The following is a 911,822-nucleotide window of genomic DNA, read 5'->3' as shown; positions in this document are numbered from 1 at the left end:
GGCTGAAGGACCTGAAGGTGCGCTGGATGCCGCTGACGCCGCAGAACCGCATTCCGGCGGTGGTGAACGGGCTGGTCGACCTCGATTGCGCCCCCAACACCAACTCGCTCGAGCGCCAGAAGCAGGTTGCGTTCAGCGTCTCGCACTATGTGTCGACGGTGCGCATGCTGGTGCGGGCGGACTCGGGCATCCGCTCGTTCGCGGACCTGCGTGGCAAGACCGTGGTCACCAGCGCAGGCTCGACCGGCGACCGCCACGTGCGCCGCTTCAAGGGCCAGTACGGCTATCACGACGTTTACGCCAAGGACCACGGCGAATCGTTCCTGCTGCTGGAGTCGGGCCGCGCCCAGGCCTTCGTGATGGACGACGTGCTGCTGGCCGGACTGCGCGCGCGCGCCAAGGATCCTTCGCAATTCGTCATCGTCGGCCCGGCGCTGTCGGTCGAGCAGAACGCGCTGATGCTGTCCAAGGCCGATACGGAATGGAAGCGCCTGGTCGACCAGACCCTGGCGACCACCTTCGCCGGCCCCGAGGTCACGGCGCTGCAGCAGCGCTGGTTCCAGCAGCCCATCGGCAGCCGCGGCATCAACCTGGCGCTGGCGCCTTCGGGCGAGGTGCGCGCGGCCTGGAAACATCCGTCCGACGCGGTCACCGAATAAGTCGCGCCGGCGGCGCCATGCGCAATCGCGCTGGCGCCGCAATTCAGGGTTTCCATGAGGTTGTGGTGCCGGGCAAGCCCCAAGTTGACAGTCGTGAATGATGTTGGCGACACTGGCCCGAGCCATCCCGGTACAGGGCAGGCCATAAACACGACCGCCGACGGCGGCATATCTCAGGAGAAACCATGAACAAGTTCGTCGCGACCGCGATCGCACTCTGCCTTGGCGCCGCTTCGCTGGCCGTGCAGGCACAGACCGGCGGCAAGCAGCAGTTCGATCCGTATTCCCAGGGTGCCAAGTCGGGCGAGAAGTTCGACCCGTACAGCCAGGGCGCCAAGGCCGGCGACAAGTTCGATCCGTACAGCCAGGGCGCGAACAAGAGCACCCGCACCGACCTGGCCGACCCGTCCGCCCCTGCCGCCGACAAGAAGCCGGCCAAGCAAGGCACCAAGAAAAAGAACAACAAGAGCAGCAAGAAGAAAGCCACCCCCGCTCCGGCTGCCAGCTGAACCACGGCTGCTTACGGATACAGGAAAACCCGCCGCGGCGGGTTTTTTTGTGCCCTCGCGGGCGAGGTGGCGATGGCGCGGGCTACGGCGCCTGAGTATCGAGCTCCAGCGCGGTCACATCGACACGCTGCACCTTGTCATCCTGGCGCACCTCGGTGCGCAGCACGAAGGCCTCGGCCGGGCAGTACCAGTCGGTGACGTGCATCACGGTGGGCTCGACCTGCACCAGCTCGCCACCGATCATCAGCGGCCCCAGCGAGGTGCGCTTGTCGTACGAAATCGGCTGGCATTCCTTGCGGCCCATCAGGGTGTCGATCATCTGCAGCCTGCCCACGTGGCGCGACCCGATATGGATGGTGGCCCGCTGCGCGTCCATGGTGCTGACCGCTTCATCGGAGCCCAGCGGATAGACCTTCAGCGAGACGCTGGAACGGAACACTTCGCCCTCCAGCGTGGTGCCTTCGCGCAGGTCCAGGCCGGCGTAGTTGAACACTCCCTTGCCGCGGAACGCTGCCTCGCCGTACATGCGGGCGTAGCGTGCGCGCGCGTTGATGACGGCCCGCTGGCTTTCGATGCTGGTCTGCGCCTCGGGCGCACTGCGCTCGATCACCACCTCGTGGACCTGGTTGGTGATCACCGGCGGCCCCATCAGCGCGGACAGCGCCGACTTGGAATTGACCTCGAGCTGGGCGCGGCATCCGGTCGGGCTGCGCTTGACATCGCGCAGGGTCATGCGGATCGACATCGGCATCACGCCGTCGCCTTCCATCTGCACATGCGAGCCGGAGCGGAACCACGGCGCATTGCACAGCACTGCCGCGGCGGCGGCCTGCGCCTGGCTGGCCGCGGCCTGGGCGATGCCGCCGGTGCCGGGCAGGACCGCCATGCCCTGCGCACCGGCGGGCGCGGAGAGCGCCGTCAACAGCGCCGCGCACGCCACCAGGCCGGCCTGCCGGAATTGCTGAAGCTCTGTCTTCACATCGATCCCCGTCTGGATTTTTCCGCCACCGAAGTCAGCGCCGGTCCCGTTGATATCTGACTGCGTGACATCGGAATTATCGCGTTTTTGTTGCGCGTGTAACTGCTCATTTCACGCCCGCGACGGTCTAACGGACATGCCGACGTGGCTGCCGGGCACGATCGGGGCGTTCTGCTGGCCGCGTATGCTTTATACACCGCATCTGTCGCGCAAACGGCGCTGGCGGCACTCGCCCAATCCGTCCGGAGTGACGTGGCCGCCGTGCTACCATTGCGCGCCTCGCGTATCCCAGCGGTTGTGGCGTCTACGGCGCCTGGCGGTCACGGTGTGCCAGCAGCGCGCCCGCGCGGATGTTTCCGCGCCTTGTGCACCGCCAGGCCCGGCTCTGCGTTGTGATGGCTTCGCCGTCATGGCGCGTCGCCCGAGCCCCGGTCCGCCGCGCTTTTCCAGGAGATCCATGCGTAGTTCATCGACCTCGCGGTTTGCCGCCGCGCCGTCCATCGGAGCCACCGCAAGTACCGCCATGCTGGTTGGCCTGCTGATCCTGCTGGTCTGGTTCGGTACCCTGGACATGCGCCACCTGCTGCGCTCCGATGAAGGCCGCTACGCCGAGATTGCCCGCGAGATGGTCGCCACCGGCGACTGGGTCACGATCCGCTACCACGAACTCAAGTATTTCGAGAAGCCGCCCTTCCACATGTGGGTGACGGCGCTGGCCTACACCCTGTTCGGGGTCGGCGACTGGCAGGCGCGGCTGTGCGTGGCGTTGTCCGGCATGCTGGGCATCGGCGTGTCGATGCTGGCCGCGGCGCGCTGGTACGGCTGCCGCGTGGCGATGCTGACCGGGCTGGTGCTGGTGTCGGCGCCGATGTGGAATGTCGCCGGGCACTTCAATTCGCTCGACATGACGCTGTCCGGGGCCATGGCCTGCGTGCTCGCCTGCATGCTGCTGGCCCAGCATCCGGCGGCCACGCCGGCCGTGCGACGCAACTGGATGCTGGCGTGCTGGGCGGCGATGGGGGTGGCGGTGCTGGTCAAGGGACTGGTCGGACTGGCCTTGCCCGGGCTGGTGCTGGTGGTCTATACGCTGGCGACGCGCGACTGGAAGCTGTGGGGCCGCCTGCATCTGCTGGCCGGCATCGCGGTGCTGCTGGCGGTCACGGTGCCGTGGTTCTGGCTGATGGCTGAACGCAACCCGGAGTTCCTGCGCTTTTTCTTTATCCACGAGCACTGGCAGCGCTACACCTCCAACGTGCACCACCGCGAGGGCGCGCTCTGGTTCTTCGTGCCGCTGCTGCTGGGCGGCTTCCTGCCCTGGCTGGGCCTGGTGCCGCAGATGTGGCAGGCGGTGCGCGAACGCGCCGGGGTGGCGCGCGGCAATGCGCCGCGCCCGTTCCAGCCGGCGCTGCTGGCCGGCCTGTGGGCGGTGGCGATCTTCGTTTTCTTCAGCCTGTCCGGCTCCAAGCTGCCAGGCTATATCGTGCCGGTCTTCCCGGCGCTGGCGCTGCTTGCCGGCGTGGCGCTGGATACCACCACGGAACGCGCGTGGCGCTGGCAGGTCAATGCCATGGTTGCGCTCGGCGTGATCGGGCTGATCGCGATCCCGTTCGTCGGCATGATGGAAAAGCCGGGCACGCCCAATGCGGTGTATCGTGAATTCGCGCAATGGCTCGCCCTCGCCTTTGCCGTGATGCTGGGCGGCGCGTTGCTGGCCCGCCGGCTGCTACGCACGCGCGGGGTGTTCCCCAGCGTGGTGGCGTACGCGCTGGCCATGTTCGTCTGCGCCACGGTCGGACTGCGCGCCCACGAGGTGATGGGCCGGCCGAGCTCCGGCGCGGACCTGGTGCCCGCGATCAATGCCGTGCTGGCGCCCGACATGCCGCTGTACAGCGTGCGGCTGCTGGACCACACGCTGCCGTTCTACCTGCGCCGCACCACGATCCTGGTCGAGCATCCGGACGAACTCGAATTCGGCATCCGGCAGGAACCGCAGAAGTGGATCCCGAGCGTCGACCAGTTCCTCGCGCGCTGGCAGGACGGCCAGCGCGCGGTGGCGATCATGGCGCCGCAGACCTACGCCGCGCTGGCCGCGCGCGGCGTGCCGATGCACAAGATCGCCGCAGACCGCCGGCGCGTGGCGGTCGCCAATTTCGCCCTGCCCGGACAGCCGGCACAGACGCAAGCACCGTAATCCGCCAACCGCCTTGCCATGACGCTTTCCACCTTTGCTTTCATCCTGTCCGGCGTGCTGCTGAACGCAGCGGCGCAACTGCTGCTCAAGGCCGGCGTCAACGCCGTCGGCGCGATCACGCTGGATCGCGGCACGCTGCTGGTCACGGCGCTGCGCGTGCTGACGCAATGGCCGGTGCTGGCCGGGCTTACGCTGTATGTGGTCAGCGTGGGAGTCTGGATCATAGGCCTGTCGCGCGTCGATGTGTCGATCGCCTATCCGATGCTGTCGCTGGGCTACGTGGTCAATGCGCTCGCGGCCTGGTGGCTGTTCGGCGAGATCATCGGCCCCTTGCGCGTGGCCGGCATCCTGCTGATACTGGCGGGCGTCTTCCTGATCGCCCGCTCCTGAAGGCCTGTCCGCGCCTTCGCCTGGCCTGACCGCCGCTGTCTCCTTCGCCTGCCATGACCGCTTCCGCTCCCGCCTTCCTGCCGTTTGTGCGGCCCGAGATCGACGCCGCCGCCATTGCCGAGGTCGGCAAGGTGCTGGCCTCGGGCTGGATCACCTCCGGACCGAAGATGCAGGCCTTCGAGGCCGCGCTGTCCGACCTGTTCGGCGGGCGCCCGGTGCGCACCTTCGCCAACGGTTCGGCAACCATGGAAATCGCGTTGCGCATCGCCGATATCGGCCCCGGCGATGAAGTCATCACCACGCCCATCACCTGGGTCGCCACCGCCAACGTGGTGGTGGCCGTGGGCGCGAAGCCGGTGTTCGTCGACATCGACCCGCGCACGCGCAACCTGGACCTCGACGCGGTCGAGGCCGCCATCACGCCGCGCACGCGCGCGATCATGCCGGTCTACCTGTCCGGCCTGCCGGTCGACATGGAACGCCTGTACGCGATTGCCGCCAGGCACGGGCTGCGCGTGATCGAAGACGCGGCCCAGGCGATCGATTCGCGCTGGCGCGGTCAGCGCATCGGCGCCTTCGGCGACCTGGTCAGCTTCAGCTTCCAGGCCAACAAGAACATCACCACCATCGAAGGCGGCTGCCTGGTGATGAACACGCCCGAGGAAGCCGTGCGCGCCGAGCGCCTGCGGCTGCAGGGCGTGATCCGCACCGGCCTGGACGGCATGGATGTCGAAGAGCCGGGCGGCAAGTTCAACCTGACCGATGTCAACGCCGCGGTCGGCCTGGCCCAGCTGGAGCGGCTCGACGCCATCACCGCGCGCCGCGCCGAACTGGCCGACACCTATTTCCGCTGCGCCGCCGACAGCGGCCTGCAGGCCCTCGGCATCGAGCTGCCGCAGGCACTGGACCCGCACGCGGCCACCACCAACTGGCACATGTTCCAGGTGGTGCTGCCGACCAAGCGCATGCAGGGCGGGCCGGCGCAGGCGCGGCAGAAGCTCATGGAAGCCATGCGCGAGCGCGGCATCGGCACCGGCGTGCACTACCCGCCGGTCCATCTTTTCACTTACTACCGCTCACTCGGCTGGCGCGAAGGCATGCTGCCGCACGCCGAGCGCATCGGGCGCGGCATCGTCACGCTGCCGCTGTTCCCGGCGATGCAAGCCTCGGACGTGGAGCGGGTCTGCGCAATCCTCAGCGAAACATGCAAACGTCTTTCCCAATGAGCCCGGTCCAGGTCTCGGTCGTCATTCCGGTCTACAACGAAGAAGACGGGCTGCAAGCCCTGTTCGATCGCCTCTATCCGGCGCTGGATGGCCTCGGCGAAAGCTACGAGGTCATCTTCATCAACGACGGCAGCGTCGACCGCTCGGCGCAGCTGCTGGCGGCGCAGTTCCACAAGCGCCCGGACGTGACCCGGGTGGTGCTGTTCAACGGCAACTTCGGCCAGCACATGGCGATCCTGGCAGGCTTCGAGCACACCCGCGGCAAGATCGTGATCACGCTCGACGCCGACCTGCAGAACCCGCCCGAGGAAATCCCGCGCCTGGTCGAGACCATGCGTGCCGGCCACGACTACGTCGGCACCATCCGCCGCCAGCGCAACGACACCGCGTTCCGCCGCTATGCCTCGCGCGCGATGAACCGGCTGCGCGAGCGCATCACCAGGATCCGCATGACCGACCAGGGCTGCATGCTGCGCGCCTATGACCGCACCGTGATCGACACCATCAACGCGTGCCGCGAGGTCAATACCTTCATCCCGGCGCTGGCGTACACCTTTGCCTCGAACCCGGTCGAGATCGAAGTCGGTCACGAGCAGCGCCACGCGGGCGAATCGAAGTACTCGCTGTACCAGCTGATCCGCCTGAATTTCGACCTCGTCACCGGCTTCTCGATCGTGCCGCTGCAGTGGTTCTCGGCCATCGGCACCTTGCTGTCGCTGCTGTCGGGGGTGCTGTTCGTGGTGCTGCTGGTGCGGCGCTTCGTTCTTGGCTCCGAAGTGCAGGGGGTATTCACGCTGTTCGCCATGAACTTCTTCCTGATCGGCATCCTGCTGTTCGGCGTGGGCCTGCTGGGCGAATACGTCGGCCGCATCTACCAGGAAGTGCGCGACCGCCCGCGCTACCGCATCAAGGCCATCCTCGAGGCCGATCCGGCCCGCACCGTGGAGCCGTGATGCGCGCCGTCGTCTTTGCCTATCACAATGTCGGCGAGCGCTGCCTGCGCGTGCTGCATGCGCGCGGCGTGGAGGTGGCGCTGGTGATCACCCACCGCGACCGGCCCGACGAGAACATCTGGTTCCGCCGCGTGGCCGACACCGCCGCCGAGCTGGGCGTGCCGTTCCTCTATGGCGAGGACCCGGCCGATCCCGCCATCGCACAGGCGGTGCGCGATGCGCGCCCGGATGTCATCTTCTCGTTCTACTATCGCGCCATGATCCCCGCCGGCGTGCTGGCGCTGGCACCGGGCGGCGCGTTCAACATGCACGGCTCGCTGCTGCCGAAGTACCGCGGCCGCGTGCCGGTCAACTGGGCGGTGCTGCACGGCGAGACCGAGACCGGCGCCACGCTGCACGTGATGGAAGCCAAACCGGACGCGGGCGATATCGTCGACCAGACCGCCGTGCCGATCCTGCCCGACGATACCGCCGGCGAAGTGTTCGACAAGGTCACCGTTGCGGCCGAGCAGACGCTGTGGCGCGCGCTGCCCGCGATGATGGCGGGACAGACCCCGCGCCGCCCGAACCGGCTGACCGAAGGCAGCTATTACTCGGGGCGCAAGCCCGAGGACGGCCACATCGACTGGAGCCGCCCCGCCGCCGAGGTCTACAACCTGATCCGCGCGGTCGCGCCGCCCTACCCCGGCGCGTTCACCGAAGTCGGCGGGCAGCGCTTCATCGTGGCGCAGGCGCGCCGGCCGCTGCCGGGCGCGGTGCCGCCGATGCCCGCCGGCACGCCTGCCGGCCTGCAGGTGCGTGACGGCCAGGTCGTCGGCGTGTGCGGCGACGGCGGCCTGGTCATCGTCACGCGGCTATTGGCTGCGGACGGCGCGGCCGTCACGCCGCAGGCGCTGGCCCGGCATCTCCATACCGAACAGTCCAACGAGGGAAACCGATGAAAAAGGTCCTGATTCTCGGCGTCAACGGCTTCATCGGCCACCACCTGACGCGTCGCATCCTGGAAACCACGCCGTGGGAGGTCTACGGCATGGACATGAACACGGACCGCCTGGGCGACCTGGTCGACCACCCGCGCATGCATTTCTTCGAGGGCGACATCACCATCAATCGCGAGTGGATCGAGTACAACATCCGCAAGTGCGACGTGGTGCTGCCGCTGGTCGCCATCGCCACCCCCGCCACCTACGTGCGCCAGCCGCTGCGCGTGTTCGAGCTGGACTTCGAGGCCAACCTGCCGATCGTGCGCGCGGCGGTCAAGTACCGCAAGCACCTGGTGTTCCCGTCAACGTCCGAGGTCTACGGCATGTGCGGCGACGAGGAATTCGACCCCGAAGCCTCGCCGCTGGTCTACGGCCCGATCAACAAGCCGCGCTGGATCTACGCCTGCTCCAAGCAGCTGATGGACCGCGTGATCCACGCCTATGGCATGGAGCAGGGCCTGAACTACACGCTGTTCCGCCCGTTCAACTGGATCGGCGCGGGGCTGGACTCGATCTTCGAATCGAAGGAAGGCTCGTCGCGCGTGGTGACGCAGTTCCTGGGCCATATCGTGCGCGGCGAACCGATCAGGCTGGTCGACGGCGGCGCGCAGCAACGCGCCTTCGCCGACATCGCCGACGGCATCAGCGCGTTGATGCGCATCATCGAGAATCCCGGCGGCGTGGCCAGCGGCAAGATCTACAACATCGGCAACCCGGACAATATCCACTCGGTGCGCGAACTCGCCGAGATGATGCTGAAGATGGCCGCCGACTACCCCGAATACGCGCAGCAGGCGCAGCACACGCGGATCGTCGAGACCTCGTCGGGCGACTTCTATGGCAAGGGCTACCAGGACGTGCAGCACCGCGTGCCGAAGATCGACAACACCATCGAGGAACTGGGCTGGCGCCCCGAGATCGGCATGGAAGCGGCGCTGCGGCGGATCTTCGAGGCGTACCGGGGCAAGGTGGTCGAGGCCCGCACGCTGGTCGATTCCGGCAACTGAGCGCGCACCCACATGGCACGGATCGCCCTGAAGGTCGACGTCGACACGCTGCGCGGCACGCGCGAAGGCGTGCCCCGGCTGCTGTCGCTGCTGGCGGCTGCGCAGGCGCAGGCCACCTTCCTGTTCAGCCTGGGCCCCGACCATACCGGCTGGGCGCTGCGGCGCGTGTTCCGGCCCGGCTTCCTGCGCAAGGTGTCGCGCACCTCGGTGGTATCGAACTACGGCCTGCGCACGCTGATGTACGGCGTGCTGCTGCCCGGCCCGGACATCGGCCGCAAGGGCGCCGCCGAGATGCGCGCGGCGCGCGCCGCCGGGCATGAGTGCGGCATCCACACCTGGGACCATGTCTACTGGCAGGACAACGTGCGCGAGCGCGATGCCGCCTGGACCCGCGACCAGATGCAGCGCGCCTTCGCGCGCTTTCGCGAAATCTTCGGCGAGCCCCCGGCCACGCACGGCGCCGCCGGCTGGCAGATGAACGAGGCCGCGTTCCGCCAGATCGATATCTGGGACATGGCCTACGCCTCCGACGGCCGCGGCACCGCGCCCTATATCCCCACCATCGCCGGCGTGCCCTGCCGCCATGTGCAGATGCCGACCACGCTGCCGACGCTGGACGAGCTGATCGGCACCGACGGCCTGACCGAGGACAACGTGCACACGGCGCTGCTGAAGCTGACCGAGGGCACGCGCGACCATGTGTTCACGCTGCATGCCGAGCTCGAAGGCGGCAAGCTCGCGCCCGTGTTCGAACGGCTGCTGGCGGGCTGGCGCGCGCAGGGGCACGAGCTGGTGTCGATGGGCACGTGGTATCGCGGGCTGGATTGCGCGACGCTGCCGCGGCTGCCGGTGACGTGGGGGGAGATTCCGGGGCGCAGCGGGGAGTTGATCGTGCAGCCCAACGTGGCATTGCGCTGAATCGCAGCCCACGCCGTATGAACGGGGCTCCCCTCTCCCGCGCGCGGGAGAGGGGTGGGGGAGAGGGCAGGAACGTCCACGAAGTGCAAGCCTTGTCGTGCTTGCCGTGCGCCGGCCCTCTCCCCCGGCCCCTCTCCCGCAGGCGGGAGAGGGGAGCAAACCGCGAGCGTGATACACCTCCTTGCAGTGCTCACCCCCCGCGCCGCGCCCCCACCCGCAGCCCGTTGAACACCACCAGCAAGCTCGCCCCCATATCGGCGAACACCGCCATCCACATCGTCCCCATCCCCAGCACCGTCAGCACCAGGAACACGGCCTTGATGCCCAGCGCCAGCGCGATGTTCTGCCTGAGGATGCTCGCGGTGCGGCGCGACAGCCGGACGAAGGCCGGGATCTTGCGCAGGTCGTCGTCCATCAGCGCCACGTCGGCGGTTTCGATAGCGGTGTCGGTGCCGGCGGCGCCCATGGCGAAGCCGACGTCGGCACGCGCCAGCGCCGGGGCGTCGTTGATGCCGTCGCCGACCATGCCGATGCGGCCGCCGCGGGCATGCGCGGCGTCGGCCAGCGCGGCGATGGCATCGGCCTTGTCCTGCGGCAGCTGGTTGCCGCGCGCTTCGTCGATGCCGACCTGCGCCGCGATCGCCTGCGCGGTGTGCGGGTTATCGCCGGACAGCATCAGCGTCTTGACCCCCAGCGCATGCAGCTCGGCAATCGCCTGGCGGCTGGTGTCGCGCACGGTGTCGGCCACCGCGAACAGCGCCAGCGCGGTGGCCGCGCCCCGGCCGTCGAGCCGCGCCAGCAGCACCACGGTCTTGCCCTCGCGCTCCAGCGCCTCCAGCCGCGCTTCCAGCGCCGGCGAGCATGCGCCCATCTCATGCACCAGCCGGTGGTTGCCGAGCCGGTATTCGACGCCCTGCACCGTGCCGCGCGTGCCGCGCCCGGCCAGCGCCTCGAACGCCTCCACCGGCAGCGTGGCGATGCCGTCGGCCTGCGCCGCCGTGGCCACCGCGCGCGAGACCGGATGGTCGGAGCGCGCCGCCAGGCTGGCGGCAATGGCGCGCGCCTGCGGGACATCGTCGGCCAGCAGCGCGTGGTCGGTCTGCGCCGGCTTGCCGTGCGTGATGGTGCCGGTCTTGTCCAGCGCCACCCAGGCCAGCTCGCGGCCCTGCTCCAGGTAGACCCCGCCCTTGACCAGGATGCCGCGCCGCGCGGCCGCGGCCAGCCCGCTGACGATCGTGACGGGCGTCGAGATCACCAGCGCGCACGGGCACGCGATCACCAGCAGCACCAGCGCCTTGTAGATCCAGTCGACCCAGCCGCCGCCCGCCAGCAGCGGCGGCACCACCGCCACCGCCAGCGCAATCGCGAACACCGTGGGCGTGTAGATGCGCGCGAACTGGTCGACAAAGCGCTGCGTGGGTGCGCGGCTGCCCTGCGCGGCCTCCACCGCGTGGATGATGCGCGCCAGCGTCGAGTCGCTGGCGGGCGCGGTCACGGTGTATTCCAGTTCGCCGGACTGGTTGATCGAGCCCGCGTAGAGCGCATCGCCCTCGGCCTTGTCGACCGGCACGCTTTCGCCTGTGATGGGTGCCTGGTCCAGCGCCGACTGGCCGCGCACGACCTTGCCGTCGAGCGCCACGCGCTCGCCCGGGCGCAGCCGCACCAGCGTGCCGACGGCCACGCCGGCGGCCGGCACGGTGTCCCAGTTGCCATCGGCGCGGCGCACCGTGGCCAGCTCCGGCGCCATCGCCATCAGGCCGCGAATGGCATTGCGGGCGCGGTCCAGCGACGCCGCCTCGATGCGCTCGGCCAGCGCGAACAGCACCATGACCATCGCCGCTTCCGGCCACTGGCGCAGCAGCAGCGCGCCGGTCACGGCAATGCTCATCAGCGCGTTGATGTTCAGGTTGCCGTTGCGCAGCGCAATCCAGCCCTTGCGGTAGGTGGTCAGCCCGCCCAGCGCCACCGCGGCCAGCGCCAGCACCGCCGGCAGCCACGGCAAACCCAGGCCCAGCCATTCTGTCGCCTCGGCCCCCAGCGCGGCGACTCCGGCCAGCGCCAGCGGCCACCACGGCTTGCGCGCGGCGGTTTCGGGCAGCACTTGCTGCGCGGCCTCGGCGCTGAGCGGCACCGGCCGCATGCCCAGGCTTTCGATCGCGCGGGCCACCGGCTCTGCCGACGGCAGTGTGTGGTGTACCGTCAGCACGCGCTGGATCAGGTTGAATTCCAGCGCGGCGATGCCGGCCATGCCGCCCAGCTTGTTGCGGATCAGCGTTTCCTCGGTGGGGCAATCCATGGCGTCGATGCGCCAGGCGGCGGTGCTGGCGCCTGCCGGGACCTCGACCCGAGCCGGCGGCGCCAGCGCGACGGTGGACGCACACCCGCCGCCGCAACACGCGGCAGGCGCCGGTTCAGGGGCATGGGCGTGGTGGTCGTGGTCGTGATCGTGGTCGTGGACGTGATCGTGGTGATCATGCTCATGCGCATGGCAGGCGCCATGCTGCCGATCGTGCTTGACGGCGTGATCGTGTGGAAGAGCGTCTTCAGGTGACGTGCGAGCCATGTCTTGTTGTTCGCGCTGGTTTGACCTGATGACATTGAAGACCCTGTAGCGGCTACAGAGTCAAGCGGCATGGCCGCCGTGATGCCGCCATGCCGCGGCGGGCCGCTAGTGCTCGCAGTTGACCATCCACGACATGCCGAAGCGGTCCACCAGCATGCCGAAGCCTTCGGCCCAGAAGGTCTTCTGGTACGGCACCACCACCTGCCCGCCTTCGCTCAGGCCCTCGAAGATGCGCTGGCCCTGGTCGCGGCTGACCCCGCCCACCGACAGGCTGAAGCCGCTGAACGCCGGGCGCTCGCCGGGACGGCCGTCGGAGGCCATCACCTGGTTCTCGCCAATCTGCAGATTGGCATGCATCACCTTGTCCTTCCAGTCATCGGGCACCGCCATGCCCTGGTCCTGCGGCGCTTCCTTGTAGCGCATTGCAAACGTGACCTGCGCACCCAGCACCTTGCCGTAAAACGCAACCGCCTCGTCGAAGCGGCCGCCGAAATCCAGATAGGGTTGCACCTGCATGTTGCTCTCCTGGTTGTCCATCGCTGCATCACAGGGAACTGCCGGCCGCGCCGCAGCGGATACGGCCGGCACGCGCGCCATTATCCGCGCGCGCGGGGCCGGTGCAAGCGCGGGCTCAGGAGACGATGACGGGGGCGGAAGGCGCCGGCATCGGCACCGGCTCGGCCGGGAACTGCAGCGTGAACACGGTCAGGCCGTCGACGCTGCGCACCGTCACGCTGCCGCCGTGCAGCCGCATGATGGTGTCGACGATGGCCAGCCCCAGCCCGGTCGATGCGGCCGAGTTGCGCCGTGACGGATCGGCGCGATAGAAGCGGCCGAAGATATGCGGCAGCGTCTCCGGCGGAATCGCCGGGCCCGGGTTGCTGACGCGGATGCTGGTGCCCGTAGCGCCGCCGGTGCCGGTGCCCGCGGCCATTGGTGCGCGTGCAACATCGACCCGCACCGTGCTGCCCGCCGGTGCGTGCCGCAGCGCGTTATCCAGCAGGTTGGTCACCGCGCGCCGCAACAGCGTCTGGTCGGCCTGCACCGGCGCCGAGCCGGAAACCGTCAGCATGACCTCGCGGTCCGCCGCCACGGCTTCGAAGTACTCGGCCATCTTGTCGAGCTCTTCGCGAGCGTCCAGCGTGCGCACGTCCAGCGCCACCTGCGCATGGTCGGCGCGCGCCAGGAACAGCATGTTCTCGATCATGCGGGCCAGGCGCTCGTATTCCTCAAGGTTGGACTCGAGCAGCGCCTCGTACTCGGCGCTCTTGCGGCTCTGCGCCAGCGTCACCTGGGTCTGGCCGATCAGGTTGCTGATCGGCGTGCGGAAGTCATGGGCAAGGTCGGCCGAAAACTCGGACAGCCGCGAAAAGCTGTCCTGCAGCCGCGCCAGCATGTCGTTGAGCGCGGCCGCCAGCTCGCGCAGCTCGGCCGGCGCGCTGCCCACGTCGAGCCGCGTGGCGAGGCGGCTGGTGGTGACCGCGGCGGCGTCGGCGGCCATGCGCCGCAGCGGCCGCAGCGCGCGCCGCGCCAGCGCAAAGCCCAGCCCGGCGGCCACCGCGGCGCCGCACAGCGTGGCCCACAGCAGCTGGTGGCGATACTCGCGGATCAGCGCCACGCGATAGCCGGCATCGCGCAGCACCACGATCTCGACGGCCTTGTCGGAGTCGCCCAGCTGGCCCAGCGCGGCAATGCCGCGCGAGGGCACGCCGTTCTTCGGGCGCCAGGTCTGCAGCATGCCCTTCTCGGGCTGCGTGGTGGCCGGCAGCACGCGCAGCGGCGGCAGGATCTCGTTGCGCGGGTTCAGCGTCACCAGCGGCTCGCCCTGGCGCGTGCGCACCACCAGGATCAGGCCCTCGTGGCCCATCGCGATATCGGCAAAGCGGTGAGTATCGGCGCGGATCTCGGCTTCGCTGCGCACCTCGCGCAGCAGGTGGCGCACCAGCAGCACCTCGCCCACCAGCTCGCTTTCATCGCGGCCCTCAAGCTGGGCCGACAGCGCGCTCGACAGGTAGGCCGCCACGCTCGCCAGGATCGCCGCGGTGGCGAGCCCGTAAGCCAGCGCCAGCCGCGTGGTAAGCGAAGACGGCAGCCGCATCATGCGTCCTGCACCCGCTCATCGCCATCGTCCAGCACATAGCCCATGCCGCGGCGCGTATGGATCAGCTTGCGCGGGAACGGGTCGTCGACCTTGGCGCGCAGCCGCCGGATCGACACGTCGACCACATTGGTATTGCTGTCGAAATTGACATCCCACACCTGCGAGGCGATCAGCGAGCGCGACAGCACCTCGCCGCGCCGGCGCGCCAGCAGGTACAGCAGTGCGAACTCCTTCGAGGTCAGGTCGATCTTCTGGCCGGCGCGCACCACGCGGCGGCGGATGGCGTCGATCTGCAGGTCGGCCACTTCGATGAATTCGCTCTCGCGCAGCGGGCCGCGGCGCAGGATGGTGCGGATGCGCAGCACCAGCTCGGCAAAGGCAAAGGGCTTGACCATGTAGTCGTCGGCGCCGAGCTCGAGGCCCTTGAGTCGGTCCGACAGCTCGTCGCGCGCGGTCAGGAACAGCACCGGCGTGTCGCGCTCGCGGCGCAGTTCGCGCAGCACCTCCCAGCCGTCCAGGCCGGGCAGCATCACGTCCAGCACGATCAGGTCATAGGGATGCTCGCGCGCGTGGGCCAGGCCGTCCGCGCCGTCGCGCGCCAGGTCCACCACGAAGCCGGATTCGGTCAGCCCCTTGAGCAGGTAGTCGCCTGCCTTGGGTTCGTCCTCGACAATCAGGATACGCATGATTCAATCACTTTCGGGCGGCCCAGTGCCGCCATGGCGTAACGCTAGCCGAGGATGGCGGCAAATGGGTAAAGATTGCAGAAATGTCATCGCCATGCCAACGCATTGCCACGGTGGCCGGGCAAATCCCCGGTAGAATGCGCGCTCACCTCCCGTGCGCGCGACTGTACCGCGCGCATCGCCTCCCATTCTGCCGGTTTCCCTGCGATGAAACGCCTGCCTGACTCCTTGTTGCTGTCTCTTGCCCTGCTTGCGCTGCCCGCTGCGGCCGTCGCAGCGGCGGACACCCGGATCTGCGGCACGGTGCAGGCGGCCGGCCTGTCGCTGCCGGACCGGCACGTCGCGGCCAAGCTGGCGGCGGAAGCGTCGCTGGATGGCGCCACCGACGCAGGCTGCGGCGGCAGCGCCGTGCGCGTGATGGCCGAACCGGCCGGCGCCGGCGCGCCGTTGCAGCTGGGCGAGACGGAAGCTCCGCAGGACACCGCCGCGGGCACCGCCCCGCAGCCTGCGGCGGCTGCCGACGTGCTGGGCGAGCTGCCGCCCGAGGTCTTCGTGCACCGCTCTCATGTGGCGCCCATGGCCACGCCGGCGGCATTCACCGGCATCCTGCCGATGCTGCCGGTGCTGCGGCTGCTACCCCCGCACTGCTGAGCGCGACGCTGCGCAGGCATTCAAAGCGGATTTGACCGCGGCTTAATCAACGCGGGCTTAATCGACGCGAACTCAATCGACGCGGGCTTAATCGACGCGGAAAAACTCGATCGACTGCCCGGCGTTGACCGCCCGCTGCAGCCAGTCAGGATATTCGCCCTGCCCGTCCCAGCTCTGGCCCAGGGCATTGCGGTACAGCGGGCGCGCGCCCGCGGGCTTCGGCGCCACGGCGGCGGGCGCCGACGGCGCGGGCTCTTCGGCACCTGCCGACGCCGTTGCAACGTTGTCGAAGCACCCGGCCTCGACGAGGTCGTCGAGGGTCAGGGCATGACGGTCCATTTGCTCGCGGATCCACGCCACCGCAGCGAGTTTGGCTGAATCAGACTCGGACATGACTCTTGTGAGAGGCCCGCTGCATTTCCGCGGGCAATGAAAAACCGGCGATGAACCACTGGCCGGTCGGACAGCCATGATTCTACAGCCTTTGCCCGGCGGCAGCTTCTCCGGCGTGCTGGCGGTGCCGGCTAATGCCCGCGGGATGACGGCATTGTCATGTGGCGGTCATGCTCGTGTGGGTAGCCGCCACATAGACTTGCCATACCGCCGCCCATTCCGGGCCGGCAATCTTACGGAGAAGCGATCCATGCATGCACTCAGGCAAGTCTTTGTCGCCACCGCCCTTATTGCCGGCGTTGCCGGCGCCGCGCAAGCCGCGCCACGCAGCGTCGATCCGTTCAGCGATGGCGCGCACGGCATCACCAGCACGCGCAGCCCGTTCACCGACGGCGCCAACAGCGCCACCGGCACCCGCAGCAGCTTTACCGACGGCGCGCACACCGCGACCGGTGCGCGCAATCCGTTCGCCGACGGTGCCCACAACCCCAACGGCCCGCGCGACAGCTTCAGCGACGGCGCCTGATGGCCAATGACGGCCACTGACGGCCACTGACGGTTCCTTGAAGCGCCACGCGGCGCGCCCGCTTCAGCGCACCTCGCCGTAGATCCGGCGCGCATCGGCTGCGTCCGCGATCGGCCGGCCCAGCGTCAGCCCGCCCTGCACCGCCTGCGCCACCAGCGCGTGGTTGCCGGGCGCAAGGCTGCCGTCGCGCAACAGCAGGTTGTTCTCGAAGCCCACCCGCACATGGCCGCCGAACGCGGCGGCCGCGGTCACGCACGCGTTCTCCTCGCGCCCGAACGCGCAGATCGCCCACGGCAGCGCATCGCCGCCCTCGGCCGCGGCCTGCAGGAACGGCAACAGGTCGTGCGGCGACGACACCTGCCCCGCCGCATAGCGTCCCAGCACATACAGCACCGACCACGCGCCCGGCGGCACCATGCCGCGCGCGCGCATCTGCTGCCAGCGCCGTACGTCCGCCGCGTCATACAGGATCACCTGCGTCATCACGCGTTCGCGCGCCAGCCAGGCGAAGAACGCGGCAAGTTCGCTGTCCGCGATCTCAGGCACCGCGACTTCGCGCAGGCCGACCGAGACCGCTTCGGGGCGCAGCGCGCGCACCATCGCCATCTGCTCGGCGGCCTGGTACACGCCGGCGGCCTCGCTGGTCACCTGCACCAGCAGCGCGTCGCCGACCGCCTGCCTGACCGCCGCCAGCGCGTCGCGGTAGGTCTGCACATCGAGCGAATGGCGGCCGTCGGCATCGCGCACGTGCATATGCATCATGGCGGCGCCGGCGTCGAGGCAGGCGCGCGCCTCCGCCGCCAGCGCCGCCGCGGTCAGCGGCACCGCGGGATGGTCGCTGGCGCGTTTGTAGGCACCGTTGGGCGCCACGGTGACGATCAGCGGCGAATCGGCCAGCGCGGCGCGCTGCGCAGGCAGCGTGGCCGCCTTGGTGGAAGTGTCGGTCATGGCTGGATCTCGGGCAGTTCGGGGGCGATCAGCGCCAGGCCGGCGCGCAGCAACTGGTCATAGCGCGCGCGCTCGGCAGCAATGGTTTCAGGCGTCCACGCGTAGAAGCCTTCGCCGCGCTTCATGCCGTGGCGGCCGTCGGCGGCGCGCTCGGACAGGCAGCGCGCGGGATGGTCGTCGTTGCAGAAGGTCGGGTACATGGTGGCGCCGGCGGCTGCATGCACGTCGATGCCGGCATGGTCGCGCTGCAGCACCGGTCCCGCCGCCAAAAAGCGGAAGCCGAAGCCAAAGCGCACCGCCGCGTCGACGTCCTCGGGCGAGGCAATGCCGCGGTCGATCAGGCTGAAGGCCTCGCGCGACAGCGCATGCTGCAGCCGGTTGGCAAGGAAGCCAGGCAGGTCCTTGCGCACCTTCACCGGCACCATGCCGCAGCGGCGCATGAACGCGGCCAGCGCGTCGGCGTGGCGCTCGTCGCTGGCCTCGGCCATCACCACCTCGACCAGCGGCACCAGGTGCGCCGGCATGAAGAAGTGCAGGCCGAGCATGCGTTGGCGCGTGTCCAGGCCGGCGCCGATCGCGCTGATCGGGAAGCTCGAGCTGTTGCTGGCCAGCAGCGTATGCGGGCGCGCACGCGCCACCAGCCCGGCAAACAGCGCCTGCTTCAGTGCCAGGTCCTCGGGAATGCATTCGATCACCAGGTCGACCGATGACCAGTCCACCGCGTCGAGCGTCGCCGCCACCGCGAGGCGTTCCGCGCCCGCTTCGCGGCCGATCGCGGCAAGGTTGGCGCGCACGCGCGCGGGCAGCGCGCCGGCACGCCCGGCATCGGGTTCGACGATGGTGGTGCGGCACAGCGCGCGGGTCAGCACCACTGCGACATCGGCGCCCATGGTGCCGCCGCCCACCACCACGGCATGGGCCGCGCCGGGGCGGCCGAGGGTCGGCGGCGTGGTCGCGGGACTGGGATCGGGCATGGATTCTCCTGGCATCCCGCCAGTGTAGAGAAGCCGCTTTGATTGAAGAAGTCGATTCTCTGGATAAAATGATCACCAAACCAGATCAATCGACCTGAGGGTCCGGCCACCGGATGCCGCCGGACCGACGCTCCCATGAACATCAACCTGTCGATGCGCGACATCGAAACCACGCTGGTGCTGGGCCGCACCCTGAACTTCCGCCAGGCCGCCAGCCAGCTGCACCTGTCGCAATCCGCCCTGTCCACGCAGATCCTGCGCATCGAGGAAGCGCTGGGCGTGCGCCTGTTCGACCGCACCACCCGCACCGTGCGCCTGACCGCGGCAGGCCAGGTCTTCATGCAGCAGGCCGCGCTGCTGCAGGCGGCGTTCCGCGGCGCGATCGACGCCGTGACCGGCATAGCCAGCGCCGAGCGCGGCCAGGTGGCGGTGGCCGCGCTGCCGTCGCTGGCCGCGCGCGTGCTGCCGCGCGTGCTGATGGCCTACCACCAGGCCCGCCCGGAGGTCGCGCTGAAGGTGTTCGACACTCTGTCCGGGCCGGCCTTCGACCTGGTGCGCGCCGGCGATGTGGATTTCGCGCTGACCGCCGCCAACCCGCAGCAGGCGGACCTGCAGTACGAGCCGCTGCTGTCGGACCGCTTCGTGCTGCTGATCCCGTCGGCGCACCCGCTGGCGCGCAGCCCCGGCCCGCTGCGCTGGGCCGATACCGCCGCCGCGCCGCATGTGTCGATGACCCACCCCAGCAGCGTGCGCCAGTACGCGGAATGGGCCTTCCTGCAGAACCGCATCCGCTTCCAGCCAGTGTTCGAGGCCGAACGCCTGGCCACCATCGCGGCCATGGTCGAATGCGGCTTCGGCGTGGCCGCGCTGCCCGAGATCGCCGCCGGCACGGTGCGCCAGCCCGGCATTGTCGAGCGGCTGCTGACCGCGCCGGTGACCGAGCGTTCGATCGGCCTGGTGACCGCGCGCAACCGCAGCCTGTCGCCGGCGGCGGCGGAACTGGCGGCGGCCGTGCGCGCGCGGCTGGCGAGCCCGCCGCTGCAGGATGCGGCGCCAGCAGCGGCGGCAGCGGCCCCGGAGGCCGGCGCATGAGCATCATCGTCGATATCCTGATCCTGGCCGGCGTGCTGCTGGCCATCGTCGCGGTGGTGCAGGTGGCGGCGGCACGGCTGGTGCTGCCGGAATCGACGCTGCTGTCGGCCATCGGCATCGCCATCGGCGCGGGCTATGTGGCGATCGACGCCGCCCACCCCGACTTTGCCCACCACTTCCTGCATCCGCTGATCGACCCGGCGCTGCCGCCCGAGGCCTACCTATGGATCTTCCTGCCGCCGCTGCTGTTCCACGCCGCGCTCACCGCCGACGTGCGCGGCATGCTGCCCGACGCGGCCCCGATCCTGCTGCTTGCGGTGGTGGCCGTGGTGGTCGCCACCGGTGTCATCGGCGTGGCCACCGCGGCGGCCAGCGGCATGCCGCTGGCGGTGTGCCTGCTGCTGGGCGCGGTGGTCGCCACCACCGACCCGGCCGCGGTGATCGCGATCTTCCGCGACGTGGGGGCGCCGGCGCGGCTGATCCGGCTGGTGGAGGGCGAAAGCCTGCTCAACGACGCCGCCGCCATCGCCATCGTCGGCGTGCTGGTGGCGATGCTGACCGGGCATGGCGCGCAGGCGACGCTGGCGGCGGGCCTGCGCGAACTGGCCTGGGCCTTTGCCGGCGGGGTGCTGTGCGGCGCGCTGGCCGGGCGGCTGGTGTCCGACCTGCTGCCGCGGCTGGCCGGGCTGGCCATGGCGGAAAGCGCGCTGACGCTGGCGCTGCCCTACCCGCTCTACCTGCTGGCCGAGCAACTGCTGGGCGTGTCGGGCGTGGTCGCGGTGGTGTGCGCCGGCCTGATGGTCAGCGCGCTGGGGCCGACGCGGCTGGCGCCGCCCAACTGGCGCCACCTGCGCATGATGTGGGAGCAGTTCGCCGGGATCGCCGGCGCCGTGGTGTTCCTGCTGGCCGCGGTGCGCGTGCCGTCGCTGCTGACGGGCGTGAGCGCGCATCATGGCTGGCTGCTGCTGGCGCTGGTGCTCGCGGCGCTGGCGGCGCGGCTGCTGACGCTGTTCGGGCTGCTGCCGCTGCTGTCGTGGCTGCGGCTGAGCGCGCCCATCGACGGCGCCTTCAAGCTGGCCATCGCCTGGGGCGGGCTGCGCGGCGCGGTGACGCTGGTGCTGGCGCTGGGCATCGCCGAGAACAGCGACCTGCCCTATGAAACGCGGCATTTCGTTGCGATCCTGGCGACCGGCTTCGTGCTGGTCAGCCTGCTGCTCAACGGCACCACGCTGCGCGCGCTGATCCACCGGCTCGGACTGGACCAGCTGTCGCCGCAGGAGCGCGCGCTGCAGTTGCAGGCGATCCGCCTCTCCACCGAGGAAGTCGAGGCCATGATGGCGCGCGTGGCCGATTCGTTCGACCTGCCCCCGGCGGTCGCGCGCGAGGCGGCGCAGAAGTACCGGCACGGCATCGAGCTGGGCTCGGCGGAATTCGACTTCGACACCGCCCTGTCCGAGCGCGACCGCCTCAGCATCGGCCTGGTCACGCTGGCCACGCGCGAGCGCGAGCTGATTCCGGAATACGGCGACGGCGTGATCTCGGTGGCCAACCTCGACGCGATGATGCGCAATACCGCGCAGATGATCGACGCGGCGCGCGAGCACGGCCGCATCGGCTACAACCGCGCCGCGCGGCATATCCTGGACTATCACCTGGGTTTCAAGGTGGCGCTGTTCCTGCATCGCCGGCTCGGCATCGACCGACCGCTGGCGCGCGCGCTGGCCGACCGCTTTGAACTGCTGATCTGCCGCCAGACCGTGCTGGACCGGCTGCGCCGCTACAACCGCTCGATGCTGACGCCGGTGTTCGGCGCGCGCATGGCGACCGTGCTCGACGGCGTGCTGGAAGACCGCTCGCGCGCCGCCGCCGAAGGCCTGGCCGACATGCGCGGCAAGTTCGGCGCCTATACCGTGGCGCTGGAGCGGCGCCTGCTGATGCTGTTCGCGCTGCGCAAGGGCCGGCTGTCGCTCGAAGCGATGCGCGAGGAGGCGGTGATTTCCAAGGAAGCGTTCAACCAGATCGCCCAGGTGATCCAGCAGGCGTGGAAGGCCAGCCTGGTGCGCCCGCCGCTGCGCGGCGTGACGGAACCCGCGGCCGGGCCGGGCGTGGCGCCGGGTCCGCAGCCGCAAGCAGGGGTAACCGCAGGGGTGTCAGGAAGGGTCTTTGGTGCGGGTACGCGAGACGGCCGCCATGATGCCGATGCCGAGCACGATCAGGCAGGCAATGCCGATATAGACCGGCGCCAGTCCGGCCGTCGACAGGCCCCAGGCAATGCCGCCCACCAGGACCAGCAGGCCGATGAGATATAGCGCGAATGACATGAGTCGGCTCCTTCGGGGGTGCAACCTGTGTTCAATGTAGGCAGCGTGCGCGGCGCAAGGGATAGGACAAGGGCGGATGCTGGCGTAGGCGGGTTCTGACCCGCTTGTGACGTGTCAGGGCCTTTGCCGCCGCACGGCGGCTGTCATGATCCATCCTCGGCGGCTCTGTATCTGTCCGGGGCGCCACCCGGCCCGTATACTCGGGGACCGGCGTCGGGGACCGGCGTCGGGGACCGGCGCCGCTGGACTTTCCCCGCCGCGCCTCACCGATTCCAAACATCCAACAAGCAACGGAGCAGCAGCATGCGTGTCGCATTCCTCGGACTGGGCGTGATGGGTTTCCATATGGCCGGCCACCTTGCCGCCAAGGGCCACGAGGTCACGGTCTATAACCGCACCGCGGCCAGGGCGCAGGCCTGGGTCGAGCGCTTCGGCGGCAAGGCCGCCGCCACCCCCGCGCAGGCGGTGCGCGACGCGCAGGTGGTCTGCTCCTGCGTCGGCAACGACGACGACCTGCGCGCGGTGCTGACCGGGCGCGACGGCGCCTTCTTCGGCGCCCCCAGCGGCTGCATCTTCGTCGACCACACCACCGCCAGCGCCAACGTCGCGCGCGAGCTGTACGCGGCGGCCGGCGAGCGCGGCCTGCACTTTGTCGATGGCCCGGTCTCGGGCGGCGAAGTCGGCGCGGAAAAAGGCATCCTGACCATCATGTGCGGCGGTGACGCCGACGCCTTTGCGCGCGCCGAGCCGGTCATCGCCGCCTACGCGCGCGCCGTCACCCGCATCGGTGAATCCGGCGCCGGCCAGCTGGCCAAGATGGTCAACCAGATCAGCATCGCCGGCCTGATCCAGGGCCTGTCCGAGGCCATCGCCTTCGGCGAGCGCGCGGGCCTGGACATGCGCCTGGTGCTGGATGTCATCAGCAAGGGCGCGGCCGGTTCCTGGCAGCTGGAAAACCGTGGCGCCACCATGATCGACAACCGGTTCGACTTCGGCTTCGCGGTGGACTGGATGCGCAAGGACCTGGGCCTGTGCCTGGACGAAGCCCGCCGCAACGGCGCAGGCCTGCCGGTAACGGCGCTGGTGGACCAGTTCTATGCCGACCTGCAGCAGATGGGCTGTGGCCGCGCCGACACTTCGTCGCTGATCAAGCGGCTGCGCCAGCACAGCGCCCAGGGCTAAGGCCACGGGCGCGCCACGCCTGCGTCGTCCGATTCCTACAGGGCAATCGGCGCTTCACGGAAGGGCCGCGCCGCGTCACACGCCTACAGTGGACGCATGAGGGCCCGGCCGCGGCGATGGCTTCCCGAGACGTCGTGCGGCGGGCCCAGCCACGAGGCAGGAGACCATCATGTGGAAACTCGCAGGCGCGCTTCTGGTAGGCGCAAGCATGGCGCTGGCCGGCTGTACGGCGGCGGGCGCGGTCGCCGGCGGTGTCGCCGGGCATGAACTGACCGACGGCAGTGCCGCCGGCACCATCGGCGGCGCCGTGGTGGGCGGTGTGATCGGCCACGAGCTTGGCGACTGACGGACCCGGCTGACGGACGACCAGGCCGCCGCGTGCGGCCTGGTTTGTTTTCGTGGTGGCCTACGCCGTGTGGCCGGACGGCCGGCGCAAGCGCCGCCACAGCAGCTGCGGCAGCCGCAGCACGAAGCCGGCCAGCAGCCGCAGGTGCATGCCGGTCAGCAGCAGGTTGTCGCGCAGATAGCGGAAGTGGGACACGCCGCCCTCGCGCGGGCCGAAGTAGCGCACCGGGGCGTCGAGGTTGACGGGACGCACGCCGCGCCAGCACAGCCGCACCGCTACCTCCGGATCGAAATCGAAGCGCCGCATCCAGCGGCTGTGCTGCATCACCGCACGCAGCGGCGCGATCGGGTAGACGCGAAAGCCGAACAGCGAATCGCCGATGCCGGCCCACAGCGTTTCCACATCGACCCAGAAATTGGACATGCGCCGCCAGTAGACCCGCTCGCGCGGCGCGCTGGCGTCGAAGCGCGGGCGGCCCAGCACCATCGCGCCGGGGTCGCGCTGCGACGCCGCCATGAATGCGGGGATCAGGTGGGCCGGATGCTGGCCGTCGGAATCCATCACCAGCACGTGGGTGTAGCCGGCGGCCGCGGCCCGTTCGATGCCGTGCAGCACCGCGGCACCCTTGCCCTGGTTGCTCGGCAGCACCAGCACCTGCAGCCCGGGGTCGACGGCCGCCTGCGCCTGCAGCCACTGGGTGCTGCCGTCGGTGCTGCCGTCGACCACCACCCACACCGGGGTCCAGGCCGCGCGCGCGCCGTGCAGCACCTCGTGCAGTCGCACGCCGGGGTTGTAGCTGGGGATCAGCACCAGGTGGGTCGCCGAAGGCGGGGCGCCGCCCTCCACCAGCGCCGGCGCGGGCGTGGCTTGCTGCGGCATGTCGTGGTCCTGTCCGGGCTGGAGGAAACGGTGGCTGGGCTAGCGCGTGCGGTGTTGCGCCAGATAGGCGGCCAGGCTGCCCAGGGAGGTGAAGATGGTCTTGTTGTCGGGATTGTCCGAGCGCAGTTCGACGCCGTACTTGCGCGATACCAGCAGGGCGATCTCGAGAATATCGATCGAATCCAGCCCGAAGCCTTCTCCGTAGAGCGGGGTGGCGGCGGTGATGTCCTCCAGCCGCAGTTCGGCGATGTCGAGTTCGTCGAGGATCAGGCGGGCAAGTTCGGTTTCGAGTTCGGTCATGTTGCTAGATGGCTGGAACGCCGCTGCGCCGCCCGTGCCGGGCGAGTCGATCCCTGGTGCGGGCGTCGGGCACCCGAATGCTATCAAACGGGGCAATGCCGGGCCAGTCGAGAGAAGTTTAGTAACAACATCAACGACCTATTGGGGAATCATGATCGCGTCCGGAGGGTCTTTTGGGGTATAAAGCGTTCGCTTCGCGTGCCGCCGGGCGCCCTTGCGGCGCTGCGCACGCCAGGCGCCTTACGCAACACATCCAGTTCCCACAGATGCCTTCGAGCCAGCCCGTTGACCGCTTCGTTGACCGCCCTACTCCGCCCGACGCCACGGCACTGCCCGCGCCGGACGCCGCCGGCCCGTCGTGGCGGCGCCATGCCTGGATCGGCGCGGTGGCGGGCTTCATGGCCTACGAATCGGCGCTGCATCGCGCCGCCCACCAGCCCGGCGCCGAGGTGGCCGCGCTTTGGCTCGGGGCAGCGCCGTTCCTGCTGATCGGCTTCGTCGCCTGCCGCCGGCTGGCCGGGGCCGTGCCCGCCCTGCTGGCGCTGCTGGCCGCGTGCGCGGCGCTGTGGCTGTGGCGCGCGGAACTGGCCGGCCATTTCGGCTGGACCTACTACCTGCAGCATGCAGGCGCCAATGCCGCGCTGGGCGCGATGTTCGCGCTCAGCCTGCGCCGCGGCCGCACCCCGCTGTGCACGCAGATCGCCACCGCCATCCACGGCCAGCTGTCCGCCGCGCATGCGCGCTACACCGTGCGCGTGACGCAGGCGTGGACGCTGTTCTTCGCGGCGATGGTGGGGGTGTCGACGCTGCTGTTCGTGCTCGCGCCGATGGCGGCCTGGTCCAGCTTTGCCAACCTGGCCACGCCGCTGCTGATCGCGCTGATGTTCGCGGGCGAGGCCCTCTACCGCCGCATCGCCTTTCCGGACATGCGCCAGCGCGGCCTGCTCGACGCGGTGCACGGTTATCGCGCGCTGATGGCGGCCCGTGCAGCCCGGCCCGGCTTGCCGCGCTGACGCGCCGCCATCCGGCCCCGGCCCACGCGCAACCGGCACAGGCTCCGCCCATGACCTCATTCCCCATCGTTGCCCACGCTACGCCCGACGACATCATCGCCTGGGTGCACGGGCGGCCCGTCACCGTGCGGCAGTTCCTGGCCGATGCGGCCCGCCTCGCAGCGGCCCTGCCCGCCGGTGGCCACGTCTTCAACGCCTGCACCGACCGCTACCGCTTTACCGTCGGCCTGTGCGCGGCGCTGCTGGCGGGCAAGCCCACGCTGCTGCCGCCGTCGCACACGCCCGAGACGGTGCGCCAGCTGCTGGCCTTCGCGCCCGACGCCTTCTGCCTGCATGACCAGCCCGACGCGGCCTTCGACATGCCAGCGCTGTACTACCACGATGGCCTGGCCGCCACCGCCGCCACCGCCACGAATGGCCCGGTCGAGATCCCGCAGATCCCGGCGGCGCAGGTCATGGCCTACGTGTTCACGTCCGGGTCGACCGGCACGCCGGTGCCGCATCGCAAGACCTGGGGCGCGATGGCCGGCAGCGCGCGCGCCGCGACGCAACGGCTCGGCCTGCTCGATGGCCGTGCGTGGACGCTGGCCGGAACGGTGCCGCCGCAGCATATGTTCGGCCTCGAAGCCACCGTGATGCTGGTGCTGCAGGGCCGCGCGGCGCTGGTGGCCGCGCCGGCGTTCTATCCGGCCGATGTCAGCGCGGCGCTGGCCGCGGTGCCGGCGCCGCGCGCGCTGGTCAGCTCGCCGGTGCATCTGCGCACGCTGGTGCAGTCCGGGGTCGCCATGCCCGCGGCCGACCTGGTGCTGTGCGCCACCGCGCCGCTGGGACGCCAGCTCGCCGCCGAGACCGAGGCGCTGTTCGCCGCACCCCTGTGCGAGATCTACGGCAGCACCGAGACCGGCCAGCTGGGCACCCGCCGCACCGCACAGGAAGACGTGTGGACGCTGGTGCCGGGCGTGCGGCTGCAAGCCCGCCCCAATGGCGCCGGCGATCCCGGCGCAGCCGGCGCTCCCGGCGCAGCCGGCGCTGATACCGAGACCTGGGCCGACGGCGGCCATATCGAGCAGCCGGTGCCGCTGGGCGACGCCATCGTCCCGCTGGACGCGCAGCGCTTCCTGCTGCATGGGCGCAAGGCCGACCTGCTCAATATCGCCGGCAAGCGGACTTCGCTGGGCTACCTGAACCACCAGCTCGCCGCGATTGACGGCGTGCGCGACGGCGCATTCTTCATGCCCGACGACGCGCATGAAGGCGATGCGCACGGGCATGTGGTGCGGCTGGTGGCCGTGGTGGTGGCGCCGGGCGTGGCGCCGGCGCGGTTGCAGCAGGCGCTGCGCGAACGGATCGACCCGGCCTTCATGCCGCGCCCGCTGTACTTTGCCGAGCGCCTGCCGCGCAATGCCGCGGGCAAGCTGCCGCGCGACGCGCTGGCCGCCCTGATTGCGACCCTGTCCGGCACGCAGGACCGCGCTGCCGCGCCGCCGCCATGCTTTGTGATCGACCCCGCCCACCCCGCCATGGCAGGCCACTTCCCGGGCCATCCGATCGTGCCGGGCGTGGTGCTGCTCGATCATGCCGTGCTGGCGCTCGGCGCCGCGCTGGGTCGCCCGCTTGCCGTCGCGCAGGCAAGCCTGCTGAAGTTCCTGAGCCCGGTGCGCCCGGGCGAGCGCGTGGAGGTGCTGCACCAGTCCGAGGCGGCCGCCGATGGCGACCAGACCATCCGCTTCACGCTGCGCAGCGCCGGGCGCGATGTCGCCAGCGGCACGCTGCAGGTACGCGGCGGCGCGGCGCTAGCGGAGTCACGTCCATGCTGAGCTGGCTGTGGCGGCGCCAGGCGCCGCTGGATACGGAATGGTCCAGCCGCAAAGAGCGCGGCAGCATCACGCTGCTGCGCGTGATGACGTGGATCTCGCTGGCGCTGGGCCGGCCCGCCGGGCGGGTGGTGCTGCGCGCGATAGCCGCCTACTTCATGCTGTTCGCGCCGGCGGCACGCCATGCCTCGCGCGCGTACCTGGACCGCGTGCTCGGACGCCAGGCCGGATGGAGCGACGGCTACCGGCATGTGTTCACCTTCGCCTCGACCATCCACGACCGCATCTACCTGCTCAACGGCCGCTTCGACCTGTTCGACATCCGCCTGCATGGCGAGCACCTGCTGGAAGCGGCGATGGCGCGCGGCCGCGGCGCCATCCTGCTGGGCGCGCACCTGGGCAGCTTCGAGGTGGTGCGCGCGCTGGGCCGGCGCCATCCGGACATGGAGGTTGCGATCACCATGTACGAAGAGAACGCGCACAAGCTCAACGACGTGCTGCAGTCGATCAACCCGGCGATGCGCCAGGACGTGATCGCGCTGGGCCGCTTCGACACCATGCTGCGCGTGCGCGACTACCTGGACCGCGGCTATATGATCGGCATGCTGGCCGACCGCACGCTGTCGCAGCGCGCCACCGACCCGGTACAGCAGTGCGATTTCCTCGGCGCGCCGACCGGCTTCCCCACCGGCCCGCTGCGCATGGCCGCCATGCTGCGCCGGCCGGTGTTCTTTATCACCGGCCTGTACCGCGGCGGCAACCGCTACGATGTCCATTTCGTGCCGCTGGCGGACTTCACCGAGACCGCGCGTGGCCAGCGTGAAACCGCGGTGCAGGCGGCGCTGGCGGACTACGTGCGGCTGCTGGAGCGGTTCAGCCGCAGCGCCCCGTACAACTGGTTCAACTTCTATGACTTCTGGCACGCCGGCCCGCCGCTGTCCGAGCAGCCGCCGCCGGGCAACGAGCCCTAACCCGTGAGCCGCCATTGATGTGCTTCTCCGCGCGCCCTTTCCGCTCTTCGTTGTCGACCCTGCTGGCAAGCGCACTGCTTGCGCTGGCGCCGCTGGCGGCTAAAGCAGCGCCCGCCTCATCCGCCGCGCCGGCCGCCACCGCCGCGTTCGGCGTCGACCAGCTGATGTCCACGCTGGCGCAGCGCAAGTCAGGGCGCGTGCTGTTTACCGAGACCAAGTACCTGGCGCTGCTCGACAAGCCGGTGCAGTCGTCGGGCGAACTGCGCTTCAGTGCGCCCGACCACCTGGAAAAGCGCACGCTGTCGCCCAAGCCGGAAAACCTGGTGCTCGACGGCGACATGCTGACGGTCGAGCGCGACGGCAAGCGCTACACCATGCCGCTGCAGAACTACCCCGAGATCGCCGCGTTTATCGAGAGCATCCGCGCCACGCTGGCCGGCAACCGCGATGCGCTGGAGCGCTACTACAAGCTCGTCGTCGAGGGCCGTGCCAGCCGCTGGACCCTGACGCTGACGCCGGCTGACTCGCGCATGGCCGCGGCCGTCAGCCAGGTGCGCATCGACGGCCGGCAGGATGTGCTGGAGCAGGTCGAGATCCGCCAGTCCGACGGTGACCGCTCGGTGATGAAGATCCGCCCGGCCGCGGGCCGATGAGCGCGATGAGCGCGATGAGCGCGATAAGGGCGGCATGGCGCCGCCTGGCGCTGGCGTTGTGGGTGCTGGCACTGCTGGCCTGCGCCGCGGTCGTCAGCCGCACCACCTTTACCGCCGACCTGTCCGCGTTCTTGCCGCGGCTGCCCAGCGCCGAACAGCAATTGCTGGTGAACCAGCTGCGCGACGGGCTGGTATCGCGGCTGATCCTGGTCGGCATTGAAGGCGGCGATGCCGAAGGCCGCGCCAGGGTCTCGCGCGCGATGGCGGCGCAACTGCGCGGCGACCCACGCTTCGCCTCGGTGCAGAACGGCGAGCCGGTCAACCAGGCGGCGGACCGCGAATACGTGTTCGCGCACCGCTACCTGCTAAGCCCCGAGGTCACGCCGGAGCGTTTCAGCGAACACGGGCTGGCCCGGGCGGTCAACGATTCGTTCGCGCTGCTGGCCTCCTCGGCCGGGCTCTTCACCAAGTCATTGCTGCCGCGCGATCCCACGGGCGAGGTCGCGGCAATGCTGGCGCAGCTCGATGCCGGCCAGCGCGTGCCGATGCATGCGGGCGCGTGGGCGTCGCGCGACGGCAAGCGCGCGCTGCTGCTGGCGCAGACCGCCAGCGCGGGCTCGGATACCGATGCGCAGGCAGAGGCAATGGCGGCCGTGCAGCAAGCCTTTGCCAGCGCCAACGCGGGCGGCCCCTACCAGCTGGTGATGACGGGACCGGGCGTGTTTTCGGTCAAGGCGCGCGACACCATCCGGCACGACGTCGAGCGGCTCTCGACCATCGGCCTGGCCATCATCGTCACGCTGCTGCTGGCGGTGTACCGCTCGGTGCCGCTGCTGGTGCTTGGGCTGGTGCCCGTGCTCAGCGGCGCGCTGGCGGGCATCGCCGCGGTCAGCCTGGGTTTCGGCGGCGCGGTGCATGGCCTGACGCTGGGTTTTGGCACCACGCTGATCGGCGAGGCGGTCGACTATTCGATCTACCTGTTCGTGCAGTCCGCGCAGTACACGCGCAACGGCCGGCGCGACGAACGTGCCTGGCTGGGCGGCTTCTGGCCGACGGTGCGGCTGGGGGTGCTGACTTCGGTGTGCGGCTTTGCGTCGCTGCTGCTGTCGGGCTTCCCGGGGCTGGCGCAGCTGGGCCTGTATTCGATCGCGGGGCTCGCCACCGCCGCGCTGGTCACCCGCTTCGTGCTGCCGCAGCTGGTGCCGGCCACGCTGCAGCTGCGCGACGTCGCACCGCTCGGCCGCAAGCTGCAATGGCTGACGCAGCATGCGCCCCGGCTGCGCTGGCTGGTGCTGCTGCTCGTAGTGGGCGCCTGCGTGGTGCTGGTCCAGCATCGCGGCACGCTGTGGGGCCGGGAACTGCAGGCGCTGAGCCCGGTATCGCCGAGTGACCAGGCGCTCGATACCTCGCTGCGTGAAAACCTGGGCGCACCGGACGTGCGCTACCTGGTGGTGGTGTCGGGCCCGGACCAGGAATCCGTGCTGCAGGGCGCGGAACGCGTCGCGCATGAACTGGAACCGCTGGTGGCGCAGAACTTCATCGGCGGCTACGAGAGCCCGGCGCGCTACCTGCCCAGCGCGGCCACCCAGCGCGAGCGCCAGGCCAGCCTGCCGCCGCCCGAGGTGCTGGCGCAGCGGCTGCAGGCCGCGATCGCCGGCCAGCCGGTGCGCGCATCAGTGTTCGCGCCCTTCCTGGCGCAGGCCGAAGCGGCACGCACCGGGCCCCTGCTGCAGCGCGAGAGCCTGCGCGGCACCTCGATGGCCCTGGCGGTCGACGCCCTGCTGGTGCAGCGCGATGGCCGCTGGAGCGCCACGCTGCCGCTGCGCGCACCGGTGCATGCCCCGGACCATGCCAGCGCCGCCGACGGCGTGGACAGCGCCGCGGTGCGCGCCGCGATCCAGCGGGCGGGCGTGCCCGATACGCTGTTCGTCGACCTGAAGGGGGAATCGGACCGGCTCTACGCCGGCTACCTGCGCGAGGCCCTGCTGCTGTCGCTGGCCGGACTGCTGGCGATCATCGCCCTGCTGGCGCTGGCGCTGCGCTCGCCGCGGCGGGTGCTGGCGACGGTACTGCCGCTGGCCGCCGCCGCGGTGGTGGTGCTGGGCGGGCTGGCGGCGCTGGGCCAGCCGCTTACGCTGCTGCACCTGGTGGGCCTGTTGCTGCTGGCTGCGGTCGGCTCCAACTACGCACTATTCTTTAATGGCCCGGCAGCGAACGGCCAGGCGGCTGGTGCTTCGCCGCACACGCTGGTGTCGCTGCTGCTGGCCAACCTGACCACGGTCGCCGCGTTCGGCCTGCTGTCGCTGTCGAGCCTGCCGCTGCTGCAGGCCTTCGGCCTGACGGTCGGCCCCGGCGCCGTGCTGGCGCTGTGGTTTTCGGCCATCCTCGCGCCCGCGGCCTCGACTGCGGCAGCGGCGAAGGCCGGGAGTGCAACATGAAGCCGCTATCCGCACCGGGCGCACCGGACGTTACCCTCCCCGGGCGTCTTCCCAGCCGCCCCTGGCGGCCCACCCCGCTGCTCTATGGCGCCGCCGCGGTGCACGTGGGCGCCGTCGGCGCGATGCTCGCTTATCCGCAAGGCCTGGGCTGGGGCCTGGCCGGCATCGGCGCATCGCATGTCGCGATGTGCGCGGCCGGCCTGTGGCCGCGCAGCACCTGGCTCGGGCCCAACCTGCTGCGCCTGCCGCCATCGGCCGAAGGCTGCGTGGCGCTGACCTTCGACGACGGCCCCAACCCGGACCTGACGCCGCGGGTGCTCGATCTGCTCGACCGGCACGGCGCCAGCGCGACGTTTTTCTGCATCGGCGAGCGCGCCGCGGCGCATCCCGAACTGGTGCGCGAGATCGTGCGCCGCGGCCATGCCGTGGAGAACCACAGCATGTACCACCGGCTGAACTTCTCCACGTTCGGGCCCGGCCGCATGCAGCGCGACATCGCCGCCGCGCAGCAGGTGCTGACGGAGCTCACCGGCCAGGCGCCGCGCTTCTTCCGCGCGCCGGCGGGGCTGCGCAATCCCTTCCTGGAGCCGGTGCTGTGCCGGCTCGGGCTGCACCTGGCGGCCTGGACCCGGCGCGGCTTCGATACCCTCGACGGCAACCACGCCGCGCGCGTGGCGCGGCGCCTGGCCGGCCGGCTGGCCGGGCGCGACATCCTGCTGCTGCACGACGGCAATCCCGGCCTGGACGCTGCCGGCCATCCCCATTGCGCCACCGTGCTGCCGGGCCTGCTGGCCGCGATCGACCGGGCCGGACTGCGCTGCGTGACGCTGCGTGCCGCGGTGCCGCCGGGCTGAGCCGCCGCGGCTTGTTACAATTGGCGCCGCTTGCAACGATTCCTTCCATTCGCCTCACCGAAGCTGTGTCCCCGCTCCTGTTCTCGCATTTCACGGCCACCAGCTGCCTTGGCGCCGGCCTGGACGCCACACTGGCGGCGCTGCGCGCACAGCGCGGCGGCCTGGCGCCGTGCCGCTTCGGCGACGTCGCCCTCGATACCTATGTCGGCGAAGTCGCCGGCCTGGACGCGGTCACGCTGCCGGCCGCACTGGCCGATTTCGACTGCCGCAACAACCGGCTGGCGCAGCTGGCGCTGGAGCAGGATGACTTCGCGGCACGCGTGCGCGACGCGGCGGCGCGCTACGGTGCCCACCGCATCGGTGTCTTTCTCGGCACCAGCACCGCGGGCGTGCTGCAGACGGAGCTGGGCTACCGCCAGCGCGATCCGGCCAGCGGCGCGCTGCCGCCGGGCTTCCACTACGGCGGCACGCACAATCCCTACTCGCTGCCGGCGTTCCTGCGGCGGCAACTGGGGCTGACCGGGCCCGCGGCGGCGGTGTCGTCGGCATGCTCGTCCGGGGCCAAGGTGTTCAGCTCGGCGCGGCGCATGCTGGAGGCCGGGCTGATCGATGCGGCGGTGGTGGGCGGCGTCGACTCGCTGTGCCACACCACGCTGTATGGCTTCAATGCGCTGGAGTTGTTGTCGCGCCAGCCGTGCCGCCCCTACGACGTGGCCCGCAACGGCATCTCGATCGGCGAAGGAGCGGTGTTCGGCCTGCTCGAGCGCGTGACCGGCCCGGTTGCGGACGATGCCATCCTGCTCGCAGGCATCGGCGAATCGAGCGATGCGCATCATATGTCGACGCCGCACCCGCAGGGGCTCGGCGCGCGCATGGCGATGGCGCAGGCGCTGGCCGGCGCAGGCATCGCGCCGGCACAGGTCGGCTACGTCAATCTGCACGGCACCGCCACGCGCAGCAACGACGCCGCAGAAGCGCTGGCCATGGCCGCGGTGCTGCCCGGCACGCCGTGCAGCTCGACCAAGGGCGCCACCGGCCATGCGCTGGGCGCAGCCGGCGCGCTCGAGGCGGTGATCTGCGCGCTGGCGCTGCGCCATGGCCTGGTGCCGGCCGGCATCAACACCACGCAGGTCGACCCCGCGCTCGACGTGAACTACCAGCTCGACAACCACGACACGCCGTTGCGCTTCGCGATGAGCAATGCGTTCGGTTTCGGTGGATCCAACTGCAGCCTGCTGTTCGCCCGTGCGGACGCGGTTGCTCACTGAGCCAGCGCCATGCCGCAGCCCGTCTATCTCGAAAGCATCGGCCTGCTCGGCCCCGGCCTGAGCGGCTGGCAGCAGGCCAGTGCCGTGCTCGCGGGGCGCGCGCCCTACGCGCACGCGGCCACCGAACTACCGCTGCCATCGGGCCTGCCGCCGGCCGAGCGCCGCCGCACCGGACCCACCGTCCGGCTGGCACTGGGCGTAGGCCAGCAGGCGGTGGCGGCCAGCGGCTGCGATGCCGCGCAGCTGCCGACGATCTTCACCTCGTCCAGCAGCGATGGCCAAAACTTCCACGCCATCTGCGAAGCGCTGGCGCAGCCCGAGCCGCTGATGTCGCCGACGCGCTTCCACAACTCCGTGCACAACGCGACCGCCGGCTACTGGTCGATCGCCGCCGGCGCGATGCGCGCCTCCAACGTGCTGTGCGCGATGGACGGCAGCTTTGGCGCGGGGCTGCTGGAAGGCGTACTGCAGGCCAGCGCCGATGCGGAGCCGTGCCTGCTGATCGCCTATGACACCGGCTATCCGGAGCCGCTGCACAGCTGCCGGCCGATTCCCGACCCGTTCGGCGTGGCCCTGCTGCTCACGCCGCAACCGGGCCCGCGCTCGCTGGCGCGCATCGCGGTGGCGCTGACACAGGCGCCGGCCACCGCGATGCCGGACGCCGCGCTCGAAGCGCTGCGCCAGTCGGCCCCGGCTGCGCGCGTGCTGCCGCTGCTGGCCGCGATCGCCCGTGGCGAGACCGGCACCGTGGTGCTGGATTATCTGGACACGCTGCGGATCGAAGCCGAAGTCACCAGCCTCGGCGGCCACGCCCATGCCTGAAGCGATCCGGGACCGCGCGTGGATCGCGGCGCGCATTCCGCACCAGGGCAGCATGTGCCTGCTCGACGGCGTGGTGGCGTGGGACGCGGCAGCGGTCCGCTGCACGGCAAGCAGCCACACGCATGCGGACAATCCGCTGCGCGCGCAGAGCCGGCTGGCAGCGGTGTGCGGGATCGAATATGCGGCGCAGGCCATGGCCGTGCATGGCGCCCTGCTGGCCGAGGCCGCGCAGGCAGGCGGCGCGCCGCGGCGCCCGCGCACGGGCTATCTGGCCAGCGTGCGCAAGCTGGTGCTGCAGGTGGAACGGCTCGACGACATCGCGGCGCCGCTGGAGATCACAGCGGAGCGCATCAGCGGCGAAGGCGCCACCGTGCTCTACGCCTTTGCCGTCAGCGCCGCGGGACGTACGCTGCTGTCGGGCCGCGCGGCGGTCATCCTCGATGCCGCCGCGCTTGGCGCTGACGCCGGCTGAAACCTGCCGGCCAGCGCCCTTGCTTCAACGCGCCGGCAGGATCTTGCCCGACACCGTACCGAAGCCGACGCGATAGCCATCGCCCTGGCAGTAGCCGGTCATGATCACGTCGTCGCCGTCCTGCAGGAAGCTGCGCTGGCTGCCGTCGGCCAGCGTCAGCGGCTCGGCGCCGTTGCGGGTCAGCTCGAGCAGGCTGCCGTAAGAGTCCGGCGTGGTGCCGCTGATCGTGCCCGAACCCATCAGGTCGCCCACGCGCACGTTGCAGCCCGACACGGTGTGGTGCGCCAGCTGCTGCGCCATGGTCCAGTACATCGCCTTGAAGTTGGTGCGGCAGATGGTGCTGGGCGCCGCCGCGCCTTCGGGCTGCAGTGCGACTTCCAGCGCGATGTCGTAGGCGTTCTTGCCCTGTTGCTGCAGGTAGGGCAGCGGCTCGGGCGACTGCACGGGATTGTCGCGGCGGAACGGCTCGAGCGCTTCCATGGTGACCACCCACGGCGAGATCGAGGTGCCGAAGCCCTTGCTGTTGAACGGACCCAGCGGCACGTATTCCCATTGCTGGATATCGCGCGCGCTCCAGTCGTTGAGCAGCACCATGCCGAACATATGCGCCGGCGCGTCGGCGGTGCTGACAGGCTCGCCCAGCGCCGAGGGCTTGCCGACGATAAAGCCCATCTCCAGCTCGAAATCCAGCTTGCGGCAGGCGCTGAAGACCGGACGCGCCTCGTTCGGCAGCTTGATCTGGCCATTGGGACGATGCAGCGGCGTGCCGCTCACCACCACCGAGCTGGCGCGGCCGTTGTAGCCGATCGGGATTTCCAGCCAGTTCGGCAGCAGCGCATTGTCCGGATCGCGGAACATGCGGCCGACGTTGGTGGCGTGCTCCTTCGACGAATAGAAATCCGTGTAGCCAGGGATCTCGACCGGCAGGTGCAGCGTCGCCGCCGACATCGGCACCAGCGCCCGGTCGCGCAAGGCGGCGTTGTCGCGCAACGCGGCGTCCGCGCCGGACAGCAGCGCCGTCAGGCGCCGGCGCGTTTCGCTCCAGACCGGCTGGCCCAGCGCGATGAAGCGATTGAGACTGGCCGCGGCAAAGGTGCCCCGGGCCGCTTCAGGCAGCAGGCCGGCCTGGTCCAGCGCATCGAGGTCCAGGATTTGGTCGCCGATGGCAACGCCGGCACGGGGCGCCTGGCCTTTGGTGGAAAACACGCCGTAGGGCAGGTTTTGCAGCGAAAAATGGGTGTTGCCGTCGTTGGCGCTGTCGATCCAGCTGGTTTGGGGGGCGGTCATCGGGTGCTCCGGGATTTAGCGGACGTTCGGGTTGAAATGCTTCTTCAGGCCCTGCCAGCAGGTGTAGTACTCCTGCTGCAGCGACGCCGATTGCGCCGCGTACGGCGTCGGGCGGATCACGCCCGGCGTTTCGAACATGAACGCCATGGTGTTTTCGATATGGTGGGGCGTCGAGGTATCGGCCACGCTGGCCTTCTCGAACGTTTCCGCATCCGGGCCGTGGCCGCTCATGCAGTTGTGCAGGCTGGCGCCGCCGGGCGCGAAGCCTTCGGCCTTGGCGTCATAGACGCCCGAGATCAGGCCCATGAACTCGCTGGCGATATTGCGGTGGAACCAGGGCGGGCGGAACGAATCCTGCATGGCCAGCCAGCGCGGCCCGAAGATGACGAAGTCGATGGTGTCGACGCCCGGCGTATCCGACGGCGACTGCAGCACCAGGAAGATCGACGGATCCGGATGGTCGTAGCTGATCGAGCCGATGGTGTTGAAGCGGCGCAGGTCGTACTTGTACGGCGCGTAGTTGCCATGCCAGGCCACCACGTCGAGCGGCGAGTGGCCGATGTCGGCGCGCCACAGGTTGCCCTGGAACTTGGCCACCAGCTCGAATGCGCCTTCGCGGTCTTCGTAGCTGGCCACCGGTGTCAGGAAGTCGCGTGGATTGGCCAGGCCGTTCGAGCCGATCACGCCCAGGTCGGGCAGCTTGAACAGCGCGCCGTAGTTCTCGCAGATATAGCCGCGCGCCTCGCCGTCGGGCAGCTCCACGCGGAAACGCACGCCGCGCGGGACCACCACGATCTCGTGCGGCTCGACTTCCAGGCGGCCGAGTTCGGTCACCATCAGCAGCCTGCCCTGCTGCGGCACGATCAGCATCTCGCCGTCGGCGTTGTAGAAGAAGCGATCATGCATCGAGCGGTTGGCCAGGTACAGGTGGATGCCGCAGCCGGTCATCGCTTCCGGGCCGCCGTTGCCGGCCATGGTGACGATGCCGTCGACAAAGTCGGTCGGCACCGACGGCATTGCCGGCGGGCTCCAGCGCATCTGGTTCGGCGACGGCGGCACCTGGTCGAAGCGGCTCAGGAAGCGCGACTGTCCGATCAGCGTGAACGGCTTGTGCAGCGCCGCCGGGCGGATGCGGTACAGCCACGAGCGGCGGTTGTGCGCGCGCGGCGCCGTGAACGCCGTGCCCGACAACTGTTCGGCATACAAGCCATAGGGCGCGCGCTGGGGCGAGTTCTGACCCACCGGCAGCGCGCCGGGCAGGGCCTCGGTGGCGAATTCGTTGGCGAAGCCGGACATATAGCCGCGCTCGGCAAGCTGGGTATGCGTGAGGTCCATGGTGTTGTTGCGTCTCCGGGTGGGTCCATCAGCGCAGTGCTGGCCGCACGGCGCTTGAATTACGTATTGTGGAATGAATTTACCATATCGTAATTATCGGAACCGGACGTGTCAAACCGAGGATGCGCGCGGGCAGCACACGGCGCTCTTGCAGTTGTAGCTGGCGAACCGGGAAATTGGGAGGATGCCGCTTGCGGGCGCGAGAGCCAGCAAGACAGGAAGGCTTGAAAGCGCCGGCTCAGGCAGTCAGGCCTGCGGCGTCATGGCTGTCCGGTGCCGGAAACGGCTCTCGGGACAAAAGCGGCTCGGCGCGCGCCGGAGGGCACGCGCCGCTTGCGGAGGGTGGCCTGGAGGCCCGCTGCCGGACCGGCCCGCATCAAGCATGCGGCCAGCCAGGCAGAAGGCGGGTCAGACCGGTTTGTGGCCCTCGCCGGTGCCGGGGCCGAAACCGCCGCCGGAGGCCGGGGTCGCGGCCGGGGCCGGTGCGGCGCCGGCGGGCTGGCCGGCCATCGAGGCAGCGGTCACGCCACCGTTGCGGCTGGCAATGAAAGCGTTGACGTCGGCGGCAAGGTGCTGCGGCGCCAGCACGACTTCCAGGCCCAGCGCCTCGCAGGCCGCCAGGAAGGTCGACATGCGGGGGTCGGCCTGGCCTGATTCTGCCCGGAGGTAAGCCTCCCGGGAAATGCCCGCCTTGCGGGCAACGTCCTCCTGCTTGAGCTTGCGCGCGCGGCGCAGCGCCCGCAGTTGCCGGAACGGTTCGCTAGCGCCTCTCGGCACGGCTGTACTGTTCATGTCGGTCTCCAGTCACCAGTGAAAAAAGTGCGCGGACGTGCATTCGAGTATAGAGCACGCAAAGCGTTCCGTATGTAACCGCCGAAACACTTTGTGCAGATTTCTTGCTGGCCCCTCATCTTGCGCCGGCATCAACCGGAAGGCGCCCGTCCAGGCGTCGGACAGAGCACAACGCCTTCGCGCCGCCCAGACAGTAACGGGCCCTCGGAATTTGCGTTGACGTCACATGCATAGCTGTATGACGTTATGGCCTCGCGAGCACAACAACGCAAGTCGGGGCAACTACCATGCATCCGGTTTCGTTGACAAACCGACCGGTCGTGCTATTCTTCGTTGCATGCAGAAAGGACACCTCACCCGCAAAGCCATCATCGAGCAGGCGCTGGACGCCGCCGCCAAGGTTGGCTTCGAGCAGTTGTCGCTGGCGACGCTGGCGGCCGACACCAATATGTCCAAGAGCGGCCTGTACGCGCACTTCAAGTCCAAGGAGATGCTGCAACAGGCGGTGCTGGACCTGGCGGTGGAGCGTTTCGGCGACATCGTGATCCGGCCGGCGATGCGCCAGCCGCGCGGCATGCCGCGGCTGCAGGCGCTGTTCGAGGGCTACCTGGAATGGCTGGGCGGCACGGTGACGCAGGGGCGGTGCCTGTTTACCGCGCTGGGGCAGGAGTATCGCGACCGCCCCGGCTCGATCCGCGACCTGGTGGTGCAGTCGCTGAAGGACTGGCACAGCACCATCGCGCGGGTGGTCGGGGACGCCATCGACGAAGGCCAGTTCGGGCCGCACGTCGACCCGCGCCAGTTCGCCTTCGAGCTGTCCGGCATCGGCATGGCGTTCCAGCAGTCGTTCAAGCTGCTGGGGCGGCAGGATGCGGAAGCGATGGCGCGGCACGCCTTTGCGGCCCTGGTCGCGCGCGCCGCGGCGGACGCGGCGCATCCCGCGAGCACATGAAATCGGCGCCGGCGCTATCCCGCCGGCGGGCAGCACACCGCTCCGGCGGGCTTTTTTTTGTACCGAAAAAAGCACGACTGGTCGGTCTTTTAGAAAGCGCGAGACGCCTCCGGCCAGCCCGGTTCCAATGACGCCGCGCAATCCAGAATCCATTGGAGGTGCAGGTCGTGACGCAAGCAGTCTCTTCTCCTTCCCCGGTTTCCCCCTCTTCCGCTGTGGCGGCGGCAGCCTTTCGCAGCACAGATGCGTCGTCCCCGGCCAGCCGCGACGGCACCTTGCAGCGTGCCCTGATGGGCTTGCAGCGCTTGCGCTGGCAAGCCGGCAGCATGCTGATGCCCGCGGCGACGGCACGCCGGCTCGAGCGCCTGTGGTTCTGCCCGCCGCGCGCCGCCCTCACCTCGGCCGCCCGGCACGCGCTGGACGGCGCGCGCGCTGACTGGGCCCTGGTGACCGGCCATGGGCCCAGCCGGCGCGTGCGGGTCTACCGCTGGGGCAGCGCCGGGCCGGTGGTGCTGCTCGCCCATGGGTGGGGCGGCCATGCGGGCCAGTGGCATGCGGTGATCGACGGCCTGCTGGCGGCGGGCATGCGGGTGGTCGCCTTCGATGCGCTGTCGCACGGCGCCTCCGATGCCGGCACACGCGGCGCCGCTCAGACGTCGGTGCTGGAGATGTCGCGCTCGCTGCTGGCGGCAGCGTGGCATGCCGGCCCGGTCCACGCCGTGGTGGCGCATTCGCTCGGCGGCGCGGCCGCGGCGCTGGCGCTGCGCGAAGGCCTGCCAGCGCGCGCCGCAGTGCTGCTGGGCGCGCCCGCCGACATGCGCGCGGCATGCGCCGCGCTGGCGTGGCAGCTGGGCGTGGCGCCGGCGGTGCTGGCCCGCATGCAGCGCCACAGCGAACGCTGGCTGGGCATGCCGTGGTCGGCCTTCAACGTGCCGGACCTGGGCCGCGACCGCCCGGTGCCGCCGACGCTGGTGATCCATGACCGCGACGACAAGGAGGTGCGCTGGGAAGACGGCGCGGCCATCGCCGGCGCCTGGCCGGGCGCACGGCTGGAGACCACCACCGGCCTCGGCCATCGCCGCATCCTGCGCGATCCCGCGGTGATCCAGCGCATCGCCGAATTCATCCGGCCGCCCTCCGGGCCGCGCCCGGTGCCGGTATCCGCTGGCCTGGCCTTGGCCTGAACCAGGAGACCATCATGTACCTGGCAAGCAACGATATGACCGCCACCCTGCCCGCCCGCAGCTCGCTGCGGCTGGTCGCCGGGCCCGGCGAACGGGTGGCGGTGCGCTGCACCGCTGGCGAGCTGTGGCTGATCCGCGATGGCGATCCGAAGGACACGGCGCTGACGGCAAGCGAGTGCTTTACCTTGTCCGACGCCGGCCATGTCGAGCTGTATGCGATCACCGCCGCCTCTTTGCATGTCACCCGCTGCAAGGCAGCGCCCGGCCCGGTACGCGACGCATGGCGACAGCGGCTATGGCGCTGGCTGGGCCCGCGCAGCCACGGCTATACCGGCGCTGGCCGCTGACCCGAGCCACTGCCTCGACCCACCGCCCCATCGGCCATCCGCTGGCAAACCCTTGCTCGCCTGGCGCGTCAGCGCGGGGGCGGACGGAAAGCGTTCATGGCGGTTAATTGCGCAATCAGCCTTGGCAAAACGTCCCTGACTTTGCCCCCGCGCGCCGGCCACCGGCCGGCGCAGCGTCAGCCCGCATCGCCCAGCAGCATCTCGCGCAACCGGAACTTCTGGATCTTGCCGGCGGGCGTGGCCGGCAGCGCATCCCGCACCACGAGTCTCTCGGGAATGTATTGCAGCGCCATCTTCTGCTGTCTGAGCCAGTCGACCATGCCGGCCAGGTCGATGGACTGCCCGGCCCGTGGCACGACGAACGCGCACGCACGCTCGCCGAGGCGCGCATCGGGATAGGCCACGATCGCCACCTGCGCCACCGCGGGATGTCGGTACAGCAGGGTCTCGACTTCCAGCACGGGAATGTTCTCGCCGCCACGGATGATCACGTCCTTGCTGCGGCCGGCGATGCGCAGGTAACCGTCCGCGTCCAGCCGGGCCAGGTCGCCGGTGTCGAACCAGCCGTCGGCATCGGTGCCGTTCAGGTGCGGGCGCTTCAGGTAACCGCCGAAGTTGGAGCACGCGCGCACCAGCAGCCGGCCGGTCGCGCCCACGGGCACGTCCGCGTCGGTGCCGTCGACCACGCGGATCTCCACGCCGGGCAGCGGGCGGCCGTCGGTGGTCGATGCGCGCTCGTCGCTGTCCTCGGGCAGCGTGGTGGTGACCGCGCCGTTCTCGGTCATGCCCCATGCCGACACGATCTGCGCGCCCAGCGCCTGCCGTGCGTGCTCGACCAGCGTGCCGGGAATCGGCGCGCCCGCGCACAGGAAGATCCGCAGGCTCGGCACCGGCACGCCGGACTCGGCCACCACGCGCGCCAGGTCGGTCAGGAATGGCGTGGAACCCATGGTAAAGGTCACGCCCTCGTCGCGGATCAGTGCTGAGGCGCGCGCGGGATCCCAGATGTCCTGCAGCACCGCATGCGCGCCCAGCATCACCGGCATCATCAGGCCATACATGAAGCCAGTCTGGTGCGCCATCGGCGAGGCCATCAGCACCACGTCGTCGCCGGTGAGATGCAAGCGGCCGGCATAGGCGACGATGTTGGAGAACAGCGTGTTGGCGGTATGCATCACGCCCTTGGGTTCGCCGGTGGTACCGGAGGTGTAGATCAGCTGCGTGACGTCATCCGGACCGGGCCGGCTGCGCAGCAGGACGGCGGCGGCATCGGCGTCGTCTTCCCAGTGCGGGCCGCTCAGCAGCGCCTCGAAGCTGTCGTCGCCATCGCCATCGACCACCACGACATGGCGCAGCGCGGGCAGCACATCGCGCAAACCCCGCAGCATCTGCGCATGATCGAAGCCGCGGAACGCCTTCGGCACCACCACCACCTTGCTTTGCGCGTGCGCCAGCATGAACGACAGCTCGCGCTCGCGGAAGATCGGCATGACCGGGTTGAGCACCGCGCCCAGCCGCGCGCAGGCCAGGTACAGCACGCTCAGGTGCCAGCCGTTGGGCAGCTGGCATGAGACCACGTCGCCGGCAACGATGCCGAGGCGGGAAAGCCCCAGCGCCACGCGATCGGCCATGCGCGCCAGCTCCCGCCAGGTGAAGCGCGTCACGTGTTGACGGTCGATGCTGAGCGCCGTCAGCGCGGTCGCGTCGGGCCGCTCCCGCACGCATGCGGCAAGATAGTCGTTGATGGTACGGTCCTGCCAGTGCCCGGCGGCAACGCTGGCGGCGCGGCGCGGCGCGATCAGTACGGCGTCGAAATCCAAGGCGGTCTCCTCGTTGTTGTGTGCTGCCAGTCGTGGCGCGGACGGCGGCTCAGGCCGGTACCGCCTCGCGCCCCGCGCGGGTGCGCGCGATGATGGTCTTCATGATCTGCGCGGTGCCGTCGCCAATCTGGAAGCCGAGCACGTCGCGCAGGCGCTGCTCCATCACGCCGCGGTCGTAGCCGCCGTGCCCGAACGACAGCAGGCACTGGTGCACCGCGTCGTACGCCAGCCTGGGGGCCCACCACTTGCACATCGCCGCTTCGGCGGTATGCGGCAGGCCGCGGTCCTTCAGCCACAGCGTCTGCAGGCACAGCAGCCGCGCGCCCTGCACCTGGGTCTCGAAGTCGGCCAGCGGATGCGACACGCCCTGGAACGCCGCCAGCGGCTTGCCGAAGGCCTGGCGTTCCGCCACATAGGTCCAGGCCTCGTCCAGCGCTGCCTGGGCCACCGCCAGCACCTGCAGCCCGATCAGCGCGCGCGAGAAATCGAAGCCCTGCATCACCTGCACGAAGCCCTCGCCTTCCCGGCCCAGCAGGTGGCTGGCCGGCACGCGCACGTTCTCGAAAAAGATCGAGCCGCGCCCGATGGCACGCTGGCCGTGGCAGTCGAAGCGGTTGCGGGTGATGCCCGGCAGGTCCATCGGCACCAGCAGCGCCGACACGCCGCGCGCGCCCGCCGCGACCGGGCCGCTGCGCGCAAATACCACCGCGGCGTCGGCCTGGTCGGCGGCGGAGATCGAGGTCTTCTCGCCGTTCAGCACATAGGCGTCGCCGTCGCGTTCCATGCGCAGGCGCAGGTTGGCGGCGTCGGAGCCGCCGCGCGGCTCGGTCAGCGCGATCGCCAGCAGCGCTTCGCCGCGCGTCAGGCGCTGCAGCCACGGGCCGGCGATCTCGGGCCGCGCGTGGTGCGCCAGGATCTGCCCGTTCAGCGAAGCCAGCAGGTTGATATACGACAGGCTCAGGTCGGCGCGCGCGACCGCTTCGTGGATCACGCCCGCCGCGAGCGAGCCCATGCCCTGCCCGCCATACGGCTCCGGCAGCTCGGGCGCGATAAAGCCCATCTCGCCCATCTCGCGCATCAGCGCGCGGTCCAGCACGCGGGTACGGTCCCGCTCCAGGCAGCCGGGCGCCACGCGCGCGTCGGCAAAGCGGCGCGCGTGTTCGGCCAGCGCCGACAGGTCTTCGTCAAGGTAGGGATTCATGGCTGTCTCCGCTGGCTCCGATCACTTCGCGTACTTGCGGAACTCGGGCTTGCGCTTTTCCTGGAACGCGCGCACGCCTTCGCGCGATTCCTCGGTGTCGTAGTAGAGCTTGAGGGCGTACATGCCCATGCCGGCGATGCCGCTCTGGTGCGCGGTGTCCATGTTGAACGAGCGCTTGGCGATGGCGATCGCGGTCGGGCTCTTGTCCAGGATCTCGTCGCACCACTTCTGCACTTCGGCGTCGAGCTGCTCGTGCGGCACCACGGCGTTGACCAGCCCCATCGCCAGCGCTTCGGCGGCGGTGTAGCGGCGGCACAGGTACCAGATCTCGCGCGCCTTTTTTTCGCCGACGACGCGCGCGAGAAAGGCGGTGCCATAGCCGGGATCGACCGAGCCGACCCTGGGCCCGACCTGCCCGAACACGGCCTTGTCCGAGGCGATGGTGAAATCGCAGATGGTGCACAGCACGTTGCCGCCGCCGATGGCATAGCCCTGCACGCGCGCGATCACCGGCTTGGGCACGTCGCGGATGGCGTTGTGCAGCTCTTCCATCGGCAGGCCGATGGTGCCGCGGCCGTCGTACTGGCCTTCGTGCGCGGACTGGTCGCCGCCGGTGCAGAAAGCCTTGTCGCCGGCGCCGGCCAGCACGATCGCGCCGATCTCGCGGTCATAGCCAGCGCGGTTGATGGCGTGGATCAGTTCGTCGCAGGTGCGGCCGCGGAAGGCATTCATCTTTTCCGGGCGGTTGATAAGGATCCAGGCCGCGCCGTTGCGCACGTCATAGCGGATGTCTTCGTATTGCATGGTGGTCTCCGTGATCTGGTTGTGACAGCTGGCGCTCAGCCGTTCATGGTCAGGCCGCCCGACACGCTCAGCACTTGTCCGGTGATGAAGGCCGCGTCGTCGCCGGCAAAGAACAGCACCGCGCCGGGCAGGTCGTCGGGCTGGCCGATGCGGCCCAGCGGGATCGAGCGGGTAAAGGCTTCGACCAGCTTGTCGGGGTTGCCCGCGCCCTGCTTGTAGTCTTCGAACAGCGCGGTCTCGGTCGGCCCCGGGCACACCACGTTCACGGTGATGCCGTGGCGCGCATGCTCGCGCGCGATGGTCTTCGAGAACGACACCAGCCCGCCCTTGCACGCGGCGTACACCGCCTCGCCGGACGAGCCAACGCGCGCGGCATCCGAGGCGATATTGACGATGCGTCCGCGCCGGCGCGCCACCATGCCCGGCAGCACCGCGTGATGCATGTGCAGCGCGCCGGTCAGGTTGATCGCGATCAGCCGCTCCCACTGCGCCGGCTCGGTCTTGACGAACGGCCGGAACACATCCCATCCGGCGTTGTTGACCAGCACGTCGACAGGGCCCAGGTCCTGCTCCACCGCCGCCACTGCCGCATCGACGCTGGCGCGATCGGTAATGTCGCAGCGCACCGCCAGCGCGCGGCCGCCGGCTTCGCGGATCTGCGCCGCCACGCGTTCGCCCGCCTCCGGGTTCAGGTCGAGCACTCCCACCCCCGCGCCCGCACGCGCAAAGCGCAAACAGGTTGCGCTACCGATACCGCCACCGCCGCCGGTCACGATGACCGTCTTGCCTTCGAGTCCTTGCACAGCCGTTCTCCTTTCAAGGTTCCGGTGCTATCGTGCCGGCGGTGCCGCCGCCACATGCGCCTTCATTTACGTAAATATATTGACGTATACTAGGTGCGACCGACCCCGTGTGCAAGGCCGCTATCCTTTGGAAATCACTATGGTTAACCCCGACCAGGTAGGCGAACTCCCGACCAACGCGCGCATGGAACTGGCCAACCGGCTGTTCTTCCGCCTGTACCAATGCGCAAACATGTTGCATAAAACCGGCTCGCGAGCCGTCGAAGCGGAAGGCTTGACGACACAGCAGTGGGCGGTGCTGGGCGCGCTGTCGCGGCCAGAAGCCGCCGATGGCATGAGCGTCGGCGACCTCGCCCGCTACCTGATGGTGAGCCGCCAGAACCTGTCCGGACTGGTCAGCCGGATGGAACGGGACGGCCACGTCACGCTGGCGCCCGACGGGCGCGACCGCCGCTCGCGGCTGGTGCGGATGAGCGAGCCGGGCCGCGAGGTGTGGCTGCACCAGGCGCAGCCGAAGATCCGGCAGTACTACGAGCAGGCGCTGGACGGCTTTTCCACCAATGACCTGACGCACACGCTGCATTACCTGCTGAAGCTGCTGGACAACATGCGCGCGCTTGACGCGCCGGAGGTTGGCGACAGCGGGCCGGCACAGGACTAAGGCGGATCGCTGTATCAGAACTGATACAAAGCGTGCTGCAGCGCAATGGCATGCACCCCGGCATCCGCCGCTGCGCGGCGTGCCACACCGGCTGGCGCGCGATATGCATCGGTGTGGGGTTGCTCAGGCCCCGGCGCTGCGCCGGGATGCCCTGGACCACTGCCCCGGCTGGCTGCTGCGATCGGTCGCGTGCGCGCAGCCGGGACGGCGTTCGATCGATCCTTACCGGAGATCCCGCCATGACCCGCTATATCGTGCTAGCCAGCTTCACCGACCAGGGCATCCGCGCCGTCAAGGACACCACCAGGCGCGCCGCCGCGGTGCGCGAGATGGGCGCGCGCTTCGGGGTGCAGATGAAAGACATCTACTGGACCCTGGGCAAATACGACATCGTGCTGACCGTCGAGGCCCAGGATGACGCCAGCATGACCGCATTCGGCCTCGCGGTCGGCGCGCTGGGCAACGTGCGCACGCAAACGCTGCGCGCCTTCAACGTCGACGAGATGCAGGGGATTATCGACAAGATCAGCTGAGCCGCCCCTGGCACCCTGTCCTTGTCATGAAAAACGCCCGCCATGGCGCCTGGCGGGCGTTGTTGCTGCTGGCTCGTGCGCTTTCCGGATATCCGACGGCCTTGTCAGACGGCGCCCGATACCTCGGCCGCGGCACAGCGCTGACACTCATACTGCCAACTTCCGGAGAGCGCCATGCCAGGCAAGAACATCCATGTCGTGCCGACCCATAACGGCTGGGCCGTCGAAGCGGAAGGCCGCTCCGGCAACCAGCAGCGATTCACGTCGATGGACCATGCGATCGCTACCGGCATGGAAAAAGCCCGGCGCGCAAAGGTCGAGTTGCTGATCCATGGGAAAGATCACCAGATCATGGAGCGCAATTCCTTCGGCAACGCTCCCGGTGACAGCGACGGGTAATGGAAGGGAAACCCCGAGCAGGGTACCATCGTGCAGGGCACCATCGGCATCGTGCCTGGATGACTCTAATCGCGGACTACCCGATGCGCAATTTGAAAGGTTTTTACATCCTTCTGGCCGCCGTCACCATTGCGTTTATCTGGATATTGTTGCCCTTCTACAGCGCGATCCTGTGGGGCACGATACTGGCCATCCTGTTTCACCCCATGCACCGCAAGCTGACGGTGCGATTCCGCAACCGGGAAAATCTCGCCGCGCTGACCACGCTGCTGGTCTGCGTGCTGATGGCGATTGTCCCGGTATTCCTGATGATCGCCACGCTGGCGCAGGAAGCGGCCTTTGCCTACCAGCAGATCAAGACCGGCAAATGGGACTTCGGGCAATACTTCCAGACCGCCGTGCAGGCTCTGCCGGCTTCGGTCGAAGCCTGGCTGAACGAGATCGGACTCGCCGACGTAGCCGGGTTGCAGGCGAAGCTGACCGAAGGTGCCGCCCGCATCAGCCAGTTCATGGCGGCCCAGGCCGTAGCCATTGGCCAGAACACGCTGCAATTCGCCGTCGGCCTGGGCGTGATGCTGTACCTGGTGTTTTTCCTGCTGCGTGACGGTGCGGTGATTTCCCATCGCTTCCGCGAGGCCATGCCGCTGAGCGACGCGCACACCCGCCGGCTGGTCGGCCGCTTCACCACCGTGGTCCGCGCCACGGTCAAGGGCAACGTGGTGGTAGCTGCTGTGCAGGGGATACTGGGCGGCCTGATGTTCCTGCTGCTGGGCATCAACGGCGCGTTGCTGTGGGGCACGCTGATGGCGTTCCTGTCACTGCTGCCGGCCGTCGGCGCCGCGCTGGTCTGGGGCCCCGCCGCGATTTACTTCCTGCTGGCCGGCCCGGTCTGGAAAGGCATCGCACTGATTGCCATCGGCACTCTGGTGATTGGCGCGGTGGACAACGTGCTGCGCCCCATCCTGGTCGGCAAGGACACCAAGCTGCCGGACTGGGTCGTGCTGATCTCGACCCTGGGCGGCATGTCGGTGTTCGGCATCAACGGCTTTGTCATAGGTCCGCTGATTGCCGCGCTGTTTATGTCGTGCTGGCATATGTCGGTGATCGAGGATCGCGACGACACCATGTGACCGGGGTCACGCTGCCATCTCGCCGTGCCCGCATGTTGACGAAGCAACCGGCAACGGGTCGATAAAATCCCTAGAAACAAGAATTATTCTCATTTATTATTCGGCCTTTGCTTTCGCCCCGGGCCGTCATGCTTTTCCGCCGTCTTGCCATCCCTGCCGCCGCCAGTTCCCTGCTGCTGCCTGCCGTTGCCTCCCATGCCGCCGAAGACGTTGCCACGCTGCCAGCCGTAACGGTCAGCGCCGCCGATGACGGCCAGACTGACCTCGGTTTCGCCACGCGGCGCGCGGCCGGCGTGACCAAGTCGGGGGAATCGGCGGCCGACGCCGCGCAATCGATCACCGTGATCACGCGCGACCTGCTCGACAGCCAGCAGGCACAGAACCTCAGCGACGCGCTGCAGAACTCGGCCGGCGTGGTCACCAACACCTATGGCCGGCGCGGCTGGGACGACTTCATCATCCGCGGCCAGCGTGCCTCGGAATCGATCTTTGCCGACGGACTGCTGGTCGACAGCAACAACCGCGTGGCGCAGGAGCTGTTCGGCGTGGAGCGCGTGGAAGTGCTCAAGGGGCCGGCCTCGATACTGTTCGGCGCGGTGCAGCCCGGCGGTCTGGTCAACATGGTCAGCAAGCGCCCGCGCGCGGAACTGTTCGGCGAGCTGGGCCTGACCGTCGGCAACTATGGCTTCCGGCAGATGACGGTCGACGTGGGCACGCCTCTGGCCAAGGACAGCAAGGCCGCGTTCCGCCTGAACGGGCTGATGATGAACAGCGACGATCCGACCGACTTCGTCTGGTATCGCAACCGGTGGCTCGCGCCGTCGCTGACGCTCGACCTTGGCGCCCGCACCGACTTCACCATCCTGGCCAGCCACAACCAGCGCAACTACGTGCGCCAGCAGGGCCTGCCCGTCAATGGCACGCTGGTGCCGAACCGCAATGGCGTGGTCCCGGCCAACCGCTTTATCGGCGAACCGAATGCGCCGTCCTATGACGGCGAGCAGAACCGCATCGGCTACGCGCTGACGCACCGCTTCGACTCGGGCTGGACCCTGAACCAGAACCTGCGCTACCAGACCTCGTCGCTGACCGGCACGCTGGTATCGGCCGGCACCATGGCACTCAACAGCCAGTCGATGAACCGCAGCGGCACGCAGCAGAATTTTTCGGGCAATTCGTTCGGCGTCGACACCAACGTGCAGCGGACCTTTGCGTTCACGGGACAAGCCCACAGCGTGACCTTCGGCATCGACTACCGGCATACCAGGGAAGCCCGCCTGCAGAAGACCTGCCGCGTCGCCGCGCTGAACGTCTACAACCCGGTCTATGGCGCCAGCATCAACTGCCCGTCCGCCTATAACCTGGATGCGACCGATACGCTGGACGCGCTCGGCCTCTACCTGCGCGACCAGGTTCGCCTGGGCGAGCGCTGGACCGTGACCGGCGGCGTGCGCTACGAATCCGCGCGGACCGGCACCACCGACCGGCTGGCATCATCGCGCTTCACCAACGACAGCAACGCCGTCACCGGCAGCGCGGGCGTGATGTACGACCTGACCAACTGGGCACGGCCGTACGCGAGCTTCGCCACGTCGTTTTTGCCGAACGCCGGCACCGATGCCAGCGGCGCCACCTTCAAGCCCGAGAAGGGCCGCCAGTACGAGGTGGGCGTCAAGTTCGACATGCCAGGCAAGACCGGCCTGCTGACGCTGGCCGCATTCGACCTGACGCGCACCAACGTGCTCAGCAGCGACCCGGTCAATACGGGCTTCAGCGTGGCCGTCGGCGAACAGCGCTCGCGCGGGCTGGAACTGGAACTGACGCAGGATCTCGGCAATGGCCTCAGCGTGTCGGCGGCGTATGCCTATATCGCCAGCGAAGTTACCGAGGACACCACCGCCGCCAACGTCGGCAAGCCGCTGAACAGCGTGCCGCGGCACAGCTTCTCGGTGTGGAGCCAGTATCGCCTGCGTGGCGCGCTGGCCGGCTGGTATGTCGGGGCCGGGATGCGCGGCGAGAGCGCCAAGCGCGGCTACAGCTTCAACTACACCGTGCCGGGCTACGCCGTCGCCGATGTTGCCGTCGGCTACGTGGCCTCGCACTGGCGCGCGGCATTCAACGTCAAGAACGTGTTCGACAAGATGTACTACGCCGGCGGCCTGAACAACAACGTGCTGCCGGTGGGCAATCCGCGCGTCGCCATGCTCAATGTGACCATGAATTATTGAGGCAGGGGTGGTGTCCCGCTGGCAATGCGAAACACCACCGTTCCTCGCGGCTAGGCCGAAGCGGGCTCGAGGATCTGCCCGCCGCCATAGCTGGACTGCACCGGCACCGCTCCGCCCGCCGTCATCCTGATCGCGCAATACTTGAACTCGGGAATCTTGCCGAACGGGTCCAGCGCCGGGTTGGTCAGCTTGTTGATCGCCGCCTCGTAGTAGCAGAACGGCACGAACACGGCGCCGCGCGGCGTGCCGGCATCGGCGCGGGCATAGAGCCTGACTTCGCCGCGCCGCGACGACAGCGTGACCACGCCGCCCGGCGTGCCGCCGAGCGCGTCGAGGTCCAGCGGATGCACCAGCGCCACCGGATCGGGTTCGATCGCGTCGAGCACGCCGGCGCGCCGTGTCATGCTGCCGGTGTGCCAGTGCTCGAGCTGGCGCCCGGTGATCAGCACCATCGGGTAGTCGGCATCCGGCCGCTCCGCCGCCGGGATGATATCGGCCGGCACAAAACGGCCCCGCCCGGTCGCGGTCGGGAAGCTGTCGGTGAAGATCACCGGCTCGCCCGGATCGCCCTCTTCCTTGCACGGATACGTCACCGCGTGTTCGCGCTCCAGCCGCTCCCAGGTCACGCCTCCGATGCTCGGCATCGCCTGCCGCATCTCGTTGAACACGTCCTCGACGCTGTCGTAGCGCCAGTCCAGCCCCAGCTGCGCCGCCATCTGCTGGACGATCCACAGGTCCTGGCGCGCCTGCCCCGGCGGATTCAGCGCCTGCCGGCCGAGCTGCACGGTGCGGTCGGTGTTGGTGAAGGTGCCGGTCTTTTCGGGGAAGGCCGAGGCCGGCAGCACCACATCGGCCAGGTATGCGGTCTCGGTCAGGAAGATGTCCTGCACCACCAGGTGGTCGAGCGAGGCCAGTGCTGCGCGCGCATGCTCGGCGTCGGGATCGGACATCGCCGGGTTCTCGCCCATGATGTACATGCCGCGCACTTCGCCGCGCTCGATCGCCTGCATCACCTCGACCACGGTCAGCCCGGGCTGGCGGTCCAGCGGCATGCCCCACAGCGCCTCGAAGCTGGCGATCGCCAGCGGATCGTCGACGCGCCGGTAGTCCGGATACATCATCGGGATCAGCCCCGCGTCGGAAGCGCCCTGCACGTTGTTCTGCCCGCGCAGCGGATGCAGCCCGGTGCCGGGCCGGCCGATCTGGCCCGTCATCAGCGCCAGCGCGATCAGGCAGCGCGCGTTGTCGGTGCCGTGCACGTGCTGCGACACGCCCATGCCCCACAGGATCATCGAACTCTTGGCGGTGGCATAGACGCGCGCGACCTCGCGGATGGTTTCGGCGTCGATGCCGCAGATCGGCGCCATCAGCTCGGGGCTGTACGCGGCCACGTTGCGCTGCAGTTCGTCGAAGCCGATGGTGCGGCTGTCGATGAAGTCCTGGTCGACCAGCCCCTCGTTGACGATCACATGCATCATCGCGTTGAGCAGCGCCACGTCGGCATCGGGCTTGAACTGCAGGAAGCACCAGGCGAAGCGCGCCAGGTCGGAGCGGCGCGGATCGGCCACGATCAGCTTGGTGCCGTTCTTCACTGCATTCTTGATCCAGCTGGCCGCGACCGGGTGGTTCACGGTCGGGTTGGCGCCGATCACGATCACCACCTCGGCCTTGTCGACATCCATTACGGGGTTCGACACCGCGCCCGAGCCGATCCCTTCCAGCAGCGCCGCCACCGACGAGGCGTGGCACAGCCGCGTGCAGTGGTCGACGTTGTTGCTGCCGAAGCCGGTGCGCACCAGCTTCTGGAACAGGTAGGCCTCTTCATTGCTGCCCTTGGCCGAGCCAAACCCGGCCAGCGCGCGCTTGCCATGCGTATCGCGGATCTGCGCGAGCTTGCCGCCGGCCAGCGCCAGCGCTTCTTCCCAGCTGGCCTCGCGGAACACGTCCATGACGTGGTCCGGGTCCATGACGAAATCGCCCTGCTTCGGCACGCCGTCGCGGCGCACCAGCGGCACCGTCAGCCGCTGCGGATGCTGGACATAGTCGAAGCCGTAGCGGCCCTTCACGCACAGGCGCCGGTGGTTGGCCGGGCCATCGCGCCCTTCGACGAACAGGATGCGGTTGTCCTTGACGTTGTAGGTCAGCTGGCAACCGACGCCGCAATACGGGCACACCGATTCCACCTGCTTGTCGGGCACCGCCAGCGCGGCATCGCGCGCGGGCATCAGCGCGCCGGTCGGGCAGGCCTGCACGCATTCGCCGCAGGCGACGCAGGTGGACGCGCCCATCGGGTCGTCCATGTCGAACACGATACGCGCATCGTCGCCGCGCAGCGCCAGGCCGATCACGTCGTTGACCTGTTCGTCGCGGCAGGCGCGCAGGCAGCGGGTGCACTGGATGCAGGCATCGAGGTTGACCGCGATGGCCGGGTGCGACAGGTCCGCCGCCACGCGTTCGCGCGGGGCGAAGCGCGGCTTGCCGACTTCCAGCCGGGCGGCCCATTGGTCAAGCTCGTTGTTGCGCGTGTATTCCGCTTCCGGCATGTCCGACTGCAGCAGTTCCAGCACGGTGCGCTGGGCGCGGCGGGCGCGCTCGGATTCGGTCTGCACCTGCATGCCTGCAGTGGGATAGCGGCAGCAGGACGGCGCCAGCACGCGCTCGCCCTGGATCTCGACCATGCAGGCGCGGCAATTGCCGGCGGGCTCGAGGCCGTCCTTGTAGCACAGGTGCGGCACGTCGAAGCCTTCGCGCTGCGCCACCTTCAGCAGGCTTTCGCCGGGCTGCGCGCTGACTTCACGGCCGTTGAGGGTAAAGGTAACGGCTGGCTCGGCGGATTCGACTAGCGCGCGTTCGGCGCGGGTCAGTGCATTCATGTCTGTCTCTCAGGCTCGGCCGGCATCAGGCCAGTTCGTGCGGGAAGTACTTGATCACGCAGTCGACGGGATTCGGCGCGGCCTGTCCCAGGCCGCAGATCGAGGCATCGCGCATCACCGCGGACAGGTCGTCCAGCGCCGCCAGGTCCCACTTCGGCTGGCGGATCAGGTCGAGCGTCTTGGCCGTGCCGGTGCGGCACGGCGTGCATTGGCCGCACGACTCGTGCTTGAAGAAATGCATCAGGTTGCGCGCCGCCTGCGTGGCGCTGTCGTGGTCGGACAGGATCACGATCGCGGCCGAGCCGATAAAGCAGCCGTAGGGCTGCAGCGTGTCGAAGTCGAGCGGGATATTGCCCAGCGCCGCCGGCAGGATGCCGCCCGACGCGCCGCCGGGCAGGTAGCCGTAGAACGCATGGCCGTCGAGCATGCCGCCGCAGTATTCGTCGATCAGCTCGCGCACCGTGATCCCGGCCGGCGCCAGGTGCACGCCGGGGCGCTTGACCCGGCCCGAGACCGAGAACGAACGCAGGCCCTTGCGCCCGTTGCGCCCTTGCGAGGCAAACCACTCGGCGCCCTTCTCGATGATGTCGCGCACCCAGTACAGGGTTTCGAAGTTGTGCTCCAGCGTGGGCCGGCCGAACAGCCCCACCTGCGCCACATAGGGCGGGCGCAGCCGCGGCATGCCGCGCTTGCCTTCGATCGATTCGATCATGGCCGATTCTTCGCCGCAGATATACGCGCCCGCGCCGCGGCGCAGCTCGATGCGCGGCAGGCCGGGGACCGGCGGGTCCTGCTGCAGCTGCTGCAAGGCTTCGGCCAGCAGCGCGCGGCAGCCGGCATATTCGTCGCGCAGGTAGATGTAGATCGCCGCCACGTCGACCACGTGCGCCGCGATCAGCATGCCTTCGAGGAAGCGGTGCGGATCGCGTTCCAGGTAGACCCGGTCCTTGAAGGTGCCGGGCTCGCCCTCGTCGATATTGACCGCCATCAGCCGCGGCGCGGCTTCGCCACGCACGATGCGCCATTTGCGCCCGGTCGGGAAGCCCGCTCCGCCCAGGCCGCGCAGGCCGGAATCTTCCATCGTGGCCAGCACCGCGGCCGGGTCGAGCCCGCCGCCGGCCAGGTCCTTCAGCAAGGCATAGCCGCCGTCGCGCCGGTAGGCGTCGTAGTCGATATGGGGTTCGGGCGCATGGCGCACCGCCTTGGCCTGCACCGCGGTGCCGATGGCCTCGGCGGTAGCATGGTCGACCGGGTTCTGCCCGACCAGCGCGGCGGGCGCCTTCTCGCAGCGGCCGATGCAGGGGGCGGCGATCACGCGCACCTCGGTGCCGAGCAGCGCCGGCAGCTTGTCGATCAGCGCCTGCGCGCCGGCCAGCTCGCAGGCAATGCCCTCGCATACGCGCACGGTCAGCGCCGGCGGCGGCGCGATCTGGCCGTCGGCATCCTCGCGCACCACGTCGAAGTGGTGGTAGAAGGTGGCGACCTCGTAGACCTCGGTCATCGACAGCCGCAGCTCGCTGGCCAGCGCCACCAGGTGCGGCATGGCAAGCTGGCCGTAGCGGTCGTTGATGCAGTGCAGGTGTTCGATCAGCAGGTCGCGCCGGCGGGGCATGTCGCCCAGCGCCACGCGCACTTCGGCCAGCGCGGCCGCGTCGACCTGCCGGCCCTTGGGCTGGCGGCGCTTGCGCTGCCGGCTGAGGCCGGTGGCCTCGAGGGGAATGACAACCTGGTTCATGGCGTGCCTGGATGTTGTTTGTGGGGTTGCGCTGCGCGATCAGGAAGGCGCCCGGCGGGCCGCCCTCCTGTCGTGCCTTGTTGTTGTCGTATTGTGCTCTATCGCGCGCGGCGGCTGTGCAGGCATCGCAGCCGCACGCGCCCGGGTACTGCTGGCGCCTGTCGGCGCCTATCGGCGCCGTACTGCTTTCTTCATCAGGTCAGGTCTTCGGGCACGGTACGGTAACCCATCGGCGCAGCGGTGTTGGCATGCACGTACTTGCGGGCATGGGCTTCGCGCATCGGCTTGAGCACGAACAGCGCCATCGCCGCGGTCAGTGCCGCCATGCCCGCGGCCACCATGAAGACCGCATGCCAGCTGCCGGTGGCGGCGGTGATCACGCTGGAGAACGGCACCAGCAACGCCGCCGTGCCCTTGGCGGTGTACAGCAGGCCGGCGTTGGTGGCGGCAAACTTGGGCCCGAAGGTGTCGCCGCAGGTGGCCGGGAACAGGCTGTAGATCTCGCCCCAGGCGAAGAACACCACCCCCGTCAGGATCACGAACGCGACCGGATGGTGCCCGTACTTCGACAGCAGCAGGATGCCGACGGCCTCGACCGCGAAGGCGAAGAACATGGTGCGTTCACGGCCGATATGGTCGGAGATCCAGCCGAAGAACGGACGCGTCAGGCCATTGAGCACGCGGTCGATGGTCAGTGCGAAGGTCAGCGCCGGCAGCGTCAGGCCGAGGATGGAGATCGGCGCCTCGTGCAGGCCGAAGTCCTTGGCGATCGGGCCCAGCTGCGCGGTCGCCATCAGGCCGCCGGCGGCCATCATCACGAACATCGCGTACATGACCCAGAAGATCGGCGACTTCAGCACCTCGCGCGGCGATGCGTTGTAGGTGGCGGCAGTCTTCAGCGTGGTCTTGACCTCGCTCAGGATCTTGGCCGACGGCGGGTACAGGGCCATGCCGAGGATGAACACCACCAGCCCCTGGCCCAGCCCAAACCACAGGAAGGCCGCTTCATAGCCCGAGGTCTTGATCATGTTGGCGATCGGCACCACGGTCAGTGCCGAGCCGGCGCCGAAGCCCGCCGCGGTGATCCCCGCCGCTAGGCCGCGGCGATTCGGGAACCACTTCAGCGCATTGCCCACGCAGGTGCCATACACCGCGCCCGCGCCCAGGCCGCCGATGGCCGCCGCGACGTAAAGCATGGGCAGCGATGACGCCACCGAGTTCAGCGCCCAGGCCACTGCGCACAGCAGGCCGCCGCCCACCACCACCGGGCGCGGGCCATACTTGTCGACCAGGTAGCCCTCGATCGGCACCAGCCAGGTTTCGGTAACGACGAAGATGGTGAATGCGACCTGGATCGCGGTACGGCCCCAGCCGTATTTGTCGTCGATCGGGTTGACGAACAGGGTCCAGCCGTACTGCATGTTGGCGATCATCGCCATGCAGATCACGCCGAATACCAGTTGCACCCACGGCGACGCAAAGCGCGACGTGGACTCCCTCTGCTGCAATTCCATGATGTCTCCTTATAGCGGCGAACCGCCAAGGTGGAAGATGGGCGCCTTCAGACGCCTCTGCGTGACTCTCGGTTGAAGAACAGCTGAGCCGTTCTAGTGCTATACGGTATGTGATATATCAGGTAAGTCAAGCGTATTCGTCGCGGCTGTGCAGCATGCAGCCGCGTTACCTGGTGCCGTAGCCGCCACGGAGCGCCTGCGACTGGTGCGCAAGCTGCATCAATGGCTGTTCCGGCAGCATCAAGAGTCCTTGAAAATCAAGCAGTTGCCTTGCGGTTGGTGATAAATCGGCCAGCGCACGGCATCCGCAAGCATGCCGGGGATCGCGCCATCGAAAAACCGGGAAAACGATCGGTTGGGGAAAGTCCCTAGATGCAGACATGGATGTCCGGCCGTGTCCGTATCGATATGGAATGTCGGGGAATCCACGCGGGGCCTGGCACGCTCGGTGCCGATGGTGGACAGCGCGCAAGGAGGCGCCAAGGCGTTCGCTATTGCGAACAGGGAGAAAGAGGAGGCTGTGAAGAGGGAATGGGCGGCCGTGCTCGCCGTGATGGTCGCAAGGGATGCCGGCCGCTACAGCCCTTGCCTTCAGCGCTTCAGCGCGAACGCGCCGCGCGCCTGGCGGCTTCAGGCATAGGCGAGTTCGCCAGCCGCAGGCACGATGCGCGACGCGCTGGCGCGGCCCACGCCGTCGCTGTGCTGGTCCGAGCCCAGGCCAGCGAAGCGGCCGTGGTCCTGCGCGGTGACCAGCACATCCATGGGCAGGCGCGTGGCCAGCAGCGTGGTCACGCCCACACCGACAGCAATCAGGGCCAGGCCAAGGGCGACGAGAAGAGCGACTTCCATTTGAAAACTCCAGTAGCGTTGTGATCAGGAGTTTTCATTATATGCTGCGCCGCACTATGTGTAAATATCCTGTATGTAATATATCAATAGAGGTGATGCACTAATCCAACACACGCCCACGCCCTGTCAGACCGTCGTCGGTTCGCGCTTGCGGACCGGAGGCTCCTGGTACTCCTGGCCGCGCAACGCGTCCCAGATCGCCGCAGCGTTGGGCTTGAGCGACCGGCTCTTGCGCCGCACCAGCATCACCGTCGATGTCACCTGTGGCCGCAGCGGCCGCATCACGGCGGCGGGATGCATGCCGCCGGCCTGGGCCCGCGAAGGCACCACGCCGATGCCCAGCCCCAGCGCCACCATGCCGAACACCGCGGCGAAATGGCCCAGCAACTGCAGCGAGCCGGCGCGCACGTGATAGCTGCTGAGCGCCTTTTCCACCACGGGCTGCACGCCGCATTGCTGGTCCAGCGTCAGCACGCTGGCATCGCACAGGTCGTCCCACCCTACGGTGTCGTGCTGGGCCAGCGGGTGCTTGGCGGGCAGCACGGCGTGATACGGGTCGACGCACAAGGGCTCGCAATACAGGTCGTCGCCGGCACGCGGATCGGTGGCGATGCCGAAGTCGACCTCGCCGCTGCGCACGCTCTGCAGCACCGATTCCTGCGAGCGGTCCTTCAGGTGGATGGCGATCGCCGGCCACGCCTGCCTGCAACCGGCCAGCCAGGTCGGCAGCGACATCGAACTCAGCACCGGGTCCGACGCGATCTGCACCAGGCCCTGGCAGGGGCGGCTGGCGCTCTGGCTGTCGCGCAGGGTCTGCTCCACTTCCTCGATCAGGTGGCAGATGCGCTGCGACAGGTGCTGGCCGGCGTCGGTCAGCTCCACCTGGCGCGTGGTGCGGTCGAACAGGCGCTGGTCGATCTCTTCTTCCAGCTCGCGCACGCTGCGGCTGACCGCGGATTGCGTCAGGCCCAGTTCCACCGCGGCGCGGGTAAAGCTCTTGTGCCGGGCCACCGCGGCAAAGGCCTTCAGTTGCGGGAGCGAGATATTCATGGCCTGCCCCCCTGCCCCGCGCCGGCATGGCCTAGGCGAAGCCTGTCTTCAGGCACGGCATGGCGCCGTGGTGCACGCACGGTTGCGTTCAATCCGGTCACGGTTGTCTCCTGGTTTGCGTGGCTGTGGGCAGCCATCGTTGTTGTCGGCCATGATGATGGCCGGCGGCTGGCTCCTGCGCTGCCGGAGTGCCGGATTCTCGGGGGAAATGTTGAACGGACGATTGATGCTACTTGAATCTAAGATCAGCACTGCATAAAGTTTTTTATCGTTTATATAGCCGATCGTTTATAGGACGGGAGCAGGATGAAGAACGCCACGCTGCGGCAGCTGAAGGTCTTCGAGACCGTTGCCCGCCATATGAGCTTTTCTCGCGCCGCCGAGGAACTGCACCTGACCCAGCCCGCGGTATCGACCCAGGTGCGGCAACTCGAGCACCACGTCGGGCTGCCGCTGTTCGAGCAGCTCGGCAAGAAGATCTACCTGACGCCGGCGGGCCATGAAATGCTGCATTACAGCCGCAGCATCATCCAGCAGTTCCGCGAGGCCGAAGACGCCATGTCGCAGCTCAAGGGCATCTCCGGCGGCCGCCTCAATGTCGCGGTGATCAGCGCCGGCGATTATTTCTTTCCGCGGCTGCTGGCGGAATTCATGGACCGCCACGAGGGCGTGACGCTGAACCTGGCCGTGCACAACCGCGAGGAACTGCTGCACCAGCTGGCCGGCAACCTGACCGACCTCGCGGTAATGGTGCGCCCGCCCGAAGGTATGGACACCATCAACGAGGCCTTCGCCCCCCACCCTTACGTGATCGTCGCCGCGCCCAGCCATCCGCTGGTGGGCAAGCGCAATATCCCGCTGGCCGAACTCGCCGACGAGGCCTTTGTCTCGCGCGAGAAAGGCTCGGACACCTGGAACTCGATGCAGGAGGGCTTTGCCGGCCGGCTGTCGAACCTGCGCATCGCCATGGAGATCAAGAGCACCGAAACCATCAAGCAGGCGGTGATCGCCAACATGGGCCTTGCCTTCCTGTCGGCGCATACCGTGGGCCTGGAGCTGCAGGCCGGCAAGCTCGCCGTGCTCGATATCGAAGGCTTCCCGGTGATGCTCAACTGGTACGTGGTGCACCGCAAGAACAAGCGGCTGCCGCCGGTGGCGCTGGCGTTCAAGCAGTTTCTGATGGAAGAAGGCGCGGACCTGATCCAGACCATCACCGGGGTCACCGGCCTGGTTCGGCACGATGCATAAATAATGACTTATGGTTTTCCTATGAAAGTTTAATTATCGTAAATCGTTCGCCCTCCCTATGCTTGTCTCAACCCAACTGCCAGCGCGCACCCGAGGAGACCAGCATGAACCCCGCCCAGCAGGAAAGCCGCCACGCCGCCATCACGGTCGGTGCCGACAACCAGCCGATCCCGCGCGAGACCCAGCTCGCGGCGTATAACGCGGCCTTTATCGAACTGGGGCTGCGCTTTCGCTGGGACGCCGCCATGTATGAATGGCTGTGCGGCATCGAATGCGAAAAGGGTCGCGTGGCCCGCTATATCGAGGAACACCACCCTCACCTGCTGGCCGCCTACGACGCCGCGTTCCTGAGCGGGCTGATCTTCGAGAAAAAGAACGAGTACCTGCGCGCGGTCGGCCATCTCAACTGAGCGGCCCGATCGGTTCACGGCGAGGCGCGCGACAGCGGCCTCGCCGTTTTTTGTTCAGCTGACCTTGGCCACCATCAGGTAGAAGATGGCCAGGAACGAGAACAGCGCCGGAAAGCCCAGCCCGAACCACCACCAGAACAGGCGCCAGTAGACGCGCGGCAGCTGCGGCCCGGTGCAGTCCAGCGCCACGTCGCGCATGCGCTTCTGCAGCCAGACCACCGGCAGCCAGCAGGCAATGGCGACGGCGTAAAGCACCACCGACCACTTCAGCCACGGCACCGTCCACGAGAACCCAGCCATCTTCACCAGCGCATAGCCGGTCAGCGGCTGCAGGATGGCAGTGGAAGCGGTGAAGATCCAGTCGGCGATCACCACCATGCGCGCGGTCGCGCCAACCGTGCGGACATTGCGCGTCAGCGTCGCGCCGACCAGGTAGAAGGCGCTGCCCACGCCGGTGCCGAACAGGAAGGTGGCCGACAGGATATGCAGCCATTTCAGCGTGACGTAGTCCATGTCCGCTCCTCGGTCAGGTGCAGCCACCACAGCACCGCCAGCATCGGCACGTTCTTGCTGAGCGGGCCATACGGATGCAGCCAGTATTCCGGCAGGCGCACGCTGATGATTACTGTGTAGCCCAGGATCAGCGCGATCTGCGCCAGCCACAGCCAGCGCGGGCGCCGCGGCAGCACGCACAGCACGCCGAAGGCCAGGTCGAGCAGCGCGGCGCCATACAGCGCCAGCGGCTGCAGCGCCGCCGGCACGCCCGCGCGCGCCAGCAGCGCGTAGCTGTCGGCCACCGGGTACAGCCCCAGCGAAACCAAGGCGGTGACGATCCACACAAAGGCCAGGCTCCAGCGCAGCAGCGGATGGATCCAGCGCTGCAGCGCCTGCGCGCGCAACGCGCCGCGCAGTCCCGGCGGGATGAATGCGGGCACCGCCCGCGGCGGCCGCCCTAGCACCCGCGCGAGGCCGGCCGGGTCGGCCACGCTGCCCTGGTCCAGCATGGTCAGCGCCTCGCGCCCCAGCACGCCGCCGGTGGCGCGTTCGGCCAGCGGCATCACCGCCCGCGCCAGCGCGCGCGGCAGCGGCAACAGCCACGCCTTGCCGCGCAAACCCAGGCCATGGCGCAACGCGTCCAGGTAGCCGGCCAGCGGCATCGGCGCCGGGCCCACCAGCGCAAGCCGGCCCGAGCGCCAGGGCGCTGCGCCGCCCCACTCGGTCAGCAACGCCACGATGGCCTGCGCCACGTCGTCGACATGGACCGGCTGCACCGGCTGCCTGCCGCCGCCCGGCAGCGCCAGGCAGGGCAGCGTCGCCAGCGCGCAGAACAGCTGCGCACTGGTGCCGTCGGCACCGAACACCAGCGATGGCTGCAGCACCACGGCATCGATGCCGAGGCTTAGCAGGTGCTGGTCGGCCGTGCGCTTGCTGCGGTGGAAACAGGTCAGCGCGTGTTCGTCGGCACCCAGCGCCGACATCTGCACCACCAGCCGCACGCGCTGCTGTAGACAGGCGTCGAACAGCGCCTGCGGCGCGGCGCGGTGCAGTACGTCGAAGCGCTGCGTCGCGGTCTCGCGGAAGATGCCGATGAGATTGACCACCGCATCGACATCGGCCAGCAACGGTGCCCAGTCCGCCGCCGCGGTCATCCGCGCGAAATCGACGGCACGAAATTCGCTTGCCGGGCAGGCATGGCCGCTGTGCGGCGCTTCGGGTGCATCGTGCGCAGGCACGCGCCGCACCCCCGCTATCACATGGAATCCTACATCCAGCATGGCGGCACACGCATGCCGGCCGATAAAGCCGCTGGCGCCGAGCACCAGCACGCGCTGGATGCGGCCACGGTGCTGCGCCGCGCCGCGGTCTCGGGCACTTGCGCCAGCCTGTTGTCCACCGGCATGCTCGCCTGCGGCGGCAGCGTCGACTGCGGCAGCGCGTTCGCGCCCGTCAACGCCGTCAGCCACTGGATCTGGGGCGACCGGGCCATTCACACCAACCGGCCGTCGGTGCGGCATACCGTGCTGGGCTATGTCATCCACCATGCGATGTCGGTGTTCTGGGCGGCGTTCTACGAAGGCGCGATGGCCGTCAGCGCCACCCATGGCGATGCCCATCCCGGCGCGCGCCCTGCTGCATACCCAACGACGCCGACGCGCGTGCTCGGCGGCCTGGTGATTGCCGGCATTGCGTGCTTCGTCGACCTGAAGTGCACGCCCCATCGCCTTACCCCTGGCTTCGAGCGCCGGCTGTCGCCCGGCATGCTGGCACTGGTCTACGTGGCCTTCGGGCTGGCGCTGCCGCTGGGCGCGATGCTGCTGCGGCACGCCGGCAAACGGGCTTGAGTCCGGCCGCCGCCCGCGGTCTGTGTCCGTCCTGCTGCACGCAGCGCCAGTAAATTTCACACGGCTCTCCCGCTTTTACCGTTTCCGCCGCGCCCGGGCGGGCCTTTGCGTTGCGCCGGGCAACGCCCAGCACCAGCCGTGCAAGCTCCACGCCACCGCGCGCCCTGGCGCTGGTGCCAGCCGGGCATGATCGTTGCGGCGGCGAGCGCCCGGCCGGGCCGTCGTTCCTTCACCGCCTGCTCACCGCAGCGGCCGCGCCCCGCTCACCTCAACCGGAGAGACCACCATGTTCATGCACAACAAGCGACTGCAGTACACCGTGCGCGTATCGCGTCCCGATCCCGGCCTGGCCAACCTGCTGCTGGAGCAGTTCGGCGGCCCGCAGGGCGAGCTGGCCGCGGCATGCCGCTATTTCACGCAGGCCCTGGCCGAGGAAGATCCCGGCCGCAAGGACATGCTGCTCGATATCGCCACGGAGGAACTGAGCCACCTGGAGGTGATCGGCTCGATCATCGCCATGCTCAACCGCGGCGCCAAGGGCGAGCTGGCCGAAGGCCTGGACCAGGAGGCCGAGCTCTACCGCTCGCTGCAGGGCGCCGGGAACGACAGCCACGTGACGCAGGTGCTGTTCGGCGGCGGGCCGGCGCTGGTCAACTCGGCCGGCGTGCCGTGGACGGCAGCCTATGTCGACACCATCGGCGAGCCCACGGCCGACCTGCGCTCCAACATTGCCGCCGAGGCGCGCGCCAAGATCATCTACGAGCGCCTGATGAACGTGACCGACGACCCAAGCGTGCAGGAGGCGCTGGGCTTCCTGATGACGCGCGAGATCTCGCACCAGAAGTCGTTCGAGAAGGCGCTGTATTCGATCACGCCCAACTTCCCGCCGGGCAAGACGCCGGGCGACCCGCAGTTCGCCAACGTCTACTTCAAGATGTCGCAGGGCGAGGCGATGCGCGGGCCATGGAACGGCGACCGCAGCTTCGTTTTCGTCGAAAGCCCCACACCCGCGGTGGATGGCGGCGACGGCACCGCGCAGGTCGACCTGCCCGCGGAGCAGCAGGGCACGCTGGAAGCGTTTGCGATGCGCGGCGCCTCCGACCCGCAGAGCGACCCGGTGACCGGAGCCGAACTGGGATCGGGCGAGGCCGAAGCCGACGACCCGCAGCAGAACCCGCAGCCCTGACATGCGCGGCGGGTGCGGAACGCTAGGGGCGCCCTGCGTCCGCACTGCGTCCGCCCTACGGCCGCCACGCCGTCAGCGTCATCGCCACCATCGCCACGTTCATGGCGACGATGATGCCGACGGCCAGCGTGGCCAGCACGAACACCGTGCGCGAGTTGGCGTAGCGGCCCATCAGCCTGCGGTCGCTGGTAAAGCGCAGCAGCGGGATCGCGGCGAACGGAAGCTGCAGGCTCAGGATCACCTGGCTGACCAGCAGCAGCTGCGCCATGCCGCGCTCGGCAAACAGGATGGCCACCACCAGCGCCGGCACGATCGCCACGCAGCGCGTCAGCAGGCGGCGCGCCCACGGCGGCAGCCGGGTGCGGATAAAGCCTTCCATTACCACCTGCCCCGCCAGCGTGGCGGTCACGGCCGAGCACTGCCCCGACGCCAGCAGCGCGATGCCAAACACGACGCTGGCCCAGGTGGCGCCGGTGAGCGGACTGAGCAGGCGATAGGCGTCCTGGATCTCCGCCACATCGGTGCGCCCGGCCGCATGGAATACCCCGGCGGCGGTGACCAGGATCGCGCTGTTGATGACGAAGGCAACCGCCAGCGCGGTGACCGTATCGAAGGCGATATAGCGCAGCGCGCGTTCGGTGCCCTGCCGGTCCGCGTGCGGCAGGCGCGTCTTGACCACGGCGGAGTGCAGGTACAGGTTGTGCGGCATCACCGTGGCGCCGATGATGCCGGTAGCGATATACAGCGCACCGGCATCGCCCAGCACCGCCATGCGCGGCACCAGGCCCGCGGCCAGATCCGGCCACGCGGGCTGCGCCAGCGCCAGCATCAGCAGGAAGCAGCCCAGCACCAGCACCACCATGCTGATGACGAAGACTTCCAGCCGCCGATAGCCGCGCTGCTGCAACACCAGCACCAGCAGCACGTCGAGCACCGTCAGCGCCACCCCCCAGGGCAGCGGCAGTCCGAACAGCAGGTTCAGCGCAATTGCGGTGCCGATCACTTCGGCCAGGTCGGCGGCGCAGATCGCCACTTCGCACAGCACCCATTGCGACCAAGCCGACAATGGCGATGCATGCCGGCGGCACGCCTGCGCCAGGTCCAGCCCGCTGACCAGGCCGAGGCGGCTGGCCATGACTTGCAGCAGCATCGCCATGGCGCTCGCCATCGCCACCACCCACAGCAGGCGATAGCCGTAGGCCGAGCCGCCGGCGAGATCGGTGGCCCAGTTGCCGGGGTCCATATAGCCGACCGCGACCAGGTAGCCGGGTCCGGCGAAGCGCGCGAAGTCGCGCCAGGCATAGGCGGGCGGCGCGGCGGTTAGTTCGGGAGGCATCAGGACACGGCAGACACCGCTACACCGGGGGCGGCATGAGACGCGCCAGCATGGAGGCGGCACCTGCCGCGACGATGAACAGGCCCACGGTCATGCGCACGGGATGGCAGCGCCAGCGCCGCCAGAACCAGCCGTCTCGATCCATCGCCATTCTCCCGATGGGCCGGACCACCGCGGTGCCGGCAGACTTGGCGTAGCGCAAGGATCGTTCCCGCGTGGCAAAGCTGGCCACGCGCTCGCTGCGGCGCACGCGCCGGGCCGCGTGGTAATTCAGGCGCGGCGGCATGCATGCCGGCTTGCAAGCTTTACGCGCGCCCGTGCCAGCCAGCTGCACGGGCGGGAAATCGTCGTAACATACCGCTCCCAGCCCTTGCTCGACACCGCCGGCGGCAGCCGGACGCACACCCCGCCCGCTTGATGGCCACGCGACGCACCGACCAAGACTTTATCCGGGACCTGACGCGCCTGCTGTGCAGCGAAGGCGTCTCGTCGCTGACCATCGGCGAGATCGCGCAGCGCATGCGCTGCTCGCGGCGGCGGCTGTACGAGATCGCGCCGACCAAGGAGGCGTTGTTCGTCGGCATCTGCCGCGATGTTCTGGCGGCCAACCTGGAACGGGGCTTCGCCGCTGCGCGCGGCGAGCGCGATGCCGCGCGCGCCGTGTCGGCCTACCTGCACGCCGCGCTGAATATGTCGGGACTAAGCAAGGCTGCGCTGGCCGACCTCGATGCCATCGACAGCGGCCGGGCGGTGTTCGACGCGTACCAGCTGGCGCGCGTGCGCGGGCTGGAAAGCCTGCTCGAGGCCGGCATGCGGCAAGGACTGATGGCGCCGCACAACCCGCGGCTGGTGTCCGAAGCGATCCTCGGCGCCGCGCACCGACTGCGCAGCCAGCAGTTCCTGAAGGACACCGGGATGAAGATGGGCGATGCCTTCAGCGAGTTCTACGAGATCATCCTGAACGGCCTGCTGTGCCGGCCTGAACCCGACGACCCCACTCAGGCCACCTGCCGCTCCTGTCCGCCCCAGTAGCGCCCCCGGATGGCCTTGCGGTCGATCTTGCCCAGCGCCGTCAGCGGCAGCGCATCGGCAAACACTACCTGCTTGGGCGCGTTGACCACGCCCTTGTGCCGGGTCACGTGGGCGATCACGTCGGCCTCGGTCAGGTCAGTGCCGGGTCGGGCCACCACCACGGCGGTCACGGCTTCGCCCCATTTGGGATCCGGCACGCCGATCACCGCCGACATGGCGATGGCCGGATGCAGCGCCAGGCAGTGCTCGACTTCGCTCGGGTACACGTTGAAGCCGCCGCTGATGATCATGTCCTTGGCGCGGTCGACCAGGTACAGGAATCCTTCGCTGTCGCAGCGGGCCATGTCGCCGGTGTGCAGCCAGTCGCCGGCAAAGACCCTGGCGTTTTCTTCCGGTCGGTTCAGGTAGCCTTCCATCACCAGCGGGCCGCGCACGCACAGCTCGCCCACCTCGCCCGGCGCGACTTCACGCATCTGCGCGTCGAGCAGCCTGACCTGGTTGCCGGGGATCACCTTGCCGCACGAGCGCAGGCGCTCGGGATGGTCCGGATCGTGGTCGCGCGGGCTCAGGTAGCTGATGCACATCGGCGCTTCGGCCTGGCCGTAGATCTGCCCGAACACCGGGCCAATGCGGCGCAGCGCGTCGGCCAGCCGCACCGGCGCGATCGGCGCCGCGCCGTAGAGCACCAGTTCCAGGCTGGACAGGTCGGCCGTGTCGAGGCCGTCGCAATCGAGCAGCCCGTAGATCTGCGTGGGCACCAGGAAGGTCAGGTTGATGCGGTGCTCGGCCACGCGGCGCAGGAAATCGGCCGGGCTGAACTTGTCGCACAGGTAGATGGTGCCGCCGCGCAGCAGCGTCGGCAGGAACAGGCTGCCGGACGCGTGCGAGATCGGCGTGGTCACCAGGTACCGCATCTGCGCCGGCCATTCGTAGGTGGCCAGCATGTACTGCAGCATCGTCACCGAGGTCCGGTGGGTATGCAGGATGCCCTTGGAACGTCCGGTGGTGCCGCCGGTGTACGACAGCTTGCTGATCTCGGTCGGATCGTCGCCGGGGACCACGGGCGCGTCATCGAAGGCCGCCGCGGCGCTGGCGAGGCCGGGGCCGAACTCGCCGTCGTCGAGCGGCAGCACCTGTAGCCGCGAGCTGGCGCTGAGCGCGCGCGCCCGCTCCGCGAAGCGGGCATTGTCGACCACCAGCGCCTGCACGCCCGCGTCTTGCAGCACGAAGGCATGGTCGGCCTCTGCGGCCATCGGGTGCAGCGACACGGCCTTCAGTCCGGCCAGTTGCGCGGCGATGATGGCAGCGACCGCCTCGGCGCGATTGCCTACCAGGAAGGCCACCACGTCCTGGCGCGCCAGGCCGCGCGCGGCAAACAGCCGCGCGATGCGCGCGCAGTGCCGGGCCAGCGCCTCATAGCTCAGCGTGACATCGTCGCCGACCACGGCGGGTACGCCAGGCCGCGCGCGCAGCGCCGCGGTATAGAGCTGGCCGACGGTCGCGCCGCCGTGGACGAGCGCAGCCGCCGAAGCCTGACGGACCATGTTGTCTCCCTGGAATGGTTCTGGTCAGGCTCCCAATGTAGGGGCCGCCCGGTACCACGTCAACGCTTTTGGTACCGAGAAGGCCGGGTTAATACAGGGCGAAGCGGTGTCCGGGAGACACTCCGACAGCAAGCTACTCAGGCCTGCTCCTTGACCTGGCTCTCCAGCTCCACCAGCCGCTTCTTCAGCGCCCGCTCCTCCTGGAAACGCGCGGTCTCGTCGCGGATCACCGCGACGATGCCGGTGATGGCGCCGGCTGCGTCCTTGAGCAGCGCCACGGTGAAGGCGATCGACATCGCCTTGCCGTCCTTGTCGACCGCCGGCACCTTGAGCAGGTCATGGCCGTAGCGCGTGATGCCGGTCGCCATGGTCTTGTCGTAGCCCTCCCAGTGCCGCCCCCGCAGCCGCTCGGGGATGATCAGGTCGAGGGACTGGCCCATGGCCTCGGCCTGGGTGAAGCCGAACATGCGCTCGGCCGCGGGATTCCACAGCGTGATGGCGCCCTTGGCGTCGGAGATGATGATGGCGTCGCCGATGGCGGACACCAGTTGCGCGTAGTCGATCTGTTCTGTCATGGGGATTCCCTCTCGTCATCTGCAAGCGGCACCGGCCGGGGCGCGCCGGTGCCATCAAGGTAGCGTGCCACATCGCGGCGCCACAAGCAAAAACGCCGGAGCCCGCTGTACGCACGGCCCCGGCGTCGGCGCCGGCACGGGTGCCGGCGGTCGGCGTCAGATCACCTGGGACTCGCGCAGGCGCTTGATGTCTTCGGCACCGTAGCCCAGGCCGGCCAGCACCTCTTCGCTATGCTCGCCCAGCAGCGGCGAACCCGTGATCTCCGGCTTCAGGTCGGAGAACTTGATCGGGCTGCCCACCGTCAGGTAGCTGCCGCGCTCCTTGTGCGGCACCTCGGTGATGCTGCCGCTGGCACGCAGCGACGGATCGTTGGCGATTTCCTTCATCGACAGCACCGGCGAGCACGGGATGTCGAACTTGCGCAGGATGTCGACCGCCTCGTACTTGGTCTTGTCGGCCAGCCATTCCTCGATGGTGTTGAAGATATCGAAGATATGCGGCTGGCGCGCCTTGGCGGTGGCGTAGTTGGGGTCGTCGATCCATTCCGGCTTGCCCAGCGCCTTGCAGATCGGCTCCCAGGCATGGCCCTGGATGGTGAAGTAGATATAGGCGTTGGGATCGGTCTCCCAGCCCTTGCACTTCAGCACCCAGCCCGGCTGGCCGCCGCCGCCCGCGTTGCCGCCACGCGGCACCACGTCGCTGAAGGTGCCGTGCGGGTACTGCGGATACTCTTCCAGGTAGCCCAGGCGGTCCAGGCGCTGCTGGTCGCGCAGCTTGACGCGGCACAGGTTCAGCACCGCATCCTGCATCGACACCGCCACCTTCTGGCCCTTGCCGGTCTTGTCGCGGCCAATCAGCGCGGTCAGGATGCCGATCGCCAGGTGCATGCCGGTGTTGGAATCGCCCAGCGCCGCAGCGGAAACCGTGGGCGGGCCGTCCCAGAAGCCGGTGGTCGAGGCCGCGCCGCCGGCGCACTGCGCCACGTTCTCGTAGACCTTCAGGTCTTCATAGTGGTGGCCGTCGCTGAAGCCCTTGACCGAAGCCACGATCATCTTCGGGTTGAGCTCGTTGATGCGCTCCCACGAGAAGCCCATGCGGTCCAGCGCGCCCGGGCCGAAGTTCTCGACCAGCACGTCCGACTCGCGGATCAGCTGCTCCAGGATCTTCTTGCCTTCCGGCTTCTTCGTGTCCAGCGTCAGCGAACGCTTGTTGCTGTTGAGCATGGTGAAGTACAGCGCGTCGACATCCGGGATGTCGCGCAGCTGGGTCCGCGTCACGTCGCCGGAACCCGGGCGCTCGACCTTGATCACGTCGGCGCCGAACCATGCCAGCAGTTGGGTGCAGGCGGGACCCGCCTGGACGTGCGTGAAGTCGATGATCTTGATGCCGTTGAGTGGGAGGTTCACGTTCGTCTCCTATTGGATTAGGGGGTGAAATTCGCGTGGATTACTTCTTGGCCGAGCTTTGCGGATTGAGGTTGGTCAGGCGGCCGCTTTCGGTGCCGGCCGCCGGATCGATGACGGCGTTGACCAGCGTCGGCCTGCCCGAGCGCAGCGCTTCGTTGACCGCGGCCTCGAGTTCTGCCGGCGTGGTGACATTGGCGCCGACACCGCCGAACGCTTCCATCATCTTGTCGTAGCGCGCACCCGGGACGAAGGTCGTGACCGCCGGATCAGTGCCGCCGGTGGGGTTCTTGTCGATGCCCTTGTAGACGCCGTTGTTGTTGAAGATGACGATGCAGACCGGCAGGTTGTAGCGGCAGATGGTCTCGACTTCCATGCCCGAGAAACCGAAGGCGCTGTCGCCGCACAGCGCCAGCACCGGCTTGCCGGTCTCGACCGCCGCGGCCACCGCGTAGCCCATGCCCACGCCCATCACGCCCCAGGTGCCCACGTCCAGGCGCTTGCGCGGCTCGTACATGTCGATCACGGCACGGGCATAGTCCAGCGTGTTGGCGCCTTCGTTGACGAACGAGATGCCCGGGTTGGCCTTGACCACGTCCTTGAGCACGGCCAGCGCGCCGTGGAAGTTCATCGGCGCGGCATCTTTGGCCCTGGCCAGGGTTTCGGCCATCTTGGCGAGGTTGGTGTCGCGGCGGTCGGCCACCGCGTTCAGCCAGTCGGCGCCCGGCCGGGCGAAGTCATTGCCGATCTTGTCGAGCAGCGCCGTGACGCACGAGCCGATGTCGCCGACCACCGGCGCGGCGATGGCAACGTTGCTGTCCATCTCGGTCGGCGCGATGTCGACCTGGATGAATTGCTTGGGCTTGCCCCAGGTCTTGCCCTTGCCGTGCGACAGCAGCCAGTTCAGGCGGGCGCCGACCAGCAGCACCACGTCGGCCTCCGCCAGCACATAGGAGCGCGCGGCCGAGGCCGATTGCGGATGCGTATCGGGCAGCAGGCCCTTGGCCATCGACATCGGCAGGTACGGGATGCCGGTCTTCTCGACCAGCTTGCGCAGGTCCGCCTCGGCGCGTGCATACGCGGCGCCCTTGCCGATCAGGATCAGCGGACGCTTGGCGGTCTTCAGCAGCGCGACGGCGCGGTCGACCGAATCCGGTGCGGGCAGCTGGCGCGGCGCCGGGTCCACTACCTTGATCAGCGACTGCTTGCCCTTCTCGGCTTCCAGCGACTGGCCCAGCAGCTTGGCCGGCAGGTCCAGGTACACGCCGCCCGGGCGGCCCGACACCGCGGCGCGGATGGCACGCGCGACGCCGACGCCGATGTCTTCGGCATGCAGCACGCGGAACGCAGCCTTGGCGTGCGGACGCGCGATGGCGAGCTGGTCCATCTCTTCGTAGTCACCCTGCTGCAGGTCAACGATCTCGCGCTCGCTCGAGCCGCTGATCAGGATCATCGGGAAGCAGTTGGTGGTGGCATGCGCCAGCGCCGTCAGCCCGTTCAGGAAACCCGGCGCGGAGACGGTCAGGCAGACGCCCGGCTTCTGCGTCAGGAAGCCCGCAATCGCCGCGGCGTTGCCGGCGTTCTGCTCATGGCGGAAGCTGATGACGCGCATGCCGTTGGCCTGCGCCAGACGGGCCAGATCGGTGACCGGAATGCCGGGCAGGCCGTAGATGTTTTCGATGCCGTTCAGCTTCAGCGCGTCGATGACCAGATGAAAACCATCGGTTTGTGCCTGATGTTCTTGCGCGGCGTGACGCTGCAGCTCGTTTCCGACTTCTGCCATGGTTGCTTCCTTCTATGCAAATTGACTGGGGTGGGAATTTTTGTGACTCAGGCTGCCGCGGGAGTGCTCTGGGCCCGCTTCGCTACGACTTCCGACATGCTTGGTCTCCTTTTGAACTTGTGTTCGTGGTGCGCGGGCGTTGCTGCCCTGCTGCGGTCGGTGCCGGTTTGTTCGACCGGTCTTGATGACATACGGTATGTGATATATCAGAGAACGGCAAGCTATTTTCCATCTCTGCGACCAACTTTCGTCAGTGCACTGCAGCAAACCTGTCTGGATCTGCGCTCAAAGCAGCGTAAATCCTCAATGCACGACGATTCATTCGTGTTTTGCACAGGTGCGAGCTGTAACCCGACAAAGGCGCAGACCGCCAAGCTGGCATTCAGATATATCACATACAACGTTTCTGGAGACGAAGATACATCGGGCTGCCCCTGCCGAGCCTGTCATAACGTCCCCGTGTGCCGCGTTAGCCGGCTGTGAGGGACGGCCTGGCGCAAGCGCCTGGCCGTCACCGGCTTGCGGGCATCACGCCCGCACTGCGCGGCCCAGCCTATTCAACGCGGCTGGCCGATGGGTTCGCCACCAGGCCGCTGTCGGGCACTGGCAGCGCCGATGCCGGGTGGCCGGTGATGAACCTCTTGCGCATGGGTGCCAGCACCAGTTTCGCCGACAGCCCCGCGGCGATCGTCACCACCGCTGCCACGGTGAATACCGCTTCCCAGCCCCCGCGTGCGGACAGGACCGAGGCCAGCGGCACCAGCATCGCCGCAGTCCCCTTGGCGGTGTACAGCGTGCCCGCGTTCGCCGCCGCGAACTTGCTGCCGAAGGTATCCGCGCACAGCGCCGGGAAGATCGAGAAGATCTCGCCCCAGAACAGGAAGGTCAGCGCCGCGAAGAACATGAACCAGTACGGGTTGTGCCCCAGCTGCATCAGCCCCAGCAGCGCCAGCCCCTCGCCGATGAAGATCACGAACATCGTGTTCTCGCGACCGAACCGGTCCGACAGGAAGCCGCACAGCGGGCGCGTGAAGCCATTGCACAGGTTGTCGATCGACAGCGTCATCGTCAGCAGCGGCAAGGTCAGCCCCAGCAGCGTCACCGGCATCGACGCAAAGCCGTAGTCCTTGGCGATCGGCCCCAGTTGCGCCGTCGCCATGATGCCGCCCGCCGCCACCGCGACAAAGCTGGCATAGATCAGCCAGAACACCGGCGTCTTCACCATCTGCCCCGGCGTGTACTCGACCGGGTTGGTCAGCACCGCCTTGGCCGCCACCGCCCCCTTGGGCGGCCTGGGCTTCACCAGCAGCAGCGCCAGCACGAAGATGCTCACCCCTTGCAGGATGCCGAAGAACAGGAAGGCCTTCTCATAGCCCGCGCTCTGGATCATGTTGGCGATCGGAATCACGGTGATGGCCGCGCCCGCGCCGAAACCCGCCGCGGTCAGGCCGGCGGCCAGGCCGCGCTTGTCCGGGAACCACTTCAGCGCGTTGCCGACGCAGGTTCCATAGACGCCGCCGGCGCCGATACCGGCGATCACCGCGGCCACATACAGCTCCGGCAGCGTGGTCGCATACGCGTTCATCACCCATGCCAGTCCGGCGCAGATCGCCCCGCCGGCCACTACCGGGCGCGGACCGAACTTGTCGACCAGCCAGCCTTCCAGCGGCACCAGCCAGGTCTCGGTGACGATGAAGATAGAAAATGCCACCTGGATCGCGGACGCGCCCCAGTGATGCCTGGCGTCCATCGGGGACACGAAAAGGGTCCAGCCGTACTGCAGATTCGCCACCAGCCCCATGCACACTACGCCGATTGCCAGTTGCATCCAGCGGTTCTGCAGCCCGCGCCCGTTCACATCATCGCGACCGGCGGGGGCCGATGCTTCCCATTGCGCCATCTGTGTTGTCTCTTGGTACGTTCTTGTTTGTGCCCGGCGGGCACATCAGGGCTTTGTCGGATTGCCCTGTTCGCAGTTGGACCGGCGCCTGGCATTGCGGCACATGAAGTCGTGGATTGATGCTACCTGAAGCTTAATTTGACTAGTCTTAAAGTTTTTTATCGTTTCTATTCACGACCCTTTATATAAAGCGGAACTGGCATGAATCGCCGCCTCCGCCGGTCATGGCTGCGGCTTTGCCAATGCAACAAGCCACCGCGGCCCGCCGGAAAGCGGGCCTTGGTGGCTTGCATGAATCGATACCGCGCCTCGACAGGCGATCAGGCCGGCGCCTCCTCCAACTGCCGCAGCAGCGCATCGACGCTGCCCTTGGCATCGCCAAACCACATGCGCGTGTTGTCCTTGTAGAACAGCGGGTTGTCGACGCCTGCGTAGCCCGCCGCCATGCTGCGCTTGGACACCACCACGGTCTTGGCCTTCCACACCTCCAGCACCGGCATGCCGGCAATCGGGCTGGCGGGGTCCTCCAGCGCCCCCGGGTTGACGATGTCGTTGGCGCCGACCACCAGCACCACGTCGGCCTTCTCGAAGTCGTCGTTGATCTCTTCCATTTCCAGCACGATGTCGTACGGCACCCGCGCCTCGGCCAGCAGCACGTTCATATGCCCGGGCAGGCGGCCGGCCACCGGGTGGATGCCGAAGCGCACGTTGACGCCCTGCGCCCGCAGGCGCCGAGCGATCTCGCTGATAGTGCCCTGCGCCTGCGCCACCGCCATGCCGTAGCCCGGCACGATGATGACCTCGTTGGCGTCCTTCAGCAGGCTGCTGACTTCCTCGCTCGACACCGGCAGCACCTCGCCCTGCTCGGTCGCCGCGCCCTGCGCCTGCACCGCGCCGAAGCCTCCCAGGATCACCGCCAGGAACTTGCGGTTCATCGCCTTGCACATGATGTAGCTGAGGATGGCGCCGCTCGACCCCACCAGCGCGCCGGTGATGATCAGCAGGTCGTTGCCCAGCATGAAGCCGGTTGCCGCCGCCGCCCAGCCGGAGTAGCTGTTCAGCATCGATACCACCACCGGCATATCGGCACCGCCGATGGCCAGCACCAGGTGCGCGCCGACCAGCAGCGCGATCACCGTCATCGCCGCCAGCGGCACCAGCCCCTGCTGCGGATTCGGCGCGGCCAGGAAGGCATAGCCCAGCCACACGCACACCAGCAGCGCGCCGGCGTTGAGCACGTGGCGCCCCGGCAGCAGCATCGGCTTGCCGCCCATGGTCCCTTGCAGCTTGAGGAAGGCGATGATCGAGCCGGTGAAGGTGACCGCGCCGATCAGGATGCCGAGGTAGGTCTCGACCTCATGGATCGCCTTCTCGACGCCGCCGAGCGTGGTCGGCTCCAGGTAGTTGGCATAGCCGACCAGCACCGCGGCCAGGCCGACGAAGCTGTGCAGCACCGCCACCAGCTGCGGCATCTGCGTCATCTCGACGCGCCTGGCCAGCATGGCGCCGGCAATGCCCCCCACCACCATCGCCACGATGATGATGGCGATGCCGTCGGGACTGCCCGCCAGCACCGTGGTCATGACCGCGATCACCATGCCGGCGATGCCGAGCAGGTTGCCGCGCCGCGCGGTGGCGGGATGGCTTAGTCCGCTCAAGCTGAGGATAAACAGCGCGCTGGCGGCGAGGTAAGCGATATTGCTGATTCCGGATGGCATGGTTCTCTCCCTGGCCTTAGTCGCGCTGGAACATCTTCAGCATGCGCTGCGTCACCAGGAAGCCCCCGGCGATATTGATGGTGGCCACCAGCACCGCGCAGCCCGCGATCACCGCCGTCAGCAGCGACGGCTTGCCCAGCTGCACCAGCGCCCCCACCACGATGATCCCGCTGATGGCGTTGGTCACGCTCATCAGCGGCGTGTGCAGCGCCGCGGTGACGTTCCACACCACCTGGTAGCCGACGAAGATCGCCAGCACGAACACCGTGAAATGCGCCATGAAGGCAGGTGGCGCGACCGCCCCCAGTCCCAGCAGCGCAGCGGCCGCCAGTGCCAGGGCAATCAGCATGGTGCCGGTGCGGCTGCGCGGCGGCGCGGCTTCGGCCGGCACCGGCACCTCCGCCGGCGCCTGCTGCTGCGGCACCGCCACCGTCAGCGGCGGTGGCGGCCAGGTCACCGCGCCCTGGTGCAGCACCGTCGCGCCGCGGATCATCTCGTCGTCCATGTCCACCACCAGCTGGCCGTCCTTGCCCGGCGTCAGCTCGCTCAGCAGGTGGCGGATATTGGTGGCATAGAGCTGGCTCGCCTGCGCCGCCATGCGGCTGGGCAGGTCGGTATAGCCGATGATGGTGACGCCGTCGCGGCGCACGCTTTCGCCCGGCACGGTCAGCACGCAGTTGCCGCCCTGCTCGGCGGCCAGGTCGACCACCACGCTGCCGGCGCGCATCAGCGCGACGGTCCCGGCCTCCAGCAGCCTGGGCGCCGGCTTGCCGGGAATCAGCGCGGTGGTGATGATGATGTCGACCTCGCGCGCCTGCTCGGCAAAGAGCCGCATCTCCGCTTCGATAAAGGCCGGGCTCATCTCCCTGGCGTAGCCGCCGCTGCCGCTGCCGTCCTCTTCGATCTCGACGGTGAGGAATTCCGCGCCCAGGCTTTCGATCTGCTGGCGCACCACCGGCCGCGTGTCGAAGGCGCGCACCACCGCGCCCAGGCTGCGCGCCGCGCCGATCGCCGCCAGCCCCGCCACGCCTGCGCCGATCACCAGCACGCGCGCCGGCGGGATCTTGCCCGCGGCGGTGATCTGCCCGGCGAAGGGCCGGCCGAAGGCATGCGCGGCTTCGATCACCGCGCGGTAGCCGGCCATGTTCGCCATCGAGCTGAGCGCATCCAGCTTCTGCGCGCGCGAGATGCGGGGCACGCAGTCCATCGCCAGCACCGTGGCACCGCGCTGCGCCAGGCGCTCGAGCATCGGCATCTGCTGTGCCGGCCAGACAAAGCCGATGAGCGTGGCATGCTTCTTCAGCAGCGCCGCCTCTTCCACCCCCAGGCTGGGATGGACCTGCGGCGGGCGCACCTTGACCACCACGTCGACCGAGGCCCACAGGCTGGCCGCATCGACAATGGCCGCGCCCGCGGCGCGGTAGTCGTCGTCCGAGAACGACGCTTCCAGCCCGGCACCGGTCTCCACCACTACCTGATAGCCGAGCTTGAGCAGTTCTTTGACCGAGTCCGGGGTCGCGGCAACGCGCCGCTCGCCCGGATGGACCTCGCGCGGCACACCGATCGTCATTGGCATGGCATTCACCGTTTCAGGAAAGGGATCTGGCGCCGGCTCAGCCGCGCACGTGGTTGACCAGCGAGCCGATGCCGGCGATCGACACCTCGACCACGGCGCCGTCCTTCATCGAACCCACGCCCAGCGAGGTGCCCACGGCAATCACGTCGCCCGGCATCAGCGTCAGGTCCTGCGAGATCCGGCTGACCTGCTCCTCGGGCGAGAAGATCATGTCGGACAGCGGGTAGTTCTGCCGCTCCACCCCATCCAGCCGCGTGACCACGCTGGCGCTCTTCCAGGGGAAGCCGGTGACGATGGCCGGGCCGATGCAGCCGAAGGTGTCGAAGCCCTTGGCGCGGGTCCATTGCGGGAAATTGGGATCGGCCGTGATCAGCTCGGCCGCGGTCACGTCGTTGACGATGGTGTAGCCGAAGATATGGGCGCCGGCCTCCGCCACCGTCACGTTGCGCGCCTTCTTGCCGATGACGATGCCCAGCTCGCCCTCGTAGACGATCTTGCCGTCGTAGCTCTTGGGGCGCTGCACGGCGTCGTTGGGACCGGCCAGCGAGGTCGCCGGCTTGATCAGGAACAACGGGTGCGTCGGCACCGGCTTCTCCAGCTTGCGCGCGAGCGCGTGGAAGTTGTTCCACAGCGCCACCACCTTGCCCGGCGCGCACGGCGCCACCACGGTCAGCGCGGCGCGGTCATGCACGGCGCCGGTGGGGCTGGGATTGTCGAAGCCGTCGCGGTCATATTCGACCACGCGGTTGGGGTCAGCCTGATCGATGCGGCCATGGCCGATGCTGCCGTCGGCGCGGCAAAAACGAATCCAGGTTTGCACAGCATGCTCCTTGCGCAGGCAAAGGAACGCCCGCCTGCGCCGATGTCGGTTGCAGGGATCGTGGAAAGGGAGGGAAGGCAGGACGGCGCGGCGCGCTCGTCAATCCCGCGCGGGCGGGAATGACGGCGGCCATCGCATCAGGCGAGCCTCATACCGCGCCGGCCAGCTTCATCGCGGCGATCTGCGCGGGCGTGCGGCCCAGCCACTCGAGGATCTCCTCGGTGTGCTCGCCCAGCAGCGGCGAGCGTTCCACCTGCACCGGCGAGGCCGACAGCGTGATCGGGCAACCCAGCTGCACGTAGTTGCCGCGCTGCGGATGCTCCAGCTCGACCAGGTAGCCGCGCTGGTACAGCGACTCGTCCTCGATCAGGTCCTTCATCGACAGGATCGGGCCGCACGGCACATCGACCTCGTTCAGCGCCGCCATCACCTCGAACTTGCTGATGCCGCGGGTCCATTTCTCGATCACGGCGAAGCAGTCGGCCAGGTGCTTGAGGCGCGCTTCGGGCGTGGCGTAGTCCGGGTTGGTGATCAGGTCCTCGCGCCCGCACAGGCGCATCAGCGGCTCCCAGCCCTGCGGCTGGATGATGACGTAGACATAGTCGTTGGGGCCACCCGGCGCGCAGCGCAGCGCCGCGCCCGGCTGCCCGCCGCCCGAGGCGTTGCCCGCGCGCGGCACGTGGTCGCCGAATTCCTCGTTGGGATATTCACGCAGCGGCCCGTTGGCCAGGCGCTGCTGGTCGCGCAGCTTGACCCGGCACAGGTTCAGCACCGCGTCCTGCATCGCCACTTCCACGCGCTGGCCGCGGCCGGTGTGTTCGCGATGCAGCAGCGCGGCAAGGATGCCGACCACGGCATGCACGCCGGTGCCGGAATCGCCGATCTGGGCGCCCGTCACCGTGGGCACGCCGTCGGCCTCGCCGGTGGTCGAAGCCGAGCCGCCCATGCACTGCGCCACATTCTCGTAAGCCTTGCAGTCCGCGTACGGCCCCGGGCCGAAGCCCTTGATCGAGGCATAGACCAGGCGCGGGTTCAGGTCTTGCATGTGGTCCCAGTCGAAGCCTGCGCGCGCCAGCACGCCGGGGCCGAAGTTCTCGATCAGCACGTCGCTGCGCTGGATCAGGTCCTCGAGCAGCGCCTTGCCTTCGGGCGTCTTCATGTTCAGCGTCAGGCTGCGCTTGTTCGAGTTGAGCATGGTGAAGTACAGGCTGTCGGCGTTCGGCACGTCGCGCAGCTGGCTGCGCGTGATGTCGCCGCGCCCCGGCATCTCCACCTTGATCACGTCCGCGCCCAGCCACGCCATCAACTGCGTCGCCGACGGTCCCGCCTGGACGTGGGTCATGTCCAGGATGCGCACTCCTTGCAGGGCTTTGGTTTCCATTGCGAAGGGTCTCCTCTTCCGCTATTTGTAGTCTCTGATGACATACGGTATGTGATATATCAGAAGAGAGCAAGAGGAGTTTGGCGCTTCCGAGGCAAATATCGACGATGCGACGCAACACGCGCGAGCGATCCAGTCAAGGAAGGCATAAGAGCGGCCGTTTTCAGCGCTGTGGTGGCATAAAGGCCCAATCGCTTTTCACATTGATATATCACACACCATTTAGCGAAATGGCGTTGGCATGCACTGACGAGCCCAAAAGCAAAACGGCGGACCGAAGTCCGCCGCTTTCCATAACCTTGTCCTGGCTGCTTCAGTCCAGGAAATCGCAGTGCTTCTCCACGTAGTCGGCGAGGTCCAGCGAATGCTGCCGCACCAGCCGCTCGGCCAGTTCTGTGTCCCGCCTCTCCAGCGCCTCGATGATGCGCAGATGGTCGACGATCGACCTTGCCGCGCGGTCGCTCTGCGAGATCGTCATCTTCCGGATCGCGCGCACGTGGATAAAGATGTTGCGGATCGTGTCCATGATGATCTGCGACTTGGACAGTTGCACGATCGCCTGGTGGAACGCGATATTGGCGTCGGAATACTCTTCGATATGCTCGGCTGGCGTCGAGTCGCGGAAGCTGTCGAACATGCTGCGCAGCTGCGCGATCTCGGCATCGGTGGCATTCTCGGTGGCCAGCCGGGCCGCCATGCTTTCGAGCGCGGCCCACATCTGGATCATCTCGACGATCTCGCGCTTGGTCTTGCGCATGATGTAGATGCCGCGCCGCGGCACGGTGCGCAGGAAGCCTTCCTGCTCCAGCAGCGTCATGGCCTCGCGGATCGGCGTGCGGCTCACGCCCATGGCCTCGCTCAGCACCCGCTCATCCAGCCGGATCTCGTCGCGCGACTGGTAGATGTCGGCGTCGGCGATGGCCTGGCGCAGCATGGCGTAGGCCTGGTCGCGCAGGCTGGCGCCGGCGTTGATCGGTTGTACCGACAGGGACAGCCCGTTGGGCTGGACGATGGATTGGCTTTGCGCAGACATGAATGTGCTCGTGTGAGACCGGCAGCCGGGCCGCCGGAATGGCTGCCCGCCGCATTGCTGCACAGCTTAGCAAAAACGCCTGACCCATTATGAAAACGCATCAAACGATGCGCGCTCCATATGCATCGGCACAAAAGCGGTGCGCGGCCTGTCGTATATGGTATATCACAATCGCCCCGCCTTACGACTTCGCGAGCCGGGCAAGCGTCACGTTGCGTGCCGGCTCGCGCCGCGGAGGACGCCTGACCCGTCGGCGTCCCCTGCTCTGCTCCTCAGGCGGCCAGCTTCGCCATCGCGTCGCGCTGCTTGATCAGGCCCAGCACCGCGTCGCACATCGGCGTCGGTGCGCCCACCAGCCGCCCCATTTCCTGCACCACCGTCAGCAGCGGGTCGATTTCCATGGCCCGCCCCGCCTCCAGGTCCTGCAGCATCGAGGTCTTGTGCGCGCCGACGGCGCCGGCGCCGTCGATGCGCCGCTCCACGTCGACCCGGAACTTCACCCCGAAGCGCTCGGCGATGCCCTGCGCCTCCACCATCATCTGGCGCGACAGCGCGCGCGTGGCGGGGTCGGCGGTGATGACGTCGAGCGTCGCGTGGGTCAGCGCGCTGATCGGGTTGAAGCACAGGTTGCCCCACAGCTTGAGCCAGATCTCGTCGCGGATGTTGTCGCGCACCGGGGCGTCGAGGTCGGCCGCCATCATCATTTCGCTGAGCCGGGTCACGCGCGCGGAGCGGCTGCCGTCGGGCTCGCCTAGCGGGAATTTCTTGCCGTAGACATGCTTGATCACGCCCGGCGCGATGATTTCGGCGGCCGGATAGACCACGCAACCGATGGCCCGCTCCGGCCCCAGGCGCTGCCACTGGCGCCCGCCGGGATCCACGCTTTCCAGCGTGCGGCCGGCCAGCTCGCCGCCGTGCTTGTAGAAGTACCAGTAAGGAATGCCGTTGACGCCGGTCACGATCGCGGTATCCGGCCCCAGCAGCGGCTGCATCTGGTCCACCACGCCGGGCACCGAATGCGCCTTGAGGGTGATGAACACGTAGTCCTGCGGCCCGAGTTCACGCGGATCGCTGGTGCAGCGCACCTGCGCGACCCGCTCCTCGCCATCGATCAGCAGCTTGACGCCGTGCTCCTGCATCGCCGCGAGATGGGGTCCGCGCGCGACGAAGCTGACCTCGGCCCCCGCGCGCGCCAGCTGCGCCCCGACATAGCCGCCGATGGCACCGGCGCCGTAGATACAGACTTTCATATGCTGCCTCCTTGATGGCTCGATTGGATCTTTTGATATATCACATACTATATTCCATGCCGGCGCATGGCAACCTGCGCCGCAACTCCGTCTAACCCGCTTTTATCTTTCTGTGACAAGCTGCGCGGCCAAGCGACGCTGCGCTAACATGAAGCCTGCATGCGCCCTCCCATCATTCCGGAGCCCTCATGGAAGCGACGTTGGCATTGCTGCAGGATCCCGCCGCCTGGGCGGCACTGGCCACGCTGGTGGCCATGGAAATCGTGCTGGGGATCGACAACCTGATCTTCATCTCGATCCTGACCAACAAGCTGCCGATCGAAATGCGGGAAAAAGCCCGCAAGATCGGCATCAGCCTGGCGCTGCTGATGCGCCTGGGCCTGCTGGCGACCATCGCCTTCATCGTCACGCTGACCCAGCCGCTCTTCACCGTGCTGGGCCATGGCCTGTCGTGGCGCGACCTGATCCTGATCGCGGGCGGCGGCTTCCTGGTGTGGAAGGCCACGCGTGAAATCCACCAGCACGTCACCGCCGCCGAGGAGGGCGAGGAAGGCGGCACCACCAAGGCGGTGCACAGCTTTGCCGCGGCCATCGGCCAGATCCTGGTGCTGGACCTGGTGTTTTCGATCGACAGCATCATCACCGCGGTCGGCATGACCGAACACGTGCAGATCATGTTCGTCGCCGTGATCGCGGCGGTGATGGCGATGCTGTTCGCGGCGACGCCGCTGGCCAACTTCATCAACCGCAACCCGACCATCGTGATGCTGGCGCTGGCCTTCCTGATGATGATCGGCATGACGCTGATCGCCGAAGGGCTCGGCACGCACGTGCCCAAGGGCTACATCTATACGGCGATGGCGTTCTCGGCCGCGGTCGAGGGGCTGAACATGCTGGCACGGCAACGGCGCCGGCAGCGCCGCGCCGCGCGCGAGGCAGGCGAGGCAAGCGAGGTGCGCGAAATACGGTGAGGCGCCGGCGCCACCCGCTGTAACAGAGGGTGTCCGAACTTTTCCGCGGCGCCGGCGTCTTTTACAGTTCTGCACAATCCCGGACAATAAAAGGACGCTTTCACCACATGATGAACCGCCGAACCCTGCTGGTCTCCGCCACCGCCTCCGCCGCGCTTGCCGCCCTCGGCATTACCCCATCGGTGCTGGCAGCCAGCCGGATCAAGCTGGGCGAGGCCCAGCCGTTCGGCTTCGACGCCCTGATCGAGCGCGCCCGCGCGCTGGCCGGCAAGCCCTACGCACCGCCGCCCGCGCCGCCCGCGGACGTGCTGTCCCGCATCGACTACGACGCCCACGGCAAGATCCGCTTCCGCACCGAGGACGCGCTCTTTGCCAGCGGCCCCGGCCAGTTCCCGGTCACGTTCTTCCATCTCGGCACCTACTTCCGCAGCCCGGTGCGCATGCATGTGATCGAGCGCGCCAAAGGCGGTCCCGGCAAGGCCCGCGAGATCGTCTATGACGATGCCTACTTCGACATGCCGGCCGACAGCCCCGCGCACAAGCTGCCGCCGGGCAGCGGCTTTGCCGGCTTCCGCTTCCAGGAAAGCCGCCTGGGCGACCAGAAGACCCGCGACTGGCGCAAGAACGACTGGGTCGCCTTCCTCGGCGCCTCGTATTTCCGCGCCATCGGCGAGCTGTACCAGTACGGCCTGTCCGCGCGCGGCATCGCCATCGACGTGGCCGAAGCCGGCAAGCAGGAAGAATTCCCAGCCTTTACCCACTTCTGGTTCGAGACTCCCGAGGGCAACAGCGACACCGTCACGGTCTACGCGCTACTCGATGGGCCCAGCATCTCCGGCGCCTACCGCTTCGTCATGCAGCGCGCCAAGGCCGTGATTATGGACGTCGAATGCGTGCTGTTCCTGCGCAAGGACGTGGCCCGACTGGGGCTGGCGCCGCTGACCTCGATGTACTGGTTCTCCGAAAGCATCAAGGGCACCGCGGTCGACTGGCGCCCCGAAGTGCATGACTCCGACGGCCTCGCGCTGTGGAACGGCGCCGGCGAGCATATCTGGCGCCCGCTCAACAACCCGCCGCAGACCACGGCGTCGGCCTTCTCGGACGACAACCCGAAGGGCTTCGGCCTGCTGCAGCGCGACCGCCTGTTCGACCATTACCAGGACGGCGTCAACTACGACCGCCGCCCGAGCCTGTGGGTGGAGCCCCGCGATGGCTGGGGTGCCGGCTCGGTGCAGCTGGTGGAGCTGCGCACCGACGACGAGATCCACGACAACATCGTCGCCATGTGGGTGCCCAAGGCGCCGGCCAAGGCCGGCAACACCTACCGGCTGCGCTACCGGCTGCACTGGGCCGCCGACGAGCCCTACCCGACCCCGCTGGCGCGCTGCGTGGCCACACGCCTCGGCAACGGCGGCCAGCCCGGCCAGCCGCGGCCCAAGGGCGTGCGCAAGTTCATGGTCGAGTTCAAGGGCGCGCCGCTGGAGAAACTGCCTTTCGGCGTCAAGCCCGAAGCGGTGCTGACCGCCTCGCGCGGCACCTTCTCCTACGTCTTCACCGAAGCCGTGCCCAATGGCGTGGCCGGCCACTGGCGCGCCCAGTTCGACCTGACCACCGACGGCACCCAGCCGGTCGACCTGCGGCTGTTCCTGCGCCTGAACGGCAAGCCGCTGTCGGAAACCTGGCTGTACCAGTACCACCCGTTCCAGTCGCCGGCGGGCTGACGCCCTTTTCGGTCACCGCGCCGCGCCGGGCTGGCGCCGCGCCGGCCCCTTTACACCTTATTGCGTCAGCGTGATGTCAGGCGTGCGCGAGCGGGTATGATGGCTGGCTACGACAGTTCCACTGCATCCGCCAGCCTCACATGATTTCTCAAGAGTTCGCCGGCGCCGCCGAGAGCGGCCAGGCTGCATCGCTCCCGCGCTCGGAGCGCGCCTACCAGCAGCTACGCGCCGCCATCCAGGCCGGCCAGCTTTCCCCCGGCACCCGGCTGCGCGAGGTGGAACTCGCCGAATCGCTGGGACTGTCGCGCACGCCGGTGCGCGAAGCGCTGTCCAGGCTGGAATCCGAGGGCCTGGTCGTCAACGAGCCCAACCGCGGCATGATGGTGACGCAGCTCGACGCCAGCATGGTCAGCGAGCTGTACGTGATGCGCGAAGTGCTGGAGGGCACCGCTGCCGCGCTGGCCGCGCGCCACGCCACCGACGTCGAGATCTCGCTGCTGCGCGATATCGTCGAGCGCGATCTCGCCATCGCCGACGATCCCGACCGGCTCGCGCTGAACAACCGGCTGTTCCATGAAACCCTGCACCGCTGCGCCCACAACCGCTACCTGCTGAAGACACTGCGCTCGCTGCATGAGTCGATGGCGCTGCTGGGCCGCACCACGCTGGCGGTGCCGGGGCGCGCGCGCAGCTCGTACGAAGAGCACATCTCGCTGGTCGAAGCGCTGGAACAGCGCGATCCGACGCTGGCCGAGCAGATTGCGCGCCGGCATATCCAGCAGGCCTACAAGGTGCGGCTGTCGCTGTGGATCCAGGAGCAGTCGGGTAGCTGAGGCCCCCGCCCGCACTGCGCCATCAGGCCGCCTGGGCCCGCGCCGTCCGTAGCGTACCCAGGCTCAGCACCAGCAGCGCCGCCAGGATCAGCACCACCGCGCCCAGCGTCTGCGGCGCGATCTGCTCGCCGCCCAGCCACGCGCCCATGGCCAGTGCCACCGGCGGATTCACGTAGACATAGCTCGCCGCCAGCGTCTGGCTGACCGTCGAGACCAGGTACATGTAGGCGGAGAAAGCCACCAGCGACCCCGCCACTACCAGGTAGACCCAGGCCCAGCCGGCCTGCGCGCTGACGGAAGGCGGCCACGGCTCCTGCCGCAGCAGCGACAGCGCCATCAGCACCGCGCCGCCGATCACCATCTCCGCGGCAAACGCCGCCGCCCCCGGCGGCAGGTCCAGCCGGCGCGCCAGCTGCGAGCCGAAGGACCAGCTCGCCACCGCCAGCAGCAACGCCACCACGCCACCGGCACTGACCTGGAACTCCGCGCCCGCGGTCAGCACCAGGATGCCGGCGCTGCCGATGGCGATCGCCACATACTCATACCACTTCGGCCGGTTGCCGAAGCACGCGCCCCAGATCAGCGCGAAGATCGGCATCGACCCGATCATTACCGTGGTGGCGCCCGAGGAAATGGTCTGCTCGGCAATGGCAGTGAGACCCATGCCGCCCACCAGCAGAAACAAAGCCGGCACCGCGCAATGACGCAATTGCCGCGCCGATGGCATCGGCGTGCCGCGCCACGCCAGCCACGCGGCCAGCAGCAGGCCCGCGCACAGGAAGCGCGTGCCCATCATGAACAGCGGCGGAAAGCTCTCCAGCGTAAAGCGGATCGCCAGGTAGGTGGTGCCCCAGACCACATAGGTGATCAACAGGCACAGCAGCACAAGCGGGGACATGGGGCGGTCGGGCGGATCAGGTTCAGGAAAGGCATCCAAGATAGCCGTGCCCGCCGCCGCGGCAAAACGAAAAGCGCTGGCAAGCCTTGTGAAGGTTGCTCACAAAGCGCTCCAGTGCCACAGGCAAAACAAAACCGGCCGCGTTTCACCCGGGCGGGCGCACGTATGGCCGGTTCTTCAACGCAGCCCGGACGGGCCGCAACTACCGTACTGCTGGAGCCAGCGATCAGCCGTTGGCGTAAACCACCTTGGCCTTGCGGGCCTGGCTTTGCAGGCGCTCGATCACCGACTGCACGGTGGCGATGGCGCGCTTGACGTCGTGGGCGAAGCCCAGGCTTTGCGTGCCGAGCTCGCGCTCGATGAGTTGGCGTTCCAGTTGATCGGTCAGCTTGATATCGGATTGGGTGTTCATGGCGTCCTTCCTTTCGGGATTACCCTTATGGGGTTTTCCCTGATTGTAGCAAAAGAATTGTCGCAATGCAGCATTAGGTGAAAGTACGTATGCTGGGCCGCCGCAAGCTGTGCCGTATGAACTACTTCTCCGTAAGTTGTGTGTCGATTAAGGCGTAGTCCGAACGCTCTCGCCGGATCTCCGGCATCAGACCAGTCTTGTTCCTGTCACGCGGGCCAGCTCGCCCAGCAACCGATTTTGATATTTCGGGTCGCGGACGACGGCGTGCGGCTCCTGCAACCGCTGGTGGTACCAATACCCGCCGCTGGTCAGCGCCCGCGGATCGTTGCTGGCCGCCAGCCACTCCTGGGTCAGATGTCCCTGGCGAAGGTCGTCCGGCGCATTCGCGCCACCCATCTTGGTGGGAACCCAGCCAGGATCGACTGCGTTGCTGTACACGTCGGGCCACAGCCGCGCCACGGCTGCCGACAGGGTCGTGATGAAAAGCTTGCTTTCCGAATAGCCGGCTGTCCCGGTACGCCCGGACCAGTCGATGCCGTCAAGACTGACCCGGCCACCTTTGTGCATGCTGCTGCTCAGGTAGATCAGCCGCCTGGGGCGCCGGATCAGCGCCGTCAGCAGGTACGGCGCGACGACGTTGACCATCAGGACCTGGGGCCCCGACAGTATCCCCGCGTTGTGGATCACCGCGTCCATCGTGCCAATGGCGTTGACCTGCCGGGCCAGGTCCCGTGTCTGCTCCAGGTCGGAAAGATCGCCGATGGTCGCGATGGCACCCCGCTCCACAAGCTCCCTGACGGCGGGCAGCCGCGCCTGGGAGCGGACGTGCACCACGACCTCATGCCCGTCGCCGAGCAGCGTCCGCGCCGCCGCATGGCCGAGACCGTCGGACGAACCAGTGATGAAGATGCGGGACTTACGTCCGCGGCTTCGTTGGGCGGGCGTTACGGCGGGCCTCGCCGCGGGACTGGACGCTGGTTGCGCCGTCGCAGCAGCGACGGTCAGCAGCGGCGCCATGACCAGGCTGGCGCCCAGTTGCACACCGTTCAGAATGAGTTTGCGGCGGTCCATGGCGCCTCCTGCTCAGCAGCGATTCTTTCAAGTGTTGCCTGGTAATGCAGAGAGTCAAGGGAACGCCCGTCATTTCGCCACAAAGCGCGCCGTCACGGTCTTGCCGTCCGCAAACCGGATCGTCGCCACCAGCTTGGAGCCGGCCTGCAGTTGCAGCTTATCTGCCGCGACCAGCGCATTGTCCGCGCCCGGGTTCAGCGCCGTTTCGGTCTTGCGGGTGCCGGTCAGCACCGTCAGCTTGCCGCTGGCGCCGGCCACCGGCAGCTTCCTGTCATGGTCGTCGACATAAATCGTCACCGCGCCATCCCGGTTGACCAGTTCGAACTGCAGGTCGCCGGCGACCTGCACGATGCCGCCATATTGCGCAGGCTTGGCGCCGTGCGCCATGGCCACGCCGGAAACCCCTGACAGTGCGAGACTGGCGGCCAGCACCATGGCCGAGATCTGTTTCTTCATCGCTTACTCCGTTGCTGCAGCGGCTTGCGGGCGCCGCCGCCCAAGCCCTCAATCAATACGTATCCTCCGGCTGCTGCGACAGGATCCGCTGCAGCGGGCGGCGCCCGAACAACCAGAACGCCAGCGGCGTCAGCATGGAATCGAGCAGCGTCGAACTGACCAGCCCGCCGAAGATCACCACCGCCACCGGATGCAGGATTTCCTTGCCGGGCGCGTCGGCCGATACCAGCAAGGGCACCAGCGCGAACGCCGCGACCAGCGCGGTCATCAGCACTGGCGTCAGCCGCTCGAGCGAACCGCGCACGATCATCGGGATGCCGAAGGTTTCGCCTTCGAAGCGGCACAGGTTGATGTAGTGGCTGACCTTGAGGATGCCGTTGCGCGTGGCAATGCCGGTCAGCGTGATAAAGCCGACCATCGACGCCACCGACAGGCTCAGCCCCGCCAGCCACATCGCGATCACGCTGCCGATCAGGGCGAACGGGATATTGGCCATGATCACCAGCGTCAGCGTCGCGGAGCGGTAGCGCGAGTAGAGCACCAGGTAGATCAGCGCCAGCGACACCAGCGACAGCAGCACGATGCGGCGCGTGGCGTGCTCCTGCGCCTGGAACTGGCCTTCGATGCTGACGAAATAGCCACCGGGTAGTCCCGCACGCGCCGCCGCTTCGCGCACCGCGCCGACGATCTGCGACATATCGGAGCCGTCGGTATTGGCGTAGACCACGATGCGGCGCCGGCCGTTCTCGCGCCCGATCTGGTTGGGGCCGTCGCCCTCCTCGACGCTGGCGATGGCGGACAACGGAACCGCGCCGCGCGGCGAATCCAGCATGACCCGGGACAGGTCCTGCGGCGTACGGCCGCTATCGGGCAGGCGCACCACCAGGTCGTGGCGGCGCACGCCGTCGATCAACTGCGTGACGCGCGTGCCGTCGGACAAGGTCTGCAGCGCCTTCAGCGCCTCGCCGGCCGGGATGCCGTACTGCGCGGCCTTGCGATAATCGAGCCGCACATTGACCTGCGGAATCAGCACCTGGCGCTCGACCGTGATATCGACCAGGCCCGGGATCGAGGCCAGGTGCCCGCGCACGTTCTCCGCCAGGCCGCGCAGCGTATCGAGATCGTCGCCATAGATCTTCAGCGCGATCTGCGCCCGTACGCCGGACAGCAGGTGATCGAGCCGATGAGAAATCGGCTGGCCGATCGCCACCGACGCCGGCAGCCCGGCAAGCTGCGCGCGGATCGCGGCCATCACCTGCTCGCGGCTGCGGGCGGAGGGCTTCAGGTCGATGTCGATCTCGGAGGCATGCACGCCCTCGGCATGTTCGTCCAGTTCGGCGCGGCCGGTGCGGCGGCCCACCCGGGTTACTTCGGGCACCTGCCGGATCAGCGTTTCCGCCAGCGCGCCGATGCGGTTGGCTTCGGTCAGCGAAGTGCCGGGATTGAGCATCAGCGACATCACCATCGAGCCCTCGTTGAAGCCCGGCAGGAAGGCCCGCGGCAGCCACGGCACGGTCGCGGCCGCCAGCACGACGGCGACCGCGGCCACTGATAGCACTGCCCGCGCACGCGGGAACGACCAGTCCAGGATGCGGGCATCGACCCGCTTGAGCCACGCGACCAGCGGGCTGTCGGGATGTTCGAGCCGCTTCATCCGCGGCAGCAGGTAGTACGACAGCACCGGCGTCACCGTCATCGACACCAGCATCGACGCCAGGATCGACACGATGTAGGCGATCCCCAGCGGCGCAAACAGCCGCCCTTCGATGCCCGGCAGCGCAAACAGCGGCATGAACACCAGCACCACCACCAGCGTGGCATAGACGATGCCGGAGCGCACTTCGACCGAGGCGCGCCAGATTGTCTCCAGCACCGATGGCGGGTCGTCCATCGCGGCGCGCTGCCGCAGCCGGCGCTGGATGTTCTCGACGTCGACGATGGCATCGTCGACCAGTTCGCCGATGGCGATGGCCAGGCCGCCCAGCGTCATCACGTTAATCGACTGGCCGAGCAGGTGGAAGGCCAGCGCCGACACCGCCAGCGACAGCGGTATCGCCACCAGCGAGATCGCGGTGGTGCGCGCGCTCAGCAGGAAGGCGAACAGGATCACCGTCACCATGATGGCGCCGTCGCGCAGCGCCTCGACCACGTTGCCGATCGAGGCCTCGATAAAGTCGGCCTGGCGGAACAGCACCTGCGGCGCGGACAAGCCCTGCGGCAGCCCCTGCTTCAGTTCGCCAAGCGCGGCTTCCAGGTCGCGCGTCAGGCGCACGGTGTCGGCAGCGGGCTGCTTCTGCACGCTGACGATCACCGCGGGCTTGCCGTTGAAGCCGGCGTCGCCGCGCTTGAGCGCCGCGGCATAGCGCACGCCGGCCACCTGCTCCAGCAGCACCGGCGCGCCGTCCTTGTAGGCGACCGCAACGCCCTTGAGGTCGTCGATCCGGTTGGTGCGACCGAGATTGCGGATCAGGTATTCGCGGCCGTTCAGGTCGATAAAGCCGCCGCTGGTATTGGCGGCGAAGTCCTGCAAGGCGCCCTGCACCTGTGCCAGCCTCACGCCAAACTGGGCCATGCGCACAGTATCGGGCTCGACCCGCAACTGCCGCACCTCGCCGCCGATCGGGATCACTTGCGACACGCCGGGCACCGACAGCAGGCGCGGGCGCAGCACGAAGTCGGCATACTCGCGCGCCTGCATCGGGCTGGCGCGGGCCGGATCGATCGGCAACGCGATCAGCATGATCTCACCCATGATCGACGAGACCGGCCCGAGGATGGGCGTGAGCCCGCCCGGCAACTGCTCCTTCACCAGGGCCAGCCGTTCCGACACGAGCTGGCGGTTGCGGTAGATATCGCTGCCCCAGTCGAACTCGGCATAGACGATGGACAGGCCGACCCCCGACACCGAGCGAACCCGCGTAACGCCGGGCATGCCGTTCAGCGCGGTCTCGATCGGGAACGACACCAGCAGCTCGACTTCCTGCGGCGCCATGCCGCCCGCTTCGGTGATCACGGTCACCAGCGGCTTGTTCAGGTCCGGGAATACATCGACCGGCGTGCGCCAGGCGGTGAGGCCGCCGTAGACCATCAGGATCAGGGCGAAGGCCAGTACCAGCAGCCGGTTGCCGAGGCTGGCGCGAACGATCCAGTTGAACATGCGCGCCCCTCAGCGGACCTGGTTGATCAGCGCCGCGCCGGACACCACCACCCGGTTCTCCGGCGACAGTCCGCGCACCACGACCACGGTGCGTGCATCGAGCACGCGCGCCTCGACCGGCTGCGCGATAAAACGCTGCGTGCCGGACTTGATCCACACCACCGGCAGGTTGCTGGCGTTGCGCACCAGCGCCTCGCTCGGCAGCGCGATGCCCTGGACGGTATCGCTCAGCGTAGCCACCACCGTCACGGGCTGGCCGACGGCCAGCGGCACGTCGTTGCCGCTCAGACGGAACGTCAGCGGCACCGCGCCGTTCTTCAGGCTTCGGCCGGCGCCGACGAATTCCAGCTTGCCGCCGGTGCCGCTGGCCAGCGCACCGCCCCGGATGCGGTTGGCCAGCGAACTGTCCGCGCTGCTGGCCTCGATCAGCAAGCGGGCCGGATCGACCACCTCGTACAGCACGTCCCCGGCGGCAACCACCTGTCCCGCCAGCACATTGGCGCTGGCGATCACGCCGCTGGCCGGCGCGGTCAGCGTATCGGTCTGGTGCAGGCTCTTGCCGACCGCATCGCGCTGGCCGGACAGGCTCTGGACCTCGGCGCGGGCCGCTTCGATTTCCTTGCGCGGGATGCTGTCCGTCAGCGACTCCAGCCGCTGCAGCCGCTGCCGCGCCAGCTTCAGGCTGGCGCTGAGGTTGGCGAACTGCGCCTGCTGGTTGCCGATATCGAAGGGCTCGCTCTTGTGGCGCAGCACGGCCAGCACCTGGCCCTTGCTGACGCGCTGCCCCAGCACCGGGAAGCCGCCCGGCGGCGGTTCGATCCAGCCTGGGTGGCCCGCCTGCAGGCGTCCGCCCGCGTTCGGATCGATCGCCACCACGGCGTTCAGTTCGACGGTGACGGGGTGCGCGGCTTGCTGCGCCATCGCGGTCCGTATGCCCATGCGGCGCTGGGCCAGCTTGGGCACCTGGACGCTGCCGTCTGGCAGCCGGGCCAGGCCACTGCCCGACACCGCGGCCGGCGCATCGAGGTGTTCGCCGTTCGGGCCGTGCGCGCCGGGCCCGGCCAGCGCCGGAATGGTGGTCCACGCGGCCAGTGCGACGGCCAGGATTGCGACTTTGGTGGTCTTCATCACGCCGTGCCTCCGTTCCTTTTGCCAACGCGGCGCTTCACGCCCCAGGCGCCTGCTGCCACCACCGCCGCAAGCAGCACCAGCCACGGCCAGCGCGCCTGCCACCACGCGTTGCCGTGGTCGTGTTCGTCCGCGGCAACGTTCAGCGTGCCTTCGATCAGGTCCGACTCGTTGCCGGTGACCAGCGTAAATACCAGCGCATGCCGGCCGGGCCGGCGCAAGGCCTGCAGGAGCTTCTCGTCGGTAAAGGCATAGTCGCCGGCATCGGCGTGCAGCTTGCCCTGGGTCTTGATGCCGTCGAACTCGACCTCGAGCGTGCCGTCGAGCACCGGCTCGTTGGTGACGTAACGGTCGACCATGACGGAGAGCTCGTCCGTGGCGAGGGTGCCCACCAGTTCGAATGATTCCGTATGGGCTTCGATGACCGGCTGGGCGTGCGCTGCCGCGCCGGCGTCGGGGGGCGCGTCCAAATGCTCGCCATTGGGGCCGTGGGCACCGGGGCCGGCGTGCGCTGCCGGCACAGCGAGCGCTAGCGACAGGGACAGGACAAGAAACAACTGGCGGATCATGGCAGGACTCCGAGCGCCTGGTTCAGGGTGGCAATGGCGATGCCGCGGCGGGCACGCTGGCGCGCGAGGTCGGCCTCGGCTTCGAGCGCCTGGTTTTGTGCACGCAGCACTTCCGGCAAGCCGATCTCGCCGGCGTTGAAGGTCTTGCGCAGCAGCGATGCCCGTTCGGACAGCGCGGCGCTGCGTTCTTGCGTCAGGCCGAGTTGCTGCTCGGCCAGCCGCAGCGCGGCCTGCGCCGCGTCGATCTCTGCGCGGACGATGCGTTCGGTGCGCTCGAGTTCGGCCCGCGCTGTCATCAGCTCGCTCTGCGCGGCGGCTTCGCGCGGCAGGTTGCGCGCATCCGTGGCGAACGGGATCCTGACGAACAGGCCGACGGTCTGGTCGCCGGGCATGCCGCCGCCGGCCCGGTCGTTGCGGTACATCACACCGACTTCGGGCGGGTCGCGGCGCGATTTGCGCAGGTACCCCAGCTGGCGTTCGCTGCGCAGCACGGCTTGCTGCACCGCTTGCAGTCGCGGATGACTCGCGGCATGGGCTGCCGGGTCTGCCGCCGGCGCAGCCGTTTCGTCGTACCGCGACGGCAGTGCGGAGACGCCGGTGGCTTGCAGCAGCCGCGCCTTCGCCTCGACCACGCGGGCCTCGCTGTCGGCGAGCAGGCCCTGCGCCGCCAGGTCGTCCTGCTGCGCCAGCAGCAGGTCGGTACGCGCCAGGTCACCGGCGTTGACGCGCCGGCGCACATCGTCGCGCAGCGACGCGGCGATGCCGGCGCGGCGCCGCATCACCTCGCGCTCGCCTTCCACGGCCGCCAGCTGCCAGACGCGCTCGCGCACTTCCGCGGCCAGATTCAGCCGCGCCAGCGCGGCGCCGGCCTCGGCCTCGGCCGCCTGGGCGTCGGCGAGGTCGCCGCGTGCCGCGCGCTGGCCCGGCAGCCACACCGGCACGCCGAGCTGGACCTCGCTCTCGCGCAGGCCGCGCCGTTCGGTCCAGCGGTCGTCACGGTGCAGCAGGCCGAGCGTGGGCGGCCCGGCGATCAGCGAGTCGGCCTGGACCCGGCTGGCGGCAGCCTCCAGGCGCCGCCCCTCGGTCGCCTGGAAGGCGACGGAGCGCTCCCAGGCGGCATCGAACAGCGCGCGCAGGTCGGCCGGCGCGGACTGGCCATGGGCCGCCGGCATCAGCAACGCCGACGCCATCACGGAGATGAAGAACTTGTGCATGGAATCCCCAACGCAGATTGCGACAACACAGGCAATGCGGCGGGGCGCGGCACAAAGACATTGCGCCACGGCAGGCAATCAGCAGATCAGTGCCCCGCCGTCAGGCGGGCGCGTGAGGGGGGCGTAACGGGGGACTGCAGCCAGGGTCGGGGATATGGCCGCCGAGGAACGACGGCTCGCGCTGCGTCTGCAGCGTCAGCGGCGGCACCATGCCGGCCGGCAATGGCGCCTGCAACTGAGTGCCGTAGTCGAAGTCGAGCTGGTGCGAGGCGGACGCGGTGGAATCGTCGAAGGCGATCTCGCCGTCCTCATCATGGTGATGCGGAATATGCCCGGCGTGCGCGGCCATGTGGTCCGGCGGGAAGCCGGCGGCGTGCGCGAGCTGCCGCTGCGCTGCGGCCAACGCCTGCAGCGGCAGGATCAGCATCAGGAGCAAGGCAATCATGCGCGACATAGGGCCGGATTCTACCCGACCTGCCGGCGCCGGTGCGCGACCGCGGCGCCGGATGCCGTAAGCGCCGCCCGGGGCCGAAACCTAGAACAGGTAGCGGGCGCCGGCATTGAACAGCCAACCCTGGATCCCGCCCCGCCCCATCGCATGCTGGTACGAGACCCGGCCATTGAGCGACAGCCGCGCCGTCGGCATCCCGTTGAGCCCCAGCGACAACTGGAAGGCGTCGCCCAGCTTGCCGGATTCGAACTGGACTTCGCCGACGTGCACGTTAGTGCCGCCGGTGAACGCATGGAACAGATCGAAGCCAACGTATGGCGTCAGCCGGCCGCCGGCGACGGCGACCGGCCGGGTCAGGCGCACGCCGGCACGGCCCACCAGCTGGTTCTGCGAGCCGATGTTGACCTCCAGCTCGTCGACGTCGATGTTGTTGCGGAAGCTCACGTGCTGCCCGATCAGCTGCAGCTGCGGCTCCAGGTTCAGGCCGTAGCGCATGGCAAACGGGTAGCCGGCTTCGATCGACGCGGCGAACAGGCCCCCGTCCATCGAACTGGCCCGGCCGCGCGCCTGCGTCGAGACATCGCCGTCGAACCATCCGCCCGACAGGATGCCGTCGACATACCAGCCCTGGTGGCTCTGGTAGGTGCCGTAGCCGCTGATGCGGTAGATGGTGGCACGCGTGCGGCTCGGCCCGTCGACGGCATGCGGCGTAAAGTGCAGCCAACCGATCGAACCGGCCAGGCCGAACCGCCACAGGCCGGTCTCGCCGTCCTGGCGGAACAGGTTGCCGCCGAGGTGGATGGCCGCGTAATCGCCATTGGCGTCGTAGCCGTACCGTTCGAACGACTGGTTGCTGGTGTAGCGGAAATTGCCGCCATAGGCGCGGAAGAACATCTCGCCGGGGCCCTGGTCGCGCGCCAGCGCACGGTCGTCGCGCACCTCGCCCAGGCGGCGGTGCAGGCTGTCGAGGTCGAGCATGCCGGCGTGCAGCATCGCAGCCGGCGCGGTGACGTAGGACGCCACCTGCGGCGCCACCGCGGGACGGACATCGGGCGGAAGCGGCTGGTCCGGATCGGGCACCACCGGGCCATCGGGCTCGACATAGGCGCTTTGCAGCCGGTAGTCCCAGTAGCCGGACGCATTGCCGACCAGCGATGCATTGGCATCGGCCGCGCTGATCGACGAACCTGGGCCATAGGCATACAGCCGGTAGGCGTAGGGCGAATTGGCGGCGGTGACATAGCCGCCTCTGAGCGCGAACGCATCCGGCGTGGAGCTGCCGGCGACCTGGACCACCGAGATGCCTTCGCCGGCGTTGACCACGCCGCTGGGCGAGGTGATCGCCCCCGGGCTGGTGGCGACCGGCTTGATCTGCAGCGTGGTGGTGCCGCTGGCCGCGCCGTTGATCAGCAGGCGGTCGGTGAATTGCTGCGCCAGGCTGCCACCCGCGTCGAGGAAGGTGTTCAGCGCCACCACGCCGTTGTTGCCGGCATAGTCGCCGGTGACGCTGACGCTGCGGTAGGCATTGCCCGGGATCGGGCTTGCCAGCAGCGAACGGCGCCGGCCCAGCGGCAACCCGGGCGCCGCCTGTACGTCGATCACGCTGCCGTCATTGCCAAGACGGGTCAGCACCGAACTCGCCGTCACGTTCCAGCGGCTGCCATTGGAAAGGTTCAGGGTCGACTGGCTGCCGTTGCCGGTCACCGCGGCGCCGGTCAGGGTCGAGGCACTGGCATTCAGCGTCGCCACGCCCGGCACATTGACCGGCGTGCCGCCGGAAGACTCCTGCCGGCCCAGCACCTGCAGCGCCGCCACGCCCTGGATGGTGGTGTTGTTCGCCGCGATGGTGGCGGAACCGCCCGCGACGCTGATCGCCGCGCCGGCGTTCGACACGACCGAGCTGTTGGCGAGGGTCACGGTTTCGGTGGTATTCAGCGCCTGTCCCAGCGACGGCACCGGCGGTGCCGTCGCCACCGGTGCCGGCGAGCCGTCATCGTTGGGCGGTGCCACGGGAGCCGGTGCCGGTGCCGCATTGGCAATGGCGGTGGCCGAGGCCGCATCCGCAACCCCAAGCAGATGGATGCCCGCCGCATCGACACCGGCGGCATGCAACGATGCGCCGGTGGCGCTGAAGCGGCCGCCCGAACTGACCCGGACCACATTCGCGCCGGCGCCGCCCGTAGTGACGGCGACGCCGGCACCCTGCGGGTCTTGGGCCAGCTCGACCGTGGCATCGTTGATATAGATGCCGTGGGCATTGGCCGCGCTGCCGGTATCGACCCGCCCGCCCGCCAGGCGCAACGCGGCACCTTGCCACGCATAGATGCCCATGCCGCCGCCGCTGGTGCCGATATCGAAATGGCTGCCGGCATAGGTGCTGGCGCCGCCGTCGAACACCGCCCCGTGCGCGCCGGCGCCTGCCGTGCGCACCACCATGCCGTCAATCTGCGCCGTGGGCGCGCCGACCACCCGCAAGCCATAGGCGTTATCGCCCTGGGTGGTCAGCGTCAGGTTGCGCGCCTGCAAAGTGGAACCGTTGTACGCATAGACGGCATGGTCTTCCGCCGTCGCGGTGCTGACCGAAACATCGGTCAGGTCCAGCGTCGATGCCACGGCCTGCACGCCGCGCGTCGCGCCGCTGCCGCTGCCGCTGGTAATCGCCGTGCCGGTGGCGCGCAGCATCGCACCGTCGCTCAGGTAGATGCCATAGGCGCCGCCGAACACCGTGCCGCGGGTCAGTTCCACCGTGGTGCCGACGGCCCAGACGCCGACCCCGGCGGCGCTGGAGATCGCCGTATCGGTGGTGCGCAGGATGCCCCCCGCAGTGACGTAGGCGCCGTGGCCATTGGCCAGCGCCCCGCTGAGCGCGCCGCCGGTCATCGTCAGCGACGATCCGGCGCCGTTGACCCAGGTGCCCATGCCGGAAGTGCCCTGCGCGGCGAACCGGCTATCGGCCGCCACGGCGGTCGCACTGCCGGCCACGTACAGGCCCCGGGCGCTGGGGCCTGTGGCCGTCACCGTCGCGCCCTGCATGTTCAGCGTGCCGCTGCTGACGAAGATACCGTGGGCGGTGGTCCCGCCCGTCGTGACCGTGGCGCCGTTGAGCGTGGTGGTGGAGTTGCCATACAGGTAGAGGCCGTAGGCGGTATCGCCCTGCGTACGGATCGTCCCGCCCGTGACGGACAGATTCGAGCCGATGGCCTGGATCCCATAGCCGCTGGTGCCTTGCGTGCTCACATTGGTACCGCTCAACACGCCGGTCGCCCCGTTGATCACGACCCCGCGCGCGCCGTTGAGGCTGGCATTCACACTGCCGCCGGTGGTTTCGATCCTGGCGCCGCTGGTGGCATAAATGCCGTAGACGTCCGCCGCCTGCACCGTGACATCGGTGTTGGACAGTTTCACCGACGCATTGCTCCAGGCCAGCACACCGTGCCCGCTGCCAGAGGTAACCAGCGTGGAGTCCCTGACATCCACCGATGCAAACCCGCCGTAGGCGTGGATAGCGTAGGCACTGGGGCCGTCGGCCGACATGTACATGCGCGCGCCGGTAAAGACCGAAGGGCCGGTCTCGCCGGGGACATAGACGCCATGCACCGAGTCCCCGTGGCCACGGGCGTAGGTCAGGCGGCCCGCAACGCTGCTGCCGACGACGGTCAGCGTGCCGTTTGCCACGTAGAGGGCCGTGTTGGGCGCGCCTTGCCGATAGTCCGAGTCGATGAAGATATCGCCCGGTGCCGGACCGAGATCGGGATTGATGGTGGCCAAGCCTTGCCTGGCCACCGACACCCCGGCGCCGCCGAAGTTTTGCGGATATGGCGGCTTGGGGTAAATCGTCGTACTGCCCTGGATAACGCCGTCCGTGCCGAAGAACTGGAATGCGGTGGCATAGGAGCCAGGCCCGTAGGTGCCCGACGGCGTGGCATTGGATTGCGCCTGCACGCCTCCCGCATATACCAGTCCGGCCACCACGGCGGCGAGCGGGGTCAGACGGAAGTGCAATCCGGCGTCCCGCTTGCGGACAACACGCGGGCGATGCTGCTCCTTCGGCATAGTGCTTATCCCTTGACGGAGGCTACCGTCCCCGAAGCGGGCAGCACCGGCGCGCGCGCCGCGCCTGTCCGGCGATTCAGCTCTGGGGTCGGTGCCGGAAACCGGCCAGTGGCGGCGAAGCCAGGCTCCGCATTCGCCACTTGTAGCTTGCGCCAAGAATGCCGAAAATCAAGTTAGTGTTTCTTGCCTGCCAATTAAGTTATTTTTTTCAGATGCCGGCCTCAGGCCGGCTCCCCTCAGAACGAGCGCGGCAGGCCCAGCACGTGTTCGGCGACGAAGGAGTAGATCAGGTTGGTCGAGATCGGTGCCACCTGGTACAGGCGCGTCTCGCGGAACTTGCGCTCGACATCGTATTCGCAGGCAAAGCCGAAGCCGCCGTGGAACTGCAGGCAGGCGTTGCCGGCCTCCCAGCTGGCCTTGGCGGCCAGGTACTTGGCCATGTTGGCCTGCGCGCCCATGGACTCGTGCTTGTCGAACAGCTCGCAGGCCTTCCAGCGCATCAGGTTGGCGGCCTCCAGTTCGATGAACGACTCGGCGATGGGGAACTGCACGCCCTGGTTCTGGCCGATGGGGCGGCCGAACACTTCACGCTCCTTCACGTACTTGGTGACCCGGTCCATAAACCAGTAGCCGTCGCCGATGCACTCGGCGGCGATCAGCGTGCGCTCGGCATTGAGGCCGTCGAGGATGTACTTGAAGCCCTTGCCCTCTTCGCCGATCAGGTTTTCCTCGGGGATCTCCAGGTCCTCGAAGAACAGCTCGTTGGTCTCGTGGTTGACCATATTGGGGATGGGGCGCACGGTCAGGCCCTTCTTCTGCGCCTCGTGCAGGTCGACCATGAAGATCGACATGCCCTCGCTCTTCTTCTTTACGTCGGCCAGCGGCGTGGTGCGCGCCAGCAGGATCATGAAGTCGCTGTGCTGCACGCGGCTGATCCACACCTTCTGGCCGTTGACGACGTAGCGGCCGTCCTTCTTCACCGCCGAGGTCTTGATCTTGGTGGTGTCGGTGCCGGTGGTGGGCTCGGTCACGCCCATCGACTGCAGGCGCCATTCACCCGAGGCGATCTTGGGCAGGTACTTTTCCTTCTGCGCCGTGGAGCCGTGCCGCAGCAGCGTGCCCATGTTGTACATCTGGCCGTGGCAGGCGCCGGAATTGCCGCCGCAGCGGTTGATCTCCTCCATGATCACCGAGGCTTCGGTCAGGCCCAGGCCGGAGCCGCCGTATTCCTGCGGAATCAGCGCCGCCAGCCAGCCCGCGGCGGTCAGCGCGTTGACGAAGGCCTCGGGATAGGCGCGCTGTTCATCGACCTTGCGGAAATACTCGTCGGGAAACTCGGCGCACAGCGCACGGATGGCATCGCGGATTTCGTGGAAATTGTTCGAGAGGGTCTGTTCGATCATGGCGCTGCCTTGCGGTCGGTCTGTGTCGGTGGCGGCGTGGCGGATGGCCGACGCCGCGTGATAGCCGCAATGGTCGCGGCGTTCGGCCGGCGGGACAATCAGCGATTCCGAAAGCGCGCCTTCCGCGCGGCTTAAGGCGGGGCCTGCGGCGTGTTTCGGCATCGCCAAAGCCGGCCCTTGGCATTGTCGAATAGCGCAAACGCGGCTTTGGCGACATGCTCTGGGCTATCCGGCACCGGCCGGCCGATTTCCGGCCGATTTCCGGCCATGTGCCGACCGAACGCTTCCCCCCGTGGACATGCACGACCTGGCCTCCCGACTGCAAACCCTGATCCGCCCCGGCGACCACCTCTGGTGGGGACAAGCCACCGCCGAGCCTCTGACGCTGACGCGCGCGCTGGTGGCACACCGCCATGCCATCGCGCGCGGCGGGCGCTTCAGCGTGTTCGTCGGCATCGGCCAGTCGGACACGCTGCAGCCAGAGCAGGCCGACGTGATCGACTTCTTCGGCTATGCCGCCAGCGGGCCGCACCGCCGGCTGGCCAGTGCGGGCGTGCTGGACATCGTGCCGAGCCATTATTCGCACCTGCCGGGGCTGATCCGGCACGGCACGCTGCGCGCCGACGTGGTGCTGGTGCAGGTGTCGCCGGCCGACGAACAGGGCCGCCACAGCCTGGGCCTGGTGCATGAATACCTGCCCGCCGCGCTCGACCGGGCCCGCGTGATCATTGCCGAAGTGAACCCCGAAGTGCCATGGACCCACGGCAGCCGGTATCTCACCGCCGACCAGATCACCCTGCAGGTCGAGGCGGAATTCCCGCCCATCAGCCTGGAGCGCAGCGCTCCCGGTCCGGCCGAACAGGCCATCGCCCGCCATATCGCCGGCTGGGTCGAAGACGGCGCGACCCTGCAGATGGGCATCGGCACCCTGCCCGAGGCGGTGGTGGCGGCGCTGCATGACCGCCGCGACCTGGGGCTGCACAGCGGCGCGGTCGGCGACGGCATTGCCGCGCTGGCCGAGGCCGGTGTGCTGACCAACGCACGCAAGCGCATCGATACGGGCATCGGCATTGGCGGCATTTTGATGGGCAGCGAACGGCTGCGGCGCTGGGCGCATCGCAACCCGCGGCTGCAGCTGCGCGAGACCGCCTATACGCACCATCCCGAAGTGCTCGCCAGCGTCGACAAGCTGACCGCGATCAATGCGGCGATCGAAGTCGACCTGACCGGACAGGTCAATGCCGAAGTGGCAGCCGGCGTCTATGTCGGCGCGGTCGGCGGCGCGGTGGATTTCCTGCGCGGCGCCGCGCGCAGCCGCGGCGGCCTGCCGATCGTGGCGCTGCCAGCCACCGCCAAAGGGGCAAGCCGCATCGTCGCGCAATTGTCCGGCCCGGTCAGCACGCCGCGCGCCGATGCCGGGCTGATCGTGACCGAGCATGGCGTGGCCGACCTGCGCGGCCAGACCCTGTCGCAGCGCGTGCGCCGCATGCTGGACATCGCTGCCCCCGAACACCGCGCAGGCCTGGAACGCCAGGCCCATGCGCTGCTGCGCCAGTGCGGCGCGGCCTTCGTCGCCCTTTCCAACCTTCCCGGAACGGCGCCCACCGACTAACTTGATGGTTCACCCGATACCGAATTCCAAGGAGACTTCCATGCGCAGAGCTGCAATCGTCACCCCCCTTCGCACCCCCGTCGGCACCTTTGGCGGCAGCCTGCGTCCGGTCCCGGTCGAGGAACTGGCCGCCACCGCCGTGCGCGCGGTGGTGGAGCGCAGCGGCATCGACCCGGCGCGCATCGACGACGTCGTCTTCGCCCAGTCCTACGCCAACAGCGAAGTGCCGTGCGTTGGCCGCTGGGCCGCGCTGCAGGCGGGCCTGCCGGTGGAAGTGCCGGGCATGCAGCTGGATCGCCGCTGCGGCGGTGGCCTGCAGGCCATCGTCACGGCATCGATGATGGTGCAGAGCGGCGCCGCCGACGTGGTGATCGCCGGCGGCGTCGAGAGCATGAGCAATATCGAGTACTACACCACCGATATGCGCTGGGGCGCGCGCTCCGGCAACGTGCGCTTCTTCGACCGGCTCGATCGCGGCCGCGAACGCTCGCAGCCGGTGGAGCGCTTCGGCAAGATCTCCGGCATGATCGAGACCGCCGAAAACCTGGCGCGCGACTACGGCATCAGCCGCGAGGACGCCGACGCTTTTGCCGTGCGCAGCCACCAGCGCGCCGCGGCGGCGTGGGAGGCCGGGCGCTTCGACGCCGAGATCGTCCCGGTGCAGGTGCCGCAGCGCAAGGGCGAGCCGGTGGCGTTCACGCGCGACGAAGGCTTCCGTCCGCAGACCACGCTGGATAGCCTGGCCAAGCTGCGCGTGCTGATGCCGAACGGCACCGTCACCGCGGGCAACGCGAGCCAGCAGAACGATGCCTCGGCCGCCTGCCTGATCGTCGCCAAAGACAAGCTCGCCGAACTCGGCCTGACCCCGATGGCCTCGCTGGTTGGCTGGGCCGCTGCCGGCTGCGAACCCTCGCACATGGGCATCGGCCCGGTGCCGGCGGTGAAGAAGCTGCTGGCGCGCCTGAACCTGACGCTGGAGCAGATGGACCTGGTCGAGCTGAACGAGGCCTTCGCCTGCCAGGTGCTGGCCGTGCTCAAGGGCTGGGACTGGCAGGACCGGGACGCGATCGAACAGAAGCTCAACGTCAACGGCTCGGGGATCTCGCTGGGCCATCCGATCGGCGCCACCGGCGTGCGCATCCTGGCCACGCTGCTGCACGAACTGCAGCGCCGCGGCGGCCGCTACGGCCTGGAAACCATGTGCATCGGCGGCGGCCAGGGCATTGCCGCGGTGTTCGAACGCTATTGATCGAACGCTACTGATGCCGCTGCCGCGGACACTTCGCCCGCACCAGGACGCCTGAAACATGCCACCGGACCGAGCCCCCCTCACCCGCATCAGCGACATCCCGCGCCACTGGGCCGCGCACACGCCCGGCCATGTCGCCGTCATCGAAGAAGACCGGAGCACCACCTATGCGCAGCTGTGGGCCGGCATCGGGGACGCGCAGCGCTACCTGCAGGCGCAGGGCGTGGGCACCGGCGACCGGGTGCTGGTGGTGGCCGAGAACTGCCTGGCGGTGATCACGCTGGTGTTCGCCCTGGCGGAGCTGGGCGCATGGCCGGTGGTCGTCAACGCGCGCCTGTCCGAGCGCGAGATCGAGGTGATCCGCGCCCACTGCCACCCGCGCCTGATGTTGTTCACCCACGCGGCGTCGCCGGATGCGCTGCGCCACGGCGTGCGCTACCGCGCCCGCGAAATCGCCCCGGCCGGCCTGGGCCCGCTGATGGCCAGCGCAGTCGACGCGACCGCCACGCGCGAGCCGGAAGCGCTTGCGCACGAGGTGGCCGCGCTGGTCTACACCTCGGGCACCACCGGGCAGCCCAAGGGAGTGATGGTCACCCACCGCGGCCTGCTGCACTTTGCCGAGGTCACCGTGGCCTCGCGCCGCATGCAGCCGGACGACTGCGCCTACGCGGTGATGCCGATCTCGCATGTGTTCGGGCTGGGCACGCTGCTGGTCTCGACGCTGCACGCCGGCGCCAGCCTGTACCTGTGCGCGCGCTTCAACGCGGCGGACCTGACCGCGGCGATCCGCGACGGCGCGATCACGCTGCTGCAGGGCGTGCCGGCCATGTTCAGCCGTATCCTGGCCCACGTGCGGGCGACCGGTGCGCCCTTGCAACCATCGCCGCGCCTGCGCTATCTCTACACCGGCGGCGGGCCGCTCGACCCCACGCTCAAGCGCGATGTCGAGGCAGTATTCGGCCAGCCGCTGCACCATGGCTACGGCATGACCGAGTACGCCGGATCGATGTTCGTGACGCGCCTGGACCGGCCGCGCGCCGATTGCGCCGCGGGCGAGATCGTCCCGGGTGCCGACCTGCAGGTGGTCGGGCCCGACGGCAAGCCGGTGCCGCCGGGACAGCCCGGCGAACTGTGGATCCGCGGGCCGGGCGTGATGCGCGGCTATTACCGCGCGCCCGAACTGACCGCCGAGGCCTTGCGCCCGGGTGGCTGGCTCAACACCGGCGATATCGGGCGGCTGGATGACGAAGGCGCCCTGTTTATCGTCGGCCGCACCAAGGACCTGATCATCCGTTCTGGCTTCACCGTCTACCCGATCGAAGTCGAATCGGTGCTCAACACGCATCCGTCGGTGCGCGTGTCGGCCGTGATCGGCCTGCCCGCCGCGGATGGCAACGAGGAAGTGATTGCCTTCGTCGAACTCCGCGAAGGCGAGCGCTTCGACGCGCCGGCGCTGCAAGACTACCTGGTCGGGCGCTTGTCGCCCTACAAGCGCCCCGAACGCATCGTGCGCGTGGCGGCGATGCCGACCACGGCCAGCGGCAAGCTGCTCAAGCACCAGTTGCGGCAGTCGCTCGCGGACCAGGCATAGCCCGCGGGGCCGGGGCGCGGGTTCAGTCCTGGCGCCCCTGCCCGTCTTCGACCAGCAGGTCCACCAGCTTGCGCGCGAACAGCGGCAAGGCGTCGACGTCGGCCACGCAGATCTGCAGCTGGCGCTCGGCCCATTCGTCGTCGAGCTGGACGATGCGCAGCGACATGGCCCTGGCATGTCGGCGCGCGGTGGTCTCGGGCAACACGCCCACGCCGACGTTGGCCTCGATCATGCGGCACGCGGTCTCGAAATTGCTGACCTGCACGCGCCAGCGCAGCGTGCGCTGCAGGTCCGCCGCGGCGCGCTTCAGGAAGTTGTGGATGGCGCTGTCTTCGGGCAGGCCGATAAAGTCGTAGTCGAGCGTATCGATGAAATCCACGCGCCCGCGCTCGGCCAGCGGATGGCTCAGCGCGGTCGCCAGCACCAGCCGGTCGCGCCGGTATGGCATGACCTCCAGCCCTTCGGTGCGCACGTTGCCGGCGATGATGCCGATATCGACGATGCCCTCCTGCACCGCGCGCACGATGTCCGGGCTGAGCCGTTCGTGCATGTCGATGGTCACGTCCGGATGGCTGACCAGGTAGCTGCGCAGCACCGCCGGCAGGAACTCGCTCATGGCGGTGGTGTTGGCGAATACGCGCACGTGGCCTTTGACGCCCGCCGCGTATTCCTGCAGGTCGCCGCTGAGCTGCTCCAGCTGGCGCAGCACGCGGCGCGCATGGGCCAGCAGGGTCTCGCCCGCCCCGGTCACCTTCATGCCCTGGCTGCTGCGGCTCAGCAGCTTGACGCCGACGTGTTCCTCCAGGTTCTTGATGCGCGTGCTGGCCGCGGCCAGCGACAGGTGCGAGCGCTGCGCACCGCCGGTCAGGCTCTGTGCCTCCGCGATATGCGTGAACAGTTTCAGGTCGACCAGATCAAAACGCATGACATCATTCCCGGGCGCAACGGCGGCTTGTTTCGTCGATTATTTCGTCGGATGATTTCGCCGGATTATCTCGCAAACCGCGCCGCGCGCGTCATGCCACCGAGCGCTGCCGCGGCATCGCGTGCGCGCCGGCCAGCCGCCGCGCGGCCTCGAGCGAGACGCCGAAGCGGTCATAGAATGCGCTGTCCAAATCACCGTTGGCCGGCCAACCGACCCGTCGCCGCGCGTCGGCAAGGGCCGCGTCGCCCGCCATCACATCGAACAGCAGCCGCATCAGCCGTTGCGTGCGGCACAGGTCGGTCAGCGCGGTGCCCTGCGCGAACAGCGCGCGGCGCAGCTGCGCCGCAGACATGCCGAGGCGTTCCGCGATAAACGCCGCGTTCCAGGCGTACTGCGGCTGCAGGAACACGCGCTTGGCAATGCGGTGGTGCAGGCATTCCGACGGGTGTGCCGGAGCCAGCCCCCGCATCTCGAGCGTGCATGCCGCCGGCTGCGCGCTGCTGCCATCCAGGCGCAGCGCAAACACTTCGAACGGATCGATGACTGCCTGCTGGCCGGCCAGCAGCACCCGCTCGTAGCCGCGTCGCCTGACCACCACCCGGCCGCGCTCGGCGCCCACCGACAACGGAAACGCCAGCCACAGCTGCTGCAGGCTGGCGTGCATGGAGGACTGCAGATGGACATGCATGGCGGACTAGGAAGTCTGGCGAAGGGCGGCGAGGGGCGGACAGGATCAACCTGCATGATCGCCGCAATCCGGCGCGCGCGCCTCTGCCATTCCCGAACACTCCGTTCGCCGCCGCTGCATGCAGGTTCCGTTGCCGGCGCCAGTTCAGGCCGCCGGAAACGCCTTGACCAGGTGCCGCAGCAGGCCATCCGCGACCGGCGACAAGTGCCGGCCGGCACGCGTCAGGATGTGGATGCGGCTGTTGTTCAGGATGGGATTGGCCATCGGCAGCGATACCAGCTGCCGCAGCTGCGGCTCCTTCAGCGGCACCGAGCGCGCCGTCAGGATATAGCCCAGCCCCATCGCCGCGTACTCCCACAGCACCTTGAAGGAGTTGGTGACCAGCATCGGCTTGAGCGTGATGTGCTCGTCCAGCTCGGCCGCCTGCACATGCTTGCGCACGCCGAACGAACCCGCCAGGAACGCGCCCTGGTGCTGCGCCAGGTCCGCCAGCGTCAGCGCGCGCCGGCGCCGCGCCAGCGGATGGTCCTTGTGCACGTGCGCGCGGATCGGCGACAGCCGCGAATAGTGCGATTGCAGCCGCGCATCGTCGGGCGGCTGGAACACGAAGCCGATATGGGCCAGATCCTCCAGCAGCAGGCGCACGGTCTCGTCGGTGCCCGCCACCTGGATGCTGCAGGTGACGTCGGGATGCTTGCGCAGGAAGCCCTGCAGCACCGGCTCCAGCACCAGGTCGACAAAGCCTTCGCCGAAGGACAGTTCGACATGGCCGCGCTGGGCGTTCTTCAGGTTGTTCACTTCGGCCACGAAGGTGTCCTGCAGGTCCTGCTGGCGCCGCGCAAACAGCGCCAGCAGCCGCCCCGCGTCGGTGGCGACCACGCCACGCCCGCGCCGCTCCAGCAGCGTCAGCCCGGTGTCCTGTTCCAGCCTGGCCACGGCACGGCTGACCACCGAGGGGTCCAGCTCCAGCGCTTCGGCGGCGCCGCGCACCGAACCGGTCTCGATGATCTGCAGCAGGCACAGCGCCCGCTTGCGGTCCAGCACGTCTTCCATGTCTCGGTCTCCTCCTGCGGCGATGCGCGATTTTCTTATCGTTGCATTCTATACAACGATTTGTCGCTACCGTTGTCATGGTTTCGGCGCACGGCTGCGGAGAGAATGCGATGAACCACCACGTTCCCCAGCCGCCATGACCGATACCCTGCCCGCCGAACTGCAGCGATCCATCCAGACCCTCGCGCCGGAATTCGTCGCGATCCGGCGCCAGATCCACGCGCATCCGGAGCTGGCCTTCGAAGAGCGCCAGACCAGCAACCTCGTCGCCGAGCAGCTGGCGGCATGGGGCTACGCCGTGCACCGCGGCCTGGGCACCACCGGCGTGGTCGGCACGCTGCGCAAGGGCCACGGCAGCAAGGCGCTGGGCATCCGCGCCGACATGGATGCGCTGCCGATCCAGGAACAGACCGGCCTGGACTATGCCAGCACCATCGCGGGCAAGATGCATGCATGCGGCCATGACGGCCACACCGCGATCCTGCTGTGCGCCGCGCGCTACCTGGCCGAGTCGGTCGATTTCAACGGCACGCTGAACCTGATCTTCCAGCCGGCCGAAGAGAACGAAGGCGGCGCGCTGCGCATGCTGGAGGACGGGCTGTTCGAGCGCTTCCCGTGCGACGAGGTGTACGCGCTGCACAATTCGCCGGGCATGCCGGTGGGACAGATCGGCGTGATCGCCGGTCCCGCCATGGCCTCGTTCGACCGCGCCACCGTCACGCTGCGCGGGCGCGGCGCGCACGGCGCCATGCCGCACCATGGCATCGACGTGATGCAGGGCGCGGCCAGCATGGTGCTGGGGCTGCAATCGATCGTCAGCCGCGAGATCGACGCGCTCAAGTCGGCGGTGATCACCGTGGGCGCGCTGCAGGCCGGCAGCACCTACAACGTGGTGCCCGACACCGCAACCATCAAGATCGGCGTGCGCACGCTCGACCCGCGCGTGCGCACGCTGGTCGAAGAACGCATCCAGGCCTTCGTCACCGCGCAGGCGCAGAGCTTCCGGCCGCAGGCGGAGGTGATCTACGAGCGCAAGTATCCGGTGCTGGTCAACCATGCCGCGCAGACCGAATTCGCGCGCCAGGCCGCGATCCGGCTGGTGGGCGCCGACAACGTGGTCGAGCGCCCGCCGGTGATGGGCAGCGAAGACTTCGCCTACATGCTCGAGCATCGCCCCGGCGCCTATATCCGACTGGGCAACGGCCTGGGCGAAGACGGCGGCTGCATGGTGCACAACCCGCTGTACGACTTCAACGACAAGGCCCTGCCGGTCGGCGCCGCGTTCTGGGCGCACCTGGCGCAAAGCTATCTGGCCTGACAAAGAAACCGAGGAGACAACCCCATGGCTACCCTGAACCGTCGCCGCTTCCTGCAACACGCCGGCCTCGCCGCCGGTGCTTCCGTGCTGTCCGGCCTGCCGGCGTTTGCGGCCGATGCCTTTCCCGCCAAGGCGCTGTCGCTGGTGGTGCCCTACCCTGCCGGCGGCGCCAGCGACGCGTCGGCGCGCATCTTCGGCGAATCGATCAGCAAGAGCGTGCGCCAGCAGGTGGTGGTGGAGAACTACGGCGGCGGCACCGGGCTGATCGGCGCCAACAAGGTGCTGGCCGCGCCGGCCGACGGCTACACCTTCTTCCATGGCTCGATCAACGAGGTGTTCCTGGCGCCGCTGCTGAACCCCGCGGCACGCTACAAGCCGCAGGACTTCTTGCTGGCCGCGCCGATCAGCGACGCCAATATCGTGCTGATGGTGCGCAACGGCATCGCCGTGGACAGCCTGGACAAGTTCATCGAATTCGCGCGGCAGGGCAAGGGCAAGTCGCTGACCTACGCCACCGTCGGCATCGACTCGATCTATCACCTGATGGGCGATGCGCTCGCCGCGCGCCTGGGCGTGCCGTTCCTGCACGTGCCCTACAAGGGCGGCGCGCCGGCGCTGCAGGGCCTTGCCGGCGGCGAGGTCGACTTCGCCATCCTGCCCTACCAGTCCAGTTTCGACAGCATGCAGCAGCAGGGCCGGCTGAAGATCCTGACCAGCTTCTCGCGCGCCCTGCCGCCCGCGCTCAAGTCGGTGCCGCTGATTACGCAGAGCAAGCTGGTGCCGGATTTCGAATACACCATCGGCGGCGGCTATTTCGTCAGGCAGGGCACGCCGGCAGAGCGCGTGGCGGTGCTGCGCAAGGCCATCGGCGAAGCGCTGGCCAAGCCGGAGATCCGCGCCAAGCTTGAAGCCGAGGGGCGCACCGTGCTGCAGCCGATCGACAGCCAGGAACAGGCGAACCGGATGTTCGACCAGTACCTGGCACGCGTCAACAAGCTGATCCAGGGCGTCGGCCGCAAGACCAACGCGGCCTGAGACGTTGCGATGAGGGGCGGCAAGCCATCAAGGCGTGCCGCCCGCGGCATCGATCCGGTAGACCCGCCCGCTGTTCGCGGACGTGCCCGGATCGGCCATCACATAGAGCGCCTGCGCGGCATCCACGCCGAACGAGAACACGCTGCCCGGCACCGTGACGTTCCAGTCGACCGGCTCGGTGGCAACGCCATCGCGATACACGAAGCTCTGCAGCTTGCCCGTGCACAGATCGGAGTAGAAGTAGCGCCCGCGCAGCGCCGGGCTGGCGCTGCCGCGATACACATAGCCGCCGACGATGGCACAGCCGCCTTCCCCATGGCCGTACTCGAACGCGGGCATGGTCAGCCCGCTCTTGTCGCAGGCGGCGGCACCCACGCACGCGGAGCCCTCGGTCAGGTTCCAGCCGTAGTTCAGGCCCGCGCTGGTGGACGGTGCCACGTCGACTTCCTCACGCAGGTCCTGGCCGACGTCGGCGATATACAACGTCCCGGCATCGAACGAGAACCGCCACGGGTTGCGCAGCCCGAGCGCCCAGATCTCGCCGCGGCTGCCCGACTGGCCCAGTAACGGGTTGCCTGCCGGCACGCCGTAGCCCGACGCGCCGCTGACATCGATACGCAGCATCTTGCCGAGCAGCGTTCCCGCGTTCTGCGCGTTGCCCGCCGGATCGCCGCCACCGCCGCCGTCGCCCGTGCCGATATAGAGCATGCGGTCGGGGCCGAAGGCGAGCTGGCCGCCGTTATGGTTGGAGAAGGTCGGATGCGGGATCGACAGCAGCACCGTGCCCGCGGTGTCGGCCAGGTCCGGGTTGGTGGCCGAGACCTGGTAGCGGGCGATGGTGATGGCGCCAGCTGTGTCGGTGTAATAGACGTAGAAGCGGCCGTTGCTCGCGTAGTCCGGATCGAATGCCATCGACAGCAGGCCGCGCTCGCCGTCGGTGGTGGTCAGCGCCTCGATATCCAGAAACGGCGTGGCCAGCAGCGCGCCATCGCGAACGATGCGGATACGGCCGGCGCGCTCCACCACGAACAGGCGCGCATCGCCGGCGGGCGCGGTCAGGAAGATCGGCGCGGAGAATTCGCCGGGCACCTGCGTCAACGACAACTGCATCGATTCCGGCGCACCGTAGGCCACGCTGGCGGTCGCACCCGTGCCCGCGGCCACTGCGACCACCTGCGTCGGCAGCTGCGGCTTGCGCAACGCACTGCCCGTCAGCACGCTGTCTGCGGTGATGGTGTAACTGCCTGGCGCCAGGTTGGACAGCGTGGTCGACTGCACCACGGCCTGGCGGAACTGGCCCGGGCCCGATACCGTGATGGCCGCCGGGGTCCCCGACGGCAGGCCCGAGATCGCAACCGTCAGCGAGCCGTTGCCGCCCGCGCCACCGCCGCCTCCTCCACCGCCAGAATCACCCGCACCGCCGCTTTCGCCGCCGCCACCGCCGCCCCCGCAGGCTGCAAGGCACACACAGCAAGCGATGGAGAAGCGGCGAAGCGTGTGGCGAAGTGCGTCGAGCATGGCGGGCTCCTGTGATGGTCGCGCCACCGCTGGCATGCGGGAACCGCTGCGCGGCCGCGCATGCGTTGCGCCGGCGGGTTCGGCGGCGGGGGCGCGTTTGCCCTTGTAAAATACGTCATGCGCGCGGCATCGGCCAACCACTGCAGGTCCGCGCGAAAGCGCGCATTCCGGACAACCAGCGATGCCAGCCAAGCCGCCCCCGCCTGAACACACCCTGCGCCACCCAACCGCCGCGCTCGAATCCCTGCTGACCGAGGTCCGCGCCTGCCGCGCCTGCGCACAGCATTTGCCGCTGGGCCCGCGCCCGGTGGTTCGCGCCGGCGCCGGCGCACGCATACTGATCGTCGGCCAGGCACCGGGAACGCGCGTGCACGAGACCGGCATTCCATGGAACGATGCCAGCGGTGACCGTTTGCGCCAGTGGCTCGGCGTCGACGACACCACCTTCTGCGACGCCTCGCAATTCGCCATCATCCCAATGGGCTTGTGCTATCCCGGCCGCGGCAAGGGTGGCGACAACCCGCCGCGCCCCGAATGCGCGCCCCTGTGGATGGACCGCCTGCTGGCGCAACTGCCGTCGATCGCGCTGACCCTGCTGGTCGGCCAGTATGCGCAGCGGCATTTCCTGGGCGCGCGCCGCAAACCCACGCTGACCGAAACGGTCAGGGCATGGCAGGACTATGCGCCCGGCTTCATCCCGCTGCCGCACCCGTCGCCGCGCAACCAGCCGTGGTTCAAGCAGCATCCGTGGTTTGAAGCCGAGGTATTGCCGATGCTGCGGGAGCGGGTGGGCCGCATCCTGCGGCATGGCCGTGCTCCCGCGGGTCTCAATCGCTGGCCGTAAAACCCGAGGCCGCGACCACCGGCTGCCACTGCGCGCGCTGCGCCTGGATCAGCTTGCGCAAGGAATCCGCCGGCTTGCCATTCATTTCCATGCCCAGCGTCGACATCTTGTCGCGCACCACGGGATCCTTGACGGCATCGAGCAGCGCCTTTTCGATCTTCGCCACCATCGGCGGCGGCGTCCCCGCCGGCACAAAAGCCGAATACCAGCCGGATGCCGCCTCGAAACCTGGCGCGCCCACCTCCGCCAGCGTTGGCACATCAGGCAGCAGCGCCGAGCGGCGAGTGCCGGTGACACCCAGGAAACGGATCTTGCCCGCCCGGTACAGCTCCATCTGCCCGCCCACCGCATCGATACCCAGCGGCAGCGTGCCGCCGATCTCATCGGTCAGCATCATCACTGCGCCGCGATAGGCGGTGGGCAGCAAGGGCACGCCGATCGCCTTGCTGAGCGACAGCACCCCGAAGTGAATGCTGCCGCCAAGCGTGACCAGTCCCACGCCGCCCTTGTCCCGGTTGCGCTTTACCCATGCCAGGTATTCCGGCATGGTCCGATAGGGCTGGTTGATGCTGGCGGATGCGACCAGCGGCACGTCGGCCAGGTAGGCGACGGGAACCAGGTCCTTGTCGGGGTCATAGGACAGGCTTTTGTAGGTCAGCGGAAAGATGGTGAACGGCGGCGCGGGCGAGATCAGCACCGTCTTGCCGTCCGGCGGCGCGCGTTTGACGTTCTCCAGTGCCAGTCGCGCCGAGGCGCCGGGGCGGTTTTCGACCAGCACCGGTGTGTCGAGCGAAACCCGCAGCTTTTCGGCAAGCGTGCGCGCGAAAATGTCGAGCGCACCGCCGGCCGCAAAGCCGACGACGATACGCACGGGCGCGTCGCCGCTGGCGGCGCGGGCCATGGCGGGAGCGGCACTGACACCCAGGGCCAAGACCAAGGCCAGCGCGGGGGCCAGCCGTTGCAGGGAATTCGGAAAGAGCGTGCGGGTCACTCCGGTTGATGGCGGCGGCCGCTTCAGGCGGCATCGAGTTCAGTGTGCGCTTCCAGTGGATAGATCGGGCGGCGCAGGTTGCGGAACGGAAACTGGCTGTAGTCCGAACTGCAGACGCCGGGGCCGGCCACCAGCACGATCTCGCTGGCGATCGGCTCGAACCCGGCGCGGAAATGCTGGCGCGACTTGATGAGGATGTACTTGCGGCGCGACAGGTCGATGCCCGCGTGCGTGAACACGCCGGTATCGAACGGCTCCTGCGGCTTTTCGCAGATCACCACCAACGTGCCCGCGACATCCAGCACCACGGTGCGGCCCAGGCTCAGCTTCATGCCGGTGAACATCGGACCGGTGACCTGATAGTTGCCGTCGGTAATGCACTGCACCCGCCCGGTCAGCCGCAGCGGACGGCCCTTCAGGTCCAGCGCCGGCATGTCGGTCTTGCCGCCCACATCCAGCGTGACGGACTGCCCGACGCCGGCGGCAATCAATTCCGCCACCGCCCCGGGGTCCCAGAACGGCCCGGCAACCACGCCTTCGAGCCCCTGGTGCAGGACTTCGCCCAACACTGTCATTTCGTCGGTTGGGCCGCCGGCACCACAGTTGTCGCCATGGTCCACCAGCACGACCGGACCTTGCGGGATCGCCTTCGCTCGTGCGATCGATTCCGCCATCGGCTCGATCGGGAAAACGAAATCAGCCCGGCGTTGCCACGCCATGCCGCAGAGTTCGTCGAGCAGGCGCCGGCCCGCTTCGATCGTGGTGGCTTCGGCCACGATCACCACGGCCAGCCCCGTATGCGGGATATCGGCCAGCGGAAAGCCCCCGAACACCGACGCGTTGAGCACCTCGCCATCGCGCTCGGCCGTCATCGCGCGCTCCATGATGTCCTTCATCGGTTGCGCGCGTGGGGTCTGGCGCAGCATGTGGGTCAGCATCGGCAGCGTGCGCCACAGCAAGACCGGCTGGGCCTCGCCGTGCAGCGCCGCCATCAGGGTACGGGCGGCGCGAGCGCCGGTCTCGTACACGTCCACGTGGGGATAGGTGCAATAGCCGGCGATCACGGTCGCATTGTCGACCAGGGCAGCGCTGAAGTTGGCATGGAAATCGAGCGCCACCGCGATCGGCATCTCCGGCGCGACGGCACGGATACGGGCCAGCAACTCGCCTTCCGCATCCGGATAACCCTCGGCCACCATGGCGCCGTGCAGGTCCAGCATCACGGCATCGCAGCCGGCGCGTACCGCCTCTACGATGGTGGCCGCCATCGACTCAAAGGCTTCGGCAGTGACCATGCCGCTGGGCACTGCGTTCGCCATCAACGGCATCACGAATTCGTCGCCCTGTTGCCGAGCGATATCGATGAATGCGGCCGCGGCGCTGTTGGTGCCCTGGCAGGCACGCACCGCGTCGTCGCCATAAAGCGGGCCGTCGGTGCTGCCGCGGTTGAACGCGCTCAGTGGCGTGGCAATCGGCGAAAAGGTATTGGTTTCATGCCGCATCAGGGCAATGACAAAACGCATGGACTGGCTCCGGCAGCGTCAAGGGTTCAGTTGGATTCGAGATCGACCGCGCGTGCGATGGCGCCGTAGCGGATCGATTCGGTCTGCAGGAAGCGGCGGGCCTGCTCGGGGGTGGACAGGACCGGCTCGTAGGAAAGCGTCTTCAGGCGTGCAGCGAAGTCCGCTTCATGCACGCTGGCCTTCACTTCCTGGTAGAGCCGGTCGATCACCGGGGCCGGCGTACCCGCCTTGACCACCAGCGCCAGATTGCCGCGCACCTGCAGTGCATCGGCACCACCCGCCCTCTGCGTTTCGAGGGCAGGAAACTGCGCAACCGGCTCCACCTGCAGCACGGCCAGCGGCTTGGCCTTGCCATCCTGGACGTAGTTGACCGAAGAGCCGATCACATCGACATGGGCATAAGTCTGGCCACCAATCAGATCCGCCATGGCGGGCGGCGAGCCGCGGTACGGAACAATGGTGAAGTCCAGGCCATTGCGGCGCTTCCAGTCGGCCAGGCCGAGGTGGGCGGCCCCGGCGACAACGTTGATGCTGATCGACACCTTGCCGGGATTGCGCTGGATATGCGATTTCAGCTCACTCAATGTCATCTGCTTGCGGTCGGCGCGCGTGATGATCCAGTGCGGCACGGTGCTGACGATGGTCACCGGCGTCAGGTCGGTATCGGGCCGATAGCGCAGGCCCTTGATCGTGTACGGATTGATACTGAGCGTGCCGTCGCTGGCCAGCAGCAGCGTGTTGCCATCGGCCTTTTCCTTGAGCACCGACGACACGCCCGGCACGGTCGCGCCGCCGGCGATGTTCTCCACCACCACCGGCTGCCCGAGCCGCTGTTCCAGCTTGCGCGCGAGCGTGCGGCCGATGATGTCGTAGGAACCGCCGGCCGGAAACGGCACGACCAGGCGCAGCGGCCGGTCGGGCCACGCGGTCGCGGCACTTGCGCAAGTGGCCGTCAGCACGGCTGCGCCGGCAAGCATGCAGCGCATGGCCGAGCGCAATCGGCATACTGCTTCCATGGGTCTCCTCCTGAGGTCTGATTGCCTCGTGATGGCTTGGAATGAATCAGGTGATGCGCCGACTATATGGGATTGGTTTCGATACCAAAAGCGAATTAAACTCGCTGTTTATTGAGCAAATGGTTAACCCACAAAAGAAACCTGTCGGCCCTGCCGTTGCCTGCCATGCCTGCCGAAACCTTCACCCATACCCTGCTTGGCCGCCTCAAGTTGCGGCATCTGCGCATCATGCTGGCGCTGAGCGAGATGCAGACCGCCGCCGCCGTCGCCGTGCGCTTCCATGTCAGCCCTGCCGCGGTGTCCAAGACACTGGCCGAGATCGAAGACATCGTGGGCATGCCGCTGTTCGAGCGCAGCCGCCGCGGCCTGCGGCTGACCGAGCCCGGCAGCGAGATGGCGGCGCATGCGGCGGTCTTGCTGGCGCAGCTCGAACGGCTTGCCGAATCGCTGGAGGCGGTACGTGCCGGCAGCCAGGGGACGTTGCGCATCGCGTTCCGGACCATGTCGGTGCAGCCCTTTCTGGCGCGGGCGATGAGCGACTTCTATCAAGATCATCCGCGTGTGGAGATCAGCGTGATCGAGGGGGGCATCGGCGAACTGGCGGATCAGCTTGTGGATGGCTCGCTGGACCTGCTGTTCGCCTATGACGATCCGCGCCTTTCGCTACCCGCGCTACGCGCGGCACCGGTGGTTCCGGCACAGAAGGTGGTGATCGTCGCCAGCCAGGACCATCCGCTGCTGACGCGCCGCAAGCTGACCGCGCGTGAACTGTCCGGGCAGCAGTGGTGTATTCCGGTGGCGGGCTCGCGCATGCTGCACCTGCTGCATTCGGCGTTCCAGGCGCTGGACGCGCCAGCGCCCACGCTAGGTATCCGCACCAGCGATGTGGCCGCCACGGCCAGCCTGTTGCAGGCCGGTCATTTCCTGGCGGTGTTTCCGGAGCGCATCGCCGCGCAGCTCACCCTGGCCAAGGTGGGAAGAGTGCTTCGCTTCGAGCTCGGCAGCCGCGTGGAGCCGGTGGTCGCGGTGTGGAACGACGAACTGACGCCGCGCACGCCGGCTCGCCTGTTTCGCGAACTCGTCATGCGCCGGGCCGGTGAGACCGTCATGGCCGAGCCGGTGCCGTTGCTGGCCGCGCGCGCGGTGGCGGCGGCCGGCGTGCGCAAGCGCTGAGCGGGAAGCCTTGCGGCCTGGCTCACTGCCCGCACAGCACCGCCGCCATCTCCTTCGCCGCGTCCTGCAGCGTCGGCACCGCCTGCAGCAACGCTTCCAATGAGGCCCGCGCGGTGGGCGCATGACAGGCGATCGCCGCCACCACCCGGCCCGATCCAGCGCCGTCCGGTTCGCGCACCGGCACCGCCACCGCGCACATGCCGCGCACGAATTCCTCGTGGTCGACGCCGATGCCGCGCGCGGCCAGGCGGTCGAGTTCGGCGTTCAGCGCAGCCAGGTCTGACAGCGTGCGCGGCGTGTGCGCGACGAGCTCGAGACGCCCGAGCGTCTGCTGTCGCTCCAGCCGGTTCATCGCCGACAGGAACAGCTTGCCGCTGGCGGTGCAGTGCAGCGGCACATGGATGCCGGGCGACAGCTGCAGCCGCAGCGGCTCGTGCGTTTCCACGCGCTCCACGTACAGCACACGGTCGCCGTCGAGCGCGGTCAGGTTGCAGGTCTCGCCCAGCCGCGCCACCAGCCGGGCCAGGATGCCGCGGCATTCGCGCAGCAGCGGCGGGCTGCGCAGCGTCTGCAGCGATAACGCCGCCGCGGCCGGCCCGGGCACATAGCCGCGCTCGGCCGGCATCCGCACCACGAAGCCGCTGCGCTCCATCGCTGCCAGCAGGCGCATCAGCGTCGCCTTCGGCACATGCAGCCGCTGCGACAGCTGCGACAGCGTTTGCGGCTGCTGCGCCCGCGCCAGGCTGGACAGCACCGCCAGCACGCGCAGGCTGCGGGCGTCTTCCTCCAGCGCGCCGTCCTCTGCTGCAGTGCGATTCTGAAACGGCATTGTCATGTTCTGTTTCACAACCGGCGTCTCCTCGCGATTGGGCTTTCCATTCCGGCACTAGAAAATAAAATCCGGAACAGAACGTTTCAGATTATAAATCCGAGCCGCGGGCTGCGCGCCCGCCGGCCAGAAACAGGAGACAGCGACGATGTCGCAAACCGTTGACTACATCGTGGTGGGCGCGGGCTCGGCCGGGTGCGTGCTGGCCAACCGGCTCAGCGAAGACGGCCGCCATTCGGTGTGCCTGCTCGAGGCAGGCCCGCCCGACCGCTACCCGTGGATCCATATCCCGATCGGCTATGGCAAGACCATGTTCCACAAGCAGGTGAACTGGGGCTTCTATACCGATCCCGATCCCAACATGCTGAACCGCCGCATCTACTGGCCGCGCGGGCGCACGCTGGGCGGCAGCAGCGCCATCAACGGCCTGATCTACGTGCGCGGCCAGCGCGAGGACTATGACCACTGGGCAGCACTGGGCAACCCGGGCTGGGGCTGGGACGACTGCCTGCCCTACTTCCGCAAGCTCGAGAACAACGACCTGGGCGCCGGGCCGACGCGCGGCACCGAGGGCCCGCTCAATGCCACCTCGATCGACCGGCGCCATCCGCTGGTCGATGCCTTCATCGCCGCCGGCCAGGCGCTGGGCCTGCCGCGCCAGACCGACTTCAACGGCGGCGACCAGGAGGGCGTGGGCTACTACCAGCTGACCACGCGCAACGGCTGGCGTTGCTCCACCGCGGTGGCCTACCTGCGCCCGGCGCGCGGGCGCGCCAACCTGCGCGTCGAGACCGATGCGCACACCACCGGCCTGCTGTTCGAAGGCAAGCGCGCCGTGGGCGTGCGCTACACCCGGCATGGCCAGCCCCATATCCTGCGGGCGCGGCGCGAGGTGATCCTGTGCGCCGGCGCGCTGCAGTCGCCGCAGCTGCTGCAGCTGTCCGGCATCGGCCCGGCGCCGCTGCTGCAGGACCTTGGCGTGCCGGTGCTGCATGCGCTGCCGGGCGTCGGCGAAAACCTGCAGGACCACCTGCAGATCCGGCTGATCTACGAGGTGGCCAGACCCATCACCACCAACGACCAGCTGCGCACGCTGGCCGGCAAGGCGCGCATGGGCCTGGAATGGCTGCTGCTGCGCAAGGGTCCGCTGGCGATCGGCATCAACCAGGGCGCGATGTTCTGCCGCGCCCTGCCGGAGGAAAGCGCCACGCCGGACACGCAGTTCCATTTCTCGACACTGTCGGCCGACATGGCCGGCGGCTCGGTGCATCCGTTCTCGGGCTGCACCTATTCCGTGTGCCAGCTGCGCCCGGCGTCGCGCGGCACCGTGCGGATCCGCTCGACCGACCCGTTCGAGCCGCCGTCGATGCAGCCCAACTACCTGTCGGCCGAACTGGACCGGCGCTGCACCGTCGCGGCGGTGCGCTACGCCCGGCGCGTGGCGCAGACCGAGCCGATGCGCGGCCTGATGAAGCGCGAATTCCGGCCCGGCGACGCCGTGCGCAGCGACGACGAGATCCTGCATTTCTGCCGCGAGTACGGCGCCACCATCTTCCATCCGTCAGGCACGGCCAAGATGGGACCGGCCGCCGACCCGCTGGCGGTGGTCGATGCGCGCCTGCGCGTGCACGGCGTTGGCGGGCTGCGCGTGGTGGACTGCTCGGTGATGCCCACGCTGGTCTCCGGCAACACCAACGTGCCGGTGGTGATGATGGCCGAGCGCGCCGCAGACCTGATCCGCGAAGACGCGCGGCGCGAGATCCACCACGCCGACGTGGTGGCGCCGATGGCCGCCGCGGCCTGAAGCAACCTGAAGCGGCAAACCGGCGGGGCCGGGCATCGATAACCACCAGGTCAGGCCCCGCATCGCATCGGCGTCCATAACCATTCCTTCCAGAGGACGCCGCCCACCACCAGAGGAGACAAGCATGACTAGCCCCAACGAACAGGCGATCCGCAAGGTCGCGCTGGCGTCCGTGATCGGCGCCACCATCGAGTGGTATGACTTCTTCCTGTACGGCGTGGTCGCCGGCCTGGTCTTCAACAAGCTCTATTTCCCCGGCGACGACCCGCTGGTGGCCACCATGCTGGCCTACACCACCTTCGCGGTGGGCTTTGTCACGCGGCCGCTCGGCGGCGTGATCTTCGGACACTTCGGCGACAAGGTCGGGCGCAAGAGCATGCTGGTGATGACGCTGATGATCATGGGCGTCTCGACCTTCCTGATCGGGCTGGTGCCGACCTATGACAGCATCGGCATCCTGGCGCCAATCCTGTTGCTGCTGCTGCGCGTGCTGCAGGGCATCGGCCTGGGCGGCGAGTGGGGCGGCGCGGTCCTGATGGCGTACGAGTACGCGCCGGCGCACCGCAAGGGCTTCTACGCGTCGCTGCCGCAGATCGGGCTGGCGATCGGGCTGTGCCTGGCCTCGGGCGTGGTGGCGCTGCTGTCGCTGACGCTGACGGATGCGCAGTTCCTGGCCTGGGGTTGGCGCGTGGCGTTCCTGATCTCGGCGGCGATGGTGTTCGTCGGCATGTATATCCGGCTCAACGTCAAGGAAACACCGGAATTCGCCGCGGTCAAGCAGCGCAATGCCGAAACGCAGATTCCCTTTGTCGACATGATGCGGCGCTACCCCGGCAATATCGTCAAGGGCATGGGCGCGCGCTATATCGACGGCGTCTTCTTCAACATCTTCGGCGTGTTCTCGATTACCTACCTGACCCAGACCGTCAATATCAGCCGCACGCAGGCGCTGGTCGGGGTGATGGCGGCGGCGATCGCGATGTGCTTCTTCATCCCGTTCTTTGGCCACCTGTCCGACCGCATCGGCCGCACGCGGGTGTATTTCTGGGGTTCGCTGATCACCGCGCTGTCGGCCTTCCCGGCGTTCTGGCTGATGCTGAACAGCGGCGGCAACACCATGCTGCTGTGGCTGTCGATCGTGGTGCCGTTCGGCATCCTCTACGCCGCGGTGTACGGGCCGGAGGCGGCGCTGTTCTGCGAGCTGTTCGATGCCCGGGTGCGCTATACCGGGATCTCGTTCGTCTACCAGTTCTCGGGGATCTTCGCTTCCGGCATCACGCCCATCATCGCCACGGCGCTGCTCAAGTCGGGCGGCGGACAACCGTGGCAAATCTGCGCCTACGTGGCGTTCGCGGGACTGGTGTCGGCGCTGTCGGTGGCGCTGATCGGACGGGGTGCGGGCGCCGCGGCGCCGCGCGAAAGCGGCGTGCCGCTGCGCGGCCCGGCGCGCTGAACCCAAGGGCCGCTGGCGCCGTCGCGGCAGGCCGGCAATGTCTTAGAATGGCACCACGCTAATGACAGGGACATTGCATGCAAGCTTCGGACGGCACCGGCGGCGCTGGCGGCACCGCTGCCCCGCTCCTGCCCAGGGTGGTGCGCCAGCGGCTGCACGACACCGTGGTCGACCACCTGCGCAACTTCATCGTCGAAGGAGTGCTGGCGCCCGGCATGAAGCTGAACGAGCGCGAACTGTGCGAAACGCTGGGGATCTCGCGCACGCCGCTGCGCGAGGCGCTCAAGGTGCTTGCCGCCGAGGGACTGATCGAGATCTCGCCCAACCGCGGCGCCAGCGTCTCGCGCATGAGCGAGGCCGAGGCGTGGGAGGCGTTCGAGCTGATGAGCGGCCTGGAAGCCTTCGCCGGCGAGCTGGCGTGCGAGCGCATCACGGCCCCGGAACTGGCAGAGATCAAGGCGCTGCATTACGCCATGCTGGCCTGCCATGCGCGCAACGACCTGCCCGGCTACTACAGCCGCAACCAGGAAATCCACGACCGCATCGCCGCGGCGGCGCGCAACCAGACCCTGCTGCAGACCTACCTGACGCTGAACCGGCGGCTCAAGGCGATGCGCTTCCGCTCCAACCACCAGACCGACAAGTGGGAGCGCGCGGTGCACGACCACGAAGACATGATCCGCGCGCTCGAAGCCCGCGACGGCAAGCGGCTGGCGGCGATCCTGCGCCAGCACCTGCTGGACAAGCGCGCCGCGGTGATGCAGATCCACCCGGATCCGGCCAGCGCGCCTGCCGTGCCCAACGCCTGAGCGTGGCGCCACGTCAGCGCCATCAGCGCCGCGTCGCCAGGATGCGGTAACCGCGGCTGCAATGCTCCTGCGCCGCGGCGCGGGCTTCATCCGGATCGTCGAACAGGCCGGCCTGGGCAATTCCCGGCACCAGCACGGCCTCGCCGGACTCCGCGCCGAGGAAACGCCCGTCGCGCGACTGGACGATATACAGCACGTCCGCCCCAACCTCTCCCACCGGCTGGCGCCAGCCGGCAGACTGGCCCAGGCGCCGCTGTCCGGGCATGCTGCCGCCGGCGCCGGTTTCCTGCTGCCCGTTGTCCGTCCCGCCCGCGCGGCGCGCCACCTGCAGGTTGTTGCGCACCTCGTTGACGCCCAGCACGTCTTCGGCCAGTTCTTCAATGCGGTACTTGATGCCGCGCTCGGCCACGGTGCCGGTCAGCGTGACGATGCCCGAGCCGACGTCGACGGTCACGTCCGAGACGTCGTCGTCGGCATGCGCCAGCCGTTCGCACAGGTCGTCGCGGATGCGCGCGTCGGTGCGCTGGTAGTTCTTGGGCAGCCGGCGCGATGCGGTTCGCGCCGGGATGCCGGGACGGTACTGCTCTTCCGGGGCTTCGCCCTCTTCCGTGCCATAGCGCGCCTGCCCGTAGCCAAAGCCGGCGCCGCCCGGATTGCCGCTGCGCCAGTGGTGTGCCTGGCGGGTATCGCCGGGCTCGCCATAGCCGCGGTTGCGCCACGTTTCCCTGATTTCCGACGGTGGATAGTCTTTCATGGATTGCCCTCCGATCTGAACGCGCGTGTTGCGCCATTGCTGGCGCCGTGTCTGCTATCGATAGCATCATCCATGCCTCGCAACCGGTCACCGCTGGGCGCAGCGGCTCGCGCGCGACGGGCCCGCCCCGCCGGGGCGCACCGCGCAAGCGCGGCACCGATCGAAGTTTTTACACGGTGGCGCCGTGCCCGGGCCGGTCGAGGTAGCCGCCGACGATGCGCACCAGCAGCGGCAGCTTGCCGGTGAAGAAGTGATCCGCGCCCGGCACCACCACCACCGGCAGCGCCTGCGGCCGGGCCCAGTCGAACAGCGCGGCCAGTTGCGCGCGCTCGTCGCGCTCGCCATGGACCACCAGGCAATCGGCCGGCACGGATGGCGTGTCATAGCTGCGATGCCCTTTCACCACGCCATAGGGGGTGCCCGTCAGCACCAGGTGGCGGATCGGCACCGACTGCGCCGCCAGTGCCGCGGCGACATGGGTCATGACGAAGGCACCGAAGGAGAATCCGGCCAGCGCCAGCGGCAGGCCGGGATGCGACTGACGCAGGTGGGCGACCACCGCCAGCATGTCCTGCGCCTCGCCGCGGCCCTGGTCATGGGCGCCGCCGGAGCCCTCCACGCCACGGAAATTCGGCCGCACGGTCAGGTAGCCGCGCGCCACCAGCGCCTTGGCCAGCTGGTGCGGCACCTTGTGCGTGGCCGAGCCGCCCAGCAAGGGGTGCGGATGGCCCACCACGGCAATGCCGCGCGGCTCGCCTTGCGGTCGGTCGACCAGCATTTCAATCGGGCCGGCGTCGCCGTCGAGCGTGGTCTTTTCGGTACCTGACGCAAGCGCCATGCGTTCTCCACAAGAGGTTGAGTGACTGGGGCAATGCGGTCCGCGCAGCGCCCGAAGCCCGTGATGTTACTGCGATGGCGGCGAGCATGCCGACTGCGGCCGCCCCGGCGGCGCGGGCATGGATGCGTATCAATTTGTCACAGTGTGCCCGATGCGCCGCAACCCGCGGCGGTGTGGCGGATGCGCTTTCCTATAATTTCGCGAATCGCGGCCGGGCTGGTTGCATCGGTCCTGCCGCCCGCGGCCAAGCGCTGCGATGCCCTTGCGTGGCCGCATCGCGCCTTGCCACACCATGCGCCGAGAGGATCGCCAGCGAGCAGCGGTCCCCTCGCCTGATCATCGCCGGCGTCCCGGCCATTCCCGCATCCGACGAGATTCCGCCATGAGCAACGTTTCACGGCTCGCACTGGGCCTTGCGCTCGCAGCGCTATGCCACCTGATGCCAGCCACCCTGCCCGCCGCGATCGCGGCGCCGGCATCCGAGGCCGCCTCCGCCACCGAGGCGCAACAGCCCCCCGCCCTCACGCATGCCGAAGCCACCGCCGAACTCAAGCGCCTGCAGACCGAGCAGGACCGCATCAAGCAGCAGGCCTCCGATCCCGACGGCACCACCAAGCTCGACGAGCTCGACCACGACCTGCACAAGCTCGATGCCGACGTCGATAGCCTGAGTGCCGCGCTGGCGCCGCAGCGCGACCAGTTGCAGGCGCAGCTCGACGTGCTCGGCCCGCCGCCGTCGGACGGCATCACCAGGGAAGCCCCGGCAGTGGTGCGGCAGCGCGCCGAGCTGAATGCGCGGCGACTGCAACTCGATGCGCAGCTCAAGCAGGCGGCCGAGAGCAAGGAGAACATCGCCAACCTGAGCGGCCAGATTGCCCGGCTGCAGCGCAGCCAGATGAAAGACCAGCTGGCGCTGCGCTCGGAAAGCATCCTGAACCCGCAGTTCTGGAAGCCGATGGTCAGCCCCGCCGCCGAGGACCGCGCGCGCATGGCCGCGTTCATGGACCAGGTGGTGCCGATGGGGCAGCTGGCGTGGCAGCCGTCGCAGCGCGCCGCCACCATCGCGCTGCTGCTGCTCGCGCTGGGCGTGTGGCTGCTGGGCAAGCGCCTGGCCGAACGCGCGCTGGCCTGGTTCTGCCTGAACAAGCTGCCGCCGACGCGGCTGCGGCGCAGTGCGCTGGCGCTGGCGACCACCATCGCGACCGTGGCCACCACGGGGCTGGCGGTGCAGATCGTCTACAACGCCTTCACCCGCAACTATGAACTGCCGCCGGACCTGATGACGCTGTACGGCGGGCTGGTCAAGCTGACCCTGACCAGCGCGCTGATCGCCGGCCTCGGGCGCGCGCTGCTGTGCACGCGCCATCCGTCCTGGCGGCTGCCCGCGCTGGCCGATCCCGTGGCGCGGGCGATGAAGCCGTTCCCTGCGGTGCTGGCCGGGCTGTTGCTGCTGGCGGGCACGCTGGAACAGCTCAACCGCATTGCCGATACCAGCGTGCAGGTCACGCTGCTGGGGCGCGGGCTGGTCTCGCTGGTGGTGGTGCTGACCATCGGCGCGGCGCTGCTGCGCGCCAACCGCGTGCGCAACGAGCTGGCCGCCGCCGGCGAGCAGCCCGAGGCGCGCGCCACGCTGGCGGGCATGATCCACGCCGGCGTCACGCTGATCGTGATCGTGTCGATGGTGGCGCTGCTGGCCGGCTATATCAGCTTTGCGCGCTTTTTGACCTATGAGCTGGTCTGGTTCGACATCGTGCTGTGCAGCCTGTACCTGCTGACACAGGTCACGCGCGACTTGTTCGAAAGCCTGTTCTCGACCCAGCACACCAGCGGCCAGGTGATCAAGCAACTGTTCGGCGTCGACGATGCGCGCCTGGAGCAGGCCGCCACCATCCTGTCCGGCATCGGCGCCAGCCTGTTGCTGCTGCTGGCGGTGGTGGCGCTGCTGACCGGCGGCTTCGGCACCACCCCGGCGGACCTGGTCGACAGCCTGGTCACCGTGCTGGGCGGCGAAAAGCTGCGCAGCCTGAACATCATGCCCGAGCGCATCCTCAATGCGCTGGTGGCGCTGGGCGTGGGCATCTGGCTGCTGCGCACGGTACGGCGCTGGCTCGATGCGGAACTGCTGCCCAAGCTGTGCATGGAGCCCGGGCTGCGCGCGTCGCTGATCACGCTGTTCAGCAATGTCGGCTACGTGCTGCTGGTGCTGCTGACGCTGTCGCTGCTGGGCGTGCGCTGGGACAACCTGGCGTGGATCGTCAGCGCGCTGTCGGTCGGCATCGGCTTCGGCCTGCAGGAGATCGTGAAGAACTTCGTGTCCGGGCTGATCCTGCTGACCGAGCGCCCGGTCAAGGTGGGCGACATGGTCAGCATCGCCGGCGTCGAGGGCGACATCCGCCGCATCAACGTGCGCGCCACCGAGATCCAGCTCGGCGACCGCTCGACCGTGATCGTGCCCAACTCGCAACTGATCTCGCAGAACCTGCGCAACGTCACCATGAGCAACAGCACCCAGGGGGTCGCCTCGCTGCAGCTCACCTTCCCGCTCAACACCGACCCCGAGCAGCTGCGCGACCTGCTGCTCGACGTCTACCGCGAGAACGAAAGCATCCTTGACGTGCCGGCCCCGTCGGTGATGTTCAGCCAGCTCGCCCCCAACGGCATCACGCTGTCGGTGACCGGCTATGTCGGCAGCCCGCGCATCGCCGCGAACACGCGCAGCGACCTGCTGTTCGAGATCCTCAAGCGGCTGCGCGCCGCGGGCATCTCGCTGTCGGTGCCGCAGTCGCTGCGGCTGGAAAACATGCCGCCGTTCGGGCCGGAACCGGAGCGCGCGCTGGCGACCGGCTGATGGCCGGCGGCAGGGCCACCTGCCTGGCCGCTACAACTCGGCCGCAGCCGCGGCATCTTCCACCGCCACCGCCACCAGCCAGCGGCGGATCACCTGCTCTTCCTGCGCCGTCAGGCCCGCCGCCAGGCGGGTCTCGTTGGCCATGACGCGTTCGCGGCACTGGCCCAGCAACACCTTGCCCTGCGCGGTCAGCGCGATGGTCTGGATGCGGCCGTGCACCGGATGCGGCGCGCGCTCGATATGGCCCGCCTTTTCCAGGTTGCCGACGATCACGCTGACGGTCTGCGGCGTCAGCAGCGCCAGCCGCGCCAGGTCTGCACCCGACAGCCCCGGATACGCGCCCAGCATGGTCAGCACCACGAACTGCGGCGGCGTCACGTTCAGGTCGGCCAGCGCGCGCTCCATGCGCAGCCGGTTGGCCGCGCTGGCCTGGCGCAGCAGGTAGCCCAGGTGCCCGCTCTCGCCGCGCTTGCCTTCGCCCGGCGCGGGCACGGTAGCCGCGGTCGAGGCCGTGGCGCCGCGTTTGGTCGTCGTCTTGCGCATAATGTCAGAACTCTTATATTATGTTCGTGCTCTGATATTAACCCAGTTCTGTCCAAGGAGGCCCGGAATGCCAGACCCGCATGCCAGCATGACGTTCGATTCATTCACCCGCGCCGCCCCGGGCGTGTACGCGGCGTTGCGCGCGCTGGGCACCGCCGTGGACGACTCGGGGCTTGAAAAGCCGTTGACCGAGCTGGTCAAGGTGCGCGTGTCGCAGCTCAACGGCTGCGCCTTCTGCCTGCAGTTCCACCTGAACCTGGCGCGCCGGCATGGCGTCGACGCGCGCAAGCTGGACCTGGTCGCGGTGTGGCGCGAGGCCGGCGTCCATTCCGCGCGCGAGCAGGCGGCGCTGGGCTGGGCCGAGGCACTGACGGTGCTGAGCGCCAGCGCGGGCGCGGGTGCCGAACACGCCCGCCAGCAAGCGCTGGCGCAGGTGCGGGAGCATTTCAGCGAGAGCGAGATCCCCTACCTCGCCGCTTCGATCGCCGCGATCCAGGCATGGAACCGCATTGCCGCCGGCCTGCAGTTCCCGCCGCCGCCCGCCGAAGCGGCAGGGAGCGCAGCATGAAAGCCGCCACCGCCCCCAACACGGAACTCCGCCATGTCGACCATGACACCGAGGTGGCCGCCTGCTTTGCGCTGATGCGGCAATTGCGCCCCCACCTGGCCTCGCCCGAGGAACTGGTTGCGCGCTGGCGCCGCCAGGCGGCGACGGGCTATCGCCTGCTGGTGCTGTGGGACCACGGCAACCCGGTGGCGCTGGCCGGCTGGCGCCTGCAGGAGAACCTGGTGCGCGGCGTGCACGCCTATGTCGACGACCTCGTCACCGACGCGGACGCGCGCAGCAGCGGCTACGGGCAGCAGGTGATGGACCGGCTCAAACACGAGGCGCGCCAGGCAGGTTGCCGCGCGCTGGTCCTCGATACCCCGCTCGTCAACGTGCTGGGCCACCGCTTCTACTACCGCAATGGCCTGCTGGCGAGCGCGCTGCACTTCCATTTCCCGCTTGAGGACAACCACCGATGACTACCTTGCTTCATCTCAGCGCCAGCAGCCGCGGCGATGCCTCGAACAGCCGGCAGGCCGCCGCGCGCCTGCTGGGGCAGATCGGCGGCACCGGTTCGCTGCGCGTGATCGAACGCGACCTGGCCCGCCAGCCGCTGCCGCATCCGGATCGCGCCACCGTCGAAGCCAGCCTGATGCCGCCCGCGCAGCGCGGGCCGGCCGAGCATGCCGCGCTGGCGCTGTCGGAAACGCTGATCGCCGAACTGGAGTCGGCCGATGCCGTGCTGATCTCCACGCCAATGCACAACTTCACCGTGCCGTCGGCGCTCAAGGCATGGATCGACCTGGTGGTGCGGCCCAACCGCACCTTCCGCAATACGCCGGCCGGCAAGGTCGGCATGCTGGCGGACCGGCCGGTGCTGGCGGTGGTCTCTTGCGGCGGCCCGTTCCGTGACAGCCCAGGCAGCCAGCAGGATTTCCTGACGCCTTACCTGAAGTATGTGTTCGCGGCGATCGGCATCACGCAGGTGGAAGTGATGCGCATGGAACGGATGAACTGGGGCCCGGACTTTGCGCAGATGGCGCTGGACAGCGTGCGGGTGCCGGCAGGCTGGCCGCGGGAGACGGCATCGGCCTGAGGCGGCGCTGCCGGCGCACGAAGCAGCTGCATGAGATATTCTCTTGGAAAGATTGTCTGTTTTAATATATTCTCCAAACGAGAATATCCAGATGACCTCTTTTCCGCCCGCCGCATCCGACCGCCGATGGAACTGGCTGAACTCGAAATCTTCCGCGCCGTAGCCACCGAGCAAAGCATCACCCGTGCCGCGCGCCTGCTGGACCGGGTGCAGTCCAACGTCACCACGCGCGTCAAGCAACTGGAAGAAGCGCTCGGCGTGGCGCTGTTCCAGCGCGACAGCAAGCGCATGCTGCTGACGCCCGAGGGTCACCGGCTGCTCGCCTATGCCAACCAGATGCTGGCGCTGGCGGAAGAAGCGCGGCAGTCGGTGCAAGGCGCCGCGCCGTCGGGCCGGCTGCGCATCGGCACCATGGAAAGCGCGGCCGCCAACCGCCTGCCGATGCCGCTGGCGCGCTTCCACGCGGCCTGGCCCGGCGTGGAAATCGAGATCCGCACCGGCACCACGCGCGCGCTGGTCGATGCCGTGCTCGACCACCGGCTCGATTGCGCCGTGGTCGCGCATCCGGGCGAAGGACCGGCGCGCGCGGCCGACCTGGACGAACTCGCCCCCGGCCTGGAAGGCACCTACCTGTTCACCGAGCACCTGCAGCTGGTGCTGCCGGCCAGCCATCCCAAGGTGCGCGGGCCACAGGATGTGGCATTGCGCCGCCTCGCCGCCTTCCCGAAAGGCTGCACCTACCGCCAGTGCGCGGAAGCCTGGCTGGCGCAGGGCGGCGACGACATGCGCCAGCGCCTGGCCATCACCGAGATGCCGTCGTACCACGCCATGCTGGCCTGCGTCAGCGCCGGCACCGCGATGGCGATCCTGCCCCGCTCGCTGCTGGCGCTGCACCGCGACGCGGTCGACGTGCAGACCGTGCCGGTGCGCGCGGTGCACACCTATCTCGTCAAGCGTGCCGGCTATGCCACGCACGCCTGCGACGCCTTCGTGCGCGAACTGCGCGACGGCTGACCCCGCCGTTCCCCCTCGCCGCACCATCGCCATCGACCCTGCCAAGGAGCGCAAATTGACCCACTCCACTTCCACCGCTGACCGGCTGCCACTGTTGCGCAGGCTTGGCATCCGCACCCCGATCATCCAGGCACCCATGGCCGGTGTCAGCACGCCCGCGCTCGCCGCAGCCGTCACCAATGCCGGCGGGCTCGGTTCGCTGGGCGTGGGCGCCATGGATGCCGAAGCCGCGCGCAAGGCCATCCGCGAGACCCGCGCGCTGACCAGCGGCCCGTTCAACGTCAACGTGTTCTGCCATGCGCCCGCCGTAGCCGACGCCGCGCGCGAGCAGGCCTGGCTGGCCTATCTTGCGCCGCGCTTTGCCGAATTCGGCGCGACCCCGCCGGCGGCGCTGCGCGAGATCTATCGCAGCTACGTCAACGACGAAGCCATGCACGCGATGCTGCTGGAGGAACGCCCGGCCGTGCTCAGCTTCCATTTCGGGCTGCCCGATGCGGGCCGGATCCGCGCGCTGCGCGACGCCGGCATCGTGCTGCTGGCCAGCGCCACCTCGCTCGCCGAGGCGCGCGCGATCGAGGCGGCCGGCCTCGACGCCATCGTCGCGCAAGGCATCGAGGCGGGCGGCCATCGCGGCGTGTTCGACCCGTCCGCCGTCGACGAAGGCCTGGGCACTTTCGCGCTGGTACGGGTGCTGTCGACGCAGACCCGCCTGCCGGTGATCGCCGCGGGCGGCATCATGGACGGCGCCGGCATCGCCGCGGCACTGGCGCTCGGCGCACAGGCGGCGCAGCTCGGCACCGCGTTTATCGCCTGCCCCGAGACCGTGGCCGACGGCCCCTACCGCGAGGCGCTGCTGCAGGCACGCAAGCCGACCGTGCTGACGCGGGCCATTTCCGGCCGCCATGCGCGCGGCCTGGCCAACCGCTTCACCGAGCTGGGCGCCGCAGCCGACGCGCCCGCCACGCCCGACTACCCGACCGCCTACGATGCCGGCAAGGCCCTGCACGCCGCCGCCAAGGCGCGCGGCAGCGCCGACTTTGCCGCGCAGTGGGCCGGCCAGGCGGTGCCGCTGGCCCGGGCACTGCCGGCGGCGGAGCTGGTCGCGGCGCTGGCCGGCGAGCTTGCCGCCAGCGCGCGCGGGCTGGGGTCGCTGGCCGAAACGCTGGGATAAGCGGTTTCGGACACCGCCGTCTTACCGCGTCTTACACCGGGTTAAAATAGGCAGGTCTTAAAAGCCGCGGTTACAAACCTAACAAGTCGACCCGGGGCCCGAAACACCTTGAGCGCCGCTTTGCGTCCATCATTCAGGAACACAAGCTGTGCATGACAAGGAGTTCGAAATGCGCCCCTCCACCCGCATCGTCGCCGCGGCGGTCCTGGCCGCGACCCTGGTAGCCGCCGGATCCGCCTCCGCGCGCGGCCGGCACCACCACCATGGCGGCTCCAACGCCGGCGCGGTGCTGGCGGTCGGCGCGCTGGCGGGCCTGGCGCTGGGCGCCATGCTGGCCTCGGGACCGGTGGTGGCGGCACCGGTCGCGCCGCCGCCCGTCACCTACGCCCCCGCGCCGGTGTCGTACGCGGCGCCGGCGGTACCGCCGGGCTATTGCTACCGCGACTACGACCGCGCCTATGTGCCGTGCGGCCCGCAGCCTTCCGGCTACTACCGCGAGGCGCCGTACTACGGCTACTGAGGCCTGCCGCCATGCCGGTCGACCGCGACTATTTCGCCGGCCTGTACGGCCGCAACGAAGATCCCTGGGGCATAGGCACGCGCTGGTACGAAGCGCGCAAGCGCGCCCTGCTGCTGGCCACGCTGCCGCGCGAGCGCTTCGCCCGCGCCTTCGAGCCCGGCTGCGGCGGCGGCCACCTGAGCGTGGCGCTGGCGCCGCGCTGCGACGCGCTGGTGGCAATGGAGCTGGCCGAGAGCGCCGCCGAACAAGCGCGGCAACGGCTGGCGCCGTTCCCGCACGCACGCGTGCTGACCGGCGAACTGCCGCAACAGTGGCCGGAGGGCAGCTTCGACCTGATGGTGTTTTCCGAACTGGGCTACTACTTTCCCAAGCCAGACTGGCACGAAGTCGCCGCCATGGCCGCAAGCGCGCTGGCTGACGACGGCGTCATCGTCGCCTGCCATTTCCGGCATCCGTTCGCGGAGCAGCAGATCACCGCGCAGGCGGTTCATGAAGCGATCGGCGCGCAGCGCGGGCTGTATCGGCATATCCGGCACGAGGAGCCGGATTTTCTGCTGGAACTTTGGACCAGGCAGTTGGAGATGCGGCTGGCGTAGGTGACTGCGGTCGTCAGGAAAGAGAAATGCCCCATGCAAGCGGCTACTTGCATGGGGCGTTGTCTTTGGAGCAATTGCCAGGCACACCGGTCCTCGATCGACCGCTTGGTTACTCCCTCTCCCGCTTGCGGGAGAGGGTTGGGGTGAGGGCCGGCGTATCGACGAAGTGATGCGCGTCGGTATGCCAGTGCCTGCCCTCTCCCCCGGCCCCTCTCCCGCAGGCGGGAGAGGGGAGCAAACCAGCGGTTCAACAATTACACCGGCACATCCCGAGTCGGATCCGGCTTGCGATCATCGAACCAGCGATACAGCGTCGGCACCATCACCAGCGTCAGCAGCGTCGACGTAATCAGCCCGCCGATCACCACCACCGCCAGCGGCCGCTGAACCTCGGAGCCGGGGCCGGTCGAGAACAGGAACGGCACCAGGCCCAGCATGGCGATGGTCGCGGTCATCATCACCGGGCGGAAACGCTGGGTCGCGCCCTGCACCACCGCTTCATCGAGCGACAGGCCCGAGTCGCGCAGCGTGCGGATGTACGACACCAGCACCACCCCGTTCAGCACTGCCATGCCCCACAGCGCGATAAAGCCCACCGACGCCGGCACCGACAGGTATTCACCGGTGACGAACAGCCCGATGATGCCGCCGATCGATGCGAACGGCAGCACCGTGATGATCAGCGTGGCGAAGCGCAGCGAGTTGAACAGCAGGAACAGCAGGAAGAAGATCGCGGCGATGGTGACCGGCACGATGATCTTCAGGTGGCCCATGGCGCGTTCCATGTTCTGGAACTGGCCGCCCCACTCGAGGTAGTAGCCTTCGGGCAGCTTGACCTTGGCGTCGGCGGCCTGCTGCAGCTCGGCGACGAAGCCGCCGAGGTCGCGGTCCTTCACGTTGATCATCACCACCACGCGGCGCTTGGCCATTTCGCGGCTGATCTGCGCGGGACCGTCGTTGACCTCGATGCGGGCCACGCTCTGCAGCGGTACCTGCATGCCGTCGGGCGTGTTCACCAGCAGCTGGCGGATCGCCTGCACGTTGTTGCGGAAGTCCTCCGGCAGCCGCACCGCCGCCGCAAAGCGGCGCTCGCCCTCGAAGATGTCGGTGGCGCGCTTGCCGCCGATGGCGATCTCGATCACGTCGTGGATGTCCGACACGTTGAGCCCGTAGCGCGCAATCGCCTGGCGGTCGATCTCGATCGACAGGTACTGCTGGCCCGACACGCGCTCGATGCGGATATCCTGCGAGCCCTGGATGCCGCCGGCGACGCGGGCGATCTCGCCCGCCAGCTCGCGCAGCTTGTCCAGGTCATCGCCGAACACCTTCACCGCCACGTCGGAACGCACGCCGCTGACCATTTCGTCGACGCGGTCCGAGATCGGCTGCGCCATCACGATCTGCACGCCCGGGATGGCCTTGAGCTTTTCGCGGATGGCGTTGGCGATATCGTCCTGGGTCCAGCCGTCGGGCCACTCGTCGCGGTCCTTCAGGCTGGCGATCGGGGTCGATTCGTTCTGGCCCTGCGGGTCGGCCGGGCTTTCGCCGCGGCCCACGCCCGACACCACCGACTTCACGCCCGGCACGCCCAGCACCAGCTTGTTGGCTTCCTTTTCCAGCTTGATCGACTCTTCCAGCGAGATGTTGGGCACGCGGTCGATCGCGGGCACGATCGAGCCTTCCTTCATCTCGGGGATGAACGAGGTACCCAGCAGCGGCACGATCAGCAGCGTGGCGACGAACGCGGCCACGGCGCTCAGCACGGTCTTGCGGCTGTTGCCCAGCGCCCAGTGCAGCAGGCGCAGGTAGTGGCGCTTCATGAAGGCGATCAGGAAGGTGTCATGCTCGGCGCCGCCCTTGAGCAGGTACGACGACAGCACCGGCGACAGCGTCAGCGACAGGAACAGCGAGATCGCCAGCGCAATCGAGATGGTGAACGCCAGCGGCGCGAACATCTTGCCTTCCATGCCCGACAGCGTCATCAGCGGCAGGAACACCAGGATGATGATGCCGACGCCGACGATCACCGGCGTGGCCACTTCCTGCACCGCCTTGACCAGGATCTCGGTCTTGGTCAGCCCGGGTTCCTTGTGGCCGAGCCGCTCGAACGCGTTCTCGACCACCACCACCGAGCCGTCGACCATCAGGCCGATGGCGATCGCCAGCCCCCCCAGTGACATCAGGTTGGCCGACAGCCCCGCCTCGTTCATCACCATGAAGGTCAGCAATGGCGTCAGCACCAGCGTGGCCAGCACGATGATCGACGAACGCACGTCGCCCAGGAACAGGAACAGCACGATCACCACCAGCACCACGCCTTCGAGCAGCACCTTGGTCACGGTCCACAGCGCCGCGTCGACCAGTTCGCTGCGGTCGTAGTACGGCACGATCTGCAGCTTGCCCGGCAGCATGCCGCGCTCGTTGATCTCGGCCACGCGGGCCTTGACGCGGCTGACCACTTCCTTGGCATTGCCGCCGCGCATCATCATGACGATGCCGCCGACCGCCTCGGTCTGGCCGTTCTTGACCAGCGCGCCCTGGCGCACCTCATGGCCGATGGTGACGTTGGCCACATCGCGCAGGTAGACCGGCGTACCGTTGACTTCCTTCAGCACGATGCTGCCGAGGTCCTCGACGCCCTTGGCCAGGCCGACGCCGCGGATCAGGTACTGCTCGGCGTAGTGCGGCAGCACGCCGCCGCCGGAGTTGGCGTTGTTGCGCGCGAGCGCCTCGTAGACCTGCTGGATCGACACGCCGTAATGGCGCATGCGCTCCGGGTTGACCAGCGCCTGGTACTGGCGCACGTAGCCGCCCTGCGAGTTGATTTCGGCCACGCCCGGAATCGAGCGCAGCAGCGGGCGCACCACCCAGTCCTGGGCGATGCGGCGCTCGGCCAGCTCTTCCTGCGTCAGTTCGCGGTTGCCGTCGTCGGCGCGGTCCAGCGTGTACTGGTAGACCTCGCCCAGGCCGGTCGAGACCGGTCCCAGCACGGGCGTGACGCCCTCGGGCATGCGCCCGCCCACTTCGATCAGGCGCTCCATCACCAGCTGGCGCGCGAAGTACACGTCGGTGGCATCGGTGAACACCAGCGTGATCAGCGACAGGCCCGCCTTGTTCAGCGAGCGCATCTCTTCCAGCCCGGGCAGGCCGGTCATGGCCATTTCCACCGGCACGGTGACAAAACGCTCGACTTCCTCGGGCGAGCGGCCCGCGGCCTCGGTGGCGATCTGCACCTGCACGTTGGTCACGTCGGGGAACGCATCCACCGACAGCTTGGTGGCTGCGCGCAGGCCGAAGAAGAACAGCACCACGGCAATGACGCACACCACCAGCCGCTGCTTGATGGCGGCTTCGACTAGGGATTTCATCATGGCCGCTTACCCTTGCTCGAGGCGCTTGCGCTCGTTGTCCAGGTGGAAGGCGCCCTCGACCACGATGCGGTCGCCGGCCTTCACGCCGTTCTGGACCACGCGCATGCCATCGCTCTCGGCGCCCAGCTTGACGCGGGTCAGGCGGTACTTGTTGCCCGGCATCTCGACATAGACCATTTCGTCATTGCCATCGCGCACCACCGCCGCCGCCGGCACCACCAGCTGGTCGACCGGCTTGCCCGCGATCAGCATGCTCGCCAGCATGGCGGGCTTGAGCCGGCCCTCGCGGTTCTCCAGTTCGGTGCGGACCAGCACCGTGCGCGACTGCGGATTGACCGTGCGGCCGACGTAGATCAGCTTGCCGGTAATGGTCTGGCGCCCGGCGCCGTTGGCCAGCGACGGCACCTCGATCTCGACGCTCTGGCCTTCGGCCACCTGCGCGGCCTGCTGCTCGGGCACCTCGGCCACCACCCATACACGCGACAGGTCGGCCACGGTGTAGAGCGCGTCGGCGGGCTGCACCACCTGGCCCTGCGCCACGTTGCGCTCGACCACGGTGCCGCTGATGCTGGAATACACCGGCGAGTGCGAGTTGATGCTGCCGCTCTTGGCCAGCTGGGCGATCGAGGTTGCCGACATGCCCAGCACGCGCAACTGGTCGCGGTAGGCGCGCATCTCGGCCGAGGCGATCGCCAGTTCGCTCTCGCGGCGCTGCAGTTCGCCGCGGCCGATCACGTCGGCGGCAAACAGCTGGCGCGCGCGCTCGGCGTTGCGGCCCTGCAGCTCGGTCTGGGCCTCGCTCTTCAGGAACGCCATCTGCGCCGCGCCCAGTTCGCTGCTGTGCAGGCGCGCCAGCACCTGGCCGGCCTTCACTTCCTGGCCCAGCGTGGCATAGAGGTCGGTGACGCGGCCGGTCACGCTGGCGCCGATGCGCGACACGCGCTGCTCGTCGAAGTCGATGCGGCCGGCCACGCGCAGCATCTCGCTGAACGGGGAGGTGGCCACCGGGGCCACCTTCAGGCCCTTCTGCAGGTTGCCCTCGGGCTGGATCACGCCGGGCGGCAGCTTGGGCGCTTCGGCGACCGGCTCAGGTTTGTCGGAACAGGCCGCCAGGCTGAACGTCAGGACGGCGGCGGCCGTCAGCGAAAGCAGGAAATTGGGACGCATGGTTATTTCTGTTCGATGTTGGACGTCGGCTGCAGGCCAGGGGCAGCGGTGGCGCCCGGGGCGGTCGACATAAGCTTTTCGATCTGGATCGCGGCCAGCTGCAGGTCGTACTGCGCGGCGATCAGCTCATTGCGCGCGCCACGCAGCACACGCTGGGCATCGAGGTAGTCCAGGATGCCGCGCTCGCCGAAGCGGTAGGCGGCCTCGGCCACGCCCAGCGCCGACTCGGCCTCGCGCACGATGCCGGACTCCAGCGCGGTCACCTGGGCCTGGTTGATCTCGTACTGGCGGTAGGCCGCTTCCAGTTCCTGCGTCAGCTCGAACTCGCGCATCTCCAGCGCGCTGCGCGCCTGCGTGGCCTGCGCGGTGGCTTCGCCCACCGGGCCGCGGCGGCGGTCCCACAGCGGGATGGTCAGGATCAGGCCGATCTGCGAGACGTTGTTGTCGGGCTGGCGGTCGGTGCTGGCGCGCAGCGCCACTTCCGGCCAGCGCAGCGACTTCTGGTAGTCGACGCCCAGCTGCGCGCGCTCCAGCTCCATGCGGCGCTGGACCAGTTCGGCGTTGCTGGCGGTCATGGTGTCGCGCAGCGCCGGCAGCGGCGGCACGTCGGGCGCCTGGCCCAGCGTGCCCGCCAGCGAAAACTGCGCCGGCATGGCGCCGCCCACCTGCTGGCGCAGCGCGGCCTTGGCCTGGTTGACGCGCAGCTCGGCGGTCTGCTGGCTCTTCTGCGACGCCAGCAGTTCGGTCTCGGCCTTGATCAGCTCGTAGCGCGGGGCCTCGCCCACTTCCACGCGCAGGCGTGCGCGCGAATGGATCTGGCGCATCATCGCCAGGTCTTCCTCGGCGGCGTGCAGCTCGCTCTCGCGGCGCAGCACGTCGTAGTAGGCGGTCTTCACGCGCGCGGCCAGGTCGGCGCGGAAGCCCTGCCGCACCGCCTGCGACGATTCCAGCCCGCGGGTCGCCATGGCCTCGCGCAGGCTGCGCTGGTGCGGGTAGTCGAACTTCTGCACCACCGCATAGCTGGGCGCATTGCCGCTGGCCACGCCCGGCTGCTTGCCGGACATGCGGCCATACATCACCTCGACCTGCGGATTCGGATAGGCGCGGGCGCTGCTGATGGCGGCGCTGGCCGCATCGACATTGGCTTCGGCGGCGGCCACGCCCTTGTTGGTGGACTGGGCAAGGTCGAGCAGTTGCGGCAGCGAGTAGGCGGGTCCTTCGGCGGCGGCGCCGGCAGGAGCGGTCTTCGGTACGGCGGCGGCCGCCAGGATGGCGGCGCCCGGCAGCGGCGCGGCAGCCGGCTTGGACAGCGGTGCGCGGGCCACGGGCGCGGCACCGGCCAGGTCTGTCGCCTTCGCGGACGTGCCGCCTTGGGCGCCGGCCTGGGCCGGGGCCGCGGCAAGCGCCATCAGCGAAAGCGACGCGATCAGGGTCAGCTTGGTTGTTGTCATGAGTCGGGAAAGCAAGCGATACGTCTGCCTCTCGCCACGCTGCCGCCCGTCCCGGGTGACGCCGTCACGGGGACGCAGTCACGGCAGGACGCACAACGGCGGCGGCATGCCCGCGCGGTCAGGCGGCAGGCAGGCTGGCGATATCAGGCAAAGGGGCGCGGCCCGCGGCCGGGCGGCTGCATGCGGCAGCGCACGGTGCGGGCGCAGGAAAGCGGTCAGGCCAGGGCTATGGGCGGCCGGAAGAAGGCCGAAGGCGGCGGGTCGGCGCGGCCGGGCGGGCGCTGGGCCACGTCGCCGCTGGGTAGCAGCAGCTTCACCGGCGGCAATGCGAACAGCGCACTGGATTCCTCGATCTCGTCGAGCAGGTCGAGCGGATCGAGCAGGTCGGCCGACCAGATATTGCAGTACCCGGGGGGCGGGTCGTCGCAGATATCGTCGTCGTGCAGCCCGTCGTCGCCGGGCACCACGAGGCGGCCCAGATCGTCGACGGGCTGTGCGGCCGCCATGTCGATCAGGTCCACCCCCGCGGGCTGCGGCCCCGGCAACGCCGCGCGCGCGTCCGCCGCTGCTCCAAAGGAGAGCAGCGACAGGCACATGGCAGTCAGCAGCAGGAACAACAGTCGCATTGGGTCGGGGGCATTGACGGCATCGCCCGGGGCCAAGGGTGTTGCGCGGCCGCCAGGGATGCTGCAGGACAGCATTGTAACTGAACGATTACGATTGACAGGGAATCGTTACGTTCGTTCCCTTGCTGTAGAGAGATCGCGCGTCTTTCACGTCTTTCAGACTTCTCCCCCTCCCCCGCCTTTGCCCGTCTCCGTAGGCTTCTTTCACTCTTCGGCCCAGCGGCTAAGGGTCTATCGTCTGCAATTTCGTAATACAGGAACGAGTGACAAATGAGCGCTATAATTGCGTATTACCCAATGTCGGAGCCACTCATGCAAGGCACGACCCTGTCATTCCGCGCAGGCGAAGAACTGGCCGAGCAAACCCGCGCGCTGGCGACGGCCGCGGGCCAGAAAACGTCGGACTACATCCGCGACGCCGTCCGCGAGAAAAACGAGCGCGAGATGGCCATGCGTATCGCGATGCTTTCGCACAAGTTAGGGGCGAAGCACCTGGCGGCCAACGAAGAGATGGACGGCACCGCCGGAGACGGCCTTGCTTAAGCTGAGGCGGGGCCAGGTCTGGGAGGTCGATTTCAATCCCCAGACCCACCGGGAAGAGCCGGCCAAGCGCAACCGGCCAGCGCTGGTGCTGCAGACCGACCTGCTCAACGACGCCGGCCATCCGACTACGATCGTCGTGCCCGGGACATCGCAGATCGAGCCCGAGGATTGCTTTCCACTGCGCGTGGCGCTGGGAAGGCTGCCGGGCCTGGCTCATGAAACGGACTTGTTGATCGACCAGGTTCGCGCGATATCCAATCGCCGCTTCATGGGCAGCCGGCCGGTGGCTACGCTGGCGCCCAATCACCTGCGCAAGGTGGAAGAGGCCATGCGCCTGCTGCTGCGGCTATAGGCCTTGCCGCGACGCAGAACGCCCTACACCACCCTGAACCCATGCGTCCCGTCGCGCTCCAGTTGCGCGATCAGGCCGAATTCCCAGTCCAGGTAGCCCTGCATCGCCTCGCGCGGGTTGTCGGTGCCTTCATAGGGACGGCGATAGCGGTCGGTGCGGTCTGAGGCCAGGCGCGTCTCGCCGTTCTCCAGCGGCAGCCCCGCGGCGATCCAGGCCTGCGTGCCGCCTTCCAGCACGAACACCTCCGCATCGGTCAGGCGCCGCAGGTCGGCGGCGGCAAAGCGCGCCAGCAGGCTGCTGGCGCAGGTCAGCACATAGCGCTGCGGCCGCGGGATGCGGGCCAGCGCGTCGGCCAGCTGGGCGCGAATGACAAAATACGCGCCCGGGATATGGCGCCTGACGTAGTTGGCGCTGGTGGTGAAATCCAGCACGGCGGTGCTGCCGTCGCCGGCATCCAGCCATGCAGCCAGCTGCGCCGTGCCGACGCTGGCGACGGGCGCCGGCGTTGGCACCGGCGCGGCCACCGCGCCGGTTTCGCTGCGCGCCGACGCGGCCACCGGTTCCACCACCCAGACCTCCCAGCCCATCTGCGCCAGCCAGGATCCCGTCATGCTGGCACGCACGTCATCGTCGTCGGCCAGCACGATGCGCGCGCCGCGCACCGGCGCGCTGTGGTCGGTTTCCTGCACCAGCTGTCCGCCCGGCGCATTGACAAAGCCCGGCAGATGACCGTCGGCGAATTCCTCGGGCGTACGCACGTCGAAGCGGTACACCGTGCGGCCGGGCGACTGCAGCGTGTCCAGCTGCGCCAGCGCAATGCGCCGCACGCCGGCCCGGTCGGCGATCTCGCGCGCGCCGCGGCGGGCGCTGTCGAGGTTGGCTTCACTGACGGCGGCGGGGGCACGGCGGCTGGCGCCATGGTCCAGTTGCTGGCCGGCCAGGGTCCAGCCGATGGTGCCATTGCGCAGTGCCGCCACCGGGTTCGGGATACCCGCATTCACCAGCGACTGCGTGCCGATGATGCTGCGCGTGCGGCCCGCGCAGTTGACGATCACGCGCGTGCGCGGATCGGGGGCGAGCTCGCGCACGCGCAGCACCAGCTCGGCGCCCGGCACGCTGGTGGCGGTCGGGATGCTCATGGTTTGATATTCGTCGAAGCGGCGCGCATCGACGATCACCACATCGGCCCGGCTGTCGATCAGTGCCTGCACTTCCTCGGCCGCCAGCGACGGCGTATGGCGCGCGGCTTCGACCACTTCGCCGAACGACTTGCTCGGCACGTTGACGTCGCGGAACACCTCGCCGCCGCCATCGATCCACGCACGCAGTCCGCCCTCCAGCAGATGCACGCGCGTATAGCCCAGCCCTTGCAGCACGGCCGCCGCGCGCGGCGCGAGGTCAGCGCCGGCATGGTCGCCGTAGATAACGACCAGCGTATCGCGGCGTGGAATGCGCGCCCACGCGTCCAGTTCCAGCCGCGACAGCGGGAAGTTGGCGGCCCACAGCGGGTGCTGCTGCGCGAAGGGATCTTCCTCGCGCACGTCGATCAGCGCGATCTCGTCGCGGTTGCGCAAGGCGTTGCGCACGGCTTCGGGAGAAACCGTCGGAAAGGCCGGCGTGGTTGGCGTAGCGGAAACGTTGGTCATGACTGGGCAAGTTCGCGGGAGCGGTCCCACAGGTTGGGCAGGGTCTGGTTGGAATAGCCGGAGACAAAGGGCTTGCGGGTGCCGTCCTCGGCATAGACCGAGCGGCGCACCGCGCCGATATTGGCGCCGTAGACATGGATGCTGACCGAGACGCGGTCGTCGTAGACGTTGTTGACGCGATGGATATCGCCCACGGCCGGCGACACGGCTTCGACCTGCCCTGGCAGCAAGCGCACGCTCGCGCCGCTGGCGACGGGGCGCCCGGCAGCGTCGAGCGCAAAGGCCTGCGCATCCTCCGCGCCGCGCAGCATGCCGATCAGGCCCCACACGGTGTGGTCGTGGATCGGCGTGCGCTGGCCCGGTCCCCAGACAAAGCTGACGATGGAAAAGCGCTCGGCGGAATCGCAATGCAGCAGGTGCTGCTGGTAGTACTGGGGGTGCGGCTGGGCCCACGCCTCGGGCAGCCAGTCGTCGCGCGCCACCAGCGTCGCCAGCAGCGCTCCGCCTTCGCTCAGGATGCGGGGCTCGTCCGGATGCTGGTCGAGCAGCGCCGCCAGGCCGGTGATGAAATCGCGCAGCGGCGCCAGCGCGTCGGGATCGGGGGAACTGCCCATGGGAATGCTCCGGAGTGTCTCGTTGTGGTTGCCGGCCGCCGGGGCCGGCCGCGCGGCCCTCTGCGGGGCGCTGGCCCCGCAAACATAGCACGGCAGGCGCATTGGCGCTTACACGCCCAGCTGCGCGCGCCCGGCGGCGAGCAGGATCGAATCGTTCTGCGGCGTATGGATGCGGCTGCACAGCACGTCGCGGTAGTGGCGCTCGAGCGGGTGGTTGCGGCTCAGCCCGTGGTTGCCCGACAGCTGCAGCGCCAGCTCCGCCGCGCGGATGGCGTTGCCGGTCACGGTGAACTTCAGCAGGCCGCTGTCGGCGCTTGCCGGCGGGTCGCCCGCATCGGTGCGCGCCGCGGCGTCGTCTAGCAGCACCTGGTTGACGCGCAGCAGCGCGGCGATCTCGCCGACGGACTCCTGCACGCGCGGCAGCGTCGCCAGCGGCGCGCCCAGGCTGCCCGGCGCGCGCTCGCGCACGAAGTCGTTGAGCCAGTCCGACGCCGCGCGCGCCACCGCGTCATAGAGGCTGCCCAGCAGCACCACCATCCACGCCTGCTGGTCGGCATTGGCGTCAGCGTCCGCCTGGCCGGCGCCGGCCGGCGCCCACGCGGAGGGCGCACGGATATCGACGGCGTGGTCTGGCGGGATCCAGACATTGTCGAGCACGGTCTCGTGGCTGCCCGAGGCACGCAGGCCAAGGTGGTTCCAGGTCTCCACGATGCGCACGCCGGCGATACCGGACGCAGGGCCCGGCACCAGGAACACGCCCACGCGCGGCTGCGGCTCGTCGGTGCGCGCCCACACCGCAAGCCAGCGCAAGGCGGGGATGCCGGTGCTGTACAGCTTGCGGCCGCTGACGCGCCAGCCGTCGGCCACGCGCGTCGCCACCGTGGCCGGCAGGCCGCCGCGCGCGGGCGAGCCCAACTGCGGTTCGACCCGCAGTGAATTGATCAGCGCGCCCTCCCGTACCGCGCTGGCGAAGACCTGCTCGCGCAGCGCCGCCGGCCAGTGCGAATCGGCGCGGGCAAGCGCGCGATGCTGCAGGTAGGTCATGGTCAGCACCAGCGCGGTCGCGGCGTCGCCGCCGGCAAGCGCGGCCACGATGCGGCGCGCCTGCGCCAGGCCCGCGCCGCCGCCGCCGTGCGCGCGTGGCACCACCTGCGCGATCAGGCCATGGGCGTGCAGCTGCGCGAAGTTGTCGTGCGGGAAGCTGGCCGCGGCATCGTGCGCGCCGGCATCGCCGGCAAAGCGCGCCGACAGCGCCGACAGCACCTCGCCAAGGCGCGCATCGCTGCCGGGCAGCCGGCGCAAGGCAGACGTCAGGGACATGAAGCAAGACTCCGGGAATGAATGAGCGCGCGGTGCGCACCGAATGCCGCCTAGCGTAGCGCCGCCGGCGCCCGCCGAAAACGATGCTTATTGAATATGGAGCGTCGTTTTTATTCGTTAGCGCAGGCGCGCCGCTGTCGTACTTTCTGCCTCAGCCCCAACCCATCCGACACCGACTTCCAGGAGAACGCATATGAGCGTCGATTTCATCGGCATGATCCAGAGCCAGAAGCAGTCCGAGATCCATCCCCCGTCCGGTCCGGTCATCGATCGCGACTATGTGCGCGCATTTGCCCAGGCGCATGAACAGGCCGGCTTCGACCGCATTCTGGTGCCGCACCACTCCACCGGCCCGTCGGCGACGCTGACCATTGCCTACGCCGCCAGCGTGACCGAGCGCATCCACTTCATGCTGGCGCACCGCCCCGGCTTTACCGCGCCGACGCTGGCGGCGCGCCAGATCGCCACGCTCGACCAGTTCAGCGGCGGTCGCCTGGGCGTGCATGTCATCTCCGGCGGCTCGGACAGCGAGCAGCAGCGCGACGGCGACTTTCTTGACCATGACCAGCGCTATGCGCGCACCGACGAGTACCTGCACATCCTGCGCCGGATCTGGACCGAAGCCACGCCGTTCGACCACGAAGGCCAGTTCTACCGCTTTACGCAGGGCTTCTCCGAGGTCAAGCCCGCGCAGCAGCCGCATGTGCCGGTCTATTTCGGCGGCGCCTCGGCCGCCGCGCTGGCGGTTGCGGGCAAGCATGCCGACGTCTATGCGCTGTGGGGCGAATCGCTCGACCAGGTGCGCGAGCTGACTACGCGCGTGCGCGCCGAAGCCGCGCGCCACGGCCGCACCGTGCGCTTCTCGGTATCGTTCCGCCCGATCCTGGCCGCCACCGAAGACCAGGCCTGGGCGCGCGCCGACCGCATCCTCGAACGCACCCGCGCGCTGCGCGTGCAGGCCGGCTACAGCCGCGGCGGCCCGCAGCAGAGCGAAGGCGCGCGCCGGCTGCTGGCGGCGGCCGAGCAGGGCGACCGCGTCGACCAGCGCCTGTGGACCGCGATCGCGCGCGAGACCGGCGGACGCTCCAACTCCACCGCGCTGGTCGGCACGCCCGAGCAGGTCGCGCAGGCGCTGCTGGCCTACTACGAGCTGGGCGTCACCACCTTCCTGATCCGCGGCTTCGATCCGCTGGAAGACGCCGTCGACTACGGCCGCGAGCTGATCCCGCGCGTGCGCGCGCTGGTGGCGCAGCACGACGCCGCGGCAGCCACGCAGCGCCAGGCCGCCTGAGCGCAACCAACCCATCACACCACGAAGACGGGAATCCCACATGAGCCAGAACCACAGCAACCCTGCCGATCCGCGCCGACGCCGCGTGCTGCGGCTTGCCGGCGCCGCGGCCGTGGCCGCGCCCGCGCTGATCCTGGGCCGGCAGGCCTGGTCGGCGCCGCGCAAGCTGACCTTTGCCTGGAACCAGAATTCCTTCTGCCTGACGCCGGTGGTGGTGGCGCAGGAGAAAGGCTTCTTCGAGAAGAACGGCCTGCAGGTCGACCTGATCAACTACAGCGGCTCGACCGACCAGTTGCTGGAATCGATCGCCACCGGCAAGGCCGATGCCGCGGTAGGCATGATCCACCGCTGGCTCAAGCCGCTCGAAGCCGGCTTCGACGTGAAGATCATCGGCAGCTCGCACGGCGGCTGCGTGCGGCTGGTGGGATCGAAGGCGGCGGGCGTCACCACGCTGCAGCACCTGAAGGGCAAGACCGTCGGCGTCAGCGACCTGGCCGCGCCGGGCAAGCACTTCTTCACCATCTTGCTGGCCAAGCACGGCATCGACCCGGACAAGGACGTGACGTGGCGCCAGTACCCTGCCGATCTGCTGGGCGTGGCGGTCGACAAGGGCGAGATCCAGGCCATTGCCGACGGCGACCCCAATCTCTACCTGCTGGAAAAACGCACCAACGGCGCCTACGTGGAACTGGCCACCAACCTCACCGGCGAGTACGCGCGCAAGGTCTGCTGCGTGGTCGGCGCGCGCGGCGAACTGGTGCGCAACGACCGCCCCGCGGCGACGTCGCTGGCGCGCGCCATCGTGCAGGCCACCGACTATGTCAACGAGAATCCCAACGAGGCCGCCAGGGTGTTCGCCAGGTACTCGCCCAAGATCAACCCGGAAGACCTGCGCAAGCTCTACGCCACGCTGACCTATACCCACCACCCGACCGGCGTCGACCTGCGCGACGAGATCGCGTTCTACGCCGACGATTTCCGCCGCATCGGCGTGCTGAAGAAGTCCACCGATGCCAAACGCCTGGCGCAGCATGTCTACGCCAACGTGCTGGGGTAATGCCATGACCACAAGCCAAAGCGCGCTCGAGCCCGGTCTCGGAAGCCAGTCTTCCGCTGCGCCCGCACCATACGCGAGCGCAGCCACATCCCGCCACGCCGGCCCGCTCTGGGCCACCGGCATCCTCGCCGCGCTGGCGTGGGCAGCGTTTGGTGCGCTGACGTGGCAATGGCCCAACCAGGCAGTGGGCTTCAGCGACTGGGCCTATACCGCGGAGCTTGGCATCGCGGCGCTCGCGGGCGCGGCCGTGCTCGCCGTGGTGGCGCTGGCCGGACAGCGCGCCAGGACCGCGCAACGTCCGCTGGCCGCATTGCGCGCCGCCGGACCGTGGCTGGTGGCCTTGCCCGTCGCGCTGTCGGCCTGGGAAATCCTGACCGCCAAGACCGCGATCCTGCCCACGCCGTTCTTCGCGCCGCCGCAAGCGCTGATCGAGGTGTATGCGGACGACTGGCCGCGGCTGGGCGAGAGTGCGCTGAACACGCTGAAGCTGCTCGGACTGGGCGTCGCTTATGGCGGTCTTGCGGGCTTCCTGGTGGGCGTGTCGATCGGCTGGTCGCGGCGCATCGGCTACTGGGTGCATCCGGTGCTGCGCGTGCTGGGGCCGTTGCCGTCGACCGCGCTGCTGCCGCTGACCTTCTACTTCTTCCCGTCGAGCTATGCCGCGGCGGTGTTCCTGATTGCGCTGGCCACGGCGTTCCCGGTGGCGGTGCTGACCTGGTCGGGCGTGGCCGGCGTCAACAAGAGCTATTACGACGTCGCGCGCACGCTGGGCGCATCGGGCTGGTTCCTGGTGCTGCGCGTGGCGATCCCGGCGGCGCTGCCGCAGGTGTTCGTCGGCCTGTTCATGGGGCTGGGGGCTTCGTTCTCGGTGCTGGTCACGGCGGAGATGATGGGCGTGAAATCGGGCCTGGGCTGGTACCTGACCTGGGCCCAGGGCTGGGCCTCGTACGTCAACATGTATGCGGCGCTGATCGTGATGGCGCTGCTGTTCTCGGGCGTGATCACGCTGCTGTTCGCCGCGCGCGACCGCGTGTTGTCGTGGCAGAAGGGGACGGTGAAATGGTGAGCGTGGTCGAGCGGTTGAAGGCAGGGGGTTCTTTCCCGCGCGCGAAGCAGGCTTCCCTTTCCCGCCACGCGCAGAGCGATGACGCGGGAACGCCGACCGGCGCCCGTATCGATATCCGGCAGGTCAGCCACTGGTTCGGTCATGGCAACGAGCGGCTGCAGGTCCTCGACGACGTCGGCCTCAGCGTCGCGCCGGGCGAATTCGTCGCCCTGCTCGGCCCCAGCGGCTGCGGCAAGTCCACGCTGCTGCGGCTGGTCGCCGGCCTGGAACAGCCCACGTCGGGAGACATCCTGCAGGACGGCGCGCCGATTACCGAGCCGGACCCGTCGCGCATCGTGGTGTTCCAGGATCCCACGCTGTACCCGTGGCGCCGTGTCTGGGACAACGTCGCGCTCGGGCTGCAGGCGCAGGGCATTCTTGCGCAGCAGCGCCATCGCGTCGACGACGCCTTGCGCCGCGTAGGCCTGGAATCGTTCGCGCGCGCCTTCCCGCACCAGCTGTCCGGCGGCATGGCGCAACGCGTGGCGCTGGCGCGCGCGCTGGTCAACGAGCCCCGCTTGCTGGTGCTGGACGAGCCGCTGGGCAAGCTGGATTCGCTGACGCGGCTGGCGATGCAGAGCGACCTGGTCGAGCTGTGGCAGCGCTCGCGCTTCTCGGCGCTGCTGGTCACGCACGACGTGGAAGAGGCGCTGTTTCTGGCGCAGCGCGTCATCGTGTTCAGCCAGCGTCCGGCGCGCATCGCGGCCGAGATCCGGGTCGACCTGCCCTATCCCCGCCATCGCGGCGACGCGCGCCTGACCGCGTTGCGCCATGAGGCGCTGCGCCACCTGGGGCTCGACGCCAGCTGGTAATGCATCGCATGGCGCCGTACTTGCCCGCGCGGGCCGTGCGATGAATGGCCCGCCGCCGCAGGCCTGGCTGAATGCGCTGCTGGTACTGGTCGAGGCGCTGCAGCGCGGCCTGCTGTCGCTCTGGCATGCGCTGGGCCTGACCGGCGACAGCCACGGCCAGCCCGCGTGGCCGTGGGCATGGCGCGTGGCCGGCGAGACCCTGCTGATCGACCTGGGCCTGGCACGCCAGCTCGGCCTGACCCTGTGCGCGCTGGCCGTTGCGGTGCTGGCCGTGGCGTTGGCCCTGGCCTGGCGCCGCCGTCGCGGCATGCTGCTCGCCGCCGGCGCGCTGGCACTGGCGGCGGCGCCATGGCCCAAGGCATCGCTGCTGTTCGTGGCGGCCGCGCCCACGAGCTTCCACGCCAGCCCGGTACGTTTCTCCGTCGACACCATTGCCCTGGGCGCGCGCGTCTATGCGCAGCATTGCGCCGGCTGCCACGGCACGGACGGGCGCGGCGAAGGACCGCTCGCCGCCGGCCTGGCGGTGTGGCCGCCCACGCTGGCCGGTCCGCTGCTGGCGCGGCGCGCCGACGGCGAGCTGTTCTGGCATGTGCTGGCCGGCATGCGCGACCGGCGCGGGCAACCCACCATGCCGGCCTTCCGCGACCGGTTTGGCGATGCCGAGGCCTGGGCCGTGATCGACTACATGAAGGCGCTGTCTGCCGGCAGCGGCAGCGCCGGCAACTGGCCGGTGCCGCTGCAACTGCCCGAGATGGCGGTCCGGTGCGGCGACGCCGCACCGGTCGCCTTGTCCGCATGGCGCAGCGGGCAGCGCGTGCGGCTGGTGGCAGTCGATAGTGTCACTACTCCGCCCTTCGACGATCCCCGCTTCCTGACCGTGCTGGTCACGCCCGACGGCCGGCCGCCGGCGCAGGTGCCGCGCTTCCGCGCCGGCTGCACCGCAGCCTCGGCGCATGCCTGGCAAGCGGTCGCGGCGATCTCCGGCCAGGCGCCGGCACGGCTCGCCGGCACGCAATTGCTGGCCGACCGCGACGGCTGGCTGCGCGCCCAAGGCTCGCCCGGCCGGCCGTGGTCCGACGCCGACCTGGTGTGCGTGTCGACTGCAGAAGCCGGCACGCAACGCGCTCCCTCCCCCGCGACCGACGGACTTACGGCGCTGCTGCTGCGAATGGACGCCGAGCCGGTGCGCTTCGTCAAGGGCGGCTTCATTCACTGAGCCGCCGTCACCGGCCGCACCGATCTGCGTGCGGTCCGCCTCAGCGACATCCCGATCCATAACCCCACCTCGGGGCTTTTTTGCCTGCTGGCGGCTGCCAAGAATCGATCGCCGCGACTCCCAAATCCCTCAAAAATGCTGATTACTGCACTCAAACTCGCGATTTGTCTCATTTTTTTATCAGTTTCATTCCGTAAACCAAAACTTCCTATTGACCAACGGAAGTCTTCCGCCTACATTTCCCCCAACAAGCAATTTTCCGGAACACCTTGTTCCACTTTATAACACCCTCATCAGGAGACAACGCCATGCGCGACCTCGAAACCACCAAGCAGCCCGCCGTTTCCGGTGGCTCGGCCGCCGCGAAGGACCAGGTGCCGGCCGGCCCGCAGACCATGACCCCGTCGGAAGCCTTCGTCGAAACGCTGGCCGCCAACGGCGTGACCGACATGTTCGGCATCATGGGCTCGGCCTTCATGGACGCGATGGACATCTTCGCGCCCGCCGGCATCCGCCTGATCCCGGTGGTGCACGAGCAAGGCGCCGGCCACATGGCCGACGGTTACGCCCGCGTGTCGGGCCGCCACGGCGTGGTGATCGGCCAGAACGGCCCGGGCATCTCCAACTGCGTGACGTCGATCGCCGCCGCCTACTGGGCCCACAGCCCGGTGGTGATCGTCACCCCGGAGGCTGGCACCATGGGCATCGGCCTGGGCGGCTTCCAGGAGGCCAACCAGCTGCCGATGTTCCAGGAGTTCACCAAGTACCAGGGGCACGTCACCAACCCGGCGCGCATGGCCGAGTTCACGGCGCGCTGCTTCGACCGCGCCAAGGCCGAAATGGGCCCGACCCAGCTGAACATCCCGCGCGACCACTTCTACGGCAAGATCACTGCGGAGATTCCGAAGCCGCAGCACCTCGATCGCGGCCCCGGCGGCGAGCAGAGCCTGAACGAAGCCGCCGAGCTGCTGGCCAACGCCAAGTTCCCGGTGATCATCTCCGGCGGCGGCGTGGTGATGGCCGATGCCATCGAGGAATGCAAGGCGCTGGCCGAGCGCCTCGGTGCACCGGTGGTCAACAGCTACCTGCACAACGACTCGTTCCCGGCCAGCCACCCGCTGTGGTGCGGCCCGCTGGGCTACCAGGGCTCGAAGGCGGCGATGAAGCTGATCTCGCGCGCCGACGTGGTGGTGGCGCTGGGCTCGCGCCTGGGGCCGTTCGGCACGCTGCCGCAGCACGGCATGGACTACTGGCCCAAGACCGCCAAGATCATCCAGATCGACGCAGACCACAAGATGCTGGGCCTGGTGAAGAAGATCTCGGTCGGCATCTGCGGCGACGCCAAGGCCGCCGCGATCGCGCTGACCCAGCGCCTGGCCGGCCGCACGCTGGCTTGCGATGCGACCCGCGACGGCCGCGCCACCGAAATCGCCAACGAGAAGGCGGCATGGGAGAAAGAGCTGGACGAGTGGACGCACGAGCGCGACCCGTACAGCCTCGACATGATCGAAGAGCAGAAGAACGAGCGCACGCCCACCGGCGGCCACTACCTGCATCCGCGCCAGGTGCTGCGCGAGCTGGAAAAGGCCATGCCGGAAGACGTGATGGTGTCCACCGATATCGGCAACATCAACTCGGTGGCCAACAGCTACCTGCGCTTCGAGAAGCCGCGCAGCTTCTTCGCGGCAATGAGCTGGGGCAACTGCGGCTACGCCTTCCCCACCATCATCGGCGCCAAGGTCGCGGCACCGCACCGCCCGGCCGTGTCGTACGCCGGTGACGGCGCCTGGGGCATGAGCCTGATGGAAACCATGACCTGCGTGCGCCACAACATCCCGGTGACCGCGGTGGTGTTCCACAACCGCCAGTGGGGCGCGGAGAAGAAGAACCAGGTGGACTTCTACAACCGCCGCTTCGTCGCGGGCGAGCTCGACAACCAGAGCTTCGCCGGCATCGCCAAGGCCATGGGCGCCGAAGGCATCGTGGTCGACCGCCTGGAAGACGTGGGCCCGGCACTGAAGCGCGCCATCGACCTGCAGATGAACCACGGCAAGACCACCATCATCGAGATCATGTGCACCCGCGAACTGGGCGACCCGTTCCGCCGCGATGCGCTGGCCAAGCCGGTGCGTTACCTGGACAAGTACAAGGATTACGTCTGAGTCCGAGCTTGCACAGGCGCATCGCTTGCGATGGGCATACTCCCTCTCCCGCACGCGGGAGAGGGGAGCAACCACCAGCATGACAAGGGCTACGGCCCTTTTTTAGTTTCACCGAGCCAACCACCATGAAACCCATCCTCCGCATCATCGACCGCGCCCGTGCCGCGCCTCGCCGCATCGTGCTGTGCGAGGCCGACGACCCGCGCATCCTGCAGGCCGCGCAACGCGCCACGCAGGAAGGCATCGCGCGCATCGTGCTGGTTGGCGACGCGCGCCAGATCAACGCCGCCGCGGCCATCCACGGCATCGGGCTGGACGGCATGACGCTGGTCGATCCTGCCACCTCGGCGCTGACGCCTTCGTTCGCGCAGCAGCTGTTCGCATTGCGCCAGAAAAAGGGCATGACGCTCGACGAAGCCAAACGCGCCGTGCTGGATCCGCTGTGCTTCGCCAACCTGATGGTGCGGCTGGGCCATGCCGACGGCTCGGTCGCGGGCGCCGCCCACACCACCGCCGACGTCGTGCGCAACGCGATCCAGCTGATCGGACTGGCGCCGGGCTTCCGGCTGGTGTCGAGCTTCTTCCTGATGATGCTGTGCGAGCCGTTCCACACGCTCAAGGGCGGATTGATCTTTTCTGACTGTGGGCTGGTGGTCGACCCCGATGCCGAAGCGCTGGCCGATATCGCCATGGCCGCCGCCGACAGCGCGCGCGCGCTGCTGAACGACGAGCCGCGCGTGGCGATGCTGTCGTTCTCGACCAGCGGCAGCGCCCACCACGCCGCGGTCGACAAGGTCGTGGCCGCGACCGAGCGCGTGCGCGCGCAGCGCCCCGGCCTGGCCATCGACGGCGACGTGCAGCTCGATGCCGCCATCGTCGCCGAGATCGCCGCGCGCAAGGTCGCGCATTCGCAGGTGAACGGCCACGCCAACGTGCTGGTGTTCCCCAGCCTGGAAGCCGGCAATATCGGCTACAAGCTGGCCGAACGCGTCGGCGGCGCCAAGGCCATCGGACCGATGCTGCAGGGCCTGAACAAGCCGGCCAACGACCTCTCGCGCGGCTGCAGCGCCGACGACGTGTTCCATGTGATCGCCGTCACCGTGGTCCAGGCGCAGGCCAGCGCGGAAACGGCCACCAAAGGCGAGCAGGCGGCATGAAAGCGGAATTGCTATTGCCGCTGTTGGGCCTGCAGGCCCTGCTCGGTGCCGGCACCTATTTCCAGACGGTGACCGGCTTTGGCCTCGGCATGATCGTGATGGGCGCCACCAGCGGGCTGGGCCTGGCGCCGGTCGCTACCGTCGCCGCCGTGGTCAGCCTGGTGACGCTGGCCAACAGCGCCTGCGCGCTGCCCGGCAAGTTCCAGCATATCGACTGGCGCGCCGTCGGCGCTGCGGCGATCGGCATCCTGCCTTCGGTGCTGGTCGGCGTGCTGGTGCTGGAATACCTGAGCAGCACCGCCGCCACGCTGCTGCAGCTGCTGCTGGGCGCGGTAATCCTGTACGGCGGCCTGAGCGCGGCCTTCAAACCCGAACCGCTGCCGCAACGTTCCGGTGACGGCAGCTTCTTCATGAGCGGCGTCTTCGGCGGCTTGCTGAGCGGCATGTTCGGCGTCTCCGGGCCGCCGCTGATCTTCCAGTTCTACCGGCAGCCGATGAAGCCGGTGGAAATCCGCTGCGCGCTGATCCTGGTGTTCACCGTGACCTCGAGCGTGCGCACGCTGTTCTCGGCCTGGCAGGGCCAGCTCGACGCCGCGATCTGGCTGCAGGCCGCGGTCGGGGTGCCGGTGGTGGTGCTTGCCACGCTGCTGGGACGGCGCTTTCCGCCGCCGTTCTCGCCGACCACGACGCGGCGGGTCGCGTTTGGGGTTCTGATCGGGATCGGGGTGAGTTTGATGCTGCCGGCGATTTCGGCGTGGGTGCGCTGAATAAAGGTTCTTCGAAGAATTCCCTTGGGCTGGGATATTGTGGTTGGTTGCTTGGGTTGTCGTGCTTGGCGGGTGCTGCTGTTTCGCCGGCGCAGCCGGCGACCTCCTTTCTGGTGCGCCCGGCAGGGCGCACTTACTTGGGGGTGCAAGTCCCCTACACACCCGGCAAGGGGAAGTGTTAGCCAAAGACAAGGGTTTCCCGGGCGACTGGGAGTCTGAAGGAAGTCCGAGGCAAAGCGCTGGCCTGACGAACAGGAAGCGGATATGAGGCGACGCATCGGGGTGAGGCGGCCAGAGTAGCCAAAGCCCAGTACTTGCACGGAACGATGCGGCGTAAATCCGACAGGCATAAGCGTGAAGGTGAGTGCGTCATACCCGGGGAGATCTGCATCGCTGCCATGGTGCTACTGACGTCGAGAGGCGTCGGGATGGCGGTGCAGAAGTCAGCAGAGGCCATAGTAGGTGCGCGGTTGGCACTGAAGGGCCGAACATGAACGAGCGCGATTAGGACGACAGACCTCGATGCTTACCGACGAAGCCCAAATGCACGAACGAGTGCAGCCCACAGCGGAGGAAGGCGGGCGGAACCTGCTTGGCGCCGATGGGGGTGCGGAGGATGGCACGGCGGCTGTCGGGCAAACGAAAGCGCAGGCGCCATCGCTGATGGAGGCGGTGGTTGAGAGAAGCAACATGTGGCTGGCGTACCGGAGGGTGGTCGGCAATGGCGGCGCCGCTGGGGTGGATGCCCTGGAGGTGACGGCGTTGCGCGACTGGCTGAAGGTGAGTTGGCCAAGCGTCAGGGCGGCGTTGCTGGCCGGCCAGTACATCCCGCAGGCGGTGCGCGCGGTGGACATCCCCAAGCCTGCGGGCGGGATAAGGACACTGGGCATCCCGACGGTGGTGGACAGGCTGATCCAGCAGGCGCTGCTGCAGGTACTCCAACCGCTCTACGAAACGGGGTTCTCCGAGTCGAGCTACGGCTTCAGGCCGGGGCGCAGCGCTCAGCAGGCGGTCTTGCAGGCACAGCGGTACGTGCAGGAAGGCCGGCGCTGGGTGGTGGATATCGATCTGGAGAAGTTCTTCGATCGGGTCAACCACGACATCCTGATGTCGCGGGTGGCCCGGCAGGTGAAGGACGCCCGGGTGCTCAAGCTGATCCGGCGGTATCTGGAAGCGGGGCTGATGCGCGGCGGGGTGGTCGAGGCGAGGAGGCAGGGCACGCCGCAAGGCGGGCCGCTGTCGCCGCTGCTGTCGAACATCCTGCTGACGGATTGGGACCGCGAACTGGAGAAGCGGGGGCTGGCGTTCTGCCGTTATGCCGACGACTGCAATATCTACGTCCGAAGCAGAACGGCGGGGCAATGGCTGTTGGCCGGGATGACGGCGTTCCTTGCGGAGCGCTTGAAGCTACGGGTCAACGAGGCCAAGAGCGCATGCGAGCGGCCGTGGAAGCGCAAGTTCCTGGGCTACAGCCTGTCCTCTCATCATCAGGCGAAGCTGCGCATCGCTCCGGAAAGCCTGCAGAGGCTGATTGGACGCATCAAGGACGTGGTGCGCAAAGGTCGAGGAAGAAGCCTGGCTCACACGATCGCGGTGCTGAATCCGGTGCTGCGCGGGTGGATTGGGTACTTCCAATACACGCAGAGCAAGCGGCCACTGGAGAACTTGGACGGATGGGTGCGCCGACGGCTACGCTGTCTGATATGGCGGCAAGCCAAAGCATGGCGAACGCGACTGGCGCTTATGCGGCGCCAGGGGCTGGAGGCCAAGCGGGCAGCCAGGACTGCGCTGAACGGGCGCGGACCATGGTGGAACGCCGGAGCCCCACCCATGCGCGAAGCCTTCCCTAAACGCTACTTCGATGCCATGGGGTTGATCTCGCTGCTGGATACACAGCGGCGCCTGCAGTCTCGTTCGTGAACCGCCGTATGCGGACCCGCATGTACGGTGGTGTGAGAGGGCTGAGGGGGTAACCCCTCACCCTACTCGATTCCGAGCGACAGAAAGGAGGCAAAGAGCGCGTCGCCTAAGCGGCTGGCTATGGCGGCGTCGGTGGTTCCAGCGGCGGTGACTCGCGGTTCTGCGATTGGTGGTTCCACCCTGCTGACGCTACCTGGAAGTGCCTGGCGTTCGAGGTCGGATGGACGAACCCGACTTTAGGTCGGTGGCCGCCTGCTAAGCACGTTATTGGTGGGACGCCTTCGGCTGCGCTGCGCGCACTCCCAATCTTAGGTCTGCTGCTCGGGCACGGAGTGCATCGCTGCGCTCGCATGGTGTTGTCGCGTGCGAGCCCAAGGGCCTTTCTCTCTCGCTTGTTTGCTCCCCTCTCCCGCTTGCGGGAGAGGGGCGGGGGAGAGGGCCGGCGCATCCATGAAGTCAACCGCATCAACTGCTGCGCACTCACATCCCCCCAGGAATTCGGCGATGAACCTGAATAAGGCCGTCCTCGCCTCCGCCCAGCGCCTTCGGTCAGGACCACTTTGATGCCAGCGTCCAGGTCGCTCAGCAAGGCCTTGCTATCGGCGTCAATCGGCCGCGCCGCGGGAACTTCATGGATGGCAAGACCGCCGTGCTTAGGCCCGTCGCGTTGTGGAAGGCGCTGGCGGCCCCGTGAAGCAGGAGTTCGTCGAATGCAGGCGCTTTATGCACACGCACTAGATGTTCGAATTTAATCGTTTGTATGCGTAACGCGTACTTTGCCAAAACATCATACAAGGCCTGACAGTTGCGTACGACCTCTAGGGTTGTACGCGAAACGCATACATAGCCCACCTGTGCTTCAGCGTGCCGCCTCCGACAATGCCGCCATGAACGCCTGCCGCATCGGCGTCTGCTCGGCGTTGCGATGGCGAAGTACCCCTACCGTTCCTTCGCGCCGATAAGGCAACGCCAACGGCACCACCTGGCCCAGCGCGCGGAAATACGCGGTCATCCGGCCGGACATCACCGCCAGCAATTCGCCTTGCTGCAGCAATGCCACATTGGCCAGCACGGTGGCGCTTTCGATGCGGACCGTGGGGGCCGGCTCGCCGGCCAGCGCCAGTTCATAGTCCAGCTCGCGCCGGATCTGGCTGTTTGGCGGCGGGCCGATCCAGGTGTACGGGCGCGTCTCTTCCCACGACAGCTTGCGCCGGCGCGCGAGCGGATGCTTCGGCCCGGCAATCACGCGGATGGTCTCGGCATAAAGCAGGTCGCAGCGCAGCGGCGCGTCGATGCCCTGCACTTCGGTGCGTCCCACCACGAAATCGAGCCGGCCCTCGCGCAGCGCGGGCAGCATGTCTTCCACCGTGCCTTCGGCAAGCGACAGATGGGCCTGCGGAAACGCTTCGCGGAAGCGGCGGATGGCGTCGGGCAGCAGATCGACCGCCACGGTCGGAGTCGCGCCGATGGCCAGCTGGCCCGCCGCGCCGTCGGCCATCACGCGGATGGTGTCCTGGGTGCGTGCGATCTCGCTGAGGATGGTGCGTGCGTGGACCACCAGCGCGGCGCAGAAGCGCGTCGGCACCAGCCCGCGCGAATGCCGCTCGAACAAGCTCACGCCAAGTTCGCTTTCCAGCTCCGCCAGCCAGCGCGACAAGGCCGGCTGGGTCATGCTCAGGCGCTCGGCGGTATGGCTGACATTGCGGGTTTCATAGAGCGCCACCAGCACATGCAATTGCCGGATGCGCAGGCGCTGGGTCCAGTCCATGCCATGCCTTTTACGTTATAGCAGCGGCCATTTTAATCATTTCCGCATCATCGCTGCCGATGCCATAATTTTTTCGACGGCCGCCCCCAGCACGCATCCGCCGCGCCCCAGCGCCCAGCACGGGCCCTGGTCAAACCCGCACCCCACCGGCATGACCCGACCGATGACCCGACCGCCCTCCCGCCCCAACTTCCTGCTCTTCATCACCGACCAGCACCGCGCCGACCACCTCGGCCTCTACGGCAACGACGTGGTGCGCACGCCCAATATCGACCGGCTGGGCCGGCATGGCTGGGTGGCGGAGCGCTGCTACGTGGCTTCGCCGATTTGCATGCCCAACCGCGCGTCGTTGCTGACCGGGCGGATGCCGTCGGCACACGGCGCCCGCCACAACGGCATTCCGCTGCCGCTGTCGCAAGTCACCTTCGTCGAGCGGCTGCGCGAGGCGGGCTACCGCACCGGGCTGGTGGGCAAGTCGCACTTGCAGAACATGACCGGCCTGCCGCCGGTATGGCCGCGCCCGCAAGACCCGCCCACCGATGGCGAGGCACGCCGTCCCGAAGCAGGCCGCTTCGACCAGGAGTGGGGCCCGGCCTGGCGCGACGATGCGGGCTTCGACATGTCCCTGCCGTTCTATGGCTTCGGCGACGTGCAACTGGTGATCGACCACGGCGACACCACCGGCGGCCACTACCGCCGCTGGCTGGAACAGCACCACCCCGAGGTCGCGGCCCTGTGCGGCCAAGCGCATGCCATCCCTACCCCGGACTACGCGCTGTCCGCCGCGCGCCAGGCCTGGCGCACGCGCGTGCCCGAAACGCTGTCGACCACGGCCTGGATCGGCGCGCGCACCATCGACCTGCTGGAGCAGTATGCGCAGGAAGACGCGCCGTTCATGCTGCAGTGCTCGTTTCCCGATCCGCACCACCCGTTCACCCCGCCCGGCCGCTACTGGGACATGTACCGGCCCGAGGACATGCGCTTGCCCGCGTCGTTCCATGACGATGCCGCACTGGCGCCGCCCCACCTGCGCTGGATGCATGCGCAGCGCGACGCCGGGCGCGCGGTCAAGCACACGCCGGCGATGTTTGCCTGCACCGAACGCGAGGCGCGCGAGGCGCTGGCGCTCAACTACGGCTCGATCGCGCATATCGACGACACCATCGGCCGCGTCATGGCGCGGCTGGCGGCGCTTGGGCTGGACCGCAATACCGTGGTGCTGTTCACCAGCGACCATGGCGACTTCTTCGGCGACCATCAGTTGTTGTGGAAAGGCCCGCTGCACTACCAGGGCCTGATACGCACGCCGCTGTTGTGGTCCGAACCCGAGGCACGGGCGCAAGCGGTGACGGCGCCGGCACGCAGCCAGGCGTTGTGCTCGACCATCGATATCGCCCCCACCATCCTGATGCGTGCCGGCTGCCTGCCTTACAACGGCATCCAGGGCCTGTCGCTGCTGCCGGCCATCGCCGGCCAGTCGCTGCCGCGCGAGGCGCTGCTGATCGAAGAAGAGAACCAGCGCACGCTGTTCGATTTCCCGATGCGCACGCGCATGCGCACGCTGCAGACGGCACGCTACCGGCTCAGCGTTTACGAAGGCGCGGACTGGGGCGAGCTGTACGACCTGGACCACGATCCGACGGAATCGCGCAACCTCTGGCACGAACCCGCACTGGCGGATACGCGCCAGCAACTGCTGCATGAGCTGGTGCAGACGATGATCGCGCATAGCGACGCCAGCCCCAACCCGACCGCGCTGGCCTGAGGCCAGCGACTGCAGCAGAGCCGTCCACAGCGGCTGCCATACCGATAACGATATCGACGGAGACAAAGCATGACCCGCCTCACCCCCTTCCTGCCCGCCATCGCATTGCTGGCCGCCGTGCCCGCGCACGCGCAGGACGCGTACCCGTCGCGCCCGGTACGCCTGATCGTCAACTTCCCGGCCGGGGGCCCGCTCGATACCGTGGCCCGGCTCGTCGCCGAGCGCGCCGGGCGTGACCTCAGGCAGCCGGTGGTGGTCGAGAACCGCGCCGGCGCCGGCGGCAATGTCGGCGCGGAAGCCGCCGCGCGCGCCGCGCCCGATGGCTATACGCTGCTGATGTCGACCGACACGCTGGTGACGGTCAACCCGTTCGCCTACCGCAAGATGGCATTCGACCCGGTGCGCGACCTGCAGCCGATCGGGCTGGCCGGCACCTTCAACCAGGTGCTGGTGACGCATCCGGACCTGAAGGCCGGCAACCTGAACCAGTTCCTGGCACTGGCCCGGAGCAAGGACCTGTCCTATGCGTCGGCGGGCATCGCGTCGCCCGGCCATATCGCCTTCGAGATGCTCAAGGTGCGCACCCGCATCCCCGCCACCCACGTCCCTTACAAGGGCAATGCGCCGGCGCTGAGCGACGTGCTGGCGGGCCAGGTACCGGCCGGCTTCCTGGCCACGCCCACGGCGGTGCAGTACATCCGCAGCGGCAAGCTGGTGCCGCTGGCGGTTTCCGGCAACAAGCGCGATCCGCTGCTGCCGGACGTGCCCACCGTGGCCGAAGCCGGCGTCGCGGGCTTTGACGCCGAGTTTGCTTTCGTGATGCTGGCGCCCGCGGGCATGCCCGCCCCGATCCGCGCGCGCTGGGAGCAAGAACTCAAATCCATCTTCGCCGATGCCGGGTTCCAGCGCACGCTGGCAGCGCAGGGCGTGCGGCCGCAGGCCAGCGACGGCGCCCAGGCGGCACAGTGGCTGGGCGCGGGCAGCAAGCGTTGGGGAGAGCTGATCCGCAAGCTGGCGATCTCGCTGGATTGAGGCCGCCAGCACCTGCCCTGGCGCGCGGCTGCGCTCAGGCCACCGTCCCCGCCGGCCGCGCCAGCGGCGCCGCGTCTTCCTTGCCGCCGCTGCCGCCGGCCTGCTCCAGGTCCATGCCGGTGGTTTCGGGCAGCAGCGCCGCGGCCACCACCACCATCGCATAGCCGACCCCCGCGACAATCGCGATCGCGGTCGGCAGCGAGGTGTGGCCCGAGCTGAGCCATCCCACCGACAGCGGGAACAGCGAGCCGATCACGCGGCCGGCGTTGTACGAGACGCCATAGCCGGTCGCGCGCACATCGTTGGGATAGGACTCGGCGATGGTCGCGCCGATGCCGGCAAACACGCCCTGCATCAACACGCCCAGCGGGAAGCCGAGAAACAGCATGGACGTATTGGACACCGGGATCACCATGTAGACCAGCGCGGCGACAAACGCGCCCGCGGCGAAGACGATATACGTCAGTCGCCGGCCCCAGCGGTCGGTGGCATAGGCGCCCGCCACGTAGCCGGCGAGCGAACCGATGATGGTGACCGTCAGGTAGGAACTGGTGCCGAACACCGACAGCCCGCGCTCGGTCTTCAGGAAGGTGGGCAGCCAGGTGGCGATGGCGTAGTAAGCGCCGAGCATGCCGCCGGACAGCAGGCTGCACAGCAGCGTCTTGGCCAGCAGCGGCCCGCGGAACAGCCGGCCCAGTCCGGCCAGCGCCGAGCCCTGGTTGCCGGCGGCACGGCTCTTCAGGAAGATCTCGGGCTCTTCCAGGTTGCGGCGCAGGTAGATCACCACCAGCGCCGGCAGGATGCCGAGGAAGAAGCATACGCGCCATGCCGTCTCCGCCGGCAGCACGCTGAACGTGATCGCGTAGACGATCGCCGCCGCGCCCCAGCCAAAGGAATAGCTGCTCGCGGTAAAGCCCGAGTATTTGCCGCGGTGCGCCGGGTTGCGGATCATCTCGGTCACCAGCACCATGCACAGCGACGACTCGCCGCCGAACCCCAGCCCCTGGATCATGCGGAATACCATCAGCTGCTCCGGCGACTGCGCCAGCCCGCACAGGAAGCAAGCGCCCGCAAAGACGATGATGGTCCAGCGCAGCACGCGCACGCGGCCGTAGCGATCGGCCAGGATGCCGGCCCCGATGGCCCCGACCAGCGACGACACCAGCGTCCACGTGACGATGGCCCCGGCAGTCGACTTGCTCATGCCCCACTGCGTCAGCAGCGTGGAGATCAGGAAGGAATAGATCATGAAGTCGAACACGTCGACGGCATGCCCCAGGAACGCGCCATAGAATCCCTTGCGCTCCATGCGCGATAAATCACGGAACCAATCGAACATGATCCCCTCCCCTGTGGTGTGTGATGTGTTGTGGTTGGTTGTGGTCAGTTGCGGTGCGCCGCGGCGGATTGCGACGGCCTCAGCGGCTTCGGCGCCCGGTACGCATAGCCCGCTTCCTCCAACAGGCAGGCAAAACGCAAGGCGGTGAGATCCTGGTAGCGGCCGGCGACGATCTGCACGCCGACCGGCAATCCGCCGGCACCGGGGCCGATCGGCGCCACCGCGGAAGGCAGCCCGCACAGCCCGGAGTGGCCGGCCCAGAACAACTGCGTGGTCATCGGCTGCGGGCGGCCGTTGACGGTGAGCATGCGCTGCCACGGCTCGCCGGCCTCGTTCAGCGCAAACGCCGTGGTCGCGGCCGCTGGGCACAGCAGCACGTCGTAGCGGGTGAAGAAGCTGCGCCATGCGGCGGCAAAGCGTTCGCGCGCCACCTGCAGGCGCAGCCAGTCGCGGTGGCGCAGCGTCGCGCCGGTGTACTGCAGGGTCGCGTAGTCGTGATCGCCGGCGGTGGCAGTGGCGCTGCGGGCCAGCGCATCGGCGAAGGCGGCGTCATCCATGTGGACCGAGGTGGTGGCGCGCAGCAGCGTTACGTAGACATGCCAGAGCTCGGCGGCGTCGAAGTCCGGCCGTTCGTGCCAGCCGACGTGGGCGCCCTGCTCCGCCAGCCAGTGGCCCAGTTGCTCGATCTGCGCGGCGACCTCGCCGTCCGCTTCGGCCTGGGCATGGGTGGGCAGCACGGCGATGCGGAAGTCGGCGAGCCGGCGGTGCGGGCATTCCGGCCACTGCAGGCGGTATGGCAGCGCGTCGTCACCGTGCGGGCCCGCGATGACGTGCAATACTGGTTCCAGATCGCGCGCGCTGCGCGCCAGCGGGCCGGCGACATTGATGTCCTGCTCGCCGAAGCGCGCGGCACCGGTGCCGTGGCCGGCCAGCGGCACCAGCCCGTGGCTCGGCTTGAGCGAGAAAATGCCGCAGTAGTGCGCCGGATTGCGCAGCGAGGAACCGATGTCGGAACCCACGTCGAAGAACGACAGGCCGGCGCAGACCGCCGCGGCGCTGCCGCCGGACGAGCCGCCCGGTGTGCGCGTCGGGTCGTGCGGGTTGCGCGTGGTGCCGTAGATCGCGTTGTAGCTCTGCCAGTCGCGCAGGCCCAGCGGGACATTGGTCTTGCCGAGCAGGATCGCGCCGGCGTCGCGCAGCCGCTGCACCACCAAAGCGTCGCGCTGGGCCACGTGCCCGCGCAGCGCCGGATTGCCGCAGGTGGTCGGCCAGCCGGCGACGTCGAATGACTCCTTGACCGAGAACGGCACGCCGTCGAGCGCGCCGCGTGCGTGGCCGGCACGGCGGCGCCGGTCGCTGTCGCGCGCGGCCGCGCGGGCCGCATCGAAATCCGACAGCACCAGCGCATTGATGGTGCCGTGCCATTGCCGCTGCGCCGCCTCGCACACATCCACCAGTTGTTCCGACGACACCGTGCCATCGGCAAGCCGCTGCGCCACCTCCCATAGCGGCGGGAAGCCGCCAGTCGTCCATTCCGGCAGGTTCACATCGGCTCCTTGTCGTGATCCGCGCGCGTGCGGCGCGGTGGGCGCGTATGAGGGGCTCAGGCCTACTTCGACTGCGTTGGTATACTATATTCCGTATCGCGCGCAGTGCAAGGACATTGCGCGCGCGGACACCGTGAGCGGCGTGCGAAGGTGTGGGGATGACAGGGAAGGATGGCGCGCAGGACGCGTGCCAGGGAGGAAGGCGGGAACGACCCGGATCGCGCGGCGGGGCTCCGCCGCGCGGTCATTCAGTATCGGTCAGCAATGGCCGCGGCGCGGCGCGCGGCCGCCCAGCGCAAGGAAGAAGCGGCCGATATCGCGCAGCCGCAGCGGCACCAGCGGGGTGGCATGGCGCACCGCATCGCGCGCGGCAAAGTGGCCCAGCAACTGCTGGCCGACGGGTTGCGAAAGATAGCGTTGTTCGGAAGACTGCATGGCAAATCTCGTGACCTTGTATGACTACAGTATACACTCAATTGGTGCACTGCGTCATATCGGGGCACGGCATGCCCTTTGGGCGGGCATCAATGCCAGCTGAGAGTTCAGGCCGCCTGCACCGCACTGCCCTGCCCGTCCACCGGCAGGTCCGCTGCCTTGGCGGCGCTGTAGACGTGGCGCGCGGCCAGCAGCGCCGCGAGGTCGGCGTCGCCGGCGATCACCGCCTGCAGGATCTGCGCGTGCTCGTCCCAGTTCTGGCGCGCGCGCACCACGTTGGCCGGGCCGAACAGCACCGCGGTGCGCTCGCGCAGCGAACGCATCATTTCCTGCAGCACGCTGTTGGCGGCGATGGTCCCAAGCACTTCGTGGAAGCGGGTATTGAGCGCCAGCAGTTCATCCGCGCGGCCCTGCGCCGCGGCCTCCATGCCCTGCCGCAATACGCTTTCCAGCTCCGCCACCAGCGCCGGATCGCGCCGCTGCGCGGCGAGCTTCGCATTGAGCCCTTCCAGCGTGGCGCGCACCTCCACCATCTCGCGCGCGATCACCGGCGACAGGCTGGCCACGGTCGCGCCGCGGCGCGGCTCGATCACCACCAGCCCTTCGCTGGCGAGCGCGCGCAGGGCCTCGCGCACCGGGATGCGCGATACGCCCAGTTCCGCCGAGAGCTTGTTCTCCACCAGTCGTTCGCCCGGCGCGTACTTGCCGTTCAGGATGCCTTCGCGCAGCTTGTCGGTAACAAGGGCGAACAGCGGCGAGTGGCTGGCACCGAGGCTCAGCGACTCGGCGGGCGCGGCAGGAGATGGGGTCAGGGACATGGGTCGGCAGAGGCGTAAGCGGAAAGGCTGGCGTCATTGTATACCAGCCATTTATGCATACCGCCATGTCTTAACAAGGGTGCTGGAACGTGAAGCTGTCGGCGTACAGGTGGTCGGGGCTGGCCCCATGCGCGATAAACGCGGCACGCGCGTCACGGATCATGTCGGGCGAGCCGCACAGGTAGATCGCGTATTCGCTCAGGTCGCCCAGGTCGCCAAGGTCGGCCAGCGCCGCGTCATGCACATAGCCGCGCCGGCCCTGCCAGTCCGCCCCCGCGCGCGACAGCACCGGTGCGTAGCGGAACTCGTAGAGCCGTTCGCCCCAGGCCGCGATCTCGCGGTGCAGGTACAGGTCCTGCGCCTGCCGCATGCCCCAGTACAACGACACCGGCGGGCAGTCGGGATCGTCCATCAGCGATTCCAGCATCGCCTTGATCGGCGCCAGGCCGGTGCCGGTGGCCACCATCAGCAGCGGCCGGTAATCTTGGGCACGGTAGAAGAAGCTGCCCAGCGGCAACTCGACCTCGATCGCATCGCCGGCGCGCATGCGCGGCAGGATGCCATCGGTAAAGGCGCCGCCGGGAATGCGCCGCACATGCAGGTCGATATGCCCGTCGCGCGGCACCGAAGCCATCGAAAAGCTGCGCGCAAGCCCGTCGGCGCTCAACAGCTTCAGATACTGGCCGGGCCGGTAGTCCAGCGCACCGGCGTCGGGCACCTCCAGCTCGACGTGCATGACGTCGGCCGACAGCGGGCGCAGCCCCCGCACCACCGCGCGATGCCGCGCCGGTTCGGCGCAGGCCTCGTCGTCGCGCGCGGTGCTGATGACCAGGTCGGCCTGCGGCTGCGCCTGGCACGCCAGCGCGTAACCGGCCGCGGCCTCGTCGGGGGCCAGGCCGAACGGTTCCTCGTCGTAGCGCACCTGTCCGTCGAGCAGGCGGATGCGGCAGGTGCCGCAGCCGCCCAGCTGGCAGTCGTGGCGCAAGGCAACGCCGGCGCGCTGCGCCGCCTGCAGCAGCGTCTCGCCGCGCTCGACAAGGAAGACCTGCTCCGTTTCGGCAACCTGGATGCGGTACGACATGGAAGCTCCCGGCAAGCGTGCTTACTTCTTGATGTCGGCCTGCACCAGCACCCGCAGGTCCTGCGGTGCCAGCAGTTCGGCCAGCGCCTGCAGCGCGGCCAGGCCGGCCTGCGTGTCCTGCTCGCCGTTGCCGCCGGACAGGCCGATGCCGCCGATCACTTCGTCGTTGACGACGATCGGGAAGCCGCCGACAAAGGCGGCGAACTTGCCCTCGAAGCTCCACTGGATGCCGAAGGCCTCGTTGCCGGGCAGCGCCGGCCCGTTCGGCGGCGTGGTGAACAGATGGGTCGAGCGCTTGTGGCCCGCGGCGGTGAACGCCTTGTTCCACGCAATCTGCGGCCCGGTGATGCGGGCGCCGTCCATGCGCTCGAGCGCGAGCGGATAACCACCCTCGTCGACCACGCAGATCGACTCCAGCACGCCGATCTCTTCCGAGCGCCGGATCGCGGCAGCAACCATATGGCGCGCTTCGCGCAGTTCCAGCTTGATGGCTTTCTTCATGTTTGTGACTCCTTGCGACGGCCCGAGCTCAGGCGCCCCGGTAGACCGTCTTGACCTGCGTATAGAACTCCAGCCCGGTGCGGCCCGATTCGCGGAAGGTCGAGGTGCTCGACCGTTTCAGCCCGCCGAACGGCGCGTTGACCAGGTTGCCGGTGGTGGTGCGGTTGATCTTCACCGTGCCCGCCTCGATGTCGTTGGCGAAGTGGTGGATGTAGCGCGGGTTGCTGGTGACGATGGCCGCGGCCAGGCCGTATTCGGTATCGTTGGCCTTGGCAATGGCGTCGGCATAGTCGGTGAAGCCGAGGATGGCGATCACCGGCCCGAAGATCTCCTCGCGCGCGATCCGCATCGGCTGCGTCACGTCGGTGAATACCGTCGGCGCGACGTAGTAGCCCTTGTCGTAATCGCCGCCGGTCAGCCGCGCACCGCCGCACAGCAGCGTCGCCTCGGCCTTGCCGATGTCGATGTAGCGCAGCACGGTTTCCAGCTGCTTTTGCGAGGCCAGCGGGCCCAGGTCCATGCCCGGCGTCATGCCGCTGCCGACCTTGAGCGTTGCAACCCTGGCCAGCAGGCGCTCGGTATAGGCCGCCTTGACCGCCTCGGCCACCAGCACGCGGCTGGTACCGGTGCACGCCTGCCCCGACAGCGAAAACCCGCCCTTGATGGTCAGGTCCACCGCGCGGTCCAGGTCGGCATCCTCCATCACGATCAGCGGGTTCTTGCCGCCCAGCTCCATCTGCGTGCGCGTGGTCAGCGGCACCGCGCGGTGGATCTGCTCGCCCGCGCGCGACGAGCCGGTGAACGAAATCGCGCGCACCGCAGGCGCCTCGGTGATGGCGGCACCGATCTCGGCGGCGCTGCCGGTGATGAAGTTGAGCACGCCCTTGGGCAGGCCCGCCTGCACCAGCGCCTCGGCCAGCCGGTAGCCCGACAGCGGCGCCTCGGACGAAGGCTTGAACACCACCGTGTTGCCGGTCATCAGCGCCGGCGCGATCTTGCGCGCGGGAATCGACACCGGGAAGTTCCACGGCGCGATCACCGTGACCACGCCGAGCGGCTCGCGCTGGCTGTAGACCAGCTGGTCGGGATCGTCGTTGGGATAGACCTCGCCGGTGAAGGTCTGCCCTTCCACGGCATAGAAGCGCAGCGTCTGGGCCGAGCGCAGCACCTCGTCGCGCGCCAGTGCCAGCGCCTTGCCTTCCTCGCGCGTCAGTTCCGCCGCGATGCTGTCGGCATTGGCTTCGAGGTGGTCGGCGGCGCGGTTGAGCATGGCGGCGCGCTTGCCGACCGGCGTCTTCTTCCAGCCGGCAAAGGCCGCGGCCGCGGCCGCCACGGCCGCCTGCGCGTCCACCGCGGACGACGCCTGGAAGCGCCCGACGAGGTCGGCGCTGTCGGCGGGGTTGACGTTGTCGAAGGTGCGGCCCGACTGGCAGGCCGTCCATTCGCCGTCGATATGGTTGAGGAACACAGTCATGGTCGATTCCGTTGCGCGGCGCCGCTCAGGCCGCCATGTCCAGTTCCGGCAGCGGCAGCTCCTGTTCGACGTAGTCGTGGTAGAGCGCGGTCGTGTACAGCAGCCGCATCTGTGCGCCGATCTCGCAGATCTTCAGGCAGCGCTGCTGCAGTTCCGGCGTGTTGGCGTGCTCCAGCACGATCTGGTAGCCGCGTTCGCCGTGGATCTCGTCCGAGACGATATGCAGGTCGAAGAACTCGACCTCTTCGTCGGTGAACTGGTACTTGTCGCGCAGCGTCGGCGTCTGCTTGCGGTAGATCGACGGCACCTGCGATTCCAGCCCCACCACCAGGCCGGCCACGGCCACGATCGGGTCCTCGCGCATCGCCACCGCGTAGCACCAGCTCTGCAGGCCGCGCGTGGTGGGCGACATATTGTCCGGGTCGATCACGCGCTCGCGCGTGGTGCCGCACGCTTCGGCAAAACGGATCAGCAGGTCGGTGTGGCGGTCGCCGCCGATCTCTTCCTCGTACATATTGGCCAGCAGGAAGTCCTTGGCCTCGGTGTAGCGGTCCGGCGTGCGCGCATAGATGTAGCCCAGGTAATCCGCGAACGGTCCGACGTAGTGATAGTGGTTCTCGGCCCAGCGCGCGAGATGGGCGCGGGTCAGCTTGCCGCTGGCCCAGGCCACGCTGAACGGCGCTTGGTTGGCGCTCTTGCCTTTGATGGCTGCTTCGAGGGCGGCACGGAAATCTTCGCGGTTCATCAGTTCGGCCATGACGGGGGCTCCTGGTTGGCGATGTGGGGCGATGCGATGGGTGGGAATGCCGGAAACAAGCTTGCTTTGGAGCGGTCCCGGCATGTTTGTATACTATATACAGTCAATCGACCACGACAAGGGCTCTGTTGACTCATCTACATCAGTGTTTACCCGAGACTGTCGAGGCGGCGAGCGTCAGCCAGCGCGGCTATCCGCCTCGCCCGCGATACGCGACCACGCGTATCCCGCCAGCGCGACGTCTTCCAGCCCCACGCCGACCGACTTGTAGATCACGATGTCGTCATCGCGCTGCCGCGGCGATACCTTGCCGAGCACCACGTCGGCCAGCTCGACGATCTTTTCTGGCGGCAGCGCGCCGGGGCCGGCCAGCACGATATCGCCGGCCTCGCGGTTGGATTGCGGCCGCCACTCCACCACCACGGCAGCGGCGCGGCGCAGCGCGGTGTCGTCCAGTTCGCGCGTGTGCGGCAGGCTCGAGCCGATCGCGGCGACGAACGCGCCGGGCCGGATCGCCGCACCGGAGAACAACGGCGTGGTCGCGCGCGAGGCCGTGACGATGATGTCGGCCTCGGCCACCGCGGCATCGGGCTCGGCCAGGGCCACCGGGATGCCGCACTGCTCCGACAGCCGTTCCGGCATGCCAGCGTCGGCGTGCGGATCGGACACCAGGATGCGCTCGAGCCCGAGCGTGGCGCTGAGCTGGCGCGCGTGCTGCGCGCCCTGCGTGCCGGCACCGAACAGCGCCAGCGTGCGCGCGCCGGCGCGGGCCAGCCGCTGCGCCGCCAGCGTGGTGCAGGCCGCGGTACGCAGCCGCGTGATGGCGCCGGCATCGAACGAAGCCAGCGGGCGGCCGTCTTCGGACGAGAAGATCAGGATGACGAAGGAGAACTGGCCGTTGATGGTGGTGTAGACCTTGGCCCCGGCCACGCCCTGCTGCGGGATTACCGCCCCCAGCGTCGACAGCTTGACGCCGCCCGCCTCGGTGCGGATCCGCGCCTGCATCGCGGCATCGCCGCTCCCGAAGCTGGAAAAGGCGGACGCCATGACCTCGAGGGCGGCTGCCGGGGTGACATGGGCGTCGATCATGGCGTCGGTAATGTGCTGCATGGAAACTCCGCTGGTGGGTTAGTTGGGAAAGCAGGAAATCCGCATGGGCACGCCGCCTCAGGCAAACGCCGCGCGGCCGAGCACGCCCAGCGCGCCGGCCGCGCACAGGCCCAGCAGCAAGCGGCGCACGGCCTGGGCGGAAACGCGCCCGCGCAGCCGGTTCGACAGCGCAAAGCCGGCCAGCAGGAACGGCGCGAGTGCCAGTGCCAGCAACAGTTGCGGCATGCCGAAGCGCCCGGCCAGCGTCAGCATCGCCAGCGACAGCACCGCGCCGCCCGACAGGATGGTGCCCATGGTCGCGCGCATCGGCGCGGGCGCCATGTGCTGCATGACCAGCGCGAACGGCGGCGCGCCGGCCGAGGTGATGGTCCCCATGAAGCCGGACAGCGTGCCGGCGATCACCACGTTGCGCGCGCCCGGCAGCAGCCGCCAGCCGAGCAGGCTCAGCGCCACCGCGGCCAGGATCGACAACGAGAACAGCACCGCCAGCGGCCCCGGCGCCAGCCAGGCGATGGTCAGCACCGCCGCGGCGCCGCCGACTGCCCGCCCGACCAGCGCAAAGCCTGCCACCGGCCAGACGATGGCGTCGCGTTCGCGCAGCGCGCCCATCAGCGACAGGCAGCAACCCATCGCCAGCAGCGGCCCCGGCACCAGCTCCGGGAAAAAGATCGCGCCGAGCGGCGCGCACAGCATGGCAAAGCCGATCCCGCCCACGCCTTGCAGGCAGGCGCCGGCCAGGATGAGCGCGCCCATCCACAGGTAGTCCGGAGCGGAAAGACCTGCAGGCAGCAGCGTCTGCAAGGCGGCGGGCATGGCGTCGGTCATCGGCAGGGGAATGGCATGGCGGCGAAACGGCTGGCGCCGGATTTCAAGTTTAAGTTGGTATACAGTCTACATATCGACATGCCAGCCGGCAACTCAGAGGCGGACCGATGCACCATCACACAGCCTTCGGCAATCGAGGAAGCCCAATAAATGTGCGGCTTCCAGGCACTTTGCACCGATCCGGAATCCGCGTAAGTCCCGATGAGAAATCGCTTGGCGTGGAATCACTCTGGAATATAGTATACCGACACGGACCAACGCAGTCCGATGGAACCGCCCCCAAACCCCTCCGCCCCCAGGGAGTCTTCATGTCACAACAAGTCGTGATCGGTGCCGCGCACTGGATCTATCTGTCAGGGGTAGCAGTCATCGTGCTGACGATGATCCTGCGCGCCAATGTCGTCGTCCCGTCGATCGTCGGCACCGCCCTGGTCGTGTTTGCGCTGACCGGCAGCCCGGTGTCGGCACTGGCGGGGGTGTTCTCTGCCAGCCTGGTGGCCGCGCGCGAGCTGTTCAATATCTTCCTGGTAATCGCCTTCATGACGGCGCTGCTCAACGCGCTCAAGACGCTGCGCTCGGACATCCGCATGGTCGAGCCCTTCCGCGTGGTGATGAAGAACGGGCATTCGGCGTTCTTTATCCTGGCCGGCATCACCTACCTGATCTCGCTGTTCTTCTGGCCGACGCCGGCGGTGCCGCTGGTGTCCGCCATCCTGCTGCCCGCCGCGATCGCAGCCGGGCTGCCGCCGCTGGCGGGCGCGATGGCGATTGCCATCGCCGGACAAGGCATGGCGCTGTCGTCTGACTATGTGATCGGCGTCGCGCCCGGCATCAGCGCCAAGGCCGCCGGCGCGGCGGTCAGCGCCGCGGTGGTGGCCGACCGCGCGCTGGCGCTGTCGCTGATCACCGGCGGCATTGCGCTGTGCCTGGCCTACCTGTCGATGCGCAAGCACATCGTGCCGGCCTGCGGCACGCTGCTCGACCGCTGGCAGGCGCGCGCCGGCGGCAGCGCCGAAGCCATCGATGGCGGCATCACCTTCGACAAGGCCGAGATCGCCAAGGGCACCGCCCACGCCGAACCGCTCGCCACCGACAGCAATATCGAAGCCAGCCTGTCGATGGTCGCGCGGCGGCGCGTGAAGTGGTCCAAGTGCTTTGCCATCGTGACGCCGCTGGCCTTTCTTGCGGTGGTCGCGGTGATGGTGCTGCCCAAGCTCGGCGCCGGCGTGCATGACCTGAAGGGCGGCGAAGCGGCCGCGCTGGTGGGCGGGGTCGCGGCGGTGCTGATGATGCTGGCGACGCTGGCCGCCGAAGGGCCGCGGCGCATGCTGGACGTTTGCCCGGAGCACATCACCGACGGCTTCGTCTTCGCCTTCAAGGCCATGGGTTCGGTGCTGCCGATCGCGGGCTTCTTCTTCGTCGGCGCCGGCGAGACCGCGGCGCATATCCTCGGCCTGCCGGCGGGCAAGGCGCCCAGCCTGCTGTTCGAGCTGATCCAGGCCTACCAGCACCTGATCCCCGACAACCACATGCTGGTCGCGTTCGGCGTGCTGCTGGTCGGCATGATCACCGGCATCGACGGCTCCGGCTTCGCCGGCCTGCCGCTGACCGGCACGCTGGCCGGCGCACTGGGCCCGGTGGTCGGCTTCGACCCCGCCACGCTGGCGGCGGTCGGCCAGATGGGCGCGGTCTGGACCGGCGGCGGCACGCTGGTGGCGTGGTCGTCGCTGATCGCGGTGGCCGGCTTTGCCCGCGTGCCGGTGCTCGAAGCGGTGCGCGCGCTGCTGATCCCGGTGCTGATCGGGCTGGCCTGCTCCACCGTGGCGGCGATGGTGCTGTGGTAGGCCGGCGCTGCGCCGCGACGATTTGCCCTGTCCTGATTTCGTGATCCTTGCCCCAGACCAACGATGCCAAAAGTCACCCTGCACAAGTTCGGCCAGACCTTTACCGACGAGGTCGGCCCCAACACCAACCTGGTGGTCCGCGCCGGCATCCGGCAGTTCCCCTACCCCAACCTGCGCTATGAATGCGGCATGGGCAAGTGCTCGAAGTGCGCGTGCCGCGTGATCAACGGTGCCGAGCACCTGCCGCCGCCCAACTGGAAGGAAAAGAAGCAGCTTGGCGAACGGCTCGAACAGGGCTACCGCCTCGCCTGCCAGCTGTGGATCGAGCATGACATCGAACTGGCCCAGGACGATGTGCCGGCCGCGGCCGCGCTGGCCGGGGCAAGCGCGGGGGCCTGACATGTTCGTGCTGCTGACCAGCCGCCCCGGCCAGTTCCGTACCGAGCCCACCGACGGCATGACCGCCGTCGAGGCCTACGACTACGTCTTCTACGGCAAGCCCACCGCGCGCTTCGTCATTGCCGAACTTGCCGCCGATACCAGGATCCGCATACGGGAGGAAACGCCGCCCGGCATCGTCAACCTGGTCTCGACCCGTTTCCTCGACAAGTACGCCACGCTCGAGGCCGCCCGCGACGCGCTGCGCCAGCTGGCCAGCTTCGGCAGCATGGACATCGACCTCGTGCCCGTGCCGGTTGCCGCGGACGGCCGCTCCTGAAGCCTTTCGCCTGCATATCAGGCATATATCGCCATGATCCAGATCACCTTCCTGACCAACCACGGCAAGACCGTCACGGCCCCGGCCAACAGCAACCTGCTGCGCGTGTCGCTGCGCGAACAGGGCGGCATCCCGTTCAAATGCGGCGGCGGGCTGTGCGGCACCTGCAAGTGCCGCATCGAGCAAGGCCGCGAGCATACCGATGCGGTCAAGCCGAAGGAAAGGAAGCTGCTGACGGAGGCGGAGCTGGCCGATGGCTTCCGGCTGGCATGCCAGACGTTCATGAGCGGGGATATTGCGGTGTCGTGGCAGCCGAAGGCGATGGCCGGGCGGCCGCAGCCGGCCGCCGCCAGCGAAGTATAGGCGGGCGGCGCCGCTAGCGCCGCCTCGCCCCCACCAAGCCCGCGACCTCATCCAGCATCGCCATATCCACCGGCTGCGACAGATCCAGCGCGAGCGTGTGCCGGTAATACGGGCTCAGGTCCAGGCCGACCCCCAGCCCCAGTATTTCCACATCCCGCAGCGCCTCGTGCCGCGCCACCACGGCCTTCAGGTGGTTGTCGAGGTAGCAGGCGTCGTTGGCCTGCCCGGTCGCGGTATCCATCGGGCTGCCGTCGGATACCACCACCAGGATGCGGCGCGCCTTGCCGCTGGCATGCAGGCGCGCGCAGGCCCACTCCACTGCCTCGCCGTCGACGCCTTCGCGGAACAGGTCGGCCTTCAGCAACGCAGTGATGTCGGTGCGGGCGCGGCGCCAGCTGCGCTGCGCGTCCTTGAACACCATGTGGCAGGTTTCGTTGAGCCGGCCCGGATGCTGCGGGCGGCCGCGCGCGAGCCAGTCGCTGCGCGCCCGCCCGCCGTTCCACGCGTTGGTGGTAAAGCCCAGCACCTCGGTGGCGACGCCGGCCTGGTCCAGCGCGCGGGTGAGCAGGTCGACCAGCAGCGTCAGCGGCTCGGCCTGCGCCTTCATCGAGCCGGAGCAATCGATCAGGAAGCCGACAACGCAATCGGCATGGGCCTTGTGCGCTTCCTGGCGGAACAGCCGGCGCTCGGCGGGCGAGCTGACCAGCTGAGCCAGTCGGCGGCCGTCGATGCGGCCGCTTTCCTCGCCGAACGACCAGCCGTCCACGCGCGGCTGCGACAGCGCGGCGCGCAACCGGCGCGCCAGCCGGGCGATGTTCACGCCCGCGCGCGCGATGCGTGCGTCCAGCCGCGTGCGGTACTCGTCCAGCAAGGCGCGGCGCACCAGCGTGGCGGCGCGCACTTCGCGGTCGTAGCGGGTGGTGTAGATACGGTAGCCATCGGTGGCGTCGGCCAGCACGCGGCTGTGGCCGCTGTCGGCCAGGGCGAAGTCCTCGGCCGGCGGTTCGTCGAAGTCGAGCCACAGCGCAAAGCCGGCGCGCGCGGCGGAGGCGGCGTAGTCGTCGTCTTCGCCGGCCCCGGGCGCTTCGGTGCGGATCATCTGCGCCACCGCCCGCGCCAGCGCCAGCGCGTGCACGGCGTACGCGGCCTGGTCGTGGCGTTGCGCGCGCAGCCCGGCCAGTTGCGTGCCCAGCATCGGCACGATGGCGGCGCGCGTGGCCTCGATCAGGTCCTCGGTGTCTTCCAGCACCGGCTCGCCGCTCAGGCGCGACCACGCCACCTGTGCCACCGTATAGAGCAGGATGCCGAGATGCCCTTCGGTCAGCCCGGAACGATGGAAGGCGCGCGACCACGCCCGGAAGCGATGGCGCAGGTTGGCCTCGACGCCAGCCATGCCGCGCGGCAGGCGGGTCTCGCAGCGCAGCTGCTCGAGCAGCTCGAACACCAGGCGCTCGACCGCATCGGCCGGACACAGCCGCCGATGCAGCGCGGCGTCGGAATGCGCCTGGCGCAGCGCGGCGCCATCGGCGGCGCCGCGCAGGCACGCGGCGGTGTCGGTGTCCGGGTCGGTGCGCAGGTGCGGCGCATGCTGCGGCACCGGGCGCAGCGCGCGCCACAGCTGGCCGTCGCGGAAATGCAGCGCGGCATCGCCGGTGAGCGCGCGCACGGCCGCGCCGGACAGCTCATCCTGCCGCTGGCGCCGGCGCAAGCGCTGGGCGAGCGCCGCCGCATTCATTGCGCGGGCTCCGACGCGGCGCCGACGCCGGCGGCCTCGCCCGGCAGGTCGCCGAAGCAACGCTGGTAGTACTCCGCCACCACCGGGCGCTCGGCCTCGTCGCACTTGTTCAGGAAGGTGAGCCGGAACGCGAGCGCGGGGTCGCGGAAGATCTGGCAGTTCTCGGCCCAGCTGATCACGGTGCGCGGCGACATCAGCGCCGACACATCGCCCGCGGCAAAGCCGCGCCGGGTCAGGCCGGCCAGCGCCACCATGGCGTCGACCAGCGCGCGCCCGTCGGCGTGGTCCAGCTCGGGCACGCGTGCCAGCACGATGCCGGCCTCTTCTTCGTGCGGCAGGTAGTCCAGCGTCGCCACCACGTTCCAGCGGTCGATCTGCGCGTGGTTGAGCAGCTGCGTGCCGTGATAGAGCCCGTTGACGTTGCCGAGCCCCACGGTGTTGGAGGTGGCAAAGAGACGGAACGAAGGATGGGGGCGGATCACGCGGTTCTGGTCCAGCAGCGTGAACTTGCCGTCGCGCTCCAGGATGCGCTGGATCACGAACATCACGTCGGGCCGGCCCGCGTCGTATTCGTCGAAGATCAGCGCCACCGGGCGCTGCAGCGCCCACGGCACGATGCCTTCCTGGAACTCGGTGACCTGGCGGCCGTCGCGCACCACGATGGCATCCTTGCCGACCAGGTCGAGCCGGCTGATATGGCCATCCAGGTTGACGCGCACGCAGGGCCAGTTCAGCCGCGCGGCGACCTGCTCGATATGTGTCGACTTGCCGCTGCCGTGCAGGCCCTGCACCATCACGCGCCGGTCGCGCATAAAGCCCGACAGGATCGCCAGCGTCACCTCGGGCTGGAAGCGGTAGGCCGGATCGATCTCCGGCACGTGGTCGTCGCGCTGGCTGAAAGCCGGCACCATCAGGCCGGAATCGATGCCGAACGCGCTGCGCACCGGAATCATCCGGTCCGGCTTGCCAAACTGCTCTTGCGTCACCTTGTGCTCCTCTTTGCCTCGTGGCTTCTCGCCATCCATGCCGATCGGCACGGCGGCAAGCGGAGCAATTCCGCGTGACGCCGTGCGCTATTCGTCCTCTTCCGCCGCGTCCGTGGCCTCGGCGCCGCCCTGCCAGTGGCCGGCGCTGTCGGCCTCGATCTTCGCCAGCGCCGCCGCCGCCCGCTGCAGCGCGGGCAGCAGCTGCACCGCCTTGTCGCGCGCCACGCGCATCACCGGGGCCTGCAGCGCCAGCCCCAGGTTGGACTTGCCGCCGTCGGCCGCCGGCACCAGCACGCCGATGCACACCAGCCCCGGCAGGAATTCCTCATCATCCATCGCGTAGCCGTCGCGCTTTACGCGCTCCAGTTCCGCCTCCAGCTGCGCATGGTCGGTCAGCGTGTTCTGCGTGTAGCGTTCCAGCTCCACGTTGGCCAGCAGCCGCTGCCGCTGCGCCGGCGCCAGCTGCGCCAGGAACAGCTTGCCGGTGGCCGAGCAGTGCGCCGGCACGCGCGAACCCGGATGCAGGTAGAAGCGCAGCGGCGCCGCGGTCTCGACCCGATCCAGGTACAGCACCTCGCCGCCGGAGAACGCGGTCAGGTTGCAGCTCTCGCCCACCTCTTCCACCAGCCGGCGCAGCACCATGTGGCGCGCACCATGCGAGGTGCTGTTGAGCAACAGGTTCTCCGCCAGCCGGCGCAGCCGCAGGCCGGTGCCGTATTGCCGCCCGTCGCCGTTGCGCTGGATCAGTCCGGCCGCCTCGAGCTGCTGCAGCATCCGGTGCAGCGTGGGCTTGGGCAGGCCGGTTTCTTCCACCAGCGCCTGCAGGTTGAAGGACTGGTCCTTCTCCGCGATGACCTCGAGCAGGCCGAACAAGCGCAGCGCCGGCGTGTCTCCGTCCGGCCTGGCTTCACTTTTGGCGAGGCGCATATCGTTCATGCCTGGCTCCATCATAGGTAAGTTTCATTTTCAGAGTCAAATCATATCAATTATCGAAACTTCCGGTTGACCTTCCGGAGCAGACGGCCTACATTCCGGTTAAACGATAATTTTCTGGAACTTCTGGTTCCATTTTTTAAGCGAACACCGGAGACAAGTCGACATGTACGGATAGGCCATCCTCGCCCGGGGATTGCAAATACTGAACGACCACGGCCCAGGCTGGCATTTACTGCCCTGCCGCCTATACCGAAGAGAAGCCGTGGCGCCTGCCTTAAACGCTGGACTGGCTGCAATGCAGTACCGACAGCAAGCGCAGCACAGGAGACACAACATGATGCAACAACCATCGTCCGGCAACGGACTATCCCACGGCCTCAAGCAACGCCACATGACCATGATCGCGCTCGGCGGCGTGATCGGCGCGGGGCTCTTCGTCGGCAGCGGCGTCGTCATCAAGTCGGCCGGCCCGGCCGCGGTCCTTTCCTTCCTGATCACCGGCCTGCTGGTGGTGCTGGTGATGCGCATGCTGGGCGAGATGGCCTGCGCCATGCCCGGCGGCGGCGGCTTCTACGAGTATGCACGCGAAGCCTGGCGCGATCGCCCGGCGGTGGGCAACCTGGCCGGCTTCCTGACCGGCTGGATGTACTGGTACTTCTGGGTCATCGTGGTGGCGCTGGAAGCGGTGGCGGGCGCGGACCTGGTGCGCTACTGGCTGCCGGACGTGCCCAACTGGATCATCAGCCTGGTGCTGCTGGTGATGCTGACGCTGACCAACCTGGTCTCGGTCAAGTCCTTCGGCGAGTTCGAGTTCTGGTTCGCCTCGATCAAGGTGGCGGCGATCATGGTGTTCCTGTTCGTCGCCGGCGTCTACGTGCTGGGCCTGGCCCCCGGGTCGCACGGTATGGAGGTGGCCAACCTGACCGCCAACGGCGGCTTCATGCCCAACGGCATCGTGCCGGTGCTGACCGGCGCGGTGGCGGCCACCGGCTTCTACTTCGGCGCCGAGATCGTCACCATCGCCGCGGCCGAGACCGCCGAGCCGCAGAAGGCCGTGGCCAAGGCCACCAGTTCGGTGATCACGCGCGTGCTGGTGTTCTATGTCGGTTCGATCCTGCTGGTGGTCTGCCTGGTGCCGTGGAATTCCACCAGCATCGGCACCCCTTACGTCAGCGCGCTGAACGTGATGGGCGTGCCGGCGGCCGCGCAGATCATGAACGCGATCGTGCTGACCGCGGTGCTGTCGGCGCTCAACTCGGGCCTGTACGCATCGTCGCGCATGCTGTTTGCGCTGACCCGCCGCGGCGACGCGCCGCAGTCGCTGGCCCGCGTCAGCCGCAACGGCGTGCCGGTACGCGCGATCCTGGTGGCGACGCTGTTCGGCTACGGCGCGGTGGTGATGTCCTATGTCTCGCCGGATACGGTGTTTGCCTTCCTGGTGAACTCGTACGGCACGGTGGCGATCTTCGTCTACATCCTGATCGCGATCTCGCAGCTGCGCCTGCGGTCGCGGCTGGAGCGCGAGGCGCCGGGCCAGCTGCGCGTGCGCATGTGGTGCTACCCGTATCTCACTTATGTGGCGATCCTCGGCATGCTTGGCATCGTGGTGGCAATGGGCTTTATCCCCGACCAGCGCACGCCGCTTGCGCTGGGGGTCATCAGCCTGCTGATCCTGCTGCTTGCCTACGGCGCGCGGCAACTGTTTCGCCGTGGCGCCGAGCCGGTAGTGCCGCTGGCCGAGATGCCAAGGCCTGACCTCCACAAGTATTGATGTGCCGCGCGGCGCGCCAGTGCAGTATGCTGGCGCGCTTCGCCATTCGGCAAACGCCCCCTGCCCCATGAGCCTGAAGTCTCCCACCACCCTCTGGTCGCAACTGTTCCAGCAGCATGTGCATTCGGGCCTGAGCCTGCAGGGCAAGATCCGGCAGATGCTGGTCTCGGCCATCCTCGACGAACAGCTGCCGCAAGGCGAGCCGCTGCCCAGCAGCCGCGAGCTGTCGGCGCAGCTGCGGGTGGCGCGCAACACCGTGGTGCTGGCCTACCAGCAGCTGGTCGACGAAGGCTACCTGGTCGCGCGCGAGCGCAGCGGCTACTTCGTCAACCCCGAGATCCTCGGCACCCGCGTCAGCGGCGTGGCCTCGCTGCGCGGCGAGCCGGTGCCGGCGCGCGCCGGCGAGCCCGACTGGGAACGGCGCTTCGTGTTCCGCCCCACGCAGCAGCGCAATATCGTCAAGCGCGCCAACTGGCGCGACTATCCCTACCCCTTTATCTACGGCCAGTACGACCCGGCGCTGTTCCCCACCGCGGACTGGCGCGAATGCTGCCTGAAGGCGCTGAGCGTGCTCGACATCCACGACTGGGCCCAGGACATGATCCTGCGCGACGACGAGTCGCTGGTGCAGCAGATCCGCACCCGCGTGCTGCCGCGCCGCGGGGTCTGGGCCGGCACCGACGAGATCGTGATCACCGTGGGCGCGCAGCAGGCGCTGTACCTGCTGGCCGACCTGCTGGTCAGTCCCGACACGCCGGTGGGCATCGAGGACCCCGGCTATCCGGACGCGCGCAATATCTTCGGCTCGCACACGTCGAACCTGGTGCCGCTGCCGGTCGATGGCGAGGGCCTGACGCTGTCCGACGCGCAGCGCGCCTGCGACTACGTCTACGTGACCCCGGGCCACCAGTGCCCGACCACCGTCACCATGCCGCTGGCGCGGCGCCAGGCGCTGCTGCGGCAGGCCGAGGAAGCCGACTTCGTGCTGATCGAGGACGACTACGAGGCCGAGAGCCGCTTCGAGGGCGACCCCACGCCCACGCTCAAGAGCCTGGACCGCAGCAACCGCGTGATCTACGTCGGCAGCCTGTCCAAGAGCCTGGCGCCGGGCCTGCGCATCGGCTACATCGTCGGCCCCGCCGCGCTGATCGCCGAACTGCGCGGCGCGCGCCGGCTGATGCTGCGGCACCCGTCGGCGTATATCCAGCGCGCGTTCTCGCTGTTCCTGTCGCTGGGCCACTATGACGCGCACCTGCGCCGGCTCGCCGCCGCGCACCGCGAGCGCGCCGAAGCGGTGCTGGCGGCGCTGGCCGCGCATATGCCGGACTTCCGCGCGGTGCCGATCGCCGGCGGCGCCTCCTGCTGGATCGAAGGCCCGTCCTGGCTCGACGCCGATGCGCTGGCGCGCCTGGCGGAACTGCAGGGCGTGCTGATCGAGCCCGGCAGCGTCTTCTTCATGGCCGAGCCCGCGCCGCGCAACGGCTTCCGGCTGGGCTACTCGTCGATCTCGCTGGACCGCATCGAGCCCGGCATCCGCGTGCTGGCCGGCGTCGCGCGTGAACTGCAGGCCACCGCCGGCGGTGCAACGTCCCCCGCCTCCGTCACTTCCCGGGCCCGCCCCGCGGCCTGAGCGGTGCCGCGGCCGCGCCCGCGCCGCTGGCCCAAGCGATAGTCCCGAACTGGCGCTACAGCGCCGCGGCCGGTTTCCCTATGCTCGAGTCATGGCCGGTTCCCCACGGACCGGCCCACAACACTCACGGAGACCAAGCCATGTCCAAGGACAACACCGCCGCCGGCATCGAACTGCTGCAAGCCTTCAACGACGCCTGGAACCGCCACGACATCGACGCGCTGATGGCCTGCATGGCCGACGACTGCGTGTTCCACGGCGTCGCCGGCCCCGACCTGCTGGGCCGCAGCTTCGTCGGCCGCGAGGCCGTGCGCGAAGGCTTTCAGCTGGCCTGGCAGACCTTCCCCGATGCGCAGTGGGTCGATGGCGACCACTTCGTCGTCGGCGACCGCGGCGTCAGCGAATCCACCTTCCGCGGCACCCGCGCCGACGGCGCCCGCATCGAGGCGCGCATGGTCGACGTGTTCACCTTCCGCGGCGGCAAGATCGCGGTGAAGAACGCCTACCGCAAGGACCGCCCGCCGGTGGTAGCCGCAGCCTGAAGCGAGGAGACGCGCCATGCAAGCCGTAGCTCCCCGCAGCAGCCTCCTGGCCGGCGAGCAGTCGACCGCCCCGACCCGGCCGTACGACCCCGCCTACGATCCGCTGCACACGCCCACGCCCGGCCACGGCCGGGAATACGCGCCGACCTACTGGATCGGCACCGCGGGCGAGCCGCCCGCCGACGACGGCCCGATCATCCACGATATCGACGTCGACGTCGCCATCATCGGCTCGGGCTTCACCGGCCTGACCTGCGCCATCTTCCTGGCGCAGGAATACGGCATCAAGGCCACGGTGCTCGAGGCCAACCGCGTCAGCTGGGGCTGCAGCACGCGCAATGGGGGCCAGGCGCAATGCGCGTCGGGGCGGCTCAAGCGCTCGCAGTGGATCCAGCGCTACGGCCTCGATACCGCGCTGCGCCTGCACCGGGAGGTCTGCGACGGCATGGAGACCTTCAAGGGGCTGATCAAGGACATCGACTGCGATCCGCAGCCCGGCGGCCACCTGTACATCGCGCACCGCGACAAGGTGATGCCCGCGCTGGAGAAGGAAGCGAAGATCCTGCGCGAGGTCTTCAACTACGACGCGCGCATCCTCGACGCCGACACCGTGCGGCGCGAATACGTCGACGACAAGGAAGCCGCCGGCGCCATGCACGAGCCCGAAGGCATCGGCATCCATGCCGGCAAGCTCGCCTTCGGCTACCTGCGCCGCGCGCGCGCACTCGGCGCCAAGGTGCATCCATCGAGCCCCGTGACCGGCTGGGAAACGCGCAATGGCGTGCACTACCTGCGCACCCCGGGCGGCATCGTGCGCGCCCGCGCCGTGGGCGTGGCCACCGGCGGCTACACCTCGCAGTCGCTGCACCGCGAGCTGAAGAACCGGCTGTTCCCGATCCTGTCGAACTCCATCGTCACGCGCCCGCTCACCGCCGACGAACTGGCCGCGTGCAACTTCCGCACCACGCAGGTCATTACCGATACCCGCATCCTGCGCCACTACTACCGGCTGATGCCAGACGGCCGCCTGCAGATCGGCAGCCGCAGCGCGATTACCGGCAACGACGCGCCGCAGGACCAGTACAAGCAGAAGCTGATCGCCGACATGCACTGCAAATTCCCCGCGCTGCAGGGCATCCAGATCGACTATTCGTGGTGGGGCTGGGTCGACGTCAGCCACGACATGATGCCGCGCATCACCCAGCCCGACCCGGCGCAGTCGATCTACTACGCCATGGGCTACGGCGGCAACGGCGTGATGTATTCCGCCCAGGCCGGCAAGCGCCTGGCCGCGCTGATCGCCGGCAAGTCGTCGGCGCTGCCGGAATTGCCGATCTTCGGCTCGCCGCTGCCGTTCCCGAACGTGCGCGAGATGGTGGAATCGCAGATGTTCGCGCCGTTCCGGAGGCTGGGGCAGCGGGTGTTGTATCACTGGTATCACCTGAAGGACGACGTGCTGTAAGCCGTCTGGCGGCTGCCGGCTGCAAACGCTCGCCATTCCCTGCCGCCCGCCGTGATAGCTCCCTCTCCCGCCCGGCGGGAGAGGGGTTGGGGGAGAGGGCCGAAGCCTCCACGAAGTGCCCCCCGTCGCTATTGCCAGCGCCCGCCCTCTCCCCCGGCCCCTCTCCCGCACGCGGGAGAGGGGAGCAAACCATCAGCGCGGTTGCGCCGAAGCACGGCCTCCGCGGCCTGCATATTGTCAGACCCCCACCGACACCCGAACCAGCCCCCACCGCCTCCACACCGCGCGGCTTAGCGCAGTATGATGCCCAGGTCTCCCACCGCGGGAGCATCGCGGCCGCGTCGGCCGCAGTGCATCAGGAGGCACGCTTGGACACCACCCGGCCGCTCCCGGATTCCGCCCGCCCCGGCGACCTGATCGTCGCCCGGCCGGAAGGCCTCTATTGCCCGCCCGGCGATTTCTACATCGATCCATGGCGCCCGGTCGAGCGCGCCGTCATCACGCATGCGCACTCCGACCACGCCCGTTTCGGCCATGCGCACTACCTGTGCGCCGCGCCCGGCCGCGGCGTGCTGCTGGCGCGGCTGCCCGGCATCCAGCTCGATACCCTGCGCTACGGCGAACGCATCACCCACCACGGCGTCACGCTGAGCCTGCATCCGGCCGGGCACGTGCTGGGCTCCGCGCAAGTGCGGCTCGAGCATGGCGGGCAGGTCTGGGTGGCCTCCGGCGACTACAAGCTGGAAGCCGACGGCACCTGCGACCCGTTCGAGCCGGTGCCCTGCGATACCTTCATCACCGAAAGCACGTTCGGCCTGCCGATCTACCGCTGGCCGCCGCAGGCGACGCTGATGGCCGAGATCTTCGACTGGTGGCAGGCCAACGTCCGCGCCGGGCGCGCCAGCATCGTCTACGCCTATACCTTCGGCAAGGCGCAGCGCATCCTGCACGGCCTGCTGCGGCATGCCGGCGCCGATGGCATGCCCGGCCCGGTGATCGTGCATGGCGCGCTGACGCAGCTCAACGCGGCCTATGCCGAGGCCGGCGTCGCACTGCCGCCGATGGCGCTGGCCACCGAACTGCCGGCGCGCAGCCCGCTGCTGCGCCAGGCGCTGGTGGTGGCACCGCCATCGGCACAGCGTTCGCCGTGGCTGCGGCGGTTCGGCGATGCCTCGGACGCCTTCGCCAGCGGCTGGATGCAGCTGCGCGGCACGCGCCGGCGGCGCGGCGTCGACCGCGGCTTTGCGCTGTCCGACCATGCCGACTGGCCCGGACTGCTGCAGGCGATCAGCGCCACCGGCGCCGCACGCATCATCGTGACCCACGGCAACGTGCCGGTGATGGTGCGCTATCTGGGCGAGCGCGGCTGGCAGGCGCAGGCCTTCGACACCGAGTACGGCGACGACGATGAAGCCGCGCGCCCGGACCCGGCGGTGCCCGGCGAAGCGGGCCACGAAGAGGCCGCACCATGAAGGCCTTTGCCGACCTCTACGCCGCGCTCGACGGCACCACGTCGACCAAGGCCCGGCTGGCCGCGCTGGTCGATTACTTGCGCACCGCGCCGCCCGAGGATGCCGCGTGGGCCGTTTATTTCCTGGCGGGCGGCAAGCCGCGCCAGATCGTGCCGGTATCGCTGCTGCGCGACCTGGCACGGCAGGCCGCCGACCTGCCCGACTGGCTGTTCGAGGAAAGCTATCAGGCGGTCGGCGATCTCGCCGAAACCATCGCGCTGCTGCTGCCGGACCCGCGCGATGCCGATCACGCCGGCCTGGCCGAATGGGTCGAGCAGCGGCTGCTGCCGTTGCGCGGACTGCCGCCGGAAGCACTGCAGCCGCGGCTCGATGCGCTGTGGCGCCCGCTCGACGCGCATGGCCGGCTGGTGCTGTTCAAGCTGATCACCGGCGCCTTCCGCGTGGGCGTGTCGCGGCTGCTGGTGACGCGCGCGCTGGGCGAGGTGGCCGGTATCGACCCCAAGCGCGTGGCCGAGCGCATGGTCGGCTACACCGACCTGTCGGCGCGCCCCGACGCGGCGCGCTTCCTGGCCTTGCTTGCGCCCGAGGACGAAGACGACCGCGCGCTGCGCGCCGGCGGCCAGCCGTATCCGTTTTTCCTGGCCCATCCGCTGCAGGCCCCGGCCGAGCAGTTCGACACCGTGCTGGGCGCGCCCGGCGCGTGGCTGGTCGAGTGGAAGTGGGACGGCATCCGCGCCCAGCTGGTGCGGCGCGGCGGCCAGACCTGGCTGTGGTCGCGCGGCGAGGAGCTGATCACCGAACGCTTCCCGGAACTGCAGCAGGCCGCCGCGCCGCTGCCGGACGGCACCGTGCTCGACGGCGAGATCGTGATCTGGCAGCAGGGGCGCGTGCAGCCGTTCGCGCTGCTGCAGCAGCGCATCGGCCGCAAGACGCTGAGCACCAGGCTGCTGCGCGAAGCACCGGCGCTCCTGATGGCGTACGACCTGCTCGAGTGGCAGGGCGAGGACTGGCGCACCCGCCCGCAAGCCGAGCGCCGTGCGCAGCTGGAACAGGTGGTGGCGGCGCACGTCCACCCCGCGCTGGAACTGAGCCCGCTGGTCGAGGCCGACAGCTGGGAACACTATGCCCGCCTGCGCGACGCCTCGCGCGAGCTGGGCGTGGAGGGCTTCATGCTGAAGGCCGCGGGCGCGGCCTATGGCGCGGGCCGCACCAAGGATGTCGGGGTCTGGTGGAAGTGGAAGATCGACCCTTACTCGATCGATGCCGTGCTGGTCTACGCGCAGCGCGGCCACGGTCGCCGCGCCAGCCTCTATACCGACTTCACCTTCGCGGTCTGGAACGGCCCGCCAGGTACGCCGGGCCGCACGCTGGTGCCGTTCGCCAAGGCCTATTCCGGGCTGACCGATGCCGAGATGCGCGCGGTCGACGCCATCGTCCGCCGCACCACGGTCGAGAAATTCGGGCCGGTGCGCAGCGTGGAGCCGACCCAGGTGTTCGAGCTCGGCTTCGAAGGCATTGCCCGCAGCGGCCGCCACAAGAGCGGCATCGCGGTGCGCTTTCCGCGCATGCTGCGCTGGCGCACCGACAAGCCGATCGACGAGGCCGATACGCTGGCCACGCTCGAAGCGATGCTGCCGGTCCCCGGCGCGCCGCGGGAGGATGCGGCATGAACCCGCCGCGCGCCGCGCGCCAGCCCGCGATCGATCCGGCGCCCACCCCGCCTCCATTGACCGTGGCCCAGGGCATGCAGGCGCTGTTCGACGCGCGCGGCTGGCAGCCCTTCGCCTTCCAGCGCGAAGTCTGGACCGCGATCGCGCGTGGGCAGAGCGGGCTGCTGCACGCCACCACCGGCACCGGCAAGACCTATGCGGCGTGGCTCGGCGCGCTGATGGCGTTCGCCACGCCGCGCGCGGCCCCGTCGCACGACAAGCCCGCGCCGCCGCTGACCGTGCTGTGGCTGACGCCGATGCGCGCGCTGGCGGCCGACACCACGCGTGCGCTGCAGGCGCCGCTGGCCGAGCTGGATCTCGACTGGACCGTGGCGCTGCGCACCGGCGACACCGGCAGCGCCGAGCGCGCGGCGCAGCAGCGGCGCTTGCCGACCGCGCTGGTGACCACGCCCGAAAGCCTGACGCTGATGCTGACCCGTGCCGACGCGCACGACACGCTGCGGCGCGTGCGCATGGTGGTGGTCGACGAATGGCACGAGCTGCTCGGCAACAAGCGCGGCGTGCAGGTGCAGCTGGCGCTGGCGCGGCTGCGGCAATGGCAGCCCGCGCTGATGGTATGGGGGCTGTCGGCCACGCTCGGCAACCTGCCGCACGCGGCCGACGTGCTGCTGAGCGGCGTGCCCGGCGAGCGGCGCGTACTGGTGCACGGCCATACGCCGAAGACCCTGGTGATCGATACCCTGCTGCCCGACAGTGCCAGCCGCTTCCCGTTTGCCGGCCACCTGGGCCTGTCGATGCTGCCGCATGTGGTCGAAGAACTCGCGCACGGCGGCACCACGCTGGTCTTCCTGAATACGCGCTCGCAGGCCGAGCTGTGGTACCAGGCGCTGCTCGACGCGCGGCCGGACTGGGCCGGCGAGATTGCCCTGCACCACGGCTCGCTCGACCGTGCGGTGCGCGAATGGGTCGAGCTGAACCTGAAGAACGGCGCGCTGCGCGCGGTGGTGTGCACCTCCAGCCTGGACCTTGGCGTCGACTTCCTGCCGGTGGAGCGCGTGCTGCAGGTGGGCTCACCCAAAGGGGTGGCGCGCCTGCTGCAGCGCGCCGGGCGCTCCGGCCATGCGCCCGGCCGCGCCTCGCGCGTGACGGTAGTGCCCACGCACAGCCTGGAACTGGTCGAGGCCGTGGCCGCGCGGCACGCGGTGCAGGCAGGCCGGATCGAGGCGCGCGAGTCGCCCGACAAACCGCTCGACGTGCTGGTGCAGCACCTGGTGACGGTGGCACTGGGCGGCGGCTTCCGGCCCGGAGCGTTGCTGGCCGAGGTGCGCTCGGCCTGGGCCTACCGCGGCCTGACCGATGAGGAATGGCAGTGGTGCCTGGACTTCGTGCGCCAGGGTGGCGCCACGCTGTCGGCGTATCCGGATTTCCGCCGCGCGGTGCCGGACGAGGCAGGCGTCTGGCGCGTTCCGGACGCGGGGCTGGCACGGCGCCATCGCATGAGCGTGGGCACCATCGTCAGCGATGCCACCATGCAGGTGCGCTACTGGAGCCGCGCCGGCAGCGGCGGCGCCTCGCTGGGCTCGGTGGAAGAAGGCTTTATCGCGCGGCTCGCGCCCGGCGACTGCTTCCTGTTCGGCGGCCGGCTGCTCGAACTGGTGCGGGTGCAGGAGATGACCGCCTTCGTGCGCCGCGCCACCGGCCGGCGCCCGGTGGTGCCGCGCTGGAACGGCGGCAAGATGCCGATGTCGACCGAGCTGGCCGAGGCCGTGATCGACACGCTCGCCGCCGCCGCGGCGGGCCGGCTGGATCTGCGCGACACCCCCGAGCTGCCGCTGATCCAGCCGCTGGTCGACCTGCAGGCGCAGTGGTCGGCGCTGCCGTCGCGCCATACCCTGCTGGCAGAATCGCTGCAATCTCGCGAAGGCTGGCACCTGTTCCTTTATCCGTTCGCCGGGCGCTCGGTCCACCTTGGCCTGGGCAGCCTGCTGGCATGGCGGCTGGGACAACAGGTGCCGGCTACGTTCTCGGTGGCGGTCAACGACTACGGGCTGGAACTGCTGGCGTCGGCGCCGGTGGACTGGGCCCGCTGGCTGCCGCAGGTCCTGGCCGACGAGCGCCGGCGCGACCTGGCTGCCGACGTGCTGGGCAGCCTCAACGCCGGCGAGCTGTCGTTGCGAAGATTTCGCGAGATTGCCCGCATCGCCGGGCTGATCTTCCAGGGCTACCCCGGCGCGCCCAAGAGCGCGCGCCAGCTGCAGGCATCATCCAGCCTGTTCTACGAGGTCTTCCGCAAGCACGACCCCGGCAACCTGCTGCTGGGCCAGGCCGAACGCGAAGTGCTGATGCAGGAGCTGGACGCGCACCGGCTCGCCGCGACACTGGAGCGGCTGTCCGCACTGAAGCTGGACCTGCACGCGCTGAAGCGGCCCACGCCGCTGTCGTTCCCGCTGGTGGTGGAATTCCTGCGCGAGAAGCTCAGCACCGAAAAGCTCGCCGATCGCATCGCCCGGATGCTGGCCGACCTGGAACTGGCGGCCGGGCCCGAGCCCGGCGAAGCCGCGGGCATGCCGGCCGGGATGATGGCCGATGCCGTGGCCGAAGCCGCGCGCTTCGGCATGGCCGACCATGCCGGCCCGTCCGCCCGCACCGCGCGCCGGCCGCGGCGTCCGCGCAAGCCGTCGAAGCCGTTGCCGCTGCTATGAATCCCGACGCCCGCACTTTGGAGCAGGGTGGCGCGATGGCGGTGGTTGCCGCCAGCGAGACCCTGTGGCTGCTGCCCGAACATGCGCTGTGGTGGCCGGCGGCCGGCATGCTGATGGTGGCCGACGTCCACTTCGGCAAGGCCGCGGCGTTCCGCGCGCTGGGGCAGCCGGTGCCGCATGGCACTACCGGCGACAACCTCGCAGTGCTGACCCGCCTGGTGCGGCAGCTGCCGGTCGACGAACTGGTGTTCCTGGGCGACTTCCTGCACGCGCGCGCGTCGCGCACGCCGTCGGTATTGCAGGCGCTGTACGACTGGCGTCAAGAATTGCCGGCGCACTTGCGCTGCACGTTGGTGCGCGGCAACCACGACGCGCGCGCGGGCGACCCGCCCGCGTCGCTCGAGATTGCCGTGGTGTCCGAGCCGGCGGTGGCGGGGCCGTTCGCGCTGTGCCATATGCCCGGCACTTCACCGCTCGGCTATGTGCTCGCCGGTCACCTGCACCCGGCCTGCCGCTTGCGCGGCAGCGGCGCCGACAGCCTGCGCCTGCCGTGCTTCCTGTTCGGGCCGCGCGGCGCCATCCTGCCCGCGTTCGGCGCCTTCACCGGCCATGCCACAGTGCGGCCGCAGGCCGACGAGCGCGCCTATGTGGTCGGCGGCGGCAGGGTCTGGCCGGTGGGCCCCAGGCGTCAGAACAGCGGTCAGAACAACGTATAGCCGCCGTCGATGACGAAGGTATCGCCGGTGTGGTAGGCCGAAGCTGGGCTCATCAGGTAGACCGCGATGCCGGCGAAGTCGCTGCCCTCGCCCCAGCGGCGCATCGGCACGCGCTTGTGCACCATCTCCTGGAAGGCATCGTTGCCCTGCGCCGCGCTGGTCATCTCGGTCCTGATCCAGCCCGGCAGGATCGAATGGGCGCGTATGCCCTTGCGCGCATACTCGACGGCCAGCCCGCGCATCATCGAGATCACGCCGCCCTTGGTGGCGGCGTAGTGCTCGGCGCGCGGCGCGCCTTCGATGGCGGCGACCGAGGCCGTGCTGCACAGCACGCCGCCCTCGCCCTGCACCAGCATCTGCCGCACTGCCGCACGCAGCGTGAAAAAGGCGCCGTCCAGGTTGACCCGCAAGGTGCGGCGCCAGGCCTCGGTCTCGAGCTGGTCGAACGGAGCCTTGCTGCCGCTGCCGACGCCGGCGTTGGCAAAGCAGCCGTCGATGCGGCCCAGCGCCGCCACCGTGCGCGCGATCGCGGCATCGACCGCCTGCTCGTCGCCCACGTCGCAAAGCTCCGTATGCACCTTGCGCCCGTGCCGTCCCAGCCGGTCCGCGGCGGCGGCGTTCTTGTCCGCGTTGGTGCCCCAGATCGCGATATCGGCACCGGCCGCGGCCAGTCCTTCAGCGATGCCCAGGCCAATGCCGCCATTGCCGCCGGTCACCAGTGCCACCTTGCCGGTCAGGTCGAACGGATGCGTGCTCATGTCTGTCTCCTCGGATGGTTTGTCGCTGTCTTGGCCGCACATTGTTGGCAGGACAGGCGCAAAAGCTCGTCGTCGGAACAGATGAAATTGCTCGGGGAAAGGGAAACAGAGGAGCGGGCGTGGCGCTGCCACGCCGCACTGCAGCAAGGGCATTACGCGATGCCGCGGTACGCGCACGCCGCGGCAGTCGTGCCGGTGGCGCTGCGCGGTACGCTACGCGATGTGGCCTAGCGCAAGCCGAAGAAGCTGAGTACCGCGAGAATGATGACTACGGCTCCAACAAGCCAGACGATATTCATGACAGCTCTCCTTGTTCCAGAGGTCCCGACGCGGCCTCAACCGACGCCTTGTGGCGGGTGGATGGTCGACCCGGTCACATGACGCTCGGGCCAGCGATATACCCATCGCTGCCAGGATCCGCCGCAACATTCGTGCCTTGGTTTACCGGTGCATCGGGCGGCGCACCAGCGACCATTGCAGGCGCCAGCACACGCTGCGCGCGCCAAGAATCCACGGATTACAAGGAAGGCCAGGGTCTTAATTACAAACGGATGACACTGCGGCCCGCGGTAGCTGTGGCAGTTGCCACAGCGCATCGGCCGGCGGCCTGGTCCCGCGTGCTGCGCCCCAGCATGCGCGCTGCAATGCGGTAGTCGTCCTTCGAACCGGGCGCGATGGCACACCAGGGCCATCCCGTCGATCCCGTCGTCACTGGCGCTATGATGGCCGTCTTGCCAACCTCCGATTTCCAGTCATGGACAAGGCCCGGGTCCTCACCCTCTTCCTCGGCGTGGTGCGCGCAGGCAGTTTCCGGCGTGCCGCGGTCGAGGCCGGTGTCACGCCGCAGGCGGCGAGCAAGGCGGTGCGCTCGCTAGAGGCCCACCTGGGCGTGCGCCTGCTGCACCGGACCACGCGCAAGCTCAGCCTGACCGAGGAAGGCGCACGGCTGTTCGAGCTGACCGCGCCCGGCATGCGCCAGCTCGACGAAGCGCTCGAACAGGTCCGTGCCAGCCGCGGCGACGACGACGGCCTGATCCGCCTGACCGCGCCGCCGTCGCTCGGCAGCCGCGTGCTGGTGCCGCTGGTCAAGGGCTTCCGCGACCAGCATCCCGGCATCGACTTCGACGTGGTGCTGAGCGACCTCTTCACCGACCTGGTCGAAGCCAGGATCGACGTGGGCTTCCGCGTCGGCACCAGCCCCGGCCAGAACCTGGTCGCGCGGCGCCTGTGCGACCTGCCGCTGGTGATCTGCGCCGCGCCGGAGTACCTGGCGCGGCACGGCGAGCCGGCCACGCTCGACGACCTGCCGCGGCACCAGTGCACCGGCTTCCGCCGCCCCGCCACCGGCCGCATGGTGCCGTGGGAACTACAGGTGGACGGCAACCTGGTGTACCAGGAGCTGCCGGCCGTGGCCAGCTTCAACGATGTGGAAACCGAGGTCGAGGCGGTCCGCGCCGGTATCGGCATCGGCCAGCTGCCCGCCTACATGGTCCATGCCGACCTGGTCAGCGGACGGCTCAGGGCAATCCTGCCCGGATACAGCAGCAGCCAGGTCGGGCTGTACATGTACTACCCGCACCGCAGCCAGATGCCGGTGCGGGTCCGGCGCTTCATCGACTTTGTAGTGGCGGCCTCGCGCGGCGCGGAGCAGTCGCTGTCGCGGCTGGTGGGGCTGGTGGACTGAGACGTCCGTACCCGGCTGGCTCCCCGCTCATGCCTTGTCTTCGCCTGTCGCTTGACTTTTCCTCAAGCGAAAGCGCCTGAAATATCGTTTGTCGCAGGGCCCGCCGGCGACAACCATTACACCAGGCCCAACCGCAGGAGACAGCCATGTCAGACCAGCCCTATCCGCTCTGGAGCGCGGAACCCGTTCCCCATCTGCTTGCCTCGCGCGAGCGCGCCACCGGCGCCTGGATCTTCCCGGCGCTGCCCGCAGACTCGCCACTGGCCGAGGGCCATGAAGGCGTCGCCATCACCGGCACGGGCACGCTCTACAGCTATACCGTGATCCACCCCGCGCCCAAGACCGGGCAGCCGCCGTACGCGCTCGGCTATGTCGATTTCGTCGGCCCGGTACGCATCTTCGGCCGCCTGCTGGGCACGGCGCGGCCTGTCATCGGCGCGCGCTACGCGCCGCGGCATGACGCCGAGCTTGGCTATGTGTTCGAAGCCGTCACGGCCTGAACGATCGAGAGAAGGGAAAAGGTAAGCACCATGCAGGACATCTACATCCACGGCGGCGCGATGACGCCGTTCGGCCGCCATCCCGGCGTGCTGGCGCCGGAACTGGCGCAACAGGCCATCCTGAAGGCGCTGGCCGACGCCGACGTGCCGGCCGGCCGCATCCAGGCGGTCTACTGCGCCAACGTGCTGGGCGGCATGATCCTCGGCCAGCTGATCGTGCGCGACCTGGGGCTCAAGGGGATCCCGGTCTACAACGTCGAGAACGCCTGCGCCAGCGGTGCCACCGGCGTGCACCTGGCGCGGCACGCGCTGCTGGCCGGGCAATACGACACGGTGCTGGTGTTCGGCATCGAGCAGCTCACCGCGCTCGGCGGCGGCACCATCCCGCTGCAGCGCAACGACCACAAGACCGAGCTCTATGCCAGGTCCGGCATGGTGCTGCCCGCGGTCTATGCGATGCGCGGCACGCGCTTCCTTTACGAGCGCGACGCCCGCCCGGCCGACCTCGCCGAGGTCGCGGTCAAGAACCGCCACCACGGGTCGCTCAACCCGTATGCGCAGCAGCGCAACACCACCACGGTCGAAGAAGTGCTGGCCTCGCGCATGATCGCCGACCCGCTGACGCTGCTGCAATGCTGCCCGTCGCAGGTCGATGGCGCCGCCGCGCTGGTGCTAAGTACGCAGCGGCCGGCGCAGGCGCGGCCGGTGAAGGTGCTGTCGTCGGTGGTGGTGTCGGGCATGCGCGAAGAAGCCGACGACGACATCCTCGATGCCGAGATCACCGCGCGCGCCGCGCGCCAGGCCTACACGCAGGCCGGGCTCGGGCCGCAGGACGTCGACGTGGTCGAGCTGCACGACGCCTTCACCATCGCCGAGCTGCTCTACTACGAAGCCCTCGGCCTGGCGCCGCGCGGCGATGCCGTGGCGCTGCTCAAGTCCGGCGCGACGCGGCTGGGCGGGCGCGTGCCGGTCAATCCCAGCGGCGGGCTGCTGGCCAAGGGCCATCCGCTCGGCGCCACCGGCGTGGCGCAGATGGTCGAGATCCTGTGGCAGCTGCAGGGCCGCGCCGGCGCACGCCAGGTGGCGGAGGCCCGCATCGGCCTGACGCAATGCACCGGCGGCGGCATCGCGGGCGTGGACCACGCCGCCTCGTCCGTCCACCTGCTGGGTGTCTGAGATGCGCACACAAAACTTCGATTCCGCGCATGTGGCGGTGGTGACCGGTGCCGCGCGCGGCATCGGCCTGGGCATCGCCACGCAGCTGGCGCGCCAGGGCCTGGCAGTGGCCCTGCTCGACCGCGACGCGGCCGCGCTCGATGCCGCCGTCGGCGCGCTGGTTGCCGAGGGCTTCAATGCCTTCGGCGCCAGCGCCGACCTGACCGACTCGGCGGCGGTCAACGACGCCTTCGCGCAGGTGCTCGCACGCACTGGCCGCATCGACTACCTGGTCAACAACGCCGGCGCGGTGCGCGACATGCGCTTCCTGAAGATGAGCGACGAAGACTGGGACCTGGTCGTCGATACCAACCTGCGCTCGCAATTCCTGTGCTGTCGCGCGGCACTGCCGGGCATGGTCGAGCGCGGCTACGGCCGCGTGGTCAATATCTCGTCGCGCGCGTGGCTGGGCGGGTTCGGGCAGGCCAACTATGCCGCGGCCAAGGGCGGCGTGGTCAGCCTGACGCGTTCGCTGGCGATCGAGTTTGCGGCCAAGGGCATCACCGTCAACGCCGTGGCGCCCGGCATCGTCGATACCCCGCTTTTCCGCGGCTTTGCGCCGGACGTGCAGGCGCGCTTGCAGAAATCGGTGCCGGTGCAGCGCATCGGCACCGCCGACGATATCGCCAATGCGGTCAGCTTCTTCCTCGACCCGCGCGCATCGTATGTGACCGGGCAGGTGCTCTATGTCTGCGGTGGGCGCAGCCTGTCGTCGCCCAGCGTATAAGGAGGCGCCATGACTGTACGACGCCATCTCGAAGGCGCGGTCGCGGTGCTGACCATCGACCGGCCCGACGCGCTCAATGCGCTGGACGTGCCCACCCTGCGTGAACTGCGCGACCACCTGGCCGAAGTGCGCGACCGCGACGACCTGCGTGTGGCGGTGCTGACCGGCGCCGGCACGCGCGCCTTCTGCGCGGGTGCGGACCTGAAAGGCACGCGCCAGTCGCCAGCCAGCTACGCGCAGGCGCTGTTCCGCGCCACGGAGCCGGCCGCCGACCTCGGGCTCTATATCCGCCTGATGGACCTGGGCGGCCTGGACCTGTGCAAGCCGCTGATTGCCGCCGTCAACGGCCACTGCCTCGGCGCGGGCCTGGAGCTGGCGCTGCAATGCGATGTGCGGATCGCATCGGCACAGGCGAGCTTCGGCCTGCCCGAAGCGGCGGTCGGCTCGATCCCCGCGGTCTCGGGACTGCACCGGCTGCTGAAGGCCGTGCCCGCGGCGCACGCGATGCAGATGGTGCTGACCGGCGAGCGGATCGATGCGGAACACGCGGCCCGCATCGGGCTGGTCAGCGAGACGGTGGCGCCCCAGGTATTGCTCGACCGCGCGCTGGCGCTCGCCGCGCGGATCGCGGCCAATGCGCCGCTGGCGGTGCAGGCGGTCAAGCGGCTGTCGCGCCAGACTAGCCACCTTGGCGAAGCCGACGCGCAGCAGCTCACCGAACTCTACTGGGGCGTGCTGCGCGATACCGCCGACCGTATCGAGGGCCGACAGGCTTTCGCCGAGAAACGCCAGCCCCGTTTCACCGGGCGTTGAGCGTTCGAAAACCCATCGAAAGGAGACAGACCATGACTGGCATGACCCGATACGCACGCATGGCGCTGGCTGCCATGCTGTCGGCCACTGCGCTGGGCGCGGCGGCGCAGGTGCCCTTCCCCGCGCAGAAGCCGATCACGCTGGTGGTGCCGTTCGCCCCCGGCGGTGGCAACGACATCCTGGCCCGGCTGATCGCGCCCAAAATGGGCAAGCTGCTGGGCCAGACCATCGTGATCGAGAACAAGCCCGGCGCCGGCGGCAACCTCGGCACCGATTTCGTCGCTCACGCGGCACCCGATGGCTATACGCTGGTGATTGCCTCTAGCCAGGTCACGATGAACCCCTTTCTCGGCACCAAGTTGCCCTTCAATATCGAGCGCGACTTCGCCCCGGTGGGGCGCATCGCCGCGGTGCCGATCATGCTGGTGGCCAATCCGGACCAGCCGTTCCGCACGCTGCAGGACTTCATCCAGTACAGCCGCGCCAACCCCGGCAAGCTGAGCTACAGCAGCCCGGGCAACGGCACGCCGCAGCACCTGGCCGGCGAAGTCTTTGCCAAGCTCAATCGCACCGAACTGCTGCACATCCCGTATCGCGGCACCGGGCCATCGATCACCGACCTGATGGGGGGCCAGGTGCAGGTCTCGTTTGCGACCATTGCTTCGGCGATCCAGTATGTGCGCGCCGGCAAGCTGCGCGCGCTGGGCATTGCCGGCAACAAGCGCACGGCGCTGATGCCCGAACTGCCCACCTTCGCCGAGGCCGGCGTGACCGGCTACGACGCCGAGCTGTGGTACAGCCTGCTGGCGCCGTCGCGCACGCCCGGCGCGGTAGTCGACAAGCTCAACGCCGCGCTGGTCGCCGCGCTGAAGTCCCCCGACATCGCCGAGCAGATGGCCCGGCAAGGCTTCGAGCCGCAGGTCTCGTCGCCGGCCGAACTGAAGGCCCATATCGCCAAGGACCTGGCGCGCTGGCAGCGGCTGATCCAGGACAACGGCATCAAGGTGGCGTTATGAACGCGCATCCCGCCACGGTACCGCCAACGGACAACCCGCTGCTGGACTACCTGGGCATTCGCCTGGCCAGTGTCGGCGACGGCCGCTGCACCTTCGAGCTCGAGCTTGAGCCGCGCCACCTGAACCGCCAGGGCAGCGTGCAGGGCGGCGTGACGGCCACCCTGCTCGACGCCGCCTGCGGTTACGCCGGGCTGCCCGTCGGCCCTGACGGCGCACTGGGCCACGCGGTCACGGTGATGCTGACGATCAGCTATCTCAGCAAGGCCAGCGCCGGGCGGCTGCGCGCGACGGCGCAGCTCACACGCGCCGGCAAGAGCCTGTACTTCGCCGCGGCGGAGCTGACCACCGATGCCGGCGTGCTGGTAGCCACCGCGCAAGGCACGTTCAAACGATCCCGCACCCTTCCGGAGGCATGAAATGTTGCGCGACGCACTGGACGGCCTGACCGTCATCGACTTTACTCAGATCGGCGCCGGGCCTACCTGCACCATGCTGCTGGCCGATATGGGCGCCAGGGTCATCAAGGTGGAGCCGCCCGGCGGCGAGCTAGGCCGCGGGCTCGGCCCAGGCTGGCTCGGCGACGACAGCGCGCTGTTCCACGGCTTCAACCGCAACAAGCTAGGCGTGGCGCTCGACCTCAAGTCGGCCGACGGCGTCGCGGTGGCACGTCGCATGATCGCGAGCGCCGACATCGTGGTGGAAAGCATGCGCCCGGGCGTGATGGAACGCCTCGGCCTTGGCCACGCCCGACTGGCCCAGGCCCACCCCGCGCTGATCTACTGTTCTATCTCCGCCTACGGGCAGCAGGGGCCGTATGCGCATCGCGCTGGCGTCGATGGCATCATGCAGGCGGATTCCGGCCTGATGAGCCTGATCGGCCTGCCCGATAGCGAGCCGTGCAAGGTGCAGGCACCGGTGGTCGACGTGATGACCGGCTATGTGGCTTGCATGGGCGTGCTGGCCAAGCTGGCGCAGCGCGCGCGCGACGGCCTGGGCGGCCATCTCGATGTCAACCTGCTCAATGCGGCGCTGGCGCTGCAGCAGTCGTCCATTACCAGCTATTGCGCCGACGGCAAACTGCCGGAACGCGTAGGCAGCGCGGCGCCCTATTCCGCGCCCAACCAGGCCTTCCGCACTGCCGACGGCTGGGTCATGGTGGCCGCCTACATGCCGGAGCGCTGGCGCCGGTTGTGCGAGGTGTTGGGCCGGCGCGAGCTGGCCGACGACCCGCGCTTTGCCACCTCGCCGCTGCGCGTGGCTAACCGGGCGGCGATGGTGGAGGCGCTGACCAGCGAGTTCGTCAAGCGGCCGACCGATGCCTGGCTCGCCGTTCTTAAGGACGCCGACATCCTTTGCGCGCGCGTCGCGACCTACGAGGATGTCATGGCGCATCCACAGGTGGCTGCCAATCACATGCTGCAGCGCGTCCGGCATGACACGCTCGGCGAAATCCGGATGCCGGGATTCCCGATCAACAGCGCACAGGAAAACGCGCTGCCAGCGCAACCGGCACCGGCGTGCGGGCAGCATACCAAGGCTGTACTGGCCGAACTGGGCTACGGCCCGTCGCAGATCGACGCACTGGAAAAGCAAGGCGCCATTCAGTGCGCCGATGCCAGCGAGCGGCGCCTGGCGGCTGCGGGACCATGAACTGCTCACACATCATCGCCGCGCTGCACTGCCCTCCCGGCATCCCACGCGAAGACACGGGCCTGTTAAGTCTTGTTAAGCCCCTTGTATCCGCTTGATATCTGAATAGAGTGATAGGGCCGCGCCCAATCGTGCGGGTTCCGATTGCACCAGGCCTGCCGGGCCGTCATCGACGCACGCCATCGCCAACGAGCGCGATGGTACAGCAGGGCCCGGGGCTAGCCTCGTCCTTACGATACCGGGCTTCGTGGCGCAACCTTGAGCAGGTTCAGCATGCACAGGAGAACAGTAAATGGCGTCCCCAAAGAATGTGCCCGTCGATGTGCCGGTTCACGGCGATGGGCAGGATGGTGGTCCGACGGTTCTTTCCCGTCGCCGATTCATGCAGGGCGTCGGCGTTTCAGGGGTGAGCATAGCAAGCGGCGCGCTGTCAGGCACGGTGTCTGCGGAAACCGCGGCGCCGGCGACACGGGAACCGGCCGCTTCGCGCTCAGGCAACGCAGGTTATCCGTTGACACTGACTATCAACGGCACCACGCAGCAACTCGTGGTGCAGGCCAATGAGATTCTGCTCGATACCCTGCGTGAAAAGGTCCACCTGACCGGCACCAAGAAGGGCTGCGATCACGGCCAATGCGGGGCATGCACGATCCTCGTCAATGGCGTCTCGGTGAACGCATGCCTGTCGCTTTCCATCATGCATGACCGCGACGACATCACTACGGTCGAGGGCCTGTCGCGTGACGGCAAGCTGCATCCGGTACAGCAGGCGTTCTGGGACCACGATGCCTACCAGTGCGGCTATTGCACCGCCGGCCAGATGATGAGCGCGGTGGGCATCTTGCAAGACCGGCGCATCCCGTCCGACAACGCCTCGGTGCAGGAAGCCATGAGCGGCAATATTTGCCGCTGCGGAGCCTACAAGAACATCGTCTCCGCCATCCAGGACGCGCGCGGCAAGGTACGGGGGAACGTCTGATGCGGAACTTTGAATATGCGCGCGCCGTCGACGTCGAACAGGCTGTCACGCTGCACGCGCGCGGCAGCGACACCGTCTACCTGGCGGGCGGCACGACCCTGCTGGACCTGATGAAACTCGATATCACGCAGCCGGCGCGCGTGGTGGACATCCACAAGCTCAAGCTGGATCAGATCGAACCGCTGGGCGACGGCCGCACCCGCGTCGGTGCGATGGTCAGCAACACCAACCTGGCCCGGCACGAGCATATCCGCCAGCACTATCCCGTGCTGTCGCAGGCGCTGCTGTCCGGCGCCAGCACGCAGTTGCGCAACAAGGCCACCACCGCTGGCAACGTGATGCAGCGGGTGCGCTGCGGCTACTTCCGCGACGGCGTCTCGCCGTGCAACAAGCGCACGCCGGGGTCCGGATGTGCCGCGGTGGAAGGTCTCAACCGCAACGTCCATGCGGTGCTGGGCGGCAGTCCCCAGTGCATCGCGGCGCATCCTTCCGACATGTGCGTCGCCATGGTAGCGATCGGCGCAACGGTGCATGTGCAGGGGCCGAAGGGCAGGCGCGACATTGCCTTCGCGGATTTCCACCTGGTGCCCGGCGACACGCCCTGGAAGGAACATGCGCTCGAAGCCGGCGAGATGATCACCCACATCACTCTGGACGCACCGATGCCCGGCAGCCGCTCGGCCTATCTCAAGCTGCGCGATCGCGGCTCATACCAGTTTGCCCTGGCGTCGAGCGCAGTGATCGTCGCGCTCGACGGCAACACCGTGCGCGATATCCGCATTGCGCTTGGCGGCGTGGCAACCAAGCCCTGGCGTGCCGCCGATGCGGAGGCCGTGCTGCGTGGCAAGCCGGTCTCCGAAGCGCTGCTCCGCCAGACCGGCGAAGCGGCGATGGCTGGTGCGCGCTCATATGGACAGAACGGCTTCAAGCTCAAGCTCGGCCAGCAGGCCGTGGTACGGAACCTGTCGCTTCTCACCGCCTGAAGGGAGTGCACGCGTGAACAACACTGCTATCGGCGCGTCACCGCGCCGCATCGACGGCCGCCTCAAGGTTACCGGCGCCGCCCTGTATACAGCCGACCGCGCCCTGCCCGGCATGCTGTACGCGTACGGCGTATACAGCACCGTGGCGAGCGGGCGCATTACCGGCCTTGACATGGCCGACGCCCGCCGCGTACCGGGAGTGGTTGACATCCTGCACAACGGCCATTTTCCGCGCCTCTACCGTACGCCGAAAAGCCCGATTTCCGGCGCAAACATCCTGACTGCATCGATCACGGACGAGCACCGGCTGCCGTTCGAAGACAATACGATCTACTACGGCGGCCAGATGGTGGCGCTGGTGGTGGCAGACACCTTCGAGCACGCGCGCGAGGCGGCCTACCGCGTCAAGGCTTCCTATGCCGGCGAACGGCCCGTCGTCGACCTGGAACACGGCATCAAGGCAAACGGCCTGCGCGATGGCGGCAGGGGGCATGCGCGCGGCGCACCGGCGCCGGCCTACGACCGGGCCGCGGTCAAGGTCGACGTTACCTACCGCACCCCGGTCGAGACGCATAACCCGATGGAAATGCATGCCACGCTGGCGTGGTGGGAGAACGGCGACCTGCGTCTGTATGAGGCCACCCAGGGGGCAACCGTCCACCGCAATACCATCGCGCAGATTTTCGGCCTGACTCCCGAGCGCGTCACCGTCGATGCGCCGTTCATTGGCTCAGGCTTTGGCTCGAAGCTGTTCCTGTGGCCGCATTCCGTTGCGGCGAGCGCGGCGGCGCGCATGACCGGCCGGCCCGTCAAGCTGGTGGTGCCGCGGGCCTATATGTTTACCACCACCGGGCAGCGTCCCGAGACGCGCCAGCGCGTGCGCTTGTCGGCCGGGGCGGATGGCAAGATCACGTCGATCCGGCATGAATCCGTCAACACCACCTCATTCATCGAGCAGTACGTCGAGAATTGCGGGGGCATGACGCAGAGCCTGTACGCCTGTCCCAACCTCATGGTCAGCCACCACACCACCAACGTGCATCGCGGTGCGCCGACTTCGATGCGCGCGCCGGGCGCTGCCCCGGGACTGTTTGCACTGGAGTCCGCCATCGATGAGCTGGCCCTGGCCTGTCGCATGGATCCAGTGCGATTCCGGCTCGCCAACCTGTCGACGCGCGACGAAAGCCTGAACTTGCCATGGTCCAGCAACCACCTGCGCGAGGCCATCGACCAGGCGAGCCGAAAGTTCGGCTGGGACCGGCGCGATCCGCGACCGGGATCGATGACGGTCGGCAGTGAGATCGCCGGCTATGGCGTCGCCGTCTGCAACTGGGATGCCTGGCGTACACCCGCCGAGGCACGCGTCCACCTGCGCAGCGACGGCAGCGCGTCCGTGACCTGCGCGGTACAGGACATCGGCACCGGGATGTACACCATCGTGGCGCAGACCGTCAGCGAGTTGACTGGGCTTCCATTTGAAAGGATTGAGGTCAAGCTCGGCGATTCCTCATTTCCCTCTGCACCGGTCGCAGGCGGGTCCTGGGCGACGGCCAGCGTGCTACCCGCGGTAGCCGAAGCCACCCGCAACGCCATCGCCCAGCTGGGCACGTATGCGACCCAGGAAGGCGGCGCCTTTGCCGGCGCCAAGCCCGAGTCGCTGAAGATGCAGCAGGGCCGCCTGACCGACGGCCGGCGCAGCGTCGACTATGCATCGGTCCTGACGGCCCAGCGCTTCGCCAGCGCCGAGGGCTTTGCCCGCACCGGCGCGGCGCCGGCGGACAAGCTGTCGTTCATGTCCTTTGGCGCCCACTTCGTCGAGGTGCGCTGGGATCCCGGCATTTCACGCCTGCGTGTGGCGCGCGTCGTCAGTGCCATCGACGTCGGTCGGGTGATCAATCCGGTCACTGCCCGCAACCAGGTGGAAGGGGCCATCGTGATGGGCGTCGGCATGGCCTTGTTCGAGGCCACCGAGTACGACGAGCGCAACGGCATGCCCGGCAACAACAACTACGCCGAGTATGCCGTGCCCGTACACGCAGACCAGCCGGAGATCGACGTGATCCTGCTCGACTATCCGGATCTCCGCTTCAATGAGTTTGGCGCGCGCGGGATCGGTGAAATCGGTATTACCGGGCTTGCCGCGGCGGTGGCAAACGCCGTGTACCACGCCACGGGCAAGCGCATTCGGGAACTGCCTATCACCAAGGAGAAGCTGATGGCCTGAGGGCCCGCGCCCTTGGCGACGCCTGGCGCCTTGCGCCAGCGCGTGCCAGGGCGCGAAGCCGCGTACGACGGCGCGATTGGTCAGCCGAGCCGGCAGAGCAGCGCAGCTGCCGCACGCAAATCGGCGGTTTCGAAGCCTTCGCGAAACCGGTCGTACACCGCGCCCAGGATACCGTGCGCCTGCGCAATCGATCCGGTTTCCGCGGTCAGCGCCGCCAGGCTCATGGCACACCTCAGAGACAGCGACAGCGCACCTTGCTCTTCGGCCTGGTCGAGGCCGCTGCGCATCCTTTCCGCTGCAGCGGCGAGATTGCCGGCGTCGCGCAGCCGTTCCCCCTCGATCCTGAGCAGTTCCGGCGAGCTCCAGGGAACCAGGCCGCGATGGGCGCGTGCGAAATCGTCCGCGCAAGCCAGCGTGGCGTCGAAGGTGCAAAGCATGTCCCGCAAAGGAAGTGGCCATGCCGCCGGCAGCTCCACCACGCCGCCGCCACCGCGCGAGCGGCTGAGCACCATGAAATAGCCGTCGCCGTAACAGCCCCAGAATGTGAGCGAGTATTCGGTCGTGCAATGGCGAAGCGCGGCGGTATAGCGTGCAGCGCGATCGAGGTCGCCGGTCCAGAACGCGACCGGGGCGCAACCCACGGAGATGGCGAAGCACAGCGAGAGTGAATGATCGATTGCCTGGGCCCGCTCCACCGCGGCCTCGGCATGTTCTAGCGCCTGTTCGGGCATGCCCTTGATCCAGAGGATACGCGCCAGTGCCGTCAGCGCCGCCACCCCTTGATCGAACTGAAAGCCGCTGCGGCGCGCGCTCAGACGGATGGCCACCGGCTTGCCGAGGACGCGCCAGGCGTGACGGAGCGCCTGCTCGTGATGGCCGGTGAAGTGCATGCTCCATGTCATCATCCGATCGTGAATGACGGCGTGCGCCGGATCGCCGGTGTGGGCCACGAGCGCCCCGAATTCCTGCGCCCTGCGGACGGTCGAGCCGTAGTCGCCAATGGAATTGCTGATGAGCCACAGCCCCCACAATGCGTGGAGCTGATCCGCAACCGAGCTTGCCTGGCGCGCTACCTCGAGGCTGCGTTCGAATGCCGCGATGGCGGCGGGTCCCGCGCCGCGGATATTCCACAATGCATGCCCATGCGCTTCGCGCAAGGCGATTTCCCGTGCCGGTTCGATCCCGCCCGTGTCCGGCATCCGCTCGAGCAACTGCTCCACCATTCCGAGATACTCGGCCATGTGCGACAGCGCATACCAGAGCGGTGCAGAAGCGGCGGCCAGCGCCGCACCCAACGTGGCATCCCCGCCATCCGACAGGCACCAGTGCAGGGCGAGGCGAATGTCGTCCAGAAGATAGGCGTGGCGCGCCAGCCAGTCGGCCCGTAACTGGCGCGGCCTGGCGCGCTCCATCTCGTCGGCCATCACAAGCATATGCATGGCATGCAGACGGGACACTTCACCGCGCTCGGGGCAGGCCGACAGTTGCGCGAGGCCATACTCGCGTGTCGTCTCGAGCAGCCAGTACTGCACGGATTCCGAGGAAATGTCCGACATCAACAGCGACTTGCTGACCAGGTTATAGAGATGCTCGTCGGTATCGCCCACGAGCCCCTCCTGTGCCACGGCCCGCGCGCCGTCCGCTGTAAAGCGGCCACGGAACACCGCCAGGCTGCGCAGCAGCCGCCGCTCGTCTTCAGGCAACAGCGCGTAGCTCCAGTCCAGTGCCGCACGTAGCGTGCGGTGGCGCGGCAGCGCCGTGCGGCGGCCCCGCGTCAGCACCGCCAGGCGGTTGCCAAGCTGGGCGTACAGGCCGCGCATGCCGAGCCGCTCCACCCCCGCCGCAGCCAGTTCCAGCGCAAGCGGGATCCCGTCGAGTGCGCGGCAGATGCCGACCAGCGCCGGGACGTCTGCCTGGCACAGCGCGAACGAGCCCTGGCTGGCGCGGACACGTTCGACGAACAGTTCCGCGGAGGGATAGCGCAAAGCCTGCTGAACGTCCAGCGTGTCAAGCGAAGGCGGCACCGCCAAGGCACCGAGGCGTTGCACCCATTCCCCCTGGATACGCAGGGGCTCCCGGCTGGTGGCCAGCAGGTGGACCTCCGGTGCGCCGGTCAGCAAGGACTCCGCCAGTTCCGCCGCGGCATCGATCACATGCTCGCAGTTGTCGAGCACGATCAGCACGCGGCGGGTGCGAAGATAGGCGATCAGGCTGCGCATTGACACGGCGTCGAGCGCGGGTGCGCCGAGCGCGGCCGTCACGGCATTTGTCACGAGCGCGGGGTCGTTCAGCGGGGCCAGGTTGACGAAGACGGCCTGCTGGCCAAAAGACACCGACAAACGGCGTGCGGCCGCGAGCGCCACGGTGGTCTTGCCCATCCCGGCCGGGCCGGTAACGGTTACACAGCGTCGTGAGGACAGTACGCGGGCAAGGTCGGCCACCACGTCGTCGCGACCAATCACGCGCGCCAACTGCGCCGGCAGCGGCAAGGCTACCGGGAGGTCGGGCGTGACACTGGTGGGTCCGGCCGCCAGCGCATCGGTGGAATTCCCAGCCACCGCAGGCTGCCCGATTGCGGCAAGGGTCGCCGGCAAATCCGCATTCGCCGTAGAGAGCGCGTGCGTGACTTCTGCAACGAAACAGTACCCTTGGGTGGGCACGTTCACGATGTAGCGTTCCGACTCGCGCCGATCGCCAAGTACCTTGCGCAGCTCGGTCAGGTGGACCCGGAGCGCGCCCGACTCGATAACCACCTTCGGCCACACCCGGGCGATCAGTTCGGCATTGGAGACAACCTCACCGGGCCGTTCAGCCAGCGCAACCAACAAATCGAAGGCGCGGCTGCCCAGCCGGACCGGAACACCGCTTTTCAGCAGGATCCGCTTGCGAGGCAGCAGACAGAACGGGCCGAAATGGAGGGCGGCTTCAGTCGTCATGCTCATGGGTCGCCGCAGGTCCGTGCGCGCTCGACGCCGGCGTCGGCGCAGGGGTCCGTTGCGCATGCCGCCCACCCACGATGCCCTATCGCAATCAGGAATTGACGTCGTTCCGACATGGCGCGCCTAGCTTGATCGAGATCCCGAAGCGGCGAATTTAGCATAACGGTTGCACTATCGTTATTACCCATGCGCGGCCCGGCCGACTGGCGCAATGCGCATGAATCCGAGCTCAAAATGAAGCTGCGAGCGGCCCAGCGCGCTGCATTGTATGAAACATTTGCGGCCATTGCGGCGTGGGGCGTGACACGACTTAGCAACGCATAACTCGCATGCGGGGTACGGCCGGACCAGACTTCTGGCACCAGCCCGATATGCCCGTAGCGATGAGCCAGACCGTTCCCCAAGACCTGTTCGCGCCGTTGCAACTCGGCGCCCTGCGGCTGCAACACCGGATCGTCTTGAATAGCCCGCAAGCGCTCTGGCAAGGTGCGACAGCAAATGTCGGGGAGACGCCGGCGCAATCCCTGGAGGGCGGCCTGGTCGTCTATGCCGTCGCGGATGCCCACTGTGCTGAAGACCTCAACCGGATCACCCATGGCATCGCAAGCGCCACCGAAGTCAACGGCTGGTTGCGCGCAACGCAGGCGGTCCACGACCGGGGCGGCATGGTGGTGGCGCGAATCGGCGGTTGCCGCGTGCCCTCCGGAATAGCGCTCAATGCCGATCAGGTTGACTCGGCGCTGGATGCGTACCGGTCCGCGGCAGAGAACGCCTTTGATGCCGGGTTCGATGGCGTCGAGCTTGCCGCGACGGTCGGCACGTTGCCGGATCAGTTGTATCGACAATGGGCCGATGTGCCCGGTGCTGCGCCGGCCGCACTGACCGAATGTCCGGCGGCCACGGAGTTCCTCTGTGATGCGTTGCGGACACTGCTGGCCGCCTGGCCGCCGGACCGGGTGGGTGCCTGCATGACACTTCCAAAGACCGCTGCCGAACTGCATCGGCAACAAGCACTGCTGCCGCCCGTGGCCGCCGGAAAGCTGGCCTATCTGCATCTGCACTCGGCCGGATCCGGGCACGCGACGTACTGCAAGCCCTTTACCGCGAGTGTCCGCCTGCATTACCGCGGTCCGCTCATTGTCACCGGCGTGTGGACGGCGGAGCTGGCCGCAACTGCGATTCGCAGCGGCCGAGTCGACGCAGTCGGGATTCATGGAGACCGCTTGCAGCAAGCCGGTGAATTCGCGACGGCATGGCGTGCGCAACTGGGTGCCAATGAATGACAAGGGCGTCCTGCATGAGTTCGCACGGCGGCATGGTCCGGCGTTTTTTCCCGCGGAACCGTTCCGGTTCCTGGTTCCCTTGCGCGGAAAGCCGCGCATTTTATGAGGAGTTAGACGATGCGCAAACACAGACGAATCTCCATCAAGGCGAGCGTACTTGGCGTCGCCGCTGCCGCCAGCGTGGCGATGGGCGTGGCGGCTACGGCCAATGCGCAGACGAACGAGAAGCGCGATCCCTTCACACAAGGTGCACGGTCGGACAAATTCGACGCCTATACGCAGGGCAGCCACATCGATACGCGTTCAAGCCTGGTGCCGCTCGACAATGCGGTGGACCCGCACACGCAAGGCGCCAGGCAAGGCGCACGGGATCCCTATACGGATGGCAGCCGGACCGGCGCGCGCGACACGTTTACCGACGGCGCGCGAACCGGCGCACGCGACGCATTCACCGATGGGGCCAGAACAGGCGACGGTACGTCCCGCTAACCCATGGGCGGCAGCGCTGCCCGCGCCCTGGACCGGCCCGCCATGGCCGGGCTCGATGCGGGTGACGCCGCATGCGCCGCCGTCGCTGCGGCGATGACATCGTGCAGGCCGTCGGCAGCGACGCCTCGTGCCGACGGAATCGCAAAGACATTACAGCCGCACGATCACGGACTTCAACTGGGTATAGTGCGCAAGCGCCTCCATGCCTTGTTCGCGCCCATAGCCGCTCTGCTTGAAGCCACCGCATGGCGTCTGCACAAAGCCGCCGCTGTACTCGTTCACGACGATCCGGCCGGCGTCGAGAGCGGCGGCGACGCGATGGACGCGGCCGATGTCGCGGCTCCAGATACCGGCTGCCAGCCCATAGTCGGAATCGTTTGCAATGCGGATGGCGTCGGCCTCGTCTTCGAACCTGATGACACAGAGAACGGGTCCGAAGATTTCTTCACGCGCAATCTCCATGTCATTGGTGACGCCAAGGTAGACGGTTGGCTCGATGAACCAGCCGTCCCCTTCTTTCGGCGCCTGCGCCATGCGGCCGCCAACGGCCGGTACAAGCCCGAGGCTGTGCGCCAGGTCAAAGCTTTGCTGGACCTTGTCAAACTGGGCGCGGGTGGTCATCGGTCCGTAGGATGCTTCGGAGTCAGCCCCGACGCGCACGCCGGCGACCGCAGCCAGCAGCTTGTCGACAAAGGTGTCGTGTATCGACGACTGGACGAGCAAGCGCGTGCCTGCCGCGCACCACTGTCCGCCATTCCAGGTGAAGGCCGCGGTGCATCCTTTTGCCGCGGCATCCAGGTCGGCGTCCGCGAACACCATATTGGCCGACTTCCCGCCCAGCTCGAGCGTCAGCGGCAGAATGCGGTCGGCAGCGATCCTGCCCAGTTCGCGGCCCGCGCGCGTGCTGCCCGTGAATGAAATCTTGCGCACGTCGGGATGTCCGGCCATCGCCGGTCCGAGCGATGGCCCGGTCCCGACCACGACATTCAGGACGCCTGGCGGCAATCCGGCCGCTTCAGCCAGCTTCGCCAGGGCAATCAGCGAACCCGAGGTGAACTCCGATGGCTTGGCAACGACCACGTTGCCAGTGGCAAGCGCGGGCGCGATGGCGCGGGCAGCCTGATGCAGGGGTGCATTCCAGGGGAGGATCACGCCGATCACGCCGAACGGATCGCGTCTTGTGTAGACATGATAGTCCGGTCCGGCGTTGATCACTTCACCGTCCATCGTATTGACGATGCCACCGTAGTACTCGAAGTACTGCGCAATCAGGGCCATCAGTTGCGGCATTTCGCGCCCGGGCTTGCCAGTCTCCGCGCTTTCGATGGCTCCCAGCGTGTCGATGCTGTTGCGCACCGCACGGCCGATCTCGACCAGGATGCGGCCGCGCTCGGCGGGACGCATTGCCCGCCAGCCCGGCAGCGCTGCCATCGCCGCGGCAACGGCGGCGTCGACATCGGGCCTGGCGCTATCGCCCACCTCGGACAGCGCGATGCCAGTGCGCGGGTCTGTCTTCTCGATATACCGGCCAGTCGACGGCGGCACGTCGTTTCCGTTGATGTAGTTCAGCACTCTGTTCATACGCTTGCTCGACAAAGATTCAGGCGGTTGGTGTCACGGTCGTATCAGCGCTGCTCATCGCTGCCTTGGACCTGTTCGATCGTGGCGCCGGCCAGCTTCTCGAGCTGGTGGACGACGCGCGTCATGTCGTCGCTGCCGGCTCCGTTGGCCACGGCCGTATCAAAGAATTGCTTGACGACGGCGGACGCGAACATCGGAGCGCCCACCGCCTCGGCTTCCCCGAGCGCCAGCCGCAGGTCTTTGCGCATCAGGTCCATGCGGAAACCGAAGTCGAACTTGCGCGACAGCACCTTGTCAGCGAGCAAGGTCTGGACCGCAAAGCCACGCGCCGTGGCGCTTCTGCACAGCACGTCGAGGATGGTCCCAGCAGGGATGCCTGCCTTCACACCGAACAGCACAGCCTCGGCCGCCGTCACCAGCGCCGAACCGGCAATCATGTTGTTGACCAGCTTGAGAGTCTGACCCAGCCCCGGCTGCGCACCGAGATATGCGATGTCGCCCGCAAAGGCCTCGAAAGCCGGCCGCGCAGTGGCGAAGGCGCTGGCATCGCCGGAGACCATCACGCTCAGCGCGCCCGACTCAGCGCCCGCCACGCCACCGGCCAGCGGCGCGTCCAATGCCTGGATGCCATGCTGCGCCAGTGCGGCGGCGAGCCTGCGCGTCACGGTCGGTCCCGTGGTCGAATGGTCGACGAACACTTTCACGGCACTTGCGCCCGCGACCCCATCTTCACCGGTGGCTACCCGTTCGACAATATCGGGCGTCGGCAAGCAAACCATCACCACCTGGGCATGCTCGCCAACGTCACGGGCGCTGGCACCGCGCGCGGCGCCGATACGTACCAGCTCGTCGACCGCCTGGACATTGCTGTCGAATACCGTCACGGGCAGGCCGCGTTGCACCAGGTGCCGCGCCATGTGCCTGCCCATGGCGCCAAGGCCGATAAAACCGAACGTCGTCATGCCGGGTCTCCTCACCGCTGTCGCGCGGCCTGTCGTGGTAAATGGCGTGATGCGCCACCTCTGTGCCACGGATACTAGGAGCCCTGCCGCGCCGCTTCAATCGACATTTCTTACCGGCTCGATTGAGTTCTTCTCAAGCTGGATTTGCCGGGCTTGAGCGCTCCACCGGTTGCAGAAAACTCAAGCGTCCCCGCAAAAAAAGTCGTTTGAGCCGGTGTAGCCCCGCCACCTACGATGCCCAACGCGCCGGGCTCTGTCGACCCGGACATGCGAATGCGCCAAGCCGCTGGCGGCGCGAGAACCACAACAGATGATCCAAGGAGACGGCATGGAAACGACCCTGCCAGTAGATGTAGTCGAGCGCCCGCTTCCCCTCACCCGTGCGCAAAAGAAGGCAATTGCGGCAGCGACACTCGGCACGATCGTCGAGTTCGCCGACTGGGTGATCTACGCCACTTTTGCCTCGTTGTTCTCGCGGCACTTCTTCCCTGCCGATAATGAAATGGCGTCGCTGCTGTCCGCGTTCGCCGTGTTCGCGGTCGGCTTTATCATGCGGCCGGTCGGTGGTGCCGTGCTTGGGGCGTATGCCGACCGCCATGGACGCAAGAAGGGCCTGACGCTTTCCGTGGCGCTGATGTCGGGCAGCACCGTGGTGATAGCGGTTTGCCCGACCTACTCCGCCATTGGCCTGACCGCGCCCGTCATCCTGGTGATGGCGCGCCTGGTGCAGGGTTTCGCTGCCGGCGGCGAGTTCGGCTCAGCCTCGACCTACCTCGTCGAGACGGCGGCGCCATCGCGCCGGGCTTTCGCCGGCTCATGGCAGTACTTCGGCATCAATGCTGGCGTCCTGGTGGCAGCACTGATCGGGTACATGCTGACGCGTTGGCTCGATACCGAGCAAATGGCGGCGTGGGGCTGGCGGGTCGGATTTGCTGTCGCCGGCCTGATGGGCGTGGTTGCGCTATGGATCCGGGTCTCGGTGGCGGAAACCGGGGCCTTTCAGCGCAAGGTCGCCCACCGCGCTGCCGCGCATCCCTCGCTGCTGGTCATCACCAGGCACTGGCGCGCGTCGTTGCGCGTGATCGGCATCGCCATGGCGGGCAACCTTTCGCTCTACCTCTGGCTGGTGTTGTTTCCGACCCTCGCCCATGTACGGACCGGGCTCAGCCTGCAGGACGCCTTCAGTGCCAGCGTGATATCGATCGTCCTTTCGCTGGTGGCGATCCCGTTGCTTGGCAAACTGGCCGACAGGATCGGACGCAAGCCTGTGCTGCTGGCATTCGCCGGCGGTTCCGCGCTGTTCGCCTGGCCCGGCTTGCACTTCCTCGCCAACGACTTCTGGCTGGCGACTGCGATCGTCAGCGTGGGGATGCTGCTGTCGTGCGGTTTCTCCGCCACGGCGGCGGCGGTCATGGCGGAGCAGTTTCCCGCCGAGGTGCGCGCGACCGGCGTGGCGCTTCCCTATGCCATTTCGGTGACGTTGTTCGGCGGATCGCTGCCGTACATCATGACATCGATGTCGAATGCGGGCTGGGCAAACTATAGCTGGACCTATATTGCCGCCGTCTGCGCAACAGGTTGCCTGGTGTATGCCTTGATGCCCGAAACAAAGGGAAAAACCCTCGATTAGACCGGGCTGCCGTGGCAAATGTGTCCGCCGGAGTGCCAGCTTGCCGGCGGCGCGACCGCGTAAGCCTGTGCCGCTTCGACCCTGCGCTTCGACCCTGCGCTTCAACCCTGCGCTTCGAACTGCGCCAGCAGCCACTGCCGGAACACCGCCATGCTGGGGCTTTCCTTGCGCTCCGCCGGCGTCAGCAGGTAGTAGGTGAAATCGCCCATGTCGACGGTCTGGCGGAACGGCGCCACCAGCCGGCCCGCATCGAGGTCGGCCGCCACCAGGAAGCGCTGCGCCATCGCGAAACCCTGGCCTTCGACCGCCGCCGCATAGGCCATGGCCGAGCTCTGGAAAGTCATGCCGCTGCGCGCGTCGACCGCCTTGTCGGCGCGCGCGGCCTTGAGCCAGTGGCTCCAGTCATCGGGTCGCGCGATCGAATGCAGCAAGGTCTGGTGCTGCAGGTCGGCGGCCCGTTTCACCTTCGGCCCCGCGTCCAGCAGCGCCGGGCTGCACACCGGCAACAGGATGTTCGACACCAGCCGGTAGGCGTTGACGCCGTGCCACTTGCCGTCGCCCAGCCGGATGGCGCCATCGATATCTTCCCTGCGGAAGTCGACCGGATCGAGCGAGGCCGTCAGCAGCACCTCGATGCCGGGATTGGCGGCATGGAAGCTCGACAGGCGCGGGATCAGCCAGCGCATGGCAAAGGTGGTATAGGCGCGCACCTTGAGCTGCCTGCGCCGGGCGCGCTTGCTCAGGCGGCGCGTGGCTTCGCGCAGATCGTCCATGGCCCGGGTCACGGCGCGGTAGTAGTCCTCGCCGGTGCGGGTCAGCGAGATCTGCCGGTGGCCGCGATGCAGCAACTGCACGCCCAGTCCCTGTTCGAGCGCGCGGATCTGCCGGCTGACGGCGCCAGGCGTGACGTGCAGCTCTTCGGCCGCGACGGTGATGCTGAGATGCCGCGCCGCCGCCTCGAAGGCGCGCAACGCGTTCAGTGGGGGCAGTTTGTCCATGCCGGCGAGTCTGCCATACGGTTGAGGTTTGCTCAATCGAGGCAGACCCGTGGTCACTGGCAACTCACAGTTGCTATTAAAACGCCATTGTGGCGGCTAGTGTTGCGGTCCCCGCACGCCTAAATTTGTCTCCGTGGCCCCCGCCATCCGAGATCGCAGTCCAACACCACGCATCCGCAAAGGAGATTCACCATGTCCGCTATCCAAGCCCAAGCCATCCCCGCCAACCCCTCCAGCGCCAGCGTCAAGGTCTGGTTCATCACCGGCGCCTCGCGCGGCTTCGGCCTCGAGCTGACCCGCGCCGCGCTGGCCCGCGGCGACCGGGTCGTCGCTACGGCGCGCAACCCGCAGGCCGTGACCGGCGCCGTGGGCGAGCATGAAAATCTGCTCGCCGTGGCGCTGGACGTCACCAGCGAAGCCCAGGCGGTCGCCGCCGCCGAGGCCGCGGTAGCGCGCTTCGGCCGCATCGACGTGCTGGTCAACAACGCCGGCTACGGCCTGCTGGGCGCGGTGGAAGAGGCCTCGGCCAGGGAAGTCGAGCAGCAGTTCGCCACCAACGTGTTCGGCGTGCTGGCGGTGACGCGCGCGGTGCTGCCGCAGATGCGCCGCCAGCGCCGCGGCCATATCATCAATATCTCGTCGATCGGCGGCTATGCGGCGTATCCGGGCTGGGGCGTGTACGGCGCCACCAAGTTCGCGGTCGAAGGGCTGACCGAAGCGCTGTCGGCCGAGCTGGCGCCGCTGGGCATCCACGCCACGGTGGTCGAACCGGGCTTTTTCCGCACCGACTTCCTCGATGCCAGCTCGCTGGTGCGCGTCGGCACGGAGATCGGCGAGTACGCAGAGACGGTCGGCGCGATGCGCGCGCACATGGCCTCGGCCAACCACCAGCAGCCCGGCGACCCGGCGCGGCTGGCCGCGGCCCTGCTCGCGCTGGCCGACAGCGACACGCCGCCGGTGCGGCTGCCGCTGGGTTCCGACACGGTCGCCCGCATCGCCGACAAGCACCGCAAGGTGGAAGGCGAGCTGGCCGCGTGGCATGCGCTGGCGGTGTCGACCGACCACGCCGACGCACGCGCCTGAGGCTGCGCCGCGCAGCGCACGGTTTGCTGCACTGCAGTCAAGCCGGCGCGTCTCCAGAAGAGGCCGGCGGAGAGCCGGCCTCTTCACTTGTAGTCACTCTTGCGTCGGGCATTGCACGGTATCGGCACGCATATATGTCGCTTCCGCCGAATTTCGCCAATAATGCCCTGAGAGTCATTGCCGGACGAACCGAGAGCCACCATGCACGAGAGTCCCGATGCCATCCGCACTGTCGCCCTGCTCGGGCACGCAGGTAGCGGCAAGACCTCGCTCGCCGAGGCGCTGCTGCACAAGGGCGGTGCGGTGCACACGCCTGGCAGCGTCGAGCGCGGATCCACCGTGTGCGACAACGATCCGCTCGAGCGCAAGTACAAACGCTCGCTCTCCGCCGCGGTCGCCCACGTGGACTACCGCGACACCCGCATCTACCTGATCGACACCCCCGGCTACCCGGACTTTGCCGGGCACGCCATCAGCGCGCTGGCCGCGGTGGAAACCGCGGCCATCGTCATCAACGCGCAGACCGGCATCGAGATGACCACGCGCCGCGCCATGGCGTGGGCGCAGGCGCGCCAGCTGTGCCGGATGATCATCGTCAACGGCATCGACGGCGACAAGGTCGACCTGCCCGCGCTGCTGGCGGAGATCCAGGAGGCCTTCGGCAAGGAATGCCTGCCCATCAACCTGCCGGCCGACCACGGCGGCAAGGTGGTCGACTGCTTCTTCAATCCGGCCGGCGAGTCGGATTTTTTATCGGTCGCGTCCGCGCATGACGCGCTGATCGACCAGGTGATCGAGATCGACCCTGAGTTGATGGAGCTGTACCTGGAGCAAGGCGAGGCCATCACCCCGGAGCAACTGCACGCGCCGTTCGAGCGCGCGCTGCGCGAAGGGCACCTGGTGCCAATCTGCTTTACCTCGGCAGTCACCGGCGCCGGCATCGAGGCGCTGCTGGACGTGTTCGTGCGGCTGCTGCCCAACCCCACCGAAGGCAATCCGCCGCTGTTCTACCGCTCCACCGGCGCGGATGCCGACGGCACCGAACAGCGCCAGGCGGTGCGCGCCGAACCGGTGCCGGACAAGCATGTGCTGGCGCATGTGTTCAAGGTGGTGATCGATCCCTATGTCGGCAAGCTGGCGATCTTCCGCATCCACCAGGGCACGGTCACGCGCGACAGCCAGCTCTATATCGGCGAAGGGCGCCAGCCGTTCAAGGTGGCCCACCTGCTGCGGCTGCAGGGCAAGGAGACCCAGGAAGTGCCGCGCGCCGGCCCGGGCGATATCTGCGCGGTGGCCAAGGTCGATGAACTGGGCTTCGACGCGGTGCTGCACGACGCCACCGAGGACGGCAACATCCACCTGACCCCGCTGGAATTCCCCACCCCCATCTATGGCCTGGCGATCGAGCCGGCGCGGCGCGGCAACGAGCAGCGCCTGGCCGAGGTGCTGCACAAGCTCAGCGCCGAAGACCCGTGCCTGCGCGTCGAGCACCCGGCCGGCACCAACGAGACCGTGGTGTTCGGCCTGGGCGAGTTCCACCTGCGCTGCGCGCTGGAGCGGCTGACCGAGCAATACAAGCTGGAAGTGGCGACGCGCCCGCCCAAGATCGCGTATCGCGAGACCATCGGCGCGAAAGCCGAAGGCCATCACCGGCACAAGAAGCAGACCGGCGGCGCCGGCCAGTTCGGCGAGGTGATGCTGCGCATCGAACCGCTGGCGCGGGGGGCAGGCTTCGATTTCGTCGATGCGGTCAAGGGCGGCGCGATTCCCGGGCAGTTTATTCCGGCGGTCGAGAAAGGCATCCGCCAGGCGCTCGACAGCGGCCCGCTGGCGGGGTTTCCGATGCAGGACGTGCGCGTGACCGTGTACGACGGCAAGAGCCACCCGGTCGATTCCAAGGAAGTCGCGTTCGCGACCGCGGGGCGCAAGGCGTTTATCGACGCGGTGCTCAAGGCCAGGCCGAGCGTGCTCGAACCGATCGTCGATATCGAGGTCACGGCGCCAGGCAGCGCCATGGGCGACATCATCGGCGACCTGTCGACCAAGCGCGGCCAGGTCCATGGCACCCGCACCGCGGCCGGCAACACGGTGATCGTCGCCGGGCAGGTGCCGCTGTCGGAACTGAACGACTACCAGTCACGGCTGAACAGCATCACCGGCGGGCATGGCAGCTACACCATCCAGTTCAGCCACTACGACAACGTGCCGCCGGCGCAGCAGGAGAAGATGGCGGCGCGGCACAAGGCGCAGACGGATACGGATTAGACGTACAGCCTTGGGGCATTGCCCACGCGCTTGGTTACTCCCTCTCCCGCGCGCGGGAGAGGGGAGCAAACCGGCAGGGAGCCGGTGGCGCAGCAATTTCAATACGTCTCCAGATGCAACCTCCCCTCCCGTTTCAGCCTTTCTGCCACCGTCTCCCAATTCAAACCCGCCTGCTGCGCGACATCGCGCAGCGCCAGCACCACGCCCTCTTCCATGCTCTTCAACCCGCAGACATAGAAGTACGTATCCGGTGAAGCCAGCAACGCCGCCAGGTCCGCCGCGCGTTCGCGCATTAGGTCCTGCACATAGCGCCTGGGCTGTCCCGGCGTGCGCGAGAACGCGAGGTTGATGTCGATGAAATCCTTCGGCAGCTTCTGCAGCGGACCGAAGTACGGCAGTTCTTCCTGCGTGCGCGCGCCGAAGAACAGCATCAGCTTGCCGCCGTCGAACTTGCCCGCCTTGCGCAGGCGCCGGCGCCATTCGGTCATCGCCCGCATCGGTGCGCTGCCGGTACCGGTGCAGATCATCACGATGTTGGAGCGCGGATGGTTTGGCATCAGGAAACTGGCGCCGAACGGGCCGATCACCTCAACCTTGTCGCCCACCTTCAGGTCGCACATGTAGTTCGAGCCGACGCCGCGCACAGGGTTGCCATCGTGGTCCTGCAGCACGCGCTTGATGGTCAGCGACAGGTTGTTGTAGCCGGGGCGCTCGCCATTGCGCGGGCTGGCGATGGAGTATTGCCGGGCGTGGTGCGGGCGGCCGCCGGCGTCGGTGCCCGGCGGCACGATGCCGATCGACTGGCCTTCCAGTACCGGGAACGGCGTGGTGCCGAAGTCCAGCACGATGTGGTGGGTGTCGTAGTCACGGCCGACTTCGGTCACGCGCACGTTGCCGGTCACAGTGGCGGTGATGGTCTTGCTGGCCGACTTCGCGCCATACAGGTTGGTGTAGGCATGGGCGGCGGACCACGGCGGCACGGTGGCGCCATAGCGGGCACTGTTGAACGCTTCCTCGGCGGTGCCGGCCAGCGGCGATGCCGCGGGCAGCGCCGGCGTTGCCGTCTGCAGGTCGGCACCAGGCGCCAGGTCGGCGAGCTGCTCCGGCGACAGTTCGTCCGGCAGCGCGTCCCAGGTCAGTTGCTCGTCGACGCTATAGGCGCGCAGCTTCGGCACATCGCGCCAGTTGTCGATCGATCCGGTCGGACACGGGGCAATGCAGGCCATGCACAGGTTGCACTTGTCGGCATCGACCACGTAGTTGCGCGAGTCGTGCGTGATCGCACCCACCGGGCAGGTGGCTTCGCAGGTGTTGCAGCGGATGCAGATCTCGGGATCGATCAGGTGCTGCTTGATGACTTGAATTTCTGCCATGTCCATGGCGGTCTCCACAAAATCAGAGGGCAACGCGGGCACTGCGCCCGAGCTTGCCACGGCCCGTCGCGATCGCTCCCCTCGCCCGCTTGCGGGAGAGGGGTGGGGGAGAGGGCCGGAGCTTCAACGAAGTGAAAACGCGTCGGTATGCCGGCGCCTGCCCTCTCCCCCTGCCCCTCTCCCGCAGGCGGGAGAGGGGAGCAAACCAGGAGCGGTTGATGACGCTAGCGCCTCAGTTAAACCGCACGTACTCGAAATCCACCGGTTGCCGGTTGATGCCCATCACCGGCGGCGCGATCCAGTTGGCGAACTTGCCCGGCTCGACCACGCGGCCCATCAGGCTGGCGACGAAGGCGCGGTCGCCGTCGGTGGGCAGCCACTGGTCGCGGAAGTCGCGCCATTCGGCGTCGGAGACCACGCGGCCGTCGGGCGATACCTTGACTCCGGCCAGCGCGCCGATATTGCGGTGGAACGCCTTGTGCGGCACTTTCAGGCGGAACGGGATGCCGGCCTTGTCGATGACCTTGTTCCAGCGCTCGATGCCCGCCATGCTGTCCTTGATGTAATCGTCGCGCAGCACTTCGTTGAGCGCGTTCAGCATCGGCACCTCCTTCTCGGTCAGCTGGCCGTTCTGTGCCTGCAGCACGCGGTAGGTCTGGCCCTTCAGCACGTGGTCGTCCAGGCGCTTGCCTTCCTCGTAGCGGCCCTTCAGGCCCGTGCTGTAGAAGGTTGCGGCGTTGCTGGACTCGTCGGCGCCGAACAGGTCGATGGTCACGCTGTAGTGGAAATTCAGGTAGCGCTGCAGCGTCGGCAGGTCGATCACGCCAGCGGCGCGCAGCTTCGCCGGGTCATCGGTCTTCAGTTCGTTCATCACCTGGCAGGTGCGCTGGATCACGCGCGACACGCCGGATTCGCCGACGAACATGTGGTGCGCTTCCTCGGTCAGCATGAACTTGGTCGTGCGTGCCAGCGGGTCGAACGCGCTTTCGGCCAGCGCGCACAGCTGGAATTTGCCGTCGCGGTCGGTGAAGTAGGTAAACATGAAGAACGACAGCCAGTCGGGCGTCTGTTCGTTGAACGCCTGCAGGATGCGCGGGTTGTCCTGCTGGCCGCTGCGGCGTTCCAGCAGCGCCTCGCCCTCTTCGCGGCCGTCGCGGCCGAAGTACTTGTGCAGCAGGTAGACCATGGCCCACAGGTGGCGGCCTTCTTCCACGTTCACCTGGAACAGGTTGCGCAGGTCGTACATGCTGGGTGCGGTCAGGCCCAGGTGGCGCTGCTGCTCGACCGACGCGGGCTCGGTATCGCCCTGCGTCACGATGATGCGGCGCAGGTTGGCGCGGTACTCGCCCGGCACGTCCTGCCACGCGTCCTCGCCCTTGTGGTCGCCGAAGTGGATCTTGCGGTTGGCCTCGGCCGGGTTCAGGAAGATGCCCCAGCGGTAGTCCGGCATCTTGACGTGGCCGAAGTGGGCCCAGCCCTGCGGATCGACGCTGATCGCGGTGCGCAGGTAGATGTCGTGCTGGTGCGAGCCTTCCGGGCCCATGTCGTTCCACCAGCTCAGGTAGTTGGGCTGCCATTGCTCGAGCGCGCGCTGCAGGGTGCGGTCTTCGCTGAGGTTGACGTTGTTGGGGATCTTGTCGCTGTAGTTGATGCCGGACATGGTGGTCTCCGTTATGCGGCGATTCGGTAAGCGTTCAGGGCTGGTCAGACCCGGTTCCAGTCGAAGGCGGCCTTGTCGCCCTTGCCGTAGACCTTGAGCGCGCCCTTGTCGCCGACCGCGTTGGGGCGCTGGAAGATCCAGTTCTGCCACGCGGTCAGGCGGCCAAAGATGCGGGTGAACATGTTTTCCTGGCCGTTGAAGCGCAGGTTGGCTTCCATGCCGGTCAGCGCATCGGGCGACATCGCCACGCGCTCTTCCAGCGCGATGCGCACCTCGTCGGTCCAGTCGATGTCGTCGGGGTTGGCGGTGACCAGGCCGAGCGCGTAGGCGGCATCGGCATCGAGCGGCTGCCCTGCCCTGGCGCGCACGGCATCGAGCGCGGGCTGCTCGTCGTAGAAGCGGCGGCCCAGGCGGCTCTGGCCGGTGGCCATCGGGTACAGGCCGAAGTTGACGTCGGCCACGGTAATCTTCGGCGCGCGGGCCTCGTCGTCGGGCAGCGCCAGGTGGTAGCTGCGGTCGCACGCCAGCGCCAGTTCCAGGAAGGTGCCGGCGAAGCACGAATCCGGCTCGATCAGCGCGAACAGGCTGCGCGACGACACGTCCAGCCGGCTCAGCGTGCGGCGCAGCAGGCCGATGGTCTCGCGCACCAGCCAGTGGTCCTGGTGCGCCAGCAGGGTGGCGTCGTTGGCCAGCACCGCGGCGGCGTCGCCGCTGGTCTTGATCAGCCAGGTGCCGATGTCCAGCTCGTTGGTGCGCATCGACAGGATCGCGTCTTCGAGCTCGCGCGCCAGTTGCAGCGGGTACCAGCCGGCGCCGGCCTGCACGATCGCGTCGAGGCTCTGCGGCTGCGCGCCCGTCGGTGCCTTGACCGTGAAGGTGGCGGTGCGGCCGGCGCGGTCGATTTCCACCGTGACGTGCGTATAGCGCAGCGCATCCGCTTCGACCACGCGTTCGATCGGCGCGAGCGCGACGCCCTGCGCATCGGCCGGGCGGTCGCTCTGCGCGGCCAGCGCCAGCGCGCGTTCCCGCACCTTCTGCGCGAACACCGCAGGCTTGGCGATATCGTCGACCAGGCGCCAGTCCTTGGCGCGCTGGCCGCGCACGCCCTCGGTGGTGGTGCAGAAGATATCGGCGAGATCATGGCGCACATGGCGCTTGTCGGTAACGCGGGTCAGGCCGCCGGTACCCGGCAGCACGCCCAGCAGCGGCACTTCGGGCAGGCTTACCGCCGACGAGCGGTCGTCGACCAGCAGGATCTCGTCGCAGGCCAGCGCCAGCTCATAGCCGCCGCCGGCGCAGGCACCGTTGACCGCGGCCAGGAACTTCAGGCCGCTGTGCGCCGAGGAATCCTCGATGCCGTTGCGGGTCTCGTTGGTGAACTTGCAGAAGTTGACCTTCCACGCATGGCTGCTGACGCCGAGCATGAAGATATTGGCGCCGGAGCAGAACACCTTGTCCTTGCCGCTGGTGATGACTACGGTGCGCACTTCCGGATGCTCGAAGCGGATGCGGTTGAGCGCGTCGTTCAGTTCGATGTCGACGCCGAGGTCGTAGCTGTTGAGCTTGAGCTTGTAGCCGGGGCGCAGGCCGGCGTTCTCGTCGATATCCACCGCCAGCGTGGCAACGGGACCGTCGAAGGCCAGCTTCAGGTGCTTGTATTGGGAAGGATCGGTCTGGTAGTCGACGCGGGGGGCGGTGGTCACGGCGGGGTCTCCTCTGCGAAACTGCACTATCGTGCATCAACGGGTATCTGGCTTGAACGAACTATAGTTCATCAATCCGATGTTCCGCAAGCACTATTGTGCAGATTTCAGGATACGTGACCGGGAGTGCCCTCCGCCTTTGGTTATTGCGCCAGCGCCGTCACACCGGCATGCGCAACGCCTGCCGCACCAGCCCGCGCAGGCCGGCAAAGGTGGCGTCGAGCGGCTGCGCGCTGGTGTCCAGCGAGAACTCCGCCTTGGAATAGAAGGCGGCGCGGCCGGCCAGGATCTGGCGCAGGTCTTCCATCGCCTCCTTGCTGGCGGCCATCGGGCGAAAGTCGCCCTGCGCCCGCACCCGCTCCATATGGTGTTCCGGCTCGGCCTGCAACCACACCGTGGTGCAGTGGGCCAGCAGCAGGTTGAAGGTGGCCGGGTCCGACACCAGGCCGCCGGGCGTGGCGATCACGGCCTCGGGATAGATCTGGATGGCCTCCTCCAGCGCGCGCCGCTCGTAGCGGCGATAGGCGTTCATGCCGTACAGGCCCTGGATCTCGGAAATACTGCAGCCCGCAAATTTCTCGATCTCGCGGCTCAGCTCGACGAACGGGAAATCCAGGTCCTCGGCCAGCATCCCGCCCAGCGTGGTCTTGCCCGCGCCGCGCAGCCCGATCAGCGCCACGCGCGGGCTGCGCGCGGCCTGGGCCGCGTTCTCGCCGCCGGTGCCGAGCAGCTCGCCCACGGCAATGCGCACGCGCCGCAGCGTGGCTTCGTCGCGGTGTTCCAGCAGCTCGCGCAACAGGACCCATTCGGGCGACGACGTAGTGACATCACCCAGCAGCCCGGCCAGCGAGCACTGCAGCGCCTCGGCCACGTGCTGCAGCACCAGGATCGACGCGTTGCCGCTGCCGTATTCCAGGTTGGCGAGATGCCGCTCGGAGACGCCGGCCGCCTGCGCAGCGGCCTTGCGGGTCAGGCCGCGGCAGGCCCGCTGCGCGCGCACGCGCTCGCCCAGCGACACCAGGAAGGGGTTCTTCTCCGGCCCGTTGGCGGCAACGCCGCTTGAATCATGCTGCAGCTCCACCTCCGGGGTTAACCCAGACTCATGCAATATAGTGCTTGACATGATCTCCCTGCGGCTCTATTTTTCATACATGCACAATAATGCATGACGCCGGTGAAGGCAACCGGCGCATCAGACGGAGCCCCTGTCCTATGTCCGCAAGCGAATTCCGCAGCCAGATCGCCCGGCTCACCGCGCAACTGGCCGGCCGCCCGCTCGACGCGGCGCTCGATGAATGGCTGAACGCCGAGCACGGCGCCGGCACCCCCACCTACCGCGAGCTGATGGCGTCATGCCAGGCCGGCGTGGCCGAGGGCTGGCTGTGCGACCGCGAAGGCGGCGGCATCCGCTACGGCCGCGTCTTCAAGCCCGCCGACGACCTGCATGGCTTCTCGGTCGACGTGGTCGACATGCACGACATCGCCGGCCCGCACCACACCCATCCCGAGGGCGAGATCGACCTGATCATGCCGCTCGACGGCGACGCGCGCTTCGACGGCCGCCCCGCCGGCTGGCTGGTGTGCCCGCCGGGCAGCGCCCATCGCCCCACCGTCAGCAACGGCCGCGCGCTGGTGCTGTACCTGCTGCCGCAAGGCCGTATCGACTTCACGCGCTGAGAGCCACCATGACCGAACTCCTTTCCAATTACCTCGGCGGCACCTGGCAACATGGCAGCGGTGCCGGTACCGCGCTGTTCGACCCGGTGCTCGGCAACGAGCTGGTGCGCGTCGACGCCACCGGCCTCGACCTGGCGGCCGGCTTCGCCTTCGCCCGCGAGCAGGGCGGCGCCGCGCTGCGCGCGCTGAGCTACCGGCAGCGCGCCGCGCTGCTGGCCGAGGTGGTCAAGGTGCTGCAGGCCAACCGCGATGCCTATTACGACATCGCCACCGCCAACAGCGGCACCGTGCGCAACGACTCCGCGGTCGACATCGATGGCGGCATCTTCACGCTGGGCACTTACGCCAGGCTGGGCGATACGCTCGGCGACCGGCATTTCCTTGCAGACGGCGAAGCGGCGCGGCTGGGCAAGGACCCGCTGTTCCAGTCGCAGCATGTGCTGGTGCCGACGCGCGGCGTGGCACTGTTCATCAACGCCTTCAACTTCCCCGCCTGGGGCCTGTGGGAGAAGGCCGCGCCGGCGCTGCTGGCGGGCGTGCCGGTGATCGTCAAACCCGCCACCGCGACCGCCTGGCTGACCCAGCGCATGGTGCGCGACGTGGTCGAGGCCGGCGTCCTGCCGGCGGGCGCGCTGTCGGTGGTGTGCGGCAGCGCCGCGGGCCTGCTGGACGCGCTGCAGCCGTTCGATGTGGTGTCGTTCACCGGTTCGGCCGACACCGCGGCGGTGATCCGCTCGCATCCGGCCATCGCCCGGCGCTCGGTGCGCGTGAACATCGAAGCGGACAGCATCAATTCTGCCGTGCTGCTGCCGCAGGACGGCGCCGGCAGTGCCGCCTTCGATCTGCTGGCGAAGGAAGTCGTGCGCGAGATGACGGTCAAGTCCGGCCAGAAATGCACCGCGATCCGGCGCGTATTCGTGCCTGAGGCACTGTATGCACAGGCCGCCGAGGCCATCGGCGCGCGGCTGTCCAAGGTGACCGTGGGCAACCCGCGCAACGATGCGGTACGCATGGGCGCACTGGTCAGCCGCGCGCAGTTCGACGCGGTGCAGGCGGGCCTCGCCGAACTGCGCACGCACGCACAGGTGCTGCATGACGGCGCGCAACAGCCGCTGGTCGATGCCGACCCGGCGGTGGCGTGCTGCCTTGGCCCGACGCTGCTGGGCGTGACCGATGCCGACGCGGCCGCCGCGGTGCATGACACCGAAGTGTTCGGCCCGGTCGCCACGCTGCTGCCCTACCGGGATACCACCCATGCCCTTGACCTGGTGCGCCGTGGCCAGGGCTCGCTGGTGGCCTCGCTCTATGGCAGCGACGCGGCCGCGCTCGGCGCCGCCGCGCTGGAACTGGCGGACAGCCATGGGCGCGTGCATGTGATATCGCCCGACGTGGCGCAGCTGCATACCGGCCACGGCAATGTCATGCCGCAATCGCTGCACGGCGGCCCGGGCCGCGCCGGCGGCGGCGAAGAACTGGGCGGCCTGCGCGCCCTGCACTTCTATCACCGCCGCAGCGCCATCCAGGCCAGCACCACGGTGCTCGGCAACTTGGTCTGACCCTGGCCTGAGCGATCCGGCCCACGCATTTTCCCGCGCCGCCACACCCGCATGGCGCCGCGCGGCACACCGTACACCAGCAACGGGGAGACAACCCATGAACGCCACGCCCGCAGCGCCACCGGTCCGGCCACCCGGCACCCCCTTCAACTTTGCCGCGCACCTGCTCGGCTGCAATGCGCAACGCCCCGGCAAGGTGGCTTATCTCGACGACGACGGTCAGCTTACCTATGGCGAACTCGACCAGCAGGTGCGGCGCCTGGCCGCGGCGCTGCTCGGCGCAGGCATCCGCCGCGAAGAGCGCGTGCTGCTGCTGATGCACGACTGCACCGACTGGCCGGTGTGCTTTCTCGGCGCGATGTACGCCGGCATCGTCCCCGTCGCGGTCAACACCTTGCTGACCGCCGACGACTACGCCTACATGCTGCAGCACAGCCGCGCGCAGGCAGTGATGGTGTCGGCCGCGCTGCTGCCGGTGTTGCAGGACGCGCTGGCGCGGCCCGGGCATGAGGTGCGGCAGGTGCTGGTGTCGCGTGTATCGCGTGCGCAGGCAGCATTGCCCGATGGCATGGCGGCGCTGGAAACTGCGCTGGCCGCGCAGGCACCGCTGCCGGCGCCCGCCGCCACCGGTTGCGACGACCCTGGCTTCTGGCTCTACTCGTCGGGCTCGACCGGCCAGCCCAAGGGCGTGGTGCACAGCCACGGCAACCCGTACTGGACCGCGGCACTTTATGCCGGGCCGGTGCTCGGCCTGACCGAGCAGGATGTGTGCTTTTCCGCGGCCAAGCTGTATTTCGCCTACGGGCTCGGCAACGGGCTCAGCTTTCCGCTCAGCGTCGGCGCCACGGTGGTGCTGATGGCCGAGCGGCCCACGCCTGATGCCACCTTCCGCCGCTGGCTGCAGCACCAGCCGACGGTGTTCTTCGGCGCGCCGACCGGCTATGCCGGCCTGCTCGCGTCGCCGGCGCTGCCGGCCCGCGCCGAGGTCGCGCTGCGGCTGTGCTCGTCGGCCGGAGAAGCGCTGCCGGCGGACCTCGGCGAGCGTTTCACCGCGCATTTCGGCTGCGAGATCATCGACGGCATCGGCTCGACCGAGATGCTGCATATCTTCCTGTCCAACCGTCCCGGCCAGGTGCGCTACGGCACCACCGGCTGGCCGGTGCCGGGCTACACCATCGAGCTGCGCGACGAGGACGGCCGCCCCGTGCCCGACGGCGAGATCGGCGACCTGTATATCCAGGGCCCCAGCGCCGCGATGATGTACTGGGCCAACCGCGAAAAATCGCGCGAGACCTTCCGCGGCGGCTGGACCAAGAGCGGCGACAAGTACGTGCGCAACGCCGACGGCAGCTACAGCTACGCCGGGCGCAGCGACGACATGCTCAAGGTCAGCGGCATCTATGTGTCGCCGTTCGAGGTCGAGGCCACGCTGGTGCAGCACCCCGCGGTGCTCGAAGCCGCGGTGATCGGCGTGCCCGACCACGACGGGCTGGTCAAGACCAAGGCCTTCGTGGTGCTGAAGGCCGGCGCGCAGCTGGCCGAGGACGAACTGAAGGCCTTCGTCAAGGAACGGCTGGCCGCCTTCAAGTACCCGCGCGCGATCGCCTTCGTCGAGGCGCTGCCCAAGACCGCCACCGGCAAGATCCAGCGCTTCATGCTGCGCGAACGAGAACTGCAGGCCGCCGCAGAGCGTGCCGCCGCGGTGGCGTAAGCGGCAACGCCGCCCTGCCGCCACCCCAACCATCCGGAGACAAACCATGCGTCAGATCGATGTCCACCAGCTGGCCGACACGGCCCGCTTCAACCGCTTCCATGCGCTGATCCTGTTCTGGTGCGCGCTGATCATCATCTTCGACGGCTATGACCTCGCCGTGGCCGGCATCGCGCTGCCGTCGATCATGAAAGAGATGGGCGTGACCGCCACCAGCGCGGGCTTCATGGTCAGCTCGGCGCTGTTCGGCATGATGTTCGGCGCGATCTTGCTCGGCACCGTGGCCGACCGCATCGGGCGCCGGCGCGCCATCGCCATCTGCATCGCGCTGTTCAGCGTATTCACCGCGGCGGCCGGACTGACCAGCGATCCGGTCAGCTTCAGCGTGACGCGCTTCCTGGCGGGGCTGGGCATCGGCGGGGTCATGCCCATCGTGGTGGCGCAGATGACCGAGTACTCGCCGCGCAAGCTGCGCGGCACGCTGGTGACGCTGATGTTCAGCGGCTATTCGGTCGGCGGCATGCTGGCCGCGCTGCTGGGCAAGGGACTGATCGAAAGCTACGGCTGGCAGTCGGTGTTCCTCGCCGCCGGCCTGCCGGTGCTGCTGATCCCGCTGGTGCTGCGCGCGCTGCCGGAGTCGATGCCCTACCTGATCCGCACCGGCCAGACCCACGCGCTGCAATCGGTAGTATCGCGACTGGTGCCGTCGCATCGCCCGCAGGCGGGCGATGTCTTTACGCTGGCCGCCGACGACAAGGCCGGCAGCGCGCCGATCCGCCGCCTGTTCCAGGACGGCCGCGGCGTCAGCACGGCGATGTTCTGGGTCGCGTTCTTCATGTGCCTGTTCATGGTGTACGCGCTCAGCTCGTGGCTGGCCAAGCTGATGGCGGGCGCGGGCTACAGCCTGGGCTCGGCGCTGACCTTCGTGCTGGTGCTGAACTTCGGCGCGATGCTGGGTGCCATCGGCGGCGGCTGGCTGGCCGACCGGCTGCCGATCAAGCACGTGCTGATCGGCATGTATGCGCTGGCGGCGGTGTCGATCACGCTGCTGGGCTATCCGATGCCCACCGCGGCGCTGTTCGTGGTGGTGGGCCTGGCGGGCGCGTCCACCATCGGCACGCAGATCGTCACCTACGCCTACGCGGGCCAGTTCTACCCGATGGCGGTGCGCGGCACCGGCATCGGCTGGGCCTCGGGCGTGGGCCGCAGCGGTGCCATCCTCGCGCCGATCGTGATTGGGGTGCTGGTGGGAATGTCGCTGCCGCTGCAGCAGAACTTCATGGCGATGGCAATCCCGGCGGTGATCGCTGCGGGTGCGGTGTCGATGATCAACCACCGGAGGTCGGCCTCGGCGCAGGCGGAGGTCGCTGCGCCGGTGGGGGTGGCTGTGCAGGAGGCCTGAGGGAAATTGCTTGTGACTTGAGCCCTTCCGCATGCCATGGGTTGCTCCCTCTCCCGCAAGCGGGAGAGGGAAGCAACCCGGAGGTTTGACAAAGGGTGTTGTTCCTACTTCACGCCCTTCACCGTCGTATAGGCCGTGATCAGGTTGCGGTAGTCCGGGATATGGTTCGAGAACAGCGTGCCCAGGCCTTCGATGTCGTTGCGCCAGTCGCGGTGCAGCTCGCAGGCCACGCCGAACCATGTCATCAGCTGCGCGCCGGCTTCCGACATCCGCCGCCAGGCGGAATCGCGCGTGAGTTCGTTGAAGGTGCCTGAGGCGTCCGTGACGACGAACACATCAAAGCCCTCTTCAAGCGCCGCCAGCGCCGGGAACGCCACGCATACTTCCGTGACCACGCCGGCGATCAGCAACTGCTTCTTGCCGGTGGCACGCACGGCCGCGACGAAGTCCTCGTTGTCCCAGGCATTGATCTGGCCCGGGCGCGGGATGAACGGCGCATCCGGGAACATGGCCTTCAACTCGGGCACCAGCGGCCCGTTGGGGCCGTCCTCGAAGCTGGTGGTGAGCACCGTCGGCAGCTTGAAGTATTTGGCCAGGTCGGCCAGCGCCAGCACGTTGTTCTTGAACCTGTCGGGCTCTATGTCCCGCACCAATGACAGCAGGCCGGCCTGGTGGTCGACCATCAGCACGGCGGCCTGGGTTTTGTCCAGGCGTTTGTAGGGCTTACTCATGGCACGCTCCTGTGGAGAAATTGCGGGCGCTGCAAGGGATCCCTTGCAGCGCCCGCGTTGAGAGGCAGTGCCTACAGGTTAGGACGTTAACGCTGGGAGTCCAGTACCTCGTTGTTCTTCTGGACTTCCTGCGCCTTCATATAGCTTTCGATCAGCAGCTGGTAGGCCGGGAAGATCTTGGTGTAGACCTCGGCCCATTGCTGCGCGTCCGCGCGGTTCCAGGTCTGCTGCAGCTCCGACGCCACCGCGGCAGTGTCCATCGGCACCACGCCGGCCTGGACGATGCGCGCCAGCGTGATTTCCTGCGCCATCTTGGAATAGGTGCCCGAGGCATCGACCACCGCGAACACCTTGTAGCCGTCGGCGACCGCGCTGATCGACGGGAACGCCATGCACACGCTGGTGATGGTGCCGGCGATGATCAGGGTCTTCTTGCCGGTCTCGCGCACGGCGGCGACGAAGTCGGGGTTGTCCCAGGCGTTGATCTCGCCCTTTCGCGCGACGTATTTGGCATGCGGGGCGTTTTCATGGATCTCGGGGATCAGCGGGCCGTTGGGGCCCTGCGGCACCGAAGCCGTGGTGATCACCGGCAGCTTGCTCAGCGTCGCCATCCTGGCCAGCGCGGCGGCGCGCAGGCGCAGCTCGGGCATCGGCATGTCGCCCACGGTCTGGAACAGGCCACTCTGGTGGTCGATCAGCAGCATTGCCGTGTCGGCGGGATCGATGGCCGGACGCTTGCCGTTGAAGTTGGCGGGTGTGGTCATTTGGCATTCTCCTTTGCAGTTGGCAAAACCGGCGGACCGGACCATCCGGCACCGACCGTGTTGCGGAAGCATAGGACTTGGCAAAAACGCCCGGTAGGCCGGAAAATCTGCCCTCAGCGTCCTACTGGCAGGACGACAGGAGCGGCCTTTGCATCCGGACCTCAATGACCTGTATTACTTCGCGCAGGTGGTCGACCACCAGGGCTTTGCCCCGGCCGGCCGCGTGCTGGGCATTCCCAAGTCCAAGCTCAGCCGGCGCGTGGCGCTGCTGGAAGAGCGCCTGGGCGTGCGCCTGATCCAGCGCTCGACGCGGCGCTTCTCGGTGACCGAACTGGGCCAGACCTATTACGCCCACTGCAAGGCCATGCTGGTCGAGGCCGAGGCCGCCGAGAGCGCGATCGAGCAAAGCCGCGCCGAGCCCAGCGGGCTGGTGCGCATGACCTGCCCGGTGGCGCTGCTGCATACGCGCGTGGGCGAGATGGTGGCCGACTTCATGGCGGCCAATCCCAAGGTCATCGTGCACCTCGAGGCCACCAACCGGCGCGTCGACGTGGTCGCCGAAGGCATCGACCTGGCGGTGCGCGTGCGCGTGCCGCCGCTGGAAGACAGCGACCTGGTGATGCGGGTTCTGGCCCAGCGCGCCTGGTGCTTTGTCGCCAGTCCGGGGCTGCTGGACAAGCACGGGCCGCTGCTGGCGCCGGCCGACCTGAACGCCCTGCCCACGCTCGACCTGGGGCCGCCGCGGCCGTCGCACACCTGGTCGCTGTACGGGCCCGGCGGCGCCAGCGCCGACCTGCACCACAAGCCGCGGCTGGTCACCGACGACATGATCATGCTGCGCACCGCGGCGGTGGCCGGCGCCGGCGTCGTGCAGCTGCCGGTGATGATGCTGACCGACGAGCTGCGCACCGGCCGCCTGGTCAAGGTCCTGCCGGAATGGTCGGTCAAGGGCGGCGTGATCCACGCCGTGTTTCCATCGCGGCGCGGGCTGCTGCCGTCGGTGCGCGAGCTGATCGATTTCCTGTCGCAGCGCTTCGCGCAGATCGAGGAATCCTGAGCGTAGCAGCGCACCGCGCCACGAGCATTGCCAGTCACGCGGGCAGGTTTGCCCCGGAAGTGGTATCATCCGGGGTTCCTATGTGCAGACCAGACCGGCAACGCCCGACTGCTGCGCATCTGCCGCAGTCCTCTGTCCACTGGAAGCACTTCTGCAGCGGCATATCAGGCGCAAACCCGGGCCGATCCATCGGTACCCTGTGCGTCTTCGGGCCGGACGGCCCATCACCCTTTTCCGACCGGCGGCTGGTCCGCTCCGCAACGATCACCCGTACCGCTGCATTACTGCATGCTGGTACGCCGGCGTATCGGCTTGCGCAGGCATGGTCCCCTTCACGCCAGTTGCAACGCCCGTGTTATCGCGCGGGCCAGATCCTGGCACCGCAAACGGCTGACGGCCGCCACCGCGCCCCGCGACATCGGCATGCCGATGCCCCGCGCCGCCGGCGGCCGCGCCCATGAACAGGCAACACATTGAATCGAGTCAACCCTATCCAGCACAGCCCTTATACCGTTTCCGTCTATCCGATCGAGCAGGAACCCGGCCTCTGGTTCGCGACCTACATGATTGCGGAATACCGCAACGGCGCCGAACGCATCGTGGCCAACGTGGCCATGCGCCATGACACCCACCGCTCCGAAGCGCGCGCCAGGCAGGCAGCGCGCCGCGCCGGCGAACATGCCGCGGCGCGCCTGCGCCAGCATTAGCCGCGCCGCAAGCCGCCACGTCAGTCCCATCCCATCGGCCCGCCGCTATCCGGCTGGCCGCCACCACGGCACGCGCACAAGCCGCGCGGCTACAGCAAGGAGCTCCCTTGGCAAAAGAAGAACTGGTCGAATTTGGCGGCAAGGTGTCGGAAGTGCTGCCCGACAACCGCTTTCGCGTGATCCTGGAAAACGGCTTCGAAGTCTGGGCGTATTCGTCCGGGCGGCTGAAGAAGAACCGCATCCGCGTGCTGGCGGGCGACCGTGTCACGCTGGAGATGTCGCCCTATGACCTGACCAAGGGCCGCATCAACTACCGGCACAAGTCGTAGCCGGCACAAGTCCTGGCCGGCAAAAATCCTGGCCGGCACCAAGCCGCCATGGCATGCGCCGCGCCGGCGCGTGCCGTCCCGCAATGCTCCAGCCCTCAATCAAGGAGAATCGATCATGTCCGTCATCGAAGAATGGGAAGCCCTGCACCTGACGCCGGAAGGCTGGCAGCCGGGCAGCTACCGGCACGCGCCCTGGCAAGCGGTGGAAATCGCACCGCCCGCGGCGGGCGTGCTGACCGTCAGGCGCCACGTGACGGCCACCTATTGCGGTCCGTCGCGCGCGGTGGAAGACCGTACTCCGGAGATCACGGACATGGCGCTGATCGAAGCGCTGCTCGAGCGCCACGGCGACCCCGTGTTCCGGATCTGACGCCAGGCGGCGTTGCGCGCCGCCTGCCGTTGCCGCTGGCGCACTGACACATCAGCCAAGCACGCGCACATGTGGCCGGGCCGTCCTGAGCCCGGCGCCGACCGTGCGCAACTCGCCGTCCCACGGGGCGGCGGCCAGGTCCAGCACATAGTCGCCCTCGCGCGCCTTGTCGTGCAGCTGGTCGCGCACCACCTGGCCGATGGCCAGGCGGCACAGCGCCTCGCCACTGGTGGCAAGCTGGCCGCGCAATGCGGCCGGATCGGTCAGCACGCCGAACGAACGCCGCCCCACGCCGACGAAGCTGGTGAACAGCACGCCGGTGGGACGCTCGGCATCGATAAAGCAGATCGCCACGTGATAGGTGGTGCCTTTGCCCTCGCCGGGCAACGTGCACAGAAAACCGGATGATCCCGAACGTATGTCCATGAACGGACTCCTTGCAGTCTGACGGATGACGCCGCGCGCCCCCGGTTGCGCAAACGGGCCGGATCGGCTGGCACGCGCCCTATAGCGAGAACCTGCAGCGAGAACCTGCAGCGAGAACCTACAGCGACGCCACGGATTCGCCGGCAACCAGCCCGTTGATGATGTCTTCGCCGAACTGCAGCGCGCCGCGGCGCGCCGAGCCGATGTTCTCCCAGCGCGACTGGCCCAGCGGGAACACGCGTGCATGGTCCTCGCCCGGGCGATAGCCTTCGCGGCAGATCACGATCGAAGCCTGGAAACTGTTGTCGGGCCGGGTACGCGGCCAGGCCTGCGCGGGCCGGTTGCGGTAGACCAGCGGGTACAGGTCAAAACCCTTGTAGCTGGCAAAGGGTGTGGTGCCGGGAACATTGTTGCCGGGACTGCGGCTGGGACTGCTGTCGCTCACGACGGCTCCATGCGGCATGATGCCGCGTTGATGGGAAGAGAAATGCAGCAACGGTGCAGGGGTCCGCTCAGGACGCCGGCGATCCGGACGCGGTCACCGACACCCCGGGCACCGCGCCGTTGATGATGGCTTCGGCATACCGCAGCGCACCACGGCGGGCGCCGCCGACGTTGTCCCACGGCGTGGCATCCAGGCGGAAAGTGCGCGCCTGCGCGCCTTCCGGCGACTCGCCCTGCAGGCAGATCACCACCGCCGCATCGAACGAGCGGTCGGGCCGCGGCTCTGGCCACACGCGCGTGATGGTGTGCTTGTACACCAGGGGATAGAGGTCGTACCCCTTGTAAGTCGCAGCTGGATAGATATCCATGGCAGCCTCCGGCGCAATGGTGGTGTTGCCCCCACTCTACGCCTGTTGAGGGCCGCGCAGTGGCTTTATTTCGCCATCGGCCGGCATCGGGCCGGGCAAAATAAAAAAGCTCCGCCGCAGCGGAGCTCTTCTTGTCAAACTGGCGCCGTGGCGCTCAGTTCAATTCGGGTTCGACGCGTTCAGATCGGCTCGATCTTGGTCGCGGCCGGGCCCTTCTGGCCGACGCCGGCGACGTAACGCACCTTCTGGCCTTCTGCCAGCGACTTGAAGCCGCTGCCCTGGATTTCGGAGAAGTGCGCGAACAGGTCGTTGCCGCCTGCATCAGGCGTAATGAAGCCAAAACCCTTCGAATCGTTGAACCACTTGACGGTACCGGTTTCCATGTTGGATTCCTCAAAAAGTATTTCTTGCCTGGCAAAAGCGCCGGCAAGGCATGACGATCAAGGAAGTAACTTGGAGAATAAGTGGCGCCGTGTGGGCAAGCACCTGGACTTCGAGATTGCTGCTTGAAAGACCTGCACTCACCCTTATACAGGTGCCTCCGCGCCAGGTCAATGCACTTCGCCAGATCGGCAGGAAATTGCGTCAATAAGCGTCGCATGCGCTGGCTGCGGGCCGCGCTGTCCGTGCGTGCTAAAGTGCCGCATCGAACGGACAAGAACGAATGACACTCTGCCCTGCCTGCCAGGCCATCGAACGCCACCGCCGCGGCGCCCCGGGGCACGCCGCGCTGCGCATCACCGACACCCAACGCATCAAGCCGCCCGGGTCGGCCGCGGTGACCATCAGCACCTTCGTGTGCCAGGACTGCGGCGCGCGCTGGACTTACCGGGACCAGAAAAAAGGCACCGAACAAGGCTGGGAAGTACAACCGGACACTTAGTCCGGCCCCGAAAAGAAAAAACCCCGGAGACCTCGTCCCCAGGGTTTCGACCCTGCTCCGGCCCGTCATGCGGGCCGGCTTCCATCAGGCCGTGACCGCAGCCAGCGCGGCGTTCAGCGTCTGGCTCGGGCGCATCGCGGCGCTGAGCTTGGCGGCGTCCGGCTGGTAGTAGCCGCCGATATCGACCGGCTGGCCCTGCACCGCGGCGAGTTCGCCGACGATCTTCTGCTCGTTGTCGGTCAGCGTCTTCGCCAGCGGCGCGAACTTCGCGGCCAGTTCGGCGTCGTCCGACTGCGCGGCCAGTTCCTGGGCCCAGTACATCGCCAGGTAGAACTGGCTGCCACGGTTGTCCAGCTCGCCGGTCTTGGGCGACGGGCTCTTGTTGTTGTCGAGCAGCTTGCCGGTGGCGGCATCCAGCGTCTTGGCCAGGATCTTGGCGCGGGCATTGCCGGTCTTGATGCCGACGTCTTCCAGCGACACCGCCAGCGCCAGGAACTCGCCCAGCGAATCCCAGCGCAGGTGGTTTTCTTCGACCAGCTGCTTGACGTGCTTGGGCGCCGAACCGCCTGCACCGGTTTCATACATGCCGCCGCCGGCCATCAGCGGCACGATCGACAGCATCTTGGCGCTGGTGCCCAGCTCCATGATCGGGAACAGGTCGGTCAGGTAGTCGCGCAGGATGTTGCCGGTCACCGAGATGGTGTCCAGGCCGCGGATCACGCGCTCGAGCGTGTAGCGCATGGCGCGCACCTGCGACATGATCTGGATGTCGAGGCCGGTGGTGTCGTGGTCCTTCAGGTACGTTTCGACCTTCTTGATCAGCTCGGCCTCGTGCGGACGGTACGGGTCCAGCCAGAACACCGCCGGCATGCCCGAGTTGCGCGCGCGCGTAACGGCCAGCTTGACCCAGTCGCGGATCGGCGCGTCCTTGACCTGGCACATGCGCCAGATGTCGCCCTGCTCGACGTTCTGCGTCAGCAGCACTTCACCGGTGGCCAGGTCGACGATGTTGGCGACGCCGTCTTCGGCGATCTCGAAGGTCTTGTCGTGCGAGCCGTATTCCTCGGCCTTCTGCGCCATCAGGCCGACGTTGGGCACGGTGCCCATGGTGGTCGGGTCGAAGTTGCCGTTGGTCTTGCAGAAGTTGATGATCTCCTGGTAGATCCGCGCGAAGGTGCTTTCCGGGATCACCGCCTTGGTGTCCTTGGGACGGCCGTCGGCGCCCCACATCTTGCCGCCGATGCGGATCATGGCCGGCATCGAGGCATCGACGATCACGTCGTTCGGCGCGTGCAGGTTGGAGATGCCCTTGGCCGAGTCCACCATCGCCAGTTCCGGGCGATGCTCGTGGCAGGCGTGCAGGTCGCGGATGATCTCTTCGCGCTTGGAGCTCGGCAGCGACTCGATCTTCTCGTACAGGTTGACCAGGCCGTTGTTGACGTTCACGCCCAGTTCGTCGAACAGCGCGCCGTGCTTGGCGAAGGCTTCCTTGTAGAAGATCTTGACGGCGTGGCCGAACACGATCGGATGCGACACCTTCATCATGGTCGCCTTGACGTGCAGCGACAGCATCACGCCGGTCTTGCGCGCGTCTTCGAACTGCTCTTCATAGAAGGCGCACAGGGCCTTCTTGCTCATGAACATGCTGTCGATGATCTCGCCGTCCTGCAGCGACACCTTGGGCTTGAGCACGATGGTGTTGCCGCTCTTGGTGATCAGCTCCATCTTGACGTCGCGGGCGCGGTCCAGCGTCATCGACTTCTCGCCGTGGTAGAAGTCGCCGTGCTTCATGTGGGCCACGTGGGTGCGCGAGGCCATGCTCCACTCGCCCATGCTGTGCGGGTGCTTGCGCGCGTAGTTCTTGACCGCGGCAGGGGCGCGGCGGTCGGAGTTGCCTTCGCGCAGGACCGGGTTCACGGCCGAGCCCAGGCACTTGGAATAGCGCTTCTGGATCGCCTTTTCTTCGTCGGTCTTGGGGTCTTCCGGATAGTCGGGCACCTTGTAGCCCTTGCCCTGCAGCTCGCGGATGGCGCTGACCAGCTGGTGCACCGAGGCCGAGATGTTCGGCAGCTTGATGATGTTGGTGTCCGGCAGCTGCGTCAGCTTGCCCAGCTCGGCCAGGTTGTCCGGCACGCGCTGTTCTTCAGTCAGGAATTCGGGGAACTCGCCCAGGATACGGCCCGCCACCGAGATATCGCTGGTGGTCACGTTGATGCCGGCCGGCTTGGTAAAGGTCTGGATGATCGGGAGGAACGCACTGGTCGCCAGCAGCGGGGCTTCGTCGGTCAGCGTGTAGATGATGGTGGGTTGCTGGGTACTCATTGCTTCTCTCAGATCCTCTATCGGTGGGTGGGACTTCTGCCTGCCGGGTCACGGTCAGGGCAACAAACTAGGCGAAAAGTAGAATTTTGCCTCAGTTTGCTTTCAGGAATCTGAAAACCACCGCATCCGGGGCGGCAATCGGGCAGAAATTTGGGCTGGCACCCGGCTTGCGGCGCCGGATGGCGTTCGTTGCACCTGAACGGTGCCGTCCAGGCGGCGGCGCTGCTATACAGAAAGGGCAAGCGCGCGCCGACTGGCCGGCCAGTGCCACTGAGGGATCACATCCATACCGAGGAGGCGCCAGCCCTCTTCCTGATGGAAGAGGGACAACCGGCGGCCAGCTCGTCAGGCCGCCAGCCTGAACGTCGCCACCGCCTCCTTCAGCCGCTGCGCCTGTTCCTCCAGCGAACCCGCCGCCGCCGCGGCCTCTTCCACCAGTGCCGCGTTCTGCTGCGTCACGGTATCCATCTGCGTCACCGCCTGGTTTACCTGCTCGATGCCCGAGCTCTGCTCGGCCGACGCGGCGCTGATCTCGCCCATGATGTCGGTCACGCGCCTGACCGCGGCGACGATCTCTTCCATGGTCTGGCCTGACTGCGTCACCAGCATCGAGCCCTTCTCGACGCGATCGACCGAATCGCCGATCAGCGCCTTGATCTCCTTGGCCGCGGTCGCGCTGCGCTGCGCCAGCGTGCGCACCTCGCCCGCCACCACGGCAAAGCCGCGGCCCTGCTCGCCGGCGCGCGCGGCTTCCACCGCGGCGTTCAGCGCCAGGATATTGGTCTGGAACGCAATGCCCTCGATCACGGCGATGATGTCGACCACCTTCTTCGACGCGCCGTTGATCTCCTCCATGGTCTCGGCCACCTTGCCCGCGACTTCACCGCCCTTGGCGGCGATATCCGAGGCGTTGACCGCGAGCGTGCTGGCCTGGCGCGCGTTGTCGGCGTTCTGGCGCACGATGCTGGTCAGCTCTTCCATGCTGGCGGCGGTCTGCTGCAGCGACGAGGCCTGTTCCTCGGTGCGCTGCGACAGGTCGGTGTTGCCGGCCGCGATCTGGCTGGTGCCCGACACGATCGACTCGGTGCCGGCGCGCACCTGGCGCACGATGCGCAGGATGTTGGCGTTCATGTCAGCCAGCGCCTGCAGCAGCTGGCCGGTCTCGTCGCGGCTGTCGACATCGATGCGGCTGGTCAGGTCGCCCGACGCCACCGTGCGTGCCACCGCCACGGCGCGATGCAGCGGACGGGTGATGCCGATGGTGAGCCAGAATGCGAACGCGATGCCGATGCCCAGCACCACCACGCCCAGCCCGATCAGGCTGTTGCGTGCGTTGACGTAGATTCCGTTGATCTCGCGCGCGGTGGCGTCGATGCTGGCGCGCTGGATGTCGAGCAGCTTCTGGATCTCGGCCAGGTAGGCGTCGCCGGCCGGCACGAACTCCTGCTCCAGCACCTGGTTGGCTTCCTCGGTCAGGCCTTCCTGCTTCAGCTTCGTGATCTTGTCGCGGCCGTTGTTGTACGGGTCGCGCACGCTCAGGATCTTCTGGAACGCGGCCTTTTCCTGCTCGGAGCTGAGCATCGGCTGCAGCTTGTCGCGCAGCTGCGCAATGCCTTCGATCGAGGCCTTGGTCTCGGCGGCAAAGAACTGGCCCAGCGACGGATCGGCGCTGCGCGCCACCGCGGTGGTACGGCGCACGCTGGTATGCATGAGGCGGTACCAGTCGCTGACCAGCCGCTCCTTGGTGAGCGGCTGCTGCATCATCGCGTGCGTGCGCTCGGCCACCTGCTGCAGCCGCAGCATGCCCAGGCCCGTCATCAGCGCCGCAAGCAGCAATACCACCCCAAAACCGATGCCGAGGCGGACCCCGATACCTAGATTCTTCATTTCTTCTACCTGATTAGCATTGGTCATGGCGAAGTGCTGCCGCGCCTGAAACGCCTAGGCGCAACGCTCTTCGCTCTCATCGTCCGCGGGCGGGCCGGGTCGGGCCATACGCACAGGCGGGCTATGGATGCCAACGGCAGCGGCGACGGTAACTTTAGGGTCTTCCTCGATTGACGGCCAGAAGTGTGCGGATACCGGCTATAGTGGACAGGATCCCGGCCAAAGGGCACGCCGTCCCCGCCGCCGGCCGACCTGCCAGTCCTTCCACCAGGAGACCCAGCATGGCCACGCCTCCCAATCCCTTTGCCGATTTCACCAGGATGATGGAACAGTTCCGCCTGCCCGGCGTGGACATGAGCGCGGTGATCGAAGCGCGCCGCAAGGACATCGAGGCCCTGACCGAGGCCAACCGGCTGGCCTATGAAGGCATGCAGGCCATCGTGAGGAAACAGCAGGAGATCTTCGCCCAGACCATGCAACAGCTGCAGGCGGCCGCGCAGCAGTACGGCACGGCCGGCAACCCGGCCGAGGCCATGGCCAGGCACAGCGAGTTCGTGCAGCAGCAGCTGCACCAGGCGCTGGAAAACATGCGCGCGCTGGCCGAGACCGCGCAGAAGGCGCAAGCCGAGGCGCTTGCCGTGATCAGCAAGCGCGCCGAACAGAACGTGCAGGAGGCTGGCGAAATGCTCCAGCCGAAAACCAAACCCCGCGGCTAGCGCCGCTCAGGCGGCACCTGGCCCACCGCCTCGACCAGGCAGGCATGCGCGGCCAGGTCCACCGGCCGGTGCTTGACCGTGGTACTGGCAGGGTTGTTGCCCAGGTAGTTGCCGTTCTTCCAGTCCCGCGCCGGCCGCACCGGCCGCGGCGCGAAGCCGCCGCCGCAGTTCGGGCAGACATTGCCGAGCAGCTCGACGCAGCCCGCGCAGAAGGTGCATTCGAACGAGCAGATGCGCGCTTCGGTCGAATCCGGCGGCAGGGGCTTGTTGCAGTGTTCGCAGCCTGGTCTGAGTTCCAGCATGGGGCTCGCTTCCTGATTTTGTGAACGCTTTGGGAATCCCGGTATCGTAGCCGCATTCCGAACGCGCGTGAGCGCCGATCTGCGCTCCCACGGCTCCCTTCCCGCTCCTGGTCCCGCCCCGGACATGTTGCTGCTGATCGCTTGCGATTCCAGGCATGACAGCGCAGAAAATTCTTCTCAATCCGCAGACATCTCGCCGCACCAGGCGGCCATGACCACACGGCTTTGCTGAATCGACGGGTGCCGCCCGCCGGACGCGTTCGCTAACCTGAAGCTCATCGACGGCAATGAGAATTATTTTCATCCATGCGATGTGCTCACCCCTGGAGGTCTTGCCGCGGACAGTCCGCCCTGCGACGCCACGCCATCACCTTGCTGGTGCTGGCACTTGGCCAGCTTGGCCACGCCACCGCGGCCGAGCCGCCGGTGCGCTCGTGGAAGGCGATGCGAGATGAAGGCGTGGTGCGGCAACAGTATGACTATTCGTGCGGCGCCGCGGCGCTGGCGACGCTGCTGCGGCACTACTACGGCGAAGCGGTCAGCGAGACCGACGTCCTGAAGCAGATCGCCGCCAGGGGGCCGGCCACGCTCAGCACCCTGTCGGCAGCGGCAACGCATTTTGGCTACGAGGCGCGCGGCTATGCGCTGTCGCTCGAGGCCCTGCGGCAGACCAACGTGCCTGCGATCGTGTTTCTCCACGTCGGTAACGACAATCACTTTTCAGTCCTGCGCAGTATCGATGCGTATTCGGTGGAACTGGCCGATCCGTCGCTCGGCAATCGCATCTACAGCACCACGGATTTCCTGAGACTGTGGACCACCCGCCTGAGCCGGGACTATCCCGGCCGCGCCTTGATCGTGATGCCGCGCGACGCAAGACGGGCCGCAAATCCGGCCTTCATGCGGCCGATTCCGGCCAGGTTCGCCGGGTTGACGCTGAGACCGTTCCAGCCATGATCCGCCGCCTGACACGTGTAGCCACCGCCGCGGCCGCGTTCGCCCCATGCCACGCGTGGCCGCAAATCGTACCCACGCTGGAAGACTTGCTGACGGCCCAGAACCGGTGGCGGGCCGAAGCCGGCTTGTCCTACTTCAACCAGGAGGGCAGCGGCACCGCGGCACGTGGCCCCATCTATATCCAGGTGGGACCCAACATCATTCCCGTGGCGACCGGGGTCGTGCCCAAGACGCGCAATGTCGATTCGCTGGTGGCGTATGCCGGCTTGCGCTACGGCTATTCAGCGAATACCGAACTGTCGTTTTCCGGCACCGGCTCATATACGAGTGAGCGGACGCTGTTCGAGGGCATCGATCAGCAGTCCAGCCATAGCACCCGCTTTTCCAGCCTGTCCCTGGCCATCAGCCACCGCTTGCTCAAGGAGCAAGGCAGCCCCGGCCTGGTCGCCTTCGTCGAGACCGGCGCGGTGGAATACAGCGGCAATGCCGTCTCGTACTTCAGCAGCTTCACCGCCGGCGGCACGCTCTATCGCTCGATCGATCCGGTGGTGCTCAGCCTGAATGCCTCCTATCGGCTGAACCTGCCGCGGCATGACGGCACCACCAGGCCAGGCAACGTGTTGATGCTGACGCCGCAGGTGGGATTTGCCGCCAACGAGACCGTCACGCTCTACGGCGGCATCAACTGGCAGTTGCAGCAGGCAGACAGCAACCCTCAAGGACTGCCCGCGCAACGCAGCACGCAAACCGCACTGGTCTTTGGCCTGGGCTATCGCGCCAGCGACCGGACCACCATTTCCCTAAGCGGCAACGCCAATGTCAGCGGCCGCGGGGGTGCGCAGATCACGCTCGGCACGGTAGTAAAGCTGGGCGCCATGCCCGCAAGGGAACGTTTGCAATAACTCGCTTTGAGCTAAGGAGAAATCCATGGATCTGGTTCAGAAGACCCTGGCCGCGGTTGCGCTGGCCAGCCTCGGCGGCACGGCTTGCGCCGGGGCAGTGACATTCGAAGAGATCGAGCGCGCGGACACTGTGTCAGGCCGGTACATCAGCCATCTGTCGGCGACGGAAATGGAATCGGTGGAAGGGTCGGTGGCACCGGTCGTCATTGCCGGGGTTGCCGCGGCCGCCGGCGCGGTCGCCAATGGCGGGCACTATTGGGTGAATACGCCCAACCCGACTGCCGCAGGACTGGCGTGGAGCGCGGGAACGGGCTTTACGTCCGGAGTCGTTGGCGGCATCGCGACGACGTTGCCGAAGATCGGCGCTGTGCTGGCAATTGGCGCCGCGCCATTCATTTCGACGATTCCCCAGCCGCCCCTGCAGAAATGCGGCGCCGCAGGCCTGGCTTGCTGATGAACATCATGTCAACGCGCGGCCGGCAGCTTCTTCGCCGGCCGCATGAGCCCGTCCATGGACTTCGGCATGGCTGACCACGAAAGGCTCCTGGCGCTCTACAACGGCCTGGTCTTTTTCTATCTCGTTCCCAGGTATCTGCTGTTTCCATCCCTGTATGGCGAGCGCTATCTACGCACCGCGATACTGTTGAGCGCGGTGCTGGCAGCCAACTATCTGGCGCTCTGGCAGTACCACGAGTACTACGGCGGCAATGCAGTCCCAACGCTGTACCTCGCATGCTTCGGCCCCGCCATGAGCGTCTGGATGGCTCTGCTCAACTGCAAGATCGAGAAAGACAACCCGGGCTACTACAGACCTGCAAGGCATCGAAAATGACACAAGCCGCCATCACAGGCATCCACGTCACCGTACCTGGCATCGCACTGTTCGGTTATATCGTCATCGTGCTCATGGTGCTGGCACCGAGGCATTTGTTGATCCCCACGATCCGCCGGCGCCTTTATGGCTGGGCGGCCGGAGCCCTCGCCGGCTTGCTGGGGGTCAACCTTTGCGTCTTTTCCGCATTGATGCCGGCGATGCCGCGCTTACCGCTCCATGAAGCCTTTGCGGGGGTCTGCCTCAGCGCGTGGCTGTCGCTGCTGATGTGCCACCGAGCCAAAACGCGAACTCCCTCTGCTTTAGACGGGACCAAGCCGCCGGCAAATTGACCGCTGATTGTCGACCACGGATGGATGGCGCGCCGCGCCGTTCGCTTGCGGCCGGCATGGCGCCGGCCGCTGCTTCCACGTCAGATCACGCCTTGCGCCAGCATGGCGTCGGCCACCTTGACGAAGCCGGCGATGTTCGCGCCTTCGACATAGTTGATGTAGCCATCCGACTTCTGGCCATGGTGGATGCAGTTCTGGTGGATGTCCTTCATGATCGCGTGCAGCTTCTCGTCGACCTCGGCATGGTGCCAGGACAGGCGCATCGCGTTCTGCGACATCTCCAGGCCGGAGGTGGCCACGCCGCCGGCGTTGCTGGCCTTGCCCGGCGCGTACAGGATCTTCGCGTCGACAAAGCGGTCCACCGCCTCCAGCGTCGACGGCATGTTGGCGCCTTCGGCGACGCAGATCACGCCGTTGCCCAGCAGGGTCTCGGCGTCGTTGCCGTCGAGTTCGTTCTGCGTGGCGCACGGCAGCGCCACGTCGGCGGGCACGTGCCACGGGGTGCGGCCGGCTTCGAAGGTCATGCCGTGGCGGGCGGCAAAGTCCGACAGGCGGCCGCGCTCTTCATTCTTGAAGGCCATCACCTCGGCCAGCTGCTCGGTGGTCATGCCCTGCGGGTAGTGCAGCACGCCGCCGGAGTCGGACAGCGTCAGCACCCTGGCGCCCAGCTCGATCGCCTTCTCGGCCGCGTACTGCGCCACGTTGCCCGAGCCGGAGATCAGCACGCGCAGGCCGTCGAAGCCGCGCCCGCGACGGTGCAGCATTTCCTGGGCAAAGTAGACGGTGCCGTAGCCGGTCGCTTCCGGGCGCATCAGGCTGCCGCCGTAGGCCAGGCCCTTGCCGGTAAACACGCAGGCCGACTGGTTCGACAGCTTCTTCATCATGCCGGCCATGAAGCCGACCTCGCGCGCGCCCACGCCGATGTCGCCGGCCGGGATGTCGGTATTCGGGCCCAGGTGGCGGTACAGCTCGGTCACCAGTGCCTGGCAGAAGCGCATCACCTCGGCGTCGGACTTGCCCTTGGGATCGAAGTCAGAGCCGCCCTTGCCGCCGCCCATGGGCAGCGTGGTCAGCGCGTTCTTGAAGGTCTGCTCGAAGCCCAGGAACTTCAGCACCGACAGGTTCACGGTCGGGTGGAAGCGCATGCCGCCCTTGAACGGGCCGATGGCCGAGCTGTGCTGCACGCGGAAGGCGCGGTTGACCTGCACGCGGTTCTGGTCGTCGGTCCATGCCACGCGGAACTGGATCACGCGCTCGGGCTCCACCAGCCGCTCGAGCAGGGCCTGGTCGGCATAGCGCGGGTTGCGCTCGACGAACGGCCACAGCGTCATCATGACTTCCTTCACGGCCTGGAGGAATTCGGGTTGATTGGGGTCGCGGCGGGCAACCCCCGCCAGAAATGCGTCAAGGGAAGGAGAATTCACGGATGTCTCTTGCTGTGCTGGAGTGGCAGGATCCGGCAGCCTTGCCGGCTGGATGCCGGTCTGCGGTGCCGTCTGGCGTTGCGCCGATGGAAGGTGGGTCGCCTCCGGTTTATCGGACGGGCACGGCTGACCGTGCCGATCCGACAACCCAGCACTTTAGCACCGCCATGGGGCACACGACAGTCAAAACACCTGTGACAGCGGCGTCAAAGCCGCATTTTGGTGCGAGGGCGGACGGATTTGCGTGCGATCAGCGGACAGGCCCTGCCCTGGCCAGGCGAGTCCGTCAGGCAATCAGCAGCTTGTTGCCGCGTTCCTTCAGCGCCGCGCCCAGCTCCGGCTCCGGCGCCATGTCGGTAATCACCCAGGCCGCCAGCTCGGCATGCTTGATGGTGACGCCGGTGTTGCGGCCGAACTTGGTGTGGTCGGCCACCACGCAGGCCACGTCGGCCGCCAGCAGCATGCGGCTGCGCAGCTCGGCCGCGGCGCGCGAGAAGTCGCAGATCTCGCCGCGCGGGGTGATGCCGCCGATGCCGATAAATGCGAAGTCGGTGTGGTAGCGCGACAGCTGCTCGATGGTGTCCCAGCCGTGGGTGGCGTCTTCGTTGTCCTGCAGCTCGCCGCCCAGCACGATCACGCGGTTGCCGTTGCGCCGGCCCAGCAGTTGGGCGATGGAGAGGTCGTTGGTGTAGACCAGCAGGTTGTGGTGCCCGTGCAGCGCCTGCGCCACCGCATGCGTGGTGGTGCCGTAGTCCAGGATCAGCGAGGCGCCGTCGCGCACCAGCTCGGCCGCGCGCACGCCGATGGCGCGCTTGCCCTCGGCATTGACCTGCGCGCGGGTCTGGGTATCGGGCTCGGTCCGGTCCGGCGCCAGCGCGCCGCCGTGGGTCAGCACCAGCAGCCCGCGCGTGGCCAGCGCGTTGAGGTCGCGCCGGATGGTCTCGCGCGACACGTCGAGCTCGCTCACCAGCTCGCTGATGGCCAGCGCGCCGGTCGCGGACAGCTGGTCGAGGATGTATTTCTGCCGTTGTTCGGCGAGCACGGGGACTCCGGGTGGGTCGGGGACTTGGGGGCTGATTTTAGCGCAGCCTATCCTTGGCGTGCGAAGGCACCCTGCCCTGCAAACGATCGCTGGCAGGCTCCCTCTCCCGCTTGCGGGAGAGGGTTGGGGAGAGGGCCGAAGCCTCCACGAAGTGAGGGCTGTCGCTATTGCCACCGCCCGCCCTCACCCCCGGCCCCTCTCCCGCGCGCTGTATGGACCGGGGACATGGGTAACACATGTGCCGGGACATGGGTAACAGTCCAGTCTCCAGTTTAATAGACCTGCTGTAGGTCTATTGTGGCCACCTTTTGATGGCAGAAGTAGACGTCAAAGGTGCCGTCCAGGTCCACGCGAGGGCGCAATGCTACGGGCGTTCCGATCAAGGCTCGTCCGACCCGGAACGTCTTTCCCCGGAAGCAGATGCGCCCACCGTCGCCTACCTTTCGCACGATGTCATCGCTGTCGTACTCGATAGGCGGGAGTTCGCGCGGCATCGCCCGTGGACTAGGCGCATAGCGGCTTGCGGGTGTCTCCATATCCAGCGCGTGGTGTGGGCGCTTGAAGTTGTACACGTGGCGCCAATGGCTGAAGTGATGCTGCGCATCATCCAGATCCCGGAAGCGCTGGTTGGCCAGCAGCTCTGCCTGCATGGTTCGATGGAAGCGCTCGTCCTTGCCGTTGGTCTGAGGATGGCCAGGTCGGCTATGACTGAGCCGCACGCCCAGGCGAATCAGCCAGGCGCCCAGCGTGGTTAACGCACGAGGCACTGGAGAACCCCAGGGCGGGCCGTTGTCTGCATTGATCCGCTCGGGCAGCCCATAGCGCGCAAAAGCCTTCGCTAACGCTTCTTGTACGGATTCAAACTGTTCGTTGCCCAAGGCCCTGAGCAGCACATTGAACCGGGAGTGATCGTCCAAGACCGTGAGCGGGTGGCACCTCTGCGTGTCGGTCGCGAAGTGACCTTTGAAGTCAATTTGCCATAGTGCATTGGGCCGGTCGTGCTCGAAGCGCTGCCATGCTGTCGCGGCCGCGCTGGCGGCCGGATCGATCAAGCCATGGCGGCGCAGCACCCAATTGACTGTACTCGGGGCGATCTGGAGGCGGTGGTCGCGCTCCAGCACGTGTGCGATCTTGCGGGCGCCCCAGGCCGAATGTTCGGCTCGAATCGCTAGCACGCGCTCTTCGACGGCAGCTGGAGTTCGACCGGGAGAGCAATGTGGACGCCGAGTTCGGTCGTCCAGATCCTCTCGATTCAACCACTTGTAACCGGTCTTGCGACTGATGCAGAAGCGGCGGCAAAGCTCCGCAATGTTGGCGTCCGCCTGGCGTGCCAGGCGGACGAACTCTTCTCTTTGCTGCTTCACGGTGGTTTGGCTCCAGGGCAACGTTATCCTCCCGCTGACTAAGCGGGAAAAGTGTTACCCATGTCCTGGCACACCTGTTACCTATGTCCCCGGTCTATACAGCGCGCGGGAGAGGGGAGCAAACCCGCAGCAGGTTTCAGCCTCGATTCACCCCCACGGCAACGTAATCGTCTTCAAGTTCGTAAAACTCTTCGCCGCCTCCTGCACCCCCTCCTTGTACCCCAGCCCCGAATCCTTGATGCCGCCGAACGGCGTCAGCTCGATGCGGTAGCCAGGCACTTCCCACAGGTTTACGGTGCCCACGTGCAGCGAATTGGCGATCCTGGTGAAGGCCTCGATATTGTTGGTGCAGACCCCCGACGACAGCCCAAACGCGGTGCCATTGGAAATCCGGATGGCATCGTCGACATCGCGGAAGGTGATGATGGGCGAGACCGGGCCGAAGGTTTCCTCCCGCACCACCGTCATCGACGGGTCGACGCGATCGATCACGGTGGGCGAATAGCTGGCTCCGTTGCGCTGGTTGCCGACCAGCAGCCGCGCGCCCTGCGCCACCGCCTCGTTGACGCGGGCCTCGAACAGCTGCGCGGCCTGCTCGTCGATGACGGTGCCCATGTCGACGCCGCGGTCCATCGGGTCGCCGTACTTCCACGCACGGGTCTTCTCGACCACCAGTTCGGTAAAGCGCGCCGCCACGGCCTGGTGCACCAGCATGCGCTTGACCGCGGTGCAGCGCTGGCCGGAGTTCTTGTACGAGCCCTGCACCGCCAGGTCGGAGGCGCGGTCGAGGTCGGCGTCGTCCAGCACGATCAGCGGGTCGTTGCCGCCCAGCTCCAGCACCACGCGCTTGTACCCCGCCTTGCTGGCGATGTACTTGCCGATCGCCACGCCGCCGGTAAAGGTGACCAGGTCCACCGCCGGGTGCGTGATCAGCTCGTCGGCGATCTCGCGCGGGTCGCCGGTGACCACCTGGAACATCTGCGGCGGCAGGCCGGCTTCATACAGCAGGTCGGCCAGGTAGAACGCCGACAGCGGCACCTTTTCCGACGGCTTGAGCACCATGCGGTTATTGGTGGCGATCGATGGCGCCACCTTGTGCGCGACCTGGTTCATCGGGTGGTTGAACGGCGTGATCGCGCTGATCACCCCCATCAGCGGCTCGCGCTGGGTCATCACGCGGCGCTTCTTGCCGTGCGGCGTCAGGTCGCACGAGAACAGCTGGCCGTCGTCGCGCAGCGCCTCGGTGGCGGCAAAGCCCAGCACGTCGGCAACGCGGCCGATCTCGTACAGCGAATCCTTCTTGGACAGTCCCGATTCCAGCGTGATCAGGTCCGACGCCTCCTCGGTGCGTTCGCGCAGCAGCGCCGCGGCGCGGTTCAGGATGGCGGCGCGCTCGTAGCGCGTCAGCGTGGCACGGTAGGCCTGGCCCACTTCGAAGGCGCGGCGCACGTCTTCGAGCGTGGCCTTGGGCACGGTACCCACCTGCGAGCCGTCGAACGGATTGCGCACTTCGATGACGCGCTCGCGCACGATCTTCTGGCCGTCGATGCGCAGCGCCTCGGCGCGGAAATGCGGGCTGACGGCGCCAGCGGGAAATTGGGGGGCGTTCATGGGTCTCCTCCGGTAGATGCGATGCAGGCGTTCAGTGCAGATGGTTCAGCGCGACATCGAAGATGTCGAAATTGCGCAGCACGGCCTTGCCGGGAATGCCGGCGGTGGCGCGGTTGAACACCAGCGGCACGGTCTGCTCCGACACGCCGCCGTGCGAGCGCAGCGGCGCGTCGAGGCCGGACAGGTCATGGCGGCTGCGGCTGGTGCCCAGCACCACGTGCTTGTCGCTGGTGACGACAAGGTCGCCGACGCGGTCCGGCGGCAGCTCGAAGCGCGCGCAGGCCTCGGCGTTGGTCAGCACGCTTTCCACGCCCTGCAGGTCCGACAGGCGCGCCTGGATCGCGGCGGCGTCGGCATCGTCGGGCAGGTAGATGGTGGCGTACGAGCCCAGCGCGCCGTGGTGGACCACGTACGGATCGGTGATCGGCAGGATCACGCGCGCGCCGCCGTCTGCCACGCCGCGGCCCAGCCAGGCATCCAGCTGGTCCTGCAGGTAGATCACGTTGGGCGCCTTGGTGGCCTCGTCATGCTTGGCGTTCATGCCGTGGTCGGCGGTCAGCGCCACCACGCAGCCGAGTTCGTCCAGCCGCGCCAGGTACTTGTCCATCATCGCGTAGAAGGCATTGGCGCCGTCCGAACCGGGCGCGAACTTGTGCTGGATATAGTCGGTGGTGGACAGGTACATCAGGTCCGGGCGGCGCGTTTCCATCAGGCGCACGCCGGCGGCGAAGACGAACTCGGACAGCTCCGCGCTGTAGACGTCCGGCACCGGCATGCCCACCAGCTCGAGCACGCCGTCGATGCCGTTCTCGGCCACCGTGGCCTGGTCGGCCTTCTCCGACGAAAAGCAGATGCCCTGCATGCCGTGGCCCAGCAGCCGGCGCAGCTTGTCCTTGGCGGTGACCACCGCAACGCTGGCACCAGCCTCGGCAAAGGCGGCCAGGATGGTGCCGGCGCGCAGGTACTTGGGGTCGTTCATCATCACTTCCTCGCCGCGTCCGCCGTTGGCGCTGCGATCGAAGAAGTAGTTGCCGCAGATGCCGTGCACCGCGGGCGGCGCGCCGCAGACGATGGACAGGTTGTTGGGGTTGGTGAAGGTCGGCACCACGCAGGCGCCGCGGAAGGCGGAGCCGGCTTCCAGCAGCCGCTTCAGGTAAGGCGCGCGGCCGCTGGCGGCTGCGGCTTCCAGGTAATCGAACTCGCAGCCGTCGACGCAGACCACCACGACGGGCTGCTGCATCCAGCGGTAGCTGCGCTGGTTGACGGTAATGGTGCGGGCGTTGCTGGCGTTGCTGGCGTTGCTGACGTTGGTATCGGGCATGGTCGGTTCCTGTGCGGGATCGCGGGCGCTTAGGCGGTAGCTGGGTGGATTGGGTTGGGTTCAGGCGGCGGCATCGGCGCCGTCGCCAGTAGCCGCTGGGGCCACCGCGGCATGCATGCGTGCGCGGCCGCGCTCGACGTGCTCGCGCATCAGGCGCGCGGCCAGTTCGCCGTCGCGCGCGGCAATCGCCGAGACGATGGCGCGGTGCTCGCGGGTGGAATCGGGCATGGCGGCGTGGCTGCGCGACAGCGCCTCGCGCCGGAACAGCGTCAGTTCCTTGACCAGGCGCCGGTAGGTCTCCAGCAGCTTGCGGTTGCCGGCCAGCTCGACCATGCGGTCGTGGAACGACAGGTTCAGCCGCGTGTATTCATCGACATCGCGCGCCTGGCTGGCCGCGTCGAGCGCCTCCACCAGGGCGCGCAGCTCGCGCAGGCTCTCGGGCGTGATGCGCGCGGCCAGCTGCCGGCCGATGAATTCGTCCAGCACGGCGCGCAGTTCATAGATCTCATCGGCTTCCTCCACCGAGATGGCGCGCACGTACACACCGCGGTTCTTCTCGGTGCGCAGCAGGCCGGCCTGCTCCAGCGCACGGAACGCCTCGCGCACCGGACCGCGCGACACATTGAGCTGCCCGGCGACTTCGATCTCGTTGAGCTTGGCGCCGGGCGCGAGTTCGCCGGACATGATCCGCAGCTCCAGCTCGCGCTGCACCAGGGTGGTCAGCGACTGGCTCTGCAGGATGGTGATTTCGCTCGCCAGCGGGGCTTGGCGTGACATGAACACTCCCGTTTGTGACGGATTCAGCAGTATCGAAAATCCTTATTGCGATTAAAGCAAGCGGTTTGTATATTGTCAACAAACAAGACATCGGCGCAGTCAGATGGGTGACGAAGCAAGCGCCAAAGAACCGGGCATATGTCTTGCAAGTGTTGTAGCACAAGGGTTTCACGGTGATTCAATGTTGTGCAACGCGCCCCGTGGCATTGCAACAGATTCACCACATTGACACATTTCTCCACCTACAATGCCGGAAGGAGTCCCCATGCAACCGTCCTTCACCACCACCCTGCGCACCGCCGCCGCCCTGCTTGCGCTAGCCGCCTCCGGCACCGCGCTGGCCCAGAAGACCACGCTCACCGTCTATACGGCGTGGGAGATCGAGACCCTCAAGCCCTACGCCGAGGGCTTTGCCAAGGTGGCGCCCGATATCGAGCTGAAATACGTGCGCGATTCCACCGGCGTGATCACCGCCAAGGCGCTGGCCGAGAAGGCCAACCCGCAGGCCGACGTGATCGCCGGGCTGGCGGCGTCGAGCCTGGAGCTGCTCAAGCAGGAAGGGATGCTGGTGCCCTACACCCCCAAGGGCTTCGAGAAGCTGACGCGCGACTACAGCGACAAGGCCACGCCGCCGTCGTGGGTGGGCCTGGACGTGTGGGGCGCAACCATCTGCTTCAACACCGTCGAGGCCAAGAAGCGCAACCTGCCCCGCCCCGAGACCTGGAAAGACCTGGCCAAGCCGGTCTACAAGGGCACCATCGTGATGCCCAACCCGGCCTCTTCGGGCACCGGCTTCCTCGACGTGACCGCGTGGCTGCAGCTCTACGGCGAGCAGGAAGGCTGGAAGTACATGGACGCGCTGCACGAGAACATCGCGCAATACACGCATTCGGGTTCCAAGCCGTGCAAGCAGGCCGGCTCGGGCGAATTCCCGATCGGCATCTCGTTCGAGCTGCGCGCGCACAAGACCCTGGCCGCGGGCGCGCCGATCGAGATGATCTTCCCCAAGGAGGGCCTGGGCTACGACATCGAGGCCGCCGGCATCGTCAAGGGCACGAAGAAGATGGAGGCCGCGCAGCGCTACCTGGACTGGCTGGCCAGCAAGGAAGCCAACCAGCTGTTCGCCAAGGACTGGGCCATCGTCGCCTACCCCGGCGTGGCGCGTAAGGTCGAGACCATCCCGGCCAACTACGAGCAGATGCTGGTCAAGAACGATTTCAGCTATATCGCCAAAAACCGCGAGCGCGTGCTGACCGAATGGCAGAAGCGCTACGCCAGCAAGTCGGAGGCCAAGCAGTAACCACCCGTCGTCCCGCGAAAGCGGGACCGGCGGCAACGATCGATACCCCATCGCGCGAGGACTCCCACGCCATGCAAGCCCCCACATCCACGGCCGAGACCTATCTCAGCCTGAAAGGCATCCACAAGCGCTTCGGCAGTAGCAGCGGCGCCTTCGTCGCCCTGCACAACATCGATCTCGACGTGCGCCAAGGCGAGCTGCTTTGCTTCCTGGGCCCGTCGGGCTGCGGCAAGACCACGCTGCTGCGCATCATCGCGGGGCTGGAATCGCAGAACGCCGGCACCATCCACCAGGGCGGGCGCGATATCTCCACGCTGCCGCCGATGGAGCGCGACTACGGCATCGTGTTCCAGTCCTATGCGCTGTTCCCCAACCTGACCGTGGCCGACAACGTCGCCTACGGCCTGGTCAACCGGCGCATGCCGCGCGACCAGCGCCGCGCGCGCGTGGCCGAACTGCTGACGCTGGTGGGCCTGCCCGATCGCGGCAACCAGTACCCGGCGCAGCTGTCGGGCGGCCAGCAGCAGCGCGTGGCGATCGCGCGCGCGCTCGCCACTTCGCCCGGCCTGCTGTTGCTCGACGAACCGCTGTCGGCGCTCGACGCGCGCGTGCGGGTGCGGCTGCGCAGCGAGATCCGCGCGCTGCAGCAGCGCCTGAACATCACCACCATCCTGGTCACGCACGACCAGGAAGAGGCGCTGTCGATGGCCGACCGCATCGTGGTGATGAACCAGGGCGCGATCGAGCAGGTCGGCACCCCGGCGCAGGTCTACCAGCGCCCGGCCACGCCGTTTGCGGCGGACTTCGTCGGCAAGACCAATATGCTGGGCGCGCGCGTCTGCGGCCACGGCGAGCTGCACCTGGGCGGCGTGCGCATGCGCTGCGCCGCGCCGGCCGGCTGCTGCCCGGACGAGGACGTGCAGGTGTTCTTCCGCCCCGAAGACGTCTGCGTGCGCGGCATCGAACAGCACGGCCCCAATGTGCTGGAGGCCACCGTCGACAAGATCGAGTTCCTCGGCGCGTTCTCGCGGCTGACGCTACGGCTGCCCGACGTCGCGCCCCCGGCAGCCGGTGCCGCTGGCGCAAGCGGTAGCGCGCTCTATGCCGACCTCTCGCTCAATGACCTGCACGAGCTGCGCCCGCACACCGGCGACCGGCTGCGCCTGGCCATTCCCGCTGACCGTATCCGCATCTTCCGCCACGCATGCGCATGAGCCTCACTGCGGCGCCGGCCGCCACGTCCGCCACCCTGCCGGCTACCGATACCCTTCCCCAGACCGTCGCCAGCGCGCCGTCGGGGCCCGCCAACCCGGGCGCGCAGCCCACGCCCCCAGCGCTGGTCGCCACCGCGGTGCGCGCGCACTGGACCGACCGCCTGGCCTACGCGCTGCTGGCGCTGGCGGCGCTGGCGCTGGCCTGCTTCATGCTCGCGCCGATCGTGATGATCCTGGCCAAGAGCGTGCAGAACCGCGACGGCACGCTGGCCGGGATTGCGCACTTCCGCGCCTACTTCGAGTCCCCCGCGCTGCTGCGCTCGGTATGGAACAGCCTGTGGGTCTCGGCGCTGGCCACCTGCATCACGGTGCCGCTGGCGTTCGGCTTTGCCTATGCGCTCACGCGCAGCCGCATCGCCTGCAAGGGGCTGCTGCGCAACCTGGCGCTGGTCCCGCTGCTGGCGCCCTCGTTGCTGGCGGCGATCTCGTTCATCTTCTGGTTCGGCAACCAGGGGCTGTTCAAGCCGTGGATGGGCAGCACGCAGATCTACGGGCCGCTGGGCATCGTCGCGTCGCTGGTGTTCGCCACCTTTCCGCATGCGCTGATGATCCTGATCACGGCGCTGTCGCTGACCGACGCGCGGCTGTATGAGGCCGCCGATGCGCTGGGCACCTCGACCGTGCGCAAGTTCTTCACCATCACCGTGCCGGGCGCGCGCTACGGTCTGGTCAGCGCCGCCATGGTGGTGTTCACCTATGCGATCTCGGACTTCGGCATTCCCAAGGTGATCGGCGGCAACTTCCATATGCTGGCGACCGACATCTACAAGCTGGTGATCGGCATGCAGGACTTCTCGCAGGGCGCGGTGGTGTCGCTGATGCTGCTGGTGCCGGTGGCGGTGACGTACTGCGTCGACGCGCGCGTGCAGCGCCGCCAGATGGCGCTGATGTCGGCGCGCTCGGTGCCCTACGTGCCGCGCCGCAGTCCGCGCTTCGACCTGGCCATGGCGGTGTTCTGCTGGCTGATGGCGGCGCTGATGGTGGCGGTGATGGGCATGGCCATCTACGCGTCCTTCGTCAAGCTGTGGCCGTACAACTTCTCGCTGTCGCTGAACCACTACCGGGTCGGGCTGGTCGAGGGCGGCGTGGTCGATTCCTACCTGAACAGCCTGCGCATGGCGGGCCTGGCCGCGGTGATCGGGCCGGTGTTCATCTTCGCCACCGCCTACCTGCTGGAGAAGACCCGCGGCCTGGACTGGCTGCGCGGCTTCGTGCGGCTGATGGCGGTGCTGCCGATGGGCGTGCCGGGGCTGGTGCTGGGGCTGGGCTACATCTTCTTCTTCGTGCCGCAGGCCAACCCGCTGCACGGGCTGTACCAGACCCTGGGCATCCTGGTGCTGGTGACCATCGTCCACTATTACGCGTCGTGCCACCTGACCGCGGTGACCGCCCTCAAGCAGCTCGACAGCGAGTTCGAGGCCGTGTCGGCATCGCTCAAGGTGCCGTTCTACAAGACCTTCTTCAAGGTCACGGTGCCGGCCTGCCTGCCCGCCATCCTGGAGATCTCGCGCTACCTGTTCATCAATGCCATGACCACGGTCTCGGCGGTGGTGTTCCTGTACGGCGCCGACACCAAGCTGGCCTCGGTCGAGATCGTCAACCTGGACGAGTCCGGCGACATCGGCCCGGCCGCGGCCATGGCCACGCTGGTGGTGCTGACCTCGGCCGGCGCCTGCCTGCTCTATTACCTGCTGCAACGCGTGCTCGATTGCAAGACCCAGGCCTGGCGCCAGGGCAACGACTGACTTCCCTTTTTCACTCCTTCCCAATCAGGAGCTCAACATGATTCGCGGCAATGACCCGATCCTTCTGACCCCCGGCCCACTGACCACCTCGCTCGCTACCAAGCAGGCCATGCTGCGCGACTGGGGCTCGTGGGATGCCAGCTTCAACACCATCACGCGCAGCCTGTGCGACGACCTGGTGCGCATCGTCCACGGCGAAGGCACCCATGTCTGCGTGCCGATGCAGGGCAGCGGCACCTTCTCGGTGGAAGCGGCGATCGCCAACGTGGTGCCGCGCGACGGCAAGGTGCTGGTGCCGCAGAACGGCGCCTACTGCCAGCGCATCCTGAAGATCTGCAAGGTGCTCGGGCGCGCCAGCGTGGAACTGCCGATCCCGGAAGACCAGCCCGCCAGCGCCGCGCTGATCGAGGAAGCGCTGCGGCGCGACCCGTCGATCACGCATGTGGCGCAGGTCCACTGCGAGACCGGCGCCGGCGTGCTCAACCCGCTGCAGGACATCGCGCTGCTGTGCCAGCGGCTGGGCAAGGGCCTGATCGTCGATGCCATGAGCTCGTTCGGCGCGATCGAGATCGATGCCCGCACCATGCCGTTCGACGCGCTGGTGGCCGCGACCGGCAAGTGCATCGAGGGCGTGCCCGGCATGGGTTTCGTGCTGGTGAGGAAAGACGTGCTGGAAGCGAGCCAGGGCAACAGCCACTCGCTGGCGCTGGACCTCTACGACCAGTACGTCTACATGCAGAAGACCACGCAGTGGCGCTTCACCCCGCCCACGCACGTGGTGGCCGCATTCCGCGCGGCGCTGGACCAGTTCCTGGAAGAAGGCGGCCAGCCGGTGCGCGGCGCGCGCTATCGCCGCAACTGCGACACGCTGGTCAAGGGCATGGCGGCGCTGGGCTTCCGCACCTTCCTGCCGGCGGCGGTGCAGGCGCCGATCATCGTCACCTTTCACGCGCCGGCGGATGCGCGCTACGACTTCAAGACCTTCTACGCCAAGGTGCGCGAGCGCGGCTACATTCTCTACCCGGGCAAGCTGACCCAGGTGGAAACCTTCCGCGTCGGCTGCATCGGCGCGATCGACGACAACGAAATGCGCAACGTGGTGACAGCGATCGGCGAGGTGCTGAGGGAGATGGGGATCGGGATGCAGGGGCGGCTGGCGGAGGCGGCGTAAGTCGTTTTTTATCTCCGACGCCAGCAGCAAGCTCCCCTCTCCCGCCTGCGGGAGAGGGGTGGGGGAGAGGGCAGGAGCTCGCAGTACTGCAGGTGATCGAATTACGTCCACAAGCTAGCCTCGTCGCGCGATGCATGCCTGCGCTATTGCCACCGCCGGCCCTCTCCCCCAACCCCTCTCCCGCGCGCGGGAGAGGGGAGCAGACAAGCGGGTTCGCGAAACACCCGGATGCAGCAGACCACAAGAACCAACCACCCCTTCATGTCCCTCCCCCCCGATTTCCACGGCCTTGCCTTTGCCGCCGTGATGCTGTCGGCGCTGATGCATGCGTCGTGGAACGCCATCGTCAAGATCGGCGGCGACCGGTTGTCGTCGATGGCGCTGATCGACACCTTCTGCCTGCTGGTGGCGCTGCCGTTCCTGTTCCTGGTGCCCATGCCGGCACTGCAGGTATGGCCGTTCCTGCTGGCCACGGTGGCGCTGGAGGTGGTCTACAAGCTGTCGCTGGTGGCCGCCTACAACCGCGGCGACTTCAGCCAGGCGTATCCGCTGATGCGCGGCTCGGCGCCGATGATGGTGGCGATGCTGCTGTTGCTGAGCGGCAGCGAACGGCTGGGCCCGGGCGGCTATGCCGGCATCGCGCTGATCTGCTGCGGGCTGGTCAGCCTGGTGCACTGGCGCCGGCAGGCGCCTGACCTGCTCGGCTTCGCGCTGCTGGCCGGGGCGTGCCTGGCGGGCGGCACCGTGATCGACGGCACCGCGGTCAAGCGCCATGGCGAGGTGCTGACCTACATCGTCTGGCTGCAGGCAATGTCGCATGTGTTCATGCCCGGCTATGCCTTTGCCCGCCGCGGCACATCGCTGCTGGCGCTGCTGCGTACGGAATGGAAGCGCGCCGGCATCGGCGGCATCAACCGCGTGGGCTCGTATGCGCTGATGCTGTGGGCCATGACCATGGCGCCGGTGGCCAAGCTGGCGGCGCTGCGCGAGTCGAGCGTGATCTTTGCCGCGCTGCTGGGGCACTTCCTGCTGCGCGAATCCTTCGACCGGCGCCGCGTGGTGGCTACCGCGCTGGTGCTGCTGGGCATCGTCACATTGCAACTGGCGCGCTGAAGCCCGGTCCGGTTTTGTTGCATTTTGCGTTGTTTAGTGGCATTTTGTTGCATACCATGGCAATCATCCTCCACCGCCTTCGCCCCGCGCGTTGAACACCATGTCCATTCCCTCGCAAACCCGCGTCGTCATCATCGGCGGCGGCATCATCGGCTGCAGCGTTGCCTACCACCTGACCAAGCTCGGCTGGACCGACGTGGTGCTGCTCGAGCAAGGACAGCTGTCGTGCGGCACCACCTGGCACGCCGCCGGGCTGGTCGGCCAGCTGCGTTCGCAGGAAAGCATGACCAGGCTGATCCGCTATTCGACGCAGCTGTACAGCGAGCTGGAAGCGGAAACCGGCCTCGGCACCGGCTGGAAGCAATGCGGCTCGCTGTCGGTGGCGCGCACCGCCGAGCGCATGACGCAGCTGCGCCGCACGGCGGCGGTGGCGCGCGCCTATGGGGTGGAATGCGAGGTGATCTCGCCCGCCCAGGCCGGCGAGCTGTGGCCGGTAATGCGCACCGACGACCTGCTCGGCGCGGTCTGGCTGCCCGGCGACGGCAAGGCCAACCCGACCGACCTGACCCAGGCGCTGGCGCGCGGAGCCCGCAGCCGCGGCGCCCGCATTGCGCAGGACACGAAGATCACCGCGATACATACCCGCGACGGCCGCGCCACCGGCGTCAGTTGGCGCAACAAGGCCGGCGACGAAGGCCGCATCGAGGCCGGGATCGTCGTCAATTGCGCGGGGCAATGGGCACGGCAGGTGGGGCAGATGTGCGGCGTGACCGTGCCGCTGCATTCGGCCGAGCACTACTACATCGTCACCGAGCGCATTGCCGGCGTGCACCCCGACCTGCCGGTGATGCGCGACCCGGATGGCTTCATCTACTTCAAGGAGGAAGTCGGCGGGCTGGTGATGGGCGGCTTCGAGCCCGACGCCAAGCCGTGGGGCATGCAGGGCATTCCGGAGCCGTTCGAGTTCCAGCTGCTGCCGGATGACTGGGACCAGTTCCAGATCCTGATGGAAAACGCGCTGGTGCGCGTGCCGGCGCTGGAAACGGCGCAGGTGAAGCAGTTCTACAACGGGCCGGAATCCTTCACGCCAGACAACAACTTCATCCTGGGCGAGGCGCCTGAGCTGCGCAATTTCTACGTCGGCGCGGGCTTCAACTCGATGGGCATCGCCTCGGCCGGCGGCGCCGGCATGGCGCTGGCCGAATGGATCGTCGCGGGCGAGCCCACCATGGACCTGTGGCCGGTCGATATCCGCCGCTTCGCCGGCTTCAACGGCAACCAGAGCTGGCTGCACGACCGCGTCAAGGAAACGCTCGGGCTGCATTACGCGATGCCGTGGCCGAACCGCGAACTCGAGACCGCGCGCCCGTTCCGCCGCTCGCCGCTGTATGCGCAGCTGCGCGATGCCGGCGCCGGCTTCGGCAGCAAGATGGGCTGGGAGCGGCCCAACTTCTTCGCGCCGGCGGGCGCATCGCCACAGGTCGAATACGCCTTCGGCCAGCAGAACTGGCTGCCGTGGAGCGGCGCCGAGCACCGCGCCTGCCGCGAAGGCGTGGCGCTGTTCGACATGAGCTCGTTCTCCAAGTACCTGGTCAAGGGCGCCGACGCCGAGGCGGTGCTGCAATACGTGATGAGCAACGACGTGGCGGTGCCGCCGGGCCAGACCGTCTATACCGCGATGCTCAACGAACGCGGCACCTATGAATCCGACCTGACCGTGACGCGGCTGGCGCATGACCAGTACCTGGTGGTGACCGGCTCGGCGCAGACCACGCGCGACTTCAGCTATATCGAGCGGCTGATCCCCGCGGACAAGCGCTGCGTGATCGTCGATGTCACCGGCCAGTACGCGGTGCTGGCGCTGATGGGACCGCGCTCGCGCGAACTGCTGCAGAAGGTGTCGCGCGCGGATTTCTCCAACGAAGGCTTCCCGTTCGGCAGTTCGCGCGAGATCGACCTCGGCTACGCCACCGTGCGCGCGACGCGCCTGACCTACGTCGGCGAGCTGGGCTGGGAACTGTACGTGCCGGTGGAATTCGCGGTGGGCGTGTACGAGACCCTGCACGAGGCTGGCCGCACGCTCGGGCTGGTCAATGCCGGCTACTACGCGATCGAGTCGCTGCGCCTGGAAAAGGGCTATCGCGCCTGGGGCCGCGAGCTGTCGCCATCGGTCAACCCGTTCGAGGCGGGACTGGCGTTCGCCTGCAAGCTGGCCAGCGGCATCGATTTCCGCGGGCGCGAAGCGCTACTGCGGCTGCGCCAGGCGGGCGCGCCCAAGCGGCGCATGGTGGTGGTGACGGTCGACGGCGCCAGCGATGCCATGCTGTGGGGCGGCGAGGCCGTGCTGCGCACCGGCCCCGACGGCAGCGTGCGCGCGGTGGGATCGCTCAGTTCCGCCGCCTTCGGCCATACGCTGGGCTGCCCGGTCGGCATGGCGCTGCTGGCACGCGAGGACGGGCCGGCCGATGTAGCGTGGCTGGAAGCCGGCAGCTACCACGTCGACCTCGCCGGCGCGCTGCTGCCCGCGCGCGTGCACCTGCGCGCGCCCTACGATCCGGCGTCGGCGCGGCCGAAGGCCTGAACAAGGACCTGAACGGACAGCCGGCGGGGGAATATTCGCGCCGGCTGATAACCACTATTCAACGCCCCGCCTTGAGGTAAACCCTAGGCCACGGCGACAATCGCGGGGTCAGCGCAGCCGTTCAGCGCCAGGACCATGACAACCATGCCCCGCACCGATTCACCCGCGCCGCAGCCGTAGTGACTGGCGGCACGCCATGCCCTGCAGCGGCCGCACCAGCGCGGCCGCGTCCCCTGAACACCTGAACCGTATCCGCGCCAGCCCCAGGGCTGGCCCGCGGATGGCTGCCCTTGCCGCGCAATCTTGCGCAATCCCCAAGGAAATCCATGCCCAGCTTCAACCCTTCACGACGCACCTTCCTCAAAGCCAGCGTCGTGGCCGGGGTGTCGGTCTATATCGCACCCATCGGCGGCAAGGCTTTCGCGGCCTTGTTCGAAGACAAGATCCTGACCCCGGTGCAGTGGGACGCCAAGGCCGGCGCCCCGCGGTTCCGCATCGACGGCATCGCCAAGGTCACCGGCGCCAAGGTGTTTGCGCGCGATATCCGCTCGCGCGACATGCCACACTGGCCGCGGCAGCAGTCGCATGCCTTCATCCTGCGCACAACCCTGGCCGACCGCGTTTACGAGGGCTTCGACCTCGGCGTGCTGGGCGACGAGCTCAGGCCTGACCGCGTCGTCACCGCCGACGACCTGGCCCGCGACGGCGTCGCCTTCCCCGCCTTCTACGGCGACGACATGCTGCTGCCCGCCGGCAAGACCCCGGCCTACCTGGGCCACGCGGTGGCGATCCTGATCTACCACGACTTTGCGCGCTTCCGCTTTGCCAAGGACAAGCTCAAGTTCCGCGACGACGTGATCCGTTATGGCGCCAGGACCGGCCCGCTGGAGCGCGACCCGTGGGGCACCTTCCGCTTCGTGCGCGTGGGCGGCGCCACGCCCTATGACGACGACGTGTTCTCGAGCCTGAAGCACGCGCCGGTGTTTCCCAGCATGATGCGCAAGCACCAGCCGGTCTGGCCGGACGGCAAGGACCACGGTAAGCTCGGCGAACAGGGCATGCACCACGCCGCGCAGATCCGCGCGCAACTGGCAAAGCCGTCCGACGACTGGCTGGTGCTCGAGCGCGAGTACAACTCGCAGTCGGTCGATACCGCCGCGCTCGAGCCCGACAACGCCAACTGCTGGTACGACGCCGCCGCGCAGGCGCTGCACATGGTGGTGCCGACGCAAGGGCCGAACGAGGTCGCCGAAAGCGTGGCCGAGATGCTGGCGAAGGCCAGGGGCGCGTTTCCGGTCAAGCAGGTGTTTCTGCACCCGTGCTACACGGTCGGCTACGGCTCCAAGGACCACTACAACTTCCCGTTCTATGGCCTGGTCACGGCGCTGTACGCCGACGGCAAGCCGGTGCGGCTGGCCAACGACCGCTACGAGCAGTTCCAGACCTCGATCAAGCGGCATGCCTTCAGGATGCGCTACCGCATCGCCGTGGACCGCAACACCGGCCTGTTCCAGGCGTTCCAGGGCGACCTGGAGGCCAACGGTGGCGGGCGCTCCAACTTCTCGCCGTCGGTGGCGATGGTCGGCGCCACCGCGGCGCAATCGATCTATTACTTCCCCAACAACGACCTGACCGCGGTCGCGATCGCCTCGCGCGCCATCGACGCGGGCTCGGCGCGCGGCTACGGCACGCTGCAGAGCATGGCCGCGACCGAGATGATGGTCGACGAGTTCGCCGAGCAGCTCAAGCTCGACCCGATCGAGTTCCGGCTGAAGAACGCGCTGCGCTCTGGCATGAAGAACACGCAGGGCGCGATCCCCGCCGGCGCGATCCGCGTCGACGAGGTGCTGGAGGCGGCCAAGGCCTATCCGCTGTGGACCGATCGCGCCAGCAAGAAGGCGGAGTATGAAGCCGCCCACCCCGGCCGCCGCTATGGCGTGGGCTTTGCCTGCGTGCAGAAGGACTTCGGCACCGGCGCGGAAGCGTCGTTCGCTAAGGTCGAGCTGAAGGCCGACGGCAGCATCGTGCTGCATCACTCCGGCGCCGAGATCGGCACCGGCATGTCGACCTCGCAGGCCGCCGCGGTGGCGCGCTGGCTGGGCAAGCCCGCGGGCGAGGTACGCACCTCCGTCACCGACTGGAGCGACCTGCCGGTGACCACCTCCGGCGACCCGTACCTGATGAGCCAGGCCGAGCAGGACCGGCTGTCGGCCAATCCGCGCTGGTCGCCGGCCTATGCGTCGCCCGCCAGCGCCACCAACTCGGCCTACTACTTCACGCACAGCACGCGCGAGGCCGCGCGCGTGGTGTTCCTGCACGGCCTGTGGCCGGCGGCGATGGCGATCTGGAGCCAGGGCATCGGCGGCGGCCAGGCGGCTTCGCTGGTGGTGCGCGTGGAAGATGCGCGCTGGGTCGACGGCAAGCTCAGCGCCGGCGGCCTGCAGGCGCTGCCGCTGGAACAGCTCGCGGCCAAGGCGCACGAGCTGGGGCTGGTGACCGGCGCCACCGTGCACGCCTTCAACCGCTGGCAATGGAGCGAGGCCGATTTCGACATCAACGGACAGGCTGCGCGGCTGCCGGTCGATGGCCTGTCGGTGCGCTACGGCGACGGCGCCGATGCAGCACGCAAGGCGCGCATGCGCAGCCCGGGCGGATGGCATGTGCTCGATCGCAGCAAGGTCCATATCGCGCCGACGCAGCGCAACAACGCCGCGGTGACCTACTACAGCGCGGTCGGCACCTTCGTCGAGCTGTCGGTGCACGAGGCCAGCGGCAAGGTCGAAATCCTGTCGCACCACTCGATCATGGAATGCGGCACGCAGCTGTCGCCGCAGCTGGTGTCCGGCCAGCTGCAGGGCGGCATCGCCATGGGCATCGGCCACGCGCTGCATGAATACCTGCCGCTGTACGAGGACGGCCCCGGCAACGGCACCTGGAACTTCAACCGCTACCACCTGCCGCGCGCCAGCGACGTCGCGGTGTGGAGCCAGACCGGCACGGTGCTGCCGCCGGTCACCGAAACCGACCCGCCCAAGGGCATCGCCGAGGTGGTGATGATTCCGGTGGTGGGCGCCATCGTCAACGGCATCGCGCATGCCATCGGCCACCGCTTCACCGACCTGCCGGTGACGGCAGCCAAGATCCAGGAGGTACTGGCATGAGCATCGCCACCCAGCCCATCACGCTCAACATCAACGGCAAGGACGTCGGCCCCGTCGACGTGCCCGAGGGCCTGATGATGATCGATTTCCTGCATGAATACCTGGACCTGACCGGCTCGCGCCTGGGCTGCGGCCAGGGCATCTGCCGCGCCTGCGTGGTAATCCACGACAAGCCCGACGGCACCAGCGAGGAAGTGCGCAGCTGCATCACCGGCGCGCACTGGTTCCATGGCCGCAAGGTGCGCACCGTGGAAGGCCACGGCAAGCGCAACGAGCAAGGCGAGGTGGTCGAGCTGACGCCGGTGCAGCAGAAGTTCCTGGAGCATTTCAGCTTCCAGTGCGGCTACTGCACGCCGGGTTTCGTCAACGGCGCCACCATCCTGGTGGAACAGCTCAAGCGCAAGCCGGTGCCGAAGGACCAGGTCGAGGCTACCATCACCCGGGCGCTGGACGGCCATATCTGCCGCTGCACCGGCTACGTGCGCTACTACGAGGCGGTGAAGGACGTGATCACCAGCACGCCGGGCCTGGTGCTGGACAGCGGGAGCGACAAGTGATGCAGCGCACGCCCCTGATGATGGCCACGCGCGCCGCGCTGGCAGCCCTTGCCGCGGCCGCGGTCATGGCCGGCTGCGGCGGCCGCACCGAAGCCATTGCCCCCGCCGCCGACCAGGCCCCCAAGGCGCAGCTGTCGCCCGCCGAGCAGATCGCGCGCGGCCGCTACCTGGTGCGCGCCGCCGACTGCGCCGCCTGCCATACCGCGCCGCAGGGCGCGCCGTTCGCCGGCGGCGTCGAGCTGGCCTCGCCGTTCGGCACCTTCTACGGCACCAACATCACGCCGGACAAGACCCACGGCATCGGCAACTGGAGCGCGGACGATTTCTATCAGGCGCTGCATGACGGCAAGGCCCCGGGCAAGCAGCTCTACCCGGCGATGCCGTACACGTCGTACCGCGGCCTGTCGCGCGCGGATTCGGATGCCATGTACGCCTACCTGATGCAGGTGAAGCCGGCCGCCGTGGCCAACCGTCCGCACGACCTGCAGTTCCCGTACAACCTGCGCTTCGCGCTGGCGGGCTGGAACCTGCTGTTCCTCGAGGACAAGCTGCCGGATGCGTCCAAGGGCAACTCGGAATCGTGGCAGCGCGGCCGCTACCTGTCCAACGCGCTGGGCCACTGCGCCGAGTGCCACACGCCGCGCGCCGCGTTCGGCCGGCTGGACTTGTCGAAGCCGCTGGCCGGTTCCGCGCTGGCGCGCGTCGGCGCGCCGGACATCACGCCCGCCGGCCTGGCCGCGCGCGGCTGGACCGCCGCCGACCTGCAGCAGTTCTTCGCCACCGGCATCGCGCCGCAAGGCTCGGCCTTCGGCGAGATGTACCCGGTGGTGCATCTGAGTAGCCAGTACCTGAACCAGGTCGACCTGGCCGCGATGACCACCTACCTGCTTGGCGACCAGCCGCCGGCGCCGCAGCCGGTCAAGGCCGTGAGCGCCGACGCCGCGCAACTGGCACCGGGCCGCCGCCACTACGTCGCCGTCTGCGCTGCCTGCCATGGCCGCGAGGGCGAAGGCAAGCCGCACGTGGCGGTGTCGATGGCCGGCAACTCGACGGTGCGCAACGCCGACGCGCGCAACCTGATCGTGTCGATGCTGGACGGCATCGCGGCGCAGCGCTTTCCGGGCGTGGAGGCGATGCAGGAGATGCCGGGCTTTGCCGAACGCATGAGCGACGAGGAACTGGCGCAGCTGGCAAACTACCTGCGCGCGACGTGGGGCGGGCAGGCGGCCGATGTGAAGCCGGGTGATGTGAAGGCGCTGCGCGCGGCCGGGCCGGGGCATTGACGACTGCCGGCGGCGCTAATCGTCCCCCCGGTTTGCTCCCCTCTCCCGCCTGCGGGAGAGGGGCCGGGGGTGAGGGCAGGCGCTGGCATACCGACGCGCTTTGCTCCGTGGAGGCTCCGGCCCTCTCCCCCACCCCTCTCCCGCGCGCGGGAGAGGGGAGCGATTGCGTGGGATATCAGCAAGCGCTAACGCTGTTGCATAACCACCGAATCCGCCGAGTGTTCCAATCCTGAACACCCGCTGTCACGCGCTGGCACACCTGGCCCGATTCCGCAGCCGGATCTTCGATTTCCCCCCGCATTTCCGCCCTCTCCCGCCCCGGCACACCTCTTGCGATCTGCTCCCGTGCGCACGGCCCACGCCGTGACGGCACCACACAGATCACTCGAACGGAGCGAGACATGAACATGGCGGAAATCGCCCAGCTGGGCGTCAGCAACCCCTACAAGCAGCAGTACGACAACTACATCGGCGGCCAGTGGGTGCCGCCCGCCGGCGGCGAGTACTTCGAGTCCATCACGCCGATCACCGGCAAGCCGTTCACGCGCGTGCCGCGTTCGAACCAGCAGGACGTCGACGCCGCGCTGGATGCCGCGCACGCCGCCAAGGCCGCGTGGGCACGCACCTCCACCACCGAGCGCGCCAATATCCTGAACCGCATCGCCGATCGCATCGAAGCCAACCTGAAGCTGCTGGCGGTGGCCGAAAGCATCGACAACGGCAAGCCGGTGCGCGAGACCACCGCCGCCGACCTGCCGCTAGCGGTCGACCACTTCCGCTACTTCGCGGGCTGCATCCGCGCGCAGGAAGGCGGCATTTCCGAGATCGACGGCGACACCATCGCCTACCATTTCCATGAGCCGCTGGGCGTGGTCGGCCAGATCATCCCGTGGAACTTCCCGCTGCTGATGGCCACCTGGAAGCTGGCCCCGGCGCTGGCCGCCGGCAACTGCGTGGTGCTGAAGCCCGCCGAGCAGACGCCCGCATCGATCCTGGTGCTGATGGAGGTGATCGGCGACCTGCTGCCGCCGGGCGTGGTCAACGTGATCAATGGCTTCGGCCTGGAAGCCGGCAAGCCGCTGGCATCGAGCCCGCGCATCAGCAAGGTGGCGTTCACCGGCGAGACCACCACCGGCCGGCTGATCATGCAGTACGCCTCGCAGAACCTGATCCCGGTCACGCTGGAGCTGGGCGGCAAGTCGCCCAACATCTTCTTCGAAGACGTGCTCGCCGCCGACGACGCCTACTTCGACAAGGCACTGGAAGGCTTTGCCATGTTCGCGCTGAACCAGGGCGAGGTGTGCACCTGCCCGTCGCGCGCGCTGATCCAGGAATCGATCTACGACCATTTCATGGAGCGCGCGCTCAAGCGCGTCGCTGCGATCCGCCAGGGCCATCCGCTCGACACCGGCACCATGATCGGCGCGCAGGCGTCGGCCGAGCAGCTGGAAAAGATCCTGTCGTATATCGACCTGGGCCGCAAGGAAGGCGCGCAGTGCCTTGCCGGCGGCGAGCGCAACGTGTTCGACGGCGACCTGGCTGGCGGCTACTACGTCAAGCCGACCGTGTTCGCCGGTCACAACAAGATGCGCATCTTCCAGGAAGAAATCTTCGGGCCGGTGGTCTCGGTCACCACCTTCAAGGACGAGGAAGAAGCGCTCGCCATCGCCAACGACACGCTCTACGGCCTCGGTGCCGGTGTCTGGACGCGCGACGGCGCGCGTGCGTTCCGCATGGGCCGCGGCATCCAGGCCGGGCGTGTGTGGACCAACTGCTACCACGCCTACCCGGCCCATGCCGCGTTCGGCGGCTACAAGCAGTCCGGCATCGGCCGCGAGAACCATCGCATGATGCTCGACCACTACCAGCAGACCAAGAACCTGCTGGTCAGCTACAGCCCCAACGCACTCGGGTTCTTCTGACCATGGCGGACCCGGGCACCGCGCCGGCCGCGCTGCCGGTCGAGCGCGTGGTGGCAACGCCGGCCGCGCTCGCGCTGATCGCCGAGCTCGCCGCGCAGCACGGCCCGCTGATGTTCCACCAGTCCGGCGGCTGCTGTGACGGCAGCGCGCCGATGTGCTACCCCGCCGGCGAGTTGCTGGTGGGCCCGGGCGATGTCTGCCTGGGCCGGATCGGCGGCGCCGCGTTCTACATGACGCGCGCGCAGTTCGAGTACTGGCGCCACACCCGTCTGGTGATCGACGTGGTGCCGGGCGCGGGCGGGATGTTCTCGCTGGAGGGGCGCACGGGCAGACGCTTCCTGACGCGCTCGGAGCTGTTCAGCGACGCGGAGGCGGCGTGGCTGGCGGCGCAGCCGGAACTGTGACGCGGCGATGGCGTTGGGAGTTGCAAGCAGGTCGGATCGCTGTGTCATTGCATTTCAGGGGTTAGCGATTTCCTACGCACCAGCGTTTGCGACAAGCTTCGCCCGCCTGTTCGGAATGCGACAAGTCTTATCGCCTGCCTGACTTCGGAAGGGAATACTGGGTACGTCATCGGGTTGCCGGTGACCGGGCGTGGAAACCCGCGGAGTAGATCAAGGACAGGCGTTGTGCTTTCACACGGCAACGCCTGTGCTCGCATGGACAGGCTTACTTCCATGGCGGGCCACGCGAGGCAGCCGCAAGGCTGGCCGGGTTCTTCCTTGATCTAGGAGTCAATCATGACGATCGATGCGATCGAAGCCAATGTGTGTCTGAATGAAGTGCGCGCCGGGATAGAGGGCGTGCTGGTATTGCTGGAGCAGCAGAGTGTGCGGTCGGACGCCTGCTTTAGCGCCCTTTGTCTGCTGGAGCTGGTGAAGGCCAAGCTGGATGCGTTGATGGCAGAAGGGCCGCTGGCTGAGTAGATGGCGGATCGCGCTTGAGGCCGTTGGCACGTGCGGTTGGGTGTCGTGCTTGGCGGGCGTGGCTGTTTCGCCGGCGTAGCCGGCGACCTACTTCTTGGCCGAGCGCCAAGAAGTAGGCAAGAAACGCGTCGCCTGTGCGGCTGGCAATCAATTCCGCGGTGTTGGTGGGTCGGGCGGTGGTGATTTCCGTTTGGCGTGGGTGCCCGTTCGAGCCTGCTAACGCTATGTGAGTCAGGGGCGGTGCCTGCGATCACCCACTTTTGAACGATCCCAACAGGGTGTAGGCAGCCTGCTGCTGGCGATATCGCGGGGACGCCTGCGGCTGCTGCGCAGGCTCAATATGCGCTGACGGTGTTTGGGCGTTTTCGCGTAGCTCAGGCAAAGGCGTTGATGGGGTATCGGCCTTTGGGCTCGCCCACGAAAACGCGTGCGAGCGCAGCGACGCACTCCGTGCCCGAGCAGCAGACCTGAGATAGGGAGCGCGCGCAGCGCAGCCGAAGGGGGCCTGTCAGAAATTTTGTGTTTAGGGCATAACATGTCGCCAAGGAGCATGTCATGCCACGTAGAAACAAGACGAGCCAGGCCGCCGATCGTGCGCTGCCGACCATTCCCGAGGATCTGAGCGCCCATTTCGTAAAGGGTCCGATGACTGTCGAGGCCGTGCAGGACGCCTCAATGGCATTCAAGAAGGCCCTGATCGAGCGGGCGTTGGGCGCCGAGCTCGGCCAGCATCTGGGTTACCCGGCTGGCGCTGAGCGCCCAGCTGGCACAGCCAATCAACGCAATGGCAAGAGCGCTAAGACGGTTTTGACCGAGGACGGGCCGCTGCGAGTGGACATACCGCGCGACCGCGACGGCAGCTTCGATCCGATCCTGATTCCCCAGCACGAGCGGCGCTTCACCGGGTTCGACGACAAGATCGTGGCCATGTACGCCCGCGGCATGACCGTGCGCGAGATCCAGGCTTCTCTGGGCGAGCAGTACGGCACCGAGGTGTCGCCAGAATTCATCAGTTCGGTCACCGATGCGGTCATGGACGAAGTCACCACCTGGCAAGCCCGCCCGCTGGAGGCGATGTACCCGGTGGTGTTCTTCGACGCGCTGCGGGTCAAGATGCGCGAGGACGGCGTGGTACGCAACAAGGCCGTCTATCTGGCCTTGGGCGTGCTGCCCGACGGCACGCGCGACATCCTTGGCCTGTGGATCGAGAGCACCGAAGGCGCCAAGTTCTGGATGAAGGTGTTCAACGACCTGAAGACCCGTGGCACGCAGGACATCCTGATTGCAGTGACCGACGGGCTCAAGGGCATGGAACAGGCCCTGAATGCGGTGTTCCCGGCCACGACGCTACAGACCTGCATCGTGCATCTGATCCGAAACAGCTTGAGCTACGCCGGTTGGAAAGAGCGCCGGGCCGTGGCTGCGGCGCTTAAGCCCGTGTACACCGCGCCCACTGTTGAGGCGGCGCTGGCCGAACTGGCGGCATTCGAGCAGAGCGAATGGGCTAAGAAGTACCCCCCGATCGCCGCGTCCTGGCGTCGCGCCTGGGATCAAGTGATCCCGTTCTTTACGTTTCCGCCGGCGATCCGCAAGATCATCTACACGACGAACGCGATCGAGAGCATCAACGCGCAACTACGTAAGATCATCAAGACGCGGGGGCACTTCCCCAGTGACGAGGCGGCAACGAAGCTGCTATGGCTGGCCCTGCGCAACATCACCGGCAAGTGGGGCAGCTCAACGCATGACTGGAAAGCTGCCATGAACCAGTTCGCGATTCTCTATGAGGAACGCTTTACCCACCCGCATCACTGAGATAATGCTGGCTCACCGGTTACGTCGACGGTGAGCCTTTAACTGCCCTGAACACAAAAACGCTGACAGGCCCGCCGAAGGCGTCCCACCAATAACGCCGTTAGTAGGCGGCCACCGACCTAAAGTCGGGTTCGTCCATCCGACCTCGAACGCCAGGCACCTCCAGGTAGCGTCAGCAGGGTGGAACTACCAACCGCCTCACCGCAAGTCACCACCGTTCGAACCACCAACGCCGCCTTAGCCAGCCGCTCAGGCGACGCGTTTTTTGGTTACTTTTTGGGGCTCGGCCAAAAAGTGACCCGCCCAGCAGGGCGGAACCACGCGGTTCAAAGGCCGACAGCATGTCACCAACAGCAACAACACAACGCCGGCCTCGTCAGTCAAGCATGATCGCCCAACCAACGTGCCCAAACCAACTACTTCCCATACTCCAGTTCCGGATACCAATCCCCCCTCCCCTCCGGCGTCGTATCCAGCAACGTCCACAACGCATCCAGATCCGGCGCGCCGCGCGGATCCTGTCCCGGATCGCACGGCAACGCATACATCTCGCTACTCCAGAAATGCCTGACCTTGCCATCGCGCCGCGTAAAGACCGTATAGCCCGGCTCATCCGCATCCTCCGCACTGACGTAATCGCGCGTGAATTCGCCATCCACATCCGCATACACCTTCAACTGCGTCCACCCCCGCGCCCGCTTGGCCGCGACCAGGCGATCGATCGGCGAGCGCGCCACCATCGCCAGTGCCGTGCGCTGCTCGATATCCGCAACCTTGTGGTCCCAGCCGGCCATGATGGACGTGCACATCGGACAAGGCCGCTCCCGCTGCGGCCCGAACATGTAGCTGTAGACCACCAGCGTGTCCTTGCCGGCGAACAGGTCTTCGAGCGTTACCGGCCCGTGCTCGCCCTGGAACGTATAGCGCTTCGTCACTTCGCCGCCGGGCGGCAGCGCGCGGCGCTGTGCGGCCACGCGTTCGATGTGCCGCCGCAATTCGATTTCCTCGGCCAGCAAGGCGTTGCGCGCGTCGCGGTACGCCTTGCTTTCATTGGGAAAGTGGACGGGATTCTGCCGCGCCAGTTCGGTCGACGGAACCAGCTTTGCCGTGGTGTTCATGTCAGTCCTCCTGGAAGATCGCGTGCCGGGCGCGGCTTTCGTCATGCGGCGATGGCCGCTTCACACGCCTGTCCTGTTTCGTTCCCGCGCGGCGCGAATCGTTCCAATGCGATAGCTGCACGCCGTGCTCGCCCCCGCTTCATTCAGCGCAAACGGCGGTTCACACTCGCGTGTGAACCGCCGTCTCTCGCTGCGTTACGCCGACTTAGCCTTGCTGTGACCTGGCCGTGCGCGCGGCCTGCTCGCGCAGCCGTTCCTCCTGTTCCCGGAGTTCCGGCGTCAACTCGTCGCCAAAGTCCTCGAGCTCGAACAATGGCCGGATCTCGATGTCGGATTCGCCTTCCATGGGATTGGGACAGCGCTTGACCCATTCCACCGCCTCATCCATCGACTTGACCTGCCACAGCCAGAAGCCGGCAACGAGTTCTTCCGGGTTCGCAAAGGGCCCATCGGACACCGTGCGCTGGCTGCCCGAAAAGCGCACGCGCTTGCCCTTCGAGCTGGGCTGCAGGCCCTCGCCCGCCAGCATGATGCCGGCCTTGACCAGTTCTTCGTTGAAGTTGCCCATCGCTGCCAGCAGTTCAGTGCCGGGCATCTTGCCGGCTTCTGAGTCGCTGGTTGCCTTGACGATCACCATGACACGCATCGATATGCCTCCTCAGGTACGTGTGTGGCGACATGCGCGCCGGATGGCGCGCTCCACGCTCCCGCGATGGGGCGTGTCGCACACCGGTCCAGCATAGACGTTATTGCGGGGAAGCTATTGCCATTGCTGCATCGACCAGGTCGAGCGCCGGCGCAGGTCTTCCTGTCCCGGCTGGCGCGGCGGCTTGCTGAGGTCATCGTCGTGCCGGGGTGGAAGCTGCTCTTCGCTCTTGCGCGAAGGATCGGCCGGCGGCACCTCAGGTACGTTCGGCCCTTCCTCAGGCCGTGGGATTTGATGTGCCATGTTGCCCTCCTGCTTGCAGAGTACGACACCCTTGACGATGCAACGGCCATGCCAAGCCGCGCGGCGCGGTTTTGTGCGCCCCGGCGATCCCGTGCGCCGACGCGTGCTGCGCTGGCGGGTCCGCCGCGCAATCTCGGCGCGCAAATCTGCCTGAATTTGTAATGCGGCATGCGGGCGCGCTGTCGATGTGCTGCGCCGGCGCCGCGTCCGGCATGGCACAGAGGCGATCGCGCCAACCGCCACCGCCCGGCACGAAAGGTGCACCGCCCTCCCGTGGCGCGCCGGCTTGGCCCGGTGCGCCACGGATACTTCAATGCGGAGGCGCACCATGGAACAGACGGAAACGACAAGCACGCCCACCAGCACATCGGGCCTGCGCCAGCAGGAGACGCGCATGTCTTCGGTATCGGGTTCGGAAGCGCGCAGCGGCGCGCCGTGGAGGGATACGTCGGCACGATCGTCGGCATCGCAGGACCTGGCGCGCGAGCTCGACCGGCTGATTGATCGCCTGCCGACCTTGTCCGGCGATAACCTCGAGCAGGCCAAGTCGGAGTTCGTCGAACTTGCCGCCAGGTCGGGCAGCGCGGCGACGGAGATCGCGGCGAAATCGGCCGATGTGGCGCGGCGCGTGAAAGGACGCGTCAGGAGCGAGTGGGAAACCAGCCTGGAGCGGACCGAATCGTTCGTCCATGCCAACCCCATGCGCGCGCTCGGGATGGCGCTGGGAATCGGCGTGATACTTGGCGCGCGGCTGTTCGGCGGACACCGGCATCACCGCGACATGTGAGCTGCGGCGGCCGCTCAGTTGGCGCGCTCAGTTGGCGCGCTCAGCTGGCGCGGTCGCGCGGCACCGCGGTGCCGAACTGCTTGCGGTAGGCCGACGGCGATACCGCGAGCGCCTGGGTGAAGTGCTGGCGCAGCGAAACCGCCGAGCCGAAGCCGACCAGCCCGGCCACCAGGTCGACGCCCTTGTCGGTGGTCTCCAGCAAACGCCGCGCCGCGGTCAGCCGGTGGTTCAGCAGCCACTGCGTCACCGTGGTGCCGGTCTTCTCCTTGAAGCGCCGCGTGAAATTGCGCCGGCTCATGCCGGCCTTCGCGGCCAGCGTATCGAGCGTCAGCGGCTCGGCCAGGTGCGCAATGGCCCAGTCCAGCGTCAGGCTGAGCCGGTCGGCGCCGTCCGCCTGCGGCAGCGGGTGCTCGATGTATTGCGCCTGGCCGCCGTGCCGGTGCGGCGCCACCACCATGCGGCGCGCCACCCGGTTGGCCACCTCGGCGCCATGGTCGCGCCGCACCAGGTGCAGGCAGCAGTCCAGCGCGGCGGCGGTGCCGGCCGAGGTGAGGGTCGCGCCATCGTCGATATAGAGCGAATCGCGGTCGAGCCGCACGCGCGGATAGCGCTGCGCGAAGTCGTCGGCCCAGGCCCAGTGCGTGGCCGCAGTGCGGCCGTCCAGCAGCCCGGCCTCGGCCACCACGAAGGTGCCCAGGCACAGGCCGGCGATGCGCGCGCCGCGCGCGCTGGCGGCCCGCAGCGCATCGAGCAGCGCTTGCGGCGCGCGCTCGCCCGGATCCCGCCACGCCGGCATGATCACGGTATCGGCCTGCTCCAGCACGGACAGGTCGTGTTCCACCTCGATGCGGAAGCCTGACATGGTGGAAATCAACCCCGGCTTCTCGGCGCAGATCAGCAGCCGGTAACGCGGCACGCCGAGGCGGTCGAGGTCGTCGCCAAAGACGATGCAGGGCACGGACAGGTGGAAGGGGCTGATGCCTTCGAAGGCAATCACCGCGACGGTGTGCATTGCAATCTCGCTGGGTTGGGGGCTTGCCTGGGGCACTTTGATCGCTGAAACGGCATGGCCATGTCAGCATGGTTTGGCCCGATTCTATCGGATGTTGTCCATCGGGCCACTTCCGGCGCGGCCGGCGGCGCCGGAAACTACGCTCCATGCCGCGCCTGCGGCGAACGCAGCGGCCGCCAGCGGCGCCGCTCTTCCATCCCTGTCGACGAGGACCACCATGCCCCACCTGACCCTACGCACCATCGCCGGCGCTCCGGCGCGCACCGCCATCGACGCCGCCAGCACCGCCGTGCTGGTCATCGATTTCCAGAACGAGTATTTCAACGGCAAGCTGCCGATTCCCGACGGCCCGGCTGCGCTTGGCAACGCGCGGCGCCTGGTCGACCACGCGGATGCCGCCGGCATGCCCGTGTTCCACATCCAGCATGTCACCCCGGCGGGCAGCCCGGTGTTCGCCGAGCACGGCGCCACCGTGGCGTTCCACGGCGACCTGCAGCCGGCGCCGCACCACACCGTGGTGCAGAAGACCTCGGTCAGCGCCTTCCCGACCACTGACCTGGACCAGCGCCTCAAGGCGGCCGGCATCAAGACCCTGATCATCACCGGACTGATGACCCACGCCTGCGTCACCGGCGCGGCGCGCGACGCGGTGCCGCTGGGATACGGTGTGATCGTCGCGGCCGACGCCTGCGCCACGCGCGACCTGGATACCGCGGCCGGCACGATTGCGCACCAGGACCTGCACCGCGCCGCGCTGGCCGCGCTCGACGACACCTTCGGCGATATCCTGACCACCGAGCAGGTGCTGAAGCTGCCGCTGGCCTGAACGGACCCGGCCCCTCGCCGCAGTGGCCGTGGCTCAGCGGCCGGCCGCGCCGACGATGGCGTGCGCCGCGGCCACCATGGCCTCTGACGATTCCAGCGCGCGCGCCGGGTCGTCGCGCTTGCGCACTGCGGCGGCGCTGGTCGCGCGCGCGGCGCCGTCGGGGCTGGCGGAGAACTTCACCACGGTCAGCCCTTTGGCGGGATTGATGTAGAGCTTCTGGCCGAAGCGGCCGCTGGCCTCGATGCTGCCGTCGCCGTCGTTGCGCTGGAACCAGTAGTTGCGATAGCCATAGCCGTCGCGGCCCGCGGTGGTGTTGCCGCGCGCGAAGCGGGCCTGGTTGCCGGCGGGCTGCAGCGCGATCCGCACCGCCTTCGGCGAGATGCCGAGCGTGGCATCGCCGGCCGCGGCGCGGCGCACGGTCTCGCCGAAGCGGGCGGCATCGCGCAGTGTCGAGTTCATGCCGCCGCTGGCCATTTCGGTGCCCTGGCGGTCGACCTGGGTGTAGGCATCGTCGTCGGCGAAGCGCGACCACAGCCGCTCGGTGACGAGGTCCGCCCAGCGCTTGCCGGTAATGCGGCGCAACGCCCACGCCACCGCTTCGGGAGAGCCGTTCTGGTAATACCAGACGCCGCCGTCCGGGCCCTCGCCGGCGGTGCCGGTGGCGTGCACGACCTTGAGGAAGTCGTAGATGGTGTCGGGCGCGTCGGCCTTGCGCGGCACGATGCCCACCGCGCCGAACAGTCCCAGGTCAGGCGGCAGTGCCTGCGGATAGCCGACCGGCACCTCCATGTCCAAATTCTGCTGCACCGTGGCCTCGCCGAACGGGTTGCCGGCCAGCTCGGGCACGTACTGCGCCAGCCGCGCGTTGGGATCGAGCTTGCCCTCTTCGACCAGCATCGCCGCCAGCAGCCCGGTCACGGACTTGGTCATCGACGCCCAGATATGCGGCTGGTGCGGGCCGAAGCCGGCAAGGTAGCGCTCGTACACGATCCGGCCCTGGTGCAGCACGATAAAGCCATCGGTATGCGTGTCGCGCAGGTAGTCCGCCACCCGCACCGTCTGGCCGGCGACGGTAAAGCTGACCGCGTCCAGCTCGGCAGACTGGCCCGGCAGCGCCAGCGGCTGGCTTGCATGGCGGATGCCGACGGTCGGCGACATCTCGCGCGCGTGCCGGAACGCCCAGCGCATATAAGGCGGGCGCAGGCCGGTGCCGCGATTGACCTGCCTGTCCGGCGGTGGCGGGAAGCCCTGCATCACTTCGCTCTCGGCCACCGCCGCGGGCTGGCCCGCGCCCTGCGCCAGTGCTACGCCGGCTGGCACCGCCATCGATGCCACCAGCGGCACCACCGTCCACCACGCCCGACTGCGCCGGAACCCCGTCCCGCGCGACTTCGCTTGTGCCTGCATGCTGTCTCCATGGCTGTCGAGGCGGCTGCACGCGCGGTGCGTCGCCTTCTGTGATCCGATGCCAGCCTGCCGCAGCAGGCCGCGGGCGCCATGTTGCAGGCCTGCGGCCATGGCCACAATCCTCTGTTCGGAATAGAGCCATAACCCTTGGGAATGTCGGCGGGAGCGTTGGCTCAGGCGCCGCCTTCAGACCGCCAGGCGCGCTTGCGGCCGTTCCCGCCTGACCACGCCCAGCGAGAACATCGACAGCCCGGCAATCAGGGCCGGCACGCCGATCCACGCGAACAACGCCGGCATGCCCAGCCCCATCGACAGCATGGTCGCGCCGCCGACCGAGCCCACCACCGAGCCCATCCGGCCCACGCCGTTGGCCCAGCTGACGCCGGTGGCGCGGCAGTCGGTCGGATAGAAGCTGGCCGAGAGCGCATTGGCGCCGACCTGCGAGCCCGAGATGCAGAAGCCCGCGACAAACACCGCTACGCCCGCGGCCACCGGCTCGGCGGCAACGCTGCCCACCGCGGCGATACCCAGCGCCGCCAGCGCGTAGCTGGTCGCCAGCACATGGTGCGGGTTGAACCGGTCCATCAGCCAGCCCAGCGCGATCGCGCCGACCGTGCCGCCCACCTGGAACATGGTCGTCACCAGCGCCGCGGTGCGCAGCGAATGGCCGGTGCCGCGCAGCAGCGTCGGCAGCCAGCTCGATAGCAGGTAGATCACCAGCAGGCTCATAAAGAACGTCAGCCAGAACAGCAGCGTGCCGCGCAGCAGCTCGGGGCGGAACAGGTGCCGCACCGGCGAGCTGGCGGCGCGCTGCTCGCTGACGGCGAAAGAGGCGCCGCGCAGGTCTTCATGCGGCGCGATCTTGCCCAGCGTGGCGACGATGCGCTCGCGCGACTTGCCGGTCATCACCAGATAGCGCACCGATTCCGGCAGCAGCCACACCAGCGCCACCGCCAGCAGCAGCGGCAGCACGCCGCCGGCGACCAGCACCGAGCGCCAGCCGAAGGCGTCGATCAGCCCGGCCGAGGCCAGTCCGCCCAGCGCCGAGCCCAGCGTGAAGCCGCAGAACATGGTGGTGACCAGGAACGAGCGCCGCTTTTCCGGGCAGAACTCCGAGGTCAGCGTGATCGCGTTGGGCATGGCCCCGCCCAGCCCGAGGCCGGTGACAAAGCGCAGCAGCACCAGCGTCCACAGGTCCGGCGACCACGCAGACGCCAGGCTGGCGGCGCCGAAGCACAGCACCGACAGCACCAGCACGCTCTTGCGGCCGAAGCGGTCCGCCAGCGGGCCGAACAGGAAGGCGCCGGCCATCAGGCCGCCCAGCCCGGCGCCGAACAGCGGCGCCAGCTGGGCCGGCGTCAGCTGCCATTCGGCGCGGATAGCGGGCGCGATAAAGCCGATCGCGGCGGTATCGAAGCCGTCGACGGCGACGATCAGGAAGCACAGTACGACGATGGTCACCTGGAACGCCGACAGCGGCTGGCGGTCGATGAACGCGGTGACGTTGAGCGGTGGGCTGGCAGGCATGGTGTCTCCTCCTGGTTGCCAGGTTTGGGGCGAGGGGCGAGAGAGGGCCGGCCGGCGGCTTCGTCGGCCGCCAGCTCGATGCAAGGTTTTCAGCGCGGAAAGAACACCGCGCTCAGCGGCTTACAGCCAGGGCGTGGCGCTCAGGCACTTGTCGGCGCGCCAGCCGTGCAGCCATTGCAGCGCGTCGTAGAACTGCGCCTGCGTGCGGCCGGTCCACAGGGTGTTGCGGACCAGGCGGTCGATCCCCTTCGCGTGGTAGACGCGGCCCATGTCGCGCGCGGCATAGAGCACGCGCGCGGTGCGCGGGATGCGGGCCTGCTCGTACAACTTGAAGGCTGCGGCGTAGTCGCCGTCGGCGGCCTGCACCGCGGCGCCCAGCGTGACCGCATCCTCCAGCGCCTGGCAGGCGCCCTGCGCCACGTATTGCGTCATCGGGTGCGCGGCATCACCGAGGATGGTGGCGCGGCCGAAGCTCCAGCGCTCGACCGGGTCGCGGTCGGCGGTGGCCCAGCGCTTCCATGAGGTCGGGCGGTCCAGCATCTGGTGCGGCAGCGGATGGATGCCCTCGAAGTACGACAGCACTTCTTCCTTGCTGCCCTCGCGCACGCCCCAGGTTTCCTGTTCGCGGCTGTGGAAGGTCACCACCAGGTTGTACTGCTGGCCGCCGCGCAACGGGTAGTGCACCAGGTGGCAGTGCGGGCCGGCCCACACCACCGGCGCGTTGACCTGCAGGTCCTGCGGCATGCTGGCCACGTCGACCACGGCGCGGTAGACCACGTGCCCGGTCACGCGAGCCTCGTCGCCGATCAGCGCCTGGCGGATCGCGGACTTGACCCCGTCGCAGCCGATCACCGCATCGCCGCGGTGGTGCTCGCCATGCTGGTCGACCACGGTGACGCCGTGCTCGTCCTGCAGCAGCCGCTCCACGCGCGTGCTGGTGCGCATCGTGATCAGCGGATGGTCCTGCACGGCCTCCAGGATCGACAGGTGGATATCGACGCGGTGGATCACGCCATAAGGGTTGCCGAAGCGCTCGCGATACGCCTGGCCGACATCGACCTGCGCGATCTCGCTGGTATCGATCGCATCGCGCAGGCTGAGGAAGTCGGTAAAGACCGTGCGGCCACGCGCGGCCTCGCCCACGCCGAGCGCGTCGAGCGCGGCGAAGGCGTTGGCGGCCAGCTGGATGCCGGCGCCGATCTCGCCGATCTGCTCGGCCTGCTCCAGCAGTTCGATGCGGATGCCCTGGCGTGCCAGCGCCAGCGCCGCGGCCAAGCCGCCGATGCCGCCGCCGATGATCAGGACCTTGCCGGTGGCGTTGTGGGTATTGCTCATGTCTGTCTCCTGGCCTGCGCCGCTGGCGTCAGGCGGTGCTTATGCTGTGTAATCCGGCTGGCGCGCGGGCGCGGCCTGGGCGAAGGCGAGATGGGTGCTGGCGTGGGCGTAGACGGCCATCGCGCGCTCATAGCGGCCGAGGTCGCACCCCATGCGCAGCGCATTGGCAACCTGCGGCACCAGCGCCACATCGGCCAGCGTGGGTGCGTTGCCGAAGCACCACTGGCCATGGCCATGGCGCGCCAGCAGCCGTTCGACGCCCGCCATGCCTTCGTCGATCCAGTGGCGGTACCAGGCATCCTTCTGCTCCGGCGTGACCTTCAGTACGTCCTGAAGGTAGCGCAGCACGCGCAGGTTGTTGACCGGATGGATATCGCAGCCGACCAGCATCGACAGCTCCAGCACGCGCGCCCGCTGCTCGGGGTCCTGCGGCAGTAGCCGCGGCTCGGGATAGCGCGCGTCCAGGTAGTCGATGATCGCGAACGACTGCCCCAGCGTGAAATCGCCATCGACCAGCGCGGGCACGGATGCGGACGGGTTGATGCCGTCGACATACTCCGCGTGCCGATGCTGGCCGGTGCGGATATTGACGGCCAGGTAGTCGTACGGCAGACCCTTCAGGGCCAGCGCGATGCGCACGCGGTACGAGGTGGAACTGTTGAAGAAGCTGTAGAGCTGCATGGTTCGGCCTGCCTGGGTTCAGACCACGCGCACGGTCAGTTCGCCCAGCCCGTCGACGCCGGTGACCATGGTGTCGCCGGCCTTGACCGGGCCCACGCCCTCGGGCGTGCCGGTGAAGATCACGTCGCCCGGCTCCAGCCGGAAGAACTGCGACAGGCAGGCCACGGTCTCGGCCACCGACCAGATCAGGTGCGATATGTCGCTGCGCTGCCTGGTTTCGCCATTGACCGTCAGCCAGATGCCGGCCTGCTGCGGATGGCCGATAGCGCTGGCGCGGTGGATCGGGCCGACCGGCGCCGAGGCGTCGAAGGCCTTGCCGATTTCCCACGGGCGGCCCATCTCGCGCATCTTCATCTGCAGGTCGCGGCGGGTCATGTCGAGGCCGACCGCGTAGCCCCACACGTGTTCGAGCGCCTGCTCGACGCCGATATCCGAGCCGCCCTTGCCGATCACGGCGACCAGCTCGGCCTCGTAGTGGTAGTTCTGCGTCTGCGCGGGATACGGCAGGTCGAGCGTGGTGCCGGACTGCACCGGGACGATGGCGTCGGCGGGCTTGCAGAAGAAGAACGGCGGCTCTCGCTCGGGATCGAAGCCCATTTCGCGGGCGTGCGCGGCGTAGTTGCGGCCGACGCAGTAGACGCGGCGCACGGCGAACTGGTCATCGCTGCCGGCAACGGGGATGGCAACGGTGGCGGGAGGCGTGAAGACGTAGGACATGTTCGAGGCTTCCAGTAATTGGTCAGGTGAGCGCCGGCCCGCGGTGCCGGCTGGCACCGCGCGCGGCGGCATTGGTCGGGTTGTCGGGCTCAGGTGCGCGCTTCGCGCAGCAGGTTCAGCGCGGACAGCACCGGCCGGTCGGAATAGCTGAACAGCACCGCGTCTTCCAGCGCGCCCAGCTGCACCGGCGCCCACGACGGCGCCACGAACACGTCGCGCGGCTCGAACTGGAACTGCGCATCGCCGATGCGCACGGTGCCGCGCCCTTCGACCACGCTGTACACGGTGGCGTCGGTGCTGCGGTAGGTCTTGCCCTGGAAGCCGGCCGGCAGGTACTGCATGAAGGTGGCGATGGTCGGCATCGGCCAGCCGCCGGTGGCCGGGTTGACGTAGCGCAGCTTGACGCCGTCCCAGGGATCGAGCTCGCCGTTGCGGTAGAGCTGGTCCAGCGCCTCGCGCGAGCGCGCATACGGGTAGCTGAACACCGGCGAGGTGGGATCGGTCACGCGGTGCCGCACCGGCACCATGTTGTGGCCGAAGCGGGCAAAGCTGTCGCCCTCGGCGCGGGTCACGGGCTGCTGCGACTCGGGGTAGTTCTCGGCAAAGCCGGCATCGAACTGCTGCACCATCGGGATGTCGAGGCCATCCAGCCACACCACCGGCTCGCCGCCGTCCTCCACGCTCGGGTTGCCATGGTCATGCCAGGTCCACGACGGCGTGATGATGAAATCGCCGGGATGCATGGTGGCGCGCTCGCCGTTGACGGCGGTCCACGCGCCCTTGCCTTCGACGATAAAGCGCAGCGCCGACTGCGTATGGCGATGGCTGGGCGCGATCTCGCCCGGCAGGATCAGCTGCAGGCCCGCATACAGCGTCGAGGTGATGCTGGACTTGCCGGGGATGCCGGGGTTCTCCAGCACCAGCACGCGGCGCACCGCTTCCTCGGCGCTGATGACGCCGCCGGCCTGCATTACCAGCGGGCGGATCTGCGCGTATTTCCAGATCGCGGGAACGATCTGCGGCCGCGGCTGCGGCGGCACCAGGGCGTGCAGCGACTCCCACAACGGGGTCATATGGCTGCGGCCGATTTCTTCGTAGTAGGCCACGCGGGCCGGGTCTGGGGTGTGCTCGGACATGCTGTCTCCGTAACTTGGTGCAAGGCGTTTCGAGAGCGCTCTGGGTGGGTGCCTGCGTCACTGCGCACCGTTCTGTGGTTGTCGTTATACGCCTCGCCCTATAAGATCTGAAATGAATATTTCATCTTATCGATACGATTTACCGTATAGGTCGCCCCATGGATTGGACCCAGAGACTGCGCCTGCGCAACCTGCAGATGCTGCTGAGCCTGGCCGAGACCGGCAACATGAGCCAGTCCGCCGCCATGCTGAACACCACCCAGCCAGGGCTTTCCAAGTGGCTGAAGGACCTCGAGGACGATATCGGCCTGCCGCTGTTCGAGCGCCAGGCGCGCGGCCTGCGGCCCACGCCCTACGGCGAGTCGCTGATCGAGCACGCGCGCCGGATCGAAGCCCAGCTCGATACCGCGCGCGACGACCTGCAGGCCATGCGCGACGGCGGCAGCGGCATCGTGGTGGTAGGCACCTCGGGCGCATCGGCGGCGGACACCGTGCCGCTGGCCGCGCTGCAGCTGATGCAGCGCATGCCCCGCGCCAGCGTGCGGCTGCTGGAAACCACCATGGACCGGCTCATGACCCAGCTCGCCCGCAGCGAGCTGGATATCGTGGTGGGCCGCTCGGCGCCGGAGCTGCAGGACGCGCAGCTGCGCACCGAATCGCTTTACATGGAGCCGATCCACTTCGTCGCGCGGCCGCGGCACCCGCTGCTGCAGGGCGGCAAGGTGGCGTGGGACGACCTGTACCGCCACCGCTGGGTTGTATGGCCGCGCGGCACGCCGATCCGCAATGCCCTGGAGGGCGCGCTCGCCAGCGCCGGGCGCGCGCTGCCGGCGGACTGCGTGGAGAGCAATTCCACCGTGCTGAACCTGACCCTGTTCAACAACAGCGACATGGTCGGGCTGGCGTCGCACCGCACCGCGCGCCGGCTGGAAGAGCTGGGCGCGCTGCGCATCGTGCCGCTGCGGCTGGCGGGATTCGGCTCGGTGTCGATGTACTGGCGCGCGGACGGCGAGTCGCGCGCCGCGGTGGCGACGATGCTGGAATGCCTGCGGCTGGCGGCCGGCGTGGCCCAGGTGCCCGCTGCAACCGGGGCCTAGCGCGCCGCATAATCTCGTCAACCGCCACTTCCGGTGCCTGCCATGCACCTTACCGACACCCGCCTCAGCGACCTGCTGCGCCATCCGCTGCGCTTCGCCTGGCACACGCTGCGCCAGTTCCGCGCCAACCAGGGCCTGCTGCTGGCCGGCGCGGTCGCCTACTACGCGCTGCTGTCGATCGTGCCGCTGCTGATCCTGATGGTGATCGCGCTGTCGCACGTGATCGAGCCGGAACTGCTGCTGTCGACACTGGCGCGCTATCTCGAGTGGATCGTTCCCGGCCAGGCGCGCGCGCTGGTCACCGAGCTGGCCGGCTTCCTGCGCAACCGCGGCACCATCGGCTGGGTGCTGCTGGGCACCATGCTGTTCTTCAGCTCGCTCGCCTTCACCGTGCTGGAAAACGCCATGTCGGTGATCTTCGAGCACCGCGTGGCGATCCGGCGCCGGCATTTCCTGGTCTCGGCGCTGCTGCCGTATTGCTATATCGCCGTGCTCAGCATCGGCCTGCTGCTGGTCACGGTGGTATCCGGCGCGCTGCTGGCGATCGGCGAGCGGCACGTCGAGGTGCTGGGCCGCGACTGGTCGCTCGACCGCCTCTCCACCGGCCTGCTCTACCTGCTCGGCTTTATCGGCGAGGTGCTGATGCTGACCTCGATCTACCTGGTGATGCCGGTCGGCCGGCTATCGCTGCGCCACGCGCTCACCGGTGCGGTGATCGCCGCGGTGCTGTGGGAGATCTCGCGCCACGTGCTGGTGTGGTACTTCACCACGCTGTCTCAGGTCGGGCGGGTCTATGGCTCGCTGACCACCGCGATCGTGGTGCTGCTCAGCCTGGAAATCGCCGCGACGTTGCTGCTGCTCGGCGCACAGGTGATCGCGGAATTCGAGCGCGGCGCCTGGCACAAGCTGCCGGGGCGGCGTGGGCGGGCGGAGGAGTTTCATACCTGAGCGCCAAGTTGAAGACGCTGCTTTACGCCAGCGCCGCGTCCATGCAGGCACGCAGGCGCGCTTCCGCTTCCGCGTCGAAGGCACCGATGAAGACCAGCGCCGAGTTCTGCAAGCCGGCGCCTTCCGCGGGGCGCAGCCGCATTCTTCCGCCGACGACGTGAACCTCGTGCACCCGTGGGTCGGCGTCGAGCCGCACCAGCCCCTTGGCCCGCAGCAGGCGCACCGGCATGGTCGCCAGCGCCTGCCGCAGGCGCGCCTTGTCGAAGCTGCGGTGGGTCTGGTAGGCAACGCTGCGGATGCCGGCATGGCCGCCATCCACCCCGCCGCGCTGCCAGCCCGATCCGTCCAGCCGCGCCGCGCTGACAGGCGCGGGCGGCGCGCTTGCATCGAGAAACACCGACAGCGGCAGTTCGCCCGAGCGCGCCGTCAGCACGGTGGCGTGCGGCGCCAGGTCGGCGGCAGTGGCGGCAGCGCGTGCCACGCCTTCGGCCCCGGCCAGGTCGGCCTTGGTCAGCGCCACCACCGACGCGCCCATGACCTGCCGCCGCACCATGTCGCCGACCAGCGGATCGTGCAGGCTGTCGTGCACGCCGGCGGCGTCCACCGCAACCAGCACCGCGTTGAGCCGGAACGCCGGGTCCAGCAGCCCGACCTGCGCGATGCGCTGCGGGTCGGAGACACCGCTGGCCTCGATCACCAGCAGCTCCGGCCGCTGCGTGCGCGCGGCGATGGCCACCAGCGCCTCGGCCAGTCGTCCGCCGATCGAGCAGCAGATGCAGCCGTTCTCCAGCTCGATCACATCGTCGCTGCGCGCGCGCACCAGCGCGGCATCGATATTGACCGCGCCAAAATCGTTGACCAGCACCGCGATGCGGCAGCCGTGCGCATTGGCAAGCAGGCGGTTGAGCAAGGTGGTCTTGCCGGCGCCCAGGTAGCCGCCGACCACCACCAGCGGAACCGGCGCGCGCGCGTTCATCGTGCCGGCGCCGGGAATACGCGCCCGCCCAGCACCGTGCCCCAGACCCGTACATCCTTCAGGCTTGCGGGCGCCACCGCGGTGGGGTCGTCCTCCAGCACCGCGAAGTCGGCCAGCTTGCCGGGCGCGATGCTGCCGATGCGGTGCTCCAGCTTCAGCGTATAGGCCGCGCCCATGGTGATGGCGTAGAGCGCGTCGGCCAGCGTCAGCCGTTCGGCTTCGCCCAGCACGCGTCCGGAAGCGGTCTGGCGCTGCATCGCGCACCATGCCGTGAACAACGGGTTCAGCGGCGTGATCGGCGCATCGGAATGGATCGCGAACGGAATCCCCAGCCGCCGCGCCGTGCCGGCCGGGTTCATGCGCGCGGCCCGCGCCGGCCCCACAGTCTGCTCGACGTGCGCATCGCCCCAGTAGTACAGGTGGTTCGAGAAGAAATTGATGCACAGGCCCAGCCGCGCCGCGCGCGCCAGTTGCGCGGCATCGGCCAGCTGGCAATGCTGCAGCGTATGGCGATGGTCCGCGCGCGGGTGGCGCGCCAGCATGGCTTCGAGCACGTCCAGCACCACTTCGGTGGCCTCGTCGCCATTGGTGTGGATATGCAGCGGCAGGCCGGCCAGGTGGAACGGCGTGAAGGCATCGAGCAACTGCTGCGGCGGGATCAGCCACAGGCCGTTGGGCTGGCCGCCGGCATAGCCCGGCGCGCGCAGGCGCGCGGTAAAGCCCTGGATCGAGCCGTCGACGATGAACTTGACCGGACCGAAGTGCAGCTTGTCGGTGCCCGCGGCCGCGGCGGCCGCGGCGGCCTGCACGCGCGCCGGCCCGCCCTGCGCATTGCGTTGCGGTGAAAACGCCGGGACGATGCGCAGCGGGAAATCGGCTTCGGCCGTGACGGCGCGCAGCGTCTCCAGTCCCTGCGGCGACAGGTCGTTGACCAGGTCCGTGGCCGTGGTCACCCCCGCCAGTTGCGCCACGCGGCCGAAGCGGCGCACCGCCCCGGCGTTCTCCGCGGCGGCCAGCGACAAGCCGCTGCCCAGCACGCGCTGCACCGGGAACATCGCCGCGAACTCCTGCAGCTCGCCGGTGGGCTGCCCGTGCGCGTCCTTGTGCACGCCATCGATATCGGTGTCCGCATCGATGCCGGCCAGCGCCAGCATCGCCGAATTCACGTTCATCAGATGCACGCTGGCATGCATCACCACGATCGGGCGTGTCGCCGACACGCGGTCCAGCTCGCGCACCGACAGCCGGCTGGTGCCGAAATAGATCGGGTCGAAGCCCCACGCCAGCAGCGGCGCATCGGCGTCGCGCATCTGGCTGGCGGCGCTGGCGAGGCGATCGATCACCTGCTCCAGCGTACGCAGGCCGCGCCACAGCCGGCCATCCGGATCGCGGCGGTCGAAGTAGCCGACGTAGACCGCGTCCCACATCGCGCCCTCCATCAGGTGGCAGTGGCCCTCGACCAGCCCCGGCATCAGCACCTTGTCGCGCAAGGTGTCGAGCTGCAGCGCATCGGGCCAGGCAGCCATGTCGGCGGGGCCGCCGACGGCCAGGATCTCGCCGTCGCGCACCGCGACATGGGTGGCTTCGGGCCGGTCCGCCTCCATCGTCAGGATCTTGCGCGCCACGAATACCTGCGTGCGCGCCGTGTGGTGTGGAGTCATTGATTGCATGGGTAGTGTTTTCAGGCCGCCTGCACGCGGTCCAGGCGGGGGGCGTAGTGCACCAGCGCGGTCACCAGCAGGTTCACGCCCAGGCTGATCAGGCCGAGGTTGAAGCCGCCAAAGTCGGCCTGCTGCACGTACAGCGCGATCGCCAGCAGCTGGCCGGTGACGATGCCCAGCGCAATCGCCAGCGGCCGCACCTTGAGCGAGAACAGGATCACCATCACGCCGGGGAAGAACTGCGTCACGCCGTAGTAGGTGGTGTTGATCAGCGTCAGCATCAGGTTGGGCGTGGCCAGCGTCATCGCGATCGACAGCACCAGGTAGATCACGATCACCACCTTGGCGCCCTGCTTCTGGCGCGGCTCGGGCAGGCCCGGCAGCAGGTTGCGCGTGACGATGGGGCCGATCGCCAGGCAGATGCCGGCCAGCACCAGCAGGCCCGACAGCGCTGCGCCCGCGGCCACCAGCCCGAGCAGCCAGCCCGGCAGCAGCCGCACCGCCGCGGCGAAGAAGGCCTCGTTGGGCGACGCCAGCTGCAGGTTCTGGCTGATGGCGTAGTACGACGCCAGCACCAGGAACGGGTACATCAGCATGTACAGCGGCATCGCCACCTGGGTGCGCCGGATGGTGTTGGCGCTTTTGGCCGTGAAGAAGTTCTGCACCGCGAACGGCATCACGTAGAAGCCCAGTGCCTGGAACAGCATGGTGCTCATCGAGAAGCGCAGCTGGGTCTCGCTCATCTGGTTGCTGACCTGCACGCTGGCGGCGTGGAACACGTCGCCGACGCCGGCCTTCCAGCCCACCGCAACGCCGGTGGCGACAATCGCCACCACCATCAGGATGTCCTTGAGGATAGCGATATATGCCGAGGCGCGCACGCCGGAAATGGCGATGTAGGTGAACGCCAGCGCCGCGGAGATCATCACCAGGTACATCGGGTCGAAGTCCCAGCCCAGTCCCTTGAGCGCCGCCACCAGCCCGGTGAACTGCAGCTGGCCCCACGGCAGCAGGAACAGGATCGACGAACCCGCCACGATCAACTCCAGCGCGCGGTTGCCGTAGTGGCCCTTGAACAGGTCCGGCAGCGTGATCGCGTTGTAGCGCGCGCCGGCCTGCCAGATCTTCGGGCCCAGGAAGTAGCCGAGCGGATAGGCCAGCAGGATGTAGCCGAGGAACCACACGCCATAGGTCGGCCCCTTGGCATAGATGCCGCCGGGAAAGCCCACCATGGTGCCGATGCTGTAGATCTCGCCCGCGGCCAGGAAGAACACCAGGAACGCGCCGAACTGCCGCGACGCGACGAAGAAGTCATGCATGCTCTGCGCGCCGTGGCCCTTGCCGGAGCGGATGGCGAGATAGAGCGAGTACACGATGAAGCCCAGGAACACCGCTGTGGTCATGGCCGGCTCCCCGCGTCAGGCTTCGGGCGCCGCGTCGGCGCCGTGGCGGTCGAACAGCAGCCAGCACGCCAGCATGCAGCCCGAGGTCAGCACGAACCACGCAAAGATCCAAGCGTAGATAAAGGGCACGCCGAGCACGAAGCGCTCCACCGATGCCACCCACGGCAGCATCCCGATCACGCCGATATACGGCAGGCCTAGGCCGATCAACAGCTTGAGCATGTCTTGTCTCCGATGTCCGATGGACGTTGTTGCGGTCGCCCGTGCGGGTCCCGCCTTTTTTGTTCCGCTCATCATAGGTAGCGGCAAGGTATGATTCAAATGCAAATGTTGAACCGCTCCCATAACCAATGCGCATGGTTTTCCGCATGGACACCCAGAAACTTCTGCATCTGCTCGCGGTGGTCGAGCACGGCACCTTCTCCGAAGCCGCCCGCGCCGTGCACCTGACCCAGCCGGCGCTGAGCCGCAGCATCCGCGCGCTCGAGGACGAGCTGAAGGCGCCGCTGTTCGACCGCGGCGCGCGGCGCGCCACGCTGACCGTGTTCGGCGAGCTGGTAGCCGAGCGCGCGCGCCGCATGCGGCTGGAAGAGCGCCAGCTGCGGCGCGACCTGGAGCTGCTGCGCGGCGGCGAGGAAGGCTCGCTCGCGATCGGCGTGGCGCCGGCGCCGGCGGCGCTGTTGCTGACGCCGTTCCTGATCCACATGGCGCAGGCCCACCCGCGCATCAAGGTGCGCACCGAGACCGGCGCCACCAGCGCGTTGCTCGAGGCCCTGCGCAACGAGACCATCGACGCCATCGTCGGCGACGCCTACGTGCTGCGCGCGGCCGACGACGTCGAGGTCGAGCCGCTCGGCGAACTGCCCGCCGGCCTGGTCTGCCGCGCCGGGCATCCGATCCTGCGCAAGCGCCGCATCGATATCGACACCATCCGCGCCTACCCCGTCGCCACCACCACGCTCAGCACCGTGGTCAGCCGGCAGCTGGCGGAATTGTGGGGACCCGACGCCGCGCCGGAGCGGCTCTTCACCCTGCATTGCGACAACCTCGACATGCTGCGCAGCGTGACGCTGGCGAGCGATACGCTGCTGTTCGGCGTGCTCTCGATCACGCGGCAGGAGCGCGCCGCCGGACTGATGGCCGAAGTGCCGATGCCGCCCGATGCGCGCCGCTGCGGGCGCTACGGCATGGCGCGCATGGCGGCACGCTCGCTGTCGCCGGCGCTGGAAGTGCTGTACCGGTTCACGCGCGAGCACTGGAAGGCGCTGTCGTCCGAAGCCGGCGGCGGCAACCGGCGCCGCTGAGCAGCCGCTGCGGTATGCTCCCCCTGATCCGTCGCCCGCCATCGCCCCATAGCCCTTGCCCCATCGCCCTTGCCCCGCATGACCGAAGCCACACCCGACCGCCCCCGCCGCATCACCATCCACGACGTCGCCCGCGCCGCCGGGGTCTCGCTGACCACGGTCTCGCACGCGCTCAACGACCGCGGCGTGCTCGACCCGGCCACGCGCGCGCGCGTCAAGCGCGTGGCGGCGGAGCTGGGCTACCGGCCCAGCGTGCGCGCGCAGCGGCTGCAGTCGGGCCGCGCCAACTGCATCGCGCTGCTGTCGTCGATGCCGTTCGCGGTGGCGGGCGGCACCTCGCGGCTGGGCTTCATGATGGAGGTGGCGGCGATCGCGGCCGAGGCGGCGATGGGGCGCGGGCTGGGCGTGGTGCTGGTGCCGCCGCTGGAGGGCGCCGGCGGCCTGCTCGATACGCTCGATATCGACGGCGCCATCGTGATCGAGCCGATCGCCGGCGACCCGCATATCGCGCGTCTGCGCGAGCGCGGCGTCAGCATCGTCTCGATCGGGCGCGAGCCGCTGACCGAGACCCCGGTGCCGTGCGTCGACCTGCAGTCGGCCGAGACCGCGCGGTTGCTGCTGGCGCACCTGCACGGCCACGGGCGCCGGCAGATCGGCCTGATGATCGGCGCCGCGCCGCGGCAGTCGTATGTGGAAACGGAACGCGCCTACCGCGAGTTCACGCAGGCGCTGGGGCTGCCCTGCCATGTGGTCAAGGCGGCGGAGGAACATGGCGAAGCCGCTGGCGCCGAAGCCTGCGCGCAATTGCTGGCGCAGATGCCGGGGCTGGATGCACTGTGCGCGCCGGTCGATGCCTTCGCGGTCGGCGCGATGGCGCACCTGCAAGGACTGGGCAGGCGCGTGCCCGACGACGTGCTGGTGGTGACGCGCTACGACGGCATCCGCGCGCGCAGCGCGCAGCCGCCGCTGACCGCGGTCAACCTGCACCTGGAGCGCGTGGCGTCGCTGGCGGTGGAACTGCTGTTCGCACACCTGTCGGGCGAGCGCAGCCGCACGGTCATCACCGGACCCAAGCCCGAACTGGTGGTGAGAGCGTCGTCGATGCCGGGGGCTTGACGGACTTTTCGGGAAGGGATGGCCGGACTTCGTGGATGCACCGGCCCTCTCCCCCGCCCCTCTCCCGCAGGCGGGAGAGGGGAGCAAACAAGCGAGAGAGAAAGGCCCTTGGGCTCGCCCGCGACAACGCCATGCGAGCGCAGCGACGCACTCCGTGCCCGAGCAGCAGACCTGAGATAGGGAGTGCGCGCAGCGCAGCCGAAGGCGTCCCACCAATAACGTGCTTAGCAGGCGGCCACCGACCTAAAGTCGGGTTCGTCCATCCGACCTCGAACGCCAGGCACTTCCAGGTAGCGTCAGCAGGGTCGAACCACCAACCGCCTGACCGCAAGTCACCACCGTTTGAACCACCAACGCCGCCTTGGCCAGCCGCCCAGGCGACGCGCTCTTTGCCTCCTTTCTGTCGCTCGGAATCGAGTAGGGTGAGGGGTTACCCCCTCAGCCCTCTCACACCACCGTACATGCGGGTCCGCATACGGCGGTTCACGAACGAGACTGCAGGCGCCGCTGTGTATCCAGCAGCGAGATCAACCCCATGGCATCGAAGTAGCGTTTAGGGAAGGCTTCGCGCATGGGTGGGGCTCCGGCGTTCCACCATGGTCCGCGCCCGTTCAGCGCAGTCCTGGCTGCCCGCTTGGCCTCCAGCCCCTGGCGCCGCATAAGCGCCAGTCGCGTTCGCCATGCTTTGGCTTGCCGCCATATCAGACAGCGTAGCCGTCGGCGCACCCATCCGTCCAAGTTCTCCAGTGGCCGCTTGCTCTGCGTGTATTGGAAGTACCCAATCCACCCGCGCAGCACCGGATTCAGCACCGCGATCGTGTGAGCCAGGCTTCTTCCTCGACCTTTGCGCACCACGTCCTTGATGCGTCCAATCAGCCTCGCAGGCTTTCCGGAGCGATGCGCAGCTTCGCCTGATGATGAGAGGACAGGCTGTAGCCCAGGAACTTGCGCTTCCACGGCCGCTCGCATGCGCTCTTGGCCTCGTTGACCCGTAGCTTCAAGCGCTCCGCAAGGAACGCCGTCATCCCGGCCAACAGCCATTGCCCCGCCGTTCTGCTTCGGACGTAGATATTGCAGTCGTCGGCATAACGGCAGAACGCCAGCCCCCGCTTCTCCAGTTCGCGGTCCCAATCCGTCAGCAGGATGTTCGACAGCAGCGGCGACAGCGGCCCGCCTTGCGGCGTGCCCTGCCTCCTCGCCTCGGCCACCCCGCCGCGCATCAGCCCCGCTTCCAGATACCGCCGGATCAGCTTGAGCACCCGGGCGTCCTTCACCTGCCGGGCCACCCGCGACATCAGGATGTCGTGGTTGACCCGATCGAAGAACTTCTCCAGATCGATATCCACCACCCAGCGCCGGCCTTCCTGCACGTACCGCTGTGCCTGCAAGACCGCCTGCTGAGCGCTGCGCCCCGGCCTGAAGCCGTAGCTCGACTCGGAGAACCCCGTTTCGTAGAGCGGTTGGAGTACCTGCAGCAGCGCCTGCTGGATCAGCCTGTCCACCACCGTCGGGATGCCCAGTGTCCTTATCCCGCCCGCAGGCTTGGGGATGTCCACCGCGCGCACCGCCTGCGGGATGTACTGGCCGGCCAGCAACGCCGCCCTGACGCTTGGCCAACTCACCTTCAGCCAGTCGCGCAACGCCGTCACCTCCAGGGCATCCACCCCAGCGGCGCCGCCATTGCCGACCACCCTCCGGTACGCCAGCCACATGTTGCTTCTCTCAACCACCGCCTCCATCAGCGATGGCGCCTGCGCTTTCGTTTGCCCGACAGCCGCCGTGCCATCCTCCGCACCCCCATCGGCGCCAAGCAGGTTCCGCCCGCCTTCCTCCGCTGTGGGCTGCACTCGTTCGTGCATTTGGGCTTCGTCGGTAAGCATCGAGGTCTGTCGTCCTAATCGCGCTCGTTCATGTTCGGCCCTTCAGTGCCAACCGCGCACCTACTATGGCCTCTGCTGACTTCTGCACCGCCATCCCGACGCCTCTCGACGTCAGTAGCACCATGGCAGCGATGCAGATCTCCCCGGGTATGACGCACTCACCTTCACGCTTATGCCTGTCGGATTTACGCCGCATCGTTCCGTGCAAGTACTGGGCTTTGGCTACTCTGGCCGCCTCACCCCGATGCGTCGCCTCATATCCGCTTCCTGTTCGTCAGGCCAGCGCTTTGCCTCGGACTTCCTTCAGACTCCCAGTCGCCCGGGAAACCCTTGTCTTTGGCTAACACTTCCCCTTGCCGGGTGTGTAGGGGACTTGCACCCCCAAGTAAGTGCGCCCTGCCGGGCGCACCAGAAAGGAGGTCGCCGGCTACGCCGGCGAAACAGCCACGCCCGCCAAGCACGACAAGCCAAGAACCGAAGGATGCGGCGAGCGCTGAATCAACGCCCACGCCGGCGCCGCCGCAAGCGGGTCTTGCGCCGGCCGCCGACGCCCGCGACCGGGCCGCGGCCGACGCAGCGCCCGCAGCCCACGCCACGCCCCGGCTCACCCAACCCCAAGCACCCACTCCGCCAGCCTCTTCGCATCGTCCTCTCCCAGATTTCCATGCGGCGGCATGGGAATCCTGCCCCACGCCCCCTTGCCGCCCTCGCGAATCTTCTTCGACAGCGAAGCTGCCGCCTGACTATCGCCCTTGTACCGCGCCGCCACCTCGGCAAACCCTGGCCCCACCAGCTTCGACTGCATGCCATGGCAGGAAAAGCAGCCGCTCTTGTCGGCCAGCGCCTGCATCTCCGCCGCCGTGGCGGCCAGCGCCGCGCCCGGCAACATCGCGCCAACCGCCGCCAGCGCCATCCATTCCTTCTTCATGCCTGTATCCCGATACCGTGGCGACCGAGCCCCGGGCACGCCATGCATCGCCGCTGCGATGCCATGCGCGCGGGGCCGCATCACCGTTGATCCCTCAGCTCTTGTGCAGCTTGAACACCCACACCGAGCCGCCCTGCTCCAGGAAATTCACGCGCTTGGCCACCTCTCCGCCCCACAGCGGCACCGCGCCGCCCCAGCCGGACACCACCGCGACGAACTGCTCGCCGTTCTCTTCCCACGTGACCGGCGGCGCGACCACGCCGCTGCCAGTCTGGAACTGCCACAGCTCCTTGCCGGTCCTGGCGTCGGCGGCCTTCAGGTAGCCTTCCGGCGTGCCCCAGAACACCAGCCCGCCGGCGGTGGTCATGGCGCCGCCCCACAGCGGCGCGCCGTTCTTGACCTCCCAGACGATCTTGCCGGTCTTGGGATTGATCGCGCGCAGCGAGCCGATGTAGTCCTCGTTCAGCGGCTGGATGGTGAAGCCCGCGCCCAGGAACGCCGCGCCCTTCTTGTAGCTGATGGGCTCGTTCCAGATATCCATGCCCCATTCGTTGGCGGGCACGTAGAACAGGCCGGTCTGCGGGCTGTAGGCCATCGGCTGCTGGTTCTTGCCGCCGAGGAAGCCGGGCGCGGCGAACACCGACTTGCCCTTCTTCTCGCCGTTGGCGGCGGCCGGGTCGCCCGGGCGGCCCTCGGCGACGTAGTTCGGGCGGCCGCTCTTCAGGTCGATGCCGGTGGCCCAGGTGATCTTCCTGACGAAGGGAAAGGCGTTGACCAGCTTGCCGCTGGTGGCATCGTTGACGTAGAAGAAGCCGTTGCGGTCGGCCTTGCCGCCCATGCGCTTGCCGTCCAGGTCGAAGGTGACGAACTCGTTCACGCCGTCGAAGTCCCAGCCGTCGTTCGGGGTGTTCTGGTAGTGCCAGACGATCTTGCCGGTGGCGGGATCGAGCGCGACGGTGGAGGCGGAGTACAGGTTGTCGCCCTTGCGGATATGGCTGTTCCACGGGCCCGGGTTGCCGGTGCCGAAGTAGGCCAGGCCGGTCGCCGGATCATAGGTGCCGCCCAGCCACGTGGCCGCGCCCCCGGTCTTCCAGGTCTCGCCCGGCCAGCTGGCGTTCTGGGTGCCGGTCATGCCGATCTCGGTCTTGTTGCCGTCCTTGTCGTACTTGTAGCCCATGTGGCCTTCGACCACCGGCCGCGACCACACCAGCTGGCCGGTCTTCGCGTCGCGCGCGTCGACGCGGCCGACCACGCCGAATTCGCCGCCCGAGATGCCGGTCAGCACCAGGCCCTTGGCCACCAGCGGCGCGGCCGTGTACGAATAGCCGGCCGCGTAGTCTTCCAGCTTTTCCTTCCACACCACCTTGCCGCTGTTCTGGTCCAGCGCCACCAGCTGCGCATCGAGCGTGCCGAAGATCACCAGGTTGTCGTACAGCGCCGCGCCGCGGTTGACCACGTCGCAGCACGGCATGATGCCTTCGGGCAGGCGGTGCTCGTACTTCCACAGCTTGCGCCCGGTCTTCACGTCGAGCGCATAGATGCGCGAATACGAGGCGGTGACGAACATCTTGCCGTCGTGGATCAGCGGCTGCGATTCCTGCCCGCGCTGCTTTTCGCCGCCGAACGAGAACGACCACGCCGGCACCAGCCGGCCCACGTTTTTCGTATTGATGCGCGACAGCGTTGAATAACGCTGGCCCTGCGGGCCCATGCCCCACGACAGCACGTCGCCGGGGGACTTCGCGTCGTTCTCGATCATGGCGTCGCTCACCGCCGCGTGCGCGCCAACGCTCGCCGCGGCGGCCGCGATTGCGGCTATTGCCGCCATTGCCGCCAGCCCTACTCGTATCGTCCTCATTGCCATCTCCTCTCTTGTTTTGGATTTCGCTGGTGCGCCACTGCGCCACACACCAGCACGCAAATGGCAAATCCCATGCCAGTAGGCCGGGGCTCGCTCACGCGCCCTGCAGCCGCACCGCACGGTCGCGGCCCGCGCCAGCGTGCAACACTGCGTTGCAGCTGCGCCAGAATTGAACAGCCAGAGCCGGCGCCTTCACCGCGCCAGCGCGGCTTCCTCGTGCGCCGGGTAGAGATGAATCACGTTGCGCAGGTATTCCGCCGGCAGCGCGCCCCAGCGCGCAAAGGGCTCGGGCACCGGCATCGCCATCACCTCGGCCAGGTCGCGACCCTGCGCCGCGGCCTCGCGCAGGCGCATGTCGAGCCACTGCAGGTAGGCGCGCGTCTGCGCGATGGCTTCCGTGCCGCCCAGTGCGGGCCCGTGGCTGGGCACCAGCAGTCGTGCCCCGCTCTGCGCCATCAGCGCCTGCAGCCGATCCAGGCTGTCGAGCCAGCGGCCGATATGCGCGTGCGGCGTGGTCGGGATGCGCTCACGGAACACCAGCCCGCCGGCAAAGACGATGCCGGCATCGCGGTCCAGCAGCACCAGGTCCGCATCGGTATGGCCTTGCAGGCGGATCAGTTCCAGCGTGCGGCGGCCGACCGTGCGGACGCCGGGTGCCAGTGCGTGAACCGGCGGCGCGGGTTCGGTGCCGCGCATCCAGTCGCCGCACAGGCGGTAGAGGTTGTCGGCATAGACGGCGCCCTCGCGGCGCGCGCCGTCGATGGTCGCGGGCAGCGCACTGGCGCCCACGTCGACATAGGCCTGGTTGCCGAAGAAATAGTCGGGATGCAGGTTCAGGTTCAGCACCAGCCGTACCGGCGCGCCGGTCAGCGTTGCGATGGCGCGGCGCTGCTGCTCGCCATATTCGCGCGACGGGCCGGTGTTGATCACCACCACGCCGTCGCCGGTGTCGATAAAGGCGGTATTGATGATGTTGCAGCCATTGGCCGGCGCGAAGTCGGCATTGGCGCCTTCCAGCAGCCACACGCCGGCGGCGATCTCGCGCGGGGCCAGGCGGTAGTCGGGTGGCTGCGCGGGGGCCGCGGAGACCGCAGCAGTGGCCAGCCACAGCAGCAGCGACGGCAATACGCGCTTCATGGCAACACCCGCGCCGCGATGCGGTTGCCGTTGTTGTCGTGGCCGGCCACGGTCAGGCCCGGCACCACCGCCTCGCGCAGGTCGAACGAGAAGATCGGGTTCTCGGCCACGGGCTCGTGCAGGGTCAGTCGCAACAGCGGCTGCCGCGCCGCGTCGGCCAGCACCAGGGTCTCGAGATGAAACGCCGGGATGCCGGCGACCAGGCCGGTGTCCATCGGGTGCATCACACGCAGCCGCACGCGTGCGCCGGCCTCGCCCAAGGCCGGGAACACGCGCGCCTCGACCCGGTTCAGGGTGCGGCTCCAGCTGCCGTCGCGGCGGGTCGCGCCCGGCACGGTGCAGCCACCGCCGCCGGCGTCGATCCATGTGCTGCCGACATGCCAGGTGCCATCGCGCGTGCGCGCCGCCACCCGCACCGGCGAGGCCTGCTCCAGCTTGAAGCGGAACGACAGCGACGGCCGCACCCGCAGCGGCTCGAACGCCAGCACCGGGCGGATCGGGTTGCGGTCCACCGCCACCACGATGCGCTCGACCTCGCCCAGCGCCGACGCGTCGAACGCAATCGGCACGCGCATCGGGTCTTCGGCAAAGGCCGGCCCGGTCACGCGCACACGGCTGTCGAACACCACCGGGCCCTGCTGCAGCAGCTCCTTGTGGATCCAGGCCCATTGCGGCGACTGCATCGGGTCACGGTGCGAGATCACGCCAGCGGTGCCGGGCTCCGCTGACACAGTGGGACTGGCGAGCGCCAGCCATGTCAGCGCCAGCGCCGCCACCCCCTGCCGACCGCCGGTCATGCCGGCGCCCCGCGGCGCGCCATGCCGCGCTGCGGGTCGTAGCCGCGCAGCGCCAGCGCGAAGAACACCACCGCGCTGGCCGCGACGATGGCCAGGCTGTGCGGCGCCAGCTGCCCGTACAGCGCAAAGCGGATCGCTTCGACCGCATGCGTGAACGGGTTCAGCCGCGCAAGCTGGTACACCGCCTCGGCGCCCGACTCCTGCAGGCGCCACAGCGGATACAGCGCCGAGCTGATGAAGAACATCGGGAAGATGACGAAGTTCATGGTGCCGGCAAAGTTCTCCAGCTGGCGCACATGGACCGACAGCAGCAGGCCGAGCGCGCCCAGCATCAGCGCGGCCAGCGTCATCGCGCCCAGTCCGGCCAGCAGGTGCAGCGGCGCGAAGCGGATGCCGAAGCCCGCCGCCACCAGCAGGAACGCCGCCATCTGCAGCAATGACAGCAGCGTGCCCGCCGCCAGCTTGCAGCCCAGCAGCCAGCCGCGCGGCAGCGGCGCGGTCAGCAGCAGCCGCATCACGCCCATCTCGCGGTCGTACACCATCGCCAGCGACGACTGCATGCCGTTGAACAGCGCGATCATCCCCAGCAGCCCGGGCGCGACATAGACCTGGTATTCGATATAGCTGTCGTACGGCGGCGCGATAGCGACGCCCAGCGCGTTCTGGAAGCCTGCGGCAAACACCAGCAGCCACAGCAGCGGGCGCACCAGCGACGACAGCAGCCGCCCGGGCTGGCGCAGGTACTTGCGCAGCTCGCGGCCGCAGACCGCGCGCAGCGCGCGCCAGCGATGGCGCATCGACGGGGGCAGGACGGCGGGCATGGTCATGGTGTCAGGTGGGGGCGCGGCACGCGGTGTCGGCTTCGTCGGCGCCCAGGGTGTCGAGGTTGTTCTTGGGATGCAGCACGCCTTCGACCGGCGCGGTGCCGATCACGCCGTCTGGGTGCGCCAGCATCAGCGGCTGGCGCAGCTGGCGGTCCCAGCGCCGGAACGACAGCGGCGGACCCTTGAAGCCGTCCACCACCACCTGCCCCGCGGCCAGCGCCTGCGCCTGCGCGGCAAAGCCCGCGGGCTGCCGCACCACGCTCTCGGCAATCGCCTTGACCGCGACCCATGCGGCCCAGTCGTAGCCGGTCATCGGCCGGCCCGCGGCGCGGGCGAAGCGGCGGTTCAGCTGCGGCCCGCCGTTGCGCTCCCAGGCCCAGTGCCAGGCCTGCGCGCCCAGGCCGCTGGCGCCCACCACCGGGCGCGGCAACTGCGTGGCATAGGGCAGGCCGCGCGCGAATTCGCCGTCGGCGTCGGCCACCACCACCACGTCGTAGTCCGCGCCACCGGTCAGCAGCCTGACATTGGCCTGGTCGCGCTCGCGCGGGTCGTTGGACAGCCGGAACGCGCGCTGCGCGCTCCAGGCGATGCCAAAGCGCCGCGCCGCGCCCAGCAGTGCCTCGCGCTGCGCGGCGTCGGCCGGCGACGGCCCGCTCAGCAGCAGCGCGCGGCGCCACTTGCGCGCGGCCAGGTACTGCATCAGCGCGTCGGCGCGCATGCGCATGCTGGGCAGCGTATGCAGCAGCACCGGCGCGCAGCCGGCGCCGCGCAGCGCATCGTCGTCGGCCGAGACATTGAACAGCAGCGCCTCGCCCGGCCTGACCGCGCCCGCCGCGGCCCGCACCGAAGCCGGCGGCAGGTCGAGCAGGATAAAGCGCGTGCCCTGGCGCGCCAGCGCCGCGACCAGCGTGGCGACCTCGGCTTCGGTGCGGGCCTGCTGCGCCTCGACCCGCAGCGACTGGCCCGCGGCCTCCAGCGCAAAACGCGCTTCCGCAGCCGCCACCTGCGCGCCATCGAGCGCGCTGCCCTGCGGCTGGTCGGGATAGCGCTGCGCCAGCCGCCGCGGCGCATGGCGGGCATCGTCGGCCAGCGACACCACCGCCACGCGCACCTGCGCGGCATGCAGTGGCGCCGCCAGCACCACCGCAAGCGTAAAGGCCAGCACCGCCAGCGCCCGCTCAGTCATCGATCGCCACCGAATGCGGCACGCGGCCGGCCCTGAGCGTGGCCACCGCCTTACGGCTGGCGGTGTCGACCACGCTGACATCGTCGGACAGCCCGTTGGCAACGTAGAGCCGCGCGTTGTCGCGGCTCAGCGCCAGCCCCCAGGCGCGCCGCCCCACCAGCACATAGTCCTGCACGCGGCGCGACGCCACCTCGACCACCGCGACATGGTTGGCGCGGCCCAGCCCGATATAGGCGTGGCTGCCGTCGCTGCGCGCCGCCATCCCGACCGGCGTCACGTCTTCCGCGCGCATGCCGCGCGGCGCGAAGGCAATGGTCTGCACCACCTCCAGCGTATCGGTGCGGATCACGCTGACGCTGGCCGACAGCTCGTTGGAGACCCACAGTTCCTTGCCGCCGCGCACCAGCAGCAGCCGGCGCGGCCGGTTGCCGACGCGGATATTGCGCACCACCCTGCGCGTGGCGACGTCGACCACATGCACGAGGTTGGCAACTTCGGAAGCCACGTACACCTGCCGTCCGTCCGCGCTGACCCTGACGCCCTCCGGTTCCTCGCCCACCCCGACCGCGAACACGCGCTTGCCGGAGCCGGTGTCGTAGGCCGACAGCAGCGCGTCTTCTTCGTTCGACACATAGAGCGTGCGGCCGTCCTGGCTCAGGTCGAACAATTCCGGGTCGTCGCCAACCGGCAGCGACGCCACGGTCTTGCGCGTGGCGACGTCGACCACGTCGACGCGGTGGTCGTCGCTGCAGGCCACGTACAGCCGCGCGCGGTCCGGCGACAGCTGCAGGTGGCGCGGCCGCCGGCACTGGCGCCACGACGCCAGCTGCTGGCCGCTGGCGGCATCGTAGGCGGTCAGCGCGTCGTCCTTTTCGCTGGAGACAAAGACCTGGCCGGTGGCGGCGCGCGCGCGGCCACCCTGCGCGCCTTCGGCCAGGCCGGCTGCAACCAGCAATGCGGTGGCCAGCAGCCAGGCGCCGGCAAGCCAGGCGGGGGATGGCATCGGCTTCATGCGCTCAGCTCCGCTTGCGCCGTTTGCGCCGCGCGCGCGACCGACGGCGTCATGGCAAGGAACGCGGCTTCCAGCGTCGCGGCCGCGGTGATCCCCAGCAACGCGGCCGGGGTGCCGTCGAAGCGCACCGCGCCGCGGTCGAGCACGATCACGCGGTCGGCCTGCTCCACCTCCTGCACCAGGTGGGTGGCCCACAGCACGCCGGCGCCGGCATGGCGCGCGAGGCGCCGGGTCTCGGCCAGCAGCTGCACGCGCGAAGCCGGGTCCAGTCCCGCCGTCGGCTCGTCCAGCAGCAGCATGGCCGGTTCATGCAGCAGCGCGCGCGCCAGCTCGACCTTGCGCCGGCTGCCGCCCGACAGCTCGCGCACCGGCGCTTGCGCGCGCGGCGCCAGGCCGAAGGCCTGCAGCAGGCGCGCGATCCGCTGCGCCGCCTCGCGCCGCGGCAGGCCATGCAGGTCGGCATGGAAGCGCAGGTTGGCCAGCACCGGCAGGTCCAGGTCGATGGCGGGCTGCTGGAATACGATGCCCAGCTGCGCCAGCGCGCGCACCGGGTCGCGCCGCATGTCGCGGCACATCACCGTGACCTGCCCGGCATCGGCCACGAACAGGCCGCTGAGGATCTGGAACAGCGTGGTCTTGCCCGCGCCGTTGGGCCCCAGCAGCGCCACGAACTCGCCGCGGCGCACGCACAGCGAAACGCCGTCGAGCGCCACGCGCGCACCGAACGCCTTGCGCACGGCGTCGCAAGTCAGTACCTGGTCGTAACGGGACAGCTCGGCAAGCATGGCGGCGCGGTCAGGGTTGGGATGCCTGCGACAGAGCAAGGCCGATACCATGTGCGACGCAGCACGGCATGACGCATCCGCCCAGCCGTTGCCTGGCCGGCTCCGCAGCGCTGCCAGCCGCAGCCTGGCGGCCGCGCGTGGTGCGATGCGCCGCGCACCACTGTGCCGTCGTGGAACACCGGGCCGCCGGCCGGCAACAGCGGACTGTCCTGTTTTGTGACAGCGCTCGCGCCCGCGCCGTGGCCGGGCGCCGCGCCGCGCACCCGAACCACCGCCATCGAACGCAACACGGTACGAAATCTGCTGAAGCCCTGCCGACAGGCGCGGCCCGATGCAGGCATGCGCCGCTATCCCGAGGAGACGGAACATGCCAGCCATCCCGCGCCCTGCGCCGCCAGGCCAGCGGCCATCCCGCTTGCCGCGCAGTATTGCGCGCCCCCGCGCAGGCACGCACGCCGCGCTGCTGTCCGCGCTGATCACGCTGCTGTGCCAGCGCGCCGCTGTGGCGCAACAGGACAGTGCTGCGCCAAACCGGGACAGTGACCTGTTGCCGGAAGTACTGGTGGTCGCCGCCGCGCCGCTGCCCGGCATCGGCGTCGCCAGCGACCTGGTGCCCTACACCGTGCAGACCGTGCGCGGCAGCGACCTTGGCGGCGCGCGCGCCGGCAACCTGGCCGACTACCTGAACCGCCATCTTGCCGGCGTCAACGTCAACGACATCCAGGGCAGTCCGTTCCAGACCGACATCACCTACCGCGGCTTCCGCGCGTCGTCGATCCCCGGCGTGCCGCAGGGGCTGTCGGTGTACCTGGACGGCATCCGCGTCAACGAGCCCTTCGGCGACGTGGTCAGCTGGGACATGATTCCGGAGGCGGCGCTGGCGAGCGCGTCGCTGGTGTCGAGCGCCAACCCCGTTTATGGCCTCAACACGCTTGGCGGCGCGCTGGCGATGACCACGCGTTCGGGACTGGACTCGCCCGGCTTCACCGCCGACCTGTCCTACGGCAGCCAGGCGCGCAAGCGCGCCGACCTGTCCGGCGGCGTGCGCAGCGACAGCGGCTGGCATGCGTTCGCCGCCGGCACGCTGTTCCAGGAGCACGGCTGGCGCGACCATTCCGAGGGCCGGCTCGGCAACGTCTTTGCCAGGGCGGGCTACGCCGGCGCCAGCAGCAGCTGGGACGTCTCGGTGCTGCATGGGCGCAGCACGCTGACCGGCAACGGCCTGGTGCCCAGCTATAGCGCGGCCGACGGCGGCACCGTGCCCGAGCTGTACCAGTCCAACCGGCGCGCGGTCTACACCTACCCTGACCAGACCCGCAACCTGGTCACGCAGGCGGCGCTCAACGGCCGCCACTGGTTCGACGACAAGACCAGCGCCGCGGCCATGGCCTATGTGCGCAACAGCCGCCGCGACACCGTCAACGGCGACGTCAACCCGGACTACGAAGCCTATGCCGAAGACTGCGAGGACGGCTTCGACGCCGACGGCAGCCCGCGCGGCGACGACTGCGGCATGACCCGCGCCCAAGGCGCGGCGCTGCACCCGGCGGTGCTCAACACCAGCCATATGCGGCAGCAGACCGTGGGCATGGCGCTGAGCCTGGCGCGGGAGGGCGAGCACCACGTGCTCAATGCCGGCCTGACGCTCGACCGCAGCCGCCTGACGTATTCGCAATACGCGCAGCCCGGCAGCTTCACCGACGACCGCGGCGTGGTCGCCGACCGGGCCGAGGCCAACGCCTTGTTCTCCGGCGTCAGCGGCAACGCGCGCACGCTGGGCCTGTACCTGTCCGATACCTGGTCGCTGACGCCCACCACCTTCCTGACCGCGTCGGCGCGCTGGAACCATGTCACTGTCATCAATACGCTGCGCAACAGCGACGGCAGCGAGCAGCCGCGCGAAAGCTTCACCTACCGCCGCCTGAACCCGGCGCTCGGGCTGGCGCAGAAGCTGGGCGGCGGCGTCACGGTATTCGGCGGCTATGCGCAGAACAACCGCGTGCCGACCGTGCTCGAGCTCGGCTGCGCCGATCCGGAACGGCCCTGCCGGCTGCCGGCGGGCCTGCAGGCCGATCCCTACCTGAAGCAGGTGGTGTCGCATGCGTTCGAGGCCGGCGTGCGCTGGCACCCGCGCCCGCACACCGAGGTCGCGGCGTCGCTCTATCGCATCGACAACCACGACGACATCCTGTTCGTGCGCGCACCGAACACCCAACTGGGCTACTTCGCCAACTTCGACCGTACCCGCAACCAGGGGCTGGACCTGAGCGCGCGCCATCGCCTCGGCCCGGTCACGCTGCGGCTGGCCTACAGCTATCTGCAGGCCACCTACCAGTCGGCCGGCGCGCTGGCCGCCGGCGAACGCACCATCGAGATCCGCCCGGGCATGCGCATGGCCGGACTGCCGCGCCATACGCTCAAGCTGGGCGCGGACTGGCAGGCGCTGCCCGGGCTGGTGCTGGGCGCCGACCTGGTGGCGGTGTCGGGCTCGGTTTCCAGCGGCAACGAGGACGGCCTGCGCAGCGACCCGCAGCCGGGCCAGGCGCCGCAGGCCGCCGACTGGAGCACGCCGGGCTACGCCACCATCAACCTGCGCGCGGCGTACCAGGTCGGCAAGCGCGTCGAGATCTACGCGCGCGTGGCCAACCTGCTCGATCGCCGCTACCAGACCTATGGCCAGATCGCCAACGACGTCTTTCCCGGCGGCAGCCTGGTGCGGCCGCATGTGGCCCCGGGCGATGCCGCCAGCGCGCTGTTCGTCGCGCCGGGCGCGCCGCGCAGTTTCTGGCTGGGCGTGGTGTTCCGGATGTAGCCCCGGCGGTCTTCACGATTCCTTACAGACAACGGCGCTGGCACAATCTATTCTCCTGTCGCAAATGGAATCCCCCACAACAAGGAGAATGCAATGAAATCCGTCCTGGCCCTTCTGGTCGCGTGCAGCGCACTGCTCGGCGGCTGCGTGGTAGCCCCTTATGACACTTACGGCGGCGGCCCGCAGGGTTGCCCGCCGGGGCAGGCCAAGAAAGGCAATTGCCGCGTCGACGCGTACGGCAACGAGTCGTTCTGCCCGCCGGGCCAGGCCAAGAAGGGCCGCTGCTAAGGCTGCGCGGGGCCGGCGGCGGCATGCCGGCCGGTTGCGCCTGGCGGGCCGGCAGCCGGACAATGGCTGCGGACATTCCTTCTTGCAGGAGCGCGCCATGCCACCCCGGTCCCTGCCCCGCCGTCACCTCGTCCTCATTTGCCTGGCCGCCGCGCTGCTCGGCGCCTGTGCCACGCTGCAGCCGGAGCAGACCGGCCAGCAGATGATAGGCAGCCCTGAAAGTGCGGTGCGCCAGACTTTCGGGCCACCCACCGAAACCCACCGCCTGGCCGACGGCACCACCCGCTGGCTGTGGTCGACGCAGCCCTTCGGCCATGCGGTTTACGCCGCCGATTTCGATGCCGCGGGCAGGCTGGTCCGCTACCGCCAGATGCTGACCGAGGCCGAGATCTACCGCGCCCGGGTCGGGGTCTGGACCAAGCAGGACGTGCAGCAGCACTTCGGCCTGCCGCGCGAGCCGGTGCAGTATTACCCGCTGATGCAGCGCGAGGCCTGGTCCTGGCGCATGTACAAGGACGGGCTGCAGACGGCACACTTCAGCTGCTATTTCGACAACGCCGGCGTGCTGCGCCAGACCATGATCATCGTCGATCCGCTCGGCGGCGACGCGCGCCGCGCGCGCTGACGCTGCCGCTTGCGTTGAGGCTGTCGCCGCGGCCGGTGCCAATGCCGGCAGCAGGGGCTCCCCGGCCCCGCCATCGTTTTGCGCGCAGAATGGAGCCGATGCGGCAATGCCCGCCAACCTCCATGCGGAAAACCAACGTGACCACAGCCATCCTGCTCGAGAACATCCACCAGAGCGCCAACGCCCGGCTGGCCGAAGCCGGCCTGCAGGTCGAGCGCCGCACCGGCGCGCTGGCCGGCGCCGAACTGCGCCAGGTGCTGGCCGATCATGACGTGATCGGCATCCGCTCCGCCACCCACCTGCGCGGGGACGATATCCGCAGCGCGCCGCAACTGCTCTCGATCGGCTGCTTCTGCATCGGCACCTCGCAGGTCGACCTCGACGCGGCCACCGCCGCCGGTATCCCGGTCTTCAACGCGCCCTTTTCCAACACCCGTTCGGTGGCCGAGCTGGTGGTCGCCGAAGCGGTGATGCTGCTGCGCCGGATCCCCGAGAAAAACACGCTCGCGCATGCCGGCAAATGGGCCAAGGGCGCCGCCGGTGCGTTCGAGACGCGCGGCAAGACCATTGCCATCGTCGGCTACGGCAATATCGGCTCGCAGGTGGGCGTGCTGGCCGAATCGATGGGCATGCGCGTGGTCTACTACGATGTGCTCGCGCGGCTCTCGCACGGTTCGGCCCGCGCCGCGGGATCGCTCGAAGAAGCGGTGTCGCAGGCCGAGGTCGTGACGCTGCACGTACCGGCCACGCCGCGCACGCGCAACATGATCGATGCCAACATCCTCGCCGCATTCAAGCCCGGCGCGATCCTGATCAATGCCTCGCGCGGCAGCGTGGTCGACATCGCCGCGCTGGCCGCGGCGCTGCGCGAGAAGCGGCTGGGCGGCGCGGCCATCGACGTGTTCCCGGAAGAACCCAAGACCAACCAGGACCCGTTCACCAGCGAGCTGCAGAACCTGCCCAACGTGCTGCTGACCCCGCACGTCGGCGGCAGCACCGAGGAAGCGCAGGAAAACATCGGCACCGAGGTCGCGGCCAAGCTCGCGCACTTCCTCGCCACCGGCGGCACCATCGGCGCGGTCAACTTCCCCGAGGTCGATCCCGGCCCGCTGCATGCGCCGGCGCGCCTGCTCAACGTGCACGGCAACGCGCCCGGCGCGCTGGCGGCGCTGAACACGCTGCTGGCGCAGGAAGGCGTCAACATTACCGGCCAGCACCTGCAGACGCGCGGCCACACCGGCTATGTGGTCACCGACCTGGATCGCGCGCCGTCCGAGCAACTGATGCAGGCGCTGCAGACCCATGCCGGCTTCGCGCGCTCGCGGCTGATCCTGCGCGGCGCGGCGTAGCCCCGCGCCATCGTTGCCGGAGCCATTCCGGCAATATCCACTGAACTGTCATAAATTTAAGAATGCTCTGAACCTGCCGATTATGCTAAAGGCAGCCCACAGCGCATTGGTGGGCCTGCACGCTAGCGATGACAATGGCGGCCCGCGCGGCGCCGCACTAACAATCGTGAGGTTCAGATATGTCGCTTGAACGGAGCAGGAAGGCCGCCGCCCTGGTCGGACGGCTGGCCGCGGGCGCGCTGCTGGTGAGCGCGGGAATCGGCAGCGCGGTCGCGCAATCGGGCACCATTACGTTCCTCGGTGCGATCACCAACCCCTCATGCGAGCTGCGGCCGTCGGCCGGCATGGTGCAGGCCAGTTGCCAGCAGCCATCGGGGCAGATCCTCTCGGCGCCGTTCGCGGTGGCTGCGCAGCGGTCGCCCGGACTGACGCGCATCGGCATGGCCAAAGTCAGGGTGGAACCCGTGCGCGCCGCCCGGCGCGGCACGGCGCCCGCCTACCTTGTCGTGGTGACCTATCAATAGATGACATATCGGACCGGGCCCGCGCCCGGTCCGGGCTGCCGCAACCACGGCGCGCGGGGGCAGCGTTGCGGTGCGTGCCGCAGGTCTGCGCCACCGCAGGCTCGCCGCGAGTGCAGTCTTGACACCTTTGCTTGCACTTCCTTTAATGGTGTAACACATCGGGCCGCGCCTGATCCTTTTTGCCGAGGACGTCAACGACGATGGAAACCGGTGAAACCCACGATCCGCAACGCAAGCAAGAAGAACTGCGCAGTTTTCTTTTCCTGACCGCCGTCATGGTGCCGGTGCTTTCCGTCATCATCGTCGCGGGCTATGGGTTCATTGTCTGGATGACCCAGCTGATCAGCGGCCCGCCTACCCACTAGGCGGGCCGTGCAGGCCCGGTGCGGCAGGCTTGCCGCCGCCGGGGCATTGACAGATAAAAACAAGCTGCAGCACAGACTGAAACGGCATCGAACCGGAGCTTGCGCATGCCCGCTGCAAGACGTGCCATCCCCATACAGCCGTTGCCCGCGGACGCCGAATGGCATATCGCCGGCATCGTGGTCCATGCCCTTCCCGCCAGGCTGCCGCAGGTGCGTGCGGCGATCGACGCCATCGCCGGCGCCGAGATCCATGCCGCCAGCGACAGCGGCAAGCTGGTCGTCACCCTCGAAGCCCCCAGCTCGCGCGCCATCGCCGCGCACCTGACCTTGCTGCACCAGCTCGACGGCGTGCTGTCGGCCGCGCTGGTCTACCAGCACAACGAAGATGCCGGGGCCATGCACCAGGCCATCGACCAGCGCACGGACCGGGGCATCAGCCCCGCAATGAACGAGGAGGCAGGCACATGACCATCTCTCGTCGCGATTTCATCAAGCAGACCGCCGTCGCCGCAACGGCATCGGTGGCCGGCGTGGCGCTGCCGGCCGGCGCGGCCAACATGGTCACCGACAGCGAGGTCACGAGACTGAAATGGTCCAAGGCCCCTTGCCGCTTCTGCGGCACCGGCTGCGGCGTCACGGTGGCGGTCAAGGACAACAAGGTGGTCGCCACCAACGGCGATCCGCAGGCCGAGGTCAACAAGGGCCTGAACTGCGTCAAGGGCTATTTCCTGTCGAAGATCATGTACGGGCAGGACCGGCTGACGAAGCCGCTGCTGCGCATGAAAAACGGCAAGTACGACAAGAACGGCGAATTCGCCCCGGTCACGTGGGAGCGCGCCTTCGACGAGATGGAGCACCAGTTCAAGCGCGTGCTCAAGGAGAAGGGCCCGACCGCGGTGGGCATGTTCGGCTCGGGCCAGTGGACCGTGTGGGAAGGCTATGCCGCGTCCAAGCTGATGAAGGCCGGGTTCCGCTCCAACAACCTCGATCCCAATGCGCGCCACTGCATGGCGTCGGCGGTGCAGGGCTTTATGCGAACCTTCGGCATGGACGAGCCGATGGGCTGCTACGACGACTTCGAGGCCGCCGATGCCTTCGTGCTGTGGGGCTCGAACATGGCCGAGATGCACCCCATCCTGTGGACCCGCATCACCGACCGCCGCCTGAGCCACCCCAAGACACGCGTGGCGGTGCTGTCGACCTTTACGCACCGCTCGTTCGACCTGGCCGACATCCCGGTCATCTTCAAGCCGCAGACCGACCTGGCGATGATGAACTACATCGCCCACTACATCATCAGGAACAACAAGGTCAACAAGGACTTCGTCAACAGGCACACCGTGTTCAAGGAGGGCGTGACCGACATCGGCTACGGCCTGCGCCCCGAGCATCCGCTGCAGAAGGCGGCGAAAAACGCGGCCGATCCCGGCGCTGCGCGCGTCATCACGTTCGACGACTTCGCGCGCTTCGTCGCCAAGTACGACGCCGATACCGTCAGCAAGCTGTCGGGCGTGCCCAAGGCCAAGCTCGACCAGCTGGCCGAGCTCTACGCAGACCCCAACGTCAAGGTGATGTCGCTGTGGACCATGGGTTTCAACCAGCATACGCGCGGCAGCTGGGCCAACAACATGGTCTACAACCTGCACCTGCTGACCGGCAAGATCGCCACCCCGGGCAACAGCCCGTTCTCGCTGACGGGGCAGCCGTCGGCGTGCGGCACCGCGCGCGAGGTGGGCACCTTCTCGCACCGGCTGCCGGCCGACATGGTGGTGACCAATCCCAAGCATCGCGAGGAGGCCGAGCGCATCTGGAAGCTGCCGCCCGGCACCATCCCCGACAAGCCCGGCTACCACGCGGTGCTGCAGAACCGCATGCTCAAGGACGGCAAGCTCAACGCCTACTGGGTGCAGGTCAACAACAATATGCAGGCCGCGGCCAACCTGATGGAAGAAGGCCTGCCGGGCTACCGCAACCCGCAGAACTTCGTGGTGGTGTCCGACGCCTATCCCACCGTGACCGCGCTGGCCGCCGACCTGATCCTGCCCAGCGCGATGTGGGTGGAGAAGGAAGGCGCCTACGGCAATGCCGAGCGCCGCACGCAGTTCTGGCACCAGCTGGTCGATGCGCCGGGCGAGGCGCGCTCGGACCTGTGGCAGCTGGTGGAATTCTCCAAACGCTTCAAGGTCGAGGACGTGTGGCCGGCCGACCTGATCGCGAAAAAGCCCGAATACCGCGGCAAGACCCTGTTCGACGTGCTCTACCGCAACGGCAATGTCGACCGGTTCCCCCTCAAGGACATCGATCCCGACTACCACAATGCCGAAGCCAAGGCCTTCGGCTTCTACCTGCAGAAGGGGCTGTTCGAGGAGTACGCCAGCTTCGGCCGCGGCCACGGCCATGACCTGGCCCCATTCAATGCCTATCACGAGGCGCGCGGGCTGCGCTGGCCGGTGGTCAACGGCAAGGAAACGCGCTGGCGCTACCGCGAGGGCAGCGACCCCTACGTCAAGGCCGGCACCGGCTACCAGTTCTACGGAAACCCGGACGGCAAGGCGGTGATCTTTGCCCTGCCCTACGAGCCACCGGCCGAGTCGCCGGACAAGGAGTATCCGTTCTGGCTGGCCACCGGCCGCGTGCTGGAGCACTGGCACTCCGGCTCGATGACGCGGCGCGTGCCCGAGCTGTACCGCGCCTTCCCCAACGCGGTGGTGTTCATGCACCCCGAAGACGCCAGGGCCCTGGGCCTGCGCCGCGGCGTCGAGGTGGAGGTGGTGTCGCGGCGCGGGCGCATGCGCTCGCGCGTCGAGACCCGCGGGCGCGACGCGCCGCCGCGCGGGCTGGTGTTCGTGCCGTGGTTCGATGCCAGCCAGCTGATCAACAAGGTGACGCTGGACGCCACCTGCCCGATCTCGCTGCAGACCGACTTCAAGAAGTGCGCGGTCAAGATCGTCAAGGTCTAGCCGCAACCGAACGAGGGAGACGCCATGATGCCAAGCCGATCCTGGATGCCGCTGCTGGCGCTGTGCGCGCTGCTGCTGGCCGCGCTGGCGCCGCACAGCGCCAGCACGGCGCATGCGCAGGGCGTGGTCGACGCGATGCGCGGGCCCACACCCATCGCCGATGAAAGCAAGGCGCCGCTGCTCTACCCCACCGAGAACAAGGACATCCGCCGCAACCGCAACTACACCATGCAGCCGCCGACGATCCCGCACAAGATCGACGGCTACCAGCTCGACAAGGACTTCAACCGCTGCATGTTCTGCCACGCCCGCACCCGCACCGAGGAAACCCAGGCGATCCCGGTCAGCATCACGCACTACATGGACCGCCACAACAACGTGCTGGCCGACGTGTCGCCGCGCCGCTACTTCTGCACCCAATGCCACGTGCCGCAGGCCGACGCCAAGCCGCTGGTGGGCAACACCTTCGTCGATGTCGAGCAGATGCTCAGGCGCAAGCCCGGCGCCAAGGGCTCGTCCAACTAGCGGAAGCGCGCCATGCTCGACCTGATCAAGCGTTACTGGCGGACCATCAACCGGCCCAGCGCGTACTTCAGCCTGGGCTTCCTGACGCTGGGCGGCTTTATCGCCGGCGTGGTGTTCTGGGGCGCGTTCAACACCGCGCTGGAGCTGACCAACACCGAGCAGTTCTGCACCGGCTGCCACGAGATGCGCGACAACGTCTACCAGGAGCTGCAGGGCACCATCCATTTCACCAACCGCAGCGGCGTGCGCGCCAAGTGTTCCGATTGCCATGTGCCGCACAACTGGACCGACAAGATGGCGCGCAAGATGCAGGCGTCCAAGGAGGTCTGGGCCAAGATCTTCGGCACCGTCGACACCCGCGAGAAATTCCAGGCGCACCGGCTCACGCTGGCCCAGCACGAATGGGCCCGCTTCAAGGCCAACGATTCGCTGGAATGCCGCAACTGCCACGACTACCAGTCGATGGACTTCACCCGGCAGAGCCCGCGCGCACAGGCCATGCATTCGACCTACCTGGCCAACAAGGAGAAGACCTGCATCGACTGCCACAAGGGCATCGCCCACCATCTGCCCGACATGTCCGGGGCCGAGGTCAAATGACGCCTGCCGCCGCGCCCGTGCTCAGCGCCAGCGGCCTGGCGGTGGCGCGCGCCGACCGCACGGTGCTGCAAGGCATCGGCTTCGGCCTGGCGCCGGGCGGACTGCTGCAGGTGCTGGGCGCCAACGGCAGCGGCAAGACCACGCTGCTGCGCGTGCTGTGCGGCCTGGCCAGCGCCGATGCCGGCACGCTGCAATGGCATGGCCGTCCGCTGCGCGCCGCCGACCCCGAGTTCCAGCAGGCGCTGGCCTACCTCGGCCACGCCAACGGCATCGACATCGACCTGACCCCGGCCGAGAACCTGCGCTTTGCCGCCCGCCTCGCTGGCCACCATGCCGATGCGGGCAAGCGAGCCGCCAGCATCGCGCGCGCGCTCGCGGCGCAGGCGCTGGAACGCGTCGCGCACGTGCCGGTGCGCACGCTGTCGCAAGGCCAGCGGCGCCGCGTCGCGCTGGCGCGGCTGGCGCTGGCGCCGCGCGTGCTGTGGCTGCTGGATGAACCGGTCACCGCGCTCGATGCCGACAGTTGCGCGCGCTTCCAGCGCCAGCTCGACGCGCACCTGGCCGCGGGCGGCATGGCCGTGATCGCCACGCACCAGCTGCTGCCCGGCGGCGGCGCGGTGCTGCGGCTGGACGGAGCGGGTGCATGATGGGCATGCCAGGCACGCTCGCCGCCATCGTCGCGCACGATGTCTCGCTGTCGTGGCGGCGGCGCGGCAGCCTGCTCGGCGGCGTGGTGTTCTTCGTCATGGCCGCGAGCCTGTTCCCGCTGGCGCTCGGACCCGAGCCGCAGCAGTTGCGCGCGCTGGCGCCGGGCATTCTGTGGGTGACGGCGCTGCTGGCCTCGATGCTGTCGCTGTCGCGCCTGTTCGCGCAGGAGCATGCCGACGGCAGCCTGGACCAGCTGCTGCTGTCGCCGCATCCGCTGGCGCTGCTGGTGCTGGCCAAGATCGCCGCGCACTGGCTCACCAGCGGGCTGCCGCTGCTGGTGCTGACGCCGCTGCTGGCGCAGCAGTACGGGTTGCCGCCCGGCGCCGCGCTGTTGCTGGCGGCATCGCTGCTGGTCGGCACGCCGGCGCTGAGCCTGATCGGCGCGGTGGGCGCGGCGCTGACGCTGGGCCTGCGCGGGGGCGCGGTGCTGCTGTGCATCCTGGTGCTGCCGCTGTGCGTGCCGGTGCTGGTGTTCGGCGCCGCGGCCGCGGCCGCGGCCGATGCCGGGCTCGACGTGACGGCGCAGTTCTCGCTGCTGGGCGCGTGCCTGGCGCTGTCGCTGTTGCTGTGCCCGCTGGCCGCCGCCGCCGGGCTGCGCATTGCCATGGAGACGCCGGCATGAGCCAGCCGCAGCACTCGTTGCCACAGCGCATCGCGTCACCTGCGCGCGCGCGCCGCAGCTGGCTGGCCTATGCCGCGCCGGTGCGCTTCTATCCGCTGGCCGGGCGCATGGCGCCATGGTGCTTCGCCGCGGCGGCGCTATTCGCGCTTGCCGGCCTGTATGTCGGCTTCGGCGTGGCGCCCACCGACGCGCAGCAGGGCGAGGTCTACCGCATCATCTTTATCCATGTGCCGGCGGCATGGATGTCGATGCTGATCTACCTGGTCATGGCCGGCTACTGCGCGCTGGCGCTGGTGCTGCGCACACGGCTGTCATCGATGATGGCGTCGGCGCTGGCGCCGACCGGCGCGCTCTTCACCGTGCTGGCGCTGTGGACCGGCGCGCTGTGGGGCCAGCCCACCTGGGGCACGTGGTGGGTATGGGACGCGCGCCTGACCTCCGAGCTGATCCTGCTGTTCCTGTACCTGGGCTTTATCGCGCTGGAAGCCGCCATCGACGAGCCGCGCCGCGCCGAGCGCGCCTGCGCGGTGCTGGCGCTGGTCGGGGTGGTCAACATCCCGGTGATCTATTTCTCGGTGCAGTGGTGGAACACGCTGCACCAGGGCGCCTCGGTCAGCCTGACCGCGGCGCCGACCATGGCCGCCACCATGCTGGCCGGCATGCTGCTGATGACGCTGGCGTGCTGGCTGTACACGGTGGCGGTGGCGCTGGTGCGCGTGCGCTGCATCCTGCGCGAACGCGGCGAGGTGCCGCACGGGCCGGCCATGACCGACGGAGAGCGCGCATGACCCTGGCCTCGCTGCTGCCGTCGCTGCTGACCGATGGCCGCCACGGCGTCTTCATCGCCGGCGCGTTCGGCGTGAGCGCGCTGCTGCTGGCGCTGGAACTGGTGCTGCTGGCGCGCCGCAGCCGGGCCACGCGCCGGCACACCGACGGGGAAGCCGGGCGATGACGCCGCGCCAGCGCCGCCTCGGGCTGCTGGCCGCGGCCCTGGCCTGCTGCGGCGTCGCGGCGGCGCTGGTGCTCAATGCCTTTCGTTCCAACCTGGTGTTCTTCTACAGCCCGAGCCAGGTCGCCGCGCACGAGGCGCCGGTGGCGCGCAGCTTCCGGCTGGGCGGGCTGGTCGCGCCAGGGTCGATCCGGCGCGAGGGCGACGGCATGACGGTGCGCTTCGTCGTGACCGACACCGCGCGCGAGGTGCCGGTGCAGTATCGCGGCCTGCTGCCCGACCTGTTCCGCGAAGGCAAGGGCGTGGTCGCGCGCGGCCAGCTGCGCGCGGACGGCACCTTTGTCGCCAGCGAGGTGCTGGCCAAGCACGACGAGAACTACATGCCGCCCGAGGCCGCCGATGCGCTGAAGCAGGCCGGCCAGGCCAACCCGCGCATGGCCGGGGCCATGGCCACGCAGGAGGTGCGCCGGTGATCGCCGAGCTGGGCCACTTCACGCTGATCGTCGCGCTGCTGGTGGCCGTGGTGCAGGCGGTGGTGCCGCTGGCCGGCGCGGCGCGCGGCCGGCTGGCATGGATGGCACTGGCACGCCCCGCCGCGCGCGTGCAATGCGGGCTGGTGGCGCTGTCGTTCGCCGCGCTGACCTGGTGCTTCGTCGACCACGACTTCAGCGTGCGCTATGTCGCCGCGAACGCCAACAGCGCGCTGCCGCTGGCCTACCGCATCGCCGCGGTGTGGGGCGGGCACGAGGGCTCGATGCTGCTGTGGACGCTGATGCTGGCACTGTGGTCGCTGGCGGTGTCGGTATGGAGCAGGCAGCTGCCGCTGGCCGCGGTGGCGCACGTGCTGGCGGTGATGGGCGCGATCAGCGCCGGCTTCCTGGCGTTCCTGCTGTTTGCCTCCAACCCGTTCGTGCGGTTGCTGCCGCCGGCGATGGAAGGCCGCGACCTCAATCCCCTGTTGCAGGATCCCGGCATGGTGTTCCACCCGCCGCTGCTATACATGGGCTACGTCGGCTTCTCGGTGACCTTTGCCTTTGCCGTGGCCGCGCTGCTGGCCGGGCGCGTCGACGCGGCCTGGGCGCGCTGGTCGCGCCCGTGGACCACGGTGGCGTGGGCCTTGTTGACGCTGGGCATCATGCTCGGCAGCGCCTGGGCCTACTACGAGCTGGGCTGGGGCGGCTGGTGGTTCTGGGACCCGGTCGAGAATGCCTCGTTCATGCCGTGGCTGGCCGGCACCGCGCTGATGCATTCGCTGGCGGTCACCGAAAAGCGCGGCGCGTTGCGCGCATGGACCGTGCTGCTGGCGATCTTCACGTTCTCGCTGAGCCTGCTCGGCACCTTCCTGGTCCGCTCGGGCGTGCTGACCTCGGTCCACGCCTTCGCGGTGGACCCGAAGCGCGGCATCTTCATTCTGGCGCTGCTGGGGCTGGTGACCGGGCTGGCGCTGGCGCTGTACGCCTGGCGCGCGCCGGCGCTGGCGCGCCGCGTGGCGTTTGCGGCGGTGTCGCGCGAGTCGATGCTGCTGGCCAACAACGTGCTGCTGGCGGTGGCCGCCGCCACGGTGCTGCTTGGCACGCTCTACCCGCTGCTGGTCGATGTGCTCGGACTGAGCAAGATCTCGGTCGGTCCGGCCTATTTCGAGCAGGTGTTCGTGCCGTTGATGGCGCCCGCGGTGCTGCTGATGGGCGCCGCGCCGCTGGTGCGCTGGCGCCACGGCGACCTGCCCGGCATGGCGCGCCGGCTGCGCTGGGCCGCGCTGGCCAGCGCAGCCATCGGCGCGGGGCTGCTGCTGGCGCTGCGCAATGCCTCGGCGCTGAGCGGGCTGGGATTGATGCTGGCGGCGTGGTGCGTGCTGAGCGCGGTAGCCAGCGTGGCGGCGCGGCTGCAGCACCAGCGCGGCCGCCGGCTGGCGGCGCTGCGCCAGTTCACGCCCGGCTACTGGGGCATGCTGCTGGCGCACGCCGGCGTGGGCGTCTTTATCGCCGGCGTGACGCTGGTGTCCGGTCAGGAAAGCCTGCGCGAGCTGCCGATGCGCGCCGGCGACAGCGTCAGCGTGGGCGGCTACGACTTCCGCTTTGCCGGCGTAACGCAAGCCGGCGGCCCCAACTACGACGCGCTGCGCGGCACGCTGGTGGCCTCGCGCGACGGCCGGCGCGTCGCGGTGCTGCATCCCGAGCGCCGCATCTACCGCAGCCAGGACCTGCCCACCACCGAGGCGGCGATCGACAGCGGCGTCACGCGCGATCTCTACGCGGCGCTGGGCGAGCATGTCGGCAACGATGCCGACGGCAGCGCCTGGGCCGTGCGCATCCACGTCAAGCCGTTTGTCGGCTGGATCTGGGCCGGCTGCGTGCTGATGGCGCTGGGCGGCGTGCTGGCGGTCTGCGACAAGCGCTACCGGCTGCGGCGCCGCGCCACCGGCGCGGTCAATGCGCCAGTCCCAAGCGATGCGCCCGCGGTGCCGGCACTGAGCTCGGTCCGCAAGGAGACCCCGGCATGACGCGCTTCCTGCTGCCGCTGGCCGCCTTCCTCGCCCTCGCCGTGGCGCTGGCCGCCGGCCTGCGCCACGATCCGCGCGAGCTGCCGTCGCCGCTGGTGGGCAAGGCCGCGCCGGCGTTCGACCTGCCGCTGCTGGCGCCCGAGGGCCGCACGCTGGCCAGCGCCGATTTGCGTGGCAAGGTGTGGCTGCTCAACGTGTGGGCCTCGTGGTGCGCGGCCTGCCGCACCGAGCATCCGCTGCTGGTGGACTTTGCCGCGCGCGCGCCGGTGCCGCTGTACGGCCTGAACTACAAGGACGAGGCCGGCGCCGCGCGCGACTGGCTGCGGAGGCTGGGCGACCCCTATGCCGCGTCGCTGGTCGACGCCGACGGCCGGGTCGGCATCGACTACGGCGTCTACGGCGTGCCGGAGACCTTCGTCATCGACCAGCACGGCGTGGTGCGCTACCGCCAGGTCGGGCCGGTCACGCGCGAGGTGCTGGAGCGCAAGCTGGTGCCGCTGATCGAGCAGTTGCAGCGGCAGGGAGACGGCCGTGCGTAGCCACGCGCGCTCCTTGCTCGCGGTAACGCTCTGTGGCGTGACGCTGCACGCGGCGGCGCTGAGCGAAGCCGAGCTCGACGCGCGCGTGCATGCGCTGTCCGGCGAGCTGCGCTGCCTGGTCTGCCAGAACCAGACCCTGGCCGACTCCAACGCCGAGCTGGCGGTGGACCTGCGCCGCCAGATTCGCGCGCAGCTGCGCGACGGCGCCAGCGATGCCGCCATCAAGGATTACCTGGTGCAGCGCTACGGCGACGTCGTGCTGTACCAGCCGCCGCTGCGGCCGCTGACGTGGCTGCTGTGGTTCGGGCCGCTGTTGCTGCTGGCCGCTGCCGTGGCCGCGATCGTGCACGCGCGCTCGCGCAGACCTGATGCCGGCGCCACGACCGAGGCGCCGCTGGACGCCGCCGCGCGGCGCCAGCTTGCGGACTTGCTGGATGGCTCGACCACGGAGCACCGCCCGCCATGACCACCTTCTGGCTGCTGGCCGCCGCGCTGATCGCCGCGGCCACCACATGCCTGCTCTGGCCGCTGTTGCGCCGCCGCGCAACGTCCAGCCCCGCCACGCCCGAGCGCGCGCTGCTGGTCGACCTCTACCACGACCAGCTGCGCGAGCTCGACCGCGACCTGCACGCCGGCACCCTGAGCGCAACCCGCCATGCCGAAGCCCGCGATGAACTGGGCCGCCGGCTGCTGGACGAAGCCGCCGGCACCAACACCACGCCCGCCGGCGCGGGGCCCTCGCCGCTGCTCGCCGCAGTGCTGCTGGCGGCGTTGCCCAGCGCCGCCATCCTGCTCTACCTGCATCTGGGCAATCCGGTGGCGCTATGGCGTGCCGACGACCTGCCCGCGGCCCGCGGCAGCGAGCACCAATTGAGCGGCGCGCAGGTCGAGGGCATGGTCAACCAGCTCGCGCAGCGTTTGCGCGAAGCGCCCGGCGATGCGCAGGGCTGGGCCATGCTGGCGCGTTCGTACAGCGTGCTGGAGCGCCATGCCGATGCCGCGGCCGCCTACGCGCGCGCGGTCGAGCTGGCCCCTGAAGTGGCGGCGCTGCGCTCCGACTACGCTGACGTGCTGGCCACACTGAACGGCGGCGTGCTGGACGGCGCGCCGATGGCGCAGGTGCGCCAGGCGCTGGCGCTCGATCCCGACGACCCCAAGGGCCTGGCGCTCGCCGCCAGCGCGGCGACCGAGCGCGGCGACCGGCAGGCGGCGATCGGCTACTGGGAACACCTGTACCGGCTGCTGCCGGCGGATTCGCAGACCGCGGCGCGCATCGCCGCCAACCTCGCGGCCGCGCGCGGCACGCCCGCCGCGGCGCCGGCCGCGGCCATCACCGGCATGGTGACGCTGAGCGAGCAGGCCGGGCGCGCGCCGCAACCTGGCGACACGCTGTTCGTCTATGCCCTGCCCGTCGACGGCACGCGCATGCCGCTGGCCGTGCTCCGGCGCGCGGCACGCGACCTGCCGCTGTCGTTCACGCTGGACGATGCCATGGCGATGCGCCCCGACCATCGGCTTTCGGGCCAGCAGCAGGTGATAGTGGAAGCGCGGATCTCCGCCAGCGGCAGCGCCTTGCCGAAGGCGGGCGACCTGGTCGGGCGCACCGGGCCGGTGGCGGTCGGCAGCGAGGGCGTGCGCATTGCCATCGACCGCAGGATCGAGGGCAACCCGGTGCCGTAGCCGCTCAGCCCGGCAGCGTCGCCCTCAGGTTGGCCAGCATGTCGGCCACCATCTCGCGCAGCCCGTACTGCGCGCGCCAGCCCCAGTCCGCGCGCGCGACCGCGTCGTCGATCGAATCGGGCCAGCCCTGCGCGATCGCCTGGCGATAGTCCGGTTGGTAGCGGATCTGGAAGCCCGGCACCTGCTCGCGGATGGCCGCGGCGATCTGCGCCGGCGTAAAGCTCATGCCGGCGATGTTGTAGCTGCCGCGCTCGCTCAGCCGGTCCGCCGGCGCTTCCATCAGTTCGATGGTGGCGCGGATGGCATCGGGCATATACATCATCGGCAGGGCCTCGTCCTCGCGCAGGAAGCAGGTGTAGGGCTCGCCCTTCACCGCCGCATGGAAGATGTCGACGGCATAGTCGGTGGTGCCGCCGCCGGGCGGGGTCTTGTGCGAGATCAGGCCGGGATAGCGCACGCTGCGCACGTCGACGCCATGGTTGGCGTGGTACCAGCGGCACCAGCCCTCGCCCGCCTGCTTGGAGATGCCGTAGACCGTGGTCGGCTCCATCACGGTCTGCTGCGGCGTGTGCGCGGCCGGCGTGGTCGGGCCGAAGGCGGCGATCGAACTGGGCCAGAACACCCGTTCCAGCCCGGTCTGCCGCGCCAGTTCGAGCACGTTGAGCAGGCTGGTCATGTTGAGGTTCCAGGCCCACTGCGGCGCCTTCTCGCCGGTGGCGGACAGCGCCGCGGCCAGCAGGTAGACCTGGGTGATGCCATGGCGCTCTACCACCGTGGCCAGTTCGCCGCGGTCGGTGGCGTTGAGCATTTCGTGGGTCAGCTGCACATGGCGGCCGGTTGGCACCACGTCGGAGGTGATGACGTTGCCACGCCCGTAGCGCTCGGCCAGCGCCAGCGCCAGCTCGGACCCGATCTGGCCGTTGGCGCCGACGATCAGGATCTTCGGTGTGCCGTCGCCCATCAGATCAGCCCCAGTTCGCGCCCGGCCTGGCCGAAGGCGTCGAGCGCCGCCTGCAGCGTGGTCTCGTCATGCAGCGCGCTCATCTGCACGCGGATGCGCGCCTGCCCCTTGGGCACCACCGGATAGAAAAAGCCCACCACGTACACGCCCAGCTCCAGCAGCCGCTGCGCCAGCTGCTGCGCCTTGTCGGCGTCGTAGACCATGATCGGGATGATGGGATGGTCGCCGGCCTTGACGTCGATGCCAAGCTGGTCCAGCCCGGCGCGGAAGAACTTGGTATTGCGCTCGAGCCGGTCGCGCAGCTCGGTGCTGCCTTCGAGGATATCGAGCACCGCGATCGACGCGCCCACGATCGCCGGCGCCACCGTGTTCGAGAACAGGTAGGGCCGCGAGCGCTGGCGCAGCAGCGCCACCACTTCCTTGCGCGCGCTGGTGAAGCCGCCCGACGCGCCGCCGAGCGCCTTGCCGAGCGTGCCGGTGATGATGTCGATCTTGCCGAACACCCCGCGCGCCTCGTGCGTGCCGCGGCCGCGCTGGCCCATGAAGCCGGTGGCATGGCATTCGTCGATGCCCAGCAGCGCACCGTACTCGTCGCACAGCGCGCGCATCTGGTCCAGGCGCGCCACGGTACCGTCCATCGAGAACACGCCGTCGGAGAACACCAGCGTGTAGCGCGCGCCGTCGGCACGCGCCTGTTCCAGCTGCGCGCGCAGGTCGTCCATGTCGTTGTGCTGGTAGCGGTAGCGCCGCGCCTTGGACAGGCGGATGCCGTCGATGATCGAGGCGTGGTTGAGCGCATCGCTGATGACCGCGTCCTCCGCCCCCAGCAGCGTTTCGAACAAGCCGCCATTGGCGTCGAAGGCCGAGCCGTAGAGGATGGTGTCCTCGGTGCCGAGGAAGGCCGACAGCCGCGCCTCGAGCGTCTTGTGCAGGTCCTGGGTGCCGCAGATGAAGCGCACCGAGCTCAGGCCGAAACCATGCGTGCGCAACGCCTCGTGCGCGGCCTCGATCACGCGCGGGTGCGACGACAGGCCCAGGTAATTGTTGGCGCACAGGTTGATGACCTCGCGGCCGTCACTGGTGCGCACGCGCGCGCCCTGCGGCGTGGCGATCACGCGCTCGTTCTTGTACAACCCGGCGTCGCGGATGGACTGCAGCTCGTCGCGGATGGACGCATAGAACGCCTGGGCATTCGGCATGGCTTGGCTCCGTTGGATTCGAGGATGGGCGGATGTGCTACGATCCGATCGATAAATCGAACACGTTCTATATATCGAACGTTTTGGGCAATATAACGAACATCATTCCATGACGCAAGCCCTGCTCCAGACCCCGCCGGCCGACGGGCCGCCCGCCGTCGGCACGGCGCTGCAGGCGCTGCGCCAGCAGCAGCGGCTGTCGCTCGACGAACTGTCGCGCCGCGCCGGTGTATCCAAGTCGATGCTGTCGCAGATCGAACGCAACCTCGCCAACCCGACCGTGGCGGTGCTGTGGCGGCTGGCCAATGCGCTCGGCGTAAGCCTGACCGACTTCCTCGCCGGCGGCGCCGCGCAGCGTCCCGGCGGCGGCATCACCGTGGTCCAGCCGCACGCGATCCCGTCGCTGAAGAGCCCGGACACGCGCTGCGACCTGCGCATCCTGGGCCCGATCGACCTGGCCGGGCGTTTCGAGTGGTATGAGCTGACGATCCAGGCCGGCGGCGTGCTGGCCTCCGAGCCGCACGAGGCCGGCACCCAGGAACACCTGTCGGTGCTGAGCGGATCGATGACGGTGCGCGCGGGCGCCGATGAAAAGAAGCTGCGGCACGGCGAGACCGCGCGCTATGCGGCCGATGTCGCACATGCAATCTCCAATGGTGGCAAGACCACGGCCACCGCACTACTGGTTGTAGTGCATCCGGGCTGACACGCAAGGGCAGCAGCGGCACGGCGCGGTGCTTCGGCGGTGCGACGATTTCGGGGCCGCCCGCTGCAGCGGGGGGCAAAGGTGAATTTGCATACGGGACTTCGTTGACGCGCTGGCCCTCACCCCCGCCCCTCTCCCGCTGTATAGACCGGGGACATGGTGGACGCATGTGCGAGGACATGGTGGACACATTGTAGACGTCAGGGGGTTACGTCCCTAGGTGATGCTTGTGGCCTGCACGCCGCTGCGGCGTGCAGGCTAATTTCGCCGATTTCAAAGCGGCTGAACCATATGGCCAACACGCCGTCGCGCCGGGTCGGGCGTAGCGCGATCCACTGGCCGATGAACGCCTTGCCGATCTTGATGCGCCGGTTGCCAACCATGATCCGTGCGCTGCTGTCGACCTTGTAGACACGGTCGCCGCTCTGGTACTGCACCTCCGGCAGCGCCTCCGGGTAGGCCACGCTGCTCACGCGATAGCGTTGGGCCGGCACCTGCATGTCCAGGGCCTGATGGGGTCGCTCGTGGTTGTACACGTAGCGATATCGATCGAAGACCTGCTGCGCCTCGGTGTTGTCCACGAAGCGGCGGTGCTGCAGGACTTCGGCCTTCAGGGTGCGGTGGAACCGCTCGTCCTTGCCCTGTGTTTGTGGGTGATAGGGCCGTGAATGGCTGACCCGGATCCCTAGTTGCATTAACCAGACCGTCAGCCTGGTGTAGCCCAGCCCCTCTTCGTCGCCGCCTCCCCATGGAGGGCCGTTATCCATGGTGATGCGCCGGGGCAGGCCGTAGCGGCGGAAGGCCCCGATCAGCTGCTGCTGCACCGTCTGGCGGCGCTGGTCCGCGCAGGCTGCCAGGCACAGGTTGAAGCGGGAATGGTCGTCGATCAGCGTGAGCGGAAAGCAGACGCCCTGCTCATTGGGCACCTGACCCTTGAAGTCCATCTGCAGCAGCTCGTTGGGTTCGTCGTGCTCGAACCGCCGCCAGGGGGTGGCCTGGGCGCTGGCCTGCGGATCGATCAGACCATGTCGATGCAGGATCGAGGTCACCGTGCTGGGCGCAGGCACCTCGGCGTGGCCCAGGTCGGACAGCCTGCGGCTGATCTTGCGCCCACCCCAGGTCGGGTGTTCGCGGCGCAGCATCAGCACCAGTTCCTCCAGGAAATCAGCGGTGCGCTCGGGGCTGTGGTGCGGCCGCCTGGGCCGGTCGGCCAAGCCCGCGGCGCCTTCCTGCCGATGCCGGGCCAGCCACTTATAAGCGGTTTGCGGACTGATCGAGAACCGTCGGCACAGCTCCCGACGGTTGCATCCCGGCTGGGAAGCCAGGGCAATGAACTCCAGGCGAAGGCTCATGGTGTCTCGGGCGCTCCACGGCATGGTTCGTTCTCCCGGGCAGATATCTGCCCGGGAGTGTCAACCATGTCCTCGCACACCTGTCACCTATGTCCCCGGTCCATACATCCCGCACGCGGGAGAGGGGAGCAAACAAGCGGAAGAGAAAAGTCCTTCGGCTCGCCCTCGACAACGCGTGCGAGCGCAGCGACGCACTCCGTGCCAGAGCAGTGGATCTGAGATAGGGAGCGCGCGCAGCGCAGCCGAAGGCGTCCCACCAACAACGCAGTTAGAAGGCTGCCACCGACCTAAAGTCGGGTTCGTCCATCCGACCTAGAACGCCAGGCACATCCAGGTAGCGTCAGCAGGGTCGAACCGCCACCAGCACGACCGCAAGTCACCGCCGTTCGAACCGCCAACGCCGCCTTAGCCAGCCGCTCAGGCGACGCGCTTCTTGCCTACTTCTTGGGGCTCGGCCAAGAAGTAGGTCGCCGGCTGCGCCGGCGAAACAGCCACGCCCGCCAAGCACGACAACCCCCGATTCCGCGCAAACCAAAAGCCGAATACGCTCTATAACAACCCGCGCCACCGTGCCCCCGCACGCTGTCCTATAGTCGCCATGCCCGCATCATGTCCGCCTGCGCGGGCCAGGCCTGACCGGAGACAACGCGTGTCGACAACCGAAGCCTATCTGCTGGATTCCATCCGCCTCGCCATGGAGAACGTGCGCGAGCGCAATACCTGGCCCTTTGGCGCCGTGGTGGTCAGGGACGGCACGGTGCTGGCGCGCGCGGTCAACGAGGTCGATGCCACCTGCGACCCCAGCGCGCATGCCGAGATGCAGGCGGTGCGCGCCGCCAGCCGCGCGCTGGGCAAGCCCGACCTGAGCGGCTGCACCGTGTACGCCAGCGGCTATCCCTGCCCGATGTGCCTGACCGCGATGTACCTGGCCGGGGTCGAGGCGGTCTACTACGCGTATTCCAACGAGGATGGCGCCCCTTACGACTTGTCCGCCGAGCGCGGCTATGTCGAGCTGGCCCGTCCGCTCGACCAGCGCGAAATGAAGCTGGCCTATGTACCGGCGCGCGACCAGGGCGTCGACCTGTACGAAGCCTGGCGCGCGCGCCAGGGCCAGTAACGGCGGCATGACCGGGAGCGGATGGCTGCCGCTCCCTTTGTCCACGATGACGGCATGGCCATCGGCTTGTCACCGGGGCCGGCTAATATGGGAATGACGGCGCTGCGACAGTGGGTCACATGTAACGGCCGGCGGCAGCGTGGAACCGCGCGCGGACCCTTCCGTCAAACCAGTGGATTGCGCGAGACACCCGGCTGCGCTGCGGCACTGCAGCGCAACATGCAGCGCCCCGTGCCGGATCGTCCCGCGCATCGTGTTACGCGAGTCGTGTTGCCCCATTCCCGCCGGCGCAATGTCGCCGCGCAGACTCCCAGCAAACGCCCCCCTCTAGCCAAGGAGACGAACGTGCTGAGCCCGCATGAACTTGCCACGCTGCTATTGCTGAGCGATGGCCCCGATTCCCTCGATTCCACCGATTCCCGCCAGATCGATCCCATCGACCTCAAGGCCCTGGTCGACAAGCAACTGGTTCACCTCGAAGTCCTGCACGGCCGCCGCCAGGCGCCGCGCATCACCAGCCACGGCTATTCCATGCTCAAGGCCATGGGACGGTGAGGCCGCGCTGCGGCCCGGCCCACTCGCCACACCACGGAGGCCACCATGACCACGGGCCCGGCACCTGATGCCGGCGCCCCCGCCGATCCCGACGCGGCGCGCCGCCGCTTCCTGCGCGACCTGGGCCTGCTGGCCGCGGCCGGCATCGCGCCGGGCACGGCCGCGGCGGCGACGCCCGCGGCCTGCCTGCTGACCCCGGCCGCCACCGAAGGCCCGTTCTATCTGGACGATGCCCTGGTGCGCGCCGATATCCGCGACGGCCGCCCCGGCCAGCCGCTGCGGCTGCGCATCCGCGTGGTCGATGCCGGACGCGGCTGCGCGCCGGTGCCGGGTGCCCTGGTCAGCATCTGGCACTGCGATGCGCAAGGCCACTACAGCGGCGAAGGGCGCAGTGAAGGCCGTACTGACCGGCAGGCGCGCTTCCTGCGCGGCGTGCAGCCGGCGGACCGCGACGGCGTCGCCACCTTCACCTCGATCTATCCCGGCTGGTACGCGCCGCGCGCCATCCATATCCATTTCAAGGTGCTGCTTGGAAGTGCCGAGGCGCTGACCAGCCAGCTGTATTTCAGCGACGCGCTCAACCGCGAGGTGCTGGGCAGCCATCCGGCCTACCGTGCGCACGGCGTGCCGGCGCGCGCCACGGTGCAGGACCCCATTGCCGGCCCGCGCCCCAACCTCGTCGAAGTGCGCCAGGCCGCCGACGCAGCAGGAATGCTCGAGGGCCGCTTCACCGTCGGCATCGCGCGCGCCTGAGCCCGCGCGCGAGTGCAGTACTGCTTGCAGCGCCGCAAAGTGCGCCGGCGCACACCGCGCGGGTAATCCCTAGATTGTGGTTGCCTGTGCCTTTCCTACCATGAAGGGAATCACGGGCCACCTGCCCGGCACCCCTGCCTGTCCGCAGGACTGCCGCGCCTCCGCTGGCCCAGCATGCTCCAGTTTTTCCCGACTTTTCCGGTGTTCGCGTCAGTGGCGAGCGGCCTCGGTCCCCCATGGCCGGCGCGCTCGCGGGTAGTCCCACACTCATCAGAGGGAGACGGTCATGGCATCCAGGGCGAGGAAATCAGAGGGGCGGAGCAGCGGCCAGGGGAGCAGTGTCTCCCGGCGCGGCTTTCTGGGCGGTGCCGCCGGCGCTGCCGCGGGCGCGGCCGCCATGGGCTTCCCGGCCATCGTCAAGGCACAGGGGCCGGTCACGATGCGCTGGCAGAGCACCTGGCCGACCAAGGATATTTTCCACGAGTTCGCCGGCGACTTCGTCACCAAGGTGAACGACATGTCGGGCGGCGACCTCAAGATCGAGCTGCTGCCCGCGGGCGCGGTGGTCAAGGCCTTCGACCTGATCGACGCGGTCAGCAAGGGCACGCTCGACGGCGGCCATGGCGTGATCGCGTACTGGTACGGCAAGAACTCGGCGCTGGCGCTGTGGGGCTCGGGCCCGGCCTGGGGCATGGACCCGAACATGCTGCTGGCCTGGCACAAGTACGGCGGCGGCAAGGAACTGCAGCAGGAGATCTACCGCAGCCTGAACCTGGACGTGGTGTCGTTCCTGTACGGGCCGATGCCGACCCAGCCGCTGGGCTGGTTCAAGAAGCCCATCACCAAGCCTGAAGATTTCAAGGGCCTGAAGTTCCGCACCGTCGGGTTGTCGATCGATATCTTCACCGGCCTGGGCGCCGCGGTGAACGCTCTGCCGGGTGCCGAGATCGTGCCGGCGCTGGACCGCGGCCTGCTCGATGCGGCGGAGTTCAACAACGCCAGCTCCGACCGCGCGCTGGGTTTCCAGGACGTGTCCAAGATCTGCATGCTGCGCAGCTTCCACCAGTGCTCGGAGCAGTTCGAGATCCTGTTCAACAAGAAGCGCTACGACGCCTTGCCGGCCAAGCTCAAGGCGCTGATCGCCAATGCGGTGGACGCGGCCTCGGCCGACATGTCGATGAAGGCGATCGACCGCTATTCCAAGGACTACCAGGCGCTGCAGCAGCAGGGCGTGAAGTTCTACGCCACCCCCAACTCGGTGCTGCAGGCGCAGCTGAAGATCTGGGACGAGATCGTCGCGCGCAAGGAAAAAGAGAACCCCATGTTCAAGAAGGTCAATGATTCGATGAAGGCCTTCGCGCAGCGCTCCACGCGCTGGCAGAACGATACCAACGTCGACTACCGGCTGGCCTCCAGCCATTACTTCTCCAAGCGCGGCTGAGCCCCCGGGACGCGCGCCGTGCAACGCCTGCTGCTGCGCATCGACTGGCTCAGCACCTTCGTCGGCCAGGCCGCCTCGTGGCTGATCATCGCGCTCACGCTGATGATCAGCTACGAGGTGTTCTCGCGCTATGCGCTGGGCGCCCCGCACGCCTGGGTGTTCGATGCCAGCAACATGCTGTACGGCACGCTGTTCATGCTGGCGGGCGCCTACACGCTGGCCAAGCGCGGCCACGTGCGCGGCGATATCCTCTACGGCTTCCTGTCGCCGCGGATGCAGGCCGGCATCGACCTGGTGCTGTACCTGGCGTTCTTCTTTCCCGGCGTGATCGCGCTGGCGTGGGCCGGCATCGACTTCTTCGAGGTCTCGCTGGCGCAGAACGAACACTCTTCCATTGCCGCCGACGGCCCGCCGATCTATCCGTTCAAAGCGGTGATCCCGGTGGCCGGCGCGCTGCTGCTGCTTCAGGGCGTGGCCGAGACCATCCGCTGCATCATGTGCCTGCGCAGCGGCAACTGGCCGCTGCGCGAAGGCGATGTCGAGGAAGTCGACGTCGACAAGCTCAAGGAGATGGTGCACGCCACGCCGACCGCTGAACTGGCCGGACAGGCCGACGCTGCGCCGCCGCGCGACAACCCGCCGGGAGCCGGCCGATGAGGAAGGAACTGTGGTTCGGCGTGACCCTGATGGTGCTGATCATCGGCGGCGTGGCGTGGTTCATGCCCGCACAGGGCGACTGGACCAGCGGGCACCTGGGCCTGCTGATGCTGGCGCTGATCGTGGTGGCGATCATGCTGGGCTTTCCCACCGCCTTCACGCTGATGGGCATGGGCGTGCTGTTTTCCTGGCTGGCCTACCGCAACGCCAACCCGGAGATCGCGGTACAGCAGACGCTGGACCTGATGGTGCAGCGCGCCTATGCGGTGATGACCAACGATGTGCTGATCTCGGTCCCGCTGTTCGTGTTCATGGGCTACCTGGTCGAGCGCTCGAACCTGATCGAGAAACTGTTCCGCAGCCTGCACCTGGCGCTGGCGTGGATCCCGGGCTCGCTCGCAGTGGCCACGCTGGTGACCTGCGCGATCTTCGCCACCGCCACCGGCATCGTCGGCGCGGTGGTCACGCTGATGGGCCTGCTGGCGTTCCCGGCGATGCTGCGCGCGGGCTACAGCACCTCGATGTCGGCCGGCGCGGTGACTGCCGGCGGCTGCCTGGGCATCCTGATTCCGCCATCCGTGCTGCTGATCGTCTACGGCGCCACCGCGGGCGTCTCGGTGGTGCAGCTCTATGCCGGCGCCTTCTTCCCCGGGCTGATGCTGACCGGGCTCTATGTGCTCTACATCGTGCTGCTGGCCAAGCTCAAGCCCGCGCTGGCGCCGCCGCTGCCGGAAGCCGAACGCGTGGTGCCGCTGCCGCCGGTGGCGCGCACGCTGCAGGCGCGCGGTGCCACCCATGCCTTGCCGGCGCTGGGCGCGGGCCTGATGCGCGCGCTCAAGGGTCCGCGCAACGCCGAGGTGCCGAGTGCCGTGTTCGCGCGCCAGCTCGGCATCGTGCTGCTGCCGGCGCTGGCGACGGCGCTGGTGATGGGTACCATCTATAGCGCAGTCACCGCGCCGGCCGCGAGTATCGCGATCGAGGCCCCATTGTCGCTGGGCGGCGCCGAGGAAAGCAGCGCGGCGGTGGACGACCTGGCGGCACCGCCAGCGGAAGAACCGGCGGCGCCGGCCGCCGCGGCACCGGCCACGCCTGCCGCACCGGCCACGTCCGCGACGCCATCCGCCACCGAAGCCGACGCCCGGCCGCCATCGACACCTGCCGCCGCGGCCGTCGCGGCACCGCGCTGGTTCTGGATCACGCTGGCGGTGGTGGGCCTGCTGCTGGTGTATTTCTACTGGCGCTTCAGCTTTGCGCGGGTGGAAATCTTCAAGATGCTGCTGACGTCGTTCTTCCCGCTGGCGCTGCTGATCCTGGCGGTGCTGGGCTCGATCGTGTTCGGGCTGGCCACGCCCACCGAGGCCGCCGCGGTCGGCTCGCTGGGCGGCGCGCTGCTCGCGGCCGCCTACCGCCAGCTGAACTTCGGCGTGCTCAAGGAATCGGTGCTGCTGACCGCCAAGACCAGCGCCATGGTGTGCTGGCTGTTCGTGGGCTCGTCGATCTTCTCGGCCGCGTTCGCGCTGCTGGGCGGGCAGGCGCTGGTCGAGCAGTGGGTGCTGTCGATGAACCTGTCGCCGGTGCAGTTCATGATCCTGGCGCAGCTGATCATTTTCCTGCTGGGCTGGCCGCTGGAATGGACCGAGATCATCATCATCTTCATGCCGATCTTTATCCCGCTGCTGGACAACTTCGGCATCGATCCGCTGTTCTTCGGGCTGCTGGTGGCGCTGAACCTGCAGACCGCGTTCCTGTCGCCGCCGGTGGCGATGGCCGCGTTCTACCTGAAGGGCGTGGCGCCGCCCCATGTCACGCTGAACCAGATCTTCCTCGGCATGCTGCCGTTCATGGGCATCCAGGTCATTGCGCTGGTGCTGCTCTACGTCTTCCCAGAAATCGGCCTGTGGCTGCCGACCGTGCTGTACCGCTGAGCGGCACTGCCCGCGTTTCCTATACTGGTTGGCAATGCCAGCCGATACCGCCCTCGCCAGCCCGCCCCCCGATACCAGCTTCCGCACCGACATTCCCGGGCGGCTCGACCGCCTGCCGTGGTCGCGCTGGCACTGGCGCGTGGCGATCGCGCTGGGTATCGCGTGGGTGCTCGATGGCCTGGAGGTCACGCTGGTCGGCTCGGTCGGCGCGGTGCTGGAGCGGCCCGATACGCTGGGGCTGAGCGCGACCGAGGTGGGCTGGTCGGGCTCGCTCTATATCGCCGGCGCGGTGCTGGGCGCGCTGGTGTTCGGGCGCATGGCCGACCGGCTCGGCCGCAAGCGGCTGTTCCTGGCCACGCTGGCCGTCTACATGGTGGCCACGCTGGCGACCGCGTTCGCGCCCGACTTTGCCTTCTTTGCCGCCTGCCGCTTCTGCACCGGCCTGGGCATCGGCGGCGAGTATGCCGCCATCAATTCGGCCATCGACGAACTGATTCCCGCGCGCGTCAGGGGACGCGTGAACCTGGCCATCAACGGCAGTTTCTGGCTCGGTGCGGCGCTGGGCGCGGGGCTCAGCCTGGTGTTGCTGGATGCGCGCGTCTTCGGGCCGGTGTGGGGCTGGCGCGCCTGCTTCGCGCTCGGCGCGGTGCTGGCGGTGGCGATCGTGCTGGTGCGCCGGCATGTGCCGGAGAGCCCGCGCTGGCTTGCCACGCACGGCCGGCTGGACGAGGCCGAACGGATCATCGCCGCGATCGAGGCCGAAGTACGCGCCAGCCATGGGCCACTGCCGCCGGTGTCGCCCGATTGCGCCGCGGTGGCAATGCGCCGCCGCGCAGCCCCGGGCGCGGGCGAGGTCATGCGCCTGCTGTTGCGGCGCTTTCGCCAGCGCAGCCTGATCACGCTGGCGCTGATGGTGGCGCAGGCCTTCTTCTACAACGCGATCTTCTTCACCTATGCGCTGGTGCTGTCGCGCTTCTACGGCGTGCCGGAAGCGCGCGTGGCGCTGTATATCTTTCCGTTCGCGCTCGGCAATGCGCTCGGGCCGCTGCTGCTGGGTCCACTGTTCGACCACGTCGGGCGCCGGCGCATGATCGCCGCCACCTACGTGCTGTCCGGCGTTGGCCTCGCGCTCACAGGCTGGGCCTTCGTGCAGGGCTGGCTCGACGCGCGCACGCAGGCGCTGTGCTGGTCCGCCGTGTTCTTCCTTGCCTCCGCCGCGGCCAGCTCCGCCTACCTGACCGCAAGCGAGGTGTTCCCGCTGGAAATGCGCGCGCTGGCGATCTCGGTGTTCTACGCCGTGGGTACCGGCACCGGCGGCTTTATCGCGCCGCTGCTGCTGGGCGCCTTGATCGAGAGCGGCAGCCGCGAAGCGGTGGCGGCGGGCTACGGCTTCGGCGCGGCGCTGGTGATCGTCGCCGGGCTGCTGGCGTTGCGCTTCGGCATCGATGCCGAACGCCGCCCGCTGGAGCATATCGCGCCGCCGCTCGGCAGCGACGAATAGAGACGCTGCGCGGCCCCTTGCGGCCTCTTTTACGGCCTCTTTTACGGCCTCTTTTACGCCCACTTCTGCGCCCACTTCTCCCTGCCGTGTTAAGCAGTGCTACAGCCTCCTCTTACACATTCTTACAGCAAGCGAAGGGGCAACTGACTAGCCTTAACTCACCTGCGGCGGCCTGAGTGCGTGAATCTTTGCTTCAGCGGGCCGCCATGTCTTGGCCATCGACTGGCCATTGTTCAACTCTGCCTGGATGAAGCCGGGCAACTCCACGGGCTGCACGCCGCTGCATGCGGTATGTCGGTCCGATTGCAAAGTGCGCCGATACGGCCCAGCCACATCGCGCGTGCTGCATACAACAAGCTGAATTGGGGACTTGCAAGCCGGGCCACGCGCGACTGCCCTTGCGCGACGCCACACGCTTGCCTGACGGATACGCTCGCCCGGCATCCATGCGCCGGATGCCGGCGGGGATGCTTTTTGACTTTTGCTTGCCGGAGAACAACACCATGGCCGACCAGCGCAACAACCCGCCGCCGCGCCCACACTCACTGACCCCGGCCCCGCTGCGCCAACCCCAGGGCGACGGGCTGGTGCAGCGTCCGCAGCCGGTCGCCGTGCCGCTGTGGCACATCGTGCCGCGCATGGCGGGCTACGGCGTGGTGCTGTTCATCATCTGGGCCGTGCTGACGATCATGTTTCCAAATGTGTTTACGCGCTCGTCGGAACGCGCGGTGGTGAACAGCCCCGTCAGCCTCGTGACCTCGCCGGTGGAAGGCGTGGTGATGAAGCAGATGGTGGCCGCGGGCCAGCCGTTCACGGCCAACCAGGCGCTGATGGTGGTGCAGAACCCCAACATCGATCGTTCGCTGCTGGTCGACCTGACCGGCAAGAAGCTCGACAACCAGCAGCGCTATGACTCGGCCAAGGCGCGGCTGGAAAGCAACCGCCGGCTGATGGCCGCCACCGACCAGGACCTGCAGCGCTACAACAGCGCCGCGCAACGCGAGCATGCCGCGCGCGTGCGCGCGCTGGAAGCGCGGCTGGCTTCGGCCAAGGCGCAGGAAGACCAGCAGCAGGAAGTGGTCAACCGCAACCAGAGCATGCAGTGGGCCGGCGCGGTCAGCGAGGCCTATACCAATGCCTCGCGCTACCAGCTGTCGATGCTGTCCAACGCCAAGGCCGCGGCCAAGGCCGAGCTCGACAATGCCATCGGCGAAAGCCAGGCATCGCGCAACAAGGTCTATGCATCTTCCACCGACGGCCCCAGCGCCACGCTGGCGCAGCGCCGCCAGGTGCTGGGCGCGGAAGCGGCACAGCTGACCGCGGAGCTGGAGCAGCTCGAAGCCTACGGCAAGTCCGTCGACGCAATGATCGCGACCGAGCAGGAACGCATCGACCGGCTCTCCAACCTCGAGATCCGCTCGCCCGAGCCCGGCACCATCGAAGACCTGATCGCGCAGCCGGGCATGCGCGTCGCCGCCGGCGCCACGCTGGCGCGCGCCAGCAACTGCGCGCAGACGCGCGTGGTGGCGGTCTTCCCGCGCAGCCTCAGCGACAACCTGCTGCCCGGTGCGCGCCTGAACGTGCAGGTCGACGGCGTGGCCACGGCGCTGCCGGCGTCGGTGGCCGAGGTGCTGCCGCGCGCGCCGGACGGCGACCAGGCGCGCTACTTCGTGCCGTTCCCGCCGATCGAGAAGAACGAGATCTACGTCATCGCCAAGCTCGACCGCCCACTGGGCAACCTGCCGGCAAAGGCTGGCGCGGCGTCCGGCAGCGCGGCCGCGCCCGCTACCGCAGGCACGGCGGCAGCAGCGGCGCCGGCGCAGTCCGGGCACTGCGGCATGGGCCGCTGGGCCCGCGTCACGCTGAACCAGAGCTGGCTGGGCCAGTTGCGGGCCTCGCTGTAAGCGCCCGCGCCAAGGAGAGCCGGATGCGATTGCCGATTCCGACCGCACGCCTGCCCCGCCTGGTCGCCGGCGCGCTGCTTCCCGCCGTGCTGGCGCTGGCGCCGATCGCGGCGCGTGCCGCGGATCCCGCGCAGCAGGCCATGCTGGCCGAAGGCTGCAAGGCACTGGCCGATCAGGTCAGTCGCGCCGGCGGCAACGGCGCGCTGTTCCTGCCCAGCTACGAGCCCGCGCCCGGCGGCGAGCCGCTGTCGCCGGCGCTGCGCAATGCCGCCTTCGTCTACGACAACGCGCTGGCCGGCATTGCGCTGGTGGCGTGCAAGCGGCCCGCGCAAGCGCGCCGCATTGCCGATGCGGTGCTGCAGGCCACCCGCCAGGACCGCCACTTCCGCGACGCGCGCCTGCGCAACGCCTATCGCGCGGGGCCGCTGCCGGCAGGCCCGGCGCCGCTGCCGGGCTGGTGGGACGAACCCAGCAAGCGCTGGTTCGAAGACGCCTACCAGGCCGGCACCGCGACCGGCAACGTGGCCTGGGCCGCGCTGCTGCTGCTGGCGGTGCATGACGCCACGCGCGATGCGCGCTATCTCGACGGCGCCGCGGCGCTGATGGGCTGGGTGCATGCCACCGTGCCCGATCCGGCCGCGCCGGCCGGCTACATCGGCGGCTTCTTCGGCCATGAGCCAAAGCAGATCCGCCAGGGCTGGAAATCGACCGAGCACAACGTCGACACCTATGCGGCCTTCAGCTGGCTGGCCAGCCTGCGCAATGACCCGCGCTGGCGCGACGGCGCGGCGCGCTCGCGCGGCTTTGTCAGCGCGATGTGGCAACCGCGCGAGGGCCGCTTCATCATCGGCACGCACGACGACGGGCGCGCGCCCAATGCCGGCCCGTCGGCGCTGGACGCGGTGCTGTGGCCGCTGATCGCCTTCCCCGACCCGCCGCAGGACTGGCGCCGCAACCTGGCCTGGGTCGAGGCCAAACACCGGTCCGGCGCCGGCTACGGCTTCAAGGGCAACCCCGACGGCATCTGGACCGAAGGCACCGGGCAGGCCGCGCTGGTGCTGCAGGCCGCCGGCCAGGCGCAGCAGGCCGCGCCGCTGTGGCCGCTGCTACGCGCGCAGCGCGCGCCGTCCGGCATGCTCTACGCCACGCCGCAGGCGCGCGTCAGCACCGGGCTGTCGATCGGCCCCACCTCCACCACCGAGGACTTCCACTACTTCCACCTGCCGCATCTGGGCGCCACCGCGTGGGCGGTGCTGGCCGCCGCGCGCTGGAACCCGTTCCGCCCCGGCGGCTGCCTGGAGCCCTCCTGCCCGCCGCCGGCGATTGCTGCCGCCGGCACCGCCAGCGCCACCCCCGACAAGGACTGACGATGTTCGCCCTCTTCCTGGAAAACCAGACGCTGCTGGTCATCAACGGCGGCGTGCTGCTGGCCACCGTGCTGCTGTCGCTGCTGTGCCGGCACGAGCGGCCGGCGGACCGCATGCTGTTCGGCGGCGTCACCGCGCTCTTGCTGGGCGTGTACCTGACCTGGCGCGTGCGCGAAACCCTGCCCGACTGGCAGATGACCTTCGCCAGCGTATGGGCCCATGTGTTCTTCATCTTCGAATGCATGACGCTGGCCTACACGCTGCTGTCGATCGTGGTGCTGTCGCGCACCAGCAACCACACGCCCGCTGCGGATGCGGGCGAAGCCGCGCTGCGCCGCGCGCAGCGGGTGCCGCCGGTGGACATCTTCATCGCCACCTACAACGAAGGCCTGGAGATCCTGGAGAAGACCATCGTCTCCGCGCTGGCAATCGACTATCCGGACTTCCGCGTCTGGGTGCTCGACGACACCCGGCGCGACTGGCTGCGCGAGTTCTGCGAGCGCGTCGGCGCCAACTACGTGACGCGTCCCGATAATGCCCACGCCAAGGCGGGCAATCTCAACAACGGCCTGCGCCACAGCGCCGCCGCCGGCGGTGCGCCCTACATCCTGGTGCTGGACGCCGACTTCGCGCCCCATCGCAACATCCTGCTGCGCACCGTGGGCCTGTTCGACGACCCGCGCGTGGGCGTGGTGCAGACGCCCCAGTTCTACTACAACGCCGATCCGATCCAGTACAACCTGCGCGCCACCGAATGCTGGGTCGACGAGCAGCGCGCCTTCTTCGACGTGATGCAGCCGGCCAAGGATGCGTGGGGCGCGGCGTTCTGCATCGGCACCTCGTTCGTGGTGCGGCGCGACCTGATCGAGCTGATCGGCGGCTTCCCCACCGGCACCGTGACCGAGGACATCCACCTGACCTACCGGCTGCTGCCGCACGGCTATATCACGCGCTGGCTCAACGAGCGCCTGAGCGTGGGCCTGTCGGCCGAGGGCCTGCCCGAGTACATCAGCCAGCGCAGCCGCTGGGGGCTGGGCACGATCCAGGTGGCGCTGACCGCCGACGGGCCGCTGCGCGGGCGCGGCTACACCTTCATGCAGCGCCTGCACTATGTGCACGGGCTGCTGCACTGGCTGTCGCGCCCGTTCACGCTGATGCTGCTGGCGGGGCCCTTGCTGTACTGGTACTTCGGTGTCTCCACGCTGTACGGCGAGCCGCTGCAGTTCCTCGCTTACGGCCTGCCCGCGCTGGTAGCGTACTGGGCGTACAGCATCTGGATCACCGGGCAGCGCGCGCTGCCGATCTTTACCGAGGTGACGCAGATCGTCGCGGCGCTGGCGGTAACCGCGTCGCTGGTCAGCGCGTTGTTCAAGCCGTTCGGACGGCCGTTCAAGGTCACCAACAAGGGGCTGGACCGCTCCAAGCTGGTGATCCACGGCAAGTTCGCCGCGCTGTACGCCGGCCTGCTGGGGTTCTCCGCGCTGGGCCTCGGCCGCGCGCTGGTGGTCGACCCCGATGCACAGGGCCTGGCCTTCAACACGATCTGGACCGGCGTGGCGCTGATGCTGTACCTGGCCTCGCTGCTGGTGTGCGTGGAACTGCCGCGGCCGCGCAAGGAAGAGCGCTTTCCGCACCAGGCTAGCGCGCTGCTGCGCGTCGACGGGCGCGAATACCGCGTCACCACCAAGGATTTGTCCTGCAACGGCGTGGCCGTGATCACGCCGCTGGCGCCGGCCTTCCGCCCCGGCATGGAGGGCGCGCTGTGGCTGGCGCAGACCGGCTGGATCCCGTGCCGCGTGGTACGCCGCGACGGCCAGCTGCTGGGGATCGCGCTGCATACCAGCATGGCCGCGCGCCACGCGCTGATCCGGCTGCTGTTCACCGATCCTGCCCACAACATTGCCCGACAGGGGCAGCCCAAGCTGGCGATCTCGCGCTTCATGCGGCGCGCGCTGATGGGCTGACCTGCTGCTGCTCCCCGTCTTACTCTCTCTCCGGAACCATCCATGCGAAGCCTGCCCCGCCCCCGCCGCCATGCCCCCCTGCCGCCCCGCCTGCTGTTGCCCGGCGCGCTGGTACTGGCGCTTGCCGCGTGCACGCTGGAGCCGCAATACCAGCGCCCCGAAGCCCCGATCCCGTCGGCTTGGCCCGACGGCGCGGCCTACCGCACCTCGCAGGCCAAGCCTGCCAACGGCACCGCGCAGGGCCAGCCGGCGCAGCGCCCCGGCCCTTCCGCCGCCGACCTGGGCTGGCGCGATGTCTTCGTCGACCCGCAGCTGCGCCAGCTGATCGAGCTGGCGCTGGCCAACAACCGCGACCTGCGCATGGCCACGCTGGCCATCGACGAAGCGCGCGCGCTGTACCAGATCCAGCGCGCGGCGCAGTTCCCCACCGTCGAGGGCAATGCCGGCATGGTGTCGCAGCGGCTGCCGCAACGGCTGCGCGCGGCGGGACAATCGCCGCAGATCACCACCTACAACGCCGGCATCGGCCTGACCGCGTTCGAGCTGGATTTCTTCGGCCGCGTGCGCAGCCTCAAGCATGCCGCGCTGGAGGAATACATGGCCACCGAAGAGGCGCGCCGCAGCGCGCAGATCAGCCTGGTGGCGGAAGTGGCCAACGCCTACCTGACGCTGCGCGCCGACCGCGCTCTGCTGCAGCTGTCGCAGGACACGCTCAAGACCCAGCAGGACGCGGCGGAAATGGTGCGGCGCGGGCACCAGGTGGGCGCGATGGCGCAGCTGGACCAGCATCGCGCGCAAACCCAGGTGCAGACCGCGCAGGTGGGCGTGGAGCAGTACACCCGGCAGGTCGCGCAGGACGAGAACGCGCTGGCGCTGCTGATCGGCGGGCCGCTGCCCAAGTCGGTGCTCGATGCCGGTGCCGCGCCGGCGAATCCGAATGCCCCCGCGCCGGACCCGCTCGACGCGCGCATGCTGATGCGCGAGTTCCCCGAAGGGCTGCCCTCCAGCGTGCTGGTGCGCCGTCCCGACATCCTCGACGCCGAGCACCGGCTCAAGGCCGCCAATGCCAATATCGGCGCGGCGCGCGCGGCGTTCTTCCCGCGCATCTCGCTGACCGGCGCGCTGGGCGTGGCCAGCAGCAGCCTGGCCGGGCTGTTCTCGGGCGGCATGGCGTGGGTCTTTGCGCCGCAGCTGACGGTGCCGATCTTCGATGCGGGGCGCAACCGCGCCGGCCTCGATGCGGCCAACGTGCGCAAGGACATCAACGTCGCCAACTACGAGAAGACCATCCAGACCGCATTCCGCGAAGTGGCCGACAGCATGGCGGCCCGCGCCACCTACGAGCGCCAGGTGCAGGCGCAGGAGGCGCTGGTGCGCGAAGGCAGCGAAACCCGGCGGCTGTCGGAGATGCGCTTCAAGAACGGCGTGGACGACTACTTCGGCGTATTCGACGCGCAACGCCAGCTCTACACCGCGCAGCAGGCGCTGATCACCTACAAGCTGGCCGGGCTGACCAGCCGCGTGTCGCTGTACAAGGCGCTGGGCGGCGGCTGGCGTGAGGTGACCGAGGCCGCGCCGGTGGCAAGCGGCGGGACCAATGCGGCGCCTGCACCCCGTCCGCAAGCCGCGGCGCGGCCGCAGGCGGTGGCGCAACCGCAGGCCGTCGCGCGATCTCAGGCGGTGGCGCAGCCGCAAGCCGTCGCACAACCGCAGGCCGTCGCACAGCCGCAAGCCGTCGCGCAGCCGCAAGCCGTCGCGCAGCCTCAAGCCGTCGCACAGCAACAGCCCGGTGCACAGCAACAGCCCGTCGCGCAGCCGCAACCCGTGGCGCAACAGCAGGCGCCGGCATCGGCTCCGGCGCCGGTCCAGCCAGCCCCTGTCGCCACCGCGCCGCGCTGAGGCTGCGCGCGCCGGCCGGGGGCGCGGGTCAGAAGTATTTCAGCCAGCGCCAGTCCCGCCGCATCGCCTTCAGCGCCGCGAACCAGCGCACCGCCGGCCACAGCAGCAGTGCCAGCACCGCTGCCGCCAGCCACAGCTGCCAGACATGGTCCAGGCCGAATACGCGCCCGTGGTTCAGGCCCCAGCGGTAGACGCAAAGCTGGTACAGGACCTGCAGCACATACAGGTGCAGCAGGTAGAAGAACATCGGCACCGCGCCGAACACGGCCAGGCAACGTGCCGCCCGGCCGCGCTGCACGCGCTCCAGCCACAGCAGCAGCAGGCAGCCCGTCCCCAGCGTCAACAGCAGGAACAGCAGCGACGGCGGGTACTTGGTCACGTTGAGGAAGCCCATCGCGGTATGCAGGGCATCGGCGCCGGGCATCCATTTCTGTTCCTGGCCGTAGCCATTGAGCGCGCGCAGCCATGCAAACCCGGCCAGCCCCGCCAGGCCGCAGGCGGCCAGCCGCAACCGGCGCGCGTGGGCAGGCACGGCCGCGGCAAACCACGGCCCCGCCGCATAGCCCAGCGCGATCACGCCGATCCACGGCAGCACCGGGTATGAGGTGCGCACGCGCAGGCCATCGGCCACCTCGATCCAGCTGCGGTCGTGCAGGATCGCCCAGGGCACGTGCCAGGCACTGCCAGCCGCGAAGTGCAGCGGGTCCAGCAGGTTGTGCCCCGCCACCAGGGCAACGCCTGTTGCGACCAGCGCCGCGCGCGGCAGCCATACCAGCGCCGCCAGCGCCATCATGCTCAGGCCGATGGCCCAGATCACCTGCAGGTAGATCACCTGCGGCGGCAGGCGCCAGGTCCAGGCAAAGCCCACCAGGGTCAGCTCCAGCAGCACCAGGAACAGGCCGCGCCTGAGCAGGAAGCCGCTGACCGCGCGCCGGTCGTGCCCGGCGTTGCCGTAGAGCCAGGCCGACACGCCCGCCAGCGCGATGAACACCGGCGCGCACAAGTGGGCCAGCAGCCGCGAGAAAAACAGCGCTGGCGAAGTCGCGGCGACATCCATCGGATCGGCGACCGGCACGTGCAGGAAGAACATGTCGCGCACATGGTCCAGCAGCATGATCAGGATCACCAGCCCGCGCAGCGCGTCGATGGACAACAGCCGGTGGGTCGGGCCGGGGACAGCCGCCAGTGGTGTCGGCATCATCGGTCCCCGTCAGTAGCTCAGCTGCACGACCAACCGGACGCTGCGGCCAGCGCCCGGCGCGACCCACAGGCTGCTGTACGAGCTGGCGTAATAGGTCTTGTCGAACAGGTTGCCGACGTTGAGCGACACGCGCACGTGCCGGCTGTATTGCCAGTAGCCGTGCAGGTCGACCAGCACATAGGCGGGCAAGGAGAAGCTGTCCTGCACGTCGCCCGGGCGCCGTCCGACATAGCGCACGCCGGCGCCGGCGCCATAGCGCTGCCCCACCGGCGCCGCGTCTTCATACATCGCCAGCAGGCTGGCGCTGGTGCGCGGCACGTTGGACAACGGGGTGCCGGGGGCCAGGCGGGTGTCCTGCGTGATCTCGGCATCGGTCAGCGCGAAGCTGCCCGACACACGCCAGTGCGAGCCCAACTGCCCGGCCACGTCGAGTTCGACGCCGCGGCTGCGCGCCTCGCCGGCGGCGAGATAGAACGACGGATCGGCCGGGTCGGCGGCCAGCACATTGCGCTTGCGGATCTCGAACACGGCCAGCGTGGCGCCGGTGCGGCGGTCGTCGCTGTCGAACTTGATGCCGGCTTCCAGCGCGCGGCCGCGCTCGGGATCGAACGGCCGGCCGGCGGCGTCGCTGCCGGCATTGGGGCGGAACGACTGGCTGGCATTGGCGAACAGCGACAGGTTGTTGCTGGCCAGGTAGCTCACGCCCACGCGCGGCGACACCGCGTTGTGGTGCTGCGTGGTGCGGGTGCCGCGCAGGTGGTCGTCGAGCGACTGGCTGAAGCTGTCGAAGCGCACGCCGGCCAGCACCCGCCAGCGCTCGCCCAGGCTCAGCTGGTCCTGCGCGTACGCGCCGACATTGTGCTGGCGCTCGTACGTGTCCATGTTCCACGCCAGCGGCGGCGTCGGCTGGCCATAGACCGGGTTGTAGATATCGATCGCGTACGGTGCCGCGGCGCTGGGGTTCTTGCGCAGGATCGCCATGGTATTGCCGAAGCGGTAGGCGTCGACGCCCAGCAGCAGCTCGTGCCCGACCGGACCCGTATTGAACTTGCCGGTCACGCTGGCCTGCAGCGAGACATCGTCGGACTGGAAGTCGCGGTAGCGGTGCTGGCGCCAGAGCGTGCGGCCGTCGGCGGCGAGCGCGCTGGCCTCGCTCGAATGCCCCGCCAGCGCGCCGCCGCGGTACGACAGGCCGAGCCTGCCCTTCCATTGCGGCGAGAACTGGTGCTCCACGCTGAGCTGGTGCGACTGGCTGTCCAGGCGCAGGCTGCCGTCGCCGGGCTCGCCCAGGAAGCGCGAGCGCGGGATGCGGCCCAGCTCGCCGTTGACGGCGACCACGCCGCGGTCCATCGGCGTGGTGTAGCGCTGGAACTCCGCCGCGTACTGCAGGATGGTGTCGTTGCCGAGCATCCACGTGATCGACGGCGCGACCAGGTAGCGCTGGCTGTGGATGAAGTCGCGCGTGCTGCCCTGGTGGTCGGCCACCGCGATCAGCCGGCCGGCGATGTCTTCGCCCAGCGGGCCGGTGACGTCGGCAGTGGCGCGGTAGCCGTCGCGCGTGCCCAGCTCGAAGCCATAGCGCTGCGCGGGCCGGAACTGCGGCTGGCGCGTGACCACGTTGAAGGTGCCGCCGGGCTCGCTGCTGCCGTACAGCGATGAAGTCGGGCCCTTGAGCACCTCGACCCGGTCGATGGTGGCCGCGTCCATCGGCGCGGTATAGCCGCGATTGGCGGCGAAGCCGTTGATCAGGTAGCCGGCGCCGGTGTTCTCGTGGCCGGTGAAGCCGCGCATGGCGAAGTTGTCCCACAGCCCGCCGAAGTTGTTCTGGCGCGCGACGCCGCTGACATAGTCGAAGGTCTGGTCGAAGCGGGTCGCGGCAAGGTCGTCGAGCATGGCGCGCGGGACCACGCGCACGGATTGCGGGATCTCGCGCAGCGGCGTGTCGGTGCGGGTAGCGCCCGAGGCGTCGGGCGGGTTGTATGATGCGGTGGCCGTGCCCGTCACCGAAACGGCTGGCAGCGTAATATCGGAGGGCGGCGAGGGCTCCGCCGCGTCGGCCAGCCCGGACATCGCCAGCATCAGTGCGGCCAGTGGCCGCCGCGCCGGCAGCGGCCGGCATACCACGCGCAGGAAGGAAAGCGGCACCGGGTGCCGGGCACTGCTGGGCTGCGCAAGCAGCATAAGGAACACCCCGAAAAAAACGAGTCGCCGCGGCGGCCATCCGACTGGCAAACCGCGGCGACTCATTAATGATAATAGATTCTCACTAAGATTCTAGGCATGGAACGCATGACCCGTCAACGCGGCGCCGTGATCGACGCGCTGCGCGAAGCCGGCCGGCCGCTGAGCCCGGCCGAAATCCTGGCCGCGGCGCAGCGCCAGGTGCCGTCCCTGGGCCTGGCCACGGTCTATCGCAATCTTCGTGCCCTGCTCGACGACGCGCAGGTGCACGCGGTCGAATTGCCCGGCCAGGCTGACCGTTATGAACTGGCGGAGGAACCGGGCGCGGTGACGCATCGCCACTACTTCCAGTGCCTGACGTGCGACCGCGTGTTTCCGCTGGAAGGATGCCCCGGCCACCTGGAAGAGATCACGCCGCCCGGGTTCGTGGTGGAGCACCATGAACTGACGCTGCTGGGCCGCTGCCCGGATTGCGCAGGCAAGCCCGGCAAGCGGCGCAAGGCCGCGGCGCGCGGCCACTGAGCCGCGCAGCCTGGCCCTCACTGCGGCCGCGCTCGCAACTGTACTGAGCCGCCGACGCGCACCTGTATATGGCGCCCGCGCCGCGCTTGCCGCATGATGCGGCAGCCTGCGCGCAGGCCTTACCATTCCTACAGGACCCGACCTTGCAGCACGCCACCGCCCACCGCCGCTCGACCTTGATCGCCGTACTGGCCCTGACCGGCTCGATGGCCTCGCTGTGCATCGGCACCTCGTTTGCCAAGAGCCTGTTCTCCGCGCTGGGCGCGCAGGGCACTACAGCGCTGCGGGTCAGCTTTTCCGCGCTGATCCTGCTATGCGTCTGGCGCCCGTGGCGCATGCCGCTGACACGCGCCAACGCGCGCGCGATCGCGCTGTACGGCGCGGCGCTGGGCGCGACCAACCTGCTGTTCTACATGTCGCTGCGGACCATTCCGCTGGGGCTGGCGATCGCGATCGAGTTCACCGGGCCGCTGGCGGTGGCGGTGCTGTCGTCACGGCGCGCGATCGATTTCCTGTGGATTGCCTTTGCCGTGACCGGGCTGCTGCTGTTGCTGCCGGTCGGCGCTGCCGCCGGCACGCTGGATCCGGTCGGCATCGGCTATGCGCTGGCCGCGGGCGTGGGCTGGGCGCTGTATATCGTGTTCGGTCAGATGGCGGGCAACGCCCACGGCGGGCAGGCGACCTCGCTGGGGCTGACCATGGCGGCGCTGGTGGTGCTGCCGTTCGGCCTCGCGCATGCGGGCACGGCGATGTTCAGTCCGACGCTGCTGCTGTTCGGGCTGGCGGTCGGCATCCTGTCGAGCGCGATCCCCTATTCGCTCGAGATGGTCGCGCTCAAGCGCCTGCACCGGCGCACCTTCGGCATCCTGCTGAGCATGGAGCCGGCCATGGGCGCGCTCGCCGGGCTGGTGTTCCTGCATGAGCAGCTGAGCACGGTGCAGTGGCTGGCGATCGCCAGCATCATCACGGCCTCGGTCGGCTGCACCATGACTTCGCGCGGCAAGCGCGAAGCCTGAGGCTGAAGGCTTGCGGCAGCTCAGCGCGCGCTGAACCAGTCTGCCGGCAGCCGTTGCGGGCTGCGCGCCGGCTGGGCCAGCGCCAGCGAGACTTCATGCAGGAAGCTGTCCTGGGGATTGCGGCGGCTGGCAAAGCCCAGCCCTTGCAGGATCGCCAGCATGCGCCGGTTCTCGCTCAGCACGTCGCCGCGCAGGCCCTGCAGGCCGGCCGCACGCGCCAGCTCGCACAGCCTGGCGATCAGGCGCCGGCCCAGCCCCTGGCCCTGCCAGGCATCGGCCACCACCACGGCGAATTCGGCAACCTGGCCGGACACGACATATTCGGCGCTGGCGACGATGGCCTGGCTGCCGTCCTCACCGGGCGCGACCACCACCAGCGCCACGCCACCGTCCCCGGGCACGGCGAGGCCGGCGACGATTTCATCCACCACGCGCCCGCCGGTCAGGAAACGGAAGTAGCGGCTTTCCCGCGACAGCCCGTCCACCATCGCGCGCAGCGCCGCGCCATCCTGAACCCGGGTCCGGCGCAGCGTCACCTGCGTGCCCCGTCCCGCCGTCCAGCTTTCCGTCACGCCGCCGCGCGCCAAGTCCTGGAGATCCATGCTGCCACCGTCTGGATTCATAATTTGTAGCCAGAGTATAGGAGATAACCTGACTTTTGCAAATGAAGTCAGCATGCTATGCTTCACGGCATCATGACCACCAATGCGTCCGATCCCCGCACTTGCTCGATCGCCTCCACGCTGTCGCTGATCGGCGAAAAGTGGACGATCCTGATCCTGCGCGACGTTTTCCACGGCGTGACGCGCTTCGACGACTTCCTGCGCCGGCTGGAATGCTCGCCGGCGGTGCTGTCGGCGCGGCTCAGGACGCTGACCGATGCCGGGCTGCTGCGCAAGGTCGGCTACCGCGAGCCCGGCGAACGCGAACGCTTCGAGTACCGCCCCACCCGCGCCGCGGTGGACCTGCTGCCGGTGCTTGTCGGGCTGATGCAATGGGGCGACTGCCACATGGCGCCCGACGGCGGCCCGGTCGAGATCCGCTCGCGCGCGAATGGTAAGCTGGTGCGCGCCGCGCTGGTCGACGAAGACGGTGCCGAGGTGTCGCCGCGCGACATGCAGGTCATCCCGGTGCAAAAGCGCGCCGGCGGCTGACACCCCAGCCTTCCTTAGCCCTGGTGCGGCCCCGCACCAGCGCAGTCCACCGCACTGCACCATGAGCGTGCCGCGCGCCCTCGGCCCGCCCCACCACAGCGCATGCACACCGCTTGCGCTCCCGTCGCCCCGCCTTTAGCCGCCATTGCCCGTCACATAACGGGCTGGCACACCCCTTGCGTAATCGGGTCCGGGCCCGTCAACGGCGACCGGCCCGCCCCCACATACACAGCCCCTATCCCATGTAGCGGCTGTCAGGACAACGGCGTCCCCTGAACCGGCTTCACGGCCGGTTTGCGGGACGCCATTTGTTTTTGGAGCAAGTGACGATGACCGGCAAAGCCACCCGCATCGAGCTGCTGAGCTTGAGCACTCCGCAGATGCGCGCCTTCCACCTGACCTGGATGGCGTTCTTCGTGTGTTTCTTCGCGTGGTTTGCCTGCGCGCCGCTGATGCCGGTGCTCAAGGGCGAGTTCGGCCTGAGCGCCGGCCAGATCGCCAACATCAATATCGCCGCGGTCGCGGTGACGATCCTGGTGCGCCTGGTGATCGGCCCGATGTGCGACCGCTTCGGCCCGCGCAAGACCTACACCGGGCTGCTGGCGCTGGGCGCGCTGCCGGTGCTGGGCGTCGCGCTGGCGCAGAACTACGAGACCTTCCTGGTATTCCGGCTGCTGATCGGCGCGGTCGGCGCCAGCTTCGTAATCACGCAGTACCACACCTCGGTGATGTTCGCGCCCAACGTGGTCGGCACCGCCAACGCGACCACGGCCGGCTGGGGCAACGCCGGCGGCGGCGCCGCGCAGGCGCTGATGCCGCTGGTGCTGGCCGCGGTGCTGATGCTGGGCGCGGACCACGCGTTCGGCTGGCGCATCGCGCTGCTGGTGCCGGGCGTGCTGATGCTGGTGATGGCCGTCGTCTACTACCGCTTCACCCAGGACTGCCCGGAAGGCAATTACTCGGACCTGCGCGCGCGCGGCATCGAGATCAGCGGCAAGGACGGTGGCAAGGGTGGCGGTGGCTGGGCCAGCTTCCGCGCCGCCAGCGCCAACTACCGCGTGTGGCTGCTGTTCATTACCTACGGTGCCTGCTTCGGCGTCGAGATCTTCATCCACAACATCGCCGCGATGTACTACGTCGACCGCTTTGGCCTGAGCCTGAAGGCCGCCGGCATGGCCGCCGCGAGCTTCGGCCTGCTGGCGCTGTTTGCCCGCGCACTGGGCGGCTGGCTGTCGGACAAGGCGGCGCGCCGCCGCGGCCTGGATGCGCGCGCCACGCTGCTGTTCGTGCTGATCCTGGGCGAAGGCCTGGGCCTGCTGTGGTTCGCGCAGGCTGGCAACGTCGCCATGGCGGTGGTGGCGATGCTGCTGTTCGGCCTGTTCACCCACATGGCCTGCGGCGCGACCTACGCGCTGGTGCCCTTTATCGACCGCAAGGCGCTGGGCGGCGTGGCCGGGATCATCGGCGCGGGCGGCAACGTCGGCGCGGTAGCCGCGGGCTTCCTGCTGAAGAGCCTGGGCAACGTGCAGCAAACGCTGACGGTGCTGGGCGTGCTGGCCACCATCGCCGCGCTGTGCGCGATCGCCATCCGCTTCAGCGCCGAGCACAAGGCGCGCGAACAGGCGCTGTACGACAGCGCGCTGGCCAGCTGATTCCCGAGCATCGCCCCACAGCAACATCAGGCAGCAAAGACTGACTACCGGACAAGGAAAGCATCATGAAACTGATCATCGTCGGCCACGGCATGGTAGGTCACAAGTTCCTGGAATCGCTGGCGGAAGCCGGTGCGGAAAACCTGGAAGTGACCGTGCTGTGCGAAGAACCGCGTCCCGCCTACGATCGCGTGCACCTGTCCGAGTTCTTCGCCGGCAAGTCCGCCGAAGACCTGTCGCTGGTGCCCGCAGGCTTCTTCGAGCAGCACGACAACATGCTGCTGCGCCTGAACGCGCGCGCCGTCGAGATCGACCGCGCCGCGCGCACGGTCAAGGTCTCGACCGGCGAGACCCTGTCCTACGACAAGCTGGTCCTCGCCACCGGCTCCTATCCGTTCGTGCCGCCGGTGCCTGGCAAGGAGCGCAAAGACTGCTTCGTCTATCGCACCATCGAAGACCTCGAGGCGATGCAGGAATGCGGTGCGCGCTCGAAGAGCGGCGTGGTGGTCGGCGGCGGGTTGCTCGGCCTGGAATGCGCCAAGGCGCTGCGCGACATGGGCCTCGACACGCACGTGGTCGAGTTCGCGCCGCGGCTGATGGCGGTGCAGGTCGACGAAGGCGGTGGCCGCATGCTGCGCCAGAAGATCGCCGGCCTGGGCGTGACCGCGCACACCGGCAAGAACACGGTCGAGATCGTCGACGGCGAGGACGGCACCCATCGCATGGTGTTCGCCGACGGCACCCATCTGGACACCGACATGATCGTGTTCTCCGCCGGCATCCGCCCGCGCGACGAACTGGCGCGCGCCTGCGGCCTGGAAGTCGGCGCGCGCGGCGGCATTGCCGTCGACAACCACTGCCGCACCTCCGACCCGGACATCTACGCAATCGGCGAATGCGCGCTGTGGGACGGCAAGATCTACGGCCTGGTGGCGCCCGGCTACGACATGGCCCGCGTGGCCGCGCGCCACCTGCGCGGCGAAGCGGCCGAGTTTGGCGGCGCCGACATGAGCACCAAGCTCAAGCTGATGGGCGTCGACGTGGCCAGCATCGGCGACCCGCACGGCACCGTGCCGGGCGCGCGCATCTACCAGTTCAGCGACGACCGCAAGGAGGTCTACAAGAAGCTGGTGGTGTCCGACTGCGGCAAGTACCTGCTGGGCGGCGTGCTGATCGGCGATGCCAGCGAGTACGGCACGCTGCTGCAGATGATGCTGAACAAGATCGAGCTGCCCGAGTCGCCCGAGTTCCTGATCCTGCCGGACAGCAGCGGCAAGGCCAAACCGGCGCTGGGCGCCGACGCCCTGCCCGACACCGCGCAGATCTGCTCGTGCAACAACGTCTCGAAGGGCGAGATCTGCGCCGCCGTCTGCGACGGCTCGACCAGCATCGGCGCGCTCAAGAGCTGCACCAAGGCCGGCACCGCCTGCGGCGGCTGCGTGCCGCTGGTGACGCAGATCATGAAGGCCGAGATGAAAAAGCAAGGGATGGCGGTCAACAACCACCTTTGCGAGCACTTCCCGTTCTCGCGCCAGGAGCTCTACCACCTGGTGCGCGTGGGCAAGTTCAAGACCTTCGACGCGCTGCTGGAAGCGCATGGCAGCGGCATGGGTTGCGACATCTGCAAGCCCACCGTGGGCAGCATCCTGGCCTCGTGCTGGAACGAGTTCGTGCTGAAGGAAGAGCACGCCAGCCTGCAGGACTCCAACGACTACTACCTCGCCAACATCCAGAAGGACGGCACCTACTCGGTGGTGCCGCGCATGCCGGGCGGCGAGGTCACGCCCGAAGGCCTGATCGCCGTCGGCCAGGTCGCCAAGAAGTACGGCCTCTACACCAAGATCACCGGCGGCCAGCGCGTGGACCTGTTCGGTGCGCGTGCCGAGGAACTGCCCTATATCTGGGAAGAACTGATCGCGGCGGGCTTTGAATCCGGGCATGCCTACGGCAAGGCGCTGCGCACGGTGAAGTCGTGCGTGGGCTCGACCTGGTGCCGCTATGGCGTGGGCGATTCGGTCGGCCTCGCGATCGAACTGGAAAACCGCTACAAGGGCCTGCGCGCGCCGCACAAGATCAAGTTCGGCGTGTCCGGCTGCACCCGCGAATGCGCCGAGGCGCAGGGCAAGGACGTCGGCGTGATTGCCACCGACAAGGGCTGGAACCTGTACGTCTGCGGCAACGGCGGCATGAAGCCGCGCCATGCCGAACTGCTGGCGAGCGACCTCGACCACGACACGCTGGTGCGCTACATCGACCGCTTCCTGATGTTCTACGTGCGCACCGCCGACCGGCTGCAGCGCACCAGCGTCTGGCGCGACAACCTCGAAGGCGGCCTGGACTACCTGAAGGCCGTGGTGCTCGACGACAAGCTCGGCATCGCCGCAGAGCTGGAAGCCGAGATGCAGCACGTGGTCGACACCTATGAAGACGAGTGGAAGAAGGCCGTGACCGACCCCGAGACGCGCAAGCGCTTCCGCCATTTCGTCAACAGCGACCGCCGCGACGACAACCTGGTCTTCATCGAAGAGCGCGGCCAGATCCGCCCGGCAACGCCGGAGGAACGGAACTTGCAGCGCTCCCGGCTGAGCCACATTCCCGTGGTGTCCATGCCCGCGAAAGCCGCCTGACCGTGCCCGCAAACAAGGAGAACGTGATGAGCCATCCCCACCATCCCGAAACCTGGACCGCCGTCTGCACCGTACGCGATATCGTGCCCAATACTGGTGTGTGCGCGCTGGTCGCCGACCGGCAGGTCGCGGTCTTCCGCATCGGCCGCGGCGACGAGGTCTACGCCATCGACAACTTCGATCCCAACGCGCAGGCCGCGGTGCTGTCGCGCGGGCTGGTCGGCAACCTGGGCGAACGGCTGGTGGTGGCCTCGCCGATCTACAAGCACCACTTCGACCTGCGCACCGGCGAATGCCTGGAGGCGCCCGAGCAGTCGGTCAACGCCTACGCCGCGCGCGTCTATGACGGCAAGGTGTGGATCGCCGCCGGCGTGGAAGTACGCGAGGCCGAGGAAGAACTCGCCGCCTGACGCTGCCACCCTGGCCCCGATCGATGCTGCCCCTGCCCACCTGCCCTGCCAACGGAGATGCCAGCATGACGCCTTCCGCCAACCCCCAAGCCCGGCCGCGCCTGGTCGTCGTCGGCAACGGCATGGCCGGCATGCGCACCGTCGAGGAACTGCTGCGCCTGGCGCCGGACCTGTACGACATCACGGTGTTCGGCGCCGAGCCGCACGGCAACTACAACCGCATCCTGCTGTCGCCCGTGCTGGCCGGCGAGAAGACGGTGGCGGACATCATGCTGAACACGCGCGAGTGGTACGAAGAGAACGGCATCGAGCTGCTCGCCGGCGATCCCGTGGTATCGATCGACCGGCCGCGACGCGTGGTGCGTTCCGCCGCGGGGCGCGAGGTGCGCTACGACCGCCTGCTGCTGGCCACCGGCTCGAAGCCGTTCATCATTCCGGTGCCGGGCCACCAGCTCGACGGCGTGATCGCGTTCCGCGACATCCAGGACGTCGAGACCATGCTGGACGCCGCGCGCAACCATCGCCACGCGGTGGTGATCGGCGGCGGCCTGCTCGGGCTGGAGGCGGCCAACGGCCTGCTGCGCCAGGGCATGGACGTGACCGTGGTGCACCTGGCCGACTGCCTGATGGAGCGCCAGCTCGACAAGCCCGCCGCCACGCTGCTGAAGGGCGCGCTGGAACGCAAGGGCCTGCGCTTCCTGCTGAGCGCGCAGACCGCCGAGATTCTCGGCAGCGAACGCGTCACCGGCGTGCGCTTCAAGGACGGCAGCGAGATCCCCGCCGACCTGGTGGTGATGACCGCCGGCGTGCGCCCCAATATCGAACTGGCCGCCGGCGCCGGCCTGCACTGCGAACGCGCCATCGTCGTCGACGACACGCTGCAGACCTACGATCCGCGCATCTACGCCGTGGGCGAGTGCGTGCAGCATCGCCAGGCCACCTTTGGGCTGGTCGCGCCGATCTGGGACCAGGCGCGCGTCTGTGCCGCGCACCTGGCCGGTGCCGGCCATCGCCGCTACGTGCAGCAGGCGACCGCGACCAAGCTGAAAGTGACCGGCGTCGACCTGTACTCAGCCGGCGACTTCATCGGCGGCGAAGGCAGCGAAGACCTGGTGCTGCGCGACGCGCGCCGCGGCGTCTACAAGCGCCTGGTGCTGCAGGACGGGCGCCTGGTTGGCGCGGTGCTGTACGGCGACGTGCAGGACGGCGCCTGGTATTTCGAGCTGATCCAGCAACGCACGCCAGTGGCGGCGCTGCGCCAGCGCCTGCTGTTCGGCAAGGCGCAGTGCGAAGCGCTGGCTGCCTAGCATCACCCAAAGCCATATAACGCCCCCCGCACGGAGAACGCGTGAACCTGTCCGACATCCCGGTTGTATCGGCAACCCTGACCACTACCACCGCCACCACGTGCCCGTACTGCGGCGTCGGCTGCGGCGTGCGTGCCTCGGTGCGCGCCGACGGCCAGGTCGAGATCGCGGGCGACGCGCAGCATCCGTCCAACCAGGGCCGGCTCTGCGTCAAGGGTTCGGCGCTGGGCGAAACCGTCGACCTGGACGGCCGCCTGCTCCATCCCAAGCTGCGCGATGCCGACGGGCGCTTGCAGCAGGTGTCATGGGACCGTGCGCTCGACACCGTGGCGCAGGGCTTCACCGACATCATCCGCCGCCATGGTCCGGATTCGGTCGCGCTCTACGTCTCGGGCCAGTTGCTGACCGAGGACTACTACGTCGCCAACAAGCTGATGAAGGGCTTTATCGGCAGCGCCAATATCGACACCAACTCGCGCCTGTGCATGTCGTCGGCGGTCGCCGGCCACAAGCGCGCCTTCGGCGAAGACCTGGTGCCGGGCAACTACGAAGACCTGGAACTGGCGGATCTGGTGGTGCTGGTGGGCTCCAACACCGCGTGGTGCCACCCGATCCTGTTCCAGCGCCTGTCCCGCGCCAAGGAAGCGCGCCCCGAGATGAAGATCGTGGCGATCGACCCGCGCCGCACCGCCACCTGCGAACTGGCCGACCTGCACCTGGCGGTCCGCCCGGGCACCGACGTGTGGCTGTTCAACGGGCTGTTGAGCTACCTGGCGCGTGAAGGCCACGCCAACACCGCCTTCGTCGGCGCCAGCACCGCGGGACTGGATGAGGCCCTGCAGGCCGCTGACGCAGCCTGCGCCGATCCGGCTGCCGTGGCCCGCGCCTGCAAGCTGAACCTGCAGGACGTGCTGGACTTCTACGCATTGTTCGCGCAGACCGAAAAGACCGTGACGGCCTTCTCGCAGGGCGTCAACCAGTCGTCGGCCGGCACCGACAAGGTCAACAGCATCATCAATTGCCACCTGCTCACCGGCCGGATCGGCCAGCCGGGCATGGGCCCGTTCTCACTGACCGGCCAGCCCAACGCGATGGGCGGGCGCGAGGTCGGCGGCCTGGCCAACATGCTGGCCGCGCATATGGAACTGGCCAACCCGCTGCATCGCGAAGTCGTGCAGGACTTCTGGCAATCGCCCGCGATCGCCGAGCGCCCTGGCCTCAAGGCAGTGGAGTTGTTCGAGGCCATCGAGGCCGGCCGCGTCAAGGCGGTCTGGGTGATCGCCACCAACCCGGTGGTGAGCCTGCCCGACGCCGACCAGGTGCGCCGCGCGCTGGCAAGGTGCGAACTGGTGGTCAGCAGCGACATCATCGAACGCACCGACACCAACGCCGCCGCGCATGTGCTGCTGCCCGCGCTGGGCTGGGGCGAGAAGGACGGCACCGTCACCAACTCGGAGCGACGCATTTCGCGCCAGCGCGCCTTTTTGCCGGCGCCGGGCGAAGCGCGCGCCGACTGGGACATCCTGTGCGAAGTGGCACGCCGCATGGGCTTCGGCGGCTTCGACTATGCCGGGCCGCACCAGATCTTCGACGAACACGCGCGCCTGAGTGCATGGCGCAACCATGAAGCGCCGCGCGCGTTCGATATCGGCGGACTGGCCGGCCTGGACCCGGTGCGCTATGACGCGCTGGAACCGGTGCAGTGGCCCGTGCCCGCGCAAGGCGCGCAGGATGCGCGGCGCTTGTTCGGCGATGGCCGCTACGCCCACGCCGACGGCCGCGCCCGCTTTGTCGCCACGCCGCCGCGCGCGCCGGCCCATGCGCCCGACGACGACTTCCCGCTCATCCTGAACACCGGCCGCGTGCGCGACCAGTGGCACACCATGACGCGCACCGGCAAGTCGGCCAAGCTGGCTGACCACCTGCCCGAGCCCTTTGTCGATATGCACCCGCAGGACGCGCTGCTGTGCGGCGTGGGCGAAGGCAAGCTGGCGCGCGTCAGCACCCGCTGGGGCGCGATGGTCGCACGCGTGCGGCATGGTGGCGGCATTCCGCGCGGCAGCGTGTTCGTGCCGATCCACTGGAACGGGCAATTCAGCTCCGACGCGCGCGTCGGCGCGCTGGTCAATCCGGTGGTCGATCCCGTTTCCGGCGAGCCCGAGTTCAAGCACACACCGGTGCGGGTCGAGCCGTTCGGCGTGCACTGGCATGGCTTCATGCTGAGCCGCCGCGCGTTGCCGGCCGAAGCGCTGACCTACTGGACGCGCGTGCAGGGCCGCCAGTTCCAGCGCTATGAATTCGCCGGCCGCGACACCGTCGCCGATCGCACCGCCTGGGCCCGCGCGCTGCTCGGCGTGACCGATCCGGACGCCGACTGGCTGGAATACGAGGACCGCGCCGCAGGCGTGTACCACGCGGGCCACCTCGTCGACGACCGGCTCGAGGCCTGCGTCTATGTGTCGACGCGTCCCGAGCTGCCGTCGCGCGCCTGGCTCGCCGGCCTGTTCGGACGCGAGCGCTTGGAAGACGCCGACCGCATTGGGCTGCTACTCGGACAGCCGATGGAAAAAGGCGCCGACACCGGCCCGACGGTGTGCTCGTGCTTCGGCGTCGGGCGCAACACCATCTGCGATGCCGTGCGCAAGCACGACCTGAAGACGCCCGCGGAGATCACCGCCTGCGTCAAGGCCGGCGGCAACTGCGGCTCGTGCGTGCCGGAGCTGAAAAAGCTGCTGGTGGAGGTGCGCGTCGCCGAGGCGGCCTGATCTTTTACCAGGCCGATCTTTCACCACGCATTAGGCATCCTTCACGAGAACCAGATTGCTGTCGCCGCGGCTTGCCCCCATGCTAGCCGCGCAACCCTGACAAGCCGCCCCGGACCCACGGCGCGGCACCTATCTGGAGACAGCAATGAAGGATGCGAAGTATCGGCTCGCCGGGCCGCGATGGCTGGCGGGCATGCTGGGAATGGCAGCTGCGATGGCAGGCGCCTCAGGCGCGGCTGCCGCCGACGCCTATCCGGCCAAGCCGATCACCCTGGTCGTGCCCTACTCCGCCGGCGGCCCGACCGATGTCGTCGCGCGCACGCTGGCGCAAGCGATGTCGCAAGACCTTGGCCAGAGCATCGTGGTGGAAAACCGCACCGGTGCCGGCGGCACTGTGGCGGCCGCCTTCGTCGCCCGCGCGCAGGCCGACGGCTATACGCTGCTGATCCACCACAACGGCATGGCGACCGCGCCGGCGCTGTACAAGAAGCTGTCGTATGCGCCGCTGAAGGACTTCGAATACATCGGCCAGGTCGCGGACGTGCCGATGACACTGATGGGCCGCAAGGACCTGCCGGCGAAGACGGTGCCGGAACTGATCCAGTACGTGACGCAGAACAAGGACAAGGTGTCGCTGGCCAATGCTGGCCTGGGCGCCGTGTCGCAGCTGTGCGGGCTGCTGTTCGAGCAGTCGGTGCACGTGAAGCTGAACGCCATTCCCTACCAGGGCGCTGGTCCCGCGCTGACCGCGCTGCTGGGCGGCCAGGTCGAACTGCTGTGCGACCAGACCACGGCCACCCTGCCCCATATCCAGGCCGATCGCGTGCGCCTGTTCGGCGTTACCACGCCGGCACGGATCAAGGCGCTGCCGCAGGCCCCGACTCTGCAGGAAGGCGGCCTGAAAGGCTTTGACGTGAAGGTATGGCACGGCATCTACGCGCCCAGGGGCACGCCGCCGGCCGCCGTCGACCGCCTCACCAAGGCATTGCAAAAGGGGTTGAAGGATCCTGCCGTGATCAGGAAGCTGGACGGCCTCGGCGCGGAAATCGTTCCGGTCGACAAGCAGACGCCGGAGGGGCTGCGGACGCTGCTGAAGGCGGAAAGCGACAAGTGGCAGCCGCTGCTGAAGTCGATGAAGGTCGAGGCCGATTAAGCCGAGGCTCCTTTCCCGGCAATACGTTAGAATCTTCCATCTTCCGGGCGGACCTTCCTGGTCCGCCCATCCCGCCTGACTGGTGCCCCCGCGCGCCGCTTATGTCTGCGCCCGACTCCGTGGCGCCGCTCAATTCCCCGATTTAGCTGGTTTTAGCCATCGATGCCATCGCGTTGCCGTCTCGACGCGCGCTTCGGCTGTCCGTCATCTCACCCGGAGTTTCCGCATGCCATCGCCGTTCCTTCTGCCCGTCCTGGCCCTTGCCGTCTGCATGGTCGGGGCCGCGGAGTTTATGCTCGCGCCGATGCTGGCCCCGCTCGCTTCGGCCTTTAACACGTCTGCGGCGCATGCGTCGGGACTGGTCTCGGCCTACGCCTTGTCCTACGCCGCGGCGGCGCCGTTGATGGGTTGGCTCTCGGATCGCGCCGGACGCCGCAAGGTGCTGCTCGCTGCCATGCTGCTGTTCGCGGCGGATAGCACTGCGCTGACGCTGGTGCCGACACTGCAGGCGGCCATGGCGCTGCGAATTCTTGGCGGCCTGGCCGCAGCCGCGACCATCCCGACCGTCTTCGCCCTGATTGCCGATCGGATTGAGCCGGCGAAACAAGCCGGCGCCATGGGTGGCGTCATGCTTGGCATGACGGCGGGGATCGCAGCTGGTCCGGCGGTGGCCGGATTGCTAACCGAGGCCTGGGGCTGGCGCGCGCCGTTTCTGGTGATCTCCGTCAGTTGCCTTGCGGCCTTCGCAGCAGGCCGGCGCGTGATTCCGCGGGATTTGCCACGCGCCTGCGCCACTGAGGACCTGACTTCCAACAAGAAGGCTGGCGCCGGCATCTTCCGCCTTCTGCTTGCAAAAGGTGCCTGGAATGGCAGCGCAGTAGCAGGCTATGTCTTTGCGGGAGAAGTGCTGCGGATGCGTTATGGGCTGGAGCTGGGAGCCGTCGGCATTGCCGTTTCCGTATTCGGCCTGGGGCTGGGCATCGGCAATATGCTGGCAGGACATGCCAGCCGGCGTTACTGGCGCGAAGAAAACACCTTGGTCATGGCCACCATCGTTGTGGCAGCGTCCATGACATTGTTCCTGACGGCCGCTATGGGGTTGCCGGCGGCGCTGGGATGTCTGCTGACCTGGGGAGCTGCGCTAGGGATCGCCGCACCTGCGAGCACCGCAATCCTCGCGCAAAGGGCTGGTGCACATAAAGGAAAGGTGCTCGCGGTGTCGGAAAGCGTCAATAACGTTGCCGTGCTGATGCTGTTGCCGGTCGCTGCAAGCGCGTCGGCGACATACGGTGTCACGCCGGCCGCGGCGTTGCTCGGCGGAATCTGTCTGACTGGCGCCATCGTCAGTGCCACGGTACGGCACCGGCAGTTTTAGCAGGCAATAAAGAGCGCAGCGTTTTTGCCGCGCCAAAGACAAAACCCCTCGCAGCACACGCTGTCGAGGGGTTTTGCACAATAAGAGCCTGGCGATGACCTACTTTCACACGGGAATCCGCACTATCATCGGCGCGGAGCTGTTTCACGGTCCTGTTCGGGATGGGAAGGGGTGGTTCCGGCTCGCTATGGTCACCAGGCATGAGGGGTTGTGACGCTGGGGTTGAGGCCAGCATCACGAATCGGGATGTAGTGTTGGTTGTGCGTGTATCGAGGCACAAGGCGACGCTCAACCAGGTGAAACACACTGGTTATAGGATCAAGCCTTACGGGCAATTAGTACTGGTTAGCTTAACGCATTACTGCGCTTCCACACCCAGCCTATCAACGTCCTGGTCTCGAACGACCCTTCAAGGAGGTCAAGCCTCCAGGGAATCCTCATCTTCAGGCGAGTTTCCCGCTTAGATGCTTTCAGCGGTTATCTCTTCCGTACATAGCTACCCTGCGATGCCTCTGGCGAGACAACAGGTACACCAGCGGTACGTCCACTCCGGTCCTCTCGTACTAGGAGCAGCCCCCGTCAAGATTCCAACGCCCACGGCAGATAGGGACCAAACTGTCTCACGACGTTTTAAACCCAGCTCACGTACCTCTTTAAATGGCGAACAGCCATACCCTTGGGACCGGCTACAGCCCCAGGATGAGATGAGCCGACATCGAGGTGCCAAACACCGCCGTCGATATGAACTCTTGGGCGGTATCAGCCTGTTATCCCCAGAGTACCTTTTATCCGTTGAGCGATGGCCCTTCCATTCAGAACCACCGGATCACTATGTCCTGCTTTCGCACCTGCTCGACTTGTCGGTCTCGCAGTTAAGCACGCTTTTGCCATTGCACTTTAGGTACGATGTCCGACCGTACCAAGCGTACCTTCGAACTCCTCCGTTACACTTTGGGAGGAGACCGCCCCAGTCAAACTGCCTACCATGCACTGTCCCCGACCCGGATTCACGGGCCAAGGTTAGAACCTCAAACAAACCAGGGTGGTATTTCAAGGACGGCTCCACGTGAACTGGCGTCCACGCTTCAAAGCCTCCCACCTATCCTACACAGATCGGTTCAAAGTCCAATGCAAAGCTACAGTAAAGGTTCATGGGGTCTTTCCGTCTAGCCGCGGGGAGATTGCATCATCACAAACACTTCAACTTCGCTGAGTCTCGGGAGGAGACAGTGTGGCCATCGTTACGCCATTCGTGCAGGTCGGAACTTACCCGACAAGGAATTTCGCTACCTTAGGACCGTTATAGTTACGGCCGCCGTTTACCGGGACTTCAATCAAGAGCTTGCACCCCATCATTTAATCTTCCGGCACCGGGCAGGCGTCACACCCTATACGTCCACTTTCGTGTTTGCAGAGTGCTGTGTTTTTATTAAACAGTCGCAGCCACCATTTTATTGCAACCCCTTCACCCTTCTGGCGCAGGCCAGTCAAGCTACCAGGGCGTACCTTATCCCGAAGTTACGGTACCAATTTGCCGAGTTCCTTCTCCCGAGTTCTCTCAAGCGCCTTAGAATACTCATCTCGCCCACCTGTGTCGGTTTGCGGTACGGTCTCGTATGACTGAAGCTTAGAGGCTTTTCTTGGAACCACTTCCAATTGCTTCGCAGCACTAGGCCGCTCGCCCCGTAGCCTTGAATTACGCGCCCGGATTTGCCTAAGCGCCTTCTCCACTACAGGGACCGGGACTTCCAACACCCGGAGAACCTTCCGCGATCCGTCCCCCCATCGCATCATACGACGGTGCAGGAATATTAACCTGCTTCCCATCAGCTACGCATCTCTGCCTCGCCTTAGGGGCCGACTCACCCTACGCCGATGAACGTTGCGTAGGAAACCTTGGGCTTACGGCGAGGGGGCCTTTCACCCCCTTTATCGCTACTCATGTCAGCATTCGCACTTCTGATACCTCCAGCATCCTTTACAAGACACCTTCACAGGCTTACAGAACGCTCTCCTACCACGCGTGCGCTCCTTTAAATCCACTAGCACGACCACCAGCGATCATTGTTGGTGGCTTTGTCGATGCTGCGCATCGACAAGCTTGGTGCACTTAAAGGAACGCACGCGTCCGCAGCTTCGGTGACTGGGGCTGCTTCTAAGCCAACCTCCTGACTGTTTTAGCCTTCCCACTTCGTTTCCCACTTAGCCAATCTTTGGGACCTTAGCTGGCGGTCTGGGTTGTTTCCCTCTTGACACCGGACGTTAGCACCCGATGTCTGTCTCCCGTGATTGCACTCTTCGGTATTCGGAGTTTGCTATGGCGGGGTAATCAGCAATAGACCCCCCAACCATGACAGTGCTCTACCCCCGAAGGTGAGACACGAGGCACTACCTAAATAGTTTTCGGAGAGAACCAGCTATTTCCAGATTTGTTTAGCCTTTCACCCCTATCCACAGCTCATCCCCTAACTTTTCAACGTTAGTGGGTTCGGTCCTCCAGTACGTGTTACCGCACCTTCAACCTGGCCATGGATAGATCATCTGGTTTCGGGTCTACACCCAGCGACTCAACGCCCTGTTCGGACTCGCTTTCGCTACGCCTTCCCTAACCGGTTAAGCTTGCCACTGAATGTAAGTCGCTGACCCATTATACAAAAGGTACGCCGTCACCCCCGAAAGGGCTCCGACTGTTTGTATGCATGCGGTTTCAGGATCTATTTCACTCCCCTCCCGGGGTTCTTTTCGCCTTTCCCTCACGGTACTGGTTCACTATCGGTCGATCACGAGTATTTAGCCTTGGAGGATGGTCCCCCCATCTTCAGACAGGATTTCACGTGTCCCGCCCTACTTGTCGTACACCTAGTTCCACAATCGTGTTTTCGCATACAGGGCTATCACCTGCTATGGCCGGGCTTTCCATCCCGTTCTGCTAACACCACTGCTAAAGAGTACAAGGCTGTTCCCATTTCGTTCGCCACTACTTTGGGAATCTCGGTTGATTTCTGTTCCTGCAGCTACTTAGATGTTTCAGTTCGCCGCGTTCGCTTCCCACACCTATGGATTCAGTGTGGGATGACCCATACGGGCCGGGTTTCCCCATTCGGACATCTCCGGATCAAAGCTCGTTTGCCAGCTCCCCGAAGCTTTTCGCAGGCTACCGCGTCCTTCATCGCCTGTGATCGCCAAGGCATCCACCACATGCACTTGTTCGCTTGACCCTATAACAAGTGTGTCTCATCGACACGCTCACTACAGGTTGAGTTCTCGCATTTGTGCCGTATTCCAAGTCATCTTTCGATCACTTTAAAATACATTTGGTTGATACAATCACAACCCGGTATCGCGTTCAACTACTGTGCTTCTCATCAAAGCACCGCGACACCTTTACTACATCCCATATTGTTAAAGAACAGCCGATCCGCAGGTCAGACCCGCGCTCGCTTGGCAATGCCAAATGCAAACGCTCAAAGCTTAAGCGCTTGCATTTGGCCATCTGGCCTTAACCAACAAACTACCGATAAGTGTGGACGCTCAACGTTGGCTGCACGCTCTGAAAGGAGGTGATCCAGCCGCACCTTCCGATACGGCTACCTTGTTACGACTTCACCCCAGTCATGAACCCTGCCGTGGTAATCGCCCTCCTTGCGGTTAGGCTAACTACTTCTGGCAAAACCCACTCCCATGGTGTGACGGGCGGTGTGTACAAGACCCGGGAACGTATTCACCGCGGCATGCTGATCCGCGATTACTAGCGATTCCAGCTTCACGTAGTCGAGTTGCAGACTACGATCCGGACTACGATGCGTTTTCTGGGATTAGCTCCCCCTCGCGGGTTGGCAACCCTCTGTACGCACCATTGTATGACGTGTGAAGCCCTACCCATAAGGGCCATGAGGACTTGACGTCATCCCCACCTTCCTCCGGGTTTGTCACCGGCAGTCTCTCTAGAGTGCCCTTTCGTAGCAACTAGAGACAAGGGTTGCGCTCGTTGCGGGACTTAACCCAACATCTCACGACACGAGCTGACGACAGCCATGCAGCACCTGTGTCCACTTTCCCTTTCGGGCACCTGATGCATCTCTGCTTCGTTAGTGGCATGTCAAGGGTAGGTAAGGTTTTTCGCGTTGCATCGAATTAATCCACATCATCCACCGCTTGTGCGGGTCCCCGTCAATTCCTTTGAGTTTTAATCTTGCGACCGTACTCCCCAGGCGGTCAACTTCACGCGTTAGCTACGTTACTGAAGAAATGAATCCCCAACAACTAGTTGACATCGTTTAGGGCGTGGACTACCAGGGTATCTAATCCTGTTTGCTCCCCACGCTTTCGTGCATGAGCGTCAGTCACGTCCCAGGGGGCTGCCTTCGCCATCGGTATTCCTCCACATCTCTACGCATTTCACTGCTACACGTGGAATTCTACCCCCCTCTGACGCACTCTAGCCTGACAGTCACAAGCGCCATTCCCAGGTTGAGCCCGGGGATTTCACGCCTGTCTTATCAAACCGCCTGCGCACGCTTTACGCCCAGTAATTCCGATTAACGCTCGCACCCTACGTATTACCGCGGCTGCTGGCACGTAGTTAGCCGGTGCTTATTCTTCCGGTACCGTCATCGACCCGGGGTATTAGCCCAGGCCATTTCTTTCCGGACAAAAGTGCTTTACAACCCGAAGGCCTTCTTCACACACGCGGCATTGCTGGATCAGGGTTGCCCCCATTGTCCAAAATTCCCCACTGCTGCCTCCCGTAGGAGTCTGGGCCGTGTCTCAGTCCCAGTGTGGCTGATCGTCCTCTCAGACCAGCTACTGATCGTCGCCTTGGTAGGCCTTTACCCCACCAACTAGCTAATCAGACATCGGCCGCTCCTATCGCGCGAGGCCGTTTGCGGTCCCCCGCTTTCACCCTCGGGTCGTATGCGGTATTAGCTAATCTTTCGACTAGTTATCCCCCACGACAGGGCACGTTCCGATGTATTACTCACCCGTTCGCCACTCGCCGCCAGGCCGAAGCCCGCGCTGCCGTTCGACTTGCATGTGTAAGGCATGCCGCCAGCGTTCAATCTGAGCCAGGATCAAACTCTTCAGTTCAATCTCTGTGTGGGTCCGTAGACCCTCGCTCTTTCGAGCGGTCGCTCACTCTCAGAAAACTGACTGACCAGATCCGAAGACCCAGTCACGTTTTGCTGTGCGAGCACTGTATAACTTTTAAGCTAAAAGACCGAAGTCTTTCGCATCCGCTATCAAGCGCCCACACTTATCGGTTGTTTGTTTGTTAAAGAACTTCGCTCACCGGCTTTGCCGTTCAGCGCGCTGCGTTGTCAGCAGCAGAGAAACGAGATTATGCAGAGCTTTCTTCGTTTCGTCAACCGTTTGCAGCAATCTTTTTTGCTGCCGTCGGCGCTGCGAACCTCGCTGCGCCAACCTTCCGGCCGACCCCGCAACCCTTGCTGCGCCTGCCTTGCAGGGGCCGCGTTGTGTTGCGAGGGGGCGAATAGTAAGCGAGCCCGGCGGGGTTGGCAAGGGGTATTTGAAAACTTCTTCGTGCCGCCATCGGCGGCCCCTTAAAATCGGCAAATGCCTGACCTGCCTACCTATCAACCGTCGCGCCTGCCAGCAGACGGTACCCGCCTGCTGGACGCCCAGTCGCTGGCCGCCGCACTGTCGCGCCCTATCGTCTTTGTGGACCTGGAGACCACTGGCGCGGACGCCCAGCGTGACCGCATCACCGAGATCGGCGTGGTGGAAGTTGGCCCGGACGGTATTGTCGAATGGGACACCCTGCTCGACCCCGGCATGTCGATCCCGCCGTTTATCCAGCGCATGACCGGCATCAGCGACGACATGGTGCGCGGGCAGCCGACCTTCGAATCCCTGGCCGAGTCGCTCGCCGAGCGCCTGCAGGGCCGCCTGTTCGTGGCCCATAACGCACGCTTCGACTACGGCTTCCTGAAGAACGCGTTCCGGCGCGCCGGTGTGACGTTCCGGGCCGACGTGCTGTGCACCGTCAGGCTCTCGCGCTCGCTGTACCCGTCGGTCGAGCGCCATGGCCTGGACGCGCTGATCGCCCGCTTCGGCCTGACGCCCAAGGGCCGGCACCGCGCGCTGGCCGATGCCGAGCTGCTGTGGCAGTTCTGGCAGAAGATCCATGCCACCTATACGGTCGACCTGGTGGAAGCTGCGGTGCGCACGCTGGTGCGGCGCGCCAGCCTGCCGGCTGGCCTGGAAGAGACCGCGCTCGAAGACGTGCCCGCGGCGCCGGGCGTCTATATCTTCTATGGCGACCAGGACGTGCCGCTCTATATCGGCAAGAGCGTGCACCTGCGCCAGCGCATCGGCGCGCATTTTTCCGGCGACTACCGCTACGGCAAGGATATGCGGCTGGCGCGGCTGGTGCGCCGGGTCGAATGGCGGGAAACCGGCGGCGAAACCGGCGCGCTATTGCTGGAAGCCCGGCTGGTCAAGGCGATGCAGCCGGTGCACAACCAGCTGCTGCGCCGGAATACCCGCCTGTACGCCTGGGAGCTGCCGCAGCAGTTGCCGGTGCCGCGCCTGCGCTCGGATCGGAACACGGACTTCTGCCGGCATCGCGACCTGTTCGGCGTCTTCGGCAGCCGTGGCGCGGCCGAGGCACGGCTGCGCGCGCTGGCCGAGGAGCACGGACTGTGCATGGCCACGCTGTCGCTGGAAAAGACCACGCGCCGTGGCAGCCCCTGCTTTGCGCGACAAGTCCACCGCTGCGCCGGCGCCTGCGTCGGCGTGGAATCGTCGCGCGAGCATCGTGCCCGGGTGGCCGCCGCGCTGGGGCCGATCGCGCTGGTGCCATGGCCGTTCGACGGCCCGGTGGCCTGGCGCGAGCAACACGGCGCGCGCGCCTGGTGGCATGTGGTGGACGAGTGGTGCTACCTGGGCTGCGCGGACTCGCTGGAAGAAGCCTGCGCACTGGCCGCCGCACCCGCGCATTTCGACCTGGACACCTACCAGATCCTGGCGCCGCGCCGGGAGCAATGGATGCCGGACGCGGTGCCGCTGTCCGTACGGCGGGATTTCACGCTGACCGCGCCGGAGACGCCCGCTGATACCCCACGTCCTGCACGCACGGTGTCGACGCCTGCCGCGCGCAAGTCCTCCGCCATCGCAGGACAGCAAACCCTGGGCTTGTTTGCAGAGTAAGCCTGCCCGGCAGCGAGCCATGGCACTCTGTACGCCAAGCCCCAAAAGCCCCTTGCAAACGATGCAACGGCTCTACTAGTCTGCACAGGCCGGTCCATGCCGCCGGCCGCGCCGATGTGGAGCCCCATGCCCGCCAGCCCTGCCCGATTAGCGTCTGCCTCCCGAGCCGCGGCGTGCAGGCATGCGCACATCGCGGTCCTCTGCGCGGCCACTTTGGCGTCGGCCTGCGCCGGCATCGGGACGGGCGCGATGCAAGACGTCATCGATTCCTGGAGGAACATTCCCATCGAAGAGGCGAAGCGCCAGTGGGGCCCTCCGCAGGCCGTGCAGGCGCTTCCCGCCGGCACCGCCTACGTCTGGACCGATTCCGTGCCGGTCGCGCGGCCGCCAGGCAGCGGACCGCGCGATGCCGGCATGGAGCGCACACCTGTGCCGGCGCAATGCCAGCGCAAGCTGGTGGCCGATCCCCATGGCATCGTGACCGGCGGCGAGTGGCGCGGCGACGCCTGCTGCATCACCGCGCTGGCCGGCCGCTGCGCCGCGCTCAAATACCGGACGCGCGGCTGAACCGCGCCGTCGCCCGACCCTGATCCCCTCACGCTCAGCGTTCCGGCCACGCGCCGGTATCGGCCAGCACCGGCGAGAATTCCCGGAACGCGAAGCGCAGCGGCAGCACGCGCTCGCGCCGCACCACGCGCTCGACATGCAGCTTCACCAGCCGCTCGGCGCCGGCGAAGGCGGCCAGGGCCTCGCCCTCCCAGATCACTTCGGCGCGCCCATTCACATGCAGCAGCGAACCGTCGGCAAAATCCGGCACGACGATGCCCGCACGCGGGTTGGCCATCAGGTTGCCAACCGTGTTGAAGAAGTTGTTGCCGTTGAAATCCGGGAAGGTCAGGGTATGGGCGTCGTCCACGCGGATAAAGCCAGGCTTGCCGCCGCGGTGCGAGACGTCGACACCGCCGGTGTGCTCGCCTTCGTCTTGCGGCGACGCGACATGGCTGGATGCGATGAACAGCGTATCGGCGCCGCGCAGCCAGGCGCTGGCATGCGCGTCGAGCGCGTCGCCGTGCCATGTTGCGGGCGCGGCGGCAGGCTCGGCCGCGGCCACGTCGCGCAGCTGGATATAGCGCGGGCAGTTGCCGAAGCTCTGCTCGACCTCCACCGTCAGCCCCGCCTGATCGCGCGCCACGATGATCCCGTTCATGCGGTTGCGCCGGCGCGTGGGCAGCTCGATGCCAAGCAACCCGATGCGCGCGCCCTGCTGCAGCTCCACGGCCAGCGGATCGCCGGGCAACGGAACCGCGTCGATGCGCAGGTGCGTGGCGTCCGGCGTCCGCGCAAACCCGGGCGGTCCGACCAGCAGCGTGGCCCACGGCATGCCTTCGGCATCGACCGCGCCGGCCAGCAGGAACGGCAGTTGCGCGAAGAACGTGCGGTGCTGTTCCGGCATCTCGCCGCGGATCACGCGCGGACCCGCCGCGGCCATGCGCTCGCGCTTGCCGGCGCGCTGCTGTGCCGCGAGTTCGCCGGCGTGGAATGGCAGGCCGGCATGCGGCCAGGTGGGCAGGTCCATGATTGGCTCCTTCGCTAAGGGAAAGGCTTGGCGCTCGCCGGACGCAATGGCTAGGCGGCCACGCTGGGCTTCGATACCAGCATCGGCACGAAGCCGGGCAATGCCTCGACGCGGCGCAGCCAGGCGTTGAGCGCCGGGTACGGCGCCAGCGGCACGTTGCCTTCCTCGGCGCGGGCGATATAGCTGTAGGCGGCCACATCGGCAATGGTGGCGTGATCGGCGGCGAGGAACGTGCCCTCGGCCAGCACCGATTCCATCAGCGTGAACAGCCGCTGCGCGCGGGCGACGGCATCTTCCATCGGCACCGGCCGGCCGAACAACACGCCCAGGCGGGCGGCGGCCGGGCCGAACGCAATCTCGCCGGCCGCCACCGACAGCCAGCGCTGCACGCGGGCGGCACCGACCGGATCGCGCGGCAGCCAGCGGCCGTCGTCATAGCGCGTGGCCAGGTAGACCAGGATCGCGTTGGAATCGCCCAGCACCACGCCGTCGTCGTCCAGCACCGGCACCTGGCCGAACGGGTTCAGGCGCAGGAAGGCTTCGCCGCGCTGCTCGCCGCCACGCAGGTCGACGTCCACCAGCCGGTAAGGCAGGCCCAGTAGCCCCAGCATCAGTTCGGCGCGATGCGCGTGGCCGGACAGCGGCGAACGGTACAGCACCAGCGGCCTGGCGGGCACTGCGAGGGGATTGGTCTGTTGCATGGCACTCTCCTGAGCGGTTGGTATGGACGGATTCTCGGCGCCGGCGACGGTGGAATAAATGGGGGTGTTGATATTTGACTACTCCAGAAAATGGAGTAATGTTTGGCGCCATGGACAAGCTACGTGCGATGCAGACCTTTGTGCGGATCGTCGACGAAGGCAGCCTGACGGCCGCCGCGGCGTCCCTGCATACCTCGTTGCCGGCGGTGGTTCGCACGCTGGCGGCGCTCGAATCCGAGCTGCAGGTGCGGCTGCTCAACCGCACCACGCGGCGGCTGTCGCTGACCGCCGAGGGGCGCAGCTACCTGGACGGCTGCCGGCGCATCCTGGCCAATATCGATGAAGTCGAAGCGGGGCTGACCGAGAGCCATGTCGAGCCCAGCGGCCAGCTCACGCTGACCGCCTCGGTGCTGTTCGGCCAGATGTACGTGGCGCCGGCGGTGACGCGCTTCGTGCAGCGCTATCCGCGCGTGCGCTGCCGCATGGAATTCACCGACCGCGTGGTGAACCTGCTCGAGGAAGACCTGGACGTGGGCGTGCGTATCGGCCCGCTGGCCGACTCCACGCTGGTGGCGCAATCCGTCGGCCGCATCCGCCGCGTGGTGGTCGCCACGCCCGCCTATCTGCGCAAGCACGGCGTGCCGCGCCACCCGGAAGATCTGGCCGGCGCCAACTGCCTGCGCTTCACCGGCAACCATGCGCACTGGTGGTCGTTCCGCGACGGCGAACGCGAGTTCCATGTGCCGGTGTCGGGCAACCTGGAATTCAACCAGACCGCGCCCGCCGTGGCCGCCTGCGCAGCGGGTGCCGGCTTCGGCCATTTCCTGTCGTACCAGGTGGCGCAGCTGGTGGAAGAGCGCAAGCTGCGCATCGTGCTGGAAGACTTCGAGCTGCCGGCGTGGCCGCTGTCGCTGATCTATCCCCACGCGCGGCTGCTGCCGGCGCGCACGCGCGCCTTTATCGACTGGATGCGCGACGAGCTGAGCCCGCGCTTCAGCTGAATGCGCACCGTCGTGCGCCAGACGGCATGCATGCGGGACATTTGCAGGGCCAACCGACAAAACCCCTTGACGCGTGGCGGTGCGCACCGGTATTTTCAAATTCGAATCCGAATTCGAATACGGAAACACGACCATGTCAGCGACGCCTTCCAGCTTTCCCGCCAACGCTTCCTTCCCCCGTATCGACACTCCCTCGATCCTGCAGCCACCCCGCCAGCGCCGTGCGCGCGAGACCGAACAGGCCTTGCTCGGCGCAGGCCGCGAACTGCTTGCCACGCGCGACTTTGCCGCGGTCTCGGTAGCGCAGATCGCAGCGGCGTGCCAGGTCTCGGTGGGCGCCTTCTACGGGCGCTTCCGCGACAAGATGGCCTATTTCGAGGCGCTGCGCGCGCTGGTGATGGAAGAGACTTCGGCCTCGATCGACCGCTACCTGGCGCAGGAACGCTGGGAAGATGTCGCCACGCCGGTGCTGCTGGAAAAGGCCGCCAGGTTCATGGTGCTCGGCACGCTGGCCAATCGTGGCGTGATGCGCGCGTCGCTGCGCCATGCCTCCACGCGCCCCGAGGAATGGCTGCCCCACCGCCAGAACGGTGAAGCGATCGTGGAGCGCATGGTGCAGTTGCTGGTGCCACGGCTGCCGCTGCCTGCCGAGACCGCCGAACTGCGCGTGCGCTTTGCCATGCAGGCCGTCTTCAGCGTGCTGGTCAATGCCGTGCTGAACGATTCCGGCCCGCTGCACCTTGACGACGAGCGGCTGATCACCGAGCTGAGCCGCCTGATGGCGGGCTATCTCGACATCCGGCCGGCCGAGACCGCCTGACCCTGTCCGGATAATGCAGCCGCGCCATGGCTGCTATGAATTTGCGCGGCGCTTGCTTGGCGGTGGCGCCGGCGCTCCCTAGAATGTGCCCACGCCCGGCCCCGCGCCGAGGCAGCCCTATCCGCCTCACTGCTTATCGGGACCGCTCATGGCCACGCTTTTCCTCGTCCGCCACGGACAAGCCTCGTTCGGCGCCGCCAACTACGACTGCCTGTCGCCCACCGGCCGGCAGCAGGCGCGCTGGCTGGGCGAATATTTCGCCGAGCGCGGCGTCAGCTTCAGCCGGGTCGTGGCCGGCACGCTGGTGCGCCAGCAGGACACCGCCACGGAAATCCTGGCCGGCATGGGGCAGCCGCACGCCGCGGTGATCTCGCATCCCGGCCTGAACGAATACGACGGCGAGGCACTGTACCGCTGCCACACCGGCGGCGCCGACCACCGCGCCCACCAGAACGGCGACTACAACGACTACTGGCGCACCTTCCGCGCGGCCTATGCGGCCTGGACGCAGGACGGCTTGGCCGAGATGCCCGAGAGCTGGGCCGACTTCGGCGCGCGCATTGCCGGCGCGCTGGCGCAGGCCAGCGAGGGCACCACGCGCGAGGATGCGATCCTGGTGGTCAGCTCGGGCGGCGCCATCGGCCGCGCCACCGCCGACCTGCTCGGCGCGCCGGCGCAGGCCGCGATCGAGATGAACCTGCAGTTCCGCAATACCGCGTTCTGCGAGATCATCGTCGGCCGCGGCGTGCAGCGGCTGCTGAGCTTCAACAACGTGCCCCACCTCGAGCGTGCCGACCGGCGCAGCGCCGTGACCTTCGCCTGATGCAGATTGCGCGGATTGCGCGCTCGGCGCTTTCCGCCGCTCACATGACAATGGCCGCGATTTTCGCGGCCATTCCTTTTTCTACTCCGGCTGCTGGCGCGGGCACTTTGACATGCCCGCGCCGCCGGTCCTTCTCCCTTTACTGCTCTCTGTCGTCACCTGTGTCGCTGCGCCGCGGTTTTACAGGCGCTCGACGATGGTCACGTTGGCCAGCCCGCCGCCTTCGCACATGGTCTGCAGGCCGTAGCGCTTGCCATGCGTATGCAGCGCGTGCACCAGCGTGGTCATCAGCTTGGCGCCGGAGCCGCCGAGCGGATGGCCCAGCGCAATCGCGCCGCCATGCACGTTCAGGCGTTCCGGATCGGCGCCGGTGGCCTTGAGCCAGGCCAGCGGCACCGGCGCGAAGGCCTCGTTGACTTCGAACAGGTCGATATCGCCGATGCGCAGGCCGGCGCGCTTGAGCGCCACCTCGGTGGCCGGCAGCGGCGCTTCCAGCATCACCACCGGGTCATGGCCGATCACGGTCATGCTGTGCACGCGCGCCAGCGGCTTGACGCCCAGCTTCTTCAGGCCAGCCTCGTTGACCACCATCAGGCCCGCGGCGCCGTCGCAGATCTGGCTGGCGCTGGCAGCGGTGACGCGGCCGCCTTCGGCGATCAGCTTGACGCTGCCGATGCTTTCCAGCGTGGCGTCGTAGCGAATGCCTTCGTCGGTGGTGTGCATCTCGCCGTTGGCGCCCTCGGCGGTGCGCACTTCCACCGGCAGGATCTCGGCGCTGAAGCGGCCGGCCCTGGTGGCGGCGACGGCGCGCTGATGGCTTTGCAGCGCGTAGGCGTCGAGCTGCTCGCGCGACAGCTCGTACTTGCGCGCGATCATTTCGGCGCCGGTGAACTGGCTGAATTGCACGCCGGGGTAGCGCGCCTCGACGCCCGGGCTCTTGGGCACGCCGAAGCCGTTCTTCGCCGGCAGCTGCGAGGACAGGCCCATCGGCACGCGCGTCATGCTTTCGACGCCGGCGGCAATGACGACGTCCATCGCGCCCGACATCACCGCCTGCGCGGCAAAGTGCAGGGCCTGCTGCGACGAACCGCACTGGCGGTCGACCGAGGTGCCCGGCACGCTTTCCGGCAGGCGCGAGGCCAGGATGGCATTGCGCGCGACGTTGCCGGCCTGCTCGCCGACCTGGCTCACGCAGCCCATGATGACGTCTTCGACCAGCGCCGGGTCGGCGCCGGTGCGTTCCACCAGTGCGTCGAGCACCTGCGCGGCCAGGTCGGCCGGATGCCAGCCCGACAGCTTGCCGCCCTTGCGGCCGCCGGCGGTGCGGACCGCCGCGACGATGTATGCCTCTGCCATGTGATCTCCTTGGTTCGGTGCCGGCCGCCGGGGCAGCCCTTGTTGTGCAGCATGCCGGCGCGGGTGCCGGCAGTGTCGATGGCTATTGTTGCGCCGGCGGCGGAGGCCAGCGTCGTCGGAAGCGACGAAGTTGCCGCACCGCTCAGCCGCGCGGCGCCAGCACCGCGAAGATCGCCGTGGCGCGCAGCAGGCAGCGCTCGCCGCTGAACAGCCGGCAGTTGCCGTAGCGCAGCCGCGAGCCGAGCTTGTCGAACTCGACGCGCGCTTCGACCCAGTCGCCCGGGCGCGCCGAATCGAGATAGTCCAGGCTCAGGTTGACCGTGACCGCGCTTTTGGCGCGGCCGGTTTCCAGCGACATCATCATGCCGATGGCGGTATCGGCCAGCGTCGCCAGCATGCCGCCGTGCGGGATACCCAGGTTGTTCAGGTGGTTCTCGTCGATGCGCACCGCCAGCGTGCGGCGCCCGGCGTGCAGGTAGAGCTGGCCGAAGCCGGCCATGTAGCCGCTCATCCGGCGCAGCGGGACAAAGCCTTCCGGCACGTCGGCGCCGGCTTCGGCCGGCGCGGTGATGGCGCGGGTCAGCCCCGCCTCGATTTCCGCCTCGGCCATGGCGTCAGGCAAAGTAGCGCGAGGCCACGCTGAGGTGCTCGCGGCAATCGGCCACCATGCGCGCGATCAGTTCCTCGCAGCTGGGCACGTCGTCGATCAGGCCCACGCACTGGCCCGCGCTGATGATGCCGCCGTCGGTCTCGCCCGCCTTGAGCGCGGCCTTGCCGCGCACGCCGGCGACCAGGTGCTTGACGTCTTCGAACTGCGCGCCGCCGGGACGGCGTTCGATGCTGACCACTTCATCCGACACCGCGTTCTTGAGCACGCGCGCGGTGTTGTGCAGGGTGCGGAAGATCAGGTTGGTGTCGCGCTCGCTGGCCTGCACCAGCGCCTGCTTGACGTTGTCGTGGATCGGCGCCTCGCGCGTGGCGCAGAAGCGCGTGCCCATGTTGACGCCCTCGGCACCCAGCACCAGCGCCGCCGCCATGCCGCGCCCGTCGGCGATGCCGCCCGAGGCGATCACCGGGATCGACAGCTTGCGCACCGCCTGCGGGATCAGCACCATGCCAGGCACATCGTCCTCGCCCGGATGACCGGCGCACTCGAAGCCGTCGATCGAGACCGCGTCCACGCCCAGCCGCTCGGCCGACAGCGCATGGCGCACCGCCACGCATTTGTGGATCACCTTGATGCCCGCGGCCTTGGCCCGCGCGATATGTTCCTTGGGGTTGTTGCCGGCGGTCTCCAGCACCTTGACGCCGCTCTCGATGATGACGTCGAGATAGCGCGCGTACGGCGGCGGATTGATCGACGGCAGCAGGGTCAGGTTCACGCCGAACGGCTTGTCGGTCATCTCGCGGCAGCGGCAGATCTCGGCTGCCAGGTCCTCGGGCGTGGGCTGGGTCAGCGCCGTCAGGATGCCCAGGCCCCCAGCGTTGGAAACGGCGGAGGCCATTTCGGCGTAGCCAACCCATTGCATGCCGCCCTGGATGATCGGGTAGCGGATGCCAAGCAGTTCGGTGATGCGTGTCTTCATGGTGGTCCTTTTGCTGTCTGCGCCGGCAGCAGGCAACGGCGCGATGTCGCGCGCAATGTCGCGATGTGCCGGCCCTGCCGCCTGATCGGCATCAGTCTACGGTGCCGCGCGCGGTCACAGCCTCGTCGGAAGCGACGATTGCGGGCGGCGCAATCTGCACTAGTGTTGGGCGAGCCCCGCCCCCGCTGCCGGGTTCTTGTCCCGGCACCCCACGGCATCCTTCCTACCTCCCAGCAGGAGCCCGCATGACGCCAGCCACGCCTTCGTTCGAAACCCTGCGCTATGCCGTTGCAGACGGCGTTGCCACCATCACCCTGCACCGCCCGGACCAGCTCAACGCCTTCACCGCGCAGATGATGCACGAGCTGATCGCCGCGTTCGACGCCACCGATGCCGACGACAACGTGCGCGCGGTGATCGTCACCGGCTCCGGCCGCGCGTTCTGTGCCGGCGCCGACCTGTCCGGCGGCAGCTCCACCTTCGATTTCGAGAAGCGCTATGGCGCCAGCCCGGACACCGCGCATCGCGACGGCGGCGGGCGCGTGTCGCTGCGCATCTTCCGCAGCCTCAAGCCGGTGATTGCCGCGGTCAACGGCGCCGCGGTCGGCGTGGGCGTGACCATGCAGCTGCCGATGGATATCCGGCTGGCGTCGACCGATGCCAAGTTCGGCTTTGTCTTTGCCCGCCGCGGCATCACGCCGGAAGCGGCGTCGTCGTGGTTCCTGTCGCGCGTGGTCGGGATCTCGACCGCGCTGGAGTGGTGCTATACCGGCCGCGTGTTCTCGGCGCAGGAAGCGCACGAGCGCGGCCTGGTGCGCTCGCTGCACGCCCCCGAAGACCTGTTGCCGGCGGCGCAGGCGATTGCGCGCGAGATCGCCGCCGATGCCGCGCCGGTGTCGGTGGCGATCTCGCGCCAGCTGATCTGGCGCATGGCCGGCGCCAGCCACCCGATGGAAGCGCACAAGCTCGACAGCCGCGCGATCCAGTCGCGCGGCCGCTCCGCCGACGTGAAGGAAGGCGTCAGCGCGTTCCTGGAAAAGCGCCCCGCCGCGTTCCCGGAAACCGTGTCGCACGACATGCCGGACTTTTTCGACTGGACCAGCGAGCCGCCCTTTGCCTGACGCGCCCGCGTCGATCCCTGTTGCCGGAGTCCCGATGAAAGTCAGCCAGGCCGTCGCCAGCCGCAAGTCCGTCCGCGGCTTCCTGCCCCGGGCCGTCGCGCCCGACACCATCCGCCGCGTGCTCGACGCCGCGGCGCGCGCGCCGTCCGGCGGCAACCTGCAGCCGTGGCACATCCATGTGGTCGGCGGCGAGGCGCTGGAGCGGCTGCGGGGGATCATGCGCAAGCGCATCGCCGAGGCCCCGAGCGGCGAAGCGCGCGAGTACGACATCTATCCGCGCGAGCTGGTCTCGCCCTACCGCGAGCGCCGCTTCCAGGTGGGCGAGGCGCTCTACCACCACCTCGGCATTCCGCGCGAGGACAAGGCGCGGCGGCTGGCGCAATTCGCCAGCAACTTCACCTTCTTCGGCGCGCCGCTGGCGCTGTTCTGCACCGTGGACCGGCGCATGGGCCCGCCGCAATGGTCGGACCTGGGCATGTACCTGCAGACGGTGATGCTGCTGCTGCGCGAAGAAGGCCTGGACAGCTGCGCGCAGGAGTGCTGGGCAATGTATCCGCAGACCATCGGCGAATTTTTGTCGCTGCCGGCCGAACGGATGCTGTTCAGCGGCATGGCGATCGGCTACGAGGACCCCGAGGCGCCCGCCAACCGGCTGCGCGCCGGGCGCGCGCCGCTGGCGGAATTCACCGAGTTCATCGGTATCTGAATCGGCATCTGAGCCGGGGGTTCAGAGCAGCCCGAGCTGGCGCGCGATCGCAACCGCCTGGGTGCGGTTGCTGGCATGCAGCTTGGCGCTGATATTGCGCAGGTGCGTGCGCACCGTGGTCTCGGACACGAACAGGCGCTCGGCCATGGCGACGTTGGAATAGCCCTCGGCCAGCAGGTGCAGCACCTTCTGCTCCTTGGGCGTCAGCGGCTCGACCAGCGCCGCCGGCGCGGGCCGGCTGGCGCCGGGCGCCTCCGCTGCGGCCTGGCCGCAGGCCTGCAGCAGCTTTTCGACATAAGGCGCCGGCAGGCTGGCCGCCTGACGCGCGCAGGCGTCGGCCACCAGCCGGCGCACATCGTCGCCCTCGTCGGCAAAGATGCGCACGAAGCCCTCGGCCGCGCCGAAGCGCAAGGCCTCGCCCATCACCACCAATGCATGCGCGCCGTCGCCGGTGCGCTGCCATGCCTGCGCCAGCAGGATGCGCAGCTTGAGCGCGCGGCGCATCAGCTGGTTGCCCGCGGCGGCCGCGAGTTCGCGTTCGATCGCCTCGCGCACCGGCGTGCCGGGGCGCGCGTACAGGTCCAGCCGCAGCCGGCCCAGCGTGATGTCCTCGACATCGCTGGCAAACGAGCTGACGCCGGGGCGCGTGCGCCACAGCGCCGGGTCGGCAGCGCGCTCGATCGCCTCTTGCGCGGCGTGCACATTGCCCTGGCGCAGCGCCAGGCGGGCGCGCTCCAGCATCGCGGCCATCACCAGCCGCGTCAGGCCGCGATGGTGGCCCAGTGCTTCGAGCTGCGCCAGCCATTCGTGGGCCTGGTCGGTCTCGCGCCGCTCGAAGGCGATGCGGGCCAGCACCGCGTGGCCGGTGATGATCTGGTCGGGCAGGCCGAGGTCGCGCGACAGCGGCAGGTAGACGTTGAGCAGGCGGCTGGCGCGCTCGGAATCGCCGCTCTCGTACAGGCCTTCGGCCAGCAGGATGCCGGCCATGGCGTTGCCGTTGGTGGGCCCGAAGCGGTTCGGCAACATCGTGCTGGCGGCGATGCGGAAGCGCGCCAGCGCCTGCTGCAACCGGCCCTGGCGCAGGTCGATCAGCCCTTCGACCGATTCCGAGAAGATCTTGTTGAAGTTGCTGTCGGACCCGCGCACCGCGTGCCGCGCCACCTGCAGCAGCCGCCGCGCCTCGGGGTAGTCCCCCGCCACCGCGGCCAGCCGCGCCATCGAGGTGGCCAGGATCGCGTCGGGGAAGGCATAGCCCATCGGCAACGGCGGCAGCTCGTTGCGGGCGAAGGCGCGCGCGTCGTCGAAGCGGTCCATCATGTTCAGCAGCATGTGGCGCAGCGCGCGGCTATGCGCCAGCAGGTCGCCGGCCGCGCCCTCGGTGGGGATCTGCTGCAGCAGCGCGATGGCTTCGGCCGGCCCGCGCGTGAACGACACCGCCCATACCCGCGCGATCTGCAGCTTGGGCAGCCGGGCCAGGTCCTCGGCGGGCACCGACTCCAGCCAGCGCGTCAGCAGCCGCATGCGGCCCTGCGCCAGCAGGTCGTCGGCGGCGCTGTCGAGCAACTGCAGCGCATGCGCCAGCGCACCGGCGGCGAAAGCGTGTTCGATGGCGGGCACCAGCCGCCCCTGCGACTCATACCAGCGCGACGCCGACAGGTGCAGCTGCGGCACGGCGTCGGGCATGGCCTGCGCCAGCTGCGCGCGCAGGAAACCGGAGAACAGGCTGTGATAGCGATACCACTGCTCGGGCGCGGCGCCCGAGCCGCGTTCGCCATAGCGTTCGCTCTCCAGCGGCAGCAGGAACAGGTTGGCGCGCTCCAGCCAGGCCAGGATTTCCTCGCTGCTGCCGGCGGCGGGCTGGCACACCGCGTCGCACAGCGGCCCGCACAGCTGGTCCAGGATCGAGGTGCGCAGCAGGAAGTCGCGCACCGCTTCGGGCAGGTGCAGGAAGACGTCTTCGACCAGGTAATCGGCAATGGCCGCGTTCGAGCCCGAGAAGCCGGCGATAAAGCCCTCCGGGTGGGTGCGCCGCTCGAGCGCCACCGACGCCAGCCACAGCGCCGTGGCCCAGCCCTCAGTGCGCCGGTGCAGCGCGCTGATGGCGGCCTGCTCCAGCTTCAGCCCGCGCGCGTGGCGCAGGAACGATGCGGTCTCGCCGGCGGAAAAACGCAGCTGCGCGGGCTCGATCTCGAGCAGCTCGCCGCGTGCGCGCAGGCGGGCCAGGCCGGTTTCGGGCACCCAGCGCGTGCCGATCACCACGCGGCAGCCGGGCGGCAGGCTTTCCACCAGCTGCCAGACCAGCCCCGCCACGGCGGCATTCTGCACGGCTTCGAAATCGTCGAGAAACAGCGTGAACTCGCCGTGATGGCTGGCAAGACGGTCGATAAGCGCCAGCGCCTGCTCGCCCGGGTCCTGCGCCAGCGCCTGGCGTGCGGACCGGTCCGGCCCGCCGCTGCCCAGGCCCTGGGCGATGGCAGCCTCGATCGAGCCGAGGAAGCGCGAGGGGTCGTTGTCCGAGCGGTCCAGCGTCAGCCACGCGGTGCGGCCGCCGGCGGATTCGAGCCGCGCGCGGCACTGGAGCATGGCGGTGGTCTTGCCGAAGCCGGCGGGTGCGCGCACCAGCACCAGCTTGACGAAGCCCGCCGCGCACACGGCATCGCAGATCGCTGCGCGCTGGACCTGGAACGGGGTCAGCAGCGGCGGGCGCAGCTTGGCGGCCAGCGACGCCGCGCCGGCGGGTGGCGGCGTGCGCCGTCCGGTCTCCTCGATACTTGCCATTGGCTGTCAGTGGTCTCCCGCACATCGCGGCCCCTGGCGGGCGCGCCATGCGCCCCCGGCGCTGCAGGATGCAGGCGGGTGGCCGTGGCTGTGTTGTAGCGAGGCATTATGACGTAAACCGCCGCGCTGGCGAAAACGCGGGCAGCGGCCAGGCACCGTTTGCCGGTGCCTCACACCAGCTTGCTGGCGTGCCCGGCCCAGTAGCGGTCGCGCAGCAGCCGCTTGAGCAGCTTGCCGGTGGGCAGGCGCGGCAACTCGGGCTCGAAGTCGACCGAGCGCGGGCACTTGATCGCGGACAGGTTGGCGCGGCAGAACGCGATCAGCTCGGCCGCCAGCTCGGGCCCGGCCTGGCCCATGTCGGCGGGCTGCACCACGGCCTTGACCTCTTCGCCGAAATCCTCGTTGGGCACGCCGATCACGGCGACATCCATCACCTTCGGATGCGTCATCAACAGGTTCTCGGCCTCTTGCGGGTAGATGTTGACGCCGCCGGAGATGATCATGTTGGCCTTGCGGTCGGTCAGGTAAAGATAGCCGTCCGCGTCGACGTAGCCGACATCGCCGATGGTGCTCCAGTCCGGATGCTGCGGATGGCGTGTCTCCGCGGTCTTGGCCTCGTCGTTGTGGTACGTGAACGGGCGGCCCTCGGCAAAGTAGATCGTGCCCGGCTCGCCCGGCGGCAGCAGCGCGCCGTCCGGTCCGCAGATGCGCAGCTTGCCGACCATGGCGCGCCCCACCGTGCCCTTGCGTTCCAGCCATTGCGGCGTGTCGACCACGGTCACGCCGTTGCCCTCGGTGCCGGCGTAGTACTCCCAGATCACCGGTCCCCACCACGCGATCATCGCTTCCTTCACCTGCACCGGGCACGGCGCGGCCGCGTGGATCGCCACGCGCAGCGACGACACGTCATAGCGCTGTCGCTGCGCCTCGGGCAGCTTGAGCATGCGCGAGAACATGGTCGGCACCAGTTGCGTATGCGTGATGCGGTGTTGCTGCACCAGCCGCAGGAACTGCTCGGCATCGAAATGCTCCATCACCACCGCGGTGCCGCCCAGCGCCTGTACCGACATGGTGTAGCGCAGCGGCGCGGCGTGGTACAGCGGCGCGGGCGACAGGTAGCGGGTGTCGGCATCGAAGCCGTAGAGCCGCTGGCACAGCGCGGTCAGCGTGGTCGGCGCGTCGATGTCGGGACTCGACGGCGGCGCGTACACGCCCTTGGGCCTTCCCGTAGTGCCGGATGAATACAGCATGTCGCCGCCGGTCACCTCGTCGGCGATGCGCGTGGCCGGGCAATCGGCCAGCGCGGTCTCATAGGCCTCATAGCCGGGCACCGTGCCGTCCAGCATCAGGCGCGCCTGCAGCGCCGGCGTCTGCCCGCCCAGCGCCGCGGCGATCTCCGCCTGCGCGTGCGTGGTGACCAGCACGCGCGCGCCGCTGTCATTGACGATATAGGCGGCATCGGCCGCGTTCAGGCGCGTGCTCAGGCAGATATAGACGATGCCGCTGCGCTGCGCGCCCCAGCACAGCTCGAACAGCCGCGGATGGTTCTCCACCATCAAGGCCACGCGGTCGCCGGGCCGCAGGCCGAGCTTGCGGAACAGATTGGCGACCTGGTTCGAGCGCTGGTCCAGCTCGCGGTAGGTAACGACGGCGCCGCTGCCGCCCATGATGACGGCGGGCTTGTCGGGCGTGCGCTGCGCGTGGATGTGCGGATGCATGGCGTGGAGCTCCTCGACTGGGATGGTGGGTGGTCGGATGCCGATTCCGCATTCTCGGAACCCAGGCGGGTTCGACCATCGTCGGAAGCGACGAAGCGGCATGGCCGCGTTTTGCCGCAGCGCCGCAAAGAAACGGCTTCCGCCGGCCACGCCCAGCTTCGTCCGATGCGACGATGCGCCGCCGGCCGGCCTGGCCGGAAGATGCCCGCCAGACTACCGCCCTCACGCCTCACCCTTATCCGAAGGAGCCAAGGTGGATTTCCAGTTCAGCGAAGAACAGTCGATGCTGCGCGACACGCTCGCGCGTTACCTGGCCGATCACTACGATTTCGAAGCCCGCCGCGCGGCGGCGCAGTCCGCGGCGGGCTGGCGCCCCGACTGCTGGCGCGCGTTTGCGCGCGACCTGGGCATCCTGGGCGCCGCGTTTCCCGAGCGCCTCGGCGGCCTCGGTGGCCTTGACAGCGGCGCCGTCGAGCATATGGTGGTGATGGAACAGCTGGGCCGCCACCTGGTGCTGGAGCCCTACCTGGGCACCGTGGTGCTGGGCGGCGGCGCGCTGCTGCACGGCAGCCCCGAGCTTGCCGCGCAATGGATCCCGGCCATCATCGGCGGCGAGGCTACCGTGGGTTGGGCCCATGCCGAGCCCGCCAGCCGCTACTGCCGGCACGACGTGCAGGCCAGCGCCACGCGCCAGGGCAACGGCTACCGGCTCAGCGGCCACAAGCACGCCGTGGCCGGCGCGCCGTTCGCCTCGCACCTGCTGGTCAGCGCGCGCAGCAGCGGCGCGCGCCGGGACCGGCGCGGCATCAGCCTGTTCTGGCTCGCGCGCGACACGCCGGGCGTGACGCTGCGCGAATATCCCACCTTCGACGGCCAGCGCGCCGCCGAGGTGCTGCTCGACAACGTGCAGGTGCCGGCCAGCCAGCGCATCGGCGCAGAAGGCGAAGCGCTGCCACTGATCGACCAGCTGTGCGACCACGCCATGATCGCGCTGGCCGCCGAAGCCAATGGCGCGATGGCGCGCATGCTGGCCGACACCATCGACTACGCGCGCCAGCGCAAGCAGTTCGGCGTGCCGATCGGCACCTTCCAGGTGCTGCAGCACCGCATGGCCGATATGTACATGCAGCTGGAGCAATCCGTGGCGCTGACCCAGGTGGCCGCCATGCAGGCCTCCGCCGCGCCGGAGGTGCGCGCGCAGGCTGCGTGCGCCGCGAAGATCCAGGCCGGCCAGGCGGGCGCCTTCGTCGGCCAGGGCGCGGTGCAGATCCACGGCGGCATGGGCGTGACCGAGGAACTGGCCGTGGGCCACTACTTCAAGCGCGTCACGGCGATCGACCTGCAGTTCGGCTCGGCCGAGCACCACCTGCGCCGCTATGCCGACCTGCTCTACCCCGCCCGGGCCGCCGCCTGAAGCCGTCCCGATCCACGACCGATTACCAGCGAGCCCCGTCGATGCATCTCGATTTCTCCCCGCAAGACCAGCAGTTCCGCGAAGAAGTACGTGCCTGGATTGCCCAGGCCTATGACGCCGACCTGCGCGCGATGATGGCGCAGTCCAAGAACGGCTACCTCGACAAGGCCGGCCAGGTGCGCTGGCAGAAGGCGCTGCACGCGCGCGGCTGGGCCGCGCCGAACTGGCCGAAGGAATATGGCGGACCGGGCTGGAGCGCGGCCCAGCGCTTTATCTTCCAGTCCGAGCTGGCCGCGGCGGGCTGCCCGCCGGTGTCGCCGATGGGCCTGAAGATGGTGGCGCCGGTGATCATGAAATACGGCACGGCCGAGCAGAAGCAGCGCTTCCTGCCGCCCATCCTGAGCTCGGACGTGTGGTGGTGCCAGGGGTATTCCGAGCCCAATTCCGGCTCCGACCTGGCGTCGCTGCAGCTGCGCGCCGACCACGGCAGCGACGGCGACGGCGAGCACTACATCCTGAACGGCTCCAAGATCTGGACCACGCATGCGCAATGGGCCGACTGGATGTTCTGCCTGGTGCGCACCAGCCGCGAATCGAAACGCCAGGAAGGGATTTCTTTCCTGCTGCTCGACATGCATACGCCCGGCATCACGGTGTCGCCACTGCCGACGCTGGATGGCCCGATGCCCGGCCAGCAGGAGGTGAACCAGGTCTTCTTCGAAAACGTACGGGTGCCGGTGGCCAACCGCATCGGCGAGGAAGGCAAGGGCTGGACCTACGCCAAGTACCTGCTGGAATTCGAGCGCGGCGGCACGTATAGCCCGATGCTGCGCAAGCAGCTGTCCAAGATCGCGGAGATTGCGGCGGAGCAGCCGGGCGATGACGGCGGGCGGCTGCTGGATGATCCGGTGTTCCGGCGCAAGCTGGCGGCGCTGCACCTGCGTGCGGCGGCGTTGGAAGCGGTGGAGTTGCGGGTGTTCTCCGGGGTGGAATCGGGCACCTCGATCGGTGCCGCGTCGAGCATGCTCAAGCTCACGGGCACCGAGACGCTGCAGGCGGCAAGCGAGCTTGCGGTGGAGGCGGCGGGGCCTGCGGCGCTGCCGTTCTTGCAGGATACCTGGGCGGAACTGCAGGGACGCGACGCGCCGACGCGGGTCGGGCCGTATTATGCGGCGGTGCTGGCGCCGCGTTATTTCAACTATCGCAAGGCGTCGATTTATGGGGGGTCTAATGAGATCCAGAGGAACATTATTGCGAAGCTTGTTTTGGGGCTTTGAGGGTCGGAAATGCCAGCCGGTGCTTTGGGGGTGGGCGCTGTTGGTGACATGCTGTCGGCCTTTGAAACGCCTGGTTCCGCCCTGCTGGGCGGGTCACTTTCTGTCCGAGCGACAGAAAGTAACCAAAGAACGCGTCGCCTAAGCGGCTGGCTAAGGCGGCGTTGGTGGTTCCAGCGGCGATGACTTGCGGTCGTGCTGGTGGTGGTTCGACCCTGCTGACGCTACCGGGAGGTGCCTGGCGTTCGGGGTCGGATGGACGAACCCGACTTTAGGTCGGTGGCAGCCTGCTAAGCACGTTATTGGTGGGACGCCTTCGGCTGCGCTGCGCGCGCTCACTATCGCAGGTCTGCTGCTCTGGCACCGAGTGCGTCGCTGCGCTCGCACGCGTTGTCGCTGGCGATCCCTCCGGCTTTTATTGCCCGCTTGTTTGCTCCCCGCGTGCGGGAGAGGGGCGGGGGTGAGGGGCGGGAGCCTCAACGAAGTCGGGCCCATGCACGGCGGTGACCCAGGCAATCTGGCGATATCAAATCAAAGCCTTTGCTGCGCTACGCGCAAACGTCCAAAGACCGTCAACTCATATTGAGCCTGCGCAGCAGCCGCAGGCGTTAGCGGGCTTGGCCAAAAAGTGCCTCACCGGCTACACCGGCAATCAGCCGCGCCTGCAAGCCACGATAGACACCGGCAATTTCCCCAAGCCTCCCTAAGGGTTCCCCCTTAATTGACGCTCCTCCCCCTCACCCCATATATTTTTATGAACATATAGTTCATTTTTGAACACAGTCAACACTCAGCTGGAAAACATGCCCCTCAAAATCGGAATCAACGGCGCCGGCATCGGCGGCCTCGCCGCGGCCATCGCGCTGCGCAAGCTCGGCATGGAAGCCGTGGTCTACGAGCAGGCGCCCCGCTTTGCCCGCGTCGGCGCCGACATCAACCTGACCCCGAACGCCGTGCGCGCGCTGGATGGGCTGGGTGTCGGCGAGGCCCTGCGTGAAACTGCAGCCCGCCCCAGCCACCGTATCAGCCGCGTATGGGACACCGGCGCCGAAACCTCGCGCCTGCCGATGCAGGAAGAGGCCGAGCACCGCTACGGCGCGCCGCAGCTGACCATGCATCGCGCCGACCTGATGACGGCACTGGAAGCTGCGGTGCCTGCCACATGCGTGCGGCTCGGCCACAAGGCCGTGGCGATCGAGACCCGCGCCGATGGCGCGACGCTGCGCTTTGCCAACGGCGCACAGGAAGATGTCGACGTGCTGGTCGGTGCCGACGGCATCCACTCCACCGTGCGCACCGCGCTGTTCGGCCAGGAAAGCCCGATCTTCACCGGCGTGGTTGCGTATCGGGCGGTGGTGCCGGCTGGGCGCCTGGCCGGCGTGCCCAACCTGGGCGCCTTCACCAAATGGTGGGGCCCGGACGCGGCCACGCAGATCGTGACCTTTCCGCTCAACCGCGGTCGCGACATCTTTGTCTTCGCCACCGTCGCGCAGGACGCCTGGCGCCATGAATCGTGGACCACGCCGGGCCGCGTGGAAGACCTGCGCAGCGCCTATGCCGGCTTCCACCCCGAGGCCCGTGCGCTGCTCGACGCTTGCGACGACGTGCTGATCTCCGCGCTGTACGTACGCGATCCGCTGCCGGCCTGGTCGGCGGGCCCGGTCACGCTGCTGGGCGACGCCTGCCATCCGATGATGCCGTTCATGGCGCAGGGCGCGGGCATGGCGATCGAGGACGGCGTGGTGCTGGCGCGTTGCCTGGCCGATGCCGCAACTGACGGTGCGGCCGGCGTGCCGGCCGCGCTGGCGCGCTACCAGGCCGCGCGCCACGCGCGCACCAGCCGCATCCAGGTCGGCTCGCGCAGCAATGCCTGGCTGAAGGAAGGCGGCAATGCCGACTGGGTGTACGATTACGACGCCTGGAACGTCGCCCTCGGCTGAAGCCGCCGGCCCTGCGTTCCACGCCAGCACGGCCGCCTGCGCGGCCGTTTTCCGTGGATAGTCCAAGCCAACATGCCCAAGTCCCGCCTGCCGACCGAACCTGACCTCGACGACGGCGCCGCACCGGAAGATGCCCGCGAGGCCCAGCTGGTGTCCCCCGTCATCCGCGGCCTGCGCCTGCTGCGCTTTATCGCCGAAGGCGGCGCCACCGCCAACCTGAGCGAGGTCGGCCGCCGCATCGACGTGAACCGGGTCACGGTGATGCGCCTGCTCGATACGCTCGAGCATGAAGGCATGATCGAGCGGCTGCCCCAGGGCGGCCACCAGGTCGGCTTCAATTTCCTGAAGCTGGCCTCGCGCGTACTGGCCTCCAATGACCTGACCAGCTTCGCCGGGCGCGTGCTGGCCCGGCTCAGTGCCTCGCTGCAGCTGTCGGCCTATCTGGCGGTGCGCGATGGCGGCGATGCGCTCTACCTGCTGCGGCAGATGCCGGCGGCGGCGCTGGTCAGCAATATCCAGGTGGGCAGCCGCGTTGCCGCGCACCTGACCACGCCGGGCCGGATGCTGATTGCCGAGCTGCCGCCCGAGACGCTGCGCGAATTGCTGGGGCCCGATCCGCTGCCGGCGGCCACCGGGCAGAGCCCGGCCACCCATGCGCGCCTGGCCGAGATCCTGGCCGCCGACCGCGAGCGCGGCTGCGCCTGGAGTTTTTCCGCCTACGAACCCGGCATCGACGCCTGCGCGGCACCGGTGCGCGGCGCCGACGGCGCGGTGATCGCCGCGATCAGCGTGGCCGGGCCGCAGCAGCGCTTCGAGGCCGACGGCACGCTGCGCGAGCGCGTGCAGAAGGAAGTCCGGCAGGCGGCGCGCGACCTGTCCGCGCTGATGGGCTATAAGGGCGACGCTGTGCTGCGGTGACGCCGTACGGGCGGCCCCGGTTCAGGCGAACGGCCTGGGCACCTCGGGACGGTAGTCGAGCAGCCGCGACAGCTCGGCCGCGGCGCGCCGCACCTGTTCCACCATGTTGTCGAGCTGGTCCGGATCGATGCGCGCGGCCGGGATGGTGGCGCCCAGCGCCGCCGTCACCTTGCCGCTGCGGTCGCGCACCGGCGCCGCGATGGTGGAGATGCTGGCTTCGAAGAAGCCTTCATGCAGCACATAGCCACGCTGGCGGTCGCGCTGGACCATTTCGTACAGCTCTTCGACCGTGCGCGGCGTGCTTTCGGAATAGACTTCCAGCCGCTCTTCCGGATAAAGCGCGCGCAATTCGGCCAGCGACAGGTCTTCCAGCAGCACGCGCCCCAGCACCGTGGCATGCGCCGGCAGCCGGGTGCCGACATTGACGGTGCTGGCAAACGGGCGCGACGCCACCGACTTGGCCACATAGACAATGGAGCGCCCGTCGCGCACCACCAGGTTGCACGGGTAGTGAATCTCGTCGCGCAGCCGGTCCAGCAGCGGGCGCCCCAGCTCGGTCAGCTCCAGCGAGGCCAGGTAGTCGAAGCCGAGGCGCAGCACCGCCATGCCCAGCCGGAACTCGCGCCCGCCGTCGGTGCGCTCGACGAAGCCCATCATTTCCAGCGTCGCCAGCAGCCGGAACACGGTCGAGCGCGGCACCTTGAGCCGGCGCGCCAGCTCGGCGGCCGACAGCGTGCGCTCGCGGCTGCTGAATTCGCCCAGCAGGCGCAGCCCGCGCTCCAGCCCCGGCACGATGTACTTGTCCTGCGCGCTTTCCGGAGTACCCTCCGGCGCACCCTCCTGGCCGCCTTCCTGCGTGTCTTGCTGCGGCGAATCGGTCGTCATGTTCTGTCTCTGCAATAGTCGGTCTTGGCGCAACGCTCTCATATATCACGCCCGCACCCGATAGGGTACCCGTATTGCGGACAGTCTCCGCCGGCAAGGCCGCCGACGCCGCTATGCGCCCGGACGGAGGTAGTCGCGCAGCCACGCGGCGCACTGCTCGCCGTGCGCCGCGGGCCAGCGCACCACGATGGTCTCGTCGGGACGGCGCAGCTCGACGCAGATCTCGGCAAGCGGCACATGCGCGGCGTCGCCGCGGCCGAACAGCCGCGCCAACAGTCCGGACGAAGCCGGCGCAACGGGCCGCGCCGGTAGCACCGGATGGCCGTTGCTTGCCGAGGGCGGCGCGACGGCGGCAGGCTGCGTCGCCGCCGCTTGCTGCGCCGGCCCGGGCGCTGGCTGCCCGTCCTGCGGCGACAGCCGCGCCAGCAGGTTGGCGCCGAACTCGTCCCACATGCGATCGGCCTTGGTTTTCATCACGCTCAGGCCGAAGGTCCCCAGCCGCCCCAGCACATCGACCTGCACCTTGATGCGCAGCTGCGTGCCGCCATGTTCCAGCGGCGTCAGGAACAGCTCGCTCGACTGCCGCAGCGAGCTGGCCACCGAAGCGTCCTCGCCGGTGCCCTCGGTGCGCAGGTAATGCGGCGCGCGGGTCTCGACGATCTTGGTATGCAGCCGGAAGCGCGCGTTGATAAAGGCGATCTTTACCGCCATGTGCGCGACGTACTCCACATCGCTGAGCACTTCGATCGATTCCATGCCGGGCACGCACGCGCCCATCACGTTGGGGTCGAGCAGCAGTTCCCACACGCGCGCCGGCGGCGCCGCGGTGACCAGGGTCTTTTCAATTTCCACGCATTGCCTCCGCGGCGGACAGGACCGATTCGACGATGCCGACATAGCCGGTGCAACGGCACAGGTTGCCGTTGAGGCCATGGCGGACTTCGTCTTCGGTCGGATTGGGATTGTTGGCGAGCAGCGCGCACGCCGCCATCAGGAAGCCCGGCGTGCAATAGCCGCACTGCAGGCCGCCGTGCTCCATGAAGCTTTGCTGCAGCGGATGCAGCTGGCCCTCGGCGGCCAGGCCTTCGACTGTCATCACATGACGGCCGCGTACCTGCACCGCGAGCATCAGGCAGGACTTGACCACCTCGCCGTCGACCAGTACCGAGCACGCGCCGCAGATGCCGGTCTCGCAGCCGCGCTTGGTGCCGGTCAGGTTCAGGTCGTCGCGCAGCAGGTCGGCAAGCAGGCGCCGCGCCGGCACCTGCACCTGGTGTTCTTCACCGTTGACGGTGACTTCGATGCTGATTGGGTTCATGGATTGGCTCCTTACTCCGATGCCACGCCGAACAATGCGGCAATGGTGCGGCGCGCGACCACGCGCACCATCTCGCGGCGGTAGGCGTCCGACCCGCGCGCGTCGGACACGGCGTTGATGTCCTCGGCGACGATGGCCGCGGCTTGCGCGGCCAGATCCGCCGTCACTGCCCGGCCCGCCAGCAGCGCCTCGGCGCGCCGCAGCCGGCATGGCACCGGCGTCGACGCGCCCACCGCCAGGCGGGCCTCGATACAGAACGCGCCCTCGCGCCGCACCGCGAGCGCCACGCTGGCCAGCGGCCGGTGCTCGGCGGCCGTGCGCAGGAAGCGCGCATAGTGGCCGTCGGCGCCGGCACCCGGGGGCGGCACGCGAATCTGCGTGACGATTTCATCCGGCGCCAGCGCCGTGACGTAGTAGTCGACCAGGAAGTCCTCGAGGTCGATCACGCGCTCGCCGCCGCGGCCGCTGACCACGACCTGCGCGCCCAGCGCCATCAGGCAGCCGGGCGGATCGGTGGCCGGATCGGCATAGCAAAGGTTGCCGCCAAGGGTGCCCTGGTTGCGCACCTGCGGATTGGCGACGCGCGCGGCCATGCTCGCCAGCATCGGATAGTGCGCCTGCACCAGCGGCGAGCGCGCAAGCTCGGCATGCAGGGTCAGCGCGCCGATGCGCAGGCCCTCGCGCGCATCGAAGCTGATGCCGCGCAGCGCATCGAGCCGGTCCAGCGAAACCAGGTGGCTGGGCGCCAGCATGCGCTGGCGCATGCCCAGCATCAGCGCGGTGCCGCCGGCAAAGAGGCGGCAGCTGTCGCCCAGGTCGGCCAGCATGTGGCTGGCCTCGGCCACGGTGGCCGGCTCCAGGAAAGCAAAGTCACGCACGGGCGGCCTCCTTCTCGTTCAGCGCGCGCAGGCCCGCCAGCACCTTCTCGGGCGTGATCGGCAGCGACTGGATGCGCACGCCGACCGCGTCGAACACGGCATTGGCGATCGCGGCGGCGCCGGGCAGGATCGCGGTCTCGCTGGCGCCCTTGGCGCCGTAGGGGCCGTTGGGGTCGTTCGATTCCACCACGTCGGTGCGCAGCATCGGCACCGCGTCGGCGGTGGGCATGGTGTAGTCGGCGAAGTTGCCGTTCATCAGGCGGCCGTCCTCGTATTGCAGGTGCTCGTACAGGGTCCAGCCGATCGCCTGCACGGTGGCGCCGTGGGTCTGGCCATGCACGGCGAGCGGGTTGATCGCCTTGCCGCAATCGTCGGCGACAAAGCTGTCGATCACGGTGACCTGGCCGGTGCAGGTATCGACTTCCACTTCCACCGCCTGCGCCGCAAACGAATGCGCCGGGGCGACGTTGCCGTAGTAGTCGGCGTCGTGCATCACCGTGGGCGCGTCGTAGCTGGCGCGCACGTGAATGCCCTCGCCGCCGTGGCGGAAGATATGCAGGCGCGCGATCTCGGCCAGCGTGGCGGATTTGCCGGGCTGGTCCGGCACCGCGATGCGGCCATCGGCGATCACCAGTTGCCGCGCCTCCACGCCGAACTTTTCCGCCGCCAGCGCCAGCAGCTTGTGCCGCGCCTCGCGCGCCGCGCGCAGCACCGCGTTGCCGGAGATGATGGTCACGCGCGATGCCAGCGAACCCAGGCAGAACGGCGCGGTATCGGTATCCGGCGCCATCACGGTGACGTGCGCCAGCGGAATGCCCAGCTCCTGCGCGCAGATCTGGCTGAGCATGGTGTTGGCGCCCTGCCCCATGTCGCACTCGCTGGTCTGCAGCATCACGCGACCGTCCTCGTTCATCTTGAGCAGGATGGTCGAGCCGTCCCAGTTGCCCAGCGTGCGGTTGCCGCTGACATGCATCGCCGCGGCAATGCCGACGCCGCGCCGGCGCGTGCCGGTGCCGCGCGGCGCCGCGCGCTTGTCGTCCCAGCCGATGGCGCGGCGCGTCATGTCGAGGCATTCGGCCATGCCGGTGCTGCTGATCTTCCAGCCATGCACGCTGGTCTCGCCGGCGCCGATGGCATTGCGCCTGTGCACTTCGATCGGGTCGATGCCGAGCATGCCGGCCAGCACCGTCAGGTGGCAGTTCAGCGGAAACTGCATCTGCTGCCCACCGAAGCCGCGGAAGGCGCCGCGCGGCGGGTTGTTGGTATAGGCCATCACCGCGTGCGAGCGCACGTTTTGCACGCGGTGCATGTTGTCGCTGCGCATGGCGGTGACGTGCATCACATCGCCGGCCAGCCCGGAATACGCGCCGCACTCGGCCGTGATGCGCACGTCCTTGGCCAGGATCACGCCGTCGGCGGCAAGGCCCAGGCGCAGCCAGACCTGCATCGGCACGCTGGCGCGCGCGCCCTGGAAGTCTTCCAGCCGGTTGTTGACCAGCCGCACCGGGCGCTCCAGCCGGCTCGCCAGGAAGGCGCAGATCAGGCTGTTGTTCTCCTCGACGATCTTGGCGCCGAAGCCGCCGCCGGTGGTGGCCTGCACCACGCGGATGGTCGAGACCGGCCGGTCCAGCGCCTCGGCCAGCCGCGCGCGCGCCAGGAACACCGACTGCGTCGACGCCCACACCGTAAGCCGCCCGTTGCCGTCCTGCGCCGCGACCGAGGCCATCGGCTCGAGGTAGCCGGGATACTGCGAATGCATCTCGTAGGTGGCTTCATACACCGCGGCGCAGGCCGCGAACGCGGCCTCGACATCGCCGCGCTCGATGCGCATCTCATGGCCGATATTGCGCGTGCCGGCGTGGATCTCCGGCGCGCCTTCGGCCAGCGCCGCGGCCGGCGTCAGCAGCGCGGGCAGCGGCTCGTACTCGACCCGGATCAGGTCGAGCGCATCGCGCGCGATCTCCTCGCTGAGCGCCACCACCGCGGCAACTTCCTCGCCGACGTGCCGCACCACGCCGCAGGCCAGGATGCGCTGCTCCTTGCGGTGCGGGCCCCAGTGGCGGGCGGGCACGTCGTACCCCGTTACCACCAGCTTCACGCCGGGCAGCGCTTTGGCGGCGGCGGTGTCGATGCGCACGATGCGCGCGTGCGGGTGCGGGCTGCGCAGCACCTTGGCGTGCAGCATGCCGGGCAGCTTGATGTCGCCGGCATACTGCGCGCGGCCCATGACCTTTTCCCGCGCGGTCACCTGCGGCGTGGAGGTTCCCACGATGGCCCTGCTCATGCCGGCCCTCCTGTCTGTCGTTGTCGATGGCGTTGTCGTTGCCATTGCCGATGGCGTGGTGCCGGACGGCGATGCGCCGGCGCGGCTCATTCCGCGGTGATCGCCAGTTCGCGGATCACCTTGCCCAGGCGCTCGTAGTCGGCCGCGTTGACCTTCTCCAGCGCGGCCGGCGCGCCGCCGACGGGGATGGCGCCGAAGGTGGCCATCTTGTCGGCCACGTCGGGCAGGCGCAGCACCTCGTTGAGCTGCTGGTTCAGTGTCCTGACTACGTCAGGCGGCGTGCCCTTGGGCGCCATCACGCCGTGCCACGCGCCCACCACCACGTCCTTGTAGCCCAGCTCGGCCAGCGTCGGCACGTTGGGCAGCAGCGGCGAGCGCCGCGCATCGGTGATCGCCAGCGGTATCAGCCGGCCCGTATTGATGTACTGCGCCACCGGTCCCAGCGTGACGTAGGCAAACGGCACGTGCCCCGCCACCACGTCGTTGACCGCGGGCGCCACGCCCTTGTAGGGCACGTGCTGGATCTTCACGCCGGCGGCGCGGTTCAGCATCTCGCCGGCGATATGCATCGGCGACCCCGCGCCCGGGCTGCCATAGGTCAGCGCCTTGCCGGCCCTGGCCGCGGCCACCATCTCGCCCACGGTCTTCACGCCCGCCTGCGGGTTGGCCACCAGCAGCACCGCCTGCACCGCGGTCTGGATCACCGGCGTAAAGCCGTGCAGCGGGTCATAGCTGGCAGACGGCGCCAGCTTCAGCACCGTCGGCGCCAGCGTGAAAGGGTTCGGCGTGTACAGCAACGTGTAGCCATCCGCCGGCGCGCGGCTGACGAATGCAGCGCCCACCACGCCGCCGGCGCCGGGACGGTTCTCGACGATGACCGGCTGCTTCAGGCGCGCCGACAGCTTGTCGGCGTAGAGCCGCGCCATGGCATCGGTATCGCCGCCTGGCGGGTAGGCCACCACCATGGTCACGGTCTTGGCCGGATAGGTGGCGGCGGCCAGCGCGGTGCCCGCGCTCAGCGCAAGCGCGGCCATGGCAGCGGTGGCAAGGCCGGCGGCAGCGGCAGCGGCGCGTCGGGAACGTTGTTGTCTCATCTACAGCTCCTGTGGGGGCGCATTCGCGACGCTGGAGTCAGCGGTTGTGCACATCGCGAACACAGGGGTGGCTTGGGAACAACTCTCTTTGGTTGTTTTATTGGTGAAACACGTGTTCAGAAAAGGAACACGATCATCGTAGGCGCCGTAAATTGACAACTCAACTTACGTTAATCACCGATTGACGAATCTGTTTTTTTGCAAATTTATTTTCGATCGCAAGCTCGACAGACGGTGGCGGCAATGGCAAGCGCCTGTGAGACAATCTGCACCGCCCACCGGCCACGCATCCTGGCCGGCAGACCAGACCAAGAGGAACGCATGTCCCGTGATGCCGCGCCCGCCCATGGCAAGCCCGCGCCCGCCCCTGCCGCCAATGCCAACGCCAGCCCGTGGACCGACCTCGACGAGGCCGGCAGCGGCCTGACCGTCGACAACTTCCTGACCACGATGCTGAGCCAGCTCGTGACCGCGCTGCGCAGCACGGTCACCAAGCCCTATGCGGAGCAGTTCGGCCTGACCGTGCCGGAATGGCGCATCCTGGCGCTGCTGGCCCATGCGCGCGCGTTGCCGTTTGCCGAACTGGTGACCCAGTCCACCTCGGACAAGGCGCTGGTCAGCCGCACCCTGCGGCTGCTGGAAGACCGCGGGCTGGTGCAACTGACCTCAGCCGGCAATACCCCGCGCAAGAAGCTGCTGTGCGCCATCACCGAAGCCGGCATCGCGCTGCACGACCAGGTCATGCCGCTGGCGCGGCGCGGCCAGGCCGAGGTGATCCGGCAACTGTCGCCGCAGGAGCGCGAGGCTGTGTACCTGGGGTTGCGCAAGTTGCTGCGGATGCAGCCCTGAGCCAAGGCAACAGGCGGCGGCCTCAGTGCCGTCCGGCCGCCTGCTGGCGCTGGTAGGCAGCCAGCGCCAGCCGCATGGCATCGCGCACCGCCGCCACCGAGCGGTTATCGTCGTCGCCCTTGCGCGTGACCAGCGCCAGCGTCAGCACTGGCGCCGCGCGGCCCAGCCGTACCAGGCGCACCGGATAGTTCTGCACCAGCGCCGGGTCGGGCCCTTGCAGGATCGACACCCCCAGCCCGCCGCTGACCATTGCCACGATCGCCGGCGCGCTGTCGAATTCCAGCGTGCCGCGGATTTCGGCCACGTGCGCATGCACATACTGAGCCGCCATCGCACCCGATACCGTATTGCGGTCATAGCGGATCCAGTCGTACTGCCGGAACAGCGAGCCCACGTTGGACTCGGTCGCAGCGGGCGGTGCGATCATCACCAGTTCGCGGCGCAGCATGGGCGTCCAGCGCAGCCGGGCCGAGCCGCCCGAAGCCGGCTGGGCCACCAGCGCGGCGTCGATCTCCCCGGCCTTGACCGATGCCGTGAGCGAGCTGCTGCGCCCGCGCACCAGCCGCAGGTCCAGCCGGGGATGGCGTTCACGCACATAGCGCACGATCCCCGGCAGCACGATCGGCTGCAGCGATTCGATCACGCCCAGCCGCACCACCCCTTCCACCACAAGTCCGCCGCCAGCGCGCAGCGACTCCAGGTTCTGCAAGGCCTGGCGCATGGTGTCGGCCACCTCGTGGGCCAGCTGGTTGGGCCGCGCCTGCAGCCCGGACCGGTCGAACAGCGGCTTGCCCAGGTACTGCTCCAGCTGCTTCATCTGCATGCTGACAGCGCTCGGCGTGACATTGCCCTGGCGTGCCGCGCCCGCGAAAGTGCCGGTCTGCAGCACCGCTTCGAGCGTATGGAAAGTCTCTAGCTTCATCAAAAACTCTTACGAAGAAACTCAAATATGTTCGCTTTTCTAATGATAGGCGACATCGATAGACTGGCTTCCGACATCATGCACATTCACGGAGGAGACGCCAGACATGTCAGCCATCGCCGCATCCCAACGCCCCCTGCCCTGGACCGCCCGCCAGGCCCGCGAAGACCGCAGCTGGGTCTTGCGCATGACCGAGGCCGAGATCCAGGGCATGCGCGACGCCCTCAACCATGCGCGCACGCTGGACAAGCCGCTGCTGGAGATGGAACAGGCCGACTTCCCGCTCAACGAGGCCGCGCGCGGCGTGCTCAGCCGCGCCATCGGCATCACGCAGGGCGGCTGGGGCATGTGCCTGGTCAAGGGCTTTCCCGTCGACGAGTGGACCGAGGATGAATCGCGCCTGGCCTATTGGGGCATGAGCCTCTACATGGGCGTGGCGCGCACGCAGAACCGCGCCAGCGAAGTCATGAACGATGTGCGCAACGAAGGCGGCGAATACAAAGTCAAGGGCGGGCGCGGCTACAACACCAACGCCGGGCTCGATTTCCATCAGGACTCGTGCGATGTGGTGGGGCTGCTGTGCCGGCGCACCGCCAGGGCGGGCGGCACCAGCAAGGTGATCAGCTCGATCGCGCTGTATGAGGCCGTGCAGCAGCGCCGGCCCGACCTGATCCCGGTGCTCCGGGGCACCTTCTTCCACAGCTACCAGGGCACGCAGGACGCATCGCAGCCGCCCTACTACCGCTGCCCCATCTTCGGCAGCCACCCGGAATACTTCTCGGCGCGCACCAACCGCAAGAACACCGACGCCGCGCAGCGCGACTTTGCCGAAGTGCCGCGCCTGACGCCGGCACAGGTCGAGGCGCTGGACCTGCTCGACGCGCTGATGCCGAGCGACAAGCTGTGCTTCACCATGGAGCTGGAACAGGGCGACATGCAGCTGCTGAACAACTACGTCACGCTGCATTCGCGCACGCCATTCGAAGACCATGACGACCCGGACCGCAAGCGCCACCTGTTCCGCCTGTGGCTGGCCGTGCCGGGCTCGCAGCCGCTGCCCGACGACTGGAAGGAGTACTACGGCGACGTGCGCGCCGGAGCGGTGCGCGGCGGCGTGCGCGGCAGCGCCATCACGCCGGCCTTCCTCGACTACGAAAAGCGCCAGGCCGGCGCGCTCGGCATGCCGTTCGAACCGTGGCGTCCGCAGGTGCGCCAGGAAGACATGGCGCGCATCCTGGCGGCGAGCTGCTGCGAGGCGACTACCGCATGAGCGCGCCCGGCCTTCCCATGGCCGCGCTGAAGGAACGCCTGCGCCGGCGCGAGCCGGTGCTGGCTCCGGGCGTCTACGACGCGCTCAGCGCCCTGCTGGCCGAGCAGGCCGGCTTCGAGGCCCTGTACCTGTCGGGCGGCGCGGTGGCCTACACCTTGCTGGGCCGTTCCGACGTGGGCCTGACCACCGCCACCGAAACCGCCGAGGTACTGGCGCGCATCACCGACCGGGTCGCGCTGCCCGTGATCGTGGACGGCGACACCGGCTACGGCAATGCGCTCAACACGCAACGCACGGTGCGCTCCTTCGAGCGCGCCGGTGCCGCGATGATCCAGCTGGAGGACCAGGGCTTTCCCAAGCGCTGCGGCCACCTGGCCGGCAAGACGCTGGTGCCTGTGCACGAAATGTGCGGCAAGCTGCGGGCCGCGCTGGATGCGCGCCACGATGACGGCACGCTGATCCTGGCGCGCACCGACGCGGTCGCGGTCGAAGGGCTGGACGCCGCCATCGAGCGTGCCGAGGCTTACCTGGCATGCGGTGTCGATGCGCTGTTTATCGAAGCCGTGGTGTCGGCGGCCGACATGGACCGCGTCTGCGATCGCTTCGCGGCGCGCGTGCCGCTGCTGGCGAACATGGTCGAAGGCGGCCGCACGCCGATCCAGAGCGCGGCGGAACTGGGCGCGCGCGGCTACCGCATCGTGATCTATCCGGGCGGCACCGTGCGCTTCGCCTCGCGCCAGCTGCAGCGCTACTTCGCCGGTCTGCGCGCCGACGGCAGCACGCGCGCATTCCAGCAAGAAATGAACAACTTCGATGCCCTGAACCGGCTGATCGGCACGCCCCAATTGCTCGATGCCGGCCGCCGCTACGCGGCAGACGACTAGCGATCCCCCCATCGCCATCGCCATAACGAGAGAAACGGAGACAACCCATGCAACGACGCGACTTCCTCGCGCTGCTGGCCGCCGGCACCTTGCTGCCGGCCGGCGTGCGTGCTGCGCCCCCCGCGGTGACCCGGATACTGGTCGGCGCCACTCCCGGCGGCGGCACCGACCTGGTGGCGCGCGCGCTCGCCGCCGGGCTGGAGCAGCGCCTCAGACAGACCTTCATTGTCGAGAACCGCGGCGGCGCCGCGGGCAATATCGCCGCCACGGCCGTGGCCAAGGCCGAACCGGACGGCAGCACGCTGCTGCTCAGCTATACCAGCCACGCAATCAATCCCGCGCTGTTCGAGAAAAAGCCGTTCGATCCGCTCAAGGACTTCACCCCGGTCTCGCTGATCGCAAGCTCGCCGCTGCTGCTGGTGTCGCGGCCGGACCTGGGAGTGAAGAATGTGCGCGAGCTGATTGCGCTGTCCAAGTCGCGGCCGGGCAAGCTCAGCATCGCCGTGGCCGGCATCGGCAGCGCCAATCACCTGGCCGGCGAAATGCTCAAGCTCGAGGCCGGCATCGACCTTGTCAGCGTGCCCTACAAAGGCGCGGCGCCTGCCGTGGCCGACGTGGTTGCCAGCCAGGTTGACCTGCTGATCGGCAATGTCGCCACGGTGCAGCCGCTGCTGCAGGCCGGCAAGATCCGCGGGCTGGGCGTCAGCAGCCCGAAACGACTGGCCGCGTTTCCCGATATCGCGCCGGTGGCCGAGGTGATTCCCGGCTTCGACTACAGCTCGTGGTACGGCCTGGTCGGCCCGGCCGGCATGCCGGCCGACGTGGTGGCCCGCCTGGAGCAAGCCGCGCGCGCGGCGGTGGCGGAGCCCGCGATGCGCAAGCGGCTGACCGGCGAGGGGCTGGTGCCGGTCGGCAGCGATGCCGGCCAGTTCAGGCATTTTTTGCAGGGCGAGATTGCGCGCTGGGCCAAGGTCGTTGCCGCCACCGGCACGCGCATGGGCTGAAGCCTGATCGACAAAGCGGAACAGGCCGCGCCGGATGCCGGCGCGGCCTGCCTGTATGGAGCGCGGGAACGCGGGAACGCGGGCGCACTGCGGCTCAGACCTCCAGCTCCTCCAGCACCCGCCCCTTGGTCTCGATGCCGAGCCAGTGCACGGTTGCAGCGGCCAGCGCCGGCACCACCGCCAGCGCGAAAAAGGCCACATTGAGCGTGCCGTTGCCGATGGTGCCGGCGATCAGCGTGGGCGCGAAAATCGCGGCCAGCTTCAGCCACGCGCCGCCCAGCCCGCAGCCCATGGCGCGCACGCTGGTCGGGTACAGCTCGGGCGTGTAGACGTAGGCGGTGATAAAGCCGCTGGCCAGGAAGCCCATCGCCAGCGCGCAGAAGGTTGCCACCACATACACCGAGGCATGGTGGAACACGCCCGCCAGCACCAGCGACAGCGCGCACAGCAGGAACGACACGTTGATCACCGGCTTGCGCCCGACCTTGTCGACGATCATGGCGCAGACCAGCGACCCCACCACGCCCAGCACCGAGGCCGCGGCCGCCAGGTTCAGCGCCAGCTGCAGCGGCGCGTGGTAGACGGTCTTGTAGACCGTCGGCAGCCAGGTCGACAGGCCGTACTGGATAAAGCCGCAGGTGGCCCACAGCATCCACACCGCCAGCGTGCGGCCCAGGTAGGCCTTGCCGACCAGGTCGCGCAGGCGCCGGCGCGGATGCTGGGCCATGCGGTCATAGCGGCTGGCATCGGCGGGCGGCGGCAGCGGTGCCCGCGCGCGTGCCTCGAACGCGCGCAGCGCGGCGTCGGCCTCGTCCAGGCGGCCTTTTTCGGCCAGCCAGCGCGGCGATTCGGGAATCACGCGCTTCAGGATGAAGAACAGCACCAGCGGCACGCCGCCGATAAAGTACATCACCTCCCAGCCGTACAGCGGCACCAGCCAGGCGCCGACGCCGTTGGACACCATCAGGCCGATCGGGAACACCACCTCGTACAGCAGCACGAAGCGCCCGCGGCCGTGCGCGCGCGTGACTTCGTTGATATAGGTGGCGGCCACCGGCAGCTCGCCGCCGAGGCCCAGGCCCTGCACGATGCGCAGCAGCAAGAAGATCTCGAACGACGGCGCGAAGCCGCAGGCAATGCTCATCAGGCCGATGATGCCCGCGCTCCAACCGATCGAGCGCAAGCGCCCGAAGCGCTCGGCCAGCCCCGGGAACAGCAGCGCGCCGACCAGCTGGCCGACCGACGGCGCCGCAATCAGCACCCCAATCTGCACCGGCGTCAGCGACCACTGCGCAATCAGCAGCGGCAGCGTGGCGGCAATGGCGATCACGTCGAAGCCATCGAAAAAGGTGGCCAGGCCGATCAGCAGGCGGGCGCGGATATGCATGGCATTGCCGGGCATGCGCTCGATGCGGGCGACGATATTGCCGCGCGTGACGGCACCGCTGCGGGCGGTGGCCGCGGCCGCGCTGTGGCCGGCGCTGTCGGCCGTGGTCACGATACCTGCGGTGGCGGCCACCGGTGCGCCGGGGGACGCTGCGTCTTGTCTCTGGGTTAGCACGGGTATTTTTTGGGTTGGGTCTTGGGGCGTCCCGACTGGCGGGAGCTTTGCTCCCCTCTCCCGCACGCGGGAGAGGGGCCGGGGGTGAGGGCTGGCGGTTCTAACGGCGTGGTGCCTTGCCAGACCACCCCTCACCCTGCCCTCTCCCCATGAGGGGAGAGGGGAACACCGTCGGCATGCGATGGCGCTGCGGCAGGATTACAAATCCAGCACCAGCCTGCTGCCCTTGCACCCCGACACGCACACCATCATGGTCTTGTTGCTGGCGCGCTCGCTATTGCTCAGCACGCTGTCGCGGTGGTCGGGGCAGCCTTCCAGCACGGCGGTCTCGCACGAGCCGCATACGCCTTCGCGGCAGCTGTATTCGACCTCCACGCCGGAATCGAGCAGCGCGTCCAGCAGCGACTTGCCCGACGGCACCTTGACCAGCGAGCCGGTGCGCGACAGCTGCACCACGTATTCGCCTTCCTGCACCGCTTCGGTCGACGGGTCGGCGGCGAAGCGCTCGATATGGACGTTGGGGTAGGCATGCGCTTCGCATGCGGCCTCGAACGCATTCAGCATCGGGCCGGGGCCGCAGCAGTAGAAATGCGTCTGCGCGTCCTGTCCTGCCAGCATCGCTTTCAGGTCCGGCGGCGCGCCGGCTTCATCGTCGAAGTGGAAGCGCACGGCGTCGCCGTACCCTGACAACTGCTCGACGAAGGCCGCCTCGGCACGCGAACGCGCGCAGTAGATCAGCGTGAATGACTTCCCCAGTTCCGCCAGCCGGCGCGCCATGCAGACGATCGGCGTGACGCCGATGCCGCCGGCGACCAGCACCGTGTGCGCGGCGCTCTCGTCCAGTTCGAAGTTATTGCGCGGCGCGCCCACGGTCAGCGTGGCGCCGACGCGCAGCTGCTCATGCACGTAGCGCGAGCCGCCGCGGCTGCCGCGGTCCAGCAGCACGCCCACGGTGTAGCGGGTGCGCGCTTCCGGCGCGCCGCACAGCGAGTAGCTGCGCACCAGGCCGTTGCCCAGGTGCAGGTCGATATGGGCGCCCGGACTGTACTCGGGCAGGGTCTTCCCTTCGGGGTCTTGCAGTTCGATGCTGACCACGCCGCGCGCTTCGTAGCGAATGGCCTGGACCCGCAGGGTCAGGGACTGGTGGGCACTCATTGCTGCTTCCTTCTGTTGCGCTGCTGCTTACCGCTTCTCGGTCAGGAACTTGCCTGCCGGGCCGCCCGCGTCCTTCTGCCGGCGGGTGTTGCCGTCGATGCCGCCCTCGATCGCCCATTCGGCGAACATGGTCGGGCCCGGCTCGAAGGCGCGCGGCTCCCAGTGCTCGTCGAGCTGGTCTTCGTCGGCGTAGTACTCGATCAGGCCGCCGGCCGGGTTCTTGAAGTACCAGAAGTAGGCCGACGAAATCGGGTGCCGGCCCGGGCCGAGCTGCGTGTCCCAGCCCTTGCGCGACACATGCATGCCGCCGCCGAAGACCTCGTGGATATCGCGCACGGTGAAGGCCACATGGTTCAGGCCGCTCTTCGGTTCCGGCAGCTGCAGCAGGAACAGGTCATGGTGGCCGCCGTCGGCGGTGCAGCGCAGGAACGCGCCGCGGTCCGGGTAGCGGTCCGACGGCACGAAGCCGAACTTCTCGACATAGAAGCGCTCCGTCGCCTTGACGTCCTTGACGAAGAACACCACATGGCCCACTTCGATCGGCGTGGCGTGGTCGTAGATCGGGCTGCGCTGGTTCAGGCGCGGCTTGTCGTTCCAGGTGTTCATCAGCGCGCATTCGACCTGCACCTCGTGCTTGCGCGTGACCTGGAAACGCACCGCCAGGCCGTTGGGGTCGGTGCAGCCCACGCGCAGCGTGTCGCCCTCGCCCTGCCTGACGAAGCCCGGCGCATCGGCGATCGCTTCGGCGAGGTGGTCGAGCGATGCCTGCGATTCGACGCCCCATACCACTTCGCGCAGCGTGGGGCCGGCCTCGATCGCCGGCGGCAGCGACGGATCGTCGATGCGGCGCACCAGTACGCGGCAGCCGTTCAGCGTTTCGAAATCCAGCCCTTGCGCGTCGTCGCGCTTGATGGCCAGGCCCCAGTCGGTGAAGAAACCGCGACAGGCGTCGAAGTCATCCGCGCCGTACACGATCTCGTCGATTCCCAATACCTTGATCATGGCTTCTCTCCAGCGTGCCGGGTTCAGTGGTTGGCCCACGGCAGCGGTTGTTCGTTCAGGCCCCAGTACACGCTCTTCTGCTCCATGTACTGCAGGATGCCCAGCCGTCCTTTCTCGCGGCCAAGGCCGCTGTCGCGCCAGCCGCCGAACGGCGTCGAGATCGAGAACTGCTTGTAGGTGTTGATCCACACATTGCCCGCCTGCACCGCACGGGCCACGCGCCAGGCGCGCTTGTAGTCGCGCGTCCAGATGCCGGCGGCGAGCGCGTAGACGCTGTCGTTGGCCTGCGCGATCAGGTCGTCCTCGTCGTCGAACGGGATCGCCACCAGCACCGGGCCGAAGATTTCTTCCTGGCTGATGCGGGCATGGTTGTCCAGCCCCTCGATGATGGTCGGCGTGTAGAAATAGCCGTTGGGCAGGCCCGCCACGTCGGGACGCACGCCGCCGCTGCGCAACTGGCCGCCTTCCTCCACACCAGCGGCGACATACGACTCGATCGAATCGCGGTGGCGGTCGGTGATCAGCGGTCCCATCTGCGTGCGCTCGTCGGCGGGATCGCCCACGCGCAGTTGCGCGGCGCCATGCGCCAGCCGGTCGATAAAGGCCTCGTACTGCGAACGCGCGACGAACAGGCGCGAGCCGGCGATGCACGATTCGCCCGACGAGCTGAAGATGCCATACAGCACGCCGTTGACCGCGTGGTCGAGGTCGGCGTCGTCGAACACCATGGTCGGCGACTTGCCGCCCAGCTCCAGCGACACCGGCATCATCTTGTCGGCGGCGATATGCGCGATGTGCTTGCCGGTGGTGGTGCCGCCGGTGAACGATACGCGCCGCACCAGCGGATGCTTGGTGATGGCATCACCGATCACCGAGCCCTTGCCGGGCAGCACGCTGATCAGCCCCCTGGGCACGCCGGCTTCCTCGCAGATGCGCGCCAGTTCCAGCGCCATCAGCGGCGTGACCTCGGCGGGCTTGACCACCACGGCATTGCCGGCGGCGAGCGCTGGCGCCATCTTCTGCGCCTCGCTGGCGATCGGCGAGTTCCACGGCGTGATCGCCGCGACCACGCCCATCGGCTCGTAGACGCTCATGGTCAGGCAATCGCCGCGCTGCGGCGTGATGGTTTCTTCCAGCGTTTCGCAGGCGGCGGCAAAGAACTGGAAGGTACCGGCGGCGCTGGCGACCAGTGCGCGCGTCTCGCTGATGGGCTTGCCATTGTCCAGGCGCTGGCGCTGGGCCAGCGGCTCGGCCTGCGCACGGATCAGTTCGGCCACGCGGTACAGCACGGCGGCGCGCTCATGCGGCTTGCGCCGGGCCCAGCCGCTGGTCTCGAACGCGCGCTGCGCGCCCTGCACGGCTTCCTCGACATCGGCCAGGCTGGCGGCATTGAGTTCCGCGACGACTTCGCCGGTGGCGGGATAGCGCGTGGCATAGCGATCGCCGGTGCCCGGGCGCCATTGGCCGGCGATGCAGATAGGGAGTACTTCTTTGGTGGTCATGTCGTTGCCTGCTAAGTCTGTCGTTGCCGCTGCCGGCTTTTTGCGCTGTTTCACTGCGATGCCTTAACCCATGCCGGGGCGGGACTCCCCTCTCCCGCGCGCGGGAGAGGGGAGCAAACCCGCGGCGGTTGATAGCGCCTCAGCGTCTTATCGCTTTATCGGTTCCGCTTTTCCTTCAAATCGATACCGCGTGCGCCCGATTCCCCAGCGCCCGCACCACGCTGAACACCGTCAGCGCCGATGTCTTCGGATTCGCCGCCAGCGGCTTGCCCCGCATGGTCAGCTCAAACCCGCCGAACGCCCCACGCGCTTCCACGTGATGCACGTTCTCGACCGCATGCGGATCGGCCAGCAGCTTCACCGACGTGCGATCCAGCCCGAGGCCGGCCAGCGACACCGTGGCGGCGACATTGGCGTTCTTCGGGTACAGGCGCGCGGCGTCGCGCGCGGTGCCTTCGAAGATCACCGTGGTCTCGGTCAGCGCCTCCAGGTCGAACAGCTGCTCGGCCGGCGTGCCGGTCCATGCGCGCGCGGGCTTGCGGCCGGTGTAGATGACTTCGTCGAGCCCGCCGACGCGCGCCGCGGCCAGCGCGTCGATGGCGCCGATCGCGCCGGACAGCAGCTGCACCTGGGTGCCGCCGCGGCGCGCCGCGGCTTCCAGGCGCTCGGCCATGCCGGGCTCGGACAGCGCGCCCACCGACACCACCATGCACGGGATGCCGCGCTCCAGCGCCGGCACGATGTGCTCTTCCAGCGCATGGTGGCCGGCGCACTCGACCAGCAGGTCGGGCCGCTGGTCGTCCAGGTGGGTGGCGACGCGGGCGCGCGGCGCCAGCGCGGAGACCGCGCCGCGCGCTTCGTCCATCGTGTGCTCCGGCACGATCACCACGTCAAACACCACGTCCGGATCGCTCTTGAGCAATTCCAGCACGCCGCGGCCAATCGCGCCGCAGCCAACCATGGACACATGCAGCATCGCGGCTCTCCCTCAGGCGGTGACAGTGGTCTGTTCGCGCGCCGGCTCTTCGTTGTCCTTGTTCACCGGGGGACCGGCGAAAATGGTCTTGAAGGAACCGATCGACAGCATGTCGATTTCCAGCAGGAACGGGCCGGACTCGGCCGTGGCCGCCGCCAGCGCGGCGCCGACCTCGGCCAGGTTGCTGACGCGCGCGTGGCGCAGCGACAGCGACTTCGCCAGCGTGGCGTAGTCCGGCGTATGCAGGTCGACATAGTGGCGGCGGCCGCCGTACTGCGCGTCCTGAATGTTCTTGATCACGCCGTAGCCCTTGTCGTTCATCAGCACGATCACCATGTCGGCGCGCTCCTGCACGGCGGTGGCCAGCTCGCCCAGGTTCAGGATGAAGCCGCCGTCGCCGGCCAGCGTGTAGGTCTTCTTGCCGGAGCCGGTGGCGGCGGCGCCGATCGCCGCGCCGATGCCCATCGCCAGGCCCTGGCCGATGCCGCCGCCCAGCGCATGCACGCCGGCGCGCGAGTCGAAGATGCGCAGCTGGCGGTTGCCCCAGGTGCTGTTCGACACGGTCACGTCGCGCACCCAGTTGAAGTTGCGGCCGACCGCGTCCTGCAGCGCCTGCACCAGCGCCGAGTACGGGCCCAGGCCGTCGACCAGGCTGTTGACGGCGGTGTCGTGCGCGCGGCGCAGGTCGGCGGCGAAGGCCGGGTCGATCTGCATGCGCTGTTCGAGCCGATCCGCCAGCGCATCCAGCGCCAGCGCGGCGTCGCCGCTGACAAAGTAGTCGCTCATGTAGCAGCGGCCTTCGGCGGCGGGATCGGCGTCGATGCGCAGCAGCGGGCGCGGCAGCTTCAGCTCGTACTTCAGGGTTTCATTGCCGCGCAGGCGCGAGCCCACCACCAGCATCGCGTCGCAGCTCTGGTAGAAGGCCTCGACCGGCTTGTGCAGGTTGAACGCGCCCAGCGAGCGCGGATCGTCCTCGGGCACGATGCCGCGGCCCTGGGTGCTGGTGACCACGCCGAAGCCCAGCTCCAGCAGGCGCTGCACCTGCTTGCTGGCATGGCGCGCGCCGCCGCCCAGCCACAGCAGCGGGCGCTTCGCCTTCACCAGGCGCTCGGCCAGCGCGTCGAGCGCGTGCGCCGACGGCACGTGCTGCGGCACCGGCAGCGGCTGCAGGTCGGCCGGCAGGTCGATCAGCGCGGCCTGGATGTCGATGGGGATCTCCACGCTGACCGGGCCGGTCGGCGCCGTCAGCGCGGTCTGCACCGCCAGCTTGATGGTGCTGAGCGCGGTGTCGGCGCTGCGGATGCGGAACGCGGCCTTCGACACCGCCTTCAGCATGGTGAGCTGGTCCGGGGCTTCGTGGATGTAGGCCAGGCTCTGGTCCAGGTACGGGGTCTCGATCTGGCCGGTGATATGCAGCATCGGCGTGCCGGCGGTCAGCGCTTCGACCATGGCGCCGGCGGCGTTGCCCGCGGCGGTGCCGGTGCTGGTCAGGCACACGCCCAGGCCGCCGGTGGTACGGGCGTAGGCGTCGGCCATGTTGGTGCCGCCGGCTTCGCCGCGCGCCGGCACGAAGCGGATCTTGCCGCGCTCGCCCATGGCGTCGAGGATCGGCATGTTGTGGATCGAGATCACGCCGAACGCGGCCTTGACGCCGCACTGCTCGAGAAACGCCGTGATGGCGCAGCCGACGGTGACCTGCTGCTGTTCGTACGGTTGTTGATTAGGCATGACGGGAGTGTCCTCCGGAGATATCGATATGGCTGCCCGTGGTGTACGAAGACAACGGCGAGGCAAGGAACAGGATGGCGCGGGCTGCCTCGATTGGCAGGCCCAGGCGGCCAAGGGGAATATGTTTCTGCCGGGCCAGGCGCGCGGTCCACGCGGCCCAGTCCAGGTGGCGGTCTTCGTCGGGACGCGCGTCGAAGCGGCGGCGCCACTGGCCCGACTCGACCAGGCCGATCAGGATGCCGTTGACGCGCACGCCTTTGGGCGCGAACTCGGTCGCCATCGAACGCACCAGGTTGAGCACCCCGGCGCGCGCGGCGGAGGTTGCCACCATGTGCGGCTCGGGCTGCTGCGCCAGCAGCGAGTTGACGCAGACGATGGCGCCCTGCTCCGACTGCTCCAGCTGCGGCAGGAACGCGCGCGTCGGGTGGATCACCGAGAAGAACTTGAGCTGCAGCTCGTCCATCCAGGCGGCGTCCTCGGTATTGGCGAAGGTGGACACGCGGCCCTGGCCGGCGTTGTTGACCAGCATGTCGACGTTGCCCAGCTTCTGCTGCACCTCGGCGGCAAAGGCGGCGACCTGTCCGGCCTCGAGCACATCGCAGGTCGCTGCATAAAGCCGGCAGCCGGGGAATTTTTCGCGCAGCTGCGCTTCGGCGCCGCGCAGGCGCGTTTCGTCGCGGCCGCACAGGGCCACGGCGGCGCCCGCCTCGAGCAGCAGTTCGACGGTCGCCAGCCCGATGCCGGAGGACCCGCCGGTAACGACGGCAACCTTGCCGCCGAGATCAATCATGGACATAGTCCTCACTCCCGATACAGATTCACGACCTTGCCGGCGCCGTGCAGCGACGGCCGGTAGTCGAGCAGGCGCGACAGTTCGCCCGCGCTGTCCCTGACTTTCTCCACCATCGCCTCCAGCTGATCCGGGTCGAAATGCGCCGGATCGATATGCGCCGCCGGGATGGTCGCGCCCAGCGCCGCCACCACCCTGCCGGTGCGGTCGCGCACCGGCGCCGCGATGGTCGAGATGCTTGATTCGAAAAAACCTTCCTGCAGCACGTAGCCGCGCTCGCGGTCGCGCTGGACGATGGCGAACAGCGCATCGGCGGTGCGCGGCGTGCTGTCGGAGAACACTTCGAGCTGCGCCTCCGGATACAGCGCGCGCAACTCGGCCAGCGACAGGTCTTCCAGCAGCACGCGCCCCAGCACGGTGGCATGCGCGGGCAGCCGCGTGCCGACGTTGACCGAGCTGGCAAAGGGCCGCGGCGACACTGCCTTGGCCACGTACACGATCGAACGCCCGTCGCGCACCACCAGGTTGGTCGGATAGCCGATCTCGTCGCGCAGCCGCTCCAGCAGCGGGCGGCCCAGCTCGGTCAGCTCCAGCGACGCCAGGTATTCGAAGCCCAGCCGCAGCACCGCCATGCCCAGCCGGAAATCGCGGCCGCCGTCGGCGCGCTCGACGAAGCCCAGCATTTCCAGCGTGGCCAGCAGGCGGAACACGGTGGAGCGCGGCACCTTGAGGCGGCGCGCCAGTTCCGCGGCCGACATGCTGCGGTCCTTGCTGCTGAATTCGCCGAGCAGGCGCAGGCCGCGTTCCAGCCCCGGGACGATGTACTTGTCCGGGGTCTCGTTGGCGGCGGGCGTGGCCGGGATGGCGTTGGTGCTCATGGTCGGGGCGTGCGGACGGGCCGATGGCGCATCAGCGCTTGATCTGCGCCAGCGGGTGCTCGGGCGGGTAGGTCGGCGTGATCGGCTTCTTGGCGCCGAGCATCACGCACATCAGCGCGTCTTCCTCGCCGATATTGATTTCCTCGCGGTACACGCCCGGCGGCACCGAGACCAGGTCGCGGTCGGTCAGGATGGTCTCGAAGCGCTCGCCGTCCTTTTCCAGGATCAGCTTGATCTTGCCGCGCAGGATGAAGAACACCTCTTCCACGTCGGTGTGCAGGTGCGACGGGCCTTCATGGCCAGCCGGGATGATCATCGTGGAAAACGTGAAATGCTCGCTCGGCACGGTGTTGGTGTCGGCGGCCACGCCGGTGCCGCCGGTGCCCAGGTAGCGCATTTGCGCGCGGCGGTACTTGGGGTCGTAGTCGGCCTGGAACTTCAGCGCGTCCCAGTCGTACTTGCGCGTGGAGAAGCGCGCGACGCGGCTTTCCATCCACTGGTCGAACGAGGCGCCCTCCGGCTGGTCCCAGGAACGCTTGATGTTTTGCTGTTGGGAAAGATCGCTCATTTGGATTCCTTGTGCTTGATGGGTCTTTCAGTGGATCGGTTGGCTCAATGCATGACAAAGCCGCCGTTGACCGCCAGGGTCTGGCCGGTCACGAAACGGGCGAGGTCGGACAGCGCGAACAGCACCGCGCCGCAGACGTCCTCAGGCAGTTGCTCGCGCGAAATCGCGCGCTGCTCGCGGTACAGGTCGTGGCGATGCTGGGGCACGTATTCGGTGGCTTCGACCAGGGTCAGGCCCGGCGCCACCGCGTTCACCGTGATCTGGTCCTTGCCCAGTTCACGCGCCAGCGAGCGGGTCATGCCGATGATGGCGCTCTTGCTGGCCACATAGGCGAGCAGGTTGGGCGCGCCCCACAGCGGCGTGTCCGAGGCCAGGTTGACCACCGCGCCGCGGCCGCTGGCGCGCAGCGCCGGCAGGCAGGCGGTGGTCATCAGCCAGGTGCCGCGCACGTTGACGTTCATCACGCGGTCCCAGGTTGCGATGTCGATCGCGCCGGCATCGCGGCCGCCCGAGTCGGTCACGGCGGCGTTGTTGACCAGGCCGTCGAGGCCGCCCAGCGCCTTCACCGCCGCGTCGGCGCAGGCCTGCACCGAGGCCGGATCCGACAGGTCCAGCGTGACCGGCACCACCTTCAGGCCGCGGGCGCGCAGCGCGTCGGCTTCCTGCTGCAGGCGCTCGGCCAGGATGTCTGCCATCGCCACGCTGGCGCCGGCTTCGGCGATCGAGGTGGCGAAGGCCAGCCCCAGGCCGCGCGCGGCGCCGGTGACCAGCACCTTGCGACCCGCCAGCAGCGGGTTGTGCTTGATGGCTTCAGGCATGGCTGGCGGCTCCGGCAGGCTTGAGCATGGCCACCGGCTCGTCGGCGACTTCCTGCTCGGCGCGGCGCTTGAGCAGGCGGCGCACGCGCGTGATGCCGGCATCGTGCTGGTACAGCATCTCGTGGTCGCGCGCATTCGGCGCCATCATTTCCAGCACCACGCGGTCCTGCTCGAGCACGTCCCAGTGCAGCTGCTCCAGCCGGTTGCGATACAGGAAGCGCCACACGTCGCGCTCCCAGCCCTGCACGTGGCGGGTGCGCCAGAAGAACACCATGCAGTGGTCTTCATCCACCGGCGTGGCCATGCCGACGATGCCGAACGGGCCGCCGGGGCCGACCTTGGCGCGGTACGGGATTGCCAGGCGCAGCCACAGCGTGCCGGTCTCGCCGAACTCGACCCAGTCGAAGTTGACGCCGCGCTGGCCGGTTTTCTCGAACACCAGGCCGTGATCGGTCTCGCGGATCTGCATCACCGCGGACTTCTCGCCCGAGGCCATCGAGTGCGACACCGCATGCAGGTAGGCGCCGTGCATCGGGTCCATCACGTTGTCGATGGCGTAGCGGTAATTGCAGTCCCAGTGCGCCACGCACAGGAAGTGGCTGTGCTCGTCGCTGACCAGCTCCTCCGGCAGGCGCAGTTCGTCGGGGCTGCCTTCGCCATCGTTTGCGTTATGGGCCTGCTCGCCGAACCACAGGAAGATCGCGCCGGCCTTTTCCTGCACCGGGTAGCTGCGCACGCAGGTGCGGCCTTCCAGCGGGCAGCTTTCCACCGCCGGCACGCTCTTTACCTGGCCGTCGCCGCCGACTTCGACGCCGTGGTACCAGCAGGCGACGCGGTCGCCCAGGTTCCAGCCCATCGACAGCCGCGCGCCGCGGTGCGGGCAGCGGTCTTCCAGCGCATGCACCTGGCCGGCGCCGTCGCGCCACAGCACGATGTTCTGGCTCAGGCGGGTGATGCCGATCGGGGCATGTGCCACCGCCCACGAGGCGGCGACCGGGTACCAGTAGTTGCGCAGGCCGGTGTTGAGGCGGGCTTCGGCGCGGGCTTGCTTGTTCGATTCCATGTGGTTCTCGCTAAGACGCTGTGCTGGGGCGGCTGGTGGCTCAGGCGTTCAGGCGCCCAGGCGGCGCATTTCCGACAGAAAGCGCTCTTCGGTCCAGGGCTGGCTGTCGGCAGTGAGGAAGCCAGCGGCGTTGAACGCGCGCACGACGTCCTGCGGGTTCTGCGCACCGCCTTCGAAGGCGGCCTCGAGCGCGTCGCCGAGCGCGTTCTCGTACGCGCTCGGTGCCGCGGCACGGGTCTGCCAGACGATGTTGGCGACCTTGCCGGGTTGCTCGATATGGCCCTTGCCCGCGACGTTGTTCGGCGCCGGACGCTCCCAGGGCACCAGGTTCGGGTTGTACGAGAGGCTTTCCATTGCGCTTGGCTCCATGTCTTGCAGCAGGGGGACCGTGTTCCGCGTGTGAGGCTGGCCGTCTTCCGGCTGCCGCGCTACGTTTTACTAATGAAACACTGGTTTAGATATTGAACACAGGTACGACTATAGACAACGGCGTCGTAAAAATTGACTGGGGTTAACCCGCGACCGGGCAGATTTGCCCGGCGCTGCGGCGCACGCAAGGCGCCGCTAATGCGGGATCGCGGCAGCAGGACGCCGCCGCGGGATTCAGTGGCCGGCCGGCAGCGCCGAACGGATCAGCCGCGCGGTGGCCGCGGCCTGGTCGATATAGCAGGCATGCCCCGCATCCGGGATCAGCGAGAACGGCAGGCCGAAGCGCTCGGCCAGCGCCGCGCAGGCGGGCGGCGTGGTGACGACATCAAGCCCGCCGCAGGCGATCTGCGTCGGCAGGCGTGGCGGGCGGCGCGCCAGGTAGGCGTCGATGTCGTCGCCGCACAGCATCGCCACCGCCTGCCGGTAGCCGTCAGGGTTCAGCCGTCGCATGTTCCAGCGCACCCAGGCCTGCGCGCCCGCATCGGCCGCTTCGCTGAGCAGCCGCGCCGGCCCGCGCTCGGCCAGCCCTTCGACACCCAGCGCCGCCAGCGCCTCCAGGCGCTGGCTTGCCACCGCGCTCGCCTGTGCCTCCTTGCCGGCGGCGCCGTAGCCTTGTGCCACGCTCAGCAGCAGCAGGCGCTCCGGCAACTGGCGCGCGCTGGCGGCATAGGCGGCTGCCATCAGCGCGCCGAGCGAATGCCCGACCACCAGCGCCGGCTGCACGCCCAGGGTCTGCAGCAGGCCCTCGAGCCGCCACGCGTAGTCCGCCGCCAGCGGCCGCGCCTGCGCCAGCGGCGACGAATCGCCATAGCCCGGCGCGTCCCAGGCAATCACGCGCGCATGCGCGGCGAGCAGGCTGGCGCACGGCAGCCACGACGCCGCTCCGGAACTGATGCCGTGCAGCAGCACCACCACCGGCCCGGCGGCGCCGCCGCAGCGGTAGGCGACGCGCTCGCCATCCACCTGCGCCACGCGCTGGGCAAAGCCGCTGTCGAGCGCGTCCAGCAGGCCCCGATCCGGTTCGGGCGAGGTCTGGGGCTGTTTTTGTTCCATATATAAAACGTTAGTTGTTAAATAAAACCCTTGAAGGATAGGCGTTGCTGTAGTACCACCGGGATCAGGGTTAACGATAGGCAAACTGGAAAACGGCTTCGCGACGCCAGCGCCGGTCATCCAGGCGCCCGGCTCTAGGGATAACCCTCCTCACATGTTGCGGAAAGTCGCGGCTATATTTTGCTCAACGTTTCTTATGTTGTTTGACGTTTCATATATAAAACACAAAAGAGACCGAGACGACATCCAGTGCCGCCATCCGCAGGGGTACCGGAGCACAAGACCAAAACACCACAAGACGGAAAACGGAAGGAAACCGGTAGATGAAACTTGCACGAACCGCCGCGGCGCTGCTCGCGGCTTTCCCCCTGCTGGCCTCGGCGCAATCGGCGCAATCGGCGCAATCGTCGGTCACGCTGTACGGCGTGATCGACAGCGGCGTCGAGTACGTAAGCAATGTCGGCGCCAACGGCGACGGCCTGGTGCGCATGCCCAACAACACCGCCACGGTGCCGTCGCGCTGGGGTATCCGCGGCACCGAAGACCTGGGCGGCGGGCTCAAGGGCCTGTTCGTGCTGGAATCGGGCTTCTCGCCCGACAGCGGCAGCGCCAACCAGGGCGGCCGGCTGTTCGGGCGCCAGGCGCTGGTCGGGCTGAGCAACCCGTACGGCCAGCTGTCGTTCGGCCGGCAGTACACCATGCTGTTCTGGGCCATCCTCGACAGCGATATCCTCGGGCCCAATGTCTACGGCTCGGGCTCGCTCGACAGCTACCTGCCCAATACGCGTGCCGACAACGCGGTCGCGTACAAGGCCAATTTCAACGGCTTCGTGGTCGGTGCCACCTACAGCTTCGGGCGCGACGCGGTCAATGCCGGCCCCAGCCCCGCCGGCACCAACTGCGCCGGCGAAAACCCGGCCGACAAGAAGGCATGCCGCGAATGGTCGGCCATGGTCGGCTACGACAACAAGAGCTGGGGCGTGATCGCGGCCTACGACTCGCAGCGCGGCGGCCCCGGCGCCTTCGGCGGCCTGACCAGCAGCAACCTGAGCGACGACCGCCTGTCGCTGGGCGGCTACATGCTGCTGAAGAACACCAAGCTCGGCGCCGGCTGGATCCGCCGCGACAACGAGGGCAGCCCGACGCCGGTCAGCGACCTGTACTACGCCGGCGTCTCGCACGACATCACGCCGGCGGTCAACCTGGCCGGGCAGGTGTACTTCCTGAACTACCACGGCAGCGACAACCAGGCCCTGCTGTACGCCCTGCGCGCGACCTACAGTTTCAGCAAGCGCACCTCGGTCTATGCCACCGCGGGCTTTATCAACAACGGCGGCCAGCTGGCGATGTCGGTCAGCGGCGGCTCGCCCGGTTCCGCCCCGCGCCCGGGCGAGAACCAGTGGGGCTCGATGCTCGGCATCAAGCACATCTTCTAAGTCTGTCCTGTCCATCCGAGCCGCCGGCGCGCGCCGGTTCCACGCAACGCGGCACCGCCCCCGGGCCGGTGCCCGGTTTTACCGAGGTCTGAAGATCATGAAGTCCGCACGACGCCACCTCCTGGCCACGCTGGCCGCCGCCACGCTCGCTCCCGCCGCCCTGCTGGGCGCCGGCGGCGCGCTGGCCCAGGGTTCGTACCCGAGCAAGCCCGTCACCATCGTCGTCGCCTACCCCGCCGGCGGCGACGTCGACGTGCTGGCGCGCATGCTGGCCGAAAAGCTCGCCCCGCGCCTGAAGCAATCCGTGGTGGTGGAAAACCGCACCGGCGCCGCCGGCACCATCGGCAGCGCCTACGTCGCGCGCGCCAACCCGGACGGCCACACGCTGCTGCTCGCGCCCAACACCGTCGCGATCGCGCCGCTGGTGCTGCGCGCCGGCACCGGCGCCAGCTACGACGTGCAGCAGGACTTCACGCCGATCAGCCAGATCGGCACGCAGTCGCTGTTCGTGGTGGTCAACAAGGGCACCGGCATCACCAAGGTCAGCGACCTGGTGGCGCGCGCCAAGGCCGGCAAGGTCGAGACCTATGCCACCCCCGGCAACGGCTCGCCGATGCACATCATGGGCGAGCTGTTCAACAAGTCGGCCGGCATCAAGATCAGCCAGGTGCCGTACCGCGGCCTGGCGCCCGCCATCGTCGACGTGATCGGCGGCCAGGTGCCGGTCACCTACATCACCTACGGCGCGATCTCGCAGTACGTCGGCAACGGCAGCCTGGTGCCGCTGGCGGTGGCGGACCAGAAGCGCTCGCCGTTCGCGCCCAACGTGCCGACGCTGGCCGAGCTGGGCTACAAGGATGTCGAGATCGGCGCCTGGCAGGCGCTGCTGGGGCCGAAGAACATGCCGGCCGAGGTGGTGCGCACGCTCAATGCGCACGTCAACGAGATCCTGAAGATGCCCGACGTGGTCGCGCGCATGGCTACCATCGCGGTCACGCCTTCCGGCGGCGAACCCGCGGTGCTGTCCCGGCTGATCGCCAGCGATACCTCCCGCTATACCAAGGTCGTGAAGGAGTTCGGCATCCAGGCCGACTGAGCGCGGTTTGCAGGCACGGCCAGCATGGCCGCTCCATGCCGGTAAGAATTACCATTCGATACCTGCGATATAGCGGCGCTCGCGCCACGGCGCGTGCGCCTTGCGCGCTTCCCTGTCTGGCAAGGAAGTTGCAGCGTTGCCGGCATGGACTTTTCGATCGACTGGCGCGAAGCGCTCTTCTTCACCATCTCGCCGCTCGAAATCATCGTGCGCGGTACGGTGATGTACTGGGCGCTGTTCCTGCTGTTCCGCTTCGTGGTGCGGCGCGATATCGGCTCGATGGGCATTGCCGACCTGCTGCTGGTGGTGATCGTCGCCGACGCGGCGCAGAACGGCATGGCCGGCCAGGGCGAAGGCGTGGCCGACGCCGTGCTGCTGGTGATCACGCTGATCGCGTGGAATCGGCTGATCGACTTCCTGTCCTACAAGTACCCTGCGTTCCAGCGCTTCGCCGAAGCCAAGAAGGTGCTGCTGGTGCGCGACGGGGTCAAGCTGCACGAGAACATGCGGCGCGAGAACATCACCGATGACGAACTCGAGGCCAAGTTCCGGCAGGAAGGTGTCGAGTCGATCGAAGGCGTCAAGGCGCTCTACCTGGAGGCCGACGGCAAGGTCAGCGTGATCAAGAAGGAATAGGCGGGCGTCGTTCCCGCGCAGGCGGGAACCCGGTGACTTTGAAAGACGCCGGATTCCCGCCTGCGCGGGAATGACGGTAGTGATTGATACCTTGGCTGGACGGCTCAGTTCACCTGCCGGTTCATCCCTTGCCAGAACGGCTCGCGCAGCTTGCGGCGCAGCAGCTTGCCCGACGGGTTGCGCGGCAGCGCGTCGACGAACTCGATGCTCTTCGGCACCTTGAAACCGGCCACGCGCTGGCGCGTCCAGGCGAGGATGGCATCGCGGTCGGCCGCCTGCCCCGGCTTGAGCACGACGATGGCCTTGACTGCCTCGCCCCACTTCTCGTCCGGCACGCCGATCACGGCCACGTCCGCCACTTGCGGATGGCCGTAGATGGCGCTTTCGACCTCGGCCGGATAGACGTTCTCGCCGCCGCTGATGATCATGTCCTTGACGCGGTCGTGGATGTACAGGTAGCCGTCGGCATCCATGTAGCCGGCGTCGCCGGTGCGCAGCCAGCCCTCGGCATCGATGGTGCGCGCGGTCTCTTCGGGCTGCTTCCAGTAGCCGGCCATGTTGTGCTGCGAGCGCACCACCACCTCGCCGACCTCGCCCGGCGCCAGCTGGCGCCCTTCGTAATCGACCACCTTCAGCTCGACCCCGGGCAGCGCCTTGCCCGCGGCGCGCATGCGCGGCACCTCGTCGGTGGTGTGGTCCTCGGGCGGCAGCGCGACGACGGTGCCGGTGGTCTCGGTCATGCCGTACTGCTGCACGAAGCCGCAGCCGAACACTTCGATGCCTTCGCGCAGCAGCGCCGCGGGAATCGGCGCGGCGCCATACAGCAGGTACTTCAGGCGCGAATAGTCGACCTGGCGCGCGCGCGGGTCGCGCAGCACAATCTGCATCGCCGCCGGCACCAGGAACAGCTTGCTGACACGCTCGTGCTCGATAAAGTCGAGCACCGCGCGCGGATCGAACTCGCGCGCGACCACGCCCTTGGCACCGGACAGCAGGTTGCGCAGGCCCCAGCCGGAGCCGCCGATATGCGCCACCGGCATCGCCACCAGCGAGATATCGTCGGCCACCCAGTGCGACCACGCCAGCCGTTCGCGCTCGCTGACCTCGGTGCCGATGGTCAGGTTGCGGTGCGTCAGCATCGCGCCCTTGGGCCGGCCGGTCGTGCCCGACGTGTACAGCTGCAGCACCACGTCGTGCGCGGCCGGCTCATGCGCGGGCGGCGTGGCCGGATGTGCGTCGCGCCAGTCGGTGTAGCAAGGCCAGTCGCCCTGTCCGTCGCACGGCTCCATCACCACCACCTTGCGCACCAGCGGCAGCGCCGGCAGCAGGTTGCGCACCATCGCCGCCGACTCGGCGCCGACAAACAGCACCACCGCATCGCAATGGCCGAGGATGAACTCCACCTCGGGCGGCGCCAGGCGCCAGCTGGCCGGCGCCATCACCGCGCCGGTCTTGCCCGCGCCCAGCAGCAGTTCGAAATAGTGGTCGCTATTCTTGCCGATATAGCCGATGCGGTCGCCCGCGCGCAGGCCTTCGGCCAGCAAGGCCTGCGCCACGCGGTCGGTGTTGCGCTCGAACTCGGCATACGTGGTCTGCCGCCCCTCGAACGAATACGCCACCGCCTCCGGCCGCAGGCGCGCGAAATGGCGCACCGCGTGAGGCAGCGTCGTCAGATAGCTGAAATCCATCCGCGTCTCCCAAAGATTTCATGCCATCGGCGGGACTCGCGTGACGCGGGTCCGCCCCATGGCGACAGGCCGGTCGCGAGTTCAGCGCGGTGCCATCCGGATGGCGCCGTCCAGGCGCACCGACTCGCCGTTGAAATAGCCGTTGCGGCACATCTCGACCGCCAGCGAGGCAAACTCTTCCGGCTGCCCCAGGCGCTTGGGGAACGGCACCGACGCGGCCAGCGCGGCCTTGACGTTCTCGGCCGCGCCCTGCAGCAGCGGCGTATTGAAGATGCCCGGCAGGATGGTGTTGACGCGGATGCCTTCGCCCGCCAGGTCGCGCGCGATCGGCAGCGTCATGCCGACCACGCCCGCCTTCGACGCGGAGTACGCGGCCTGCCCCATCTGGCCGTCCTGCGCCGCCACCGAGGCGGTGTTGATGATCACGCCGCGCTCGCCGCCGGCGGTGTCCAGCGTCAGCATGCCGGCGGCCGAACGCGCGATGCAGCGGAAGGTGCCGATCAGGTTGATCTGGATGATGCGCTCGAAGGCGTCGGACGGGAAATGCTTGATCTGGTCCGGCGCTTCCTTGGAACGCGAGGCGGTCTTGATGGCGTTGCCGGTGCCGGCGCAGTTGACCAGGATGCGCTCCTGGCCGATGGCGGCGCGCGCCTTGGCAAAGCCGGCCTCGACCTCGGCCTCGGAGGTCACGTTGACCTGGCAGAACACGCCGCCGAGCTCACGCGCCAGCGCCTCGCCCTTCTCGGCGTTCAGGTCGAACAGTGCCACGCGCACGCCTTGTGCCGCCAGCGCCCGCGCCGTCGCCGCGCCCAGCCCCGAAGCGCCACCCGTCACCACTGCCGATACCGATGCATTGAGTTCCATGCCGTCTTTCCTTTGTTTCTTGTGCCGTGCGGCCGGCGCTGCGCGGCCGCGTTCTGGTTGATGGGGTTGATGCCGGCAGGCGCGAGCAGCGCCTGTACCGGAGTGGGATCGAGATTCGGGGATCGGCGCCGCCGATGCATCGTCTGAAGCGACGAATGCGACGAACGCGACGAACGCGACGAACGCGACGAACGCGACGAACGCGACGAGTGCGACGAGTGCGACGAATGCGCCGGGTGCTTGCACTGGAACGCGCCGGACACGCCGCCCGGCACACCGCGCGACCGATGCGCTACAGTGGCGCGATCGATGGCCACTCCGGCGCCGGCGCTGCCCGGCAGACGATCACCCGCCATGCGCACATCCGAACTTCACGCTTTCGCCCGGCCCCGCCGGCATGCTGTCCTGGCCGCCGCGCTGGCCTTGCTGGCCAGCCTGCTGGCGCTGCTGTGCGCCATGCCGGCGCATGCCGCCGCGGCCGCCCCCGCCAGCCCGCTCGCCGCACTGCTTGCGCCGGCAGAAAAACCCGCGGCGCCCGCCAGCGCCGCTGCCGCGAGCGTGCCGCTGGCGCAGTCGCTGGACCAGGTCATCACCACGCTGCAGGACGATGGCGAGCGGCGTGCACTGGTAAGCCAGCTGCAAACCCTGCGGCAAGGTCTGGCAGCATCCGCGGCCACGGCGGCGCCGGCCTCCGCTTCGGCGCCCGGGCTGATCGGCGTCGTGGCGCAGGTGCTGGACGAAGTCGACGCGCACCTGCGCGAAGACCGCGGCCCGTGGCAATACTGGGGCTGGCGCACGCGCTTCGCGGCCGAGGAATGGCGCGCCGCGCTGACGCACGGCGGCACGCGCCCGGCACTGGACTCGCTGCGCGAATTCGCGCTGGTGCTGGCGGCATGGGGTGTGTGCGGCTGGCTGCTGCGCGAGGCCGGACATCGGCTGCGATTGCGGCGGCAGCGCCCGGCCGGCGCCGCGCACGCGCCGCGCGGCAATCTGCCCGAACTGCCGTCGTGGGTCGACGTCGGCGTCTACATGCTGCGCCATATCGGCCCGTGGGTGGTGGCGTTCGGGCTGACGCTGCTGCTGGCGCGGCAGCTGTTCGCGCAATCGCCGGCCAGCGTCGCCGCCGTGCTGCTGGCCTACGCCATCGTCGCCGGCGCGGTCGCGGCGGCGGTGTGCCAGGTCATCTTCGCGCTGTTCCGCAGCGCGCACCGGCAACTGGCGGTGCGGCAACTGCTGGCGCGTTCCCCGTGGCTGCTGTTCTGCACCGGCGCGCTGGCGGCGCTGGGCAACGGTGCCGCCGACGCGCGCGTGGCCGCGGTGCTGGGCGGCAACCTGTGCGCGCTGGTTTCGACCCTGGCCAATATCGCCGCGGCGCTGGGCATCGGCGCATTCGCGCTGGGCTTCCGCCGCCAGGTCGGCCAGCTGATCAGCCAGCGGCCGCTGGCGTTCCGCCAGGCCCATCCGGCCGTGACCGACCTGCTGCGCCTGGCCGGCCACGCCTGGCACCTGCCGGTGCTGGCGGTGGTGGTGGCGTCGGTGATCGGCACGGTGCTGGCCACCGGGCATGCCGATGTGTTCCTGCGCCGCACGGTGGCGTCGGTGGCACTGTTCGTCGCCGCACTGCTGCTGACCATGGTGCTGGGGCGCTCGCCCAAGGCCGGCGCGCGCCCGCCGCGCATCCGCGACCGCCGCCGCTCGGCCTACCTGCAGCGCTTCGGGCGCTTTGCGCTGGCGCTGGTGCGCGTGCTGGTGTGGGCGGTGTTCGTGGAAATGGTGATGCGCGTATGGGGCTCGTCGCTGGTGCGGCTGGCCGAGTCGTCGGCCATCGGACGCCACCTGACCGAGACCGCGTTCCGCGTCACCAGCACCGTGCTGCTGGCCTGGCTGGTCTGGCTGCTGATCGACACCGCCATCATGCAGTCCCTGTCGCCCACGCACGCGCGCGCGGCGCAGCCCAGCCTGCGGGCCCGGACCATCCTGCCGCTGGTGCGCAATGCGTCGTTCATCGGCCTGCTGGTGCTGACGGTGATCGCGGTGCTGGCCAACCTGGGCGTCAACGTGACGCCGCTGCTGGCCGGCGCCGGCGTGGTCGGCCTGGCGATCGGCTTCGGCGCGCAAAGCCTGGTGCAGGACCTGATCACCGGCCTGTTTATCGTGGTCGAAGACTCCATCGCCATCGGCGACTCGATCGAGCTGCCCGACCACGCCGGCGTGGTCGAGGCCATGACCATCCGCACCGTCAAGCTGCGCGACGCCCGCGGCGCGCTGCACACGCTGCCGTACAGCCAGATCAAGGCGGTCAAGAACCTGTCGCGCGGCTACGGCTACGCCGTGCTCAGCATCGGCATCAGTTACCAGAGCGACCTGGACCGCGCGCTCGACCTGATCCGCACCACCGGTGCCGAGCTGGCGCGCGACCACCGCTACGGCCGCAAGCTGATGTCCGGGCTCGAGATCCTGGGCCTGGACCGCTTCGATCCAAACGGCCCGGTGGTGATGGCGCAGATCAAGACCCGGCCGCTGATGCAGGCGGAGATCACGCGCGCCTTCAATGCCCGCCTCAAGCGCAACTTCGACGCCAGCGGCATCCGCATGGCGTCGCCGAACCTGACCATCCAGGTCGATGGCGGATCAGTGGAGTTGCCCGCCGCGGAGCTGGCGACCAAGGCCGCGCCCCAGTGACCTGCCTGGTCCGGGCGAGCGGCCGAAGCTGCCTGGGACCGCTGGTATCGGGCCGCATAAGAATTTTGCGCCGCACAATCGGGGTTTCCCCCCCCAACACGGGGTATAAAACATACAACATTGTTTGGCATGATTGCGGCACGGCAGGCGCGACCGACGACGCGCGGCCAGTACCAGCCAGTAGCAGCCGTATCGGCGCCACTACAGAACGCCAGAACGGAACCGATAACACAAAGGGATGTAGCCACTTGCCGTGGCGCAGAGCAAGAGGCGTTTGCCACCGGGGGGATCTGAACATGGGCGAACACCCGACAACGGACGAGGACTTCCATCGTCTGGTCGACTCCATCTATGAGTCCGCGCTGGACGTCGCGGCCATGCCCGCCGCCCTCGACCTGTTTTCACGGTACACCTGCACCGTCAGCCCGCGCTACCTGATCTGGGACAAGCTGGCCGGCCATGCCCGCCTCGGCGTGACCCCGCATGGCTGCTTCACCGGCGGTGCCAGCCTGCACGAACGCCTGCCCGGGACGCTCGCCGGCGCCTGCCACGGTGCCGGCCCGGCGCCGTTTGACGCGGCCCCGCTGTGCTGCGGCGGCGCCGCGACCGATGTTGCGGCGCTGGCCTGCAGCGAGCTCGAGCAAGGCATCCGCCTGGTCGAAAACGCCGAAGTCTGCGTGCTGATGAGCGGCACCAACGCCGGCAGCATCAGCACCGGCCAGCGCGAACGGCGCCTGTCGCATGTCATGCCGCACTGGGTGCGCGCCGCGCGCATGCAGCAGCGCAACTTCGAACTGAGCGGGCTGGCCAGCCTGGGCCTGGCCGGGCTCGATACCCTCGACTTCGGCGTGATGGTGCTGCAGGCCGACCTGCGCGTGCGCTACGCCAACAGCTGGGCCGAAGCGCTGGTGCAGGCCGACAGCCACCTGTCGCTGCAGGACGGCGTGCTGCGCGCCCACAGCGACACGCTGCAGGCGGTGCTGCGCAAGCTGCTCGACGGCGCCATGCGCGGCCGCGGCGCCGACGCCGCGTCGGGCTCGTGGATGCATATCACCTCGGGCGGGCAGCCGGTGCCGATCATCGTCACGCCGCTGGTGTCGCGCCAGCCGGTGGAAGGTCCATGGCAGCTGCCCGCGGCGATGCTGCTGCTGGGCAACTCCGAATCGCGCTCGGTGCTGGATGCGGGCGTGCTGACCTCGCTGTTCGGGCTGTCGCGCAAGGAGAGCATCATCGCCATCCGGCTCGCCGCCGGCGAAACCCTGAACGAGATTGCCGAGCGCGAGTTCCTGTCGCCCCATACCGTGCGCGTGCATATCCGCGACACGCTGCGCAAGACCGGCACGCACCGCCAGTCCGAGCTGGTGCGGTTGCTGCACCTGCTGCCCGGCGTCAACCTGGAGCGGGCCGGCATGACCTCGGCGATCCGGCCGCGCACCCCGCGCCCGCGCGCCGCCTGAGCGTCCAGGCTGGTTCGCTGCTTACCGCACCGCGGCCTGCGCCGCCGCCAGGAAGCGCTGCACCTGGCGGTCGCCGTCATCGGGCCGCGCCGCCAGCGCGATGCCGATGCGGCCCGCCGGGCGCGGGCTCGACAACGGCAGGAAGCGCACGCGCCGGTTGGCGTAGCGCGCCGCCACGCTCGGCACCAGCGCTACGCCCAATCCGCTTTCCACCAGGCTGACCTGGGTCTGCACCTGCACCGCCTCCTGCGTGACGCGCGGCACAAAGCCCGCCTGCTGGCACAGCAGCATCGCCACCGCATGCAGGTTGGGCACCTGCGCCGCCGGATACATGATGAAGGGCTGGTCGGCCAGCGCGCGCAGCGCGATCGCGTCGGCGCGCGCGAACGGGCTGTCGGCCGGCACCGCGGCGACGAAGACATCGTTCTCCAGCGGCGTCAGCGCGTAGCCGCCGCTGCCCAGGATCGGGAAGCGCACCAGCCCGGCATCGATCTGGTGCTTCTCCAGCCGGTCCAGGATCGCGGCGGTGGTCGATTCATGCAGGATCAGCTCGATGCCGGGATGCGCGGCGCGGAACGCAGGGATCAGCTTGGGCAGCAGCGCATAGGTGGCCGAGCCGATAAAGCCGATCCGCAACGCGCCGCGCTCGCCCTGCCCCGCCGCGATCGCGGCGGCGCGCGCCTGCTGCGCGTGGAACAGCGCGCGGCGCGCGTCATGCAGCGCGGCCTCGCCCGCCTGCGTCAGCCGCACCCCGCGCGAGGTGCGCACGAACAGCGCCGTGCCGAGCTGCTCCTCGAGCTTGCGGATCGAGATCGAAAGCGGCGGCTGCGCCATGTGCAGCCGCTCGGCGGCGCGGTGGAAGTTGCCGGTCTCGGCCAGTGCGACGAACTGCTGCAGTTGGCGCAGGTCCATGGTGCCAATATCCAGGGAATATCGATTGCTAAAAAACTAATATTAGACCAGCCGGTCCCCGCTGATCTACCCTGTGGCCCACAGTGCAAAAGACCGGAGACACTATGCTGCCGCTTGCAGGCATCCGCGTGGTCGACCTGTCCACCGTGGTGATGGGGCCGTATGCCAGCCAGTGGCTGGCCGACCTGGGCGCCGAGGTGATCAAGGTCGAGCCGCCCGAGGGCGATTCCACGCGCCGCACCGGGCCCGCCGCCGAAGCCGGCATGGCGGCGATCTTCCTGGGGGTCAACCGCGGCAAGCGCAGCGTGGTGCTGGACCTGAAGCAGCCCGCCGCGCAGGCCGCGCTGGCGCGCGTGCTGGACACTGCGGACGTGCTGATGCACAGCATGCGCCCGCAGAAGCTGGCGGCGCTCGGGCTCGATCCCGACACCGTGCGGGCGCGCCATCCTGACCTGGTCTTCGTCAGCCTGCTGGGCTTTGCCGAGGACGGCCCCTATGGCGGCCGGCCGGCCTACGACGACATCATCCAGGGCCTGTCGGGAAATGCCGCGCTGATGGCGGCGCAGACCGGCGACAGCCGCTACTTCCCCACCATTGCCGCGGACAAGACCAGCGGGCTGGTGGCGGCGCTGTCGGTGTGCGCGGCGCTGGCCGGCCGCGCGCGGCGCCAGGCGGATGGCAGCGCCGGCCATGGCACGCTGGTGGAAGTGCCGATGTTCGAGTCGATGGTGGCGTTCAACCTGGTCGAGCACTTCTACGGCCACCACTTCGAGCCGCCGCGCGGCCCGAGCGGCTATCCGCGCGTGCTGGCGCCGTTGCGCCGCCCCTACCGCAGCGCCGACGGCCATGTCTGCATGATGCCGTACACCGATGCGCACTGGCGCGACTTCTTCCATGCGGCCGGACGCCCCGAGCTGGCTGCCGATGCGCGCTTTGCCGACATCGCCGCCCGCACCGAGCATATCGAGACCCTGTACGAACTGACCGGCGAGATCGTGCGGGCGCACGGCACCGCGCACTGGGTGGCGCTGTGCGAACGGCTGCAGATACCGGTGGCGCGCATCAACACGCTCGACGACCTGCCGCACGATCCGCACCTGGCCGCCACCGGCTTTTTCGAGACCGCCGACGATCCGGCCATGGGCAGGCTGCGCTTTCCCGGCGCGCCGGTGCGTTTCGACGGCCAGCGCGCAGCGCTGGCGCTGCCGCCGCGGCTGGGCGAGCACACCCGCGCGGTGCTGGCCGACGCCGGCCTCGCCGACGAACAGATCGAGCAACTGCAACAGAGCGGCGCCGCGTACTGCGCCGCCGGCCCGGAGACACCATGACGCATGCCGAACTGCCCCGCCTGGGCCAGGGCTTCTACTGGCAAGACCTGCACGAGGGCCAGGCCTTCCGCACCTTCGCCCGCACCGTGACCGAGACCGACCTGGTCAACTTCATCTCGGTCACCGGCATGGTCGAGGCCATCTTTATCGAAGCCGGCTACGACGGCGGCGCGATCCAGGGCCGGCCGGTGCCGGCGGCGCTGACCTATACGCTGATCGAGGGTTTTATCCTGCAGACCATGATCCAGGGCACCGGGCTGGCAATGCTGGAGCTGACGCAACAGATCCACGGCCCGGTGCTGGTCGGCGACACCATCCACGCCACCGTGACCGTGACCGGCATCCGCCCGACCTCGCGCAATGGCCGCGCCGTGGTGGATTCGCGCATCGAGGTGTTCAACCAGCGCGGGGAACAGGTGATGACCTATACCGCGCGCCGGCTGCTGGCGGGTCGGTAACGTTGCGCGGCATCCAAAGCACGCCTCTGCCATATCAAGCGACAGGACTCAAACGTGACCCCATTGCTTTCCACCTTCAGCCTGACCTCCCTGCCGCCGCACGCCGTGGCGTTCCGTGGCGAAGTACGGGCCTTTCTCGATCAACACCTGCCGGCGCTGCCGCCGGAAACGCGCGCGCGCTCGTGGATGGGGTTCGATGCCGGCTTCAGCCGGGCGCTGGCCGCGCGCGGCTGGGTCGGCATCACGCTGCCGGCGCAGTACGGCGGCGCGGGGCTGGATCCGTTCTCGCGTTTCGTGCTGGTGGAAGAATTGCTGGCGTGCGGCGCGCCGGTGTCGGCGCACTGGATTGCCGACCGCCAGAGCGGCCCGCTGATCCTGCGCTACGGCAACGACGCGCAGAAAGCGCGCTACCTGCCTGCAATCAGCCGCGGCGAGGCCTTTTTCTGCATCGGCATGAGCGAGCCCAATTCCGGCTCGGACCTGGCCAGCGTGGCCACGCGCGCGGTGCGCCAGCCGGACGGCAGCTGGCGCCTGAACGGGCGCAAGATCTGGACCACCAATGCCGACCGCTGCCACTTCATGATCGCGCTGGTGCGCACCTCGGGCACGCCGCAGGACCGGCAGGCCGGGCTGTCGCAGTTCATCGTCGACCTGCATGCGCCGGGCGTCACGGTGCGGCCGATCCGCGACCTGGCCGGCGATGCGCATTTTTCGGAAGTGACCTTCGACGACGTGACGCTGGCCGCGGATGCGCTGGTCGGCAACGAGGGCAGCGGCTGGGAACAGGTCAACGCCGAGCTGGCGTTCGAGCGCAGCGGCCCGGAGCGGCTGTATTCCAGCGTGGTGCTGCTCGACACCTGGCTCGACGCCGTGCGCCGGCTGCCGCCCGCGCGGCGCGACACCGTCACCGCGGGCCGGCTCGCCGGCCACCTGGCGGTGCTGCGCGCGATGTCGCTGGCGGTCACGGCGCGGCTGGCCGCGGGCGAAAGCCCGGTGGTGGAGGCCGCGCTGGTGAAGGACCTGGGCACTACCTTCGAGCAATCGATCCCGGCGCTGGTCGAAGCCGCGCTCGGCGACGAACCTGCGCTCGCGGCCGATGGCGCGCTGTACCGCACCCTGGCCTATGTGACGCAGATCGCACCGTCGTACTCGCTGCGCGGCGGCACCCGCGAAATCCTGCGCGGCATGATCGCGCGCGGGCTGGGCCTGCGCTGATCCGCTCCCGTCGACCGCCATCCTGAACGAGATCGCCCATGCATAACGCCTACTCCGATGCCCTCGACGCGCTGCTGCGCGACTGCTGCACGCCCGCCACGGTGCGCGCGCTGGAACAGCAGGCCGATCCGCAGCCGCTATGGCAAGCGCTATGGCAAGCGCTGCAAGACAGCGGCTTCGCCGACTGCCTGTTGCCCGAATCAGCCGGCGGCGCCGCGCTGGCGCTGCGCGAGCTGGCGCCGGTGCTGTTCGTCACCGGCCGCCACGCGCTGCCGTTGCCGCTGGCGCAGACCATCTTTGCGCGCGCGCTGCTGCATGCCGCCGGCGTCGCGCTGCCCGACGGCCCGATAGTGCTGGCAAGCTTTGACGACGGCGCCGCCGCCACGCTGGTAGCGGACGCCCGCCATGCGCAGTGGTTCCTGCTGCAGGATGGCGAGCGCTGCCTGCTGCTGCCCGCCGCGGCGGCGCGCGCCGAGGCCACCGGTGCGCACGGCGACCTGACCCTGCGCGTGCCGCGACCGGACGCCGCCGTGCCCGCGGCATTCCAGCTGCCGGCCGGCACCGTGCGCACGCTGGGCGCCTGCCTGCACGCGGCGCAACTGGCCGGCGCGCTGTCGCATGTGCTCGACCTGACGCTGCAATACGCCAACGACCGCCAGCAGTTCGGCCGCGCCATCGGCAAGTTCCAGGCAATCCAGCACCAGGTCAGCGAGATGGCCGAGCATGTCGCCGCGGCGCGGGTGGCGGCGCAGCTAGCCTGCGACAGCGACGGCGCCACGCCCGACCCGCTGCGCGCGGCGATCGGCAAGCTGCGCGCCAGCGACGCGGTCACGCCGGTGGCTGCGATCGCCCACGCCGTGCACGGCGCGATCGGCATTACCGAGGAATATGACCTGCAGCTCTATACGCGCCGGCTGCATGCGTGGCGCGTGGCGGACGGGTCGGAACGCTGGTGGAGCCGCGTGCTGGGCGAGTCCGTCTGCGCCAGCGACGGCCGCAACGCGGTGGAACTGGTGCGCGACTGGTGCGAGCCGGCGCCCGCCGATCAGGCGGCCAGGCTCAGCCCGCTGCCGTGCGGGCGGCGGTGGCGGCGCTCAGGCTTGCATTCGTACTTGAGCTCGGTGCGGCCGTCTTCATAGGCCACTTCCAGCCGCACGGTAAAGCCCCACAGCCGGGTCACGTGCCGCACCACTTCATCGAAGTTGTGCGCCAGCGGACGCCGGTCGTTCTGCAGGTGGCGCAGCGTCAGCGAGCGGTCGCCGCCGACATCGACGTTGGTGACCTGGATATTGGGCTCCATGCTGGACAGGTCGTACTGCGCCGCCATCAGCTGGCGGATCGAGCGGTAGCCCTCGTCGTCATGGATCGCGGTCACGCGCAGCTTGCCCTCGCGGTCATCGTCCAGCACCGAGAACAGCTTGAGCTCGCGGATCACGCGCGGCGACAGGAACTGCAGCAGGAAGCTCTCGTCCTTGAAGTTGCGCATGGCGAAGTCCAGCGTCTTGCGCCAGTCGGTGCCGGCGATCTCGGGCGCCCAGCGGTAGTCTTCGTCGGTCGGGTTCTCGCACATGCGGCGCAGGTCCTGGAACATCAGGAAGCCCACCGTGTAGGGGTTCATACCGCTGTAGTAGGGGCTGTGGTAAGGCGGCTGGTAGATGACATTGGTGTGCGCCTGCAGCAGCTCCATCATGAAGGCGTCGTTGACCAGCTTTTCCTCGTACAGCTGGTTGATGATGGTGTAGTGCCAGAACGTGGCCCAGCCTTCGTTCATCACCTTGGTCTGGCGCTGCGGATAGAAGTACTGCGCGATCTTGCGCACGATGCGCACGATCTCGCGCTGCCATGGCGCCAGCTTGGGCGCGTTCTTCTCGATGAAGTACAGCAGGTTCTCCTGCGGCTCGGGCGGGAACGGCACATCCGGCTCGGACGTGTCGTCTTCCGACGCCAGCGCGTGCGGCCGGTGCTTGGGCAGCGTGCGCCACAGGTCGTTGACCTGCATCTGCAGGTAGTTCTCGCGGTCGGCCTGGCGCGCCTTTTCCTCGGTGATCGACAGCTTCTTGGGCCGCTTGTAGCGGTCCACGCCGTAGTTCTGCAGCGCGTGGCAGGAATCCAGCAGCAGTTCCACCTCCTGCTCGCCGTAGCGCTGCTCGCACTCGGCCACGTAGTTCTTGGCGAACAGCAGGTAGTCGACGATGGCGTCGGCGTTGGTCCAGGTGCGGAACAGGTAGTTGCCCTTGAAGAAGGAGTTGTGGCCGTAGCAGGCATGCGCGATCGTCAGCGCCTGCATCGGCATGGTGTTTTCCTCCATCAGGTAGGCGATGCAGGGATTGGAGTTGATCACGATCTCGTAGGCCAGCCCCATGTGCCCGCGCTGGTAGCTGCGCTCCGACGCCAGGAAGTGCTTGCCGTAGGACCAGTGGCTGTAGCCCACCGGCAGCCCCGCCGACGCGTAGGCGTCGAGCATCTGCTCGGCGGTGATGATCTCGATCTGGTTGGGATAGGTATCCAGGCCGAATTCTCCGGCGATGCGGGAAATCTCGCGGTCATACCGGTTGATCAGCTCGAAGGTCCATTCCGAACCCGTGGACAGATAAGCCATCGTCGCCCCTTTCGTCCGCGCAGGACAGGCAGGCCGGTGCTTGCGGCGCGGGCGCGCCGCCCGGTCCCCTGTCTTGCCAATATTGCCTTCTTCACCGCGGCTTGCCGGTCATTGCCACCAACCACCGGCCAGCACTGATTATGCCGCGCGTTTCTGGAACAGGTCGTGCAGCACCGGGTAGATCTCGTCCGCGCCGATGATGCGCTGCATCGCAAAGTGATCGAACTGGCTCTTCACCGTCAGATACTCTTCCCAGAGGTTCTGCGGCTCTTCCGACGCTACCTCCACATAGGCGTAATACTGCACCAGCGGCAGGATCGACTCGCGCAGCAGCCGCCCGCACAGCTCGGAATCGCCGGCCCAGTTATCCCCGTCCGAGGCCTGCGCGCAATAGATGTTCCACTGGCTGGGCGGATAGCGGTCATGGATGACCTCCACCATCAGCTTCAGCGCGCTCGACACGACGGTGCCGCCGGACTCGCGCGAGTGGAAGAAATCTTCCTCTTCGACTTCCTTCGCCACGGTGTGATGGCGGATAAACACCACGTCGATGCGCACGTAGTTGCGCTTCAGGAACAGGTACAGCAGCATGAAGAAGCGCTTGGCCAGGTCCTTGCGGCTCTCGTCCATCGAGCCGGACACGTCCATCAGGCAGAACATCACCGCCTGCGCCTGCGGGCGCTTCTTCAGCACGCGGTTGTTGTAGCGCAGGTCGAGCTTTTCGATAAAGGGAACGCGGTCGATGCAGGCGCGCAGGTGCCGCATCTTCTCCATCAGCTCGAGCGTGCCTTCCGCATACGGTCCGTCCTGCTCCAGCGCCTCGGCATAGGCCAGCTCCAGCTGGCGCAGTCGCTTCTGGTAGGGGCTGGACAAGGCGATGCGCCGCCCCAGCGAACTGCGCATGGTGCGCAGGATCGACAGGTTGGACGGGGTGCCGTCGATGGAATAGCCGGCGCGCACCTTGCGCACCTCGGCAATCTTGGCGAGGTGGCGCTTGGCCAGGTCCGGCAGCGCCATGTCCTCGAAGAAGAAATTGAGGAAGTCCTCGCGCGACAGCGTGAAGACGAAATCGTCCTCGCCCTCGCCGCTGTCGCTGGCGCGTGAACCGGTCCCGCCGCCGCCCTGCTGCTGGCGGTCGAAGGAATCGCCCTTGACGAACTTCTTGTTGCCAGGGTGAATCCACTCGCGCCGCCCGCCCGGGCCGTGGTGGAAGATCGGTTCGCTGATGTCCTTGACCGGAATGGACACCTGCCCGCTCTGCTCGATGTCCATGATCTTCCGGCCGGACACCGCCTTTGCCACCGCTTGCCGGATCTGCTCGCGGTAGCGCTTGATGAAGCGTTGCTGGTTGACGGCACTCTTGTTGCCGCCGTTTTCGCGCCGATCGATGACCGTAGCCATATGTTGCCCTCGTTGAGAGACCCGTTCCGCGGCGCCGTTACGATGACTTTCTTACGCGCAGATACCACTCCACCAACAGTCTCACTTGCTTGGGCGTGTACCCCTTCTCGACCATGCGGTTGACGAAGTTCTCGTGCTTGTCCTGGTCTTCGCGCGAAGATTTGGCATTGAACGAGATCACCGGCAGCAGGTCCTCCGTAGTGGAGAACATGCGCTTCTCGATCACCATCCGCAGCTTTTCATAGCTGGTCCAGACCGGGTTCTTGCCACCGTTGTTGGCCCGCGCCCGCAGCACGAAGTTGACGATCTCGTTGCGGAAGTCCTTCGGGTTCGAAATCCCCGCGGGCTTTTCCACTTTTTCCAGCTCGTCGTTCAGCGCGTTGCGGTCGAGGATTTCGCCGGTGTTGGGATCGCGGTACTCCTGGTCCTGGATCCACAGGTCGGCGAACACCACATAGCGGTCGAAGATGTTCTGCCCGTACTCCGAATACGATTCCAGGTAAGCAGTCTGGATCTCCTTGCCGATGAACTCCACGAACGGCGTGGTCAGGTACTCCTTGATATACGACAGCAGCTTGGCTTCCTGCTCCGGCGGGAACTGCTCGCGCTCGATCTGCTGCTCGAGCACGTACAGCAGGTGCACCGGGTTGGCCGCCACTTCGGTGTTGTCGAAGTTGAAGACCTTGGACAGGACCTTGAACGCGAAGCGCGTCGACAGCCCGTTCATGCCCTCGTCGATGCCGGCGTAGTCGCGGTATTCCTGGTAAGACTTCGCCTTCGGGTCGACGTCCTTCAGGCTCTCGCCGTCGTAGACGCGCATCTTCGAGAAGATGTTGGAATTCTCCGGCTCCTTGATGCGCGTGAGCACGGCGAACTGCGCCATCATCTTCAGCGTGTTGGGCGCGCACGGCGCGGCCGACAGCGAACTGCTGCGCAACAGCTTGTCGTAGATCTTGACCTCGTCGGACACGCGCAGGCAGTAAGGGACCTTGACGATATAGATCCGGTCGAGGAAGGCCTCGTTGTTCTTGTCCGCCTTGAAGGTCTGCCACTCGGCCTCGTTCGAGTGCGCCAGGATGACGCCGTCGAACGGGATCGCACCAAAGCCTTCGGTGCCCTTGTAGTTGCCTTCCTGGGTCGCGGTCAGCAGCGGGTGCAGCACCTTGATCGGCGCCTTGAACATTTCGACGAACTCGAGCAGGCCGCGGTTGGCCAGGCACAGGCCGCCGGAATACGAGTACGCGTCCGGGTCGTCCTGCGGGAAGTCCTCGAGCTTGCGGATGTCCACCTTGCCCACCAGCGACGAGATGTCCTGGTTGTTCTCGTCGCCCGGCTCGGTCTTCGAGATTGCGATCTGCGACAGCACCGAAGGACGCAGCTTCACCACCTTGAACTTGGTGATGTCGCCGTTGAACTCGTGCAGGCGCTTCACTGCCCATGGCGAGGCAATGGTATTGAGATAGCGCAGCGGGATGCCGTAGTCCTCTTCCAGGATCTTGCCGTCTTCTTCCGGCGAGAACAGGCCCAGGGGCGATTCGTGGATGGGCGACCCCTTCAGCGCGTAGATGGGGATCTGCTCCATCAACGCCTTCAGCTTCTCCGCGAGCGAGGACTTGCCGCCGCCGGGAGGCCCCAGCAGATACAGGATCTGCTTGCGCTCTTCCAGGCCCTGCGCCGCGTGCTTGAAGAACGAGACGATCTGCTCGATCGTGTCCTCCATGCCGTAGAAGTCGCGGAAGGCCGGATAGATGCGAATGACCTTGTTGAAGAACAGGCGGGACAGCCTGGGATCGTGGTGGGTATCCACCAGCTCAGGCTGACCGATCGCGGCGAGCATGCGTTCGGCAGCAGTCGCGTAGGCAGTCGGATCCTTCTTGCAGATCTCCAGGTATTCCTGGATGCTGTATTCCTCTTCCTTGCGAGCTTCGAACCGCGTAGCGTAATGGCCAAAAATGTCCATACCTCACTCCCGTCAGAGTTCACGTCCGAGGCGTAGGTAGTGCTACCCCCAAGGCTTCGCGCAACGTTCGCGGTACACCACCCCGGCCTGGCGACCTGTCATGTTGCGAAGTCTTTACTTCATCATAGTCAAATAACGGCGATGGTGGAGGTCGAGTTGACGAATCCTGCATCGACACAACGGTTGTTTCGTACTGCCTTGCCGCTGCTCTTTGCCGCCGGATTCTTCGATCAGCTTGCGCTGGTTTTTACTCGGCTTCGCCCCCGCGCGCGACGGGCCATTGACCATGCTTGTGACACACCTTACACCTTTCCCGCCATCCGTGCACATCCGGTTTTGTAACCATAAGCACGAAAGCCGGCACAGGTGCCGGCTTTCATTTTTGCGCATGTCGTCAGTCGTTTTGCGGCGTCCGGCGCTGGCTGCGAGCACTGGCACACAGACAGTGCTGATAGCGCGGCGCCCGCGCTGACAGCGTCAGAGCGTGCGCGCGACCAGCTCCTTCATGATCTCGTTGGAGCCGCCGAAGATCTTGCTGACGCGTGCGTTGGCGTACATGCGCGCGATCGGGTATTCCAGCATGTAGCCATAGCCGCCGTGCAACTGCAGGCACTCGTCGATGACCTGGCAGTTCTGTTGGGTGCACCACCATTTGGCCATCGCCGCGGTGGCGGCGTCGAGCTGGCCGTCCATCAGGCGCTGCATGCAGTCATCGACGAAGGTCGCGGCGATGGTCGCCACGGTCTTGCATTCGGCCAGCTTGAAGCGCGTGTTCTGCAGGTCGCCGAGCGGCTGGCCGAACACCTTGCGCTGGCGCACGTAGTCGGTGGTCAGCTCGATCGCGCGCTGCATGGTGGCGACCGCGCCCAGCGCAATGATCATGCGCTCCTGCGGCAGCTGCTGCATCAGCTGGTAAAAGCCCTGCCCTTCCTGCGTGCCGAGCAGGTTGTCGCACGGCACCAGCACGTCGTCGAAGAACAGCTCGGCGGTGTCCTGGCCCTTCTGCCCGATCTTTTCCAGGATGCGGCCGCGACGGAAGCCGGGCAGGTCGCGGGTTTCCACCATGACCAGCGACACCCCGCGCGACCCGGTTTCCGGATCGGTCTTGGCGACCACGCAGATAAGGTCGGCGTGGTAGCCGTTGGTGATGAAAGTCTTGGCGCCGTTGATGCGATAGCAGTCTCCGTCCGCGGTCGGTTCCCGCAGCGCGCGGGTGCGTATCGCTTTGAGGTCGGAACCGGCGCCGGGTTCCGACATCGCGATCGCGGCCACCAGTTCGCCGCTGGCCATCTGCGGCAGCCACTTCTGTTTCTGCGCTTCGGTGCCGTAGCGCAGCAGGTAATGCGCCACGATGCCGCTGTGGACGTTGTTGCCCAGGCTGGTGCACACCGCGCGCGACATCTCCTGGGTGATGATGGCCTCGTGGGCGAAGGTGCCCCCGCCGCCGCCGTATTGCTCGGGGACGCTGGCGCACAGCAGGCCGATCTGGCCGGCGCGGCGCCAGACGTCGCGGTCGATGTAGCCCTGCTCGGCCCAGCGCGCTTCGTTGGGGGCGAGTTCGCGCTCGACGAAGCGGCGCACGGTGTCCCGGAACATTTCCAGGTCTTCGTTCATCCAGGGGGTCTGGCGTGCGGCGGGCGCCGCGTGCTGGTCTTGGGATCCCATAAGTAGTACTGGTATCAGGGTAAACGTGAATCATGAAGCGGCAGGACTCGGCCAATGCCCGACACCTGCCTATATAAAAAGGGGCGAAAAACAGGGACGGCCAATGCTGCAGGGCAGCAAGCCCTTGCCCCCGGCCGTCAGTCCGGCCAGCGGTAGCGCAGCGGCTGCTTGGCCATGAAACGGTCGGCGGCTTCGCGGCGGTAGCCGGTGGAGAAGGCGATGCCCTGCGCGTCCGCCTCCATCGCCAGCATGGTGCCCAGGTCCTGGCCCAGCGACGCATTGAGCGCCTGCTTGGTCAGGCTGACCGCGACCGGCGAGGCCTCGGTGAATGCCTGCGCGAGCGCCCGGGCGCGCGCCTGCAGGCCGTCGGCCGGCACGATTTCCATGACGATGCCAAGGTCTTGCGCCGCCTGCGCATCGAGCTCGCGCATCGAGAACATCAGCGCCTTGGCCCGCTGCAGCCCGATCATGCGCGGCAGCGTGTAGAACACGCCACAGTCAGGCACCAGCCCCATGCGCAGGAACGGCAGCCCGAAGCGCGCGCGCGGCGTGGCGAGGATGATGTCGGCCGTCAGCGCCAGGCTGAAGCCCGCGCCATAGGCGGCGCCGTCGACCGCGGCAATGACCGGCACGTCGAGCTGGATCAGGTCCTCCAGCCAGCCGTGCAGCTTGCGCAGCCGCCTGCGGCCCTGCTCGGCGCTGATCTCGACCTGCATCGAGCTGATGTCGCCGCCCGACGAGAAATCGGTGCCGGCGGCGGTCAGGATCAGGGCGCGCACGCTGTCGTCGTCCCGTATCCGGCGAATCACTTCGCCGATCTCCTCGCGCATCTGCAGCGACAGCGCGTTCTTGCGCGCCGGCGCGTCCAGCGTCAGCGTGGCGACGCCGTCCTCCAGGGCAAAACGGATGGTTTCCATGGCTTGGGCTCCGCGATGGTGTCAGTCGAGCTGGATGTTGGCGTCGCGCACGATCCTGGCCCACTTGGGCGTGTCGCCGGCGACCACGGCTGCCAGTTCCTGCGGCGTCGAGCCGACCGGCTGCAAACCCATGCCGGCCAGCTTTGCCGTCACTTCGGGCAGCCGCACGATGCGCGCGGTCTCGGCGGCCAGTTTTGCGGTCACGTCTTTGGGCGCGTTGCCGGGCAGGAACAGCCCGAACCAGCCATTGGGCTCGAACCCGGCCAGGCCCAGCTCGGAGAAGGTCGGCACATTGGGCAGCGCCTTGTAGCGCTGGGTCCCGGTGATGCCCAGGATCCTGAACTTGCCGCTGGTGAGATAGGGGTTGGCCGAGGTTACGTCGACAAAGGCGCTGTCCACCTGGCCGCCGAGCAGGTCGCTCATCAGCGGCGCCGCGCCCTTGTACGGGATGTGCGTAATCTCGATGCCGGCCTGCTGCCGCAGCAGTTCGCCGTGCAGGTGCGACGAGGTGCCGTTGCCGTACGAGCCATAGCTGAGCTTGCCGGACTTGGCCAGCGCCAGGAACTCGCGCATGGTTCTGGCCGGCACGCGGTTGGGCACCACGAACAGGTCGGACGACTTGGCGATCAGCGACACCGGGGTGAAGTCTTTGGCGACGTCGTACGGGGTGCGCTTGTACAGCGCCGGCGACTGGATCAGCGCGGTGATCGCCAGCAGCAGGGTGTAGCCGTCGGCCGGCGCCTTGGCGACGGTGTCGTTGCCGAGCATGCCGCTGGCGCCGGGCTTGTTTTCGACCACCACCGGCTGGCCCAGGCTTTCGGCCAGGCGCTGGCCTATCAGCCGCCCCACGGTATCGGTGCCGCCGCCGGCCGGGTATGGCACGATCAGCCGGATCGGCTTGGCGGGATACGGCTGCTGGGCGAAGGCCTGGCCCGCGTTGCCAAGGATGGCCGCGCCGGCCAGGGTGCCGGCCTGCGCCAGCCAGTTGCGTCTGCTCTGCTGCATGGTGTCTCTCTCTTTGCTGCTGGGGTTGCTGCTCGGATTGCTGCGCCGGACAGGCATCACCGGTAGGCTCAGGCGCCTGGCTGGTCCGCCTGCATCTCGCGCTCCTGCAGTGCGCGCCACAGGATCTTGCCGGTGGCCGACTTGGGCAGCGCGTCGACCACGTCGACGATGCGCGGCACCTTGTACGCCGCCATATGCTCGCGGCACCAGGCCATGATGCGTTCGGGGTCGGCCTCGGCCGTGCCGCGCGCGTCGGGGCGCAGCGCCACCACCGCCTTGACGGTTTCGCCGCGGCGCTCGTCGCGCGCCGCGATCACGCAGGCCTCGTGGATGGCCGGGTGGCCGTACAGCATGTTCTCTACCTCGGCCGGCCAGACCTTGTAGCCGGACGCGTTGATCATGCGCTTGAGGCGGTCGCGCATGAAGAAGTAGCCCTCCTCGTCCATAAAGCCCAGGTCGCCGGTGCGCAGGAAGCGCTTGCCGTCGAGCTCGATGAAGGTGGCGGCGTTGGCGTCTTCGTTGTGCCAGTAGCCCTGCATCACCTGGCCGCCGTGGACCACGATCTCGCCGGTCTCGCCGTGCGGCAGCTCGCGCAGCGTTTCGGGGTCGACCACGCGCGCGTCGACGCCGAAGGTGGCGATGCCCAGGCATTCGCGCTTGGGCTGGTTGCGCGGGTTCGACAGGATGAAGGCCGCGGTCTCAGTCATGCCGTAGGCCTCGACATAGGGCAGGCCGAAGCGCTGCTGCAGCATGTTGGCCACCGCTTCCGGCATGGCCGCGCCGCCGCCGCCGACATAGGCCAGGCTGGACAGGTCGCGCGCATCGATGCCGGGCTGCGAGAAAAAGTCCACCATCATCGCCGGCGGCGCGCCCCACACCGAGACGCGGTAGCGCTCGATCAGGTCCGCGGCCAGCGCCCGGTCCCAGCGCGGCATCAGCACCACCGTCGCGCCCAGGTAGAGCGGCGAGTTCATGCAGTTCTGCATGCCCAGCAGGTGGAACATCGGCGCCACCGCCAGCACCACCGATTCGGGCGAGCCGCCACGCCAGATCACCGAACCGGCGGCCGCGGTCATCAGCGTGCCGTGGGTATGCATGCAGCCCTTGGGGTTGCCGGTGGTGCCGGAGGTATAGGCGAGCATGCACAGCGTGTCGTGGCCGGCCTGGTGCGGCAGCGGCCGGTGTCCGGCGCCGCTGGCGGTGTCCCACGCCACCGGCATCGCGCCGGACGGCGCGGCCTGTGGAGCGGGCGGCGCTTCGCGCAGCCAGGCCGGCACTGGCAGGCCGCCGTCGTCGCGCAGCATGCCCGCGTAGTCGTGCAAGATCACGTGGCGCAGCGCCGTGCCGTGCAACGGCGCCATGCGCGGATACAGCTCGCTGCCGGCGAAGGCCGCGACCGCGCCGCTGTCGTGCACCACGTGGGCAAGTTCGGCTTCGAGCCACATCGGGTTGGCGGGCACCACCACGGCTTCGGCGCGCAGGATGGCGTAGTAGGCAATGATGAACTGCGGGCAGTTCTGGCTGAACAGCACCACCCGGTCGCCCGGCTGGATGCCGCAGGCGTGCTGCAGGTAGCCGGCCATCCGTTCGATCTGTTCGCGCAGCTGGCCATACGAGATCGCGGTGCCGAAGTACTGGATCGCGGTCTTGTCCGGATAGCGCTGCGCCGCGACCTCGACGTTGTAGAACAGGCTGGTGCGCGGCGTATGCAGCGTCGGCGGCAGGCCGGGCGGCCAGGCGGGGGAACGGAACGGCTGGGTGGTGCTTGTGGCAGGCTTCATTGCAGCAATGGGTGGGTCAAATACGAGTCGGATTCAAGCGGAAAGGGCTCAATCCAGGCGGATATTGCGCGTACGGATCACCTTGCCCCAGCGCACGTAGTCGGCCTGGATGGTCTGGGCGAACGCATCCGGCGTGCTGCCGGTCAGGATCACGCCAAGGTCGTTCATGCGCTTGCGCACGTCGGGCTGCGCCAGCACGCGGTTGACGTCGGCGGAGAATTTCTCGACGATCGGGCGCGGCGTGGCGGCCGGCAGCAGCAGGCCGAACCAGCCCATGGCGTCCATGCCCTCGATGCCGGCCTCGCGGAAGGTCGGCACCTCCGGCAGTTGCGGCGCGCGCGCGGGCCCGGTCACCGCCAGCGCGCGCAGGCGGCCGCTGGCGACATGGGGCTTGGCGCCCATCACCGAGATCACCGCCGCCGGCACCTGGCCGCCGAGCAGGTCGTTCAGCTCCGGCGCCTCGCCCTTGTACGAGACATGGAGCATGTCGATCTTGGCGGCGTCGTTGAAGACCTCGCCATACAGGTGGCCGCTGGAGCCCGCGCCAAACGACCCATAAGAGAACTGCTTGGGCTTGGTGCGCACCAGCGCGATAAAGTCCTTCAGGTTGGTGGCCGGCACGGCATTGGTATTGACCGCGAACACCAGGTTGGTGGTGCCGAGCTCGGACACCGCGGCGAAGTCCTTGACCGGGTCGTACGGCGCGCGCGCATACAGGCTCGGCGCCTGCACCAGCGGCGTGATCGTCAGCAGCGCGGTATGGCCGTCGGCCTCGGCACGGGCAACCACTTCGGCGCCCAGCATGCCGCTGGCGCCCGGGCGGTTCTCCACCACCACCGGCCGCTTCCACTGCTTGCCCAGCCCCTCGGCCAGCGCGCGCGCCAGCACGTCGGTGGCGCCGCCGGCCGGGAACGGCACCACCATGCGTACGGTGCGGGCCGGGAATTCCTGCGCGTGCGCCATGCCCGCGCCGAGCAAGCCGGCGGCCAGGCCGCTCCACGCCAGCAATCCGGCGCCGAGGCGGCCAAGGGTACGGCGACGCGGACTGCGCTCCCCACTACGACGATCTGCCTGCATGTGCTGTCTCCTTTGGTTTTTCCGGGGGCGGGCATGGGCTTTGTGCCGCATTGCTGGATCCGCCCGGGCCGGTGGGCCGGCCTTGTAGAGGTGCTTGCCGGAGAGTGCGCGATGCTGCGGTGCGTGGACAATGACCAGACGCGCCAAAATGATTGGCCGAATCGCTCAGGCGGAAGGCAGGCTTTGGCAAATCCCGATTGTGCGGCGCCGCGCGGGCTTGCTAAGGTGGCGCCATGATGTGGCCAGAGGGCTGAAAGGCCTGGAGAGGCCGGCACCGGCGTGTCGCCGTGACGAGGAGACCCATGCAAACAGCCGTTCTGCCATCGCTGCGCCCGCCGATGCCGGGCAAGCCGCACATTTCCGGCCACGCGCTGCCGGGAGCGCGCCTGCGCGACGCCGGCAGCCTGCCGGCATCGGGCGCGACGGCGGAGCCGCCCGCGCCGGCTCGCCACACCATCGCCATCCAGCACGTGACGCATATCCTGCAGGGGGCGCGCAGGCTCGGCTACGACATCGACGCGCTGCTGCGCCGCGCGGATATCTCGCCGGCGCTGCTGGCCTCGCCCAGCGCGCGCGTGACGCAGGGCCAGTATGCGGCGCTGATCCGCACGCTGCGCCGGGTCACGCGCGATGAGCTGTGGGGACTGCTGGACCGGCGCGTGACCCCCGGCGTATTCGCGCAGGTGTGCCGCAGCCTGGTCCATTGCGCCACACTCGAGGACGCCATCCGCACCGGGCTGCGCCTGTACCGGCAGCATATCGACGCCTTCGCGCCGCGCCTGCATGTGGATGCAGACGGCAAGACCGCGGCGGTGGTGCTGCATCCGCGCGCGCCCGCGTCGGCGTGCCGCAGCTTTGCCGAATCGACCTTTGTGTTCCACGCCTATGCGCTGGTCAGCTGGCTGGTCGCGGGTCAGATCCCGCTGACTCGCGTCGACCTGAGCGCCGCCGCGTCGCAGGGCCGCACCGATACCGAGCGCGTGTTCAAGGCCAGGGTCAGCTACGGCCAGCCCGTCACCGCGCTGCACTTCGACGCCGCTTCGCTGCGCCTGCCGGTGATGCAGGACGCCGCCAGCCTGCGCGACTTCCTGCACGAGACCCCGCGCAACCTGCTGATCCGCTACCGCGACAACAGCTGCCTGGCCGAACGCATCCGGCAGCACCTGCGCTCGCACCTTGACGACGAACTGCCGTCGCTGGAGCAGATGGCGCAGCTGCTGCGGCTGACGCCGCAGACCCTGCGCCGCCGGCTGCGCGACGAAGGCCGCGGCTACCAGAGCATCAAGGACAGCCTGCGGCGCGACGTGGCCATCGGCATGATGGAGCGCCCCGGCATGACGCTGCAGGACGTGGCGCTGCGGCTCGGCTTTTCCGAGCCAAGCACGTTCCATCGCGCCTTCAAGAAATGGACCGGCGTGGCGCCGGGGGAATACCGGATGCGCGGCATGCGCAAGGAAGGCGTGCCGGCGGCCTAGCCGGCGATGGCACAGCCGCCGGCCTACTCGAGCCGGATCTCGCCGTCGAAGCGCGCCTGCAGCTTCACCGCCGCCAGCTCCAGCGTCACCGACACCGGCAGGTGCTCGTTGCCAGCCAGCGTGCCGTCGGCCACGGCGCGGGCGATGGCCTGCTCGATCTCGCGCTGGGAATTCACGCCCACCACCTTCAGGAACTTGCGGATGCTGAGGTTGAAGGTTTCTTCGTCCATGGCTGTCTCCGGGAAGGAAGCGGCATGTGGCCGCTATCCGGACAGCCTACGCCAGTGACGGCATCCGTGCAGCGCCGGGCCGGCCCGCGTCGATGACGCGGCCGCCGGCACGGGCTCAGACCACGCCCTGCTCGCGCAGCCGGGCGATGCGTTCAGCCGACAAACCCAGCACCGTCTCCAGCACCTGCTCGGTATGCTGCCCCAGCCGCGGCGGCGGCGCGTCATATTGCACCGGGGTCGCCGACAGCCGCAGCGGGCTCTTTACAGTCGGGCACAGGCTGCCGTCGTCGCGCACCAGGTCGACCTGCAGCTCGCGATGCCGCACCTGCGGATCCTCCAGCACCTGGCCATAGTCGTTGATCGGCCCGCACGGAATGCCCTGCGCTTCCAGCGCCTGCACCCAGTGCGCGGTCGGCCGCGTGCGCATATGCGCCTCGAGCAGCGGCACCAGCGTGTCGCGGTGGATGATGCGGCCGGGGCCGGTGGCAAAGCGCTCGTCCGCGGCCAGGTCCGGACGCTCGACGCCGCGGCAGTACGCCTGCCACTGCCCGTCGTTGCCGGCCGCGACGATCATGTAGCCGTCGGCGGTGGCGAACACATGGTAGGGCACCATGTTGGCGTGCGCGTTGCCGTAGCGCGGCATGGCCTGGCCGGTGACGCGCTGCGCGATGATCGGGGTGGCGCCGACCGCCACCACCGCGTCGAGCAGCGCCATGTCGATATGCTGGCCCTCGCCGGTGCGTTCGGCATGGCGCAGCGCGGCCAGCACCGCCACGGTGGCGTACATGCCGGTCAGCATGTCGACCACCGCCACGCCCACCTTCTGCGGCCCGCCGCCGGGCAGGTCGTCGCGCTCGCCGGTGACGCTCATCAGGCCGCCCAGCCCCTGGAAGATAAAGTCGTAGCCGGGCTTGTGCGCGCTCGGCCCGGTCTGGCCATAGCCCGTGATCGAACAGTAGACCAGCGCCGGGTTGACCGCCTTCAGGCTGTCATAGTCCAGCCCGTAGCGCTTCAGGTCGCCGACCTTGTAGTTCTCCAGCACGATCTGCGACTTCGCGGCCAGCTCGCGCACGATCTGCTGCCCTTGCGGGCTGGCGATATCGAGCGTGACCGACTGCTTGCCGCGGTTGGCACCGGCAAAGTAGGTGGCGTCGCGCGACGGCTGCCCGTCCGCGCCCGGCAGCCACGGCGGCCCCCACGAGCGGGTATCGTCGCCGGCGCCGGGACGCTCGACCTTGATCACCTCGGCGCCCAGGTCCGCCAGGTTCTGCGCGCACCACGGCCCGGCCAGGATGCGCGACAGGTCCAGCACGCGCACGCCGGCCAGCGCGCCGAGCGCCGGGGCCTGAGCGCGCGCCGAGGCTTGAGCGCCCGCCATCAGATCGGGTCCCAGCTGATCACGTCGGGCGAGCGCTCCAGCTTGAAGAAGCTGCTGCGCATCGCCGGCATCGCGACCTCGCCCACCGACTCCGGCGTCCAGCCCTCGCTCATATGGACCGAGCGCACCGGACGCGGCTGGCTCATCAGGATGATCTCGTTGGCACGCACCGCGAAGATCTGGCCGTTGACCTCGCTCGCCGCCGGGCTCGCCAGGTAGACCGCGACCGGGCCGATCTTGCCGGCTTCCATCTTCTGCAGCTTGGCCACGCGCGCCTTTTCTTCCGGCGTTTCGGCCGGGATCGAGCTGGTCATGCGGCTCCACGCGAACGGCGCGATGCAGTTCGAACGCACGTTGAAGCGCTGCATGTCCAGCGCGATCGACTTCGACAGCGCGGCGATGCCCAGCTTGGCAGCCGAGTAGTTGGCCTGGCCGAGGTTGCCGATCAGGCCCGAGGTCGAGGTCATGTGCACGTAGGCGCCGCTCTCCTGGTCCTTGAAGTAGTTGGCCGCGGCGCGGCTGACGAAGAAGGTGCCGTTCAGGTGCACGTCGATCACCGAGCGCCATTCTTCCTCGTTCATCTTGAAGAACATGCGGTCGCGCAGGTTGCCGGCGTTGTTGACCACGGCGTCGATGCGGCCGAAGTTGTCGAGCGCGCATTGCACGATGGCGTTGGCGCCGGCCCAGGTCGACACGCTGTCGGTGCTGGCCACGGCTTCGCCGCCGGCAGTGCGGATTTCCTCGACCACGCGCTGCGCGGGGCCGGCGTCGCCGCCTTCGCCGGTCATCGACACGCCCAGGTCATTGACCACCACCCTGGCACCGGCGGCCGCCATGGCCAGCGCGATGCCGCGCCCGATCCCGCCCCCGGCGCCCGTCACCAGCGCAACCTTGCCTGCCATCAAACCGCTCATTGCATGTCTCCTCTGAACTCGACCTCTGAATACATTTTGTGCGGTCACCGACCGCAAACCCGGTGAAACAGCCTCCGCGCAGCGGGCAGCGCCCGCCGCTGCGGTCAATCCGGATGTCCACGCCGCAGCGGATACGATAAATTGACGCCCGACCGTTTGGAATTCACGAATCACAAAACTGGCCTTTGGCCTGACAGAAGCCCATGCATTACGACCTGACCGACCTCCGCCTCTTCCTGAATGTCGGCGAGACGGAGAACCTGACCCGTGCCGCCGAGCGCAGCTTTCTGTCGCTGCCCGCCGCAAGCACGCGGATCAAGCAGCTGGAAGAGGCGTTCCAGACACAATTGCTGATCCGTCAGGTCAAGGGCGTGCGGCTCACGCCGGCGGGCGATGCGCTGCTGCGCCACGCGCGCGAGGTCTTCCGCGAACTCGAATGCCTGCACGCCGACCTGCGCCCGTATGCCAAGGGCGTGAAGGGGCGCGTGCGGCTGCTGGCCAATACCACCGCGACCAACTCGTTCCTCGCCACCGGCGTGTCGCGCTTCCTCAGCGAGAACCCGGACGTCGACATCGAGCTGGAAGAGCACCTGTCGCAGGAAATCGTGTCGGCGATCAGCGCCGGCGCGGCGGACCTCGGCATCGTCGCCGGCGAGGTTGCCACCCAGGACCTGGATGCGATGCACCTGTGCAGCGACGCGCTGATCGTGATCGCACCGGTCAACCATCCGCTGCCGACCTTCAAGCGGCTGCATTTCGCCGACCTGCTCGATACCTGCCGCTTTGTCGGGCTGAACCAGTTCAGCGCGATCCAGTCCTTCCTCGACCGCATTGCCGCCGGCATGGGCAAGCGCATCAGCCTGCGGATCCAGGTGGGCAGCTTCGATGCGGTATGCCGCATGGTCGAGGCCGGCGCGGGCATCGCCATCGTGCCCAACAGCTGCGCACGCCGCTATGCCAGCCGCAAGGTGCTGCGCTTTATCCCGCTGGAAGACGAATGGGCCCGGCGCGAGCTGCGCCTGGTGCGCCGGCCGGGGCGCGAGCTGCCGCAGTTCGCCGAAACCCTGATCCAGTATCTGGTCGACGCCGCGCGCGAGCCGGTGTAGCGCGGCGCGCGGATTTCAGCGTTTCAGCCGGCGCCCGGCGCGCCGCCCTGCACCATCAGCGCCGCCAGCGGACGCAGCGACACCACCATCACCAGCAGCAGCAGGCCCATGGCGAACACGCCAGGCCAGCTGGTGCGGCCGCGGCGCTCCAGCGAATCGGTCACCAGTTCGGGCGAGTAGTGGTACTCGCGCACATGGCGGATGGTGGCCTCGGCGTGCCAGCGGTACAGCTCGTTGCCGTACAGCCCAAGCAGCAGCGCCAGCGCGTACAGCAGCGGCCGGCCCGCCATCGGCAGCTGCAGGCCGAACACTGCGTGCAGCAACGGCTCGGTGCCGACGATCAGCGCATACACGCCCACCTGCCAGTACATGCGCCGGTACGCCATCCAGAACGGGCCCAGCAGGCACGCCGCCCAGTTCCACGAGATGCCGCCGTGGGTCTCGGCTACCGACCAGCGCTCGCCGTAGTACGGAAAGCGCGGCCCCACGAACGCGGCCAGCGCCGCGTCGTCACGGATCGATGCATGCATGCCAACCTCCCCTCTGCTGCGTCGGCGTCGCCCTGGCTTCGCGGCGCGGCCTGTGCCACAGCATAGGGCGCGCGAGGCCCCCGCTGTGTGCGCCGGCGCGCATTCGGCGCGCGTTGGCCGCACAAAGGCCGGGGAAAGGGAGTTGGAAAGGGGTCGGTTGGCGCGCAAGGGCACAGACCGGCGCACCAGTCCGTGGCGCGGGGTGCTACTTCCAGCGTTGCAGGATCTGCAGGATCACCAGTGTGAACACCGTGGCGATCACCGCCGTGGTGTCGCGCCCGAGCCCCGCCGCGACGCCGATGGCCGCCACCATCCAGATGCTGGCCGCGGTGGTCAGGCCCTTGATATGCGCTTCGTCGTTCTGTTTGAGGATGGCACCGGCGCCGAGAAAGCCGATGCCGGCGATCAGCCCCTGCAGCACGCGGCTCATGTCGGCCAGCGGCACGCCGGCCTGCAGCGGCACCAGCACGAACAGCGCCGAGCCCAGCGCCACCAGCATGTGGGTGCGCAGCCCCGCCGCCTTGCCGGAAGACTCGCGCTCATAGCCGATCAGGCCGCCGAGCAGCACCGCCATGGTCAGCCGCAACAGGATGCGAGTGGCCTCGGCCGCGTCCGGCACATCGGCAAATTCAGCGCGAAAGGTACGGAAGATATCGGTCCAGACAGACTCCATCGCCAACCTCCGGGACTAGGGTGCAGGCCTGAGCGTAGCACGGCACACCTGGGCCGCGGCAAGACTGCGCGCCACATCGGCAGGCGGTGCGGCCTGTGCGGCGGCGTCCTACACGGCAAGCGGAAGCTCCCCGACAGTCCCGCCGGGGCGGCATTCCTATATTGGAATGACCAACCACAGTCCTCCATGGAGTTGCACCATGCCCTATATCCTCGCCTGGCTACTTGGTGTTCCGGCCTTTGTCCTGGTGCTGATCTGGCTCTTCGTACACTGACCGGCAGCCGGTGCCGCGGCACCGGCCTACCCTTCACCGGCGCCTCGCGCGCCACACCCTGCACGCCCGGTTCGCCGGGCGTCTTGCATGGTGGCGCCGCCCCGCTGCAACGCTTGCTGCCCACCTAAGCCGGCCCTAAGCCGCTCTTTCGCAAATCCGAATTTCAGCGTGCAGGGGGCTCGGGAATAATGGCCTCCAGTTCCAATCGCCCCCGGCAACCATGCACGCACACCAGGATCCCGACCAGCTGTACCCCGAAATCCGCGAGGCCGTGCGCGACCTTTGCGCGGGTTTCGATTCGGCGTACTGGCAGCGGGTGGAAGAGCAGGAAGCCTTTCCCGAGAGCTTTGTCCAGGCGCTGACGCAGGCCGGCTGGCTGTCGGCGCTGATTCCGGAAGCCTATGGCGGCTCGGGGCTGTCGTTGACCGCGGCGTCGGTCATCATGGAAGAGATCAACCGCAGCGGCGGCAACTCCGGCGCCTGCCACGGGCAGATGTACGTGATGGGCTGCCTGCTGCGCCATGGCTCCGACGCGCAGAAGCAGCGCTGGCTGCCGGCCATCGCCTCGGGCGAGCTGCGCATGCAGTCGATGGCCGTGACCGAGCCCAGCACCGGCACCGACACCACCAAGCTGAAAACCACCGCGGTGCGCCACGGCGACAAGTACCTCATCAACGGCCAGAAGGTATGGATTTCGCGCGTGCAGCACTCCGACCTGATGCTGCTGCTGGCGCGCACCACGCCGCTGGACCAGGTCAAGCGCAAGTCGGACGGGCTGTCGGTGTTCGTGGTCGACCTGCGCGATGCCATCGGCAAGGGCCTGACGGTCAAGCCGATCCGCAACATGGTCAACCACGAAACCAACGAGCTGTTCTTCGACAACCTGGAAGTCCCCGCCGATAACCTGATCGGCGAGGAAGGCAAGGGCCTCAAATACATCCTCGACGGTCTCAACGCCGAGCGCATCCTGATCGCCGCCGAATGCATCGGCGACGGCTACTGGTTCGTCGAGCGCGCCAGCAACTACGCGCGCGACCGCATCGTGTTCGACCGCCCGATCGGCCAGAACCAGGCCGTGCAGTTCCCGATCGCCCGCGCATACGTCAACGTCGAGGCCGCCAGCCTGATGCGCTACAAGGCGGCGCGGCTGTTCGACGCCGGCAGGCCGTGCGGCAAGGAAGCCAATATCGCCAAGCTGCTGGCCGCCGATGCCTCGTGGGAAGCCGCCAACGTCTGCCTGCAGACGCACGGCGGCTTCGGCTTCGCCGCCGAATACGACATCGAGCGCAAGTTCCGCGAGACCCGCCTGTACCAGGTGGCGCCGATCTCGACCAACCTGATCCTGTCCTACGTGGCCGAGCACGTGCTCGAGTTGCCGCGTTCGTTCTGAGAACCCTACATGTCCCAACCCTCCCAAGGCATCCGCCCGCTCGACGGCATCCGCGTGGTCTCGCTCGAGCATGCCGTGGCCGCGCCCTTCGCCACGCGCCAGCTGGCCGACCTGGGCGCGCGCGTGATCAAGGTCGAGCGTCCCGGTGTGGGCGACTTCGCGCGCGGCTATGACCAGTCCGTGCACGGCCAGGCCTCTTACTTCGTCTGGCTCAACCGGGGCAAGGAGAGCCTGGCGCTGGACCTGAAGGACAGCGAAGCGCAGGCCATCCTGCACCGTCTGCTGGCCGACGCCGACGTGCTGGTGCAGAACCTGGCGCCGGGCGCCGCCGCGCGCATGGGCCTGGATTTCGACACGCTGCACGGCAAGTACGAGAAGCTGATCGTCTGCGACATCTCGGGCTACGGCGACTCCGGCCCCTATCGCGACAAGAAGGCCTACGACCTGCTGATCCAGGCCGCCGCCGGCCTGGTGGGCCTGACCGGCGGCCCGAACGAGCCGTCGCGCGCAGGGGTATCGATCGCCGACATTTCGGCCGGCATGTACGCGTACAGCGGCATCCTGTCGGCGCTGCTGCAGCGCGGCCGCACCGGCAAGGGCTTGCGCGTGCAGGTGACCATGTTCGAGGCGATGGCCGAGTGGATGAACCAGGTGCTGTACTTCGGCCACTACGGCGGCACGCCGCCGGCGCGCTTCGGCGCCTCGCATCCGACCATCGCCCCGTACGGTGTGCATCGCACCAGCAATGGCAGCGTGATCTTCAGCGTGCAGAACGAGCGCGAATTCGCCAATTTCTGCGAGATCGTGCTGGGCGACCGCGCGCTGGCGCAGGACGAGCGTTATTCGAGCAATACCGCGCGCGTGCGCAACCGCCCCGAACTGACCGCGCTGATCGAAGCCCGCTTTGCCTCGCTGACGGTGGCGCAGGCCGAGGCGCTGCTCGACCAGGCGCAGATCGCCAACGCGCCGATGAACGACATCGAGGCGGTGTGGAACCATCCGCAGTTGCAGGCGCGCCAGCGCTGGCGCGAGGTCAATACGCCGAACGGCCCGATCGGTGCGCTGCTGCCACCCGCCAACCTGTCGGGGGTCGAGCCCGTGATGGGCGACGTGCCGGCGCTGGGCGCGCACAGCCGCAGCATCCTGGCCGAGCTGGGCTACGGCGAGACCGACATCGACGCCCTGGCCGACAAGCGCACCATCTGAGCCAACACCGCGCCCGCAGCAAGTCAGCAAGCCGGGCGCCTTTCTTTTTCCGCAAGCACTGTTCTATTTCCGGAGCCGGCATGAGCCAAGCCGCAGACACCACTTACCCGACCCGCCAGCTTTGCGAATTCCTGGCCAACCTCAAGCTGGCCGACGTGCCCGCGCCCGTGATCGAGCGCACCAAGGACCTGTTCCTCGACTGGATCGCCTCGGCCATCGCCGGCAAGGACGCCCCCGCCGTGCGCAAGCTGCAGGAATTCGCCGCGGCCATGGGCCCGTCCGATGGCGGCGCCGAAGTGCTGGTCGACCGCCGCCGCACCTCGCCCTACTTCGCCGCGCTGATCAACGGCGCGTCCTCGCACGTGGTCGAGCAGGACGACGTGCACAACGGCTCGGTGCTGCATCCGGCCGCGGTGGTATTCCCCGCCGTGGTCGCGGCCGCGCAGGCCGAGGGCAAGACCGGCGCCGAAGTGCTGCTGGCCTCGATCGCCGGCTATGAAGCCGGCATCCGCATCGGCGAGTTCATGGGCCGCTCGCACTACCGCGTGTTCCACACCACCGGCACCGTCGGCACGCTGGCCGCCGCCGCGGCAGTGGCCAAGCTGTTTGGCCTCGACGCCGAAGGCATCAACCAGGCGCTGGGCTCGGCCGGCACGCAGGCAGCAGGCCTGTGGGAATTCCTGCGCGACGCCGCTGATTCCAAGCAGCTGCACACCGCCAAGGCCGCGGCCGACGGCTTGCAGTCGGCGTGGCTGGCGCGCGCCGGCTTTACCGGCGCAAAACAGATCCTGGAAGGGGCGCAAGGCATGGCCGCCGGCATGTCGAGCGATGCCAACCCCGCCTGCCTGACCGATGGCCTGGGCACGCGCTGGGCCACCGCGGAGACCTCGTTCAAGTTCTTCGCCTCGTGCCGCCACACCCATCCGGCCGCCGATGCGCTGAAGGCGCTGATGCAGCGCGAAGGCGTTGCCGCCGACCAGATCGCCAGCGTCACCACGCACGTGCACCAGGGCGCCATCGACGTGCTCGGCCCCGTGGTCAATCCCGCCACCATCCACCAGGCCAAGTTCTCGATGGGCACGGTGCTGGGCCTGGTGGCCGTGCATGGCCACGCCGGCCTGGGCGAGTTCGAGCAGCACGCGCTGCAGGACCCCGCGGTGGCCGCGTTCCGCGGCAAGGTCGACATGGAGCTGGATGCCGAGATCAACGCCGCCTACCCGCGCCAGTGGATCGGCCGCGTGACGGCAAAGACCACCGACGGCCGCACGCTGGCCGCGCGCGTCGACGTGCCCAAGGGCGACCCCGACAACACGCTGTCGCGCCCGGAGCTGGAAGCCAAGGCGCTGCAGCTGGGCGCGTTCCGCCAGGGCGCGAGCGAGGCCGAGATGCGCGCCATCATCGCGCGCGTGTGGGCCCTGGAGCAGGCCCCGAACGTCAACGACTGGCTCCCCGCCGCGCGCTGAGCATCGCCATGTCCACTGCCGTCACCTACCTGTTCGTGCCGGGCGACCGGCCCGAACGCTTCGACAAGGCCGCCGACGCCGGCCCCGATGTGATGATCCTCGACCTCGAGGATGCGGTCCATCCGGATGCCAAGCCCGCCGCGCGCGAAGCCATCGCCGCATGGCTGGCCGGCCGGCCCGGCGCCAACGCCTTCGTGCGCATCAACGACAGCGCCTCGCCCGCCTTTGCCGCCGACCTGGCCTGGCTGCGCGCCCTGCCCCCGGGCACCGCGCTGGCCGGGCTGCTGGTGCCCAAGGCCGAGGATGCGGCCGCGCTGAACACCATCGCCAAGGCCCTGCAAGCGATCAACCCGCAGGGCGAGCTGGTCGCCATCATCGAGACCGCGCTCGGCCTGCATCAGGTCGATGCCGTGGCATCCGCCAGCGGCGTGGCACGCCTGGCCTTCGGCTCGCTCGACTATGCGGTCGACCTGGGCTGCAGCCATACCCGCGACGCCCTCGCCTTTGCGCGCGCGCGCATCGTGCTGGCTTCGCGCGTGGCCGGCCTGCCGCCGCCGGTCGACGGCGTCACCACCGCGCTCAAGGACGAAGCCGTGCTCGCCAGCGACGTCGCCTACGCGCGCGAGCTCGGCTTTGCCGGCAAGCTCTGCATCCACCCGGCACAACTGGGTGCGGTCCGCGCCGGCTTCCTGCCCAGCCCCGACCAGCTCGACTGGGCCCGGCGCGTGCTCGACGCCACCGCCAGCGGCAGCCACGCGGTGCAGGTCGATGGCAAGATGGTCGACCGGCCCGTGATCGAGCAGGCCCGCCGGCTGCTGGCACTGGCGCAATAGCGCGCCATCCGACTCCCCTGATGCATCTGAAGGCCACTTGCCATGACTGACGCCACCTCTGAACTCGAACGCCTGCGCGGCTGGATCGGCCGCAGCGAAACGCGCACCGAAACGCTGTCGCCCGAACCGGTCGCCGGCCTGGCCGCCACCTTCGACCTCGACCCCGAAGCCATCGCCGCCGGCCCCCTGCCGCCGCTGTGGCACTGGCTCTACTTCCTGCCGCGCGCGCCGCAGCGCGAACTCGGCCGCGATGGCCACCCCACCCTCGGCGGCTTCATGCCGCCGGTGCCGCTGCCACGCCGCATGTGGGCCGGCAGCGAAGTCAGCTTCAACCATCCGCTGCATATCGGCGACACCGTCACGCGCACCTCCACCATCGCCGACGTGCAGTACAAGACCGGCCGCACCGGCGAACTCTGGTTCGTCGCCGTCGACCACGAACTGACCGTCAACGGCAACACGGCCGTCAACGAGCGCCACGACATTGTCTACCGCGCCATGCCCGACCCCACCAAGCCGCAACCGCCACGCCCGCGGCTGGAACAGACCGCGCAATGGCAGCGCACGCTGCAGGCCGACCCGGTCATGCTGTTCCGCTATTCCGCGCTGACCTTCAACGGCCACCGCATCCACTACGACCGCCAGTACACACGCGATGTCGAGGGTTATCCCGGCCTGGTGGTACATGGCCCGATGCAGGCGATGCTGATGCTGGACCTGGTCGCGCGCGAGCAGCCCAAGGCGCGCGTGAAGCGCTTCGGCTTCCGCGGGCTGGCGCCGTTGTTCGATCAGGACACCATCACTGTCGGTGGGGCGGCCGATCCGGCGCAGCCGGGGCGGCTGGTGCTGTGGACGGGGGATGATGCCGGCGGGCAGGCGATGCAGGGGTGGGCGGAGGTGGAGGGGTAAAGGCAGGGGGCGCGGGCGGCTAGTCCCGTCGTCAGTACTGGTAGACGAACTGGAATCCGCCTGCCACGCTGGCGGTGTGAAACGTTGCCGGCTTGTACACCGGCATGCCGGCGAACAGGTCATAGAACAGCCGGCCAAAGCCAGGACCGAAGCCGCCGCGCACCCCAATCACCGCACCGGCCAGGCGCGTACCGGCAAGGCCGGCCGTAGACGGCCCGAAAACGCTGCCATAGTCGAGACCCGCGTACAGCGCCTGACCGGTTGCGCCAAGCGGCAGTTGCATTTCGTTGCGCCAGTAGACGCCGCTGTCGCCGGCCAGCAGCCGCTCCCCGTCAAAACCGCGCACGGTGTAGCGGCTGCCGATGGTCATGGCGTCCAGTGAATAAAGCCGGTCATTGGTGTACTGCCCTCGAATCGTCGTGACATAGCGCAGCGGATATTCAGCCACCTTGAATGGCACCGACAGGTTGGCATCGACGACAAGCATCCGGAATCGCCACGTCGGCCCGCAGATCGCGGCCAGGGTGTCATCCTGCGACCCGAATCCGCCAATGCCCTGGCGGTACGCGAGCGTGCCGTCGAACTGCGCCGCACCGAAATAGTGGCGGTCGGTAAATCCCACCTCAAGCACGGTGTTGTTGCGCCGCTGCTGGGTAATCTCCGTGTCCTCGATAAAGCTGTGGCCGAAGCGGCGCGACAGGCGAAACTGCAGTCCCAACACATCGTCCTGGCTGCGCCGGATTACGCGATGCAGCTTGAGGTCGACCGTCCGCGAATCGCCGCTGGACACGAAGGTCTGGTTGACGCCGGCGATCTGCTGGAAATAGGTGTTGGAATAGGCCGACAGCGTGCCGGTCCAGTAGCCCCAGGGCACCGAATAGAAGCCGTTCCAGCCGTGCGTGCCTCGGCTCTTGTCGCTGAACTCCAGGTCCTGGCTATAGCCAACATTGAACAGGTCATTGAGGCCCAGTGGGTTGTCGACGGCCAGGCTCAGGTTGCCCTGGGGCTTGCCGGTCGAGCGCGTGCCCGAGTTATCGACCGAGGCGACGAACGCCCACGGCTTGGCGCGCTTGACGGTGATAACCACATCGCTGACGCCGGGTGTTGGAGTCGGCACGATTTGCATGTCGGCATCCTGACTGCCCACGCGCTTCAGTTGCTCCAGCCCTTGCTCAAGGTCGCGCAGGTTGAGCAGATCTCCCGAACGCGCCGGGAATGCGGACTTCCAGGTGCCGCGCGTTTGGGGATCGGCAAAACGCAGTTCTCCGATGATGCCGGGGATCAATGCCAGGCGCAGCGTGCCGTTGCTGAGGTCCTGCTGCGGCAGCAATACGCGCGTGGTGACGTAGCCGCGGCTAAGGATGGCGTGGGAGACGCCCCCGGTGAGTATCTCCAGACCTTGCTTGCCAACGCAGGCGCCTTGGTAGTGATTGAGCCATGTCAGGGCGAAGGCGAAGGGGTCTTGGGGCAAGGCGGAGGTGCCTTGTGCCCTGGCGGCTTCTGGCAGGTCGGTCGGGACGTCTAGCGTGAAGCGGTCGATGGGGAAGCAAGGCGACTCAGGCGGCAGGGTCGGGTATTCGACTGGTCCCGCAGCGTCTGCACGGACCGCAGGCGCTTGCACAGCTTGGGCGCGCTCGCGGGCTTCCTGCTGCTCCCGGGCGCGCTGTTCTTGTTCGGCAGCAACAGAAGTGGCAACTTGCTGTGCGAACACAGATGAAGGAAGTAAAAAGAGGAAGGCGACACAAAGGGAAAGAGCACGCGCCCTGCGCGCCTCGTCAGAATGAGGGTGCTTCATGGAGTTTAATCCTACTGTTTCGGCCCCAATGCCTGGCTATCTGGCTAGGAGCCTTTCTCATGGCAACATGACCATCTTGGCCGTTACCATCGATCAGACGCACGTTAATCCGACCCACATTCACCTGAAATTAGGAAATCCATTTCTCGCAAGCGATATATACAACTGTCAGAAATACGAATCCAGCGAATAGAAAGTAAAGAGCTTTTTCTGATCGACTCATCTTCTTCCATTGATCTGGTGTTGGGCCGCCACCAATTGCCATAGTTGCTCCTTTATTCCGGTGAGCCTTCGATCAATATCCTCATTGGATTACCCGAAAACCAAACTTTGTCGGTGATGCACGATACGCGGCGCGGCGAGCCCAGCATATCGGGCTCGACGACGGATCGAGTACTGTATTTGTCGTGTACCGTGCCCACGAATCGCTGTCACAATATTTGACCGAACGAGCGACGCGATCGATCACCCATTTGGCGTCGATGCTCAGTCGGAATTTAGTGCCGAGTCATCGTTCGCAGTGAGCCAGTGTCCGCACACCCTGCAACGAGTCGGAGCCAAATCAACATAGGGGGATCGGATGACCTCTTGAAGTAATCAACTGGTGGCGTCATATAATCCACTGCATCAGCCTTTGAACCACGGGCCAAATGCCGAAGGATCTTCGCTCAGCATGCCCGCTTTACGCAGAGGCTTTGGCAGATACTTTGCGAACACAAAAAACAGCGCAACAAACAATGGTAGGCCGATCAGCAACATTGATTCGCTTTCCCCCAGCGCGAAGGCTATTCGGCAAATCCCCGCCACGACAAACGACCAAAAGCCTGCACTGAACGCAGCTGCCAGGCCCACCATGAAACAGATTTGGAGCAATGCGTAGAGTCTTTTCCAGTTCATTTCTTCTCACCCGTATTCCGCACGTCGTTGATGACAGCTACCCCCTTTGCAGCAACCCCATACAGCAAGATGGTTTGAGTCGTACCGTACGGCGCAGTCAAACCAGTGAAGGGTATCAGCGTATTGTTGTCGAAACGCGGCACCGTCACGCCAAACATCGAACCCGAACGATTGAGGCCATCTGCCGTTCCCATCTTGAGTGGCACGGGCGCTCTCAACGCTATAGCCGCGGCCGCAAGACCCAAACCATCATATGCCGTGTCACCCCATGTCGGGCTTAGCAGATTAAACCCGTATCGCAACGGATTTGTGCCGACTGAGCTAATGCCGTTGTACCGGTTGTATAGTCCGTCAACACCTTCAACAATATCGCTGGCACCGATTGCCGCCATCGGGACCCCTGCCGCGCATCCAAGCCCCGATGTACAGAGCGCCACCCCAGTTTTCGTCGTTACGCCACCAAGAACGACTCTAGTCGCATCTTTGGCCACGCCTAGCAGGCCGCTGAAATACCTCCGGTGGACGTCAGCGCGACAACTGGCTGAAGCGTTGATTTGAGGAACCCATCCAACTCCACTTTCATGCGCGGCGCAGATACCTTCACGGAAAGTTTGTTCACTATGCGGAGGCTGGATGATTTCGTGCCGAAGTCCCACCCGCTGCGCTCGATCCGCGCCATGGCCAACCAGGCGCTGGTAAAGATGGACCGGTTGTTCGCACAGATGTACGAGGACGATATCAAGGGTGGCCAGCCCAGCATCGCGCCGGAGAAGTTGCTGCGGGCCATGCTGCTGCAGGTGCTCTACAGCGTTCGCTCCGAACGCCAACTCATGGAGCAGACGCAGTACAACCTGCTGTTTCGCTGGTTCATCGGGCTGTCGATGGACGACACCGTTTGGGTGCCCACGGTCTTCACCAAGAACCGCGAGCGGCTGATCAAGCATGATGCGGTGATCCAGTTTTTCAACGAGGTGCTGGCCATCGCGCAGAAGAAGAACTGGCTGTCGGGCGAGCACTTCAGCGTGGACGGCACGCTGATTCAGGCGTGGGCAGGCCACAAGAGCTTCGTGCGCAAGGACGGCGGCGACGACAAGGACGACAACGACGGCGCCAACTTCAAAGGTCGCACGCGCAGCAACGAGACGCACGAGTCCAAGACCGATCCCGATGCCAAGCTGTACCGCAAGGGCAAAACTGCGAGTGAACTTCGCTATATGGGTCATACCCTGAGCGACAACCGTCACGGCCTGGTGGTGAGCGCCATGGTGACCAATGCGGACGGACATGCTGAGCGCGAGGCCGCGAAGGTGATGCTCAACGATGCCCGACAGGTGACGGACGACCCGAACACCGAAATCACGGTGGGTGCAGACAAGGGCTACGACGCGCAAGAGTTCATTCAAGCCTGCCTGGAACTGAAGGTGACGCCCCACGTGGCACAGAACACCTCGGGGCGCCGCTCGGCCGTTCCTGATGCCATTGCTTGCAGCGCCGGGTATGCCGTTTCGCAGCAAAAGCGCAAGCTGATCGAACAAGGCTTCGGATGGGTCAAGACTGTCGGGCGCATGCGCCAGGTGATGGTGCGTGGACTGAAGCGAGTCGACCAGATGTTCGTGCTGAGCATGGCCGCCTACAACCTCGTGCGCATGCGCTCACTGGGACAAATCCGTCCGCAGTTGCAGTAATCGCGGTAATGAGGCCGGAATCGGGCGCCAAACCGCCGAAAAAATCGATGTAGGGACGTCCCGCTTCCAGATTGTGAAAAATCGCAAGCCTACTGCCTTGCAGGGGGAAGCCTCGCCTCTTGTACGGGGAGTACTTCAGCAACCTGCTAGTGGATCGCTCTGCAAAGCATCGGTGGCTTTCTGCAAGGGCGTGTGGACGAACAAATTTGCCTCTTGCTGGCGATGCACCCAGTCCAATTCCTGCGTAAGCTGACCAGCCTCCACTACACTCACGTAATTTTTGTTGTAGGCATCGCTGCCTATGGGAAATTCCGCCCAGCATTTCACTTCATAGCACGCAGCTCGTGCCAGGCGCTCTTCGAGTGCTTTGTCCCCCTTCGCCTGGGTTCGAATCTTCTCTTTTTCATCCGGGTGCAGTTGTCGGTTGAAGCGATCGACGTTTGCCGCGGTCGCGGCGCCGGCCCCGCCGCCCACTGCCGCGCCGATACCGCCCGCCACGATGTTGGCGGCCAGGTTGCCAATGGCCTCGTCCAGGCCGGCATTGCCAGTTCCTACTGAATCCTTGACACCATTGCTGATGTCCTTGCTGATACCGGAAGCCAGCGAGGCGGCGCCAGCGCCAGTGGCACCGGCTATCGCGCTGCCGCCACCCAAGCCAGCGACCAGCGCACCGCCCGCGGCATGCAGGGCAGCACGATAATCTCCATCTTCGGCCCACTTCTCAGCCTCGGCACGGTACTGCGCGGCCAGCGCACTATCGCCGGCCCTCTCCGCAGCATGGGCCTTTACCAGTGCGTTCTTCTGCTTGGCGCCCGCCACGTCGCCCACCGTCTTGGCCACCGCCTCGCCGGCCGCCCGAGCTGCCGCCATCATGTCGGCCTGCTTGTCGAGCAGATTCTGGAGGTCGGGATTCTCGCCGACCTGTGCGTTGCTGTTGGTGGTGTCGCGCTTGAGGTTGACCAGGTCCTGCTTCTGGTGTGCCTCGTCGCGGATCGTGATGGTGGCGTCCGCTACGGCGCTGTGCGCCACGCCATCCTGGCTGCCGCTCTTGTGTTGCGGAATCATCGGGCTGATGCCGCCGGTGTTCTTGCCTGAGGTTAGTCCGCTGATCTTCTCTTCATTCTGTGAGCCAGCGGTAATGCCGGCCGACACGCCGAACGAAGTCGCGCTGTAGTCCGAGTGGTTCTGGATGTCGCTGAAACTGAGCGTCCCGGTATCGAGGTGGTTCTTGTCCTTGCCACCCGCGCTGGCTATCACCGCACCCTTGAGATCGGTATTGCCCTCGACACGGATGTCAAAGCCACCGTCCCCCGCGTAGATCCCCGACTGCTCGCTCACATTCGCATAGCTGCCGCTCGCCTTGCCCTTGCTCGCGGAGACGCTGGCCGATCCGCCTCCCTGGCTGATGCTGAACCCGCCGCCCATGCTTTCCTGCCTGGCGCGCATTTCCTCGGTGTCTTGTCGGCTGGCGATATTGAGGTTGCCACCTACGTCGCCCACGACCTTTCCGCCATTGACTGTGGCACCGAGGATGTTGGTGTCATTGCCCGACACGAAAGCTACCGCCTCCTTGCCGCTCACATGGCTGTTGACATGGGTGGCCCCGGTATTGTCCGCGTTGCCCTTGGCCCTGGAGCCCGACGCCGATACGCCAAATCCCTGCGCACCATACGAAATGCCGACCCTGGCGCTGCTCGACTTGCTGGTGCTGTGGCTTTCGTTTGTGTCCGTGGCGGACACGACGTTGATGTCGTTCCTGGCACCCAATGCCACCTTGTTTGCTGCCACGTCGGAGCCGATGATATTCAGGTTGCCGGCCGTCTGGTTGCCATCGGCGTCGATGCCGGTCGCGACGAAGGCAACGGTGCCGCCTGCCGTAACGCGTGAACTGGTATGCGTGGCGCTATCCTCGGCCAGCGTCTGCTTGCTTTGGCTGGAGCCCCACGAGAGTGTCACCGCCGCGCCGGCTGCCGGATTGGCTCCGTTGGCGAAGGCGCTGCCCGCATCGAAGGCGTCGCGCCCAGAAGCGATGCCCCACAGTGCAGCAGCGCGCCCGTCCTGGCTCTTGCCGGCAGAACTCATCTTGCTGCCTGCATCGAGAGCAGCGCCGATGGCGCCGCCCGACACCCCAAGCGTAAAGCCGCTTTGCTTGACCTCGTGGGTTTCATCGTGATGCCGGCTTCCTGTTGCCGCCTCGATCGTGATATCAGCCGCTGCGCCGGTGATGTCCTTCGCCGCAAGCACCTCGCTGCCTGTAACCGTCAATGCGCTGCCCGCTTTCAGGTGGACACTGCCATCCGTGCTGCCCACCAGGCTCGCCGTCTGCGTGACGGCGCTATCGTTGGTCGTGTCCTTCTGGTCGTACTTGCCGTAGGAGATGCCGGACCCGGTCGCGCCGAGTCCTGACTTGGTAGTGCGCTCGAAACTATGGCTGGAACTGGTTTCCTGCGCGCTGGTGATGGTCAGATCACGGCCTGCGTCCAGGTTCACGTCGTGGGTCGCGGCAACGTTGGAGCCTGCCACGATCAGGTCACGTCCGGCGTTGCCAGAAACACTGTCGGCCGAGATCAGGGATCCGACTGCGATGGCTTGCTTCTCGCTGTACTCCTTCGTGGTCTGCTCCTTCGACAGGAACCCGGAGCGATTGGAGCGAGACCAGCCTTGCGCGTTATGCTTTTCGCTGATCGTACCGACGGTCACATCGCCGGTTCCGGTCAAGGTAGCAATTCCCTTGTCGGTGCTCACCGTCGAGCCCAGCACGGCCAGGTTGCCGGTGCCCGCAGGCACGACTGCCGCCTCCGGCGCCATCTTGATACCGTTTTCGCCCAGCACGGTAGCAGCCAGCTGCGGCTTCCCGGCGGCCAGCGTCGCGTTGTTGCCTGCCCGCACCGAACTGCCGCGCACCGCCTCGTCATAAGACGACTTGGTATATTGCGCATTCTTGCCGCCCAGCGATCCCTCGCTATGCGTGTTTGAATCCAGTGATGCCGTGACCGTGGCATTGCGGCCCGCGATCAGTGAGGCGTTGTTGCCGGCGTCGAGGGCTGAGCCGGTCAGGGTCGCATCGCGGCCGGCCACGGCCACGACGTTGGCCCCGGCGCGCACGCTGCTACCGGCACCGACTTTGGTCTGGTCGTGGTAATAGCTCTGGCCACCGCGCGAACTGGAATCCTGGGTGGTGCCAACCACCACCGTGCCGAGGTTCAAGTCGCGGCCGGCCGCAAGCAGTGCATGGTTGCCGGCATCCACCGTGCCGCCGGCCATGTTGACGTCGCGCCCTGCCTGCACGGCAACATTGCCGGTGCCTGAGATGGAGGCCACGGATCCGATCCCGGTGGCGCTGGCGCTGTGGCCCCCCATCATGACCTGATCGGTGATGGTCTGCGTCTCGTTGATCACGTCGCGGCCAGCGGACACCACCGTATCGGTGCCGCTTATGCGCCCGCCCAGGTTGCGCACGTCCTGCGCAGCCTTCACAACCGTGGTGCCGGTCGCGCCGATCCGGCCCCGGTTGACGATATTGTTGCCCACCACCTGCGTGGCCAGGTCGCCCACGATCCGGCCGCTGTTGGCCACGTCTGCGCTGGCATCGAGGCTGACCTTGCTGCCCGTCACCAGGGCGCCGGTGCTGGTCAGATCCACCGCATGGCTATGGGCCAGGTACAGCTTGGGCACCAGCACCGATTGGCGTGTGCCATCCGGTAGCATTACTTCCTGGCTGACCAGCCACACCATGTCCGTGGTGAGTTGGGCCATCTGCTTCTCGGACAGGCCGATGCCGGGGGCCAGGTTGAACGCCTTGGCGTAGGCCGCGCCATTGCTCATCAGCGCCTGGTATTGCGCCATCTGGTCGCTGTAGCCCGCCAGATAGGTACGCCCGGTCAGTTGCGTCACCTGGTCGCGGATCAGCTTCTGCTCGTAGAAGCCGTCGCCCAGGCGCTTTTGCAGCGTCAGTTGGTCCAGCCCCAGTTGGCCCAGCATGTAGTCGCTGGAAATGAACCTGCTGTATTGCGTGAAGCGCGCGTCGGTGGCAATCAGGTACGTGACGCCCGGCGCCGTCTGGTAGCGATACAGGCCGTTCGTTGGCAGCGTCAGGTTGGGGATGCCGCCGCTGGCGGTACCTAGCGTCTGCAGAGGCTTGCCAGGGCCTCCGGCCGTGCCGGTGACCTGCGCGCCGGTGGCACTGCCGCCCGTTACGCCACTGCCTGTAACGGTGTCACCCAGCCTGTTGACGGTCGTGACCTGGATGTCCTGGGCGCTCGTCTGCACCGTCTGATTGGCCGACGCGATGGCTGGCAGCGCCGTCACCGTGGTCGATGCCTGCGGCGTGGTCGGATAGGGCACCACCTGTGTATCGCTGTTGCCGCCGGATTTCTGATGCCAGTAGAAGGTTGAGGTTTCCGTCGTGCTGACCGACTGCTGCAGGACAGTGCCCGCGTCCTGCACCGTGCCGCCCACCGCGGAGCGCACCAGGTCTGCGCCGGCCGCCATGGTGGACGACTGGTTCAGGATTGCGCCGCCATTGCTATTGATGCGAATTGCACCACCTGCCTGGATCTTGGCCGGATCGCTGGCGCTGATCACCCGATCCGTCGTGGCGGTGGTCGTGACGGTGCGCGAGATTTCGCTGTAATCGTGGTTGTCCACGCCGAGATCGAAACGCACCCGCACCTGGTCGGGACGCAGATGGACGTCGGGGTCCAAATCGGGCCAGAAGGTGATCCGGTAGGTCCCGCCGGTATCCTCGATGTTCTCGTAGTGCTGAACTGCGTTCACAGTCAGCGGACGGGTCAGGATCGGCGGGGGCGTTGTGCAATCGTTGTCGTTGCAGATCGGCTGTTCACGGTTCGCGTATTCCTCAATCGGCACCTTGGCAAAGGACAGGGTCTTTGCCGTGGTGTCGAGCGCCCCTACGTCTGCCTTCGGCACCTCGATGGTCACCGGCGTGCGCAGCGCTTCGATCTGCTCCGCTGTGATGCTCGAAGTGGTTGCGGTCCAGCGCCAGGTTGGTACGGTGATGCTGATGTGGCCAGCCAGCTCCGATGGTGGCAGGGCTGGCCGCCAGAGTTTCAGCGTCTTGGTTTCGCCGGTCGTCGGCGTACCGGGTGCCGTGATAATGCTTGATCGGATGTTGCTGAGCTGCCTCGCCGCAATGTCGATGCCTCCCCCAGCCTCGATGGTGGCCGAGCGGTTGATCAGCGTGCCGACCTGGTTGACCAGCAACCCGGTGGCCGGGTCACGCGCGCCGTCCCGGGCAATCTGCAGGTCGCCCGCGCTGTAGAGCGTCGCACCGTCCAGGTTCTGCATCGAATGGCTGGCGTAGAGATGGAGGTTTTCCGCCGCCGCGATCAATCCTGCCGCACCGGTGTTGGCGATGTCGCTGCCCAGCACCGTCACGCGGTTGCCAATGATGGTGCCGGTGTTGTTGGTGGTGGGGCTGTTGGTCTGAACCGTATCGCCCTCGATCCGCCCGGCGTTGTCCAGCCGATTGGTGGCGTTGACCGTGGTAGTGGCGCTGACCATGTCGGCGCCCGCGGCGTTGACCACATCGGTGCCTTGAACCGTCAGATCGCCCACCGCGGCCAGCGTGCCGGTGTTGGTCAGGGTGCCGGTGGCGGCAACGCGCATGTTGCCATCGGCGTGCAGCCGGTTCGCGGCATCGTTGACATAGTCGCCGTCAACATCGAGCGCCAGGTCGTGCCCGGCAGTCATTTCGCCGCTGCCCGACACCGCGCCCTTGACGGCGATATCCTGGTTGGCCTTGATCGTGCCCCCGGCATTGTTCAGGTTGGCGACATCGACGAAAGCGTCTGTCGCGCTCTGGATCTGGCCCCCTTCATTGACCAAAGTCGCATCGGCCTGTTCCAGCACCAGACCCTTGCCGCCGTAGAGCTCGCCACCAGTGTTGTCAACGGTGCGCGTCGTGTTGAGCGCGAGCGCACCGCTGGCAATCACGCTGCCTTTGGCGGTGTTGACCAGATCCTGCGCATGGACCGTCACGTTGCCATTGCCGCCGAGTTTGCCACCGGTATTGGTCAGCGCATGGGTTGCCGTCACCGCGGTGGCGCCGTCGCCGGCGTTGGTCAGCTGACCGCGGGTGTTGTCCAGGCTCTCGGTGGAAATATCAAGCACACCGTGCGCGCCGTTGGCGGCCAGCGTGCCGTTGGCATTGGCGAGCTTTCCGGCGGCGATGGCGGAGAGATTGCCATCGGTCTGAGCCGAGCCTCCCGTGTTGTCGATTTGACCGCCACTGCGAAGCGCCAGGCCGTTCTTGCCATAAAGCTTGCCGTAGCGGTTGAGCAGGTCGCTGCTGGTGGCAATGGTGGCCTTGTCCTGCGCCGACATGCTGCCGCCGGCGTTGTCCAGCGTGGCCGCGGTAGCTTGCAGCGCTCCGTTGGTTTCGATCGTGCCAGTGGCGTTGGAGAAATCCCTCTCGCTCGTTACCGTCAACAAGCCGGCGCCCGCGTGCTGGATCTTGCCCGAGGAGTTGACAATGGTCTGGCCGGATGCGGCCAGGTTGCCGCCATTGGCGGCAATCGTGCCTTGCGTGTTGTCGAACGTGCCGCCTGCGTGCACGGTGGCGTCGGTGGCGCCATATTGGTTGATGGTGCCGCCGCGGTTAAGCAGGTCACCCTTTGCGGCAATGGCGAGGTTGTCGCCTTCGACACGGCCTCCGGCGTTGTCGAGCGCGGAGGCCTCCAGGTTCAGCGTGGCGGCCGACAGCGTGCCCTGGCGATTGGTCGCCGCCCCCGCCACCCTGGCTGCCAGCGTGCCGCCCGCTGTCACCTTGCCGTTGTCGTTATCGAGCGCCTGCGTGTCGAGCGTCGCATCGTCCAGCGCATTGATGTGGCCGTGGTTGGTCAGCGTGCCGGCATTGATCACCACGCTGCCGTTGCCGCCGATCAGGCCACCTTCGGCACCGGTGGCAGTCGTGCCGGCGGCGTTGACGAGCGATCCAGTAGTGTTCAGCGACAGGCCGTCGCTGTTAAGTGACACAATGCGGCCCGCCGTGTTATCGAGCGAGCCGGCATGCGCCGAGAGCGCACCGTCGGCCTGCATCGTTCCCTGCGTATTGTTGACCGCGCTGGCAACCTTCAGCGTCGCGGCCTGCCGCGCCACGATCTGGCCGCCCTGGTTCGACAGACTGTCCCCTTGCAGGACCAGGCTACCCTGGCTGGAAAGCTGGCCCCGATCATTGACGAGCGCACCGCCCGCCGTGGCATTGAGCGCTGCGCCTGCGCGGATGTCGGCACCGGTCAGGTCCAGCTTGCCGGCGCCAGCCTGCAGGTTCAGGTTGCCGCCGGCCGAAGTCTGGCTGCCAGCCAGGTTGGCGCCCGTGCCCTGCAGCGTCGCGTTGCCGCTGGCCTGGTTGCGGCCGGTGGCGGTGAGTGCGCCGTTGGTGGCAACAACGGTAAGGTCAGCCGGCGCGGCGGTCGAGCCATCGACGTTCACGCCCGCAGCCAGCGTCCCCGTCGAGGCCACGCTGCCGGCGTAGGCGTTGAGCCATTGCTGCCCGGCAAGCGTGCCCGTATTGGCCAGGACGCCATCGGTGTTGATCGATACGCCTTGCTTGCCGTAGGTGGTGCCGTTGTTGTCGATGCCGTCGCGCGCATAGACCACCAGGTTGCCGCTGGCATTGGCTTGTCCGGCCAGCACCAGCTTGCCCTGGGCGGTCAGCGTCAGCTCCCCTGCCTGCGCGGCGGCAATGCCACGCAATGACACCCCCACGCCATGCTCGGTCGATGCCAGCATGATCTTGCTGCCATACATGCCGCCGAGCTGCGCCACATCGATGCCCAGCGCCGGCGCGTCTCCGGAGCCCGTGATCGGCGTGGCGGCCAGCGTGGCACGATCCACCTGGTTGGCACCGGCGATGACGTTCAGCTGGTTGGCATAGAGCGCCGCGTTTGCCTGCACCGCACGCGCGATCAAATCTACCTGATCGACATTGGCGGCGTTCATGCCTTCGCCCTGAATGGCGATCTGCCCGCTGGTCACGCGGAATGCATCGAGGCTGCCACTGCCGCCGAACATCGGAATGCCAGTGGTCAGCGTGGCGCGGCTGGTATTGATGAAGCCCAGTCCATTGACCACCAGTCCATTCGGGTTGGCAATGACCACTTCGGATCTCGGGCCGGCCACCTCGACATAGCCCTGCAACTGGCTGGGCGACGTGCCGTTGACCTGGTTGACGATGATGCGTGCCGATCCGCCGGGCAGCAGATTGGGGTTGCCGTTGACGTATCCGGCCTGCTGGGTGGAGACCGGCGTCGGAGCGTTGTTAAGGATGACACCGGGGCGCGGCACATCGAACTGCGTATAGGCGTTGGTCGAAACGCCAGCCGCGGACGGCCGCGTGATGTTGACTTGCTGCAAGCCGTTGGCGGTTTGCACGACCGTCGGACGGTTGACGCCCGAGTTGGGGTCGGCGACGACCTGGGCCTGCGCACATGGCAGGCCTGCCGCGATCCAGGCAGCCAACGTCAATGCCCCGACCGCAAAGCGCGCAATGCTTGCGGTCTGGGCGCACTCAGCAGCGGAGCGCGAGCCCGCCTGCCGACCCTTGCCGCATCCCATGGCACATTCCCGCACGGCAACCAGCATGCCTCGCGCGGCGTTGAAGACAAGGCGATAGAGATTCCGATTCATACCCGGATGCGAAACGCTGACGGCCAATGCAAGACCACCAGGCTGCGTTCACACGCGGCCTGGTACCTACCTGAAAGTGGGGAATCAGTGCGGCAGCCGCACGACGTACACGCCGGCGGCTGGAGCCGAGGCAGTCACGTTCACATTGGTGCCGTTGACGGTGCCACTGCTGCCTGGCGCCGCGGTATAGGTGACACCATTGGCGGTGCCCTGAGCCACTTCGATGGCCGGCGCGGCAGCGAGAGCAGTCGGGGTGGTGAAAGTCAGGCTGATCTGCGGGTTGAGCAGGCTGGCATAGCCACCGTCCGCCTTGACCTCATAGACGTAGGCGGCAACGACACCGGCAGGGACAGGGTCCGGCTTGCCGAGGCAGATCGTGACATTGGCAAAGCCCGTGGCAGGCGTCTTGACGGTCAGCCTGGCAATGCCGTCGTCCGTCGCGATGGACATGCTGGCGTTCGGCACCGAGCTGTTGGACAGCGTGAGTTTCCTGTAGCTATCGGGGCAGGAGAACGCGGCCGGCGCGGGCGTTGGGGTTGGGCTGGAGGCGCCGCTATTTGCGCCAGACTGGTCCGGCGCGGAAGTGCCGCCATTGCCATCATCGCCTCCGCCGCCGCAGGCGGCAAACAGCGCGACACTGGAAACCAGACCTACGTACATCGCCAATTTTTTCATTGCTCAAGTCCTCTCCGGATGGGTTAATCGTTCCTCCTGACGGCATCCACACATGCGATTGCCGGCGGTGAACGAATTAACCGTTTTCCAGACAAAGGCGTCTATCAGACTTGCCTTAAAACTTATGAAACAATGAAAACGTTGGTTTTATGTGATGGATGGGATAATTGCCGTATAAAACCGGGTGCGCTACAAAGAACACACAGGATATTACGATCCGAATATTCCGAATAATCTTTGGAAATTTCGGATTTACAAAATCACTTTCATGATTTTCCTTTCGTCGCGTTGGCGATAGCTCGAATCCGCGGCGCGCTTCGTGCCGGACGGCACGAAGCGTCATAGGCCGCGATTGATTAACCGACCATCGCCTCCTCAATTCCCTCCGCGACGTCTTCTACCTTGTCGGCCAGCAATCCAAGCGACGCCTGACACAGCCCGCGCAAGGCATCCAACGTAGCCGCCTGCAAGGCTACGCTCCCCTCTTCCTGTGCATCGCATTCGCTGTGAGTCACCAACGTCAGCACGCATGCGGTGCCTCGTGCAACCGCATCGGCCTGGTCCAATAGATTCAATAACAAGAGTTGCCGAGGGAGAGGTAGCGCGTCTTCACGCGCTGCACGCCGGGTTTCGGGACTGAACCGCGAAAGAGAATCGTCGAGTCGGGGTGGGATGAAGGCGTCGGGTTCGATGGTGGACTGGTGCATTGTTGACCTCCGTAAGGTAGAAGAAGAGGTAGCGTCAACCAGGTTCTCATTCCCGGCTTCTGCTGTGTCAGAAGCCCAGCCAGTCTAGAGCCGCTTGCCGTTCACAATCAAGGCGCAGATTGTGAAGGATGGATACGTCGCGTCGATCGTAGAAGTTGCCAAGCTCAACGTAGCGCCAAGAGCGAACCGGAGGGCTTTACTTCGTTGAAGCGCCGGCCCTCTCCCCCGCCCCTCTCCCGCAAGCGGGAGAGGGGAGCAAACAAGCGGGAGGAAACACGCTGTTGGGATCGCACGCGACAGCGCGGTGCGAGCGCAGCGACGCACTCCGTGCCAGAGCCGTAGACCGAAGATAGGGAGCGCGCGCAGCGCAGCCGAAGGCGTCCCACCAATAGCGCCCGCAGCAGGCTGCCTACACCCTGTTGGGATCGTTCAAAAGTGGGTGATCGAAGGCACCGCCCCTGACTCACATAGCGTTAGCAGGCTCGAACGGGCACCCACGCCGAACGGAAATCACCACCGCCCGAACCACCCACGCCGCGGAATTGATTGCCAGCCGCACAGGCGACGCGCTTCTTGCCTACTTCTTGGGCTCGGCCAAGAAGTAGGTCGCCGGCTACGCCGGCGAAACAGCCACGCCAGTCAAGGGCGCTCATCTCAAATACACCCGCGCCCTCCAACAACGAAAAGGCCGGCTTCCCGCCGGCCTTTTCGCAATATCCATTAACCCTCAATCCGCCTGAATATTCCCCTTCTTCACCACCCCACCCCACAACGCCAGCTCCCGCTGAATCCGGTCCCCCAGCGCCTTCGGCGTACTGATATTGACGTCATACCCGCCAGCACTCATCCGCTGCCGGAAGGCTGCATCCTCCCCTACCGCCTTCTGCGCCTTGACCAGCTTGTCCACCACATCGGCCGGCAGCTTCTGCGGCCCCACCAGCGCGTACCAGCCGGTCAGGTCATAGTCCTTCTGGCCCGACTCGATCATGGTCGGCACGTTGGGCAACGCCGGGTTGCGGGTCTTCGACGTGACCGCCAGCGCGCGCACCTTGCCGCCGTTGATATGGCCGATGGCGGTGCCGGTGATGTCGAACATGAAGGTGACCTTGCCGCTCATCACGTCAGCCATCGCCGGCGCGTTGCCCTTGTACGGCACGTGCAGCATCTTCACGTTGTTCATCTGCGCCAGCAGTTCCGCCGACAGGTGGTTGGACGCGCCCACGCCCGCCGAGCCGAACGAGACGCCCTCAGGGTTCTTGCGCGCATAGGCGACCAGCTCGCCGACGTTTTTCGCCGGGAAGTCCTTGTTGACCAGCAGCACATTGGTGTAATCGGTGATCAGGCCGATGTAGCTGAAGTCCTTGACCGGATTGAAGTTGACCGAGTGCTGGATCAGCGGGGTCATGGTCATGGTGGGGCTGGCGACGAAATACAGCGTGTAGCCGTCCGGCGCCGCCTTGGCGGTCATGTCGGCGGCGATTGCGCCGCTGGCGCCGGCGCGGTTGTCGACCACCACCGGTTGCTTGAGCACGCGGCCGAGCTGCTCGGCGTAGATGCGCGCGGCGGTGTCGACCGGGCCGCCGGGCGCGTAGCCCACCAGCAGCTTGACCGGGCGCGACGGGTAGGCGTCCGCGGCCCATGCCGCGCCCTGCAGCAGCAGCGTGGCGGTCAGTGCCGCCAGCGTCTTCCATGTTTTCATTTGTGTTCTCCTCCAGGATGGCTTATTGCCCGGGGCCCCGTGCCCCGGGGGCTTAGTCGAGCATGGCGCGCAGCGGCTGCTTGAGCAGCTTGCCGCTCGCCGTGGTCGGAATCACGTCGACGGTGCGGACTTCGGCGGGCCGCTTGTACGGCGCGAGGCTATCGCGCAGATAGGTGTCCAGCGCCTTGCGGTCGAGCTCGGCGCCTTCCTGCAGTTCGATGAAGGCCACCACCTCTTCGTTGCCGTCGTTGGTGCTGCGCCCCACCACCGCGGACTGGCGCACGCCGGCAAAGGCGTTGATCACCGACTCCACCTCGATCGGGTAGACGTTGAAGCCCGAACGGATGATCAGGTCCTTGGAGCGGCCGGAAATAAACAGCGCGCCGTCGGCGTCGAGATAGCCGAGGTCGCCGGTGTTGAGCCAGCCGCCCGGCAACAGTGCCTCGGCGGTCTGTTCGGGATTGCGGTAGTAGCCGACCATCACGCCCGGGCCGCGCACGCGGATCTGGCCGCGTTCGCCCGCCGGCAGCGGCTTGCCTTCGGCATCGGTGATGGCGATCTCCACGCCTTCGACGATATAGCCGGCCGAGCAATCGGCGCGCGGCGCGTCCATGCGCGTGATGAAAAGCGAGCCGGCGTATTCGGTGATGCCGTAGCCGTGGTGCAGCGGCTGGCCGAACAGCGTTTCGACGTCGCGCTTGAGCGTGGGATCGAGCGGCGCGCCGCCGGTATAGAGGTAGCGCAGGCGCGGATACGCGCCGGGCTTCGCGCCCAGCGCGGGGGCCACCGCCATGATGCGCGTGAACATGGTCGGCACGCCCTGCAGGATGGTGACGCCGGGCTCGGCCAGGGCCTCGAACACTTCATTGGCATCGAAGCGCGGGCGCAGGAACAGGCTGGCGCCGGCGTACAGCGTGGCCATCAGCACCGTCGCAATGCCGAAAATATGCGACATCGGCAGCGCGCCGTAGGCCACGTCGGCCGGGCCCATGTCGCGCGAGGTGGCGGAGATGCGCGCAAACTGCGTCAGCCCCGCGTGCGGCACCATCACGCCCTTGGGCGCGCCGGTGGTGCCCGAGGTATAGATCAGCGTGGCGACGCGGCGCGCCAGTTCGGCCGGCTCGCGCTGCGGCGCGGTGGCGGCACGGACGACGCGCATGCCGTCGTCATAGACCGCGCAGCCGGCGGCCTGCGCGCCCAGCCGCTCGCCGTGCGCCGCGGCCACGTCGGAGACATGGCCGGTGAACAGCACCAGCGCCGGCTGCGCGTGGTCGCGGATATTGTCGATCTCGCGCGCGGACAGGCGTGCGTTGACGTTGATCGGCCAGGCGTGCAGCAGGCTGCAGGCGAACAGCGTGACCACCATCTCGTTGCAGTTCTCGCCCACGACCATGACGCGATCGCCCTCGCCTGCGCCTTGCGCCGCCAGCCAGTCACGCGCGGCTTCGATGCGCCGCCACAGCTCGCCATAGCTGATGACGGTGCCGTTCTCGTACAGGCATGGGGCCTGCGGGGTCTGCGCGGCCCAGTGGGCGGGGATCTCGTGGATGAATCGGGGGCGGAAGGAAGACATGGTGCTGGGGGATCTCTCGAATGCGAGCTGAGTCGGATATGCGGCGGAATGCACCCGGCCACATCAAAACTGGCCGCATCAGTTTGCGGCAAGCCCCGCGCCGCAGCCATTTGGAATTCACTAAGGTCGTGTTCGTCCACGCGAGGGTCCTTACGCTGTCGCCCACGGCAAGCGTCGCCAGGTGCGGCTGGTTCCACCTGCGCGAAGGACGCCTTCCGGATTGATAAAGCAACGAATCGCGGCCCGCCAATACAATCGGCCGGCACAGCAAGGGCTTTGCGCCATGGCGCGCTGCACAACCGGCAACACCGCGGTTCGCGCGCCGGCACCGCGCAGCCCGCGTACCACAGGGGACATTCAGATGGATTTGCGTTTCACCGCCGAGGAACAGGCCTTCCGCGAGGAAGTCCGCGCTTTCGTGCAAGCCAAGCTGCCGGAAGACATCCGCAACAAGGTGCTCAACCACCAGCGCGTGGAGAAGGACGACTACGTCCGCTGGCACCGCATCCTGCAGGCGCAGGGCTGGGGCGCCCCGACCTGGCCAAAGCAGTGGGGCGGCACCGGCTGGACCGCGCTGCAGCGCCTGATCTTCGAGATCGAGAGCTTCCGTGCCGGCGCGCCGCGCCTGCTGCCGTTCGGCCTGACCATGATCGGCCCGGTGCTGATGAAGTACGCCAGCCCCGAGATGCAGCAGCGCTTCCTGCCGCGCATCCCGGGCGTGGAAGACTTCTGGTGCCAGGGCTACTCCGAGCCGGGCTCGGGGTCCGACCTGGCCTCGCTGAAGACCCGCGCGGTGCGCAAGGGGGACAAGTACATCGTCAACGGCCAGAAGACCTGGACCACGATGGCCCACTTCGCCGACTGGATCTTCTGCCTGGTGCGCACCGATCCCGATGCCAAGGCGCAGGAAGGCATCTCGATGCTGCTGATCGACATGAAGTCGCCCGGCGTGACGGTGCGTCCGATCACCACGCTCGACGGCGGCCACGACGTCAACGAGACCTGGTTCGAAGATGTCGAAGTGCCGGTCGAGAACCTGGTCGGCGAAGAGAACCGCGCCTGGACCTACGCCAAGTACCTGCTCGGCCATGAGCGCACCGGCATCGCCGGCATCGGCCATTGCCACCGCGAGCTGCGCCAGCTCAAGCACTACGCCGCGCAGGCCACCGACGGCGCCGGCCGCCCGCTGATCGAGGACGTGCGCATGCGCGACAAGATCGCGCGCGTGGAGATGGACATCATGGCGCTGGAGATGCTGCTGCTGCGCGTGGCCACGCAGTCCGCGGGCACGCCGGGACCGGAAGCGTCGATCGTCAAGATCCGCGGCTCGGAAGTGCAGCAAGACCTGGCCATGCTGATGATGGAAGTGGCCGGCCCCAACGCCTGGCCGTATTCGCCGGACTGGCTCGAGCCCGGCGCGACGCAGCCGGTGTCCGGTCCGGAGTGGGCCGCGCCGGCCGCCTCCACCTACTACGACATGCGCAAGACCTCGATCTACGGCGGCGCGACCGAAGTGCAGAAGAACATCATCTCCAAGATGATCCTGGGTTTCTGAAGGGATAGCTGACATGGACTTCACCTACAGCGAAGAGCAACAGATGCTGGCGGACAGCCTGCGCCGCTTCATCGATACCGAATACACCTTCGAGGCCCGCCGCAAGAGCGCGCGCCAGGGCGAAAGCCTGGATCGCGGCGTGTGGAACAAGCTCGCCGAAATGGGCGTGCTGGGCCTGACCGTGCCGGCCGACTTCGGCGGCTTCGGCGAAGGCCCGGCCAGCCAGCTGGTGGTGCAGCGCGAGCTGGGCCGCGGCCTGGTGCTGGAGCCGGTCACGCCCAGCGGCGTGATGGCCGCCGCCGTGCTGTCCGCCTACGGCAGCGATGCGCAGAAGCAGGAATGGCTGCCCGCGATCGCGTCGGGCGAGCGCATCGTCACGCTGGCCTACCTGGAGCCGACCACGCGCTACCGCCCGGAGTCGGCCCGCGCCAGCGCCGAGCGCAGCGGCGATGGCTACCTGATCAGCGGCACCAAGAGCGTGGTCTGGCACGGCGCCGCCGCCGACGCCTACCTGCTGACCGCGCGCATCGCGGGCAGCAACGAGATCGCGCTGTTCCTGGTGCCGCGCGACAGCAAGGGCTTGGGCGTGACGGCCTACCCGACCATCGACGGCCTGCGCGCCGCCGACCTGTCGCTGCAGAACGTCGCGGTGCCGGCCAGCGCGCTGGTGGGCCAGCCCGCCGACGGCCTGGCGGCGCTGGGTGTCGGCCTGGAGCACGGCATCGCCGCGCTGTGCGCCGAGGGCGCCGGTGCGATGGAAAAGCTGATCCAGATCACCGGCGAATACCTGGGCACGCGCCAGCAGTTCGGCAAGCCGCTGGCCAGCTTCCAGGCGCTGCAGCACCGCATGGCCGACATGCTGGTGCAGAAGGAACTGGCGCTGTCGATGGCCTACGTCGCCGCGCAGGCGCTGGACGAGACCGACCCCGCCGCGCGCCGCCGCATGCTGTCCGCCGCCAAGGTCACGGTGGCTCGCGCCGGCCGCTTCGTCGGCCAGCAGGCGGTGCAGCTGCACGGCGGCATGGGCATGACCGACGAGCTGTCGGTGGGCGACTATTTCAAGCGCCTGACCATGCTGGACCAGCTGCTGGGCGACAGCAACTACCATCTGCAGCGTTTTGGCGAAGTGATGGAGGCTTGATTCAAGCGCTGGCGCTCAGTCGAACTCCAGAGGCCGGGCACTTGCCCGGCCTTTTTGTTGCCCGCTCCCTCGCCTAGGGGAAATCCACTAGTCCGTTCCAACGATTCCCGGCCGCGCCGCCGTCACTACCCTGTGACCACAGGCACGGAAGTCGCCGTCCATTCCCAAGGAGCGAGACTGCAATGACATCCACTACACATCGACTGCTGCGCGGCGGCCTGGGGCAGGCCGTGCTGGTGAAGATGTTGTTGTCTAGTGTGGTGGGGATGGGATGACGCCTGCCATCAGCGTGCCATACAACGCCTGCGCGGCAGGCTGCAATGGCCTGTCATGGCGCCGTATCAGGCCAAGGACCCGGTCTACGGAAGGATCCACCAGCGGCACGCCGCAAAGCCGGGGATGATCGTGCGGCAGCGCCATGCCGGGCAGCACGGCCATGCCCAGGCCGGCCTCGACCAAACCCAGCACCCCGACCACGTGGTTGGCTTCGTAGTGGATGGTCGGGCGTTGCCTCAGGTGGGCGATGGCATTCTCGATCAGGGCGCGGTTGCCGCTCTGCTTTGAGACGCTCACCATCCGCTGTCCTGCAAGCTCATCCCAGGCGACGGCATCCCGCCCCGACCAGGAATGGTCGCGCCGCATCACCAGCCGGTAGGGCTCGGCGCGGATGGCGCGAAATTCGATGTTCGGCTCCTGCGCCCCCATGAAATTGAGCCCGAAATCGGACTCGCCGGACATCACGCTGGCCAGCACGTCGTTCGCGTTTTCGTCAATCACCCGCACACGCACGCCGGGGTGCCGGCGGCCGAACGCATGAATCGCGTCGGGCAGGAAATGCAGCACCGCCGACGGTATCGCGGCCACGGTCACAAGCCCGCGCTGGAGCGTGACCTCGTCACCGAGCCGCAGTACCGCGCTGTCGAGGATGGCCAGCGCAGCACGGGCCTCCTCCAGGAACTGCCGGCCAATGTTGGTCAGCTGCACGCGTCGCGTGGTCCGCTCGAGCAGGCGGGAGCCAAGCGTCCGTTCGAGTTTGTCGATGCGCCGGCTCAACGCGGGCTGGGAAATATGGAGGGCCTCCGCCGCCATGCGGAAGCTGCCTTGTTCTGCCGTGGCGACAAAGGCCTGCAGGTCTTCCAGCCCGAAATTAATGCGTGGCATGCATCAGCTCTTGAATAAGTTGCAATTCACAGATTAATACGCGGCCCATTAAGCTGGCAATGCTTCAACCAGTCGCGATGACGTGCAGTGAAGCGCATAAATACAGCTCAGCATTCACCAGGGAGACGCTATGAAGTCCGCCACCTCTGCCGCCCGGCATACCGTTCTGATTTTGTTACTGGGGCTGGTCGGTCCAGCCTGGGCGGATGACATCCGCGTCATTACCTCGGGCGGATTCACGGCGGCCTACCAGAAACTCGTCCCGCTTTACGAGGCCGCCACGCAGGATCGCGTCATCACCGCCTACGGCGCATCGATGGGCAATGCGCCGGATTCCATTCCCAGCCGGCTGGCGCGCGGCGAGACCTTCGACGTGGTGATCCTGGCGGATTCCGGACTGGAGAAACTGGCCGTCGAAGGCAAGGTTATGGCCGGCAGCCGGGTTGACCTTGCGCGCTCGCTGATCGGCATGTCGGTACGCAAGGGGACGCCCAAGCCGGATATCAGCAATACCGACGCCTTCAGGCAGACGCTGCTCAACGCGCGCTCGATCGCCTACTCCGCCAGCGCCAGCGGCACCTATTTGTCGAACGAGCTGTTTCCCCGGCTCGGCGTCGCGGACCAGATCAAGGACAAGGCCCACAAGATCTACAGCGAGCGCGTCGGCGCCGTGGTGGCGCGCGGCGATGCGGAAATCGGCTTCCAGCAGGTCAGCGAACTGCTGCCATTCCAGGAACTGGATTATGTCGGCCCCTTGCCCGACGAGCTTCAGCAAAAGGTCTTCTTCTCGGCCGGAACGATCGCGGGCCGGCAGACAGCGGCCACCTCGCGTTTCGTCGGTTTCCTGGCCTCGCCGGCCGCGGCTGCAATCGTGAGCAGCACCGGACTGGAACCGGTGGCGACGCCGCTGCCGCCACCGGCACCGCCAAAGCTGGGGCAACCGGCGAAGCCTTGACGGAAGCTCCCGGGCGGCGTGCTAGCATGAACGCCTTCGCTCTCCTCCGCCCCGCTTCCCATGACCACGCTCTACGCGACGCTTGGCGTACCGGCCGATGCCACCCTGGATGAGATCAAGCTTGCCTATCGCCGCGCGGCAATGAAATGGCATCCGGACCGCAATCCCGGTCGCGAAGCCGAAAGCCATGCTGCCTTCCAGCAGATTCGCGATGCCTATGCGATCCTGTCCGACGCCGAGCAGCGCCAGGTCTACGACGACGTCTTCGAACGCGAAATGCGCCGCTGGGAAGCCGAGCACGCCGCACAGGAGGCCGAGGAACGCCAGGCGCAGGAGCAGGCGAGACGCGTCGCGCAGGACCATTACGAGAAGATGGTCGCCGTCGCGATGCGCTATGCCGACCAGGGGCATGCGCGCGACGTCCTGTTCGGCATCCTGCTGGGCAAGGACTGCGAGACGGAGCTCGCCGGACGAATTGCCGACAGCGTTCACGCACTGCATCAGTCGCGCCACGCATGCGCCGAGAGCCAGGCCGCCGCGCCGGCGGATGCCTGCACGGCGCGCACCGAAATCCCCACCAGCCCGTTCGAGGCATTCTGGCAAGGGCTGTTCAGGTTTCGCTAGCGGGTGGTTCCGGATTTGCGCGTCACTGCTGACCACGCAATACGCCCTTCAAATCAACCCATCCTCACCAGATTCAGCGCCGCCAGCGCTCCCCCGGGAAACTGGTGCTGCCTTCCGCCCACATCGAGCGAACCCAGATCGATGCCGAAGAACCCGAGGCGATCGATCAACCTGCCCACCTCGGCCTTGGCGTTCGCATCGTCACCCGACATGAACATCACGCGGCGGCCGCCTTCTGCTTGCGGATCGCCGGCAACCAGCGAGGGCTGCAGGTGATTCAACGCCTTTACAACCCGCGCCCCCGGCACCAAGCCTGCAAACACCGCGCTCGACGAGCGGCCATGCAGGTCCGCGGGGCGAAACAGCGGCGCCTCGATCGGGTTGTTGGCGTCGATGACAATGCGCCCGCCAAAGTCCGGCAACCCGGCCAGCGCCTGCGGCAGCTTCGACCAGTTGACGGCCACCAGCACGATGTCTTGCGCCGCGGCTTGCTCGCGGGTGCCGGGGCGGATCGAAGGCCCGATTGCGTTCGCGGCATCGCGCAGCGTTTCAGGCCCGCGGCTGTTGGCCAGCACCGCGTGGATGCCGTGGCGTGCCAGCGCCGTGGCGAACGCCGTGCCGATTGCGCCCGCGCCGATGATGCCAATGGTCTTGCCGTAGCTTGCTTGCATGACGGTCTCCTGGTTCAGGCGGTGAAGCCGCCATCGGCAACGATCTCGGCGCCGGTGACGAAGGCTGCGTCCGGGCCGGCAAGGAACGCTACCACGCCGGCAATCTCATGCGGCTGCCCGTATCGGCCCAGGGCGATGCCGGGCCCGACGATCTCGCTGACCGGGCCGCCGGCCGGATTCATATCCGTGTCGGTCGGACCGGGGTGGACGGTGTTGACGGTGATGCCTTTCGGCCCCAGGTCGCGCACCAGGCTGCGATTGAAGCCGGCAATCGCACCCTTGGTCAGCGTGTACAGCGATGCCGTGGGAAACGCCGCGTAGCGCGCCATCGACGAACCGATGTGGATCACCCGCCCGCCCGGCTTCATATGGCGCACGGCTTCCTGCGTGGCCACGAATACGCCGGTCACGTTCACCGCAATCATGCGCTCGTAGGTGTCGAACGCGATGTCCTCGATGGCACCGCCCAGGCCCAGGCCGGCGTTGTTGACGAGGATGTCGAGGCCACCGAAGGCGTCGACCGTCGCTGCCACGGCCCGGCGCACCGCGGCGGCATCGCCGGCGTCGGCGGCGAGCGCGATGGCGCGGCCGCCGGCTGCCTCGATCTCGCGCACTACCGTGGCGGCCTTGTCCGCTGAGGCACTGTAGGTCAGCGCCACGGCCGCACCGTCGGCGGCCAGGCGGCGGGCGATGGCAGCGCCGATCGAGCGCGAACCGCCGGTAACCAGGGCGATCTTGCCGGCCAGGGGAAGGGTCTGTTGAGTCATGTCTTTCTCCGTTGGGGTCAATCAGAAGGTGTGAACGGAGTATGGGTGTTCGATTGCGCGATGATTAGCTAGGAATGACTGGAATCATCTTCAAGCAATCGTGTAAGCTGCTGCGGATGGAAACCCTTGCCAACCTCGAATCCTTTGTGCGCAGCGCCGAAACCGGCAGCTTTTCGGCGGCGGGTCGCCGACTGGGCCTGACGCCAGCGGCCGTCAGCCGCAACGTGGCGATGCTTGAGCGCAATCTGGGCGTGCGACTGTTCCAGCGCTCGACGCGCAAGCTGACGCTTACCGAGGCTGGCGAACGCTTCCTGGCCTCCATTGGCGGCAACCTGGACGCGCTGCAAGCCGCCATCGCCGCCATGTCGAACGACCACGGCGAACCGGCCGGCGTGCTCAAAGTCAGCCTGGCGCCGTCATTCGGCGTGGCTTACGTGATGCCGTTGCTCCCTGATTTCCTGCAGCGTTACCCCGCGATCCGCCCAGAATGGCATTTCGAGAATCGCGCGATCGACTTGATTGCCGAGGGCTTCGACGCAGCCATAGGCGGAGGCTTTGAACTGGCGCCGGGTCTGGTGTCGCGCCCGCTGGCACCCGCGCATATCGTCGCGGTGGCGTCGCCTGCGTATCTGCGGGAACGCACGCTGCCTGCCGATCCGTCCATGCTGGACGTGATGGATGGCATCGTCATGCGCTCCGGACGCACCGGACGCACGCGCCACTGGACCCTGCGCGATGCCGCCGGCAACGAGGTTGCCGCGACCCTGCCCGAACGCATTGTCGTGAGCGACCCGGCCGCCATGCGCGAAGCCGCGCTACTGGGCTTGGGCGTGGCGCTGCTGGCGGTACCCGACGTACTGCCATGGATCGAACGCGGCGAACTGGTACGCCTGCTGCCGCGCTGGTACGCCGACGCTGGCGCCATTTCGTTGTACTACCCTACGCGCACGCTGATGCCTGGCAAGACGCGCGTATTCGTGGACCATGTTGTAGAAGCTTTCCGCCGCGACGGGCTGGCCGAGCGGTTGGCAGGCAGCCTTGGCATTTAGGGCTGCCGGCCTTCCCTTCACTTCCCTTCGCTTCCCTTCAATCACTCCGCGAAGTCCGTAGCTTCAGACGAGCGCCGCCAGGCCTCGAGATCCCTCGAGACAGCGCTCGCCTTGGCGGCCGCCAGTTCATTGGCAATCTTGCCGGCGAACAGATGCAGCGGGGCCGATTCAACACTCGCGGCCTGGATGATCAGCAGTGCCAGCTTGTCCGGATCTCCCGCCTGATGGCCATGCAGGGTGTCGAGATGCAGGTCCAGCGAAGCCTTGGCCTCCGCGTAGTCGTCGATCTGCCGCTTCGCCACCGCCAGCGCACCGTTCGACAGGAAATCGGTGCGCACCGGGCCCGGGTACACCACCGTCGCACGGATCCCCAGCTCGGCAACTTCTGCCGCGAGCGATTCCGTCAGGCCCGACAGCGCGAACTTGCTCGCGACGTAGCTGCCCCATCCCGCATACCCGCCCTGAAAGCCGACGATGGACGAGAGATTGATGATGTGCCCGCTGCGCTGGCGGCGAAGCTGCGGCAGCGCATGGCGCACCACAGCCATCGGCGCGAAGAAGTTGACCTCGAAATTGCTGCGAACCTCGTCGTCGGACAATGCCTCGACGGTGCCTTGCTGGGCGTAGCCGGCATTGTTCACGACCACGTCGAGAACGCCGAACCATTGCACGGTCTTCTCGATGGCCTGCCGGACGCTGCCATCATTGGTCAGGTCGACCTCCAGCGGTAGAAAGCGGTCGGACTCCGCACCGAATGCCTGCGTCAGCGAGGCGGCCGTGCGGGAGGTTGCCGCCACCCGATGGCCTTGCTCCAACAGACGGGTAACGAGCTTCTGGCCGACGCCCTTCGATGCGCCGGTAATGAACCAGGTTCGGGATGCTTGTTTCATGATCTGAATTCCTTGAGTAAGCAAAAAAATTGGCTGCTGGCTGGCCATGACGTCAGGGCAGCGCCACGCTCATGCCCCCGTCCGCCATGACGACTGCGCCGACCATGAAGCTGGCCTTTTCTGAGGCGAGGAAGGCGATCACCTCGGCAATTTCCTTCGGCTGGGCCGCGCGGCGGATCGGCGCCTTCTTGCCGTGCTCGGCAAGGAATGCCTGGCCGTCGGCATGGATGTGGTTGGTAATGTTGGTGATGACATCGCCGGAGCCGACCGCATTGACGCGAATGCCGTGCTCGATGGCTTCCAGCGAAAGCGCCCGCGTCAGCTGCGCCAGCGCGCCCTTGGACGCCGCATAGGCCGCGATCAGCGGAAACGCCTGATAACACGCGTAGGACCCCACGTTGACGATGGCGCCAGTCTTTGCCGGCATCATCACGCGCATGGCTTCGCGCGAGAACAGGAACGCGCCCGTGGCGTTGACGGCCTGGATGCCGTTCCAGTCCTCGAGCGACATATCGACGAGCGGCTTGTTGTTGATGACCGCCGCGTTGTTGACCAGGATGTCGAGCTTGCCAAACCGCTCGATTGCGGTGGCCACGGCCCGAACGGCGCTTTCCTCGCGCGCCACATCGGCGACGACGGGAACGATGCCGGGACGAGCCAGCGCTTCAACGTTGCTGCCGCGTCCGACGGCAATCACATTCGCGCCCTCGGCGTGGAGCAGTTCCGTCGTGGCCAGGCCAATGCCGCTGGCGGCACCGGTAACGATGGCGACCTTGCCTGCGAAGGCGCCATGAGGTGTGTTGGGTGATGTCATGATGTTCTCCTTGATCGGGTTGCGTAGTACGTATCGGTTGGGTCAGAACGGGCTGGCGGTGGGGCGTACCACGATCTCGCTGACGTCGACTTCGGCGGGCTGCTCTACCGCGTAGGCAATGGCGCGGGCGATGGCGTCGGGCGTGATGGCGATGCGACGGAACTCCTGCATCGCCGTGCGCGCGGTGTCGTCGGAGATCGTGTCGGCCAGTTCGGATTCGACAACGCCCGGGCAGATCACCGTCACGCGGATCGTGTCGGTTTCCTGGCGCAGCCCATCCGAGATGGCGCGAACGGCAAACTTGGTGGCGCAGTAGACCGCGGCAGTCGGCGACACGGAAAGGCCGCCAATCGACGAAATATTGATGATCTGGCCTTGGCCTTGCGCTTCCATCGTCGGCAGCACCGCGGCAATGCCGTGCAGCACGCCGCGGATGTTCACGTCGATCATCCGGTTCCACTCGCCGACCTTGAGAGCGCTGAGCGGCGAAAGCGGCATCACGCCCGCGTTGTTGACCAGCACGTCGATACGGCCAAAAGCGTCGAGTGCGAAGCGGGCGAATGCCGCCACGTCATCGGCCGAAGTCACGTCGAGTTCGCGATAGCGAACGATGCCGCCGGACGCTTCAATCGATCGCGTCAGCTCGGCGAGCCGGTCGGTGCGGCGCGCGCCAATCACGAGGCGGTGTCCTTGCGCGGCGAGCAAACGGGCCGCGCCCTCGCCAATGCCGCTGCTGGCGCCGGTGATCAGGATGACTTTCGATTCGGTGGAAGTGTTTGCCATCTTGCATACTCCTATTGTTGGTTCGGATCGGGGCGACGGTATCCGCGCTTTTCCGCGGAACCTTATCTGCCCGGTTGCAGCCTTCAATTAAGCGAAACGGTTCGTCGGCCGGTGAGTGAATGATAGGGATGGCGGGTCTTCCGGCGAAGACACGGACCGATGCCGTTATTGCCTATTCCTATCAAGTGCGCTGGCGCCTCTGGCGAGGCACGGCTAGAATTGCGCCTGTAGCGAACAACAGGAGACTGCGGTGTCGAAGGTCCGCTCCCCCGCTTCGGTCAGCATGGTCCGCCTGATCGAGAAGCTGGCGCCCAACGAGGGCTACACCCAGTCGGCGCTGGAAAGTGTCCGGCTGATGCGCTCGGATCGGCCCCTCGGGCGCACGCCGGTGCTGTACGAGCCGAGCATCGTGATCGTGTGCCAGGGCCGCAAGCTGGGCTTTCTGGGCAATGAGGTCTATGTCTACGACGCACAGCACTATCTGGTGCTGTCCGTACCGCTGCCGTTTTCGACGGAAACCCAGGCCTCGCCAGAGGAGCCCATGCTCGCCGTGTCCATCCGCCTCGACCTCATCGAGCTCAGCGAGCTGATCACGCAGATCGGTGCAGCGGGCCAGCTTCCTGACGAGCCGCCGAATGGCATGGTCTCTACCCAACTGGACGAGAACCTGGCCGGCGCAACAGTCCGGTTGCTGGAGGCATTGACGGTGCCAATGGATGCGCAAATCCTGGGTCCCAGCCTGGTGCGGGAGATCTGCTACCGCGTCCTGACGGGAGCGCAGGGCGGCGCGATGCGTGCCGCGCTTGCCCACCACGGTCGCTTCGGTCGCGTCGCGAAGGCACTGAATCGAATCCACACCGACTATGCGACGCCCCTCAATGTGACGTGCCTGGCCGAGGAAGCCGGCATGAGCGTGCCGGCATTTCACGCAAACTTCCGCACGGTGACGCAGACTTCGCCGATCCAGTACATCAAGTCCACCCGCCTGCACCAGGCGCGGCTGATGATGATTCGCGACGGCGTTACCGCCGCGGCGGCGGCAGGACGCGTCGGCTACGAAAGCACCTCGCAGTTCAGCCGGGAGTTCAAGCGCCTTTTCGGCAGGACGCCGGTCGAGGAGGCGCGCGACATGCGCGAGTCGTTCACCCTGTCGCCGGCGGTTCGCTTCGGTGCCTAGGCAATCCCTACCGGGCCATGTCCACAACGACCTTGCCTCTTACGTGGCCGGCGGTTGAAAGAGATGGCTTGGCGGTCTGACAAGATGCGCGGAACCACTAGTCATGTAAGTCTTCGAGATTCCAAATGAATCAGCGCACGTCGTCGTACAAAGGGGCCTGCCTTTGCGGACAAGTGGAGTTTGAACTTGCCGGTGAGCCTCTGACCTTCTATGTATGCCACTGCACCGTCTGCCAGCGGCGAACCGGGGGTGCGGCACTCCCTGTGATGCTGGTCCCCAGAACTCATCTGCATGTTTTGTCGGGCGAAGCCCCACTAGTAGAGTTCCAGGTCAACGAAAAGCATCGACGGCGTAGCCGAATATGTCCACGCTGTGACACGCGACTTTGGGCAGAACCCTTGGACAAGCCCAACATCTCGATACTCAGGCCGGGTAACCTGTACGATCAGCGGAGCTTCGAACCGGTTGCGCACGTCTACACGCGTAGCAAGCAATCCTGGTTTCTCATTCCAGACTCCGTGGCGCAATTCGAGACTTATCCTGCGGATCCGGAAATGCTAATTGAACTTTGGCGACAAGCGCGCGGGAGTGGAGCGGGTGATTGAAGGCCTGCATATGCGGCAAGGCCCCAGGTAATCGGGCATCAGGAAGCCTGGCACCCCGGATGGCGGAAGACTGAGATCGGCCATTAGCAGGCCTTCGACAACGGCATGCAAATTGTTGACAATCCCGCATGTACGGCCTAGCGTAGATGTCCTTCCAAGGGGCCGTTTGCGAAAATGACGAGTTCGACGACGTCTGACAGTGCAGAGCCTTCCACCGCGCATCGGCTTGTGATCGTTGAGGGCATCATGGGTTCAGGCAAGTCAACGACGATGCGCCTCATTGCGAAACATCTGCAAGAGGCGGGGCAGCCAGCTTTGCCGGTCCACGAGAGGACAGAGCCCCACCCGGTGCGCGCGACTGACGAACTTGAACACTGGTTTGAACCGTGGCGGGACGCGACACCACAGCATCTCGCGGACCGTGCCCTAGCTAGGTGGAAAGCCTTTGTCGAGGCGACACAGGCGGAGACCTCCATCCCAGTAATGGACGGCCAACTGTTTCATGGAGACCTGACTCACCTGCTGCTGATGGAAGCCAAGTCTGCGTTGATTTTCGACTACGTACAGGCGCTGGCCGCAGTCACTGCTCCGCTCAATCCGTTCGTCCTGTACCTTTGGCAGGAGGATGTCGAAAAAGCTGTACGGACTGTCTGTGCGGAGCGTGGCGCCTAGTGGATCGAATATCAGGTGAGCTGGAAGCTCGCGGCCCCTTACTGCGTGCGCCGGGGTTACAAGGGATTGGAAGGGCTTATTCTTCTATATCGCGATTACCGCCGAATCACCGATGATTTGTTTCGCCAGCTACCGTTAGCCAAGCTCGCGATTGAGAACTCTGCAAGGGACTGGCCGGCTTATGAGAGCAAAATTCTGCGCGAGTTGCGGCTGCCGGGTTGATCCCGCTTTGGAATCAGCGCTCGCCTCCAGAAGATGCCGTGAAGCCTCCCAGTTTGCCGTTTTTACGTAGCGTTTCCGCTCAAGCGAGCGGATCATCTGCTCAATGCGCCCGCACTTAGCCCAGTGGAAGGCCCGGGTTTTCGCAGTCCATCACGAATTCCACGCTTCAGGGCGCTGACCGCGGCCCTGTTGCGCAGTCAGTGCCCTGCCAGCCCACCGTGACTGAACGTCTACACCGCGAACCGGAGTGCCTGCCATGCTCAATCTCAGCCCGTTCGGAATGTTCCACACTGCCATTGCCCTCGTGGCGGTGGCTGGTGGCCTGGTGGCGTTGTTCAAGTACGGCGAGATTGGAACCCGCACCCGCCCCGGCCGTCTCTACGTGTGGCTGACTGCAGCAACGGCATTTACCGGGCTCTTTATCTTCCGCCATGGCGGATTCGGACCGCCCCACGCACTGGCGATCCTGACGCTTGTCGTACTGGCCATCGCCGGTGTTGCTGAACGTCGCGAGGGAACGGGTGCGGCGCGCTACACGGCAGTACTGGGCTACTCGCTGACGCTGTTCTTCCATCTGATTCCAGGATTGACCGAAACCGGCACGCGTTTGCCGGTGGGTGCTCCGGCCTTCACCGGTCCGGAAGACCCGACGCTTAAAACAATAGTGGGGATCGCCTTCCTGATCTACCTGATCGGTGCAGCCATCCAGGTCTCACGCATTCGGCGCTCGCGCCGAATGGCGGTAACCCTCTGAATTCTCCGCCGCGGACCCGACAGACCGGACCAGCCTGCAGCAACCAACGGATCAGCGTCACTGCTGATTCGCCGCCCTTGATCTGCCCTTTTGCCCTCGACTCTCGGCAACTGGGACCTCCGCGCCGGCTGCCGACGATCGGTCGCATCGGGGCAACGCCTGTTGCCCCGGCAGGCAAGGGAAAGAGGCCAGCCATGGGGCCTGGCCTGGTTCTGATCAGGACCGGATAAATGCCAGCAGGTCTGCGTTGATGGTTTCGGCATGCGTGGTAGGCATGCCGTGCGGGAAGCCCTTGTAGGTCTTCAGCGTGCCGTTGCGCAACAGCTTTGCCGAGAGCGGCGCGGAATCGGCGTAAGGGACGATCTGGTCGTCGTCGCCGTGCATGACCAGCGTTGGCACGGCGATCTTCTTCAGGTCTTCCGTAAAGTCCGTCTGCGAAAAGGCAACGATGCCATCGTAGTGTGCCTTGGCCCCGCCCTGCATGCCCTGGCGCCACCAGTTCCCGATTACCCCTTCGTCCGCACTGACACCTGGGCGGTTGTAGCCATAGAAGGGGCCTGCCGGGATATCGCGGTAGAACTGCGCCCGGTTATTGGCCACCTGCGCCTGGAAGCCGTCGAAGACTTCCTTCGGCAAGCCTTCCGGATTGGCTTCTGTCCTGACCATCAGCGGCGGCACAGCGGCTATCAGGACGGCCTTTGCGACGCGGCTTTCGCCGTGTCGCGCCAGATAGCGCACCACTTCGCCGCCGCCGGTCGAATGCCCGACATGGATGGCGTTGCTCAGTTCCAGGTGGGACGTCAGCGTTGCCAGGTCGTCGGCATAGTGGTCCATGTCATGGCCGCTGGCGGTCTGGGTCGATCGCCCGTGTCCGCGACGATCATGCGCAATCACGCGGAACCCGTGATTCAGGAAGAACATCATCTGCGCGTCCCAGTCGTCCGCGCTCAGCGGCCATCCATGAGAAAAGACAATGGGCTGGCCGCTACCCCAGTCCTTGTAGAAGATATCCACACCATCCTTGGTCCTGACCGTCTGCATGGCATTGCCTCCCAATTGATTGCCCCTGTTCGCAGGAGCGGCTATGCCCCGGCCATTGAGCTTGCCGCCCGCGCCGGGGAAATCGTTGCAGGGACCGGCAAGCAGCCATCGTGTGGAACCGGCGCAATATGGCCCGGGTTGCTCGCGTCTGTCAGGTCGCCCTCATTTCCATCCCCACTGCCGGGCATCATTTCTTGAAACTTCAATCCCTGGCTACGTAAAATCGGCAAATGTCGCCTGGTCTTTCCAAGGCCTCCGGATGGGAAGCACCAACCAGGGAGTGATCCGTGACACAACTGATCTGCCCGGAATTCGATGAATTCGAGGCCGCGCTTTACGGCGTCCAGGGACGTTACGTGTTGCGCTCCAGGGCGCAACGGGACTGGCGACTGAAGCTGATCGACCTTAACGGGGTGGCGATCATGATGGGCCGGGAGGGGGCGCCCACCGCCTATTCGGGCATCGGCATGCCTGACTACTTCAATATCTTCATTCCCCTGAGTGGACAACAATGCACTATCGTCGATGGCCAGGCCTTCGACGCGCAGACCGTCGGATGGATGGCGCCAGATTTAATGTTCCACATCGTTGCAGAGCGCGCGGCAAGCTGGCTGACAGTGGCGATTTCTGCGCCGTTGGTGATGCACTGGGTCCACACTCATGCCGACGAGTTCGACGCGACGCTGCTGTCCAACAACCTGGTGTGCACCGGGCGCCGGGGCGTGGTTGCACTACTGACGACGATATGGCGAATCATGCGGGTCGAGCGCGATGATCCCGCCCAATTGCGCTATCCAGGCGCAGAGCTCGCTGCACGAACCGAGCTGGTCGACCTGGTATTTCGCGCCGTGCTTACGATGGATGAAGGCGCGGCCAGTATCCGGCAAAAGCCGCGCCATCGGCAGATTCTCAGCCGGGCACTGGACCTGCTCAGTTTAATAGGGGAAACGCCAATCTTCGTGAACGATCTCTGCGCGGCCGCCGAAGCGTCCGAGCGCAGCGTGCGCAACGTATTTCATCGATACCTGGGCATGGGGCCTCACCGCTATCTGGCGCTGTACCGCATGCACGCCATCCGTGTGGCGCTCTGCAACGCTGCGCCCGGCGATACCGTCTCCGGCATCTGCGGACGGTTCGGTGTATGGGACTTCGGCCGGTTCGCCGCTCTCTACAGCGCCCACTTCGGCGTTCTGCCATCGCAGACGCTAAGGGCCCGCCGCGCCTCGGCAAGAGCGTGAGCGCCCCAAACTTTCACTGCTATTTCGATGTACTGCCCTACGCGCATCCTGATGCCCGGCAAGGCGCGCGTATTCCGCTCCGCTGATGGCTCTACGGGCTTGGACGGCGGACACCGTTATCCACCGCGGGTGCCCGGCGATGTGCGCGCGCGCCGGCGTCAAACACTGCGACACTGAGCAGGGCAAAAGCCCAGGCACCAATCGCACCGTACAGCATCACGAAGCCGAAGCCGTCTACGAGGGCCGCATTGGCGATCACGCCGTTCGGGTCGACAGTCGCTATTCCAGCGCCGCTCTGCGGCAGATGCCCGATATTGCCGCCGGCAATCTGCGCTGCAAGCAAACGAAGCGACGAGGCATCCGGAAAGCCGGAAAGTGCGCGCGTGAGATAAGCATGCACGCCCTCGAGAAGAATAAGGCCCATCAGCGCGATATTGACGGCCAGGCTGATCAGTCTCGCGCTCATGTCTATACCCGACGCCATGCCTGCGCGATCTGGCGAGACTGAACCCATGGCTGTATTGGTGACCGGTGTATTGGTCAGGCCCAGCCCCGTTCCGCACAACAGGCAACCCGGCAGCATGGTGAGCCAACTGGCGTGCTCGGCGCGAGCGCCAAACATCATCAGCAGGAAGCCAAGGCCGATGGTGAACATGCCGAGCGGAATGACCCTGCGCGCGTCAAACCTGAGAGCAAGCCGCTCTGCAACCGGTGGCACGATAAGCGTCGGTACCGTATAGGCGAGCAGCGCCAGCCCGGCGGTCACGCTCGTGTAGCCAAGCGCGCCCTGGAAATAGATCGGCAGGTAGATCATGAACGGCCAGTAGCTGAAGTTCATGCCGATTGATCCGAACAGCGCGCCCGAGAACGAGCGGATCCGGAACACCGAAAAGTCGAACATGGGTCGACCGCTGCGCTTCTCGACAAAGATAAATGCCATGAAGCTGAATACCGTCGCGGCGACGATACTCAATGCAGCGGGACTGGAATATCCGAGATCCGCGCCTTGCGTGATGAAGTAGACGAGCCCGAAACACGATACGGAAAGAGTCAGGATGCCAGGAACGTCCAGTTGTTGCGCATTTGGGTCCCGGGATTCCTGCACGCCGGCCAGCACCAGCGCCAGTGCAACGATAGCGACCGGCGCATGAACCAGGAAGACCCACTGCCAGTTGGCCACAGCGACGATCAGGCCGCCGATAATCGGACCAAAGCCAAGACCGATGCCGAAGATGATTCCCCAGGCGCCGAATGCCTTGCTGCGTTCCCTCCCTTCCGGGAATTGATGCGAAAGCACCGCCACCTGGCAGATCAGCATGGCGCCGCCGGCGATTCCCTGAAGAAACCGACTGGCGATCAGCACGGGGGCGCTTTGCGCGAGCCCGCAGCCCAGCGACGTGAGCCCGAACAGCACGATGCTGGCCAGATAAACGCGCTTGCGTCCGAAGCGGTCCGCCAGCGCCCCGGTCGCCATCAGCACCGTGGTGCAGGCAAGCGTATAGGCGTTCATGATCCATTGAATCTGGCTGAAATCGGCGTTCAGCACTTTCTCAATGGTTGAGAGGACCGTCGGGACGCTGGATATTTCGAGACCGAACATCAGCGAAGTCAGGCAGACCGCAGCTAGCGCAAGTATGTTTTCGGGAAGGCGGATGAGGGTCATGGAAAGCGTGGGTGAAAGGGGCAGCCGCATGTTCATATCGGATGTCGACGATGCAGAGGTCGATAGAAATCGGCTCCGCTTGTCTGCTCCATCGCTTGGCTAGCTTACGAAACGTCGCCAGGTCTTGCGCGCCGTTTCCGGTCATCTCCTTTCCAGCCCACTTCGGCGTGAGTCGAGCGGGTACGACGCCGGTGCATGCCGGTCGCCGGCTTGCGCTTGCGTTTGCAGTTGAGGGCGCCTGTGGCAATGGCCGGGATCAGTCCAGATACACGCCCACCCGGCGAATCACTGCCTGCCACTTGGCGGTGTCGGCTTCAATCTGCCGGGCCAGCGCGGCGGGCTGATCCGGCGCCGGATCGAGATCGTTGGCGAGCAGCTTCGAGCGGACCTCCGGCAGCTTCACGATGCGGCCGATCTCCTCGTTCATGCGGCGCACGATGGCGTCAGGCGTGCCCTTCGGTGCGAGGATCAGCTCGCTGAAACTCGCGTTGTAGCCGGCCACGCCGGCCTCGGCCATGGTCGGCACGTGCGGCGCCAGCGCCGAGCGCGTGGAGCCGGACACCGCCAGGCCAACGAGCTTGCCGGCCTTGACCATTGGCGCGACCACCGGCGATGCCAGGTATCCGCACGGCACCTGCCCGGCCAGCACGTCCTGCATCGCGGGCGACGGTCCCTTGTACGGCACATGCGTCATCCTGATACCTGCTTGCGCGACGTACATCTCCATCGCCAGATGACCCGGCACGCCGGGGCCGCCGGACGCATAGGTCAACCCGTCCGGCGTGGAGCGGGCCTTCTTCGCCAGGTCGGCAATGGACTGGATGCCCGACGATGGCACGCAGACCAGCATCTGATTGAAGCGCGCCAGCGTAATCACGGGCGTGAGGTCGCCGGGCTTGTAATTGAGCTTGCGATAGATGGTGGGATTCACCGTGAGGATGGTGTCCGGGCCTTGCAGGAACGTGTAGCCATCGGCCGGCGACTTGGCGACCACGTCAGCGCCGATATTGCCGCCTGCGCCCGGCCGGTTCTCCACCACCACCGGCTGCCTGAGCGACTGGCCGAGCTTGTCGGCGATCAGTCGCGATGCAATGTCTCCAGGCGACCCGGCAGGAAATGCCACGACGATGCGGATTGGCCGGCTGGGCCATGCGGCCTGCGCGGAGGCCGACGGCACGACAGCAAACTGAAAGATGAGGGGGCAGGCAAGGGCCAGCGCCAGGCGTGAAGGCTTCATGTTGTCTCCTGATGGTTTTGTAATGCCGGACGGCTCTCTGGCGGCCGCTACCGGGGACTGCTACCAGCGGCCGATATGGATGCCGACCTCGTCCTCCTTGCGCGTCCATCCGGCCATGGCGTCATGGCTGATCGTCGGGTGGATACGGCGATTGCGCAGCCAGTCGAACAGGCGCGCCTGGAAGCGTTCGCGCACCGCCGCGTAGGCGGGATCGGCGCCGAGGTCGACAAACTCGTCGGGATCGTTGCGCAAGTCGAACAACTGCGGACGCAGTCCCTCGAAGTGCACAAACTTCCAGTCGTGGTCGCGCACCATCGTGATGTGACAACCATCCGCCGGACGGCCGACAGGTTCCCGCACGAAATCGCGGAAAGCATAGTCGTTCTCGGAGAACACCGCGTCGCGCCACTCGCGTGGCGCCTCGCCGCGCAGCAGCGGCGTGAGCGATCGGCCTTCCACGACGTGGTCGGGAATGGTCAGGCCGTAGGCATCGAGAATGGTCGGCACCAGGTCGATGGCCTCCACCAGCCGCGATTCCACATGCCCGCGCGCCGCGTTTGCGCGCGGGTCGCAGATGATCAGCGGCACCTTGACCACGCTGTCGTGGAAGAGCTCCTTCTCGCCCAGGTAGTGGTCGCCAAGGTAGTCGCCATGGTCGCTCGAGAAGATGATCATGGTGTCGTCAAAGCGGCCGGTGCGTTCGAGATAATCGAACAGCACGCCCAGTTGATCGTCGAGCTGCTTGATAAGGCCCATGTAGGTGGGGATGACCGTATCGCGTACCTCCGCCCGCGAAAAATTGCGGCTCACCTCGCAGTTGCGAAAGCCCTGCAGCACGGGATGCGCGTGGTGCAGTTCGCTCGGGTGCCGCCTGACTGGCAGCACGTCGTCCGGCGCGTACATGGCGTGATACGGCGCGGGCGCCACGTAGGGCCAGTGCGGCTTGATGTAGGAGAGATGCAGCATCCAGGGCCGATCGCCGCTCTGCTCGATGAAATCGATGGCGCGACGCGTCATGTACGGGGTCTCCGAGTCTTCCTCGCGCACACGGGCGGGTAGCCGCGCGTGGCGCAGGTTCCAGCCCGACAGGATTTCCCCGTTGTCACCGGCGGCGGAGTTGGCATGGTCGTGCCACGGGTTCGCGCCGTCGTAACCGCGCTCGCGCAGGTAAGCGGTGTACTGGTGGCTCTCGTCGGCGAAGCCCGGCGGCCAGATACCGTCGTCGCGGTCGAACGGCTCGAAACCGCCCTCCGCAGCCAGCACGCCTTCAGTACTGCGCGGATCGATACCCAGGCGCCTGATGCCTGCCCGGTCGGCCTCCACGTGCGTCTTGCCCGCTACGGCAACGCGCACGCCATGCGGCCGCAGGAAGTCGCCCAGCGTCATCTCGCCAATCGGCATCGGCACGAAGTTCCAGACGGCCCCATGGCTCGTCACGTACCGCCCCGTGTAGTAGGACATGCGCGACGGACCGCACACCGGCCCCTGAACGAACGCGTTGGTGAAGCGCACGCCACGGCTGGCGAGGCGATCGATGTTGGGCGTGTGCAGGCGCGGATGGCCATAGCAGGAGAGGTAGTCCCAGCGCAATTGGTCACACATGATCCAAAGGACATTGCGTACGTGTTGCGCTGCCATCTCGACGTCTCCTCTTTGCCTGTTCAAGCGGTCAGACCCGACTGCCCTGCCGCCGCCATGACCAGAACAATATTTCCTGCAGGTGGGCTTCTCAAGCGGCTTCTGCTAAAGTTTCACCCAGTGAAACCACCGGGCGGCGCGCCCGTGGGGGAGGCAAGAAATGTGGGATCCGAAGGTCAAGACGATCGCGGCGCTGGACCGGGGACTGGCCGTGCTCGACCTGGTCCGCAGGAACGGGAGCACCAGCCTGCAGGCGCTGCATGAAGAAACGGGACTGCCGAAGGCGACGCTGCTGCGCATCCTGGTGACGCTGGAGCGCCGGGCCCTGATCTGGCGGCGCATCGCCGACGGGCACTACTGCCCCGGCAGCCCGCTGCAGGGAAGCCGACGGCAATCCGAACTCACGGACCGGCTGGCCCAGCTCGCCGCACCGGAACTGGACCGGCTTCAGGCCGAGGTGCTGTGGCCCTCGGATCTTGCGATCCGGCGCGGCAATGCCATGGTGCTCTGCGAGACGAACCGGGCCGAGTCGTACTTCATGATCCGGCGCGACAACATCGGTTTCCAGGTCAACATGCTGCGCTCCGCGGTGGGACGGGCCTATCTGGCCTTCTGTCCGGAACAGGAGCGCGAGAAGATCCTGGCGGCCCTGCGCCGCAGCCGCCGGGGCGGTGACGCGATCGCGCGGGACCCGGCGTATCTGGCCCGCTCGATCGAGCACACGCAGCGCTGCGGCTACGGCGTGCGCGACCAGGGATTCGGCGGCGACTATGACAAGACCCGTGCCGAGACCAACGACCGGCTGGAGGCGCTGGCCGTACCCATCATGGCGGAGCAGGGACGCGTGTATGGCTGCGTCAACATCGTCTGGCTCCAGGGCGTACGCACGCTCGAACAGATCGTGGCGCAATGCCTGGAGCCGCTACGGCGCACCGCCGGCGCGATCGCTCAGAAGATGTCGGCGCGCGAATAGGCAGAACCCGGCTGCCCTCGGCGCCCATCCCTCCGGCAGTTCCCCGGATGAATTCTGCGGAGCACGGCGCAGCCGCCAGACCCGTGACAGGGTCTGCCTAGAACTTGTGCCGGAGCCCCACCGCGGCGCCGACCATCGCGCTTTGGCCATTGGCAAGGGCGTAGCTGTTCCCCAGCGACAGGCTGCTGGCAAAGAAGAATCCGGCCGACTCCATCCCGACACCTGCGTGCCTGGCATAAGCCGTGGTCAGATAGAGATCCGTCCGTTTGGATAACGCATAGTTCGCGAGCAAGGAAATTTGCCAGGGATTGGCAGCGTTGGCATTGCCAAACTGGTTTCTGACGTTGTCGTAGTTGTACTCCAGCGTCAACGCGATGGACGGCGTCACCTGGTAGTTGCCGCCGATCCAGTAGAAGTCGTCGCGAAAGAATACGGCCCCGTTCTCGTTCTTGTTCTGTCCCCAGCGGTAACCCGCCATGATCTTCGCCGGTCCCACCGTGTAGCTGGCGGCGACGGCGACCTTCCTGATGGTGCCGTTGCCGGCATTGCCAGGTGCCGCTGCGGGCGCGATGGTGGGATTGAACTGGTCATAGGCAATCGCCGAACTGAACGCGCCTGCGTTGTAGACCAAACCGGCGCCATAGGCGGTGTCGCGCCGGAAGCTGCCGGGCACTTCGCCATTGCCGCCGAGGACGATGGGCGCGCCGACGGTAGGCGGCAAGGCGACGCCCGTGCCGAACGACCAGTGCGCCAGCATGGCCACCGGTCCGAATGCCGCGCTGTACTTGACGGTATTGTCCTCGCGGAAATTCGGGCCAGCCATCGCCACGACGGGCTCATACTGGGTCGAATAGGATGCCGGCACGAAATTGGCCATGGCCTCGAACAAGGCCGTATATTGGCGGCCCAGCGAAACTTGCCCGAATTGGCTCTGTAGCCCGACATAGGCCTGCCGCCCGAAGAACCGGTTCTGCTGCGTGGTGCCGGTGTCGAGGTTGAAGCCGCTCTCGAGCACGAACATCGCCTTCATGCCGCCACCGATCGCCTCCGCGCCGCGCAGGCCCCAGCGCGATCCGGATACGCCGCCCGAATTCATCCGATACGCGTGCTTGGCCGGCCCGGGGTCGAACCCGTTGGCCGCGGTCGGCACTGCGCCCAGATGGTTGACGAATTCCACGTTCATGTCCGCGACCCCATACAGCGTGACGCCGGATTGCGCGTGGGAAATGCCGGATACCAAGGCGCCGGCAGTAGCCAGCACGAGCTGTCGCCCTTTGCGCCTGGCAAAGTCCTTCATGGATGTCTCCTCGATTTGTTTGATGAGGGCCGGCCGTTCCGGCTCGCGCAAGCGGGTCTTGCGAATCGTTCCGGTGGCGGCCGTGTGGCGCGGATCCGGAACCTAATCAGCAACGCGCCGGATCACCGGCGGCTTCCATGTGCCATCCAGCGCCGTCGGGCCGGGCAGGTAGAGGCGCAGGTTCATGGAAAAATTGCCCGTTGCCGGCGTGGGCAACCAGTTGGACTCGGCGCCCTTGGGCGGGTCGCGCTGGATCAGCAGGTCCAGCGAGCCATCGGCGTTGTACTTGAGCGGGTCGCGATCGCCGATGGCGAAGCGGTGGATCGGATTGGCGGCAAAGAACTGGCGATCGGTGTACATCGTCAGGGACCAGAAGCTGCGCGCGGGCGGCAACTGCGCCTTGTCGAAGTGGATCACGTACCGTTCCGCACTGTCCAGCGGCTTGCCATCGGCGTCCGTCATCGCAAGCGGGTAAACGGCGTCTTCGACCGTGTTGGCCCCGAGGCCGGCAAAGGCGATCACCGCACGGCGCAGATAGTCGGTACCGTAGGTGCCGATCGGATTGCCGATCATCCTCCAGCCGTTGCTGACGGAACCGGAGCGCGGCAGCGCCTGCGCCATTTGCTGGCGTGCCTGCGCCGGAGCCGCCTGAAGCGCCGCCTGCACGTCCAGGGCCAGACGGTTCATATCGAAGTCCTGCCCTGGCACCAGTCCCAGCCGCGCCATGCGATCGAGCATCGGATAGTCGTTCGCGTGCGGCGGGTTGCGCTTCATCAGTTCGGCGAACAGGCCGAAGTAGCGCGCGGCGTCCATCTTCGCCACCTGTTCCACCGGTGCGCTCATGTCCTGGCGCGGGTTCGTCCCGCCCTTCGGCGGCTCGTAGCCGCGCCGGCCCCAGGCACTGAGCGGCCTGGCATGGAGGCCGGCCTGGAATTTGTGCACGGCGGCGTAGTCGGCGCTGCCATTGGTCTGCGTTCGGCCGATCATCCAGCCTACGGCCGTCGGCGAAATATAGGCCGGCATGCCAGCGGGCAGCTTGCCATGCCAGCGCGGGCCGACAATGGCAAACTGCCGCGGGCCGTTACCGGTCGTGCGTGAACCGGGGGAGGTAAAGACATCCGTCCACATGTCGAGGATCGGCAGCAGATAGTAGCGGCCACCGGAGTCCGGCACGGTAATGATGAGCGGCTCCCGAGAGACGTCATACCAGAGCGACGAGTAGAGCGTGTCCGCATTCGGGCGCACCACGGCGTCGAACTTGTCGTCCGGGAAGGCGGACACATGCGCGAACTGGTTCATGGGCGCGCGGATGCCGCCCCGCGGATCCGGCGCCGCGACATTGGTCGAGACCCGTCGCGTCACTTCCATCAGCACCATCGGATAAGCATAGAGATAGGCCTCGATGGCAATCTCCTGTGCCTCGGCCAGGCCGTGCGGTGCAGCGCCTGCGCTGCCCTGGAGCGCGGCCATACCAAGCAGCGCCGCCAGGGCGCGCCGCAACCAGGCAATATGAGTCAGGGTCGGCATGTCTCCTCCTGTTTGAGCCGGGACGATATGTTGTTGTCAGCGCGCGGATCAGCCCTCGAAGCTGGACAAGTCCCTGGGCTGGATGTCGTTGGCCTTGCAGTAGCCGAGGTAGCGGTCCATCGATGTCTTCCAGTTCTCGACCGCGATAATGTTGTCCTTGTCGTCGAGGTACAGCAGCTCGCCGGAGACGATATTGAAGGTGATGATGTCCGGGCCCTCGGCATACGCCGCCTGGGGCGTGTGCCGCGTCGAGGCGGTCTCGTACACCACGCTGCCGGGGTGGGCGGTCCAGTCGTGCTCCTTGTAGCGCCAGCTTCCCTGGACGGTGTAGACAATGACTGTGCCGCTATGGTGGTGGCGCGGCATCTCCATGCCGGCAGGCGCCTTCAGCAGCGTAATGGTTTCCCCCCGTACCGGATCGATCTTGAAGTACTTGATCATCACGTCGTTGCTATACGGCGCAAACGGCATCCACGGCGTATCGTTGCCGTCCAGGCAAGCGGTGTTGATGGATTCGAACAGCATGGCGTGTCTCCTGTGGTTGCCGCATCCGGGACGGATCCGGCGGGTTCAGGCTCCCATTCTGCGGAGGCAGGTCCCGTACTGACTTGTCATTTCCAGACAGCGATCTATCATTTTCAGACACAGCATTGCGCCGATCTCAGGCCTTTTTATCCCCTTCCCTTCGAAGATGAAAGCCGCTGCCCGCCCTCTGCTACCGGCCCGCTATTTCCTGCTGCTGGGCGACTACTTCAAGTCCGCCGGCACTTCGCTGGACGAACTGGCGCGCGCAGCGGATATTGACCCGGACCGCTTCCGCGACACGGACTTCGGCCTCAACGCGCAACAAATCGACCGGCTGCTGGCAGAAGCGGTGCGCGCCACCGGACGTAACGACCTTGGCTTCGAGTGGGGCTGCCGCCTGAAGCTGAATTCGCACGATATCCTCGGCTACGCCATGCTCTCGTGCACCACGCTGGACCAGGTGCTTCGACTATGCTCGCGCTACTACCAGCTCCTGACGCCGATGTTCAGGATGAGCTACCAGCGCAGCGGCGACCACGCGGAAGTCATCTTCCGGCCGGCCCTGCCAATGGGCCGCGACACGCTGAACCTGCTCCAGGAGACGATTGCCGTGTCGGCGCACCTGCAATGCAAGTCCTTGCTGCGCAACCCGTCCGCGGTCTACGACATCTACATGGCCATGGAAACGCCACCGCATGCGGCGCGCTATCGCGAACTGTCGCCCGCGCGCGTGCATTTTGGCGCGTCGCCACTGCCGGGGATCCGCATGGTGGCCGACACCTGGAGCCTCGACGCGCCGCTGCCGATGGCCGACGCCCACGCGGTGCGCATGGCGGAGCAACGATGCCGCACGCTGCTGCAGCGGTATAGCGAGCAAGGCAACTGGACCGGATGGGTGGTGATGATGCTGACCGAAGCCGAGGACAGCCAGCCGACGCTGGAGGAACTTGCCGGCCTGCTCGGCATCTCGGCGCGCACGCTGGACCGCTACCTGAAGAAGGAGGACAGCAGCTTCCGCGATCTCGCCATCGAGGTCCGGAACGGACGCGCGCAGAAGCTGCTGCGCGAGGGTCAGCTGCCGATTTCGCAAATTGCCTACCGCCTTGGATTCACCGACGTGGCGAACTTCAGCCGGGCCTTTCGGCGGGCCAATGGGGTCAGTCCGTCGGATTTTCGTGGCGGCGATGGAGGCGGGCGCTCGTCGTGACTGTGCCGACAGGCGGTGCCACCGCGGCAAAGGGTCGGTATCGTGATCCGTGGCTACTCGCACTGTGGCGCGATGGGAGCGATTTCGCGTTGCTTGCGACCGTAGCGCTGGGTTCAACGCAGTCCGCAAGTGGTTTGAAAATTTCGACGATGGCAGTTCGACATGGAGGCTGTCGTCGAAGCGATAGGAAGCCGGCCCCGGGGCGGGCCGGCGCCGAGCTTTGGCGTGCGTGGGAGGACCGTTATCGGCCAGAAGCGGCCTTTGACCTTGACGAAGCGAAGGACCGTTCTTCCACTTGCAGCCATTCGCCCAGGTAGCGTTTCGGGACATCACTACGTTGTCGATCGCCCCTATGTTCATTCACGTAAATGAACATAGGGCAAGCGACCGCTGCCGACACCACCTTTTCGACATGCCCACGGTAGCCCGCTACCTGACGGGCATCTAGCCAGGGCATCGGAAATCGAAGCGAGGTTGGTCCAACAGTACAGCTTGGTCCTTGGTAGGACCTTAGGATCAGTTACGCGACGAAAAGATGCGCGGATCAACTGATGCCTCGCACTTTAACACAACGCCTGTTGTGTTAAATCGGATCGTGAGCTATTGTTCATGCATCGCGCCGGCCAGCGTCCATCACCGAGGAAAGAAGGAGACTTGTCATGCTCACCACCCAATCCCAACGAGAGGCGTTTCGCGAGGACGGCGCCGTACTCGTAAAGAACTGCCTCGACCCGGCGCAACTCGCCCGGTGCTACGAGGCGTTCAAGTGGAACGTTGCCAACCCGGGCCCATATCACTTCCGCTCGCTGGACGGTACCCGCCTGCAGACCCATATCGATAACGCCAATCCGGCCGTCAAGGACAAGCTCGACGATCTGGTCGCGACGCTGCCGTTCGGGAAGGTGTTCCAGGAGTTATGGGGCTCCGAACATGTCTGGTATTTCGCCGAGGAGGTATTCGCCAAGGAAGGCGGCAACAGCGGCCGCGGGCCGTGGCACCAGGACACCGCGAACCTGCCATGGGCCGGCAGGCATTGGGGCAACGCGTGGATTACCTTCCAGCCGATTCCAAAGAAGAATTCGCTGGAGATCATTCGCGGCTCCCATCTCGGCATCCAGTACGACGGCGCCAGTTTCGCGAATGCCGATGACCCGACCGATCCGCTGTACGGCGACGGCACCCTGCCCCGCCTGCCGCATATCGACAAGGAGCTCGCCGAAGATCCCAATGCCTGGGACGTGCTCTCCTGGGAGGTAACGCCCGGCGATGTCGTGTTCTTGCATCCGCGTTCGCTGCATGGGGGCGCCGCCGTCGACGCCGCCTGCCCGACCCGCCACACGTTGGTACTGCGCTTCTTCGGTGACGACGCCACGTTCCGGGCGCTGCCGATGTCGAACCCCCGCTATGCCCGCAACGGGCCCCTCTTCAGTGAGGAAATGGCCAAGCTCAATGAAGGCGAGCCGTTTCGCTCGCCTGTCTTCCGCCAACTCGCCTGATATCGCCTTGCACGGAGAAGCCGCCATGAAACGACAAATGATCAATCCCGGCCTCACGCAGGCAAGGCACTACGACCAGCTTCATTTTTCGTCGGCGACCCGGGTCGGCGACATGATCTGGGTGTCCGGCCAGGTGGGCCTCGATCTGACGACCGCCACGGTGGGCCAGGGAATGGAAGCGCAGGCGCGGCTGGCGTTTGAAAACCTGAAGGCGGTCCTCGAAGCCGCCGGAGCCAGCCTGGCCGACATCGTGGAGATCATGACTTTCCACACCGACCTGCGCGGCGACATCCAGGCGTTCGTGAAGGTCAAGGATGAGTACCTCCCTGAACGCTATCCCTCGTGGACCGGCGTGGGCGTAAGCCAGCTGGCCCGGCCCGAGTTCCTGGTAGAGATACGCGCGATTGCGGTCGCCGGCTGCGGCGCCGACTGACAGCAGGAGCCGCGCCCCGTTTGCACACCGGGGTCGCGGCACGCGACCCCAAAAGAAAAAAAGAACAGCGACAACGCTGATGGAGACACCAACATGAATCGCTCGAATACGGTCGTCAGGCCGGACAGTCCATCCAGCATTCTTGCGCGGCTTGACCGGCTGCCGGTGATGGCTTCCCACTATGTCTGGGCCGCGCTGCTCGCGGCCAACCTGATGCTGGAGTACTACGACAACGCCATCTTTGCCTATGCCAGTCCCACGATCAAGGCCCACACGAACCTGAGCACCGAGCAGATCGGCGTCATCAGCAGCGCGTTCTTCATCGGGATGATCATCGGGGCACTGGTTGGCGGAAGACTGTCTGACCAGTGGGGACGACGCTCGGTGCTGGTATGGACCACCGTGCTGTACTCGCTGGGAGCGTTGGCGACGGCGTTCGCGCCTACCTACGAGACCATACTGGCCTCCCGCGTCGTCACCGGTATCGGCGTGCAGGCCGCCACTTCGGTGCTGCTGGTCTATATCGCCGAGATGTTTCCCGGCCAGGCACGTGGCCGCTTCGTCTCCATCGTGACGATCGGTTTCGTCGCCTCCGGCATCGGGGCTGCGGCGCTGGCGATGTTCTATCTGCCTCACAGCGGCGCCGGTGCCTGGCGCAACCTGTTCCTGGGCGGCAGCATCGGCCTGCTGATTGCGCCACTGGCGCGCTTCATCCTGCCGGAATCGGTGCGCTGGTGCATCGCGCGCGGGCGGTTCGACCGCGCTGAACGCATCGTAGGCGAGCTCGAAGCGCGTGCGCTGCGCCGCGGTCCGCTCGATGCACCCGGCATTGCCGGCATTCAACCAAACGTCGCTGCGCCGACGCTACGCGACCTCATCGGCGACAAGGCCGTTCTGCGAACCATAGCCGTGCTCACGCTCGGCTATTTCGGCGCCACCCTCGCCTACTACCTGTTCGGCCAATGGGGCGTCTACTCGCTCGTCTACAGCCTCAAGTACGCCGAGGAGCAGGCGTACTACATCCTGTTCCTTTGGAACGTGATCTATGGCGTCACGCCGTTCATCGCCATGCTGTTTCTCGACCGCTATGAACGCAAGTCCACCATCCTGGCCGTGTCCGTGCTCAGCGCACTGCCGCTGGCCGTGCTTGGCATCTCGGCCACCAGCTGGGTAGTGATCGGTGCAGGCGGTCTCGCCTCCATCATCACCGGGCTTGTCATCAATGCGTACTACACCTACATCCCCGAGACGATCCCGACGCAGTTGCGCGCGCTCGGCAGCGGGATCGTGATCTCGGGCGGGCGGTTCGGCGGAGCGGTCGCCGGCGTGCTGGGCGCCGCGCTGTTCTCCGCAAGCGGCATGGCGGGCGTCATGCTCGCGGCGGCTGCCTGCTACATCGTCTTCTCCATACCCGTCGCCCTGTTCGGCCCACGCACGACCAACCGCTCGCTGGAAGCCGTAGCCGACGACGAGTCGGGCGCTGCAAACGGAACGCGCCAATGCGCGAACACGTCCGTGGCCGCGTGACACGGCCTTTCCGTCAGGCACCGCTTGTCCCCCGCTCGCATGGATCACCAGACCAGGAAAGCAGCAACGTGACTGAAGACTTCAAGACATACCGAACGCTGGGCGGCTGGGTAGAAAGGCCGGCTGACCTGCAGCCATCGCTCGAGGGCCACCACAGCGCCGATGTGGTGATCGTCGGCGCCGGCTTTGCCGGCCTTTGCGCGGCGCTGGAGCTCGCCCGGCACCGCGTGAAGGTGGTCGTGCTCGAACGCCAGTTCTGCGGCTATGGAGCGAGCAGCCGCAACGCGGGCTATCTCGCCGGCGGTCAGGGACTCAAGTACGACCGCTTCCTCAAGCGGGCAGGCCATGAGAAGGCAAGGCAGATCGTCCGCTTCTACGAGGACGGGGTCAGCTTCGCCGAAGGCAAGTTCTCGGAACATGGGATCGACTGCGACTACAACCGGTCGGGATTGATCCGCGCCGGCATCGAGCCATCGCAGGAAGCCAGGGTGCGCGAGGATATGCGAATCAGCGCCGAACTCGGATGCCCGTCGGAGTATCTTGACCAGGCCGAGATGCGCGCACGCGGCATCCCGCCAGCGTTCCTGTTCGGCAGCTACGTGCCGAACGGCGGCACGCTCGACCCCGGCAAGTACGTCCTGGGACTGAGGCGCGCGGCACTGCGCGTCGGGGTGAGGATCCACGAAAACACCCCGTTGCTGTCCTTCACCGAAGGACCGACCGTCAAGGTGCAGACACCGCGCGGCAGCGTCAGCGCGCCGGTCATGATCCTGGCCACCAACGCCTATACGCCCGGGCTAGGCCCGCTCGCGGACAAGGTGGTGCCGTTGCGGCTTTCTGCCATGGAGACCGAACCGCTTTCCCCTCGACAGCTGGCTGCCCTTGGATGGCATCGCCGCGAAGGCATCACAACCATGCACTGGGTCATGGAGAGCCATCGCCTGACAGCGCGCAACACGCTGGTCCTGACGACCAAGCGCCTGCGCTACCCGTTCGGCTCGCAGACGCCTGAAGTGCCCGAGCACGCCCAGTATCGAGCACTGCGGATGGCCCTGCACGACCGCTTTCCCCCCTTGCGGGGCATCGCCATCCGGCGGTGCTGGAGCGGCTACATCAGCTATGCCGACGATGGCCTGCCGGTCATCGGCCGCACCGGAGCGGATCGGAACATCTATTACGCGGCGGGATGTTCCGGCCACGGCGTCGGCACGCAGGGCATGGTCGGACACATGCTGGCGGAAGCTATCCAGGGCATCGAGAACCCGCTGCTTGCGATGCTGATGCAACACGCGCCGCCATCGACGCTGCCGGAGCCCCTGCGCTGGTTCACCCTGAACGGCGCCCTGAAGGTCGCAAGCGCGCTCGATGAACGCGCGAACCGCAAGGCGCGCGCCGCATGATGCAGCGCTGGGCGTTCCTTCGCAATGGCTGGGAGCAGGGCCTTTCCGACCCCGCATCACCTGAAACTCAATTCGAAATTCCTCATGACAGATCTGTACGATGTCGCCGTGATTGGCGCTGGCTTCGCAGGCGTGACCGCTGCACGGGATCTCAGCATGACAGGCCATTCAGTGGTACTGCTCGAAGGGCGTGACCGGATCGGCGGCCGCACCTGGTGGAGCAAGGCCCTTGGCGTGGACCTCGATCTGGGCGGCACCTATGTGCACTGGACGCAGGCGCATGTGTGGCGCGAACTCAAGCGCTATGGCATCGGCCTAGCGACACCGATGCCGGTGAGCAAAGCCTACTGGTACGCCGACGGCGCTGTACACGCCGGGACGTGGGAGCAACTCCACCAGCTGGCCACGCCGCTGGTAGACCGCTTCTTCGCCGATGCGCGGACGCACTTTCCCCAGGTGGATGACCTGGCAGCCGCCGACATCGGCGCGATCGACAGGCAAACCATCGGCGACCGGCTTGACGCGCTTGAACTGTCGGCGCACGACCGCGACGTGCTGGTCAACGCGATGTCCATCCTGGTCTGCTCCGAACGCGAGCAAGGGCTTGCACAACTGCTGTTCTGGTGCGCGATCTGCTTCGGCAACTGGAGCGCGTTCAAGGAGATCGCGGGGCACTGGGCGATCGAGGGCGGCACCGGTCGCCTGCTCGACGCCATGAGCGCCGAATCGAAAGCCGAACTGCGCCTGTCGACGCCGGTGGCCGCTGTCGATGATAACGGGCACGAAGTCACTGTGACCTTACGCGATGGACAGCGTATCCGTGCCCGGCGCGCCGTGGTGGCATTGCCGCTGAACATGCTGAGCGAGTTTTCCGTCACGCCTGCGCTGCCGCAACCCGTGCGCGCCATGATCGGGCAAAAAAACCCGATCATGCCCAGCAAGATCTGGGTACGGATCAAGGGCGAGATCGAGCCCTTCGTGATCTATGCACCGGCGGGCAAGCATCCCATCAACACCGCCCACGCCGAGCGGCGCGACCATGGCGATACGCTGGTGGTGTGCTTCTGTTCCGACCCCTCGGCCCTGGACGGCAATGACCGCGAGGCAGTACAGCAGGCGCTGCGGGACTTCATTCCGAACATCGAAGTCCTGGAAACGGTCTGCCAGGACTGGGCCAACGACCCGTTCTCCAAAGGCGGATGGATGCATCACCGTCCCGGAAATCTGACGCAGGCCGCGCCCATGATGCGGCAGCCCCACGGCCGCATCCACTTCGCGGGCGCGGACATAGCGCCGATCGGGGTCGGCGGCATCGACGGTGCCATCGAGACCGGCGCCAAAGCTGCCGTTGACGTCGCTCGCGCCCTGAATGGCGCTCACCATCCGTGATCCCGTGCTATGCGCGCGTCGCCCGTCCGCCAGACTTCTGCTCACCCGGCGCGGGCGCAACCAGCACCGCCAGGGCATCGATCAGCGCCCGCATTCGCTTGGGCGTGAATCGCTTGGGTTCGATCGGGTACATCATCATCCACCCATCCCCCATGGCAACGAGCTGGTCAGTGAGGATGTCCGCGGGAATATCGTTGCGGACCGTCCCCCGTTCCTGCGCGTCCTTGACTATGGCAGCAAGCAGGCGACGATAGCGTGCGTAGCGCCTGGTGATGACTTCCGCAAACGCAGGCTCGTGTCGTCCCTGCGCCAGCAATTCCGATGTCGCCGGCCAAAACCTCGTGCTGCGGTCGGTCAGCCTGATCCAGCTTTCGAACGGCGCGAGGATGTCGCCGCTTTCCCGGGCCGACTCCAGCATCGCGTCGAACCGGTCGAATGCGCTTTCCATCAGCGCCACCACCAGCTCTTCCTTGTTTGCGAAGTAATAGGTCACCGCGCCGGTGGTGTAGCCCGCATGCTTCGCAACCTTGCGCAGCGATGCGTTGGCATAGCCCTCCTGTGCGATCACAGTTGATGCCGCGCGCAGCAACTCCTTGCGCTTCGCTTCGCGGTCGCCGACCGGACGACCCCGGGTTGAGACCTGCTCGATATCGTCGTCGCTTTCCATTGTCTTGTTCTGTCTCTTGAGCATTTCGACCACTGGCGGCCCGCCTGGTTATCCGCCAGATGCATGATTTTACAGAATCATCGTTATGTTTTACCTGTGCTTGCTCATGGTACCGCCCACGCAGGGAATACCCGGCCTTTTTATTTAACATTACGCCCGTTATGCTAAATCACGATTTGCGCGAATCGCCGACACGTTTCAGGACGAGTGCGCGGCCGATGCGCTGCATCCGGCCGCCAGGCAACTGACAAACAAGGAGATCGTTGATGGATGCATTCAGGCGCGATGCCTCGAACAAGGGTGGGGCTGTGGTCACGGCGGTGCCGAGCAAACTGGTGCGCGACTGGGGCAAGGCCCCCGTTGTCGCACTGGCAGCAATTGGTGTCTTCGCAGGCGCGGCACACGCCCAGTCATCAGTCACGTTGTACGGTACGCTCGACACCAACCTGGAATTCGACACCAACTTCAAGAGCGCCGGCAGCGGTTCGGCCAATCGATACGCACTGAACGGCGAAGGTCTGTCGGGTTCGCGTTGGGGGCTACGCGGCGTGGAAGACCTCGGCAACGGACTGAGCAGCGTCTTCGTGCTGGAAAGCGGCATCGGCGGAGACGATGGCACCATGCAGCAAGGCGGTCGCCTGTTTGGCCGGCAGGCGTTTGTCGGCCTGCAGAGCGCCACCTACGGCAAGATCACCTTCGGTCGCCAATACACCTCGATGCTGGAGGCACTGGCCAACTTCTCGCCAGCGGCGATGTCGAGCCTGTATGAGCCGGTGATCGCCCAGATCGGACCGGTATACCGCGAGGACAACACCGTCAAATATTCGGGCACCTTCGGGCCGGTCAGCGTCGGGGCCCATTGGAGCTTTGGCACCGGCGGTAGCAGCGGCACCTTGGACCTCAGCCGCCTGGGTGGCTCGGGCGAGGTTCCCGGCCAGTTTCGCCGCGATACCGGCTTTGGCGCCCGGGCCTCCTATGCGGCTGGGCCGTTCAGTGCCACCGTCACCTACGACCAGGTGAATCCGAGCATCATCGGCAATGGCGGTTTCGCCGGTACCGGCACATTCAAGAAGGCCGCCGCAGCAGCCAGCTACGCCATCGGTCCAGCGATCTTCATGACTGGATACCGCTGGGGCATGTCGACTGCGCCGGGGCAGACCCTGACGCGCGACAACTTGTACTGGGCCGGCGTCTACTACGAGATGACGTCTGCGCTGAGCCTGACGCTGGACTACTACTATCAGACGTTCCGGTCCTCGACCTTGCCGGCGCTAAGGCCTGCCGGCAATCCGAGACAGTTGATGTTCATCGCCGACTACCGTCTCTCCAAGCGTACGGACCTGTACTTGACCACCGCTTACGCAAAGAATGCCGGCCTGTGCCTGGACACCGCTTCCATTGCATTCAACAACGGCTATCAGCCCGCTGCCGGCAAGGACAGCATGTTCGGCGTCGCACTGGGCATCCGCCACAACTTCTGAGCGCGACGGATATCATCAATCCGGTGCAATCCCGATGCGGGCAGCTTCAGCGATCCGCATCGCGACATGATGCAAGGGGGCCGCTACCGAAGTGGCCCTCCTGGTATCTCAACTCACCCGGTAGACGCCGTCTTCGTTCACCTCAACCCGCCCGTCCGTCAGCAGCTCCGCCAGATGCTGGGAAATCGTACGGGTCTCGGCATTGACTACCCATGAGCCGTGAAAGCCCGGCGGATACAGCAGCCGCAGGTCGACCAGTTGCGCCAGTGTCCTTGGCGATTCGCGCAGCAAGGTCAGCAGGCGCTGTTCGCGTTGGTCCAGCTTGGCCGCATAGGCAGCGAGATCGCGCAGGAAGTGCTCACGATCGGTATAGACGCCGCGATGATGGGACGTAACCCACACCTTGGCCGGAACCTCGGGCAGCCGTGCCAGGCTGCGCCGGAAGTCCGCCAGGCTGGACCCCGCGTCGCCATAGTAGGGCCCGAATCCGGTCAGGTCGATGTCGCCCGTGAAAGCCACACCCTCTGGCTCCACCAGGAGAACGGTATGGCCCGCGGTGTGCCCTGGCAGGTGAAAAGCGCGAATGCCGGTCTGCCCCAGATCCCAGCACGCACCGTCCACGTAGCCTTGGGCATCGGGCCGCGGCGCATAAAAGAACTCGCGCTGAAACTTGAGAAGGGTCTCCGATGCGTACGCCGCATTACCGAAAGCGGCGACCATGCCATCCCAGCTCCTTGCCGCCGGCAAGTCGCCTTCGTGCACATAAACCGATGCATGCGGCAGACGATGCAACCCGGCCATATGGTCCTCATGCACATGGCCCATCACCACCAACTCGGTCGCATCGAACTCGGGACCGATATGATTCGCGACAAGCGGCGTGTCGAACGCAGCGCGAGTCTCCGAGCCCCGTATCAATACCTGGTTTCCGTCGGGGTACTTGCCGTTCTTCTCGCCGAAGTAGACCGAAACGCGTCCGAAATCCATGCGCTGGATGCGTCCCTGCATGCCGGAATTGCTGAAAGCCGTGCTCATGTCGATCATCCTCCCCGGCAGTCCGTAGCGATCTCCCCGCTACCCGGGCGTTCCGGTAGCGAGCAGGTCAGACTGCGCAGCCTTGTTCTCAGTCTATTTATAATAACACTGGTCATCAAAATAAAAGATGCCTGCAAGCGCGGGCATGCAGAACATGGGGATGCCGCTATAGAACGTAGACGCCTTCACCCCATGCGTCATGGGTTATGCCTCGACCGCCTTGAACATGTCCTCGACCACCTTCTTGGCGTCGCCGAACACCATCATGGTCTTGTCCATGTAGAACAGCTCGTTGTCCAGGCCGGCGTAGCCGGCGGCCATCGAGCGCTTGTTGACGATGATGGTCTTGGCCTTGTACGCCTCGAGGATCGGCATGCCCGCGACATCCCGCTCATTGGCGGCGGATTCGGACGGCGGCTGGAGTCGGACTTCATCGGCCAGGCCGTGTCGATCGCCACCAGGACCGAGGGCCGCCCGGTACAAGTGATCTGGTCGCGCGAAGATGACATCCGCCACGATGGCGGCGCAATGTCGCGCGCTTTCCGCGCGACCGCGGAGAAAGGCATCTGCTTGCCGCCCGGGCCAATGAGCTGGCCTTCCCGCACCGTCACCTGTGCCGCCTGCACGCCCCATTCGCGCGCAGCAGCCTCCACCAAGCTGGCGCGCGCGGTCGCGGCGGCCTCACGCACTGGTTGCCAGCCGTCGGCCACGCTGCTGCTGGCGCCGGTGATGATGAGGCCGATCTCTCGCGCGCTCTTGGCCATGATCCAGTGCAGTGCGCGCGCCCAGCTCTTGTCGGCATCGTCCGGATGCAGCGGCAGCGAGCTGTCGCCCATCGTCACGACATTGCCATAGATCCGCTCGATGGGTGACGACTCGATGCTCACCCGCGTCAGCGGCATATCGAGTTCCTCGGCGGCCAGCATCGACAGCGCGGTGTGGATGCCCTGTCCCATCTCCACCCTCGGCATGGCGAGGATGACGTTGACCGCTATCGCTCCAACCCTCCCCTTTCCGTCATTGCCTCTGAAGCTCCGGACGTTGACTTGGGTTGGTTTAAAGGGCTCAAGAAGGAGAAGGTGGATATTGGCTTTGAATCCTATTCGCCAAACTTCTACTACAAGAACAGAAGGGTGACGGTGATCTTCACCGCGGACTTGAACAAGCTTCGGGAATTGATGCCTGCCCAAGTCCTGGAGAAGCTCCAACCGCTGCAGGTCTGGCCGGGCCGAGGCCTTGTCGCACTCACTGCCTACGCCTATGACTATTGCGACAACGACAGCTACAACGAGATTGGTCTCTCCGTCATCACGAATCGGCCGGGCAGCTCCAGTTTTGGGCCGCTCACCTTGATGAGTCAGGCGATGTCGAACAACTTCTGGGGCTACGTGCTAAAGCTTCCGGTCAATACCGAACTCGCCAGGGTGCGTGGTGTGGTTGGCTACAACCTGCCGAAATGGCTGACGGGCATCAACTACCGCGAGACCGACAAGTCGGTTGTCGTCGAGATCTTTGACAGTGAGACGGGCAAAGTCGATGTCACCATGGAAACCAGGAAGCTGGCCAATCTTTCGAGCAAGGTCTCCATGGTGACCAATAGCTTTACCAATGTCGATCAGCAAGGGCAATTGACCACGGGCTATGCAACTTCCCGTCAGCTCAGCCATGCCTCCAGCACAAGTGCGGAGGCGGTAAGCCTCAGCCTGACTGAAGGGAGTCTATCGACGTTCATCAAGTCCCTGAACCTTGGCAAGATGGTCAAGTACGAGTACGTGCCGGAATTCCAAAGCGCACTCTACTCCCCCAAGCCGCTGTGAGCCCTTCTTGTCGTCGCGTCGACGCCGGTAGCCCCACACAGGCAAGTCTGGGGGCTACCGCCTTTTATTCTTGTCATCTTAGGCAGTCCCCCAACAGATTTTCCCGACTTGGCGCGTGGCCCTGCAGACGAGCGGGGGAAGCTCGCATGGATGGCTAGATCAGATGTGCAATGCGTCCTGACGGACTTCGACGAGCATCGTCGGCGAGTCTCCAATGGCCGTCCTATGCCAAGAAGCCGCCAGATCATAGCGAACCTGGGATGGCTGAGAAGGGTCGATCTCGGCCGGTCGACACATCAACAGCAACGACCAAAGTCACCTGCAGCGCCAAACAAGCTGCGGCCGAGACCTCGCTTCCGCACGGCCCCATAGAAAAATTGCGAATCGTCTGATCGCCATCCTCCACCGAAAAAGCAAAACTAAGCCCATCACCGAAACAACGGTGATCGGGAGTCGAAACCCGCATATCATCAACGGATGGTCGCTCAGGCGACCATCCCCACACGCACGCGCGCGCATTGTTCCTCTATGGCGGGCCGGGCGGGGCAGCCGGAAGGCTGGCCGGGCTTCGTTGATGATCCGGTTTTTCGACCCCCGCTGTCAGGCCCGCCACCCTCTACTGTTTGCATCAGGCGGGTCTCCAACCTTCTACAGGAGAACGCAATGCACGAGAAACCTCATCCGCAGCACGAAACCATCTTCATCGGCATTCCGGCGGAAACCCTGGAATCGCTCGACCGGATTCAGGCCGGCCTGGATAGCGTCCTGTCGCTGCTGGAAGTGGAAAGCGAACGGTCCGAGGGATGCCACGGCGTCCATTGCCTGCTGGCGATGATCAAGATGCAGGTGGATCAGATGGCCGAGGCGTTGCAGCCTGAGGCTGAGTCGTTATGACCACCGGTCATCCGGCTCTGCCGCTGCCGCGGCCACGCCTTCGCGCAACGAGACGATAAGCTTCGCGCCCTGCCCGACTGTACTTTCCACGGCAATGCGGCCGCCATAGCGCTCGACCAGCGCGTAGCTGATGGACGGCCGAGCCGGTCCCCATCTGCTATCTGGTGGTGAAAACGGATTGAACAGATTGGGCAGGTCGTTCCGGCTTGGATGCTGGCCCCGTTTCTCCGCACCAGTCTTGTGGCAAGCACTCGGCCAATATCCGATGTGACCGGAAAGGCTTTTTTTGTAGAGACCTCTACAACATTGAAATACCCGTTATGGGCTTCTAACATCCGCCCATGACCGCAACCACTCCATCCTGGGCACTGCTGATCGTCACGCTTCCTACGTCCGGCGCGACCGCGCGCATGCGTATCTGGCGTGCGGTTAAGAATATGGGTTGCGCCGCGCTGCGTGACGGTGCCTATCTTTTGCCCGCGGGCGTGGAGCAGGTGGGCCAGTTGCGCCAGCTGGCTGACGAAACCCGGCAGGAAAACGGCCAAGCCTGGCTGCTGCAAGTCAGTGCCGGAACTCCGGACGAAGAGATCGCGTTCCGCGCCTTATTCGACCGCAGCGCTGACTATGAAGAACTGCAGGCCGCGCTGACCGAAGCACTTGAGGCGCTTTCCGACCAGAACGGCGCCGAACTGAATCGACTGCTGCGCCGCCATGAGCGCGCCTATGAAGCGATCCGCCGGATCGACTTTTTTCCCAATCAGGCGTCGCGCCGCGCGGAAGCGAAATGGAATGACTTCAGCCGGGCCATCGAGGCCATTCAGTCGCCAGGCGAGCCGCAGCCGCTCACACGTACGATCCCGCGCCGCGATGCCGCGCAATATCAGGGACGGCGGTGGGCCACGCGCCGCCACCTGTGGGCGGATCGCGTGGCCAGCGCCTGGCTGATCCGGCGCTTCATCGATCCGCATGCACGGTTCCTCTGGCTGGAAAGCCCCGCCGATTGCCCGGACGATGCACTGGGCTTCGACTTCGACGGGGCGACCTTTACGCATGTGGGCGATCGCGTTTCCTTTGAAGTGCTGCTGGCTAGCTTTGGACTCGAGGCTGACCGGGGACTCAGCCGACTAGCCAGAATCGTTCATGCACTGGACATAGGTGGTATCTCGGTGCCGGAAGCCAGCGGTTTCGAAGCCGTGCTGGCCGGCGCGCGAGCGCGGCTGGAGGATGACGACGCATTGCTCGCGGAAATCAGCTCGGTGCTGGATTCGCTCTATGCGCATTTTTCAGCCAACAAAAGACCCTGAATCGATCCTTCCAAAACCATGGCACCACAGCAAGGCACTGATCGTCCCACCTATACGCTCTGGCAGATGGTGGCCTATTTCCTTCGGTTGGGGACCCTGGGCTTCGGCGGCCCCGTAGCACTGGCCGGCTATATGCACCGCGACCTGGTGGAGCGGCGCGGCTGGATCACCGATGGCGACTACAAGGAAGGCCTGGCGCTGGCGCAACTGGCACCAGGCCCGCTGGCCGCGCAACTGGCCATTTATCTCGGCTACGTGCATTACCGCATCCGGGGCGCAACGCTGGTCGGCCTGGCATTCGTGCTGCCGTCCTTTCTCATGGTGCTGGGATTGGGCTGGGCTTATGTCCGTTTTGGCGGACTGACCTGGATGCAGTCAGTGTTCTATGGGGTGGGCGCCGCCGTCATCGGCATCATTGCCATCAGCGCCTATAAGCTGACCACCAAGAGCGTTGGCCGCGACAAGCTGTTGTGGGCAATCTACCTGACGCTGGCTGCCGTGACCGTCATCACGGAATCCGAGATCGCCTGGCTGTTTCTCGCCGCCGGCGTAGTGGTCTGGTTCTGGCGCGCACCCCCGAAGTGGCTGCGCCAAAGCGGCGCGAATGCGCTGGCAGCCACGCAGATGCCGGCGGCAAGCGGGTTGTTCAGCACGCTCGACTGGCCGCTGCTGTCACAGCTCGGCGTGTTCTTTGCCAAGGCGGGCGCCTTTGTATTCGGCTCGGGCCTTGCGATCGTGCCGTTTCTCTACGGCGGCGTGGTAACGGAATACCACTGGCTCAACGAAAAGCAATTCGTCGATGCGGTGGCCGTGGCCATGATCACTCCCGGCCCCGTGGTCATCACGGTGGGATTCATCGGCTATCTGGTAGCCGGACTGCCCGGGGCCTGTGTGGCGGCATTGGCCACCTTCCTGCCGTGCTACCTGTTCACGATACTGCCCGCCCCATACTTCAAGAAATACGGCAAGCTTCCCGCCATCCTCGCCTTTGTCGACGGCGTCACTGCGGCGGCGATCGGCGCGATTACCGGGGCCGTGATCGTGCTGGCCAAGCGTTCGATCGTCGATGGTCCCACCCTGCTGCTGGCGCTGGTCACGGTCGCACTATTGCTGAAGTTCAAGAAGCTGCCTGAGCCGGTCATCATCAGCGGTGCCGCAGTGATCGGCCTGGCCGTTTATCCAATGCTGCACCACTGAGCCCCTAACAAGGCAGCCTGGCTGCAAACCCTGTCACTCCCCGCTCATCGCCCGCACCGCGCCAATTGTTGCCCTTCGCTCAACATACTGAAGGCCATCGCGACGCTACTGGCAATCGCTCCCCCTGCCTAGAATCGGTTGCAACGATGGTCGCACGGAACGCGCGATGGTCGGAGAAGGATGTCGGCGCCACGCAGCGGAACATGCCTGCCGCCGAGTGCGGTTTTCCCACCCATTGACAGGACTCCCCGATGATGAGCGAAACAACCCGCAATGTGCAGCCGGTTACCGCCAACCTTGGCAAGGATGGTGCCGGCGAACTCGTGCCCTCCCGCTATGCCGTGCGCGTGGGCGACATCGATGTCGTGCTGATCAGCGATGGCATCCTGCCGCTGCCGACCTCGACCATGTCCACCAACGTAAGCCAGGCCGACCGCAACGCATGGTGCGATGGCCGCTTCCTGCAACGCGACACCTTCGACTGGGCGCTGAATATCGCACTGGTGCGCAGTGGCGAACGCCTGATCCTGATCGACTCGGGCGTCGGCGACGGCTTCGAGTATTTCACGCGCGCCGGCCGGTCGGTGATGCGCCTGGAATCGGCGGGTATCGACCTGGCCGCGATCACCGATATCGTGATCACGCATATGCATATGGACCACGTCGGCGGCCTGAACGTCGATGGCGTCAAGGCCAGGCTGCGCCCGGACGTGCGCATTCACGTAGCGGCCGCGGAAGTGGAGTTCTGGAAAAATCCGGACTTCAGCAAGACGGTAATGCCGGAAGCGGTGCCTCCCGCGCTCCGCAAGGCGGCGGCAAAGTTTGCCCAGGTCTACAGCGAGAGCATCGTCCAGTTCGACCAGACCGTGGAAATCGCAGCGGGCGTTTCGGCGCGCGTGACGGGCGGGCACACGCCGGGGCACTGCGTCGTGGACGTGGCATCGAACGGCGAGAAACTGACTTTCGTTGGCGACGCGATCTTCGAAGTCGGCTTCGAGCGGCCCGCCTGGCAGAATGGCTTCGAGCACGACCCTGAAGGCGCCACGGACGTGCGTATCGCGCTGCTCAACGAGGCCGCGGCAACCGGTTCCCTGATGGCCGCGGCGCATGTCGCGTTCCCGTCGATCGGGCATGTTGCGAAGCATGGAGAAAGCTTCCGGTTCGTGCCGGTGCAATGGGATTACTGATTGACGGTCGCGGAAGAAAAAGGCCCGTCGCACCGGCGACGGGCCTTTTGTTCTTCAAACCCGGCAATCATGCAGAGGCGTTACCCGTTTCGCGAGCCAGACGGCGCCATTGCCCCGGTGTCATTCCCATCGTTTCCGTGAACGCTCGCCGGAACGCAGCCACGGACCGATACCCGACCGAATCCGCCACGGCCTCTGTGGTCATCGCCGGTTTCTTCAGCGTGTTGGCGGCCAGGCTCATCCTGATATCGGTCAGCAATTCGATGGCCGAACGTCCGAGCTTGTCCTGGAAGTGCCGCATGAAGGTGGCGCGCGACATGCTGCACAAGTCGGCCAGCTCCGGCAAAGTCCAGGGCCGCGCCGGATCGGCGAACATGGCCGAAATGGCGGGCGCCAGCCGTGGATGGCCGACAAGCGCCAACAACCCTGCGGGGGCCTGCGCGGATTCGCTGGCGGCGCGCAGTACCAACGTGAACAGCGCTGAAGTGAGCGCGTTAAGCATGGCGCATCCGCCCAGTTTGTCGCCGGTGGACTCCATGCGCATCAGTTCCAGCAGGCCGGCCAGGTAATGCGAAGCGGATGACATGGCCTCTTCGCGATGGTCGTCCATCGCACGTACCACCAGGTTCGTGGGCAGATAACTGCGAATCAGCCGATCATGCGGCGGCTCGATGAGAAATCGCCCGCATAACAGGTCCAGCTGCTCGCCCGGGCCATCATTCTGGCTGAGCATCCATCCTGCAGCACCGTGGCGATTGTGGGTACGCCCCGGCTGCCGTCCACTGCCATCGTGCAGTACGTGGGCCGACCCGTGAGGCAATAGCACGATATCTCCTGCCGCCAGTTCCAGCGTCGTCTGCGTCTGCGGATTCTCGACCATCGCCCGGCCCTTGAGTACGACGTGGTACGGAATCTCGTGCGCCGCGGATTGAGGCCAGGCCACCCGCCATGGCGCACCATAGACGCAACGGACCTCCAGCCGCCCGGTGACGGTGATCATTTGCAGCAGTTGGCTCAGCCAGTCAACTTGGGACATTGGATCTCGGGAACCTGGAACGATCAAGCATCTTATGGCAATTGCACAGCGGTCTCTCGCTCTTCGGTATCCCGGGAATCTTTCCCGGGTACCTCCGGGCTTGGGATGGTGCTCGCATCGACCGGAGACAAATCGATGCGAGCGGATCGCGTCAGACCGAGCCGGCCGGCGCAACGGCAGGAAAATCCTTCTCGGGATCAAACACGTTATTGATGAAGTTTGTCAGGGAAAACATGGCAACCAGCGCGACGATTTCCATGATGTTCGCATCCGTGTAGCCAGCATCGCGGACGGCGTTGAAATCGGCGTCAGTGACGTTGCCGCGGGTCTCGATGACTTTGCGCGCAAACTGGACCGCCGCATCGCGCTTCGGGTCGGTGGCATGGCCCCGCCGGGCCAGAATGATGTCATCGGCCGCCAGCCTGGCCATATGCTCGGCGGTAAAGCTGTGAACCGTCAGGCAGTAATTGCAGCCGTTCACTTCGGAGACGGCGAGGCCGATGCTGTCACGCGTCTTCACGTCGAGCGCCTTGCTCAGGGAGCCCAGCAGGGTGGCCCATGCGTTAAACGCGATCGGACTTTGGGCGAAGGTCGCCATCATGTTCGGGGTGAATCCTATGTTCCTGGTGAACGCATCGAGGGTCGGTTTCGATTCGGCCGGCACTTGCTCCGGCTTCAGGGCATCAGTTCTTGGCATCGTAGTCTCTGTAAGGTACTGGCTTTACTGTTTGGGAAAATCCATGTGCGGCGGCGGACCGCTTATAGCAGGTCCAACACATCGGCCACCGGCAAGCGGGGCTTCTGCGGCCAGTTCCCGGTGCGCTCTGCGCCTACGGACAACAGCATGACCGGCACTTCGTTCGTGGCCAGTCCAAACTCGCGGTGCACTGCTTCAGCATCGAAGCCAATCATCGGCGTCGAACCCAGGCCTAGCGAGCGCGCGGCGTAGATCATCGCCGCCGCGCCAAAGGTGCCGCTGCGTACGGCCTCGTCCCGCTGGCGCTGCGGGTAATCCATGTACAGGTTGCGTGCGGGAATTTCCCATTCCGGCACCATTTCCGCCGGCATGATGCCCGCCTCCACCAGGGGCGCCAGGCGATCCGGTATTACGCTCGAATCGGCCAACTGACCACAGACGATGAAAGTCACGGCGGCTTCGGTGATCGGGGCCTGGTTCCAGGCGATCGGGCTGAGCCGTGCCTTGGCCTCGGCGGAACGTACGGCGATGAAGCGCCAGTTCTGCATGTGGAAGGATGTCGGCGCGCTGGTGCCGATTCGTACCAGCGCGCGAATTTCGTCGTCGCTCAAGGCGGCGGCGGGATCGTAGTATTTGGCCGCGCTACGGCTCAAGATACATTCGATGACTGCATTGGTCCGGCTGATTTCCTTGGTCATGGAGGGCTCTCATCAGGTGGTTGGGAGCCTCCACTTTAGGTGTAGCCAATGCTCATTTCGAGACTCAATTTACTCGAAAATATGCCCAAAAGGATCAAGTCTACAACTACTGCGCAGCGCCCTGCTTCCGCACGGCATGCGCTTCGGTAACCTCTCGCTGCGCCGCAGCCATTTTCTGAGGCCAGGTACTTTTGATATAGGCCAGCACGGCAACGATGTCCTCATCGGACAGCGATTGCCCGAAGGCCGGCATATCGCTGACATACCCCTCCGGAGCCGTCACCCCGGCTACCAGCCCATTCTTGGTAATCGCAAACAGCACGCCGTCAGGATGATGCCAGGTATGGCCGGACGCATCATGCGGGGGCGCCGGCATCCGGCCGTTCGGTAGCCGCTCGCGCCAGTTGGGCTGGCCCTCCAGGTTAGCGCCATGGCATGCGGCGCATTGCTGTGCGTAGATCTTGCGACCCTGCGCGACGCTGGCCGCGTCGGTGGCATCGATGCGCAGCTGCCGCATATCGCCTGTCTTGCTGGCATTGGATGGCGTATCGAGGTACCGCCTGGTCTGCAGTGCAACGGCGGTGGCAATCACCCCACCGAGCACAAGCAGCGCCACGATCCGCCAGCGTGGCTTGCCTGATTTGTTCATGTCGCGCCTGCACCAATAAGCTTTATCACTACACCTGACTCCTGACAAATAACTAGGGTCGCCCCGTATCCACCCGCATCCGCCTTACGCAGCAGCGTTCCTGAGACGCAGCGCATTGGCGATAACCGAGGTCGAGCTCAGGCTCATCGCCAGCGCCGCGATCATCGGCGACAACAACAGGCCGGTCGTGGGATACAGCACGCCGGCCGCCAGCGGCACACCGGGGGCGTTGTAAATGAACGCGAAACCGAGATTCTGCTTCATGTTCCGAATGGTCGCGTGGGAGAGTTGCCGGGCGCGGGTGCCGTTCAGTTATCCACCGTCGTTCCCGCGAAGGCGGGAACCCAGTGACTTCACCCCGAAGGGGACGTGAAAGACGCTGGATTGCTCGCTGCCGCTCACCCTGCGGGCCGTCCTTCAGACGTCCAATGCGCATCCGCGCATTGTCCCGCCTTCGCGGGAATGACAGTAGTGGTTGATGCCTTGTCTGAACGGCATTTCAGCCTAGACCTTCCCATGGTAGTAAGGTCAAGGGCGACCAGGGCGAAAACCAGCGGCCGTTCCGGTCGAGCGTACGGGGCCGTCCCTCACCAAGACGTTACGCAACCATTACATCCCGGTAAGGTGCGCCGAGCGTTGTCAGTCGGGTCTTCGCTATCGTCGACGGCGCCAAGGGCCTCGCGGCAATGATGGGACCGACGGACGACAAGCTCCTTCAACCGGCCTATGCCGCCAGCCGTCAAACGCTGCTACCATTCCGGCAACCCAGGTATCTCAAGTGCGTACTACTTTCCGTCGGCTCTGGCTTGCCGCCTTCCTGCTTAGCGCTTTCCTGACAGTGCAACTGGCAGCGGCGGCGTATGCCTGCGAGGGCAGCCGGTATTCGCTGAGCGCGACGGACGAGATGGCGGGCATGACCGAAGCCTGCCCCGACATGGCAATGGAACACGCCGGGCCAGGCGTACATGACGGGCTATGCCAGGAGCACTGCCAGCTCGGCTCGAAGTCGGCCGACCATGCCACGCCGCAGGTTCCCGCCTTCCATCCGGTGCTGGTCAATGTCGTGGTGCCCGCGCCGATACCGGTACTCGCGCATCGCATAGCCGCTCCCCGCGATGCGATTTCCCGGGCCCCGCCTCGCCCCCTCCCCATCCTTCACTGCTGTTTCCGAACGTAGCCTCCGCCGCAACGCCTGTTGTCTTGCCCTGAGCCATCGGCTCCAGGGCGGTCGTTGCTTTGCGGAGGCTTTATGCATTTGCACTTATCCACCAAGTGCGGGCGCCGGCTGGCGCTCGCGCTGACGCTGCTTGCCGTGATCCGTCCGGCATGGGCGGAGTCCGCGCCAGCCCTTTCCCTGCAGGAAGCGCTCGCACTCGCCGCGGCGCGCTCGGCCGATGCCGAGACCTCGCGCTCGGCAGTCCAGTCGGCCATCGAGATGGCAGTGGCTGGCAGGCAGATGCCGGATCCGGTCCTGAAGGTTGGCGTCAACAACGTCCCGGCGAATGGCACGGACCGGTTCTCGCTGGGCACCGATTCGATGACCATGAGGTCGATCAGCCTCATGCAGGAATTCACACGCACGGCGAAGCGGCAGGCCCGCGCCGAGCGCTTCGAGGCCGAGGCGTCGTCGGCCGAGGCGCAACGTATGGTGGCGCTGGCCAACGTGCAACGCGGCACCGCCACGGCGTGGCTGGATCGCTGGTATGCAGAACGCGCGCACGCGCTGCTTGCCGAACAGGCGCAATCCGTCAGGCTGTTGATCGATGCGGCACAGGCTGTTTATCGTGGCAACCGCGGCTCACGCGCCGAGATCCTGGCCGCCCGGATCGAATCGCAGCAACTGCAGGATCGCGAAGACGAAGCCCGCGCCGCGGTTGCCTCGTCCCGGGCGATGCTGCACCGCTGGGTCGGCGAGGCGGCAGCGTTGCCGCTGGCCGAGCGCCCCGCGCTCGATGCTCCGGCCTGGCTCGATACCCTGGATGCGGGCATGGCCACGCAATTGCCCGATGTCGTCGCCGCGCAGGCGCAAGCCGGCGTGGCCGAGGCCGAGAGCCGCGTCGCGCGCGAGAACAAGGTGCCGGATGTCAGCGTCGAGCTGATGTACAGCCAGCGCGGCCCCGCCTACTCGAACATGGTGTCGCTGAACGTCTCGCTGCCGGTGCCCTGGGACCAGGGCAACCGCCAGGACCGTGAACTGTCCGCCAGGCTGGCGCAGGCCGATGCCGCGCGGGCGCAAGCCGAATCGGTACGCCGTGGCCTGGTCGGACAGCTGCGCGGCAAGCAGGCCGAACTGCAGCTGAGCCAGGCGCGCCTGGATCGCTATCGCCATACCACCTTGCCACTGGCGCAGGCACAAACCGAGGCGGCCCTGAGCGCCTACCGCACTGGCGCCGGCAGCCTGGCCGCCGTGGCGCAGGCCAGCCGCAAGGCGCTCGAGCTGTCGCTCGAGCGGCTCAGGCTGGAGGCAGCGACCGCCAGGCTCTGGGCCGAGCTCACGTTCCTGATGCCGTTGCCGACCGCCGCGCAAGCCATGCCGCCGCAAGGAGCCCAACCATGAAGCAGACCACGATGGCACGGACCCTGGTGGTCCTGCTCGTGCTGGCGAGCGCAGGCGGTGCCTATTATCTCGGCCATCAACAGGGACGCCGGCAGATTGCTGCGACCGACACGCCGGCCCGCACCGCCGGCGGGGCGAACCTGAAGGCCGGCGATATCGATCCGGGCACGGGCAAGCGCATCCTCTACTGGCATGATCCGATGGTGCCGGGCCAGCGCTTCGACAAGCCCGGCAAGTCGCCCTTCATGGATATGCCGTTGTCGCCCGTGTACGAGGAAGCCGGTGGCGGCGCGACCGTGACAATTGACAGCCGCGTGGCGCAGAACCTTGGCGTTCGCACGGCAGAGGTCAAGACGGGCCGGCTGGCCTCCGCCCTCGAAGTCCCGGGCAATGTCGCGATCAACGAGCGCGGCATCGAAGTGCTGCAGGCCCGTACCACCGGCTTCGTCGAGCACGCGTCTGCCAGGACGACGCTGGATCCGGTGCGCAAAGGCCAGCCACTGGCGCAGATCTACTCGCCGGAATGGGTCACCGCGCAAGAGGAATATCTGGCGGTGGTCCGCATGGGCGCAACCCTGCAGGGCGATTTGCGCGAGGCCGCGATCGCCCGCATGCGGCAGGCCGGCATGACCGGGCAACACATCCGCCTGGTCCAGGACACCGGCAGACTGCAGCCGCGGCTTGCCGTCACCAGTCCGGTGGACGGGATCGTCACCGAGGTCGGCGCGCGCGACGGCATGACGGTCTCTCCCGGCACCACGCTGTTTCGCCTTGCCAGCCTGGCGACGGTATGGGTGCTGGCCGAAGTACCGGAGACCCATGTTTCACGGCTACGCCCGGGACAGGCGGTGTCGGCGGTCGCCGCCGCGCTGCCGGGACAGACGCTGACCGGCAAGGTCGACGCGATCCTGCCGGACATCAACCTCGGCACCCGTACTGTCAGGGTGAGGATCGAACTGCAGAACACGGGCCGGCAGTTGTTGCCGGGCATGTTCGTGACCGTCCGCTTCGATGCCGCGCCTGGCCAGGACCGGCTGCTGGTCCCGACCGAGTCGCTGATCCACACCGGCACGCGCACGATCGTCATGGTGGAAACCGCCCCCGGTGGGTTCAGCCCTGTCGAGGTCAGGACCGGCGCCACCTCGGGCGGACAGACCGAAGTGACCGAAGGCCTCAAGGCCGGACAGAAGGTCGTAGTCTCCGGCCAGTTCCTGATCGATTCCGAAGCCAGCCTGCGCGGTGCCACGCAGCGCATGGCGGCGGCACCAGCCGCGCCGGCAGCCGCGGCCGCCGCAGGCCCGGAGCACGAAGGCAGCGGACGCGTGGAGGCGGTCAGCGCGGACAGCATGACGATTTCCCACGAGCCGATCCCGTCGGCCAGCTGGGGCGCCATGACCATGGACTTTGCCGCACCCGCTTCCGGCATGCCGCAAGGATTCAAGCCCGGCGACCGTATCCGCTTCCGCTTTCGGCTGGACCGCGACGGCGCGGCGACGCTGTCATCGGTCGAACGCGCAGCTTCTGCCCCGGGAGCCAGGCCATGATCGCGCGTCTGATCCTGGCTTCGATCCGCAACCGCTTCCTGGTGCTGCTGGCCACGGTCACGCTGACCGCGTGGGGCTTGTGGGCCGCGCGCAGCACGCCGCTCGACGCGCTGCCGGACCTGTCCGACGTGCAGGTGATCATCCGCACGCCGTATCCCGGCCAGGCCCCGCAGATCGTCGAAAACCAGGTCACCTATCCGTTGACCACGACGATGCTGTCCGTGCCTGGCGCCAGGACCGTGCGCGGCTATTCGTTCTTCGGCGGCTCCTATGTCTATGTGTTGTTCGAGGATGGCACCGATCTCTACTGGGCGCGCTCGCGCGTGCTGGAATACCTGAACCAGGTGCAATCCCGGCTGCCCGCCGCCGCCCGGCCCGCACTTGGCCCGGACGCGACCGGCGTAGGCTGGATCTACGAGTACGCCCTGGTCGACAAGACCGGCCAGCACGACCTCGGCCAGTTGCGCGCGTTGCAGGACTGGTTCCTGCGCTTCGAGCTCAAGTCGCTGCCCAATGTGGCCGAAGTCGCGTCGCTGGGCGGCATGGTCAGGCAGTACCAGATTGTCCTGATGCCGGACCGGCTGCGTGCCTATAACCTGTCGCAGGGCAAGGTGCTGGCGGCGCTCAAGGGGGCGAACCAGGAGACCGGCGGATCCGTGCTGGAGCTGGGCGAAGCCGAATACATGGTGCGCGCCAGCGGCTACCTGAAGACACTCGATGACTTCCGCGAGATTCCGCTGCTCACCAGCGAGGCCGGCATCCCGGTACGGCTGGGCGACGTCGCCACCATTCAGCTCGGCCCGGAAATGCGGCGCGGCATCGCGGAACTCGACGGCCAGGGTGAAGTCGCGGGCGGCGTCATCGTGATGCGCTCCGGCAAGAACGCGCTGGAGACCATCGACGCGGTCAAGGCCAGGCTCGCCTCCTTGCAAACGAGCCTGCCCAAGGGCGTGGAAGTGGTGACGACCTACGATCGCTCGGCGCTGATCGAGCGTGCGGTGGATAACCTGACGCGCAAGCTTATCGAGGAATTCATCGTGGTGGCGCTGGTGTGCCTGGTGTTCCTGTTTCACCTGCGCTCCGCGCTGGTGGCCATTGTCTCGCTGCCGCTCGGCGTGCTGGCGGCGTTCCTGGTGATGCGCTACCAGGGCGTGAACGCCAACATCATGTCGCTTGGCGGTATCGCCATCGCCGTCGGCGCAATGGTCGATGCGGCGGTGGTGATGATCGAGAATACCCACAAGCACCTGGAACGCTGGCATGCCGACAATCCCGGCGGGGAACTGTCCACGCAGCAGCGTTGGCGCGTCACCGGCGAATCCGCGGTGGAGGTCGGGCCGGCGCTGTTCTTCTCGCTGCTGATCATCACGCTCTCGTTCATTCCCGTGTTCACGCTGGAGGCGCAGGAGGGGCGGCTGTTCTCGCCGCTGGCGTTTACCAAGACCTATTCCATGGCGGCTGCGGCCGGCCTGTCGGTCACGCTGGTGCCCGTGCTGATGGGCTACATGATTCGCGGCAGGATTCCTTCGGAACAGGCCAATCCACTCAGCCGGTGGCTGATCCGCGGCTACCAGCCGTTGCTGGCCAGGGTGCTCTTCTACCCCAAGACCACCATTGCGATCGCGGTACTGCTGCTGGCGGCAACCGCCTGGCCCATCATGCGCATCGGCGGGGAGTTCATGCCGCCACTGGATGAGGGAGACCTGCTGTACATGCCGTCGGCACTGCCCGGCCTCTCCGCCGGCAAGGCGGCGCAGCTATTGCAGCAGACCGACCGGCTGATCAAGACTGTCCCAGAGGTTGCGACAGTATTCGGCAAGGCAGGTCGCGCCGATACCGCCACCGACCCGGCGCCCATCGAGATGTTCGAGACCACCATCCAGTTCAAGCCGCGGGACCAGTGGCGCGCGGGCATGACGACCGACAAGCTGGTGGAGGAACTCGATCGCGTGGTCAGGGTGCCTGGCTTGTCGAACGTCTGGGTGCCACCGATACGCAACCGCATCGACATGCTTGCCACCGGCATCAAGAGCCCGGTCGGCATCAAGGTGGCCGGCACGGACCTGAAAGAGATCGACAGGCTCGCCACAAGGATAGAAGAGGCGGTCAGGACGGTACCGGGGGTTACGTCGGCGCTGGCCGAACGCCTAACCGGCGGCCGCTATATCGATGTGGATATCGACCGTGGCGCCGCTGGCCGGTACGGCCTCAACATCGACGACGTGCAGAGTATCGTGTCATCCGCGATCGGGGGCGAGAATGTCGGGGAAGTGGTTGACGGGCTGGCGCGCTTTCCGATCAATGTCCGCTATCCGCGCGACTATCGTGATTCCATCGAGCAATTGCGTGCCCTGCCGATCGTCACCGACAAGGGACTGCAGATCACGCTTGCGGACGTGGCACGCGTCGGGGTCGTGCAAGGCCCGCCGATGTTGCGCAGCGAGAATGCACGCCTGTCCGGCTGGATCTATGTCGATATTCGCGGACGGGACCTTCGTTCAGCCGTGCGCGACATGCAGACCGCGGTGGCCAAGGCGGTGCCGATGCCCGCGGGGTATTCGCTGAGCTGGTCGGGGCAGTTCGAGTACCTGGAGCGGGCAACGGCCAGGCTCAAGCTGGTGGTGCCGATCACGCTGCTGATCATCTTCGTGTTGCTCTATATGATTTTCGGCCGCTTCGATGAGGCGCTGCTGATTATGGGCACGCTGCCACTTTCGCTGATCGGCGGCTTCTGGCTGCTCTATCTGCTGGGCTACAACCTGTCCGTGGCAGGCGTGGTCGGCTTCATTGCGCTGGCCGGCGTGGCGGCGGAGTTCGGTGTCATCATGCTGCTCTATCTGAAACAAGCCTGGAGCGAACGAGAAAACCGTGGCGAGACCAGTCAGTCGGCGCTGCTCGACGCGGTCCAGGAAGGGGCGGTGCAGCGCGTGCGCCCCAAGGCCATGACGGTCGCGGTCATCCTCGGCGGCCTGATCCCCATCATGTGGTCGCATGGCACGGGCTCGGAAGTGATGCAGCGCATTGCCGCGCCGATGGTCGGCGGCATGGTGACTGCCCCGTTGCTGTCCCTGTTTGTCGTGCCGGCGGTGTATTGGCTGATGCGCCGACGGCAGACCCGCATTCCCCCAGTCCCTACCCACCCTTCACTTCAGGAAGAATCGCAATGAAACCCCGCAAGACTCTCGCACTCGCACTCGCCATCGTCGCTGCCTCCACCGCCTCCACTGCATTCGCAGCGGGATCCACGGACGGCCACAGCATGCACGGCATGGACAGCAAGGCACCCGTCGCGTCAAAGCGGGCCTCCCAGCCTGTGCCAGCCGAAATCAGGAAGATCGATGCGTCGGCCGGCAAGGTGACGCTTAAGCACGGCCCGATCGAGAACCTCGGCATGTCCGCCATGACCATGGCGTTCCCGGTCAAGGACCGTGCTTCGCTGAAGAACTTCAAGGAAGGCGACTCGGTTTCGGTCACGTTCGACAAGGTCGATGGCAAGCCGACTGTCATCGAGATGCAGCGCAAATAGGCGCCTTCGCAATGTCGTTCAGCTAAGGCATCAAACTCTCGCGTCGTTCCCGCAGGCGGGAACCCAGTGACTTCCTCCCCGAAGGGGGACGTGAAAGACGCTGGATTCCCGCCTGCGCGGGAATGACGTAGGTAAGCTGGACAGCGTTAGTGCACCGACCCCGGCTGCAGTTCGACCTTGATCCAGCCAGGCTGGCGCTGGTCAAACGCCTGATAAGCCTCGATCGCCGAGGTCATCGGCTCGCGCCGCGTCAGGATCGCGGCCGGGTCGACCGCACCGGTGCGCACCAGCTCGACCAGCCGCGGGATATAGGCGCGGTGGTTGCAGTTGCCCATGCGCACCGTCAGGTTCTTGTTCATTGCCGCGCCGATCGGGAAGCTGCGGTCGGTGGGTGGATACACGCCGATGATCGACAGCGTGCCGGCCTTGGCCAGCGCGCGGATGGCCCAGTCCAGCGCCTGCGCCGGCGCGTCGCCCGGGACCCAGTTGCCCTGCTCCGTGGGATGGGCGTGCGGCGCCAGGCGGGCGGCCGCCTGCTCGCTTTCCGGAATCGACGGATCCTGCGCCGCCGGACCGTGGTGCGCGTGCATGGCATCGACGCCGACCGCGTCGATGGCCCGGTCGACGCCGATGCCGCCGGTCAGCTCCACGATGGTCTGCACCGGGTCTTCGGCATCAAAGTTCACTACCTCGGCGCCCTGCGCACGCGCCATGTCGAGCCGGTCCGCCACCGCATCCACGGCAAAGATGCGGCCAGCGCCCATCAGCTTGGCCGACGCGATCACGAACTGCCCCACCGGGCCGCAGCCGAACACCGCCACCGTATGACCGGGATGGATGCTGGCGAGGTCAGCGCCGAAATAGCCGGTCGGGAAGATGTCGGAGAGCATGATCGCCTGCTCGTCGCTGATATTGTCCGGTAGCTTGACCAGGTTGACGTGGGCAAACGGCACCCGCGCCTTCTCGGCCTGCAGCCCCTGGAACGGTCCGGTCTGCTCCGGCCCGCCATAGAAGGCGGTGCCGGCCTGCTTGCCGTGCGGGTTGGCGTTGTCGCACTGGGCGTAGTAGCCGGCGCGGCAGTACGAGCAATAGCCGCAGGCAATAGTGGACGGGATCACGACCCGGTCGCCCACGCTGAGATTGCGCACGCCGTCGCCGAGGGCCTCGACCACGCCCACCCCCTCGTGGCCCAGCACCGTGCCCGGCGCCAGCCCTTCCATGGTGCCGCGCACGAAATGCAGGTCGGTGCCGCAAATGGCACTGGCGGTCAGGCGCACGATGGCGTCGGTGTCCTGCTCGATCACCGGTTCCGGCACATCATCCAGCCGGATGTCACCGATGCCGTGAAATACAACCGCTTTCATGGTGTCCTCCACATGAAGCCGGAGCCACCTCCGGCGAGGTCAGTCGGAGTACCGATGCTGCAAGGAACATTCCCAAGGGCTACGTCATGCTGCGGCCCGCGAAACGGGGGTCGGGAGCGCCCGCCTGGCAATTTCTGCTACGCGCCTTGCAATCCATTCCGGCGCCCGCAGGGGCCGGCGGCTCGAGCCGAGGGCACGCTGCGCCGTTGTGAATGCGTGCGTCTGGCTTCGGCAAGCAGGCGGAGAGAAATGGTTTGGGCATGTCGATTGCTAAATCCCAGCTGACGTCCTCACGCTGGCGCACATTCCCAAGGAGGCACCCATCATGAAGCTCTACTACGCTCCCGGCGCATGTTCCCTGGCGGCACATATCGCCCTCATCGAGACCGGCCTTCCCTTCTCCACCGAGCGCGTCGACCTGCGCGCCGAGCCGCACAAGACCGAGAGCGGCGCCGACTACAAGACCATCAATGCCAAGGGCTATGTGCCGACACTGGAGCTCGACAAAGGCGACCGGCTGACCGAGGCGGCCGTGGTGGTCCAGTACATCGCCGACCAGGTCCCGGAAAAAGGACTTGCCCCGGCATGCAATACGCTCGAGCGCTATCGCTTGCAGGAATGGCTGAACTTCATTTCGTCGGAACTGCACAAGGGCTTTGGGCCGTTCTGGAAACCCGGCACGGCGCAGGAGCAGAAAGAGGCGACGTGGACGCGGTTGTCACAGCGGTTCGACTGGATCGCCCCGCAGCTCGCGGACAAGGATTACCTGATGGGGGAGTTCAGTGTCGCGGATGCCTACCTGTTCACAATCTTGAGATGGCCGGATCATTTCAAGTTGTCGCTTGAGCGGTGGCCTGCGCTGCAAAAGTATCGGCAGAGGGTTGGTGAGCGGCCGGCGGTGAGGCGGGCGTTGGAGGACGAGGGCATTGGGTGATTTGGCGGCGCGGCACTGCCTCGCCGTCGTCATGATGAATATCAGGTGAACTGGAAGCTCGCGGCCCGTTACTGCGTGCGCGGGGGTTACAAGGGATTGGCCGGGCTTATTCTCCTATATCGCGATTACCGCCGAATCACCGACGCTTTGTTTCGCCAGCTACCGTCTGCCAAGTTCGCGATTGAGAACTCTGCGAGGGACTGGCCAGCCTATGAGAGCCAAATTCTGCGCGAGTTGCGGCTGCCGGGTTATTAGGTCATGGTGTCGACGCCAATTGATACAGTCCTGTTGTGCAGTCTTTGCGTCTCGCAAGAACGGAGACCTGTGCCGAAAATCCCTGGATGAATTTTGCTGGCCACTGCCGACTTCAGCATCGCCAGAAGCAAGACGGCAACTGCAAAAAGGAACACCAGCCCCAGCATCGCTTTCACATGACCCTCGTACGCATATTGTTTTGCGCGATGCTAAGCGGTCAGGCAAGCTGGAAGCACCCCTCCATAGAAGGGCTCACTTGGATAGGGATGCGCCAGCCGGCCTTTACCCCCGCTCGACGGATCTTGCCAGCGCGTCAAAACGCGCACTGCAGAGGCGGCGTCTCACATGGAATACCGTCGCCATCGCCATCCATCTTCACCGCGGGACAGTTCTTCAGGTAAAAGCGGGCTTCCGCGCAGGAAGCCATCTGGCTGCAGTGTTGCTTGCCCTCGCAGCGGAATACTGGTTCCGGCGTTGTTGCCACAACGGAAACCGCGACAGGCTGTGGCTCGGCGTCAGCCACTGCATTCTTCAGCGGCGCGTGCGTCTTGTAGTAGAGAAAAGCCGCTGCGGCAGCTCCGACGAGAAGCAAGCTCTTGTACATGTTGACCCCACCCTGCTTTTCTTATTCGAAACGCAAGGATGCCACAGTTGCGGGGAAGTCCGTGCCAGAGAACGGCCATAACCAGACCTTCGACACGCACGCTTCGCCCGGATCGATAGCATTCACTCGGACCATTGTTGACTGGTCGTTCAAAAACCCGCACACTTGCGTTATTGAACAATCGTTCCATAACCGGCGAATGGGAGTCGCATGGCCAGGCCAAGGACCTTCGATGAAGACATTGTCATCGCCCGCGCGGCGGAGGTTTTCGGTCGTATTGGCTACAACGCCTGCTCGGTCGATAACCTGGTGGAGGCAACGGCGTTACAGCGAGGCAGCCTGTACAAGGCATTCGGTTCCAAGCGCGGTTTGTTCGAAAAGGTACTGGAGCGAGCCCTTGTCGGCGAATGGTATCGGGACCCGGCCGTGCTCGACCTTCTGATCACAGCCTTGCGGGAGCTTGCGCCAGTCGATCAACCGATCGCCGCCCGTTGCCGCGACGCCTTGCAGACCTATGGAGAGAACGCTGCCGAATTGCTCGGCGCGCGTCTGCTCGATCATCTGCCCACCCACGATCCCAACAAGGAGTAGCGATGCCTCGACTCGAATTAACCGACCGCGAACTCGTTGTCCACCTGACACCGTGGGAATCGATCTGGTCGCTGCGCCGCGGCTTTCGCGTGCCGCTTGCGCAGGTTCGCGGCGCTACCGAAGACAGCGGCTTCGATGGCAAGGCGCTAGGCCTGCGCCTTCCGGGCACCTACTTTCCTGGCCTGATCGCCGCCGGCACCTTTGTCAAAGGCGGCGACAGGCAGTTCGTCTATACCTCGCGCAAGCTGCAGACTATCGTGATCGAACTGGCCCGGAATGACTGGGCTCGCCTGGTGATCGGAGTACTCGACGCGCGTGCCGAGGCTGCGCGGATCAACGCTGCGGTCGCCAGACGCCACTAGCGCCACACCTTGGCTTGCAGGAGAGGCGTGCTGGCACCATCCGCCACCATCACCGCCGGAGCATCAAATCCAGGTTCTGCACCGCAGCCCCCGATGCCCCTTTGCCAAGGTTATCGAACACCGCGGCCAGCAGCACATGCCCGTTTTCGACGTTATGAAAGACGCCCAACCGCATATCGTTCGTACCGTTCAGCGCTTGCGGATCCAGATGTGTCAGGGCGCCCGATTCGTTCAGCGGCAAGACTTTGACGTGGGTTGCCTCGGCATAGTGGCGCGCAAGGCAGTCGTGCAAGGTCGCACCGTCGACCCCAGGTGCCAGCTGCCGCAACGCCAGCGGCACCGTCAGCACGATGCCCTGGCGGAACGCCCCGTACGCCGGGACAAAAATGGGACGCTGCGCAAGGCCGGCATGCAGCTGGATCTCGGGCGCGTGCTTGTGCGCGAGTTGCAGGCCATAGACCTGGTATGAAGGCGCATTGGCGGCGCCTGGCCCCTCATATTCCTCCACGCCGGCACGCCCGCGTCCGGAATAGCCGGATACCGCATGGATGCTGACCGGGTAATCGGCCGGTATCAGCCCGGCCTGTGCCAGCGGACGCAGCAGGCCAACGGCACCGGTCGGATAGCAACCGGGATTGGTGACCCGGGATGCGTTCGCAATCTGCTCGGCCTGCCCCGGCGCCATTTCCGGAAAACCGTAAGTCCAGCCCGGCTGTGTGCGATGCGCGGAGCTGGCGTCGATCACCCGGACGGCGGGATTGACGATGGCGCCCACCGCCTCGCGCGCAGCGGCGTCCGGCAGGCAGAGGATGGCGATGTCGCAGGCGTTGATGGCTTCGGCGCGACGCCGCGGATCCTTGCGCTCCGCGGCGGGAAGTGTGAACAACCGGATGTCGGTGCGTTGGCGCAGGCGCTCGTGGATTTGCAGCCCGGTGGTGCCTTGGTCGCCGTCGATGAAAACTACGGGAGAGCTCATAGGTGGATGACTCCGCTGACTGTGGGGGTGAACAGGTGAAACGGAGTCCCTATGTTGCGGGGGCGACTAGAATAGAGAAAGTTGAATTTCATAACGAAAACATTCAGCTTTCCTGAATCCGGACTTCGTCATGCGAGAGATCAGCCTGGACCGCTTGCGCACCCTGGTCGCCGTTGCCGACCGCAATTCCTTTGCCGATGCGGCGCGCGCCTTGCACCTGGCGCCACCGACGGTCAGCCTTCACATCGCCGAACTCGAAGACCGCATCGGGGCGCCACTGCTGATTCGCAAGCGCGGCCATGTGGGGCCAACCCCTGTCGGCGCGGTGCTGGTGGAGCGCGCGCGCCGGCTGCTGGCCGACGCGGAGCAGGCGCTGGACGATATTCAGCGCCAGGTGGACGGGCTCGAAGGGCGTGCGCGACTCGGCGCGTCAACGGGCGTGATCGCGCACCTGCTGCCGCAAGCGCTGGAGGTCCTGCGCGAGCACCATCCCGCCATCGACATCCAGATTGCCGTGCATACTTCGGAAGAAACCCTGTCCCGGCTGGTGGATGGAACGCTGGATATCGGCGTGGTCGCGCTGCCTCAGCCGCCGGTGGCCGGACTGGTGATAAAGCCCTGGCGCCGCGACCCGGTGATGGCCTTTGTGCCGGCGCACTGGCGCTGTCCGGCCCGCGTTACCCCGGAATGGCTGGCCGCCCAACCGCTCATCCTCAATGACGCGACCACGCGCCTGTCGCGCCTGACGACGGAGTGGTTCGCGACCGCCGGCCACCATCCCGCACCGCGCATTCAGCTGAACTACAACGACGCGATCAAGAGCCTGGTAGCGGCAGGTTATGGCGCAGCGCTGTTGCCGCATGAAGCCACTACGCCATTGCCCGACCGTCGCATTGTCATGCGTCCGCTGCGGCCGGCGTTGTGGCGACGGCTCGGTCTTGCCTGTCGTGCGGGTTACGTTGAGCGCTCCACGCAACACGTACTGGACGTGTTGTGGGATTTGCGGTTGCCGTAGGCGTTGCACCGGTACAAACGCCGTGTTCCCACCTCTCCGTGCGCCAGTAACGCCGCAGCATCTCAGTCTTAAATTAACTTCATATTGCCTGCCCCGCCGCCGCTGACTAGTATTCTGAGACAAAAACTAAGGGGGGCTTCCATGCGGCCAATTCAGGTTACCCTCGCAGGCAGGCGATGCTCCGGCAACTGGCTGCATGCACAGGCCTGCCCCGGCCTGGCTATCCTCTCCGACGCGTCCGCGGCGTCACGCCGCCGACGGCCTCAGCGCTACCGACACCCGCTGCCCCCTGCCTGAACCCGGCCGGCGGCGACGCGATGCCTGGCATGTGCAGATAACTCGCCCCGCACCGCACCGCGCTGCCGATGATCTCCCTTTCGTGCGGGGGCAAGATGCGCGTAGTGCTGTATCACGACGATCGTGCCAGGCTCGAGCGCGATTTGCATGAGCATGGCCTGCCCGACCAGGTGCCGCTGGACGAGAACGCGCGCGGCATGTTGGCCGTGCTGGTGGTGGCCGACGGCAATCGCGTCACCGAGGCCGCGCAGCGCTGGCTGCGCGCCGAGCCGCGCGCCGACGCCTTTATCGCCGGATGCACCGCCGCCACCCGTTGCCATTGCATCCCGGAGGCATGGTGGCCGGCAGCGCTGTGCGACCTGGTCTGCGCACCGGACCATGGCGCGCTGCTGACAGAACTGGCCTTGCGCCTGCGCCGCCTGGCCGAGATCGAGGACGTGCTGGATGCACAGTGGCTGCGCGAGCGCGCCGTCGGCGACTCGCCGGCATGGCGCGCCACCTTGCGCGCGGTGGCGCAGGTCGGCCGCTATGGCCGCGGCACTTGCCTGCTGCTGGGCGAAAGCGGGTGCGGCAAGGAATTGCTGGCGCGGCTGATCCACGATCTGGATCCGGAGCGCCATCGCGCTCCCTTTGTCGTGGTGGATTGCACCACGCTGAGCCCGGAGCTGTCGGGCAGCGAGCTGTTTGGCCATGCCAAAGGCGCCTTCACCCACGCCGTATCGGCACGCGACGGCGCGGTGGCAATGGCGGATGGCGGCACGTTGTTCCTCGATGAAGTCGGAGAGCTGCAGCTGCCGCTGCAGGCACGGCTGCTGCGCGTGATCCAGGAACACATGTACAAGCGCGTGGGCGAGGATAGCTGGCGCAAGTCGGATTTCCGGCTGACGTGCGCGACCAACCGCGACCTGGAGGCCGAGGTGCAGGCCGGCCGGTTTCGCAGCGACCTGTACTTCCGCATTACCCAGTGGATCGTGCGCGCGCCCTCGCTGGCCGATCGCCGCGACGATATCCCGCTGCTGGTGCGGCATTTCCTCGCAGAGAGCCTGGGCAGCACCGGGCCGGGCCTGCCGCTGGTGATGCCGGAGGTCATGCATTACCTGGCGACGCGCGACTACCAGGGCAATGTGCGCGAACTGCGCAATGTGGTGTCGCGCCTGGCCGAGCGCCAGCGCGGCTTCCAGGTGATCAGCACCGGTGGGCTCGACGGCCCCTTGCCGGGGATGCGTGCCGAACTCGAGTCCGACATCGACAACCCCTGGCCGGAAGCGCTGCGGCATGCCATCGAAGGCGCGCTAGACGCCGGGCTTGGCCTGAAAAACATTGGCCAGATCGCCGAATCGATGGCGGTTCAGGTAGCCGAGAGCCGCCACGGCTGCACCAGCCGCGCGGCGGAGCTGCTGCAGGTCACGCCGCGGGCGCTGCAGTTGCGGCGGCAAGTGCGGCCCGCGCCGTCGGCGTGAAGCGCAGGCCGATGCGCGCGCTGTTTCTGATGGACGTTGGCGGCGGCAACGCTACCCGCGCCAGCAGGCGCAAGGCATTGCCACCCGCCATGCGCGCAAATGCGTCGGGCGTGGGACGCAGGGCACGCAGCTTGGCCAGTTCCAGGCCGGGGTGCAGCCATGGGCCGTCGGAACCGAACAGCAGCTTGCCGGGGCCGGCGCGCCGGAACGCTTCCTCCAGCACGTCGAAACGCCGCACGCCCGAGGTATCGGCAAACAGGTTGGGATAGCGCGCGATCAGGTCCACCACTTGCCGCTGCGCCGCCCAGTCGTCGGCAAAGCTGCCCAGGTGCGCGAACACGAACGCCACCTCGGGATGGGTCTGTGCCAGCAGGCGCAGCGCACCGGTCTCGCCGCCGGGGTCGTACAGCACCGGCAGCCGCCAGCGGCGCGCGGCATCGCAGACCTGCCGGTGGATCGGGGCGTCGTGCCGGTGCACCTTGATGCCGCGCAGGCCCAGCCGCAGCACGGCTTCGTCGATCATGCGATGCACGCGGTCGCGATCGCGTTCGGCATGGACCATGGCAAAGCCGGTAAAGCGCCCGGGATCGGCGCGTGCCAGCGCCGCCACGTCGCGGTTGCCGCGCACGTAGTCCGACTGGAACACGGGCAGCAGCACCGAATGCGCGATGCCGGCCTGGCGCGCGCGCCGAACATAGTCGGCCAGCGGCGCGGTGGTGTCCCACGGCCCCGTCATGCCGTCGCCCTGCCCGGCATGGACATGGAAATCGACGATCATCGCGACAGCTCGAAGCGCTGGCCGGGCCCGTACTGCAGGTCATTGCCGGCGCCAAGGATGCCGGCCGGGACCAGGTTGCGGATCGACAGGCCGCTGCTGCCCACGGTGACCGTGCCGCGCAGCTTGTCATTGGCCAGCGCGAAGCCCTTGTTGGCAAGCGTGCGCACGATGGCGTGCTCGACCGCCGCGCGCTCGGCGGCATTGTCCACGTTGGCGGTCCATACCGTCAGCGGCGGCGCGCACGCGCACGCGGCGCCGGCCCGTGCGCTGCCCTGGCGCGCGTGGTACCAGCCATGCACGCCCAACCGCACCGGCAGGCTGTCGCTCGTGCCGACGTAGACTGGCGTCGCACCGCGCTGGAACAGGTAGACGCCAGCGCCGCGCGTGGCGCGCGCGGCGGCGTCCAGGCTGGGCCAGCGCCGCCATTGCAGCGTCACGTTGGCGGATTTGGGCGCGGACTCGAACACCAGTCCGGCAAGCGCTGACTCGCTCTCGTACGGGCTCGCAGGCGCGTGCCACCGGTCCAGGCTGAGCCCGACCAGCGACAGGCGCCCCGCCTGCCGCCGGGCCAGCAGGCAGGCACGGCAACACGCGCCGCCGCTATCGAGCCGGCTCTCGTACCGCGCCGTGCCGCGGCGCGACGGCGTGCCGATGCGCCGTGCACGGGCCACCAGCTGGCGCAGGTCGGTCAGCAGCGCCTGCGGCGGCGTGCCGGCCGGGTAGCGGCGCACCTCCGCCAGCAGCCGCAGCAGCCGCCGCATGCGCCATGGCGCCAGTTCCAGTGTTTCACCTTCCGCAGTCTTGAACATGGAGGCTCTCCCGATAGGCCGGCGGCGCATGCCCGCGCGGCACGGCCGGCTGGCCCGCCAGCAAGGCAAGCGCCGCCAGCAGACCGTCAATCTCTTGCGGCGCGTGCGTGGCACGCACCACCACCGCCACGGCGCAGCGCCCTTCGGCCTGCCGCAGCAACGCCGTGCGGAATCCGGCGGCGCGTAGCCCCGCGTGCAGCGCGCGCGTGCGCCCGGCAGACCCCAGCCGCAATTGCTGCATGGGGTGCAATGGCACGCTGACCTGCAGGTCCGGCAAGCGGCGCTGCGCCAGCCAGCGCAAACCCCGCCGCAAGCGCCGCACCCGCTCCAGCAACGCCGCCCGCAGCGCATCGCCGTCGCGGTGATTGCGCGCCAGCGCGTTCAGCCCGGCCAGCAGCGCGGCCTGCGAGGCAGCGCTGCAATGGGCCTGGGTCGGGCCGTCGCGGGCGATCTCGCCCACCAGCGCGGCGGGGCCGCACAGCGTGGCCAGCGGCACACCGAAGGCCTTGGCCCACGATGCCAGCAGCAGCACCGGCTCGGCGGGCGCCAGGCCCGCGTAACGCAGCAGTCCGCCACCGCCGCTGCCCCAGGGACGTCCCGGCCCGGGTTGCGCGCCGGCCAGTCCCAGCAGCTGCGTGTGGTCGACCACCACCAGGCCGCCACGCTCGCGCACCAGGGCCAGATAACGGCGCAGCGCCACCGGCGCGCCTTCACGGCGCGTGCCGTCGGTCACCACCGCGGGTGGGCGCGTGCCGGTGCCCTGGCGCAAGCGCCGCGCCAGGTCGGCCAGGTCGGCATGGCGGAACAGCGTGACCGGTGCGCCGAGCCCGCGCACCCGCTCGAGCCCCCAGCGCATCACCGGATAGAGGGTGTCATCCGCCACCAGCGCATGCGTGCGGCCGAGCCGGTCGAACAGGTCGAGCGACAGATGCAGCGTCGACGGCCCGGCCAGGCCTGCCTCGCAACCCTGCAGCGCCGCCGCCTGCGCCGCCAGCTTGCCGGCCAGCGGCGACACCGCCAGCGCGGCGGGCGTGCCGGTCGTCAGCGCCGCATAGCTGCCCAGTTGCGCGGCGGGATGCGACATGCCCAGGTAGAGCGCCGACGCGAAATCGATCATGGCCGCCTGCCTCTCCTGTCGCCTGTGCTCGCTGTCCCTGCCGTTCCCGCGGGGCCGCGCTCAGGCCACCCGCGCACCGCGGTGCTCTTGCAGCCGGCGCAGCAGGTGCATGCCCGGCACCTGCACGTCGACCGGCTCGGCACCGATGTCCACGCCGGTAACGGCCCGGTACGAGTGGATATAGGTCTGGATCTCGGGGCGGAAATACGCTGCCCAGTTCGCCGCATTGGACGGATCGGTGACCGAATTCCAGTCGCTCCAGCGGATCGACGACACGATCTGTTCGCCGGTGGTGGCCAGCTGCCAGAACTGGTAGGTATTGGTATCGCCCCACCCCTGCAGCTTGCGCATGCTTTCCACCGAGTGCATCCATGGCTCCGGATACGCGATCATCGAGCGCCGCGGCAGGAACTCGCGGAACTCCGGCCGCGCCAGGATCCACTGCTGCATCATCATCTCGATGCGCGAGGTGGTCGGCAGGTCGCCAAACTGGTTATGCGCGCCCTCCGACAGGATCAGGTGCACCTCGCGCAGCGCGTTCAGCAGCGGGAAGCCGTCCGGCACCACGGTGGTATCGTCGGCCTGCCGGAAGAACGGCACGCACAGGTTCAGCAGCGTGTGGAACGCGCCCAGGAACTTGCTGCGGCTGTCGGCCGGCTGGATGCGCGGCACCGCGCGCCCGAACAGGCGGAAGCCATACTCGTGCAGGTACTCGGCCGCGCGCCGCTCGATCGGCAGGCGATGCTGCTCGTCCTGTACCCAGCCCCAGATGATGTTGCTCACCGGCCGCAGCGGATCGAGCTCGAGCTGGTTGAGCGGATCCCTGGGCCCGCCGGACAGGTTCTGGAAGCGGCGCGAGATGGCGTTCATGGTCTGCACCAGCTGCAGCTCCTCCATCCAGTAGCTCCAGATCAGTTCGATCAGCGGCGGCGCGCTCAGCTTGGCCGAGATGTCGTTGTTCCAGTGCTGCAGCCACAGGCAGCCATCGCCGCACGGGCCGTCGTCGCGCGGCACCAGTTCGCGCGAGCTCGACAGCGGCTCGGCCAGATGCCCGGCGGGATGTGTTGCGCCATGCGTGCCCGGCTGTTCCGCCGCGCCGGAACGCGCGATGGACTCGCGCATGCCATCGACGGTGCGCCCCGCATCGGTGCCCTGCAGCCCCTGCACCACGCGCTCCAGGTAGGGCAGCGTGGGCGTCGCGCCCTTGCCGAAATACTGGCCGGCGATCTCGTCCACATGCGCCGGCTCCAGGTTCAGCCCGAGCCGGTCATTGGCCAGATGGATAGCCGCGAGGTCGGTCCGCAGCAGCCTGGCGATGGTGTCGCTGTCGCGCGCGGAGGGCACCACGGCGCCCCACGTCACCACGAAGGCCTCGGTGGCCACCTTCAGCGCGCGATAGGCATCGGTGTCGGAGAACGGCAGGAAGCGGCGCCGGCTAAGTCGCGCGGCTTCGTCGTACAGCGCCGGGCCGCCGGGTGCGCCCGGGCGGGCCGGCAGCGGGCTGGTACCGAAGAACAGCAGGTCCACCTGGCGCGCGTAGTTGTCCCAGCTCAGCATTTCGGCGTTGCGCTTGATCAGCAGCCACAGCGCCCAGTCCGCCGTCAGGTCGCGCGAGGTGCGCTTGAGGCTGAATGACGGCTCACGGTAGTCCTTCACGCCCACCGGGCCGGAACGCTCGCCGATCGTGTCGAACCCCGCGGCGCTCGTATCGTCGCCTTGCGGTTCGGCGCCCTCACCGGCGTCAGGATACGGCGGCGCCTTCAGCCGGCCCCGCACGGTGACCTCGCGCCGGCCGCCCAGCTTCGCGGCAGCGTCGAACAGCAGATCGTCCGGAATACCCAGCGCCGCCAGCTTGCGCATGGTGTGCGCGACCTCGGCGAGCGCGGCGGGCAGCCCCTCTTCCCTTTGGCCCCAGGCTGGCGAGGGCCCGACGCGGATCTCCAGCCTGGCCTCCTTGCCGGGCTTGAGGCGCAGCTGCTCCATCTCGCGCGGCTCGCCTTCGCTGGCGTACACCGCCAGCTTCAGGTATTTCTGGCCTTCGGCCAGCCTGGTGAAGTCATAGTGCCAGTCACCGTCGGTATTGCCTGTCGGCACCAGCGCGTACTCCACGCGACCCGATTCCGTGTTCGTGTTCATCACGTTCTCCTTCAGCAAATCACGCGTAGGCCGCGACTGGCATGCGCAGCGGCTGCCGTCGCTGGTTGAGCGCCTCGCTCAGCTGCGCGCTGCCGGCGCTCCAGGGCAGATAGCCGGCCAATGCCCAGCGCTGCAGCAAGGCCGAGATGGTGCGCAGTTCGACGTCGGGCGCAAGCAGACCGCTGTAGCGGGCCTGCCCCAGCACCGCGAACGCCAGCGTCGGGGTATCGGCCAGGTACTGGTGCGGGCGCGACCGCACCAGGCGCCACAGCCGCAACAGGTTGGCGGGATCGCGGCCGGGCAGCCGCAGCGCCTGGCCCAGCGTGCGCCCCCCAAGCCGCGGCGCGCGCAACGCCAGCAGCCTGGCCACGAACGCCGGGATCGACTGGTCCAGCTGCGCGAACGCGCGCCGTTGCCCGGCGCTCATCTGCCAGCGCGGATAGAGCCGTTCCCACACCTGCTCGAGCGCATCCCATTGCGGGTGCGGATACAACGCCCGCCCCATCGCCACGGACAGCTTCACGCGGATCCACGGCGCCGGATGCGGATCGTCGAGGTTGATGCGCAGCACGAAGGCGCGCGGCAGGCTGACCACGCTCATCAGCCCGCAGGTGGCGGTGATGCCCACCCGCGACACCGCCCACAGGTCGGCGACGATCTCGCTGATCCAGCGCTCCCAGGCGCGCCAGACCTGCGGCGGCGCGGTCGCCGCAGGTCTGGCTGCAAGTCTCGCTGCTGGCATCGCACCGGCGCCGCCGGACACCAACCGCAGTCCCTGCTGGCCGTCGCCTGCGGCGGCACGGCGGTACGCATTGGCCAGGTCCAGCAGCGCCGCCGCCTGGTGCCCCACCTCGTGGAACAGTGACGCCGCCAGGCCGGTGCCGACCATGCGCTCGCGCGGCATGCGGATCACCGCCACCGGATTGGCGCCGCCACCAGGCAAGCGCGTGCGCGCCCGCCGGATCGCGCCGCCATGGCCGCGCTCGACATAGCAGATCACCTGCGGCAGATCGATCGCCACGCCGGGCTGCAGCAGCCCGTCGCGCGCGGCCACGTCCAGCCCCGCCAGCCAGACGCCGGTGCCATGCTGGCTGCGTTGCGTCAGCACTTCGGCAAAGATCTCGAAATGCGTCAGCGCGGCATGGAAATACAGCTTGAGCATGGCGTAGCGCCGCTGTGCGCGCGCCACCGCAGCGGGCTCCGGCCGCGCAGCCCGCAGCGCGCCGAGGAAGCGCCCGATGCGCCGGCGCAGCTGGTGCCGCGCCGCCTGCATATGGCGCTCGATGGCGCTCATGGCTTCGTCGCTGATATTGGCGGCGGGGACCATCGGCATCTGCAGCGCGTAGGGCAGCTGCGCGTCCAGGCGGGCGCGGATGCCGAGCACCTCCTGTTCCAGCAACCGCAGGGCGTTGGCGCAAGCGTTCATGACGGCGGCCTCGGAGTGGAATCGCGAATGTCGAAAGCAGACGGGGGCGGTTCAGAACATCGGCCGTGGCGGTGCCAGGTACAGGATCAGCGCGCGCCCGTTGCGCGAGCGCCGCCATTGCCCGCCCAGCGGCAGCGCCGCCGGGCCCACGCCGCCTTGCGCAGCCAGCCCGTTGCCGCACGACGGGCACGGCGCCGTACCACCGTTGGCATAGCCCGCATACGGAGCGCGCACCGCCGCGGCAAGGCTGGCCACCGGCTGCGCCCCGGCAGTGCCGCTGGCCGCCGGCCCGAAGATCGGCGCCGTGCCCATCTGCCGCGCCGCCGCCACGCCGTTCTGCGAAATCGTGCGCATGGCGGGCAGCAGGCCCGGCGCCACCTGGCGCGCAGCCTGCAGGAATGCCGCGCGCGCGGCGCGCGACGGCGGCACGTTGCGCGGCATGGTCAGCAGGTTGCGGGTTGCCTGCTGGCCGATGCGGACCACGCGGCGCGCCACCTCGAATTCGCGGTCCTCGTTGCTCAGGCCCTCGAGCTCAAGGCCGAGCGCGCTGCCGGCCATGCTGGCCAGCTTGCCGCCGATCGCACCGCCCGCGCCGGGCACCACCAGGTTGCCGAGCGCGCTGCCCACCACCGGCAGCGCCGCCTTGGCCGCCGAGCGCAGGATGCCGCCCAGCGCCTTGCCCGCCGACGACCTGGCAAAGCTGCTGGCGGCGCGTCCTACCGAGCGCACCAGGCCGCCCAGGAACTGCTCCATTTCCTGTTCGCTGTTGACAGCCAGCAGCTCCGCCGCCAGTTCCATCTCCTGCATCTCGCCGGAGACCTCTTGCTCGAACTCGTTCTCGAATTCCCCCTCGCCCTCGAATTCGCCTTCGAACTCAGTCGCCATGCCGCCGAGTTCCTGGCCCAGCTCGCCCGCCTCCATCAGCTCCGAGGCCAGCTCCTGTTCGAGCTCGTTGTAGCCGGTGCCCCAACCGCCCGGCCTGGAAGTCCCGATATCGTGCATTTGCAGCTCCTTTCAGGTTAGGTTTGGCGAGCCGCAGCGGAACTCGCGTGCCCAGCTTGTGCACGCGGCGTGCCAGCCCGCACAGAACGTCTAAGTCCCTGAAAAGGCAAGATATTGGGAACGTCCCCGGCGGCCGGCGGCGAACCGCGCTTCGCGCGGGGCCGGCCTGGGGTGCGGGATCAGGCGAAGCATGCTTCGCTGCCCGGGCGCAGCCTGGAATGCAGGATCGGCGCGATCCTCCCGTCCGGCGCGGCGTGGCCTGCCCACGCCTTCACCGGCTTCACGCCGCCTGCTATCTGCGCAGAAGATGGCGGCGGGAGACCATGCCCCCCGCCGCCGGTTCCGCCTACTTGATGCAGGCGAGGTTCACGGCAAGGCCACCCCAGTCGGTAGCCTGGTTGTTGTCGACCTGTACCTGCAGCTTGTCGCCATGCGTAACCGTCCCGGCCAGCGCCTCCTTGCTGCAGTTCTGCAGGCCATTGGTGATCTTGCAGCTCAGGTTGCTGACCTGTGCGAGCACGACTGAAGCCCCGGAACCGGTCACCTTGTGCACCGAGATATCGAGCGTGCCCTGCACCTTGCCCAGCGTGCTCGCCGTAAGCGTGACGCGCGTGCAATCGTAGGGGATCACGACCCCGAAGTCCGACGGCAACGGCACCGACCCGCCGGCGCCGGTCATCGCATAGCGGCCGCGGCTGAGCGTATCCGGCACGTTGAAGTTGCCGTTGTAGACGGTGCCGTTTGCCATGGTCACACCCGTGGTCGGCCACTTGCCGCCCTGCTTGGGCCCGTACATCGTCCACGTGGTGGTATCGAAATAGAAGTCGCCGTCCACGCCGATGTCGTCGGTCGGTGCGCCGCTGCCGTACAGGACATGGCCGCCATTGCCAATCGGGGTGCCACCGGTGCCACCGGTGCCACCCGTGCCACCGCTGCCGCCTGGCTGGCTGACCAGCGAGACGCCGGCCGGCCAGACACCGTCAGCCTTTGGCCCGTACAACGTCCAGGTGCTGGTGTCGAGGTAGTAGTCGCCGTTGTTGCCGAGGCTGTTCGCCGGCGCGCCGGTTCCCGACAGCACCGTGCCGCCGCTGGGTGGCGGCGTGCCGGTGGCGCTGCCGAGCGGCACACCCGCCGGCCACGTGCCGTTGGCCTTGGGGCCGAACAGCGTCGAGGTCGAGGTGTTGATGTAGTAATCGCCGTTGTTGCCGACGCTGTCCGTCGGATCGACCGAGCCGGACAGGATGGTGCTTCCCGCCGCACCGGTATTGCCGCCGGGACCCGCCAACGAAACCCCGGCGGGCCACACGCCATTGGCCTTGGGCCCGAACATCATCCACGTCACGGTGTTCAGGTAATAGTCGCCGTCCTTGCCGATCTCGGGCCCGGGATCGGTGGTGCCGGACAGCATGGCACTGGTGGTCGCCGCGGCCGGAGCGGGCGTAGTCGGCGTGGTGGTTGTGCCTGGCGAAGTACCAGTGGACGTGCCGGGCGACGTGCCGGTCGAAGTGCCCGGGCTGGCGGCGGCGCTGGTAGACGGGGAGTCGCCCCCTCCGCCACCGCCGCAGCCGGCAAGCGTGATGACAAGGCAGGCGAATGGCACGGCGGCCATTCTGATGTGGGCGTTTTTCATGGGCTCCCCTTGCTCGGACTCTGCGGTCGTAAAGGTCGACGGCTGCGAAGGCGCCATCGATGAACCCAATCTAGGTGGCGGGAATGGAATGGAAAATCGGCTCGAAGGATGACCGAGGTATGTGTCCGGGATGAAACGCTGGCGGCGATGCGCGCGGGCGCGCCGGTGCAGGCCTTGCCCTCCCCGGCGCATTCGGACGGGGTCCTATTCTTGAAACTGACTCAAAAGTATTTGACCGATACAAGGCTTACTCAACAAATATAAACCGCGCAAACTTCGGTCCATCGAAGCACGCCTGCACCCTGCGGCCACGCTGCCGACGGCGGTGCCCTTCCTGATCGAGGTTCTCCAAATGAGTCTACTGTTCAAGCCCTTCACCCTGGTCGAGCGCCAGCTCGCCAACCGGATCGCCATGGCACCGCTGACCCGTTCCCGCAATCCGGACGGGGTGCCCAACGACCTCAACGCGCTCTATTACAGCCAGCGCGCCGACGCCGGACTGATCGTGACCGAAGGCACGGTGATCTCTCCCAGCGCGCAGGGCTTCCTGTTCAACCCAGGCCTTTACACGCCGCAACAGGTGGAAGGCTGGCGCAAGGTCACGGACGCCGTCCATGCCAAGGGCGGCACCATCTTCACGCAGCTCTGGCATGTCGGCCGTGTGAGCCATGTGTCGATCCAGCCCGGCGGCATCCAGCCGGTCAGTGCCACCGGCCAGGTCGCGAAAGACACCAAGGCGTGGGGCTATACCGCCGACGGCACGCCCGGTGCGGTCGATGCCTCCGTGCCGCGCGCACTGACGACCGGCGAGGTCTATGGCGTGATCGCCGATTTTGCCGAAGCGGCCGCCAATGCGGTCGAGGCCGGTTTCGATGGCGTCGAGCTGCACGGCGCCAATGGCTACCTGATCGAGCAGTTCCTGAACCCGACCGTAAACGACCGCACCGATGAATTCCGCGGCGACACGCTGGCAAGCCGCACCCGTTTCGCCCTGGCCGCCATCGACGCGGTGGCAGCGCGCATCGGTGCACATCGCACCGCCATCCGGCTGTCTCCCTATGGCGGCCTCGGCGACATGGGCCACTACGCCGAGCTCGAGGAGACCTACCTCCATCTCGCCGATGAGCTGTCGGGACGCAAGATTGCGTACGTGCACCTGATGGACCAGAGCACGCGCGGCAGCTCGGCCATGCCGGATGATTTCCTCGCCAAATTCCGCGACCGCTTCAAGGGCGTGCTGATCCTTGCCGGAGGCATGACGCGCGCGCGCGCCGAGGCCTTGATCGCCGCCGACCGCATCGACATGGCGGCATTCGGCGAGCCGTTCATTGCCAACCCCGACCTCGTCGCACGGCTGCAGAACGACTGGCCCCTGGCGGCGTCGAACCGCGCGCTCCACTACGGCGGCGGTGCCGAGGGCTACACCGACTATCCCGCCTACGACGGCCGGGCCGCGGCCTGAGCGGGTTGCCACGATGAAATCGAATACCGCACTGCTTGCGCTGGCCATCGGTGCCTTCGGCATCGGCACCACCGAGTTCGCGCCAATGGGCTTGCTCCCCGTGATTGCCGAAGGCGTCGACGTCAGCATCCCCACGGCGGGGATGCTGATCACCGCGTATGCGATCGGCGTGATGGTCGGCGCGCCGGTGATGACCCTGTTGTTCAGCCGCTTCGGCAAGCGCGCCGCACTGATGGCGCTGATGGCGATCTTCACCATCGGCAACCTGCTGTCGGCGCTTGCCCCGGGATACGCGACGCTGCTTGCGGCGCGCCTGGTCACCAGCCTGAACCACGGCGCCTTCTTCGGCCTCGGTGCCGTGGTGGCGGCAAGCGTGGTGCCGAAGGAAAAGCAGGCCAGCGCCGTGGCCACCATGTTCATGGGCCTGACCATCGCCAACATCGGCGGCGTGCCGGCGGCAACCTGGATCGGCCAGCAGGTCGGCTGGCGCCTGGCGTTCGCCGGCACCGCCGTGCTCGGTCTGGTTGCCATCGTCGCGCTCTGGCTGGCGCTGCCGCAAGGCGACCGCGGCACCCCGCCGGATGTGCGCCGGGAACTGGCCGTGCTCACCCGCCCCAATGTGTTGCTGGCGCTGGCGACGACGGTGCTGGGCGCGGGCGCGATGTTTACGCTCTACACCTACATCGCGCCGGTGCTGGCCGAGCTCACTGGCGCTTCCGGCAGCTTTGTCACGTTCGCGCTGGTGCTGATCGGGGTTGGCTTCACCATCGGCAACCACGTGGGCGGGCGGCTTGCGGACTGGTCGCTCGATGGCGCGACCAGGATCGTGCTGTCGGCGCTGGCCGTCATCATGCTGGCGCTGCCCTTCGCCCTCGCCCACCACGTCACCGCGGCGCTCGGGCTTTTGCTGTGGGGCGCAGCGACCTTCGCCGTGGTGCCGCCGGTGCAGATGCGGGTGATGGAAGCGGCGGCGGAAGCGCCGGGATTGGCCTCGTCGATCAACGTCGGCGCCTTCAACCTGGGCAACGCCCTCGGTGCCGCGCTGGGAGGCGCTGTCATCAGCCTGGGGCTCGGCTATCGCGCCGTGCCGGTCGCCGGCGGCCTGCTGGCCACGGCCGGATTGCTGGTGGTGTGGCGTGGCCGGGCAGGCCGGCGTGCTCTTGCTGCTTCGTAAAAATTGCACGCCGCTGACCGAGCTGGCGCTGTGGAAGCTGACGGGCGGCCCGCGGGCCCAGGCCTTCGATGGCTTCGGCTCCGCAAGCACCAGGGGCCTGTCAGCCCAGGCGCTGGCCGAAGCGGAGAGCGCCGTGCTGGCGGCGCTGGCCGCGGGGGCCGGGGTCGATGTCGATCCCGCCGCGATCCCGCGGGCTGGCACGACACCCCGCTGCAGGCCGGCAAGGCCGGCGATGCCCACGATGCCGCGCTGGAAGCGCTGCGCGAAGCCATCGCCGACCAGGCCTCGATGGATGTCATGGGCGAGATGGTGGTGCACGGACTGTGCGTGGCGGACGGGAACTGCGGGTGATGCAGGGGATGCGGGACGCGTGAGAACCACCGTCCCGCAGCGCCGCGGTGGGGGTTCTTTCAGGGTTTCGCCGCGGGCAACATCTCGCATACCGGCAGCCGGAACATGAATTCGCTGCCGCCGCTGCGCCGGTTGCGCACTTCCAGCGTGCCGCCGTGCGCCTCGATGATGGAGCGGCAGATGGCCAGGCCCATGCCCATGCCGTCTTCCTTGGTGGTGAAGAACGGCTCGAACACCTGACCCAGCACGTCGTCGGGGATGCCTGCGCCGTGGTCCTGCACGCTGACGACGACGTTGTCCTGCTCGCGGTACGAGGTCACGATCAGCTCGCGCTGCGCGGGCGGGGTCTGCGCCATGGCGTCGAGCGCGTTGGTGATCAGGTTCAGCACCACCTGCTGCAGCTGGACCCGATCGGCTTCGACCACGGCGGCGCCCGCCGCCAGCCGTGCAACGACCCGGACCTCGCGCGCGTCGATATCCAGGCGCGCCATCTCCAGCACCTCGCGCAGGACATCGTCGGGATGCAGCGGCGCCAGCACCGCCGGCGCCTGCCTGGCCAGCGCGCGCAGCGCACGGATGATATCGGCGGCGCGCAGCGCGTACTGCTTGATGTCGGCGAAGCCGTCGAGCGCCTCGGCCACCTCCGGCCGAGGCCGGTTCAGCCAGCGCAGGCTGGCGTCGACGGTGGCGACGATGGCGGTCAGCGGCTGGTTCACTTCATGCGCGATCGAGGCGGCCAGGCCGCCCATCACGGTCAGGTGCGAGGTGCGCGCCAGTGCCGAGCTGGCGCTGCGCAGCCGCATTTCGGCGGCGACGCGGCGGTTGCTTTCGTCGATCAGTTGCTGGTACAGGCGCGCGGTCTCGAGCGAGATCGCCACCTGCGGCGCCAGCACCTCGAGCTCGGCGATACGGGTGGCGTCGAACACCGCCGGCGCCAGGCTGTTCTCCAGGTAGAACACGCCCACCAGGCTGCCGCCGCGCAGCAGCGGCAGGCACAGCACCGAGCGCAGGCCGCCGGCAATCGCGCCCCGGGTGCGGATCGACGGCGCGTCGACCATGGCATCGTCCAGCGCCAGCGTCTGCCGGGTGCGCAGCACGCTGTTGAGCACCGCCAGCGGCAGCGCCTGCTCGGTCGGCGCCGCGCTGCCCAGCGTCACCGCCACCTTGCCGTCGAGCACGCGTGCCGAGGCCTCGATCATGGGCTGCTCGCCGCGCATCAGCAGCAGCAAGCCGTACTGCGCGCCGGCATGGACCACCACATGTGTCATCAGCGTCTCGATCAGCCGGTCCATCACGATCTCGCTGGACAACGCCCTGGCCGCCTTCATGCCCAACTCCCAGCGCTGCGCGCTGAGCTTGACGTCCGCGCCGCCATGGTCGTGCCCCGCCGCGTCGCGTTGCGGATGGCGCGCCTCCAGCAGCATCGCCTTGTGGTCGGCGCCCCAGCGCCGGTAGCCGGCATGGGCCAGGCGCCAGTGCTGCGCGGCCGCGGTCGGCAGGCCACGCGCCTCGCACAGCATGCCGGCGAGCTCGTGCGCGAGCGCCGCCTCATGAACGAATCCGGCTGCGGCGGCATCCGCCGCCGCCTGCTCGTAGCCGGCCAGCGCCTGCAGCGGATCGCCGCGCATGCGCGCCAGCTCGGCATCGACCAGCGCCAGCTTGCCGCGGAAGGTCAGCGGGTTCAGCGCCGCCCAGCGGGCAAAGCAGTCGCGATGCGCAGCCACCTCGGCCATGACACTGTCCGGCGCCGCGCCGGCAGTCGCGTGCGACAGCGCCAGGGCCAGATACAGCCGGCAATCCGCGACGTTGATATGGGCCGGCGCCGACCAGATCAGCGCCTGCGCCTCGCGCAGGCTGCGCACCGCGTGGTCCCATTCCTGCCGGAACACCGCCGCCATGCCGTCGTAGAGCCAGACCCAGAACCGGGTCGGCAGCGAGTTGGCACGAGCCAGCCGCTGCGCCGCGCTCATCTGGTGCGCGGCCTCGCCCTGCGGGGCGGCTTCGTCGCCGCTGCGCAGCCGGTGCAGGAAATGGTGCTGCGAATACAGGATCAGCTCGATATCCCGGTACTGCACCAGCCGCGTCAGCGCCAGTCCGCGGCCGATCTCTTCCTCCACCAGGCGCAGGTGCTCGCCCATGGCGAGCAGGTCGGACGCGATATGGTTGCAGGCATAGCACGCCATGCCGATATCGCCGGACGCGCGCCCCAGCGTGACCGCGCGCTGCGCCTGCGCCAGCGCGTACGACAGCGGCCGGGTCCAGGCGCTGACCTGGTCGAGCGCCACCAGCGTGGCGATGCGCTCGGCCTCGTAGCCATGGCGGTCGGCCAGGTCCATCGCCGCCAGCCCGTAGGCCAGGCCGTCCTCGTATTCCTCGTACAGGCTCGCGATAAACACGCCGAACCACGACAGCCCGTACGGCGATTCCGCGGTGGCGCCGTGCTCCAGCGTCAGCTCCACCATCTTGGCCACGTGCAGGAAGCTGATGCCGTCGCGCACGAACAGCGACGAGATCAGCGTCGACAGCAGCCCCATGATGGTCTGGATGCGGCTGTCCTCGGTGGCGGGCAACCGGCCCAGGCTGTCGATGGAGCGCCCGCCCAGCGCCCGCTTCACCGCGTCGTAGGCCGCGCGCATGTGCGCCGGGCTGGGACCGCGCTCCAGGTGGATATCGAGCAACGCCAGCCCCGACAGCGCGGCGTTGATCGCGCCCTCGTAGTCGGAGCGCACGGTCTGCAGGCTGGCCTTGAGCCGGTGCACGGCGGCCTTGTCCACCGGCGGCAGCTCGCGCGCGAGCAGCGCGTCGATCTCCTGCGAGGCCGGCTCCAGCCGCGCCTGCGCCAGCAGGCATTCGCAGTGCAGCACGCTGGCGGCATAGGCCAGCGCGCAGTGCGTGGTCCACCATGACGGCTGCATCAGCGCGAACGCCGCGTCGGTATAGCGCGTCGCCTGCGCCATCGCCGCGCTGCGCCGGGCGCGCCTGGCGGCCACCAGCAGCACCTGCACGAAGGCCACGCGTTGCGGCTCCGGCAGCGGCTGGCCGGCGGCGCGCTCGATCTGGCTGCCGACCTCGAAGGCATGCGCGGCCAGCGCGCCCTGCCAGTGCTCGATCATGATGCCCGCGATGCGCGCATGCGCGGCCGGGCGCTCGCGCGGCGCGATCATGGCGTACGCGGCTTCGAGCACGCGGTCATGCTGGAACGCATAGCCGTCTTCGGTCCGTACCAGCAGGCCGGCATCGACGAAGGGGCGCAGCCGCTCGTCGAGCTGCGCCGCATCGAGTTGCGCCACGCACGCAAGCAGGCTCCGCTCGCAGCGTATGCCCACGCAGGCCAGCTGCCTGAGCAGTTCCGTACCCGCTTCCGGCAGGCGCGCGAAGCGCCGGGTCATCAGGTCGGTCACGCTGTCGGTGTAGCGATGCTGCGCGGCATCGGCCTCGTCCCAGTGCCAGCCGGCGCGCTGGTCGCGGTAGGCCTCGCGGTAGGCCAGCACGCCGTCGTCGACCAGCGCGCGCAACAGCTGGTACGAGAAGAACGGATTGCCGCCGGTCTTGGCATGCACCAGCTGCGCCAGCGCTTCGACGCGCGGCGCCGGCTCGTTGAGGGCGGCCGCTACCAGCTCGGTCAGTTCCCACACGGCCAGGGGCCGCACGGCGATGCGCGTGACCGGCAGCGCGCCGGCGCGGCTGGCGTGCAGCAGCCACGAGAAGCGCTGCTCGACCTCATTGCCGTGGTCGCGGTAGGCGGCGATCAGCAGCAGGTTGCCCGGGCGCTGCGTGGTGAAGGCCTCGAGCAGCGCGATGGTCGACGCATCGGCCCATTGCAGGTCATCGAAGCACAGCACCAGCGGCGCGCCCTGGTCGGCAAAGGTGGCAAAGGTGGCAAGGATGGCCTGCTGCGCGCGCGCCTGCGCCTGCTGGGCCGGCACTTCGGCCAGCGGCGCGGTGCGTCCCAGCACCTGCTCCACCTCGGGCACCAGCACGGCAATGGCCCGGCCCTGCCCCGCGAGCGCATTCAGCCAGCGCTCGCGCACCGGCGCCAGCGCGGCTTCCGGCTCGCCCAGCAGCGGCAGCGTCAGCGCACGGATCATCTGCGCCACCGGCGCGTACGGAATGTCTAGCTGCAACTGGTCGCTCTTGCCGCTGGCAAAGCGCATGCCGTACTGCCCCGCCTGGCACGACAGCCACGCCGCCAGCGCCGACTTGCCGGTGCCGGCGGCGCCGGCGATCAGCACCAGCTCGGACTGGCCGCTGTGGCGCACGCGCGCCAGCGCATCGGCAAGCTGCGCGGTTTCGCGCGCGCGGCCAAAGAGCTCGCCGGACACGTTCAGCGTCGGGGTCGCGCCCGCGGCATCGAGCCTGAACGGCGCGATCTCGCCGCGTTCGCGCCAGTCGGCCTGGCAGCGCAGCAGGTCCGCGAGCAGCGACATGGCGCCGGCATAGCGCTCAGCCGGGTCCTTGACCAGCAGCCGGAGCACGATCGCCCCCAGCAATGGCGCGATGCCGGTTGCGCGCACATGCGGCGGCACGGGTTCGACGGCGAGATGGGCGTGCTGCCACGCCGCGGGTGACTCGGCAGTGAACGGCAGCGTGCCGGTCAGCATCCGGTAGCAGGTGACGCCGAACGAATACAGGTCCGAGCGGGCGCTTATGCGCGCCTGGTCGGCGCGGGCGACTTCGGGCGCCTGGTATGGCCACGATGCGGGGCCGGGGCGCGGCACGACGGGCGGCATGGCGTCCAGCGCAGTGGCATGGTCGAAGCCGGTCAGGCGCACGCCGGCGCTGGCGTCGGAGCTGTCGTCGACGAGCAGGTTGTCCGGCCTGATATCGCCATGCAGCAGGCCATGCGCATGCGCGTCCGCGAGCGCGCGCGCGCCGCCGATGGCAAGCTCGAGGAAGCGGCCGACGGGGAGCCCGGCATCGTCAAGCGTCGCGGCGAGGGTCGATGCGGGCGCGCCGCCATACACCACCACCATCCGTTCCGCGCTGCGCAGCGTGGCCACCGGCACCGCGGCCCAGTCCGCCTGCAAGCGCGCGGCCAGCCGGGCTTCGTCCTGCAGTGGCCCGCTGTGGGCCAGCGGCGCACTCCTGGCGAAGCAGCGCAGCCCGGAGTCCGGGTCCGACAGTTGCAGGTAAGTGATGCCGTCCGACACGTGCAGCACGGTCTGCGCGGCCCGCGCCAGCCAGGCCTCGTCAAAGGCCGGTGCGGGGCTTCGCGGCGAGGGAATGCCAGACGTCATGGGGTAGGAATGATGGCGGGCTCGGCGCCACGGCGCACTCAGCCGCCGACCTTGCACAGGCCCAGGTGCTGCGCCATCAGCACCAGCTCGGCAAAGGTGCGCGCCTTCATCTTGCGCATGGCCTGGCCGCGGTGGATTTTCACCGTCACCTCGCTGATGCCGATCTGTGCGGCGATCTGCTTGTTGAGCAGCCCGGCCACGGCCAGGCCCATGACCTCGCCTTCGCGCGGCGTCAGCGACTGGTAGCTGGCGCGCAACGACTCGAGCTGGCGCAGTCCCTGGTGCCGCAGCCGGTCTTTTTCCAGCGCCGCGGCGACCGCGTCGAGCAGGTCCTGGTCGCGGAACGGCTTGGGCATGAAGTCTTCGGCGCCGGCCTTCATCGCCGCGACCGTCATGGCGATATCGCCATAGCCGGTCATGAAGATGATGGGGATATGGACGCCCAGCTGGCCCAGCCGCGCCTGCAGGTCGAGCCCGCTCTGCCCGCGCAGCCTGACATCGAGCAGCAGGCAGCATGGCGTATCGGGCAAGGGCGTTGCCAGCAGTTCGGCGGCCGAGGCGAACAGCGCCACGTTCAGCCCGACCGAGCGGAACAGGTTGCCCAGCGCCCGGCGCAGCGCGGCATCGTCGTCGACCACCAGCACCGTCGCGTCATCGTTCGCACTGGTGTCGGCTGGCTCCAGGCTCGGTGATGTCACGGTCAGATCTCCAGTGCGCTCGGAAAGGTGTTGCGGATTATAACCAGCGGGCATGTCATCGCAAGGACCGGCATGGGGTCACGGCAGTGACGCACCGGGCACCCATACCATGGTGTTAGTCGCGGGCGGGTGCGGTGATGGCGCGTACGCCGTGCACGGCGCACCACGCCGGGGCATCGGCGCGGCCGCCGGGTAATACGAACATCCGATTTGCGTTGGCGCCCACACCGACTAGTCTTCCCTGCGGCAGCGCTGCGCTCACGCAACCCCGCCGCCCTGCTCCGCCCCCCTCCCGCGTTGCGGCCTTGCGTTGAAGCAAGGACCGCACCCGGGCTCAACCCTGTTCCCAAGGAACGACACCATGTCCAACCCGAAGCTCGAAGTCCTCACCCCGCAGAACAGCCAGCTGATCATCATCGACCATCAGCCGCAGATGGCCTTCGGCGTGCAGTCGATGGACCGGCAGGCCATGAAGAACAACGTGGTCGGCCTGGCCAAGGCGGCCAGGATCTTCAATATCCCGACGACCATCACCACCGTCGAGAGCGAGTCGTTCTCGGGCTTTACCTATCCGGAACTGCTGGACGTGTTCCCGGAGCAGAAGACCCTGGAGCGCACCTCGATGAATTCGTGGGACGACCAGAAAGTGCGCGACGCGCTCAAGGCCAACGGCCGCAACAAGGTGATCGTCGCCGGCCTGTGGACCGAGGTCTGCAACACCACCTTCGCGCTGTGCGCGATGCTGGAAGGCAACTACGAGATCTACATGGTGGCCGATGCCTCCGGCGGCACCAGCAAGGAAGCGCACGACTACGCCATGCAGCGCATGGTGCAGGCCGGCGCCGTGCCGGTGACCTGGCAGCAGGTGCTGCTGGAATGGCAGCGCGACTGGGCCCACCGCGACACTTATGACGCGGTGATGAAGCTGGTCAAGGAGCATTCCGGTGCCTACGGCATGGGCGTCGACTACGCTTACACCATGGTCCACAAGGCGCCGCAACGCACCGCCACGCCGCACGAGTCGATCGCGCCGGTGCCGGCCCGCTAAGCCTGGCGATCTCGCCGCCTCCTGTCGTCCTTCTCCATCGCAAAGGTGAACCATGAGCTTTATTGCTAGCAAAGACGGTACCCGGATCTTCTACAAGGACTGGGGCTCGGGCCGCCCGGTCGTGTTCTCGCACGGCTGGCCGCTCAATGCCGACGCCTGGGATGCGCAGATGCTGTTCCTGGTGCAGCAGGGCTTCCGCGTGATCGCCCATGACCGCCGCGGCCACGGCCGCTCGGACCAGCCCGCGCACGGCAACGACATGGACACCTATGCCGACGACCTGGCGGCGCTGCTGGACGCGCTGGACCTGCAGGATGCGACGCTGGTGGGCCACTCCACCGGCGGCGGCGAGGTCGCGCACTACATCGGCCGCCACGGCACCAGGCGCGTGGCCAGGGCCGTGCTGATCGGCGCGGTGCCGCCGGTGATGCTGAAGACCACGGCCTACCCCAACGGCCTGCCGATGGCGGTGTTCGACGGCATCCGCAAGGGCGTCGCCGACAACCGCTCGCAGTTCTACCGGGACCTGGCGGTGCCGTTCTTCGGCTTCAACCGCGACGGCGCCAAGGTCTCGCAGGGCACCATCGATGCGTTCTGGGCGCAGGGCATGGCCGGCGGCATCGTCGGCCAGTACGCCTGCATCCGCGAGTTCTCGGAGGTGGACTACACCGAGGACCTGAAGAAGATCGACGTGCCGACGCTGATCCTGCATGGCGACGACGACCAGATCGTGCCGATCGGCAATTCGGCGCGCCTGTCGGCCGAGATCGTCAAGGACGCCACGCTGAAGGTCTACCCGGGCGCTTCGCACGGCATGTGCGTGATCAACGCCGACCAGGTCAATGCCGACCTGCTGGCCTTCCTGAACGCCTGAGATTATGTCAGTCACCCGCCGGCAATTCATCGCCTCCGCCGCCGCGCTCGGCGCGAGCGCCTCCTCGGAGATCTTCGCCATGTCACCAGGCACCCCCGACCTCATCCTCGTCAACGGCAAGTTCGCCACGCTCGACAAGTCCAATCCGCAGGCCGATGCCGTGGCCGTGCGTGACGGCCGCTTTGTCGGCGTGGGTACGCGCCAGGACATCATGAAGCTGGCCGGGGCGCAGACCAAGGTCATCGACCTGAATGGCCGGCGGGCCATTCCCGGGCTGATCGACAGCCATATGCATATCATCCGCGGCGGCCTGAACTACAACATGGAGCTGCGCTGGGACGGCGTGCGCTCGCTGGCCGATGCGATGCGGATGCTGAAGGATCAGGTGGCGCGCACCCCCGCGCCGCAATGGGTGCGCGTGGTAGGCGGCTTCACCGAGCACCAGTTCGCCGAGAAGCGCCTGCCGACCATCGAGGAACTGAACGCCGTGGCGCCCGACACGCCGGTGTTCATCCTGCACCTGTACGACCGCGCCATCCTGAACGGCGCCGCGCTGCGCGCGGTGGGCTACACCAGGGACACGCCGAATCCGCCGGGCGGCGAGATCGTGCGCGATGCGCGCGGCAATCCCACCGGCCTGCTGCTGGCCAAGCCCAACGCGACCATCCTGTACGCGACGCTGGCCAAGGGCCCGAAGCTACCGCCGGAGTACCAGAAGAATTCGACCCGCCATTTCATGCGCGAGGTGAACCGGCTGGGCGTCACCGGCGTGATCGATGCGGGCGGCGGCTACCAGAACTATCCCGAGGACTACAGCATCATCGAGGAACTGCACAAGGAAGGCCAGCTGACGGTGCGGCTCGCCTACAACCTGTTTACGCAGAAGCCCAAGGAAGAGCTCAACGACTTCAAGACCTGGACCGCGAAGGTCCGGCCGGGCCAGGGCGACGACCTCTACCGCCACAACGGCGCCGGCGAGATGCTGGTCTACACCGCGGCCGACTTCGAGGACTTCCGCGTCGAGCGCCCCGAGATGGCGCCGTCGATGGAAGCCGACCTGGAGCCGGTGATCCGCCTGCTGGCGGAAAAGCGCTGGCCGTGGCGGCTGCATGCCACCTATGACCAGACCATCTCGCGCGCGCTCGACGTCTACGAGAAGGTCGCCAAGGACATTCCGTTCGATGGCCTGAACTGGTTCTTCGACCACGCCGAGACCATCTCCGACCGCAATATCGACCGCATTGCCGCGCTCGGCGGTGGCATTGCCGTGCAGCACCGCATGGCGTACCAGGGCGAGTATTTCGTCGAGCGCTACGGCGCGCGCGCGGCCGAAGCGACGCCGCCGGTGAAGAAGATGCTGGAGAAAGGCGTCAAGGTCGGCGCCGGCACCGATGCCACGCGCGTGGCCTCGTACAACCCGTGGGTGTCGCTGTACTGGCTGACCACCGGCAAGACCGTGGGCGGCATGCCGATGTACCCGCAGGCCAACTTGCTCGACCGCGAGACCGCGCTGCGGCTGTGGACCGAGGCCAATACCTGGTTCTCGTCCGAAGTCGGCAAGAAGGGGCAGATCAAGGTGGGCCAGTTGGCCGACCTGGCGGTGCTGTCGGCGGATTACTTCAGCGTGCCGGGCGAAGAGATCCAGGACATCGCCTCGGTGCTGACCGTCCTTGGCGGCAAGGTGGTCTATGCCGACGGCGACTTCAGCAAGCTGTCGCCGCAGATCCCGCCGCCGATGCCGGACTGGTCGCCGGTGCGGCATGTGGGCGGCTACCAGCCGCGGCCGCAGGCACGCAAGCTGGCGATGAACACCGCGTGCGGCTGCGCCAGCAGCTGCGGCGTGCACGGCCATGCGCATGCCAGGGCCTGGACTTCCAGCGTGCCGACCTCGGACGAAAGCACCTTCTGGGGCGCGCTCGGCTGCTCGTGCTGGGCGTTCTGATCCCGGACACCACCCACACTCACCACGCCCCCACCCGGAGACCGGCCATGCCTGAACCGACCACCACGCTGACGCCGGCCTCCGCCGGCGCCTCCACGCTCCTGCTGCCGCGCTGGCTGCACTGGCTCGCGCTGTTGCTGCTGTGCGCAGCCTACCTGCAGGGCGGTCTGGTCAAGCTGGCGGACTTCCGCGGCGCGATTGCTGAAATGCAGCACTTCGGCCTGTCGCCGGCGGTGCCGATGGCGATCGCCACCATCGTGCTGGAGCTGGGCGCCTGCGCCATGATCCTGCTGGGCTGGCGCCGCTGGCTGGGCGCCCTGGCGCTGGCGGCGTTCACGCTGGCCGCGACCTTCGTCGCCAACCGCTTCTGGCAGGCGCCGCCCGACGCGCAATTCATGATGGCCAATGCCTTCTTCGAGCACCTGGGACTGGTGGGCGGCTTCGTGCTGGTGGCCTGGCATGACCTGCGCGAACGCGCGCTGCGCACGCAGCTTGCGCAAACGGAGCGGTGACCGGCATGGCCGAACAAGCACTCCGTCCCACGCCCACGCCCGCCAACGGCGGCACCAATGGCGGCACCTTCGCGCCGCTGGCGCAGGCCACTTTCGCGGTGCTGTGGGCCGCGACCATCCTCGGCAATATCGGCAGCTTCATGCGCGATGTGGCCAGCGCGTGGCTGGCCACCGACCTGTCCACTTCTCCCGCCGCAGTCGCCACGATCCAGGCCGCGGCCACGCTGCCGGTGTTCCTGCTGGCGATCCCGGCCGGCGTGCTGTCCGACATCCTCGACCGCCGGCGCTTCCTGATCGCGGTGCAGGTGGGGCTGGCCATGGTCAGCGGCACGCTGATGGTGCTGGCCTGGCGCCAGGCACTGACGATCGAGATTCTGATCGGCATGGCCTTCCTCGGCGGCATCGGCGCGGCAATGATGGGGCCCACCTGGCAATCGATCGTGCCGGAACTGGTGCCGCAGCACGAGCTCAAGCGCGCGGTCGCGCTCAATGCCCTCGGCGTCAATATCGCGCGCGCGATCGGCCCTGCCGCCGGCGGCCTGCTGCTGGCGGCGTTCGGCGCGGCCACGACCTATGGCGTGGACCTGGTCAGCTATGTCTTCGTGATTGCCGCGCTGCTGTGGTGGAAGCGCCCGCAGCGCCCCGCCGACCCGTTGCGCGAGCATTTCCTGGGGGCGTTCCGCGCCGGGCTGCGCTTTACCCGCGCGCATAGCAAGCTGCATGTCGTGCTGGCGCGCGCGGCGGTGCATTTCGCCTTCGGCAGCAGCATCTGGGCGTTGTTGCCGCTGGTGGCAAAGCAACTGCTGCAGGGCGGCGCCAGCCTCTATGGCGTGCTGCTGGGCGCGGTCGGCCTCGGCGCCATCCTCGGCGCGCTGGTGATGCCGCGGCTGCAGCGGCGCCTGGATGCCGACGGCATGGTGCTGCTGTCGGCCATCGTCACCGCGGCGGTGATGGCGGCGCTGTGCGTCGCGCCGCCGGTGTGGCTGGCGCTGCCGCTGCTGCTGTTTCTCGGCGCGGCGTGGATCACCGCGCTGACCACGCTGGGCGGCGTGGCGCAGGCGATCCTGCCCAACTGGGTGCGCGGACGCGCGCTGGCGGTCTACCAGATGGTGTTCAACGGCGCGATGGCTGCCGGCAGCCTGGTATGGGGCTTCGTGGCGCAGGCGCTGGGCATCTCCGGCGGGCTGCTGGTCGCCGCCGGTGGCTTGCTGGCGGCGGCGCTGCTGCTGCACCGGCTGCGGCTGCCGCGCGGCGAGGAAGACCTCGGCCCCGCGCAGCACTGGCCGGAGCCGGAAGGCGCCGACGAGATCGCGCATGACCGCGGCCCGGTGATGGTGCTGATCGAGTATTGCGTCCGCGCGGAAGACCGCGATGCCTTCCTGCGCGCGGTGCACAAGCTGTCGGAAGAACGGCTGCGCGACGGTGCCTTCAACTGGGGCGTGATGGAAGACCCCGCCGATACGGAGCTGCTGACCGAATGGTTCCTGGTCGAGTCCTGGGCCGAGCACCTGCGCCAGCACCGCCGCGTGCCGCACGCCGATGCCGACCTGCAGCGCGAAATCACGCGCTTCCATGCGCGCGAGACGCCGCCGCGCGTGCGGCACCTGCTGGGTGTGGGGCTGCCTGATGGATCAACAGCGGGGCCAAGCGCGTCACCGCCGGCGCCGCACTGACCTGCCAACCTCACCGGGAATCCCCATGAAGCTCTACCTCGTCTCCCTGGCCGCCGGCATCCTGGTCGGCATCATCTACGCGCTGATGCAGGTCCGCTCACCCGCCCCGCCGGTGGTGGCGCTGGTCGGCCTGCTCGGCATGCTGATCGGCGAACAGGTGGTGCCGCCGATCAAGCGCATGCTGGCCGGCGAACCGGTGACCGCCGCATGGTTCCATGCCGAGTGCATGCCCAAGATCACCGGCACGCCCGGCCCGACGCTGAACGCCGCCAGCAAGACGCCCGCCGACGATGCCGCGCACTAGCCCGGCCGTCCGCGCGCTGCTGGGTGCATGCTGCGCAGTGCTGTGCGCGCCCGCGCTGGCGGCGGGCAGCGTCACCGTCTACGGCCGCCTGAACACGTCGCTCGAGTACAGCCACGCCAGCACCGCGACCGACGGCACCGCCCTCGGCAGTGTCGTGCGCCTGAACAACAACCGCTCGGTAATCGGCCTGCGTGGCGAAGAAGACCTGGGCGGCGCGCTCAAGGCCGTATGGCAGGTCGAAAGCGCGCTGTCGCTCGATTCCGGCCAGGGCCAGATCGCCAGCCGCAATTCGCGCATCGGCCTGCAGGGCAGCCATGGCCTGCTGTTCCTGGGCCACTGGCACACGCCCTACACCGAGGCCACCATGGGCTACGACCCGTACTACCCGACCACCGCGGGCTATATGGCGCTGATCGGCAACGGCTCGGCCTCCAGCACCGACAACGTGGAAAACACCAGTTCGTTCGACCGGCGCCAGAAGAACATCGTGCAGTACCGCACGCCGCGCTGGGCCGGCGTCAGCCTGTGGCTGGGCTGGGGCTTGCCCGAGGAGAAAACCACCGTCGCGCGCAATCCCGCGCTGTACTCGGTGGCGGCGGTCTACGAGCGCGGCCCGCTCAACGCGACGCTGACCTGGGAGCGCCACCAGCACTACCAGGCCGCCGGCCGCAACGACGACGCGCTCAAGGCCGGCGTGGCGTGGCAGCTGCTGCCCGGCACGCGCCTGGCCGCGGTGGTCGAACACCTGCACTACCGCACCGATACCGGCGACCTGCAGCGCAACGCCTACTACGCGTCGATGGTGCAGCAAGTCGGCACCGGCAGCGTGCGCATCGGCGTGGCCTACGCGGCCAACGGCACCGGTTCGTCGGCGGATACCATCGGCTTCTTCCGCAGCGGCGCGCAGACCCATGCCACGCAGTTCACGGTCGGCTACGACTATCCACTGTCGCGCCGCACCGCGCTGTATGCCTACTACAGCCGCATCGACAACGCCGACAACGCGATCTACGACTTCGCCATCAACGACCTTGGCATCCGCGCCGGCGCCGATCCGCAGACGTTTGCGCTGGGGCTGCGGCACACCTTCTAGTGCCGCCCACGCAGCAAGGGGGCGTGCGTGACCCCTGCCAACGCGCACGCCTGTTCGAGGAGTTCGCGTGAATGCCACGCCCGTGATTGCCATCGTCGACGACGACGCCGCCGTACGGCACGCCATGGGGCGGCTGCTGCGCGCCTTCGGCCTGGCCGTGGAGCTCTACCCCGGCGCGGCGCAGCTCTTGGCATCGCCGTCGCTCGGCGGCATTGCCTGCGTGATCGCGGACGTGCAGATGCCGGGCATGAACGGCTTCGCGCTCAGCGCCGCGCTGCGCGCGCGCGGCCTGCGCATGCCGGTGATCTTCATGACCGCCTTCGACAGGCAGGGCTATGAAGCGCGCGCGCAGGCGGCCGGGGCGGCGTGCTTTATCGGCAAGCCGTTCGAGGATACCGAGATCATCCGGTGTATCGAACGGGCGCTGGGGTTGGCGGGCGACACGCGGTAGGCTGGGCAGCCTCAAGCACCACGCACCGTATCCGGCAGCGTCAGCACACCCTGTGCCTGCAACGCCCGCAGCTGCGCGTCGCTCATTTCCAGCAGCTGTTCCAGGATCTCCCGCGTACCCTCGCCAAGCGTCGGCGGGGCGGACCGGATCGGCAGGCGGCAGCCGTCGAGCCGATACGGCGGCGCGAACACGTGCGTGGTTCCCGCCACCGGATGCGGCATCTCGCGCAGCAGCCCGCTACGGCGCGTGCGTTCGCTGGTCAGCGCCTCATGCAACCCCGCCACCTTGCCGCAGGGAATACCGCAGGCGGACATGCGTTCCAGCAGCAGGTCCCGGGGGAAGCCGCGGATCACCTCGACGATCAGCGGTGTCAGGGTCTCGCGGTTGCTGGCCCGCGCTACGTTGGTGGCGTAGCGCGGATCCTCGACGATGTCGGGGCGCTCCACCACCTGCCGGCAGAACTTCTCGAACTGCGCGTTGTTGCCCACCGCGATGATCAGCGGCGCGTCGGCGGCATCGAACATGCCATACGGCACGATCGAAGGATGCGCATTGCCAAAGCGCGCCGGGTCGCGGCCGAGCAGCATCGCGTCGAGGCCGTAGTAGCCCGTGACCATCACCCCGCAGTCATACAGCGCCATCTCGACCATCTGGCCCTTGCCGGTGCGCTCGCGACGGAACAGCGCAGCCAGCACCGCCTGCGCCGCGTACATGCCCGTCATCAGGTCCACCACCGCGACGCCAAACTTGAGCGGCGGCTGGGTCGCCTCGCCATTCAATGCCATCAGGCCGGCTTCCGCCTGGATCACCAGGTCGTAGCCTGGCCGGGCGGCTTCGGGACCGCTGGTATCGTAGCCGGATACCGCACAGTAGATCAGGTCTGGCTTGATCGCCTTGAGCTGCGCGTAGCCGACCCCCAGCTTCTCGGCGCCGCCGGTCTTGAAGTTGTGGATCACGACATCGCATTGCGGCAGCAGCTCTCGCACGATCTTCAGGCCATCGGGGCTTTGCAGATCCAGCGTGACCGAGCGCTTGTTCCGGTTCATGCTGTTGAAGTAGGTCGTCTCGGTTTCGCCCACGCGCATGCCCCAGTCGCGGGTATCGTCGCCGCGGCCGGGGTGTTCGACCTTGATCACTTCGGCGCCAAGATCGGCCAGCACCTGGCCGCACAGGGGCCCGGCGAATACGCGCGACAGGTCGAGCACCCGTACCCCTTGCAGGGGCAGATCCATACTTTCGATCGTTTCCATATCCATTCATCCAGGTCGGAGGGAATCGCCACCCGGCCGCGGCACACCGCTGCCGGAACACTGCGTGGCTCAGTCCAGGGTAACGCCGGTATCGGCCGTCAGCTTCAGCATGACCGGCAAGAGCGCTTTATAGCCAGCTTCGGCCTGGTCGGGCAGGTTACCGACCGGCTCCGCGCCCATCGCCTCGATCTGCGCGCCCAGGGGCTCGCTGTTGACCAGCTTCGAGACTTCCTTGCCGAGCCGGTCAACGATGGCCTGCGGCGTCCTGGCCGGCACCAGCAGCGTCATCGGCGACACCACTCGATAGGACGGATCGGCGTAGCCGGCCTCGGCGAACGTGGGAACGTCCGGCAAGCGCTTCGCGCGGTTCGTCCCGGTCACGGCGAGCGGATGCAGCTTGCCGCTCGCGAAATACGGCTGCAGCATGGTGACGCTGCCGACGGTGACGTTGACCTGCCCGGCCAGCAGGTCGGTGGTCATCAGGCTCTCGCCCTTGTATGGCACATGCATGATGTCGATGCCGTAGGTCTTTGCCATATATGCCTGGATCGTATGGGCCAGCGTGCCCTGCCCCCACGAGCCCATGCGCAGCTTGCCCGGGTTCTGCTTGCCGTAGGCAATCAGTTCGGCCACGGTCCTGGCGGGCACCGACGGATTGACCGCCAGCACCGTGCGCGCCATGGCGATGTCGGAGACCGGGCGCAGATCGGTGCGCGGATCGTACGGCAGGCGCTTGTAGAGCGCGAGATAGGCGGTCAGCGGCGCGGGCGTGGAGAGCAGCAGCGTGTAGCCGTCCGCGGGCGCCTTCGCCACCAGGCTGGTGCCGATGATGCCACCGGCGCCGGTCTTGTTCTCGACCACCACCGGTTGCCCGAGGCGCTGGCTCAGCGCCTGCGCCAGTGTCCGCGCGAGAATGTCGGTCAGCCCACCGGCGGCAAAGGCGACCACCAGCCGCACCGGCTTGTCGGGATAGGTGCCGGCGGCATGGGCGGGAGCCGACTGCGTGGCCAGCAAGGCAAGTGCGATGGCTGCGCCGAGCGCCTGGCGGCGTCGGCATGAGCGGGGCAGGTTCATGTTGTGGTCTCCTCGTTGGTCTGCGCCGATGTCAGGGCGCTAGTGCTCGAACTGAATGACGGAGCGCGCCAGTTCACCGCGGCGCAGTTCGTCGAAGGCCTCGTTGATCTGCGCCAGCGCCATGCGCCGCGAGATCAGTTCATCCAGCTTCAGCTTGCCGGCCAGGTAGAAGTCCACCAGCCGCGGCATATCGACCGGGAAGCGGTTCGATCCCATCATCGATCCCTGGATGCGCTTCTCCGCGAGGAAATCGGTGCCCTTGAGCTCGATCTTGACACCTGGCGGAATCATGCCGATCACGGTCGCGGTGCCGCCCCTGCGCAGCATCGCGAACGCTTGCTCGGTGGTCTGCTTGAGCCCGATCGCCTCGAAGGCGTGATGCACGCCGCCGCCCGTCATCTCGCGCACCCCGTCGACCGCGTCGGCCGTGCTGGCGTCGATGACGTCGGTGGCGCCGAACTCCCGCGCCAGCGCCAGCTTGCCCGGCACGCGGTCGATCGCGATGATGCGGCCGGCGCCGGCGATCTGCGCCGCATTGATGGTGGCCAGGCCGATGCCGCCACAGCCGATCACGGCCACGGTTTCGCCGGGCCGGACCCTGGCGGTGTGCGCGACCGCGCCGAATCCGGTGGTGACCGCGCAGCCGATCAGGGCGGCGCGGTCGAGCGGCATGTCGCGCCGCACGGCGACCAGCGCGTGCTCGTGGATCAGCATCTGCTCGGCGAATGCCGACAGGTTGGCAAACTGGCGCATCACGCCGCCGGGCCGAGCCATCAGGCGCGGCTCTTCATCGTCGGCGCGGCGCGTGTCGGGCGCGATGCAGAGCGACAGGTGCCCGGTCAGGCAATGCTCGCAATGTCCGCAGTACGCCGACAGGCAGGTGATGACGTGGTCGCCGGGCTTGACCGTGCGCACTTCGGAACCCACCTGCTCGACCACGCCCGCGGCTTCATGCCCGAGCACCACCGGCAAGGGATGCGGGTAGGCTCCATCGACAAAGTGCAGGTCGGAATGGCAGACGCCAACCGCCGCCGTCCGTACCAGCACTTCGCGCGGACCCGGCTTCGCGATGGCGATGTCCTCGATCACGAGCGGCGTCTTCGGCGCGTGCAGAACTGCTGCTTTCATCTATCTATCCTTCGGTTGAGGTGAGGGGATCGTTTGCGCGGGCGTGGCCGCGGCTCACGGCTCGATGACATTGAACTGAGGATCGAAGGTCTCGAGCGTGCCCAGCAGTGCGGAGAACTGTTGCGGATCGCCGTCGACGCGGACGCGCCCTTCCGCCAGCGCCTTGCTGAAGTCGCTCTTGCGCAGCAGGATCGCGTCCAGCGTCGCGCGCTCCATGCTGACGGTGGCCAACGCCGCCTCCGGCCGCCGCCCGCTGCGCACGGTGAGCGCGCTGTTTTCCAGGTTGAGTGCGTAGCTGCGGCCGGTGTCGGTCATGACCCAGTCCAGCCGCAGCTGCATGCCTTCTGCCCGCTCGCCGTTGATGCGCACCGCGAGGTAGTCGAAGAACATCTCGTCGGTCATTGCGCGCACCATGTCGCTGCCGCGCGCGGTCTTGATCTCCACTGCCCTGGCGCCGAGGCGCAGCTCGCGCGCGCCGAGCAGGAAGGCGTTGCGCCAGGTCGCGGACTCGGCCTGGAACCCCATCTGTTCCATGGCCGCCGCGCCAAGCTCGCGCGCCTCGGTGTGGCCGGGTTCGGCGAAGACCACGTGGTTCATCACCTGCGCCACCCAGCGGTACTCGCCGCGCTCGAAGTCGGCGCGCGCGCGCGCGACCACGGCATCGGCCCCGCCCATGTATTCGACATACTTCCTGCCACCCGCCTCCGGCGTCAGCGCATGCAGGTTGGCCGGGTTGCCGTCATACCAGCTCAGGTAGTGCTGGTAGACCGCCTTGACGTTATGCGACAGCGTGCCGTAGTAGCCGCGCGCGTGCCACTGGCGCCGCAGGCTGCCGGGCAGGCGCAGCACCTCGGCAATCTCGCTTGCCGTCATGCCGTGGTTCATCAGCCGGACGGTCTGGTCGTGGATGTACTTGTAGAGGTCGCGCTGCTGGGCCAGGTATTCCGACAGCCGCGCGGTGCCCCAGGCCGGCCAGTGGTGCTGCGCGAAGGCCACGTCGGCGTGCGGGGCATAGCGCTCGAGCGCGCGGTCCAGGTACTGCGACCACAGCCGCGCATTGCGCACCTGGGCGCCGCGCAGCGGACAGAGATTGTGCAGCGTGCGGGTCGCGTTCTCGGCCAGGTTCAGTGCGCGCAGCTGCGGGAAAAAGAAGTGCATCTCCGCCGGCGCCTCGCTCTCGGGCGTCAGCTGGAACACGATCTCGATGCCGTCGATGGTGTGCGTTTCCGCTTCCTGCGCGATCAGCCAGGTGGGCGGGATCAGCGTGATGGTGCCGCGCCCCACGTTCTTGCCGAGGCCGCTGTCGATCTGGCAGCAGGCGTTGCGCGCCAGCGTGTGGCCGAACTGGAATTGCGCGCGGCGCCCCATCGCCGGCCCGGCGATCACGTTCTCGGAAACGGCGTGCTCCATGAAGCCTGCCGGCGCGATCACGTGTACCTTGCCCGCGCGGACATCGGCTTCGGACACCACGCCCTTGACCCCGCCAAAGTGGTCCGAATGGCTGTGGCTGTAGATCACCGCGACCACCGGCTTGCGCGGCCGGTGCGCCAGGTACAGGTTCAGCGCCACCGTGGCGCTTTCCGAGCAGGTCAGCGGATCGATGATGATCAGCCCGCTGTCGCCTTCGATGATCGTCATGTTGGCGAGATCGAAGCCCCGCACCTGATAGATGCGGTCGCAGACCTTGAACAGCCCGTGGTGCAGGTTGAGCCGCGCCTGCCGCCACAGGCTGGGATGCGCCGTGTCGGGCGCCTGCTCCGGCTGCAGGAAGCCGTAGTCGGCGACGCTCCACACCAGGCGGCCATAGTCGTCGCGAACTTCCGCGTCGGGCACGGTGGCGATGAAGCCGCGGCTCGCCTCTTCTTCGTCCAGTCCATCCTCGACGGGCAGGTCTTCCAGTGCCCGCAGCTGGGCGGCCCGCGTCGGGCCGGATGCCATGTTTTGCATAGGTCTGCGCTCGGTATCGTGGGGAGTGTCGGCGCGCCGCGGGCCGGGCCGGCGTTCGCCTGCAACGGGCGCCGGCGGCGCGCTGCCCAAAGTAAAGCACGTGCTTTAACCGAAGTAAAGCACTTGATTTAATCGTGGCGGATGTCTAAGCTGTCCCTGCCCGGCCAACGGGGCTGCCCTCGCTGTGCCCGATGGCCGGCAATGACTTCACTGCCAGGTTGAACGATGAAACAAGCCCCCGCCCGTGTGCGCCATAAGTCCGGGCCGGCCGAAGCTTTCGAAGCGGACGAAGCGATCGGCACGCCAGTCTCGGCGAACAGCTCTGACCTGCTGCTCTTCACGGCCGAGCGCCTCTATGCGGAGAAAGGCATCGATGCGGTGTCGATGCGCGAGATTTCCCGGGAGGCCGAGCAGAAGAACACCTCCGCGCTGCATTACCACTTCGGCTCCAAGGAAGCGCTGATCCGCGCCATCCTGCAGCGGCGCATGCAGGAGTTCGACGCGCTGCGCAATGTGTTCCTGGACCAGGCCTTGCAGCGCGACCCGCGGCCGAGCGTGCGCACCGCGATCGAGGCACTGGTCAGGCCCATGGCCACCGGGCTGACCGAGCGCGGCAAGGAGAACTACTACAACCGCTTCCTCGCGGCCGCGCAGATGCATCCCGATGTGGACATCGTCGCGTTCACCAGCGACGAGACCAATCGCGGCTTTCGCCGCGCCCAGGCGATACTGGAGGCGGCGCTGTCAGGCCTGCCCGCCAGCCTCGTCAGGCAGCGATATCTGTCCGGCCTGGCCTTCATCATCTTCAGCCTGGCGGATTTCGAGCGCATCAAGGCCAGGCGCGGGCGCCAGAACCGCGGCTTCGACATGACCCGCGCCGTCGAGAACCTGATCGACATGGCCGTCGGCGCCGTGCAGGCGCCCGTGTCGGAGCAAGTGCTGGCCCGGCTGCGCGAGAACAGCCAGGCCTGAGTCCTTTGTTTTCGTCTCTGTCGCGCTATGTCGCCTGGCTGGACGCAGCGGGTGGCGCGGCGCGCTCGCCTTTGCCGCGCGTCGCCAGCCAGCAAAGGACGGAACCCCCAACCACCATCGCCGCACCCTTCCAGAACGCGAAGGACAGCGGCGCACGCAGCAGCGCGGCAGCCAGCGCGGCCGACAGCACCGGAATGAAATACGACGCACCCGCGAGCACCGACACGTTGCCGTGCAGGATGCCGACATTCCACGCCGCATAACCAAAGCCCATCGCACCGGCAGCCAGCGCCAGGTAGACCACGCCGGCAACGCTGAACGCCATCGCTTCGCCGCCGGTGAACAGGTACTTGGTCCACAAGGCCAGCGCGGTCAGCATGAAGAACAGCGTGACGGCGTTCTTGCCCTGCGCGATACGGGCCGTCACGGTGCAGTAGCCCGCCCAGATCACCGCGCCCGCAAAGGCCAGCCCGTAGCTGAGCGGGTTGTCGCGCACGTTGGCCGCCATGCCCGCCACATCCAGCCCCTGGTCCCCGCCCAGTACCTGGCAGATACCAAGGATGGCCACCAGCAGACCCGGCACTACCAGCCAGCTGGCACGCTGCCGGTTGAACAGGATGGCGGCCAGCATGGTGAAGCTGGGCCACAGGTAGTTGACCATGGCCACCTCGATCGCCTGCCGGCCGCTGCTGGCGTAGCCGATCGACAGCGACAGGCACAGCTCGTACGACACGAACAGCACGCTGCCCCAGAGCAGGTAGGCGCGCGGCAGCGCCCGCAGCCGGACACTACCCACCGTGACCCACAGCAGCGCGGAAGCCACCGTGTACATCAGCGCCGCGCCACCGGTGGCGCCGAAGCTCTCGCTGACGCCGCGGATCAGGCCGACGATCGAACTCCACAGGAGCACGGCGACCAGGCCGACCAGCGTGGCGCGCTTTCTTTGCATGACTGCCATTTGGGGAATGCTGTCGATAGGAACGGACGGGGCATTACTTTACTTGACCCGCCGGCACGTCGATCCAGATGGCCCCGCGGCAGCTGCCAGCGTCAAAGCCCGAATTCGGCAAGCCCCCCGGCTTCCGCGAGCTCCCGCAGGCGGAACTTCTGGATCTTGCCGGAGCCGGTCATCGGAAACTCACTGCAGCAGAACCAGCGCGTGGGGATTTTGTGCGGGGCCAGCTGAAGGCGCAGGAAGTCACGCAGCGCATCCGGCTCAGGTTTGCCGCCTTCACGCAGCCTGATCGCCACGGCCACGACTTCACCCCACTTCTCGTCCGGCAAGCCAAACACCGCAGCCATCGCGACCGCCGGATGCTCGATCAGGCGCGCCTCGACTTCCGCGGGGTAAATGTTCTCCCCGCCCCGGATGATCATGTCCTTCAGTCGCCCGGTGACGCGCAGGTAGCCGCGTTCGTCCATGGTTCCCAGGTCGCCTGTTCGCAGCCAGCCGTCGGCCGACACCGCCGCTGCTGTCGCCTCCGGCATATTGAAGTAACCGAGCATGCATTGATAGCCGCGGGCCTGGATTTCTCCTTCCTGGCCGGTCGCGACGATGGCGCCATCCGCGGGGTCTGCGATCCGCACTTCCACTTGCGGCAGCGGGTAGCCTGCGGTGTTGGCCTTGTCTTCCTGGCTGTCGGCCGGCGACGACTGGCAGATGATCGGGCTGGCCTCGGTTTGTCCGTACACCGTAATGAGGTCGCAACCGAACTCGCGCTCGATGCGCCGCAGCAGTTCCGGCGGCACCGGCGCCCCGCCGGAACTCGCCACCTTCAGGCTGCGCAGGTCCACATCGCCGCGCCTGGGATGTTCCAGCATGGCAATGAGCATGGTGGGCACGCCGAACAGGAATTCGCAGCGCTCCCGCGCGATGGCGGTGAGCACGAGTTCCGGCTCGAACATCAACGGCAGCACATAGGTCGATCCGGTCGTGATGGCACCCAGCGAGCTGAGCACGGCGCCTGCCGTATGGAACAGCGGCATCGGGCTCATCAGGATCGACCCGTTCATGCCCGCGCGCGCCGCGACGTAGGCGGCGTTGGTGACCAGCCCGCGATGATGCAGCAGTGCGCCCTTCGGCTGGCCGGTCGTTCCCGAGGTGTACTGGATTTGCGCGGGATCCGTCGGCAGGACCGTCGGCAGCTCAGCTGTCGAACTGCATGTCAGCACCTCGCCATGCCAGTCAGACAGGCAGAATCGCTCGCGCACGCAGTCCGCTACCTCGCCGGCGATCGCGGACATGTTGGTGCCTCGGAATTCAGCCGTGTGCAGCAGACCGCTGGCCTGGGACTGCGTCAGCACATAACGCAGCTCGGCGGCACGCAGCCCGGGATTCGCGGTCACCAGCACCAGCCCTGCAAGCGCCGCGCCGTACTGCAGGATCACCCACTCTGGAACGTTCGGGGCCCACAGGCAGACCCGTTCGCCTGGCTCGAAGCGGGTCAGCAGCCAGCGTGCGCAGCGTTCCGCGTCGCGCATGAGTTCGTCGTAGGTCCAGCGTCGCGCGGTGCTGGCCGCGCCCGTGAGGGATGGCTGACCGGGCGCTGCCACTTCCACCAGGGCCGTTCGGTGCGGGTGGCGCAGGGCGGCGGCACGCAGGGCATCGCCGGTGGTCATATCGAGAACCGGTACCGAGGTGTCCGGGGCGATATAGGACAGGGCGGGGTCAGCAAGTCGGGTCAAGGCGTCGTCTCCAGTAGTAATTTTGTGGCCTGAATCCATTGGCCAATCAGCTGCTGCCGTCTGACGGGACTGCCGCGCAACACGCCGGACAGCGCCAGTCCCCTGAGAAACTCGATCGTCATGGCGATCACGGAGGCTTGCATCGGACTGCTGTCCGATGCCTCGAACAATGTTTTCAGGACGCGCTCGCTGTCCTTGCGCGCGCGACGCTCCGCCTCTGCCAGGGTCGCTCTCAGGTCTGGATCGGTACGGGAGACCGCCCATAGTTCGAGCTCCGCCAGGTACGCCGGCTGGACCGAGGCAATCGCCAGCACGCGGATCGCGCGCTCGACCACATCCCTGGTGCCTTCCAGCTTCGCCAGGCTTGCCAGCACCGCTTCCTCGTTGCGCTTGACCAGCCCTTCCACGGTTGCGGACAGCAGGTCCGCATGCGTCGGAAAGTGATGAAGCAAGGCGCCGCGGCTGACGCCGGCGCGGCGCTGGACCTCCAGCGTGGTGGCGCGGGCGGTGCCCTGCTCGATCACGATGGTCACGGCTGCGTCGAGAATGCGTTCGCGCGTGCCCAGCGTTTCCTTGCCGGTGGTGGCATTGGCGTTGGCAGGCTTTCCGGCGGATGTCCGGCGCGGGCGTTCGGTAGCTTTCATATGGACGAAGATTAGGAACAGTCAGAATTGACTGTCAACATAGCACAATCCCTGAGCAGTCAAAGCTGACGGTTCAACGACAGTCAGCATTGACTGTCAGGGTCCGGGCTTCCTAGAATGGATCCACTTATGTCCAGAAGAGAGCCCAGTCATGCCTGACTTCGATACCGTCCAGATTCAGCCCGATCCGCGCAATCCGCGCATTGCGCGGCTGTTGCTGAACCGCCCCGAGCGTCTCAATGCCATCACTGCAGGCATGCCGCGGGACATCCGCAGCGCCGTGGAATGGGCGAATGAGAACGATGAGATTCACGTGATCATTGTCGAGGGCGCGGGCAAGGGGTTCTGCGGCGGCTATGACCTGGCCGATTCCGCACAGACCTTGCGCGACCAGCCATGCCAGCAAGAGCAGTACCCGTGGGATCCCATGCTCGACTATCGCGCGATGAAGGGCTTTACCGAAGACTTCATGAGCCTGTGGCGCAGCCCCAAGCCGACCATTGCCCAGGTACATGGCGCGGCCGTGGCCGGCGGCAGCGATATCGCGTTGTGCTGCGATCTGCTCGTCATGGCAGACGACGCACGCATCGGCTATATGCCGACGCGCGTCTGGGGATGCCCGACCACGGCCATGTGGACCTACCGCCTGGGTTTTGCCCGGGCGAAACAGATGATGTTCACCGGCAACGTACTCGACGGGCGCACCGCCGCAGCCTGGGGACTGGCCAACGCTTCCGTTCCCGTAGCGGAGCTGGACAGCCACACCTTCGAACTTGCCGAGCGCATTGCCGGCGTGCCGAACAGCCATCTCGCCATGCACAAGATGGTCGTCAACCAGGTCATGCTGACGATGGGCCTGGAGCAAAGCCAGACCATGGCCACCCTGTTTGACGGCATCACGCGCCACAACCCGGAAGGGCTGTGGTTCCGTCGCTACGCCCAGGAAGCCGGATTCAAGGCGGCGGTCGCATGGCGCGACAGCGGGCAGCCGATTCCGGAAGGCGACGAGGCACGTGCCCTGATCCGGCAGATGGAAGATCGCCGCAAGGGCTGAACGGGGCTGTCCTTTCCGATCTGCCGTCGGCGTCCCCCGGCGGACCGGCAGGATGCCGCGATCCGGCTATTCAACGCCCGCTATCGAAGGATCCGGCACCACCGGCGACGAGACGTTCTAGCAGCGGCGCAGCCTCCCAATGCGCCCCATGCTGTGCGCGCAGGGCCAGGATGCGCGCCAGCACCTTGTCCAGGCCGAGCGTCTCGGCGTAGAACATCGGGCCGCCGCGCCAGGCCGGGAAGCCATAGCCATGCACGTAGACGACATCGATATCCGACGCGCGCCGCGCAATGCCTTCCTCGATGATGCGGGCGCCTTCGTTGACCAGGGCTAGCATGGTGCGTTCGACAATCTCCGCGTCGCAGATCTCGCGCCTGGCGATGCCGGCCTCGCGCGCGCAGTCTGCGATCAGTTCGTCGATCAGCGGATCGGGAATGGGCGTCCGGCTTCCCGGTTCGTAACGATAGTAGCCACCATTGGTCTTCTGACCGAAGCGGCCCAGTTCGCAAATGCGGTCCGCGACCCTGGAGTAGCGCAAGTGCGCGGGCCGCGTAGGCGCAAGCCGCTTGCGCGTGGCCCAGTTGATATCCATGCCGGCGAGATCCGCCATGGTCAGCGGGCCCATTGCCATGCCGAACCGTGTCAGGGCGCCGTCCACCTGTTGCGGCGATGCGCCTTCCTCCAGCAGAAAGCCGGCTTCTCTCCAGTACGGTGTCAGCATACGGTTGCCGACAAAGCCCTCGCATACGCCCACCAGCACCGGGATCTTCTGGATCCGCTGAGCCATCGCCATGCAAGTGGCAATCACGTCGGCACTGGTCGCGCGGCCGCGTACCACTTCCAGCAACTTCATGACGTTGGCAGGGCTAAAGAAGTGCAGGCCAATGACATCCCCTGGGCGGCTGGTGGCGCCCGCGATGACATCGATGTCAAGGCGCGAGGTGTTGGTGGCAAGAATGGCTGTCGGCTTGCAGGCCGCGTCCAGCTGCTTGAAGATGGCTTGCTTGACGGCCATATCCTCGAAGACGGCTTCGACCACCAGGTCGGCTTCGGCAACCGCCTCGAACGCCAGCGTCGGGGTGACCAGTGCCAGCCGCGCTTCGATCTGCTCGGGCTTGAGCTTGCCTTTCGACGCGGTGATCTCGTAGTTGCGGCGAATGAGCGACATGCCGCGGTCAAGCGCGGCCTGCTCCCGCTCGATCAATGCCACCGGGATGCCGGCGTTGGCATAGGACATGGCGATGCCCACGCCCATGGTTCCCGAACCCAACACCGCGACCCGCTCGATGGGCCGCAATGCCAGACCCTTGCCCTCGGCGAACTTCGGCGCCTCGCGCTCGGCGAAGAAGATATGCCGCAGCGATTTCGATTCATTGCCTGCCACGAGTTCTTCGAAGCGGGCGCGCTCGAATGCCAGTCCTTCTGCGATCGGCAGCTGCGTGGCCGCCTGCACACAACGGATGGCGGCTTTCTGCGCCACCGCGTTCCTTGCCTTGGGACTGACCGCTGCAAGACACGCCTCGAAATCCACCACGCCCTCCGGCACGTCCTTGCGGCTCGCTACCGGATGCTCGGCCGACTGTGCCGCACGCCGTGCAACCTCTATTGCGCGCGTCACCAATGCGGCGGCTCCCGCCATCTCGGCGCCGTCTGCCACGGCATCGGCCAGGCCGATCCGGACCGCTTCTCGTCCGCCAACCGGCGCACCCGTCTGGATCATCTCCAGGGCCCGCTTCACGCCGACCAGCCTGGGCAGACGTTGCGTACCACCTCCGCCTGGAACCAGCCTAAGGTTCACCTCGGGCAAGCCAAGTTTTGCGTCGGCTGTTACCACGCGATAGTGGCAGCCCAACGCGAACTCCAGCCCGCCCCCCAGCGCCACACCGTGAATGGCAGCCACCACGGGCTTCTTCGCAGCCTCGACCAGCGCCAGGATATCGCGGGAAGCCGGCCATGCCGTGGCCGCGGGCGTGTTGAACTGACGGATGTCGGCGCCGCCGCAGAATACCTTGCCCGCGCCGGCGATCACCACCGCAGCAATGGCGTCGTCCTCGAAAGCCCGCGTGATACCCGCGTGCAAGCCCGCTCGCGTCGTGTCGCCAAGACCATTGACGGGCGGGTTGTTCAACATCAGCACTGCAACGTCGCCGTGTTGCGCGTAGCTCACAGTAGGCGACAGGGGAATGGATTCGGTAATCGGAGACATCGACAACTCTCAGGAAAGATTCAGCGCGCCGAAGCGGCAAGGTGGTCTCGGGTCACGGCTGCAGCGCCCTATTGGCTGATCCCGAGGATCGCCGTGGCCTGGCTGGACAGGACGCCGCCGTTTCCATGCACCAGCGCCGTCTCGCAGCCATTTACCTGCCTTTCGCCAGCTTCGCCGCGCAACTGGGTCACGGCTTCGATGACAAGGAAGATGCTGTACATGCCGGGATGCACGCACGACAACCCGCCGCCGTTGGTGTTCATCGGGAAGTCGCCGCCGGGTTCGATACGGCCGCCTGAAATGAACGCACCGCCTTCGCCCTTGGCGCAGAAGCCAAGGTCTTCCAGGAACAGGATCGGATTGATGGTGAAGGCGTCGTACAGCCCGACAACGTCGATGTCCTTCGGCGTCAGCCCCGCCTGCGCGAACGCCCTCGCGCCGGAGTCGATTGCCGGCGTCCGCGTGAGATCCTCCATGCAGGAAATCTGGCGATGCCAATGCGCATGGCCAGCACCCAGCACATAGATGGGCCGGGCGTGCAGCGTCCTGGCCCGGTCCGCGCGCGTCACGACAAAGGCCCCGGCGCCGTCGGTGACCAGGCAGCAATCGCGTACCGTAAGCGGGTCCGAGATCATTTTGGCGCTGATGACGTCATCGACGGTGAGCGGATCGCGCGCAAAGGCATCGGGATTCAGCTGTGCCCATTTGCGCGCCGCCACGGCCACCTCGGCAAGCTGCGTGCGCGTGGTCCCGTACTCATGCATGTGCCGCGCCGCAGCCAGCGCATAGCTGGTGACAGGATTGAACGGCTGGTAGGGATGCTCATACGGTTGCGGGTCGAGTTCGGCGCGCATGGCATTGACACGCGAACTGCTCGGAATGCTGCGTGGATTGCTGCCGTAGCAGATCAGAACGTTCTCGCATTCCCCGGCCTCGATCGCCATCGCGGCAATACGCAGGTCCGCGATGAAAGAGGACCCGCCGAACATGGTGCTGTCGGAAAACCGGGGCCGGATACCCAGGTACTCGGCCATCCGCATGACCCACCAGGGCGAAGTCAGGCTGGACGTGATGATGCCGTCGATCTCCGCCATGCGCAGCCCGCTCGCGGCCACGGCCGCGCTGGCTGCCTGGGCGATGATTTCCTGTTCCGTGCGGCCGCCGGCGTGTCCGAGCCCGGCCAGCCCGGTACCGAGAATGGCCACGCCGCCGCGGTCAGTTGCCCTGGTCATGGCGTGTCTCCGGTGGGACGGAACACAAGCAACGCCGACTTGCCTGTCTGTCCGGTGTGTTCGCTCGGTTCGATGCAGGCCTTGACCCTGGCACCAATCTTTACGGCATCCGCTTCGATGCCGACCACCCGGCTCATCAGGCGAGGCCCCTCGTCGAGATCCACCAGGCAAACGTTGTGAGAGGTCTCCTTGCCGCGAACCACCGTGGTCGAATAGATCCGGCCATAGCCGGAGGGCGCGGTCCATTGCAGTGCATCCGAACCACAGAACGGACACAGCACGCGCGGAAAGAAGTGATACCTGCCGCATTCCCGGCAGCGGGGAATCTCGAACACCCCTTGCGCAAGCCGGCTGAAATAATGGCCGTCGGCACTTTGCATGTCATGGTCAGCCATCACGTCCTCACTGCTCGATCTGCACACCGGTGATCTTCACGGTGTCCTGCCACTTGGCCACCTCGGCCTCGACATACTTGCGGAACTCCGCCGGGTTCAGGCCGCCGGCGGCCTCCGCGTTCTGCCGCCTGAGCTTCGCCACCATGTCGGGCGAGGCCATGATGCGATTGACCTCGGCATTCAGGCGCGCCACGATTTCCCTGGGCGTCCCGGCGGGAGCGTAAAGGCCCAGCCAGGTATAGGCGTCAAAGTTCTTGTAGCCCGCCTCCGCGATGGTCGGGATATCAGGGAACAGCTTGCTTCGCTCTGCGCCGGTCACCGCGATGGCGCGCAACTTCCCCGCGGCAATAAAGGCGGAGACGCTCATCGAATCCTGGAACACGACCGGGATTTGTCCCGCCACCACGGCGTTGGTCGACGGCGACGCGCCTTTGTACGGGACATGAGTCATGGGCGCGCCGGTCATATGCCGGAACAGTTCGCCGGCCAGATGCGTCGAGCCGCCCGCCCCCGCGGAGCCGTAAGGCACGCTTGCCTGCGCCTTGGCCCATTTGATGAAGTCCGGCACGGTATGAGCCGGCACCGAAGGGTTGACCACCAGCATGTTTGGCGCCTTGGCAATCAGCGCGATGGGCTCGAAGTCCTGCACCGGGCGATAGCGGACCGACTTCTGGACCGCCGGCCCGATGACATGGCCGGTGGCGCTGAGCAGCAGCGTGTAGCCATCGGCCGGCTTGCGTGCCACGTATTCCGTTGCGATCTGGCCCGCCGCGCCCGGCCGGTTCTCCACGACGAAGCTCTGTTTGAGCGACTGGCTGAGTTCCGCGGCAACGAGACGCCCGACAATGTCGGTCATGCCGCCCGGCGCAAATGCCACCACGATGGTGACGGGCTTGGCCGGATAGGAATCGGCGCGGGCAGGCGCGGCGATGGTGCCGGCCAGCGTTGCGCAAGCGCTCAGTGTTATGACGAAGCGGCGGCGGGTAATGCCTGGATGCATGGTGTCTCCTGCGTCGTTTTTGTCCACCGGCGCGCGTATGGCACCGGTGCTTGCTTGTGGTCGAAGCAAGTATATTTTTCGACTGTACGGACACCTATCCGAAAATTTCGAAGCGCGGCTTCGCGGTATTTCAACGCCCTGGGGATTCGCTGACCGCACGAGGGGCGCGCGGCGGACATACTTGCCCGCCGCGCCCGCACTCAGATCACCAGTTCGATCACGAACGGTCCCTTGCGCGCGTTGGCCATGCGGAACAGGTCGTTGAAGCCTTCCATGTCGGTGGCCTGTGCGCCCTCCACACCCATGCCGCTGGCCAGCCTGACCCAGTCCAGGTCCGGGTTGCCGATATCGAGCATGTCGAGCGCGGTCTTGCCGGGGTTGGCGCCGACGCCGGCCAGTTCGCCCAGCAGGATGGCGTACTTGCGGTTGGCCAGCAGCACCACGGTGACGTCGAGCTGTTCGCGCGCCATGGTCCACAGCGATTGCAGCGTGTACATGGCCGAGCCGTCGGCCTGCAGCGCCACCACGCGCCGGCCCGGGGCGGCCACGGCCGCGCCGAGCGCCAGCGGCAGGCCCGCACCGATGGCGCCGCCGGTCAGCTGCAGCCAGTCGTGCGGCGCGGCGTGGACCGTACCAGGATAGAAGGCGCGGCCGAAGCTGACGCTTTCTTCCACCACGATGGCCTGCTCGGGCAGCAGCGCGGTGAGCGTGCGCGCCACCGCCTCGGAGGTGACCGCGCCGCGCGCGGGTTCCACCGGTGCGGGCACGTCAGCGGCAGGCAGCTGCGCGTGGCGCGCGCCGAGTTCACCGGCCAGCCGCGCCAGCGCTTCGGCCAGGTCTTCTTCGGGGCGCGCCAGCACATGCACCGCGGCATCTTCCGGATACGGGCGCGGCGACTTGCCCGGGTAGGCAAAGAAGGTCACCGGCGCCGGCGCGCCGACCAGGATCACGTTGCGGATGCCGGCCAGCTTGTCGCGCGCGGCATCGCCGGAATACGGCACGCGGTCCACCGCCAGTCGGCCGCGCCCGCGCGTGACGCGCGCATTGGACATGGGCGAAATCAGCCGCGCACCGGTGGCCGCGGCGATGCGGTGGGCGTCGGCCAGCGGCGCCTCGCGCAGCGCGCTGCCGGCCAGCACGATCAGCGTCGGCTGGCCCGAGCGCAGCACGCGCGCAGCCTGCTGCACGGCATCGGGCGAGACCTTGGGCACCGCCAGCGCCGGCAGCGGCGCGGCCACCACGCCGCCCGCATCCCAGCACACGTCGGACGGCAGGATCAGGCTGGCGACGCCGCCCGGCGCGGCGCAGGCGGCCTGCACCGCGGCCGACGCATCGGCCCCGACCGAAGCCGCCTGCGTGGCGGTGCGCGTCCACACCGAGACCGGCCGCGCCCAGCCTTCGGTATCGGCGGTCAGCGGCGCATCCAGCGGCCGGTGGTAGGTGGCCTGGTCGCCGATGATATTGACCACCGGCGTCTGCGCGCGCCGCGCGTTGTGCAGGTTGGCCAGCCCGTTGGCCAGCCCCGGCCCGCAATGCAGCAGCGTGGCGGCGGGCTTGCCGGCCATGCGCGCATAGCCGTCGGCCGCGCCGGTGACCACCCCTTCGAACAGCCCCAGCACGCAGCGCATGCCGGGAATGCGGTCCAGCGCCGCGACGAAATGCATTTCGCTGGTGCCGGGGTTGGCAAAGCAGGTGTCCACGCCATTGGCCAGCAGGGTCTTGACCAGGCTCTCGGCGCCATTCATCGGTTGTGCGTTGTCCATCTGGGGTCCGTTGGTTGGAGGGTTGGCTGTAGGTTGGCCAGGGGCCGGTCAGTCTGCCGGATGCGGGCGCGCGGCCAGCAGGTCGAAATCGAGGCAGACGAACTCGGTGGGGAATTCAATGCGGGCGAAATAGACGATGCGCTCGGCGCCCGCCGCCGTGGGCGATGGCACGCAGGCAAAGCGGCGCAGCTCAGCCACCGGCGCACCGACCGCCAGCGCCAGCGCGCCCGCCGATTGCGCGCCGGCCGCGACGATCGACAGCCGCTGCCGCGCGCTGCTGACCGACAGGCCGGGAAAGCGGTCGAGCACCGGCACCGACGCGCCCTGGCGGAAGGCCTCGGGGTCGCGCGCAAACACCTCCGCGTCGATATAGACCTCGCCCACGGCGAAGGGGCGCCCGTCGAGGCGGTGCAGCCGGCGCAGGAAGTGGTAGGCGGGCGCGCGCTCGCCTGCGCACGGCATACCCAGGTCGTCGGGCAGCGGCACGTTGCCGGCGGATTCGACCATGGCTTCGGTATCGAGCTGCGCGCCGACGGCAACCGCCTCATCCCAGCTGGTCGACAGCGACACCTGCCGCCGCGCCCGGCACGGCGCCTTGACGAAGGTGCCGCGCCCGCGCGAGCGCTCCAGCAGTCCTTCCTCGTCGAGCATCGACAGCGCATGGTGCATGGTCATGCGCGCCACGCCGTACTGGCGGCACAGCTGCTCCAGAGACGGGATGCGCGTCCCCTGGCGCCACGCGCCGCTTTCGATCTGGCGGCGAAAGATGGTGGCCAGCTGCAGGTAGACCGGCTGGCGGCTGCGGGACAGCAGTTCGCTGGAAAGAGGATCCGGCATGGGCAGGTGCCCGGTACCGGGCGGATTGAGGCGCCGGCGGAGGCCGGCGGGTGGTGGGGGACAGTATAGAAAGTCTATAAAGGTAGACCACTAGGGTTAACCTTGGTCGGCACGGCAGACGCCGGCAAGTGACTCGCCGGGTACGCCGGGGAAACAGCCACGCCGATCAGACAAAAAAAAAGCGCCCGGAGGCGCTTTGCAAGACCGTTGTGCGGCGTCTTACCACCGCACATCCCGTTCCCACGCCTTCATCTCTTCCTCGGCCTGCTCCTTGCTGTAGCCGTAGCGCTCCTGGATGCGGCCGGCGAGCTGGTCGCGCTTGCCGTTGATCTGCGTGATGTCGTCGTCGGTAAGCTTGCCCCACTTCTCCTTGACCTTGCCCTTGGCCTGCTCCCACTTGCCTTCGATCTGATCCCAGTTCATGTTCGTGCTCCTTGCTGTCATGGCAAGGGGGCGCCGGCGGCGTCCCCTTGCGCGTGGTGCGATGGACGGGCCGCCCCGGCGGGGCGGGACCGTGTCGAAGCGGCTTACTTGCCGTACTTGGCCTTCACGTCGGCCTGGCACTTGTCCTTTGCATCGCCCGACATCGCGTCGCAGCGTTCCTTGTCGGCCTTGTAGGCGGCGTCAGTGGTGTCCTTGCGGGCATCGGCGCGGGCTTCCGCCACGTCGCTGCGCGAACCGGTCGCGGCGGCCTTGTCGACCTTGGCGGCGGTCAGGGCTTTTTCATGCGCGGCCTTGGCGTCCTTCTTGCAGACATCCTTGTCGTTGCCCTTCTTGTCGTCGCACATTTCCTTGGCGACGTCATAGTCGCGGTCGGCCTTGGTCTTCTCGGCCTTGGCCATCGACTTTTGCGTGCCGTCGCGGCGCGCTTCGGCCTGCGCCTTGGCCACGTCGCGGTCGCGCTTGGCCTCGGCCTTGCAGACGTCCTTGGCGTTGTCCTTCATGCCATCGCACTTGGCGGAGGCAGCCTTGTAGTCCGCATCGGCCTGCTTCACTGCGGCGTCATAGTCTGCCCTTGCGCCGGTTGCAGCCGTTCCGGGCGTCGTCGCCGGTGCCGTCGTCTGCGCCAGGGCCATGCCTGCCGGGGCGGCAACCATCATCGAACACACTGCTGCGGTCAGCCATTTCTTCATCATGTCGAGCTCCTTTCCGGGTGATTGCGTAAGGGTACGCATGAGAGGCCGGCGGCTATGCTGCTGGCCATGCCGTATGTACAGAGTAGGCCCGGGGGGATGGGGTCAGCAGGCGTTGGGCTCCGAAAGGGGCGTCAGACTATTCCGACATAGCGGATCGGGCGAGGCACACGGCGCAACATGCACCTGGTTGCGGCAGGGACTGGCGCCGAATGAAACCCCGCAGCCTTTCCAGATCCCGCTTGGGTACTCCCTCTCCCGCACGAGGGAGAGGGAAGCAAACCGAGAGCGAATTTCGGGCCGGCGTTACCCCGAAATCGAAGGCGTGATCCGGTTCCCGTCAGGCGCTGCGCCCTCCTCGTCCGGCCAGTTGCGGCCCACCATCCATTCATAGAGCGTCGGCAGCACGATCAGCGTCAGCACGGTCGCGGTGATCAGCCCGCCGATGATGACGATGGCCAGCGGCCGCTGCGTCTCCGAGCCGATCGCGCGCGAGATTGCCATCGGGAACAGGCCCAGCATGGCCAGCAGCGCGGTCATCAGCACCGTGCGCAGCCGGTCCATCGAGCCGGTCAGCACGGCCTGGCGCACCGGCATGCCCTCTTCGCGCAGCTGGTTGAAATAGGTCACCATCACCACGCCATTGAGCACCGCCTGGCCGAACAGCGCGATAAAGCCGATCGCCGCCGACACCGACAGCGGGATGCCGGTCAGCAGCAGCGCGAACACGCCGCCGATCAGCGCGAACGGGATGTTCGAGATGATCAGCGTCGCGCTCTTGAACGACTTGAACGCATTGAACAGCAGCAGGAAGATCACCAGCACCGACAGCGGCACCACGATCGACAGCCGCGCCATGGCGCGCTCCTGGTTCTCGAACTCGCCCGACCAGCTGATCTTGACGTCGTTGGCGCGGACGTTCTTCGCCACCAGCTTCTGCATGTCCTTGACCACGCTGCCCATGTCGCGGTCATGGATGAAGATGCCGATCGAGGTGGTGCGCTGGCCGTTCTCACGGCTGATGTTCATCGCGCCAGAGGCGGCGCGGAAGCTCACCAGCTGCGACAGCGGCACCTGCGCGCCGTCGGCGGTCTGCATGAAGATATTGGGCAAATTGGGCAGCGCGCGTTCCGACGGTTTCAGCCGCACCGCCACGCTGAAGTGCTTCTCGCCCTCCCACAGCTCGGTGGCGGCCTTGCCGGCCAGCGCGGTTTCCATCAACTCCTGCACGTCGGCCACGTTGATGCCGTAGCGCGCGGCCTGGGCGCGGTCGAATTCCAGCACGTATTGCGGCAGCTCGCCGTCGCGGTCGATAAAGGCGCGCATCACACCCTTGACCGACTGCACGTTGGCCAGGATCTGGTCGGCCACCTTCTTGTTCTGCTCCAGGCTGTCGCTCTGCACCTTGATCACGATCTGGCCCTTGATCTGCGAGATGCTCTCGAGGATGTTGTCGCGCACCGGCTGCGAGAAATTGGGCTCGATGCCGGGCAGCCGGCGCAGGTTGCGGTCGATCTCGCCGATGATGGCGCGCTTGTCCAGGCCGGCACGCCATTGCTTCTCGGGCTTGAGGTCGACCAGGATCTCGACCGTATTGATTAGCTTGGGATCGGTGCCGTCGTCGGGGCGGCCCACCTTGGAGATGGTGGTGTTGACCTCCGGCGTGCGGCGGATCACGTTGCGCAGCAGCCGCGCCTGGTCGCGCGCCTCGTCGATCGAGACCGATGCCGGCAAGTCGAAGCTGACCCACATCGAGCCCTCGTCCAGCTCGGGCAGGAACTCGCTGCCGAGGAGCTTGCCCGCGCCCACGGTCACCACCAGCAGCCCCAGCGCCGCGCCCACCACCAGCTTCTTGTGGTCCAGCGCCCACGCCAGCATCGGTTCGTAGAGCCGCTTGCAGTGGCGCACCAGGAAGTTGTCGTCGTGCGCGATGTTCTTCTTCAGCAGCAGGTGGCACAGCAGCGGCACCAGCGTCAGCGACAGGATCAGCGAGCCGATCAGCGCCCCCGTCACTGTATAGGCCATCGGCGCGAAGATCTTGCCCTCGTGCCGCTGCAGCGTAAAGATCGGGATGTGCGCCGCGATGATGATGACCATCGAGAACACGGTCGGGCGGCCCACTTCGGTGGTGGCCTGCAGGATCGCGTGCAGGCGCGCGCGGCTGTCCTGGATCTGCTGCGCTTTCAGCTCGCCCAGGCGCTTGAAGATGTTCTCGACCACGATCACCGCGCCGTCGACGATGATGCCGAAGTCCATCGCGCCCAGCGACAGCAGGTTGGCCGGAATCCCGACCCAGGTCAGGCCGATGAAGGTGGACAGCAGCGCCAGCGGGATGATCAGCGCGACGATCGCCGCGGCGCGCACGTTGGCCAGGAACAGGTACAACACCGCCATCACCAGCAGCGCGCCCTCGACCAGGTTGCCGAACACCGTGTGCAGGGTCTTGTCGATCAGCGTGGAGCGGTCGTAGTACGGCACGATCTTCACGCCCTTGGGCAGGATCTGGTCATCGAGCAGGTCGATCTTCTGCTTCAGCGCTTCCAGCACCAGCGACGGGTTTTCGCCCTTGCGCATCACCACGATGCCCGAGACGATATCGTCTTCGTCATCCTGCCCCATCAGGCCCTGCGGCGGCGCGCTGCCGACGCGCACGTCGGCGATGTCCTTGACCAGGATCGGGGTACCGTTGTTCTCGGCCACCACCACGTTGGCGATATCGGCCGAGGTGCGGAAGCTGCCCAGCGAGCGCAGCAGGAACTGCTGGCGCCCGTGCGCGACCGCGCCGCCGCCGGCATTCGAGTTGGCGCGCTGCAGCGCCGTGAACAGCTGCGACAGCGAGATCCGCGCGTCGCGCATGCGCGCCAGGTTGGGGTTGACCTCATACTGCTTGATGGTGCCGCCGATGGTGACCAGGTCGGCCACGCCCGGCACCTGGCGCAGGTTCTTCTCGACCACCCAGTCCTGCAGCGTGCGCAGCTCCTGCGGCGTGTAGCCCTTGCCGGTCAGCCGGAAGCGGTAGATCTCGCCGATCGCGGTCGACAGCGGCGCCAGGTCCGGATGCACGCCGTCGGGCAGGTCGACGCTGCGCAGCCGCTCCAAAATCTGCTGGCGCGCGGCCACGTCGGTCGCCTTGTCGTTGAAGGTCACCATCATGAACGACAGCCCGAACTGCGTATGCGAAAACACCCGCACCGCGTTGGGCGTGCCCGCCAGCGCGGTCTCGATCGGGATCGTGACCTGGCGCTCGACTTCTTCGGCGGCGCGGCCCGGGTATAGCGTGATGACGTTGACCTGGATGTCGGACACATCCGGGAAGGCCTCGATCGGCAGGTTCTTGAACGCGGCGATGCCGCCGCCGACGAAGAGGATCAGGCCCAGCCAGACAAAGAGCTTCTGGTGCAGGGCAAAGCTGACGATGCGCGAAATCATGTGGCGATCGTCCTCAACGTTTTTCCGCCGCGCGCGCCGCGTTCACCGCGGTGGCGTCGCGCAGGATGTCCTGCAGGTAGAGGTTGCCTTCGCTGACCACGGTCTCGCCGTCCTTCACGCCTTCGAGCAGCTCGGTGGTGCCGGGCAGCGTCACGCCCACGCGCACCAGGCGGCGCTCGAAGGTGTTGGGCGCGGTGCGCACGAACACATAGTTGCGGTTGTCGGCCAGGAACACCGCCTTGGACGGCACGGCGATGCCCTTGAACGAGGCCGCCGGAAGCTTCGCGGAGACGAACATCTCCGCCTTCAGGCGGCGTTCGGGATTGGGCACGCTCAGCCGCACCTTGATGCTGCGCGCGGTCGGATCGACATAGTCGGCAATCTTGACCACGGTGCCGGCAAAGGTCTCGCCGGGCCAGGCGGCGGTGGTCAGTTGCACATCGACACCGGGCTTGAACAGCTTCAGGTCAGCCTCGCCCGCGTCAACTTGCGCCCATAGCGTGGTCGGGTCGGTGACGAGAAACAGCGGCGCGGCCGGCGGCTGGTCGGGGCGCAGTTCCATGCCGAGATTGATGTTGCGCTCGACCACCAGGCCGTCGATGGGGCTGCGCAGCGCAAAGCGCTGGTTGACGCCATCCGGCCCTGCCGCGGCCGCGCCGTACTGGCTCAGCGCCGCCCGGGTGCGCTGCAGGTCCGCTGCGGCGCGCGCGGCATCGGCCTGGGCCTGCTCCAGTTCCTTCTGCGCGATGATGCCGGCGCCATACAGTTCGCGCTGGCGCGCCAGCGCCTTGGCCGCGACCGCGCTGTCGGCGGCGGCCTTGCGCGCATCGGCCTGGGCCACGCCGAAATCCGGCGAGGTCAGCATCGCCAGCGGCTGGCCGGCCTTGACCGTGGCGCCGGGCTGCACCAGCACCTCGGTCACGCGCCCGGCAAACGGCGTTGCCACGCGCACGGTCTTGTCTTCGTTCCACACCAGCCGGCCCGGCAGGCTCAGCATGCGCTCGCCGCCGGTGGTGGCGGCCTCGCCGGCGATGCCGGGCAGCGTCTTCACGCTGGCCGGAAACTGGATGGTATTGCCGCTGACCCTGGGATCGTCATCGGCCCTGGGGGCTTCGGACTTGCCGCACGCGGCCAGCGCGAGTGCGCACAGCGACATCGCCAACAGGGCGGAAATGCGGGCCGGCAAGGCGGCGCTGGAGGATGACATGCGGTGGGAGGTGCGGCGGGAGGTGCGGCGGGAGGTGCGTGACAGGAAAGACATGAGCGGGATCGCGGGAACGGCGGTTCAGGGACGCGCGGGCGTTGCGGCAGTGCGGGCCGGCGCCGCGGTGGTCGAAGTTTGCAGCGCGGCGCGGTACGCCGACAGCGCCTTGGCGTATTCGCCCTGCGCGACGACCGCATCGAGCCGGGTCTGGCGCAGCGCGCGGCGCGCATCGAGCAGGTCGAGCACACCGCTTGCGCCCTTGCTGTAGGCAAACTCGGCGTTGCCGGCGACGCTTTCCGCGGCGGGCAGCACTTCATCTCGCATCTGCCGCAGCGACTGGCGCGCGGTTTCCAACTGGCTGCGCAGCCGGTCGATCTCGTTGCCGGCTTCCAGCATCACGCGGTTGCGGTCGTCGAGCGCCGCGTAGTAATCAACCTCGGCGCGGCGCGCCTCGCCGCCGTTGCTGTGGCGCACCGGCAGCGGGATCGACAGGAACACGCCGAAGCTGTTGCCGGAGCCGGAGCTGTTGGACGGCGAGGTCGGATAATGCTCGGCCTGCGCGCCGATGGTCACGTCGGGGACGCGGCCGGCACGGGCGAGATCGCGCGCTGCCGCGGCGGCGGCCAGCCGCGCCTCGGCGGCGGTCACGTCGGGGCGGCGCTGGAGCGTGTCAGGGTCCGGCGGAGGTACCGCGGCATCGAGCGCCGGCCAGTCGGCCACCAGCCGGTTGTCGGCAAGCGTGCCCGGCACGCCCATCGCCTGCGCCAGCAGGGCCTTGTCGCGGTAATGGTCGGTGATGGCCTGGCGCATGTCGTTCTGCGCGCGCAGCGCGTCCAGCTGCAGCTTGGTCACGTCGGCGCGCGCCACGTCGCCGGCCCGGAGGCGCGTCTCGCTGGCCTGGCGGGTGCGCTCGTACAGCGCCAGCGTCTCACGCAGCACGGCCACGCGTTCCTGGCTGGCCAGGGCATCGAAGAACGCCTGCTCCACCATGCCGGCCTGTTGCGCCACCACGGCCTGCACCACTTCGCCGGCGGCGGCGCTGGCCTTGCGCGCGGCGTCGACGCGCAGGTTGCCCTTGTTGGCCGTTTCGATCAGCTGGTCCACGCGTACCGTCGAATCCACGGTCTTGCTGCGCAGGTTGCCCGCGCCGACGCCGGCATGCGGGTTGATGTTCTCGACCCCGAGGCTCAGCACCGGGTTGGGCCGCTGCGACGCGATCTGTATGTCGGCCTGGCTGGCTTCCACGCCGCGGCGCGCGGCGATGATGGTGCGGTTGCAACGCAACGCGTCAAGGCGCGCCTGGGCCAGGGTCAACGCAGCGCCCGCGGGTGGCGGCGTGCACGGGCCATCGGCCGGTGCGGCTTGGGTGGATTCCGCGGAGTTTGCGGAAGATTGCGGATCGGTGGGAGGTTCGGCAGCCAGGCTCGCTACGGCCGCCAATACCAGCAGGGAAGCTGCGGCAACACGGGATAAGGCAAAAGGCACGGTCAGTCAGGCTCGGTTCGAAAACGGTCTGCGGTTAAACGACCGTGCCCGCCAAACGGTTCACCGGCAGCGCAAAAAAATCATCCTGCGCCACCGTCCGCGATGCGGTTGTGCGGTGTGGCTGTCTTGGTGCGCCCTCGCCCGCTGTCCTGATGCCGTCTACGTCATCCGGACACGATCTCCCGCCCGCATTCAAACCGAGCCGCTTTACAAACGGCTTTCATTCGCCTGACAAACGCCTTTATGTACGCGAAAACCCTGACCATTCTCAAAAAACGACAAACGGCACGGCCGTTGCCGGCCGTGCCGTCGGAGCTTTCCTGACTGGGTTTATGCCTTCACGCGATCATCCAAGCCCAGGCCGCGGCCGATGATCTCCTTCATGATCTCGCTGCTGCCGGCATAGATGCGTGAGATGCGCGCATCGGCATACATGCGGCAGATGCGGTATTCCTCCATATAGCCGGCGCCGCCGTGCAGCTGCACGCCCTCGTCCACCATGCGCCCCTGCAGCTCGGACGTCAGCAGCTTGGCCGACGCCGCGGTCTCCACCGTCAGCGTGCCGGCATTGTGTTGCAGCACGCACTGGTCGACAAAGGTCTGCAGCGCATCCAGTTGCGCGCGCAGTTCGGCCAGCTTGAAGCGCGAGTTCTGGAACGTGCCGATGGCGCGCCCGAAGGCCTTGCGCTCGCGCACGTAGTCGAGCGTGATATCGAACGCCACCTGCGCCGACGCCATGTAGCCGCAGGCACCGATCAGGCGCTCTTCGGCCAGATGGCGCGTCAGGTAGCGGAAGGCCTGGCCGGGTTCGCCCAGCACGTTGGCCTTGGGCACCTTGACGTTGTCGAAGAACAGCTCCGAGGTGTCCTGCGAGTGCAGGCCCAGCTTGCGCAGCTTGCGCCCGCGCTCGAAGCCGGGCATGCCGCGTTCGACGATGAAGAGCGTCAGGCCATGGCTGCGCTCCGGGTCGGTGCGGGCCACCACGATGACCACGTCGGCCAGTTGGCCGTTCGAGATATAGGTCTTGGCGCCGTTCAGCACCCAGTGGTCGCCATGGTCCTCGGCACGGGTGCGGATGCCCGCCAGGTCCGAGCCGGTCTGCGGCTCGGTCATGGCCACGGCAAAGATCGACTCGCCGCGCGCCGCCGCGGGCAGCAGGCGCTGGCGCTGTTCTTCATTGCCGATGCGGCCGATGTAGGGCGCCACCAGGCGCGAGTGCAGCGTGCCGAAGAAGCCGGAGTCGCCGTGGCGCGCGTTTTCCTCGATCAGGATCTGCTCGTAGCGGAAGTCCTGCACGCCGGCGCCGCCGTATTGCTCGTCGGCCCACATCAGCAGGTAGCCCTGTTCGCCGGCCTTGCGGAACACCTCGCGGTCCACGCAGCCCTGCTCGCGCCAGCGCTCGCCGTGCGGGCCGACCTCGCGCTGGTAGAAGCGGCGGGCGGATTCGCGGAAGGCGTCGTGTTCGGCTTCGAAGATCAGGCGTTGCATCGGGGGTCTCCAGGTGTTGTGCGATAGACCGGGCCAGTGTCGGTCGGGAAGCGCCTACGAGATTCGTCGGAACAGATGAATTTTCTTGACGTCTCCGCACGGCCCGGGCTGGTCTGAAAAGCCGGTTCAATGCAATTTTGTTGATATGAACTGCAAATAACTTTCATTTACCCGCCGGCACGCTTTGTGCCAATACTGGAACCACGGATAACGATTCGATGGAGCGGGAACATGGAAGCCATCCTCTGGATTGGACTGGCGCTGGCACTGGTGGCGCTGGGGGGCAGCGTCACCTGGCTGATTGGCACGCGGGTGCCGGAACCTGTCTTTGCGCGCGCGCAGTTACACGGGCGCTTTGCCGGTCTGGAACCGCGTCCGCCACGCAGGGGTGGCGGCGGCCGGACGCGACGCGTGCGGCAATGGCGCCTGGTGGCCGTGCCCGCGCCTTCGGCTCAACTGGTGCCGGTGCGAATCTGATTGCCGGGCGGCAACGCCCGAGCACTATTGCGGGAAGTCCCAGCGCTGCGACCAGTCTGATTCTTCCCGCACGATCTCGCGCAGGATATCCACCGCTTCGCGCGCCGGGCCCGCAGGGGCCTCCGCGCAAACCAGAAACACGGGATACGAAAACTCCGGCGCGCCGGCCACGCGTGCCAGCGCGCCGCTGTCCAGATAGCTCTGCGCCACGCGCGTGCGGAAATAGCCGCTGCCGCCGTACTGCAGGATGTACTGCAACGCCAGCGGCCCCAGGTTGAAGTACAGCGACGCGCGCGCGTGCTCCGGCAGCGCGCTGTCATGCTGGCGGCGGAACTCCGGACCCCAGTCGACATAGACATAGCCGCCGTCGCGCTGCGTCGAGCGGATCAGCACCAGCTTCTCTTCCATCAGCGCTTCCACGTGCATGCCGGGCGCGTATTCCGGCTGGTACACCAGCGCGGCATCGAGCGCGCCCGACTGCAGCCTGCGCTGCAGCTCAGCCCCCTCGCCCACCTCTGCCCGCACCGCCTGCGCCGGCATGCGCTGGCGCAGGCGCGTCGCCCATAGCAGCACCAGCGGATTGCCCAGGCTGATCTCGGTGCCATAGCGGAACAGGCTGGCCAGCCCCGCCGGCAACGGCAGCTCGCGGCACGCCGCCTCCCAGGTCTGCACCAGCTGGCTGGCGTAGCCGAGGAAACGCTGCCCGTCCGGCGTCAGCCGCGCCCCCGCCTTGTTGCGCTCGAACAGCCGGCAGTTCAGCTGCGCTTCCAGGCTTTTGATGCGCGCGGTGACTGCGGTCTGGGTGACATGCAGCTTGTCGGCGGCGGCCAGCAGGCTGCCGTCGCGCACGACTTGCAGAAAGGTGCGGGCGAGTTCGATGTCCATGGTGGCAAAGGATCGGGGTCGACGTGGCGCATTGTAGACAAGAGTAGCCGATTGAGAATCGGCCCATACACACCTGGATGTACTTCTGCTGCGATGGTGCTATGCTTTGTACCTACAAGGATGTACATGGAACTCTCGATGCCTTTCACCCGTATCTTCCGCAATGGCAATTCCCAGGCGGTGCGCATTCCCGCGGAACTGGCCTATCCCGACACCGACATGCAATTTGAGATCGAGCGGATCGGCGATGAGCTGCGCATCCGGCCCGCGCAACGGCGCCTGACCGGGCTGCTCGATGTGTTCGCCGCCTTCCCGGACGACTTCATGGCGCCAGGGCGTGAAGACCAGACCCAGTCCGAGCGGGAGGGGTTCTGATGGCCAGGTATATGTTCGACACCAATATGTGCATCTACCTGATGAAGAACCGGCCTCCCCAGGTCGCCGAACGCCTTGGCCGGTGCTTCGAAGGTGACGTGGTGCTGTCCGCCATCAGCCTGGCCGAACTGGAATTCGGCGTCACCGTGTCGCGCGATCCGCAGCGGGCCCGGCGCGCGTTGCAGGCGCTGGTCGGGCGCGTGCCGGTGCTGCCGCTGAATGCGGCGGCGGCGCGCGCTTATGGCCCGGTCCGCGCCGCCACGCGCGAACGCAAGGCCGACGCGCTGGACAAGCTGATCGCGGCGCATGCCATTGCCGAAGGCCTGACCGTGGTCACGCGCAATGTCCGCGACTTTGCCGCCTATCCCGGCCTGCGCGTGGAAGACTGGACCGAGGGCGAGGTGGCAGTGACGGGCAGATGAAGCCTTGTCATTTCCGCACCAATTCCTGATCCCGGCCGGCTTGCGCCCGCACGCTGCGCGCCTCGCGTGGCGGCCGCAATGGTGCGATGCCTTCCGGCTCCTGCCAGGCCAGGCCATTGTCATAGCCGGTGGCCGCGGCCTCCAGATAACCGGGCGCAAACTTGCGCTCCGGTGTCACCGCCTGCACCGCGGGCGCGGTGGCGACCTGCGGCGCCTCGGACTGCGCGCAGGCGACGCTGTTCAGGCATAGGCCCAGCACGCGCAGCAGCGCCACGGCCTGGCGCGAACGGTGTCGGATGGCGGACGGGCGCGACGCGGCCTGCCCGTTCTGGCATGGGGGTCGGGTATTCATCGGGATTCTCCGGGAAGCCATTGCTGGCAGGTGGCACAACGAGCGGCGCGCCGCGCTCGCTGGCTATTGCGCAATGACTGTGCCACCAGGCTAAGCCTGGCTGCAGCGGGGATTGCTGCACTTTCCGGGGATGAAGTGGTGGCATCCGGCCGACGCTGGCCTCGGGGGTGTCGGTTGGCGTCCAACACCACGGGCGATTAGCAACTGTGGCCGGGCAGCCTGCACTAGTTGAACTCTGAAGAAACCACTCGTCACTCAATTTGCACAGGCCGCCTCCGCTGCACACCTGTTATGCCTTCCGCAACTCTCTATCAACATCTAGACTTTCACCTGCCGTTGGCCGAAGGTATGAGTTGACGCATGCTTGCAACCGGTCAGAGTGATCAAAAATGTCATCGAGACTCTTAAGCGGAATCCGTTCTTCTTCTTTGCTTTCGTCAAATAACCCGATAACCAGTCGGGACTCGTTATTGAATCGCAGCCTGCAAATCGGCCTGCGATTGTTGTCATCAAACAATATCGCACAGTAACTGGCGGCGTCTCGAATCGCGACACGGGAAGGAGACACAATCGGCCGCAAAATCGCTCTTATGATCTGGAAAGCCTCCATCTCAAGCGCTGAAGGCTCATCACGTGCCCCAGGTTCCGTAGTTGCCTGCTCCGGATCCCGCACCAAGGTCAATGGCGGCTCCGGTGTCATGGCACCTTTCAGACGTTCGTTTATCTTGTCAGCTATTAATTGTTGAAAGGCGTGCTTGGTGATCTGCGTGAACTGGTCCTTCACCGCGGCTCGGAATTGCTTACCCGCGAGAAATTCCGATGACACCATTCGAACGAATTCTTCCGGCGGATTCGACATCCACTCGTTTAGAGTATTTTTTATTGCACGAGTATATTTAAGGTGATTCGCAGTTGTAAGAATGCTCTCCAAATCAAAATTGGATTTCGCGAATTTCTTAAGCTCCTCGACTTCCTGATCCCTGAAATCCAGAATGTTGAATTCAAAGAATGGCTTCTCATCCATCTTGTTTGGCTTTTCAAGATCTGTGAAGAAGCGGTAAGCGAGGCCGTTTGTCAGTACACCGAAGCGCGCTTCCGTAACATGGAAGTATCGAAAAAGCTGGCTCGCGTGATTAATATGAAGATCGCCGCCGCTTTTTTTACATTCAAATAGCATGATCGGCTTGCCTTCCCGGAGGATCGCATAATCGACCTTTTCGCCTTTCTTCGTTCCAACGTCAGCGATGAGCTCCGGCGTGACTTCCAGAGGGTCGAAGACGTTGTAACCAAGAAGATGAATGAATGGCATTACCATGGCGTTCTTGGTTGCCTCTTCTGTCTGAAGCATGTCCTTTGCCGCAGCAACGCGGGACGCAAGTGCTCGTACTTCATCGATAAAGTCCACTTATCTTTCTCCTCGTTCCTATTACCCCATTTACCCCGCACGCATTCTGGCATCGATTCCTAGCGATGAGAACCCGCCTCATAGTGGGCTTGTGGTATCGCCGCCAACGGTGGTCGCGCTTGGATCGAACGGAGCTTCATCAGGGGTATAGCGAGAGGCCAGAGAAAATGCGCGGTTGCAAGCTTATTGCATTCGCCTGGCCGCCCAAATCCAAGTGGTTTCGGATTTTTCTTACTTTAATGCTGCGCAACAGAGACACTGCGTCGGCAAATCGGTACGTGGCGGTCCAGCAGCACGCTCCCTCAGGGCTTGACCGCCGCCGCGAGCACCGCCGGCATCGGCACCTCGAAGCCGCTGCCGCGCATATAGCCGGCAACGGTGCCGCGCAGCACGGCGCGGATTTCATCGCGGGCCTTGGGGGTCTGCGCGCGCAGCGTGGCGGCGGCGCGCACGGTGCCCTGGGCCAGCGCGTCGAACAGCTGGTCGGGCGTGGAGAAGCGCCAGACCTGCGGCACGCTGCGGCAGGTCGGCATGACAAAGCCGGCCTGCTGCAAGGCGCTGCGGCAGTGGCCGGGATCGCTGAACAGGAAGAAGTTCGGCCCGACCGGGATATCGACGTCCATCGACCCATAGGCGCGGATCGCGGCATAGACCGCGCCGAAGCCGACCGCGCGCTCGGGCGTATCCCATACCGTGAAGGCGATGCGCCCGCCCGGGCGCAACACGCGGAAGGCCTCGGCCAGCGCCGCGTCCGGGTCGGACATATGGCACAGGCCAAAGCCGTTGACCACGGCGTCGAAGCTGGCATCGCCGAACGGCAGCGCCTGCGCGTCGGCCTGCTGATACTGGACCTCGGGATGCAGCTTGCGCGCCAGTTGCACCTGCGCCTGCGCGAAATCGATACCGACCGACTCGGCGCCGCGCTGCACCGCTCCGGCCGCGACGTAGCCAGAGCCGGATGCAACGTCGAGCACGCGCTGCCCGCCGGCCACATGCGCGGCGTCCAGCAGGGCCTCGACCGATTGCCGGGTCACGTGCGACAGGTGCTCCTGGTACCGGCTGACGACTTCCGGGTCTTCCCACCCAGCCAGTTCAAAGGCGCGAAACGAATCTGCGGTATGGTCCATGCCTACTCCTCGGCGACGATGTCCAGACGGGCGGGCGTGTATTGGTGATGTTGGTGTGCGGACGCAGCGCTGAAGCGTCCTGAGAACCCGGTCAAGCCAAGTATAGACAGCGCCGCGCACAATCAGCGGCCAGGCGCTCGGGCGAGCACCCGGCCGCCGGGCTTCACCCGTTCAGGCGAAGCGCAGCGTCGCCACGCCGGCGGCGATCAGGCAGGCCGCGCCCAGTCGGGCGGCGCCGACGCGTTCCTTGAGCAGCAGCGCGGAGATCAGCGCGCCAAACAGGATCGAAGATTCGCGCAAGGCGGCTACCGGCGCCACCGGCGCGCGCGTCATGGCCCACAGCGACAGCCCGTAGGACGCCAGCGTGCCGCCACCGCCCACCAGCGCGAACACCAGGTTGCGCCGCACGTAGCCGGCCAGTTCCGAACGGCGCGTCGCCAGCGCCCATGCCGCCAGCGGCACCGCGGTCAGCACGAAGATCCAGAAGGCATACGCCACCGGCGCGCCGGAGCGGCGCACGCCAGTGCCATCGATCAGCGTATAGGTGGCGATCACCAGCGCGTTCAGCAGCGCCAGCCATACGCCCTCGCGGCTGCCCTGAACGCCACGGAGGCCGCGTGCGCCGCCGGCCATGGCGAGGATGCCGAGGCTGATCACGGCGATGCCGCCCCATGCCAGCGCCGACAGCTGCTCGCCCAGCCAGCCCACGCTCGCCAGCGCCACCAGCAACGGCGCGCAGCCGCGCATCAGCGGGTAGGTCAGGCTCATGTCGGCGCTGCGGTAGATCCGCGCCACCAGCGCGAAGTACACCACGTGCACGCCCACCGACGCGGCGATGAAGGGCCAGCTCGCGGCCGCCGGCTGCGGCAGCGCCGGCAGCGCCAGCGCCGCCATCAGGCCAGCCGTCACCGCCACCATCACGGTCGACAGCAGCTTGTCGCCGCCGCCCTTGACCACGGCATTCCACGCGGCATGCAGGAAGGCGGCAAGCAGGACGACGGCGAAGACGGTGAGCGACATGGGCGGCAGCGAAGTCGGCGCCGGCAGGCAGCGCGGGATCGCGCCATTCTAGCCGCGCCGGCGTGCCGCGCCGTGGCCGGACTATCTTGCCCCGCTGACCCGCCAGACCGTATTGCCGACATCGTCGGCCACCAGCAGGCCGCCGCGCTGGTCGATCGCCACGCCCACCGGTCGCCCGCGCGCCTTGCCGTCGTCGTCGACAAACCCGGTCAGCACGTCGAACGGCGCGCCTTGCGGCCGGCCCTGGCTGAACGGCACGAAGATCACCTTGTAGCCCGCCAGCGGGCGCCGGTTCCACGAGCCATGCAGGCCGACGAACATGCCTTCGCTGAAGCGCGCCGGCAGGCTGTTGCCGCCGGCCGCGGCCAGGCCGAGCGCGGCGGTGTGCGCACCCACGGCGTAGTCGGGCACGATCGCCTTGGCCACCAGGTCCGGTGCCGGCGGCTTCACGCGCTGGTCCACGTGCTGGCCGTAGTAGCTGTAGGGCCAGCCGTAGAAGCCGCCGTCGCGCACCGAGGTGATGTAGTCCGGCACCAGGTCGCTGCCGATCTCGTCGCGCTCGTTGACGGCGGTCCACAGCATGCCGGTGACCGGCTCCCACGCCATGCCGTTGGGATTGCGCAGGCCGCTGGCAAAGATGCGGTGCGCGCCGGTCCTGCGGTCGACCTCCCAGATCGCGGCGCGGCCGACTTCCTTGTCCATGCCGTTCTCGCCCACGTTGCTGTTCGAGCCCACGGTCACGTACAGCTTGCTGCCATCGCGGCTGGCGATCAGGCTCTTGGTCCAGTGATGGTTGAGCGGGCCGCCGGGCAGGTCGACCACCTTCTGCGGCGCGGCGCTGATTTCGGTCTGGCCGGGCTGGTAGGGGAAGCGCAGCAGCGCGTCGGTGGCGGCCACGTAGAAGTCATTGCCGACCAGCGCCATGCCGAAAGGCGAATTCACATCCTTCAGGAACACCGAGCGCTGGTCGGCGACGCCGTCGCCATTGCTGTCGCGCAGCAGCGTGATGCGGTTGGCGCTGGGCGTGCCGGCGCCGGCGCGCTTCATCACCATCTTCATGATCCAGCCCTTAATGCCCTTGCCGTCGTCGGGCTTGGGCGGGGCATTGCTCTCGGCCACCAGCACGTCGCCGTTGGGCAGCACATAGACCCAGCGCGGATGGTCCAGCTTGTCGGCGAAGGCCGTCACCACCATGCCTTCGGCCGGCACCGGACGATGGCCCGGAGCCCAGCCGATGGCCGGCGCGATCTTGACGGTGGGGATGGCGGTCTCGTGCGGCGGCGGCAGCTGCGGCGTGGGTCCGAAGCCGGCTTCGGACGGCAGCTTGGCGGATTCGCCGCAGGCGGCGAGCGCGGCGATCACGGGCACCGCGCCCGCCAGCATGGCGGTGCGCAACAGGTGCAAGGACGGGCGCAACGGCGGGCGCAAGGGGGTGGGCATCGGCATGGTCCGGGCTCCTCAGGCCACGCAGGGCCGCGCGCCTGTGCCTGGACTATAGGACGTAGAGCGACCGGCGCTCTGTAGGCGCCGCGGAACGCGCCATGTAGGACGATGCCCGACCCGACGCCCGGCCCTGCCCCGGCGCGCTCAGCCGCGATGCGGCGTATCCAGCCCCTTCACCACCGCCGGACGCTGTACGAACGCATCCAGCACGCGCCGCACATTGACGAAGTCCTTGAAGCCGACCAGGTCCCCCGCCTCGTAGAAGCCGACCAGGTTGCGCACCCACGGCAAGGTCGCGATGTCGGCAATGGTGTACTCGTCGCCCATGATCCAGGCGCGGCCTTCCAGGCGCTGCTCGAGCACCTTGAGCAGGCGCCGGCTCTCCGCCACGTAACGGTCGCGCGGGCGCTTGTCCTCGTAGTCCTTGCCGGCGAACTTGTGGAAGAAGCCCACCTGGCCGAACATCGGGCCGATGCCGCCCATCTGGAACATCACCCACTGGATGGTCTCGTAGCGGCGCGCCGGATCGGCGGGGATCAGCTTGCCCGACTTGTCGGCCAGGTACAGCAGGATCGCGCCGGATTCGAACAGCGCCAGCGGCTTGCCGCCCGGGCCGTTGGGGTCGAGGATCGCCGGGATCTTGTTGTTCGGGTTCAGCGACAGGAATTCCGGCGACAGCTGATCATCGGTATCGAAGCGCACCAGGTGCGGCTCGTACGGCAGGCCGGCCTCTTCCAGCATGATTGACACCTTGACGCCGTTGGGCGTGGGCAGCGAATAGAGCTGGATGCGGTCGGGATGCTGCGCCGGCCATTTGCGGGTGATGGGGAAAGCGGACAGATCGGGCACACGGGCTCCTGGTTCGGGCGCTTCCTCAACCTGGGGAAGCTGCCGGACGACGAAAGAGACCGATCATAAACCGGTGTCGGCGGGCTTGCAGGGCACCGTACAAACAGAAAAGGGGCCCCGCGGGGCCCCTTCTTCATGCCAATTGCCTACGGCAACTTACACCGTCACGCCGTCAGCCACTTCCTTGAAGTCCTCGATCTGGTCGAAGTTCATGTACTTGTAGATCTTGTCGCCATTCTGGTTGATGACGCCAATATCGGCCATGTACTCGTCCTTGGTCGGGATGCGGCCCAGACGCGAGCAGATCGCCGCCAGTTCGGCGGAACCCAGGTACACGTTGGTGTTCTTGCCCAGGCGGTTCGGGAAGTTGCGGGTCGAGGTCGACATCACGGTCGCGCCTTCGCGCACCTGGGCCTGGTTGCCCATGCACAGCGAGCAGCCCGGCATTTCGGTGCGGGCACCGGCGGTGCCGAACACGCCGTAGTGGCCTTCCTCGGTCAGCTGCTTCTGGTCCATCTTGGTCGGCGGGGCCACCCACAGCTTGACCGGGATGTCGCGCTTGCCTTCCAGCAGCTTGGACGCCGCGCGGAAGTGGCCGATGTTGGTCATGCACGAACCGATGAAAACTTCGTCGATCTTGGCGCCGGCCACGTCGGACAGGGTCTTGACGTCGTCCGGGTCGTTCGGGCAGGCGACGATCGGCTCATGCACGTCGGCCAGGTCGATCTCGATCACGGCGGCGTATTCGGCGTCGGCGTCCGGCTCCAGCAGCTTCGGATCGGCCAGCCACGCTTCCATGGCCTTGATGCGGCGCTGCAGGCTGCGCGGGTCCTGGTAGCCCTGGGCGATCATCCACTTCAGCAGCGTGATGTTGCTGTTGATGTATTCGATGATCGGGTCCTTGTTCAGGCGCACCGTGCAACCGGCGGCCGAACGCTCGGCCGAGGCGTCCGACAGCTCGAACGCTTGCTCGACCTTCAGGTCGGGCAGGCCTTCGATTTCCAGGATACGGCCCGAGAAGATGTTCTTCTTGCCTTGCTTGGCCACGGTCAGCAGGCCTTGCTTGATCGCGTACAGCGGGATCGCGTTGACCAGGTCGCGCAGGGTCACGCCCGGCTGCATCTGGCCCTTAAAGCGCACCAGCACCGATTCCGGCATGTCCAGCGGCATCACGCCGGTGGCGGCGGCAAAGGCGACCAGGCCCGAACCTGCCGGGAAGCTGATGCCGATCGGGAAGCGGGTGTGCGAGTCGCCGCCGGTGCCGACGGTGTCAGGCAGCAGCATGCGGTTCAGCCACGAGTGGATCACGCCGTCGCCCGGGCGCAGCGAGATGCCGCCGCGGGTGCTGATGAACTCGGGCAGCGTGTGGTGGGTCTTGACGTCGACCGGCTTCGGATAGGCGGCGGTGTGGCAGAACGACTGCATCACCAGGTCGGCCGAGAAGCCCAGGCAGGCCAGGTCCTTCAGCTCGTCGCGGGTCATCGGGCCGGTGGTGTCCTGCGAGCCCACCGAGGTCATCTTCGGTTCGCAGTAGGTGCCCGGGCGGATGCCCTTGCCTTCGGGCAGGCCGCAGGCGCGGCCGACCATCTTCTGTGCCAGCGTGTAGCCCTTGCCGGTGTCGGCCGGGTTTTGCGGCAGGCGGAACAGCGTCGACGGGGCCAGGCCCAGCGCCTCGCGCGCCTTGGCGGTCAGGCCGCGGCCGACGATCAGCGGAATGCGGCCGCCGGCGCGGACTTCGTCGAACAGCACGTCGGACTTGACCTTGAACTCGGCGATCACTTCACCGTTCTTCAGGGCCTTGCCTTCGTACGGGCGCAGCTCGACCACGTCGCCCATTTCCATCTTCGACACGTCGAGCTCGATCGGCAGCGCGCCGGCGTCTTCCATGGTGTTGTAGAAGATCGGGGCGATCTTGTTGCCCAGGCACACGCCGCCGAAGCGCTTGTTCGGGATGAAGGGGATGTCTTCACCGGTGAACCACAGCACCGAGTTGGTGGCGGACTTGCGCGAGGAGCCGGTACCGACCACGTCGCCGACGTAGGCGACCAGGTGGCCCTTTTCCTTCAGCGATTCGATGAACTTGACCGGGCCGCGCTTGCCGTCTTCTTCCGGCTGGAACGCCGCGCCTTCGCGCTTGTTCTTCAGCATCGCAAGGGCGTGCATCGGGATGTCCGGGCGGGTGGTGGCGTCCGGCGCCGGCGACAGGTCGTCGGTGTTGGTTTCGCCCGGCACCTTGAACACGGTGATGGTCAGGCTTTGCGGCACTTCCGGACGGCTGGTGAACCACTCGGCGTCGGCCCAGCTTTGCAGCACGGCCTTGGCGTTGGCGTTGCCCTTGTCGGCCTTCTCCTTCACGTCATGGAAGGCGTCGAACATCAGCAGGGTCTTCTTCAGCGCGTCGGCGGCGACGGTGCCGACTTCGGCGTCGTCCAGCAGCTCGATCAGCGGCGAGATGTTGTAGCCGCCCAGCATGGTGCCCAGCAGCTCGGTGGCCTTGGCACGCGAGATCAGCGCGCACTTCTCTTTGCCCAGCGCCACGGCGGCCAGGTACGAGGCCTTGACCTTGGCGGCGTCATCGACGCCGGCGGGCACGCGGTTGGAGATCAGATCCACCAGGTTCTGTTCTTCGCCGGCGGGCGGGTTCTTCAGCAGTTCGATCAGCTCGGCCGTCTGCTTGGCGGTCAGGGGCAGAGGGGGGATGCCAAGCGCGGCGCGCTCGGCCACATGTGCGCGATAGTTTTCAAGCATGGGAACCTGCTGAGTAATTAGGTTTAGAAAGACTCGGTACGTCGCGATTGTAGTCCGAAGCGGCTCCTGGGTCAAATGTCTTATATCTTATATAAGAGTGTTTGAGCGAAAGTCCATGCCAAACAAAGACTTGGCGAATGGATGAGTAGCCGTTCTGCATGGCCTGCTACCCGAGTAGCGTAGTAGGGAATGCGCGAAACGGCGCCCCGTCCAGCCGCGGCAGGACCGGCCACAACCCTTGCCCGAACCCGTGACGTCGCGCGTCATGCCGCCATCCCCTGCCCCGCCGCCCTCAAGTTCCCCGACCAAGCTGCGTTAACCAGCTTGCAGGCGCGCAACACAACGGCGCCCGCTCGTGTAGCCGTGCCTGCTCCCTTTCCGCTCAAATGGCCAAGCTGAAAGGGTTTCCCCCTTTTTTTCGGCCCTTTGCTGGCCTGCGATTCCGGAAGAATGGCAGGCATTCCGATACAGGCTTCTCATGGCGAACACGGCTTCCCCTCCCCGGACTGGCAACACAGGCAAGCGCGGCCGGCTGCTGCTGATCGGCGCCGGCGTGCTGGTTGTGGCACTGGGTGCCGGAGGCTTCGTGCTGGGCAGCGTGCTGAGCAACCGCCAGCCGGCGGCGCCCGCAGCGCCCGCCGCTCCGGTTGTTCCGCCGCCGATCTTCGTGCCGCTGGACGCGTTCACCGTCAACCTGCGCAGCGAGGACGGCGACCGCTTCCTGCATACCGGGCTGTCGCTGAAGGTGGCTGACGCCGCCACCCAGGCACGCCTGGCCCAGTACCTGCCCGAGGCACGCAGCCGCATCCTGCTGTTGCTGTCTGCGCGGCAGCCGGCCGAGCTGGCCACGGTCGACGGCAAGCGCAAGCTGGCCGACGACATCCGCGACACCATCAGCAAGCCGTTTGCCAGCGGCCTGCCGGCGCAACAGGTGCTGGACGTGCTGTTCACCTCGTTCGTGGTGCAGTAAGCGCAAGCCGGGGCAGCACGTTTCATCCATAACGCCGCACAAGGGGCAGGACACTAGATGGCCTACGACAAGTTCCTCTCGCAAGACGAGGTAGACGAGCTGCTCAAGGGCGTATCCGGCGAGGCCGATACGCCCAAGGCCAGCGAGACTGCGCCCGACGATGGCGGGGTACGCCCCTACAACCTGGCCACGCAGGAACGCATCATCCGCGGCCGCCTGCATACGCTGGAAATCATCAACGAGCGCTTTGCGCGCTCGCTGCGCACGGCGCTGTTCAACTTCATCCGCCGCGGCGCGGACATCTCCGTGGGCAGCGTCAGGATCGAGAAGTTCGGCGATTTCGCGCGCAACCTGCCGATGCCGACCAACCTCAACCTGGTCCACCTGAAGCCGCTGCGCGGCACCGCGCTGTTCGTCTACGACCCCAACCTGGTCTTCCTGGTGGTCGACAACCTGTTCGGCGGCGACGGCCGCTTCCACACCCGCGTGGAAGGCCGCGACTTTACCCAGACCGAGCAACGCATCATCCAGCGCATGCTGGAGCTGACGCTGACCAGCTACGGCAATGCCTGGCGCACCGTGCATCCGATCGAGACCGAGTACATCCGTTCGGAGATGCACCCCAAGTTTGCCAACGTCGCCACGCACAACGAGGCCGTGGTGACCACCGCCTTCCACATCGAGCTGGGCGCCGTCGGCGGCCAGCTGCACGTATGCCTGCCGTACGCGATGATCGAGCCCCTCAAGGACCTGCTGATGAATCCGCTGCAGGACGAGAAGGAGGTCGACAAGGGCTGGGTCACGCAACTGTCGACGCAGCTGCGCGCGGCCGAGGTCGAGCTGGTGGCCGAGTTCGCGCACCTGCAGAGCACGGTGGCCGAGGTGCTGGCGATGCGCGCCGGCGACGTGCTGCCGATCGAGCTGCCCGAGAAGGTGTTCGGCAAGGTGGACGGCGTGCCCGTGATGCAATGCGGCTTCGGCACCATGAACGGCCAGTACGCGCTGCGGGTAGAACGAATGATCAATCACCAGGACGGCGATTCCCACCTGGATACCGAGGACACCGATTATGACTGACGGCATCGAGGACAAGCCGGTCGACCCGATGGACGACTGGGCCAGCGCGCTGGCCGAGCAGACCAGCGCCACTTCCGCCGAGATCCCCGCCGCTGCTGCGCCGGCGGCAGCCGCCACGCCCGCCGCCGCCACGGTCTTCCCGCCGCTGGCCAAGGAAGCGCCGAGCGGCTTCCGCAACGATATCGAGATGATCCTCGATATCCCGGTGCAACTGACCGTGGAGCTGGGTCGCACCAAGGTGCCGATCAAGAACCTGCTGCAGCTGGCGCAGGGCTCGGTGGTGGAACTCGACGGCCTGGCCGGCGAGCCGATGGATGTGCTGGTCAACGGCTACCTGATCGCGCAGGGCGAAGTGGTGGTGGTCAACGACAAGTTCGGCATCCGCCTGACCGACATCATCACGCCGTCCGAACGCATCCGGAAGCTGAACAAATGACAGCCGCAACCCGCGCCCTGCTGGCTGCGCTGGCCGCGCTTCCCGGCGCCGCAATTGCCGCCGAAGGCACGCCGGCGCCCGCCATCAGCGGCGCGGCCAGCCTGGCGCAGGCCGGGCTGGGGCTGTTCGCCATCATCGCGCTGATCCTGGGCCTGGCCTGGATGGCACGGCGTGCCGGCCTGGTGCGCCACGCCACCGGCGGCGCGATGAAGGTGGTCGGCAGCACCATGCTGGGCGCACGCCAGCGCCTGGTGCTGGTCGAGGTCGGCGATACCTGGCTGGTGCTGGGTGTCAGCCCCGGCGAAATCCGGCCGCTGCACACCATGGCGGCAGGCTCGCCGGCCGCCGGCCAGACCGGGGGCGCGCACATCGTCGCCGGACCGTCGCAACCGCCCACCGGCGGCAGCTTTGCCGAAAAGCTGCTGCGCTCGATGCAGGCCCAGTTCAAATCATGACTTACCCGCTTGCCACGCCGTGGCAATTGCTGCCGCGCGCAGGCCGCGCCGCAGGGCCGACCTCGTTGCTGATGTCCCGCCTTTCCGTGCTGGCGTTGCTGCTGGCCGTTGCCGCGCTCATACCCGCGCAAGCGTGGGCCCAGGCGGCGCTGCCCGGCGTGATCAGCAAGCCCGCACCGGGCGGCGGCCAGATCTGGTCGCTGCCGGTGCAGACACTGGTGCTGCTGACCTCGCTGTCGTTCCTGCCCGCGGCGATGCTGATGATGACCGGCTTCACCCGCGTCATCATCGTGCTGGGGCTGCTGCGCAACGCGCTCGGCACGGCGACCTCGCCGCCCAACCAGGTGCTGGTGGGCCTGTCGCTGTTCCTGACCTTCTTCGTGATGGCGCCGGTGTTCGACCGCGTCTACAACGACGCCTACAAGCCGCTGTCCGACAACAAGCTCAGCCTCGAGGCCGCCGCGGCCAAGGCCGCCGAGCCGCTCAAGGCCTTCATGCTGCGCCAGACCCGCGAGAAGGACCTGGCCATGTTCGCGCAGATGGCCAAGGCGCCGGAGATGCAGGGGCCGGAGGAAGTGCCGCTCAGCATCCTGGTGCCGGCCTTCGTCACCAGCGAGCTGAAGACCGCGTTCCAGATCGGCTTCACCATCTTCATCCCGTTCCTGATCATCGACCTGGTGGTGGCCAGCGTGCTGATGGCGATGGGCATGATGATGGTGCCGCCGGCCACCATCTCGCTGCCGTTCAAGCTGATGCTGTTCGTGCTGGTCGACGGCTGGCAACTGCTGCTGGGCTCGCTGGCGCAGAGCTTCATGAGCTGACGCCGGGCGCCCGCGCCAGCCTTTTCTTCGCAAGAGCCATGACCCCAGAGACCGTAATGACCATCGCCACCCAGGCGATGAAGATGACCCTGCTGCTGGCCGCCCCGCTGCTGCTGGTAGCGCTGGCCGCCGGCCTGGTGGTCAGCCTGTTCCAGGCTGCGACCCAGATCAACGAGATGACGCTGAGCTTCATCCCCAAGCTGATCGCGCTGTTCGCCACCATGGTGCTGGCCGGCCCGTGGATGATCAACGCGATGGTCGACTACATGCGCGAGGTGTTCCAGAGCATCCCCGCGCTGGCGCACTGACGGCGGCCGCCCACGCCGCCGCCAGCCGCCGCTGTCCGCCGGCGTTGCCCTCCCGCCCTCTGCCTGCCCGCTGACCCGCCGCCGTGATCGAGTTCACCTCAGCCCAGCTATACGGCTGGCTCGCGGCTTTCCTGTGGCCGTTTTTCCGCATCCTCGCGCTGATCGGCACCGCGCCGCTGTTCGGTGAATCGACCATCCCGCGGCGCGCCAAGATCGCGCTGTCGGCGATGATCGCGATGGTGGTCTCGCCCACCATCGCCCAGGTGCCGGTGGTGCCGGTGTACTCCTTCGACGGACTGCTGATCATCCTCAATGAAGTCGGCATCGGCCTGGCCACGGGCTTCGTCATGCGGCTGGTGTTCGCCACCGTGCAGCAGGCCGGCGAGATCATCGGTCTGCAGATGGGCCTGTCGTTCGCGTCCTTCTTCGACCGCGCCGCCGGCGGCCAGACCATGGTGCTGTCGCGCTTCCTGAACCTGATCGCGGTGCTGCTGTTCCTGGCGCTCGACGGCCACCTGCTGATGCTCGGCGCCCTGGTCGACAGCTTCAACACCCTGCCCATCGGCGGCACCCCGCTGTCCGCGGGCGGCGCCTTCGCCGTGGCCCGCGCCGGTGGCATGGTGTTCGCCTCCGGCCTGCTGCTGGCGCTGCCGATGATCGCCGCCTTGCTGATCCTGAACCTGGCCATGGGCATCCTCAACCGCGCCTCGCCGCAACTGTCGATCTTCGCGGTGGGCTTCCCGGTCACGCTGTCGGGCGGGCTGCTGGTGCTGATGCTGGTGATGCCGCAGATGGGCAGCTACATGCAGCACATGATCGAGGCGGGGCTCGAGGCGGTGGGGACGGTGCTGGGGCAGTTCGGGCGCTAGCGCGCCTGGCGTGACGGCGAAGATCAACCCTTCACGCACACCACCTGCCGCAGCGTGTGCACCACCTCCACCAGGTCTGACTGCGCCGCCATCACCGCGTCGATGTCCTTGTACGCCATCGGGATCTCGTCGATCACGGCGGCGTCCTTGCGGCATTCCACGCCTTGCGTGGCCTGCTTCTGGTCGGCCACGGTGAAGCGGCGCTTGGCCTCGCTGCGGCTCATGGTGCGGCCCGCGCCGTGGCTGCAGGAACAGAACGACTCCGGATTGCCCTTGCCGCGCACGATGAACGAGCGCGCGCCCATCGAGCCCGGGATGATGCCCAGCTCGCCGGCGCGCGCGCTGACTGCGCCCTTGCGCGTGACCAGCACGTCGGCGCCGAAGTGATGTTCCTTCTGCACGTAGTTGTGGTGGCAGTTCACCGCCTCCAGCTGCGCCTGGAACGGCTTGCGCAGCACCCGCTGCGCCGCGGCCAGCACCGCCTCCATCATCAGCTCGCGGTTGCGGCGAGCGTAGGACTGCGCCCATGACACCGCGTAGATGTAGTCCTCGTAGTGCGAGGAGCCTTCCACCAGGTAAGCCAGGTCGCGGTCCGGCAGGTTGGCCAGGTGCTGGCGCATGTCCTGCTGCGCCAGCGTGATGAAGGTGGTGCCGATCGCATTGCCGATGCCGCGCGAGCCGCTGTGCAGCATGAACCAGACCGACTGCGACTCGTCCAGGCACACCTCGATAAAGTGGTTGCCGGTGCCCAGCGTGCCAAGGTGATTGCGATGGTTGGCGCGCGCCAGGTGCGGGTATTTGTCGGTGATGCGGCGAAAGCCCGGCGCCATCTCGGCCCAGGCGGCATCGACGTGCGCCGGCGCGTTGCCCCACGCGCCCTGGTCGCGCCGCCCGCCCTGCGCGCTGCGGCCATGCGGCACGGCATGCTCGATCGCGCTGCGCAGCTGGCCCAGGTTGTCGGGCAGGTCGGAGGCGGTCAGCGAGGTCTTTACCGCCATCATGCCGCAGCCGATATCGACGCCTACCGCAGCGGGAATGACGGCGCCGACGGTCGGAATCACCGAGCCGATCGTCGACCCCTTGCCCAGATGTACGTCCGGCATCACCGCCAGATGGCGGAAGATGAACGGCATCCGGGCCGTATTCACCAGTTGCTCGCGCGCGGCGCCCTCCACCGGCACGCCGCGCGTCCACAGCTTGACCGGCTTGCCGGCGCCGGTGTCGAGGACGTCGTATTGGGTCTTACCTGCCATGTTCGTCCAGGCTCCAGTCATGATGTCTGGAGCTTAGAGGGCTGGGTCGGGCAAGGATTCCCCCGGGCACGGTCAAGTTGCCGCGACCTCATCGCCCCACGGCGCAGTGCCCTCCTTCCACATCTTCACTCCGGCTTGATATTCGCCTCCTTCATCCGCGCCGCCCAGCTTTGCAACTGCGCGCGCACAAATTGTTGCTGCGCCTCGACCCCGTTCGGCGCGACCTCCATGCCCATGCCTAAGAAGCGCTCGCGCACCTCAGGCCTGGCCAGCGCCTTGTTGACCGACGCATTCAGGCGCTGCACGACTTCCGGCGGCATCCCTGCCGGTCCGGCAAGCCCGACCCAGAACACCAGGTCGTAGGACTTGAAGCCCGCTTCCGCAAACGTGGGGACGTTCTTCCACTCCGGCAGGCGATGTTCCGTGCTGACGGCAAGCGCACGGATCTTCCCTCCCCTCATCAGCGCCGTTGCGACCGACAGGTCGCCGACGACATAGTCGATCTGTCCGCCGGCCAGATCAGTCAGCGCCGGCGGCTGGCTCTTGTAGGAAACGCCGACGGCCTGGATGCCGGCAATCCGGTTGAACGCTTCCGCCGCAACCTGGCCGCCCGGCGAGCCATAGCCAAAGTTCAGCTTGCCGTTCTTGCCGCGCTCCACAAGCTGCGCCACGGTCTTGATATCGCTGTCGTTGCGAACCAGCAGCAATGCCGGCATGGTGGTGAGGCGCGCAATGTGGGTGAAATCTCGCGTCGCGTCGTACGGAAGGTCCTTGATCAGCCCGGGATTGATCGAATTGATGGAGCTGCTGGAGATGGTCAGCGTGTAGCCGTCCTTTGGTGACTTGACCGCGTATTCGGTACCGATGACACCCTGGGCACCGGGGCGGTTCTCAACGACTACGGTTGTCCCCAGGTCCTTGCGCAGCTCTTCCGCGAGAATGCGCGCGCTGGTGTCGGTGGCACTGCCTGCCGAGAACGCCGCGACAATCTTGATGGGCTTGTTGCCCGGATATGTGTCCGCCGCGAAGACCGCTGCATTGGCCAACAGCGCGGTACTGAAAAAGACCGCCTGAACGATGTGCTTCATTTCTGTCTCCTGTCATTGTTCTGTGCTTGCTGACGACTCACTTCTTCCAGACGGCGGTCGCCGCGCCGGCTACTCCCTTCAAGCTACCCAGTGCCGGCGGACCGGTCCGGATCGACGCCGGCGTCCCGCTCAGCTTGATCGGAACGCCGGGACCGATGTAGTCGCCTTGCCGGACTACCATCTGCCGGTGCAAGGTGTGGGGGGCCGCGGCAACATCGGCGATGCTCAGGATGGGAGCCGCAGGGACGTTCTGTGCCAGCAGCGCCTTGCCGAAGGATTCACCGTCCACCGCGGCAAAGGCTCTGGACAACTCGGCAGTCAGCGCGTCGCGATGGGCCACTCGCTGGCGATTGGTGGCAAAGCGCTCGTCATCCGGCAGGTGGCCGGCACCCAATGCCTGGCACAGCTTTCCGAACAGGCGGTCATTGGCCACCGCGACGAACAGCGGGCAGGTCGCGGTCTGGAAGATGTCGTACGGAACGATATTGGGATGACTGTTTCCGGTCGGCTTCGGCGTCACCCCGGAGGCCAGGAAATTGGTCAGGAACGGATGGGCGACCGATACCGCGGAGTCGTACAGGCTCACATCGGCCAGCTGGCCGCGACCGGTCTGGTTGCGCGCATTCAAAGCCAGCAGCACCGCCATGGCGGCATTCATGCCGGTGGTCAGATCCACCACCGGCACGCCAAGGCGAATGGGATTGCCTCCGGGCTCGCCGTTGATGCTAAGCAGGCCGGCCATGGCTTGCACTGCCGCATCGTAGCCAGGCAGCTGCCCCAGCGGACCGTCATCGCCAAAGCCGGTGATCCGGCAGTGGATGAGCCGCGGGAAACGCTCCGTCATGCGGGACGGATTGTCGATGCCCCAGGTCCTCAGCGTGCTCGCCTTGAAGTTCTCGATCAGCACGTCCGCGGTCTCCAGCAGCTGCCAGAAGGTCTCCCTGTCGGCCTCGCGATTCAGGTCGAGGATCATGCTGCGCTTGTTGCGGTTGACGGCGCGGAAGTAGGCGGATGCGCCGTCCACGAAAGGCGGGCCGAAGCCCCTGCACTCATCGCCTTCCGGCGCTTCGATCTTGATCACGTCAGCGCCGTGGTCGCCGAGGATCTGGCCGCAGAACGGGCCCGCCAGCACGCGCGATGCATCGACGACGCGCAGCCCGGACAGCGCCCCCTGGGGGACTTCAGCATTGCTTGCATCGGCCATCTCAGTCTCCTTCGATCGTCCACTCAAAGGCATAGCCGTCCTTGTGCCCCCTGTTTCCCCTGCTCCAGCTGGTTTTCAGGGTCAGCCGATGGTTGTGCGCTGCCAGCGCGCCTTCGAACAGGCCGCACCATGCGTCGGCCACGCAGGGATGGGCGTCGGCTACCGAATCCATCAGCGTCCAGCCGCGTTGGTAGACCTGGGTGCCGAAGCCGCCGATCTCGCATGCGTCATCCTGCGCCCGCGCCAGCATCTCCATGAACCTGGCGAAGCTGGCAGCGGATCTGTCGACCGGCGTGCCGAGCTGTGCAGCGGTCTCGTGATAGAACTGCATGCCGATCATCTTCGCGGTCAGGCGCAGCAGCCGCTCCGCTTCATGCGGGCCCCACAGGTTCACGGCAACGGGCAGCGCGGTGCGGACGTATTCCATCGCATAGTTGCGCTTGGCCTTGTCGAGCCGTGCCTGCGGCCAGGTGTCGGTAGGCAGGGTCGGGGCCGCGGCAGCATCAAAGTCCGGCGCCTCTTCATTGCGCGCAAAGCGCAGCCGCTCATGGGGCTCGAGGTCGTGGTCGTATTCGTAGTAATAGCCTTCCAGACCGGATTGCCCGTCTGCCGCCTGCTTGGTGCAGACAAAGCCCAGGCGCGGATTGCCAAGGGTCACGCCGTTCTGGGCATGCCAGCCCGCCAGCATCGCGCGCGAGACTTCGGAAGGAATGCCGCAAAGCGCCGTGCCGGACCAGATCCAGCGCGGGGCGTTGTAGCGGATCCACGCCTTCCGCTCGCTCTCGTGCATGTACTGCACCGCGACGCCACCGATATGGTTGGACAGGTAGTGATACTGGGCCGCCGCCACGGCTGGCGGCAATCCGTCGATGCCAAGCTTGCGCAGTCCCGCAAGAAAACGCTCGCGGCGCTGACGGCAGAAGATCTCGTAGACCAGTTCCGCCGCCGCCGGCGTGCCCTTGCGGGTCACGGTCGACAGCACGATTCCGGTGAAGAAGGCGTGGTAGAGCCCGGCGACGGCGCGCCAGCCTGCCTGCGGCTGGTATGGTTCCGGGTTCGGCATGCCGGCATCCGTTGATTTGGTGTGCGTCATTGCGCGGCCTCGATATCGGCGAGCGCGCCCTTCCTGACGGCGCGTGCAAGCACGATGCGCTGGATCTCCGACGTGCCTTCATAGATCTCGACAATGCGCTGGTCGCGATAGCATCGCTCCACGACGTTCGGCTTGACGTAGCCCCGGCCACCCAGGATCTGCACCGCGTCGTCCACGACATCATGGGACGCTTCGCTGGCATAGAGCTTGGCCATCGCGCCGAGCGTTCCGATGTCCTTGCCCTCGTCATAGGCGCGAGCAGCTTCGTACGTGAACATGCGCGCCGCCGACAGGTGCATGGCCGCATCGGCCAGCTTGAAGCCAACGCCCTGATGGTCGATCAGCGTGTGGCCAAAGGTCTTGCGGGTCACCGCGTAGCGCCGCGCCGCGTCGTACGCACACAGGGCAATGCCGTTGGCCTGGGCCGCCACCACCACCCGGCCGACGGTAAGCGTTGCCAGGGCCAGTTTCAGGCCATCGCCTTCGGCGCCAACGATGCTGTCTGCCGGCACCCAGACGTCGAGCCTGAGGTTGGTCGTCGTGGTGCCGCGGATGCCCATCTTGTCTTCATAGAAATCGACGACAAGACCCTCGGTATCGCGCGGCACCACGAATGCCGAGATCGCCTTGCGCGCGGCCATGTCGCCGGTGCGGGCAAAAACGATGAAATGCTGCGAGTGGCCACCGTTGCCCAGCCAGCACTTCTCGCCGCGGATGCGCCAGCCGTCGCCCTCGCGCACCGCCGTCGCCTGGATGGCCGACGGGTCGGAACCTGCTTCGCGTTCGCTCAGGGCAAAGTTCACCGCCTCACCGCGCCGGGCCAGTCCCCCAAGCAGCGCCTGCTTCTGGGCTTCACTGCCGGCCAGCAGAATCGGAAACGCGCCCAGCGCCAGCGCCGCCAGGATCGCCGACGTCGACGCGCAACCCTGTGCCACGGCTTCGACCACGGCGACCACGGCCGTCAGCGATGCACCTTCGCCGCCATATGCCTTCGGCACGAACATGCCGGAGATCTTCGCCTCGAGCAGCCTGGGCAGATGCTCGACCGGATAGCGTTGGTCCCGGTCGATTGCCTCGGCCAGCGGCGCAAAGGCTTGCGCGGTCAAGGCTTGCGCCTGTTGTTGCCACCTCGATTCGGACTCGCCCAATTGCGGGTGCCAAAGCTCATTCATTTGCGGTCTCCTGTCATGCCTCTTGGCTAGTCGATGGCGTCATTTCATCTGGAATCTTTGATACGTTCCAGCTAGCATGGAGTAATCTTTGTTCTGCTTTTGTGATTAAACGATGCTCGATGTCCGGCAACTGCAGTGCTTCCTCGCGGTAGCGGAGGAACTTCACTTTGCGAAGGCAGCGGATCGCCTGGGGGTTGCACAGTCAGGCCTGAGCACCCAGATCCAGCGGCTGGAGAAAGACCTTGGCGTGACGCTGCTGAACCGCAACAAGCGCAAGCCGGTCACGCTGACCGACGCCGGGCGGCTGTTCTACGCGGAAGCGGAAGCCGCATTGCGCCACATAGCGCGCGCCGACCAGGTCGGCCGGCTGGCTGCCAGAGGACTTGCCGGCGTTATCCGCATTGGCTACGTCGCCTCGGGCGTCAGCACCGGTCTGTTGTCGAGGATGTTGGGTGACTTCCGCAAGCACCATGAGCTGGTCCGGGTCGAGGTCGTCCCCATGGAGACGCCACGCCAGCTCGACGCGCTCAACGATGGCCGGATCGACGTGGGCATCGTCAGGCCACGGCGACTAGGTCCGGCAGGAATCGTGACGAAGATTGTGCAAACCGAGCGCTTGCTGATGGCGATGGCAAGCCACCACGCGCTGGCGAGACGCGGACCGGTCGCGGCCCGGGAGCTTGCCGACCAGCCGTTCATCATCCCGCAGTTTGCCGACGAGGAAGGGTTCGGCTTCGCCTTGACCGCGCTGGGAAAGGCGGGAGGCTTTACGCCACGGCTCGAGTATCGCGTGCAGGACTTCATTTCGGCCGCCAGCCTCGCCTCCGCCGGGTACGGGGTCGCGATCGTGCCGGAGTCGATGCAGAACTTCTCGCAGCCTGGGGTCTTCTACAAACCGGTTGCGGATTTCGGCCTGGCGGTCCATCTCGCGCTGGCCTACCGCCGGCGCGAGATGTCCCCCGCGGTCAGGGCCTTCGTCAGGCAAGCCGTTGACGCGAGCATGGCGGCAAAAAGCTGAGCGCCGCCCGCCTTAGCCGACAAAGCCCGCGAAGGCGCGAAGGTCGACATTCCCGCCTGACACGATAATCCCCACGCGCTTGCCCTTCACATCGAGCTTGCCATGCAGCACCGCGGCCGCGGCCAGGCAGCCGGTGGGCTCGGCGACGATCTTCATGCGGCCGGCGAAGAACTTCATAGTCTCGACCAGTTCGGCGTCCGACACCGTGGCGATATCGGTCACCAGCTCGCGGATCACGGCGAAGGTGTGGTTGCCAAGGTACGGCGTCTGCGCGCCATCGGCAATGGTGCGCGGGGTGTCGATGCGGACGATCTCGCCGCTGCGCAGGCTGCGCTGGCCGTCGTTGCCGGCCTCGGGCTCGACGCCGTACACCGCGCAGCCGGGCGACATCGCCTGTGCCGCCACCGCGCAGCCGGACAGCAGGCCGCCGCCGCCCAGGCACACCACCAGCATGTCGAGCGGACCGGTTTCCTCGAACAGTTCCTTGGCCGCGGTGCCTTGCCCGGCCATCACGTGCGGGTGGTCGTAAGGCGGGATCAGCGTCATGCCGCGCTCGCCCGCGATGCGCCGGCCCAGCGCCTCGCGGTCGTCTTTGTAGCGGTCGTACAGCACCACCTCGGCGCCATAGCCGCGCGTGGCCTCGATCTTGATCGCGGGGGCGTCCTGCGGCATCACGATCACCGCCTGCACGCCCAGCAGGCGCGCCGACAGCGCGATCGCCTGCGCGTGGTTGCCGGAAGAAAACGCCAGCACCCCGCCCGCCTTCTGCTGCGGCGTGAACTGGGCAATGGCGTTGTAGGCGCCGCGGAACTTGAAGGCGCCGATGCGCTGGAAGTTCTCGCACTTGAAGAACAGCTGCGCGCCCGTGGCCGCATCGGCGGTGGCGGAGGTCAGCACCGGGGTGCGATGGGCGGCCGCGCGGATGCGCTCGTGCGCGGCGGCAACGTCGTCGAAGGAGATCGGCAGGCTTGGCATGGCGGTGGCGATGTAAGGGAAGTGGGACAGGCAAGTCTACCCGCCCCGCGCCGCCGATGCATTCGCCGGTTTGCGCCCTCCCAGAGGGAGAGGGAGTACGGCGGCGCTACGCCGTCGCCATGGCACCCACCGCACGCCGTGCCAAAACGGGCGCCTCGACACGGCCACCACCCTCACCCGGCAGGCGGAAGAACGCCACCACCTCGCTCAGTTCGCGACCCTGCTCTTCCAGCGCGCGCGAGGCATTGGCCGCCTCGCTCACCAGCGACGCATTCTGCTGCGTGACCTGGTCGATCTGCACGATGGCCTGGTTGACCTGCTCGATGCCGCGGGTCTGCTCGGCCGACGCGGTTGCGATCTCCTCGACGATGCCGGTCACGCGCGCCACTGCCTGGGTCACCTCGGCCATGGTCTGGCCCGCCTCGCTGGCCAGCGACGAACCATCCTGCACCTGCCGCCCCGACGCCTCGATCAGTTCCTTGATCTCCTTGGCCGCGCTGGACGAACGCTGGGCCAGCCCGCGCACCTCGCTCGCCACCACGGCAAAGCCGCGGCCCTGCTCGCCCGCGCGCGCCGCTTCCACCGCTGCGTTCAGCGCCAGGATATTGGTCTGGAACGCAATGCCTTCGATGATGCCGGTGATCTCCGCGATCTTGTCCGAACTGGCGCTGATGTCCTGCATCGTGCCGACCACGCGCTGCACCGTGGTGCTGCCGCGTTGCGCCACGTCGGCGGCGCTGCGCGCGAGTTCGCTGGCCTGGCGCGCATTCTCGGTGTTCTGGCGCACGGTCTCGGTCAGTTCCTCCATGCTCGCCGCGGTCTGCTCGAGCGAAGCCGCCTGCTCCTCGGTGCGGCTGCTCAGGTCGGCGTTGCCGCGGGCGATCTCGCTGGTGCTGATGGCGATATTGCCGCTGCTCGCGCGCACCCGGGTAACGGTGGCCGTCAGCCGTTCGTTCATGTCGCGCAATGCCGCCAGCAGCCGGCCGGTCTCGTCATCGCGGTCCACTTCGATGCGCGCACCCAGGTCGCCGCCGGCAACGGTGCCGGCCACCTCGACCGCTTGCTGGATCGGGCGCGTGATGGCGCGCGTGATCAGCACGCCGCCGGCCAGCGCAATCACCGCGGACACCAGCGAGATCAGGATCAGCAGGTTGCGCTGGCGCTCGTAGTCCGCCTCGAGCCGGCGCTCCATCTCCTTCTGGCGGGCCTTGGTGAACTCGGCGTAGGCATCGGTCGACTTGATCAGCGCCGCCAGCAACGGACGGCATTGCTTGTCGATCCGGCCGATGGCTTCCTCGATCTTGCGCTCGACCGCCAGCCCGACAATGCCGGTGGCAACCGGACCATACTGCGCTTCGACCCTGGCGACCTCCTCCACCAGCTTGCGCGCCTCGTCGCTGACGCCAGGCTGGCGCACCATCTCGCCGAGCCGCGCCAGCCGGGTCTGCACGTCTTCGTGCGCGCGCAGGGCATCGGCCTTCTCGCGCTCCAGCTCCGCCGCATCCGTCACCAGCACCAGGTTGCGCGCCGCAATGGCACGCCGGTCGACTGCGTTACGCACCTGCGCCGCCATGTCGGCACGCGCGTTCAAACCGTTCAGATAGTCGTTGAAACCCGCCGTCGCCTCGCCAAGTGCATGCAGCGAATACGCCGACACCACCAGCACCACGCCCGCCAGCGTGCCGAACCCGGCCAGCAGCCGCGTGCGGATAGACAGACTCCTGAAAACACTCATGATCACTCCCCTTACCGTCCAAGAAGACGTATGCGCTTCCGTTGTTATGGTTCTAACCCTGTTGCATGCCCGACTTCGGCATGCCACTGCGCGCCCGTTCCTGCCGGTCGGCACGGTATGCGGCATCGCCAGCGCGCATGGCGCTGGCTGGCATCCGTGCTCTTTGTTGCGGGGGCTAACGGTAGCGAGCCGGTGAACTGTTCCCCACAAGAGTGGGGGACGGGTGCAAGTGGCGCGCGGAAGCGAAAAGGGGTGCGCCGCAGCTCACACTCCGGCGCCACTCGCGATGGCCGGCATATCGCGCCGCGCCAGCAGGTCCAGCGCCACATCCACGATCATGTCCTCCTGCCCGCCCACCATGCGCCGCTTGCCCAGCTCGACCAGGATGTCGACCGTGCCCAGCCCGTAGCGCGCCGCGGCGGCTTCGGCATGGCGCAGGAAGCTGGAATAGACCCCAGCGTAGCCCAGCGCCAGGGTCTCGCGGTCGACGCGGACCGGTCGGTCCTGTAGCGGGCGTACGATGTCGTCGGCGGCATCCATCAGGGTGTAGAGGTCGCAGCCGTGCTGCCAGCCCAGGCGTTCGGCGGCGGCGATAAAGACCTCCAGCGGCGCGTTGCCGGCGCCGGCGCCCATGCCCGCCAGGCTGGCATCGATGCGGTCGCAGCCTTCCTCCACCGCGACAATCGAGTTGGCCACGCCCAGGCTCAGGTTGTGGTGGGCATGCATGCCGGTCTGGGTTTCCGGCCGCAGCACATCCTTGAAGGCGCGAAAGCGCTCGCGCACGTCCTGCATGCCCAGCGCGCCGCCGGAATCGACCACATACACGCACTGGGCGCCGTAGCTTTCCATCAGCTTCGCCTGCTGCGCCAGCGCCGCGGGCGCAGTCATGTGGCTCATCATCAGGAAGCCGACGGTATCCATGTCAAGTTCGCGCGCGTATTCGATATGCTGGCGCGAAACGTCGGCCTCGGTGCAGTGCGTGGCCACGCGCACCACGCGCGCGCCGGCGTCGTAGGCGGCGCGCAGGTCATGCACGGTGCCCACGCCGGGCAACAGCAGCGTGGCCACGCGGGCATGGCGCACGGTTTCCGCCACGGCCGCAATCCATTCCAGGTCGGTGTGCGCGCCGAAGCCGTAGTTGAAGCTGGAGCCCGACAGCCCGTCGCCGTGCGCCACTTCGATCGAATCGACGCGGGCCGCGTCGAGTGCCGCGGCAATGCGGCGCACGTGTTCCAGGCTGTACTGGTGGCGGATCGCGTGGCTGCCGTCGCGCAGCGTCACGTCGGAGATATAGAGCTTCCTGGTAGGTTGTGCGGTCATGTTGGTCTCCCTGCTTTGGATGCGTTCGTGGCGCGGTGTCGCGCTCATGCGGACAGCCGGGTTTCGGCCAGGCGCTCGGCGCAGGCCAGCGCGGCGCTGGTCATGATGTCGAGGTTGCCGGCGTAGGCCGGCAGGTAATGTGCGGCGCCCTCCACCTCCAGGAAGATCGAGGTCTTGAGCCCGTGCATCGGCCCCAGTCCGGGGATGTTCAGCGGCGCCGACGCAGCAATGCGCTCGAACTGAACGCGCTGCTTGAGCCGGTAGCCCGGCACATAGGCCTGCACCGCCTGCGCCATGGCTTCGACGCTTGCGGCAATCTGCGCTTCATCGCCGTCCTCCGACAAGGTGAAGACCGTGTCGCGCATCATCAGCGGTGGCTCCGCCGGGTTCAGCACGATGATGGCCTTGCCACGCGCGGCGCCGCCCACGGAGCACAGCGCCTGGCTGGTGGTTTCCGTGAACTCGTCGATATTGGCGCGCGTGCCGGGTCCGGCCGACTTGCTGGAGATCGACGCCACGATCTCGGCGTAATGCACCCTGGCCACGCGCGACACCGCCGCCACCATGGGAATGGTGGCCTGCCCGCCGCAGGTGACCATATTGATGTTGGGTGCGTCCAGGTGCTGGTCCAGGTTGACCACGGGCACCACGTAAGGACCGATCGACGCAGGTGTCAGGTCGACCACGCGCACGCCGTGCTGCTGCAGCACGCGATTGTGATGCGCGTGGGCGCCGGCGGAGGTGGCATCGAAGGCGATGCGGATCTCGTCGAAGCCCGCCATGCCGACCAGTCCGTCGATGCCTGCAGCCGTCGTCGGCACGCCCAGTCGCGCGGCGCGGGCCAGCCCGTCCGACGCGGCATCGATGCCCACCATCGCCCCCATTTCCAGGTGGCGGCCGTGCCGCATCACCTTGATCATCAGGTCGGTGCCGATATTGCCGGAGCCGATGATGGCCACCTTGTGGCGGCCGCTTGCTTTCATGTCCATGTCCCTTCCTGTTCGCTATGTCTGGTTGCTCTGGACGCCGCGTCAGCGGCCCAGTTCCCTGGCCGTCTTGCCGCCGATGCCGAACTGCGTCTTCGGCACCTCGGTGATCATCACGCGCACGGTTTCCACCGGCGCGCCCACTGCCTCGACCGCGGCGTCGGTCAGTGCGCGGATCAGGCGCGCCTTCTGTTCTTCGGTACGGCCTTCGATCAGGAAGACCTGCATGATCGGCATGTTGTGTCTCCTTGGCAGGTTCAGGTGAAGCGCATCGACACGGTGCCCAGGTGCTGGTAGCGCACGGTGATGCTGTCGCCGGCTGCCACCGCGATGGCCTCGGTGACGCCGCCGGTCATGATGAAGGTGCCGGCCGGCAGTTCGCGCCCGCGCGCGCCGAGCATGTTGGCGAGCATGGCGACGCTGTTGGCCGGGTGCCCCAGCACCGCCGCGCCGGCGGCGGTGGCCACCACCTCGCCGTTCTTCTCCAGCACCACGCCCAGGTTCTTAAGGTCCAGCCCATCGGTGCCGCGGTGCGTGCCGCCCACCACGAAGCGTGCCGACGAGGTGTTGTCGGCGATCACGCTCTTCAGGTCGAAGCGGAAGTTCTCGTAGCGCGAGTCGATCACCTCTACCGCCGGCACCACGAAGTCGGTCGCGGCCAGCACGTCGCCGATATGGCAGCCCGGCCCCTTGAGCGGCGCCTTCAGCACGAAGGCGATCTCGGCCTCGACCTTGGGATGGATCAGCGTGCCGGTATCGATGGCGGCGCCGTCCATGCAAGCGCCGTAGTCGGTGAGAAAGCCGTACACCGGCTCGCTCACGCCCATCTGGCGCATCTTGGCGAACGAGGTCAGGCCCATCTTGAGCCCGGCAATGCGGGTGCCGCGCGCGGCCTTGCGCGCGCGAATGGCATCCTGGATGGCGTAGGCGTCGTCCCAGTCCATCTCCGGGTACTCGTCGGTAATCTTGCGCACGGCTTCGCGCCTCAGCTCCGCGTTCTCCAGGTGTTCGGCGAGATGGGCAATGGTGTCTGCTGTCAGGTTCATGGCTTGTTTTCCGCGGGATTGATGATTGGAGGGCGGTCAGACAAAGCGCACCCCGGCCGAGCCGATGCCGCCCAGGCTGATGCGCAGCTGGTCGCCGGCGCCCACCGGCACCATCGCAGCCAGCGATCCGGACAAGATCACTTCACCGCGCTTCAGCCCGATGCCCAGACGCCCCAGCGTATTGGCCAGCCACGTCACCGCATTGACGGGATGCCCCAGCGCGGCCGCGCCGGCGCCGGTGGCGACGATCTCGCCGTTCTTCTCCAGCGTCATGCCGACCGTGGCCAGGTCCACGTTGCGCGGATCCACGGCGGCATCGCCCAGCACGAACACGCCTGACGAGGCGTTGTCCGCCACGGTGTCCTGGATCCGGATGTTCCAGTCGCGGATGCGCGAATCGACGATCTCGAAGCACGGCAGCACCCACGCGGTGGCGCGCAGCACGTCGGCATTGGTCACGCCGGGCCCTTGCAGGTCTTCCTTCAGCACGAAGGCAATCTCGCCTTCTGCCTTGGGCGCAATCAGCGTAGCGGCGGGAATCGCCGCGCCGTCGGCATGGACCATGCCCGACAGCAGGTGACCAAAATCGGGCTGGCGCACGTCCAGCATGTCCATCACCACGCGGCTGGTCACGCCGATCTTCTTGCCGACCACACGTTCCCCGGCGTCGAGCCGGTGCTGCACCATCGCCAGCTGGATGCGGTAGGCATCGTCGATGGTCAGGTCCGGCCAGGATTCAGTCAGTGGCGCCAGCGGGCGGCGCGTGGCAAGGGCCTGGTGCAGGCCGGCGCCGAGCTCGAGGATAAGTTCGCTATGCATGATGGCACCTCACAGGCGGACGCAGACATTGCGCAGCTCGGTATAGAACTCGAGCGAATGGACACCGCCCTCGCGGCCGATGCCCGACTGTTTGGCTCCGCCAAAGGCGGTACGCAGGTCGCGCAGGAACCAGGCATTGATCCAGCAAATGCCGACGTCCAGCGCGCTGCCCATGCGGTGCGCGGTGCCGAGGTCGCCGGTCCAGACCGTGGCGGCCAGGCCGTACGGGGTGTCGTTGGCCAGCGCGATCACTTCCGCTTCGGTGTCGAACGGGGCGATGTGGCAGCACGGCCCGAAGATCTCCTCGCGGATCACTGCGGCGCTTTCGGGCAGCCCGGTCCAGATGGTGGGCTGCACCCACGCGCCTTCGGCGAGCGCGCCCGGCATCTGCGGCACGCCGCCGCCCGTGACCACCGTGGCGCCGGCCTCGGCGGCCTTGCGGTAGTAGGCCAGCACCTTGTCGCGGTGCTCATGCGACACCAGCGGCCCCATGTTTACGCCGGGCTCGGTGGGCCACCCCAGCTTCAGGCCTTCCGCCTTCGCCTTCAGTGCGGCGACAAAACGCTCGAAGAGCGGCCGCTGCACGTAGACGCGCTCGGTGCCCAGGCAGACCTGGCCGCTGTTCTCGAAGGCCGAGCGCGCGATGCCGGCCACGGCCTGGTCGAAGTCGGCATCGGCAAACACGATGCCGGCGTTCTTGCCGCCCAGTTCGAACGACACCGGCCGCACGCCGTTGGCCGCGGCCTTCATGATGGCCTCGCCCGTGCGGGTTTCGCCGGTGAAGGTGATGCCGTTGACCTGCGGATGCGCGGTCAGGAACGCCCCGGCAGAGTCCGGGCCAAAGCCATGCACGACGTTGTAGACACCCGGCGGCACGCCGGCCTCGTTCATCACCTCGCCCAGCAGCGTCGCGGTGGCCGGGGTTTCCTCCGACGGCTTGACCACCACGGTGTTGCCGCAGGCCAGTGCCGGTCCGACCTTCCACGTCATCAGCAGCAGCGGCAGGTTCCACGGGCACACCACGCCGATCACCCCGCGCGGGCTGCGCACCGCGTAATTGATGGCCTTGCCGCCGTCCGGGGTATCCATGGCAAAGCTCTCGGTCGGCACGTTGCGGATCAGGTCGGCAAAGATCTTGAAGTTGGCCGCGCCGCGCGGGATGTCGAGATGGCTGGCCAGGCCGAAGGGCTTGCCGGTATCGGCGATTTCGGCCTGCACGAATTCATCGAAGCGCCGGTTGATGCCGTCTGCCACCGCATGCAGCAACTCGACCCGCTGCGCCACGGTCATGCGGCCCCAGGGGCCGTGCAGCGCATTGCGCGCGGCCTGCACCGCGGCGTCGACCTCGGCCTGGCCGGCTTCGTGGACGTGGCCGATCACGGTGTTGTCGGCGGGGTTGCGGTTCTCGAACGTGCGTGCGGTCCCGACCCACTCGCCGTTGATGAAGTTTTTGAAGTGTTTCATGTTGGTTCTCGTTGGGGCTGTTACTTGCCGGACTGTTGGCTTGCCGATTGGTTGCTCCCTCTCCCGCAAGCGGGAGAGGGGAGAAAACCCGCAGAATGGCGAGCGATGGCAGTCAGGTCAGCACATTCAAAAACGCTTCGTTCAGTTTCCTGTCGTGATAGAAGATCGCGCGCCCCAGCTCGTTGTCGGTCCAGGTGATGGTGGGCTTGTCCGGATAGTGGATATAGCCGCCGGAGAAGACCTCGTTGCGGTTGCCGGAGGGGTCGAAGAAGTAGATCGTCGCGCCGCGCGTGATGCCATGGCGGGTGGGGCCGATATCGAGCGAGACGTCCTTCTTGGAAATGATGTCGGCCGCCTTCAGCACCTCGCCCCAGTTGTCGAGCAGGAACGAGGCATGGTGGAAGCGGTTCTTCTCCGGGTGGCGGATAAACGCGATGTCGTGCGCCTTGTTCGAGCAGGTCAGGAAGGCGCCGATCAGCGTCTCGCCATCCGGCCCCGCCACCACCTGCTCCGCCAGCGAGAAGCCAAGCACCTCGCGGAACAGCTTGACGGTGCCGTCGACATCATCGCCATACAGCAGGCAATGGTCGAAGCGGCTCGGCGCCATGCCACGCAGGTCATCCGGCCAGGGATCGGGATTGATGTCGCCGGTCCTGCAGCCGGGCTTGTCCTTGTCCGCGAACAGCTCGATCGCATGGCCGGTCGGGATGGTGAAGCGGAAGCGCACGCCGGTGTGCGGGTGCTCGCCGGCGGGGATCCACTGGCAAGCGGTGGCCAGCCCGGATTGCTCGACCTCCCGCGCCAGCCGCTCCAGCGTGTGGCCGCTGTCGACGCGAAAACCCATGTAGTCCATGCCCGGGCTGTCGGCCTCGCGCAGCACCACGCTGTGGTGGTCATGCTCGTCCCAGGCCTTCAGGAACACGCGGCCCTGGGCATCGCGCGCGGTTTCGATCAAGCCGAGCACCTCGGTATAGTGCTTCAGCGCCGGTTCCAGCTCCAGCACGCGCAGGGCCACATGCCCCGGGCGCAATACGCCTGTCAATGCCATTTCTGTCTCCTTGTATATGGGTTCACTGCCCGGTCACGCGGATTCGCGCCGGCCGGCATGCCGCTCCAGGCAGCGCTGCAGCAGCGCCACCGGCCGCAGCCGGATATCGCTGTCCGGATAAGTCTTGCAGGCCAGCACCAGCCCCGCGCGCTGCTCGGCCTCGGTCAGGCAGGCCCGGCTCATCTTGCCGACGTGGTACTGCCCGGCCTCAATACGCACCTTGCACACGCCGCAGCCGCCACCGCGGCAGCCGGCGGGAATGCCACGCTGGCCCAGCACTTCCATGGCCCGCAGCAGGTTCTGTCCCGGCGCACAGGCGTAGCGCCGGCCGCTGCCGGCGATTTCTACGGTATGCATGCATGGCCTCCCGCTCAGATCTTGAACAACGGGCTGCGCGCGCTGTTTTGCGCGTCGGCCGCCGACAGGAACTTCTCGGTGTGGATATCCGCCTCGAACAGCCGGCCCTGCATCAGCGTGCGGATGCAGGCCTCGATCATCGGCGGCGGCCCGCACAGGTAGGCCTTGTGCCCGCGGAAGTCGGCGCTGCCGTCATGTGCGTAGAGCTGGTGCAGCACGTCGTGGACGTAACCGCGCGCGCCGCGCCAGCCGCTGCCGGCGGGTTCGTCGGACAGCGCCGGCACATAGCGGAAGTTGGGATGGGCCTGGGCCAGCGCATGGAATTCGTCGTCGTAGTACAGCTCGGCGCGGTTGCGCGCGCCCTGCACCAGCGTGATCGGCAGGGTCTCGCCGGCGGCCAGCAGGTCCAGGATCATCGCGCGCGGGCTGGACAGTCCGGAGCCGCCCGCCAGGAACAGCATCGGCACCTGCGCCGACTTGCGCACGAAGAAGCGGCCATAGGGCGCGGAGAATGACAGTTCGTCGCCGACCGCCAGCCGTTCGTGCAGGTAGCCGGTGGCCTGCCCGTCGGGCACGCGCCGCACGTGCAGCTCGACCAGCTCGTCCCCGGGCGCGTTGGCCAGCGAGAAGGCGCGCGGCTGGTCGCAGCCCGGCACCTGCAGGTTGACATACTGCCCGGCCTGGAAGGCCGCGCGCCGGCCGTCCCTGACGCGCAGCCAGATGCCCAGGATGGTGGGGGTCAGCGCGCGCGTCTCGACCACTTCGGCGCGATAGTCGGCCAGCGGCAGGCCCAGCGCATCGGCGTCTTCCTCGATATCGGCCTCGATCACCAGGTCTGACTGCGCGGTCGCGCAGCAGGCCAGGCACTGGCCGTTGTCGCGCTCGAAATCCATCAGCGCGAAGCCGGAGGCCTCGCCCTGCTCGACCTCGCCGTCCACCACCTGCACCTTGCAAGTTGCGCACAGCCCGTGGCAGCACGCGTGCGGCAGCCACACGCCGTTGCGCAGGCAGGCGTCAAGCACGGTCTGTCCCGGCGCGATGGGAATGGTCTGGCCGATCGGTTCAATCGTCAGCGAATACATCTCGGTCTCCTTGCGTACGAACCGTGGCGCCTCAGCTGCCGCTGCCGCCGATGCCGTCCAGCCTCGGGGTGCGGAAGCGGATCACATCCTTGTGCCCCAGTCCGTTCTGCTCCAGCGTGCGGTCCAGGTCGGGCTGCCAGGGCTGGCCGCCGCGCAGCCACTGCACCTGGCCCCAGTCGATGCGGGCAAAGTCGGGGTGATAGCCGTAGACGCCGGGCAGCACCTGCTCCACCACGTCGCGCAGCGGCATCGACGGCGCGAACGGGAAGCAATGCGGGGCGCAGAACAGCAAGTGGCCGTCCCAGCCGATATAGAGCAGGCGGTTGCCGTGGAACGCATCTTCGCGATCGGCGGGCGTGAAGATGTAGTCGCCAATGGATACGACGGGCATGGTTGTCTCCTTATCTGTGATGCGAGCGCTCAGGCGGCCGGCGCGATGCCCTTCCAGGCATTCCAGTTGCGCTGGTCCTGCGAGCCCTCGAAATCCAGGTTGTCCGCGCCCGGGTTCAGCCGATACCACCCGAGCACGTCGTCCAGTGTGGCGCCACCGCAGTTGCCCTGGTAGATCTGGTGCACCGGCAGCCACGCCTGCGCGTACTTGGCGGGCTCGTCGTCGAAGATGTCCTTGCAGCCGTCCGAGCAGAAGTGGAACTTCATGCCGTGGTAACTGCTTTCGCGGTAGCAGGTCTGGGTGGGATCGTCCGGCTCCGAGAACACCATCGGGATCTGGCAGGTCTGGCACAGCATCGGCAGCGTGGCGTTGTAGAAGCGCTCGCCGGCCTGCTGCCGCGCCTGCCAGTGCTCCAGGCGCGGCTTGTAGTAGCGTTCGAAGGTCTGCGGGTATTTCTCGACCAGCCACGCCATCTCGTCGGCCCTTGGCACCCACGTATGGAAGGCGGCGGCGCCCGCATAGTTGTAGAACGTGGCCCAGGCCTCGTGCGTGATGCGGTCCTTGGTGCGGGTGGCCACGTCGTGGTACTTGGGCATGCGCAGGCCATAGCGCTCCAGGTCCTTGAACAGCGCCCCGCCCGCCTGCTCGAAGTACATCTCCCACGCTTCGGCCCACGACATCACGCGCTTGGGGAGCATGTAGTCCATCATCATCCCGACCAGCGTCAGCAGGCGGAAGCCGCGCCAGAACCATTTGTCCAGCCACTTCTGCAGGATCGGGATGTTGCCGGGATCCTGCTCGCACAGGAACTTGACCACCTCCAGTCCCAGCGTCATGTGGCGCGACTCGTCCGACTGCGCCGAGAAGCCGAAGGTCACCGTGGCCATGTCGCCGTTGTAGGCGGCGCCCGACATGAACGGCATGAACAGCAGGTTGGTCAGCACGTACTCGAACGAGAACGAGATCGCGGTGATGAACTCGAACGGCCCCGCGCTCATCGCATCCTCGAAATAGGACTTGGGCACCGACAGGTACCAGACCCGGTCGTGCATGTGGCGCCACTCGCCAAAGCCGTGGAAGTACTTGTTATAGACCGACAGCGTGTGCAGCTGGGTCTGCGCATGGCGCAGCTCGTCGATCGACTGCATCTGCGCCGCCACGCGTGCGCCGGCGCCGCGGAAATGCCGGCCCAGGTGCGCGTAGCCGCGGTGCGCGGCGTATTCCAGCGGCGTCACGCCGGTCAGGAACAGCCGCAGCGCGTTCAGGTAGCGCGGGTCGGATACGTTGAGGTGGCCGTTGTTCTGCACGAACGAGTCGATGATCGCGTACAGCTTGCGCTCTTTCTCGGACTGGTATTTCCAGTACGCATCCATGGTCATGCGGAACGGGTCTTCCCATTTGTCCCAGTCGTGGATGCGGATGCCCTCGTACTTGTCGAACGGGAAGACCTTGTCCATCGGCTCGTAGGTCGTTTCCCAGGCCAGGTCCCGCGTCATCGAGGCGTACTTCTCGCGCAGGTTGAGCTTCTTGCGTGCGTCCATGATGTCTCCTTGTTGTTTGCGATGCCGCGGGGCGGTCAGGCGTTCCAGCGCAGCGTGAAGGCGTCTTCGTCCTCGTCGATGTTTCCGCACAGCGAGACCAGGTTCAGGTGGATCTCCTGCAGGTCCCAGTCGCGTCCGAGCTTGCCGGCCACCAGCTCGCGCACGATGGTCAGGTGTCCGGGCGCATCGATCTTGACCATGGCGGGAAACTGCGACACCACCGCATGCGGGTTGGCTTCGGTAATGGCGTCGATGATGGGACGGGTGTCGTCGTTGTTCTGCAAGGCGATGTAGACGTTGGCGGCGGCGGTCATGGGTAGGCTCCGAGGGTCCATGGGTCAGGCGGCAAGGCCGAGCTTGCTCAGGCGCACTTCAAGCTGCTCGCGGCACAGCGCGACCATCTGCGCGCCGTCGGCGCCGGTCAGTGCGTTGGCGACCGGCACCAGCGCTTCGGCCACCTGCGCGGCGGCGGCATGCGCCCAGCCGGACAGCAGCACGCGGTTGGCATCGGACTCGGCCGCGGCGGCCTGGACCACGGCGTCGACCCAGCGCGCATGCTCGTCGCGCCAGTCGTTCATGAACTCGGTCAGCACCGCCAGCCCGGTACCGCAGGCGCGCGCGATGACCGCATCGGCGTGCTGGTAGACCAGCGGGTAGAGCAGTCCGTCCAGCACCAGGTTCTGGACGACGAAAGTCTCGAACCAGTCCGCGGTAACGAAGGTGTGTTCGACGAAGCGGCGCAGCGGCTGCCACGCGGCGCCCTCCAGCCAGGCCACCCTGGCCCGCTCCAGCGCCACGCCGGTATTGCCGTCGAGCAGCATGCCGATGCGCGACAGGTACTGGGCGATGCCCAGGCGATCCATGGCGCAATAGGTGCAGGCCTGCGTGATCGCCGTGCCCCAGCCGTAGTCGGCGCAATAGAAGTTGTTCATGTTGGCGCCCCACTCCACATGGCGCAGCGGCAGCAGGCCCGTGGCCAGGCGCTCCTGCCATTCGGCCGGCAGCGCCTGCAGCAGGCCGCGCTTCTCGACGAAGGCAAAGCTCTTCTCGGCGGCGTCCTGCTGGCGGCCGCGCGCGGTCACGTAGGCGCCGTAGTAGAACTGGCGCGGGTCCTTCAGCGCATACCAGTCCTCCATCACGATCGCGGTGCGGCGCTTGTCGTACAGCTCAAAGCCGGGGTCCCAGGTGGGGCGGTAGTGGAAGTTCACCTCCGACTGCACGTCGTAGGTGGCCTCCTGGTAGCGCGACGCCGGCTTGTCGCCGAAGCGGCGCGCGACATGGCCGTAGGTCTGGCGCAGCGGCTGGATCTGCTGGGTCTTGATATCGACTTGCATCGCTTGGTCTCCTGTATCCCTTCTCGTTGTGATGTGGCGGCAGGCGGGCCGCGTCAGTCGTCGGCTTCGGGCTGCGGCGAGGCTTCAGGCGCAGGCAGGAAGCGCACGCGGTTGACGCAGCAGAAGGCTTCGAACATCGGCTCCGGCATGATCAGTTCGACGTTGAGCTCGGGGTCGGCCACGCTGAAGACGAATTGCACGAACCCCTCCGGGGTACGGCCCTCGACCCGCACATAGCGCGGCGTGGCTTCGAACAGGGGAACCGACGGGGTGGTCATCGCGCGCTCCTTGGCGTGGCTGGACGCGGGCCTTACTGCGAAGACCGTGCCAGCGGCCGCAAGCCTTGTGGCACAACGGTTTCCGGGAATTGGCAGAGGCCATCGTGCGCGTTTACCCGAAAGCGCAGGCAGGACCGCCATCGATGAATTGATGATGCGGTCCGCGAGCGTTGATCAAATGATCAAAAGCCGCGCCGGGCGGGCGTTTGCGGGCAGCGCGCAACGAAGGGGGCGATGGCGCTGCGGCGCAGCAGCGCGTGCGGGACAGGAGGAGGAAAGGGCTTGATCCGGCAGCGGAAAATCGCTCGCGCTGCGCAGCATGGCGCGGATGCGGGGCGATGCAAGGCCTGGGAGCGCCTGCATCAAATGATCAAATGGAAAAGCGGAAGGGAAAGGAAGCGCGGCCTCAGTCGCCGTGCCCATTCCCCCCACGCGCACCCCGCGTCTTCCACCGATACGCCAGCTGCGGCCGCGTAATCCCCAGCAACCGCGCGGCCTGGCTCATGTTGCCATCCGCGCGCTGCATCGCGGCCTCCATCAGCACGGTCTCGACATCGCCCAGCGCCAGCTGCTGTTCTGACATCTGGTCCAGCAGCGCATGGACCGCGGCTTCGCGCAGGTCCGGCAGCGTGCCGCCCGCGCCCAGCCGTGGCGCGGTATCCAGCGGCGGCGCCACGGTGCCCGGCAGGAACAGGTGGTCGGCGCCAATCTGGCCGCCGTGGCTGGCCAGGATCACGCCGCGCTCGATCACGTTCTCCAGTTCGCGCACATTGCCGGGCCAGTCATAGTGGCGCAGTTCGGCCAGCGCGCGGTCGGTGATGCCGACGATGCGCTTGCCGTGGCGCGCGCCGTAGCGGGCCACGAAGCGCTCCGCCAGTGGCCGGATATCGTCGAGCCGCTCGCGCAGCGGCGGTATCGTGACCGGGTAGACGTTGAGGCGGTAATACAGGTCCTTGCGGAAGGTGCCCTGCTTCACCGCTTCGGCCAGGTCGACATTGGTCGCGGCCACCAGCCGCACGTCCACCTTGCGCGCGGCGGTGCCACCCACGCGCTCGACCTCGCCCTCCTGCAGCACGCGCAGCAGCTTGGACTGCGCCGAGGCCGAGAGCTCGCCCAGTTCATCCAGAAACAAGGTGCCGCCATGCGCGCGTTCGAAGCGGCCGGGCCGCGACTGGGTCGCGCCGGTGAAGGCGCCTTTCTCCACGCCAAACAGCTCCGACTCGATCAGTTCATCGGGAATCGCCGCGCAGTTGACCGCGACGAAGGGCTTGTCGGCGCGCGCACTCACGCCGTGCAAGGCCTGCGCGAAGCGCTCCTTGCCCACGCCGGTCTCGCCCAGCAGCAGCACCGTCACGTTGCTGGCGGCGGCTCGCTGCAGCAGGCCCCATGCGGCGCGAAAGCCGGGTGAGGTGCCGACCAGGTCGGCCGGCGTAGCTGGCCCGCCCTGCAGCGCGCGCAGGTGCTCGACCTCGCTCTGCAAGGCGATCAGGGTCTCGATCACGGGGTCGGGCTGGTACAGCGCCAGCACCTGTGCGCCATCTTCCCAGGCTTCCACCGGCTTGCCGACGATGCGGCAATGCGGATGCCCGCAGGCAATGCACTCCACCTCGCGATACAGGATGGTTCGGCCCATCAGCGCCGAGGTGTAGCCGGTGGCATAGCCGATCTGCATCCAGCAGGCAGGCTGGTCGACGATGCCGAACAACTGCCGGTGCACGTCGCCCTCGAACGAGTCTTCCCACAGGAACTCGCCATCGTAGATGCCGGCGGCAATGTCGATATCGACCTTGACCGGCGTGACCCGCACCACCCCCTCGATGGTATGCAGGCAAGGGCCGATCTCGAGCTGGCCGAAGTCGCTGTGGCCCGCGCGCAGTTTCCTGGCCACTTCGGCATCGCGCATGCCCGAATGAAAACCCATGCGCGTGAACAGCCCGCGCGCGCGCTCCATGCCCAGGGTGTCCACCAGTTCCTTGCGCAGCGCGGCCAGCGCAGCGGTGTGGATCAGGATCATGCGCTGCTCGTCCAGCCAGATCGCGCCCTCCTCCATGGCGAAGCGCAGGCGGCGGGCAAGATCGGCCAGGCCATCGCGCATGGTGGCCGAGAACTTGTCGGTTGAACTGCTCATTGTCTCCCCTCAGTGCCGGCGGATGATCCGCTCGAATGTGCCTTTCGGCTGGCATGCTACGCACATTATGTGCCAGGGAGAAAGAGATGGCGCGCCAGCGCCGCCGGTGCGCGCAGCGCTGGATGCGCCCCGCTGCGGGTCGCCGGCGACCATGAGCTATCGCGACGTTGCCACCTCACTGGTATGGTCGCGCACGGTGGCGTGGGGATGCAGCGGCGCCAATGGACGGCGTCAGGTTCCAGTAAACCGTGGCTTGCGCTTTTCCTGCCAGGCCAGCGCACCTTCGCGGATATCCTGCGAGCCATTGGCCGCGCCGATGTCGGCGGCCAGTGCCGCGGCATCCAGCGTGCCGCGGCCGATGGCGTTCAGATGCCGCTTCATGCCCTGCACCGCCAGCGGCGCCAGGCCGGCCACGGTTTCGCTGAGTTGCTCCGCGCGTTCGCGCAGGCGCTCCGCGGGCAGCAGCTCGGTCAGGAAGCCGCAGCGGAACATCTCGTCGGCATCGATGCGCTCGGCGGTCAGGAACAGGCGCTTGGCGTGGTTCAGCCCCAGCCGGCTGACATAGCGTTCCATGCCGCGCTGGTAGAAATGCAGGCCCAGCCGCGCCGCGGGCATGAACATGTCGACCGCGTGGGTGCCGAGCCGGAAGTCGCAGGCAAGCGCCAGGTCGGTGCCGCCGCCGTAGACGCCACCGTGGATCTCGGCAATGGTGACGGCGCGGCAGTCTTCCATCGCGTTGACGAGGGTTTCGAAACCGGCGCCGCGCTGGCCGGCCGCGAGCCGGCCGATATCGAAGCCGCTGCAGAAGTACTTGCCGCTGCCGCGCAGCCGCAGCACGCGCACGGCGCTGGCATTGACCGCCTCGACATGCCGCTGCAGTTCCGCCAGGTCGTCCGGCCCCAGGCGGTTGGCCACTTCCGGGCGGCGCAAGGTGATCGTGGCGACATGGCCGGCAATGTCGAGCGAAGGCAAGGAACCATCAGTCTGCATGGGGAATTCTCCAGTAGGGATCTTCAGAAATCATTGGTCGCCGGCGCCCGGCGCGCCACGGCGTGCCAGCGCGATGTCGAAGCGTTCCAGCCGCGCCTGCGCAAACGCGGGCCGGGCCTGCGCGCGCTGCCACCACGCAGCCACGGCCGGCGCCGACGTCAGCGCGGCGGGCGCCAGTTCGGCGATGCGCGCGATGAAAGGCGTCGCGGCGATATCGGCCAGCGTATAGCGCGCGCCGAAGAGCCAGTCGCCATCGGCCAGCATCGCTTCCATCTTCGGCAGCAGCAACAGCAGCGCCTCGAGCGCGCGGCGTTTCTCTGCTTCGGTATAGGGCTGGCGCGCAATGCGCAGCCATGCGTCCCGGCGCTCGGCGGTGGGGATGCGCGCCAGCCGCTCGGCCAGCGTGGCATCGCTCCATTGCGCGGCAACCGGCTGCAGCGCCAGGCTCCAGTTCAGCACCAGCAGGTTCGGCAGCGCCTTCTCGTCGGTCCAGCGTACGAAGTTGCGCATCACCGCGCGCTGGTAGGGGTCATCGGGCCGCAATCGCGGCAACGGGCGGATCTCGTCCAGGTATTCGCAAATGGTGCCGCTCTCGTGCAGGAAGCGGCCATCGTCCAGCACCAGCGCCGGCACCACGCCGTTGGGGTTCATTGCCAGGAACGCGGGCGTGTGCTGTTCCTGCGCCGCCAGGTCGACCGGCACGCTGTCGTAGTCGATGCCCTTCTCGGCCAGGCACAAGCGCACCCGGCGCGACGCGCTCGACAACCAGCCATGGAAGAGTTTCATGTTTGGGCTCGCCCGGTTCAGGGGATCAGCACGGCCGAACCCGTGGTGGCACGGCTTTCCAGGTCGCGGTGCGCATCGTGCACGGCGGCCAGCGGGTAGCGGTGCGTGACTTCCAGCCGCAGCTGCCCGGCCGCGACGGCGTCGAACAACGTGGCCGCGGCAGCAGCCAGCGCTTGCGGGCTGGCGATATAGGTACGCAGCGTCGGCCGCGACACGATCAGCGAGCGCGCGTGCAGCAACTGCAGATCGAAGGCTTCAACGTCGCCCGACGCGGTGCCGTAGTTGATGGCCATGCCGCACGGCCGCAGGCATTGCAGCGACGGCACGAACACGTCCTTGCCGACGGCGTCGTAGACCACGGCCACGCCCGCGCCGCCGGTCAGCGCCAGCACAGCATCGACGAAGCCGGTCTCACGGTAGTTGATGACATGGTGGCAGCCGTGTGCCAGCGCTACCGCCCGCTTGGCCTCGCTGCCCACCGTGCCGATCACTGTCGCACCGAGTGCGCGCGCCCACTGCGACAGCAGCACGCCCATGCCGCCCGCCGCAGCATGCACCAGCACCGCGTCGCCCGGCTGCACGGCATAGAGCCGGCGCAGCAGGTACTCGGCGGTCAGGCCGCGCAGCAGCGTGGCGCCGGCCACCTCCGCGGAAATCGCGTCGGGCACGGGCACGAGCCGGCCCGCCGGCACGTTGCGGACCACCTGGTACGCCCCCGGATGCATGCAGGCCACCCGCTGGCCCAGCTCGAAGCCGTCCACCCCGGGCCCGATCGCCACGACCTCGCCGGCGCCGACCGAGCCCAGCGTGACCGGGAACGGCGCCACGGCGTGAGGGCCATGCGCGCCTTTGCGCTGGTAGATGTCGGCAAAGTTCAGGCCGATGGCTGACTGGCGCAGTTGGATCTCTCCCGCGGCCGGCGGCGGAACCGCTACCCGGCAGGGCTCCAGCACGTCCGGGCCTCCGGTCCTGTTAATACAGATAGCGTCTGTCAGCATACGAATCCTCAGGGATTGCCACGATCGGCGTCAGTGCCGTGCTCGCTGGTGTTGGCGTCGATTGCAACGGACTCCAGGGGGTTCCGGAAGCAATGTGCGGTGGCTTGGCATGTTGCCGGGGCCGCCACGAACACCCACAGCCTACGTGATCCCACGACGCTTCGCATCATGGAAAGTCCGTATACGTATTTTTATATTGATTATTTGTATACTCAAATCCATCCACTTGCCAAGGATTGCCATGACCTCTTTCCCACCCGGCATCGACCCCGGCGCCTCCGGCGCCGCGTGCGCCGACCTGCCGCTGTCAGGCCTGACCGTGCTGGACCTGTCGATCGCCCGCGCCGGTCCCGCCGCCGTGCGCCTGCTGTCGGACTGGGGCGCCGACGTGATCCGCGTCGAGCCGCCCCCGCCGCAGGACCGCGGCTCCGTGACCGGGCGCCGGCGCGGCTCGGACGAGCAGAACCTGCACCGCAACAAGCGCAGCCTGTGCCTGGACCTGAAGACCCCGCAGGGCGCGGAGGTGCTGGCGCGACTGGTACGGCGCTCCGACGTGGTGGTGGAAAACTTCCGCTCGGTGGTCAAGCAACGCCTGGGGCTGACCTACGATGATCTGAGCGCGATCAACCCGCGCGTGATCCTGGCCAGCATCTCGGGCTTCGGCCAGGACGGCCCCTACTGCGAGCGCCCGGGTCTCGACCAGATCGTGCAGGGCATGTCGGGGCTGAGCTCCGTCACCGGCGAGCCCGGCCAGGGGCCGCTGCGCGTCGGCATCGCCATTTCCGACACCACGGCCGGCATGTTCCTGGGCCAGGGCATCCTGCTGGCGCTGCTGCACCGCGCGCGCACCGGCCGCGGGCAATGGGTGCATACCTCGCTGATCGAGGGCATGCTGAACAAGCTGGATTTCCAGGCCACCCGCTACACGGTGGACGGCGAAGTGCCGACCCAGCAAGGCAACGCGCACCCGACGCTGGTGCCGATGGGCACCTACCGCTGCCGCGACGGCGTGGTCAATATCGCCGCCAGCACCGACCGCATGTGGGCCAACTTCTGCCGCACCGTCGAGGCCGGCTGGCTGCTGGACGACCCCGCTTTCCAGACCGCCGCGGGCCGTGCCGCCGAGCGCCGGCGGCTGGACGCCGCGATCAACCAGTGCACCGCCGCGTTCACCGCCGCCGAGCTGACCGCGCGCCTGAATGCGGCCGGCGTGCCGTGCGGCCCGGTGTTCGATATCGGCCAGGCCTTCGAGGACGCGCAAGTGCGCCACCTGCGCATGACCCGCCCCGCCGAGCATCCCGTGCTGGGGCCGCTTGCGCTGCTGCGCTCGCCGATCAACCTGTCGGCGGCGCCGCACCCGGAACGCTTTGCCCGCGCCGCGCCCGATCCGGGCGAGCACACCGACGAGATCCTGCGCGGACTGGGCTACGACGACGCCGGCATCGCCGCCTTGCGCGAAGCCAGCGTGGCGTCCTGAGCACCGCCCGACCCCACGGCGGCAGCGACTACAACAAGGAGACAACCATGAACCATGCTCTCGGGCGCGTTGCCATCGGCGCAGCCCTCGCCACCCTGGCGGCCTTGCCGGGCATCGCCGGCGCGCAGGAATATCCGACCCGGCCGATCCGGCTGCTGGTGGGCTACACGCCGGCCGGCGCTGCCGACTTCGTCGCCCGCGTGTTCGGCGAAGCGCTGTCCAGGGAACTGGGCCAGACCGTGGTGGTGGACAACAAGCCCGGCGCCGGCAGCACGCTCGCCTCCGCGGCGCTGGCGCAGGCCGCGCCGGACGGCTACACACTGGGACTGGCCACCGCCACGCTGTACGGCATCGACCAGCAGTTGTACAAGGCCCGCTACAAGGCGACGGACTTCACCCCGGTGACGCGGCTGACGGTGTCGCCGCTGATCCTGGCCGTCAACAAGAACCTGAACGTCGGCGACGTCAAGACGCTGGTGGCCAAGGCACGCGCGCAGCCGGGCAAGTTCAACTACTCGTCGTCCGGCATCGGCGGCTCGCCGCATATCGCCGCGCTGCAGTTTGAAAAGGCCACGGGAGCCAGGATGACCCATGTGCCCTACAAGGGCGGCGCCCCGGCGCTGCAGGCCGTGGCCGCGGGCGAGGTGGAATTGTCGTTCGGCACCGCGGCGTCGGTGCTGCCGCTGGGCACGCAAGGCGTGGTGAAGATGATCGGCGTGACCACGCCCAAGCCGTCGGCGGTGGCACCGGGCCTGCCCGCGCTGGCGGAGATGGGCCTGCCGGGCTTTGACTTTACTTTCTGGTTCGGGCTGTTCGGGCCGGCCGGACTGCCCGACGGCATCCGCGACAAGCTCTTCGCCGCCGCGACCAAGGTGATGGCCGACCCGCAATTGCGCGCCAAGCTGGCCGGCAACGGCAGCGAGGTGTCGACCTCGGCGTCGCCCGCGGAGTTCGGCAAATGGGCCGCAGCCGACGGCAAGTCGGCGGTGACGCGCATCGAGCAGGCCGGCGTCAAGCTGGACTGAGCCGCGCGCGCGGAGCGCCGGGACTAGCGGCGGCCGCGGCGGCCGCCGGCCTCGTCGTCCGGCATGGCCGCGATCATGTCCGCATAGACGTCGCCACCGGTGGCGATATGCCGGACCATGGCAGCCGCGGCATCGTCCTCGTTGCCGCGCACGATCGCGCCCATCACCGCCTCATGCTCGGCCAGCGAGGCCAGGATGCGGGCTGGCTTCTCGAAGCGCAGGTCGCGCATGCCGCGCATGCGCGCGCGCATGGTGCGGATCTGCCGCGACAGGATGTCGTTGCAGCAGGCCGCGTAGATGACGTCATGGAAGGCATCGTTGGCTTCGCGGTAGCGATCGGAATCGCCACGCTCCGCCGCCGTGCGGCATGCATCGAACGCCTGCTGCAGCGACGTGCGCTGCGCCGCGGAGATGCGCCGCGCCGCCAGCCGGGCCGCCAGCGCCTCCAGCTGAACCAGGATCTCGTTCATCGCCACGTACTCGCGCAGCGTGATCGAAGAAACGATCGCGCCCTGGCGCGGCACCAGGTCCACCAGGCCGGCCGACTCCAGCTGGATCAGCGCCTCGCGCACCGGCGTGCGCGACACGCCGAAACGCGCCAGCAACTGCTGCTCTTCCAGCTGCGTGCCGCTGGGTAGTTTTCCGGAAAGAATCTCCTGCTCGATCGCGGCGCGGATGGTTTCGGACAGGCTCTTCTTTTCTTCGGACATGGACAGCAGCTACGCAGGAACAGGGAGAAGGGATTCTAACCTGCCCTGCGTATTCACAGTCTGCCGTTGTGTGCACAAGGCAGGGCGTCCCGGAACGCAGCCGCGGTGCGGGCAATTGGCCTGAATGCTCGTGATCCAAGGTACGCGCCAGTATCGACATCCGCCCCTTCGCGCTTTACAACGCTACCGCGAAAGAAATGCAGCGCCTCAATGTCGACGCCCCACGGCCTCGGACACCTTGGCCGGATCTTCATACTCGCGGTCATCAATCTCCTCCAGCGCGCGAGTGATGGCCTCATCGGCACCTGACTCGCGAGCCTTGTCCACCAGTTGCTCGCGCGTGGCCGGGTAATCCACGCCCTTGAGCGCACGCTGCAGTTCGATCGGGTTGGGCATGCCGCCGGCATCTCCGGACTTGCCTTGCTGCTGGTTACGCGTGGTCATCTTGCACTCCTCATCTTGCGCTTCAACTAGGAAGCGCCGACCCGCCGCCACAGCGCGGCAGCGGGCCGGCGCCGTGGGGGCGCGTGCAAGGAGCGTACCCGTAAGAGGCCCCTGGCCGCCGGAGCACGAGGCTTCAGGCCAGCATCCGCACCTGCGGCTCCCGATCCCATTGCCGCGTCTTGGCCGCGGCGATAAACCGCGCCGGGTCGCTGGCCGGCACGATGCCGTTGTCCGGCTTCAGGTTGGCGTGCGTGAGCAGTACCTCGCCGCCGGCATCGACCGCGATTGCCTTCAGGTGCGCATAGGCAAAGCAGACGAAGTCCAGCGCCGCGCTCTCCTGTACCAGCATGGTGGCGGCATCGGCACCAAGGATCACGGCCACCGCATCGAACATCACCGACGGCGTCCCGGCCAACTGCCCATCCGCCGGCAGCTTGGTGCCATCCGCCAGCACCGCCCCGCCGACCTTGGGCGCGACGATCTTCACCGTAGCGGCGGCGGCGCTGGCCGCCTGGCGGATCGCCTCGACGGTGGCGCCGTCGGAGCCGTCGGCGACCAGGATGCCGATCTCGCGCCCCTGCAGCGTGTCTTTCATCTTGCCGATGATCTGCAGCGCCGGCGACGGCGGCAGGTCCTGCACCGGCGCGGCGGTGGGCAGCGGCTCCGGGACCTGGTCCAGCGCCAGGCCATCGGCCACGCGCCGGCCCAGGTCCGGGTCGATATTGAGCAGGTGGGCCACCATGCGCTCGCGCACATGCACGTGCTCGACCTTCGACAGCTCGAACACCAGCGCCGAGGCGATATGCGCCTGCTCGGCGCGGGTCTGGCTGCGGTAGAACAGGCGCGCCTGGCTGTAGTGGTCGGCGAAGGTCTCGGCGCGGATGCGGCCCTTGTCGCCCCGCTCGGGCACCTGCGCGTGGCGGAAGCCGAGGTCGGGCGCCTCGCGCGGGGAATTGTCGGACAGGGAGTTGGGCTCGTAGGCGACGCGTCCCTTGGGCCGCTGCATCTGCATATGGCCGTCGCGCTGGTGGTTGGCGAACGGGCACTTGGGCGCGTTCACCGGAATCTGGTTGAAGTTGGGGCCGCCGAGGCGCAGCAGTTGCGTGTCGAGGTAGGAGAACAAGCGGCCCAGCAGCAGCGGATCGTTGGAGAAATCGATGCCGCGCACGATATTGGCGGGGCAGAACGCCACCTGCTCGGTTTCGGCAAAGAAGTTGTCGGGCCAGCGGTCCAGCACCATGCGGCCAATGATCCTCAGCGGCACGGTCTCTTCCGGGATGATTTTGGTCGGATCGAGATGATCGAACGGGAACTTCGCGGCATCGCCCTCCGTGAACAGCTGCACGCCCAGTTCCCATTCCGGGAAGTGGCCGGACTGGATCGCATTGAACATGTCGCGGCGATGGAAGTCCGGATCGGCGCCGGCGATCTTGACGGCCTCGTCCCATACCGTCGACTGCAGCCCCAGCTTCGGGCGCCAGTGGAACTTGACGAAGGTGGAGCGGCCCTGCTCGTCGAGCAGGCGGAAGCTGTGCACGCCGAAGCCTTCGATCATGCGCAGCGAGCGCGGGATGGTGCGGTCCGACATGATCCACATGACCATGTGCATCGACTCCGGCGTCAGCGAGATAAAGTCCCAGAAGGTGTCGTGCGCGGTGGCCGCCTGCGGGAACGCGCGGTCGGGCTCCATCTTGACCGCGTGGACCACGTCGGGGAACTTGATCGCGTCCTGGATAAAGAACACCGGGATGTTGTTGCCGACCAGGTCCCAGTTGCCTTCCTTGGTATAGAACTTGACCGCGAAGCCGCGCACGTCGCGCGGCGTGTCGATCGAACCCGCGCCGCCGGCCACGGTGGAGAAGCGCGCAAACACCGGCGTCTTGACGCCGACCTCGGTCAGGATGCTGGCGGTGGTGAATTGCGCCAGCGAATCGGTCAGCTCGAAATAGCCGTGTGCCGCGGTGCCGCGCGCATGGACGATCCGCTCGGGGATGCGCTCGTGGTCGAAGTGTGTAATTTTTTCACGCAGGATGAAATCTTCGAGCAGCGTCGGGCCGCGCGGATTGGCTTTGAGCGAGTTCTGGTTGTCCGCGATGGGCGCGCCCTGGTTGGTAGTCAGCGGGACATGCGCGCCGCCGGCAACCTGGTGCAGCTCTCCGCCTGCGCCGCGCTGGGCATCGCCATAGCCGGCCGGAGCGCCGTTGATACCGGCGGCGGATGTGGTGTTTGACGTGGACTTGGCCTTGGCGTCGGGCGTGTCGGGCATAGCGATCTCCTGTATCGGGTTGAACGGATGAACGGCTGCAACCCGGCAATGCCTGCAATTGCCACGCCTGTTTGCTGACACTTTTGGTTACAAAGGCAAAGTACCGAAAGTGCTCACTGTCAAACATCTGACACTTGATCCGTCAACAATCGCCCGCTGTCGCGACAAGCCACGGCCATTTCCTCAGCATCCGGCCGGACCCGCGCTTGTCCTCCGCCGCGGCGGAAGTCCGATGCGTGCAGCCGTCTGTCGGCGCAACGGGCGCGGCCATCGTTCTCTCCCTCAACCAGAAGAAAAGGCCCTGCACCAATGAGACCCACCTTGCTGTTGCATTCCGCCCGGCCATGGCTGGCGGCTGGCACCCTCACCCTGGCATTGATGCTTGCCGCCTGCGGCGGCGACGACTCCTCCGGCGCGGCAGGCGGCACGCTGCAGCCCGGCGCCGCCAACGGCAACGCGCCGGACGCGGCCGGCAAGCCCGGCCACACTGGCAAGCCTGGCAACTGCAGCACGCGTTGCGCCCCCTGATGCGGGCCGCGTTCCAATCCAGCGACAGAACGACCCAACCCAAGCCATGACCTTCAATCCGTCCAAGCGACAGTTCCTCAAGACCAGCCTCGGCACCGGCGCCGCCGCCGCGGTGCTGGCCAGCTTTCCGCCCAGCATCCGCCGCGCGCTGGCGATCGAGGCCAACAACGCCACCGGCACCATCCAGGACGTCAAGCACGTCGTGATGGTGATGCTGGAAAACCGCTCGTTCGACAACTACTTCGGCACCTTCAAGGGCGTGCGCGGCTACGGCGACCGCTTTGCGATCCCGCTGCCGAACGGCAAGAACGCGTTCTACCAGACCGATGCCAACGGCAATACGCTGACGCCCTACCATCTCGATGAAACGCAGGGCAACGCCCAGCGCGCCGGCGGCACGCCACATACCTGGCCCGATGCGCAGGCCGCCTGGGACCACGGCCGCATGGACCGCTGGCCGGTGGCCAAGAAGGCGCTGTCGATGGGCTACTACGACAACGCCGAGATCCCGTTCCAGCGCGCGCTGGCCGACGCCTTCACGCTGTGCGACGCGTACCACTGCGCGATGCACACCGGCACCATCCCCAACCGCCTGTTCTACTGGACCGGCAGCAACGGTCCCACCGGCGACAACGTCGCGGTGATGATCAATGAGTTCAACGCCGGCGCCGACGTGGGCCCGTCCACCGAGGGCTGGACCTGGAAGACCTACGCCGACCGCCTGCAAGGCGCGGGCGTGAGCTGGAAGGTCTACCAGAACGTGCCGGACAACTACGGCTGCAACCAGATGATGAGCTTCCGGCACTGGCGCGCCGAGATGGAAAAGATGCCGGAGGGACGCAAGCTGTCCAACACCGCTGGCACCGGCGTCAATCCGCCCTACAACCCGGATATCGACGACCAGTACAGTGCGCTGGCCAAGGGCTTCTGCAACACCATGCCCGACGGCGGCTTCCTGCAGTCGCTGCGCGACGACGTTCTCAACGGCCGGCTGCCCGAGGTGTCGTGGATCATCCCGCCGGCCGAGTTCAGCGAGCACCCCGGGCCGTCCAGCCCGGCCAAGGGTGGCTGGTACGTGCAGGCCATCCTCGATGCGCTGACGGCATCGCCGGAGGTCTGGAGCAAGACCGTGCTGCTGATCAACTTCGACGAGAACGACGGCTTCTTCGACCACAGCCCGCCGCCGACGGCGCCGTCGCGCAACCCGGACGGCACGCTGGCCGGCAAGTCGACGCTGGACGATGCGCAGATGGCCTACGAGTACTTCAACTACCCGCCCGCCACGCCCAAGCAGCCGCCGCAGGATGGCAAGCCGTTCGGGCCGGGCCCGCGCGTGCCGCTGTGGGTGGTGTCGCCGTGGAGCCGCGGCGGCTGGGTCAACTCCGAGGTGTTCGACCATACCTCGGTGCTGCGCTTCCTGGAAGCGCGCTTCGGCGTGATGGAGCCGCAGATCAGCGCCTACCGCCGCGCCGTTTGCGGCGACCTGACCAGCGCCTTCAACTTCGCCACGCCCAACACCGAGACGCTGCCCGTGCTGGCGGGGCGCACCACGCGCGCCGACGCCACCAGCCTGACCGCCTGGCAGCAGACGCAGCCCGCCATCCCGGTGCCAGCGTCGCCCGCGCTGCCGGCACAGGCCACCGGCTCGCGCCCGTCGCGCAAGCTGCCGTATGAACTGCATACCAGCGCGCGCGTCGATGCCGCGTCGCGCACCGTGCGCCTGCTGTTCGCCAACGGCAGCGCGCACCAGGCCGGCGCCGTGTTCCATGTCTACGACAAGCTGCACCTGGACCGCATCCCGCGCCGCTACGTGGTCGAGGCCGGCAAGGCGCTGGACGACGCGTGGGATGTCAACGCCGACGGCGGCAAGTACGACCTGTGGGTGCTCGGCCCCAACGGCTATCACCGCGCCTTCACCGGCGACCTCAACGAGACGGCGACCACCTCAACCGAAATACAGGTCTGCTACAACCCCTGCAAGAAGCCGACGATCCAGGTCAAGCTGCATAACGACGGCGATGCCGACGTGACCTTCACCGTCAAGGCGCTGGCCTATCGCGACGACGGCCCGTGGACGCAGCGGGTCAAGGCGGGCAAGGTGGAAACGCTGGAATGGCCGGTGGCGGAAAGCGGCAACTGGTACGACTTCGTCGTTAGCTGCGAGGCCAGCCCGGCATTCTCGCGCCGCTTTGCCGGACGCATGGAGACCGGCGAGGATACCGTCAGCGATCCGGCGATGGGCGTGATCTGACGGCCTGGCGGTAAGCGGCGCAGGGCGCCAGCCGCACTGCCCGCGCAAGGCCAGGGCTGTTTCGTCCGCCAGGGACGAAACAGCCCGTCGTTCTCGTTGATGCGAGACTGCCTTGCCCCCCGCTCCCCCTCGTTATTCCTCCTGGAACGCCTCTTCGCGCTTGGCCTTGATCGACGGCAGCGCGACCACCGCCACCAGCGCCGCCGCGGCCACCAGCAGGCCCAGCGACAGCGGACGCGTGGTGAACACCGAGAAATCCCCGCGCGACAGCAGCAAGGTGCGGCGGAAGTTCTCTTCCATCATCGGCCCCAGCACGAAGCCCAGCAGCAGCGGCGCCGGCTCGCAGCGCAACTTGTGGAAGACATAGCCGATCAGGCCGCAACTGGCCGCGGCAAAGACGTCGAACACCGTGTTGTTGACCGAATAGACGCCGATGCTGCAGAACACCAGGATGGCCGGGTACAGGAAGCGATAAGGCACCGTCAGCAGCTTCACCCACACGCCGATCAGCGGCAGGTTCAGCACCACCAGCATCAGGTTGCCGATCCACATCGACGCGATCAGGCCCCAGAACAGCGCCGGGTTGCTGGTCATCACCTGCGGGCCGGGCTGGATGTTGTGGATGGTCATCGCCCCCACCATCAGCGCCATTACCGCATTGGGCGGAATGCCGAGCGTCAGCAGCGGGATGAACGAGGTCTGCGCCGCGGCGTTGTTGGCCGACTCCGGACCGGCCACGCCTTCGATCGCGCCCTTGCCGAATTCGTGCGCAAACTTCGAGGTCTTCTTCTCCAGCGAATACGCCGCGAACGAAGCCAGCGAGGCGCCGCCGCCCGGCAGGATGCCCAGCGACGAACCCAGTGCGGTGCCGCGCAGCACCGCCGGGATCATGCGCCTGAAATCTTCCCGGGTCGGGAACAGGTTGGTGACGCGGTCGGTGAAGGTCTCGCGATGCTCCTTCTGCTCCAGGTTGGCGATGATCTCGGCAAAGCCGAACAGCCCCATCGCCAGCGCGGTAATGCTGATGCCGTCGGTCAGCTCCGGCACGTCGAACGAGAAGCGCGCGGCGCCCGAGTTCACGTCGGTGCCGACCAGCCCCAACAACAAACCCAGCACGATCATCGCCACGGCCTTGACCAGCGAGCCCGAGGCCAGCACCACGGCACCGATCAGCCCCAGCACCATCAGCGAGAAATACTCGGCGGGGCCGAACTTGAACGCCAGCTCCGACAGCGGCGTGGCAAACGCGGCCAGGATCAGCGTGGCCACGCTGCCGGCAAAGAACGAGCCCAGCCCGGCGGTGGCCAGCGCCACCCCGGCGCGGCCGCGCCGTGCCATCTGGTAGCCGTCCAGCGTGGTCACTACCGCCGACGACTCACCGGGCAGGTTCACCAGGATGGCGGTGGTAGAGCCGCCATACTGCGCACCGTAGTAAATGCCCGCCAGCATGATCAGCGCCGCCACCGGCGGCAGCGTGTAGGTGATCGGCAGCAGCATGGCGATGGTGGCCAGCGGTCCCAGGCCAGGCAACACCCCGATCAGCGTGCCCAGCACGCATCCCAGGAAGGCATAGGCCAGGTTCTGCAGCGACAGCGCGGTGGAAAACCCCAGCGCGAGATGACTCAGCAACTCCATCCGATATCCCCTAGTTGACGAAAGCGGCCGGCCACACCGGCATCTGCAGGTTGATGCCGTAGACAAAGGCCACGGTGCTGATCAGCACCAGGATCACGGCGTTCAGGATGGCGCCCTTCCAGGTGAACTCATGGCTGGCCATCGACGACACCAGCACCAGCGCCAGCACCGACAGCACCATGCCCAGCGGCTTGAGTACCAGCCCGAACAGCACCACCGAGCCCAGGATCCACAGCAGCGTCTTGATGTCCCAGCGCGCCATGCGGTCTTCTTCGCTCTTGTGCGACAGAGATCCGGTGGCGACCACGGTGCCGAGCAGCGCCAGCACGATGCCGAGCCAGAACGGGAAATAACCGGGTCCCATCCTGGCGGCGGTGCCCATCGAATAGCCGCGGGCAACGAAGGAAAAGCTGAGGCCAAGGATGATGAACATCAGGCCGGAATAAAAGTCGGTTTGCTTGCGTATGCGCATGCAGGCTCCTTGAAGCGGGGGGCGACGCGACGACACCAACAGGCGGCGTCGGCTTCGGGAGTTCCGAACAATACATCATGTCGTGATATATTTTTCGGCCTGCAAGGGTTATTCCCTACGAATCGGTCGCAGGTTCAGTGGGCGGGTTGGCCATGGCGGCTGGCTTGCCGCTGGCGCCAGCAATGGCGTGCAGGGGGAAAAGATGGAAGCGAAAGGCCGCGCGCGGGGTCAGCCTGCGGCCGGACGACGAGATGCGGTCCGGGACCTACAGGGCGCTAGCTGCGCCCCGCCGGACAAGCGGATGCCGGGCCTGCGCTAGCGCGCCGCGGCTTATGCCTTGCGCCAGACCGGCGAGGCCGACACCGCCACCTTGCGCGGCAGGATGCCCTGCACGGCAAAGGCATCGGCAATGCGCTGCTGCTCGGCCAGCGCGGCCGCGTCGACCGTGCGTACGGCGTAACTGCGCCGCGCGTTCGCGGCCTCCACAGTGGCGGCATCCAGGCCGATCAGTGGCGCGTGCCAGCGCGCGGCCTCGGCCGGGTGGCGCTTGACCCAGTCGCCGGCGTCGCGCAGCGCGTCGAACACCACCTCGAGCACCTCGGCATGCGTACGTGCGAACGGCGTGGCCGCCAGGTAGAAGCGGCGATAGCTCGACAGCCCTTCGCCATCGCGCAGCACGCGTGCATTGGACTGGCGCTGCACCGCCGCCAGGAACGGATCCCAGATCACCCACGCCGCCACGCTGCCGCGCTCGAACGCGGCGCGCGCATCGGCGGGACTCAGGTAGGCCGGCTCGATATCGCGGATCGACAGTCCCGCGCGCGCCAGCGCCTCGAGCACCAGGTAATGCGCGCCGGCCCCCTTGGCGAACGCCACGCGCTGGCCCTTGAGCTGGGCCACCTCGCGGATCGGCGAATCGGCACGCACCACGATCGCCTGCGCCTGCGGCGACGGGGTCTCGGTCGCGTAATACGTCAGCGACGCGCCGGCCGCCAGCGCGAACGGCGGCACCGCGTCGGCGACGTCGGCACTGAGGTCGATGTTGCCGAGGTTCAGCGCTTCGAGCAGCGGCAGGCCGGAGGTGAACTCATACCACTGCACCGCCACGCCCTTTGGCGCCAACGCCTTTTCCAGCGTCTGCCGCGATTTCAGCAGGATCATCAGCGTGGAGGACTTCTGGTAGCCGATGCGCAATGTCGTCAGGCCCTGCCCCAGGCTGACGCCGGGCAGCGCACTGGCCGCGGCCGCGCCCGCTGCGGCGAGAAACCAGCGGCGACGGGAATTGTGGGTCGGGGTCATGGCGGTGCTCCAGGCAGGCAAGTCGGAGCGCCAGCTTAGTCGCAGCACCGCGCCGAGACAACGAAGATTGCCGCCGATGCTTATGCGGCGGCTATCATCCAGATTCCCGCGCCTCTCCCGCACCAGACACCATGAACCTGTCCGCCGGCATCCCCATCCTCCGCATCTTCTCGGTCGACAAGGCCATGGAGTTCTACCTGGATTTCCTCGGCTTCACGCTCGACTGGGAGCATCGCTTCGAAGACGGCTTGCCGCTGTACGCGCAGGTCACGCGCAGCGGCCTGACGCTGCATTTGAGCGAGCACCATGGCGATGCCACGCCGGGGTCGACCGTGTTCGTGCCGGTGGTGGATATCGATGCGCTGCACCGGGAGCTGTCCGCCAGGGACTATCCGTACGCCAGGCCCGGTGTCGAGGACGTGGGCTGGGGCCGGATGCTGCAGGTGGCCGACCCGTTCGGGAACCGGCTGCGGTTCTGCCAGCGGTCGGAAAACTAGGCTGCCTGGATTGCCGCTGGATCATTCCTGCTGCGCACCCACCACCAGAAACACCGCGCTGGTACTAGCCACCGGCTTGCCGCCGGCGCTGATCAGCGCCTTCGCGAACGCCAGCCGCGAGCCCGCCTTGATGACCTCGACCTGCGATTCGATCCAGTCGCCAACCCTGGCCGTGCCGACATAGTCGATGCTCAGGTTCGCCGTGGTCATGCGCAACGGCGGCTGCTGCGAGGTGGCGGTGACATAGCCGAGCGAGACATCGGCCAGCGTGGCAACCAGCCCGCCGTGGACGGTGCCGGAGGCATTGGTGTGCTTCTGCTCCACCCTGAGCCCAACCGTGAAGCCCTGCTCGGTCGGCTTGTAGAAATACGGGCCGGTCGCGTCGAGGAACGGGCTGGTGCGGAACAGCGGCTGGTAGCCTTCGGGCAGGCCTTCAGGTTGCATGGCGTGGCTCCGTGTCGGGTTGGGCGGGATCGGGGCGAGATGGGCCGGGACCTGTCTGGACCGGTCGAAAGCGGATTCCCGCCATCATCCACCAGCCCCGCCGGCCGCGCCACTGCCCGGGGCGTGTAAACTGCTGCCTTTTTCCAATCCAGCGGAATGTTACAAGTGCCCCGGCGCACAGGCCTGAGCGGACCCACGCTGGTCCGCCTGCTGGCCCGCTTGACCGATGCCGACGCCCCCGCCCCTGCAAGCTCGCTTTCCAGCCAGCTGAGCCAATGGCTTGGCTGGGCGGATGCGATCGCGCTGTCTTCTGCGTTGAAGGCCCATGCTGCGGCCACGCCGGCCCCGGCAAGTGCCGGCGGCAGCACCGAAGCGCAGGAATGCGCGCGCGTGCGCGCCCGGCTGGTAGATGCGATTGCCGAAGATGCGGCGCCGGCAGCGCGGCGGCGCGGGCCGGCGCGGCCGTCGGCGCTCCCCGACCCGGTCGATGCGCAGGTCGACTACGCGGTCCATCGCCAGCGTTACCAGACGCTGCAGCAAGCCATGGAAACCGCCATCGGCAGCGTGCGCGGGCGCCTGCGCGCGGCGCTGTCGGCCCGCACGCCGGCGCTGGCCAAGCTGGCGATGGTCGACGCGGTGATGGAGCGCGTGCTGGGCATGCGCGAGCAAAGCCTGCTGGGCGCGGTGCCGAACCTGCTGGAGCCGCACTTCCAGCGGCTGCGCCAGGCCGAAGCCGCGGCGCTGGAGGCGGAGGCCCAGGCATCAGGACAACCCGCTGCGGCTCGCCCAGGCGCATGGCTGGGCGTGTTCCGCAAGGATATGCAGAGCGTGCTGCTCGCCGAACTCGAGATCCGCTGGCAGCCCGTCGAAGGCTTGCTGGCGGCGCTGCAAGACAGCTAACCCGGACATCATGACCCGATACCTCTCCCATATTGTTGCGTTCCTGGCGGGCCTGGCGGTCGTCTGCTGGATTGGCGCGGGCTATGCCGGCACCAATTTCCTGGCGCTCGTCGTCACCCTGCTGATCGGCGGCTTCTACATCGGCGGCGCGCTGGAACTGCTGCGCTACCGGCAGGCCACTGCCACGCTGGCGCAGGCGCTGGCCGGCCTGGCCGAAGCGCCGGCCAGCCTTGGCGGCTGGCTGGAACGCCTGCACCCCAGCCTGCGCGACCGCGTGCGGCTGCGCGTCGAAGGCGAACGCGTCGGCCTGCCCGGCCCCGCGCTGACGCCGTACCTGGTCGGGCTGCTGGTGCTGCTGGGCATGCTCGGCACGTTCCTCGGCATGGTGGCCACCTTGCGCGGCACCGGCATCGCGCTGGAAGGCGCGACCGACCTGCAGGCGATCCGCGCTTCGCTGGCGGCGCCGGTCAAGGGGCTGGGCTTTGCCTTCGGCACCTCGGTCGCGGGTGTGGCCACCTCGGCCATGCTGGGCCTGCTGTCGGCGCTGTGCCGGCGCGAGCGCATCCAGGCCGCGCAGGCGCTCGACGCCCGCATTGCCACCACGCTGCGCAGCTACTCGCGCGGCCATCAGCGCGACCACCAGCGCGACCAGGCCTTGCAGCTGCTGCAGCGCCAGGCCGACGTGATGCCGGCGCTGGCCGAACAGATGCAGGCCATGATGCGCGCCATGGCGCAACAGCACGAGGCCCTGGCCGAGCGGCTGCTGGCCAGCCAGGACGCCTTCCACGGCAAGACCGAGGCGGTCTATGCGCGCCTGGCGTCATCGGTGGAGCAATCGCTGAGGGACAGCATCGCCGACAGCGCCCGCGCCGCGGGTGCAGCGATCCAGCCCGCGGTGGACGCGACCATGGCCGGCCTGGCGCGCGAGACCACGGCGCTGCGCGACACCGTCACGCAGGCGGTGCAACAGCATCTGGACGGCGTTTCGAGCCGGTTCGAGCGCGCCACTGCCGGTGTCGCCGATACCTGGAACCAGGCGCTTGCCGGCCATCAGCGCACCAGCGAGACGCTGGCGGCGGACCTGCGCGCTGCGCTCGATGGCTTCAGCCAGACCTTTGAGCAACGCTCGGCCAGTCTGCTCGACAATGTCGCCAACCGCTTCGATGCGGTCGCGGCCAGCACCGCCGAGGCCTGGCGCGAGGCGCTGTCGCAACAGCAGCAGGCCGGCGAAAAACTGGCCGGCGACAACCAGCAGGCGCTGGCCGCCACCACGGCAACGTTCGGCGAGCACGCCGCGGCGCTGGTGCGCAACGTCGATGCCTCGCACGCCGGCCTGCAGGCACAGCTGGCCGCGCAGGACGCGCAGCGCCTGTCGGCCTGGGCCGACACGCTCGGCGGCATGACGGCAACGCTGCGCCAGCAACTGGAACAGCTGAACGCACACACCGTCAGCCGCCACGACGAAATCAGCGCCACGCTGGCGCAGAACGTGCGCGAGGTCTCGGCGCAGACGCAGGCGCATGCCAGCAGCACGCTGGCCGAGATCGACCGCCTGGTGCAGGCCGCCGCCGAAGCGCCGAAGGCCGCCGTCGCGCTGCAGGCCGAACTGGCATCGCGCGATGAAGCGCGCTTTGCCGCGTGGACCGATACCCTTGGCGGCATCACGACCACGCTGCGCCAGGAATGGCAGCAGCTGAACGCGCACACGATCGCGCGCCAGGACGAAATCAGCGCGACGCTGGCGCAGCACGTGCAAGAGATTTCCGCGCAGACGCAGGCGCATGCCAGCCGCACCCTCGCCGAAATCGACCGGCTGGTGCAGGCCGCCTCGGAAGCGCCGAAGGCCGCGGTCGCGCTGCAGGCGGAACTGGCCGAGCGCGATGCGGCGCGCTTCGCCGGCTGGACCGAAACCCTCGGCGGCATCGCCGCGACGCTGCGCCAGCAGTGGGAGCAGTCCAGCACGCACGCCGCCGCGCGCCAGCAGGAAGTCTGCGAGGCGCTGGCACAGACCGCGCGCACGATCTCGACCGAAACGCAGGCGCATACCAGCACCACCCTGGCCGAGATCGACCGCCTGGTGCAGGCCGCGGCCGAGGCGCCGAAGGCCGCCACCGCGCTGCAGGCGGAACTGGTGGCGCAGGACGCGCAACGCCTGGCCGCCTGGACCGAAACGCTGGGCACCATGGCGGCATCGCTGCGCGGCGAATGGGAGCAGGCCAGCGCGCATGCCACCGCGCGCCAGCAGGAGATCTGCGAAACGCTGGCCATCACCGCGCGCGACATGGCGGCGCAGGCCCAGAGCCAGGCCACCGATACCGTCGCCGAAGTCTCGCGCCTGCTGCAGGCTGCGAGCGAAGCGCCCCGCGCCGCCGCCGAGGTCATTGCACAGCTGCGCGAGAAACTGACCGAAGGCATGGCGCGCGACCACGCCATGCTGGAAGAACGCAGCCGCATGATGGAGACGCTGGGCACGCTGCTTGACGCCGTCAACCACGCCTCTACCGAGCAGCGCACCGCGGTCGATACGCTGGTTGCCACCACCGCCGACCTGCTCGAGCGCGTCGGCGGCCGCTTCACCGACAAGGTCGAGGCCGCGACCGGCAAGCTTGCCGACATCGCCGCGCATGTCACCGGCAGCGCGGTCGAGGTGGCCAGCCTGGGTGAAGCCTTCGGCGTGGCGGTGCAGCTGTTCAGCGAATCGAACGGCAAGCTGATCGAGCACCTGCAGCGCATCGAGGCCGCGCTCGACAAGTCGATGACGCGCAGCGACGAGCAGCTGGCCTACTACGTTGCGCAGGCGCGCGAGGTGGTCGACCTGAGCATGCTGTCGCAGAAGCAGATCCTGGAAGACCTGCAGCAGCGCGCAACCCCGCAGGCGCCCGGCGCAGAGGCGGCATGAGAGAAGAACTCGACGCCGGCGTTGAGCCCACCGTGCCGGCCTGGGCGGTCTTCGGCGACCTGATGTCGGTGCTGCTGGGCGCGTTCGTGCTGGTGCTGCTGGGGGTCATCGGCGTGCAGATGGAGCTGTCGGCGCGGCTCGAAGCCGAGGTGAAGCAGCGGCAAGAGGAAGCCCAGCGCCGCGAGACCCTGGAAAAGGCGCTGGCCGGCCCGCTCGCCGCCGGCCGCGTGACGCTGGTGAACGGGCGCATCGGCATCAGCGGCAGCGTGCTGTTCGCGCTCAATTCCGCCGAGCTGCAGCCCGAAGGCCGCGACCTGCTCAGGAGCCTGGCCCAGCCGCTGTCGGCCTACCTGCGCAGCCGCGACGAGATCCTGATGGTCAGCGGCTTTACCGACGACCAGCACGTGCGTGAGGGCAACCGGCGCTTTGCCGACAACTGGGAGCTGTCGGCACAGCGGGCCCTGACCGTGACCCGCACGCTGATCGATGCGGGCATCCCGCCGTCGTCGGTGTTCTCGGCCGCGTTCGGCTCGCAGCAGCCGGTCACGCCGAATGCCGACGCCGCCGGCCGCGCGAAGAACCGGCGCGTGGAAATCTCGCCGGTGCCGCGCGTGACCACCGGCACGGTGAAGGCGCATGGCTGAGCTCGACGCGGCGGCCGACGCCCGCGCGCAACTGCACGCCTGGCAGGCCAGCGGCGCCGACCGTGCCGACCCCGTGCGCTTCCGGCTGATGCAGGCACTGGCCGCCCGTGCTGCCGCACACGGCGGCGCGGCGCGGCAGTTGCTGGAGGCGCGCCTGCAGGAACTGGTCGCCGCCTATGCCGCCATCGTGCCGGATAGCGCCGATAGCGCCGATAGCGCCGATAACGCTGGCGAGACCACTTGCCGGCCGGCGCCAACGCCAGCCGTGAGCGCGCTGGGCGCCTTGGTTCACGACCTCGCAGCGCGCGCCAAACCCGCGCTCGCGCCGGCTTCGAACGATGCCCGTGCGCGATCGCCGGCACCGGCGCAAGCGGTCGACACGCCGCTGGTCGACACCCTCGCCGACTACTTCCGCGAAACCTGGGCCAGGGTCAGCGTCGAGCAGCAGTTCCGCCAGTCGCTGGAACGGGTGCCGGAGAACGCCGGGCCGCTCAATACCGACCATCTCGTACATCGCGCGCTGTCGCTGATGCGCGAGACCTCGCCCGAATACCTGCGGCATTTCCTGTCGTATGTCGAGGGCATGGCCTGGCTGGAGCAGTTGAGCGCGGCGGCAGCGGCGCAAAAGGAAGCGGCCCGCGCCGCGGCCAGGAAAAATACGCGCGCCAAGCCTCGCAAGTAGCAGCGCGACGATACCGCTACGCCGCCACGGCAAACCCGTAAAGCGCCGCCGCGTTGCGCCAGCGCAGCGCGGCGGACAACGCCTCGCGCGCCGCCTCGCCGTCATCGGCCTGCCCTCGCCACGCGGCCAGCTCGCGGCACTCGTCCAGCCGCTGCGGCCCCTCGTGATTGGTCCAGGGCCAGTCGCTGCCCCATAGCAGGCGGTCATCGCCGACGATGTCGCGCCAGCGCTGCGCAAGCAGGGGCCAGTCGTGCGGCGATGCCAGCCGGTAGGGCGCGCTGATTTTCACCCAAACCTGGCGGCGCGCGCGCACTGCCATGGCGGCATCGAAGACCGCATCCGCAATCCCGGCGCTGCCAGGCCGGCCGAAGTGGTCAAGCACGACCGGCGCGCCGGCATCGCCAAGCGCCGCATCGAGCTGCGCCAGCACCATGGCGCCCTGCCCGTTGCCGGTATGGAGTTCGACGTGCCAGCCCAGCGCCGCAATCCTGTGGAACAGCGCACGCCACGGCGCGGTGGCAATGCGTTGCCATTCCGGATCGCCGTACAGGTTCAGGCGGATGCCGCGCACGCCGGCGGCCTGGAGCGCTGTCAGCTGCGCGTCCGTGAAGGTCGGGTCGATCACCGCCACGCCGCGCAGGCGGCCGGGCCGCGCCCGCAGTGCGGCCAGCAGCGCGGTATTGTCGGTGCCGAGAAAGCTGGTCTGCACCACCACCCCATACAGGTCGCCCTGGCCGTCCAGCCCGCCCAGGCTGCCGAGCGCCGCCTGCCAGTCATGCAGCCCAGCGGCATAGGCCGGCCGGTAGCGCGCCGAAGCCGAGGCCACGCCGGTATCGAAGACGTGGAAATGGGTATCCACCAGCGGCGAAGCGCGCCTGCTCATCATCAAGCCTCCGTGGGGCGGGTATATCCGGATATGGCATCCAGACCCGCGTCAGTATTCTAGTCCTCTAGAGGACATAAGCACTCAATCAATTTAGCACGGCTTCGGCATGCCAGACAACGCAGCGCTCCAGAACACCAACGCCACCGCGGGACTGAGCCGCTACGGCCAGATTGCGGCGGCATTGCAGGACCGGATCGTTTGCGGCGCCTGGGCCCCAGGCGATGCCATCCCGGCCGAAGGCGCATTGGCCAGGGAGTTCGGCATTGCGCTGGGCACCATCCGCCAGGCCATCGCCGTGCTGGTCCAGCAAGGCCTGCTCGAGCGCGTGCAGGGCAAGGGCACCTTCGTGCGCAAGGGGCTGAGCGGCGCCAGCCTGATGCGTTTCTTTCGCTTCGGCGGCGCCGATGGCGCGCCCGTGGTGCCCCGCTCTGAAATCCTGTCGTGCCGCGCCGTCCGGCTGGACAAGGCCATGGCGGCGCGGTTCGGGCTTGCAAGTGGCGCGCGCGGGCTGGCGATCTCGCGCCGCCGCTGGCTGGAGCAGACGCCACGGCTGCTGGAGTCGATCTGGCTGCCGCTGCCGCGCTGCGAAGCCCTGCAGCAGCTGCCGCCGGCGCAGTGGGGCGACCTGCTCTACCCGCTGCTGGGCAGCGCCTGCGGCGTCACGGTCCATCGTGCCGTCGACGAGGTGACCTTCCGCACGCTGGCGGCGGACGAGGCTGCGTTGCTGTCACTGCCCGATGCGCATCCGTGCGCGGTGGTCACGCGCCACGCCTATGACCTGGCTGGCCACTGCGTCGAGTATCGCCTGACGCGCGGCGACGCCTTTGCTTTTCGCTATACCGCCGACGTCCGCTGAGCACCGTTATGGACCGTCGCCAAGGAGACAGACCCATGCGCGCATGCCACGCGATTGCCGCTGCAGCCACCGCTGCGGCCACCGCCATGATCGCCATCGCCACCCCGGCACAGGCCGCCGACAACGCCGCGGCCTGGCCGGCACGTCCCATCACCATCGTGGTGACATACCCGCCGGGCGGCGGCGCTGACCTGATGGCACGTCTGATCGCGCCCGGCCTGGGGCGCGAACTGGGGCAGACCGTGGTGGTCGAGAACCGGCCGGGTGCCGGCGGGCAGATCGGCGCAGCCTATGTCGCCAAGGCCGCGGCCGACGGCTACACGGTGATGGTCGATGCCTCGTCCTATGCCGTGAATCCCAGCCTCTATCCGCGCCTGCCCTACGATCCGGACAAGGCGTTCCGGCCGCTCGGCGTGCTGGCGCGCTATCCCAATGTGCTGGTCGCCACCGCCAGCTTTGCGGCGGGCAAGGTCAGCGATGTCGTCGCCATGGCCAGGCAGAAGCCCGGCTCGGTGGCGTTTGCGTCTTCGGGCAACGGCTCGGCGCAGCATCTGGCCGGCGTGCTGTTCGAGCAGCGCGCCGGCGTCGACCTGCTGCACGTGCCCTACAAGGGCGGCGGCCCGGCCATGACCGATGTCATCGCCGGCCAGGTGCCGCTGTTCTTTGCCAACGTGGCCTCGAGCCTGCAGCACATCCAGGCCGGCAAGCTCAAGCCGCTGGCGGTGACCAGCCGCTCGCGCACCCCGGCGCTGCCCGCGGTGCCGACCATGCAGGAAGCCGGCGTGGCCAGCTACGAGGTGTATGAATGGAACGCGGCCTTCGTTCCCGCCGCGACCCCGGAGCCGGTCGCCGCCAGGCTTGCCGACGCGCTGCAGAAGGTCATGACCAGCGCCGAGATCCGGCAGCGCGTGGCCGAGCTTGGTGGCGAGGTCGTGGCGGCGCCGCCGGCGCAAGCGCGACAGTTCATCGACGGCCAGGCGCGGCTATGGGCCAAGGTGATCCGCGACGGCAACATCCGGCCCGAATAACAACTTAATCGCCTGCCGCTTCACGGCCCGGCTACCGCAACCCGAGGAGACCAGCATGACCGCAGCCAATCCCTTTCGCCGCCAACTGCTCAAGGCCAGCGCCGCGCTGGGCGCGTGCGCGCTGGCGCCCACGCTCGCCCGCGCCCAGGCCTGGCCCGCCAAGCCGGTCCGGCTGGTGGTGCCGTTCGCGCCTGGCGGCAGTTCCGAAATCGTCGCGCGCTCGACCGCGGCGGAGCTGACCAAGCTGCTGGGCGTGTCGGTGTTCGTCGAGAACAAGCCGGGTGCCGCCGGCAATATCGCGATGGGCGAAGTCGCGCGCGCCGATGACAACCACACGCTGATCCTCGGCCATATCGGCACGCTGGCGGTCAATCCCTTCATCTTCCCGAAGCTGCCGTATGACCCGGTCAAGGACTTCCGCGCGATCTCGCTGCTGTCCAAGGTGCCGAGCCTGTACGTGGTCCATCCCGACGTGCCCGCGAAGAACCTGAAGGAATTCGTGGCGCTCGCCAAGAGCAAGCCCGGCAAGCTCAACTATGGTTCGGCCGGCAATGGCAGTGCCGGCCACCTCGCCTTCGAATACCTGAAGGCCGCCTCCGGCACCTTTATCACCCACGTGCCATACCGCGGCAGCGGCCCGCAGATCACCGACCTGCTGTCCGGCCGGCTCGACGCCGCCGCGGTCGGCGCGCCCGCCATCCTCCAGTTCATCAAGGCCGGCAAGGTGCGCTGCATCGCCACCGGCACCACCCAGCGCATCGCGCAGTTGCCCGACGTGCCCACGGTGGCCGAGCAAGGCTATCCCGGCTTCGAGATGACGCAGTGGTACGGCCTGCTGGCGCCGGCATCGCTGCCGCAGGCCGCCGCCGACAAGCTGGCCGACGCCACCATGAAAGCCGTGAAGAGCCAGAGCTCGGTCGAACGCCTGAGCGCGGACGCGGCCATCGTGGTGGGCGGCACGCCGGCGGAATTCTCGCGCTTTATCGCGCAGGAGCAGCAGCGCTGGAGGCCGATCATTGCGCGGGCAGGGATCAAGCCGGACTGATCGTATCGGCACGCGCCGGGTGGCTTATTGCTTCTCCTGCCACACCGCAATGCCGCCCGGCGTCCCGGCGCGACCCTCCAGGCTGATGTCGACGCGGGTCAGGTCTTCGCCAACCAGCAGTTCACCGGCGTAGGTCTTGCGGACCCGCTCGACGATCTGGCCGACGGTGGCATCGCCGTTCAGGCCGATATGGCTGAACACGGCCAGCTTCGGCGCCGCGGCCTGGAACACGCGCGCGGCATCTTCCGGCGAAGACAGGTGGTCGTAGATGGCGCGGTACGCCGGGTTCGATGCCAGCAGCGCGTCGGGGATCAGCGTGACGCAATGCACCAGCACGTCAGCGTTCCGGGCCTGCGCCACCACGGCGGGACTGAAACGGGTATCGCCCGACAGCACCACCGCCCGGCCACGATACTCGATGCGGTAGCCATACGACGGGCGGATGTGGTCGCCGTGATCGTTCTCGAAGGCGGTCACGCGCACGCCGTTCTTCTCATAGACGACGCCGGGCGCCACGTCATGCGCATCGATGGTGATGCCGGTGAGCGCGCTGCCCTCGTCCTTGTGCCGGATCGCGATGTCCGCGGCGAAGGCCTGGCGCAGGCCCTCGGCCAGCGCGCGCGTTCCCGCCGGGCCATACAGCGCCATGGGCCGGTCGCGGCGGCCGTAGGGCGGGCGCAGCCAGCCGGTCAGCCACAGGTCGGGCAGGCCGACCAGGTGGTCGGAATGAAAGTGCGTGAGGAAATGCGCATCGACGCTGCCCAGCGGAATGCGCAGCTGCCACAGCCGCACGGATACGTTGCGGCCGAAATCGAAGACCAGCTTCTGGCCACCGGCCTCCACCAGCGTGCTGTAGCCGGCGCGGGCGGGCGAAGGCACCGGCGTGCCCGTACCCAGCAGCGTCACGCGGAAATAGTCAGTGGCAGCCACAGGCGCCGCCGCGGGCGCTGCGGACGAAAGCGCCGTGGCGCACATCAGGACGATGCCGGTCAGCACCGACAGCAAGCGTGAGGATTTCATCGTTCTACCTTTTGAAAGAAGACTGCAACGGCTCAGAAGATCTGCTTGATGCCCAGCATGACGCCGGCCTGGTTGCCGCCGGGTGCCGGATTGCCTCCCGGGCTGCCGCCGCTGACCGACAGCGCCGACTGGCCGCGATTGTCGATATAGCCCGCGGTCGCGTAGACGGAGGTGCGTTTCGAGAACGCATAGGTGCCGCGAATCGCACCAAGCCAGGCCCGGTTCGCGCTGTGGCGATAGCGCAGGTAATAGATTTCGCCAGCGAGGTTGAACGCGGGCGTGAGGTCATGCGAGGCGCCCGCGAACCATAGATCGCTGCGCGGGGTGGCGCTCGCCTCGTTGTTGCGCGACAGCAGCCCGAGGCCCAGCTTGGTTCGCTGCAGCAGCATGTAGCCGCCCAGTGAGAAGCGATCGTCTTTCAGGCTGCTGCGGGTCAGGCCGCCGAACGCGCCGGGCCCGCCGCGCAGGGAGTCGTAGGCCGCGCTCACGCCCCACCAGTCGGTCTCGTACATCAGCATGGCCGACCATTCGCGGCAGGCGCGTGCATCCGCGGGATTCTCGCCCGCGCAATTGGTGCCCGCCGGTCCGGGGCCGGCATTGACGGCATCGCGGCCCAGGCTGTACGTCGCGCCGACCGTGACGCCGCCGAACTTGCCCTTGTACGACACCGCATTGTCGGCGCGCGTGTTGGGGATATAGCTGTCGATCGAGCCGACACCATAAACGTTGGAGGTCAGGATGTCGGTATCCAGCCTGGCCCAGAACAGCATGGTGTACTGGCGCCCCAAGCCGACCTGCCCCCACGGGCCGCTCAGCCCGACGAAGGCCTGTCGCCCGAACAGGCGTGGGCCCTGGTTCGACACCCCGGAGTCCGGTGCAAAGCCCGATTCCAGCACGAACACGCTCTTGAGTCCGTGGCCGAGATCTTCGGTGCCGCGCAAACCCCAGCGTGACGGCACGGTCGCGGCCAACGACGGCTGGCGCACCAGGGCGTGGCCCGCCGCGCCGACGTGGTTCAGGTATTCCACGCCCGTATCGATGACGCCGTACAGGGTCACCGACTGCGCTGCCGCCACCAGCGGCAGCGCAGCTGCCAGCGCGGCCGCGGCGATGCGGAATTTCATCATGTTTCCTCCTTGGACCACCGCAGATCTTTCATCTGTCGCGGTCGCTGCGTGTTCATATTTGAACATCTGTTTCTTTATTGAACCAACCCGCCCGAATCATAGACGCTGCTGGCCACGCAGGAAGAGTGGGGAAACTACCGATCCCTCGAACGAGGAACGCGCAGGACTGCGCTGAACAGGAAGAACCAGCCGACGCCAGCGCTGCCGGCGCGGAAGCCGGACGCGCTACACGCACCATTTACAAACGGTGCGGCTTAGCCGCGCAAAGACGATACCGCGACGGTGGCCCGGAACCTGCAAGGGCTTGCTGCCCCGTTCACCCTTCAGGAGCCCGCCATGAGCATCTTCAAGGACATCCTCAACAAGCTGCTGGGCAAGGACAAGCCGGCGGCCACCACCACCGCGACCACCACCCCACCCGCCGCTGGGTCGCCGACTTCAGCGGGCGCGCCGGGCGGCACCGCGCCAACCGCCGGCACCGGCGCGGCGCCCGCGGGCAACGTCCAGGGGACTACCGGTGCGACCGCCGCAGGGACGCAAGCCACACCGCTGTCGGGTGTGGACGTCGAGGCCATCATGGACCGCATGGCGCAGCAGAGCGGGCAGACGCTGAACTGGCGCACCTCCATCGTCGATACGATGAAGGTGCTTGGCATCGACAGCAGCCTGGAACACCGCAAGGAACTCGCGCGCGAGCTGCACTACAGCGGCGACATGAACGACTCCGCGGCGATGAACGTGTGGCTGCACAAGCGGCTGATGCAGGAGCTGGCCGCCAACGGCGGCAAGCTGCCGAAGGAACTGTCCTGAGCGATGCCGTGAAAGGCGGCGCCGGGCCGGCGCCGCTGCGGTTTCAGCCCGCGATGCCGGCCCAGCGCAGATGCCTGGCCCAGTCACCTTCGCTGATCACGCCGGACACGCCCTGCCGCTGGCCGTCGGCGCGATAGAAGTAGGTGCGCGGCATTTCGCCCATCCAGTCGGGGTCGACCGCATAGCGCAGCCGCTCCTGCGGCTCGTGCCCGAACACCCACGCATTGCGCGTCAGCCGGACGCGTTCGAGCATCTTTTGCACCTGCGGCGAGGCGTCGGCACTGTCGGTCGCCAGCGTGACGACGCGCAAGTCCGGATGCCGCGCCCGCAGCTTGCCGATGGCGTCGAAGTTGCGCTTGCAATAGACGCAATCCAGCGACCACACCACCAGCACGAAGGGCTTGCCCTGCTGGCTGGCGGCGATGCGCGCGGCGTTGGCGGATTCGAACACGGCAACGCGGTCGGCGGCATTGGCGGTGCCGAGCATCAGCGCGCATGTGGCAACGGCGGCGGTCATAGCGGCGGCGAGCAGTTGGCGGCGCGATCGCATCATGCGCCCTCCTGCCCGAGCGCGAACACCTGGAAGCCATCGGCCTCGGTACGCCACAGCACGTAGGCGCGGCCGGCGTGCTGCAGCAGGTGCGGCTGGTCGGAGTCGCGTTCGGTGCCGGCCAGCTTGCGCGTCTGCCAGGTCTTGCCGCCGTCGCGCGACAGCATGGCGGAAAGCCGCGTCTGCTGGCCGTCGAACGATTTCCACACCACCGCGATGTCGTTGTCGTTCAGCGCGACGATATCGGCATGCTGTGCGCGCGCGTCGTCGAGCGGGCGCTGCGCCTGCAGCTTGCCGTCGCGCCAGCGGCCCACCGACACCGTCGGCTTGCCGTCGCGCACGCTGAACCAGACCATGTGCACGGTGCCGTCCGGCGCCACTGACGCGCCGGGGCCGTGGTGCGGGCACGCGTCGATGCGCCAGTCGTCGAAGGTGGCGCGCTGCATCGGCGTGGCCTTGCCGTCTGCGCCAAGCAGCGCCAGCGCGTGGTCGCGCGCGTTGGGCGGGAACACATGGCGCCACAGCGCCAGCATGCTGCCGTCGGGCGCGGGCGTCAGCGCGATGCGGCAGCATTCGCAAGACTGGTCGGCGATCTTGTAGTCGCCCTGGAAGCTCTTGCCTTGGTCGGCGGAGACAGCGTAGTAGATCGCGGCGCCGGCATACGGCTGCTTGCGCGCCTGCGCGGCGGTCACATCACGCTTGTCGATCCAGCTGACGAAGACGCGCCCGGCCGGGTCCACCGCGAGGGCGTCGAAGCGGTGCGCGATCTGGTCGCGATTGGCATGCACCGTCAGCGGTTCGGCAAAGGTCTTGCCGCCGTCGCTGGAGCGCGCAAAGCGGATAAAGCCGGTCCATGGCTTGGGCAGCGGCTGGGTCCAGGTGATGTAGACCTCCCCGTCGGCGCCGGTGGCCACCTTGGGGCGGCTTTCATGATCCGCGGCGACGGGCTCCGGCGTGGCGTTGACATGCCGCGCTTCGCTGAAGCTGCGACCGTAGTCCGTCGACGAACGCACCGCGACATGCTGGCCGTCCTTGTAGGCGATCCACAGCTTGCCGTCGCGATCGAAGGCGGCGCCGGTGCCCAGTTCGCTCATTTTCGGCTTGGCCTGGGCGCCGTGGCTGGCGTGAGCGCCATGCTCCTGCGCGGCCGCGACGACAGGCGCGAGCGTGGCGCAAGCCACCAGTCCGGCAGCGATCAGGCGGACAGCGCGGCGCGCGCCTGGCAGGGTTGGAGTCAGCGTGTTCACGTGCTCAGAAGGAGAGTTTCGCCTCCGCATAGAACGTCCGGCCCGGGTACGGGTGGTAGACGTAATAGCGCTGGTCGGTGAGGTTGTCGATGCCAAGCCCGAGGCGAACGTTCTTTGCGGGCTTGTACGTCACCTTGACGTCGAAGGTCAGGAAGCTGCTGGTGCCGCCGAAGGTGTCGGGGTTGGTGTCCGAATTGTCGAGCGTATTGTACTGCCGGCCCGAATACGTCATCGCCAGCGTGCCGGCCCACGCCGGCGTAAAGCGATAGGTGCCCACCAGGTTGGCGCGCCACTTCGGGATGCGGTAGAAATACTTGCCGACCGAGGCCGGGTTGTTGGCGTTCTCCAGCGTCTTCGAATGGTTGTAGGCGCCGCTGGCCGACAGGTCGAAGCCGCGCACCAGCACATCGCGCCCGTCATAGGCCAGCTCGATGCCGCGCGTGCGCACCCGCTCGACGTTCTGGAAGCTGGTGACGGTGGGGAATACCGTGGTGTTGGTCTGGCTGACCAGCGCATCCCGGATATCGTCCTCGTACAGCGAGACGCGGAAGTTCGACGCGTCCACCGTGCGTTCGAAGGTCAGGTCCTTGGAGAATGATCGTTCCGGCCGCAGGCTGGGATCGTTGTTGATCAGCGAAGTGCCGGTGATGCGGCCCTGGAACAGCTCGCTGACGGTCGGGTAGCGATAGGCCTGGCCCAGCGACAGCCGGCCCAGCCAGTCCTGCCCGAACGCCTTCTCCAGCGCCAGCTTGGGCGACCAGTTGGATTCGCTGCGCACCGGATAGCCGATGTCCACGCCGGGCTGGCTGCGGCTGCCGTCATAGGCGCGCCAGTGCTCGTAGCGCACGCCGGGGATCAGCTTCCAGTCCTCGGCGAAGTACCAGGCGTCCTGCGCGTAGAGCGCCTGGGTCTCGGTCTTGCCGGTGAAGGCATTGTTGAACGCGGTGATGGTGGCCGCGCGCCAGTCCGAGGTGTTGTAGGTGGTATTGCTCAGCCGGTAGTTGTCATAGTGGTAGCCGAAGGTGATCCAGTGCCCGCCCTGCAGGCGCTCCGGGCGGTAGTCGGCCTTCAGGTCGAGCGTGCGCCAGCCGGTGCCGTCGCCATACGTCACAGTGCCCGGTCCGTTGCCGACGGTGCTGGCGCTGCGGCTCACGTCCTTGCTGACATCGAACAGCGACGCCACGCCGGAAAAGTTCCACCCCGTCTGGTTGCGCGTGCGCAGCGACAGGCCGTACAGCCAGCGCGCATCCTCGCCATTGCCGGGCGCAAAGGCGTTGGCCGGAATCACGTACTGGTAGCCGCCGATATTGACCGGGCCGCTGGATACGACATTGCCATTGGCATCGCGCAGGTAGCTGCCGGTGGTGCTGGAGCGGTCCTGCTGCCAGTAGGCGGCGGTGAACTGCGCCTGCAGCGTGCTGGTGATGTCGTAGCCGAGCTTGAGCTTGAGCTGGTCCTGCACGGTGTGCGTGACGCCCTCGCTGTTCACCCCCATCACCACGCGGTCGCGCCCGCTCTGGTCCCGGTCGAAATAGGCGCCGGACACCGGCGTGTCCGCCGCGCCCGCGGGCCGCGTCGAGCGCGATGCGGTGTAGAAGCTCAGCGGCTGGCTCTTGCTGTCCTGCCGGTCCACGCTGACCAGCCACGAGAACGCGCCGACGCGATCGCCCACGTAGGCGTTGGCATGCACCCCGTTGAAGTTATCGTGGGTGCCGTACAGGTTGAAGCGCTGTGTGAACAGCTGCACGCTGGCGTCACCCTCGAACTTCTGCGGCGTGCGCGTGGTGATCAGCACCGTCGCGCCCAGCGAATTGCCGGGATACAGCGCCGAATACGGGCCGTACAGCACGTCCATGCGCTCGATCTCGGCGGCATTGACCAGCGACCAGCGCGGCGGGAAGCTGTAGTCCGAACCAAGCAGGTTGGACAGCAGCAGGCCATCCGCATAGACCAGCCCGCGCGCCGACTGGCGCGAGCTGGTGCTGCGCACCGAGATGATCGAATTCATATCGCCGATAAAGCGCTTGCGCACGGCGAGGTTGGGCGCGTACTTGAGCGCGTCTTCGGTATTGACCACGTTGAAGTCGGCCATGCGCGTGCTGCTGATGCCATACGCCGGCGCCGGCGTGTTGGGCGGCACCGCCGGCACCTCGCCGCGGTCGGGTCCGGCCGATACCACCACCTCCGGCAACGACGCGGGAGCCTCCACTGCCTGCGCGGCGGCCACGGCAGGGCCCATCAGCACTGCCGAGACGGCCAGTGCAATGCGATTTTTCTTCACTGAATACCTTGCTTTTTGTCTTGTTCTGGCTCGCTGGCCTGCGCGGCAGCAGGCGCACCCTCCCGCATCTTTCTGAGAGCGAGCGCTGACATTTTATGGGGCCTGGCGGCGCTGGCCGATGCGACATAGCGACGCGGCCGGCGCGGCCATTTCCGCTTGTATCCGTGTTAACCCGCATATCCAATACGGGGCCTTGTCACTACATTGCCCCGACTGGCGTCAAGCCAGCGTGATGCAGGGAGAGACTGTCGCGGCGCCCGCCGCGCACGGCGCCGAAGGAGCAACCGCCCCGGAAACTCTCAGGCAAAAGGACCGGCATCACCCGTCAGTGCACTCTGAAGAATGCCGGACGCCATCGTCCGCCCGGCATACCGAAGGAGCAAGCGCGCCCGCCCCGCGGCAAGGCGTCGTGAATCTCTCAGGTCCAGAACAGAGGGGGCGTCCTCCACGCATGTTGCGTGCGGACTCCACCCCCCGACGTTCCCGGAACCTGCAGATCATGAAGACAATCGCTGTTATCGGCGGTGGCATCACTGGTGTCACCACGGCCTACGCGCTGGCCCGGCGCGGATTCTCCGTCACCCTGTACGAACGGCACCGCTATGCCGCCATGGAGACCTCGTTCGCAAACGGCGGGCAACTGTCCGCCTCCAACGCCGAGGTCTGGACCCACTGGTCCACCATCGTCAAGGGGATGAAGTGGATGCTGCGCAACGATGCGCCGCTGCTGGTCAATCCCCGGCCCAGCTGGCACAAGCTGTCGTGGTTCGCCGAGTTCATCGCGTCGATTCCCCACTACCGCCGCAACACCATCGAGACCGCGCGCCTGGCCATCGCTGCACGCGAGCACCTGTTTGCGTGGGCGGCGCAGGAAGGCATCGACTTCGACCTGAAGCGCGCCGGCATCCTCCATATCTACCGCGACCGCGCCGGCTTCGAGCATGCCGGCCGCGTCTCGGCGCTGCTGGCGCAAGGCGGGCTCGAGCGGCGCGCGGTGACCCCGCAGGAGATGCGCACGATCGAGCCGACACTGGCGGGCTCCTACTACGGCGGCTACTTCACCGAGAGCGATTCGACCGGCGACATCCACAAGTTCACCAGCGGACTGGCCGCCGCCGCCGCGCGCCTGGGCGTGCGCTGCATGTACGGCCAGGACGTGCGCGCGGTCAAGACCGACGGCCGGCGCGCCACCATCACCGTACAGGATGGCAACGACAGCACCACTGCCACCTTCGACGGCGCCGTGATCTGCGCCGGCACCGCCAGCCGCGCACTGGCCGCCGCGCTGGGCGACCGCGTCAACATCTATCCGGTCAAGGGCTATTCGATCACCGTCAACCTGACCGATGACGCCAGCCGCGCCGCCGCCCCGACGGTCAGCCTGCTCGACGACGAAACCAAGCTGGTCACCAGCCGCCTCGGCGACGACCGCTTCCGCGTTGCCGGCACCGCCGAGTTCAACGGCACCAACCGCGATATCCGCGCCGACCGCATCCGCCCGCTGGTGGACTGGGTGCAGCAGTGCTTCCCCGGCGTCAGCACGCGCAGCGTGGTGCCATGGGCCGGCCTGCGGCCGATGCTGCCCGACATGCTGCCGCGCGTAGGACGCGGGCGAGCGGCCTGCATCTTCTACAACACCGGGCACGGGCATTTGGGGTGGACCTTGTCGGCAGTGACGGCGGACATGGTGGCGGGGGTTGTGGACCAGGCAATGGGGAGTGCGCCGGCGATGGTGCCTGGCGCGGCCCTGGCGCCTGCCCAAGCCTGATTCCCGCACGCGCATTTTCAAGAGTCTGCGATTTCTAGATCCGTTGCCCGGATCCAAACTTCGCGCGCCCCTGGAAATGCGATATCTCTCATCGATTCCCCGGTAGCTACGCGAAATACTGGTGGTGTCATCGGACCACCGATGATCGGGTGTGGAAAGCCCGGATGTCTGACCGAGGGCAGGCGTTGCTCTTGCAGCAAGCAACGCCTGTGTGATCGCATGGTTCCCATGGCGGGCCAAGCGAGGCAGCCGCAAGGCTGGCCGGTTCCCCTCGTCAGACCGGTCTTTCCACCCTCGTTGACTGGCCCGCCGCCCTCACGTGGAAAGGAGTGGCGCGCACTCACTTGTGAGGGAATCAATGATGACGATCGATGAAATAACCAACGAGTGCCTGCAGCAGGTTCGCGCGGGAATTGAAGGAGTTCTCGTACTGCTGGATCATGAAAGCGAAAGCTCGGAGGGCTGCTTCAGTGCGCTGTGCCTGCTTGGCATGGTGAAGATGCAGCTGGATGGGCTGATAGTTGAGCGAGAGCGGTTGCAATAGTGGTTGGGGGGTGTGATGGCCTGTGCTGTCACACCTTGTATTGCGGGAATCAGTACGGATACACCAACTGCAACTCAATCCTCAGCTCGCCTGCCTGGAAAATCTGACGGACGGGCGTTGCCGGAGGATGCTGAAGAAATGGTCAGGTTCCTTAGAACTGTCATCTTGCATGGACACAGTTTTTGCGTTGCACCCTCGCTGCCTCTTGCTCGACGTAGCGCTTGATATACACGCAAAACTGCGGCACATTAATCGCCACGAGATAAGAATATGCGTTCGGGAAGCCATCCACTAACTGAGCATGATTTCGAATCACTACGATTGGGAACCCGGAAGCCCAGCTCCCGTAATCCGACGGCACAGCGAGGTCAAGCACGCGATCCTACGCTCCTATCTCGTCGACTATTTTCTCACTCTCGTCGCATCACCGGCGCAAGACCGAATCAGGCTGACGATCGTCGACGGATTTTGCGGAGGCGGTTGCTATCAAAATAGCAGTGGAAAGAAGGTGCCGGGGTCACCCATCGTCATTCTGGAGGCGATGCGTGAGGCGCAGGTAAGGATTATGGACCTGCAACAGCGCCGCAAGAACATCGATATTGATGTGGAATTGATCTGCATCGATGAGTCGGCGGCAGCTATTGAGTATCTACGGTACGAGCTTGAGGCAATGGGTTACGGCAACGAGCTCAAAGCAGGTAGGATTCGAACGATTACCGGCACATTTAAGGATCTCGCACCAACGGTCATCGCGCGAGCAAAAGACAGATCGCGCAGAAGCGGCCGGGCAATTTTCGTGCTCGACCAGTACGGCTACAAGGCCGTTCCGCGCAGCGTGCTGGCGTCGATATTCGACACCCTTCATCATGCCGAAGTTATCCTGACTTTTAACGTCGATTCGCTGATCAATTATCTTTCACCAGGCACGCTCGCGGCGTTTGAACGGACTACGGGGTTTACGGGCGCTGTGTCGGCGGCGGACCTTGATCGTAGCATCCGGAGTCCAGGATGGCGCGTTCATATCCAATCCAGCCTGTACGCGAATATCACTACTACTTCAGGGGCAAGTTTTTTCACCCCCTTCTTCATCCGCCCTGAACGCGGTCATGGGGATTTTTGGCTTCTGCACTTGTCGCGACACTGGAAGGCTCGTGACGTCATGGCGACTGCGCACTGGCGCCATCACAATCATTTTGGGCACTATGGCTTGCCGGGATTCGGCATGCTACACACTGGTTACGCTGCCAAGCTCAATCCCGAGAACAGCCTCCAGGCGGCATTCGAGTTCGATGATCTCGCCAAGTTGGCGAGCAACAATGCGATGCTGTCACAAATTCCCTCAATGCTTGCGAAGTACCCCGATGGGATTCCGTTCGGCGCTTTTTTCCTTGAAAACATCAATACGACGCCGGCCACCCGAAAAATGGTTCAGGACTCGATACTTGAATTGGTAAGGGGAAAGGAGGTTCATGTATTCGGGGAAACCGGACAGAAGCTCAACGTCCGCACCGATCTACGCGATGCGCACATTTTGCGTCTTCCTTCGCAAAAGTCTTTCCAGTTTATCTGAGGTCGGCATCAGCCCCGCGTCGTGTGCCAACGATACGCTGCGTTAGCAAATCCGTAAGAGTGTAATCGGGCCACAAACATCTGCTTTCTGAGAACGATGGAAAACTTCAACGTCCCGCAGGCGTACCATACTCGAGAACAGGCCTTGGTCAAGCATTCGCTGCTCCAATCCTATCTCGAGAAGTTGCTGTTGATCATGGGAGCTGCATCACAGAGCCGTTCGGGCGTGGAACTGTGTTATGTGGACTGCTTCGCGGGGCCCTGGCAAGATGACTCTGAAGCCATGGAGTCCACCTCGATTGCGATCTCGCTGCGTACACTGGAAGCCTGCCGGCAGAAACTTGAGAAGAACGGGCATCGTGTAAAAATGCGGGCCCTGTATATCGAACAAGATGCAAATGCTTACGCAAGGCTCGAACGATATCTGAACGAAAATGCTCCACGCACCATCACGTCTTCCTGCTTAAAGGGAGACTTTGTACAGTTGAGAGACGATATCCTTCGATGGGTCGGTAATGGCCCGTTCTGTTTTTTCTTCGTCGACCCAAAGGGCTGGACGGAGGTTGGGGTTTCCACGTTGGAACCCCTTCTGCGCCGCCCCAAGTCAGAGTTCCTGATCAACCTCATGTACGACTTCGTGAACCGGACGATGTCAATCGGTGACCGGAAGGCCGACATGACGGATCTGCTAGGTGAGCCACTTGACCTGGAAGGGCTGAGTCCGCAGGAGCGGGAGAGCCAAATCATTCAAACTTACCGTCGCAACCTCAAGGTGCGTCTTCCGTCTTCGAATCCCCGGTTTCCGCCGCGTGCCGCTCATGTACAGGTGCTGGACCCGCAGAAAAACAGGACCAAATATCACTTGGTCTACCTCACTTCGCACCCTAGCAGGTTGCTGAAGTACTCCCCGTACAAGAGGCGAGGCTTCCCCCTGCAAGGCAGTAGGCTTGCGATTTTTCACAATCTGGAAGCGGGACGTCCCTACATCGATTTTTTCGGCGGTTTGGCGCCCGATTCCGGCCTCATTACCGCGATTACTGCAACTGCGGACGGATTTGTCCCAGTGAGCGCATGCGCACGAGGTTGTAGGCGGCCATGCTCAGCACGAACATCTGGTCGACTCGCTTCAGTCCACGCACCATCACCTGGCGCATGCGCCCGACAGTCTTGACCCATCCGAAGCCTTGTTCGATCAGCTTGCGCTTTTGCTGCGAAACGGCATACCCGGCGCTGCAAGCAATGGCATCAGGAACGGCCGAGCGGCGCCCCGAGGTGTTCTGTGCCACGTGGGGCGTCACCTTCAGTTCCAGGCAGGCTTGAATGAACTCTTGCGCGTCGTAGCCCTTGTCTGCACCCACCGTGATTTCGGTGTTCGGGTCGTCCGTCACCTGTCGGGCATCGTTGAGCATCACCTTCGCGGCCTCGCGCTCAGCATGTCCGTCCGCATTGGTCACCATGGCGCTCACCACCAGGCCGTGACGGTTGTCGCTCAGGGTATGACCCATATAGCGAAGTTCACTCGCAGTTTTGCCCTTGCGGTACAGCTTGGCATCGGGATCGGTCTTGGACTCGTGCGTCTCGTTGCTGCGCGTGCGACCTTTGAAGTTGGCGCCGTCGTTGTCGTCCTTGTCGTCGCCGCCGTCCTTGCGCACGAAGCTCTTGTGGCCTGCCCACGCCTGAATCAGCGTGCCGTCCACGCTGAAGTGCTCGCCCGACAGCCAGTTCTTCTTCTGCGCGATGGCCAGCACCTCGTTGAAAAACTGGATCACCGCATCATGCTTGATCAGCCGCTCGCGGTTCTTGGTGAAGACCGTGGGCACCCAAACGGTGTCGTCCATCGACAGCCCGATGAACCAGCGAAACAGCAGGTTGTACTGCGTCTGCTCCATGAGTTGGCGTTCGGAGCGAACGCTGTAGAGCACCTGCAGCAGCATGGCCCGCAGCAACTTCTCCGGCGCGATGCTGGGCTGGCCACCCTTGATATCGTCCTCGTACATCTGTGCGAACAACCGGTCCATCTTTACCAGCGCCTGGTTGGCCATGGCGCGGATCGAGCGCAGCGGGTGGGACTTCGGCACGAAATCATCCAGCCTCCGCATAGTGAACAAACTTTCCGTGAAGGTATCTGCGCCGCGCATGAAAGTGGAGTTGGATGGGTTCCTCAAATCAACGCTTCAGCCAGTTGTCGCGCTGACGTCCACCGGAGGTATTTCAGCGGCCTGCTAGAGGTGTGATTGAATTCAAGTCGATTTCGGAGCCAGTTGAAAAGCTGCAGCAGATGGTGCGCGCCAAGAATAAGGCTTCAAGGAAGCAGCAAATCACGGGAACGGGCGATCTGTTTGGGGCGGAAAGCTTTTTTAATTCTGATGCGGGGCATGCCGGTGCAGCCGAGGTTGACCGCTTTTGGCACACATATCTTAAGAAGGGTCCCCAGACGATCGACACTCATGCATTTGCGACAATTCTTGAGGAAACGGACTGGTTCGAAAGTGACTTGGACGAATCGCTGGTTCGTCTGATCAAAGCAGGAAAAGTCACGAACCTTTCCGCAGACGCGAAACGGCGCAAGAGGCATCCACTTCACTACACCGGACAAGGAGAGACACTGAAGTGGATCGGACCAGATTGAATGTCACGCGGCGGGCCAACGATGCTCGGCTCGCCGCCGACGCACAGCATGTTGGCTTACTTGAATGATGTCTTGGGAAACTGATCCCAGTGCCGTCCGAGAAGCACCCGCCCCGTTTTCCCCTTGCCCACCGCAGCCACAGGCACTTCGGAGTGATCCTGTCGGAAGACTCTTATTGGCGTACTCTTTCGCAATACCTCAGAGACGTATTCCAACGGTGCCCAGTGACCCCACTGTTTAAAGTGAAAAGGTACTTTTGCTGCGAAACACTGCCGCTGAATATCTGCAGGCCACTGAGGGTCCATCGGTCTTGAGTGAGCGCCGGATTCCCCTCCAGCGATGACCCAGTCGACGCGGTTGCCGAGTTGGTTTGGACGCAGAAATTCTGACAGGTCGATCGCAGAAAGCAATGGCTCGCAGGAGAGGAAGCGCACCGACGGCGATGAGAACTGGAGCAGGTACTTGATCCTTTTGTTCGCAGAAGCCTGATTCTCTACGGTCGCCCCAAGCCAGACATTCCGAGGAAATTCGTAGCCTTTGGGAAGCTGCTTGCGTACCAGATGGATACGCTTGGTCAGTAGCAGCCAATCCAGATTCGGGGTTTCTGCAATCAATTTTAGCAGTCGAAGGCGTGGCTCCTTGAGATCGTCCCTGTTCTCAAAAACGTCTGCCATAGAAGCGCAAAACACTCGCCGGCGTACCCCATCTTTGGCAGCGTCGCGATTCCAACGCAGCGGATCCTTCCAGTGAGACTCACTGAAAAACCGCCTGGGAGTCTCCGGACCCCACAGTCCTTCTCCCAATCGCTTTGCCCAAGTCTCCGCATAGCAGTTATCGCAGGCCGGCGACACCTTGACGCAACCCCACCAAGGGTTGAACGTGTGATGTGTCCATTCGATGCGCGAATCTTTGCCCATGGCTGATGACATGCTCAAGTTAGCGCGACATTCTACCGGCACTATACAAAGCGACAAGTTGGGTACGCCACGTGGAATCGTATCGTCCGACATCGTAGTGATTCCTGGCTGCCCTGCGAATGCTGTGTCGGATGTCAACCTCGCGCGGATGACAAGTGGATGTTGAAAAACGGGTACTGTATATATATACAGTACCACAAACTCCATCGAAGCGCGAGAGGAGCCGCTTGCTCCGCCATTCGACGGGCTGACGGCCTAGGCATGACCTCTGGCGTTATCCCTCTGCGAGCGTGTACGCCTGCAGTCGCTGCCGGCCACCTCATCATCCAACGCGCCGTGGCATGAGCGTTAGCGACTCGCCTCCCCCTCAAACCACCCCCTCCCCCCGCAACCGCTCCAACTCTTCCCCCCCAATCCCCACCTCCCCATAAACCTCCGCATTGTGCTCCCCCACATCCGGCCCGGTCCGCGGTAACACCGGCGCATAGCCCGAAAACCGCGGCACCACACAAGGCGCCGGCACCGTCCCCAGATCGGCATCGGGCAGCCGCACGATAGCCTGGCGCGCCACCATCTGCGGGTCCTCAACGATATCGGCGATGCTGAACACCTTGCTGAACGGCACCTGGCATTGTTCCAGCCGCGCCGCCGCGGCGGCATAGGGCTGCGCGGCAAACCACTCGGCGATGCAGCCGTCGAGGGCGTCGACATGCCGCACGCGGCCGGCGTTGGTGGCGTACTCCGGGGACTGGGCCAATTGCGGCGCGTCCATGGCCTCGGCCAGGCGGCGGAAGGTGGCGTCGGACGAGGCCACCACGGTGACCCAGATGTCGTCGGCGGTGCGGTACATGTTGGAGGGCGCGGCGTAGGTGGTGCGGTTGCCGGCGCGCTGGCGCACGTGGCCGAGCTGTTCGTACTCGATTGCTAGCGGGTCCAGCAGGCGGAACAGTGCCTCGGTGGCGGCCAGGTCGATTTCGCGGCCGGGCTGGGCTGGCCTGGCGCGCTGCTCCGCCACGGCGGTGGCGATGGCGAAGGCGCCGAACAGGCCGGCGATCATGTCGCCCACCGGGTAGTTCATATGCATCGGCCCGCTCTGCGCCGTGCCGGCCAGGTTGGTGAAGCCGCTACGGGCTTCGAAGATGCGGGCAAACCCCGGGCGCGTCGCATCGGGCCCGGTCTGGCCGAAGCCGGTCAGCCGCAGCACGATCAGCCTGGGGTTGGCCGCGTGCAGCGTGTCGAGATCGAGTCCCCAGCGCGCCAGCGTGCCGGTGCGGAAGTTCTCCACCAGCACGTCGAAGCGCGGCAGCAGGCGCAGGAAGATCTCGCGGCCGCGCGGCGTGCGCACGTCCAGCGAGATGCCGCGCTTGCCGCGGTTGGTGACCTTCCAGTACAGGGCGTGCTCTTCGGTGACGGGCTCGAGTCCGCGCAGCGGATCGCTGCCGTCGGGCAGTTCCAGCTTGACTACCTCGGCGCCCATGTCGGCGCACAGCGTGGCGGAGAACGGCGCCGCCACCACGGTGGCCATGTCAAGGATGCGCAACCCGGCGAGCGGGCCGTTGCCCGATGCTTCGGGCGATACAGGCTGGGCGTGAGTGTCTGGCATGCGGTTCTCCGGCGGCAGGTTGGTCCGCTGCAAGGTGGCAGGCGGCCGGCCCGGGCGCAAGTACGGTTTCGCTGTGCGGAACGGTCGTGCTACAACATTGACGCCCCCTTTTCCGGATCCCAGCATGGAACCCAAGCAACCACCGCACAGCATGGACCGCAACCCGGAAGCCCTGCCCCTGCCCGGCCTGGCCAGCGAAGACGCCCTTGCCACCGACCGCCAGTTCGCCATCAACCTGTCGCGCGGGCTGGAGGTGTTGCGCGCCTTTACGCCGTCCAGCCCGGTGCTGGGCAACCAGGACATCGTGGCGCGCACCGGGCTGCCCAAGGCGACGGTGTCGCGGCTGACGTACACGCTGGGGCTGCTCGGTTTCCTCAGCCGCGTGCCCGGCAACCAGAAGTACCGGCTCGGCGCCGGCGTGCTGGCGCTGGCCTACCCGATGCTGGCCGGGCTGGCGATTCGCCAGGTGGCCCGGCCGTATATGGAGGCCATCGCGCGCGAAACCGGTTGCACCGTGAACCTGGGCATGCGCGAGCGCCTGTCGGTGGTCTACGTGGACAGTTGCCGGCTGGACCCCGGCAACTTTTACCAGCCGGACATCGGCAGCACGCGTCCGCTGCTGGCCAGCGCGATCGGCCGCGCGGTGCTGCTGGCGTGCAGCGCGGACGAGCGCACCGCGCTGCTGAACCGGCTGCGGGTCGAAGACCCGCTGCGCTTCGGCCAGGAGCGCCAGATGTGGACGGAAGACCAGAAGCATTTCCGCGCGCACGGCTATTGCCTGAGCCGCGGCGAGTGGCGGCCCGAGATTCACGCGATCGCGGCGCCGTTGCGCCAGTCGCTGCACCAGGACCCGTTCGCGCTGAACTGCACCATCGCGGCATCGCGCAATCGCGACAACCTGCTCGAGCGCGAGGTGGCGCCCCGGTTGCGCGAAGCGGTGCGGCAAATCGAACTGAGCTGCGCGCGCTGACCCGCTACGGGACAGTGGCGCGCCAGCGCAGCCTGCCGGCAATGTCGCCGGCAGGGCCATGACCAGCGGCCCGACAGAGGCCTGCATCAGACCGACCTCGCGCCCGGCAATGTCCCGGGCGCAGGCAACCAAGGAGACAAGATGGATGCCTTTTACCCATGGCGCCGGCTCGCTGCCGGCATGCTGGCCTGCGCCGCGCTGGCGCCTGCGGCTGCGCTGGCCGCCGCCGACGACGCGGCGCGCTTCCCCGACCGCCCGGTGCGGATCATCGTGCCGTTCTCGGCCGGCGGCGTGGTCGATTCGGTCACCCGCATCACCGCCGAGAACATGGCCAAGGTGCTGCAGCAACCGGTAATCGTCGAGAACAAGACCGGCGCCGGCGGTGCCATCGGCGCGGACTTCGTCGCCAGGGCGCCCGCCGACGGCTATACGCTGCTGGCGGTCAGCCCCAGCTACGTGGTCGGGCCGCTGCTCAACCCGTCGATCCATGGACAGGACAAGGGCAAGGGCGGCAAGGACTTCCGCGCCGTGGCCGGCATCGGCGCGGTGCCCAACGTGATCGTGGTGCCGGCCTCGTCGCCGCTGCGCACGCTGCCGCAGCTGCTCGACGCCGCGCGCAAGGAACCGGGCACGCTGACCTATGCCAGCGCGGGCATCGGCACCTCGAACCACCTGTCGGCGGAATTGCTGGCGCAGATGACGCGCGTCAAGCTGACCCACGTGCCCTACAAGGGCCAGCCCGAGGCCCTGAGCGACCTGCTCGGCGCGCGCGTGTCGATGATGGCGCTGACCTCTGCGATCGCGCGGCAGCAGGTGCAAAGCGGCAAGCTGCGCGCGCTGGCCGTGACCTCGGCCAAACGCTCGCCGGTGCTGCCGGACGTGCCGACCGTGGCCGAGGCGGCGCAGCTGCCGGGCTATGCAGTGGGCGGCTGGTTCGGACTGGTCGCGCCGCAGGGCACACCGGACGCGGTGGTGCGCAAGCTCGCCGACGCCGCCGCGCGCGCCACCGCCGACCCGGCCACGGCGCGCCGCCTGGCCGAACTCGGCATGGACCTGGCCCCGCAACCCCCGGCCGAGTTCGACCGCTTCCTCGATGCCGAAACGAAGAAATGGACCGGCGTGCTGAAGACCGCCGGCATCACGGCACAGTAGCCGCGCCCCCAACACCCTCAACTCATCACCGGAACCCTTCATGATCCGCGACTCCGCCCGCCAGCAAGCGCTGCTTGCCGAACTCCGCCGCTTCGTGCTGGACACCTGCATCCCGCTCGAGGCGCAGATCGACCAGACCGATGTCATCCCCGAGCCCGTGGTCGAGCAGATGCGCCGCCTTGGTCTGTTCGGCCACAGCATTCCGGAAGCCTATGGCGGCGCCGGGCTGACCACCGAAGAGCTGGCGCAGGTGAACATCGAGGTGTCGCAGGCGGCCACGGTGTTCCGGGCCCGCTTCGGCGGCAACACCGGCATCGCCTCGGAATCGCTGGTGGCCGACGGCACCGAGGCGCAGCGCCAGCGCTACCTGCCGCTGCTCGCTTCCGGCAAGGTCACCGGCTGCTTCGCGCTGACCGAACCGGAGGCCGGCTCCGATGCCACCGCGCTGCAGACCACGGCCAGGCAGGACGGCGACCACTACGTGCTGAACGGCAGCAAGTGCTTTATCACCAATGCGCCGATCGCCGACCTGTTCACCGTGTTCGCCCGCACCGACCCCGGCACGCCGGGCGCGCACGGCATCAGCGCCTTCCTGGTCGAGCGCGGCACGCCGGGCCTGAGCACCAGCGAGCCGGAACGCAAGATGGGCCAGCACGGCTCGCCCGTGGGCGACGTCTACCTGAAGGATTGCCGCGTGCCGGCCAGCGCCATCGTCGGCGGCAAACCCAATGTCGGCTTCAAGACCGCGATGAAGGCGCTGAACAAGCAGCGCATCAACCTGGCCGGCCTGTGCGTGGGCCCGGCGATCCGGCTGGTCGACGAGATGGTCCGCTACGCCGCGCAGCGGCGCCAGTTCGGCAAGCCGATTGCCGACTACCAGCTGGTGCAGCAGATGATTGCCGACAGCAACACCGAACTGCACGCGGCCCGCGCTCTGGTGCTGGAGACCGCGCGCAAGCGCGACGCCGGCGAGGACGTGACCATGGAGGCGTCGATGTGCAAGCTGTTCGCCTCCGAAATGGCCGGACGCGTCGCGGACCGTGCGGTGCAGGTGTTCGGCGGCAGCGGGTATATGGCGCGCACCGTCGCCGAGCGCTTCTATCGCGATGTGCGGCTGTTCCGGCTGTATGAGGGCACCACGCAGATCCACCAGCTCAATATTGCCCGGCGCACCCTGGAAGCGCGCGGCGCGGCGCTGGAGGGCGCCAGCGCGGGCTGATTGCCGGAACGACGCACTACGGCGGGGCGGCGACGCGTATGCACAGCCCGCCCCGCACCGCTTCGCGGCTGCAGTGCCGCACCGTCGCAAACCCTGACCTTCCCCTCGCAGCGCACCGGGCCATCGCCGCGCCCGGCTTCGCGCAAGCCAAGCACAAGTGCTCAATCGAGCATATTCTGTGCGAAAAATTCCTCTGAACCCTCGCAGTCTTGCACTGCGGCGTGACCACTTTATCCGGCCAACCTAGTCTCCAAACAGACGTTGCATTGGTGGAAGTCCCGTCACAATCGTTGGCTAAGACTGGCACAGTGGTCGCTACATGAAACCGGGTCCCTATGGCACGCCGGCACAAGGCGCGCCATGGGGAGACGTTGCGCGCGGCACCCCACGCATGGGCGGCTGGCTTTGGCGCAGGCGCCATGCAAGCCTAGCCAATTCCCCTCCGATTCACATCCCACCTGTTGAAGGACTACCGATGCTCGCCCAAGCCCAGCCTGTGCAATCCCGCCACCATGCCTGCCGCAACAAGGCCCCGACCCTGCCGCCCTGGATCACCACGCGCATGGCGCAGCATTTCGAAGAACGCATGGGCAAGCTCTGGGGCGGGGACCACCTGCTGCACGGGCTTACACCCGGCCCTGACGCGCTCCACCTGAGCAGCAACGACTACCTGTGTCTGCTGGGCGAGGACTCGCTGGTGCAGGCGCAGATGCGCGCCTTTGTCGACGACGCGCCGGAGCTGCTGATGTCGTCCGTATTCATGCATGGCGATACGCCGCAGCGGCGCGTCGAGCGCAAGATCGCGGACCTGATGCAGGCCGAGGACGGGCTGATCGCCCAGTCCGGCTGGGCCGCCAACGTGGGCCTGGTGCAGTGCATCGCCGGCCCCGGCATTCCGGTCTATATCGACATGAACGGACATGCCTCGCTGTGGGAAGGCATCATCGCCGCGGGCGCGCAGGCGGTGCCGGTGCGCCACAACGATTGCGAGCACGTGCGCCGCCAGCTGGAGCGCTTCGGCCCGGGCGTGATCATGGTGGATTCGGTCTACAGCACCACCGGCAGCGTGGCGCCGCTGCTGGACTATGTCGAACTGGCCGAAGCGTCCGGCTGCGTGCTTGTGGTGGACGAATCGCACTCGCTCGGCACGCACGGCCCGCGCGGCGGCGGCCTGGTCCCGGCGCTGGGGCTGTCGGAGCGCGTGCATTTCCGCACTGCGTCGCTGGCGAAGGCCTTTGCCGGGCGCGCGGGCTATGTGGCCTGCTCCACCGCCTTCAAGGATTTCTACGCGGTGGAATCGCGGCCGGCGATCTTCAGCTCCGGGCTGCTGCGCCATGAGGTCGCGTGGTTCGACGCGGTGACCGATTTCATTGCCGCGGCGGACGAGCGCCGCGCACGGCTGCATGCGATCACCCGCGAGACCCGGGGCGCGATCGCCGCACTGGGCTACAACATCAGCGACGGCTCGGAGCAGATCATCGGGCTGGAGGCTGGCACCGAGCCGCAGGTAAAGGTGCTGCGCGACGCGCTGCAGCGGCGCGGCATCTTCGGCGCGGTATTCTGTGCACCGGCGACGCCAAAGAACCGGGCATTGATGCGGCTTACGCTGCATGCGAAACTTGGCGCCACCGAAATCGACCGCCTGGTCGGCGTGCTCGCCAGCATCCGCGATGAAGTCCGGCTGGAAGAGTGGTCCTCGACGCGCCGGGCCCGGCGCAAGTCCTGAAAATCCCACAAGCGGGCCGATCGCAGGCATCCGCGAGGAGTAGTCCTGGAGATGGATGCAAAGGTAGCGCAAGCGGAGGACGGCCGCACCACGCTTGCCGGACTGGCGCGCAAGGCGTGGCAGGCCGTGTTCGAGACCGCCGCGCGGGCCACGCTGCTGGACGAGGAGAGCGTCATCCGCCTGCGCCGGATCCAGATGGTGGGCGCGCTGGGCGTGGTGGGCCACCCGCTGTACTACGTGATCTGGTCCTATGTGTTCCCGCAGCCCTATGAGAACCTGTGGCTGCGCCTGGTCTGCACCGCGCTGTTCGTGCCGCTGCTGTTCGCGTCCGCGTTTTCGGGACGGCGCTGGCTGCCGCCCTATGCGCTCTTTGCCATCACGGTAGGCCTGCCGTTCGCCTTTATCTTCTTCTACCTGGAGAACGGCGGCTCGATGGTGTGGGCCGAATCGGTCATCATCGCGGTGGTGATCCTGTATCACTTCAACACCGCGTTCGCCACCATCGCCCTGTTCGCGGGCGCCGCGGCGGCGATTGCGCTGTTCGTGCTGGCCGGCAATTCCATGGGCGGCATCCCGTGGGAGCCGATCCTGCTGCAGTTGCCGGTGATCGGCTTCGTGATCGCGGTGCTGGTGGTGATCAAGATGGACCGCCAGCTGCTGGCCGAGCAGAAGCGGCGCGGCATGGCCGCCGCGCTGGCGACCGTCGCGCATGAACTGCGCACGCCGCTGACCAGCCTGGCCATGACCGCGCGCGGCCTGAAGGCCCGCCTGCCCGCGGCGCTGGACCAGGACACGCCGCAGCGCGACGGCCTGATGCAGGCGGTGGCCCGGATGGAATCAGACCTGGCCCATATCAGCAACAGCATCGAGCTGCTGGTGGCCAACTCCAAGAACCCGGAAAACGCCACGCAGGCATGGTTCGAAGTAGGCGAGGTGATCCGCGACGCGGTCGGCCGCTTTCCGTTCGAGCCCGGCGACCTGGAGCGGGTCACGGTCGACCTGCCCGGCCGTGCCTACGTGATGGGCAACGCGCAGCTGTTCGGCCTGGTCACGACCAACCTGCTGAAGAACGCGCTGGAAGCGATCCGGCGCGCGGGCAAGGGCACCATCCATATCCGCTGCGAGGTCGAGCCCGATGCGGTCCACGTGGTGTTCCGCGACACCGCCACCGGTGTGCCGCCGCAGGTGCTGGCGCGGATGTTTCAGCCCTTCTTCTCCTACCCGGCGCATCGCGGCACCGGCATCGGCCTGGCGTTCTGCCAGAAGGTGCTGAGCAGCTGGGGCGCGGGCATCAGCTGCCGCTCCGAGGAACACGTGTTCACCGAGTTCGACATGCGCTTCCCGCGCAAGGGCAAGTGGCCCGAGCCGCAGCAGCCTGACGCGTCGTAGCCCGCGCCGGCCCTTACACCACCCCCGCAGCCTTCAGCGCGGCCACCTGCCCGGCATCCATGCCGAGCAAATCGCCCAGCACGCGCTCCGTGTCCTGCGACAGCAGCGGCGGCGCGGCGCGCACCGGCACGCGCTCGCCGTCGAGCCGGTACGGCGGCGCCAGCACCTCGACGCGGCCGGTTTCCGGATTGGGCAGTTCAGCCAGCAGGCCGGCTTCGGCCGAGCGCCGCGAGCGCAGCGCCTCGAGCAGCCCCAGCACCTCGCCGCACGGAATGCCGGCGGCGCTCAGGCGCGCCAGCAGCAGCTCACGCGGGCGGCGTGCCAGTTCGGCGCGCAGTTCGGGCAGCAGCGCCTGGCGGTTGGCCGAGCGGCCAGTGTTGGTGGCAAAGCGCTCGTCGGCGGCCAGGTCCGGGCGCTCGATCACCTCGGTGCAGAAGCGCTGGAACTGCGCGTTGTTGCCGACCGTAATCACCAGCGGGCCATCGGCCGCGTCGAACACGCCGTAAGGGACGATCGACGGATGGGCATTGCCGTACTTGGGCGGGTCTTCGCCCATCAGCAGCGCCTCCAGGCCGTAGTAGGCCGTGACCATCAGGCCGCAGTCATACAGCGCCATCTCCACGTGGCGGCCCTGGCCGGTGCGCTGGCGGTCGTACAGCGCGGCCAGCACCGCCTGCGCCGAATACATGCCGGTGAACATGTCCACCACCGCGGTGCCGAATTTCAGTGGCCCCTGCCCTTCCTCGCCATTCAGTGCCATCAGGCCGGCCTCGCCTTGCACCACCAAGTCGTAGCCCGGGCGGGTCGCCTCGGGGCCGTTGCTGCGGTAGCCGGTGATCGAGCAATAGACCAGGCCCGGGTTGATCGCCTTCAGCGCCTCATAGCCCAGCCCCATCTTGTCGATGCCGCCGAACTTGAAGTTCTGCACCAGCACGTCGCACTTGGCGGCCAGCTCGCGCACGATGCGCTGGCCTTCGGGCTGCTGCAGGTCGATGCCGATCGACTGCTTGTTGCGGTTGGCGCTGTTGAAGTAGGCGGTGTTGCGTGTCCCCACGCGCAGGCCCCAGTCGCGCGTATCGTCGCCGCGGCCCGGGTGCTCGACCTTGATCACCTCAGCGCCCAGGTCGCCCAGCGCCTGCGTGCACATCGGTCCGGCCAGCACGCGGGACAGGTCCAGCACGCGCACGCCGGCCAGCGGCAGGCGCGGGGAATTTTTGGTGTCAGCCATGCGGCGATCTCCTTGTGTGTTCTCTTGGGCCTGCGACGGTCGGCCCGGGCTTCGCCCGGATTTTGCACTGTCAAGGCGTGGTCGACAATTCCATGGATCGTTGACACGGTGTCAATCAAAAATTAACACTCCGCCGCCGCCCGGATGGCGGAGGCGCACAGCGGGTTTACCTTAGTGCGCGGCTACACAAGAGTTTGGGGGGAATCGCCCTACTGCCGGGGCACGCGCCATTCCTAGTATTGACTCACCGCGCGGCAACGAAGCCTCGCCAGCGGTACAGGCCACAAACGCCTGCCACGCATCGCCAGTATCCCGGACCACCTCGACCAGGCCAGCCGCTCATACGCTTATCGGCTGCGGATGCGGTCGCGGATACGGCGGCAAAAAACCAAGGAGACAACCATGCTGCACGACCTGCCCGCCCGCCCCGAGACCATCCACTGGGGCTACTTCGATGCCACCCAGGCGCCCGCGCTGACCGTGAAGAGCGGCGACCTGATCCGCGCCGAAGCCGTGACCCACCACGCCGGCGACGCCCCCGACCTGATGATGGACGACGCCATCCGCGAGATCTACCGCAAGGTCCCGCACGACGACCGCCACCCGGGCGTGCACATCATGACCGGGCCGATCTATGTCGAAGACGCCAAGCCGGGCGACGTGCTCGAGGTGCGCTACCTGCAGATGATTCCGCGCTTCCGCTTCGGCGCCAATGTCGCCGCGAACTGGGGCCAGCTGTACAAGGAGTTCGAGAAGGAGCGGGTCACCATCTATGAGCTGGACCAGGCCTCCAACACCGCGCATGCGCTCTACGCCTATGACTATCCCGGCAAGCTGACCATCCCCGGCAAGGTGGTCGACGAGCGCGAATGCTGCCGCCAGCCGGCGCTGGCCGGCGTGCGTGTCCCGGTGCGGCCGCACCTTGGCACCGCCGGCGTCGCGCCCGACGCGCGCGGCCGCGTCACCACGGTCGAGCCGGGGCTGCACGGCGGCAATATCGACAACTGGCGCATCGGCGCGGGCGCCACCATGTATTACCCGGTGCAGGTCGACGGTGCGCTGTTCTCGATCGGCGATCCGCATATCTCGCAGGGCGACGGCGAAGTCAGCGGCACCGCGATCGAGGCCTCGCTCAACGTGCTGTTCCAGATCGTGCTGCGCAAGGACTTCCATTTCCCCTCGCCGCTGCTGGAAACGCCGGACTGCTGGGTGGTGCACGGCTTCCATGAGGACCTCGATGAAGCCGGCAGGAACGCGGCACGCGACATGATCCACCTGCTGACCGAGCAACAGGGGCTGTCGCGCGACGATGCCTATTCGCTGATGAGCGTGTCGGCGGACTTCGGCGTGACCCAGGTGGTCGATGGCACCCAGGGCATCCACTGCACCATGCCGCGCGCCATCTTCCCGCCCAAGGCCAAGGGCTGAGCCCGCGGCTGCCACGGAGAACGCGCATGCAATACGTCTACATAGGCCGCAACGAACTGGTGGCGCTGGTGGTCGGGCTGGTCACCGGCACGCTGTATTCCTGGCTCAACCTGCCGATTCCCGCGCCGAATGTCACCGGCGGGATCTGCGCGATCCTGTTCACGTACATCGGCTACCTGATCGTGCACGCATGGCGCCGGACCATCGCCTTCGGGCGGCCGCCGGCCCGCCACTGAATCATCGCAACTCATGCGTTGGGGGAATGACATGGTGGAAATCGCATTGGGCAGCACCGAACTGCAGGCCGCGGCCGTTGGCCTGGTGACGGGTCTTCTTTACACTGCGGTACGGGCGCCGATACCGGCCCCGAACGTGCTGGGCGGCATCTTCGCCATCTTCGGCACCTTCGCCGGCTTTGTGCTGGTGGCCGCGATGCGGGGGCAGCTGCTGATCGGCTAAGGCATCGCCGGGCCTTCGCCAGCAACGTTGCGCAGCGCGGCGGACCGCCATGTCCGCCGCGCCTGCGCTGTGGCAGCCAGACGCCAGGGAGGCACCATTGCATCTGCAGCGTTTTTCCACCGAAGCGTATCCGCGCAACCGGCGCGGCGCCGCATGGCGCGACGAGCTCAGGGCCGCGCGCCTGCAGTGCGAAAGCCTGTGCGCCGACCACACCCTGCACGGCACGATCCAGTCGCGCACCACGCCCGCCGGCATCGAACTGACCTGCATCGCGTCGGTGCCGCAGACGCTGGCGATTACCGCCGGCGACGGCCGCGGCCTGATGCTGCTGATGCTGGCCGAGGGCGAAGCGCACCTCGCCAGCCCCGACCTGCGCGAGCCGCTGCATCCCGGCCAGGTGGTCTGCGTGCCCGAGCACGCGGCGCGCAAGGTGGCGCTGACCACCGGTTTCCGCCTGTTGATCGTGCATATCGGCCAGGCCTTGCTGCACGCGCGCATCACCGCGCCGTTGCCGCGCTCCGCGCTGGTGCTGGGCGGCGACGCGGCGGAACTGTTCGCGCGCCTGCTGCAGTCCATGGCGGCCAGCATCGATACCCTGGTGTGCGCCGACGACCGGGCGGTGCAGCCCTTCGACAGCACCATCGTCGCCTGCCTGGGCGCGGCGCTGGCGGACAACCAGCCGAGCGCGCCGGCAGACATGACGCCGTCGCGCGCGGCGGTGTTCGCGCGGGTCTGCAGCCGCATCGTCGCGCGCCTGGCCGAGCCCGAGCTGAGCCTCGCCGCCATCGCCGCGGACGAACACATGTCGGCCCGCTACCTGCAGAAGCTGTTCGAGAAATCCGGCAGCAGCTTTTCCGCCTACCTGCGCACCAGCCGGCTGGAGCGATGCCGCGCCGACCTGGCCAATGCGCAGTACGACAAGCTGTCGGTCTCCGACATCTGCTATCGCTGGGGCTTCAACGATCCTTCGCACTTCAGCCACGCGTTTCGCGAGCAGTTCGGGATCTCGCCGCGCGCGTACCGCGAGCAGGCCGCGGGCACGCCCGCGCAGCGCCCGCCGCTGAACGTGTCGCGCGGGCTGCCGGCGGATGCCAAACGCGGCCCCGCGCAACAGCGCGTCCCGGCCAACGACGGCGTGCGCGCACGCGTGCAGTCCGGGCCGTCGGTAGTGCCCATCACCCAGGCCCGCTCGCACGCGGCCCGTCCGGAAGGCCGGCACCACTGGCTGCAGGCCACCGACAAGACCGTGCACTGGGGTTACCTGAGCCACGAGCTGCCGCCCGTGCTCGAAGTGATGTCCGGCGACACCGTCACCATCGAAACGCTGACCCAGCATGCCTCCGACGACCGCGAGCGCATGATCGACGGCGATCCCGGCGCCGAAAGCGTGTTCCACTGGACCGCCGAGCAGAAGAACGTCGACCGCCGCGGCGCCGGCCCGATCGACGCCTCGGTCTACGGGCGCGGTGCCGGCGAGGGTTTCGGCGTGCATATCTGCACCGGTCCGGTCGCGGTGCGCGGCGCCATGCCCGGCGACGTGCTCGAGGTGCGCATCCTCGACGTGCGCCCGCGCCCGTGCGCCAACCCGCGCTTTGCCGGCCGCGCCTTCGGCAGCAACGCCGCGACGTGGTGGGGCTTCCACTACCGCGACATGCTGACCGAGCCGCGCGAGCGCGAAGTGGTGACGGTGTTCGAGATCGACTGCGAGCGCGCCGATGGTTGCGCCCGCGCGGTCTACAGCTTCCGCTGGACGCCGCAGCGCGATCCGTTCGGCGTGCTGCATCCCACCATCGACTATCCCGGCGTTCCGGTCGACCACGACACCATCGTCAAGAACCACGACGTGCTGCGCGATATCGAGATCCCGATCCGCCCCCACTTCGGCGTGATCGCCGTCGCCCCGGCGCAGGACGGGCTGATCGACTCGATCCCGCCGTCCAGCTTCGCCGGCAACCTCGACAACTGGCGCGTCACGCGCGGCGCCAGCGTCTACCTGAAGGTAGCGGTGCCGGGCGCGCTGCTGTCGATCGGCGACCCGCATGCGTCGCAGGGCGATTCCGAGCTGTGCGGCACCGCGATCGAATGCTCGCTGACCGGCGACTTCCAGCTGATCCTGCACAAGAGCACCATGATCGAACGTGGCGCGCCGTTCGCGGACCTGAGCTATCCGCTGGTGGAAACCGCCGACGAATGGATCCTGCATGGCTTCAGCTCGCCCAACCACCTGACCGAGCTGGGCCAGATGGCGCAGAGCCACATCTATCTGAAATCCACGCTGGACGACGCCATGCGCGATGCGTTCCGCAAGACGCGGCGCTTCCTGATGACGGTCAAGGGGCTGAGCGAGGACGAGGCGGTGACGCTGATCTCGGTGGCAGTGGATTTCGGCATCACGCAGGTGGTCAACGGCAACTGGGGCGTGCACGCCATCATCAGGAAGGCGTTGTTTACGCGGTCGTGAGGGTCTGCGATGAAGGGCGCGGGGCCCTGCTGCCGGGCCCTATAGTATTCTCGCGGGTTCCCCGACCCGTACCACGAGATTGATGCCACACACCGAAGACGCGCTGCCCGAGCACGAAGCCTCCGCCATCCACGAACCGCGCCTGTGGCGCGACAAGGGCTGGACCGCCCGCGTGATCAAGAACGAGGATGGCGAAGGCTGGGCGGTCGAGATGATCCGCGACGGCAGCGCCGAGCCGGCGCTGGTCGGCCCCTGGACCATGGGGCGCAACAAGGTCGACCCCAAGCCGCTGGACGCCACCGCGCACCAGACCCTGGTCAAGACCGCGTCGGAAGTGATCCGGCGCCATGAGCAGCAGCTGCACGCGCAGCTGAACAAGCAGGTCAGCATCGAAACCGAAGCCGGCAGCGTGACCGTGAAGCTGGCGATCACGCCCGATGAATTCGAGCCCTTCGGCACGCTGACCGCCGAGGATGCCTTCGGCGAGGTGCTGGCCAGCACCAAGGTCCGGCCCGACTTCCGGCTGACGCGCGACAGCGCCGAGCGCTGGGCCGCCAGCGGCTTCGACAAGATCCGCTAGCCCGAACGGTTACTTGCGCAGCCGCAACAGCTCGGCGTAGGAGACCAGCTTGCTTTTCTCCCTGGCCAGCGTCTTGGTCTTGGCAGCCGGGCGCTTCGGCTGGCCGCGCTCGAACTTGGCGGCGGCGCGCTCGTCTTCGCGCGCGTAGGTGCGCGCGGACCTGGCTTCGGCCTTCAGCCGTTCCGCTTCCAGCCGCGCGGCGCTGCGTTCCTCGCGCGCAATATCCTGCGCGGCCGACAGGATCTCGGCCCGCAGCAGGTTGCGCCTGTGCCTGGCGGCGGCACGGGCCGCCTCCAACTCTTCCTTGCGCTGCCGCAGCCAGTCCCTGCGGTTGACCGGCGCGGGCCGGGCTTCCGCCGGCACGCTCAGCCGCAAGGCGCGGCTCAGCGAAACCTGGTCGGTCCGCCGTGCGCGCCGCGGCGCTTCCTTCCCGTTACTCACGCTGCATGACTCTCCTGACACCGCACGGGTGCCGCCTGCGTCTCGTCCATCGATGTCGTTGAAACCATTCACCAACCTTACCACAGCGACAAAAGCCGCTTGCCCGGTTTCCATGTTTCGAATATATTCGAAACATGGAAACCGATGACGCCCTTACCGCGCTGGCAGCGCTCGCCCACTCGATCCGCCTGGCTGTGTTCAGGCTGCTGGTGCAGGCAGGACCGGCCGGCCTGCCCGCCGGCCGCATCGCCGAACGGATGGAGATCCCGGCGTCCTCGCTGTCGTTCCACCTGAAGGAACTGCACCGCGCCGGCTTGCTGACCAGCCGCCAGGATGGCCGCTCGATCATCTACACGGCGCATTTCGACACCATGAACGGCCTGCTGGCCTACCTGACGCAGAACTGCTGCGGTGGCAATCCTTGCTCGCCGGTGTCGCCCTGCTCGGTCGCCTCACCGTCCTGATGTCCTGATCTACTGATAATTCCTGCCCCGGCCTGATGACTACCAACGTATTGATCCTTTGTACCCACAACTCGGCGCGCAGCGTGCTGGGCGAGGGGATGCTGAACCACCTGGCGCGGCGCGCCGGCCGCGACGTCCGCGCCTATAGCGCGGGCAGCGCGCCTAGCGGCCGCGTCAACCCGTACGCGATCGAAGCACTCGGCAACGCCGGCGTCGAGGTGGGGGACCTGCGCAGCAAGAGCTGGGACGAATTCGCCGGCGACAACGCCCCGCCCATGCGCATCGTGATCACGGTGTGCGACAGCGCGGCGGAAGAAGCGTGCCCGTACTGGCCCGGCAGTCCGGTGAAAGTGCATTGGGGCTACCCCGACCCGTCCCGCACGGAAGGCAGCGACGACAACAAGCGCCAGGCCTTCGAGCTGACCCGGCAGGCCATCGCCTACCGCATGCTGCAACTGTTGCTGCTGCCGCTCGACGACATGAGCAACGCCGAGCTGGAACAGGCGCTGCAGCGCCTGGCGCGGAGCTGAACCATGGCCAGCCAGCACGCCGCCGCATCGACCCCGGCCGCCGCCGCCCCGGCCATCGGTTTTTTCGAGCGCTACCTGACTATCTGGGTGGCGCTATGCATCGTCGCCGGCATTGCGCTGGGGCAGATGCTGCCCGGCTTCTTCCAGGCCATCGGGCGGATGGAATACGCGCAGGTCAACCTGCCGGTCGGGCTGCTGATCTGGGTCATGATCATCCCGATGCTGGTCAAGATCGATTTCGGCGCGCTGGCGCAGGTGAAGTCACACTGGCGCGGCATCGGCGTAACGCTGTTCATCAACTGGGCGGTCAAGCCGTTCTCGATGGCGCTGCTCGGCTGGATCTTCGTGCGCCACCTGTTTGCGCCGCTGCTGCCGGCCGACCAGATCGACAGCTATGTGGCCGGCCTGATCCTGCTGGCCGCGGCGCCATGCACGGCGATGGTGTTCGTCTGGAGCCAGCTGTGCAAGGGCGACCCGTACTTCACGCTGTCGCAGGTGGCGCTGAACGACGCCATCATGGTGGTCGCGTTCGCGCCGGTGGTGGCGCTGCTGCTGGGGCTGTCCGCGATCACGGTGCCGTGGGATACGCTGCTCACTTCGGTGGCGCTGTACATCGTCGTGCCGGTGATCCTGTCGCAGGCGCTGCGCAAGCTGTTGCTGCGCCGCGGCGTGGCGCATTTCCAGCGCGTGGTGCGGCGCCTGGGGCCGTACTCGATCACCGCGCTGCTGCTGACGCTGGTGCTGCTGTTCGCGTTCCAGGGCCAGGCCATTCTCGAGCAGCCGCTGGTGATCGCGCTGCTGGCGGTGCCGATCCTGATCCAGGTCTTTTTCAACTCGGGGCTGGCATACCTGCTGAACCGCAAGCTCGGCGTTGCGCATTGCGTCGCCGGGCCGTCGAGCCTGATCGGCGCGAGCAACTTCTTCGAGCTGGCGGTGGCCACCGCCATCAGCCTGTTCGGCTTCCAGTCCGGCGCGGCGCTTGCCACCGTGGTAGGCGTGCTGATCGAGGTGCCGGTGATGCTGCTGGTGGTCGCTATCGTCAACCGGTCGCAGCATTGGTATGAGGCCGGCGCCCGCTGAGGCACCGGCATGTCGGTAGCGCCTTGCAAGGCGCAAGGACGGAGAATTCGAATGACCCTGGCAGACCTGCCCAATATCGTGCCGGCAGTGCTGGATACGCCCGACCTGCACAAGCTGACGCCCGCGCGCATCAGCACGCACCCGCCGCGCATCCTGCTGCTCTACGGCTCGCTGCGGCAAACGTCATACAGCCGGCTGCTGGTGCACGAGGCAGAACGGATCCTGCAGCACTTCGGCGCGGAAACGCGGGTGTTCGACCCGCACGATTTGCCGATGTGCGACAGCGTCCCGGCCGACCATCCCAAGGTGGTGGAGCTGCGCCGGCTTTCCGAGTGGTCGGAAGGCCAGGTGTGGTGCAGCCCCGAGCGCCACGGCACGCTGACGGCGGTGTTCAAGAACCAGATCGACTGGCTGCCGCTGGAATACGGCGGCATCCGTCCCACCCAGGGGCGCACGCTGGCGGTGATGCAGGTCTGCGGCGGCTCGCAATCCTTCAATGCCGTCAATGCGCTGCGCGTGCTGGGACGCTGGATGCGCATGGTGACGATCCCGAACCAGTCGTCAGTGGCCAAGGCATATCAGGAGTTCGATGCCAGCGGCCGCATGAAACCTTCCTCGTACTACGACCGCGTGGTCGACGTGATGGAAGAACTCTACAAGTTCACGCTGCTGGTGCGCGACCGCAGCGACTACCTGACCGATCGCTACAGCGAGCGCAAGGAAGCCGCGCCTGCCGCGGCCACGACACTTGCCGCGGCCGCGATGCGTCATGAGCGGGACGCGCAGGTTGGCGATACCGACAGCGGCGAAGTCGAATAACGTTTGCGCTGACCGGTACCGAATGCATCACACCCGCAGCGCGGCGCAAATATCCCCCTCTTGATGGGGGTAAATCCGCGGGCACGGCGCGGCAGGCCCGCGTGCCGTGGCGCAAGCGGACTCGCCTCACTCTGGCCTGCCGGACATGCGTGCGATGACGCACAGACCAGAATTCGCCAGCCATTAATCTCGATCCCATGAACACGCCATCACTTCGAATGGCGTGCGCCGGTCTCTCAGGAGAATCGGATGGATCGATTTTATTTGTTGGACGCCTCGTTCTGCCCGAGCGTCAACCAGGGTCGCACTCCCATTTACGTCAGCTCGCCCGAGCGCGCGGTGGCGTCGCAGATGACCGCATTCATCGCGGCGCTGCAGGCGCGTACCGGCCAGTCGTTCCACAGCTATGGCGCGCTGCACGATTTCTCGGTACGGGACTACCGAACATTCTGGCGCTGCTTCCTGCAGTGGTCACAGGGGCTGGCATGGTCGGGCAGTCCGGAACCGGTCTGCGTCGGCGACGATTGCGAGCATGCCCGCTTCTTCCCGAACCTGCTGCTCAACTATGCGGACAACCTGCTCGGGCTGGAGATCGCAGGGCCCGATGCGCCGGCGCTGACCGCCTGCCACGCCGACGGCCGGCGTGAACGCCTGAGCCGCGGCGAGCTGCGCGAGCGCGTCGCGCGCGCGGCACAGGCCTTGTCGCAGCTGGGCCTGCGCGAAGGCGACCGCGTGGTAGGCGTGATGCGCAACGACGCGGAAGCCATCGTCGCCGCACTGGCGGTGACCGCGCTCGGCGCCACGCTGTCTACGGCCGCGGCCGAGATGAGCGTCGAGACCCTGCTCGACCGCTTCGCGCCGCTGGCGCCGCGGCTGCTGCTCGCGCACACCGCGCAGCGCGCCTTCGACACCGGCATCCCGCTGGCTGACAACGTCGCCGGCCTGGCTGCCGCGCTGCCTTCGCTGCAGGGCATCATCCAGCTCGACGACGGCGCCTTGCCCGCCACCGTCAACCAGCCGATCCATGCGCTGGCAGACCTGATCGACCGTGGCGATGCGCAGCGGTTCTCTTTCCAGCGCTTCGCGTTCAACCATCCGCTCTTCATCATGTTTTCGTCGGGCACCACCGGCAAGCCCAAGTGCATCGTGCACGGCGCCGGCGGCAGCCTGCTGGAGCATCTGAAGGAGCACCGGCTGCACTGCGACCTGCGGCCCGGCGACCGCATGTACTTCCATACCACCTGCGCGTGGATGATGTGGAACTGGCAGCTGTCGGCGCTGGCGTCCGGCACCGAGATCGTCACCTATGACGGCCCGATCGCCACGGTCGACGCGCTGTGGCGGCTGGTCGCGGACGAGCGCGTCACGGTGTTCGGCACCAGCCCCGCCTACCTGAAGATGTGCGAGGACGCCGGCCTGGTGCCGGGCCAGCAGTTCGACCTGGGCGCACTGCGCGCGATGATGTCTACCGGTTCGGTGCTGTTCGATGCGCAGTTCGAATGGGTGCGCGATCACGTCAAGGCGCTGCCGCTGCAGTCGATCTCAGGCGGCACCGATATCCTCGGCTGCTTCGTGCTGGGCAATCCTAACCTGCCGGTCTATGCGGGCGAAGCGCAGTGCAAGAGCCTGGCGCTCGATGTGCAGGCGTGGGAACACGGCGCGCCCACCAGCGGCATCGGCGAGCTGGTGTGCGCCAACCCGTTCCCGTCGCGGCCGCTGGGCTTCTATGGCGACGTCGACGGCCAGGGCTTCCACAAGGCGTATTTTTCGGCGAATGCGGGGGTCTGGACCCACGGCGACCGGATCGAGTTTCCGCCCGAAGGCACGGCGCGCCTGCATGGCCGCTCCGACGGCGTGCTCAATGTGCGCGGCGTCAATGTCGGGCCGGGCGAGATCTATCGGGTGCTGCGCGATATCCCGCAGATCCGCGAGGCGATGGTGGTCGAGCAGCGCGCACGCACGGCACCGCCCGACCGCACCCGCGCCGAGCGGTACGAGCAACGCATGGTGCTGCTGCTGGTGTTGCAGGACGGCATCGCGCTGACCGGCGCGCTGGCCGCGCGCGTGCGCCGCGACCTGGCGCGCCGCGCCTCGCCCACGCATGTGCCCGACCGCATCCTGGCCGTGCCGGCGCTGCCGGTCACGCACAACGGCAAGTTTTCCGAAGCGGCCGCGCGCAATGCGGTCAACGGCCTGCCGGTGGGCAATGCCGCCGCGTTGCGCAATCCCGAGTGCCTCGACGCCATCCGCAATCATCCGGCGCTGAACCTGGCCGCGCGCGAACTGCCCGCCCCCGGCACGTCGCGCGAGCAGCTCGAGCGCCATTTGCGGGCCCTGTGGGAGCGCTTGTTCGACTTCGCCCCGATTGGCCGCGACGACAACTTCTTCGATCTTGGCGGCCATTCGCTGCTGGCCGCGCGGATGCTGGCCGACGTGCACCAGTCCACCGGCCGCACGATTCCCCTGGCGACGCTGCTGTTCACGCCCACCATCGCCGGCCTGGCCGCGGCGATCGACGAAGCTGCATCCCCGCGGCCGTCGCCCAACCTGGTGCCTGTGCGCGGCGGCACCGGATCGCCGCTGTTCCTGGTGCATGGGGCGAGCGGCTCGGTGATGGAGTGCTGGGGCATGGTCAACGCGCTGCGCACCTCGCGCCCGGTCTACGGGCTGCAGGCGCGCGGCCTCGACGGCGAACAGCCGACGCAGCGACGCGTCGAGGACATGGCGGCCTGCTACATCGAGCAGATCCGCAGCCTGCAGCCGAGCGGCCCGTACGCGCTGGCCGGCTACTCGTTCGGCGGACTGGTGGTGTTCGAGATGGCGCAACAGCTGACGCGCGCGGGCGAGCAGGTCGAGCTGCTGTGCCTGCTCGACACCTATGTCTGCGAGCATTTCCTGCCGTGGCGCACCTGGATGCGCTACTGCTGGAACTATCCCGGCTGGCAGTTGCGCAAGCTGCGCGCGGTGCCGGCGGCACAGCGCGTGCGCTACCTGAAGTACGCGCTGAATCGCGCCGCAGAAGGCGTGGGCATGCGTCGCGGCGGCATCACCTGCAAGCCCGATGCATTTACCGAATCGCTGCCGCCGGCGCTGCGGCAGGTGCGCGAGACCATGGTGCGCGCCATGACGACATATCGGCCGCGCCCATACCACGGCGGCCCGGTGCTCTATCTGCGCGCCGCGGTCAGGCAGCAGCAGCGCGGCGATCCGTTGTCGTTGTGGCGGCGTGTCGCGCTGGGCGGCCTGACCATCGCCGAGGTGCCGTGCAGCCATTTCGACCTGGTGGTCGAACCCAACCTGCAGGCGGTGGCGGCGATTCTTGACGAAGGGCTGGCGGGCGCGTGACGTCGCGGACATGGCACACCATGCAGCATGACGGCCTTGGAGCCACCGCGCCGCTCGCGCCGTTCGTGCTGCCGGATCCGGCGCGCCTCGCGTTGCCGGACGGCGCGGTGCAGGTATGGAGGCTGGATGACACGCAGGTCGATCCGGCATGCACGCGGCTGGCCCATACGCTTGCGCCGGACGAGCGCGCGCGCGCCCTGGCCTACCGGCACGCCAGGCACCGCGATGGCTTTATCGCCCGGCGCGGGCTGTTGCGCTGGCTGATCGGCGGCTACCTGCGCTGCCGGCCGGAGGCGCTCTGCCTGACCGTGTCGCCATTCGGCAAGCCGGTGCTGCAATGGCCGCAGACGGGGCTGGCCTTCAGCGTATCGCGCACCGATGGCCTGGCGCTGCTGGCGTTCGCGCGGGATTGCCGCCTCGGCGTGGACGTTGAGCGGCGTGGCGGTGGCCCGGACATGGCGGAGCTGCCGGGATTTGGGCGCGGCATATTTTCCGCGCAGGAAGCGCAGGCGCTCGCGCACGCGCGGCCCGCATCGGCCGACGCGTTGCTGAGCATCTGGACGCGCAAGGAAGCGCTGCTGAAAGCGCTCGGCACCGGCCTCTCGGTCGACGCCGGCGCATATACGACGGAGGACGACTGGCGTCGCGGTGCGGGCCATTGGCGAGCTTCGCGCGACGGCATACCCATGTCCGGCTGGACCTTGCTGGACCTGGATGCTGGTGCCGATGCCGGTGCCGGTGCCAGGTTCCGGGCCGCGCTGGCCGTATCGCTGCCAGACGCAAGCGTCACGTGGCACAGCTGCTGACCGGTCTTGCGCTCCGGCAGGGGTCGGCGACGTAACACGTTACGTTACACGTAACGCCTGCCGGCCCGATGCCAGCCATGCGCGCGCACCGGTCCGCATGCGCCGCCTGCCGCAAACCCGCGGCCCGCCTGGGTCGCAGCGCTGACCGGGAGCGCACGCCCGGGCCCTGCCGGCGTTGGCATCCCCTTTGCTGATTCCGGTGAAAAGCGTTGGCCACGAAGCCAGCGCCCGACAACGGAGGAAGGAATGAGCTGGACTAACCGTGGAACGCCGGCCCCGGCGCAGGTGCTGGAGTGCGGCGCCGAGGCCCATGCCGTGGTCATCGACGACATGCCGATGTACCGGCACGGCATCGCGCGCCTGCTCGGCGAGATGCCGGGCATCGGCCGGGTAGAACCGGTGGAGGCCGAGGCCCTGGCGGCACGCAACCTGCGCTTGCCGGCGCCGGCGCTGCTGGTGTTCGGCATGCCGTCGGAGCTGGCCGAAGGTTGGAACCAGCTGCGGCTGGCCAGCCTGGTACTGCGCCCGCGGCGCCTGCTGCTGATCTCGGACAACATGTGGCTGCGCCTGCCGCCCGGCCTGGACGCCCGCTTTGCCCGCACCCTGTGCCGCTCGGCATCGCTGGCAACGATCGAACGGGACGTGCGCGCGCTGCTGAACCTGCCGCCCGCCGCGCCGGCCCGTCCCGAGCCGGCGGCGGAGGCGGTGCCGGCCGGCTTCCGGCGGCCCTTCCACGCGTACGCGTAGGGCGGGGCTATCGGGGCCATGCCGCTCAGCTGACGACCGTCGTTCCCGCGCAGGCGGGAATGACGGTCGTGATGGCGCGCGCCGCAGCGCAACACGCCGATTTTTCTAAGCTCGCCGCCCAAAAAGTTTCACTTCCGCTGCAAATCGCAAGCTGTAACCATGCACCGAACTCTGTCCCCGGCCCGCATGGATGGGGAACGCGCGCGGCGGTGGCACCGCCGTTTCCCAAATCACGCGAGCGACGGATGACCATGGTGTTCTTGCTGATGCGGCGGCTTTCCGTGCTGGCCATCCTGCTGTGGCTCGGCGTCGCCGCGGTGCAGGCCGCTCCCGATACCGCCACCAGTCCCGCCACCGGTCCCGCCACCGAAGGCGAGGCCGCGCCAGTCGAAGTCCGGCTGATGAATCGCCCGATCGTGGTGCTGCGCGCAACGCTGGCCGGCGTTACGCCTGACGTGCGTGCCCGCCGTGCGCGCGACCGCTTTGAAGCGCTGACCCCGTCGGACCTGCGCCAGCCCGTGCGCACCAGCCCCGGCGAGCTTGCCGGCCAGCGCGGTGAAGCCATCTATATCGGCGAGCGGCTGCTGCTGGCCGTGGTCGAAGGCGATCTCGATCCCGAAGACAAGGCCGCCTCGTTCGAGACGCTGCTCCGCCAGACCGTCGATCAGGTGGGCCAGGTCGTTGCCGCACGCCGCCAGCAACAGCACTGGCCCACACTGATTCGCGGCGCCTTGCGCACAGGCGGCGCGCTGGTGGTGGCGGTATTGCTGGTGTGGGGGCTGACCAGGACCCGGCGCCTGCTGGGGCGCGTGGTGGACGCCTCGCTGCAGCGGCACCTGAAGGCGCGCATCGCCAGCGGCTTCGACTGGACCGCCGCGCTGTACCAGCTGACCGACCGCATCGTGCGCATCCTGGCGGTGGCGCTGTTCGCGCTGGTCGCCTTTGTCTGGCTGGAATTCTCGCTGCTGCAGTTTCCGCTGACGCATCCGCTCGGCGCGCGCATGGGCGCATACCTGTGGCAGCTGTTGGAAGGCATCGGCGATGCCGTGGTCGGCGCCATCCCGGGGCTGCTGGTCGTCGCCATCATCCTGTTCATCACGCGCGGCGTGCAGGCCGTGGTCGCGAGCGTGTTCACGGCCACCGAGCGCGGCAAACTCTCGGTGCCGGGCCTGCATCCGGAGACGGTGCCGGCGACGCGCCGCCTGGCCACGGTGCTGGTATGGGCGCTCGGCTTCACCTTTGCCTACCCGTACATTCCCGGGTCGCAGAGCGATGTGTTCAAGGGCGTGTCGGTGCTGCTGGGCTTTATGCTGACGCTGGGCTCGGCCAATGTCGTGAACCAGCTGATGAGCGGCATGGTGCTGGTGTATGCGCGCGCGCTGCGCGTGGGCGACATGGTCAGCATCGGCGATACGGTGGGATGGGTCGAGAGCCTGGGTCCGCTGTCGGTCAGGCTGGTCAACCTGCGGCAGGAGCAGGTCACGCTGCCGAACGCGGTGGTGGTCGGCAGCGCCGTGCACAACTATTCGCGCTCGGGGGACATCAACCAGGGCAGCGCCGCGCTGCTGTCGTCGAAGGTGACGATCGGCTATGACACGCCCTGGCGCCAGGTCCATGCGATGCTGCTCAATGCCGCGCGTCAGGTGCCCGGGCTGGATCCGGCCACGGCACCCTTTGTGCTGCAGCGCGGGCTGTCGGACTTCTACGTCGAGTACGAACTGTTCTTCGCCATCGAAGACCCGCGCCGCCGCTTCTTCGCCCTGTCTACGCTGCATGCCGCGATCCAGGACGAGTTCAACCGTCACAACGTGCAGATCATGTCGCCGCATTTCGTGCTGCAGCCGAAGGAGCCGGTGATGGTGCCGACCGAACAATGGCATGCGCCCCCCGCCACGCCTCCCGCGCAGCAGCGCAGCGACGGCTGAGTCGCCGGCGCCCCGCGGCGCACGAGCGTCGGTCCACACCATGCCGGCCCGGCGGGTCTTCACCAAGGAGCGGACATGAACCTGGCATACCGCAATGCAGAGCGTCCTGACTCCGGCCCCGGGATCCTCGCCGATACCTTTTCGCTGGTGCGGGACGACGTGTTGTACCGGCTGCAACGGCGCATCGGGCTGATCCCTGCCGAGGGCCTTGGCGTGGCCAGGCGCGCGCTGTTCTATAGCATGCTCGCGTGGCTGCCGCTGGTGGTCTGGGCGGTGGCCCATGGCCGCGTGACCGGGTGGGATGGCGAATCGCTGTTCGGGCACTACGCCATCCATGTCCGTTGCCTCATCGGCATTCCGCTGCTGATCCTGGCCGAGGCCATCGCCCAAGGCGTGATCCCGCTATGCCTGCGGCAGTTCGCGCGCAGCGGCCTGGTCGACGAGGCGCTGGCGCCGCGCTTTCGCGAGATCGTCGATGGCGCCGCCCGGCTGCGCGACCGCACCTACCCGTGGGTCATCATCGGCGGGCTGGTGCTGGGCTGGACCATCGCGGTGTCGGTGGCGCCCAACCGCGACGAGATCGGCTGGGGCGACCTGGGCGGTGCCACCGGCTTTGCGACATGGTGGTTCCTGCTGGTGACTGTGGCGCGGGCTTCAGCTGTCGCAGGGCCGCGAGAGCGAAGCGCTGCGGCACATGCAGGCGGTGCGCGCGCAGAGCATGGATGCGCTGCTGCAGCGCGAAGTCGAGCGATTGCTCAGCGTCCGCAATGTTGCGCAGCACTTGCTGCAGATCGAGTCGTCCGCGCCGCGCAAGCCGGATACAGACCTGTGCGCAGCGCTGAAGCATCGCCATGAACCGGTGCGCTGGTTGACGAGATCCCGATGAAGCAGCTGTGGCTCGCCAGTGCCGCGCGGCTGAGCGGCGTGATCGGCGCCGGCGCGGCCGCGCTGGGCATTTTGCTTCTCGCCACGCTGGCAGTGGTCCACAGCCTGTTTCGGCACTACCTGGCGCGTGGCAAGGGGCTGCGCACGCTGGCGGACACCGACGCGCTGACCGGCCTCGCCAACCGCCGTGTCTTCGCCGCGCGGTTCGCGGCCGACTCCGCACGCTGTGCGGCGGAGCAACGTCCGGTCTCCGTGGTCATGCTGGACATCGACCACTTCAAGTCCATCAACGATCGCTGGGGACATGCCCGCGGCGACGTGGTGCTGCGCGCGGTAGCGGATGCGCTGCGCGGTGGCGTGCGCAAGGACGACCTGCCCGCGCGGCTTGGCGGCGAGGAGTTTGCCGTCTTGCTGCCGGACACCGGCATCGACGATGCCGCAGCGGTGGCCGAGCACCTGCGACAGCAACTGGAAGGCCGCGCCATCATGGGGCTGAGCCTGGCATTGGCGTCTATTTCTCCTGCTCCTCCATGAACACTGTAATCGCAGCCATTTCCGCTTCCGTCGCGTTCATGACACGCCACAGCTCGACGTTCTCGAGATAGAGATCCTGCGGCATCGCCCCGGTGCTGGCGTAATTGCTCAGCGCCTTCCCAACCGCCTCGGAACGGGCGCGGGTCTGCTTGAACTTTTGATCCAGTTCCTTCATCCGCTTTTTCAATGCGCTGGCGTCCAATCCGGCCAGTTGCGGGAAGCTGGCGCGATAGTCCATGTACTTGTCGTCGTAGACCGTTCGCCATCGCAGATAGCCCCACATCTGCCAGAATTCCCGCCCACTGGCCTGTTGCGGCAGCTGATCCGTATAGGCCGGGTCCTTCAGCGCTTCGTCAACCGACTGGCCCTTGGCTTCCCGTTGTCGTTTGAGGCGAGCCTGTGTCTCCAGCATCGCCTTTTCCTCTGGGCTCAAAGGCAAAGGCGGTAGGGCGCCTATCTTGGCCGTCATGGGCGTGATCGTAGCGGGCGCCGCTTCATTGCGAGCAGCGGCTTTTGCGGCGGCCGCATCGAGCTTGTCCTGCTGCTTGCGGTACCAGACATCGTCATCGTCGCCCATGGGCTTGAACCAGGCGCGGGAGTCGTGCACATGGCGCGAGAAGAACTCGTCGACAGCGGGCGGTGCATCAGTGTTATCCCAAGCCCGCTTGACGTCCTTCCACATGCCGAACTTGATCCCGATCGCCCTCTTGGCCTGATAGAACATGGCGGCGCCCTGCACAGCGCCGACTGCCGGCATCCAGGCAATCGACCCGCCGGGTGCTTCGGGCACCGCGGCCTGCACGGCGGGGCGCACGGCCGAGCCAGCCATCGCCGCCGTTGCGGCGCCGAGATTCGCGGCTTGAGCTTCGGCAACCCATTTTGCGCCCTCCATCAGCCAGCCAGTGTAGTGGCCTCGGGCCCAGCTCGGTACCAGGTTCTCGTAACTGTCCTGGTGCCCGACCCACTTCCATTCCTCGGCCAGCTCGGCATCGGCGTTGATCAGGTCCGTGCGGTCGTTCCTGGACGCGCGTTGGACGCTCGGCATGGTTGCCACCTTGCCCAGCCAGCGACGACTCCAGCGCAGGAAGTAGCCGTAGTGGTGACGGATCAGGTTCACCGTGGTGTCGAGCTGTGTGCCTGAGGTAGCTGTCGCGTCTCGGTAGGCGTTGAAGGATGCGATGAGATCAGGATCGACCTTGAACTGGTCTTGCAACTCGCTTGGCACGCTCGACGGGCTCATCAAAGGCACACCGGCAATGACGGCCTCCCGGTACATGTGCGCCAGCGGGATCTGAGACAGCTTGGCGCTATCGTCAGGTGTTCCGTTGGCGCGGCAGCCGCGGCCCTGTTCGCCAGGCTCATAGCCTCCGCCGAGGTCGGAATGGACACCCGGATAGACGAATTCCTCCACGTTGCCGCCTTGGGCGCTGTCCAGTGGAAAGGAGCCGCGTACCTCATGGCTCGATACCAGATGCACACAGCGCTTGACCAGGTCAGGACCGGGGATGCGCAGCCAGCGCTTTTGCGCCCAGGCCCCATGCCCGGAAGCCATGGTTTCCATCATGCTCTGCGCGATACCAGCGGAGGCGACGGTGTCGAACAGCCCAAGGAAATCGACTTGAACGGGGATGCCACACAGGCTGAGCTTGTCCCCATTGGCATCGCACGCATCGCGCAGCCAGTTGCAGAAGACGCGTGCTTGCGCCGCGCCGCGCGAGAAGCCGAAGACATGCAGGCGAATGCGCTTGATGATCGGCTTGCGGTCCCGGGGCAGGTTGCCCAGCACCCTGGCCAGTTCTGCCTTGCGTTCGTTGAGCACGCGCCGGCGGCCCTTGGTATTGACCTCCCGCCAGTTGGTGCGCGCCACGGCAGTCAGGGAGGCGAGTGGGCCAACGCCTGAGCGCAACTTGCGATCGAATTCCCCCTTGGCGCGGTACTTTCGCTTCAGCTCGCGCTCGATATCGCTGCTGCTGCCAAGGAACGGGATCTGAATTTCGGGGGCGTTCAAGTCGGCGCTCATTGCACGAACCAAGTTGCGATCCTCTTGTCGGTCCGTCAGCGGCTGGTTGTGATAGTGGAAGAGCAGATGATTGTGGATTTGCAGGAGTGCCCAATTGATGCGCGCCTCACCGCCCCAGCCTGCTGCTGCCCCGGCCACTGCCTGGATGCCGATTCCCACATCTCCGACTTCCCTGTAGAAAGGAGTGCCTACGCCGGCCGCGTAGGTCGCAAAGCGATATCGTTTCAGTTCGTTCTGCCTGGGCTCAACCTCGAACAGATCAACGAGCCGCGCCACATTACTCTGTGCATTCCGCGGCCGGTCGTTGTCCGCGTTGTTTCGGGTGCCGTCGAAGAAGAAGCCGAAGTGAAGTTCCTCTTCGCATGGAAGCGGTCTATTGAGACAGACATTGAGCCCGGTGCTCTGGCGATATCTTTCTTTCGGCGACAGATCAAACGGCTTGGCGGGGCATCGCGGCGCAAACTGGACGACGGTCATGGATTCTGCGGTCTAGCGAAGTTGGCGGTAGCGGCAAGTCCGGCGACTCGCCTAGCGGTCCTGCTCGGGGTGTTCCGGGGGATCACGCAATTCCGGGCGATAGCACAGACTCCTGTCCTTTGGAGCGCGGCGCTTCAAGCACGCTTCCTTTGGGTCTGGCAAATCGTATGGATCACCCTCGAATCCTGGCCCGCCTCGCGTCAGGAATAGCTTGACCTCCTGATTCGGATAGAACGCAACATAGAAGTAGGCGCTGCCGGTAGGGGGATACTTCTCTACGGGCACCTCCTTTGTGTACAGCGCCTTCTTGTCCTTCGCGTACAACTCATCGTCGCTCCACTTGATCGTGACCTTGAAGTTTGGATCCCAGTGCTTCGGTACCGAGATGCTGCCGATCCATTTGGTCCCACCAGCGTTCGCGACCATCCCTCCCGCCCATTGGCCATCGACGTACACAACGCCAATCGGCACGTCGGTGTAATTGAGCACGCCGATTTGGCCGCCGAGCGTATCGTCGTCAATGGCAGCGGCCTGCGGTGCCTCCGCTTTGCCGCACCCGACCATGCCGAACAGCGCCGCGGCCAGAATCACAACAAACGAAGCTCGGATCATTCTTGTTGCCATCAGTGGTTATCCGTTATGCGCCTGGATGATGCCATGACGCCAGTCCAGCAGAAGGCCAATGGCCTCGTCGAGGCCTTCAATATCGTGCCTCCGCGAGCAAATACGCGCGCAACGCTTCCGGGCAACGGTGTGATTCACTCAAGCTTTGCTGAAGCTCGGGCGCCTGCAGTCCGGAGTCACCCGTTGCCAAGGCATACGAAGCCAGCAGGAGCATGTCCGGCATGGCCTCTACCTGATGCTGCTTGGCCAGCGCAAAGGCCCAGGCGACGAGTCGATGTGTTTGCGCTTGCTCGGTCGTGGCCAGGAATGCCAGGGGCTTGCCGGTACAGCGCGTCCAGCAAGACATCCGGCATCGCGGCGTCCACCATCCGGTCGAGTTCATCCTGGGATAGCTTAAGCGGCCCGGATCGGGCCTGGCGGGGCATCGCGGCGCAAACTGGACGACGGTCATGGATTCTGCGGTCTTGCGAAGTTGGCGGTACGAGGCTTGTATGAGGCAGGTCCGGCGACTCGTCTACCGGTTTTGCTCGGGGTGTTCCGGGGGATCCCGCAATTCCGGGCGATAGCACAGACGCCTGTCCTTTGGAGCGCGGCGCTTCAAGCACGCTTCCTTTGGGTCTGGCAAATCGTATGGATCGCCCTCGAATCCTGGCCCGCCTCGCGTCAGGAATAGCTTCACTTCCTGATTCGGATAGAACGCAACATAGAAGTAGGCGCTGCCGGTAGGGGGATACTTCTCGACTGGCACCTCCTTGGTGTACAGCGCCTTCTTGTCCTTGGCGTACAACTCATCGTCGCTCCACTTGATCGTGACCTTGAAGTTGGGATCCCAGTGCTTTGGGACAGATATAGCTCCTGTCCAACTAGTGCCCCCAGCGTTCGCGACCATCCCTCCCGCCCATTGGCCATCGACGTACACAACGCCGATCGGCACGTCGGTGTAATTGAGCACGCCGATCTGGCCGCCGAGGGTATCGTCCTCTACAGCGGCCTGCGGTGCCTCCGCTTTGCCGCACCCGGCCATGCCGAGTAGCGCCGCGGCCAGCATCACAACAAACGAAGCTCGGATCATTCTTGTTGCCATCAGTGGTTATCCGTTATGCGCCTGGATGATGCCATGACACCAGTCCAGCAAAAGGCCAATGGCCTCGTCGAGGCCTTCACTATCATGTCTCCGCGAGCAAATACTCACGCAACGCTTCCGGGGAGTGGTGTGATTCACGCAAGCGTTGCTGAAGCCCGGGAGACTGCAAGCCGGACTCGCCCGTTGCCAAAGCATACGAAGCCAGCAGGAGCATGTCCGGCATGGCCTGTACCTGATGTTGCTTGGCCAGCGCAAAGGCCCACGCGACGAGCCGATGTGTTTGCGGCCGCTCGGTCGTGACCAGGATGCCAGGGGCTTGCCGGTACAGCGCGTCCAGCAAGACATCCGGCATCGCGGCGTCCACCATCCGGTCGAGTTCATCTTGGGATAGCTCAAGCGGCCCGGATCGATGTGCTTCAAATTCGGTTCGGTGCCCGCCAAGGGGCAGCGTTTCGATCGGGCCTTCCCGGCTCACGAGGTGCCACTGCGCGACAGGGGCTGTCATCCGCGCCCACGCGGCTGGGCCAAGTGCAACAGGCAGCGCGGAGAGCACGCGTGTATCGGCGAAGCGCAGCAGGAAGCGCGTGTCGTCTCCCTCCACTACTGGCTGCAAGCAAGCTTGCCACAGCTGCGCCAGGCGCTCCGGGGATTCCCAGGACGCGACAAAGCTCAGCATCGGCCTGCCCTGGCAATGCCTGCCCAGTGCCAGGATGATGGCGCGCAGTTCCTCGCCGGCCAGCCCGTCCAACGGCAACAGGTAAGGGGAGGCCGACAACAAGTCGCGCAGCGCGCCGCTCCCCCCGTATAAGGGGTGGCGTGGGATAGCTGCCACGAAGGGATCCGCACCGTGGTCGAACGCGCCATCGACGAGGGCACTCCAGTGCAGCCCCGCGGAACTGTCAATGCGTGGCAACAGGCCATCTAGCCATGTTTGGGGATCGCTCGACTCGACTGCGAAGTACATGGATGCCTCTTCTACACGGTAGCCAACGGCATGCCGGCGGCTGCCGCTTTGAGCAGGCAATCGAGACACGCCGTCTGCGGAAACTGCGGCAACGAATAAGGCATGCTCTCCGCCCCCTCGAACCTCCTCGTCGCGGCCCTGTAGGTGATCGGTCCCGGGCATTCGAAGGTGATGTTGCCTCCCTCCATCGTGAGGGCGGCGCCGCCGGCGGTCGCAATGCGGATGCGTTTCGCCGCGGCGAAGTCCACGTTCATGTTGGCCGAGACGATCGTCAGGTCGTCCCGCGCTGCGAGCCTCAGCAGATCATGCTGCGCCTGGAGATCGATATCATCCTGCCCCGCCGTCAGCTGCAGCCCGACGTTGCCTTCGCCGGCGGCGGACAGGCCCGCCGCGATGCCGAGGGCCTGGCCAGCGTTCACGCGCGCTTGCCCGGACACAGCGATCGAGTTGTCCAGGCCGCTGGCCAGCACCACGCTCTCTCCGTTGGCCAGCTGCAGGTCCTGTCCCGCCACCATCGCCACGCCGGCCCTGCCGTTCAGGTGAACCATGGGGTTCGACTGGTGCGGCACCTTGCCCGACGTACCGGTGTTGCCTGCGGCCGCATCGTCTCTGGCGGCCTCGAGCGAGCGCCCATCTACCATGCCGGCGGCGGCCCTGGCCTGTTTCACAAGCGGGGCCTCGTCGTCCTTCCCGGTCGACAGACCCTGGCTCTGGTGCGTGGTCGCGCCTTGGCCCAGCGTCCTGACCAGATCCCCGGCCTGGCGCAGCAGCGCGATACCGGCTGCATTGTCACCAGTAGGCAGCGCGCGGCCCGTCACCGCATCGCAATAGGTGGTCAGTAGCACGCCGGCCTGGCCCCGCACGGCGGCGTGGCCGTCGGTGCGCAGCTCGAACCCCTGGCCACGGAAGCTGCCGCGGCGGTTGTCCTGCTGGTGAATCACATGGCCCAGGTTGAGCTGGGTGGCTTGCTCCGTGGTGGCCAGCTGCGTACGCAGCTGCCCGTCGCTGTCGTCCAGCACCAGCTGGTTGTAGCCTTTGCCGCCATGCTCCTGGCTCTTGAAGCCGGTCAGCGCGGCGGCGTTGCGGTGGCCATCCGGTGCGGCACCCATGCCATGCCACGCGGGGCTGTTGCCACCGGCCAGGTTGCCCTGAGCGCTCGGCTGGTTGTCCGAGCCCATCGCGTAGATGCCGCTCGCATCATAGGGCCGGGCGAACGTCGCGCTGTTCACAGACTTGCCGCCCGGCGTGGGCGCGATGCCGGCCTCGCCCTGGCCGTTGTACACCGCGCCGATCACGAAGGGCTGGTCAATGTCGTCGTCCGCAAACTTGACCAGCACCTCCTGCCCGATGCGCGGCAGCCATTGCCAGCCCATGCCGGCGCCGGCCTGCCGCTGGGCCACGCGTACCCAGCGGCTGCTGCGGTCGTCCGCGCGCTCGCCGCGCTGCCAAGGGAAGCGCACCCGGACCTCACCCCGCCGGCTGACGTGATGCTCGGCGCTGCCATCGGCCTGGGCCTGCCCGTCCGGGCCGACCACAATCGCACTGTGGACGCCCAGCGGCACGGACTCGCTGTACAGGCGCGGGCAGTTGCCCTCGAGCACTGGGGCGCGCCATGGCCGCCGGGCATCGTAGGCGCGGAACAGGCACGCGTAGCCTTGCTCGTGGGCGGCCGCCCTCATGGCGTCGTCAGGCCCGCGCCGCTCAACGGTGCCGAAAGCGAAGAAGTTGGGCAGGCCGACAGTAGGCTCCGCGACTTCTGGCGCCGCGGGCGGGGTATCGAAGCACAGGGCCGCGTCCAAGGGTCCGAGCCGGTCTGCGAGCGCTGCTCGCGTGTCGGCCGCGAGATTGTTGATGCCGCAGTGCTCGACAGTGTCGACCAGCAACGGATAGCCGGCGGCATCGTCTTCCAGCGGCGGCAGGTGCGGACAGCCGACTACGCTCAGGCGGGTGCCGCTTCGCAGCGAGCGTACCGAGGCGCGCCCGGTGAAGCGCAGCGCCCGCACTTCGATGGCTTCCATGACCTGTTCGGCGACGCGCTGGGCGCTAGCCACGTCGGGCGCCAACGACAGGCTGACCGACAGGTAGGGGTCGGGGCAGACGGTGCGGTTCACATGGCCCGCAAAGCGGGCCGGTACTTGAGCCCGGAGCGCGCGCTTGGCTTCCGGATCCCATGCCGACACCGCCACGCCGCCCACGCCCACCGAGGTCTCGCAGATCAGCTGCTGGATCGCGTCTCGGGCCTCCTGGCTATGCGCACGGTGGTAACGGATTCCGCCGGCGCCTGCCGATTCGGCGTCTTCCGGCAGCAGCGCGCTGTCTGCAAAGATCACCACGGTATGACCACCAGGCGCCTCCCCGTCCTCCACCACGGTGTAGCCCAACCCGGCTTCGGCCAGCAGGCGCGACAGGAACTGGTAGTCGGTCTCGCGGAATTGCGCCACGTGCGCGCGCGCCCCCATCGCCGCAATGCGGGGCTCTGCGCCGGCGGCATAGCGCCACTGCGCGTAGGGCGCATATGGCTGCAGGATGGCCTCGATGATGCCGTCCAGGCGCCGGTTCTGGAATACCTGGCTGTGGCGCTGTTGCGTAGTCAGCCACAGCCAGGGCACCACAGTCAGGCGGTAGCGGGCCAGACTGCCGTCGGCACCGAGTTTCTCGGCTTGCCGGATCAGGCCGGTGCGGCGCGACTGACCGCCGTCCGCGAGCGTGGTGGTCAGCGTGACGCGCTGGCCAAGCAAGTTATCGAGCGGGATGCCGGCATTGGCGCTGAGCGCGAGGATGCGCGATTCGCCAAGCATCGAAACACCTTCGCGGCCGATCCATGCTTCAACGGCAAGTTCCTCGAGCGGCGAGCTGCCGTTCAGCCTGTACAGGCGGTGGTGCGATGAAAAAAGATGCTGATAGAGCGTGGCAAGGTCCATTTTCCGAACAACCAGGGCAGCGCAATCGCCGATGGGCGAACTTGCGAATCTGCCCCGAAACGGTACGGAAGTCCATCAGAAATGTATCAAATGATATTTATATCTATTTTTATCAGATTAAAGAAACCGTCATGCGGGCCTCTGCCTTCGCCTAACAAAAAAAGCCGCTCCAAAGAGCGGCTTTCCCCTTGACGCAAGCGGACACCCAGCCCGCCCCCGCATCAATCATCCAGCAACGACAAATCCCGTACCGCGCCCTTGTCCGCCGACATCACCAGCTTGGCATACGCCTTCAGCGCCGCCGACACCTTGCGCGGGCGCGGCTTCGCGGGTTTCCAGCCCTTGGCGTTCTGCGCTTCGCGGCGGCGCGCCAGTTCCTCATCGGACACCAGCACATTGATCGTGCGGTTGGGGATGTCGATGCGGATCTTGTCGCCGTCTTGAACCAGGCCGATGGCGCCGCCGGCCGCGGCTTCGGGCGAGCAGTGGCCGATGGACAGGCCCGAGGTGCCGCCGGAGAAGCGGCCGTCGGTCAGCAGTGCGCAGGCCTTGCCCAGCCCCTTGGACTTGATGTAGCTGGTCGGGTAGAGCATTTCCTGCATGCCGGGGCCGCCCTTCGGGCCTTCGTAGCGCACGATCACCACGTCGCCGGCCTTGACCTTGTCGTTGAGGATGTTCTCGACCGCTTCGTCCTGCGACTCGGTGACGTGGGCCGTGCCTTCGAACACCAAGATGCTTTCGTCGACGCCGGCGGTCTTCACCACGCAGCCATCGAGTGCGATGTTGCCGGTCAGCACCGCCAGGCCGCCTTCCTTGGAGAAGGCGTGCTCGTAGGAGCGGATGCAGCCTTCGGCGCGGTCCAGGTCCAGGCTGGGCCAGCGCGTGTTCTGGCTGAATGCGACCTGGGTCGGGATGCCGGCCGGGCCGGCAAGGTAGAACTGCTTGACGGCGTCGTCCTCGGTGCGGGTGATGTCCCACTGCGCCAGCGCGTCCTTCAGCGTGGGCGCGTGCACGGTCGGCACGTCGGTGTGCAGCTTGCCGGCGCGTTCCAGCTCGCCCAGGATGGCCATGATGCCGCCGGCGCGGTGCACGTCCTCGATGTGGTACTTGTTGGTGTTGGGCGCGACCTTGCACAGCTGCGGCACCACACGCGACAGGCGGTCGATGTCGGTCATGTCGAAGTCGATTTCCGCCTCGCGCGCGATCGCCAGCAGGTGCAGGATGGTGTTGGTCGAGCCGCCCATGGCGATGTCCAGCGTCATGGCGTTCTCGAACGCCTTGAAGCCGACCGCGCGCGGCAGCACGCGCGCGTCTTCCTGTTCGTAGTACTGGCGCGCCAGTTCGACGATGCGGCGGCCGGCGCGCTTGAACAGCTGCTCGCGGTCCGCATGCGTGGCCACCACCGTGCCGTTGCCGGGCAGCGACAGGCCCAGCGCCTCGGTCAGGCAGTTCATCGAGTTGGCGGTGAACATGCCCGAGCAAGAGCCGCAGGTCGGGCAGGCGGAACGCTCCACCTCGGCCACGTCGGCGTCGGAATACGCGCTGTCGGCGGCGATCACCATGGCGTCGACCAGGTCCAGCTTCTTGAACTCCATGGCCTTGGTGACCGGGTTGGCCAGGCGCGTCTTGCCGGCTTCCATCGGCCCGCCCGAGACGAAGATCACCGGGATGTTCAGGCGCATCGCGGCCATCAGCATGCCCGGGGTGATCTTGTCGCAGTTGGAGATGCACACCATGGCGTCGGCGCAGTGCGCGTTGACCATGTATTCGACCGAGTCGGCGATGATGTCGCGGCTGGGCAGCGAATAGAGCATGCCGTCATGGCCCATGGCGATGCCGTCGTCGACCGCGATGGTGTTGAACTCCTTGGCCACGCCGCCCGCGGCCTCGATCTCGCGCGCAACCAGCTGGCCCAGGTCCTTCAGGTGCACGTGCCCCGGCACGAACTGCGTGAAGGAGTTGACCACGGCGATGATGGGCTTGGAGAAGTCTTCGTCTTTCATGCCGGTGGCGCGCCACAGCGAGCGCGCCCCCGCCATGTTGCGGCCGGCGGTGGAGGTTTTGGAACGGTATGTGGGCATGGTCTTGCTTTAGAAGTATCGCGGTAGGAAGCGGGCCGCGGGAATAAGGGCCCTGGCATGCCCGTGCGATCAACCTCTTGAGCTGCGCCGTGGGCAAAGCCGCAATTATCCCACAGCCGGCGCGGCAGGCGCTGCCACCACCACAGGGCACGCGCCGCCCGCCAGGTCGGCCGCAATGTTCGGGCGGCCACCATGGGAGAGCGCCATCGGCCGCCGATACCCTTGCGCGATTGCCGTTTCGGGGAAATGCTTGCGTTTATGTCACCTGCGCGGAGCAACGTCATGGACACTTCAAGCGAACTGCAAGCCACCGTGGACGCCCTGGCACAGCCGGGCAAGGGCCTGTTGGCCGCCGACGAGAGCGGCCCGACCATCGCCAAGCGCTTCGAGCGCATCGGCGTGGAATCGAGCGAAGAAAACCGCCGCGCGTGGCGTAACCTGCTCCTGGGCACGCCTGGGCTGGGCGACTACATCAGCGGCGTGATCCTCTACAAGGAAACGCTGGGCCAGCACGCCGACGATGGCACGCCGCTGCCGGAGCTGGCCGCGCGCCAGGGCATCGTGCCCGGCATCAAGGTCGACAAGGGCAAGCTCGCCCTCGCGCTCGCCCCCGGCGACGAGATCACCGAAGGGCTCGACGGGCTGGGCAAGCGGCTGGCCGGCTACCGGCAACAAGGCGCGCGTTTTGCGAAGTGGCGCGCAGTCTACAACGTGTCCGACACCCTGCCCGGCCGCGCCGCCGTGCAGGCCAACGCCGAAGCGCTGGCCCGCTACGCCGCGATCTGCCAGCAGGCCGGCGTCGTGCCGATCGTCGAACCGGAAGTGCTGATGGATGGCGGCCACACCATGGCCCGTTGCGCCCAGGTGACCGAGACCGTGCTGCACGAAGTCTTCCACGCCCTGCACCGCTACGGGGTCGCACTGGAACACATGCTGCTCAAGCCCAGCATGGTGCTGCCGGGCAAGGACGCCGGCCACGCGCCACCGTCGGAGGTCGCGATGCAGACCGTGCAGGTGCTCAGGCGCACCGTGCCCGCCGCGGTGCCGGGCATCTTCTTCCTGTCCGGCGGACAAACCCCTGCGGAGGCCACCGCAAACCTCGACGCCATGAACCGCCTGGCGCCGCTGCCGTGGCGGCTGTCCTTCTCCTATGGGCGCGCGCTGCAGGAACCGCCGCTGCTGGCCTGGCGCGGCGACCCGGCCAACGCCGCGCAGGCGCAACAGGCGCTGCTGCTGCGGTCGCGGCTGAATGGCATGGCTTGCCTGGGTAAATATGATGCGGCGCTGGAAAGCACCGCAAGCTGAAGGCTGACGCGGCGCCTAGGCCCGCCGGGCGTAGGCGCGCGACCAGCGACCACACGACACCTGACCAAGCGTCCGTGCGCGTTGCGCGACATTGCGCCGCGCCGCGGATGCTTTTAACATTGCGGGCAATCCCCATCACCGAGGTACTCGTCATGCGCCATTGATGCCGCCGTCTTCATGACGGCCAGTCTCCCACCTACCCCCCATGAACAGGGGGAGTTCCTGGCATCTTTGGAATCGACACATGACGCAACCTTGTCTCGCGCTGGAAGGCGTGTCTTACGTTCTGCCCGACGGCAGGACGCTTTTCTCCGATATCAGCGAGCAGTTCGACCAGCGTGCCACCGGCCTGGTCGGGCGCAATGGTGCCGGCAAGACGGTGCTGGCGCGCATGCTGGCCGGGCAAGTGCAGCCCACCGGCGGGCGCTGTACGCGCTCCGGCAGCGTCTACTACCTCGCCCAACAGGTATCGCCTGCGCCCGGCGCTACGGTGGCACGGCTGGCCGGTATGCAGGCCACGCTCGATGCGCTCGAACGCATTGAGGCGGGCAGCAGCGCGCCCGAGGATTTCGATGCCGTGGGCGAGCGCTGGGATGTGCGCCTGCGGCTGCGGGACGAACTGGCGCGCAATGGCCTCGGCCATCTCGATGCCGCGACGCCTGCCAGCGCGCTCAGCGGTGGCGAAGCCATGCGCGTCACGCTGATCGGCGCCTTGTTGTCGGATGCCGATTTCCTGATCCTGGACGAGCCTAGCAATCACCTCGACCGGCCGAACCGGCAGGCGCTGGTAGACCAACTGCAGCGATGGCCGCGCGGGCTGCTGGTGGTCAGCCATGACCGGCAATTGCTCGACACCATGACGCGCATCGTCGAGTTGTCTTCGCTGGGACTGCGCAGCTATGGGGGCAACTACGCCTTCTACGCGCAATGCAAGGAGCGCGAGCGGCAGACCGCGATCCAGCAACTGGAGCAACGCAAGCTCGAGCGCCGGCGCGAAGAACAATCGCTGCGCGAGCAACGCGAACGCCTGGAGCGGCGCCAGGCGCGCGGCAACCGGCATGGACAAGACGCCAACCAGGCCAGGATCCTGCTGGGCCGGCAGAAGGAACGCAGCGAAAGCTCGGCCGGCAAGCTGCGCCAGCAGCATGCCGAGACCCGGCTGGAACTGGCCGAGCGCGTGCGCGAGGCTGCGCAGCGGGTCGAGCACGACCTGGCCATCGTCGTGCACGAGCTACCCGTTGCCCTGGCTTCGCAGAAGCGTGTCGCGGAACTGGAGGCCGTGGCGCTGCCCTTGGTCCAGGGTGCCACGCGTCAGATCGACCTCACGTTGACGGGGCAGCAGCGCGTGGGCGTGATCGGCCCCAATGGCAGCGGCAAGTCGACCTTGCTCAAGGTGCTCGCGCGCCAGCTGCCGCCCGTGGCCGGCACATGCAAGCTTCCGGTGCCAGGCATCTACCTGGACCAGCGGCTGGCCAACCTGGACCCGCGGCGAACCGTGCTGGAACAGATGCTGGCGGCCAACCCGACGGCTGGCGAAGGCGACCTGCGCATGCGCCTTGCGCACCTCGGCCTGGATAGCGGGAAGATTGCCGTGCCCGGCGGCTCGCTCAGCGGCGGCGAGCGGCTCAAGGCGGCGCTGGCGTGCGTGCTGTATGCCGATCCGCCGCCGCAACTGCTATTGCTGGATGAGCCCAGCAACCACCTCGACCTGCCTTCGGTACAGGCGCTGGAAGCCATGCTGCGCGGCTACCGGGGCGCGCTGGTGGTCGTGTCGCACGACGATGCCTTCATGGACAACCTTGGCCTGACGGATCGGCTGGTGGCGACGGAACAAGGCTGGCTGACCGCGCCATGGTGATGTCAGGCGGGCCGCATCGCCAGGGCGTAGTACGAGGCACCGTCTTCGCTGCGCTCCAGCACCGCGCGCACCGTCACCGGGAGCTTGCTGCCATCGTCCCGCAGCAGTTCGGCGGCGAATGTCGCCCTGGGCCGGGTGCGCGTCATCCTGCGCAGCCGGCCCTCGGCATCGGCGAAGTGCCTGGCAAAGCCGTCGCCCAGCAGCGCCTCGGCATCGCCGCCGACCATCTCGACCAGCGCCGCGTTGACCGATTCACAGCGCAGCTTGCCGTCCAGCAGCGCCATGCCTTCCGAGGTCAGCTCGAACACCGCCCGGAACCGCGCCTGCTGGTCGCGCAATGACTGCTCGGCAAGCTTGCGCGCCGTGTTGTCCATGCTGATGCCGACGATCTTGACGGTGCGCCCGTCGAGTTCGCGCACCGGCGTAGCGCGCGACGAGATCCAGCGGATGCTGCCGTCGGGCTGGACCAGGCGGAAGTCGAATTCGTGGGCCTTGCCGGTGCGCACCGATTCCTCGTAGGCGGCGTTCATCATGGGAACGTCATCGGCAGGCACATGCTTCCAGAAACTTTCGTTGCTGACGATGCGCCAGCCGTACACGGCTTCGACGTTGGACGAGTAGGTCACGTCGTCGGTGATCAGGTTCCACTCCCACGTGACGATGCGCGCGCCCTCCTGTGCCAGCTTCATGCGCGCCTCGCTCTCCATGATCTCGGCGGTGTAGCGGCGGCGCATGTCGGTCATCGGGATTTCCACTGCGCTGGATGCCTCGGCCTCTTGCCGGGCCTGCTCGCCGTAGCGCAGCCAGATCCAGTTGACATCGAGAAACGCCGCCAGCTTGCGCAGCTTCTCGTAGTCGATCTCGCCGCCCCGGGTCCATTTGTGGACCGCCGGGCGCGACACGTCGAGCGCGTTGGCCACCGCCTGCAGCGTGAGCTTCTTGTGTTCGAGCAGTTCCTTGAGGCGGAAGGCAAAGCTGTTTTCTGTCATGTTGTGGATTCCCCGGTGGCACCGCCGAGATGGCGCATGAAAAACTCGACGCAGGCGCGCACGCGCGCGGAGCCGGACAGGCGCGAAGGATACACCGCCCAGATATCCGCGTCCTGGCGGTAGTCGGGCAGCACCTGCACCAGGCGGCCGGCCTCGAGATCCGCCGCGACGTCCCACATCGAGCGCAGCATGACGCCATGCCCGGCCAGCGCCCAGCCGGTAACGATCTCCCCGTGGTTGGACGACAGCCGCCCCCCCACCTTGACGCTGCGCTCGCCCTCCGGGCCCGTCATGCGCCAGATGCCAAAGGGGTGGTCGCGCTCCTTGGTCACCAGGCAGTCGTGCTGCGCCAAAGCCTCGAGCGTCCGCGGCACGCCGCGCGCCGCGAGGTATGCGGGCGCCGCGCACAGCACGCGCCAGTTGCGCGCCAGCCGGCGCGCGATCAGGTGCGGGGCGATGTCGTTGCCGATGCGGATATCGAGGTCGATGCCTTCGGCCACCAGGTCGACCAGCTTGTCGAACACGTCGAAGCGGATTTCCAGGCCGGGAAACTGCTGGCATAGCGTCGAGATCAGCGGTGCCACATGGCGCCTGCCGAAGCCCACGCTGCTGCCGATGCGTACCAGCCCGCGCGGCGCGCCGCCGGCAGCGATTTCATCCCTGAGCTGGCCGATCTGGTCCAGCATGTCGCGGGCCCAGCGGCATACGCGCTCGCCGTTTTCCGTCAATGAAACCTGGCGCGTGCTCCGGTGCAGCAACTGCGCGCCCAGCACCTGTTCCAGCGCCTTGACACGCTTGCTGACATAGGCGGGCGAACTGCCCAGTTCTTCCGCGGCGGCGACGAAGCTGGCGCGCTGCGCGACCAGGCAGAACACCCGCAGGTCTTCCAGTGGGGGCAGATTATTCACGATTCGTGTTTCCTGTATCCACGCTTGCGCGGATGATCCGCGCCGGCTTTCCCGGCATTCTCGATTGCACCTGACCAGCAGACCCGAGCGAGACACCGCCATGACCACACCCGCCTTGACCACACCATTCCCTTCCCCATTCCGGATTGCCGCCATTGCCGGCGACGGCATCGGCAACGAAGTGCTGCCCGAGGGGCTGCGCGTCGTCGAAGCCGCCGCGCGCAAGTTCAACCTGCCGATCGAGGTGCGCCACTTCGAATGGGCCAACTGCGACTACTACCTGCGCCACGGCAAGATGATGCCGGACGACTGGAAGCAGCAGCTCGACGGCTTCGACGCGATCTACTTTGGCGCCGTGGGCTGGCCCGACAAGGTGCCCGACCACATCTCGCTGTGGGGCTCGCTGCTCCGGTTCCGCCGCGAGTTCGACCAGTACGTCAACCTGCGCCCGGTGCGCCTGCTGCCCGGCGTGCCGTGCCCGCTGGCAGGCAAGAAGCCCGGCGACATCGACTTCTACGTGGTCCGCGAAAACACCGAGGGCGAATACAGCCCGGTCGGCGGCCGCATGTACGAAGGCACCGCGCGCGAGATTGTGATGCAGCAGTCGATCTTCAGCCGCCACGGCACCGACCGCATCCTCAAATATGCCTTCGAGCTGGCGCAATCGCGTCCGCGCAGGAAGCTGACCTCGGCGACCAAGTCCAATGGCATCGCCGTCAGCATGCCGTGGTGGGACGAGCGCACGGCCGCAATGGGCGCGCAGTACCCCGAGGTCCAGTGGGACAGCCAGCACATCGACATCCTGTGCGCGCGCTTCGTGCTCCAGCCCGAGCGCTTCGACGTGGTGGTCGCCTCCAACCTGTTCGGCGACCTGCTGTCGGACCTCGGCCCGGCCTGCACCGGCACCATCGGCCTGGCGGGCTCGGCCAACCTGAACCCGGAGCGCAAGTTCCCGTCGCTGTTCGAACCGGTGCACGGCTCGGCGCCGGACATCTACGGCAAGCAGATCGCCAACCCGATCGGCATGATCTGGTCGGGCGCGATGATGCTGGATTTCCTGGGCGGCGAAGCCGGACGCCAGGCGCATGACGCCATCCTCGCCGCCATCGAAACGGTGCTGCGCGAAGGCCCGCTGACGCCGGACGCCGGCGGCAAGGCCGGCACCAGCGAGGTAGGCAAGGCCATCGCGGCCGCGCTCTGAAACTGCGCGCCGCGCGGGACGTGATGCCGGGTTCGCGCCCGGCATGGTGTTCACGCAACGCAGCGCGCACCGTTCGTCACACCCGCAATTTTTTTCCACGCGGAGCTTGTGCATGTCCGGAATTTTGCATAGAGTTTCCGTTAACTAATAGTTACTGTAAACCATTAGTTAACAAAATACAAGGCAATCTGGATGCGGGCACCGCCCGCGCCGGGCAGACAAGTTCCACCACAAAACCAAGCCATGCGCCAAGACGCATCGGAGGAGACGCACTTGAAAACTCCCACGCCCCGCCTCGACGGCTTCCTGACCGCCTGCACGCTCACCGCCGTGCTGGTCACCGTCATCGCCATGGTCCGCTGGCCCACCGAAGCGGCCGCCACCGCGACCCTGCTGTTCGAATGGTCCACGCGCTCGTTCGGCTCGCTGGTCCAGATTTTTGTCTTCGGCTGCGTCATTGCCTGCCTGGCGCTGGCCTTCAGCAAGTACGGCAACGTGCGGCTGGGCGAAGGCAAGCCCGAGTACTCCACGCTGTCCTGGGTGTTCATGTTCATCTGCGCCGGCATGGGCTCGTCGACCATGTACTGGGGCGTGATGGAGTGGGTCTACTACTACCAGTCGCCCGGCCTGAACGTGCCCACCGGCACGCGCGAGGCGCTGGAGCATTCCATCAGCTACTCGTTCTTCCACTGGGGCCTGAGCGCGTGGGCGGTGTACGCGCTGCCGTCGCTGGCGATGGCGTACCACTTCCATGTGCGCAAGAACAAGGGGCTGAACCTGGCCTCCATCGTCGAAGCCATCACGGGCTTCCGCGCCACCGGGCCGGTGGGCCGGCTGGTGGACCTGATCTTCCTGCTGACGATGTTCGGGGCGCTGACGGTCTCGATCGCGCTGACCGCGTCGACCTTCACGCGCGGGCTGTCGGGGCTGTTCGGGGTGCCGGATACCTTCGTCACGCAGCTGGTCGTGATCGTCGGCGTGTCAGTGCTGTTCTCGGCGAGCGCCTATGTCGGCATCGACGGCGGCATGCAGCGCCTGAGCCATATGGTGTGCTGGGGCGCGCTGCTGCTGGCCGCGGTGGTGTTCGCGATCGGCCCGACCCTGTTTGCCGGCAATAACATCGTCAACGGCCTGGGCCTGATGCTGCAGAACTACGTGCACATGAGCCTGTTCACCGATCCCACCGGCGACGGCGCCTTCAGCCGCGGCTGGACCGTGTTCTACTGGCTGTGGTGGGTGTCGTACTCGCCGGGCGTGGCGATGTTCGTGGCGCGCGTGTCCAAGGGCCGCAAGATCAAGGAAGTCATCTACGCCCTGCTGCTGGGCGGCAGCGTCGGATGCTGGTTCTTCTTCGGCGCGCTGGAAAGCTACAGCATGCACCAGTTCATCACCGGCGCCATCGACGTGCCGCGCATCCTGAAGGAGCATGGCGGCGAGGCCGCGGTGGAAATGCTGCTGAGCGCGCTGCCGGCCGGCAAGGTGTTCCTGGCGGTGTACCTGGCGATCATGATCGTGTTCCTGGCCGCCCACGTGGACGCCGTGGCCTACGCCGTGGCCGCCACCACCACGCGCAACCTGAAGGAAGGACAGGACCCGTCGCCGACCAGCCGCGTGTTCTGGTGCGTGATGCTGACGCTGGTGCCGCTGGCCATGCTGTTCATCAAGGCTTCGCTGGAGACCATGAAGACCGCCGTGGTGCTGACCGCGATCCCGTTCCTGGTGATCCTCGGGATCAAGCTGTTCGGCCTGTTCCGCTGGCTGATGCAGGACTATGCCGACACCCCGGCCCACCTGATCGAGACCGCCCGGCCCGAAGCCGACAGCGTGACCGTGACCACCGAACGCGAAGCCGCCATCGCCAAGGCCTGATCGCGCGGCGACAGGGGACCGGCCCCGGCCGTCCCCTTCCCAGCCTGGAAATTTGCCCGCCCTACGGCTCTTTTTTTTACGCCCTGCTGTTAAACGATATTTAACCAGTAACCATAAATTAACCAAGGAAACGGAATCATGGAGAAGACCCTGGACACTGCCGCCGTCAAGCTGCCCGACGGCTTCTGCGCCGACGACGAAAACGCCTGGACCCTGCCCGCCTCCTTCTACACCCGGGACGCGGTGTTCGAGTACGAGAAGGAAAAGATCTTCGCCAACAGCTGGATCTGCGTGGCCCACCGCAGCGAACTGGCCGAATCGAACGACTACGTGACGCGCGAGATCATCGGCGAAAGCATCGTCGTGCTGCGCGACCGCGAAGGCGTGCTGCGCGCCTTCTACAACGTCTGCCCCCACCGCGGCCACCAGCTGCTGCAAGGCAGCGGCCGTGCGAAGAACGTCATCACCTGCCCGTACCACGCCTGGACCTTCAAGCTCGACGGCGAACTGGCGCTGGCGCGCAACTGCGACAACGTGCCCAATTTCGACAAGAGCAAGTCGAGCCTGGTGCCGGTGCGGGTCGAGGAATACGCCGGCTTCGTCTTTATCAACATGAACCCGGACGCCGGCAGTGTCGAGGAACAGCTGCCCGGCCTGGAGGCGCGCCTGCGCGCCGCCTGCCCCGTCATCGACGAGCTCCACCTCGGCGCCCGCTTCGTCACCGAGACCCCAGCCAACTGGAAGTCCATCGTCGACAACTACATGGAGTGCTACCACTGCGGCCCGGCCCACCCAGGCTTCTCGGACTCGGTGCAGGTCGACCGCTATACCCACACGCTGCACGGCAACTGGACGCTGCAGTTCGGCCACGCCAAGTCGTCGGAGAAGTCCTTCAAGCTGGACGAGTCGATCAAGGACCCCAGCTTCAGCGGCTTCTGGGCCTGGCCCTGCACGATGTTCAACGTGCCGCCGGGCGCCAACTTCATGACGGTGATCTACGAGTTTCCGGCCAGCGCCGAAGTCACGCTCCAGCACTACGAGATCTACTTCCTGAACAAGGAGCTGACCGAGGAGCAGCAGAAGCTGGTCGAGTGGTACCGCGACGTGTTCCGCCCCGAAGACCTGCGCCTGGTCGAAAGCGTGCAGAAGGGCCTGAAGTCGCGCGGCTATCGCGGCCAGGGCCGGATCATGGTCGACCGCCAGCGCAGCGGCATCAGCGAGCACGGCATCGTGCATTTCCACCGCAAGGTGGCGAAGGAATACGAGGGCGCCTGAGCCCGGCCCCAATCGAAACGGAGACCAGACAAATGCAACTGAAGGACAACGCCCTGTTCCGCCAGCAGGCCCTGATCGGCGCCGAATGGACCGACGCCCCCGACGCCGCCACCGTGGCCGTGACCGACCCCGCCACCGGCGACCTGGTCGGCACCGTGCCGCTGATGTGCGAGGCCGGCGCCGTGGCCGCGATCGAGGCCGCCAACGCCGCCCTGCCCGGCTGGAAGGCCCGCACCGCCAAGGAGCGCGCCGCGCTGCTGCGCAAGTGGTTCGACCTGATCATTGCGCACGAGGACGACCTCGCCGCCATCATGACGCGCGAGCAGGGCAAGCCGCTGGCCGAAGCGCGCGGCGAGGTGCGCTACGCCGCCTCGTTCATCGAGTGGTTCGGCGAGGAAGCCAAGCGCCTCTACGGCGACGTGATTCCCTCCCCCGCCGCCGACAAGCGCCTGGTGGTGGTGCGCGAGCCGATCGGCGTCTGCGCCGCGATCACGCCGTGGAACTTCCCGGCGGCGATGATCGCGCGCAAGGCCGCGCCCGCGCTGGCGGCCGGCTGCACCATGGTGGTCAAGCCCGCCAACGAGACCCCGTTCAGCGCGCTGGCGCTGGCCGAGCTGGCGCTGCGCGCCGGCATCCCCGCGGGCGTGCTGAACGTCGTCACCGGCGACGCGGCGGCGATCGGCAGCCAGTTCACCGGCCACCCGCTGGTGCGCAAGCTGTCGTTCACCGGCTCCACGCCGGTCGGCCGCCTGCTGATGCAGCAGTGCGCGGGCACGGTCAAGAAGGTGTCGCTGGAGCTGGGCGGCAATGCCCCCTTCATCGTGTTCGAGGACGCCGACATCGACGCGGCCGTCGAAGGCGCGATCCAGGCCAAGTACCGCAACGCCGGCCAGACCTGCGTCTGCGTCAACCGCCTCTATATCCACGATGCCGTCTACGACCAGTTCGTCGAGCGCTACGTGAAGAAGGTGGCCGGGCTGCGCGTCGGCAACGGCTTCACCGCCGGCAGCGAGATCGGTCCGCTGATCACCGACAAGGCGGTCGCCAAGGTCGGCGAGCTGGTGGCCGATGCCGTCCGCAAGGGCGCGCGCATCGCCATCGGCGGCGGCGTGCACGAGGCCGGTGCGCAGTTCTTCGCGCCGACGGTGCTGGCCGACGTCAAACCCGGCATGCGCGTGCTGGACGAAGAGATCTTCGGTCCGGTCTCGCCCATCGTCCGCTTCTCCTCCGAAGCCGACGTGGTGCGCATGGCCAACGACACCATCTACGGCCTCGCCGCCTACTTCTTCAGCCGCGATATCGGCCGGGTCTGGCGCGTGGCCGAGCAGCTCGAGTACGGCATCGTCGGCATCAACACCGGCCTGTTCTCGAACGAGGTGGCGCCGTTCGGCGGCGTGAAGCAGTCGGGCCTGGGCCGCGAGGGCTCGAAGTACGGCATCGAGGACTACCTCGAGATGAAATACCTCTGCATGGCGCTGTAACGCGCGGCAGCACACCCGGAAGACAGCAGCATGGGCAATTTCTACCAGACCCTCCAGGTGCGGGTCTCGCGCATCGAGCACGTGACCCCGCTGATCAAGCGCTTCACCCTGGAAGCGATCGACGGCGGCGAGCTACCCCCTTTTACCGGCGGCAGCCACGTCATCGTGCAGATGCGCGACGGCGAGCGCCAGTACAGCAACGCCTACTCGCTGATGAGCTCTCCCGATGCGCTCGGCAGCTACCAGATCGGCGTGCGCCGCGAGGAGAAGTCCAAAGGCGGCTCGGCGTTCCTGCACGACAAGGTGGCCGAGGGCGACGCGCTCACCATCACAACGCCGAACAACCTGTTCGCGCTGGACGATGGCGCACATCACCACGTGCTGATCGCCGGCGGGATCGGTATCACGCCGTTCATGTCGCAGATGCACGAGCTGCGCAAGCGCGGCGCGTCGCACGAACTGCACTACGCGTTCCGCGCCGACGAGCACGGCGCGTTCCGCGATGAACTGGCGGCGCTCACGCAGCAGTCTTCCGGGGGCCGCGTCAGCTTCTATGTCGACAGCAAGGGGCAGAAGCTCGATCTATCCGGCCTGCTGGGCGGCATGGACGCCGGCACGCATGTCTATGTGTGCGGCCCGGCCCCGCTGATCGAGGCCGTGCGCCAGGCCGCGCAAGACGTCGGCATCGATCCGTCTCGCGTGCACTGGGAACAGTTCGCCGCGCCGGAACAGGCCGGCGACGCCTTCACCGTGGTGCTGGCGAAATCCGGCAAGACTGTGGAAGTCGGCGCGGGCGAGTCGATCCTGAAGGCGATCGAGCGCGACGGCACCGTGCCGGTCGAATGCCTGTGCCGCGAAGGCGTGTGCGGCACCTGCGAGACCCGCATCCTGGAAGGCGAGGCGGTTCACTTCGACCAGTACCTGAGCGACAAGGAGAAAGCGGCGCAGAAGACGATGATGATCTGCGTCTCGCGGGCCCGGGGCGGCAAGCTCGTGCTCGACCTGTAACACAACAACAGGCCGGCGCATCGGACGCCGGCCAGGACCACCGAGGAGACCCCATGAAGAAATCAGCCAGCCTGTGGCTGCTGGCGGGCGCAGTGCTGCCCGCAATTTCGTATGCGCAGTCCAGCCTGACGCTCTACGGTGTGATCAGCACCGCCGTGCGCTACACCTCCAACATCGATGGCCGTCATCACGACCAGGGCGAACTGGTCTCCAGCGGCATCGGCGGCAGCCGCTGGGGCCTGAAGGGCGACGAAGACCTGGGCGGCGGCAACAAGGCGGTGTTCCTGCTCGAGAACGGCTTCGGCACCGACGACGGCAAGACCGCATATAGCGCGCTGTTCGGCCGGCAGGCATACGTCGGCCTGTCCGGCGACTGGGGCACCCTGACCTTCGGCCGCCAGTACAACGCGCTGAACAACATCGCCTGGTCCTTCGATCCGCTCGACCAGAGCTGGGGCAACTTCTGGTCCGATCCGCTCTACACCGGCGGCGACATCTTCTTCCAGGGCTACCGCGTCAACAACAGCGTGGTGTACAAGCATAAGTTCGGGCCGGTCAGCGTGCAGCTCGACTACGGCTTCGGCGAGCGCCCCGGCAGCATGGCTCGCGGCGCCACCTTTGGCGGTGGCGTGATGGTCCAGGACGGACCGCTGGCGCTGGGCGTCGCCTATGACCAGCAGCGTCCCGGCAGCGGCGACAACACCCTGCACAACTACTCGGTCGGCGCTTCCTATGTGGTCGGCAAGGCCACCGGCTATGCCGGCTACATGGGCCGCCGCGAGACCAATCCGGACGCGCGTTTCTGGATTGCCTTCGTCGGCCTCGGCTATCAGCTAACGCCGGCGCTGCACCTGTCGGGCGCCTATTACCGCTACCAGCAGAGCGGCACGGTGACCACCCAGTTCCAGGCCACGCCGCTTGTGCTGGGCAGCGGCAATGCCGATGCGATCTCGGCGGTGGCCGACTATGCGTTGTCCAAGCGCACCAGCCTGTTCCTCGAGGCCGACGCCACCTTCGCGCGCGGCGGCACGGTCGGCCGCGAGACCGAGTACTGGGCCGGCACGCCAGTGACCGATGTCCGCCGCACCACGCGCGTGGGCGTGATGGCCGGGATCCGGCACGTGTTCTGAGGGGGTCTCGTCGGTGCGGGGTAGCGCTGGGCGGCGGCGCTACTCACGCCGATGCAATGACACCCGTGTCCACAGGCATAAAATGCGCCACTGCAGCGCCATCTCCATGCCGACAGAACAAGGGGAATACCCATGATCACCGGACACGTCTTCATCGCCACCAGCCTCGATGGTTTCATCGCCCGCCCGGATGGCGACATCGGCTGGCTTCTCGAGCGGGATGATCCCGCCGAAGACCACGGCTACAACGACTTCATCGCCGACAAGGGCGCGATCGTGATGGGGCGCGGCAGCTTTGAAAAAATCATCACGATGGGCGAATGGGCTTACGACCGGCCGGTGCTGGTGTTGTCCCGGCAACTGGCCGGTAAACCGGTGCCCGACGCGTTGCAGGGCAAGGTGCGCTTCTGCGATTCGACACCGCAAGACGCCATGGCGCAACTGGCGGCGGAAGGCGTGCAACGCGTCTATGTCGACGGCGGGCAGGTGGTGCAGTCCTTCCTTCGCGAAGGATTGATCGCCGACATGGTGGTCACCACGGTGCCGGTGCTGATCGGCGCAGGCAGGCCATTGTTTGGCGCGCTACCGCACGACGTGAGCCTGAGGCTCGAGTCGAGCCGTCACTTCCCTTCCGGACTGGTGCAGTCGGCCTATCGGGTGCTGCGCTGACCTTGCTGACGGGCGGGGAGTCCCCGTCCGAGGCTAAAGTTATTGGTGCAATTTTCGCAATAATGGCTCGGCGAAATGGATTAAAAGATTACTTAACACCCTTCGGAGCCGCATAGTTGCGCACGCAACGCGGCTCGTTTATGCTCCCGGCTGCACTGGATTCACCAATCTGGTGCTATTTTTTTGTCGTAAAAAGTGAGTCCAAAATGCATGTTCAAAAATCACGCCTTTTGGCTCACTTACATTTGTTTACAGTTGACTCATCCCTTTCCTAATTATTGCGGCTATCATCGCCCCGCGAGTGATGTATTGGACATAAATGCATTAAGACATTTGTAACGATGTGTACAGTCCATGGCCGTGACAAGCGATGGGCCGAACCAAAAACGATATCCATGCAGTGCCTCCAGACAAGCCGGGGCAAGCGCCGCAGAGCGCAATGCGTCCGGTCTTGTCCTTGCATCGACAAGGAAGACAAACAATGCTTGCGCCCCTCCTCACCCCAGGCCACTCGTCCGACCGCCTGGCCGCCCTTATGCTCGCCATGTTCACCACGCTGGCCACGGCAACAACCGATGCTCAGGCACAGTCGAGCGCACCAGCCGGCCAGCCACGGCCCGGGGTCACTGTGTTCCAGGGTCAGGCCGCCCAGCTCGGCGTGAAATCCTGCGCCGGCCTGATCGCGCAACTGGGCGACAGCCTGACGCAGGGCGCCCGCTTCACCGCCAACACCCAGGCCCAGAAAAACGCTCCCAACGACCACGCCGTGCAGGCCGTGGCCGGCCTCGCCTATGACGCGCCCGGGTACCAGGGCAAGGCTGCAGGCATCGTCTTCACCGCGCCGACGCGCAGCGGTTGCGAAGGCAACCTGGTACGCGTGGCGCCGTTCACACAGTCATGCCAGGACGTGGTGCGCCTGCTGCCCAAGGGCAGCGTGCTGACCGCGGACCTTTCCGGCACGCCGCTGTACACGCTCGGCAGCAACCAGGGTCAGGCGCTGCTGGTTGCCAGCGGCCCTGCCTGCGTCGTCGTCACGGTGGCGAGCGCCATGGCCGGCCAATAGCGCTGGCCGGCTAGCCGCCACCGGCACACCGCACCGGCCGGTCCAGGCCGGGCGTCTTTTCGTTTGAGTGGAATCGATCTCCGGCTTCGTGCCGGAGCGGGGGGCTTTTGTCCGCGTTTTTGGCGCGGACCGGGGCCGATCGTCGTTGGCGAACACATCTAGGGAGAGCGTCGCCATGCAACAAACCAGAACAATGTCCCGGGCCGATGCCCGCCGGACACATGACAACACCTTGCCCGCGGTCTCGGGCGTTGCGGGCATGCACGCCTCGCAGCGGCGGCGCATCTTTGCCGCGCTACGACGCGCGCACCGGGTGCTGGGGATGAAGCGGGATGGGCTCGGGCTGGGGGTCGGGCTGAACGGGTCGATGGTCGGCTCGATGACCACGAACGGCGTTGCGGTGTCGCTGCAGTCGGGGACGGCACGCATGGGCGGCGGCTGGTTGTCCGGCGGCGCGCTTGCTGCTCTGGCATCGCCAATGGCGGTCTTGATCGGGCTTGCGGCCATGCCGCAGGCGGCGAGCGCACAGAACTATCAAGCCGGCACGGGCGCCGTTGCAACGGGCGGCGGCGGCACGGCGGTAGGCACCAATGCCTCGGCGACCGCCACCGGGGGCGGCGCCCCTATCGCCATCGGCGCCAACTCCGATGCCAACTCGACCGGCGCCGGCTCACCGATTGCAATCGGCACGGGTGCCAATGCCAGCGGCACAGCGCCTGCCGGCAACAGCTTTGAAGCGATCGCCATCGGCACCGCCGCGCAAGCCACCGGAGCGTGGTCTACGTCTATCGGCAATGTCGCGACTGCCTCGGGAACCGGGGCCAGTGCTTTTGGTACCGCGGCCACGGCAGCGGGGAATCAATCCACGGCAGTTGGCAACGGTGCTACCGCGTCGGCCGCCGGGACCATTGCGATGGGCTACGTTGCCAACGCGTCGCAGGCGCAAGCCATTGCGATTGGCTACCAATCCAATGCCACCAGCCAGAACGCGCTGGCACTTGGCCCCTCCGCCAACGCGAGCGCTGACTCCGCCTCGGCACTCGGCCGCGCCGCCACGGCTTCCGGCATCGCCTCGACGGCGCTGGGGAACCTGGCCCAGGCGCAGTCTGATTATTCGCTCGCGATCGGCTCGGGCGCCGTCGGCGCCGGCCAGGCTGCCGTCGCCCTCGGCCAGGGTGCGGGCGCCGGCTCGACCGTGGGCAATGCCAATTCCGTGGCACTTGGCATCGGCACCGGTGCGCTGGTCAGCGGCGCGCAGAATACCGCCATCGGCGGCGGCATCGCCGGCGCCATGCGCGGTGCCGGCTCAGGTGTCTCCGGCGCACGCAACGTTGCGATGGGCAGCGGCGACGGCAACGTCGCCTATGACGGCACCGTGGACGCTGCCGCAGGCAGCCTGGTGACGGGCAATGACAACGTCGCCATCGGCACCAATGCCGGCATCGGCGTCACCGCGAACTCGACGACGTCAATCGGCTACAACGCCATGGCTACGGGCATGAATGCCACCGCGCTTGGCGCGGGGGCAGCTGCCAGCGGGCTGAACTCCGTTTATCTCGGCGCCCGCACCATGCCGGGCACCGGTGCCATCGCACAAGGGGCCATCGGTGTCGGCACCGACGTCACTGCATCGCAGACCGATGCCATTGCGATGGGGCGTCAGAGCCAGGCAAGCGGCGTCAGTGCGATCGCAATGGGTACCATGGCCGTTGCCGACGCTGCGGATGCGGTGGCAATCGGCAATGGCTCGACCGCCACCGGCGGCAAGGCGGTGTCGATCGGTTCCGGCAACTTCGCGTCCGGCAACGGCGCAGTGGCCATTGGCGACCCGAACACGGCCACCGGCGACGGCGCCGTCGCGCAGGGCATGGACAACACCGCGACCGGCAATGGCTCGGTCGCGCTCGGCAACACCAATATGGTCGGTGCTGGCGGGCAGGCGGTCAGCACTGCTGGCACCGCCGCGCAAGGCGCGGTCGGCATCGGCTACCAGAACACGGTGGTCGGCCAGGGCAGCGTCGCGATCGGCAGCACCAGCCGGGCGCTTGGCGCAGGCGCGGTGGCGTTCGGCGATTCCGCTGTGGCAAACAACGCGCGGGATGTCGCGCTCGGTTCCGGATCGGTGAGCGCGGCCCCTGTGCCGACGGCGAACACGGTGATCCGAGGCACGACCTATACCTTCGCCGGCGCCAATCCGACCAGCGTCGTATCGGTCGGTGCCGCAGGCGCCGAGCGCCAGATCCAGAATGTCGCCGCGGGCCGGATCAGTAATACGTCGACCGATGCGATCAACGGTTCGCAACTGTATGCCGTGCAGCAGTCCCTGCAGTCTGCTGTCGCCGGCGCCAGCGCGCACTACTACAGCGTCAACGACAACGGCACGATCGGCGCGAACTACAACAACGATGGCGCCAGCGGGCGCTTCTCGGTCGCGGCGGGCGTTGGCGCCACTGCCGCCGGCATCCAGGGCACGGCTGTCGGCTATCTGGCCAACGCCAGCGGACTGGAGAGCACGGCCATCGGCTATGCGAGCACCGCGAGCGGGGTCAACGCCACCGCAATCGGCAACCAGGTGATTGCTGCCGCCAGCGGCAGCATTGCAATCGGCACCAACAACACCGCACTGCCGCACGTGGACGCGGCGTCGACCAATGGCATTTCGATCGGCTTCTGGTCGACGGTCAACAATGCGCCATCCGGCGTCGCCGTGGGCGATCGCGCCGCGGCTTCCGGCGCGAACACAACCGCTGTCGGCGCCAATGCAGCTGCGACAAATACCGGTGCGACGGCATTCGGCTCAGGCGCGACGGCGAGCAATGTGCAGACGCTTGCTGTCGGCCAGAACGCGACGGCAACCGGGCCGGAGTCATCGGCTTTCGGCTATAACGCCGCCGCCGTCGGCTCGAACTCGGTTGCGCTTGGCTCCGCCAGCAGCGCGGCCGGCAACACGACCATGGCGCTCGGCGCAAATGCCAATGCGTCGAACTACGCGACGATTGCGATGGGGTTGGATACCCTTTCGGACGGCAACAGCACGGTCGCTATCGGTCGTGGCGCGCAATCGCACGATTTCCAAAGCGTCGCATTGGGCGCGGACAGCCAGGCCGATACCGGCGGCACTGCGGTGGGCGGCGTAAGCGTTGCCACCGGGGTAAATGCTACGGCGCTTGGCCGGTCTAGTACCGCTACGGGGAGCGGTGCCGTCGCCGCGGGCGTCCTGGCCAATGCCTCGGCAGATGGCGCGGTTGCCATGGGCAGCAGTGCCGCGGCAAGCGCCCTCAACAGCATCGCGGTGGGTCGCGGCGCGGTCGCCAATGCTGAAGATGCTGTCGCCATGGGCACCAACGCATTGGCAACAGGCGGTAAGGCGGTCTCCATCGGTTCGAACAACGTCGCCTACGGCAATGGCGCGGTAGCCATTGGTGATCCGAGCTACGCCAGCGGCACGGGCGCCTTCGTCGGCGGTGCGAACAACATCGCCAATGCCGATGGCACCGCGACCGCGACGGCCGGCAACATGGCCAACGGCGCCGTGGCGATTGGTAATGCCAACACCGCGGTCGGCCAGGGCTCCGTCGCGATGGGCAACGCATCCCGTGCCGCGGCAGCTGGCGCGCTCGCCTTTGGTGATACCGCAACGGCGAGCAACGCCGGCGACGTGGCGCTCGGCTCTGGCTCAGTCACGGCAGCCGCCGTCGGCACGCCCGGTGAGACGATTGGCGGCACCGCCTACACCTTCGCGGGTGCCACGCCGGCCAGCACGGTCAGCGTCGGCGCGGTGGGCGCGGAGCGCACCATCACCAACGTCGCGGCGGGCCGCCTGAGTGGCACCTCGACCGACGCGGTGAACGGTTCGCAACTCTTCGCCACCAACAGCAAGGTGAACCAGAACACCACCGATATCGCCAACCTGAGCACCACCATCGGCGATATCAACAACGGTGCCGGCATCAAGTACTTCCACGCCAACTCGAGCTTGCCGGACAGCCAGGCGCTGGGCACGGACTCGGTCGCAATCGGGCCCAATGCGGTGGCCAACAACGCGGGCGATATCGCGCTGGGCGCGGGCTCGGTCACGGCGGCGGCGGTCGGCACGGGTGGCATCACGCTCGCGGGCAACGCCTATACCTTCGCGGGCGCGAACCCGGCCAGCACGCTCAGCATCGGCGCGGTCGGTGCGGAGCGCACCATCACCAACGTCGCGGCGGGCCGCCTGAGCGCAACCTCCACCGATGCGATCAACGGTTCGCAGCTTCATGCCACCAACCAGGCGATCGGCCAGGTGGCGCAGCAGGCCGGCGCCACCAACGAACGCGCGCTGAAGTACGACTGGAACGATGCCAACGGCAACGGCCAGATCGATCCGGGCGAGGTGAACTACAACTCGGCCACGCTCGCCGGCGTTGGCGGCACGACGATCTCGAACCTGGCAGATGGCGCGGTCAGCGCAACCTCGACCGAAGCCATCAACGGTTCGCAGCTGTACGCCGTGAGCAGCAGCATCACCAACCACCTCGGTGGCGGCGCGGTCGTGAACCCGGACGGCACCATCACCGGTCCGGTCTACAACATCCAGGGCGGCAGCTACACCACCGTGTCGGATGCGTTCACCGCGGTCGACGGCAGCATCACCAACATCAACACGGCCATCGACAACATCAGCAACGGCGGCGGCATCAAGTACTTCCACGCCAACTCGACCCTGCCCGACAGCCAGGCGCTCGGCACCGACAGCATCGCGGTCGGGCCGGCGGCGGTGGCCAACAATGCCAACAGCATTGCGATGGGCACCAACGCCAGCGCCAGCATCGATGGCGGCGTGGCGCTCGGCGCGGGCTCGGTGTCGAACCGTGCGCTGGCACCCGCCAGCGGCAACATCGTCGCGGGCACCGGCCTGGTGCCCTACAACACCAGCGACGTCACCCTGCTGGGCGCGGTGTCGGTGAGCAACGCGGCGACCAACAGCCTGCGCCAGATCACCAATGTGGCCGACGGTACCGAGGCCCACGATGCGGTGACGATCCGCCAGCTGCAGGGCGCGATCGGCTCGGTCTCGGCCACCGGCACGCGCTACTTCCACGCGAACTCGACCGCGGTCGATTCGCTGGCGGCGGGCCAGGAGTCGATTGCCGTGGGTCCGACCACGGTCGTCAACGGCGACAACGGCATCGGCATCGGTAACGGCGCGCTGGTCGAGATGACCGCGCCTGGCGGCACGGCAATCGGTCAGAACGCGCTGGTGTCGCAAGCCGATGGCGTCGCGCTGGGCACCAATGCGCAATCGCAGGGGATCCAGTCGCTGGCGCTGGGCGCGGGCTCGCAGGCGCTGTTTGCCAACAGCGTGGCGCTGGGCGCGGGCTCGGTCACCACGGTGGGCGCGCGCACCGGCTATATCGGCTACGGTGTCGGCGGCGGCCAGAACTCGGTGGGTGAAGTCTCGGTCGGCACTGCGGCCGGACAGCGCCAGATCACCAATGTCGCGGCCGGCTCGGCGCCGACCGACGCGGTCAACGTCAGCCAGCTGAACCAGGTCGCGCAGAACACCGCCAGCTCGCTCGGCGGCGGTGCGTCGTACGACCCGAACACCGGCAGCTATACCGCCCCGACTTATGCGGTGGGCGGCGGCACCTACAACAACGTCGGCGACGCCCTTGCCGCGCAGAACACCATCGTGACCAACCAGGGCAGCAGCCTGGCCAACCACCTTGGCGGCGGCACCACCTATGACCCGTCCACCGGCAACCTCGGCGGCGGCTTCACGGTCAACGGCAAGACCTACGCCAACGTCGCCGACGCCATCGGCGATACCGCCGGGCAGGTCAGCAACTCGATCCAGTACGACAACTCGGATCGCTCGCAGATCACGCTGGGCGGCACCAACGGCACCAAGGTCACCAACGTCGCGGCCGGCAATGTCAGCGAGAACTCGACTGACGCGGTCAACGGCTCGCAGCTGCATGCCACCAACACCACCGTGAACAACCTGGTCGAAGGCAAGGTCGGCATCGTCAAGCAGGAGAACAGCAGCGCGCCGATCACGGTGGGCGGCGACACCGGCGGCACCAGCATCAGCGTCGCCGGCCGGGATGGCGATCGCCAGATCACCGGCGTCGCCGAAGGCCGCGCGCCGACCGATGCCGTCAACGTCAGCCAGCTGAACCGCGTCAGCGAGGGCATCGACCAGAAGCTCGCCGGCATGGACAGCCGCGTCCGCGCCACCGAGAACCGCTCCAACGCGGGCATCGCCTCGGCGATGGCCATGGCCAGCCTGCCGCAGGCGTACCTGCCGAGCAAGAGCATGCTCGCCATCGGCACCGCCACGTTCAATGGCGAGACCGGCTACGCGCTGGGCCTGTCGCGGGTGTCGGAGAACGGTTCGTGGGTGATGAAGGCGTCCGGCGCAGCCACCTCGCGTGGCGACTACGGCGGCGCCGTGGGTATGGGTTATCAGTGGTAAGCCGCGCGGACCCGTCCGTGCAGCAGACGGCACCGGCAGCACCGCGGTGCCCGTCTGCGCGCTTCAGAATATCAAGGAACTCGACACCATGTATGCATCGATAAAACACCACGCGGCGCCCTGCGCTGCCCTGCTGCTGGCGCTGGCACTGTCCGGCTGCGGCAACCTCAGCAAGATCGACGACCGCGGCGCCAGCGCGGCGCCGGTGTGGCCGGAGATGACCGACACCACCATGACGCTGCGCGAAGGGATCTACCCCGACCCGGCCAAGCTGGCGCTGGTCAAGCCCGGCATGACCAAGGACCAGCTCTACCACTTGCTGGGCCGGCCGCATTTCCTGGAAGGCTTCTTCTTCGTGCGCGAATGGGACTACCTGTTCCGCCTGCAGACCCCTGCGGGCGACAAGGCTTGCCAATACAAGATCCTGTTCGACAAGGATGTGCTGGCGCAGCAGTTCCTGTGGCGCGAGAAGGATTGCGAAGAAGCTGCCCGGACTGTGACTGGCAAGGGCAAGGCCTGATGTAGCTGTACTTGCCGCGAAGGCCGGAAGCCGCTGTGTCCCGGTCTTCGCGGTGTAAGAGTCGAAATCGCCGGGGCCTGAATCCGGCGCTTCCGCCCATCTCGCCAGGCGCGCGGGCAATGAAGTCAGCAGTACGCCATTCCCAACGGGCGGGCCAACGCAAGGATGTCCGTTTGCGCGCGGCCTATCCGGGACATCGTTGCACGCCCGCCCCTTGCGCCGGTCAAACGTCGCGATTTGAAGGCGAAGACGCCGGGGATGCCGCCATCCCTGGTCCAGGATGCGAAAATGACCGTTCCATGCCATGCGCAGGGCAACGGCCCCCGCGCGCAGAAAGGACCACGGCAATGCAACTCGACGCGTATGACCGCAAGCTGCTGCGGCTGCTGCAAGACAACAACAAGCTCTCGCAGCGACAGCTGGCCGATGCTGTCAACCTGTCGCCGTCTGCCGTCAATCGCCGCATCGCCGCGCTGGAAGCCGAAGGCGTGATCGTCGCCAACACCGCCGTGGTCGATCCCGCACAAGTCGGCAAGATGATCACGATACTGGTCGAGGTCACGCTGGAGAACGAGCGGCTGGACCTGCTGGACGAGGTCCGCAAGCGCTTCGTCGACTGCCCGCAGGTCCAGCAGGTGTACTACGTGACCGGCGACTTCGATTTCCTGCTGGTGCTGGCCGTGGCCGACATGACCGAGTACGAGCGCCTGACGCGGGAGCTGTTCTTTGTCTCGGGCAACGTCAAGAACTTCAAGACACACGTCGCCATGCAGCGGGCCAAGGTGTCGCTGGGCGTGTCGATCGAGCCCTGAATGGGCTCGATCATGCATCGCGTCTTCAGTACGCCGGGCTCAGCGTACCAGCCAAGCTGCCTGGCGCGCCAGGACGGATTCCGCGGATTCTCCCACCAGTTGCTGGTAGACGGCCGGAGCGGTGGCGCCTTCGGTATTGATCACCAGCACGCGGGAACCGGCGTCGAGGCCGGCCGCCGCGGACAGCGCCGGCTGCGCGCGCAATACCGCCAGTCCCGCGACGCCGGCCGCCCCCGATTCACCGGCGACGATAGGCACGTCCCCGTCCTGCCCGATGGCCAGCCGATGCATCGCGGTCACGGCGTCGTCGTCGGCAATCGTCATGAAGACGTCCACGCTAGGTTCCAGAAAGCGCCAGGCCAGCGGCGAGGTCTCGCCACAGGCCAGTCCCGCCATCACCGAGTCGACCGAGCCTGTTGCGCGCGCGGGGCGCCCCTGCAGCGCACTTTGGTACAGGCAATCTGCCTGCGCCGGTTCCACCACGACGAATGTCGGCCGGCCAGCACCGAAGCGCTCCCACAGATAGCTGGCCACGCCGGCGGCCAGGCCGCCGACGCCCCCTTGCAGGAACACATGGGTGTACGGGCATGGCTGGCCGGGCGCGACGCCGCGCTGCGCCAGCACTTCCGCGGCAATGGCGCCGTAGCCCTGCATCACGTCGCGCGGGATGTCCTGATAGCCCTCGTAAGAGGTGTCGGAGACCACGGTCCAGCCGTTGGCGGCGGCCAGCCGCGCGGCTTCCTCGACCGACTCGTCATAGTTGCCGACGATGCGCACGATGCGCGCGCCGCAGGCGGCAATCGCATCTTCGCGCTCCTGGCTGACGTTCGCATGCAGCACGATCACGCAGCGGCAGCCGAAGCTGCGCGCCGCCGCGGCCAGCGCGCGACCGTGATTGCCGTCGGTGGCGCTGATCACGGTGAAGTCGCGCAGCAGCGCGGCATGGCGGCCGGCGATCAGTTCGAGCGGATCGAGCTCGCGCTCCGGGAACATGCGCAGCACCAGCCGCACCAGCGCGATCGGCGCGCCTAGCGCCTTGAAACTGCCGAGCGGCGAGCGGACCGACTCGTCCTTGACGCTCAGCTGCGCGATGCCAAGGCTCGCGGCCAGGCCGGGCAGTTCGCGCAGCGGCGTGGGCCCGGCGTTGAGCTGCTCCCAGTGCGACAGCCACGCGTGGCTGCGCCCGGCTTCGGCGATGCTCATCAGTTGCCTCAGCTCGGCCGGATAGTCGCACCGGTGGGCGCGGGAATTGATGGTCAGCATGGGGGTATCTGCGGTCATTGGGGAAGGGATCACTCAGTGGTATGCCCAAGGCGGGCGAGGATGACATCAAGCAGCACTTGCGCGCCCATCACCAGCTGGTCGTCGTCGGTGTGCTCGCGCGGGTTGTGGCTGATGCCGCCGCGGCTGGGCACGAAGATCATTGCCGCAGGGGCGATGCGCGCGATCATCTGGGCGTCGTGCCCGGCGCCGGAAGTCATGCGTCGATGGGTGTAGCCAAAGCGCGCCGCAGAGGCTTCGATGGCGGCAATGATGCCGGCATCGAAGCTCACCGGCTCGAAGCGCGCGAGCGGCTCGGTGCGGATCGTGACGCCCTCCGCTTCGGCGACTTCTGCCAGGAAATCCGCCAGCCTCGCTTCGGCACGCTGCAGCCGGCTTTCATCGGGATCGCGCAGATCGACCGTGAACACCGCCTTACGCGGAATCACGTTGATCACGCCGGGCTCGACGCGCAGGCACCCCACCGTTGCCAGCGTGGTGCCGTCCGACGCGTTGGCCAGGTCACGCAGAAACGCCACCACCGCGGCCGCTGCCCAGCCGGCATCGTGCCGCAGCCGGGTCGGCGTGGTGCCGGCGTGGTTGGCGTTGCCCTGTACCGTGACCTGCTGCCACGAGATACCCTGCAGGTTCTCGACCACGCCGATCTGCGTACCCTCGGCTTCCAGCACCGGGCCTTGCTCGATATGGAGTTCGATGTACTCGTGCGGCACCACGGCACCGGGTTCCATGTCTCCGGCATAGCCGATCCGAGCCAGTTCGTCGCCAAGCCGCGTGCCGTCGGTGCCGACCGTGTCAAGCGCCCGCTGCACCGGCAGCCCGCCGGCATACACCAGCGAGCCCATCATGTCGGGCTGGTAGCGGATGCCCTCCTCGTTGGTAAAGGCGCCGATCATGATGGAACGGTTGGGCGTGACGCCGGCCTGGCGGAAGGCGCGCGCGACCGCGAGCCCGGCCAGCACCCCGTAGCAGCCATCGAGCGCACCGGCATTGGTCACGGTATCGATATGCGAGCCGGTCATCAGCGGCGCCTGGCTGCCGTCATCGGCCGCCGAGCGCAGGATGCCGAAGACGTTGCCGATGCGGTCGATGCGAACCTCGAGATCCAGCTCGCGCATCCATTGGACAACCTGGTCGCGGCCGGCTTTCTCGGCGTCGGTCAGCGCGATGCGGGTCCGGCCGCCGCCTTCGGGGTCGGCGCCGATTTCGCCAAGCGCCCGTATCTGGGCCAAGAGCCGTGCGCCGTCCAGCGAGATCGTGCTTCGCCGGGTGGGGATGTGTTCCATTCACTCTCCATGTCGGTCGGTCCCCCGGGAGACTGGTGCGGCGACCATGCCGTCGCAACGGGGGGATAACGTCAATGGTAGAGGCGGCGGGATGAAACACGCGCCCTATCCCGGGCAAGCAAACGCAACAACGGTGCAATCTGCGCGGCGGTGACAGTGGGGCATTGCGTAGTGCAATGCCCCGCACATTACCGTCTGCGCGAACTACCGCGCCGCCCGGAGCGGCCAGCTTGTCCCAGCACCAGCGCCCGGCCGATGGTGTCGAGCGCGTCGCGCATCAGCAAGGCTTCCTCGACATCGCCGGCATACGCGCTCAAGTCGGACCAGGTCACATGGCGGAGCAACCTGGAGAGCGCGGCTGCGCGCCGCTCGTCGAGCGCCAGCTGGAAGGTTGATGCCATGGCTGTCCTATTGCACTCTCGGTTCCGCATTGGGCGCCTCGGCCAGCGCCGGCTGTTCTTCCCTGGTGTAGAACTTGTAGGCGACGAAGACGACGGCGACCCACGACGCGGAGACGATCAGCGACATCCGCATATCCGGCAGGATCGCGATGCAGACCAGCACCGCAGCGATGAACGCCAGCGCAATGTAGTTGCCATACGGGAAGAAAGGCATCTTGTAGGACAGGCTGTCCGCTTGCCCGGTCTGGATCCTGAGCTTGCGGAAGCGCAGGTGGCTGACCACGATCGAGGTCCAGGCACACACCAGCGCGAACACCGTGATCGACGAGAACAACTCGAACGCCTTCTCCGGCATCAGGTAGTTCAGCAAGACACCCGCGAACATCGTGGCGAACACCAGCATGATGGCGCGCGATGGCACATTGCGGCGGTTGACCGTGCCCAGGAACGCCGGTGCGTTCTTCTGCAGCGCCAGGTTGTAGAAGGTCCGGCTGTTGGTGAACACGCTGGCGTTCACGGCCGACAGTACCGCGGTGATGACCACCAGGTTCATGACTCCGGCCGCCGCGGGCACGCCGATCCTGGCAAAGACGTCGACGAACGGGCTGCCCTTCGCAGTCAGCGAGGTCCAAGGGAAGATCATCAGCAGCACCGCAATGGCACCGACGTAGAAGATCAGCAGGCGCCAGAACGTCGCGCTGACGGCCTTGGGCATGGTGGTCTTGACATCCTTCGCTTCGCCGGCAGCCAGGCCGAGGTTCTCGATGCCGCCAAACGAGAACGCCACCATCACGATCGAAAGCACCATGCCGCCGATGCCCTTGGCGAAGAAACCGCCATGGTCCACCAGGTTGTGATGGCCGATGGGCTCGCCATTGTTGCCCAGGCCGAAGAAGATCATGCCGATGCCGAACACGATCATGGCGACGATCGCGGTCACCTTGATCAGCGCGAACCAGAATTCGGCCTCGCCGTAGAACTTCACGCCGATCATATTGACGCAGAACATCACCGACACGGCTATCAGCGCGGTCACCCAGATCGGCATGGTCGGGAACCAGAAATGCACGTAGTTGCCCAGTGCATTCAGCTCGGCCGCGCTGGTTGCCAGCAGGAAGATGAATGCGTTCCAGCCGTTCAGGAAGCCGGCAAACCGGTGGATATAGCGGTTCGAATAGGAAATGTAGGACCCGGAAACCGGCTCCTCGACCGCCATCTCGCCCAGCGCCCGCATGACGAAGTAGATCGCCACGGCGGCGACCAAGTACGTCAGGATGATCGCCGGACCCGCGGTCTTGATGGCCCACGATGACCCATAGAACAGGCCGGTGCCGATCGCTCCGCCGATGGCGATCATCTGGATATGGCGGCTTTTCAGATCGCGTTTCAGCTCTTCCTGTTCATAGGACTGAGCGTCGGTGTTCCTGCGCATTGCACTGTCTCCTTTGGTACATCTCTTTGTGATGCTTGTCGTTGTGGGTGGCTGTTGCGACGGACGAGCGCCGTCCTCAGCCGATGGCTCCTTTTCCATCGAATGCCGGCTGGCTTCGTCTTGCGTTCGCTGAGCCGGATCAGAGTCCGGCGATGGCCGCAGTCAATCTGCCGATGGCTTCATCCACGGTCGCGCGCGGGCATCCCAGGTTGACGCGCATGTAGCGGTGACCCTCGATGCCGAACTTCTGGCCCTTGTCGAGCCACAGGCGAGCCCGGGTCAGCATGAACTTGTCCAACGACGGCGCATCCATGCCGAGGCCGCGGCAGTCCATCCATGCCAGGTAGAGCGAGTCGGCCGGCAGCACCTGGACGCGTGACGTGGCGCGATGCACCGACTCGCGGAAATGGTCGTGATTGGCGCGCAGGTACGCCAGCATCTGTTCGAGCCATGGTTCGCCGTGAGCATAGGCCGCCTCTGCGGCAACCATGCCCAGCGTATTGACTAGCGGGAACATATTGCGGTCGTACTGGCGGCGCAGTTCGTCGCGCAGGCGCCGGTTAGGCACGACCACGTTCGCGCTTTGCAAACCCGGCAGGTTGAAGGTCTTGCTGGGCGCCGTGCAGGTGATGCTGTGCTGGGCAAAATCGTCGCCGAGCGAGGCAAAGGGAATGTGCTTTTTCCTCGGGTTGATGATCAGGTCCTGGTGGATCTCGTCCGAAATGACCAGGATACCGCGGCGCAGGCAGATCTCGCCCATGGTCCGCAATTCGTCTTCCGACCAGACATTGCCGGTGGGGTTGTGCGGATTGCTCAGGATGAAGAGCCTGGTATCGTCGCGGATCGCCGCTTCAAAGGTGGCCGGGTCGAAGCGGTAGCCGACATCGGTGCGCTGCAGCGGGGCCAGGGCCAGATGACGGCCGTTCATCAGCACGTCGTTATGGAAGTGCGCATAGACCGGCGGCTGGATCAGCACCGAATCGCCCGGTGCGGAGAATGCCTGGATGGCGGTCTTGAGCGCGGTGATGATCCCGGAGGTCTGCACCACCCATTCCTTGGCCACCTCCCAGCCGAAGCGCCTGCCCTGCCACGCGACGACGGCATCGACATAGCTGTCGGTCGCGCCGCCGGGGTAGCCGAAGATACCATGCGCCACCGCCTCGTGCAGCGCATCGATGACAGCTTGCGGCGCGCGGAAATCCATGTCGGCGACCCACATCGGCAAGGGTTTCGCCGCGGCCTCGTCCGGCGCGAGGAGTTTTTCGGGGATGGCCCATTTCATCGAGTGAGAGTTCGCGCGGTCGATGACCTCGTCGAAAACGCTGCCTGCGCGGCCGGCTGCCCCAGCCGACATCTCGCCTTGCACTGCCGTTGCATTGACCTTCATGACTTCCTTTTCTCTCGCTATGGAAAGGCGCCGAAGGGCGCCAGATGGCTTCGATGGAGGCCAGCATAGCAACGCCATTGCATGAAAAAAAATGGTATCTTTTCATGAACCAATGAACGGGAGTCATGCGTGCTGGATCGCCAACATCTTGCGGCACTGGTCGCGGTAAGCCGTACCGGAAGCGTCACCGCCGCCGCGGAAAAGCTGAACGTCACGCAATCCGCGCTCTCGCACATGGTGAAGAAGCTGGAAGACCATCATGGCGTGAGGATCTGGACCAAGAGCGGCCGCGGCCTGCGCTTCACGCAGGCGGGGGAATACCTGCTCGCTCTGGCCGACCGCCTGCTGCCCCAGCTGGATCACGCCGAGCGCATCCTTGCGGACTTTGCCGAGGGACGCCGCGGCGCGCTGCGTGTCGGCATGGAATGCCATCCCTGCCAGAAATGGCTGGCCCGTCTGACGCCGCGTTACCTTGCCGCGTGGCCGGACGTGGATTTCGATGTCAGGACATCCTTCCGGTTCGACGGCGTCGCCGCGCTGCTCGGGCACGAGATCGACCTGCTGATCACGCCTGACCCGGTCAAGCTGCCGGAGTTGGCTTTCACGCCGGTGATCGACTATGAGCTGGTGCTGGTAGTACACCTGACCCATCCGCTCGCGGCGCAGCCTTACATACGGCCACAGGATCTGGTCGATGAAACGTTGATCACGGTCCCGGTCAGCATCGAGCGTCTCGACATTTACACCCGCTTCCTGGTCCCCGCGCATTGCCAGCCGCGACGCCACCGCACCGCCGAAGTGACAGACCTGATGCTGCAGCTCGTTGCCGCCGGGCGCGGCGTGGCCGTGTTGCCCGACTGGCTGGTGGAGGAAGAAGGCGCCGGCATGCCATTGCGGGCGGTGCCGCTGGGCAAGCACGGTATTCGCAAGCACATCAATCTCGGCATCCGGCGCGGCGACGAAGGCACCGCCTACCTTGCAGGCTTTGTCGAGATGGCGCGGCAATTTGGCCGCTAGGCCGGCACCGTTGCTGCGGGCCACACGCCAGCGAGGCTCGAGACACGGCCTGTAAGCACTGACCGGGCAGCAGGCTGCCCGGCCACGACAATCTCACGCCATGCTTTGGTGTTCTGCAAGGGCCTTGCTCCTTCTCATCGCCACGGCGAGCGCCACCAGGGACAGCGCCAGTGGAACGAACGATACCCACAGCACTGTGTTCCAGCCATAGACAGACAACAGGCCGCCGGACGAAAAAGAGCCGATCGCCATCAGGCCAAAGACAATGAAGTCGTTGAGGGACTGCACGCGCGTCTTTTCCTCGGGGCGATGGCATTCCAGCACCAGCGCCGATGCGCCAAGGAACCCGAAATTCCACCCAAGGCCGAGCAGGATCAGCGTCGCCCAGAAGTGTGCCACGTCGACGCCTCCGAGTCCGACGGCGGCAGACAGCCCAGTGAGCGCCAGGCCGACGATCGCCACGCGGCTTGCTCCGAATCGCGCAATCAGAGAACCCGTAAAGAAACTCGGCGCGTACATCGCGATGACATGCCATTGCATCCCCAGGTTGGCGGAGGCCTGCGGATGCCCGCAGATGTGCATCGCCAGCGGTGCGGCGGTCATCAGGAAGTTCATCAACATATAGGACACCGCGCCACAGATCGCGGCGGCAATGAAACGCGGCTGCCGTGCGATCTCGGTGAGCGGCCGGCCGCCGGCCAGTTCCGCAACGCTGGGTTGGGGTAGCTTTACCCCGAGCAAAACGAGCGCCGACAGCGCTGCCACGAGAGCCTGCACCAGGAAGGTCATGGCAAACGTATGCCGCGGCCAGAGATCCATGGTCCAGGTCACCAATTGCGGCCCGACCACGCCCGCGGCCACGCCACCCGCCATGACAAGCGATAGTGCACGTGCGCGCCGGGCTGGAGCAACACCATCGGCTGCCGCAAAACGAAAGGACAGCACGACGGCGGCGTAGCTGCCGCCAAAGAAGGTGGCCAGGCAGAACAGCCAGAACCAGCCCAGGATGACAGCAAGCATGGCCAGCAGGCCGGTCAATACACCGGCCCCGGTGCCTGCCAGGAAGGCAGCGCGCCGGCCATACCTGCGGGAGACCGCACCGATCGGTAAAATGCACGCTGCCATGCCCACCACAAAGATGGAGATGGGCAATGTAGCCAGCATGGGTATCGGCGCAAGCATGTCGCCGACGATGGCGCCGGTGGCATAGACCACCACCGAGTTGGCGCCGGCCAGTGCCTGGGCGATGGACAATCGCCAGATGTTGCCGCTCTGGACCCGGTCGGGCAGAAAATCGGATGCGTTGAGGGCCGGTTGGGTGTTGTGCTTGGTCATATTGGTATTTGGCCGCCCCTTGCGGAGAGGTGTAGCGCGTTCAACGGGGATTATCCATCGTCAGCACCATGCGGTATTTCGCGCTACCGGATTTCATCTTCTCGTATGCCTGCGCTGCTTGTTCGAGCGGCATGGTCTCTATCCGAGGCCGCACATTCGCCAGCATACTGAAGTTCAACGTTTTCTCGTTTTCGTAAGGCGTACCCGTGAGCGATCCGAGGATGCTGCGTTGTCCGCCGACAAGCAGAGCTGGGGGAATGTGTAACGGGCTTCTGGCGGGGTTGAGAACAACCAGCCGCCCCTCGGGTGCCAGGCCGGGCAGCAATGCCGAAATTGCCTCGGCATGATCGATCATAGTCACGATGGCCTGGGCGCCACCCATGGCCTTGAGCCGTGCAGCGGCATCTTCCTGACGGTTATCGATATAGAGATGTGCGCCCAGCGCCAGCGCGTCGCCTGCAATGTCGTTGCCTCGCCCGACCGCCACGACCCGGAAACCCATGTTTCGTGCATATTGCAGCGCCATGTGCCCCAGCCCGCCGATGCCAAGGATAGCCACCGTATCGCCAGCTTGCGCGCCGCACTTCTTCAAGGCGTTGAAGGTAGCAATACCTGCGCACAGGATAGGCGCGGCCTCTTCCGAGCCAAGCCCATCTGGAATGGCTACGAGACCGGTGCTGCGCGCAAGCATCATCTCGGCGTAGCCGCCGTCGACGGTGGCACCGACCACAGGTTGGTTCAGGCAAAGCTGGAACCGCCCCTGCCGGCATTGCACGCATTCGCCACAGTGGCCACCCAGCCGGCCCACGCCCACGCGCTGGCCTGTCGTCCAGATCGATGGCGTGCCTGGGCCCACCGCCAGGATTCGGCCAACCACCTCGTGACCGGGCACACGCGGCGGCTGCGCAGCAGGGCCTGTTCTTTCGATGTCGGCCGCATCCGCTCCGCAGATGCCGCAGGCTTCCACCCGGATCAGCACCTCTGCCACGCCAGGCTGGGGCACAGCCCGCTCCACAAGCTCCAGAACGCCGGGCCTGCTGATCTGCATGGCTTTATAGGTAGGCTTCATCTCGACACTCCAATGTCTCTGCTGGTCCCGCGCTGCGCGGAAAGGCAATCAATGCAAAAGCGAATGTGCGGTATTGCCAGCCGTCAACGCGGCTACGGCCCGCCGGGCTGCGTCCAATGCGCCTGCGACATAGCCGCCAAACTGCGGCGACCATTCGCTGGCAATACCGGTGAGCCGGTTGCACCAAACGCCGGACGCCGCGCAGGAAGGTAATGGCAACATTTGGTGCGCACCCACCTTGTTGTCAGCCTCCAGCGCTGTGTATGGGTCGCTCGCCCAGTCTTTCAGATATTCGGTCCGGGGTGATGAAGCGCAGCGGCCGAACAAGCGAACCAGCTGAGCACGGCAGAGCGCCCGCAATTCCTCCTCCGGAATCTGGCGGCGCACAGCGGCGGGGACACCAAGGAACCCGAACAGGGCACCATGGCAAGCTAGGGCCGAGGCGTCGTGAATCTCCGTCATCGGCCCGACCGCGCTGCGCGCCTCGCCGGATAGCCCCTGTTCGCGCCAGAAGGGGCGGTCAAAGACCGCCAGATACTTGGCATGTGGCGCCATCCATGTCGCGCAGTGCTTCCACGGCCCGGCCAATGGGTCAGGCAACGCTGGCTCGAACAAAATCGTGCCGGCCGCAAGACGCGGCGGCACCGCCAATAGCACGTGGGCCACGCGATGCATGCGTTCTCGACCCTGCGGGCCGTCAGCCTCCACCTCGACACAGTCATCCAGATAGCGCAGCCGCCTCACATGGCAATGAGTCATCAGTCGGTTTGCTGTCAGGCGCTGATGCAGGGCATCGATGAGCGCGCCCATGCCGCCCACCAGCCGCCGCGCGGGGGGCGTGGAGCGATAGCCATCGGCGCGTACCGGGGGCTGCGTCGGCGAACGCTCGAGCAGCATGTCCCCCTCTTCTTGCTGCGCGAAGGTCTGCAGGCCCAGCTCGTCCACCAGCGCCTGCAGCTCCGGTTGCAAGTCGGGCCAGAACCAGGTTGCGCCAAGGTCATACTGTTCGCTGGGCCGCTGTTCGCCGGTAAGGGCCGTCGGCGAGACAGACGCGATCCGCCCGCCCAAGGCTACGCGAGCTTCCAGCAACACGTAATTGCGGATGCCACGTTGCTCCAGCAAGTAGGCCGCGTACAGGCCACTCAGCCCGCCGCCGATGATGGCAATGCGTTCGGTCAGCATGACGCACCTGCCCGACTGACAAGGTTGGCGAGATGTCCGGTCTTGATGTACACGCAGGCCCCGCATCTGCCTGCGACGAGATCCGGATACGTCCCCGGCGGCAGCCGCACCCAACTGCCCCGCTCATATTCCTGTGCAAGCTCCCGTAAGCTGCCCTCCACGACCAGCATCTCGGCACCCTCTACCGGACCGCCGAATACCGCGGCGCCCGCCGGTATGCGGTCGAGGGAAACATGTTCGATGCCGTCCGAGAACAGCGTGCAGCATTCACGACCATGCCTGACCGTCCAGCGCGACACATCACGCGTATCGACACGAACTGTGCTGGATTCGTCCGGCTGCATCTGCCCGAGCTTCACAAAGATGACCGCACCCTCGACGCTGGAGGGCTGGTGGCAGGAGCCCGGCGGACTGCGCAAATACCAGCCGGCCAGATAGTGCGTGTCTCCTTCGGAGAAGGTGCCCGATAGCACGAGAATCTCCTCGCCTCCCCGATGTTGGTGCCGGGGAAACCAGGAATCGGGCGCGTAACGCACGATGCTGGTGGCGCGCCCTTTTTCTCCTCCCACTCGATCCAGCATCACGCGCTCGACGCCCGGCTGGGGCGAGGCGATCCACTGGTACTGACGTGGCGTGACGGCTGCGCGCAGCGAAAAGTCCGCATTAACTAGCATGGGGAGTTCTTTGATGAGAAGCGAGGTACAGGGTCGCGGCGTTCCGCGGCGGCCCTGTACCCCGTACCATTTACCTGGGCAGATGCGCGTGGGTATCGAGCACGCGCGCCGAATAGACGAGAGCGGCGCCGGCGTTGAGGGCAATGGCAACCCCGAGCGCCTCGGCAATTTCCTCCCGCGTGGCACCGTACTCCGCTGCCTTCTGTGTGTGCACGGAAATGCAGCCGTCGCAGCGCGTGGTAACGGCGACGGCCAAGGCAATCAGCTCGTGCATCTTGGGTTCCAGGTGTCCCGGCTTGGCAACGAATTCATTCAGCTTCGCCAGCCCGGCCATTACCTCCGGGTTCAACGACGCGAAATCGCCGACGCGCGTCTTCAGTTCATTCCGGTAGGCGTTCCAGTCCTGCATCATGTCTTGAGCTCCTGCTGTCAATGAGTGTGAGGGCTTTTGCGGTGGGATCACGCAACCTCGTAGATCCGCACCTCGGGCGCGGCACCCAGCAATGGCTCAAGACCGGCCACCACATCTGCCGTGAACAGCTCGCTTTGCAGATAGGCAGCGGCGTTCTCCTTGCTGTCGAAGCCATGCAGCACTTGCACGTCTTCCTCACGCACCAGCAGTTCCTTCGACTTCGCGCCGGCAACGGTGCCGAGAAACGGCTCCTTGTATCGTTGATAGACGCAAGCCGCGGCCGCGCGGTCGGCATTGGCGATCTTGAGGGTAATTTGCAGATAGACCATACGTCCTCTCCGAGTCGGTGGTTCAGAAAAAAAGGGAGGCTAACGGCAAGCGCTCGCCCCCCGCATCAGTTGCGGCCAGCCATCACGCCACCATCCACGTCCCAGATTGCGCCCGTTACCCAACCCGCCTTGTCGGAGAGCAGGAAAACGACAGCTTCGGCAACGTCCCGCGGCGTGCCAACGCGGCCGATGGGATGGAAATTGTTGAAGCCTTGCAGGGCGCCATGCACTTCAGCCTTGGGAATGAACCCCTCGTAGATCGGCGTTTCGACTACGGCAGGCGACACCGCGTTGACGCGGATGTTGCTGGACGCCAGTTCCATCGCCAGATGCTGCGTCAGCGAATGCAGGCTGGCTTTCGCCATCGAATACGCCGAAGAAGGCGTGGCTGCAATGGCCTGCCTGGCCCACATCGAGCCGATGTTGACGATGGCGCCGGTTTTGCCTTGCTTGACCAGGTTGCTTGCGACCCGTTGGGTAATGAAGAAGAACGCCTTGTTGATCTTCATGTACTGGTCGTAGTCAGCTTCCGAATGCTCGAGGAAGGGCTTTGGAAAGAACACGCCGGCGGCGTTCACCAGCAGGTCGATGTCGGCATGCTGCCCGTCGACAGTCTCGAGCAGTGCGCGGACGCTCTCATCGCTGGCAAGGTTCGCCGTCAGTGCCCAGACCTGTCCAAGTGCGGCCAACTCGCTGCGCGCCGCCTCGGTCTTTTCGGGGCGATTGCCCACGATCACCACGCTGCCGCCTTCGACGAGCACCATGCGGGCGGTCTCCAGCCCCATTCCGCTGGTGCCGCCGGCAATCAGCAGCTTCTTGCCCTTGAACTGATCGCTCATATGAAATCCCTCTGCCTGTCCGATAGGCGAAAACGGGTTTATGAAAGGAGCACGGCGAGGCAGCCCGTGCAACTTGATGTCCGAACCTGAACGACAGACATGCATCGAAGAAGCGATTCCACAATCATCCGGTCACTGCGACCTGAAAGGGAAACTATCCGCCCAGAGTTTCGACAACGGCTCCTGGGATATGTGCAAGGCCCCGAGTTTCCGTGGTTTGTGACGGTCAATTCTTCGCCAAACCCACACTCCCGGCAAACGAGATAAAATTTCCGCGACTGAAAGATAATCTTTATCGCGATGAAGCTGCCAATCCATCTGAACGCGCTGCGCGCCTTTGAAGCCAGTGCCCGACACGAAAGCTTCTCTGCAGCAGCGGAGGAACTCAACGTCACGCCCGCTGCCGTTGGCCAGTTGGTTCGCGGCCTAGAGGATTGGCTTGGCTTCCCGTTGTTCGTCCGGGGCAGCAGTGGTCGGGCACGTCTTTCTGCCACGGATGCCGCACTGCGCGCATTGCCGGACATCCGAGCCGGATTTGACAGGCTATCCCTGGGCCTGGAACGGCTGCAGGAGGGATCCGTCCGTGGAGTACTGACCGTTACGGTCAGCCCCGCTTTCGCTGCCAAATGGCTGCTGCCACGCTTTGAGCGGTTCCAGGCAATCTGCCCCGACACCGATATTCGCCTGGAGACCAATCTCAAACCCGTGGACTTCGTGGCGCAGCGGGTGGACATCGGCGTGCGCTACGGTACCGGCACATGGCCCGGACTGACTGCGGAAAAGCTCATGGAGGAGGAGGTGTACCCGGTTTGTTCACCCGAGCTGCTGCGACAGCATCGAGCTCTGCGCCGACCCGCTGATCTGGATGGCATCACTCTCATTCACGATCTCTCCATGGATGGCCATGCGGGCTTTCCCACATGGAACCGGTGGTTTCAGAAAATGGGCGTTTCCGGTGTGGCAACCGCACGCGGCATGAAGATCAACAACTCCGCAGCCGTGTTGCAAGCAGCAAGCGAAGGACGCGGCGTGGCGCTGGCGCGCAGCGTCATGGCTCGCGACGATCTGGCGGCCGGGCGCGTGGTACGGCTTTTCCCAAAGTTGAAATTCCCTTCCGAGTTGGCCTACTACGTGGTTTATCGGCCTGAGAGCGCTGCGTTGCCGAGGTTGCAGGCATTCCGGAACTGGCTGCTGAGTGAAGCGGCCTTACCGAACGAATAGAACCAGGCCCAACAGGGCCAATGCCAGCGCAAAGCTGGTCACCTTCGACGCATAGACGGATACCGCCACTTTCGCGGCGGCGTCCACGGCCGGCTAGACGTTGGTGTAGCCGGAAATGAAGGTCTTATGTTCCCCGGTTTGCTCGTCATAGACATGACGGGAAATCTTGCCGATGTTGCCGCCATACACATGAATGCTGATCGACACGCTGTCGTCGTAAGCATTTGCCACGCGGTGGATATCCCCGATCGACGGCGACACCCGATCGATATGGCCAGGCCTGAGCATATCCTTGCCAAGGGAACGCATCGGCTTGCCGGGCGCAACGACTTCGAATCGCTCCGAAGTCTCGGCACCACGCAGCATGCCGATGAGCGCCCACACAGTGTGGTCATGCACAGGCGTCTTCTGGCCCGGCCCCCAGACAAAGCTGACCACCGAGAACCGGTCGCCCGGGTCGGCATAGAGCAGGTATTGGCCGTAGTACTGGGGATGCGGCTGCGCGTACGCCTCCGGCAACCAGTTATCCACGGCAACCAGTTCGCCAAGCAGCTTCCCGCCGGCATCGAGGATGCGGCGCTCATTGCCGTCGGCGGTTTCTACGATGTGGGTCATTGCCGCGATGAAGTCCGTGAAAACCTTGGGCATGGTCATGGGTTGTCTCCTGTGTGGGGTCAAAGCCTTACTCTTCTACGTCGCTTCGTGCTACTCGACCCGGATATTGGCGTCCCGCGCCACGGCGCTCCAGCGGTCAACTTCGCTCAGCAGCAGCTTGCGCAGCACATCCGGATTGCCGCCGCCGGGCTCGGCACCCTGGCGTCGCCATTGCTCGACAAAGGCCTCGTTGACAAAGGCTCGGGCCGTTGCGCCATTCAGCGCGGTCACGACCGGTGCGGGCGTGCCGCGTGGCGCGAACAGCCCGTACCAGCTGGCCGCGTCGTAGTTGGGCACGCCAGACTCAGCGATGGTCGGAAGATCCGGCAGGCTGCGCGAGCGCTGCCTGGAGGTCACCGCGAGCGCCCGCACGCTGCCGCTGCGGACGTATTGGAGCGCCGATGGCATGGTTTCGAAGTAGACCTGGATGGTCCCGGAGATCAGGTCGACCAGCGCGGGGCTGGAGCCCTTGTAGGGAACATGCATCATCCGGGTTCCGGTGACTGCCTTGAACTGCTCCGCCATCAGGTGGTGCAGCGTGCCGGTGCCGGGCGAGCCGTAGGCCAGCTTGTCGGGATTCGCCTTCAGGTAGGCGATCAGTTCAGCGACGTTCTTTACCGGCAGCTTGTTGGTCACCAGCAGCACATGGTCCACCCGCCCCAGGAAGCTGACCGGCACCATGTTGCGGATGTCATAGGGCAGCGCCGGGTAGACGGTCTGGGCGATGGCGTGATGCGCAGCGCCAAACAGCACGGTGTAGCCATCCGGCCTGGCGCGCGCCACCGCATCCGCACCGATAGTGCCTCCCGCGCCGGCGCGATTCTCGACGATCACCGATTGGGATAGCTCGCGCGCAAGTTGCGACGAAACCAGCCGTGCCAGGATATCGACGGTGCCGCCTGGCGGGAACGGCGCGACCAGCCGCACCGGCGCAGCGGGATAGGCCCCGCTCGCAGCGCGCACACCCACAAGCGGCGCCATGGACCCCGCGCCGATATACGACAGGGCTTTTATGAAGTCTCTGCGCTTCATATCTTTGTCTCCTCCGTTATTTTTGCGACCGGCCTTATTTCGCGAGGTAGCCGTGGCGCGTCTGCGGCAGCTTCATCTCGAGCACGCTCGCCGCGACCTGCGTTCTCAGGATCTGCGCGGTGCCGCCGGCAATGGTGAACATCCGGGCATCGCGGACGTGCCGCTCCATCGGGTTGTGGCGGCCATAGCCAGACGACCCATAGAGCTGCAGCGCATCGTTGGTGACCTTGTTGGCCGTCTCGGCGGCGAAGATCTTGGCGCGGGCGGCGCGGGCCATGTCGGGAAATTCCTTGCCACTGCGCGCGGCCGAGTGCAACAGCAAGCGCGCGGCCTCCAGTTGCACCGACATATCGCTGATCATCCACTGCAGGCCCTGGAATTCGGCGATGGGGCGGCCGAACTGCTGGCGCGACTTCGCATAGCGCACGCCTTCCTCGAACGCGCCCTGCGCGATGCCGAGCGCCACCGTGCCGGCACCGACTCGCTGCGCGTTGTACGCGTTCATCAACGCCGCGAAGCCGCGCTGCAGCCCGCCCGGCGGTACCACCAGCATGGATTTGTGGATCTTCAGGTCGCGGAACTCGATATGCGTCTCGGGGATGCCGCGCACGCCCATCGCGTAGAGGCGGCGGCCGATCACCAGGCCGTCGGGAGCATTGCCATCGCGCACGCAGATGAACGCGCCGATGCCCTGGTCGACACCATCGTCGAACACGCGGGCGAAGATCAAGTGCAGGCGCGAGACACCGCCGCCGGTGATCCAGTACTTTTCGCCGTTCAGGATGTAGTCGTCGCCGACCCGGTCCGCGCGGGTGGTCATCTCGCTGGCGGCGCTGCCGGCGTTGGGCTCGGAGATGCAGATGGCGGGCTTGTCGCCGCTGAGCACGGCCGCCGCGGCGAGCTTGCGCTGCTCGTCGGTGCCATAGCGCAGAATGGCGCCGATCGCACCCATGTTGGCTTCGACGGTAATGCGGCCCATGGTGGCGCACGCCTTCGCCATCTCCTCGATCACGATCACGGTATCGTGGTAGCTGCGACCTTGTCCGCCCAGCTCCTTCGGGATCGTCATCCCCATGAAGCCTGCGGCAAGCAGCCGGTTCACGTTCTGCCAGGGATAGGCCTCGGTCAGGTCGGTGTCGGCAGCGGTCGGTGCGAATGCGTTCTGCGCCAGGTCGCGCGCGGCCAGTTGCAGTTCTCTTTGTTCAGCGGTCAGTTCGAACATGCGTCTCTCCATTGGTTTATGAGTTGCCGAGCCAGTCTTTCAGGATCGCGTCGCGATGCTCGTCCAGCCGGGGCGGGGGTTTTCGATAGGTCGCGGGCGTCTCTGACAGCTTGAGCGGATTGGCGAGCAGCCGCAGTTGGCCGTTCTTTGCCCATTCACAGGGCATGCGGATCTCAGCGCCACGTGCCTTGACATGCGGGTCGTTGAAAACGTCTTCGAGGTTGTTCACCGGGCCGCATGGCACCCCCGCGTCTTCCAGCACGGCGAGCCATTCGGATCGACCACGCTGGCGTAGTGCCGCGGCGACCAGCTCGCACACCGCCTTGCGATTGGCAACCCGCGCGGGGTTGGTCCGGAACCGCTCATCCGCGGCGACGTGCATCAGGTCCGCGACCTCGCAGAACCGCGCGAACTGGCCATCGTTGCCAACCGCGAGAATCATCGGCGCGTCAGCGGTATCGAACACCTGGTAGGGCACGATATTGGGATGCCCGTTGCCCAGCCGCTGCGGCAACACACCGTCGGCAAGGTAGTTGGTGGCGCCGTTCACCAGCCACGCAATCTGCGAGTCCAGCAACGACACATCGATATGCTGGCCGCGGCCATGCGCGGCCCGATACTGCAGCGCGGCGAGGATGCCCACCGTGGCATACATGCCGGTCATGACATCGGCGATGCCGACGCCGACCTTCATCGGCTGGCCGTCGGGCTCGCCGGTGAGGCTCATGATCCCGCCCATCCCCTGGATCAGGAAGTCGTAGCCCGGGCGCTGCGCATACGGGCCGGTCTGGCCGAAGCCCGTGATCGAGCAGTAGATCAGCCTGGGGTACTGCGCCTTGAGCTGTTCATACGACAATCCGTAGCGCGCCAGCCCCCCGACCTTGTAGTTCTCCACCAGTACGTCGGCGTGCTGCAGCAGCTCGTGGATCAGCGTACGCCCGGCTTCCGATGCCAGGTCGATGGCGATCGAGCGCTTGTTGCGATTGGCGCTGAGGTAATACGCGCTCTCCTGCGTCGCGTTCCCGGCGCTGTCCTCGATATACGGTGGGCCCCATTTGCGGGTGTCGTCGCCCTCCCCGGGGCGTTCGACTTTCACTACGTCGGCGCCAAGGTCGCCAAGCAGTTGCGTCGCGCTAGGCCCTGCGAGAATCCGGGAAAGGTCCAGTACTTTGATGCCGGCCAGTGCCAGGCGGTCCGAGGGCACATTCATTCCGCACCTCGCGCGCATGGGGCCGCAGCGTATTGGCTTATTACGGCTGAATTGCGGTCCGGCGTTCTACTGCATCGCATGACAAGATCTCCTTGCTGGTCATGCGATCGATTCTAAGAATCGGTGTCCGACAACCTCAATTGAATTGCAGCGCAAGGAGAGGAGAAACCCCTAGCAGGTTGCTGAAGTACTCCCCGTACAAGAGGCGAGGCTTCCCCCTGCAAGGCAGTAGGCTTGCGATTTTTCACAATCTGGAAGCGGGACGTCCCTACATCGATTTTTTCGGCGGTTTGGCGCCCGATTCCGGCCTCATTACCGCGATTACTGCAACTGCGGACGGATTTGTCCCAGTGAGCGCATGCGCACGAGGTTGTAGGCGGCCATGCTCAGCACGAACATCTGGTCGACTCGCTTCAGTCCACGCACCATCACCTGGCGCATGCGCCCGACAGTCTTGACCCATCCGAAGCCTTGTTCGATCAGCTTGCGCTTTTGCTGCGAAACGGCATACCCGGCGCTGCAAGCAATGGCATCAGGAACGGCCGAGCGGCGCCCCGAGGTGTTCTGTGCCACGTGGGGCGTCACCTTCAGTTCCAGGCAGGCTTGAATGAACTCTTGCGCGTCGTAGCCCTTGTCTGCACCCACCGTGATTTCGGTGTTCGGGTCGTCCGTCACCTGTCGGGCATCGTTGAGCATCACCTTCGCGGCCTCGCGCTCAGCATGTCCGTCCGCATTGGTCACCATGGCGCTCACCACCAGGCCGTGACGGTTGTCGCTCAGGGTATGACCCATATAGCGAAGTTCACTCGCAGTTTTGCCCTTGCGGTACAGCTTGGCATCGGGATCGGTCTTGGACTCGTGCGTCTCGTTGCTGCGCGTGCGACCTTTGAAGTTGGCGCCGTCGTTGTCGTCCTTGTCGTCGCCGCCGTCCTTGCGCACGAAGCTCTTGTGGCCTGCCCACGCCTGAATCAGCGTGCCGTCCACGCTGAAGTGCTCGCCCGACAGCCAGTTCTTCTTCTGCGCGATGGCCAGCACCTCGTTGAAAAACTGGATCACCGCATCATGCTTGATCAGCCGCTCGCGGTTCTTGGTGAAGACCGTGGGCACCCAAACGGTGTCGTCCATCGACAGCCCGATGAACCAGCGAAACAGCAGGTTGTACTGCGTCTGCTCCATGAGTTGGCGTTCGGAGCGAACGCTGTAGAGCACCTGCAGCAGCATGGCCCGCAGCAACTTCTCCGGCGCGATGCTGGGCTGGCCACCCTTGATATCGTCCTCGTACATCTGTGCGAACAACCGGTCCATCTTTACCAGCGCCTGGTTGGCCATGGCGCGGATCGAGCGCAGCGGGTGGGACTTCGGCACGAAATCATCCAGCCTCCGCATAGTGAACAAACTTTCCGTGAAGGTATCTGCGCCGCGCATGAAAGTGGAGTTGGATGGGTTCCTCAAATCAACGCTTCAGCCAGTTGTCGCGCTGACGTCCACCGGAGGTATTTCAGCGGCCTGCTAGGCAGCCGCCGGTGTTGTCATTTGCGCAGGGCGATGGCAAGCATCTCGGCAGTGGCGCAGAGGGCCTCGCCCGCCGTGAGCGTCATCTCGACCCACACCTTGCGGCCGTCGATGGCTTTCAGCTTGCCCGACACCGTCAGCACCTGCGCCTGCGGCGTGGGTGCAAGGAAGTTGACGTGGAGTGAAGCGGTAACGAACCGGCCCAAGGGTCCGGAGGGGTCGTCCGACTGTTGCCTGTGAAAGGCGGCAGCGGACGCCGTGCCGTGGCAATCGAACAGCGATGCGATCATGCCGCCGTAGACGTTGCCGGGTACGCCACCGCTGTACATCGGGTCCGGCGTGAAGCGGGAAACCGTTTCGGCGCCGTTCAGGTAGGTCCTGAGTCCGTTGCCATGCGGGTTGGCGACGCCGCACCCATAGCAGTGGCTGTTCTCGGGGGAATATTCTTTCTGGATCCAGGCGTCGGCGTGCTCGATATCACTCATGGTCAAGAGGCGATAGTGGCTGGCCCCCGTAACGCCGCAGCGTGCAGCGGGCGGGTTCCGGCAAATGCCCCGAGGCTAAGAGTGGCCTCGCTCATGTGCAATTGAATCGGATTTCAATGCGAGCCGAAGACCACCGCCTTAGTAGCTGGCCACGCTGAACCGCTTCGCCTCCTGCCACAGCGCCTTGGCTGCAGGCGATAGCTTGTTCTCGCCCAGGCATGCCAGGCCGATGCTGCGGCGGGTCTGGGGCAGGAGCGGTACGTAGCGCACGCCGGGATAGGCGTCGGGCACGGCTAGCCGGGCCAGGATCGAGACGCCTTCGCCCCTGGACACATACTCCAGGATCGACATGATCTGCAGCAGCTCGTGCGCGATCCGCGGCCGGCAATTGTGGCGCGCAAACAGCCTTTGAATGAGTTTCTGCGAGCCCGCGCGCGTCATGATGAAAGGAAAGCGGGTAATGTCGGCGAGCTGGACTTCGGCCTGTGTGGCTAGCTCATGGTCTTCCGGCAGCACTGCGACCAGCTCGTCGACCGCCAGCGTAATGGTCTCGAAGTCAGGCTTGGGCAACGTGACCGCGGCCAGCTCGATGCGGCGCTCGATCAGATCCTGGCTGGTTTCCTCATCCGGCCGTTCGGTGACGATCACGCTGACGCCGGGATACCTGGTCCGGAACTGCTGCAGCAGCGCAGGCAGCGCATGCAGTGACGCGCTTGCGCCGAACGAGCCGACGCGGATCAGGCCGGTCTTCAGCTCCGCTCCGGCACGCGCCGTGGCGGTCACCAGCTGCAACGAGGCGAACACGTCCCGCACATGCGGCAGCACCTGTTCGCCAGCGTAGGTCAGCGACAGGCCGCTCTGGTTGCGCTCCACCAACTGGACCCCAAGCGCGTCCTCCAGCGCACGCAACGCGTGACTGGTAGCAGATGGCGTCATGCCCAGCTTCGCCCCCGCCCCGGCAATGCCGTCGGAAGATACCAATGCAAGAAGAAGCTCGAGTTGACGCAGTGTTGGTTGCTGGAATCTTTCAGACTTGGGCATCGACGATCCAGAAGCAGAACAGGTGGCGTTGAGATGAATCTCATCCCTAGCCGCGGATCGTTGAAAGTAGACTCATTAGGCAAACCTGTCAATGGCGCTGGACTGAGCACTCGCGCCGGCGGGTGAAGCTCAAGATTTGACTGGCGTAAAGTCAGTTCGCCTCCCGGCAGTGAAGTCCATGGCGAAGGCCAGGAACAACGCAACGGCGCTGCAGGCAAAGATGAGCGTGTAATTCCCGTCCGTGCGCGAGAAAAGCCAGGCATAGCCGTAGCCGCCCAACGCCTGGAACAGCGCAAACGATGCCGTCGCGCGACTCCAGGCCGCGCGTTGGTCGCTGGCATCATGCGGTAGCAACTCCTGGATGCGTCCCAGCACCAATGGCACGATGCCCGGCGTGAAAGCGCCCAATATGATGGTTGACACAATCAGCACAGCGGTCTGCTGCGAGATTGCCAGCAGGCCGACCGCGATGGCCTGCAGCAACAGGGCAATCCGATAGGCATTGCCAAAGCCTGCCCTCCCCCCGGCCCATCCGCTGACCAGCGGTCCCGCAGTCGCCGCGACGCCATAGAGCACCCAGTAGCGTGCGCCTACCGTCGCGCCTTGTCCCAGCCCGCGTGCGACATAGTCGACCAGCAGAACCATGGCAGGCACCAGTCCCAACGCATTAGCGGCATACTGCATGCAGATGATCCTGAGCCTGCGCGCAAGGGTGGGACGGCTGGCTTCTGCACATTCGTCCGCCGATCTTGGCGCAGATCTGCCAGCGGGCTTGCCCGCGGCAGGCCACCCCCCCCAACTCAGCACGGTGAGCAGCAGTGACACCGCCCCCAGGCCGAGCCATGCCGTACGAAGGCCCATCGACAGCAATCCGGGCACCAAGGTGCCGGACGCCGCAATGCCGAGGCCTACACCCAGAAATATCATGCCGCTTACCAGTGCCCGGCGGGTCGATGGGATATGAGGAAGGATTGTCGTTGCCACCAGCACCATGATGGCGCCACCGGACAGCCCGGACAGGAAGCGCCAGATGAAGAACCAACTCAGGGACACCGGAAACGCACACGCAAAGAACGCCGCGGTGGCGGTCAGCATCATCCAGCGCATGAGGCTGCGGTTCGACATGCGAGCGGCAAGCAAGCGGCCTGACAGTGCGCCCGCCAGGTATCCGGCAAAGTTGGCGGCGCCAAGCGAGACAGCGTCGGCGGCGCTGAACCAGTGGGCCTGGATCAAGGCCGGTATTAAAGGCGTGTAGGCGAAACGGGCGAGTCCGATCGCGACCAGACTTGCACTCAAGCCGGCGAAGGCGGCATGCAACGCACGGCGGTCGATCAGCCCGCTTGCATGGGGCAAGCCAGCCCTTGCTTCCGTAGCTATGACATCTTGTGACATGGCAGAAATTCTCGTGGGAAATCCGACCCACTGGATAAAGCGCTGAACATCCATTGCGGACGTACTACGATGGCTTCCGATAAGCCAAATGCCCGAAGACACGCTTCGGGCGAGGCATCGCTCAGTTGCGCGGCAGCGCTGAAGTCAACTGCGAGATCGCGCGATCCAGCGTCTGGCGTGGGCACGCCAGATTGGCACGCATGAAGCCGTGTCCCTCTTTTCCAAACTTCGGTCCGCGATCAAACCAGACGCGGGCCTTGGTCAGCAGGAAGTTCTCGAGGTCTGCGGGCGACAGTTGCAGATCCCGGCAGTCAATCCAGGCCAGGTACAGAGAGTCCGAGTCCAGAACGCGGATCCCATTGACACGGCTGTTCACCTCGGTGCGGAAGTATTCATGGTTGGCGGCCACCTTTCCGACTAGCGCGTCTACCCATTGGTCGCCTGACGTGTACGCGGCCTCCGTTGCCAATGCGCCTACCATGTTGACGTGCGCATTCATGTTCCGCTCGATCGTTCGCTTGATCTCGTCTCGCTTACCTTTGTCAGAGACGACGATGTTCGCGCACTGCAGGCCCGCCAGGTTGAAGGTCTTGCTTGCCGAGATGCAGGTGACACTGTTGTCGGCATAGTCGTCCCCTAGCGAGGCAAAAGGCGTGTGCCTCTTGCCACCACCGAAGACGAAGTCCCCATGGATTTCATCGGATATGACGAGCACACCATGGCGACGGCAAATGTCGCCCATGGCGCGCAGCTCGTCCGGACTCCAGACGTTCCCGGTGGGATTGTGAGGATTGCAGAGAATGAAGAGCTTGGTATCCGCTTGAATGGCGCGCTCGAAGGCATCCGGGTCAAAGCGGTAGCGCTCGCCATCGAACCTGAGCGGCGCCATCGCCAGCTGGCGCCCGTTGATCAGGACGTCATGGTGGAAGTGCACGTATACCGGCGGCTGGATCAACACCGAATCCCCTGGCCGGGAAAAGGCATGGATAAGCGTCCTGAGCGCGGCAATGACGCTGGCAACCGGCACAATCCATTCCTCGTCGACGCGCCAGCCAAAGCGCCGGCTCTGCCAGCCCGTTACCGCCTTGAAGTAACTCGCCGGGACCGAGGAGTATCCGAACACACCCTTGGCCACCATCCCCTGAATTGCCTCGACGACTACGCCGGGGGAGCGGAAATCCATATCCGCCAGCCACATCGGAATCGGCTCGGCTCGCACCTGGTGCGGTGTGAGAAAGCTGTCCGGAAAACACCACTTCATCGAACTGGAGTCGCTGCGATCAACGATGTCGTCAAATTCGAACTCTGAAACTTTTACCATCACATCATTCCCTCAAACATCCATCATTGCCTTTTCAGTACCCCAATGCCTTCAATACGGGCGTCATGCATACGACCACACCCACGAAGAATACGAAGTAGACCGACTTGGTCTTGTAGGCGTGTAGCGCAGGGACCTTGTAGACCAGCAGGCACGGGATAATGAAGGAGGTGACACCGTAGATGGGCGCAGCGATTTGCTGTAGCAAAAGGATCGAGAACTTTGACTGCACCCAGAGCCAGAGCGCTCCGACGATCAGGACCGATGTGCCGATCGATACCACCTTTCTGTTGATGTTCTCCCTGGGAATGAACCGGGACAGCACATTGATCGCAATGCCGGATACAGCCTCGTCGATCCCCAGGTACAGGCCAAAGAATGCAGTCACGATGGCAAACACGTTCAGCGCGGTCGTCATCAGCAACACGTCAGCCCCGGGAATCACACTACCTGCAAGGGCCAGTGCGGAGATGTTCTGTGCCTTGGCAGACAATGCCTGTTCGTGCGATAGCGAGAACGTGAACGAAATGGCAAAGAACAACACCGATACCACCAACACGACATATGCCACCCGGTGCGCGCGGATCGCGCGGTATGTCGCGATGCGCGGATCTGACTCTTGCTTGCGGAAGGCAATGTTCATCGGACTCAGTATCTGAACGAAGAGAATCGAGAACACGGTGAACGGCAAAGTCAGTACGGTGTCGATCGCCAGCTGCTTCAACTCGGGAAACGAAGGAAGATTCCCCATGACGTCCCAATGCGGGATCATGACGAAGCCCAAAAGCAGGACAATAGCGAGCTTCACTATCACCAATGGCCCGGAGACCTTGAACAGCAACCGCTCCCCTTGCGCCGCGATCATCACCAGCACAACCAGAATCGTCAGAGAGTACAGCGGACTATCCGACAGCAACTGGGTGGTGATACCGAAGGTCTGCAAATACTTGGCGCTATCGAAGGTCACGGCCAACGAGTACGTCAACATCCCCTTCAGCAGCATGAGGAGATAAGCAATACTCAGAAAGAAGCCCCAGTTCTTACCCAGGTAATGGGTAATGATGCTGACATAGCTATCGCAGTCCGCGCTCTCCGACAGCGTCCTCAAATAGAGGTTCTGCATCATGTAGAGCGCGGGATAGGCCAGGATGACGGATGCGATGAATACCCACACTCCCATGATCCCCACCTGGACCGGCAAGAACACCACGCCGGCACCAATGGCCATCCCGATACACAGGATGACCCAGCCGAGGTCGTATCGCGTAAACGGCACGCACATCTCCTCAGCAGAAATGGTCAGTTGTCTCATTTCTCCTCCATAATTTCTTGAGCTATGTTTTAAAACAGTTCGGCAGTCGGACCTTCTTTAGTTTTCAGCACACCAACACTTGTATACGGATTGGTGGTCCTCACTTCCTTTCGACTTTGACCCCGATCCATTCTCAGGGACTTTCGACGATTCAGTTAGCGAAATCCCCTCAAACCATCTTTGAGGGAAAGTCAAAGATGACGGCGGTCGCCGGGTAAGTGGTGCGAACCAGGTAGATGCGATGCGTCACACTTCGGAATAGAATGATGCTGCCCTCAGCACTACAGGGGACGCGCATACGCTGCCAGGCCGGCGCCTCCGAAAATATGTCTAAAAGCTTCGCAACGTTCACACAGATAACTGTGTTTGTCAGGGTGGCCGAACTGGGCAGCTTGAGCGCAGCTGCGAGAGAACTCAATCTGTCGCCTTCAGCCGTGAGCAAGAGCCTTTCGCAGCTCGAAGACCGACTTGGCGTATTGCTCGTTAAGCGCACGACCCGTAGCATGACGCTGACGGATAGCGGCCGCATCATGCTGGAGCGGGCGAACGGAATTCTCTCCGACGTGGAAAGCACCCTTGATGCAACCAGACAGTCCCAGCGCCTTGAAGGGACACTGAGGGTGACTTGCTCCATTGCGTTCGGCAGCAAGCAACTTACCCCTATAGTTGGCAGGTACCTCGGCGCATATCCGGATGTGGACGCGCGCGTAACACTTGAAGACCGGCTGGTAAATCTCGCTGAAGAGAACTTTGATGTCGCGGTGCGCATCACGGGCGACACCGACTCGGGCTACGCGGCTCGCAAGCTGGCACCCATACACTGGGTATATTGCGCTGCGCCAGCGTACCTGGCCAGGCATGAAGCGATTCTGGAACCTTCCGACCTGATGCGGCATCAATGCCTGGTTTATCCGGAAATGACCATGAATGGCGCATGGACGTTCCAGAGAGAAATGATGGTGCAGCACATCGGCATCGCGTCCAGGCTGACCTCGAATTCCAGCCTGGCGTTGCGCGAGGCCGCGTTGCAGGGCTACGGTGTCGCTTGCCTGCCCACCTATCTGGTCTCCCACGATATCCTGTCAGGACACCTGAAGCTTGTGGTCCCGGAATACCGCGCGGCGATCTCACATTCGCTGTACGCGATGTACTACCGCTCGCGTTATGCGCGCGCTGTCATTCGCAGCTTCATCGACTTCCTGGTTGCCGATATTGGCGAGGTGCCCGTCTGGGATCGCGCTCTCAGTTCCTAGCCGTGGGCCAGGTCAGTCTGCGCTGAGCTGTTTCAGCTTGACGATTCGGGCCCACTTCTGCGATTCGGCTGCAATGATTGCCTTCATCTGCGACGCATCTTCACCCCCCGCACGCATGCCCTGCGACATCAGTCCCGCCTTGAGTTCGTTGTCTTGCAGCGCCTTGACAGTGTCGGCCCGGATTTTGCGCACAATGTCTGCTGGCGTACCCGCGGGAACTAGCAGCGCAAACCATGCCGAAATATCTTCCAGGCCTGGAACTCCAGCTTCGGTTGCAGTAGGCACTTCCGGCAACATGGGAGAGCGGCTTTTATCGGTAATCGCCAGCGCCTTGATGCGGCCAGCGTTTACAAATGGAGATACGGCTGCGATGTTTCCAACCACAATCTGCACTTGCCCCCCCATCAGGTCATTCAACGCGGGAGCCTCGCCCTTATAGGGCACGTGCTTGATATCGATCCTTGCGGCATCGGCAAACGCTTCTCCCGCCATGTGGACCTGTGTGCCATTGCCAGCAGATCCAAAATTCAGCTGGCCCGGCCTTGATCTGGCAAGCGCCACAAGGTCCTTCAGAGTCTGGGCGGGGACAGCGGAGCCAACAGCAATCACCTTCGGGCCTCTGGCTATATTGGCAATGATGGTGAAGTCTGAGGGGCTATACGGCAATTGCCGATAGATGTGCGGGTTCACCGTCAGCTGACTTCCGCCGACCAGGATCATAGTATGCCCGTCTGCAGGAGACTTTGCCACGAGCGACGCCGCGACACCGCCACCGGCGCCAGGCCTGTTATCCACTACGACGCTCTGCTTCCATATTTCGCCAAGCTTTTGCGCCAGAGATCGGGCGATGACATCCGTCGCGCCGCCTGCTGCGAAAGGCACAGCAAGCCTGACGGGCTTCGTCGGCCATGACTGGGCGAACGCCGAGGAGGCCATCATGGCGCCAATGAAGACCAAGGCTGCTACGCGAAGCTGGGGGAGAATAATCATCATTCGGGTATGCGCGAGCGAAAATGGCCTGCTACGGATGCCGAGCCACGCGAAGCCAAGCCATGCCAAGCCATGCCATGGCATAAGCCAGCTTGCACTTCGCGGCCGTTTTTACAGAATCTCTCCGGCTGCGAGGAACGACGCTTCGATCCGGGCCGACACGGCCAGGTGAACCACCTGCGCAACCTGCGCTGGCACGATGCCTAGCGCGCGCGCCGCATCAACATGACGCTCCATGCAATACACGCACTGGGTAATAGTAGCGCAGCCGATAGCAAGCAATTCATAGTCGAGCCTGGACAGGGGCAGCCCCTCCTTGTGCATCTCGCCGAGCATCTTCGTCAGCCGCTCGAAATCCGCTGGCGATGACCTGCGGAATTGGGTCATCAGCTCACGATCTTTCTTGATTTCGGAAACAGCCGAAGAGACGGCGGCGCCGTCTTCTTCGCCATTGAGGTACTTGTACGCCAGCCTGCCGTAAGCCACCGCGGCACCGGCCCGCAAGGCAGTGGCAACGCTGACTGCCTGCTCGATCTCCTCTCGCGCAACGATCCCCTCTGCTTCGTTCCTGCAGGTTCGCAACATTTCCGCGCTCGGAATTGCGACGGCAATGGCGATCCGGACCAGCGCACGCTGGCGAGGCGTCAATCCCGCTTCTCCATCTTCCGCCGCATGCAAGTGGGACCGGTGCGTCTCAAATGCCTGCACATAGGTCGAAGCCGGGCCTTTTATCCGGGAGATGATGTCTTTCACACTTGCTGCCATAGTCTCTTCCTCGCTCTCATGGTGATACGCCCGCGCAAGGCTATTCCGCCGGGAAACCATGATCAATTGAAATAAAACTCAATGGCGAATGGGATACTCCGTGGCCCGCTGCGTGCGCCGCTATGGTGAGCGCTGTGCGGACAGGATGTCATCGCATCAGCAGGCCGCGGACCAGCACCGAAGCGCCACTGGCACCGAGGAACACCAGCAGCGCACGGCGTACGGCATCTGCCGAGATGCGCCGGCGCAGGCAGGAGCCCACGGCCAACCCGGCCAGACTGAATGGCATGGCAAACGCGGCACTGCGCCATAGCTCGTCTTGTTGCAGGAGACCGCCGCCGGCAAACGCCAGCAGCCTGGCTACCGCACTGGACAGGATCACGGACGCAATGGTGGACCGGAACACATCGATCTCAGGAAGACGGCTCGCCAGATACATCGTATAGATTGGCCCGCCCGTGCCAAACAAAGCGCTGAATACGCCACCAATGACACCGGCCGGCACTGACCACCCCTTTGCGGCGGCAGCCATGCGCCCCGAGGAACCCATCAATGCGCGCGCCGTCATGGCCAGCACAAACAGGCCGAGCCCCACTAGCAGCCAGCGGGATTCGAGCTTTGCCAGCACGGTGGTGCCCAGCGCCACGCCGATCATCATGAACGGGAGCAATCGAAACAATTCGGTGTGCGACACCGAACTCCGGTTCCGCACACCCACCACCGCGGTCGCCACCAGATCGAGCAGCAGCAGCATCGGCACCACGAACTGCAGCGGAAGGAATTGCACCAGCACGGGTACCGCTACCATCGCCGCGCCAAAGCCTGTCAGGCCGAATACCGTATAGGCGGCCCCAATGGTCGCACCCAGGATTGCGTAATGTTCTGCCGCCATGGTCGCCCGTCGCCTTGTCAAAAGTGTTGCTGCCATGCCTGGCTACACCCTGGTCCGGGCGCGGTGGGCGGCGGATGAATAGATGCCGGGATCATCCGCCTGGCCACAGGGCGCTGGTCCGCTCATCATTGCAACCACTAGTTGGCAGCAATCTTCCGCTTCGCCACCAGGAGCTTCCAGCGCCCGGCTTCCTGGGCGATCTCTTCGGGGAGCCGGCCCTTCGGCGTGAGCGTCCTGGCCATGCCCTGCGACGCCAGGTAGCGTTGCATGCCGGGTTCCGACACCGCCTTCTCCAGGTCGGCATACATCTTCGCAGTCAACGCTCTTGGCGTACCGGCCGGTGCCATTAGCGCAAACCAGCCGTAGAACGTGAACCCCTGCAAGCCGGCTTCGGCGGCCGTCGGCACATCGGGCAGCAGCGTTGAGCGTTCTTTGCCGGTCACGGCAAGCGCGCGCAAGCGGCCACCCTTGAGCAGCGGCGAGATCGCGTTGATATTGCCCACGGTCATGTTGACCGTACCGGCCATCAGGTCCGCGTAGGCCGGCCCCTCGCCCTTGTACGGCACATGGACCACATCGATGCCGGCAGCCTCTGCGAAGGCCTCGCTGGCCATGTGTACCTGGCTGCCATTACCGGCCGAGGCGAACGTGAGTTTTCCGGGGTTGGCCTTGGCATAGGCAATCAGCTCGGTCATGGTTTTTGCCGGCACTTGCGTATTGACGGTCACAACCATTGGCCCGCTGGCTACCTTGCTGATCATCTCGAAGCTCTCGGCGGAATACGGCAGCTTTTGATAGATGAACGGGTTGACCGTGAACATGCTGCCAGAAGCCAGCAGCAGCGTATAGCCATCAGGGCTTGCCTTGGCTACCATCTCCGCGCCGACGGCACCGCCGGCGCCGGGCCGGTTGTCCACCACCACCGGCTGCTTCCACTGCTTGCCCAGTTCGAGAGCCACGGCACGCGCCAGCAGGTCAGTGGCGCCACCGGAGGCAAACGGCACCACCAGGCGTACCGGCTTCGCCGGCCATTCTTCGGCATGCGCTCCCGCCATGTAAAGGGGAGCGATGGCGAACGCGAACATGGTCATTGCCACCGACGTGCCGTGCCGTTTGGCGCCGGCGTCTCCAAATCCGGCTGTTGGAAGGCGATTCCGACGCATGCGGCGCAGCCATTGTCTGGCCTGACCAATCCATTGCCCAAAAGCCTTTTCAGTACCTGATGCTTGCATCGCTGTCTCCTTTTGTGGCGCCGTCATGGCATCGACGATCGCATTTGAATGCTGCGGTTTATCCATCCTAATTTCGGACCTCATCGATACGAAACGGATTATTGCGATCAGCCTTATCAGTTAAATTTGTTATTGTATTTTTCGCAAATAAGTCCCCCTCGCATTTTCAAGAATGCGAATTCTCAATTGGCCCTGATGAGTTTTTGTATTTTTTACGCTATCCCGTTCGCTCGGGATGCAGAAATTCGGAAATCGCCAATGAAACAGGTCGCGCCGGATGCGATACCAGCGACAGCGGGCGCGTCCACCGCGGCAGCCCAGTGCGCAATTCCACCAGCGTTCCGCTGTCTAGCATGGGCTGCACCAATAGCCGCGACAGGCAACTGATGCCGAGCCCGAGCTCGACCGCGTACTTGATGGCCTCCGAACTGCCCAGTACCGCCTTCGGAGACAGAGGCCCGAGGCAGGGGTGCAAGGCCTGTCTTACCGCATCCCGCGTACCGGATCCCTCTTCCCGCAGTAGCCAGCTGGCCGCCTGCAATTGCGCCGCGGATACGAGCGCGCCGGATTCACGTTGCGCCACTGCAAGCCGGTCTTGCGCGGACGCGACAATCACCAGTTCATCCTCGCGCCATGGGCGTACGACCAGATCGGTTGCCAGACTGGGGCCTTCAATCAGGCCGACATCAACGTGGGCCTCGCTGACCAGCCGCATTACCTCGCGGGAATTGCCAATCGCTGTATCGACGCGCCGGTCCGGATACCGGCGCTGATATCCGGTCAGGATCCGCGGAATCAGGTAATTGCCAATGGTCGTGCTAGCCGCCACCTTAAGGTGGTAAGACGGATGCCCGCCGGAAAATTCACGCTCGATCGAACGCGCTTCCCAGATGAGGCGGGCGGCCCGCTCTTGCAGCGCGCGGCCAGCATCATTGAGCACAAGACGCTTGGCGATTCGATCAAACAGCGTCACGCCTAGCATCTGCTCAAGCTCGTTCACGGCGGAGCTGACCGCAGACTGCGACAGCGCGGCGGTCTCGCCCGCCGCCGCGGTCGAGCCTGTTCTGGCCACGGCCGAGAACAGTTCCAGTTGCCGCAGCGAGAATCGCAGCGCTGCCATGGCTAGCCCTTCCTGACCAGTTTCGGCCTGCCGTTGTCGGGCGTGCCAGCCGGCGTCGTAACCTCGGTCAGCGCGTCCAGCAACAGCTTCGACAGGTGCGCGCGCGGATTGTCACGGGGCACCAGAATGCCAAGCCGTCGGGTCAGCGGCGGCGATCCGAACGGGAGGGTGCGAATCGACGCCGGAAACTCGTTCTCGACGCCACGCGCCGGCACCACGGAAGAACCCAGGCCGTTGGCGACCATGGCGATGACGCCTTCGAGCGTGTCGATCTCCATGGTCGACCGGACCGCAATCTGCCGCCGCACCATTTCTTCCTGGACCAGTAGACCGACCCGCGCGGTACGGTTGAACCGGACATAGGGCGTGGTTTCAAGCACGCCTTTGTCCGAGTCGCCACGCGTCGTGGCATGGGTGATGACGACGAACTCCTCATTGAAGAACGGCATGAACTGAAGGTCCAGGCGCGGCACTTCGGGTTCCGTGACGACTGCGACATCGAGCTGGCGCCGGTACACCGCCCGTTCGAGATCGTGCGTGAGGCCGGTGGTCAGGTGGATGTCAATGCGATGCCCTTGCTGCTGGAGCCGCTTGAGTGCGAGCGGCAGTACGCCCGACACGCACGTATGGACCGAACCGAGCTTGAGCACGCCTCCCGCTGCTTCGCGCTTGAGCGCCGCGCTCATGCTCTCCCAGTGTGTCAGCAGGTCGCGGGCCCGGTTCGTGAACGCAAGCCCGGCGTCCGTCAGCACCGGTGGCCGCCGGCTACGATCGAAGATGGTCATGCCAAGCTCGTCTTCGAGCGAGCGCATTTGCATGCTCACGGCCGACAGTGACAGGCCGATCGCGTTGCCTGCTTCGGCAAAGCTGCCTCGGTCTGCGATCGCCACAAGCGTGTAGAGTGTCTTAACGTCCATGTCTGACAAATCGATAGTTGGTTTGACCCGCTGTCGCGGTGGCGACGTCATTCTGCCGCATGGACGTGCGCCGCGTGCCTACAGCTTCAACAGACGACGGGCGTTTGCGCCCATGATCTTTTCCAGATTGCCGGGGCGGATCGGCAGCGTTTCGAACCACTGCTTGTACTCGCGCACCGGGCAGAACGGGAACGAGCTTGCATACAGCATCCGGTCTGACAGGAAGGTATCGGCGGCCTTCACGTATTCCTCCCACCCCGGCATCCGCGAGAAGTACATGTCCGGGGACAAGTACAGGTTCGGACGTCGGAACGCAATGTGGAGAATCTCCGTGACCCAAGGCCAGCCGCCGTGGACCACCACCACGTTCAGCCGCGGAAAGTCAGACAGCACACGATCGGTCCGCACAGGGTCCGAATAACTCAGGTCCGGCCCCGCCGTGCCGCCCACCATCATGATGACCGGCACATCCAGGTCTTCGCAGTGGGCGTAGATCGGATACAGGCGTCTGTCATCCGCGTACATCGGTATGGGATAGGCGCCTGGTTCGATGTTGATGGCCTTGAAGCCTGCGGCAACGGCATCGGAGATGGTCTGGCACGCCGCCACGCGCTGGGTCGGATCGATGGACGCCGCCCCGATGAAGCGCCCGGGGTATTCCCGCACGATCTGCTCCACATCGGCATTCGACACGCTCCCCAGGGTGCCGGCAAGGCGCCCCACCACGACGCCCTTGTCGACGCCGGCGCCGTCCATCTCCTGCATCAGCAGGTCCATCGACTGCTGCTGCGCGGCGGGCGACGGCTCGAAGCCGACGGTCCGGGTGAAGCCATCGCGGCGCTCGCCTGCCGAGTACATCAGGGTGTCAAGGAAGCCACCGAGCGGCGGGCGGAGACGGAAATCGATAATCATGTTCTGTTCCTCGTTGACTTTTGGAGAGCTTGCGTCACATCACTTCGTTCTTGCGGTCGTCGGTCTCGCCGTAGCGGTGCAATGCCGGGGGCTTGAGGCCGGCGTACAGCTTCTCGATGCCGGCATTGATCACTTCGGCATGCTGCGCAAACAGCGAGTTACCTTCCAGGTCGCTTTCCACGATAAACGGGCCAAAGTTCTCGACTTCGAACATCCACATTGCCTGGGCAATGCCCAGCTCATCGAGCCAGAACACATCCTTCACCCGCTTGATGCCCCGTCCCAGCAGCGCGCCGGTGCCATATCCCACTGTCGTCAGATAGACCGCCCCGCCAGGTGCCATGACCCGCTTGTAATCATCGGCGGGCATGCCGCCCTTGCCGATAAAGATCCGGCAGTCGGTCTTCTCCAGCCATTTCGGAATCCACTTCGAGAACCGGAAACTGGCTGTCGCCGTCACCGCCCCTACGTTGTAGCCGCCGTCACCGTCAGGGGCCGCGGCCGGAGAGCAATGGAAATTGACATTGCTCAGGCCCCTGAGCTCGACCGGCAAGTCAAGGCCTTCATCCAGGACCTTCTTGTAGACTCCCTCTCGCGCGGTATAGACCAGGCCGCTCAAATACACGGCCGCGCCCAGTTCAAGCCTGGCGATATCCGCCGTCGTGGCCGGCAAGTTGATGTGGAAGACTTTCAGTTCATCGTCCTTGGGGCTTACCATTCGACCGTCTCCCTGCGCAGGTATGGGGTGAACCACTGGGGGTCCGTGCGATATGCGATGTCGCCGTTGGCATGGATCCGTGCCGTGGCACGGCGCGACGACAGACAGAAGGTATGCAGGCTGATCGGCATGCCGCCGGTATGGGTGTGGCCGACCTCGATATGGCAATCGACAACCATCGACGAGCCGACAAAGCCCATGGCACCCATGCCGATGGAATTGCCGAGCTTCATCAGCTCCAGCTCCAGTTCGGCGATTTTCGGATCAGGATTGCGATTTCCGACCACGCGCAGGCATGCCGCCTGCTTGCCTAGCTGCATGCAGGTGTCCTTGGACCCACCCAGACCGATGCCAACGATGGCCGGCTGGCATGCCAGGCCGCGCTTGCCGAAGGCGATCAGGGTATCGAGCACGAAGCGCTTGATGCCGTCGATCCCGTCGCCAGGGAAGAGCATCCGGTAGTCGGTACCGAACAGACCGCCCTTGTGCACTGTCGTAATATCGACCCAGTCGGCATCCGGCTCGAAGGACCATTCGATCTCGGGCGCGTTGATGCCGACGTTGTTGTTGTTATCTGTGCGCCATAGCGGGTGGACGCGATTCGGGCGCAGCGGAACGGCCTGCGTCGCGTCCGCCGTGGCCTTGCGCAGGGCGCGCTCGACCGCCACGAAGCCACGCTCCACGGTGGCGTTGTTGCCGACCTTGACGTAGTAGCGCGGCAGTCCGGTATCCGCGCACATGGGCCGCCGGTCCTGGTCCGCGGCTTCCCAGTTGTCCTGCATCGCGTGAATGACAAAGCGCGGCAGCTTTCCGGTTTCCGTCTGCTGCAAGGCCTTTATGCCTTGCTTGTAGTCCTGGGGGATCTCGATCGCGGCGCGCTTCATGATCTCGAACGCGGCTTCCTCGACCCGGTCGATGGAAATGGTCATCGTAGCGGTCCTCTATGCTGCAACTTTGGGGGGTTGACCGGCCTCACCGGTAATCAGGGAGGTGCCGGGCCGGACGATGTCGAACTTCACAGGGACCATATCCAGGCGTAGGCTATCGCCGTCGGCCGTCACCCGGGTATAGCGGCTGCTGTGCAGGTCACCCGGCTCGGGGAAATCCTCGCGGAAATGCGCGCCACGACTGTTCTCGCGCGCCAGCGCGGACACCGTGATCACGCGGGAGATGTCCACCAGGCTTTGCAGGTTCATCCAGTCATGCCAGGTCACGTTGTAGCGGCGGTCGCCATCGGCAACCCCCATGGCCATCAATGCCTCGCCGTGCGACGCCAACGAATCCAGGCCGCGGCGCATGGCCGCTTCGTTCCGCAAGACCCCGACGTCGTCCCACATGGTTTGCGCCAGCGCGTCGCGCAGTTCGTGAATCGCTCCGGGCGATCTGGCGAACGGGTACTCCGCCCGCTCGATGCCGCTGGCAATGACGCGCTTGTCCGGTTCTTTCCAGTGCTGCACGCCCGAAGCATAGGCGGCCATCGAATCGCCGGCGATACCGCCGAAGACCGTCGAATTTGCCACGCCGTTGCCGCCAAGCCGGTTGGCGCCGTGGACGCCGCCACAATCCTCGCCCGCGGCAAACAGGCCTGGCGATGCCGTGCTGCCGTCGACATTGAATTCCACGCCGCCCATCAGGTAGTGGGCGGTCGGAACGACCTCGACCCGGCCGCCGGCCAGATCGAAACCACAATCCTTGCAGCGATTGACCATCCCGGGGAATGTCCTGGCGACCTTCTCGGCGCCAAGGTGGCTCATCTGGATATATACGCCGCCCATCGGACCAGTCCTGCCGGCACGCATTTCGGCATAGATGCCGCGACTCACCACATCGCGCGTGGCACGCTCGCCGCGCGCATCGTAGCGGGTCATGAAACGGTCGCCATCGCCGTTGAGCAACCAGCCCCCCGCACCACGCAAGCCCTCCTCCAGCACCGTGCCGGTCATGCGGGTGTCCGGTCCGCCCAGCAAGCCGGTGGGATGGAATTGCACCATTTCCATGTCGCGCAGGCTCAGGCCGTAGCGCATTGCCATCGCCAGGCCATCACAGGTCTTGTCGCCGGACGGGGTGTGATAGCGGTACATGGTCGGGCCGGCGCCCGTGGCCAGCAACACTGCCTTGGCCTGCACGAAGCGGTAGCTGCCGCGTCGCATATCGATGAACAGCACGCCGGCGATGCCCGACCCGTCCGCGGCGGGTATCAGCTCGATGGCCCGGTGCTCCTCCATCTCCTCCACATCGAGCGCCCGCACCTGTTCCATCAGGCGGTTGATGATCTCGATGCCGGTCAGGTCGGCCTTGTGCACGGTGCGGTCAAAGCTCTGCCCGGCGAAAGCCTTCTGATGCAGGGTGCCGTCCGGATTGCGGTCAAAGAAGCAACCGATCTCGTTCTCGAGCTCGCGCACCCGCTCGACCGCCCCTTCGACCAGCCGCCAGGCAAGGTCCTGGCGGGGCAGCCACTTACCGCCTTCGATGGTATCCATGAAATGGCGCTCGACCGAATCCCCGGCGGAAAGCGCCACGTTGTAGCCGCCTTGGACCATGCGCGTGCACCCGCACTTGCCTAACAGACCCTTTACGGCCACGGATACCTTGAGCGCCGGATTCGCTTTCTTCGCGTGCAACGCGGCGAACAGGCCTGCTCCACCAGTACCGAGGATCAGGATGTCCGTCTTGTGGTGTTCGATTTGCATTCAGATTACCCCCAGGGCAAAGATCACGCCGACCAGCAGGGACAGCGCACCACCCCAGCTGATCCAGGACAGGCGAGCGTCGCGGGTCGAGCTCCATGGCAGCAGTTCCAGTGCCAGCAGCCGCAGGCCAAAGCTCATATGCACGGACAGCAGCAGCACCAGCCCCCATTCGCCGAACTTCACCGCGCCCATGTCGGCAAACTTCAGGAAGGCGTCCATGCGCGCACGCTGGTCGAGGGCAAAGCCCAGAACGTAGAAGTGCGCCGGCAGAAAGATGCCCAGTGCGAGTCCGGACAAGCGATGCCCCAGAAAGGCCCAGTAGGCGCGGTGATTGCGCGGTGATTTCATGACAGCAAGCCTCCCACCGCCGCCACGGCACGCAGCCCCATCCACAGCAGCAACAGCCCGAACAGCAGCCCAAGCCAGGACGCTGCGCCGCGACTGAGCCGCCCCCATTCGATCAGGATGTTGCGCATGCCGATCGGCACGTGAACCGCGACGCTCAGCACGAACAGCGAATAGAAAGGAATCCAGATCCAGCTTCCTTGCGTGCGTGACAGGATCTCTGCGGCGGTCAGTCCTCCTCGTACGGCATAGAGAATGACCGCCAGGTGCACCAGCACGAACGGCGCCATGATCATGGCCGTCAGGCGCTGCAATGCAAACAGGCGCGACTCCATGGTCAGTCCCCTCCCTTCAGGAACTGCAGCAGCGCGTTTTTCTTGAGCCCGGCGATGCTGCCGGTCGGGCTCAGGCTGACCGGACAGTGCGTCATGCAGTTGCCTTGCGTGTGACAGGAATGGCAACCGCTGCCGGAAGTCGCTTGCTTGAGCACGCCCTTCGGGTCGGCATGGCGTTCGTCGTTGAACAGCGTCCATGCCCGATTCAGTGCCGCAGGGCCCAGGTATTCCTTGTCCCACGACACCACGTCGCAGGCGGCATAGCAGACACCGCAATTGATGCATTCAATGGCAGCATCGGCCATCTTGCGCTTGCGGCTGACGGGCGAAACCGCGGCTGGGGGATCGTTGCGCGTGGCGGTGCCGACAAAGGTGTTGCCCGCTTTCTTCCATTTGTCGAAGAACTCGGACATGTCCACCACCAGGTCCTTGATGCGAGGCATGTTGCGCAGCGGCTCGATCACGATCACGCCGTCCTCCTCCACGCGGCTCACATGGGTTCGGCAGGTCCAGCGTGGCCGCCCGTTCACCGTCATCGCGCACGATCCGCACACACCGACCCGGCATGCGAAGCGATACGACAGCGTCGGATCCATGTGGCGCTGAACCTCGGTGACCACGTCGAGCACGGTCTGGTTCTCGCGCCACGGCACCTGATAGGTGGTGAGACTGCTCTCGTCGGTGCCACGCGCAATGCGTACCGTCAGCGTGCGTTTCGTGGCTGTTGTTGCCTCCATGCCTCTCTCCCGTTTCGACCATGCCCGGCCGCTGCTCTAATGGTTGGGTTGAGAGAAGTTTAAGTAATCGTTATTTGTGAATCAATAATATGTCACTTGATATTTTTTGAAGTAAATCCCCGAAAAGTGGATAAAGCCCGACCTGTTTCCACAAGGGTCAGACTAGGGCGGGTGGCGTTGAGGTGAATCCCTTCGAAAAGCTCTCACGCAGATAGTCGACGAAGAGCTGCGAGACCCGCGATGCATGGGCCGAGTATGGCCGGATCGCATAGAGCCAATCACCGAAAGCTCCCGTTGCACGCCACTCCGGCAGCACCTCGATAAGCCGGCCAGTGTCGAGTGCCGACTGGGCACTGAAATCCGGCAGCAGCGCAATGCCAAGCCCTTCGATGGCGGCGTCACGCAAGGCCTCGCTGTTGTTGACCGCCAGCGGTCCGTTGACCGCCACGGTCACCGGATCCGCATGGGTGGAGGGTTCATCCGGGCCAGTCCGTACGAAGGTCCAGGTCGCGGTGCCATGCTGCCGGGGGTAATGCAGGCAGGCATGGTCAACGAGTGCCTCGGGGATTTCTGGCGTACCGTTGGCGCGCAGATAGGATCGGCTTGCCACCAGCACGATACGCGTGGCAGACAGGGTCCAGGCGACATGGGTTTCCGGTGGCGCGGTCGTGTGGCGCACCGCGATGTCATAACCTTCCTGAGCCAGCGAACGCAGGCGGTCGGACATATCCAGTTCGATCTGGATTTGCGGATACTGCCGCAGAAATTCCGGTAGCCGCGGCACCAACTGTTGCCTGGAAAACGCAACCGGCGCGGTCACTCTGAGAAGTCCGCGCGGAGCTCCGGCGAGATCCCGCACGTTGGCAAAGCCAGCGGAGATCTGCTCAAACGCACCGCGCATCGAATCCACCAGTTGCCTGCCTGCATCGGTCAGCGTGGCGCTGCGTGTCGTGCGCTGAACCAGCATGATGCCCGCCGACCTTTCCAGGTCAGCAATATGCTGGCTCATGGACGCCTTGCTCACACCAAGGCGGGCCGCCGCCTTGCTGAAACTACCTTGTTGATGCAACACCATGAGCCAATGCAGGTGTTCCCAAAGGTCCTCTACATCACCCTGCCGCATAGTTCCTCCCTATCCAGGCCATCCCGGCTTCATATTTCACAGCTATAACATGCCTGTAGGCAAATTTCCTGAACAGTGAGTTTGGGCGAGGGCCGCTACCCGGGCCAGATCGTGATCCCTACACTGCGGTCATCCTTCAATGCGGTGGATTTCGACCCACCCACGACGCCCGGAGATCATTGTGACCGCTCCCTACAACTCAACCGCGGAAGTTATTCACTTTGTGGCCGGAGCGCCGTATGCCGGTTTCGGCACGCGCTCGCAGCCGGTGTTCAATCCCGCCACTGGCGCGGTCGCGCGCAGCGTTCGGCTGGGCAGCCCTGCGGACGTGGATGCCGCCGTGGCCAGCGCGCTTGCCGCGTTCTCGAAGTGGGCTGACACGCCGCCGATCCGCCGCGCCCGCGTAATGCTGAAGTTCCTGGAGCTCATGAACCGTCACAAGGACGAGTTGGCTGCCATCATCACCGCCGAGCACGGCAAGGTCTTCAGCGATGCCCAGGGTGAAGTGAGCCGTGGCATCGACATCATCGAGTTTGCCTGCGGCATCCCGCAGCTACTCAAGGGCGATTACACGGATCAGGTCTCGACCGGCATGGACAACTGGACGCTGCGCCAGCCGCTCGGCGTCGTCGCGGGAATCACACCGTTCAACTTCCCATGCATGGTGCCGTGCTGGATGTTTCCCGTCGCCATCGCGGCCGGAAACTGCTTCATCCTGAAGCCGAGTGAGCGCGATCCTTCGGCTTCGCTGTTCATGGCACGCTTGCTCAAGGATGCGGGGCTTCCCGATGGCGTCTTCAATGTCGTTCAGGGTGACAAGACCGTAGTAGATGCCCTGCTCCATCACGTTGACGTCAAGGCCGTGAGCTTCGTCGGATCCACGCCGATCGCCAATTACATCTACGAAACCGGCGCTAGGCTGGGCAAGCGTGTCCAGGCGCTGGGCGGAGCCAAGAACCACATGGTCGTCATGCCCGATGCGGATATCGATCAGGCCGTAGACGGACTAATCGGCGCGGCATACGGCTCTGCCGGCGAGCGCTGCATGGCGATCTCCGTGGCAGTGCTCGTCGGCGACGTGGCGGAAAAGATCATGCCGAAGCTTGAAGCCCGCGCGCGGGAGTTGGTCATTAAGAACGGCATGGAGGCCGATGCCGAGATGGGTCCCGTTGTGACAGGCCAGGCGCTCGAACGCATCGAACGCTACATCGCTATCGGGGTCGAGGAAGGCGCCACGCTGCTGGTCGACGGCCGCAACTACAAGGTTCCTGGTCACGAGCAAGGATTCTTTACCGGCGGGACGCTGTTCGACAATGTGACCCCGGACATGCGAATCTATAAGGAAGAGATCTTTGGTCCGGTGCTTTCATGCGTGCGCGTGGAGGACTTGGCGCAAGCTGTGAAGCTGGTCAACGCGCATGAATTCGGCAACGGCGTGGCGTGCTACACGCGCGATGGCCAGATCGCGCGCGAGTTCTCGCGGCGCATCGAAGTCGGTATGGTTGGCATCAACGTACCCATCCCTGTTCCCATGGCATGGCACGGCTTCGGCGGCTGGAAGCGTTCACTCTTCGGTGACATGCATGCCTACGGCGAAGAAGGCGTGCGCTTCTATACGCGCCAGAAAAGCATCATGCAACGCTGGCCCAACGACACAGTTCGCGGGGCTGAGTTTGCGATGCCGACTGTGAAGTGATGGGTGCTAAGCAAAGGGAAGCTTTTTCGATGTCTGACCGGCCCCATCCGCATTTTGTGAAACACAGTGGTGACCGCTTCGTTGGTCCGCTTGATACAGCAACGACGAAGGGAGTCTGGTCTCTATGGGGATAGAACTGAGACGACCAGCACGCGGGCGAAGCTAGCGCGTGGCTCGAATGACTGTCGGATCCACTCTCATTCGTGGAGGAAGGCTACGGTACGGCTGCACTGGGTCTGGGGCCGGCCGTGCCTTCATACCTCAAAACGGATATTCTCGCAAAAGACATTCATATGCTTGCGTAAGGATACCCGCTAATTCCCTCGGAGCTTTCCCGTTACCTTGGCCGCAGAATTGACCACAGCACTGGCCAAGCTGTCAGAGAAACGAGATGCAGGAAGGGTCAGGGTGACTGCCCCGGCGAGCTTGTTCTCTGCATCAAACACGGGCGCGGACACGCCTGCGATGTCTGGCTTTCGATCACCTACCAAAGCCGCGACACCTGCCTCGCGAACCGCATCATAGATCTTCCCTTTGGCGCCGGAGAAGGCGAGCAGCACGCGGCCGCCGGAGCCCTGATCCAAGGGCAAGAGGTCGCCAGTTTTGACGTGCACACGCATCGGTTGAGGCGAATCCACCCGAAACAGGCACAGCCGCATGGCGCCCTGCCGTACATAGTATGCGGCCGTCTCTTGGGTCGCCTTCACAAGATCCTCGAGCACCGGCATCACCACCGACTCCAGCGAAAAACTCGCGACGTAAATCGCGTTCAGCCGAGCGATCGCCCCGCCTAGTCCAAAGGTCCCGTCTTCGTTCTGAATCACTAGCCCACGGTGCTGCAGCGACGCAAGCATGCGCTTGGTCGTGCTTTTGTACATGCGGGTGCGTTCCGCAAGCTCACTGAGCGTGAGAGTGCGGTCGTCCATGGTGAATGCATCCAGCAGCGACAGCGCACGGTCGACAGTCGAGGCCCCGCCCGGGGCGGAGTCCTCTTCTGCTAGCGGGGATTGCACGGGCTTCTTAGGCATAGGGCTGTTGGTAATTGACCGCAGGGTCGGATCCTACCATAATCACAATACATAAGTTGGAACTGTGTTCCAACTATTGGAACGACGAAGACCGCAAGGAGATATGCGATGACCCAGGTATTGATCAGTGAAGTTGCGCCCCGTGATGGACTCCAGTCCATCGCCGCCACGATGCCGACGAGCGCGAAGTGCAGATGGATCGACACGCTTGCCGCCGCTGGGCTGCGTGAGATCGAAGTAGCTTCCTTCGTATCCCCCAAGCTACTGCCGCAGATGGCGGACGCTGTCGAAGTGGTCCGCCATGCATTGACCCTTCGTGACCTCACTGTGGCAGTGCTGGTGCCCAACCTACGCGGCGCCATCGCCGCAATGGAGGCTGGCGCGCACAAGCTGACGCTGCCTGTATCCGTCAGCGCAGCACATCTGTGGTCGAACATCCGCAAGACGCCGGAGCAGATCGAGGAGGACGTGGCGAACATCGTCGCGCTGCGGAACGAGAGGTTTCCGGATGTGAAAATCGAGGCCGGACTGTCGACTGCTTTTGGCTGCACCATTTCTGGCGACGTACCGGAAGACGACACGATTCGCGTGTCCGTTCGCATGGCCGAACTCGGCGTGGACGAGGTGGGCCTCTCCGACAGCGTGGGCTATGCCAACCCCGCACAGGTCAAGCGACTGTTCACTCGCTTGCGCGAGGAGGTGGGCAACAAAGCAGGCGGCGCGCACTTCCACAACACTCGTGGGCAAGGCTTGGCGAACGTAGTTGCCGCACTTGATGCTGGCGTAACGACGTTCGACTCCAGCCAAGGCGGCATTGGCGGATGTCCGTACGCGCCGGGAGCGACGGGCAACATCGTCACCGAAGACCTGGTGTTCATGTTGGAGGCAAGCGGCGTCAAGACAGGGGTAGACCTTGAACTGCTTGCGAATGCGCGCGCGGTACTTGCAGAGGCACTGCCTAACGAGGCGTTGTACGGCTATGTGCCTGCAGCCGGCCTGCCGAAGGGGTTCCACTATGCCAAGGAGGCCGCATGAGCAGCGCAGCGGAGTCTCAGACGCAGGATCAGCTTCCTCTGGCCGGCATCCGGGTAGTTGAATTCACGCACATGGTCATGGGGCCGACCTGCGGCATGGTACTGGGTGACCTCGGGGCGGATGTAATCAAGATAGAGCCGCTAGTCGGCGACAACACGCGCCGCCTTAAAGGTTCGGGCGCCGGCTTCTTTCCGATGTTCAACCGAAACAAGAAGAGCCTGCCGGTGAACCTCAAAGACCCCCGAGGCCGCGAACTGGTCCTCAAGCTCATTGGCACCGCCGACGTGGTGAGCGAAAACTTTAAGGCGGGCACCATGGCCAAGAATGGCCTTGACTACGAAACCTTGCGCAAGCTCAACCCACGCCTGGTGTACGTCTCTCACAAGGGCTTTCTGCCAGGGCCGTACGACCATCGAACCGCGCTCGACGAGGTGGTGCAGATGATGGGTGGCTTGGCCTACATGACTGGGCCAAGCGGCCAACCGTTGCGTGCAGGCGCGGCAGTCAACGACATCATGGGAGGCGTGTTCGGCGCGCTGGGCGCGATTGTCTCGCTGTTCGAGCGGCAACGCACGGGCGTGGGTCAGGAAGTGCAATCGGCCCTGTTTGAGAACAATGTATTCCTGGTCGGCCACCACATGATGCAGCAAGCCGTGACTGGGCTGGCACCCTCCCCCATGCCCAGCCGCATATCGGCCTGGGCGATCTACGACGTGTTCACCGTGAAAGACGGGGAGCAGATCTTCCTGGCCGTCGTGTCCGATACGCAGTGGGAGATTTTCTGCCGGGCGTTCGGCTTCGATGACCTTTCCCGGGACGCGCGGCTGATCACGAACAACCAGCGCGTGGAAGCACGGCCGTGGCTAATGCCAGATATCCGCACCCGCCTAGGTTCGATGTCCAAACAAGAGTTGGCCGACAACTTTGAGCGCCACGGGTTGCCTTTTGCACCGATCGCTCGCCCAGGCGACCTCTTCGACGACATCCACTTGAAGGAGACCGGCGGCTTGGCGAGGGTCTCCTTGCCTGACGGCGAAAAGGCGGGCAACGACACCTATACCCCCCTATTGCCATTCACCTTGGGCGGCCGACGCCCGGGCGTTCGCCATCAGCCGCCTCGCCTGGGAGAAAAGGGGCATGAACTGCTGACCAGGCTCGGCCTGAGCGAAAGCGAGATTTCCAATCTCGCTGCGGAGGGCGTGATCGGCACAGTCTCGTAAGCGGAGTGGTTCCGCCCCCCACCTCATCCGTAAACCAATATAAATCAGGAGACAACCATGAGTGTGAATATTCGTCGCGCGGCCCTTGCACGCAGTGCTTTGCTGACAGCGGCCCTTCTGGGCGCCGCGACCCTGCCCGCTTATGCCCAGAATACCTACCCTCAACGGCCGATCAAGATGATCGTGCCCATGCCGCCTGGCGGCGGCACTGACACCATATCGCGCATCATCGCCGATTCCCTGTTGCAGAAACACGGCTGGACAGTCGTCATCGAAAACAAGCCGGGCGCGACAGGCAACATCGGCATGGCGTCCCTCGCCAAGTCGGCACCCGACGCTTACACGATCGGCATGGGGCAGGCGGCCAATCTGGCCATTAACCCCTGGCTGTACTCCTCGATGCCATTCGACCCAGTGAAGGATTTCACTCCGATCGTTCTTGTCGCATCGCAGCCGGTGGTGCTCGTTGTTCGAGGCGACTCCCCTCACAAGACCGTTGACGACCTGCTCAAGGCAGCCAAGGCGCGTTCCGGTGCAGTCAAGATGGCCTCTTCGGGTGCCGGGACCATCGGGCACATGTCAGGTGAACTCCTGGGGAGGAAGGCTGGCGTGAAGTTCCTGCACGTACCCTACAAGGGGGCCGGTCAGGCGCTGACCGACCTGATGGGCGGCCAGACCGACTTCTTCTTCAGCGTGCCACAGGCGGCTTACCCGATGATCCGAACCGGCAAACTGCGGGCGCTCGCTGTCAGCTCGCCTCAACGGTTGGCAGCACTGCCGGCAGTGCCAACGGTGGCGGAATCGGGCTTCCCGGGGTTCGAGAGCAGCGCGTGGACGGGTCTTGTCGCACCCGCCGGCGTGTCTCTCCAGATAGTGAACCAGATCAATGCCCGCGTGCAGGCCACCTTGAAGGATCCGCACATCGTCAAGAAGCTCCAGGAGGAAGGCAGTGAGCCGTTGGGTGGATCACCCGCGCATTTTGCGAGGTTTATCCAGGATGAGGGCAAGAAGTGGGGCGATCTCGTTCGCGTAGCCGGCATCAAGCTCGAGTGACTGACCTTGACTCCCCTTTAGACCTTCAAGACGCAATGGAGACAAAGAAACCATGAAGAGGCAATTTCGGGCAAATTGCAAGGCCAGCGCCAGTGTCGTGTGCATGGTCGGCGCGGTCGTGACGGGCGGGTGCGGTGGCATGCCCACGACTGATTCACCAAGGGCCGCGGTCCAGACCGCGGCGGAACGTCGCGACGTGTTCTTCGCCGGCGGCCGATACGTTGGTACGGGGGGGCAGGAAGTCATGCAGGGGGCGATGTACGTTGAGCATCTCGCCCCTGCCCGCGTGACGCAAAAGTACCCGGTGGTTTTCTTCCACGGCGCTGCCCAGACAGCTGTGAACTGGATCACGACGCCGGACGGACGCCCAGGTTGGGCATCGTATTTCCTAGATCGAGGTTACGACGTGTACCTAGTGGACCAGCCCGCAAGGGGCCGGTCCGCGTGGCACCCCGGCCTGGATGGCACGCTGACGAAGTTCTCTGCGCCCAAGATTGAAATGCTATTCACTGACTCCGCGGCCCGTGGGAACTGGCCGCAGGCCAAGCTCCATACCCAATGGCCAGGCACCGGGCCCAACAAAGGCAGGATGGGCGACTCGGTGTTCGATCAGTTCTATTCGAGTCAGGTCGAATACTTGGGAACCAACGCAGAGACTCAAGCCCTGGTGAAGCAAGCCGGCACGGCACTGCTGGATCGTATTGGCCCGGCGGTGTTGATCACGCACTCACAGGCAGGGCCGTTCGGCTGGCTGCTGGCTGACGCCCGCCCGCAGTTGGTCAAGGCGATTGTATCGGTTGAGCCAAACGGTCCGCCCATCGAATCCTCCACGGTCTTCGGCGCCAAGAAGCAGCTTGCATGGGGTGTGGCAGACGTGCCTATTACCTACGACCCCCCCGTCATGGATGCTTCCACGCTTGACATCGAGAAAGAGACCACGCCAGAGCGTCCGCAGTTGATGGCGTGCTGGCGACAAAAGGCCCCGGCGCGACAACTGCCCAACCTCAAAGGCATACCGATCACCGTGCTGATCACTGAGGCGTCCTTCCATTCGCAGTACGACCACTGCACCGCACGCTGGCTATCCCAGGCGGGAGTGCCTACCGAAATCGTCAGGCTGGAAGAAATAGGCCTGCGCGGCAACGGTCACATGGTTATGCTCGAGAAGAACAGTAACGATGTCGCGGCATGGATCGATGGCTGGCTGCGCAAGACACTCAACTAAAAGTCCGATCACAACGCACATATCGGAGACAACATCATGGCCAACTCGGCGCGCCGAACGACCCTCGGCATACTTCTAGTTTCCGCCGGACTGATCTGCAGCCTGCCCACTCTGGCGCAAACCAGCGCGTGGCCCGACAAGCCGGTACGGCTGGTCGTGCCTTACTCCGCGGGCGGCACGACAGACTTCGCTGCTCGCCTGATCGCGCAAAAACTGACCAAGCTTACCGGCAAGAGTTTCTTCGTCGAGAACAAGACCGGAGGCTCCGGCACCATCGCAACGCAGGAGGTTGTGCGATCCGCGCCTGATGGCAGCACCTTGCTGGTGACCGACACCACCTACGCGATGTTGCCTCTGGTCTTCGCCAAGCTGCCGTGGGACCACATGAAGGATCTTGTTCACATCACGGAGCTGATCGAAACGCCCGTGATGCTCACGGTGCCAGAGCGATCGCCGTTCAAGACGGTTGCCGAACTCGTGGCGTTTGCCAAGGCGAATCCCGGCAAACTAAACTTCGGCTCCGGCGGACCAGGCAGTTCCACGCATCTTGGGGCAGAGCTCTTCAAGTCGGTGGCAGGTGTGTCGATCACCCACATCCCGTACCGCGGTGCGGGGGCAGCCGCAGCAGACTTACTGGCCGGGCAGATTGACATGCTAGTCGCTGCAACGCCGACCAGCATTGCGCAAGTCAAGGGTGGGCGCGTCAGGGCGCTGGCCGTCAGCGGCAGCGAAAGAATCCCCGCCCTTCCCGCCGTACCGACCTTTGCCGAGGCCGGCCTGCCCGACTACAAGGGAGTCAGCTGGTTTGGACTTGCTACCCCTCGCGGCACTTCGCCCGCAATCGTGGCCAAGCTGCACGACCTGGTGGCCACGGCAATGCGGGACCCTGAGGTGCAACGGACGTTTGCTCAACAAGGTGCAGTCTACCGACCGATGAGCGTCGAGGCTTTTGGGCGCTTTGTAAATCAGGAAATCGTGATTTGGGCCCAGGTTGGAGAGAAGGCCGGTGTAAAGCCGGAATGACCCGAAAGCGTAGACATGACCATGTGGAACCTCTCGTTCGCCCCGCCTATCGTCATTCAAGCCGCGGTTTTTGCGCGCGTTCCCGACGGCCTTCGGATGGCGCGACATAGCCCATGGGCCGATGCCAACAAACAGGGCCAGCTCGTGGACTGCTTTCTCGAAGGCCCGGCATTCTCGCAAGACGGCGCCCTTTATCTGACCGACGTTCCGCACGGGCGGATACTCCGGGTCAACGCGCCCGATGACTGGACGGTTATCGCCGACGGACTCGGCTGGCCCAACGGCCTTGCAATTCATCAGGACGGCAGCCTGCTAGTCGCGGATTACAGGCATGGGATCATTCGAGTCGACGCCGCCACAGGAGCCCTGGAAACTGTGCTCGGCACGCGCAACAGCGAGTCCTTTAAGGGAGTCAACGATCTCGTCTTTGATTCGAGCGGCAACCTGTACTTCACCGATCAGGGCCAAACCGGCCTGCATGATCCGACTGGACGAGTCTATCGCCATAGGGTGGACGGCGGACTGGACTGTCTGGTTTCGAATGTTCCGAGCCCGAACGGCATCGCCCTGAACGCCGAGGGCAACGTGCTGTTCGTCGCGGTCACCCGAGCGAATCAGGTCTGGCGGGCACCGATAATGCGCGACGGAACAATCTCCAAAATGGGCGCCTTCCAGACGCTCTTCGGCACCAGTGGGCCAGACGGTCTGGCTCCCACGGCCGATGGCGGCCTCGTCGTGGCCCATGCGAGTCTGGGCGGAGCCTTTGTCCTCAACGCCGCCGGTGAAGTTACTCATTACGTGCGAAGTCCGACGGGTCACAACATTACCAACGTCGCGTTCAAGCCGGGCACGTCGTCCCTGTTTTTGACCGAATCTCAAACCGGGACGGTGCTGACAGCGGAACTACCCGTCTGCGGCGCGTCCATATATTCCCACTCTTCCGTAACCTTCGATTGATTCGAACTTACTATGGCTATCTACGAATTGAACGGTATTTCTCCCCGCATTGCACCGGGTGTCTGGATTGCTGACAGTGCCGATGTAATCGGCGACGTGGTGATCGGCGAGGGATCCAGTATCTGGTTCGGCGCCGTGCTGCGGGGCGACAACGCGACCCTGACGATCGGTTCCGGGACAAGTATCCAGGATGGCTCTATCCTGCATGCCGATGAAGGAGTCCCTCTCACTGTAGGCAACCACGTCACCATAGGCCATCGGGTGGTGCTGCACGGATGCACCGTGGGCGACGGCGCACTGATAGGCATCGGTGCAATGGTTCTGAACGGCGCAAGGATCGGTGCTCGCTCGCTCGTCGGCGCCGGGGCGTTGGTGACCGAAGGCAAGGAGATGCCAGATGACCACATGGTGCTGGGCGTGCCGGGGAAGGCCATCAAGCCGCTGAGTCCAGAGCAACTGGATGGCTTGGGGAAGAGCGCCGAGGACTACATCCAGAATGCCCGCCGTTTCGCCGCGGGACTGATCCGTCGCGGCTAAAGGAAATTAGCGCATACCAGCCGCCCAAAAAAGTCGTCAACCGCCAGCGGCGCGTCGGTGCGCGCCCGACGCAAAAAAGCATCGCATCAGGCAGGGAGATGTCAGTGCAGAAGTCGTATTCTATTCCGGCTTTACATTTGCTGATCTCGCGACCTCGGTCCACATGGCCGTATCCTGCCTGATCCGGTTCGCAAACTCGCTGGACGGAACACCGCCCGGCGTGGCGCCCATGCCAGTCAGTCGTTCCTTCATGTCGGCGCTATTCATGCTCTTCTGGATCTCGACCTGCAGCTTTGTGACGATATCGTCCGGTGTGCCTTTCGGTGCCGCCAAGCCGAACCAGTTGACGACGTTGTAGTCCTTCAGACCCGCCTCGGCAAACGTGGGAACGTCGGCAAGAGCAGGCACGCGAGCATTGCCCGTCACGGCCAGCGCACGTGCCTTGCCGCCTTTGACTTGAGGGACGGCGGTGGGCGTCGCGGTGATCAGCACGTCCACATTGCTCGAGATCAACCCCATCAGCGCCTCTCCTGCTCCCTTGTACGGGATGTGGCTCATCGTGACGCCGGATGACTTCTCGAAGACCTCAGCCGCAAGGTGCGTCGAGCTTCCCGCACCTCCCGAGCCGAAGTTGAGCTTCCCTGGATTTTGCTTCGCGAATGCAATCAACTGCTGCAGGCTCTTGAATGGCGAACCCGCCGGCACGATCAGAATGACCGGAGTCTGCGCAATCGTGGTTACCGGAATTAGATCCTTTTGGTGATCCCATGGCAGTTTCTTGAAGAGGGACGGCAGCATCGTGTAGGTGGTGTCGTTCGCCAGCAAGGTATAGCCGTCCGGCGCCGCGCGCACGACCTGGAGCGTACCAATTGTGCCGCTGGCGCCAGGCTTGTTCTCGACGAAGAACGACTTGCCAGTAGCATCCGTGAGCTTCTGGGCAGCTTGCCGGGCGACATAGTCTGTTGTACCCCCCGCAGAATATGGGACGATGACCCGCACGGGCTTGCTGGGCCAGGTATCAGCGCAAACGGGAAGGCTGGCCAGCATGATGGCGCCGGCGGCAATGAGTCGGTTCAACATGGTTGTCTCCTTGTGTTGTCGTGGCGAGGCGACTTGCATACGTCAAATCGCTGTCAAGAAGTGCTGAGAAGAGTCGGCCGGCGCACCAGAATCGAGTTCTGGGTTGCCGGGCCGGTATCAGGAACGGCGAGGCACCGGCACCGCTCGTTTCGGTTCGCCGACATAGGAACAGAGGAATTGCCGAGGAATGGGGCCCTTGTTCCTGCCGCCCTGGCAGGTCTGCTCCCAGGCGTGGGCGAGAATGCCAACGGAGCGTGACAGGCAGAACAAGCCTCGTGCCAAAGGTGCCGGAAAGCCCAGCTCTGCGTAAATGACCGCAGTGGCCCCATCGATGTTCATCGGAATGGACTTGCTGCGGCCCGCACCAAGAGCCTGCTCGATGCGTCGTGCGATATCGGCGAATCGTCCGCTGACGATCCCGGCGGCCGCTGCCTGTTCGACCAGCGCCAGCAGACGTGGCGCGCGCGGATCAACAGGGTGGAAGCGATGGCCGAAGCCCGACACGAACTTGCCGTGCAGATCGCGATACTGGGCCAATCCCGCTGCCACGGCATCGTCCAGCGTCGCGCCCTCGTCGGCTCGACGCGCGATGTCGAGGTAGAGGTCGACAGCCTGCTCGCCCGCGCCGCCGTGCACATCGCCCAGAACGTTCACTGCTGATGCCATCGCGCTGTTCAGTCCAACGCCGCACGTCGCTGCCATGCGGGCAATCGCAATGCTGGGCGCCTGCGGGCCATGGTCCACGCCTGCCATCAGTGCGGCATCGAGCAATGCGCTTTGCTCATGCATTGGCAGTTCACCACGCAGCATCAACCAGACCATTTGGACAAACGACACATTGCCAATCAGTTCCTCGATCGGATAGCCGCGGAAGCGAATCTCGCCGGGCTGCATGTCGATGATGCGGGTGCGCCACCAGTCCTGCGAAGCCTGCTGGCCGGCATCGGGCAGCGCCATGTTTGGATTGGTGGAATCTGTCATAGTGCACGCTCCTTTTTCAGCGCTGCGATGTCGTCCGTGGTGTAACCGAGTTCCTGCAGAATCTCGTCGGTGTGCTCCCCGAGCTGCGGTGGGGGCGTTTGCACCGACGGAGCCGACCCGTTTACCTTGAATCCTGTGCGCACCAATCGGATATCGCGATCCACTCCTGGCACGTCCGAAAAGTCGCCAATCATGCCGCGATCGCGGACTTGTGGATGCGCGAGAACCTCTGGTACCGTCAGCACCGGTCCTGCGGGCACCCCTGCTTCGTTGAGCAATGTCCACCATTCCATGGCTGGCTTCTTCGCCAGTTCAGCCTCCAGTTCCGCCGTCAGCGCGTCACGATTGGTCAGCCGTGACTGTCGCTCGGCAAAGCGAGGATCGCCCGCCAGATCCGGGCGACCGATGACGCGGCAGACGGCTTCGAACTGCTCCTGCTTGTTGGCAGCGATATTGAGTGGTGCATCGCCAGTCCGGAACGTGCCGGAAGGGCTTGCCGTCATGTTGACGTTGCCCAAGGCCATCGGCTCCTTGGCTGCAATGAGGTGGTTGGACACGACCCAACCCATCGTTGCCATCGTCGCCTCCAGCATCGACACATCGAGGAAGTACCCTTGCGTTCGTTCGCTGTCCGCAAGCGCTGACGCAATGGCGAAAGCGGCCGTCATGCCGCCAATCGTGTCGGCGACCGGATAACCCACACGCAGTGGAGCGGACTCGGCATCGCCCGTGATGCTCATGACGCCGGACATGCCCTGGATGATCTGGTCATAGGCAGGCAAGTCCGACAGGGGGCCATCCTGACCGAAGCCAGAGATCGCGCAGTAGATCAAGCGCGGATTGACGCGCTGAAGTTCGTCGTAGCCAACGCCCAGCCGCGTCATGACACCCGGACGGAAGTTCTCCACAAGGACATCGGCATTCTGAACCAGCCGGCGCAAGACATCTTTGCCGCGTGCATGTTTGAGATTGACGGTGATGGAGCGCTTGCCTGGGTTCTGGGCAAGGAAAGAAACGCCCATCAGTTTGCGGTTGAGTTCCGCGTCAGCGCCGAGCTGCCGGGCAAGGTCACCAGTGCCCGGCGTCTCCACTTTGATAACGTCTGCACCCATGTGCGCGAGTTGATGGCAACAGAATGGGCCCGCCAACACATTGGTCAGATCAAGAATACGCTTCCCGCGCAGTGGTTTGTTCATGGCATGCTCTGCATCGATGCGGCACTGGACCGGTTGACCCAGTGCTTGTTACGTTTCACTCAGTCGACGCGTGCGCCAGACTGGCGCACGATGTCACCCCAGCGCGCGTTTTCCGATTTCAGTAGCGCTTCGAGCTCCTTCGCCGAGCCACCCTTCGGCTCGCTGCCTTCCTCTTTGAGCTTGGCGATCGTGTCTGGCTGAGACAGTGCCTTGTTCACCTCGGCATTGAGGCGAGACACGACTTCGGGCGGCGTATTGGCGGGGGCGACCAGCGCCTTCCAGTCTTCCGCCTGGAACCCGGCATAACCGGACTCTGCGACGGTTGGGACCGACTGCAGAATCGGCAGGCGCTTTGCCGAGGTGACAGCAAGGGCGCGGACCTTTCCGGCCCTGATCATGGGCATGGCGATGGGCGGCGTCGCGAAGTAGAAATCGGTCTGGCCGCCCAGCAGATCGTTCAGCGCCGGGGATGCGCCTTTGTATGGCACGTGCAGCGACTTGATGCCTGCCCTACGCTGGAACATTTCGCCGGTCAGGTGCCCTACCGTGCCGGTACCCGCCGACGCCATTGACATCTGCCGGCTCTTCGCCGCAGCGACGAACTCAGCCAGATTCTTGTAAGGCGCGTCGGCTCGCACAATGAGCACGACAGGCTGCGCGGCGACCAACGCTATCGGGGTGAAATCCTTTACCGCGTTGTAGGGCATCTTCGGATACAGCGCGGGATTGATCGCCAGGTTTGCGGTCTGCCCCATCCCAAGCGTGTAGCCGTCCGGTTTCGCCTTCGCAACGAGGTCCAGGCCGATGTTGCCGCCCGCCCCAGCGCGGTTCTCCACCACGACACTCCACTGTGTGGACATTCCGATCTTGTTGAAGACCAGCCTTGATAGCACGTCAGTGCCACCGGCCGGGGGGAACGGCACCACCAAGCGAACGGGCCGGCTCGGATAGGCATCCGCGGCGTAGGCGTCAGCGGTGGCGGCACCCATCGCGGCCGTCGCCACTGCCAGGCAAATCAGGGCCGTGGCGGCGCGTGTCACGCAACGCCTTGCGGCAAACTTGGTATAGGAAGGCATCATGTTGTCTCCTGTGGGCGGCACGTACCGGGTCCATTGCCCAACGGCCGATAGCGCATCTAACGCGCGGTTGCAGCACTGGCAGCGTCGCTGCCGCCAAGCCGATATACAGAGGTGGCGGTACCCCTGAACAAGGCCTCGCGCTCCTCAGCGCTCGCGTCCTCGGTCATCCTCTTGAAAGCGTTCCAGCCATTCCCGAAGGGATACGAGCCCTTGTCCACCGGGAAATTGCTCTCGAACATGCAGCGGTCGGCACCGAACATCTCGATGCAGCTGTGTATCCATGGCTTCCACGCTTGCGCGAGCTGCAGGGACGAAGGCGGCCTCTCGCCCTTGTCGAACCCGAACCCGTTGATGCGCATGCCCAGGCCGCCGAGCTTCACAAAGACATTCGGAAGCTGGGCCAGCGCCCGCATCGATGTCGACCATTGGTTAAAGACGGCCCGCCCCGGATCGGCATAGGCGCCAATCCCAAGTACGCCGCCGCAATGGTTCACAACAATCGTTGTGTCCGGGTTGGCCCGGGCCAAGTCGGCCAACTCAGGTAGTTGGTGGAAGAACAGCCATGCGTCATATGACAGTCCCATCGGAGCCAGTTGACTGACCCCGGCCCGATACCGAGCATCCAGCAATAGGCCTCGAGGCGCCGCGCTCAGCGGGTTCACCAACGATGTGTCCGCATCCCAGGTCGTCAGATGGCGCACGCCACGAAAGCGCCCCTCGCCAGCTGCGACATGCGCTTCCAGAATTTCGCGGACCGCAGCACCCTGCCGAAGGTCGACGTAACCGACTATGCCCTTGCACAACTGCGGTGCTAACCGCTCATCCTTGCGGGTCGCCTTCGCGACGTACACCGTCTCGCCGACCGGCTTCCTGTGCTCAGGGCCGTCCGTGAAGTAGCGCGTGAGCGCTTGCATGTAGACCGATGCCTCGAGGTTGTGCCCCGACTCTCGCACGTCGGCCAGGTAATCGTCGGCCAGATAAGTCCATCCCGGGCGCTCATAGAAGTGGTGGTGCGCATCGATTATCGGCAGGCCAGGGTCAATCGGCGGCTCGGCGCCCTTGGCGAGCCATTGTTCGCGGACGGGCAAGTAATTCGTCTGTGCGTTCATCTCGTGATCGATTGAACCAAGCCCAACCTTAGGCCGGCACCACCAATTGGTTCTATTCAGAAGAACTATGTTCTGTTGGACAAAACTTTAGATCGGAAATCCGGAGTCTTTAACTAGGGTAAACCCCTGAATTCCCGTTTTTTTGATTTCGTGTTCTACTGAGCAGAACACATTGGCGAACGGGGCCACAGCGCCTCTCGAAATATGACTTCAGAGAACGGTGATCTTGAACCGGGCACCAGCGGCGTCGCAGTGCTCGATCGTGCCTTCGCGATCCTGGAGGCCTTCGGCCTCGACGATGAGCGGCTTACGCTGACCGAACTCTCCCGGCGGACGGGCCTATACAAGAGCACCGTGCTGCGATTGGTCGGCGCGCTGGAGCACGGGGGGTTCATCCGTAAGCTGGATGACGGCCAATACGGGGTAGGCCCGGCCCCACTGCGGCTCGCTGCGATTTATCAACGATCATTCCGGGTCGGGCCCGTGGTGGAGCGGTTGCTGGCGCAACTCAGTAGGGAGCTGGGGGAAACTTCATCGTTCTACGTGCGCGAAGGCAGCATGCGCGTCGTTCTCCATCGCGTCGAACCAGCACGGGCAGTCCGAGTGTCGATCGGTGTCGGCGAGGAATTTCCCATTGATCGCGGTGCGTCCGGCAAGGTGCTACGTGCATTCAGCAAGCCTGTTGATCCCCGTATGAGCTCGGTGCGTGACCTGCTTTGGGCAGTTTCCTACGGCGAACGTGAAAGGGAAACGGCGTCAGCGTCGGCGCCCGTATTTGATGCGACGGACCGCTTGGTCGGTGCGATGACGATATCTGGGCCCATCGGGCGCCTCGGCGCGCCGGCGACCATGTTTGCCGCCGTGGCCACCTTACTCAATGCGGCCAAGACCGTAACGATGTCGTTAGGCGGCAGCGGCGAACGCTACGACATCGCGCAGGCACGCTTGACGCTCGGCCAGTTTGCCACCGACGAAGGGCCCTCGCCCGCAATGTCCGACAAGCGTGTCGAAAGGCCAGACATCGGCCGGTAGTCAGTAGCCAGCCCGATATCGCGGCCACCCAATGCTATACGCCTCGCCTACACCTGGCACGACGACTCCAGGCGTTCAGCGATTGGCTCGCACAGGTGTTAAGGGTAGCTGTCGGCTGATGCAGCACTCGTCAGGGACGCTCACGCAGACGCCGCTGCCCAATAGGTACGTGCATTGGTGAACTCGCGGATGCCGGCGGCGGCAAGCTCGCGGCCGTAGCCTGACTTCTTTGTGCCGCCAAACGGCACGCGCGCGTCGGAAGCGGTGATCGCGTTGATGAACGCGGCGCCGCTGGTGATGCCCTTCGCCACCGCCAGCGCGCGCTGGCTCGATCCGGCCCAAACGCTCACCGACAGGCCAAACGGCGTGGCATTGGCCAGGCGTACGGCGTCAGCGTCGTCCTTAGCCACCGCGATGGCGGCCAGCGGACCAAACGTCTCTTCGTCGAAGGCGGCCATGCCTGGCTGCATATTGCCGAGCACGGTAGGCGCATAGAAATTGCCAGGGCCCTCGATGGCCTTGCCGCCCGCGAGCAGCACTGCACCAGCTTCCAGCGACCGGCGCACCTGCTGGTCCAGCGCGTCGCGCAGGTCAGGACGAGCCAGCGGCCCCATCTGCGTGGCGGACTCGTTGGGATTGCCGACGACAAGTGCCTGCGTGGCCTGTACAAACCGTTCGGTGAATGCCGTGGCGATGCGTTCAGAGACGATAAAGCGCTTGGCGCAGACACAGCTTTGTCCGGCGTTATGGAAGCGCGCCTTGACGGCCGCCGCCACGGCCTTGTCGAGATCCGCATCGTCAAGCACGATAAACGCATCGGAGCCGCCCAGTTCCAGCACCGACTTCTTCGATGCCCGACCCGCCGCCGCGCCAACGGCGGCACCAGCGCGGTTGGACCCCGTCAGCGTCACGGCCGCAATACGGTCGTCCTGGATCAGGCCATCGATGACTTGTGGCACGTCCGGTTCGGCGACGACCAGCGTAGTGACCAGATGCTCCGGCACGCCGGCATCGAGGAACAGCTTCTCCAGCGCCAGCGCACAACCCGTGACATTGGGCGAATGCTTCAGCAGTACACCGTTGCCGGCCGTAATCGCCGGAATCGCGAAACGCATCACCTGCCACACCGGGAAATTCCACGGCATCACGGCCAGCACCAGCCCGATCGGTTCGTAGCTGACCCACGCATCAACCCCCTCAATCTCAACCTTTTCATCGGCGAGAATGCGCATGGCGTTGTCAGCATAGTAAAGCGCGGTGACCGCGGACTTCTCCATTTCGCCAGCGGCCTCGGTTATCACCTTGCCCATCTCTGCAGCGATCAGCTCCGCAAAAGGCGTGGCCTGGAGACGCAGTTCGTCAGCCAGGCGGCGCACCGCCGCAACGCGGTTCCCCAGTGGTTGCCGGCCCCAGGCTGTCGCGGCAGCATGGCCGGCGCTGACGGCCGCTTCAATCTGTTCCGCGGTCCAGCCTTCATAGGTCTTCAGCACGGCGCCCGTACTGGGGTCGTAAGTCGTAATGGTTTGGGTCATGGCTATCCTTCGGGAAGACCGGTGTTTCGAACAAAAACCTGCCCCTGGCGCACCGGGCTATCGCTCCGGTGCGGCAGAGGGTTGATGGACGGCCTAGTCGGCTGCCACGTTTGCCGTCTTCACGACGGCCGACCATCTGGCCGATTCGGCGCGCATGAAGCGGGCGAGATCCTCGGGCGATCCGCCTGCGGGCTCCGCGCCGAGTTGCACAAGCCGCTGCCTCGTCGCAGGCTCCTTGAGGATTTCATTGACCTGTGTATTGAGGAACTGGATGGCCTGCTTCGGCGTGCCGGCCGGAGCAAGCAGCCCGTACCATGCCGGCGCGTCGAAACCGTTCAGGCCTGCCTCGGCAAAGGTCGGCACATCAGGCAGTTCCGACAAGCGATGCGTGCCCGTGACGGCGATGGCGCGCAGCTTGCCGCCCTTGAGCTGGGGCAACGCGGATGCCGCGGTATCGAACATCATCTGCACCTGTCCGCCGATCAGGTCGGTCACGGCCGGGCCGCTGCCCTTGTACGGCACGTGGACCATCTCGGCGTGGGTCATGCTGCGGAACAGCTCACCGGCCAGATGCACCGAGGTGCCCTTGCCACCCGATGCAAAGTTCACCTTGCCGGGATTGGCCTTGATGTACCGGATCACACCTTTGAGGTCCTTTTCCGGAAAATCCCTGGTCACGACCAGCACCGTCGGAGACGTTGCGATCTGCACCACGGGCACGAAGTCCTTCTCCGTGTCGTAGCGCAGCTTCTTGTAGACGAACGGATTGATCGACAACGCCACCTGGCCGAACAGCAACGTCTGGCCGTCTGGCGCCGCGCGCGCTGCCGCCTCATTGCCGATATTAGTGCCGGCACCGGGGCGGTTGTCGATCAGGAACTGCGCCTTCGTCTTCTCCGACAAGCGCGTGGCGATATATCTCGACACGTTGTCGCTGCCGCCGCCCGGTGCGAACGGCACGATGATGCTGACGGGTTTCGTCGGGTAGTTGCTGTTGGCGCTGGCGCTGCCGATGAACGCCACACTGGCGAGCGTCATCGCCAGCAATGACTTAAATGCGTGCATGCTGTCTCCGGATGTTCTCTTCGGTGGATGGGGCGGCGGTGGCAGCCTTGGAGGCACCGCGCCGCTCAAAAGGCGGGATTCAGCCCGCGATGATGCTTGCGGCAACGGCCTTGCCGAACGCCGCACAGCCCATGGCGCCGCCAAGGTCCGCCGTGCGCGTAGCAGGATTTGCCAGCACCCGGTCCACGGCAGCGTCGATGGCCATGGCTGCCGCAACGAAGTTCGGCTTGCCACGGTGCTCACCGAGCCACTGCACGAGCATGGCGACGGACAGGATCATCGACGTCGGATTGGCCTTGTCCTGGCCCTGGATATCTGGGGCCGAACCATGCTGGGCCTGCGCACAGCACAGCGAATCGCCTGCCATGACAGAGCCGCCAAGACCCAGGCTGCCCGACAATTCGCTGGCCAGGTCCGACAGGATGTCGCCATAGAAATTGGTCGCCACGATCACGTCGAAGCGCGACGGGTCGCGCACCAGGTATGCCGTCGATGCATCCACCAGCAGGTCGTCGAGCTTCACTTCGGGAAATTCCGCCGCCACCTTGCGCACTTCGCGCAGGAACAGGCCGTCGGTCATATGGAAGCTGTTGGCCTTGTGGATCGCCGTCACGTGTTTCTTGCGCTTCATCGCCAGTTCGAACGAGCGACGGGCGATGCGCTCCGAGCAATGGGCAGTGATCTTGCGCACCGAGATCGCCATGTCCTTCGACGGCATCATCTCGCCCCAGCCTTCGTACATGTTGCGGTCGGGATAGAAGCCTTCGGTGGCCTCGCGCATGATGACGAGGTCCATGTTCTTCGCGCCCTTTCCCAGGAATTCCCTCGAACGCGACGGCCGCACGTTGGCGTACAGGTCCAGGTCGCAACGGAACGCTGCGGAGATATTGCGGCCGCCCTTGTCCGGCGCCGGATAGTCCGCGTGGGACTGGGTGCCCAGGATCAGGCCGTCGTATGAGGCGGCCTTGTCCAGCACCTGCTGGCGCAGTGTCGTGCCGTGCTTTTCAAGGCTGGCGAAGCCGACATCCTCATAGTCGAACTGCAGGTCCAGATCAAAGACCTGGTCGGCCTGCTTCAGGACATCGATGGAGGCAGCAACGATTTCGGGGCCGATGCCGTCGCCCGGGAGAACAAGAATGCGCATGGTGGAAATCTCTGTTAGGCCTTGGGGGTCTGGTGCTCGGCCGATACGGTCCGGGTTTCGCCGCTATCGACGAGGGTACGGGTGGCGTCGATGGTCGCGTAGATCCACAGGATCTTCATCGGCGCGGTCTTCGACAGGTTGCGGAAGCGGTGCGGCACGTTGGGTGGGATGAATGTGGTATCCAGCGGCTTCAAGCGGTACTCGATCCCGTCGATATCGAGCATGGCCTCACCTTCCACAAGCACAACGCTTTCCTGGCAGTTATGGCTGTGGAACGGAATTTCGACGCCGCCGGCAAACGACGTGTAGCCGGTAATAAAGCTGTCCGAACCGATGGACTTGCCTACCAGCGGAGTCGTGCTGGCGCCGCCGCCACGGTCATAGGCAGGCAATTGGTCGGGCTTGAGCAGCACCGCACCTGAAGGGGTCTTGATCGTCATGGGTAGTTCCTGCTGATTCACTGGTGTGTGGTCAGGCCGCGGCACGGTCAAAGCCGTAGAGCCGGGCCGGGTTGTCAACGAGAATGCCTTGCAGCAACGCGGGGGCGGTCGTCCAGCTCGCCAATTGGTTCAGCGCGCGCCCTGCATCCGTCTTGCGGAAGGGCTCGACCTGATCGAGGTTGCCCGTGCGGCTCGCGGAGCTGCCGGTGTGCGGCCAGTCGGACGCCCACACCAGGCGGTCTGAACGCGCCTGGATCAGCGCCATCGCAAATTCCGCAACGTCGTCGAAATCGGGCGCGTTACGCGACGCGCGATACGGCGCCGACAGCTTTACGTACGCGTTGCCGCGCCTCACCAACTCAACCACGCTGGCGAACGCCGCCTTCTGCTCTTCCTTCTTGTAAGCCTTGATGCCGGCGAAGTGGTCGAGCACCACGGGCACTTGCAGCGCCGCGATATCGACGGACAGTTCGGCGATTACATCGACATCCGCATAGACCTGTACCGCCCAGCCGAGAGGCCCGACCAATCCCTCCGCGCGCTTCAGCTGCTTCAGCGCGAAGCCATGGTCGCGTTGGCCGCTCACCTCCAGGTTGAGGCGGATGCCTCGGACGCCCCGGGCATGCATTGCCTGCAGCGCCGCCGGCGTGCTTGTCTCCAGGTCGATCACTGCCACACCGCGGGCCCGCTCGCCAAGCCGGCCCAACGCGTCGAGCAAGGCCGCGTTGTCGGAACCATAGACGCTGGGCTGTACCAGTACGACGCGATCGATACCGAGGCGCTGCTCAAACGCAACCAGGTCTTCGACGCGGGCCGCAGCCGGCGTGTACGAGCGCCTGGCCGCGAATGGGAAACGCGCGCCGTCGAAGATGTGGACGTGACAATCACAACTGCCGGGCGGCGGCCGAAAAGATGGCGCGCTGACGTGGGAGACGAGATCCGGGTTCACTGAAGATCCTTGTGTGGACACACCAGGTGCGTTAGCCGCCATGGCTTCAAAGAGGGAAAGTCCGCCGATGGCCGCCAGGCCTGCCTGAAGCACTTGTCTGCGATGCACTGCTGTCTCCTGTTGTTGTCGGTGCGCCGCCAAGGGGACGCGATGAATGGCATTTTATAAGCTCAAAGAACCATGTAAAGGGTTTTTTGGATTTACAAAGAACCGCCGTCGACCAACAGCGATCGCCAGCCCTTGCAGCACAAGGCACAGCAGGGAATTTTCATGGTATACCCGATGTCAGCTTCCCTGCCTGCGGAATTTGACGCCGCCCGCCGTCAATGTGCATGGCATCATCGTTGGCCTTTTGATTTTCCAAAAGTCCAACATAGATGTGATAGCATCCGACAACCGGTTTGAACGCTTCCTCTCATGGCCCGCCAGCTCGCCGACGCCCTCGCGGCAAACATTCATCAGTACATCTCTGCTGCCGGGATGGCGCCGGGTACACGTCTGCCCGAGCGGGCGCTGGCCGAGCAGTTCCGCGTGTCGCGTTCGCCCGTGCGAGAGGCCTTGAGGCGCCTGGCGTCACAGTCAGTGGTTGCGGCGCATCCGGAAGGCGGTTATGCGGTGGCCGAAGGCAGCCTCGTGGTACCGGTGGATGGCCGGGAAGTGGATGGCAGCGAAGGCGACGGCGCAGAGGCCGTCTACTTCAGGATTGCGGAGGAGCGGCTCAATGGAGTATTGCCCGATCGCTTCACCGAAAACGAAATGATGCGCAGGTATGGCATCACGCGTGCGCAACTTGGCGCGATCCTGCGCCGAATGGCGCAGGAGGGATGGGTGGAACGACTGCCTGGCCACGGTTGGATGTTCCTGCCCGTGCTCACGTCCGCCGAGACCTACAAACAGGGCTACCGCTATCGCTTGCTGATTGAAGCCGCCGGCATCCTGGAACCGACCTTCGAGCTCGACCGGGAAGCGCTGTTGCGCTGCCGCGCCGAGCAAGAAGCGCTGGCAAACGGCGGTGTCTACTCCGCCTCCGCAGCCGCGCTGTTCGACGCAAACAGCCGCCTGCATGAAACCATTGCCGCTTGCTCAGGCAACGCGTTTATCCTCGAAGGCCTGCGGCGTCTTGACCGCTTGCGCCGACTCATGGAATACCGCAAGGCAGTAGACCGCGACCAGGCCGAACGGCGCTGCCGCGAACACCTAACGCTGATCGACATGCTGCTGAATGGCCAGCAAGAAGCGGCGGCGGATTTCATGCGCCTGCACCTGCGCAATGCTGTGCGCGAAAAGTCGGATAGCTAGTAGCATCGGTCATTCGGCGGATTCCGGGTCACCCGTGACCTCAATCGCATCATTCGGGGCTTGCAGCTCGAGCTTTTTGCATCTACTTCACGTCAAAGCAGGGGTTCTGGTGTTGCGGTCCCTTCCAGGCCAGCCGGCCTTCGGCGGCAAGCTTTCGAAAGGCAAGGAGCGTGCGCATAGGGCGTTGCCTTCGAGCGTGAGGCCCAGTCGATCCCCATACTGAGCGTACCAGCGGAAGCCAGCGGTTACCTGGCCCGGCGCGATGCTGGCGTCATAGACTTCCAGCGGATCAAACTCGATCGGGGCAATCAGCAACGCCGCCTCTGCATCGACGAAGAACTGTTGAGCGGTAGGCAACGCCCAGACCACCCGCCCCTTGGCCTTCGCCTGCATGGCAGGATCGCAGGCGGTCAGCCGTGAAACTCTCCACGTAAGGATTTCGCAGGCCCGACCATTCCGCCGGCGCTGCGATATCGTCCCATTCCTTGCCAACGTGCAGGCAGCGCGCCGCGGGCCCGACGGTCTGCGGCACCTCAGGGAGGTCGTAGCGGATGCCTCGCAGCCGAATGTCGCGCCAGGCCCAGACAGCGAAGGATCTGGCGAGCCCCTTGAGCGTCTGCAGCGCGTCGACCGCAAGCCGCAGGTCCAGAGGTCGCAGTTCGACCTTCGGGCGTTTCACGAACCTAGCCGTTCAATATGTGGACGTCCACATCGCCACTTCGCCGTTACCCACCACGGTGTTCCCACCACGTCCCATGCAGCTTGCAGGCACGAGGCACCGCTCCGCCGCAGCTATCGCGCGCGGCACTTCCCCACTACCAATTCGCATCATTGTTTCCTTTTGACGGGGGAGAACGCGCCGCTTTTGCGACGGGCAAAACCTACCATGGATCGGACCCATAGTCATGGCAGCGCACCAGCCGCTTCGACCGGCGTATCCGTAGCGATCTGCCGAGCGGGTGCCACCGCAAGGCCACCGAGCGTTGCCTGAAACAATAAGAATTACCAGGCTTACCCACCCATGGAGGACGACAATCATGATCCGATCGATCACCCTAGCAACCTTGCTTTCGCTGTCTGCCGGCGTATCGCTCGCCCAGCAGAACTCAACGCCGGTGCGCCTTCTGGTCGGCTTCTCGGCAGGAGGCGCCATCGACTCCGTCGGCCGTGCGCTCGCCGAAAGTCTCCGCGTGACACTGAAGCAGCCGGTCATCGTAGAAAACAAGCCAGGCGCCAACCAGCGCCTGGCACTTGCCGAACTCAAGCGCTCGCCGCCCGATGGCCAGACCCTGGTGCTCGCAAACAGCGCACCGTTCACGATCTTTCCGCACGCCTTCAAGAAGCTCGAATTCGATGCGGTGAAGGACTTCACACCGGTTGGACGGGTGACGACGTACGAACTGTGCGTCGCGGCAGGACCGAAGGCGCCTCCCGGCGGGATCAAGGAAGTCCTGGTGTGGGCGAAAGCTCATCCATCCGAGGCTTCCTATGGCACGTCCGGGCCGGGCAACATCAGCCACTTCCTTGGCGGGATGATCGGCACCGCTAACGGGATGCAGCTTCAGCACGTGCCTTACAAAGGCGGCGCCCCCGCGCTTGTGGACCTGGCCGGGGGACAGATTCCCATGATCATCGATACGATCTATGAACCGATGGAAATGTCCAAGTCCGGCAAGGTACGGATCCTCGCCACAACCGGTGAGAGCCGCAGCCCTTTTCTTCCCAACGTCCCAACGCTACGTGAAGCGGGTATCAATGTCGCCGCTGATGCGTACGTGGCACTGTATGCGCCGGCTGGCCTGCCGGCCGACAAGGTAAAGCGTCTGAACAAGGCACTTGAGGAGGCGATGCGGTCGCATGAGTTGCAAGCGCGTATCAAGCAGTTCGCCATGTCACCAGCGTTTTCCACGCCGTCGGAACTCGCCAGACTGCAGGCCACTACCGCGGCGAGCTGGGAAGGCCCGATCAAGGCCAGCGGGTTCTCGGCTGATTAGTTTCCGGACCCGTGGCCGTCCAGGAATGTCCGAATGCGGCAGGCATTCGCCAGCGCCTTCGCCCGAGCCCGCGCAGGCTCGGGCTTGTTGCGAACGGCTGTTCCGATTCGGGATGTCGTTGCAATTTCTACCGCCACTTCGCGGCACGTTTGCGCCCGGCGCCAGCTAGCATTCACTTGAGTGAGCCGAGCGTGCTCGATCGCATCGGCAACGCGACTTGCGAACGGAAAGCCGATGGCTTTTCCGCGCAACATTCATTAGCACATCCAATATAACGACACCGGAGACATGCCTCTTCCCGATCCCCCTCCCTACGCCAATTCAATGGCATTCCGGCAGACGCTGCCGGCGCATGAAGGGCCAGACGCGCCCTTTGCACCCTGAACTCTTCCGAAATCGATGTGATGGAATTCAGAACAACCACCGGCCAGCTCACCACTGGTCGCGGATGGACACGCCACGACACCCTGTGGGTGTTGGGCATCTACGGCAACGCGGTAGGAGGTGGCACGCTGTTCTGGCCCGTCAGCCTAGGGATGACAGGCTTTTGGCCCATGATCATTCTGTCGGTCCTGGCACTGCCGGTCACCTTCTTCCCCTACCTTGCCTTGGGACGCTTCGTGCTGTCCGGCACGACACGCGGCGGACGCGACGGCAACATCTTGGACGCCACGCAGGAACATCTTGGGGACGGTTGGAGCAAGGCACTCACGGCCTTGTATATTTCGGCGGTCTTCCCGGGCATGACAATCTACACGATCACGCTCACCAATACGATTATTGATTTCGCTTGTACGCAACTGCACCTCGGCGGCATGTCGCGCTGGTATGTCGCGCCCATCAGTACCTTCGTGCTGATGATGATGGTGCGCTACGGCACGACTACCGTGGTGAGGATTATGGGCTATATCGTCCTGCCCTTCATTCTCTGCCTAATCCTGTTCGGCATCATGGCCGCACCACACTGGAACGCCTCGATGCTGGAGACCGCAACCCACTTCGGCGGCGTGTCCGGATTGGCCACGGAAACATGGAAGGGACTGCCGCTCGTGGTTTTTGCGTTCAGCTTTACTTCCATCGTGTCCAGCTTTGTGGTCGCCCAGCGACGCACCTATGGTGCCGAGGCGCCGTACAAGGTTAAGCAGGTCATGCTGGTGGCAGTCATGCTTGCGGTGTCGACCGTGCTGTTCTTCTCGTGGAGCACCATCTTCGCCCTTTCTCCGGCAGAACTGTCCGAGGCGAAGGCGAGCAACCTCACCATCCTGTCGTTCCTCGCACGCAAGTTCGACACTCCGGCGATGGCCATAGCCTCGCAAGCCATCGTGTTCGCCGCAGTGATCAAGTCCTTTCTGGCTCACTATCTTGCAACGGAAGAAAGCGCAAAGAGCTTCAGCCGAAGCCTCTTTGGAACGTCCGAAGCTACGCTGCGCAGTCCGGCATTCACGCGCCTGATAGCGCTGTTCGTTTATGCCGTGACCACGGCATGCGCTATCGCCAACCTGGATGTGCTCAACCTGATCAAGGTCGCCCTGGTTCCCGTCAGCGTCTTCGTGGTGTATTTCCTGCCGCTTTATGCATTCCGCAAAGTCCCTTCCTTGCACCGCTATCAGGGGCGCCCGATGAACCTGCTGATCGCTGCGGTCGGCATCGTATGCCTGGTCAGCGGTATTGGAACGATGATCGCGAAGTTCAGCCATTGAACGTCAAGTTGGTGCCCCCGCCGCTGGGCTAGCCGGCATGCGGCACTCCGTGCCTTTCCAAAGGAAATCAGAAATGCGTGAATTTGAAGTTCCGGGCCGCTCGGTGGCTCTTGGCTCCCAGGGCATGGTGGCCACCTCCAATCCACAGGCCGCGCTTGCCGGCCTGGACGTGCTGCGCTCGGGCGGCAATGCCATCGATGCGGCCATTGCCATCGCTGCCATGCTTGCGGTCGTCGAGCCGACGCAGACTGGTATCGGTGGGGATTGCTTCGTACTGCTGAAGAAGCCGGGGCAGCCGCCCGTCGCCCTGAACGGCGCGGGCTGGGCGCCCAAGGCAATACGCGTCGAAGCGCTGCGAGACGTCGGCATGAGCGCCATCCCCGCGGAGAGCGTGCATGCCGTCACCGTTCCCGGGTCGATCCGCGCGTGGGAGCGGTTGCTGGCCGACTACGGCACCCGCAGCTTCGCGTCGCTGCTGCTACCGGCCATTGCCGCGGCCGAGTCCGGTTACAACGTGACGGAGCGTCTCGCGCGCGACTGGGGGCGACAGACGGCAAAGATGTCGGCCACCCCGGAAGCCAAGGCAGTGTTCCTGGCAGACGGCAGTGCACCGCGGGTCGGGGACCGGCGGTCCAACCCCCGACTTGGCAAGGCCTTGCGAGCGATTGCCGCTGAGGGTGCCGATGCATTCTACGAAGGCTGGATCGCCGAAGACATCGTTGCCGCATTGAGGAGCCGGGGCAGTGCCATGTCGCTCGACGATTTTGCCGACTACCAACCGGAGTATGTGACGCCCATCTCGGCGGAATACCGCGGATACCAACTGTGGGAATGCCCGCCGAGCGGCCAAGGCATCGTCGCGCTGCAAATTGCATCGATGCTCAACCAGTTCCCACTGCACGAACTAGACCCGTTGAGCGCGGAGCGTTTTCACTTGCAGGCAGAGGTGTCCCGCGTGGCCTATGCCCAGCGCGATGCAATGCTGTGCGACCCCGCGTTCCACCCCGTCGATATCGACCGCCTGCTTTCCGCCCAGCATATTGCCGGACTGCTGGCGCAAATCAATCCTGACCGCCGGATCGGCGACCTCCTGCCCGCGGACATGCCGGAGCACAAGGACACGGTCTTCATCTCCGTTGTGGATGCCGACGGCACTTTGGTGGCATTCATCAACTCCCTGTTCGACGACTTCGGCAGCGGCCTGGTCGCCCCCGGGTCCGGTGTACTGCTGCACAACCGCGGATGCGGCTTCGTGCTCGAGCCAGGCCATCCCAACGTGATTGCCGGCCGCAAGCGTCCAATGCACACCATCATCCCGGCGTTGCTGACAAAGGACGATGAGGCGGTCCTCTCGTTCGGCTGTACCGGGGGCCACTTCCAGCCTGCCGGCCAACTCCAGGTGCTGTCTAACATCCTGGACTATGGCATGTCAGTTCAGCAGGCGATCGAGCATCCCCGCATGTTCGCCAGGGGCGATAGCCTCGAACTGGAACAAACCGTGCCCCCGTCGGTGTGGGAAGGCCTACGTCGCCGCGGTCACCGTCCCACCCGAACGGCAAATCCCCTCGGCACCTGCCATGCGATCTGGACCGATCGCCAGCGCGGCGTGCTGATGGGCGGCTCTGACGGCCGGCGCGACGGACTCGCGATCGGCTATTGAAGCGCTGGCCATCCCGCTTGCGTGCTTGTCATAGCGGCACGGATTCCGCGCCAGAGAGAGACACCGCGCACAAGACCGCCCGTCAAGCCCGACGACGCCGCGCTTTCGAACCTGGTCTGCGGCAGCGACGATCCGCCGTCCAGCAATGCATCGACTCCCCCGACGACGACGGTCACCCCGCAGTCGTCGTCCATTTGGCGTCATTGTCGCCGTTGATCCGTATGTCCTTGCCGGGGATCTCATCCAGACCTGATTCACGTTTTTTTGATGGGCTGGCGTAGTGCTACGCGTCTCGCGTCCCATGTTTGCTGCGTGCGATCAGCTTACGTCCGTCGGGGGACGACAAATCGCTATCGCAGCAATTTTGCCGGATGCTGTTCCCTATCGCGGTTGTCCACAGCGACTTCGACTATTTCACTAGGGCTGTCCGACGCAGACCTTATACAGCACCAAGAAGTCGCGAACTAGACTGCAGGCATGTAGCCGCAAAGGCGGCAATCCTGCCGAACATTCACGTGGTATCGAGCGGGAACAAAGGGAAAGTCGAAGTGAAGCGTGGCACACAAGCATGGTCGACTTACGACAGCCAGGATGCAGCAATTGTTGCCGAGACAGCTCTGGCAAAGAAGCTCCGGAGCGAGCTGGATAGTGCAGGGCTCGGACGGAGCAATTCGTATGCGAAACTCCTACGGAAATGACCCGAGAGACGTCAAAGGGTAAAAGCAGGCCCAAGCTGAGCAAGAGGCCAGTTCTCAAACCCTACGCGCAAAAAAGGGATTTCAGCATCACTCCAGAGCCGTCGGGACAAATGAGGTATCGCAGAAGTCCGCAGTGCCTGCGCTTCGTCGTACAGAAGCACTGGGCCAGGCGCCTGCACTATGACTTCCGGCTCGAGCTCGACGGCGTGCTGCTGAGCTGGGCCGTGCCCAAGGGACCGTGCTACGACCCGGCCGAGAAGCGCATCGCGATCCATGTCGAAGACCACCCGCTCGACTATGCCTGCTTCGAAGGCGAGATCCCGCCGAAGCAGTATGGCGCGGGGGCGGTGATCGTCTGGGATCGCGGTACCTGGACGCCGGTTGGCGATCCGCATGACGGCATGGCCGCCGGCAAGCTCGTCTTCGAGCTGCACGGCGAAAAGCTGGCAGGCCGCTGGGAACTGGTGCGCATCGCCAAGCCGGGCGACAAGTCCGAGCAATGGATCCTCTTCAAGAAGCGCGATGCCTGGGCGCGTCCACTGGCGGAATTCGACGTGCTGGCGGCGTTGCCGGACAGCGTCATCGCGAAGCCGCTGGGCGCATTGCGCGAGGCATCCGGCGTCGCCGACGAGGACGATCCTGTCCGGGCCGTCCAGCGCGCGCCGCGCGCGCCCTTGCCGGCGAAGCTGCGGCCCCAGCTTGCGACGCTGTCCCCTACCCTTCCCGCCGGCCCTGGCTGGGTCATCGAAACCAAGTTCGACGGGTATCGGATCCTGGCAAGGATCGACGATGCTCGCGTGACGCTGTTCACGCGCAACGGGCATGACTGGACCCGCAAGCTCAGTTCGCTCGCGGCTGAAATCGAGAAGCTCGATATCTCGCAGGGCTGGCTCGATGGCGAGATCGTCGTGCTGCGCGACGACATGCCGGATTTCAACGCCTTGCAGAACGCCATCGACGGGCATCGCCACGAGGCCATCGTGTTTTTCGCCTTCGACCTCCCGTACTGGGAAGGGCGCGACCTGCGTGAGCTGCCGCTGGCGCAGCGCCGCGCCAAGCTGGCTGCTCTCGTCGCCGACCGCTCGGAGCGCGTGCGCTTCAGCGAGGCCTTCGACGCGCCGCCGGCTCAGATGTTCCAGGCAGCCTGCCAGCTCGGCCTCGAGGGGCTGATGTTCAAGCGCGCCGATTCCCCCTATGTTTCGGCGCGGACGCAGAGCTGGCTGAAGGCCAAATGCAAGCTGCGCCAGGAATTCGTGATCGGCGGCTTCTCCGACCGGCAAGGCGCCGCCGACGAGGTGGGCAGGCTCTATCTGGGCGTCTACGCGGATGGCGCGCTGGTCTATGCCGGCGGCGTCGGCACCGGCTGGGACAGCGCCACCGCGACGGACTTGCGCAAGCGCCTGGCGGCACTGGAAGTCAAGGACAGCCCATTCTCGACGGAAGCGCGCGGCAGCGGACGCTGGGGCGGCCGGCGGCCCGCCGTGGTGCGCTGGGTCAGGCCGAAGCTGGTCGCCGAAGTCGAGTTCACCGAGTGGACACCAGAAGGACAGGTCCGCCACGCTTCATTCAAGGGGCTGCGCACCGACCACGCGATCAAGTCGATCCGGCGCGAGGCGGTGCAGACCGCGGTCACACCCCACGGCGTGGCCGCCATCAAGGTCACCAACCCGGAACGGGTCATCGACCAGTCCAAAGGCATCACCAAGCTGGAACTGGTGCGCTACTACGAAAGCGTCGCCACCGTGATGCTGCCGCACCTGCTTGAGCGCCCGCTCTCGCTGGTGCGTGCGCCGGAGGGCATCGACGCGCCCACCTTCTTCCAGAAGCATGCCGAGACCGCGATGCCGGGCCTCACCGAGCAACCGGCTTCGCTGTGGCCCGGCCACGCGGCATTGCTGACCGCCGACTCGCCCGAAGCCATTGTCGCGGCGGCGCAGATGAACGTGGTGGAGTTCCACACCTGGAATTCCACCGCGCGCAATATCGACCGCCCGGACCGGGTCATCTTCGATCTCGATCCGGGCGAAGGCGTGGCGTGGGACACCATGCTGGAAGCCGCCATGCTGATGCGCACGCTGCTGGACGAGCTGGGCCTGCAGTGCTGGCTGAAGACCAGCGGCGGCAAGGGCCTGCATGTGGTGGTGCCGCTGGCGCCGCGCCGTGACTACGATGAAGTGAAGGCGTTTTCACATGCGGCCGTGAAGCACCTGGCCGCCACGCTGCCGCAGCGTTTCACCGCCCGCTCCGGCGCCGCCAACCGCAAGGGGCGCATCTTCGTGGACTATCTGCGCAACGGCTTCTCGCAGACCACCGCCGCCGCGTTTTCGGCACGTGCGCGGCCTGGCCTGGGCGTATCGATGCCGGTGTCGTGGGAGCAACTTTCCAAGCTGAAAAGCGGCGCGCAGTGGACCATCCGCGACGCGCGCGAGTATTTGAGCTTCCAGCTGGCCGATCCGTGGCAGTCGTACTGGGAAACACACCAGACTTTGACGGAAGCCATCGAACGCTTAAGCTGAATCCAGGCGCACCGCACTGTGGAGTCTCCAATGGCTGCCCGATCCCTAGCTTCCCTGTCGTTGTCGTTTGGCCTGGTGTCGATCCCGGTCAAGCTCTATACCGCCACCGAAAGCAGTTCCACCGTGCGCTTCAACCTGTTGAGCAAGGAAGGGTCGCGGGTCAAGCAGCAGTACATTTCCGAACAGACCCAGCAGGTGGTCGAGCGTGCCGACATGATCAAGGGCTACGAGTTCGAGAAAGGCCGCTTTGTCACGTTCTCGGCCGACGAGCTCAAGGCGCTGGAGGAAAGCGCCAGCCATATGGTCGATATCGTCGCCTTCATCCCCGAGCAAAGCGTCGATCCGCTCTACTACGACAAGGCCTATTTCATCGCGCCCGACAAGCGTGGCGGCAAGCCCTACAGCTTGCTGCGCGAAGCCATGTCGCAGACCGGACGATGCGCCATCGCCAAATGGGCGTCCAAGGGCAAATCCCATATCGTCCAGATCCGCCCGGTGGAAGGCGGGCTGGTATTCCAGCAGCTGTTGTTTGCCGACGAGGTCCGCAACATTGCCGAACTGAATATCGAAGAGGTAAAGGTGTCCGATGCCGAGCTCAAGCTGGCGATCCAGCTGATCGAGCAGGCCTCCGAAGACGCCTACGACCCCACCCAGTACAAGGACGAGGAAAAGGCCAGGATTCTGGCTGCCATCGACGCAAAGATCGCCGGCAAGCATATCGTCGCGCCCGAGCCGGTGGAGGCCGGCGAGGGCGGACAGGTCATCGACCTGATGGACGCGCTGCGCGCCAGCCTGTCGAAGAAGGGCACCGCGGCCGCCAAGGGCAAGGCTGCCGCAGCCGCCCCACCCGCCCGCAAGTCTGCCCGGCGCGGCGCGGCGGCCGAGCCCACGCCGATCCGACGGACCACCAAGAAATCAGCGTGAAGCTCAGCGGCGGACTTGGCACGCGCGAGCTCGAGGCGCGCCTGGGGGTATCGAGGCGGCTGATCGGCAGCCTGGTCGCAGCCGGGCTGGTGCAACCCACGCGCGGCCCGCGCGGCGAACACGTGTTTTCGTTCCAGGACGTGGTGCTGATCCGCACCGCCCACTCCCTGCACCGCGCGCACATCGGACCGGCGCAGATCCTGCGCGCACTGCGCCATCTGGAACGACTCAAGCCAGACGAGCACCTTTCGGCAGTACGTATTTCGGCATGCAGCGGCAAGGTCTCGGCCAGGGACCGCCACGGCGACTGGATCGTGGAAACGGGCCAGCGGGTGATGGACTTCGGCTCGCGGGACGACGACGGTTTCCGGGTCATGGCGCTGACGCGGGAGGCATCGGCCTACGCCGCCGCGGATGAAGCGCTGGCCGAGGGCCTCAGGCTGGAACCGGTCGATGTCCGCGGCGCCGAAGCGGCCTACCGGCGTGCGGTGGGTCATTATCCGGCGATGTTGGACGCGTACCTCAATCTCGGCTGCCTGCTGGCCGACCAGCAGCGGCTGGACGAAGCCATCTCACTCTATGAATCCGCGCTGGCCGAGCTCCCCGACGAGCCGGAACTGCATTTCAACCTCGGCGTGGCGCTGGAAGATACCGGGGCCACGCAGGCCGCGCTGGCCGCCTATGAGCGCAGCATCGAACTGGCGCCAGGCGATGCCGACGCGCACTACAATGCCGCGCGCCTGCATCAGGAACTCGGGCACATCCAGAAGGCGCTTCGGCATTTCAACCAGTATCGGAAGTTGGATCGGTCCAGGTGAAGGAACGATCAACTTCCCGCCCTTACAGATACTTAAACAGATTCATCCCCTGGATCTGCATAAACGACTGCTGCGCCCCCTGCAGCGCCACCTGCCGCTGGTAATACTCGGTAATCGCCTTGGCGTAGTCCAGGTCCTGCAATCCCGACAACGTCTGCGAATACGTCAAATCCCGGTTGGTGCCCACGTCGTCCAGCGCATCCAGCTCATTCATGCGCGAGCCCACCGATGCGCGCACGGTCAGCACGTTGTCGAGAGAGTTGGAGAACTGGCGCACGGCGGTCGACAGCACGTTGCCCAGGTTGGCGCGGTCGTTTTCGGTGGCGGCGGGCTGGCGCAGCGTGTCGATCACGGTCTGCAGGTTGGCGAACATGTCGGTGCCGGCCTCGCTGGCGGGCTGCATGGTCAGGGTGTCGCCGGCCTTGGGCGCGCCGGTGACGTTGAAGGTGAAGCCCGCGACTTCGATCTGTGCCGGCGAGTTGTATGGCACCGGGCCGGTGACAACCGGGGCGGGGGTGGCGCCGGTCGAGGTGTCGGTGATGGTGTATTCGATCTGGCCGGTGGCATTGGCCGTGAACGACATCTGCAGCGAGTGGCCGAACAGCGGATGGCTCGGGTCGGTGGTGGACACCGCGCCGAAGGTTGCCGTGCCGGTATTGGCGGGGTTGCCCTTGACCACGTAGCCGGCGCCGCCGGTCACGCTCATGAAGATTTCGCGGCCGGTGTTGCCGGCGGGCATCTGGCGTGCGACGTCGACCTGCAGCAGTTGCTGGCTGTTGTCGCCGATGTAGTTGCTGGCGCCGCCGCTTTGCGTGAACGGTGCAGTGCCGGAGCGGGTGCCACCGAACAGGAACTGGCCGTTGCCGTCGTCGGCATTGGCCAGGCCCAGCAGCTGGTTGTACAGGCCTTCCAGTGCGGTCGCCACCGAGGCGCGGTCGGCATCGCTCATGGTGCCGTTGCCTGCCTGCACCAGCATGGTCTGGATGTTCTGCGTGATGGTGGTGATGGACTGCAGCGCGTTTTCTTCCGCCGCCAGCGCGATATTGGCCTGGTTGCGGGAGGTGGCGTACTGGCCGTTGACGGCCTGCGCCTGGCTGACGCCCAGCGCGCGCGTGGCGCCGACGGGATCGTCCGACGGGGTCAGGATCGAGCGGCCGGTGCCGAGCTGCTGCTGGATATGCATCAGCGCGCCCTGCTGGTAGTTCATCGAAGCCAGGCCTTGCTGGTACAGGGTGGAGCTTGCAACGCGCATGTTGGGTTACCTCTTCTGACGCGGGTGGCTGGGCGCTTAGCGGCCGATGCCGATGATGGTGTCGAACAGCGTGCCGGCGGTCTGGATCACGCGCGCATTGGCCTGGTACAGCTGCTGGAAGCGCAGCATCGACACGGTCTCCTCGTCCATGTTGACGCCGGACACCGATTGCTGCGCGGTCTTGATCTGCGTGGTGATGCTGTCCTGCGACGCCGACGCGATCTTGACCGACTTGGCGCGCGTGCCGACATCGTTGACCAGCTGCGCGTAGGCTTCGCTGAAGCTGGATACGCCGCCGATGGTCTTGGCGTTCTGCAGCTTGGCCAGCACCAGCATGTTGCCGTTGTCCTTGACCGCGCCTGCGTTGCTGCCCAGCGTGAAGCTGTCGCCGGCGGCGGGCGTGCCGCCGAAGCTGAAGGTCAGGCCGTTGAGGGTGAAGTCGGTATTGCTGCCGTTGGGCACGCCCACCGGCTGCGGCGCCATGGCCACGCCGCCGACCTTGAAGATGTAATTGGTGCCGTCGAACTCGGCGGTGATCTTGCCGGCCGGCGGGGTGAACCCGGGCGCGACCTTGCTCAGCGACGCGGTGGCGCTGCCCTTGTTGCCGGCGGTCGCCTCGATGTAGGCGGGCGACGCCGCAGCAATCTTGGCGGGATCGTTGATCGCCATGTCGAAGCCCGTGGCGGCATTGCGGGTGGGCTGCACCGTGAACGAATCGTTGGTGCCCATCGGCGCGTTGATCTCGACGGTAAAGCCGTCGGCGCTGAACTGCAGCGGGTAGGTGGCGCCGCCGGCGGGAACGGGCGTGACCACCTGCTGGTTGTCGGACAGGCGCGTCAGCGTGTAGTTGGTGCCGTCGAAGTGGAGCTTGTAGTCGCTGGTGGTCAGCGCCGACGCATTGTCGATGGTGGCGGTGGCGACGGTGGTCTTGACGGTGTTGTTGGCGTTGGGGATGGTGGTCGCACCGCCCAGCCTGAACATGTCGGTGCCGGCGACGCCGTTCAGGTCGATGCCGAGCTGGTGCTGCGCATTGAAGCTCGCGCCGATCGCCAGCGACAGGCGGCCGATCGCGCTTTGCGCCGGGTCCAGCGTTTCGGTGCGGAACTGCAGCAGGCCGCCCAGCGAGCCGCCGGTGAGCGCGCCCGGCTCGCTCTCGATCACGGTGCCGGTGGGCAGCGTGTAGGCCACCACGGTGCGGTTCGGGTCGGCCGCCGAGGCCACGGCCTTCAGTTCATAGGCGTCGTTGCCCATCACCAGCGGCTGGCCGTTGCCGACGAAGACGTTGTAGGTGCCGCTGTCCTGCACCACCACCTTGGCGCCGACCAGCTTGGTCAGCTCGGCCACGGCTTGGTCGCGCTGGTCGAGCAGGTCGTTGGGCGGCTGGCCGCCGGAGGCCGCCTTCAGCCGCGTGATTTCCTCGTTAAGGTTGGCGATCTGCTTGGTGTAGGCGTTGACCTGCGTGACCGCGGTGCCGACCTGTTCGTTGACGCCGGACTGCAGCTGCTTGAAGTAGTTGCTGGCCGAGCGCACCTGGCCCACCAGCGCCTGGCCTGCCGACAGCATGCCCTGGCGCGCGGCCGGATCGGCCGGGGTATCGGCCACCGCCTGCACCGCGGCGAAGAACTTCTGCATCAGCGGCGCCAGGCCGCCCTTCTGGTCGGCCAGCAGGTTGTCGATCTGGCTGATCTGGTCCGAGTACATCTCCAGCGACGCGCTGGCCGAGGTGGCGCCGCGCAGCTGGCCGGTCAGGAACTCGTCATAGACGCGGATCACCGTGGTGGTGTTCGAGCCGAAGCCGTAGAAGCCCTGGCTGGTGTACTGGCCGCCGGCGGACGCGACGATGGTGTTCTGGCGCGAATAGCCTTCGGTTGCCGAATTGGCAAAGTTGTGGCCCGTCGTCGTCAGCGCGTTCTGCGCGGTGTTCAGGCCGGAGAGGCCAATGCTGAAGAGAGACATGGTGCTCTGGTCCGGGATTGGTGGGACTGCCGCGGTGAGGGGCGGCGGGGTGGTATTTGGGAGTTATCGGCTGGCTGGAAGCAGGACTTTAGTTATGGCAGTGATCTTCGTCGGATCCCGCTGGTTTTCTCCGCTCTCCCGCTTGCGGGAGAGGGGCCGGGGGTGAGGGCCGGCGGTGGCAATAGCGAGGGGCGTCACTTCGTTGATGCTCTTGCCCTCTCCCCCACCCCTCTCCCGCAAGCGGGCGAGGGGAGCCTGGTTCGTGCGGTGTCGGCTGCGGTTTGCCGCTGTATTGCAACTGTAGCCCGCGCCCTACGCCGCCACCTTCTTCATGATCTTCACCAGCTTGTGCCCGTACGCCGGATCCGTGGCATACCCTGCCCTCTGCAAACCATGCGCCGCGTCCTCGGCGTTCGCCGCGCTGACCACGCCCGCATAGCGCGGATTGCTGGTCAGCAGGCGCGCGTAGTCGGCGCAGGCCTCGTCGTAGGACCCATAGGCGCGGAACTTCGCCCGCACCTTCTGCGGCTGGCCGTCGATGTATTCGGTGGTGGTGATTTCCGCGACGCGGCCCTTCCAGTTGGGGCCGGCCTTGATGCCGAAGACGTTGAAGGTGGTGGAGCCATCGGCGTGCGTGATCTCGCGCTGGCCCCAGCCGGATTCCAATGCGGCCTGGCCGACGATCAGCCGTGACGGCACGCCGCTGGCGCGGGACGCGGCTTCCGCCGGGCCCGCCATGCGGGCGACGAAGGCGCTGACGTGCGCGGGCGCATCGTCGGGCAACCGGCCCAGCCGGTCTTCGCCCTGGCCGCGGTCCGCGTAGGACTGCGGCTGGTACTGGCGCAGGCCCGCAGTGGGGTTCCATTGCTGGCCGGCGACGGTGGTGCCGATGGCGGGCAGGTCGGCCTGCTCGCCCGCGTCGGCTGGCATGGCGCCGGCACCGCGGCTGTCGAGCAGCCTGGCCATCTCGGCATCGGCGGCCTTGCCGGCCTCGGCCGGAGTCAGCGCGTTCATGCCCGCGGGCATCGCGGTGCCGGTGGCGCGTGCGAGTTGGCGCACCATCACGTCGGCCAGGCCGATGCCGCGCGACGACAGCTGCTGCGCCAGCTGCTGGTCCATCATCGACAGATACAGCTTGCTCTGCTCGTTGTCGAACAGGCCGTCCTGCGGCGTGGCGTCGCGCATGCTCTTGAGCACCATCTGCGTGAACACGGCCTCGAACTGCTTGGCGACGGCGTGCAGCGTATTGGCGTCGGCGCCGCCGCGCGCGCTGTGCTTGAGCGCTTCGAAGCCCTGCGTGTCCAGTGCGAAGCGCTGGGTCAGGTCGGCGCCGGGCGCGGGCATTGCGCCACCGTTGATGCCGCTGTTCATGCTCAGATCACTTCCAGCTCGGCGCGCAGCGCACCGGCCGCGCGCATCGCTTCCAGGATGGTCTGCAGGTCGGCCGGGGTCGCGCCCAGCGCGTTCAGCCCCTTGACCACCGCGGCCAGCGAGGCGCCCGCCTTGACGATCTGCAGCGAACCGCCCTGCTGCTTCATGTCGATCTGCGACACCGGCGCCACCACGGTCTGGCCGCCGCTGAACGGCGCCGGCTGGCTGATCACCGGTTGCGTGTTGATCACCACCGACAGGTTGCCGTGCGCGACCGCGCAATCATCCACGGTCACGGCCTGGTTCATCACGATGGAGCCGGTGCGGGCGTTCAGGATCACCTTGGCCGCGGCCTTCGCCGGGGTTACGTCGATATTCTCGATGCGGGCGAGGAAGCCCACGCGCGCCGCCGGCGATGCCGGCGCGCGCACCTGCACCACGCGCCCGTCCAGCGCCGCGGCGACGCCGCCGCCCATGTTGCGGTTGATGGCTTCGACCACGCGCTCGGCAGTGCCAAAATCCGTATCCTTCAGTTCCAGGTTGAGCAAGCCGCCATCGGGCTGGAACGGCGCCACTGCGCGCTCGACGATGGCGCCGTTGGCGATGCGCCCCACCGCCAGCTGGTTGATCTGCACCTTGCTGCCGTTGGCCGACGCGCCCGCGCCGCCCACCAGCATATTGCCCTGCGCGATCGCATAGACCTGGCCGTCGGCGCCCTTGAGCGGGGTCATCAGCAGCGTGCCGCCGCGCAGGCTCTTGGCATTGCCCATCGACGACACCACCACGTCGAGCTGGCTGCCGGGCTGCGCGAACGCAGGCAGCGACGCGGTCACCATCACCGCCGCCACGTTCTTGAGCTGCATGTTCTTGCCGGCCGGCAGCGTGATCCCCAGCTGCGACAGCATGTTGGTCAGGCTCTGCGTGGTGAACGGCGTCTGCATGGTCTGGTCGCCGGTGTTGTCCAGCCCCACCACCAGGCCGTAACCGACCAGCGGGTTCTCGCGCACGCCCTGGAAGGTGGCCAGGTTCTTCAGGCGCTCGGCCTTGGCGCTGGTGGCAAAGGCGCCGAAGGCCACGCCCAGCGCCAGGCTGACCATGGTCAGCCGCAGCAGGCGGGACAGGAAACGAGCGAGCATCTGGGCAGACATGGCGCGGTCAGAACGGAGAAACATTGAGGAAGAAGCGCTGCAGCCAGCCCATGTTCTGCGCTTCGTCGATCACGCCCTTGGCGGTGTATTCGATGCGCGCATCGGCGACCTGCGTCGACAGCACGGCGTTGTCGCCGGTGATGGTGCGGGGGTTGACCACGCCCGAGAAACGGATGAACTCGGCACCCTGGTTGATGGCCATCTGCTTTTCGCCGGAGACCACCAGGTTGCCGTTGGCCAGCACCTCGAGCACGGTCACGGTGATGGTGCCGTTGAAGGTGTTGGCCGCGCTGGCGCCGCCGCTGGCCTTCATGGTGTTGGCGCCGTTCATGTTGGCGTTCTGGCTGGTGCCGAACAGCCCGCCCAGCGCGCGCGGCACCGCGTCGAACGCCAGCGCGGCGTTGCCGGTGCGGCTGGTGTTGGTGCCGGAATTCTTGCTGGCGTTGACGTTCTCGGTGATCAGGATGGTCAGGATGTCGCCCACGTTGCGCGGGCGGCGGTCCTCGAACAGCGGATTGCCGGCGTACGACGACTGGTAGATCGAGCCCGACGCCGGGCCCATCGGGCGCGGCTCGGCGCGCGCCGTGGTCGGCATCTGCACCAGCGGCTCGCGCGGCATCAGCGCGCAGCCGCTGGTGGCCAGCATTGCCACGCCGGCCAGGCAAACCAGCGCACGCGCGCCCAGGCGGGAAAGCAAGGTGGCCGTGTTCACACCAATCAACCCAGTTGCGCCAGGCGCTGCAGCATCTGGTCGGAGGCCTGCACCGCCTTGCTGTTGATCTCGTACGCGCGCTGCGTCTGGATCATGCTGACCAGTTCCTCGACCACGTTGACGTTGGAGGCCTCGACATAGTTTTGCTGCACCACGCCCGCGCCGTTCAGGCCCGGCACGGTGGTGTTGGGCGCGCCCGAGGCGTCGGTCTGCACGTACAGGTTCTCGCCCATGCTTTCCAGGCCGGCCGGGTTCATGAAGGTGGCAAGCTGCAGCTGCCCCACCTGCACGTTGGCGCTGGAGCCCGGCTGCGTCACCGACACCGTGCCATCGCGGCCGACGGTCAGCGACAGCGTGTTGGCCGGGATGGTGATGGCGGGCTGGATCACGAAGCCGCTGGAGGTCACCAGCTGGCCGTTCTGGTCCACCTGGAACGAGCCGTCGCGGGTATAGGCGGTGGTGCCGTCGGGCAGCGCCACCTGGAAGAAGCCCTGGCCCAGGATGGCCACGTCCTTGGCATTGCCGGTCTGCTGCGGGTTGCCCTGGGTATGGATGCGCTCGGTCGCTACCGGGCGCACGCCGGTGCCCAGCTGCATGCCCGACGGCAGCGTGGTCTGGTCCGACGACAGCGCGCCGGGCTGGCGGATGGTCTGGTACATCAGTTCCTCGAACACCGCGCGGCCGCGCTTGAAGCCGTTGGTCGAGACGTTGGCCAGGTTGTTCGAGATCACGTCCATCTGCGTCTGCTGCGCATCGAGGCCGGTCTTGGCAATCCAGAGAGAGCGGATCATGTGGGTCCTTGGTGGGTGCTTGGGGCCGGCACGGTTGCGCCGTGCCGACCGGTCATTCGGTTCAGTTGGTCGAGAGCAGCTGGTTGGCGCGCTGCTCGTTGCCGTCGGCGCCCTGGATCATCTTCATCTGCATCTCGAAGCGGCGCGCGTTGGCGATCATCTCGACCATGGCTTCGGTCGGGTTGACGTTGCTGCCTTCGAGCGCGCCCGAAATCACGCGCACGGTGGGATCGGCCTCGAGCGGCTGCGCGCCGGGGCGCAGGCGGAACAGGCCGTCATCGCCGCGGGCGATGGCGTCGTTGGGCGGATTGACCACGCGCAGCCGGCCCACCTGCGCCAGGCCGGCCGAGGCTTCGCCCGGACCGCGCGCGGTGATGGTGCCGTCGGTGCCGATAGTTACCTGCGAGCCCGGCGGTACCGCCAGCGGACCGCCGTCGCCCATCACCGGCAATCCGGAAATGGTCTGCACCTGGCCGTCCTGCGCCACCTGCAGCGCGCCGGCGCGGGTGTAGGCCTCGCTGCCGTCGGGTGCCTGCACCACCAGCCAGCCATTGCCCTGCAGCGCCACGTCGAGCGCGCGGCCGGTGTAGGTGAGCGGGCCGGCGCGCATGTCGGCACCCGGCGTGGAGGCCAGGGTGAAGGCGCGCGTGCCGGCTTCCGCCCCGACCACCGGCACCGCGCGGTACAGGTTCACCTGCGCGCGGAACGCCGGCGTCGAGACGTTGGCGAGGTTGTTCGATACCGCCGCTTGCTGGTCGAGTATCTGCTTGGCGCCCGACAGGGCGGTGTAGATCATGCGGTCCATGGCGGCGGCTCAGTTCAGCGTGGCGGTCACAGGTTGACCAGGGTCTGCATGACCGTGTCCTGCGCCTTGATGGTCTGCGCGTTGGCCTGGTAGTTGCGCTGGGCCACGATCAGGTTCACCAGCTGGCCGGACAGGTCCACGTTCGACGCTTCCACCGCGTTCGAGCGCAGCGTGCCCAGGCTGCCGCCGGCCACGCCGAGCAGCGGCTGGCCGGAGGCGCCGGTGGCGGACCAGACGTTGTCGCCCTCCGGCTTCAGGCCTTCGACGTTGCCGAACGCGGCCATCACGATCTGGCCCAGCGGCTTGGTCTGCTCGTTGGAATAGCTGCCGGTGATGGTGCCGTCGCCGTTGACCGAGAAGCCCAGCAGGCTGCCCGAGGTGTAGCCGTCCTGGCTGAGCTGCTTGACGTCGTTGTCGGCGCCGAACTGGGTGGTGCCGGTCAGGTCCAGGCGCATGGCCATGGCCTGGGCGCCGTTGGCCGCCGGCTGGGTCAGCGTGACCGCGCCCGCGCCGGGTGCCTGCAGCGCGCCGGCGTTGTCGAACGACAGCGTGACCGGGGCGCCGCCGACGGCGTTGCCGTTGACGTCGGTCACATACATCTGCCAGTCGGTGCCGCCCGGCACGGTCGGCGCCGCGCCCGACTTGGCGAAGTACGCCATCAGCTGCTGCTTGTTGCCCAGCGAGTCATAGACGTTGATCGCCGTGCTGTAGTTGAACATGTTGCTGGTCGGCGGCACGCCGGGCGCGCTGGCAAACGCCTGCGTCGGCACGGTGGCGCGCGAATCGAGCTGGAACTTGGCGGTGATGCTGCTGGTGGCGCGCGGCTCCATCTGCGCGTTGCTGATCACCAGCGGCTGCGGCTGCACGCCCGCGCCGCCGGCCACGCCGGCCGGATAGCCGGTCACCTGCAGCCCTTGCATATTGGTGATGCGGCCGTCTTCCTGGCGCTGGAACTGCCCGTTGCGCGAGTAGTAGACCGCGCCTTCCGGGCTGGTCATGCGGAAGAAGCCGTTGCCGTTGGTGATGGCCACGTCCAGCGACCGGCCCGAGGCCTCGATATTGCCCTGGTTGAACGACTGCACCACCGAGTTCACGCGCACGCCCAGGCCGATCTTGGTGCCGGCGTAGACGTCGGCGAACTGCGCGGCCGATTGCTTGTAGCCAACCGTGTTGGCGTTGGCGATGTTGTTGCCGATCACGTCCAGGTTGGACGCGGCGGCGTTCAGGCCGCTTACCCCTTGACCGAAACCCATGATTGCTTCCTTTTTGATTGGCCCACTAGGCTGTCATTGAAGCCGGCCGGCGCCCGCGCGCTGCCGGCACCTGCGTATTACAGAATGCGGCGCACGTCGTCGACGTTGGCGGTCTGGCCGTCGCCCAGGTCCACCAGCACGCCGCTGGCGTCGCCGCTGATGCTCTCGACCTTGCCGTACACCAGCGCCACCGGCTGCACCGAGGTGCCGTTGGCGGTGGCGGTCACCTTGAAGGTGTAGTCGCCGTCGGCCACCGCCACGCCGGCGTTGTTCTTGCCGTCCCACGCGATGTTGTGCACGCCCGCGGTCTGGCCCTTCATGTCGATGGTGCGCACCACGTTGCCGTCCTTGTCGAGCACGTCGACGGTGACCGCGTCCGCGGTCGACGGCAGGTCCACGCCGATCTTGCCCGGCACGCCGCCTTCCACCGATACCTGCTTGCCCGGCACCATCACGGTACGGCCGATCAGCGCGGCCGAATCCATCGCGCGGCTGGCGCTGACCTGCCCCAGCAGCTGCGACAGCGTCGCGTTCATGGTCTGCATGCCGCTGACGGTGCTGATCTGCGCCAGCTGCGAGGTCAGCTGCGCGTTGTCCATCGGGTTGAGCGGATCCTGGTTGTTCATCTGCGTGACGAGCATGGTCAGGAAGTTGTTTTGCAGCTCCGACGCGCTGGCGCTGCCGCTCTTCAGTGCGTCGTTGATGCCTTGCGTATTGCTGCCTACCGGTGGAGTGGTGGTCATGTCAGTTACTTGTGTGCGAGGTGCGGATGGAGCCGATGCCGTGATGGACCGGGGCGTCTTACTGGCCGATCGTCAGCGTCTTGAGCATCATGTTCTTGGCGGTGTTGAGCACTTCCACGTTGGCCTGGTACGAGCGCGAGGCCGAGATCATGTTGACCATCTCCTCCACCGGGTTGACGTTGGGCATCACCACATAGCCCTGCGCATTGGCCATCGGATGCGTGGGGTTGTGCACCATGCGCGGGGGCGACGGGTCCTCGCTCACGCCCTGCACCTGCACGCCGCCGATATCGGTCTGGCCCGGCGTGGGCGCCATGCCGAACACCACCTGCTTGGCGCGGTAGGCCTGCCCGTCCGGGCTGACCACGCTGTCGGCGTTGGCCAGGTTGGACGCGGTCACGTTCATGCGCTGCGACTGCGCGGCCATGGCCGAGCCCGCGACGTCGAAGATGTTCATTGCCGGCATGGGTTCGCTCCCCGGTTACTGCTGGATCGCGGCCAGCATGGTCTTGATCTTGGAATTCATCACCGTCAGGCCGGACTCGAAGTGCACGGCGTTGTCGGCGAAGGCCACGCGTTCGGTGTCCATTTCCACGGTGTTGCCATCCACGCTGGACTGCAGCGGGATGCGGTAGGCCAGGTCGAATTCCTCGCGGCCCGGCGCCTGCGCGGGCAGGTGGCGCACCGAGGTGGTCGACAGCGACATGCCCTCGTTGCGGTGGCCGCGCTCCACGGTCTGCGCCAGCGTGCTGGAGAAATCAAAGTCGCGCGCCTTGTAGCCGGGCGTGTCTGCGTGCGCGATGTTCGAGGCAATCACCGACTGCCGCTGGTTGCGCAGGCTCAGCGCTTCCTGCTGGAAACGTAGCGCCGCATCAAGTCTGTCAATCATCTGGCATCTCCCCTGCTGGGCCAGCGCTCCCGCAATCAGAGCGCACGTGGCTTCTTCAGGGTTGGCATCTTAGGCGGGGAGCTGTCACGCCAATCGGATGAATAAGGACGGGAAATCCGCGCATTTCGGCCCGCCCGCGCGCGAGGCGCTGCCTACAATGGGCCCCGATGACAGATGTATACGGCGCGCGCAGCCAGTCACGGGGCCGCGCGCCGTCCTTGCCGGGAAGTCCAGATGAAACCCCTTTGCCGCAACGCGCGCCGCCTGGCGCAAGCCACGCTTGGCGCCTGCCTGCTTGGCGCCGCCGGCGCCGCGCTGGCGCAGGTCACGCCGGTGGCCATGCAGGCGCCGGCCGCGCACGGTGGCGGCACCCACGCCGCCGCCAGCCCCTTCACCGAAGACCCCGCGCGGGTCGCGGTCGAGCGTTTCCTGCAGCAGCAGACCGCCGGCCTGCCGGGCAAGGTCAGCGTGCAGGTGGCACCGCCGTCAGGCGGGCGCGCGCCCGAGTGCATCGCGCCCGATCCGTTCCTGCCCGCCGGCGCTTCGCCGTGGGGGCGCGTTTCGGTGGGCGTGCGCTGCGGCGGCGAGCGGCCCTGGGTGCGCTACATGCAGGCGCGCGTGTCGGTGCTGACCGACTATTACGTCGCCGCGCGCGCGCTGGGCGCGGGCGAGCCGGTCGGCCAGGCCGATGTCGAGGTCCGCCAGGGCGACCTGGGCGCACTGCCGCGCGCGGTGATCACCGACCCGGCGCAGCTCGCCGGCGCCGTCACCGCCAACCGCATCGCCGCCGGCTCGCCGCTGCGCACCGACCTGCTGCGCAAGGCCATCGCCGTGCGCCAGGGCCAGACCGTCACCGTGGCGGTCGAGGGCGAGGCCTTCCAGATCACCAGCGAAGGCAAGGTGCTGGCCGACGCCGCCACCGGCAACACCGTGCAGGTGCGCCTGCGCAGCGGCCAGGTGGTCAATGGCCTGGTCCGCAGCGGCGACACCGTGGTGCTGCAATGACATCGCGGCAAGTGCTGTAACCGTGGCTGGAATGACTGGATTTCCGGGGCGGGCGGCGTGCGAAAATGCCGCCGCAGCCGCCGCGCGGCGAATCCGGGCCAGGCGCCCTAAAGAATTCGCCGGCGCGTCCGTAATGCCATAGGAAACCAGCAAGGAACGCCCCGTGAAGATTAACCACTCCACCTCGTCCCGGCCCGCCGACGCCGCCGCAGGCGACGCCGCCCGGCCCCTGGCCGCCCCGGCCGCCGCCGACGCCACGGATGCCGCGCCGTCCGCCGGCCTGAGCGTCAGCCCGCTGGCCGCCCAGGTGCGCGACATCAGCGCCCGCCTGGCCCAGCCGACTGACGACGATATCGATACCGCCAAGGTCGAAGAAATCCGCCAGGCCATCGCCGAAGGCCGGATGCGCATCGACCCGGGCAAGATTGCCGATGGCCTGCTCGCCACCCTGCGCGAGCTCGGCCAGGCCGACGCCAAATAGCCAACCATGAGCCAGAGCCTGATCCAGTCCCTGCAGCGCGAAACCGAAGGCATCAAGGCCTTCGGCCAACTCCTCGCCGAAGAGCGCGACGCCCTCAAGCGGGGCGATTTCCAGTCCCTGAGCGGACTGCTGACGCGCAAGGTAGAACTGGGCCAGGCCCTGTCCCGGCAGCTCAAGGCCCGCGAAGCCCAGATGGGCGCGCTGGGGCTGCGCGCCGGCCCGCAAGGGCAACTGCTGGGTCGCCAGGTCGAACCGGCGGTGGCCGATGCCTGGCGCGGGCTGATCTTCGCGGCCCGCACCGCGCGCGACGCCAATGCGCTCAACGGGGCGGTGGTTGACGCCCATCTCGAATTCACCCGCGAGGCCATCCAGGCGCTGCGCCAGCATAGTGGCGGGGATGCGGGGTTGTATGGGAAGGATGGGAAAGCGGCGGCGGGGGTGGGTGGGGTTAGTTTGGCGGCTGGTTAGGCTTCGGGCCGGTGCACGCCTCATGTTTTCTCCCCTTGTATGTTCTCGGAACGTTGTTCTGAAGGCATTCAAGAAGAGTAGCGACCGGCAGAGTCGTCAATGTAGGATTGCTTGTTTTTCGTGGTTGGTGCGCCAAACCTGAAACCCCTCAGAGTTCGCAGCTCGTGGGAGAGCACTTGGTCAACGCACCGGCCCGTTCTATCCAATTCGTGTAACCCGAACAGTTGCCAATACCGAGTATGCATCCGCAAGGCAGGGAATCGAACCAAGGACCACGGCCCAACGCTGGAATTGACGTATCCAAAGAGCATCTCGATGCTTCCTGGAACGATCAGTGTCTGCGCTTGAGCAATGACGCCTCGGGATGGAACGAGCTGGCCGGGAAATTCAAAGCGTCCGAAGTTGATCTGGTGGTGATTGAGGCCACCGGTGGTTATGAGCGTGGGCTGGTTTGTACGCTCCAGCAGGCCGGTCTTGAAGTTGCGCGCGTGAATCCGCGCCAGGCCCGCGACTTTGCCAAGTCGATGGGCATGTTGGCCAAGACCGACCAGGTGGACGCCCGGTGTTTGCGAGACTTCGCCAACGTGCTGGCGCGCCATCAGGACCGCCAAAAGTACGTCACAGCCCGGTTGGAAGCGCATCGCGAGCAACTGACATCGCTGATGACGCGCCGCAGGCAGTTGCTGGAGATGCGTGTGGCCGAAGGCAATCGCTTGGAAAAGGCGTCGCCAGAGGCAGCACGCAGCATCCGGGCGGTGATTCGCACGCTGGACAAACAGATAGGCCAAATCGACAAGGATGTGGACTGGCACATCGAAAAGCACTTCAAAGACCAGCGTGCGCTGCTTGAAGCGGTCAAAGGTGTCGGCGCGGTGACCACCATGACGTTGTTGGCGGCACTGCCGGAGTTGGGCAAGCTGGGGCGAAGGGCCATCGGCAAGCTCGTCGGTGTTGCTCCGCTGGCCAATGACTCTGGCAAACGGCAAGGTCCACGCCGCATCTGGGGCGGACGTGGCGAAGTGCGCGCGGTGCTGTACATGGCTACGCTGTCGGCCAAGCGCTATAACCCGGCTATTGCTTCGTTCTACCAGCGCCTGCTGGCGGCCGGCAAGGCCAAGAAAGTTGCCATCGTTGCCTGCATGCGCAAGCTCCTTACCATCCTGAATGCGATGGCCAGAGACGGCGCAGTGTGGGACCCGACTAAGCATGCTATGCCGTCCGTCAAACCTTGACTTTAAACACAGTTGCTCTCCCGCTTGCGGGAGAGGGGCCGGGGGAGAGGGCCGGCGCTGGCAATGGCGACGGCCTTCACTTCGTTGATGCTCCCGCCCTCACCCCAACCCTCTCCCGCAAGCTGTATGGACCGGGGACATGGGTAACACATGTGCCGGGACATGGGTAACAGTCCAGTCTCCAGTTTAATAGACCTGCTGTAGGTCTATTGTGGCCACCTTTTGATGGCAGAAGTAGACGTCAAAGGTGCCGTCCAGGTCCACGCGAGGGCGCAATGCTACGGGCGTTCCGATCAAGGCTCGTCCGACCCGGAACGTCTTTCCCCGGAAGCAGATGCGCCCACCGTCGCCTACCTTTCGCACGATGTCATCGCTGTCGTACTCGATAGGCGGGAGTTCGCGCGGCATCGCCCGTGGACTAGGCGCATAGCGGCTTGCGGGTGTCTCCATATCCAGCGCGTGGTGTGGGCGCTTGAAGTTGTACACGTGGCGCCAATGGCTGAAGTGATGCTGCGCATCATCCAGATCCCGGAAGCGCTGGTTGGCCAGCAGCTCTGCCTGCATGGTTCGATGGAAGCGCTCGTCCTTGCCGTTGGTCTGAGGATGGCCAGGTCGGCTATGACTGAGCCGCACGCCCAGGCGAATCAGCCAGGCGCCCAGCGTGGTTAACGCACGAGGCACTGGAGAACCCCAGGGCGGGCCGTTGTCTGCATTGATCCGCTCGGGCAGCCCATAGCGCGCAAAAGCCTTCGCTAACGCTTCTTGTACGGATTCAAACTGTTCGTTGCCCAAGGCCCTGAGCAGCACATTGAACCGGGAGTGATCGTCCAAGACCGTGAGCGGGTGGCACCTCTGCGTGTCGGTCGCGAAGTGACCTTTGAAGTCAATTTGCCATAGTGCATTGGGCCGGTCGTGCTCGAAGCGCTGCCATGCTGTCGCGGCCGCGCTGGCGGCCGGATCGATCAAGCCATGGCGGCGCAGCACCCAATTGACTGTACTCGGGGCGATCTGGAGGCGGTGGTCGCGCTCCAGCACGTGTGCGATCTTGCGGGCGCCCCAGGCCGAATGTTCGGCTCGAATCGCTAGCACGCGCTCTTCGACGGCAGCTGGAGTTCGACCGGGAGAGCTATGTGGACGCCGAGTTCGGTCGTCCAGATCCTCTCGATTCAACCACTTGTAACCGGTCTTGCGACTGATGCAGAAGCGGCGGCAAAGCTCCGCAATGTTGGCGTCCGCCTGGCGTGCCAGGCGGACGAACTCTTCTCTTTGCTGCTTCACGGTGGTTTGGCTCCAGGGCAACGTTATCCTCCCGCTGACTAAGCGGGAAAAGTGTTACCCATGTCCTGGCACACCTGTTACCTATGTCCCCGGTCTATACAGCAAGCGGGAGAGGGAGTACACAAGCGGGAACTGGAAAGCCCGAGGCAATGATGACGCTGCGGGTTTTCTCCCCTCGCCCGCTTGCTGGAGAGGGGCCGGGGGTGAGGGCCGGCGCTGGCAATGGCGACGGCCTTCACTTCGTTGATATTCCGGCCCTCTCCCCAACCCTCTCCCGCAAGCGGGAGAGGGAGTACACAAGCGGGAATTGGAAAGCCGAGGTAGTTGATTCCGCTGCGGGTTTCTCCCCTCTCCCGCTTGCGACAATCAGGCGTGGCAGCACAGGGGGGCGTGAGTCTGACAGCTAGCTAGTCGATCGCCTGATGTTCCATTTTTTCGTCACTTGTTGATAACTGACGAAAAAGCGGAACATTCATCCCTACCGAAACCCCACCACCACCTCATTACTCCGCCCCTGCAACACCGGCACCAGACTCCCCTGCCCCGGCACCCGGAACGCAAACACAAACCCCTTGGTGGCATCGTCCCCAAAGAACGCGTCGGTCTTGCCCTCCGCCTGTGGCAGCAGCACGCAGCGTTGCGCGTTGCACAGGTAGGCCTGCAGTTCCGCCGGCGGCGTCTTGGCGAAGCTGTAGCGCCAGCGCACCGACGTAATGACCCCTTCCGATTGCGGCAACACCCCGGTGGGCATAATCGGCGGCGACACCGCACGCTGGCCGCGGCCGTGCAGGGCCGGGCCGTTGACCGAGCCGGTCCATGCGTGTCGTGTGCCCGCATCGAAGGCGGCCCATGCGCATGCCGATACCGCTGCCAGCAGCCCGCAAGCGCCACGCACGGCGCGCGCCTTGGCTGGCATCACAGCAGACCACGCAACTGGCTGCGCAGCCGGTTGATGGCCTGGCCGCGGATCTGGCATACGCGCGACTCGGTCACGTCGAGCACTGCGCCGATTTCGCGCAGATTCAGTTCCTGGTCGTAGCACAGCGACAGCACCAGCTTCTCGCGCTCGGGCAGGCGCTCGATGGCGCGGACCAGTGCTTCGCGCATGCCGCTTTCCATCAGCACGGTCAGCGGGTTGCCGTCATCGCTGCCGCCGAGGTGGCGGTCCAGAAAGTCTTCCTCGCCGGAGCGCTCGAAGTCTTCATAGTGCAGCAGCTGGCAGCCATAGACCTCGTTGAGCAGCAGCTGGTATTCGTCCAGCGGCATCTCCATGGCCTCGGCCACTTCGGAGTCGATCGGCGTGCGGCCGAGCTTCTGTTCCAGGTTGCGCTGGGTGCGTTCGATGCGGCGGGTGAACTGGCGCAGGCTGCGCGATTGCCAGTCGTTGGCGCGCACCTCGTCGAGCATGGCGCCGCGGATGCGCTGGCTGGCGTAGGTCTCGAAGCGCGCGCCGTGGGTGTCTTCATAGCGCTTGGCGGCGTCGAGCAGGCCGATCATGCCGGCCTGGATCAGGTCGTCGATCTGCACGCTGGCGGGCAGCCGGGCGGCGAGCTGCAGCGCGATGCGGCGCACCAGCTGCGCGTGCGCCTTGACCACATCGGCCTGTTCGAGCTTTCCCTGGATCGTGTACATGGTGCAATTCTCGTGACTGCTGGATGGCTGGACCGGCGCGCCTTGGCGTGCCGGCTGGCTCAGGGTGTGGTGGTTTCAGGTGGCATGGCTGGCAGGCTCAGGCCATCGCGGGGGCGGCGGCAGGCATCGCGGCATCTGTGCGCAGCGGCCACGCGCCGATGCCGCCGGCGCTGCGGCGCAGGGCCGCGGTGGCCGGCGCCGCCGGGAAGGCCTCGACCACGCAGCGGCCCAGCTGCGCGGCGCGCGCCACCAGCGGGTCGGCCGGCAGCCAGCCCGCGCACAGCACCTCGACGCCGAGGTACTGGCTGGCGGTGCGTGCCAGGTTGCGCAGGATGGCCTGCACCGTGGCCTCGCTCGCCGCGAGGTTGACGATCAGGTGGAACTGGCGCCACGCATACAGGTGGTGCAGCCGCTTGATGCAGGCGTAGGCGGCGGTGATCGACGCCAGCTCCGGGCGCATCACCACCAGCACGTTGTGCGCATCGCCCGCGAGCGGCGACGACGCGCCGTCGGCATCGAGCGCGGCATCGACCAGCACGCTACGGAAATCGTTCGCCGCCGCCGGCAAGGCAGCGCCCGGCACCGGCCGGCCCGCCGGCAGCACCGACAGCACGCCTTGCGGACTCACGCCCGCCGCGGCCTCCAGCGACAGCCGCCCCGCGTGAACGTCAGCCAGCGTGCCCGCCGGCCTGGCGCCGGACCAGCGCGTGGCACGGGCGCTGGTGTCTTCGTCGACCAGCAGCACGCGCTCGCCCTGCATCGCCAGCGCATGCGACAAACCCAGCGCCACGGTGGTGGCGCCGGCGCCGCGTTCGCTGGCGACCACGGCGATGCGGCGCGTGGTGCGCGGCGCCAGCATCCGGCGCAGGCTCGCGGCCTGGTCCATGGCGAGGGTGCTCACTGCAGGGCCTCCGCGGGGGCAGCGGGCGCGGCGGTGCCGCGGCCCGGATAGTTTTCCAGCACGTCCAGCAGCGCCAGCATGCGGCCCATGCCTTCATTGAGCACGGTGCCCGGCACCAGCGCGCCCGGGCGCACCGTACGGCCGGCCAGGCGCGCGAGGAATGCCGGCGCGGCCGCGGTCGGCGCATGTTCCAGGCGCAGCACCGACAAGCCCAGCTGCAGCGCAGCCACGGCGGATGCATCGTGCGCATCGCATGCGTCCTGCGCGAAATGGTCGATGGCATGGCGCAGCGTGCGCAGGCCGGATTCGGCCGCGTCGGTCCACAAGGCCCAGCGTGCCACCTGCGCGGCATCCTGTGCCAGCGCCGGATCGCACAGCAGGTAGCGCGTATCGAGCAGCTCGCCGGTGGCGCGGTCGGCCAGGCGGGCCACCACCAGGCAGGCGTCGATGCCGCCTTCGGGCGTGCCCTTGCCGCGCACCGGGCTGTCCGGCACGCGCACATCGGCGGTTGCCAGCCAGCGCACGGCATCGCGCTCGCGCACGGTGTCTTCGCCGACGGCATGGAAGGTCAGCGTATCCGCCAGCGCATCCAGCTTCCACGCGGAGCCGGCGCTGACCACGCGCGCGGTCTTGCGCGCGCTGGCCACCCAGCGCTCGCCGGCCTGCTGCCAGCGCGCCAGCGTGGCGGCGGACGGCAGCGCGTCGACCAGGTTGACGACCTTGCGCGCGGCGCTCATCGCGGCGCGCAGGTTGGCGGCATCGGCCTCGGCTTCGCCCAACGGCTGGCCGGCACGGCCGGTCGGCGTGACGGCGGCAGCCAGCGGCATGCCGTTGCGATCGGCCAGCCACAGCGTGTGCTGGATCGGCTGGGGCGAGCGGCGCCCCGGCACGGCCACCTGCAGCGTGGCGGCGACGGCCAGTACGTACTGTTCGCACTGGCGCGTCACGTCACGGCACACGGCTTCGCGCACCTGCTGCGACATCGCGCGCAGTGCTGGCGCGCCGGCGCCGCGCTGCTGCCACAGCGAGCGTGCCAGGTCGAAGCCCAGGCCCGCGCCATTGAGTTCGGCCACGCACTGGCCGAGCGCGTCGGCGCTATCGGTCAGCGAGCGCAGCACGTCGGTGGCGCCACCGCGCGCGGTGGTCTCTTCCCCCGCAGCAGCGGCGGCACGGCGCGCCGCATCGGCATCGGCAAACACCGAGCCGCGACGCGGCGTCAGGAAGGCGCGCTCGACCAGCGCGGTGCTGTTGGCCAGTTCCAGGTGCTCCGGCACGCGCTGCCCGGTGGACGCATAGAACACCGGCAGCCGGTGGCGGATCACCACGTCCAGTACCGATCCCAGGTGCGTGGCTTCATCCAGCTTGCTGATGATGCAGCCATCGATGCCGCCGCCATCGGGCGCGGCGTCATGGCGGTAGGCATGCACCACTTCATTGAGGGTATCGCCGTGGCTGGCGCCGTTGAGCAGCAGCACGCGCTGCACCGGCGCGGGCACGCCGGCCAGCATGGCGATCTGCTCCGACAGGCTGCGGTCGCGCTGGCTCATGCCGACGGTGTCGATGATGACCAGGTGCTTGTCCTTCATCGCTGCGAGCGCAAAGCGCAGGTCGGCGGCGTCCTTCACCGCATGCACCGGCACGCCCAGGATGTCGCCGTAGATGCGCAGCTGCTCATGCGCGCCGATACGGAAGCTGTCGGTGGTCAGCAGCGCCAGCTTGTCGGCGCCGTGGCGCAGCACGTAGCGCGCGGCCAGCTTGGCCGTGGTAGTCGTCTTTCCCACGCCGGTGGGGCCCACCAGCGCCAGCACGCCGCCCTGCGCGAACAGGTTGTCTTCGTCGCCCAGCACTGGCAGCTTGCTAGCCAGCTCGCTGCGAATCCAGCCCATTGCCGCGGGACGGTCATAGCCGAGCGGCAGCCGCGCCAGCAGCGTGCGCGCCAGCTGCCCGGAGAAGCCCGCGCCGACCATCCATTCGAACAGCGATTCGCGCAGCGGGTCGCTCGCTGCCACGCCGTGCGCCGCCGCGCTCGGGGCCACGCCCGGCGCCGCGCCGATGCCGGCCAGCTGGCGTTCCAGCATCGCCCGCATCGATTGCAACTCGCCGCGCAGGTCGCCGATGGCCGCGGGCTCGGCCGCCGGTGCAGGCGGCACGTATACCTGCGCGCTGGCCGACACGCTGCCCAGATCGGTATCGCGCATGGCGACAATCTCGACCCCGCCCTCGACGGTGCGGTTGGACAGCACCACGGCATCCGGCCCCATGGCTTCGCGCACCTGGCGCATGGCTTCGCGGCCGTTGGCCGCGACAAACTTGGCTACGCTCATCGTTGACTCCTCACGCGCCGATCATGGCGGTGATGCGGATATTGCGGTTGTCGGGCACCTCGGCGTGCGACAGCACCCGCAGCTGCGGCATGGTCCGGCGCAGGAAGCGCGCCATCAGCGGGCGCAGCTGCGACGGCACCAGCAGCACCGGGTCCATGCCCAGCTGCTCCTGGCGCGTGACCGCGCCCTGGGTCTGCTGCAGCAGCGCGTCGGCCAGGCCCGGCTCGATGCCGCCGCCGTTGGTCAACGCCTGCGACAGCACGCGCTCCAGGCCGGCGTCGAGGCCGATCACCTGCAGGTCGGCATTGTTCGGGAACAGCTGCTGCGTGATGGCGCGGCCCAGCGCCACGCGGACCATCGCGGTCAGCTCGTTGGGGTCGCTGATCTTGGGCGCGTGCTCGGCCACCACATCCAGGATGGTGCGCATGTCGCGGATCGGCACGCCTTCGTCCAGCAGGTTCTGCAGGATCTTCTGCAGCGCGGTGAGCGAAATCGTCTTCGGCACCAGGTCTTCGGTCAGCTTTGGCGACTCCTTGGCGATGCGGTCCAGCAGCGCCTGCACTTCCTGGCGGCCCAGCAGCTCGGCCGCGTGCATGTGGATCACGTGGTTCAGGTGCGTGGCCACCACGGTGCTGGCATCGACCACGGTGTAGCCGTACGCCTGCGCCTGTTCCTTGATGCCGGCATCGATCCACACCGCGGGCAGGCCGAAGGCCGGATCGCGCGTGGCCGCGCCCGGCAGCGTGCCGCTGACCTGGCCCGGGTTGATTGCCATCCACTGGCCCGGCATGGCCTCGCCGCGGCCGATCTCCACGCCCTTGAGCGTGATGCGGTAGGCGTTGGGCTTCAGTTCCAGGTTGTCGCGGATATGCACCACGGGGACCAGGAAGCCGATCTCCTGCGCCACCTTCTTGCGGATGCTCTTGATGCGGCCCAGCAGCTCGCCGTCCTGCGCGCGATCCACCAGCGTGATCAGGCGGTAGCCCACTTCCATGCCGAGCGGGTCCACCAGCGTGACATCGTCCCAGCTGGCTTCGGTCGATTCCTGCGCCACCGCCGGGGTGCGCTCTTCGCGCTGCTTGGTCTGCGCCTGCGTCGCGGCGCGCCGCGCGATATAGCGGCCCATCCACACCAGCGCGCCCGCCAGCAGCAGGAAGGCAAAGTGCGGCATGCCCGGGATGATGCCCATCAGGCCGATGATGCCCGCGGTCAGGTACAGCACGCGCGGATTGGCGAAAAGCTGGCCGGTCAGCTGCTCGCCCACGTCCTGCTCGTTCGACACGCGCGACACGATCACGCCGGCCGCGGTGGAGATCACCAGCGCCGGAATCTGCGCGACCAGGCCATCGCCGATGGTCAGCAGCGTGTAGTTGTGGACGGCGGTGCCGAAGTCCAGGTCGTGCTGGACCATGCCCACCACCATGCCCGCGGCCACGTTGATAAACATGATCAGCAGGCCCGCCACCGCATCGCCGCGCACGAACTTGCTGGCACCGTCCATGGCGCCGTAGAAGTCGGATTCCTGCGCCACCTCGGCACGGCGCTTCTTTGCAGCGGCTTCGTCGATCAGGCCGGCGTTCAGGTCGGCATCGATCGACATCTGCTTGCCCGGCATCGAATCCAGCATGAAGCGCGCGCCGACTTCGGCAATGCGCCCCGCGCCCTTGGTGATCACCATGAAGTTGATCACCACCAGGATGGCGAACACCACGATACCCACGGCAAAGTTGCCGCCCACCAGGAAGTGGCCGAAGGCCTCCACCACCTTGCCGGCCGCGTCGGGGCCGGTATGGCCTTCCAGCAGCACCACGCGCGTCGACGCCACGTTCAGCGACAACCGCAGCAGCGTGGTGAACAGCAGCACCGCCGGGAACGCCGCAAAATCCAGTGGCTTCTGCGTGTACATGCTGACCAGCAGCACCATGATCGCCAGCGCGATATTGAAGGTGAACAGCAGATCCAGCACAAAAGGCGGCAGCGGCAGGATCATCATCCCCAGGATCATGATGATCAGCAGCGGCCCGGTCATGGCCTTGAGCTGGCCGGCCGAACGCAGGCCAGGCAGGTTGAACAGGTTGCTCAGAGCGTTCATTCGCGCATTTCCGGTACGGCGAGTTCATCGGGCACGTGCAGGTCCGCCGGCGCCTGCGGCTGCGGGCCCTGCGAGTAGTGCCAGTGCTTCAGTTGATAGACCCAGGCCAGCACTTCGGCCACGGCGGTATAGAGGCCGGCCGGGATTTCCTGGCCCAGCTCCACATGTCGGTGCAGCGCGCGCGCCAGCGGCGGCGCCGACATCAGCGGCACGCGATGCTCCGCCGCCAGCGCGCGGATGCGCGCGGCCACGTCGCCGGTGCCCTTGGCCACCACGCGCGGCGCGCCCATGCGCCCTTCCTCGTAGCGCAGCGCCACCGCAAAGTGGGTAGGGTTGGTCACCACCACATCGGCCTTGGGCACCTCCGTCATCATGCGGCGGCGTGCCATGGCGCGCTGCTGCTGGCGGATGCGGTTCTTGATATGCGGGTCGCCCTCGCTCTCCTTGAATTCCTGCTTGACCTCTTCCTTGGTCATGCGCAGCTTCTTGAAGAACTCCCAGTACTGCCACGGCACGTCGATGGCCGCCACCACCAGCAGCGACAGCGACACCACCAGGCAGCAGAACATCACCAGGTCCACCATGTGCAGCAGCGCCTCCTGCACCGGCGCATTCATCAACGCGATGGCCTCCGGCAGACGGCGCCACAGCACCCAGGCACCGACCGCGCCCACCAGCAGCGACTTGGCCACGGCCTTGAGCAACTCCACCAGCGCATGCGCGGAGAACATCCGCCCCAGCCCCGCAAGCGGCGACAGCCGCGACAACTGCGGCGCGAACGACTTGGCCGAGAACACCCAGCCGCCCAGCAGCAGCGGCGCGGCCAGCGCAGCCACGCCGAACAGCAGCAGCAACGGCAGGAAGGCCAGCAGGCTGTCCCACACCATCAGCGCAAAGCGCGACAGCATGCGCGCCGGATCGAACGCCGTGGCCCGCTCAAAGCGCAACGCGCCCTGCATCACCTGGTTCAGGCTGCGGCCCAGGTGGCCGCCCAGCGTCCACAGGCCGGTCACGCCGGCAATCAGCATCACGAACGTGGCCAGCTCGCGCGAGCGCACCACCTGCCCCTCCTCGCGCGCCTTTTCCAGGCGCCGGGGTGAGGCGGGTTCGGTTTTCTCGAGATCGCTTTCTTCGGACATCCACGCTCCGTGCGAAGCGGCAGGCCGCTATTCGTCAGCGGGGATTATCGAAGCGGGGTGGGATTCCCATTCGCGCGAAAAGGCGGGGGAATTGGGTGCTGTTTGGGAAATGAGGGACTGTTGGGGTTAACGGCGGACGCGGCGGGAGTCTTTAGCGGAAAAGTGACGAAGCCGGCGGCATGCGATGCGCCGAACCCGCCTTGGCCCGCTGACTGAAAGCGCGTTTCACATCGTGGGATTTCGATGTTGCGCTGCGCCGCGCCCGCTTTCGTTCTGCGAAAAAACGTTCCGTATCGTGAAAATTGACACGTATCTCATTGAAAAATAAGGAAAAACAAAGTCTTATGTCTTATATAAGACATGGCCGCAACGGCGCCGGATCCCCCTACAATGAGTTCACGCTGTTTGCTTCGACCCACGGTCGGCACGCCAAACGATTTTTCTCAAACGCGCCTTATCTTAGGAAACTGACATGGCCCAGTATCAAGACGACATCAAGGCAGTGGCTGCTTTGAAAGAAACCCAGGGCAGCGCCTGGAATGCCATCAACCCCGAGTACGCTGCCCGCATGCGCGCGCAGAACAAGTTCAAGACGGGCCTGGACATCGCCAAGTACACCGCCAAGATCATGCGCGCCGACATGGCTGCCTATGACGCGGACCCGTCCAAATACACCCAGTCGCTGGGCTGCTGGCACGGCTTTATCGGCCAGCAGAAGATGATTTCCATCAAGAAGCACTTCAACAGCACCGAACGCCGCTACCTGTACCTGTCCGGCTGGATGGTCGCCGCGCTGCGCTCCGAGTTCGGCCCGCTGCCGGACCAGTCGATGCACGAGAAGACCGCGGTCAGCGCACTGATCCGCGAGCTGTACACCTTCCTGCGCCAGGCCGACGCCCGTGAACTGGGCGGCCTGTTCCGCCAACTCGACGCCGCCACCGGCGCCGAAAAGGCCGCGATCCAGCAGAAGATCGACAACCACGTCACCCACGTGGTGCCCATCATCGCCGACATCGACGCCGGTTTCGGCAACGCCGAAGCGACCTACCTGCTGGCCAAGCAATTCATCGAAGCCGGCGCCTGCTGCATCCAGATCGAAAACCAGGTCTCCGACGAGAAGCAATGCGGCCACCAGGACGGCAAGGTCACCGTGCCGCACGAAGACTTCCTGGCCAAGATCCGCGCCATCCGCTACGCCTTCCTGGAACTGGGCGTGGACGACGGCATCATCGTCGCCCGCACCGACTCGCTGGGCGCCGGCCTGACCAAGCAGATCGCCGTGACCCGCCAGCCGGGCGACCTGGGCGACCAGTACAACTCGTTCCTGGATTGCGAAGAACTGTCGGCCGACCAACTGGGCAATGGCGACGTCATCATCAAGCGCGACGGCAAACTGCTGCGCCCGAAGCGCCTGCCCAGCAACCTGTTCCAGTTCCGCGCCGGCACGGGCGAAGCACGCTGCGTGCTGGATTGCGTCACCGCGCTGCAGAACGGCGCCGACCTGCTGTGGATCGAAACCGAAAAGCCGCACATCGCCCAGATCGCCGGCATGGTCAACGAAATCCGCAAGGTCATCCCGAACGCCAAGCTGGTGTACAACAACAGCCCGTCGTTCAACTGGACCCTGAATTTCCGCCAGCAGGCTTATGACGCGATGAAGGCCGAGGGCAAGGACGTGTCGGCCTATGACCGCGCGCAGCTGATGAGCGTGGAATATGACGACAGCGAACTGGCGAAGCTGGCGGACGAGAAGATTCGTACGTTCCAGGCTGATGCGTCGCGTGAAGCGGGGATCTTCCATCACCTGATTACGCTGCCGACGTATCACACTGCTGCGCTGTCGACGGATAACCTGGCTAAGGAATACTTTGGTGACCAGGGGATGCTGGGTTATGTGGCTGGTGTGCAGCGGAAGGAAATTCGTCAGGGCATCGCTTGTGTGAAGCACCAGAATATGGCTGGATCAGACATGGGGGATGACCACAAGGAGTACTTCAGCGGGGAAGCGGCACTGAAGGCGGCGGGGAAGGACAATACTATGAATCAGTTTTGATTCTGGTGGGGCACCCTAAAGTAGAACGCCAACCCGTGAGGGTTGGCGTTTTTCTTTTATGAAGCGAGATGCTCCCTGGTTGCTGCTTTTGAAAATCACCGAAGAGACCGCGCCGCGTACACGCCGAACGCTGATGCCGAATCTTCTCAAAATCCGTGAGAAGTCGTGATACAAGTCGTTCGGCGACGCGTAAAGGGCTAGAGTGCAAGGACAACGGACGGCAGTAACCGGCTATGACTGGTGGGTCCACTCATATGACGGCATGACTGAGGCTTACCGCGTCTACCGTAATCTCCCGCTGCCCCAGGGGGGCACCGAAGTTTGACCCGGCTTAGCTTGAACCCGGCAACGACCCGCCTCTGCAGCGGTATTTGGAAACCCTCGATGAAACCGTCCGTGAGGCGGTCATCAAATCACGTGTCGGTCAGGGTCTATTCCGCGAGCAACTGATTCAGCGTTGGAATGGTAAATGCTCGACCACGGCCCTGCCGAAGGCAACTGAGTTCCTGATTGCTTCGCACATTCGCCTATGGACCTTGTGTGACACGGTGGCAGCGAATATCACCGGCGAACGGCTTGTTGCTAACGCCGAATTTTGACAAAATGTTCGACCGAAGCCTGATCTCATTTGATGCGAACTTCAAAATGGTGATTAGTCCCAGGCTTCTGCTAGGGCTTCAGTTGGCCTTCGGTCTAAGCCCGCAGTTGGGGCTGAAGCAACGTCATAAACATCAGGCAGTCGGTCAGCAGCTTCACATGGGCGGCTGCTTCATGCTTAGCTGAGTCATTCGAAGCAGAGATTCGAATGGTCGCAGCGATCAACACGAGGCAGTCGCCGATCAACGACTTATGCGACAACTGCTCAGCCACGCGACTCAGTTAGTTGCAAGCCGATGAGACTGATGACCGACTGTGTGGTCTGTTTGGTCGTCTCAACCTGAGCCTCCTCCAGGTAGCTGGTTAGACTTAATAGCACCTCCTATTGCTTGGAATGTACCTAGCCCAATAGGATCGATTCAGGTGACTACGCCGGAGTATGTCGAGTAGCGCCGCTGCATGATACGGGACTGGGCGGACCGTCCCGACCTTTGGGAGTAAAGGGCTGAGGCAGCCAGCATGCACTTGAACTTGGCCGTGCAGTTTGATGCTATGTCGCTGTTGCCGAGCTCGGCAGCGGACGTAGCAGACGAGTAGGGCACCTACTGCGCTCTTTCTCAGCCACATATTGAGATTGGCGAACGCCCTCCGATTGATGTCGTTACCCAGACCCTGTTGATAGAATTAGCGCGTCTCTCCGCGGGCCTAGGCGGCAAGCAGAGGTTGGCCGAATACTGGATCGGGCGGATTGCCTACTGCAAGCATGTCCGGAAAGGACACTGACGACGGCTGGACCGCATTGAATAAATTGGAGATTGCTTATGATCGGTGATTTGAGTGGGTTCAAGGGATTGGCAGACGGACAAGGAGATCTCGCTGCGGCAATTTGGCAACTGGATTCAAAGTTTCCTGGGGTGGCGAACTTTCTTGCTTGGAAAGAAGCGGTCTTCACGGCCCAACCCCAGTACTCTCATGAAGCCCCTGGACTGGCTGATCATCAGCTATATGTTGCTCGTCGCTGGATCGACCTTGCGAATAGGGATTGTCTGAACGCGAGAATGGATCTAGCACGGGGCCTGATTGTTGAAGAGAAGCCTGGCGGCGATTCGGCGCAGCGTACCCGGTCGAGCGATGTAATACGGACTCAGCTCAGGAAGCTGCTTTTCAACATGTTGAATGCGCGTCCGGCGTCGCGATCGCTACAAATCTATGAGGTCATGACAGCCTTTCAGACGGCAGCTGGCGAGTCGTTGAAGACCTATTGGCAAGAGTTCTCTGATGTCGTGGACGATCTGAGCGAGAAGTCGTACATACAACACAATAAGAGAGGTGGCTCCGGCGTGTCGCTCTTTTTCAGGGGACTTGCATTTGATGCTTGGCAGGACGAAATGATGACGAAGCGATCCCGACCGGCACCCGCACCTGTACCCGCAAGCAATACTTACATTTTTCATTCGCCCGTGGGCGCGGTTCAAACCGGGGACAACTCGGTGGCACACATCCAGCAGTCCGCCGATCAGAGCCAACTCGCCGGCTTGAAGAGCGCCCTTGAGGCAGTTCTCGCTGAACTCACCAAGGCGAATCTTCCTGAGGACGAGCGGGAGGAAGCGAAAGAGCTGGTCCGGACCACCATTGCCGAAACCGAAAAGCAAAAGCCGAACAAGCTTTCGCTGAAGTCCTTGCTTGGTGGAATTGCCACAACAATGCAGACGCTCGGCTCTACCTCCGATGCATACACAGCCGTCAAAGCAGCTGCGACCGTGGCTGGCATCACGCTTCCTTAGGATCGCTGTGCATTCAGGCTGGGTAGGCGACGGTTTTGGCAATCGCTCCAAGATACTCGAGCAAGGCGCCCACCGGCCGTGCAATCATCAAGTTGCTATGGACACGGACGATGAAGAAGAGAAAGAACCATGACACGACCCATACGGGTCAAATCGGAGTCAGTTGGGTCACATGGATTGTGGAGGGGCTGTGGGGCTGCGGAGTCGAAGTGGTCTCCGCCCACAATGACAACAGCATCGATGTTCTTATCTTCCTCAAGCGCAGCGAAAAGACGGGTGGTTACGCTGGTCCGACGGGCGACGTGATCTTCGCTCAGATCAAAACCGGATACCGAAAGTCGATGCCGCCAGTGACCGGCACGTACAACTTGAGTCTGGGTCGTAAGCATAACGAAGCACACTTCCCTCGCTGGCTCTCAATGCCTGGTCCCGTGATCATGATTCATGTGACGCCTCCGCGGTGTTGACGGCGGTGTAAAAGCGACAGTAAATGGCGGCGTATGGTTGGGTCAGAAGGTCAACAGCAAGGGGCCGCATGCGGCCCCTTGCTGTTTGGGTTGGATGGTGCAGGCTAGAACGGATCGTCGAGGCTTTTCTCGGGGGGCGAGCGCTGCTCACGCAGCAGGTCATGCAGTGCGAGCTGGTAGTGCGCGCAGATTCGCTCGCGTAGATCGTCGATGAGTTCGACGACGGCGAGGGCCTGTTCTGGGGACCAGTTGTCTGGGATCAGGAAGTCCAGCCCGTTGGTGATTCCTGAAGGCAGGTGCAGATGCGTCATGATGGCTTTTTCTCCGCCCGGGCCACGCTGCGTTTCTTTGCTCGCTGATCGGCCCGCTCACGCGCTTCCTTGACGCGATACGACTCGCCCTCGATCGCGATGACTTCGGCACGATGCACCAGTCGGTCAACCAGCGAGACGACGCAGGCGGCGTTCGGGAACACCTCCGACCATTCGGCGAATGGTCTGTTTGTTGTAACCACCGTACTGGTGGCGCCATATCGGCGACTGATGAGCTCGAACAGCAGATCGGCATGTCGGTTCGAGTACGACAGGTAGCCGACCTCGTCGATGACCAGAACGTCCGGCGAGGCATAGCGGTGCAGGCGTCGACGCAAGGCCGAATCGCTGTCGAGGGCGGCCAGCTCGCCGAGCATCTGGCCGGCGGTGGTGAACAGCGCTGTGTGCCCTTGGACGAGCGCCTGATAGGCCAGATTCAGCGCCAGGGTCGATTTGCCGACGCCGTTCGGGCCGATCAGCACGACGTTGGCCGAGTCCTTGACGAACTCCAGCGACATCAATTCTTCGACGGCGGCCCGGTCGCAGCGCGTCGGCCAGGCCCAGTCGAAGTCGCACAAGGGCTTGAAGTTGCCCAGTCGGGCATCCCGGATGCGTCGCTCCAGCGAGCGGCGCGAGCGCTCCTCTTCTTCCCATTGCAGCAGCGGCGCCACCCAGCCGGCGTCGGCGACCTCCGGCCAGTGTGCCAGTAGCCCATGCAGGCGCAAGGCGTTCGCACGGCTTTGCAGGTTCTCAGGCGTGTTCATTGGCATCTCCCGTGAGCTGATCGTAGATGTCGAGGCGGTGGGGTATCACCAGCTTGTCCTTGTGCCGGACGTGTTCAGGTAGATGGATACCCACGGGCGGCGGTGCCTGGCGCGCCTCGCGCCGGCGCTCCAGCGCCAGGCGCACCGGATTCTGGTGAGGCGCCGCATCGCTGGCGAGGATTTCCTCGATCGCCGCTTGCAATTCAGCGGCGCCATAGCGGTCGAGCAGCCGCAGCAGGTGGGTGGTGATGTTGCCCAGATTGCCGCCCCGTTCCGCTGCGCGCTGCAGCAGCGCCTGGCTGGCCGGCGCCGCCCGAGCCAGATGGTCAAGTCCGCGATGGTGGCGGGCTTCGCGTTTGCGTTCGACCAAGGCATTGATGTGCGCGGCAATCTCTATCTGCGCGCCGCGATCGTAACTGCGCTCATGAGTGGCGAGCAGTTCCGTGCCATCGAGGATGCGTACCTGCCGGGGACTGGCCCGCACCGTGAGCGTGCGTCGCACATGCGTATGCGGGATCGTGTAGTCATTCAGATCGAAGCGCACATACGGTGTCTTGCCGACCTTGACAGCCAGTTGCAGTTCGCATGGATAGGGATTCTCCGGCAAGGCGAGCAGGCTGGGCTGCTCGCGGGAGAACGCCTCGCGTACGCTGATCGTCGGTTCTTCCCGGCAGGGACGATCGGCCGCAAGTCCCGCACACCAATGGGCGGCTTGGGCGTTGAGCTCATCGAGGTCGGTCACGGTGCGTCCGGCGAAGAAGCTCTCGCGTACATAGCGGATGGCGCGCTCGACGCGCCCCTTCTCGTTGCCACGGGCGACGGCAACCGGCCGGGGCTCGTAGCGGTGATGCGCCGCGAACGCGAGCAGTGTCGGATGGAAACGGATCGCATCGCCCTGGCGTTCCAGCACGGCACTCTTCAGGTTGTCGTAGAGCAGGACCCTGGGAAGGCCGGACCAGGCTTCGAAGGCACCGGCATGGCCGGCCAGGAAGCTGTCCATGCGTGCATCAAGGTAGAAGCGCAGATAGATCTGCCGCGACCATGACAGCACCATCACGAAGGCCATCAGCGGCCGGCGTGCGCGGCCGATCTGCAGATGGCCGAAGTGACCCCAATCGACTTGCCCTTGTTCGCCCGGCAAGGTACGCAGACGCAGATAGGCTTCCGGCTGTGGGCGCGGCCGGTGCAGCGCGATCATGTGCCGGAAGTGGTGCTGGCTCCCGCGGTAGCCGCGTTCGGTCACCATCGCATACAGGCGGCTGGCCGTGAGCGACGGGAACTTCTTCAACGTCTCATGGATGAATGGCAGGTAGGCGTCGATCTGCGACGGCCGCTGCACGCTGCCAATCCTGGGCAGGCCGGCCTGCGCCAGCACACGCTGGACGGTGTCGCGGTGCACATGCAACTGGCGCGCGATGGTGCCGGCGCGCCATTTCTCGACGTGGTAGTAACGCAGGATCTGGGCTTCAAGTTCTACTCCAATGGTCATGGGTCGTGTCCTGTGCGGTCAGTCGTACGAACATCACGGAAGACCCGACGACGCAGTGGTCCGAGGCGGACAAAGCCCGAATATGTGCAACGGCAGAAGTGGCAATGCTCAGGCACCGGTGTTGAGGCGCCAGCGGGCGCCGGTGCTCTGGCCGGCGTCGTCAAGGTCAGCGGCAGTAGAGCATCGGCGGCCTGCGCGGCGGAACCCTGATGCGTCACTTTCTTTTGGCGACAGCGGTAGCGGCGCATCCGCTCCGCGTGCGCCAAGCGGCCGCGGCGGCTGCGTTGATAGCGCTGAGCGGCCTCGCGCAGGCTGGCGCGACGCGCTGCTTGCGAGCAGCCGCCATTGCAGTAGATCTGACCGCGGTCGCAGCGGCGGCAAACAACGACCTGCGCCCGCCATGGGCGCACACAAAGAGGCGGCCCGTGGCCGGCATCGGCGATCCCCCAGTCATGCCGAAACGGCCTCGACGGGATGGACGAGCCGTGCCATACTGGCTCGGCACGCGCGCCCTTGGCACGAGTGGGGCACGACATCGGGATGAACTTGGCGGTTTGGACCGGTGTCGTGCCTGTTTCTTTTCGGCGGTAAAGCCAACCTTTTTACCGCATCCCCACTGCGACGTCACCACCTTGCGGAATGCCCATCACCGGGCGCGTCTGCACTCGCCCTACGGGCTCGCTCCGACGCGCCCGGTGGCCACCTTCAATATCGAATCAGAAGACCTCGAGACAATCCTGCAATGCAGGAGTTGCTCCGCATCTTTAAGCCGCGCCGCCGTTTAGTGCCGGTTTTAGACAGCCATTCACACGCGGATTACCAAGAAGGATCCGGTAGCATATTGGGCCGACTTGAGAGATCCACAAACCTGTGCTACGCCGGGCTGCGTCAAATTCGACGTGAAACGCAAGTTTGATGGGCAAGGTAAAGGCGGTCTCTACAACCTTTGCTGGCGTTGGGCGGAATTGCGCAAACTTCCGACCTTGACGGCCCCGGGTAGAATCCAATGGTCCAAGGATCACACTCCCCTACAAATGCAAGCGCTCTCGGGGAACTTCCACGACAGGTGCCGTGGCTTCTATGCCGATTGGATGGCGCATAGCAAGGCACATCCCAGGGACTTCATTGCTCAGGTTACTAACAGAGGATGGCGTCACATGACGCGTATCGGCCGCCCCAAGCAGACCATGTTTCAATCCCTGTTGCTTCTCTCCGTGGCTAGCATGATGTTGGAGCGATCCTCTAGCCTTATCCCGAAGCGGCTGAACAACACGCAGGAGAAGACCCTCCCAAATGGAACCAAGTGGGCGCGGTACTACGAAGCTGTGACAGCACGGGTGACCTTCTACGAGCGACAGGAGGCAGTGGTTCGAGTGATCATTGAGTGCACGGAGACAAGACCTGCGCAATCAGACGGTCCATTCAGTCCGCTGGTCAACCGTACCCTCTACTCGATCTACGAGATCGCAAGAAGGCGGTAAGGGGGAAGTGTGCATGGGAGAAGCGTTGGAGTCAGACCTTGGACTGCTGCCGAAGCAACATTTGCGTTTTAAAGCACAGGACGCATACCCGAAACTGACCCGCATAGCTCCCCCAAGCACCTCCGCATTATGCCCTTTTCCTACGTGTGCGCCTATCGGCCATCTGCACTCAAGCCGCTAAGCGGTGCTCGTAGTGCGGATCTTGCCAATCATCGGGGATCTCGTAACGAGCAGCCAGACTGTGAAGGTAAGGATTCAGCCAGCGCTGCACGTGCGCAGGCAGCGCTCAGTCTGAAGTTGGTGACACAAACGACATCGGAGCCTTCCTCGGCTTTGAGACGTGTTGAGCGACGCGGCGGTCAGTAGATGGCCGATCTTGGACGGCTGCCCACCACCAAATCCTAGTCGCGCTGCCGTTATGTCCTGGGAAGCGGCGCTCGAGAGCTCAGAGCCAAAGGGATAGCGCGCGCTTATGGCCGCCCGGGAGGCGCCATACCCACCCAACCGTCTGGCAACACTGCGGCCAGTATTGCGGCCAGGGCGGCACTAGCCACGAGACAATTTACCGCAAACGTAAAATCGCTGGAGCAGCTGCGCGACATCCCAACTGGTCAAAGCGCGAAGAATCTGGCAAAGCCGCTGATAGCGTCGATGAGCGCATACCGCTCACCAGCTCCGCTCCGAAAAGGAAGATCGGAGGGATTGTCCAGAACAGGCTCAAGAGAGACGAGGAGCCGCGCCGTCAAGCTCCCCAGCTAGTGGTTCCGAAGTGAAAAAGGCGGAAGGACGTGTGAAAAGAGCCAACCCCTGTATCATTCGTCATAGGTGCGTGGCGTTGAAATTGGGGTCGCCTCATTGTCGGGCTGAACCACGCCGCGACGACATTTCTGCTTAAATATGAATACCGACCACCGTTGAAATGATGAATCTCGACGACAAGACGATTCGCAAGTTTTTGATCGCAAGGCTTGCGTCCCTATCGAACAAACCGAAGGCAATTATCGAAGAATTGCGTGTGCACAACGGTAACGCAATCGCAGACGTTGTGGCGATTCTCAAATACGCTCACTGCTATGAAATAAAGGGCGATACGGATGCGGTGCGTCGAATCCTCGTTCAGCGTCAATTTTACGATTTAGCTTTCCGCCGAATCACCCTAGTCACAACTGATCGCCATCTCGACAACGCGTTGCACCTAGCGCCTAGACACTGGGGAATTATGATCGCGTCTCAATCACGGGGAAGCGTAGCGATCAGATATGTACGGAACGCAAGTCGGAATCCACTTTATGACACGCGTGTGGCGCTAATGACGCTGTGGAAATCGGAGCTACTTAAAGTCGCGCTACCGATTTCACCTAAGAAATTGGATAAGCTCACTCGCGCCCAGTTGACAGATTTCATTGCCCTTAATGTGGGTCGAGGAATGCTGTGTGAACAAATTGGCGATCGACTCGTAGACCGATCCAGCTACGCCGAGAAACTCTTAAACATATAGCTCATATGCGCGTTTATGGTCGGTTTTAACACACTGGCTGGCGTCACCATCACCCCTGTAGAAACAGTCCTATCCCAAATGAATTGATCGCCAAACGAAAATGAGGGCTGGCGGTAGAATGTTTTGGTGGCAAGTTGCGCAAAAATATCGTTGTACTGCAAATTACCGCGTGGATGAGTTTTGAGTGCGCCCCCGCGCGCAATATAATGTATATCGCCATGCGAATAAACCACTTTCGCGGTCATGACGTTATACATTACCTCTGGTGCGAGCTTAACATCCGAATACAACGGACTAACAATCGTATAATCCCCGCAGAATAGCTTTGAACCTCCCAGTTGCTTACGCAATGCCCGATAGATCGCTATCTCCACGCGCGGGTGATCATGCTCGGTTAGTACTCTAGTCACATCGCTGATCGACGGCGGTATTGAGGAGCCTGTCACAATGATCGCGGAGAACTTTGCTGCAGCGGAGGAATCGTGGATGAATTTTGCCAGCACATTAGCGCGCTTCACCGGGCCCACCGCCGTGCAAACGCGGTTGTCGAGAACGAGAATCCAATGCGTAAATAATCCGTTCCCACGTTTTAGTAATTGATCAATTTCGTGGGCAACTAATGCGTAGTTCTCGAAATCGTCTGGTTGCAGACGGAGAGAAATTGTCGTAGCAATCAATTTCCCCGCTTCTTTTGCCTTAAAAACTGCTTCGTTTCTTCCTGTTGCGCGATCAAGGCCCACGACGGGCGCAAAATTAAGGTGCCCGAGCGATTTCAGAACGTAATTATAATTGTGCTGACCATCTACCAACAGCGAGTCGTCGATGTCGAAGTTATCCAGAAAGAACATCGGAAACTGCTTGAGATGCTTCGCAATACTCTTCGCCCCCCTATCAACCATGCCCTTGAACCCATCCGCCGTCATTCCGTCTTTTTTAGGCAAATCAATGAAGGGGACGATAGAAGACTTGATCGCTCCATCCAAGGTCGACAGGGCACCAATCTCACCTGTTTTCAGTTTGAGAAATGGAACGTAGTTATTCATGACCAAAAAGCATCCTTCGAATATTCACTTCATTAAGTACTGTCGCGAACATATTCTTTCTCGAAGACTCGCGTTGCAGCCGCCCGGCGACAATAGCGGGGTGTACACCGACACGCCGCGCAAATTCAAACAGGTTCTCTTCTGTTGGCGAATACTTTACATTGGCGCTACGCCAATCACTACGACTAATAAGCGAGTCTCCAGCAAGGCGGTCGGCTTGCTCCTCGATCAATCCTTCCGGTGCGGCATCCAAATCCTCTAGGATGGGGTCCATCAACATCTCGCGATGAAGTACGATGTGAGCCAATTCATGCATCAATGTGAACCAAAAGATGTCGAATCGAGGATACCGGAGACTGAGCCCTACGACAGGACGTCCGTCGTCAAGACAAAAAACTGCGCCATCGAGCTTCATACCTGGAATCGAGGCTTCATAGATCAGCACGATTCCCTTGTTCAACAGTAACTGCTGCAACGAGAAAACCTCTTTGGGGTCGACACAGAGCCGGGCAATCTCGTTCAACTCAATCGCGGAAAGTCCGTTAAACGGGACGAGTTCTGTTGACGCTACAAGCAGCTGGGCCTGCTGGCGGATTCTCGAAAGCCACAATCGACCAAGCGCTTCGCTTGCGTCAGATCGCCTGCGATAAAGCGCGCCTTTAGCCGAGCGTGCTGTGTGCACCTCGCGAAAAAAGTCGTACTCTGCGAGCCTGGGATTTTCTCCTAAGTGTTTTTTTGGAACTTGCGCTAGCAAAATCTCAAATTCCAAAAACGACTCGTAAAGGTCTTTTGCGTCGGCGGTGCCTGCGGAACTGACAGGGAAGTCGTCGAATTGATCTGCCGTCACTGACCCACCTCAAACTGAGTAGCTGTTTCCTGTGGCATCTCGAAATACTTTAGCCTCGCCTTGTCCAAAGCGGCGAAAGGCTTCATTCCGATCTGCTCATAAAACGGTACGGCACGCGGTAGCGCATGCAACGAGAAACCCTGGCGAAGCTTCAACTCGTCGGTGGCGTATGCCATCGCAGCCTTAATCAGAAGACTTCCGATACCGCCGAAGCGGCGGGGCGACATTGGGTTCTTACGATTCCAAGGTGCCGACGCGATGTATTCGATGTAGAAGATGTCTCCAGGCTCTAGTTCACTCTTCTTCGGGTGGTAGATTAGACACGCACCTTGAGGAGCGTCATCGGCCATAAGAAATAACCAGACATACTCGGACGTCCGATAGGCTAAGGCCTTTTTCAGCCACTCCCAGTGGCTATCATCGATTTGGATCGACTCCAGTACTTCCGCTCTCTCTTTGGCAGAGTAATCTTTTTCTTTGATGAACTTCAAAAGTTGAAGATTGAAGACACCCCAGTTCTTATCACACCAGTGAGCTTTACCCAAATCCCAACCAGCCTGTATTTCGAATGAAATCTGTGCGCCATCGTGCCGCTGTATCTGACCTGCTTTGACAACAACGCCCTTGTCGAAAAGCGGGGTTTTCCAGTCCAGGAATGCCTTGATGTCTTCGAGTGTCATTGGCTGCGCCGGCCTTTTGTGATTCATATAAAGATATACATATCGGGCACCCTTGTCCAGCCGACGAACGAGGGGTGCCTTCGCATTTTCGCCAAAGATACGTTGGCGCTGCGGTACGAAATTTTGTAGCCGATCAGTTCTAGTAGAAATGGATCCCGCGCTCGATGAGCACCTTGCCCTCGTCGCTGCCCTGGAACACTCCTCCTTCAGCAATTCATCAGCAGTTCGCCGTCGGGGGTCTCCGAATATCGCTGCCGCAACAGCGTCGACAGGGGCGCCGTCACGATGGCTGGTTTCAGGGCGCGCTAGATCCCCGCACACGTGATTACCTTATCGTCAGCCACCGCGACCGCCGACGATAGCCAACGCGCGACACCCTGACGATGCCGGTACCAGGCGCTCGCCACGTCCTTCTCCGCCCGCTTGATCTCATAAAAGTCACGCCATCGCCAACTGCGCCTGGGCTAACGACATGCTTGCGTTGCTGAGCCTGCCGCACAGTCAGGGCTGCCACCGCTTCGCGCCGGCCCGTTGGGTTTCATGTTTTTTCCGCCGAAATCAGTTGCGAGCGGCGGAACTCTGTTCCGTATTGTTGCAGCGTTTGGGAGGCTCTTCCCCGCATCTGCTGCGTCTCCGCTCATGATGCGGATGATCTGTCAGCCGGCAAATCGCCTCTCAAAAGATTATTAAAGATTCACTTGAAGAACGGCTACACGATTCGCCTCACGTCACTAGGAATAGTGTTTGATTCTTGAGGAGTAAACAACTCTGATCACGTGGTGCACTGCACAGGCGACCGTGCCATACAGATGAGCCGGCCCCGTCAATCCGTGCTATGCCAAAAGGATTGAAAAGACAATCGCAAGCGGATTTGCGACGTGTGACGAGGCGTTGAATGATCGCTGTACTGCGGGAACCGACGGCGCAGCGGGCCGGAGCCCAATAACAGCAGCGGGTCGGCCCGCGACGCTCAGATTGCTTCCAAGATTGGGCGGCAGCCGACTACACGGCTGCACGACCCGCCTAATTTCACTCAACCTCCACCCCCTGCCCCTCCACCACCGCCAACTCACTCAACACCAGCGTCTCATGCGCCAGCGTAGCCGCAAGGGAAAGCAAACCCTCCCAAACCCCCTGCTCCAAATCCGCCGCCTCCAAACTAACAGCCCCATGCTCACTAGCCATAAGCAATAGCCCATGAAGCTGCGCCGCCCGTTGCACCGCAAGACTCAACGGATTCTCGCCAGGGGTGTGAGCGGTGACGAGCATGTCGACACCATTGTGTTCCGCCGTAATACCGTGATGACTATGGCTATACATGGCACACCTCCACATACGCGTCCCGCGCGCGCTGCTGCATCGTGAAGGTACTGGAGATAGCCAATCGCCCAGAATGGGCAAGTAAGAACTGAAGCATAGGAATGCCCCCTAACCATACAGGTTCAGTCCCGCTCCCCGGGTGTTGATAGGGGTGGGCGGGCGCAAGGCAGGGTTAGCAGACCGGAGAAAGAGCCAAAAGCCGGCGAGCCCGAAGGCTCCCCTGCCAGGGCCCGCCCAAAGAAGGGGCGTGCGCAGGCGCGGCGAACGTAAGGATACCGCCAGAAGACGAACGTTCGGCTCTCTCTTTTCGGGCTGCTAAACCCGGTCGCCACGACGCAGCGACGAACCCAGTATGAAGAGGGGCAGCAAGCGCGAGTATGGGCAAACTCTTAAAACGTTCATCGCCGGATTGCCGGGATGGAGTGGGTGCGCAGGTGTTGATGCGGTTGGCTTCGTGGATGCGCCGGCCCTCTCCCCCGCCCCTCTCCCGCAAGCGGGAGAGGGGAGCAAACACGCGGCATCGCGAAATGCCGCAGGCTAATCAACCCTCAAAACCCCAGACTAGCCAACAAATCATCCACCTGCGCCTGGTCCGACACCACATCCGGCTTCCCTTCCGGATTCACCTGCGGCCCATTCATCAGCGTCGACGGCTGCTGCACTTCCACGCGGCGCTCGGACGGCACGTTGTCGATCAGCACCTGCAGCAGTTCCTGCTCCAGCGCGCGGATCATGTCCATCATCTTCTTGATGACCTGGCCGGTCAGGTCTTGGAAGTCCTGCGCCATCATGATGTCGAGCAGGTGGCTGTTGGTGGCGCGGGCCTGGCCGGGTACCTCGGACAGGAAGGCGCGGGTGTCCAGTACCAGCGAGCGGGCGTCGGCCAGTTCCACCGGCTTTTCAAACCAGGCGGCCCAGCGCTTATCGAGCGTTTCGGCTTGCTGTTCGATGTCGGACTGGATCGGCTGCGCCAGTTCGACCGCGTTGAGCGTGCGTTCGGCGGCCTGCTCGGTCATCGCGGCGATGTAGTTCAGGCGGTCGCGCGCGTCGGGGATGGCTTGCGCGGCGCGCTCGATTTCCTTGTCCAGGCCGAGCTCGCGCATGTTGTCGCGCAGCATGCGCGTCAGGTTGCCGATGCGCAGGATCAGTTGTTCGGCGGAATCGTTGCTCAGGGTGGGGGTCATGACAAACGCGCCTCCGCCTCAGCCGCCGAGTTTTTCGAAGATCTTGGTGATCTTCTCGTCCAGCGTGGCGGCCGTGAACGGCTTGACCACGTAGCCGTTGGCGCCGGCCTGGGCCGCGGCGATGATGTTTTCCTTCTTGGCCTCGGCGGTGACCATCAGTACCGGGATCTTGCCGATGTTGGCGTCGGCGCGGATGGCCTGCAGCATCGACAGGCCGTCCATGTTGGGCATGTTCCAGTCGGAGATCACGAACTGGAAGCTGCCGTCCTTGGCCTTTTCCAGGCCGGCGGCGCCGTCCTCGGCTTCTTCGACGTTGACGAAACCCAGCTCCTTGAGCAGGTTGCGGATGATCCGGCGCATGGTCGGGAAATCGTCCACGACCAGGATCTTGATGTTCTTGTCCACTTTAAAGACTCCAGTAAATACAGTGATGGCTGGTGGGTCCGGCTTTGTTGTTTCGGCTTGCCGGCTCGCTTAGACTCGTTGCGCGCGCGTGCCGTAGGTGGCCAGGCGCGCCATGACGCGCTGGGTCATCGCCGGCAACGGCACGACTTCATGCACGCCGCCGGCGGCAATCGCCTCCTTCGGCATGCCGAATACGATGCAACTCTGTTCGTCCTGCGCCAGGTTGTAGGCGCCGGCCTCGCGCATGCGCAGCATGCCGCGTGCGCCGTCCTTGCCCATGCCGGTCAGGATCACGCCGATCACGTTCTTGCCGCCGTGCTGGGCGGCGGAATCGAACAACACGTCGACCGACGGGCGATGGCGGTTGACCGGCGCCTCCTGCGACAGGTGCGCCACGTAGTTGGCGCCGCTGCGCGCGAGCAGCAGATGCGAGTCGCCCGGTGCAATATACGCATGGCCCGGCAGCACGCGCTCGCCGTGCTCGGCTTCCTTCACGGTGATGCGGCACAGGCCGTCCAGCCGCTGCGCGAAGGATCGCGTAAAACCGGCCGGCATATGCTGCACGATCATCACCGCGGGGCTGTCGGGCGGCAGCGGCATCAGGAATTCCTTGATGGCCTCGGTGCCGCCGGTGGAGGCGCCCAGGATGATCAGCTTCTCGGTCGACAGCAGCGGGCTGCGCAGCATCGGCACCGGCGCGGGTCCGGTGGCGGAGGGCGCGGCCGGTTGCGCGGCTGCGCGTACGCGCGCGCGCGATGCGGCGCGCAGCTTGTCGGCAATGGTGTCGGTGTATTCGAGCAGCCCGTCGCGGATGCCCAGCTTGGGCTTGGTGACGAAGTCCACCGCGCCCAGCTCCAGCGCGCGCATGGTGATTTCGGAGCCGCGCTCGGTCAGCGACGACACCATCAGCACCGGCATCGGCCGCAGCCGCATCAGCCGCTCCAGAAAGTCGAGGCCGTCCATGCGCGGCATTTCGACATCGAGCGTCAGCACGTCGGGGTTCAGGCGCTTGATCAGGTCGCGCGCGACCAGCGGGTCGGGCGCGGTGCCGACCACTTCCATGTCGGGCTGGCTGTTGATGATCTCCGTCATCAGGCTGCGGATCAGCGCGGAGTCATCCACGCACAGCACCTTGATCTTGGCGGCAGTCATGATTGGTCGTGCTTGTAAGGTTTCAGGGAAGCTGGCGCGAGTACGTCTGCCGCGCAAACAGTTCCGGCGAGCGCGACGGTTCGCGCGCCGAAGTGGCAATGGCCCGCGCCAGCGCGCGTTCGTCGCGCGCCACCGAAACCTGGTCGTCCTGCCGCGTCAGGCGGCGCACCAGCGCCAGCCCGCCGATCGGGAAATAGCTGACGCGGCGCGCATGCGGGCCGCGCAGGTCCTGCGCCGCCACGCGCACCTCTTCCGCTTTCAGATAGCGCAGTACGAAGTCCGCGTTGCGGTCGCCGATGTTCAGCGTGGTCATGTTGGCCAGCACCGCGCCGCCGCCGAAGACCTTGGCCTCGAGCCGCTCGCGGCGCGCGCCCATCTTGAGCAGTTCGTTGATCAGCACTTCCAGCGCATAGCTGCCATAGCGCATCGATGCCGACAGCATGCGGTCGGCGCTGCCGTCGTCGTCCGGCAGCATGAAGTGGTTCATGCCGCCGACGCCGGCCACTTCGTCGCGGATGCAGGCGGCCACGCAAGAGCCCAGCACGGTGGTCAGCACCACGTCGTCGCGGGTCACGTAGTACTCGTTGGGCAGCAGCTTGATGGCCTGCTTGCCGAACTCGCGGTCGAAGTAGGTGCGCGTGGCCAGTGCTTCGGGCAGGTGGGGCGTGCGCATTACGGCCTGCCCCGACCGGCCGCGGACAGCGCGCCCGGTGCCAGTTCATAGACGGTCTGCCCGCGCAGCTGGAACGCGCGCGTGACGTAGGAGAAGTTCTCCGAATGGCCGGCGAACAGCAGCCCGTGCGGCTTGAGCAGCGGCACAAAGCGCTCCAGGATGCGGCCCTGGGTCGGCTTGTCGAAGTAGATCATCACGTTGCGGCAGAAGATGGCGTCGAACTGCTCGCGGATGCCCCAGTCGGGCGCGAGCAGGTTCAGCGGCTCGAACGCGATGGTGGCGGCCAGTTCCGGCTTGACCTTGACCGATCCGGTGCGCGGGCCGGTGCCCTTCAGGAAGAAGCGCTTGAGCCGTTCCGGCGACAGCCGCGCCACCTGCTCGGCCGAATAGACGCCGCTGCGGGCCTTGGCCAGTACCTGGGTGTCGATGTCGGTGGCCAGCACGGTGCCGGCGCGGTCGCCCAGCGCCTCGGCCAGGGTGATGGCGATCGAGTACGGTTCTTCGCCGGTGGATGCGGCCGAGCACCACACGCTGTAGGGCCGGCCAACCTGCCTGGCATGCTCCGCCAGCAGCGGGAAGTGGTGCGCCTCGCGGAAGAACGAGGTCAGGTTGGTCGTCAGCGCGTTGGTGAAGAACTCCCACTCCGGCGAGCGGTCGTCCGCTTCCAGCAGCGCCAGGTACGAGGCAAAGTCGGTCAGCTGCAGCGTGCGCAGCCGGCGCGCGAGCCGGCTGTAGACCATCTCGCGCTTGTGGCTGCCCAGCGAGATGCCGGCGCGCCGGTGGATCAGCGTGCGGATCTGCTCGAAATCGCGCTCGGTCAGCAAAAAGTCGCGCGCGTCGTCGCGCCGCAGCAGGGCGGCCGGCGCGGTGACCGGGCCGGTGTGTGCGGGGGCGGCGTTGCGGAACGGCGTCATGGGCTGTTGCTTCGGTAATGCAAGGTCAGGCGTACTCGGCTTCGACCAGTGCCATCTCGGGGCTGGTCATCAGCTTCTCGATGTCGATCAGCACCAGCATGCGGCCGTCGATGGTGCCCAGGCCGGTCAGGTGCTCGGTCGAGATCGACACGCCGAATTCCGGCGCGGGCTTGATCGCGTCGCCGGTCAGTGTCAGCACGTCCGACACGCCATCGACCACGACGCCCACCACGCGGCCGGCCACGTTCAGGATGATGACGACGGTCTGGTGGTCGTAGCGCACGTTGCCGAGGCGGAACTTAAGCCGCAGGTCGACGATGGGCACGATCACGCCGCGCAGGTTGGTCACGCCCTTGATGAAGTCGGGCGCGCTGGAGATGCGCGTGACGGTCTCGTAGCTGCGGATCTCCTGCACCTTGAGGATGTCGATGCCGTATTCCTCCGACCCCAGCGTGAAGACCAGGAACTCCTGGCCCGAAGCGTCGCTTCCGGGGGTATCGATGTGTCCGATGCCGGCCATGATGTCTTGTTCTCCTGTGATCGATTACTGCTGCAGCGCCGGTTCCTGCCGGCGCACGCCGGTGCGCTGCAGCGCGCCGACATCGACGATCAGCGCCACGCTGCCGTCGCCAAGGATGGTTGCCGCGGAAATGCACGGCACCTTGCGGTAGTTGGTTTCCAGGTTCTTCAGCACCACCTGGTGCTGGCCGATCAGCTGGTCCACCAGCAGCGCGAAGCGCTTGCCTTCGGCCTGCAGGATCACGGCGATGCCTTGCGTCGGCTCCTGCAGCGCGTTGGCGACGTTGAATACGCGGTGCATCTCCAGCAGCGGCAGGTATTCGCCGCGCACGTGCATGACGCGGTCCGAGTTGGCCGCGGTATGCACGTCTTCGGCCTTGGGCTGCAGCGACTCCATCACGCAGTTCAGCGGCAGGATGAAGGTCTCCTCGCCCACCTTGACCGACATGCCGTCCAGGATCGCCAGCGTCAGCGGCAGCACGATGCGGATGGTGGTACCCAGGCCCGGGCGCGAGCTGATCTCGACATGGCCGCCCATCTCCTGGATGTTGCGCTTGACCACGTCCATGCCGACGCCGCGGCCGGACACGTCGGTGATGACCTCGGCGGTGGAGAAGCCCGGCGCGAAGATCAGTTGCCAGACTTCCTCGTCGGTAATGGTGTCGGACACCGGCAGGCCGTTCTGCAGGGCCTTGGCCAGGATGCGCTCGCGGTTCAGGCCGCCGCCGTCGTCGCTGACTTCGATGACGATATTGCCGCCATGGTGCTGCGCCGACAGGATCAGCTGGCCGGTCGGGTCCTTGCCGGCGGCGACGCGCTTGTCGGGGGTTTCGATGCCGTGGTCCAGGCTGTTGCGCACCAGGTGCGTCAGCGGATCGATGATGCGTTCGATCAGGCTCTTGTCCAGCTCGGTCGCCTTGCCGAAGGTGACCAGGTCGATCTGCTTGCCGAGCTTGCTGGCCAGGTCGCGCACCAGCCGCGGGAAGCGCGAGAACACATAGTCCATCGGCATCATGCGGATCGACATCACCGCTTCCTGCAGGTCGCGCGCGTTGCGCTCGAGCTGGCCCATGCCGGAGAACAGGCGGTCGAACAGCACCGGGTCCAGCGACGAGGCGGTCTGCGCCAGCATCGACTGCGTGATCACCAATTCGCCCACCAGGTTGATGATCTGGTCGACCTTCTCGGTCGGCACGCGGATCGAGCCTTCGCCGTGCGATGGGGCGGGGGCCGGTGCGGCCTTGGCCTTCTCGCGCGCGGCGGGGGCGGCAGGGGCCGGCGCGGGTGCGGCAGCCACTGGTGCGGGCGCGGGTGCGGCAACCTCGGCCTGGGCCGGCGCCGCCGCCGGGGCATTGGCCGCGGCCGCGGCCTCGATCACGATCTGGTCGATGTCGATCACGAAGCAGCACACCGCGATGATGTCGTCGGCGCTGCACTGGGTGTTGAGCCACACCACCAGTTCGCCATTGGTTTCCTGCTGGCCGGTGATCTCGCCCAGGTTGGCGAGTTCTTCGCGCAGCAGCGCCTGGTCCGATGCCGAGACCTTGATCAGGCGGATCTTCAGGCCGCCGCCGGCGGGCGCGGCTGCTGGCGCTGCGGCCGCGACCGGTGCGGGCGCCGGGGCAGGTGCCGGGGCCGCGTCATGGCCGGCGGCTTCCTGCGCCAGCTGCTGCAGCACGGCGCAGATGCGCGCCAGCGTTTCCGGATCGGGTTCGGTGCCGTTGCGGTAGGCGTTGAGCTGGTCTTGCAACACGTCCTTGGTTTCCAGAAAGGTGTCGATGATGGTCCTGGTCAACGCCAGTTCCTGCCGGCGCGTGCGGTCCAGCAGGTTCTCGAAGATATGGGTGGTCTCGGTCAGCGCGGCGAAGCCGAAGGTGGCGGCGCCGCCCTTGATCGAATGCGCGGCGCGGAAGATCGCGTTCAGGTGCTCGGCATCGGGCGCCTCGATGTCCAGGCCGAGCAGCAGCTGCTCCATTTCAACGAGCAGCTCTTCGGCTTCCTCGAAGAAGGTCTGGTAAAACTGAGTGATATCGATATCGACAGACATGGCGTCCTGAGTCACTTGGTTACGGCGCGGGGCACGCTGCGGCAGCGGTCCTGCGTCATGGTTTGCTGCCCGATGCTGGCGCTGCCGCTGCAGGCGCCGACGCCGCCGCCAGCCCTGCCTGCATCTCCTGCGCGGCCTTGCCGGCCTGCGCCGCCACCGTGACCTCGGCGGCGCTGGCGTTCTCGGCCTCGAAGCGCGCCTGCGCCTTCTGGTTCAGCACCACGATGCTGATGCGGCGGTTGATCGGCGCGAGCAGGTCTTCTTTGTCCAGCGGCATGGTCGCGGCCAGGCCCAGCACGCGCAGCACCTTGCCTTCCTGCATGCCGCCCGCGATCAGCTCGCGGCGCGAGGCGTTGGCGCGGTCGCCGGACAGCTCCCAGTTGCTGTAGGTGCGCTCGCCGTTGGAATAGTTGGCAGCGTCGGTATGGCCGGACAGGCTGACCTTGTTGGGCAGCTCGTTCAGCACCGGGCCGATCTCGCGCAGGATGGTGCGCATATAGCTTTCGACGGTGGCGCTGCCGGTGCGGAACATGGGGCGGTTCTGCGTATCCAGGATCTGGATGCGCAGGCCTTCGCTGGTGATGTCCAGCAGCAGCTGCGGGCGGAACTGGCGCAGCACCGGGTTGTTCTCGATGATCTGTTCCAGGCGCTGCTTGAGCGCGCGCAGGCGCTGCGCTTCCTGCTGTTCGTTGCGGCGCTGTTCGTCGCTGGGGTCGTTGTCGTGTGCGCGCATGATCTCGCCGTCCTTGCGCATCACGTCCATGCCGCCGCCGGGAATCACGCTGGGCGACTGGCTGCTCTTCTCGCCGCCGACGATGGCGACCTTGAGCGGCATGCGGAAGTATTCGGCAATGCCTTCCAGCGTCTTCTTGTTGGCGCTGGACAGCAGCCACAGCACCAGGAACAGCGCCATCATCGCCGTCATGAAGTCGGCGTAGGCAATCTTCCAGCTGTGGTTGCCGTGCGGCCTGGCGTGCGACTTCGCCCGGCGGACGATGATCGGACGCATATCGTGTGCGCTGCTCATGTGGTGCCCCTTGCTGCGTGCGTTGCCGGTTGCCTTAGTTCAGGCTCTTGACTTCACGCACGTGGTCGTCGAGCTCGAGGAACGACGGACGCACCGTGGAGTACAGCACCTTGCGGCCGAATTCGACCGCCACCAGCGGCGCGTAGCCGTTCAGGGAGGCCAGCAGCACCACCTTGATGCACTCGTAGACCTTGACGTTCTCGGACACCTGCAGCTCGATGCGCGCGGCCAGCGGCGAGATAAACCCGTAGGCCAGCAGGATGCCGAGGAAGGTGCCGACCATGGCGTGCGCGATCAGCGCGCCCAGCTCGGCTGGCGGCAGGTCGGCCGAACCCAGCGCATGCACCACGCCCATCACCGCGGCGACGATGCCGAACGCGGGCAGGCCATCGCCGACGCGCGACAGCGCGTGGGCGGGGATCTCGGCTTCATGGCGGAAGGTCTCGATCTCGTGGTCCATCAGGGCCTCGATCTCGAACGCATTCATGTTGCCGTTGACCATCATGCGCAGGTAGTCGGTGAGGAATTCCATCACCACCGGATCCGACAGGATGCGCGGGTACTGGCTGAACACGCTGCTGGCGGCGGGATCGGCGATTTCCTTTTCCAGGAACAGGATGCCCTCGCGCCGTGCCTTGGACAGCAGCACGTACAGCAGCGACATGACGTCCAGGTACAGCTCTTTCTTGTACTTGGAACTCTTGAACAGTCCGGGCAGCGCACGGGCGGTCGCCTTGATGGCCTTGCCCGTGTTCGTGGCAATGAAGGCGCCGAAGGCGGCGCCGCCAATGATCACGAATTCCGCCGGTTGATATAGCGCGCCCATGTGGCCGCCGGTCATGGCGTAACCGCCAAGCACCGCCACAACCACGACGACATAGCCAAGAACTACTAGCACGATCGGATCCCCGTCTAAAAACGCGCGTCAGCCACGCTCATTGGCCCGCGGCACGGGCGCACGGAGGGAATCCGTCCGCCAGCGCTGCAAGCTTGCCAGCCGGCGGACCCTGACCAGGATCAGGTGTTGGTCTGCTCGGCGGCGGCGTCTTTCGAGAGCTTCTTCACTTTCCCTGCGCGCGACGGCGGACGGCACAGGCTGCACACGAAGTTCGCGTGCGGCTCATACGCGTGCGTGACAAACTGTCCGCCGCAACACGTGCACCGGGACAGCTGCAGCATGTTGCTCTCGAAGAACCGTACTAACGTCCAGGCCCGCGTGAAACTTAAGACAATTTCACCGCCGAGCAGCGAAACATGCTCGAGGTACAGGCGATAGGCGGCCACCACCGCGCGGATGCCCACGGTCTCGCCTTCCTGCACCATGAACTGGTACGCGGAGAAGAACAGAGACGAATGGATATTCGGCAGCCAGGTGGTGAACCAGTCGGTCGAGAACGGCAGCATGCCCTTGGGGGGCGAGACGCCGCGCAACTCCTTGTACAGGCGGATCAGCCGGTCACGCGACAGCGTGGTCTCGGCTTCAAGCACCTGCAGGCGCGCGCCCAGGCCGATCAGCTCGATCGCGAGCTGGGTCTGGTTGGCGTCCTGGAGCACGCTCTTGCGGCTGGGAACGGAGGTGGCCGTGTAACTCCGGTTTGGCTCGGCCTGCAGGAGCGCGGTCAATTGAGCGACTCCACAGGCTGACGTGCAAGCAGGATCGCGGCGTGGATCTGCTGCATGTCATGGCTCTTGGCCGTGTGGGTGAGGGTAGACAGAAGCGCATGGTCGTCGAAGCGGAACCTGCACAGCACCATGTTGGATGCCGCCAGCTTGACGAGTTGCGCTGAGGTCAGCTTGGCAAGGATATCCGCAATTTCCTTGCTGACCCCGAGCCGGAACATGGCTTCGACCTGGTTTTCGCGCACCAGGCGTTGCGCGAGCAGCAGATAGGCGAGGTTAACCTCCCTGATCTCCTGGAGAACTTCACTGCTTTCCAATTTATCCCCGCTACCAAAAACCCACCGTAGCCGCTTGTCCGGCGCTTACCGTGCCCTGGCGGGCGCGGCGACCAGATCGTTTGTATGCGGCTGGGCGGGTACAACGTACGACTAAGGAACTACGCCCGTGTCCAACTGTTATCAACTCCGTTACAAGTGTTACAGAGTGTAAGTAAGACTGTTACGTTTATATCGGCAATCGCCCCGCAATGCCAATCCCTACTTACGCGGGGGGAACGCAATGTCGCATGAAACATACATTGTGACCGGTACATTTTGTAACAAGTCACACGTGTGACTTTTGATTTCGCTCAACACAGCACGAGCAACCGCCCATCTGCATCAAACGAGCCGGCACGGCGTTGGTAGCTTGCTGGATTCCTCTATTGACGAAGGCCGCGCGGAGTGTATCGCCGCGCATGGTGTTCGTAGTACTGTCCAGAATATTCGGCTGGAATTTGCGCTATGCGGCAGCACCGGCTTCAATGTCCGAACAATCGGCGCAGCCAGTTCGCGAGCCGCGCGAACACATCGTCGGGCGCTTCGCGGAACAATGCCGGGCGCATGCGCTCGACCTGCTCCAGCACGCGCGAGGCCTCTTCGGGCTGTACCGATCCATATTCCAGCGCCAGCCCCAGCATGCCGCGCAACTCGCCCACGCGCGCGCGGCCGGCGGCTTCGTTGTCTTCGGTCTGCAGCGCGTACATCAGGTCATAGGCGCGCTGGCGCAGGCTTTCGGCCAGGCGCCATGCCGGCGTGCGCATGCGCTCTTCGAGCGCGCGCAGGTCTTCGGCCGACGCCGCCACCTGGGTCGCCAGCGCTTCGGTATAGGCGCTGTCGGCGCCGCACTCGGCCAGCACCTGCGCCGCCCATTCGCGCGCATGCGCCAGGCGCTGCTCGCCAGTCCAGCCCGGCTGCACCGCCAGGCCGAAGCCGAAGCGCTGGGCATCGCGCATCAGCGCCGCGAGCGCGTTCGGCAACTGCTTGTCGAACACGCGGCGGGCCCAGCCGTACTCACCCCCGGACAGCAGCCGCGAGACCGCGCGCTCGGTCAGCGGGCCGTCATGCTGCAGCAGCCGCGCGCGCAGGAAGTCATGGAACTCGGGCGGCAGGAACTCGCGGTCGAGCCCGGTCGAGACCCCGATGAACTGGTCGAATTCCTTGCGCAGCCTGGCCGCGTCTTCTTGCGGCAGAGCGAGGGTGATATCGGTGGTCATGGCAACACTCAGAACGCGCTCCAGTCGCCGTTGTCGGCCGCGGCAAGCGCGGGACGCGGCGTCATCGCCGCTGCGCGCGGCGCCGCCTTGACTGGCGCGGGTTCGGCCGCGTCGTGCGGGATTTCATCGGCGCTGGCGGCTTCCGCCTTGGCCATCGGCAGCTTGGCCGCGCGCTTGCTTACGGCGATGGCACGCACGCCGCCCGCGCGTTGAGTCTTGGGGGGCACCGCGGCAGTGGCCGGCAACACCTCGAAGCGATCCGCGCGCTCATCCTCCGCCGCCAGGCGGAAGGTCGCCACCGCGGATTGCAGGCGGCTGGCCTGCTCTTCGAGTGCGCCCGCTGCGGCAGCGGCTTCCTCGACCAGTGCCGCGTTCTGCTGCGTCACCTCGTCCATCTGTGCCACCGCCTGGTTCACCTGCTCGATGCCCGAGCTCTGCTCGGCCGACGCGGCGCTGATCTCGCCCATGATGTCGGTCACGCGCTTGACCGCCTGCACGATCTCATCCATGGTCTTGCCGGCCTGGCCGACCAGCGCCGAGCCGTTGTCGACGCGCTCGACCGTATCGCCGATCAGGCCCTTGATCTCCTTGGCCGCATTGGCGCTGCGCTGCGCCAGGCTGCGCACCTCGCCCGCCACCACCGCGAAGCCACGGCCCTGCTCGCCGGCGCGTGCGGCTTCCACCGCCGCGTTCAGCGCCAGGATATTGGTCTGGAACGCAATGCCCTCGATCACGCCGATGATGTCGACGATCTTCTTCGACGCATCGTTGATCTCGTCCATGGTCTGCACCACCCGGCCCACCACCTCGCCGCCGCGCAGCGCCGTGTCGGAGGCATTCGCCGCCAGGCCGCTGGCCTGGCGTGCGTTGTCCGCGTTCTGGCGCACGGTGCTGGTCAGCTCTTCCATGCTCGATGCGGTCTGCTCCAGCGACGCCGCCTGCTGCTCGGTGCGCTGCGACAGGTCGTTATTGCCGGCGGCAATCTCGCGCGACGCGCTGCCGATCGATTCGGCCGAGGCCTTGAAATCCCGCACCATGCGCGACAGCTGCGCCTGCATCTGCTGCATCGCGAACACCAGGCTGCTCTTGTCGCCGGCACGCGTGGTCACCGGCTGCGAGAAATCGCCCTCGGCAATGCGCGCGGCGATGGCCGCGGCATACGCCGGCTCGCCGCCCAGCTGGCGCGACAGCGCGCGCGCCAGCAGCACGCCCAGCAGCACCGACAGCGCCAGCCCGCCCAGCACCAGGCCCAGCATCCACAGGCGCGTTTCGTCGTAGACGCTGCGCGCTTCTTCCATGTTGTTGCGGGCGCGGTCGTCGCGGCGCTTGACCATCTGCAGCATCACCGCTTCCAGCGCGTGGCTGTCCTTGAGCAGGTCGGCGCTTTCGGAGAACACCTGGCTCTCGAACTGCGAGGTATCGAGCGGCTGCTTGCCGACCAGCTCGACATACTTTTCCATGCGCGCGCGGAACGCCGGCGACAGGTCCTGGTACTGCTTGACCAGCGCCTTGCCCTCCGGCTTCTCGAAGGCGCCCGTCACCTGGCGGATGCGCTCGTCCATCGCGGCCAGCGACTTGGCGATCTGCTCTTTCTCGACCGTGCGCTCGCCCATGGTCGACGCCGACAGCAGCGCGATCTGCGAGCGGCTGGCATAGACCAGGTTGATGTTGGCGTCCTGCACCGCCTTCAGCGCCTGCAGGTCGCCGTGGTAAATCTTGCCGGTCCAGTCGGCCATGCGACCCATGTTGACGACGCCCAGCAGCCCCATCACGGCGCCGATCACGGCGACCACCAGGAATCCGGCAACCAGCCTGGTCGTGACGCGCAATTGATTGAACCAATGCATAGCAACTCCCCCTTGTAACTGAAGCCTCGGGCGCGGCCTGCCGCACCCTGTGTACGCTGGCGGCGCGGTGTGCCGCGCCTGCCTTCACTTCGATCCCAACGTGCCGGTGCCGCGCCTACGCGCGGGCCAGCACCGCATCGCCGCGCGCCTGCGCTGGCTGGCGCTGCGGCCGCACCTCCGCCTGCATGCTGACGCGGAACGTGGCCACGGCATCGCGCAGCCGCAGCGCCTGTTCTTCCAGCGCGCCGGCTGCGGCAGCGGCTTCCTCGACCAGCGCCGCGTTCTGCTGCGTGCCCTCGTCCATCTGCGCCACCGCCTGGTTCACCTGCTCGATGCCCGAGCTCTGCTCGGCCGATGCCGCGCTGATCTCGGCCATGATGTCGGTGACCGACTTCACCGCCTGCACGATCTCTTCCATGGTCTGGCCGGCCTGGCCGACCAGCGCCGAGCCGTTGTCGACGCGTGCCACCGTATCGCCGATCAGGCCCTTGATCTCCTTGGCCGCGTTGGCGCTGCGCTGCGCCAGGCTGCGCACCTCGCCCGCCACCACCGCGAAGCCGCGGCCCTGCTCGCCGGCGCGTGCCGCTTCCACCGCCGCGTTCAGCGCCAGGATATTGGTCTGGAACGCAATGCCTTCGATCACACCGATGATGTCGACGATCTTCTTCGACGCATCGTTGATCTCGTCCATGGTCTGCACCACCCGGCCCACCACTTCGCCGCCGCGCAGCGCCGTGTCGGAGGCATTCGCCGCCAGCCCGCTGGCCTGGCGCGCGTTGTCGGCGTTCTGGCGCACCGTGCTGGTCAGCTCTTCCATGCTCGATGCGGTCTGTTCCAGCGACGCCGCCTGCTGCTCGGTGCGCTGCGACAGGTCGTTGTTGCCGGCGGCTACCTGGCGCGTCGCGGTCGAGATGCTGGCCATGCCTTCCTGGATCTCATGCACCACCGACAGCAGGCTGCGCTGCATGGTCTGCATCGCCTGCGCCAGCGCGCCGATCTCGTCGCCGCTGCGGTGCTCGAAGCGCGTGGTCAGGTCGCCCGCGCCCATGCGCAGCGCGAAGTCCAGCATGTCGCGCACCGGCCGGTTCACGCGCGCCAGCAGCATGGTGCCGGCGGCGAAGGACGACGCCAGCGCCAGCGCAAAGCCGCTCCACAGCCACGGGCGCAAGGTTTCGGCGCCGGTGCCGCCCAGCACTTCCACCGCCACCAGCGCGGCCAGGAACCACACCAGCCCGCCGGCCTGCGCCCACAGGATGCGGCGTTTCAGGTTCAGCCGCAGCAGCCCCTGCACCAGGCCGCGCACGCCGGTGCGCACCACCGCGCCGTGGCGGATCGCCAGCCCGTCGGCACGCCCGGCGCGAAAGCGCGCATAGGCGGCGCCCGCGGCCTGCACCTGCTCGCGCGTTGCCATCGCGCGCACCGAGGTGTAGCCGACCACGCGGCCGTCGACGCGCGTCGGCGTCACGGTCGCATTGACCCAGTAGAAGTCGCCGTTCTTGCGGCGGTTCTTGACCACGCCCATCCACGTGCGCCCGGCCTGCAGATCCTGCCACAGGTCGGCGAACGCCTCGGGCGGCATGTCCGGGTGGCGCACCAGGTTATGCGGCGCGCCCAGCAGTTCTTCCGCCGTAAAGCCGCTGGCCTCGATAAAGGTGCGGTTGGCAAAGGTGATACGGCCCTTGAGGTCGGTGCGCGAGATCAGGTAGTCGGACGGTGACAGCGGGTACTCGCGCTGCGTAACGGGTTGGTTGTTTCGCATCTAAGTCTGTACTGCTTGCCCGTGGCGCGCCGCATGGGTCCATGCGGTGCGCACCGCGGGCGGGTTCGGTCCGGCGCGCGGATGGCGCGTGCCGGACGGCGGGGGGCGCTATTGCGGGATCAGGACACCGCTTCCAGCGCGGCCAGTTCTTCGGTATTGAGCAGCTTCTCGATATCGACCAGGATCAGCATGCGTTGCTCGACCGAGCCCAGGCCGCGGATATAGTCGGTCGCCAGTTCGCCGGAGAAGTGCGGCGTGGGCTTGATCTGCGCGGGGCTCAGCGTCAGCACGTCGGAGACCCCGTCCACCACGATGCCGGTGGTGCGGTCGTTGAGGTCGACGATGATCACGACCGTGTACTGGTCGTAGCTGACCTTGGGCTGGCGGAACTTGATGCGCAGGTCGATGATCGGCACGATGATGCCGCGGAGGTTGATCACGCCCTTGATGTAGTCGGGCGCATTCGCGATCTGGGTGACCGACTCGTAGCCGCGGATCTCCTGCACCTTCAGGATATCGACGCCGTATTCCTCGCGGCCCAGGGTAAAGGCCAGGAACTCCTCGCCCGCGCCGTCTGCCTTGTCGATGTGCTGCATCGTCTAGCCCCCCAAATTTGGCTCATGCTGGTGTCTGGCGCCGCAACGGCCAGGGCCGCTGGCTGCGCCGGGGCGTGACTTCGCCCACCAGTGTTTACGGCAGGATCCGGGGTGACTGAAGGGCGACGCCGCCGCTTTTCTTACCCTTCGGAGGTAGGGGGTGCCGGGTCCAGCAGCGCGGCCACCGCCTGCATCAGCCCGTCCGGGTCGAACGGCTTGGGCAGGAAGCCCGATGCGCCGGCGGCGCGCGCCTGTGCGCGGATGCTGCCGTCCTGCTCGGTGGTCAGCATCAGGATCGGCAGGCGTGCGTAACGCGGCGTGGCGCGCAGGCTGCGGATCAGCGTGAGGCCGTCCATGCCGGGCATGACCTGGTCGGTGACAAGCATGCCGAAGTGGCCCGCGAGCGCCAGCGCATGCGCCTGGTCGCCGTCAGCGGCCTCGGTCACGTCAAACCCTCCGGTGCGCAGGCAGGCGCCGATCATGCGGCGTAGCGAGGGAGAATCGTCGACGACGAGGATGCTGGGCAATGACATGAGCGCCTCCGGAGGTGCAGGAACGGGTGGGTCCGCCAGGAACATCGATGGCACGGGCAACGCGGCGGCGACGGACGGGCCGGCGCAGGGCTGGCGTCGATGCGGGCCAGCCTGCCAGACCCGTTATCGGCGGCGCAGCGGCCGGGCTTTAGCCATCAGATGGCGTCGGGACATATCAGGCGGCAGCCTGCGCGCGCAGCGCGTCGCCGAAACCGGCGGCGTCCAGCGGCAGCGACAGCAGGTAGCCCTGCACCTCGTCGCAACCCATCTGGTTGAGGATCTCCAGCTGCGAGGCCGACTCCACGCCTTCGGCCACCACCTTCATGCGCAGCTCGTGCGCCAGCGCCACCATCGAGCCGACGATGGCGCGGCCCTGCGCATCGGTATCGAGCCCGCCGATCAGCGTGCGGTCGATCTTGAGCGTGCCCACGCGCAGCCGCTTGAGATAGCCCAGGCTCGAATAGCCGCTGCCGAAATCGTCTAGCGCCACCTGGATACCGAGCGACTGCAGCTCGGCCAGCGTTTCCAGCGACTTGCCGATGTCCTTCATCGCCGCGGTCTCGGTAATCTCCAGCGTGATCGCCGACGGCGGGATGTCGTGCTGGTGGATCTGCTCGAGCAGGTATTGCGGGAAGTTGCGGCTGGCAAAGCGCAGCCCCGAGACATTGATCGCCACCGGCACGGTCGGCACGCCGGCGTCGCGCCACTGGCGCACCTGGCGGCACACGCTGGTCAGGACCCAGTCGTCGAGCTTGTCGATCTGGCCCGACTGCTCGGCCACCGCGATGAATTCGGCGGGGCTGACCTGGCCCAGTGCGGGATGGCGCCAGCGGCACAGCGCCTCGGCGCCAACCACGGTGCGGCGGCGCGCGTCGTACTTGGGCTGGAACTGCAGCGACAGCGTATCGTCCTGGATCGCCACCCACAGGTCGCGCCGGATCACGCGGGTGCGGCGCGCGCGTTCGCCGGCGGCGCTGTTGAACAGGCGCACCTGGTTCGAGCCGCTCTGGCGCGCTTCGGCCAGGCTGACGCGGGCGGCCTGCATCAGCGCCTCGGACGTCTGCGCGTCGCGCGGATAGATGGCAATGCCGATATTGACGCCGATCTGCATCTGCAGCCCGCGCGCGGCGATGAACTCCGCCAGCGAGCCCAGCATGCGCGAGCCCAGTTCCTGCGCGCGGCAGTGGTGGACCAGCTCGGGCACGCCCACGGCAAATTCGTCGCGCGCCAGCCGCGCCAGGAAATCGTGCGGCTCCAGCACGGCCTGCGCCAGCGCGCCGGCGTCCTGGGCCAGGATGTCGTCGGCGCGCACTTCGAAGACTTCGTCGACTTCGCGGTAATCGGCGATATGGATCAGCAGCACGGCGCAGCCCGTCTCGGCCAGCCGGGCCTGGCTGATGGCCTGGTCCAGCCAGCGGCCAAAGGCCACGCGGTCCGGCATCACCGTCGCCACGCTGTACTCGCCGACCGTGTCCTGGCCGCGCGCGCCGGCACGCACGGTCAGGCGGCCCGGGCGCCCGGGAATGCGCGCACCCCGCCGCGCCAGCCGCGGCTCGGCGCCGCGATGCAGCACCGGCAGGTCATCGGCAAGTTCGTCCGCCAGCATGGCGTCGGCGCGCGCCGGCGCCGGGAGCCAGCCGCGCGATTGGGCCCGATGCACGGCGAACAGCAGCGCGCACAGCGCGGTCAGCCCGCCCGCCAGCCACGCCGGGTGCGGCAGGCCGGCGGCGTCGATGCAGTCGCGCGCGGTCACGGTACCGGCGCCGCACGAGCGGCCCAGGTGGGTGCCGGCGGCCGCGACCAGCCCGGCCCCGGCCACCACCGCCATCAGCGCCGCGCCGCGCCACAGCCGCGCGCCCTGGCGCAGCCATTGCACCAGCAGCTTGACCGCGGTGGTGGCCGCCGCCGCGGCGGCAAAGCTGGCCGCCAGCTGCGCGGTGTCGTTGACGGCCGGCACGCTGCCCGACAGGCCCACCACCAGCACCGGCATGCCGATGCTCAATTGCGACAGTAGCGCCGCCGACCACGTCAGCACGCGCAGCGACCGGCTGCCGGCCGGCTGGTCCGCGCGCCCGGCGCGAACGCCGAGGGCGGCGGCTACGCCCAGCAGGGCAGCCAGCAGCAACAGGACGGAACTCAGGGCAATCATTAGGCTGCGCGATGATGATGAAGATGCGCGAAGACGGTCAGGACGCGGGGCAAACCCCGCATCATGTCATCTTGCAGTCGCCGTGTGAACAAGGCAATGACTCGAACGCAGGGTGTTAGAACGCGCTCCAGTCATCATCGCCGCCGGCCGTAGCGGCGGCCGGGCGTGCTGCGGGCCGGTTTGCGGCGCTTTTTGCGGCGCTTTTTGCGGCACTGTTTGCCGGCTTGCTCGCGGGCGCACCGGCAGGACGGGCCGGCAGGCTACGCCCCGCCGTGGTGCGCGTACCACGGCTCGCACCGGCGCCGGCGGCCGTAGCCGGCGCAGGGGATGCCAGCGCTTTCGCCGGGGCCTTGGCCGCGGTGTCGGCGCCAACCGTGAACACCGAAACCACGTTCTTCAGCTTCTGCGCCTGCTCTTCCAGCGCGCCCGCCGCCGCCGCGGCCTCTTCGACCAGCGCGGCGTTCTGCTGTGTCACCTGGTCCATCTGGGTCACGGCCTGGCTGACCTGCTCGATGCCGCTGGTCTGCTCCTGCGACGCCGCGCCGATCTCGTTCATGATGTCCGTGACCCGGCGCACCGCCTGCACGATCTCGCCCATGGTCTGGCCGGCTTCGGCCACCAGCCGGGTGCCGCTCTCCACGCGCTGGCCCGACTCGCTGATCAGCGCCTCGATCTCCTTGGCGGCCGAGGCCGAGCGCTGCGCCAGGCTGCGCACCTCGCCCGCCACCACGGCAAAGCCGCGGCCCTGCTCGCCGGCGCGGGCGGCTTCGACCGCGGCATTGAGCGCCAGGATATTGGTCTGGAAGGCGATGCCCTCGATCACGCTGATGATTTCCACCACCTTGCGCGAGGCACCGTTGATCTCGTTCATGGTGTCGACCACGCGGCCCACCACCTCGCCACCCTTGAGAGCGATCTGCGACGCCTCGCCCGCCAGCACGCCGGCCTGGCGTGCATTGTCGGCGTTCTGGCGCACCACCGTGGTCAGCTCTTCCATGCTCGCGGCGGTCTCTTCCAGCGACGAGGCCTGTTCCTCGGTGCGCTGCGACAGGTCCAGGTTGCCGGTGGAAATCTGCTGCGTAGCCGACGCCATCGAATCCGCACCGCTGCGCACTTCCGCGACGATGCCCGACAGGCTCGCCTGCATCGCGGCCAGCGCCTGCATCATGCGGCCGATCTCGTTCTTCGAGATGCTGGTGATGCGCGCGGTCAGGTCGCCGCGGGCGATGCGCTCTAACACCGCCAGCGCCTCTTGCACCGGCGCGACGATGGCGCGGTTCAGCGCGACCGTGCACAGCGCGGCAAGCGCCAGGCCCAGCACGATCATCACGATCGACAGCATGCGGATGCGCGCAAAGCCGGCCTGCGCCACGCCGAAATTGGCCTCGCCCGCCGCCATCTGGAATTTCTGCAGCTTCTCGTGCGCGCTCGACATGCTGCGCTGCAGGTCAGGCAGCACCTTCTTCGCCAGCCGCACCGACTCTTCCTGGTTGCCCGCCAGCGACGCCGCCTGCAACGGCAGCACGCCCTGCTCCATGAAGGCCTGGCGCTGCTTGCCCAGCTCCGCCGCCAGGGCCTTTTCCTCGGCATTCTGTGGCAGGCTCATATAGCGCTTCCAGGCCGCGTCCGACGCCTCCACGAACACGCGCGAACGGTCCACGTTGACCTTGGGATCGTCCTGCTCGCCCTGCATCACGTTGCGGTCCAGCGCCAGGCGCATGCGCGTGGTCGCCAGCATCGCGTCGCTGAGCGCGATGGTCGAGCCGAGCTGGTTGGCATAGGTATCCCTGAGCGCATCGTTGCTCTGCGAGATGCCGTACAGGCCGGCGCCGCCGACCAGCAGCAACAGCAGCGACAGGATTCCCATGGCGCCCCGTAGCAGGGTCTTGATCTGAATATTGTTGTGGAAGGACATGATGAAATAAGACTTAGGCAATCCTCGGGACACACCCCTTGCCCCGGTCCGGCAGGATCGTTACCGCATTGATCCGCCCTGCCCGGATAACGGCGCGCCCCCTTCATCCTTGAGTCGGCGCCCGGCCCGCACGGTTATGGTGAATCAGTGATAAACGCCATGTCGGATATCAGGCACGCGGGGCGTTGGCCTGCCTGGTATGGCCGGAAACCGGGCGGCGGCCTGTCCGTAAATAGCGGTGCAATTAATGTCATGGCCGGTATCCGCACACCACGACGACAGCGCGTTTCGATGGGGCCGGCGGGATTTCGGCACTGCCGGCCACCGCGCAGTAGCGCCGGCACGGGCAAAATCAGGCGCGACTCGCCCTGACACTGAAAGTTCACACAATTATCAGCAGCAAGAATTTTCGCAAAAAGCGTCCGGGATTAGGTAGCCAGGATTTGCAGCGCGCAGCGAGCCCGTTATAATTGTTTTCAGCATTTTCCCCGCCCACCAGCGCACCCAGCGCAATTCAATCACCGGAACCGAGGACGCAATGGCGACGTATCAGGAAATCGTTCAGAAAATCAGCGAACTGCAGAAGCAAGCCGAGGAAATCAAGGCGCGCGAACAATCCGCGGTGATCGCGGATATTCGCGAGAAAATCGAGCAATATGGCCTGACCGCGGAAGACCTGGGTTTTGGCGCGAAGGCCCCGGCCGGCAAGAAGGCGGCCAACCGCAAGGTGCCGGTGCGTTATCGCGACAACGCCGGCAATACCTGGACCGGGCGCGGCAAGCGTCCGGGCTGGTTGACCCAGGCCCTGGCCCAGGGCAAATCGGTCGAAGACTTCCTGATCCGCTAAAACGCGCGATCCGGCCGACGGCAAAACGCCACGGAGACTTCCGTGGCGTTTTTGTTTTACAGGGCGGAAAACCGGCCGGGGGTCAGGCGTCGAAGCCGTTCGGGTTCATCGACTGCCAGCGCCACGAGTCCTGGCACATGCGGTCCAGGTCATGCTGCGCGCGCCAGCCCAGCAGCTCATGGGCCAGTGCCGGGTCGGCATAGCAGGCGGCAATATCGCCGGGGCGGCGGTCCACGATCTGGTACGGCACCGGCTTGCCGCTGGCGCGCTGGTAGGCCTGCACCACTTCCAGCACGCTGTAGCCGCGCCCGGTGCCCAGGTTCACGGTCATGCCGCGGCCCTGCCGGCGCAGATAATTGAGCGCCGCCAGATGGCCGTCGGCCAGGTCGCAGACGTGGATATAGTCGCGCACCCCGGTGCCGTCGACGGTGGGGTAATCGCCGCCGAATACCATCAGCTGTTCGCGGCGCCCGCCCGCCACCTGCGCCACATAGGGCATCAGGTTGTTGGGAATGCCGCGCGGGTCTTCGCCGATCAGGCCGCTTTCATGCGCGCCGACCGGATTGAAATAACGCAGGTAGGCAATGCGCCAGGCCGGATCGGATTTTTCCAGGTCGCGCAGGATTTGCTCGCCCATCAGCTTGGTCTGGCCATAGGGGTTGGTCGCCGACAGCGGGAAATCCTCCAGGATCGGCACGGTGTGCGGATTGCCATAAACCGTGGCCGACGAACTGAACACCAGCTGTTTCACCCCGGCCGCGCCCATGGCGGCACAGACCGTCAGCAGGCCATCGAGGTTGTTGCTGTAATAGTCCAGCGGCTGGCTGACCGATTCGCCCACCGCCTTGAGCGCGGCAAAATGGATCACGGCGCTGATGCGGTGTTCGGCAAAGAGCCGGTCCAGCAGCGCGCGGTCGCGCACATCGCCCTGCACGAAATGCGGCGCCTGGCCGGTAATGGTGGCAAGCCGGTCGATCACGGCCGGGCTGCTGTTGCACAGATTATCCAGGCCGATCACGTGGTAGCCGGCATTGAGCAGGGCCACCCAGGTATGCGAGGCGATATAGCCGGTGGCACCGGTCAGCAGCAGGGTTTCAGGCATGGGGTATTGGCGTTGGTCGATTCGATTCAGCGTTATGCGGAGGGCAGCCGGTGCGTCATGTGCGCGGCAAATAACCTGGCTGCCGCGCCCGCCACGGAAAGGTGCCTATTATCCACGATGCGCCATCGCGCCCTGCCGGGCGCGTCGGTCACGGCTTCAGTCAGGGGCCGCGGAAGCCGGCACCACCAGCCCGGCCCGCGCCTGCCAGGCCTCGTACGCCGCCCGCAGCCGCCAGCCCGATTCCAGGTCGCGCATGCCCAGGTACTGCGCCACCTCGGCCGGCGCCGTGCCGGCATCGAAATGCATGGCCGCGCAGGTATTGCGCAAGGTCTGCGGCGACGCGCGCTCGCTGCGCCCGGCAAGCACGCCGGCTTCATCCAGCAGGATCTCCACGCGCCGGTAGACCGACGCCGCATGCATCGGCCGCCCCGTCGGCATGGCCGGGAACACCAGGCTGCCGAGCGTGCCGGAGGCCTCGCGCAGTGCCAGCCAGGCGCGCAGCGGCGCATGCGCCAGCGGGAACAGCGGCACGGTGTAGGCGCGGCCGTTGTCCGCGCGCACCATGCGCAGCGCCATCCCTCCGGGTCTGCTGTCGGCGGACATGTCGGCGATCACGTCGATGCGCAGCGCGCGCGCCTCGGCCACCTTCAGGCCGCCGCCGAGCAGCACCGCCAGCAGCGCCGCGTCGCGGGCGCGCTTCCATTGCGTGGGCGACGCCGCGGCGCCCGTGTCGCCGGCGGGAGCGCCGGCCGGGCCAAGGATCCGCGCCACCAGCAGGTCACGCTCGCCCGGCAGCAGGAACGCGGTGGGATCGTTCTCGCCCTCGGCCAGATGGGCGCGCACCGCCTGGCTGCCCGGGTTGTGCATGCCCTCGCGCAAGCGGGACAGGTGGTGGAACACCCGTTCGATCAGCCGCGCATAACGGTAGCGGTGCGACTTGTGCAGCTGCTGCGCGTCCAGGAACTCGCCGATCTGCTCGGCGGACCAGCTCAGCGGCGGCAAGCCGCGCTCGGCCGACCAGCGCAGCAGCTTGCCCCACATCGCGCGGTAGACCACGCTGGTGCCGTGGCGAAAACCGTGCTGCGCCAGCCAGCCGTCGAACGCGCGCTCGGGGTGGTCGCGCCAGGCGGCCAGGTCGGCATCGAACAAGGCCGCCTGCTCGATTTGCGCGGGGCTGGGCTTGGTGGTCACGGACCCTCCGGGAGAAGCGAACCCGCCTATTGTAGACAACGCGTCACTGGGCGCCTGACCGGGTACGCTGAACTTGCGGCCAACCGCGGCGCGTGCTACCTTTCGATTCACTATGCAACTGGTTGCATAGAACATGACAGAGATCGCCCCGACGCCGTCCAGGAGACCCCGTGACCAACGCCCTGCTTCCCGCCGCCCAGGCCTCGCTCGACGCCTGGCACCAGATGATCGCCACCCATTCCATGGCCGGGCTCGATGCCATCGTCGCCGACGACGTAGTGTTCCGCTCGCCGGTCGCGCATACGCCGTATCCCGGCCGCGCCGCCATCGCGCTGGTGCTGACCACGGTGAACCAGGTGTTCCAGGACTTCCGCTACCACCGCAGCTTCGTCAGCGGCGACGGCCACAGCGTGGTGCTGGAGTTCAGTGCCAGCGTGGACGGCAAGGCGCTCAAGGGCATCGACATGATCCGCTTCGACGACGCCGGCCGCATTGCCGAGTTCGAGGTCATGGTGCGCCCCCGCTCCGGCCTGGAGGCGCTGGCCGCCGCCATGGCCGCGCGCCTGGCCAGCCAGAAACACCTGCTGACCGGCGCCGCCTGACGCACGCCGGCCCGCAGCGCCACCGCATCGCTTCACCGCATCCATCGGAATTACCCAGGAGACTTCCCCCATGGCCCTTCCCGCCCAGCTGCAGAACCGGCTTTCGCTGCCGGTGGTCTGCTCGCCGCTGTTCATCATCTCCAACCCCGACCTGGTCATCGCCCAGTGCAAGGCCGGCGTGGTCGGCTCGTTCCCCGCGCTGAACGCCCGCCCCGCGCCCAAGCTGGAGGAATGGCTGGACCGCATCACCACCGAACTGGCGGAACACGACGCCAAGCACCCCGAGCGCCCGTCGGCGCCGTTCGCGGTCAACCAGATCGTGCACAAGTCCAACGACCGGCTCGAGCATGACCTGGAACTATGCGTGCGCTACAAGGTGCCGATCGTGATCACCTCGCTGGGCGCGCGCAAGGAGGTCAACGACGCGGTCCACTCGTACGGCGGCATCGTGCTGCATGACGTGATCAACAATACCTTCGCGCGCAAGGCGATCGAAAAAGGCGCGGATGGCCTGGTGGCCGTGGCGGCCGGTGCCGGCGGCCATGCCGGCACGCTGTCGCCGTTCGCGCTGCTGCACGAGATCCGCGAATGGTTCGACGGCCCGCTGCTGCTGTCCGGCGCGATCTCCAGCGGCGACGCCATCCTGGCCGCGCAGGCCGCCGGCGCCGACCTGGCCTACATCGGCTCGGCCTTCATCGCCACGCACGAAGCCAACGCGCAGGACGGCTACAAGCAGATGATCGTCGACAGCAGCGCCAACGACATCGTCTATTCCAACCTGTTCACCGGCGTGCATGGCAACTACCTGCGCGGCAGCATCGAGCGCGCCGGGCTGGACCCGAACGCGCTGCCGGAATCGGACCCGTCGAAGATGAACTTCGGTTCGACCAGCGTCAAGGCGTGGAAGGACATCTGGGGCGCCGGCCAGGGCGTCGGCGCGATCAAGCGCGTGGTGCCGGCGGCCGAGCTGGTGCGCCGCTTTGCCGAGGAGTACGCGCTGGCGCGCCGCCGCCTGGGACTGGGCGAAGCCAGCCCGGCCGGCGCACGCGCCGTCGACCTGGCCTGAGCGCGCAGGGGTCGGTGCCCGCTGCCGCTACAGCAGCGGCAGCAGGGCTTCGCCCCAAGCCACCCAGTCGGTCTCGAAACGGATCCCGCGCTGCAGCAGCGCATAGCGCAGCTGCTGCGCGCGGTCCATGTCCGGCGCCGAGAAATCGCGCCGCTCGATCGCCAGGTAAGTCTCCAGGCGGGCGCGGTGCAGCGCGATCAGCCGCCGCATCTCGTCGCCCAGCCCAAGCGGGCCGATCACCGCATCGGCGCGCAGCTTGACCAGAATCTCCTCGCGCTGGTCCAGCCCCGCACCCGGCGCCAGCACCCAGCGCGCCAGTTCGTCACGGCCCGCCGGCAGCACCCGGTAGACCTTCTTGCGGTTGCGCCGGTCGGCGCCGGCCTCGCCTTCGGCCGCGTCGTTTTCATCGGCGGCAATCCAGCCGCTGTCCGCCATGCGGCCCAGTTCGCGATAGATCTGCTGGTGCGTGGCATGCCAGAAATAGCCGATGGAACGGTCGAAGCGCCGCGCCAAGTCATAGCCGGACGAGGGCTTTTCGATCAGGGAGATCAACAAGGCGTGCTGGGTCGACATGCGTCTGCTGGGCGCGGGGAATGATCGGAGTGGATTCGGACAGCGCAGCGTGCCGGCAGGCGCGCCGGTCACCGCACTTTCAAAAACTCGCGCTATGGTAGCGCAATGCCGGGGCAGTGCCCGAAGGGCGCCAGGCAATATGGCGGGACACGATATATTCGTCGATTTTGTCAGTTAAGAAATTTCCCACCAGACAGAATTAAAAAAAGCTGAATGGCATTTCCGGCCGCCGTGCCATACATTCCATACATTGAACTGTGCGAGCAAAAACGATCCGCCCCCGGCCGCACCATGCAGAACTTTGGAGTGTGTCCATGACCGGAAGAAACCTGCTTGCCGAAGACCGCGACGTGCCCTGGGAGGCCGACGCGCGCCCGCTCGGCCTGCTGGCGCCAGTGCACGACAAGGCGCCAGTTTATTACCGGATGCCCGATACGCCTGACGGGCACCATATCAAGGAATATCCCAGCGGCCTGCGCCAGCTGGTACGTTTTGTCGGCGTCGAGGAACAGGTCGTCAAATACAGCCTGAGCTGATCCCGCGCCACCGTTTTCCTGTGGTTGTCTCCTCCAAGCCCGATCCTGCGGGCAGGGACTTGAACCCGCGAATTTCGCGGGTTTTTTTCTTGCCGTGACGGTTGCGGAGGGCGCCTGCTTCAGAGCTGCGGCGCACGGCAGGCGGCACCGCCGGCATTGTCCGCCTCGGGCATGCCGAACACGGCCCGCGCGCCGCATTGCGACCCGAACATGCGCGCCTGGTCGTGCCCCACGCCCACCACTTCATAGGCCTGGTGGCGCATGACGAGGTCCGGACCGGCAAGGTAGCGCTCATAGCGCAGGTAGCCGCGCGCACGCTGCAGCCGCGTGGGGCCCTCGGCCTCGGCGCCGCACGATTTGTCGAGCACGCGGTGGTTGGGATCGTTGTCCTCGGTGCCGGCCAGATACGTCACCTGGCGCCCGGCATAGCGCCGGTACAGCGCCATGCCGTCGGCGCCTTTGGCATACGGCACCATGTCCTGCATGCCGTAGCGGTACCTGTTGTAGTCCGGGCAACGGGCCACGTCATATGGGGCGAACGACTTGCCGTCGGAGCCAGCCGGCCGCACTGGCGTGAAATACAGGTACGAAGACGGATTGGCCACGACGTAGCGCAGCTCGATGCCGCGTGCGCGGATGCGTTCGTCGACATTGTTGAGCACCGCGTAGCGGTGCACGATCTGCGCGCCGCCGGAGTGGCCGGCCACCGTCACCTTGCGCACCTGCGGCAACCGCGCCCTGTCGGTGAAGCGCGCGAGCAGGTCGTCCAGCACCTGCAATGAGCTGACGCGCGCCGGGCCCTCGACCGCGTCCTCGCCGCTGAGCCATCCCTGCACCGACCAGTGCGGCATGCCGGTAAAGCCCTTGTTGCGGTCAGGCGTGCCGGGAAAATTCGGCGCCACCAGCAGCACCTCGTCCCGGTTGCGGCCACTGGCCTTCAGCAGTGCCGCGCCGGCGGCAAAGTAGTCGTCGCCGTTGCGCTGCAGGCCATGCTGGACCAGCACGACTTCGCGGATGCGCGACAGGTCGCCATCGAGCCGGTGGTTGGCATATACCGGAAAGTCATAGCCGGCGCCGGAGCCGAGATGCACGCGCTGCCACTGCGGCGCGGCGGCCGTGGGACCGGCGGCCTTGTCTGCGGCGGGCGGCACTGCCGGCGTGCCGGCGCAGCCGGCCACTACCGCGATGGCGGCGGCGGCAAGGGCGCGCGCCAGAAACGAACGGATGGACTGCGGCAGGCGGGCGGTCGATGGCGTCATGGCAGGTGGTCTCCGGTTGGCATGCCGGCGATGGTAGGCCAGCGGCACGCGGCGTGGCAACGCCTGGCACGAGCCGGGAAAGACACGGCGGAACCAGTACGGGGCGGCAAGATGCGGCATATCAGGCGCGCCCGCGCCATGCCAAAGCTTGCAAAAGGCGGAGGAAGGGTTTGCAATCGTGGTCCCCGGCACACCCGGCCTTCGCTTGCGCGCCGCCGCGGCAGCGGGAACGAAGGTTGCAGCAACCCGGGACACCCTCCGCGCAAGCAAAAGGAAGCCTTATGTACATGGTCTACTGGTCCGAAGCCCTCGGCACCGGACTGACGCCGCATGCGCAGTCGTTCCCCAGCGACGCGATGCGCGAGGCGCTGCGCTTTACCGAAGCGCTGCGCCAGCGCCAGCACGCGGGCGAGGCGGTCAGCTTTGTCACGCTGTGCTCGGAAAACCCCGACTCGGTCGGCCGCGCCGGCGCGGCCGATCCGCCGCCCGACTACGAGTGGAAGAAGCGGCGGCCCTGATCCGGTTTGGTGCGGGTCGCTCAGGCCCGCGCGGCCGCCGGCCGCAGCGCGGCGCGCACGACGAAGGCCATCAGCACCGCAAACAGCAGCATCGCCGCCAGGAAGTACAGCCCGGCCGCAAGGCTGCCGGTGGCGTCCTTGATCACGCCGATGCCATACGGCCCGAAATAGCCGCCGAGATTGGCGAGCGAATTGATGGTGGCGATGCCCACCGCGGCGCTGGCGCCGGTCAGGAACTCGCCGGGCAGCGCCCACACCACGGCCTGGATCGAATAGATCGAGAACGCGGTCAGGCAGATAAACAGGAACTGCAGCACCGGCGACTGCACCCATGCGCTCAGCGCCATGGTGATGGCCGCCATGCCCGACACCACCACGATATGGCCATAGCGCTCGCGCTTGCGGTCGGAATGGCGCGGCACCAGCCAGAGCCCGACCACGGCAAACAGGTAGGGCACGGCCGACAGCAGCCCGGTCATCGCATCGGTGACGCCGAACTGCTTGATGATGGTCGGCAACCACAGCGACAGCCCGTAGATACTGAGCGGAAACGGCAGGAACAGCAGCGACAGCAGCAGCACGCGCTTGTCCTTCAGCGCCTGCAGCGGATTGCCGTGCGACTTCAGCGCATAGGCGGCCTGGTCCGCCGCCAGTTCGCGTTCGATCCAGGCGCGGTCCGCCGGCGCCAGCCACGCGGCGCTGGCCGGCGACTCGGGCAGCAGCTTCAGCGTCGGCAGGCACAGCAGCACCGCCGGCAGGCCGCTCAGCACGAACAGCGTCTGCCAGTTGCTCATGCCGAACAGGCCGTGGGTGGACAGCACCAGCCCGGCAAGCGGACCGGTGATGATCAGCGCGATCGGCTGCGCCAGCACCAGCAGGCCGATGATGCGGGCGCGATGGCGCATCGGGAACCACTTGGTCAGGAAGTAGAGGATGCCCGGATACAGGCCCGCCTCGGCCGCGCCCAGCAGGAAGCGCAGCACATAGAAGCTGTGCGCGCCCTGCGTGAACGCCATCGCCATGGTGATCACGCCCCAGGTGAACAGGATGCGCGCAAACCAGCGGCGCGCGCCAAAGCGTTCCAGTGCCAGGTTGCTCGGCACCTCGCACAGGAAGTAGCCGACGAAGAACAGGCCCGCGCCCAGGCCATAAGCCGCATCGCTGATGCCGATGGCCGCGTTCATGTGCAGCTTGGCGAAGCCGACCACCGAGCGGTCGATATACGCAACCACATAGATCAGCGCCAGGAACGGGATCAGGCGCCGCACCAGCATGCCGATGATGCGGTGCTCCTCCGCGGCTTGTGATGTTTCACCCCGGATCGGGGCGGCGCGCTCCAACGGAGCGGTCTGGGTGCCTTGCATGGCGGGTCTCCTTGTTTTGTCTTCTCGTGGCCGCCGCGTCGGCGGCCGGCGCTTTGGTGCAATGCTCAGTGCGAGTGGCGCGGCACCTCGCGGCCGCGGCAGCCCACCAGGAAGTCGAGGTCGCAGCCCTCGTCGGCCTGCAGCACGTGGTCGACGTACAGCTTGCGATAACCGCCGTCGGCGGGCGCCTGCAGCGGCTGCACGTCAGCCATGCGGCGTTCGAACTCGGCTTCGTCGATATCCAGGTGCAGGCGCCCGGCCTCGCAGTCGAGCTCGATCCAGTCGCCGTCGCGCACGATCGCCAGCGGCCCGCCCGCAGCAGCTTCCGGCGCGACGTGCAGCACCACGGTGCCGTAGGCGGTGCCGCTCATGCGCGCGTCGGAAATCCGCACCATGTCCTTGACGCCCTGGCGCAGCAGCTTGGGCGGCAGGCCCATGTTGCCGACCTCGGCCATGCCGGGATAGCCACGCGGCCCGCAGCGCTTGAGCACCAGCACCGAGTTCTCGTCGACCTCGAGCGACTCGTCGACGATGCGTTCCTTGTAGTGCTCCAGGTTCTCGAACACCACCGCGCGGCCGCGGTGGCGCAGCAGCTTCGGCGTCGCCGCCGACGGCTTGAGCACCGCGCCGCGCGGCGACAGGTTGCCGCGCAGGATGCGGATGCTGCCGTCGCGGATCAGCGGCTGGTGCAGCGGACGGATGACTTCATCGTTGGTGATCGGCGCGTCCTTGACGTTGTCCCAGATCGCCTTGCCGTTGACGGTGAGCGCGCCGGGATGCGGCAGCAGGCCGGCCTCGCCCAGGCGGCGCAGCACCGCGGGCAGGCCGCCGGCATAGTAGAACTCCTCCATCAGGAAGCGGCCCGACGGCATCAGGTCGACGATGGTCGGCGTGTCGCGCCCCACCGTGCTCCAGTCTTCCAGTTCCAGCGGCACGCCGATGCGGCCGGCGATCGCCTTCAGGTGGATCACCGCGTTGGTCGAGCCGCCGATTGCCGCATTGACGCGGATCGCGTTCTCGAACGCCTGGCGCGTCAGGATCTTCGACAGCGTCAGGTCCTCGCGCGCCATCTCGACGATGCGGATGCCGGACATGTGCGCCAGCACGTAGCGGCGCGCGTCCACGGCGGGGATCGCGGCATTGTGCGGCAGCGAGGTGCCGAGCGCCTCGGCCATGCAGGCCATGGTCGAGGCCGTGCCCATGGTGTTGCAGGTGCCGGCCGAGCGCGACATGCCGGCCTCGGCCGACAGGAACTGGTGCAGGTTGATCTCGCCCGCCTTCAGCGATTCATGCAGCTGCCACACCGCGGTGCCCGAGCCGATGTCCTTGCCGTCGAGCTTGCCGTTGAGCATCGGCCCGCCGGTGACGACGATGGCCGGCACGTCGCAGCTGGCCGCGCCCATCAGCAGCGCGGGCGTGGTCTTGTCGCAGCCGGTCAGCAGCACCACGGCATCGATCGGGTTGCCGCGGATCGCTTCCTCGACATCCATCGCGGCGAGGTTGCGCGTCAGCATCGCGGTCGGGCGCAGGTTCGATTCGCCGTTGGAGAACACCGGGAACTCAACCGGGAAGCCGCCGGCTTCATACACGCCGCGCTTGACGTGCTCGGCCAGCTTGCGGAAGTGCGCGTTGCACGGGGTCAGTTCCGACCAGGTGTTGCAGATGCCGATCACCGGGCGCCCGTCGAAGGCATGGTCGGGGATGCCCTGGTTCTTCATCCAGCTGCGGTACATGAAGCCGTTCTTGTCGGCGGTGCCGAACCACGCGGTCGAGCGCAGCGGCTTGCGTTGCTTGTCGTTGGAATCCGACATGTTGTTCCTGGTGCGGGGCCGCCATCGCTGGCGGCGGGAATGGCAGGGACGACGGATCCAGCGGCGGGGCGCTGTCCGGCGGCGGCAGGCGGCACCACGCTGTCTCCGGTCGTTATGTTTTGTGGGACGCAGTGTATGCAGCTTGCCGATATGCTACTAATGAAGAGTTCGGCCTTTGGCATATCGATTCCGGCATCAGTACAAACCCTAGCCCCATGCCCGCCACCCCTGCCGCCCCCGTTTCTGCCGCGACTTCCCCGGCCCCCGAGGCCCTGCCCATGTGGCACAACCACACCCGCCTCAAGACCCGCCAGCTCCTGCTGCTGCTGGCCGTGGCCGACGAAGGCAGCATCCACCGCGCGGCCGAGCGGCTGGCGATGACGCAGCCGGCCGCGTCCAAGCTGCTGCGCGAGCTGGAGGAACTGCTGTCGGTACCGCTGTTCGAGCGCCTGCCGCGCGGCATGGCGCCGACCGACTGCGGCCGCGCGATGATCCGCCACGCGCGCGCGGTGGTGGGCAGCCTGAACCAGGCGCGTGAAGAAGTGCTGGCGCTGAAGGCCGGGCGGCTTGGCCATGTGGCGATCGGCGCGATCACCTCGCCCGGGGTGCAGCTGCTGCCCGTGGCGATCGCGCAGGTCAAGGCGCGCTATCCGGGGCTGCGGGTCTCGGTCGACATCGACAACAGCAACGTGCTGCTCGACCGCCTGGGGCAGGAAAAGCTGGACATGGTGGTGGCGCGCCTGTTTCCCGAGCACGACAAGGGCCGGCTGCGCTACGAGCCGATGGCGCAGGAGCCGGTCTGCGCGGTGGTGCGGCCAGGCCATCCGATGCTGGCGGCGCGCGGCCTGTCACTGGCCGATGCCGCCGATGCCGCGTGGCTGATCCCGCCGGCCGGCACCGTGCTGCGTCACCGCTTCGAGCTGATGTTCCAGCGCGCCAGCCTGGCGCCGCCGGTCAATGTGGTCGAGACCGCCGCGCTGCTGTTCCTGACGCGCATGGTGACGCAGTCGGACATGATCGCGGTACTGACCGCCGACGTGGCGCAATACTACGCCGCATTCGGCATGGTGGAGATCCTGCCGATGGCGATGCCCTGCCATATGGACGACTTCGGCCTGATCACGCCGACCGACCGGCTGATGTCGCCCGGCGCGCTGCTGGTCGCCGACGCGCTGCGCGAGGCCGCGCAGGCCATCTATGACGGGCACGCGCCGGCGTGAAACGGCGCGTGCCTGGTGCCGGCGTCAGCCGAGGATGTCGAACTGGTCGAAATACGCTTGGTTCAGTTCCAGCCCCAGCCCCGGCAGGTTGTCGTCAAGCTGCAGGTAACCATTGTCCGGCGCCGGGTCGCCCTTGAAGATGTAGTAGAACAGCTCGTTGCCGACCTCGACGTCATGCACCGGGAAGTACTCGGCCATCGGCGACGCGGTCGATGCCATGGTCAGGTGGTAGTTGTGCATCTGGCCGGCGTGCGGGATCACCGGCACCGACCAGGCCTCGGCCATGGCGTTGATCTTCTGCGCCGCGGTAATGCCGCCGACGCGGTTGGTGTCGTACTGGATCACGTCGACGGCGCGCCGCTCCAGCAGGTCCTTGAAGCCGTACGAGGTGAACTCGTGCTCGCCCCCGGAAATCGGGAACGGGCTGGCCTTCTTCAGCTCGACATAGCCTTCGATATCGTCGGCAATCACCGGTTCTTCCAGCCAGCGCGGATTGAACTCGGCCAGGCGCGGCAGCATGCGGCGCGCGTATTCGAGGGTCCAGCCCATGTAGCACTCCAGCATGATGTCGACGCCGTCGCCGACCAGCTCGCGCAGCAGCCGCACCTGCTCGAGGTTCTTCTGCATGCCGGCGGGACCGTCCTTGGGGCCGTAGCCGAAGCGCATCTTCATCGCGGTGAAGCCCTGGTCGAGATAGCGCTGCGCTTCGGCCAGGAAGGCGTCGCGGTCGTCGTTGTTGTAGAGCTTGGAGGCGTAGCACCAGATCTTTTCCTTGGTGCGCCCGCCCAGCAGCTTGAACACCGGCTTGCCGACCGCCTTGCCCATCAGGTCCCACAGCGCGATATCCACCGCCGAGATCGCCGCCATGCCGATGCCCTTGCGGCCCCAGGCGTGGGTGCGGCGATACATCTTCTGCCACAGGTATTCGTTGTCGAACGGGTCCTGGCCGAGCACCACCGGGGCCAGGTACTGGTCGACGATCTGCTTGGCCACGCGCGGCGCCAGCGCGCAGTTGCCGATGCCGACCAGGCCGGTATCGGTCTCGATCTCGACCACCATCCAGCCGTGGAAGCGGAACGAGCCCATGGCGTCGCCGCGCTCGTACAGGATGTCGGTGGCGTTGGTGCAGAAGTGCGCCTGCGGCGGCACGGTCTTGCCCTTCCATTCGAAGACGCGGGCGCGGACGTTGGTGATCTTCATATTCAGCTCCTGATGGCAATGCGTTGGCGCGAACGCGCCCCGGCCGCGCCGGGGGCGGTCCTGCCGGATTCGGTTAGAGAGGGACGGGTGGCTAGGCTTGCGCGGCGGCGCGCCGTTGCGCGCCCATGCGGCAGGCGATCTGGAACGCCTGCAGCGTGGCGCCGGGATCGGCGCGGCCCTGCTGCGTGATGTCGAACGCGGTGCCGTGCGCGGGCGTGGTAATCGGCACCGGCAGTCCGCCCTGCACCGTCACGCCGCGCGAGAAGCCCATCAGCTTGATGCCGATCTGGCCCTGGTCGTGGTACATGGTGACGATGGCGTCGAACTGCCGCAGCGACGGCCCGCCCTGCACCTTCAGGAAGATGGTGTCGGCCGGGAACGGGCCCTGCGCATCGACGCCACGTTCACGCGCCGAAGCCACGGCGGGCGCGATCACGTCGATCTCTTCGCGGCCAAAGGCGCCGTTGTCGCCGTTGTGCGGATTCAGGCCGCACACTGCGATGCGCGGGCGGGCCATGCCGGCACGCCGCAGGGCCTGGTCGATCAGGTCGATGGCACCACCGACGCTGTCGGGCGTAATCATCGCCGGCACGTCCTTTAGCGCGACGTGCGAGGTCACTCGAGAGGTCCATAGCCCGTCCAGCACGTTGAACTCGCAGAAATTGCCGTGATAGCCAAGCTGCTCGGCGAACCAGTGCAGCTCGTCGCTATGCGCCATGCCGGCGGCGTGCAGCGAGCTCTTGTTGAGCGGCCCGAACAGGATCGCATCGGCCTGTCCGGCCTGCGCCAGTTCCAGCGCCAGCTTCAGCGTGCCCAGGCTGTAGCGCCCGCCTTCGGCGCTGGCCACGCCGCGCGCATAAGCCGGGCTCTCGGGCAGCTGCCAGTGGTACAGGCGCGGCTGGCCATCGGCGGCGAAGACGGGCACATCGGTCTCGGCCAGTGCCAGCTCGACCCCGGCGACCTGCATGCCGTGGCGCCATTCGGCGCGGTCGGCGATCAGCAGGATCTCGGCCTGCGCGGCGGTGCCGGCGTCGGCCAGCAGACGGGCGATCAGTTCGGGACCGATGCCGGCGGGGTCGCCCAGCACCATGGCGATTCTTGGACGGGAATGCATGAGGCTTCCGTAGAGGTTATTGGTCGAGCTTGACGCCCAGTTCGGCGATCAGCTTGCCGTAGCGCACGTATTCGGCGCGCGAGAACGCATCGAACTGCGCCGCAGTCATCGCGCCGGGCACCGCGCCCACGTCGGCCAGCCGGCGCACGGTGTCGGGGTCCTTGATCACCGTGGCGAGCGCGCCGCCCAGTTTCTGCAGCGTCGCCGGCGGCGTGCCGGCCGGGGCATAGACACCGTACCACGCGCTCATCTGGATGCCGGGCACGCCGGCTTCGGCCAGCGTGGGCACGTTGGGCAGCAGCGCCGAGCGCTGGTCGGCGGTCACGGCCAGAGCGCGCAGCTTGCCGGCCTTGATATGGCCGATGACCGACGGCATGGTCTCGAAGCTAAGGTCGACCTGCCCGCCCATCAGGTCCACCAGCGCGCTGCTGCTGCTCTTGTACGGCACATGCAGCAGCTTGCCCTTGATCTGGCGCGCAAACGCCGCGCCGGCCAGGTGCTGGGTGCTGCCGACCCCCGACGAGCTGTAGCGGAACTTGTCCGGACTGGCCTGGATCTGCGCCACCAGCGCCTTGACGTCGCGCGCCGTGACCTGGCTGTTGACCACCAGCACGTTGGGCACGGTCGATACCAGCGCCACCGGCGCCAGGTCCTTGAGCGGGTCGAACTGCAGCTTGAGCAGGTGCGGCGCGATCGCCTGCGAGGTGACCACGCCCATCAGCAGCGTATTGCCGTCCGCCGGCGCCTTGGCGGTGATGTCCGCGGCAATGGTGTTGGACGCGCCGGGGCGGTTGTCCACCACCACCGGCTGCTTCAGCTGCGCGGCGAGCTTGTCGGAGACGATACGCGCCATCACGTCGGTACCGCCGCCCGGCGCGGCGCCCACCATCAGCCGCACCGGCCGCGTGTCCTGGGCCATGGCCGTGCCCGTCGTTGCTCCGGTCACGGCGGCCATCGTGGCAAGGCCGGCAAGTGCGCCGGCGATCCATGTCTTCATTGCTGTCTCCGTCGTTTGCTGTCCGGCTCTGCGGCGCGGATGGCCAGACTATAGGAGCATCAGTGATTCGCTACTACTGATGTTTTTTGAACTGGCGATCACCTGGGGTTATACCTTGGCGCCCGCCGTAGCGGAGTCGCGCGGACCCGCTTTCAGGATAGCGACCAGTTGCCGCGCCGCCGCCGACAGGCCGCCGCCGCGCCGCGTGACGATGCCGAAGGTCTGCTGGCGCGACTGCAGCCGCACCGGCAGGATGCGCAGCATCTTCTGGCGCACGAACATGGCGGCCACGCCCGCCGGCAGCAGCGACACCAGCCCGGGATCGCCCTGCAGCATCGCCACCGTGACGAACGCCGACGAGGTCGACACCGCATTGGCCGGAAAGCTCATGCCCGCCAGGTCCAGTTCGCGTTGCAGCAGCGCATGCATCGGCATATGGCCGGCATACGTGATCCAGCGATAGCCCGCGAGTTCGGCAAAGCCCATCGCAGCCGCGCGCGGCGCAGGATGCGAACGCCCCACCACCACCGCCACCTGCTCGTCGCCAAGCGCGTGGTAGTGGTAGCGGGCCGGCTCGTCGCTGACCAGCGAGCGGCCGATCACCAGGTCGAGGTGGCCGTCATCGAGCAGTTCCAGCAGGCGGCGGCTGGTGTCCTCGATCACTTCCAGCGCCAGCTCCGGGTGTGCCTGGCGCAACTGCGCCAGCGCCGGTACCAGCACATCAGGCACCGCGCCCATGATGGTGCCGACCGCGACGCGTCCGCCGCTGCCGGCACGGATGCCGGCGACCTCGTCGCACATCGCGCCCAGGTCCGCCACCAGCTGGCGCGCATGCCGGATCACGCAGTGGCCGAAGGCGTTGGGCCGCATCCCGCGCCGCGAGCGCTCGAACAACGGGGCCTCCAGCATGCTTTCCAGCTCCTGCAGCGACTTGCTGGCCGCGGACTGGGTCATCGCCATGGCCCCGGCCGCCTGGTGCAGCGAGGCGTGTTCGTCCAGCGCGATCAGCAGTTGCAGCTGCTTGACGCGCAAGCGGCCCATGACGGTCTCGAGGGTGGATTTCATGACAGGTCAGCGAGTCGCAAAAGCGATCACCAGATGGAAAGGTTTCAATATACAGCCCGCCGGGCGGCTCGTATATTGGCCCGACCCTTTGATCGACAGCCTCGGAGACAGACCATGACCCGCAGCCCAACCCCCACCGTCTACCGCGGCGTATTCCCGGTGGCACCGACCATCTTCGACGCGCACGGCGGTCTCGACCTGGACGGCCAGCTCCGCTGCATCGACTTCATGATCGATGCCGGCTCGCACGGCCTGTGCATCCTGGCCAATTTCTCCGAACAGTTCGTGCTGAGCGACGACGAGCGCAACGTGCTGATGAAGACCGTGCTGGAACACGTCGACGGCCGCGTGCCGGTGATCGTCACCACCACGCATTTCAGCTCACGCCTGTGCGCCGAGCGCAGCCGCGCGGCGCAGGACGCGGGCGCGGCCATGGTGATGGTGATGCCGCCCTACCACGGTGCCACCATCCGCATGCCCGAGCGCAGCATCTATGAATTCTTCGCCACGGTCTCGGACGCGATCGACATCCCCATCATGATCCAGGACGCACCGGTCAGCGGCACCACGCTGAGCGCGCCGTTCCTGGCGCGCATGGCGCGCGAGATCGGCAATGTGTCGTACTTCAAGATCGAGGTGCCGCAGGCCGCGGCCAAGCTGCGCGAGCTGATCGAGCTGGGTGGCGACGCCATCGTCGGCCCGTGGGACGGCGAAGAGGCGATCACGCTGATGGCCGACCTGGAAGCGGGCGCCACCGGCGCCATGACCGGCGCGGGCTTTCCCGACGGCATCCGCCAGATCCTCGACGCCTGGCAGGCCGGCGACGCGGAGCTGGCCGCGCAGCGCTACCAGCAATGGCTGCCGCTGATCAACTACGAGAACCGCCAGGGCTGGCTGGCCACCAGCAAGGTGCTGATGCAGGAAGGCGGCGTGATCGCGTCGGACGCGGTACGCCACCCGCTGCAGCCGATGCACCCGGCCACGCGCGAAGGGCTGCTGCGGATCGCGCGGCGGCTGGATCCGATGGTGTTGCGGTGGGGGCGGTGAGGGGTTCGGTCATGCCGGGGCCTCGCATCGAGAGGCGCTGGCCCTCTCCCCCGCCCCTCTCCCGCAAGCGGGAGAGGGGAGCAAACCGCCAGCACACGAAACCACCACTGTCCCTAAAACGCTCGATTGCGTGCTCCCTCTCCCGCTTGCGGGAGAGGGTTGGGGAGAGGGCCGGAGCCTCCACGAAGTCACGGCGCACGCCAGCCCCCTTCCCGTTCTGAACGCACGCCTGCCAACTTCTTCCCAAACCCACCATGACCCTCACCGGCAACCTCCTGATCGGCCGCCAATCACTACGCGGCACCCACGGCTCCCTCCACGCCACCGACGCCGCCACCGGCATCCAACTGGAACCCGCCTTCGGCGGCGCCACGCCCCAGCAGCTCGACCACGCCTGCGCCCTTGCCTGGCAGGCGTTCGACACCTACCGCGAGACCGCCCCCGAGCGCCGCGCCGATTTCCTTGAAGCCATCGCCACCAACATCCTCGCGCTAGGCGATGCGCTGGTCGACCGCTGCGTGGTCGAATCCGGCCTGCCGCGCGCGCGCATCGAAGGCGAGCGCGGCCGCACCGTGGGCCAGCTGCGGCTGTTCGCGAACCTGCTGCGCCAGGGCGATTTCCTTGAGCTGCGCGTGGATCCGGCCCAGCCCGAACGCAAGCCGCTGCCGCGCCCGGACCTGCGCCTGCGCCATATCCCGCTGGGCCCGGTGGCGGTGTTCGGCGCCAGCAATTTCCCGCTGGCATTCTCGGTCGCCGGCGGCGACACCGCGTCGGCGCTGGCCGCCGGCTGCCCCGTCATCGTCAAGGCGCATCCGGCGCATCCCGGCACGTCGGAGCTGGTCGGCCGCGCCATCCAGCAGGCCGTGGCCGGCATGGACCTGCCCGAAGGCACGTTCTCGCTGCTGTTCGACGCCGGCCTGGAAATCGGCCAGGGACTGGTGCGCGATCCGCGCATCAAGGCGGTGGGCTTCACCGGCTCGCGCGCGGGCGGCATGGCGCTGATGGCGCTGGCCGCGGCGCGGCCGGAGCCCATCCCCGTGTTTGCCGAGATGAGCAGCGTCAACCCTGTGCTGCTGTTCCCGCATGCGCTGGCCAGCCGCGCCGAAGCGATCGGCACCGCCTTCGCCGATTCGCTGACGCTGGGCGCGGGGCAGTTCTGCACCAACCCCGGGCTGGTGCTGGCGGTTGCAGGGGACGACCTCGACCGCTTCCTGCAGGCGGCCTCGGCACGGCTGGCCACGCTGCCCGCGGCGACGATGCTGACTCCCGGAATCCATCGCGCCTATTGCACCGGCGTCGAGTCGCTCGCCGGGCACGCCCGTGTACAGACCGTCGCGCGCGGCCCGGCAGGATCGGCCACGCAGGGACAAGCCGCGCTGTTCGCCACCGACGGCGCAGCCTTCCTTGCCGACCCCGCGCTGCGCCATGAAGTCTTCGGCGCCGCCGCGCTGGTAGTGCGCTGCCGCGACCTCGCCGAAGTACGCGGCATCATCGATACGCTGGAGGGCCAGCTGACCGCCGCGCTACATCTCGACGACGCCGACCACGATGCCGCCCGCCCGTTGCTGCCCGCGCTGGAACGGCTGGCGGGACGCATCCTGGTCAACGGCTTCGGCACCGGCGTGGAAGTCGGCCATGCGATGGTGCATGGCGGGCCGTGGCCGGCCACCTCCGACGGCCGCAGCACTTCGGTCGGCAGCCTGGCGATTGCACGCTTCATGCGCCCCGTCAGCTACCAGGACATGCCGGCCGGGCTGCTGCCCGCTTCGCTGCGCCCGGACAGCCCGCAGCGGCACCACTGGCGCGTCGACGGCAAGCTGCCCGGCACCGCCGCTTGAGCCTTAGCGCGACCGCGCCCGCAACGCATCGATCAGCAGGCTCATCGATGCGGTCGGCGGGCGGCCGCGCCGCGTGACGATGCCATACGGCCCGAGCTTGCGCGGCAGCGGCAAGGGCAACACCGCCAGCGCGCCCAGCCGGCCATAGTAGGCCGCCACCGACTCCGGCAACACCGCGATCAGCTCGCTGTCCGCCAGCAACGAGGTGGTCATCAGCACCGCCGCGGTCTCGATGGTCGACGGCGGCGCCGGCACACCGGCATCCTCGAACGAGCGGTCGATCAGCGCGCGCATCGGGCTCGGGCGCGGCTGCATGATCCACGGGTAGCGGGTCAGCTCGGCGAACGACAGCTTGCGCCGCCGCGCCAGCGGATGCTGCGGCCCGACCACGATCGCCAGACCCTCGTCGCCCAGCTGCTCGAACTCCAGCCCGCTGCTGTCCCAGCCATCCGGCACCCGGCCCAGCACCAGGTCGAGCTGGTCGCGCTCGAGCTGCGGCATCAGCACGTCGCTGGTCTCGACATGCACCGCCACCTCCAGCCGCGGATGATCGCGGTTCAGTTGCCGGATCACGTCGGCAAGCAGCCCCGGCGTCGGCGCCATCACCGCGCCGACACGCACGCGCCCGATCTTGCCCGATTCCAGCGCCACCAGTTCGTCGCGCAGGCCGCCCATATCGGCAAACACCAGCCGCGCGTAGCGCGTCGCCGCCAGCCCGAAGCGCGTCGGCCGCAGCCCGCGCGCATGGCGCTCGAACAGCGGCACGCCGAGCAGGTCTTCCATGTCCTGCAGCATCTTGCTGACCGCGGGCTGCGTCAGCGTCAGCGCTTCCGCGGCCTGGCGCAGCGAGCCGCGCTCTTCCACGGCGAGCAGCAGGCGCAGGTGCTGCATCTTGAGGCGGCCGTGGAGGGTGCTGACGGGTGGGATCATGGGAGGGGACAGGGAACGACATGGGCGCAATGGGTGCGCCGCGATGACGAATTCTTCTCGCTTGAGGCGGGTTGGTCAAGCTGGCTGTTCCGGTGCTCCCAGGCCTGACATTCGTGTGCCTGAAGCCGCGCCAATTGTGCAGCAGCCCGCTGCACAAATCCGTTCCCACAGGGAGTCCCCACAGGGTTCAATTTTCCTCGTACCCCAGCGCCCTGGCGCTACTGGCGACCAGCAATATCGCGCCCGATTTGAACTGCCCGACAAAGGTACAATGCCGCGTACCCCGCACCCTGGCCCGCCAGGCCGCCGTCATTCCGCAAACCCCTTCCACGAACAGGACACCAGCCATGGGCAATCCCAGCCGGGCTTACCTCCTCGGTCCGCTGCTCAAAGGCGTCTCGCGTTCGTTCTATCTGACGCTGCGCGTGCTGCCCGCCGGCATGCGCGATCCGGTCGGGCTGGCTTATCTGCTGGCGCGTGCCGCCGATACGATTGCCGATACCTCGCTGATTCCGCCGCCAAGGCGGCTGGAATTGCTGCTGTCGTTGCGCGACCGGGTCAACGGTGCGTCGGCGGACGCCACGCTGGTCGACAGCATCGCCATGGAGGTGGCGGCCCGGCAGGAACAGTCGGATGAGCGCGTACTGCTGGAATCGCTGGGGCCCGCGCTGGCGGTGCTGTCGCAACTGGATGCATCCGACCAGCAAGCCGTGCGGCAGATTGTCTCGACGCTGACCGAAGGCATGGAGTTCGACCTGCGCACCTTCCCCGACGAGCATGCCGGCCGCATTGGCGCGCTGCGCGATGCGCAGGCGCTCGACCATTACACCTACCTGGTTGCCGGCTGCGTGGGCGAGTTCTGGACGCGCATGGCGGCGGCCCACATGCCCGGCACGATTGGCGACGTCGAAACCATGCTGGGCCGAGGCGTCCGCTTCGGCAAGGCGCTGCAGATGACCAATGTGCTGCGCGATTGCGGCAAGGATTTGCGCATCGGGCGCTGCTACTTGCCGGCGGCGATGCTGGAGCGCGAAGGTTTGCGCCCACAAGAGCTGCTGCGCCCGGACGCCTCTGGGCGAGCGCGCCCGCTGATGTTCGAGCTGGTGCGCTTCACGCTCGAACATTTCGAACAGGCCCTGGCCTATACGCTGGCGATCCCGGCGCGCTTCGTCAGGCTGCGGCTGGCCTGCCTGTGGCCGGTGCTGATCGGCATGGAGACGCTGAAGCGCCTGGTGCGCAATGACCACTGGCTCGATCCCGCCACGGCGTCGCGGCTGCCCCGCAGCGGGGTCTACCGGATCCTGGCGGGCTCGCTGCCGGCGGTGCTGTCGAACCGGCTGTTGCGCCTCTGGTTTGCTCGCCAGAAGCGCGATATCGCCGCCATCATCGGCTAAGGCGGCACGTGTTGTGCCGCCTGGATCAGACAACTCAGTCCGACTGGTATTTCGGCGAGCGCGGCCCGTACAGGATGCCGCCGGGTTGGCCCGCTGCCAGCAGCCGGTAGCTGGTGCTGCCCGCCACGGCGTAGCTGGCGTCCATCGAATGGTTCATCGCCTGCGTGATGGCGGCACTGATCAGCATGCCGATCAGCCCCCCGCCACTGCTGGAGCTGTCGGTGGCAGCCACCGCGGTACCGGACCACAGTACGTCGCCGTTCTTCAGGTCGACCAGCTTGGCGTTGGCCGCGACCCGGGTCACGCTGCTGAGGATCTGGTAGCGCGAGCCATAATCGGTCACGGTGACGTACAGCGCCGCGTCCGCGCCAAAGATCTCATGCAGCTTGGCCACCGGCACGGCATGGATCTCGTCCGGAATCGTCAGCCCGTTCTGGCGGAAGGTTTCATCGACCACGGCCACGGGCAGCACGTAGTAGCCCGATTCCGCCAGCGGGAAGGTGGCTTGCGACAGCATCGCGTAAGTGGCCTTGATGTCAGGCGACGTATTCTGCGGCGGCAATACCACGATCGAACGCGGCCGGCTGGCCTTGAAGGCGGCGTAATCCACCTGCTTGGTCGGCACGGCACAGCCAGCGAACAGCATGACGATGGCCACGCCTGCCAGATAGGTAAGAAGTCGGCGCATCATTGGGGGCTCCCTGCGGTGCTGGCGGTACTGGCGGTGGCGGCGTCCTTGCCCGCGACGGCGCCGGTCTTGATCTCGGTGCGGGTATCGCTCTTCATGTTCCTGAGCAGGAAATCCATATAAGGCGCCGATTCCGGAAACAGCGTCTTCTCGGTCTGGAATTCCTTGATCATCTGGTCGCCCTTGCCGATGTTCAGGTACAGCAAGCCAAGCTGCGCGTGATAGCCCGGCGGCACCGACCCGCTCTGCGCCTGGATCTTCTGCAGCCCGCTTTCCAGCGCGGTGATCTGCGCCTCCTTGGATTCGCCTTTGAAATATTCGTAAACCTGGGCCTGGTAGCCCTCCCACTGGTACATGGATTTTGGCGCGGCGCATCCGGCGAGCAGCAGGCTGCCGGCGGCCGACAATAATGCTGCGCGTTGCAGCATGACCGGTTTCATCATTGTTGTTCTCGTTGCGTTGGACGTAGCGTCTGGACCGGACGCTTATTGCTGGGCCGGCTTCCAGGCGCCCGTTTCGATGGCGCTGACCAGGTTGTTCACGGCCTCGCGCATGGCCAGGTCCATGACCTTGCCGTTGAGTGTCGAGTCGTAGCTGGCCGTGCCGCCAAACCCGATCACCTCGCGGTTCGACAACTTGTATTCGCCCGCGCCTTGCGTGGCATACACGACTTCCGAGGTGCTGATATTGACGATGTTGAGATTGACCTTGGCATAGGCCACCTGCTCGCGGCCGCGGCCGAGGATGCCGAACAGCTGCACGTCGCCGACTTCCTTGCGGCCGAACTCGGTGATATCGCCGGTCACCACATAGTCGGCGCCCTTGAGGCGCTGCGCCTGGTTCTTGATCGCCGCCTCGCGCTTGATTTCTTCCAGGTTCTCGCGCTCCAGCACATTGAAGCGGTTGGTCTGCTGCAGATGGGTCACCAGGCTGGTCTTGGCCTGCCCGCTCAGGCGGTCGATGCCGTCCGAGAACACGCCGCGCATGTAGTTGGAGCGGTTGTCGAACTTGCCGACGGCGATCGGCGTGCGCACGCCTTGGTATGGGCGGCTGGCGCTTTCGACCTTCTGCACCGGCAAGGCGGTCGAGGTCTCGGTGGCGCAGCCTGCCAGCAGCAGCGCGGCGGCCGCGCCGATCAGGCAGCACGATTTCACGATCTTCACTTGATTTCTCCCTGTTGTGATTGGACTGGTGCCATGTTCCAGGCACGGCACGGCGGCCCGGGGCGCGCCATGCTACACCGTGTCCTGCGAGGGAAAGTCAATCTGGATCAACCGGCTGGCGCGGCGGGTACACGGACCGCAGTCCTGTCTTACGGCAGATCCTGGCGGATCCTTAGCCGCGCCTGGCGAAGATAAAAAAAACCGGCCCAACGGGCCGGTTCGATACTGCGGACAGCAAGAGCGTGGCGGAAGCTTAGTCCACCGTCGCCCCCGAAGCCTTCACCACCTTCGCCCACTTGGCCGTTTCCGACTTCATGAACGCGGCCAGCTGGGCCGGCTTTTCGGGGTTGGGTTCGGCGCCCTGGTCGGCCATCTGCTTCTTCACGTCCGGCATGGCCAGGATCTTGACCACTTCGGCGTTGAGGCGGTCGACGATGGCCTGCGGCGTGCCGCCGGTGGCGTACAGCGCGAACCACGAGGTGGCTTCATAGCCGGGCACGCCCGATTCGGCCACGGTCGGCACGTTGGGCAGCGCCGGCGAGCGCTTGGCCGAGGTCACCGCCAGCGCGCGCAGCTTGCCTGCCTTCACGTGCGGGTACGACGACGGCATGTTGTCGAACATCAGGCCGATCTGGTTGCCCAGCAGGTCGTTGACGGCCGGGGCGCTGCCCTTGTACGGGATGTGCTGGATATGCAGGCCGGTCATCGAGTTGAACAGCTCGCCCGACAGGTGCATCGACGAGCCGCTGCCCGACGAGCCGTACGACAGCTTGTCCGGGTTGGCCTTGACGTAGGCGATCAGCTCCTTGATGTTGTTGACCGGCACCTTGGGGTTGGCCACCACCAGGTTCGGCACCATCGCCACGCGCGTGATCGGCGCGAAGTCCTTGACCGGGTCGTACGGCAGCTTGGAGTACAGCGACTGGTTGATGGCATGCGTGCCGATGGTGCCCATGAACAGCGTGTAGCCGTCGCCCGGGGCCTTGGCGGCCAGCGAGGCGCCGATGTTGCCGCCCGCGCCCGGACGGTTGTCGATCACCACCGGCTGGCCGAGCGCCTTGCCCAGCTGCAGGCCGACGATGCGGGCCAGGATGTCGGTGGTGCCGCCGGCCGAGAACGGCACGATCAGCGTGATCGGCTTGGTCGGATAGCCGCCCTGTGCATGGGCAGCGCCGGCAAAGCCGGCGAGGGTGGTGGCCAGCGCCACGCCGGCCGCAAGCAGGCGGCGGCGCGTGGTGGAGGTCTGGGAATCTTGTCTCATCGGTAATGCTCCGGTGCTATGTCGTTCCGGCGGTGATCGGACCGCGGGAGGTTGTGCTGAATGGCGTGATTGCCGTTCCCCAACGGAGCGCGCACACGCGCGCTCCGGTTTGGCGGCCCGCTCACGGGCCGCCATGCGTGACGCTTGGTTAACGTCTCTTCTTGTTGAATGCTTGAGTCGCGCAGGCCGGCCGGTCTTTACACCGGCGCAACGCCCAGCGTGGTGCCGCCGCAAACGTACAGCACCTGGCCGGTGACGAAGCCGTTGTCGGGCGACAGGAAGAACAGCGCGGCACGTGCCACGTCCTCGGGCGTGCCCATGCGCTTGACCGTGATGCTGGCGAGGATGCGTTTGGTCTGTTCGGCGCCTTCCGGATTGCTCTTGCGGAACAGCTCGGTGGCGATCGGCCCCGGCGCCACGGCGTTGACGGTCACGCCATCGCCGCCCAGTTCCATCGCCAGCGTGCGGGTCATCCCGATCAGGCCGGCCTTGGTGGCGGAGTACACCACGCGCTCGGCCTTGCCCAGCGCCGCGCGCGACGCCATGTTGACGATGCGGCCGAAGCCCGCAGCGCGCATCGCCGGCAGGCACGCCTGCGTCAGCAGCAGGGTGGCCTGCAGGTGCAGCCCGGTCACGTAGTCCAGGTCGGCGACGGTGGCGGTGTCGGCGGTGCCGGGGCGCGTGGCGCCGGCGTTGTTGACCAGGCGCGTGACGGCGAAGCGCGACGTCACCTGCGCGGCCACGGCGCGGGTGGCCTCGGCATCGGTCAGGTCGGCCTGGAAGAAGCTCAGGTTGGGGTGCGACCACGCCGGCTCGGCATAGTCGACATTGACCACCTGGGTCACGCCATCGGCCAGCAGCATTTCACAGATGGCGCGGCCGATGCCGGAACTGCCGCCGGTGACGAGGGTGGCTACGGGGAGGGACATCTTTGACTCCACACCGGCACGCGATGCGCGGCCGGGACATGCAAATACGAAAAAACGATGCGTGAATCAGGGCGTGGCCCTGACAACTACCGCTGGCCGGCTCCCTCTCCCGCTTGCGGGAGAGGGTTGGGGTGAGGGCCGGAGCATCGCGGCCTTACACCGCTTGTCGCGAGGCACGCGCCTGCCCTCACCCCCGGCCCCTCTCCCGCAAGCGGGAGAGGGGAGCAAACAAGCGGGAGATCATGCGATCGCCCGCACGCGCTTAAACGCGCTCGATCACCATCGCAATGCCCTGCCCCACGCCGATGCACATCGTGCACAGCGCGAAGCGGCCACCGGTGCGGTGCAGCTGGTACATCGCGGTGGTGACCAGGCGCGCGCCGCTCATGCCGAGCGGGTGGCCCAGCGCGATCGCGCCGCCATTCGGGTTGACGCGCTGGTCGTCGTCGGCCACGCCGAGTTCGCGCAGCACCGCCAGGCCTTGCGCGGCGAAGGCTTCGTTCAGCTCGATCACGTCGATCTGGTCCAGCGTCATGCCCAGTTGCTTGAGCAGCTTCTGCGTTGCCGGTGCCGGGCCGATGCCCATCACGCGCGGCGCCACGCCGGCGGTGGCCATGCCGACGATGCGCGCGCGCGGGGTCAGGCCGTGCTGCTTGATGCCGGCTTCGCTTGCCAGCAGCAGCGCGCAGGCGCCGTCGTTCACGCCCGAGGCGTTGCCGGCGGTGACGGTGCCGTCAGCACGGACCACGCCGCGCAGCTTGGCCAGTGCTTCCATGCTGGTGGCGCGCGGGTGTTCGTCGCGCTCGACCACGATGGCATCGCCCTTCTTCTGCGGGATCGTGACCGCGGTGATTTCCTGTGCCAGCGTGCCGTCGGCCTGTGCGCGCGAGGCCTTTTCCTGGCTGCGCAGCGCCATCAGGTCCTGGTCTTCGCGGCTGATCTTGTAGTCGGTGGCGACGTTCTCGGCGGTCTCGGGCATCGAGTCCACGCCGTAGGCGGCGCGCATGGCCGGGTTGATAAAGCGCCAGCCGATGGTGGTGTCGAAGATCTGCGCATCGCGCGAGAACGCGCTGGTGGCCTTGCCCATCACGAACGGGGCGCGGCTCATGCTTTCCACGCCGCCGGCGATCATCAGGTGGGCCTCGCCGGCCTTGATCGCGCGCGCGGCGGTGCCCGTGGCGTCCATGCCCGAGCCGCACAGGCGGTTGATGGTGGCGCCCGGCACGTCCTGCGGCAGGCCCGCCAGCAGCGACGACATGCGCGCCACGTTGCGGTTGTCCTCGCCGGCCTGGTTGGCGTTGCCGTAGATCACGTCGTCGATGGCCTTCCAGTCGACGTTGGCGTTGCGGGCCATCAGCGCCTTCAGCGGCACCGCGCCGAGGTCGTCCGCGCGCACCGCGGACAGGCTGCCGCCGTAGCGGCCGATGGGGGTGCGGATGGCGTCGCAGATAAAGGCTTCGGTCATGGTGCGTCTCTCTCTCTTTGTGATGGATATCGATGCCGGCGCTCAGGCCTGCTTCAGGGGCACGCCGGTCAGGCGCTGCAGTTCGTCAAAGCTCAGGCCCTCGACCAGGTCGCGCGCGACCAGGCCGTCGGCGGTGACGTCGAGCGTGGCCAGGTCAGTGTAGATGCGCGTCACGCAGCCGATGCCGGTCAGCGGATAGGTGCACTTCGGCACGATCTTGCTTTCGCCCTGCTTGGTCAGGTGCTCCATCATCACGAACACCTGCTTGGCGCCGATCGCCAGGTCCATCGCGCCACCCACGGCGGGAATGGCGCCCGGTGCGCCGGTGTGCCAGTTGGCCAGGTCGCCCTGCTGCGACACCTGGAACGCGCCCAGCACGCAGAAGTCGAGATGGCCGCCACGCATCATCGCGAACGAATCGGCATGGTGGAAGTACGAGCCGCCCGGCTTGATCGTCACCGGCTGCTTGCCGGCGTTGATCAGGTCGCCGTCTTCTTCACCCGGCGCGGGCGCGGGGCCCATGCCGAGCAGGCCGTTCTCGCTGTGCAGCAGGATTTCCTTGTCGGCCGGCAGGTGGTTGCCGACCAGGGTGGGCAGGCCGATGCCGAGGTTGACCACGGCACCGTCGGGAATGTCTTTGGCCACGCGGGCGGCCATCTGATCGCGGGTCAGGCGTTGCATGCTGTTTCTCCTGTATTCGCGCTCAGGCGACCTTGACGACACGCTTGACGAACAGGCCCGGCGTGACGATATGCTCGGGATCCATCTCGCCCAGCTCGACCACGCGGCTGACCTGCACGATCGCGCATTTGGCGGCCATCGCCATGATCGGGCCGAAGTTGCGGGCGGTCTTGCGGTAGGTCAGGTTGCCCCAGCGGTCGGCGGTGTCGGCCTTGATCAGCGCAAAGTCGGCGTGGATCGGGGTTTCGAACACATAGCCCTGGCCGTCGATGATGCGGGTTTCCTTGCCCTCGGCCAGCGGCGTGCCGTAGGCGGTGCGGGTGAAGAAGCCGCCGATGCCGGCGCCGGCGGCGCGGATACGCTCGGCCAGGTTGCCCTGCGGCACCAGCTCCAGCTCGATCTCGCCGGCGTGGTAGAGCGAATCGAACACGTAGGAATCCGCCTGGCGCGGGAACGAGCAGATGATCTTGCGCACGCGCTTGGTCTTCAGCAGCGCGGCCAGACCGGTGTCGCCGTTGCCGGCGTTGTTGTTGACGATGGTAAGGTCGCGCGCGCCCTGCGCGATCAGCGCGTCGATCAGTTCCGCGGGCATGCCTGCCAGGCCAAAGCCGCCGGTCAGGATGGTGGCGCCGTCGTGGATGCCGGCCACCGCCGCTTCCACCGAGTCGTATAGCTTGTTGATCACTTGCGTTCCAGGTCGGAAGATCCACCAGGCTACCGGAGCGGGCCGCAAGCCGCGGCGCATGAAAGACGGTCTCCGGTAGTCCTGCCGGAAGGATGTTCATTGCGGCGGGCGGCGTGGGCTGCCCGGTGAACGAGTCCAACAGTCTGCGCGTGCTCTGCATTGGTCGCAGTGGACCAGGCACTCGTCGCTCGAACCTCGGAGAGACCGGAAAAATCGGGCTCGCGCCGAAATGTTCGATATACGAACTTGAATTCGCAGAATGAACAGGTTACACCCCGGCGTCGCCGACGGTCAAGCCGACCGGGCGGTCGGCAAACCAGATTGTGCGATCAGCGCGCAAGGTGATGCCGACACCCCGCGTGTAGGACAGAGCCGACATCACAATCGGCTCGCGCGGGATATGGCGCGACGCGGGCCGGGCCTATCGTTGAATCAGAACAAGGCAGCGCCGCACAGCAGCCTCCGGACCACCCGGCTGAGCCGGCCTCGCCTGGCAACACACAAGAACGAGGAGCCCGTCATCATGGCCACCGCCAACGTCCCGTTTTCTTCCACGCCCCATGCAGCAGCGCTCGCGCGCATCCTGCATGTCACCCGCTGTGCCTGGGCATTGGACCTTCAGACCCCCCAGACTTCCACGCCGGCGCTGTCGCGCCGCGCTCGCCTGGCCCGGTCGGCCGCCCGCGCGTTCGAGGCGCAGGTGATGGCGATCCGCTGCCGCCAGGCCGTCGTCGCCTGACCCTACCCCGCCTAGGCTGCCACCGGCACACCGGTCAGCAGCACGCGGCTGCCACCCGTACCAGGACGTACTTCGAGCCGCACGTCGATGCGCTCGCGCAGCTCAGTCACGTGCGAGATGATCCCGACCAGTCGTCCGGCCTGCTGCAGGTCCAGCAACGTGCGCAGCGCGAAGTCCAGGCTTTCAGGATCGAGCGTACCGAAGCCTTCGTCGACGAACAGCGTGTCGAGCTGCATCCCGCCCGCGCGCGACTGCACCACATCGGCCAGGCCCAGCGCCAGCGACAACGACGCCAGGAAACCTTCACCGCCCGACAGCGTATTGGCCGGGCGCGCCGCGCCAGTGTCGTGGTCGAACACTTCGATATCGAGCCCGCCGGCGCTGCGCTGGTCGGCCTGCTCGCGCACGCGCTGCAGCACATAGCGGCCGCGGCTCATCGCCAGCAGGCGTATGGACGCGGCTTCCAGCACCTCGTCGAGCAGCGTGGCTAGCACGAAGCGCTGGAACGTCATGCGGCGCGGGTTGTTGCCATTGGCCACTTCAGACAGCCGGCCCAGCACGGCAAAGCGCGCTTCGATGTCGCGGCCTGCCTGGTCCAGCTGCTGCAGCCGCTGCTGGCATTGCAGCAGCGCATCGCGGGAACGGCCGCGTTCGGCCTGCTGCCGCACCAGCGCTTCCACCATCGCCGCCGAAGCCGCCAGCGCCGCGCGCAGCGCGTCCAGGTCGGGCGCTTCGAGCGCTTGCGCGGCGGCTTCCGCGCGTTCGCGGCGGTCGGCGGCAGCGGCCAGTTGGCTATCGAACGTACGCAGCGTGGCGTCGAGCGCTTGCATCGCGCCATCGTCCAGACGAGCGTCGGCGTGCGCTCGGGCATCGGCAAAGCCGTGCTGCGCGAGGGCCTGAGCCAATGCCGCTTCGGCGTCGCCTAAGCGTTCAGTGATCCGCGCGTGAGACTGCCGTGCCGACACCACCACCGCCTGCGCACCGGCATCTTCCGCTGCGGCCTGGCGCTCTGCCACCTGCGCCGCGGCCAGCGCCTGCTCCAGTTCGACCAACGCAGCCTGCGCCTGGCGCAGTGCCTCGCCCAGCGCCACCGGATCGCGCGAGTCCTCGGGGACCTGCGCGCTCTCGGCCTGCCATTCGCCGCGGCAATGCGCCAGTGCCTGCGCGGCGGCATCGGCGGCGGCGACGGCAGCGCGGTGCGCGGCTTCGGCGCTGTCGCGCGCCGTGCGCGAGGCTGCGATCGCGGCTTCGCGCTGCGCCAGGCTTGCCGATGCCTGCCGCTGCTGCGCCAGCGCCGCTTGCTGCGCTTCGATGTCAGCGGCGACGCCGGCGGCCGCTGCCTCGCTCGCATCGCCCAGTGCCGCGGCCAGTTCTTCCAGCCGCTCGCGCGCCTGTGCGATCGCCAGCTGCGCGGCTTGGTGCTGGCCGGCACAGCGCACGGCATCGGCCTCCGCTTCCAGCAGCGCCTGGCGCGCGGCCTCCAGCGCCAGGTCCGACAGCGGCTGCGCTACGTGCCGGGCCGGCTCGGGATGCGCGGTGCTGCCGCAGACCGGGCAGGCATCGCCTGACGCCAGCGTCTGCGCCAGGCGCGCGGCCTGCCCGGCGCGCCATGCGGCTTCGGCTTCGGCCAGCGCGGTGCGGCAGCGGTCGCGCTGATGCAGCGCCCGCTGTTCGGCTTGCGCGTGGCCCGCGGCCTGCGTGTTCGCGGCATCCAGCGCGCGCGCCGCCTGCCGGTATCTTTCGAATTGCCGCGCGCGGTCCTGCAGCGCGGCCAGCTGCAAGGCAGTGGCCTGTGCCTGCGCTGCGGCAAGCTGTGCCTGTCCCAGTGCCGATTCCGCGGTCACGGCGGCGGCGCGGCATGTCTCGACCTGCGCCAAGGCGCGCTCGCGTGCGGTGGCGGCAGTGGACTGCCTGGCTTCGGCCTCTTGCAAGGCACGCTGCAACGCCCCCAGCCGCTGCGCGCGCGGCAGCATCGCTTCCAGTTGCGTCACGCGGCGCTGCGCGGCTTGACGTACGTCCGCCTGCTGCACCTGCGCCTGCAAGGCCGCGGCGGCCTGCGTGGCCCGTTGGCCAGCGCGCGCGGCGTGTTCGGTCGCCTGCCCCAATGCCGCGGCGCCGGCGGCGTGATCGCGCTGTGCCGCCTGCGCGGCCTGCACCGCCGGCATCACGCGCGCGGCGCGCTGCGCCGCCTGAAGGCGGCCGCGCTGGTCATCGATGGCGGGCTGCCGCGCCAGCAGCGCGGCATGGGCGGCCTGCGCCTGCTGGCGCTCCAGCAAGCGCGCCGCCACCTGATCGCCGGCCGCAAGCGCGGCCTGCGCGGCGGCTTGCGCGGCGCGTGCGCCTTGTTCCTGGCCTTGCAGCGCCTGCAACTCGGCCTGCATGGCCGCGATGCCGTCCGCCAGCGCTTGTGCCGATTCGACGCCGGCCTGCCGCAACGCTTCGTCGCGCTGGATCGTGATGCGCTCGGCGTCGCGCCGGATGCCGGCGGCCTCGGTCTTCAGCAGCTCTTCCACGCGCCGGTACAGCTCGGTGCGGAACAGCCGTTCCAGGATCGCCTGCCGCGCCTGCGAGCTGGCGGTCAGCAGTTCGCGAAAGCGCCCCTGCGGCAGCACGATGACCTGGCGGAACTGCGCGCTGTCGAAACCCAGCAGCACGCGCACGGCATCGCTGACCTTGCCCGGCTGGCTGGCCTTGCTGACCCAGCCGTTGCCGTCGTGCAGGTCCAGCTGCGCCCGGGCCGGCTCGGTGACCCAACCCTCGCCGCGCTGCTTCGGGCGCTCTTGCACCGGAGAGCGCACCACGCGCCAGCGCTGCGCGCCCAGGCTGAAGGTCAGCGTGACCTCGGTGCGCAAGCCCGCGGCCGCATTGGCGCTGCGCATCGCCTGCGCGCTGCGCTCGCCGCCGGAGGTGTCGCCGTACAGCGCGAAGCAGATGGCATCGAGCAGCGTGGTCTTGCCCGCGCCGGTGGGGCCATGGATCAGCACGAAGGCCTGCTCGCCCAGCCGCGTGAAATCGATCTCCTCGGTCGCGGCAAAGGGGCCGAACGCCTGCAGCGTCAGATGCAGCGGTCTCATGCCGACTCCCGTTCCGCCGCGGCAATGCCGGCCAGCACCTGGTCGAGCGCGGCACGCTGGTCCGGGTCCAGCTCGGCATCGGCGACTTCGCGGAAGAAACTGGCGAACAGCTCGCCGGTGCCCAGCTGCCGCAGCCTGCGCCCCGCCTCCGATGCCATGCCGCTGCGCGCCAGCACGGTGCGTTCGATCGCAAGCGCGTTGGGATAGACCTGGCGCAGCCGCGCCATCGGGTCCAGCAGCGCGCCGGTATCGGTCAGGCGCGCGTGGATATAGTCGTCGCGCTGCGGATCCTCGGCACCGGCGGCCAGCAACTGTGCCAGCTCGCCCTCGAGCACGCGTACGTCGCGCAGCGGTTGCAGCGTCAGCGGCGTGATGGCGACGGCGCCGTCCGCGTCCAGCTCGATGCGCGATACCGACTTCTGGTGCGCGCATTCCGACAGCGAGTATGTCAGCAGCGAGCCCGCATAGTGGATGCGTCCGCCGCCCAGCGTCTGCGGCCGGTGCAGGTGGCCCAGCGCGACCAGGTCGAAGCCGGCGAACAGCTCCGCGGCCACGGCGCCACTGCCGCCCACCGACAGCGGCCGCTCCGATTCGCTGGCCGCGCCGCCCACCACGAAGGCATGGCCCACCACCACCGCGCGCACGCCCGGCGGATGGACCGCGCGGATGGCATCGAGCTGAGCGCGCAACGCGGCTTCGTGCGACGGCATGTCCGTACCGATCGCATCGCGCACCACGGCGGGTTCGGCATACGGCAGCGCATAGACGCGGACTTCACCGTGCGCATCGTGCAGGCTCACGCAACTGGCCTCGGGCAATGTGCGACCAGCCACGTGCAGGCCCTGCGCGCGCATCAGGCGCGCGCCGAATTCCAGCCGCTGCGCGCTGTCGTGGTTGCCCGCGATCATCACCACCGGCACGCCGGCATCGACCACGATGCGGCCGAGCACGTCGTCGAGCAAGGCCACCGCCTCGGGCGGCGGCACGGCGCGGTCATAGACGTCGCCGGCGATCAGCACCGCATCCGGGCGCTCGGCGCGGACCAGTTCGACAAACTGGTCGAGAAGGTGGGCCTGGTCTTCCAGCAGGCTGCGCGCATGGAAGAGGCGGCCGAGATGCCAGTCGGCGGTGTGAAGGAAACGCAATCCGGGGTCCGTTGAAATATCGGCGAAACCCGCATCATAATGCGTCGCGGCAGGCCAGCCATGGCGCGGCGCGCGTAAAAGCGGGCGATGCGCAGACCACGGTGGCGCTGCCGGCGCTCAGACCGGCTCGGCCTCGCTGTCGGCGATCTGGTACTTGCGCATTTTTTCCCACAGCACCTTGCGGCTGATGCCCAGGCTGGCCGCCGTGTCCTGCCGCCGCCAGCCGTTGGCGTCGAGCGCGGCCAGGATGCGGCGGCGTTCTTCCATGTCCCCGCGCAGGTCGGTGCGCTCGCCGCCATCGAAGGCACCGGGATGCAGCGCGCGGAACAGCGGCCGGATACGCTCCTCGTCCCAATGCCCGGTCTGTTGCACGGTGATGCCGACGCGCTCGGCCAGGTTGCGCAGCTCGCGCACGTTGCCGGTGAAGTAGGCGGTGCCGACCGCGCCCTTGAGCCAGTCCGGCATCGGCGGCAAGGCGTCATAGCCGGAGGCGCCCAGCATATGGCGCAGGAACGACTGCAGCAGCGCCACCTTGTCGGCCGGGCCACGCTCTTCCAGGCTGGGGATGCGCATCTCGATCACCGCCAGGCGGAAGAACAGGTCGGCGCGAAAGCGGCCCTGCCGCACCGCATCGCGCAGGTCCTTGTTGGTCGCCGCGACCAGCCGGAAATCCAGCTTGACCGCCAGCGTCGAGCCCAGCCGGGTGATCACGTTCTCTTCCAGCACGCGCAGCAGCTTGACCTGCTGGAACAGCGGCAGGTCGCCGATCTCGTCGAGAAACAGCGTGCCGCCGTTGGCCTGCTCGAAGTAGCCGCGATGCGCGAACGATGCCCCGGTAAACGCGCCCTTGGCATGGCCGAAGAACTGCGACTCGAACAGCCCGTCGGGAATCGCGCCGCAGTTGACCGCGACGAACGGGCCCTTGCCGTAGGTGCTGTTGCGCTCATGGAACAGGCGCGCGATGCGCTCCTTGCCCGCGCCGGTTTCGCCGTACAGCATCACATTGCTGCCGAAGTCGGCAAAAGTTTCCACATGCTGCAGCAGCTGGCGCATCGCCGGCGAGCCGGCCACCAGGTCGGCCTCGCGCTCGCCGGTTGCCTCGGTCGCAAGCAGCTGCGGCAGCAGCTTGCCGATCTGGCTGCGCAGGTCGGCGCCGGTAAAGTCGTCGGCCAGGATATGCGCGTACTCGGGCGGAAAGCGCCCAGGATCGGTCTCGCGCCCCGGCCCCGCCACCCAGATCACCGGCATGCCATGCGCGGCCTCCCAGTCGAGCGAGAAACGCGCGGCGCCGATCACCGACACGCTGATCACCGCGATGCACGGCTTCAGGCGCGGCTCGGCCGGCAAGGCCTCGAGCGCGCCGGCGCGGATCACGTCCACGCCCAGCGGCGCCAGGAAACGCGTGACGCGGTCGGCAATCTCGTACTTGCCTTCCCACACGTAGACTTCAAGGTTTTCGTAGGCCCAGCGGTCTGTCTTCATTCTGTTTCTGCCATCAGGCGGTTTGGCGCGATCATGGCTCAGTACACCAGTTCAGCGTTGTTGCAATCGATGCTGTGGAGCCAGAGGTCGCTGTTGCCCAGCTGGATGCCCAGGCTGTTGAGCAGCGGCGGAACCAGCCCATCGAGCGTAGCCCCCAACGGCGCCAGCACCGGGCCCAGATCCAGGGGCAAGCTGAGAACCCCCAGCAATTTCGTCCGTACCTTCAGCGACAGCGCCTGCGAAAACAATCCGCCGAACGGATCCGCCATACCCACCTGCGCATGCTCGCCGGGGGCGAGGGTAATTTCCTGGCCAGCCGTATTGCCGTAGCGCGGTACGTCGGTGGCGACCACGTCAGCGAGGCCGATCCCGATTACCTCAGCCTTCCCGAGCACCACGTCGCCGCCCGTGCAGCCCTCGGTCAGACACGCCGTGGCCAGGCCGCTCTTCACCTGCATCGTGGCCCGGCGGTCCGCGGGATTGGCCGCGCATTGCAGCCGGGTAAGGTCGGCCGTGGCGTTGGCCACATCAAGAAACAGCGGCACGTTCAGATTGGCGTCGATAACCGGCTTCAGGATGTCGGCCTTGATCTGGAGCGCCAGCGTCAGCCTGACTTGCGCGGAGGTGGCGCTGGTCTGCCAGGTATCGGGCTTGCTGGAAAGCTGCCGTGCCGGACCAGCTGCCGTGACCGGCGGCTCGATCACGCGCAGGTTGGCGCTAATGCCGCCCAGGCCAAACGGTAGCTTCGGTATGTTCAGCGGCAACGCGACCGCGGTGTCGCCGCGCGCGACCTGCGCGCCCGCGAGCAGCAACTGCGCGACATTCAGGCCCACTTCGACCGCCGACGATGCCGCGGGCGCCATCAGGCCGAGGTCGAGCAGCCTTGCCAGCGACACCGTCGCGGCCGCCCCGCTCGCGCCCAGTGTGGTGGGCGGGCTGCCCAGCATGGTGTTGAGCAGCGTGTCGCGCCCGGCCGCGCCGAGCACCAGCGCATAGAAATCGCGCAGGTTCAGCGACGCATTCAGCAGTTGTTCCACGGTGCCGACGTCCGCCTCGAGCCGCAGCTGGTCCAGCGTCACCGTGGCATTGACCAGCCCTTGCCAGTCCGCCAACGACAGGTTCACCGCATTGCCCAGCAGCACGCTCAGCATGCTGTTGGCGGTCGAGACGTCCAGCAAACCGGTGCCCAGCGAAAACGCGGCCACCGGCGGGCTGCCGCTGGCAATCGACTCCGCAAACAACTGCCTGCCGCTGCCGCCCTTGAATACGAACAGGATCGGCACGGTCTGCGTGGCCTGCACGCGCACGGCATTGGGCGAAACCGTGGCCGCGTTGTACACGGCATTGAAATGCCTGGGTCCGGCGGTCGCCGGATCCCACACGCCGACGCAGGCCGTCATCGCATCCGCGCCACCCCCGGCAGCCTGCGCACAGCCCAAGGCAATGCCCGACGGATAGCCGTTCTTCGCGCCGATATTGCTGACCGTTCCCAGCACCGCGGCATTGAGGTTGGCTGGACTATCCGCCCGCTTGAGCTGCTGCGCCGCCGACATCGCCGCCAGGTCCACCGTGTTCTGCAGCTGCCGCTGACGCATGAACACATGGCCGACGTCGATCGACACCAGCGCGGCGATCGCGACGGTGGCGATCAGCACCGCCGCCATCACGCTGACGGCGCCGCGTGCGGAGCGACGGGTGCGGGGCACCGGCGGCTGGCGCAGGCTCATTTTCCGCCCAGCATCTGCCCGGCCGAGCCGGCGCGCGTGGTGCTGGCGTTGGCCTGGCCGGTGTAGAACTCGGGCAGCGCGAAGCGGAAGCTGTTCAGGTAACGCTCGTAGCCCAGCGCGGCCTGTTCGCCGTGCATCGGCAGCATCGGCCCGGCCTGCGTGCCCTCGCGCTGGATCGCCAGGATCGTGCGGGTGTCGGCGCCGATCTCGCGCTGCGCGGGCCGCGCGGTGGGCATGCCGGCGGCTTCGGTCGGCGCGGCGTCGTCCTGCGCGTAGGCCAGCGGGGCCAGTGTCCACAGGCACAGCGCCACGCATGCGGCGCGCTTTCGGATCGGAACAAGAAGATTGGCTGTCATGGTGTGGCGCCGGCTTGCGCGGCGATGGCGATTGGCTTGGCCACGACCGCCACGGCGGCGGGCGCGGAGACTGGCTTGGGCTGGCCCTGGCGCGTCGCACCGCGGTCGCGCGCGGCGGCGGCGCGGGCGATGCGGTCGGCTTCCTTGCGGATCGCGCTGCGCGTGGGTTCGGGCAATGCGGCCTTCTGCATCATGGCGTTGGCCTGGGCGCGCTTGCCATCGGCCATCAGCCACACCACGGCATTGCTGATCACGCGCGGGTTGCGCGCGTCCAGCTCGAGCGCCTGCATCACCGGCACGCGCGCGTCCTGCAGCGCGCCGGCGCGCATCAGCGCGTAGCCCAGGTCGCTGGCGATGCGCGCGTTGACCGGGTCCAGCGCGGCGGCCGCGCGCAATTCCGTGACCGCGCGCGCAAAGTCGTCCTGGCGCCCGGCCAGCAGGCCAAGGCCGTGGTGCGCATGCGCGGCTTCCGCGCCCTTGGCGGTCGCGGCCAGCGCCTGGTAGGCCTCGATCGCGGCCTGGTCCTGTCCGGTTTCGCGCAGCGCATCGGCGCGCATTACCTGGATCTCCGGGCCGGTGCCGAAGCGCTGCACATAGACCTCGATATGCGCGAGCGAGGCGAAGTACAGCCCGTCCTGCTGCATCTTGCGGATCAGGCCCAGGTAGACCGCCTGCTCGCTGTATTCCGCGCGCGCGGTCTTGTCGCGCAGCCTGGCCAGTTCCACCTGGGCCTCGGCCTGATCGTGCATGGCCGTGGCGGCGTTGTTGCCCGCGGCGCAGCCGGACAGCACGGCCATCAGTACACACGCCGCCGCGGCCGGGCGCGCCATGAAACCCCTCATCGCGTTCCTCCCATGTTTGCCAGCATGCGGATCACCCCGAGAAAGCCGGGGCCCGCGGTCAGGATCAGCAGCACCGGCAACAGGCTGACCACCATCACCGCGGTCATCTTGACCGTGAGGCGGCCGATCTCGTCCTTCATGCGCGACTTGCGCGCCTCCTGCATGCGCAGCCCGAACTGGCGCAGCGGCTCCTGCACCGCGCCGCCATGCTTGTCGACCTGCGTCAGCAGCGTGATCAGGCTTTTCAGGTCTTCGCTGTCGAACAGCCGGCCGATGCGCAGCAGGGTCTGCTCTCGCGAGCGGCCCGACGCGAACTGCTGGTTGGCGCGCGCCAGCTCCGGTCCCAGCACGCGCAGCATGCTGCCGAACTCGGCCACGATCACCTGCAGGCTCTGGTCGATCGACAAGCCAACGCCCTGCAGCAGCCGCAGCATGTCGATCAGCACCGGCAGCTCGTCGTCGACCAGGCGCAGGCGCTCAGCGGCGCGGCGGCGCAGATACCACTTGGGCGCCAGGTAGGCCACGGCGAAGGTGCCGAAGCCCCATGCCACCACCATGAAGGCACTGGCGCCGAGATGCCACAGCATCGCCAGCACCGACAAGGCCAGCGGCAGGCCGAGGCGCAGCACGCCGAACACCACGCGCGCCTGCAGGCCATACCAGCCGCATTGCTCGAGCAGCTGCTGGTCTTCCGGCGTCACCACCGCGCGACCGAGGCGCGACTCCAGCCAGTGGACGTCGAAGCGCTCGCCGACGCGCGCACCCAGCTGAGCGCCGAGCGCGGTGGCGACACCGGACGTTGCCGCGGTGGCCGCGGCATTGGCCGCGGGGCGCGCAGCCGCGGTACCCGGGACGCCGGGCATGCCCTGCGCACGCGGCGCGGCAGCCGGCGCGGCCTGGGCAGCCTGGGCGACTTCCGTCGCGCGCTGCTGGCGCGCCAGCGCGGCGTCGATGGTGCGGGCCGACAGCCGGCGCTGGCGCCAGTCGCGCAGCAGCGGCAGCGCCAGTACGCCGACGCCGCATGCGGCGACCAGCAGGCTCAGCGAGATCAGCGTCAGGCGGTCCATGGGGGCGATGTCATCGTTGCCTTCAGATCGACTTGGCCAGCCGGTACAGCATCAGCGCGCCGGCGACTTCCAGCGCCGCGGCCGACAGCAGCATGGTCTTGCCGGTGGGGTCCTTCCACATCATCAGGATGTAGCCCGCGTTGAGCGTGAACAGGCCGCCGGCCACCACCAGCGGCAGCAGGCCAAGCACCCAGGCCGACAACCGGGTTTCGGCCGACAGCGCCATCAGCTCGCGCTGCGCCTGCTCGCGGTCGCGCATGAAGGTGGCGGTGCGCTCCATCACCACGTCGGCGCGGCCGCCGTAGCGCACCGACAGCCGCAGCACCGAAGCCACCAGCACCAGTTCCTCGACCTTGTAGGCGCGCCCCACCTGCAGCACCGCCTGGTCCAGTTCCTTGCCGGCGCGCTGCAGGTGCACCGCCTGAACCAGGCACTGGCGCAGCGGGGCCTCGGTATTGGCGATGGAATTCTGGAACGCCGCCGGCACGCTGCTGCCGATGGTCATCAGCCGCACCACGCCATCCAGGAAGCCGGGCAGCTGCGACAGCAGCTTCTTGTGCAGCCGGCGCACGCGGTGCCAGGCCGCGCACGCCGTCACCGCCAGCGCCACCACCAGCGCCGACACCGCGCCCAGCCATTGCCCCGCCACGGCACCGGCCAGCGTGCACAGCACCAGCGGAGACAGCCACAGCAGCGCGGTGCGGCGCGTCGGCGCCAGGTCGGCGCGGCGCAGGAAGTCGTCCCAGCGCCGGCGCAGGTCGCGCGCCGGCAGCTGCAGCGACGGGTCGGGCGCCTGTGTGTAGCGCATCCGCACCTGCTCGGTCTGCGCCTGCAGGAACGCCTGCTGCTGTTCGCGGCGCGCGCGCGACTGCGCGCCGGCGAGCAGCAGCAGCCCCAGGCCGGTGATGACCAGGGCGAGCGCGGCGAGCAGCAGCGTGGCGCTAGACATCGAAGCGGTCGTCCAGCATGAAGCCCGGGCCGCGCATGCGCGCCAGCTTGGGCGAGTGCGGCAGCAGGCCCAGCGACAGCCAGCGGTCGGTCTCGGTGCCGTCGGGGTTGACGAACGGCTCGTGCCGGTACAGCTCCTGGGTCGAGATGATGTTGTCGCCCAGGCCGGTGACCTCGGTGATCGAGACGATGCGGCGCTTGCCGTTGGACAGCCGCGCAATCTGCACGATGAAGTCGATGGCGTTGGCGATCTGGCGCCGCAGGCTCATCTCGCTGCCCTGGAAGCCGGCGAAACCGGCCAGCATCTCCAGCCGGTACAGGCATTCGCGCGGGCTGCTGGCGTGGATGGTGCCCATCGAGCCGTCGTGGCCGGTGCTCATCGCCTGCAGCATTTCCAGCACTTCGCCGCCGCGCACTTCGCCGACGATGATGCGGTCCGGGCGCATGCGCAGGCTGTTGCGCAGCAGGTCGCGGATCGACACCACGCCGGTGCCCTCGAAGCCGCCGGGCCGGCTTTCCAGCCGCACCACATGCGGATGGTTCAGCGCCAGCTCGGCGGTATCCTCGATGGTGATGACGCGCTCGGTCGGCGGCACGAAGGTGGCCAGCGCATTGAGCAGCGAGGTCTTGCCGGAGCTGGTGCCGCCACTCACCAGGATATTGCAGCGCGCCTGCACCGCGGCCTGCAGCAGGTCGCAGATCTCGGGGCTCATGGTGCCGAGCGCCTGCAGGTCGGCGGGCGTCATCGGGTCCTTGCGGAACTTGCGGATCGACACCACCGGGCCTTCCAGCGCCAGCGGCGGGATCACCACGTTGATGCGGCCGCCGTCGGGCAGGCGCGCGTCGACCATCGGGTTGGATTCGTCCAGGCGCCGGCCGATCGGCGCCAGGATGCGGCGCACGATGCGCAGCAGGTGGCCGCTGTCGGCAAAGCGCACCGGGATGCGCTCGAGCACGCCATGGCGCGACACGTACACGTCCAGGTGGCCGTTGACCAGGATGTCTTCGACGGCGGGATCGTTGAGCAGGTCCTCGATCGGGCCGAATCCGGCCAGCTCCTTGGTCAGCGCCTCGGCGATCTGGCGCAGCTCGGCCTCGTTGATGGGAATGCGCCGCAGCCGCGTAAAGCTCTCCAGCTCCAGGTCGACAAAGCGCTGGATCGCGGTGCGCGACCAGCGGCCGAACTCGGCCCCCAGCTCTTCGATGCGCGTCAGCAGGTGCTCGTGCGCGGCTTCCTTGATGTTGTGGAACTCCTGCGACACCGGGAACGGTGCCGGGGCGTTGTCGGAGAATTCGATCGCTTGGGTCATGTCAGCTTCCAGTGCGAGCCGTGCGCGCGCCGCGCGCTACCAGCGCTGCGCGCAGCGCCCCGGGCAGTTTGTCCTTGATCCGCGCCAGCAGCGTGGTTTCTTTGGCCGCGGCGGTGCGATAGCCCAGCCGTGCCAGCAGCTCGGCCAGCGCGCGCACATAGGGGCAGTGCGGGTCGTCGTCGGCCAGCACCGCGCCACGGTTCATCGCCAGCACCAGCGCCTCGCGGCTGTCCGGCAGCGTCGCCACCGACTCCACGCCCACGCGCCGCGCGATCTGCGCGGCATCGACGCCCAGCCGCGCATCGAAGCGCGACACCAGCAAATGCAGGTCGTCGCGCTCGACTTCTCGCGCGCGCAGTTCATGCACCAGCTCCGCCGCCGACACGATCGCGCCCACGCTCTGGTCCGCCACCAGCACCACGCTGTCGGCAGCCTTGACGATCTGCGCGGTGAACTCGGCATTGCCGAAGCCGCCCAGGTCGACGATCTGCAAGTCGAAGAACGCACGCAGGCGCTCGAGCAGGCCGATCGCATCGGCGTACGAGATGTCGCGCAGCTCGCTCAGCGCGGCCGGCAGCGGCAGTACGCACACGCCGTTGGCGTGGCGCGTCAGCGCGGTCTGCACGAAGACCTGGTCGAAGCGGCGCAGGTTGCGCACCGCCTCGACGAAATGAAAGCCGGGGCTCAGGTTCAGGTAGAGCGCGCCGTCGCGCGCCGGCAGGCCCAGGTCGGTCAGCAGCACTTCGGCGCGGGCATCGGTCTTGGCATGGCGCGGCAGGTGGCGGCGCGCCGCCGCGGCCAGGTTGACCGCCAGGCTGGTCACGCCCACGCCGGCGCGCGCACCCAGCAGCGCGATGATCCTGCCCTGGCGCGCGGCCTCGGCCGGGCGCACGTGCTCGCTCGGCACGGCCAGGCGCTTGACCACGGCCTCGGCTTCGGCCGGCGCGTCGCGCAGGTCGATGAAGTCCTTTACCCCCGCGCGCAGCGCGGCCAGCATCACGCCGGGCTCGCCGGCCTGGCCCACCGCCACCAGCGGCAGGCCGGGGAACAGCCGCTGCAGCTGCTCGGCCAGCCGCGCCGACGGCGCCGCCAGTTCCGCCGAGAAATGCAGGAACACCAGGCCCGGGCGCAGCTCCGAGACGCGCTCGATAAAGCCTTCCTGCGCGCCGCCATCGGCCACCAGCGTGCCGTGCGCGCCGATGACCCGGCCCAGCCAGTCCCTGACTTCGCCCTGCGTTGCGTGCAACAGAAAATAGTCCATCTCTCCGCCTCAAAGCTGTTGGCCATGCCAGCCGGCATGGCCGGCGGCTATTTCGAGAAACCCGGCAAGGTCGGGTCCGCGTACTCACCCATCACATACCAGCCCCACACATTGGGGCTGGCACTGGTCCGTCCGTCGGCGCCGACCGCCTGCGCCGCCGGCGCGTTCTTCGCCATCGGCTTCACCAGGCGCGGCGTGACGACGATCATCAGCTCGCGGTCTTCCTGGTGGAAGTTCAGGTTCTTGAAGAACACGCCGATCACCGGCAGGTCGCCCAGCACCGGCACCTTGTTGACGTTGCTGACGGTGTTGCGGCTGACCAGCCCGCCGATCACGAAGCTCTCGCCGTCGCCCAGCTCGACCGTGGTGTCGGCGCGGCGCGTGACGATGGCCGGCACCACCGCGCCGTTGATCGAGATGCCGCGCGACGGGTCCAGGTCGCTGGCCTCGGGCGCCACCTTCAGCGCAATGCGGTCGGCCGACAGCACCGTGGGCGACACCGTCAGCCCGATGCCGAACGGCTTGAACTGGATCGTGGTGGTGCCCAGCGCCTGCGGCACCGGGATCGGGATCTCGCCGCCGGCGAGGAAGCTGGCGCTCTGCCCCGACAGCGCCACCAGGCTGGGCTCGGCCAGCACGCGCGCCAGGCCGTTGGCTTCCAGCAGGCTGATGTTGGCGAAGATGCCGTGCGTAAGCGACGCCGCCACCAGGTTGAAGGCATTGCTCATCGGCGATGCGATATCGGCGCTGAAGCTGCCGGGCGCGCCGCCGCTGCCCGGCGTGAAGGTGAACTTGTTCAGCGTCGACGGCGAGAACGTGCCGAAGGCAAAGCCCGAGTTGTTGCGGAAGAAGTTGATGCCGACTTCCTTGAGCACGGTCTTGCTGATCTCCACCACCTTGACGTCGACCTGCACGGTGCCGCTCAGCGGCACCGTGGAGCGGTCCACCACCAGGCCGGGCTTGCCGTCGGTCTTGCCCGCAGTGGCCGCACGCGCCGCCGCCTGCGCGCGCGCGGCGCCATAGGCATCGGGCGACTGGCCGGTGATGGTGGCGCCGGCTGCCGAGTAGCCCAACTGCGCGCCGTTGGCATCGGGCGCGATGGCATCGACCTGCACGCTGTAGTTCTGCGGCTCGGCGCTGCCGCGCGTCCACACCATCACGTCGGTCACGCCGGGCTGCTTGGCCACCAGCAGCACGCTGGGCGCGCCGCGGGTACGCAGGATCAGCGCATCGGCGACCACGGGGTTGCCCACGGCGACGCGCTCGACCGGCTGCGCGCTGCGCAGTTCCTTCTGCGCGCCGGCCATCAGGCGCAATTGCCGCGCGGTGGCGGCGTCCTGCGCCTGCGCGCGCGGCGCCAGCGCGCACCATGCGGTGGTGGCGAGCATGGCGGCAAGGGTTAGCTGCATCAGCCGGCGGCGCAGCGTTGCGGCGTGGGCGGGAGTGTTCTGGATTGGCATGCGATGGGCGCCCACGTTCTTATTCGATATCGCGCTTGCCGGCGCGGATCACTTCCACGCCGGCGCGTTCCCTGGCTTGTGCCGGCGCCGGCGGCGCGGCAACCTGCAGCGGCCGCGGCGCCGGCGCTGCCGCCGGTGCGCGCGCGGCCGGCGCGCCGTTGCTGGCGGCCAGCCCGGACAACAGCACGCCCGCGGTAGCCTTGTCGGGGGCGGCGCGCGCTGCGTCGGCGGGCACCCCGGCGCGTGCGGCGAGCGCCGGCGGCGGCTCGGCAAACATGCCGTCGCTCGGCATGGCTTCGTCCTGCGGATTGCGCAGCGCCAGCATCAGGCGCCCGGACTGCTGCGCCATCGCCAGCCGGCTGACCTGTTCCAGCGGCACCGACAGCACCGCGGTCTTGGCGCCTTCCTGGCGTGCCATCATCTGTTCCGGCTTGGCCGCCTGCGGCCGGTTGACCGAGGCCACGCCGTAGGCCAGCACGCGCAGGCGCGACAGCAGCATGCGCGCCTGGCTGTCGGGGATTTCCTGCTGGTCGCGCCGCAGCACCAGGAATACATCGACATAGTCGCCCGGCTGCACCTGGTTGCCGACGCCGATGACTTCATCGACCGACACCGCCACCGCGCGCTCGCCTTCCGGCACCTGCGCGGCCAGGCCGGACAGCAGCTGGCTTTCCAGCACCGGCACGTTGGCGCCCAGCGCCACCAGCGGCACCTGCCCGGTGACGCGTGCCACGTCGCGGTAGGCGCCGGCGGGATCGATCGGCAGCAGCTCCACCTTGAGCGCCTCGGCATCGAGCGGCTTGCCGGCTTCCGCCGGCCGCGTGGTGACCACCACCGGGTGCAGCGGCCTGGCGCCGGCCGATGCCGCGGGCTGGGCCGGCTGGCGTCCCACCTGCCACGCCAGCAGCGCGAGAAGCAAGGCCAGGCCGAGCAGCACAATGGCCAGTAATCGGATCTGCTTGCTGGTCATGCGGAAATCCTTGGTTCGGCCGTGGGGCGATTCGTCATGCGCATCAGATATCGGGAGAGAGCTGGACCATGGCCGAGCCCGACAGCGCGGCCGGCAGCGGCACCATCGGCACCGCGGGCATGATGCTGGTGGTGGTCAGGGTCAGCGTGACCTGCACGCACACGTCGGCCGAGCCGGCCGCGCATGGCACGGCCGTGGCGACGCCGGCGGCGGGAATCAGGTCGCGGATGGATGCGGGCAAGGTGCCGCGCGCCATTGCGGCGGCGGCATCGACACGTGCCTGCTGCGTGGCGGCCAGGCTGGTGCCGGCGACCCCTGCGGGATAGCGCAGCGCGGCGCGTGCGCCTTCCTCGGCGGCCAGCGTCAGCACCTGCTGCAGCGCCAGCATCACGCCGTAATAGACGATGCCGATCACGATGGTGATCAGCACCGGCGCCACGATCGCAAATTCGATCGCGGCGCTGCCGGCACCGTGGCGGCGCCGGCTGATTTTCCTGTTGACCCTTGCGTGCAGCAACATCTGAAATCCCGGTCTTTTGGTGTTCTGCCGCGCCGACCGGCGGCGCGGCCTGCTGGCCTCGAGCCGATCCGGCTATCGGCCCGCAGCCATCCAGAACAGCACCCCCACGGCCAGGTACGCCGCATACGGGATGCCGCGCGCCGGCGAAAACTGCGCCGTTGGAAGGGACTGGTCCTGGGAATGCAAAGCGTGATCCGCGGCCGGCGTGCGGCGCGCCAGTGCCAGCAGCGCGTGCACCAGCCCGAGCAGGCTGCCGACGACCCATGCCACCACCAGCCCTTGCGGACCGGTGAACAACCCCGCCACCGTCAGGAACTTGACATCACCCGCGGCCATGCGCCCGAGGGCGTAGACCGGCAAGGTGACGGCAAGACCCAGCCCCGCACCGATCAGGCGCGCGGCCAGCGGCGGCTCCGTGGCCTGTCCGGCGACCAGTGCCAGCCCGAGGGCCAGCACGGCGATCGCCAGCAGGAGGTTAGGAACCCGCCGGTAAGCGAAATCTGTGTAGAGGGTCGCCGCGCAGAGGAGCGCGGTAATCACGCCAGCGCTATTGGATCAAGGCTTGGAAGTCCCACTAGCAGGGAGCCACAACACTACGCGGCTGGCAAGATTGGTGAAGCCAGTAGAGATACTGGTGCCAAGGCTACTGGCTGCCACAGCAACACCAAGCGCGATAAGGCCCGCAATCAACCCATATTCAATAGCCGTCGCCCCGCGCTCATCTTTAATAAAGCGTGCAATGAGTCGTTTCATGATTTGACACTCCCGAGTGATCTGATGCCGCGATCACGCTTCCCCCGTTCGATTATCACGGTGCTCTGTGGCCCGCTCTTTTATCGACTGTTCACGCTTGCTGCGCTTTTTTTATAAGACACGCAATGTCTCAACCATACCCCTCCCTCGGGTGATAGTAATGACCCGAAGGGGTTAATGCACCCGTTTTAAACGACCCGGCACGCACCGGGTCCCAGCTTGTTAAAGAGCAGGCGGGCCGGCGCAAACCGGCCCGCAGCCTGGCCATGCCGGCATTTCAGCCGCGCGGCCAGGTGGAATAAAAAGATGCGCTGCGACGGGGTGATGAGCGACAGCGCACCGTGAAAACACCTATGCGGGTTGAGACATTTCAGTGGTGCAGCAGTCCGCCCAGGATCGGCAGTTGCGGCTTGCCGTCGCCACCGCCCGAGCCGCCGCCAGCATGGCCGCCGACACCGCTCTTGATGCCGCCGACCAGGCCGGTGACCGGCGCCAGCAGCGCACCGACCGGGCCCAGCGCACCGCCGCCCCCGGCACCGCCATCGCCGCTGCCGGGCTTGACCAGCGGCAGGCTGCCGAGCAGGCCGCCAAGCGCATTGCCGCCGTGGCCGCCATCGCCGCCCTGGCCGTTGCCGGCACCCACCAGCGGCAGGTTGTTCAGCAAGCCGCCCAGCGCGTTGCCGCCGGTCTGGCCGTTGCCGTTGACCAGCACGCCGACCGCGGCAACGGTCTTGCCGGCCTCGGTCACCACGCCGCCAAGCGGTGAGACCACCGGCGCCTGCGTATTGCTGAGCATGCTGCCGCCCGTGGCCACCGTATTGCCGACCTTGTAGAGCAGACCGTCGACGGGAGCGCCAAGGCGCGTGGCGGCGCCCAGCGTCTGGGTGCCGTCGGTAACCTTGCTGGTCAGCGGCACGATCACCTTGCTGAGCGAGTTGGTGACCTGTGCGACAGCGCCATCGGACAGCACCGTCTGCAGCTTGTCGCCGCCGCCCTGCACCACCGTGCCGACCTTCTTGACCAGGCCGCCCACCGGCGTGGTCAGCGGTGCCAGCGGCGCCAGCTTCTCGGTGCCCAGGCCCTTCACCAGCTCGCCGCCGCTGACCACGGCGTCGCCGACTTCACGCACGACATTGCCGGTGCTGGACACGGTCAAGCCGACCGGGTTGTCGACCGAGCCCATTTGCCCGAGCCCGTCGCGCACGCCGGCGCCGAGCGCGCCGACCGCTTCGCCGGCATTGACCACCACGCCGCCCGCGCCCTTGCGAGCGTCGGTGGGCAGCAGCGGCAGCGGTGCGTCCTGGATCGACTTGCCGATCTCGCTGACGGCGTTGCCGGTTGCCACCACGGTATTGCCCGCGCCTTCGGTGACCTTGGCGGTCGGCGTGGTCTGCGCGGCGGCCGGCGGCGGCGGCGTGACCGGCGTATCGGTGCCGCCGCCGCTGGGCTGCGGATTGGCGCCGCTGCCGCCGCCGCTCGACGAGCAGCCCGACATCAGCAAGGCAAGGGCGGCCATGCCGGCCGCAGCCAGCGAGGTCATGGAAAGCGGTGCGGGATGCTTGGTCTTCATTGTCCTTCTCCTGTCTGGTTGGCCACGGCGCTGCCGGGCCGTCTTTTCTTGTGAACCGCATGGAATGCCGACGAGCCCCCCCGGTGTCCCGCTTTGTGCCACCTGCCTGCCATCCCCATCAGTCATGGCAGCACAGTGGCACGCGAAATCATCAGCGCGTCGGCAGAGCAAATGGCAAGGCGCATGCCAGCGCGGCAAGGTGGACCGGCGCACAGACCGGCGGGCCGCTCGCAGGCCTTGCGCAGCGCGGCTTGCGGGGCGAATCAAGGTGGCGGCGAAGCACCCACGCGCAGCATCGCGGCAGGGTCCGGACGTGTTACGTGCTACGTAACGTGTTCCGGACAAGCGGGAACACGCAACGGCAGCGCGGAGGGCAGGCGACGGCCAGTTGCGCCGGATGCGCGCGGCCTTGCCCGCGCTGTTTTGTTCCCCGCGCACGACACACGTTACGTAACGCGTAACGCGCCACGCCCTTTACTCCCACGCGCCGCCAGGTCTCGCGGCGCTTGCCGCGAACACCGCGCAGGCCGCGTGCCGCAAGGCCTGGCGGGCACCACACCCGACTTCGGCGGGGTCTGTGCGGTAGCACGCCAAAAGGCTGGCATACCGATTGCGCCATCACCGTCACCGCCGCACGCAGCAGACCAAACGCGTTGCGCGGCCGAGCGATTGAAACGACGGGAATGAAGGAACAGACCATGCGCAAACAACAACTCGCCGTAACGGCACTCCTTGCAACCCTGCTGGCCCTGGGCGGCTGCGCCAGCGGCAGCGGATCGACGTCGATGGGCACCAGCGATACCGCTGGCACGAATGGCGGCACGAATGGCGGCAACAACGGAGGCACCGGCGGCACAGGTGGCGGCACCGGCGGGACCGGCGGCGGCACCGACCTCGCCGGCGGCGGTACCGGGGGCACGGGTGGCACCGGTGGCGGCAGCGGCGGCACGGGTGGTGGCACCGGCGGCAACAACGGCGGCAACACCGGTGGCAATACTGGCGGTGGCGAGACGCCCACCGCGCGGACCCCGACCGCGACCGTGATCAACAACGCCGGCACGGTGCTGGGCAATACGGGCAGCACCGTCAGCGACCTCGGCAACCAGATTGGCAACGCCAACCTGCCGCTGGTGCCGGGCCAGACCCAAAGCGGGCTGGGCGGCGTGGTGGCCTCGACCGGCGATGCCGTCGGCGCGCTGGCCACGGGCCTGCAATCCGGTCTGGGCAGCATGCCCAATTCGACCAACCCGGTCGGCACCACCGTCGCCAGCACCGGCAACGTGGTGACCGAACTGGGCAAGGCGGTGACCAGCGCCGGCACAGCGGTGAGCGGCCTGGGCACCGGCCAGCTGGCACCGCTGGCGCCGCTGACTTCGCCGCTGGGCGCGGTGGTCGGCACGCTGGGCAATACCGTCAGCAACACCGGCGGGACGTTGACCTCGGTGTTGTCGAGCGGCGCGGTCGAGCAGGTGACCATCACCACCAGCAAGCTGATCGTGCCGATCACTTCGCAACTGACCAGCACCACACAGTCACTGGGCGCGGCCACTGGCCTGGGCGCCCCGACCAGCAGCCTGCTGGCGACCGTAGGCGGTGCGCTGGCCACCGCCGGCACCAAGCTGCAACAGACCAACACGCCGGTGGTCGCGGGCGTCGGCAGCGTGGTCAACGCCACCGGCACCACGGTGGCCTCGCTGGGCGGCGCAGTGAACGGCCCCGCCAGCGGTGGCGGCCTGGGCGCGCTGGGTTCGGTATTGGCACCTGTTACCACGCTGGCCGGGGGGCTGACGGGCGGGGCAGGCGCCGGCGGCACGGGTTCGCCGCTGGCGCCGGTCACCGGCCTGGTCGGCAGCGTCACCGGAGGGCTGACCGGCGCCACCGCCAACACGCCGCTGGCTCCGGTCACGTCGCTGGTCAGTGGCGCGGTGGGCGGCCTTGGCAGCGCCACTGGCGGTGCCGGTGGTTCGCCGCTGGCGCCCGTCACCAGCCTGGTCAGCACCGTCACCGGCGGCCTGGCTTCCGCCACGGCCAGCACGCCGCTGGCTCCGGTCACCGGCGCGGTGAGCGGCGTGGTGAATGGCGTGGTCGGTGGTGTGGTCGGCAGCGTTGGCGGCGCAACCAGCGGCAGTGGCACCACCAGCCCGCTGGCACCGGTCACCAATGTCGTCTCCGCCGTGACCGGCGGCGCCACCACCACCGCGGGCAGCACCACGACCAAGGGCTCCACCACCGGCCCCGTCGGTGGCCTGGTCGGCGGCCTGCTCGGCGGCCTGACTGGCGCGCTCGGCCAGAAGTAATCCTGCCTTGGCCGCTGCCCCGCCGATCGTTTGATCGCGGGCAGCGGTGCTCACCTGATTCAACGTAGCGGCCACGCGCTGGACCGGCAGTATCGGCCAGCAGGCGTCCGGGGGTAGCGGCAATCCCCACGCCAGTGGCACGCGACGTCAATAGCCGCAGTGTTTCTTACAGGGGTTTTGCCATGCGTGCACGTCATCGCGTTGCCGCGCTGCTGGTCGGCGTCGGCGCGTTCCATCACGGCCTGGTCCAGGCCGATCCGCGCAGCCCGGTCCAGGGCGATCCAACCCAGACGCTTCCCAAGATTGCGCCGGCCCGGCCCGACAGCCGCGTGACCGTGCAGGTCGAGCGGCCGCAGCCCGCCATGCAGGACCTGCTCAACGCGCGCCTGACGCCGCGGCGCTTTCGCATCGAGGGCGCGAAGACGCTGCCGTTCGAAGAAGTCGCCGCGCAGTTCCAGCCGCTGGCCAACCGCGAGATCACGGTGGCGCAGCTGCTGGAAGCCGCCAATGCGGTGACGCAGATGTACAAGGAGCGCGGCTACCCGCTGTCGTTCGCGTTCGTGCCGGCGCAGGACTTTGCCAACGGCGACGTGCTGGTCACGGTGGTGGAAGGCTACGTCGCCAAGGTCACCGTGACCGGCAAGGCGGGCCCGGCCGAGCGCCGCCTGCGCGCCATCGCCGAGAAGCTGCAGCAGGACCGCCCGCTGCGCCAGGACCGCTTCGAGCACTATGTCAACGCGCTGGCGCTGCAGCCCGGGCTGCAGGTGGCGGCGACGGTGCAGCCGCCGACCACCACCGACGGCGCCTGCGAGATGGTGCTCGAGGTCAAGCGCAAACCCTTCACCTTCGGCACCGGCATCGAATACATGTCGCCGGGCCTGCGCGCCATCGCCACGGCCACCACCAACAGCCTGACGCCGCTGGGCGAGCAGGTCTCGGTGTCGGCACTGTTTCCCAAGGGCCGCGACAACGAGGAATACTACGCCGCCAGCTATGCACAGCCGCTCGGCACCGAGGGCATGGTGGCGCGGCTCAATGCCTCGCACTACCGTGGCGTGCCGCAGAACGCGACGCTGGCGCCGATCGGCTTCAACCCGCGCTATGTCAACGACACCAAGCGCATCGGCGGCACCCTGAGCTATCCGCTGCTGCTGTCGAACGCGCATACGCTGACACTGACCGGCGGCGTCTACGGCGCCGACCAGTTCGAGCGCTATACCCATACCGCTACCGGTACGCGCGTGACGCTCGGCACCAACGTGCGCGTGGCCACCGCGGAGCTGACCTACCTGCAGCGCGGCGAAGGCGTCAGCCGCAACGCCACGCTGGGCCTGTACAAGGGCTTCGATGCGCTGGGCGCGAGCCGCCAGAACAACAACAATGACCTGAGCTTCTTCCGTACGCGGCTGCTGCTGTCGCAGTCCAAGGACCTGCCGGCGGGCTTTGGCCTGACCCTGGCCGCCGCCGGCCAGTACAGCGGCGACCGGCTGGCGTCGGGCGAGCAGATCAGCTTTGGCGGACGCTTCTTCGGCCTGGGCTACCCCGCCGGCGAAGTCGCGGGCGACAAGGGCTGGGGCGCATCGGCGGAAATCAGCCGGCTGTTCCTGCCGGACCTGACCTACCTGCGCACGATCCAGCCCTATGTGTCGGCCGACGTGGCGCGCGTGTATTCGAACAGCGTGTCGCTGTCGCACCGCAGCCTGTCGTCGGTGGCGCTGGGCGCGCGCTTCTCGGACCGGCGCTATTACACGCTGGACCTGTCGCTGGCGCAGCCGGTCGGCGACAAGCCGACCAATGCCAGCCGCCGCTCGCCGCGCATCAACATGATCTATTCGTACCAGTTCGACTGAGGCCTGGCATTTCTAAGGTTCCCTGCACGGCCGGCGGCAAGTTCTGCGCCGGCCGATTTTTTTGCTGGACCGCGCCGCGCGCTGGCTGCCGCAATTCCGCAACATTTTTGCTCATGTACGCAAATGTCAATCTTGACCAGTCAATAGTAACCAAATGATAATTCTTCTCATTATTGTTTAGATTTGCTATAAAAGAGGGCATAAAGTGCAGTATTCGGCAGTCATAACAAGAAAGAGCCACGGGAAGCTGGGTACCATTCCTCGATTGACCGGCATGGTCGGCGCCGCAGTCGCCGCGGCGCCGGTCGCCGCGCAAGAGGCGCCCAAGCCGGTCAACCTGCCGCAGGTGACGGTCACCGGCGACAGCGGTTTCAAGGCGGAAAGCTCGTCGTCGATCAAGAATCCCGAGCCGCTGCGCGATACGCCGCGCTCGATCACGGTAATTCCGCAGGAAGTCATCCAGAGCACCGGCTCGACCACGCTGACCGACGTGCTGCGCACGGTGCCGGGCATTGCGTTCGGCGCGGGCGAGGGCGGCAACCCGGTCGGCGACCGGCCGTTTATCCGCGGCTATGACGCGCAGGCCAGCACTTTCCTCGACGGCTTCCGCGATATCGGCGCGCAGTCGCGCGAGCTGTTCAACGTCGAGAATGTCGAAGTGACCAAGGGCCCGGCCGGCGCCTACGACGGGCGCGGCTCCGCCGGCGGCAGCATCAATATCACCAGCAAGGCGCCCCGGCTGGGCAATTTTGCCGAAGGCAACATCGGCGTCGGCAACGCGCAGTACGTGCGCGGCACCGCCGACGGCAACTGGCAGTTCGCCGACCACGCGGCGTTCCGCCTCAACGCGATGTTCCACGACCAGGACGTCGCCGGGCGCGATGCCGTGCACCAGAAGCGCTGGGGCGTGGCGCCGTCGGTGGCGTTCGGCCTGGGCACCGACACACGCCTGACGCTGTCGTACTACCACATGCAGACCGACGACATCCCCGACGTCGGCATCCCGTACAACAACCCGGCCTTCACTGCGCGCCGCGACGGCCGCCCGCGCACGCGCCAGGCCGGCGACGGCTCGCCGGTCAACGTGCCGCGCAGCACCTACTACGGCCTGCTCGACCGCGACTTCCGCAAGGACCAGGCCGACATGGGCACGATCCGCTTCGAGCACGATTTTTCGCCGGCGCTGAAGTTCCGCAACCAGACCCGCTTCTCGCGCACCAACCAGGACTACATCTACACGCAGCCTGACGACAGCAAGGGCAACATCTACTACGACCTGCTCTGGCGCCGCGTGAACACCCGCTATTCCACCGCGCGCACGGTGGCCAACCAGACCGACCTGTCGGGCGAGTTCCTGACCGGTGCGATCAAGCACAAGTACGTCTTCGGCGTCGAGTTCTCGCAGGAAAAAAGCGAGAACGACACCTACAACGTCGACACCGGCAACAGCAGCTGTCCCAACGGCGCGGGCGCGGCCGGCGGCTACAACTGCACCACGCTGCTCAACCCCAACCCCAACGACCCGTGGCGCGGCAGCATCGCGCGCGCCAACAACCCGACCAACGCCAAGACCAACACGGCGTCGGTGTACCTGTTCGACTCGGTCGAGCTGAGCAAGCAGTGGATCGTCAACGGCGGCGTGCGCTTCGACAGCTACCGCACCAGCTTCACCGCGGCGCGCGCGGCCAATGGCTCGCGTGCGGAATACTCGCGCGACGACAACCTGTTCAACTACCAGCTGGGCGTGGTGTACAAGCCGGTGGAGAACGCCAGCTTCTACGTGTCGTACGGCACCTCGTCGACTCCCGCCGGCGCGTTCCTGGCGCAGGGCTCGGACCCCAACGGCCTGGCCCCGGACCGCAGCGGCAACCGGGGCGACCAGCTCGCGCCGGAAAAGAACCGCTCGTTCGAACTGGGCACCAAGTGGGACGTACTGAAGAACCGCCTGGCGCTGACCGCGGCGATCTTCCGCATCGAGACCACCAACGCCCGCATCGTGCAGCAGGACGGCACCGCCGCCATGGCCGGCAACAAGCGCGTGGACGGCTTCGAGCTGGGCTTCTCCGGCAACGTGACCGACAAGTGGGCCATGTTCGGCGGCTACACCCACCTGAAGAGCGAACTGCGCAACAACGGCGGCGCCGGCGCTGCCTTCGGCCTGAGCGACGGCCAGTCGTTCCCGAATACGCCGGACGACAGCTTCAGCCTGTGGACCACGTACCAGCTGCTGCCCAACCTGACCATCGGCGGCGGTGCGTACTACGTGTCGAAGATCTGGGGCAACGAGGGCACCAACAAGTGGGTGCCGTCGTACTGGCGCTTCGATGCGATGGCCGCATACCGCATCAACAAGAACGTGGCGCTGCAGCTGAACGTGCAGAACCTGACCGACAAGACCTACTACAGCCAGGCCTATACCTCGCACTATGCGACCGTGGCTCCGGGCCGCACCGCGGTGCTGAATCTGAACCTGCGCTACTGAGCGCGGCGGCCGCCCAGGCCGCACTGCGCACCGCGGCACGCGGCCAGCTCCGGTTGCGTGCCGCTTTGCCTTTCAACCGAAGCTCCTTGTATGGATACCCTGCCCTTCCGCGTCGCCACGCCGGTCGAACTCGAACAGCTCGGTCCCGCGGGACTGCGCGACAAGCTGGCCGGCCCGCCGCAGCAGGCGCTGCCGTGGCTGGGCGGCGCCGCGGTGGCAGGCCAGCTCGATGCGCAGATGGTGCTGGGCCAGTGGTTCCTGGCCGGCCATGGCGTCGCGCGCGACCCGGTGCAGGCGTTCGCGTGGTTCAAGCACGCGGCGCACGCCGGCCATGCGGGCGCGGCCAACCTGGCCGGCCGCTGCTACGAGAACGGCTGGGGCACCGCGCCGGATGCGCGTGCCGCCGCGCACTGGTACACGCTGGCGGCGGAGCGCGGCTCGGACTGGGGCATGTACAACCTGGCCACGGCGCTGGTGCTGGGCCGCGGCATCGCCGCCGACCGGCGCGCCGCGCTCGGCTGGTACCAGCGCGCGGCGGCGCTGGGCCATGCCAAGTCGCTCAATATCCTCGGCGGCTTCCACGAAGACGGCTGGGAGGTGGCGCAGGATCCGGCGCGCGCGGTCGCGTACTACCGCCAGGCGGCTGAAGGCGGCGACTTCCGCGGCCAGTTCAACTATGCGCGCATGCTCGCGCTGGCGGGCCGCGAAACCGAAGCGCAGCAGTGGATCCGGCTGGTGCCGCAGACCGCCACCGAGGCCTTTATCGACAAGATGCTCGCGTTCCTGCGCGACGCGCCGCGGCCGGCGCTGCAGCGCCTGTACGCGCATGCCAGCGAGGCTGCGCAGTCGGTGCAGCCGGAACCACTGGCCGCGGCCTGAGCGCAGTGAGGGTTCAGGTCACGCGGAAGCCCACCTTCAACGTGACCTGGTAGTGCGCGATCTTGCCGTTCTGGATATGGCCGCGCGTTTCCACCACTTCGAACCAGTCGATGTTCTTGATGGTCTCGCCGGCCTTGGCGATGGCGCTCTGGATGGCCTGGTCGCAGCCGTCGGGCGAAGAGCCGACGATCTCGACCAGCTTGTAGGTGTGGTTCGTCATTGCCTCTCCTTGGCGGCCGCGGCCGCATGGGTTGCATCCATCATAGGCGCCGGCCGCGGATAGTCCCAAGGCTGCGGCGCGACCCCGCGCGCCCCACAGATCCTGTTACACAATCCCGCTTTGCCAGTGGCGTATGCGGCTGCTACGCTGCGTTCCCGCCCCGGACAGGTGCGGCGCGCGGCGCGCGCACGCTGTCCCGCACGTGTCCTTTACCGACGCCAAGATCCGCCGTGACTTATCGCTTCATTCGCCGGGCCGTGCTGGGCCTGGGCCTGGCCGCCGCCGTGTCGGCCTTCACTTCGTTCAGTCCCTTCGCGCTGCTGGCGCACGCGCGTTCGACCTCGACCTTCGACCAGGTCTCCGAGACCATCGCCAACAGCATTAGCGAGACCTTCAACGAGGCCGTCGCCAACCACTTCCCGTCGCGCACCGGCAAGTCCGCGCAACCGGCCCAGCCGCCCGACGCCAGGCCGCTGCCGGCCAAACCCTTTGCCGATGGCAGCGGCTACACGCTGTGCTTCGTGCCGGATGGCGCGAGTTGCCAGGCGCTGCTGATCAATGCCATCCGCAGCACGCGGCAGCGCCTGCTGATCCAGGCCTATTCGTTCACCAGCGCGCCGATTGCCGAGGCCGTGGCGCAGGCGCACCGGCGCGGCGTCGACGTGCGCGTGATCCTCGACAAGAGCCAGCAGAGCGAGCGCTATACCAGCGCCACCTTCCTCAAGCACGCCGGCGTGCCGGTGGTGATCGACAACAAGCCCGCGATCGCCCATAACAAGGTGATGGTGTTCGACGACCAGGCGGTGTTCACCGGCTCGTTCAACTTCACCAAGTCGGCGCAGGAGCGCAACGCCGAGAACGGCATGCTGATCCGCGGCGACGCGGCGGTGGTCAAGGCCTATACCGACAACTGGCACAAGCGCTACCGGCAATCGCGCGCGTACTGAAGCGAGCGCCGGCCTGCACGATGCGGCGCGCAGTGGCACACTGGCGGGCTGACAATGCGGCAATCCTTGCCCAGCCTCTTCCGGAGAACCCTTCGCCATGACAGACATTCCCGACAGCCAGTGGATCCGCGTCGACACCGCCGCGGGCAGCTTCGATGCCTACCTGAGCCTGCCGCCGGCGGGCGTGCAGCCCGGCGCGCCGGGCATCGTGCTGCTGCAGGAGATCTTCGGCGTGAACGAGCATATCCGCGCGGTGGCCGACCAGTACGCCGCCGACGGCTATGCCGTGCTCGCGCCGGACGTGTTCTGGCGCCAGGCCCCGCGCGTGCAGCTGGGCTACGAGGGCGACGACATGGCGCGCGCCATGGCCCTGCGCAAGGCCGTGGACGTGTCCGCCGCGCTCGACGATATCGCGGCCACGGTGCAGGTGCTGCGCCAGCATACCGGCGCCGGCAAGGTGGCCGCGGTGGGCTACTGCTTCGGCGGCCTGCTGTCGTACCTGAGCGCGGCGCGCGGCCTGGTCGATGCCGCCGTGCCCTACTACGGCGGCGGCATCCAGAACCAGCTGCAGGAAGCCGCCAACATCCGCGTGCCGGTGCAGTTCCACTACGGCGCGCTCGACGCGCATATCCCATCCGACGCCGTGCAGGCCGTGCGCGACGCGATGGCTGGCAAACCCGCCACCGAAATCCACGTCTACCCGCAGGCCGACCACGGCTTCAACTGCTGGGCACGCGGCTCCTACCACCAGCCCAGCGCCGCGCTGGCGCACGGGCGCGCGCTGGTGTTCCTGTCGGCAGCGCTGTAGTCCGCCTGTCCGTCCCGTGCCGGCTTGCCACGGCAAGCCGGCACGCCTTATCCTCGGCGCTTGGCTTCAAGACTTGCTGGACCCCAACCATAACAATGGAGACCACCATGCAGTCAGAGCAGCAGCGCGCCCTGCGCAACACCATCCCCGACGCCATTGCCCGCGCGGTGCGGCGCAGTCCGGACAAGACCGCGATCCGTTTCGGCGAGCGGTGCTGGAGCTACCGCCAGCTCGATGACGCCAGCGCGCGCGTGGCCGGCGCGCTGGCGCAGTGGGGCCTGCGTCCCGGCGACCGCGTCGCCGCCTTCGGCAAGAACTCCGACGCCTATGTGCTGCTGTGGCTGGCCTGCCTGCGCAGCGGCCTGATCCATGTGCCGGTGAATTTCTCGATGACGCGGGCCGAGGCGGAGTACATCGTCACGCAATCGGGCGCCAGCGCGATCTTTGCCGACCCGGCGCTGGCCGAGCGCGTCGACGGCCTGCCGTGCAAGATCCGCGGCACGCTGCACGGCGGCGATGGTCGCACCGATATTCTTGCCGCGGCCGCCGACGGCCCCGCCGTGCCGGTGTCCGACGCCCTCGCCGAATCCACGCCCGCGCAGATCCTGTACACCTCCGGCACCACCTCGGCGCCCAAGGGTGCGGTGCTGACGCATCGCGCGCTGCTGGCCGAATACGTCAGCACCATTGCCGCCTGCGATATCCGCGCGTCCGACTATTCACTGGCCGCGCTGCCGCTGTACCACTCGGCGCAGATGCATGTGTTCCTGATGCCGCTGCTGCTGTGCGGCGGCACCACGCTGATCGCCGACAGCCCGGAAGCCGGCTACTGCCTGCGCACCATCCACACCGAGCGCATCACCAGCTTCTTTGCACCGCCGACGGTCTGGATTGCGCTGCTGCGCCATGCGGAGTTCGATCCGGCCCGGCTGGGTACGCTGACCAAGGCCTACTATGGCGCCTCGATCATGCCGGTGCCGGTGCTGCTGGAGCTGCAGCAGAAGCTGCCGGCGCTGCGCTTCTACAACTGCTACGGGCAAAGCGAGATCGGGCCGCTGGCGACGGTGCTGGGACCCGACGAGCACGCCGCGCGTCCGGCCTCGGCGGGGCGGCCGGTATTGAATGTCGAGACCCGCATCGTCGATGAATCCCTGCAGGACGTGCCGCCGGGCGAGCTGGGCGAGATCGTGCATCGCTCGCCGCAGTTGCTGACGCACTACTGGGACAAGCCGGAGCAGACCGCCGAGGCCTTCGCCGGCGGCTGGTTCCATTCCGGCGACCTCGGCTACATGGATGCCGAGGGCTACCTGTATGTGGTGGACCGGATCAAGGACGTGATCAACTCGGGCGGCGTGCTGGTGTCGAGCCGCGAAGTGGAAGAGTGCCTGTACACCCATGGCGCGGTGGCCGAGGCAGCGGTGTTCGCGCTGCCGCATCCGAAGTGGGTCGAGGCGGTGACGGCGTGCGTGGTGCGCAAGCGCGGCCACGACCATGCCACCGAAGACGAGCTGATCGCGCATGCGCGCCAGGCGCTGGCGCCGTTCAAGGTGCCCAAGCGCATCGTGTTCGTCGCGGACCTGCCGCGCAATACCGCCGGCAAGCTGCTCAAGCGCCAGCTGCGCGAGGATTACGCGCAGCTGTTCGGCACCGACTGACGCGCTCAGTACGGCACGGCCACGCCGTTCTCGATGCGGACGCGGTCGCCGATGCGCATCTGGTAGGCGTTGGACTGGGTCAGCGTCAGGTAGGCGTTGTCGCTGGTGCGCACGCGCACGCGGTAGGCCGGGGCACTGGTGCCGGTGCGCTTCTCGACTTCGTTGCCGGCTACCGCTCCGGCCACGGCGCCGCCGATGGTCGCCACGGTATTGCCGCGGCCGCCACCCACCTGGTGGCCCAGCAGCCCGCCGACGATGCCGCCTACCACGGCGCCGGCGCCGCTGGTCGACGGCGGCTGGCCCGGCACCACCTCGATACCCTCGACCCAGCCGTAGCGCACGCCATAGGCCTGGTTGCCGTAGCCGTTGCCATAGCTGCCGTCCTGGTACGACGGCTGCGGATACGGCTGCTGCGGATACGAAGACTGCGGGTAGTCCTGCTGAGGATAGCCTTGTTGCGGATAGCCTTGCTGCGGATACCCCTGTTGCGGATAGCCCTGCTGCGGGTAACCGCTGATGGTGGTGCCACTGCCGTAGCCCGTGCTGCCATAGCCGGTGTTGCCATAGCCGCCGCCGTAGCCCCCGCCATACCCCGCGCCATAGCCGTTGTCGTAGCCATACGGCGTGGCACACCCGGCCAGCGCACCGGCGCCAAGCACCGCAAGCACAACCGAACGAAAGGGGATGGACATGTCAGGACTCCTGCGCGCTGCGCGTGTTGGGGAATGCGCGCGAGTCTAGGGCCGCCGCCGGCCAGCGGGTGTCACCGGAGCTTGTGATTGGTAACCGCCTGTAACGGCCTGCAGTGCAGGCGTGGCGCCCGGCGGCGTTCAGCCGCGCTCCGCGCCATCGTCGTTGAACTGCGTGATGCGGGCCACGCGGAACGCGCCGCGCAGCGATTCGAGCTCGGTCCGGTGCAGCATCGCCAGCCGGTTCAGGTAGCGCTCGCCCTTGGCGGTCAGGTGCACCTGCACCACGCGGCGGTCTTCGGGATTGAGCCGGCGCTTGACCAACCCGGCGGCCTCGCTGCGATTGACCAGCGCCACCACGCCGTGCTGCTTGGCCTGCAGGCGCTCGGCCAGTTCACCGATCGAGGCCCAGTCCTTGTCGACGCAGCCGCGGATATGCAGCAGCAGCAGGTATTGCTGCACCGTCAGCCCTTCCGCGCGCGCCGCGTCTTCGGAAAACCGCAGGAAGCGGCGCAGCTGGTAGCGGAAGTCGGACAGTGCCTCGAAGTCGGCCTTGCTGAGCGGGGCGGGTTGCGGCGACGAGGCTGACTTGCTGGGCATGGGCGGCAAAAAACGCGAAAGGGAATGAAGGCGCGGCAATCCGCGCACGCCCCCTGCGGGGCGCTCGCAATTATAGGGGCCGCGCGGCACACCGGCAGCCGATCCCGGTTTGCGCCGTGCGCGCGCTCGGCTATGGCAGAATCTGTGCGGTTGCAGACACCTTCACCCGTCACCGGAAAACGCACCGATGTTCTCGGAAATCGCTCTCTTCCTGCTGGATACCGTCTTTACCCTGTTCGGCATGGCGCTGCTGCTGCGCGTCTGGATGCAGCTGACGCGGCTGCCCACGCGCAACCCGGTCTCGCAGGGCGTGTTCCAGATCACCGACTGGCTGGTGCGGCCGCTGCGCCGGATCATCCCGGGCGTGGGCGGCATCGACTGGGCCACGATCCTGGCCGCGTGGCTGACCGCGGTGGTGTTTCTGGCTCTGGTCGCGCTGATCAGCGGCATCGACCTGCCCGGCTTCGTTCCCGCCATGCTGCTGACCGCCGTGCTCTATGTGCTGAAATGGGCCATCAGCCTGGTGATGTGGGTCACGCTGCTGATGGCGATCCTGTCGTGGGTCAACCCGCATTCGCCGATCACCCCGGCGATCGACCACCTGACCGCGCCGGTGCTGCGCCCGATCCAGCGCGTGGTGCCGCGCCTGGGCGGCTTCGATATCTCGCCGCTGGTGCTGTTCGTGATTGCGCAGATCCTGCTGATGGTCCTCGCCCGGCTGGGCGCCGGCATCATCGGCCTGCACTGACGGCAGCCGGGGCGCACGAGCGGCGCAACGCCTTCACCGACTGCGCCCCTCAGCGCCCCTCAGCGCCCCCTCAGCGCCCCTCAGCCCGCCGTACGCGCCTCTCCCGGTGCCAGCCCGTCCGCCGCGGCATCCGGCCCGGCGTCCCGCGCCGTCTCGGCATCGCCTTCCGGCGGCAGCTCCGACACCATCATCGATTCGATCGCTTCCATGAAGGCGCGCACCTTGCGCGGCTGCAGGCGCCGGTCCGGCAGCAGCGCGAACACGCGCAGCGGCGGCAGCGGATAGTCGGGCAGCACGCGCACCAGCCGCCCCTGCGCGACCTCGGCCTCGCAATAGATCACCGACAGCCGCGCGATGCCCAGCCCCGCCAGCGCGCCCTGCAGGCGCAGTTCGGCGTTGTGGGTCTGCATGCGCGGGCGGATCGGCACCGATACGGTCTGGTCGTCGCGGGTGAATTCCCACACCGTGTCGCCGGGCGTGGTCAGCGTCGGCATATTGGCCAGGTCTTCCGGGCGCAGCTGCGCCGGCAGGCTGGCCGCCAGCGCCGGCGCGGCGAACAGGCCGCGCTCGACGTGGTAGATCCGGCGCGCCACCGTGCCGGAATCCGGCAGGTCGGCGTCGACGATGACAAAGGCCACGTCGAAGCCGTCGCGGATCGGGTCGACCAGGCCCTGGGTGATTTCCACCGCCACATCCAGCGCGGGGTGTGCCGCCAGCGTGCGGCAGATCACGCCGCCGAGCTGCTGCGCGCCGAATTCATAGGGCGTGGCGATGCGCAGCACGCCCTGCACGCGCTCTTCGCGCGCCAGCGTTTCCTGGCGGATTTCGCGCAGCCGCGCGAACAGCGGCGCGACGTCGCGATAGACCGCCTTGCCGGCATCGGTGAGGCGCATGCGGCGCGTGGTGCGCTCCAGCAGCTTGGCGCCGATGGCGGTTTCCAGCCGCGCCACGGCGGCCGACACGCGCGACTTGGGACAGTCGAGCTGCTCCGCCGCGGCCGTGAACGTGCCCTGCTCGACCACGCAGCAGAACGCCTCCCAGTCATTCCATTGGATTGTTTCGTTCACCGGACAATGTTTCCCTGACAACCTGTAGTTCTCAACGGTGGGCCTACATTATGCTTGAGCGATGCAACAAACGCCTGTCCCGGCCGGATCGGACGCGCTAGCCCCAGCCATTCCGGCCATTCCAGCCCCCGCCGCCCCCGGCACCGCTACCCCCCAGCGCCAGCGCATGCAGCTCGCCAGTCACCCCGAGATGGGTCACTGGCGTCTTTCATTGTTCGGCCTGACGCTGGGTCTGGTGACCGGCATCGACTTCTCGTCCACGCTGATGATGGGCGTGGCCAGCCAGCATATCCAGGGCGGCGTCGGTGCCGCGCCGGAGGACTACCTGTACGCGATCTCGGCCTACGCCGCCACCGCGGTGCTGATGAATATGGTGCTCGACCAGGTCGCGCGCCGCATTACGTACAAGCGCTTCACCATGGTGTCGCTGCTGGTGTTTATCGCCGGCTCGGTGATCTGCGCGGAGTTCGCCAGCCCGGCCGGGCTGATCACCGGCAAGGCGGTGCAGGGGCTTGGCGCGGGCGGCCTGTTCGCGGCCTCGCGCATCCTGGCCCAGCTGGTGTCGACGCCGGCCGAGCGCGCGCCGCTGATGCTGCGCTTCGGCGGCGGCTCGTTTTCCATGCTGGCGATCACGCCGTGGCTGACCAGCATCTTCCTGGACGACATCGGCTGGCGCGCGGTGTTCCTGTTCCAGGCCGGCATTGCGCTGCCGGTGCTGCTGTCGGTCGCGCTGACCTACCCCACGCGCGCGGCGCGCGATCCGCATCCGCCGGTGTCGACGCTGGACTGGCCCGCCGCCATCGCCGCCGCGCTGGGCGCGCTGGTGTTCCTGCATACGCTGCAGGAAATGCGCTACACGCGCTTCTTCAGCTCGCTCGAGATGCCGCTGGCCGCGCTGTGCGGCGTGGCGCTGTTTGCCTTCAGCGGCTGGCGGCTGTATCGGCATCCGGACCCGTGGATCGACTTCTCGCGCCTGGCCGGGCGCCAGTACCTGTACGGGCTGGGCTTCTACACGCTGTACTACCTGCTGTCGTCGGGGTGGTCGTTCCTGCTGCCGACGCTGACGCAGACCGGGCTCGGGCTGACCTTCCGCACCACCTGCATGCTGCTGTCGACCAGCGGCACCGTGTCGGCCATCGGCGCCGTCGTGATCACGCTGGGCATGGCGCTGGTGTTCCGCAAGCGGCGCGTGATCGCGATCGGCTTTATCGTCTACGCCTGCGCGGCGATGCTGCTGTCGACCCAGCTGATGCCGGGGGCGCCGGACTACGCGCTGGTGCCGGTGGTGCTGCTGGAGGGGCTGACGCCGGTGCTGCTGATGGTACAGGTGGCGTCGATGACCTACCTGGAAGTGCCGGTCGAGGATTTCTCGCACGCCTACCAGTTCAAGAACGTGTGCAAGCAGATTGCCTCGGCGATGGGCACCGGGCTGGCGAGCGTGTTCATGCAGGACGGCCTGGCGCAGCACCGCACCCACCTGGTCGAGCACATCACCCGCTTCAACCCGGCGCTGCAGATGCCCGACGCGCTGTCCGCGGCGGGACTGGCCAAGATCTCACAGGAAGTCGACCGGCAGGCGACGCTGCTCGCCGGCATGGACCTGCTGCATGGCTTTGCCGCGCTGTGCGTGGCGGCAGGGGTGTTCGTGCTGGTGCAGCGCAGCTTCCGCTAAGGGCCCGGCCCTGGCCGCCGCGGGCCGGTCCGGCCCCGGCACTGGCGCAATGCCGGCATTTCCTCTACCCTTTCGGCCTTTCCGTGCCAATCCGGCGAACCACGCCGGGCTACGCAAGATGGCCAGTCCCACCGATTCCCGCCAGACCCCGCCGCCAGCATCGCCGACCGCCGACAGCGCCGCCACGCCCGAAAAGCCGAGCGACAGCTATGTGCAGTCCTTTGCACGCGGGCTGTCGGTAATCCGCGCCTTCAACGCGCAGCACCCGGCCCAGACCCTGACCGAAATCGCCCAGGCCAGCGGCCTGACGCGCGCGGGCGCGCGCCGCATCCTGCTGACGCTGGTGGGGCTGGGCTATGTGCAGGCCGATGGGCGCCTGTTCCGGCTCACGCCCAAGATCCTCGACCTGGGCTTCGCCTACCTGACCTCGATGCCGTTCTGGAACCTGGCCGAGCCGATCATGGAGACGCTGTCGCAGCAGGTCCATGAAAGCTGCTCGATCTCGGTGCTGGACGGCACCGAGATCGTCTACGTGCTACGCGTGCCGGCGCGCAAGATCATGACCATCAACCTGTCGATCGGCAGCCGCCTGCCGGCGTATTGCTCGTCGATGGGACGGGTGCTGCTGGCGGGCTTGAGCGAGCCCGAGCTCGACAGCGTGCTGCGCGCCACCGAGCTGCGCGCGCGCACCGGGCGCACCGTGACCGACGTGGACGCGCTCAAGGCCATCGTCGCCGACGTCCGCCAGCGCGGCTGGGCCCTGAACGACCAGGAGCTGGAGGAAGGGCTGGTATCGCTGGCCGCGCCGATCCGCAACCGCGCCGGCCACACCATCGCCGCCATCAACATCAGCGGCCAGGCCAACCGCACCAGCGCGCAGCAGATGCTGGAGCGCTTCCTGCCGCCGCTACTCGAGGCTTCCGAGAAGATCTCCGGGCTGGTCGGGCTGCGCACCTGAGCGCAGCCACGCCGGATCAGACCACGGCGGGCAGCTCGACGCTGCCGAACTCGGCCGAGCGCGTGCCGTCAAGCGGCCGGTTGCTGGCGCCGAAATACGCGAACGCCACCGACAGCTTGACCGCGTTGGACACATTGCGGCCGGCCGCATGGAACAGCCGGCTGTCGAAGCACAGCACGTCGCCGCGGTGCAGCGCCAGCGGCTGCGCGGCATCCAGCAGCGGCTGGCTGGCCGGGTGCGCTTCGATCAGGAATTCGGCCGGGTCCAGCTGGCCTGGCTCCAGCTTCGCCTGGTGCGAACCCGGGATGACGCGCAGCACGCCATTGCGCTCGTCCTCATCGCCCAGCGCCAGCCACACCGTCACCAGTTCCGGCCGCGCAAACGACCAGTAGCGGGTATCGCGATGCCAGCCGGTCTGGCTGCCGTAGTGCGGATGCTTGGTCATCACGCAGTTGTGATGCGCCAGCGTGATGCGGGCGGGCTCGCCCAGCAGGGCCTGCACGACGGCGACCAGCTTCGGATCGCTGGCCCAGCGGCGGAATACCTCATCCCGCCCGTAGGCCTGGCGCAGGCGCCTGACCGTGCCGCCGCCGGCGGCATCGCGCGTGGCCGGGGCGCCCGGATAGCCGAGGTCGGCCTCGAACTCCACCGGCGGCACCGCCGCGGCGAGATGCTGGCGCGTCACCGCCTCCAGCGCCGCACACACCGGCTCGTCGGCAAAGCCGCGCAGGATCACGAAGCCATTGGCGTGGAAGGCCTGCACCAGGCGCGGCAGCGCGCCGGCATCGGCGGACAGGGTGGAAGCGGGCATGTCGGCGCAGGGATCCAGCGAGGTCATTGCAGCAGGCGCGGCGCACGGCCGCGTGAAGAGGCGGAAACAGAAACAGGGGCCGCGGTGGCCCGACAGGCTCATGATGCCAGAAGCGGCGCCATCTGGCGCAGGCGCCGCATCCGTAGCCTGCACTCCGCTCCGGCTAGCGGGCACGTGCGTACGGCAACAGACGGTCGCGCCTGCGGTGCGCGCCGCTACAATGCGCTGGTCTTTGCCCGATAATTCCTGCATCCACCGCGATTTTTTCAGGCTCTGCGCCGAGGTCCCACGTGACTGCACGCCCCCGCATCGTCGCTTCGCTGGCCGAGGCCCAGGCCCAGCTGGGCCGCATTGTCCTTGGCAAGCCACAACAGGTGCGGCTGGCACTGGCCTGCATGCTGGCACGCGGCCACCTGCTGCTGGAAGACGTACCGGGTGTGGGCAAGACCACGCTGGCGCATGCGCTGGCGCGCACGCTGGGTCTGCACTACCAGCGCGTGCAGTTCACCAGCGACCTGTTGCCGGCCGACCTGATCGGGGTGTCGGTCTTTGTCCGCGACGCCGGCGAATTCCGCTTCCACCGCGGCCCCGTGTTCGCGCAGGTGGTGCTGGCCGACGAGATCAACCGCGCGCCGCCCAAGACCCAGAGCGCGCTGCTCGAGGCGATGGCCGAGGGTCAGGTGACCCATGACGGCGCCACGCATGCGCTGCCGTCGCCGTTTTTCGTCATCGCCACGCAGAACCCGCTGGAGCAGATCGGCACCCATGCGCTGCCCGAATCCCAGCTGGACCGCTTCACCATGCGCCTGTCGCTGGGCTACCCCGACCCCGCCTTCGAGCGCGTGCTGTACCTGGGCGGCGCCGGCGCGGCGGAGCTGCCGCCGGTGATGGATGGCAGCCAGGTGCTGGCGCTGCAGGAAGCGGCCGCGCAGGTGTACGCCAGCCCGGCGCTGGTCGATTACGTGCTGGCGCTGGTGCAGGCCACGCGCAGCCACGGCGGCTTTGCCGCGGGACTGTCGCCGCGCGCCGGGCTGGCGCTGCTGGCATGCGCGCGCGCCTGGGCCCTGCTGGCGCAGCGCGACCTGGTGCTGCCCGAAGACGTGCAGGCGGTGTTCATGGCCGTGGCCGCGCACCGCCTGTTGCCGGCCGGTGCCGGCGGCCACGCCGCCGTCGACGGCCAGCTGGCCGCGCTGCTCGCCAGCGTGGCGATCCCCTGAGCGCCATGGCGGCGCGCAAGGGCGTGCTCGGCGGCACGCCACGCCTCGCCCGGCGCCGCGCCGCCAGCCGCCGCCCTGCCGGTGGTGCGGGCGGCGTGGTGGTGCTGGACCGCCGCCATCTCTACATCCTGCCTACGCGCGGCGGCGTCGGCTTTGCGGTGGTGCTGGCCGCGATGCTGATGACCTCGCTCAACTACAACATCAGCCTGGGTTTTGCGCTGACCTTCATGCTCGCCGGTATCGGCATGTCATGCATGTGGCTGGCCTACCGCAACCTGCTCGACCTCGCCGTGGCCGCGGGCCCGGTGGCGGCGGTCCATGCCGGGCAGGATGCCGTGTTCCACCTGCGCGTCGACTGCCGTGGCGGCGATGCGCGCATCGGCATCGAGGCGCGCCTGTCCGCCATGCCGGAAGTCACCGCCGCAACGCTGACGCTGGATGCCAATGCCAGCGGCATGCTGGCGCTGCACGTGCCGGCGCCACGGCGCGGCCGCCTGGTGCTGCCGCGGGTCACGATCGCCAGCCGCTTTCCGTTCGGCCTGTTCCATGTCTGGAGCCATGCGGACCTGGAAGTGTCGACGCTGGTCTACCCCGCGCCGGAAGCCGACGCCCCGCCACCGCCGCCCGCGCACCGCCCCGACCATGGCGACGACACACACGCTGCCGCCAGCACAACGCACAGCGAAGACGGCATCGACCAGCTGCGCCGCTACCGCAGCGGCGACCCGCTGCACCGTATCGCCTGGAAGCACAGCGCGCGCACCGGCCGCTGGCTCAGCCGCGCCGGCGATCCGCCGCGGCAGCCGGCGCGCTGGCTGGACTGGCACGCGCTGCCCGCTGGCATGGAGTCCGAGCCCCGGCTGTCGCGGCTGTGCGCGTGGCTGCTCGCCGCCGGCGACGAGGCCGAGATCGGCCTGCGCCTGCCCGGCATCGAACTGGCGCCGGCGCGCGGCGCCAGTCACCGGCGCGCGTGCCTCGAGGCGCTGGCCTTGTGGCCGCAGCGTCCTGGCACAGCGCGCGCTGCGGAACCCGCATGAAACCCGCGCCTCGTCCGCTGCGGCATGAAGACCACGGGCTGCTGCTAGGACAGCTGGCGCTGGTGCTGGCGCCGCAGGCACGCACGCTGCCGGTGGCGGTCAGCCTGCTGCTGGTGCTGTTGCTGGCGTGGCGCTGGCTGCTGTGGCGGCGGCGCGCGCCATTACCGTCGCGCTGGATGCTCGGCACCACCGCGATGCTGGTGCTGCTGGTGGCGTGCGCGCTGGTGTGGCAGGACGGGGGCGGCATCGGGCGAGAGCTGGCGGTGGCGTTGCTGGGCGCCTTTGTCATCCTCAAGCTGCTGGAATGCCGTGCGCTTTCGGACGCAACGCTGGTCACGCAGCTGTCGTTCTACCTGCTGCTGACGCTGTACCTGTCCGACCAGCCGTTCTGGCTGGCGCTGTACAGCCTGGCGATCGGCGCCTGGGTGCTGCGCAACTGGCTGTTGCTGCATCACCCCGAGGCGCGCAGCCGGCTGGCGATCTGGCCGCTGCTGGGCCGCATGGCGCTGCTGGGCTTGCCGTGGGCGCTGGCGCTGTTCGTGCTGTTCCCGCGCCTGGAGCACCCGCTGTGGCAACTGCCGCAATCGGCGCAGAGCGGCACCACCGGCATCAGCGATACCATGCGCCCGGGCAGCGTGGGGCAACTGATCCGTTCGTCAGAAATCGCCCTGCGTGCCGACATTGCGGGCCCGCCGTTGCCGGCGTCCGCGCTGTACTGGCGCGCGCTGGTGCTGTGGGAATACGACGGCACCACCTGGCATCCGTCGCGGCTGCGGCGGCAGCAACTGGTCCCTGCAGCCGGCGCCGGCGGCGCGTCGAATATCGACATCAGCATCACGCTGGAGCCCAGCCGGCAGCGCTGGCTGTTCGTGCTCGACCGTGGCCAGGCGCTGTCATCCGGCGCGGATGCCGCCGTCACGCCCGACGGTGAATTCATGGCGCGCCGGGCGGTGGACCAGCGCATCCGCTATCGCACGCAGTCCACGCTGTCGCCGCCGGCGGAATACCTGACGCCGGCCACGCTGCGGCTGGCACTGAGCCTGCCGCCGGGCAACCCGCGCGCCCGCGCCCTGGCCGCGCAATGGGCACAGCGCCATGCCGATCCCGCGGCGCGCGTGCAGGCCGCGCTGCGGCTGTTCGCGGCAGCACCCTTCGCCTATACGCTCACCCCGCCGCCGCTTGGGGCCGAACAGATCGACAGCTTTGTGTTCGACACCCGGCGCGGCTTCTGCGAGCACTACGCCAGCAGCTTCGTGTTCCTGATGCGCGCAGCCGGCGTGCCGGCGCGTGTGGTCACGGGCTACCAGGGCGGCGAGTACAACCCCATGGCCAATCACTACGTGGTGCGCCAGTCCGATGCGCATGCCTGGGCCGAAGTCTGGCTCGACGGCCGCGGCTGGATCCGCGTGGACCCGACCAGCGCAGTCGCGCCCAGCCGCATCGAGCAGGGGCTGGATGCGGTGGTCGGCAACGAAGCCGCCGACTGGCGTCCGTCGCGGCAGCCGGCCTGGCTCAAGGATTTGCGCTGGGCCTATGAGGGCATGGTCTACACCTGGCAGCGCTGGGTGCTGCAGTACGACCATGCGCGCCAGCAGCGGCTGCTGCAGGCGCTCGGCACCAGTGCCGGCGCAGGACCGTTGCTGGCGGCGGTGCTTGGCCTGCTGTGCCTGCTGGCGCTGGTACCGCTGTGGCGGCGGCGCGCGCCCGCGGATCCGGTCGGCGCGGCCTATGCGCGCTTCTGCGCCGTACTTGCCCGCCACGGCTGCACGCGCGCGCCGGCCGAAGGCCCGCAGGACTTTGCGGCGCGGGCCAGCACGCAACTGCCGCGCGCCGGCGCGGCGATCGCCGCGGTCAGCGCCGCCTATGTCAAGCTGCGCTACGGCAACTTGCCGGCCGAAACGCGGGCGCAGCTTATGGCGTCGATGCGGGCGGGCATTCGGGCGGTCGCGGCAGCATTGCGCCGGTAACGGGCAGGCGCCGGCGATATTAGCTACACCTGATATAATTACGTTTGTAACTATATCGGACGCAATCAATCCGCCGCCTGCCATGTCTTTCGAGCAACGCATCGACCGCTTTTGCGCCAGCCATCCCGAAGCCCCGCGCGACCTGATCCTGGCCTCGCGACTGCTGTTGCGTACCGCGCGCCTGCTGCGCGGCCATATCGACCAGGCCCTGGCGCCCTTTGAACTGGATATGAACCAGTATCTGGTGCTGAGCATGCTGGCCGCCGACGAGGACGAACCGAGCATGCCGTCCGAACTGGGCGACGCGCTCGATGCCACGCGTACGCAGATGACGCGGCTGCTGGACGGCCTGGAAACGCGCGGACTGCTGCGCCGGCGCGCCTCGGCGAGCGACCGGCGCAGCCTGGAGCTGACCCTGACACCGGCCGGCCGCCGGCTGCTCGAACGCGCCGTCCCGGCCGTGCATGCTGCATACGGCGAAGCCTGGGCGCCCCTTGGCGCAAGCGGCCTGGCCAGCGCCACCCGCAACCTGAGCTTGCTGCACCAGACCGTGGAGACGCTGCAAGCATGAATCCGCGATCGCCCTGGCGGCCGCTATGGCGACTGCGCGCAGGCATGCGCTGGCTGCGCTGGCTGAGCCGCCGGCAGCGCCAGACCCTGCTGATGGTGCTGCTGGCGCTGACCACGGGCGTGGAGTTCCTCGAGAACATCATGTTCGTGTTCGCCTCCAGCCATATCGTCGGCGGCCTGGATGCCGACCCGCGCAGCTTTGCGCTGGTGCAGGCGGCCTACGCGGTGGGCAGCATGCTGATGATCCTGAAGCAGCAATGGCTGTCGCGCCGCTTCGGCTACCGTCATTACCTGACCGGCGCGCTGCTGCTGTTCATGGCCGGCACGGTGGTGGCCGCGACCAGCCATGCACTGCCGCAGATGGTGGTGGCGCGCTTTATCCAGGGGCTAGGCGGCGGCGCCTTGTTCACCAGTTGCCGCATCCTGGTCAATGTGCTGTTCGGGCCGACGGAGCGGCCGCGCGCCTCGCGCATCTTCATGATCGGCATCTTCTCGGCCTCGGCGATGGCGCCGGCCTTCGCCGCCGGACTGATCGAGCATGGGGTCTGGCAGGACGTGTTCTACGGCGTGCTGCCGTTCGCCGCGGTGGCAACGCTGGGCGCGTGGCTGCTGCTGCCGGATGCCGAGCCGCGCGCCAGTGCCGACGGCCCCGCGCTCGGGCCGCTGCTGCTGTTCGGCGCCGGCATCGTGACGTTGCAGGCGGCGCTGACCGAGGCGCGCTTCGACGTGTTCTCGCACCCGCTGCGCCTCACGCTGGTGGCCGCCGCCGGGCTGGCGCTGCTGGCGCTGTTCCTGTGGCACCAGTGGCACCACCGCACCCCGGTGCTGCACCTGCGCGCGCTGCGCCAGCCGGTGGTCCTGACCGGCCTGGCGATGTACTTCGTGTACTACATGATCAGCAACCTGAGCGGCTACCTGTTCCCGATCTATGCGGAGCAAGCGCTCAGGATCCCGCTGGCCACCACCGGCTGGCTCAACAGCTTCGCCGCACTGGTCAGCCTGGCCGGCATCTTCGTCTACCTGCGGTTTGCGCCGCGGCTCGCGCGCAAGAAGCCGCTGATGGTGGCTGGCCTGGTGCTGATGGCCGCCACGGCGTGGTGGTTTTCGCGCATGCCGCCCGACGCCGGGCCGCCGGCATTGGCGTGGGGACTGATCGGCAAGGGCCTGTTCGGCGTGCTGGTGATCATTCCCATCGCCGGGCTGACGTTCCGCGCGCTCAGCCCGGATGCCTTTGCGCACGGCTACCGCAGCAAGAACCTGATGCGGCAGATTGCCAGCTCCTTTGCCTCTGCGCTGGGTGCGGTGCTGTTGCAGAACCGCCAGTTCGCGGTACACGACAGCCTGCTGCACGCGCTCGGCCAGCGCCCGGCCGAGGCAGAACAATGGATCGCCGGGATGCAGGCGGCGCTGGCCGCGCGCGGCTTCGATGCGGCGCAGGCACACCAGGGTGCGCTGGCGCAGCTGAGCGCGCAAATCGCGCAGCAGGCCACACTGATCGCCTGCGAGGACATCTATCGGCTGATTGCCGTGCTGGCGCTTGGCGCGGCTGCCTACATGCTGTTGCAGCGGCGGCTTGCTTGAGCGCTGCGTGCGCCGCCACGCCGGGGCCAGCACTGCGCTGGCCATGGCCTGCCTTGGGGACTGCAGGTACAACCGGGAAGATCAGGGAGAAGCGAAGGCACCGCGCGCGAAGGGTGGGCGCGGACGGGTCGCAGTGCCGGCGAACGCGGCACCGGCGAAGATCCTGCTCAGAACAGCGACAGCTGGCGCATGCCGAAACCGATGGTCTCTTCCACGCGCGCGCGCGCGTGGGCCAGCGAGCCTTCCGCGCCGGAGTAGTTGCCGGCGGCCCAGTGGTAGACCACCGGAAGCTCGCCGCGCTCGGACAGGCGCACTTCGCCAAGCTTGTCGCCGCGCTCGTTGCGATAGAAGTGCGAACGGTAGCCGCGCTCCCAGTGCGGGGCGACCTCTTTCTTGCGCCGCCGGGGCTTCGGCGCGGAGCCGGTGACAGACGTCGTGGACGTCAGTCGCCGCGCTCTATCGGTACCCGGCATCGGGGCACGGGTGAAATCCAACTGCATAGACTTCCTCTTTGTCGATTCAGCAGAACCAGGGCCGGCGGGGGCTGCCGCCGCATGCTTCGTGCATCGCAGTCGAGATGATACCTGCTGGCGCGCTTTCTGTAAGCAGTTCGTTGCGCTGAATCCCGCCTCTGGCAAGGCTTAGCGGGCCGTATACCCGCACGTATACCCACTCGTAAACGTGTCGGTATACGTGCGGGTATACGGCCCGCGAGGACGTCAAAGCCTTGCTGGTTAACGACTTGCGGGCACGCAGCGGTGCCCGCGAGCATCAACCCAGATCGAGCGGAATGAAGATGCGCGCATCGTCGCGCTGCACCAGCAGCGCCACCTGCTTGCCCGACTTGCCCACCAGCGTGCGAAGCTGATCGACCGATGCGATCGGCGTGCCGTTGAGCGACAGGATCACGTCGCCGGGCTGGATGCCCACGCGCGCGGCGGGACCGGTCACGTCCTCGACCACCAGGCCGCCTTCGATGCCGCTTTCGCGCTTCTCCGCCGGCGACAGCGGGCGCACCGCCAGCCCGAGCCGGCCATTGGCCTCCTTGCCGCCCGCTTTTTGCGCCACCGCCTGGTCCCGCGCGGTGCCGATCGTCACCGACAACGTCATCGGCTGGCCCTTGCGGATGATCTTCAGCGAGCTCTGCGTGCCCGGCTTGATATCGGCCACGTGTTCCGGCAGGTCGCCCGAATGGTCGATCACGTCGTTGTCCAGCTGCACGATGACGTCGCCCGGCTTCAGGCCCGCGCGCGCGGCCGGACTGTCAGGCTCGACCGAGTTGACCAGCGCGCCGGTCGGCTTGGGCAGGCCGAACGACTGCGCCAGCGCCTGGTTGACCTCCTGCACGCTGATGCCAAGGCGCCCGCGCGTGACCTTGCCATGCGCCACCAGCTGCTGTTGCACCTTGGTCGCCACGTCGATCGGGATCGCGAACGACAGGCCCTGGTAGCCGCCCGTCTGGCTGTAGATCTGCGAGTTGATGCCGACCACCTCGCCGCGCTGGTTGAACAGCGGACCGCCCGAGTTGCCGGGATTGACTGCCACGTCGGTCTGGATGAACGGCACATAGGTGTCGTCGGGCAACGAGCGCGACTTCGCGCTGACGATGCCCGCAGTCACGGTGTTCTCGAAGCCGTAAGGCGAGCCGATCGCCAGCACCGGCTCGCCCACGCGCACCTGCGACGGATCGCCCAGGCGCACGGTCGGCAGGTCCTTCGCATCGATGCGGATCACCGCCACGTCGGTCTGCGGATCGGTGCCGAGCACCTTGGCCTTGAACTCGCGGCGGTCGGTCAGTTTGACGGTCACTTCCTGCGCGCCGTCGACGACGTGCGCATTGGTCAGGATCAGGCCGTCGGGGCTGACGATAAAGCCCGAGCCCTGCCCGCGCACCAGTTGTTGCGGGCCGCCCTGCGGCCCCTGGAACTGCGGGCCGAAGCGCTTGAAGAACTGGAACAGCGGGTCTTCCGGATCGATGCCGGGCGGCATCTGCACCGACGTGCGCTGGGCGCGCGCAGTCACGCTGATATTGACCACGGCGGGTCCGTACTGCGCGACGATGCCGGAGAAGTCCATTGGCCTGGCGGCGGCAGCCACTGGCTGGGCGGCCGCTGCCACCGGCGGAGGAGCCGCGTAGCCCGCGGTGATGACGTCTCGCTGCAGATAGGCATAGCCGCCGCCGAGCGCGGCCAGCGCTGCGATACCAACGGCGGTGCGAGCAATGGTCTGGCGCATCATAGGTGTTCCTTTCCTTTTGGCATCTGGCGTCGGCACGATGCGACGCAACACCGTCATGCTAGCGACCAAGACTTAAAACAGACTTAAGGCTTGGGGTCCAACGTCCCGCTACGTGCCATCCGATCGGGCGCACAAAATTTATCTTGCGCACAATCTAATTGCGTCTAATATATCGACATGGAACGCGACAACGAACCCGCCACCGACTGGCTTTTGCTGGACCACCAACTATGCTTTGCGCTGTATTCGAGCTCGTTGGCGATGACCAAGCTGTACAAGCCGCTGCTAAGTGAGCTTGGGCTTACTTATCCACAATATCTGGTCATGCTGGTCTTGTGGGAGACGGAAACGATGTCGGTCTCGGAACTCGGCAACCGCCTGGCGCTGGATTCGGGCACGCTGACACCATTGCTGAAGCGGCTCGCGGCGTCAGGTCTGGTGACCCGCACCCGGGACGCGGCTGACGAGCGCAGGGTCCTGGTCAGCCTGACCGACGCCGGCCGTGCGCTGCGTCGGCGCGCCGAGAGGATTCCTGAACAGATGTTATGTGCCACGCAATGCCCGGTCGAAGAGATCCAGGCGCTGACGCGGCGCTTGCATGCACTGCGGTCGACGCTAGAACAAGCGCGGACCGATTCCAGCTTGCCGGACTGACGGCAGGTATTGATGATGGCGCCCCTGAGGGCAACCAAACCGGAGCCTTAGATGAAACTCGAGAAAGTCGTATATACCGCCCATGCCACCGCCACCGGCGGCCGCGATGGCCGTGCCACCACGTCCGACGGCCAGCTCGACGCCAAGCTGGCGGTACCCAAGGAAATGGGTGGTGGCGGCAACGGCCTGAATCCGGAGCAGCTGTTTGCTGCCGGCTACTCGGCCTGCTTCCTGGGTGCGATGCGCTATGTCGCCAGCCAGCAAAAGATCAACGTGCCCGCCGATGCATCGATCCAGGGCGCGGTCGGCATCGGCCCGATTCCGCAGGGCTTCGGCATCCAGGTCGAACTGAAGATTTCCTTGCCGGGCTTCGAACGTGAAGCGGCCGAGAAGCTAATCGAGCAGGCGCATCAGGTGTGCCCGTATTCGAATGCGACCCGCGGCAATATTGACGTTACGCTGACCCTGGTCTGAAGCGGCAAGCCAAAAAGAAACGGCCCGCATCGCGCTTGCGATGCGGGCCGTTTTTCTTGATATCACTTCGCCGGCTGCTCCGAGTCGTGCAGCGTCAGCTGGGCGCAAAATGATCGCTTCTGCGCTGAACTCATACGCTTGATTTCGATTTCCGCCTTCAATGCTTCCGACTTGGTGGCGAAGCGCATCTGGCCGAGCACGCGAATCGGCTTGCGCGAACGCGTATATTTGGCCCCTTTTCCGGACTGGTGTTCGGCAAAACGGCGGGCCACGTCCGTGGTGATGCCGGTATAAATGGAATCGCCGTTGCATTCGAGCAGGTAGAGATACCAGGCGCAGTCAGCTGACATGGGCGGATATGGTGAACTGCGGGAATGGTATTACGGCGCTACGGCAATGGCGAGCGCAGCGTTTTGGCCGCGCCAAAGAC

At 67.2% G+C, this 911,822-nt stretch carries 801 protein-coding genes, 3 rRNA genes, 5 pseudogenes and 2 riboswitches (1 of these 811 running past the window's edge); of the genes and pseudogenes, 372 read left to right on the top strand and 437 right to left on the bottom strand.

Annotation, left to right across the window (positions count from 1 at the left end; all coding sequences use genetic code 11):
• A protein-coding gene (locus A2G96_RS25350) for an amino acid ABC transporter substrate-binding protein (RefSeq protein WP_062802952.1) crosses the window boundary here: on the top strand, positions 1–659 show its 3' portion. 271 nt of this gene lie to the left of the window's left edge; the window shows 659 of its 930 coding nt (coding positions 272–930); its start codon lies off the left edge, out of view; the stop codon is at positions 657–659.
• 185 nt (positions 660–844) lie between these two features.
• Positions 845–1,168, top strand: coding sequence for a hypothetical protein (locus A2G96_RS25345; RefSeq protein ID WP_062802951.1), 324 nt, complete (start codon positions 845–847; stop codon positions 1,166–1,168).
• Positions 1,169–1,250: 82 nt separating this feature from the next.
• Here the strand turns inward: A2G96_RS25345 and A2G96_RS25340 are convergent, their stop codons facing one another.
• Entirely contained in the window at positions 1,251–2,147 is an 897-nt protein-coding gene (locus tag A2G96_RS25340) for a hypothetical protein (protein ID WP_062802950.1), read from the bottom strand.
• A 457-nt stretch (positions 2,148–2,604) separates the two neighbouring features.
• Between A2G96_RS25340 and A2G96_RS25335 the strand changes: the two genes are divergently transcribed.
• From A2G96_RS25335 to A2G96_RS25305, 7 genes are read left to right on the top strand one after another with little or no spacing between them, the layout of a single operon-like run.
• On the top strand, positions 2,605–4,338 hold the full coding sequence (locus tag A2G96_RS25335) for a glycosyltransferase family 39 protein (RefSeq protein ID WP_062802949.1): 1,734 nt from the start codon (positions 2,605–2,607) through the stop codon (positions 4,336–4,338).
• 18 nt (positions 4,339–4,356) lie between these two features.
• Positions 4,357–4,728, top strand: coding sequence for a DMT family transporter (locus A2G96_RS25330; protein ID WP_062802948.1), 372 nt, complete (start codon positions 4,357–4,359; stop codon positions 4,726–4,728).
• 53 nt (positions 4,729–4,781) lie between these two features.
• Complete coding sequence (locus tag A2G96_RS25325; RefSeq protein WP_062802947.1) at positions 4,782–5,954, top strand: DegT/DnrJ/EryC1/StrS family aminotransferase; 1,173 nt, start codon at positions 4,782–4,784, stop codon at positions 5,952–5,954.
• The gene (locus A2G96_RS25320) at positions 5,951–6,907 is read left to right on the top strand and encodes a glycosyltransferase (protein ID WP_417926441.1); all 957 of its coding nucleotides are present in this window, start codon (positions 5,951–5,953) and stop codon (positions 6,905–6,907) included. Before A2G96_RS25325 ends, A2G96_RS25320 begins: the two co-directional genes overlap by 4 nt.
• Positions 6,907–7,848, top strand: coding sequence for a formyltransferase (locus A2G96_RS25315; protein ID WP_062802945.1), 942 nt, complete (start codon positions 6,907–6,909; stop codon positions 7,846–7,848). The genes A2G96_RS25320 and A2G96_RS25315 overlap by 1 nt, the downstream gene beginning before the upstream one ends.
• Positions 7,845–8,897: a bifunctional UDP-4-keto-pentose/UDP-xylose synthase gene (locus tag A2G96_RS25310; protein WP_062802944.1), complete on the top strand. Its 1,053-nt coding sequence runs from the start codon at positions 7,845–7,847 to the stop codon at positions 8,895–8,897. Before A2G96_RS25315 ends, A2G96_RS25310 begins: the two co-directional genes overlap by 4 nt.
• Before the next feature lie 12 nt (positions 8,898–8,909).
• On the top strand, positions 8,910–9,815 hold the full coding sequence (locus A2G96_RS25305; RefSeq protein ID WP_062802943.1) for a polysaccharide deacetylase family protein: 906 nt from the start codon (positions 8,910–8,912) through the stop codon (positions 9,813–9,815).
• Between the two features lie 190 nt (positions 9,816–10,005).
• Here the strand turns inward: A2G96_RS25305 and A2G96_RS25300 are convergent, their stop codons facing one another.
• From A2G96_RS25300 to A2G96_RS25285, 4 genes are all read right to left on the bottom strand, one after another.
• The gene (locus A2G96_RS25300) at positions 10,006–12,378 is read right to left on the bottom strand and encodes a heavy metal translocating P-type ATPase (RefSeq protein WP_062802942.1); all 2,373 of its coding nucleotides are present in this window, start codon (positions 12,376–12,378) and stop codon (positions 10,006–10,008) included.
• Between the two features lie 105 nt (positions 12,379–12,483).
• A complete protein-coding gene (locus A2G96_RS25295; protein ID WP_062804133.1) occupies positions 12,484–12,894 on the bottom strand; it encodes a VOC family protein in 411 nt (136 codons plus the stop codon).
• A 115-nt stretch (positions 12,895–13,009) separates the two neighbouring features.
• Complete coding sequence (locus tag A2G96_RS25290) at positions 13,010–14,479, bottom strand: heavy metal sensor histidine kinase (protein ID WP_062802941.1); 1,470 nt, start codon at positions 14,477–14,479, stop codon at positions 13,010–13,012.
• The gene (locus tag A2G96_RS25285) at positions 14,476–15,165 is read right to left on the bottom strand and encodes a heavy metal response regulator transcription factor (protein ID WP_062802940.1); all 690 of its coding nucleotides are present in this window, start codon (positions 15,163–15,165) and stop codon (positions 14,476–14,478) included. Before A2G96_RS25285 ends, A2G96_RS25290 begins: the two co-directional genes overlap by 4 nt.
• Before the next feature lie 207 nt (positions 15,166–15,372).
• Between A2G96_RS25285 and A2G96_RS25280 the strand changes: the two genes are divergently transcribed.
• On the top strand, positions 15,373–15,816 hold the full coding sequence (locus A2G96_RS25280) for a hypothetical protein (RefSeq protein WP_062802939.1): 444 nt from the start codon (positions 15,373–15,375) through the stop codon (positions 15,814–15,816).
• A gap of 87 nt (positions 15,817–15,903) precedes the next feature.
• Here A2G96_RS25280 and A2G96_RS25275 read toward each other — a convergent pair whose 3' ends face one another.
• Positions 15,904–16,209 (bottom strand): H-NS family nucleoid-associated regulatory protein, encoded by a 306-nt coding sequence (locus A2G96_RS25275; protein WP_062802938.1) that lies wholly within the window; start codon positions 16,207–16,209, stop codon positions 15,904–15,906.
• A 250-nt stretch (positions 16,210–16,459) separates the two neighbouring features.
• Between A2G96_RS25275 and A2G96_RS25270 the strand changes: the two genes are divergently transcribed.
• Positions 16,460–16,735 (top strand): hypothetical protein, encoded by a 276-nt coding sequence (locus tag A2G96_RS25270; protein ID WP_062802937.1) that lies wholly within the window; start codon positions 16,460–16,462, stop codon positions 16,733–16,735.
• A 63-nt stretch (positions 16,736–16,798) separates the two neighbouring features.
• Here the strand turns inward: A2G96_RS25270 and A2G96_RS25265 are convergent, their stop codons facing one another.
• Both A2G96_RS25265 and A2G96_RS25260 read right to left on the bottom strand, forming a co-directional pair.
• Positions 16,799–17,683, bottom strand: a complete 885-nt coding sequence (locus A2G96_RS25265; RefSeq protein WP_062802936.1) for a beta-keto acid cleavage family enzyme — start codon at positions 17,681–17,683, stop codon at positions 16,799–16,801.
• Positions 17,680–18,657 carry a 3-hydroxyacyl-CoA dehydrogenase family protein gene (locus A2G96_RS25260; RefSeq protein WP_062802935.1) on the bottom strand — a complete coding sequence of 326 codons (978 nt, stop codon included), beginning with the start codon at positions 18,655–18,657 and terminating at the stop codon, positions 17,680–17,682. The genes A2G96_RS25265 and A2G96_RS25260 overlap by 4 nt, the downstream gene beginning before the upstream one ends.
• A gap of 135 nt (positions 18,658–18,792) precedes the next feature.
• Here A2G96_RS25260 and A2G96_RS25255 point away from each other — a divergent pair, with 135 nt between their 5' ends.
• The 4 genes from A2G96_RS25255 to A2G96_RS25240 all read left to right on the top strand — a co-directional run bounded on the left by A2G96_RS25255 (position 18,793) and on the right by A2G96_RS25240 (position 23,598).
• Positions 18,793–19,749: a LysR family transcriptional regulator gene (locus A2G96_RS25255; protein WP_062802934.1), complete on the top strand. Its 957-nt coding sequence runs from the start codon at positions 18,793–18,795 to the stop codon at positions 19,747–19,749.
• Positions 19,746–22,058 (top strand): cation:proton antiporter, encoded by a 2,313-nt coding sequence (locus A2G96_RS25250; protein WP_062802933.1) that lies wholly within the window; start codon positions 19,746–19,748, stop codon positions 22,056–22,058. The genes A2G96_RS25255 and A2G96_RS25250 overlap by 4 nt, the downstream gene beginning before the upstream one ends.
• A gap of 315 nt (positions 22,059–22,373) precedes the next feature.
• A complete protein-coding gene (locus tag A2G96_RS25245; RefSeq protein WP_062802932.1) occupies positions 22,374–23,252 on the top strand; it encodes an NAD(P)-dependent oxidoreductase in 879 nt (292 codons plus the stop codon).
• A 169-nt stretch (positions 23,253–23,421) separates the two neighbouring features.
• The gene (locus A2G96_RS25240; protein WP_082819097.1) at positions 23,422–23,598 is read left to right on the top strand and encodes a glycine zipper 2TM domain-containing protein; all 177 of its coding nucleotides are present in this window, start codon (positions 23,422–23,424) and stop codon (positions 23,596–23,598) included.
• A gap of 60 nt (positions 23,599–23,658) precedes the next feature.
• Here the strand turns inward: A2G96_RS25240 and A2G96_RS25235 are convergent, their stop codons facing one another.
• A complete protein-coding gene (locus A2G96_RS25235) occupies positions 23,659–24,477 on the bottom strand; it encodes a glycosyltransferase family 2 protein (protein ID WP_062802930.1) in 819 nt (272 codons plus the stop codon).
• A gap of 39 nt (positions 24,478–24,516) precedes the next feature.
• Positions 24,517–24,777, bottom strand: coding sequence for a phosphopantetheine-binding protein (locus tag A2G96_RS25230; protein ID WP_062802929.1), 261 nt, complete (start codon positions 24,775–24,777; stop codon positions 24,517–24,519).
• 266 nt (positions 24,778–25,043) lie between these two features.
• Here A2G96_RS25230 and A2G96_RS25225 point away from each other — a divergent pair, with 266 nt between their 5' ends.
• From A2G96_RS25225 to A2G96_RS25185, 9 genes are all read left to right on the top strand, one after another.
• Entirely contained in the window at positions 25,044–25,790 is a 747-nt protein-coding gene (locus A2G96_RS25225) for a COG4648 family protein (protein ID WP_062802928.1), read from the top strand.
• Between the two features lie 50 nt (positions 25,791–25,840).
• Entirely contained in the window at positions 25,841–27,607 is a 1,767-nt protein-coding gene (locus tag A2G96_RS25220) for an AMP-binding protein (protein WP_062802927.1), read from the top strand.
• Complete coding sequence (locus A2G96_RS25215) at positions 27,601–28,575, top strand: LpxL/LpxP family acyltransferase (RefSeq protein WP_062802926.1); 975 nt, start codon at positions 27,601–27,603, stop codon at positions 28,573–28,575. The genes A2G96_RS25220 and A2G96_RS25215 overlap by 7 nt, the downstream gene beginning before the upstream one ends.
• A 17-nt stretch (positions 28,576–28,592) precedes the next feature.
• The gene (locus A2G96_RS25210; RefSeq protein WP_062802925.1) at positions 28,593–29,228 is read left to right on the top strand and encodes a LolA-related protein; all 636 of its coding nucleotides are present in this window, start codon (positions 28,593–28,595) and stop codon (positions 29,226–29,228) included.
• The gene (locus tag A2G96_RS25205; RefSeq protein ID WP_062802924.1) at positions 29,225–31,666 is read left to right on the top strand and encodes an MMPL family transporter; all 2,442 of its coding nucleotides are present in this window, start codon (positions 29,225–29,227) and stop codon (positions 31,664–31,666) included. The genes A2G96_RS25210 and A2G96_RS25205 overlap by 4 nt, the downstream gene beginning before the upstream one ends.
• The gene (locus tag A2G96_RS25200) at positions 31,663–32,520 is read left to right on the top strand and encodes a polysaccharide deacetylase family protein (protein WP_062802923.1); all 858 of its coding nucleotides are present in this window, start codon (positions 31,663–31,665) and stop codon (positions 32,518–32,520) included. The genes A2G96_RS25205 and A2G96_RS25200 overlap by 4 nt, the downstream gene beginning before the upstream one ends.
• Before the next feature lie 65 nt (positions 32,521–32,585).
• The gene (locus A2G96_RS25195; protein WP_062802922.1) at positions 32,586–33,788 is read left to right on the top strand and encodes a beta-ketoacyl-[acyl-carrier-protein] synthase family protein; all 1,203 of its coding nucleotides are present in this window, start codon (positions 32,586–32,588) and stop codon (positions 33,786–33,788) included.
• A gap of 9 nt (positions 33,789–33,797) precedes the next feature.
• Entirely contained in the window at positions 33,798–34,610 is an 813-nt protein-coding gene (locus A2G96_RS25190; RefSeq protein ID WP_062802921.1) for a beta-ketoacyl synthase chain length factor, read from the top strand.
• The gene (locus A2G96_RS25185) at positions 34,603–35,082 is read left to right on the top strand and encodes a hotdog family protein (RefSeq protein WP_062802920.1); all 480 of its coding nucleotides are present in this window, start codon (positions 34,603–34,605) and stop codon (positions 35,080–35,082) included. The genes A2G96_RS25190 and A2G96_RS25185 overlap by 8 nt, the downstream gene beginning before the upstream one ends.
• A gap of 24 nt (positions 35,083–35,106) precedes the next feature.
• Here the strand turns inward: A2G96_RS25185 and fahA are convergent, their stop codons facing one another.
• The 3 genes from fahA to A2G96_RS32790 all read right to left on the bottom strand — a co-directional run bounded on the left by fahA (position 35,107) and on the right by A2G96_RS32790 (position 38,496).
• Positions 35,107–36,369 (bottom strand): fumarylacetoacetase, encoded by a 1,263-nt coding sequence (fahA, locus tag A2G96_RS25180; RefSeq protein WP_062802919.1) that lies wholly within the window; start codon positions 36,367–36,369, stop codon positions 35,107–35,109.
• Positions 36,370–36,384: 15 nt separating this feature from the next.
• Positions 36,385–37,704 carry a homogentisate 1,2-dioxygenase gene (hmgA, locus tag A2G96_RS25175; protein ID WP_062802918.1) on the bottom strand — a complete coding sequence of 440 codons (1,320 nt, stop codon included), beginning with the start codon at positions 37,702–37,704 and terminating at the stop codon, positions 36,385–36,387.
• Between the two features lie 408 nt (positions 37,705–38,112).
• Positions 38,113–38,496: a helix-turn-helix domain-containing protein gene (locus A2G96_RS32790; RefSeq protein ID WP_082819096.1), complete on the bottom strand. Its 384-nt coding sequence runs from the start codon at positions 38,494–38,496 to the stop codon at positions 38,113–38,115.
• A 337-nt stretch (positions 38,497–38,833) separates the two neighbouring features.
• On the opposite strand from A2G96_RS32790, the gene A2G96_RS25165 reads away from it, so the two are divergent.
• The 3 genes from A2G96_RS25165 (at position 38,834) to A2G96_RS25155 (ending at position 40,979) form a co-directional block, all read left to right on the top strand.
• A complete protein-coding gene (locus tag A2G96_RS25165; RefSeq protein ID WP_062802917.1) occupies positions 38,834–39,448 on the top strand; it encodes a TetR/AcrR family transcriptional regulator in 615 nt (204 codons plus the stop codon).
• A gap of 167 nt (positions 39,449–39,615) precedes the next feature.
• On the top strand, positions 39,616–40,632 hold the full coding sequence (locus tag A2G96_RS25160; RefSeq protein WP_062804131.1) for an alpha/beta fold hydrolase: 1,017 nt from the start codon (positions 39,616–39,618) through the stop codon (positions 40,630–40,632).
• A gap of 14 nt (positions 40,633–40,646) precedes the next feature.
• Positions 40,647–40,979, top strand: coding sequence for a DUF2917 domain-containing protein (locus tag A2G96_RS25155; RefSeq protein ID WP_062802916.1), 333 nt, complete (start codon positions 40,647–40,649; stop codon positions 40,977–40,979).
• Positions 40,980–41,155: 176 nt separating this feature from the next.
• Here the strand turns inward: A2G96_RS25155 and aliA are convergent, their stop codons facing one another.
• Genes aliA through badH form a run of 4 tightly spaced genes read right to left on the bottom strand, consistent with a single transcriptional unit; the run spans position 41,156 to position 45,607 of the window.
• Positions 41,156–42,799, bottom strand: coding sequence for a cyclohexanecarboxylate-CoA ligase (gene aliA / locus A2G96_RS25150; RefSeq protein ID WP_062802915.1), 1,644 nt, complete (start codon positions 42,797–42,799; stop codon positions 41,156–41,158).
• A gap of 49 nt (positions 42,800–42,848) precedes the next feature.
• Complete coding sequence (gene aliB, locus A2G96_RS25145) at positions 42,849–44,000, bottom strand: cyclohexanecarboxyl-CoA dehydrogenase (RefSeq protein ID WP_062802914.1); 1,152 nt, start codon at positions 43,998–44,000, stop codon at positions 42,849–42,851.
• A gap of 21 nt (positions 44,001–44,021) precedes the next feature.
• A complete protein-coding gene (gene badI / locus A2G96_RS25140; protein ID WP_062802913.1) occupies positions 44,022–44,804 on the bottom strand; it encodes a 2-ketocyclohexanecarboxyl-CoA hydrolase in 783 nt (260 codons plus the stop codon).
• Between the two features lie 35 nt (positions 44,805–44,839).
• Positions 44,840–45,607, bottom strand: coding sequence for a 2-hydroxycyclohexanecarboxyl-CoA dehydrogenase (gene badH / locus A2G96_RS25135; protein ID WP_062802912.1), 768 nt, complete (start codon positions 45,605–45,607; stop codon positions 44,840–44,842).
• Positions 45,608–45,746: 139 nt separating this feature from the next.
• On the opposite strand from badH, the gene A2G96_RS25130 reads away from it, so the two are divergent.
• The 5 genes from A2G96_RS25130 to A2G96_RS25110 all read left to right on the top strand — a co-directional run bounded on the left by A2G96_RS25130 (position 45,747) and on the right by A2G96_RS25110 (position 50,558).
• A complete protein-coding gene (locus A2G96_RS25130) occupies positions 45,747–46,268 on the top strand; it encodes a MarR family winged helix-turn-helix transcriptional regulator (RefSeq protein WP_062802911.1) in 522 nt (173 codons plus the stop codon).
• A gap of 239 nt (positions 46,269–46,507) precedes the next feature.
• Positions 46,508–46,801, top strand: coding sequence for a GYD domain-containing protein (locus tag A2G96_RS25125; RefSeq protein WP_062802910.1), 294 nt, complete (start codon positions 46,508–46,510; stop codon positions 46,799–46,801).
• 174 nt (positions 46,802–46,975) lie between these two features.
• Positions 46,976–47,200 carry a DUF2188 domain-containing protein gene (locus A2G96_RS25120; RefSeq protein ID WP_062802909.1) on the top strand — a complete coding sequence of 75 codons (225 nt, stop codon included), beginning with the start codon at positions 46,976–46,978 and terminating at the stop codon, positions 47,198–47,200.
• Positions 47,201–47,283: 83 nt separating this feature from the next.
• Positions 47,284–48,330: an AI-2E family transporter gene (locus A2G96_RS25115; protein ID WP_062802908.1), complete on the top strand. Its 1,047-nt coding sequence runs from the start codon at positions 47,284–47,286 to the stop codon at positions 48,328–48,330.
• A 128-nt stretch (positions 48,331–48,458) separates the two neighbouring features.
• Entirely contained in the window at positions 48,459–50,558 is a 2,100-nt protein-coding gene (locus A2G96_RS25110; RefSeq protein ID WP_062802907.1) for a TonB-dependent siderophore receptor, read from the top strand.
• A 50-nt stretch (positions 50,559–50,608) separates the two neighbouring features.
• Here A2G96_RS25110 and fdhF read toward each other — a convergent pair whose 3' ends face one another.
• From fdhF to A2G96_RS25080, 5 genes are all read right to left on the bottom strand, one after another.
• Positions 50,609–53,431, bottom strand: coding sequence for a formate dehydrogenase subunit alpha (gene fdhF, locus A2G96_RS25105; RefSeq protein WP_062802906.1), 2,823 nt, complete (start codon positions 53,429–53,431; stop codon positions 50,609–50,611).
• Between the two features lie 25 nt (positions 53,432–53,456).
• On the bottom strand, positions 53,457–55,166 hold the full coding sequence (locus A2G96_RS25100; RefSeq protein WP_062802905.1) for an NADH-ubiquinone oxidoreductase-F iron-sulfur binding region domain-containing protein: 1,710 nt from the start codon (positions 55,164–55,166) through the stop codon (positions 53,457–53,459).
• A 194-nt stretch (positions 55,167–55,360) separates the two neighbouring features.
• Positions 55,361–56,680, bottom strand: a complete 1,320-nt coding sequence (oxlT, locus tag A2G96_RS25095) for an oxalate/formate MFS antiporter (RefSeq protein ID WP_062802904.1) — start codon at positions 56,678–56,680, stop codon at positions 55,361–55,363.
• A 630-nt stretch (positions 56,681–57,310) separates the two neighbouring features.
• Complete coding sequence (locus A2G96_RS25085; protein WP_062802902.1) at positions 57,311–57,529, bottom strand: hypothetical protein; 219 nt, start codon at positions 57,527–57,529, stop codon at positions 57,311–57,313.
• 126 nt (positions 57,530–57,655) lie between these two features.
• Positions 57,656–58,579, bottom strand: coding sequence for a LysR family transcriptional regulator (locus A2G96_RS25080; protein ID WP_062802901.1), 924 nt, complete (start codon positions 58,577–58,579; stop codon positions 57,656–57,658).
• A gap of 306 nt (positions 58,580–58,885) precedes the next feature.
• Here A2G96_RS25080 and A2G96_RS25075 point away from each other — a divergent pair, with 306 nt between their 5' ends.
• Positions 58,886–59,827 (top strand): LysR family transcriptional regulator, encoded by a 942-nt coding sequence (locus tag A2G96_RS25075; RefSeq protein WP_062802900.1) that lies wholly within the window; start codon positions 58,886–58,888, stop codon positions 59,825–59,827.
• A 104-nt stretch (positions 59,828–59,931) separates the two neighbouring features.
• Complete coding sequence (locus A2G96_RS25070; protein WP_012356314.1) at positions 59,932–60,237, top strand: HAD family hydrolase; 306 nt, start codon at positions 59,932–59,934, stop codon at positions 60,235–60,237.
• Between the two features lie 54 nt (positions 60,238–60,291).
• On the opposite strand, the gene A2G96_RS25065 is transcribed toward A2G96_RS25070, so the two are convergent.
• Entirely contained in the window at positions 60,292–60,750 is a 459-nt protein-coding gene (locus tag A2G96_RS25065; protein ID WP_062802899.1) for a DUF2269 family protein, read from the bottom strand.
• Positions 60,732–62,012, bottom strand: a complete 1,281-nt coding sequence (locus A2G96_RS25060) for an SDR family oxidoreductase (protein WP_231909741.1) — start codon at positions 62,010–62,012, stop codon at positions 60,732–60,734. Before A2G96_RS25060 ends, A2G96_RS25065 begins: the two co-directional genes overlap by 19 nt.
• Here A2G96_RS25060 and A2G96_RS25055 point away from each other — a divergent pair.
• Together A2G96_RS25055 and A2G96_RS25050 are read left to right on the top strand one after the other, a co-directional pair.
• Entirely contained in the window at positions 61,992–62,579 is a 588-nt protein-coding gene (locus A2G96_RS25055; protein WP_231909740.1) for a hypothetical protein, read from the top strand. The genes A2G96_RS25060 and A2G96_RS25055 overlap by 21 nt on opposite strands.
• Positions 62,580–62,865: 286 nt before the next feature.
• Entirely contained in the window at positions 62,866–63,765 is a 900-nt protein-coding gene (locus A2G96_RS25050; RefSeq protein ID WP_062802896.1) for a manganese catalase family protein, read from the top strand.
• A gap of 55 nt (positions 63,766–63,820) precedes the next feature.
• Here the strand turns inward: A2G96_RS25050 and A2G96_RS25045 are convergent, their stop codons facing one another.
• Together A2G96_RS25045 and A2G96_RS25040 are read right to left on the bottom strand one after the other, a co-directional pair.
• Complete coding sequence (locus tag A2G96_RS25045; RefSeq protein ID WP_062802895.1) at positions 63,821–65,101, bottom strand: Nramp family divalent metal transporter; 1,281 nt, start codon at positions 65,099–65,101, stop codon at positions 63,821–63,823.
• Between the two features lie 19 nt (positions 65,102–65,120).
• A complete protein-coding gene (locus A2G96_RS25040; protein ID WP_062802894.1) occupies positions 65,121–65,387 on the bottom strand; it encodes a hypothetical protein in 267 nt (88 codons plus the stop codon).
• 131 nt (positions 65,388–65,518) lie between these two features.
• On the opposite strand from A2G96_RS25040, the gene A2G96_RS25035 reads away from it, so the two are divergent.
• Positions 65,519–66,133, top strand: a complete 615-nt coding sequence (locus tag A2G96_RS25035) for a TetR/AcrR family transcriptional regulator (protein ID WP_062802893.1) — start codon at positions 65,519–65,521, stop codon at positions 66,131–66,133.
• Here the strand turns inward: A2G96_RS25035 and A2G96_RS25030 are convergent.
• The 11 genes from A2G96_RS25030 to A2G96_RS24980 form a co-directional block, all read right to left on the bottom strand.
• Entirely contained in the window at positions 66,100–67,677 is a 1,578-nt protein-coding gene (locus A2G96_RS25030) for an AMP-binding protein (RefSeq protein WP_062802892.1), read from the bottom strand. The two genes, A2G96_RS25035 and A2G96_RS25030, sit on opposite strands and share 34 nt — an antisense overlap.
• 137 nt (positions 67,678–67,814) lie before the next feature.
• Positions 67,815–68,252 (bottom strand): PAS domain-containing protein, encoded by a 438-nt coding sequence (locus A2G96_RS25025; RefSeq protein WP_062802891.1) that lies wholly within the window; start codon positions 68,250–68,252, stop codon positions 67,815–67,817.
• A gap of 156 nt (positions 68,253–68,408) precedes the next feature.
• On the bottom strand, positions 68,409–69,659 hold the full coding sequence (gene frc / locus A2G96_RS25020) for a formyl-CoA transferase (RefSeq protein WP_062802890.1): 1,251 nt from the start codon (positions 69,657–69,659) through the stop codon (positions 68,409–68,411).
• A 40-nt stretch (positions 69,660–69,699) separates the two neighbouring features.
• Positions 69,700–71,439: an oxalyl-CoA decarboxylase gene (oxc, locus tag A2G96_RS25015; RefSeq protein WP_062802889.1), complete on the bottom strand. Its 1,740-nt coding sequence runs from the start codon at positions 71,437–71,439 to the stop codon at positions 69,700–69,702.
• A 553-nt stretch (positions 71,440–71,992) separates the two neighbouring features.
• Positions 71,993–73,339, bottom strand: coding sequence for an oxalate/formate MFS antiporter (gene oxlT / locus A2G96_RS25010; RefSeq protein WP_062802888.1), 1,347 nt, complete (start codon positions 73,337–73,339; stop codon positions 71,993–71,995).
• A gap of 320 nt (positions 73,340–73,659) precedes the next feature.
• Positions 73,660–75,057: a Re/Si-specific NAD(P)(+) transhydrogenase subunit beta gene (pntB, locus tag A2G96_RS25005; protein ID WP_062802887.1), complete on the bottom strand. Its 1,398-nt coding sequence runs from the start codon at positions 75,055–75,057 to the stop codon at positions 73,660–73,662.
• 16 nt (positions 75,058–75,073) lie between these two features.
• Complete coding sequence (locus tag A2G96_RS25000) at positions 75,074–76,633, bottom strand: Re/Si-specific NAD(P)(+) transhydrogenase subunit alpha (RefSeq protein WP_062802886.1); 1,560 nt, start codon at positions 76,631–76,633, stop codon at positions 75,074–75,076.
• A gap of 37 nt (positions 76,634–76,670) precedes the next feature.
• A complete protein-coding gene (locus A2G96_RS24995) occupies positions 76,671–77,453 on the bottom strand; it encodes a fumarylacetoacetate hydrolase family protein (RefSeq protein ID WP_062802885.1) in 783 nt (260 codons plus the stop codon).
• 148 nt (positions 77,454–77,601) lie between these two features.
• On the bottom strand, positions 77,602–78,834 hold the full coding sequence (gene frc / locus A2G96_RS24990; protein ID WP_062802884.1) for a formyl-CoA transferase: 1,233 nt from the start codon (positions 78,832–78,834) through the stop codon (positions 77,602–77,604).
• 313 nt (positions 78,835–79,147) lie between these two features.
• Positions 79,148–79,867: a GntR family transcriptional regulator gene (locus tag A2G96_RS24985; RefSeq protein ID WP_012356329.1), complete on the bottom strand. Its 720-nt coding sequence runs from the start codon at positions 79,865–79,867 to the stop codon at positions 79,148–79,150.
• 272 nt (positions 79,868–80,139) lie between these two features.
• Entirely contained in the window at positions 80,140–81,117 is a 978-nt protein-coding gene (locus A2G96_RS24980; protein WP_062802883.1) for a 2-dehydropantoate 2-reductase, read from the bottom strand.
• 188 nt (positions 81,118–81,305) lie between these two features.
• Here A2G96_RS24980 and A2G96_RS24975 point away from each other — a divergent pair, with 188 nt between their 5' ends.
• From A2G96_RS24975 to A2G96_RS24965, 3 genes are all read left to right on the top strand, one after another.
• On the top strand, positions 81,306–82,088 hold the full coding sequence (locus tag A2G96_RS24975; RefSeq protein ID WP_062802882.1) for a TerC family protein: 783 nt from the start codon (positions 81,306–81,308) through the stop codon (positions 82,086–82,088).
• Positions 82,089–82,195: 107 nt separating this feature from the next.
• Entirely contained in the window at positions 82,196–83,809 is a 1,614-nt protein-coding gene (locus A2G96_RS24970) for an OpgD/OpgG family glucan biosynthesis protein (RefSeq protein ID WP_062802881.1), read from the top strand.
• A 140-nt stretch (positions 83,810–83,949) separates the two neighbouring features.
• Complete coding sequence (locus tag A2G96_RS24965) at positions 83,950–84,642, top strand: GntR family transcriptional regulator (RefSeq protein WP_062802880.1); 693 nt, start codon at positions 83,950–83,952, stop codon at positions 84,640–84,642.
• Between the two features lie 22 nt (positions 84,643–84,664).
• Here A2G96_RS24965 and yedA read toward each other — a convergent pair whose 3' ends face one another.
• The 11 genes from yedA to A2G96_RS24910 form a co-directional block, all read right to left on the bottom strand.
• Positions 84,665–85,540: a drug/metabolite exporter YedA gene (yedA, locus tag A2G96_RS24960; protein ID WP_062802879.1), complete on the bottom strand. Its 876-nt coding sequence runs from the start codon at positions 85,538–85,540 to the stop codon at positions 84,665–84,667.
• Positions 85,541–85,766: 226 nt separating this feature from the next.
• Entirely contained in the window at positions 85,767–85,952 is a 186-nt protein-coding gene (locus A2G96_RS24955) for a hypothetical protein (RefSeq protein ID WP_062802878.1), read from the bottom strand.
• A gap of 186 nt (positions 85,953–86,138) precedes the next feature.
• Positions 86,139–87,023 (bottom strand): SDR family NAD(P)-dependent oxidoreductase, encoded by an 885-nt coding sequence (locus A2G96_RS24950; protein ID WP_082819094.1) that lies wholly within the window; start codon positions 87,021–87,023, stop codon positions 86,139–86,141.
• 69 nt (positions 87,024–87,092) lie between these two features.
• Positions 87,093–87,479: a hypothetical protein gene (locus A2G96_RS24945; protein WP_062802877.1), complete on the bottom strand. Its 387-nt coding sequence runs from the start codon at positions 87,477–87,479 to the stop codon at positions 87,093–87,095.
• 52 nt (positions 87,480–87,531) lie between these two features.
• Positions 87,532–90,636, bottom strand: a complete 3,105-nt coding sequence (locus tag A2G96_RS24940; RefSeq protein ID WP_062802876.1) for an efflux RND transporter permease subunit — start codon at positions 90,634–90,636, stop codon at positions 87,532–87,534.
• 9 nt (positions 90,637–90,645) lie between these two features.
• Positions 90,646–91,764: an efflux RND transporter periplasmic adaptor subunit gene (locus A2G96_RS24935; RefSeq protein ID WP_062802875.1), complete on the bottom strand. Its 1,119-nt coding sequence runs from the start codon at positions 91,762–91,764 to the stop codon at positions 90,646–90,648.
• Positions 91,764–92,333: a hypothetical protein gene (locus tag A2G96_RS24930; RefSeq protein ID WP_062802874.1), complete on the bottom strand. Its 570-nt coding sequence runs from the start codon at positions 92,331–92,333 to the stop codon at positions 91,764–91,766. Before A2G96_RS24930 ends, A2G96_RS24935 begins: the two co-directional genes overlap by 1 nt.
• Positions 92,330–93,547, bottom strand: coding sequence for a TolC family protein (locus tag A2G96_RS24925; RefSeq protein ID WP_062802873.1), 1,218 nt, complete (start codon positions 93,545–93,547; stop codon positions 92,330–92,332). Before A2G96_RS24925 ends, A2G96_RS24930 begins: the two co-directional genes overlap by 4 nt.
• 100 nt (positions 93,548–93,647) lie before the next feature.
• Positions 93,648–93,992 carry a hypothetical protein gene (locus A2G96_RS24920; RefSeq protein WP_231909739.1) on the bottom strand — a complete coding sequence of 115 codons (345 nt, stop codon included), beginning with the start codon at positions 93,990–93,992 and terminating at the stop codon, positions 93,648–93,650.
• Between the two features lie 90 nt (positions 93,993–94,082).
• Complete coding sequence (locus A2G96_RS24915) at positions 94,083–98,000, bottom strand: autotransporter outer membrane beta-barrel domain-containing protein (RefSeq protein WP_062802871.1); 3,918 nt, start codon at positions 97,998–98,000, stop codon at positions 94,083–94,085.
• Positions 98,001–98,287: 287 nt separating this feature from the next.
• Positions 98,288–99,454 (bottom strand): acyl-CoA dehydrogenase family protein, encoded by a 1,167-nt coding sequence (locus A2G96_RS24910; protein WP_085960217.1) that lies wholly within the window; start codon positions 99,452–99,454, stop codon positions 98,288–98,290.
• A 298-nt stretch (positions 99,455–99,752) separates the two neighbouring features.
• Here A2G96_RS24910 and A2G96_RS24905 point away from each other — a divergent pair, with 298 nt between their 5' ends.
• Genes A2G96_RS24905 through A2G96_RS24895 form a run of 3 tightly spaced genes read left to right on the top strand, consistent with a single transcriptional unit; the run spans position 99,753 to position 103,906 of the window.
• On the top strand, positions 99,753–101,066 hold the full coding sequence (locus A2G96_RS24905) for an acetyl-CoA hydrolase/transferase family protein (protein WP_062802870.1): 1,314 nt from the start codon (positions 99,753–99,755) through the stop codon (positions 101,064–101,066).
• A gap of 40 nt (positions 101,067–101,106) precedes the next feature.
• Positions 101,107–102,315, top strand: a complete 1,209-nt coding sequence (locus tag A2G96_RS24900) for an acetyl-CoA C-acetyltransferase (RefSeq protein WP_062802869.1) — start codon at positions 101,107–101,109, stop codon at positions 102,313–102,315.
• Between the two features lie 58 nt (positions 102,316–102,373).
• Positions 102,374–103,906, top strand: coding sequence for a class I adenylate-forming enzyme family protein (locus tag A2G96_RS24895; RefSeq protein WP_062802868.1), 1,533 nt, complete (start codon positions 102,374–102,376; stop codon positions 103,904–103,906).
• 22 nt (positions 103,907–103,928) lie between these two features.
• Here the strand turns inward: A2G96_RS24895 and A2G96_RS24890 are convergent, their stop codons facing one another.
• From A2G96_RS24890 to A2G96_RS24880, 3 genes are all read right to left on the bottom strand, one after another.
• Positions 103,929–104,831, bottom strand: coding sequence for a LysR family transcriptional regulator (locus A2G96_RS24890; RefSeq protein WP_062802867.1), 903 nt, complete (start codon positions 104,829–104,831; stop codon positions 103,929–103,931).
• Between the two features lie 91 nt (positions 104,832–104,922).
• On the bottom strand, positions 104,923–105,495 hold the full coding sequence (locus tag A2G96_RS24885) for an AraC family transcriptional regulator (protein ID WP_231909738.1): 573 nt from the start codon (positions 105,493–105,495) through the stop codon (positions 104,923–104,925).
• Between the two features lie 168 nt (positions 105,496–105,663).
• Positions 105,664–106,572, bottom strand: a complete 909-nt coding sequence (locus A2G96_RS24880) for a LysR family transcriptional regulator (protein ID WP_062802865.1) — start codon at positions 106,570–106,572, stop codon at positions 105,664–105,666.
• Positions 106,573–106,708: 136 nt separating this feature from the next.
• On the opposite strand from A2G96_RS24880, the gene A2G96_RS24875 reads away from it, so the two are divergent.
• Positions 106,709–107,890, top strand: a complete 1,182-nt coding sequence (locus tag A2G96_RS24875; RefSeq protein ID WP_062802864.1) for a M20 aminoacylase family protein — start codon at positions 106,709–106,711, stop codon at positions 107,888–107,890.
• Positions 107,891–107,914: 24 nt separating this feature from the next.
• Positions 107,915–108,925, top strand: coding sequence for a tripartite tricarboxylate transporter substrate binding protein (locus A2G96_RS24870; RefSeq protein WP_062802863.1), 1,011 nt, complete (start codon positions 107,915–107,917; stop codon positions 108,923–108,925).
• A 27-nt stretch (positions 108,926–108,952) separates the two neighbouring features.
• On the opposite strand, the gene A2G96_RS24865 is transcribed toward A2G96_RS24870, so the two are convergent.
• Positions 108,953–110,443 (bottom strand): PQQ-dependent sugar dehydrogenase, encoded by a 1,491-nt coding sequence (locus A2G96_RS24865; RefSeq protein ID WP_062802862.1) that lies wholly within the window; start codon positions 110,441–110,443, stop codon positions 108,953–108,955.
• 181 nt (positions 110,444–110,624) lie between these two features.
• Between A2G96_RS24865 and A2G96_RS24860 the strand changes: the two genes are divergently transcribed.
• Positions 110,625–111,287 (top strand): uracil-DNA glycosylase family protein, encoded by a 663-nt coding sequence (locus tag A2G96_RS24860; protein ID WP_062802861.1) that lies wholly within the window; start codon positions 110,625–110,627, stop codon positions 111,285–111,287.
• On the opposite strand, the gene A2G96_RS24855 is transcribed toward A2G96_RS24860, so the two are convergent.
• The 3 genes from A2G96_RS24855 to A2G96_RS24845 are packed head-to-tail and all read right to left on the bottom strand — an operon-like array spanning position 111,271 to position 114,817.
• On the bottom strand, positions 111,271–112,278 hold the full coding sequence (locus tag A2G96_RS24855) for a tripartite tricarboxylate transporter substrate-binding protein (RefSeq protein ID WP_150124244.1): 1,008 nt from the start codon (positions 112,276–112,278) through the stop codon (positions 111,271–111,273). The genes A2G96_RS24860 and A2G96_RS24855 overlap by 17 nt on opposite strands.
• A 23-nt stretch (positions 112,279–112,301) precedes the next feature.
• A complete protein-coding gene (locus A2G96_RS24850) occupies positions 112,302–113,801 on the bottom strand; it encodes a M81 family metallopeptidase (protein WP_062802860.1) in 1,500 nt (499 codons plus the stop codon).
• A gap of 26 nt (positions 113,802–113,827) precedes the next feature.
• Positions 113,828–114,817, bottom strand: coding sequence for a Bug family tripartite tricarboxylate transporter substrate binding protein (locus A2G96_RS24845; RefSeq protein ID WP_062802859.1), 990 nt, complete (start codon positions 114,815–114,817; stop codon positions 113,828–113,830).
• A 165-nt stretch (positions 114,818–114,982) separates the two neighbouring features.
• Here A2G96_RS24845 and A2G96_RS24840 point away from each other — a divergent pair, with 165 nt between their 5' ends.
• The gene (locus A2G96_RS24840; protein WP_062802858.1) at positions 114,983–115,990 is read left to right on the top strand and encodes a LysR family transcriptional regulator; all 1,008 of its coding nucleotides are present in this window, start codon (positions 114,983–114,985) and stop codon (positions 115,988–115,990) included.
• A gap of 22 nt (positions 115,991–116,012) precedes the next feature.
• Here A2G96_RS24840 and A2G96_RS24835 read toward each other — a convergent pair whose 3' ends face one another.
• Positions 116,013–116,837, bottom strand: coding sequence for an IclR family transcriptional regulator (locus A2G96_RS24835; protein WP_062802857.1), 825 nt, complete (start codon positions 116,835–116,837; stop codon positions 116,013–116,015).
• A gap of 130 nt (positions 116,838–116,967) precedes the next feature.
• On the opposite strand from A2G96_RS24835, the gene A2G96_RS24830 reads away from it, so the two are divergent.
• The 3 genes from A2G96_RS24830 (at position 116,968) to A2G96_RS24820 (ending at position 120,885) form a co-directional block, all read left to right on the top strand.
• Positions 116,968–118,623, top strand: a complete 1,656-nt coding sequence (locus A2G96_RS24830) for a GMC family oxidoreductase (protein ID WP_062802856.1) — start codon at positions 116,968–116,970, stop codon at positions 118,621–118,623.
• Positions 118,624–118,747: 124 nt separating this feature from the next.
• Positions 118,748–120,076, top strand: coding sequence for an MFS transporter (locus A2G96_RS24825; RefSeq protein WP_062802855.1), 1,329 nt, complete (start codon positions 118,748–118,750; stop codon positions 120,074–120,076).
• A gap of 77 nt (positions 120,077–120,153) precedes the next feature.
• Positions 120,154–120,885: a GntR family transcriptional regulator gene (locus tag A2G96_RS24820; protein ID WP_062802854.1), complete on the top strand. Its 732-nt coding sequence runs from the start codon at positions 120,154–120,156 to the stop codon at positions 120,883–120,885.
• A 22-nt stretch (positions 120,886–120,907) separates the two neighbouring features.
• On the opposite strand, the gene A2G96_RS24815 is transcribed toward A2G96_RS24820, so the two are convergent.
• Together A2G96_RS24815 and A2G96_RS24810 are read right to left on the bottom strand one after the other, a co-directional pair.
• Entirely contained in the window at positions 120,908–121,639 is a 732-nt protein-coding gene (locus A2G96_RS24815; protein ID WP_062802853.1) for a BON domain-containing protein, read from the bottom strand.
• 169 nt (positions 121,640–121,808) lie between these two features.
• Positions 121,809–122,477 carry an alpha/beta hydrolase gene (locus tag A2G96_RS24810; RefSeq protein ID WP_062802852.1) on the bottom strand — a complete coding sequence of 223 codons (669 nt, stop codon included), beginning with the start codon at positions 122,475–122,477 and terminating at the stop codon, positions 121,809–121,811.
• Between the two features lie 382 nt (positions 122,478–122,859).
• Here A2G96_RS24810 and A2G96_RS24805 point away from each other — a divergent pair, with 382 nt between their 5' ends.
• The gene (locus tag A2G96_RS24805; RefSeq protein ID WP_062802851.1) at positions 122,860–125,325 is read left to right on the top strand and encodes a DUF3772 domain-containing protein; all 2,466 of its coding nucleotides are present in this window, start codon (positions 122,860–122,862) and stop codon (positions 125,323–125,325) included.
• 30 nt (positions 125,326–125,355) lie between these two features.
• On the opposite strand, the gene A2G96_RS24800 is transcribed toward A2G96_RS24805, so the two are convergent.
• On the bottom strand, positions 125,356–125,868 hold the full coding sequence (locus A2G96_RS24800; protein ID WP_062802850.1) for a MarR family winged helix-turn-helix transcriptional regulator: 513 nt from the start codon (positions 125,866–125,868) through the stop codon (positions 125,356–125,358).
• A gap of 67 nt (positions 125,869–125,935) precedes the next feature.
• On the opposite strand from A2G96_RS24800, the gene A2G96_RS24795 reads away from it, so the two are divergent.
• The 7 genes from A2G96_RS24795 (at position 125,936) to A2G96_RS24765 (ending at position 130,812) form a co-directional block, all read left to right on the top strand.
• Positions 125,936–126,436 carry a carboxymuconolactone decarboxylase family protein gene (locus tag A2G96_RS24795; RefSeq protein ID WP_062802849.1) on the top strand — a complete coding sequence of 167 codons (501 nt, stop codon included), beginning with the start codon at positions 125,936–125,938 and terminating at the stop codon, positions 126,434–126,436.
• A complete protein-coding gene (locus A2G96_RS24790) occupies positions 126,433–126,894 on the top strand; it encodes a GNAT family N-acetyltransferase (RefSeq protein WP_062802848.1) in 462 nt (153 codons plus the stop codon). Before A2G96_RS24795 ends, A2G96_RS24790 begins: the two co-directional genes overlap by 4 nt.
• Positions 126,891–127,511, top strand: a complete 621-nt coding sequence (locus tag A2G96_RS24785; RefSeq protein ID WP_062802847.1) for an FMN-dependent NADH-azoreductase — start codon at positions 126,891–126,893, stop codon at positions 127,509–127,511. The genes A2G96_RS24790 and A2G96_RS24785 overlap by 4 nt, the downstream gene beginning before the upstream one ends.
• A gap of 126 nt (positions 127,512–127,637) precedes the next feature.
• Positions 127,638–128,525: a LysR family transcriptional regulator gene (locus A2G96_RS24780; protein WP_062802846.1), complete on the top strand. Its 888-nt coding sequence runs from the start codon at positions 127,638–127,640 to the stop codon at positions 128,523–128,525.
• 55 nt (positions 128,526–128,580) lie between these two features.
• Positions 128,581–129,696 carry an NAD(P)H-dependent flavin oxidoreductase gene (locus tag A2G96_RS24775; RefSeq protein ID WP_062802845.1) on the top strand — a complete coding sequence of 372 codons (1,116 nt, stop codon included), beginning with the start codon at positions 128,581–128,583 and terminating at the stop codon, positions 129,694–129,696.
• Between the two features lie 169 nt (positions 129,697–129,865).
• Complete coding sequence (locus A2G96_RS24770; RefSeq protein ID WP_062804128.1) at positions 129,866–130,216, top strand: hypothetical protein; 351 nt, start codon at positions 129,866–129,868, stop codon at positions 130,214–130,216.
• 11 nt (positions 130,217–130,227) lie between these two features.
• The gene (locus A2G96_RS24765) at positions 130,228–130,812 is read left to right on the top strand and encodes a methyltransferase domain-containing protein (RefSeq protein WP_062802844.1); all 585 of its coding nucleotides are present in this window, start codon (positions 130,228–130,230) and stop codon (positions 130,810–130,812) included.
• A gap of 254 nt (positions 130,813–131,066) precedes the next feature.
• Here the strand turns inward: A2G96_RS24765 and A2G96_RS24760 are convergent, their stop codons facing one another.
• From A2G96_RS24760 to A2G96_RS24745, 4 genes are all read right to left on the bottom strand, one after another.
• A complete protein-coding gene (locus tag A2G96_RS24760) occupies positions 131,067–134,183 on the bottom strand; it encodes an efflux RND transporter permease subunit (protein WP_062802843.1) in 3,117 nt (1,038 codons plus the stop codon).
• 6 nt (positions 134,184–134,189) lie between these two features.
• Positions 134,190–135,350 (bottom strand): efflux RND transporter periplasmic adaptor subunit, encoded by a 1,161-nt coding sequence (locus A2G96_RS24755; protein ID WP_062802842.1) that lies wholly within the window; start codon positions 135,348–135,350, stop codon positions 134,190–134,192.
• A 2-nt stretch (positions 135,351–135,352) separates the two neighbouring features.
• On the bottom strand, positions 135,353–136,801 hold the full coding sequence (locus A2G96_RS24750) for a TolC family protein (protein ID WP_062802841.1): 1,449 nt from the start codon (positions 136,799–136,801) through the stop codon (positions 135,353–135,355).
• 215 nt (positions 136,802–137,016) lie between these two features.
• Entirely contained in the window at positions 137,017–137,427 is a 411-nt protein-coding gene (locus A2G96_RS24745; RefSeq protein WP_062802840.1) for a hypothetical protein, read from the bottom strand.
• Positions 137,428–137,739: 312 nt separating this feature from the next.
• Here A2G96_RS24745 and A2G96_RS24740 point away from each other — a divergent pair, with 312 nt between their 5' ends.
• Both A2G96_RS24740 and A2G96_RS24735 read left to right on the top strand, forming a co-directional pair.
• Entirely contained in the window at positions 137,740–137,970 is a 231-nt protein-coding gene (locus tag A2G96_RS24740) for a hypothetical protein (RefSeq protein ID WP_062804127.1), read from the top strand.
• On the top strand, positions 137,963–138,322 hold the full coding sequence (locus A2G96_RS24735) for a type II toxin-antitoxin system PemK/MazF family toxin (RefSeq protein ID WP_062802839.1): 360 nt from the start codon (positions 137,963–137,965) through the stop codon (positions 138,320–138,322). The genes A2G96_RS24740 and A2G96_RS24735 overlap by 8 nt, the downstream gene beginning before the upstream one ends.
• 23 nt (positions 138,323–138,345) lie before the next feature.
• Here the strand turns inward: A2G96_RS24735 and A2G96_RS24730 are convergent, their stop codons facing one another.
• The 3 genes from A2G96_RS24730 to A2G96_RS24720 all read right to left on the bottom strand — a co-directional run bounded on the left by A2G96_RS24730 (position 138,346) and on the right by A2G96_RS24720 (position 141,902).
• Positions 138,346–139,968, bottom strand: a complete 1,623-nt coding sequence (locus tag A2G96_RS24730; RefSeq protein ID WP_062802838.1) for a rhodanese-related sulfurtransferase — start codon at positions 139,966–139,968, stop codon at positions 138,346–138,348.
• On the bottom strand, positions 139,965–140,582 hold the full coding sequence (locus tag A2G96_RS24725; RefSeq protein ID WP_062802837.1) for a cysteine dioxygenase family protein: 618 nt from the start codon (positions 140,580–140,582) through the stop codon (positions 139,965–139,967). The genes A2G96_RS24730 and A2G96_RS24725 overlap by 4 nt, the downstream gene beginning before the upstream one ends.
• Before the next feature lie 108 nt (positions 140,583–140,690).
• Entirely contained in the window at positions 140,691–141,902 is a 1,212-nt protein-coding gene (locus tag A2G96_RS24720) for an acyl-CoA dehydrogenase family protein (protein WP_062802836.1), read from the bottom strand.
• Between the two features lie 193 nt (positions 141,903–142,095).
• Between A2G96_RS24720 and A2G96_RS24715 the strand changes: the two genes are divergently transcribed.
• The 9 genes from A2G96_RS24715 (at position 142,096) to ltrA (A2G96_RS24675) (ending at position 153,389) form a co-directional block, all read left to right on the top strand.
• Positions 142,096–143,193: an LLM class flavin-dependent oxidoreductase gene (locus A2G96_RS24715; RefSeq protein ID WP_062802835.1), complete on the top strand. Its 1,098-nt coding sequence runs from the start codon at positions 142,096–142,098 to the stop codon at positions 143,191–143,193.
• Between the two features lie 40 nt (positions 143,194–143,233).
• Entirely contained in the window at positions 143,234–144,250 is a 1,017-nt protein-coding gene (locus A2G96_RS24710; protein ID WP_062802834.1) for an ABC transporter substrate-binding protein, read from the top strand.
• Positions 144,251–144,254: 4 nt separating this feature from the next.
• Positions 144,255–145,316 (top strand): ABC transporter permease, encoded by a 1,062-nt coding sequence (locus A2G96_RS24705; protein WP_062802833.1) that lies wholly within the window; start codon positions 144,255–144,257, stop codon positions 145,314–145,316.
• Positions 145,310–146,167, top strand: a complete 858-nt coding sequence (locus tag A2G96_RS24700; protein WP_062802832.1) for an ABC transporter ATP-binding protein — start codon at positions 145,310–145,312, stop codon at positions 146,165–146,167. Before A2G96_RS24705 ends, A2G96_RS24700 begins: the two co-directional genes overlap by 7 nt.
• A gap of 40 nt (positions 146,168–146,207) precedes the next feature.
• Complete coding sequence (locus A2G96_RS24695; protein WP_062802831.1) at positions 146,208–147,383, top strand: c-type cytochrome; 1,176 nt, start codon at positions 146,208–146,210, stop codon at positions 147,381–147,383.
• A gap of 395 nt (positions 147,384–147,778) precedes the next feature.
• Positions 147,779–149,545 carry a sulfoacetaldehyde acetyltransferase gene (gene xsc, locus A2G96_RS24690; RefSeq protein ID WP_062804126.1) on the top strand — a complete coding sequence of 589 codons (1,767 nt, stop codon included), beginning with the start codon at positions 147,779–147,781 and terminating at the stop codon, positions 149,543–149,545.
• Positions 149,546–149,670: 125 nt separating this feature from the next.
• Positions 149,671–150,702 carry a phosphate acetyltransferase gene (gene pta, locus A2G96_RS24685; RefSeq protein WP_062802830.1) on the top strand — a complete coding sequence of 344 codons (1,032 nt, stop codon included), beginning with the start codon at positions 149,671–149,673 and terminating at the stop codon, positions 150,700–150,702.
• On the top strand, positions 150,699–151,469 hold the full coding sequence (locus A2G96_RS24680; RefSeq protein ID WP_062802829.1) for a sulfite exporter TauE/SafE family protein: 771 nt from the start codon (positions 150,699–150,701) through the stop codon (positions 151,467–151,469). The genes pta and A2G96_RS24680 overlap by 4 nt, the downstream gene beginning before the upstream one ends.
• A gap of 522 nt (positions 151,470–151,991) precedes the next feature.
• Entirely contained in the window at positions 151,992–153,389 is a 1,398-nt protein-coding gene (gene ltrA, locus A2G96_RS24675) for a group II intron reverse transcriptase/maturase (RefSeq protein ID WP_062797146.1), read from the top strand.
• 859 nt (positions 153,390–154,248) lie between these two features.
• Here ltrA (A2G96_RS24675) and A2G96_RS24670 read toward each other — a convergent pair.
• Positions 154,249–155,157 carry a LysR family transcriptional regulator gene (locus A2G96_RS24670; RefSeq protein ID WP_062802828.1) on the bottom strand — a complete coding sequence of 303 codons (909 nt, stop codon included), beginning with the start codon at positions 155,155–155,157 and terminating at the stop codon, positions 154,249–154,251.
• 163 nt (positions 155,158–155,320) lie between these two features.
• Between A2G96_RS24670 and A2G96_RS24665 the strand changes: the two genes are divergently transcribed.
• Together A2G96_RS24665 and A2G96_RS24660 are read left to right on the top strand one after the other, a co-directional pair.
• Entirely contained in the window at positions 155,321–156,922 is a 1,602-nt protein-coding gene (locus A2G96_RS24665) for a sulfatase family protein (protein WP_062802827.1), read from the top strand.
• 69 nt (positions 156,923–156,991) lie between these two features.
• Entirely contained in the window at positions 156,992–157,954 is a 963-nt protein-coding gene (locus A2G96_RS24660) for a Bug family tripartite tricarboxylate transporter substrate binding protein (protein ID WP_062802826.1), read from the top strand.
• A gap of 34 nt (positions 157,955–157,988) precedes the next feature.
• Here A2G96_RS24660 and A2G96_RS24655 read toward each other — a convergent pair whose 3' ends face one another.
• The 10 genes from A2G96_RS24655 to A2G96_RS24615 form a co-directional block, all read right to left on the bottom strand.
• Complete coding sequence (locus A2G96_RS24655) at positions 157,989–159,293, bottom strand: MFS transporter (RefSeq protein WP_062802825.1); 1,305 nt, start codon at positions 159,291–159,293, stop codon at positions 157,989–157,991.
• Positions 159,294–159,337: 44 nt separating this feature from the next.
• Complete coding sequence (locus A2G96_RS24650; protein WP_062802824.1) at positions 159,338–160,840, bottom strand: amidase; 1,503 nt, start codon at positions 160,838–160,840, stop codon at positions 159,338–159,340.
• 258 nt (positions 160,841–161,098) lie between these two features.
• On the bottom strand, positions 161,099–161,275 hold the full coding sequence (locus A2G96_RS33925; RefSeq protein WP_165835205.1) for a hypothetical protein: 177 nt from the start codon (positions 161,273–161,275) through the stop codon (positions 161,099–161,101).
• Between the two features lie 107 nt (positions 161,276–161,382).
• On the bottom strand, positions 161,383–162,093 hold the full coding sequence (locus A2G96_RS24645; protein WP_062802823.1) for a GntR family transcriptional regulator: 711 nt from the start codon (positions 162,091–162,093) through the stop codon (positions 161,383–161,385).
• A 70-nt stretch (positions 162,094–162,163) separates the two neighbouring features.
• Positions 162,164–163,174, bottom strand: coding sequence for a 2Fe-2S iron-sulfur cluster-binding protein (locus tag A2G96_RS24640; RefSeq protein WP_062802822.1), 1,011 nt, complete (start codon positions 163,172–163,174; stop codon positions 162,164–162,166).
• A 21-nt stretch (positions 163,175–163,195) separates the two neighbouring features.
• A complete protein-coding gene (locus tag A2G96_RS24635) occupies positions 163,196–163,675 on the bottom strand; it encodes a GlcG/HbpS family heme-binding protein (protein ID WP_012356388.1) in 480 nt (159 codons plus the stop codon).
• Between the two features lie 28 nt (positions 163,676–163,703).
• A complete protein-coding gene (locus tag A2G96_RS24630; protein ID WP_062802821.1) occupies positions 163,704–165,149 on the bottom strand; it encodes an aldehyde dehydrogenase family protein in 1,446 nt (481 codons plus the stop codon).
• Positions 165,150–165,174: 25 nt separating this feature from the next.
• Entirely contained in the window at positions 165,175–165,906 is a 732-nt protein-coding gene (locus A2G96_RS24625) for a TenA family transcriptional regulator (protein ID WP_062802820.1), read from the bottom strand.
• A 177-nt stretch (positions 165,907–166,083) separates the two neighbouring features.
• On the bottom strand, positions 166,084–167,016 hold the full coding sequence (locus A2G96_RS24620) for an ornithine cyclodeaminase family protein (RefSeq protein ID WP_062802819.1): 933 nt from the start codon (positions 167,014–167,016) through the stop codon (positions 166,084–166,086).
• Positions 167,017–167,073: 57 nt separating this feature from the next.
• Complete coding sequence (locus tag A2G96_RS24615) at positions 167,074–167,829, bottom strand: sulfite exporter TauE/SafE family protein (RefSeq protein WP_231909737.1); 756 nt, start codon at positions 167,827–167,829, stop codon at positions 167,074–167,076.
• A 320-nt stretch (positions 167,830–168,149) separates the two neighbouring features.
• On the opposite strand from A2G96_RS24615, the gene A2G96_RS24610 reads away from it, so the two are divergent.
• The 4 genes from A2G96_RS24610 to A2G96_RS24595 all read left to right on the top strand — a co-directional run bounded on the left by A2G96_RS24610 (position 168,150) and on the right by A2G96_RS24595 (position 170,766).
• Positions 168,150–169,685 carry a hypothetical protein gene (locus A2G96_RS24610; RefSeq protein ID WP_062802818.1) on the top strand — a complete coding sequence of 512 codons (1,536 nt, stop codon included), beginning with the start codon at positions 168,150–168,152 and terminating at the stop codon, positions 169,683–169,685.
• A gap of 63 nt (positions 169,686–169,748) precedes the next feature.
• Positions 169,749–170,084, top strand: coding sequence for a 2Fe-2S iron-sulfur cluster-binding protein (locus A2G96_RS24605; protein ID WP_062802817.1), 336 nt, complete (start codon positions 169,749–169,751; stop codon positions 170,082–170,084).
• 1 nt (position 170,085) lies between these two features.
• Positions 170,086–170,403, top strand: a complete 318-nt coding sequence (locus A2G96_RS24600; RefSeq protein WP_062802816.1) for a hypothetical protein — start codon at positions 170,086–170,088, stop codon at positions 170,401–170,403.
• Between the two features lie 33 nt (positions 170,404–170,436).
• Positions 170,437–170,766, top strand: coding sequence for a 2Fe-2S iron-sulfur cluster-binding protein (locus A2G96_RS24595; RefSeq protein ID WP_062802815.1), 330 nt, complete (start codon positions 170,437–170,439; stop codon positions 170,764–170,766).
• A 13-nt stretch (positions 170,767–170,779) separates the two neighbouring features.
• Here A2G96_RS24595 and A2G96_RS24590 read toward each other — a convergent pair whose 3' ends face one another.
• The 3 genes from A2G96_RS24590 to A2G96_RS24580 are packed head-to-tail and all read right to left on the bottom strand — an operon-like array spanning position 170,780 to position 174,423.
• Complete coding sequence (locus A2G96_RS24590; RefSeq protein ID WP_062802814.1) at positions 170,780–172,501, bottom strand: cobaltochelatase CobT-related protein; 1,722 nt, start codon at positions 172,499–172,501, stop codon at positions 170,780–170,782.
• On the bottom strand, positions 172,498–173,526 hold the full coding sequence (locus A2G96_RS24585) for an AAA family ATPase (protein WP_257734377.1): 1,029 nt from the start codon (positions 173,524–173,526) through the stop codon (positions 172,498–172,500). Before A2G96_RS24585 ends, A2G96_RS24590 begins: the two co-directional genes overlap by 4 nt.
• A gap of 48 nt (positions 173,527–173,574) precedes the next feature.
• On the bottom strand, positions 173,575–174,423 hold the full coding sequence (locus A2G96_RS24580) for an IclR family transcriptional regulator (protein WP_062804123.1): 849 nt from the start codon (positions 174,421–174,423) through the stop codon (positions 173,575–173,577).
• Positions 174,424–174,757: 334 nt separating this feature from the next.
• Between A2G96_RS24580 and A2G96_RS24575 the strand changes: the two genes are divergently transcribed.
• From A2G96_RS24575 to pdeM, 8 genes are all read left to right on the top strand, one after another.
• Positions 174,758–176,194 carry an amino acid permease gene (locus A2G96_RS24575; protein ID WP_062802813.1) on the top strand — a complete coding sequence of 479 codons (1,437 nt, stop codon included), beginning with the start codon at positions 174,758–174,760 and terminating at the stop codon, positions 176,192–176,194.
• Positions 176,195–176,261: 67 nt separating this feature from the next.
• On the top strand, positions 176,262–177,824 hold the full coding sequence (gene pdxR, locus A2G96_RS24570; RefSeq protein ID WP_062802812.1) for a MocR-like pyridoxine biosynthesis transcription factor PdxR: 1,563 nt from the start codon (positions 176,262–176,264) through the stop codon (positions 177,822–177,824).
• 140 nt (positions 177,825–177,964) lie between these two features.
• The gene (locus A2G96_RS24565) at positions 177,965–178,366 is read left to right on the top strand and encodes a nuclear transport factor 2 family protein (RefSeq protein ID WP_018008487.1); all 402 of its coding nucleotides are present in this window, start codon (positions 177,965–177,967) and stop codon (positions 178,364–178,366) included.
• Between the two features lie 16 nt (positions 178,367–178,382).
• Positions 178,383–179,828, top strand: a complete 1,446-nt coding sequence (locus tag A2G96_RS24560) for an NAD(P)/FAD-dependent oxidoreductase (RefSeq protein WP_062802811.1) — start codon at positions 178,383–178,385, stop codon at positions 179,826–179,828.
• A gap of 368 nt (positions 179,829–180,196) precedes the next feature.
• Entirely contained in the window at positions 180,197–181,300 is a 1,104-nt protein-coding gene (locus A2G96_RS24555) for a ligase-associated DNA damage response exonuclease (RefSeq protein ID WP_417926440.1), read from the top strand.
• Complete coding sequence (locus tag A2G96_RS24550) at positions 181,297–182,970, top strand: ATP-dependent DNA ligase (RefSeq protein ID WP_062802809.1); 1,674 nt, start codon at positions 181,297–181,299, stop codon at positions 182,968–182,970. Before A2G96_RS24555 ends, A2G96_RS24550 begins: the two co-directional genes overlap by 4 nt.
• On the top strand, positions 182,967–185,672 hold the full coding sequence (locus A2G96_RS24545) for a ligase-associated DNA damage response DEXH box helicase (RefSeq protein ID WP_197672319.1): 2,706 nt from the start codon (positions 182,967–182,969) through the stop codon (positions 185,670–185,672). The genes A2G96_RS24550 and A2G96_RS24545 overlap by 4 nt, the downstream gene beginning before the upstream one ends.
• Positions 185,669–186,388 (top strand): ligase-associated DNA damage response endonuclease PdeM, encoded by a 720-nt coding sequence (gene pdeM / locus A2G96_RS24540; protein ID WP_062802808.1) that lies wholly within the window; start codon positions 185,669–185,671, stop codon positions 186,386–186,388. Before A2G96_RS24545 ends, pdeM begins: the two co-directional genes overlap by 4 nt.
• On the opposite strand, the gene A2G96_RS24535 is transcribed toward pdeM, so the two are convergent.
• The gene (locus tag A2G96_RS24535) at positions 186,373–187,146 is read right to left on the bottom strand and encodes an SDR family NAD(P)-dependent oxidoreductase (RefSeq protein WP_062802807.1); all 774 of its coding nucleotides are present in this window, start codon (positions 187,144–187,146) and stop codon (positions 186,373–186,375) included. The two genes, pdeM and A2G96_RS24535, sit on opposite strands and share 16 nt — an antisense overlap.
• A 754-nt stretch (positions 187,147–187,900) precedes the next feature.
• Between A2G96_RS24535 and A2G96_RS24530 the strand changes: the two genes are divergently transcribed.
• The 11 genes from A2G96_RS24530 to A2G96_RS24480 all read left to right on the top strand — a co-directional run bounded on the left by A2G96_RS24530 (position 187,901) and on the right by A2G96_RS24480 (position 198,937).
• Positions 187,901–188,830, top strand: coding sequence for a LysR family transcriptional regulator (locus A2G96_RS24530; RefSeq protein ID WP_062802806.1), 930 nt, complete (start codon positions 187,901–187,903; stop codon positions 188,828–188,830).
• 146 nt (positions 188,831–188,976) lie between these two features.
• Positions 188,977–189,330 (top strand): Zn-ribbon domain-containing OB-fold protein, encoded by a 354-nt coding sequence (locus A2G96_RS24525; protein ID WP_062802805.1) that lies wholly within the window; start codon positions 188,977–188,979, stop codon positions 189,328–189,330.
• A 30-nt stretch (positions 189,331–189,360) separates the two neighbouring features.
• Positions 189,361–190,506, top strand: coding sequence for a thiolase family protein (locus A2G96_RS24520; protein WP_062802804.1), 1,146 nt, complete (start codon positions 189,361–189,363; stop codon positions 190,504–190,506).
• A gap of 1 nt (position 190,507) precedes the next feature.
• The gene (locus A2G96_RS24515; RefSeq protein ID WP_062802803.1) at positions 190,508–191,272 is read left to right on the top strand and encodes an SDR family oxidoreductase; all 765 of its coding nucleotides are present in this window, start codon (positions 190,508–190,510) and stop codon (positions 191,270–191,272) included.
• Positions 191,273–191,281: 9 nt separating this feature from the next.
• Entirely contained in the window at positions 191,282–192,085 is an 804-nt protein-coding gene (locus tag A2G96_RS24510; protein ID WP_062802802.1) for an enoyl-CoA hydratase/isomerase family protein, read from the top strand.
• Between the two features lie 32 nt (positions 192,086–192,117).
• Positions 192,118–193,101: a tripartite tricarboxylate transporter substrate binding protein gene (locus tag A2G96_RS24505; protein WP_062802801.1), complete on the top strand. Its 984-nt coding sequence runs from the start codon at positions 192,118–192,120 to the stop codon at positions 193,099–193,101.
• Positions 193,098–193,517, top strand: a complete 420-nt coding sequence (locus A2G96_RS24500) for a PaaI family thioesterase (protein WP_062802800.1) — start codon at positions 193,098–193,100, stop codon at positions 193,515–193,517. The genes A2G96_RS24505 and A2G96_RS24500 overlap by 4 nt, the downstream gene beginning before the upstream one ends.
• Position 193,518: 1 nt before the next feature.
• Positions 193,519–194,751: a CaiB/BaiF CoA transferase family protein gene (locus A2G96_RS24495; protein ID WP_062802799.1), complete on the top strand. Its 1,233-nt coding sequence runs from the start codon at positions 193,519–193,521 to the stop codon at positions 194,749–194,751.
• 292 nt (positions 194,752–195,043) lie between these two features.
• The gene (locus tag A2G96_RS24490; RefSeq protein WP_082819091.1) at positions 195,044–195,730 is read left to right on the top strand and encodes a (2Fe-2S)-binding protein; all 687 of its coding nucleotides are present in this window, start codon (positions 195,044–195,046) and stop codon (positions 195,728–195,730) included.
• A complete protein-coding gene (locus A2G96_RS24485; protein ID WP_062802798.1) occupies positions 195,730–196,713 on the top strand; it encodes an FAD binding domain-containing protein in 984 nt (327 codons plus the stop codon). Before A2G96_RS24490 ends, A2G96_RS24485 begins: the two co-directional genes overlap by 1 nt.
• Positions 196,640–198,937, top strand: coding sequence for a xanthine dehydrogenase family protein molybdopterin-binding subunit (locus tag A2G96_RS24480; protein ID WP_197672318.1), 2,298 nt, complete (start codon positions 196,640–196,642; stop codon positions 198,935–198,937). Before A2G96_RS24485 ends, A2G96_RS24480 begins: the two co-directional genes overlap by 74 nt.
• A gap of 80 nt (positions 198,938–199,017) precedes the next feature.
• Here A2G96_RS24480 and A2G96_RS24475 read toward each other — a convergent pair whose 3' ends face one another.
• Complete coding sequence (locus A2G96_RS24475; protein ID WP_062802796.1) at positions 199,018–201,879, bottom strand: ATP-binding protein; 2,862 nt, start codon at positions 201,877–201,879, stop codon at positions 199,018–199,020.
• Positions 201,880–202,259: 380 nt separating this feature from the next.
• On the opposite strand from A2G96_RS24475, the gene A2G96_RS24470 reads away from it, so the two are divergent.
• Positions 202,260–203,159: a beta/alpha barrel domain-containing protein gene (locus A2G96_RS24470; RefSeq protein WP_167354396.1), complete on the top strand. Its 900-nt coding sequence runs from the start codon at positions 202,260–202,262 to the stop codon at positions 203,157–203,159.
• A 117-nt stretch (positions 203,160–203,276) separates the two neighbouring features.
• Positions 203,277–203,648 carry a hypothetical protein gene (locus A2G96_RS24465; protein ID WP_062802794.1) on the top strand — a complete coding sequence of 124 codons (372 nt, stop codon included), beginning with the start codon at positions 203,277–203,279 and terminating at the stop codon, positions 203,646–203,648.
• 150 nt (positions 203,649–203,798) lie between these two features.
• Here the strand turns inward: A2G96_RS24465 and A2G96_RS24460 are convergent, their stop codons facing one another.
• Together A2G96_RS24460 and A2G96_RS24455 are read right to left on the bottom strand one after the other, a co-directional pair.
• Positions 203,799–205,229, bottom strand: a complete 1,431-nt coding sequence (locus tag A2G96_RS24460) for an aldehyde dehydrogenase family protein (RefSeq protein ID WP_062802793.1) — start codon at positions 205,227–205,229, stop codon at positions 203,799–203,801.
• 44 nt (positions 205,230–205,273) lie between these two features.
• Entirely contained in the window at positions 205,274–206,206 is a 933-nt protein-coding gene (locus tag A2G96_RS24455; protein WP_335340565.1) for an NAD(P)-dependent oxidoreductase, read from the bottom strand.
• Positions 206,207–206,519: 313 nt separating this feature from the next.
• Here A2G96_RS24455 and A2G96_RS24450 point away from each other — a divergent pair, with 313 nt between their 5' ends.
• Positions 206,520–207,821, top strand: coding sequence for an MFS transporter (locus tag A2G96_RS24450; protein ID WP_062802791.1), 1,302 nt, complete (start codon positions 206,520–206,522; stop codon positions 207,819–207,821).
• 101 nt (positions 207,822–207,922) lie between these two features.
• Here A2G96_RS24450 and gcvA (A2G96_RS24445) read toward each other — a convergent pair whose 3' ends face one another.
• Positions 207,923–208,819: a transcriptional regulator GcvA gene (gene gcvA / locus A2G96_RS24445; RefSeq protein ID WP_062802790.1), complete on the bottom strand. Its 897-nt coding sequence runs from the start codon at positions 208,817–208,819 to the stop codon at positions 207,923–207,925.
• Positions 208,820–209,011: 192 nt separating this feature from the next.
• On the opposite strand from gcvA (A2G96_RS24445), the gene A2G96_RS24440 reads away from it, so the two are divergent.
• Both A2G96_RS24440 and fusA read left to right on the top strand, forming a co-directional pair.
• The gene (locus tag A2G96_RS24440; RefSeq protein WP_174549326.1) at positions 209,012–209,902 is read left to right on the top strand and encodes an oxidoreductase; all 891 of its coding nucleotides are present in this window, start codon (positions 209,012–209,014) and stop codon (positions 209,900–209,902) included.
• 201 nt (positions 209,903–210,103) lie between these two features.
• Entirely contained in the window at positions 210,104–212,167 is a 2,064-nt protein-coding gene (fusA, locus tag A2G96_RS24435; RefSeq protein WP_062802789.1) for an elongation factor G, read from the top strand.
• A gap of 98 nt (positions 212,168–212,265) precedes the next feature.
• Here the strand turns inward: fusA and boxA are convergent, their stop codons facing one another.
• The 4 genes from boxA to A2G96_RS24415 all read right to left on the bottom strand — a co-directional run bounded on the left by boxA (position 212,266) and on the right by A2G96_RS24415 (position 218,026).
• Positions 212,266–213,546 (bottom strand): benzoyl-CoA 2,3-epoxidase subunit BoxA, encoded by a 1,281-nt coding sequence (gene boxA, locus A2G96_RS24430; RefSeq protein WP_062802788.1) that lies wholly within the window; start codon positions 213,544–213,546, stop codon positions 212,266–212,268.
• A 226-nt stretch (positions 213,547–213,772) separates the two neighbouring features.
• Entirely contained in the window at positions 213,773–215,200 is a 1,428-nt protein-coding gene (gene boxB / locus A2G96_RS24425; RefSeq protein WP_062802787.1) for a benzoyl-CoA 2,3-epoxidase subunit BoxB, read from the bottom strand.
• Positions 215,201–215,244: 44 nt separating this feature from the next.
• Positions 215,245–216,903: a 2,3-epoxybenzoyl-CoA dihydrolase gene (gene boxC, locus A2G96_RS24420; protein ID WP_062802786.1), complete on the bottom strand. Its 1,659-nt coding sequence runs from the start codon at positions 216,901–216,903 to the stop codon at positions 215,245–215,247.
• 160 nt (positions 216,904–217,063) lie between these two features.
• Positions 217,064–218,026: a helix-turn-helix transcriptional regulator gene (locus tag A2G96_RS24415; protein WP_062802785.1), complete on the bottom strand. Its 963-nt coding sequence runs from the start codon at positions 218,024–218,026 to the stop codon at positions 217,064–217,066.
• A gap of 89 nt (positions 218,027–218,115) precedes the next feature.
• On the opposite strand from A2G96_RS24415, the gene A2G96_RS24410 reads away from it, so the two are divergent.
• The 4 genes from A2G96_RS24410 (at position 218,116) to A2G96_RS24395 (ending at position 223,249) form a co-directional block, all read left to right on the top strand.
• Positions 218,116–218,580 carry a DUF4863 family protein gene (locus A2G96_RS24410; RefSeq protein ID WP_062802784.1) on the top strand — a complete coding sequence of 155 codons (465 nt, stop codon included), beginning with the start codon at positions 218,116–218,118 and terminating at the stop codon, positions 218,578–218,580.
• A gap of 8 nt (positions 218,581–218,588) precedes the next feature.
• Positions 218,589–220,136, top strand: coding sequence for a 3,4-dehydroadipyl-CoA semialdehyde dehydrogenase (locus tag A2G96_RS24405; RefSeq protein WP_062802783.1), 1,548 nt, complete (start codon positions 218,589–218,591; stop codon positions 220,134–220,136).
• A 97-nt stretch (positions 220,137–220,233) separates the two neighbouring features.
• On the top strand, positions 220,234–221,847 hold the full coding sequence (locus tag A2G96_RS24400) for a benzoate-CoA ligase family protein (RefSeq protein ID WP_062802782.1): 1,614 nt from the start codon (positions 220,234–220,236) through the stop codon (positions 221,845–221,847).
• 46 nt (positions 221,848–221,893) lie between these two features.
• Complete coding sequence (locus A2G96_RS24395) at positions 221,894–223,249, top strand: MFS transporter (RefSeq protein ID WP_062802781.1); 1,356 nt, start codon at positions 221,894–221,896, stop codon at positions 223,247–223,249.
• A gap of 104 nt (positions 223,250–223,353) precedes the next feature.
• Here the strand turns inward: A2G96_RS24395 and ycaC are convergent, their stop codons facing one another.
• On the bottom strand, positions 223,354–223,980 hold the full coding sequence (gene ycaC / locus A2G96_RS24390; protein WP_062802780.1) for an isochorismate family cysteine hydrolase YcaC: 627 nt from the start codon (positions 223,978–223,980) through the stop codon (positions 223,354–223,356).
• Positions 223,981–224,066: 86 nt separating this feature from the next.
• Entirely contained in the window at positions 224,067–224,744 is a 678-nt protein-coding gene (locus tag A2G96_RS24385) for an isochorismatase family protein (protein WP_062802779.1), read from the bottom strand.
• A 148-nt stretch (positions 224,745–224,892) separates the two neighbouring features.
• Here A2G96_RS24385 and A2G96_RS24380 point away from each other — a divergent pair, with 148 nt between their 5' ends.
• The 4 genes from A2G96_RS24380 (at position 224,893) to A2G96_RS24365 (ending at position 227,207) form a co-directional block, all read left to right on the top strand.
• Positions 224,893–225,801: a LysR family transcriptional regulator gene (locus A2G96_RS24380; protein ID WP_062802778.1), complete on the top strand. Its 909-nt coding sequence runs from the start codon at positions 224,893–224,895 to the stop codon at positions 225,799–225,801.
• A gap of 473 nt (positions 225,802–226,274) precedes the next feature.
• Positions 226,275–226,508 carry a hypothetical protein gene (locus tag A2G96_RS24375; RefSeq protein WP_062802777.1) on the top strand — a complete coding sequence of 78 codons (234 nt, stop codon included), beginning with the start codon at positions 226,275–226,277 and terminating at the stop codon, positions 226,506–226,508.
• A 107-nt stretch (positions 226,509–226,615) separates the two neighbouring features.
• Positions 226,616–226,837, top strand: a complete 222-nt coding sequence (infA, locus tag A2G96_RS24370; RefSeq protein WP_008646230.1) for a translation initiation factor IF-1 — start codon at positions 226,616–226,618, stop codon at positions 226,835–226,837.
• Positions 226,838–226,952: 115 nt separating this feature from the next.
• Complete coding sequence (locus A2G96_RS24365; protein ID WP_018008446.1) at positions 226,953–227,207, top strand: hypothetical protein; 255 nt, start codon at positions 226,953–226,955, stop codon at positions 227,205–227,207.
• Between the two features lie 51 nt (positions 227,208–227,258).
• On the opposite strand, the gene A2G96_RS24360 is transcribed toward A2G96_RS24365, so the two are convergent.
• The 4 genes from A2G96_RS24360 to A2G96_RS24345 all read right to left on the bottom strand — a co-directional run bounded on the left by A2G96_RS24360 (position 227,259) and on the right by A2G96_RS24345 (position 228,828).
• Positions 227,259–227,633, bottom strand: coding sequence for a hypothetical protein (locus A2G96_RS24360; protein ID WP_062802776.1), 375 nt, complete (start codon positions 227,631–227,633; stop codon positions 227,259–227,261).
• A gap of 118 nt (positions 227,634–227,751) precedes the next feature.
• Positions 227,752–228,078 carry a hypothetical protein gene (locus A2G96_RS24355; RefSeq protein WP_062802775.1) on the bottom strand — a complete coding sequence of 109 codons (327 nt, stop codon included), beginning with the start codon at positions 228,076–228,078 and terminating at the stop codon, positions 227,752–227,754.
• A gap of 67 nt (positions 228,079–228,145) precedes the next feature.
• Complete coding sequence (locus tag A2G96_RS24350) at positions 228,146–228,445, bottom strand: hypothetical protein (RefSeq protein WP_062802774.1); 300 nt, start codon at positions 228,443–228,445, stop codon at positions 228,146–228,148.
• Between the two features lie 179 nt (positions 228,446–228,624).
• Complete coding sequence (locus tag A2G96_RS24345; protein ID WP_012356438.1) at positions 228,625–228,828, bottom strand: cold-shock protein; 204 nt, start codon at positions 228,826–228,828, stop codon at positions 228,625–228,627.
• A 281-nt stretch (positions 228,829–229,109) separates the two neighbouring features.
• Here A2G96_RS24345 and A2G96_RS24340 point away from each other — a divergent pair, with 281 nt between their 5' ends.
• Positions 229,110–229,328 carry a hypothetical protein gene (locus A2G96_RS24340; RefSeq protein ID WP_018008441.1) on the top strand — a complete coding sequence of 73 codons (219 nt, stop codon included), beginning with the start codon at positions 229,110–229,112 and terminating at the stop codon, positions 229,326–229,328.
• An 84-nt stretch (positions 229,329–229,412) separates the two neighbouring features.
• Here the strand turns inward: A2G96_RS24340 and A2G96_RS24335 are convergent, their stop codons facing one another.
• On the bottom strand, positions 229,413–231,650 hold the full coding sequence (locus tag A2G96_RS24335; RefSeq protein ID WP_062802773.1) for an NADP-dependent isocitrate dehydrogenase: 2,238 nt from the start codon (positions 231,648–231,650) through the stop codon (positions 229,413–229,415).
• Between the two features lie 345 nt (positions 231,651–231,995).
• Positions 231,996–233,537, bottom strand: coding sequence for a methyl-accepting chemotaxis protein (locus A2G96_RS24330; RefSeq protein ID WP_062802772.1), 1,542 nt, complete (start codon positions 233,535–233,537; stop codon positions 231,996–231,998).
• A 281-nt stretch (positions 233,538–233,818) separates the two neighbouring features.
• On the opposite strand from A2G96_RS24330, the gene A2G96_RS24325 reads away from it, so the two are divergent.
• Positions 233,819–234,253, top strand: coding sequence for a phasin family protein (locus A2G96_RS24325; protein WP_062802771.1), 435 nt, complete (start codon positions 233,819–233,821; stop codon positions 234,251–234,253).
• Here the strand turns inward: A2G96_RS24325 and A2G96_RS24320 are convergent.
• Complete coding sequence (locus tag A2G96_RS24320; protein WP_062802770.1) at positions 234,250–234,555, bottom strand: DUF1272 domain-containing protein; 306 nt, start codon at positions 234,553–234,555, stop codon at positions 234,250–234,252. The two genes, A2G96_RS24325 and A2G96_RS24320, sit on opposite strands and share 4 nt — an antisense overlap.
• A gap of 378 nt (positions 234,556–234,933) precedes the next feature.
• Here A2G96_RS24320 and A2G96_RS24315 point away from each other — a divergent pair, with 378 nt between their 5' ends.
• From A2G96_RS24315 to A2G96_RS24295, 5 genes are read left to right on the top strand one after another with little or no spacing between them, the layout of a single operon-like run.
• Positions 234,934–235,512: a C39 family peptidase gene (locus A2G96_RS24315; protein ID WP_231909757.1), complete on the top strand. Its 579-nt coding sequence runs from the start codon at positions 234,934–234,936 to the stop codon at positions 235,510–235,512.
• The gene (locus A2G96_RS24310; RefSeq protein ID WP_062802768.1) at positions 235,509–236,414 is read left to right on the top strand and encodes a transporter; all 906 of its coding nucleotides are present in this window, start codon (positions 235,509–235,511) and stop codon (positions 236,412–236,414) included. The genes A2G96_RS24315 and A2G96_RS24310 overlap by 4 nt, the downstream gene beginning before the upstream one ends.
• A gap of 25 nt (positions 236,415–236,439) precedes the next feature.
• Positions 236,440–236,868, top strand: coding sequence for a hypothetical protein (locus tag A2G96_RS24305; RefSeq protein ID WP_062802767.1), 429 nt, complete (start codon positions 236,440–236,442; stop codon positions 236,866–236,868).
• Between the two features lie 57 nt (positions 236,869–236,925).
• Positions 236,926–237,246, top strand: coding sequence for a hypothetical protein (locus A2G96_RS24300; protein ID WP_062802766.1), 321 nt, complete (start codon positions 236,926–236,928; stop codon positions 237,244–237,246).
• The gene (locus A2G96_RS24295; RefSeq protein WP_062802765.1) at positions 237,243–237,578 is read left to right on the top strand and encodes a hypothetical protein; all 336 of its coding nucleotides are present in this window, start codon (positions 237,243–237,245) and stop codon (positions 237,576–237,578) included. Before A2G96_RS24300 ends, A2G96_RS24295 begins: the two co-directional genes overlap by 4 nt.
• An 80-nt stretch (positions 237,579–237,658) precedes the next feature.
• Here A2G96_RS24295 and gdhA read toward each other — a convergent pair whose 3' ends face one another.
• From gdhA to A2G96_RS24265, 6 genes are all read right to left on the bottom strand, one after another.
• Positions 237,659–239,002, bottom strand: coding sequence for an NADP-specific glutamate dehydrogenase (gdhA, locus tag A2G96_RS24290; protein ID WP_062802764.1), 1,344 nt, complete (start codon positions 239,000–239,002; stop codon positions 237,659–237,661).
• 286 nt (positions 239,003–239,288) lie between these two features.
• Positions 239,289–240,044 (bottom strand): DeoR/GlpR family DNA-binding transcription regulator, encoded by a 756-nt coding sequence (locus tag A2G96_RS24285; protein WP_062802763.1) that lies wholly within the window; start codon positions 240,042–240,044, stop codon positions 239,289–239,291.
• 272 nt (positions 240,045–240,316) lie between these two features.
• Positions 240,317–241,429 (bottom strand): IS481 family transposase, encoded by a 1,113-nt coding sequence (locus A2G96_RS24280; RefSeq protein ID WP_062802762.1) that lies wholly within the window; start codon positions 241,427–241,429, stop codon positions 240,317–240,319.
• Between the two features lie 126 nt (positions 241,430–241,555).
• Complete coding sequence (phnY, locus tag A2G96_RS24275) at positions 241,556–243,019, bottom strand: phosphonoacetaldehyde dehydrogenase (RefSeq protein WP_062802761.1); 1,464 nt, start codon at positions 243,017–243,019, stop codon at positions 241,556–241,558.
• Positions 243,020–243,050: 31 nt separating this feature from the next.
• Entirely contained in the window at positions 243,051–244,340 is a 1,290-nt protein-coding gene (gene phnA, locus A2G96_RS24270) for a phosphonoacetate hydrolase (protein WP_062802760.1), read from the bottom strand.
• 60 nt (positions 244,341–244,400) lie between these two features.
• Positions 244,401–245,117, bottom strand: coding sequence for a phosphonate utilization associated transcriptional regulator (locus A2G96_RS24265; RefSeq protein WP_062804119.1), 717 nt, complete (start codon positions 245,115–245,117; stop codon positions 244,401–244,403).
• 265 nt (positions 245,118–245,382) lie between these two features.
• Here A2G96_RS24265 and A2G96_RS24260 point away from each other — a divergent pair, with 265 nt between their 5' ends.
• The 13 genes from A2G96_RS24260 (at position 245,383) to A2G96_RS24200 (ending at position 263,965) form a co-directional block, all read left to right on the top strand.
• Positions 245,383–246,417: a putative 2-aminoethylphosphonate ABC transporter substrate-binding protein gene (locus A2G96_RS24260; RefSeq protein ID WP_062802759.1), complete on the top strand. Its 1,035-nt coding sequence runs from the start codon at positions 245,383–245,385 to the stop codon at positions 246,415–246,417.
• Positions 246,418–246,488: 71 nt separating this feature from the next.
• The gene (locus A2G96_RS24255; RefSeq protein ID WP_062802758.1) at positions 246,489–247,631 is read left to right on the top strand and encodes a putative 2-aminoethylphosphonate ABC transporter ATP-binding protein; all 1,143 of its coding nucleotides are present in this window, start codon (positions 246,489–246,491) and stop codon (positions 247,629–247,631) included.
• Positions 247,622–249,436 (top strand): putative 2-aminoethylphosphonate ABC transporter permease subunit, encoded by a 1,815-nt coding sequence (locus A2G96_RS24250; RefSeq protein ID WP_062802757.1) that lies wholly within the window; start codon positions 247,622–247,624, stop codon positions 249,434–249,436. The genes A2G96_RS24255 and A2G96_RS24250 overlap by 10 nt, the downstream gene beginning before the upstream one ends.
• 37 nt (positions 249,437–249,473) lie before the next feature.
• Positions 249,474–250,607 carry a 2-aminoethylphosphonate--pyruvate transaminase gene (locus tag A2G96_RS24245; protein WP_062802756.1) on the top strand — a complete coding sequence of 378 codons (1,134 nt, stop codon included), beginning with the start codon at positions 249,474–249,476 and terminating at the stop codon, positions 250,605–250,607.
• Between the two features lie 261 nt (positions 250,608–250,868).
• Complete coding sequence (locus A2G96_RS24240; RefSeq protein ID WP_062802755.1) at positions 250,869–251,720, top strand: EamA family transporter; 852 nt, start codon at positions 250,869–250,871, stop codon at positions 251,718–251,720.
• Positions 251,721–251,820: 100 nt separating this feature from the next.
• A complete protein-coding gene (locus A2G96_RS24235; RefSeq protein WP_062804118.1) occupies positions 251,821–254,301 on the top strand; it encodes a GcvT family protein in 2,481 nt (826 codons plus the stop codon).
• Between the two features lie 326 nt (positions 254,302–254,627).
• Entirely contained in the window at positions 254,628–257,462 is a 2,835-nt protein-coding gene (locus A2G96_RS24230; RefSeq protein ID WP_062802754.1) for a xanthine dehydrogenase family protein molybdopterin-binding subunit, read from the top strand.
• Positions 257,459–258,019, top strand: coding sequence for a (2Fe-2S)-binding protein (locus A2G96_RS24225; RefSeq protein ID WP_062802753.1), 561 nt, complete (start codon positions 257,459–257,461; stop codon positions 258,017–258,019). The genes A2G96_RS24230 and A2G96_RS24225 overlap by 4 nt, the downstream gene beginning before the upstream one ends.
• A complete protein-coding gene (locus A2G96_RS24220) occupies positions 258,019–259,302 on the top strand; it encodes a cytochrome c (protein WP_062802752.1) in 1,284 nt (427 codons plus the stop codon). The genes A2G96_RS24225 and A2G96_RS24220 overlap by 1 nt, the downstream gene beginning before the upstream one ends.
• A gap of 401 nt (positions 259,303–259,703) precedes the next feature.
• A complete protein-coding gene (adh, locus tag A2G96_RS24215; protein WP_062802751.1) occupies positions 259,704–261,224 on the top strand; it encodes an aldehyde dehydrogenase in 1,521 nt (506 codons plus the stop codon).
• A 2-nt stretch (positions 261,225–261,226) separates the two neighbouring features.
• Entirely contained in the window at positions 261,227–261,628 is a 402-nt protein-coding gene (locus tag A2G96_RS24210; protein WP_062802750.1) for a DUF779 domain-containing protein, read from the top strand.
• A 336-nt stretch (positions 261,629–261,964) separates the two neighbouring features.
• Positions 261,965–262,150, top strand: coding sequence for a DUF1484 family protein (locus A2G96_RS24205; RefSeq protein WP_062802749.1), 186 nt, complete (start codon positions 261,965–261,967; stop codon positions 262,148–262,150).
• A gap of 555 nt (positions 262,151–262,705) precedes the next feature.
• Positions 262,706–263,965, top strand: coding sequence for an IS256 family transposase (locus A2G96_RS24200; RefSeq protein WP_062802748.1), 1,260 nt, complete (start codon positions 262,706–262,708; stop codon positions 263,963–263,965).
• 416 nt (positions 263,966–264,381) lie between these two features.
• On the opposite strand, the gene A2G96_RS24195 is transcribed toward A2G96_RS24200, so the two are convergent.
• The 3 genes from A2G96_RS24195 to A2G96_RS33485 all read right to left on the bottom strand — a co-directional run bounded on the left by A2G96_RS24195 (position 264,382) and on the right by A2G96_RS33485 (position 266,032).
• Positions 264,382–265,083, bottom strand: a complete 702-nt coding sequence (locus tag A2G96_RS24195; RefSeq protein ID WP_062802747.1) for a DUF899 family protein — start codon at positions 265,081–265,083, stop codon at positions 264,382–264,384.
• A 205-nt stretch (positions 265,084–265,288) separates the two neighbouring features.
• Positions 265,289–265,729, bottom strand: a complete 441-nt coding sequence (locus tag A2G96_RS24190; RefSeq protein ID WP_062802746.1) for a YciI family protein — start codon at positions 265,727–265,729, stop codon at positions 265,289–265,291.
• A 114-nt stretch (positions 265,730–265,843) separates the two neighbouring features.
• Positions 265,844–266,032, bottom strand: a complete 189-nt coding sequence (locus A2G96_RS33485) for a hypothetical protein (RefSeq protein WP_147310513.1) — start codon at positions 266,030–266,032, stop codon at positions 265,844–265,846.
• Positions 266,033–266,360: 328 nt separating this feature from the next.
• Here A2G96_RS33485 and A2G96_RS24185 point away from each other — a divergent pair, with 328 nt between their 5' ends.
• A complete protein-coding gene (locus A2G96_RS24185) occupies positions 266,361–266,819 on the top strand; it encodes a hypothetical protein (RefSeq protein ID WP_231909736.1) in 459 nt (152 codons plus the stop codon).
• A gap of 40 nt (positions 266,820–266,859) precedes the next feature.
• On the opposite strand, the gene A2G96_RS24180 is transcribed toward A2G96_RS24185, so the two are convergent.
• Positions 266,860–267,831, bottom strand: coding sequence for a GlxA family transcriptional regulator (locus A2G96_RS24180; protein WP_062802744.1), 972 nt, complete (start codon positions 267,829–267,831; stop codon positions 266,860–266,862).
• A 217-nt stretch (positions 267,832–268,048) separates the two neighbouring features.
• On the opposite strand from A2G96_RS24180, the gene A2G96_RS24175 reads away from it, so the two are divergent.
• Entirely contained in the window at positions 268,049–268,657 is a 609-nt protein-coding gene (locus tag A2G96_RS24175; RefSeq protein ID WP_062802743.1) for a cysteine hydrolase family protein, read from the top strand.
• A gap of 33 nt (positions 268,658–268,690) precedes the next feature.
• Here the strand turns inward: A2G96_RS24175 and A2G96_RS24170 are convergent, their stop codons facing one another.
• From A2G96_RS24170 to gtdA, 6 genes are all read right to left on the bottom strand, one after another.
• Positions 268,691–270,064 (bottom strand): serine hydrolase domain-containing protein, encoded by a 1,374-nt coding sequence (locus A2G96_RS24170; protein ID WP_062804117.1) that lies wholly within the window; start codon positions 270,062–270,064, stop codon positions 268,691–268,693.
• 186 nt (positions 270,065–270,250) lie between these two features.
• The gene (locus A2G96_RS24165) at positions 270,251–271,591 is read right to left on the bottom strand and encodes an MFS transporter (protein ID WP_062802742.1); all 1,341 of its coding nucleotides are present in this window, start codon (positions 271,589–271,591) and stop codon (positions 270,251–270,253) included.
• A gap of 120 nt (positions 271,592–271,711) precedes the next feature.
• Positions 271,712–272,926, bottom strand: coding sequence for a 3-hydroxybenzoate 6-monooxygenase (locus A2G96_RS24160; protein WP_062802741.1), 1,215 nt, complete (start codon positions 272,924–272,926; stop codon positions 271,712–271,714).
• Between the two features lie 39 nt (positions 272,927–272,965).
• Positions 272,966–273,607, bottom strand: coding sequence for a maleylacetoacetate isomerase (gene maiA, locus A2G96_RS24155; protein WP_062802740.1), 642 nt, complete (start codon positions 273,605–273,607; stop codon positions 272,966–272,968).
• An 18-nt stretch (positions 273,608–273,625) separates the two neighbouring features.
• Positions 273,626–274,324 (bottom strand): fumarylacetoacetate hydrolase family protein, encoded by a 699-nt coding sequence (locus A2G96_RS24150; protein WP_062802739.1) that lies wholly within the window; start codon positions 274,322–274,324, stop codon positions 273,626–273,628.
• A gap of 89 nt (positions 274,325–274,413) precedes the next feature.
• Positions 274,414–275,460, bottom strand: coding sequence for a gentisate 1,2-dioxygenase (gene gtdA / locus A2G96_RS24145; RefSeq protein ID WP_062802738.1), 1,047 nt, complete (start codon positions 275,458–275,460; stop codon positions 274,414–274,416).
• Between the two features lie 158 nt (positions 275,461–275,618).
• On the opposite strand from gtdA, the gene A2G96_RS24140 reads away from it, so the two are divergent.
• On the top strand, positions 275,619–276,557 hold the full coding sequence (locus A2G96_RS24140) for a LysR family transcriptional regulator (protein WP_062802737.1): 939 nt from the start codon (positions 275,619–275,621) through the stop codon (positions 276,555–276,557).
• 42 nt (positions 276,558–276,599) lie between these two features.
• Positions 276,600–277,505 (top strand): YihY/virulence factor BrkB family protein, encoded by a 906-nt coding sequence (locus A2G96_RS24135; RefSeq protein WP_062802736.1) that lies wholly within the window; start codon positions 276,600–276,602, stop codon positions 277,503–277,505.
• 22 nt (positions 277,506–277,527) lie between these two features.
• On the opposite strand, the gene A2G96_RS24130 is transcribed toward A2G96_RS24135, so the two are convergent.
• Genes A2G96_RS24130 through A2G96_RS24115 form a run of 4 tightly spaced genes read right to left on the bottom strand, consistent with a single transcriptional unit; the run spans position 277,528 to position 281,767 of the window.
• The gene (locus A2G96_RS24130) at positions 277,528–278,481 is read right to left on the bottom strand and encodes a CobW family GTP-binding protein (protein WP_062802735.1); all 954 of its coding nucleotides are present in this window, start codon (positions 278,479–278,481) and stop codon (positions 277,528–277,530) included.
• Positions 278,478–280,142: an amidohydrolase gene (locus tag A2G96_RS24125; RefSeq protein ID WP_062802734.1), complete on the bottom strand. Its 1,665-nt coding sequence runs from the start codon at positions 280,140–280,142 to the stop codon at positions 278,478–278,480. Before A2G96_RS24125 ends, A2G96_RS24130 begins: the two co-directional genes overlap by 4 nt.
• 20 nt (positions 280,143–280,162) lie before the next feature.
• The gene (locus tag A2G96_RS24120) at positions 280,163–281,545 is read right to left on the bottom strand and encodes a sodium:solute symporter family protein (protein ID WP_062802733.1); all 1,383 of its coding nucleotides are present in this window, start codon (positions 281,543–281,545) and stop codon (positions 280,163–280,165) included.
• Between the two features lie 15 nt (positions 281,546–281,560).
• A complete protein-coding gene (locus tag A2G96_RS24115; RefSeq protein WP_062802732.1) occupies positions 281,561–281,767 on the bottom strand; it encodes a DUF3311 domain-containing protein in 207 nt (68 codons plus the stop codon).
• A 146-nt stretch (positions 281,768–281,913) separates the two neighbouring features.
• Here A2G96_RS24115 and A2G96_RS24110 point away from each other — a divergent pair, with 146 nt between their 5' ends.
• Positions 281,914–282,849 (top strand): LysR family transcriptional regulator, encoded by a 936-nt coding sequence (locus A2G96_RS24110; protein ID WP_062804116.1) that lies wholly within the window; start codon positions 281,914–281,916, stop codon positions 282,847–282,849.
• Between the two features lie 78 nt (positions 282,850–282,927).
• The gene (locus A2G96_RS24105) at positions 282,928–283,965 is read left to right on the top strand and encodes a LacI family DNA-binding transcriptional regulator (RefSeq protein WP_062802731.1); all 1,038 of its coding nucleotides are present in this window, start codon (positions 282,928–282,930) and stop codon (positions 283,963–283,965) included.
• 714 nt (positions 283,966–284,679) lie between these two features.
• Here the strand turns inward: A2G96_RS24105 and A2G96_RS34175 are convergent.
• From A2G96_RS34175 to A2G96_RS24060, 10 genes and pseudogenes are all read right to left on the bottom strand, one after another.
• Positions 284,680–284,934 (bottom strand): annotated as a pseudogene (locus tag A2G96_RS34175) (group II intron maturase-specific domain-containing protein); the annotation flags it as partial.
• Entirely contained in the window at positions 284,838–285,845 is a 1,008-nt protein-coding gene (gene ltrA, locus A2G96_RS24100) for a group II intron reverse transcriptase/maturase (protein WP_231909735.1), read from the bottom strand. The gene ltrA (A2G96_RS24100) and the pseudogene A2G96_RS34175, both read right to left, overlap by 97 nt.
• Positions 285,846–286,449: 604 nt before the next feature.
• A complete protein-coding gene (locus A2G96_RS24095) occupies positions 286,450–286,773 on the bottom strand; it encodes a c-type cytochrome (protein WP_062802730.1) in 324 nt (107 codons plus the stop codon).
• Between the two features lie 94 nt (positions 286,774–286,867).
• A complete protein-coding gene (locus tag A2G96_RS24090; RefSeq protein WP_062802729.1) occupies positions 286,868–288,631 on the bottom strand; it encodes a PQQ-dependent methanol/ethanol family dehydrogenase in 1,764 nt (587 codons plus the stop codon).
• 195 nt (positions 288,632–288,826) lie between these two features.
• Positions 288,827–289,771, bottom strand: a complete 945-nt coding sequence (locus tag A2G96_RS24085) for a quinoprotein relay system zinc metallohydrolase 1 (protein ID WP_062802728.1) — start codon at positions 289,769–289,771, stop codon at positions 288,827–288,829.
• A complete protein-coding gene (locus tag A2G96_RS24080) occupies positions 289,768–290,568 on the bottom strand; it encodes a quinoprotein dehydrogenase-associated SoxYZ-like carrier (RefSeq protein WP_062802727.1) in 801 nt (266 codons plus the stop codon). The genes A2G96_RS24085 and A2G96_RS24080 overlap by 4 nt, the downstream gene beginning before the upstream one ends.
• A complete protein-coding gene (locus A2G96_RS24075; RefSeq protein ID WP_082819088.1) occupies positions 290,565–291,395 on the bottom strand; it encodes an ABC transporter permease in 831 nt (276 codons plus the stop codon). The genes A2G96_RS24080 and A2G96_RS24075 overlap by 4 nt, the downstream gene beginning before the upstream one ends.
• Before the next feature lie 4 nt (positions 291,396–291,399).
• A complete protein-coding gene (locus A2G96_RS24070; RefSeq protein ID WP_062802726.1) occupies positions 291,400–292,578 on the bottom strand; it encodes an ABC transporter substrate-binding protein in 1,179 nt (392 codons plus the stop codon).
• Positions 292,571–293,590: a PQQ-dependent catabolism-associated beta-propeller protein gene (locus A2G96_RS24065; protein ID WP_062802725.1), complete on the bottom strand. Its 1,020-nt coding sequence runs from the start codon at positions 293,588–293,590 to the stop codon at positions 292,571–292,573. Before A2G96_RS24065 ends, A2G96_RS24070 begins: the two co-directional genes overlap by 8 nt.
• Positions 293,587–294,375 carry an ABC transporter ATP-binding protein gene (locus A2G96_RS24060; protein ID WP_062802724.1) on the bottom strand — a complete coding sequence of 263 codons (789 nt, stop codon included), beginning with the start codon at positions 294,373–294,375 and terminating at the stop codon, positions 293,587–293,589. Before A2G96_RS24060 ends, A2G96_RS24065 begins: the two co-directional genes overlap by 4 nt.
• Before the next feature lie 367 nt (positions 294,376–294,742).
• On the opposite strand from A2G96_RS24060, the gene A2G96_RS24055 reads away from it, so the two are divergent.
• The 19 genes from A2G96_RS24055 (at position 294,743) to ccmI (ending at position 311,421) form a co-directional block, all read left to right on the top strand.
• Positions 294,743–297,187, top strand: coding sequence for a TonB-dependent receptor (locus A2G96_RS24055; RefSeq protein WP_062802723.1), 2,445 nt, complete (start codon positions 294,743–294,745; stop codon positions 297,185–297,187).
• A gap of 93 nt (positions 297,188–297,280) precedes the next feature.
• A complete protein-coding gene (locus A2G96_RS24050) occupies positions 297,281–297,475 on the top strand; it encodes a hypothetical protein (protein ID WP_062802722.1) in 195 nt (64 codons plus the stop codon).
• Positions 297,476–297,572: 97 nt separating this feature from the next.
• Positions 297,573–298,100, top strand: coding sequence for a hypothetical protein (locus tag A2G96_RS24045; RefSeq protein WP_062802721.1), 528 nt, complete (start codon positions 297,573–297,575; stop codon positions 298,098–298,100).
• Positions 298,101–298,222: 122 nt separating this feature from the next.
• Positions 298,223–299,449 carry a phosphoglycerate dehydrogenase gene (gene serA / locus A2G96_RS24040; RefSeq protein WP_062802720.1) on the top strand — a complete coding sequence of 409 codons (1,227 nt, stop codon included), beginning with the start codon at positions 298,223–298,225 and terminating at the stop codon, positions 299,447–299,449.
• Between the two features lie 179 nt (positions 299,450–299,628).
• Positions 299,629–299,973 (top strand): hypothetical protein, encoded by a 345-nt coding sequence (locus A2G96_RS24035; RefSeq protein ID WP_062802719.1) that lies wholly within the window; start codon positions 299,629–299,631, stop codon positions 299,971–299,973.
• Positions 299,974–300,173: 200 nt separating this feature from the next.
• The gene (napE, locus tag A2G96_RS24030) at positions 300,174–300,338 is read left to right on the top strand and encodes a periplasmic nitrate reductase, NapE protein (RefSeq protein ID WP_062802718.1); all 165 of its coding nucleotides are present in this window, start codon (positions 300,174–300,176) and stop codon (positions 300,336–300,338) included.
• A 105-nt stretch (positions 300,339–300,443) separates the two neighbouring features.
• Entirely contained in the window at positions 300,444–300,806 is a 363-nt protein-coding gene (locus A2G96_RS24025) for a chaperone NapD (RefSeq protein ID WP_062802717.1), read from the top strand.
• On the top strand, positions 300,803–303,298 hold the full coding sequence (gene napA / locus A2G96_RS24020) for a periplasmic nitrate reductase subunit alpha (protein WP_062802716.1): 2,496 nt from the start codon (positions 300,803–300,805) through the stop codon (positions 303,296–303,298). Before A2G96_RS24025 ends, napA begins: the two co-directional genes overlap by 4 nt.
• Positions 303,299–303,322: 24 nt before the next feature.
• Positions 303,323–303,823: a nitrate reductase cytochrome c-type subunit gene (locus tag A2G96_RS24015; RefSeq protein WP_062802715.1), complete on the top strand. Its 501-nt coding sequence runs from the start codon at positions 303,323–303,325 to the stop codon at positions 303,821–303,823.
• Between the two features lie 12 nt (positions 303,824–303,835).
• Positions 303,836–304,423 carry a cytochrome c3 family protein gene (locus A2G96_RS24010; RefSeq protein ID WP_062802714.1) on the top strand — a complete coding sequence of 196 codons (588 nt, stop codon included), beginning with the start codon at positions 303,836–303,838 and terminating at the stop codon, positions 304,421–304,423.
• A complete protein-coding gene (ccmA, locus tag A2G96_RS24005) occupies positions 304,420–305,070 on the top strand; it encodes a cytochrome c biogenesis heme-transporting ATPase CcmA (RefSeq protein ID WP_082819087.1) in 651 nt (216 codons plus the stop codon). Before A2G96_RS24010 ends, ccmA begins: the two co-directional genes overlap by 4 nt.
• Before the next feature lie 5 nt (positions 305,071–305,075).
• Positions 305,076–305,753, top strand: a complete 678-nt coding sequence (gene ccmB / locus A2G96_RS24000; RefSeq protein WP_062804113.1) for a heme exporter protein CcmB — start codon at positions 305,076–305,078, stop codon at positions 305,751–305,753.
• Positions 305,750–306,541, top strand: coding sequence for a heme ABC transporter permease (locus A2G96_RS23995; RefSeq protein WP_062802713.1), 792 nt, complete (start codon positions 305,750–305,752; stop codon positions 306,539–306,541). The genes ccmB and A2G96_RS23995 overlap by 4 nt, the downstream gene beginning before the upstream one ends.
• Positions 306,538–306,705 carry a heme exporter protein CcmD gene (gene ccmD / locus A2G96_RS32775; protein ID WP_082819086.1) on the top strand — a complete coding sequence of 56 codons (168 nt, stop codon included), beginning with the start codon at positions 306,538–306,540 and terminating at the stop codon, positions 306,703–306,705. Before A2G96_RS23995 ends, ccmD begins: the two co-directional genes overlap by 4 nt.
• Complete coding sequence (ccmE, locus tag A2G96_RS23990) at positions 306,702–307,175, top strand: cytochrome c maturation protein CcmE (RefSeq protein ID WP_062802712.1); 474 nt, start codon at positions 306,702–306,704, stop codon at positions 307,173–307,175. The genes ccmD and ccmE overlap by 4 nt, the downstream gene beginning before the upstream one ends.
• Positions 307,172–309,202 (top strand): heme lyase CcmF/NrfE family subunit, encoded by a 2,031-nt coding sequence (locus A2G96_RS23985; protein WP_062802711.1) that lies wholly within the window; start codon positions 307,172–307,174, stop codon positions 309,200–309,202. Before ccmE ends, A2G96_RS23985 begins: the two co-directional genes overlap by 4 nt.
• Positions 309,199–309,741 (top strand): DsbE family thiol:disulfide interchange protein, encoded by a 543-nt coding sequence (locus A2G96_RS23980; RefSeq protein ID WP_062802710.1) that lies wholly within the window; start codon positions 309,199–309,201, stop codon positions 309,739–309,741. The genes A2G96_RS23985 and A2G96_RS23980 overlap by 4 nt, the downstream gene beginning before the upstream one ends.
• Positions 309,734–310,207, top strand: coding sequence for a cytochrome c-type biogenesis protein (locus A2G96_RS23975; RefSeq protein WP_062802709.1), 474 nt, complete (start codon positions 309,734–309,736; stop codon positions 310,205–310,207). Before A2G96_RS23980 ends, A2G96_RS23975 begins: the two co-directional genes overlap by 8 nt.
• A complete protein-coding gene (gene ccmI / locus A2G96_RS23970; protein WP_062802708.1) occupies positions 310,204–311,421 on the top strand; it encodes a c-type cytochrome biogenesis protein CcmI in 1,218 nt (405 codons plus the stop codon). Before A2G96_RS23975 ends, ccmI begins: the two co-directional genes overlap by 4 nt.
• Positions 311,422–311,425: 4 nt before the next feature.
• Here ccmI and A2G96_RS23965 read toward each other — a convergent pair whose 3' ends face one another.
• Entirely contained in the window at positions 311,426–312,382 is a 957-nt protein-coding gene (locus A2G96_RS23965) for an L-threonine 3-dehydrogenase (RefSeq protein WP_062802707.1), read from the bottom strand.
• On the bottom strand, positions 312,382–313,581 hold the full coding sequence (gene kbl / locus A2G96_RS23960) for a glycine C-acetyltransferase (RefSeq protein ID WP_062802706.1): 1,200 nt from the start codon (positions 313,579–313,581) through the stop codon (positions 312,382–312,384). Before kbl ends, A2G96_RS23965 begins: the two co-directional genes overlap by 1 nt.
• A gap of 109 nt (positions 313,582–313,690) precedes the next feature.
• Here kbl and A2G96_RS23955 point away from each other — a divergent pair, with 109 nt between their 5' ends.
• Positions 313,691–314,287, top strand: a complete 597-nt coding sequence (locus A2G96_RS23955) for a helix-turn-helix domain-containing protein (protein ID WP_062802705.1) — start codon at positions 313,691–313,693, stop codon at positions 314,285–314,287.
• 200 nt (positions 314,288–314,487) lie between these two features.
• Here A2G96_RS23955 and A2G96_RS23950 read toward each other — a convergent pair whose 3' ends face one another.
• Positions 314,488–315,663, bottom strand: a complete 1,176-nt coding sequence (locus A2G96_RS23950) for an IS481 family transposase (RefSeq protein ID WP_062802704.1) — start codon at positions 315,661–315,663, stop codon at positions 314,488–314,490.
• A gap of 625 nt (positions 315,664–316,288) precedes the next feature.
• Here A2G96_RS23950 and A2G96_RS23945 point away from each other — a divergent pair.
• From A2G96_RS23945 to A2G96_RS23895, 11 genes are all read left to right on the top strand, one after another.
• On the top strand, positions 316,289–316,756 hold the full coding sequence (locus A2G96_RS23945; protein WP_082819085.1) for a nucleoside deaminase: 468 nt from the start codon (positions 316,289–316,291) through the stop codon (positions 316,754–316,756).
• 345 nt (positions 316,757–317,101) lie between these two features.
• The gene (locus A2G96_RS23940; protein WP_062802703.1) at positions 317,102–317,311 is read left to right on the top strand and encodes a hypothetical protein; all 210 of its coding nucleotides are present in this window, start codon (positions 317,102–317,104) and stop codon (positions 317,309–317,311) included.
• A 45-nt stretch (positions 317,312–317,356) separates the two neighbouring features.
• The gene (locus tag A2G96_RS23935; protein WP_062802702.1) at positions 317,357–318,064 is read left to right on the top strand and encodes an intradiol ring-cleavage dioxygenase; all 708 of its coding nucleotides are present in this window, start codon (positions 317,357–317,359) and stop codon (positions 318,062–318,064) included.
• A 286-nt stretch (positions 318,065–318,350) separates the two neighbouring features.
• Positions 318,351–319,505 carry a TRAP transporter substrate-binding protein gene (locus A2G96_RS23930; RefSeq protein ID WP_062802701.1) on the top strand — a complete coding sequence of 385 codons (1,155 nt, stop codon included), beginning with the start codon at positions 318,351–318,353 and terminating at the stop codon, positions 319,503–319,505.
• 18 nt (positions 319,506–319,523) lie between these two features.
• Positions 319,524–320,162, top strand: coding sequence for a TRAP transporter small permease subunit (locus A2G96_RS23925; protein ID WP_062802700.1), 639 nt, complete (start codon positions 319,524–319,526; stop codon positions 320,160–320,162).
• Positions 320,159–322,087 (top strand): TRAP transporter large permease, encoded by a 1,929-nt coding sequence (locus tag A2G96_RS23920; protein WP_062802699.1) that lies wholly within the window; start codon positions 320,159–320,161, stop codon positions 322,085–322,087. Before A2G96_RS23925 ends, A2G96_RS23920 begins: the two co-directional genes overlap by 4 nt.
• 34 nt (positions 322,088–322,121) lie before the next feature.
• Positions 322,122–323,588 (top strand): MFS transporter, encoded by a 1,467-nt coding sequence (locus A2G96_RS23915; protein ID WP_062802698.1) that lies wholly within the window; start codon positions 322,122–322,124, stop codon positions 323,586–323,588.
• Between the two features lie 503 nt (positions 323,589–324,091).
• Complete coding sequence (locus A2G96_RS23910) at positions 324,092–325,492, top strand: HlyD family secretion protein (RefSeq protein WP_062802697.1); 1,401 nt, start codon at positions 324,092–324,094, stop codon at positions 325,490–325,492.
• A 23-nt stretch (positions 325,493–325,515) separates the two neighbouring features.
• The gene (locus tag A2G96_RS23905; RefSeq protein ID WP_062802696.1) at positions 325,516–326,859 is read left to right on the top strand and encodes a hypothetical protein; all 1,344 of its coding nucleotides are present in this window, start codon (positions 325,516–325,518) and stop codon (positions 326,857–326,859) included.
• Positions 326,860–326,861: 2 nt separating this feature from the next.
• The gene (locus tag A2G96_RS23900; RefSeq protein ID WP_062802695.1) at positions 326,862–328,823 is read left to right on the top strand and encodes a glycosyltransferase; all 1,962 of its coding nucleotides are present in this window, start codon (positions 326,862–326,864) and stop codon (positions 328,821–328,823) included.
• Between the two features lie 42 nt (positions 328,824–328,865).
• The gene (locus tag A2G96_RS23895; RefSeq protein WP_062802694.1) at positions 328,866–330,722 is read left to right on the top strand and encodes an efflux transporter outer membrane subunit; all 1,857 of its coding nucleotides are present in this window, start codon (positions 328,866–328,868) and stop codon (positions 330,720–330,722) included.
• Between the two features lie 28 nt (positions 330,723–330,750).
• Here A2G96_RS23895 and A2G96_RS23890 read toward each other — a convergent pair whose 3' ends face one another.
• Complete coding sequence (locus tag A2G96_RS23890) at positions 330,751–331,923, bottom strand: acetyltransferase domain-containing protein (protein ID WP_150124240.1); 1,173 nt, start codon at positions 331,921–331,923, stop codon at positions 330,751–330,753.
• A gap of 9 nt (positions 331,924–331,932) precedes the next feature.
• On the bottom strand, positions 331,933–334,104 hold the full coding sequence (locus A2G96_RS23885) for a TonB-dependent siderophore receptor (protein ID WP_062802693.1): 2,172 nt from the start codon (positions 334,102–334,104) through the stop codon (positions 331,933–331,935).
• Between the two features lie 99 nt (positions 334,105–334,203).
• On the opposite strand from A2G96_RS23885, the gene A2G96_RS23880 reads away from it, so the two are divergent.
• Both A2G96_RS23880 and A2G96_RS23875 read left to right on the top strand, forming a co-directional pair.
• Positions 334,204–334,626 carry a Fur family transcriptional regulator gene (locus tag A2G96_RS23880; protein WP_062802692.1) on the top strand — a complete coding sequence of 141 codons (423 nt, stop codon included), beginning with the start codon at positions 334,204–334,206 and terminating at the stop codon, positions 334,624–334,626.
• A 206-nt stretch (positions 334,627–334,832) separates the two neighbouring features.
• Positions 334,833–335,642 (top strand): EamA family transporter, encoded by an 810-nt coding sequence (locus A2G96_RS23875; RefSeq protein WP_231909755.1) that lies wholly within the window; start codon positions 334,833–334,835, stop codon positions 335,640–335,642.
• 20 nt (positions 335,643–335,662) lie between these two features.
• Here A2G96_RS23875 and A2G96_RS23870 read toward each other — a convergent pair whose 3' ends face one another.
• On the bottom strand, positions 335,663–336,244 hold the full coding sequence (locus A2G96_RS23870) for a GNAT family N-acetyltransferase (RefSeq protein WP_062802690.1): 582 nt from the start codon (positions 336,242–336,244) through the stop codon (positions 335,663–335,665).
• 78 nt (positions 336,245–336,322) lie between these two features.
• On the opposite strand from A2G96_RS23870, the gene A2G96_RS23865 reads away from it, so the two are divergent.
• The 8 genes from A2G96_RS23865 to A2G96_RS23830 all read left to right on the top strand — a co-directional run bounded on the left by A2G96_RS23865 (position 336,323) and on the right by A2G96_RS23830 (position 348,085).
• Positions 336,323–336,796 carry a winged helix-turn-helix transcriptional regulator gene (locus A2G96_RS23865; protein WP_062802689.1) on the top strand — a complete coding sequence of 158 codons (474 nt, stop codon included), beginning with the start codon at positions 336,323–336,325 and terminating at the stop codon, positions 336,794–336,796.
• A gap of 329 nt (positions 336,797–337,125) precedes the next feature.
• Positions 337,126–338,448, top strand: coding sequence for an MFS transporter (locus tag A2G96_RS23860; protein WP_062802688.1), 1,323 nt, complete (start codon positions 337,126–337,128; stop codon positions 338,446–338,448).
• Positions 338,449–338,513: 65 nt separating this feature from the next.
• The gene (gene nirB / locus A2G96_RS23855; RefSeq protein WP_062802687.1) at positions 338,514–341,075 is read left to right on the top strand and encodes a nitrite reductase large subunit NirB; all 2,562 of its coding nucleotides are present in this window, start codon (positions 338,514–338,516) and stop codon (positions 341,073–341,075) included.
• A 26-nt stretch (positions 341,076–341,101) separates the two neighbouring features.
• Positions 341,102–341,485, top strand: coding sequence for a nitrite reductase small subunit NirD (gene nirD, locus A2G96_RS23850; protein ID WP_062802686.1), 384 nt, complete (start codon positions 341,102–341,104; stop codon positions 341,483–341,485).
• A 65-nt stretch (positions 341,486–341,550) separates the two neighbouring features.
• A complete protein-coding gene (locus A2G96_RS23845) occupies positions 341,551–342,792 on the top strand; it encodes an NAD(P)/FAD-dependent oxidoreductase (protein WP_062802685.1) in 1,242 nt (413 codons plus the stop codon).
• 41 nt (positions 342,793–342,833) lie between these two features.
• The gene (locus A2G96_RS23840; protein WP_062802684.1) at positions 342,834–345,557 is read left to right on the top strand and encodes a nitrate reductase; all 2,724 of its coding nucleotides are present in this window, start codon (positions 342,834–342,836) and stop codon (positions 345,555–345,557) included.
• Positions 345,558–345,702: 145 nt separating this feature from the next.
• Positions 345,703–346,710, top strand: a complete 1,008-nt coding sequence (locus A2G96_RS23835) for a tripartite tricarboxylate transporter substrate-binding protein (RefSeq protein WP_062802683.1) — start codon at positions 345,703–345,705, stop codon at positions 346,708–346,710.
• Positions 346,711–346,936: 226 nt separating this feature from the next.
• The gene (locus tag A2G96_RS23830) at positions 346,937–348,085 is read left to right on the top strand and encodes an MFS transporter (RefSeq protein WP_062802682.1); all 1,149 of its coding nucleotides are present in this window, start codon (positions 346,937–346,939) and stop codon (positions 348,083–348,085) included.
• A gap of 86 nt (positions 348,086–348,171) precedes the next feature.
• Here the strand turns inward: A2G96_RS23830 and rrf are convergent.
• From rrf to A2G96_RS23815, 3 genes are all read right to left on the bottom strand, one after another.
• Positions 348,172–348,284: ribosomal RNA gene (rrf, locus tag A2G96_RS23825) — 5S ribosomal RNA — on the bottom strand.
• A 115-nt stretch (positions 348,285–348,399) separates the two neighbouring features.
• Positions 348,400–351,303: ribosomal RNA gene (locus A2G96_RS23820) — 23S ribosomal RNA — on the bottom strand.
• A gap of 335 nt (positions 351,304–351,638) precedes the next feature.
• A 16S ribosomal RNA gene (locus A2G96_RS23815) occupies positions 351,639–353,173 on the bottom strand.
• Together the 16S, 23S and 5S rRNA genes form the textbook arrangement of a ribosomal RNA operon.
• A 486-nt stretch (positions 353,174–353,659) precedes the next feature.
• Between A2G96_RS23815 and A2G96_RS23810 the strand changes: the two genes are divergently transcribed.
• On the top strand, positions 353,660–355,255 hold the full coding sequence (locus A2G96_RS23810) for an exonuclease domain-containing protein (RefSeq protein ID WP_062802681.1): 1,596 nt from the start codon (positions 353,660–353,662) through the stop codon (positions 355,253–355,255).
• 126 nt (positions 355,256–355,381) lie between these two features.
• Positions 355,382–355,822, top strand: a complete 441-nt coding sequence (locus A2G96_RS23805) for a hypothetical protein (protein ID WP_062804110.1) — start codon at positions 355,382–355,384, stop codon at positions 355,820–355,822.
• Between the two features lie 34 nt (positions 355,823–355,856).
• Here A2G96_RS23805 and A2G96_RS23800 read toward each other — a convergent pair whose 3' ends face one another.
• Both A2G96_RS23800 and A2G96_RS23795 read right to left on the bottom strand, forming a co-directional pair.
• Positions 355,857–356,831: a pyridoxamine 5'-phosphate oxidase family protein gene (locus A2G96_RS23800; protein ID WP_062802680.1), complete on the bottom strand. Its 975-nt coding sequence runs from the start codon at positions 356,829–356,831 to the stop codon at positions 355,857–355,859.
• Between the two features lie 50 nt (positions 356,832–356,881).
• The gene (locus A2G96_RS23795; RefSeq protein WP_062802679.1) at positions 356,882–357,532 is read right to left on the bottom strand and encodes a glutathione S-transferase family protein; all 651 of its coding nucleotides are present in this window, start codon (positions 357,530–357,532) and stop codon (positions 356,882–356,884) included.
• Positions 357,533–357,630: 98 nt separating this feature from the next.
• On the opposite strand from A2G96_RS23795, the gene A2G96_RS23790 reads away from it, so the two are divergent.
• The 3 genes from A2G96_RS23790 (at position 357,631) to A2G96_RS23780 (ending at position 360,176) form a co-directional block, all read left to right on the top strand.
• Entirely contained in the window at positions 357,631–358,533 is a 903-nt protein-coding gene (locus A2G96_RS23790; protein ID WP_082819084.1) for a LysR family transcriptional regulator, read from the top strand.
• A 133-nt stretch (positions 358,534–358,666) separates the two neighbouring features.
• The gene (locus A2G96_RS23785; RefSeq protein ID WP_062804108.1) at positions 358,667–359,353 is read left to right on the top strand and encodes a TetR/AcrR family transcriptional regulator; all 687 of its coding nucleotides are present in this window, start codon (positions 358,667–358,669) and stop codon (positions 359,351–359,353) included.
• Between the two features lie 148 nt (positions 359,354–359,501).
• Complete coding sequence (locus A2G96_RS23780; RefSeq protein ID WP_062802678.1) at positions 359,502–360,176, top strand: histidine phosphatase family protein; 675 nt, start codon at positions 359,502–359,504, stop codon at positions 360,174–360,176.
• A 180-nt stretch (positions 360,177–360,356) separates the two neighbouring features.
• Here A2G96_RS23780 and A2G96_RS23775 read toward each other — a convergent pair whose 3' ends face one another.
• From A2G96_RS23775 to A2G96_RS23765, 3 genes are all read right to left on the bottom strand, one after another.
• Positions 360,357–361,532: an acetyl-CoA C-acetyltransferase gene (locus tag A2G96_RS23775; RefSeq protein ID WP_062802677.1), complete on the bottom strand. Its 1,176-nt coding sequence runs from the start codon at positions 361,530–361,532 to the stop codon at positions 360,357–360,359.
• A 142-nt stretch (positions 361,533–361,674) separates the two neighbouring features.
• On the bottom strand, positions 361,675–362,142 hold the full coding sequence (locus A2G96_RS23770) for a PaaI family thioesterase (protein ID WP_062802676.1): 468 nt from the start codon (positions 362,140–362,142) through the stop codon (positions 361,675–361,677).
• Positions 362,143–362,146: 4 nt separating this feature from the next.
• Positions 362,147–363,154: an NAD(P)H-dependent flavin oxidoreductase gene (locus tag A2G96_RS23765; protein ID WP_257734323.1), complete on the bottom strand. Its 1,008-nt coding sequence runs from the start codon at positions 363,152–363,154 to the stop codon at positions 362,147–362,149.
• A 209-nt stretch (positions 363,155–363,363) separates the two neighbouring features.
• Here A2G96_RS23765 and A2G96_RS23760 point away from each other — a divergent pair, with 209 nt between their 5' ends.
• Together A2G96_RS23760 and A2G96_RS23755 are read left to right on the top strand one after the other, a co-directional pair.
• Positions 363,364–364,239 (top strand): crotonase/enoyl-CoA hydratase family protein, encoded by an 876-nt coding sequence (locus A2G96_RS23760; RefSeq protein WP_062802674.1) that lies wholly within the window; start codon positions 363,364–363,366, stop codon positions 364,237–364,239.
• A 34-nt stretch (positions 364,240–364,273) separates the two neighbouring features.
• Positions 364,274–364,945, top strand: a complete 672-nt coding sequence (locus tag A2G96_RS23755) for a nitroreductase (RefSeq protein ID WP_062802673.1) — start codon at positions 364,274–364,276, stop codon at positions 364,943–364,945.
• Positions 364,946–364,966: 21 nt separating this feature from the next.
• Here A2G96_RS23755 and A2G96_RS23750 read toward each other — a convergent pair whose 3' ends face one another.
• Entirely contained in the window at positions 364,967–367,723 is a 2,757-nt protein-coding gene (locus A2G96_RS23750) for a winged helix-turn-helix domain-containing protein (RefSeq protein WP_062802672.1), read from the bottom strand.
• A gap of 170 nt (positions 367,724–367,893) precedes the next feature.
• On the bottom strand, positions 367,894–369,441 hold the full coding sequence (locus A2G96_RS23745; RefSeq protein WP_062802671.1) for an AMP-binding protein: 1,548 nt from the start codon (positions 369,439–369,441) through the stop codon (positions 367,894–367,896).
• Positions 369,442–369,694: 253 nt separating this feature from the next.
• Here A2G96_RS23745 and A2G96_RS23740 point away from each other — a divergent pair, with 253 nt between their 5' ends.
• The 4 genes from A2G96_RS23740 to A2G96_RS23725 all read left to right on the top strand — a co-directional run bounded on the left by A2G96_RS23740 (position 369,695) and on the right by A2G96_RS23725 (position 374,987).
• Positions 369,695–370,855, top strand: a complete 1,161-nt coding sequence (locus tag A2G96_RS23740) for an acyl-CoA dehydrogenase family protein (protein ID WP_062802670.1) — start codon at positions 369,695–369,697, stop codon at positions 370,853–370,855.
• Between the two features lie 41 nt (positions 370,856–370,896).
• On the top strand, positions 370,897–372,132 hold the full coding sequence (locus tag A2G96_RS23735) for an acyl-CoA dehydrogenase family protein (RefSeq protein WP_062802669.1): 1,236 nt from the start codon (positions 370,897–370,899) through the stop codon (positions 372,130–372,132).
• 800 nt (positions 372,133–372,932) lie between these two features.
• The gene (locus tag A2G96_RS23730; protein ID WP_062802668.1) at positions 372,933–374,069 is read left to right on the top strand and encodes an FAD-dependent monooxygenase; all 1,137 of its coding nucleotides are present in this window, start codon (positions 372,933–372,935) and stop codon (positions 374,067–374,069) included.
• A gap of 72 nt (positions 374,070–374,141) precedes the next feature.
• Positions 374,142–374,987, top strand: a complete 846-nt coding sequence (locus A2G96_RS23725; RefSeq protein ID WP_062802667.1) for an IclR family transcriptional regulator — start codon at positions 374,142–374,144, stop codon at positions 374,985–374,987.
• A 21-nt stretch (positions 374,988–375,008) separates the two neighbouring features.
• Here A2G96_RS23725 and A2G96_RS23720 read toward each other — a convergent pair whose 3' ends face one another.
• From A2G96_RS23720 to A2G96_RS23695, 6 genes are all read right to left on the bottom strand, one after another.
• Positions 375,009–375,872: an IclR family transcriptional regulator gene (locus A2G96_RS23720; RefSeq protein WP_062802666.1), complete on the bottom strand. Its 864-nt coding sequence runs from the start codon at positions 375,870–375,872 to the stop codon at positions 375,009–375,011.
• Positions 375,873–375,983: 111 nt separating this feature from the next.
• On the bottom strand, positions 375,984–376,724 hold the full coding sequence (locus A2G96_RS23715) for a CoxG family protein (RefSeq protein WP_062802665.1): 741 nt from the start codon (positions 376,722–376,724) through the stop codon (positions 375,984–375,986).
• The gene (locus A2G96_RS23710; RefSeq protein WP_062802664.1) at positions 376,714–377,190 is read right to left on the bottom strand and encodes a (2Fe-2S)-binding protein; all 477 of its coding nucleotides are present in this window, start codon (positions 377,188–377,190) and stop codon (positions 376,714–376,716) included. Before A2G96_RS23710 ends, A2G96_RS23715 begins: the two co-directional genes overlap by 11 nt.
• Before the next feature lie 11 nt (positions 377,191–377,201).
• Positions 377,202–378,068: an FAD binding domain-containing protein gene (locus A2G96_RS23705; protein ID WP_062802663.1), complete on the bottom strand. Its 867-nt coding sequence runs from the start codon at positions 378,066–378,068 to the stop codon at positions 377,202–377,204.
• Positions 378,061–380,352 (bottom strand): xanthine dehydrogenase family protein molybdopterin-binding subunit, encoded by a 2,292-nt coding sequence (locus A2G96_RS23700; protein ID WP_062802662.1) that lies wholly within the window; start codon positions 380,350–380,352, stop codon positions 378,061–378,063. The genes A2G96_RS23705 and A2G96_RS23700 overlap by 8 nt, the downstream gene beginning before the upstream one ends.
• Before the next feature lie 86 nt (positions 380,353–380,438).
• Positions 380,439–381,446, bottom strand: a complete 1,008-nt coding sequence (locus A2G96_RS23695) for a Bug family tripartite tricarboxylate transporter substrate binding protein (protein WP_062802661.1) — start codon at positions 381,444–381,446, stop codon at positions 380,439–380,441.
• 321 nt (positions 381,447–381,767) lie between these two features.
• Between A2G96_RS23695 and A2G96_RS23690 the strand changes: the two genes are divergently transcribed.
• Positions 381,768–382,295: a MarR family winged helix-turn-helix transcriptional regulator gene (locus A2G96_RS23690; RefSeq protein WP_062802660.1), complete on the top strand. Its 528-nt coding sequence runs from the start codon at positions 381,768–381,770 to the stop codon at positions 382,293–382,295.
• A gap of 22 nt (positions 382,296–382,317) precedes the next feature.
• Here A2G96_RS23690 and A2G96_RS23685 read toward each other — a convergent pair whose 3' ends face one another.
• Positions 382,318–383,217, bottom strand: a complete 900-nt coding sequence (locus A2G96_RS23685) for a LysR family transcriptional regulator (RefSeq protein ID WP_062802659.1) — start codon at positions 383,215–383,217, stop codon at positions 382,318–382,320.
• A 106-nt stretch (positions 383,218–383,323) separates the two neighbouring features.
• Between A2G96_RS23685 and A2G96_RS23680 the strand changes: the two genes are divergently transcribed.
• The 3 genes from A2G96_RS23680 to A2G96_RS23670 are packed head-to-tail and all read left to right on the top strand — an operon-like array spanning position 383,324 to position 386,375.
• On the top strand, positions 383,324–384,487 hold the full coding sequence (locus A2G96_RS23680; RefSeq protein WP_062802658.1) for a TauD/TfdA family dioxygenase: 1,164 nt from the start codon (positions 383,324–383,326) through the stop codon (positions 384,485–384,487).
• Positions 384,484–385,371, top strand: a complete 888-nt coding sequence (locus A2G96_RS23675; RefSeq protein ID WP_082819081.1) for an isocitrate lyase/PEP mutase family protein — start codon at positions 384,484–384,486, stop codon at positions 385,369–385,371. Before A2G96_RS23680 ends, A2G96_RS23675 begins: the two co-directional genes overlap by 4 nt.
• Before the next feature lie 47 nt (positions 385,372–385,418).
• Entirely contained in the window at positions 385,419–386,375 is a 957-nt protein-coding gene (locus A2G96_RS23670) for a tripartite tricarboxylate transporter substrate binding protein (RefSeq protein ID WP_062802657.1), read from the top strand.
• A gap of 94 nt (positions 386,376–386,469) precedes the next feature.
• On the opposite strand, the gene A2G96_RS23665 is transcribed toward A2G96_RS23670, so the two are convergent.
• The 13 genes from A2G96_RS23665 to A2G96_RS23605 form a co-directional block, all read right to left on the bottom strand.
• Complete coding sequence (locus A2G96_RS23665) at positions 386,470–387,894, bottom strand: MFS transporter (protein ID WP_062802656.1); 1,425 nt, start codon at positions 387,892–387,894, stop codon at positions 386,470–386,472.
• A gap of 240 nt (positions 387,895–388,134) precedes the next feature.
• Complete coding sequence (locus A2G96_RS23660; RefSeq protein ID WP_062802655.1) at positions 388,135–389,091, bottom strand: PDR/VanB family oxidoreductase; 957 nt, start codon at positions 389,089–389,091, stop codon at positions 388,135–388,137.
• A 27-nt stretch (positions 389,092–389,118) separates the two neighbouring features.
• Positions 389,119–390,093, bottom strand: a complete 975-nt coding sequence (locus tag A2G96_RS23655; protein ID WP_062802654.1) for a VOC family protein — start codon at positions 390,091–390,093, stop codon at positions 389,119–389,121.
• A 23-nt stretch (positions 390,094–390,116) separates the two neighbouring features.
• Positions 390,117–391,595: an aldehyde dehydrogenase gene (locus A2G96_RS23650; protein WP_062802653.1), complete on the bottom strand. Its 1,479-nt coding sequence runs from the start codon at positions 391,593–391,595 to the stop codon at positions 390,117–390,119.
• Positions 391,596–391,770: 175 nt separating this feature from the next.
• Positions 391,771–392,571 (bottom strand): aspartate dehydrogenase, encoded by an 801-nt coding sequence (locus A2G96_RS23645; RefSeq protein WP_062802652.1) that lies wholly within the window; start codon positions 392,569–392,571, stop codon positions 391,771–391,773.
• Positions 392,572–392,583: 12 nt separating this feature from the next.
• Positions 392,584–394,299: a thiamine pyrophosphate-binding protein gene (locus tag A2G96_RS23640; RefSeq protein ID WP_062802651.1), complete on the bottom strand. Its 1,716-nt coding sequence runs from the start codon at positions 394,297–394,299 to the stop codon at positions 392,584–392,586.
• Positions 394,292–395,095, bottom strand: a complete 804-nt coding sequence (locus tag A2G96_RS23635) for an SDR family oxidoreductase (RefSeq protein ID WP_062802650.1) — start codon at positions 395,093–395,095, stop codon at positions 394,292–394,294. The genes A2G96_RS23640 and A2G96_RS23635 overlap by 8 nt, the downstream gene beginning before the upstream one ends.
• Before the next feature lie 5 nt (positions 395,096–395,100).
• Complete coding sequence (locus A2G96_RS23630; RefSeq protein WP_062802649.1) at positions 395,101–395,967, bottom strand: IclR family transcriptional regulator; 867 nt, start codon at positions 395,965–395,967, stop codon at positions 395,101–395,103.
• Positions 395,968–395,998: 31 nt separating this feature from the next.
• Entirely contained in the window at positions 395,999–396,535 is a 537-nt protein-coding gene (locus A2G96_RS23625; RefSeq protein WP_062802648.1) for a cupin domain-containing protein, read from the bottom strand.
• A gap of 44 nt (positions 396,536–396,579) precedes the next feature.
• Positions 396,580–397,353, bottom strand: a complete 774-nt coding sequence (locus A2G96_RS23620; protein WP_062802647.1) for an SDR family oxidoreductase — start codon at positions 397,351–397,353, stop codon at positions 396,580–396,582.
• A complete protein-coding gene (locus tag A2G96_RS23615) occupies positions 397,346–398,416 on the bottom strand; it encodes an aromatic ring-hydroxylating dioxygenase subunit alpha (protein WP_062802646.1) in 1,071 nt (356 codons plus the stop codon). Before A2G96_RS23615 ends, A2G96_RS23620 begins: the two co-directional genes overlap by 8 nt.
• Before the next feature lie 48 nt (positions 398,417–398,464).
• Positions 398,465–398,770, bottom strand: coding sequence for a recombinase-like helix-turn-helix domain-containing protein (locus tag A2G96_RS23610; protein WP_231909733.1), 306 nt, complete (start codon positions 398,768–398,770; stop codon positions 398,465–398,467).
• Positions 398,771–399,019: 249 nt separating this feature from the next.
• A complete protein-coding gene (locus tag A2G96_RS23605; RefSeq protein WP_062802644.1) occupies positions 399,020–399,898 on the bottom strand; it encodes an alpha/beta fold hydrolase in 879 nt (292 codons plus the stop codon).
• Between the two features lie 323 nt (positions 399,899–400,221).
• On the opposite strand from A2G96_RS23605, the gene A2G96_RS23600 reads away from it, so the two are divergent.
• The 3 genes from A2G96_RS23600 (at position 400,222) to A2G96_RS23590 (ending at position 403,066) form a co-directional block, all read left to right on the top strand.
• Positions 400,222–401,334: a porin gene (locus A2G96_RS23600; protein ID WP_062802643.1), complete on the top strand. Its 1,113-nt coding sequence runs from the start codon at positions 400,222–400,224 to the stop codon at positions 401,332–401,334.
• A 97-nt stretch (positions 401,335–401,431) separates the two neighbouring features.
• On the top strand, positions 401,432–402,430 hold the full coding sequence (locus A2G96_RS23595; protein WP_062802642.1) for a Bug family tripartite tricarboxylate transporter substrate binding protein: 999 nt from the start codon (positions 401,432–401,434) through the stop codon (positions 402,428–402,430).
• A 144-nt stretch (positions 402,431–402,574) separates the two neighbouring features.
• Positions 402,575–403,066: a DUF421 domain-containing protein gene (locus A2G96_RS23590; RefSeq protein ID WP_062802641.1), complete on the top strand. Its 492-nt coding sequence runs from the start codon at positions 402,575–402,577 to the stop codon at positions 403,064–403,066.
• Positions 403,067–403,170: 104 nt separating this feature from the next.
• On the opposite strand, the gene A2G96_RS23585 is transcribed toward A2G96_RS23590, so the two are convergent.
• From A2G96_RS23585 to A2G96_RS33480, 3 genes are all read right to left on the bottom strand, one after another.
• On the bottom strand, positions 403,171–404,754 hold the full coding sequence (locus A2G96_RS23585; protein ID WP_062802640.1) for a fatty acid--CoA ligase: 1,584 nt from the start codon (positions 404,752–404,754) through the stop codon (positions 403,171–403,173).
• A gap of 81 nt (positions 404,755–404,835) precedes the next feature.
• Positions 404,836–405,618, bottom strand: coding sequence for an SDR family NAD(P)-dependent oxidoreductase (locus tag A2G96_RS23580; protein WP_025586544.1), 783 nt, complete (start codon positions 405,616–405,618; stop codon positions 404,836–404,838).
• Positions 405,585–405,974 (bottom strand): hypothetical protein, encoded by a 390-nt coding sequence (locus A2G96_RS33480; protein ID WP_150124239.1) that lies wholly within the window; start codon positions 405,972–405,974, stop codon positions 405,585–405,587. The genes A2G96_RS23580 and A2G96_RS33480 overlap by 34 nt, the downstream gene beginning before the upstream one ends.
• Here A2G96_RS33480 and A2G96_RS23575 point away from each other — a divergent pair.
• Both A2G96_RS23575 and A2G96_RS23570 read left to right on the top strand, forming a co-directional pair.
• Positions 405,973–408,300 carry a mechanosensitive ion channel family protein gene (locus tag A2G96_RS23575; RefSeq protein WP_062802639.1) on the top strand — a complete coding sequence of 776 codons (2,328 nt, stop codon included), beginning with the start codon at positions 405,973–405,975 and terminating at the stop codon, positions 408,298–408,300. The genes A2G96_RS33480 and A2G96_RS23575 overlap by 2 nt on opposite strands.
• A gap of 296 nt (positions 408,301–408,596) precedes the next feature.
• Positions 408,597–409,757 (top strand): helix-turn-helix transcriptional regulator, encoded by a 1,161-nt coding sequence (locus A2G96_RS23570; protein ID WP_062802638.1) that lies wholly within the window; start codon positions 408,597–408,599, stop codon positions 409,755–409,757.
• A 21-nt stretch (positions 409,758–409,778) separates the two neighbouring features.
• Here the strand turns inward: A2G96_RS23570 and A2G96_RS23565 are convergent, their stop codons facing one another.
• Positions 409,779–410,669 (bottom strand): LysR family transcriptional regulator, encoded by an 891-nt coding sequence (locus A2G96_RS23565; RefSeq protein ID WP_062802637.1) that lies wholly within the window; start codon positions 410,667–410,669, stop codon positions 409,779–409,781.
• A gap of 104 nt (positions 410,670–410,773) precedes the next feature.
• Here A2G96_RS23565 and A2G96_RS23560 point away from each other — a divergent pair, with 104 nt between their 5' ends.
• The 4 genes from A2G96_RS23560 to A2G96_RS23545 are packed head-to-tail and all read left to right on the top strand — an operon-like array spanning position 410,774 to position 414,809.
• Positions 410,774–411,997 carry a CaiB/BaiF CoA transferase family protein gene (locus A2G96_RS23560; protein WP_062802636.1) on the top strand — a complete coding sequence of 408 codons (1,224 nt, stop codon included), beginning with the start codon at positions 410,774–410,776 and terminating at the stop codon, positions 411,995–411,997.
• Entirely contained in the window at positions 411,994–412,455 is a 462-nt protein-coding gene (locus A2G96_RS23555) for a MaoC family dehydratase (RefSeq protein ID WP_062802635.1), read from the top strand. The genes A2G96_RS23560 and A2G96_RS23555 overlap by 4 nt, the downstream gene beginning before the upstream one ends.
• A 54-nt stretch (positions 412,456–412,509) precedes the next feature.
• Positions 412,510–413,670 (top strand): acyl-CoA dehydrogenase family protein, encoded by a 1,161-nt coding sequence (locus A2G96_RS23550; RefSeq protein ID WP_062802634.1) that lies wholly within the window; start codon positions 412,510–412,512, stop codon positions 413,668–413,670.
• Positions 413,671–413,708: 38 nt separating this feature from the next.
• Positions 413,709–414,809 (top strand): acyl-CoA dehydrogenase family protein, encoded by a 1,101-nt coding sequence (locus A2G96_RS23545; protein WP_231909732.1) that lies wholly within the window; start codon positions 413,709–413,711, stop codon positions 414,807–414,809.
• On the opposite strand, the gene A2G96_RS23540 is transcribed toward A2G96_RS23545, so the two are convergent.
• The 8 genes from A2G96_RS23540 to A2G96_RS23505 form a co-directional block, all read right to left on the bottom strand.
• Entirely contained in the window at positions 414,716–416,269 is a 1,554-nt protein-coding gene (locus A2G96_RS23540; protein WP_062802633.1) for a SpoVR family protein, read from the bottom strand. The two genes, A2G96_RS23545 and A2G96_RS23540, sit on opposite strands and share 94 nt — an antisense overlap.
• Before the next feature lie 138 nt (positions 416,270–416,407).
• Complete coding sequence (locus A2G96_RS23535) at positions 416,408–417,670, bottom strand: YeaH/YhbH family protein (RefSeq protein ID WP_062802632.1); 1,263 nt, start codon at positions 417,668–417,670, stop codon at positions 416,408–416,410.
• A 37-nt stretch (positions 417,671–417,707) separates the two neighbouring features.
• Positions 417,708–419,630 (bottom strand): PrkA family serine protein kinase, encoded by a 1,923-nt coding sequence (locus A2G96_RS23530; protein ID WP_012355394.1) that lies wholly within the window; start codon positions 419,628–419,630, stop codon positions 417,708–417,710.
• A gap of 477 nt (positions 419,631–420,107) precedes the next feature.
• Positions 420,108–421,295 (bottom strand): acyl-CoA dehydrogenase family protein, encoded by a 1,188-nt coding sequence (locus A2G96_RS23525; protein WP_062802631.1) that lies wholly within the window; start codon positions 421,293–421,295, stop codon positions 420,108–420,110.
• 137 nt (positions 421,296–421,432) lie between these two features.
• Positions 421,433–422,212 carry an enoyl-CoA hydratase/isomerase family protein gene (locus tag A2G96_RS23520; RefSeq protein ID WP_062802630.1) on the bottom strand — a complete coding sequence of 260 codons (780 nt, stop codon included), beginning with the start codon at positions 422,210–422,212 and terminating at the stop codon, positions 421,433–421,435.
• A gap of 21 nt (positions 422,213–422,233) precedes the next feature.
• The gene (locus A2G96_RS23515) at positions 422,234–423,217 is read right to left on the bottom strand and encodes a Bug family tripartite tricarboxylate transporter substrate binding protein (protein WP_062802629.1); all 984 of its coding nucleotides are present in this window, start codon (positions 423,215–423,217) and stop codon (positions 422,234–422,236) included.
• Positions 423,218–423,285: 68 nt separating this feature from the next.
• The gene (locus tag A2G96_RS23510) at positions 423,286–424,998 is read right to left on the bottom strand and encodes a long-chain fatty acid--CoA ligase (RefSeq protein ID WP_062802628.1); all 1,713 of its coding nucleotides are present in this window, start codon (positions 424,996–424,998) and stop codon (positions 423,286–423,288) included.
• A 48-nt stretch (positions 424,999–425,046) separates the two neighbouring features.
• Positions 425,047–426,075, bottom strand: coding sequence for a tripartite tricarboxylate transporter substrate binding protein (locus tag A2G96_RS23505; RefSeq protein WP_082819080.1), 1,029 nt, complete (start codon positions 426,073–426,075; stop codon positions 425,047–425,049).
• Positions 426,076–426,377: 302 nt separating this feature from the next.
• Between A2G96_RS23505 and A2G96_RS23500 the strand changes: the two genes are divergently transcribed.
• The gene (locus A2G96_RS23500) at positions 426,378–427,550 is read left to right on the top strand and encodes an AraC family transcriptional regulator (protein ID WP_062802626.1); all 1,173 of its coding nucleotides are present in this window, start codon (positions 426,378–426,380) and stop codon (positions 427,548–427,550) included.
• A gap of 23 nt (positions 427,551–427,573) precedes the next feature.
• Here A2G96_RS23500 and A2G96_RS23495 read toward each other — a convergent pair whose 3' ends face one another.
• The 3 genes from A2G96_RS23495 to A2G96_RS23485 form a co-directional block, all read right to left on the bottom strand.
• Positions 427,574–427,780, bottom strand: a complete 207-nt coding sequence (locus A2G96_RS23495) for a DUF6494 family protein (protein WP_062802625.1) — start codon at positions 427,778–427,780, stop codon at positions 427,574–427,576.
• A gap of 115 nt (positions 427,781–427,895) precedes the next feature.
• Positions 427,896–429,158 carry a CaiB/BaiF CoA transferase family protein gene (locus tag A2G96_RS23490; RefSeq protein ID WP_062802624.1) on the bottom strand — a complete coding sequence of 421 codons (1,263 nt, stop codon included), beginning with the start codon at positions 429,156–429,158 and terminating at the stop codon, positions 427,896–427,898.
• Positions 429,158–430,072 carry an SDR family NAD(P)-dependent oxidoreductase gene (locus A2G96_RS23485; RefSeq protein ID WP_062802623.1) on the bottom strand — a complete coding sequence of 305 codons (915 nt, stop codon included), beginning with the start codon at positions 430,070–430,072 and terminating at the stop codon, positions 429,158–429,160. Before A2G96_RS23485 ends, A2G96_RS23490 begins: the two co-directional genes overlap by 1 nt.
• A gap of 203 nt (positions 430,073–430,275) precedes the next feature.
• Between A2G96_RS23485 and A2G96_RS23480 the strand changes: the two genes are divergently transcribed.
• A complete protein-coding gene (locus A2G96_RS23480; RefSeq protein WP_012355383.1) occupies positions 430,276–431,178 on the top strand; it encodes a LysR substrate-binding domain-containing protein in 903 nt (300 codons plus the stop codon).
• Positions 431,179–431,201: 23 nt separating this feature from the next.
• Here the strand turns inward: A2G96_RS23480 and A2G96_RS23475 are convergent, their stop codons facing one another.
• Complete coding sequence (locus tag A2G96_RS23475; protein ID WP_062802622.1) at positions 431,202–431,708, bottom strand: DUF2628 domain-containing protein; 507 nt, start codon at positions 431,706–431,708, stop codon at positions 431,202–431,204.
• A gap of 205 nt (positions 431,709–431,913) precedes the next feature.
• Complete coding sequence (locus A2G96_RS23470; protein WP_062802621.1) at positions 431,914–432,381, bottom strand: MgtC/SapB family protein; 468 nt, start codon at positions 432,379–432,381, stop codon at positions 431,914–431,916.
• Positions 432,382–432,875: 494 nt separating this feature from the next.
• On the opposite strand from A2G96_RS23470, the gene A2G96_RS23465 reads away from it, so the two are divergent.
• From A2G96_RS23465 to A2G96_RS23445, 5 genes are all read left to right on the top strand, one after another.
• Positions 432,876–434,045 (top strand): acyl-CoA dehydrogenase family protein, encoded by a 1,170-nt coding sequence (locus A2G96_RS23465; protein WP_062802620.1) that lies wholly within the window; start codon positions 432,876–432,878, stop codon positions 434,043–434,045.
• 9 nt (positions 434,046–434,054) lie between these two features.
• Positions 434,055–435,251 (top strand): CaiB/BaiF CoA transferase family protein, encoded by a 1,197-nt coding sequence (locus A2G96_RS23460; RefSeq protein ID WP_062802619.1) that lies wholly within the window; start codon positions 434,055–434,057, stop codon positions 435,249–435,251.
• An 80-nt stretch (positions 435,252–435,331) separates the two neighbouring features.
• Positions 435,332–436,714, top strand: a complete 1,383-nt coding sequence (locus tag A2G96_RS23455; RefSeq protein WP_062802618.1) for an MmgE/PrpD family protein — start codon at positions 435,332–435,334, stop codon at positions 436,712–436,714.
• 8 nt (positions 436,715–436,722) lie between these two features.
• Positions 436,723–437,547, top strand: a complete 825-nt coding sequence (locus A2G96_RS23450; protein WP_062802617.1) for an HpcH/HpaI aldolase/citrate lyase family protein — start codon at positions 436,723–436,725, stop codon at positions 437,545–437,547.
• Positions 437,548–437,589: 42 nt separating this feature from the next.
• Positions 437,590–438,456, top strand: coding sequence for an HTD2 family dehydratase (locus A2G96_RS23445; RefSeq protein WP_062802616.1), 867 nt, complete (start codon positions 437,590–437,592; stop codon positions 438,454–438,456).
• 31 nt (positions 438,457–438,487) lie between these two features.
• Here A2G96_RS23445 and A2G96_RS23440 read toward each other — a convergent pair whose 3' ends face one another.
• From A2G96_RS23440 to A2G96_RS33475, 3 genes are all read right to left on the bottom strand, one after another.
• Positions 438,488–440,251, bottom strand: coding sequence for a ShlB/FhaC/HecB family hemolysin secretion/activation protein (locus A2G96_RS23440; protein ID WP_062802615.1), 1,764 nt, complete (start codon positions 440,249–440,251; stop codon positions 438,488–438,490).
• Between the two features lie 627 nt (positions 440,252–440,878).
• Positions 440,879–441,148 (bottom strand): hypothetical protein, encoded by a 270-nt coding sequence (locus A2G96_RS23435; RefSeq protein ID WP_062802614.1) that lies wholly within the window; start codon positions 441,146–441,148, stop codon positions 440,879–440,881.
• Entirely contained in the window at positions 441,145–441,540 is a 396-nt protein-coding gene (locus tag A2G96_RS33475) for a hypothetical protein (RefSeq protein ID WP_150124238.1), read from the bottom strand. The genes A2G96_RS23435 and A2G96_RS33475 overlap by 4 nt, the downstream gene beginning before the upstream one ends.
• A gap of 189 nt (positions 441,541–441,729) precedes the next feature.
• Here A2G96_RS33475 and A2G96_RS23430 point away from each other — a divergent pair, with 189 nt between their 5' ends.
• Positions 441,730–442,833 (top strand): IS5 family transposase, encoded by a 1,104-nt coding sequence (locus A2G96_RS23430; RefSeq protein WP_062799342.1) that lies wholly within the window; start codon positions 441,730–441,732, stop codon positions 442,831–442,833.
• Between the two features lie 135 nt (positions 442,834–442,968).
• Here the strand turns inward: A2G96_RS23430 and A2G96_RS23425 are convergent, their stop codons facing one another.
• From A2G96_RS23425 to A2G96_RS23405, 5 genes are all read right to left on the bottom strand, one after another.
• A complete protein-coding gene (locus tag A2G96_RS23425; RefSeq protein ID WP_082819079.1) occupies positions 442,969–451,482 on the bottom strand; it encodes a two-partner secretion domain-containing protein in 8,514 nt (2,837 codons plus the stop codon).
• Between the two features lie 84 nt (positions 451,483–451,566).
• Positions 451,567–452,157 (bottom strand): hypothetical protein, encoded by a 591-nt coding sequence (locus A2G96_RS23420; protein ID WP_062802612.1) that lies wholly within the window; start codon positions 452,155–452,157, stop codon positions 451,567–451,569.
• A gap of 356 nt (positions 452,158–452,513) precedes the next feature.
• Entirely contained in the window at positions 452,514–452,864 is a 351-nt protein-coding gene (locus tag A2G96_RS23415) for a hypothetical protein (protein WP_062802611.1), read from the bottom strand.
• Between the two features lie 727 nt (positions 452,865–453,591).
• On the bottom strand, positions 453,592–454,563 hold the full coding sequence (locus tag A2G96_RS23410) for a Bug family tripartite tricarboxylate transporter substrate binding protein (protein ID WP_062802610.1): 972 nt from the start codon (positions 454,561–454,563) through the stop codon (positions 453,592–453,594).
• 52 nt (positions 454,564–454,615) lie between these two features.
• Positions 454,616–456,136, bottom strand: a complete 1,521-nt coding sequence (locus tag A2G96_RS23405) for a class I adenylate-forming enzyme family protein (RefSeq protein ID WP_062802609.1) — start codon at positions 456,134–456,136, stop codon at positions 454,616–454,618.
• 361 nt (positions 456,137–456,497) lie between these two features.
• Here A2G96_RS23405 and A2G96_RS23400 point away from each other — a divergent pair, with 361 nt between their 5' ends.
• Positions 456,498–457,691 carry an acyl-CoA dehydrogenase family protein gene (locus A2G96_RS23400; protein WP_062802608.1) on the top strand — a complete coding sequence of 398 codons (1,194 nt, stop codon included), beginning with the start codon at positions 456,498–456,500 and terminating at the stop codon, positions 457,689–457,691.
• Between the two features lie 13 nt (positions 457,692–457,704).
• On the top strand, positions 457,705–458,832 hold the full coding sequence (locus tag A2G96_RS23395; RefSeq protein ID WP_062802607.1) for an acyl-CoA dehydrogenase family protein: 1,128 nt from the start codon (positions 457,705–457,707) through the stop codon (positions 458,830–458,832).
• Positions 458,833–459,084: 252 nt separating this feature from the next.
• Here A2G96_RS23395 and A2G96_RS23390 read toward each other — a convergent pair whose 3' ends face one another.
• Positions 459,085–459,993 carry a LysR family transcriptional regulator gene (locus A2G96_RS23390; protein WP_062802606.1) on the bottom strand — a complete coding sequence of 303 codons (909 nt, stop codon included), beginning with the start codon at positions 459,991–459,993 and terminating at the stop codon, positions 459,085–459,087.
• A 130-nt stretch (positions 459,994–460,123) separates the two neighbouring features.
• Between A2G96_RS23390 and A2G96_RS23385 the strand changes: the two genes are divergently transcribed.
• Together A2G96_RS23385 and A2G96_RS23380 are read left to right on the top strand one after the other, a co-directional pair.
• Positions 460,124–460,948, top strand: a complete 825-nt coding sequence (locus A2G96_RS23385; protein ID WP_062802605.1) for a substrate-binding domain-containing protein — start codon at positions 460,124–460,126, stop codon at positions 460,946–460,948.
• A 60-nt stretch (positions 460,949–461,008) separates the two neighbouring features.
• The gene (locus tag A2G96_RS23380; RefSeq protein WP_062802604.1) at positions 461,009–461,572 is read left to right on the top strand and encodes a J domain-containing protein; all 564 of its coding nucleotides are present in this window, start codon (positions 461,009–461,011) and stop codon (positions 461,570–461,572) included.
• A 53-nt stretch (positions 461,573–461,625) separates the two neighbouring features.
• Here A2G96_RS23380 and A2G96_RS23375 read toward each other — a convergent pair whose 3' ends face one another.
• Together A2G96_RS23375 and A2G96_RS23370 are read right to left on the bottom strand one after the other, a co-directional pair.
• On the bottom strand, positions 461,626–462,243 hold the full coding sequence (locus A2G96_RS23375) for an NADPH-dependent F420 reductase (protein ID WP_062802603.1): 618 nt from the start codon (positions 462,241–462,243) through the stop codon (positions 461,626–461,628).
• Positions 462,244–462,257: 14 nt separating this feature from the next.
• Positions 462,258–463,010, bottom strand: coding sequence for an SDR family oxidoreductase (locus tag A2G96_RS23370; RefSeq protein ID WP_062802602.1), 753 nt, complete (start codon positions 463,008–463,010; stop codon positions 462,258–462,260).
• 116 nt (positions 463,011–463,126) lie between these two features.
• Between A2G96_RS23370 and A2G96_RS23365 the strand changes: the two genes are divergently transcribed.
• On the top strand, positions 463,127–464,059 hold the full coding sequence (locus tag A2G96_RS23365) for a LysR family transcriptional regulator (protein ID WP_062802601.1): 933 nt from the start codon (positions 463,127–463,129) through the stop codon (positions 464,057–464,059).
• A 41-nt stretch (positions 464,060–464,100) separates the two neighbouring features.
• Here A2G96_RS23365 and A2G96_RS23360 read toward each other — a convergent pair whose 3' ends face one another.
• The 3 genes from A2G96_RS23360 to A2G96_RS23350 are packed head-to-tail and all read right to left on the bottom strand — an operon-like array spanning position 464,101 to position 466,546.
• On the bottom strand, positions 464,101–464,949 hold the full coding sequence (locus A2G96_RS23360; protein ID WP_062802600.1) for an SDR family oxidoreductase: 849 nt from the start codon (positions 464,947–464,949) through the stop codon (positions 464,101–464,103).
• Positions 464,950–465,001: 52 nt separating this feature from the next.
• Positions 465,002–465,763 (bottom strand): SDR family NAD(P)-dependent oxidoreductase, encoded by a 762-nt coding sequence (locus A2G96_RS23355; protein ID WP_062802599.1) that lies wholly within the window; start codon positions 465,761–465,763, stop codon positions 465,002–465,004.
• Between the two features lie 42 nt (positions 465,764–465,805).
• Positions 465,806–466,546 (bottom strand): SDR family oxidoreductase, encoded by a 741-nt coding sequence (locus A2G96_RS23350; protein ID WP_062802598.1) that lies wholly within the window; start codon positions 466,544–466,546, stop codon positions 465,806–465,808.
• 283 nt (positions 466,547–466,829) lie between these two features.
• Between A2G96_RS23350 and A2G96_RS23345 the strand changes: the two genes are divergently transcribed.
• The 5 genes from A2G96_RS23345 to A2G96_RS23335 all read left to right on the top strand — a co-directional run bounded on the left by A2G96_RS23345 (position 466,830) and on the right by A2G96_RS23335 (position 469,976).
• Positions 466,830–467,723: an AraC family transcriptional regulator gene (locus A2G96_RS23345; RefSeq protein ID WP_062804106.1), complete on the top strand. Its 894-nt coding sequence runs from the start codon at positions 466,830–466,832 to the stop codon at positions 467,721–467,723.
• Positions 467,724–467,848: 125 nt separating this feature from the next.
• On the top strand, positions 467,849–468,328 hold the full coding sequence (locus A2G96_RS32765; RefSeq protein ID WP_082819078.1) for a GFA family protein: 480 nt from the start codon (positions 467,849–467,851) through the stop codon (positions 468,326–468,328).
• Positions 468,329–468,502: 174 nt separating this feature from the next.
• The gene (locus A2G96_RS34170; protein WP_231909731.1) at positions 468,503–469,000 is read left to right on the top strand and encodes a P-loop NTPase family protein; all 498 of its coding nucleotides are present in this window, start codon (positions 468,503–468,505) and stop codon (positions 468,998–469,000) included.
• A gap of 15 nt (positions 469,001–469,015) precedes the next feature.
• Positions 469,016–469,222: a hypothetical protein gene (locus A2G96_RS34165; protein ID WP_231909730.1), complete on the top strand. Its 207-nt coding sequence runs from the start codon at positions 469,016–469,018 to the stop codon at positions 469,220–469,222.
• A gap of 256 nt (positions 469,223–469,478) precedes the next feature.
• Positions 469,479–469,976 (top strand): DUF2306 domain-containing protein, encoded by a 498-nt coding sequence (locus tag A2G96_RS23335; RefSeq protein WP_062802597.1) that lies wholly within the window; start codon positions 469,479–469,481, stop codon positions 469,974–469,976.
• 216 nt (positions 469,977–470,192) lie between these two features.
• Here A2G96_RS23335 and A2G96_RS23330 read toward each other — a convergent pair whose 3' ends face one another.
• A complete protein-coding gene (locus tag A2G96_RS23330; protein WP_062802596.1) occupies positions 470,193–471,017 on the bottom strand; it encodes an alpha/beta fold hydrolase in 825 nt (274 codons plus the stop codon).
• A 287-nt stretch (positions 471,018–471,304) separates the two neighbouring features.
• Between A2G96_RS23330 and A2G96_RS23325 the strand changes: the two genes are divergently transcribed.
• Positions 471,305–472,255 carry a helix-turn-helix domain-containing protein gene (locus A2G96_RS23325; RefSeq protein WP_062802595.1) on the top strand — a complete coding sequence of 317 codons (951 nt, stop codon included), beginning with the start codon at positions 471,305–471,307 and terminating at the stop codon, positions 472,253–472,255.
• 91 nt (positions 472,256–472,346) lie between these two features.
• Here the strand turns inward: A2G96_RS23325 and A2G96_RS23320 are convergent, their stop codons facing one another.
• The 3 genes from A2G96_RS23320 to A2G96_RS23310 all read right to left on the bottom strand — a co-directional run bounded on the left by A2G96_RS23320 (position 472,347) and on the right by A2G96_RS23310 (position 476,793).
• Positions 472,347–473,918 carry an MFS transporter gene (locus tag A2G96_RS23320; protein ID WP_062804105.1) on the bottom strand — a complete coding sequence of 524 codons (1,572 nt, stop codon included), beginning with the start codon at positions 473,916–473,918 and terminating at the stop codon, positions 472,347–472,349.
• Between the two features lie 256 nt (positions 473,919–474,174).
• Positions 474,175–475,155 carry a Bug family tripartite tricarboxylate transporter substrate binding protein gene (locus A2G96_RS23315; RefSeq protein ID WP_062802594.1) on the bottom strand — a complete coding sequence of 327 codons (981 nt, stop codon included), beginning with the start codon at positions 475,153–475,155 and terminating at the stop codon, positions 474,175–474,177.
• A 60-nt stretch (positions 475,156–475,215) separates the two neighbouring features.
• Positions 475,216–476,793 (bottom strand): alkaline phosphatase family protein, encoded by a 1,578-nt coding sequence (locus A2G96_RS23310; RefSeq protein WP_062802593.1) that lies wholly within the window; start codon positions 476,791–476,793, stop codon positions 475,216–475,218.
• A 160-nt stretch (positions 476,794–476,953) separates the two neighbouring features.
• On the opposite strand from A2G96_RS23310, the gene A2G96_RS23305 reads away from it, so the two are divergent.
• Positions 476,954–477,766 carry an IclR family transcriptional regulator domain-containing protein gene (locus A2G96_RS23305; protein WP_062802592.1) on the top strand — a complete coding sequence of 271 codons (813 nt, stop codon included), beginning with the start codon at positions 476,954–476,956 and terminating at the stop codon, positions 477,764–477,766.
• A gap of 97 nt (positions 477,767–477,863) precedes the next feature.
• On the opposite strand, the gene A2G96_RS23300 is transcribed toward A2G96_RS23305, so the two are convergent.
• The 3 genes from A2G96_RS23300 to A2G96_RS23290 form a co-directional block, all read right to left on the bottom strand.
• Positions 477,864–479,063 (bottom strand): porin, encoded by a 1,200-nt coding sequence (locus A2G96_RS23300; RefSeq protein WP_062802591.1) that lies wholly within the window; start codon positions 479,061–479,063, stop codon positions 477,864–477,866.
• A gap of 102 nt (positions 479,064–479,165) precedes the next feature.
• Complete coding sequence (locus A2G96_RS23295; RefSeq protein ID WP_062802590.1) at positions 479,166–480,590, bottom strand: DUF1254 domain-containing protein; 1,425 nt, start codon at positions 480,588–480,590, stop codon at positions 479,166–479,168.
• 48 nt (positions 480,591–480,638) lie between these two features.
• Positions 480,639–481,115, bottom strand: coding sequence for a 2,4'-dihydroxyacetophenone dioxygenase family protein (locus A2G96_RS23290; protein WP_062802589.1), 477 nt, complete (start codon positions 481,113–481,115; stop codon positions 480,639–480,641).
• A 166-nt stretch (positions 481,116–481,281) separates the two neighbouring features.
• Here A2G96_RS23290 and A2G96_RS23285 point away from each other — a divergent pair, with 166 nt between their 5' ends.
• The 6 genes from A2G96_RS23285 to A2G96_RS23260 all read left to right on the top strand — a co-directional run bounded on the left by A2G96_RS23285 (position 481,282) and on the right by A2G96_RS23260 (position 488,567).
• Complete coding sequence (locus A2G96_RS23285) at positions 481,282–482,322, top strand: AraC family transcriptional regulator (RefSeq protein ID WP_062802588.1); 1,041 nt, start codon at positions 481,282–481,284, stop codon at positions 482,320–482,322.
• Positions 482,323–482,981: 659 nt separating this feature from the next.
• Positions 482,982–483,818 carry a phytanoyl-CoA dioxygenase family protein gene (locus A2G96_RS23280; RefSeq protein WP_062802587.1) on the top strand — a complete coding sequence of 279 codons (837 nt, stop codon included), beginning with the start codon at positions 482,982–482,984 and terminating at the stop codon, positions 483,816–483,818.
• A 37-nt stretch (positions 483,819–483,855) separates the two neighbouring features.
• Positions 483,856–484,251, top strand: a complete 396-nt coding sequence (locus A2G96_RS23275; protein WP_231909729.1) for a RidA family protein — start codon at positions 483,856–483,858, stop codon at positions 484,249–484,251.
• 93 nt (positions 484,252–484,344) lie between these two features.
• Positions 484,345–485,778 (top strand): MFS transporter, encoded by a 1,434-nt coding sequence (locus A2G96_RS23270; protein WP_062802585.1) that lies wholly within the window; start codon positions 484,345–484,347, stop codon positions 485,776–485,778.
• A gap of 68 nt (positions 485,779–485,846) precedes the next feature.
• The gene (locus tag A2G96_RS23265; RefSeq protein WP_062802584.1) at positions 485,847–487,178 is read left to right on the top strand and encodes an NAD(P)/FAD-dependent oxidoreductase; all 1,332 of its coding nucleotides are present in this window, start codon (positions 485,847–485,849) and stop codon (positions 487,176–487,178) included.
• 84 nt (positions 487,179–487,262) lie between these two features.
• A complete protein-coding gene (locus A2G96_RS23260; RefSeq protein ID WP_062802583.1) occupies positions 487,263–488,567 on the top strand; it encodes a flavin monoamine oxidase family protein in 1,305 nt (434 codons plus the stop codon).
• Positions 488,568–488,574: 7 nt separating this feature from the next.
• Here the strand turns inward: A2G96_RS23260 and A2G96_RS23255 are convergent, their stop codons facing one another.
• A complete protein-coding gene (locus tag A2G96_RS23255; protein WP_062802582.1) occupies positions 488,575–489,234 on the bottom strand; it encodes a TetR/AcrR family transcriptional regulator in 660 nt (219 codons plus the stop codon).
• Positions 489,235–489,500: 266 nt separating this feature from the next.
• Between A2G96_RS23255 and A2G96_RS23250 the strand changes: the two genes are divergently transcribed.
• On the top strand, positions 489,501–490,715 hold the full coding sequence (locus A2G96_RS23250) for a porin (RefSeq protein ID WP_082819077.1): 1,215 nt from the start codon (positions 489,501–489,503) through the stop codon (positions 490,713–490,715).
• Positions 490,716–490,823: 108 nt separating this feature from the next.
• Here the strand turns inward: A2G96_RS23250 and A2G96_RS23245 are convergent, their stop codons facing one another.
• From A2G96_RS23245 to A2G96_RS32755, 3 genes and pseudogenes are all read right to left on the bottom strand, one after another.
• Entirely contained in the window at positions 490,824–491,750 is a 927-nt protein-coding gene (locus tag A2G96_RS23245) for an MBL fold metallo-hydrolase (RefSeq protein ID WP_062804103.1), read from the bottom strand.
• A gap of 204 nt (positions 491,751–491,954) precedes the next feature.
• Positions 491,955–492,134: pseudogene (locus A2G96_RS32760) on the bottom strand (NAD(P)(+) transhydrogenase (Re/Si-specific) subunit beta); the annotation flags it as partial.
• 80 nt (positions 492,135–492,214) lie between these two features.
• A pseudogene (locus tag A2G96_RS32755) lies at positions 492,215–492,736 on the bottom strand (xanthine dehydrogenase family protein molybdopterin-binding subunit); the annotation flags it as partial.
• Between A2G96_RS32755 and A2G96_RS23235 the strand changes: the two are divergent.
• The 5 genes from A2G96_RS23235 (at position 492,689) to A2G96_RS23215 (ending at position 498,149) form a co-directional block, all read left to right on the top strand.
• Positions 492,689–493,567 carry a hypothetical protein gene (locus tag A2G96_RS23235; protein WP_062802580.1) on the top strand — a complete coding sequence of 293 codons (879 nt, stop codon included), beginning with the start codon at positions 492,689–492,691 and terminating at the stop codon, positions 493,565–493,567. The pseudogene A2G96_RS32755 and the gene A2G96_RS23235 sit on opposite strands and share 48 nt — an antisense overlap.
• Positions 493,568–494,230: 663 nt before the next feature.
• On the top strand, positions 494,231–494,461 hold the full coding sequence (locus A2G96_RS23230) for a DUF1484 family protein (protein WP_062802579.1): 231 nt from the start codon (positions 494,231–494,233) through the stop codon (positions 494,459–494,461).
• A gap of 341 nt (positions 494,462–494,802) precedes the next feature.
• The gene (locus A2G96_RS23225) at positions 494,803–495,765 is read left to right on the top strand and encodes a chromate resistance protein ChrB domain-containing protein (RefSeq protein WP_062802578.1); all 963 of its coding nucleotides are present in this window, start codon (positions 494,803–494,805) and stop codon (positions 495,763–495,765) included.
• 18 nt (positions 495,766–495,783) lie between these two features.
• Positions 495,784–496,962 (top strand): chromate transporter, encoded by a 1,179-nt coding sequence (locus A2G96_RS23220; RefSeq protein WP_062802577.1) that lies wholly within the window; start codon positions 495,784–495,786, stop codon positions 496,960–496,962.
• Positions 496,963–497,216: 254 nt separating this feature from the next.
• The gene (locus A2G96_RS23215; protein WP_062804102.1) at positions 497,217–498,149 is read left to right on the top strand and encodes an MBL fold metallo-hydrolase; all 933 of its coding nucleotides are present in this window, start codon (positions 497,217–497,219) and stop codon (positions 498,147–498,149) included.
• A 67-nt stretch (positions 498,150–498,216) separates the two neighbouring features.
• Here A2G96_RS23215 and A2G96_RS23210 read toward each other — a convergent pair whose 3' ends face one another.
• The 5 genes and pseudogenes from A2G96_RS23210 to A2G96_RS23190 form a co-directional block, all read right to left on the bottom strand.
• Positions 498,217–499,185, bottom strand: a complete 969-nt coding sequence (locus A2G96_RS23210; RefSeq protein WP_062802576.1) for an AraC family transcriptional regulator — start codon at positions 499,183–499,185, stop codon at positions 498,217–498,219.
• Positions 499,186–499,336: 151 nt separating this feature from the next.
• Complete coding sequence (locus A2G96_RS23205) at positions 499,337–499,882, bottom strand: carboxymuconolactone decarboxylase family protein (RefSeq protein ID WP_062802575.1); 546 nt, start codon at positions 499,880–499,882, stop codon at positions 499,337–499,339.
• A 62-nt stretch (positions 499,883–499,944) separates the two neighbouring features.
• Entirely contained in the window at positions 499,945–500,580 is a 636-nt protein-coding gene (locus tag A2G96_RS23200; protein ID WP_062802574.1) for a nitroreductase family protein, read from the bottom strand.
• Positions 500,581–500,686: 106 nt separating this feature from the next.
• A complete protein-coding gene (locus A2G96_RS23195; protein WP_062802573.1) occupies positions 500,687–501,229 on the bottom strand; it encodes a c-type cytochrome in 543 nt (180 codons plus the stop codon).
• Positions 501,230–501,313: 84 nt separating this feature from the next.
• Positions 501,314–501,529: pseudogene (locus A2G96_RS23190) on the bottom strand (copper-transporting ATPase); the annotation flags it as partial.
• A gap of 478 nt (positions 501,530–502,007) precedes the next feature.
• On the opposite strand from A2G96_RS23190, the gene A2G96_RS32750 reads away from it, so the two are divergent.
• The 5 genes from A2G96_RS32750 (at position 502,008) to A2G96_RS23165 (ending at position 508,856) form a co-directional block, all read left to right on the top strand.
• On the top strand, positions 502,008–502,406 hold the full coding sequence (locus A2G96_RS32750) for a copper resistance protein (protein WP_082819076.1): 399 nt from the start codon (positions 502,008–502,010) through the stop codon (positions 502,404–502,406).
• Between the two features lie 72 nt (positions 502,407–502,478).
• Entirely contained in the window at positions 502,479–503,786 is a 1,308-nt protein-coding gene (locus A2G96_RS23180) for a TolC family protein (RefSeq protein ID WP_062802570.1), read from the top strand.
• On the top strand, positions 503,783–505,330 hold the full coding sequence (locus A2G96_RS23175; protein ID WP_062802569.1) for an efflux RND transporter periplasmic adaptor subunit: 1,548 nt from the start codon (positions 503,783–503,785) through the stop codon (positions 505,328–505,330). The genes A2G96_RS23180 and A2G96_RS23175 overlap by 4 nt, the downstream gene beginning before the upstream one ends.
• Positions 505,327–508,497 (top strand): efflux RND transporter permease subunit, encoded by a 3,171-nt coding sequence (locus A2G96_RS23170; protein WP_062802568.1) that lies wholly within the window; start codon positions 505,327–505,329, stop codon positions 508,495–508,497. The genes A2G96_RS23175 and A2G96_RS23170 overlap by 4 nt, the downstream gene beginning before the upstream one ends.
• The gene (locus tag A2G96_RS23165; RefSeq protein ID WP_062802567.1) at positions 508,494–508,856 is read left to right on the top strand and encodes a copper-binding protein; all 363 of its coding nucleotides are present in this window, start codon (positions 508,494–508,496) and stop codon (positions 508,854–508,856) included. The genes A2G96_RS23170 and A2G96_RS23165 overlap by 4 nt, the downstream gene beginning before the upstream one ends.
• A 146-nt stretch (positions 508,857–509,002) precedes the next feature.
• On the opposite strand, the gene A2G96_RS23160 is transcribed toward A2G96_RS23165, so the two are convergent.
• Entirely contained in the window at positions 509,003–510,220 is a 1,218-nt protein-coding gene (locus tag A2G96_RS23160; protein WP_062802566.1) for a zinc-dependent alcohol dehydrogenase, read from the bottom strand.
• 325 nt (positions 510,221–510,545) lie between these two features.
• Here A2G96_RS23160 and gstA point away from each other — a divergent pair, with 325 nt between their 5' ends.
• Entirely contained in the window at positions 510,546–511,154 is a 609-nt protein-coding gene (gstA, locus tag A2G96_RS23155) for a glutathione transferase GstA (protein WP_062802565.1), read from the top strand.
• A 251-nt stretch (positions 511,155–511,405) separates the two neighbouring features.
• Here the strand turns inward: gstA and A2G96_RS33460 are convergent, their stop codons facing one another.
• Both A2G96_RS33460 and A2G96_RS32745 read right to left on the bottom strand, forming a co-directional pair.
• Positions 511,406–511,585 carry a hypothetical protein gene (locus tag A2G96_RS33460; RefSeq protein WP_150124236.1) on the bottom strand — a complete coding sequence of 60 codons (180 nt, stop codon included), beginning with the start codon at positions 511,583–511,585 and terminating at the stop codon, positions 511,406–511,408.
• A 137-nt stretch (positions 511,586–511,722) separates the two neighbouring features.
• Positions 511,723–512,013 (bottom strand): excalibur calcium-binding domain-containing protein, encoded by a 291-nt coding sequence (locus A2G96_RS32745; protein WP_082819075.1) that lies wholly within the window; start codon positions 512,011–512,013, stop codon positions 511,723–511,725.
• Between the two features lie 210 nt (positions 512,014–512,223).
• Here A2G96_RS32745 and A2G96_RS23145 point away from each other — a divergent pair, with 210 nt between their 5' ends.
• Entirely contained in the window at positions 512,224–512,604 is a 381-nt protein-coding gene (locus tag A2G96_RS23145; protein WP_062802563.1) for a helix-turn-helix domain-containing protein, read from the top strand.
• Between the two features lie 2 nt (positions 512,605–512,606).
• Positions 512,607–512,966: a hypothetical protein gene (locus A2G96_RS23140; RefSeq protein WP_062802562.1), complete on the top strand. Its 360-nt coding sequence runs from the start codon at positions 512,607–512,609 to the stop codon at positions 512,964–512,966.
• Between the two features lie 49 nt (positions 512,967–513,015).
• Here the strand turns inward: A2G96_RS23140 and argC are convergent, their stop codons facing one another.
• Entirely contained in the window at positions 513,016–513,942 is a 927-nt protein-coding gene (argC, locus tag A2G96_RS23135; RefSeq protein ID WP_062802561.1) for an N-acetyl-gamma-glutamyl-phosphate reductase, read from the bottom strand.
• Positions 513,943–514,072: 130 nt separating this feature from the next.
• Between argC and A2G96_RS23130 the strand changes: the two genes are divergently transcribed.
• A complete protein-coding gene (locus A2G96_RS23130; protein ID WP_062802560.1) occupies positions 514,073–514,957 on the top strand; it encodes a LysR family transcriptional regulator in 885 nt (294 codons plus the stop codon).
• A 365-nt stretch (positions 514,958–515,322) separates the two neighbouring features.
• Positions 515,323–516,714, top strand: coding sequence for a sigma 54-interacting transcriptional regulator (locus A2G96_RS23125; protein WP_231909728.1), 1,392 nt, complete (start codon positions 515,323–515,325; stop codon positions 516,712–516,714).
• Here A2G96_RS23125 and A2G96_RS23120 read toward each other — a convergent pair.
• The 7 genes from A2G96_RS23120 to A2G96_RS23090 form a co-directional block, all read right to left on the bottom strand.
• Positions 516,659–517,492: an amidohydrolase family protein gene (locus A2G96_RS23120; RefSeq protein ID WP_062802559.1), complete on the bottom strand. Its 834-nt coding sequence runs from the start codon at positions 517,490–517,492 to the stop codon at positions 516,659–516,661. The two genes, A2G96_RS23125 and A2G96_RS23120, sit on opposite strands and share 56 nt — an antisense overlap.
• Entirely contained in the window at positions 517,489–518,301 is an 813-nt protein-coding gene (locus A2G96_RS23115) for a hypothetical protein (protein ID WP_062802558.1), read from the bottom strand. The genes A2G96_RS23120 and A2G96_RS23115 overlap by 4 nt, the downstream gene beginning before the upstream one ends.
• On the bottom strand, positions 518,279–519,418 hold the full coding sequence (locus tag A2G96_RS23110) for an aminotransferase class I/II-fold pyridoxal phosphate-dependent enzyme (RefSeq protein WP_062802557.1): 1,140 nt from the start codon (positions 519,416–519,418) through the stop codon (positions 518,279–518,281). The genes A2G96_RS23115 and A2G96_RS23110 overlap by 23 nt, the downstream gene beginning before the upstream one ends.
• A 60-nt stretch (positions 519,419–519,478) precedes the next feature.
• The gene (locus A2G96_RS23105) at positions 519,479–521,554 is read right to left on the bottom strand and encodes a hypothetical protein (protein WP_062802556.1); all 2,076 of its coding nucleotides are present in this window, start codon (positions 521,552–521,554) and stop codon (positions 519,479–519,481) included.
• Positions 521,555–521,573: 19 nt separating this feature from the next.
• Positions 521,574–522,980, bottom strand: a complete 1,407-nt coding sequence (locus A2G96_RS23100; protein WP_062802555.1) for a hypothetical protein — start codon at positions 522,978–522,980, stop codon at positions 521,574–521,576.
• 51 nt (positions 522,981–523,031) lie between these two features.
• Positions 523,032–523,982 carry a hypothetical protein gene (locus A2G96_RS23095; protein WP_062802554.1) on the bottom strand — a complete coding sequence of 317 codons (951 nt, stop codon included), beginning with the start codon at positions 523,980–523,982 and terminating at the stop codon, positions 523,032–523,034.
• Positions 523,983–524,328: 346 nt separating this feature from the next.
• Complete coding sequence (locus A2G96_RS23090) at positions 524,329–525,390, bottom strand: hypothetical protein (protein ID WP_231909727.1); 1,062 nt, start codon at positions 525,388–525,390, stop codon at positions 524,329–524,331.
• Here A2G96_RS23090 and A2G96_RS34160 point away from each other — a divergent pair.
• From A2G96_RS34160 to A2G96_RS23080, 3 genes are all read left to right on the top strand, one after another.
• The gene (locus A2G96_RS34160) at positions 525,389–525,724 is read left to right on the top strand and encodes a hypothetical protein (protein WP_231909726.1); all 336 of its coding nucleotides are present in this window, start codon (positions 525,389–525,391) and stop codon (positions 525,722–525,724) included. The genes A2G96_RS23090 and A2G96_RS34160 overlap by 2 nt on opposite strands.
• A 240-nt stretch (positions 525,725–525,964) precedes the next feature.
• Complete coding sequence (locus tag A2G96_RS23085; RefSeq protein WP_062802552.1) at positions 525,965–527,074, top strand: alkene reductase; 1,110 nt, start codon at positions 525,965–525,967, stop codon at positions 527,072–527,074.
• 13 nt (positions 527,075–527,087) lie between these two features.
• Positions 527,088–528,248 carry an MFS transporter gene (locus A2G96_RS23080; RefSeq protein ID WP_062802551.1) on the top strand — a complete coding sequence of 387 codons (1,161 nt, stop codon included), beginning with the start codon at positions 527,088–527,090 and terminating at the stop codon, positions 528,246–528,248.
• 410 nt (positions 528,249–528,658) lie between these two features.
• Here the strand turns inward: A2G96_RS23080 and A2G96_RS23075 are convergent, their stop codons facing one another.
• Entirely contained in the window at positions 528,659–533,836 is a 5,178-nt protein-coding gene (locus tag A2G96_RS23075; protein WP_062802550.1) for a trifunctional serine/threonine-protein kinase/ATP-binding protein/sensor histidine kinase, read from the bottom strand.
• A 38-nt stretch (positions 533,837–533,874) separates the two neighbouring features.
• Complete coding sequence (locus A2G96_RS23070; RefSeq protein ID WP_062802549.1) at positions 533,875–534,534, bottom strand: response regulator transcription factor; 660 nt, start codon at positions 534,532–534,534, stop codon at positions 533,875–533,877.
• A gap of 361 nt (positions 534,535–534,895) precedes the next feature.
• On the opposite strand from A2G96_RS23070, the gene A2G96_RS23065 reads away from it, so the two are divergent.
• The 8 genes from A2G96_RS23065 to A2G96_RS23030 all read left to right on the top strand — a co-directional run bounded on the left by A2G96_RS23065 (position 534,896) and on the right by A2G96_RS23030 (position 542,431).
• Entirely contained in the window at positions 534,896–535,582 is a 687-nt protein-coding gene (locus A2G96_RS23065; protein WP_062802548.1) for a hydrolase, read from the top strand.
• Positions 535,583–535,634: 52 nt separating this feature from the next.
• Positions 535,635–536,456: an alpha/beta fold hydrolase gene (locus A2G96_RS23060; RefSeq protein WP_062802547.1), complete on the top strand. Its 822-nt coding sequence runs from the start codon at positions 535,635–535,637 to the stop codon at positions 536,454–536,456.
• A 79-nt stretch (positions 536,457–536,535) separates the two neighbouring features.
• A complete protein-coding gene (locus tag A2G96_RS23055) occupies positions 536,536–538,398 on the top strand; it encodes an amidohydrolase (protein WP_197672316.1) in 1,863 nt (620 codons plus the stop codon).
• A 47-nt stretch (positions 538,399–538,445) separates the two neighbouring features.
• Positions 538,446–538,910, top strand: a complete 465-nt coding sequence (locus A2G96_RS23050) for a DoxX family protein (RefSeq protein ID WP_062802545.1) — start codon at positions 538,446–538,448, stop codon at positions 538,908–538,910.
• Positions 538,911–538,915: 5 nt separating this feature from the next.
• Complete coding sequence (locus A2G96_RS23045; protein WP_062804100.1) at positions 538,916–540,583, top strand: MFS transporter; 1,668 nt, start codon at positions 538,916–538,918, stop codon at positions 540,581–540,583.
• Positions 540,584–540,608: 25 nt separating this feature from the next.
• Entirely contained in the window at positions 540,609–540,887 is a 279-nt protein-coding gene (locus A2G96_RS23040; RefSeq protein WP_062802544.1) for a XapX domain-containing protein, read from the top strand.
• Positions 540,874–541,980, top strand: a complete 1,107-nt coding sequence (locus tag A2G96_RS23035) for a porin (protein WP_062802543.1) — start codon at positions 540,874–540,876, stop codon at positions 541,978–541,980. The genes A2G96_RS23040 and A2G96_RS23035 overlap by 14 nt, the downstream gene beginning before the upstream one ends.
• A gap of 67 nt (positions 541,981–542,047) precedes the next feature.
• Positions 542,048–542,431 (top strand): response regulator transcription factor, encoded by a 384-nt coding sequence (locus tag A2G96_RS23030; protein WP_082819074.1) that lies wholly within the window; start codon positions 542,048–542,050, stop codon positions 542,429–542,431.
• An 11-nt stretch (positions 542,432–542,442) separates the two neighbouring features.
• Here the strand turns inward: A2G96_RS23030 and A2G96_RS23025 are convergent, their stop codons facing one another.
• The 4 genes from A2G96_RS23025 to A2G96_RS23010 all read right to left on the bottom strand — a co-directional run bounded on the left by A2G96_RS23025 (position 542,443) and on the right by A2G96_RS23010 (position 547,821).
• The gene (locus tag A2G96_RS23025; RefSeq protein ID WP_417926439.1) at positions 542,443–543,663 is read right to left on the bottom strand and encodes a CaiB/BaiF CoA transferase family protein; all 1,221 of its coding nucleotides are present in this window, start codon (positions 543,661–543,663) and stop codon (positions 542,443–542,445) included.
• A gap of 87 nt (positions 543,664–543,750) precedes the next feature.
• Positions 543,751–544,755, bottom strand: a complete 1,005-nt coding sequence (locus A2G96_RS23020; RefSeq protein WP_062802541.1) for a Bug family tripartite tricarboxylate transporter substrate binding protein — start codon at positions 544,753–544,755, stop codon at positions 543,751–543,753.
• A gap of 39 nt (positions 544,756–544,794) precedes the next feature.
• Positions 544,795–545,883 carry a Zn-dependent alcohol dehydrogenase gene (locus tag A2G96_RS23015; protein WP_062802540.1) on the bottom strand — a complete coding sequence of 363 codons (1,089 nt, stop codon included), beginning with the start codon at positions 545,881–545,883 and terminating at the stop codon, positions 544,795–544,797.
• 54 nt (positions 545,884–545,937) lie between these two features.
• Positions 545,938–547,821: an alkyl/aryl-sulfatase gene (locus tag A2G96_RS23010; protein WP_231909725.1), complete on the bottom strand. Its 1,884-nt coding sequence runs from the start codon at positions 547,819–547,821 to the stop codon at positions 545,938–545,940.
• A gap of 234 nt (positions 547,822–548,055) precedes the next feature.
• Between A2G96_RS23010 and A2G96_RS23005 the strand changes: the two genes are divergently transcribed.
• The gene (locus A2G96_RS23005) at positions 548,056–548,802 is read left to right on the top strand and encodes a TetR/AcrR family transcriptional regulator (RefSeq protein ID WP_082819073.1); all 747 of its coding nucleotides are present in this window, start codon (positions 548,056–548,058) and stop codon (positions 548,800–548,802) included.
• Positions 548,803–548,827: 25 nt separating this feature from the next.
• Here A2G96_RS23005 and yddG read toward each other — a convergent pair whose 3' ends face one another.
• The 3 genes from yddG to A2G96_RS22990 all read right to left on the bottom strand — a co-directional run bounded on the left by yddG (position 548,828) and on the right by A2G96_RS22990 (position 552,131).
• Entirely contained in the window at positions 548,828–549,751 is a 924-nt protein-coding gene (gene yddG, locus A2G96_RS23000) for an aromatic amino acid DMT transporter YddG (protein ID WP_062804098.1), read from the bottom strand.
• Between the two features lie 101 nt (positions 549,752–549,852).
• Positions 549,853–551,487, bottom strand: coding sequence for an AMP-binding protein (locus A2G96_RS22995; protein WP_062802537.1), 1,635 nt, complete (start codon positions 551,485–551,487; stop codon positions 549,853–549,855).
• Positions 551,484–552,131 carry a TetR/AcrR family transcriptional regulator gene (locus tag A2G96_RS22990; protein WP_062802536.1) on the bottom strand — a complete coding sequence of 216 codons (648 nt, stop codon included), beginning with the start codon at positions 552,129–552,131 and terminating at the stop codon, positions 551,484–551,486. Before A2G96_RS22990 ends, A2G96_RS22995 begins: the two co-directional genes overlap by 4 nt.
• Positions 552,132–552,282: 151 nt before the next feature.
• Between A2G96_RS22990 and A2G96_RS22985 the strand changes: the two genes are divergently transcribed.
• The gene (locus tag A2G96_RS22985) at positions 552,283–553,185 is read left to right on the top strand and encodes a crotonase/enoyl-CoA hydratase family protein (RefSeq protein ID WP_062802535.1); all 903 of its coding nucleotides are present in this window, start codon (positions 552,283–552,285) and stop codon (positions 553,183–553,185) included.
• 70 nt (positions 553,186–553,255) lie between these two features.
• Here the strand turns inward: A2G96_RS22985 and A2G96_RS22980 are convergent, their stop codons facing one another.
• The 12 genes from A2G96_RS22980 to A2G96_RS22925 all read right to left on the bottom strand — a co-directional run bounded on the left by A2G96_RS22980 (position 553,256) and on the right by A2G96_RS22925 (position 569,357).
• On the bottom strand, positions 553,256–555,391 hold the full coding sequence (locus A2G96_RS22980) for a 3-hydroxyacyl-CoA dehydrogenase NAD-binding domain-containing protein (RefSeq protein ID WP_062802534.1): 2,136 nt from the start codon (positions 555,389–555,391) through the stop codon (positions 553,256–553,258).
• Positions 555,392–555,459: 68 nt separating this feature from the next.
• Positions 555,460–556,623 carry a thiolase gene (locus A2G96_RS22975; RefSeq protein WP_062802533.1) on the bottom strand — a complete coding sequence of 388 codons (1,164 nt, stop codon included), beginning with the start codon at positions 556,621–556,623 and terminating at the stop codon, positions 555,460–555,462.
• The gene (locus A2G96_RS22970) at positions 556,620–557,018 is read right to left on the bottom strand and encodes a Zn-ribbon domain-containing OB-fold protein (RefSeq protein ID WP_062802532.1); all 399 of its coding nucleotides are present in this window, start codon (positions 557,016–557,018) and stop codon (positions 556,620–556,622) included. Before A2G96_RS22970 ends, A2G96_RS22975 begins: the two co-directional genes overlap by 4 nt.
• A 7-nt stretch (positions 557,019–557,025) precedes the next feature.
• The gene (locus A2G96_RS22965; protein ID WP_062802531.1) at positions 557,026–558,018 is read right to left on the bottom strand and encodes a tripartite tricarboxylate transporter substrate binding protein; all 993 of its coding nucleotides are present in this window, start codon (positions 558,016–558,018) and stop codon (positions 557,026–557,028) included.
• Positions 558,019–558,218: 200 nt separating this feature from the next.
• Positions 558,219–559,763: an acetolactate synthase large subunit gene (locus A2G96_RS22960; protein WP_062804097.1), complete on the bottom strand. Its 1,545-nt coding sequence runs from the start codon at positions 559,761–559,763 to the stop codon at positions 558,219–558,221.
• 66 nt (positions 559,764–559,829) lie between these two features.
• Entirely contained in the window at positions 559,830–560,618 is a 789-nt protein-coding gene (locus A2G96_RS22955; RefSeq protein WP_062802530.1) for a GntR family transcriptional regulator, read from the bottom strand.
• A 219-nt stretch (positions 560,619–560,837) separates the two neighbouring features.
• The gene (locus A2G96_RS22950) at positions 560,838–561,041 is read right to left on the bottom strand and encodes a CsbD family protein (protein ID WP_012355231.1); all 204 of its coding nucleotides are present in this window, start codon (positions 561,039–561,041) and stop codon (positions 560,838–560,840) included.
• Between the two features lie 104 nt (positions 561,042–561,145).
• Positions 561,146–561,754, bottom strand: coding sequence for a hypothetical protein (locus A2G96_RS22945; protein ID WP_062802529.1), 609 nt, complete (start codon positions 561,752–561,754; stop codon positions 561,146–561,148).
• Positions 561,755–562,057: 303 nt separating this feature from the next.
• Positions 562,058–565,180: an efflux RND transporter permease subunit gene (locus A2G96_RS22940; protein ID WP_062802528.1), complete on the bottom strand. Its 3,123-nt coding sequence runs from the start codon at positions 565,178–565,180 to the stop codon at positions 562,058–562,060.
• Positions 565,181–565,193: 13 nt separating this feature from the next.
• Complete coding sequence (locus A2G96_RS22935) at positions 565,194–566,387, bottom strand: efflux RND transporter periplasmic adaptor subunit (RefSeq protein ID WP_062802527.1); 1,194 nt, start codon at positions 566,385–566,387, stop codon at positions 565,194–565,196.
• Positions 566,388–566,465: 78 nt separating this feature from the next.
• Complete coding sequence (locus A2G96_RS22930; protein ID WP_062802526.1) at positions 566,466–567,869, bottom strand: TolC family protein; 1,404 nt, start codon at positions 567,867–567,869, stop codon at positions 566,466–566,468.
• 330 nt (positions 567,870–568,199) lie between these two features.
• Positions 568,200–569,357 (bottom strand): acyl-CoA dehydrogenase family protein, encoded by a 1,158-nt coding sequence (locus tag A2G96_RS22925; protein ID WP_062802525.1) that lies wholly within the window; start codon positions 569,355–569,357, stop codon positions 568,200–568,202.
• 231 nt (positions 569,358–569,588) lie between these two features.
• Between A2G96_RS22925 and A2G96_RS22920 the strand changes: the two genes are divergently transcribed.
• Positions 569,589–569,834 carry a hypothetical protein gene (locus tag A2G96_RS22920; protein ID WP_062802524.1) on the top strand — a complete coding sequence of 82 codons (246 nt, stop codon included), beginning with the start codon at positions 569,589–569,591 and terminating at the stop codon, positions 569,832–569,834.
• A gap of 24 nt (positions 569,835–569,858) precedes the next feature.
• On the opposite strand, the gene A2G96_RS22915 is transcribed toward A2G96_RS22920, so the two are convergent.
• Positions 569,859–570,719 (bottom strand): LysR family transcriptional regulator, encoded by an 861-nt coding sequence (locus A2G96_RS22915; RefSeq protein ID WP_062802523.1) that lies wholly within the window; start codon positions 570,717–570,719, stop codon positions 569,859–569,861.
• Between the two features lie 126 nt (positions 570,720–570,845).
• Here A2G96_RS22915 and vapB point away from each other — a divergent pair, with 126 nt between their 5' ends.
• The gene (gene vapB, locus A2G96_RS22910; RefSeq protein WP_417926438.1) at positions 570,846–571,094 is read left to right on the top strand and encodes a type II toxin-antitoxin system VapB family antitoxin; all 249 of its coding nucleotides are present in this window, start codon (positions 570,846–570,848) and stop codon (positions 571,092–571,094) included.
• Complete coding sequence (locus tag A2G96_RS22905; RefSeq protein WP_062802521.1) at positions 571,094–571,516, top strand: type II toxin-antitoxin system VapC family toxin; 423 nt, start codon at positions 571,094–571,096, stop codon at positions 571,514–571,516. Before vapB ends, A2G96_RS22905 begins: the two co-directional genes overlap by 1 nt.
• 7 nt (positions 571,517–571,523) lie before the next feature.
• On the opposite strand, the gene A2G96_RS22900 is transcribed toward A2G96_RS22905, so the two are convergent.
• The 7 genes from A2G96_RS22900 to acnB all read right to left on the bottom strand — a co-directional run bounded on the left by A2G96_RS22900 (position 571,524) and on the right by acnB (position 580,460).
• The gene (locus tag A2G96_RS22900; RefSeq protein ID WP_062802520.1) at positions 571,524–571,868 is read right to left on the bottom strand and encodes a hypothetical protein; all 345 of its coding nucleotides are present in this window, start codon (positions 571,866–571,868) and stop codon (positions 571,524–571,526) included.
• 289 nt (positions 571,869–572,157) lie between these two features.
• Positions 572,158–573,273, bottom strand: coding sequence for a type I restriction endonuclease (locus A2G96_RS22895; protein WP_062802519.1), 1,116 nt, complete (start codon positions 573,271–573,273; stop codon positions 572,158–572,160).
• A 302-nt stretch (positions 573,274–573,575) separates the two neighbouring features.
• On the bottom strand, positions 573,576–574,400 hold the full coding sequence (locus A2G96_RS22890) for a class I SAM-dependent methyltransferase (RefSeq protein ID WP_062802518.1): 825 nt from the start codon (positions 574,398–574,400) through the stop codon (positions 573,576–573,578).
• A 171-nt stretch (positions 574,401–574,571) separates the two neighbouring features.
• Positions 574,572–575,420 carry an EamA family transporter gene (locus A2G96_RS22885; protein WP_062802517.1) on the bottom strand — a complete coding sequence of 283 codons (849 nt, stop codon included), beginning with the start codon at positions 575,418–575,420 and terminating at the stop codon, positions 574,572–574,574.
• An 81-nt stretch (positions 575,421–575,501) separates the two neighbouring features.
• On the bottom strand, positions 575,502–576,866 hold the full coding sequence (locus tag A2G96_RS22880) for a PQQ-dependent sugar dehydrogenase (RefSeq protein WP_062802516.1): 1,365 nt from the start codon (positions 576,864–576,866) through the stop codon (positions 575,502–575,504).
• 141 nt (positions 576,867–577,007) lie between these two features.
• Positions 577,008–577,712 carry a glutathione S-transferase N-terminal domain-containing protein gene (locus A2G96_RS22875; RefSeq protein ID WP_062802515.1) on the bottom strand — a complete coding sequence of 235 codons (705 nt, stop codon included), beginning with the start codon at positions 577,710–577,712 and terminating at the stop codon, positions 577,008–577,010.
• A 156-nt stretch (positions 577,713–577,868) separates the two neighbouring features.
• Positions 577,869–580,460 (bottom strand): bifunctional aconitate hydratase 2/2-methylisocitrate dehydratase, encoded by a 2,592-nt coding sequence (gene acnB / locus A2G96_RS22870; protein WP_062802514.1) that lies wholly within the window; start codon positions 580,458–580,460, stop codon positions 577,869–577,871.
• Positions 580,461–580,938: 478 nt separating this feature from the next.
• On the opposite strand from acnB, the gene fliL reads away from it, so the two are divergent.
• The 7 genes from fliL (at position 580,939) to fliR (ending at position 585,396) form a co-directional block, all read left to right on the top strand.
• A complete protein-coding gene (fliL, locus tag A2G96_RS22865) occupies positions 580,939–581,430 on the top strand; it encodes a flagellar basal body-associated protein FliL (protein WP_062802513.1) in 492 nt (163 codons plus the stop codon).
• A 57-nt stretch (positions 581,431–581,487) separates the two neighbouring features.
• Entirely contained in the window at positions 581,488–582,507 is a 1,020-nt protein-coding gene (gene fliM / locus A2G96_RS22860) for a flagellar motor switch protein FliM (protein WP_062802512.1), read from the top strand.
• Entirely contained in the window at positions 582,500–582,943 is a 444-nt protein-coding gene (gene fliN, locus A2G96_RS22855) for a flagellar motor switch protein FliN (protein ID WP_062802511.1), read from the top strand. Before fliM ends, fliN begins: the two co-directional genes overlap by 8 nt.
• Positions 582,940–583,398, top strand: coding sequence for a flagellar biosynthetic protein FliO (fliO, locus tag A2G96_RS22850; RefSeq protein ID WP_062802510.1), 459 nt, complete (start codon positions 582,940–582,942; stop codon positions 583,396–583,398). The genes fliN and fliO overlap by 4 nt, the downstream gene beginning before the upstream one ends.
• A 71-nt stretch (positions 583,399–583,469) precedes the next feature.
• Positions 583,470–584,219 carry a flagellar type III secretion system pore protein FliP gene (fliP, locus tag A2G96_RS22845; RefSeq protein WP_150124301.1) on the top strand — a complete coding sequence of 250 codons (750 nt, stop codon included), beginning with the start codon at positions 583,470–583,472 and terminating at the stop codon, positions 584,217–584,219.
• Positions 584,220–584,257: 38 nt separating this feature from the next.
• Entirely contained in the window at positions 584,258–584,527 is a 270-nt protein-coding gene (gene fliQ / locus A2G96_RS22840) for a flagellar biosynthesis protein FliQ (protein ID WP_012355210.1), read from the top strand.
• A gap of 83 nt (positions 584,528–584,610) precedes the next feature.
• Entirely contained in the window at positions 584,611–585,396 is a 786-nt protein-coding gene (gene fliR / locus A2G96_RS22835; protein WP_062802508.1) for a flagellar biosynthetic protein FliR, read from the top strand.
• A 23-nt stretch (positions 585,397–585,419) separates the two neighbouring features.
• On the opposite strand, the gene A2G96_RS22830 is transcribed toward fliR, so the two are convergent.
• The 5 genes from A2G96_RS22830 to A2G96_RS22810 form a co-directional block, all read right to left on the bottom strand.
• Entirely contained in the window at positions 585,420–586,649 is a 1,230-nt protein-coding gene (locus A2G96_RS22830) for an RtcB family protein (protein WP_062802507.1), read from the bottom strand.
• A gap of 125 nt (positions 586,650–586,774) precedes the next feature.
• Entirely contained in the window at positions 586,775–587,737 is a 963-nt protein-coding gene (locus A2G96_RS22825; protein ID WP_062802506.1) for a Bug family tripartite tricarboxylate transporter substrate binding protein, read from the bottom strand.
• A 37-nt stretch (positions 587,738–587,774) separates the two neighbouring features.
• Positions 587,775–588,941, bottom strand: a complete 1,167-nt coding sequence (locus A2G96_RS22820; RefSeq protein WP_062802505.1) for a CaiB/BaiF CoA transferase family protein — start codon at positions 588,939–588,941, stop codon at positions 587,775–587,777.
• Position 588,942: 1 nt separating this feature from the next.
• Positions 588,943–590,004: a hypothetical protein gene (locus A2G96_RS22815; protein WP_062804096.1), complete on the bottom strand. Its 1,062-nt coding sequence runs from the start codon at positions 590,002–590,004 to the stop codon at positions 588,943–588,945.
• Between the two features lie 26 nt (positions 590,005–590,030).
• Complete coding sequence (locus A2G96_RS22810; protein ID WP_062802504.1) at positions 590,031–591,206, bottom strand: acyl-CoA dehydrogenase family protein; 1,176 nt, start codon at positions 591,204–591,206, stop codon at positions 590,031–590,033.
• Positions 591,207–591,318: 112 nt separating this feature from the next.
• On the opposite strand from A2G96_RS22810, the gene A2G96_RS22805 reads away from it, so the two are divergent.
• On the top strand, positions 591,319–592,224 hold the full coding sequence (locus tag A2G96_RS22805; RefSeq protein ID WP_062802503.1) for a LysR family transcriptional regulator: 906 nt from the start codon (positions 591,319–591,321) through the stop codon (positions 592,222–592,224).
• Positions 592,225–592,236: 12 nt separating this feature from the next.
• Here A2G96_RS22805 and A2G96_RS22800 read toward each other — a convergent pair whose 3' ends face one another.
• The 20 genes from A2G96_RS22800 to A2G96_RS22705 all read right to left on the bottom strand — a co-directional run bounded on the left by A2G96_RS22800 (position 592,237) and on the right by A2G96_RS22705 (position 611,502).
• On the bottom strand, positions 592,237–593,199 hold the full coding sequence (locus A2G96_RS22800; protein ID WP_062802502.1) for a threo-3-hydroxy-L-aspartate ammonia-lyase: 963 nt from the start codon (positions 593,197–593,199) through the stop codon (positions 592,237–592,239).
• 106 nt (positions 593,200–593,305) lie between these two features.
• Complete coding sequence (locus A2G96_RS22795; protein ID WP_062804095.1) at positions 593,306–594,934, bottom strand: methyl-accepting chemotaxis protein; 1,629 nt, start codon at positions 594,932–594,934, stop codon at positions 593,306–593,308.
• Between the two features lie 264 nt (positions 594,935–595,198).
• A complete protein-coding gene (dmpG, locus tag A2G96_RS22790) occupies positions 595,199–596,254 on the bottom strand; it encodes a 4-hydroxy-2-oxovalerate aldolase (RefSeq protein WP_062802501.1) in 1,056 nt (351 codons plus the stop codon).
• A gap of 44 nt (positions 596,255–596,298) precedes the next feature.
• A complete protein-coding gene (locus A2G96_RS22785) occupies positions 596,299–597,243 on the bottom strand; it encodes an acetaldehyde dehydrogenase (acetylating) (RefSeq protein ID WP_062802500.1) in 945 nt (314 codons plus the stop codon).
• A 42-nt stretch (positions 597,244–597,285) separates the two neighbouring features.
• On the bottom strand, positions 597,286–597,477 hold the full coding sequence (locus A2G96_RS22780; protein ID WP_018313560.1) for a 2-hydroxymuconate tautomerase: 192 nt from the start codon (positions 597,475–597,477) through the stop codon (positions 597,286–597,288).
• Between the two features lie 20 nt (positions 597,478–597,497).
• Positions 597,498–598,286 (bottom strand): 2-oxo-3-hexenedioate decarboxylase, encoded by a 789-nt coding sequence (gene dmpH / locus A2G96_RS22775; protein WP_062802499.1) that lies wholly within the window; start codon positions 598,284–598,286, stop codon positions 597,498–597,500.
• A gap of 36 nt (positions 598,287–598,322) precedes the next feature.
• Positions 598,323–599,105, bottom strand: coding sequence for a 2-oxopent-4-enoate hydratase (gene dmpE / locus A2G96_RS22770; RefSeq protein ID WP_062802498.1), 783 nt, complete (start codon positions 599,103–599,105; stop codon positions 598,323–598,325).
• Positions 599,106–599,114: 9 nt separating this feature from the next.
• Positions 599,115–600,569 carry a 2-hydroxymuconic semialdehyde dehydrogenase gene (locus A2G96_RS22765; RefSeq protein ID WP_062802497.1) on the bottom strand — a complete coding sequence of 485 codons (1,455 nt, stop codon included), beginning with the start codon at positions 600,567–600,569 and terminating at the stop codon, positions 599,115–599,117.
• Positions 600,570–600,681: 112 nt separating this feature from the next.
• Positions 600,682–601,617, bottom strand: a complete 936-nt coding sequence (locus A2G96_RS22760) for a catechol 2,3-dioxygenase (protein ID WP_062802496.1) — start codon at positions 601,615–601,617, stop codon at positions 600,682–600,684.
• Positions 601,618–601,650: 33 nt separating this feature from the next.
• Complete coding sequence (locus tag A2G96_RS22755) at positions 601,651–601,974, bottom strand: 2Fe-2S iron-sulfur cluster binding domain-containing protein (protein ID WP_062802495.1); 324 nt, start codon at positions 601,972–601,974, stop codon at positions 601,651–601,653.
• A gap of 14 nt (positions 601,975–601,988) precedes the next feature.
• Positions 601,989–603,056, bottom strand: coding sequence for an NADH:ubiquinone reductase (Na(+)-transporting) subunit F (locus tag A2G96_RS22750; protein WP_062802494.1), 1,068 nt, complete (start codon positions 603,054–603,056; stop codon positions 601,989–601,991).
• Between the two features lie 31 nt (positions 603,057–603,087).
• Complete coding sequence (locus tag A2G96_RS22745; RefSeq protein WP_062802493.1) at positions 603,088–603,447, bottom strand: phenol hydroxylase subunit P4; 360 nt, start codon at positions 603,445–603,447, stop codon at positions 603,088–603,090.
• 29 nt (positions 603,448–603,476) lie between these two features.
• Entirely contained in the window at positions 603,477–604,988 is a 1,512-nt protein-coding gene (locus A2G96_RS22740; RefSeq protein ID WP_062802492.1) for an aromatic/alkene/methane monooxygenase hydroxylase/oxygenase subunit alpha, read from the bottom strand.
• 35 nt (positions 604,989–605,023) lie between these two features.
• Complete coding sequence (locus tag A2G96_RS22735) at positions 605,024–605,302, bottom strand: MmoB/DmpM family protein (RefSeq protein ID WP_062802491.1); 279 nt, start codon at positions 605,300–605,302, stop codon at positions 605,024–605,026.
• 24 nt (positions 605,303–605,326) lie between these two features.
• Complete coding sequence (locus A2G96_RS22730) at positions 605,327–606,322, bottom strand: aromatic/alkene monooxygenase hydroxylase subunit beta (protein ID WP_062802490.1); 996 nt, start codon at positions 606,320–606,322, stop codon at positions 605,327–605,329.
• A 53-nt stretch (positions 606,323–606,375) separates the two neighbouring features.
• Positions 606,376–606,600: a phenol hydroxylase subunit gene (locus A2G96_RS22725; RefSeq protein ID WP_062802489.1), complete on the bottom strand. Its 225-nt coding sequence runs from the start codon at positions 606,598–606,600 to the stop codon at positions 606,376–606,378.
• A 406-nt stretch (positions 606,601–607,006) separates the two neighbouring features.
• Positions 607,007–608,728: a phenol degradation transcriptional regulator PoxR gene (gene poxR / locus A2G96_RS22720; protein WP_062802488.1), complete on the bottom strand. Its 1,722-nt coding sequence runs from the start codon at positions 608,726–608,728 to the stop codon at positions 607,007–607,009.
• Between the two features lie 231 nt (positions 608,729–608,959).
• Positions 608,960–609,718, bottom strand: coding sequence for an enoyl-CoA hydratase/isomerase family protein (locus A2G96_RS22715; RefSeq protein WP_062802487.1), 759 nt, complete (start codon positions 609,716–609,718; stop codon positions 608,960–608,962).
• Between the two features lie 30 nt (positions 609,719–609,748).
• On the bottom strand, positions 609,749–610,504 hold the full coding sequence (locus tag A2G96_RS22710; protein WP_062802486.1) for a glutathione S-transferase family protein: 756 nt from the start codon (positions 610,502–610,504) through the stop codon (positions 609,749–609,751).
• A gap of 17 nt (positions 610,505–610,521) precedes the next feature.
• Positions 610,522–611,502 carry a quinone oxidoreductase family protein gene (locus tag A2G96_RS22705; protein ID WP_062802485.1) on the bottom strand — a complete coding sequence of 327 codons (981 nt, stop codon included), beginning with the start codon at positions 611,500–611,502 and terminating at the stop codon, positions 610,522–610,524.
• Positions 611,503–611,743: 241 nt separating this feature from the next.
• On the opposite strand from A2G96_RS22705, the gene A2G96_RS22700 reads away from it, so the two are divergent.
• Both A2G96_RS22700 and A2G96_RS22695 read left to right on the top strand, forming a co-directional pair.
• Positions 611,744–612,979 carry a CaiB/BaiF CoA transferase family protein gene (locus A2G96_RS22700; protein ID WP_062802484.1) on the top strand — a complete coding sequence of 412 codons (1,236 nt, stop codon included), beginning with the start codon at positions 611,744–611,746 and terminating at the stop codon, positions 612,977–612,979.
• Positions 612,980–613,026: 47 nt separating this feature from the next.
• The gene (locus A2G96_RS22695; RefSeq protein ID WP_062802483.1) at positions 613,027–614,004 is read left to right on the top strand and encodes a Bug family tripartite tricarboxylate transporter substrate binding protein; all 978 of its coding nucleotides are present in this window, start codon (positions 613,027–613,029) and stop codon (positions 614,002–614,004) included.
• Positions 614,005–614,027: 23 nt separating this feature from the next.
• Here A2G96_RS22695 and A2G96_RS22690 read toward each other — a convergent pair whose 3' ends face one another.
• The 3 genes from A2G96_RS22690 to A2G96_RS22680 form a co-directional block, all read right to left on the bottom strand.
• Positions 614,028–614,714: a GntR family transcriptional regulator gene (locus A2G96_RS22690; RefSeq protein ID WP_062802482.1), complete on the bottom strand. Its 687-nt coding sequence runs from the start codon at positions 614,712–614,714 to the stop codon at positions 614,028–614,030.
• Between the two features lie 207 nt (positions 614,715–614,921).
• Entirely contained in the window at positions 614,922–615,158 is a 237-nt protein-coding gene (locus A2G96_RS22685) for a DUF2795 domain-containing protein (RefSeq protein ID WP_062802481.1), read from the bottom strand.
• A gap of 133 nt (positions 615,159–615,291) precedes the next feature.
• Positions 615,292–617,424, bottom strand: a complete 2,133-nt coding sequence (locus A2G96_RS22680) for a catalase (RefSeq protein ID WP_062802480.1) — start codon at positions 617,422–617,424, stop codon at positions 615,292–615,294.
• Between the two features lie 321 nt (positions 617,425–617,745).
• Between A2G96_RS22680 and A2G96_RS22675 the strand changes: the two genes are divergently transcribed.
• Both A2G96_RS22675 and A2G96_RS22670 read left to right on the top strand, forming a co-directional pair.
• Positions 617,746–617,952 carry a hypothetical protein gene (locus tag A2G96_RS22675; RefSeq protein WP_082819072.1) on the top strand — a complete coding sequence of 69 codons (207 nt, stop codon included), beginning with the start codon at positions 617,746–617,748 and terminating at the stop codon, positions 617,950–617,952.
• 46 nt (positions 617,953–617,998) lie between these two features.
• On the top strand, positions 617,999–620,203 hold the full coding sequence (locus tag A2G96_RS22670; protein ID WP_062802478.1) for a phosphocholine-specific phospholipase C: 2,205 nt from the start codon (positions 617,999–618,001) through the stop codon (positions 620,201–620,203).
• A gap of 132 nt (positions 620,204–620,335) precedes the next feature.
• Here the strand turns inward: A2G96_RS22670 and A2G96_RS22665 are convergent, their stop codons facing one another.
• The 3 genes from A2G96_RS22665 to A2G96_RS22655 form a co-directional block, all read right to left on the bottom strand.
• Entirely contained in the window at positions 620,336–621,838 is a 1,503-nt protein-coding gene (locus A2G96_RS22665; protein ID WP_062802477.1) for a tripartite tricarboxylate transporter permease, read from the bottom strand.
• A 10-nt stretch (positions 621,839–621,848) separates the two neighbouring features.
• Positions 621,849–622,310 (bottom strand): tripartite tricarboxylate transporter TctB family protein, encoded by a 462-nt coding sequence (locus A2G96_RS22660; protein ID WP_062802476.1) that lies wholly within the window; start codon positions 622,308–622,310, stop codon positions 621,849–621,851.
• 330 nt (positions 622,311–622,640) lie between these two features.
• Complete coding sequence (locus A2G96_RS22655; RefSeq protein WP_062802475.1) at positions 622,641–623,609, bottom strand: aliphatic sulfonate ABC transporter substrate-binding protein; 969 nt, start codon at positions 623,607–623,609, stop codon at positions 622,641–622,643.
• Between the two features lie 131 nt (positions 623,610–623,740).
• On the opposite strand from A2G96_RS22655, the gene A2G96_RS22650 reads away from it, so the two are divergent.
• Positions 623,741–624,106, top strand: coding sequence for a glyoxalase superfamily protein (locus tag A2G96_RS22650; RefSeq protein ID WP_062802474.1), 366 nt, complete (start codon positions 623,741–623,743; stop codon positions 624,104–624,106).
• A 21-nt stretch (positions 624,107–624,127) separates the two neighbouring features.
• On the opposite strand, the gene A2G96_RS22645 is transcribed toward A2G96_RS22650, so the two are convergent.
• Positions 624,128–624,550, bottom strand: a complete 423-nt coding sequence (locus tag A2G96_RS22645) for a PaaI family thioesterase (protein ID WP_062802473.1) — start codon at positions 624,548–624,550, stop codon at positions 624,128–624,130.
• A gap of 156 nt (positions 624,551–624,706) precedes the next feature.
• Here A2G96_RS22645 and A2G96_RS22640 point away from each other — a divergent pair, with 156 nt between their 5' ends.
• Genes A2G96_RS22640 through A2G96_RS22625 form a run of 4 tightly spaced genes read left to right on the top strand, consistent with a single transcriptional unit; the run spans position 624,707 to position 629,675 of the window.
• The gene (locus A2G96_RS22640; RefSeq protein ID WP_062802472.1) at positions 624,707–625,450 is read left to right on the top strand and encodes a DUF3348 domain-containing protein; all 744 of its coding nucleotides are present in this window, start codon (positions 624,707–624,709) and stop codon (positions 625,448–625,450) included.
• A 10-nt stretch (positions 625,451–625,460) separates the two neighbouring features.
• Positions 625,461–628,349 carry a DUF802 domain-containing protein gene (locus tag A2G96_RS22635; RefSeq protein WP_062802471.1) on the top strand — a complete coding sequence of 963 codons (2,889 nt, stop codon included), beginning with the start codon at positions 625,461–625,463 and terminating at the stop codon, positions 628,347–628,349.
• On the top strand, positions 628,346–628,993 hold the full coding sequence (locus A2G96_RS22630; RefSeq protein ID WP_062802470.1) for an OmpA family protein: 648 nt from the start codon (positions 628,346–628,348) through the stop codon (positions 628,991–628,993). The genes A2G96_RS22635 and A2G96_RS22630 overlap by 4 nt, the downstream gene beginning before the upstream one ends.
• A complete protein-coding gene (locus A2G96_RS22625) occupies positions 628,986–629,675 on the top strand; it encodes a DUF2894 domain-containing protein (protein WP_062802469.1) in 690 nt (229 codons plus the stop codon). The genes A2G96_RS22630 and A2G96_RS22625 overlap by 8 nt, the downstream gene beginning before the upstream one ends.
• 16 nt (positions 629,676–629,691) lie before the next feature.
• Here the strand turns inward: A2G96_RS22625 and A2G96_RS22620 are convergent, their stop codons facing one another.
• On the bottom strand, positions 629,692–630,561 hold the full coding sequence (locus A2G96_RS22620) for an amidohydrolase family protein (RefSeq protein WP_231909724.1): 870 nt from the start codon (positions 630,559–630,561) through the stop codon (positions 629,692–629,694).
• 106 nt (positions 630,562–630,667) lie between these two features.
• Between A2G96_RS22620 and A2G96_RS22615 the strand changes: the two genes are divergently transcribed.
• From A2G96_RS22615 to A2G96_RS22605, 3 genes are read left to right on the top strand one after another with little or no spacing between them, the layout of a single operon-like run.
• On the top strand, positions 630,668–631,417 hold the full coding sequence (locus A2G96_RS22615) for a GntR family transcriptional regulator (protein ID WP_062802468.1): 750 nt from the start codon (positions 630,668–630,670) through the stop codon (positions 631,415–631,417).
• A gap of 35 nt (positions 631,418–631,452) precedes the next feature.
• Positions 631,453–632,445 (top strand): tripartite tricarboxylate transporter substrate binding protein, encoded by a 993-nt coding sequence (locus A2G96_RS22610; RefSeq protein WP_062802467.1) that lies wholly within the window; start codon positions 631,453–631,455, stop codon positions 632,443–632,445.
• Positions 632,446–632,500: 55 nt separating this feature from the next.
• Entirely contained in the window at positions 632,501–633,490 is a 990-nt protein-coding gene (locus A2G96_RS22605; protein ID WP_062802466.1) for a Bug family tripartite tricarboxylate transporter substrate binding protein, read from the top strand.
• 24 nt (positions 633,491–633,514) lie between these two features.
• Here the strand turns inward: A2G96_RS22605 and A2G96_RS22600 are convergent, their stop codons facing one another.
• Both A2G96_RS22600 and A2G96_RS22595 read right to left on the bottom strand, forming a co-directional pair.
• Positions 633,515–634,510, bottom strand: a complete 996-nt coding sequence (locus A2G96_RS22600; protein WP_062802465.1) for an MBL fold metallo-hydrolase — start codon at positions 634,508–634,510, stop codon at positions 633,515–633,517.
• A gap of 32 nt (positions 634,511–634,542) precedes the next feature.
• The gene (locus A2G96_RS22595; protein ID WP_062802464.1) at positions 634,543–635,634 is read right to left on the bottom strand and encodes a porin; all 1,092 of its coding nucleotides are present in this window, start codon (positions 635,632–635,634) and stop codon (positions 634,543–634,545) included.
• Between the two features lie 339 nt (positions 635,635–635,973).
• Here A2G96_RS22595 and A2G96_RS22590 point away from each other — a divergent pair, with 339 nt between their 5' ends.
• The gene (locus A2G96_RS22590; RefSeq protein ID WP_062802463.1) at positions 635,974–636,447 is read left to right on the top strand and encodes a DUF3597 domain-containing protein; all 474 of its coding nucleotides are present in this window, start codon (positions 635,974–635,976) and stop codon (positions 636,445–636,447) included.
• Positions 636,448–636,490: 43 nt separating this feature from the next.
• Here the strand turns inward: A2G96_RS22590 and A2G96_RS22585 are convergent, their stop codons facing one another.
• Genes A2G96_RS22585 through A2G96_RS22575 form a run of 3 tightly spaced genes read right to left on the bottom strand, consistent with a single transcriptional unit; the run spans position 636,491 to position 640,483 of the window.
• Positions 636,491–637,000 (bottom strand): thioredoxin domain-containing protein, encoded by a 510-nt coding sequence (locus tag A2G96_RS22585; RefSeq protein WP_062802462.1) that lies wholly within the window; start codon positions 636,998–637,000, stop codon positions 636,491–636,493.
• On the bottom strand, positions 636,997–638,244 hold the full coding sequence (locus A2G96_RS22580) for a sialidase family protein (RefSeq protein WP_231909723.1): 1,248 nt from the start codon (positions 638,242–638,244) through the stop codon (positions 636,997–636,999). Before A2G96_RS22580 ends, A2G96_RS22585 begins: the two co-directional genes overlap by 4 nt.
• A 4-nt stretch (positions 638,245–638,248) precedes the next feature.
• Positions 638,249–640,483, bottom strand: coding sequence for a TonB-dependent receptor (locus A2G96_RS22575; protein WP_417926442.1), 2,235 nt, complete (start codon positions 640,481–640,483; stop codon positions 638,249–638,251).
• Positions 640,484–640,751: 268 nt separating this feature from the next.
• Positions 640,752–640,850: riboswitch (glycine riboswitch) on the top strand.
• A riboswitch (glycine riboswitch) is annotated at positions 640,851–640,968 on the top strand.
• Between the two features lie 56 nt (positions 640,969–641,024).
• Here A2G96_RS22575 and A2G96_RS22570 point away from each other — a divergent pair.
• The 4 genes and pseudogenes from A2G96_RS22570 to tcmP form a co-directional block, all read left to right on the top strand.
• Positions 641,025–642,293: a D-amino acid dehydrogenase gene (locus A2G96_RS22570; RefSeq protein WP_062802460.1), complete on the top strand. Its 1,269-nt coding sequence runs from the start codon at positions 641,025–641,027 to the stop codon at positions 642,291–642,293.
• Between the two features lie 358 nt (positions 642,294–642,651).
• Complete coding sequence (locus tag A2G96_RS22565) at positions 642,652–642,837, top strand: DUF1484 family protein (protein WP_062802459.1); 186 nt, start codon at positions 642,652–642,654, stop codon at positions 642,835–642,837.
• Between the two features lie 301 nt (positions 642,838–643,138).
• Entirely contained in the window at positions 643,139–644,407 is a 1,269-nt protein-coding gene (locus tag A2G96_RS22560; RefSeq protein ID WP_062802458.1) for a three-Cys-motif partner protein TcmP, read from the top strand.
• A gap of 96 nt (positions 644,408–644,503) precedes the next feature.
• Positions 644,504–645,283, top strand: a pseudogene (gene tcmP, locus A2G96_RS34430) (three-Cys-motif partner protein TcmP); the annotation flags it as partial.
• Between the two features lie 157 nt (positions 645,284–645,440).
• On the opposite strand, the gene A2G96_RS22555 reads toward tcmP, so the two are convergent.
• Positions 645,441–646,544 carry an IS5 family transposase gene (locus A2G96_RS22555; protein ID WP_062799342.1) on the bottom strand — a complete coding sequence of 368 codons (1,104 nt, stop codon included), beginning with the start codon at positions 646,542–646,544 and terminating at the stop codon, positions 645,441–645,443.
• Between the two features lie 92 nt (positions 646,545–646,636).
• Between A2G96_RS22555 and A2G96_RS33455 the strand changes: the two genes are divergently transcribed.
• Positions 646,637–647,035, top strand: coding sequence for a hypothetical protein (locus A2G96_RS33455; RefSeq protein ID WP_150124234.1), 399 nt, complete (start codon positions 646,637–646,639; stop codon positions 647,033–647,035).
• A gap of 56 nt (positions 647,036–647,091) precedes the next feature.
• On the opposite strand, the gene A2G96_RS32730 is transcribed toward A2G96_RS33455, so the two are convergent.
• Both A2G96_RS32730 and A2G96_RS22550 read right to left on the bottom strand, forming a co-directional pair.
• The gene (locus tag A2G96_RS32730) at positions 647,092–647,952 is read right to left on the bottom strand and encodes a DUF5131 family protein (RefSeq protein ID WP_018005042.1); all 861 of its coding nucleotides are present in this window, start codon (positions 647,950–647,952) and stop codon (positions 647,092–647,094) included.
• Between the two features lie 367 nt (positions 647,953–648,319).
• Positions 648,320–649,555, bottom strand: a complete 1,236-nt coding sequence (locus A2G96_RS22550) for a CaiB/BaiF CoA transferase family protein (RefSeq protein WP_062802457.1) — start codon at positions 649,553–649,555, stop codon at positions 648,320–648,322.
• A 124-nt stretch (positions 649,556–649,679) separates the two neighbouring features.
• On the opposite strand from A2G96_RS22550, the gene A2G96_RS22545 reads away from it, so the two are divergent.
• The 5 genes from A2G96_RS22545 to A2G96_RS22525 all read left to right on the top strand — a co-directional run bounded on the left by A2G96_RS22545 (position 649,680) and on the right by A2G96_RS22525 (position 656,011).
• Positions 649,680–650,525 (top strand): IclR family transcriptional regulator, encoded by an 846-nt coding sequence (locus A2G96_RS22545; RefSeq protein ID WP_417926437.1) that lies wholly within the window; start codon positions 649,680–649,682, stop codon positions 650,523–650,525.
• Between the two features lie 141 nt (positions 650,526–650,666).
• The gene (locus tag A2G96_RS22540; protein WP_062802455.1) at positions 650,667–651,677 is read left to right on the top strand and encodes a tripartite tricarboxylate transporter substrate binding protein; all 1,011 of its coding nucleotides are present in this window, start codon (positions 650,667–650,669) and stop codon (positions 651,675–651,677) included.
• 40 nt (positions 651,678–651,717) lie between these two features.
• On the top strand, positions 651,718–652,896 hold the full coding sequence (locus tag A2G96_RS22535; protein WP_062802454.1) for an acyl-CoA dehydrogenase family protein: 1,179 nt from the start codon (positions 651,718–651,720) through the stop codon (positions 652,894–652,896).
• Between the two features lie 475 nt (positions 652,897–653,371).
• Positions 653,372–654,622 carry an alpha-hydroxyketone-type quorum-sensing autoinducer synthase gene (gene cqsA, locus A2G96_RS22530; RefSeq protein ID WP_062802453.1) on the top strand — a complete coding sequence of 417 codons (1,251 nt, stop codon included), beginning with the start codon at positions 653,372–653,374 and terminating at the stop codon, positions 654,620–654,622.
• Between the two features lie 51 nt (positions 654,623–654,673).
• Positions 654,674–656,011, top strand: a complete 1,338-nt coding sequence (locus tag A2G96_RS22525; RefSeq protein ID WP_062802452.1) for a sensor histidine kinase — start codon at positions 654,674–654,676, stop codon at positions 656,009–656,011.
• Positions 656,012–656,024: 13 nt separating this feature from the next.
• Here the strand turns inward: A2G96_RS22525 and A2G96_RS22520 are convergent, their stop codons facing one another.
• Positions 656,025–657,239, bottom strand: coding sequence for a CaiB/BaiF CoA transferase family protein (locus A2G96_RS22520; protein WP_062802451.1), 1,215 nt, complete (start codon positions 657,237–657,239; stop codon positions 656,025–656,027).
• A gap of 402 nt (positions 657,240–657,641) precedes the next feature.
• Here A2G96_RS22520 and A2G96_RS22515 point away from each other — a divergent pair, with 402 nt between their 5' ends.
• The 5 genes from A2G96_RS22515 (at position 657,642) to A2G96_RS22495 (ending at position 662,167) form a co-directional block, all read left to right on the top strand.
• Positions 657,642–658,667, top strand: coding sequence for an acetamidase/formamidase family protein (locus A2G96_RS22515; protein ID WP_062802450.1), 1,026 nt, complete (start codon positions 657,642–657,644; stop codon positions 658,665–658,667).
• 26 nt (positions 658,668–658,693) lie between these two features.
• Positions 658,694–658,903: a XapX domain-containing protein gene (locus tag A2G96_RS22510; protein WP_062802449.1), complete on the top strand. Its 210-nt coding sequence runs from the start codon at positions 658,694–658,696 to the stop codon at positions 658,901–658,903.
• Between the two features lie 31 nt (positions 658,904–658,934).
• Positions 658,935–659,126, top strand: coding sequence for a DUF1427 family protein (locus A2G96_RS22505; RefSeq protein ID WP_012355164.1), 192 nt, complete (start codon positions 658,935–658,937; stop codon positions 659,124–659,126).
• 97 nt (positions 659,127–659,223) lie between these two features.
• On the top strand, positions 659,224–661,587 hold the full coding sequence (locus tag A2G96_RS22500; RefSeq protein WP_062802448.1) for an acetamidase/formamidase family protein: 2,364 nt from the start codon (positions 659,224–659,226) through the stop codon (positions 661,585–661,587).
• Between the two features lie 82 nt (positions 661,588–661,669).
• Positions 661,670–662,167 carry a hypothetical protein gene (locus tag A2G96_RS22495; protein WP_062802447.1) on the top strand — a complete coding sequence of 166 codons (498 nt, stop codon included), beginning with the start codon at positions 661,670–661,672 and terminating at the stop codon, positions 662,165–662,167.
• Positions 662,168–662,176: 9 nt separating this feature from the next.
• Here the strand turns inward: A2G96_RS22495 and A2G96_RS22490 are convergent, their stop codons facing one another.
• Complete coding sequence (locus A2G96_RS22490) at positions 662,177–662,608, bottom strand: hypothetical protein (RefSeq protein WP_062802446.1); 432 nt, start codon at positions 662,606–662,608, stop codon at positions 662,177–662,179.
• 134 nt (positions 662,609–662,742) lie between these two features.
• On the opposite strand from A2G96_RS22490, the gene A2G96_RS22485 reads away from it, so the two are divergent.
• The 10 genes from A2G96_RS22485 (at position 662,743) to A2G96_RS22440 (ending at position 673,743) form a co-directional block, all read left to right on the top strand.
• Positions 662,743–663,072, top strand: coding sequence for an ArsR/SmtB family transcription factor (locus A2G96_RS22485; RefSeq protein WP_062802445.1), 330 nt, complete (start codon positions 662,743–662,745; stop codon positions 663,070–663,072).
• Between the two features lie 35 nt (positions 663,073–663,107).
• Positions 663,108–663,602: an arsenate reductase ArsC gene (locus tag A2G96_RS22480; RefSeq protein ID WP_062802444.1), complete on the top strand. Its 495-nt coding sequence runs from the start codon at positions 663,108–663,110 to the stop codon at positions 663,600–663,602.
• A 3-nt stretch (positions 663,603–663,605) separates the two neighbouring features.
• Positions 663,606–664,682 (top strand): ACR3 family arsenite efflux transporter, encoded by a 1,077-nt coding sequence (arsB, locus tag A2G96_RS22475; protein WP_062802443.1) that lies wholly within the window; start codon positions 663,606–663,608, stop codon positions 664,680–664,682.
• Between the two features lie 51 nt (positions 664,683–664,733).
• Positions 664,734–665,501 carry an arsenical resistance protein ArsH gene (gene arsH / locus A2G96_RS22470; RefSeq protein ID WP_062802442.1) on the top strand — a complete coding sequence of 256 codons (768 nt, stop codon included), beginning with the start codon at positions 664,734–664,736 and terminating at the stop codon, positions 665,499–665,501.
• 249 nt (positions 665,502–665,750) lie between these two features.
• Positions 665,751–668,846, top strand: coding sequence for an acetoacetate--CoA ligase (locus A2G96_RS22465; RefSeq protein WP_062802441.1), 3,096 nt, complete (start codon positions 665,751–665,753; stop codon positions 668,844–668,846).
• A gap of 20 nt (positions 668,847–668,866) precedes the next feature.
• A complete protein-coding gene (locus tag A2G96_RS22460) occupies positions 668,867–669,652 on the top strand; it encodes a 4'-phosphopantetheinyl transferase family protein (protein WP_062802440.1) in 786 nt (261 codons plus the stop codon).
• A 246-nt stretch (positions 669,653–669,898) separates the two neighbouring features.
• Complete coding sequence (locus A2G96_RS22455) at positions 669,899–670,399, top strand: helix-turn-helix domain-containing protein (protein ID WP_062802439.1); 501 nt, start codon at positions 669,899–669,901, stop codon at positions 670,397–670,399.
• 245 nt (positions 670,400–670,644) lie between these two features.
• The gene (locus tag A2G96_RS22450) at positions 670,645–672,324 is read left to right on the top strand and encodes a mechanosensitive ion channel family protein (protein WP_231909722.1); all 1,680 of its coding nucleotides are present in this window, start codon (positions 670,645–670,647) and stop codon (positions 672,322–672,324) included.
• Between the two features lie 694 nt (positions 672,325–673,018).
• Positions 673,019–673,210, top strand: a complete 192-nt coding sequence (locus A2G96_RS34155) for a hypothetical protein (protein ID WP_231909721.1) — start codon at positions 673,019–673,021, stop codon at positions 673,208–673,210.
• Entirely contained in the window at positions 673,207–673,743 is a 537-nt protein-coding gene (locus A2G96_RS22440) for a diguanylate cyclase (RefSeq protein ID WP_062802437.1), read from the top strand. Before A2G96_RS34155 ends, A2G96_RS22440 begins: the two co-directional genes overlap by 4 nt.
• Here A2G96_RS22440 and A2G96_RS22435 read toward each other — a convergent pair.
• From A2G96_RS22435 to ilvD, 7 genes are all read right to left on the bottom strand, one after another.
• Positions 673,721–676,240, bottom strand: a complete 2,520-nt coding sequence (locus A2G96_RS22435; RefSeq protein WP_062802436.1) for a T6SS phospholipase effector Tle1-like catalytic domain-containing protein — start codon at positions 676,238–676,240, stop codon at positions 673,721–673,723. The two genes, A2G96_RS22440 and A2G96_RS22435, sit on opposite strands and share 23 nt — an antisense overlap.
• A gap of 51 nt (positions 676,241–676,291) precedes the next feature.
• Positions 676,292–676,864, bottom strand: a complete 573-nt coding sequence (locus A2G96_RS22430) for a DUF3304 domain-containing protein (protein WP_062802435.1) — start codon at positions 676,862–676,864, stop codon at positions 676,292–676,294.
• A 76-nt stretch (positions 676,865–676,940) separates the two neighbouring features.
• On the bottom strand, positions 676,941–677,315 hold the full coding sequence (locus tag A2G96_RS22425) for a hypothetical protein (RefSeq protein ID WP_150124232.1): 375 nt from the start codon (positions 677,313–677,315) through the stop codon (positions 676,941–676,943).
• Between the two features lie 63 nt (positions 677,316–677,378).
• Positions 677,379–677,948 carry a DUF3304 domain-containing protein gene (locus A2G96_RS22420; RefSeq protein WP_062802433.1) on the bottom strand — a complete coding sequence of 190 codons (570 nt, stop codon included), beginning with the start codon at positions 677,946–677,948 and terminating at the stop codon, positions 677,379–677,381.
• Between the two features lie 82 nt (positions 677,949–678,030).
• Positions 678,031–678,912 (bottom strand): DUF4123 domain-containing protein, encoded by an 882-nt coding sequence (locus tag A2G96_RS22415; RefSeq protein WP_062802432.1) that lies wholly within the window; start codon positions 678,910–678,912, stop codon positions 678,031–678,033.
• An 11-nt stretch (positions 678,913–678,923) separates the two neighbouring features.
• Positions 678,924–681,833, bottom strand: a complete 2,910-nt coding sequence (locus tag A2G96_RS22410) for a type VI secretion system Vgr family protein (RefSeq protein ID WP_062802431.1) — start codon at positions 681,831–681,833, stop codon at positions 678,924–678,926.
• Positions 681,834–682,054: 221 nt separating this feature from the next.
• On the bottom strand, positions 682,055–683,914 hold the full coding sequence (ilvD, locus tag A2G96_RS22405) for a dihydroxy-acid dehydratase (RefSeq protein ID WP_062802430.1): 1,860 nt from the start codon (positions 683,912–683,914) through the stop codon (positions 682,055–682,057).
• A 282-nt stretch (positions 683,915–684,196) separates the two neighbouring features.
• On the opposite strand from ilvD, the gene A2G96_RS22400 reads away from it, so the two are divergent.
• Together A2G96_RS22400 and A2G96_RS22395 are read left to right on the top strand one after the other, a co-directional pair.
• Positions 684,197–685,219, top strand: coding sequence for a class I fructose-bisphosphate aldolase (locus tag A2G96_RS22400; RefSeq protein ID WP_062802429.1), 1,023 nt, complete (start codon positions 684,197–684,199; stop codon positions 685,217–685,219).
• Positions 685,220–685,463: 244 nt separating this feature from the next.
• Positions 685,464–687,077: an ABC-F family ATP-binding cassette domain-containing protein gene (locus A2G96_RS22395; RefSeq protein WP_062802428.1), complete on the top strand. Its 1,614-nt coding sequence runs from the start codon at positions 685,464–685,466 to the stop codon at positions 687,075–687,077.
• Positions 687,078–687,079: 2 nt separating this feature from the next.
• Here the strand turns inward: A2G96_RS22395 and A2G96_RS22390 are convergent, their stop codons facing one another.
• Positions 687,080–688,066 carry a PAS domain-containing protein gene (locus A2G96_RS22390; RefSeq protein ID WP_062802427.1) on the bottom strand — a complete coding sequence of 329 codons (987 nt, stop codon included), beginning with the start codon at positions 688,064–688,066 and terminating at the stop codon, positions 687,080–687,082.
• A complete protein-coding gene (locus A2G96_RS22385) occupies positions 688,063–688,974 on the bottom strand; it encodes a LysR substrate-binding domain-containing protein (protein ID WP_150124231.1) in 912 nt (303 codons plus the stop codon). The genes A2G96_RS22390 and A2G96_RS22385 overlap by 4 nt, the downstream gene beginning before the upstream one ends.
• Positions 688,975–689,074: 100 nt before the next feature.
• On the opposite strand from A2G96_RS22385, the gene A2G96_RS22380 reads away from it, so the two are divergent.
• The 11 genes from A2G96_RS22380 (at position 689,075) to A2G96_RS22330 (ending at position 706,459) form a co-directional block, all read left to right on the top strand.
• Complete coding sequence (locus tag A2G96_RS22380; protein WP_062802426.1) at positions 689,075–690,175, top strand: tartrate dehydrogenase; 1,101 nt, start codon at positions 689,075–689,077, stop codon at positions 690,173–690,175.
• A 273-nt stretch (positions 690,176–690,448) separates the two neighbouring features.
• The gene (locus A2G96_RS22375; RefSeq protein ID WP_197672315.1) at positions 690,449–692,044 is read left to right on the top strand and encodes a BCCT family transporter; all 1,596 of its coding nucleotides are present in this window, start codon (positions 690,449–690,451) and stop codon (positions 692,042–692,044) included.
• Between the two features lie 138 nt (positions 692,045–692,182).
• Positions 692,183–693,319 carry an aromatic ring-hydroxylating oxygenase subunit alpha gene (locus A2G96_RS22370; RefSeq protein WP_062802424.1) on the top strand — a complete coding sequence of 379 codons (1,137 nt, stop codon included), beginning with the start codon at positions 692,183–692,185 and terminating at the stop codon, positions 693,317–693,319.
• 11 nt (positions 693,320–693,330) lie between these two features.
• Complete coding sequence (locus A2G96_RS22365) at positions 693,331–694,800, top strand: NAD-dependent succinate-semialdehyde dehydrogenase (RefSeq protein ID WP_417926449.1); 1,470 nt, start codon at positions 693,331–693,333, stop codon at positions 694,798–694,800.
• A gap of 30 nt (positions 694,801–694,830) precedes the next feature.
• The gene (locus A2G96_RS22360) at positions 694,831–695,808 is read left to right on the top strand and encodes a PDR/VanB family oxidoreductase (protein WP_062802422.1); all 978 of its coding nucleotides are present in this window, start codon (positions 694,831–694,833) and stop codon (positions 695,806–695,808) included.
• A 53-nt stretch (positions 695,809–695,861) separates the two neighbouring features.
• On the top strand, positions 695,862–696,938 hold the full coding sequence (locus A2G96_RS22355) for a porin (protein ID WP_062802421.1): 1,077 nt from the start codon (positions 695,862–695,864) through the stop codon (positions 696,936–696,938).
• 132 nt (positions 696,939–697,070) lie between these two features.
• Entirely contained in the window at positions 697,071–697,607 is a 537-nt protein-coding gene (locus A2G96_RS22350; protein WP_062802420.1) for a dihydrofolate reductase family protein, read from the top strand.
• A 481-nt stretch (positions 697,608–698,088) separates the two neighbouring features.
• On the top strand, positions 698,089–698,670 hold the full coding sequence (locus A2G96_RS22345; protein WP_150124230.1) for a hypothetical protein: 582 nt from the start codon (positions 698,089–698,091) through the stop codon (positions 698,668–698,670).
• Between the two features lie 67 nt (positions 698,671–698,737).
• Positions 698,738–705,127: a hypothetical protein gene (locus tag A2G96_RS22340; protein ID WP_197672314.1), complete on the top strand. Its 6,390-nt coding sequence runs from the start codon at positions 698,738–698,740 to the stop codon at positions 705,125–705,127.
• An 88-nt stretch (positions 705,128–705,215) separates the two neighbouring features.
• Positions 705,216–705,647: an outer membrane protein assembly factor BamE gene (locus tag A2G96_RS22335; protein WP_082819178.1), complete on the top strand. Its 432-nt coding sequence runs from the start codon at positions 705,216–705,218 to the stop codon at positions 705,645–705,647.
• 347 nt (positions 705,648–705,994) lie between these two features.
• Positions 705,995–706,459 (top strand): Lrp/AsnC family transcriptional regulator, encoded by a 465-nt coding sequence (locus A2G96_RS22330; RefSeq protein ID WP_062802416.1) that lies wholly within the window; start codon positions 705,995–705,997, stop codon positions 706,457–706,459.
• Positions 706,460–706,498: 39 nt separating this feature from the next.
• Here the strand turns inward: A2G96_RS22330 and A2G96_RS22325 are convergent, their stop codons facing one another.
• The 5 genes from A2G96_RS22325 to A2G96_RS22305 form a co-directional block, all read right to left on the bottom strand.
• Positions 706,499–707,722, bottom strand: a complete 1,224-nt coding sequence (locus A2G96_RS22325) for a diaminopropionate ammonia-lyase (protein ID WP_062802415.1) — start codon at positions 707,720–707,722, stop codon at positions 706,499–706,501.
• A 29-nt stretch (positions 707,723–707,751) separates the two neighbouring features.
• A complete protein-coding gene (locus A2G96_RS22320; RefSeq protein ID WP_062802414.1) occupies positions 707,752–709,023 on the bottom strand; it encodes a Zn-dependent hydrolase in 1,272 nt (423 codons plus the stop codon).
• Between the two features lie 188 nt (positions 709,024–709,211).
• On the bottom strand, positions 709,212–709,424 hold the full coding sequence (locus tag A2G96_RS22315; protein WP_062802413.1) for a DUF7706 family protein: 213 nt from the start codon (positions 709,422–709,424) through the stop codon (positions 709,212–709,214).
• Positions 709,425–709,431: 7 nt separating this feature from the next.
• The gene (locus tag A2G96_RS22310; RefSeq protein WP_062802412.1) at positions 709,432–710,856 is read right to left on the bottom strand and encodes an amino acid permease; all 1,425 of its coding nucleotides are present in this window, start codon (positions 710,854–710,856) and stop codon (positions 709,432–709,434) included.
• 139 nt (positions 710,857–710,995) lie between these two features.
• Positions 710,996–712,243 (bottom strand): MalY/PatB family protein, encoded by a 1,248-nt coding sequence (locus tag A2G96_RS22305; protein WP_150124229.1) that lies wholly within the window; start codon positions 712,241–712,243, stop codon positions 710,996–710,998.
• Positions 712,244–712,372: 129 nt separating this feature from the next.
• Between A2G96_RS22305 and A2G96_RS22300 the strand changes: the two genes are divergently transcribed.
• Positions 712,373–713,260 carry a LysR family transcriptional regulator gene (locus A2G96_RS22300; RefSeq protein ID WP_062802411.1) on the top strand — a complete coding sequence of 296 codons (888 nt, stop codon included), beginning with the start codon at positions 712,373–712,375 and terminating at the stop codon, positions 713,258–713,260.
• Between the two features lie 93 nt (positions 713,261–713,353).
• On the opposite strand, the gene A2G96_RS22295 is transcribed toward A2G96_RS22300, so the two are convergent.
• The 7 genes from A2G96_RS22295 to A2G96_RS22265 all read right to left on the bottom strand — a co-directional run bounded on the left by A2G96_RS22295 (position 713,354) and on the right by A2G96_RS22265 (position 719,100).
• The gene (locus A2G96_RS22295) at positions 713,354–714,595 is read right to left on the bottom strand and encodes an MFS transporter (protein WP_062802410.1); all 1,242 of its coding nucleotides are present in this window, start codon (positions 714,593–714,595) and stop codon (positions 713,354–713,356) included.
• Between the two features lie 40 nt (positions 714,596–714,635).
• Positions 714,636–715,664 carry an alcohol dehydrogenase gene (locus tag A2G96_RS22290; protein WP_062802409.1) on the bottom strand — a complete coding sequence of 343 codons (1,029 nt, stop codon included), beginning with the start codon at positions 715,662–715,664 and terminating at the stop codon, positions 714,636–714,638.
• A gap of 48 nt (positions 715,665–715,712) precedes the next feature.
• Complete coding sequence (locus tag A2G96_RS22285) at positions 715,713–716,846, bottom strand: flavin monoamine oxidase family protein (protein WP_062802408.1); 1,134 nt, start codon at positions 716,844–716,846, stop codon at positions 715,713–715,715.
• Positions 716,840–717,520: a cupin domain-containing protein gene (locus A2G96_RS22280; RefSeq protein ID WP_062802407.1), complete on the bottom strand. Its 681-nt coding sequence runs from the start codon at positions 717,518–717,520 to the stop codon at positions 716,840–716,842. Before A2G96_RS22280 ends, A2G96_RS22285 begins: the two co-directional genes overlap by 7 nt.
• Positions 717,521–717,590: 70 nt before the next feature.
• A complete protein-coding gene (locus A2G96_RS22275) occupies positions 717,591–717,932 on the bottom strand; it encodes a carboxymuconolactone decarboxylase family protein (RefSeq protein ID WP_062802406.1) in 342 nt (113 codons plus the stop codon).
• Between the two features lie 47 nt (positions 717,933–717,979).
• Entirely contained in the window at positions 717,980–718,261 is a 282-nt protein-coding gene (locus A2G96_RS22270; protein ID WP_062802405.1) for a hypothetical protein, read from the bottom strand.
• Between the two features lie 65 nt (positions 718,262–718,326).
• On the bottom strand, positions 718,327–719,100 hold the full coding sequence (locus A2G96_RS22265) for an SDR family NAD(P)-dependent oxidoreductase (protein ID WP_062802404.1): 774 nt from the start codon (positions 719,098–719,100) through the stop codon (positions 718,327–718,329).
• A gap of 300 nt (positions 719,101–719,400) precedes the next feature.
• On the opposite strand from A2G96_RS22265, the gene gcvA (A2G96_RS22260) reads away from it, so the two are divergent.
• Positions 719,401–720,321, top strand: coding sequence for a transcriptional regulator GcvA (gene gcvA, locus A2G96_RS22260; protein WP_062802403.1), 921 nt, complete (start codon positions 719,401–719,403; stop codon positions 720,319–720,321).
• Positions 720,322–720,414: 93 nt separating this feature from the next.
• On the opposite strand, the gene A2G96_RS22255 is transcribed toward gcvA (A2G96_RS22260), so the two are convergent.
• The 10 genes from A2G96_RS22255 to A2G96_RS22210 form a co-directional block, all read right to left on the bottom strand.
• Positions 720,415–720,969, bottom strand: coding sequence for a cysteine dioxygenase family protein (locus A2G96_RS22255; protein ID WP_417926448.1), 555 nt, complete (start codon positions 720,967–720,969; stop codon positions 720,415–720,417).
• Positions 720,970–721,026: 57 nt separating this feature from the next.
• Positions 721,027–722,007: a Bug family tripartite tricarboxylate transporter substrate binding protein gene (locus tag A2G96_RS22250; RefSeq protein ID WP_062802401.1), complete on the bottom strand. Its 981-nt coding sequence runs from the start codon at positions 722,005–722,007 to the stop codon at positions 721,027–721,029.
• 34 nt (positions 722,008–722,041) lie between these two features.
• A complete protein-coding gene (gene acdA, locus A2G96_RS22245) occupies positions 722,042–723,229 on the bottom strand; it encodes a 3-sulfinopropanoyl-CoA desulfinase (protein ID WP_062802400.1) in 1,188 nt (395 codons plus the stop codon).
• A gap of 16 nt (positions 723,230–723,245) precedes the next feature.
• Positions 723,246–724,439 carry a CaiB/BaiF CoA transferase family protein gene (locus A2G96_RS22240; RefSeq protein WP_062802399.1) on the bottom strand — a complete coding sequence of 398 codons (1,194 nt, stop codon included), beginning with the start codon at positions 724,437–724,439 and terminating at the stop codon, positions 723,246–723,248.
• Between the two features lie 321 nt (positions 724,440–724,760).
• Positions 724,761–725,864, bottom strand: coding sequence for an IS5 family transposase (locus A2G96_RS22235; RefSeq protein ID WP_062799342.1), 1,104 nt, complete (start codon positions 725,862–725,864; stop codon positions 724,761–724,763).
• A gap of 104 nt (positions 725,865–725,968) precedes the next feature.
• Positions 725,969–726,436 carry a PaaI family thioesterase gene (locus A2G96_RS22230; RefSeq protein ID WP_062802398.1) on the bottom strand — a complete coding sequence of 156 codons (468 nt, stop codon included), beginning with the start codon at positions 726,434–726,436 and terminating at the stop codon, positions 725,969–725,971.
• Positions 726,437–726,574: 138 nt separating this feature from the next.
• On the bottom strand, positions 726,575–727,477 hold the full coding sequence (locus A2G96_RS22225) for a LysR family transcriptional regulator (protein WP_062802397.1): 903 nt from the start codon (positions 727,475–727,477) through the stop codon (positions 726,575–726,577).
• Between the two features lie 129 nt (positions 727,478–727,606).
• Complete coding sequence (locus tag A2G96_RS22220) at positions 727,607–728,869, bottom strand: YbfB/YjiJ family MFS transporter (RefSeq protein ID WP_062804089.1); 1,263 nt, start codon at positions 728,867–728,869, stop codon at positions 727,607–727,609.
• 121 nt (positions 728,870–728,990) lie between these two features.
• Positions 728,991–730,190: a MalY/PatB family protein gene (locus A2G96_RS22215; RefSeq protein ID WP_062802396.1), complete on the bottom strand. Its 1,200-nt coding sequence runs from the start codon at positions 730,188–730,190 to the stop codon at positions 728,991–728,993.
• 34 nt (positions 730,191–730,224) lie between these two features.
• A complete protein-coding gene (locus A2G96_RS22210) occupies positions 730,225–731,502 on the bottom strand; it encodes an SLC5/6 family protein (RefSeq protein ID WP_062802395.1) in 1,278 nt (425 codons plus the stop codon).
• A gap of 263 nt (positions 731,503–731,765) precedes the next feature.
• On the opposite strand from A2G96_RS22210, the gene A2G96_RS22205 reads away from it, so the two are divergent.
• Complete coding sequence (locus A2G96_RS22205) at positions 731,766–732,755, top strand: LysR family transcriptional regulator (RefSeq protein WP_062802394.1); 990 nt, start codon at positions 731,766–731,768, stop codon at positions 732,753–732,755.
• A 12-nt stretch (positions 732,756–732,767) separates the two neighbouring features.
• Here A2G96_RS22205 and A2G96_RS22200 read toward each other — a convergent pair whose 3' ends face one another.
• The 14 genes from A2G96_RS22200 to A2G96_RS22135 all read right to left on the bottom strand — a co-directional run bounded on the left by A2G96_RS22200 (position 732,768) and on the right by A2G96_RS22135 (position 745,531).
• Entirely contained in the window at positions 732,768–733,748 is a 981-nt protein-coding gene (locus A2G96_RS22200; protein WP_062802393.1) for a Bug family tripartite tricarboxylate transporter substrate binding protein, read from the bottom strand.
• Between the two features lie 108 nt (positions 733,749–733,856).
• A complete protein-coding gene (locus A2G96_RS22195; protein ID WP_167354395.1) occupies positions 733,857–734,510 on the bottom strand; it encodes a carboxymuconolactone decarboxylase family protein in 654 nt (217 codons plus the stop codon).
• 148 nt (positions 734,511–734,658) lie between these two features.
• Positions 734,659–735,402 (bottom strand): sulfite exporter TauE/SafE family protein, encoded by a 744-nt coding sequence (locus A2G96_RS22190; RefSeq protein WP_062802391.1) that lies wholly within the window; start codon positions 735,400–735,402, stop codon positions 734,659–734,661.
• 137 nt (positions 735,403–735,539) lie between these two features.
• Complete coding sequence (locus tag A2G96_RS22185; protein ID WP_018006551.1) at positions 735,540–736,487, bottom strand: tripartite tricarboxylate transporter substrate binding protein; 948 nt, start codon at positions 736,485–736,487, stop codon at positions 735,540–735,542.
• A gap of 364 nt (positions 736,488–736,851) precedes the next feature.
• Positions 736,852–737,754 carry a LysR family transcriptional regulator gene (locus tag A2G96_RS22180; RefSeq protein WP_062802389.1) on the bottom strand — a complete coding sequence of 301 codons (903 nt, stop codon included), beginning with the start codon at positions 737,752–737,754 and terminating at the stop codon, positions 736,852–736,854.
• A 2-nt stretch (positions 737,755–737,756) separates the two neighbouring features.
• Positions 737,757–738,671 (bottom strand): LysR family transcriptional regulator, encoded by a 915-nt coding sequence (locus A2G96_RS22175; RefSeq protein ID WP_062802388.1) that lies wholly within the window; start codon positions 738,669–738,671, stop codon positions 737,757–737,759.
• Between the two features lie 78 nt (positions 738,672–738,749).
• Positions 738,750–739,583 (bottom strand): amidohydrolase family protein, encoded by an 834-nt coding sequence (locus A2G96_RS22170; RefSeq protein WP_062802387.1) that lies wholly within the window; start codon positions 739,581–739,583, stop codon positions 738,750–738,752.
• Positions 739,584–739,617: 34 nt separating this feature from the next.
• Entirely contained in the window at positions 739,618–740,301 is a 684-nt protein-coding gene (locus A2G96_RS22165) for a fumarate hydratase C-terminal domain-containing protein (RefSeq protein ID WP_062802386.1), read from the bottom strand.
• On the bottom strand, positions 740,295–741,230 hold the full coding sequence (locus tag A2G96_RS22160) for a fumarate hydratase (RefSeq protein WP_018006556.1): 936 nt from the start codon (positions 741,228–741,230) through the stop codon (positions 740,295–740,297). The genes A2G96_RS22165 and A2G96_RS22160 overlap by 7 nt, the downstream gene beginning before the upstream one ends.
• Before the next feature lie 12 nt (positions 741,231–741,242).
• Complete coding sequence (locus A2G96_RS22155) at positions 741,243–742,991, bottom strand: L-aspartate oxidase (RefSeq protein WP_062802385.1); 1,749 nt, start codon at positions 742,989–742,991, stop codon at positions 741,243–741,245.
• Positions 742,992–743,339, bottom strand: a complete 348-nt coding sequence (locus tag A2G96_RS22150; RefSeq protein ID WP_062802384.1) for a succinate dehydrogenase/fumarate reductase transmembrane subunit — start codon at positions 743,337–743,339, stop codon at positions 742,992–742,994.
• A complete protein-coding gene (locus A2G96_RS22145; protein WP_062802383.1) occupies positions 743,336–743,671 on the bottom strand; it encodes a succinate dehydrogenase in 336 nt (111 codons plus the stop codon). Before A2G96_RS22145 ends, A2G96_RS22150 begins: the two co-directional genes overlap by 4 nt.
• A 2-nt stretch (positions 743,672–743,673) precedes the next feature.
• Positions 743,674–744,408, bottom strand: a complete 735-nt coding sequence (locus A2G96_RS22140; RefSeq protein ID WP_062802382.1) for a succinate dehydrogenase/fumarate reductase iron-sulfur subunit — start codon at positions 744,406–744,408, stop codon at positions 743,674–743,676.
• Between the two features lie 157 nt (positions 744,409–744,565).
• Positions 744,566–745,531 (bottom strand): LysR family transcriptional regulator, encoded by a 966-nt coding sequence (locus A2G96_RS22135; protein ID WP_062802381.1) that lies wholly within the window; start codon positions 745,529–745,531, stop codon positions 744,566–744,568.
• A gap of 181 nt (positions 745,532–745,712) precedes the next feature.
• Between A2G96_RS22135 and A2G96_RS22130 the strand changes: the two genes are divergently transcribed.
• A complete protein-coding gene (locus A2G96_RS22130) occupies positions 745,713–747,227 on the top strand; it encodes a CoA-acylating methylmalonate-semialdehyde dehydrogenase (protein WP_174549324.1) in 1,515 nt (504 codons plus the stop codon).
• Positions 747,228–747,541: 314 nt separating this feature from the next.
• Here the strand turns inward: A2G96_RS22130 and A2G96_RS22125 are convergent, their stop codons facing one another.
• Positions 747,542–748,255, bottom strand: coding sequence for an IclR family transcriptional regulator (locus tag A2G96_RS22125; RefSeq protein ID WP_062802379.1), 714 nt, complete (start codon positions 748,253–748,255; stop codon positions 747,542–747,544).
• A gap of 108 nt (positions 748,256–748,363) precedes the next feature.
• On the opposite strand from A2G96_RS22125, the gene A2G96_RS22120 reads away from it, so the two are divergent.
• The 7 genes from A2G96_RS22120 to A2G96_RS22090 are packed head-to-tail and all read left to right on the top strand — an operon-like array spanning position 748,364 to position 755,305.
• Positions 748,364–749,290, top strand: coding sequence for a hydroxymethylglutaryl-CoA lyase (locus tag A2G96_RS22120; RefSeq protein ID WP_062802378.1), 927 nt, complete (start codon positions 748,364–748,366; stop codon positions 749,288–749,290).
• The gene (locus A2G96_RS22115) at positions 749,287–750,510 is read left to right on the top strand and encodes a CaiB/BaiF CoA transferase family protein (protein WP_062802377.1); all 1,224 of its coding nucleotides are present in this window, start codon (positions 749,287–749,289) and stop codon (positions 750,508–750,510) included. Before A2G96_RS22120 ends, A2G96_RS22115 begins: the two co-directional genes overlap by 4 nt.
• Positions 750,511–750,567: 57 nt before the next feature.
• Positions 750,568–751,563, top strand: a complete 996-nt coding sequence (locus A2G96_RS22110) for a Bug family tripartite tricarboxylate transporter substrate binding protein (protein ID WP_062802376.1) — start codon at positions 750,568–750,570, stop codon at positions 751,561–751,563.
• 52 nt (positions 751,564–751,615) lie between these two features.
• Entirely contained in the window at positions 751,616–752,788 is a 1,173-nt protein-coding gene (locus tag A2G96_RS22105; RefSeq protein WP_231909720.1) for an alpha/beta hydrolase, read from the top strand.
• Positions 752,789–752,824: 36 nt separating this feature from the next.
• A complete protein-coding gene (locus tag A2G96_RS22100; RefSeq protein WP_062802375.1) occupies positions 752,825–753,811 on the top strand; it encodes a Bug family tripartite tricarboxylate transporter substrate binding protein in 987 nt (328 codons plus the stop codon).
• Between the two features lie 15 nt (positions 753,812–753,826).
• Positions 753,827–754,768, top strand: coding sequence for an SMP-30/gluconolactonase/LRE family protein (locus tag A2G96_RS22095; RefSeq protein WP_062802374.1), 942 nt, complete (start codon positions 753,827–753,829; stop codon positions 754,766–754,768).
• Between the two features lie 12 nt (positions 754,769–754,780).
• Entirely contained in the window at positions 754,781–755,305 is a 525-nt protein-coding gene (locus A2G96_RS22090; RefSeq protein WP_062802373.1) for a gamma carbonic anhydrase family protein, read from the top strand.
• A 120-nt stretch (positions 755,306–755,425) separates the two neighbouring features.
• On the opposite strand, the gene A2G96_RS22085 is transcribed toward A2G96_RS22090, so the two are convergent.
• From A2G96_RS22085 to A2G96_RS22065, 5 genes are all read right to left on the bottom strand, one after another.
• On the bottom strand, positions 755,426–756,385 hold the full coding sequence (locus tag A2G96_RS22085) for a Bug family tripartite tricarboxylate transporter substrate binding protein (RefSeq protein WP_062802372.1): 960 nt from the start codon (positions 756,383–756,385) through the stop codon (positions 755,426–755,428).
• Positions 756,386–756,502: 117 nt separating this feature from the next.
• Positions 756,503–757,366, bottom strand: a complete 864-nt coding sequence (locus tag A2G96_RS22080) for a citryl-CoA lyase (protein ID WP_062802371.1) — start codon at positions 757,364–757,366, stop codon at positions 756,503–756,505.
• Complete coding sequence (locus A2G96_RS22075) at positions 757,363–758,562, bottom strand: CaiB/BaiF CoA transferase family protein (protein ID WP_062802370.1); 1,200 nt, start codon at positions 758,560–758,562, stop codon at positions 757,363–757,365. Before A2G96_RS22075 ends, A2G96_RS22080 begins: the two co-directional genes overlap by 4 nt.
• 59 nt (positions 758,563–758,621) lie before the next feature.
• Positions 758,622–759,638, bottom strand: a complete 1,017-nt coding sequence (locus tag A2G96_RS22070) for a Bug family tripartite tricarboxylate transporter substrate binding protein (RefSeq protein WP_082819176.1) — start codon at positions 759,636–759,638, stop codon at positions 758,622–758,624.
• Positions 759,639–759,697: 59 nt separating this feature from the next.
• Complete coding sequence (locus A2G96_RS22065) at positions 759,698–760,750, bottom strand: amidohydrolase family protein (protein WP_082819069.1); 1,053 nt, start codon at positions 760,748–760,750, stop codon at positions 759,698–759,700.
• A gap of 204 nt (positions 760,751–760,954) precedes the next feature.
• On the opposite strand from A2G96_RS22065, the gene A2G96_RS22060 reads away from it, so the two are divergent.
• Positions 760,955–761,782 carry an IclR family transcriptional regulator gene (locus tag A2G96_RS22060; protein WP_062802368.1) on the top strand — a complete coding sequence of 276 codons (828 nt, stop codon included), beginning with the start codon at positions 760,955–760,957 and terminating at the stop codon, positions 761,780–761,782.
• A 140-nt stretch (positions 761,783–761,922) separates the two neighbouring features.
• On the opposite strand, the gene A2G96_RS22055 is transcribed toward A2G96_RS22060, so the two are convergent.
• The 5 genes from A2G96_RS22055 to A2G96_RS22035 all read right to left on the bottom strand — a co-directional run bounded on the left by A2G96_RS22055 (position 761,923) and on the right by A2G96_RS22035 (position 766,912).
• Positions 761,923–763,314 (bottom strand): aldehyde dehydrogenase family protein, encoded by a 1,392-nt coding sequence (locus tag A2G96_RS22055; RefSeq protein ID WP_062802367.1) that lies wholly within the window; start codon positions 763,312–763,314, stop codon positions 761,923–761,925.
• Positions 763,315–763,407: 93 nt separating this feature from the next.
• A complete protein-coding gene (locus A2G96_RS22050; RefSeq protein WP_231909719.1) occupies positions 763,408–764,484 on the bottom strand; it encodes a Bug family tripartite tricarboxylate transporter substrate binding protein in 1,077 nt (358 codons plus the stop codon).
• Positions 764,459–765,523, bottom strand: a complete 1,065-nt coding sequence (locus A2G96_RS22045) for an isocitrate/isopropylmalate dehydrogenase family protein (RefSeq protein WP_062802365.1) — start codon at positions 765,521–765,523, stop codon at positions 764,459–764,461. The genes A2G96_RS22050 and A2G96_RS22045 overlap by 26 nt, the downstream gene beginning before the upstream one ends.
• Positions 765,524–765,537: 14 nt before the next feature.
• Complete coding sequence (locus tag A2G96_RS22040) at positions 765,538–765,963, bottom strand: cupin domain-containing protein (protein ID WP_062802364.1); 426 nt, start codon at positions 765,961–765,963, stop codon at positions 765,538–765,540.
• A gap of 31 nt (positions 765,964–765,994) precedes the next feature.
• Positions 765,995–766,912, bottom strand: coding sequence for an amidohydrolase family protein (locus A2G96_RS22035; RefSeq protein WP_167354394.1), 918 nt, complete (start codon positions 766,910–766,912; stop codon positions 765,995–765,997).
• A 417-nt stretch (positions 766,913–767,329) separates the two neighbouring features.
• On the opposite strand from A2G96_RS22035, the gene A2G96_RS22030 reads away from it, so the two are divergent.
• Entirely contained in the window at positions 767,330–768,211 is an 882-nt protein-coding gene (locus A2G96_RS22030) for a GntR family transcriptional regulator (protein ID WP_082819068.1), read from the top strand.
• A gap of 87 nt (positions 768,212–768,298) precedes the next feature.
• On the opposite strand, the gene A2G96_RS22025 is transcribed toward A2G96_RS22030, so the two are convergent.
• Complete coding sequence (locus A2G96_RS22025; protein ID WP_062802362.1) at positions 768,299–768,604, bottom strand: hypothetical protein; 306 nt, start codon at positions 768,602–768,604, stop codon at positions 768,299–768,301.
• Positions 768,605–769,248: 644 nt separating this feature from the next.
• Between A2G96_RS22025 and A2G96_RS22020 the strand changes: the two genes are divergently transcribed.
• The 6 genes from A2G96_RS22020 (at position 769,249) to A2G96_RS21995 (ending at position 778,521) form a co-directional block, all read left to right on the top strand.
• The gene (locus A2G96_RS22020) at positions 769,249–770,205 is read left to right on the top strand and encodes a Bug family tripartite tricarboxylate transporter substrate binding protein (protein ID WP_025583039.1); all 957 of its coding nucleotides are present in this window, start codon (positions 769,249–769,251) and stop codon (positions 770,203–770,205) included.
• 404 nt (positions 770,206–770,609) lie between these two features.
• Positions 770,610–771,905, top strand: a complete 1,296-nt coding sequence (locus tag A2G96_RS22015; RefSeq protein WP_231909718.1) for an SLC5/6 family protein — start codon at positions 770,610–770,612, stop codon at positions 771,903–771,905.
• A gap of 73 nt (positions 771,906–771,978) precedes the next feature.
• Complete coding sequence (gene ggt / locus A2G96_RS22010) at positions 771,979–773,565, top strand: gamma-glutamyltransferase (protein WP_062802361.1); 1,587 nt, start codon at positions 771,979–771,981, stop codon at positions 773,563–773,565.
• A gap of 694 nt (positions 773,566–774,259) precedes the next feature.
• Positions 774,260–776,779, top strand: coding sequence for a DNA ligase D (gene ligD, locus A2G96_RS22005; RefSeq protein ID WP_062802360.1), 2,520 nt, complete (start codon positions 774,260–774,262; stop codon positions 776,777–776,779).
• Positions 776,780–776,809: 30 nt separating this feature from the next.
• Positions 776,810–777,703: a non-homologous end joining protein Ku gene (gene ku, locus A2G96_RS22000; protein WP_062802359.1), complete on the top strand. Its 894-nt coding sequence runs from the start codon at positions 776,810–776,812 to the stop codon at positions 777,701–777,703.
• A complete protein-coding gene (locus A2G96_RS21995) occupies positions 777,700–778,521 on the top strand; it encodes a tetratricopeptide repeat protein (protein WP_062802358.1) in 822 nt (273 codons plus the stop codon). The genes ku and A2G96_RS21995 overlap by 4 nt, the downstream gene beginning before the upstream one ends.
• 22 nt (positions 778,522–778,543) lie before the next feature.
• Here the strand turns inward: A2G96_RS21995 and flgL are convergent, their stop codons facing one another.
• The 11 genes from flgL to flgB all read right to left on the bottom strand — a co-directional run bounded on the left by flgL (position 778,544) and on the right by flgB (position 789,441).
• Positions 778,544–779,773: a flagellar hook-associated protein FlgL gene (gene flgL, locus A2G96_RS21990; protein WP_062802357.1), complete on the bottom strand. Its 1,230-nt coding sequence runs from the start codon at positions 779,771–779,773 to the stop codon at positions 778,544–778,546.
• Between the two features lie 36 nt (positions 779,774–779,809).
• The gene (gene flgK, locus A2G96_RS21985; protein ID WP_062802356.1) at positions 779,810–781,729 is read right to left on the bottom strand and encodes a flagellar hook-associated protein FlgK; all 1,920 of its coding nucleotides are present in this window, start codon (positions 781,727–781,729) and stop codon (positions 779,810–779,812) included.
• 312 nt (positions 781,730–782,041) lie between these two features.
• Complete coding sequence (gene flgJ, locus A2G96_RS21980) at positions 782,042–783,100, bottom strand: flagellar assembly peptidoglycan hydrolase FlgJ (protein WP_062802355.1); 1,059 nt, start codon at positions 783,098–783,100, stop codon at positions 782,042–782,044.
• A 2-nt stretch (positions 783,101–783,102) separates the two neighbouring features.
• Complete coding sequence (locus A2G96_RS21975; protein WP_269465680.1) at positions 783,103–784,248, bottom strand: flagellar basal body P-ring protein FlgI; 1,146 nt, start codon at positions 784,246–784,248, stop codon at positions 783,103–783,105.
• A 7-nt stretch (positions 784,249–784,255) separates the two neighbouring features.
• A complete protein-coding gene (gene flgH / locus A2G96_RS21970; protein ID WP_231909768.1) occupies positions 784,256–784,894 on the bottom strand; it encodes a flagellar basal body L-ring protein FlgH in 639 nt (212 codons plus the stop codon).
• 71 nt (positions 784,895–784,965) lie between these two features.
• Complete coding sequence (gene flgG, locus A2G96_RS21965) at positions 784,966–785,751, bottom strand: flagellar basal-body rod protein FlgG (RefSeq protein WP_062802353.1); 786 nt, start codon at positions 785,749–785,751, stop codon at positions 784,966–784,968.
• 61 nt (positions 785,752–785,812) lie between these two features.
• Positions 785,813–786,556 (bottom strand): flagellar basal-body rod protein FlgF, encoded by a 744-nt coding sequence (gene flgF, locus A2G96_RS21960; RefSeq protein WP_018006604.1) that lies wholly within the window; start codon positions 786,554–786,556, stop codon positions 785,813–785,815.
• 26 nt (positions 786,557–786,582) lie between these two features.
• Entirely contained in the window at positions 786,583–787,809 is a 1,227-nt protein-coding gene (flgE, locus tag A2G96_RS21955; RefSeq protein ID WP_062802352.1) for a flagellar hook protein FlgE, read from the bottom strand.
• Positions 787,810–787,886: 77 nt separating this feature from the next.
• Positions 787,887–788,552, bottom strand: a complete 666-nt coding sequence (gene flgD / locus A2G96_RS21950; protein ID WP_062802351.1) for a flagellar hook assembly protein FlgD — start codon at positions 788,550–788,552, stop codon at positions 787,887–787,889.
• A gap of 58 nt (positions 788,553–788,610) precedes the next feature.
• A complete protein-coding gene (gene flgC, locus A2G96_RS21945) occupies positions 788,611–789,018 on the bottom strand; it encodes a flagellar basal body rod protein FlgC (protein WP_018006607.1) in 408 nt (135 codons plus the stop codon).
• 15 nt (positions 789,019–789,033) lie between these two features.
• Positions 789,034–789,441 carry a flagellar basal body rod protein FlgB gene (gene flgB / locus A2G96_RS21940; RefSeq protein WP_012355129.1) on the bottom strand — a complete coding sequence of 136 codons (408 nt, stop codon included), beginning with the start codon at positions 789,439–789,441 and terminating at the stop codon, positions 789,034–789,036.
• Between the two features lie 234 nt (positions 789,442–789,675).
• Here flgB and flgA point away from each other — a divergent pair, with 234 nt between their 5' ends.
• The 4 genes from flgA (at position 789,676) to A2G96_RS21920 (ending at position 792,627) form a co-directional block, all read left to right on the top strand.
• A complete protein-coding gene (gene flgA, locus A2G96_RS21935; protein ID WP_062802350.1) occupies positions 789,676–790,446 on the top strand; it encodes a flagellar basal body P-ring formation chaperone FlgA in 771 nt (256 codons plus the stop codon).
• Between the two features lie 163 nt (positions 790,447–790,609).
• Positions 790,610–790,927 carry a flagellar biosynthesis anti-sigma factor FlgM gene (gene flgM / locus A2G96_RS21930; RefSeq protein WP_062802349.1) on the top strand — a complete coding sequence of 106 codons (318 nt, stop codon included), beginning with the start codon at positions 790,610–790,612 and terminating at the stop codon, positions 790,925–790,927.
• A gap of 6 nt (positions 790,928–790,933) precedes the next feature.
• Entirely contained in the window at positions 790,934–791,395 is a 462-nt protein-coding gene (locus A2G96_RS21925) for a flagellar protein FlgN (RefSeq protein WP_062802348.1), read from the top strand.
• Between the two features lie 239 nt (positions 791,396–791,634).
• A complete protein-coding gene (locus A2G96_RS21920) occupies positions 791,635–792,627 on the top strand; it encodes an IS110 family RNA-guided transposase (protein WP_062797860.1) in 993 nt (330 codons plus the stop codon).
• Positions 792,628–792,813: 186 nt separating this feature from the next.
• Here A2G96_RS21920 and A2G96_RS21915 read toward each other — a convergent pair whose 3' ends face one another.
• From A2G96_RS21915 to flhB, 7 genes are all read right to left on the bottom strand, one after another.
• Complete coding sequence (locus A2G96_RS21915; protein ID WP_062798133.1) at positions 792,814–793,926, bottom strand: IS481 family transposase; 1,113 nt, start codon at positions 793,924–793,926, stop codon at positions 792,814–792,816.
• A 457-nt stretch (positions 793,927–794,383) separates the two neighbouring features.
• Positions 794,384–794,821, bottom strand: coding sequence for a flagellar protein FlhE (locus tag A2G96_RS21910; protein WP_062802347.1), 438 nt, complete (start codon positions 794,819–794,821; stop codon positions 794,384–794,386).
• Positions 794,821–795,537 carry an RNA polymerase sigma factor FliA gene (locus A2G96_RS21905; RefSeq protein ID WP_018006614.1) on the bottom strand — a complete coding sequence of 239 codons (717 nt, stop codon included), beginning with the start codon at positions 795,535–795,537 and terminating at the stop codon, positions 794,821–794,823. Before A2G96_RS21905 ends, A2G96_RS21910 begins: the two co-directional genes overlap by 1 nt.
• 97 nt (positions 795,538–795,634) lie before the next feature.
• A complete protein-coding gene (locus A2G96_RS21900; protein ID WP_062802346.1) occupies positions 795,635–796,423 on the bottom strand; it encodes a MinD/ParA family ATP-binding protein in 789 nt (262 codons plus the stop codon).
• A gap of 11 nt (positions 796,424–796,434) precedes the next feature.
• Positions 796,435–798,762, bottom strand: coding sequence for a flagellar biosynthesis protein FlhF (gene flhF / locus A2G96_RS21895; RefSeq protein ID WP_062802345.1), 2,328 nt, complete (start codon positions 798,760–798,762; stop codon positions 796,435–796,437).
• Between the two features lie 10 nt (positions 798,763–798,772).
• Positions 798,773–800,854, bottom strand: a complete 2,082-nt coding sequence (gene flhA, locus A2G96_RS21890; RefSeq protein ID WP_062802344.1) for a flagellar biosynthesis protein FlhA — start codon at positions 800,852–800,854, stop codon at positions 798,773–798,775.
• Entirely contained in the window at positions 800,851–801,993 is a 1,143-nt protein-coding gene (flhB, locus tag A2G96_RS21885; protein WP_062802343.1) for a flagellar biosynthesis protein FlhB, read from the bottom strand. Before flhB ends, flhA begins: the two co-directional genes overlap by 4 nt.
• A 472-nt stretch (positions 801,994–802,465) precedes the next feature.
• On the opposite strand from flhB, the gene A2G96_RS21880 reads away from it, so the two are divergent.
• From A2G96_RS21880 to A2G96_RS32725, 5 genes are all read left to right on the top strand, one after another.
• Entirely contained in the window at positions 802,466–804,046 is a 1,581-nt protein-coding gene (locus A2G96_RS21880) for an isocitrate lyase (RefSeq protein ID WP_062802342.1), read from the top strand.
• A gap of 371 nt (positions 804,047–804,417) precedes the next feature.
• The gene (locus tag A2G96_RS34425) at positions 804,418–804,645 is read left to right on the top strand and encodes a hypothetical protein (protein WP_167354393.1); all 228 of its coding nucleotides are present in this window, start codon (positions 804,418–804,420) and stop codon (positions 804,643–804,645) included.
• A complete protein-coding gene (locus tag A2G96_RS34420) occupies positions 804,587–804,829 on the top strand; it encodes an HNH endonuclease (RefSeq protein ID WP_417926436.1) in 243 nt (80 codons plus the stop codon). Before A2G96_RS34425 ends, A2G96_RS34420 begins: the two co-directional genes overlap by 59 nt.
• Positions 804,830–805,464: 635 nt before the next feature.
• On the top strand, positions 805,465–806,427 hold the full coding sequence (locus A2G96_RS21870; protein ID WP_150124226.1) for a hypothetical protein: 963 nt from the start codon (positions 805,465–805,467) through the stop codon (positions 806,425–806,427).
• A gap of 110 nt (positions 806,428–806,537) precedes the next feature.
• Complete coding sequence (locus A2G96_RS32725; RefSeq protein ID WP_082819067.1) at positions 806,538–806,894, top strand: DUF4365 domain-containing protein; 357 nt, start codon at positions 806,538–806,540, stop codon at positions 806,892–806,894.
• A 104-nt stretch (positions 806,895–806,998) separates the two neighbouring features.
• Here the strand turns inward: A2G96_RS32725 and A2G96_RS21865 are convergent, their stop codons facing one another.
• The 3 genes from A2G96_RS21865 to istA are packed head-to-tail and all read right to left on the bottom strand — an operon-like array spanning position 806,999 to position 809,458.
• Positions 806,999–807,205: a hypothetical protein gene (locus A2G96_RS21865; RefSeq protein WP_062797544.1), complete on the bottom strand. Its 207-nt coding sequence runs from the start codon at positions 807,203–807,205 to the stop codon at positions 806,999–807,001.
• Entirely contained in the window at positions 807,202–807,969 is a 768-nt protein-coding gene (istB, locus tag A2G96_RS21860) for an IS21-like element helper ATPase IstB (protein WP_062797542.1), read from the bottom strand. The genes A2G96_RS21865 and istB overlap by 4 nt, the downstream gene beginning before the upstream one ends.
• Positions 807,956–809,458: an IS21 family transposase gene (gene istA / locus A2G96_RS21855; protein WP_062797539.1), complete on the bottom strand. Its 1,503-nt coding sequence runs from the start codon at positions 809,456–809,458 to the stop codon at positions 807,956–807,958. The genes istB and istA overlap by 14 nt, the downstream gene beginning before the upstream one ends.
• A gap of 1,157 nt (positions 809,459–810,615) precedes the next feature.
• Between istA and A2G96_RS21850 the strand changes: the two genes are divergently transcribed.
• Positions 810,616–810,939: a hypothetical protein gene (locus A2G96_RS21850; RefSeq protein ID WP_062802339.1), complete on the top strand. Its 324-nt coding sequence runs from the start codon at positions 810,616–810,618 to the stop codon at positions 810,937–810,939.
• A 919-nt stretch (positions 810,940–811,858) separates the two neighbouring features.
• Positions 811,859–812,437 carry a sce7726 family protein gene (locus tag A2G96_RS33450; RefSeq protein ID WP_197672313.1) on the top strand — a complete coding sequence of 193 codons (579 nt, stop codon included), beginning with the start codon at positions 811,859–811,861 and terminating at the stop codon, positions 812,435–812,437.
• Here the strand turns inward: A2G96_RS33450 and A2G96_RS32720 are convergent.
• The 22 genes from A2G96_RS32720 to A2G96_RS21745 form a co-directional block, all read right to left on the bottom strand.
• Complete coding sequence (locus A2G96_RS32720; RefSeq protein WP_082819066.1) at positions 812,410–813,480, bottom strand: beta family protein; 1,071 nt, start codon at positions 813,478–813,480, stop codon at positions 812,410–812,412. The two genes, A2G96_RS33450 and A2G96_RS32720, sit on opposite strands and share 28 nt — an antisense overlap.
• Positions 813,473–814,327, bottom strand: coding sequence for an ImmA/IrrE family metallo-endopeptidase (locus A2G96_RS21845; RefSeq protein WP_150124225.1), 855 nt, complete (start codon positions 814,325–814,327; stop codon positions 813,473–813,475). Before A2G96_RS21845 ends, A2G96_RS32720 begins: the two co-directional genes overlap by 8 nt.
• Positions 814,324–815,007 (bottom strand): GNAT family protein, encoded by a 684-nt coding sequence (locus A2G96_RS21840; protein WP_062802337.1) that lies wholly within the window; start codon positions 815,005–815,007, stop codon positions 814,324–814,326. The genes A2G96_RS21845 and A2G96_RS21840 overlap by 4 nt, the downstream gene beginning before the upstream one ends.
• A 1,029-nt stretch (positions 815,008–816,036) precedes the next feature.
• Complete coding sequence (locus A2G96_RS21835; RefSeq protein ID WP_062802336.1) at positions 816,037–816,327, bottom strand: hypothetical protein; 291 nt, start codon at positions 816,325–816,327, stop codon at positions 816,037–816,039.
• A 548-nt stretch (positions 816,328–816,875) separates the two neighbouring features.
• Complete coding sequence (gene cheZ / locus A2G96_RS21830) at positions 816,876–817,511, bottom strand: protein phosphatase CheZ (RefSeq protein ID WP_062802335.1); 636 nt, start codon at positions 817,509–817,511, stop codon at positions 816,876–816,878.
• A gap of 18 nt (positions 817,512–817,529) precedes the next feature.
• Entirely contained in the window at positions 817,530–817,916 is a 387-nt protein-coding gene (gene cheY, locus A2G96_RS21825) for a chemotaxis response regulator CheY (RefSeq protein WP_018004712.1), read from the bottom strand.
• 69 nt (positions 817,917–817,985) lie between these two features.
• Positions 817,986–819,068 (bottom strand): protein-glutamate methylesterase/protein-glutamine glutaminase, encoded by a 1,083-nt coding sequence (locus tag A2G96_RS21820; protein WP_062802334.1) that lies wholly within the window; start codon positions 819,066–819,068, stop codon positions 817,986–817,988.
• A gap of 22 nt (positions 819,069–819,090) precedes the next feature.
• Complete coding sequence (gene cheD / locus A2G96_RS21815) at positions 819,091–819,741, bottom strand: chemoreceptor glutamine deamidase CheD (protein ID WP_062802333.1); 651 nt, start codon at positions 819,739–819,741, stop codon at positions 819,091–819,093.
• Positions 819,741–820,655 carry a CheR family methyltransferase gene (locus A2G96_RS21810; protein WP_062802332.1) on the bottom strand — a complete coding sequence of 305 codons (915 nt, stop codon included), beginning with the start codon at positions 820,653–820,655 and terminating at the stop codon, positions 819,741–819,743. The genes cheD and A2G96_RS21810 overlap by 1 nt, the downstream gene beginning before the upstream one ends.
• A gap of 25 nt (positions 820,656–820,680) precedes the next feature.
• Positions 820,681–821,175, bottom strand: a complete 495-nt coding sequence (locus tag A2G96_RS21805; protein ID WP_062802331.1) for a chemotaxis protein CheW — start codon at positions 821,173–821,175, stop codon at positions 820,681–820,683.
• A gap of 24 nt (positions 821,176–821,199) precedes the next feature.
• Positions 821,200–823,221, bottom strand: coding sequence for a chemotaxis protein CheA (gene cheA, locus A2G96_RS21800; RefSeq protein WP_062802330.1), 2,022 nt, complete (start codon positions 823,219–823,221; stop codon positions 821,200–821,202).
• A 55-nt stretch (positions 823,222–823,276) separates the two neighbouring features.
• Positions 823,277–824,248 (bottom strand): flagellar motor protein MotB, encoded by a 972-nt coding sequence (gene motB / locus A2G96_RS21795; RefSeq protein ID WP_062802329.1) that lies wholly within the window; start codon positions 824,246–824,248, stop codon positions 823,277–823,279.
• 34 nt (positions 824,249–824,282) lie between these two features.
• Entirely contained in the window at positions 824,283–825,146 is an 864-nt protein-coding gene (gene motA, locus A2G96_RS21790) for a flagellar motor stator protein MotA (protein WP_062802328.1), read from the bottom strand.
• A 119-nt stretch (positions 825,147–825,265) separates the two neighbouring features.
• Positions 825,266–825,871, bottom strand: coding sequence for a flagellar transcriptional regulator FlhC (flhC, locus tag A2G96_RS21785; RefSeq protein WP_062802327.1), 606 nt, complete (start codon positions 825,869–825,871; stop codon positions 825,266–825,268).
• Positions 825,868–826,185 (bottom strand): flagellar transcriptional regulator FlhD, encoded by a 318-nt coding sequence (gene flhD, locus A2G96_RS21780; RefSeq protein ID WP_010812713.1) that lies wholly within the window; start codon positions 826,183–826,185, stop codon positions 825,868–825,870. Before flhD ends, flhC begins: the two co-directional genes overlap by 4 nt.
• Before the next feature lie 482 nt (positions 826,186–826,667).
• Complete coding sequence (locus tag A2G96_RS21775) at positions 826,668–827,402, bottom strand: DUF4088 family protein (RefSeq protein ID WP_062802326.1); 735 nt, start codon at positions 827,400–827,402, stop codon at positions 826,668–826,670.
• Positions 827,403–827,410: 8 nt separating this feature from the next.
• Positions 827,411–829,249: a methyl-accepting chemotaxis protein gene (locus tag A2G96_RS21770; protein ID WP_062802325.1), complete on the bottom strand. Its 1,839-nt coding sequence runs from the start codon at positions 829,247–829,249 to the stop codon at positions 827,411–827,413.
• 115 nt (positions 829,250–829,364) lie between these two features.
• The gene (locus A2G96_RS21765) at positions 829,365–831,008 is read right to left on the bottom strand and encodes a methyl-accepting chemotaxis protein (RefSeq protein ID WP_062802324.1); all 1,644 of its coding nucleotides are present in this window, start codon (positions 831,006–831,008) and stop codon (positions 829,365–829,367) included.
• Between the two features lie 119 nt (positions 831,009–831,127).
• Positions 831,128–831,604 (bottom strand): chemotaxis protein CheW, encoded by a 477-nt coding sequence (locus tag A2G96_RS21760; RefSeq protein WP_062802323.1) that lies wholly within the window; start codon positions 831,602–831,604, stop codon positions 831,128–831,130.
• Between the two features lie 140 nt (positions 831,605–831,744).
• Positions 831,745–832,137, bottom strand: coding sequence for a response regulator (locus tag A2G96_RS21755; RefSeq protein WP_062802322.1), 393 nt, complete (start codon positions 832,135–832,137; stop codon positions 831,745–831,747).
• Between the two features lie 175 nt (positions 832,138–832,312).
• Positions 832,313–834,286, bottom strand: a complete 1,974-nt coding sequence (locus tag A2G96_RS21750; RefSeq protein ID WP_062802321.1) for a putative bifunctional diguanylate cyclase/phosphodiesterase — start codon at positions 834,284–834,286, stop codon at positions 832,313–832,315.
• A gap of 115 nt (positions 834,287–834,401) precedes the next feature.
• On the bottom strand, positions 834,402–836,201 hold the full coding sequence (locus tag A2G96_RS21745; RefSeq protein ID WP_062802320.1) for a methyl-accepting chemotaxis protein: 1,800 nt from the start codon (positions 836,199–836,201) through the stop codon (positions 834,402–834,404).
• Between the two features lie 538 nt (positions 836,202–836,739).
• Here A2G96_RS21745 and A2G96_RS21740 point away from each other — a divergent pair.
• On the top strand, positions 836,740–837,048 hold the full coding sequence (locus A2G96_RS21740) for an H-NS histone family protein (protein ID WP_062802319.1): 309 nt from the start codon (positions 836,740–836,742) through the stop codon (positions 837,046–837,048).
• Between the two features lie 82 nt (positions 837,049–837,130).
• On the opposite strand, the gene galE is transcribed toward A2G96_RS21740, so the two are convergent.
• Both galE and A2G96_RS21730 read right to left on the bottom strand, forming a co-directional pair.
• Positions 837,131–838,150: a UDP-glucose 4-epimerase GalE gene (gene galE, locus A2G96_RS21735; protein ID WP_062802318.1), complete on the bottom strand. Its 1,020-nt coding sequence runs from the start codon at positions 838,148–838,150 to the stop codon at positions 837,131–837,133.
• A gap of 156 nt (positions 838,151–838,306) precedes the next feature.
• Positions 838,307–839,341 (bottom strand): tyrosine-type recombinase/integrase, encoded by a 1,035-nt coding sequence (locus A2G96_RS21730; RefSeq protein WP_062802317.1) that lies wholly within the window; start codon positions 839,339–839,341, stop codon positions 838,307–838,309.
• Between the two features lie 170 nt (positions 839,342–839,511).
• Here A2G96_RS21730 and A2G96_RS21725 point away from each other — a divergent pair, with 170 nt between their 5' ends.
• Entirely contained in the window at positions 839,512–839,943 is a 432-nt protein-coding gene (locus A2G96_RS21725) for a nuclear transport factor 2 family protein (protein WP_062802316.1), read from the top strand.
• 70 nt (positions 839,944–840,013) lie between these two features.
• Positions 840,014–841,009: an NAD(P)H-dependent flavin oxidoreductase gene (locus A2G96_RS21720; protein WP_062802315.1), complete on the top strand. Its 996-nt coding sequence runs from the start codon at positions 840,014–840,016 to the stop codon at positions 841,007–841,009.
• A 27-nt stretch (positions 841,010–841,036) separates the two neighbouring features.
• Here the strand turns inward: A2G96_RS21720 and A2G96_RS21715 are convergent, their stop codons facing one another.
• Positions 841,037–841,582 carry a PadR family transcriptional regulator gene (locus tag A2G96_RS21715; protein WP_062802314.1) on the bottom strand — a complete coding sequence of 182 codons (546 nt, stop codon included), beginning with the start codon at positions 841,580–841,582 and terminating at the stop codon, positions 841,037–841,039.
• A 314-nt stretch (positions 841,583–841,896) separates the two neighbouring features.
• Here A2G96_RS21715 and A2G96_RS21710 point away from each other — a divergent pair, with 314 nt between their 5' ends.
• Complete coding sequence (locus A2G96_RS21710; protein ID WP_062802313.1) at positions 841,897–842,118, top strand: hypothetical protein; 222 nt, start codon at positions 841,897–841,899, stop codon at positions 842,116–842,118.
• A 119-nt stretch (positions 842,119–842,237) separates the two neighbouring features.
• On the opposite strand, the gene A2G96_RS21705 is transcribed toward A2G96_RS21710, so the two are convergent.
• The gene (locus A2G96_RS21705) at positions 842,238–843,377 is read right to left on the bottom strand and encodes an alpha/beta hydrolase family protein (protein WP_062802312.1); all 1,140 of its coding nucleotides are present in this window, start codon (positions 843,375–843,377) and stop codon (positions 842,238–842,240) included.
• A gap of 281 nt (positions 843,378–843,658) precedes the next feature.
• Here A2G96_RS21705 and A2G96_RS21700 point away from each other — a divergent pair, with 281 nt between their 5' ends.
• Positions 843,659–843,895 (top strand): hypothetical protein, encoded by a 237-nt coding sequence (locus A2G96_RS21700; protein WP_018004736.1) that lies wholly within the window; start codon positions 843,659–843,661, stop codon positions 843,893–843,895.
• A gap of 20 nt (positions 843,896–843,915) precedes the next feature.
• On the opposite strand, the gene A2G96_RS21695 is transcribed toward A2G96_RS21700, so the two are convergent.
• Positions 843,916–845,259 carry an MFS transporter gene (locus tag A2G96_RS21695; protein ID WP_062802311.1) on the bottom strand — a complete coding sequence of 448 codons (1,344 nt, stop codon included), beginning with the start codon at positions 845,257–845,259 and terminating at the stop codon, positions 843,916–843,918.
• Between the two features lie 65 nt (positions 845,260–845,324).
• Positions 845,325–847,070 carry an IlvD/Edd family dehydratase gene (locus tag A2G96_RS21690; RefSeq protein WP_062802310.1) on the bottom strand — a complete coding sequence of 582 codons (1,746 nt, stop codon included), beginning with the start codon at positions 847,068–847,070 and terminating at the stop codon, positions 845,325–845,327.
• Positions 847,071–847,348: 278 nt separating this feature from the next.
• On the opposite strand from A2G96_RS21690, the gene A2G96_RS21685 reads away from it, so the two are divergent.
• Complete coding sequence (locus A2G96_RS21685) at positions 847,349–848,290, top strand: LysR substrate-binding domain-containing protein (protein ID WP_062802309.1); 942 nt, start codon at positions 847,349–847,351, stop codon at positions 848,288–848,290.
• Between the two features lie 24 nt (positions 848,291–848,314).
• Here A2G96_RS21685 and A2G96_RS21680 read toward each other — a convergent pair whose 3' ends face one another.
• The 4 genes from A2G96_RS21680 to A2G96_RS21665 form a co-directional block, all read right to left on the bottom strand.
• On the bottom strand, positions 848,315–849,490 hold the full coding sequence (locus A2G96_RS21680) for an L-rhamnonate dehydratase (protein ID WP_062802308.1): 1,176 nt from the start codon (positions 849,488–849,490) through the stop codon (positions 848,315–848,317).
• A 91-nt stretch (positions 849,491–849,581) separates the two neighbouring features.
• Positions 849,582–850,604 carry a 4-hydroxythreonine-4-phosphate dehydrogenase PdxA gene (locus A2G96_RS21675; protein WP_062802307.1) on the bottom strand — a complete coding sequence of 341 codons (1,023 nt, stop codon included), beginning with the start codon at positions 850,602–850,604 and terminating at the stop codon, positions 849,582–849,584.
• Positions 850,605–850,620: 16 nt separating this feature from the next.
• Positions 850,621–851,601, bottom strand: a complete 981-nt coding sequence (locus A2G96_RS21670; protein WP_062802306.1) for a Bug family tripartite tricarboxylate transporter substrate binding protein — start codon at positions 851,599–851,601, stop codon at positions 850,621–850,623.
• Positions 851,602–851,709: 108 nt separating this feature from the next.
• Entirely contained in the window at positions 851,710–852,666 is a 957-nt protein-coding gene (locus A2G96_RS21665) for a LysR family transcriptional regulator (protein ID WP_062802305.1), read from the bottom strand.
• A 114-nt stretch (positions 852,667–852,780) separates the two neighbouring features.
• Here A2G96_RS21665 and A2G96_RS21660 point away from each other — a divergent pair, with 114 nt between their 5' ends.
• Positions 852,781–853,713 (top strand): dihydrodipicolinate synthase family protein, encoded by a 933-nt coding sequence (locus A2G96_RS21660; RefSeq protein ID WP_062802304.1) that lies wholly within the window; start codon positions 852,781–852,783, stop codon positions 853,711–853,713.
• A gap of 254 nt (positions 853,714–853,967) precedes the next feature.
• The gene (locus A2G96_RS21655; protein ID WP_062802303.1) at positions 853,968–855,551 is read left to right on the top strand and encodes an aldehyde dehydrogenase (NADP(+)); all 1,584 of its coding nucleotides are present in this window, start codon (positions 853,968–853,970) and stop codon (positions 855,549–855,551) included.
• 3 nt (positions 855,552–855,554) lie between these two features.
• Here A2G96_RS21655 and A2G96_RS21650 read toward each other — a convergent pair whose 3' ends face one another.
• Positions 855,555–856,481 (bottom strand): LysR family transcriptional regulator, encoded by a 927-nt coding sequence (locus A2G96_RS21650; RefSeq protein ID WP_062802302.1) that lies wholly within the window; start codon positions 856,479–856,481, stop codon positions 855,555–855,557.
• Positions 856,482–856,828: 347 nt separating this feature from the next.
• Between A2G96_RS21650 and A2G96_RS21645 the strand changes: the two genes are divergently transcribed.
• Positions 856,829–857,875 carry a phytoene/squalene synthase family protein gene (locus tag A2G96_RS21645; protein WP_062802301.1) on the top strand — a complete coding sequence of 349 codons (1,047 nt, stop codon included), beginning with the start codon at positions 856,829–856,831 and terminating at the stop codon, positions 857,873–857,875.
• A 34-nt stretch (positions 857,876–857,909) separates the two neighbouring features.
• Here A2G96_RS21645 and A2G96_RS21640 read toward each other — a convergent pair whose 3' ends face one another.
• The 8 genes from A2G96_RS21640 to A2G96_RS21605 all read right to left on the bottom strand — a co-directional run bounded on the left by A2G96_RS21640 (position 857,910) and on the right by A2G96_RS21605 (position 864,747).
• Positions 857,910–858,566: a DUF799 domain-containing protein gene (locus tag A2G96_RS21640; protein ID WP_062802300.1), complete on the bottom strand. Its 657-nt coding sequence runs from the start codon at positions 858,564–858,566 to the stop codon at positions 857,910–857,912.
• The gene (locus A2G96_RS21635) at positions 858,563–859,006 is read right to left on the bottom strand and encodes a DUF4810 domain-containing protein (RefSeq protein ID WP_062802299.1); all 444 of its coding nucleotides are present in this window, start codon (positions 859,004–859,006) and stop codon (positions 858,563–858,565) included. Before A2G96_RS21635 ends, A2G96_RS21640 begins: the two co-directional genes overlap by 4 nt.
• 42 nt (positions 859,007–859,048) lie before the next feature.
• Complete coding sequence (locus A2G96_RS21630; protein WP_062804084.1) at positions 859,049–859,717, bottom strand: CsgG/HfaB family protein; 669 nt, start codon at positions 859,715–859,717, stop codon at positions 859,049–859,051.
• Positions 859,718–859,979: 262 nt separating this feature from the next.
• Complete coding sequence (locus A2G96_RS21625) at positions 859,980–860,987, bottom strand: Bug family tripartite tricarboxylate transporter substrate binding protein (RefSeq protein WP_062802298.1); 1,008 nt, start codon at positions 860,985–860,987, stop codon at positions 859,980–859,982.
• A 197-nt stretch (positions 860,988–861,184) separates the two neighbouring features.
• Positions 861,185–861,916: an SDR family NAD(P)-dependent oxidoreductase gene (locus A2G96_RS21620; RefSeq protein ID WP_062802297.1), complete on the bottom strand. Its 732-nt coding sequence runs from the start codon at positions 861,914–861,916 to the stop codon at positions 861,185–861,187.
• Positions 861,917–862,178: 262 nt separating this feature from the next.
• Entirely contained in the window at positions 862,179–863,381 is a 1,203-nt protein-coding gene (gene pcaF / locus A2G96_RS21615; protein ID WP_062802296.1) for a 3-oxoadipyl-CoA thiolase, read from the bottom strand.
• 42 nt (positions 863,382–863,423) lie between these two features.
• Complete coding sequence (locus A2G96_RS21610) at positions 863,424–864,062, bottom strand: CoA transferase subunit B (protein ID WP_018004753.1); 639 nt, start codon at positions 864,060–864,062, stop codon at positions 863,424–863,426.
• 22 nt (positions 864,063–864,084) lie between these two features.
• Positions 864,085–864,747 carry a 3-oxoacid CoA-transferase subunit A gene (locus A2G96_RS21605; protein WP_092316195.1) on the bottom strand — a complete coding sequence of 221 codons (663 nt, stop codon included), beginning with the start codon at positions 864,745–864,747 and terminating at the stop codon, positions 864,085–864,087.
• Positions 864,748–865,270: 523 nt separating this feature from the next.
• Here A2G96_RS21605 and A2G96_RS21600 point away from each other — a divergent pair.
• Positions 865,271–865,486 (top strand): hypothetical protein, encoded by a 216-nt coding sequence (locus A2G96_RS21600; protein WP_062804083.1) that lies wholly within the window; start codon positions 865,271–865,273, stop codon positions 865,484–865,486.
• 11 nt (positions 865,487–865,497) lie between these two features.
• Here A2G96_RS21600 and A2G96_RS21595 read toward each other — a convergent pair whose 3' ends face one another.
• The 16 genes from A2G96_RS21595 to A2G96_RS21525 form a co-directional block, all read right to left on the bottom strand.
• Positions 865,498–868,560: an AAA family ATPase gene (locus A2G96_RS21595; RefSeq protein ID WP_062802294.1), complete on the bottom strand. Its 3,063-nt coding sequence runs from the start codon at positions 868,558–868,560 to the stop codon at positions 865,498–865,500.
• Positions 868,557–869,705 carry an exonuclease SbcCD subunit D gene (locus tag A2G96_RS21590; RefSeq protein ID WP_062802293.1) on the bottom strand — a complete coding sequence of 383 codons (1,149 nt, stop codon included), beginning with the start codon at positions 869,703–869,705 and terminating at the stop codon, positions 868,557–868,559. Before A2G96_RS21590 ends, A2G96_RS21595 begins: the two co-directional genes overlap by 4 nt.
• Before the next feature lie 117 nt (positions 869,706–869,822).
• A complete protein-coding gene (locus A2G96_RS21585; protein ID WP_062802292.1) occupies positions 869,823–871,187 on the bottom strand; it encodes a sigma 54-interacting transcriptional regulator in 1,365 nt (454 codons plus the stop codon).
• A 38-nt stretch (positions 871,188–871,225) separates the two neighbouring features.
• Positions 871,226–872,914 carry a TadG family pilus assembly protein gene (locus A2G96_RS21580; RefSeq protein ID WP_062802291.1) on the bottom strand — a complete coding sequence of 563 codons (1,689 nt, stop codon included), beginning with the start codon at positions 872,912–872,914 and terminating at the stop codon, positions 871,226–871,228.
• Positions 872,911–873,270 carry a DUF3613 domain-containing protein gene (locus tag A2G96_RS21575; RefSeq protein WP_062802290.1) on the bottom strand — a complete coding sequence of 120 codons (360 nt, stop codon included), beginning with the start codon at positions 873,268–873,270 and terminating at the stop codon, positions 872,911–872,913. The genes A2G96_RS21580 and A2G96_RS21575 overlap by 4 nt, the downstream gene beginning before the upstream one ends.
• Positions 873,267–874,100, bottom strand: coding sequence for a tetratricopeptide repeat protein (locus A2G96_RS21570; protein WP_062802289.1), 834 nt, complete (start codon positions 874,098–874,100; stop codon positions 873,267–873,269). The genes A2G96_RS21575 and A2G96_RS21570 overlap by 4 nt, the downstream gene beginning before the upstream one ends.
• 8 nt (positions 874,101–874,108) lie before the next feature.
• A complete protein-coding gene (locus A2G96_RS21565) occupies positions 874,109–875,179 on the bottom strand; it encodes a type II secretion system F family protein (protein WP_062802288.1) in 1,071 nt (356 codons plus the stop codon).
• 22 nt (positions 875,180–875,201) lie between these two features.
• Positions 875,202–876,128 (bottom strand): type II secretion system F family protein, encoded by a 927-nt coding sequence (locus tag A2G96_RS21560; RefSeq protein ID WP_025582895.1) that lies wholly within the window; start codon positions 876,126–876,128, stop codon positions 875,202–875,204.
• Positions 876,121–877,437 carry a TadA family conjugal transfer-associated ATPase gene (locus A2G96_RS21555; protein WP_012355050.1) on the bottom strand — a complete coding sequence of 439 codons (1,317 nt, stop codon included), beginning with the start codon at positions 877,435–877,437 and terminating at the stop codon, positions 876,121–876,123. Before A2G96_RS21555 ends, A2G96_RS21560 begins: the two co-directional genes overlap by 8 nt.
• Before the next feature lies 1 nt (position 877,438).
• Positions 877,439–878,698: a CpaE/TadZ family protein gene (locus tag A2G96_RS21550; protein ID WP_062802287.1), complete on the bottom strand. Its 1,260-nt coding sequence runs from the start codon at positions 878,696–878,698 to the stop codon at positions 877,439–877,441.
• 47 nt (positions 878,699–878,745) lie between these two features.
• Positions 878,746–880,158 carry a type II and III secretion system protein family protein gene (locus A2G96_RS21545; protein WP_082819065.1) on the bottom strand — a complete coding sequence of 471 codons (1,413 nt, stop codon included), beginning with the start codon at positions 880,156–880,158 and terminating at the stop codon, positions 878,746–878,748.
• Positions 880,159–880,177: 19 nt separating this feature from the next.
• Entirely contained in the window at positions 880,178–881,128 is a 951-nt protein-coding gene (cpaB, locus tag A2G96_RS21540) for a Flp pilus assembly protein CpaB (RefSeq protein ID WP_062802286.1), read from the bottom strand.
• Positions 881,129–881,171: 43 nt separating this feature from the next.
• Positions 881,172–881,648: a TadE/TadG family type IV pilus assembly protein gene (locus tag A2G96_RS21535; RefSeq protein ID WP_062802285.1), complete on the bottom strand. Its 477-nt coding sequence runs from the start codon at positions 881,646–881,648 to the stop codon at positions 881,172–881,174.
• A gap of 72 nt (positions 881,649–881,720) precedes the next feature.
• Positions 881,721–882,188, bottom strand: a complete 468-nt coding sequence (locus A2G96_RS21530; RefSeq protein WP_062802284.1) for an A24 family peptidase — start codon at positions 882,186–882,188, stop codon at positions 881,721–881,723.
• A gap of 15 nt (positions 882,189–882,203) precedes the next feature.
• Positions 882,204–882,401 (bottom strand): Flp family type IVb pilin, encoded by a 198-nt coding sequence (locus tag A2G96_RS32715; protein WP_082819064.1) that lies wholly within the window; start codon positions 882,399–882,401, stop codon positions 882,204–882,206.
• Positions 882,402–882,771: 370 nt separating this feature from the next.
• Positions 882,772–883,971 (bottom strand): collagen-like triple helix repeat-containing protein, encoded by a 1,200-nt coding sequence (locus A2G96_RS21525; RefSeq protein ID WP_062802283.1) that lies wholly within the window; start codon positions 883,969–883,971, stop codon positions 882,772–882,774.
• 698 nt (positions 883,972–884,669) lie between these two features.
• Here A2G96_RS21525 and A2G96_RS21520 point away from each other — a divergent pair.
• The 4 genes from A2G96_RS21520 (at position 884,670) to A2G96_RS21505 (ending at position 891,479) form a co-directional block, all read left to right on the top strand.
• The gene (locus tag A2G96_RS21520; protein ID WP_062804081.1) at positions 884,670–886,268 is read left to right on the top strand and encodes a collagen-like triple helix repeat-containing protein; all 1,599 of its coding nucleotides are present in this window, start codon (positions 884,670–884,672) and stop codon (positions 886,266–886,268) included.
• A 182-nt stretch (positions 886,269–886,450) separates the two neighbouring features.
• A complete protein-coding gene (locus A2G96_RS21515) occupies positions 886,451–888,118 on the top strand; it encodes a ShlB/FhaC/HecB family hemolysin secretion/activation protein (protein WP_062802282.1) in 1,668 nt (555 codons plus the stop codon).
• 274 nt (positions 888,119–888,392) lie between these two features.
• Positions 888,393–890,600, top strand: a complete 2,208-nt coding sequence (locus tag A2G96_RS21510; RefSeq protein ID WP_231909717.1) for a TonB-dependent receptor — start codon at positions 888,393–888,395, stop codon at positions 890,598–890,600.
• Positions 890,601–890,690: 90 nt separating this feature from the next.
• Positions 890,691–891,479, top strand: coding sequence for a tetratricopeptide repeat protein (locus A2G96_RS21505; protein ID WP_082819063.1), 789 nt, complete (start codon positions 890,691–890,693; stop codon positions 891,477–891,479).
• A 13-nt stretch (positions 891,480–891,492) separates the two neighbouring features.
• Here A2G96_RS21505 and A2G96_RS21500 read toward each other — a convergent pair whose 3' ends face one another.
• Positions 891,493–891,699 carry a dodecin gene (locus A2G96_RS21500; RefSeq protein WP_018004776.1) on the bottom strand — a complete coding sequence of 69 codons (207 nt, stop codon included), beginning with the start codon at positions 891,697–891,699 and terminating at the stop codon, positions 891,493–891,495.
• Between the two features lie 230 nt (positions 891,700–891,929).
• Between A2G96_RS21500 and A2G96_RS21495 the strand changes: the two genes are divergently transcribed.
• The 3 genes from A2G96_RS21495 to A2G96_RS21485 all read left to right on the top strand — a co-directional run bounded on the left by A2G96_RS21495 (position 891,930) and on the right by A2G96_RS21485 (position 895,109).
• Positions 891,930–892,646: a phospholipase D family nuclease gene (locus A2G96_RS21495; RefSeq protein WP_174549322.1), complete on the top strand. Its 717-nt coding sequence runs from the start codon at positions 891,930–891,932 to the stop codon at positions 892,644–892,646.
• A gap of 97 nt (positions 892,647–892,743) precedes the next feature.
• Positions 892,744–893,454 (top strand): dienelactone hydrolase family protein, encoded by a 711-nt coding sequence (locus A2G96_RS21490; RefSeq protein WP_062802281.1) that lies wholly within the window; start codon positions 892,744–892,746, stop codon positions 893,452–893,454.
• A gap of 107 nt (positions 893,455–893,561) precedes the next feature.
• Entirely contained in the window at positions 893,562–895,109 is a 1,548-nt protein-coding gene (locus A2G96_RS21485) for an acyl-CoA synthetase (protein WP_082819062.1), read from the top strand.
• A gap of 5 nt (positions 895,110–895,114) precedes the next feature.
• Here A2G96_RS21485 and A2G96_RS21480 read toward each other — a convergent pair whose 3' ends face one another.
• Positions 895,115–895,801 carry a glycine zipper 2TM domain-containing protein gene (locus tag A2G96_RS21480; RefSeq protein ID WP_062802279.1) on the bottom strand — a complete coding sequence of 229 codons (687 nt, stop codon included), beginning with the start codon at positions 895,799–895,801 and terminating at the stop codon, positions 895,115–895,117.
• A gap of 138 nt (positions 895,802–895,939) precedes the next feature.
• Positions 895,940–896,398, bottom strand: coding sequence for a MarR family winged helix-turn-helix transcriptional regulator (locus A2G96_RS21475; protein ID WP_062802278.1), 459 nt, complete (start codon positions 896,396–896,398; stop codon positions 895,940–895,942).
• A gap of 187 nt (positions 896,399–896,585) precedes the next feature.
• Here A2G96_RS21475 and A2G96_RS21470 point away from each other — a divergent pair, with 187 nt between their 5' ends.
• On the top strand, positions 896,586–897,146 hold the full coding sequence (locus A2G96_RS21470; RefSeq protein ID WP_062802277.1) for a YggT family protein: 561 nt from the start codon (positions 896,586–896,588) through the stop codon (positions 897,144–897,146).
• Between the two features lie 80 nt (positions 897,147–897,226).
• Here A2G96_RS21470 and A2G96_RS21465 read toward each other — a convergent pair whose 3' ends face one another.
• Positions 897,227–898,213 (bottom strand): LysR family transcriptional regulator, encoded by a 987-nt coding sequence (locus tag A2G96_RS21465; RefSeq protein ID WP_062802276.1) that lies wholly within the window; start codon positions 898,211–898,213, stop codon positions 897,227–897,229.
• 61 nt (positions 898,214–898,274) lie between these two features.
• Between A2G96_RS21465 and A2G96_RS21460 the strand changes: the two genes are divergently transcribed.
• Together A2G96_RS21460 and A2G96_RS21455 are read left to right on the top strand one after the other, a co-directional pair.
• Positions 898,275–899,885, top strand: coding sequence for an MFS transporter (locus A2G96_RS21460; protein WP_062802275.1), 1,611 nt, complete (start codon positions 898,275–898,277; stop codon positions 899,883–899,885).
• A gap of 118 nt (positions 899,886–900,003) precedes the next feature.
• Entirely contained in the window at positions 900,004–900,843 is an 840-nt protein-coding gene (locus tag A2G96_RS21455) for an IclR family transcriptional regulator (protein ID WP_062802274.1), read from the top strand.
• A 16-nt stretch (positions 900,844–900,859) separates the two neighbouring features.
• Here A2G96_RS21455 and A2G96_RS21450 read toward each other — a convergent pair whose 3' ends face one another.
• Entirely contained in the window at positions 900,860–901,681 is an 822-nt protein-coding gene (locus tag A2G96_RS21450; RefSeq protein ID WP_062802273.1) for a phytanoyl-CoA dioxygenase family protein, read from the bottom strand.
• A gap of 263 nt (positions 901,682–901,944) precedes the next feature.
• Between A2G96_RS21450 and A2G96_RS21445 the strand changes: the two genes are divergently transcribed.
• The 5 genes from A2G96_RS21445 to A2G96_RS21425 all read left to right on the top strand — a co-directional run bounded on the left by A2G96_RS21445 (position 901,945) and on the right by A2G96_RS21425 (position 908,026).
• A complete protein-coding gene (locus tag A2G96_RS21445) occupies positions 901,945–902,871 on the top strand; it encodes an AAA family ATPase (RefSeq protein ID WP_062802272.1) in 927 nt (308 codons plus the stop codon).
• Positions 902,872–902,876: 5 nt separating this feature from the next.
• Positions 902,877–903,908 (top strand): DUF58 domain-containing protein, encoded by a 1,032-nt coding sequence (locus tag A2G96_RS21440; RefSeq protein ID WP_062802271.1) that lies wholly within the window; start codon positions 902,877–902,879, stop codon positions 903,906–903,908.
• Complete coding sequence (locus A2G96_RS21435) at positions 903,905–905,875, top strand: transglutaminase TgpA family protein (RefSeq protein ID WP_062802270.1); 1,971 nt, start codon at positions 903,905–903,907, stop codon at positions 905,873–905,875. Before A2G96_RS21440 ends, A2G96_RS21435 begins: the two co-directional genes overlap by 4 nt.
• A gap of 82 nt (positions 905,876–905,957) precedes the next feature.
• A complete protein-coding gene (locus tag A2G96_RS21430; RefSeq protein WP_062802269.1) occupies positions 905,958–906,446 on the top strand; it encodes a MarR family winged helix-turn-helix transcriptional regulator in 489 nt (162 codons plus the stop codon).
• Complete coding sequence (locus tag A2G96_RS21425) at positions 906,443–908,026, top strand: MFS transporter (RefSeq protein WP_062802268.1); 1,584 nt, start codon at positions 906,443–906,445, stop codon at positions 908,024–908,026. The genes A2G96_RS21430 and A2G96_RS21425 overlap by 4 nt, the downstream gene beginning before the upstream one ends.
• Before the next feature lie 167 nt (positions 908,027–908,193).
• On the opposite strand, the gene A2G96_RS21420 is transcribed toward A2G96_RS21425, so the two are convergent.
• Positions 908,194–908,526, bottom strand: a complete 333-nt coding sequence (locus A2G96_RS21420; protein ID WP_062802267.1) for a hypothetical protein — start codon at positions 908,524–908,526, stop codon at positions 908,194–908,196.
• Positions 908,527–908,797: 271 nt separating this feature from the next.
• Positions 908,798–910,264 (bottom strand): DegQ family serine endoprotease, encoded by a 1,467-nt coding sequence (locus tag A2G96_RS21415; RefSeq protein WP_062802266.1) that lies wholly within the window; start codon positions 910,262–910,264, stop codon positions 908,798–908,800.
• Between the two features lie 177 nt (positions 910,265–910,441).
• Here A2G96_RS21415 and A2G96_RS21410 point away from each other — a divergent pair, with 177 nt between their 5' ends.
• On the top strand, positions 910,442–910,918 hold the full coding sequence (locus tag A2G96_RS21410; RefSeq protein ID WP_062802265.1) for a MarR family winged helix-turn-helix transcriptional regulator: 477 nt from the start codon (positions 910,442–910,444) through the stop codon (positions 910,916–910,918).
• Between the two features lie 51 nt (positions 910,919–910,969).
• Positions 910,970–911,392, top strand: a complete 423-nt coding sequence (locus A2G96_RS21405; RefSeq protein ID WP_062802264.1) for an organic hydroperoxide resistance protein — start codon at positions 910,970–910,972, stop codon at positions 911,390–911,392.
• 62 nt (positions 911,393–911,454) lie between these two features.
• On the opposite strand, the gene A2G96_RS21400 is transcribed toward A2G96_RS21405, so the two are convergent.
• Positions 911,455–911,742: a GIY-YIG nuclease family protein gene (locus A2G96_RS21400; RefSeq protein WP_062802263.1), complete on the bottom strand. Its 288-nt coding sequence runs from the start codon at positions 911,740–911,742 to the stop codon at positions 911,455–911,457.
• Positions 911,743–911,822 lie beyond the last annotated feature (80 nt).

The organism is Cupriavidus nantongensis (genome assembly GCF_001598055.1).
GTDB lineage: Bacteria > Pseudomonadota > Gammaproteobacteria > Burkholderiales > Burkholderiaceae > Cupriavidus > Cupriavidus nantongensis.
Note: the sequence above shows the minus strand (reverse complement) of the source record. Positions and strands in the feature narration are given on the sequence as shown.

What these genes read in the sequence shown, in the direction of transcription:
- A2G96_RS25345 (WP_062802951.1), top strand. Translation starts at nt 845, where the DNA reads ATGAACAAGTTCGTCGCGACCGCGATCGCACTCTGCCTTGGCGCCGCT.
- A2G96_RS25335 (WP_062802949.1), top strand. Translation starts at nt 2,605, where the DNA reads ATGCGTAGTTCATCGACCTCGCGGTTTGCCGCCGCGCCGTCCATCGGA.
- A2G96_RS25330 (WP_062802948.1), top strand. Translation starts at nt 4,357, where the DNA reads ATGACGCTTTCCACCTTTGCTTTCATCCTGTCCGGCGTGCTGCTGAAC.
- A2G96_RS25325 (WP_062802947.1), top strand. Translation starts at nt 4,782, where the DNA reads ATGACCGCTTCCGCTCCCGCCTTCCTGCCGTTTGTGCGGCCCGAGATC.
- A2G96_RS25320 (WP_417926441.1), top strand. Translation starts at nt 5,951, where the DNA reads ATGAGCCCGGTCCAGGTCTCGGTCGTCATTCCGGTCTACAACGAAGAA.
- A2G96_RS25315 (WP_062802945.1), top strand. Translation starts at nt 6,907, where the DNA reads ATGCGCGCCGTCGTCTTTGCCTATCACAATGTCGGCGAGCGCTGCCTG.
- A2G96_RS25310 (WP_062802944.1), top strand. Translation starts at nt 7,845, where the DNA reads ATGAAAAAGGTCCTGATTCTCGGCGTCAACGGCTTCATCGGCCACCAC.
- A2G96_RS25305 (WP_062802943.1), top strand. Translation starts at nt 8,910, where the DNA reads ATGGCACGGATCGCCCTGAAGGTCGACGTCGACACGCTGCGCGGCACG.
- A2G96_RS25300 (WP_062802942.1), bottom strand. Translation starts at nt 12,378, where the DNA reads ATGGCTCGCACGTCACCTGAAGACGCTCTTCCACACGATCACGCCGTC.
- A2G96_RS25295 (WP_062804133.1), bottom strand. Translation starts at nt 12,894, where the DNA reads ATGCAGGTGCAACCCTATCTGGATTTCGGCGGCCGCTTCGACGAGGCG.
- A2G96_RS25290 (WP_062802941.1), bottom strand. Translation starts at nt 14,479, where the DNA reads ATGATGCGGCTGCCGTCTTCGCTTACCACGCGGCTGGCGCTGGCTTAC.
- A2G96_RS25285 (WP_062802940.1), bottom strand. Translation starts at nt 15,165, where the DNA reads ATGCGTATCCTGATTGTCGAGGACGAACCCAAGGCAGGCGACTACCTG.
- A2G96_RS25280 (WP_062802939.1), top strand. Translation starts at nt 15,373, where the DNA reads ATGAAACGCCTGCCTGACTCCTTGTTGCTGTCTCTTGCCCTGCTTGCG.
- A2G96_RS25275 (WP_062802938.1), bottom strand. Translation starts at nt 16,209, where the DNA reads ATGTCCGAGTCTGATTCAGCCAAACTCGCTGCGGTGGCGTGGATCCGC.
- A2G96_RS25270 (WP_062802937.1), top strand. Translation starts at nt 16,460, where the DNA reads ATGCATGCACTCAGGCAAGTCTTTGTCGCCACCGCCCTTATTGCCGGC.
- A2G96_RS25265 (WP_062802936.1), bottom strand. Translation starts at nt 17,683, where the DNA reads ATGACCGACACTTCCACCAAGGCGGCCACGCTGCCTGCGCAGCGCGCC.
- A2G96_RS25260 (WP_062802935.1), bottom strand. Translation starts at nt 18,657, where the DNA reads ATGCCCGATCCCAGTCCCGCGACCACGCCGCCGACCCTCGGCCGCCCC.
- A2G96_RS25255 (WP_062802934.1), top strand. Translation starts at nt 18,793, where the DNA reads ATGAACATCAACCTGTCGATGCGCGACATCGAAACCACGCTGGTGCTG.
- A2G96_RS25250 (WP_062802933.1), top strand. Translation starts at nt 19,746, where the DNA reads ATGAGCATCATCGTCGATATCCTGATCCTGGCCGGCGTGCTGCTGGCC.
- A2G96_RS25245 (WP_062802932.1), top strand. Translation starts at nt 22,374, where the DNA reads ATGCGTGTCGCATTCCTCGGACTGGGCGTGATGGGTTTCCATATGGCC.
- A2G96_RS25240 (WP_082819097.1), top strand. Translation starts at nt 23,422, where the DNA reads ATGTGGAAACTCGCAGGCGCGCTTCTGGTAGGCGCAAGCATGGCGCTG.
- A2G96_RS25235 (WP_062802930.1), bottom strand. Translation starts at nt 24,477, where the DNA reads ATGCCGCAGCAAGCCACGCCCGCGCCGGCGCTGGTGGAGGGCGGCGCC.
- A2G96_RS25230 (WP_062802929.1), bottom strand. Translation starts at nt 24,777, where the DNA reads ATGACCGAACTCGAAACCGAACTTGCCCGCCTGATCCTCGACGAACTC.
- A2G96_RS25225 (WP_062802928.1), top strand. Translation starts at nt 25,044, where the DNA reads ATGCCTTCGAGCCAGCCCGTTGACCGCTTCGTTGACCGCCCTACTCCG.
- A2G96_RS25220 (WP_062802927.1), top strand. Translation starts at nt 25,841, where the DNA reads ATGACCTCATTCCCCATCGTTGCCCACGCTACGCCCGACGACATCATC.
- A2G96_RS25215 (WP_062802926.1), top strand. Translation starts at nt 27,601, where the DNA reads ATGCTGAGCTGGCTGTGGCGGCGCCAGGCGCCGCTGGATACGGAATGG.
- A2G96_RS25210 (WP_062802925.1), top strand. Translation starts at nt 28,593, where the DNA reads ATGTGCTTCTCCGCGCGCCCTTTCCGCTCTTCGTTGTCGACCCTGCTG.
- A2G96_RS25205 (WP_062802924.1), top strand. Translation starts at nt 29,225, where the DNA reads ATGAGCGCGATGAGCGCGATGAGCGCGATAAGGGCGGCATGGCGCCGC.
- A2G96_RS25200 (WP_062802923.1), top strand. Translation starts at nt 31,663, where the DNA reads ATGAAGCCGCTATCCGCACCGGGCGCACCGGACGTTACCCTCCCCGGG.
- A2G96_RS25190 (WP_062802921.1), top strand. Translation starts at nt 33,798, where the DNA reads ATGCCGCAGCCCGTCTATCTCGAAAGCATCGGCCTGCTCGGCCCCGGC.
- A2G96_RS25185 (WP_062802920.1), top strand. Translation starts at nt 34,603, where the DNA reads ATGCCTGAAGCGATCCGGGACCGCGCGTGGATCGCGGCGCGCATTCCG.
- fahA (WP_062802919.1), bottom strand. Translation starts at nt 36,369, where the DNA reads ATGACCGCCCCCCAAACCAGCTGGATCGACAGCGCCAACGACGGCAAC.
- hmgA (WP_062802918.1), bottom strand. Translation starts at nt 37,704, where the DNA reads ATGGACCTCACGCATACCCAGCTTGCCGAGCGCGGCTATATGTCCGGC.
- A2G96_RS32790 (WP_082819096.1), bottom strand. Translation starts at nt 38,496, where the DNA reads ATGAACAGTACAGCCGTGCCGAGAGGCGCTAGCGAACCGTTCCGGCAA.
- A2G96_RS25165 (WP_062802917.1), top strand. Translation starts at nt 38,834, where the DNA reads ATGCAGAAAGGACACCTCACCCGCAAAGCCATCATCGAGCAGGCGCTG.
- A2G96_RS25155 (WP_062802916.1), top strand. Translation starts at nt 40,647, where the DNA reads ATGTACCTGGCAAGCAACGATATGACCGCCACCCTGCCCGCCCGCAGC.
- aliB (WP_062802914.1), bottom strand. Translation starts at nt 44,000, where the DNA reads ATGAATCCCTACCTTGACGAAGACCTGTCGGCGCTGGCCGAACACGCG.
- badI (WP_062802913.1), bottom strand. Translation starts at nt 44,804, where the DNA reads ATGCAATACGAAGACATCCGCTATGACGTGCGCAACGGCGCGGCCTGG.
- A2G96_RS25130 (WP_062802911.1), top strand. Translation starts at nt 45,747, where the DNA reads ATGGTTAACCCCGACCAGGTAGGCGAACTCCCGACCAACGCGCGCATG.
- A2G96_RS25125 (WP_062802910.1), top strand. Translation starts at nt 46,508, where the DNA reads ATGACCCGCTATATCGTGCTAGCCAGCTTCACCGACCAGGGCATCCGC.
- A2G96_RS25120 (WP_062802909.1), top strand. Translation starts at nt 46,976, where the DNA reads ATGCCAGGCAAGAACATCCATGTCGTGCCGACCCATAACGGCTGGGCC.
- A2G96_RS25115 (WP_062802908.1), top strand. Translation starts at nt 47,284, where the DNA reads ATGCGCAATTTGAAAGGTTTTTACATCCTTCTGGCCGCCGTCACCATT.
- A2G96_RS25110 (WP_062802907.1), top strand. Translation starts at nt 48,459, where the DNA reads ATGCTTTTCCGCCGTCTTGCCATCCCTGCCGCCGCCAGTTCCCTGCTG.
- fdhF (WP_062802906.1), bottom strand. Translation starts at nt 53,431, where the DNA reads ATGAATGCACTGACCCGCGCCGAACGCGCGCTAGTCGAATCCGCCGAG.
- A2G96_RS25100 (WP_062802905.1), bottom strand. Translation starts at nt 55,166, where the DNA reads ATGAACCAGGTTGTCATTCCCCTCGAGGCCACCGGCCTCAGCCGGCAG.
- oxlT (WP_062802904.1), bottom strand. Translation starts at nt 56,680, where the DNA reads ATGGAATTGCAGCAGAGGGAGTCCACGTCGCGCTTTGCGTCGCCGTGG.
- A2G96_RS25085 (WP_062802902.1), bottom strand. Translation starts at nt 57,529, where the DNA reads ATGGAAGTCGCTCTTCTCGTCGCCCTTGGCCTGGCCCTGATTGCTGTC.
- A2G96_RS25080 (WP_062802901.1), bottom strand. Translation starts at nt 58,579, where the DNA reads ATGAATATCTCGCTCCCGCAACTGAAGGCCTTTGCCGCGGTGGCCCGG.
- A2G96_RS25075 (WP_062802900.1), top strand. Translation starts at nt 58,886, where the DNA reads ATGAAGAACGCCACGCTGCGGCAGCTGAAGGTCTTCGAGACCGTTGCC.
- A2G96_RS25070 (WP_012356314.1), top strand. Translation starts at nt 59,932, where the DNA reads ATGAACCCCGCCCAGCAGGAAAGCCGCCACGCCGCCATCACGGTCGGT.
- A2G96_RS25065 (WP_062802899.1), bottom strand. Translation starts at nt 60,750, where the DNA reads ATGGACTACGTCACGCTGAAATGGCTGCATATCCTGTCGGCCACCTTC.
- A2G96_RS25055 (WP_231909740.1), top strand. Translation starts at nt 61,992, where the DNA reads ATGGAATCCTACATCCAGCATGGCGGCACACGCATGCCGGCCGATAAA.
- A2G96_RS25060 (WP_231909741.1), bottom strand. Translation starts at nt 62,012, where the DNA reads ATGCTGGATGTAGGATTCCATGTGATAGCGGGGGTGCGGCGCGTGCCT.
- A2G96_RS25050 (WP_062802896.1), top strand. Translation starts at nt 62,866, where the DNA reads ATGTTCATGCACAACAAGCGACTGCAGTACACCGTGCGCGTATCGCGT.
- A2G96_RS25045 (WP_062802895.1), bottom strand. Translation starts at nt 65,101, where the DNA reads ATGCCTCCCGAACTAACCGCCGCGCCGCCCGCCTATGCCTGGCGCGAC.
- A2G96_RS25040 (WP_062802894.1), bottom strand. Translation starts at nt 65,387, where the DNA reads ATGCCGCCGCGCCTGAATTACCACGCGGCCCGGCGCGTGCGCCGCAGC.
- A2G96_RS25035 (WP_062802893.1), top strand. Translation starts at nt 65,519, where the DNA reads ATGGCCACGCGACGCACCGACCAAGACTTTATCCGGGACCTGACGCGC.
- A2G96_RS25030 (WP_062802892.1), bottom strand. Translation starts at nt 67,677, where the DNA reads ATGGTCCGTCAGGCTTCGGCGGCTGCGCTCGTCCACGGCGGCGCGACC.
- A2G96_RS25025 (WP_062802891.1), bottom strand. Translation starts at nt 68,252, where the DNA reads ATGACAGAACAGATCGACTACGCGCAACTGGTGTCCGCCATCGGCGAC.
- oxc (WP_062802889.1), bottom strand. Translation starts at nt 71,439, where the DNA reads ATGGCAGAAGTCGGAAACGAGCTGCAGCGTCACGCCGCGCAAGAACAT.
- oxlT (WP_062802888.1), bottom strand. Translation starts at nt 73,339, where the DNA reads ATGGCGCAATGGGAAGCATCGGCCCCCGCCGGTCGCGATGATGTGAAC.
- pntB (WP_062802887.1), bottom strand. Translation starts at nt 75,057, where the DNA reads ATGCCATCCGGAATCAGCAATATCGCTTACCTCGCCGCCAGCGCGCTG.
- A2G96_RS25000 (WP_062802886.1), bottom strand. Translation starts at nt 76,633, where the DNA reads ATGCCAATGACGATCGGTGTGCCGCGCGAGGTCCATCCGGGCGAGCGG.
- frc (WP_062802884.1), bottom strand. Translation starts at nt 78,834, where the DNA reads ATGGAAACCAAAGCCCTGCAAGGAGTGCGCATCCTGGACATGACCCAC.
- A2G96_RS24985 (WP_012356329.1), bottom strand. Translation starts at nt 79,867, where the DNA reads ATGTCTGCGCAAAGCCAATCCATCGTCCAGCCCAACGGGCTGTCCCTG.
- A2G96_RS24980 (WP_062802883.1), bottom strand. Translation starts at nt 81,117, where the DNA reads ATGAAAGTCTGTATCTACGGCGCCGGTGCCATCGGCGGCTATGTCGGG.
- A2G96_RS24975 (WP_062802882.1), top strand. Translation starts at nt 81,306, where the DNA reads ATGGAAGCGACGTTGGCATTGCTGCAGGATCCCGCCGCCTGGGCGGCA.
- A2G96_RS24970 (WP_062802881.1), top strand. Translation starts at nt 82,196, where the DNA reads ATGATGAACCGCCGAACCCTGCTGGTCTCCGCCACCGCCTCCGCCGCG.
- A2G96_RS24965 (WP_062802880.1), top strand. Translation starts at nt 83,950, where the DNA reads ATGATTTCTCAAGAGTTCGCCGGCGCCGCCGAGAGCGGCCAGGCTGCA.
- yedA (WP_062802879.1), bottom strand. Translation starts at nt 85,540, where the DNA reads ATGTCCCCGCTTGTGCTGCTGTGCCTGTTGATCACCTATGTGGTCTGG.
- A2G96_RS24955 (WP_062802878.1), bottom strand. Translation starts at nt 85,952, where the DNA reads ATGAACACCCAATCCGATATCAAGCTGACCGATCAACTGGAACGCCAA.
- A2G96_RS24950 (WP_082819094.1), bottom strand. Translation starts at nt 87,023, where the DNA reads ATGGACCGCCGCAAACTCATTCTGAACGGTGTGCAACTGGGCGCCAGC.
- A2G96_RS24945 (WP_062802877.1), bottom strand. Translation starts at nt 87,479, where the DNA reads ATGAAGAAACAGATCTCGGCCATGGTGCTGGCCGCCAGTCTCGCACTG.
- A2G96_RS24940 (WP_062802876.1), bottom strand. Translation starts at nt 90,636, where the DNA reads ATGTTCAACTGGATCGTTCGCGCCAGCCTCGGCAACCGGCTGCTGGTA.
- A2G96_RS24935 (WP_062802875.1), bottom strand. Translation starts at nt 91,764, where the DNA reads ATGAAGACCACCAAAGTCGCAATCCTGGCCGTCGCACTGGCCGCGTGG.
- A2G96_RS24930 (WP_062802874.1), bottom strand. Translation starts at nt 92,333, where the DNA reads ATGATCCGCCAGTTGTTTCTTGTCCTGTCCCTGTCGCTAGCGCTCGCT.
- A2G96_RS24925 (WP_062802873.1), bottom strand. Translation starts at nt 93,547, where the DNA reads ATGCACAAGTTCTTCATCTCCGTGATGGCGTCGGCGTTGCTGATGCCG.
- A2G96_RS24920 (WP_231909739.1), bottom strand. Translation starts at nt 93,992, where the DNA reads ATGATTGCCTTGCTCCTGATGCTGATCCTGCCGCTGCAGGCGTTGGCC.
- A2G96_RS24910 (WP_085960217.1), bottom strand. Translation starts at nt 99,454, where the DNA reads ATGATCGAACAGACCCTCTCGAACAATTTCCACGAAATCCGCGATGCC.
- A2G96_RS24905 (WP_062802870.1), top strand. Translation starts at nt 99,753, where the DNA reads ATGCACGACCTGGCCTCCCGACTGCAAACCCTGATCCGCCCCGGCGAC.
- A2G96_RS24900 (WP_062802869.1), top strand. Translation starts at nt 101,107, where the DNA reads ATGCGCAGAGCTGCAATCGTCACCCCCCTTCGCACCCCCGTCGGCACC.
- A2G96_RS24895 (WP_062802868.1), top strand. Translation starts at nt 102,374, where the DNA reads ATGCCACCGGACCGAGCCCCCCTCACCCGCATCAGCGACATCCCGCGC.
- A2G96_RS24890 (WP_062802867.1), bottom strand. Translation starts at nt 104,831, where the DNA reads ATGCGTTTTGATCTGGTCGACCTGAAACTGTTCACGCATATCGCGGAG.
- A2G96_RS24885 (WP_231909738.1), bottom strand. Translation starts at nt 105,495, where the DNA reads ATGCACGCCAGCCTGCAGCAGCTGTGGCTGGCGTTTCCGTTGTCGGTG.
- A2G96_RS24880 (WP_062802865.1), bottom strand. Translation starts at nt 106,572, where the DNA reads ATGGAAGACGTGCTGGACCGCAAGCGGGCGCTGTGCCTGCTGCAGATC.
- A2G96_RS24875 (WP_062802864.1), top strand. Translation starts at nt 106,709, where the DNA reads ATGACCGATACCCTGCCCGCCGAACTGCAGCGATCCATCCAGACCCTC.
- A2G96_RS24870 (WP_062802863.1), top strand. Translation starts at nt 107,915, where the DNA reads ATGGCTACCCTGAACCGTCGCCGCTTCCTGCAACACGCCGGCCTCGCC.
- A2G96_RS24865 (WP_062802862.1), bottom strand. Translation starts at nt 110,443, where the DNA reads ATGCTCGACGCACTTCGCCACACGCTTCGCCGCTTCTCCATCGCTTGC.
- A2G96_RS24860 (WP_062802861.1), top strand. Translation starts at nt 110,625, where the DNA reads ATGCCAGCCAAGCCGCCCCCGCCTGAACACACCCTGCGCCACCCAACC.
- A2G96_RS24850 (WP_062802860.1), bottom strand. Translation starts at nt 113,801, where the DNA reads ATGCGTTTTGTCATTGCCCTGATGCGGCATGAAACCAATACCTTTTCG.
- A2G96_RS24845 (WP_062802859.1), bottom strand. Translation starts at nt 114,817, where the DNA reads ATGGAAGCAGTATGCCGATTGCGCTCGGCCATGCGCTGCATGCTTGCC.
- A2G96_RS24840 (WP_062802858.1), top strand. Translation starts at nt 114,983, where the DNA reads ATGCCTGCCGAAACCTTCACCCATACCCTGCTTGGCCGCCTCAAGTTG.
- A2G96_RS24830 (WP_062802856.1), top strand. Translation starts at nt 116,968, where the DNA reads ATGTCGCAAACCGTTGACTACATCGTGGTGGGCGCGGGCTCGGCCGGG.
- A2G96_RS24825 (WP_062802855.1), top strand. Translation starts at nt 118,748, where the DNA reads ATGACTAGCCCCAACGAACAGGCGATCCGCAAGGTCGCGCTGGCGTCC.
- A2G96_RS24820 (WP_062802854.1), top strand. Translation starts at nt 120,154, where the DNA reads ATGCAAGCTTCGGACGGCACCGGCGGCGCTGGCGGCACCGCTGCCCCG.
- A2G96_RS24815 (WP_062802853.1), bottom strand. Translation starts at nt 121,639, where the DNA reads ATGAAAGACTATCCACCGTCGGAAATCAGGGAAACGTGGCGCAACCGC.
- A2G96_RS24810 (WP_062802852.1), bottom strand. Translation starts at nt 122,477, where the DNA reads ATGGCGCTTGCGTCAGGTACCGAAAAGACCACGCTCGACGGCGACGCC.
- A2G96_RS24805 (WP_062802851.1), top strand. Translation starts at nt 122,860, where the DNA reads ATGAGCAACGTTTCACGGCTCGCACTGGGCCTTGCGCTCGCAGCGCTA.
- A2G96_RS24800 (WP_062802850.1), bottom strand. Translation starts at nt 125,868, where the DNA reads ATGCGCAAGACGACGACCAAACGCGGCGCCACGGCCTCGACCGCGGCT.
- A2G96_RS24795 (WP_062802849.1), top strand. Translation starts at nt 125,936, where the DNA reads ATGCCAGACCCGCATGCCAGCATGACGTTCGATTCATTCACCCGCGCC.
- A2G96_RS24790 (WP_062802848.1), top strand. Translation starts at nt 126,433, where the DNA reads ATGAAAGCCGCCACCGCCCCCAACACGGAACTCCGCCATGTCGACCAT.
- A2G96_RS24785 (WP_062802847.1), top strand. Translation starts at nt 126,891, where the DNA reads ATGACTACCTTGCTTCATCTCAGCGCCAGCAGCCGCGGCGATGCCTCG.
- A2G96_RS24780 (WP_062802846.1), top strand. Translation starts at nt 127,638, where the DNA reads ATGGAACTGGCTGAACTCGAAATCTTCCGCGCCGTAGCCACCGAGCAA.
- A2G96_RS24770 (WP_062804128.1), top strand. Translation starts at nt 129,866, where the DNA reads ATGCGCCCCTCCACCCGCATCGTCGCCGCGGCGGTCCTGGCCGCGACC.
- A2G96_RS24765 (WP_062802844.1), top strand. Translation starts at nt 130,228, where the DNA reads ATGCCGGTCGACCGCGACTATTTCGCCGGCCTGTACGGCCGCAACGAA.
- A2G96_RS24760 (WP_062802843.1), bottom strand. Translation starts at nt 134,183, where the DNA reads ATGATGAAATCCCTAGTCGAAGCCGCCATCAAGCAGCGGCTGGTGGTG.
- A2G96_RS24755 (WP_062802842.1), bottom strand. Translation starts at nt 135,350, where the DNA reads ATGCGTCCCAATTTCCTGCTTTCGCTGACGGCCGCCGCCGTCCTGACG.
- A2G96_RS24750 (WP_062802841.1), bottom strand. Translation starts at nt 136,801, where the DNA reads ATGACAACAACCAAGCTGACCCTGATCGCGTCGCTTTCGCTGATGGCG.
- A2G96_RS24745 (WP_062802840.1), bottom strand. Translation starts at nt 137,427, where the DNA reads ATGCGACTGTTGTTCCTGCTGCTGACTGCCATGTGCCTGTCGCTGCTC.
- A2G96_RS24740 (WP_062804127.1), top strand. Translation starts at nt 137,740, where the DNA reads ATGCAAGGCACGACCCTGTCATTCCGCGCAGGCGAAGAACTGGCCGAG.
- A2G96_RS24730 (WP_062802838.1), bottom strand. Translation starts at nt 139,968, where the DNA reads ATGACCAACGTTTCCGCTACGCCAACCACGCCGGCCTTTCCGACGGTT.
- A2G96_RS24725 (WP_062802837.1), bottom strand. Translation starts at nt 140,582, where the DNA reads ATGGGCAGTTCCCCCGATCCCGACGCGCTGGCGCCGCTGCGCGATTTC.
- A2G96_RS24720 (WP_062802836.1), bottom strand. Translation starts at nt 141,902, where the DNA reads ATGTCCCTGACGTCTGCCTTGCGCCGGCTGCCCGGCAGCGATGCGCGC.
- A2G96_RS24715 (WP_062802835.1), top strand. Translation starts at nt 142,096, where the DNA reads ATGAGCGTCGATTTCATCGGCATGATCCAGAGCCAGAAGCAGTCCGAG.
- A2G96_RS24710 (WP_062802834.1), top strand. Translation starts at nt 143,234, where the DNA reads ATGAGCCAGAACCACAGCAACCCTGCCGATCCGCGCCGACGCCGCGTG.
- A2G96_RS24705 (WP_062802833.1), top strand. Translation starts at nt 144,255, where the DNA reads ATGACCACAAGCCAAAGCGCGCTCGAGCCCGGTCTCGGAAGCCAGTCT.
- A2G96_RS24700 (WP_062802832.1), top strand. Translation starts at nt 145,310, where the DNA reads ATGGTGAGCGTGGTCGAGCGGTTGAAGGCAGGGGGTTCTTTCCCGCGC.
- A2G96_RS24695 (WP_062802831.1), top strand. Translation starts at nt 146,208, where the DNA reads ATGAATGGCCCGCCGCCGCAGGCCTGGCTGAATGCGCTGCTGGTACTG.
- xsc (WP_062804126.1), top strand. Translation starts at nt 147,779, where the DNA reads ATGACCCCGTCGGAAGCCTTCGTCGAAACGCTGGCCGCCAACGGCGTG.
- pta (WP_062802830.1), top strand. Translation starts at nt 149,671, where the DNA reads ATGAAACCCATCCTCCGCATCATCGACCGCGCCCGTGCCGCGCCTCGC.
- A2G96_RS24680 (WP_062802829.1), top strand. Translation starts at nt 150,699, where the DNA reads ATGAAAGCGGAATTGCTATTGCCGCTGTTGGGCCTGCAGGCCCTGCTC.
- ltrA (WP_062797146.1), top strand. Translation starts at nt 151,992, where the DNA reads ATGCTTACCGACGAAGCCCAAATGCACGAACGAGTGCAGCCCACAGCG.
- A2G96_RS24670 (WP_062802828.1), bottom strand. Translation starts at nt 155,157, where the DNA reads ATGGACTGGACCCAGCGCCTGCGCATCCGGCAATTGCATGTGCTGGTG.
- A2G96_RS24665 (WP_062802827.1), top strand. Translation starts at nt 155,321, where the DNA reads ATGACCCGACCGCCCTCCCGCCCCAACTTCCTGCTCTTCATCACCGAC.
- A2G96_RS24660 (WP_062802826.1), top strand. Translation starts at nt 156,992, where the DNA reads ATGACCCGCCTCACCCCCTTCCTGCCCGCCATCGCATTGCTGGCCGCC.
- A2G96_RS24655 (WP_062802825.1), bottom strand. Translation starts at nt 159,293, where the DNA reads ATGTTCGATTGGTTCCGTGATTTATCGCGCATGGAGCGCAAGGGATTC.
- A2G96_RS33925 (WP_165835205.1), bottom strand. Translation starts at nt 161,275, where the DNA reads ATGCAGTCTTCCGAACAACGCTATCTTTCGCAACCCGTCGGCCAGCAG.
- A2G96_RS24645 (WP_062802823.1), bottom strand. Translation starts at nt 162,093, where the DNA reads ATGTCCCTGACCCCATCTCCTGCCGCGCCCGCCGAGTCGCTGAGCCTC.
- A2G96_RS24640 (WP_062802822.1), bottom strand. Translation starts at nt 163,174, where the DNA reads ATGTCGTACCGCATCCAGGTTGCCGAAACGGAGCAGGTCTTCCTTGTC.
- A2G96_RS24635 (WP_012356388.1), bottom strand. Translation starts at nt 163,675, where the DNA reads ATGAAGAAAGCCATCAAGCTGGAACTGCGCGAAGCGCGCCATATGGTT.
- A2G96_RS24630 (WP_062802821.1), bottom strand. Translation starts at nt 165,149, where the DNA reads ATGACTGTGTTCCTCAACCATATCGACGGCGAATGGACGGCCTGCCAG.
- A2G96_RS24625 (WP_062802820.1), bottom strand. Translation starts at nt 165,906, where the DNA reads ATGGCCGAACTGATGAACCGCGAAGATTTCCGTGCCGCCCTCGAAGCA.
- A2G96_RS24620 (WP_062802819.1), bottom strand. Translation starts at nt 167,016, where the DNA reads ATGCAGCACATTACCGACGCCATGATCGACGCCCATGTCACCCCGGCA.
- A2G96_RS24615 (WP_231909737.1), bottom strand. Translation starts at nt 167,829, where the DNA reads ATGCCCGCCGCCTTGCAGACGCTGCTGCCTGCAGGTCTTTCCGCTCCG.
- A2G96_RS24610 (WP_062802818.1), top strand. Translation starts at nt 168,150, where the DNA reads ATGTCACAACAAGTCGTGATCGGTGCCGCGCACTGGATCTATCTGTCA.
- A2G96_RS24605 (WP_062802817.1), top strand. Translation starts at nt 169,749, where the DNA reads ATGCCAAAAGTCACCCTGCACAAGTTCGGCCAGACCTTTACCGACGAG.
- A2G96_RS24600 (WP_062802816.1), top strand. Translation starts at nt 170,086, where the DNA reads ATGTTCGTGCTGCTGACCAGCCGCCCCGGCCAGTTCCGTACCGAGCCC.
- A2G96_RS24595 (WP_062802815.1), top strand. Translation starts at nt 170,437, where the DNA reads ATGATCCAGATCACCTTCCTGACCAACCACGGCAAGACCGTCACGGCC.
- A2G96_RS24590 (WP_062802814.1), bottom strand. Translation starts at nt 172,501, where the DNA reads ATGAATGCGGCGGCGCTCGCCCAGCGCTTGCGCCGGCGCCAGCGGCAG.
- A2G96_RS24585 (WP_257734377.1), bottom strand. Translation starts at nt 173,526, where the DNA reads ATGGATGGCGAGAAGCCACGAGGCAAAGAGGAGCACAAGGTGACGCAA.
- A2G96_RS24580 (WP_062804123.1), bottom strand. Translation starts at nt 174,423, where the DNA reads ATGAACGATATGCGCCTCGCCAAAAGTGAAGCCAGGCCGGACGGAGAC.
- A2G96_RS24575 (WP_062802813.1), top strand. Translation starts at nt 174,758, where the DNA reads ATGATGCAACAACCATCGTCCGGCAACGGACTATCCCACGGCCTCAAG.
- pdxR (WP_062802812.1), top strand. Translation starts at nt 176,262, where the DNA reads ATGAGCCTGAAGTCTCCCACCACCCTCTGGTCGCAACTGTTCCAGCAG.
- A2G96_RS24565 (WP_018008487.1), top strand. Translation starts at nt 177,965, where the DNA reads ATGTCCAAGGACAACACCGCCGCCGGCATCGAACTGCTGCAAGCCTTC.
- A2G96_RS24560 (WP_062802811.1), top strand. Translation starts at nt 178,383, where the DNA reads ATGCAAGCCGTAGCTCCCCGCAGCAGCCTCCTGGCCGGCGAGCAGTCG.
- A2G96_RS24550 (WP_062802809.1), top strand. Translation starts at nt 181,297, where the DNA reads ATGAAGGCCTTTGCCGACCTCTACGCCGCGCTCGACGGCACCACGTCG.
- A2G96_RS24545 (WP_197672319.1), top strand. Translation starts at nt 182,967, where the DNA reads ATGAACCCGCCGCGCGCCGCGCGCCAGCCCGCGATCGATCCGGCGCCC.
- pdeM (WP_062802808.1), top strand. Translation starts at nt 185,669, where the DNA reads ATGAATCCCGACGCCCGCACTTTGGAGCAGGGTGGCGCGATGGCGGTG.
- A2G96_RS24535 (WP_062802807.1), bottom strand. Translation starts at nt 187,146, where the DNA reads ATGAGCACGCATCCGTTCGACCTGACCGGCAAGGTGGCACTGGTGACC.
- A2G96_RS24530 (WP_062802806.1), top strand. Translation starts at nt 187,901, where the DNA reads ATGGACAAGGCCCGGGTCCTCACCCTCTTCCTCGGCGTGGTGCGCGCA.
- A2G96_RS24525 (WP_062802805.1), top strand. Translation starts at nt 188,977, where the DNA reads ATGTCAGACCAGCCCTATCCGCTCTGGAGCGCGGAACCCGTTCCCCAT.
- A2G96_RS24520 (WP_062802804.1), top strand. Translation starts at nt 189,361, where the DNA reads ATGCAGGACATCTACATCCACGGCGGCGCGATGACGCCGTTCGGCCGC.
- A2G96_RS24515 (WP_062802803.1), top strand. Translation starts at nt 190,508, where the DNA reads ATGCGCACACAAAACTTCGATTCCGCGCATGTGGCGGTGGTGACCGGT.
- A2G96_RS24510 (WP_062802802.1), top strand. Translation starts at nt 191,282, where the DNA reads ATGACTGTACGACGCCATCTCGAAGGCGCGGTCGCGGTGCTGACCATC.
- A2G96_RS24505 (WP_062802801.1), top strand. Translation starts at nt 192,118, where the DNA reads ATGACTGGCATGACCCGATACGCACGCATGGCGCTGGCTGCCATGCTG.
- A2G96_RS24500 (WP_062802800.1), top strand. Translation starts at nt 193,098, where the DNA reads ATGAACGCGCATCCCGCCACGGTACCGCCAACGGACAACCCGCTGCTG.
- A2G96_RS24495 (WP_062802799.1), top strand. Translation starts at nt 193,519, where the DNA reads ATGTTGCGCGACGCACTGGACGGCCTGACCGTCATCGACTTTACTCAG.
- A2G96_RS24490 (WP_082819091.1), top strand. Translation starts at nt 195,044, where the DNA reads ATGGCGTCCCCAAAGAATGTGCCCGTCGATGTGCCGGTTCACGGCGAT.
- A2G96_RS24485 (WP_062802798.1), top strand. Translation starts at nt 195,730, where the DNA reads ATGCGGAACTTTGAATATGCGCGCGCCGTCGACGTCGAACAGGCTGTC.
- A2G96_RS24480 (WP_197672318.1), top strand. Translation starts at nt 196,640, where the DNA reads ATGGACAGAACGGCTTCAAGCTCAAGCTCGGCCAGCAGGCCGTGGTAC.
- A2G96_RS24475 (WP_062802796.1), bottom strand. Translation starts at nt 201,879, where the DNA reads ATGAGCATGACGACTGAAGCCGCCCTCCATTTCGGCCCGTTCTGTCTG.
- A2G96_RS24470 (WP_167354396.1), top strand. Translation starts at nt 202,260, where the DNA reads ATGAGCCAGACCGTTCCCCAAGACCTGTTCGCGCCGTTGCAACTCGGC.
- A2G96_RS24465 (WP_062802794.1), top strand. Translation starts at nt 203,277, where the DNA reads ATGCGCAAACACAGACGAATCTCCATCAAGGCGAGCGTACTTGGCGTC.
- A2G96_RS24460 (WP_062802793.1), bottom strand. Translation starts at nt 205,229, where the DNA reads ATGAACAGAGTGCTGAACTACATCAACGGAAACGACGTGCCGCCGTCG.
- A2G96_RS24450 (WP_062802791.1), top strand. Translation starts at nt 206,520, where the DNA reads ATGGAAACGACCCTGCCAGTAGATGTAGTCGAGCGCCCGCTTCCCCTC.
- gcvA (WP_062802790.1), bottom strand. Translation starts at nt 208,819, where the DNA reads ATGGACAAACTGCCCCCACTGAACGCGTTGCGCGCCTTCGAGGCGGCG.
- A2G96_RS24440 (WP_174549326.1), top strand. Translation starts at nt 209,012, where the DNA reads ATGTCCGCTATCCAAGCCCAAGCCATCCCCGCCAACCCCTCCAGCGCC.
- fusA (WP_062802789.1), top strand. Translation starts at nt 210,104, where the DNA reads ATGCACGAGAGTCCCGATGCCATCCGCACTGTCGCCCTGCTCGGGCAC.
- boxA (WP_062802788.1), bottom strand. Translation starts at nt 213,546, where the DNA reads ATGGACATGGCAGAAATTCAAGTCATCAAGCAGCACCTGATCGATCCC.
- boxB (WP_062802787.1), bottom strand. Translation starts at nt 215,200, where the DNA reads ATGTCCGGCATCAACTACAGCGACAAGATCCCCAACAACGTCAACCTC.
- A2G96_RS24415 (WP_062802785.1), bottom strand. Translation starts at nt 218,026, where the DNA reads ATGTCAAGCACTATATTGCATGAGTCTGGGTTAACCCCGGAGGTGGAG.
- A2G96_RS24410 (WP_062802784.1), top strand. Translation starts at nt 218,116, where the DNA reads ATGTCCGCAAGCGAATTCCGCAGCCAGATCGCCCGGCTCACCGCGCAA.
- A2G96_RS24405 (WP_062802783.1), top strand. Translation starts at nt 218,589, where the DNA reads ATGACCGAACTCCTTTCCAATTACCTCGGCGGCACCTGGCAACATGGC.
- A2G96_RS24400 (WP_062802782.1), top strand. Translation starts at nt 220,234, where the DNA reads ATGAACGCCACGCCCGCAGCGCCACCGGTCCGGCCACCCGGCACCCCC.
- A2G96_RS24395 (WP_062802781.1), top strand. Translation starts at nt 221,894, where the DNA reads ATGCGTCAGATCGATGTCCACCAGCTGGCCGACACGGCCCGCTTCAAC.
- ycaC (WP_062802780.1), bottom strand. Translation starts at nt 223,980, where the DNA reads ATGAGTAAGCCCTACAAACGCCTGGACAAAACCCAGGCCGCCGTGCTG.
- A2G96_RS24385 (WP_062802779.1), bottom strand. Translation starts at nt 224,744, where the DNA reads ATGACCACACCCGCCAACTTCAACGGCAAGCGTCCGGCCATCGATCCC.
- A2G96_RS24365 (WP_018008446.1), top strand. Translation starts at nt 226,953, where the DNA reads ATGTCCGTCATCGAAGAATGGGAAGCCCTGCACCTGACGCCGGAAGGC.
- A2G96_RS24360 (WP_062802776.1), bottom strand. Translation starts at nt 227,633, where the DNA reads ATGGACATACGTTCGGGATCATCCGGTTTTCTGTGCACGTTGCCCGGC.
- A2G96_RS24350 (WP_062802774.1), bottom strand. Translation starts at nt 228,445, where the DNA reads ATGGATATCTATCCAGCTGCGACTTACAAGGGGTACGACCTCTATCCC.
- A2G96_RS24345 (WP_012356438.1), bottom strand. Translation starts at nt 228,828, where the DNA reads ATGGAAACCGGTACCGTCAAGTGGTTCAACGATTCGAAGGGTTTTGGC.
- A2G96_RS24340 (WP_018008441.1), top strand. Translation starts at nt 229,110, where the DNA reads ATGACACTCTGCCCTGCCTGCCAGGCCATCGAACGCCACCGCCGCGGC.
- A2G96_RS24335 (WP_062802773.1), bottom strand. Translation starts at nt 231,650, where the DNA reads ATGAGTACCCAGCAACCCACCATCATCTACACGCTGACCGACGAAGCC.
- A2G96_RS24330 (WP_062802772.1), bottom strand. Translation starts at nt 233,537, where the DNA reads ATGAAGAATCTAGGTATCGGGGTCCGCCTCGGCATCGGTTTTGGGGTG.
- A2G96_RS24325 (WP_062802771.1), top strand. Translation starts at nt 233,819, where the DNA reads ATGGCCACGCCTCCCAATCCCTTTGCCGATTTCACCAGGATGATGGAA.
- A2G96_RS24320 (WP_062802770.1), bottom strand. Translation starts at nt 234,555, where the DNA reads ATGCTGGAACTCAGACCAGGCTGCGAACACTGCAACAAGCCCCTGCCG.
- A2G96_RS24310 (WP_062802768.1), top strand. Translation starts at nt 235,509, where the DNA reads ATGATCCGCCGCCTGACACGTGTAGCCACCGCCGCGGCCGCGTTCGCC.
- A2G96_RS24305 (WP_062802767.1), top strand. Translation starts at nt 236,440, where the DNA reads ATGGATCTGGTTCAGAAGACCCTGGCCGCGGTTGCGCTGGCCAGCCTC.
- A2G96_RS24300 (WP_062802766.1), top strand. Translation starts at nt 236,926, where the DNA reads ATGGACTTCGGCATGGCTGACCACGAAAGGCTCCTGGCGCTCTACAAC.
- A2G96_RS24295 (WP_062802765.1), top strand. Translation starts at nt 237,243, where the DNA reads ATGACACAAGCCGCCATCACAGGCATCCACGTCACCGTACCTGGCATC.
- phnY (WP_062802761.1), bottom strand. Translation starts at nt 243,019, where the DNA reads ATGAACGCCCCCCAATTTCCCGCTGGCGCCGTCAGCCCGCATTTCCGC.
- phnA (WP_062802760.1), bottom strand. Translation starts at nt 244,340, where the DNA reads ATGCCCGATACCAACGTCAGCAACGCCAGCAACGCCAGCAACGCCCGC.
- A2G96_RS24265 (WP_062804119.1), bottom strand. Translation starts at nt 245,117, where the DNA reads ATGTCACGCCAAGCCCCGCTGGCGAGCGAAATCACCATCCTGCAGAGC.
- A2G96_RS24260 (WP_062802759.1), top strand. Translation starts at nt 245,383, where the DNA reads ATGCAACCGTCCTTCACCACCACCCTGCGCACCGCCGCCGCCCTGCTT.
- A2G96_RS24255 (WP_062802758.1), top strand. Translation starts at nt 246,489, where the DNA reads ATGCAAGCCCCCACATCCACGGCCGAGACCTATCTCAGCCTGAAAGGC.
- A2G96_RS24250 (WP_062802757.1), top strand. Translation starts at nt 247,622, where the DNA reads ATGCGCATGAGCCTCACTGCGGCGCCGGCCGCCACGTCCGCCACCCTG.
- A2G96_RS24245 (WP_062802756.1), top strand. Translation starts at nt 249,474, where the DNA reads ATGATTCGCGGCAATGACCCGATCCTTCTGACCCCCGGCCCACTGACC.
- A2G96_RS24240 (WP_062802755.1), top strand. Translation starts at nt 250,869, where the DNA reads ATGTCCCTCCCCCCCGATTTCCACGGCCTTGCCTTTGCCGCCGTGATG.
- A2G96_RS24235 (WP_062804118.1), top strand. Translation starts at nt 251,821, where the DNA reads ATGTCCATTCCCTCGCAAACCCGCGTCGTCATCATCGGCGGCGGCATC.
- A2G96_RS24230 (WP_062802754.1), top strand. Translation starts at nt 254,628, where the DNA reads ATGCCCAGCTTCAACCCTTCACGACGCACCTTCCTCAAAGCCAGCGTC.
- A2G96_RS24225 (WP_062802753.1), top strand. Translation starts at nt 257,459, where the DNA reads ATGAGCATCGCCACCCAGCCCATCACGCTCAACATCAACGGCAAGGAC.
- A2G96_RS24220 (WP_062802752.1), top strand. Translation starts at nt 258,019, where the DNA reads ATGCAGCGCACGCCCCTGATGATGGCCACGCGCGCCGCGCTGGCAGCC.
- adh (WP_062802751.1), top strand. Translation starts at nt 259,704, where the DNA reads ATGAACATGGCGGAAATCGCCCAGCTGGGCGTCAGCAACCCCTACAAG.
- A2G96_RS24210 (WP_062802750.1), top strand. Translation starts at nt 261,227, where the DNA reads ATGGCGGACCCGGGCACCGCGCCGGCCGCGCTGCCGGTCGAGCGCGTG.
- A2G96_RS24205 (WP_062802749.1), top strand. Translation starts at nt 261,965, where the DNA reads ATGACGATCGATGCGATCGAAGCCAATGTGTGTCTGAATGAAGTGCGC.
- A2G96_RS24200 (WP_062802748.1), top strand. Translation starts at nt 262,706, where the DNA reads ATGCCACGTAGAAACAAGACGAGCCAGGCCGCCGATCGTGCGCTGCCG.
- A2G96_RS24195 (WP_062802747.1), bottom strand. Translation starts at nt 265,083, where the DNA reads ATGAACACCACGGCAAAGCTGGTTCCGTCGACCGAACTGGCGCGGCAG.
- A2G96_RS24190 (WP_062802746.1), bottom strand. Translation starts at nt 265,729, where the DNA reads ATGCGTGTCATGGTGATCGTCAAGGCAACCAGCGACTCAGAAGCCGGC.
- A2G96_RS33485 (WP_147310513.1), bottom strand. Translation starts at nt 266,032, where the DNA reads ATGGCACATCAAATCCCACGGCCTGAGGAAGGGCCGAACGTACCTGAG.
- A2G96_RS24185 (WP_231909736.1), top strand. Translation starts at nt 266,361, where the DNA reads ATGGAACAGACGGAAACGACAAGCACGCCCACCAGCACATCGGGCCTG.
- A2G96_RS24180 (WP_062802744.1), bottom strand. Translation starts at nt 267,831, where the DNA reads ATGCACACCGTCGCGGTGATTGCCTTCGAAGGCATCAGCCCCTTCCAC.
- A2G96_RS24175 (WP_062802743.1), top strand. Translation starts at nt 268,049, where the DNA reads ATGCCCCACCTGACCCTACGCACCATCGCCGGCGCTCCGGCGCGCACC.
- A2G96_RS24170 (WP_062804117.1), bottom strand. Translation starts at nt 270,064, where the DNA reads ATGCAGGCACAAGCGAAGTCGCGCGGGACGGGGTTCCGGCGCAGTCGG.
- A2G96_RS24165 (WP_062802742.1), bottom strand. Translation starts at nt 271,591, where the DNA reads ATGCCTGCCAGCCCACCGCTCAACGTCACCGCGTTCATCGACCGCCAG.
- A2G96_RS24160 (WP_062802741.1), bottom strand. Translation starts at nt 272,926, where the DNA reads ATGAGCAATACCCACAACGCCACCGGCAAGGTCCTGATCATCGGCGGC.
- maiA (WP_062802740.1), bottom strand. Translation starts at nt 273,607, where the DNA reads ATGCAGCTCTACAGCTTCTTCAACAGTTCCACCTCGTACCGCGTGCGC.
- A2G96_RS24150 (WP_062802739.1), bottom strand. Translation starts at nt 274,324, where the DNA reads ATGTCCTACGTCTTCACGCCTCCCGCCACCGTTGCCATCCCCGTTGCC.
- gtdA (WP_062802738.1), bottom strand. Translation starts at nt 275,460, where the DNA reads ATGTCCGAGCACACCCCAGACCCGGCCCGCGTGGCCTACTACGAAGAA.
- A2G96_RS24140 (WP_062802737.1), top strand. Translation starts at nt 275,619, where the DNA reads ATGGATTGGACCCAGAGACTGCGCCTGCGCAACCTGCAGATGCTGCTG.
- A2G96_RS24135 (WP_062802736.1), top strand. Translation starts at nt 276,600, where the DNA reads ATGCACCTTACCGACACCCGCCTCAGCGACCTGCTGCGCCATCCGCTG.
- A2G96_RS24130 (WP_062802735.1), bottom strand. Translation starts at nt 278,481, where the DNA reads ATGAACGCGCGCGCGCCGGTTCCGCTGGTGGTGGTCGGCGGCTACCTG.
- A2G96_RS24125 (WP_062802734.1), bottom strand. Translation starts at nt 280,142, where the DNA reads ATGACTCCACACCACACGGCGCGCACGCAGGTATTCGTGGCGCGCAAG.
- A2G96_RS24120 (WP_062802733.1), bottom strand. Translation starts at nt 281,545, where the DNA reads ATGACCACAGCGGTGTTCCTGGGCTTCATCGTGTACTCGCTCTATCTC.
- A2G96_RS24115 (WP_062802732.1), bottom strand. Translation starts at nt 281,767, where the DNA reads ATGCTCAAGCTGTTGATCGGCCTAGGCCTGCCGTATATCGGCGTGATC.
- A2G96_RS24110 (WP_062804116.1), top strand. Translation starts at nt 281,914, where the DNA reads ATGGACACCCAGAAACTTCTGCATCTGCTCGCGGTGGTCGAGCACGGC.
- A2G96_RS24105 (WP_062802731.1), top strand. Translation starts at nt 282,928, where the DNA reads ATGACCGAAGCCACACCCGACCGCCCCCGCCGCATCACCATCCACGAC.
- ltrA (WP_231909735.1), bottom strand. Translation starts at nt 285,845, where the DNA reads ATGCTTACCGACGAAGCCCAAATGCACGAACGAGTGCAGCCCACAGCG.
- A2G96_RS24095 (WP_062802730.1), bottom strand. Translation starts at nt 286,773, where the DNA reads ATGAAGAAGGAATGGATGGCGCTGGCGGCGGTTGGCGCGATGTTGCCG.
- A2G96_RS24090 (WP_062802729.1), bottom strand. Translation starts at nt 288,631, where the DNA reads ATGAGGACGATACGAGTAGGGCTGGCGGCAATGGCGGCAATAGCCGCA.
- A2G96_RS24085 (WP_062802728.1), bottom strand. Translation starts at nt 289,771, where the DNA reads ATGAAGCGCGTATTGCCGTCGCTGCTGCTGTGGCTGGCCACTGCTGCG.
- A2G96_RS24080 (WP_062802727.1), bottom strand. Translation starts at nt 290,568, where the DNA reads ATGACCGGCGGTCGGCAGGGGGTGGCGGCGCTGGCGCTGACATGGCTG.
- A2G96_RS24075 (WP_082819088.1), bottom strand. Translation starts at nt 291,395, where the DNA reads ATGACCATGCCCGCCGTCCTGCCCCCGTCGATGCGCCATCGCTGGCGC.
- A2G96_RS24070 (WP_062802726.1), bottom strand. Translation starts at nt 292,578, where the DNA reads ATGACTGAGCGGGCGCTGGCGGTGCTGGCCTTTACGCTTGCGGTGGTG.
- A2G96_RS24065 (WP_062802725.1), bottom strand. Translation starts at nt 293,590, where the DNA reads ATGAAGCCGATGCCATCCCCCGCCTGGCTTGCCGGCGCCTGGCTGCTG.
- A2G96_RS24060 (WP_062802724.1), bottom strand. Translation starts at nt 294,375, where the DNA reads ATGCTTGCCGAGCTGTCCCGTTACGACCAGGTACTGACTTGCGACGCC.
- A2G96_RS24055 (WP_062802723.1), top strand. Translation starts at nt 294,743, where the DNA reads ATGCCAGCCATCCCGCGCCCTGCGCCGCCAGGCCAGCGGCCATCCCGC.
- A2G96_RS24050 (WP_062802722.1), top strand. Translation starts at nt 297,281, where the DNA reads ATGAAATCCGTCCTGGCCCTTCTGGTCGCGTGCAGCGCACTGCTCGGC.
- A2G96_RS24045 (WP_062802721.1), top strand. Translation starts at nt 297,573, where the DNA reads ATGCCACCCCGGTCCCTGCCCCGCCGTCACCTCGTCCTCATTTGCCTG.
- serA (WP_062802720.1), top strand. Translation starts at nt 298,223, where the DNA reads ATGCGGAAAACCAACGTGACCACAGCCATCCTGCTCGAGAACATCCAC.
- A2G96_RS24035 (WP_062802719.1), top strand. Translation starts at nt 299,629, where the DNA reads ATGTCGCTTGAACGGAGCAGGAAGGCCGCCGCCCTGGTCGGACGGCTG.
- napE (WP_062802718.1), top strand. Translation starts at nt 300,174, where the DNA reads ATGGAAACCGGTGAAACCCACGATCCGCAACGCAAGCAAGAAGAACTG.
- A2G96_RS24025 (WP_062802717.1), top strand. Translation starts at nt 300,444, where the DNA reads ATGCCCGCTGCAAGACGTGCCATCCCCATACAGCCGTTGCCCGCGGAC.
- napA (WP_062802716.1), top strand. Translation starts at nt 300,803, where the DNA reads ATGACCATCTCTCGTCGCGATTTCATCAAGCAGACCGCCGTCGCCGCA.
- A2G96_RS24015 (WP_062802715.1), top strand. Translation starts at nt 303,323, where the DNA reads ATGATGCCAAGCCGATCCTGGATGCCGCTGCTGGCGCTGTGCGCGCTG.
- A2G96_RS24010 (WP_062802714.1), top strand. Translation starts at nt 303,836, where the DNA reads ATGCTCGACCTGATCAAGCGTTACTGGCGGACCATCAACCGGCCCAGC.
- ccmA (WP_082819087.1), top strand. Translation starts at nt 304,420, where the DNA reads ATGACGCCTGCCGCCGCGCCCGTGCTCAGCGCCAGCGGCCTGGCGGTG.
- ccmB (WP_062804113.1), top strand. Translation starts at nt 305,076, where the DNA reads ATGCCAGGCACGCTCGCCGCCATCGTCGCGCACGATGTCTCGCTGTCG.
- A2G96_RS23995 (WP_062802713.1), top strand. Translation starts at nt 305,750, where the DNA reads ATGAGCCAGCCGCAGCACTCGTTGCCACAGCGCATCGCGTCACCTGCG.
- ccmD (WP_082819086.1), top strand. Translation starts at nt 306,538, where the DNA reads ATGACCCTGGCCTCGCTGCTGCCGTCGCTGCTGACCGATGGCCGCCAC.
- ccmE (WP_062802712.1), top strand. Translation starts at nt 306,702, where the DNA reads ATGACGCCGCGCCAGCGCCGCCTCGGGCTGCTGGCCGCGGCCCTGGCC.
- A2G96_RS23980 (WP_062802710.1), top strand. Translation starts at nt 309,199, where the DNA reads ATGACGCGCTTCCTGCTGCCGCTGGCCGCCTTCCTCGCCCTCGCCGTG.
- ccmI (WP_062802708.1), top strand. Translation starts at nt 310,204, where the DNA reads ATGACCACCTTCTGGCTGCTGGCCGCCGCGCTGATCGCCGCGGCCACC.
- A2G96_RS23965 (WP_062802707.1), bottom strand. Translation starts at nt 312,382, where the DNA reads ATGGGCGACGGCACACCGAAGATCCTGATCGTCGGCGCCAACGGCCAG.
- kbl (WP_062802706.1), bottom strand. Translation starts at nt 313,581, where the DNA reads ATGCCGAATGCCCAGGCGTTCTATGCGTCCATCCGCGACGAGCTGCAG.
- A2G96_RS23955 (WP_062802705.1), top strand. Translation starts at nt 313,691, where the DNA reads ATGACGCAAGCCCTGCTCCAGACCCCGCCGGCCGACGGGCCGCCCGCC.
- A2G96_RS23950 (WP_062802704.1), bottom strand. Translation starts at nt 315,663, where the DNA reads ATGCCGTGGAGCGCCCGAGACACCATGAGCCTTCGCCTGGAGTTCATT.
- A2G96_RS23935 (WP_062802702.1), top strand. Translation starts at nt 317,357, where the DNA reads ATGACCACGGGCCCGGCACCTGATGCCGGCGCCCCCGCCGATCCCGAC.
- A2G96_RS23930 (WP_062802701.1), top strand. Translation starts at nt 318,351, where the DNA reads ATGGCATCCAGGGCGAGGAAATCAGAGGGGCGGAGCAGCGGCCAGGGG.
- A2G96_RS23920 (WP_062802699.1), top strand. Translation starts at nt 320,159, where the DNA reads ATGAGGAAGGAACTGTGGTTCGGCGTGACCCTGATGGTGCTGATCATC.
- A2G96_RS23915 (WP_062802698.1), top strand. Translation starts at nt 322,122, where the DNA reads ATGCCAGCCGATACCGCCCTCGCCAGCCCGCCCCCCGATACCAGCTTC.
- A2G96_RS23910 (WP_062802697.1), top strand. Translation starts at nt 324,092, where the DNA reads ATGGCCGACCAGCGCAACAACCCGCCGCCGCGCCCACACTCACTGACC.
- A2G96_RS23905 (WP_062802696.1), top strand. Translation starts at nt 325,516, where the DNA reads ATGCGATTGCCGATTCCGACCGCACGCCTGCCCCGCCTGGTCGCCGGC.
- A2G96_RS23900 (WP_062802695.1), top strand. Translation starts at nt 326,862, where the DNA reads ATGTTCGCCCTCTTCCTGGAAAACCAGACGCTGCTGGTCATCAACGGC.
- A2G96_RS23895 (WP_062802694.1), top strand. Translation starts at nt 328,866, where the DNA reads ATGCGAAGCCTGCCCCGCCCCCGCCGCCATGCCCCCCTGCCGCCCCGC.
- A2G96_RS23890 (WP_150124240.1), bottom strand. Translation starts at nt 331,923, where the DNA reads ATGATGCCGACACCACTGGCGGCTGTCCCCGGCCCGACCCACCGGCTG.
- A2G96_RS23885 (WP_062802693.1), bottom strand. Translation starts at nt 334,104, where the DNA reads ATGCTGCTTGCGCAGCCCAGCAGTGCCCGGCACCCGGTGCCGCTTTCC.
- A2G96_RS23880 (WP_062802692.1), top strand. Translation starts at nt 334,204, where the DNA reads ATGGAACGCATGACCCGTCAACGCGGCGCCGTGATCGACGCGCTGCGC.
- A2G96_RS23875 (WP_231909755.1), top strand. Translation starts at nt 334,833, where the DNA reads ATGGCCTCGCTGTGCATCGGCACCTCGTTTGCCAAGAGCCTGTTCTCC.
- A2G96_RS23870 (WP_062802690.1), bottom strand. Translation starts at nt 336,244, where the DNA reads ATGGATCTCCAGGACTTGGCGCGCGGCGGCGTGACGGAAAGCTGGACG.
- A2G96_RS23865 (WP_062802689.1), top strand. Translation starts at nt 336,323, where the DNA reads ATGCTTCACGGCATCATGACCACCAATGCGTCCGATCCCCGCACTTGC.
- A2G96_RS23860 (WP_062802688.1), top strand. Translation starts at nt 337,126, where the DNA reads ATGACCGGCAAAGCCACCCGCATCGAGCTGCTGAGCTTGAGCACTCCG.
- nirB (WP_062802687.1), top strand. Translation starts at nt 338,514, where the DNA reads ATGAAACTGATCATCGTCGGCCACGGCATGGTAGGTCACAAGTTCCTG.
- nirD (WP_062802686.1), top strand. Translation starts at nt 341,102, where the DNA reads ATGAGCCATCCCCACCATCCCGAAACCTGGACCGCCGTCTGCACCGTA.
- A2G96_RS23845 (WP_062802685.1), top strand. Translation starts at nt 341,551, where the DNA reads ATGACGCCTTCCGCCAACCCCCAAGCCCGGCCGCGCCTGGTCGTCGTC.
- A2G96_RS23835 (WP_062802683.1), top strand. Translation starts at nt 345,703, where the DNA reads ATGAAGGATGCGAAGTATCGGCTCGCCGGGCCGCGATGGCTGGCGGGC.
- A2G96_RS23830 (WP_062802682.1), top strand. Translation starts at nt 346,937, where the DNA reads ATGCCATCGCCGTTCCTTCTGCCCGTCCTGGCCCTTGCCGTCTGCATG.
- A2G96_RS23810 (WP_062802681.1), top strand. Translation starts at nt 353,660, where the DNA reads ATGCCTGACCTGCCTACCTATCAACCGTCGCGCCTGCCAGCAGACGGT.
- A2G96_RS23805 (WP_062804110.1), top strand. Translation starts at nt 355,382, where the DNA reads ATGCCCGCCAGCCCTGCCCGATTAGCGTCTGCCTCCCGAGCCGCGGCG.
- A2G96_RS23800 (WP_062802680.1), bottom strand. Translation starts at nt 356,831, where the DNA reads ATGGACCTGCCCACCTGGCCGCATGCCGGCCTGCCATTCCACGCCGGC.
- A2G96_RS23795 (WP_062802679.1), bottom strand. Translation starts at nt 357,532, where the DNA reads ATGCAACAGACCAATCCCCTCGCAGTGCCCGCCAGGCCGCTGGTGCTG.
- A2G96_RS23790 (WP_082819084.1), top strand. Translation starts at nt 357,631, where the DNA reads ATGTTTGGCGCCATGGACAAGCTACGTGCGATGCAGACCTTTGTGCGG.
- A2G96_RS23785 (WP_062804108.1), top strand. Translation starts at nt 358,667, where the DNA reads ATGTCAGCGACGCCTTCCAGCTTTCCCGCCAACGCTTCCTTCCCCCGT.
- A2G96_RS23780 (WP_062802678.1), top strand. Translation starts at nt 359,502, where the DNA reads ATGGCCACGCTTTTCCTCGTCCGCCACGGACAAGCCTCGTTCGGCGCC.
- A2G96_RS23775 (WP_062802677.1), bottom strand. Translation starts at nt 361,532, where the DNA reads ATGGCAGAGGCATACATCGTCGCGGCGGTCCGCACCGCCGGCGGCCGC.
- A2G96_RS23770 (WP_062802676.1), bottom strand. Translation starts at nt 362,142, where the DNA reads ATGGCCGAGGCGGAAATCGAGGCGGGGCTGACCCGCGCCATCACCGCG.
- A2G96_RS23760 (WP_062802674.1), top strand. Translation starts at nt 363,364, where the DNA reads ATGACGCCAGCCACGCCTTCGTTCGAAACCCTGCGCTATGCCGTTGCA.
- A2G96_RS23755 (WP_062802673.1), top strand. Translation starts at nt 364,274, where the DNA reads ATGAAAGTCAGCCAGGCCGTCGCCAGCCGCAAGTCCGTCCGCGGCTTC.
- A2G96_RS23750 (WP_062802672.1), bottom strand. Translation starts at nt 367,723, where the DNA reads ATGGCAAGTATCGAGGAGACCGGACGGCGCACGCCGCCACCCGCCGGC.
- A2G96_RS23745 (WP_062802671.1), bottom strand. Translation starts at nt 369,441, where the DNA reads ATGCATCCGCACATCCACGCGCAGCGCACGCCCGACAAGCCCGCCGTC.
- A2G96_RS23735 (WP_062802669.1), top strand. Translation starts at nt 370,897, where the DNA reads ATGCATCTCGATTTCTCCCCGCAAGACCAGCAGTTCCGCGAAGAAGTA.
- A2G96_RS23730 (WP_062802668.1), top strand. Translation starts at nt 372,933, where the DNA reads ATGCCCCTCAAAATCGGAATCAACGGCGCCGGCATCGGCGGCCTCGCC.
- A2G96_RS23725 (WP_062802667.1), top strand. Translation starts at nt 374,142, where the DNA reads ATGCCCAAGTCCCGCCTGCCGACCGAACCTGACCTCGACGACGGCGCC.
- A2G96_RS23720 (WP_062802666.1), bottom strand. Translation starts at nt 375,872, where the DNA reads ATGACGACCGATTCGCCGCAGCAAGACACGCAGGAAGGCGGCCAGGAG.
- A2G96_RS23710 (WP_062802664.1), bottom strand. Translation starts at nt 377,190, where the DNA reads ATGAACCCAATCAGCATCGAAGTCACCGTCAACGGTGAAGAACACCAG.
- A2G96_RS23700 (WP_062802662.1), bottom strand. Translation starts at nt 380,352, where the DNA reads ATGAGCAGGGCCATCGTGGGAACCTCCACGCCGCAGGTGACCGCGCGG.
- A2G96_RS23695 (WP_062802661.1), bottom strand. Translation starts at nt 381,446, where the DNA reads ATGAGACAACAACGTTCCCGACGCGCCGCTGCCGCTGCCGCCGGCCTT.
- A2G96_RS23690 (WP_062802660.1), top strand. Translation starts at nt 381,768, where the DNA reads ATGTCCCGTGATGCCGCGCCCGCCCATGGCAAGCCCGCGCCCGCCCCT.
- A2G96_RS23685 (WP_062802659.1), bottom strand. Translation starts at nt 383,217, where the DNA reads ATGAAGCTAGAGACTTTCCATACGCTCGAAGCGGTGCTGCAGACCGGC.
- A2G96_RS23680 (WP_062802658.1), top strand. Translation starts at nt 383,324, where the DNA reads ATGTCAGCCATCGCCGCATCCCAACGCCCCCTGCCCTGGACCGCCCGC.
- A2G96_RS23675 (WP_082819081.1), top strand. Translation starts at nt 384,484, where the DNA reads ATGAGCGCGCCCGGCCTTCCCATGGCCGCGCTGAAGGAACGCCTGCGC.
- A2G96_RS23670 (WP_062802657.1), top strand. Translation starts at nt 385,419, where the DNA reads ATGCAACGACGCGACTTCCTCGCGCTGCTGGCCGCCGGCACCTTGCTG.
- A2G96_RS23660 (WP_062802655.1), bottom strand. Translation starts at nt 389,091, where the DNA reads ATGAGTGCCCACCAGTCCCTGACCCTGCGGGTCCAGGCCATTCGCTAC.
- A2G96_RS23655 (WP_062802654.1), bottom strand. Translation starts at nt 390,093, where the DNA reads ATGATCAAGGTATTGGGAATCGACGAGATCGTGTACGGCGCGGATGAC.
- A2G96_RS23650 (WP_062802653.1), bottom strand. Translation starts at nt 391,595, where the DNA reads ATGACCACCAAAGAAGTACTCCCTATCTGCATCGCCGGCCAATGGCGC.
- A2G96_RS23645 (WP_062802652.1), bottom strand. Translation starts at nt 392,571, where the DNA reads ATGCTGCATGTGTCCATGGTTGGCTGCGGCGCGATTGGCCGCGGCGTG.
- A2G96_RS23640 (WP_062802651.1), bottom strand. Translation starts at nt 394,299, where the DNA reads ATGCCTAATCAACAACCGTACGAACAGCAGCAGGTCACCGTCGGCTGC.
- A2G96_RS23635 (WP_062802650.1), bottom strand. Translation starts at nt 395,095, where the DNA reads ATGTCCATGATTGATCTCGGCGGCAAGGTTGCCGTCGTTACCGGCGGG.
- A2G96_RS23630 (WP_062802649.1), bottom strand. Translation starts at nt 395,967, where the DNA reads ATGAGCACCAACGCCATCCCGGCCACGCCCGCCGCCAACGAGACCCCG.
- A2G96_RS23625 (WP_062802648.1), bottom strand. Translation starts at nt 396,535, where the DNA reads ATGAGCGATCTTTCCCAACAGCAAAACATCAAGCGTTCCTGGGACCAG.
- A2G96_RS23620 (WP_062802647.1), bottom strand. Translation starts at nt 397,353, where the DNA reads ATGCCTGAAGCCATCAAGCACAACCCGCTGCTGGCGGGTCGCAAGGTG.
- A2G96_RS23615 (WP_062802646.1), bottom strand. Translation starts at nt 398,416, where the DNA reads ATGGAATCGAACAAGCAAGCCCGCGCCGAAGCCCGCCTCAACACCGGC.
- A2G96_RS23610 (WP_231909733.1), bottom strand. Translation starts at nt 398,770, where the DNA reads ATGGAAAGCCTCTCGTACAACCCGAACCTGGTGCCCTGGGAGCGTCCG.
- A2G96_RS23605 (WP_062802644.1), bottom strand. Translation starts at nt 399,898, where the DNA reads ATGGAACAAAAACAGCCCCAGACCTCGCCCGAACCGGATCGGGGCCTG.
- A2G96_RS23600 (WP_062802643.1), top strand. Translation starts at nt 400,222, where the DNA reads ATGAAACTTGCACGAACCGCCGCGGCGCTGCTCGCGGCTTTCCCCCTG.
- A2G96_RS23595 (WP_062802642.1), top strand. Translation starts at nt 401,432, where the DNA reads ATGAAGTCCGCACGACGCCACCTCCTGGCCACGCTGGCCGCCGCCACG.
- A2G96_RS23590 (WP_062802641.1), top strand. Translation starts at nt 402,575, where the DNA reads ATGGACTTTTCGATCGACTGGCGCGAAGCGCTCTTCTTCACCATCTCG.
- A2G96_RS23585 (WP_062802640.1), bottom strand. Translation starts at nt 404,754, where the DNA reads ATGGATTTCAGCTATCTGACGACGCTGCCTCACGCGGTGCGCCATTTC.
- A2G96_RS23580 (WP_025586544.1), bottom strand. Translation starts at nt 405,618, where the DNA reads ATGGAACTCAATGCATCGGTATCGGCAGTGGTGACGGGTGGCGCTTCG.
- A2G96_RS23575 (WP_062802639.1), top strand. Translation starts at nt 405,973, where the DNA reads ATGCGCACATCCGAACTTCACGCTTTCGCCCGGCCCCGCCGGCATGCT.
- A2G96_RS33480 (WP_150124239.1), bottom strand. Translation starts at nt 405,974, where the DNA reads ATGGCGGGTGATCGTCTGCCGGGCAGCGCCGGCGCCGGAGTGGCCATC.
- A2G96_RS23570 (WP_062802638.1), top strand. Translation starts at nt 408,597, where the DNA reads ATGGGCGAACACCCGACAACGGACGAGGACTTCCATCGTCTGGTCGAC.
- A2G96_RS23565 (WP_062802637.1), bottom strand. Translation starts at nt 410,669, where the DNA reads ATGGACCTGCGCCAACTGCAGCAGTTCGTCGCACTGGCCGAGACCGGC.
- A2G96_RS23560 (WP_062802636.1), top strand. Translation starts at nt 410,774, where the DNA reads ATGCTGCCGCTTGCAGGCATCCGCGTGGTCGACCTGTCCACCGTGGTG.
- A2G96_RS23555 (WP_062802635.1), top strand. Translation starts at nt 411,994, where the DNA reads ATGACGCATGCCGAACTGCCCCGCCTGGGCCAGGGCTTCTACTGGCAA.
- A2G96_RS23545 (WP_231909732.1), top strand. Translation starts at nt 413,709, where the DNA reads ATGCATAACGCCTACTCCGATGCCCTCGACGCGCTGCTGCGCGACTGC.
- A2G96_RS23540 (WP_062802633.1), bottom strand. Translation starts at nt 416,269, where the DNA reads ATGGCTTATCTGTCCACGGGTTCGGAATGGACCTTCGAGCTGATCAAC.
- A2G96_RS23535 (WP_062802632.1), bottom strand. Translation starts at nt 417,670, where the DNA reads ATGGCTACGGTCATCGATCGGCGCGAAAACGGCGGCAACAAGAGTGCC.
- A2G96_RS23530 (WP_012355394.1), bottom strand. Translation starts at nt 419,630, where the DNA reads ATGGACATTTTTGGCCATTACGCTACGCGGTTCGAAGCTCGCAAGGAA.
- A2G96_RS23525 (WP_062802631.1), bottom strand. Translation starts at nt 421,295, where the DNA reads ATGGGATCCCAAGACCAGCACGCGGCGCCCGCCGCACGCCAGACCCCC.
- A2G96_RS23520 (WP_062802630.1), bottom strand. Translation starts at nt 422,212, where the DNA reads ATGGAAACCATCCGTTTTGCCCTGGAGGACGGCGTCGCCACGCTGACG.
- A2G96_RS23515 (WP_062802629.1), bottom strand. Translation starts at nt 423,217, where the DNA reads ATGCAGCAGAGCAGACGCAACTGGCTGGCGCAGGCCGGCACCCTGGCC.
- A2G96_RS23510 (WP_062802628.1), bottom strand. Translation starts at nt 424,998, where the DNA reads ATGAAGCCTGCCACAAGCACCACCCAGCCGTTCCGTTCCCCCGCCTGG.
- A2G96_RS23505 (WP_082819080.1), bottom strand. Translation starts at nt 426,075, where the DNA reads ATGCAGGCAGATCGTCGTAGTGGGGAGCGCAGTCCGCGTCGCCGTACC.
- A2G96_RS23500 (WP_062802626.1), top strand. Translation starts at nt 426,378, where the DNA reads ATGCAAACAGCCGTTCTGCCATCGCTGCGCCCGCCGATGCCGGGCAAG.
- A2G96_RS23495 (WP_062802625.1), bottom strand. Translation starts at nt 427,780, where the DNA reads ATGGACGAAGAAACCTTCAACCTCAGCATCCGCAAGTTCCTGAAGGTG.
- A2G96_RS23490 (WP_062802624.1), bottom strand. Translation starts at nt 429,158, where the DNA reads ATGGCGGGCGCTCAAGCCTCGGCGCGCGCTCAGGCCCCGGCGCTCGGC.
- A2G96_RS23485 (WP_062802623.1), bottom strand. Translation starts at nt 430,072, where the DNA reads ATGAGCGGTTTGATGGCAGGCAAGGTTGCGCTGGTGACGGGCGCCGGG.
- A2G96_RS23480 (WP_012355383.1), top strand. Translation starts at nt 430,276, where the DNA reads ATGCATTACGACCTGACCGACCTCCGCCTCTTCCTGAATGTCGGCGAG.
- A2G96_RS23475 (WP_062802622.1), bottom strand. Translation starts at nt 431,708, where the DNA reads ATGCATGCATCGATCCGTGACGACGCGGCGCTGGCCGCGTTCGTGGGG.
- A2G96_RS23470 (WP_062802621.1), bottom strand. Translation starts at nt 432,381, where the DNA reads ATGGAGTCTGTCTGGACCGATATCTTCCGTACCTTTCGCGCTGAATTT.
- A2G96_RS23465 (WP_062802620.1), top strand. Translation starts at nt 432,876, where the DNA reads ATGCACGCACACCAGGATCCCGACCAGCTGTACCCCGAAATCCGCGAG.
- A2G96_RS23460 (WP_062802619.1), top strand. Translation starts at nt 434,055, where the DNA reads ATGTCCCAACCCTCCCAAGGCATCCGCCCGCTCGACGGCATCCGCGTG.
- A2G96_RS23455 (WP_062802618.1), top strand. Translation starts at nt 435,332, where the DNA reads ATGAGCCAAGCCGCAGACACCACTTACCCGACCCGCCAGCTTTGCGAA.
- A2G96_RS23450 (WP_062802617.1), top strand. Translation starts at nt 436,723, where the DNA reads ATGTCCACTGCCGTCACCTACCTGTTCGTGCCGGGCGACCGGCCCGAA.
- A2G96_RS23445 (WP_062802616.1), top strand. Translation starts at nt 437,590, where the DNA reads ATGACTGACGCCACCTCTGAACTCGAACGCCTGCGCGGCTGGATCGGC.
- A2G96_RS23440 (WP_062802615.1), bottom strand. Translation starts at nt 440,251, where the DNA reads ATGAAGCACCCTCATTCTGACGAGGCGCGCAGGGCGCGTGCTCTTTCC.
- A2G96_RS23435 (WP_062802614.1), bottom strand. Translation starts at nt 441,148, where the DNA reads ATGAACTGGAAAAGACTCTACGCATTGCTCCAAATCTGTTTCATGGTG.
- A2G96_RS33475 (WP_150124238.1), bottom strand. Translation starts at nt 441,540, where the DNA reads ATGGCGGCAATCGGTGCCAGCGATATTGTTGAAGGTGTTGACGGACTA.
- A2G96_RS23430 (WP_062799342.1), top strand. Translation starts at nt 441,730, where the DNA reads ATGCGCGGCGCAGATACCTTCACGGAAAGTTTGTTCACTATGCGGAGG.
- A2G96_RS23425 (WP_082819079.1), bottom strand. Translation starts at nt 451,482, where the DNA reads ATGAATCGGAATCTCTATCGCCTTGTCTTCAACGCCGCGCGAGGCATG.
- A2G96_RS23420 (WP_062802612.1), bottom strand. Translation starts at nt 452,157, where the DNA reads ATGAAAAAATTGGCGATGTACGTAGGTCTGGTTTCCAGTGTCGCGCTG.
- A2G96_RS23415 (WP_062802611.1), bottom strand. Translation starts at nt 452,864, where the DNA reads ATGCACCAGTCCACCATCGAACCCGACGCCTTCATCCCACCCCGACTC.
- A2G96_RS23410 (WP_062802610.1), bottom strand. Translation starts at nt 454,563, where the DNA reads ATGAAAACATGGAAGACGCTGGCGGCACTGACCGCCACGCTGCTGCTG.
- A2G96_RS23405 (WP_062802609.1), bottom strand. Translation starts at nt 456,136, where the DNA reads ATGTCTTCCTTCCGCCCCCGATTCATCCACGAGATCCCCGCCCACTGG.
- A2G96_RS23400 (WP_062802608.1), top strand. Translation starts at nt 456,498, where the DNA reads ATGGATTTGCGTTTCACCGCCGAGGAACAGGCCTTCCGCGAGGAAGTC.
- A2G96_RS23395 (WP_062802607.1), top strand. Translation starts at nt 457,705, where the DNA reads ATGGACTTCACCTACAGCGAAGAGCAACAGATGCTGGCGGACAGCCTG.
- A2G96_RS23390 (WP_062802606.1), bottom strand. Translation starts at nt 459,993, where the DNA reads ATGCCACGCATTAATTTCGGGCTGGAAGACCTGCAGGCCTTTGTCGCC.
- A2G96_RS23385 (WP_062802605.1), top strand. Translation starts at nt 460,124, where the DNA reads ATGAAGTCCGCCACCTCTGCCGCCCGGCATACCGTTCTGATTTTGTTA.
- A2G96_RS23380 (WP_062802604.1), top strand. Translation starts at nt 461,009, where the DNA reads ATGACCACGCTCTACGCGACGCTTGGCGTACCGGCCGATGCCACCCTG.
- A2G96_RS23375 (WP_062802603.1), bottom strand. Translation starts at nt 462,243, where the DNA reads ATGCAAGCAAGCTACGGCAAGACCATTGGCATCATCGGCGCGGGCGCA.
- A2G96_RS23370 (WP_062802602.1), bottom strand. Translation starts at nt 463,010, where the DNA reads ATGACTCAACAGACCCTTCCCCTGGCCGGCAAGATCGCCCTGGTTACC.
- A2G96_RS23365 (WP_062802601.1), top strand. Translation starts at nt 463,127, where the DNA reads ATGGAAACCCTTGCCAACCTCGAATCCTTTGTGCGCAGCGCCGAAACC.
- A2G96_RS23360 (WP_062802600.1), bottom strand. Translation starts at nt 464,949, where the DNA reads ATGAAACAAGCATCCCGAACCTGGTTCATTACCGGCGCATCGAAGGGC.
- A2G96_RS23355 (WP_062802599.1), bottom strand. Translation starts at nt 465,763, where the DNA reads ATGACATCACCCAACACACCTCATGGCGCCTTCGCAGGCAAGGTCGCC.
- A2G96_RS23350 (WP_062802598.1), bottom strand. Translation starts at nt 466,546, where the DNA reads ATGGCAAACACTTCCACCGAATCGAAAGTCATCCTGATCACCGGCGCC.
- A2G96_RS23345 (WP_062804106.1), top strand. Translation starts at nt 466,830, where the DNA reads ATGGTCCGCCTGATCGAGAAGCTGGCGCCCAACGAGGGCTACACCCAG.
- A2G96_RS32765 (WP_082819078.1), top strand. Translation starts at nt 467,849, where the DNA reads ATGAATCAGCGCACGTCGTCGTACAAAGGGGCCTGCCTTTGCGGACAA.
- A2G96_RS34170 (WP_231909731.1), top strand. Translation starts at nt 468,503, where the DNA reads ATGACGAGTTCGACGACGTCTGACAGTGCAGAGCCTTCCACCGCGCAT.
- A2G96_RS23335 (WP_062802597.1), top strand. Translation starts at nt 469,479, where the DNA reads ATGCTCAATCTCAGCCCGTTCGGAATGTTCCACACTGCCATTGCCCTC.
- A2G96_RS23330 (WP_062802596.1), bottom strand. Translation starts at nt 471,017, where the DNA reads ATGCAGACGGTCAGGACCAAGGATGGTGTGGATATCTTCTACAAGGAC.
- A2G96_RS23320 (WP_062804105.1), bottom strand. Translation starts at nt 473,918, where the DNA reads ATGACCCTCATCCGCCTTCCCGAAAACATACTTGCGCTAGCTGCGGTC.
- A2G96_RS23315 (WP_062802594.1), bottom strand. Translation starts at nt 475,155, where the DNA reads ATGAAGCCTTCACGCCTGGCGCTGGCCCTTGCCTGCCCCCTCATCTTT.
- A2G96_RS23310 (WP_062802593.1), bottom strand. Translation starts at nt 476,793, where the DNA reads ATGGCAGCGCAACACGTACGCAATGTCCTTTGGATCATGTGTGACCAA.
- A2G96_RS23305 (WP_062802592.1), top strand. Translation starts at nt 476,954, where the DNA reads ATGTGGGATCCGAAGGTCAAGACGATCGCGGCGCTGGACCGGGGACTG.
- A2G96_RS23300 (WP_062802591.1), bottom strand. Translation starts at nt 479,063, where the DNA reads ATGAAGGACTTTGCCAGGCGCAAAGGGCGACAGCTCGTGCTGGCTACT.
- A2G96_RS23295 (WP_062802590.1), bottom strand. Translation starts at nt 480,590, where the DNA reads ATGCCGACCCTGACTCATATTGCCTGGTTGCGGCGCGCCCTGGCGGCG.
- A2G96_RS23290 (WP_062802589.1), bottom strand. Translation starts at nt 481,115, where the DNA reads ATGCTGTTCGAATCCATCAACACCGCTTGCCTGGACGGCAACGATACG.
- A2G96_RS23285 (WP_062802588.1), top strand. Translation starts at nt 481,282, where the DNA reads ATGAAAGCCGCTGCCCGCCCTCTGCTACCGGCCCGCTATTTCCTGCTG.
- A2G96_RS23280 (WP_062802587.1), top strand. Translation starts at nt 482,982, where the DNA reads ATGCTCACCACCCAATCCCAACGAGAGGCGTTTCGCGAGGACGGCGCC.
- A2G96_RS23275 (WP_231909729.1), top strand. Translation starts at nt 483,856, where the DNA reads ATGATCAATCCCGGCCTCACGCAGGCAAGGCACTACGACCAGCTTCAT.
- A2G96_RS23270 (WP_062802585.1), top strand. Translation starts at nt 484,345, where the DNA reads ATGAATCGCTCGAATACGGTCGTCAGGCCGGACAGTCCATCCAGCATT.
- A2G96_RS23260 (WP_062802583.1), top strand. Translation starts at nt 487,263, where the DNA reads ATGACAGATCTGTACGATGTCGCCGTGATTGGCGCTGGCTTCGCAGGC.
- A2G96_RS23255 (WP_062802582.1), bottom strand. Translation starts at nt 489,234, where the DNA reads ATGGAAAGCGACGACGATATCGAGCAGGTCTCAACCCGGGGTCGTCCG.
- A2G96_RS23250 (WP_082819077.1), top strand. Translation starts at nt 489,501, where the DNA reads ATGGATGCATTCAGGCGCGATGCCTCGAACAAGGGTGGGGCTGTGGTC.
- A2G96_RS23245 (WP_062804103.1), bottom strand. Translation starts at nt 491,750, where the DNA reads ATGAGCACGGCTTTCAGCAATTCCGGCATGCAGGGACGCATCCAGCGC.
- A2G96_RS23230 (WP_062802579.1), top strand. Translation starts at nt 494,231, where the DNA reads ATGCACGAGAAACCTCATCCGCAGCACGAAACCATCTTCATCGGCATT.
- A2G96_RS23225 (WP_062802578.1), top strand. Translation starts at nt 494,803, where the DNA reads ATGACCGCAACCACTCCATCCTGGGCACTGCTGATCGTCACGCTTCCT.
- A2G96_RS23220 (WP_062802577.1), top strand. Translation starts at nt 495,784, where the DNA reads ATGGCACCACAGCAAGGCACTGATCGTCCCACCTATACGCTCTGGCAG.
- A2G96_RS23215 (WP_062804102.1), top strand. Translation starts at nt 497,217, where the DNA reads ATGAGCGAAACAACCCGCAATGTGCAGCCGGTTACCGCCAACCTTGGC.
- A2G96_RS23210 (WP_062802576.1), bottom strand. Translation starts at nt 499,185, where the DNA reads ATGTCCCAAGTTGACTGGCTGAGCCAACTGCTGCAAATGATCACCGTC.
- A2G96_RS23205 (WP_062802575.1), bottom strand. Translation starts at nt 499,882, where the DNA reads ATGCCAAGAACTGATGCCCTGAAGCCGGAGCAAGTGCCGGCCGAATCG.
- A2G96_RS23200 (WP_062802574.1), bottom strand. Translation starts at nt 500,580, where the DNA reads ATGACCAAGGAAATCAGCCGGACCAATGCAGTCATCGAATGTATCTTG.
- A2G96_RS23195 (WP_062802573.1), bottom strand. Translation starts at nt 501,229, where the DNA reads ATGAACAAATCAGGCAAGCCACGCTGGCGGATCGTGGCGCTGCTTGTG.
- A2G96_RS23180 (WP_062802570.1), top strand. Translation starts at nt 502,479, where the DNA reads ATGCATTTGCACTTATCCACCAAGTGCGGGCGCCGGCTGGCGCTCGCG.
- A2G96_RS23175 (WP_062802569.1), top strand. Translation starts at nt 503,783, where the DNA reads ATGAAGCAGACCACGATGGCACGGACCCTGGTGGTCCTGCTCGTGCTG.
- A2G96_RS23170 (WP_062802568.1), top strand. Translation starts at nt 505,327, where the DNA reads ATGATCGCGCGTCTGATCCTGGCTTCGATCCGCAACCGCTTCCTGGTG.
- A2G96_RS23165 (WP_062802567.1), top strand. Translation starts at nt 508,494, where the DNA reads ATGAAACCCCGCAAGACTCTCGCACTCGCACTCGCCATCGTCGCTGCC.
- A2G96_RS23160 (WP_062802566.1), bottom strand. Translation starts at nt 510,220, where the DNA reads ATGAAAGCGGTTGTATTTCACGGCATCGGTGACATCCGGCTGGATGAT.
- gstA (WP_062802565.1), top strand. Translation starts at nt 510,546, where the DNA reads ATGAAGCTCTACTACGCTCCCGGCGCATGTTCCCTGGCGGCACATATC.
- A2G96_RS32745 (WP_082819075.1), bottom strand. Translation starts at nt 512,013, where the DNA reads ATGTACAAGAGCTTGCTTCTCGTCGGAGCTGCCGCAGCGGCTTTTCTC.
- A2G96_RS23145 (WP_062802563.1), top strand. Translation starts at nt 512,224, where the DNA reads ATGGCCAGGCCAAGGACCTTCGATGAAGACATTGTCATCGCCCGCGCG.
- A2G96_RS23140 (WP_062802562.1), top strand. Translation starts at nt 512,607, where the DNA reads ATGCCTCGACTCGAATTAACCGACCGCGAACTCGTTGTCCACCTGACA.
- argC (WP_062802561.1), bottom strand. Translation starts at nt 513,942, where the DNA reads ATGAGCTCTCCCGTAGTTTTCATCGACGGCGACCAAGGCACCACCGGG.
- A2G96_RS23130 (WP_062802560.1), top strand. Translation starts at nt 514,073, where the DNA reads ATGCGAGAGATCAGCCTGGACCGCTTGCGCACCCTGGTCGCCGTTGCC.
- A2G96_RS23125 (WP_231909728.1), top strand. Translation starts at nt 515,323, where the DNA reads ATGATCTCCCTTTCGTGCGGGGGCAAGATGCGCGTAGTGCTGTATCAC.
- A2G96_RS23120 (WP_062802559.1), bottom strand. Translation starts at nt 517,492, where the DNA reads ATGATCGTCGATTTCCATGTCCATGCCGGGCAGGGCGACGGCATGACG.
- A2G96_RS23115 (WP_062802558.1), bottom strand. Translation starts at nt 518,301, where the DNA reads ATGTTCAAGACTGCGGAAGGTGAAACACTGGAACTGGCGCCATGGCGC.
- A2G96_RS23110 (WP_062802557.1), bottom strand. Translation starts at nt 519,418, where the DNA reads ATGATCGATTTCGCGTCGGCGCTCTACCTGGGCATGTCGCATCCCGCC.
- A2G96_RS23105 (WP_062802556.1), bottom strand. Translation starts at nt 521,554, where the DNA reads ATGAACACGAACACGGAATCGGGTCGCGTGGAGTACGCGCTGGTGCCG.
- A2G96_RS23100 (WP_062802555.1), bottom strand. Translation starts at nt 522,980, where the DNA reads ATGAACGCTTGCGCCAACGCCCTGCGGTTGCTGGAACAGGAGGTGCTC.
- A2G96_RS23095 (WP_062802554.1), bottom strand. Translation starts at nt 523,982, where the DNA reads ATGCACGATATCGGGACTTCCAGGCCGGGCGGTTGGGGCACCGGCTAC.
- A2G96_RS34160 (WP_231909726.1), top strand. Translation starts at nt 525,389, where the DNA reads ATGGCACTGGTGGTCGCCGCGGCCGGAGCGGGCGTAGTCGGCGTGGTG.
- A2G96_RS23090 (WP_231909727.1), bottom strand. Translation starts at nt 525,390, where the DNA reads ATGCTGTCCGGCACCACCGATCCCGGGCCCGAGATCGGCAAGGACGGC.
- A2G96_RS23085 (WP_062802552.1), top strand. Translation starts at nt 525,965, where the DNA reads ATGAGTCTACTGTTCAAGCCCTTCACCCTGGTCGAGCGCCAGCTCGCC.
- A2G96_RS23080 (WP_062802551.1), top strand. Translation starts at nt 527,088, where the DNA reads ATGAAATCGAATACCGCACTGCTTGCGCTGGCCATCGGTGCCTTCGGC.
- A2G96_RS23075 (WP_062802550.1), bottom strand. Translation starts at nt 533,836, where the DNA reads ATGACGTCTGGCATTCCCTCGCCGCGAAGCCCCGCACCGGCCTTTGAC.
- A2G96_RS23065 (WP_062802548.1), top strand. Translation starts at nt 534,896, where the DNA reads ATGTCCAACCCGAAGCTCGAAGTCCTCACCCCGCAGAACAGCCAGCTG.
- A2G96_RS23060 (WP_062802547.1), top strand. Translation starts at nt 535,635, where the DNA reads ATGAGCTTTATTGCTAGCAAAGACGGTACCCGGATCTTCTACAAGGAC.
- A2G96_RS23055 (WP_197672316.1), top strand. Translation starts at nt 536,536, where the DNA reads ATGTCACCAGGCACCCCCGACCTCATCCTCGTCAACGGCAAGTTCGCC.
- A2G96_RS23050 (WP_062802545.1), top strand. Translation starts at nt 538,446, where the DNA reads ATGCCTGAACCGACCACCACGCTGACGCCGGCCTCCGCCGGCGCCTCC.
- A2G96_RS23045 (WP_062804100.1), top strand. Translation starts at nt 538,916, where the DNA reads ATGGCCGAACAAGCACTCCGTCCCACGCCCACGCCCGCCAACGGCGGC.
- A2G96_RS23040 (WP_062802544.1), top strand. Translation starts at nt 540,609, where the DNA reads ATGAAGCTCTACCTCGTCTCCCTGGCCGCCGGCATCCTGGTCGGCATC.
- A2G96_RS23035 (WP_062802543.1), top strand. Translation starts at nt 540,874, where the DNA reads ATGCCGCGCACTAGCCCGGCCGTCCGCGCGCTGCTGGGTGCATGCTGC.
- A2G96_RS23025 (WP_417926439.1), bottom strand. Translation starts at nt 543,663, where the DNA reads ATGGATCTGCCCCTGCAAGGGGTACGGGTGCTCGACCTGTCGCGCGTA.
- A2G96_RS23020 (WP_062802541.1), bottom strand. Translation starts at nt 544,755, where the DNA reads ATGAACCTGCCCCGCTCATGCCGACGCCGCCAGGCGCTCGGCGCAGCC.
- A2G96_RS23015 (WP_062802540.1), bottom strand. Translation starts at nt 545,883, where the DNA reads ATGAAAGCAGCAGTTCTGCACGCGCCGAAGACGCCGCTCGTGATCGAG.
- A2G96_RS23010 (WP_231909725.1), bottom strand. Translation starts at nt 547,821, where the DNA reads ATGGCATCCGGCCCGACGCGGGCCGCCCAGCTGCGGGCACTGGAAGAC.
- A2G96_RS23005 (WP_082819073.1), top strand. Translation starts at nt 548,056, where the DNA reads ATGAAACAAGCCCCCGCCCGTGTGCGCCATAAGTCCGGGCCGGCCGAA.
- yddG (WP_062804098.1), bottom strand. Translation starts at nt 549,751, where the DNA reads ATGCAAAGAAAGCGCGCCACGCTGGTCGGCCTGGTCGCCGTGCTCCTG.
- A2G96_RS22990 (WP_062802536.1), bottom strand. Translation starts at nt 552,131, where the DNA reads ATGAAAGCTACCGAACGCCCGCGCCGGACATCCGCCGGAAAGCCTGCC.
- A2G96_RS22985 (WP_062802535.1), top strand. Translation starts at nt 552,283, where the DNA reads ATGCCTGACTTCGATACCGTCCAGATTCAGCCCGATCCGCGCAATCCG.
- A2G96_RS22980 (WP_062802534.1), bottom strand. Translation starts at nt 555,391, where the DNA reads ATGTCTCCGATTACCGAATCCATTCCCCTGTCGCCTACTGTGAGCTAC.
- A2G96_RS22975 (WP_062802533.1), bottom strand. Translation starts at nt 556,623, where the DNA reads ATGACCAGGGCAACTGACCGCGGCGGCGTGGCCATTCTCGGTACCGGG.
- A2G96_RS22970 (WP_062802532.1), bottom strand. Translation starts at nt 557,018, where the DNA reads ATGGCTGACCATGACATGCAAAGTGCCGACGGCCATTATTTCAGCCGG.
- A2G96_RS22965 (WP_062802531.1), bottom strand. Translation starts at nt 558,018, where the DNA reads ATGCATCCAGGCATTACCCGCCGCCGCTTCGTCATAACACTGAGCGCT.
- A2G96_RS22960 (WP_062804097.1), bottom strand. Translation starts at nt 559,763, where the DNA reads ATGAATGGCGCCGAGAGCCTGGTCAAGACCCTGCTGGCCAATGGCGTG.
- A2G96_RS22955 (WP_062802530.1), bottom strand. Translation starts at nt 560,618, where the DNA reads ATGCCGGATCCTCTTTCCAGCGAACTGCTGTCCCGCAGCCGCCAGCCG.
- A2G96_RS22950 (WP_012355231.1), bottom strand. Translation starts at nt 561,041, where the DNA reads ATGAACTGGGATCAGATCGAAGGCAAGTGGGAGCAGGCCAAGGGCAAG.
- A2G96_RS22945 (WP_062802529.1), bottom strand. Translation starts at nt 561,754, where the DNA reads ATGATGAAGAAATGGCTGACCGCAGCAGTGTGTTCGATGATGGTTGCC.
- A2G96_RS22940 (WP_062802528.1), bottom strand. Translation starts at nt 565,180, where the DNA reads ATGATTTCGCGCATCGTCAGCTTTGCCCTGCACCAGAAGCTCTTTGTC.
- A2G96_RS22935 (WP_062802527.1), bottom strand. Translation starts at nt 566,387, where the DNA reads ATGTCATCCTCCAGCGCCGCCTTGCCGGCCCGCATTTCCGCCCTGTTG.
- A2G96_RS22925 (WP_062802525.1), bottom strand. Translation starts at nt 569,357, where the DNA reads ATGCAACGCCTGATCTTCGAAGCCGAACACGACGCCTTCCGCGAATCC.
- A2G96_RS22920 (WP_062802524.1), top strand. Translation starts at nt 569,589, where the DNA reads ATGGAAGCCATCCTCTGGATTGGACTGGCGCTGGCACTGGTGGCGCTG.
- A2G96_RS22915 (WP_062802523.1), bottom strand. Translation starts at nt 570,719, where the DNA reads ATGGACATCGAACTCGCCCGCACCTTTCTGCAAGTCGTGCGCGACGGC.
- vapB (WP_417926438.1), top strand. Translation starts at nt 570,846, where the DNA reads ATGGAACTCTCGATGCCTTTCACCCGTATCTTCCGCAATGGCAATTCC.
- A2G96_RS22905 (WP_062802521.1), top strand. Translation starts at nt 571,094, where the DNA reads ATGGCCAGGTATATGTTCGACACCAATATGTGCATCTACCTGATGAAG.
- A2G96_RS22900 (WP_062802520.1), bottom strand. Translation starts at nt 571,868, where the DNA reads ATGAATACCCGACCCCCATGCCAGAACGGGCAGGCCGCGTCGCGCCCG.
- A2G96_RS22890 (WP_062802518.1), bottom strand. Translation starts at nt 574,400, where the DNA reads ATGGACCATACCGCAGATTCGTTTCGCGCCTTTGAACTGGCTGGGTGG.
- A2G96_RS22885 (WP_062802517.1), bottom strand. Translation starts at nt 575,420, where the DNA reads ATGTCGCTCACCGTCTTCGCCGTCGTCCTGCTTGCCGCCTTCCTGCAT.
- A2G96_RS22880 (WP_062802516.1), bottom strand. Translation starts at nt 576,866, where the DNA reads ATGCCGATGCCCACCCCCTTGCGCCCGCCGTTGCGCCCGTCCTTGCAC.
- acnB (WP_062802514.1), bottom strand. Translation starts at nt 580,460, where the DNA reads ATGCTTGAAAACTATCGCGCACATGTGGCCGAGCGCGCCGCGCTTGGC.
- fliL (WP_062802513.1), top strand. Translation starts at nt 580,939, where the DNA reads ATGGCGAACACGGCTTCCCCTCCCCGGACTGGCAACACAGGCAAGCGC.
- fliM (WP_062802512.1), top strand. Translation starts at nt 581,488, where the DNA reads ATGGCCTACGACAAGTTCCTCTCGCAAGACGAGGTAGACGAGCTGCTC.
- fliN (WP_062802511.1), top strand. Translation starts at nt 582,500, where the DNA reads ATGACTGACGGCATCGAGGACAAGCCGGTCGACCCGATGGACGACTGG.
- fliO (WP_062802510.1), top strand. Translation starts at nt 582,940, where the DNA reads ATGACAGCCGCAACCCGCGCCCTGCTGGCTGCGCTGGCCGCGCTTCCC.
- fliP (WP_150124301.1), top strand. Translation starts at nt 583,470, where the DNA reads ATGTCCCGCCTTTCCGTGCTGGCGTTGCTGCTGGCCGTTGCCGCGCTC.
- fliQ (WP_012355210.1), top strand. Translation starts at nt 584,258, where the DNA reads ATGACCCCAGAGACCGTAATGACCATCGCCACCCAGGCGATGAAGATG.
- A2G96_RS22830 (WP_062802507.1), bottom strand. Translation starts at nt 586,649, where the DNA reads ATGGCAGGTAAGACCCAATACGACGTCCTCGACACCGGCGCCGGCAAG.
- A2G96_RS22825 (WP_062802506.1), bottom strand. Translation starts at nt 587,737, where the DNA reads ATGAAGCACATCGTTCAGGCGGTCTTTTTCAGTACCGCGCTGTTGGCC.
- A2G96_RS22820 (WP_062802505.1), bottom strand. Translation starts at nt 588,941, where the DNA reads ATGGCCGATGCAAGCAATGCTGAAGTCCCCCAGGGGGCGCTGTCCGGG.
- A2G96_RS22815 (WP_062804096.1), bottom strand. Translation starts at nt 590,004, where the DNA reads ATGCCGAACCCGGAACCATACCAGCCGCAGGCAGGCTGGCGCGCCGTC.
- A2G96_RS22810 (WP_062802504.1), bottom strand. Translation starts at nt 591,206, where the DNA reads ATGAATGAGCTTTGGCACCCGCAATTGGGCGAGTCCGAATCGAGGTGG.
- A2G96_RS22805 (WP_062802503.1), top strand. Translation starts at nt 591,319, where the DNA reads ATGCTCGATGTCCGGCAACTGCAGTGCTTCCTCGCGGTAGCGGAGGAA.
- A2G96_RS22800 (WP_062802502.1), bottom strand. Translation starts at nt 593,199, where the DNA reads ATGCCAAGCCTGCCGATCTCCTTCGACGACGTTGCCGCCGCGCACGAG.
- A2G96_RS22795 (WP_062804095.1), bottom strand. Translation starts at nt 594,934, where the DNA reads ATGAGTGTTTTCAGGAGTCTGTCTATCCGCACGCGGCTGCTGGCCGGG.
- dmpG (WP_062802501.1), bottom strand. Translation starts at nt 596,254, where the DNA reads ATGACCGCACAACCTACCAGGAAGCTCTATATCTCCGACGTGACGCTG.
- A2G96_RS22785 (WP_062802500.1), bottom strand. Translation starts at nt 597,243, where the DNA reads ATGGACATGAAAGCAAGCGGCCGCCACAAGGTGGCCATCATCGGCTCC.
- A2G96_RS22780 (WP_018313560.1), bottom strand. Translation starts at nt 597,477, where the DNA reads ATGCCGATCATGCAGGTCTTCCTGATCGAAGGCCGTACCGAAGAACAG.
- dmpH (WP_062802499.1), bottom strand. Translation starts at nt 598,286, where the DNA reads ATGAACCTGACAGCAGACACCATTGCCCATCTCGCCGAACACCTGGAG.
- dmpE (WP_062802498.1), bottom strand. Translation starts at nt 599,105, where the DNA reads ATGCATAGCGAACTTATCCTCGAGCTCGGCGCCGGCCTGCACCAGGCC.
- A2G96_RS22765 (WP_062802497.1), bottom strand. Translation starts at nt 600,569, where the DNA reads ATGAAACACTTCAAAAACTTCATCAACGGCGAGTGGGTCGGGACCGCA.
- A2G96_RS22760 (WP_062802496.1), bottom strand. Translation starts at nt 601,617, where the DNA reads ATGGCATTGACAGGCGTATTGCGCCCGGGGCATGTGGCCCTGCGCGTG.
- A2G96_RS22755 (WP_062802495.1), bottom strand. Translation starts at nt 601,974, where the DNA reads ATGCATACCGTAGAAATCGCCGGCAGCGGCCGGCGCTACGCCTGTGCG.
- A2G96_RS22750 (WP_062802494.1), bottom strand. Translation starts at nt 603,056, where the DNA reads ATGTATTCGCTGACGATTGAACCGATCGGCCAGACCATTCCCATCGCG.
- A2G96_RS22745 (WP_062802493.1), bottom strand. Translation starts at nt 603,447, where the DNA reads ATGCCCGTCGTATCCATTGGCGACTACATCTTCACGCCCGCCGATCGC.
- A2G96_RS22740 (WP_062802492.1), bottom strand. Translation starts at nt 604,988, where the DNA reads ATGGACGCACGCAAGAAGCTCAACCTGCGCGAGAAGTACGCCTCGATG.
- A2G96_RS22735 (WP_062802491.1), bottom strand. Translation starts at nt 605,302, where the DNA reads ATGACCGCCGCCGCCAACGTCTACATCGCCTTGCAGAACAACGACGAC.
- A2G96_RS22730 (WP_062802490.1), bottom strand. Translation starts at nt 606,322, where the DNA reads ATGCAAGTCGATATCAAGACCCAGCAGATCCAGCCGCTGCGCCAGACC.
- A2G96_RS22725 (WP_062802489.1), bottom strand. Translation starts at nt 606,600, where the DNA reads ATGACCACCCCGTCGGTTCCCCTGTTCGAAGCCACGCCGCGCTATGTG.
- poxR (WP_062802488.1), bottom strand. Translation starts at nt 608,728, where the DNA reads ATGAGCAGTTCAACCGACAAGTTCTCGGCCACCATGCGCGATGGCCTG.
- A2G96_RS22715 (WP_062802487.1), bottom strand. Translation starts at nt 609,718, where the DNA reads ATGCAGACTGATGGTTCCTTGCCTTCGCTCGACATTGCCGGCCATGTC.
- A2G96_RS22710 (WP_062802486.1), bottom strand. Translation starts at nt 610,504, where the DNA reads ATGAAACTCTTCCATGGCTGGTTGTCGAGCGCGTCGCGCCGGGTGCGC.
- A2G96_RS22705 (WP_062802485.1), bottom strand. Translation starts at nt 611,502, where the DNA reads ATGCTGACAGACGCTATCTGTATTAACAGGACCGGAGGCCCGGACGTG.
- A2G96_RS22700 (WP_062802484.1), top strand. Translation starts at nt 611,744, where the DNA reads ATGACCTCTTTCCCACCCGGCATCGACCCCGGCGCCTCCGGCGCCGCG.
- A2G96_RS22695 (WP_062802483.1), top strand. Translation starts at nt 613,027, where the DNA reads ATGAACCATGCTCTCGGGCGCGTTGCCATCGGCGCAGCCCTCGCCACC.
- A2G96_RS22690 (WP_062802482.1), bottom strand. Translation starts at nt 614,714, where the DNA reads ATGTCCGAAGAAAAGAAGAGCCTGTCCGAAACCATCCGCGCCGCGATC.
- A2G96_RS22685 (WP_062802481.1), bottom strand. Translation starts at nt 615,158, where the DNA reads ATGACCACGCGTAACCAGCAGCAAGGCAAGTCCGGAGATGCCGGCGGC.
- A2G96_RS22680 (WP_062802480.1), bottom strand. Translation starts at nt 617,424, where the DNA reads ATGCCCGACACGCCCGACGCCAAGGCCAAGTCCACGTCAAACACCACA.
- A2G96_RS22670 (WP_062802478.1), top strand. Translation starts at nt 617,999, where the DNA reads ATGACCTTCAATCCGTCCAAGCGACAGTTCCTCAAGACCAGCCTCGGC.
- A2G96_RS22665 (WP_062802477.1), bottom strand. Translation starts at nt 621,838, where the DNA reads ATGGAGTTGCTGAGTCATCTCGCGCTGGGGTTTTCCACCGCGCTGTCG.
- A2G96_RS22660 (WP_062802476.1), bottom strand. Translation starts at nt 622,310, where the DNA reads ATGCGCATACGCAAGCAAACCGACTTTTATTCCGGCCTGATGTTCATC.
- A2G96_RS22655 (WP_062802475.1), bottom strand. Translation starts at nt 623,609, where the DNA reads ATGACCCCGACCCACAATTCCCGTCGCCGCTGGTTTCTCGCCGCAGCG.
- A2G96_RS22650 (WP_062802474.1), top strand. Translation starts at nt 623,741, where the DNA reads ATGAACCTGTCCGCCGGCATCCCCATCCTCCGCATCTTCTCGGTCGAC.
- A2G96_RS22645 (WP_062802473.1), bottom strand. Translation starts at nt 624,550, where the DNA reads ATGCAACCTGAAGGCCTGCCCGAAGGCTACCAGCCGCTGTTCCGCACC.
- A2G96_RS22640 (WP_062802472.1), top strand. Translation starts at nt 624,707, where the DNA reads ATGTTACAAGTGCCCCGGCGCACAGGCCTGAGCGGACCCACGCTGGTC.
- A2G96_RS22635 (WP_062802471.1), top strand. Translation starts at nt 625,461, where the DNA reads ATGACCCGATACCTCTCCCATATTGTTGCGTTCCTGGCGGGCCTGGCG.
- A2G96_RS22630 (WP_062802470.1), top strand. Translation starts at nt 628,346, where the DNA reads ATGAGAGAAGAACTCGACGCCGGCGTTGAGCCCACCGTGCCGGCCTGG.
- A2G96_RS22625 (WP_062802469.1), top strand. Translation starts at nt 628,986, where the DNA reads ATGGCTGAGCTCGACGCGGCGGCCGACGCCCGCGCGCAACTGCACGCC.
- A2G96_RS22620 (WP_231909724.1), bottom strand. Translation starts at nt 630,561, where the DNA reads ATGATGAGCAGGCGCGCTTCGCCGCTGGTGGATACCCATTTCCACGTC.
- A2G96_RS22615 (WP_062802468.1), top strand. Translation starts at nt 630,668, where the DNA reads ATGCCAGACAACGCAGCGCTCCAGAACACCAACGCCACCGCGGGACTG.
- A2G96_RS22610 (WP_062802467.1), top strand. Translation starts at nt 631,453, where the DNA reads ATGCGCGCATGCCACGCGATTGCCGCTGCAGCCACCGCTGCGGCCACC.
- A2G96_RS22605 (WP_062802466.1), top strand. Translation starts at nt 632,501, where the DNA reads ATGACCGCAGCCAATCCCTTTCGCCGCCAACTGCTCAAGGCCAGCGCC.
- A2G96_RS22600 (WP_062802465.1), bottom strand. Translation starts at nt 634,510, where the DNA reads ATGAAATCCTCACGCTTGCTGTCGGTGCTGACCGGCATCGTCCTGATG.
- A2G96_RS22595 (WP_062802464.1), bottom strand. Translation starts at nt 635,634, where the DNA reads ATGAAATTCCGCATCGCCGCGGCCGCGCTGGCAGCTGCGCTGCCGCTG.
- A2G96_RS22590 (WP_062802463.1), top strand. Translation starts at nt 635,974, where the DNA reads ATGAGCATCTTCAAGGACATCCTCAACAAGCTGCTGGGCAAGGACAAG.
- A2G96_RS22585 (WP_062802462.1), bottom strand. Translation starts at nt 637,000, where the DNA reads ATGATGCGATCGCGCCGCCAACTGCTCGCCGCCGCTATGACCGCCGCC.
- A2G96_RS22575 (WP_417926442.1), bottom strand. Translation starts at nt 640,483, where the DNA reads ATGGGCCCTGCCGTGGCCGCCGCGCAGGCAGTGGAGGCTCCCGCGTCG.
- A2G96_RS22570 (WP_062802460.1), top strand. Translation starts at nt 641,025, where the DNA reads ATGAAGACAATCGCTGTTATCGGCGGTGGCATCACTGGTGTCACCACG.
- A2G96_RS22565 (WP_062802459.1), top strand. Translation starts at nt 642,652, where the DNA reads ATGATGACGATCGATGAAATAACCAACGAGTGCCTGCAGCAGGTTCGC.
- A2G96_RS22560 (WP_062802458.1), top strand. Translation starts at nt 643,139, where the DNA reads ATGATTTCGAATCACTACGATTGGGAACCCGGAAGCCCAGCTCCCGTA.
- A2G96_RS22555 (WP_062799342.1), bottom strand. Translation starts at nt 646,544, where the DNA reads ATGCGCGGCGCAGATACCTTCACGGAAAGTTTGTTCACTATGCGGAGG.
- A2G96_RS32730 (WP_018005042.1), bottom strand. Translation starts at nt 647,952, where the DNA reads ATGGGCAAAGATTCGCGCATCGAATGGACACATCACACGTTCAACCCT.
- A2G96_RS22550 (WP_062802457.1), bottom strand. Translation starts at nt 649,555, where the DNA reads ATGCCAGACACTCACGCCCAGCCTGTATCGCCCGAAGCATCGGGCAAC.
- A2G96_RS22545 (WP_417926437.1), top strand. Translation starts at nt 649,680, where the DNA reads ATGGAACCCAAGCAACCACCGCACAGCATGGACCGCAACCCGGAAGCC.
- A2G96_RS22540 (WP_062802455.1), top strand. Translation starts at nt 650,667, where the DNA reads ATGGATGCCTTTTACCCATGGCGCCGGCTCGCTGCCGGCATGCTGGCC.
- A2G96_RS22535 (WP_062802454.1), top strand. Translation starts at nt 651,718, where the DNA reads ATGATCCGCGACTCCGCCCGCCAGCAAGCGCTGCTTGCCGAACTCCGC.
- cqsA (WP_062802453.1), top strand. Translation starts at nt 653,372, where the DNA reads ATGCTCGCCCAAGCCCAGCCTGTGCAATCCCGCCACCATGCCTGCCGC.
- A2G96_RS22525 (WP_062802452.1), top strand. Translation starts at nt 654,674, where the DNA reads ATGGATGCAAAGGTAGCGCAAGCGGAGGACGGCCGCACCACGCTTGCC.
- A2G96_RS22520 (WP_062802451.1), bottom strand. Translation starts at nt 657,239, where the DNA reads ATGGCTGACACCAAAAATTCCCCGCGCCTGCCGCTGGCCGGCGTGCGC.
- A2G96_RS22515 (WP_062802450.1), top strand. Translation starts at nt 657,642, where the DNA reads ATGCTGCACGACCTGCCCGCCCGCCCCGAGACCATCCACTGGGGCTAC.
- A2G96_RS22510 (WP_062802449.1), top strand. Translation starts at nt 658,694, where the DNA reads ATGCAATACGTCTACATAGGCCGCAACGAACTGGTGGCGCTGGTGGTC.
- A2G96_RS22505 (WP_012355164.1), top strand. Translation starts at nt 658,935, where the DNA reads ATGGTGGAAATCGCATTGGGCAGCACCGAACTGCAGGCCGCGGCCGTT.
- A2G96_RS22495 (WP_062802447.1), top strand. Translation starts at nt 661,670, where the DNA reads ATGCCACACACCGAAGACGCGCTGCCCGAGCACGAAGCCTCCGCCATC.
- A2G96_RS22485 (WP_062802445.1), top strand. Translation starts at nt 662,743, where the DNA reads ATGGAAACCGATGACGCCCTTACCGCGCTGGCAGCGCTCGCCCACTCG.
- A2G96_RS22480 (WP_062802444.1), top strand. Translation starts at nt 663,108, where the DNA reads ATGACTACCAACGTATTGATCCTTTGTACCCACAACTCGGCGCGCAGC.
- arsB (WP_062802443.1), top strand. Translation starts at nt 663,606, where the DNA reads ATGGCCAGCCAGCACGCCGCCGCATCGACCCCGGCCGCCGCCGCCCCG.
- arsH (WP_062802442.1), top strand. Translation starts at nt 664,734, where the DNA reads ATGACCCTGGCAGACCTGCCCAATATCGTGCCGGCAGTGCTGGATACG.
- A2G96_RS22465 (WP_062802441.1), top strand. Translation starts at nt 665,751, where the DNA reads ATGGATCGATTTTATTTGTTGGACGCCTCGTTCTGCCCGAGCGTCAAC.
- A2G96_RS22460 (WP_062802440.1), top strand. Translation starts at nt 668,867, where the DNA reads ATGCAGCATGACGGCCTTGGAGCCACCGCGCCGCTCGCGCCGTTCGTG.
- A2G96_RS22455 (WP_062802439.1), top strand. Translation starts at nt 669,899, where the DNA reads ATGAGCTGGACTAACCGTGGAACGCCGGCCCCGGCGCAGGTGCTGGAG.
- A2G96_RS22450 (WP_231909722.1), top strand. Translation starts at nt 670,645, where the DNA reads ATGACCATGGTGTTCTTGCTGATGCGGCGGCTTTCCGTGCTGGCCATC.
- A2G96_RS34155 (WP_231909721.1), top strand. Translation starts at nt 673,019, where the DNA reads ATGCAGGCGGTGCGCGCGCAGAGCATGGATGCGCTGCTGCAGCGCGAA.
- A2G96_RS22440 (WP_062802437.1), top strand. Translation starts at nt 673,207, where the DNA reads ATGAAGCAGCTGTGGCTCGCCAGTGCCGCGCGGCTGAGCGGCGTGATC.
- A2G96_RS22435 (WP_062802436.1), bottom strand. Translation starts at nt 676,240, where the DNA reads ATGACCGTCGTCCAGTTTGCGCCGCGATGCCCCGCCAAGCCGTTTGAT.
- A2G96_RS22430 (WP_062802435.1), bottom strand. Translation starts at nt 676,864, where the DNA reads ATGGCAACAAGAATGATCCGAGCTTCGTTTGTTGTGATTCTGGCCGCG.
- A2G96_RS22425 (WP_150124232.1), bottom strand. Translation starts at nt 677,315, where the DNA reads ATGACCGTCGTCCAGTTTGCGCCGCGATGCCCCGCCAGGCCCGATCCG.
- A2G96_RS22420 (WP_062802433.1), bottom strand. Translation starts at nt 677,948, where the DNA reads ATGGCAACAAGAATGATCCGAGCTTCGTTTGTTGTGATGCTGGCCGCG.
- A2G96_RS22415 (WP_062802432.1), bottom strand. Translation starts at nt 678,912, where the DNA reads ATGTACTTCGCAGTCGAGTCGAGCGATCCCCAAACATGGCTAGATGGC.
- A2G96_RS22410 (WP_062802431.1), bottom strand. Translation starts at nt 681,833, where the DNA reads ATGGACCTTGCCACGCTCTATCAGCATCTTTTTTCATCGCACCACCGC.
- ilvD (WP_062802430.1), bottom strand. Translation starts at nt 683,914, where the DNA reads ATGCCCACATACCGTTCCAAAACCTCCACCGCCGGCCGCAACATGGCG.
- A2G96_RS22400 (WP_062802429.1), top strand. Translation starts at nt 684,197, where the DNA reads ATGGACACTTCAAGCGAACTGCAAGCCACCGTGGACGCCCTGGCACAG.
- A2G96_RS22395 (WP_062802428.1), top strand. Translation starts at nt 685,464, where the DNA reads ATGACGCAACCTTGTCTCGCGCTGGAAGGCGTGTCTTACGTTCTGCCC.
- A2G96_RS22390 (WP_062802427.1), bottom strand. Translation starts at nt 688,066, where the DNA reads ATGACAGAAAACAGCTTTGCCTTCCGCCTCAAGGAACTGCTCGAACAC.
- A2G96_RS22380 (WP_062802426.1), top strand. Translation starts at nt 689,075, where the DNA reads ATGACCACACCCGCCTTGACCACACCATTCCCTTCCCCATTCCGGATT.
- A2G96_RS22370 (WP_062802424.1), top strand. Translation starts at nt 692,183, where the DNA reads ATGGAGAAGACCCTGGACACTGCCGCCGTCAAGCTGCCCGACGGCTTC.
- A2G96_RS22360 (WP_062802422.1), top strand. Translation starts at nt 694,831, where the DNA reads ATGGGCAATTTCTACCAGACCCTCCAGGTGCGGGTCTCGCGCATCGAG.
- A2G96_RS22355 (WP_062802421.1), top strand. Translation starts at nt 695,862, where the DNA reads ATGAAGAAATCAGCCAGCCTGTGGCTGCTGGCGGGCGCAGTGCTGCCC.
- A2G96_RS22350 (WP_062802420.1), top strand. Translation starts at nt 697,071, where the DNA reads ATGATCACCGGACACGTCTTCATCGCCACCAGCCTCGATGGTTTCATC.
- A2G96_RS22345 (WP_150124230.1), top strand. Translation starts at nt 698,089, where the DNA reads ATGCTTGCGCCCCTCCTCACCCCAGGCCACTCGTCCGACCGCCTGGCC.
- A2G96_RS22335 (WP_082819178.1), top strand. Translation starts at nt 705,216, where the DNA reads ATGTATGCATCGATAAAACACCACGCGGCGCCCTGCGCTGCCCTGCTG.
- A2G96_RS22330 (WP_062802416.1), top strand. Translation starts at nt 705,995, where the DNA reads ATGCAACTCGACGCGTATGACCGCAAGCTGCTGCGGCTGCTGCAAGAC.
- A2G96_RS22325 (WP_062802415.1), bottom strand. Translation starts at nt 707,722, where the DNA reads ATGCTGACCATCAATTCCCGCGCCCACCGGTGCGACTATCCGGCCGAG.
- A2G96_RS22320 (WP_062802414.1), bottom strand. Translation starts at nt 709,023, where the DNA reads ATGGAACACATCCCCACCCGGCGAAGCACGATCTCGCTGGACGGCGCA.
- A2G96_RS22315 (WP_062802413.1), bottom strand. Translation starts at nt 709,424, where the DNA reads ATGGCATCAACCTTCCAGCTGGCGCTCGACGAGCGGCGCGCAGCCGCG.
- A2G96_RS22310 (WP_062802412.1), bottom strand. Translation starts at nt 710,856, where the DNA reads ATGCGCAGGAACACCGACGCTCAGTCCTATGAACAGGAAGAGCTGAAA.
- A2G96_RS22305 (WP_150124229.1), bottom strand. Translation starts at nt 712,243, where the DNA reads ATGAAGGTCAATGCAACGGCAGTGCAAGGCGAGATGTCGGCTGGGGCA.
- A2G96_RS22295 (WP_062802410.1), bottom strand. Translation starts at nt 714,595, where the DNA reads ATGACCAAGCACAACACCCAACCGGCCCTCAACGCATCCGATTTTCTG.
- A2G96_RS22290 (WP_062802409.1), bottom strand. Translation starts at nt 715,664, where the DNA reads ATGAAGCCTACCTATAAAGCCATGCAGATCAGCAGGCCCGGCGTTCTG.
- A2G96_RS22285 (WP_062802408.1), bottom strand. Translation starts at nt 716,846, where the DNA reads ATGCTGACCGAACGCATTGCCATCATCGGCGGCGGGCTGAGTGGCCTG.
- A2G96_RS22280 (WP_062802407.1), bottom strand. Translation starts at nt 717,520, where the DNA reads ATGCTAGTTAATGCGGACTTTTCGCTGCGCGCAGCCGTCACGCCACGT.
- A2G96_RS22275 (WP_062802406.1), bottom strand. Translation starts at nt 717,932, where the DNA reads ATGATGCAGGACTGGAACGCCTACCGGAATGAACTGAAGACGCGCGTC.
- A2G96_RS22270 (WP_062802405.1), bottom strand. Translation starts at nt 718,261, where the DNA reads ATGGTCTATCTGCAAATTACCCTCAAGATCGCCAATGCCGACCGCGCG.
- A2G96_RS22265 (WP_062802404.1), bottom strand. Translation starts at nt 719,100, where the DNA reads ATGAGCGATCAGTTCAAGGGCAAGAAGCTGCTGATTGCCGGCGGCACC.
- gcvA (WP_062802403.1), top strand. Translation starts at nt 719,401, where the DNA reads ATGAAGCTGCCAATCCATCTGAACGCGCTGCGCGCCTTTGAAGCCAGT.
- A2G96_RS22255 (WP_417926448.1), bottom strand. Translation starts at nt 720,969, where the DNA reads ATGCCCAAGGTTTTCACGGACTTCATCGCGGCAATGACCCACATCGTA.
- A2G96_RS22250 (WP_062802401.1), bottom strand. Translation starts at nt 722,007, where the DNA reads ATGAAGCGCAGAGACTTCATAAAAGCCCTGTCGTATATCGGCGCGGGG.
- acdA (WP_062802400.1), bottom strand. Translation starts at nt 723,229, where the DNA reads ATGTTCGAACTGACCGCTGAACAAAGAGAACTGCAACTGGCCGCGCGC.
- A2G96_RS22240 (WP_062802399.1), bottom strand. Translation starts at nt 724,439, where the DNA reads ATGAATGTGCCCTCGGACCGCCTGGCACTGGCCGGCATCAAAGTACTG.
- A2G96_RS22235 (WP_062799342.1), bottom strand. Translation starts at nt 725,864, where the DNA reads ATGCGCGGCGCAGATACCTTCACGGAAAGTTTGTTCACTATGCGGAGG.
- A2G96_RS22230 (WP_062802398.1), bottom strand. Translation starts at nt 726,436, where the DNA reads ATGAGTGATATCGAGCACGCCGACGCCTGGATCCAGAAAGAATATTCC.
- A2G96_RS22225 (WP_062802397.1), bottom strand. Translation starts at nt 727,477, where the DNA reads ATGCCCAAGTCTGAAAGATTCCAGCAACCAACACTGCGTCAACTCGAG.
- A2G96_RS22220 (WP_062804089.1), bottom strand. Translation starts at nt 728,869, where the DNA reads ATGTCACAAGATGTCATAGCTACGGAAGCAAGGGCTGGCTTGCCCCAT.
- A2G96_RS22215 (WP_062802396.1), bottom strand. Translation starts at nt 730,190, where the DNA reads ATGGTAAAAGTTTCAGAGTTCGAATTTGACGACATCGTTGATCGCAGC.
- A2G96_RS22210 (WP_062802395.1), bottom strand. Translation starts at nt 731,502, where the DNA reads ATGAGACAACTGACCATTTCTGCTGAGGAGATGTGCGTGCCGTTTACG.
- A2G96_RS22205 (WP_062802394.1), top strand. Translation starts at nt 731,766, where the DNA reads ATGATGCTGCCCTCAGCACTACAGGGGACGCGCATACGCTGCCAGGCC.
- A2G96_RS22200 (WP_062802393.1), bottom strand. Translation starts at nt 733,748, where the DNA reads ATGATGATTATTCTCCCCCAGCTTCGCGTAGCAGCCTTGGTCTTCATT.
- A2G96_RS22195 (WP_167354395.1), bottom strand. Translation starts at nt 734,510, where the DNA reads ATGGCAGCAAGTGTGAAAGACATCATCTCCCGGATAAAAGGCCCGGCT.
- A2G96_RS22190 (WP_062802391.1), bottom strand. Translation starts at nt 735,402, where the DNA reads ATGGCGGCAGAACATTACGCAATCCTGGGTGCGACCATTGGGGCCGCC.
- A2G96_RS22185 (WP_018006551.1), bottom strand. Translation starts at nt 736,487, where the DNA reads ATGTTCGCGTTCGCCATCGCTCCCCTTTACATGGCGGGAGCGCATGCC.
- A2G96_RS22180 (WP_062802389.1), bottom strand. Translation starts at nt 737,754, where the DNA reads ATGGCAGCGCTGCGATTCTCGCTGCGGCAACTGGAACTGTTCTCGGCC.
- A2G96_RS22175 (WP_062802388.1), bottom strand. Translation starts at nt 738,671, where the DNA reads ATGGACGTTAAGACACTCTACACGCTTGTGGCGATCGCAGACCGAGGC.
- A2G96_RS22170 (WP_062802387.1), bottom strand. Translation starts at nt 739,583, where the DNA reads ATGATTATCGATTTCCGTCTCCGCCCGCCGCTCGGTGGCTTCCTTGAC.
- A2G96_RS22165 (WP_062802386.1), bottom strand. Translation starts at nt 740,301, where the DNA reads ATGGTAAGCCCCAAGGACGATGAACTGAAAGTCTTCCACATCAACTTG.
- A2G96_RS22160 (WP_018006556.1), bottom strand. Translation starts at nt 741,230, where the DNA reads ATGACCATTTCCATCGACCGGGTCGAGGAAGCCGCGTTCGAGATCATG.
- A2G96_RS22155 (WP_062802385.1), bottom strand. Translation starts at nt 742,991, where the DNA reads ATGCAAATCGAACACCACAAGACGGACATCCTGATCCTCGGTACTGGT.
- A2G96_RS22150 (WP_062802384.1), bottom strand. Translation starts at nt 743,339, where the DNA reads ATGAAATCACCGCGCAATCACCGCGCCTACTGGGCCTTTCTGGGGCAT.
- A2G96_RS22145 (WP_062802383.1), bottom strand. Translation starts at nt 743,671, where the DNA reads ATGGAGTCGCGCCTGTTTGCATTGCAGCGCCTGACGGCCATGATCATG.
- A2G96_RS22140 (WP_062802382.1), bottom strand. Translation starts at nt 744,408, where the DNA reads ATGGAGGCAACAACAGCCACGAAACGCACGCTGACGGTACGCATTGCG.
- A2G96_RS22135 (WP_062802381.1), bottom strand. Translation starts at nt 745,531, where the DNA reads ATGCGGCAGGGTGATGTAGAGGACCTTTGGGAACACCTGCATTGGCTC.
- A2G96_RS22125 (WP_062802379.1), bottom strand. Translation starts at nt 748,255, where the DNA reads ATGCCTAAGAAGCCCGTGCAATCCCCGCTAGCAGAAGAGGACTCCGCC.
- A2G96_RS22120 (WP_062802378.1), top strand. Translation starts at nt 748,364, where the DNA reads ATGACCCAGGTATTGATCAGTGAAGTTGCGCCCCGTGATGGACTCCAG.
- A2G96_RS22115 (WP_062802377.1), top strand. Translation starts at nt 749,287, where the DNA reads ATGAGCAGCGCAGCGGAGTCTCAGACGCAGGATCAGCTTCCTCTGGCC.
- A2G96_RS22110 (WP_062802376.1), top strand. Translation starts at nt 750,568, where the DNA reads ATGAGTGTGAATATTCGTCGCGCGGCCCTTGCACGCAGTGCTTTGCTG.
- A2G96_RS22105 (WP_231909720.1), top strand. Translation starts at nt 751,616, where the DNA reads ATGAAGAGGCAATTTCGGGCAAATTGCAAGGCCAGCGCCAGTGTCGTG.
- A2G96_RS22100 (WP_062802375.1), top strand. Translation starts at nt 752,825, where the DNA reads ATGGCCAACTCGGCGCGCCGAACGACCCTCGGCATACTTCTAGTTTCC.
- A2G96_RS22095 (WP_062802374.1), top strand. Translation starts at nt 753,827, where the DNA reads ATGACCATGTGGAACCTCTCGTTCGCCCCGCCTATCGTCATTCAAGCC.
- A2G96_RS22090 (WP_062802373.1), top strand. Translation starts at nt 754,781, where the DNA reads ATGGCTATCTACGAATTGAACGGTATTTCTCCCCGCATTGCACCGGGT.
- A2G96_RS22085 (WP_062802372.1), bottom strand. Translation starts at nt 756,385, where the DNA reads ATGTTGAACCGACTCATTGCCGCCGGCGCCATCATGCTGGCCAGCCTT.
- A2G96_RS22080 (WP_062802371.1), bottom strand. Translation starts at nt 757,366, where the DNA reads ATGACAGATTCCACCAATCCAAACATGGCGCTGCCCGATGCCGGCCAG.
- A2G96_RS22075 (WP_062802370.1), bottom strand. Translation starts at nt 758,562, where the DNA reads ATGAACAAACCACTGCGCGGGAAGCGTATTCTTGATCTGACCAATGTG.
- A2G96_RS22070 (WP_082819176.1), bottom strand. Translation starts at nt 759,638, where the DNA reads ATGCCTTCCTATACCAAGTTTGCCGCAAGGCGTTGCGTGACACGCGCC.
- A2G96_RS22065 (WP_082819069.1), bottom strand. Translation starts at nt 760,750, where the DNA reads ATGAACGCACAGACGAATTACTTGCCCGTCCGCGAACAATGGCTCGCC.
- A2G96_RS22060 (WP_062802368.1), top strand. Translation starts at nt 760,955, where the DNA reads ATGACTTCAGAGAACGGTGATCTTGAACCGGGCACCAGCGGCGTCGCA.
- A2G96_RS22055 (WP_062802367.1), bottom strand. Translation starts at nt 763,314, where the DNA reads ATGACCCAAACCATTACGACTTACGACCCCAGTACGGGCGCCGTGCTG.
- A2G96_RS22045 (WP_062802365.1), bottom strand. Translation starts at nt 765,523, where the DNA reads ATGCGCATTCTTGTTCTCCCGGGCGACGGCATCGGCCCCGAAATCGTT.
- A2G96_RS22040 (WP_062802364.1), bottom strand. Translation starts at nt 765,963, where the DNA reads ATGACGATCAAGACCCCTTCAGGTGCGGTGCTGCTCAAGCCCGACCAA.
- A2G96_RS22030 (WP_082819068.1), top strand. Translation starts at nt 767,330, where the DNA reads ATGGCCCGCCAGCTCGCCGACGCCCTCGCGGCAAACATTCATCAGTAC.
- A2G96_RS22025 (WP_062802362.1), bottom strand. Translation starts at nt 768,604, where the DNA reads ATGCAGGCGAAGGCCAAGGGGCGGGTGGTCTGGGCGTTGCCTACCGCT.
- A2G96_RS22020 (WP_025583039.1), top strand. Translation starts at nt 769,249, where the DNA reads ATGATCCGATCGATCACCCTAGCAACCTTGCTTTCGCTGTCTGCCGGC.
- A2G96_RS22015 (WP_231909718.1), top strand. Translation starts at nt 770,610, where the DNA reads ATGGAATTCAGAACAACCACCGGCCAGCTCACCACTGGTCGCGGATGG.
- ggt (WP_062802361.1), top strand. Translation starts at nt 771,979, where the DNA reads ATGCGTGAATTTGAAGTTCCGGGCCGCTCGGTGGCTCTTGGCTCCCAG.
- ligD (WP_062802360.1), top strand. Translation starts at nt 774,260, where the DNA reads ATGACCCGAGAGACGTCAAAGGGTAAAAGCAGGCCCAAGCTGAGCAAG.
- ku (WP_062802359.1), top strand. Translation starts at nt 776,810, where the DNA reads ATGGCTGCCCGATCCCTAGCTTCCCTGTCGTTGTCGTTTGGCCTGGTG.
- flgL (WP_062802357.1), bottom strand. Translation starts at nt 779,773, where the DNA reads ATGCGCGTTGCAAGCTCCACCCTGTACCAGCAAGGCCTGGCTTCGATG.
- flgK (WP_062802356.1), bottom strand. Translation starts at nt 781,729, where the DNA reads ATGTCTCTCTTCAGCATTGGCCTCTCCGGCCTGAACACCGCGCAGAAC.
- flgJ (WP_062802355.1), bottom strand. Translation starts at nt 783,100, where the DNA reads ATGAACAGCGGCATCAACGGTGGCGCAATGCCCGCGCCCGGCGCCGAC.
- A2G96_RS21975 (WP_269465680.1), bottom strand. Translation starts at nt 784,248, where the DNA reads ATGTCTGCCCAGATGCTCGCTCGTTTCCTGTCCCGCCTGCTGCGGCTG.
- flgH (WP_231909768.1), bottom strand. Translation starts at nt 784,894, where the DNA reads ATGCTGGCCACCAGCGGCTGCGCGCTGATGCCGCGCGAGCCGCTGGTG.
- flgG (WP_062802353.1), bottom strand. Translation starts at nt 785,751, where the DNA reads ATGATCCGCTCTCTCTGGATTGCCAAGACCGGCCTCGATGCGCAGCAG.
- flgF (WP_018006604.1), bottom strand. Translation starts at nt 786,556, where the DNA reads ATGGACCGCATGATCTACACCGCCCTGTCGGGCGCCAAGCAGATACTC.
- flgE (WP_062802352.1), bottom strand. Translation starts at nt 787,809, where the DNA reads ATGGGTTTCGGTCAAGGGGTAAGCGGCCTGAACGCCGCCGCGTCCAAC.
- flgD (WP_062802351.1), bottom strand. Translation starts at nt 788,552, where the DNA reads ATGACCACCACTCCACCGGTAGGCAGCAATACGCAAGGCATCAACGAC.
- flgC (WP_018006607.1), bottom strand. Translation starts at nt 789,018, where the DNA reads ATGCCGGCAATGAACATCTTCGACGTCGCGGGCTCGGCCATGGCCGCG.
- flgB (WP_012355129.1), bottom strand. Translation starts at nt 789,441, where the DNA reads ATGATTGACAGACTTGATGCGGCGCTACGTTTCCAGCAGGAAGCGCTG.
- flgA (WP_062802350.1), top strand. Translation starts at nt 789,676, where the DNA reads ATGAAACCCCTTTGCCGCAACGCGCGCCGCCTGGCGCAAGCCACGCTT.
- A2G96_RS21925 (WP_062802348.1), top strand. Translation starts at nt 790,934, where the DNA reads ATGAGCCAGAGCCTGATCCAGTCCCTGCAGCGCGAAACCGAAGGCATC.
- A2G96_RS21920 (WP_062797860.1), top strand. Translation starts at nt 791,635, where the DNA reads ATGCATCCGCAAGGCAGGGAATCGAACCAAGGACCACGGCCCAACGCT.
- A2G96_RS21910 (WP_062802347.1), bottom strand. Translation starts at nt 794,821, where the DNA reads ATGCCAGCCAAGGCGCGCGCCGTGCGTGGCGCTTGCGGGCTGCTGGCA.
- A2G96_RS21905 (WP_018006614.1), bottom strand. Translation starts at nt 795,537, where the DNA reads ATGTACACGATCCAGGGAAAGCTCGAACAGGCCGATGTGGTCAAGGCG.
- A2G96_RS21900 (WP_062802346.1), bottom strand. Translation starts at nt 796,423, where the DNA reads ATGGACCAGGCCGCGAGCCTGCGCCGGATGCTGGCGCCGCGCACCACG.
- flhF (WP_062802345.1), bottom strand. Translation starts at nt 798,762, where the DNA reads ATGAGCGTAGCCAAGTTTGTCGCGGCCAACGGCCGCGAAGCCATGCGC.
- flhA (WP_062802344.1), bottom strand. Translation starts at nt 800,854, where the DNA reads ATGAACGCTCTGAGCAACCTGTTCAACCTGCCTGGCCTGCGTTCGGCC.
- flhB (WP_062802343.1), bottom strand. Translation starts at nt 801,993, where the DNA reads ATGTCCGAAGAAAGCGATCTCGAGAAAACCGAACCCGCCTCACCCCGG.
- A2G96_RS21880 (WP_062802342.1), top strand. Translation starts at nt 802,466, where the DNA reads ATGGCCCAGTATCAAGACGACATCAAGGCAGTGGCTGCTTTGAAAGAA.
- A2G96_RS21870 (WP_150124226.1), top strand. Translation starts at nt 805,465, where the DNA reads ATGATCGGTGATTTGAGTGGGTTCAAGGGATTGGCAGACGGACAAGGA.
- A2G96_RS32725 (WP_082819067.1), top strand. Translation starts at nt 806,538, where the DNA reads ATGAAGAAGAGAAAGAACCATGACACGACCCATACGGGTCAAATCGGA.
- A2G96_RS21865 (WP_062797544.1), bottom strand. Translation starts at nt 807,205, where the DNA reads ATGACGCATCTGCACCTGCCTTCAGGAATCACCAACGGGCTGGACTTC.
- istB (WP_062797542.1), bottom strand. Translation starts at nt 807,969, where the DNA reads ATGAACACGCCTGAGAACCTGCAAAGCCGTGCGAACGCCTTGCGCCTG.
- istA (WP_062797539.1), bottom strand. Translation starts at nt 809,458, where the DNA reads ATGACCATTGGAGTAGAACTTGAAGCCCAGATCCTGCGTTACTACCAC.
- A2G96_RS21850 (WP_062802339.1), top strand. Translation starts at nt 810,616, where the DNA reads ATGACGCGTATCGGCCGCCCCAAGCAGACCATGTTTCAATCCCTGTTG.
- A2G96_RS33450 (WP_197672313.1), top strand. Translation starts at nt 811,859, where the DNA reads ATGATGAATCTCGACGACAAGACGATTCGCAAGTTTTTGATCGCAAGG.
- A2G96_RS32720 (WP_082819066.1), bottom strand. Translation starts at nt 813,480, where the DNA reads ATGAATAACTACGTTCCATTTCTCAAACTGAAAACAGGTGAGATTGGT.
- A2G96_RS21840 (WP_062802337.1), bottom strand. Translation starts at nt 815,007, where the DNA reads ATGACACTCGAAGACATCAAGGCATTCCTGGACTGGAAAACCCCGCTT.
- A2G96_RS21835 (WP_062802336.1), bottom strand. Translation starts at nt 816,327, where the DNA reads ATGTATAGCCATAGTCATCACGGTATTACGGCGGAACACAATGGTGTC.
- cheZ (WP_062802335.1), bottom strand. Translation starts at nt 817,511, where the DNA reads ATGACCCCCACCCTGAGCAACGATTCCGCCGAACAACTGATCCTGCGC.
- A2G96_RS21820 (WP_062802334.1), bottom strand. Translation starts at nt 819,068, where the DNA reads ATGACTGCCGCCAAGATCAAGGTGCTGTGCGTGGATGACTCCGCGCTG.
- cheD (WP_062802333.1), bottom strand. Translation starts at nt 819,741, where the DNA reads ATGCGCACGCCCCACCTGCCCGAAGCACTGGCCACGCGCACCTACTTC.
- A2G96_RS21810 (WP_062802332.1), bottom strand. Translation starts at nt 820,655, where the DNA reads ATGACGCCGTTCCGCAACGCCGCCCCCGCACACACCGGCCCGGTCACC.
- A2G96_RS21805 (WP_062802331.1), bottom strand. Translation starts at nt 821,175, where the DNA reads ATGGCCGGCATCGGACACATCGATACCCCCGGAAGCGACGCTTCGGGC.
- cheA (WP_062802330.1), bottom strand. Translation starts at nt 823,221, where the DNA reads ATGTCTGTCGATATCGATATCACTCAGTTTTACCAGACCTTCTTCGAG.
- motB (WP_062802329.1), bottom strand. Translation starts at nt 824,248, where the DNA reads ATGAGCAGCGCACACGATATGCGTCCGATCATCGTCCGCCGGGCGAAG.
- A2G96_RS21775 (WP_062802326.1), bottom strand. Translation starts at nt 827,402, where the DNA reads ATGACCACCGATATCACCCTCGCTCTGCCGCAAGAAGACGCGGCCAGG.
- A2G96_RS21770 (WP_062802325.1), bottom strand. Translation starts at nt 829,249, where the DNA reads ATGCATTGGTTCAATCAATTGCGCGTCACGACCAGGCTGGTTGCCGGA.
- A2G96_RS21765 (WP_062802324.1), bottom strand. Translation starts at nt 831,008, where the DNA reads ATGCGAAACAACCAACCCGTTACGCAGCGCGAGTACCCGCTGTCACCG.
- A2G96_RS21760 (WP_062802323.1), bottom strand. Translation starts at nt 831,604, where the DNA reads ATGCAGCACATCGACAAGGCAGACGGCGCGGGCGAGGAGTTCCTGGCC.
- A2G96_RS21755 (WP_062802322.1), bottom strand. Translation starts at nt 832,137, where the DNA reads ATGTCATTGCCCAGCATCCTCGTCGTCGACGATTCTCCCTCGCTACGC.
- A2G96_RS21750 (WP_062802321.1), bottom strand. Translation starts at nt 834,286, where the DNA reads ATGATTGCCCTGAGTTCCGTCCTGTTGCTGCTGGCTGCCCTGCTGGGC.
- A2G96_RS21745 (WP_062802320.1), bottom strand. Translation starts at nt 836,201, where the DNA reads ATGTCCTTCCACAACAATATTCAGATCAAGACCCTGCTACGGGGCGCC.
- A2G96_RS21740 (WP_062802319.1), top strand. Translation starts at nt 836,740, where the DNA reads ATGGCGACGTATCAGGAAATCGTTCAGAAAATCAGCGAACTGCAGAAG.
- galE (WP_062802318.1), bottom strand. Translation starts at nt 838,150, where the DNA reads ATGCCTGAAACCCTGCTGCTGACCGGTGCCACCGGCTATATCGCCTCG.
- A2G96_RS21720 (WP_062802315.1), top strand. Translation starts at nt 840,014, where the DNA reads ATGGCCCTTCCCGCCCAGCTGCAGAACCGGCTTTCGCTGCCGGTGGTC.
- A2G96_RS21715 (WP_062802314.1), bottom strand. Translation starts at nt 841,582, where the DNA reads ATGTCGACCCAGCACGCCTTGTTGATCTCCCTGATCGAAAAGCCCTCG.
- A2G96_RS21710 (WP_062802313.1), top strand. Translation starts at nt 841,897, where the DNA reads ATGACCGGAAGAAACCTGCTTGCCGAAGACCGCGACGTGCCCTGGGAG.
- A2G96_RS21705 (WP_062802312.1), bottom strand. Translation starts at nt 843,377, where the DNA reads ATGACGCCATCGACCGCCCGCCTGCCGCAGTCCATCCGTTCGTTTCTG.
- A2G96_RS21700 (WP_018004736.1), top strand. Translation starts at nt 843,659, where the DNA reads ATGTACATGGTCTACTGGTCCGAAGCCCTCGGCACCGGACTGACGCCG.
- A2G96_RS21695 (WP_062802311.1), bottom strand. Translation starts at nt 845,259, where the DNA reads ATGCAAGGCACCCAGACCGCTCCGTTGGAGCGCGCCGCCCCGATCCGG.
- A2G96_RS21690 (WP_062802310.1), bottom strand. Translation starts at nt 847,070, where the DNA reads ATGTCGGATTCCAACGACAAGCAACGCAAGCCGCTGCGCTCGACCGCG.
- A2G96_RS21685 (WP_062802309.1), top strand. Translation starts at nt 847,349, where the DNA reads ATGTGGCACAACCACACCCGCCTCAAGACCCGCCAGCTCCTGCTGCTG.
- A2G96_RS21680 (WP_062802308.1), bottom strand. Translation starts at nt 849,490, where the DNA reads ATGAAGATCACCAACGTCCGCGCCCGCGTCTTCGAATGGAAGGGCAAG.
- A2G96_RS21675 (WP_062802307.1), bottom strand. Translation starts at nt 850,604, where the DNA reads ATGCATTCCCGTCCAAGAATCGCCATGGTGCTGGGCGACCCCGCCGGC.
- A2G96_RS21670 (WP_062802306.1), bottom strand. Translation starts at nt 851,601, where the DNA reads ATGAAGACATGGATCGCCGGCGCACTTGCCGGCCTTGCCACGATGGCC.
- A2G96_RS21665 (WP_062802305.1), bottom strand. Translation starts at nt 852,666, where the DNA reads ATGAAATCCACCCTCGAGACCGTCATGGGCCGCTTGCGCGTCAAGCAG.
- A2G96_RS21660 (WP_062802304.1), top strand. Translation starts at nt 852,781, where the DNA reads ATGACCCGCAGCCCAACCCCCACCGTCTACCGCGGCGTATTCCCGGTG.
- A2G96_RS21655 (WP_062802303.1), top strand. Translation starts at nt 853,968, where the DNA reads ATGACCCTCACCGGCAACCTCCTGATCGGCCGCCAATCACTACGCGGC.
- A2G96_RS21650 (WP_062802302.1), bottom strand. Translation starts at nt 856,481, where the DNA reads ATGATCCCACCCGTCAGCACCCTCCACGGCCGCCTCAAGATGCAGCAC.
- A2G96_RS21645 (WP_062802301.1), top strand. Translation starts at nt 856,829, where the DNA reads ATGGGCAATCCCAGCCGGGCTTACCTCCTCGGTCCGCTGCTCAAAGGC.
- A2G96_RS21640 (WP_062802300.1), bottom strand. Translation starts at nt 858,566, where the DNA reads ATGATGCGCCGACTTCTTACCTATCTGGCAGGCGTGGCCATCGTCATG.
- A2G96_RS21635 (WP_062802299.1), bottom strand. Translation starts at nt 859,006, where the DNA reads ATGATGAAACCGGTCATGCTGCAACGCGCAGCATTATTGTCGGCCGCC.
- A2G96_RS21625 (WP_062802298.1), bottom strand. Translation starts at nt 860,987, where the DNA reads ATGAGACAAGATTCCCAGACCTCCACCACGCGCCGCCGCCTGCTTGCG.
- A2G96_RS21620 (WP_062802297.1), bottom strand. Translation starts at nt 861,916, where the DNA reads ATGTCCCTCCCCGTAGCCACCCTCGTCACCGGCGGCAGTTCCGGCATC.
- pcaF (WP_062802296.1), bottom strand. Translation starts at nt 863,381, where the DNA reads ATGACCGAAGCCTTTATCTGCGACGCCATCCGCACCCCCATCGGCCGC.
- A2G96_RS21610 (WP_018004753.1), bottom strand. Translation starts at nt 864,062, where the DNA reads ATGCAACGCCTGACCCGCGATCAGATGGCCGCCCGCGTGGCCAAAGAC.
- A2G96_RS21600 (WP_062804083.1), top strand. Translation starts at nt 865,271, where the DNA reads ATGGCCACCGCCAACGTCCCGTTTTCTTCCACGCCCCATGCAGCAGCG.
- A2G96_RS21595 (WP_062802294.1), bottom strand. Translation starts at nt 868,560, where the DNA reads ATGAGACCGCTGCATCTGACGCTGCAGGCGTTCGGCCCCTTTGCCGCG.
- A2G96_RS21585 (WP_062802292.1), bottom strand. Translation starts at nt 871,187, where the DNA reads ATGAAGACAGACCGCTGGGCCTACGAAAACCTTGAAGTCTACGTGTGG.
- A2G96_RS21580 (WP_062802291.1), bottom strand. Translation starts at nt 872,914, where the DNA reads ATGAGCCTGCGCCAGCCGCCGGTGCCCCGCACCCGTCGCTCCGCACGC.
- A2G96_RS21575 (WP_062802290.1), bottom strand. Translation starts at nt 873,270, where the DNA reads ATGACAGCCAATCTTCTTGTTCCGATCCGAAAGCGCGCCGCATGCGTG.
- A2G96_RS21570 (WP_062802289.1), bottom strand. Translation starts at nt 874,100, where the DNA reads ATGGCGCGCCCGGCCGCGGCGGCGTGTGTACTGATGGCCGTGCTGTCC.
- A2G96_RS21565 (WP_062802288.1), bottom strand. Translation starts at nt 875,179, where the DNA reads ATGGACCGCCTGACGCTGATCTCGCTGAGCCTGCTGGTCGCCGCATGC.
- A2G96_RS21560 (WP_025582895.1), bottom strand. Translation starts at nt 876,128, where the DNA reads ATGTCTAGCGCCACGCTGCTGCTCGCCGCGCTCGCCCTGGTCATCACC.
- A2G96_RS21555 (WP_012355050.1), bottom strand. Translation starts at nt 877,437, where the DNA reads ATGACCCAAGCGATCGAATTCTCCGACAACGCCCCGGCACCGTTCCCG.
- A2G96_RS21550 (WP_062802287.1), bottom strand. Translation starts at nt 878,698, where the DNA reads ATGGACTATTTTCTGTTGCACGCAACGCAGGGCGAAGTCAGGGACTGG.
- A2G96_RS21545 (WP_082819065.1), bottom strand. Translation starts at nt 880,158, where the DNA reads ATGCCAATCCAGAACACTCCCGCCCACGCCGCAACGCTGCGCCGCCGG.
- cpaB (WP_062802286.1), bottom strand. Translation starts at nt 881,128, where the DNA reads ATGACCAGCAAGCAGATCCGATTACTGGCCATTGTGCTGCTCGGCCTG.
- A2G96_RS21535 (WP_062802285.1), bottom strand. Translation starts at nt 881,648, where the DNA reads ATGTTGCTGCACGCAAGGGTCAACAGGAAAATCAGCCGGCGCCGCCAC.
- A2G96_RS32715 (WP_082819064.1), bottom strand. Translation starts at nt 882,401, where the DNA reads ATGAAACGACTCATTGCACGCTTTATTAAAGATGAGCGCGGGGCGACG.
- A2G96_RS21525 (WP_062802283.1), bottom strand. Translation starts at nt 883,971, where the DNA reads ATGAAGACCAAGCATCCCGCACCGCTTTCCATGACCTCGCTGGCTGCG.
- A2G96_RS21520 (WP_062804081.1), top strand. Translation starts at nt 884,670, where the DNA reads ATGCGCAAACAACAACTCGCCGTAACGGCACTCCTTGCAACCCTGCTG.
- A2G96_RS21515 (WP_062802282.1), top strand. Translation starts at nt 886,451, where the DNA reads ATGCGTGCACGTCATCGCGTTGCCGCGCTGCTGGTCGGCGTCGGCGCG.
- A2G96_RS21510 (WP_231909717.1), top strand. Translation starts at nt 888,393, where the DNA reads ATGGTCGGCGCCGCAGTCGCCGCGGCGCCGGTCGCCGCGCAAGAGGCG.
- A2G96_RS21505 (WP_082819063.1), top strand. Translation starts at nt 890,691, where the DNA reads ATGGATACCCTGCCCTTCCGCGTCGCCACGCCGGTCGAACTCGAACAG.
- A2G96_RS21500 (WP_018004776.1), bottom strand. Translation starts at nt 891,699, where the DNA reads ATGACGAACCACACCTACAAGCTGGTCGAGATCGTCGGCTCTTCGCCC.
- A2G96_RS21490 (WP_062802281.1), top strand. Translation starts at nt 892,744, where the DNA reads ATGACAGACATTCCCGACAGCCAGTGGATCCGCGTCGACACCGCCGCG.
- A2G96_RS21485 (WP_082819062.1), top strand. Translation starts at nt 893,562, where the DNA reads ATGCAGTCAGAGCAGCAGCGCGCCCTGCGCAACACCATCCCCGACGCC.
- A2G96_RS21480 (WP_062802279.1), bottom strand. Translation starts at nt 895,801, where the DNA reads ATGTCCATCCCCTTTCGTTCGGTTGTGCTTGCGGTGCTTGGCGCCGGT.
- A2G96_RS21475 (WP_062802278.1), bottom strand. Translation starts at nt 896,398, where the DNA reads ATGCCCAGCAAGTCAGCCTCGTCGCCGCAACCCGCCCCGCTCAGCAAG.
- A2G96_RS21470 (WP_062802277.1), top strand. Translation starts at nt 896,586, where the DNA reads ATGTTCTCGGAAATCGCTCTCTTCCTGCTGGATACCGTCTTTACCCTG.
- A2G96_RS21460 (WP_062802275.1), top strand. Translation starts at nt 898,275, where the DNA reads ATGCAACAAACGCCTGTCCCGGCCGGATCGGACGCGCTAGCCCCAGCC.
- A2G96_RS21455 (WP_062802274.1), top strand. Translation starts at nt 900,004, where the DNA reads ATGGCCAGTCCCACCGATTCCCGCCAGACCCCGCCGCCAGCATCGCCG.
- A2G96_RS21450 (WP_062802273.1), bottom strand. Translation starts at nt 901,681, where the DNA reads ATGACCTCGCTGGATCCCTGCGCCGACATGCCCGCTTCCACCCTGTCC.
- A2G96_RS21440 (WP_062802271.1), top strand. Translation starts at nt 902,877, where the DNA reads ATGGCGGCGCGCAAGGGCGTGCTCGGCGGCACGCCACGCCTCGCCCGG.
- A2G96_RS21435 (WP_062802270.1), top strand. Translation starts at nt 903,905, where the DNA reads ATGAAACCCGCGCCTCGTCCGCTGCGGCATGAAGACCACGGGCTGCTG.
- A2G96_RS21430 (WP_062802269.1), top strand. Translation starts at nt 905,958, where the DNA reads ATGTCTTTCGAGCAACGCATCGACCGCTTTTGCGCCAGCCATCCCGAA.
- A2G96_RS21425 (WP_062802268.1), top strand. Translation starts at nt 906,443, where the DNA reads ATGAATCCGCGATCGCCCTGGCGGCCGCTATGGCGACTGCGCGCAGGC.
- A2G96_RS21420 (WP_062802267.1), bottom strand. Translation starts at nt 908,526, where the DNA reads ATGCAGTTGGATTTCACCCGTGCCCCGATGCCGGGTACCGATAGAGCG.
- A2G96_RS21415 (WP_062802266.1), bottom strand. Translation starts at nt 910,264, where the DNA reads ATGATGCGCCAGACCATTGCTCGCACCGCCGTTGGTATCGCAGCGCTG.
- A2G96_RS21410 (WP_062802265.1), top strand. Translation starts at nt 910,442, where the DNA reads ATGGAACGCGACAACGAACCCGCCACCGACTGGCTTTTGCTGGACCAC.
- A2G96_RS21405 (WP_062802264.1), top strand. Translation starts at nt 910,970, where the DNA reads ATGAAACTCGAGAAAGTCGTATATACCGCCCATGCCACCGCCACCGGC.
- A2G96_RS21400 (WP_062802263.1), bottom strand. Translation starts at nt 911,742, where the DNA reads ATGTCAGCTGACTGCGCCTGGTATCTCTACCTGCTCGAATGCAACGGC.